Here is a 747,900-nt window from a genome sequence, read left to right as displayed (position 1 = left end):
TTGTTGGCGATTGATGGTGAACACATCGAACGATTGGGGCCCGGCAGCGTGCTGTGTCTGGCCGAAGGTTTGGCGGGCCTGCCTGCACCGAAAACCGTCGTGACCGTCACGCCCGTTCAAGCCCGCATCATCCCGTTGCACAAAGTGGATCACATGGTGCCCAATCTGCCCCATGCGATTCGACAAATCATCCGCACCACGGTCAAACGAACACTGGCTTTGAAAGCCTTGCCCAAGGGGGTGCTGTGATCGACTTTCCAACGGTTATTTTTAAACCAGGACAGCGTATTTTCAACGCCGGTGATTTGGCAGACCATATGTATTTCATTCAAGCAGGCACCGTGCAATTGCTGGACGCCCAAGGCCAGGTCTTTGTCGAAATTGCCGATGGCGAGTCATTCGGTGAGCAAGCCTTTTTGAAGGGTGGCGTTCGCGGTGCAACCGCCCAAGCCAAGAACGAAGTCAGCTGCATCCAAATCGCCTCAGAAGATGCCAACCAGATGTTGTCCGAAGCTTCGCCCCTGTGGGTCCCGGTGTTTGAAGCCTTGTTGCTGCAACAAAACATGCACAACGCTTTGCGCGCGCCCATGGCCTGAGTTCACCAAGATCGCTCGACCCATGAACACCAAACGGCCCGCCCAAGACTGGACGCAACTGTATTTGGCGACCTTGCAAAATTTGCGCAGCACCTGGCCGCACAGTTGGCCGGGCTTGCCGGTGGTGTTGGAAGCTTGCATGCATCGGTTGTGGTCAGGCCATGCGCCAAAAGTTGCCAGTCCTGCAGGCCCATTGTTGCAAGCGGCCCAGGCCATGGCCCGGCACATGGAAGGCTTGGCGCAGCAAACAGACGATGAGCCCCAGTACCACAACCGTTTGCACACGGCAGACGCACTCTGCGCAGTTTGTCTTTTGATGCAAGCCTTGCAAGACAAAGGCCATGCGCTTTCCGATGAATGGCTAGCCGCCATTTTGTTGGCCGTGACGTCTCATGATGTGCTGCACCCGGGTGGCGCGAATGGTTTTTTACAAGAGTTCGAGCAACGCTCGGCTTTAGAGATGTGCCATGTTTCTCGACATTTGAATTTGGATCCGCTGTGGTTGGACCGCGTCACTGAAATGATCTTGCGCACCGACCCGTCGCTGGTGACTGGCAACCACGACAAGGTAAAAGGTCTGGCATTTGAAATGAATCTGGATTGGGCCTGTGTGTTGATCAACGAGGCGGATATTTTGGCCAGTGCCACGGCCCAGCATGGCAAAGAGCTCGGTCATGCGTTGGCAGCAGAATGGGCTGTGAAAAAACATCCGCTCTCCAGTGTGGTCGGCACAGCCCAAGGACGTTTGCAATTTTTAGGGATGCTGCGTTTTTCAACGCCAGCGAGTGAAGTGTTCCAAATGAGAATGCAAGTTTCGCAGCAAATGACCCTGTTGCAATAAATTCAAGTTGATATGGTCGCGCAAATGGGCGACAAGAACCTGATCATTGATCGAAAAAAATTTCTATAAGACAATTTACGGCGTCGACTCACCGACCTCCTCAGTTCGAGCACCAGCGAGGGAGTCGAACTTTTGCTCTTTTCGGTTCGAGTCCTGACGAGGGAGTCGAACAAACGGGATTTCAAAGTTCAGCGTCCCGTCATGGAGTCGAACTTTGAGCTTTTTCGGTTCGAGTCCCGGTTGTGTCGTCGAAGTTTTGGGGTCAAAATTCGGGGGTCAAAACCTGAAAAACCAGGTTTTCACCTCGCCAGTTGCGAAATGCAACTTTTGGCCAATTACACGAAATATTACACGGTGGCTATTTTTACAATTAAGTCATTGATTTATATAATTTTTTCACAAGCCTGGATTTCTGTTAATCCGTAGGTCCCTGGTTCGAGCCCAGGTCGAGGAGCCAAACAAAAAGCCCTTGCAAGCAATTGCAGGGGCTTTTTTCTTGAGCTAACTCTTTTGCTCCCATAGAAATCTTTATTTTTCAATTCAAGTCTAATTGTCGATACAGGTTTGAGCAAATGAATGCGCCGGACATAAAATTGCTTTTCAAAACGCAAAATTGCTAGGGGCTCTTGTTGAAAAAAATCATCATCATTGCAGGACCCAACGGCGCTGGCAAAACCACTTTTGCCCATGACTTTTGCCTGCTGAAGCCCAAACACTGAGGTTTATCAATGCTGATTTGATTTCTGCAGGCTTGGCTAACTTTCATGAGCGTTACAGCAAGATAGTTAATTCATGGGTTTTGTACGACAACTACGGCATCGAGCCAAAACTGATTGACTGGAGTGACAAATGAACCCCAAAGACATCCGTACTTCATCTGATCCAGATTTAGCAGGCTCATTAGCAGCAATCCAACGCGCAGCTCGTTCAGCTCAAGACCTTGCCATCAAAACCAACACCAGCATTGTTGTGTCGCTTGATGGACGTGATGTTGAGTTGACTGCAGCTGATTTGATCAAGATGCGTGAACAAGAAGCGCAGCAGTCACATCACTAAATGCAATGCCTTTTTGCATCACTTTTGTACTTTTCGAATTAAGCCTAGGTTGTGGAGTCGAACGACTCAACTTCTCGAGTTTGATATCGTCATGGCGATGAATGCCAATAGTACGCAATGAAGGTGACAAAGCCTTTGGAGAATTCTGATTCGTTGGAACTTGCCCGAGCCCAATGGCGTTGGCGTGGCAAAGACCGCCCTGCATTTGCTGAAGTCCCGAAGCAAGGCCAAATGTCAGTTTGGGACTTCCCGCGTCCACCAGAACTCATCCGAGACAAACGTGAGATCGTGGTGCGATGGGGCAAGACCTTGGTAGCTCAAACTTCTGGGGCATGGGCGGTGAGAGAGACATCGCACCCTCCCACTTTTTATTTGCCAATGTCAGACGTCAAGGAGGCACTGTTGAGACCTGCAGGCCGTGGTTCATTTTGCGAGTGGAAAGGCCCTGCGCTTCATTGGGATCTGGTGGATGGTGATCGTTGCTTGCCACGGGTTGCTTGGAGCTATCCGCAACCACTGGCAGGCGCAGAGGCGCTGGCGAATTGCATTGCTTTTTATGCGCACCATCTCGATTGCACAGTAGACGGTGAAAAAGTTGTGCCACAGGCTGGAGGCTTCTATGGCGGCTGGATCACGCCTGATTTAGCAGGGCCATTCAAGGGTGAACACAATAGCAATGACTGGTAACAGCTAGTGGACTCTATTTTTCAAGCACTGCCCTAGCCCTTCGTTGTAGCCAAGGACGTATTGGTAAGAAGGCTCGATAAGCAAGCTCTAACAAAGCAGTCACTGGCCAAAAGCTTGCAACACGCCCTGCATATTTCCATGCACCAGGCAGGAATGTCCACATCAAAGCAAAACCCGCTGCACCGCTAAACATCTGGCCGTCAGCTGTTCTTACATGAAAACGCTTGAGCAAATCTTGCTGGCAGTAGCCGTCTGGACAAGTGGCATGATTTACCGATATGTCCACCCATGCCAAACGGCGATAGGTATCAAGCTCTTGATAGTAGGCAATTTCTCGCCTGCACATGGGGCATGACCCATCAAAAAACACCTCCAATAAAGCGCTCATTGCTCAAACTCGGTAAGAGCTTTCAAGTGGAGGTGCACCAATCAGATCCCCAGCATCTTTTTAGCTTCACCAAGCGCTTTCATGGATTCATCGTGCTTGCCGGCCTTATGGAATTTTTCGCCTTCTTCACGCAATGCCTTAACCTTCGCTAAATCTGCATCAGACAGTTTTGCACTTGTCATCTTTGCATCAATGGCTTTGATTTCATTCGGGCAGTTGTGAGCAAATGCCATGCATGTGACAAAAGCCAGTGATAAGACTGCAAATTTTTTCATCTTTTTTTCCTTCAGTTAAGTTAACACCACCAATCTCAAAAAGCTTCGTCTTCGCTTTTCAAGTCTTCATTGATATAGAAAATTCGTTCTGGATTGATATTGTCGTCGTAGTAGATCTGGTTTCTGATGATGTCACTGGCTACACCCATCAACCTTTCTATTTCATTGTTTTTGTCCACAGTGAAGTTCGCGAAGGTAAGCCAGTTTTCTTTGATTATTTTCTGCACTTTCGTCAGTATCGGGACCAATTGCTTCTCGTCCTCTATACAGTGGATCCACTGCCAGGCCATGCCAAACGGGATGCCGTTGCCCATCTCTGATCGGTTAAGCAACATGTAACTGACCTTCATTTTGCCTCCTTGTTAGTTTACACAAAACATAGACAATACACTTTGAATTTAGCATAAATTAGAAAATACCTGTACCATATTGATCTTAAACAGTTTTATCTATTCAAAACCTATTCAATTATTTGCTGCAAACCTCATACGAGTGCTCACTGTGTCAGTCATCAAGTTCCTTAAATCCATGAGTCAAGGCCCAAGATGCTTGAGAAAATGATGCCCCTGAAGAAACAAAAAACACAATTGATAGTGCTTTCAATCGTGACTACTTGTCTCACCAAGTTGATGCCATACCCGCGCAGTTGCTTGATTGCTTTGATCCTCAATCGAAATCGTTCAACTAAATCTTCGACGACATGCAAACAAATCTATCCTCACCGACATTGACTGCACGAGCCATTGGCTATGCAGGACTTATTCCATTCATTGGCCTTTCTGCCATGTCGGTTTTATGGCGTGACATCCATCATTCAGCTGTGTTGTTCAGCTTGTTGGCTTATGGTGCAACCATCATCAGTTTCTTGGGCGCTATCCATTGGGGGCTTGCCATGCGAGAGGAGCAGCCAGACCGCAATGCCATTATTTGGGGTGTGATTCCCAGCCTTGTAGCCTGGGTCAGTTTGATTGTTGACACCCATTGGGGGCTTGCAATTCAACTCATCACACTTTGGATTTGTTTTTTGGTTGACTACAAACGTTACCCAAAATTTGGTGTGGGCCAATGGCTGAGCATGAGACTTCTGCTCACAGTCATAGCTGGCATTTGTTTGGCTCTACCGGTAGTAGCCTCAAAAGTACTCTGATACCCTTCTTTCGAATTCATTGAGCATGAGTTATGCCTTAGTCTGGTTTAAGCGCGATTTGCGTTGGCATGACCATGAGGCGCTTGCCCAGGCCAGCAAACAAGGACCGGTTCGCTGTATCTACGTCATTGAGCTAGAAATGTGGCTTCAACCCGATGCTGCGCTTCAGCACTTTGAATTCATTCGTGAATCATTGCAAGATTTAGATGAGCATCTACGTACTTTGGGTGGTCGAGTAGAAATACATCATGGCGACATACTCACCGTTTTGTCTGATATCTGGCGAGAGGCTCCGTTCAAAGGCATGTTTTCACACGAAGAAACAGGCAACGGATGGACTTTTGCACGCGACTTGAAAGTGGCAGACTGGTTTAAACACCATGGCATTCCATGGCATGAATTTCCCCAATTCGGTGTCGTCAGAGGCTTAAAGAATCGTGACATGTGGCAACGCACTTGGGAACAGCATATGCGCATACCTCAGTCAAATCTAGACATGCTGCGTTTTTGGCAACCAGCTGGCACCTGTGGTCTGGCGATGCAAGTCCCATCCCATTTGCAACACAACCCGCCACAGCGACAGCTTGGTGGGCGCAAGCTGGCCTTGAATACACTTCACAGTTTTCTAACTGCACGCAGCATCGGCTACCGAGGTGATATCTCCTCTCCACTTAGTGCCCCAGATGCTTGCTCACGATTGTCGGCTTACTTGACCTACGGGTGCATCAGCATGCGCGAAGTCGTGCAGCAAACAAGAACTCAACTTGACATGCTGCCGCCACAAGCTACTCGCCATCGCGCTGGTTTGACTGGCTTTTTAAGTCGCTTGTATTGGCATTGCCATTTCATCCAAAAGCTGGAGAGTGAGCCAGCCATTGAATGGCGAAACATGCACCGTGGCTACGATGGCCTGCGAGAGCAAGAATTCAACCTGGATTATTTTGAAGCGCTGAAAAATGCAAAAACCGGCTGGCCCATGGTGGATGCTTGTGTCGTGATGCTCAGGGAAACGGGATGGTTGAACTTTCGCATGCGAGCAATGTTGGTATCGGTTGCAGCCTACCCCTTGTGGTTGCACTGGCGTCCGGTGGGTGAATGGCTTGCAACTCAATTTTTAGACTACGAACCCGGTATACATTGGAGTCAATTGCAAATGCAATCGGGCACCACAGGAATAAACACCACACGGGTTTACAACCCGATCAAGCAAGCCCAAGACCATGATCCCCACGGTCAATTCGTCAAGCGCTGGTTGCCTCGCATGCGCAATATTCCACAGGCTTGGTTGTTCCAACCCTGGTTGATTCGCCATGACACACTCATGAGACGTGAAGTGGACTTGGATATCGTTGAGCCCTTGGTGGACTTGGCCACTGCCACGCGAGCATCCAAAGAAAGGCTCCACGAGCTGAGGCAAACGCCTTCAGTCAGGGCTGGTAAAAAGGAAGTGGTTGACAAGCATGCTTCACGAAAGAAGCCTAAATCCGTTTTCAAGCCGTCTTCACTTCAAAGTGAAAACAAGCAACAAATGGGATTTGATTTTTAACTTTTCAACAATAAAATGAATTCTCACAAACTAAAAATTTTGTTTGTTTGTATGGGCAACATCTGTCGCAGCCCAACTGCAGAAGGCGTATTCAAGGCGAAACTGCATAAGAGCAAACTTCTTGACTCAATCCATGTTGACTCAGCGGGTACGCACAACTACCACCCCAACTCTCCTCCTGATTCGCGCAGTCAAATGCATGCCTTGAAACGCGGATACGACCTCTCCAACTTAAGGGCTCGAGCTGTCAGTGATGACGATTTTGAAAACTTTGACTTGCTGATCACCATGGATTGGGACAACCGTTCCCTACTTGAGCAACGCTGCCCTCCTCACTTACAGCACAAAATCCGGGGGTTTGCAGAGTTTCTAAAAACATCCGAAGCCACTGTGATTCCTGACCCCTACTACGGTGACGAGAAGAATTTTGAACACGTTCTAGATTTGGTTGAGGAAGCTTCAGAGGGTTTGATGGCATTTGTGATCAAGAAAGTGCATGGCCATGACTGAGCAAGTACTCAACGTACTGGGCACAGAATTAATTCCCTGCTCATATGACCCGCTTACGGGATATTTCAGAGACGGTTGCTGCAAAACGGACAGTCAGGACCATGGCAGTCATGTTGTATGCGCCCGCATCACGCAGGCATTTTTAGATTTCACCTTCAAGCAGGGTAACGACTTGATGACACCAAGACCCGAACACAGATTCAAAGGACTCAAGCATGGCGATAAATGGTGCCTGTGTGCGTTGCGCTGGAAAGAGGCCTTAGCTGCAGGTGTAGCACCTCCTGTGATTTTGGAAAGCACGCACCAAAAGGCTCTTGAATATGTCACGCTGGATCAACTTAGATCTCTGGACTGATCTTTCATATCTATGCCTAAAGAGCGCCACTTCGTCTACGTCATCGAACTGGACAAAGATGTTCTGTGTGAATCAAAATTCAAAAAGGCCAACCCTGACTATGAAACAGGTAAGCCTTGTGTGTATGTGGGCATGACTGGACATGATCCAGATACAAGGTTTGATCAACACAAGGCTGGCATCAAAGCCAACAAGTACGCCATGAAATACGGATTGCGGCTCATGCCTGAGATCTACGATAAATTGAATCCCATGCCCTATGGCGATGCGCAGTACATGGAAGTAGACCTGGCCATCAGATTGCAGAAGTTGGGCTATGCAGTTTGGCAAAACTAAACAGCATTAATGTTTGACTCTGAATTTAGGAGTCGAACTTACGCCCTCCTCTGTTCTAGCACCAGTGAAGGAGTCGAACAATCGGGATTTCAAAGTTCTGTGTCCCGTCATGGAGTCGAACTTTTGCTCTTTTCAGTTCGAGTCCCGGATGTGGAGTCAAACATATGCCAAAGGATTTGTGGCATTTTTCAAAAATTTAATTGCGTCACCACATAGCAGTTGAGAAAATTTTAAGCATGCTATAAACTTAAACTACATTTGTAGCAAAGGAGTTTAGAAATGGGTATGCCAGTACGAATTGACAACCAGCTATACGAGCAAGCAAAAAGCGAAGCCAAAGCTGAACACCGAACAATTGCTGGTCAGATTGAGTTTTGGGCAAGTGTTGGGCGAGCTGCAATCGACAATCCTGAATTACCAGTTGATTTTGTTGTGCAAGTATTAGCTTCGATGAAAGAGCCACGCAGCGATGCAACTCCATTTCAACCACGTAGCCGCACATGACGTATCAAGCAGTACAGACCCGCAGATTTGCGCGTCAATATAAAAAGCTGCATGACAACATTGCTTCGGATGTAGATGTAGCAGTTGCCACAGTTGAATCTTCCCCGAAGATTGGGGACAAGAAAAAAGGTGATTTATCAGCCTTGTATGTTTATAAATTTCGCAGCCAGGGACAGCTTTACTTGCTGGGATACACAATCGGCGAAGAACTTAAATTGGTGTATCTTGAGGCGGTTGGACCGCATGAAAATTTTTACCGTGATTTGAAGTAATTCAATCAAATTTGATAGCGTAAAATTCCTCGAACTTTTTGGGTTAGCTTTGCGAAAGTCATTGGTCGAGTTTCGATGATTTTTTGCAAGAGGAATCCCTGATTGAGTCCAGCACTGCTGTTGCGCTGAAAAGAGTTATTGCTTGGCAGATAGACCAAGCAATGAAAGCTCAAAAATTGACCAAGACTGAGCTTGCTAAACGCATGCACACAAGCCGCGCTGCCTTAAATAGATTGCTTGATGAAAACGATGCAAGCCTAACCCTCACCACTCTCGCCAGTGCCGCTGCAGCACTGGGTAAAAAAGTCAACTTGCAACTTGCAGCTGCTTGACCAAAGATTGGAGTTCCGAAAGTTAATTTTTTCAATGTGAAATCCGGGCACAAGTCGAGGCGCCAAATAAAAAGCCCTTGCAGCAATTGCATGGGCTTTTTACGTGGATTTTCATTTGTGCATCGAAGAAGATCTTTACTTTTCAATTCAGGCTTGATTAACGAAACTGGTTTTGGCCAATGACTGCACCGGACATCAATATGTATATCTGATGGTTACCCTATCACCTTAAGACGCCGTGAAATTGGCAAGCACGGTTCCATCCGCAAAACTCTCGCCCTCTTTCACGCGGATGTTCTCGAGCCAACCGTTGTCAGGCGCTTCGATGTCGATGGAGGCTTTGACCAAGACCACGGTGGCCAACACCTGGCCTTTGGTGACCAGGGTTTTTTCAGCCACTTTCCATTTGTCCAGCAAAGCCTCCACGCCTTGTTGCGCCCCGTCCCAGGCTGTTGAGGGCAGTTTGATCTCGATCACGCGGGTACCGCGTGTGCGATTTTCTGAAGCAGCAGCTGCTGCGCCGCCAACACGATGTTCGCCACCTGTGGAATCACAAACTGTTCCAAAGGTCGGCTGTAGGGAATAGGTACATTGGGCACAGCCAAGCGTTTGATGGGTGCTTTCAAGGTTACCGTGTCGAGGTTTTCAGCGATCAAGGCTGCTATTTCACCGGTCAAACCAAAGCCCAAGTAGTCTTCATCGGCAATCAGCAAACGGCCTGTTTTGCGCACCGACTTCAACACCGATTCCTTGTCCAAGGGCACCAAGGTTCGAAGGTCAATCACCTCGGCATGGATGCCTTGTTCGGCCAGTTCATTGGCCGCCAGCACCGCCTTTTGCACCATTTGGCTGATGCTGACGATGGTGAGGTCTGAACCCTCTTTGACGATCTTGGCTTGACCGAAAGGAATGGCATACGCTTCTTCAGGCACCGCATTGCTGCTGCCTTCAAAGTAAGCCATCCAAGGCAAGCCCATGATGCCCTTGTGGTACATGAACATGACCGGGTTGTCATCGCGAATCGCTTGGATCATCAAGCCCTTGGCGTCATAGGCATTCGAGGGCACCACCACTTTGATGCCCGGCATGTGAGCGAAGGTGCCGTACAAACACTGCGAGTGTTGCGCTGCATCACTGTAGCCACCGCCAATGGCTGTGGTGAGCACCACTGGTAATTTGACGTGCCCACCCGACATGTAGGTGTTCTTGGCCAAATGGTTGTAGATCTGGTCCATGCAGACTCCAAAAAAATCCATGAACATCAGTTCCACAATAGGCCGCAAACCGGCTGCAGCAGCACCTGTGGCTGCACCAATGAAGGCTGTTTCGGAAATAGGTGTATCCATGATGCGGTCCTTGCCAAACTTCTCCAGCAAGCCACCGGTGGCCCCGAAGATGCCGCCATAAGAACCGATGTCTTCACCCATGACAAACACATTCGCGTCGCGCGTCATTTCCTGCGCAATGCCCTCCGAGATGGCTTGTGCCATGGTCAAGATGCGATTTGTTTTCATGCTAAAGCCCTCGTGGTCGTTTGACCGTTGACAAACACATCTTGCAGCGCATCATGCGCACTTGGATAGTCACTGTGGCGAGCAAATTCAAATGAACGGTCCACCAACTGGTGCATGTTGGTCGTGATGGCAGTTTCTTCAGCAGGCGTCATGAACTGCTTCTCTTTCAGCATCGCAGCCAGCCTGGGAATCGGATCGCTTTTGCGCAAGTTACTCACCTCGTCTTTGGGCCGATAGGTTTCCGGATCGCCTTGGAAATGCCCAAAGTACCTGTCGGTTTTGATTTCAATCAACGTGGGACCCTCACCCCGTCTGGCGCGGGCAATGGCAGGTGCGACAGCTTCAAAAATATGCACCGCATCGTTTTCAGGGATGCGTATGCCCGGAATGCCGTACCCAGCAGCGCGGTCTGCAATCCACTCCACCGAAGTGGCTTTGGGCTTGGGCACGGAGATGGCCCAATGGTTGTCTTCACAAATGAAGATGACAGGCAGCTTCCACACCGCAGCCAAGTTCAAGGACTCGTGGAAGGCACCTTGGTTGGCCGCACCTTCACCAAAGAAGGCCACCGACACCCAGGTTTTGCCCATCTTTTTGGCGGCCAGCGCCGCACCACAGGCAATCGGCATGCTGGCACCAATGATGCCGCTGCAACTGAACTTGTGCGCGTTGTCAAACAAGTGCATATGACCGCCCTTGCCTTTACCCAGCCCCGTGACCTTGCCAAACATTTCAGCCGTCATGGGGTTGAGCGGCACGCCTTTGGCGATGGCGAAGTGATGCGGCCTGTGTGTACCCACCACTGTGTCGTCATCCGACAGATGCGCACAAATGCCCACCGCCACAGGTTCTTGGCCTGCAGCCAAATGCATCTCACCCGGCACGGGTCCAGCCCCAATGTCAAAAGCCAAACCTTTTTGAATTGCTGGAGGCAGCTTGCCCTCCATGTACACCGCTGCCATGGTCTCTTCGTAATAGCGAATTTGAACCATCTTCTCGTACATCCAGAGAAGTTTTTCTTTGCCGACTTGCATGGGGAACCCTTTGGGTCAATGTGAACCCCAAGTCGCGAAGAGATCAGTATTCGTAATCAACATCAGGGGTGAGTGCATCCTATGGATGGCAACTCCGATCATGTTGATCTATGTCAATTCAGATTTGATTACAGAATATTTTTCGAAAAGACTCAATAGACGAAAAATACCAATGCACCATCAACGCCAACGCAGTCGGGTCATCAAACTGTCTTTCAGCACAAACTGGTGGAAAAATGCAGCCAAGACATGCACGCCAATCAAGATGTAACCAAAACTGCCAGCCGTTTCATGCAAACTCTTGAGTTGCTTGGACAATGTTTCATCAGGCCCTATCAAAGCGGGCATGACCAGTCCAAAAAACGGGATCGGCTTGCCTGCTGCGCTCAACGCCATCCAACCCATCAGTGGCATGCCCAACATGAGCGCATACAACGCCCAGTGGCCCACCTGAGACGCTATGTGTAAAAGTTTGTACCAGCCTTCTGATGAATGAGGAGGCGGTCTGGGGTTCAAGCGACGCGCAACCAATCGAAACAACACCAATAGCAACACCAAGAGCCCGAACATGAAATGAAGAGATTTCATGAACTCTCGCTCAGGCATACCTTTATCAAAGAGCACCCGAAACTCGATGACGGCATAGACAAAGATAAGCAGAAAAAACATCAGCCAATGAAGCGCGATCAAAGATCGGCCATACTTGTATTCGTTTGAAGAGGTCATCAAGGTATGCTACAAAATACTTTCGACACCGTCATTGATTTACATCAAAAAATACTCTGCTAAACAAATTTCAGGTGCATGGCTTCGCAACATCTCACGAAGTGAAAATTGGTCCCACACATTTGGTGCCAGCCTCTTTGGTTAACAGCAGCAATTTGGTACGTTGATATTGGAAAAAAATGCTTCAGGACTGTGGATGTAAGCTCTGTAACAAGATGAATAATTCGATTTTCCTTTTCAAGGTTTTTTTATTGATTTGGTCAATGCCAGCCTTTGCCCACGATGATGAAAGTTTGATACAGGTTCTAGGTCAACCTGGCGTGATTATTTTGATGCGCCATTCCGAGACGGATCCGGGAGTTGGCGATCCGCCGGGCTTTCAAGTGGATGACTGCAGGACACAACGCAACCTCTCACAACAGGGCATTGCGCAAGCGGATAGATTCGGTCGCTGGCTTGAACGGCATAACTTTCATCCATATCGCGTGCGTTCTAGCCAATGGTGCCGATGCATAGATACAGCCAATGCTGCTTTTGGTAACCGAATCAAGGTTACATCTTGGTCAGCTCTGAATTCGTTCTTTCAAGGGCATGGAAACCGGACGGCTCAATTGAAAGAAGCACGTGAAACAGCTTTGAAAATCACCTCAGGTTTTGAGGTTTGGGTGACTCACCAGGTCGTGATCTCTGCGCTCACCGATAGGAACCTGGCCATGGGTGAGTTTGTGGTTGTCAAAGCCCAACCTCATGGCTTTTTAGAAGTGCTTGGCCAATGGAAGGTCCACTGAATTCCACAACATTGCCAAGCAATGAGCGGGCTTCATACTCACCCAGGCCAAACTTGTCGACAACAGTAAAAAATGTCGACCTTCAATACATATGGTGTCCAATCATGGCGTCGAACGTGTAATTTCCCTTTTTACTGGTAATCCTATTTGGAGAATGTCTTTGAAAATTCTGATTGCCCGACTCAACCACGAAACGAATACTTTTTCTCCAGTGCCAACACCTTTGGCCGCTTTTGATCTAGTCTATGGTGAAGATGCCTACCAAGCAAATCTAGGTATGCGAACTGCCATGGCTGCTTTTATCGATTTGGCAGAAAAAGCAGGTGCCACACTGATCACCCCTTTATCAGCAATGGCCAATCCCAGCGGACCAGTTCACGCTTGTGCGTACGATGAACTTACCGCCTGCATCCTCGCAGCTGCACCAGGCTGCGATGCTGTGCTACTTGATTTGCACGGCGCCATGGTTGCTGAAAATACCCCGGACGGCGAAGGCGATCTGCTTGAACGTCTGCGCCATGCCCTACCCACTGTACCTATTGGCGTGGCCTTAGACCTACATGGCAACATCACACAAAAAATCGTTGACAACTCAAGTGTTATTGTGGGTTTCAAGACATACCCTCACGTGGACATGTATGAAACTGGTGAGCACACCGCACAATTGGTGCTGGCGATGCTTCAAGGTAAATCCTCATATTCTGTTCACTGGCACCCGCTACCGCTGATGAGCCACACGCTACGCAGCACCACTTTATACGGTGCCATGCGAAGAGCTGTGCAAACTGCTTGCGCTGGCGAAGGGCCTGAACTGCCGGCAATATCAGTGTTTGCCGGTTTTTCATTGGCCGATATCGAAGCTCCTTGTGTCAGTGTTGTCATTACCTGTTTGAACAGCCTCAATGGAAAGGCTCTGGCCGAGGAAATGTGTGACCGTCTCGCCAAACAAATATGGGCTGAGCGGGCTGAGTTTGTCTACGTCAGTGAACCACTGTCTGATTCGATGGAGCGAGCTCTCGTACTTGCCATAGACGCAGACCGGCCTGTCTTGCTGCTCGATCACAGCGACAACTGCATGTCAGGAGGTACTTGCGACACCATGGATGTGTTGCAGGCAGCTGTGAGTCACGGATTAAAGAACATGGCAGTCGGTCCTTTGTGTGATCCACAAGCAGTGAACATCATGTTCAAAGCAGGTATTGGAAGCAAGCTTGATATCGCGCTGGGCAACAAAGTTGCTCTGAATCCTCAGGGTCTTGTGAAGCAACCGATGCAAACAAAAGGTACTGTGCGCGCCCTGAGTGAAGGGACTTACACTGCCAGCGGACCAATTTATACCGGTCAGCTTTGTAGCATGGGGCGCACAGTGCTGCTCGAAACCGATGTGGCAAGTATTGTGGTGACTGAACGACCACATGAACCATTTGATATCGGAGTGTTTCACATTGTCGGCTTGGATCCTAGTACGTATCGGTTTTTATTGCTGAAGTCACGCATGTATTGCAGACCTGTTTTTGAACCTCTGGCGCACGCATTAGTCGAATGCGACAGCCCGGGACCGACCAGTTCAGACTATTCGCTGTTTCCTTTTACTCGAGTTCGGCGTCCCGTTTATCCCTTGGATGAAATTTAGATCTGATCGATACCAATCTAGAAGAAATTTTTTCTACCTCGGTAATTATGGGACACTACTTGAGAGGATTCAATCGTGAATTCCTAACTCTGTTAATTGAATACGCAATTGACCCAATGAAAATTCATACAGACTTAACACTCAGAGTTATTGCTAACACTGCGGATATGCCTTGGACACCCTCTCCTGTCGACGGCATTGATCGAAAAATGCTGGAGCGAGATGGCGAAGAAATTGCACGCGCAACCAGTTTGGTTCGTTATGCGCCCAATTCCAGCTTCACCTCTCACCCACATGAACTGGGAGAAGAATTTCTGGTTCTAGATGGTGTGTTTCAAGATGAACATGGTCAATATCCAGCTGGCACCTACGTCAAGAATGCTCCCGGCTCTAGCCATACCCCGTTCACTGAAACGGGTTGCACATTGTTTGTCAAACTTCGACATCTTGATCCCTCAGACGAAGAGCGTGTGGTCATCAACACCCCATCGGCTGCGTGGCATCAAGGATTGGTCCCAGGGCTTACTGTGATGCCTTTATCAACCTTTGGCACCACCAACACAGCATTGGTCCGTTGGGCTCCCAGCACCTACTTCAACCCTCACCGACATTTTGGGGGTGAAGAAATATTTGTTGTTGATGGCGTTTTTGAAGATGAACACGGAAGATACCCCATGGGTTGTTGGTTACGCAGTCCTCACATGAGCGCACATACACCTTTTAGCGTTGAAGGTTGCACCATATTGGTTAAGACGGGTCATTTGTTTATTGATTGAGAACGATGCCTCCATTGTCATGTGTCTGATCATGAAACCTGCTCAATCCTTTGTTGCAAACCTCAAAAAAGTACTCGCCGTGTCAAAGATCAAGGTCATGAATCAGAAGGCATTAACAGCAGGTGACATTTCCCTGGTGATTCAATTGGCATGGGAAGACCGTACTTCCTTTGAGACCATCAAAGAACGCGTGGGACTGACAGAAGCTGAGGTCATCCGCCTCATGCGGTCTAAGTTAAAGCCCCAATCTTTCAGCATGTGGAGAAAGCGGGTTGCGGGCAGAGCAACCAAACATCGCGCTTTAAGAGACCCCGCCATGAAGTTCAACGATCGACATATTGCAGATCACCGAAGAGCCAATTGCTAAATCCACAACACAATTTGCGGTGGCATGACCATGAATGAACAAGCCCTCAACGTACTGGGTAGCGAGTTAATTCCCTGTTCATATGACCCGCTGACTGGTTTTTTCAGAGATGGCTGCTGCAAGACTGACAGTCAGGACCATGGCAGTCATGTTGTTTGCGCTTGCATCACGCAGGCATTTTTAGATTTCACCCTCAAGCAGGGTAATAACTTGATCACACCCAGACCTGAACACAGATTCAAAGGACTCAAGGATGGTGACAAGTGGTGCCTGTGCGCCTTGCGCTGGAAACAGGCCTTGGCGGCAGGTGTTGCACCTCCTGTGATTTTAGAAAGCACACACCAGAAGGCCCTTGAGTTTTTCACGCTGGATCAACTTAGATCAAGTCACTGAATCTCTCATCTCGATGACTGAAGAACGCCATGAAATTCGCATAGCGCCTCATGCCAGAGATATTCAAAAAAAAGAATCACAATTGGCAGTCAGGTGTGGATAGGAGTGCTGGTTGCGCAGTCCGCACATGAGTGCACACAAACCTCTTAGCATCGAGGTTTGCACCTAAGCACCACCCAATGCTTGAGCGATGGCTCGGCCCAGGTCGCTGGTACTGGCATGACCGCCCAAGTCAGGTGTGAGCGGGGCATGACTGCCAGCAGCCAAAACCGCTTCAATGGCTTGCAAGATAGCGTCATGGGCATCCTTGTGACCCAAAAATTCCAGCATCATGGCGCCGCACCAAATTTGTCCAATCGGGTTGGCGATTTGGCGCCCCGCAATGTCGGGTGCTGACCCATGGACCGGCTCAAACAATGATGGGAAACGCCGCTCCGGGTCCAAATTGGCACTGGGAGCGATGCCGATGGTGCCAGTACAAGCCGGTCCCAAATCACTGAGGATGTCGCCAAACAGGTTGCTGGCCACCACCACATCAAAAAACTCGGGGCGTTGTACAAAATGCGCGGTCAAGATATCAATATGGAACTTGTCCCAATGGATATCTGGATAGTGTTTGGCCATCTCAACCACCCGCTCGTCCCAATAAGGCATGGTGATGGCGATGCCGTTGGACTTGGTGGCGCTGGTGAGGTGTTTTTTCGGTCGCGACTGAGCCAGCTCAAAAGCAAATTTCAAGACCCGGTCAACACCAATGCGCGACATGATGCTCTCTTGCATGACGATTTCGCGCTCGGTGCCTGCGTAAATGCGCCCGCCCACACTGGAGTACTCGCCTTCGGTATTTTCGCGCACGATGTACATGTCGATCTCGCCGGGCGCACGGGCACTGCCGTCGCGTCTGACCACAGGCGCAATAATTCCAGGCATCAAACGTGCTGGGCGCAAGTTGATGTATTGGTCAAACTCACGCCGAAACAACAGCAGCGAGCCCCACAAAGACACATGGTCGGCAATTTTGTCAGGCCACCCTACGGCGCCAAAGTAAATCGCGTCGTGGCCGCCAATCAGGTCCTTCCAGTTATCAGGCAGCATTTGGCCATTGCGCTCAAAGTAGTCCCAACTGGAGAAATCAAAGTGGTCAAACTGCAGCCCAATGCCAAAACGCCGGGCAGCAGCTTCCAGCACCCGCAAACCCTCAGGCATGACTTCTTTGCCAATGCCGTCCCCGGCAATGACAGCGATACGGTGTTTGGTCAAGACAACCCCCTTTGATTCGAATGACGTGTAAGCAATCAACTACAAATGCATGACTTCAGTCGCCAAGACAGTCTGGCGCAGGCTAGAACTCAGCCCGTCCATTGAACTTGACTCTGTAAAACAACCAGGCCTTTGGATGTTTGTAAATGCGCAGAAATATTCGCTTTGCCGGTACTGATTTCAATGTCCTTGAAATGAATCGCTTCGCAGGCGTTCTCCAATTTTTGGGCTGCGGGATGTGAAACCGTGAGGTTTTGCAAACTGACGCCCGATCGGGGCAAGCTGTTGCTCGGGTGCAGACGCATGGGCTCAGCGGAATCCGGCTGACCCCACTGAATCAATGTGGGCAGTGTGCCATCGAGCAGTCTTTGGCCGTCATTGCGCACGGTGATTTGCCAATCAAGCATTCCTTGATCGGTTAGGCGTTGGGCATGCACTATTGGACCGATATCCAGACCCTGCTTTTTCCAGATGTTGCTTGCGACTTGAATGTCAGTCGTGTTCACTACAAAATGTATCAACGCAGGTTGTTGCGCAATGGATGCTTGTAAATCGTCGTCATCCAGATCGAACCACCGCTTGTTGGCAGTTCGTTTTTGCGCCGAGGCAACGGGATTGATAGCGATGATTTCAAAATAAGCCATGGGATAACGCGGCGTGGCAATGTTGAACAAACGATTGTGCGTGCCGTATTGTTCATGCTCACCGCCTGCAATTGGTGTGATCCCCAAAGTGGCTTCGCACCATGCGGTTCCCTCTGCAAGGCTGCGGGCTGCAACCACGAGGTGATCAATATGTGTTTGAAGAATGACGACATCCCAGGTTGAATCAAGTGGTTGGTTTTTATCACACTTTATGCATCAACTTGGTTAGACAAATTGCCAGTGAACATCCTGCCCATGAGGGCTTACTCAGACTCGGTCGCATCTCCGATCTGACCTATCAGTGCGTCGATTCTTTCCAAACGCTTGAAGGGGTCAAGTTCGCATAAAAGTTGCATCTTCAAGTCTGAGCTGATATCCAAGGCTTCAGCATAGCGGTTGGCCACCCAGCCGCATTGGTCTAAAAAATAGGGTTGGAAAATGGGCAGTCGTTGAAGTTGTCCCTGCTTTTGAGCAGTTGCAATGAGTTTGCCCAAACGGCCTGCGTGGTGCGCTAGATGTGCCGGAATTTCAACTTCGGGGTCTTGCTCCATGAGAGAGATATCGCCCTGCCACACACCCAACGGTCCAGGCATGGTGTTGTTCAATGCAAAACGAAGTCCCCCTTGGCAAACAACTCGAAACAAATTGGGCTGCACCTGTTCAAAATCGCGAATGTGCGCATGGCAACCGAAGCCATGTAACAGCGGCGTCTCTCCGGGCACTTGCACTTCGCTGCCATTTTGAAGCCACACCACACCAAATGGCAGTTGCTCTTGATGGCAACGTTTGATCAGGTTTAAATACCTGACCTCGAATATTTGAAGCGACAGCATGCCATCAGGAAACAGCCCGTGCGAAAGAGGGAAAAGAGGAATTTGGTGCATCAAGTCTTCAGTGCAGCCTTCAACTGCTCGATGCGATCTTGCCCCCAAAACATCTGCTCACCCACAAAAAAAGTGGGGGCGCCAAACACACCCCGCTCAACCGCCTGGGTCGTGACATCCCTGAGCCTGTCTTTGGCTTCTTGCTCATTGGCCAATTGCAATAACGCTGCCGCATCGAATTGCGCCTCTTGCAACACCCTCTCTACAACTTCTGGGTCGTTGAGGTTGAGCGCATCGACCCAGATGGCTTTGAAGATCACATCCATGAATTCATGCATACGCGCATCAGAACGCATCTGCAAACCGGTCAGCATGCGCATCAGGGTTGTGGTGATGATGGGAAAGAAGGGGTTGTTGTTCAGAGGGACGCCATAGTTGTCGGCAAACCGTTTGAAGTCCACAAAGATGTACTTGCCCTTGGCGGGAACACTCACTGGCGAGACATTGCCAGTGGCCTTGAACACAGCGCCCAACAGCATTGGGAGGTAAATGGGTTGGGCTCCAGTTTCAGCCTTTATCTTGTCCATTTGTGTATGTGCCAAATAAGCGGCCAAGCTGCCAAAGTCAAAGAAGTAGTCAAATGTTTTTGCCATGATTTCTGTCTCCATTCAGTGTCAAAATTTTTCCATATAGGGTCGCAAATCGAGTTCGTGGGTCCAAGCGTCTCTGGGTTGTTGGTGCAACATCCAATAAGCATCTGCAATATGGTCAGGATTCAAAATGCCGCCCTGTTCTTTCAATGCGTATTTGTCTGGAAAAAGGGTGCGGATGAATTCAGTATCAATGGCCCCATCAATGATGGTGTGTGCCACATGGATGCCCAGGGGCCCCAACTCACGGGCCATGCTTTGGGCTAATCCACGCAGTGCCATTTTGCCGCCAGAAAATCCTGCAAAGTTGGCACTGCCTCTCAAAGAAGCAGTGGCGCCCGTGAAGATGATGGTTCCTCGATGAGCGATGCCGCTTGTATCCTGGTCGGTGTCTTTCTCTCTGGACACCATGCGTTTGGCAACCTCACGTCCATTCAAAAACCCAGCCAAACAAGCCATTTCCCACATTTTTGTGTAGCGCCTGGCTGTCTCCGTCAAGATGCTGTTGGGTGAATTGGCTCCAATGTTGAAAACCAATACGTCAATGGGTCCGATGCTTGATTCAATGTGATCGATGAGTGCGATGACTTCATCTTCTTTTCGTGCATCAGAGCCAAACCCATGTGCTACACCGCCTGCTTTGTGAATGTCGTCTAGCAAAGGCTGTAATTTGTCCAGGGTTCTGCGGGTCACACAAGCAACGTAACCTTCGCTTGCAAATCGCTTGGCAACAGCGCCTCCAGTTGCATCACCCGCACCGATGACCAAGCATACTTTTTTGTTCGACATGTTTGAGCCCTGTTATTCAAATGAAGCCCTTTGGGATGAGCGCCTGAAGGGAGTAGCCAATTTGACCCTAAAAACATGACGCCAGCTGGTTTTCACCCTATTGACTTCTTTTTAAATTAGAAAAGAATCTAATTCAATATCTCCATGCCCAATTACATTGAATATGCAATATCAACAGGCCTTTGCAGATGCTCAAGCACCCCTGGCATTGATCATTGGCAGTGGTTTTGGCGGGTTGGCTGCAGCCATTCGGATGTGCGCCAAAGGTTGGCGTGTGCAAGTGCTTGAAAAAATGGACACACCAGGCGGCCGCGCACGGGTTTTCAAGGTCGATGGCTATACCTTTGATGCAGGCCCGACGATCATCACCGTGCCCTTCTTGCTGGAAGAACTGTGGGCGCTGGCAGGCCGTCAATTGGAAGATGACATTGAGCTTCGCCAACTCGAGCCCTTCTACAGAGTCCGATTTGATGACGGTGATCATTTTGATTACAGCGGCGACCCCGTGAGAATGCGCAGCGAAGTCTTGCGCATTGATCCAAATGCGGGTCCAGGCTATGACGCCTTTTTGAAAGAAGCAGACCGCTGTTACGAATTGGGCTTTGAAAACTTGGGCGCCCATGCCTTTGACAGCATGCGCGACATGCTGATGGCCTTGCCTTCCATGTCCAGAATGAAGGGTTGGCGAACGCTGTATGCCTTGGTGGCCCAGCACATCCAGCATCCCAAATTGCGCCAGGTCATGAGTCTGCAGTCGCTGTTGATTGGCGGCAATCCATTTTCTGTCACCTGTGTGTATTCACTCATCAATGCACTTGAGCGACGCTACGGTGTGCACTGGGCCATGGGTGGTACGGGCGCTTTGGTCAGCGGCATGGTGGGTCTGATTGAGCACATGGGCGGGGGCGTCAGGACCAACGCGCAAGTTCAGTGCATCAATGTCGAGAATGGCAAAGCCTGTGGGGTGACGCTTGTGACAGGTGAACGCATTCATGCTGAGGTGGTGGTCTCCAATGCCGACACCGCATGGACCTATAAACACCTTGTTGAGCCTCAGCACCGAAAGGTATGGACCAACGCCAAGATTGAACGTGGCAGATATTCCATGAGTTTGTTTGTTTGGTACTTTGGCACCAACAAACGATTTGACGATGTTCCCCACCACATGATGCTGCTGGGCCCAAGATACGAAGCTTTGTTGGAAGACATCTTCAACAAGCACCACTTGGCCGATGATTTTTGTTTGTATTTGCACCGCCCCACAGCCACCGACTTGGACATGGCCCCCGCTGGATGCGATGCGTTTTATGTGCTGGCACCCGTGCCCCATCTTGACAGCGGCACCGATTGGAAAGTGCAAGCAGAGCCTTACCGCGCGGCGATAGCCAAGGCCTTGGCAGAAACCGTGCTTCCAAATTTGCAAGACCACCTGACCGTTTCATTCATGACGACGCCGCAAGATTTTCAAGATGATCTTCTGTCCTATAAAGGCGCTGCATTTGGCCTCGAGCCGCTGTTGCTCCAGAGTGCCTGGTTTCGTCCGCACAACCGCAGCGAAGACATCCAAAATTTGTTCATGGTGGGTGCCAGTACCCATCCGGGGGCTGGCATCCCGGGCGTCTTGATGTCTGCCAAAGCCCTGGAAACTGTCATTCCCGATGCGGCCCTCTTCAAACAATCCCTTCAATGACAAGCACGCGTTTATGGTTGAATCAAACTTGGGCCGTTGCGCAGCGTCTTTTGCTTGAGCAATGGCGGCAAAAACGAGGGCTGGTTTTTTGGGCTGTTTTTCCGGCTGCCATGATGCTGCTTTTTGGTTTGGTTTATGCCAACAACATCAGCATGCGTGCTGGCTTGGATGCAGCTGCTGCAGGCATCTTGGTCGGCGCCGCGCTGTTTTTCAGCTGTCTGGGCGGCACTGTTGCCATCATCGCTGCTGAGCGTGAACGAGGCACACTGTCTCGGTTGCGAACCACGCCACTGCGTCCATCCGCTTATTTCTTCGGCGTTGTGCTCTCACAGTTGGTGCTGGCCTTGATGCAAGTGTTCATGCTCTACAGCGTTGCTTTGTTGATTGGCGTGCAATACCACGGCAGTTTGTTGTTGGGCGGCTTGATCTTGCTGCTGTCCGTGTTTTCGTACGTGGGAATGGGTTTTTATCTGGGGGTGCGCTTTGCCAGACGAAGCGAAGAAGTGGTGGTTGCTTTGTCGGCGATTGGCGTTCCCATCTTGGTGCTGGGCGGTACTTTTTTCCCACTTGAAATCATGCCGCAAGCCATGCAAAACCTGGCACAACTCAACCCGATACTGCACATGAACCAAGCCTTCAAAGGTGTTGCAGCCTATGGCAAAAACTTTGTCGACCTGCGCTTTGAATTGATCTTTCTTTGGGGGTTTTGTGGCCTGTGCCTGGCTTTGGGCATTCATGCTTATCAGCAACTGCTAGAGACGGACAAGAACCCATGACCACCGCAATGGAAATCACCGACGTTCACAAGTCGTTTGGCAAGCAGAAGGTCTTGGACGGGTTGAGTCTGCGTGTCGAAGAAGGTGAGATTGTGGGACTGCTTGGCCCCAACGGTTGTGGCAAATCCACTTTGTTGAACATCATTGGCCAATTGCTCTTGCCGGATGCGGGTCAGATCAGTCTGATGGGCCAAGCGCTGCATCCATCCAACGGCAAAGCCCATTCACGGGTTGGATTTTGCGCACAGCGCTGTGCGCTCTACCCCGATTTATTACCTGCTGAGAATCTTCATTTTTTTGGACGCTTAAACGGTCTTTCAGAAAAAGAATGTCAGCAGCGCGTTGCTGAACTGATGCGTACGTTTTCTTTGAATGCATTCGCGAACACACGCGTTGGACAGCTTTCTGGTGGCTGGCAACAACGTTTGCACTTGGCCGTTGCTTTGGTTCACCAACCTTCCGTGTTGGTGTTGGACGAGCCCACAGCAGCTGTTGACGTTGAAGCACGAATGGAGCTTTGGCGCTTGATTCAGGATTTGCGTGATCGTGGCACAACGATTTTGTTGACCAGCCATCATCTCGCAGAAGCAGAGCGACTTTGCACCACCGTGGCCCTGATGCGCAATGGCAAAGTTGCAGCGCATGGCAGCGTCGCTGAGTTGCTGCTGCGTGTGCCCGGCCAAGCAGTGGCCAAGCTTCAATCCGAGAATCATGAAATCATCACCCAACGTGCCCTGTTGCGGGGTTGGACTGTTCGCCAACATGCGGGTGAAATGAGCCTCTTTTTGCCGCACAACTTGGGCTTGCGCGACATCATCGAGGCGCTTGATGGTGCCAAGCTGACTTCACTGAGCGTTCAAGCAGTGGGCTTGGATGATGCCTACCTTGAGATCATTGGTGAAGATGCTTTGATGCGTACCTGAAGACACTGTATTCAGCCATGAACGTGCCGATGTCTTCAAAATAAGGCATCGCCCCAGCTTGCATCACCGTGACATGCCATTGAGGGCGATCACGCACCAGGTCCAGGGCGCGGTAATCGGTGAAGTCGCCGCGTGTGCCATGCACCACCCACACAGGCAAATCGAGGCTTTCATAAACGTTGTGGATGTCGGCACTGAACAAGCCGCCACTGAGAAAAGACAAAGGCGCTTGTTCGGCATGGGGCACGTGGGCGGTTAGCACCGCATAAGCCCACAATGTTTCATCAATCTCCCGGCTGCCCCAGGTGCGGCGCAAAAAGTAACGCACCACCGATGGACGCGACAACTGCCGAAACAAGAAGCGGCCCCACCAAGGGCCGGGGCGGCGCAAAAAGCGGTCGAAGCCAGCCATGAACATGGTGCTGCCTTCAGGTTGACGCAAAGACCGTCCGCCGCGAAAACCCGTGGGACTGACCAATGCCAAGGTGTTGAACAAGCCCGGTGACTGCTGGGCCACACGGGCTACAAACTCGCACGACAGCGACACGCCCACGACCTGAAGCGGCTGGCCTGGATGCCGCTCAGATACCCATTGCGCCACCAACTTGATGGCGTTGCACATGTCGGCCACGGTATAGGCACGGGGCAGGCGTTCAGACAAACCATAGCCCGGCAAATCGAGTGCATAAACGCTGTTGTCTTGGCCCATGGCCTCAAACATTGGACGAACTTCAGCCGCTGAAGCCAGCGCATTGATGCTGTGAACCAAAAGCACGGGTGGGCCAGACCCTGCAGCGTAAACCGCTATGGCACCAGCGGTTCCATGGAGCGTGTGAATATGGGCATTCAGCGGCTGAGCGAGTCTGGTCGAAGTCACCGGGTGGATGGGAGCGCCCACCTACCAAACCACATAGTTCAAATTGAGCCAAAAACGCTGGATAGAACACTTATTGCTGATTGCATCTTCTTTCGCGGCGGTAGCTGGACAAGTTCGGTCACTCATGTAATTGGCCAGCTCCGCTCTGAATTGCAGTTGCTTGCTGAATTTCCAGTCCAAACGCAGATCCAGTTCTTTGCCCAGTGCGGCCAAGTCTTGCGCAGTTTTGAATTGGTGGTAATCCGCCTGAATGCCCCACTGGCTCCAGCTATAGCCAGTAGAAAGCCAAGTATCTTGGACACCTTCGGGAGGCGTGCTGTTGAATTTGTCCGCCCATCCTTGAGTCGGGTGCAACAAGCCCAGTGGGTTGTAAAAACCGAATTTTCCTGAGCCTTTTCGTTCACCCAAGGTTTCTTGGTAAATGCCAACAAAATGGTCCGATGCATTCATGCTCGCGCCAAATTGCAGGTAATCTGCATTTCCCCACGTCCCGTTGGCATAAGGTGTTTGTCTGCCAGATTCAAGCACATACTTGAGCTGGTAGTCGGCCGTGGCAGCCAACTTGCCGTCAGCGCGAACGGTTTGGATTTTGTTGGATGAGCCAACGGGTGTGGATGATTTGCGGTCGTGCAAATAAGCCGAGCCCAAAACAGTATGCCCAGGTTGCCATTCATAGCTGGCGCGAAGCACCGTGACCTCGGTTTCACGCTGAAGAGTGTCTGGCGCACGTTCTTTCTGAAAGTAGCCCACAAAGAAATTCAGCGGTTGGCCTTTGCGCAATTCCGCCGAGACGCCTTGGTAAAAACGTTGTGTTTGGCGGAATTCGTTGGGGCCGACAAATCGGGTGCGGTCCAGTTCCAGCTTTTGTCTGCCCAATTTCAAAGAAGCGGCGTCGTTCAGTTTCCAAAAAACAAAGGCTTCCGTGAAATCAGTCACATCCTTGGCAGGTGTCCAAGGGTAATCACTGGTCAACACAGCGCCGTCGTCATTGAAATCGCTGACGAGTTTGTTGCTGCTGACCAGCAAAAGTCGCAGACCTATTCCTTCGTGGGTATTGGAACGCCATCCCAATTGAGAACGAAGCATGAGGCCATTGCCCTGCTTGGGTTTCCCATCGTCTTCCATGGTTTCCGAGCGCAACCGAAAAGACAACTCAGGGGTGCCTGTGGTGAAGGCTTGTTGAAAACTTGGCTGTTCAGTCGTTTGGGCCTGGGCGGACCCCATGGCACAAAGCAAGGTGACGGCACCCCATGCCATCCCGCAAAGTAACGACCTCGAATTTGAGGCCTGATTGGGCTTGAGCAGCATCATGATGGCATGTGGGACGTTCATGGCGACAGAGTGTTGATGAATTTGTCAAATTCTATCGTTGGCATCATTGCTTTGAAAGAGGCCATGCCAGGGAATCCCAAAGTATTCAGATAAGGATTATCTTTTTCGAAAGTCCCAGGGCGCCACCGGCTGAAGGTCTGACCACAAACCCAATTTCTGGCTCTTGGCCGCCATCTCACTGGCGTGATAAGCATCACGATCATCTCTGGGTTGCTCGTCTTGGTATTTTTTGTAATGCCAAGCCAAGCCAGCCTTGATTTGCTGGTGGCAGATGTCTTGTCCACCCAGCAACACTTTGCCCACAATGCGTCCATACTTGTCGCTCTTTTCATACGAGATTTGCACGGTTTTGCCATGAACCAATTCGTAAAGAGCTTGCTTGGACTTGGCGCCGAAAGCCTGGGCTTTTTCCGGGGCGTCAATGCCCTGCAGTCTGATCTTGTGTTGGATTTTTTCAGCATCCAAAACCGTGATGGTGTCGCCATCCGCCACAGACACAACTTTTCCTTGGAGCATCTTTGACGCACTGGCGCTGCACACAGAAAAAATCAACAAAATTGACAGCAAAAACTTCATAAACGAAGTTTGCCACATCAAATGTGAATTTTATTAATTTCCCAGGGTCACTGATCCCGCAACCCACCGGCCCCCGTTGCCAGATTAGCCCTCTAAAAAAGAGATCTGCAGTGCTGCCTCCACCGCTTCAACTGAATCACGCCACCACTTTGACGCCCTTCCAAAAGGCCACGCGGCCACGGATGTTCTCGGCTTCGGGTTTGGGGTCGGCGTAATACCAAACCGCATCGCTGTTCAATTCCCCATTCACCAGCAGCGAGTAATAGCTGGCCTGCCCTTTCCATCCACACACGGTTTTGTGGTTGCTGTTGGACACAAAGTTTTGATTCAATGCATCCGCAGGGAAATAGTGGTTGCCTTCAACCAAAACGGTGTCGTCGCTCTCGGCAACCACGGTGTCGTTCCAAATGGCTTTCATGTTCAGTGCTCCTGTGTGTGAGGGATGTTCAGCCAAAGCAGGCCAAATTGATGTTGCGGGTCGGTCCAGTAGGCACCGGCTTGCAATCCTGCTGCCAGCGCAGCCTGTTGTACACCAGCGATGGTGAACTTGTGCGAGTACTCGGTGTGCAAGGTTTCGCCTTGCTCAAAAGCATAGGCCACGCCATTCATGTGCACGGTCTGCGCTTGCAAGCTGAGCAAGTGCATTTCAATGCGTTGCAAGGGCGCGTTGTAAAAAGCGCTGTGTGCAAACCTGGTCAGGTCGAAATCGCAGCCCAGTTCGCGGTTGGCGCGGGTCAACAGGTTGAGGTTGAAGGCCGCCGTCACGCCTTGGGCATCGTTGTAGGCGGCATGTAAAACATCAGGTGACTTGATCAGGTCCACACCCAGCAGCAATGCGCCACCCGACAAATTTCGAGCACAGTTTTTAAAAAAAGCATGGGCTTGTGCGGGTGAAAAATTGCCAATGGTCGAGCCCGGAAAAAACGCCACGCGCTTGCCCGCATGGGGAAGCGCTGCTGGCAGTTGCCAGTCTTGGGTGTAATCAGCCACGAGGGGTTGAACCCGCAGGTGTGGAAATTCTTGTTGCAAGGTCAGGCTGGCTGCCTCTAAATGCACGCCCGAAATATCCATAGGCAGATAGCGGGCTGGTTGCTGAGCCGTCTTCAACAACAACCTGATTTTTTGCAACGAGCCCGCACCGAATTCAATGATGTCTGCGTGTTCACCCATGCATTGGCCGATGTCCGTCGCGTGGGTTTGCAACAGCGCCAACTCGGTGCGCGTGGGGTAGTACTCGGGCAATGCACAGATGCGGTCAAACAAGGCCGAACCAGCTTGGTCATAAAAATACTTTGGTGAAATGCTTTTGGGCGATTGCGACAGTGCAGTTTGCATGTCCTGCAGGAAATTCAAGTGTTCAGTGGCGTGTGGGGTCATGAGGCAGGGCTTTGCAGGTCTTTGGCCAAACGCAAGCCGCTGAACTGCCAGCGTGCCGAGGCAGGGAAAAAGTTGCGGTATGTGTGGCGGCTGTGATGTGCGGGCGTGGCAAAGCTGCTGCCACGCAAGACCTGTTGGCCGACCATGAATTTGCCGTTGTACTCGCGCACCGCCCCACTGACGGGCACAAAACCGGGGTAGGGTTCGTAGGCCGAGCGGGTCCACTGCCACACCTGGCCATGCAGGTCGTGCATGTGCGAGTGCGCACTGGCCAGCTCCCATTCAAACTCGGTGGGCAAGCGGGCACCAGCCCATTGCGCAAATGCAGCCGCTTCGTAAAAACTCAAATTGCATACCGGGGCTTGCGGGTCGAGGGCTTGCACGCCGTTCAATCCAAACACCTGCCATTGGTCTGAGGGAGCGCGAGGATCTTGTGGGGCCAACCAATACAGGGGAGATTGCCAAGCGTTGTTCAGCACATGGGCACGGCCTTCCGACAGCCACAGGTCGGCGTTGTCGTAGCCACCGTCTTGAATGAAGGCCAGGTACTCGCCACAGTTCACCAAGCGACTGGCGATTTGAAAACCTTGCACAAAGCGCTGGTGATTTGGTGTTTCATTGTCGAAAGCAAAGTCTGGTTCATCCATGGCTCGACCAAAACGGTGCAATCCCTCTGGATAGGACAGCCAATGCATCTCGCCAACATGCGCCTTGGAATTTGACATGCTGCTGTCATAAGAAGGCAGCAAGGGATGACAAGACAACAAATGCAGGGCATCGGTCAGCAACAACTCTTGGTGTTGTTGCTCGTGGTTCAAACCCAATTCAATCAAGGCCAGGGCTTGCGGGTTCAAGCCTGCGGGATGGCTCAACAGGTGTTGCATCGCTGCATCGACGTGTTGGCGAAACGCCATCACCTCATTCAATCCAGGGCGCGTGAGCAAGCCGCGTTCTGGTCGGGGATGGCGCGGCCCCAGTGCTTCGTAATAGGAGTTGAACAAAAACGCAAATGCCTCATCAAAGACTTGATAGTTTTGAGAAAAAGGCTTGAGAACCAAGCTTTCAAAGAACCAACTGGTGTGGGCCAGGTGCCATTTGGTGGGGCTGGTGTCTGGCATGGACTGAACACATTGGTCCTCGGCGCTCAGTGGCGCAGCCAGTTGCAACGTGTGATGACGCAGTTCGGAGTAACGAGTAAATAACGAAGAAGGCATGTTTTTAAAAAATGAGGTGCCCAATGTACTAGGAAAACCCCTGATCCCATTCAAGGTCACACCATGCCCCGAATTCATCAAGGGCAGCGCCAACTTGTTGCTTGCGCATGGACGCTGGCAATCGTTGAATAATGGCGTTCATGCACAACAAATCTGTCGATGTTTTGGTTCTGGGCGCAGGCATTGTGGGATTGACCCTGGGGCTCAAGTTGCAAGAACAGGGCCGCCATGTGATCTTGGTCGATCGTGGCGCACCAGGTGCTGCCACCAGCTTTGGCAATGCTGGTTTGATTGAGCGCAGCACCGTGTTTCCCTATGCTTTTCCACGCGACTTCAAAACTTTGTTGGCCTACGCACTCGGTCAACGCACTGCTGCCCACTACCACTGGCGTGCCTTGCCATCATTGCTGCCATGGATGTGGCGTTATTGGCAGCATTCTTCACCTGCGCTTTACCCCAAAGCCATTGCAGGCGCCCTGCCCTTGATTGAGCACAGCTGGAGCGAACACCAGCCGCTGATCGAAGCTGCAGATGCTCAGGCTTTGGTGAACGAGCAAGGCTGGATCAAAGTCTTTCGCACCGAGGAAAGCGCCCAAGAGCATCTCCGCATGGCCGAGCAAAGCCGCGCTTATGGCGTCAATGCCATGGTGTTGTCAGCGCCACAACTTCTGGCCAAAGAGCCTGCGCTCAAATCCGGTTTGATAGGCGGTGTGCACTATCCCGATGCGCGTCAAATCCAAGACCCTCAAGCATTGTCAAACGCTTATTGGCGCTTGTTTGAACAACGTGGCGGGGAGTTTTTGCAAGGCGATGCTTCGACATTGCAGGCAGATGCATCTGAATGGTTTGTACAAACCGCAACCGGTCGCGTCCATGCCCCGCAAGCTGTGCTGGCGCTTGGACCCTGGGGGGAAGATATGGCTCGCCAACTTGGGTACCACCTGCCATTGGGGCGCAAGAGGGGCTATCACATGCATTTTCAAACGGCTGCAACAACGCTTTCACACACCATTGTGGATGTTGAAAATGGCTATGCCATTGCGCCCATGACACAAGGACTGCGTCTGACGACAGGCGCTGAATTTGCATGGCGCGACGCGCCAGCAACACCTGTGCAGTTGGAGCGGATCGAGCCTGTGGCGCGTACCTTGACGCACTTGGGCGAACGCATGGACAGCCAAGCGTGGCTGGGATCGCGCCCTTGCACCCCGGACATGCTGCCCTTGATAGGGGCTGCGCCAAAGCATCCCGGCTTGTGGTTCAGCTTTGGTCATGCCCATCATGGACTCACACAAGCAGCTTCCAGCGGCCGGTTACTGGCCGAAGTGATGTGCGGTCAGACACCTTTTATAGATCCCAGCCCCTACCGTGTAGAGCGTTTTTTCTGAGCTGTTTTCAAGCCTGTCATGCCCAGTCATCCCCATCCAGCCCCAATCCATCATCAGTCACAGCATCAGATGCGGCTTCGATGATGCCAGGCACCAAATCAACATCCGAAAAGAGCCAAGAACCAGCCACCACGCCCACAGCGGTGCCCGCAATCGCACCCAAGACGCCCGAAGCCCACAAACTGGTGGTGGGGAATGCAGGATGGGCAGGCTTGCCAACGGTGGGTGGTGGAATACTTTTGGAAGGATCCAAAGACTGATTCAGCTGTGACTGCCATGCCGCGTTTGAATCCAAAGCGGCTTGCAAAGCCATGTGACTGGCCATGGCCCTTTGCACCAACAAATAAAGCGCGTCGGGATGCTGTGCACACGCTTCTTTGATGAGCTGGTCTGCCACTGTATCTTTGCCCGCAGCCGGACGTTGAAGAACTTGTCGCAGAAAAAAAAGCAATTGATCGCGTTCTGCTGATGTCATGACATTCCTTCTGAGTTGCAAATCATGAAGAGGTTGTGAAAGCGTCAGTTGGTCCTGTTTTTCCGGACACTGCAGTAAAACTGCTCACCGCCGGAGCCGCCAACATCCATGAACACCTGCCCGGCAATGGCATAGGTGTCTCTTCGAACAATGCCACCCATCATTTCAGATTCTGACAGGCAACGCCAGTTTTGCGCATCCTTGATGCTGCAACCTGTCAATTGACGCTGGGCCAGCATGTTCGAAGCTTGCCAGGTCATTTCAGTGACCTTTCCCCCGGAAAGATCAACCTGGTAGGAGGCTGGACTTGATCCAAATGGAGTGCACTGACGTTGACAGCTTTGAGGCGTGGCGGCCTCTTTTTGAGAAGGACACTCCAAAAACTCGTAGAGTGAATCGGAGGCATGAACCATGGTGCTCAGGCAAACGGGCAAAAGCCATTGCGCCATGCATTTGATTTGAAATTTCAATTTGTTCTCCTACTGCGTGATGTCAATTTAATCATGACTCCAGGAAACTTGGTGGCGTGCCAAGAAGTCTGTGAAACCCCGCATTGATTGTGCCGGACCAAACTGATAGGCTCAAGGCCTCGAAATAGCTTCTAGTGGCAATCTCTGGGCACTTGTTGACGTCTTGGCAGTGGCACCGTCTTGTGAATGCGTGATCGGTATCGCAAAGGAGTTTCCTCATGCTTGTCAGCCTCTTGTATGTCAGCCAGCCAACAGGTCCTGTCACAACATCCGTGACCTCCACCATTTTGAAAAGCTCAACCTTGAAGAATAAAAACGCCGACATTTCAGGTGTTTTATGCCAAGGAACTGGTCTTTACATGCAAGTCCTTGAGGGTGAACGATCCAAAGTCAACCATTTATTTTGTCGCATCATTGGAGACTCAAGACACCACAACATTGAACTTCTTTGCATGGAAGAAATCAAGCAACGCAAATTCGATCAATGGTCCATGGCACTCGTTCACCTGAATGCACAAGACCCCATGGTCAAAATGAACCACCCAGAATTCAATCCCTACGCGTCCACAGCGAAAGATGCCATGAATATCTTGGATGAACTGGTGAAAACGGGCTGGCCCATCGTCAGCACGGATCCATGATGTTTGAAATCAAGGCAACAAGCTGTCTAAAACTGATCCCATAGCCGCCGCACCACATACTCAGCCCCTCTGCGACTCAGGTGATCATCGTCCATGTAAAGCAAGACATCGTTCTTTGCACCAAAACACCATGGGCCCTCGCACAATGCCTGGGCTAAATCAATGACTTTGACTTCGGGCCTGCCTGACAAGATTTGATCCACTGCAGCCCTGTGTTTTTCGGTTCTGGCTAAAAAATCACTTTTCGCCACGGCGCATGGCATCTTGACCCGGTTGGACATCACCATGGGCCTGAAGCTAAAGCAGCTTCGGATGTCAAACCCAAGTTCCGGCACATCATGCAAAAAAGTGATCTTTTTATCTGCCGCCTTCAACGCATCCAAGGAGTTGGCCAAGCCCTTTAGAAACACCTCTTCATTGCTTCTTAAACCTCTTTCTTCACCTTCAAAGTGCAGAACCCAAGTGCCAAATTGTGAAGACTCTATGTCGCCAAAGCCTTGTCCTGTGGTGTACATCGGCCCCCTGCTTGTCAGGATCACTTCCTTGATTGCAGGGTCCTGGATGATGCGCAAAATAGCTTGGGTCCCTTTTTGCAAACAGTTTCTGACATCGCCACCAATGTCTTGAACAACCACATTCAACAGTGGCGGACAGCCATCGCTGCCCCCGTAAAGCGCCAAGCTCTGACCTTTGGATTGAAATCGCTCTACCAATCCAGGGTAAATGGTCAATGCATGGCTGTCTCCCATCACCACAGTCGTTGGCGCAGGTCCGCTGGTCAAGCAACGTGGGCCTTCGTTACTGACTTGACTGCAATACCAATCTGAACTGGTTGGTATGTCAAAAGTCAGGTCAGCGATTTGAACTTCGATCAATTGATTGGCAAATCTTGATTTGAATCCTTCTGAGGCGTAGGTTGCGAAACCCAAGCATGCGGTGATCAACATCAGTGTGATCAAGCTGTAAGTTTTTGCTTTCAGATGCCTTCCAAAACGAGCTGGTCGTTCAATGCACACATAGGTGAGCCATGCCAAAAGAAATGCAACCGCAATGCAGAAGGTGCGAACTTGCCAATCGGGCTGATGTTGTTCAAGAATCCGCGCGAACGACAGCAGCGGCCAATGCCACAGGTACAAGGGGTAGCTGATCAGGCCAATGCCAACCAAGAGGCGATGCGACAGAACCGTCTGGTTGAACCAAGATTGTGGACCCGCCGCAATGATCAACAGGGTTCCGATCACGGGCAACAGTGCCAAACCACCCGGAAAGCGCTTCTCTTGATCGATCACAAGCAAGCCCACTGACAACATCAGAACGCCCAGGATCGACATGCCCTGTTTGAAGTGCCTGTTGTCGGCAAGCTTGGCCTGGAGTGCGCCAAAGACCACGAAGCCTGAATGCGTCAACTGAGCCAACAAACTGCCTGCCAGCAGTTCCCACGCACGGGTGAAGGGCCAGAAAAAGCTGGCTGATGGATACTTTTCGATCAAGTACAAGTTCAAGAAAAACGAGCAAAGCAAGATGAGACAAGTGGCCCCGAACACATTGAATCGATGCCTGTATAACAAGCAGAAAATCAAAGGCCAGCATAAATAAAACTGTTCCTCCACGCCCAAGCTCCAAAGATGAAGCAGCGGTTTTGAATGGGCAGCGTAATCAAAATAGCCACTGTCGCTCCAGATGATCCAATTGGGAATCAATAGAGCAGTTGCAGAAATATGCTTTCCCAATAATTTGTATTCATCTGACAGCAAAGCGAACCAGCCAAAAAAGAGACAGCTGAGCAGAACCACCAAGAGCGAAGGAAATAATCGCCTTACTCTGCTGGCGTAAAAAGCACTGAATCTGAAATGTTGGTTGTCAAGGCCACTTTGAATCAGCTTGGTGATCAAAAAACCCGAGATCACAAAGAAAACATCAACCCCAATGAAGCCGCCTTTCACGCTATCTGGAAAGGCATGAAACGCCATAACGGTCAGAACCGCCATGGCCCGCAGTCCGTCGATGTCGGGACGGTAATCTATGCTGTGTAAATTAGGCTTACTCACTTGATGTGCAGAATCCATTCATGGAGATTGAAATCATGGTACGTCACACAATGCATCTTTTACCAAAGGAATCCCTATGAGCACCCTTCCAGTCCCATCGAATGTTGAGAGCAACCCCCAGGTCAAGGCTGTCTTTGATGACATCAGACAAACCCGGCAAAGTGATTTCGTCAACAACATGTGGCGCTATTTGGCCTTTGATCCAGACTTGCTAGAGAGCACCTGGCGGGAGGTCAAAGCCGTCATGGCAACACCCTCTGCCCTCGATCCATTGACCAAGGAAATGATTTACATCGCTGTCTCGGTGACCAACGCTTGCAGTTACTGTGTCCATTCACACACTGCATCAGCTGTCAGCAAAGGCATGTCATCGGCTCAGCATGCCGACTTACTGAGAGTGATTGCATTGGCGGGAAAAACCAATCAACTCGCTTCGGCCATGCAATTGCCGGTGGACGCCGTTTTCAACAAGGGCTGAAGCTGACTTTCACAGCTTGCAAGGCTATTGCTAATGAGAATGCATTTGCGTTAAGATAAGCTCACCTTTTTATTTTCAAGGAATGAGCATGTTCAAAACGATTTTTCAACCGACAGCGCTGAGTGCGTGCATCGGCTGTTTGCTGATGCCTGTCATGGTGCATGCAGAAACAACCCCTGGCTGGGAATTTGGCGCCGTCTTGGACGTGGCCAACACCTCCAAAGAACTCGAACTCGGCGCCCGTGGCAAAGACTTGCAACTTGGCCACAGTGATTTGGTGGCCCGTGGCGCACTTGGCAGCGCCTTGAACGCGGAGATTTCAGCAGCTGTGCACACCAAAGATGGTGATGTTGAAACCCATTTGGAAAATGCATGGGTCGAAACCAAGACCCTGCCCGCTGGATTGCAAGCCAGAGTGGGCAGGTTTTCGTCTCAAATAGGCTATCTGAATGAACAACATCCTCATGCGGATGATTTCTCAGAACGCCCATTGCTCTATCGCGGCTTTTTGGGCGGCCATTGGTATGACGATGGATTGCGATTGAATTGGACAGCACCCACGCCGTTTTACCTGCGCTTGGGGGTTGAGACTTTCATGGGAGAGCAACTCATCAAGGAAGCCGAAACCAAGAAATCGCCAGGTGCCTACACCTTTTCAATGAAAACGGGGGCTGATCTCAACCCCAGCAACAGTTGGCAACTGGGCTTGTCCTACCTGAACAACAGACGCCAGGCCCATGCCCATGAGCACGGTGCGGAGGAGGAACACGATCATGCTCATGGCGCTCAATTCAGTGGTCAACATCTCTACATGACCGATCTGGTCTACAAATGGGCACCGGATGGCAACCCGAAAAACAACCAGGTGAAACTGTTCTGGGAAAACGCACGGATCACCGGCATCCATCCAGAATTGACATCGCAACGACACACCGCGTCATCCTTGGGTGCTGTGTGGCGGTTTCACCCCGCATGGGAATTGGGTCTGAGAAGTGACGAATTGGCCGTCAACAAACCCGAGGTGCATGAAGGTGAAACTGAACCTGAAGCCGCTGCAGCCCGTTTGCGTGAAACAACTTTGATGCTGGCCTACAAGCCAAGCCACAACCAAACCTACCGCATTCAGTTCAGTCGTCAAAGCAGTGCCGGTGAAGCGGCCAGCGAGGTGTTTGCCCATACAGCGTCCAATGTGGTTCAACTGCAATTGGTGATTGGTTTTGGAGCCCACGGTGCGCACAGTTTTTAAGTTCGCCGTATGCAGCGGACTCTTGCTGGCTGGCAATCTGGTGCAAGCTTTCACGGTGTTTGCCTGTGAACCAGAATGGGGCGCCCTCACCAAAGCTTTGTACCCCAAGGCTGAGGTGTTTGCAGCCACCAACCATTTGCAAGATCCGCATCATGTGGAAGCCAGACCCTCGTTGATTGCCAAACTTCGGCAAGCAGACCTTGCTGTTTGTACTGGTGCAGGTTTGGAATCTGGCTGGTTGCCGGTGTTGCAAGCCCGCGCTGGCAACCCCAAGGTGCAAGACGGTCAACCGACCATGTTCTACGCCTCCAAGTTCGTGACGCTGATCAACCCGTATGCGGGCGCCATCACCCCCTTTTCAGGGGATGTCCATCCCGAGGGCAATCCACACCTGCATGCAGACCCCAAGCGTTTGCTGCAAGTCGCGGCACCCCTGCATGAGCGATTGATCCAGCTCCATCCCCAAGATGGCAAACAAATTGCAGACAACTACAAGACGTTTGAAAAGTCCATGCAAGCGGGCATAGTTCGCTGGGAAAAACAAGCCCAGCATTTGCAAGGACGCACGGTGGTGACACAGCACAGCAGTTTTGGCTATCTCTGGCAGTGGTTGGGTATTCAGATGGGGGCTGATTTAGAGCCCAAACCTGGCATGGCACCCACCCCCGTTCACCTTGAACGCATTCGCAAACAGATCCAACAGTCACAGCCGTTTGCCATCGTGATTGCCCAACACCATGACAAACGACCTGCACAATGGTTATCGCGTCAAGACAGCGCTCAAGGCATCCCCATGTTGGTTTTACCCGCAACAGTGACCAACATGTCTGGCACGGCATTGATCGACTGGTTTGATCAACTTCTTTCAACCCTGAGCCAGCGGCCAGATTGACACTGCATGACAGATGACTGGTTCATATTTCCCCTGATCACGCTTTTCGGTGGTGCGCTCGCTCTCTTGCCCTTGGGCAGGCAAGTGCTGCATCGTGGCGTAGTGTTCATTGATCTTGCGGTGGCACAAGCCGCTGCAGCGGCCACTTTGTGGCTGCAAGTGTTTCACCATACCCACGATGATGGCATTTTGCTGGGTGCATCGGTCGCCGGGGCACTTTGCAGCGCGGCCTTGGTGGCCAAGATTTGTCAATGGTGGCCCCAGCGGCGCGAAGCGCTCATCGGCTTGATCTATATCTTGGGCGCATCGCTGGCCTTGTTGGCCGCTCAATTCAGCCCCCATGGCAAAGATGATTTGCAACAACTCTTGGCAGCCGATCTGCTTTGGAGCGATGGCACGGATGCCCTGATTGCCGTTGTCAGCGGTGTGGTGGTTTCCATCTTGTTTTGGTTCAAACGAAGCGTATTGGCCGCGGACATGATCTTCTATGGCATGTTCGCCGTCGTGGCCAGCCTGATGGTTCAAACCTTGGGGGTGTTTTTGGTTTTTGTTTTGTTGATCGGTCCAGCCTTGTTGTTTGAGCGTTTTTCCGCCCTGCTTTCAAGTGCCGCATTAGGTTTGGCGGTTGGTGGTGGGCTGGGCTTGTCCTGGTATCTCGATTTGCCCAGTGGAATTTGCCTTTCCCTGACCATCTCTGCCGTCAGTTTGCTGGCTTTGCGACCGAACCCAGGCGCTTCAGTTAAGCTCTGAAACCCTCGATGGCCCCAAGGGCTTTCAACATTCAGGACAAGCCATGCGACTACTTGACAAACACATCCTCATCACAGCTGCCGGTCAAGGCATTGGTCAGGCCACCGCCATGGCCATGCTGGCCGAAGGTGCCACGGTCTGGGCCACCGACATCAACCCGGTTTTGTTAGAGCCTTACAAGGGCATGAAGCATGTCCACACAGCGGTGTTGGACGTGATGGACAAGGCAGCCATCGCTGCGCAAATCGCCCTCATGGAACGCATTGATGTGTTGTTCAATTGCGCAGGCTTTGTGCACAGTGGCACCGCCTTGACCGCCACCGACGAGGACTGGGACCTGGCCTTCAACTTGAATGTGCGCTCGCAGTTTTGGGCCATTCAAGCGGCTCTCCCCAAGATGATCGCCCAAGGCGGAGGCAGCATCATCAACATGGCCAGTGTGGCCTCGAGTGTCAAAGGCTTGCCAAACCGCTTTGTGTATGGCGCCAGCAAAGCGGCTGTGATTGGCCTGACCAAGGCGGTTGCGGCCGACCATGTGCGACAAGGTATTCGATGCAATGCCATTTGCCCAGGCACCGTGGACACACCCTCGTTGCAAGACCGCATCAACAGCCACGCCGATCCAGTGCAAGCTCGCAAAGACTTTGTGGCGCGTCAACCCATGGGGCGCTTGGCACAAGCCCATGAGATTGCGCCGATCGTGGTTTTTTTGGCCAGTGACGAGTCGCAATTCACCACCGGGCAAGCCTATTCGGTGGATGGTGGCATGACCATCTGAACCTGGTTCAGTAGCGGTTGTAAATTTCCAGCGCCTTGAGCATGGATTTTTCTTTTTCGATGATGGTCAGCATCTTGGATTCTTTGTCATCGTATTGCTTGAGCAATTCAATCACGCGCATGGCGGCAGCAGCTGGCACGACCACCACGCCATCGGTGTCACCCACGATGTAATCGCCGGGATGGACCATGATGTCCCCGCAGCGAACCGGCACTTGCTTTTCTGCACCAACCATGCGGCCAACCGAGGTTGCAGGGCTGACTCGGCGTGACCACACTGGAAAGCCCATCCGCTTCAATTCGGCGACATCACGCACCGCGCCATCGATCACAGCACCAGCCAGTTCTCTGACCTTGGCCGTGGTGCCCATCAAATTGCCCATGGCAGCGATGTCTGGGCCGTCTTGCATGACAAACACCAATATCGAACCTTTTGGGGCCTGATCCAGCAGCTCTAAAGCCAGATTGGGGTATTTGCGATCGTCATTTTTCAAAACAGGTCGCAACACCACGGTGGCGGCCCGACCGACTACTCGGGCATCAAAAATGGGTTTCATGTCTGACGACATCCAGCCACGGGCACCTGTGGCTTCTTCAACAGCATCGGCAATGTTGCCTGTGCTGTTTTGCGGCAAGCTCAAGGCTTGGATGATTTGTGCCTCGGTCAAGGCCCAGCTGAGCGGGGTCCACAAGAGGCTTGCCAGAGAGAACAACAGAGCCCGCAAGATGAACAGCGGCATGAAATGTGGCAATTGCATTGGCTTAACAGATCAAAAAAAGTTGACTTACTTTTTCAACTGCTTTTGGCGCTTGGCCAAGATGAACGCAGTGTTGATGCCCGTGAGCACCAAGATGGGCCAAAGCCATGTGGCGATCAAGACCCAAAAAGCGCGGCCCTCAAGCACCGAGCTTGCATCTGCACTGTCCGACTTGGTGGGTCCTTCGCTGAACAAGTGCCGATGAGAAAAAGTGACAAGCCCAAAACAAACGCCAGCAAAAAGATACACGCAGATCACAATGTATTCAGCAGTCATGGAGGTCCTTCAGTGTCTTGGGCCAGACCCATGATATTGGGCTTTGCGCACCAGCGTCAATGGGCAACTTGTCCATGACATGCGCTATAACTCCGGCATGAAAAATTTATTCGCATGGATCTGCCTGTTGGCCAGCCTGACCGCTCGGGCAGATGTGCCTGTTTATGGACCGCAATTGCAGGGCTTTGAATACCCAGCGCCTGTGCGGTATTTTGATTTCATCGCCGCCAACCAGCCAATCACAATGGCCTACTTGGACTACCCAGCAGCCAAGCCGAATGCACCGGTTGTGGTGTTGATGCATGGCAAAAATTTCTGTGCCGCAACCTGGCATGAAACAGCCATCAAGTTGCAACAAACTGGCTTGCGGGTGATTGCGCCCGATCAAGTCGGGTTTTGCAAATCCAGCAAACCCCTCAACTATGACTACAGCTTTGACGAACTGGCCAACAACACGCATGCCTTGTTGACATCCTTGAAGATCAGCCAAGCCACCGTGGTGGGGCATTCCATGGGCGGCATGTTGGCCACGCGTTATGCCTTGAAGTTTCCCAAGGAAGTGACTCAATTGGTGATGATCAATCCCTTGGGCTTGGAAGATTGGAAAGCCATGGGCGTGCCCATGCCCACCTTGGATCAATGGCATGCACGTGAGTTGCAGCAAACCGATGAGCGCATGCGCAACTACCAGAAAAGCACGTACTACGCGAACGTTTGGAAACCCGAATACGAGCCTTGGATACAAATGATCGCAGGCATGTACCGCGGTCCCGGCAAAGAAACCGTGGCATGGCATTCCGCCTTGACCTTTGTCATGATTGTCAATCAACCGGTTTTGTACGAATTCCCCAATCTCAAGGTGCCCACCTTGTTGTTGATTGGTGAACAAGACACGACAGCCATTGGTCGCGATTTGGCACCTGAGCCTCTGAAATCCGCTTTGGGCAACTACCGCGAGATGTCACTCAAAACCGTGAAGATCATTCCCAATGCCAAGTTGGTCTTGTTTCCAGATTTGGGTCATGCACCGCATGTTCAAAACCCCCAACGCTTTCAGACCGCTTTGCTCAACAGTTTGGTGGCCTTGGAAAACGACTGAGCAAGGGCTGTCTGCTGGCTTGCTGATGCATTCAACCCAGCGCCTGCACCACACACCGGGCCGCTGCCAAATCCCAGCCTGCCCAGCCACAACTTTTGAAAAACACCGGACCTGATGGGCCAGTGTCCAGGGCCGAGGGCCCACGCACCACATCTTGCAAGCTGAGATATTGCGCCACATCCAAGCCCGCTTGCAACAAGTCGCCAGCTTCATGGTCGGCGTCTCGGGAGTCCACCACCACCCGGCCATGTTCCGCCACATGCCTGCAAACCTCGGGTGCCCATTCCACCATGGCAGGTGTGAAGGCCCCAATGGCGCAAATGAATGCATCGTCACGAGGACGGGCACGCAGGGCCACTTGATGCGCAGTGGTGGCACTGACCACCAAACTGCAGTCAGCCAAAGCTTGGTCAGCGCTGTCAGCGATGGCGGCGCTCACGCCCAAGGACTGCGCTTCGTCCACCAAGGCTTGGGCACTTTCGCGTGTGCGCGAAGCCACCAACACCTCTTGCACACCAAGCCCTTGCACAAATGCATGCAAATGCGCTTTGGCCTGCACCCCAGCACCCACCAGCAACAAACGGCCCTGGGGATGAGGCGCGAGGTGTTGTGCGGCGAGCAAGGACACAGCCGCTGTTCGGTGCGCGGTCACCGTGGGGCCATCCAGCAGGTGCAACAACCTGCCATCACGGGCATCAAACACCATCACTTCACCTTGGATGGCGGGCATTCCCCGCGAGGGGTTGTCTGGGACCCAGGTGATCAGCTTGGTGATGGCCAGTTGGGCATCGCCTGCGGGCATGACAAACAAACTGCCCGCGTTCGACAAGCGCTGTACCAAACGCGGCGGCACCACAACCGACGTGTCCAGCAATAAAGCCGCAATGGTTTGAGACAGCCGCAGGTAGGGCAAGGCCCGCGCTGTTTGGTGAGGATCAAGTTTCAAGCTTGGGGATGCTGCGCAGCAAGCAAAGCATCATCAAAAATTGCAACGGCACGGGTCCAGCCAGCAGAAGCACCACGGATTTTGTGGGGAAAACAGCTGATGTAAAAACCGCTGCTGGGCAAGGCTTCCAGGTTGTGCAGTTTTTCCAAGTGGCAATAGCCAATGTCTCGGCCCGCTTTGTGGCCTTCCCAAATCAACGCCGCGTTGCCGGTGTCTGCATATTTTTGCGCGGTGTGCACAAACGGCGCATCCCAACTCCAGGCATCCGTGCCGGTCAATCGCACACCCTGCTGCAGCAAATACATGGTGGCTTCGTAGCCCATGCCGCAGCCACAGGAGACATAGTCGGGTTGTCCGTATTGCATGCCTGCCCGCGTGTTGACCACCACAATTTCCAGCGGCGACAACGTGTGACTGATGCGCTTGAGTTCGGCATCCACTTCAGCTGCGGTGACCACATGACCATCGGGCAGATGACGGAAGTCGAGTTTCACCCCGGGTTGAAAGCACCACTCCAGCGGCACTTCATCAATGGTGATGGCGGGCTTTTTTTCGCCTGACGCCTGATCCATCGTGGAGTGGTAGTGGTAAGGCGCATCCAGATGCGTGCCGTTGTGGGTGCAGAGTTTGACAAACTCCACCGCCCAGCCTTCCCCGTCGGGCAAGTCTTCTTTTTTCAAGCCCGGGAAAAATGGCTCTATTTGTGACACCGTGTTTTGATGGGTCAGGTACTCGATGCGCGGGGCATACGCGGGTGGATCACTCACCACATCGTTTTCCAAATAAATGGATAAATCAACAAATCGACGTGGCATGTGGACCCCCCTTTTATCCAATAAGCTTAAGCGACTTCAAACAACCCAGCCGCACCCATGCCGCCACCAACGCACATGGTGACGACCACGTATTTCACGCCACGGCGTTTGCCTTCGATCAGCGCATGGCCCACCAACCTTGCACCTGTCATGCCATAGGGGTGACCGATGGAAATGCCACCACCGTTGACGTTGTAGATCTCGGGGTTGATGCCGAGTTGATCCCGGCAATAAATGGCTTGACAGGCAAAGGCTTCGTTCAACTCCCACAGACCAATGTCGTCCACTTTCAAACCGTGTTGTTTCAGCAATTTGGGCACGGCGTAGATGGGACCAATGCCCATTTCTTCAGGCGCACAACCAGCGACTGTCATGCCACGGTAAATGCCCAGCGCTTGCAAACCTCGACGCTCGGCCAAGCCTGCGTCCATCACCACGCAAGCACTGGCGCCATCGGACAACTGACTGGCGTTTCCTGCGGTGATGACGCCGCCTTCAATCACTGGCTTCAAGGAGGTCAAACCTTCGAGCACAGTGTCGGGGCGGTTGCTTTCGTCTTTGTCCAACACCACGTCTTTCAAACTGATAGCGCCCGTGGCTTTATCGGCCACCGCCATTTGCGTGGCATAGGACACGATTTCTTGGTTGAAGCGACCGGCTTGCTGGGCTTGCGCCGTGCGCTGCTGCGATTGCAATGCATACAAGTCTTGCGCTTCACGGCTGATGCCATATTTCTTCGCCACAAACTCGGCGGTCATCAGCATGGGCATGTAGACATGGGGAACGCGTTGTTCAAGATGTGCGTCTTTGCTGGCCATGGCGCTCTCGAAGTAAGCTTTTTGTTCAGCCGTGATGTTCTCTTGGCCACCAGCCACCACCACATCCATGCCGTCCACCATGACTTGCTTGGCGGCTGTGGCAATCGCCATCAAACCAGAAGCGCATTGCCGGTCCATGGTTTGACCAGGGGCCGTGACCGGTAAGCCAGCAGCCAAAGCCGCGTTACGCGCCAGGTTCATGCCCGCCGTGCCGCTGGTGAGCACCGTCCCCATGACCACGTCTTCCACCTCAGCACCTTCAATGCCTGCACGTTGAACGGCCTGCGCAATCACATGACCCAACATGCTGGGCGATTTGCTGTGGTTCAAAGAACCTTTGAAGGCACGGCCAATGCCGGTGCGGGCGGTGGATACGATGACGGCTTCTCTCATGGGGACTGCTCCAATAAAAATAGAAAAATATCAGTGCTCACTGCCTAAATAGGCAGCGATCACAGCGGGGTCGTTTTGAATTTCTTGCGGCAGTCCTTCAGCAATTTTTTGGCCAAAGTCGAGCACCACGATCTTGTCGGACAAGTCCATCACCACCGGGATGTCGTGCTCCACAATCAAAAAACTGATGCCCAAGGTGTGTCGCACTTTTTGAATCAAAGCCGACATGCTGTCTTTTTCGGCGCTGCTCATGCCAGCCATGGGTTCATCCAACAACACCAACTTGGACTGTTGCATCAAGGCGCGGGCAAACTCCACTTGTTTTTGACGGCCATAACTCAGTTCAGCAGGCAAGGCATCGGCCATGTCTTGCATGCCTAAGAAGGCCAGCATGTCCATGGCAGCAGCTTCGGCTGCACGTTCTTCACGGCGGGCTTGCGGGCTGGTGAACACGCCTTGCAACAAGCCTGAAGAACCTTTCAAGTAGACACCGGTCATCAGGTTTTCCAGCACACTCAGGCCGCCAAACAAAGCCAGGTTTTGAAAAGTGCGGGCCATGCCTTGTCGCGCGATTTGGTGCGCAGCCAAGCCCGTGATGTCTTGTTTGTTGAACTGCACCTGCCCCGAGGTGGGCGTGTACATGCCGGTGATGCAATTGAACAAGGTAGTTTTGCCCGCACCATTGGGGCCAATCAAGGACGTGATCTGGCCTTGCGCCAAGCTGAACGACACGTCGTTCAAGGCGGTGATTCCGCCAAAGCGCATCACCAGGCTGGAGATGATCAACATCGGTGTGTTCATGCGCTGGCCTCCCCTGTCTGGCGGGCTTCACCCAAATACGAGGTTTTCATTTCGGGACTGGCGGCCACCATGTCTGCACTGCCCGACAACACCACCCGACCTTGCTGCAGCAAATAAGCCGACTGGGCAAACGAGAGGGCGAGCTTGGCGTTTTGTTCCACCACCAACATGGCGGTACCCATGGTGTCACCAATCACGCGCAGCTGTTTGTAAATGTCGGCCACGATCAGTGGTGCCAAACCCAAGGACAACTCGTCGACCAACAAGAGTTTGGGTTTGGCGATCATGGCGCGGCCCAAGGCCAGCATTTGTTGCTCGCCACCCGACATCCAGCCTGCTGCTTGTGTGCGCCGCTCAAGCAAACGCGGAAACAAATGGTAGACCGCATCCAGGCCGTCTTTCACCTGGGCACGCGGCAACACGGCGGCACCCACCAACAGGTTGTCTTCGACGCTCAATTGCTTGAAGACCAAGCGACCCTCGGGGACTTGTCCCATGCCAAAACGCACCAAGCGGTGGGCTGGCAAACCAGACACCAACTGACCCAGCATGTGCACTTGTCCGCCGGTGATCTGGCCATGGTGCAAACCGAGCAAGCCGGTGACGGCACGAATGAGTGTGGATTTGCCAGCGCCATTGGCTCCAAGCAGTGCCACGATGCCGCCTTGCGGCACTTGCAAACTGACGTCTTCCAAGGCCAAGCCCTTGCGGTTGTAAGCCACACTGAGGTTTTGTATGTCCAGCACGGTGCTCATGGTTTTGTCCTCCATGCCTGCCATGCGTTTTTCAAGCTTGTGGCCAAACCCGCTACACCACCCGGCGCGAAGATGAGGAACACGATCACCAAGATGCTGAAGATCAATTGCACCAACTGGGCCCGGTGCTCGACCAACAATTTGCCTAAAAATTCGTTGCCTTCACTCGACTGAGGTGACAAGCCACCGATGATGGACGGCAACAACAACCAAATGGCCGCGCCGACCAATGATCCAGACAAAGAGCCCATGCCACCAATGATGATCATCGCAATGAACTGGATGGCGAAGAGGATATTGAAGGCTTCTGAGGTGACATTGGACAGGTAGTAGGCAAACAAAGCACCGGCCACCGACGCAATGGCCGAACTCAGCCCAAAGGCTTTCAAACGCAGAATGCGCACATCCACCCCAACCGAAGTGGCAGCCAATTCATGGTCCCGCATGGCCAACATGGCGCGGCCTTCGCGGCTCTGCAAACTGGCTTGTAAGCCCAAGTACACCAATACCACCAGAGGCAACAACAAGGCATACCAACGCACAGGCGTGTTGAGCTCGAACCCGCCAATGCGCGGCGTGGCATAGGGAATGCCGACAACGTCAAAGTATTTGAATTGGTATTCCAAAAACACATAGGCCACCACGTAATGAACGGCCAAGGTGGACAAGACAAAGTACAAACCGCGCACACGCAATGAAGGCAAGCCGGCCAAGGTCCCAGCCAAGGCACCGGCCAGCGCAGCAGCCAACAAGACCAAGGGAAACGGCAAACCGAGTTGGGTGTCAAACACGGCAGCTGCCATCGCGCCTGTGGCAAAGAAGGCGGCATGGCCAATGGAAATGAGCCCTGCACAACCCGTGAGGTAGTTGAGGGACAGTGCGCCCAACATTGAAATCAACATCAGGTTGATTTGACTCAGACCCAGGTTCAACAACTGGGTGTTGGACAAAGGAATGCCAAAGAAGGCACGCTCGGTCAACAACGTGGGCAGGTAGGCCAAGACGGCGGCGCACAACAACAGCCACAGCCATGCGCCTGCACTGAGCGAGGGTTTGGAGGTCTTGTTCATGCTGATTTAAACCCGGCCCAGTTCGCGTTGACCAAACAAGCCCCAGGGTCGCACCATGAGGATGAGCAGCAACAAGACATAAATCACGATGTCACTCGATTTGGGCGAGATGTAGGTGGAGGCCATTTGCTCGATGATGCCCACCAACAAGCCGCCAATGATGGCGCCCGGAATGCTTTGCATCCCGCCAATCACCACCGCTGGCAAGGCCAACAACCCAATGCCCTCGAGTTCAGTAGAGGCAATTTGCAACTGCCCCAAAAACACGCCTCCCACGGCAGCCAAGGTGGAGCCAATCCCCCAGGCCAAGCGATTCATGGTGTTCACATTCACGCCTGAAACCACGGCCGCTTCGTGGTTGTCGGCGCAAGCTCGCATGAGCAAGCCCACCGAGGTGAATCGAAAAAACAAACCAAACCCTGCCATGCAGACCCAGCTGACCAAGGCAGCTGTCAGGTGCAAATAGGAAATCCGCACTTCACCAAGCATCAAGACACCTGTGGGCATAGGTGTGGTGAGAGAACGCCCTTGTGGACCAAACACAATTTCAATGAAGGCGCGAAGTGCAATCGACAAAGCAATGGTCAGCATGATGACGGAGAGCATGGGCCGACCCGACAAGGGCTGAATCAACACCATGTGGATCAACACACCCAACAAAGCAGCCGCGCCAATGATGAACAAGATGGCCAGCGGAAAGGGAAGTTGCAAAATGGAAATGGCCGTGACGGCGAAGTATGCGCCGCAGACCACGAACATGCCCTGCGCAAAATTGAACACATCCGTGGCTTTGAAAATCACGGCAAAGCCCAGAGCGACCAGGCCATAAATGCTGCCCAAGGCCAGGCCGCTGAAGAAGACTTGTTCAAACATGGTGATATCTCTGGGTTGTGTGCTGTATCAGCGGGTGTATTTTTCGTAGTCGGCAAACTCACCGTAGGCCTTGAACTTGTTCACAGCAAAGTCATAGCCAATCAACTTGAACACCACCGGTCCGGTGTTGTTGGTGGGCGTGTAGGTGATTGGCGCGGTCAAGCCTTGGGTGTTCACTGTGAACCCTTTGGACAAGGTTTCAATCAAACGAGCTCGCGTGGGATTCTTACCCAACTTGGCCAAAGCTTCAGCCGCCATTTGAGCGCTGATCCAGCCAGCCACATAGTTGATGTCTTGCTTCATGTCACCTCGGCCTATCGTGTCGGCATACTGAGACAAGGCTTTGTTGCCCGGTGTTTGATCGGCGCCACCTGGCGTAAAGCAGCTGATGAATTTGTAGTTGGCGGCAGCTGCACTGCCCATGCTTTGGAACATTTGCGGCGCACCCAAGTAGGTGATGCCAAAGGTGGGGATGTTCAAACCGTATTGGGCCAAGCCTTTCATCGTCAGGATGGCGGTGTTGGACACGCCATACACCGTGATGAAATCGGGCTTGAGCTTCATGATTTCCAAAATTTGCGGCGTCATGTCCACCGCCGTCACTTTCACCGTCAAGTGGGAAGCAGAGCCACCCAACTTACCCACCGCTTCGGCCACATAGTCGTGGTATTCCTTGCCACCAGCCGTTTCTATCGCCAAGGTCACCACCTTGGCAGATTTGAGTTTGAGTTTGTCCACGTGGTAACCCACACCCGCTTGCGCCATTTGCTTGTAACCACAAAAGCCGTTGTAGACCATGGGTGACACTGGTTCAGACAGCGCCTTGGTGGCTGTGTAGGTGCCGACAATCGGCACCTTACCGGCTTTGATCGTTGGGGCCAAGGCCACTTGCGACACCGAGGTGCCCATGCCCGAGATGGCAATCACCGGGGTTTGGCTCACCAATTTTTCAAACGCGATTTTGTCGGTCGCGGGGTTGAACCGGTTGTCTTCGGCCAGCACATTGATCTTGCGACCGTTGATGCCACCGGCTTCATTGATCTTGCGCATGTGGTCGCGAAAACCATGAACCCAAATGCCTTGCGAGGCCGAAGTGGGTCCACTCATGTCCATCAGCACCCCCCAGTCGATGCGGTCTTTGTAAACGCCGTCTTGCGGTGCATCTTGTCCCCACGCCGCGAGGCTGCACAAAGTAGCTGACAGCAGCAGGCCCCAGCTTCGGGCCTGGTTGGAAAAAGCAAATGTTGAAGCGGTCATGGGGTCTCCTGGTGGGTTTGTTGGTGGGGTGTTGGCGGTATCCGGCGCATCAATTGCCCGTCCACACCGGCGGGCGTTTTTCGCTGAAGGCCAAGGCACCTTCGCGTGCATCATTCGAATGGATGATGGTTTCCAGCAAGGCGTTTTGCCGTTGAAAGCGTTCATCTGCTGGCCAATGCAAAGACTCGGCCACCACTTTTTTGCTGATCTGCACAGCCAAGGGTGCATTGGCCGCAATTTTGTGGGCCAATGTTTTGGCAGCAGCCAAGGCTTCACCGGGTGCGCTGAGTTGGTTCACCAAGCCCCATTGACGCGCTTCCACTGCGGGCATGAGGTCGCCAGTGAGTGCATAGTGCATCGCGATTTGACGCGGAATGCGTTGTGGCAAACGCATCAACCCACCCGAGCCCGCCATCAAACCGCGTTTGACTTCAGGCAAACCAAACTGTGCGTTGTCGGCTGCCACCATCAGGTCACAGGCCAAGGCGATTTCACAACCCCCTGCCAATGCATAGCCTTCAATGGCAGCAATCACAGGTTTGCGCGGCGGCGTCTCGATGATGCCCGCCAACCCCCTGCCCGGCAATTCGACACGTTCGCCGCGCAAGAAGGCTTTCAAATCCATGCCAGAACAAAAATGCCCCCCCGCACCCGTGAGGATGCCGACACGCAAATCGGGGTCGCTGTCGAGATCGTCCATCGCCTGGGCTATCGCTTCGGAAGTGGCGCGGTCGATGGCGTTGCGCATCTCAGGGCGACAAATGGTGATGACCCACACAGGGCCATCGCGCTCGGTGGTGACGGTGTGGCTCATGGCTTCAAGTCCCTTTGCAAACGCGCTTTCAGGCCGCTGCGGTCGCGGATGATGCGACCCGACACCACTTGGCCATCTTGCACACGCAAGATACCGTTGACATTGAGCAGCATGCTGCTTGTGGTGGATGCGATACCTGCAAAACCGCTTTGGTAACAGCCGGTTTGTCGCGCATGAAACGCCACGTCATCGCCCGACGAAAACAACTCGGTGAACTCCACCGACTGGACTTCAAACACCAACGGCACACCAGTGATGTGTTCATCATCACAACGCACGGTGTTCAAGGAGGGTGGCCATGATTGCGACAACCCATTGCGCACCACGGCTTCGGCCATGGGGTTGGCCGCCAAGGGCTGCGTGTCCCAAGGGCTGACAGCAGGCGCTTCTACCGTATCAGCGACGCCGCTTTTGAGTTGGCGTTGCCGGGTCATGTAGTCTTCTTGCGCAATGCAACCGGTGAGTTGTTGGCCGTTCGAGCGATAGATGCCCACACCCGACCACACCGCCATGCGCCCGTTGGATGCGCCGTGTTCGCTGAAATACACCGCCACCCGGTCTTCAGCACTGACCACGTGGTGCACGGTCATGCCCATGCCCGGGAAGGCTTGCATTTGCTGTTCTACCGCAGGCAACCATTGCTCGTCGCGCCCTGCAAAGATGTGGTCGCCAATTTCCAACGCATAGTTGGGCACGATGAATTGTGCGGCCACGCTGCTGTCGTGGCTGTTGAAATAGTCCACCACCCAACGGCGCAACAACTGCACTGGTGTTTGATTGGGCATGACAGTGTTGGTCATGCCGCAGGCCCTGCATGGGTGAGGCGCAATTCACGCTTGAGCAACTTGCCTGATGCGTTGCGCGGCAAGACCTCGGCAAACACCACCGAGCTGGGGCATTTGTAATGCGCCAAACGTTCACGGGTGAAGGCGATGAGTTCGGCGGGGCTGGCGGTCATGCCAGGTCGCAACACCACCACCGCACGCGGTGTCTCGCCCCATTTCTCATGGGGTACACCCATCACCGCCACTTCTTTCACAGCCGCATGGCCGTTCAAGACGTTTTCCACTTCGGCGGGGTAAATGTTTTCACCGCCCGAAATGATCAGGTCTTTGTAGCGGTCGAACAAATAAATGTAGCCTTCGTCATCCAAATACGCCGCGTCGCCGGTACGCAACCATCCGCCGGCTTGGATCGTTTCGGCGGTTTCAGCAGGCTTGCGCCAGTAGCCGCTCATCAGCATCTCAGACTGGATCCAAATTTCACCAACTTCGCCGGTGGGCACATCTTGTTGTGTCGTGGGGTTCACCACGCGCAACTGCACCCAATCGACAGCGCGTCCGACCGATTGCAACAACTTGGCACGTGGGCCTTCCGGTTCGTGGTCGGAAGGTGGCAACAAGACCACCGAGCCCGAGGTTTCGGTCATGCCATAGGCTTGGATGAATTCGCAACGCAGCATGTCCATGGCGTGGCGCAACAGCACATCCCCCATGGGGGCTGCGCCATACATCAACCATTTGAAGCTGGACAAATCGGCTTGCATCACACCAGGCACATCCAACAAGGATTGCACCACGGTGGGCACCAAGAAGGTGTGCGTGACCCGGTGCTGTGCAATGAGTTCCACCATTTTGGAGGTGTTGACTTCGCGCATCAGGATGGTGTGGCCGCCCACGGTCATGGCGCTGGTGCCATAGCCGCAACCACCGATGTGAAACATGGGCATGGCCACCAAATTGACGCAGTCTGGGCCCATGCCCCACAGCACACCCAAGCGTTGCGTGAACGACATGCCTTGGTTGGTCAGCATCACACCTTTGGGCAAACCGGTGGTACCGGATGTGTACAACAGCAAGGCCACTTCATCAGGCGCACCTTCGTGGCCGGGGTCGGCATGGCCCTCTGAACCACGCCAGGCTTGGTATTCATCGCCCAGTGTCAATACCTTCTGTACACCGGGCAACTGCTTGGTCGCATCGGTAAGCAAGTGCGCTTCACCTGGGGATGTGACGATCACCTTGGGTTGTGCATCAGCCACGATGGCTTGTATTTCCAATGGGGCCAATCGCCAATTCAAACCGGTGAGGATGGCGCCAATTTTGTTGCACGCAAACATGAGCTCGAAACACTCGGCGCAGTTTTTTGTCAGCAAGGCCACGCGGTCGCCCACACCCACACCCCCTGCTTGCAAGGCATTCGCCGTTTGCGAGCTGCGTTCGTGCAATTGCGCAAACGTCCAGGTCTCGCCCTCGAACGTCAAGGCAGGCGCGGACGGTTGGTCTTGCGCGAGCTGGCGAAGCATCTGGGCGTAGCTGGGGTACATGGTGTGGCTCAATAGCTTTTGGGCAAGCCCAGGCTGTGGGTTGACACGAAATTCAAAATCATTTCGCGGCTCACTGGGGCGGTTTTGTGCAATCGCGCAATGAACCACAAATCAGCCAAACCGTATTCGATGGCCAAACCATTGCCGCCGTGAATTTGAATCGCTTGGTCCAAGGCTTCAAGCGACGCATCAGCGGCTGCGAATTTGGCCATGTTGGCCACTTCACCCGCATCGGGCGAACCGGCATCCGACAAGGCTGCAGCACGGGCGGTCATCAAGCGGGCTTGTTGAACAGCGACATAGGCTTTGGCCAAAGGATGGGCAATGCCTTGGTGCGCTCCAATCGGTACGCTCCATACCGAGCGGTCTTTGGCTTGTTGGGCACCTTTTTCAATCGCGAAACGCGAAATGCCATTGTTGATGGCCGCCGCACAAACACGCTCGGGGTTCAGACCGGCAAACACCTGGCGCAAGCCCTGCCCTTCTTGGCCCACCAGGCACTCCGGGCCGAGTTGCACATTGTCAAAAAACATGGTGAAGGATGTTTCTGGCACGTGCAGCGCAGTTTCAATCGGCGTGCGGGTGATGCCGGGTGCGTTGGCGGGAATGATGAACAACGACAGTTGATGACGACCTTGTGCATCCAACATGTCGCTGCGGCAGACCACCATGATGGCGTCGGCTTCATCCACGCCCGAGGTCCAGTACTTTGTGCCATTGAGCAACCAACCGTCGCCGTTTTGGCGGGCGGTGGTGGTCACCTTGTGGGTGTTGGTACCTGCATTCGGTTCGGTGATGGCAAAGGACATGCGCTTCTTGCCCGAGGCCAATCCTGGCAACCATTCATTCTTCAAAGCCTCGCTGCAATGCGCCTCAATGATGGGCGCACAGATGGAACCAATCACCAAAGACAGCATGGGGCAACCTTGCGCAGCAGCCTCTTCCACGATGACGTTGTAGTCGGCCAAGCCGCTGCCGCCACCGCCGTATTGCTCTGAAATATGCACGCCCAAAAAGCCCGCTTCGCCCATGGCGTTCCACAGCTCGGTGGGTTTGGCGTCGCGCTTGACGACGTCTTGGAAATACTTGCGGCCAAAACTGCCGACCAACTTGGCCACGCTGTCGCGCAACATCGGGTGGTGGTCAGCGGTGTCAACCAGGGAGGAATTGAAAATAGTGGACATGTTGTACTTTGAAAAAAATCAATCAAGCCTTGTGAGGCCACTCAAAAAAACCGCGACCTGACTTCTGCCCCAAGTGCCCTTGGGCCACCATCTCTTCCAAGATGCGCGGTGGCGCGTAACGCGGCCCCAAGGCTTGGCTCAGGTGGCGGGCTATGTCCAAACGCACATCCAAGCCCACGATGTCGCTCAATCGCAGCGGGCCCATGGGATGGCGGTACGCCGTGACCAAAGCGTGGTCGATGTCTTCGGCGCTGGCCACGCCGTCTTCCAACATGCGCATGGCTTCCAAGGAAGCAATCAGATCTAGTCGGCTGGTGGCAAAGCCCGGCACATCGCGCACCGTGATGGTGGTTTTGCCGGTGCTTTGCGCGAACGCGCGGGCCATGGCCAAAGCGGGTTCGCTGGTGTGCTCGCCCCGAATGATTTCCACCATCGGCAAGGACCACACCGGGTTGAAGAAATGCATGCCCAAGAAATGCGTGGGGTCGGAAACAGCCTGCGCCAATTGGTTGATGGACAAGGCACTGGTGTTGGTTGCGATCAACCTGGGTTGGCGTTGATCCACGTCGGCCAAGACCTTGAGCTTCAAGTCCAAGCGCTCGGGGATGGACTCGATCACCAGGTCCAAAAATCGCGGCAAGTCGGCCACAGCGGCAACACGTTGCACACCCTCAGACGCATGCCCGGCTTGTTCGGGTGTCAGCTTGCCGCGCTTCAAACCACCCGCAGCCGCGTCTTTCAGGGTTTGATACATGCCCAGGCTGCGTTGCGCATCGGGCTCGACCACATAGACCTGCCAGCCGGCCACCGCAAACACATAGGCGATGCCCACACCCATGGTGCCGCCACCAATGACAGCCATGCTTTGTGATTTGCGTTGGTTCATGGGTTGCTCTTTGCTTTGCGAGTTTTCTTGGCTCGCACCATGGCCAACACCATGCTTGCCATGTAGGCCACGACTTCTTCCAAACTCAAGCGGCCATTGGCCCGGTACCACACCGGTGCCCAACCCACAATGCCGCCAATCGCGAGTGCCGTCAGATTCACATCCTCGACTTGAAATTCACCGGCCGTGACGCCCTGCTTCACCAGATCCACCAAGCGGTGATCAAACTCGCGGCGCAAACGGTTGATGGCATCGCGGTCGACTTGGGCCAACTCTTTTTCTTCGCGGCTGTAAATCATGGCGTGTGGTTGGTGGGTCAAGACCGCTTTTAAAAAGTCGGTGACCACGGTTTCCAATCGCTCTGTGACTGAGGCATCTTGCGCCATGACCCGGTTCAAAGATTCGTGCGCCAAGTTGATGGCGCGAGAGCAAATTTCAGCCAGCAATGCATTCTTTGAATCAAAGTGACCATAGATGAACGGCTTGGTCACTTGCAGTTCGCTGGCCACTTGGTCCAAGGTCGTCTTGCCATAGCCTTGTTTGTAAAACAATTCGACGGCAGCGGCCACAATCCTTTCGCGTTTCAAGTTGGAAATGGCTTCGCGCATGTCTTCAGGGTTGGTCATGGTGTGCGTTGGAGGTTCAAACTTGTTCCAGTGTCGCCGCTTGCTTGTAAAAGCTGAAGCCGGTGTAACCCTCGGCCGCACACTTGTGCAGGATGCGTCGATAACCGCGCACCCCCCCCGAGTACGGCATGAAGACACGCGGCTTGCCCTTGACTTCGGCGCCGTTGTAGTACGAATCGGTGCTCAGGTACAGGGTTTCTTTCACCCGGTCGTTCACATGCTGGCCCCATTCTTTTTCGGCGGCGGGCTGCACTTCAAAAGCCTCCTGGCCTTGCGCTTTCATATGTTCCACAAAAGCGGCCATCCAATCGATTTGCTCTTCGGTGGACACCATCACATTGCTCAACAGCGATGGGCTGCCGGGGCCGACCACGATGAATAAATTGGGAAAATCCGACACACCCACACCCAGGTGGGTGACCGGACCATCGGCCCATTTTTTCTTCAAGGTCATGCCGTTGCGGCCCACGATGTCGGGCTTGAACAACGAGCCGGTGAACACGTCAAAACCCGTGGCAAAAATGATCATGTCGAGTTCGTGCAACTTGGCCTCGGTGCGGATGCCTTGGGGTGTGAACTCGACGATGGGAAATTCACGCACATCGGCCAGCTCGACGTTGTCGCGGTTGAAGGCCTGGAAGTACCCGCTGTCCACAGAAGGACGACGCGCCGCGAAAGCATGGTTTTTGGGGATGAGTTTGTCGCGCACCACCGGGTCGTTCACCGCAGACGCAATCTTTTTGCGAATGAAGTCTGCGGCCGTGTCGTTGGCTTGCTTGTTCAACAAAATGTCGTAGTAGGTGAGCGCAAACCCAAAGCCCAAGCGGTTCCAAGAAGCTTCATACGCCTTCTCTCGCTCTTCGGGTGAGACATCCAAGGCAGAGGTTTTGTTGGGCATGAAACCCAAGCCGGTGGCCGAATTCCATGCGCGGTCCCGGCGCTCGCGGTAATGCGCTTTCACTTGGGCGTCTTCTTCGTCCGTCACGGGCGCATTCGCGGCAGGAATGCTGTAGTTGGCGGTGCGCTGAAACACGGTCAGGTGCTTGGCCTCTTTGGCAATGACGGGCGTCATTTGCATGCCCGAGGAACCAGTGCCAATGATGGCCACGCGCTTGCCCGCATAAGTCACTTCATGCTTGGGCCAGACACCGCTGTGGATCACCTCGCCTTTGAAGCTCTGTAAGCCAGGGTAGCTGGGCGACTTGGTGGTGGACAACTGGCCCACGCACATCAGCAAAAACTGCGACTGGATGGTTTGGCCGTCTTCGGTGTCGATGGTCCAACGCGCCGCCTGTTCGTCGTAGGTCGCGTTTGTCATGCGGGTGTTGAACTGAATGTCTTTGCGCAAGTCAAAACGTTCGACCACATGGTTGATATAGCGCAGGATTTCGGGCTGTGTGGCGTAGCGCTCGGTCCAGCGCCACTCTTGCTCCAATTCGGGCGAAAAGCTGTAGGAATAGTCGAAGCTTTCCACGTCACAACGTGCGCCAGGGTAGCCGTTGTGGTACCAAACACCGCCCACATCGGCGCTGGCTTCCAATACAGCGACCTTGTAGCCCAAACCACGGAAACGGTACAACGCCCGCAAGCCAGCAAAGCCAGCACCAATCACGATCACATCTACTGTTTGCATCACTGACCTTTAAAGCGACAAAATATCTCTGGTTTCACGCATATAGAGCAAACCAGAATCAACATCCTCAACCTTCACCTCATGTCGAACATAGCGGCGCTCGCGTTTGATGTATTTATCAATCGCTTGGGCACTGATTCGAACCTTGGCACCGACCGGTATGGGGTGAAGAATGTCGGTGTCATGGAATGTATGGATTGAGCCAATCGCAAAAGGTTTGGTGTGGTCGAATTGAACTGACAACACAAAGTGCGACACCATCAATGGGGGGACGATTGCACCGCCAAAAGGGGATTCCCCGGGGATATACCAGGTGTTCATGCGCCAACCTTCATACCAAGGGTTGTAATCTTCAACGGCATCTGCGTACAAGATGACCAACTCGGGCGTGATGTGCAACTCCCGCGATAGAACATCTCCAACTTCCACCATGTCCCAGTAGGTTTGGCAAACTTCATCCAAACTTTTCACAAACGAACGCGTCTGCTGAATTTGAATGCTGGTCATGGGGCGCAAACTGTCTGTTTGTATCGCTTGTGTCATGGCGTTCCTTGTTGTCATGTTGTGATCTGATGTCATTTGCTAGACGCCTACATCCACTTCGGTCCATCCCACGGTTTTCGTTTCACCTTTTTCGTTGGAAGCCCAGAATTCAACTTTGAAGCGAAAGCCGTTGCCTTTCGGCGTTTTTTCTTTCACCACGCCATAGGTGGTGATGATTTCATTGGCCAACGTGGACGCCACATATTTGCAAACGATTCGGGCATTTTGAAAAAAGTGGGCGCCAAAATAATTCACACACATTTCGGATAGGTAGGCAGAAGACATTTCGCCGGTTTGAATGGGTGCAGCCAGACCTGTTTGGTGGGCATACACCGGATCCCAGTGATTCGGATTGAAGCGTCCCCACAAACGAGAGCCCATGAGTTGAATCGCAGCTTTCTTTTTGACCCCTACGAGTTCGAAACCAACGGGGGTGTCTTTGGATATCAGGCCATGGTTGGGGGTCGCGTTGTGAATGGACATTGGATAACCTTTGTTTTGGAGACATTGCGTTGTTAAAGAGGGGTTATCAAACCCAATGATTCGAGCGCCATTTGAGAAAGCAAAAATTTACGCGCACGCCCTGAAGGCGTTGTTGGAATATCACTGGCGCTGAGAAACAGAACATGCCGAGGCTGCTTGAAACGGGCCAAGCGCTCTTTGCACAAAGCTTCAAGTGCAATCGATTCGCAGCTCATCTTGTCGCGAAGCACCACAAATGCCACACCCACCTCACCCATTCTTTCGTCCGGAATGGGCGCCACATGCGCTTGAAGCACAGCAGGATGACTCATCAGCACATCTTCCACTTCGGATGGCAAAACTTGTTCGCCACCGCACCGGTAGGACTCTTTCAGTCTGCCAACCAAGGTCAGGTAGTCCTCTGCATCCAAATAACCCAAATCACCTGTATGCAACCAGCCATCTGCGGTGAAAGCAGCCGCTGTTTCATCGGGCTTGTTGTAATAGGCCTTCATCACCCCCGGGCCCTTGGCTTGCAACTCGCCCACTTGTCCTGGTGGCATTTCTTGTCCTGAAACGGGATCCACGACACGGTAGACCACCAGTCGCTGGTTCAAAGCAGGTTCGCCTGCGGGCCCCACATCCCGCAATCGACCATTGGTCGTCAGCCACCGGGTCATGCCATCGCTTGGACGCGTGACGGTGCTAGAGGCCGTCACTTCTGTCATCCCATAACCTGTTGTGATCTCTTGCGGATGCAAATAGTCCAAGATGTCTTGCCAAAGGAAAGCTGGGGCCCGCCCGCCTGAGGAAATGACTGAATGCAGTGAGTGCAATGGAGAAGGTTGAACCTTTTGTGCATCTATCAGGGCCATGGTCATGGCGGGGATCAACAACACATCCGTGGCTTGATGCTGTTCAATGGCACTCAAGGTGGCAGTAGCATCGAATTTGAGTTGAGGAACAACCGATCCCCCCACGAACATACAAGCGAGCAGCCCTTCCACATAAGCATAAACATGGTAGAGCGGCAGAGAAAAAACAATCCGCCTGCCATCTTCAAATGCGCGTGCCCAGGCACTGCCAAACGCTGTGCGAAGCAGCATGTCGTGACTCAGCATCACGCCCTTTGGAAAGCCCGTGGTGCCAGAGGTGTAGATGATGTCGCAGAGGGCGTTTGGTGCAGGTGCAAATCCGGGTGGCAAGACCAAGCCTTCACCAAATGAGGCGTTCAGCAAGAGATGCTTGCTGATGTTGTCGCTGCCGTTTTCACCTGTCGCAAAGACCAGGACATTTTTCAATTTAGGGAATTCATCCCCGCCGCCTTGGACTTGCCAACCTGGGACCAACTCATCAAGATAGCGGCAATAAGGCATGTTTCTGAAAGAGTCCATGGTGATCAGCATGACCGCGTCCGACTGCTTCAGCACATAGCCCAATTCATCACGTTTGTTCAAAAAATTGATTGGAACTGCAATGGCGCCCACCATGGCAATGGCAAATTTGATGGCGATGAATTCCGGAAAATTAGCCATCAACAACGCCACGTGGTCTCCCGGCTTCACACCAAGGTGACACAAGCCAGCTGCCAATTGTGTCGACCATGCATGCATTTGGGCATAGGTCCAACTTTGACGATCCGTCAGCACAAAAACCCGGTTGGGGTAATCTTGGGCGTTCTTTGCAAGCAAGCCATCCAGAGTGAGCGTTGACCAGACCGGAAATCTGTCGCGCAGCAACCCCTGCCTGTCGCTGAGCGAAGGCCAGTTCGGATGGTTGTTGCTTGTTGTCAAAAAACTTCCCTGCCAAAGTTACTGATGAGTATGATTATCTACCTGCAAGAATTTTTCAGTACTAGGGTTATCCCTTGGTCGCGTTTCGGGAACTCTTCCTGCTTGCTTTTTCAACATTTCAAGGTCACACATGAAAATTGATTTTTCTGGTCAAGTCGCCGTGGTCACGGGCGCAGGCGGTGGTATCGGCCGCGCAGTGGCTTTGGCATTGGGTGAGGTTGGTGCAAAGGTTTTGCTGGTTGATCTGGCCCCTGAGGCAGGACGCACAACCGAATCCCTGCTGCACAGCAAGGGCGCAGAGGCCGTGTTTGTCCAAGCCGATGTCAGCGATCCCGAGCAAGTGCAACACTATGTTCAAACCGCCATGAAAAACTGGGGCCGCATCGACATCTTCATGAACAATGCAGCATGGCAAGGTGAGATTCATTCTTTGGTCGACTATCCCGTCGATGTGTTCGACAAAGTCATGAACATCAATGTGCGCGGCGTGTTCTTGGGATTGAAATATGTGCTCCCCATCATGCAAGCACAAGGCAAAGGCGCAGTGGTCAACACCGCCTCCTTGGGATCCTTTGTTGCAACACGCAAACTCGGTCCCTACACCGCCAGCAAACATGCCGTCATGGGATTGACCAAAACGGCGGCCTTGGAAGTTGCACGCAAAGGTATTCGCGTCAATGCGGTCTGTCCTGGGCCAGTAGATACAGACATGCTGCGCGACATCGAAGCATCACAGGCCAGCGGATCTGCCGAACAACTGCGAGCTCAACGCACGGCCTCCATACCCGATGGACGCTATGCAGAACCTGCAGAGGTGGCGAACTTGATGATCTACCTCGCCTCGGATTTGGCCAGCCACATCACCGGACAAGGTGTGCAGATCAATGGCGGCAGTCATTATTAGAAGGTGATTGATGGGTTTGGGACAGCGACAAAATGTGCGAACCCCAGCGCGAGGAACCGACCGAATCAAAGTCCTTTGAAATCAGCGCTTCTTCGCTCCCTGAATGAAGCCAGGCCTTCTTTCAAATCCTCGGTGAAAGCCACATCCCTGAATGAGCGTGACTCCCAACTCAAGGCCTCGGCCATGTGCATGCCCACCGATCGACGCATCACTTCTTTTGCAAACCGATGCGACAAAGGCGCACGGGTGGCCAGCATCTGTGCATAGTCCATTGATTTGGCAAGCAGTTCGTGCTGCTCAAACACGCGGTTGACCAAACCAATGCGGTACGCGTGGTCTGCATTCACGCGCTCGCCTGACAACACAATTTCCATGGCATGTCCCATGCCCACAATCTGGGGCAAGCGAATCAAGCCACCATCGCAGGCATGAAAACCCCACTTGACGTCTTGCAAAGCGAATTCAGCATTCACAGAGCAAAAACGCATATCGCATGCCAAAGACAATTCAAAGCCGCCAGAAATGGCAAACCCATTCACCGCAGCGAGGATGGGTTTGTCAATGTCCAAGTTGCGGGTGATGCCACCAAAGCCAGGGCCATTGGTGTATTTGGCTCGAAACTCCGGAGCCGATGCTTGTGCAAATGCCAAGGTGTAGGTTTTCAAATCGGCACCTGCGCAAAAAGCCTTGTCACCGGCGCCGGTGATGACCGCCACCCGGGCTTGATCATCGCGGTCGAATTCGCGCCACACCTCAATCAACTCATCATTGGCGGCAAAGTCCAAGGAATTCATTTTGTCGGCGCGGTTGATCGTGATCAAACGAACTGCACCGTGCTTGTCATAGGAGATTTCAGCCATCGTGTGACACCTTGAAAGTGGGGGTTTGTGTTTGCAGCAAGCCATCAGTGACCAAGATCACCCGGTCACCCAATTTGTCCGCAGGCGTGTGTAACAAGCGACCGGAAATACGCATGCCATTGTCCAGGTCGAAAACGCCTACGTGGTAACTGCCTTCAGACTTGAAGCGCATGGGCGGCTTGCGAACTGTGGTCCAACTGGCCAACACGCCTGCGGCAGCGACCTCTTTTGCATGGACTTGACGCGATAAACAATGAGCACAGATGACGGGCTGGCGTTGAGTCAAGGTTTGACACTGGCTGCACTGATAAACCTTCAAACGCGGTACGTCATCGGTCTTCATGCGTCACGCCCCAAGATGTGCACGGTGCAGGCCACGCCCGTACCGCCGAGGTTGTGCGTCATGCCAATGCCTGCTTGGTCAACTTGATTGGGGTGAACACCGCGCAATTGCAAAGCCACTTCCACAATTTGTCCAACACCGGTGGCGCCCACGGGATGGCCTTTGGCCAACAAACCGCCACTCGGATTGATGACCACATCGCCTTTCATACCGGTGCGGCCTTGCGCGGCCCAACGACCGCCCTCGCCTCTGGGCACCAAACCCAGGTCTTCGCTGTCAATGATTTCAGCGATTGAAAAACAGTCGTGCAGTTCAACCAGATCGATATCGGCTGGCTGCAGACCCGATTGCCGATAAGCCTGTTGCGCAGCCAGCACAGTGGCATCGAATGAGCATAAGTCTGGGTGCTGAGCGATGCGGGCAGAGCCACTGGTTTGAACGCTGGCCATGACGCGAATGCGTGTTTGACTTGGCAAGTCAGACAGCAAGTCTTTGGTGCAGACCACCACGGCAGCTGCGCCATCACTGGGTGGACAACAGTCAAAAAGTTGCAACGGATCGGCAATCATGACGGATGCTGCAATTTGATCGATCGTCAATGCTGCACCCATTTGGGCCAAGGGGTTGTTCAAGCCAAACGCTTTGTTTTTGATGACCACGGCCGCCACGTCTTCTCGGCTGGTGCCATAGCGTTGCGCATGGGCACGCCAAGCCAAGCCAAACAGTCCGGGGAAGGTCAAGCCACTCAGACCATCGTATTCATTGTCCATGGCGCAGTTGAGCGCGGAGGTGACTTCAGGCGTGCTGGCATGGGTCATGGTTTCCACACCCACCACCAACACAGCGTCATGAATCCCAGCGGCCACCATCAAACAGGCATGACGCAAGGCAATGCCACCGGATGCACAAGCGCCTTCCACCTTGGTGCAGGGGATACCCTGCAAACCGAGTTGCTCTGCCACCAGTCCAGCCAAGACTTCCTTGCCATTCAAAGGGCCACTGATGAAGTTGCCCAAATACACCGCACCGATACGTGTGCGGTCGATACCGGCATCGACAATGGCTTGCGCAGAAGCATCAACAGCCAAGGCCTCGATGCTGGTTCCCCCATGTTTGCCAAAGGCCGTGGACCCAATGCCTGCCACATAGACGCTGCGGTTCATGCTTGCCCTTCTTTCAATTGCTGACGCAATGTTTTTTTCAAAATCTTGCCGTAATTGTTTTTAGGCAAGTCCGCAGGGAAAAAATAATCGCGCGGTCGTTTGAAGCGGGCCAGGTTGTCCAAACACAAGCTGTCCAGTTCGTGGGGCGTGACAGTCATGCCGGGTTTGACCACCACAAAAGCCACCGGCTCTTCGCCCAAATCGGCGCTGGGCGCACCAATCACCGAGACCTCGGCAACCGCTGGGTGGTGCAGCAATACTTCTTCAATTTCGCGGGGGTAAATATTGCTGCCGCCTCGGATGATCAAATCCTTGGAGCGGTCGAGCAAGGTCAGGTAGCCCAACGCATCCAAGGCTCCAATGTCCCCCGTCCACAGCCAACCGGCTCGAATGGCCGAGGCCGTGGCCGCCGGGTTGTTCCAATAGCCCAGCATGCGGGTGGCACTGCGGGTCACCACTTCACCCGGTTCACCGGGCGGCATGTCACGCCCGGATTCATCCACCACGCGCACCTCGACACCGGTGCGAGCAACACCACAAGAGGCCAGTCGCGCCAAATGGGCGGCATCCTGGGATCCTTCATGGTCTTGTTTGGACAAGGCCGTGATGGTCATCGGGCTTTCACCTTGGCCATAAATTTGCACCATGCGGGGGCCGAAGAGGTCAATGGACTCCAGCAAGTCAGACACATACATGGGCCCACCGCCATAGGCCATGGTGTGCAAGTGGCCCGCTGGATGTGCAATGCCCGTGCTGGCCCGAAGCATGCGCGTGAGCATCGTGGGGGCCGCAAACATGGACACACGCGGATAACGTTGCAGCGCTTCAAAGACCCGCTCAGGCGCAAAGGCGGGCTCAATGACTTGATGCCCTCCATTGAACAAATGCGGCAAGCTGTACAAGCCTGAACCATGCGACAAAGGAGCCACGTGCAACATGGTGTCACCGGCTTGCACACTGTCAATGTCCGCGCCGTATTGCAGGCACATGTTGAGCAAATTCAGGTGCGACAGCATGGCACCCTTGGGCACGCCTGTGGTGCCACTGGTGTAAAAAATCCAAGCGATGTCGTCGGCTTGCAGGGCCGCACAGTCTGTGGGGGCATGCCGCAACAAGTCCTGGTAGGCGCTGTCATCTGCACACACCCACGCCATGGTCTGTTGCGCATCCGCCCAAGCTGTTTGCAAACCGTCGTGCAAGGCTTGGCTGCAAAACAAGGCGCTGGCCTGCGCATCCGTGGCGATCTGTCGAACTTCCTTGGGGTGCAGCTTGGCGTTCACAGGCACCGGACACAGGCCAGCGATCCAGCAGGCCAACAAGGTTTCAAAAAACGCAGCGCGGTTTTCCATGCACAGGATGACCCGCTGACCGCGCTGCAAACCCAGCTGGTGCAACATGCCTGCCGCCAAAGCGTGGCTGCGTTCGGCCAGTTGGCCATAACTGAGTGTTTCCCCGCTGCAGCTGAGGGCCTGCAAATGCGGATGGCTGCGGGCTCGGTTCAGTAGGGGTTGAACAACATTCATAGTTGGATGCCGTGTGCGTGGCAGGCTGAGCGCAAACTGGTCATCGCAAGCGATGTCAAAGACGCGGGGGTAGCCGGGTGTGCCAATCAGTGACACGCTGAAACGCACTACCCGCCCGAATCAAAGTGGCTTCATCCAGGTGCGCAGACACGAGTTGAATGGCCACGGGTGTGCGCTTCGGCGTGAAGCCTGCAGGCAAGGTGATGGTCGGGTTGCCACTCATGTCAAACGGCGCGGTGAACTTGATCAGCCGAGCAAGTTCGGAGGGCACGGTGCCAATGACGGACATCTCTTGGGTGGTCGGCGACGCCATGGGCTGGGAAGGAATCAGCAGCAAATCGCAGCTTTGAAAAAACCCGCGCACCGCGCCAGTGAAAGCACGCCGACGCAACCAGATTTTTTGCATCTCCACCGCTTTGATGGATCGACCGAATTCAATCAAACCGCCCAAGCCTGGCCCGTAAAGGTGTTGGTTGGTGGGGTGCCATGGCTCGTGGGCCACGGCTGTTTCGGCTGCACACGCCGTGCCCCAATCGGCAACCGCATCAGTGACGTCGGGAAAACGCACTGAGCGCATGTCTGCGCCCAAGGATTGCAACACATGAAAAGCAGACTGCACGGCGGCTTGCATGTCTGCATCCAAACCAGCACAGTAGTTCTCGTCAAAGCCGATGCGCAAGCCTCGCAACTGTGTGTTGTCGCCGCAAACGTAATCGGGCACAGGGGCATGCAAGGCCACGCTGTCGTTGGCATCCGCGCCTGCAATCAAGCCCAGCATGTGGCCGCAGTCCATGGCGGTTCTTGCCATCGGTCCGATGTGGTCCAGCGAGGCGGCCAATTCAAACGCACCATGCACTGGCACACGGGCCCAGGTGGGCTTGAGACCCGTCACCCCGTTGGCGGCGGATGGAAAACGAATGGATCCACCGGTGTCGGTGCCAATGGCCGCAAAGCACAAACCGGCTGCCACTGCCACGCCCGAACCACTGGACGAAGCCCCCGACCAATGGTCGTCGTGCCAGGGGTTGATGGGCGGCGGCACATCCGGGTGGTGGTCGGCAAAAGCCGCTTCGGTCATGGTGAGCTTGCCCAGCAACACGGTACCCGCTTCGCGCAAGCGCTTGACCACGGTACCGTCGTAGCTGGGTTTGAAATCGCGCATCATCGGCATGCCTGCGGCGGTGACGATGTCTTTGGTGTAGCAAAGGTCTTTCAAGGCAATCGGCACACCATGCAGCGGACTGAGTATTTGTCGGCGCATGATCATGGCGTCCGCATCACGCGCTTGCTGCAAGGCGGTGTCGTGTGTGATGGTGGCGTAGGACAGCAAGCGCTTGTCCAATCGTTCAATGCGGTTGAGCATCATCTGCGTGAGTTCCACACACGACAGTTTTTTGCTGTGCAACAAGCCTGCCAGTGCGTAAGCGTCTAAAAAGGCCAGTTGGTCGTCAGTCACAGTGAGCTTCCTGCGGATGCCATTCAGGTGGCCTGGTTGGAATGCGAACCAGGTGCCGCCGCCCCGCCCAGCCGACCCAAGATGCTGCAATAGCCTTGGGCATCAATGGTGGCCAAGTCGCCGGTGTGGAACCAACCAGCTTGGTCGATTGCTTCAGCCGTTTGCGCTGCGTCTTCCCAATAAGAGCGCATCACCAGGTAGCCGCGCACACACAATTCGCCGGGTGTGCCCACGGGCACCATGCGTCCTTGTGGGTCCACCACCTTGGCTTGCACGTGTGGATGGATTCGACCCACGCTGCTCACGCGTCGCTCGAGCGGGTCCGAGACATGGGACTGAAACGACAGCGGCGAGGTTTCTGTTTTGCCCAAGCCCACGGTGATTTGCTTCAGGTTGAGTTGGCGCACCGCGGCTTGCATGGTTTCAGCGGAACAAGGCGCACCCGCCATGATGCCGGTGCGCATCAGGCTGAAGTCCTTGTTGGCCATGTCTGGGTCCGCCAGCAGAGCCTCGTAATGGTTGGGCTCGCCATGCAGTGCGGTGCATTTTTGCTGGACCAGCGCCTGGAGGGTTTGCGCCGCATCGAACCCAGCGCTGGGAAACACCATGGCCGCCCCCAAAGCGGTGCAGCTGAGTGCGCCCAACACCATGCCAAAGGAACGGTGAAGCGGGACGGGAATACAAACACGGTCTTCGTGCGTCAATGCCATGGCCTTGGCCGCAAAACGTGCGTTGTTGACCATGCTGAAGTGCGACAGCGTGACCCCTTTGGCCAAACCTTGGCGGTTGTTGGTGAACTGGATGCTGATCGCGTCATCGGGATCCAACGCCGCCGACAAACTCTTAAGCCGTGCATGTTGTGCAGGACCGGCTTGCTTTAAAAAATCTTTGAAACGCAAAGCCCGAAGCGGCACGGCTTGTTTGGCGGCATCGTGGGTGGGCAATGACAAATCGTCCAACACCACCACGTGCTTCAAATGCTCAAGTTTGAGAGACGCCAACTCACCGGTTGGCCCGGGCCGGTCCATCTCAGGTGCCAGTTGACGCAGCGTTTCCAGCTGGTCATGGTCATGGACACCACGCGACATCACCAACAGCCGACAGCGGACTTTGTTCAGGGCATGCTCAAGCTCGTCGCTGTTGCAGGCCGGGTTGATGTTGACCAATACCGCGCCAATACGTGCTGTGGCAAACAGGGTCAACAACCACTCGAGGCGGTTGGGTGCCCAGATGCCCACGCGGTTGCCACGGCGGATACCCACGGCCAACAAGGCGGCGGCCAGGTTGTCGGACTGTTGTTGCAAGTCGTACCAGCTCAGGCGCTGTTGTTGCGCCACAAACACGGCTGCATCCCGAGAACCATGGCGCATCACCGCGCGGTCTAGCAACTGGGGGATGGTCATGAAATGCAGGTATGCACTGGTGGGACCCGCCACATACGACAGCGCACCCGGGGGGCTCAGACCTGTGTCTGCCCCGCCTTGAACCCAATCAGAGAGAAAAGGATTTTTAGACACGCTGGCTTCGTTTCAATGAGGCAACCACTGCGCGGCGATTTAGAAGTTGCGCCAATCACCGGCCTGCTCGAAGGCATGGGCTGCGCGGTAAATGGTGGATTCGTCCCAGTGCTTGCCCACCAGTTGCATGCCAATCGGCAGGCCATTGGACATGCCACAGGGCACGCTCATGGCCGGGTGGCCGGTCACGTCCATGGGGCAGGTGTTGCCCAACATTTCCAAAGCGCGTTGCACATAGAGTTTCAAAGAGGCATTGGCAGGCGGAAGGGGTGTGGCCTTCATGGGCAAGGTTGGCAACAACAACAAGTCGTAGCGCGACAAAGCATCGTCATAGGCCTTGGCCAACACCCTGCTCAGATTTTGGGCTTTGGCGTAGAAATGGCCACGGTAATTTTTGATGAAGTACTCACCGGCCATCATCGACACCTTCAAAGAGGGTGACAGCTCGTCGGCACGTGAACGCCACGCGGAGTGGGCATCGAGCAAACTGGTGGTGTACAAACCTTTCCAGTTGAAGCCCATGCCGTTGCCGTTCATCATTTGCGCTTGCAAACCTTCCACGGCAATGGCGGTCCAAATGGCCGGTCCATCCATGTGCATGGGCACCGACACGTCTTCCACAATCGCGCCCATGGAACGCAAGCGATCGGCTGCTTGACGCACTTTGTGGTCGACATCGGGCTCGCTGTCTGCACGGTTGAAACCTTCGAGCAAGACGCCGATGCGCAAACCAGAAACACCACGGCCCAAAGCGGCTGTGTAGCGGTCGACGCGGGGGCTGTATTGGCGCGGGTCCAAACCATCGGCACCGGCAATCACTTCCAACAACAAAGCGTTGTCAGCCACGGTGGCCGTCATGGGTCCGGCATGGTCGATGGTGGCTTCGATGGGCATGACACCGGTGTAAGGCACCAAGCCGTGCGTGGGTTTCATGCCGTAAATGCCACACCACGAGGCGGGCATGCGAATCGAACCGCCTTGGTCACCGCCGATGGCCAAGTCGAGTTCGCCCGCGCCCACCAAGGCGGCTGAGCCAGAAGAAGAGCCGCCTGCTGAATAGCCATAACGGTAGGGGTTGTGCACCGGGCCGGCAGCATTTGTGTGGCTGCCACCGGACAAGCAAAAATACTCGCAATGGGCTTTGCCCGCGATGGTGCCGCCCGCATCCAAAATGCGCGTGACCAAGGTGGCATCCACATCTGGCACATAGCCTTCCAGTGAAGACGCACCGTTCATCATGGGCACACCGGCCAAACACACGTTGTCTTTGAGGACGATGCGTTTACCGGCCAAAGGACCATGCACCGCGCCGCGCACTTCGCTTTTCACCGCCCAGGCATTCAAGGGGTTGTCGGCTTGGCTGGGCTTGATGCCAGGGGTGCGTGGATAGCGCACTGGTGGCAAGTTGTCGGGCAACTGGGTCAAGCGGTCGTAGGACTGGAAAGTGCCTTCCATGATTTCAAGGTATTCGGCCACTTCACGCGAAGACATGTTCATGTGCAGCGATTCGACGATGGCATGCATCTGATCGACAGTTGGACGTTTGACAGTAGACATGATTCCCCCGGGGCCCGTGGCCATTGATGCAGTGGCGCTTGAATGCGAGCGCTTGTTGACAGATGATTTTGAAGATGGTTGACCGTGTGTACGGCTGTGTTCGGTGTTGTCTTGGTGAGCTACCGATGCCGCTGCTGGTGTTGACCTGGCAGGTGTGGGCGAGGCCATTGCGCCAGGCTGTTCAGTGGATTTTTTCGTGTGCGAATGGGGAGAATGCGTCATGCGGGCGGACCCCATGCCCAGCAACTCGCTCAAACCACCGCCACTCAATTGACTGGCGTGCAATTCTTTCAAGATGGTGCCGCGTTCAAACACGGCCACGCGGTGGGCCACATCCAACACCAAATCCAGGTTTTGTTCCACGATGATCAGGGCCAAGCCAAATTCATCCCGGAGTTTGGCCAAGGTGGTGCCAATCTCTTGCACGATCGATGGCTGGATGCCTTCACTGGGTTCATCCAACAACAACAACCAAGGTTTGGGCATCAAAGCCCGGGCCAAGGCCAAGATTTGTTGCTCTCCCCCCGACAAAGATCCGCCTTTGCGGTCGAGCAGCACCCGCAAGCGTGGAAATTGATCCACCACGCGCTCGACCGATTGTTCTTCGGTTTCACCAATGTCTTCGCGCCAAGCCATGCGCAGGTTTTCCAAGGCCGTCAGGCCGGGCAAGATGCCGCGTCCTTGCGGCACATAGCCAATGCCCATTTGGGAACGCTGGTGGGCGGCCGAGCCGGTGGCATCCGTTCCGTCGAGTTCGATGCGTCCACCGGTGGACGGCATCAGGCCCATGATGACTTTGAGCAAGGTGGTTTTGCCCATGCCGTTGTGGCCGACGATGCCAACCGCTTCGCCTTCGTGGATTTGCAAATTGACGCCATGCAACACCGGCACACGCCCGTAGCCAGCGCGTAAATCGGCCACTTGCAGCACCACGTCGGCGCGTTCAAATTTGTCTGTGGTGGAGTTCAACTCAGCCATGCTTATTTCGCCCGGTTGCCAATGTAGACCTCGCGCACTTTGGCGTTGTTCATCACCGCGTCAGTGGCCCCTTCCATGAGAACGGCACCTTGGTGCAACACCGTGACCGTGCCACCAAGCATGCGCACAAAATTCATGTCGTGGTCCACCACCACCACAGCGGCTTGCTGGTTGATGTCATGGATCAATTCCACCAAACGATCGGCTTCAGCACCGGTGATGCCCGCTGCAGGTTCGTCCAGCAAGACCAATTTGGGCCGTTGGCACAAGACCAAACCGATCTCCACAATTTGTCGCTGGCCATGGGCCAGTTCGCCCACACTGCGTCGCAAGTTGGTTTGTAAACCAAGTTCGGTGACCACGCGATCGACTTCAGCCGAAGCGCCTTTTTTACCGTGAATGCGGCGTGCCGACAGCCACAGGTTTTCCCAGACCGTCAAGCCATTCATGACCGACGGCACTTGGGTTTTGATGCCCACACCGAGTTGCACAATTTCATGTGGCCGCCAACCGGTGACATCGTGGCCGCGAATGAAAACGCGTCCGTTGCTGTGGTTGATTTGATGCAAGCCCGTGATGCACTTGAACAAAGTGCTTTTGCCAGCACCATTGGGGCCAATCAGGCAACGCAATTCGCGCTCGCGCAAATTGAAGTTGACGTTGTTGACGGCCAGGACGCCGCCAAAACGCATGGACAAATCTCGTGTTTCAACAATCATTTCACTCATGATTGGCTGCCATTTTTGTCTTGGGCGCCAGGGGGATGAGGCTGACGACGCTCACCCGCGCGACGTCGCATGCTGTTGTTGCGGGCGCGACTGACGTTGCGTTGGTCTTGTTGTCGGCGCCAACCCATGATGGTGGGAAGCAGACCTCGCGGCAGCAACAACACCACCAGCACCAAGATGGCACCAATCACCAAGGAGTTATCGATAAAGGTTTGCGCCCCCAACTGGAGCTTGAGCATTCCCAACAAAATGGCGCCAACGACCGGCCCGATCAGGGTACCCAAGCCCCCTGCAATCACCCAGATGATGACTTCCACCGATTGACCCAACCCAAACAGAGCAGGCGTGACGATTTCGGCCCAGCTGGCAAACAAACAACCCGCCAAGCCAGCCATGGCCGCCGACAAAGAAAAAATGGCGGTCTTGTAGGCCGGTGCGTTGTAACCCAGCAGTTCAATGCGCGATTCGTTTTCACGAATACCGAGCAAGATGCGGCCAAAAGCGCTTGACATGACCCAGCGAGAAATCAAATAACAAAACACCAGACAAAACAGCACCACGTAATACAAATCGATGCCGTAAATAGGCATGCTGGGGTCACCGGGCACATTCAAAATTGGAAATGCAGGAATGCCGTTGAAGCCGCCCAACCGCGCATTGCCAATGCTGTAGGCATCGCCGGCTGTCGCGCCCATGAATTTGGCCATGATGAGTGAGAACACCAAGGTGATCACGCCCATGTAAACATCGCTGATGCGGCCATAAAACATCATCGCACCGATCAGGGCCGCCACGAATGCAGGCAACAAAATAGCCAGCATCCAAGCAGCCGTGCTTTCACCAAGGTTCATCGCTGTGATGGCATAGGTGTAGGCACCCAGACCAAAATAAGCGGCATGACCAAAGCTCAGAATGCCTGCATAGCCCCACATCAAACCCAAGGACAAAGCAAACAAGGCCCAAATACCCAACAACGTAGGCGTATGGGTGTCAAAACCTGCCGGTAAAAACACCAAAAGCAAGGTCACTGCGATGATCCATCCCCAGTGGGTGCGACCGGCACTGGAGAAATTGGCGGCGTCTCCAATCATGGTGCGTTACGGAAAAACCGACCTGTGATGCCTTGGGGCATGAGGCGCAGCAACACAACGGCAAAGGCCAGCATGACAATCTCTCCGATGACAGGGGTGGACCCAAAAGACACAATCTGATTGATGGTGCCAAAAATGACAGAACTCGACAAAGTACCTGTGATGACAGCCGCACCACCGGTGATGACCGTGATGAAGGCTTTGGCGATGTAGGCCCCGCCTGAGGAAGGCAGCAAGCCCGTGAGGGGCGCCAGCACGCCACCGGCCAAGCCAGACAAAGCAGCACCCACGGTGAAGGTCCACATGTAAACGCGTTTGGGGTCGTAGCCCAAAGACGAGGCGACATCGGCGCTTTGCATGGCACCACGTGCCACCAAACCAAATCGGGTGAAACGCATGACCAACCACATGCTCAACATGAGCAAGGTGGCAATGCCAATGATGAACAGGTTGTAGCCACCCATTTGAAATTCACCCAGCTCGTAGCCGGGAATAGGCGCGGGCACACTCACCGCCGTGTTGCCAAAAATAAAGGTCACGATGCCGACCATGAGCAGGGACAACCCCCAGGTGGCGAGCATGGTGTCGATCATGCGGCCGTACAACTGGCGCACCACCAAGCGCTCGACCACCAAACCCAAAATACCCACAACCAGCGGTGAAACGATCAACATGGCGAAATAAATATTGACGCCAGCCTTGGCACAGGCGATGGTGGTGTAGCCGCCAATCATGACGAACTCACCATGGGCGAGGTTGATGACGCGCATCATGCCAAACACCACCGCCAGTCCAGCGCTGGTAAGCGCCAGAAAAGCAATCATGTAGATGATTTCAAGAAGAACAACCGCCGCGTAATCCATGCTTACTCTCTAAAAAAGTCGGCATCCCAATTCACATGAACCGGGATGCCCTCTGTCAAGGATCAAATCTTCACTTCGTATTGCTTGTTGTCTTTCGGATTTTTTTGCAAATCACAGAATTGCAAGGTGTCTGATGGAGGACGTGCCTTGAACTGCTGCTTGATGGTGAGTTTTTGGTTCTTCACTTCCATCACATTGATGTCCAAAATGGCGTGGTGCGTTTTGGGGTCCAAGGTGACGGTGCCGCCAGGACCTTGAATGCTGATGCCAGACTCGATGGCGGCCAGCATTTTTTCGCGGTCCAGCGAACCAGCTTTCTTGACGCAAGCTGCCCACAACATGATGCCTTGGTACTGAGACACGGCAATTTCATGGACCAACTTGGTGTCACCAAAACGCTTGGCCCACTTGGCCAAGAAATCTTTGTTGGCAGCGTTGGTGTTTTCTTGGCTGTAGTTGCCTGCGATCAAGATGCCATCGCCTTCAGCGGCAGACAAAGCCAGGTGCTCGTTGCCCACGCCGAAGGTGGTGGAGCACAAGGGGATCTTTTTGTTCATGCCAGACGCGGCCCATTGGCGGAAGAAGGACATGTGCGCACCACCAACCAAAGCGGCCACCACGAACTTGGGTTTTTCTTGCTGGATTTTGGCAATGGTGGAACCGAAGTCGGACACATCCAATGGGAAGAAGCTGCTTTGAAGCACTTTGCCACCACCCTTGGTGATGTAGTGGGTCAACCACTTGGAAGTGATTTGGCCGTAGTTGTAATCGGCAGCCAATACGTAGGCAGTTTTGCCCCATTGCTTCAAGGCCACTTCCACGATGGGCTCAACCGCTTGTGCAGGTGTGGTGCCGGTACACACAATGTTGCGATCGCAGACACCACCTTCGTACAGCACGTTGTAGAAGTAGAGTGAGTTGGCGCGGTGGAAGGTTTGACGAATGGCTTCGCGAGAGGCGGAAGTGATGCCGCCGTGGGTCACGTCCACCTTGTCGTCACGGGTCAATTGCTGAGCGTATTTGGTGTACAGCGCAATGTCAGACTGTGAGTCGTATTGCACCACTTGGATTTTGCGGCCCAGCAAACCACCAGCGGCATTGATTTCTTCTGCGGCCAAAGTGGTGGCCATCACCATGGGTTTGCCGTAGGCATCCAGGTTGCCCGAGTTGTCCAGAATGGAGCCCAATTTGATGGGTGCGCCCTGTGCCAAAACCATCTCGAAGGGGATCGTGGCGCCCAGTGCGGTCAGACCTGCTGATCCAGTTCCAGCCAAAAATCGGCGACGTGAAAAGCTCATGGTGATACTCCTGAAATTGAGCAGTTTGCTCTTGGGTTGGGAAAATAAAAATTAGAGAGATTGACGGGTCGGCTACAGGCTTACTTGTCAGCCTTGGGCGACGATTTACCGCTGGCAGCATCGATGGACCCAGACAAGTCGACACCGATTTGGTCGCCAATGCTTTTGAGCGCAGGCAATTGCAAGGCCATGCCCAAAATGCTGTCCATGACTTGGGTGACAGGCGGTTTGCCGCCACCACCACCACCCTCGTCGGACGCGCCGCCGCCAGAGCCGCCTTGGCTGGCACCAAAGCCGCTGACATGGTTGATGCGGATGCTGTCGATTTTTTCAATCGGCTTCATCATGTGCGACATGATTTCGGGCATGCGGTCCAGGCGGTATTGCTCGAGCTTCATGTGAAGCACAGGCGTGCTGAGTGCGTTTTCTGCGTCGATCAGTGCACGTGAACCTTCCGATTCGGCCAACATGCGAGCCTTTTCAGCGGCTGCGCGGGTGTGGGTGGCTTCTGCTTCGGCCTTGGCACGCTTGAGCAACACCGTGACTTCGGTTGCGGCATTGGCCTCGGCCACTTCACCGGCTTCTTTGACGCGCTTGACCGCCATTTCGAGGGAGCGATCGGCAATGGCACGTTCGCGATCGGTTTGCACTTTTTCTTGCGCCAAGATCACTTCGGTGCGGGCCAATTCAGCCGCGGCTTGCGCATGGGCCTCTTCGGCTTGCTTGGATGACAAGGTGATGGAGCTTTCCAGCTTGCGCACTTCGGAGTTGAGCTGGGCTTCGATTTCAGACTTGCGCAACTCGCGTTGCTTTTCAATTTCGCGCATGCGGGTTTCTTGTTCGCGTGAAATGCGGGCTGATTCGGTCGCCGCCTGAGACTCCTCGCGCGAGCGAGCACTTTCTGCATCGCTGTGGGCTTTGACTTTTTCCAATTCCAAGCGCTGGTTGATTTGCGCTTCTTCTTCTTGCTGGTTCAACAACAAGCGCTGTTTGGTGGCATCGAGTTGGGTTTGACGCACAGAGATGTCGGCCTCGGCTTCGATTTGCACACGCTTTTTGCGGTTGACCGCAATGATTTCAGCCAATCGACGCATACCAACAGAATTGAAGGCGTTGTTTTCGTCCAGTGCAGAAAAGGAAGTTTGATCCAAGCGGGTCAGGGAGACGGAGTCAAGCACCACGCCGTTTTCGGCCAAGTTGTCCTTGAGCAAGGCGGAGATATCCGACACAAACAAGGACCGCTTTTCGTGGATTTGGTCCATGGTGCGACTGGCGGCCACGGCTTGAACAGCATCAATGAAACGACCTTCTAACAAGTTGCGCATGCCATCGGGGTTGAACGCTTTGGAGCCCAGAGACTGGGCAGCAGTGGCCACACCTTCGATGGTGGGTTGAACCCGGACATAGAACTCGAGTTCGGCATCGACCCGCATCCGGTCTTCGGTGATCAAGGATTTTTCAGCCACACGCCGCACTTCCACACGGATGGTGCGCAGGTTGATTTCATCGATCTTGTGCAGGAACGGCAAAGACAGGCATCCGCCCGAGATGAGGGTTTTTTGACCGCCAAAACCCGTGCGAATGATCGCCACATCTCGACTGGATTTTCGATAGAAATGATTGAGGAAAGTGACCAAGGCCGCTATGACGACCACCAACACCACGACGCCAAACAGCCATGCAAGAACAATCATTTCAATCCCTCATCGGTGAAAAACCAGCTTCTCGAAATTATTCTAGGGTGACTATTTGGCTTCGCTCTACGTACTTCCCCTATGTGTCGCAACGATACATTCCAAGCCCCGTGGCAATTGGCTTGAAGGGCATTTTGATGAAAAATAGCCTTATAAAAATAAAGCGTTTTTTGATTTGTCAATTGGCATCGTCTTCAGGGACTCAGCAGGTTCAACCAGCCCGTGATCAGCAAAGCGTTGGTGAAGTCGATGAAGAAGGCACCCACGATGGGTGCCACCAAAAACGCGCGTGGCGAGGGTCCATAGCGCTGCACCACCGAATGCATGACGGCCATGGCGTTGGCGGTGGTGCCCAGCATGAAGCCCGTGAAGCCGCCACTCATGACGGCCGCGTCGTAATCCCGGCCCATGACCCTGAAGACCACGTACCAACAAAACACCGCGACCGCCACCACTTGAATGACCAGGTTCACCAACAAGGGTGCGGCAATGCTTGTCAGTTCCCACAGCTTCAGGTTCATCAAGGCCACCGCTAAAAACAAGGACAGGCAAACCACACCCATGCGTTCGGTCAATGCATGGGGAATGCGCAGCCACTGGGTTTGGTCGTCCAGGTTGCGAATCAAGGCGCCCATGATCATGGCACCCACATAGCCTGGCAGAGTCAGATCGGCCCCCTTCATGACGCCACTGAGCCAAGCACCTATGCCCATGGCCACCAACAACACGCCGATACCCTTGAGCGCAGTCAACATGTCGCCTTCTTCGTCAGGACTGGCCTGCTCGGGCAGGTTGGCCGCAGCTTGCAAAACCGGTGCGCTGCTTGCGGCTTGCAGTTGGTGATGCTCCAGCAAGCGCGTCACGATGGGGCCGCCGACCAAGCCGCCCATGACGATGCCAGCCATGGCCGCTGCAATCGCCACCGATTCCGCCGACGCGACACCTGCTGCAGCAAACTGCGGCGCGAAGGCCAAGGCGGTGGCCGGGCCACCGGTGAGGGCTGCGGGGCCCATGAGAACCCCCAGCAAGGGTGATTGGCCAAAGGCCACGGCTGTGGCCATGCCGATGAGACTTTGAATGACCGCCAAAAAAGTAGCGAGCGCCAGGAACACCAACGCTTGACGGGTGCCCGCTTTCAACAAACCCACACTGGCACTCAAACCAATCGAGGTGAAAAACGCGGTCATCAAGGGCGCTTGCAAGGTGGTGTCGAACTTCACGGTCGCCAGATTGAATTCGCGCGACATCGTCACCAGGATGGCAATCACCAAGCCGCCCACCACAGCGGCAGGAATGTTGTAGCGCCGCAGCACCGGCACACGGCGCAGTAACGCCACCCCCAGAAACAATGCAATCGCACCCACCGCGGTGGTTTGAATGAAGTCGAGAGACCAGGTCATGGCTTGATTCCTATCAAAATGAAGGTTGGTGCTGGGGGGGGGTGTGACCGTCCCTATTGTTGATGAGATTCTCCAGCGGCAGATAAGCCCACTGATTGCAAGGCATGAACTTGAGTAACATGGCCAGTGAATCATCACCAAGCTCATCCCATGCAAACACATCAAGCCCATGTCGTGGTCGCAGGCGCTGGACCGGTCGGCCTGGTCAGTGCCTTGTTGTTGGCCAATCAAGGCGTGAAAGTCACTGTGCTTGAAGCCGCGCCAGCCCTGAACCGGGACTTGCGTGCCTCCACCTTCCACCCGCCCACTTTGGACATGTTGGCCCCGCTGGGTCTGACCGACGACTTGGTGGCACAAGGTTTGGTGGCCCGCTACACCCAGCAACGCGATCGGCAAGAAGGCGTGATTGCCGAGTTCGACATGCAGCTGATCGCGCCCGACACCGATCATCCTTTCAGGCTGCAATGCGAGCAATGGAAATTGACGCAGATGATTCAAGCCCAATTGAATGCCATGCCGCATGTGCAAATACTTTTTGATGCCAAAGTCACCCAGGTAACTCAAACCGCCGATCAAGTGCAAGTGGCCTTCACGCAAGTGGAAGAAGCCCACAGCCTGCAAGCCGATTACCTGATCGGCGCAGACGGCGCATGGAGCGCGGTGCGGCGCAGTTTGAACATCGAGTTCGAAGGCTTCACTTACCCCGAGCGGTTTTTGGTGGTGTCCACTGCATTTGAATATGCAGATCATTTGCCGCGCCTGTCGTATGTGAATTACTGCTCGGACCCGCAAGAATGGTGTGTCTTGCTGCGCGTACCCACGCTTTGGCGGGTGTTGTTTCCCACCAAGGCCGAAGAAACCGACGAGGCCGTGCTGACCGACGAGTCTGTTCAAGCCCGATTGCAAAACCTGTTGCCGCAAGCGCAGCCCTACGTCACCCAACACCGAACCTTGTACAAAGTGCACCAACGCGTGGCGCAGCGCTTTCGCCATGGGCGCGTGGTCTTGGCCGGGGACGCGGCGCACATCAACAATCCGCTGGGCGGCATGGGGATGAATGGTGGCATCCATGACGCCATGAATCTCTCAGAGAAGTTGTTGGCCGTTTTGCAAAAAGGCGAATCGGATGCGTTGCTCGACCAGTACGAGCGGCAGCGCCGCACCATCGCCATCGACTACATCAATGCCAGCACGGCACGCAACAAGCGCGACATTGAAGAGCGCGATCCCGTCAAACGAAAAGAAAACCAACAAGCCCTGCGCGAACTCAGTTTGGACCCGGTTCGCGCACGTGCTTACATTCGTCAATCGTCCATGATCGACGCCCTCGAACGCGCCAAGGCCATCGCATGATCAAACAAGGTATCTCCACGCTTTCGCACACACAACGCCGTGCCTTGCTGAAACAACGACTGAGCCAAGGACAGTTGGTGGTCGCCCCTGGTGTGTTCGAAATGGTGTCGGCCAAGATGGCTGATCAGATGGGCTTTGAGGCCCTCTACATGACCGGCTACGGTACCGTGGCGTCTTATTTGGGCATGCCGGATGCGGGTTTGGCCACGTACTCAGACATGGTGAACCGTGTGACGCAATTCACCAGCATCACCCAAACGCCGATGATTTGTGATGGTGACACCGGCTACGGCGGCTTGTTGAATGTGATGCACACGGTGCGTGGCTACGAAGCCGCAGGCGCTTGTGCGATTCAGCTGGAAGACCAAGAATTTCCCAAGAAATGTGGCCATGTGCTGGGCCGCCGTGTCGTGCCCGCGCAAGACATGGTCGACAAAATCCGCGTGGCGGTGGAAACCCGCTCCGACCCCAACTTCCTCATCATCGCCCGCACCGATGCCCGTACCACCTTGGGTTTGGACGAAGCGCTGCGCCGTGCCGAGCTCTACGCCAAGGCCGGGGCCGACATTCTGTTTGTGGAAAGCCCCGAGTCGGTGGCAGAAATGCAGCAAATTGGCCGCAGCTTTGACTTGCCCTTGGTGGCCAACATGGTCGAAGGTGGGCGCACACCGGTGCTGAGTTTTGAAGAACTGCAAGCCATTGGGTATGGTCTGGCCATCTTTCCGGCCACCGCTTTTTTGGCGGCAGCCAAGGCCTATGAACATGTCTACACCGTCCTGAAACAAACGCGCTCGAGTACCGGTGTGCAGGACGCGCTGTACGACTTTCCAGCCTTCTCCAAACTCATGGGCTTTGACTGGGTGACTGCTTTTGACCAGGCCCATGCCAAGCCAGATTCACAAGCCTGACGGCATGAACACCGAAGAGATTTACCAACGCCAAGGCTTTGGCCACACCACCGGTATCGGCCAGCATTGCTGCTTGTTGATGGTGGATTTCGTCAACAGCTTCGTGGACCCACATCAGCTTGGCGGCCCCCACATTCAAAACGCCGTGAAGGCCACCGTGCCCTTGCTGGCGGCGTTCAGAAGCTGGGGCTTGCCGATTGCCCACACGCGGGTGGTGTTTGAGGCGAACGGCTCAGACCGCAACCTGTTTGCCACCCGCGTGAAAGCCTTGCAGGCCCTGACCGAAGACGCTGTGGGCAGTCAGATCGTGCCCGAGTTGGCTCCGCAAAACCGCGAATGGGTGGTTCGCAAGCAAGGGGCTTCGGCGTTTTTCAACACCGGCTTGGCCGACTGGTTGCAGTTTCAATCGGTGGACACGGTGGTGGTGACCGGTTGCACCACCAGTGGCTGTGTGCGGGCCACGGTGGTGGATGCGGTGCAACACAATTTCCGCACCGTGGTGCTGTCTGACTGCGTGGGCGACCGCGCCTTGGGTCCGCATGACGCCAACTTGTTTGACATGCGCCAAAAATACGCCGACATCCTGACGCGGGACGAACTGCTGTCCCACCTGCAATCTCGGCAAGGAGCTTCAACATGACCGACCACTTGGGATACCGGAAAAAATTCGGCACGCTGGGGCCTTCCACCAACACCATCGTGCAACCCGACTTCGACGACCTGCGCCCCGTGGGCGTGACCAACCATTACAGCCGCATCGCCATTCCAAACAACCCGGTCACGGATGACGCCAGTTTTTTGGCCTTGGTCGAGAACATCAACCGCGCCACCTTGGATGCGGTGGATATTTTGAAAACCTGTGAGATGGACTACCTGGTCATGGGCATGTCGGCGGCCACGTTTTGGAACGGCCGCGCTGGTGCGCAATCCTACTTAGACATGATGACCGAGCGTGCTGGTGTGGGTGTGTCGTGTGGATCGTTTGCCACCGAAGCCGCGCTCAACGCCCTGAAAGTCAAGCGCATTGCTTTTTTGTCGCCCTACTTCAAAGTGGCCAACGACCAAGTGCGCCGCTTCTACCAAGACTGCGGTTTCACCGTGGTTCGTGATATTTGTTTTGAACGCCCCAGCCCAGTGCAAATCGCGCACAGCACCGACGCCATGTGCCGAGAGGCCATCAAACAACTCGATGGCGATGATGTGGATGCGATTGTGCAAGTCGGCACCAATTTATCCATGATTCGTTTGGCCGCCGCCGCCGAATTGTTTTTGGGCAAGCCGGTGATTGCCATCAACACCGCCACCTACTGGCATGCCTTGCGCGCTTGCGGCATCACCGACCGCCGCGCCGGGTTTGGCAGCTTGTTAGAGCACCATTGAAATATGAAAAGGTTGTTATGTTGAACAGACGTGCATTCGGATCAGGCTTGGCAGCAGTGGCTTGTGCCAGCATTCATCCCTCAGTTTGGGCCCAAGACTATCCCCGCAAAACCATCAAGCTGATCATCCCCGCCACCACCGGCAGCTCGGATGTGATTGCACGTGCCTTGGCACCGCGTCTGGGTGCCGCCTTGGGGCAAAGCGTCGTGGTGGAACAAATGCCGGGCGCTGGCACCAACATCGGCAACAACCATGTCGCCAAAGCCGCTCCCGATGGCTACACCTTGCTGATCAACGGTTTGCCCTTGGTCACCAATTTGGCCCTGTACAGCCAACTGCCCTACAACCCCATGACGGATTTGGTGCCCGTCATCGAACTGGCCGAGGTGACGAATGTGGTGGTGGTTCATCCTGATTTGGGTGTGCAAAACCTCAAAGAGCTGGTGCAACTGGCCAAAAGCAAACCGGGCCAATTGAATTACGGTTCGCCGGGTGCAGGCAGTTCAGGCCATTTGGCGGGTGAGTTGCTGGGCTTGAAAACAGGTGTGCAAATGGAGCACTTTCCCTACAAAGGCAACTCGCAGGCCATGGTGGATTTGTTGCGTGGTGAACTGCAAATTGGATTTGTCAATCTGCCCTTGGCCTTGCCGCAAGTCAAAGCCAACAAGCTCAAAGCCTTGGCAGTCACAGGCCAGAAAAGATCTCGCTTGCTGCCCAACGTGCCCACCGTCGCCGAAGCCTTGTCCATGCCCGACTACGAAATCACCGCTTGGTTTGGCATCTTGGCGCCTGCCAAAACGCCCAGCACAGTGGTGCAACTGCTCAACCGTGAGATCGACAAGATTCTCAAAGACCCCGCGATGATTGAAAAGATTCAAGCCGCCGGTGCGGATTTGATTGGCGGCAGCAGCGCCGCCTTTGAAGCCCGCATGAAAAAAGATGCCATTCGCTTGACCGACGTCATCCGACAAGCTGGCACCAAAGCAGACTGAACCCAAGGGCTTGACGCCCTTTCATGCCCTTGTCATGGCTTGCAACAACATTTTGCAAAAAGAACTAGATTTTGTGTGGCTTTTAAAGCGGCCCCCTTGAAAAAAGACCTGTTCGCCTAAGATGCAGTCCATGTTCCGCAAGACTTAATCTTGGAGTAAAGCATGAATAAATTGTTATCGGTTGCTTTGGCACTTTTCATCGGTTTGTCCAGCATGAGTGCAGATGCAGCAAAACGCATGGGTTCTGGCAAATCGTTTGGCAAGCAATCCAACAACGTCACACAGAATCAAGCTGCCAAACCAGCCCCCAACGCCACACCGCCAGCTGCCGCACCTGCCCAGCCAAGACGGCCTTGGGGTGCCATGTTGGGTGGTCTGGCTGCTGGTCTTGGACTGGCCTGGTTGGCAAGCTCACTTGGCTTTGGCGAAGAATTGGCTCAGTTCATGATGTTTGGTCTGATCGCATTGGCCATCATGGTCGCTGTGGGCTACTTCATGCGCAGAAAAGCAGCCGCCAACAATGGGATGGCCCGCCACAACAACTTGGCGTTTGAAACCGCTGGTGCCCCCAGCCATGCTTCCTCGCAAAACACCCGCTTCAACCCTTTGCAAGACCAGTCACGCCCACTACATTCTGGCAGCATGATAGGTTCCGCCGTGGTTGGTGGTTCACCCGCCACATGGTCCATTCCTGCTGACTTTGATGTCCAAAGTTTTGTCACTCAAGCCAAACAAAATTTCGTTCAAATGCAAGACGCATGGGATCGCTCTGACATCAACAGCTTGCGCAGTTTGATGACTGACGACATGTTGCGTGAAATCAAAAATCAGATTGATGACCGCGATGCAGCCCAAGCAGGTTCCCCTGTTCCCAAAACCGAGGTGCTGCGATTGGAAGCCAAACTTTTGGGTATCGAAGAATCCGGCGAAGATTACATGGCCAGCATCGAATTCTCTGGCTCCATTCGGGAAGAACCAGGTGCCCAACCCGAACCTTTCCAAGAAGTTTGGAACCTGACCCTCTACAAAAACAGCAAGAGTGGTTGGTTGGTTGCAGGTATTCAAGCCATCTGAAACGATCCGCATCTGTAGTCGATAGAATCGGGGCCATGACATCACACGCATGGCCCCGAAGTTTTTTCAACGGCTTGCCACTGTTCACAGCTTCAGTGGCATTGTCTTTTGCAGCCCTGAACGCGTCTGCACAAAATAAAAAACCGCTTGCCCCTGTTGCACCTGCTGCACCTGAAGTGGTTTGCTCTTCAACCGACTTCAAAGTGCTGGCTTACACCATCAATGAAGTCAGCCTTCGCGAAGAGCGTGCCAAGGAATGGCTGCGCAAATTTGGTCCAGCTTGCCCGCTAGATCAGATTGAAATCATCATGCAAAACCAAGCCGTCTGGCTGGGTACTGCGCAAACGCCCCCCATCATGGCGTCGATTGAATCCATCTACAAACAGAAAAAAGCTGCCGCTCTGGCGCTAGAAAAAGAGGCTGCCGCTGCGGCTGCCGGAGACAAAAAATAAGGCGCCACATTCGCCATTTGGTTCTGGTGCTGGGCGACCAACTCAACGAAGATGCCTCTGCCCTGACCGATTTCGACCCGCAACAAGACCTGGTGTGGATGGCGGAAGTGGATCAAGAGTCCACGCATGTGAGATCGTCAAAACAGCGAACAACCCTTTTTTTAAGCGCCATGCGCCACTTCGCTGTGGCTTTGCGCGACCGGGCATGGTCGGTGGACTACATAGCCATTGATGCAACTGGCAATCTGGGCACCTTGTCTGGCGAACTGGATAAAGCCATTGCCAAGTGGCAACCGGACAAACTGGTGATGACCGCACCCGGCGATTGGCGGGTGTTGCAAAGCTTGCGCCAAGTTGCCAACCAACACCAGTTGCATTTAGACATCCGAGATGACACGCATTTCTTCACCACGGTGCGGGACTTTGCAGCCCATGCAGCAGATCGCAAACAAATTCGCTTGGAATATTTTTACCGCGAACTGCGCCTCAAAACCGGCATCTTGATGGATGGTAAAAAACCCATCGGTGGCAAGTGGAATTTTGATTCAGAGAACCGGGGCAGCTTTGGCAAACATGGGCCGGGCCAGCTCCCTGCGCCCACCCGCTTTACACCTGATCAAATCACCCAAGAAGTCTTGGGTTTGGTGCAGCAACGATTCAGCCATCACCCTGGCAGGCTGGGCAGTTTTGGCTGGCCTGTCACACGCCTGCAAGCGCTGAAGGTGTTGTCAGATTTCATCGCGCATCGACTGCCTCACTTTGGTCTTTTCCAAGATGCCATGTGGGAAGGCGAGGTATGGCTCTACCACTCGCATCTGTCAGCTGCGCTGAACCTCAAGTTGCTCAATCCCAGGGAAGTCATCGCAGCAGCGATCCAGGCTTCTGAAAACGGCCATGCACCGCTTGAAGCGGTAGAGGGTTTTGTCCGCCAAATACTGGGATGGCGTGAATACGTCCGGGGTATTTACTGGCTGCACATGCCGGGTTATCTGGAGCGCAATACCGCCAATGCCGCAGCTGCTTTGCCCGGTTTTTATTGGACCGGACAAACCGACATGGCATGCCTGCGCGACGCTATTCAACAAACACTTGAGCATGGCTATGCCCACCATATTCAACGATTGATGGTCACAGGCCTCTACGCTTTGCTGCTGGGCGTATCTCCCAAAGAGGTGCACCAGTGGTATTTGGGGGTTTATGTGGATGCGGTTGAATGGGTAGAACTGCCCAACACACTGGGCATGAGCCAATTCGCCGACGGTGGTTTGATGGCCAGCAAACCGTATGTGGCCAGTGGCAAGTACATCGACCGCATGAGCAACCATTGCAAAGGCTGCCGGTTCAATCCAGCCCAATCCATTGGCGAGACAGCCTGCCCTTTCACCACCTTGTATTGGGATTACTTGAACACCCATGCAGACACATTAGCGAAAAATCCACGCATGTTGATGCAGTTGAAGAACTTGAACCGACTCACCCCAGACAACAAGCTCGCGATTGCCGAGCAAGCCCGCCAGCATCGCGCTTCGGTGCTGTGAACTGTGCACTTGCGTGCAACAATGGACAACACAAACAACAGGCGAAAGATATGAACCCTGCAAAAATTCTCATGGCATTGGTGTCTTGCCTTTTATGGACTGGAAACGTCATGGCGATCGAAGAACCGAAATATGACATTGTGCTGTCTGACGGCGCTTATGAAGTCCGCAAGTACGCGCCCTATTTGGTGGCAGAAACCATGGTGGAAGGCGATATGGATGAGGCTTCAAGCAAGGGTTTTCGGTTGATTGCCGACTACATTTTCGGCAACAACCAAGTCGTGAGCGCATCGGGTAGCGAAAAAATAGCCATGACTGCACCTGTGACGCTCGAACCGCAATCGGCCAAGATCGCCATGACGGCCCCTGTCACGCTCGAACCGCAACAGGACTCAGTGAATATGCAAACGGCGAAGCAATGGCTCGTCAAATTCGTCATGCCCAGTCAATACACACTGGCGTCCATTCCCAAGCCCAAAAACAATGCAGTGAGCTTGAGAGAAATTCCCAGCAAGCACTATGTCGTTCTGAAATATTCTGGTTTCAACACCCAATCCAAAGTTCAGGCCAAGAGTATGGAAGCCAGCGATTGGGCGCGAAAGAAAAATTTAAAAACAATTGCAGCACCACAACTTTCACGGTATGACCCACCATGGACACTGCCCATGCTCCGACGCAATGAGATCATGATTGAAGTGGCCGCACCCTGATTTCAAAGCTGAATGAATCACCCAACAAGCGGCTTCATGGTTGTGCTTTCCTCACGCACTGCAAGGTTTGATGCCAAAACTGTGCGCCAGAGCCGCCATACTCAATCGGCAAAATACTCATCATGTTGTAGTGCATGGTTTCCAGTTGCTTGATCCGGTGATAGTTCATCATCCCACGGCGCCCCATTTCTAAATAGGCTTGGCAGTTGGCCTCAATTTCCGTGATTTCTGGATTTTGAGCATGGGCGCATTCATGGAAATAAACAAAATCCCATATGGTCTGTGATCCTTGAATCGATTTTTCATGGGCGGGCTGGTCAAAAATAATCGTTGGCCAGCCGTTTTCATCCAAGCGCATCACGGCCACAGCTTTGCCCAACTCCGGGTGACGGTCTTTGACATCGGCGTATTTGTTCCAAATTTCTGTCGCAAAACCTGTCTTGCCATTGACCGTGACAGGGCACTGCACCACATCACCCGTTGATATTTCAAAAGCATGAATACTGATACTGCCCATCAATATCAGAACTGCTGCAACTGATCGGACTAAATTAAGCACGGGAAGACACCGCAATACCGCCGACGATCAAGACAAACGCCAACGCGTGGTACAGATGCGGCGCATCTCCTAAAAGCATCGTAGACATGAGGGCTGCGAACAAAGGTGTAAGGTTCGCAAAAAAACCGGCGATGGCAGGTCCAACTCTTTGAATGCCGATGCCCCAACTGCGATAGGCCAACAAGGCAGGTCCCAAGGCCACATAAAGCAAAGCACTGGCCAAGGGCCAACCCCATTCAATCCGAGGGTTGATGCTCAAATGCCATTCCAGCGCCGTGAACAAACCGCACCACAGCAAACCAAAAAACATTTGGGCCATCAAGAAATTAGCCCAGTTGTGTCGTATCTCTGGTGGATCGTTAGGCAGCGACAACAACCAGCTGTAAGTGGCCCAGCAAATCACGGCGATCAGAATGTAAACATCACCAATCACTGGCTCCAGTTGCAGCAAAGTCTGCCATTCGCCCCGCGCAAGCACGCACAAGACTCCTGCAATCGACAAAGAGGCACCCCAGACTTGTCGATGCGTGATCTGCTGCTTGAACCAGATGGCACCAATGGCCAACATGAACACGGGCACACTGGAGCCCACCAAAGTCACATTGATGGGCGTGGACGTGTGCAAGGCCAGGTATTGAAAACTGTTGTAACAACCAACGCCCAACAAGCTCAAGACCGCATAACGCCTCCAGTGAGACCACAAAGGACTATGGGGTAACAACACACGCCAGGCCCAAGGCATCAGCAATGCAGATGCCAACACCCAGCGAAAAAAATTCAAAGTGATCGGCGGTACCATGTCTGCAACCAAGCTTCCCAACACCGCATTGCCGGCCCAAACCAAGGGCGGCAACAACAGCAATCCGACCGTGCCCGGCGATAACAACTCTGCTTTGGCAGCGTCGGTCATGCCCATCGAGCCAAAGCTTGCATCGCCAAACCACCGGCGCCATTGGCCACCCAAAGCGCGGCTTCATGGCTACCTTCAGCGACACCACAAACAGAAAAAGCATCAGTGTCAAAAATGGGGCTGACTGCTTGGTAATTGAAGTGCGTCAATCGTGCGTTGGGTTGGTGACGGTGCAGTAACTCAAGTTGCAGCGTCGCCAACAAGGGGCCATGCACCACCAAGCCCGGGTAAGCTTCGACTTGTGTGGCGTAATCTCGGTCATAGTGAATCCGGTGACCGTTGAATGTCAATGCTGAATACCTGAACAACAACACGGGGTCTGGACTGACCTGCTCGCACATGGTGTGATCGGTACGCGCCACTTGCGCCTGCAACTGCGCGGCTTGTGGCAGTGCAGCGCCTCGGTAAACAATGTCATGGTGCTCGGTGAGGGCCAAACCCTCGCGCGTCATGTAGTCGTGCTGAACATCAACGAAAACCAAGGGCCCAGTTCGCCCCTGCTTGGGCTTGATCTGACGGATGGTGGAGATGCGCGTGACTTGGTCACCCACTTGCAACGGAAAAAAGAAATCGAGCCGCCCCCCTGCCCACATTCTTAGCGGAAGGGACACAGGCGGCAAAAAACCACCCCGCAAGGCGTGTCCATCAGGTCCGATGAGATGACGCGGTGTGTGCTGATTGAAATAAACCCAGTGCCAAAGCGGTGGCACAAAGGCCAAAGACTTGGTTGAATCGCGCTGACCCAAGGTGGCCGCCAAAGCACTCAGTGGTGCGCTGGTGATGGTATCAGTCTGTTCTGCCGTGCGCCCGACCCAATCCATCAAGTGGGCGAAATCATCAGGAGTTTGGCTGTTGATCACTGACATTGTCGCGCTTGCCTGCTCAGACACCATAGGACCGCGGCATGTGCAACACATGTTCGGCCACATAAGAGAAGATCATGTTGGTGGAAATTGGTGCAACTTGGTAGAGACGGGTTTCTCTGAATTTACGCTCGATGTCGTAGGCTGTGGCAAAACCAAAACCACCATGCGTTTGCATGCACACATTGGCAGCCTCCCAAGAGGCCTTGGCCGCCAAGTACTTGGCCATGTTCGATTCTGCGCCGCAAGCCTCATGCGCATCAAACAAGGCACACGCCTTGAAACGCATGAGATTGGCCGCTTCGGTTTCAATGTAGGCATCAGCAATTGGAAACTGAACGCCTTGGTTTTGTCCGATCGGGCGATCAAACACCACGCGTTCGTTGGCATAGGCACAGGCTTTGTTGATGAACCAATACGCATCCCCTATGCATTCAGCTGCAATCAAGCTACGTTCTGCGTTGAGACCATCCAAAATGTATTTAAATCCCATGCCTTCTTGCCCAATCAATTGCTCAGCAGGAATTTCCAGACCATCAAAAAACACTTCGTTGGTTTCATGATTGACCATGTTGGCGATGGGACGAATCGTCATGCCGCTACCCAGTGCTTGTTGGATATCGACGATGAAAATCGACATGCCCTCAGAACGCTTTTGCACTTCGTTCAAGGGCGTTGTACGCGCCAACAAAATCATCAGGTCTGAATGCTGAATTCTTGAAATCCATACCTTCTGACCGTTGACAACATAGCGGTCGCCTTTCTTGATGGCGGAGGTTTTGAGTTTGGTGGTGTCAGAACCGGTGTTGGGTTCGGTCACTGCCATGGATTGCAACCGCAACGCCCCACTGGCAATGGCTGGCAGGTACTGCTTTTTTTGCGCCTCTGAGCCATGACGCAGCAGGGTCCCCATGTTATACATTTGCCCGTGGCAAGCACCGGCATTGCCGCCTGACAAATTGATTTCTTCCATGATGACAGAGGCTTGCGCCAAACCCAGACCTGAGCCGCCATACGCTTGGGGTATCAGCGCGGCCAACCAGCCTGCTTGGGTGACGGCATCGACAAAGGCTTCTGGGTAGCCACGCTGGTGGTCAATCCCCTGCCAATAGGCGCTGTCGAACTGTTTGCACAGATCGCGCATGGCTTCACGCAGTTCTTGAAATTCGTCAGCCTTGGGCAGAAAAGGTGGCATTGAAGTCTCTGAAATCATCGATGGTCAATGCTAACAAGCAAATGAACCCGTTCACGCCAGGGGCAGCGTGTCCCAGTTGGTGGTGTAGTTGGGCGACTTGCGCTCTTGCCGCATTTGCCAGCCCGTGTGCGCCCCTTGGGTGGACACCTTCACCGTGCCGCGCCCATAGCGTTGGTTGAGTTTGTCCAAGGTGGTCATCAAGCGCGTGTCGGTGGCTTGGGGCGGTTCAAGCCAATCGGTTTGGTAGCGCCCCACCGGCGAAATATCACCCAGCATGACACCGGCTTTTTTGTACGCGTAGCCGGGCTTGAACATGCGCCCCACCAAATGGTCGGCCCAGCGGTTCACCACCAGGCTGTCGTTGGTGGGTTGTGGCAGTGGCACCGTGATGCAAGGGTTGTACTGCGGCAGGTCTTTGCGAAATCGGTTGGTGTGCAAAAACACTTGCAACAAAGCAGCATGCGAGCCTTGGGCACGCAGCTTGACGCAGGCATTGGCCACAAAAGTGCTCATCGCGTCTTTCAACACCGCCACGTCTGTCACCGTGTTGCCAAACGAGCGGCTGCTGATGATTTGTTGTTTGTCCGGCACCGCCTCTTGCAAATCCACACAGGCCGTGCCTTGCAACTCGCGCTGTGTTTTTTCCAGCACCACGCCAAACTCGGCACGCAAGGTGGCGGTGTGCGCGATGCGCAGGTCTTGCACCGTGTAGATGCCGTGCTCGGCCAATCGCGCACTGATGCGCCGCCCGACACCCCAAACCTCGCCCACCTCGATGCGGCTGAGCATGGTTTCTTGTTGCACCTCGCTCAGGTCGTTGAAATTGAACACGCCTTTGGAGCGCGGGTGTTTTTTGGCAATGTGGTTGGCCAGCTTGGCCAGTGTTTTGGTCGGGCCCATGCCCACGCACACCGGGATGCCGGTCCACTGCATCACCCGCTCGCGCATTTGGTAGCTCACCTCTCGCAGCTTGGGTGTGCCGGTCAAGTCAACGAAGCACTCGTCGATGGAATACACCTCGTGCCGTGGTGAATAGGTGCTGAGGATGGACATGACCCGGTTTGACATGTCGGCGTACAACGCGTAGTTGGAGCTCAGGGCCACGATGCCGTGTGTGTCGGCCAAGTCTTTGCATTCAAACCAAGGCTGGCCCATGCGCACCCCCAAAGCCTTGGCCTCGTTCGAGCGCGACACCGCGCAACCATCGTTGTTGGACAAGACCACCACCGGCACGTTTTTCAAGTCGGGGCGAAACACCCGCTCGCAACTGACGTAAAAGTTGTTGCAGTCCACCAAAGCCAACTGCGTGGTCATGTGGCCACCGGCTCTAAGCGCACGCTTTGCAGCATGATGGGTTTGACCAAAATTTTGTAGCTGTCCAAGTCGAAATCGGTGGGCTTGAAATCCACCAACGGCGCCGTGTCCCCTGCACGCGAGCACCAGGTGCCCAGATAGCACCAGTTGTTGACGCGGTGTTTTTGCACCCAATCAGCCGTGGTTTCAATCAGGTCCACCGCGCCGCTGAACGGCCACACTTCCACCTGGGAATCGACCAAGGCCGACAACAGCCGCGCGTCGTGCACGGCGCGGTCTTCTCGGCCGACACACGCACCCAAACAGGTTTTGATTTGCAAACCAAAGCAGCCGCGTGCCGATGTTTTTTCCAAGCCCAAGGTGGCCAAACACAAGCGGTGTTGTTGCGCCAGTTCTTTGAGCTTGCCGGTGGCCGCGTGCCGGGATGAAAACAAACCATACAAACCCGGCGTGGCCCCCAGGTGCACCGACTGGCCATCGACGATGAGTGGCACCTGGCCTTGCGGCGTGGTGTGCAACTGCAGCGCACACAGGCTGCGCACACGGCGCAAGCGCTGGTTGAACAAGGGGTGCTGGGTTTTGATGAGCCGCGACTCCAGGAGCAGTGCACCGATTTCGCCAGCGGTTTCAATCACGTCGATGCGCTGGGTTTGCGCCATCATGCTGGCCTCGTCAGGGGCTCGCAGGTGGCTCAGGACACGAGCGCGGATGTCCACGCTTTTGCCGATGTACAAGGGCAACTGGCCTGCGCCTTGGAAGATGTAGACGCCCGCCCCGCGTGGCAAAGCCGCCAGGTTGTCGGGGGCCACGCTCAAGCCTGTGTGCACCGCCGCCATGGTTTAGCAGAGTTTGTGGATGTTGTTGGTGACCACACCCCAGACGATGAAGTCGTCTTCTTCTTTGATGAGCCGGGGCGGGTACAAGGGGTTTTCGGCCATCAGCTTGACCACACCGCCTCGGCGGTACAAACGCTTGACGGTGAACTCGTTGTTGAGTTGGGCGATGACGATGCTGTTGTGCTTGGGGTCGATGCTGCGGTCCACCAGCAGCGCATCGCCTTCGTAGATGCCAATCCCCGTCATGGAGTCGCCCTTGACGCGAAAGATGTAGGTGGCATCTTTGTTGCGAATGAGTTGCTGGTTCAGGTCGATGCGCTCTTGCGTGTGGTCGGCCGCCGGTGATGGAAAACCGGCTGGCATGGTGCTGCTGCACACGTCCAGCCACAACTGGCTGGACACCACGGGCACGGGCAAAGCACTGGAAATGGACTTGGAAGACATGGCGCCATGATACTGGATGGATAAACAGTCTTTTGAATACCGTCGTTCTCAAAGCATGGCGCGAAAGCGGTGTCAAACCGCCATTGATAATGAGGCGATGCAACAAGAGATCCGCAGCGCCATTGAACAATCAGGCATTGGTCAAGGCCAGGCGCTGCGCCACATGGTGCAGCTGACTGGCGGCGTGTCATCGGACATTTGGCGCATCGACTTCGAGGACCACAGCGTCTGCGCCAAGCGTGCCTTGGCCAAACTGAAGGTGGCCGCCGATTGGCACGCCCCGCTCAGCCGCAACGCCTACGAATACGCCTGGTACGAAGTCATCTCGCCGCTGTTTCCACACGCCGTGCCGCGCATGTTGGGCCGCGATGAAGCCTCGGGCATGTTTTTCATGTCCTATTTGGACGCCGACACGCACCCGGTGTGGAAAGCGCAGCTGCTGCAAGGCCAGATCAACCCGGCGTTCGCTGCGCAAGTGGGCCAAACCTTGGGTCAAATGCATGCGGCCACGGCCCACAACCCCAAGCTGGCCCAACGCTTTCAAAGCGATGCTGAATTTCATGCGTTGCGCCTCGAGCCTTACTTGCTGGCCACCGCCCAACGCCACCCTGCCCTGGCCCCGCGATTGCACGCCATCCACCAACAGACCGCCGATGGGCACCTGGCGCTGGTGCACGGCGACATCAGTCCGAAAAACATATTGATGGGGCCGCAAGGCCCGGTTTTCTTAGATGCCGAATGCGCTTGGTACGGTGACCCGGCCTTTGATTTGGCTTTTGGCTTGAACCACCTGCTGCTCAAAGCGGTGCACATGCCGCAGCACCAAGGCGTGCTGGCCGACAGCTTCACGCAGTTGTCGCAGGCCTATTTGGCGCACGTGAATTGGGAGCCGGTGGCGGTGTTCGAGCAACGCGCTGCCCAACTCTTGCCCGCCTTGTTGTTGGCCCGGGTGGACGGCAAGTCCCCGGTGGAATACCTCACCAGTCCCCACACGCAAAACCAAGTGCGGCAGATTGCCACGCATGGCTTGCAACACATCTACACCCACTTGCAACAGGTGCTTGCCACCACTTTGAAAGCCCTTGCCCCATGAGCCGCATCCAATCCGTTCAAGCCCGCACCGTTTGGGACTCCAGAGGCTTGCCCACGGTGGAAGCGCAGGTGACGCTCAGCTCGGGCTCATCCGGTCGGGCCATCGCACCGGCTGGGGCCTCCACGGGCGCGGGTGAAGCCAAAGAGTTGCGCGATGGTGGCCGCCGTTTCAAAGGCATGGGTGTGACGCAAGCGGTGCGCATGGTGAACGAACAGATCGCACCGGCTTTGCAAGGCTTGGACATCCACAACCAAGCCCTGATTGACCAGACGATGTGCCAGCTTGATGGCACAGCCCACAAATCACGCTTGGGTGGCAACAGCACCACGGCCGTGTCGCTGGCGTGTTTGTGGGCCGCCAGTGCGCAGGCCGACCTGCCCTTGTGGCGTTATTTGTCGGGCAATGATGACGTGACCTTGCCCTTGCCTGAAATTCAAATTTTTGGCGGCGGCGCACACGCCAAAGGCAGCGTGGACTTGCAAGATTTTTTGGCACTGCCGCATGGGGCTAGCAGCTTTGCCGAGTCCTTGGCTTGGGTGGCCGAGGTCTACCACGCGGCGGGCAAAGACCTGAACCAACGCGGCAAGAACCTGGGCGTGGCCGATGAAGGCGGCTTTTGGCCGCAGTTTGGTTCCAACGAAGGCGCGATTGAAGCCTTGCTCAAAGCGATTGAACAAGCGGGCTTCAAACCCGGTGAGCAGGTGTCGATTGGTTTGGATTTGGCCGCCACCCAATACCACCACGAAGGCATTTACCACTGGCGCAGCGAAGACCGCCGCTTCGACCGGGACCAACTCTTGCAGGTCTATGAACGCTGGGTCCACGACTACCCCATCGTCTCGATGGAAGATGGGTTTGCCGAAGACGATATCGAGGGCATGCGCAACATGACGGCGCTGTTGGGTGAACGCTTGCAAATCATTGGCGATGATTTTTTTGTCACCCACGCCCCGCGCATTGCCGAGCGTGCTGCCTTGGGCGCTTGCAATGCGGTGCTGATCAAGCCCAACCAAGTGGGCACCGTCACCGAAACCATGCAGGCTGTGGCCACCGCCAAGCAACACCACTTGGACAGCATCATCTCGGCGCGTTCGGGCGAAACCGAGGATGTCAGCATCGTGCACCTGGCCGTGGGCTGGGGTGTGCCGCAGTTGAAGGTGGGCAGCTTTTCACGCTCGGAGCGCATGGCCAAGTGGAACGAAGGTTTGCGCATCGAAGAATCGCTGGGTGTGCACGCTGGTTTTTCAAACCAGCGATTGTTTGCGTGGTTGGCCCAACCCTGATGCAGGGCGGGACGGTTTTCAAACGGTGGCGATTTCTTCTTCCATCTGCACCACCGGTGTGCGAATCAGGTAGTCGAAGGCACTGAGGGCGGCCTTGGCACCATCACCAGCGGCGATGACGATTTGTTTGAAGGGCACGGTGGTGGCGTCACCCGCGGCAAACACGCCAGGCAAATTGGTGTGGCCTTTGGCGTCCACTTCAATCTCGCCAAACTTGCTCAAGTGCACAACGCCTTTCAAAAACTCGGTGTTGGGCACCAAACCGATTTGCACAAAAACACCTTCCAGTGCCAGGTTGTGCTCTTCTTGGCTGACGCGGTCTTTGTAGCGCAAGCCATTCACTTTTTGACCATCGCCGGTGATTTCCGTGGTTTGGGCATTCACATGGATGCTGACATTCTTCAAGCTCTTGAGCTTGCTGACCAAGACCGCATCGGCTTTCAAGGCATCGGCGAATTCCACCAAGTCGACGTGCGCCACCACACCAGCCAAGTCGATGGCGGCTTCCACACCCGAGTTGCCGCCGCCAATCACGGCCACCTTCTTGCCCTTGAACAAGGGGCCATCGCAATGCGGGCAATAGGCCACGCCTTTGTTTTTGTACTGCTGCTCGCCCGGCACATTGACGTTGCGCCAGCGTGCGCCGGTGGACAACACGACGCTGCGTGACTTCAGCACCGCGCCATTGGCCAAGTGCACTTGCACCAAGCCGCCTTCACTGGTGGCGGGCACGATTTTCTCGGCGCGTTGCAAATTCATGATGTCCACTTCATAGTGGCGCACCTGGGCTTCCAACGCGGCGGCGAATTTGGGGCCATCGGTTTCCAGCACCGAGATGTAGTTTTCTATGCCCATGGTGTCGTTCACCTGGCCACCAAACCGCTCGGCGGCCACGCCCACGCGAATGCCTTTGCGGGCGGCATACACGGCAGCGGCTGCGCCAGCGGGGCCACCGCCCACGATCAGCACATCGAACGGGTCTTTCTCATTCAACTTGGCCGCGTCACGCTCGGCCGAACGCGTGTCGAGTTTGCCCACGATTTCTTCCAAGCTCATGCGGCCTGAGCCAAACACCTGGTCGTTGATGTAGACCATGGGCACGGCCATGACTTGGCGCTCTTCCACCTCGGCTTGGTTCAAGGCGCCATCGATGATGGTGGTGGTGATGCGCGGGTTGTAAATGGCCATCAGCGTGGCGGCTTGCACCACGTCGGGGCAGTTGTGGCAGGACAAGGACATGTAGACCTCGAGGTTCATGTCCGCGTCCAAAGATTTGATTTGGTCCAACACGCCCTGCTCGACCTTGGGCGGATGACCGCCGGTCCACAACATGGCCAAAACCAAGGAAGTGAACTCATGACCCAATGGAATTGCCGCAAAACGAACACCGTGGGTGTCGCCCTCTTTGGCGATCACAAAAGAGGGTGTGCGTTTGTCAGCACCTGCTTCTTGGAAACTCACTTTGTCAGAGAGCGTCGCAATCTCTTGCAGCAGATCACGCATTTCAGCGCTGGCGGCGCTGTCGTCAAGCGTGGCGATCAAACGGATCGGCTGGCGCAGGTTTTGCAAGTAGGCTTGCAATTGGGTTTTCAAGGCGGTATCGAGCATGGCGTTGTCTCAGTTCTGAAAGTTAGATCTTGCCAACCAAGTCCAAGGATGGGGTGATGGTTTTGGCGCCTTCATTCCACTTGGCAGGGCAAACTTGACCGGGGTTGGCGGCGGTGTATTGCGCGGCTTTGAGCTTGCGCAAGGTTTCTTTCACATCGCGAGCGATTTCGTTGGAATGCACTTCAGCGGTTTTGATGACGCCTTCGGGGTTGATGACGAAGGTACCGCGCAAAGCCATGCCGTCTTCCTCAATGTGCACGCCAAAAGCGCGTGTCAATTGGTGTGTCGGGTCGCCAATCAAGGGGAACTTGGCCTTGCCCACGGCAGGGGAAGTTTCATGCCACACCTTGTGGGCGAAATGGCTGTCGGTGGTGACGATGTAAACCTCGGCACCGGCCTTTTGGAACTCGGCGTAGTTGTCAGCCGCGTCTTCCACTTCGGTGGGGCAGTTGAAGGTGAAGGCGGCGGGCATGAAAATCAAAACCGACCACTCGCCTTTGAGGGACTCGTTGGACACCTGCACGAACTTGCCGTTGTGGAAGGCTTGGGTTTTGAAGGGTTGAACTTGGGTGTTGATGATGGACATCTGGTTTCCTTTGAATGGTTGATAAAAGCTATCGAATGAGAAAAACTCATTGATGCGAATCATAGTGGGGTTTCGGGTAAACCCTGATTGTTTGTCTCAATCACGGTCATTGCGAGGGCCTAATGCCCCAACGGCTCAGCGCTGTGGGTCAAAGCAGATGGCTTTGTTGCCGGGGATGGTGACGGCTTGCCCGAAGATGAATTCGTCTTGAACGATGTTGAACACGCTGCAGTGCTTGAGACCGCGGGGCGTGTTGAACACCATGTTGCATTGGTAGTTGCCCGCTTGGTTGCGGCCCCACTGTGCTTTCACAAAGCGCACCTTGTCCAAGGGTACTTTGTAGCCCATGGCCACGCCCAGAAGGTCGTGCTTGCCGTAGCCCGTGATGCGTTTGCAGTTGTCAGGGGTGTTGAACAGCATTTTGGGTGGGGGCAAGCCTGCTTGAACTGAGTTGTCAGCCAAGCACCACCAAATGCAAAGAACAACGAGATTGCGCACCTGTACCACCTTTGTAGCGCCAAGGATAGCCGCTTTGCCTCAGCGGCTTGCAAGCCCAACGCGCCTTCACGTCCCACCCAACCCACGGCCAAACCGGCATGGGCTTGACCTTGGTGGTGCGCCACGAACAAAGCCACGGCACCGCTGGATAAGAAACAAACCAAGTTCGTTAAAAGGCCATGCGGGTGACCGAAGCGGGTCAACCTGCCGATGAAGCTTGAGGATCAGTGAAATCAGCGCCAATGCGCTCGATGATGAAGGCAGCCGTGGTCATGATGTGCTGCCGCGCTTGGGATTCGGCTTCATCGGCGTTGCCAGATGCAATGGCCTGGAGCATGATGTCGTGGTGATCCCACACATCGCGCGGTTTTTCATCGCGCATAAGCACCTCGCCCATCACGCGTTGCGTGTAGGTCCAATAGGTGTCCATCGTGGGTGAAATCAGGGGGTTGTCCGACAACGAATAGACAAACTGATGAAAAGCTTTGTCGGCATTGATCAGGTCGCGCACCTTGCCGGTTTTCACGGCATCTCGGCCTTTGTCAATGTAGGCAGGTCCTTTGGCAGCTGCCACGCTTGCATTGAGTTCAGCGGCTTTGCGAAAGGCCAAGCCTTCCAACACCGCCCGCACTTCGTACATCTGGTTGATGTAGGCCGGGTCGAGTGGGGCCACAATCAAGCCACGACCGGGTGCGTCACGCAACAAGCCTTGGTTGCGCAACAGCAGCAACGCTTGTTGCACAGGCTGGCGAGACACACCCAATCCAGTGGCCAATTGTTCTTGAATGATGCGGGTACCGGGGGTGAGTTTGCCGGTGGCAATTTCCACCAAGATGGCTTCTAGGACTTGTTCAGCCAAGTTGGGCTGGATAGACAACATCTTCATACAACTCTCATTTTTTCATCACGATTGAGATCACGCACTTTGAGGGGTGCCCCCTTGTCGCCAAGCACGCTCCAGATCATCCCATGAACTGAGTGCTTGGAGGTCCGGCACCCAAGCAAGACCTGACTTAGCGTCGGATGAAACAGCTTCGGGCGTGACCAGCACATCCAACAAGGCAGGCAAGTTTTGCAATGCTTTTTCAATGGCTGCGGGCAAATCTTCGGCTCGCTCGACGCGTTGGGCATGCATACCAAAGGCTTGGGCCATGGCCGCATGGTCTGCAAATTGCAATCGGGTACCCACCACCTTGCCATGGGTTTCTTGCTGGTCGCGCACTTCAATGGCCCAAGCGCCGTTGTTGGCCACCACAATCAACACGGGGGCTTTGTGCCGCACAGCGGTGTCGATTTCCATGGCGTTGAACCCAAAAGCGCCGTCACCGGTGGCCACCACCACGGTTTTGTCAGGACACGCCAAACTGGCAGCAATGCCAAAGGGTGTGCCAACACCAATGCAGCCCAAGGGTCCGGGGTCCAGGTAATGCGGCGAAGACAAACCCACCCGCGCAAAGCTCAAAAAATCACCGCCATCGGCGACCACCACCGAATCGGTTGGCAAGGCTTCACGCAGTGCGGCCAACACGCGGTTGGGGTGCATCAAACCATCGCTGCCGGGCGCTTCTTGTTGCATGCTTTGCTGGAGTTTCTCAACGCGTTGCAGGTGCTTTTGACGCAATCCCGCAGACCAGGCTGTGTCAGTGGCCGGTGTTTGGTGTTGGCCTTGCTTCAGCAGGGCTTGCAAACTCAGATTGACGTCGCCTAGCAACTCCACATCCGCACGTCGGTTGTCACGCAACTCGGCCGCGTTGTCGCTCAAGCGAATGAACTTGACCGGGCCAAACACAGCGGGCGAGCCAAAGGCCAATTGAAAGTCGAGTTTGCGTCCCAGTGTCACCACCACATCGGCCGATTGCATCACTTGGCCGCGCATGGCCGCCACCACGCTGTCGTGGCTGTCGGGCACCAAGCCCCGGCTCTCACCGGTGTCCAAATAGACCGCACCGAGTGTTTCCAAAAGCTGCTGCAACGCAACTGAACTGCCCCGCGCACCACGGCCGGAAATGAACAGGGGCCGTTTGGCTTGCCACAGCAGATTCACAGCGGCTTGCACATCGGCTTCATCGGCCGTCAAGCGCGGCAAACGCACGGGTTTGAAATACTCGGGCAACAACACCGCAGGGCTGGGTTGACGGCGCAACACATCGACCGGGAAATCAATGAACACCGGACCACTTTCACCGCCCTGCCCCATGGCGCAGGCCAGGGCTTCATACAAGTTCGACAAGACCAAATCGGGGTGACGTACGGTGCGGGCAAAGCGGGTGATGCTTTGGACCAAGGGGATGTGCGACATGTCTTGCAAACCGCCACGGTGTTCTTGTGCCATGGGCGGGGTGCCTGAAATGACCAGCACCGGGGCCCGCGCCACATGGGCGTTGGCGATGCCGGTGATGGCGTTGGTCACGCCCGGTCCGGCGGTCACCAAGGCGACGCCCGGACGCCCGGTCAACTCGGCTTCGGCATGGGCCATGTAGACCGCAGCCCGCTCATCCCGGGTGTCAATGATGCGAATGCTGTGCGCATCCAAGCGCATCCAAATCGGCATGATGTGGCCCCCGCACAATCCGTAAACCCTTGTCACACCTTGATTTTTTAAAAAAAGTGCGATCAGGTCTGCGACGCTTTCAGGTGACATCTGTGGGTTACTCAGTGGGCTGTGTGTCAAGTTCATGGTGCAAAGTTTGGTCAGGGGTCTAGGGATAATACCGATCGAATTCTGAATTCAGAATACTATATTTCGGGTTCCCGCAGAAATCAAGTTGTCAAAAACCCGAGACCACCAGTGAGACAGTTGTTCAATATTTCCGAGATGCTGCAAACCCATGCGCGGTTGCGGCCCAACCACATCGGCGCGTGTGACAGCCAACGCCAACTGAGCTACCGCGCATGGAACCAGCGGGCCAGCGCTTTGGCCAGTGGACTGCTAGAACATGGTTTGCAAGCAGGTGAACGGGTGGCCGTGCTGGCCTACAACCGCATTGAGTGGCTGGAGTTGTATGTCGCCTTAGCCCGCGCAGGTCTGGTGGCCCTGCCCCTGAACTTCCGCTTGGTCAGCGACGAACTGGCCTACATCCTGAAAGACGCTCAAGTGAGCGCCTTGGTTTGTGCCCATTCCTTGCAAGACAAGGTGCTGCCCATCACGGGCAGCTTGCCGCTGAAAGCTTGTGTGCAAATGGACGACCCCACCGAAGCAGGCTGGATCGACTATGAGGCGCTGATTCAACACGCCACGGTACGCACCCATTGGCCTCGGGTGGACCCGAAACGAACCTGCGCCCTGATGTACACCTCGGGCACCACCGGCAAACCCAAGGGCGCGATTCGCAGCCACGAGGCCAGCACCTTGATGGCCTATGCCACAGCACTGGACATGGGCTTCAAGGTGAATGACAAAGCCTTGTTGGTCATGCCCTTGTGCCATGCCAACTCTTTGTACTTTGCCAACACCTTCATCCACTTGGGTGCCTGCATCGTGGTGGACGACCGTGCCAGCTTCGACCCCGAGCATTTGCTGATGCTGCTGTCCAAGCACGAGATCACGTTCACGTCCATGGTGCCCACGCACTACATCATGATGCTGGCCTTGCCCGAAGAGGTGAAAAAGAAATACGCCACCCAAAGTGTGGGCCGCTTGTTGGTGTCGTCAGCCCCTGCCAATGCCAGCTTGAAACGCGCCATTCAACACATGTTTCCCAACGGCCAACTCTATGAGTTGTACGGTTCCACCGAAGCCGGTTGGGTCACCTTGTTGCGTCCCGACGAACAGCTGCGCAAGCTGGGTTCGGTGGGCCGCGAATGGGTTGGCAGCGGCCCCATCAAGCTGTTGGATGCACAGCGCCAAGAAGTGCCCGACGGTGAAGTGGGCGAGTTGTACTCCTGCACCTCTTATGCCTTTGAAGGCTATTGGGGATCGCCCGAAAAAACCGCTGAGGCTTTTGCAGATGCTTGGTGCTCGGTAGGTGACATGGCCATGCGCGACGCCGATGGCTTCATCTGGCTGATGGACCGCAAAAGCAACATGATCATCAGCGGCGGCGAAAACATTTACCCCTCCGAAGTGGAAGCCGTGTTGTGCGCCCACCCTGCGGTGCAAGAGGCCGCCGTGATTGGCATCCCGCACCAGAAATGGGGCGAGACCGTGCTGGCCGTGGTGGTGACCAAACCTAGCCAAGACTGCAGCGCCGACAACTTGAAGCAATGGTGCAAAGAGCGTTTGGCAGGCTTCAAACAGCCGCGCCAGATTGAATTCATCAGTGCCCAAGACATGCCGCGCACCGCCACCGGAAAAATTGTGCACCGCCGCTTGCGGGATTTATTGGCGCCGCGTCTGACTGAAACCGCCACCAACTGATCCCCTTTCACTTCTCTCAAAACACCACTCCATCACCACGATCAACATGAAAAACGTTAGCTCCTCTTCTTCTTGCTGCGGCTGTGCGCTCAACGACCAAGGCTTTGACCCAGAGCGCCGCCAAGCCATCCAATGGGTGTCGATGGGTTTGTCCACGCTGCCTTTCATGGGTGCTGCCGCAATGGCTGCCGATGCCGCACCCATGCTGTTGGTCGATGCCGATGCTGAATCGAATTTCAAACCCTTGCGGCCAAGCGATCTGGCCATTGGCAAACCCATGCTTGTTTATCCATTCGATACCAAAACAGGTGAACCGAAAAATACATCACGCGCCAACAAATTGGTGGTGATTCGCTTGCCAGAGGACCAAATGGCCACGGCCACCAAGGCCCGTTCAGTAGATGGTGTTTTGGCTTATTCAGCACTTTGCACCCATCAGGCCTGTGATGTCAAAACCTGGATCTCCAAGGAAAAAGTCTTGGTCTGCTTTTGCCATGCCTCCAAGTTCGATCTGCTGGATGGCGCCAAAGTCGTTGATGGGCCCGCCTCTCGGCCTTTGCCCAGTTTCAGCTTGAAGCTTGAAGGCGAATTTCTTGCAATTGCACCCAGTTCCCCCGCCAACCAGGGCTCCTAAGCCTGGTTATTTCCAAGACTCACTTTCAGGAGAAAAACCATGAGTCATTTGATAAAGAAGCTGTCCATCGCAGTGATCGGTGCTTGTGCCATCATGGCGCATGCCGACACCAAGCTTGGCCCCTACGAACCCGTGACCGATGCCAGGCTGATCAATCCAGAAGCCAAGAATTGGCTGATGTACCGAGGCAACTACCAAGGTTGGGGCTACAGTCCGCTGGAAAAAATCAACACAGGCAATGTGAAAAAACTTGAATTGGCCTGGTCCTTTGCAACAGGTACAACCGAGGGTCACCAAGCCCCTCCCATTGTGAACAATGGCTACATGTACATCACCACCCCCAATGGTCAGGTGATTGCTTTGAATGCCATCACGGGTGAAGAACTCTGGCGCTACAAAAAAGAAATCCCCGCTGACTTGCTGATGTTGCACAACACCAACCGAGGTGTCGCACTGTATGGCGACAAGGTTTATGTGGGCACTGTGGACTCCCACCTGATCGCGTTGGACGCCAAAACTGGCAAAGTGGTTTGGGACACGACCGTTGGCGATGTGAAGGCATTGCACTACATCACCCTCGCACCCTTGGCCGCCAAAGGCAAAATTCTGGTGGGTTCCTCCGGTGGCGAAACCGGTGTGCGTGGCTACGTGGCCGCTTTTGATGCCAACTCGGGCAAAGAAGTCTGGCGCACCTACACCACAGCGGCCCCCGGTGAACCTGGCGGAGATACATGGCCTGGCGACAGCCACAAAAATGGTGGTGGCAGCGTCTGGATCACAGGCACATACGACCCTGCAACCAATATTGCTTATTGGGGCACGGGCAACCCTGCGCCCTGGCCCACAGAAGGCCGTGATGGTGACAACCTCTACACCACCTCCACCATTGCTGTGGATCTGGACACCGGCAAAATCAAGGGCCATCATCAGTACCACCAAAACGACGCATGGGATTGGGATGAGGTCAGCGCACCTGTGCTGATAGACACCAAAATCAACGGTCGCAATGTCAAGGGTGCCGTGCACGCAGGTCGCAATGGCTACCTTTGGATGCTGGAGCGTCAAGCCAGCGGCAAGATCGACTATGTCAACGGTGTTCCTTATGTCTACAACGATGTGTTCAAAAGCATCGACAAAAAAACGGGTCGTCCTACCTATGACATGAGCAAAAAGCCTGGTATGGGCAAAGCTGTCACCTTCTGTCCCTCCTTGTGGGGTGGCAAAGACTGGCCGCCAGAAGCATGGAGTCCCAAAACCAAGCTGTTCTACATTCCCGCCAACAACCACCTGTGCTCTGAGTTGCCAGCAGCAGAGGCCTCTGTATACAAAAAAGGAGATCTCTACATTGGTTATCCCATCGATGGCGTGTTGGGCAGTTTGCGCTACGAAGGTGGCAAAAAACCAAACAGCATTGGTGAGTTGCAGGCCTGGAACCTGGAAACAGGCAAATTGGCCTGGTCCTACAAATATGACCGTGCCATTTGGGCCCCACTCTTGACCACAGGCGGCAACCTGCTCTTTGCAGGCGGTACCAACGATCGTGAATTCCGCGCCTTCGATGCGGCCAATGGCAAGGTCCTTTGGAAATACAAAATGCCCTCTGGCGTGACTGCTGTGCCTTCGTCCTATGAAATCAATGGCGAGCAATTCATCGCAGTGCAAGCGGGTTGGGGTATTGATGCCGAGCGTATGCAGTCGGGCATCAACACACTGAACAACACCAAGTTGGTTGTACCTCAGGGTGGCACCTTGATGGTGTTCAAACTCCCCAAATAAAGTCTTGACTTGAGTGAGTGATATCGGCCTCGTCCATCCTGGCGAGGCCGATTCGTGTGAATTCCCAATTTCAAATAAACCAGGAGTCCTTCATGGCTGTTAGTTCTGACGCTCAAGCTGTCGATCAATACACACAGCGCGCAGCCGTCTACAAAAAAGCCGCGTGGCGCATCGTGCCCTTTTTATGTTTGTGCTTGGTTGCGGCATACCTCGACCGGGTCAATGTGGGCTTTGCCAAATTGCAAATGATGGATGACTTGGCCTTTAGCAACACAGTCTATGGCATCGGTGCTGGCATCTTTTTTTTAGGCTATGTCATTTTTGAAGTCCCCAGCAACATGTTGTTGCACAGGGTGGGCGCAAGCATGTGGATCGCTCGGATCATGATCTCTTGGGGTCTGATAGGTGGGGCGATGGCCTTTGTGCAAAACGCCACCCAGTTTTATATTCTTCGCTTTTTGCTGGGGGTCGCCGAAGCCGGGTTCATCCCTGGCGCTTTCTATTTTTTATCCTGTTGGTTTCCCGCAGATTGGCGTGGGCGCATCATCGCCTTGCTTTTGTCGGCATTGCCCCTGTCTAGTATCTTGGGCGGACCTTTGTCTGGCTACATCATGGTCCAATTTGACGATGTGGCTGGTCTGAGCGGCTGGCAGTGGTTGTTTTTGATTGAAACCACCCCCTCCGTGATTTTGGGTTTGATGGTGACCCGCATTCTGGTGAATTCTCCCAAAGAAGCGCATTGGCTCAGCGATGCGGAGAAGGCGATCATCAGCGAGGATTTAGCGCGTGAAAACAATGCCAAACAATCGCATTCATCGGCCAGCAGCGCTTTCAAAAGCCCATTGGTTTGGCAACTCAGTGCCGCCTATTTCTGCATTGCAAGTTCGATTTATGTGTCCATTTTTTGGATGCCTACCCTGATCAAACAACACGGCGAAACCGATGTGATGCGGATTGGCTTACTGACGGCAATACCTTACATCGTGGCTATTTTGGCCATGTACTTTTGCAACACGAGTTCAGATCGGCGCGGAGAACGTCGCTACCACACCGCCATTCCCGGCTTGGTCGCAGCAGCGGGTTTGATCTTGAGTTGGATGCACTTTGACAGTCTGGCGTTCACGATGCTGGCATTGACCATGGCGGCAGCGGGTGCCTCTGCCACCCAAGCTGCTTTCTGGAGTGTGCCGCCCTCGTTTCTAACGGGTGCAGCCGCGGCCGTAGGCTTGGCCATCATCAACTCCATCGGCAATATCGCCGGATTTGTCAGCACAGCGGCTGTTGGCTGGATTGCAGACTTGACCGGCAACGCGCAAAACAGCCTGATCATCTTCAGCGGTTTGGCTATCATCGGAGCCTTGTTGATTTTGAGATTGCCTGCGCACTTGATCAATCACCAAACCACAAGCTGAGCTTTCTCATGAGGGCTCTGCCTTTTTTGAATACCACTGTGTTGATTGGCCCGCGTGAACTGGCTTTTGCGAATTTTTGTCTTGCTGATGGCGGGCTTCATGCTGCTGCTGGTGCTGCTGCTGTCATTGGCAGGGCTGGCGTTCAGCCTGCTGCGCTGGTTGTTCACCGGTCAAAAACCGCAAATCGCCGTGATTTTTCAGGCCTACCGCCAATGGCAGCAACAAGCCGCCAAGCAGATGCACCGACGGTCGCCCGCTGAAGATGTGATCGAAGCCGAGGTGCGCGAACTGCCGCCCGAAGAACCCATCAAGCCTTACATCGAAGACAAGCGGTGATTTTTGTACTGCTCGCGCAGCTTGGTTTTCAAAATTTTGCCGGTGGCTGTGTGCGGCAATTCATCCACAAACAAAATCTCATCGGGCAGCCACCACTTGGCCAAGCGCGCCGACAAATGGCTGGTCAGGTCTTCGGCACTCACCTGCGGTCCTGCCCGGCGCACCACCAACATCAAAGGGCGTTCTTGCCACTTCGGGTGGGCCACACCAATGACGGCCGATTCGGCCACACCGGGGTGTGAATTCGCGCACAACTCCACATCAATGGATGAGATCCATTCGCCACCCGACTTGATCACATCTTTGGCACGGTCCACCAGTTGCAAATAACCATCGGGGTCGATGGTGGCCACGTCCCCTGTAGGAAAGAAGCCTTCGGCGTCCAACACCTGGCCGCCTTCGCTTTTGAAATAACCGCTGGTGACCCACGGGCCACGCACATGCAAGTGGCCAAAGGCCACACCATCCCAAGGCAGGGCTTGGCCGTGTTCATCAACGATTTTCAAATCCACGCCCCACACACCTCGCCCTTGCTTGAGCTTGGTTTTCACCAAGTCTTCAGCGGACACATGCGCATGTTTGGGCAAGAGTTTGCTGATGACGCCAATGGGGCTGGTCTCGGTCATGCCCCAGCCCTGCACCACCTCAGCGCCAAATTGCTGCTCAAAACGCTCCAGCATGCTGCGGGCCACCGCCGCGCCGCCAATGCCCACGCGTTTGACGCCCAAGCTTTTCGGGTCAAGCTCGGGGTGCGCATCCAGGTACTGAAACAACATCAACCACACCGTGGGCACACCTTGTGAAAAAGTAACCCGCTCTTGCAGCATCAAATTGAAAATACTTTCGCCGTCCAGGTGCGGTCCGGGCAACACCAGCTTGGCCCCGACCATGGCGGCGGCATACGGCGCACCCCAGGCATTGGCATGGAACATGGGCACGATCAAGAGCAAGGTTTCAGCAGAGCTGATGCCAAAGGTGTCGGGCGCGAGTTCCATCAAGGTGTGCAACATCGTGGAACGGTGGGAATACAGCACGCCCTTGGGGTTGCCGGTGGTGCCCGAGGTGTAGCAAAGCGAAGAAGCGCTGCGCTCCTCGAATTCGGGCCAGGTGAAGCGGGTGCTTTGCGCGGCCATCAGCTCGTCAAAGCAATGCAGGTTGGGCAAGTCCAGCTCGGGCATGTGGGCGCGATCGGTCATCACCACATAGTGCTTCACCGACTTCAGCGATGGCGCGAGTTGCGCCACCAGCGGCGCAAAGCCCACATCGAAAAACAGCACCTGGTCTTCGGCGTGGTTGATGATGTAGTCGATTTGCTCTGGGAACAAACGCGGGTTGACCGTGTGCAAAACCGCCCCGCTGCCCGAGACGCCGTAATACAAAGACAAATGCCGGTAGGAGTTCCAAGCCAGTGTGCCCACCCGGTCCCCGGCTTGCACGCCCAAGACCTGCATGGCCTGCGCCACTTGCCGTGACAAGAAACACATGTCACGCCAGTTGGTGCGGTGCACCGTGCCCTCGGGCAAGCGCGAAACGATCTCGGTGGCCGGGTGGAAGGTGGCGGCGTGCTCGACCAAGGAAGAAATCAGCAGCGGGCGGTCTTGCATCAATCCGAGCATGGTGATGTCTCCTTTTTAAACGCTCAAATCAGAGGCGTTCGATGATGGTGACGTTGGCCATGCCGCCGCCTTCGCACATGGTTTGCAAGCCATAGCGTTTGCCGCGTTGCGCCAAGGCATGAACCAGCGTGGTCATGAGCTTGGTGCCTGACGCGCCCAGCGGGTGACCCAAGGCAATCGCACCGCCGTTCACGTTCAACCGCGCCGGGTCGGCACCCAGGCTTTTCAGCCAAGCCAAAGGCACCGAGGCAAAGGCTTCATTCACTTCATACAGGTCGATGTCATCGACCTTCATACCGGCTTTTTTCAGGGCGCGTTCGGTGGCGGGAATCGGCGCTTCGAGCATGATGACCGGATCGTGGCCGATCATGGTCATGTGGTGAATCCGGGCCAAAGGCTGCACGCCCAAGGCTTTCAAACCGCGTTCATTCACTACCATGACGCCGGTGGCACCATCGCAAATTTGGCTGGCATTGGCCGCGGTGATGACGCCGCCTTCTTGCAGCAACTTCACACTTTGAATGCCTTCAAGCGTGGCTTCGGCGCGGATGCCTTCGTCGGCGGTGTGCATCTCGCCCGAGGCTTGGCCTTCGGTGTTGAGCACGGCCACCGGCAAGATTTCATCTTTGAAGGCACCCGATTGCGTGGCGACCAGTGCCCGCTGGTGGCTGAGCAGCGCGTAGCTGTCGAGTTCGAGTTTGCTCAGGCCGTATTTTTGAGCCATCATTTCGGCGCCCACAAACTGGCTGAACACCTGGTCGTTGTAACGCTTGTTCATCAGCGGGCTTTGGTAAAAACCCATGTTGGCTTTTTGCGCCAAGTAGCTGGTGCTGAACATGGGCACGCGGGTCATGGATTCCACGCCCGCCGCAATCACCACATCCATGCTGCCGGACATGACGGCCTGCGCTGCGAAGTGGATGGCTTGTTGCGAGGAACCGCATTGCCTATCGATGGAGGTGCCGGGCACCGACTCGGGCAAGCGCGAGGCCAACACCGCATTGCGGGCCACATTCGTGGACTGCTCGCCCACCTGGCTGACACAGCCCATGAACACGTCTTCCACCAGTGCGGGGTCGGCACCGGTGCGGTCCAGCAAATCGTTCAAGACCTGGGCGGCCAAATCCACAGGATGCCAGCCGGATAAACGACCACCTCTTTTGCCACCGGCGGTGCGGGTGGCGCCCACGATGAATGCTTCAGACATCTTGTCTCCTTTGTCAATGTTTCGGTGGATTGTGCCCGCCCTCAGCGGGGAGCCATGCGGATGGCACCGTCAATGCGGATGCACTCTCCATTCATGTACTGGTTGGTCAACAGCAACTCGGCCAAATGGGCGTATTCGTCGGGCTGGCCCAAGCGTTTTGGAAACGGCACGGATGCGGCCAAGGCTTCTTTCACGTTGTCGGGGGCGGCTTGCAACAGGGGGGTGTTGAAGATGCCCGGCAAGATGGTGTTGACTCGGATGCCCTCGCCCATGAGGTCGCGGGCGATCGGCAAGGTCATGCCCACGATGCCTGCCTTGCTGGCCGTGTAACTGGCCTGGCCAATTTGACCGTCTTCGGCGGCCACTGACGCCGTGTTGACGATGGCGCCGCGTTCGCCTTCCAGCATGTCCAGGGTCATCATGCCAGCGGCTGATTTCGCAATACAGCGAAACGTTCCGACCAAATTGATTTGGATGATGCGGTCGAAATTGGCGGTGGGAAACGTGCGAATTTCGCCGGTGGTTTTGTCGCGGCTGGCGGTTTTGATCGCGTTGCCAGTACCGGCGCAGTTCACCAAGATGCGTTCTTGCCCGAGTGCCGCGCGGGCTTTGGCAAAACCAGCGTCCACCTGCTCTTCGCTGGTCACATCCACTTGGCAAAACACGCCACCAATCTCTTTCGCCAAGGCCTCGCCCAGCTCGGCATTCAGGTCAAACAGCGCGACTTTCACGCCATGCCCAGCCAAACGGCGGGCGGTTGCCGCGCCCAGACCAGAAGCCCCGCCCGTGACGATGGCCGACAAGTTTGCATTCAGTTTCATCAGGGTCTCCATTGTGTTTTTTCATTACTCAGCTTGAGAGCTTAAGGGATGCGGCATCTGCTAACCTCTTTGAACCTTCACCAACTGTCTACGGAGCGACTCATGCCCCTGAACCCTTTCTCAAGCGGCCGCCGTGCTTGCCTCCACGCCGTTTTGGGCAGCTTGCTGCTGACGGGTTTGGCTGCCCCGCTGATGGCCGCCGACATCCCCACAGCCTCCCCGGCTTCCAAAGGTTTTTCGGCCGAGCGCTTGGCCCGTATTCGCCCGGTCATTCAGGCTGAAATCGATGCCAAAAACATGCCCGGCGCGGTGGTGGTGGTGGCCCGCAAAGGGGCCATCGTCTATTCAGACGCGATTGGTGTGAAGCAAGACGCCATCTTCCGCGCCTATTCCATGACCAAGCCCATGACCTCGGTGTTGGCCATGATGATGGTGGAAGAAGGCCAGTTGCAACTGGCCGACCCGGTGTCCAAGTTCTTGCCCGCTCTGGCGCAAATGCAGGTCTTGGCCAACCCGGCCGACCCAGCCAGCACCACCGTGGCTGCTGCCCGGCCCATCCTCGTGCACGATTTGCTGCGCCACACCTCGGGCCTGACCTACGCCGAATTCACCCGATCTGCGGCCATGCGCAATGCCTACATCAGCGCGGGTTTGTTTTCCAACGAAGTGCCGTCCTTGTGGATCACCCTGAGCCCGGAGCAACAAGTCGCCGCCTTTGCCAAAGCGCCCTTGCAGTGGCAACCCGGCAGCACCTGGGAATACAGCTTGTCCACCGACTTGTTGGGTCGGGTGCTGGAAGTGGTGGGCAAAAAACCTTTGGGGGTCTTGCTGCATGAGCGCCTGATCAAACCCTTGGGCATGAAAGACACGGCGTTTGTGGTGCCTGCCAACCAAGTGCACCGCATCGCCCAGCCCTTGGCCATCGACCCTCTCACGCAAAAACCCATGGCCCCGATGCTGGACCTGACCCAGGTGCAAGGCAATGACGCCGGTGGTGCCGGACTTGTGACCACCGCCGCCGACTACCTGCGCTTTTGCCAAATGCTGTTGAACAACGGCACTCTGGATGGCCGCCGCTACATCAGCCGCACCACCTTGGCGCTGATGACCTCGGACCACTTGGGCCCCAAAGTGGCCACGCCTTTGCAGCCCGGAGAGTTGCTGATGGGTGTGCAGGGCTACACCTTTGGCCTGGGCTTCATGGTGCGCCAAGGCCCGGGACTGGCCAGTGTGCCCGGCTCTGAAGGTGACTACGCCTGGGCCGGTGCCGGTGGCACCTTCTTCTGGATTGATCCGAAAGAACAAGTCATCGGTTTGCTGATGGCGCAAACCCCTGGTCCGATTCGCCAGTACTACCGCCGCATGATCAAACAATTGGTCTACCAAGCCTTGGAATAACTTTTTGCCAGCCTCAGCCATGTCTTCCAGCATTCTCAAAATTTCTCCCCTGTCGTTTCCATGGCAAACCATGGACCCGTTTTTGTTTTGTGTGCACCACCTGGACCACTACCCCGAAGGCAATGCCCAGATGGGGCCGAACGCCTCCTTGGCAGGGCGGCAAATGGGCAGCGACTTTGGCAACAAAGACGGCTGGAGCATGTACCACGGCCAAACCATTCCGGGCTTTCCATCGCATCCGCACCGGGGCTTTGAAACCGTCACCATCGTGCGCCAAGGCCGCATTGACCACTCGGACTCTTTGGGGGCCACGGCCCGCTTTGGCGATGGTGATGTGCAGTGGCTCACCGCTGGCAAAGGCATCGTGCATTGCGAGATGTTTCCGCTGCGCCACCAGGACCAAGCCAACACCTGCGAACTGTTTCAACTTTGGTTGAACCTGCCTGCCAAGGACAAGATGTGCGAGCCGCACTTCACCATGTTTTGGCGCGAGCACATTCACACCGTGCGCCATGTGGACGCCAACGGCCACGCCACCGAGGTGCTGGTGGTGGCGGGTCACTTGAACGACGCCCAAGGCTTGCCGCCCCCGCCGCACTCTTGGGCCAGCCAAGCGCAGTCCGACTTGGCCATCTTCACCATTCGATTAGAGGCTGGTGCGCAATGGACCTTGCCGCGCACGGCTCAGGCTGGCACCAAGCGGCAGCTGTATTACTTTGCTGGTCAAGCTTTGAACATCGCCGGACAAAGCATTCCAAAGCGCTCGGTGCTCGAGGTGGTGGCGCAAGACGACTTGCATCTGCACAACACGGGCAGCGATGCGGTGGAGTTGCTGATGTTGCAAGCCCGCCCGATTGGCGAACCGGTGGCGCAGTACGGCCCGTTTGTGATGAACACCCAGGCCGAAATCCACCAAGCCTTTGAAGATTACCGCCGCACCGAATTTGGTGGCTGGCCTTGGGGCGCTTCCGACCCCGTGCATTCGCGTGACACCGGGCGTTTTGCCCGCCATGCCGATGGCCGTTTGGAGGAGCGTGACGCCGACGAGGTGAAGACTTGAGCGCCACCGAAGGGCGCATTGACCACCTGGTGCAAGGCCCGGTGCTGCAGATCACCATCAACCGCCCGGCCAAGCGCAATGGTTTCACCCCGGCCATGTTCGCCCAATTGGCCAAGGCCTACAGCTTGTTGGACGACTCGCCCGACTTGCGCGTGGGCGTCTTGTGCGCGGCGGGCGAGCATTTCACGGCGGGTCTGGACCTGCCCAGCTTCGCGGGTCTGATGCAACGCGGCGAGCATGCAGCGGCCTTGGGCGATGTCGATCCAGTCAACTTAGGCACACAGGGTTTTCGCAGGCGTCAAAAGCCCTTGGTGGTGGCCGTCAAGGGCATCACCTACACCTTGGGCATCGAGTTGATGTTGGCCGCCGACATCGTCGTGGCCGCGGACAACTGTCGTTTTTCCCAACTAGAAGTCAAGCGCGGCATCATGGCCACTGGCGGTGCCACCTTGCGCATGGCCGAACGCGCAGGCATGGGCAACGCCATGCTGCATTTACTGACCGGCGATGAGTTTGATGCGACTGAAGCACTGCGGCTGCATTTTGTGCAAATGGTGGTGCCTGCGGGCAGCGAGTTGGCTGAAGCGATGCGGATAGCCCACCTGATTGCGGAACAAGCACCGTTGGCGGTGGTGGCCACGCGCTTGTCGGTGCTGCAAGCCATTGAGGAAGGCCCGATGGCAGCCATGGCTGGTTTTGACAGCACCCAGCAACGATTGGCCAACAGTGCCGATGCGTCCGAGGGCGTTCAGTCCTTCATTGAAAAGCGCCCAGCCCGGTTTCAGGGGCGATGAGTCGAGACCATCGGGTTTATTCGGTGGCGACCACTTCTTTCACGTAGGGTTTGACTTTGTAGGAGTTGTCACGCTGGATGCGAATGACCATGAAGGTGCAGTCTCTCTTGCGTTCGCCATTGCGGATCAAGTCGCAAAAGGTGCCACTGCCCGCGAACGAGGCTTTGCAGTAATTTTTGTCATCTTCCTGCTTTTTCAATGTGCAAGAACTGATATCCGCTGCAAAAACAGGGCTGGTGAAAAGAAACAAGATGAGCCACTTGGCGATGTTCATCATGGGCTAACAAAGTTGTTGGAAGCCAGTTATATCGGCATAAACACCAAAAACTACATAAAAACCCATGAAAAACAAGCCCTTAACAGGGTTTATGACAGTATTGTCATCAGGCCGCCCAGGCTCGGCGCAAGTCCATGGCCCGGGCAGCAATGATTTCAGTCGATTTTGTAATAGTCAGAAATGATTTTCCAGCGGCCGTCTTGGATTTGGGCCAAGCGGCTGCGGTTGGAGCCCAAGTGCTTGGTCTTAGAGAAACTGGCCTCTGGACTGCCAAAGAAATCGGTGGGGAAAGTCATGTTGTCCATGACTGCGACAAAACTATCCGTGGTGAGGTTGGGTCCGACCTTTTGCGCGGCTTTGATGAAGTTGTCAATGATCAAGTAGCCATACACCGAGAACACCGTGGGGTCTTCATTGAATTTGGTTTTGTACTTGTTGGCCCAAAAGCTGATGGGCTTGGAGGCCTCATCCAAATAAGGATGGGGCACGGTCATGGTGGCGTACATGCCGTCCATGGCCTTGCCACCGAGCTTGTGGATCAAGTCGGTGTAAGCAGCGCTTGAGCCAATGAAATGCGGGTTGAAGCCGGTTTTGCGCGACTCGGCAATGGTACCCACGGTTTCGCGAATGATGGTACCCAACACCACCATCTCACAACCGGCCGACTTCATGCGGGCCACCTGGGATGAAAAATCGGTGGCGCCACGTTTGAACGTGGTCTTCTCAGTGAAACCCATGTTGATGGTTTTCAAACCGGCCTCTGCACCGCGAAACACCTCCAAACCAAACTCATCGTCTTGGTAAATGGCACACACCTTGGTGATTTTTTTCTCTTTCACCAAAGCAGGAACCGCCGCACGCATTTGGTCGAAGTAGGTGGCAAAAATAGCGTACTTCAAGCGGTTGAAGGGTTCGTACATTTCACGTGCAGCCGTCACCGGAAAGAAGTTGATGATGTTCTTGTCAAACTGCACCGGCATGGCGGCGTTGTTTTGTGCCGTGCCAATGTGACCAGCCATGATGAAAATTTTGTCTTGGTTGACCAACTTTTGCGCCGCCAACACCGCCCGTTTGGGGTCGTAGCCCGAGTCCTCGGTGATGAGCTTGAGCTTGCGACCGTGCAGGCTACCCTGCTCATTCAATTCGTCAATGCGAAGCTGCATGCCGTTGCGCACGGCTTTGCCATAACTGGCCAGTGGCCCCGATAAATCCTGAATGGTGCCAATCGTGATTTCGGTTTTAGACACGCCTTGTTGTTGGGCGAACACGCTGGCACTGGCCAATGCCAGCAGCAGCCAAGTGAGTTTCAATTTCATTGCAGTCTCCTGTTGGTATGTTTAAGCACGGTACATCTCTTCGATCATGTCTTTGTACTTCTGCTCCACGAACTTGCGCTTGAGCTTCATGGTGGGCGTGAGTTCATCGTCTTCGGCGGTGAGCTGGGTATCCAGCAGACGGAAATGCTTGATTTGCTCGACCCGCGCGAACTTGCGGTTGACTTTCTCAATTTCGGCTTGTATCAGCGTCTGCACTTCGGCCGCCCGGGTCAGAGAAGCGTAATTGGAGAAAGGCACGTCGCGGTCTTGCGCAAATTTCTCCACATTGTCCAAGTCGATCATGATGATCACGGTGAGGTAGGCACGTTTGTCACCAATGACCACGGCGTCGGTCACGTAGGGTGAAAACTTCAACTCGTTTTCCCATTCACTGGGCGTGATGTTTTTACCGCCCGCTGTGATGATGATGTCCTTCATGCGGTCGGTGATGCGGAAATAACCGTCGGCATCGACGCTGCCCACGTCACCGGTGTGCAACCAGCCTTGGGCATCCACCGTTTCAGCGGTTTTCTCGGGTTGGTTCAGGTAGCCCATGAACACATTCGGGCCGCGAATCAACAGCTCTTGGGTGTTCGGATCGACCATCACTTCGTTGTATGGGCACGCAGTGCCAATGCTGCCCAACTTGATGCGGTGGGCTGGCATGGCGGTCGAGCCGCCGCAAGATTCGGTTTGTCCCCAGACCTCCATCATCGGCAAACCCAGCGCCAAATACCAACGCACCAACTCGGGCGAGATGGGTGCGGCACCGGTCACCAAGGTGCGAGCGCGTTGAATGCCCATCATCCTGCGCACATTGTTCAGGGCCAAGACATTGGCCAGATGAAACGCAGCTTTCAACCACAAGGGCACGGACTGCTGCGCCAGCACCCGGTCACTGACGGCATAACCCACGGCCATGCATTGGCGATAAACAAATTGTTGAAGCAGACCGGCTTCGGCAATGGCAATCGTCACCGCCGAGTAAAACTTCTCCCACACGCGTGGCACGGCGGTGAACGTCGTGGGCGCGATCTCACGCACGTTTTCGGGCACGGTGTCGGGGTTCTCAACAAAGTTGAACACGGTGCCGGTGTAAATGGAGAAATACTGGCCGCCCAAGCGCTCGGCCACATGGCACAGCGGCAGAAACAACATGCGTTCATCAGTCTCGTCTTGGCGCAACACCTGGTTGTAGCCCCGCACGATGTAGACAAGCGCGGCATGGCTGTGCATCGCGCCTTTGGGTTTGCCGGTGGTGCCCGAGGTGTAAATCAGGATGGCCAAGTCTTCAGGGCGGCGACTGTGCACACGCTGCTCGAACAAACCGGCGTTGGCTGCGTCGAAGGCGGCCCCCTCCTCGCGCAATTGGTCCAGGCTGATCACCATCGGGTCACTGAAACGGGTCAGGCCTTCCATGTCCATCACCACAATCAGTTTCAACTTGGGCAGCTGTTCACGCGTGACCAAGGCTTTGTCGAGCTGTTCTTCATCTTCAACAAACAACACGGTGGTGGATGAGTCCTCGCACTGGTACTGCACCTGCGGCGCCGCGTCCGTGGGGTAGATGCCATTGGACACACCACCGGCGCTCAGCACGGCCATGTCCGCCAAGACCCATTCCAAGCGCGTATTGGCCAAGATGGAGGCGCAGTCGCCAGGCGCAAAACCATGCGCTGCCAAACCCATGGCGAGTTGGCGCACCGCATCGCCGGTTTCATGCCAGGTCCAACCACGCCAGATGCCGAATTTTTTCTCGCGCATCATCAAACGCGGACCGCGTTGGACCACCGCATTCCAAAACACCTCGACCATGGTCTCCCCGGGCATCACCACGTGGGTGCTGCCTTGGGCATGGGCGGTGTTCCACAGTTGACTCATGTCATCTCCAGGTCTTTTTCTTTTTCCAACGACGCTCATCGCGGGCACCCGCTTCTTTGAGGCCGAGGTAAAACTCTTTGATGTCGTCTTTTTCACGCAAGCGGTCGCAGCTGTCTTCCATGACGATGCGCCCCGATTCGAGAACAAAACCATGGTCGGCCACGTTCAAAGCCATGTTGGCGTTTTGCTCCACCAACAAAATGGTGGTGCCGCGTTCGCGGTTGATGCGCACCACGATCTCAAAAATCTCTTGGGTAAGTTTGGGGGACAGGCCAAGGCTGGGCTCGTCCAACAAAATCAAATCGGGCTCGCTCATGAGGGCGCGAGAGATGGCCAACATTTGCTGCTGTCCGCCGGACAATAAACCTGCGTCTTGCTGGGCACGTTCTTTCAGAATAGGGAAGTAGCCAAACACCAATTCCATGTCGCGGGCGATGGCGTCGCGGTCTTGCCGGGTGTAAGCCCCCATCAACAGGTTGTCTTTCACCGACAACAGTGGAAACACCTCGCGGCCTTCGGGCACATGCACCAAACCACGCTGCACGATCAATGCCGGGTCCATGGGGGTGATGTTGTCGCCCTTGAAATGGATGCTGCCTTTGCGCGGATCGATGATGCCCGAAATGGTTTTCAAGATGGTGGTTTTGCCCGCGCCATTCGAGCCCAACACCGCTGCAATTTGACCGCGCAGCACCGACAGGCTGACGCCGCGGATGGCGCGCACCGGCCCATAGGCGCTTTCCACATTGTTGAGTTGCAGCAAGGCGTCCATCGCGTCAGGCCTTTCGCCGCAAATTGGCGGCGTCAAAACTGCCGCCCAAATAGGCTTCGATGACTGCTTCATTGGCCTGCACCTGGGCTGGTTCGCCCATGGCCAAGACCTCGCCCTGGTTCATGGCCAACACCCGGTTGCTGACCTTGGACACCAAACTCATGTCGTGTTCCACCATCAGCACGGTGATGCCCAGGTCGTGTTGAATGTCCTGAATCCAAAACGCCATGTCAGCGGTTTCTTCCACATTCAAACCCGATGAGGGTTCATCCAACAACAACAATTTGGGGTCGGTGCTCAGCGCACGTGCCAACTCGACCACCTTGCGCACACCATAGGGCAAACCGGCCACCAAGGTGTCACGGTAGTGCTGCAAATCGAGGAAGTCAATCACCTCCTCCACTTTTTGGCGGGTCGCGCGTTCGGCACTGCGCACGGTGGATGTGAACAGCATTTGGCTCCAAAAGCCGGTGCGGTTGTGCACATGCCGACCGATGAGCAGGTTTTGCAACACCGTGGCGTGTTCAAACAATTCGATGTTTTGGAAGGTACGGGCAATGCCCATGGCGGCCACGGCATGCGGCGGCACATCACTCAAGCGCTGGCCCAGGAAATTCAAATGACCGGACGTGGGGGTGTAGATGCGGCTGATCAGGTTGAACACCGTGGTTTTGCCTGCGCCATTGGGGCCGATGAGTGTGAACACCTCGCCTTGGCGCACATCGAAGCTCACGCCATTGACCGCCAGCACGCCGCCAAAGCGAACGGTTAAATCGTGGGCGCTCAACAAGATGTCGCTCATTTGAGTCGGTCCGATTTTTGGAAACTTTTCTGCCGCTTGAACATGCCTTTGCGGTAGAAGGGAAAGAGTTCAAACCAGGTGCGAATTTTCAGCCAGCGGCCATACAAACCCATGGGCTCGAACATCACGAAGCCAATCAGCACCAAGCCATACACCACGGCTTGCAAGCCCGGCGCCTGACCAATGGCGGCTGGCAAAAAGTCTTTGCCCAAGGTGATGAGCTGCGGCATGGTGATGAGGAAAATCGCGCCCAAGAAAGCGCCATGCACCGAGCCCAAACCGCCAATGACCACCATCAGCAGCAAATCAACGGATTGCAAAATGCCAAACTGGTCGGGGCTGATGAACTGCATTTTGTGGGCGTACAAAGCACCACCAATACCGGCCAAGGCCGAGGACATCATGAACGACAAGGTTTTGTAATAGGCCAAGTGAATGCCCATGCTTTGGGCTGAAATTTCAGAATCGCGAATGGCGACAAAGGCACGCCCCGTCGGGCTGCGCAGCACATTCAACACCGCCAAGGTGCAAAGCACCGCCAACACCAAGCACACGGCATAAAACTTTTCACCGCTGTTGGCTTGCCAGCCCAAGATGGAGATGACCTTCACATGGATACCCGCATTGCCGCCGGTGACGCTTTCCCAACGGGCCAAGCCCTCTTCCACGATGAAGCCGAAGGCCAGGGTGGCAATGCCCAGGTAAATCCCTTTGACGCGCAGCGCAGGCAAGCCCACCACCGCGCCCACGATGGCCGACAGGCCCGCGGCCATGGTCACACTGACAGGAAATGAGACGCCATGGCCAGACAAGACTGCTGCCACATAAGCGCCCACGCCCATGAAGGCTGCGTGGCCAATGGAGAACAAACCGGTGAACCCAGCCAAGACCATGAGCCCCAAACCCACGATGCCGTAAATCAAGACAAAGGTGAGCTGCGCCAACCAGTACTCTTCCATCAACCACGGTGCCAAGCACAGCAGCAACAGCAACAAGCTGTAGGCCCAGACATGGCCACTGTGTTTGGCCAGTTGAATGTCTTGGTCGTAGCGGGTCTTGAAGATGAATCGCATGCTTCAGACCTTCTTGCGCAGTTTGTCGCCAAACAAGCCATTCGGCTTGAAGACCAACATCAACAAGACCACCACATAGGCCGCCACATCCTTGAAACCTTCGGGCAACCAAAAACCGGCCATGGCTTCGACCACGCCAATGATGATGCCGCCGACGATGGCCCCGGGCAAGCTGCCAAAACCACCCACCACGGCGGCTGGGAAGGCTTTCAAGCCAATGAAACCCATGTTGGCATGCACAAAGGTGATGGGAGCCAACAGCAAACCCGCAATGGCTGCCACCGCTGCAGCCAAGGCCCAGACCATGCTGTTCAAGCGCTTGACTGGGATGCCCATGTAATAAGCGGCGAGTTGGTTTTGCGAGGTGGCTTGCATGGCAATGCCGACACGCGAGTACTTGAACACGACATACAGCACTGCACACAACAAGGCGGTACTGCCGATCACCACCAGCTGCGGCGCACCGAGAACCACACCACCAACATTGAAAGTCAGGTCTTTATAGGGCACCTCGAAACTGTGGGTTTCGGTACCGATGTCGGGGATCATGGTGATGCCCCCGCGAAGGACATAGCCAATACCGATGGTCAGCATGACGATGGCAAAAGCAGGCTCACCCAAGACCGGGTTGATGACCACGCGCTCAATCAACCAACCGATGCAGGCCATGACCAACATGGATGCGACCACCGCCAACACAAAGGGCAATTGCAAATAGCTGACAAAGGCCAGACCGCAAAATGCGCCCAGCATCATCAATTCGCCTTGGGTGAAGCTAACGGTTTCGGTGGCCTTGTAAATCAGCACAAAGCCTAAAGCAATCAGGCCGTAAATACAGCCTTGCGCTACACCACTCAAAATCACTTGAAGTTCTTGCATGATGCGGCGAAAAGATTCCTTCGAATATCACTTTTATCGAAACTTGAGTTTTCACTTTATCACTGCTTTTCAGTTCAAGGGGAAACCCTAGGAATCCTCAGTGAAGGCCACGGCCAACTGGCCCAGCACGCCAAAGTCGGCCAGCATCTGATCGCCTTGATTCACTGGCACAGGCACCACGCAAGTACCGGTGATGACCGTGTCACCTTGCCGCAAGTGCAGACCATGGTCTTGCAATTCGTTGGCCAACCAAGTGAGGGCCAAACGCGGGTCGCCCAAGACATTGGCCCCCACGCCATCGGCCACCCATTGGCCCTGTTTGAAGACCTGCACCTTGTGTGTATCCAAGTCCAGTTGCCGCCAAGATGCTGTCACCTCTGGGCCAATGACCACATGGCCCGCGCAGGCGAAGTCGGCAATCAAGGAAGCTTCACCCACATGCTCAAACGCGGTGTAGCGCGAGTTGGGAATTTCGATGGCCAAGTGCAGGGCCTCCACCGCGTCCATCGCATCGGCAGTGGACAAGGGTGCTGCGCCTCTGCGAAGCACATCGCGCTTCATGCGAAACGCAAACTCGGCTTCCATCACGCGCATCAGATTGCCTTGCAAGCTCACTTGTGCGCCTGGCAATAAACGTCGAGAGCGCAGCAAGCGACCCGCCAAAGGACCGCTGACACCAATGTGTTTTTGACCCGCTAGGCTGGTGGCTGCAATCTTCCAACCATATGTGCTGTCTTGGGTGGCCTCAAACAAAGCTTGTTGCACGCTGTAGCCTTCAGCGCGGTTTTGCGGCCGGTGGCTGGCGTCCAAGCTGGGAAGAGCTTGGATGTTTGACCAAGCAGGCAAGAGTTGCTTGGCGGCGGATTGAATCAAGGTCTGGTTCATGGCTTGGCAGAGAGTGATGGAAAGCCTGATGCGTTTGCAAAGCAAACCGCTGTGCTGAAACGATTATGACTAAACTTGCTTCATCGCATTCAAGCAGACCATCATGAGCAAACCCAATTTCAACGCATGGCGCATCCAACCAGGGGCCTCTGTGTCGCTAGAGGACATGGACACCGAGCCCGCGTCTTCTTATCAGGACGAGGTCGATATAAAGCCCTTATTTGAGAAATTAAGCAAGCTGCAATCCACTCTTTATGCAGCCAAGACCAAGGGCTTTTTGCTGGTATTGCAAGGCATGGACACCGCTGGCAAAGATGGCGCCATTCGCCGTGTGTTCTCACATGTCAGCCCCCTGGGCGTGCATGCCTATGCATTCAGTGCGCCAACCGACGAAGAAAAACGCCACGATTTTCTGTGGCGCATCCACAGCAAAGTACCTGGCCGTGGTGACATGGTCATCTTCAACCGCAGCCATTACGAGGATGTGTTGGTCACCCGCGTGATGAAATGGATTGATGAAGACACGGTGCAACGCCGCTATGACAACATCAGACACTTTGAGTCCTTGTTGGTTGCTGAAGGCATCACCGTGCTCAAGTGTTATTTGCACATTTCGAAAAAAGAACAAAAGAAACGCTTGCAAGCCCGCATCGACGATCCAGACAAAAACTGGAAGCTGCAAGCCTCCGACTTTGAAGACCGCAAACTCTGGCCGTCCTTCATGAAAGCTTACGAAGACGCCTTGTCAGCCACCAGCACCGCACAAGCTCCTTGGTATGTGGTGCCTGCAGACCACAAACGCTACCGTGATTATTTTTTGACAGAGTTGTTGGTGCACACGCTTGAAAAAATGGACTTGCGATTACCCCAATCGAGCTTCAACCTGTCGCAAGCCAAGCTGGACTGAGCTAGTTGGCGCGGGCCACCCAGACGGTGGCGCCTTCTGCGCCGTAGTGTTCCGCATGGGGAATATTTCGAGCCAATGAAAAAGCTTGTCCGGCTTTGTACGTGGTTTGCACCTCGCCCACGGTCAGGGTGAATTCACCACGCACCATGAAGGCAGTCACATCAAACGGATGGGTGTGGGTGTCAATCACCAAGGACGGGGCCCATTCGCGCACCAAGCATTCGTGGTAGCCAATGGTTTGGGCGGCGGCGCTGAAGTCTTCGAAAGTTTTTGTTGTCATGGGAGTTGCTTTAAAAAATCAAGAATCATGCTGTTGAAACGGTCGGTGATTTCGGTCATGGGCACATGACCGCACTGGTCCACCAATTCATAGCGAGCATGTGGCAACAAGGGCTTCAAGATGGGCACATGGCAGACTGGTAAAAACTGGTCTTGTTGACCCCAAATGACCAAACTGGGGCAGCGGATCTTGGCGATGCGGGCATGAAAAGCTTGGCGCGGCGCGGCATGAAAACCAGCAAAGCCCAGCAAGCTGCGCAAAGTGGTGAGAAACACGGTTTGCGCATGGGGTTGCTGGGCCAACATCAGTTTTTCGGCCACCAGGTCGCGCGTGACAAAAGACTTGTTGTGGAATGCCAATTTCCAAATCATGCCCAAGCCAAACATGCTGGGCTTTGTGAGCAGCTCGCCCAAAACAGGAATGCTGGCCAAACGGAAATTGAACAAGGTGTCCACGCCCACACCGGCCGGTGCAGACAACACCAAGCTGTTCACGCGTTCTGGGTGCATGGCCGCGCATTCCATGGCGATGCGTCCGCCCATGGAGTTGCCCACCAAGTTGACGCTGGACAAACCCATGGCATCCATGAAATCAAACACAAAGCGCGCTTGGGATTCCATGTCGTAAGACGCATCAAGGGGTTTGTCGCTCAGGCCACAACCCAATAAGTCGAGAGCGATGACACGGTGTTGTGTGGCCAAGGCCGCGATGTTGTGTTCCCACTCCAACACCGAGCAACTGATGCCATGCAAAAGCAACACGGTGGAACCGCTGTCGCCCTGTTGCCAGTAGCGAATGCGGTGGCCTTGCACTTGAATGTATTGGTCGGGTGGTCTGTTGTTCATGCCAAGAGGTTACTACGCCACATACGTCCAACGACTAGAGAAAACCAGAAGCCAACAATGTGACTTTCTCATTCACCTGTCTCAGAAAGCTGTCTTATGCTTGAAGAAATTCCTTGTACTTAAGCTACATCGCTACCATGGTGCTTTACAGCAGTGATTGAGAACAAGATGGAATGGCAGGGATCTTCAACGGCATGGCTAACCGCCCTGGGCTCGGGCGTGGTGGTGGCGGTTTTGTTTCACGCGAGAGAACCCTTGCTGCGCATGAGTCGCGATTTGATTCGAAAAGACGAATTGAATGATTTGTTGTGGCTGTGTGCCTCGGCCCTGATCATCTTGCCCTTGCTGCCCCAAACTCCGATTGACCCCTGGGGCGCCCTCATCCCTTATGCCTTGTGGCGCATCGTGGTCTTGGTGATGGCTGTCGGCATGTTCGGTCACATCGCTTTCAGGGCCACTGGCACACGCTGGGGTTTTCCGATTGCAGGGTTTTTCTCTGGCTTTGTGTCTTCCACCGCCTGTGTCGCCAGCATGGGGCACCGCATCAAAGACAACCCGCATCTTCTGTATGCCGCCAGCGCTGCGGCTTTGTTGTCCATCTTGTCGTCGTTGATGTTGTTTGGCATGGTGTTGGGTGCCACATCCCCATCTCTGCTGAACGCTCTGCTCCTGCCATTGGTGTTGGCCGCATTGGCCTTGGGTGCTGTCGCCGCATGGTATTTCCGACAAATGGAAGACTTCGTGTCGCCCGATGTGGACAGCACCACCAGTGCCTTCAAAATTTCACATGCACTGTTGATTGCCGCCATCATTGGTTTTGTGTTGCTGGTCTCTGCTTGGCTGCGTGAATTGTTTGGTGATGCAGGCACCTTGGTGACGGCGTGGATTGTGGCCTTGGCTGAAATTCATGCGGCTGCCGTGAGCGTGGCGCAATTGGCAGTTGATGGCCGTGCGCAACCCGAGGTTGTTCAGTGGGGCGTGTTCGGCATTTTGGCGTCAAGCGCAGTGGCGCGATTTGGTGTGGCGTGGGTATCGGGTGGCACAAAATACGCCATGCTGGTGGGCGCTGGCTTGTTCGCCATGGTGTTGGCATGCGCCATCGCCATGGGTTTGATCATCAACTTTTAGCGCGAAGCGCTCCAATCAGCAACAACCATCCGGCCACAAACGCCATGCCGCCGTAAGGCGTGACGACTCTAAAGGCATCCACGCCTGCCAAATGAATCAACAAGATGTTCACACTGAACATCAACAAGCCCAGCAAAAACAAAACACCCGACCACAGATGCAGTGGGTGCGAACGTGGTCCCATGCCCATCCAAGCCACCAGCAACAAGGCCAAGCTGTGAAACTGCTGCATTTGCAGCGCCGACTGTAACGAGCGCAAAGCAGGGGCGGACAAGTCGGCCCCCAGATGCGCCACATACGCGGCCAACAACACGCTGGCAGCAGCCATCACACAGGCGACAGCAAACAGGGCTTGGTTAGCGATTTTCATGAGAAGTAGACCTTGGCAGCTGGTTATGATTTTTGAATGAAGAAAGACAAATTTAATTCATGCATTGTTTCATGGTGTCTGATGTTCATGCTGGGCACAACCCAAGCCGCAGACAACAACACCAAGCTGTGGTCCAACGACCTCTCTCCCCTGCCCGCCTCTGAGTGGAACGCCGACCGGGCCAAGCATTTGCTGGAACGCGCGGGCTTTGGCGGCACACCCCAAGAGGTGGAACGCTTGGCCCGCATGACGCCTGCGCAAGCGGTGAAAAGCCTGGTGCGCTACCAACACACCCCTGATAAGTTCACTCCCTTCCAAGACTCGGGCTCGCACGATGCAGGCTTGGAGCCTTTTGCCGTGTCGCGCCCTGCGGCCACCGATTTGGCCAAAGCCACGGGCGAATCTTTGGGTGTGAAGGTCAAGCCCGAGGGCAACCGCAAAGCACAACAAGTGGCCGACCGGTATTTATACTGGCTGCGAGCTTCGCGCTTGGAAACACATCGCTTGGGCTATTGGTGGGCCAACCGCATGCTGACCACGCCGCGTCCTTTTCAAGAAAAGATGACGCTGTTTTGGCACGGCCACTTCGCCACCACCGAAGAGAAAGTGCGCGACTACCGCAAGCTGCAAATTCAAAACGAATTGCTGCGTCAACATGCCACGGGCAAGTTTCGCGACCTGCTGGTGGCGGTGGCCAAAGACCCGGCCATGCTGGCCTTTTTGGATGCGGGTGTGAACCTCAAGGGCGCACCGAATGAAAACTTTGCCCGCGAGATCATGGAGTTGTTCACCATGGGCGTGGGCAACTACACCGAGCAAGACATCAAGGAAGCGGCACGTGCTTTCACCGGTTGGAACTACCAAGGCTTGAAGTTCGTCATCAACCCCAGCCAACACGACGACGGTGTGAAAACCGTGTTGAACCAAACCGGGCGTTTCAATGGCGAACAAGTGATTGACATCTTGTTGGCGCAACCCGTTACCGCCGAGTTCATCGCGGGCAAGCTCTACCGCTACTTTGTGCGCGAAGACTTGTCAGCAAGCCATCAACAACAACTCGGCAAGCTGCTGCGCGACAGTCGCTACGACACCGCTGCCTTCATGGAAACCGTGTTGTTGTCGAAAGATTTTTACAGCTATGACAGCGTGGCCACGCGCATCAAATCACCGGTGGAATTGGTGATCTCCACCTATAAAAAAATGGGCTTGCAAGCCGTGCCAGGCATCCCCGACTTCAACGAACAAACCGAGTTGCTGGGCCAAAAATTGTTTTACCCGCCCAATGTGGCAGGTTGGGCCCACGGCAGAAGTTGGATCACGCCAGGCCTGTTGTTGGCGCGGGGCAATGTGATTTACGACACGGTGTTTCCGCCTATCGATTTTGTGGCGGCTGACCGTGTGCCCAATGGCTTGTACCAAATCAACCCGGTGGCGGACAAACTGGCGCAAGGCCAGGACATCACCACGGCCACCAAACCGGTGGGCAAAGACGCGGGCGAGATGTCCATGTCCAACCAAGGCGACCGCGACGAAGACTTCAACACCCGCTTGGCCAGCTACCACGCTTGGCGCAAAGCGATTGAAAAAGTCAAACCCATCGAACGTGCCACCGCGCAACTGAACGTGTCGGCCATGCTGCGTGCCGCCAAATGCCAAACCACCGACGATGCGGTGGCGCATTTGGCGCAACGTTTTTTGTCAGCGAAGCTGAGCGCCGATGTGCAACAACGCATCGCTCACATGCTGGCCCAAGACCTGGGCACCCGACAACTTTCTGAGGCCGACAGCTACATGGAAGACGCGTTGCGCAACGCGCTGCATGTGATCTTGTCGCTGCCTGTTTACCAATTGGGCTGACCCATGACACACAGACGACAATTTCTACAAGGCTTGGCTGGCATCGGTTTGGGCGCTGCCCTGCCCTCGGTTCAGGCCTTGGCCACCGACCCGAACCGCATCTTGGTGGTGGTGGAACTCACCGGTGCCAACGACGGCTTCAACACGCTGGTGCCTTATGCAGATGATGCGTATTACCGTTTGCGCCCCAAGCTGGGCATCCGCGCCAACAAGCTGCGCAAAATCGACGACAGCCACGGCTTCAACCCGGGCATGGCGGGTTTTGAACGCTTGTTCAAGGACGGGCAGATGGCGGTGGTGCATGGCTGTGGCTATGACAACCCCTCGTATTCACACTTCACCTCGGCCGCCTATTGGCACACCGGTGTGCCCAATGGCGGCGAGCCCTATGGTTGGCTGGGTCGCTTGGCTGATGCCATCGACCCGCAACTGACGCCGAATTTTTTGGTGAACATTGACGAGCGCCAATCTTTGGCGGTGCGTGCTGCCAAGCATGTGCCGGTGGTGTTTGACGACCCCGAGCGCTTTGGCCGCAAAGGTTTGTTCCAAAGCCGCCCACTCATCGACAAACCCATTGAAGGCCAAGTGGTGTTGAACACCTCGCACCAATTTTTAGAGGATGTGGCGCAAAGCGCTCGTTTGGCCTCAGCCCAAGTGCGGGCGGCTTGGCAAAACTACAAAACTCCGGTGGACTACGGCATCTTGCCGATGGACTTGCCCAAGGTCGCGTCCCTGATTCACGCCAAACTGCCCACGCGCATCTACCACACTGCTTACCGACACAACGCGTTTGACACCCATGTGCACCAGGCCGAGCAACACCAACGTCTGCTCACCTATGTGTCCGATGGTGTCAGTGGCTTCATGCAAGACATGAAACGCATTGGCCGCGACAAAGACGTGACCGTGATGGTCTATTCCGAGTTTGGACGCCGCGCCGCCGAGAACACGAGCCTGGGCACCGACCACGGCACCGCCAACCATGTGTACCTGATTGGCCAGCCTGTGAAAGGTGGCCACTATGGCCAAGAACCCAGCCTCACCAACTTGAACGCCGAAGGCAATGTGCTGCACACCACCGACTTCCGCCGGGTCTATGCCACGGTCATGGCGCAGTGGATGGGTGCCAACAGCCAAGCCTTGTTGAATGGCAATTTCGACACCTTGCCGGTGTTTGTTTAAAGCGTGTTTTTCCGGATGAAGTCCGCCATGCGTGCAATACCCGCCTTGATGGCTTCATCAGACGCGGCATAGCTGAAGCGGATGTGCTGACCATCGCCGGGCACGCGAGCTCCAAAATGAATGTCGGCCAACACAGCCACGCCAGCTTCGAGCAACAAGCGTTTGCGCAACACCTCGGAGTCGGCGCAACCGGTGAGGCGGCAAGCCTCGGTCACATTCGGCCACGCGTAGAAAGCACCACCCGGTGTTTTGCAACTGACGCCGGGCACTTGGTTCAACAAGCCCACAATCAAATTGCGACGGCTTAAAAACACATCGCGCATGTGTCGTGCATCATCTTGCGGACCGTTCAAAGCTTCCACACCAGCCCATTGCGTGATGTGCGAGGCACACGACTCGGTGTTGGTGATCCAGTTGGTGAAATAAGGCGCTAGTTTTTTGTTGGCTGAAAAGCCCAAACGCCAGCCGGTCATGGCCCAGGTTTTCGAACACCCATCGGAGAGGATGGTGCGCTCTTGCATGCCGGGCAAGGCAGCGATGGATTTGAATTCGCCGTCATACACCAGTTGCCCATAAATCTCGTCGGCAAACACCCACACTTGCGGGTGCTTGCGCAAGATGTCGGCGATGGCTTCCAGGTCTTGTGCGGTCAGGATGCCGCCCGTGGGGTTTTGCGGTGAATTCAAAATCAACAGCTTGGTGCGCGGCGTGATTTTCTCGGCCAGCTCTTGCGGGTCGAAGCTGAAGTTGCGTTCTTCGCGCAGGTAGATGGGCACACCCACAGCGCCATTGGCCTTGATTTGTGATTCATAAATCGGGAAACCCGGCACCGGGTAAATCACTTCATCGCCAGCGCCAAAGTCGGTCACCGATTGGATGGTGTAACCAATGAAGGGCTTGGCACCGGCGCCCACCACCACATCATCGGCGTCCACTTTCACGCCACGGGTGCGGGTGAAATAGTCGGCTGCTGCTTGGCGCAATTCTGGAATGCCTGCTGACGGCGTGTAGCCATGCTTGCCGGTTTGAATGGCTTTTATTCCCGCGTCTTGGATGTTCTTCGGCGTGTGAAAGTCGGGCTGGCCAATGCAAAACGAAATGATGTCGTGGCCTTCGCGAATGAGTTTGTTGACCTCGGCCAACACCACAAACGCGTTTTCAGTGCCCAGGTTTTGGGCGCGTTGACTGAGTTGGGTCATGCTTGCATCTTTCCGTGTGCGTTTTTCGAATGGCCGAAGTGTAGACGCTGAACATACCCACACCGGCCTGCAAACAGCCCTGCGTTTTCATGCCTTAAGCTTGCAAGCCTTTGACAGCATTGAAGAAAGCACCGATTGCAATTGACCACACAGCGCCTTGATTGGGCGGTTTTCTGTCGCGTGGTGGACAACCACGGCGACCTGGGCGTGTGTTGGCGACTGAGTAAACAGTTGGCCGCGCGGGGCCACACGGTGCATCTGTATGTGGACGATGCCTCTGCTTTGCAATGGATGGCCCCAACAGCTTGCGAGGGCGTCAGTGTGTTGCCTTGGCCCGATGATGCAGCGGTATTTGTCGCCAAAGAATTGCCGCAGGTGGTGATTGAAGCCTTTGGCTGCGAACTGCCACTGGGCTACCAAGCGGCGATGGGCTTGGCACCCCAGCCGCCTGTGTGGGTGAACCTGGAATATTTCAGCGCCGAGCCTTCTGCGCTGCGCAACCACGGCCTGCCCTCGCCCGTCATGCACGGCCCCGCCAAAGGTTTGACGAAATGGTTTTTCTATCCCGGCTTGAGCCCGCACAGTGGCGGCGTGTTGGGGCCCGGTGTGGATGGGCGCGTTTTCAAAGGCCAGCAAACATCCTCAGGTTCACAAAATGCATTACCCGCCAATGTCCACCATGTTCATGAACCAATGTCCTTGCAACACGACAAGCTTTCTTTGCCAACCAAACCACTGCGCATCAGCTTGTTTTGTTACGAGCCCGCCAGTTTGGGGCTGTGGCTACAGCAGCTGCATGAACAATCACCCGCTGTGCAGTTGACCGTGACCGCTGGTCGGGCCACGCAAGCCGTGCAACATGCCTTGCAAGATTGGCCTGAAACGCCCGGCTTTGAAGTGACCGAACTGCCCTACCTGCCGCAGCCCGCGTTTGACGAGATGCTGGCGGCGCACGACCTGAACTTGGTGCGCGGCGAAGACTCTGTGGTGCGGGCGATTTGGGCGGGCAAAGCCTTCTTATGGCAGATTTACCCGCAAGACGATGGTGCCCATTGGCCCAAGCTGCAAGCTTTTCTGCAAGCCACCCAAGCCCCGCCGTTGGTGGTGCAAGCGCACCTGGCTTGGAACGCCGAGCAGCCCACACCGCTGCCCGCTTTGACGCCTGATCACATGGCGCCATGGACCGCTTGGGTCCAAGGTTTGCGTGCTCGTTTGCAAGCCGAAACCGACCTGCTGACCCGCTTGGAAGGCTTCGTGGCGGCGCACGGCTAAAATAGCCGGTTTTCCAAGCCCCACACCTTTTATGAAAATCGCTCAAGAAATTCGCGCCGGTAACGTCATCATGCACGGCAAAGACCCGATGGTCGTGCTCAAAACCGAATACAGCCGTGGTGGCCGCAACTCCGCCACCGTGCGCATGAAGCTCAAAAGCTTGATCGCCAACTTCAACACCGAGGTGGTGTTCAAGGCCGACGACAAGATGGACCAGATCGTGCTGGACAAGAAAGAGTGCACCTACTCCTACTTCGCCGACCCCATGTATGTGTGGATGGACACCGAGTTCAACCAGTACGAAGTGGAAAACGAAAACATGGGTGATTCACTGAATTACCTCGAAGACGGCATGTCCGCTGAAGTGGTGTTCTACGACGGCAAAGCCATCTCGGTGGAACTGCCCACCAGCGTGGTGCGTGAAATCACCTGGACCGAGCCCGCTGTCAAAGGCGACACCTCGGGCAAAGTGCTCAAGCCTGCCAAAATCTCCACCGGTTTCGACATCAACGTGCCCATCTTCGTGGCGCAAGGCGACAAGGTGGAAATTGACACCCGCACCGCTGAATACCGCAAGCGCGTCTGAGTTTCAAACGCCCACAAAAAACCGCCTGCCCGTGAGGGTGAGGCGGTTTTTTTTGTGGCACTTTGGCCCCCAAACCGGGCTTGGTGGCTCTGGCATGGACGCCGTCGCCACGCACTGGCACAACAAGCTCAGGTCATGGCAGCCGACAGCAAAGAGAGTTCATGTCGAATCGTGCCCATGTCGGTGAGCGCCATGTCGTCGTGGCCCATGCGCCCAGCCAAGCGGCTCATGTAGCGCGGGTAGCTGAACATGGCCCCGGCCACCAACTCGTCCAAGCTGATTTGGCGCGAGCGTGGGGCCATGGGCACCAGGTCGGTGGTCAGGCCCCAACCTGAATAGAAGGACTGGGCATAACAACTGACTTTTTTGCCGCGCATCAGCGCCTCAAAACCGGCCAAGGAGTTCATGACGTGCACCTCGTTGACCTTGGGCAGCAATTGCGACATGGGGACATCGCCCGCGCATTCATCGCACCAGAGCAGCAGGTTGTTGGCACCATGGCCTTGGGCTTGCATGCGGGCCCAGACCTCGGGGTGGGGTTTGTAAACGATGTAGGCGTCGGCGTGGGCTTGGCACACGGCTTTGAGCAACACCAGGTTGCAGCGCAGGCTGTCGCCGCCCAACCTCAAAGAGGAGTCGCTTTCGGCCTGGCCCACCACCAAGATGACCCTGTCGTGGTTGACCGGTCTGCGCCACAGCGTTTCGCTGCTGGTGCAGCGCGTGAGCCCGGCCATGACCAAGCCGTGCCGAAAGGTGGCCGCACGCAACAGCATGTCGGTGGGGAAATGGGTGTCGTGCAACAAGCCTTCCAAGTCCGAACGGAACAGCGAGGGTTCGAGCAAGGGGGTTTGCAGGTTTTCAAGGGTGAACGTCATGGCAGCAGCCTCAATGTCAACTTCTAGGACTACACCATAACAAACTTATGAGTTATTTTTAGTGCATTAAAGACACAAAATCATGTTAAATAGAGGCAAAAAATTCCCATTTCATTAGCAAGTGCTTGATTTCATTGGAAATTCTCAGGGTTGAGCACTAACTGCGCCAAAACCCTTGCCACTGATAACCCAGCATGCGCCACAGCCGCCGCGCTCGGCCGTGCATCAAATGCCCCAAGCGGCCTTGGTCTTGCAAGGCCTCACGCTGCGCCAAGATGCGCTGCAACACTGCCATGCATAATGGCCAGCCGCCTGGCGCGTACTACTAAAGGTTGATTAAGACTCTGCGTCCCCAGCATCGGGCTGGTCCAGTGCCTCTAGCGGCAACCTGGCCAAAGCCTCGGCCTCGGGCAAGGCCTCCACGCCTTTCAACACACGGCGCATTTGCTTGCTGCGGGTGTCGGCGCGGTCCAGGGTGTCGGCGGCTTTTTGCACTTGCTCGCGCACCTTGGACACCCATTCGCCGTAACGGTCAAACTCGGTTTTCACCGCGCCCAACACCTTCCACACCTCAGAGGCTTGTTTCTCCAAGGCCAAGGTGCGAAAGCCCATGTGCAAGCTGTTCAAAATGGCCAGCAAGGTGGTGGGCCCGGCCAAGGTCACGCGGTAGTCGCGTTGCAACAAGTCCATGAGGCCGGGGCGGCGCAGCACCTCGGCGTACAAACCTTCCACCGGCAAAAACAAAATCGCAAAGTCGGTGGTGTGGGGTGGCGCCAAATAACTCTCGGCAATGCTCTTGGCCTCTTGGCGAATCCGCACTTCCATGGCTTTGGCGGCGGCCTCGGCACCAACCACATCGGCGCGGTCTTGCGCATCCAGCAAACGCTCGTAGTCTTCACGCGGAAACTTCGCATCAATGGGCAACCACACACTCACGCCGTCGTCGCTGCGGCCGGGCAACTTGATGGCGAAATCCACACGCTGGTTGCTGCGTGGTTTGGTTTCCACTTGCTTGCTGTACTGCTCGATGGTGAGCACCTGTTCCAGCAAGGCTTCGAGTTGCACCTCGCCAAAAATGCCGCGCGTTTTGACGTTGTTCAAGACCCGCTGCAAGTCCCCCACGCCTTGCGCGAGGTTTTTCATTTCACCCAAACCGTTGTGCACTTGCTCGAGGCGTTCAGCCACTTGTTTGAAGCTCTCGCTCAAGCGTGCTTCCAAGGTGGATTGCAGTTTTTCATCCACGGTTTGGCGCATCTCATCGAGCTTGGCCACGTTCGTTTGTTGCATGTGTTGCAGCTGCTGGTCCAAGGTTTCGCGCACCTCGGCCATGCGGCGCGTGTTGCCCTCGCCCAGCGCCAACAACTGGCTGTTCATGTTGGCTTGCATCAAGGCCAGTTGTTCTGTGAGGGTTTGTTGAAACTGCGCCAAGCTTTGGGACAACTCTTGACGGTCATTGCGCGAGGCTTCCATGATGTCGTAGCGCAGCTCTTTGCCCAGGCGGTCCATTTTTTCTTCCAACAGGACAAACTCATTTGGCACTTGAGGCTTAGTCGACATGCGGCGCATGAGGAACATGGCCACAGCAAACAGCACGGCCATGCTGAGAACCACAAGCCAGTTGCTGTCCATGCTCATGACAACACCTCTGGATTCAAGGGGGTGAGTGCTTTGCCTTCATTGAAGAAGGTGATGAGATTGTTGGCCGCCAACATGGCCATGCCCAAACGCGTGTTCTTGGTGGAGCTGGCGATGTGCGGTGTCAACACCAGGTTGTGGCAAGTCAGCAATTCGGGGTGCACTTTGGGCTCGCCTTCAAACACATCCAAACCGGCTGCGGCAATTTGGCCAGACTGCAAAGCCTGCGCCAAGGCTGCGTCATCGACGATGCCACCCCGCGCAATGTTCACCAAGGTGGCGGTGGGTTTCATCAAGGCCAATTCAGCGGCACCGATGGTGTGGTGCGCTTCTTTGGAATACGGCACCACCAACACCACATGGTCGGCGGTTTGCAACAGTTCAGACTTGCTGACGTACTGTGCTTTGCAGCCTGCTTCTTTTTCAGGTGCCAAACGACTGCGGTTGTGATAAATCACTTTCATGCCAAAGCCATGCGCTGCGCGGCGTGCAATGGCTTGGCCAATGCGCCCCATGCCGATGATGCCCAGCGTGCTGCCGTGCACTTCAGCGCCGCAAAAAAAGTCGAGTTTCCAGTTGTGCCAATCGCCTCGGCGAATGTAGTTTTCGCCTTCGGTGATGCGCCGCGCGGTGGCCATCATCAGCGCAAAACCAAAGTCGGCTGTGGTTTCAGTCAACACATCGGGCGCATTGGTGGCCACCACTTTGTAACGCGTCATGGCAGGTACATCAAAGTTGTTGTAGCCCACGCTCAGGTTGGCGCAAATACGCAGTTTGGGGCAGGCACTCAGCACCTGCTCGTTCACAGGCTCGATCCCCATGGTGAGCGCACCGTCTTGTTGGCTCAGCAGCGCGATCCACTCGTCCAAGGCGTAATGCTTGTCTTCTTGGTTGTGGGTGATGTTGAAGTGCGGGGCCAAGTGGTCCAGTGCTTCGGGGTAGATATGGCGGGTGACGATGATGCGGGGTTTGGACATGCTGATCAATGTGTCAAATTGAATTGGATGATGTAAGCCAAGGCGCCAGCAAAATACCCAGCCAAGGCCAGTCCGCTGATGCGCTTCACATACCAAAAGAAATTGATTTTTTCCAAGCCCATGGCAGCCACGCCCGCCGCCGAGCCAATGATCAATACCGAGCCACCTGTGCCAGCGCAAAAGGCAATGAACTCCCACAAGAAACTGTCAGGTGGATGATCAGTCAGGTTGTACATGGCCATGCTGGCAGCGACCAAGGGCACGTTGTCCACCACCGCACTGGCCAAACCAATCATCAACACAATGACGTCCATGCGACCAACCGTGTCTTTCAACCAATGCGCCAAATTACCCAACAAATGTGCATGCTCAAGTACTGCCACGGCCAACAAAATACCCATGAAAAACGTGAGAGAGCTCATGTCAATTCGCGATAAAGAGTTCACCAAGGTCAAATGTGCCTGGTCTTCATCGGCTTTGCTGTGATGCATCACATCGCTGATCAACCACAACAATCCCAAGCCCAACAGCATTCCCATGAACGGGGGCAAGCCAGTGAGGGTTTTGAACACGGGCACGGCAATCAAAATACCCAAGCCCAACCAAAACATGAATGAACCATCGCTTGGGTTTTCAAGGGTGTCATTGGGGTCGGCGTCTGGGGCTTGAACAGCGCGTCCACGCAACATCCATGCGGTGATCGCCAATGGAATCAGCGCTGCCAACAGCGACGGGATGATCAGGGTTTTCATGATCTCAAGAGCCGTGATTTGACCGCCAATCCAAAGCATGGTGGTGGTGACGTCTCCCAGCGGTGACCACGCGCCGCCCGCATTGGCCGCAATGACGATCATGCCGGCAAAAAACAAGCGGTCTTCACGATCGCGCAAAAGCTTTTTCATCAGTGAGACCATCACGATGGCGGTGGTCAGATTGTCCAAAATCGCACTCAAGAAAAAAGTCACAACGCCCACCAACCACATCAGCGTTGACAGTTTTTGTGTGCGAATGCGACGGGTGATGACGTCAAACCCATGGTGGGCGTCGACCACTTCCACAATCGTCATGGCCCCCATCAAGAAAAACACAATTTGTGCCGTGGTGATGAGCGATTCATTCAGGTGTTCAACCAGCAACCGACTGTCACCCAGTTGAAATGCATAAAGCGTCCACAGCACACCTGCGCCCAACAAGGCTGGCGCAGATTTGTTGATATTCAACTGATGTTCGAGGGAAATGGCCATATAGGCCATGACAAAAACCAGCACATACACCATTTCCATTTCAATTCCTTCAGGGTTGGGCAATTTCAAACACTTGCCTGAGGTAAGCAAGGTAATTGATGTCTTCACACATGTTTTTCGAGGGCGTGTCCGAGAGTTTGGCCACCGGTTGACCATTGCATTCAACCATCTTGATGACGATTTGCAGCGGCTCGTAGCCCAGGTCGTTGGTCAGGTTGGTGCCAATGCCAAACGCGAGTTGGCAGCGCCCGGTAAAGCGTTGGTAAAGCTCGATGGTGCTGGGTACGGTCAGGCCGTCGCTGAAAATCAGGGTTTTGGTGAGCGGGTCCACGCGGTTGTTTTTGTAATGCTCAATCATGCGCTCGCCCCAGGTGAATGGGTCACCGCTGTCGTGGCGGGCGCCATCAAACAGCTTGCAAAAATACATGTCGAAGTCGCGCAAAAACGGCTCGATGCCATACACATCACTCAAAGCGATGCCCAAGTCGCCACGGTATTCACGCGCCCAGGTTTCAAAGCCATACACCTGGCTGTCGCGCAAACGCGGCCCCAGGGCTTGGCAGGCTTGCAAGTACTCGTGCGCCATGGTGCCCAAGGGCGTGACACCCAAACTGCTGGCAAACAACACGTTGCTGGTGCCGGTGAAACGCCCTTGCGGCAGGGTGCCCAAGCCCTGCAGCAAGGTGGTCAACACCTCGTGGTGCCAGGCTTTGGAAAAACGACGGCGGGTGCCGTAGTCGGCAATCTTCAAATCTTTCAAACCGGCGTCATTGAGCTGCACGATTTTGGTAGCCAAGCGGCGCCGCCCTTCTTTGAAATCGGGTGCGGGCTGGGTGTTGCGAAAGAAAACCTCGTTGACGATAGCCAGCACCGGAATTTCAAACAGGATGGTGTGCAGCCACGGCCCCTTGATGTGAATGTCAATCTCACCACTGGGCAAAGGCTTGATGGTGATGTATTTTTCGTTCAGCTTGAACAGGCCTAAAAAGTCGACGAAGTCACTTTTGATGAAGCGCATGCCTCGCATGTAGGCCAACTCTTCTTCGCTGAATTGCAGTTGGCACAACGCTTTGATTTCCGCCCTGATTTCATCCACATAGGGTGCGAGCTGCACACCCGGGTTTCGGCACTTGAACTTGTAGGCCACTTGCGCACCCGGAAACTGGTGCAACACCGCCTGCATCATGGTGAATTTGTACAGGTCGGTGTCGAGCAAGCTGGTGATGATCATGTTCAGCCCAGCCAGTGGGTGAAGGACGCCACAGTTTCGCGCGGTGTGCGAAAGGTGTTGACGATGTCTTTGTCATCCGCGTAGCCCAGCGCCATGCCGCACACCAACATTTCATCTGGGCCCGCACCGATGTGCGGCAGGATGATGGTGGCAAAGCCATTCCACGCTGCTTGCGGACAGGTGTGCAAACCATGGGCACGTGCGGCCAACATGACGCTTTGCAAAAACATGCCGTAGTCCACCAAGGAGCCACGGCCCATCACTTTGTCCAGGGTGAACATCAGGCCCACGGGCGCATCGAAGAATTTGTAATTGCGTTGGTGTTGCAAATGCATCTTGTCTTTGTCGGCCTTGCCAATGCCCAGCAAACCATACAAGCTCCAACCGTTTTCACGGCGGCGGTCGATGTAGGGGCTGACCCATTTTTCCGGGTAGTAGTCGTAGGCCTCGCGGTAGTCGGCGGCTTTTTCAGGGTGAGCGCGAATCTCATCGTGCGCGGCACACACTTTGGTCACCAAGCTGTTGCGGCTCTCGCCTTGCAACACATACACCTTCCACGGTTGCGTGTTGGTGCCCGATGGTGCACGTGACGCCATGTGCAAGATGTCGGTGATCACCTCTTGGGTCACGGCCTGCTGCGTGAAGGCTCGCGCCGACATGCGGCTGTCCATGGCTTGTTGAATCGTCACCGAGGTGCTCATGTCAAACTTTCTAAAACTATTTTCAAAGGGTTGGGTAAGGCATTGACTGGGCGGCGGCTGTCGCGGTTCACGTACACATGCACAAAGTGGCCGTGCGCGGCGCTCAGGTCCGCGCCTTGCGCAAACAAACCCACTTCGTAGCGCACGCTGCTGTTGCCCATGTGCGCCACGCGCAGACCAGCGTCCACGTTTTGCGGAAACGCCAGCGATGAGAAATAGTGGCAGCGGGTTTCCACCACCAAGCCAATCGTCTCGCCTTGGTGGATGTCCAACACGCCTTGCTCAATCAGATGTGCGTTCACCGCGGTGTCAAACCACTGGTAGTAAACGACATTGTTCACATGGCCATAGGCGTCGTTGTCCGCCCAGCGGGTGGTGATCGGGCGAAAGACGCGGAAGTGGGAACGCGGCAGCGCTTGGGCGCGGGGGGAAGCGGAAGTCATGGCGGGTCATTTTGCCAGTCTTGCCAAGACGCTTGCGCCAGCGCGAAGGAGGTGATTTGCACCTGCACCGTGTCGGCCAGGTCGCGGCCATAACCACCGGCCATCGCCATCGCCAGTGGCAAGCGTTTGTCACGCGCCCAGCGCAACACGGTTTGATCCCGCGCTTGCAAACCAGCAAAGCTCAGCTTCAAGCGGCCGAGTCGGTCGTTTTCGTGCGGGTCGGCACCTGCGAGGTAGAACACCAGATCGGGCGCGAAACGGCTCTCCAGTGTTTGCAAGGCTTGGTGCAATGCGTCCAAATACGGCGTATCGGTGCAACCGTCGGGCAGTTCCACGTCCAGGTCGCTGGCGGCTTTGCGAAAGGGAAAGTTTTTTTCGCCATGCATCGAGAAAGTGAAAACGCTGTCGTCTTTGGCGAAGATGTCTGCCGTGCCGTTGCCTTGGTGCACATCCAGGTCAATCACCGCCACTTGCAGCGGGCGCGGATGTTGTCTGGCCCACTCGGCTTGCATCAGCCGCGCTGCCACCGCCACATCGTTGAAAACGCAAAAACCGCCGCCCTTGTCGGCGTAGGCGTGGTGTGTGCCGCCCGCCAAATTCGCCGCCACGCCTTGCGCCAAGGCGGTGCGGGCCGCGCTGATGGTCGCGCCCACGGAGCGCCGCGCCCGCTCGACCATGCCCTCGGACCAGGGGAAGCCGATTTCGCGCTGCTGCGCCGGGCTGAGCCTGCCCTGAGTGACGGCGTCTATATAGGTGGGGCTGTGGGCCAAGGCCAGCTCGCCGTCCGTGGCTGGTTCTGCCAAGTTCAGAGTCAGATTTGGTAATTCCGTCGCCAAGCGTTCGCGCAGCAGCTCGTACTTGCCCATCGGGAAGCGGTGACCGTTCGGCAGTTTCTGGATGTGGGTGGCGGCGTAGTAGATGTGCACCCCCAGATTGTCGGGCTTGGCCTTGTGGCTCCGCTAATTGGGGTCAGATTCCAATTTTTGAATTAATTGGAATCTGACCCCAATTTCCCGGAAATTAGGCAGCCGACTCTAAACATGCTGCACCGCAACAAAAACGCTTGCCACCCCTAGGATAAACCCTATACTTCAACCCATGCTGCGCCGCAACATGATTTCAGCGCAGTTCCAGAGTGAAACAAACTTAAACCTATAGGAACCCTGACCATGATGACTCCAGAACAAATGATCGCCGCCCAAAAAGCCAACGTTGAGAGCCTGTTCGGCATGACCGAAAAAGCCTTTGCAGGCATGGAAAAGTTGGTTGAACTGAACATGGCTGCCGCCAAAGCCGCCCTGCAAGACAACCTGCACCAAACCCAAGCTTTCTTCAACGTCAAAGACGTGCAAGAGCTGATGGCTCTGCAAGCCGGTTACCTGCAACCCATGGCAGAAAAAGCCGCCGCTTTCAACCGCCATGTGTATGAAATCGCTTCCACCACGGGTGGCGAATTCAGTAAAGCCGTTGAAGCCAAAGCTGCTGAAGCTCAAAAAGCGGTTGCTGGCATGGTGGACTCCGCCGCCAAGAATGCGCCCGCCGGTTCCGAAACCGCCGTGGCCATGATCAAAAGCGCCGTTGCCGCCAGCCACACGGCCATGGAGAGCGTACAAAAGGCTGTGAAACAAGCCACTGAAGCCGCTGAAGCCAACATGCACGCCATGGCCAGCAACGTGACAGCCACGGCCACCAAGCCTGCTGCTCGCAAGCGTTGATTCAAGCCCTTGGGCTGAACAAAGAAAAACCCGCTTCGGCGGGTTTTTTCATGGGCGCTTCACACGCCCAGGCGGCTCAACATGGGCTATTCGAGCACCACTGAAAAGCAAGGCGGCTTGTTGCAGGGTTTCAGGGCGCCAACGCCGCCTTCACTTGCGGCAAGGCCAGTTTCATGGCGGCGCGTCCGGCCTCGATGCTTTTCTTGCGGGCCGAAAACTCGGCGCTGCCGACATTGGGCAGGACCGGGCGCACCACCACATCGGCTTGGGTCAGCTCGAGCTGGCTGATGCTTTTGCCCATGATGCTGAAGGTTTGCATCAGCACCTTGAAGATGTCGCTGGTTTTGGCGTCTTCCGGGCGGCTGGAAATGTCCACCGCGATGATGTACTCGGCGCCCATTTGTTTGGCGTAGCGCACCGGCACCGGTGACACCAACCCGCCGTCCACATAGTCTTTGCCGCCAATGCGCACCGGCTCGAACACCGAGGGCACGGCACTCGAAGCCCGCACGGCTGTCGCCACATCGCCGCGCCTGAACAAAATACCGTCGCCGGTTTGCAAGTCGGTGGCCACAATGCCCAGCGGGACTTTCATGTCTTCAATCTTCAGGCCATTGAGTTGGCTGTTCACATACTTGCCCAGCGCTTCGCCGCGCAACACGCCACGGTTGGTGAAAGGCAGCGTCCAGTCGGTGAGTTGTGATTCGTCCATCGAATCGGCCAGCCAAGACAGTTGAGCACCGGTTTTGCCGCTGGCGTAAAAGGCCGCCACCAAGCTGCCCGCCGACGTGCCCACCACCAAACTCGGTTTGATGCCCTCTTCTTCCAGCACTTGCAACACACCGATGTGCGCAAAGCCACGCGCTGCGCCGCCACCCAATGCCAAGCCCACTTTGGGAATTTTTTTCGGCACTGGCGCTTGGGTGACAGGCTCGGGCGGTTTGACGGGTGCGGGTGGCGTGGCACACGCAGCCAAAAGTAGCAACAGCGCAGCCAGCCCGAATCTGGCCGCATGGGTTTGGAGTGCTTGGGAATGAATCATGATCAGATTGTCGCAGTCTGTCACTGCCATAATTGTTTGGTTGGGCTTGGTCATTTGAAGCCCACTCTTACCTGAAAGGCACTCATGCAAATCAAAAACAATGTATTCATCGTCACCGGCGGCGCGTCCGGCTTGGGCGAAGGCACCGCCCGCATGCTCGCGCAGCACGGTGGCAAGGTCGTCATCGCCGACATGCAAGACGACAAAGGCCAGGCCATTGCGGCTGACATCGGCGGTGCGTTCATGCACTGCGATGTCTCGAACGAAGAACACGCCGCTGCAGTGGTGGCCAAAGCCCAGTCTTTGGGCAAATTGTCCGGCTTGGTCAATTGCGCAGGCATCGCCACCGCCGAGCGCACCGTGGGCAAAACCGGCCCGCATTTGTTGGCTGGCTTTCAACGCACCATCAACATCAACTTGGTCGGCAGCTTCAACATGATCCGTTTGAGCGCCCAGGCCATGAGCACCAATGACCCCGAAGCCACCGGCGAACGCGGTGTGCTCATTTCCACGGCATCGGTGGCGGCCTACGACGGTCAAATTGGCCAGGCCGCTTACTCGGCCTCCAAAGGCGGCATCGTTGGCATGACCTTGCCCATCGCGCGTGACTTGTCCAAATTGGGCATCCGCAACATGACCATCGCCCCCGGCATTTTTGGCACCCCCATGATGTTCTCCATGCCCAAAGACGTGCAAGACGCTTTGGCCGCTGGTGTCCCCTTCCCTTCACGCTTGGGCACGCCCCTCGATTACGCCAAATTGGTGATGCACATCCTCGACAACGACATGCTCAACGGCGAAGTGATTCGCCTTGACGGTGCCATCCGTTTACCACCCAAATAATTCAATAAGGCTCTCATGACAAACATTCCTCTTTTGAACGCCATGGCCAAGTCCATGCGCATCGGCAGCTCCGCCTTGGTGCTGGGCAGCTTGATGATCACCAGCACCGCCGTGTTGGCCGACACCAAAAAGCGCGCAGACACACCAGAGGCTGGCTCCGGCTACAAAGCCAAAGCCGCCAAAACCCTGAAAACCCGGGGCGTGTCCTCGGCCAATCCCTTGGCCAGCGAAGCCGGTCATGCGATCTTGAAAGCCGGTGGCTCAGCAGTTGATGCGGCGATTGCCGTTCAAATGGTGTTGAACTTGGTAGAGCCGCAATCCAGCGGCATCGGCGGCGGCGCCTTCATGCTGCACCATGATGGTCAAAAACTACAGATGTTCGATGGCCGCGAAGCTGCCCCGCACCTCAGCCACGAAGAACTGTTTGTCTACAACCATGGCGAACTCATGGCCTTCGAAGAAGCCATGGTCGGTGGTCGTGCCGTGGGCGTGCCCGGCACCTTGCGCATGTTGGAACAAGCGCACCGCCAACACGGCAAACTGCCATGGGCGCAGCTGTTTCAACCTGCTATCAAACTGTCAGAAAACGGTTTCAAAATCAGCCCGCGTTTGCATGCCATGCTGCTGGCAGATCGTCCCTTGCGCAAAGACTTGAACGCATCGGCTTTTTTCTACAGACCCAATGGACAGCCCCTGCCGGTTGGCCATGTGCTGAAGAATCCCGGATTGGCGCAAGTGCTCAAACTCATTGCCAAAGACGGCGCCGATGCATTCCACCAAGGTCCATTGGCACAAACCATCATCAACAAAGTCCAGCAACACTCCTACAACCCTGGCGTGATGACCATGCGGGACATGACCAATTACCGACCCATCCAGCGTGAAGCCCTGTGTTTTTCGCATGCTGCCAGCACTGGACCCGTGCAAATTTGCGGCGCGGGTGCGCCCAGCTCTGGCTTGATCGCCACCGGGCAAATTTTGGGCATCTTGTCCAACACCCCCGCGTCTAAAGAAGCGCCATCTTCTTGGGCTGACCGCAACACCGTGGTTCCCAGCTTGAACTGGCTGCACCACTACAACGAAGCGGCTCGTTTGGCCTTCGCCGATCGCGCCTTGTATGTGGCCGATCCCGACTTCACCAAAGCGCCCGGTGGCGATTGGAACAAGATGCTGGCCCCCGCTTATTTGCAGCAGCGTGCCAGCTTGGTGCAAAACCAGCGCATGGGCAACGCCACCGCCGGTCAACCGGGTGGTGCACCCATGGCTCTTGCGCCCATGGCCGATCAAACCGAGTACGGTACCAGCCACATCAGCATTGTGGATGGCTTGGGTAACACGGTCTCTATGACCACCAGCATCGAGAGCGCTTTTGGCTCACGTGTCATGGTGAACATGGGTCAACGTGGCGGTTTTTTGCTGAACAACCAACTGACAGACTTCAGCTTCTCGCCCACCGACGAGACCGGTCAATTGGTGGCCAACCGCGTACAAGCCAACAAGCGCCCGCGCTCGTCCATGAACCCTTTGATGGTGTTTGAACAATCTGCCAACGGTGAACGTGGTCAGGTGATGGCCAGCTTGGGCAGCCCTGGTGGCCCCATGATCATTCACTACACCGCGCAAAGCCTGTGGGGCATGCTGCACTGGAACCAAAACGCGCAGCAAGCGGTCAACATGCCGCACTCTGGCGTGACAGGTGCCAATGGTCCTTTGTTGCTCGAGCAAGGCGGCTTCAGTGCCGACATCCTCAAGGGCTTGCAAGATAAAAACCACGTGCTGTTGGAAGTGGACATGCCCAGTGGTTTGGGAGCCTTGCAACGCCAAGGAACCCAATGGGTCGGCGGTGCCGACCCACGCCGTGAAGGTCAGGTCAGCGGCGACTGATTCGGCATGGCGATTCCGCAAGCCTTTATTCAAGAACTGCTGGCCCGCACAGATGTTGTCGAGGTTGTCGGCCGGTATGTTCAGCTGAAAAAAGGCGGCGCGAATTACATGGGGCTGTGCCCCTTTCACGGCGAAAAATCGCCGTCTTTCACAGTCAGTCCCAGCAAGCAGTTTTTCCACTGCTTTGGTTGCGGCAAGAACGGCAATGCCATTGGTTTCCTGATGGATCACAGCGGCATGAATTTTGTCGAAGCCGTGAAAGACTTGGCGCAAACCTATGGCCTGCAAGTGCCCGAGGACGAGACCGACCCCGCTGACCGACAACGCGCCCAACAACAACGGCAACGCCAAGCCACCTTGTCCGAGGTGTTGGAAAAAGCCGCTGAGGCCTACCGCAAACATTTGAAAACCGCACCGCAAGCCGTGGCCTACCTCAAAGGCCGAGGCCTGAGTGGTGAAGTCGCCAAACAATTTGGCCTGGGTTATGCCCCAGAAGGTTGGCGCAGTTTGGCCAGCGTGTTTGCAGACTACCAAGACCCCTTGTTGGTCGAGTCGGGTTTGGTCATCGCCAACGCGGAAGACGGCGGCGAAGAAAAACGCTACGACCGTTTTCGCGACCGCGTCATGTTTCCCATCCGCAATGTCAAAGGGGAATGCATTGGCTTTGGGGGCCGCGTCATGGGCGACGGCAGCCCCAAGTATTTGAACTCCCCCGAAACACCAGTGTTCAGCAAAGGCCGCGAGTTGTATGGCCTGTATGAAGCCCGCACGGCGCTGCGTGAAGCAGGCTATGTGCTGGTGACCGAGGGCTACATGGATGTGGTGGCCTTGGCGCAACTCGGCTTTCCCAATGCCGTGGCCACCTTGGGCACGGCCTGTACCACCGACCATGTGCAAAAACTGTTTCGCTTCACCGACGCCGTGGTTTTCAGCTTTGATGGCGACGCAGCGGGCCGTCGTGCGGCACGCAAAGCCTTGGACGGCGCCCTGCCCTTTGCCAGCGATGTGCGCAATGTGAAGTTTTTGTTTTTGCCCGCCGAACACGACCCCGACAGCTTTGTGCGCGAACACGGCGCCGAGGCCTTTGCGCGCTTGGTAAGTGATGCCACACCCCTGAGTCGTTTTGTGGTGGAGGTGGCTCGCGAGGGTTGCGACATCGACACCGCCGAAGGCCGCGCTCTGTTGGCCTCGCAAGCCAAACCACTGTGGTTGTCCATGCCCGACGGTGTGTTGAAAACCCAGCTACTGGCTGACTTTGCCGATTTGGTGGGCATTGGCAACCGGGAATTGCAAAACCTGTGGATGGGTGCGGCCAATAAATCGGCGGCCCGCACACCGCGCAGCACCGCAGAAGCGAACACCTTGAAACAACCGTTTGCTCGCAGCACCCCCGCACCGCGTGGCCTGCCTATGCGCCGCAAGGCACCCAGTCGGCAAGACCGCGCATTGCAAATTTTGTTTGCCGACATGGGCCAATGGGGTGGCTTGTCACAGCATCAACACAAGATGTTGATGGACCTGCCCGCACCACACGGTGTGTTGCTGACTTGGCTGGACCAGCAATGGCATGAACACGGTGTGCAGCCCCTGGCAGCTTTGCGCGAAGGCTTGCGAGGGCATGCGCACGAAACCACCTTGATGCGTTTGATTGATGATGCGCCGCCCGACATGGAGAATGATGCAGGCGAGTTAGAAAGCATTTTGAATGGTCTAGAAAAGCTGCAACTGGCCGCCCAAATAGACGATTTAACCCAACGCATGGGCAGCGATCCAGCGGCCTATGCACAGATCAAGCAGTTGAATGCACGATTGGCGGTCTTGAAAACAGCCCCTCTGGTATAATCCGTTTCCCTTCACAAGCGCGACAGCAGCACCTCCGTAACCGGCCAACCGTGACAACCAGCGCACGACCCGCCAAACATCGCAAGGACTGCACACCAAATGTTCGCCCTACAGCTTGCGTAACCCTCTTTGACGACCAAACATCGCGTCTTCTGATGCGTGTTTTTATTTTTCTTGCTTGAGGATTGACATGCCTGCCAAAAAACCCGCCGCCAAAACACCTGTCAAAGCTGCAGCCAAACCTGCCAGCAAAGCAGCCGCCAAGCCTGTGGCCAAACCAGCTGCCAAGCCTGCTGCCAAAGCTCCCATCAAAGCAGCCGCCAAGCCTGCTGCCAAACCAGCCCCCAAAGCGCCAGTTAAAGCAGCCGTCAAAGCCCCCGTGAAAGCCGCTGCCAAGCCAGCCGCCAAAACACCTGCCAAAGCACCTGCCAAACCCAGCGCGGAAAAAGCCGCGCCGCCTAAGAAAACCACCAAAGCCGCTGCCAAAGGCAAAGCCGGTAAAAAAGCCTTGCCGGAAGACGACGACATCGTCGACCTCGAAGCCGAGTTCGCGGATGAAACCGCGGTCAGCACCGAAAAGGTCAAGCCACTGCGCATGAAGATCAGCAAGGCCAAAGAACGCGCCTTGATGAAAGAGTTTGGTTTGGACGAAGCCGTGTTGTCCGAAGAAGATTTGGCCAAGCGCCGTTCGCGTTTGAAGACCCTGATCAAGTTGGGCAAAACACGCGGCTACCTGACCCACGGCGAAATCTCCGACCACTTGCCCGACAAATTGGTGGACGCTGAAACCTTGGAAGTCGTCAACACCATGTTGAACGACATGGGCGTGCAGGTTTACGAACAAACCCCCGACGCCGAAACCTTGCTCATCACCAACACTGGCCCTACCGTGGCCAGTGAAGAAGAGGCCGAAGAAGAAGCCGAAGCCGCTTTGTCCACTGTGGACAGCGAGTTTGGCCGCACCACCGATCCGGTGCGCATGTACATGCGTGAAATGGGCACAGTCGAACTGCTGACTCGCGAAGGCGAAATTGAAATCGCCAAACGCATTGAAGGCGGTCTGATGGCCATGATGGAGGCCATCAGTGCGTCGCCCGCCACCATCGCAGAAATTTTGCGCATGGCCGGTGACATTCGTGAAGGCAAGGTGGTTATCTCTACCGTTGTCGACGGCTTCAGCAACGCCAACGAAGCCGATGACTATGTGGCCGAAGAAGACTTCGATGAATTCGACGACAGTGACGACGACGACGGCAAAGGCGGCTCCAAAGCCTTGACGAAAAAACTGGAAGAGTTGAAGGCCGAAGCGCTGACCCGCCTTGACCGCATGCAAACTTTGTTTGAAAAGCTGCACAAAACTTTCGACAAAGAAGGCTATGGCACACCGGCCTACTTGAAGACCCAAAAGGCCATCAGCGAAGAGATGATGACCATCCGCTTCACTGCCCGCACCATCGAAAAGCTGTGCGACTTGGTACGCACCCAGGTGGATGATGTGCGCAAGAAAGAGCGCGAACTGCGCCGCATCATCGTCGACCGTTGCGGCATGCCGCAAGAGATGTTCATCAAAGAGTTCCCCGCCAACTTGCTCAACCTGAAATGGGTGGAAAAGCAATCTGCGTCAGGCAAAGCTTGGTCGGTCACCATGACCCGCAACATTCCCGCCATTCAAGAGTTGCAAAAGAAACTGTTGGACATCCAAACCCGTGTGGTGGTGCCGCTTGCCGAGTTGAAAGACATCAACAAGCGCATGAACGAAGGCGAACGTGCATCACGTTATGCCAAAAAAGAAATGATCGAAGCCAACTTGCGCTTGGTCATTTCCATCGCCAAAAAATACACCAACCGTGGTTTGCAATTCCTCGACTTGATCCAAGAAGGCAACATCGGTTTGATGAAGGCCGTGGACAAATTCGAATACCGCCGTGGCTACAAGTTCTCCACTTACGCCACCTGGTGGATTCGCCAGGCCATCACCCGCTCCATCGCCGATCAAGCCCGCACCATCCGCATTCCGGTGCACATGATCGAGACCATCAACAAGATGAACCGCATCAGCCGCCAACACTTGCAAGAGTTTGGTTTCGAGCCCGATGCCTCAGTCTTGGCTGAAAAAATGGAGATGCCCGAAGACAAGATCCGCAAGATCATGAAGATCGCCAAAGAGCCGATCTCCATGGAAACGCCGATTGGTGACGATGACGACTCCCACTTGGGTGACTTCATCGAAGACGGTGCCAACACGGCCCCGATCGAAGCCGCCATGCAAGCCGGTTTGCGCGATGTGGTGAAAGAAATCTTGGATGGCCTGACACCCCGTGAAGCCAAAGTGCTGCGCATGCGTTTTGGCATCGAGATGGACAACGACCACACCTTGGAAGAGGTAGGCAAACAATTTGACGTGACACGCGAACGCATCCGTCAAATCGAAGCCAAAGCCTTGCGCAAACTCAAGCACCCCAGCCGCTCCGACAAACTGCGCAGTTTCATCGACACCCTGTGATCGCTTTGAACAACCGACGTGGCATCGTTGCCATGTCGGTGGGCATGGTTTGTTTCTTGATGAACGACTCGCTGGTCAAGCACGTCAGCGAATCTTTGCCCGCTCCCCAACTTATTTTTTTGCGCGGCCTGTTGGCCACCTTGGGCTTGTTCGTGTTGTCAGTGTTCTTGCGCCAACTGCCGCCTTGGCGAGAAACCCTGGGCCACATCGGCCACAAGTGGGTGTTCATCCGTTCGTTCTTGGATGGCTTGGCCAGCTTGGTGTACCTGAGCGCCTTGTTCAACATGCCCTTGGCCAATGCCACGGCCATCAACATGTCCACCCCCTTGCTGATTGCCTTGCTGTCAGCGCTGCTGCTGCAACACCACATCAGTTGGCGGCATTGGCTCATCATTGGCTTGGGCTTTGTAGGCGTGTTGTGCGTGGTGCAACCGCAAGCCGATGGCTTCAACCATTGGGCTTGGGTGGCCTTGGCAGGCACGCTGTGCCACGCCTTGCGCGACCTGAGTGTGCATTTCATCCCAGACCATGTGCCCTCCCCCTTGATCACTTTGAGTACAGCGCTGACTGCCACAGTGATGGCCGGTATCTGGGCCTTGTTTCACCCTTGGCACAGCGTCACCCCTATGCAATGGGCACAGATGGCCGGGGCCTCGGTGTTCTTGAGTGCAGGTTATTTCTTGCTGATCAAAGCCACGCGGATAGCGGACATGACGGTGATTGCGCCGTTTCGCTACATGGGCTTGCTGACCGCCGTGGTGATGGGCTTTGTGGTCTGGGGCGATGTGCCCAATGCCTTGGCCTGGACAGGCATGGGCCTGCTGGTGGCAGCTGGGCTGATGATGATCCGCATCAGCCGACCACCCCCCTGAGTGGTTTCAAGCCGCTGGGCCGATATGCAATGACAACTCGGCCACACCTTCCACGCGTCCGGTGATCTTGTCGCCCGACACCACCGCGCCCACACCTTCGGGTGTGCCGGTGTAAATCAGGTCGCCGGGTTGCAGGTGGTAGAACAAAGACAGGTCGGCGATGATTTCACGCAGGTTCCAAATCAGCTTGTCCACATTGGATGACTGCTTGGTTTGACCATTCACTTCGAGCGCAATCGCGCCGCTGTCAATGATGTGACCGGGCATGGGCACGATCTCGGTGCACACAGAACCGTGTTCAATGTCTTTGCCCAAATCCCAAGGACGGCCTTTGTCACGCGCCACCAATTGCAAGTCGCGGCGGGTCATGTCCAAACCTGCGGCGTAGCCGTAAATCAGTTCATGCGCTTGGTCGTGGCTGACGCGAAAACCGGCTTTGCCAATCGCCACCACCATTTCCATTTCATAGTGGAAGTTGTTGGTCTCAGGCGGGTAAGGCATGGTGGAGCCACTCGCTAGCAAGGTTTGCGGCGCTTTGGTGAAGTAGAACGGGCGCTCGACGGCTTTATCCACCGGCTTGCCCATTTCAATGGCGTGCGCATGGTAGTTGCGGCCCACAAAAAACAAACGGTGGATGGGGAAGCGCTCGGCGTGGCCGCGAATGGCCAAAGATTGCACAGCAGGTGGGTTGAACACATAAGCAGTCATGGGGGCTTTCAAGATATGTGGTTGATCAGTCACGATCAACCACGGTTTTCATAGACACCGAGTTTGCGGTGCAACGGAGATTCATCAGCAATGAAGACGAAGCTGGCTTGGTCTGCTTTCAGGTTTTTCAAGCTCACGGCTTCGTAGCCAGGCGCACAACAGGTGTCGGCCTCCACCAAATGAAATTGGCTGCCCATGATGTCAGCTTGCACCTCGCCTTCAATGACGTGAAACACCTGTGCTGGTGAACGTGCGGGCAAGCGCAGGCTTTGGCCGGGGCGCAACATGAGGGCGTAAAAGCCCAAAATGTTTTCAGCGTCGCTGCCGGTTTCGGGGTTGGTGTAGGTCACTTGCACTTGTTCCCAGCCGGGGTTGTCAGTGGCCAGTGTTTGCAAGGCCGCCTTGGCCTCGGTCCACGGATAGCGCAGCATGGGGTAAGCCTTGTGGCTGCGCTCAAACACGTGCGTAGGCACCAGTCCACCGTGCGCGTATTGCTTGTCGCCACGGCCCACATGCACTTCTTGCCGGTCGCCATTCACATGGTAGGAGGCTTCCATGTAATAGACCAAAGGCAAGTCGAGCACATCGAGCCAAATCACCGGGTCGGTGCCATCGTGGCCATGCTCGTGCCACAAACCGGTGGGCGTGAGAATCAAGTCGCCACGGCTCATAGGGCATTTCTCGCCATCCACCGTGGTGTACGCGCCCTCGCCTTCCACAATCATGCGCACCGCATTCGGGGTGTGGCGATGACTGGGTGCCCATTCACCGGGCATGAGCAACTGCATGCCCAAGTACATGGCCGCAGACGCTTGCATTTTTTCTAATCCATGGCCGGGGTTGGCCAACACCAAAACACGGCGCTCGGCTTTTTCAATCGGTGTCAGCTCACCCGCTTTCAACAACAAGGTCTTCAAACTTTTGTAAGGCCAATGAGTGGGCTGGGTTTGGCGTGTGGGAATCTTGGGTGGCAGCACGCCGCGCAAACTCGGCCACAGCGGCACCAAGTTCAGGTCGCGCAAATCTTGCACATAGTCTGCTGGCAGGTCTTCCAAGCGGCCCAATTCATTGGTCATGGTGTTGTCCTTCAAGGCGGTTGGGCGTTCAAGCCATGTTGACGAAAACGCGCTTGTTCTCGATGCGCACCGGATACACCCGAATGTTGTCTGTCAGGGGTGCGCACATGGCTTGGCCGGTGCACACATCAAAACGACCTTGGTGCAAGGGACACTCAATTTCGCGTCCATCAAAAAAACCATCACTCATGCGGCCTGTACCATGGGTGCACAAGTTGTCGGTGGCGAAGATCTCACCTTCCATCTCGTAGAGCGCGATTTCTTTGCCATCGGCATACACAGCAGTCACATCGGCTTCGGGCACGGACTCGACGGCCACGACATCAATCCAGTTGTCAGACATGGTGTTTCCTCAGATGGGGTAGATGATGGAGTTGGCGATCATTTCGCTGTCGTACACACACAAACGCGATTGAAATTTCAAACCGTCTGGCGTGCGCACGATGTCGTCACTGTAATAACCCACGCTCAAGATGGTCGAGTCGCCATCGAACTTGGTGCGAATCACGGTGTAGTTGGCCTCGGCATGGATGCGCTCGCCATTGGTGGAGATGGACAGCAAGCGCGGCGTGCCCACGATGTGGCGTTGGTAGTAGGGGTCGTGGTAGAGGGTTTCTTTCACGCCATAGACCCGGTCTTTGATCATGGCCTTGCTTTCCAAGGCCAACAAACACAGGGGCAAACCTTGCTCGAAGTTTTCACGCGGTTGCAAACGGTAGGTGCCGTCTTCCATGAAGAACTCGGGCCACTTTTCCCATTCGGCCGAATCACACACCATGGCGTAATCGCTGTAGAGGTTCAAGAGTTCAAAGTAGGTTTTGAAATCAATCATGTTCACTCCCCCATCACTTTGCGCCAGTACTTGTACATGCCGCGGATCAAGGTTTCGGTCACCATGTGGTCGGTGTCCTCCACCTCAAAGCCACCCATTTCCACCACGGTGCGGTGCGCTGGTTTTTGCTCGAAGCCTTCTTGCGACCACTCGATCACTTCACCGTCATCGGCAGACACAAAACCGGCGGGACCAAACAAATTGGCTTGAATCAAACGGCGTTGTTCCATTTCAGGGGTGTCGTCTTCAAAGCCAAAGTGGGTCCAGACAAAGTCAAACGAACCATGGCCGTTGGGCTGGATGTGGCGTGTCGACACGCTGTTGACTTGCTGTTGAATGATGAGGCTGGGGAAGATGGTGGTCATGACAGCGGTCGGGCCGTTCCACCAAGCCTCGGGAACGATGTCGAGCAAGCGCATGTCGTTCAAGGTCATCGTGTCCTTGAAGCTGTCCACGCCGCTCACCACATCTGCATTCTTGCCGCCTTCACCACGCGTGGAAATCATGGCGGCATGGCGGTATTGATCGTCCATCTTCAACTCAGATTTGTTGTCCGCACGCCAAAGACCAAAGGTGGAAAACCAGGTGTGCAACAAGCCGGGGTGGTAGGGGTCTTTGATGTTCTCTTGCATCAACTTCCAGTTGCCTGGAATGCGTTGGCGGCGGTAGCCCAAAATTTTCAGCTTGCGGCCATTGAAGGTGCGGTCAAAGTAGCTCAGGATGGTGGGACCTAAGAAGGCTTCCAAGGGTTCAATGTCGTTGTCGAAGGACGCGAACACCACGCCCCCGCGTGTAGCCACTTTCAGCTTGGTCAGGCCGTGCTCTTCCAGCTTGAACTCTTTGGGCATGCCGCCATTGATTTTGCCGTCTTGCTTGACACCACGGCGAAACGGCACGCCTTGCAAATCGCCTTTGACGCTGTAATTCCACTGGTGATAGGGACACAAAAAATCTTTGGCCTGGCCATGACGCTCGCGGCAAAAACGCATGCCACGGTGAGCGCACACGTTTTCAATCACATTGATGCTGCCATCGGGGTCGCGCACCATGATGACCGAACGCTCGCCCACCACGGTGCGGCGAAAGTCGCCTGCGTTGGGGATTTCAGCTTCCAAGCCCACGTAACACCAGTGGCCGTTGTAGAAGAAACGATCGAGCTCTTTTTTGTACAAGTCTTCGCGGGTGTAGGCCCAAAACGGAATGCGACTGGTGCCCTCGCCTTCCCACTTCGGGTCGGCTGGAAATACGCTGGTCTGTGTCATGAAAGTTTGGCGTTTCAGTTGGAATGCAGCGATTGTGGGCAGTCCAGCGTTATAAGTAAACCCGTCAAACTGCATAAGTTATATTTGTTTCATGAATAAAGGCTGAGCCATGAACCTGCGTGACATCGACCTGAACCTGCTGGTGGTTTTCAATCAATTGCTGATGGACCGGCGCGTGTCCACCACCGCCGACAAGCTCGGCCTGTCCCAGCCCGCGGTCAGCAATGCCTTGAAGCGCTTGCGCACCCTGTTGAAAGACGAGTTGTTTGTGCGCACGGCACGCGGCATGGAACCAACGCCTTATGCCTTGAACCTGGTGGAGCCGATGAGCTATGCCTTGGGCACACTGCAAAACGCCTTGAACCAGCGCGACAGCTTCGACCCGGCCACCAGCGAACGCACCTTCACCTTGGGCCTCACCGACATTGGCGAGATTTACTTCATGCCCACCCTGATGAACACCTTGTCGCGCGTGGCACCCCGCATCAAGATCAGCACCTTGCGGCACAACAGCGGGCACCTGAGCGAAGACATGGCCTCGGGCAATGTGGACATTGCCGTGGGTTTGTTGCCCAGCCTCACCACCGGATTTTTTCAGCGCCGTTTGTTCAAGCAACGCTATGTGTGTTTGTTCCGGCAAGGCCACCCGCGTGCCCACAATCCGATCACCTTGGCGCAGTTCAAAAGCCTCTCGCATGTGGGCGTGACCTCGGCCAACACCGGTCATGGCGAGGTGGACGACTGGATGGAACGCAAAGGCATTCAACGCCACATCCAACTGCATGTGCCGCACTTTGTGGCCGTGGGACACATCTTGCAAAGCTCGGACTTGATTGCCACCGTGCCCGAACGCTTCGCACAAAAATGCGCAGCACCGTTTCAGCTGGAAACATCCCCCCTGCCCTTCAAGCTGCCCGACATCGCCATCAATTTGTTTTGGCATGCCAAGTACAACCGTGAACCGGCCAACATGTGGTTGCGTCAACTGATGGTGGATTTGTTCACCGAGTGAGGGGATGATGGATTGAGGCTTGAAAAAAGTTGATGTTTGATGCAAAATCATCACGCATCAATAGGACGGCCCATGAGAACCACCCTGGACATTGACGACGATGTGCTGTTTGCAGCCAAGGAAATCGCCAAGCGCGAAAAGAAAACCGTGGGCACGGTGGTCAGCGAATGGGCGCGACGCTCGTTTCATGCGTCGCCAACGACATTGAGGGTGCAAGAACCCCCGCCACCCGCCGAAGGGCCCTTGGCGAAATATGGCTTCATGCCCTTGCCACATCGCGGCGTGATCATCACCAACGAGTTGGTGAACCGCATCCGCGAAGAAGAAGGCATCTGATGCGTGCCTTGTTGGATGTCAACGTCTTGATCGCTCTGAATGACCAAGCGCATGTGCACCACGCGCTTGCCAACCAATGGATGGCGCAGCACATGCACCTCGGCTGGGCGAGTTGCCCCCTGACCCAAAACGGCATGCTGCGCATCATGAGCCAAAGCAGTTATCTCAACGCACAACCCTTGAAAAACTTGTTTGAAATGTTGCGCCGTGAAACGCAACATGCGCAACATGCTTTTTGGCCAGACGACCTGAGCCTGTTAGATGCCACCCATATTGACGCCGACAAACTGCTCAGTCCCAATCAACTGACCGATGCTTACCTGCTGGCCTTGGCCGTGAAAAACAAAGGTCGGCTCATCACCCTCGACAAGCGCATTCCCTTGAACGCCGTGCCTGGCGCCACGCCCAAGCACTTGGTAAGCCTCTGAGCCTCAGGCCAGTTGCTGCTCCAGGTCGTGCAACACCTGGTAGCAGGGCAACACTTGCGCCACGCTGCCGTTGGGCTCTCGGCCTTCACGGATGGCTGCAAAAAACTCGCGGTCTTGCAACTCAATGCCATTCATCGACACTGCCACTTTGGACACATCGATTTTTTCTTCCTTGCCATTGAACAAGTCGTCGTAACGCGCAATGTAGGTGGCGGTGTCGCCGATGTAGCGGAAGTAAGTGCCCAAAGGGCCATCGTTGTTGAAGCTGAGTGACAAGGTGCAAATGGCGCCGTTGGCCGCTTGCAATTGAATGCTCATGTCCATGGCAATCCCGAGGGTGGGATGAACAGGCCCTTGCACCGCATTGGCTTTGACGACAGGGCTACCGGCTTGGTAGGCGAACAAATCAACGGTGTGCGCGGCGTGGTGCCACAGCAAGTGGTCGGTCCAGCTGCGTGCTTGTCCCAGGGCATTCATGTTGGTGCGGCGAAAGAAATAAGTTTGCACATCCATTTGGTGGATATTGAACTGGCCTGCCTGAATTTGCTGGCGCACAAACTGGTGGCTGGGGTTGAAGCGGCGCGTGTGGCCGCACATGGCCACCAAACCGGTTTGCTTTTGCAAGGCCACCACTTCTGCACCGTCTTTGTAAACATCGCATAAAGGAATTTCTACTTGCACATGCTTGCCTGCTTTCAAGCAAGCGATGGACTGCGAGGCATGCATTTGCGTGGGTGTGCACAAAATCACCGCATCCACATCTTTCAGCGCCAAACTCTCGTGCAGGTTTGTGGTGACGTGGGCAATACCGTATTTGTCAGCCACTTCTTGGGTCTTGGGCAGCTCGCGGCCAATCAGCGACACCACCTCGACACCGTCGATGAGTTTGATGCCGTCCAGATGCTTGATGCCAAATGCGCCTGCGCCTGCCAGGGCGACTTTGATGGTCTTGTTCATGAGTTCTCCAAAATCAAATGACCCACCGCCGTGTTGCTGGCGGGCACATGGTAGAAACGGTGCGCCACTTTCGGCGCGGCTTTGCCTTCGTTGACGTCGCTCATCGCGCCACGCGCAATCAGCCACATCACCAATTCAATGCCTTCGCTGCCCGCTTCGCGCACGAAGTCGATGTGGGGGATGGCCGCCGCCGCCGCCGGATCGGCAATCAGCTTGTCAAGAAACGCGTTGTCAAAGTCTTTGTTGATCAGCCCCGCACGTGGGCCTTGCAATTGGTGGCTCATGCCGCCGGTGCCCCAAATCTGAACGTTCAAATCTTCATCAAAACTTTTCACCGCATTGGCGATGGCTTTGCCGAGGTTGAAGCAGCGCTGTCCAGAGGGCACGGGGTACTGCACCACGTTCACGGCAAATGGAATGACGGGACACGGCCAGGCTTGCGGTTGACCGCACATCAACGACAGCGGCACGGTGAGGCCATGGTCCACGTCCATTTTGTTGACGATGGTCAGGTCAAAGTCTTGCTGGATGACGGACTGCGCAATGTGCGCGGCCAAGGCGGGGTGGCCTTGCACCACGGGCACGGGGCGTGGGCCCCAGCCCTCGTCGGCAGGCGTGTACTGTGCCGCTGTGCCAATGGCGAATGTGGGAATCATGTCCAAGCTGAAGGCCGTGGCGTGGTCGTTGTATACCAAGAAAATCACATCCGGAGTGTGGTCCTTCATCCATTGCTTAGAGAATTCGTAGCCTTTGAACAGCGGTTGCCAATAGGGCTCGGCTGTTTTACCCATGTCGATGGTCGCGCCAATGGCGGGCACGTGCGAGGTGTAAACGGATGCGCTGATGCGTGCCATGTTCAAGCCTTTACTGCTTGGCCTTGGGGTTGTCGATGGGCTTGGGCATCGCCGTCTTCACCGATGTAGCGGTTGCCTTGCACCGAACGTCCACCCGCCACCATCATGGCGCGGTACTCGTCTTCGGTCATGCCGGTCATGCTGCCCGCCATTTGCTGAAAGCTTTTGCCGTCGGTGGCTCCGATCTTGGCCAAGAAATAAATATTGCCGCCGGTGCGGATGCACCAATTCAAATCGCGGGCCAATACCGCTTGTTTTTGTTCTTCGGTCATGGCCCACTCGTCCAGGTAAGCGCGTTCGTTGGCTTTGAAGCGTGTGCGGTTCTCGGCCTTCATGAGCGACATGCAAAACTGGTTGAGCCCATAGCCTTTGCGCGACTGCTCAGCGTCAAAAATGGTGGTGCCGGGCACATCCAAATAGGGTTTGTCTAAAGCCATGTGTTCATCACTCCAGGTGGTTGTGCGTTTTGGATGGGTTTGAAACCGCTTGCATTCAAGCGGTGCTTTCGGGCCAGTACAAACGCGTGGGGTTGTCCACCAAGAGTTTGTTTTGCAACTCGGGGCTGACAGCAATTTGCGGAATGAAGTCCACCAACAGGCCGTCGTCGGGCATGTGGTCTTTCAAATTCGGGTGCGGCCAATCGGTGCCCCACAGCACGCGATCGGGGAAGGTCTCCACCACACGCCGCGCAAATGACACCACGTCTTGGTAGGCCTGTTGTTCGCCATTCAAAGCCTTGGGGCCTGACACACTGAGCCGCTCAGGGCAAGACACCTTGCTCCAAACGTTGTCGTGCTGCTGCATGAATGTCATGAACAAGCTGAACTCGGGGCCATCCACAGGATGCTGCACATTCGGTCGGCCCATGTGGTCCACCACCACGGTGGTGGGCAGCGCGGTGAAGAAATCCCACAGCTCGGGCAGGTCCACCGCTTCAAAATAAATCACCACATGCCAACCCCAGTGCTTGATGCGCTGGGCAATTTCCATCAACTCGTCTTTGGGGGTGAAGTCCACCAAGCGCTTCACAAAATTAAACCGCACACCACGCACACCCGCATCGTGCATGGCTTGCAAGGTTTGGTCGGTGACATCGCGCTTGACCGTGACCACGCCACGCGCTTGGCCCTTGGAATGCGTCAAGGCATCGAGCAAGGCGCTGTTGTCAGCGCCGTGGCAAGTGGCTTGCACGATCACGTTTTTTTCAAAGCCCAAGTGGTCGCGCAGTGCAAACAACTGGTCTTTGGACGCATCACACGGTGTGTATTTGCGCTCGGGTGCATACGGAAACTGTGCGCCCGGTCCAAACACATGGCAGTGCGCATCCACCGCACCAGCGGGCAAGACAAAGCGCGGCTTGGCTGGACCGTCGAACCAATCGAGCCAGCCGGGTGTTTTTTCAAAAGCGCCAGAGGTGGGTTTCATGGCGTCAATCGATGTATTTCAAGCCAGCCTTGGCCAAGGACTCGCGCATGTTGTACATGTCCAAACCCAAGATGCCCGAGGCCAGTTTGGTGCGCTTCTCGCCTTCCAAGGCTTCACGCGCAGCGGCGGCATCGGCCACTTGTTGGGCAATGCTGGCAGGCACCACCACGACACCATCGTCATCGGCCACGATGGCATCACCAGGGTTCACCGCTGCACCCGCACACACGATGGGCACATTGACCGAACCCACCGTGGCTTTGATCGTGCCTTTGGCGCTGATGGCGCGGCTCCAGACTGGAAAGCCCATGGCTTCCAACTCGATCACATCGCGCACACCCGCGTCGATGATGAGTGCGCGTGCACCACGCGCTTGAAACGAAGTGGCCAGCAGGTCGCCGAAATAGCCATCGGTGCACGGGGCGGTGATGGCCGCCACCACAATGTCGCCGGGTTGAATTTGCTCGGCCACCACATGCATCATCCAGTTGTCACCCGGGTGCAGCAGCACCGTGACCGCCGTGCCCGAGACATGGGCACCTTTGTAAATGGGACGCATGATGGTGTGCATCAGCCCCAAGCGGCCCATGGCTTCGTGCACCGTGGCCACACCATACAAACCGAGTTGCTCCACCGCGCCGCGATCAGCGCGTTGGATGTTGCGTTTGACTGTGCCTAAGGGGTAATGCATGTCACAAACCTTTCTGTTTCAAACGCGCATCCAAGCGTGGGAACACGCGGCGCACATTGGCTTCGTAAATCTGGTGTCGGTCCTCGTCGCTCAGCAAGGTGCTGGCTTGGATGTAGCGCTTGGTGTCGTCGTAATAGTGGCCGGTTTGTGGGTCGATGCCACGCACCGCACCAATCATTTCGGACGCAAACAAGACGTTTTTCACAGGGATGACTTTGTTCAACAAGTCGATGCCAGGTTGGTGATAGACACAGGTGTCAAAGAAAATATTGTTGAGCAAATGCTCTTCCAGCAAAGGCTTTTTCAACTCTTGCGCCAAACCGCGAAAGCGCCCCCAGTGGTAGGGCACGGCACCGCCGCCGTGCGGGATGAGGAACTTCAAAGTGGGAAAGTCTTTGAACAAATCGCTGGTCAGGCATTGCATGAAGGCGGTGGTGTCGGCGTTCAAATAATGCGCACCGGTGGTGTGGAAACACGCGTTGCAACTTGTGGACACGTGGATCATGGCGGGCAAGTCGTGCTCCACCATTTTTTCGTAGATGGGGTACCAGTGCTTGTCGCTCAAAGGGGGTGAAGTCCAATGCCCACCAGAGGGGTCGGGGTTCAGGTTGATGCCAACCGCGCCGTATTCCTTCACGCATTTTTCAAGTTCGGGAATGCAAGTGGCGGGGTCGACACCGGGTGACTGCGGCAGCATGGCCACGGGCACGAAATGCTCGGGAAACAAGGTGGACACCCGAAAGCACAGTTCGTTGCAAATCGCCGCCCAGGTGCTGGACACCGCGAAGTCGCCAATGTGGTGTGCCATGAAAGAAGCGCGTGGCGAAAACAAGGTGATGTCGCTGCCCCGCTCTTTCATCAACTTCAATTGATTGGTTTCGATGCTGTGGCGCAAATCGTCATCACTGATGTGCAAGTCTGACGCTTTGGGCATCACACTGGCATCTTTGATGCCGGCAATTTGCTGGTTGCGCCAATCTTCCAGCGCCTTGGGTGCCGTTGTGTAGTGGCCGTGGCAGTCGATGATCAAACTCATGTCTTGTCTCCTGAATTCCAAATGGACGCTGGCACCATGGCCTCGCCGCGCATGATGAGACGTGCGGTGCGCAGCAAAGCCGCTTGCGTCACTTCACAGCCCCCGGGCACTTCAGCCGCTTGGGTTTGCAACACCACGCTGAATTCACCTGTGGGGTGTTCCACCGACAAAGCTTGTTGCGCACCCGCTTGCAGTACCGCCACGCCTTCGCACACCGTGCCTTGCAACACACAGGCCGTGCCCACCGTGACAGCCGCCAACACACCAATGGCGTCGTGGCACACATGCGGAATGAAGCTGCGGGTGCTGAGGGCACCGCCATGCATGGGCGGCGCAATCAAGGTCATCTTCGGGTAGTTTTTGCTGCTGACATCGCCCAAGCCCATCAACACCGACACCTGCAAGCGCAAAGCTTCAATGCGTGTTTTGAGTTCGGTGTCAGCGTTCAACGCTTCTGCAGTTTCATAACCCGTGCGCCCCATGTCGCTGGCCTTGAACAACACCAGCGGCATGCCGTTGTCGATGCAAGTGACATCAATTTCAAACGGCTCAAAGCCCGCCAGCTTGTCGGTGGGCAAAACCTGGATGCGGTCTTTCACGCGGCCCGTGGGCAACAAACCGCTGCAGACCGAACCAGCGGTGTCTAAGAAGTTGATGCTGATGGGGGCAGAGCTGCCAGGTGCGCCATCAATGCGAGCGTCACCGGTGTCGTCTACAAAGCGCTCACCATCCGGGCCCATGGGTGTTTGCACCGTGATGTCGCATTGCATGTCGGTGTTCAGCGTCAACACGCGCAAGGTGGTGGTGTCAGATTGGGCCTGCAGCATGCCGGTTTGCAGCGCAAACGGCACCACAGCGGCCAACATGTTGCCGCAGTTGGGCGTGGTGTCCACCATGTCTTTGTCGGGCTGGAGTTGGGCAAACAAAAAGTCGAGGTCCACGCCAGGCGTACTGCTGCGGCTGACGATGCCGACCTTGCTGGTCAGTGGATGGGCACCACCCAATCCATCAATTTGTCGTTTGTCGGGTGAACCCATGATGGCCAGCAACACCCGATCGCGATGGGCGTGGTCGGCAGGCAAATCGGCGGCGTTGAAGAAGGGACCTTTGGAAGTGCCACCGCGCATGAACAAACACGGCACGGGATGGGGTGGGTTGTTGAAACTGCGCATGAAGGGTTTATCGAATGAAGGGTTGCGTGAACATGGCCATGGGTTCAAAGGCTGCAGTCAATACCCCAGCCAAGGCCAAATAAGGGCCAAAGGGAAAAGCTTGCCCGCTGGCCAAACTGCCACGAAATCGCATCACCAAGGCCATGACCACAGCCAACAGCGAGGACATCAAGACCACGCCGGGCAAAGCAAACCAACCCAACCAGGCACCCAAGGCCGCCAACAGTTTGAAATCGCCAGCGCCCATGCCTTGCTTGCCAGTGACCATGCCAAACACGGCTTGCACCAACCATAAAAAACCGTAGCCCGCAACAGCGCCCCAGAAGCTGTCTTGCAAATTCACCTGTGTCAGCCCCAGCGCAGACACCATCAGGCCCACCCACAACAAAGGCTGTGTTAAAGCATCCGGCAACAGCATGGTGTCCAAATCAATCAGGGCCAAGGCCAACAACACGGTGCCAAAACCAGCCCAAGCCAATGCTTCAAATGACAAGCCCCAATGCGAGGCGCAAAAAGCCCACATGGCCGCTACCGCCAATTCGACCAAGGGGTAACGCATGGACACCTGGGCACCGCAATGACCGCAGCGGCCCTTGAGCCAAAAGTAGCTGAGTACCGGCACGAGATCACGGGCACGCAGCGGCGTCATGCAACTGGTGCAGTGTGAGCCAGGTGTGGACAAATTGAAGACGGCTTGCTCATGCGCTTGACCAGCGGCTTGCGCCACTTCAGCTTCCCATTCACGTTGCATCATGACCGGCAAACGCCAAACCACCACGTTCAAAAAACTGCCGAACTGCAAGCCCAACAAAGCGGCCACGGACATCCAAAGCACAGGGTGGTTTTGCAACAGGTCCATGGTTCAAGCTTTCTTGATTGAAATGCCCAGCAAGCGGTCCAGCAAGGCGGATTGGTTCAACAGTTCATCTGCCGGGCCCGTGTGAATGACACGACCTTGGTCCAGCACCACTGCTTGGTGGCTGATGGCCAAAATGGCTTGCGGGTGTTGCTCGACGATGATGGCCGACAAGCCTTCGTCGCGGGTGATGCGTGCAATGGCCCGCAACAACTCTTGCACGATGATGGGCGCCAAGCCTTCCAGCGGCTCATCCAACAACAAGAGCTTGGGGTTGAGCACCAGGGCCCGACCCACGGCCAACATTTGCTGCTCGCCACCAGACAGTTGGTTGCCCATGTTGCTTTGGCGTTCGGCCAAACGCGGGAACATCTCGAACACCCGCGCAGGTGTCCAGGCTCCCGGGCGTGCCACGGCGGTAAGGTTTTCCAACACCGTGAGGGATTTGAAAATATCCCGCTCCTGCGGCACCCAACCCACACCCGCTGCTGCACGCGCATGAGAAGGCATGGCGTGCAAGGCCTCACCATTCAAGATGATGCGACCTGCGTGTTGCTGTGTGGCCCCCGCGATGGTGTTCATCAAGGTGGTTTTGCCGGTGCCATTGCGTCCCAGCAGCGCCAAAGTTTCGCCTTGCGCCAAGGACAAAGACACGTCATGCAAGATGACGGCTTGGTCATAACCTGCGCTCAAAGATTCAATGCGCAGCCACTCAGCCATGGCTGTCTCCATGGCCCAGGTACACCTCGCGCACCCTGGGATCGGCAGCGATGTCAGCGGGTGTGCCTTCGGTCAACACCGCCCCTTGCACCAACACCGTCATGCTGCGGGCAAAGCTGAACACCAAGTCCATGTCGTGCTCAATCAAGACCACGCTCACATCAGGCGGCAAGGCAGCCACGGTTTGCAACAACTCTTCGCGCTCACCTGCGGGCACACCCGCAGCGGGTTCATCGAGCAACAACACCCGTGGTTCACAGGCCAGTGCAATGGCCATCTCCAGCAAACGGCGCTTGCCATAGGCCAATTCATGGGTGTGCTGGTTCATCACCTCCGTGAGGTGGAATTGCGCCAGCAGTTGCTCGCAACGATTGGTGACTTCAGCGCTGCGGCCCAGTACTTGCCACCATTGCCCGCCCAGACCGAGGTGTTGGGACACCGTCATGGCCAAGGTTTGCACAGGTGTCAGACCTTCAAACAATTGGTTGATTTGAAAAGTGCGCACTAAACCACGGCGCACCCGTTGGTGTGGCGGCAAATGACTGATGTCTTCACCCCGCAAACGAATGCGGCCTTCGGTGGGCACCAGCACACCCGTGAGCAAATTGATGAGTGTGGTTTTCCCCGCGCCATTGGGACCAATGAGCGCATGGCGTGCACCACGGGGAATCTGCAAGCTGACATGGTCGGTGGCGGTGATGCCGCCAAAGCGTTTCACCAAACCGTCGCATGACAAAACAATATCGTTCATGCTTTGCGCCCCCAGGTCCACGGACGCAACAAGCGTTCGCGACCCACCAACATCAGCAGCACCAAGAACAGTCCCAGCCAAAAAGTCCAGTACTGTGGCGTCCAAGCCGAGATGACGCTGTGAAGTGTTTTGAACACCACCGCACCAATCAATCCACCCCACAACCAACCCGTGCCACCGATCACCAACATCAGCAGCACGTCGGCCGAGCGGTCAAACCCAAACACATCCAAGGAAGCAAAGCCCGTGGTTTGCGCTTGCAAGCCGCCAGCCAAACCGGCCAAGGCAGCGGCCAAGGTGTAGATGGCTATCAAACGTGCATGCACCGGAATGCCAATGGCTTGGGCTCGCAAACGGTTGTCGCGAATCGCTTGCAAGCTGTAACCAAACGGCGAGTGCACCAAGCGGCGCAAGACCACAAACACCAACAGCGTGATGCCCAAGGCATACCAAGCCGCCGTTTGACCAAACAAATCAAATTCAAAGCGGCCCAACACCGGGCCCATGATCACGCCTTGCAAACCATCGGCGCCACCGGTGAGCCAGTCGAGTTTGTTGGCCAACTCTTGCAAGATGAGCGCCACCCCCAAGGTGACCATGATGCGGGTCAGGTCCGAGCCGCGCAACACGCCCAAGCTGCACACCGCGCCCAACATCGCCGTGACCAACATGGCAATCAGCAAGCCCAGCATGGGATCGGGGTGCAGGTGTTTGGCAAACAAGGCCGCGGTGTATGCGCCCATGCCAAAAAACGCCGCATGGCCCAACGACACAATGCCGCTGTAGCCCAAAATCAAATCGAGCGACATGGCGAACAAGGCAATGATGGTGATTTCGCTGATGAGCAAGGCATGAGTGGGCATCAACCACGGCAGCGCCAACAAGAGCAACCACAAGGCGGCTTCCCACCATCGAGGCTTTGCCAAATGGGCCAGGCTGTTTGCCGCACTCATCGGTTGTCTCGCGCAAACAAACCCTGGGGACGCCACATCAGAATGACAATCATCAAGGTATACACAATGAACGCGCCCAACTTGGGCACGTAGTATTTACCAGCCACATCAGCAATGCCCAACAACAACGCCGCCAGCAAGGGGCCGGTGAGCGTCGAGGTGCCACCCACCGCCACCACGATCAAAAAGTAAATCATGTACTTGAGGGGGAAGACAGGGTCCAGGCCCAAGACTTCGGCACCCAAGGCACCGCCCAAACCGGCCAAGCCCGAACCCACGGCGAAGGTGCTGAGGAAAATTTTGTTGACATGGATGCCCATGCCCGACGCCACCCGTTGGTTGTCCACCGAAGCCCGCAGTTGAGCGCCAAAACGTGTGCGTACCAACAGCAGCTGCAACACCACCGCAAGCACCGCACACACGACGATGATGGCCAAACGGTAATGGCCCATGCCCAAGGCACCATCCAACAGTTCGGTGCGGCCTTTCAAAAATTCAGGCAGTTGCACCAACTGCTGGGTGGACCCTACAAAGTAGTCCACCGAGGCCACTGCCATGAAGGTCAGGCCAATGGAAAAAAGCACCTGGTCCAGGTGCGGTTTGTTGTACATGCGGCGGTAGAGCAGGGCTTCCATCACTGCGCCCAGCAAGGCGGTGACCAGAAACGCCAAGGGCACACACAGCAAAAAAGGCAGCCCAGCGTGCTGCATCAACAACACCGTGGTGTAGCCCCCGGCCATGGCGAACGCGCCATGTGCCAAGTTGATGAAGTTCATCAAGCCCAGCGTGACAGCCAGGCCAATGGCCAGGATGAACAACAACATCCCATAAGCCACACCATCGAAAAGCAGGGTCAGCATGTGTGCGGCTTACTTGGCTTTGCCGGGGTCTTTCATGTCTTTGATGACATCAAACTCCACGTTGTACAGCTGGCCGTCTTTCTTCTCGACTTTGCGCAAGTAGATGTTGTGCACCACGTCGCGGGTTTGCGCATCAATGTAAATTTGACCGCGTGGGCTCTCGAAAATTTGGCCCTTCATGGCCGCCAACAGGGCTTCGCCGCCACCTTGACCACCCTTGGTGTTTTTCAAGGCTTCATAAATGACGCGCATACCGTCATAGCCACCCACCGCCATGAAGTTGGGGCGCAAACCGTTGTTGGCTTTCTTGAAGGCTTCCACAAATTTCTTGTTGAGCGCTGAAGGATGCGCAGCGGAATAGTGGTGCGCGGTGACCACGCCCAAAGCACCATCGCCCATGTCGTTGAGTTGATCGTCGTCGGTCAAGTCGCCAGTGCCAATCAGTTTGATGCCAGCCTTGTCCATGCCGCGCTCTAAGAATTGTTTCATCACGGCTGCACCGGCACCCGAGGGCACGAACACAAACAAGGCATCGGGTTTCAAGTCGCGCACTTTTTGCAAGAACGGTGCGAAGTCGGGGTTGCGCAAAGGCACGCGCAGACTTTCCACCACTTGGGCGCTGTTGAGTTGCATGCGTTCTTTGAAGAAGCGTTCAGCGTCAATGCCGGGGCCGTAATCACTGACCAAGGTCACCACGCGTTTGATGCCGTTCTTGGGCGCCCAGTCGCCCATGGCGACCGCGCACTGGGGCAAGGTGAAGCTGGTGCGCACAATGAACGGCGAGGCATCGGTGATGGTGGAGGTGGCTGCGGCCATCACCACCATCGGCGTTTTGGATTGCGTGGCCAAGGGCGCGGTGGCCAAGGCCAAGGGTGTCAAACCAAAGCCGCTCAGCACGCCCACCTTCTCGCTCACCACCAACTCTTGCGCCATGCGTTTGGTGGCGTCGGGCACACCGCCGTCGTCTTTGACGATGAGCTCGATTTTGCGACCGGCGACTTTGTCGCCGTTTTGCGCCATGAACAAGCGGGCTGCCGCTTCGATTTGTTTGCCGGTGCTGGCTGATTGGCCGGTCATGGGCAGGATCAGGCCGATTTTGAACACCTCTTGGGCCTGCACTGCAGGTGCACCAAGGGACAACACCAAAGCCCAACAGGCTGCGAGCAAACGTGAATTCATGGAACAACTCCGGGGAACGTGACGGGTGAGCTTAACTGAGCGATAGCGACAATGAAAAAACAATTTTAGGGTTGCACCACGAGGCGTTTCAGCGCTTGCGGCGAATCAAACGGACGGTGGACAAGCCCTGCAACTCGGGGCTGCGCATGGCTTGGCTCAAATTGCGTTGGGCCAAGCGGGAGTGCTCGCGCATGATGGCCTCGGCGCGGCTGCCTTCGCGGTTTTCAATCGCGGACAACACCTGCCGATGCTGGTCTTGCGCAATGATCAACATGTCCCGCGCTTGCGGTGAATTGGCTTGGGCAATCACAAAACCAGACGGGGACGCGAATGGCAAACCAATCACGCGTTCCAATTCACGGCGCACCACTTCGCTGTCGGTCATCTCGGCCAACAAGGCGTGGAACTGCTCGTTTTCAGCCACATACGCACTGAAGGCCTCGTCATTCAAACTGTCTTGCGCCAGCAGTTGGTCGATGCGGTCCAGGCAGGCGCGGGCATCGTTGAGCACCACGGTCGAGCAACCGCGCTCGGCCGCCATGCGCGCGGCCAGGCCTTCAAGTGTGCCGCGCAACTCGATCGCGTCCGAGGCATCGCGCTCGGTGAAGGTGGGCACGGCATACCCGCCATTTGCCAAAGATTCGAGCAAGCCTTCTTGCTCGAGCTTCATCAAGGCGGTGCGGATGGGCGTTCTGGAGACGCCGAGTTTGTCCACCAAAGTGAGTTCAGCGATACGCGCACCAGCGGGCAACTCGCCCGCCAAAATCATTTCACGCAAACGCAGTTGCGCCCGCACGGCCTGCGAATGACCGGGGTGCTCGGGGCTGAGTTTGGATAAGTTGGGCAGGCTCATCAGGCGTCTCCATAGAATCGGCTGGCGTGGTGGTCAAAAGCGTCTTCATCACCAACGGCTGTGTTCCAAATGCTCATGGAACAATCGGATTCAACGATTGTATGAATACTCATTGTATGCAAAAAGACTGAATATCACTCAAAATTTGATATTTTTGCCATGTTTTTGGCTTTTTTGTATACTTTTTGAAATACAGGCATTCTGCCGTTATCAACATGGAGCCATCATGACCGTTCCCCACATCCCCGCCCGCTACGACCACGTGGGCAGCTTTTTGCGCCCCGCCTACCTGTTGGAAGCCCGCGAACAAAAGGCCAAAGGCCAGATCACGCCCGAGCAACTGCGCGTCGTGGAAGACAAAGCCATCACGGAGATTGTGAAATTTCAAGAGGACGTGGGCCTGAAATCCATCACCGACGGCGAGTTTCGCCGCACCTATTTCCACATCGACTTTTTGGAGCAAATGGGCGGCGTGAAAACCGACATCCCCGTCACCATCGAGCGGCCAGATGGCACCCAAGAGCTGGCGCCGCCGGTGATTCGCGTGATCGACAAAGTGCGCCACGTGAAAGACATCCAACTGGCCGACTTCAATTATTTGAAATCCCAAATTGCCCACGGCAGCACGCCCAAGGTGACCATCCCCTCGCCCACCATGCTGCATTTCCGTGGTGGCCGCGCTGGCATCAGCAAAGACGCCTACCCCGAACTCGACCCAGCCTTTTACGACGACGTGGCCAAAGCCTATGGCGATGAACTGCGTTCACTGTCTGCCGCCGGTTGCAACTATGTGCAAATGGACGACACCAACCTGGCCTATTTGTGCGACGACAAAATGCGCGAAGCCGCCCGGGCCCGGGGCGACGACCCCAACGAGTTGCCGCACCGCTACGCCGCCTTCATCAACAAAGTGGTGGCACAAAAGCCTGCTGGCATGACCTTGGCCATGCACTTGTGCCGGGGCAACTTCAAAAGCACACATGCTGCGGCTGGCAACTACGAACCGGTGGCCGAAGCTTTGCTGTCCGAGATGAACATCGACGCCTATTTCTTGGAATACGACGACGACCGCAGCGGCGACTTCCGCCCTCTTCGTTTCTTAGCCAAAGACAAGTTGGTGGTGCTGGGCTTGGTGACCACCAAGTTTGGCGCGATGGAAAGCAAAGACAGCTTGAAGCGCCGGATTGACGAAGCCGCCAAGTACGCGCCATTGGCACAACTGGCGCTGTCACCCCAGTGCGGTTTTTCCAGCACCGTGCATGGCAACAACATCGCGGTGGAAGACCAGCGCAGCAAGTTGCGCTTGGTGGTGGAGACCGCGCAAGAGGTGTGGGGCAGCCTCTGAGGTCCCAATAATTGGGGTCAGATTCATTAGTGTCCGGAGATTTCCTCAAATAAGCTCATTTGAAGGCTTTCAGCATCGTCTTGCTCTGGTTCAATTGCTTGCAGCAAGTCGACCAGTGGCATGGTTTCAAACAATGTCAGACTCAAAACTTGGAGCATTGAATGCAAAGAGGCTTCAATTTGAAGCCTCTTTTTGATGATGGCAATCAAGACGTAAGCGCATATGGCGATCCAAATTTGCGTTTTGACGGCGTTGATGCTGTTGCCCACAAATGCCTTGATTCGCAGGTGCTGTTTGATCCATTTGAAGAACAACTCAACCTGCCATCGACTCTTGTAAAGCGCGGCTACTTGAGTGGCGGTCAATTCAAAGTTGTTCGTGATAAATACAAATTCACGCTGCTGTGTTTGATCCAAAAATTTGATCCTGCGCAGCACATGTGGATAGGTCTTGTGGGTAAATTGACCTGTCAGCAAAATGCAGTCATCTGTGAGGATGGTGGCATCCTCGGATGTATTCATTGGCCCTGCGACTTGATACCTCATTTTGCTCTTTGCGCGAGTGACAAAGAAGGCGCCGGCATGTGTAAAGCGAAGCAATCGCTCAAAGTGTACGTAGCCCCGGTCCATGACATAAAAACTGCCTGCCTCCAAAGGGAGATCGTCCAGAAATTAGACATCGCTGACCCTTGACGAGGTGATCAAAGCGAAGGTTGGAATATTGCCTCGCAAATCCAGTTGGGTATGCAGCTTGACGCCTGCACGGCCCTTTGTTGCAGGCGCCCACTCGAACAAACTCAGGCATAAATCAATGGTGGTGGAGTCGATGGCGTAGACCGTTTGAGATAGCTGCGAGCCAAGAGATTGCGAGGCGTAAAGTGGCCTGGCGATTGCAATCAAATGCAATGCAAAGTCTTCGAAGAGTTGGCTGCTGCGTTTCTCGTTTGCATCAGCAAGCGTGGACCGCGCGATGTTGCCCCGAAAGCCTGCGTGATAGAGCTTGGATCGCTGGCCGTTCAAACAAGTAACGATGTCGCGCAGGCTCGAACGCGCGGTCAGTTGAGCAAACATCATGCACAGAAACTGATCCCAGTGCGAAAAAGAAAGCGTGGGATAGCGACCAGCGTAGCGAGCAACAAGGGTGAGGAAAACGGATCTCGGGAGATGCTCGCTGAGTTGAGCGAACACGAGTTTGCCTTGGCGCATTCTTGTCTCCCAAAAGGGAGACAGTTTGAAGGGAATGCGAGATGGAATTCAAATAGATTTGGCCAGAAAATCGAAAAATATGTTTTATATCAATGGGTTACATCGAATCCAATAAAAATCTCCGGACACTAGTGGGTCAGATTCCAATTTATTCACGCCTTCTTGCCCGCCGCACTGGGCTCAAACGCCGCTCACCGCCGCAAGCGGCAAAGTTCGCTTGCGCGTTGACCCAGGACGTCGGTCAAGGTGAAGTGGTTTCATTGGCTGACCAAATAGCTTAAAGCGATTTTTCGCAAACCGCTCCTCCTTAATCCGAAATATCACTTCAAAGCCGCACGACCTGGGGACCATTTTTTGAGCGAAAGACCAGAAAAATGCGTCCCCATGGCGGGCGGCTTGAGCGTGACTTCAACGCCAAAACAATTGGAATCTGACCCCAATTAGCAATTAATCCGAAGACAAGCCCAACAACCTGACCGCGTTGCCCTTCAAGATGCCGGGCATGACCTCGGGCTTGAAGCCCGCCACCTCGAAGTCTTTCATCCAGCGCTCGGGCGTGATGAGGGGGTAGTCGCTGCCAAACAGGACCTGGTCTTTGAGCAAGGTGTTGGCATACTGGACCAGGCTTTTCGGGAAGTACTTGGGGCTCCAGCCCGAGAGGTCGATCCACACATTGGGCTTGTGCATGGCCACGCTCAGGGCCTCGTCTTGCCAAGGGAAGCTGGGGTGAGCCATGACGATTTGCATGTCGCCCCAAACGGCGGCCACTTCGTCCAGGTGCATGGGATTGCTGAGCGCCAACTTCAAACCGCCGCCGCAGCGCATGCCCGAGCCGATGCCGCTGTGCCCGGTGTGAAAAATGGCTGGCAGCTTGTGCTCGTTGATCACCTCGTAAATCGGCCAAGCCATCTTGTCGTAAGGGTGGAAACCCTGGACCGTGGGGTGAAATTTGAAGCCGCGCACACCCTCTTCTTTGATGAGCCGCTCGGCTTCGCGGGCACCCATCTTGCCCTTGTGCGGGTCGATGCTGGCAAAGGCAATCATCATGTCGCTGTTGTCACGCGCGGCCTTGGCAATTTCTTCGTTGGGGATGCGGCGGCGGCCCATGTGCGACTCGGCGTCCACCGTGAACATGACCAAACCAATCTTGCGCTCGCGGTAATAGGCCACGGTTTCTTCGATGGTCGGGCGGCGGTCCGAGCCAAAGTATTTGTCGGCGGCGCGGTCGTATTCCTCGCCGTAGTTGTCAAACGGGTTCCAGCAGCTCACCTCGGCGTGGGTGTGGATGTCAATGGCAATCAAGTCGGCGTGGTTCATGGTCGAATAAGATCCTTTGCATCCACTATAACGAGCAGAGACAAGGCGCATGAATTCAGATTTACAACTCGACATGCAAGGCGATGTGGCCATCGTGCGCATCAACCGCGCCGCCAAACGCAATGCCTTGAACGACGAGCTCATCTTGGCGCTGCGCCACACCTTCGAAACCCTGCCGACGCAAGCCAAAGCCGCGGTGCTGTGCGGCCACGGCGAGCATTTCTGCGCCGGTTTGGACCTGAGCGAATTGCAAACCCGGGATGCCGGTGAAGGCATGCAGCATTCACGCATGTGGCACAGCGCGTTTAACCAAATTCAATTTGGCCCGGTGCCGGTGGTGGCCGCTTTGCACGGCGCAGTGGTGGGCGGTGGCCTGGAGTTGGCCGCGTCTTGCCACATCCGCGTGGCCGATGACACCACTTTTTACGCGCTTCCCGAAGGCACACGCGGCATTTTTGTCGGCGGCGGCGGTGCGGTGCGCATTCCCAAACTGATTGGCGTGGCCCGCATGACCGACATGATGATGACCGGTCGTGTTTACAACGCGGTCGATGGTGAACGCATTGGTTTTGCGCAGTATGTGGTGCCCGCTGGCACGGCCTTTGACAAAGCGCTGGAATTGGCCCAACGCATCGCCACCAATGCGCCCCTGACCAACTACGCTTTGATGCATGCCCTGCCGCGCATCGCCGAGCAAGCCGCCGACCATGGCTTTGTCACCGAGTCCTTGATGTCCTCCATCACCCAAGCTGCGCCCGAAGCCAAAGCCCGGGTGGACGCCTTTTTGCAAGGCCGCGCCGCCAAGGTCGAAAAAAAATGAGCACTGCGCCCAAGTACCGTGCCATGCGCTATGGCATCACGCGTGTGCGCTTGGACGACACGCCGAACGGTGTGCAATATGTGCAGGCCGAACAAGCTCTGCAAGCGCACCCAGAACGCATGACCGACAAGTTGCTGCACTGGGCGCGTGAAACGCCAGAGCGCACGTTTTTGGCACGGCGCAAAAGACTTCCCGACGGCCGCACCGGAGACTGGGAGCACCTGAGTTATGGCCGCGCCTTGGCGGGTGCGCGACGCATCGGCCAAGCCCTGCTGGCCCGCAACTTGAGCGCCGAGCGTCCCGTGGTCATCCTGAGCGAAAACAGCTTGGAACACGCCATGCTGGCGCTGGGCTGCATGTTGGTGGGTATTCCGCATTGCCCGGTGTCACCGGCCTATTCCACGGTCAGCAAAGACTTCGACAAACTGCGCCACATCCTGAGCACGCTGACGCCGGGTTTGGTGTTTGCCACCGACGCCGAGAAATACGCTGCGGCCATCACCGCCGCCGTGCCCGCCAACACCGAAGTGGTGTTGGCCCACGGCCATTTGCCCCACAGGAACCACACCCCTTTGGGTGCCTTGTTTGACACGCCCGACACCGCCGAGGTGGATGCGGCGCTGAACGCGATTGGCCCAGACACCATCGTCAAATTTTTGTTCACCTCGGGCTCAACCAACCTGCCCAAAGGCGTCATCAACACACACGGCATGTGGTGTGCCAACCAGCAGCAAATGTGGCAGTCCATGCCGGTGCTGGGTGAAGTACCGCCGGTACTGGTGGATTGGCTGCCGTGGAACCACACGTTTGGTGGCAACCACAACATTGGTCTGACGCTGTTTCATGGCGGCTCCTTGTTCATTGACGATGGCAAACCCGTGCCTGCCTTGATGGGCGAAACCCTGCGCAACCTGCGCGAAGTGGCTCCCACGGTGTATTTCAATGTGCCCACCGGTTTGGAAGCGATTGCCAACGCCATGCACACCGACGACCTGCTGCGGCGCAATTTGCTCAGCCGCATCCGCATGTTTTTTTACTCCGGTGCCGCCTTGGCCCAACCGATCTGGGACAGCTTGCATGCCGCGCAAGAGCGCGAGGTCGGCGAGCGCATCGTCATGGGCACCGGCTTGGGCATGACCGAGTCCGGCCCGTTTGCGATTTTTGTGCCGCGCCCCGAAGTGCAGTCCGGTGATTTGGGCCTGCCCGCAGCGGGCATGCGCTTGAAACTGGTCCCCATGGGCGACAAAGTGGAAGTGCGCTACCAAGGCCCGAACATCACGCCGGGTTATTGGCGAGCACCGCAAGCCACGGCAGACTCCTTTGACGAAGAAGGTTTTTTCAAGAGTGGCGACGCGGTGACCTGGATCGACCCGCACAACATCCAACTGGGTTTGAAATTCGATGGCCGCATCGCTGAAGATTTCAAACTCGCCACCGGCACCTTCGTAAGCGTCGGCCCTTTACGCGCCAAGATCATCGCCGCCGGTGCGCCGTATGTGCAAGACGCGGTCATCACTGGTTTGAATTTGAAAGAAGCGGGTGCCATGCTGTTCACCACGCCCAAGCTGCGGGATTGGGCTGGCTTGCCCGCCGATGCGCCTTTGGCCGAGGTGCTGGCCCACCCCAAGGTGTTGGCGCATTTCCAAACCGTGTTGAACCAACTCGCGGCCAACGCCACCGGCAGCGCCAACCGCGTCGCGCGCATGTTGTTGCTTTCAGAGCCGCCCTCCATCGACAAAGGCGAGGTGACCGACAAAGGCTCGATCAACCAACGCGCTGTGTTGAAACACCGCGACGCGTTGGTGCAAGCCCTGCACCAGGGTACTGCTGCACATCTGCTGTTGCCCCAAGCCTGAACACCCTTTTTTCAACCCATTGCGTTTTCAAGCCCTCTCTTCACAAAGGCCCGCCATGAACAACACACCCCAATTTTCACGCCGCCACGCTTTGCAAGCCTTGTCTTTGCCCCTGCTGTCGCCTTTGGCGGCTTGGTCGCAAAACAGCGGCCTGCCTCTTGAGCAGGTGAAGATCATCAATGGCTTTCCTGCCGGTGGCACGGCGGACGCCACCAGTCGGCGCATCGGTGACAAATTGGCAGGCACGGCCTATGCCCGCAACGGCGCGGTGGTGGAAAACAAAACCGGCGCAGCCGGTCGCATCGCCATCGACACTGTGAAAAACGGTCCGGCAGACGGCAGCAGTTTGTTGCTCACGCCCTATTCCATGATGGCCATCTACCCGCACATCTACAAAGCCCTGAGCTATGACCCGATCAAAGACTTTGCGCCGGTGTGCATGGCCTCTTCCATGTCGCACGGCTTGGCGGTGGGACCGATGGTGCCCGCCACCGTGAAGACGGTGAAAGACTTTGTGGCCTGGGCCAAGGCCCACCCCGACAAGGCCAACTATGGCTCGCCTGCTGCGGGTTCCACACCGCATTTTTTGGGCGCTTTGCTGAGTTTAGACACGGGCGTGGCCATGCAACACGTGGCCTACCGCGGCTCGGTGCCCGGCGTGACCGATGTGATTGGCGGACAACTCGCCGCCATGCTCACGCCCCATGGCGATTTTTTGGCCAACCACCGCGCTGGAAAAATCCGCATCTTGGCCACCACGGGCAAGAAACGCTCGCCCTTTGTGCCCGACGTGGCCACCTTCGCAGAGCAAGGCTTCCCCGACCTGACGGTGGAGGAATGGTTTGGTTTCTTCGCCCCCGCCAAAACACCCGCCAACGTGGTGAGCGCGGCCAATGCCGCCATCAACGCGGCCATCAAAGACAAAGCCTTGGTTGAATCTTGGGCCACGCAAGGTTTGGTGCCGCTGGGCGGCACGGCCGAGGACATGGCGGCTGACTTGAAAAAGCAGTTGGCCTTTTGGGGGCCCATCGTCAAGCGCATAGGCTTTACCGCCGAGTCTTGAATCCCGTCCTTTAACGCACCCTTTTGCTGCGCTTGGGGTGCGCTTACACTCCCCGCTTCTTATTTAATGCCCATTCAAGGACTGCCATGATCACCACCGCCTCTGGCCTGCAATATGAAGACACCCACACTGGCGACGGCGACACCGCCACAGCCGGTCAATACGTGACCGTGCACTACACCGGTTGGTTGTGGGAGAACGGTGAAAAAGGCGAGAAATTCGATTCCAGCTTGGACCGCAACGACCCGTTTGAATTCGGCTTGGGCCAAGGCATGGTCATCCAAGGCTGGGACGAAGGTGTGCAAGGCATGAAGATTGGCGGCAAGCGCAGCCTGATCATCCCGCCCGAGTTGGGCTATGGCGCACGTGGCGCGGGTGGTGTCATCCCCCCGAACGCCACCTTGCTGTTCGAGGTGGAGCTGCTGGGAGTCGAGGGCTGAGGCTCAAACCGTGGCTGGTTTGAACACCCGAATACGCGCCACCATGTCCTCGCGTGATTGACGCTCGGTCATGCGCATATCGAACTCGGTTTGAAGGTTGAGCCAAAACCGGGCTTCCATGTTGAAGAACAAACCCAATCGCAAGGCGGTGTCGGGCGTGATTGGGCGAATACCATTCACCAATTCGCTGATGCGACTTGGCGGCACATCGATATCCGCCGCCAATTGCCGCGCAGAAATGCCCATGGGCTTCATGAAGTCTTCCAACAAGATTTCGCCGGGATGAATTTCTGCCAATAAATCACTCATGTTTCACTCCTAGTGGTAGTCCACGATTTCAACCTGGTGTGCGCCATCGGTTTGCCAGACAAAGCAGATGCGCCATTGGTCGTTCACGCGGATGCTGTGCTGTCCAGCGCGGTCCCCTTTCAAGGCTTCAAGCTGGTTGCCTGGCGGCACCCGCAAACTGATCAGAACCGTGGCCGCATGCATTTGCAGCAATTTGCGCCTGGCGACACGTTCGATGTTTTTGAAGCGAGGCACAGCCCGGCTTAGGAACAAAGCTTGGGTGTCGGCGCAAGCAAATGAATGGATCATGTCTGATGATATTCTGCGATACAGAATCTGTAAAGCAGAAGCCTGATTACACTTGAAATAAAGCAAACCCCTCCCATTTACAGGGCTGATTTCCAACAGCCCCTAGAACCGCATGTCCGATCCCCAAACCACCCCGCCGTCCGAGCCGACGGCCAACCCCGAGCCCGCCATGGACGCCAACCCCCACCCCGAACAAGCCCCACAGCAGGAAGACCCGTTGAACGTGGCCCAAGCCGAGGTGGCCAAGCTGACCGCCGTGAACGCCGAATTGGCCGACCAGTTTTTACGCGCCAAGGCCGAGGCTGAAAACGCCCGCCGCCGCGCCGATGAAGAAGTGTCCAAAGCCCGCAAGTTCGCGGTCGAGTCTTTTGCCGAAAGCCTGTTGCCGGTGGCCGACAGCCTGACCGCCGGTTTGGCCATTGCCGACGCCACCGCTGAGCAACTGCGCGAAGGCTCGGAAGCCACATTGCGCCAACTCAAAAGCGCCTTAGAGCGCCACAAAGTGCTTGAAATCAACCCCGATGCCGGTGCCAAGTTCGATCCACACCAGCACCAAGCCATCTCGGTGGTGCCCGCCGAACAAGAGCCCAACACCGTGGTCACGGTGCTGCAAAAGGGTTACTTGATTGCCGATCGGGTGCTGCGCCCCGCTTTGGTGACGGTTTCCGCGCCTAAATAAGCGCCTTCACCAGCGAATTTCGCGGTTTTTTCAGGCCAACAGGGCTTGAAATCCAAAAACTTATCCACAGCTATTCAACATTGTTAAACAGGAATTGAGACGGCTGCCTTCGGGGGCCCCATCACACAGGAGAAAAAAATGGGAAGAATCATTGGCATTGACCTCGGCACCACCAACTCGTGCGTGGCCATCATGGAAGGCAACACCACCAAGGTGATCGAAAACGCCGAAGGCGCTCGCACCACCCCATCCATCATTGCCTACCAAGAAGACGGTGAAATTTTGGTCGGCGCTTCCGCCAAACGCCAAGCGGTCACCAACCCGCGCAACACTTTGTACGCCGTCAAGCGCCTGATTGGTCGCAAATTCGACGAAAAAGAAGTTCAAAAAGACATCGACTTGATGCCCTACACCATTGCCAAAGCCGACAACGGCGACGCTTGGGTGGAAGTGCGCGGCAACAAGTTGGCCCCGCCTCAAATCAGCGCTGAAATTTTGCGCAAGATGAAGAAAACCGCCGAGGACTACCTGGGCGAAGAAGTCACGGAAGCCGTCATCACGGTGCCCGCTTACTTCAACGACGCCCAACGCCAAGCCACCAAAGATGCGGGTCGCATTGCCGGTTTGGATGTGAAACGCATCATCAACGAACCCACGGCTGCGGCATTGGCCTTCGGCTTGGACAAAACTGAAAAAGGCGACCGCAAAATCGCCGTCTATGACTTGGGCGGCGGCACGTTTGACGTGTCCATCATTGAAATTGCCGACGTTGATGGCGAAAAACAATTTGAAGTGCTGTCCACCAACGGCGACACCTTCTTGGGCGGTGAAGACTTTGACCAACGCATCATCGACTTCATCATCACCGAGTTCAAAAAGGACTCGGGTGTGGATTTGTCCAAAGACGTGTTGGCCTTGCAGCGCCTGAAAGAAGCCGCTGAAAAAGCCAAGATCGAGCTCTCTTCATCCACCGGCACCGACATCAACTTGCCGTATGTGACGGCCGATGCATCAGGCCCAAAACACTTGAACATCAAACTCAACCGGGCCAAGTTGGAACAACTGGTGGACGAGTTGATCGAGCGCACCATCGCGCCTTGCCGCACCGCCATCAAAGATGCAGGCGTGTCAGTCAGCGACATTGATGACGTGATCTTGGTCGGCGGCATGACCCGCATGCCCAAGGTGCAAGACAAAGTGAAAGAGTTCTTTGGCCAAGAGCCCCGCCGCGACGTCAACCCTGACGAAGCCGTGGCTGTCGGTGCCGCCATCCAAGGCCAGGTCTTGTCGGGTGACCGCAAAGACGTGTTGTTGTTGGACGTGACGCCTTTGTCTTTGGGCATTGAAACCCTGGGCGGCGTGATGACCAAAATGATCGTCAAGAACACCACCATCCCCACCAAGTTTGCGCAAACCTTCTCGACCGCCGACGACAACCAACCGGCGGTCACCATCAAGGTGTATCAAGGCGAACGCGAGATGGCCTCGGGCAACAAAAGCTTGGGTGAGTTCAACCTGGAAGGCATTGCGCCCGCCGCGCGTGGCACGCCGCAAATTGAAGTGTCGTTTGACATCGATGCCAACGGCATTCTGCACGTGGGCGCGAAAGACAAAGCCACTGGCAAAGAAAACAAAATCACCATCAAGGCCAACTCGGGTTTGAGCGAGGCCGAGATTCAACAAATGGTGAAAGACGCCGAATTGAATGCCGCCGAAGACAAGAAGAAACTTGAGATCGTGCAGGCCCGCAACCAAGGCGATGCGGCTGTACATGACGTGAAGAAATCCCTCACCGAGCACGGCGACAAAGTGGAAGCGGCTGACAAAGAAAAAATTGAAGCCGCCATGAAAGACTTGGAAGAAGCTTTGAAAGGCGAAGACAAAGACGCCATCAATGCCAAAACCGAAGCCCTCATGACCGCTGCGCAAAAGCTGGGTGAAATGGTTTATGCCGACAAGCAAGCCAAAGAAGCCGCTGGTGCCGCCACGGGTGGTGCAGACCACAGCCACGACAAACCCCAGGACGACAACGTGGTGGACGCCGAGGTCAAAGAAGTCAAGAAACCTTAAACCTTTCAACCCCCTGCGCCGCGCTCAAACCCTTTAGCGGGTTGACGCGGCGTTGGCACATTTCAGAACCAGACCACCATGGCCACCAAACGCGATTTTTACGAGATATTGGGCGTCCCCAAAAACGCCAGCGACGAGGAGATCAAGAAGTCCTACCGCAAGCTCGCCATGAAGTACCACCCCGACCGCAACCAGGGTGATGCCTCCGCCGAGGTGAAATTCAAAGAGGCCAAAGAGGCCTATGAAATGTTGTCGGATGCTGAAAAGCGTGCGGCCTACGATCAATACGGCCATGCCGGTGTGGACCCGAACATGCGCGGCGCCGCAGGTGCAGGCGGCTTCGGTGGCTTTGGCGAATCCTTTGGCGATATTTTTGGCGACATCTTTGGCCAAGCCCGTCGTCAACAAGGCGGTGGTGGCCGCCAAGTGTTTCGTGGCAACGACTTGAGCTATGCGATGGACATCAGCCTGGAAGAAGCTGCGGCGGGCAAGAAAACCGAAATCCGCATTCCCAGCTACGACGAGTGCGATACCTGTCATGGCAGTGGTGCCAAGCCCGGCACCTCGGCCAAAACCTGTGGCACCTGCCAAGGCCAAGGCGTGGTGCAAATGCGCCAAGGTTTTTTCAGTGTGCAACAAAACTGCCCGCACTGCCGAGGCAGCGGCAAAATCATCAGCGACCCTTGCTCACCGTGTCACGGCCAGGGCAAGATCAAGCGCCAAAAAACATTGGAAATTTCCATTCCCGCCGGTATTGACGACGGCATGCGGATTCGCAGCACCGGCAACGGCGAGCCCGGCACCAATGGCGGCCCCCCAGGCGACCTGTACATTGAAATCCGTTTGCAAAAACACGAGGTGTTCCAGCGCGATGGGGACGACTTGCATTGCGCCGTGCCCATCAGCTTCACCACGGCTGCTTTGGGCGGTGAAGTGAGTGTGCCCACCTTGAATGGCGAAGCCGCCATCGACCTGCCCGAGGGCACCCAAACCGGCAAGCAGTTCAGGCTGCGTGGCAAGGGCATCAAAGGCGTTCGCGCCAGCTTCCCAGGCGACTTGTATTGCCACATCACCGTAGAAACTCCAGTCAAGCTGACCGAGCATCAACGCAAGCTCTTGAAAGAGTTGGACGAGTCCTTGAAAAAAGGCGGGGCCAAACATTCACCCACCGAAGCCGGTTGGGCGGACAAGCTGAAAAACCTGTTCAGCTGATGGCTTGCATGAAGCGCTGTTGTGCCTGACAGCGGCTGCACTCACGGGCTTCAAAGCCCAATGGGCTTGTTATAAAAAACGATCGAGCAATTTGCGGCTGTGCCGATCTAAAGCGGGCAAGTCGCGGATGAGAAATTGCACGCCGTGTTCGTCTGCGACGATGAGTGTTTGGCCACTCAAGCGGCGAATATCTTCTTCACCACGCAGCACAAACTGCGCTGGGCCCCGGCTGGTTTGCACCGACCAGACTGAGGGTGTGATGAAACTGCTGACCGCGTCCACACGGTGAATTTCTGGCATGAATTCACGCGATTGCAATGCTTCCATCACCGCTGTTTTTTGCGCCTCAGGCAAGGTGAGAGGCGCTTCAAGCCACAACAACTCATGCCCCTCCGCACTCAACACCGACACGGCTTCATCGGGTGCGCCAATCGGAAACGCCCGCACCACGGTGACACCAACGTGCAAGACACCGTCGAGCTTGAGTTGCCACGCACCCAAGCTGTTTTGCGTCAATTCAAAAATCATGTGCGTGCCTCGCGTTCGATGCCCAGCGTCAAGCCTTCCTCTTCAGCTTCTTTTTGCCGGGCTTGCGCCTCGTACAAACGCCAGTAAGCGCCTTGCCTGGCCAGCAGTTCATCGTGCTGGCCTTGCTCAACCAATTGACCATGCTCCATGACGACGAGCCGATCTGCACGACGCAACGTGGAGAGCCGGTGCGCAATCGCGATAGTGGTGCGTCCGCGCACCAAGTTGTCCAAGGCTTTTTGAATTTCTTGCTCGGTCTCGGTGTCCACCGACGAGGTGGCCTCGTCCATGATCAAGATGCGCGGGTCGATCAGCAAGGCGCGTGCAATCGAGATGCGTTGACGCTCGCCACCCGACAAACCTTGGCCACGCTCGCCCACCAAAGAGTCATAGCCTTGCGGCAAACGCAGAATGAATTCGTGGGCATGGGCGGCACGGGCCGCAGCCACAATCTCAGCGCGGGTGGCACCCGGCTTGCCGTAGGCGATGTTGTCGGCGATGGTGCCGAAAAACAAAAACGGCTCTTGCAAGACCAAGCCAATGTGGCGGCGGTAATCGGCAATGCGGATGTCGCGAATGTCGGTGCCATCAATGCGGATGGCGCCTTCGCTCAGATCGTAGAAGCGGCAAATCAGGTTGACCAAAGTGCTTTTGCCCGAGCCGCTTTGCCCCACCAAGCCAATCATTTCCCCGGGCGCAATGTCCAAGCTCAAGCCTTTGATGACAGCGCGGTTGCCATAGCGAAAACCAGCATCGGCAATGTGAATGTGCCCCACCACTTCAGGCAAGGCCACCGGGTTTACTGGCTCGGGGACGCTGGACACGTGGTCGAGGATTTCAAAAATACGTTTGGTGCCAGCAGCCGCTTTTTGCGTGTGCGACACGATGCGGCTCATCGCGTCCAGTCGGGCATAAAAGCGGGTGCTGTAAGCCAAAAACGCCGTCAACACACCGACCGTGACTTGATGATTCGCCACTTGCCAAATGCCAAAGGCCCAAACCACCAGCAAGCCAATTTCAGTCACCAAGGTCACGGTGGGCGAGAACAAAGACCACAAGAAATTGATGCGGTCGTTGACCGCCAAATTGTGTTTGTTGGCTTCTTGAAAGCGCTTGGCTTCGCGGTTTTCTTGAGCGAAAGCTTTGACCACACGAATACCTGGAATCGTGTCGGCCAGGACATTGGTGAGTTCTGACCAGACACGGTCGATTTTTTCGAAGCCGGTGCGCAAGCGATCCCGCACGATGTGAATCAACCAAGCAATGAAGGGCAGCGGCAGCAAAGTGGCCAAGGCCAGCCACGGGTCGATGCTGAACAAAATACCGGCGGTCATGAGGATCATCAAAACATCGGTGGCGAAGTCCAGCAAATGCAGCGACAAGAACACGCACAAGCGGTCGGTCTCGCTGCCAATGCGGGTCATCAAGTCGCCGGTGCGACGGCCACCAAAGTATTCCAACGAAAGTTTGAGCAAATGCTCATAAGCGGTGGAACGCAAATCGGCACCAATGCGCTCTGAAGCCAGCGCCAGCACATAGGTTTTGAACCAACCCAAGCCCCAGGCAAGCAAAGCCGCACCAAACAAACCACCCAAATACCAAGTCACCAAATCGGTGTCAATTTGCTGCCCGTTCTGAAAAGGGATCAGCACCTCGTCCATCAAGGGCATCGTGAGGTAGGGCGGCACCAAAGTGGCAGCGGTGGACAAGAGTGTGAGCACAAAGCCCAACAGCAATTGGCCTTGGTAGGGCTTGGCAAAGCGCCACAGCCTGAACAAGCTCCAAGTGGAAGCTGGTGTGTTGTCTTCGTCAACTTCACAAGCTTTACAGGCTTGATCAGGGTCGGCCAAAGGTGCGTGGCAAGTGGGGCACCACACTTGCCAAGAAGCAGGGCTGTGCCCGGCTTGCAGTTTGTTGAAACGGCTGAGCAAGCTGGCGGCTTGCAGGTTGTGACCCAAGGTGAAGCGCCATTCGGCCAGCAACTGTGTGGCGTTGCGGGCGCTCAGCTTGCCCACGCCTGCATGGTCCACCAATTCCAGTTGCATGTCGGGCTGCAAAGGCAGGCTGTGCCAGGTTTGGGGGGCAGCAACGGGCTGCCACAAGAGACGCTCCGAGGTCAGGGCCAGCAGGCCACGCCCGAAATACAATGCCGCATCGAGGTCAACCTCCAGCCATGCCAGCACGTTCTCATTCGACGTTAATTGAAGCTGCAGGTCCTCCCGCCAAAAGGCTGGCAAATCCAGCAGCACTGGCGCAACAACAGAGGGAAGATTCATTCTTAATGGGATGACCGGCCGTAAAAAATGATTCTAACCCTGCACCTTGGCCGCACCGGCCCACTCACCACTCCTGCCCTCCCCTTATGACCTTTCCCGACATCGCTGTTTTGCGCATGCGTTATTTGCGCGGCCCCAATGTGTGGACCTACCGCCCTGTTCTCGAATCTTGGGTGGACCTTGGTGTCTTGGAAGACCACCCCTCCAACACCTTGCCGGGTTTTGTCGATCGACTCACCACCTGGTTGCCCGGCATGATTGAACACCGCTGTGGCGTGGGCGAACGTGGCGGCTTCTTCGAGCGTTTGCAAACCGGCACGTGGTGCGGTCACATCATGGAGCACGTCGCCATCGAGTTGCAAACCTTGGCGGGCATGCAAGTAGGTTTTGGCAAAGCCCGCGAAACATCCAAGCGCGGCGTTTACAAAGTGGTCATCCGCACACGGCAAGAAGAAGTGGGCCGCGCCAGTTTCATGGCGGCGCGTGACCTGGTGATGGCCGCCATCAACGACACGCCGTTTGATTTGAAAGCCACGGTCCATCGCCTCAAGGCCATGGTCGACCGCTTGTGCTTAGGCCCCAGCACCGCTTGCATCGTGGACGCGGCCACCGACCACAAAATCCCTTCCATTCGCCTGACCTCGGGCAACCTGGTTCAACTCGGCTACGGCTCCAAGCAACGCCGCATTTGGACCGCAGAAACCGACCGCACCAGCGCCATCGCCGAAAGCATTTCCAGCGACAAAGACCTCACGAAAATGCTGCTCACCCAATGCGGTGTGCCCATCCCCACGGGTGAAATCGTGCACTCCGCTGAACAGGCGTGGGACGTGGCACAAGACATCGGTTTGCCCGTCGCCGTCAAGCCCACCGACGCCAACCACGGACGCGGTGTCGCCCTCGACTTGCGCCAACGCGAAGACATCGAAGCCGCCTTTGTGATGGCGCAGCGCGAAGGCACCGACGTGATGGTCGAGCGCTTCATCCCGGGTGAAGAACACCGTTTGTTGGTGGTGGGCAACCGCGTGGTGGCCGCCTCCAAAGGCGAGACCGCCAAGATCAAAGGTGACGGCGTGCACACCGTGGCCGAACTCATTGAATTACAAATCAACTCCGACCCGCGCCGTGGTGAAGAAGAAGACTTTCCGTTGGACACCATCCGTTTGAAAGACTTGCCCACCGCCGTGCTGGAGTTGCAACGTCAAGGCCTCAGCCCCGACAGCATCCCAGAGAAAGACCGCATCGCCATCGTGCAGCGCACCGGCAACATGGGCATCGACGTCACCGACGAGGTGCACCCTGAAGTAGCGGCGGTGGTGGTGTTGGCCGCCCGCGTGATTGGTTTGGACATTGCTGGCATCGACTTGGTGGCGCAAGACATCAGCAAACCCTTGCTGGCCCAAGGTGGTGCCATCGTCGAGGTGAACGCAGGACCAGGTTTGCTGATGCATTTGAAGCCAGCCATTGGCCAAGCGCGACCGGTGGGTCAGGCCATCGTCTCGCATTTATTCGACCCGCGACAAGCCACCCGCATCCCCGTGGTGGGCATCATGGGCCGCAACCAAACAGCAGAGTTGGCGCACCTGGTGAGTTGGCTCATCCATCTCTCAGGTCGCCGCACCGGCTTGGCTTCTTCGCATGGTTTGTTCATGGACCAGCGTTTGGTTGACGCCAAAGATGCGCGTGTGTTTGAAGCCAGTCAACGTCTGTTGATCAACCGCGCCTTAGATGCCGCTGTGTTTGAAAACTCGCCGCTGCAAGTGCTGGAAGAAGGCTTGCCCTACGACCGTTGCCATGTGGGCGTGCTCACCGAGATGCCTGACGCCACCGGCTTGCAAGAACACGACATTCAAACGCCCGAGCAAGTGCGCACCGTGGTGCGCACCCAAATCGATTTGGTGCTGCCTGAAGGTGTCGCCGTGCTCAATGCGGAAGATGCGGCTGTAGTGGAACTGGCGGAGTTGTGCGACGGTGAAGTCATTTACTATGCAGCCCACACGGATGCACCCGTCATCAACCAACACCGCGCTGCCCAGGGCCGCGCTGTGTATTGCGCCAACGGCGAGGTGGTGTTGGCGCGTGGCCAAACCGAAACCGTGTTGCTGCAACTCGACTTCCCACCGATTGCGAAATTACTGAGCGAGGGTGGTATCAGCTTGCCCAATGTGCTGGCCGCCGTGGCTGTGGCTTGGGCGCTGGATTTGACACCCGACCTGATTCGTGCTGGTCTGAAAAACTACGGCCAACCTGCGGCCCCAACAAAGCCCCAAGTTGCAAGGAAGAAAGCCTGATGGAAGTCACCCGCACCCGCGCCCTGCGCGGACCGAATTTGTGGACACGCCACACCGCTGTTGAGGCCATGGTGCGTTGCGCACCTGGCTTGGAAAGCGATCTGAGCGCCGAGCAACAAGCGTTTGAAAAACGTCTGCGCCATTTGTTTCCCGGCTTGGGTCGTTTGCAACCCGGCGAAAGCAGTGGCCCACTCAGCATGGCGCATGCTTTGGAAGCGGTTGGCTTGCATTTGCAAATTCAGGCGGGTTGCCCGGTCACGTTCAGCCGAACCACGGCCACCCCTGATGAAGGTTTGTTTCAAGTGGTGGTCGAATATTCGGTCGAGCAAGTTGGCAAATTGGCCCTGAGCTTGGCCGAGCAACTCTGCTTGGCCGCGTTCAACGCACAAGGTTTCGATGTTGATCAAGCGCTGAACGATTTGCGCGAGTTGGACGAAGACCTGCGTTTGGGGCCTTCCACCAGCTCCATCGTCGATGCGGCCTTGGCGCGTGGCATTCCTTTTCGCCGTTTGTCCGATGGCAGCTTGGTGCAGTTTGGCTGGGGCAGCAAACAACGCCGCATCCAAGCCGCTGAAACCGACTTCAGCAGCGCCATTGCCGAATCCATCGCGCAAGACAAAGAGCTGTCAAAAAAACTCCTGCAAGCCGCTGGTGTGCCCGTGCCCATGGGGCGCCCAGTATTGGATGCCGAAGACGCTTGGGTGGCCGCGCAAGAGATTGGTTTGCCGGTAGTCATCAAGCCGCGTGACGGCAACCAAGGCAAGGGCGTGGCGGTGAATTTGAAAACCCGCGAAGAAGTGATTGAAGGCTTCAACAACGCGCTGGAATTTCGCGACGACATCATGGTGGAAAGCTACCTGCCTGGCAGCGATTACCGCTTGCTGGTGGTCGGCGACAAGATGGTGGCCGCAGCCCGCCGCGAGCCCCCATTGGTGGTGGGTGACGGCACGTCATCCGTGCGCCAATTGGTGGACAAGGTCAACGCCGACCCGCGTCGTGGCGACGGCCATGCCACGTCTCTCACCAAAATCCGCTTTGATGACATTGCCCTGGCCCGCTTGAAAGAGCAAGGCTTGAATGCTGACAGTGTGCCTGCCAAAGGGGCGCGTGTCGTGTTGCGCAACAACGCCAATTTGTCCACCGGCGGCTCGGCCACCGACGTGACCGACGATGTGCACCCCGAGGTGGCCGCACGTGCGGTGATGGCCGCGCAAATGGTCGGGCTGGATGTGTGCGGTGTTGACGTGGTGGTTGAATCGGTGCTCAAACCCTTGGAAGAACAACACGGCGGCATTGTCGAGGTGAACGCCGCGCCGGGTTTGCGCATGCATTTACAACCCTCGTTTGGCAAGGGCCGCGATGTCGGCAGCGCCATCATCGACACCATGTTTGGCACTGGCCAAGATGGTCGCATTCCTTTGATCGCCGTCACCGGCACCAACGGCAAAACCACCACCGTGCGTTTGTGTGCCCATTTGCTTCGTTCAGATGGCTTGCGCGTAGGCATGACCAACACCGACGGCGTGTATGTGAATGGCTTGCAACTCGACACCGGCGACTGCAGCGGCCCGCGCAGCGCCCGCAGCGTGTTGATGCACCCGGATGTGGACGCGGCTGTGCTGGAAACCGCACGCGGCGGCATGTTGCGTGAAGGCCTGGCCTTTGACCGCTGTCATGTGGCGGTGGTCACCAACATTGGTGCGGGCGACCACTTGGGCTTGAACTACATCAGCACGGTGGAAGACTTGGCGGTCTTGAAGCGCGTCATCGTGCAAAACGTGGCGCCCAACGGCATGGCGGTGCTGAATGCCGCCGACCCGATGGTGGTGGCCATGGCCCCCAATTGCCCGGGCCAAGTCACCTTCTTTGCCATTGACCCGCACAACCCCACCCTGGCCACCCACCGTGCCCAAGGCAAGCGGGTGCTGTATGTGGAGGATGGACACATCATCGCCAAAGAAGGCGCACAGCAAGTGCGGATTTCACTGGCCGAAGTGCCGCTCACACAAAACGGCGCCATCGGTTTCCAAGTGGAAAACGCCATGGCCTCGATTGGTGCGGCCTGGGCCTTGAATTTATCCTGGGCCAACGTCTGTCAAGGCTTGTCCAACTTTGTCAGCGACACCCAAGGCGTGCCCGGTCGCTTCAACATGTTCAATCACAAGGGTGCCACCATCATTGCCGACTATGGCCACAACCCCGACGCCATCAAGGCGCTGGTGCAAGCCGTCAGCAACCTGCCGGCCAAGCGCCGCAGCGTGGTCATCAGCGGTGCTGGGGACCGGCGCGATGAAGACATCCGCGAGCAAACCCGTCTGATTGGCAGTGCGTTCGAGCGCGTGGTGTTGTTTGAAGATGCCTGCCAACGGGGCCGCGCCGATGGCGAAGTGTTGGCCTTGCTGCGCGAAGGCTTGAATGGCGCAACACGCACCACCGACATCAGTGAAATTCATGGCGAGTTCATTGCCATCGATCATGCACTGGCTCAGCTAGAAGCAGGCGACCTGTGCTTGATCTTGATTGATCAGGTGCAAGAGGCCTTGGCGCACATTGCGCAGCGTGTGGCTGAGAACGCTTAAAACACTGCGTGGTCTCCTCGGGCTGGGGCTGCGCCACGCTCTAGCCATTGCGCATATGCCTCTATCAGGGTGTGGGTGCCATGTGAGGGCGTGGCGTCAGCGTCATAGCGCAGCGTGTCTGGGTTCCAGATCAACATTGATTCTGTCGCGTAGTAACGCCCAATGCGAGCCAACTCGGCCTTGTCAGCCAGCACAGGGATCAGCTTGCCCAGCGAACTCAGCACCGCAATGACGACGTCCAACAGCGCCACAGGGACGCTTTTGAACTTGGGGGGGCGCCCCAGCAGCTTGAACAAGGCTTCACCTTGTTGCCGCGGCGTGATGGCCGGTCCGGGACCACCAATGGGCAAGATGCGGTTGAACTTGTCCGGGTCGGTGAGACAGCTGGCCATGAAATCGGCCAAGTCTTCGTCGCTGATGGGTTTGCAGGCTGTGGCTTGACCATCTCCGAACAACAAAAATGGTTTGCCGTTTTTCACCCGTTGCAACTGTCCCGACAAGGATTTGAAAAAAGCCGTTGGTCGAACGATGGCGTAACACAAGCCCGACTGCATCAGTTGTTGCTCGAAGGCCAGCTTGGCCTGCTGAAATGCCAGCTTTGGCTTTTGAACACAGATGGCTGAGAGCAGCACAAACTGCTTCACGCCAGCCCGCTTGGCAGCATTCAGCACATCCAGATGAGCCTGGTGGTCAACCCGCCATGCATCTTGGGGGCTGCCTGTTCTCGAAGCCATGCAAGACACCACCGCATCAAACCGCTCTTGGGCTAAAACATCACGCTCTAACGCAACCGCGTCACAAGGATCGACCCAACGCAAACTGGTTCCACTTAAAAGCGATTGAATGTGTTGCCAAGCTGACTCGGCCATGCGGTCGGGGCGAGGCCGAAGCACACAAACCACCTCATGGCCTTGTCGTGAAAGCGCCTGGGCCGTGGCAGAGCCAATGGTGCCAGTCGCACCCAACAACATCACACGCAAAGGCTGAACGGTCATGCGTGAATGGGCAGGTGCAATGCGGGATCAGCTGTTTCTGTTGACGATCACGATCAAGGTGACAACGATGCTGATCACCACAGAAAAACCGATGATGCCCGCAGCGTAAATCATGGCCGCTTTGTCTTTGATTTGGAGAGGGGTAAATGATTTCATCTGATGATTCTCTCACCCCTCCCTTGCATGATCCATTTGGGTAAAGCCTTGTTTTCTGTCCAAAACAAGGCCAAGCAGCCCAGACCGGGCAAGCGCTGCGACTAAGCCGCCAGATGAACCCGCCGACGCGCCACCGCGGCCACGCCCTGCTCGTCGAGCATCCATTGCAAAGGCTCTGAAGCGAGTTGCAGCGCCAAACGCCGCGCTTGCACTGGCAAGGCGCAGGCCTCAGACCGGCCCAACATCTGCAGCACCCAATCGGGCATCAAGTCGAATGAGGATTCCAGCACCAAGCCCATGAACGGCTTGTCCAGCACGTCCGTCGGATAAGACGCGATCAGCCTCACCACTTCTTGCGCCCGCTCGTCAAACCGCAGCTCGGCTTGGTAGCTGCGCATCTGCCCTTCAGCAGCCGCCACGGTGCTTGGCAAATCCACGCCACCCAGCAAATGGCCCAGCACCGCCATTTCAGCCATGTACTGGTCGGCCTCGGCGGGGCTCAGCGGGGTTTCGGCGAGGTGTTGGTAGGCAGCCAAAAAAGACGTGGCCTCCACCAAATGCACCCAATTGAGGAGCACTGGTTCGTTGGCCACATAGGGACGACCTTGCAAGTCGGTGCCGGTGATGCGGCTGTGGATGGCATTGACCCGCTGAATGGCTTTCATGGCGAAAACTTCACTGCCGTAGGTGGTGGCCGCCACAAAAAATGCGGTGCGGCTGAGTCGGTCTTTGAGTTTGTCGCGGAACTGGGAGTGGTCCCAGACGGCGGCCAAGGCGCGTGGGTGCAGGGCCTGAACGATGAGTGAGGACAAACCGCCAACCATCATGGCCGTGAAGTGTTCATGGACCCGCCACACCATGCTGGCAGGCCCAAACAGGCCTGGGTCACCCGCAGGAACGGCAAAGTCCTCCAAGGAGGACTTTGTTGAACCTGTGATCGCTCTGAGCCTCTCGCCAATGGCGAAGAAAGCCAGTTGTTTGAGGGTGTCAGTGGCCATGTCGGCCATTAGATCATTTGGCGGTGGATTCGCTGTTCATCGCCACACGCTTGTCGCAAGCATTGTTGGTGATGGTGCGGTCGTGGTCGATCATGGGTTTGTAGAAGGACAGGTTGGTGAAGCTGGTTTCAGCAGCGCGCACAGGCAAGCGACCGTTGCTGGTGATGACGGCGAAATCAGCCAAAGCCAGAGTTTGGTCAGCGCAGTTCACGACGTAATCGATTTGTTGAACGCCGCTTTGGCCCATGTCGTGGAACTCACGCACTTTGGTGAAACCCTTGGTGGTGTTGGCAGCAACCATCGACCATGTGTCTTTGGATGAAGCGAACATGAAAGCGCTTTCTTTGTCAGACATGACAGCAGCGTTGTCGTTGCCAGCGAAAGCAACATTGGAGAACAGCAGACCGGCGATGAGAGCGTATTTGTTGAACATGGTGAACATCCTTGAGGTTGAATTTGAAAAATGAAGAGGTTTGTTGCAGAACCGATGGATGAAATTTAACAGATGAACATGTTTTGTCAACGAAATATCAGGGCAATCCCTGTATTTTTCATAGAATTATGCCTATATTTGAGAAATATATAGACAATACCTATACAAAATGCGGGTTTTCCCTAGATTGAGCCCCAAAAGGCCGTTTTGGGCCCGGCTATGGAGGCTGGAACCCACGAAATAAGACAGTCCAACTCAACCAGTTTGGGCGGAGGTTTGACCAAACTAAGCAACTTTCTATATCAATGAGTTAGCGAATTTGCTAATATCGTCATGGCGTACTTGATCGAATACTTTCACCCCAAAGTTCTGGAACAGATTGAGTCTTGGCAACCGGATATGTTGGCCAGCTACACAAGGTTGCTGGATGTCTTGATGGTGCATGGACCAACCCTGAGGCTGCCCTACTCTCGGGCCATGGGGGAAGGATTATTTGAAATACGCCCAAGCGGTAAATCAAGCATTGGTCGGTGTTTGTATTGTTTTCAGAAAGGGCAGCGAATTATTGTGTTGCATGCTTTCATCAAGAAAACGCCCAAAACGCCAGATGCTGATTTGAGTATTGCTAGAAAACGAATGAAGGAAATTCAATATGCCTGATTTGAAGTACACCCCTGTGGCCCATGACAAAGCGGCCTTTCTGAAAAAGGCCATGAAGCGCCCTGGCTTCAAAGAAGCGTTCGACGACTTGGCCCTCGAATTTCAATTGGTGAATCAAATGCTGAACGCCAGAAGCAAGGCCGGATTAACCCAAGATGCTGTGGCCGAAAAAATGGGCACCACCAAAAGCGCTGTGTCCCGGCTTGAATCTGGCGGTAAACATGCGCCGTCATTAAGCACATTGAAAAAATATGCAGCAGCAGTGGGATGCGAACTGCAAGTGACTTTTGTTCGCTTGAAAACCAATTAAAAGACTATTTCATTTCTCCTATTGGTTTTTCTTTTTCTTTGCTTTGGGAATGGGCAGCAAGCTGGTAATGCGTTGATACAAATCGAATAAAAACGCGACGCGTTCGGCGTCGGAGGCATAGGTTTTGGGGCCGCCGCTGGGAACGTAAGCGGCGTCCACGGCGGCGTCGAGTTTTTGGTGGGCACGCAGCAAGGCGGGCGGCATGCTGAGGGGGTCGTAGAGGTCGGCCAAGGACGAGGTGGGGAAGCGTTCTCGGGCTTCGAGCACGCCTTGTGCGGCGGCTTCAATGGCTTGGCGGTGCTTGTCGCTCAAGGCCTCGCCAGCAAAGCCAGGCCAAGGGAAGTTGTTGAACACATTGCCAGCCGAATACTGATAATCACTTTTCATTCGACCGCATATGTATTTAAGCCAAGCCATGTGCATCATCGATTGCAATATCCCCATTTCATAAATCCCTGCTCCAGGAATAATGAGTGCACTTCCATTTGCAACCACATTTGGATTCATAAACCCTATTGGCAAATAATTTCTATTTTCAGATGAGACCTTGGGCATCAACAAATAATTGTTTCTTGGTTGTCTGATTTCTCCAAATAATGCAGGCGTATCAGCAAGTTTTTTTGTAGCATCTCGGTTACTTTGCAGTCGGAATTTTTTGACTGCATTGATCCTTTGAAGAACAGCGCCATTCGATTTGATGATGCTGGGATCAATGTTTTCCAACCAAAGGCACCAGCGCTCTTCCTTGTTTAAAAACTCCTGCCCACCCATGAATGGTCTTATCAGCTTCCCTATATTTGGATTTTTGAGAATCAACTCCTCTTTTTCAGCCGTGCTTAGTATGAAATGTCCATCATCTATAGCCATGCTTCCATATTGCATTTTTGGAACATTGCAAATTGGATGACTCCGTTTTGAAATAGCTATATTGGCTGCATCTACTAAATATGGATTGATATTTTTTACGGGCACTGCAACTGGCAATCCCTTGATATCTTCGTATGAAAATATTATTTTCTCGCTGATATTTTCAAGACCAAATCCAATAATCACGCAGTGCACCGCCGCATTGCCCTTGGCTTCGTTAGACCATGAAAAGGTCCGATGTGCAAATTGAATTTGAACGCCCTGCGCCAACATCCATGACCATAAAACACCGACCTGCTCGCCTTGGGTGATGCTATTGGTAGATACAAAAGCAACCCGTGGGGATAATTTCATTTCAGCACTCTGGATGTAATGGGTAGATTTGACATACCACGCAGAAACAAAATCCAGCACACCAAAGCTTTTGATGACATTCATCACCGGTTCAAAATCGGCTTTTTGCTGCGCTGTTTGTTCCTTTTTGCCTATGAACGGCGGATTCCCCATCACATAACTGCACTGCTCCGCTGGCAGCACCTGGTTCCAGTCGAGTTGCAGCGCGTTCGCATGTCGAATGTGCGGCGAGTTTTTCAGCGGAATACGGGCGTAGTACAGGCCAAACTCTTCGCTGACCCGCAGGTTCATTTGGTGGTCCACCAGCCACAGCGCCACTTGGGCAATTTGCGCTGGAAACTCCTCAATCTCAATGCCATAGAACTGGTCCACATTCACGCCAATCAAGCTGTTCACGTCCACGCTCAGCTGGCCACGGTGGTCGCCAAGTTCGTTGGCGGCCCGCAGCACTTGCAGCTCCAGTTCGCGCAATTCGCGGTAGCTGATGACGAGGAAGTTGCCACAGCCACAGGCTGGGTCCAAAAAGCGCAAACCCTTGAGCTTGCGGTGGAACGCCTCCAGCTTGTGGCGGTTGCCGCGAATGCGCTCGAACTCGGCGTGCAGCTCGTCCAAAAACAGCGGCTTGATCAGCTTGAAGATGTTGGCCTCTGACGTGTAGTGCGCCCCCAGGTTGCGGCGGGCTTTGTCGTCCATGATGCTTTGAAACAAGCTGCCAAAGATGGCCGGGCTGATGGCCGACCAATCGAGTGCGCAGGCGTCCAGCAGGGCTTCGCGCATGGCGGTGTTGAAGTCGGCCATGGGCAAGGTTTCTTCGAACAACTTGCCGTTGATGTACGCAAACTGGCCCAATTGCTCGTCGATGTTTTTGCTGCGCTGGTCTTCTGGCGTGTTGAGCACTTGAAACAGCTGCGCCAAGCGCGGCCCCAGGTCCGAGCCATCGGGCGCGGTGCGTTCTTCAATGAAGGCGCGGAAGGAATCGGTGGGCTGAAAAATGCCGGTGTCGTCGGCGAACAAACAAAACAGCAGGCGCACCAGCAGCACCTCCAGCGGGTGGCCTTGGTAGCCGCTGGCTTTCAAGGTGTCGTGCAAGCGGCCCATGCGCTCAGCGGCCTTGATGTTCACCGGGTCTTCCGGGCGAATGGCCTGCACTTTGTAGCCCAGCAACACGCCAAAGTGCTTCACGTGCTTGTGCAGGTCTTTCAGCTTGAAGCGCAGCACCTCGCCAGTTTGCAAGTGACGCAGCTCGAAGGTGCCAAAGTCGCAAACCACCACCAACTCGGGCAACTGGTGGTCGGGGATGCTGTGCGAGTAGTCCATGGCCTGATCGTGGGCGTCGGCCAGGCTCTTGCCCAAGGACTTTTGCTCCACCAACAGCTTGCCCGGCCAAAACAAATCGATATAGCCGTTGGCGCCACTGAGTTTTTGCACGTTGTGCTCGAAGATGACAACGCGTTTGTTGGGAATGCCGAAGATGTCGAAGAAATCCAACCAGAATGGGATGCTTTGGCTTTTTTCGTTGCAAGCGTCAGCCCATGTCTAGCTGAAATGCAGTGACTTGGACTTGATTTCACTCCATTGAATGCTCATAAAGTACTCTTTTAGGAAAGAGCACTGATACTATCAAATAGAGTTATTAATAAGTATTTTTATGAATAAAAGTTAATTTATAGGTTCATAAGTGTTGGTTTTTAAACCGATGGCGCTTTGAATTGACGGTGGCTTGATCGGTTAACGGAGTGCGGCCATGGCAGCGTCCGGCGTCCTGTCCAATAGTTTCAGCAATGTTTTGGCAGCGCCGGTTGGGCAACGCTTGCCCTGCTCCCAATTGCGGATGGTTTCCAGCGGCACTTCAATCCGAGCTGAAAACTCTTGCTGCGTCAAACCCAAACGCTCCCGCACCCGCTTGGCAAATTTGGCTGCGTCTTGCATGGCTGCATCGTCATCTTGCTTCTTGTGACGCTTGATGTCTTGCTCGGTGGTGGCGGCCAACAGCGCTCGATTGACCCGACCTTTGGGCATGGATTGGGGGTTGCTTACGTCAACTTTGACGCGGATTGTTTTCATAAATCAGACCCTCACGTTGATTTGCTTTGCGAGCTGAAATGATTCGAACGGTTGATGAACGGTGTGTGTAAATGACGACATAAACCCGATCCTCAATGAGGCCCATGACTTGAAATCGATCCTCGCCATAGTCCCATCTCTGATCTTTGATCACCATGTGCTGGGGGTCAGAGAAAACCAACAGCGCAAAAGCAAAATCAAAGCCTCGATGCCTCAAACAAGCATTGCTTTTTGCAGCATCCCATTCAAATTCAGTTTGCGACATGGTAGTTCAATGGCCTAGTTTCGTCAAGTTCCCCCAGTGGCTGATAACGCCAATACCGCCTGTTATGGGCCCGCTCACACTGCACCATCTCGGGGTCGTTGCTGCGCCAGGTCATGGCACCGCATGAGGGCGAAAGCCGCACGCCAATGCCGCGCTGCATATAGCGCTGCAACACCTGCGGCGCGGGGTGGCCGTAGCGGTTGCGGTAGCCCATTTGGAACAAGGCCCAGCGCGGTTGCACCGCCTCGATGAAGGATTCGGTGGACGATGTTTTGCTGCCGTGGTGCGGCACCAGCAACACATCGGCCCGCAGTTGTGCACCTGCGCGTTGCAACAAAGTTTGTTCTTGAAAGGCTTCAATATCCCCTGTGAGCAGCGCCACGTGGGCGCCTGCGCTGATGCGCAGCACACAACTTCGCGCATTCGGCGACCAGGGCAAGGCATAGTCCTGGGCCAGTGGGTGCAGCACTTCAAACATCACGCCGTCCCATTGCCACGCCTGCCCTGCTTCGCAACGCTGCATGGGCCATTGGCCAAACAAAGCTTGACCGTGCACGATAGAGGTCAACACCCGCACTTGGGGCTGCAGTTTTTGCACCGACATGGCACCGCCGGTGTGGTCGCTGTCTTGGTGGCTCAATACCAAGGTGTCCAGCCGCTCGTTGCTTCGTTGCAGCAAGGGCAGCAAGACACGTTGACCGGCATCACTGTCGCTGCCAAACCGCGGCCCGGTGTCAAACAACAAGCTGTGTTGCGCGGTGCGCACCAACACCGCATTGCCTTGGCCCACATCAGCGGCCAGCAACTCAAACTGACCAGGCAAAGGCCGCTCCACCGGCCACAGCAAACACGGCAGCACCAAGCCCAGGCCCCAAACACGCTGCCGCCAAGGCCTGGGATAAGCCACCCAAGCACCGCCTGCCAGACCCACAGCGGCCAACCACCAAGGCGGCTGTGCCACATGCCACACCGCCCAAGACCAAGCGGACATGGGCTGCAACACCGCGCACAGCGCTTGCAAACTCAGGCTGCACAACAGCCATAACGGCGACCACAACGCACCCAAAAACGCCAGCGGCGTGACCACCAAGGTGACCCAGGGAATGGCGAACAGATTCACCAACAAACCCACCACCGACAACTGCTGAAACAACAACACGCAAAGCGGCGCCAAGCACACGCTGATGTGCATTTGTTCCTTCAACAGATGCACAGCTTGTTGACGCAGTCTTTGCCAACGGTTGGGTGACCGCTTTGCATCAGAAATGGATGGGGTGCCCAAGAACAAAACACCCACAGCGACAAAACTCAGCCAAAACCCGGCTTGCATCAGGGCCCATGGGTCGAGAAACAACACCGTCACCATGGCCAACAACCATTGCGGCAACAAGGGCCAGCGCAGTGCCTGAAAGCGCAAGGCACAGACCACGGCCAGCATCACCACGGTGCGTTGTGCTGGCACACCCCAACCACTGAACAAGGCATAGGCGGCAGCGCACAGCAGACCGCCCCACAGTGCCGCCCATGGTGCTGGGATATGCAAACACCAAGAGCGGCCCCACACCCCACTGACACGCCACAACTGAAGCACCAACCACCGAGCCACCCAAGCCCACAAGGTGATGTGCAAACCCGAGATGCTCATCAAATGGGCGATGCCGGTGATGCGAAACAGATCCCAGTCGGCGCGATCAATGGCGGCTTGGTCGCCCATCAGCAGGGCGCCTATCAGCCCAGCCCATCGCGGCTCGCTGACTGTTTGGCCGATGCGCTGTCGTGTGCTTTGGCGCAATTGTTCGATGGGAAATTGCCAGGTGGTTTCTATGCGCTGTGCGGGCTTGTCTTTGGGGCCGTCACGCACATGGCCGCTGGCCCGCAGGCCTTGCTCCCACAGCCACAGTTCCGCATCAAAACCGCCGGGGTTGGCCAAACCATGCGGTCGCTTCAAACGCACGGTGAAATGCCAGCGTTCACCCGCTTGAACATTGGGCAAAGCCTTGCGCTCGCCGCCGCCAATTTGGTTGTACCAAGCCAGCTGAATCTGGCTGGGCAATGGCACTGCTTGGGCGTCGCTTTCGCGCTGTGCGCTGTTCACTTCAAAGCGAAACCGCAACCCATCCGTATGCCACTGCGGCATGGCGGCCACCACACCGCTGATGCGCAAGTTCACACCTTCCAGCGATGGGGACAAGCTTTGCGATTGAAACCACAGTGCGCGACAGCCGACGCTGGCGAAAGCGATGCAAGCCACCAGCAGCATGGTGGCCAAGAGTTTGAAAACATGGAGATGCTTGGCTGGGCCTGGCGCTGAAAGTGCTGGGGCGTTGAGCACTGAACTTGTGGCGCGGTTTGCAAGGCTGGTTTGCCGCTGATCTGGCGAACAGCGCAACAACCCACCAAACAGAACAAGCACCGCCAACAAACCCGCGCCGTACAACCAAGCGGGCCACAGCACCGGCTGAAACAACTGCGCAGCGGTTCCAAGCACCCAAGCCAGCAGCAAAGGACTTAAAAAATGAACATGGGGAACGTCACGCAGCAACCGAGTCCTTCCAGCAGTGCTTGGCCAACAAGGTCAAGCGGGAAGGAAACTGTAGAAAAAACTGTCAGGGTTCGGGTTTAGCGCAAACCTGTTTTTTAAGAAGTGCCAGGTACGAACCGGGTCGGATGGCGGCGTCGCGTGGCCGCCAGTCGGCCGCCTCGTAAAAAGCCACTTCACGGCCTTTGCCCTCGGTTCTGGCGTAAAAACTTTCAGACAATTTGATGAACGAGTCGGTTTTGCAATGGATGCGCCAACGGGCCATCGAAGATTGGTAATCCTCACCGTTTGGCGCTTTGGTGGCCTTGCCCAAATTGGTCATGGTCCATGCATAACGATGGATATGCACGGAACGCACCGTTTCATTGTCCCAGGCATAAGTGATGTCCTCGTCCTTGAGCAACTCAGCCCATTCGGCATGGGCAACGCTGGCAGTGGCCATGCAGATGGACAAAAGCAGCTTCCAACGAAGAAGAGAAAAGAGTTTCATGATGGGATGAATCGACTGAATTGGCCCAATCTTGAATCCATAGCGGTAACGCAAAACCACATGAGGCGTGAATTTGAGCAAGCCGCCCGTGAAAAGCAACCCGCCTAAGGTGAAGAAAAAGAATTGCAAACGCATGGTGATCAAAAATAGAGAGAAACACGCCGCAAAACGACACCATCGTGTGAATCGACACCAGCTCAGTGACCTTGACCCAAGCTGTTTCCAAGGCCAACGCTGACAATGCTTTTAAACTGTGCCACATCCCCGAACTTGAAAGCAAACACCATGTCCATCCACCAACGCCTGCAAGCCCTCAACATCCAACTTCCACCCGTGTCAGTCCCAGCCGCGGCCTATGTGCCTTATGTGCAAACCGGCCATTTGGTTTTCATCAGCGGCCACATTGCCAAACAAGATGGCAAGCCTTGGGTCGGTCAACTCGGTACCAACATGGACACCGAGACTGGCAAGCTGGCGGCCAAAAGTGTCGCCATCGACTTGCTAGGCACCTTGAGCGCGGCCTGTGGTGACGATTTGCACCGCGTGAAACGCATTGTGAAAGTGATGAGTTTGGTGAATTCCAGCCCCACGTTCACAGAGCACCATGTGGTGACCAACGGCTGCAGCGAACTGTTGGCCCACATCATGGGCGAAGCAGGCGCCCATGCCCGCAGCGCCTTTGGAGTGGCCCAGTTGCCGATGGGCGCTTGTGTCGAGATCGAGTTGATTGCTGAACTGCACTAAGCCAAGCCGCACCATTGCGTGCGGCAAAAACGTGTCTTAGTTCGTTGCAGGCTTGAGCCTTCTCCACAGTCGCGAAACCAGCAACCCAAAATCGTCCACATACAAATACACCGCCGGAATCACCAACAAGCTGAGGAAGGTGGAAGTGATCAGGCCGCCGATGACGGACACCGCCATCGGCGAGCGGAAACTGCCATCCGATGAGCCCCAACCCGCAGCAATGGGCAACATGCCTGCACCCATGGCGATGGTGGTCATGACAATCGGTCGGGCGCGTTTTTGGCAAGCATCCATCAAGGCATCGAAGCGGTTCAGACCATGGTCACGTTGCGCCACGATGGCGTACTCGACCAACAAAATCGAGTTCTTTGTGGCCACGCCCATGAGCATGATGAGGCCAATGAGCGAAGGCATTGAAAAGCTTTTGCCAGCCAACAATAAAGCCACGAAAGCGCCCCCCAAAGACAAGGGCAAAGCCGCCAAAATGGTGACCGGGTGCAACACGCTCTTGAATAACAGCACCAACACCAAGTAAATACACAAAATACCGGTCAGCATGGCCAGCGCAAAACTGGCGAACAGCTCTTCCATGATTTCAGCGTCACCCACTTCCACCAACTTGATACCGGGGGGCAGTTGTTTGGCAGAAGGCAATTCACGCACCAATTGCTTCACATCGCCCAAGCCCAAACCAGAGAGTTCAATTTGGAATTGGATGTTGCGCTCACGGTTGTAGCGGTCAATGATGGCCGGACCACCGCTGGGCTCCAAGGTGGCCACCTCAGCCAACAAGACCGGGCCTTTGCTGCCAGGCACGGTGAGGCGTCCGAGCAAGTCCAAATCTTGGCGGGCACTGTCGGCCAGTTTCACCATGATGGGCACTTGACGTTGCGCCAAGTTCAGTTTGGGCAAAGCGGCGTCATAGTCACCCACCGTGGCAATGCGCAAGGTGTCGCCAATGGCGGCGCTGGTCACACCCAAATCAGCAGCACGGGCAAAATCAGGACGCACTGCAATTTCTTGTCGCACCAAGCTTGCGCTGGAAGTGACCGAACCCAAGCCTGGAATGGTGCGCAAATCGCGCTCAAACCCAGTGGCGGTTTCTTGCAATGCGTTCGGGTCGTCACCCGTGAGCATGATCAGGTATTTTTCGCCTGATGCTCCCAAGCCCACCTTGGTGCGCACGCCTGGAATGTCCGACAACAATTCGCGGATTTGGTTTTCAATCACACCCTTGCGCGGACGTTCACCACGCGCGGTCAATTGGATCGTGAGCGTGGCCATGCGGGTTTCGGCAGCACTTTGCGCCATGCCCGGGTCAGAGCCTGCGGAGCCGCCACCAATGGTGGTGTAGACCGTTTGGATGTCCGAAATTTTGCTGATACGCAAACGCACATCTTCAGCGGTTTGCTGGGTTTGAGACAAAGAGGTGCCAGGGGGAAGTTCCAAATACACCTGGGTTTGTGAATTGTCATCCGGAGGGATAAAGCCGGTGGGCAACAACGGAATCAAGGCGAGTGAGCCGACAAAAAAAGCCGCCGCACCCAGCGCTGTCCAGAAACGGTGATTCAGGCACCAACGCACGGTGCGCAAATAACTGGGCATCCAAAACGGCACGGGCGCCGGTTTGTTGGTGGCCCGGAGCATGTAGGCCGCCATCATCGGTGTGAGCATCCGCGCCACCACCAAGGATGCAAACACCGCCAGGGCCGCAGTCCAACCAAACTGCTTGAAGAATTTACCTGGCACCCCACTCATGAAGGCGGTGGGCAAGAACACGGCCACCAAGGTGAAGGTGGTGGCAATCACCGCCAAGCCAATTTCATCGGCGGCCTCCATGGCAGCTTTGAACGGAGTCTTACCCATGTGCAAATGCCGCTCGATGTTTTCCACTTCCACAATGGCGTCGTCCACCAAGATACCCACTACCAAGGACAGCGCCAACAAACTGATGACATTGATGGAAAAACCCAAGTACCACATGCCCACAAACGCCGGAATGACCGACAAAGGAAGGGCCACGGCAGACACGAAGGTGGCACGCAGATCGCGCAAGAACAACCAGACCACCAACACCGCCAACACCGCACCTTCGTACAGCAGCACCAAGGATGCTTGGTATTCCTCTTCCACCGGTGTCACAAAGTCAAACGCGGTATTGATCTCGACGTCCGGGTGGTTGGCACGCAGTTCGGTGAGCGCTTTTTGCACAGCAGCACCCACTTCCACTTCACTGGCGCCACGGCTGCGGGTGATCTCAAAACCCACCACGGGTTTGCCATTCAAGTAAGCGGCAGAACGCTGCTCGGCGATGGTGTCGGTCACCTCTGCGATGTCGCGCAATCGAATACGCCCACCCTGCCCGACCGACAACTCCAAGTCGGCCAATTCAGCCGCAGAGCCGACCGTGGCCAAGGTCCGCATGGGTTGCTCGCTGCCACCCAAGTCGGTGCGCCCACCAGCGCTTTCGCTTTGCACTTGTTTGAGTTGACGCGACACATCAGCAGCAGAAATACGCAAAGCCTGCATGCGCACAGGGTCCAGGGCAATGGCCACTTCACGTTTCACACCGCCAACACGAGCGACTGCTCCCACACCTTTGACCGACAACAAACGACGCGCCACGGTTTGATCCACGAACCAGCTCAAACCCTCAGGGTCCAAATTGGGGGAAGAAATGGTGAAGGCCAGCACTGGTGTGCCCGCAAAGTCGAGTTTGCGCACCGACGGCTCCAGCATGTCAGCAGGCAGGTCGCCCCGCACGCCATTGACCGCCGAACGTATTTCATCCAAGGCTTCTTGCACCGGTTTTTCGATACGAAATTCAGCGGTGACCAGCACCGCACCGTCTTGCACCTTGGTGTAAATGTTTTTCAGTCCCTGCACCGAAACCACGGCGTTTTCAATCTTGCGGGCCACCTCGGTTTCCATTTGTCCGGGCGCAGCACCTGGCAAAGCGGCTGAAATGATGATGGTGGGCAAATCCAGATCGGGGAAGTTCTGCACCTTCATGCTCTTGAAGGCCAACATACCAGCCAAGCTCAGCAAGATGAACAGCACCACCGATGGAACGGGGTTGCGGATAGACCATGCGGAAACGTTCATGGCACCACTTTCACGAGGTCGCCAGCGGTGAGAAAACCGGCACCGCGCACCACCACCTTGGCATCATCGGGCAGCCCTTGGGTGATCTCCAACATGTCACCTTGGCGGCGACCCACGGTCACTTTGTAAAGCTTGGCGCGTTGATCGGCACCCACCACAAACACTTGTTGGAAACCGTCACGAACCACTACCGATTGCTGGGGCACCAACTTGGCGGCGGTGCTGCCAAACTCAAATTCACCCCGGGTGAACATGCCGGGTTTCAAGACACCCAAAGCAGAAGCGGGCAAATCCACATACACCACGCCGGTGCGGTTTTGCACATCCACCGTGGGCGCCACCATGCGCACCGTGCCATTCACTTCGCCTTGGGGCATGGTGCTGATGCGCACTTTTTGGCCGGGCTTGACGCGGAACAATTCGGTGGACACCAAATCGGCACGCCACTCGAGGCGGTTGCCACGCACCAGCTTGAACAACTCGGTGCCCACACCCACCACCGCACCCACACTGGCCATGCGGGCCGAGATGACACCGTTGTCAGGCGCTTTCACCTGGGTTTGACGCAGCAAGAGTTCTTGCATGGCTAACGCCACTTGCGCAGACTCGACACGCGCTTTAGCGGTGGCTTCGGCAGTGATGTATTGGTTGAACTGTTGGGCACTGATGACGCCGCTGGGTTGCAAAGCCCGGGCGCGGTCGGCATTGGCCTGAGTTTCCGAGGCCACGGCTTTGGCTTCATTCAAAGCAGCTTTGGCTTGATTGATGCCAGCTTGGACGGTTTCAGTGGCGAACACCGCCAGCACCTGTCCTGCTTTCACTTGATCGCCCACATTGACGCGGACTTCGGTGAGGCGCAGGCCGCCGATTTCAGCGCCGATGCTGGCTTCTTGCCAAGCGGCGACCGTACCGTTGGCGCTCAGGCGTTGGCTGAGATTTTGACTTTGCACTGAAGTGACAGTGACCGTCATGGCTGGCCGTGGTGACGCCGCTTTGTCCGTGTCTGGTTTGGTTTGGGCATGGGCCATGCTGATACCAAGTGCCAAGACAACAACAACCAAGTGCTGCTTGATGCAGCCCCATTTTTGACTCACTTGCATACGACCTGCTTTCAATACAAAAAATTATTCAACGCGTAAAACATGGGTTGGTTTGAAACCGAAATCTGCGGCCTTGCCTTTGCGGGCCCGCGAGCCCTTGGCATTGTTCAGGCTTCTGATTTCCAGTGCTTCCGCGCGGTCTTTGCCGCCTCGACCCACACCGAGGATGCTGATGCTGCGGGTGTAGGCAGCCGCACCAGCCAAGCTGTCTTTGGCATCCAAATCCATCAGCATCAAGCCGCGACCGCCTTTTTCCATGGCTTTGAGTTCGCCAATGTCGAAGGTGAGGATGCGACCACCAGCCGAGGCACAGGCCACATGGGTGGCAATCGGCAGGGGCATGGCACCATTGCCGCCGCCCACCAAGGACGGCACGCACAAGGTTTCGCCTTCGGCCAAATTGATGAAGGCCTTGCCACCTTTGTTGCGTGAAATCAGGTTGTCGATGCAACACACAAAGCCATAGCCACCCGAGCCGCTGAGCAACAAGGTGAGCGTGGCGGGGCCCGCAAAGTAATGCACCAACTGCGTGCCGGATTCGACATCCACCAAGGTGGTGACTGGCTGACCATCGCCCCTCGCACCGGGCAAGGACGCCACCGGCACCGAATACACCCGACCATTCGAGCCAAAGGCGATGAGTTGATCGACGGTGCGGCACTCGAAAGTGTCGTAGAGCTCGTCACCGGCTTTGAAGGCGAAGCTGCTGGGGTCGTGGCCATGGCCGGTGCGAGCACGCACCCAGCCTTTGTCCGACACCACCACCGTGACGGGTTCGTCAATCACTTTCACTTCCGCCACGGCTTTTTTCTCGGCCTGAATGAGTGTGCGGCGATCGTCGGCAAAGGTTTTGGCGTCAGCTTCGATTTCTTTCACCATCAGGCGGCGCAGCGATGTGGCGCTGCCCAAAATGTCTTCCAGCTTGCCCTGCTCTTCGCGCAATTCTTTGAGCTCTTGCTCGATCTTGATGGCTTCCAAACGCGCCAACTGGCGCAAGCGGATGTCCAAAATATCGTCGGCTTGGCGCTCTGACAGCTTGAAACGTTCGATGAGTGCGGGCTTGGGTTCGTCGCTGTGGCGAATGATGCGAATCACTTCGTCGATGTTGAGCAACACCAACTGACGGCCTTCCAAAATATGGATGCGAGCCAGCACTTTGTCCAAGCGGAACTGCGAGCGGCGCTGCACCGTGGTTTGGCGAAACGCAATCCACTCTTCCAGCATTTGGCGCATGGTCTTGGGCACGGGCCGACCGTCCAAACCCACCATCGTCAAGTTGATGGACGACGAACTTTCCAAGCTGGTGTGGGCCAGCAAACTGGTGATGAGTTCTTGTTGTTCGATGGTGCGGGTTTTGGGTTCGAACACCAAACGCACTGGGGCGTCTTTGCTCGACTCGTCGCGCACACCGTCGAGCACCGCCAAGATGGTGGCCTTGAGCATGGTTTGCTCGGGGCTGAGCGCCTTTTTGCCGGTCTTCACCTTGGGGTTGGTGAGCTCTTCAATTTCTTCCAGCACTTTTTGGCTGCTGACACCGGGTGGCAATTCGTTGACCACCAACTGCCATTGACCCCGCGCCAAGTCTTCGATCACCCAACGCGCCCGCACTTTGAGCGACCCCCGACCAGTTGCATAGGCGTCTGAAATGTCCGAGGCGCTGCTGATGATTTGACCGCCACCGGGGTAATCCGGTCCGGGCAAGAGCGTTAGCAATTCTTCGTGGCTGAGCTTGGGGTTTTTGATGAGCGCCACACAGGCATCGGCCACTTCGCGCAGGTTGTGGCTGGGGATTTCGGTGGCCATGCCCACGGCGATGCCGCTGGCCCCATTGAGCAATGCAAACGGCAAACGGGCGGGCAACTGCTTGGGTTCTTCGGTGGAGCCGTCGTAGTTGGGTTGGAAGTCCACCGTGCCTTCGTCAATCTCGTCGAGTAACAGACTGGTGATACGGGCCAAACGCGCTTCGGTGTAGCGCATGGCTGCAGCGCCATCGCCATCGCGCGATCCAAAATTGCCTTGGCCGTCAATCAGGGGGTAGCGCTGCGAAAAATCTTGCGCCATGCGCACCAAGGCGTCGTAGGCGGCGCTGTCGCCGTGCGGGTGGTAACGGCCCAGCACATCACCCACCACACGCGCACTTTTCACAGGCCGTGCGCCTACGGCACCGTTGGGTCCGCCAAAGCCCAAGCCCATGCGCGACATCGAATACAAAATGCGCCGCTGCACCGGCTTTTGGCCATCGCAGACATCGGGCAAGGCGCGGCCCTTGACCACGCTCAAGGCGTATTCCAAGTAGGCACGTTGGGCGTAGTGGCCCAGGGCGATGCCGTCGTCCGACTCGGACGAGGCATTCAAATCAACAACAGGTGTGTCACTCATGGTCAAACATCAATCTCGATGGCGTCGCCGTGCAACTCCATCAGTTCACGCCGCGCTGCGGCCTCGCCCTTGCCCATCAATTGGGTGATCAGGCCCTCGGTTTGTGCAAAATCCAGCACGCCCAACTGCACCGGCAACAAGCGGCGTGTATCGGGGTTCAAGGTGGTGTCCCAGAGTTGCTCGGCATTCATCTCGCCCAAGCCTTTGAAACGGCTGATGCTGCATTTGTCACGCGGCACGCCGTCTTTGGCGCATTTATCCAAGATGGCGGTCAGTTCACCTTCGTCCAAGGCGTACATCTTGGCCGCAGGCTTTTTGCCGCGAGCCGGTACATCCACCCGAAACAAGGGTGGCCGCGCCACATACACATGGCCGGCTTCAATCAGTTTGGGGAAATGCCTGAAAAACAAAGTGAGCAACAGCACTTGGATGTGCGAGCCATCGACATCCGCGTCACTCAAGATGCAGACTTTGCCGTAGCGCAGACCGCTCAGGTCGGGCGTGTCGTTGGGGCCGTGCGGGTCCACGCCAATGGCCACCGACATGTCGTGCACTTCGTTGTTGGCAAACAAGCGGTCGCGCTCGACTTCCCAGGTGTTGAGCACCTTGCCGCGCAGGGGCAGGATGGCTTGGCTTTCTTTGTCGCGGCCCATCTTGGCGCTGCCACCGGCGCTGTCGCCTTCCACCAAAAACAATTCGTTGTGCGCCAAGTCGCGGCTTTCGCAATCGGTCAGCTTGCCGGGCAACACGGCCACACCCGAGCCTTTGCGCTTTTCCACTTTCTGACCGGCTTTTTGGCGCAGCTGCGCGGCACGGATGACCAATTCGGCCAGCTTTTTGCCGTAATCCACATGCTCGTTCAGCCACAAATCCAAGGCTGGTTTGACAAAACTAGACACCAAGCGCACGGCGTCCCGCGAGTTCAAGCGCTCTTTGATTTGGCCTTGAAATTGGGGGTCGAGGACCTTGGCGCTGAGCACAAAACTGGCGCGGGCAAACACGTCTTCAGGCAACAACTTGACGCCTTTGGGCAGCAAAGCGTGCAGGTCGATGAAGCTTTTCACGGCGTTGAACAAGCCGTCGCGCAAGCCGCTTTCATGGGTGCCGCCCGCGCTGGTGGGAATCAAATTCACATAGCTTTCGCGCACCGGTGCGCCGTCTTCGGTGAAGGCCAAGCACCACTGGGCACCCTCGCCTTCGGCAAAACTGTCATGGCCTTCATCCGCAAAGCCTTCACCCTCAAACAAAGGAATGAACGGGTCGTGGCTCAGGGTCTGCATCAGGTAGTCGCGTAGACCGCCTTTGTAGAGCCAGGTTTGGCTGTCTTTGGCCTTTTCTTGCACCAGCGTGACGCTGACACCCGGCATCAGGACCGCTTTGCTGCGCAGCAAATGGATGAGTTCGCCCAATGGCAGGTTGGCTGATTCAAAGTACTTGGCGTCCGGCCAGACCCGCACCACCGTGCCTTGTTTGCGGTCGGCGCTGTCAGCCTTGCGGATCTTGAGTTTTTCGGTGACGTCACCGGCCTCGAACACCAAGTAGGCTACTTGGCCATCACGGTAAGAGGTGACTTCCATGCGCTTGGCCAAGGCGTTGGTCACGCTCACGCCCACGCCATGCAGGCCGCCGGAGAAGCTGTAAGCGCCGCCCTTGCCCTTGTCAAATTTGCCACCGGCATGCAGCCGGGTGAACACCAGCTCGATGACCGGGGCTTTTTCTTCGGGGTGCATGCCAAAGGGAATGCCGCGTCCATCGTCTTCGATGCCGATGGAGCCATCGGCAAACAGGGAAACACTGATCTTTTTGCCAAACCCCGCCAAAGCCTCATCGGCGGCGTTGTCGATCACCTCTTGGATGATGTGCAGGGGGTTGTCGGTCCGGGTGTACATGCCCGGGCGTTGCTTGACGGGCTCCAGCCCTTTGAGGACCCGGATGGAGCCTTCGGAGTAGTCGGATTGTTTGGTGGCCATGGGCGGCGATTGTAGACAGACTGCATGACAGCCACTGGACAAAACCACAGCCCTTGGCCAAAGAGCCTGATTTGATTCAACCTCGTTACAGTTAAGCCATGCAAAGCAACGACAAAACCCTCCCCCTCTGGCAAGTGCTGGCCTGCGGCGCGCTGATCGTGTCCATGGCCATGGGCATTCGCCACGGTTTTGGCCTGTGGATGCAGCCCATGACCCAAGACATGGGCTGGGGCCGCGAAGATTTCGCACTGGCCGTGGGCATCCAAAACATCAGCTGGGGGGTGTTTGGCATCTTCTCGGGCATGCTGGCCGACCGATTTGGCGCTTTTCGGGTGATTTTGATCGGCGGACTGATGTATGTGGCCGGGTTGTGGGGCATGGCGCATGCCAGCACCACCTGGGGACTGATGCTGACAGCAGGCTTGTTGGTGGGCGCGGCCCAAGCTGGCACCACCTTTGCCGTGGTGTTTGGCGTCATTGGCCGCAACATCCCGGCTGAAAAACGTTCTTGGGCCATGGGCGTGGTGTCTTCGGCAGGTTCGTTTGGCCAGTTTGTCATGGTGCCAGCCGCCTCTTATTTGATTGGCCATCTGGGTTGGCAACAAGCCTTGGTGTTCTTGGCAACGCTGTTGATCACGATTTTCCCCTTGGCCATGGGCTTGCGCGAACCGGGCTTTGCTGGCGGTGCGGCACCCCAGCGCGATCAAAGTATTTGGCATGCTTTGCGCGAGGCCTTTGGCTACCGCAGTTTTCAGTTGTTGATGGCGGGTTACTTTGTCTGTGGTTTTCAAGTGGTGTTCATTGGCGTGCACATGCCCAGCTATTTGAAAGACCAAGGCATGGAGCCCTATGTGGCCAGCACCGCTTTGGCGCTCATTGGTTTGTTCAATATCTTTGGCACCTACGCCGCAGGCAGCCTGGGGGAAATTTGGCCCAAGCAAAAAATCTTGTCGGGTATTTACCTTGCGCGTGGGATTTTTGTGATTGGCTTCATCAGTGTGCCCATCTCGCCCCTGACCGTCTATATTTTTGCCGCGCTGATGGGCTTGTTGTGGTTGTCCACGGTGCCGGTCACCAGCGCCTTGGTGGCGCAAATTTTTGGCGTGGCGCACCTGTCCATGCTCAGCGGCTTTGTGTTTTTGAGCCACCAATTTGGCAGTTTTTTAGGCGTTTGGCTGGGCGGATGGGTCTATGACCGCACCGGCAGTTACGATGTCATGTGGTACTTGACCATCGCCTTGAGTGTGTTTGCCATGCTGATCAACCTCCCGATCAATGAACGCGCCATCGAGCGCCAAGCGGTGCCTGCATGAGAAAGGTAGTGCTCTGGCTGACCTATGCTCTGGGAGCATTCTCCCTCGCGGGTGTTTTTGCCATGTACCTGCAGCCTGAATTCGTGTTCAATTTGGCCAATCAAGTTTGGAGCTGTTTTTAAGATGCCCAACATCATCATCACCGGCGCATCCGATGGCATTGGCGCAGAGTTGGCACGCCAACTCTCTCGCCGCCACGGCCTGCAGGCCATGATGGTGTTGGCAGCGCGAAATGCTTCGGGCTTACAAGCCGTCGCAGCTGAATGCAATGCTCTGGGTGCGCGAACCCTCATCCTTCCTACTGACGTGACCGACGCTGATCAATGCCGCTATTTGGTCGACACCACGGTGCGTCAGTTTGGCAGTTTGGATATTTTGATCAACAACGCTGGTGTCTCTGGCCACGCACTGCTGGAAGATGTGCCTGCTGACAAACTGGCTTGGTATGAACACATGATGCGGGTGAATCTGTGGGGCAGCGTGTATTGCACCCATGCCGCCTTGCCTGCACTCAAAGAAAGCCATGGCCGCATTGTGGCCGTGTCATCGCTGGCCGGTATGGTGGGCGTGCCCGGTCGCACGGCTTATTGCGCCAGCAAATTCGCCATGGCTGGTTTTTTTGAAGCCCTGCGTGCCGAGGTGAAAGACGCTGGAATCAGCGTCACGATTGCCTACCCCGGGGTGGTTCGCACGCAAATTCGGCACCACGGTTTCAATGCCCAAGGTGACATTGCCGGCGAAAGCGGTCTGCACGAAGACAAAGCCATGACCACCCAAGACTGTGCCCGACAGATCATCTATGGCATGGTGCGACGTCGCCGAGAAGTGGTCATGACCGCGCCCGGCAAACTGGCCCGCTACCTGAAGCTGGTTGCACCTTGGTTGGTGGAGCACATGGCGCAAGCAGCTGTGAAAAAAGAATTCCAAGCCAAGACACCATGAACGGGTCCGTCATCAACTTTCATCGTTCCAACCCATGAGCACGGCTGTTCACGGCGCAGGTGATCCCTCGCCGTGGGTGCAACGCTGGTCACACCTCATTACGGCCTCAGGCCGTGTCCTAGATTTGGCCTGTGGCCATGGTCGGCACATGCGGTTTTTGCAAGCCCAAGGGTTTCAATGCCTGGGCCTGGACAGGGATACAGCCGCACTTGATGCCGCGAAGCCCTTCGGGGAAGTTCTTCATGCCGATGTTGAAAACCAAACGTGGCCCTTGAACGGTGTGCAGTTTGACGCGGTGGTGGTCACCAACTATTTATGGCGGCCTTTGTGGCCTCACATTTTGAATAGTTTGAAGCCCGATGGTGTTTTGGTTTATGAAACCTTTGCAGCGGGTAACGAGACCGTGGGCAAGCCTTCCAACCCCGATTTCCTGCTGAACCCTGGCGAACTGCTGGGGGTTTGCAAAGACTTGCGGGTGGTGGCTTTCGAAGACGGTTACTTGCCCGATCCAGCGCGATTTGTGCAGCGTATCGTGGCTGTACATGCCAATCAAAATTCCAATGCCAGGGCCACTTACCGTTTGTCCTGATACCCGATTAAACCTTGCAGGCTAACAACTTGATGCGACAAGCTGACCACCCGAAGCCTAAAGCTAGAATCACCTCTTTAGTCACACTCTGACCTCATTCAATGACACCCATCTCTGGAAGCATCGTGGCCTTGGTCACACCGATGTTGGAAGACGGCAGCATCGACTACCCCCATTTGCGTTCGCTCATCGAATGGCATATTTCGCAAGGGACCGACTGCATAGGCGTGGTGGGCACCACCGGCGAATCTCCCACGGTGACGGTGGAAGAACACTGCGAAATCATCCGTGTTTCTGTAGAACAAGCCAAGGGCCGCGTGCCCATCATGGCCGGTTGCGGTGCCAACTCCACATCTGAAGCCATCGAGTTGGCCAAGTTCGCCAAAAATGTTGGCGCCGATTGCCAATTGCAAGTGGTCCCCTACTACAACAAACCCACCCAAGAAGGCCAGTATTTGCATTTCCGCGCCATCGCTGAAGCGGTGAATTTGCCCATGGTGCTCTACAACGTGCCCGGCCGCACCGTCGCCGATATGCAGCACGACACCGTCATGCGTTTGGCCCAAATTGACGGCATCATTGGCATCAAAGAAGCCACCGGCAACATCGAACGCGCTCAATGGCTGATCCACGAAGCGCCAAAAGGCTTTGGTGTCTACTCAGGCGACGATGGAACGGCTGTGGCCTTGATGCTGTGCGGTGGACAAGGCAATGTCAGTGTGACTGCCAATGTCGCGCCCAAACTCATGCATGAACTCTGCGTGGCCGCCATGGCTGGCAAAGCGCACGAAGCCATGGCCATCCAGCGGCAGTTGCTGAATTTGCACAAGCACATGTTCATTGAAGCCAACCCGATTCCTGTGAAATGGGCTGTGGCCCGCATGGGTTTGTGTGGTGGCACCATGCGCTTGCCCATGACCCCTTTGTCCAGCCAGCTCGAACCGCTGCTGGAATCTGCTCTTCGCAAGAATGGCCTGATTTAATTGATCTCCTTGAAGGACACATCTTGAAGTCATATTCGTTGTTGAATTCTCTACGCTCTGTTGGCTTGTTGTTGGCTGTCGGATTGGCAGGCTGTTCATCGGTGCTTGAAACCGATAAGGTCAATTACAAAACCGACACTGAAAACAAAAGCCAAGCCAATTTGGAAGTCCCGCCTGATCTGAGCAAAATCAACCGCAACAAACGCTATGAAATGCCCAATGGCACGTTCAGTGCCAACCAACAAGACGACAGCAAGGGCAACGCCGGTGCAGAAACCACCAGCCCACTGCAGTTGGCCGATGTTCAGGTCAAGCGTGCAGGCAACCAAATGTGGCTGGAAATTGGTCGTCCACCGGAAGATTTATGGCCGCAAGTGCGTGACTTCTGGAAAGAGTCTGGTTTTGTGTTGGCCCGTGATGAACAAAAAATTGGCGTGATGGAAACAGACTGGGCTGAAAACCGCGCCAAGTTGCCGCAAGACTTCATCCGTCGCAGCTTGGGCAAGGTCATCGATTCTCTTTACTCCACTGGCGAACGGGATAAATTCCGCATCCGTTTGGAGCGTACCGCCAACAACAGCACCGAGTTGTTTGTGAGCCACCGAGGTCTGATGGAGGTCTACACCGACAACTTGTCGCGCACCACCACTTGGCAATCACGCCCCAACGACCCGGAGTTGGAGAAAGAATTTTTACGCCGAATCATGGTCAAACTCGCGCCCGCCACCCCCAGCCCAGACAAAGCGATGGACCAAGTGGCGGCCAGCAGCGCGAGCAATCTCATCAGCTTGAATGGCAAGCCCGCAGTGTCGTTCAACCAAGGGTTTGACATTGCATGGCGTCGTGTGGGTGTGGCGCTAGACCGCAATGGTTTCACCGTTGAGGACCGAGACCGCAAGCAAGGCATTTACTTTGTCCGCTATGTCGAAGTTGGCCCAGAGGGTGAAGAGGGCTTTTTCAGCAAATGGTTTGGCAAAGCCAAGTCGGGTGCCCAAGGTCCCCAACAATACCGTTTGAAACTGCAGAACGGCGATGCTGGCGGCACAACCATCTTGATCCTGAACTCTTCAGGTGAGCCCGACGGCTCTGCCAACGCGCAAAAAATCGCCCAATTGCTCGTCAGCGAACTGCAGTAAGCCGGTGCTGCGGTTCAAAAACCTGGGCAGTGGCAGCGCGGGTAACGCGACCCTGGTTGAAGCGCAGTGCGGCACTCAGGTGTCGCGCTTGCTGATCGATTGCGGCTTGAGCCTGCGCGAACTTGGCAAGCGCTTGCAAGCTGCCGATCTGAACTTGCAAGACATTGATGCGGTCTTCATCACCCATGAACACGCCGACCACGTGGGTCACGCGCGTTCGTTTGCCCAAAAAACCGGGGCTGCCGTTTGGATGAGCAAGGGCACGGCTCTGGCCTGTAATTTGGACGAGTGGGATTTGGCGGCCGATCAATTTCAAGTGGCACGTGACGGTGAGGCCATCGATCTGGGGGCTTTGCAATTGCATCCCTTTACCGTACCGCACGACGCTCGCGAACCACTGCAATTGCGTTGCACCGATGGTGATGTCCATTTGGGTGTTTTGACCGACTTGGGTCATGGCAGCAGCCATGTGGTGCAAGCCTTGCAACAGTGTCACGCGCTTTTGCTGGAATGCAACCACGACACCGAACTTTTGGCGCAATCAAGCTATCCGGTCTTTTTAAAAAAACGCATCGCTGGGCCGCAAGGTCACTTGTCCAATGAGGAGTCAGCGCAGCTCACCAAAGCGCTGGTACATCCCAGTTTGAACCTGATCGTGGCAGCCCATTTGAGCGAACGCAACAACCGCCCCGACTTGGCACAACACCTCGTGGCCTTGGCTGCTGGTTGTCAGCCTGCCGACATTCAAGTAGCCGATCCCCTGCTGGGTACGCCTTGGTTCAAGGTCCACTGAGCAAGCAGCCATGCAGCCTTGATTCGCCTGAGATGGGCGAATGCAGGCCAAAAAAAAGCCACCCGAAGGTGGCATTTTTTTCGAAGCAGAAAAAATTACTTCTTCTCTTCAGCAGGAGCAGCAGCAGGAGCAGCAGCTGGGGCTTCAGCAGGTGCAGCAGGAGCAGCAGCAGGGGCTTCAGCAGCAGCAGGGGCAGCAGCAGGTGCAGCCTCTTCTTTTTTACCGCAAGCAACCAGAGCAGCAGCCAACAAAGTTGCCAAGAGGAGTGACTTTTTCATGGAAATTTCCTTTAAGTGATGCGAAAACATTGCAAGGTTTGCCGCAAGCCTTGATCTAGATCAAAACTTGCAACTGAGCCGATGGACTCAAGCTCCTTCAACTCAGCCTGCGAGTATAAGTGATTTCCCATAGCATCAAAAAAAGCCCCAAATTTGATCATTTTGACGCATGCAACCAGCCTGCTTGAAGCCAGGACAGGAGTAAGTCACGCACTTGCTCGGGTGCATTGGCCATTTGGTATGCATTCAAGCTGCGTTGATCGGCCAATTGGCGTAAAGCGCGGGCATCAGCACCACGGCAACGCCAACTTTCGCCGTTGATGAAAACGAAATCTTTGTCATAAAGCATTTTGCTTTTGTCGTCCAAGCGCACTGCACCAAGTTGATGCGGTGTTGGCTGGGTCTCAAACCACACGGAAGATTTGGGCTCTGATAAAAATTCTCCCAATGCGCAGCGAACGTCACTTTGGCGCTTCAAGGCTTGTTGCACAGCCGTTTGTGCAAAGCTTTGCAAGGCCAGTGGAATCATGGCGGGGTGTTGGGCTGCGGGCTGGCGCGGGTCTTTGTAGAGCGCCGACGTGGCATCAGCTTCCATGTCAGCCACGCGGGTCAGCAGTTCACGTGCCAAGTTTTCGGGTGACTCTGCCTTGAAGCCAATCGAATACGTCATGCATTCACCCACCGCCACACCTTCATGGGCATAGTGCGGCGGCAAGTACAGCATGTCGCCAGCCTCCAGCACAAAGGTCTCGGTGGGTTTGAAGGCTTTCAAAATTTTCAGCGGCACGTCATCGCGCAAGCGCAGGTCTTTTTGCGAACTGATGCGCCAACGACGCTTTCCTTGGGCTTGCAGCAAAAACACGTCGTAGCTGTCAAAGTGTGGACCGACACCACCACCATCGGTGGCGTAGCTGATCATCACATCGTCCAAACGGGCATCGGGCACAAAGCGAAAGCGGTCACGCAATGCGGCCACTTGTGCGTCATGCAAGTCCACTCCCTGCACCAGCAAGGTCCAATGCGGTCGGCTGAAAGGCGGCAAGCTGCGCGGTTTGAACGGCCCGTGGCGAAACGTCCAAGCTTTTGTTTTGATGTTGCCCGTGACCAAACGGGATTCAACCTCAGGCAACGCGGCCAAGGCCAGCAAGGCTTGGCGGTTGAGCAGCGGTTTCATGTCCGGCACCGCTTGGCGAATCAGCAAGGGCTTTTTTTGCCAATACTTGCGCATGAAGACGTCAGGGCTGATCTGTCCCAACACACTGGGCACGGCGGTTTTTTTCATGGTCACTCCAAACTGCGACAATTCTGCCCCATGAACATCACACCCGATTGCGTTGTGGCCCTGACATGGGTCCTCAAAGACACCCAAGGCGAACTCCTGGACGAACTCGACGACCCTGTGGAGTTTTATTTGGGCGGTCATGACCTGCTCGACAAAATCCAACATGCCTTGCAAGACCACCAAGTGGGCGATCAGATCGACCTGCATTTGGAACCCGAAGACGCGTTCGGCGACTTCGACGAGTCCCTGATCTTTTTAGAGCCGCGCGGTTTGTTTCCAGAAGGCTTGGAAGAAGGCATGACCATCGAAGGCCACGCCCTGCCCGCTGCATGCAGCAGCGAGATGCCCAAAGAAGTGATTTACACCATCACCGATTTGTACCCGGAGCATGTGGTGCTGGATGGCAACCATCCGCTTTCTGGCCTGGCTTTGCGCATCGCGTTGAAAATCACTGGTGTGCGCCATGCCACCAGCCAAGAGAAAGCGCATGGCAGTTGCGGCTCGGGTTTCTTCACCTTGCCGCCTGCGCCGGGCAGCGACACTTTGCATTGAGTCTTCGCTGCAAGCAGGCGCTGCCGTTCACCATGGCGCCTGCGTGATGAGCGCTCTGCTTCAGGATTGGCCCGTCGAGCCGTAACCGCCTTCACCGCGCTCGCTGGCGGCGGCAAATTCATTCACCAGGTTGAACTGCGCTTGCACCACGGGGACGATGACCAATTGGGCGATGCGCTCCATCGGTTCAATCGTGAATGCCACATCACTGCGGTTCCAGGCGCTCACCATCAGCTGACCTTGGTAATCACTGTCGATGAGCCCCACCAAATTGCCCAGCACGATGCCGTGCTTGTGGCCCAAGCCCGAGCGCGGCAAGATGAGCGCGGCAAAGCCCGGATCGTTCAAATGGATGGCCATGCCGGTGGGCACGAGTTGCCAAGCATTGGGCTGCAAGGTGAGCGGCGCCTCCAAGCAGGCTCGCAAGTCCAAACCTGCGCTGCCCGGTGTGGCGTAGCCAGGCATCTGATCGGCCAAACGGGCGTCCAAGATCTTCACATCCAACTTCATGCGTGTTCCTTGCTTGATTTCAAACGGCGCGCCACTTCGGCCACCAATTGGCGAGCCAAGGCCAGTTTGGTGGCGCGTGGCCATTCGGTGCTGCCTTGCGCATCAACCAACAGCAAGGCGTTGTCGTCCGCACCGAAGGTGGCCGGGCCGATGTTGCCCACCATCAGGGGCACGCCTTTGCGCAAGCGCTTGGCCTGTGCATGGGCTTGCAAGTCGTGGCTTTCAGCGGCAAAGCCCACGCAATACAGCGCGCCAGTTTGTGCCCGCGGGCTGGCCGCCACCTCGGCCAAGATGTCGGGGTTTTCTTGCCATTGGATGGCTGTCATGCCGCCGCCGCCGTCTTTTTTGATTTTTTCCACGGCCACCTGCGCGGGCCGCCAATCGGCGACAGCCGCTGTGGCAATGAAAACGTCGGCCTGGCCCGCCTGCGCCAACACAGCCGCCTGCATGTCCAGCGCAGAGCGCACATCGATGCGCCTTACCCCATGCGGCGTGGCCAAGGCCACGGGGCCCGCCACCAAGGTCACCTGTGCACCGGCTTGTTGTGCGGCGGTGGCCAAGGCAAAACCCATCTTGCCGCTGGATAAATTCGTGATGCCGCGAACTGGATCAAGCGCTTCGTAAGTGGGGCCAGCGCTGATGAGGACTTGCTTGCCTTTTAAAAGCTTGGGTTGGAACAAGGCCACCAGTTCTTGCAGCAATTCATCGGGTTCGAGCATTCGGCCGTCGCCGCTTTCGCCGCAGGCTTGCTCGCCTTGGCCCACGCCCAGCACCTGGGCCCCATCATCCTTCAATTGCGCCATGTTGCGCTGGGTGGCGGGGTGCGCCCACATTTCGCGGTTCATCGCCGGGGCCAAGAGCAGCGGCACTTTGTCCAAAGGACGGGCCAAGCACATCAAACTCAGCAAATCATCGGCGCGGCCGTGCAGAAGTTTGGCCATGAAATCGGCGCTGGCCGGGGCCACCAAGATGGCGTCGGCTTCTCGGCTGAGGTTGATGTGGGCCATGTTGTTGGGCTCGCGCTCATCCCACTGGGACACATACACCGGGCGGTTGGAGAGGGCTTGCATGGTCACCGGGGTGATGAACTGCGCCGCCGCCTCGGTCATCACCACCTGCACCGTGGCGCCTTGTTTCACCAACGCACGGCACAGTTCGGCTGCTTTGTAGCAGGCAATGCCGCCGCTCAAACCGAGCAGGATGTGTTTCTTGAACAGATCAGTCATGGGGCGCAATGTAGCAGAGCCTATAATTTCCTATTACCACCTCTGGGGAGCAGGCCCTCCCAATTAGACATGACCAAATTTGTCTTCGTCACAGGCGGTGTGGTGTCTTCCCTGGGCAAGGGAATCGCCGCCGCCTCTCTTGCAGCGATTCTTGAATCGCGGGGCCTCAAAGTCACCCTGATCAAGCTGGACCCCTACATCAACGTCGACCCGGGCACCATGTCGCCCTTCGAGCACGGTGAGGTGTTTGTCACCGAAGACGGCGCTGAAACCGACCTTGACCTGGGCCATTACGAGCGCTTCATCACAACGCGCATGCGCCGCACCAACAATTTCACCACCGGCCAGATTTACAAAAGCGTGCTGGAAAAAGAACGCCGGGGCGACTATTTGGGCACCACGGTGCAAGTCATTCCCCACATCACCAACGAGATTCAAGACTTTGTCAAGCGTGGCGCGGGCTTTGGCACCCCAGACGCGGTGGACGTGGCCATCGTTGAAGTCGGCGGCACCGTGGGTGACATCGAGTCCCTGCCGTTCCTGGAAGCCGCGCGTCAAATGAATTTGCGCATGGGGCCCAACAACACGGCCTTTGTGCACCTGAGCTATGTGCCCTGGATTGCTGCAGCGGGCGAACTCAAAACCAAACCGACCCAACACACGGCGCAAAAACTGCGTGAAATTGGCATCCAAGCCGATGCCTTGCTGTGCCGCGCCGACCGCCCGATTCCGCAAGAAGAACGCGCCAAAATTTCACTTTTCTCCAATGTGCCCGAGTGGGGCGTCATCTCCATGTGGGACGTGGACACCATCTACAAAGTACCGCGCATGTTGCACGAGCAAGGCCTCGACGCCCTCATCTGCGAAAAGCTCAAACTCAACACGCCACCAGCCAGCCTGAAGCGCTGGGACGATTTGGTAGAAGCGGTGGAACACCCACAAAGCGAACTCACCATCGCCATGGTGGGCAAGTATGTGGACTTGTCCGACAGCTACAAATCACTCAACGAAGCGCTTCGCCACGCTGGTATCCACAACCATGCGCGGGTGCACATCGAGTACATCGACTCCGAAACGCTAACGCCAGACAACACCCAGCAGCTGTCGCGCTTTGACGCGATCTTGGTGCCCGGTGGTTTTGGCAAGCGCGGTATCGAAGGCAAGATTTGCGCGGCCCGTTTTGCGCGTGAACACAAAGTGCCTTACCTGGGCATTTGCCTGGGCATGCAAATCGCCACCATCGAATACGCCCGCCATGTGGCGGGCTTGAAAGACGCCAACAGCACCGAGTTTGAGCCCGACACCCCCTTTCCGGTCATCGCGCTCATCACCGAGTGGAAAGACGCCGATGGCAGCGTCAAACAACGCCATGCCAACTCCGACTTGGGTGGCACCATGCGTTTGGGTGCCCAAACCTCGAACGTCAATCCTGGCACCTTGGCGCATGACATTTATGGTGATGTGGTGACCGAGCGTCACCGCCACCGCTACGAAGCCAACGTGAATTACCTCGACACCTTGCGTGAAGCAGGTTTGGTCATTTCTGCGCTGACACAGCAAGAGCAATTGACTGAAATTGTCGAGTTGCCGCAAACCATTCACCCTTGGTACATGGGCGTGCAATTCCACCCCGAGTTCAAGTCCACGCCTTGGGATGGCCACCCGCTGTTCAGCGCCTATGTGCACGCCGCACAGGCCTACCAGGTGGAACGCAAAAAACTCAAGGTTGTCGCATGAAGCTGTGCGGCTTTGATGCTGGCTTGAAACACCCCTTCTTTTTGATTGCAGGCACCTGCTCGATTGAGGGTTTGCAAATGTCCTTGGACGTGGCCGGTCACCTGAAAGAGGTTTGCGCTGCGCTGAACATCCCGCTCATCTACAAAGGCTCATTTGACAAAGCCAATCGGTCGTCGGGCAGCACCAAGCGCGGTGTCGGCATGGATGCGGGTTTGAACATACTGGACGAGGTGCGGCGTCAACTGCATCTGCCCATCCTGACCGATGTGCATGATGCATCCCAAGTGAAAACCGTGGCCAGCGTGGTTGATGTGTTGCAAACCCCGGCCTTTTTGTGCCGTCAAACCGATTTCATTCGCGCCGTGGCACAAGCCGGCAAACCGGTGAACATCAAGAAGGGCCAGTTCTTGGCCCCTTGGGACATGAAAAACGTGATCGACAAAGCGCGTGACGCCGCACGTGAAGCCGGTTTGCCAGAAGACAACTTCTTGGCCTGCGAACGCGGTGTGAGCTTTGGCTACAACAACCTCGTGGCCGACATGACCAGCTTGGCCGAGATGCGCCACAGTGGCGCACCGGTGGTGTTTGATGTGACCCACTCGGTGCAAAAGCCCGGCGGCCAAGGCACCAGCAGTGGCGGTGCACGTGACATGGTGCCAGTGTTGGCCCGCGCAGGTGTGGCCGCGGGTGTAGCCGGTTTGTTCATGGAAACCCATCCCAACCCGAGCGAAGCCTGGTCGGATGGCCCCAACGCCGTGCCCCTGAAACACATGAAGGCTTTGCTGGAAACCTTGCAAGCTTTGGACCGCGTGGTCAAAGCCCAGCCCTGGCTGGAAAATCATTTTTCTGTTTGAATTTTTAATATCAACCCCGAGGCTGTGACAGCCTGTGAATTTTTGGAAAGAAACACATGAGCGCAATCGTTGACATCGTCGGCCGTGAAATTTTGGACAGCCGGGGCAACCCCACGGTCGAATGCGATGTGTTGTTGGAAAGCGGTGTGATGGGCCGCGCTGCTGTGCCGTCTGGCGCCTCGACCGGCAGCCGAGAAGCCATTGAATTGCGGGATGGCGACGCCAGCCGCTACTTGGGCAAGGGCGTGTTAAAAGCGATTGAACACATCAACCACGACATCACCCAAGCCGTCATCGGTTTGGACGCTTCCGAGCAAGCCTTCCTCGACCAGACCTTGATTGAACTCGACCACACCGACAACAAAGCCCGCATGGGTGCCAATGCCATGTTGGCGGTGTCCATGGCCGTGGCCCGCGCAGCTGCTGAGGAAGCGGGATTGCCCCTTTACCGCTATTTCGGTGGCATGGGCCGCATGCAAATGCCGGTGCCCATGATGAACGTGGTGAATGGCGGTGCCCACGCCAACAACAACCTCGACTTGCAAGAACTGATGATCATCCCCGTCGGTGCGCCCACCTTCCGTGAAGCCGTGCGCTATGGCGCTGAGGTGTTTCACGCGCTGAAAAAAATCATGAGCGACAAGGGCATGAGCATTGCCGTGGGTGACGAAGGCGGTTTTGCCCCCAATGTGCCCAGCCATGAAGCGGCCATCCAAATGATTTTGGACGCGATCGACAAAGCGGGCTACACAGCGGGCGAACAAATCGTCTTGGGCCTGGACTGCGCGGCCAGCGAGTTTTACAAAGACGGTCTGTACCACTTGAACGGTGAAGGCCTGAAGCTGGACGCTGGTCAATGGACCGACATGCTGGCCACTTGGGCCGACAAATACCCCATCATCAGCATCGAAGACGGCATGGCCGAAGGCGACTGGGACGGCTGGAAAACACTCACCGACCGCTTGGGTCAAAAGGTGCAATTGGTGGGCGACGATTTGTTCGTCACCAACACCAAAATTTTGCAAGAAGGCATCGACAAGGGCGTGGCCAACTCCATTCTCATCAAGATCAACCAAATTGGCACCTTGACCGAAACCTTTGCCGCCATTGAGATGGCCAAACGCGCGGGCTACACCGCCGTCATCAGCCACCGCTCGGGTGAAACCGAAGACACCACCATCGCTGATATCGCGGTGGGTACCAATGCCGGTCAAATCAAAACCGGCTCACTCAGCCGCAGTGACCGTTTGGCCAAGTACAACCAACTGTTGCGCATCGAAGAAGACTTGGGCACCGTGGCCTCTTACCCCGGTCGCTCAGCCTTCTACAATCTGAAACCATAAACCCTGAACGCGAGTTGTCCCCATGCGTCGTCCTGTCCCCCTGATCCTGCTGAGCCTGCTGCTGATCCTGCAGCTGCAGCTGTGGTTTGGCCGGGGCAGCATTCCTGATGTCTGGCGCCTGCGTCAGCAGCACAACAACCAGCTACAACTCAACGCCCAAGCCGAACAAAGCAACGAACGCATGCGTGCCGAACTGCGCGACCTGCGTGATGGTTTGGAAATGGTGGAAGAGCGTGCGCGTATTGAAATCGGCATGGTCAAGCCGAATGAAATTTTTGTGCAGATCTCAAAATAACCCGTGAACACACCTGCACGCCATGTGGTGTTGATGGGTGCGCCTTGGTCAGACCGCCAACACCTTTCACAGGCTTTACAGGAAGTGCTCCAGCGCTTGCAACAAGACGCCTCACTGCACTGCCCCGCCTCCCCTGCTGAATTACACGCGCTTCCCCTGGGTGCTCAACACCTCTTGTGGAACCCGGCTGGCGGCTTGGTATTGGACGATTGGCGCAGCGAACTGCAGCGTTTGCAGCGCGGCTTTCAGGTGCTGCACGGTGAAGGTCCAGAAGCCTTGAAACAATGTATCTATGCCTTGCTGCCGCCCCACTTGGCCCAAGACTGGGCGCGACAACCGGTGCTGCCAAGGTGGACCGGTGTGTGCGAAACCTGTGGCGATGCGGACTGCGAGCAGCGCTTGTTCAGCCGTTTATTGCAAGGCTGAAGGGCTGGGTGGCGGAGGTGCAGTGTGCGCAAACAACTGCGCCGCGTCCACCGCGTCATAGTGGTATTGCTGGCCACAAAAATCACAACCCACCTCGATGTTCTCTCGTTCGGCCAAGATGCTGTCGGCTTCAGCTTGGCCCAAGCTGCGGATCATTTGGCTCACGCGTTCACGGTTGCAACTGCACACAAAACGCGGCGAGGCGTCGCCGGGTTGCGGTGTGAAATGCCGCACCTGCTCTTGCCAAAACAAGCGGTGCAACACCTTCTCTGGGGACAAATTCAACAGCTCTTCTGAAGTGAGGCTGTTGGCCAAGATGGCGATGCGGTTGTAGTCTTCGCTTTGGCCAATGCTGTCTTCGTCAGCCATGGTTTTGGTGCCACCCAGGTTGCCGATGCCGCCCATGGGCAGGCGCTGAATAAGCAAGCCTGCCGCCACTTGATCGTTGGCGGCCAGCACCAAGGTGGTGTCGAGTTGTTCGCTTTGCAGCATGTAGTGCGCCAGCACATCGCTAAAACGTTTCAAGGGTTGTTTGTGGTCGTCGTACAAAGACACCACGCCTTGGTAGGGCTGCTGGCCAGGTCGGCGTCCCACCGGGTCGAGGGTGATGGCGCAGCGGCCCAGGTTGTCTTGGTTGCACATGTCTTCAAAGGCCATGTTCGGGGTCACTTCACCAATGGTCTTGGCGGTCGAGCGCAAACACAAATCCGATTGCACTTCCACCACGGCCAATTTCAAAGGGCCTTCACCATGAAGCTGCAACACCAAGGCGCCTTCGAATTTGATGTTGGCCTGCATCAACACCGCAGCCGCGGTCATTTCGCCCAACAGATGCCGCACGGGTTCGGGGTAGGGGCCGGTTTCAAGGTTGTTGGCGCGACGGCGCAAGATGTCTTGCCAGCTGTCGGTCAATCGCACCAACATGCCGCGCACCGGCAGGCCTTCAAACAAAAACTTGTGCAATTCACTCATGGGATTCAATCGATTTTTTTCAGGCCAGCACGGTAACGTTGGGCGTTGTGGATGTAATGGCGGGCACTGGCACGCAGGCCTTCAATTTGTTCGGGGGTGAGTTGGCGCACCACCTTGGCGGGGCTGCCCAAAATCATCGAGCCATCGGGAAACTCTTTGCCCTCGGTCACCAAAGAACCGGCACCAACCAAACAGTTTTTGCCGATGCGCACCCCGTTGAGCACGATGGCGCCAATGCCAATGAGGCTTTCGTCGCCAACGGTGCAGCCATGCAGCATGACCTTGTGACCCACCGTGACGTTTTTACCCACCACCACCGGCATGCCGTTGTCAGCGTGGATGACGGCCAAGTCTTGCACATTGCTGCCCTCGCCGATGGTGATGGTTTCGGTGTCACCGCGAATGACGGCATTGAACCAGACGCTGGTGTAGGCGGCCAAGCTGACGGCGCCCATCACATCGGCGCTCTCAGCAATCCACGCGCTCTTGTCAATCTGCGGAAGGTGTTCGTCAAGTTGGTAAATCGCCATGGGGTTTTCTTTCTAGTGGGCTTTCTACAATTGTAGGGATGGAACTGCGCTCATCGGCTTTGAAGGTCTTGTGCATCAGCGACCCCGCCGAGAAGGTGCAGTCGCTGCAATCGCTGTGGAAGATGCACACCAGCTTGGCCATGGACACCACGTCAGTGTTTGACACCGAAGACCTGGTGGTGCCCGGTCGCCCCGCCAAACCCATGCTGTGTCCACCCCATCAAGTGCCTACGCGCTCTGTGCACACAGACGCTGGTTTGGCTGCCATGGTGCATGCCATTTGTCACATCGAGTTCAATGCCATCAATTTGGCCTTGGATGCGACATGGCGCTACGCCCACATGCCCCAAGCCTATTACCTCGATTGGCTCAAAGTGGCGCATGAGGAATCCACCCACTTTGTGTTGTTGCACGATTTGTTGCAAGCCATGGGACACGCTTATGGCGACTTTGAGGCGCACGATGGTTTGTGGGCCATGTGTGAAAAAACCGCATACGATGTGTTGGCCCGCATGGCCTTGGTGCCGCGCACACTCGAGGCCCGCGGCTTGGATGCGACACCCCTGATTCAAGCCAAACTGCATCTGTCCCAATCACCCCATGCAAAGGCTTTGCAATACATCTTGGACACCATCTTGCGCGATGAAGTGGGCCATGTGGCGGTGGGCAACCACTGGTTTCGATGGCTGTGTTCGCAGCAAGGCCTGGACCCCTTAAAGCACTACCCCGACTTGGTGACCAAACATGCGGCACCGCGCTTGAAACCGCCCTTCAACCATGAAGCGCGTTTGCAAGCGGGCTTCACCCAAGCCGAGATTGATTGGTTGTTGGCGCAACGCGTTTAAAAACCAAGTAGCCTGAACGAAGCGCGGGCATACGCCAAACCTCATCCCCTAGGATGATGCTGTGCATGCAGCGACTTCAAGCGTTCCCGCGCCACGTGGGTGTAGATGGTGGTGGTGGAAATATCGGCATGGCCCAGCAGCATTTGCACGGCCCGCAAATCAGCACCGTGGTTCAGCAAATGCGTGGCAAAGGCATGGCGCAAGGTGTGCGGTGACAACGGCACATGAATATCGGCCAGCAAGGCGTATTTTTTAATCAGCTTCCAAAACATGACTCGGCTCATCGCTGCGCCTTGTTGCGTCACGAACACCGCGTTGCTGTTGCCCTGGCCCAGCAAAGCGCCGCGCGCTTGCGCGACATAGCGCTGCAGCCAATCACCGGCTTCATCACCAAACGGCACCAGGCGTTCTTTGTCGCCTTTGCCCGTCACGCGCAACACGCCTTCGCGCAAATTCAAACTCAGCATCGGCAGGTTCACCAACTCGCTCACGCGCAAACCACTGGCATACAGCAGCTCCAGCATGGCGCGGTCGCGCAGGCCCAAGGGTGTCTCGATATTGGGTGCATTCAACAAGCTGTCCACTTGTTGCTCACTCAGACTTTTGGGCAAGCGCTGCGGTTGCTTGGCCGACAAGAGTTTCAAGGTCGGATCGACCTGCAAGCGGTTGTCGCGCAGGGCCCAGCGGTAAAAGCGCCTGAAGACGGTCATGCGGCGGTTCGCGCTGCTGGCCTTGGTGTCGTGGTGGCGGTGCGCGAAATAACTTTGAATATCGGGCTCTTGGGCATCCGACAAACTTCGGCCTTGGCTGTGCAGCCACGCCGACAAACCGTTCAAGTCGCGCCGGTAAGCCGACAAGGTGAGTTTGGACAAACCATCTTCCAACCACAGGCTATCGATGAAGGCATCGATCAGCGGGTCGGTGTGCTCAGTCGAGTTTGAGCTTTTGGTCATCGACCACCTTTTTGTAAAGCAGGTACTCGTCTTTGAGTTGCGCGGCAAATTGCGCCGGGCTGTTGGCCACCACCTTGGAGCCTGTGGCTTCGATGCGCTTGATGACCGCCGGGTCTTGCAGCACTTGGCGAATCGCTTGGTTCAGCTGCGCCACCAAAGCGGGCGGCATGCCTTTGGGCCCCCAAATGCCGTAAAGCGCAGGCCGATTGACTGCATCCAAGCCCAGTTCTTTGAAGGTCGGCACGTTGGGTAAATCGGCCACCCGCTGTGGGGTGGCAACGGCAACAGCCACCAAGCGGCCCGCCTGGATATGCGGCAAGGCCGAAGGCAGGTTGTCAAAAATGATCGGCACCTGCCCGCCGACCACGTCGCGCAAGGCTGGCCCTGCGCCGCTGTAGGCGATGTGCGCCACCGATGTTTTGCTCAAGCTCTTGAACAATTCCATTTGCAAATGGGCAATCCCGCCCATGCCCGAAGAGGCATAGTCGTAGCGGTTGGGCTGGGCTCGCAACACCTTCAACAAACCCGCCATGTCCTTGGCAGGAAAAGAAGCGTGCACTGCCAACACATTGGGGGTGGCCAGCATGTTGATGATGGGCGTGAAATCTGTCAGGGGGTTGTAGGGCACACGCGGATTGATGGCCGGATTGGTGGCCGCGCTTGAGAGCGTGGCCAAGCCCAGGGTGTAGCCATCAGGGGCGGCTCGCGCCAACTCGGCTGCGCCCACGACACCGCCGCCACCGGCTTTGTGGACCACCACCACGGTTTGCCCCAGCACCTTGCCCAAAGGCTCGGCCACGGTGCGGGCAAACAGGTCGGTGGAGCCGCCGGGTGCAAAAGGCACCCAAAGTTGAATCGGTTTGCTGGGGAAAGTTTGGGCTGAAGCGGTGTTGAACATCACACAACACCACAACACAACCCATGCCCTGAAAGGATGTTTGCGCGGCTTGGTCCGCACAGACCACAAGTTCAGAAGACGTGAAGCCATTCCATACCTCCCTCGAAGCTGCTGCTTGTTTGTCACACCACCACCGGCTCGGGTTCGAGCCGTATGCCAAAGCGCTCATAGACACTGGTTTGAATCGCTTTGGCCAAGGTCATCACCTCGCCACCGGTGCACGGGTTGCTGCGCCCGCCTTTATTGACAATCACCAAAGCCTGGCGCTCGTAAACGGCCGCGTTGCCGACGGATTTGCCGCGCCAGCCGCAGGCGTCGATCAACCAACCGGCGGCGAGTTTGATGCGGCCATCTGACAGGTGGTAATGCACCAATTTTGGTTCGCGGGCGATGATGTCGGCGCATTGCTCGGGCGAGACGGTGGGGTTTTTGAAGAAGCTGCCAGCGCTGCCCAGGTGCTCGGGGTCGGGCAGCTTGGCGCGGCGAATCTCGCAGACCCAGTCAAACACCTGCTGCGGCGTTGGTTGGGCCACGCCGTATTGCGCTTGTTTTTTGGTCAGATCAAGGTAGCTCACATCGCACTGCCATTTCTTGGGCAAGCGAAACCGCACCTGCGTGATGATTGCGCGGCCCAACAGGCCGAGGTCGCGGCTGTCGGTGGCAGCGTGTTTGAACACCGAGTCGCGGTAGCCGAAGGCGCATTGCGCGGCATGCAAGGTGAAGCTTTGGCCGGTATGCAAGTCCACTGCGTCCAAAGACTCGAAACGGTCTTGCAGCTCGACGCCATAAGCGCCGATGTTTTGCACCGGCGAGGCCCCCACCGAGCCGGGAATCAGCGCCAGGTTTTCCAAGCCGGGCCAGCCTTGCGCCAGCGTCCATGCCACAAACTCGTGCCAGTTCTCGCCCGCTGCGGCTTGCACCACCCAGGCTTTGTCGTCTTCGGAGACCAGCTGCTTGCCCATCAATTCGATTTTCAACACCAAGGGTTTCACGTCGCCCGTGATAACGATGTTGCTGCCGCCGCCCAGCAAAAAATGCGGCTCGTGGCGCTCGGGGCTGGCGAGGAAGGCTTGCACATCGGCGACGCTGGTCAGGCGCAGCAAACGCTCGGCGCGGGCGGCGATGCCAAAGCTGTTGTGGGGTTGCAGCGGGACGTTGCGCTCAATAATCATGTGAGAATTGTCGCACCCTGAACTTCTGAGCCTGCAACCATGCCCTCTTTTGATACCGTTTGTGAAGCCGACGTGGTGGAAGTGAAAAATGCGGTGGAGAACACCGCCAAAGAAATCGGCACCCGCTTCGATTTCAAAGGCACGTCAGCTGCCATCGAGCTCAAAGACAAAGACATCACCTTGATTGGCGACAGCGATTTCCAGCTGCAGCAAATCGACGACATCCTGCGCAACAAACTGGCCAAGCGCAACGTGGATGTGCGCTTCCTGGACAAGGGCGATGTGCAAAAAATCGGCGGCGACAAGGTCAAGCAGGTGGTGAAGGTGCGCGAGGGCATTGCCAGCGAGGATGCCAAGAAGATTCAGCGGTTAATTAAAGATAGCAAGCTCAAGGTGCAGGCGGCGATTCAGGGCGAGTCGGTGCGGGTGACGGGTGCCAAGCGCGACGACTTGCAAGCGGCCATGGCGCTGATCCGCAAAGACATGACCGACCTTCCCCTCACTTTTGACAATTTCCGCGATTAGCAATTGGGGTCAGATTCCAATTGATTAATTGGAATCTGACCCCAATTTCTGGCCGCCAATGCGGCTTTCTTCCCCGCGCATCAGCTTGGCGATATTGCCTTGGTGCCGCCACACCAAAATGGCGCTCATGACCACCGTGGCCAATAGCACGAAGTCGTCGGCATACCAAGCCACGCGGTGGCCAAGGAAATAGTAAGCGGGCGCAAACACCGCGCTGGCCAGCGCCGCCAAAGACGAATAGCGCGAGAAGAACGCCACGATCAACCAAGTGGCGAAGGTGGCCAGGCCCAACAAGGGCTCGATGCCAAACAACACGCCCGCCGCCGTGGCCACGCCCTTGCCGCCTTGGAAGCGGAAGAACACCGGCCACACATGACCCAAGAAGGCCGCCAGCGCCACCAGAGCCACACTGCCCTGGCCCAAACCGTAGGCCGCGCCAAACTGCACCACGGCATACACCGGTAACCAGCCTTTCACGCCATCCAGCAACAAGGTGAGCAAGGCCGCCAGTTTGTTGCCCGAGCGCAGCACGTTGGTGGCCCCGGGGTTGTGGCTGCCATAAGAGCGCGGGTCGCTCAGGCCCATGACGCGGCTGACCACCACCGCAAACGACACCGAGCCAATCAAATAGGCCAGCACCGTGGCCAACAGCGGGTGCAGCAATTCAAGCGGGATGTTCATGCTTCAAATCGCCGGGTCGCGCAGGTCCCAACGGATGGCGTCGATGGCCGCCAACACCTCGGGCGAGAGCTGGGTGCCCCAAGCGTTCAAGTCTTCGTCAAGCTGCGCCACCGAGGTCACACCAATGATGGTGCTGGCGACACGCCAGTTGGTGTAGCAAAACGCCAGCGCCAGCTGCGTGGGCGTCATGCCGTTGGCGCGGGCCAAGGCGTTGTAGCGGCGCGATGCTTCCAGCGCTTCGGGGCGGCCCCAGCGCTGCTTGCGCATGCTTTCGTATTTGGCGATGCGGGCTTCTTTGGGCGCATCGGGGCCGGTGATGCCGGAGGCGTCGTACTTGCCGGTCAACAGGCCAAAACCCAGCGGCGAATAGGCCAACAAGGACACGTCCAAGCGGTGCATGGTCTCGTCCAAACCGTTGTCCAAAATCCGGTTCACCAAGCAATACACGTTTTGCACGGCGGCGATGCGCGGCAGGTTGTGTTGCTCGGCCAAGCGCACAAACTCATGCACGCCATAAGAGGTTTCATTCGACAAACCGATGTAGCGCACCTTGCCCGCTTTCACCAAGGTGCTCATGGCGTCGAGCTGTTCGTGGATCGAGGTGACCGTGCGTTCTTTGCTGGGCTCGTAGTACATCGCGCCGAAGATGGGCGCGTGGCGCTCGGGCCAGTGAATTTGATACAGGTCGATGACGTCGGTTTTCAGGCGCTTCAAGCTGGCGTCACACGAGGCCAGGATGTCGGCGGCGGTCATGCCGTCGCCACTGCGCACCCACGGCATGCCGCGCGAGGGGCCCGCCACCTTGGTGGCGAGCACCATTTTTTGGCGCATCCCTGGGCGCTTGGACAGCCAGTTGCCGATGTAGGTCTCGGTGAAACCATAGGTGTCGGCGGTGGGCGGCACCGCGTACATCTCGGCGGTGTCGAAGAAATTCACGCCCCGCTCGATGCTGTGGTCCATGATGGTGTGGCTGGTCGCTTCGTCCACCTGCTGACCGAAAGTCATGGTGCCCAGGCAAATGGGGGTGACGTGCAAATCGCTTTGGCCCAAGCGAACAGGGGTGAGGCTGAGTGTGTTCATGGGGCGGAGTTTAAGCGGCGCGGGCTGGCATAGGCGCGACAGGGGTTGGGGCGGCTTTGCATGAGAATGCGCCCATCTGATGACGCCGCTTCAATTGAAAGACACGCCAACATGAACCACACCCCTACCGCCATCGTCACCGGGGCCGCTCGCGGCATCGGTCTGGCCACCACGCAGCTTTTCTTGGCCAAGGGCTACCAAGTGGCCATGGTGGACCGCGACACCGAGGAGTTGCACCGCGCCGCCCAAGGCTTGCAACACGTGTTGCCCGTGGACTGCGATGTGTCCGACGAACAGCAAGTGGCAGACATGGTGCGCACGGTGCAGGGCTGGTCCGGGCGGATTGACGCGCTGGTGAACAACGCGGGTGTGGCCGACTTTGGGCCGATTGAAGAAACCACGTTCGCGCGTTGGCAAGCCGTGATGCGCACCAACTTGGACGGCGTGTTTTTGTGTTCGCAAGCGGTCATCCCGGCGCTGCGCCAAAGCCAAGGCAGCATCGTCAACATCGCGTCCATCTCGGGCCTGCGTGCCTCCACCCTGCGCGTGGCCTACGGCACCTCCAAGGCTGCCGTCATCCAACTCACCAAACAACAAGCGGTGGAGTTGGGCGAACACGGCATCCGGGTCAATTGCGTGGCGCCTGGCCCCGTGCGAACCAAGCTTGCCATGGCGGTGCACAGTCCAGAGATCATCAGCGCCTACCACGATGCCATCCCACTCAACCGCTATGGCAGCGAGGCTGAAATTGCCCGCGTGATTGTGTTTTTGGCCTCCAACGAGGCCAGCTACCTCACCGGCCAAGTGGTGGCGGTGGACGGTGGGTTTGAGGCGACGGGGGTGGGGTTGCCGGCGTTGAGAAATTAAATCTTGCGAGATGCATTCATTTCCTTAAAATGCATGCACTTTCTGATTTCAACATGAGGTTGAGCCATGGCCATGCTGACTGTTCGCAATATTCCAGACGATGTTCACCGCGCCCTGCGCCTGCAAGCAGCGGCTCATGGGCAAAGCACCGAGGCCGAAGTTCGCCAAATACTGGCGAATGCGGTCAACCCACCAAACCGAGTCAAGATGGGAGATGCCATGTCTGCATTGGGTCAGCAAATGGGCTTGACCAATGAAGACGTCGAAGCTTTGGAGGAAATTCGACCACGAATAGCCGCCGAACCCATGCGTTTCGAATGATCTTGCTTGACACCAATGTGGTTTCAGAAGCCATGAAACCTTTGCCCCATAGCCAGGTTTTGGGTTGGCTGAATATGCAAGCCGCTGAAACTTTGTTTGTGTCTTCCATCACGTTCGCTGAATTGTTGTTTGGTGTTGCCGCAATGCCTCAAGGACAACGCAAACTGAGGCTAGAAGAAACCGTGGATGGACTTGCAGACATGCACAAAGGACGAATCTTGGGCTTCGACTTGGACACGGCCAAGACCTACGCTCAACTCGCCGCTCTGGCCAAATCCAAAGGCCAAGGTTTTCCGACTGCAGATGGCTACATCGCCGCCATCGCGGCATCCAAGCGCATGATCGTGGCCACTCGAGACACAGCACCTTTTGCGGCTGTGGGTTTAGAGGTGATCAACCCTTGGCTTGCTTGACCTTGCCCGCTCTTCTTCCCTCAACCGCAACACCCGCCTCTGCACCTTGCCCGTCGTGGTCATCGGCAAAGACTCGATGAATTCAATGTCTTTCGGGTACTCATAGGGCGCCAGCAGACCGCGCACATGCTGTTGCAACTCAGCCACCAAACCATCTGTAGCGACAAAGCCCGCCGCCAACACCACATAGGCTTTCACCACGTTGCCGCGCTCGGCATCGGGCTTGGGCACCACGGCGGCGTTGGCCACAGCGGGGTGCTTCACCAAGCAGTTTTCAATTTCGCTGGGGCCAATGCGGTACCCCGCCGACTTGAACACATCGTCGGCGCGGCCCTGGTACCAGAGGTAACCGTCGGCGTCGCGGGTGGCCAGGTCGCCGGTGCGGCACCAGTCGCCGCTGAATTTGGCGGCGGTGGCCTCTGGCTGACCCCAGTAGCCCAGGAAAAAAATCGGGTCGGGGTCGCCGTGCACATCGAAGCGGTGCAAGGCCACATCGCCGGGCACACCGACAGCGCACTCTTGGCCCTCCTCATCAATCACCGCCACCCTGTGCCCGGGGTAGGCGCGGCCCATGCTGCCGGGCTTGGCAGGCCAACCCACGCCGCCGTCGGTCTCGCCATTCATGGCGCAGTTGCCAACGATGTAGTTCACCTCGGTCTGGCCAAACATCTCGTTCACGGTCACGCCCAGCTCTTGTTGGCAGTAGTTGAAAACAGCGTCGCCCACCGCCTCACCGGCGCTCATGATGGCTTGCAAGTCGAGTTGAAACCGCGTGCTGGGGTGCGGGTAGGCCTTCATCATGGCCTTCAAAGCGGTGGGAAACAAAAAAGTGTGGGTGACGCGGTGTTGCTGCATCAGGCCAAAGGCCAAGTCGGCTGAAAACCGCCCTGCCCAAGCGACGATGGGCCGCCCGAAATACAGGCTGGGCAACAAGGCGTCCATCAGGCCGCCGGTCCAGGTCCAATCGGCGGGCGACCACATCACGGCGTGGCTGCCCAAGGGCAACGCGTTGTCATCCTCCGGCGACGGCCCGCTGGGCGCAAAACCAAACCAGTTTTGGCTGCACACAAAACCACTCAGGTTGCCGATCAATGCACGGTGCGGAATGAGTGCGCCCTTGGGCGGGCCGGTGGTGCCGCTGGTGTAAATCAACACCGCGGGGTCGTTGGCCAAGGTGTCGGCCATGGGCCAAGCTTTGGCCTGCATGTGCCAGGGCATGTCGTCCACGTTCAGCAGGGTTTGCAGTTCGGGGCAGTCGGCTTGCAAGGCCTGCACCGTGGCGGCAGAAACGTGGTCCACCACCGCCAGCACGGCTTGCGCATCTTGCAGGCGAAACAACAAGGCTTCGGGGCCAAAGAGTTGCGACAAGGGCATGACCACCGCGCCCATTTGCCACAGCGCCATATAGGCCACGGCGGTTTCGAAACGCTGGGGCAGCACCACGGCCACGCGATCACCGCGCTGCACGCCTAAAGCGGCCAGTTGCTGGCTCATGGCGTTGGCCCCGGCTTGCAACTCGGCGAAGCTGTGCTGTGTTGCGGGGGCATCTACATGGTGGCTGATGACGGCCACGCCCTGGCCGTTGTCGTGCGTGGCCCAGCGCTTGGCGCACAACTGCGCGATGTTCATTTGACGCGGCACCTGCCAGCGAAACTGCAGCAGCATGGCTGCGTGGTGGTCTAGAGCCTGAGGCTTCATGCGAGACGTCCTTATGATCGACGGAATGTACCAAGTCCAACGCCAGGCTATCAGCCGATTTATTCCCCTGCGTCACCTTCAATACCACGTGCGCGAATGGGGCCGCCCCAATACCCACCAACCCACGCTCTTCATGGTGCATGGTTGGATGGATGTCGGCGCCTCGTTTCAATTCGTCATTGACGCCTTGGCCGAGGAGCGTCACATCGTGGCGCCTGATTGGCGCGGCTACGGCCTGACCCACCCCGGCGAAGTGGACAACTTCTGGTTTCCCGATTACTTGGCCGACCTGGATGCGTTGATCGACCACTACCAACCCGAGGGTGAAATCGACCTGCTGGGCCACAGCATGGGCGGCAACGTGGTGATGCAATACGCGGGTATTCGGCCCACACGGATTCGCCGCCTCATCAACTTGGAAGGCTTTGGTTTGGCAGCCACCAAACCCGAACAAGCCCCCACCCGCTACGCCCAATGGATGGATGAAATGAAGGCTTTGCGTGTGGGCGAAAAAGCCCTGCGCAGCTACCCCAGTGCCGAGGCGGTGGCCCAGCGCTTGATGAAAACCAACCCGCGTTTGGACGCCCACAAAGCCGCATGGCTGGCCCAGCATTGGGCCAAGCCCAACGCCCAAGGCGAATGGGAGATCCTGGGTCACGCCGCGCACAAAGTGACGAACGCGAATTTGTTTCGGGTGGAAGAAATTTTGGCGATGTACGAGCGGATCACGGCACCGGTGCTGAACGTGGAAGCCAGCGACAACAGCTTGGACACCTGGTGGAAAGGACGCTTCACGTTGGCCGAGTACCACCAGCGGATTCAGTCGGTGAAAAACCTGCACACCGTGGTCATCGAGGACGCTGGCCACATGATGCACCACGACCAACCCGCCGTTTTGGCGCAGCACATTGAAGCGTTTCTAAACCAGCCATGACGCAAACCGATGTGCTGATCATCGGCGCGGGGGCCGCCGGTTTGTTTTGCGCGGGGGTGGCGGCACAACAAGGTTTGCAGGTGCTGCTGCTGGACCACAGCCCCAAGGTGGCTGAAAAAATCCGCATCTCGGGGGGCGGTCGCGCCAACTTCACCAACAAAGACATCGACACCCGTTCGCCGCACAAGCACTTTTTGGGCGAGAACCCGCAGTTCGCCCGCAGCGCCTTGAGCCGTTACACCGCCGCCGATTTCACCGCGCTCATGCACAAGCACGGCATCGCATTCCACGAAAAACACAAGGGCCAGTTGTTTTGCGTCCGCAGTGCGCAAGACCTGATCGACATGCTGCTGCGCGAATGCGAGGCCGGTGCCATGGGCGGCAAAGTCACGCGTTGGCAGCCTTGCAGTCTGCAAAGCTTGCAGTTCAGCGATGCCACAGCCCATGGCTACACCGCGCAAACCAGCCAAGGCGAGGTGCAAGCCCAGGCCGTGGTGGTGGCCAGCGGCGGCTTGTCGATTCCGAAAATTGGCGCCACCGACCTGGGCTTTCGCTTGGCCCAGCAGTTTGGTTTGAAGGTGGTGACGCCGCGTCCAGCTTTGGTGCCGCTCACCTTCAGCGCCGCTGATTGGCAGCCCTTTGCGGCCTTGGCCGGTTTGTCCTTGCCCGTGGACATCAGCACCGGCAGCGGCAAGCACCGCCCCGTGTTCGAGGAGGATTTGCTCTTCACCCACCGCGGCTTGTCGGGGCCAGCGGTGCTGCAAATTTCAAGTTATTGGCAGCCTGGAAAGCCTATCGAGCTGAATTTGTTGCCGCAAACCGACTTGGACGCGGCCTTGCTGGCCGCCAAACAGCAGTCCAAAAAGCAACTGGCCAACACCCTCACCGCTTGGCTGCCGCAGCGCTTGGCCGACACCTGGGTGGCGCAAAACAGCGCCTGGCAACGCGCCCTGCCCGACACCCCGGACAAAGCCTTGCACCAACTGGCCCAGGCCCTGAGCCAGTGGACTCTGACGCCTGCTGGCACCGAGGGCTATGCCAAAGCCGAGGTCACCGCGGGCGGCGTGGACACCCAAGCGCTGTCCCAGCAGACTTTGGAATCGCGCCAGCCGGGCTTGTATTTCATAGGGGAAGTGGTCGATATCACCGGCTGGCTGGGCGGCTACAACTTCCAATGGGCCTGGTCCAGCGCCCATGCCTGTGCCCTTGGCTTGGCCCAGCGGCTTAAAACGCTATAATTTCGAGCTTGATTACGGCCACCCCCCGACAGCCACAACCCGTTGGGAACCACCGCCGCCACGGTTTTGAAGTCCGATCTTCTTCTTTTCCAAGGTGTGCACATTTTGAAAATTGTTGTCAATGACCACCATCCGTGTAAAAGAAAACGAACCCTTTGACGTGGCCCTGCGCCGCTTCAAGCGCACCATCGAAAAATTGGGCTTGCTCACCGACTTGCGTGCCCGCGAGTTCTACGAGAAACCCACTGCCGAACGCAAACGCAAAAAAGCAGCTGCTGTCAAACGCCACTACAAGCGCGTTCGCAGCATGCAGTTGCCCAAAAAACTGTACTGATCCCGACGCAAGCATTGGCTTGATCAGGCTCGCCCGGCCCGTCCGTGCGGGCCTTTTTACTTGAGGAGCACAGCCATGGCGCTGAAAGACCAAATCACCGAAGACATGAAAACCGCGATGCGGGCCAAGGACAGCGTGCGCTTGGGCACCATCCGCCTGCTGCAAGCGGCGATGAAGCAAAAAGAAGTGGACGAGCGCATCGAGCTTGACGATGTGGCGGTGATCGCCATCGTCGACAAGCTCATAAAACAGCGCAAAGACTCGGTGGCCGCCTACCTGAGTGCCCAACGCCAAGACCTGGCCGATGTGGAATCCGCTGAAATTGGCGTGCTCGAGGTGTATTTGCCAAAGCGTTTGAGCGCCGAAGAAATCCAAGCCGAAGTCGCCGCCATCGTGGCCGAGGTGGGCGCCGCTGGCCCCGGCGACATGGGCAAGGTCATGGGCGCCGTGAAAACCCGTTTGGCTGGCAAAGCCGACATGGGCTTGGTGAGTGCCGCAGTGAAAGCGGCATTGGCGGGTTGATGGCGCCTTTTGGAAAAGCCGCTTGACTGGGGCGGCTGTCGCCTGTCAGCCCTGCCCCTGAAGACACAGGTGTTTCAACACCACGCGCCGTAGCGGCGGGTTTCCCAATCGGTTACGGCGGCCTGCCACTCAATCCACTCCTGCTGCTTGACCGCCTCATACACCTCTGAAAAAGCCGACCCCATGGCCTGGCGCAGGGCTTGGTCTTGGCCAAAGGCTTGCAGCGCTTGGCCCAAATCGGCGGGCAAGCGGCGCAGTTGGTGCAGCTGTTGCAGCTCAACAGGCATCTGATACAAATCTTCGTCCAGGGGTGCGGGTGGGGTCATGGCCCCGTCGATGCCCAACAAGCCAGCACTCAGCGTGGCCGCCAAGGCGGCGTAGACGTTGGCGCTGGGGTCGGGCAAGCGCCACTCCACCCGGCCAGCGACACTGCGCACCAAGGCAGTTCGGTTGTTGTCACCCCAAGCAATCAGGTTGGGCGACCAAGTGGTGCCAGATTGCGAGTGGGTGGCCGCCAAGCGCTTGTAGCTGTTGACGCTGGGGGCACACACTGCGGCCAAGGCAGGCGCATGGTGCAACAAGCCCGCTACAAACTGCTGGCCTTGCAATGACAAGCCATGCCGCCCCAAGGGGTCGGCCAGCACGGCCCGGCCTTGGGCATCGGTGAGCGAGAGGTGAAAGTGCAAGCCGCTGCCCGGGGCATGGGCAAAGGGTTTGGGCATGCCCGAAAACACCATGCCGTGTTGTTCGGTGACGGCTTGCGCGGTCATCTTGAACAGCATGTAGCGGTCGGCTGCAGCCAACATCTCGTCAAAACCATAGTTCACTTCCCACTGGCCGTTGGCGTCCTCGTGGTCGATTTGCAGCAGCTGAAAATCCAGCGCCAGCAGTTGACTGCGCAGGCTTTCGAGCCAAGCGGCTTGGCGTTGCATCACCGCCAAGTCGTAGGACGGCTTGGCTTGCACATCGCTGGGGTCGGCCGGTTTCAAGCCCTCGGCCCTGTCCTTGTCAAACACAAAAAACTCGGGCTCGATGCCGACCCGGGCGGTCCACCCACGTGCCTTCAAACCACCCAAGACCGTGGCCAACACTTGGCGCGAACAGGTGTTGAGCGGCTGGCCACCGGCAAAGCCGCTGCACACCGCACGGGCCACACCGGGCCACCAAGGCAGGGCTTGCAGGCTGTGGGCGTCGATGCGGCCAAAGTATTCCGAGCGCGGCCCCATGCGCGGCAAGCCCGTGCCCCAAATCGAGGGGCCACTGAAACCTGCGCCTTCATCGATGAGTTGCTGCACATGGACCAAGGGCACCAATTTGCCTCGGGCCTGGCCCAAGATGTCGGTGAACTGCGCCAGCACCGTGTGCACACCTTGGGTGCGCAGTTGTTGCAGGCGTTCTTCCAATGAAAAAGAGCTGTTAGACATGGTTGATCGGGTGATGTTGGGAACTTTCCAAGGCCGATGGCAGTTAGCGGGAATGTCGACCCTGCGATTGTGCCTTTGAAAACAGTGGTTTTAATTCTGCCTAAAATCAGCCACCAGTTGCACTTTCACCAGTGCGTTATTCAACCACTTGACTACGCCATGACCGTGACCGACAACACCACCTTTTTGCGCATTGATCACATCACCAAACGATTTGGCGAGACCGTTGCTGTCAACGACGTCAGCCTCAATATCGAGCGCGGAGAAATCTTCGCCCTGCTGGGCTCCTCTGGTTGCGGCAAGTCCACCTTGTTGCGCATGTTGTCTGGCTTTGAAAACCCCAGCAGCGGACGGGTTTGGCTTGATGGCAAGGATGTGACTGATTTGCCCCCGTATGAGCGACCGATGAACATGATGTTTCAATCTTATGCGCTGTTTCCACACATGAATGTCTGGGAAAACGTGGCCTTTGGCTTGAAACGCGATGGCGTGGGTAAGGCCGAAATTGCCCAAAGGGTGGACGCTATCTTGCAACTGGTTCAACTGCAAAAGCTTGCCAAACGCAGTCCTCATCAACTCTCTGGCGGGCAGCAGCAACGCGTGGCCCTGGCCCGCAGTTTGGTCAAGCGTCCGCAATTGTTGATGCTTGATGAACCCTTGGGGGCATTGGACAAAAAACTGCGCGAGCAAACCCAGGTGGAGTTGGTCAACATCATCAAACAAGTGGGCGTGACCTGCGTCATGGTCACGCACGACCAAGATGAGGCCATGACCATGGCCGACCGCATCGCTGTGATGAGTGAGGGCCGTTTTTTGCAGGTAGGCACCCCAAGCGATGTCTACGAGTACCCCAACTGCCGCTTTGTCGCCGACTTTGTGGGCAACGTGAACTTGTTCGACGGTGAATTGACCGAGGACCAACCGGACCATGCCCTCATCACCAGTTCAACCTGTACCTTCCGCATTGGCCATGGTATTTCCGGCCACCTGGGCATGGCGGTCAGCGTGGCTTTGCGCCCCGAAAAAATCAATCTGTCTTTCACCAAACCCAGCATCGATCACAACGCCGTGCATTGCACGGTGCAAAGTTTGTCTTACTTTGGCAGCTACACCAGTTATGCATTGAAGATGGGGAACGGCCTGACGATGCAGACTTGGGTCACCAATGCAGACCGGCACCAAGACCCGATTGAGATCGGTCAACAAGTTTGGGCCCATTGGCAAGACAACGCCATGGTGGTGCTGACCCAGTGAATCACTTTTGGTGAGCCCCCGGCCTGCCGCAGCGCCAAGGCCATCTGCACCAAGCCACTGATCTCAGGCGCCAGCCACCTTCATGCGGTTGATCAGCATCGAACCCACGGTTTTGGCGCCGTAGTTGTAGGTGTCGGCACCCACGGCCTGGATGCCCATCAGCATGTCTTTGAGGTTGCCGGCGATGGTGATTTCTTGCACTGGAAACGCAATTTCACCCTTCTCGACCCAAAAACCACTGGCTCCGCGTGAATAGTCGCCGGTGACGTAGTTCACGCCCTGCCCCATCAGTTCAATGACAAACAAACCAGTGCCGAGTTTTTTCAGCATGGCTTTCAAGTCGTCATGAGCTTGCGTGAGTTTGGATTCGAGCACCAGGTTGTGCGAACCGCCTGCGTTGCCGGTGGTGCGCATGCCGAGTTTGCGTGCCGAGTAGCTGCTGAGGAAATAGCCTTCCACTTGGCCATCGCGAATGACTTGGCGGGCCGCGGTTTTGACACCTTCTTCATCGAACGCCGAACTGCCTTTGCCTCGCAGGATGAACGGGTCTTCGTGCACCTGAATGTGGGCGGGCAGCACTTGGGTGCCCAAGGAGTCCAGTAAAAAACTGCTTTTGCGGTAGAGCGCACCGCCACTCAAAGCGTGCACCAAGCCGCCCAACAAGCCCGCCGCCAAGGGCGACTCGAACAAGACCGGGCAACTGGTGGTGGGGATTTTGCGTCCATGCAAACGGCTCAGGGCGCGTTCTGCGGCATAGCGACCCACGGCTTCAGGCGAGGCCAATTCATTGGCGTGGCGCATCGAGCTGTACCAGTGGTCGCGCTGCATGTCGTCGCCTTTGCCAGCGATGGGTGCCACGGAAATGCTGTGGCGCGAACTGGCGTAGCCGCCACGAAACCCATGCGTGTGGGCGCTGAAGAAATGGCTTTGCTGGGCCGAGACTGCCGCCCCTTCGCTGTTGGTGATGCGTTTGTCCACGCCCATGGCTGCGGCTTCACAGCGCAACGCAATCTCAGCGGCTTGTTCGCTGGTGATGCTCCAGGGGTGGAACAAATCGAGGTCGCGTTGTGCGTGGGCAATCAAATCAGCATCGGGCAAACCAGCCATTGGGTCTTCGGCGGTGAAGCGGGCGATGTCGTAGGCGGCTTGCACCGTGCGTTCAATCGCCGCTTGCGAAAAATCAGAGGTGCTGGCGCTGCCTCGGCGGTTGCCCAGGTAAACCGACACGCCCAAAGACTTGTCGCGGTTGCGTTCGACGTTTTCGAGCTCGCCTTTGCGCACGGACACGCTCAAACCGGTGCCTTCAGAGGCTTCGGCGGCGGCGTTGGTGGCGCCGATTTTTTTGGCATGGGCCAAGGCGCTGTCAACCAAGGCTTCAAATTGGGCGCGGCTGTTGCTAAAACCTGGCAAGGCGGCGGACGAGGATGCGGGGGCGTGAACGGTGTGGGTCATATCGACAGCTATGATACTTGGCCCCCTATAACCTCACACCATGTCCCGCAAACCCACCAAAGGCTATTACGTCAAAGGTCATTTTGTTGCCGAAGGCAGCGATCTCGACTTGGAGCTCAAGCGCGAGCAAAAAGGCCAAGATTTATCCAGCAAAACCGACATGAAGCGTGAAAGCACCGAGTTGCAAAAACTGGGTGAAGATTTACTGGAACTGCGCCAAGACGCGATGCTGCAGTTGGTGGCGCAAGAACACGTGCCCGAGGCTTTGCATGAAGCCATCCGCGAGGCGAAGAAAATCACCAACTTCGAAGGCAAGCGCCGTCAAATGCAGTTTGTCGGCAAGCTGATGCGCAAACTCGACGAAGACCAAGTGCAGGCCATTCGTGCTGCGTTGGATGTGCAACACAATGGCAGCGCCGAAGAGACCTTGGCTTTGCACATGGCCGAGCATTGGCGTGACCGCTTGTTGCAAGACGACGCCGCCTTGGCCGAGTGGCTGAGCGCCCACCCCGACACCGACAGCCAGCAACTGCGTGCCTTGGTGCGCCAAGCCCGCAAAGACGGCCTGCCCGACAAAACCGCTGTGTCCCATGGACAGTTTCCGCGCCAAGGCCGGGCCTTCCGCGACATCTTCAAAATCGTGCGCGATCACCTCACCACTTCTGACACACCCCAATCATGACCACGCCCTTAGACACGGTGCGCATTGGCATCGTTTCCATCAGTGACCGCGCCTCGAGTGGCACCTACGAAGACAAAGGCTTGCCCGCCCTGCGCGACTGGCTGGGCCAGGCTCTGCAAAACCCGCTTGCATTCGAGCCGCGCCTGATTCCCGATGAACAAGCCTTGATCAGCCAAACCTTGGTGGACCTGGTGGAGGCCGGTTGCCATTTGGTGCTGACCACCGGCGGCACGGGTCCGGCCAAACGCGATGTGACACCAGAAGCCACTTTGGCCATTGCCGACAAGGAAATGCCCGGCTTTGGCGAACAAATGCGACAAATCAGTTTGCGCTTTGTCCCCACCGCGATTTTGTCCAGGCAAGTGGCTGTCATTCGCGGTGAGGCGCTCATCATCAACTTGCCGGGTCAGCCCAAGTCCATCACCGAAACCTTGGGCGGCTTAAAGTCCCCAGATGGAGAGGTGTTGGTGGATGGGATTTTTGCCGCCGTGCCGTATTGCATCGACCTGATTGGCGGCCCCTATTTGCAAACCCACGATGGTTTTTGCAAAGCCTTCAGACCGAAATCAGCGGTACGCCCTGTGCCAGATGCTGTTTGAGTTTGAACCCCATTGACCCAGACTGGTCATTTTTGATGTTTCAGTCTGGATGTGTTGGTGTCAAAAAACATGTCTTGGAAATGCAGGTAAAAGGGTTGTGGCTTGGGGCTTTTGGAAGTGATGAAGCTTTTCTTGGGTTTGTCATCATCCAACACCGCGTGTTGTGGTGAAAATTTCAGATTCTTGAAAACATACTGCTCAACTGACTTCAGAAAGATCAAGAAGTTAGGCACCTTCAGTTGACGAGGCTCTTCACAGGCAAAACGCCAATGGTCGTAGTGTTCATTGGGCTGAAGCAACTGCAACTTGAATTCGAAGTTGTCAATCAACAAGCCGTACTGCTCCACACTGAAAGACAGTTCGCCCAGGTAGGTTTCTTCGTCATGTTGAAGCACCATCAGATGGTGTGGGTAAAGCTTTATGAACTGTTCCATGCCAAGCGCGAGCCATTGAAATTATCAAATGCTATATTTAAACCTCTAAAACCTGTTCAATCGATCAGTTTGTTGAGTTTTTCGATTTCTAAATGGGCAGTTTTTGCCGCTAAATTGGGCTTGCAATCATCTGGATTGGCCGTGCCAGCGGCTATTTTTTCAACAGCTTGCCAGAGCATGACCATTTGTTTCTCTTGCTCTGCGGCATGGTCGATCAGGCCGCGCATGGCTTGGCTCAAAGGGTCGTCGTTTTGCGTCACCCCATAAGCAGAAAAGCCCATTTTGGATGCCACTTCTTCACGCACCGCATCAGACTTGGCTTCGATGATGCGCGCCGGGTTGCCGACTGCAGTAGCCCCTGGGGGCACGGGTTTGGTGACCACCGCATTGCTGCCCACTTTGGCACCATCGCCCACGGTGAAGCCGCCCAATACTTTCGCGCCCGCCCCGATCACCACATCTTTGCCGAGGGTGGGGTGACGCTTGGTGCCTTTGTACAAAGAGGTGCCGCCCAAAGTGACGCCTTGGTAGATGGTGCAGCCGTCGCCAATTTCAGCGGTTTCGCCCACCACCACGCCCATGGCATGGTCGAAAAACACACGCTCGCCAATGACGGCCGCCGGATGGATTTCAATGCCGGTGAAAAAGCGCGAAACGTGAGAGATGAAACGGCCCAGCCAGTACAAACCAGCTTGCCAGCAAGCATGGGCCAAGCGGTGAAACAGCAAGGCGTGCAAGCCGGGGTAGCAGGTGAGGACTTCCAGCCAACCGCGGGCAGCGGGGTCGCGGTCGAGGATGGTTTGTGCGTCGGCACGAATTCTTGAAAACATGCAAAGAGTCTAACTTTTTCCCTTGGCCGACTGGCTCATGGCCTTGGCAATCCCGCGAAGGATGTGGACTTCTTCCTCGCTCAAGTCGGCGCGGTTGAACAACTGGTTCAGGCGTGGCATGAGTTTTTTAGGGGCGGTGGGGTCTAGAAAACCAATGTCCACCAAGGACTGTTCCCAGTGCTGCAACATCCCTGCCACTTGGGCGGCATCCGCATGGCTGGGCGTTGCAGTCGCTTCTTGCACCGCATAGCCGCCCAGGGCCAAGCGCCATTCGTAGGCCACCACCTGCACCGCACTGGCCAGGTTCAACGAGCCAAAATGCGGGTCGGTGGGAATGCTCAGCGCCACATGGCAGCGGTAAACGTCCTCGTTTTTCATGCCAAAGCGCTCAGAGCCGAACAAAAACGCGATGCCGCCCTCCCCCGTGGGGTTTGGCAAGGTGGCGAAGTGCTCGCGCGGGGAGCGGGTGGGCGGGCCAAAGTCGCGCGGCGTCATGGCGGTGGCGCACAAATGGGTGATCCCGTCCAAGGCCTCGTCCAAACTGGCCACGATGCGGGCGTTTTCCAGCACGCTCAGGGCGCCGCTGGCCCGCTGTATGGTTTCTTCTCGGCGCAGGACATTGGCCCAACGCGGGGCCACCAAGACCAAATCGTCAAAGCCCATGACCCGCATGGCGCGGGCGGTGGCGCCAACGTTGCCAGCGTGGCTGGTTTCAAGGAGGATGAAGCGGGTGTGCATGGGTCTAAAATAGCCGATTCTCGCCGCCCGTCTTACCGGGCGCATTTTTTTGGATTCCCCTCGCCTACTTTGGTGCGTGCTTCACAGGCCGCCACCCCCGCCCATGAATGTTGCCTCCTCTTCTTCCATCCACCCCATGCTCAACGTGGCCATCAAGGCTGCACGTGCTGCGGGCGTCATCATCAACCGGGCGGCGCTGGACGTCGAATCGGTGCGGGTCTCCCAGAAAATGGCCAATGACTTCGTGACCGAAGTCGACCATGCCAGCGAAAATATCATCATCGACACCTTGCTAACCGCCTACCCCGACCACGGCATCTTGGCCGAAGAGTCGGGCCAAACACGCGGCAACCCGAACGCCGAGAACATTTGGATCATCGATCCGCTGGACGGCACCACCAACTTCATCCACGGTTTTCCGTTTTACTGCGTCAGCATCGCACTGCAAAGCCGTGGCCGCCTCGAACAAGCCGTGGTGTTCGACCCGACCCGCAACGATTTGTTCACCTCCACCCGGGGCCGTGGCGCGTTTTTGAACGACCGCCGCTTGCGCGTGAGCAAGCGCACCCGCTTGGAAGAGTGCCTGATCAGCACCGGCTTTCCGTTTCGCCCCGAAGACGACTACACGGCTTATCTGAAGGTGATGGCCGACATGATGAAACGCACCGCCGGACTGCGCCGCCCCGGTGCGGCGGCACTCGATTTGGCCTATGTGGCCGCCGGGTTTGCTGATGGTTTTTTTGAAACCGGCTTGCAGCCTTGGGACATGGCGGCTGGCAGTTTGTTGATCACCGAAGCCGGTGGCTTGGTGGGCAATTTCAGCGGCGACGCCGACTACCTGCACCAGCGCGAATGCATGGCGGCCAACCCCAAGGTGTATGCGCAAATGGTCGGCCTGCTCAAGCCTTATTCCAAATTTGCCAGCGTCGAGGAAAAACGCGCGGTCAGTGAATCCCTGAAAACCTTGCGCGTCTCTGCCCCTGAAGAAGGCGGCGAATAAGCCGACCGTGGTGCTGTGACCATGGCCGATTTGTCGCAACACACCCCCATGATCGCCCAGTACTTGGGCCTCAAAGCGGACTTTCCCCACACCTTGCTTTTCTACCGCATGGGGGATTTTTACGAGCTGTTTTTTGAAGACGCTGAAAAGGCCGCGCGTTTGTTGGACATCACACTGACGCAGCGTGGCCAGTCGGCTGGCCAACCGGTGGTGATGGCCGGGGTGCCGTTTCATGCGGTGGACAACTACCTCTCGAAGCTGATCAAGCTGGGTGAATCTGTTGCCATTTGCGAGCAGGTGGGCGAAGTCGGCGGCAAAGGGCCGGTTGAGCGCAAAGTGGTGCGGGTGGTGACGCCCGGCACCCTCACCGACGCCGAACTTCTGAATGACAAAACCGAGGCCTATGTGTTGGCGGTGCATGCCAGCGAACGCGCTGGCAAACCGCAAGGCTGCGGCTTGGCTTGGCTGAGCGTGACCGAAGGCGAGTTGCGACTGGCCGAATGCGCCGCCGACGAACTGCCTGCTTGGCTGGCCCGCATTGCACCCAGCGAAGTGATTTTCAGCAGCGACTTGCCCGCGCATTTGCGCCCCCTGTTGAACAGCGCACCGGTGAAAAGCGAGCGTCCTGCTTGGGCTTTTGACAGCAGCTTGGGCCAACGCAAATTGCTGGAACAACTGCAAGCCGCCAGCTTGGTGGCGTGGCAAGCGCAAGACCTGCTGCAAGCCCATGCCGCCGCCTCGGCTTTGCTGGCCTATGCCGAACACACGCAGGGGCGCAGCCTGTCGCATGTGCAAAAAGTGCGGGTGGAACGCAACGAAGAACGCATCGACTTGCCCGCCACCACAAGGCGCAATTTGGAACTCACGCAAACCTTGCGCGGCGAAGACAGCCCCACGTTGTTTTCATTGCTCGACACCTGCATGACCGGCATGGGCAGCCGCCTTTTAAAACGCTGGCTGTTGGAACCACCGCGTGAACGCAGCTCGGCTCAACAACGCTTGGACGCCATTGCGGCACTGCAAGGTGAACATGGCGCAGGCGTGTGGCGCGAACTGCGCAGCGCTTTGAAAGGCTTGGGCGATGTGCAGCGCATCAGTGCCCGCATGGCCTTGCGCCAAGTGCGACCGCGCGAACTGGTGGCCCTGGGCTTGGCCTTGCAACGCGCCAGCGCCTTGCCCACTTTGTTGAAACCCGCTTTGCAAACACCTTGGCTTCACACCTTGTCGGCGTCCTTGGTGGCACCACCCGAGTGCGCCGCCTTGCTGCAAGCCGCTTTGTTGCCTGAACCCTCTGCCATGGTGCGCGATGGCAACGTCATCAACCACGGCTTTGACGCCGAGCTCGATGAGTTGCGCGGCATTCAAAACAACGGCGATGAATTTTTATTGGCCCTTGAAGTGCGGGAACGCGAACGCACCGGCATTGCCAACCTGAAGGTACAGTTCAACCGGGTGCATGGTTTTTACATCGAGGTGACGCAGGGCCAGCTCGACCGCGTGCCGGACGACTATCGGCGTCGCCAAACCCTGAAAAATGCCGAGCGCTTCATCACGCCCGAGCTGAAAGCCTTTGAAGACAAAGCCTTGTCGGCGCAAGACCGTGCCTTGGCGCGTGAAAAGTGGCTCTACGAACAACTGCTGGACAGTTTGCAAAGCTTTGTGCCTGCCTTGGGCCAAGTGGCCTGGGGCTTGTCCACCTTGGATGTGTTGGCCACATTGTGCGAACGCGCTTTGACGCTGAACTGGTGCGCTCCCGAGTTGGTGAACACGCCCGGCATCAGCATCACGCAAGGCCGTCATCCGGTGGTCGAGTCGCGTTTGGCTGAAACCGGTGGCAGCTTCATCGCCAACGACACTCAACTGGGCCCAGCGCAACGCATGCAAATCATCACCGGCCCGAACATGGGCGGCAAGTCCACTTACATGCGGCAAGTGGCCCTCATCGTGTTGTTGGCCAGCATGGGCAGCCATGTGCCTGCCAGCGCTTGCAGATTGGGGCCCATCGACGCCATTCACACCCGCATTGGCGCGGCTGACGATTTGGCCAATGCGCAGTCCACCTTCATGTTGGAGATGACCGAGGGCGCTCAAATTTTGAACAACGCCACACCGCAAAGCTTGGTGCTGATGGACGAAATTGGGCGCGGCACCTCCACCTTTGACGGCTTGGCTTTGGCCAGCGGCATTGCCACCTATTTGCACGACAAAACACAGGCCTACAGTTTGTTTGCCACGCATTACTTCGAGCTCACCGAGTTCGCGGCCAGCCACCGCGCCGCTGTGAACGTGCATGTGAGTGCCGCCGAAAGTGGCAACGACGTGGTGTTCTTGCACGAGATTCAAGCTGGTCCGGCCAGCAAAAGCTATGGCATTCAAGTAGCGCGTTTGGCTGGCATGCCCACCGCCGTGTTGAACCATGCCAAACATGCGTTGTCGGCTTTGGAAACCGATGCCCAAGCCAGCCGCGCCCAAGTGGATCTGTTTGCCGAGCCGCCTGAAAGTTTGGACAACGGCCCCAGCCCCTTGCAAGCCGCTGTGAACCAACTCGACCCCGACAGCCTCACCCCCCGCGAAGCGCTGGACGCGCTGTACGCCTTGAAGAAACTCACATGACCCCAGCGCTTGCAAGACCCATCCCCAGCGGCACACCGTTGGTGCTTTTTTTTCATGGCAACAGTTTTCCGGCCAGCACCTACAGCGTGATGTTGAACGAATTGCGCCGCCGTGGTTTGCAAGTGCATTCGCTTGAAAAAATCGGCCACAACCCAGCCTACCCGGTCAGCAGCAACTGGCCGCATTTGGTGGAAGAACTGTTGGCCTTCGCCAAGCCCTTGGTGGCTGCGCACACCGGCCCGGTGGTGTTCGTGGGGCACTCCTTGGGCGGCATGCTGAGTTTGATGTTGGCCGCGCAGCACCCCGAGTTGGCTCATGCCGTGGTGATGGTGGATGCACCCGCCGTGGCCGGTTGGCAAGCCCATGTGTTGCAGCTGTCCAAAAAATTGTCCTTGACGAATAAATTTTCACCCGGTGCGGTGAGTCAGAAACGCCGCCATGTGTGGGCCAACTTGGACGAGGTGCGGGCGCACTTTGCCAGCAAAAAACATTTCGCCCGCTGGCACCCGCAAGTGTTGGAAGACTACATCCAATACGGCACCGAAGAAGCGTTGGTGGACGGTCAATTGCAACGCGTTTTAAGCTTCTCGCGCGACATTGAAACCCAGATTTACAACAGCGTGCCGCACAACTTAGAGCGCATCCTCAAGCGGCATCCTTTGAAGTGCCCAGTGAGTTTGGTGGCGGCACGGCATTCGCGTGAAATGCGGATTGCAGGCAGCGACTTCACCAAGCGGGTCACCAAGGGGCGCATCACCATCATCGACGGCACGCACCTGGTGCCGATGGAAAGTCCGGTGGCCACCGCTGCTGCCATAGAAGCCGCAGTGGTGAACATGCTGGGGCCCGTGGTGGCTAAATAACTAAGCCTGCCAATTCACCAAACCACTGTAAGCCGTGACCAGCACCACCACACCAAAGGCAATGCGATAGTAGGCAAACACCACGAAAGTGTGTGTGGCGATGTAGCGCAGCAGCCAGCGCACACAAGCCCAGGCGCTCAGGAACGAGAACACCAACCCCACCGCAAACATGGGCACATCGGCCATGCTGAGCAGCGCACGATCTTTGTACAGGCTGTAAGCGCCTGCGCCAATGAGTGTGGGAATGGCCAGGTAAAACGAGAAGTCGGTGGCGGCCTTGCGACTCAGACCCAGCAACATACCGCCAATGATGGTGGCCCCGCTGCGGCTGGTGCCTGGGATCATGGCCAAGCATTGCACCAAACCAATTTTCAAGGCGTCTAAGGGTGTCATGCTTTCCACGTTGACGATGCGCGCATGGTCATCGGGGTGGCCATCGTGCAAAGGTTTGCGGCCCCAACCTTCCACCCACAAAATGATGAAACCGCCGATGATGAAGCTGGACGCCACCACGGTGGGCGTGAACAAATGCGCTTTGATGGCCTTGCCAAACAACAAGCCCAAGATCACGGCTGGCACAAAAGCGATGAGCACATTCAAGACAAAGCGCCGTGCCAAGCGCTGGGTGGGCAAGGCCACCACGGTGCTGGCAATTTTTTCCCAATAAACGATGACCACGGCCAAGATGGCGCCGGTTTGAATGGCGATGTCGAACACCTTGGCCTTCTCGTCGTCAAAGCCCAGCAAGGCGCCCGCTAGGATGAGGTGGCCGGTGGAAGAAATAGGCAGGAACTCGGTCAACCCTTCCACCACACCCATGACGGCCGCTTTGAATAACAACATGAAGTCCACGGCGTATCCTTTTGAATAAATTGGAATTATTTTAAGCTTTGTATTTCTGAATAGTTTTAAATTGATTCTTGAAACTTGCTGTATTACGATGTCATACAAATAAAGGAGTCCCCATGAGCATGCTCACTTTGCGCCTGGATGCGCAACTCGACGCCCAACTGACCAGCTTGGCCGCACAAACGGGCACCAGCAAAAGCGAACTGGCAAGACAAGCATTGCAAGCCCATGTGTTCAAACTTCAATGGGAAGCGGCCGCCACACCTATGGCGCCACATTTCTTGGCCGCAGGCGTTTATTCGGATGACGATGTGATGAAGCTGTGCGATGACTATCGGCAAGAGCGCCGCGAAATCAACCGCAGTCGCATTTCCAAGCCATGAAAGTGTTTGTCGACAGCAACGTCCTGGTTTCAGCACTGCGTGGCTCGGCGCTGTGTCGGCAGTTGCTGTTTGAGGTTCAAGAAATCTCTCAGAGGCAGGTGTTCATCAGCGAAACCGTGCTTGGCGAAACGGCCCGCATTCTTCGCCACAAAATGGGTTTTCCTGCTGTAGTGGTTGCGGCTCAATTGGCTCAAATTGCAGAGTTGCTGAATGTGTCACCCAAAGCAATGGAGCCCGTGCCTTGCGCCGACCCCGATGACGGCTGGGTGCTGGCCGACGCGGTGCAAACCGGTGCAGATTATTTTGTCACCGGCGATAAGGTTTTGTTGACCATGTATGCAGTTCAATCCATGCGCATTGTGACGCCACGCGAATTGATGGATCAGGTTTATCGAGGTATTCCTATTGCAAGATTTGATGCGCATGAAGCACTTGGAACAACGATTAAGACGGAAACTTTGACATGCAACTCACCCCCCTCATTGCTGTTCACATGACCGCAGCCCTGTGCGCTGTCGTGATTGCCTGATTGCGGGTGGTTTCACCCTGTTGCCCTCGCGTTACTTGGGCAACTTGGTTTGGCATGAGTGGCCGGGCTGGCTTTAAACGCGAACTTGAGCCCCCTAAAATCACTGCATGACCCAACCTCCTGCCCCAGCCACACCCGAAGAACACAAACCCAGCAACTTTCTGCGCCAGATCATCGAGAGTGACCTTGAAAAAGGCACCTATGCCAGCCGCCGCTGGGCGGGCAGCCCCGGGGACGCAGCGCACCACGCCCAAGGGCAGCCAGACCCCGCCAAAATCCGCACCCGCTTTCCGCCCGAGCCCAATGGCTATTTGCATGTGGGCCACGCCAAAAGCATTTGCATCAACTTCGGTTTGGCGCGTGACTATGGCGGCGTGTGCCACCTGCGCTTTGACGACACCAACCCCGAAAAAGAAGACACCGAGTATGTGAACAGCATCATCGATGCGGTGAAGTGGCTGGGCTTTGATTGGCGCCAACCGGGCAACGACGCGCCCTACCAAGCCAGCGACTATTTCGATTTCATGTACCGCGCCGCCGAGCATTTGATTCAAACCGGCCATGCCTATGTGGACGAACAAACGGCTGATGAAATGCGCCTCAACCGCGGCGACTTTGGCAAGCCCGGTGTCAACAGCCCCTATCGCAGCCGGTCCGTGGCCGAGAACCTGGCCCGCTTTCGCGAGATGCGCGACGGCAAATTAGCCGATGGTGCCGCTGTGCTTCGCGCCAAAATTGACATGGCCTCGCCCAACATCAACATGCGCGACCCGGCCATCTACCGCATTCGCCGCGCCACGCACCACAACACCGGTGACACATGGTGCATCTACCCGATGTACACCTTTGCGCATCCCATCGAAGACGCGCTAGAGCAAATCACCCACAGCATTTGCACCTTGGAATTCGAGGACCAACGCCCGTTTTACGACTGGCTGATGGAGCGCTTGTCGCAAGCCGCCACACTGGCGGATGGCAGCACGGTGTCGGGTTTGTTGGCCGCGCCTGCGCCCAAGCAATACGAATTTGCACGGCTGAACCTCACCTACGTCATCACCAGCAAACGCAAGCTGGCCCAACTGGTGAACGAGGGCAAAGTCAGCGGCTGGGACGACCCGCGGATGCCCACCATCGTCGGTTTGCGACGCCGTGGCTACACACCCGAGAGCTTGCAGCTGTTTGCCGAGCGCATTGGCGTCACCAAATCGGACAGCTGGATCGACTACAGCACCTTGGAAGGCTGCTTGCGCGAAACCTTAGAGCACACCGCGCACCGCGCCATGGCTGTGCTGAATCCCGTCAAGTTGGTTCTGACCAACTGGGACGAGGCCTTCGGAGCCGGTCACTTGGAGGCTTGCACCCTGCCCGCCTTGCCACATCCGCCTGAAGGCCAGCCTGAACCTGCGGCGCGTCAATTCAGCATCGGCAAAGAAGTGTGGATTGAACGCGAAGACTTTGAAGAAGTGCCGCCCAAGGGCTACAAACGCCTGAGTCCGCCCAAGCTGAACCCTGACGGCTCAACCAGCGCAGGCGCGGTGGTGCGCTTGAAAGGCGGCTTTGTGGTCGAGTGCACGGGCTGCAGCAAAGACGCCAACGGCGTGGTGACCGAAGTGCATGCCAAGGTGTTTCCTGAAACCAAGAGCGGCACGGCTGGCTCGGACAGCGTGAAAGCCAAAGGCGTGATCACCTGGGTAGGCGTGGCCGATGGCGTGCAAGCCGAAGTGCGTTTGTACGACCGCCTGTTCAGTGATGCCCAACCCGACGCCGGTGGCAAAGACTTTTTGGAAGCCTTGAACCCCCACAGCTTGCAAGTGGTGCAGGCCTTCGTAGAACCTTCCTTGCTGAATGCCTTGCCCGATCAGAAATTTCAGTTTGAACGATTCGGCTACTTTGTGACGGATCGGGTGGACCACTCGTCAGCACATTTGGTGTTCAACAGGGCGGTGGGGTTGAAGGACAGTTGGGCGAAATAATCATCTAAATGGAGACAACATGAACGCCACCGAACTCTTCTCATTGCAAGGCCGCGTGGCCCTCGTCACCGGCGGCTCGCGGGGCATTGGCCGCATGATCGCCAAAGGCCTCTTGTGCCAAGGCGCACGGGTTTACATCACGGCCCGCAAAGCCGCAGCTTGTGACGCCACCGCCAAAGAACTGTCTGCCTTTGGCACCTGCATCTCCATGCCTTTGGATATATCCAACAAAGAAGGCATTGCGCAGTTGGTGCAACAGTTGGGCGAGAAAGAAAAACACCTGGACATCTTGATCAACAACGCGGGTGCAGCCTGGGGTGCGCCGTTTGACGAATTCCCCGAAGCAGGTTGGGACAAGGTGGTGGACCTCAACATGAAAACGCCGTTTTTCTTGACGCAAGCCTTGGCCCCCATGCTGCGCCAAGCGGCCAAGCAACACATGGCCAAGGTGATCAACATCGCGTCCATCGACGGCCTCTCGGTCAACCCGTGGGAAACCTATTCGTATGCGGCCAGCAAGGCGGGTGTGATTCACCTGACCAAGCGCATGTCGCTTGAACTCATCAAAGACGGCATCTGTGTGAATGCCATCGCACCCGGTGCTTTTGCCTCCGAGATGAACCGCGAAGCACGCGACCATGGTGACGCCACCGCACAAACCATTCCGGCACGCCGCATTGGCAAAGACGAGGACATGGCGGCGGCAGCCATTTACCTGAGCAGCAACGCCAGCGACTATGTGGTGGGCCACACCTTGGTGGTGGACGGTGGCGTCACCTTGGCGCGGGGCTGAGGTGATAATCCCTGCACATTCAACAGGGGAACCCCATGGCCAAAGGCGAACAACGCAGCAACAAGATGTCCAAAAAACCCAAAAAGGACACCTCGCCACCCAAGGTCATCGTGCCGGGTGACCGTCCTGTGCCACCCACCACCTTTGTGGCGCCACGCGGTAAATTGAAAAACAAATAAAACTAATGAACCGGCCCTTTCAGGGCTTCGGGCAGTGGCAATGGCATCACATGGATGCCCTCTTCCAACAAGGCCTGGGTTTCGTCCAAGCTGACGCGCCCGCGAATGCCACGCTCTTCGGTTTCACCGTAATGCATCTTGCGGGCTTCATCGGCAAACTGTGTGCCCACGTCTTCGGTGTGGGCCATCACGTGTTGCACCATGTGCATCCACGCGGCTTGCATGTCTGCGGGCATGGTGACCGCCGGTGCGGCGGCTGGCACCGTGGCCAAGGCACGTTCTTCAGAGGGTGCTTCAGAAACTCGCTCAGAGCGAGAGGTGCTCAGGTTCAGTCGCGGTGCGCTCAGCATTTTGCTGATGTCGTGGTTGCCACACAGAGGGCAGGAAACGAGGTCTTGGGCCCGCTGCGACTGGTAGTCGTCCTCAGACGCAAACCAGCCTTCAAAGACGTGCTGGTGTTGGCATTGGAGGTTCAGGACTTTCATGGCGTCATCATGACAGATATGCCGCAAGTGCGAAAGCCGTGGGCGTCAAGTCCCCAAAGCCTTGACCACAGCGTCTGCACACAAACCCATCAGACCACCGGGCAACAACCCCAGCACCAACACCAACGCGCCGTTGATGCCCAGCACGACGCGCACCTGGGTGTCGGCAGACACGGTGCTGGCAGTCAAGGGCGGGTCAAAGTACATGACCTTGATGACGCGCAAGTAATAAAACGCGCCCACCAGGGAAATCATGACGGCAAAAACGGCCAGCAACAAAGCACTGGTTTGTCCTGAAGACACCAAGGCTTGCAGCACTGACAACTTGGCGAAGAAACCGACCAAGGGCGGCACACCCGCCAAGGAGAACAAGCAGATGGCCATGACCCCAGCAAACAAAGGACTGCGCTGGTTCAAGCCAGCCAAATCAGAAATTTCTTCGCTCTCAAAGCCTTCACGCGCCAACAACAAAATGACGCCGAACACGCCCAAGGTGGTGAGCACATAGGTGACCATGTAGAACATGGCCGAGCTGTAGGCGTTGGCCGCTGACAAGGTGTTGCCATAGGTGACGCCCGACAACATGCCAATGAAGACAAAACCCATTTGTGCAATGGTGGAAAAAGCCAGCATGCGTTTCAAATTGGTTTGTGCAATGGCCGTGAAATTGCCGACCAACAGGGTGGCCAAGGCCAAGACGCCCAACATTTGCTGCCAATCAATGGCCAGTGGCAACAAGCCGTCAACCAGCAAGCGCATCATCAAGGCAAAGGCCGCCAATTTCGGGGCGCCCGCAATCATCAAGGTGACGGCGGTAGGTGCCCCTTGATAAACATCGGGTACCCACATGTGAAAGGGTGCTGCGCCAAATTTGAATGCAATGCCACAGACCACGAACACCAAACCCAAAACCAACACTTGGTGCTTGATGTGGCCACTGCCCACGGCGGCAAACACGCCGGTCAAGTCCAAGGTTCCTGTGGCGCCGTACAGCATGGACAAGCCATACAGCAAGAAGCCACTGGCCAAGGCGCCCAACACAAAATACTTCATGGCCGCTTCGGTGGCGTTGCCGTTGTCACGCCGCAAAGCCACCAAGGCGTAACTGGACAAGGTGAGCAACTCCAGACCCAAGTAAATGACCAAGAAGTTGTTGCCGGAAATCATGACAAACATGCCGAGCAAAGACAACAAGCTCAGGGTGAACAATTCACCACCATCCAACATGCTTCGTTCGGCGGCATAGGGGCGCCCGTACACCAAAGTGACCATCACCGCCAGCGTGGCAAAACACTTGAGCCAATTGCCCATGGCGTCGGAGACCACCATGTGGCCAAAGCCGTAATGGGTTTCACCAGTGGTGGCCAAATAGGCTTGCATCAGCGCCACCACGCCCAAGGTGATCATGCTCAAACCATAGGTCAGACTGCGCTTCGGACTGGTCACCCACAGGTCCACCAGGGCGATGACACAGGTCATGACCAGCAACACGATTTCGGGATAAGCCGTCACCCAGTTGTAGTTGTCCATCATTCTTGAATTCCAAAGTAGGTCATCGGGCAGATCATTGCGGCAACTTGCTGGTGGCCACATGTGCCAACAACTGATCGACAGAGACATTCATCACATCGGTGAAAGGCTTGGGATAGACACCCATCCACAGCACAGCCAAGGCCAACAAACTCAGCATCAAAAATTCGCGGGCGTTGATGTCTTTCAGGGCGCGGACATCGTCATTGGTGACGGGGCCCAAATACACCCGCTTGACCATCCACAAGGTATAAGCCGCGCCAAAGATGAGGGCGGAGGCGGCCAAAAGACCCAGCCAGAAATTGAATTTGACGGTGGCCAAAATGACCATCCATTCACCGACAAACCCAGCGGTGCCGGGCAAGCCGCAATTGGCCATGGCGAAAAACAAAGCAAAAGCGGCGAACTTGGGCATGGTGTTGACCACGCCGCCATAGCTGGCAATTTCACGCGAATGGACGCGGTCATACAGGACGCCGATGCACAAGAACATGGCGGCTGAGACAAAGCCGTGGGCGATCATTTGCACGATGCCACCACTGACGCCCAAGCTGCTGAACACAAAAAAGCCCAAGGTGACGAAGCCCATGTGCGCCACCGACGAATACGCCACGAGTTTTTTCATGTCTTGCTGCACCACAGCCACCAAGCCCACATACACCACGGCAATCAAAGACAAGGCGATCATCAGCCAAGCCCATTCTTGTGACGCATCAGGGGTGATCGGCAAGGAGAAACGCAAGAAACCATAAGCGCCCAACTTCAGCATGATGGCGGCCAAGACGGCCGAGCCACCGGTGGGGGCTTCCACGTGCACATCGGGCAACCAAGTGTGCACCGGCCACATCGGCACCTTCACCGCGAAGGCGGCAAAGAAGGCGAAGAACAACAAGGTTTGCGGTTTCGATGCCAACGGCAGTTGTTGCCAAGTGGCCAGATCAAAACTGCCCTCTGACGCGATGTAGAGGTAGATCAGGGCCACCAGCATCAACAAGGAACCGAGCAAGGTATAGAGGAAAAACTTGAACGCTGCGTAGATTTTGTTCGGTCCACCCCAAACACCGATGATCAAGTACATGGGAATCAAAGTGGCTTCAAAGAAGACATAGAACAACATGCCGTCTAAGGCGCAAAACACCCCAATCATCACGCCGCTCAGCACCAAAAATGCGCCCATGTATTGGTTCACGCGCTCGGTGATGACTTCCCATCCAGCAATCACCACGATGATGGTGATGAAGGCGGTGAGCAAGACAAACCACAAGGAGATGCCGTCCACACCCAAGTGGTAATGCATGTTGAAGCGCAGGATCCAAGGCATTTTTTCAACAAACTGCATGGCTCCGCTGGCAACGTCAAATGCGGTGTACAAAGGCAAGGTCACCAAGAAACTGATGACTGCAGCAAATAGTGCCGCCCAACGCACCAACTTGGCATGCTCATCACGGCCAAAAGCCAACAACAACACGCCAAAAAAAATGGGGGTCCAAATGGCCAGGCTCAGGATTCCCATGGCGACTCTCTCATGTCAAAGTGGATCATTTCTGTCATCGTTCTCATCGCTTGATCCACACAAAATAAGTGATCAGAGCAAACATGCCCAAAATCATCAACAAGGCATAGTGGTAGAGATAGCCAGTTTGCAAACGACGTGCAAAACGAGCAACCCGTCCAATCAGTTGCCAAGAACCGTTGACCACAAAACCATCGATCACGCCTTGGTCGCCACCCTTCCACAAACCAGTGGCCAGCAAGCGGGTACCGCGGGCCAACACTTGCTCGTTGAAAGCGTCTAGGTAGTATTTGTTGACCAACAAGGTGTGCACGGGCTTGAACATGCGCTCAATGGCAGCGGGCACACGCGGGTTGATCATGTACATGTAATAGGCCACAACAACACCCGCCAAAGCCAATATGAAGGGCCAAGTACTCAAACCATGTTCAGCCATGGCCAAAGCACCGTGGAATTTGTCACCCAACTCGCTCATGGCAGGGTGCAAGCCATGGTTGACGGCGATGGCATCATTGAAAAAGTCGCCAAACAGCATGGGCTCGATGGTGAAGTAGCCAATCAATACCGATGGAATGGCCAACAACACCAAAGGCAGCGTCACCACCCATGGCGACTCATGGGGAGCTTGGTGGGCATCGTGGCCATGACCGTGGTCGTGGTGGGCATCTGGGTTTTGGTCAAAACGTTCTTTGCCGTGGAACACCAAGAAATACATGCGGAAAGAATAGAAGGCGGTGATGAAAACACCCGCTAACACCGCCAAGTGCGCCCAAGACGCAGCAGGCAAATGGCTGGCTGCCACCGCTTCGATGATGCTGTCTTTGGAATAAAAGCCGGAGAACAACGGTGTGCCGATCAGGGCCAAGGAACCCAGCAAAGACGTGATCCAGGTGATGGGCATGTACTTGCGCACACCGCCCATCCAACGGATGTCTTGGTTGTGGTGCATGCCCATGATGACCGAGCCCGCCCCCAAGAACAACAAGGCTTTGAAAAAGGCATGGGTCATCAGGTGGAACACCGCCACCGAATAAGCCGAAGCACCAAGCGCCACCGTCATGTAACCCAACTGGGACAAGGTGGAATAAGCCACCACCCGCTTGATGTCGTTTTGCACAATGCCCAAGAAACCCATGAAGAGCGCGGTGATGGACCCGACCACCAAGATCAAGTTCAAGGCGGTGTCAGACAACTCGAACAAGGGCGACATGCGAGCGACCATGAAGATGCCTGCCGTCACCATGGTGGCGGCGTGAATCAAAGCAGAAATGGGTGTCGGGCCTTCCATGGAATCGGGCAACCAAACATGCAGTGGGAACTGCGCTGACTTGCCCATGGCACCCACAAACAAGCAAATGCAAATGACCGTCACCAACATCCATTCAGTGCCCGGCAATTGCAGTGCGCCCAACTCGGCCGCTTTGCCAAAAACCTCGGTGTAATTCAGTGAGCCTGCGTAGGCGGCAATCAGGCCAATGCCCAAGATGAAGCCAAAGTCACCCACGCGGTTGACCAAAAAAGCTTTCATGTTGGCAAACACGGCACTTGGTTTGTTGAACCAAAAACCAATGAGCAAATAAGACACCAAGCCCACGGCTTCCCAGCCAAAGAAAAGTTGCAACAAATTGTTGCTCATCACCAGCATCAGCATGGAGAAGGTGAACAAGGAGATGTAGGCGAAGAAGCGGTTGTAGCCCTTGTCTTCTTCCATGTAGCCGATGGTGTAGATATGAACCATCAAAGACACGAAGGTCACGACGCACATCATCATGGCGGTCAGGCCATCGACCATGAAGCCAATTTCCATTTTCAAACCACCCACTTCCATCCAGGTGTAGAGGGTTTCATTGAAACGTGCGCCTTCGGTCACCACGCTGTAGAGCGTTTGCGCGGACAAGACAAAGGACACCAGCACGCCCAAGATAGTGAGCGTGTGGGACATGCGACGGCTCAGGTGTGCGCCGCCCAATTGCGTGCCCAAAATACCAGCCAACAGTGCGCCGACCAACGGGGCCAGGGCGACGGTGAGCAGGGTGGAAGCTTGAATGGTTTGGCTCATGAATCAGGTCAGCCCTTGAGGACATTGAGTTCGTCCACATTGACGCTGGAACGGTTTCGGAACAACAAGACCAAGATGGCCAAACCAATGGCCGACTCAGCTGCTGCGACTGTCATGATGAAGAACACAAAAATTTGACCTTGCATGTCACCCAAGTAATGCGAGAAGGCCACGAAATTGGTGTTGACTGCCAGCAGCATCAGTTCGATGGCCATCAACAACACAATGAGATTTTTGCGATTCAAAAAGATGCCAATGACCGACAAGGCAAACAGCACGGCGCTGAGGGTCAGATAGTGGCCAAGAGTGACAGTCATGCTTTGGGCTCCTCAGGGGCGGGGGGAGGCACCAAGGCTTGGTGCACAGGATCGACTTTGACCATGCGCAAGCGGTCTGCCGGTTTGACCTTGATTTGTTCTGCAGGGTCTTGCAATTTATTGTCTTGGCGCTTGCGCATGGTGAGCGCAATCGCTGCAATGATGGCCACCAACAAAATAACAGCGGCTACTTCCAGCGGATAAAGATAATCGGTGTAGAGGGCGATACCCAATTCTTTGGTGTTTGAAATCGTGCCGCCATTGGCATCAAGCACAGGTGCCGGGGCAGGTGCCGAGCGGAATCCGCCCATCAGTACCGACGCCAATTCAAGGGCCAGCACCGCGCCAATCGAAGCGGCCAAAGGGAAGTTGTTCCAAAACCCTTGTTTGAGCTTTTCAAGATTGACGTCAATCATCATCACCACAAACAAGAACAACACCATCACCGCACCCACGTAGACCAGCACCAAGGTGATGGACAAGAACTCGGCATGCAACAACATCCAAATACCAGCGGCTTGAAAAAACGCCAAGATCAGGTAGAGGGCGGCGTGCACGGGGTTGCGCACCGTGATGACACGCACGGCGGCAAACAGCAGCACAGCGGCAAAAGCGTAGAACAGAACTGATTTGACGTCCATGTTGCTATCTTTCCAAGGGGTTAACGGTACTTGGCATCGGCTGCCTTGTTGGCCGCAATTTGCGGCTCATATCGGTCGCCCACGGCCAGCAACATGTCTTTGGTGAAGTACAGGTCGCCACGTTTTTCACCGTGGTATTCAAAGATGTGGGTTTCAACAATCGAATCGACAGGGCAACTTTCTTCGCAAAAGCCGCAAAAAATGCATTTGGTCAGATCAATGTCATAGCGGGTGGTGCGACGCTGGCCATCGGCACGCACATCGGATTCGATGGTGATGGCCATGGCGGGACACACGGCCTCGCACAATTTGCAGGCGATGCAACGCTCTTCGCCGTTTTCGTAGCGGCGCAAGGCGTGCAGGCCACGAAAACGCGGGCTCAGCGGTGTTTTTTCTTCAGGAAATTGCACCGTGATCTTGCGGGCAAACATATAGCGACCGGTGATGGCAAAGCCTTTGAAAAACTCCAACAGCAAAAAGCTAGAGAAGAAATCAAGCCAAGAAAACGGCGCGACAGCAGTGGTGGAAGGGCGGTTCATGCGTGTGGCCTCAATTCCAAATATTCCAAGGGGTTTGCATCCAGATGCCAATCACCACCAACCACACCAAGGTGAGGGGGATGAAAACTTTCCATCCCAAACGCATCAATTGGTCGTAGCGGTAGCGTGGGAAAGTGGCGCGTACCCACAAAAACATGGTGACGACGCAGAAGGTTTTGATGGCCATCCATATCCAACCGGGCACCCAGGCCAACCAAGCAACATCAACCGGTGGCAACCAACCACCCAAAAACAGCACAACGGCAATGGTGGACACCAAAATCATGTTGGCGTATTCGCCCAAGAAGAACATGGCAAAGGACATGCCCGAGTACTCGATCATGTGACCGGCAACAATCTCGGACTCACCTTCGACCACGTCAAACGGATGGCGGTTGGTTTCAGCCAAACTGGCGATGAAGAAGATGATGAAAATGGGCAGCAAGGGCAACCAGTTCCATGACAAAAAGCCCCAACCTTGTTCGGCAAACATGCCTTTGTTTTGTCCCAAAACAATGTCCGACATGTTCAAACTGCCCGACACCATCAGCACCACGACCAAGCAAAAGCCCATCGCGATTTCGTAACTGACCATTTGTGCGGAGGCACGCAGTGCACCCAAGAAAGCGTATTTGGAATTCGAGGCCCACCCCGCAATGATGATGCCGTAGACCTCAAGCGAGGTGATCGCCATCAAAAACAACAAGCCCGCGTTGATATCGGCCAACACCACCTCGGGGCCAAAAGGCACCACAGCCCAAGCGGCCAGCACCGGCATCATGGTCATGACGGGGCCCAGGTAGAACAGGCCCGAACTGGCTTTGGTGGGCAGGATGATTTCTTTGGTCAGAATCTTCAGCGCATCAGCAATCGGTTGCAGCAAGCCGTAGGGGCCCACACGGTTGGGGCCGACACGAATTTGGGTAAAGCCAATCGCTTTGCGTTCCCACAAGGTCAGGTAAGCCACACACAAAAGCAAAGGCAGCACCACGCCGATGATTTTCACCAGCGTCCAGACCACCGGCCAGCCCATGTCCGTCCACCAAGTGCCTGCAAACAAGGAGGCGCCGGTATTGAACATCCAATCAACCATGCGCCACCTCTGCGTCAGCGGTGTGTTGCAAGGCCGGGGCTCGGCGCACCAAGCCATCGAGTTGATAGATGGACGCTGTGACGGGCGCTTGGGTGGCAGGTGTCAGGTCAATGGCTTGGTTGCAAGCGTTGGACAAACGCGCAGCCATGTCGGTGGGCAGCGCTTGCGCCCTCACCTCTTCAATGCTGTCAAAACCAAAGCCGGGCAGGTTCAACAAACTGCCCAACACACGCCAGACTTTCCATGCGGGTCGTGTCTCACCCAGGGGCCGCACCACGCCGTGGAAACTTTGCGCACGTCCTTCGGTGTTGACAAAGGTACCGGCGGTTTCGGTGAAAGGTGAAATGGGCAACAGCACATCGCTGATGTCCAAATTGGTTTTGAACGGCGACAGGGTGACCACCATGGCGGTGCGACCCAAATGCGCCATGGCCGCTTGGCCACCCGCGCAGTCTTGGGCAGGTTCGATATTCAACAAGAACAAAGCTTTCAAGGCATCGGCTTGCAACATGTGCGCCGTGTTCATGCCGCCTTGCACAGGCTGGGCTTTCACCAACTGGGCACCCACGGTGTTGGCGGCTTCACCCAGGTAACCCACGCTGGCACCGGTTTGTGCAGCCATCCAGTTGGCCAAACTCAGCAAGCTGCTGGCTTTGGCATGGTGGGCGGCTGCATTGCCCAACAAGAGGGCCTTGCGTTCACCACTCAGCAAGGACGTGGCAATGGCTTGTGCCGTGGCGTCATCTGCGTTGCCCGACACAGGGGCCACCACCGAGGTTTGTTTCGCAATGGCCGCAGCGATGTTGGCCAAGGCTTGCACCCATGTGGCGCTGGGCGACGTGAGGGTTTGGGTCACAGGCATGGCCCAGTCCATCACCTTGTCGTTCAAGGCATGCACTTGGGCACCACGCCGCGCTGCTTGGCGAATGCGTTGGGCGAGTAATGGATGGTCTTTGCGCAAGTTGCTGCCCACCACCAACACACGCTCTAGGGTGGACAAGGACGCCACTGAAGTGCCCAACCAACACACCTGACCATCGGTTGGGAATTCAGCAGCACGCAATCGGCTGTCGATGTTGTCGCTGCCCAAGCCGCGCATGAATTGCGTGGCCAAGTGCAGTTCTTCCAAGGTGCTGTGCGGACTGGCCAAACAACCCAGTGCTTGGGCACCATGGTCTTGTTTGATTTGTTTGACGCCGTTGGCCACGTATTCAAGCGCCGTGGTCCAGTCAACCGTGATCCACTGACCGTCTTGCTTGAGCATGGGTTGGGTCAGGCGGTCGGGGCCGTTCAAGGCTTCGTAGCTGAAGCGGTCGCGGTCGGCAATCCAACATTCATTCACCTCTTCATTGTCCAAGGGCACCACACGCATCACCTGGTTGTTCTTCACTTGGATGATGAGGTTGGCACCGGTCGCGTCATGCGGGCTGATGGACTTGCGTCGGCTCAGCTCCCAAGTGCGGGCTTGGTAACGGAAGGGTTTGCTGGTGAGTGCGCCCACAGGGCAGATATCAATCATGTTGCCCGAGAGTTCGGAGTCCACGGTGTGGCCAACAAAGGTTTCGATTTCAGAATGCTCGCCACGGTGCGACATGCCCAGCTCCATGCTGCCAGCAATCTCTTGGCCAAAGCGCACACAGCGGGTGCAATGGATGCAGCGGCTCATCTCTTCCATGCTGATGAGTGGCCCGACATCTTTGTGGAACACCACGCGTTTTTCTTCGTCGTAACGCGAGGCACCACCGCCGTAGCCTACCGCCAGGTCTTGCAATTGGCATTCACCACCTTGGTCACAGATGGGGCAATCCAGCGGATGGTTGATGAGCAGAAATTCCATCACCGACTTTTGCGCCTTGATGGCACGCTCGGATTTGGTGTGCACCACCATGCCTTGCGTCACCGGTGTGGCGCAAGCAGGCATGGGCTTGGGGGCTTTCTCCACGTCCACCAAGCACATGCGGCAGTTGGCGGCGATGCTCAGTTTCTTGTGATAACAAAAATGCGGAATGAAGGTGCCCGCTTGCTCGGCCGCCTGAATCACCACGCTACCCGGCGCAACCTCTACCTTCTTACCGTCAATCTCAATTTCTACCATGGTGTGCAGCCTGCTTAAACGTAGGACGAGACCATGCAGGTCTTGTGCGTGATGTGGTGTTCAAACTCGGGACGGAAATGCTTGAGCATGCCGCGTACCGGCATGGCTGCAGCGTCACCCAAAGCGCAAATGGTGCGCCCCATGATGTTCTCGGCCACGTTGTCCAGCAAGTCCATGTCGCTGGGACGGCCCTGCCCGGTTTCAATCCGGTCGACCATGCGCGACAACCAACCCGTGCCTTCACGGCAAGGGGTGCATTGGCCGCAAGATTCGTGCATGTAAAAGGCAGACAAACGTTGCAAGCTCTTGACCATGCAACGCGTGTCGTCCAAAACGATGACCGCACCGGAGCCCAACATGGAACCCGCTTTGGCAATCGCGTCGTAGTCCATGGTGATGTCCATCATGATGGACGCTGGCAACACGGGTGCTGAAGAGCCGCCAGGGATGACCGCTTTCAAAGCGCGGCCACCGCGCATGCCACCGGCCAACTCAAGGAGTTTGGCAAACGGTGTGCCCATGGGCACTTCATAGTTGCCAGGGCGCTCGACATCGCCACTGACCGAGAAAATTTTCGTGCCGCCGTTGTTGGGCTTGCCGCAAGCCAAGTAGGCGGCACCCCCATTGCGAATGATCCACGGCACGGCCGCAAAGGTTTCGGTGTTGTTGATCGTGGTGGGCTTGCCATACACGCCAAAGCTGGCGGGAAAGGGCGGCTTGAAGCGTGGCTGGCCTTTTTTACCTTCCAAGGATTCAAGCAAGGCGGTTTCTTCGCCGCAGATGTAAGCGCCAAACCCGTGAGTGGCATGAAGTTCAAAGCTGAAGTCGCTGCCCAAAATCTTGTCACCCAAATAGCCAGCGGCTCGGGCTTCTTCCAACGCCGCTTCAAAGCGTTCGTAGGTTTTGAAAATTTCGCCGTGGATGTAGTTGTAGCCCACGCTGATGCCCATGGCGTAGGCTGCAATGGCCATGCCTTCGATGACGATGTGCGGGTTGAACTCGAGGATGTCGCGGTCTTTGCAGGTGCCCGGTTCGCCTTCGTCCGAGTTGCAGACCAAATATTTTTGACCAAAAAACTGGCGTGGCATGAAGCTCCACTTCAAGCCGGTGGGAAAGCCCGCACCACCACGGCCACGCAAACCCGATTCTTTGACGATGGCAATCACCTCGTCTTGCGTGAGGGCCGCCGCACCATTCAAACCCAACACAGTGCGCAGCGCTTGGTAGCCACCTCGCGCAACATAGTCTTGCAGACTCCAGTTTTGGCCGTTCAAACCTGCATAAATTTGCGGGTTGATATGGCGGTCATGGAAACAGGATTCCAGGCCAGTGGCTTGGTATTTGTGGAGGAGTTGTTCAAGGTTCATGCTGGCCCCTTGCTGGCACGCAGTTCGTCAATCATCTGGTCGATTTTGTCGGTGCTCATGAAACTGCACATGTGGCGATCGTTCACCAAGAGCACCGGCGCATCGGCACAAGCGCCCATGCATTCGCCAGGTTGCACGGTGAACAGGCCATCCGCGGTGGTGCCGCCCACATCGACACCCAACTTTTTGCAAACGTATTGCAGGGTTTGATGACCGGCACGCAATTGGCAAGGCAGGTTGGTGCAGACATTGATTTTGAAGCGACCGACCGGCTTCACATTGAACATGTTGTAAAAAGTGAAGACCTCATGCACGCCCATGACGGGCATCTCGAGGTAATGCGCCAAGGCCTGCTCGTGGGCAGGCGACACATGGCCGTTTTCTTCTTGCAAGATGGACAAGCAGGCAATCACAGCAGACTGTTTTTGCTCGGCGGGGTACTTGGCCACTTCACGCGCAAAGCGTTGCAAGGTGGCGTCTGAGAATTCAACCGCTTCCATGGTTTGGCTGTGTGCTTGGTTCATCGATCAATTTCCCCGAACACGATGTCCATGGTGCCAATGATGGCCACGGTATCGGAAATCATGTGGCCCTTGGCCATTTCGTCCATGGCGGCCAAGTGTGCAAACCCAGGCGGGCGGATTTTCATGCGGTAGGGTTTGTTGGCACCATCAGACACCAGGTAAATACCAAACTCGCCCTTGGGATGCTCCACCGCGGCATAGGCCTCGCCTTCAGGCACATGGAAACCTTCGGTGAAGAGTTTGAAATGATGGATCAACTCTTCCATGCTGGTCTTCATGGCTTCGCGGTGCGGCGGCGCCACCTTGTGGTTGTCGGTGATGACCGGTCCGGGGTTGGCTCGCAACCAATCGACGCACTGTTTGATGAGGCGGTTGGATTGACGCAGTTCGGCCACCCGCACCAGGTAACGGTCGTAGCAATCGCCGGCGGTGCCCACAGGAATGTCAAAGTCCATTTGGTCGTAGACATCGTAGGGCTGCTGCTTGCGCAAGTCCCAGGCAATGCCCGAGCCGCGCAGCATGGGGCCGGTGAAGCCCATGTTTTTGGCACGTTCTGGCGACACCACACCAATGCCCACGGTGCGCTGTTTCCAAATCCGGTTGTCTGTGAGCAAGGTTTCGTACTCGTCCACGTACTTGGGGAAGCGTTTGGTGAAGTCGTCGATGAAGTCAAGCAAAGAACCCTGGCGGTTCTCGTTCAAACGCGCAATGGTGCGGGCGTTTTTGATTTTGCTGACCTGGTACTGCGGCATGGTGTCGGGCAGATCACGGTAGACGCCACCGGGTCGGAAGTAGGCGGCGTGCATGCGGGCACCAGACACAGCTTCGTACATGTCGTACAAGTCTTCGCGTTCACGGAAGCAATAAATGAGGATGTTCATCGCGCCGCAATCGAAACCATGCGCACCCAACCACATCAAGTGGTTCAACATGCGTGTGATTTCGGCATACATGACGCGGATGTATTGGGCGCGAATGGGAACGTCCAAGCCCATGAGTTTCTCGATGGCCAAGCAGTAGGCGTGCTCGTTGCACATCATGGACACATAGTCGAGGCGGTCCATGTAGGGCAAGGTTTGCAAATAGGTTTTGCTCTCGGCCAGTTTCTCGGTGGCCCGGTGCAACAAGCCAATGTGCGGGTCGGCGCGTTGCACCACCTCGCCATCCAACTCGAGCACCAAGCGCAAAACGCCGTGGGCTGCAGGATGTTGGGGGCCCAAATTCAGGGTGTAATTTTTAATATCGGCCATGGTGTTTCAGTGCAAGCCGCCGTAGTTGTCTTCGCGCACGATGCGCGGCGTGATTTCACGCGGCTCGATGGTGACCGGTTGGTAGATGACGCGTTTTTGCTCAGCGTCATAGCGCATTTCGACATGACCGCTGGTGGGGAAGTCTTTGCGAAAGGGATGACCAATGAAACCGTAATCGGTGAGGATGCGGCGCAAATCAGTGTGGTCTTCAAACAAGATGCCGAACAAATCGAAAGCTTCGCGCTCGAACCAATTGGCCGAATTCCAAATGGGCGTGATGCTGGCCACTTGCGGCATGTCTTCATGGGGTGCGAACACGCGCAGACGCAAACGCCGGTTGTGGGTGAGGGACAGCAAGTGGCTGACCACGGCAAAACGCGGGCTGTGGCTGTAGCGTGATTCAGCGCCGTCTTTGTAGCCGCTGTAGTCCATGCCGCACAAATCAAGGAGTTGCTCGAAGGCCAGATCGGGGTGGTCACGCAAGCTGTGCGCGACTTGCAAATAATCCTTGGCTGACACGGTGAGGGTGAGCTCGCCTAAAGCCAAATCGAGCTGTTGAATGCGCTCACCCAACACCGCTTTCAACGCGGTTTGCAAGGTGTCAATGGAAACGGTCAGGGTCATGGCTTCAACGGGCGATCGTGTTTTCGCGGCGGATTTTGTTTTGCAACTGCAAGATGCCGTAGAGCAAGGCCTCGGCTGTGGGTGGACAGCCCGGCACGTAAACATCCACCGGCACGATGCGGTCACAGCCGCGCACCACCGAATAGCTGTAGTGGTAGTAGCCGCCGCCGTTGGCGCATGAACCCATGGACAGCACCCAACGTGGCTCGGCCATTTGGTCGTAAACCTTGCGCAAGGCAGGCGCCATTTTGTTGCACAAGGTACCGGCCACGATCATCAAATCGGATTGACGTGGGCTGGGGCGAAACAACATGCCAAAACGGTCGATGTCGTAGCGGGACGCACCGGCATGCATCATTTCCACCGCGCAGCAGGCCAGACCGAAGGTCATGGGCCACAAGGAACCGGTTTTGGCCCAATTGACCACCGAGTCATAGGACGTGGTGATGAAGCCTTCTTTGAAAACGCCTTCAAGTGACATGGTTCATTCCCAATCGAGGGCGCCTTTTTTCCATTCGTAGACAAAGCCCACGACCAAAATGCCCAAAAAAATCATCATGGCGATGAAGCCGGTGAAACCAATTTCATTGAGCGACACCGCCCAAGGAAATAAAAACGCGATTTCGAGGTCAAAAAGAATGAACAAAATAGCGACCAGGTAGTAGCGCACGTCGAATTTGATGCGGGCGTCTTCGAAGGCTTCGAAGCCGCATTCATAGGGGGCGTTTTTTTCAGCGTCTGGTTTTTGAGGGCCCAACAAATAACCAATGAGCTGCGGCGCGACACCGACAGCCAAGCCAACCAGGATGAATAAAAGGACGGGCAGGTACTGCTCAAGGCTCATGTGATTCTCGTTTTGATGGTGCCGTCGGCGAGACTCGAACTCGCACAGCTTTCGCCACTACCCCCTCAAGATAGCGTGTCTACCAATTTCACCACGACGGCAGGTCTTGACCCCCCTTGGCACGTACTGTCGTCGCACCCCAGAGAGCCACTCATCTTAACCTTAAATCACGCCCATCCTGCTCTGAAGAATCGATTTTCCAGAGGAGAAATCAATTCCCAGGGATTTGATTGGCAGGGCTTGCAGGTGCCACGGGAGCTGGCACGGCAGGAGGGACTGCATTGCTGGCAGGCGCGGGAGTTGCTGGGCTTGCTGGAACGCTGTTAGCGGCTGGATTGACACCAGGGATACTGTCACTCACGGGCGGGGGAACAGCACTGGCGGGCACGGCTTCAAGGACGCTGCCTGAAGACTCGGGGCGCAAGTTGCCGAAGTACGCCAAGGCCAGCGTCGTGACGAAGAAGATGGCGGCCAGCACCGAGGTGGTGCGGGACAAAAAGTTGGCGCCCCCCGTGGCACCGAACAAACTGCCAGATGTTCCGCTGCCAAAGGCGGCGCCCATGTCGGCGCCCTTGCCGTGTTGAACCAAGATGAGGCCAATCATGCCCAAAGCTGTCAGGACTTGGACCAACAACAATAAATTCAGAAGCGTGCTCATGGGAACTCCGTGGATGTCAGTGCGAGGCCGCAGCAACAATGGTCAAAAAATCGGTGGCTTTGAGGGAGGCACCCCCAATCAGGCCACCATCAATATCGTTTTGCGCCAGCAAGCTGGCAGCGTTGGCAGCGTTCATGCTGCCACCGTACAACAAGGCAATGCGCTCGGGGTGGGCCGTGGCCGCAGCCAACTGGGCACGCAACAAGGCATGCACCGCTTGCGCTTGTTCGGGGGTGGCGGTTTGGCCTGTGCCAATGGCCCACACGGGCTCATAAGCCACCACGATTTCGCTGATGCAGTGCCCGTTGGTTTGAATGACCGCCGCCAATTGGCGCTTGACCACGGCTTGCGTTTGCCCTGCTTCGCGCTCGGCCAAGGTTTCCCCGACACACACAATGGGCGTGATGCCCGCGGCCAAGGCGCGTTGCGCTTTGGTGGCGACGTCGGCATCGGTTTCACCGTGGTATTGACGACGCTCAGAGTGACCGACGATGGCAAAACGCACACCAAACTCGCGCAACATGACAGCCGACACCTCGCCGGTGAAAGCACCTTGCTCGTGGGCAGAAACATCTTGAGCGCCCGTGAGCAAACCATGGGCAGCGGCTTGTTGGGCTTGCGCCAAATAAGGCGCAGGCACACACACCGCCACTTGGCAAGCAGCGCCTGCCAAACCCGCACTGACGGCGTGCAACAGGTCCTGATTGGCAGCCAGGCTGCCATTCATTTTCCAGTTGCCCACAATCAGTTTGCGCGTCATGGATTTAGTCTTGGTGTGGCGCTTGGTCGTGCTCTTGGTGCGACTGTGCAGGCGCTTCAGGACGGTCCAACAAGGCTTTCATGGACAGCTTGATGCGGCCTTTTTCGTCGGTTTCCAAAACCTTGACTCGCACGATCTGACCTTCGGCCAACACGTCGGTGACCTTGGCGATGCGCTCGTGGCTGATTTGGCTGATGTGCAACAAACCGTCTTTGCCAGGCAGCAGGTTGACCAGGGCACCGAAGTCCAAAATTTTGGTGATCGGGCCTTCGTAGACCTTGCCGATTTCCACTTCGGCGGTGATTTCAGAGATGCGGCGTTTGGCTTCTTCGGCCTTGGCCCCGTCGGTGGCGGCGATGGTGATCGTGCCGTCTTCTTCGATGTTGATTTGGCAACCGGTTTCTTCGGTCAGGGCACGGATGACCGAGCCGCCTTTGCCGATCACGTCACGGATTTTGTCCGGATTGATCTTCATGGTGTAGAGCTTGGGTGCGAAGCTGCTGATTTCGGTATTGGCTTCGCCCATGGCGTCTTGCATTTTGCCCAGGATGTGCATGCGGGCTTCTTTGGCTTGGGCCAAAGCGACTTGCATGATCTCTTGGGTGATGCCTTGGATTTTGATGTCCATTTGCAAAGCGGTGATGCCGTTGGTGGTACCGGCCACTTTGAAGTCCATGTCGCCCAAATGATCTTCGTCGCCCAAGATGTCTGTGAGCACCGCAAAACGGTTGCCGTCTTTGATGAGGCCCATGGCGATACCGGCCACGTGCGCTTTCATAGGCACACCAGCGTCCATCATGGACAAGCAGCCGCCACACACAGAAGCCATCGAGGATGAGCCGTTGGACTCGGTGATTTCAGACACCACACGCAAGGTGTAGGGGAACTCTTCTTTGGACGGCAAGCAAGCGGCCAAAGCGCGTTTGGCCAAGCGACCGTGGCCGACTTCGCGGCGTTTGGTGCTGCCCATGCGACCGACTTCGCCAGTGGCGAACGGAGGCATGTTGTAGTGGAACATGAAGCGGTCTTCGAACTCACCGGCCAAAGCGTCGATGCGTTGTGCGTCGCGCTCGGTGCCCAAGGTGGTGATGACCAAGGCTTGTGTTTCGCCGCGTGTGAACAAGGCGGAACCGTGGGTGCGGGGCAGCACGCCGTTGCGGATTTCAATGGGGCGCACGGTGCGGGTGTCGCGACCGTCGATGCGAGGCTCGCCAGCCAAAATTTGGCTGCGCACAATACGCGCTTCGATGTCAAACAACATGTTTTCCACTTTGACGCCGTCGAATTCGACGCCATCGGCTTTCAAGCCAGCCATGACGGCAGCGTAGGCTTCGCGGCACGCTTGGGTGCGGCTTTGTTTGTTGCGGATTTGGTAAGCCGCAGCCAATTTGTCGTCGGCCAGTGCAGCCACTTTGGCAATCAGGGGTTCGTCTTTGGCAGGTGCTGTCCAGTCCCACACAGGCTTGCCTGCGTCGCGCACCAGTTCGTGGATGGCGTTGATGGCCACACGGCTTTGCTCGTGGCCAAACACCACAGCACCCAGCATGATTTCTTCTGACAGTTGTTGGGCTTCAGACTCGACCATCAGCACAGCGGTTTCGGTGCCTGCCACCACCAAGTCCATGACGCTGTCTTTGCGCTGGGTTTGGCCGGGGTTCAACACGTATTCGCCGTTGATGTAGCCCACGCGGGCGGCGCCGATGGGGCCGTTGAATGGGATGCCAGAAATGGCCAAGGCTGCAGACGTGCCGATCATGGCGGCGATGTCGGCATCCACTTCAGGGTTCAAGGACACGGTGTGGATGACCACATGCACGTCGTTGTAGAAGCCTTCGGGGAACAAGGGGCGAATGGGGCGGTCGATCAGTCGGCTGGTCAGGGTTTCGAGTTCGCTGGGCTTGGCTTCGCGTTTGAAGAAGCTGCCAGGAATCTTGCCAGCGGCATAGGTTTTCTCGATGTAATCGACGGTCAAGGGGAAGAAGTCTTGGCCGGCTTTGGCGATTTTGGAGCCGACGACGGTGGCGAGCACCACGGTGTCATCGATGTTGACCAGCACAGCGCCGCTGGCTTGGCGGGCGATTTCGCCGGTTTCCAGGGTGACCGTGTGTTGGCCCCACTGAAATGTTTTGGTGATTTTGTTGAAGATAGACATGTTTGGTTCCTTGTGGAAATCGGGAAGTGCGGGCCACTTCACCAGAGCCCAAAGTCACTGTCAGTAAACGATGCCATTCCAGAAAAATGCAGCAGCTTTTTTTGGAATGACACAGCTTCGAACCGAGTCAGCAGCTTTGCGATGGCCCTGCCCCATGCATGAACGCCTGAGTGAATGAACAGACTCAGGCGTTGGGCATGGGTGCGGGGTGTTACTTGCGCAAACCCAATTTGGCGATCAGCGCGGTGTAGCGCTCGGCGTCTTTGGATTTGAGATAGTCGAGCAATTTGCGTCGACGGCTGACCATGCGCAACAAGCCACGGCGACCGTGGTGGTCTTTGGCGTGGGTTTTGAAGTGGGGGGTCAGTTCATTGATGCGAGCCGTCAGGATGGCGACTTGCACTTCGGGGCTGCCTGTATCGTTGGCCGAACGTGCATTGGCCTTGACGACGTCTGCTTTGTTTAAGGTTGTCATGATGTTTTCCAAAAAATTTGACATGCGCCAACAGCCGGAAATGCCAGATGGCGTGAACTTCAGGCCTACAAGCCCAAAGCCAAAAGATTATAGCTTGGCCAACCATCTCCGCAGCCGCTCGGCCCCAAGCGTCAAGCGGGACAGGTCTTTGGAGGCGAAACACCAGCGCAGCCAGCCTTGCGCCTCGGGCGCGAAGGCGCTGCCCGGGGCCAAGCCCAAACCGGCCTCGGCCACCAGCCGTTTGGCGGTTTGCAGGTCATCGGTGTGGCCGGGCAGGCGAAAAAACGTGTACATGCCGCCGTCTGGCGTGGTCAATTCCACCCCCGGCAACTGCTGCAACTCGCCCACCAAGGTGTCGCGGCAGGCCTTCAAATGCGCCACCACCCGGGGTGTCACCTCAGCGGCGCGTTGCAAAGCCACCACCCCGGCGCGTTGCACAAAGGTGCTGGCGCACGAGGTGTTGAACTCGATCAGCTTGCCCATGTGCGCGGTCATGGCCTCGGGCATGACCAACCAGCCCAAGCGCCAGCCGGTCATGAGGAAGCTTTTGGAAAAACTGTGGGCCACCACCAGCCGGTCGTCGGGCTGGCAGATGTCCAAAAAGCTGGGGGCGCAAGCGTTGCTGGTGGGCAGGTAATACAGGTTTTCATACACCTCGTCGGCCAAGATCCAAGTGCCGGTTTGGCGGCAATGCGCCAACAAAGTGCGTTGTTCCTCACGGCTCAAGGTCCATCCGGTAGGGTTGTTGGGTGAATTGAGCACCAAAAGCTTGGTGGCGGGGGTGATGCACTTCAGCAGCTGTTGCAGGGGCAAGGTCCAGCGGCCGTTCACGGCTTGCAGGGCCAGGGTTTGCAACTGCGCCCCCAAGATGAGCGGCTGCGCGGTCAGGTTGGGCCAAACCGGCGTCACCACCAGCACCTGGTCGCCGGGGTTGACCAAGGCTTGCATGGCCAGCATCAGACCGTTCACGCCGCCCGAAGTGACGGTAATGCGCTCGGGCGTCACCGCGCCGTGCCGCTGCGTCATGGTGTTGGCCAGGGCGGCGCGCAGTTCGGGCAAGCCCAGGTTGTGGGCGTAAAAGGTCTCGCCCTGCTGCAAAGAATCGATGGCCGCTTGCCGAATGAAATCGGGCGTCACCTCGTCGCTTTCGCCAAACCAAAAGGCCAGCACATCGGTGCGGCCCAAACCGGCATTGGCAACTTCACGGATCTTGGAAGCTTGTAATTTGGTGATGGTTTGGCGCATGCTGTTGTGGGGATGTGGACAGCCTCTTTTTCAAGAAACTGTGCTGGTCTTGTCGAGTTGGGTTTGCGCCAGCGGCCAGCGCGGCAGCACGTCAAAGGCATAGTTTTTGTCGGCGGTTTGCACGCCTGCGCCCAAGCGCATGGCAGCGGCCATGGCGATCATGGCGCCGTTATCGGTGCACAGCTCGGGCTCGGGGTAATGCACTTGTGCGCCCAGCTTTTGGCAAGCCTGTTGCAACTGAGATCGCAAGCTTTGGTTGGCGCCCACGCCACCGGCCACCACCAGTCGTTTCAAGCCAGTTTCCTTCAAGGCTTTCAAGGCTTTTTTCACCAGCACCTCGACGATGGCGGCTTGCGTGGAGGCGGCCAAATCGGCTTGGTGGGCGGGCAGGTCGTCACCCAGTTTTTGGCACTGGGTCAACACCGCGGTTTTCAAACCGGCGAAGGAAAAATCCAAATTCGGCTGGTGCAACAAGGGGCGCGGCAAGGCGAAGGCATCGGCGCGGCCAGTGGCGGCGAGCTTGGCCAAAGCGGGTCCGCCGGGGTAGCCCAATCCGAGCAATTTGGCAGATTTGTCAAAAGCCTCGCCAGCGGCGTCGTCAATCGTTTCGCCCAAAAGTTCATACTGGCCCACGGCATCGACCCGCATGAGCTGGGTGTGGCCGCCCGAAACCAGCAAGGCGATGAAGGGAAAAGTGGGCGGGTCCGCACTTAAAAAAGGCGACAGCAAATGGCCTTCCAAATGGTGGATGCCCATGACCGGTTTGCCCAGGCTGGCGGCCAAGGCGCAGGCCGTGCCCGCACCCACCAACAGGGCCCCGGCCAAACCCGGGCCGCGGGTGAAGGCCACGACATCGATGGCGCTCAAGGGTTGTTCGGCTTGCGCCATCACTTGGCGGATCAGCGGCAGCACGCGGCGCACATGGTCGCGGCTGGCCAACTCGGGCACCACGCCGCCATAGGCTTCGTGCATGGCGGCTTGGGTGTGCAGGGCTTGGGCGACCAGCTGTGGCAGGGCTTGACCGGCCTCGGCGCGAACCAAGGCCACGCCCGTCTCATCACATGAAGATTCAATGCCCAGCAACCACATCCGGACGAGTTTAGCGGGGTCCTATTTCTAATTGGGGTCAGATTCCAATTGTTTGGTAATTGGGGTAATTGGGGTCAGATTCCAATTACCCAATTACCGAGTGATACAAGAAAACGGCAAAATTTTGAATTTATGTATCATAAAAACGGTTGCAATTCGCGTCCCTGCTGACCACCCCCTCAAAACAATGCTTTTTGGGCATCCCCAAAAACCACCTAGAGCCGCACGACTTGGGGACCATTTTTTGAGCGAAAGACCAGAAAAATGAGTCCCCATGGCGGGCGGCGAAAGCGTGACTTCTTGAAGCACAAGTAATTCACCTTGGCTTGCCGCCCACGGTGGGCTCGTCCGCCGCTCACCGCAGCGGAGCTGCAACGTTCGCTACGCATCCGACCCACCATGTTCGGCCAGCTGAAGTGGCTAGATTGGCTGCCCTCAATTGTTCAACGCCAAAACAATTGGAAACTGACCCCAATTAATCGACCGTGACGTCAACTTCAAAACAATTGGAAACTGACCCCAATTAGCGCCAATGAGGGGCGTGAATCACTAAATAACTGAAAGTCATCAAGCATGTTTGACAATCAGGCCATGGGCATCAGTCATTTCATCCGAGAAATTGGGCGCGGCAAGCAAGGCGCCCGGGATTTGTCACGCGCGCAAGCACACGAACTGATGGGCTTGGTACTCGACGGCGCGGTCTCCGATTTGGCGCTGGGCGCGTTTTGCGTGGCCATGCGCATCAAAGGCGAAACGCCCGAGGAAATGGCCGGTTTTTTGGACGCCACCCATGAACGCCTGACCCGCCTTCCCAATACCAGCAAGCAGCCCGTGATCGTGCTGCCCAGCTACAACGGCTCGCGCCGCCTGCCGCTGCTCACCCCCTTGCTGGCCCTGTTGTTGGCCCGTGAAGGCTGGCCGGTGCTGGTGCACGGCGGCAACACCGAAGACCAACGCGTGGCCACCGCCGACGTGATGCTGGCCCTCGGACTGCCCGTGCTCGATCAAGTCAGAGCAGTGGCCGCGGGTGAAGCCGTGTTCGCCCCCACCGCCCTGCTCTGTCCTGGCCTGTGGCGTTTGTTGGAAGTGCGCCGCAGTGTGGGCTTGCGCAACCCCGGTCACAGCATGGTCAAGCTGATGAACCCCGTTGATGGCCTGAGTCTTCGGGTGGCCAGCTACACGCATCCCGAATATGACGCTTCCATGCGCGGCACGCTGCAACTGCTGCAAGCCAACGCCATGCTGTTGCGCGGCACTGAAGGTGAACCCGTGACCGATTTCCGCCGCGCACCCCACATGCTGGCCATGCTCAACGGCGTGATTGAAGACAATGCAGAACCCGCCTCCAACGTGGTCGAACTCATGAACCTGCCAAACCATTTGAACGCCGCCGACACCGCCCAGCTGATTCAAAGCATGCTGAAAGGCGACACCGCCATTCCCTTGCCGCTGCAACTGCAAGTGGCCAAACTCTCGGCCCTGGCCCAACGCATCCACGCCCCATGAACAAACCACCTCCCATCGTCACCTTGGTCGGCGCCGGTCCTGGCGACCCCGACTTACTGACCCTCAAAGCGGTGAAAGCCATGCAAGCCGCCAGCGTCGTGCTGGTGGATGACCTGGTGCACCCCGATGTATTGGCCCACGCACCCGCCTCGGCCCGCATCATCCACGTGGGCAAGCGCGGTGGCTGCCAATCCACGCCCCAAGCTTTCATTGAAAAGCTGATGGTGCAAGAGGCTTTGGCGGGTGAAAACGTGGTGCGCTTGAAAGGCGGTGATCCACTGATTTTTGGCCGCAGCGGCGAAGAACAAGCGCATTTGCAAGCCCACGGCATTGAAGTGCGGGTGGTCAATGGCATCACGGCGGGGCTGGCCGCCGCCCACGACCTGGGCACTGCCCTGACCCACCGCGCCCATGCCCACGGTGTGGTGATGATCACAGGCCACGCCAGCGGCGCAGGCCCCCTGCCGCCGGTGGACTGGCCGCAACTCGCCCAAACCGCCCACGACTGCAAACTGACCCTGGTGGTCTACATGGGCGTGCAAAGCGCCGCCAAGCTGCAGCAGGGCTTGTTGCAAGGCTTGCCACCCGACACGCCGGTGGCGGTGGTGGAACACGCCAGCCAAGCCCGCCAACGCCAGGCGCTGGGCCAGTTGCAAGGCTTGCAGCAACTCTTGGCCGATGAGCATCTGGGCAGCCCGGCCATCATCATCATTGGCGATGTGCTCAAAGGCCTGCAGGCCCTGCCCGATGCGCTGCCGTTGAACACGGCGCTGCCGACCTTGCCGCTGAACGCCCAATTGGCCCGATAACCCACAAGTCCTCAGGCCACCCTGACAGGGGATAATCGCCGTCTTTGCACGCAATTTGGAAGACGACATGGACGCAGAACGTATCAACACCATTGGCAATTTGCTGGTCGACCTGGGTGCCCGCACCCTCGACCTACGGGGGTATCTTTGACTACGATGCCAAAGCTGAACGACTGAGAACCGTCAACGCCTCGCTGGAAGACCCCGCGGTCTGGAACGACCCGAAAAAAGCCCAAGAACTGGGCAAAGAAAAAAAATCTCTCGACGACATCGTCGTCACCCTGAGCCGCTTGGCGCAGGAGATTGAAGACAACACCGAGTTGTTTGAGATGAGCAAGGCCGATGCGGATGAAGCGGGTTTGCTCACCATCGCCGACGACACTCAACGTCTCCAAGCTGATATTGAAAAGCTGGAATTCCGCCGGATGTTCAACAACCCGGCCGACCCGTGCAATGCGTTTCTGGACATCCAAGCAGGAGCTGGCGGCACCGAAGCGTGTGACTGGGCCAGCATGCTGTTGCGCCAGTATTTGAAATACGCCGAGCGCAAAGGCTTCAAAGCCACCTTGGAAGACGAGTCTGCGGGTGATGTGGCCGGTATCAAGGGCGCCACCTTGAAGATCGAAGGCGAGTACGCGTTTGGGCTGTTGCGCACCGAAACCGGTGTGCACCGCTTGGTGCGCAAGTCGCCGTTCGACTCCGCCGGTGGCCGCCACACCAGTTTCGCCAGCGTGTTTGTCTACCCCGAGGTGGACGACTCGATTGAAATCGACATCAACCCGGCCGATGTGCGCACCGACACCTTTCGCGCCAGCGGTGCCGGTGGTCAGCACATCAATAAAACCGACTCTGCCGTGCGCTTGACCCACATCCCCACCGGCATCGTGGTGCAGTGCCAAGACGGCCGCAGCCAGCACAGCAACCGCGACGTGGCGTGGAAGCGTTTGCGCTCACGCTTGTACGACTTTGAAATGCGCAAGCGCATGGAAGCGCAGCAAAAACTGGAAGACACCAAAACCGATGTGGGCTGGGGACACCAAATTCGAAGCTATGTGTTGGACCAAAGCCGCATCAAAGACCTGCGCACCAACCTTGAAATCAGCAACACCCAAAAAGTGCTCGATGGGGACCTCGATCCCTTCATCGAAGCCTCGCTCAAACATGGCGTTTAACGCCACCTCTTTTTCTCATTTGGAGCATGTTCATGTTTCGTGAAGGACAAGCCGTGTTGACACGGCGCGAAGACTACCAAGTCCCGGCTTTCTGGATTGACAAGGTCGATCTGACCTTTGATTTGGACCCGGTCAAAACCCGGGTGCTCAACACCATGCAAGTGCGTCGCAACCCCGACGCACCCCTTCAAGCATTGCGCTTGGACGGTGAAGAATTGAACTTGTCGCGTGTGTTGGTGAATGGCCAAGGCACCTCGTTCAAGATGGACGGCGAAGTGCTTGTGCTGGAAAACCTGCCGGACGGCAACGAGGTTTTCACGCTGGAAATCTTCACCACCTGCAACCCAAGCAAAAACACACAGCTCTCGGGCTTGTATGTGAGCCAAGCGTCCTTCTTCACGCAATGCGAAGCGCAAGGTTTTCGACGCATCACCTACTTCCTTGACCGCCCCGATGTGATGAGCAGTTTCACCGTCACCTTGCGCGCCGACAAAGCCAACTACCCGGTGCTGTTGTCGAATGGCAATTTGCTGGAACAAGGCGACTTGGAAGACGGCCGCCATTTCGCCAAATGGTTTGACCCGCACCAAAAACCCAGTTATTTGTTTGCCTTGGTGGCGGGCAAGTTGGTGTGTCGCGAACAGCGCATCGTGGCGCGCAGTGGCCAAGAACATCTGCTGCAAATTTATGTGCGTTCGGGCGACTTGGACAAAACCGAACACGCCATGAATTCACTCATGGCCAGTGTGGCCTGGGACGAAGCCCGCTTTGGCCTGAGCCTGGACTTGGAGCGCTTCATGGTGGTGGCCACCTCGGACTTCAACATGGGCGCGATGGAAAACAAGGGCTTGAATATTTTCAACACCAAGTACGTGTTGGCCAGCCCGGCCACCGCCACCGACACCGACTACGGCAACATCGAAAGCGTCATCGGCCACGAGTATTTCCACAACTGGACCGGCAACCGCATCACCTGTCGCGATTGGTTTCAGCTGTCGTTGAAAGAAGGCCTCACGGTGTTCCGCGACCAAGAGTTCAGCCAAGACCTGGCCGGTTCGGCCTCCGCGCGGGCGGTCAAACGCATTGAAGATGTGCGCTTGCTGCGCACCGTGCAATTTGCCGAAGACGCGGGTCCCCTGGCGCATCCGGTGCGCCCCGACAGTTATCTGGAAATCAACAACTTCTACACCGTCACCATCTACGAAAAAGGCGCAGAAGTGGTGCGCATGATGCAAACCTTGGTGGGGCGCGAGGGTTTCGCCAAAGGCATGAAGCTGTACTTTGAGCGCCACGATGGCCAGGCTGTGACTTGCGATGATTTCGCCCAAGCCATCGCCGACGCCAATCCTGCATCACCTTTGGCCCAACACCTGGCCCAGTTCAAACGCTGGTATTCCCAAGCGGGCACACCCCAAGTGACGGTGACGTCCAGCTACGACGCAGATGCGAAGCGCTTCAGTTTGCATTTCCAACAAAGCTGCGAATCCACGCCCGGCCAGTTGATCAAGCTAGCTTTCGTCATCCCGATCCAACTCGGTTTGCTCAGCCCCAGCAGCGAAGCCTTGGGCGACGAGCAGTTGCTGGTCTTGCATGAAGATCAGCACACCCTGGTGTTTGAGAACATGGCGCAGCAGCCCGTGCCTTCCTTGCTGCGCGGCTTCAGTGCCCCGGTGAACCTGGTCTACAACTACACCGATGCAGAGTTGCTCACCATGTTGGCGCACGACAGTGACGCCTTCAACCGCTGGGAAGCCGCGCAACGGCTGGGCTTGAAAGCCGCCATGGCGTCCTTGAACAGCGCCACCGTGCACGAGCAACCCTTGCCCTTGGATTTGGTCGAAGGTTTGCGCCACGTGTTGCGCCACCCCGAGCTGGATGCGTCCTTCAAAGAATTGGTGCTGACCCTGCCCAGCGAAAGTTACATCGCCGAGCAATGCGATCAAGTGGACCCGCAAAAAATCCACGCCGTGCGTGAAGCCATGCGCTTGCAACTGGCCACAGCCCTGCAAGAAGATTGGGCTTGGGCTTTCCATCACCACACCCCCAAAGGCCGTTACCAAACCGACGCAGCGTCCTGTGGTCAACGCGCCCTGCGTGGGATGGCCTTGGTGTATTTGTGTTTGGCCGGTCAACGCCAATCGGACAACACGTGGGCGCAGCAGGCTTTGGCGGTGTTTGAAAAAGCCAGCAACATGACCGAGCGCATGCACGGCCTGGCCGCCTTGGTGCACATCGACCATCCACTGGCCGCAGGCGCTTTGGCGCAGTTCCATGCCTTGTTCAAGCAAGAAGAGTTGGTGTTGGACAAATGGTTTGCCTTGCAAGCCTCGGCCAGTGGCAGCCAGTCCGATGTCTTGGCCAAGGTGCGGCAACTCATGCAACACCCCGACTTCCATGTGCACAACCCGAACCGGGCCCGCAGTTTGATTTCCAGCTTCTGTGTCAACGCTGCGGCCTTTCACCGCACCGATGCTGCAGGCTATGTGTTTTGGAGCGAACGCGTGTTGGAGATTGACAGCTTCAACCCGCAGGTGGCGGCCCGCTTGGCCCGCACCTTGGACCGTTGGCGCAAACTGGTGGAGCCCTACCGCAGTGCCGCGCACGAAGCCATCCGCCGCGTCGCCGCCAAAGACGATTTGAGCGCCGATGTGCGTGAAGTGATCAACGCTGCCCTAGAGGACTGAACCATGAGCACATCCCTGTCTCGTTATTTGGTGGAACAGCAACGCGCCAAAAACAACATTCCCCCAGAACTGCGCTTGTTGCTGGAGGTGGTGGCCAGGGCTTGCAAAAGCATCAGCCATGCGGTGAACAAAGGCGCATTGGGTGGCGTGCTGGGCTCCGCCCACAGCGAAAACGTGCAAGGCGAGGTGCAGAAAAAACTCGACATCATTGCCAACGAGGTGTTGATTGAAGCGAATGAATGGGGCGGCCATTTGGCGGCCATGGCCTCGGAAGAAATGGACAGCATTTACCTCGTGCCCAACCGCTACCCGCAAGGCGAGTACCTGCTGTTGTTTGATCCTTTGGATGGTTCGAGCAACATCGATGTGAATGTCAGCATCGGCACCATCTTCAGTGTGCTGAAAAAACCCGAGGGCAGCGCTGGTGTCAGCGAAGCCGATTTTTTGCAACAGGGCAGCGCCCAAGTCGCCGCGGGTTATTGCGTGTATGGCCCGCAAACCACCTTGGTACTCACGGTAGGTGATGGCGTCGCCATGTTCACCTTGGACCGCGAACAAGGCTCGTTTGTCCTCACGCAAGAAGACGTGCGGATTCCGGTCGACACCCAAGAGTTCGCCATCAACATGAGCAACATGCGGCACTGGGCCCCACCGGTCAAGCAGTACATCGATGACTGCTTGGCAGGCAAAGCCGGTGTGCGCGGCAAAGACTTCAACATGCGTTGGGTGGCCAGCATGGTGGCCGATGTGCACCGCATCCTCACCCGTGGTGGTGTCTTCATGTACCCTTGGGACCAACGCGAGCCGAACAAGCCGGGCAAGTTGCGCCTCATGTACGAGGCCAACCCGATGGCTTGGTTGGTCGAGCAAGCCGGGGGGGCCGCCACCAACGGACAGCAGCGCATCATGGACATCCAACCCACCGAATTGCACCAGCGCGTGAGCGTGTTCTTGGGCTCGAAAAACGAAGTTCAACGGGTCACGGCGCTGCACCAAGCCAGCTGATTTTTTTCATCACCACACAAAGGCCACCTCATGAGCATCCACAAACACCTCCCCGCCCTGCTCTTGTCCGTGGTGGCTTTGTTCAGCCCGCAAGCACACGCCGAGGTGGTCAAAATCGCTTTCATTGATGTGCTGTCAGGTCCGTTTGCCGCAGCGGGCAAATCTTCCTTGGATCAACTGCGTGCCGTGGTGACGGCCCGCAATGCCAAAGCCAAAGCCAGCGAACCACAATTTGAAGTGGTCGCTTTTGATGGCAAAGGTTCACCGCAGGAAAGTGCCTTGATGTTGAAAAGTGCGTCCGACCAAGGCATCCGATATGTGACACAAGGCGGTGGTTCAGGTGTGGCTTTTGCGCTCACCGAAGCCATCACCAAAATCGCTGATCGCGAACCCAACAAAGCCATGGTCTACCTGAACTATTCGGCGATGGACCCGGGCCTGACCAACGACCGCTGCAACTTCTGGCACTTTCGCTTTTACCCGTCCAGCGAAATGAAAATCGAGGCGCTCACCACCTACATGAAGACGCGGCCAGACATCAAGAATGTCTATTTGTTGAACCAAGACTACACCCATGGACAGCAAGTGTCTAAAGCGTCCAAGGCCTACTTGGCCCGCAAACGCCCTGATATTCAAATCGTGGGCGACAACTTTGTGCCGATTGCCCAGGTCCGCGACTTTGCCCCCTACATCGCCAAAATCAAAGCCTCTGGCGCCGACACCGTGATCACGTCCAACTGGGGTACCGACTTGACTTTGTTGTTGAAAGCGGCCAAGGACTACGGCTTGAACATCAACTTTTTCACCATGAATGCCAACAACCCCGGCGTGCCCGCACAAATGGGTTCATGGGGCGAAAACAAAGTGAGCGTCATCTGGAACTGGGGCCACAACGCGCCCACACCCGAGTTGGAAAAGATTTATATCGCCTATAAAAAGCAATCGGACGAAGACTTTATTTTTGCCGCCCACTACAACATCGTGCACATGTTGGCCGCCGCCATGGACAAAGCCAAAAGCACCGAGCCCAAAGCGGTGGCCTATGCCTTGGAAGGCATGAAGTTCAAGAGCCCGGTGGGTGAAGTGGAAATGCGCAAAACAGACCACCAATTGCTGGCGCCCTTGTTCATGGGCATGTGGGCCAAGCAAGGTAGCAAAGGGGTCAAGTACGATGCTGAAAAAACCGGCTATGGTTTTCGATCTGAAGTGGTGTGGGATGCTTATGTGAGCGCCCAGCCTACTTCATGCCAAATGAAACGCCCTTGAAGGAACGCCATGGCTACCCCACCCAGTGAACTGATCCATGCTTTGGTTTTGCGCGAAATGCAAGACGGCATCATCCGAGACGGCCTGTGGGCCAAAGCGGTGGCGGAGTCCGGTGCTGACAAGGCCAAAGCCAAAGCGGCCTACATCCGCTTGCGGGCCGCCAGCATGCAAGAAGAAACCCGCAACCTGTTGGTCAAACAAATTCAACAGGGCCTGAAAGACACCCTCAAGCCAAAGAAAGATTTTTTATCGGCCAGCAGTTTGAAAAAACCGAATTAAACGCCCAGTTTCTTCAGCAAATCGGCTTGCACGATTTCAATCCAATAGCCGTCGGGGTCTTTGATGAAGGCCACATCGCGCATCTTGCCCTGCTCGGGGCGTTTCACATAAGTGACCTTGTTGTCGTCAAACCATTGCACGGCGGCGGCCAAATCGGGCACTGAAAAACAAATGTGACCAAAGCCTTGGGGTTGGGCATTGCCATCGTGGTATTTGAATTCTGCATTCGACTCGGTGCCCCAGTTGTGGGTGAACTCCAAGATGCCGCTTTGCGAAAAGGTCCACGCCGTGCGCTCGCCTTGGTCTTGCGGCGCCTGCTGCGCCTGCTCGGCCACTGCCAAAAAGTACAGCGTGAACTTCATCTCGGGGAAGTCCAGCTTGCGCAGCACCCGCATGCCAAACACCCTGCTGTAAAAATCCAAAGCCACTGCCGGGTCTTTCACCCGCAGCATCGAATGGTTCAACACAAAGCCTTTGGAATGGGCCGTGGGCTGCTCGCAAACACCGGGGTGTTTTTCTGTGGAAAACGTCATGGTGGAGAAACTAAGTTTTAACGGCGGTCAGGGCTGCGGGGCGAACCGCTGGGCCGGGGTGTGTGCCTGTGAGCACTGCTGGCGAGTCGAGGTTCAAGCTGGCATCGACCGCCTGGTGCTGCTTTTCTTGCGAGATGAGGCAACGCCTGAGGTATCGCAAACTGGTGACACGCAAAAACGAGGCGAAGTTGGAGACCTCGCCCCGGTGGTCCAAGATTTCATCATGCAGTGTGCAGATGAGGGCGTTGGTGGTGCAGCCCTCATCCTCGGCCATTTCGGCCAGCACATCCCACACGGTGTTTTCCAAGCGAATGCTGGTGAGCATGCCGCGGATGCGAATCGAACGTGTACGTTGCTCGTACAGAATCGGATCGGCTTTGACGAAATACTCACACATGCATGGCTCCTGGTTGAAACAAACCCAAACTCAGATGGCGCGTTCGGTCATTTGCTTGGCGATGTAATCCGCCTGGCGAATGGCCAAGGACACGATGGTCAAGGTGGGGTTCTCAGCACCACCGGTGGTGAACTGTGAACCATCACTGATGAACAGGTTGGGGATGTCATGGGTTTGACCCCATTTGTTGGCCACACCGTCGCGGGCATTGGCGCTGATGCGACAAGTGCCCAGGTTGTGGGTGGAAGGGTAAGGCGGTGTGCGGTAGGTTTTGATGGCACCGGCTGCTTGGTAAATGCGCTCGCCTTGGGTGAACGCGTGGTTGCGCATGACGATGTCATTTTCATGGTCGTCAAAGTGCACGTTGGGCACAGGGCTGCCCCACTTGTCTTTCACATTGGTGTTCAAGGTGATGCGGTTGGTTTCGCGCGGCATGTCTTCACCCACCAGCCACATGCCCGCCAGGTTGGTGTAGTGGTCCATCCACCATGCGTACTCGGCACCCCAAGCACCGGGGTCCAAGAAGGCAGGCATGAAGGCCAGGCCCAAGGACAAGGTTTCCATCTCATAGCCGCCCACGAAACCACGTTTGGGGTTGTGGAAAGACTCATCGCGGATGATGCCTGCCATGGTGGTGCCACGGTACATGTGCACCGGGTCTTTGAAGGCCGCGTAAACGGAGCCGGTCATGTGGCGCATGTAGTTGCGACCCACTTGACCAGAGGAGTTGGCCAAGCCGTCTGCGAACATGTTGGAGGCTGACAGCAGCAACAAACGCGGTGTTTCAATGGAGTTGCCGGCCACGCACACCACACGCGCTTTTTGGCGTTGCTCTTTGCCATCTTTGTCAAAGTAAACAACGCCACTGACCAAGCCTTTTTCATTGTGCTCGATGCGGGTGACGTGGGATTCGGGACGCAGGTCGAGGTTGCCTGTGGCTTCAGCCTTGGGAATCTCGGTGTAAAGCGTGGACCATTTGGCACCGCTCTTGCAGCCTTGGAAGCAAAAGCCCAACTGCATGCATCGACCGCGTCCGTCACGCGGCTGGCTGTTGATGGCCATGTTGCCGGTGTGCACTTCCTTGTAGCCCATTTTTTTCGCGCCCGCATACATCACTTTGAAGTTGTTGTTGCCAGGCAGACCAGGAATGCCATTGGTGCGTGTCACGCCCATTTTGTTTTCCGCTTTGGCGTAGTAAGGTTCCAACTCGGACAAGGTGATGGGCCAGTCTAAAAGGTTGGCACCTTTGATGTCGCCGTAAACGGTTTTGGCGCGGAACTCGTGCTCTTGGAAGCGCAGCGATGCACCAGCCCAGTGCGTGGTGGAGCCGCCCACGGTTTTGCAAATCCAAGCAGGCAGTCCTGAGAAGTCTTTGGCCACGCGCCATGAGCCGGAGGTGGTGCGGGGGTCGAGCCAGGCCAGTTGACCGAAGGATTTCCATTCGTCATTGACGAAGGACTGGGGGGACTGACGCGCACCTGCCTCGAGCACCACCACTTTGATGCCTTTTTGACAGAGTTCGTTGGCCAAGGTGCCGCCGCCTGCGCCGGACCCGATGATGACGACAGCACTGTCGTCGTTGAATGCGATAGAAGCCATGTGTGTTCTCCTGAATTTGTTGTGTGAGGGTTGGGCTTAGCCCATGTAAGCCGAGGGGCTGGCCGATTTAGGAGGCGCAGGCAACCATTTCAAATCTTGGAAACCACGGGTGATGTAACCGCCTTTTTCCCAAGCCGAGCCAGGGAAACCAAAGGCTGCGAAAGCCATGTCGTTGTTGTAGACCGAGGTCACGCACTGGCCACGCACCGCACCAAAAAACGCGGAGCCTTCCAGGCCTTTGACAATGGCGAGTTTTTTGGCGTCGCTGGCTTTCTTGAAATTGCCACCGGCCATGCTGTTCAAGTTGCTGACACCTTCACGCAGCATGCTGGCGGTGTCGGCACTGCCGGAGGCGGCACCGTCGAGGTCTTTGGCCAAAATGGCGTAGACCGCATCGGGCAATTTTTTATGCGGGTAAATGGTGCGGGCCATGGCCATCAGGGTTTCGCCTTCGGCCTGCGACAGGGTTTTCAATTCAACCGCCCACACGGTGGATGGGGCCAAACCAGCCAGCACCGAACCAGCCGCCAAGGTGCCCATCAAAATACCTGAACCCTTGAGGAACTCGCGTCGCGCCAAGGGGAGATTTTGTTTGGGGACAATGCCGCTTTCTTCGCAGTCGCTGAACGCTGAAGCAACGGGTGCTATGGGAATGGTTCGCATGAAAGTCTCCTGTGTGTTCTAAGTGGATAAGCGAATTCAGTATTTCACTGTGAAGTGTGTTGCTGGTGGTATGTCGCTAAACACAAGGAAAACCCTGATAAATAGTAAACTTCAAGCCATGGCGTCCAAAGCACCCCCTCCTATCATCCGCAGCAGCAAGGCTTTTTCGGTGGAAATACCGGAAGGCTCCAACAGCGCGAAATCACGTCGCAGCGATGTGGTGCCGAATGACGACTTGGATATCCGCAGCAAGGCTAGTCAATACCACGAGGCCGAGTTGGACCTGGACAAACCGCTGGGCGCCCATGAAGAGGATGCGGGTTTACACGGGACTGGTTTTGCCGAAGACCCGCATGCCGACAGCCAACTGCAACAGATTGAGGACCCCCACCACGACGACAATCTGGCCAAACTGCCAAGTGACGACCATCCGGCTTCTGCATCCGGTCCGACCATCCAAGCCGATGCATTGAAAGACCGGTTTGCGGGTGGTGAAGCGGGTCATGCCCTGGCCACCAAAGGCGTCAATGAAGCGCGGGACGCCTTGCACGACAACTTACAAGGTGTTGGCCAAGACGCTTTACACGACAACCTGCAAGGCGTTGCGCAAGACAGTTTGAAGGACAACCGCCAAGGTGTTGGCCAAGACGCTTTGCACGACAACCTGCAAGGCGTTGCGCAAGACAGTTTGAAGGACAACCGCCAAGGTGTTGGACAAGACGCTTTACACGACAACCTGCAAGGCGTTGCGCAAGACAGTTTGAAGGACAACCGCCAAGGTGTTGGCCAAGACGCTTTACACGACAACCTGCAAGGCGTTGCGCAAGACAGCTTGAAAGACAACCGCCAAGGTGTTGGCCAAGACGCTTTGCACGACAACCTGCAAGGTGCTGGCAAAGACGCCATCACTGACAACCAGGCGGGCATAGGCAAAGAGCATTTGGCAGACCACATCGTGTCCTTGCCCGACACCGGTGGTTTGAAATCGAGCCCCTCGGGCAAGGCTACCGAATCAGCACATTCTGAGCCTCACAGCAGCAACGCCAGTGCGCCAGCTTCAAGTCACAGCAAGACGAAGCCACCCATTGCAGCACCTGTCAAAAAATCAGCCGAAGACATGGCCCATGAAGCTGAAGTGTTGATGCAGGCCAAAATTGAAAAAGAAAAGAAACTCGAAGAGTTTCATAGCCGCGTGGACGCCATTCGCAAAACCGTCTCAGGCATCAACCACAAGCTGAACGAACTCAACGACGACGAGCCCTCCAAGCATTGAAGCTTGCATCGGTGCTTATGAGTCGCTATCCGGCGTTGGCAAGCGAGAAGCCAACACCTTGTCAATGCGGCGTCCATCCAAATCCACCACTTCAAAACGCCAGCCCAGCGCAGACACGTGCTCGCCTTCTTTGGGCAATTGGCCTGAGATCATCATGATCAAGCCAGCCAGGGTGTTGTACAAACCTCGGTCTTCCTCAGGCAGTTCGTGCAACTCCAAACGCGACTTGAGTTCTTGCACCGGCATCATGCCGTCGAGCAGCCAACTGCCATCCTCGCGTTGCACGGCCCAGGCTTCTTGCGGCAAGGTGGTTTGCACCAACTCGCCGGTGATGGCTTCCAACAAATCGCGTGGCGTCATGATGCCTTGCACCACACCATACTCGTCCACCACCAAGACCATGCGACCACTGACCGCGGCTTGATGGCCAGGCGAGGTGTTGTGCGGCCGGCGAAATTGCGCCAGCAAGTCCAATCCGGTCAGGGTCTCCGGCACAAAGGCTGCAGGTTCGGCCCAACTCTCCAGGCTGTCTGGACTGTTGTAATGGGCCAGCAAACTGGCCATGCTGACCATACCCACCACATCATCCAAACTGCCCCGGCAAACCGGGTACCAAGAATGCGTGGCCTGGCCTTGCAGTTGCTGCATGGCCTCTTGTACGCCCAAGGTGGCCTCCAGCCATACGATGTCTGTGCGCGGCACCATCAACGAAGCCAAGGTGCGCTCGTCCAAGTGAAACACGTTTTTCACCATTTGGTGCTCGTGTTGTTCAATCAAACCAGCATCCACACCTTCCACCAAACTCGCGGTGATTTCTTCTTCGGTCACTTGCCTGACTTGCTTCATGTCAATGCGGAACAAATGCAAAATTCCGGTGGTGCTGATGGACAACAAGTGCACCAGTGGCCGCGCCATCACAGACAAGGCGTACATGGCTGGCGCAGTCAATCTGGCGGCAGTTTCTGGGTAAATTTGTCCAATTCGTTTGGGCACCAACTCGCCAAACAAAATGGTGTTGAGCGTGATGATGGTCACCACGGTCAAGGTGGCCAAAATTTGAGAGGCGCCTTCAAGCAAGCCCATCTGCATGAACCATGCAGCCACGCCATCGCTGAAAGCGGCCTCACCAATGATGCCGTTGAGCACCCCCAAAGTGGTGATGCCAATTTGAATCGTGGACAAAAACTGGGTGGGTTGTTTTTGCAATTCCAAGGCAGCGTGGGCGCCAGTGGCGCCTGCATTTTCCAAGCTCACCAACAAGGCTTTGCGGCTGGAAGCCAAGGCCATTTCGGACATGGCGAACAAACCATTGAGCAAGGTGAGGAAAAAAATCAGCAGCAAATCCATGACAACCTTTGCAAACGATGTAAGACAATCTTGCCATGGCACTTTACTTGATTGGCGATGTGCAAGGCTGCAACGCAGCTTTGGGGAAACTGCTGGAGAAACTGCAGTTCTCGCCCAGCCGAGACACTTTGTTTTTGTTGGGCGATTTGGTCAACCGCGGACCCGACAACCTGGGCGTGTTGCGGCGTCTCATGGCCTTGGGGCACAGTGCCCAATGCCTGTTGGGCAACCATGATTTGCATTTGTTGGCCCTCCATTTGGGGGTGCACCGATTGAAGTCGGGCGACACGGTCAACGACATCCTCCAAGCGCCCGACCGAGCGCCATTGATACATTGGCTGCGGCATCAATCTTTGGCGCTGCAACGCGGCAAGGTGCTGATGGTCCATGCAGGGGTTTTGCCAACATGGAGTGCAGCGCACACCATGAAGCTGGCTGCTGAAGTGGAAGCTGTTTTGCAAAGCGACGATTGGGAAGCCTTTATTCCACAGATGTATGGCAATCTGCCTGCGAGCTGGGATGACCAGTTGCACGGCATTGATCGCTTGCGCGTCATCGTCAACGCGCTCACCCGTTTGCGATTTTGCACACCGGCTGGCGAGATGGAGTTCATGCACCACCGAGGCTTGGATGAAGCGCCTGCTGGCTATGTGCCTTGGTTTGATGCACCGGCTCGCCAAACCATTCAAAACACGGTGGTCTTTGGTCATTGGTCGGCCCTCAAAGCCATGAACCGGCAAGATGTGATTGAACTGGACACGGGTTGTGTGTGGGGAGGCTGCTTGAGCGCCTTGATCTTGGATGATTCAGGGCTGGGGCAGCACCAACGCTTGCAGGTTGAATGTGATCCTGATGAAACAATGGCGAGTTAGAGGGTTTCAGTGGTCTTGAAGAGCGCTGCCACTTTGCGCTTGGGTTTGATGTTGGGCGAAATACCCCGTGCGGTGCTGGGCGCAGCCACCGTGGTGCTGGGCACCGCATCAGCAGCCGTTTCTTCGTAGGGTTTGTCAAAAAACGGGTCCACCGCTTTGGGGGTGGGCGTGAATCGGCTGCGCGACTCACGCGGTGATTCTTCGCGTTTGTCGTTGCGCTTTTCTTCGTCCCAATGGCGGCGACCCGTGTTCATGCGATCACGTGGCCGGTCATCGGCGAATTCCAGCGCCAACAACTCAATTTTTTGCTTGGTGAGTTTTTCAATGTCACTGACCAAGCGTGCATCTGAGGGCGCTGCAAAACTGACTGCCAAACCTTCGGCACCCGCGCGGCCAGTGCGGCCGATGCGGTGGATGTAGTCTTCGGCGTTGTAAGGGATGTCGATGTTGAAAACGGCGGGCACATCTTTGATGTCCAAGCCACGCGCGGCCACATCGGTGCAAATCAGCAAGTCCACCTCGCCTTTTTTAAAGGCCTCCAAGGCTTTCAAACGCTCGTCTTGGCTTTTGTCGCCATGCAAGGCGGCGGTGCGCAAGCCATCACGGTCCAAGGCCCGGGCCAAACGTGCGCAACCCAGCTTGCTGTTGACAAACACAAAGGCTTGGCTGATGCCGCGCTCTTTCACGATTTGTTTCAAAGCGTTGCGCTTGTCGTCTTCGGCCACGTTGTAGAACAACTGGGTGACGGTAGACGCGGTTTGGTTGGGTCGGGCCACTTCGATGGTGACCGGATTTTGCAAATAGCTGGAGGCCAAGCGCTTGATTTCAGGTGAGAAGGTGGCCGAGAACAACAAGGTGGTGCGTTGCTTGGGCAGATAGCTCAGGATGCGTTGCAAGTCGGGCAAAAAGCCAATGTCGAGCATGCGGTCGGCTTCATCAAGGACGACATATTCCACTTGGTTCAACACCGCATTTTTGGCTTCGATGTGATCCAGCAAACGACCGGGGGTGGCCACCAACACTTCAACCCCGCGCTTGAGCTCCAAGGTTTGCGGCTTCATGTCCATGCCACCAAACACCACGGCCGAGCGCAGTTGGGTGTATTTGGCGTACATCTTGACCTGCTGGGCCACTTGATCGGCCAACTCGCGTGTGGGCAGCAACACCAAGGCCCGCACCGGATGACGCGCTGGCGAGGTGGAGGTGTTTTCATGCTTGAGCATGCGTTGCAGCAGTGGCAGGGAAAACGCGGCGGTTTTGCCGGTGCCGGTTTGCGCTGCACCCATCACGTCTTGGCCCGACAACACTACCGGAATGGCTTGGGCCTGGATGGGCGTCATAGATTCGTAACCCATTTCGGCGACGGCTTTCGCCAAACTGGGGGCCAACTGCAATTGCGAGAATGAATTCATATGTGGCGCTGATTGTCGCACTCTAGGCTGACGGCCCTGAGTCCCGGAAAAGAAGGGGTTTTCGGGGCGTTCAAGCGGCGTCAAAACCCATCATCAAGCCTTGGGCAGGGTGACGCCCACTTGGCCCTGGTACTTGCCACCACGGTCTTTGTAGCTGGTCTCGCAAACCTCGTCGCTTTCAAAGAACAAGACCTGGGCGCAGCCCTCACCCGCGTAAATTTTGGCGGGCAAGGGTGTGGTGTTGGAGAACTCCAGGGTCACATAGCCTTCCCATTCGGGCTCGAAGGGCGTGACATTGACGATGATTCCGCAACGCGCATAGGTGCTTTTGCCCAAACAGATGGTGAGCACATTGCGCGGGATGCGGAAGTACTCGAGGGTGCGGGCCAGCGCAAAACTGTTGGGCGGGATGATGCACACATCGGCTTCGATGTCGACAAAACTTTTGGGGTCGAAATTTTTCGGGTCCACCACGGTGCTGTAGATGTTGGTGAACACCTTGAACTCGGGGGCGCAGCGGATGTCGTAACCATAGCTGCTGGTGCCGTAGCTGACGATTTTTTGGCCTGCGGCGTCTTGGCGAATTTGCCCCGGCTCGAAAGGCTCGATCATGCCGTGCTGTTCTGCCATGCGGCGAATCCATTTGTCGCTTTTGATGCTCATGCCACTGCCCTTTTTTGGAATGCCCAGATTGTAGGCAATGGCGTTGCAAGCCCAACTGCGCTTGAATCTGGCGATGACCTTGCAGCTTGGGGACTCAAGGCAAGCTGCCTTGCACACCTTGCACCAAGAATTTCATTCCCATGATTTGCTCGTCAGACAGGGTCTGTCCCTTGGCCAAAATCACCTGGTCTTGGTTGTCTAAGATGGGGCCGGTGAACGGCAACAAACTGCCTTTGCCCACAGCGCGTTGCAAACGCAGGATTTCGGTTTGCACTTTTTTCGGCACCTTGGGGCCAAAGTCGCCCACTTTGATCATGCCTTCGTGCACCCCGCCCCAAACCGATCCGGTTTGCCAGGTCCCTTCAATCACTGCTTTGGCGCGGTCGCTGTAGTAGCGGCCCCAATGATGGGTGATGGCCAAGAGTTGCGCTTGCGGGGCCACATGGCGCATGTCCGAGTGGTAAGCAATCGCCATTTTTCCGCGCTCTTGCGCGGCCACCATCACCGCGTCAGATGCCGTGTGAAACGCCAGCACATCGGCTTGTTGGTTCATCAAACTCATGGCGGCTTCGCGTTCACGCGCGGGGTCGAACCAGGTGTCGAGCCAAACCAATTTCACTTGCGCTTTCGGGTTGACGTAACGCATGCCCAGGGCAAAGGCGTTGATGCCCTGCACCACTTCAGGAATGGGAAAACTCGCCACATAACCGGCCACACCGGTCTTGCTGAGCCGCCCGGCGGCAATGCCTGCCAAGAATCGGCCTTCGTAATAACGGGCGTTGGCGGCTGCCACATTGGGCGCTGTTTTGTAGCCCGTGATGGATTCGAATTTCACGCTGGGGAACTCGGCCGCCACTTTCAGGGTGGGTTCCATGTAGCCAAAGCTGGGCGTGAAGATCAGACCCACGCCTTGCTTGGCCATGTCGCGAATCACGCGTTCGGCGTCCGGGCCTTCGGTCACGTTTTCCACAAACTGGGTTTGCACTTTGAAGCCTTGCTGATTGAGTTGCTCTTCCAAGCTGAGGCGTCCCAATTCATGTTGGTGCACCCAGCCGCTGGGCAATCTTGGTGTGACATACACAAAGCCAACCTTCAAGGGCTTTTGGCTTGACGCTTGAGGGGGCGATTTGATGTTGGCAGATGGTTGCGTCTGACCGATGGCGGTGGATGAAAACAAAGCAAACGCGAACAGCGCTGCGATGAGGTTTTTGTACATGGTGTTCCTCGACATGGCCCCAAAGGGCGGCAACAGTGATGAAAAAAAACGCACCCGAAGGCGCGTTTTTAGGTTTGGCGGAGTGGACGGGACTCGAACCCGCGACCCCCGGCGTGACAGGCCGGTATTCTAACCAACTGAACTACCACTCCTGGTAGATAGCTTCGTTTCGGCTTGCGCCAAAACCAAGTGCTACAAACTTGGCGACCCTACGGGGATTCGAACCCCGGTACTCACCGTGAAAGGGTGATGTCCTAGGCCTCTAGACGATAGGGTCAAAACCTGTGGACTTTCCATCTCGACATCTTGTTTTGGTGGAGGTAAGCGGGATCGAACCGCTGACCTCTTGCATGCCATGCAAGCGCTCTCCCAGCTGAGCTATACCCCCATTGGGTGTCGAGCCCGACAGTATAACCAGATTTTCAAGCACCATTGATTCGAGCCAAAACTTTGTCCTGGCCGCACAGCGCCAGCACGGCATCCAGCGAGGGGGTTTGGGGTGTGCCCATCACCAAAACCCGCACTGGCATGGCCAATTGCGGCATCTTGAGGCCTTGCTCGGTCAACACGGCTTTGATGGCCTCGCTGATGGCCGGTGTGGACCATTCAGACAGCGCGGCCAACTTGTCAGACAACAGTTGCAAGGCCGGACGAACTGCATCGGTCACGTGCTTGGCCACGTCTTCGGCGCTGGGGTGCACATCGGCGTAAAAAGCCTTGGCCCAATGCGCCAGTGCCACGGTGGTGTCGCAACGGTCTTTGAACAAACCGCAAATGGCTGGCAAACGCGCATCTGAAGTGATGCCCAGGTGTTGCAACTGCGCCTGAACCAAAGGGGCCAGGGCATCATCTGACATGGCTTTCAAATGTTGGGCGTTCACCCATCGCAGTTTGGCTTCGTCAAATTGCGCCGCGCTTTTGCCCAAGTGGTCCAGGTTGAACCATTGCACAAACTGGGCGCTGCTGAAAATTTCATCGTCACCATGGCTCCAACCCAGTCGGGCCAAATAGTTCACCATGGCTTCAGGCAAAAAGCCCTCATCGCGGAATTGCGTCACCGGCTTGGCACCGGTGCGCTTGCTGAGTTTGTCACCCTGCTCGTTCAGCACGGTGGGCAAATGCGCGTACACCGGTGGCGTGTAGCCCAAGGCGTTGAAGATATGGATTTGCCGAGGAGTGTTGTTCACATGGTCATCGCCGCGAATCACATGGGTGATGGCCATGTCGATGTCATCGACCACCACGCAAAAGTTGTAGGTGGGTGTGCCGTCGGGGCGGGCAATCACCAAATCATCCAACTCGGTGTTGCGAATCTCGATGCGCCCTTTCACCTTGTCGTCCCAACTCACCATGCCAGACAGAGGTGTTTTGAAGCGCAACACGGGTTGCACACCGGCAGGAATGGCAGGCAAGGTTTTGCCTTCCTCGGGCCGCCAGGTGCCGTCGTAGCGGGGTTTTTCTTTGGCAGCCATTTGGCGTTCACGCAAGGCATCCAACTCGGCCACACTCATGTAGCAAGGATAAACATGGCCCGCTGCTTGCAACTGCGCCAGCACTTCCTTGTAGCGGTCCATGCGCTGCATTTGGTAGAACGGGCCTTCATCATGGTTCAAACCCAGCCAAGCCATGCCTTCCAAAATCACATCCACGGCTTCTTGCGAAGAACGTTCGACATCGGTGTCTTCAATGCGCAAAATGAAGTCACCACCAGTGGCTCGTGCAAATGCCCAAGGGTAGAGCGCCGAGCGAATGTTGCCCAGGTGAATGAAGCCGGTGGGGGATGGTGCAAATCGGGTGCGGGTGTGCATGTGCAGGTGTTTAGAAGGTTTCAAGGCCGCGCAACAAATCGGTTTTCATATCGTCAAGGTGCTCCAGACCGACAGCCACGCGAATCAAGCCTTGGCCAATGCCCGCGGCTTGGCGTTGCGCTTCACTGAGCTTGCCGTGCGAGGTGCTGGCCGGATGGGTGAGCAAGGTTTTGGTATCGCCCAGGTTGGTGCACAAGGACAACACCTGCAAGTTGTCAAGCACATGAAAGGCCCGTGAACGGGCTTGCTCGGGGTCTTGCGCTTTCACGTCAAAGGACAACACCGCGCCACCCATGTTGGACATTTGCTTCATCGACAAGGCGTGTTGCGGGTGGCTTTTCAAACCAGGGTAATGCACTTTGGCGATGCTGGGGTGTTGTTCCAACCACTGCGCCAATTCGTGGGCACGGGCGCTTTGGGCCCGCATGCGGATGTCCAAGGTTTCCAAACCCTTCAAGACCACCCATGCATTGAACGGTGCCAACACCATGCCGCTGTTTTTCATCACCGGCAAAAAATTTTCAAGCACCATGGCTTCACTGGCACACAAAGCACCGGCCATGACACGCCCTTGGCCGTCCAAATACTTGGTGCCCGAATGCATGATGATGTCGGCACCCATGTCGATGGGGCGCTGCAACACAGGCGTGGCAAAACAATTGTCCAGCGCCAGCAAAGCGCCTGCGTTGTGCGCCATGTCTGCCAACCCGGCAATGTCACACACATCGGTGAGTGGGTTGGTGGGCGTTTCAGCGAACAACAACTTGGTGTTGGGTTGAATCGCCGCTTGCCAGGCGGCCAAATCGGTTTGCGGCACCATGGTGGAGGTGACGCCAAAGCGGGCAAACTCGGAGCCAATCAATTTGATGGTCGAACCAAACATCGACTGCGAATACACCACGTGGTCCCCCGCTTTGAGCAAGCTGAACAACATGAGTGTGATGGCGGACATGCCACTCGATGTGGCGATGCAGGCTTCGGTGCCCTCCAAGGCTGCCAAACGCATCTCGAAACTGCTGACTGTGGGGTTGCCTGCGCGGCCATAGGTGTAGCCGTCTTCGTCACCGGCAAATCGATCGGCCGAGGCTTGGGCAGAGGGCTGCACATAGCCGCTGGTGAGGAACAAGGCTTCGGAGTTTTCGCCATATTGGCTTTTCTCCACAGCCAAGCGAACCGCCAAGGTTTCAAGGTGCAATGGATGAGGAACTTTGGGGTCGGTCATGGCGTTCAGGCATTGGCGTTGGGCAAGGCCAGACGCGAGTTGTCTTCGCTGTCCTCTTCGCTGCCCACGCGTTGTTGGTTGAGTCTGGAAATATCGGCGGCGGTGACATCGCCGGTGACGTAAACGCCATCAAAACAAGAGGCATCAAAGCCTTGCAAAGCTGGGGAGCCGGGCAAGGCGGCACGACGAACCGCTTCTCGCATCGGCCCGATGTCTTGGTAAATCAAGGCGTCGCAGCCGATGAGTTCACGCACCTCTTCCACCGTGCGGTTGTGCGCCACCAATTCTTCGGGCGTGGGCATGTCGATGCCATACACATTGGGGAAGCGCACGGGCGGAGCGGCACTCGCCATGTAGACCTTGCGGGCACCAGCGTCACGCGCCATTTGCACGATCTCTCGGCTGGTGGTGCCGCGCACAATGGAATCGTCCACCAACAGCACGTTGCGGCCTTTGAATTCACTGACGATGACGTTGAGTTTTTGACGCACGGATTTTTTGCGCACCGATTGCCCCGGCATGATGAAGGTGCGCCCCACATAGCGGTTTTTCACAAAGCCTTCGCGGTAGGGCTTGCCCAGCAGATGCGCCAACTCGGTGGCACTGGGGCGGCTGGACTCGGGGATGGGAATCACCACATCAATGTCGGAAGGCGGCACGGTGGACACCACCCGCTTGGCCAAGGTTTCACCCAAATTCAATCGCGCTTGGTACACCGAAATGCCGTCCATCGTCGAGTCAGGCCGCGCCAAATACACGTATTCAAAAATGCACGGCATGAGCTGCGGGTTCTTCGCACATTGCTGGGCATGCAGTTGGCCCTTCATGTCGATGAACACCGCTTCACCGGGCGCGATGTCGCGCACAAAAGTGTGGCCCGTGCCTTCCAAGGCCACCGACTCGCTGCCCACCATCCAGGTGCCATCAGCCCCTTTGCCCAAACACAATGGCCGAATACCGTAGGGGTCGCGAAACGCCACCATGCCGTGGCCTGCAATCATGGCCACCACCGCATAAGAACCCTTGACACGGGTGTGCACACCCGCCACCGCGGCAAACACATCAATCTGCGAGAGCACCAAGCCGCGCGTGGTTTTCTCCAACTCGTGGGCCAGCACATTCAGCAACACCTCGGAGTCGCTTTCGGTGTTGATGTGGCGATGGTCGGTGGAAAACAAATCGGCCTTCAATGACTGTGCATTGGTCAGGTTGCCGTTGTGCACCAACACCAAGCCAAAGGGTGCATTCACGTAAAAAGGCTGTGCTTCTTCTTCGCTGTAGGCGTTGCCCGCTGTGGGGTAACGCACCTGTCCCAAACCGACATTCCCGGGCAAGGCCCGCATGTTGCGTGTGCGAAAAACATCGCGCACCATGCCCTTGGCTTTGTGCATGAAAAATTTGCGGTCCAGTTGGGTGACGATGCCAGCGGCGTCTTGGCCGCGGTGTTGCAACAACAACAGCGCGTCGTAAATCAACTGGTTCACATTGGTCTGGCTGACCACGCCCACAATGCCACACATCAGGACACCAACCTTTCCAATTGCACCGGCAAGATGGGTTTGAAAAACTTCACACCTTCATCGGCCGACTGCGCCACCCAAGAATTCATCCAAGCGGGGGATGTTTTGACAGGCGTCAAGCCCACCACCACCGACACCGCCATCAAGGCAATGCCCCCGCGCATCACACCAAACACACCACCCATGAAGCGGTCTAACAGCCCTAAGCCCACCACCGCCACCAAGCGGCTCACCAAAGCACTCAAGAGGCTCATGCCCAGCCACACGGCCACGAATACCAACAACCAACCCGCCAAGTAGCGCAGGTTGTCACCCCAGTCGGGCGGCAGCTGCGCCGCCATGTCTGCGGCATATTTGGAGGACAACAAAAAACCCAGCAACCAAGCCGCCAAGGCCATGGTTTCGCGGATGACGCCGCGCCACAAACCCAACAAACAAGACATCAGCAACACGGCCAATAAAACCCCATCCAGTGCACCCATGTTCAGAGCGTCAACACGGCTGCAGTGAGGTTCAAAGCCTTGACCTTGGTCACTGTTTTTTGAGCGTCTTCTTTGCTGGCGAACGGTCCGATGCGCACACGGGTGCGCTTACCGTCTTTGGTTTGAGCCACATGCACATAGGTTTTGAGACCGGCTTTTTCCAACTTGGCCCGCACTTCCCTGACCTTGTCCTCGTCAGAGAAGGCCCCCACTTGCACGATGAAGCGCGGTGCGTCATCGGTTTTGCCAGCATCAGTGTCGGGTTTGGTGGTGTTGAGCACTTCTTCTTTGGGTGCAGCTTTGGTCTCCGCGACTTTGTTCTCAGCGGGCTTGGCCTCAGGCTTCTTCACGTCGGGCACAGGCAGCTCGGGCTGCTTGGCCATGTCTTTGGGCTCGGGTTCGGGGGCTTGCGAAGCAGGTGCTTTCACGTCATCGGGCACCGGCGCTTGGGCTTCCACCACAGGCGGGGCTGTGGGGGCTTGGCTGGGGCGCACCGCATCACGTTCAGGCATGTCAATGCGGATGTCAGAAGCCAGTTCGCGCGGTTTGGTGTCAAACACCATTGGAAAACCGATCACGGCTATCAGTACCAACACCGTGGCACCAATCAATCGGTGGCGGGCGCGTTGTCGCAACACATCCATGCTTTGGGCTTCGCCTTTGTCGGCGTTGCGTTCTTCGGCGGAAGCCGTGGATGGGGAACGGGACTTGAAAAACGCCATGTTTGTGACTTCAGGTAGGCAGATCGGCAGTCAAGCGGCCAGGAATTCCCTGCTGAAGAACCCCGCCAACGGTGAAGAACGAACCAAAAACAAGAATTCTATCAGCGGGGTCTGCGCGACCCAGGGCCAAGGCCAGTGCCGCTGAGGGGCTGTCCACCTCGACTGCTGTGGCCTTTGCGGGCGGCGATGAAGCCTGCCAAACCTGGTGCAAATGCGCAGCAGTGGCCGCACGCGGTGTGGGCAAATCGCAGAAATACCAATGCTCCACCAAGGGCAGCAAGCGTTTGAAAAGTCCTGGCAAATCTTTGTCGAGCATGGCCCCCACCACGGCATGGGTGCCGGGGTAGAAACCCATGGCATCCAGGTTGTGGGCCAAGGCTGCTGTGGCATGCGGGTTGTGCGCGACATCTAGCACGATGGACGGCTGCCCCGGCAAAATTTGGAAACGCCCCGGCCATTCCACCAAGGACAAACCCAAGCGAATGGCTTGCGCCGTGACCGGCAGTTGGGGCCGCATGGCCTCGAGCACCGCCAACACGCCCGCAGCATTCAGCAACTGGTTGGCGCCGCGCAAAGCGGGGTAGGCCAAGCCGCTGTAGGTGCGCCCCCTGCCCTTCCAGGTCCATTGCTGGGCGTCGCCCGAGAATTGAAAATCTGTGCCGACACACCAGACATCGGTCTGCAAGCTGCGGGCATGGGCCAAGACAGATTCGGGTGGTGAGGGGTCGCACACCACCACCGGTCGGCCGCTGCGCATGATGCCTGCCTTTTCAAAGCCAATCGCTTCGCGGGTGCCTCCCAACAATTCGATGTGGTCCAGGTCGATGCTGGTGATGACCGCGCAATCCGTGTCCAAGATGTTCACCGCATCCAAGCGTCCGCCCAAACCCACTTCCAAAATCACCACATCCAGATTCGCGTCGGCCAAAAAAGCAAACAAGGCCAAGCTGGTGAATTCAAAATAACTCAGAGACACTTGTCCACGGGCGGCTTCTACTTTTTCGAAATAAGGCGTCAACTGATCTGCTTTGGCGGGCTGGCCTTGCAAGCGGCAACGCTCTTCAAAATGCACCAAGTGCGGCGAGGTGTACAAACCAGTTTTGTAGCCCGCATGGCGCAGCACCGACTCCAGCATGGCGCAGGTAGAACCTTTGCCATTGGTGCCTGCCACGGTGATGACCGGGCATGGCATGGACAACTTCAAGGCTTGGGCAACTTGGGTGACACGTTCCAAACCCATGTCAATGGTTTGGGGATGCAATTGCTCGCAATGGCGGAGCCAGTCGTGTAAATTCATCCAAGAATTGTCGCCCATTCATGTTTGGCGGTTTCTTGTCCTGGGTCAACCAGGCTGGCCCAGATGGCGTTAACCTTGTGTCACGCTTACACCTACTCAGGAGCAACCCATGCGTTTTACCCCTCTCTCTCTGGCTTTAGCTGCTTTGATTCCTGCAAGCCCTGTGTTGGCCCAAGAAGTTGGCCGGGTCATTTCCAGCACCCCCATCATTCAACAAGTGGCTGTGCCGCGCCAGGTGTGCACTCAACAGCAAGTCACGGTTCAGAAAAACAAATCCGGCGCAGGTGCTGCGATGGGCGCGATTGCAGGCGGCACCATTGGCCATGCCTTGGGGCGTGACAGCGCTTTGGGCACCGCCATCGGCATGTTTGGTGGCGCCATCTTGGGCGACAAAATTGAAGGCGCGCCCGCCCCAGAAACACGCCAAGTGCAAAGCTGCACCACCCAAAATTTCTACGAAAACCGCACGGTTTCTTACCATGTGTTGTATGAATACGCGGGCAAGCAGTACAGCGTGCAAATGCCGCAAGACCCCGGCCCCACGGTGCGTTTGCAAATCACCCCCGTGGTCAGCAACCTGCCGCCAGCACCGCCGCCGGTGGTGCCCATGCCAGCCCAAAACATGGTTCCGCCACCGGGTTCTGCGCCCACCATGTAAGTCCTGCTCGAGGTCCCACACGAAGCCGCTGCAAGCCAGCGGCTTTTTTGTGGCAGCCGTCGGTTCGCCAAGCCCAGTGGCCGTGCCCTAGAATCCCGCCTTTGTTTTTCACTGGTGTGACTCATGCGCAAAACCCAGCCAAGCACTGGCCAACCCCAAGCCCCTCAACGCGTTGTCTTGGCCTATTCAGGCGGCTTGGACACCTCCATCATCCTCAAGTGGTTGCAAGACGAGTACCACTGCGAGGTGGTCACCTTCACCGCGGACATTGGCCAAGGCGAGGAAATCGAACCGGCCCGTGCCAAAGCCATCAAGATGGGCATCAAGCCGCAAAACATCTTCATCGAAGATTTGCGCGAAGAATTTGTGCGTGATTTTGTCTTCCCCATGTTCCGCGCCAATGCACTGTACGAAGGCGAATACTTGTTAGGTACCTCGATTGCCCGCCCGCTGATTGCCAAGCGTTTGGTGGACATTGCCCGCAAAACCAAGGCCGACGCGATCAGCCACGGTGCCACCGGCAAGGGCAACGACCAAGTGCGGTTCGAGTTGGGCGCTTATGCCCTCATGCCGAACGTGAAGATCATCGCGCCTTGGCGTGAATGGGATTTGCTGTCACGCGAAAAACTCATGCGCTACGCAGACCAGCACGGTATTCCTGTGGATGGCGCCAAGCGCAAAGGCCCTGCGCCCTATTCCATGGATGCCAACTTGCTGCACATCAGCTATGAAGGTGGCATTTTGGAAGACCCTAATTACGCGCCCGAAGACAGCATGTGGCGCTTGACGGTCAGCCCTGAAAAAGCACCGAACAAACCGCAAATCATCGAGCTCACCTACAAGCATGGTGATGTGGTGGCCATCGACGGTGTGCGCATGAGCCCGGCCAAAGTGTTGGCACACCTCAACACCGTGGGCGGCAAGCACGGCATTGGCCGCTTGGACAAAGTGGAAAACCGCTACGTGGGCATGAAAAGCCGGGGCTGCTATGAAACCCCGGGCGGCACCATTTTGTTGTCGGGCCACCGCGCCATCGAGTCCATCACCCTGGACCGCGAAGTGTTGGCGCTGAAAGAAGACCTGATGCCGCGTTATGCACGCTTGGTTTACAACGGCTACTGGTTCAGCCCCGAGCGCGAACTGTTGCAGGGGCTGATCGATGCGTCGCAAGCCACCGCCAACGGCAAAGTGCGTCTGAAGCTCTACAAAGGCACCATCATGTGCGTGGGCCGTGAAAGCAAAACCGACAGCTTGTTTGACACCCGCATCGCCACCTTTGACGACGACGGCGGTGCTTACAACCAAGCCGACGCCGGTGGATTCATCAAGCTCAACGCCTTGCGCATGCGCATTGCGGGCAACTTGAAAAACGAACGCGCTGCACGTGCAGCCAAAACCACCCCCCGCAAAACCACTGCAAAGAAAAAGGCCTGACCATGGTGACCGAACAACTGCAAGGCGCAAGTGTCGCCGCCAAAGCCAATGTGTTTTTCGACGGCAAGTGCGTCAGCCACACGGTGATGTTGGCCAATGGCGAGAAAAAATCCGTGGGCGTGGTGCTGCCCGCGCACCTGACTTTCAACACGGCTGCGGCTGAAATCATGGAATGCGTGGCCGGTGCTTGTGAATACAAATTGGCAGGCTCCGATGCTTGGCAACATGCAGGCCCTGGCGACAAATTCCATGTCGCAGCCAACTCGTCGTTTGAAATCAAAGTGGCCGAGGCGTATCACTACATCTGCCACTTTGGTTGATGGACGGTTTATTCCACCAAGCAAAAGGCCCCGTGAGGGGCCTTTTTTTCGCCTGCCAAAGAAGTCGTCAGGGCAGCTTCATGAGGCGCACAGCGCGTGCAGTCAATAGTGCGCCAATCGGGCTTTGGCCTCGGCGAATTCGCGTTTGAACTGCGCCACCAAGTCGGCGGTGGACTGCACCTTGTTGATGGCGCCAATGCCTTGACCGCAGCCCCAAATGTCTTTCCAAGCCTTGCTCTTGTCGCCACCAAAGTCCATTTTGCTTGGGTCGCTCTCGGGCAGGTTGTCGGGGTCCATGCCCGCATTGCGTACCGATGGGGCCAGGTAGTTGCCATGCACACCGGTGAACAAGTTGCTGTAGATGATGTCGTCTGAATTGCTGTCGACGATGCACTGCTTGTACTCTTCGGCGGCTCGCGCTTCGTCGGTGGCGATGAAGGCCGAGCCGATGTAGGCGAAGTCGGCACCCATGGCCAATGAGGCCAAGATAGCACTGCCGCTGGCAATCGAGCCACTCAGCGCGAGCGGGCCGTCAAACCATTGGCGAATTTCTTGCACCAGCGCAAACGGGCTTTTCACACCCGCATGGCCGCCAGCACCAGCGGCCACGGCCACCAAACCATCTGCGCCTTTTTCAATCGCTTTGTGGGCAAATTTGTTGTTGATGATGTCGTGCAACACCACGCCGCCGTAGCTGTGCGCGGCTTGGTTGATTTCTTCACGCGCACCCAACGACGTGATGATGATCGGCACTTTGTATTTCACGCACATCGCCATGTCGTGTTCCAAACGGTCGTTGCTCTTGTGCACGATTTGGTTGATGGCAAAGGGTGCAGCAGGTCGATCGGGGTTCGCCTTGTTGTACGCCGCCAAGGTTTCGCTGATTTCAGCCAACCACTCGTCCAACTGCGACGCCGGACGGGCATTGAGCGCAGGCATGGAGCCCACCACCCCAGCGATGCACTGGGCAATCACCAGCTTGGGGTTGCTGATGATGAACAGCGGCGAAGCGATGACGGGAAAGGGCACGGCAGACAGGGCTGCGGGTAGTTTGGACATGGAACGACTCCAATCGTTGATAAAACGCCCGAGAGCGTGAATGGTTTAAAAAGACTCCAAGGCCATCGCGGTCACGCTGTCCGCGCCATCCACAATACCGTCGCGCACACCGGGTGCTTTGCTGAGGATGTGGTCGGCGTAGAAACGCGCGGTGGTCATCTTGGCCTGCATGAAGGCGTCGTCGCCTTGGCCCAGCAAAGCATGGGCAGCCAAAAAGCTGCGGGCCATTTGCCAACCGGCAATCACATTGCCAGCCAACATCAGGTAGGGCACGCTGCCCGCATAGGCTGCGTTGGGGTTGCAGGCAGATGCTTGCACGATGAAGTCCACCACATCCAACAAGGCTTGACGGCCTGCGGCCAAGCGCTTGGCGATGGTCAGCGCATCGGCAGAGCCGAGTTTGAGCAACGCGGCTTCGGTGGTTTGCATTTGCGCGGCCAAGGCTTTGGGTGTTTGACCGCCATCACGCGCGGTTTTGCGGCCCACCAAATCGTTGGCTTGAATTGCGGTGGTGCCTTCGTAAATGGTGAGGATTTTTGCGTCGCGGTAGTACTGCGCCGCACCGGTTTCTTCAATGAAGCCCATGCCGCCATGCACTTGCACACCCAGCGAAGTAACTTCCAAACTCATCTCGGTGCTGTAGCCCTTGACCAGCGGCACCATGAATTCATACACGGCGTGGTTTTGTTGGCGGGTGTCGGCGTCGGGGTGGTGGTGCGCAGCGTCATAGGCGGCAGCGGCCACCGTGGCCATGGCGCGGCAGCCTTCGGTATAAGCCCGCATGGTCATCAGCATGCGGCGCACATCGGGGTGGTGAATGATGGGTGCAGCGGCCTTGATGCTGCCGTCCACGGGGCGGCTTTGCACACGGTCACGTGCGTATTGCGTGGCCTTTTGATAGGACCGGTCGGCCACCGAAATGCCTTGCACGCCCACCGCATAGCGGGCCGCGTTCATCATGATGAACATGTATTCCAAACCACGGTTTTCTTGGCCCACCAGAAAGCCCACGGCACCGCCATGGTCGCCGTATTGCAGTACCGCTGTGGGGCTGGCTTTGATGCCCATTTTGTGTTCGATGCTGACGCAATGCACATCGTTGCGAACCCCCAATGAACCGTCTTTGTTCACCATGAATTTGGGCACGACAAACAAGCTGATGCCCTTGACGCCTTCGGGCGCACCGGTGACACGGGCCAACACCAAATGCACGATGTTGTCGGCCATGTCGTGCTCACCGTAGGTGATGTAAATCTTGGTGCCAAACACTTTGTAGGTGCCATCCGCTTGCGGCTCGGCGCGGGACCGCACCATCGACAAATCCGAACCGGCTTGCGGCTCGGTCAGGTTCATCGTGCCGGTCCATTCACCGCTCACCAATTTTTCAAGGTAAGTGGCTTTGAGTTCATCCGAGCCCGCCGTCAGCAATGCTTCGATGGCCCCATCGGTCAGCAGTGGACACAAGGCAAAACTCATGTTGGCCGCATTCAGCATTTCAATGCAAGCCGCGCCAATGGTTTTGGGCAAGCCTTGGCCGCCAAAGTCGGCGGGGTGTTGCAAACCTTGCCAACCGCCTTCGGCGTATTGTTTGTAGGCTTGTTTGAAACCAGGCGTGGTGGTCACCACACCGGCTTTCCAGGATGAAGGATGCTTGTCGCCTTCCCAGTTCAGCGGTGCCACCACGTCTTGGTTGAAACGCGCACATTCTTCCAACACGGCTTGGGCGGTTTCCATCCCAGCTTCTTCAAAGCCAGGAATTTGGGCGATTTCATCCAAAGCAGCCAAGTGCTGCATGTTGAACAACATGTCTTTCACGGGGGCGGTGTAGCTCACAACATTCTCCAAACAGATGAGAAAAAGGCACCGCGTGGGTGCCTTTCAAAAGTACTTACAGGGCAGCAACCAACTCGGGGACGGCCACAAACAAATCGGCTTCCAGGCCATAGTCGGCGACGCTGAAAATCGGTGCTTCCGGGTCTTTGTTGATGGCGACGATGACCTTGCTGTCCTTCATCCCGGCCAAGTGTTGAATGGCACCGCTGATGCCACAGGCCACATACAACTGCGGCGCCACAATTTTGCCGGTCTGGCCCACTTGCCAATCGTTGGGCGCATAGCCTGCGTCCACCGCTGCGCGGCTGGCCCCCATGGCCGCACCCAGCTTGTCGGCCAAGGGCGTGATGACCTCATTGAATTTTTCAGCGCTGCCCAAAGCACGGCCGCCAGACACAATGACTTTGGCGGCGGTGAGTTCGGGGCGGTCGTTCTTGGCGATCTCGCTGCCCATGAACTGGCTTTGCGCACCCGCGTTGGCCGCGTTCACGCTTTCCACAACGGCACTGCCGCCACTGGCCGCAGCCGCATCAAAACCGGTGGTGCGCACGGTGATGACTTTGATGGCATCGGTGGCTTGCACGGTGGCAATCGCGTTGCCTGCATAAATGGGGCGCTCAAACGTATCGGGCGAATCCACCTTGGTGATGTCACTCACTTGCGCCACATCAAGCTTGGCAGCGACGCGGGGCGCGATGTTTTTGCCACTGGCGGTGGCGGCAAACAAAATGTGTGAATAGTGGGCCGACAGCGCCAGCACTTGCGCGGCCATCTGCTCGGCCAAGCCGTGGGCAAAACCATCGGCATCGGCGTGCAGCACTTTGGCAACGCCTGCAATTTGAGCGGCGGCTTGGGCAGCGGCAGCGGCGTCTTTGCCTGCCACCAACACATGCACCTCGCCACCACAAGCCAGCGCGGCAGTGACGGTGTTCAAGGTGGCGGGTTTGATGCTGTGGTTGTCGTGTTCAGCAATAACAAGTGAAGTCATGGTGTGTTCCTGTGTCTGTATCGTTCAGATGACTTTGGCTTCGTTTTTCAACTTGTCCACCAAGGCAGCGACATCGGCGACTTTGATGCCTGCACTGCGCTTGGGCGGCTCGCTCACTTTCAGTGTTTTGATGCGCGGCTTGATGTCCACACCGAGGTCTTCGGGCTTGAAGATGTCGAGTTGTTTTTTCTTCGCCTTCATGATGTTGGGCAGGGTCACGTAGCGCGGTTCGTTCAAGCGCAAATCGGTGGTCACCACCGCTGGCAAGCTGAGCTTCAAGGTTTCCAAACCACCATCCACCTCGCGGGTGATGAGGGCGTGGCCATCGGCCATCTCTACTTTCGAAGCGAAGGTGGCTTGCGGCCAATCGGCCAGCGCGGCCAGCATTTGGCCGGTTTGGTTGCAATCGTCGTCAATCGCTTGCTTGCCCAAAATCACCAAGCCCGGTTGTTCTTTGTCGGCCAAGGCTTTGAGCAACTTGGCCACGGCCAAGGGTTGCAATTCTTCGGTGGTTTCCACCAAGATGCCGCGATCCGCACCGATGGCCATGGCGGTGCGCAGAGTTTCTTGGCACTGTGTGACGCCACACGAGACCACGATCACTTCGCTCAAGATGCCTTTTTCTTTCAAGCGAACCGCTTCTTCCACAGCGATTTCGTCAAAGGGGTTCATGCTCATTTTGACGTTGGCGATGTCCACGCCGGTTTGGTCTGACTTGACCCGAACTTTGACGTTGTAATCCACCACGCGCTTGACGGCGACCAGTGCCTTCATGGGTTTCTCCAGGAATTTGATGTCTTTGAATGCCAAAAAACAAACCGCCTGCAGGCGGCTTCTAGTTGACGTTACGTCATTCTAGACGAATCCGGGTGCAAATTCGAACGGTCGTGCTTTTTTAAGCCGATTCGGCTTGTCAGGGTGACGGCGGCGCTTGAAGCAAGACGGGTTTGGACGGCGGCAGCTCGACCCCCGCTTGGCGCAAAGCCGCCCACACCGCCGCGTTCACCTCGGACAGCACCTGCAGCTTGCCCTGTTGCGGGTCGGCCACCCAACAATGCAGGTTGAACACCAAGCCGTCTTGGCCAAAGCTGCTGAAAAACGCCTGCGGCGCATGTTCTGGCAAGACCTTGGGCACACTGGCCGCGGCCATGCACAAAAGTTGCTGCACCTGCGCGGGGTCGCTGTCGAGCGCCACGGTAAAGGGGCATTGCAGCGCCACCGCGCTTTGCGTGAGCGAGAAATTGTCTACGCGTTGGGTGATCAGCATGTCGTTGGGGATGATGGTTTCGCGCCCATTGGCGTCACGCAGCAAGGTGTAACGGGTTTTGATGTCGGTGACCGTGCCCTCCATGCCATCGACACGAATCACATCTCCAATGCGCACCGAGCGTTCCACCAAAACCACGAAACCACTGACGTAATTGGCCGCGAGTTTTTGCAACCCCAAGCCCAAGCCGACACCCAGAGCGCCACCCAACACCGAGAGCGCGGTCAGGTCCACGCCGACGGCCGACAAGGCCAACAACAAACCGATCAAGAGCAACACGGCGCGCAACACGTTCGATGCGATTTTGCGCATCGACAAATCGCTCATGGTTTGCGCCAACACGCGTTGCTCGATGGTGGCTGACAACCACAGCGCCAACACCAAGACCAAACCAGACGACAACAAACCTTCCACCAAGGAACGCAAATCGATGCGGGTCTTGCCGAAATTGAAATGGATTTGCGCCATTTCTTGCGCCACCAAGGGCAGCAAATCGGTGATCCACAACACGGCCACCAACCAGGCCAACCAAGAGATGAGCCGCTCGGTGAGAACCGCCAACGGCGATTGCGGGAACACCGCTGTGAGCACCCGCGCACACAAGCGGATCAGCACCAGCGACAACAACACCGGCACCGCGAATTTGAGCAGCATCAGGCTTTGGTGCTTGCTCAAAACAATCTGACCGATGTACACCAAGCCCAGCGCCACCGCAGGGAACAACAAGCCATCGACCAATTGGCGGCCAAACAAAACGGAGGCAGGCGCGGCATAGCGGCTGAGTTGCTTGACGATCAGCCAGGCCAAGGCCAAGGCCAACAGCAGCCAGCCGAGTTCATTCAAGACGCTGGAGGACAGCGCTTCTTGGGTCCAGGTTGAAAGCAATTCTGAGAGTGGGTTCATGGTGGTTGGCTGAAGAGTGCGTGTATTGTGCAACGGGGCTTCGCTACACTTGCCCGCCATGCACATCTTTGTTTGGCCACGCCGCGCTGCCCTTCTCCTGTTTCTTGTTGTTTCTGTGATCCCTGCATGGGCGCAACACACCACGCCCCACTTGAAAACAGATGGCGCAGCCAAGGACGCTGCGACAGCACCTGTGGGCAAGGATGCCAAGCTTGCAAAAAGCACTTCTTCCAATGCAGTTGCTTCAAAGTCGACCGTCAAAAACACGGACAAAGCCAAGAAAGCCTCCAAGCCTGGTCAACGCAGCAAAGCTGCCAAGGTGCGGCTTGGCAAAGCCTTTGGCAACACAGCAGCGGTGAAAGCCTTGGGCCGCGAATTGGCCAAGCAGCACGACATGCCCGTGGCTTGGGTGCAGCAGCAGATTTCCAAAGCACGGTTGCTGCCGCAAGTGCAGCAAATGATCCTGCCTGCCGCCGCGCCCACCGCCAAAAATTGGGCGGCCTACCGTTCGCGGTTCATCGAGCCGCGACGCATCGACGCTGGTGTGCAGTTTTGGCGCCAGCATGAGGCCGAGTTGCAACGCGCTGAAAAAACCTATGGTGTGCCCGCGCATTACATCGTTGGTATCTTGGGGGTGGAAACCTATTTCGGACAGCACCAAGGGCAGTTCAAAGTGGTGGACGCCTTGGCCACGCTCAGCTTGGCCTTTCCCAAAGAACACAAACAAGCCTCAGAGCGCGAGGCGTTTTTCAAAAATGAGTTGGGGACCTTCTTGCAACAGCGTTTGAAAAACCCGGTGCTGAAAAACCAACTGGGCAGTTATGCCGGGGCCATCGGTTGGCCGCAGTTCATGCCCTCGAGCATCGCCAAGTTTGCGGTGGACTTTGACAACGATGGCCGCATTGATTTGGCCAAGAGCAGCACGGATGCGATTGGCTCGATAGCCAATTACTTTCAGGCTTATGGCTGGCAAACCGGCATGCCCACGCATTTCGAGGTGGACATGCAGGCGCAGGGCACAGCCCTTGACGCCTTGCTCGCGCCGGACATCGTGCCTTCGTGGACAGCGGCGCATTTGGCTTCGCAGCAAGTGACTTTGGACGAAGCGGGTCGTGCCTTCGAGGGGCCTTTGGCCTTGGTGGAATTGTTCAACGGCACCGATGCGCCCTCCTATGTGGCGGGCACCGAAAACTTCTTCGTGGTCACCCGCTACAACCGCAGCAGCTATTACGCCTTGGCCGTCATTGAATTGGGTGAGGCCATCGAGAAGGCTTTGGCACAGTAATTGGGGTCAGATTCCAATTGTTGGCGCAACACGTTCTTCTGCACTTTCCCCATGGCATTGCGCGGCAACTCATCGAGCAACTTGCACACCTTGGGCACTTTGAAGCCCGCCAACTGCCCTTTCAAAGCCAACAACAAAGCGGCGGGGTCCAGCACCGCCCCGGGCTTGGCCAACACAAACGCGCAGCCCACCTCGCCAAAGTCAGGGTGCGGCATGCCGACCACGGCGCTTTCCAACACGCCGGGCAGTTGGTTCAAAGCGTCTTCAATCTCAGCCGGATAGACATTCAACCCGCCGCTGATGATCAAGTCCTTGTCGCGCCCGACGATTCGGACATAGCCGCGCTCGTCCAGCGTGCCCATGTCGCCGGTGATGAAAAAACCATCCGCGGTGAACTCTTGCGCGGTTTTCTCGGGCATGCGCCAGTAGCCGCCAAACACGTTCGGGCCTTTCACTTGGATGCTGCCGACCTCGTGCAGCGCCAACGCCTGCCCTTGCGCATTGGCGATGCGCAGCGTGACGCCTGGCAGCGGGAAACCGACGCTGCCGCCCACGCGCTGCGACTGCCCCTGAAAGCGCTCGTCGGCGGCATACGGATTGGAGGTGAGCATCAGGGTCTCACTCATGCCGTAGCGCTCGAGCACGGTGTGGCCAGTGCGTACTTGCCATTGCGAGAAAGTGTCCACCAACATCGGCGCCGAGCCGGAGATGAACAAGCGCATGCCGCTGCACAGCTGGGCGTTCAAGCCGGGCTGCGCCAACAAGCGGGTGTAAAAAGTCGGCACGCCCATGAACACCGTGGCGCGGGGCAGGTCAGCCAGCACCCGCTGCGGCTCGAACTTGCTGTGCCACAGCATGGTGCTGCCGTTCAAGAGCGCAGCGTGGATGGCGATGAACAGGCCGTGCACGTGAAAAATGGGCAAGGCGTGCAGCAGCACGTCGCCGGGCAACCAGCCCCAATAGTCTTTCAACATGAGCGCGTTGCTGGCCAGGTTGGCGTGGCTGAGCATCGCGCCCTTGCTGCGCCCGGTGGTGCCGCTGGTGTACAAAATCGCCGCCAGGTCGTCAGGGCGACGCGCCATGGGCGTGTGCTGATCGCTGTGGTGCGCGGCGCGTTGCAGCAGGCTGCCGCCGCGTTGGTCGTCAAGGGTCACCACATAGCGCGTGCCTTGTTGAAACGCCAGCTTGCTGACCCAGCCGAAATTGGCTGGTGTGCAGACCACCACGGCGGGCTCGGCATTGCCAATGAAGTAACTCAGCTCGGCGCTTTGGTAGGCCGGGTTCAGGGGCAAAAACACGTGGCCACTGCGCAGCGTGGCCAGGTAGAGCAGCATGGCTTCCACCGATTTGTCGATGTGCGCGGCGATGCGCGAGCCGGTGGGCAGGTCCAAACTGTCAAGCCAATTGGCCAGCATGGCGCTGCCGCGCTCGATGTCGCGCCAGCTGTAGCGCAGGCCTTGGTCGGTTTCGATGGCGATGGCATCCAAGTTCGCGGGAAAGCCTTGGCGCAGTGTGAGGTAGAGGTTGGCGTTCATGAAGTCATTTTCACAGCACGCTCAAAAAGCCTTGTTTTGAGAAATTGGGGTCAGATTCCAATTCATTCAAAAAATGGTCCCCAGGCCGTGGGGCTTTGAAGAAAAACAATTGGAATCTGAACGCGATTAAACCGTGAATCGTGATACAAAAAAACGGCAAAACTTTGAATTTATGTATCATAAAAAGGGCTGCAAGAACCGCCCATGCTGACCACCCCCTCAAATCAGGTTATTTCGACCCCCTTTAAACAGGCCGTCGAACTTAACCACTTTCGGCTCGCCCCAGCCCAGAATGGCCATCGAACATCAACATAAACCCAACATGATTGGTTATGATGGCTGCCATCCGCGTCAATGCACTTCGTTTGGTCATCTACCCGAATGACCATGGCCCACCGCACGTCCATGTGATGGGCCCAGGTTGGGAGCTGAAAGTGCGCTTGAAGGAGCCACCAGAGTTGGTGGCGGTGCTTGGCAAGCCCAAAACCGCCGAGTTGGCAGAAGGCCTGGACGCGGTTTGGCGGCACCTGCGTGAATTGACACAAATGTGGGGCAGATTGCATGACTGAACAAACCAAAGCAAATTGGCTAGCGCATCAACTGGCGGCTGCGCCCAGCCTGACCCACCCTGTCCATGATGCCGTGCATGCCGTGTCCGCGGGCTACGACGAAACCAGCCAGCACATCGTCGTGACCATGAGCAACGGCGCAGCGTTTTCATTTCCCCCTCAGCTCGCGCAAGGATTGCAGGAAGGCTCGCCTTTGCAATGGGCAGAGGTGGTGCTGTCGCCGCTGGGTAAGGGCTTGCATTGGCCGCAGCTGGACGCGGATTTGTCTGTTCAAGGCTTGCTTGAAGGCGTGTTTGGCAGCCGCGCTTGGCGTCGTGCGCATGCTGCCCGCGCGGGCAGCGTCAAGTCCGAGGCAAAAGCCTTGGCAGCACGCGCCAATGGTGCCAAGGGTGGGCGGCCAAAGAAGCGGTTCGATTCCAATTGTTAGCCTCGGCGGCGCACCAAGAACAGGCCAACGACGACCATGGGCACACACAGCCACTGCCCCATGCTCAGGCCCAGCGCCAGCAAGCCCAGGTGCGCATCGGGCTCGCGGAAATACTCGGCGATGAAACGCGTCAATCCATAGCCGATCAAAAACAAGCCGGAGATGAAACCGGTGTGCCGATGCGCCCGCCCGCCCTGCCACCACAGCAGCGCGAACAACAGCAGGCCTTCCAGCAAAAACTGATAGACCTGCGAGGGATGCCGCGCCAACGCGCTGCCGCTTTGCGGGAACACCATCGCCCACGGCAGGCTGGGGTCGGCGGCGCGGCCCCAGAGTTCGCCATTGATGAAGTTGCCCACGCGCCCCGCCGCCAAACCAGTGGGCACGCACGGCGCCACAAAGTCGGTCACTTGCAGCCAGGGTTTGCCGCGCTGCCAGCCGTACAAGGCCAAGGCGCCAATCACGCCCAGCATGCCGCCGTGAAAGCTCATGCCGCCTTGCCACAAGTACAGCACTTCCAGCGGGTGCGCAGCGTAATAGCCGGGTTTGTAAAACAAGCAGTAGCCGATGCGCCCGCCCAGCACCACACCCAGCACGCCGTAGGTCATCAGGTCGTCGATGTCTTTCGCACCCCACATGCCTTGTTGCGCCAAGGCGGCAAACGGCGGCTGGCGCAACCGGCGGTGCGCCAAGAACAAAAACAGCATGAACGCCGCCAAGTAGGTGAGGCCATACCAGTGGATGGACACAGGCCCCAGCGAGAGAGCCACGGGATCGATTTGAGGATGAATCAGCATGGGGGCACTGTAAAGCATGGGCCATGACGGCTGGTTGAACAGCCACGGGCACCGGCCCAAACCAACAAAATAACTAAAAAAGTAACTTTAAAATTGAAAAATACCGCGATTGTGTGGCATTTATTAAACGTTTAGCGGCAAATTTGTAGGTATTTAAGATACAAATAACAAAATATTACTTACCATAGATCTCAGATTGTGAATCGCCCTCCATAAAAAAGCGAACACATCTGTTTTATTCAACCCAGTTCTCAAAGGATCTCACGATGAAAAAATCGTTCTCTCTCAGCAAAACAGCCCTGGCTGTGGCCAGCGGCTCGTTCCTCGCGCTGTCGGCTCCAGCCTACGCTGACAATGACAAGGCCCTGGTTGAAATCACCGGCCAAATCAGTCCAACCACTTGTGTGCTCTACATGGCGGAAAGTGCCGATGGCGATCGCGCCAGAACAAGCAAAACCCTGGATTTGGGCAACATCAAAAGTGGAACCAACGGTTTTGGCCCTGGCAAAACCTTTGGCACCGCCAAGAAAGTGGTGTTCACTTTGAGCGCCAGATCAGGCGAAACAACACCCTGCAGGGCGGCCACTGACAACGCCAGATGGAATGTGGTCCTGGGTTTTGCCCCTGACAGCGTGGCCTATACGACTACGGGCGGAACCTTCGCGAAAAACCAAGGCAAAGGAACCGACGCATGGTTGGCTTTGAGTGATGTCACGACGAGCACTACCACACCCAGCATGCTCACCCTCAAAGAGACCATGGGATACACGGGCACCACGGTGTCAAAAACCGATCGCCGGTTGAATCAAAACATCACCTTGCAAGCGCAACTTGCTTACTCCGGCACCACTGCAGCCAGCGTAGGTCCATTTGTCGCGACCATCCCCTTGTTGGTTGTCTACAAGTGACGGGCCCAGCGATCACATCCAAATCACTGAAAAAGCATGGGCTAAAGCCATGATGCTTTTCATCCAAGTTAAAGCAAAGGAATCTTCAGCATGAAACACATTTCGAAAATCTCACAAGCCACAACGCTGGTTTGTGCCTTGGGCGCTGCGTGCTTGCCCACTCTGTCCGCCCATGCCGACACAGGCACCTTGACCGTCAAAGCGGCGATTGCCACCACCACCTGCGCTCTCGTGATTGGCGACACCCGCGATAGCGCCAATGGAAGCAAAACCTCGTACAAAGCAGTGAATTTGGGCAACTTGACCGGCACCAACCCTTCAAGCGTTGTTGGTGCAACTTTTGGTACTCCCAAGAATATTTATTTCACATTTAAAAACCCCAGCAACTTGAGCCAACCCTGTGCGATCAACTCTACGTTTTGGCAAGTCAAGACCACTTTGTCAGCCAGTCAAATCTCCTCGGTCGCCAACAAAACATATCTGAAAAATGCGGTCACAGGTGGTACGAATGCAGGGGTGGTGATTACGAACGCGGGCGGCAATGAATTTGATTACTCGAAAATTAGCCAAATTCCACTTACCCTGGCAGCTGGTGCCAAGAGCTCTCCAATAGGGGTCATCAAAGCCCAGTTCATACACACTACCAACACAGCAGCCACCGCAGGCAGATACAACTTCCTGTTACCGCTGACCGTGACTTACAACTGATCAAGTTGGCCCCCATGCACTCCTTACCGCGCTTGTCTGTCACCACCAGAATGGTTCGTTGTGGCGTCATGGGGCTTTTGATTTTGGGTTTTGCAACCGGGTCAACCGCCCAGTTGCAAACCAAGCCTTTAGAGAATTTGGGTTCGTTGAAAGCGAATGTCACGATCCCCACCTGTTTGCCAGCTGGTTTGTCCAGCGACAGCAGCAACCTGTTGGTGGTGAATTTGCCCCCCTTAAGCGCCAACACTTTGAGCGACAGCAACTTCGGCCCGGTCACCCCAGTGGAGATCGACATGCGCAACGAGGCCAACGCAGCGTGTCTGAAGCCTTTGCGTCAAAACGCCACCTTGGTGTTTGACCAAGCCTTCGCCGCCGTGGCCCCCAACACCGGTTTGCTGCGCAACACCGCCCGCGAAAACCCCGCCAGCAACGTGTATGTGCAGTTGGGTTTCTTCGATGCCACCGGTTTGTTCACACCCCTGGATTTGCGCCAACCGTTCAAGCTGACCCCGGCCATGTGGCGCGACAGCAGCACCTTGATGCTGGGCGCACGCTATGTGGCTGCCCGTGCCGTGACAAGGCAAAACCCGAATCAACGCACTGCCACCACCTCGGGTGCGGCGGTGACCCCTGGGCAGGTGCAAGTGCAACTGCCTTTTCTGATGAAAGTCCATTGATGAATCCGCGCGTTTTGAACATGGAAACAACAGCTGCCCCGCGAAAGCGGCTTTTTTTGCCTCCAAACAAGCAAATCTGAGCAAGTGTTGAAAGTATTTCAAAGCGTTTACAAAAACCAAACCAAGGAGATGAATTCACCCGCTTTTGTATGACGACTGGCGTTCGCGCTGAATGCTAAAGAGGCTTTTGCGGCTTCGGTGTTGTTTCGATTCAATCCCATTCATGCAGGTGTGCTGGACACCTGATGAACCATTCAAGGGGTTGAACCATGAAAACAAACACAAGCATCCAACGCGCCACCGGCCTGCTGGCCCTGCTGTTGACACTGTCCACAGCACAGGCCCGCGACGCGGTCTTGGTGATCCAAGGCCATGTCATGGCTCCCAGTTGCAATGCACAAGCGCTGTCAACAGCCCTGTCGGCTGGGAAAAGCGCGATCAACGGCCAGGACTGCGGTCAGGCTGTGCGCACCTCCCAGGCCACCAACTTGACTGTTGCCAAGGTCCGAGAAGTGGCTGTGGCCACTGGCGCGAATGCCGACAAAGTGAAAAAAATGGTGATCCTCACCTACCACTGAGTCAGCTGCCAGCATTTTTGGCTTCTCGGGTTCAACAAGATGTTCAACCACCGAGAAGAAAAAAATGCTTTTCAATGTTTTTCACCGCGCCACGTCGCGCCCATTTTTCAACCAAGCGCTTTTGAGCTTGGTCTTGGCCAGCTCCGGCTGGCTGCTGCACAAGCCCGCGCAAGCGGACACGGTCATCGAGACCACCCGCATCATTTACCCCGAGGCGCGGCGTGATGTGTCTTTCAAGATCACCAATTCGTCCAAGACCACACCCTCGTTTGTGCAGATGTGGCTGGATGACGGCAACGCCAATTCCTCTCCCGAAGAGATCTCCACACCGTTCAGCTTGACGCCGCCGATTGCGCGTTTGAAGGCTGACAGCAGCCAGGTGGTGCGCTTGGTTCTCACCGGCGGCGATCCCTTGCCCGCCGACAGAGAAAGCGTGTTCTGGTTCAACATGCTGGAGGTACCGCCCAAATCCAATGAGGATACCCGCCTGAGCTTTGCGGTGCGCACCCGCATCAAGATGTTCTACCGCCCCAAAGCCTTGAAAGGCGACCCGATGGAATGGATGGACCGGGTCAGCTGGAAAGTGGTGAAAGGCGAGAAAGGCTGGATGGCCGAGGCCAGCAACCCCAGCCCGTTTCACATCTCCATGTTCAGCATCAGCCTGGGCACCGGTGGCAAGTACGACGTGGTGGCCGATGGCGGCATGGTCAACCCCAAAGACAAGGCTTCGTTCCCGCTCACCGGTACCGACAACATGAGCCGGGTCACGCAAAAAACCCTGCGTGTCGAGTATGTGAACGACTATGGCGGCGCCACCACCAAAGAACTGCCCATCGTCCTCACCAACTGATTCGCGCTCAAGGCTTTCACCATGACACATTCTTCTGACAAACAGGCTTGGCGTTGCAGCGTCAAGCCAAGTCTCTTGACGCTCTTGGTGTTGGCCTCTTGGGGCGCGGTGCAGGCCGCCGACAGCCTGACACCCGAGCCCATTTCGCGGGTTGAGGTGAAAGCCATGGCCTCCAAGCGTTCACCCGCCGAGTTGGTGTTGATGGTGCAAGGCTTGGCCGGACCGCAACAACGTTTGCAACTGTTGCAAAACGACCTGGTGTTTTTCGAGCAGCGCCTGCCCGAGGGCGAGTTTCAGCTTGGCACCATCTACCCCTTGAACAACCAGCAAGTTGTGAAGGTCAAACTCATCACCAATGACTTGGAAACCGAGAAAGCCGACCTGCCCCTGCGCTCGCAAGAAAAAGTCACCTTGTTCAACCAACGCTTTGAGTTGATGGCTTTGGCGCCCTTGTCCAGGCGCGTGCCCTTGGTGGAAGCCACACCCATCAACGAGAACGAGATCGAGTTTGATGGAGATTTTTTACGCGGCAAATCCTTTCGCAACCTGAGCGCAGCCGACATCAAAAAACTCGGCACCGTGCGCCCTGGCAGCTATGACGTGGAGGTGTTTCGCAACAACGACTTCATCACCAAAACACAGTTGCGCTTGATTGAAGCCAGCCCTGGCGGCGAGGTGCGGGCTTGCATCACCCCCATGTTGTTCAACATGCTGGGCGTCAAAACCAATTTCATCAGCACCAAGGGCTTGCAAAGCTTGCAGCCGGTGTCTGTTGTCAAAACCAAGGCCAGCAGCAACAGCGTTTTAAACGCGCGAAGCACACCCAGCACCGCCCCTGACACAGTGCCTGCGCCTGCGCCCTTGTTGGCCCCTGCGCCCAACAACCAGTGCTTGTTCATCAGCGACTGGGTGGCCTCGTCCAGCGACCGCTTCGACAGCGGCGAATTGCGCTATGACATCCAAATTCCGCAAGCCTTTCTCACGCGGTCTTCGCGCCAAACCGTGCCCAAAGAGTTGCTCACGCGTGGTGACAACGCCGCTTTTGTGAACTACAACTTCAACAACTTCCGCAGCGATGCCGTGAGCGCCAACTTCCTGGCGTTGAACTCGGGTGTCAATCTCGGTGGCTGGCAGTTCAGGCAAGGCAGCAGCGTGTCGCAAAACGAGTTGGGCCAAAACCAATACCGGGTTGACGAGACGGTGCTCAAGCGCCCCTTGATCGATCAAAAAGCCAACCTGGTGATTGGCGACACCAGCACCGACAGCCCGGTGGTGGGCGGCGTGCCGTTGCGCGGCGTGCGGGTGTCGTCTGAAGAAGCGCTCTACCCTGAGGGTGAGCGTGAATTCTTACCGGTGGTGCGCGGCGTGGCCCGCACCAATGCACGTGTGCGGGTGTTGCAAAACAATGCGGTCATCCTCGAGCAAAATGTGCCGCCAGGGCCGTTCGAGTTGGCCGAGCTGAACCCGATTTCCAGCGTGGGCAATTTCCAAGTGGTGGTGTCCGAGGCTGATGGCAGCGAGCAGCGCTTTGTCGTGCCTTTCAGCATCAGCATTGGCCAACTCAACCCCGGCTCTTACCGGTACAGCGTGGCGACCGGCCTTTACCGCAATTTCAACAACACGCAGAACACACAGGTGGTGCAAGCCTATGTGCGCTATGGCTTGAACAGCCTCATCACACCCACCGTCGATTTTTTAGCCGGTCCCAACTACCGCAACCTGGGCTTGCAAACCAGCTTCACCGGTGCCTGGGGTGGTGTGAGTTTCAACACCTTGTTCTCGCACTTGTTCACCAGCGACACCAACAAAAAAGGCCGGGCCTATGGCGTGAACTATGCAGCTCCGAGTTGGCGCAACCTGAGTGTGTTTGCCGGGTCGAATTACCAGAGCGAGTTCTACACCACACCCACCTCGGGTTTAGGCAACACCGACACCACATCCCAATTGGTTTTTGACACCTTCAAGCGCAGCAACTTCGTCAGTTTGGCTTTGGGTCTGGACCGCTTTGGCAGCCTGAGCTTGGGGCTGGTGGACCAAACCAGCTGGGGCGATGCTGTGTCCACCAAACAAATCCAACTTGGCTATGGGGTCTCCTTGGACCGTGTTGGTCTGTTTGCCAGCTTGGGGCGCACTGTCTTCAGCGATGACCGGCCGCACGTAGACGCTTTGAGTCTGTCGGCCACAGTGCCCTTGAACCTGGGCAGTTGGAACGGCAGTTTGCGGGCCGGGGCCGATCAAACCACGGGCAGCCCCGTCACAAGAAGCTTGTCCTTCAACAGTGGCGCCAGCGGCGAGTTGTTCGACAAATTCAACTACGGCTTGACCACCTCGAGCACCAATGGCGAGAACTCGGCCGGTGCCTTCGCCAGTTACCAGCATCCCTACGGTACGGTGGGTGCGAGTTACAGCGCGGGCAGCAGCGGCAGCCAACAAACCGGCCTGAGCCTGAGCGGTGGCTTGGTCGGTCACAGCGGTGGCCTGACCTTGGCGCCCACCCTGAGCGACACCTTCGGCATCGTGGAAGTGCCCAATGGCCAAGGCGCTGGCGTGTTGGGCAGCTCCGCGCAGGTGAATCGTTTTGGTTATGGCGTGGTGCCGTTTTTGTCGCCCTACTACCTGAACGATGTGCAAATCAGCTTGGAAACCGCCCCCCTCGGTTTGGAAATTGACAACGCCACACAAAAAGTGGCTCCGGTGGAGGGATCCATCGTCAAGCTGAAATACAAATCGACTGCGGGGCGTCCTGTGGCCTTCACCTTCAGCCTGCCCGATGGCGAACGCATTCCCATTGGGGCCAGCGTGATGGACAAAGACGGCAACGAACTCGCCACCTTGGGGCAAAGCAACCGCGCCTTGGTACGCTTGCAAGCCGATCAAGGTGTGTTGAAAGTGGTCTGGGGCGATGGCCCCAAAGAGCAATGCGAAGCGGCCTACAAACTTGAAAAAGCCAAAAGCGGCGACCGCGAGTTTTCACGCGTCAAGCTGATGTGCTTCAAGCCCGAGGCCATCAAAGAGGCGATGAACCAAACCGGCAGTCCGCCTGTACTCAAGCCCTGACAGCACAAGCGAGTCGGGCTTGGGACGGTGATCGAAACAAGCAGCGTTTCAGCGCAGACGTTTCACGCGTTGTCGGAACTGTCTCCATGAGGACTGCGGACATCAAGGGCTTGTCAGTCAAAGCTAAACTCTTGTTTTTCATGTGACAGGACGTTTTGCCATGGCCACCACCCCGATCAAAATCAACCGCCGCTCGGCCCACATCACCGAGGGCAAATCCCGCGCGCCCAACCGCTCCATGTACTACGCCATGGGTTACGAGCAAAGCGACTTTGTGAAACCCATGGTGGGCGTGGCCAACGGTCACTCCACCATCACGCCATGCAACAGCGGTTTGCAAAAACTCGCTGACGCGGCGGTGGCCGGTATTGAAGAAGCGGGTGGCAACGCGCAAATTTTTGGCACGCCCACCATCTCGGACGGCATGTCCATGGGCACCGAAGGTATGAAATATTCCTTGGTCAGCCGCGAAGTGATTTCAGATTGCATCGAAACCTGCGTTGGTGGTCAGTGGATGGACGGCGTCTTGGTGGTTGGTGGTTGCGACAAAAACATGCCCGGCGGCATGATGGGCATGCTCCGTGCCAATGTGCCCGCCATCTATGTGTACGGCGGCACCATCTTGCCCGGCAGCTTCAAAGGCAAAGACCTGAACATCGTCAGCGTGTTTGAAGCCGTGGGGCAAAACGCCGCAGGCAACCTGAGCGACGGCGATTTGTTGGAAATTGAAAAACGCGCTGTGCCTGGCACCGGCTCTTGTGGCGGCATGTACACCGCCAACACCATGTCGTCGTCGTTTGAAGCACTGGGCATGTCCCTGCCCTACTCGTCCACCATGGCCAACCCGCACGATGAAACCCAAAACTCGGCCAAGGCCGCAGCCAAGGTGTTGATTGAAGCCATCAAAAAAGATTTGAAGCCGCGTGACATCGTGACGAAAAAAGCCATCGAAAACGCGGTGGCCGTCATCATGGCCACGGGCGGCTCCACCAACGCGGTGCTGCACTTCTTGGCCATCGCCCACACCGCCGAAGTGGACTGGACCATTGACGACTTTGAGCGTATGCGCAAAAAAATCCCGGTCATCTGCGACTTGAAACCCAGCGGTCAATACCTGGCTGTAGACCTGCACAAAGCCGGTGGCATTCCCCAAGTGATGAAGCTGTTGTTGAACGCCGGTTTGTTGCACGGCGACTGCATGACCATCACCGGCAAAACCGTGGCGGAAAACCTGGCCGATGTGCCCAACGAACCCCGCGCCGACCAACAAGTGATTCGCCCGATCAACAAGCCGATGTATGCAGAAGGCCACTTGGCCATTTTGAAAGGCAACTTGTCACCTGAAGGTTGCGTGGCCAAGATCACCGGCTTGAAAAACCCGGTCATCACCGGGCCCGCTCGCGTGTTTGACGATGAACAGTCTGCTTTGAAAGCTGTGTTGGACGGCAAGATCAAAGCCGGTGATGTGATGGTGTTGCGTTACCTCGGCCCCAAAGGCGGCCCCGGCATGCCCGAAATGTTGGCTCCCACCAGTGCCTTGATTGGTGCGGGTTTGGGCGAAAGCGTGGGCCTCATCACCGACGGGCGTTTCTCGGGTGGGACCTGGGGCATGGTGGTCGGCCACGTCGCGCCCGAAGCGGCTGTGGGTGGCACCATCGCGCTGATCCATGAAGGTGACAGCATCACCATTGATGCGCACCAATTGGTGTTGCAACTCAACGTGGCGGATGACGAAATCGCCAAACGCCGCGCTGCTTGGAAAGCCCCCGAGCCGCGTTATGTGCGTGGTGTGCAAGCCAAGTTTGCCCACAACGCGTCCAGCGCCAGCAAAGGCGCGGTGCTGGACTTGTTCTGAGCCCTCTGTGCAACTTAGTGGACTGAATGCCGCACTTGCAAAGGTGCAGCACTTTTTTAATTGATGAAAGACCTGAACATGAAATCTGTATTGACAACCGTATTGGCATCCTTTGTTTTCACTGGTGCGGCATTGGCCGACCAAAAACTAGCTGGAACCAAAAACTGCTTGGCATGCCATGCGGTGGGTACAACGGTGGTTGGCCCGTCGCTCAAAGATGTGGCGAAAAAATATGCTGGCGACAAAGAGGCGGCAGCAGCTTTGGCCGTCAAGATCCGCGAAGGCGGCGGCGGTGTTTGGGGTGCGGTGCCCATGCCTGCCAATCCGCAAGTCAGTGAGGCTGAGGCCAAGAAATTGGCGGTCTGGATTCTCAGCTTGAAATAAACAATTGAACAATTGGGGTCAGATTCCAATTAATTCACGCTTGCTTGCCCGCCGCGCTGGGCTCAAACGCCGCTCACCGCAGCGGAGCTGCAACGTTCGCTACACCTTTGACCCAGCACGTCAGTCAAGCTGGAGTGGGTGTATTGGTTGACCCTATTTCTTAATGATGGTCGACCCTGTTTCTTAAAGCAATTTTTCGCAGCCCGCTCCACCTTGCGCTGAAACATCACTTCAGAGCCGCACGGCATGGGGACCATTTTTTGAGCGAAAGACCAGAAAAATGAGTCCCCATGGCGGGGGCTCCAGCGTGACTTATTTCAGATGCGCTTGAAAGACACGCGAAAGACCGACCATGGCGGGATCGTCCGCCGCTCACCGCAGCAGAGCTGCGACGTTCGCTACACGGGCCGACCCACCATGTTCGGCCTGACGTGAATTAATTGGAATCTGACCCCAATTAGTGGTTGTCAGCCAGCTGCTCGAGGATGGCTGGATTCTCAAGGGTGGATGTGTCCTGCGTAATAGCCTCGCCCTTGGCCACCGAGCGCAACAAGCGCCGCATGATCTTGCCCGAACGCGTCTTGGGCAAATTGTCACCAAAACGAATGTCCTTGGGCTTGGCGATGGGGCCGATTTCTTTGCCCACATGGTCGCGCAAAATTTTGGCAATCTGCTTGGCTTCGTCACCCGTGGGGCGTGAACGCTTCAACACCACGAAGGCGCAAATCGCTTCACCCGTGGTGTCGTCGGGGCGGCCCACCACGGCGGCTTCAGCCACCAGCTCGGTGCAACTCACCAAGGCCGATTCAATTTCCATCGTGCCCATGCGGTGACCCGACACGTTCAACACATCGTCAATGCGACCGGTGATGGTGAAGTAGCCTGTTTTCGCGTCACGAATGGCGCCATCGCCAGCCAAGTAGTACTTGCCTTTGAACTCTTCGGGGTAATAGCTTTTCACGAAGCGCTCGGGGTCGCCCCAAATGGTGCGGATCATGGACGGCCATGGTTTTTTCACCACCAAGATGCCGCCTTCACCATGCGGCATGTCGTTGCCCGCTTCGTCCACGATGGCGGCATGAATGCCGGGGAACGGCAGCGTACAAGAGCCCGGCACCATGGGTGTGACACCCGGCAATGGCGTGATCATGTGGCCGCCGGTTTCGGTTTGCCAGAAGGTATCGACGATGGGGCAACGGCTGCCGCCCACGTGCTTGTGGTACCACTCCCACGCTGCGGGGTTGATGGGTTCACCCACCGAACCGAGCAAGCGCAAGCTGTTCAGGTTGTAGCGGTCGGGGTGCACATCGGCACTGCCTTCAGCGGCTTTGATGAGCGAGCGAATCGCGGTGGGTGCGGTGTAAAAAATGCTGACCTTGTGGTCTTGGATCATTTTCCAAAAACGACCGGCATCGGGGTAGGTGGGCACACCTTCAAACACCACTTGGGTACCGCCCAAAGCCAAGGGTCCATAAGCGATGTAAGTGTGGCCGGTGACCCAACCGATGTCGGCCGTGCACCAAAACACATCGTCGTGTTTCAAGTCGAAGGTCCACTCGGTGGTGAGCGCGGCATGCATCAGGTAGCCACCGGTGCTGTGCTGCACACCTTTGGGTTTGCCGGTGGAGCCGGAGGTGTACAAGAGGAACAAGGGGTGCTCGGCACCCACCCACACTGGCTCGCAGGTGGTGGCTTGTTGGGCGGCCAAGTCGGCCAACCACAGGTCGCGGCCCGCGGTCATGGCGATGTCCGCGCCCGAGCGCTTGACCACCAAGACGTTTTGAATGCTGTCGCAGCCGCCCAAAGCCAGGGCTTCATCGACGATGGATTTCAAGGGCAGTTGTTTGCCGCCGCGCATTTGGTTGTCGGCGGTGATGACGATTTTGGCGCCCGTGTCTTGAATGCGGTCCCGCAGGCTTTGCGCCGAGAAACCACCGAACACCACCGAGTGCGTGGCACCGATGCGAGCACAGGCTTGCATGGCGGCCACACCGTCGACTGACATCGAGATGTAGATGATGACGCGGTCGCCCTTGGTGATGCCCAAAGACGTCAACACATTGGCGTATTGGCAGGTTTTGGCCAACAACTCGGCATAACTGGTGCTGGTGACTTTGCCGTCATCGGCTTCAAAAATGATGGCGGTTTTGTCGCCCAAGCCGCGCTCAATGTTGCGGTCCAGGCAGTTGTAAGACGCGTTGAGCAAGCCATCTTCAAACCAGGTGAAGAACGGTGCTTTGGATGCATCCAAGGTTTTGGTGAAGGGTTGTTGCCAGTGCAACAAGCGACGCGCTTGCGTGGCCCAAAAACCTTCGTAGTCTTCATCCGCGTGTTTGATGAGCGCCTGGTAGGCCGCCATGCCAGCCACGTTGGCTTGTTTCACAAACTCGGCGGGGGGCTGGATGATGGGCAATTCGTGGTGGTGCTGCTGGCTCATGGTTTGTCTCCTGATGGGTCTGGCCGCTTGTGCGACTCTCGATTGGCGGTGAATGTCGTGCATCGCTCTTACACCCTACTGACTGGCATGAAGCTTACGTTGGCGCCAGATCTAGCCCTGTGCAGGCTTTCCCTAGAATCACGGCTAGCGGGCGCATGGCCCCCGCACCATGGAGCTCAGATGCAAAAAGACCCCTCTTCCACACCCGCAGACCAACCCAACACCTTGTCGCGCATGATTTTCGCCACGCGTTGGCTGCAATTGCCTTTGTATCTGGGCTTGATCGCGGCCCAATGCGTTTACGTCTTCCATTTTTGGGTCGAGCTGGTGCACTTGCTGGAAGCGGTGTTTGGCAACCAAGAAGCTTTGCAAGCCTTGGTCACCAGCATTGGCTACAAATCGGAAGCGGTACCGACCAAGCTGACCGAGGCCATCATCATGTTGGTCATCCTGGGGCTGATTGATGTGGTGATGATCTCCAATTTGCTCATCATGGTGATCGTGGGCGGCTACGAAACCTTTGTGTCGCGCATGTACTTGGAGCAGCATCCCGACCAACCCGAATGGCTCAGCCATGTGAACGCCTCGGTGCTCAAAGTGAAATTGGCCATGGCCATCATCGGCATCTCGTCCATCCACTTGCTGAAAACCTTCATCAACGCGGCCAACTACGACGAGAAAGTGTTGATTTGGCAAACCGTCATCCACATCGCCTTTTTGCTGAGCGCGATTGCCATCGCCTACACCGACAAACTGCTGAACCAAACCCGTGTGATTGGCAACGAAGCCAATGCGCACCACTGATTTTTCATCATGACCACCATCCGCCAAGAAGACCTGATTGAATCGGTAGCCGCTGCACTGCAATACATCAGTTACTACCACCCTGCCGACTACATCGCCCACCTGGCCCGCGCCTACGAGCGCGAGCAAAGCCCGGCCGCGAAAGACGCGATTGCGCAAATCTTGACCAACAGCAAGATGAGCGCCACGGGTCACCGCCCGATTTGCCAAGACACAGGCATCGTCAATGTGTTTTTGAAGATCGGCATGGATGTGCGCTGGGAAGGCTTCAGCGGCAGTGTGGATGACGCCATCAACGAAGGTGTGCGCCGAGGCTACAACCACCCGGACAACACGCTGCGTGCATCCGTGGTGGCCGACCCGCAGTTCGCCCGCAAAAACACGAAAGACAACACGCCTGCGGTCATCTTCACCGAACTCGTTCCCGGCAATAAACTCGACATCACGGTGGCGGCCAAAGGTGGGGGCAGCGAAAACAAATCGAAGATGTACATGTTGAACCCTAGTGACAGCGTGGTCGATTGGGTGCTGAAAACCGTGCCCACCATGGGTGCGGGTTGGTGCCCGCCGGGCATGCTGGGCATTGGCATTGGCGGCACCGCAGAAAAAGCCGTGCTGATGGCCAAAGAAAGCCTGATGGACGACCTCGACATGTACCAACTGCTAGAGAAGTCCAGCCAAGGATCAGCCTTAAGCCAAGTGGAAGAACTGCGCTTGGAGCTTTATCACAAGGTCAACGCCTTAGGCATTGGCGCACAAGGCTTGGGCGGCCTCACCACTGTGTTGGATGTGAAGATCAAGATGTACCCCACGCATGCGGCCAGCAAGCCCATCGCCATGATTCCCAACTGCGCGGCCACCCGCCATGCACACTTTGTGATGGACGGCTCGGGGCCGGTGTACCTAGACCCACCCTCGCTTGATTTGTGGCCCAACGTCAACTGGACACCCGACACGCAAAAGAGCCAACGCGTGGACTTGAACACCCTGACCAAAGCCGAAGTGGCCAGCTGGAAGCCGGGCCAAACCTTGTTGCTCAATGGCAAGATGCTCACCGGCCGCGATGCCGCGCACAAACGCATTCAAGACATGCTGGCCAAGGGCGAAAAGCTGCCGGTGGACTTCACCAACCGGGTCATTTATTACGTCGGGCCTGTGGACCCGGTGGGCGAAGAAGCCGTGGGCCCCGCAGGCCCGACCACCGCCACCCGCATGGACAAGTTCACCGAGATGATGTTGGCGCAAACCGGCCTCATCAGCATGGTGGGCAAGGCCGAGCGCGGACCTACTGCCATTGAAGCGATTCAAAAACACAAAAGCGCCTACCTGATGGCTGTGGGTGGCGCGGCCTACCTGGTGTCCAAAGCCATCAAACACGCCGAGGTGGTGGGCTTTGCAGATCTGGGCATGGAAGCGATTTACGAGTTTGATGTGGTGGACATGCCCGTCACGGTGGCGGTAGACGCAGGTGGCACCAGCGCCCACATCACCGGCCCCGCCGAGTGGTCCAAGCGCATCGCCACGGGTGAGTTCAAGGGCATCGAGGTCAAAGCCCAGTGAAGCTGGACAAGGCCTCGCCCATCGGCGTGTTTGACAGCGGCGTGGGCGGCTTGAGCATTTTGAAAGCGCTGCAAGCGCAGATGCCGCACGAACAGTTTGTGTATGTGGCCGACAGCAGCCATGCGCCGTATGGCGAGCGCGATGCCGACTTCGTGCAACAACGCGCTGATCATTTGCTGCACCTCATGCGCAAGCAACATCAAGTCAAAGCGCTGGTGGTGGCTTGCAACACCGCCACCGCCGTGGCCATTCAGAACATGCGCAGCGCCTACCCAGAACTGCCGATGTTCGGCGTGGAACCCGCCATCAAACCTGCAGCGGCCATGAGCCACACGCAACGCGTGGGCGTGATGGCGACAGCGGGCACCTTGAAGAGCGAGAAGTTTCAAAGCTTGCTGCGTGGTTTGCCAACAGATGTTGCGTTTGTATTGCAAGCGTGTGAAGGTTTGGCCGATGCGATCGAGCAGCAATGGCAACACGCCGACAACAACGCAGTGGCTGCACTGTGTGAAAAATACGTGCAGGCCATGGGCGCGTTTGGCACACAAGCCGGACAAATGGATGTGCTGGTGCTGGGCTGTACCCACTATCCTTTCGCCATGAAGGAATTACGCGCCTTGGTGGGCCCCGATGTGCAGATGGTGGAAACCGGTGCGCCGGTGGCGCGACACACGCACAAGGTGTTGTCAGACCTGGGCTTGTTGCAAACCTCAGGTGAAGGTGGTGTGAATTTGTTCGCCACTGGTGACGCACAGAATTTGCAGCACGCGGCTCAAATGTGGTTGGGTGAACGCCAAGAACCTTGGCACGTGGCCACGTTGGCCTAGTGCAAATGACGGGGTCTGCGGCCACCGTGGCCTGAACTGCCTGCGCCGCCCGAACCACGCGGGGGCTTGCTGATTTCCAAGGAACTGACCAAAGAATCAAATCGCTTGCTGAACAGCTTGTCCACTTCCAGCACCACATCGGTGAGTTCGGAGGCGTCGAAATGCCGCTCCATCAGGTTCACCATGTCTTGCACCAAGAGGTCGCGTTGCACCTGCATGATGGCCGCGGGCGTGGGGCCGACAAACAGCATGAGGAAATCGTCGCGGGATTCACGGCCTTGCGCTTCGTCTTCTTCGTCGAATTCAGAATCGTAAAAAGTCACTTCAAGCGCCGCGCCCGTGAAGGTGAGGTCGTTCAAGCCCATGCACATGTCGTCCAAGGCTTGGCGGAAGTCGTCTTCGCCTTTGATGGTCCAGCAAATTTGCAGCAGGTGGTCGTTTTCGTCGAAACGGATGCCCGGCTCTTCTTCGTAAAAACTGTCGGCACCTTCACTCAATGAACGGGCACCGGCATACATCCAAATAGAGCGCAAGGCGTCTTGGATTTGCTCGAATGTGACCTCCTCGCGCAATGGCACGGTGCCATGCACATGGATCTCAAAGGTGGTGGTGTATTTCGACATGAAAGCATGATAGCAGTGGCTTCATGCATTGGGAATATGGGAAAAAGATGGTGCCCGAGACCGGAATCGAACCGGTACGCCGCCTCTCAGCAAGCGGCGGATTTTAAGTCCGCTGTGTCTACCAATTTCACCACTCGGGCGAGTGTTGCAAGCGGTGTATTGTGTCAAAACTTCAGGGTGATATCGGCAGTTCTTTCAAATAAATACGCGAGCCCGCTTCGGGCGGCACCCACACCTTGGCGCCTTGAAAATAGACCTGCACCGATTTGAACTCTGAAGTCGCAATGGTCCAAGGGGGTGATCCATGGATGCTGCGACCAGCGCCCGGCGTGAGTGTGACCAAGTTCCGTTTGTTTTTGCCATCGTCCACACACACCGTGGTGGCTTTGTTGGCTACCAAGTAGACATAGCTGCCAGGTTTGTTGGGCGAGACGGATGTGACGGTGACGGGTGCTGAGGTGATGTTGGCGCAATCAGCAGCACTTGCTGTGCTTGCAGCTGCTGGGTTTTTGGTGGCTGCCGTTTCTGTGGAAGTTGTTTCTTTGGCTGCTGTTTCTTTGGCCGTTGTTTCTTTGGCAGATGGGGGGACGACAACCGCCTGCGTTGGAGCAGGCGCAGCAGCGATGACCTCAGGCACCACCGCAGGAACTTCTTCTGTTGTGGCGGTTGGCGGTGCGGGCAACACTTTGCCGGTGATGGGCTCCACCCATTCTTCGTAAAGCGCTTGGCTGTTGTGGCGGTTGTATTGCCACAGGCCCAGCCCCAACAACAAGGCGGCCAAACCCCAGGTGCCCAGCAGCTTGGGCCAAGAACCGCCAGGACGGCGCACGTCGGAATGCACCACTTGGCTCTTCAGGTTTTTTTCAGACAAGCGAATGATGTCGTCGATGACACTGGCAGAACTGCGCGGCGCAGGCGGCTCGATGGAAGCCACGGTCTGGGGTTCTTGCGAGGCGTTTTCCAAGGTGCGGATGACGCGACGCAAAGACTGGGCTTTGATTTGCGGCGAATAAAACAGCGAGTCGCCATCTTCTTCGAGTTGCCGCACTTGTGCCGCCGACAAATTGACCATCAAGGCCAGTTGTGCGTGGTCCAAGTCTGCGGCCAAGCGCAGGCTTTTCAAATGGGCAGCATCGTCTCGAACCGGCTCATCCATGGGTTAATCGGGTTTCAAAATCAAAAAATATACTTCATGTGCAAGTGTGAGTCTATGCTGGTTTTCTTGAGGACAGATGGCAGAAATATGAACCTTTGGGTTCATAGTGCGTTGATACGGCCCTTAACATCACCGCATGAAAACATCTGTGGTCAACGGCGTGGCGTTGGAGGTTCAGCAGATCCCGGGGTCTGCGGGCTTGGCACCCATCGTTTTTTTGCACGAGGGCTTGGGGTCGGTGGCGATGTGGCAAACCCGCACGGGCGACTGGCCCAAACAAGTCTGCCAAGCCACGGGCCGCGCAGGCTGGGTGTATTCCCGGCGCGGTTATGGCCAATCCGACAGCATCCCCGATGTGCGCGGCGTCAACCGCTTGGCCGCCGACTACATGCACCAAGAGGCTTGGGCCGTGTTGCCCGCGCTGCTTGACCAATGGGGTGTGCACAAGCCCGTGTTGTTGGGGCATTCAGATGGCGGCAGCATCGCGCTCTTGCACGCGGCGCGGTTTGAAGTCACGGCTTGCATCGTGATGGCCCCGCACCTGATGGTGGAAGACAAGTCGGTGAAGGCCATTCAAGCCGCGCGGGTGGCCTATGAAAAAACCGATTTGCGCGAGCGCCTCAAGCGATTTCACAAGGATGTGGATGGCGCGTTTTGGCAATGGAACGATGTCTGGTTGTCCGAGCCGTTCAGCCACTTTGACATTCATGCAGACTGCTTGAACATCACCGCCCCCGTGCTGGCCATGCAAGGCGTGGATGACGCTTACGGCAGCATGCGGCACATTGACGACTTGCGCACCGCAGGCAGGGTGCAACGCGAGGTGTTGCAAGACTGCGGGCATTCGCCTTACCGCGAGCAGGCCGAGATGAGCCTAGAGCTCGTCAAGTTGTTTTTAAAAGACGGGCCTTAACGCAGCATCGACAAATCAGCTGCTGAGAGCCAGCGCCACTGACCCGGTGCCAGGTCGGGTGGCAGGCTCAAGCCCCCCATGCGGGCGCGGTGCAAACCCACCACTTTGTGGCCCACAGCGGCCAACATGCGCTTGACCTGGTGGTACTTGCCTTCGGTCAGGGTGAGTTGCATCTGGTGGCTGCCGGTCAACACACAGGCCGCGGCTTTCACGGGCTTGGGGTCGTCGTTCAACACCACGCCTTGCAAAAGTTTTTGAACGGCTTGCTCGTTCAAGGGGTCTTCGGTGATGAGCTCATAAACCTTGGGCACATGGTGCTTGGGTGAGCTCATGCGGTGGATGAATTGCCCATCGTCACTCAGCAACAACATGCCGGTGGTGTCTTGGTCCAAGCGGCCCACGGCTTGCACACCTTGCAAACCTGTTTTGGCGGGACGTTGGCGCAAAGGAGAGGGCAACAAGCTGTAGACGCTCGGCCAGGTGGAGGGTTTGTGCGAGCACTCGGTGCCCGCTGGTTTGTGCAACAACACATAGGCCTTGGCGTGGTACTGCCAATCCACGCCTTGCACTTGAAATGCCATGCCATCGGTGGGCTCGATGGATTCGCTGTCGTCAACAAGTTGCAGGCCATCGCCCCAGTCGCATTTCACCAAGCCTTGTTGCACCAGACCTGCGCAAATGCGGCGGGTGCCAAAGCCTTGGGAAAACAGCAGGTCGGGAAAACTGATGGATTTCAAACGGCCAACTTCAATTGGTTGATGGCATGTTGCGTTGCTGCGCTCGCCAGGCGTCTTCGCACATTTGTGGCAAGCCCCGACTGGCTTGCCAATTGAGCAAGGTTTGGGCCTTGTCCACCTTGGCATAACAACTCGCCACATCACCGGGTCGGCGGGGCACGATGTTGAAGGCCACGGGTTTGCCACTGGCAGCCTCGAAGGCTTTCACCATTTCCAGCACGCTGTGGCCTTCGCCAGTGCCCAAGTTGATGGCATGCCAACCGGTTTGTGCTTGTAAAAAGTGCAAGGCGGCCAGGTGGCCTTGCGCCAGGTCCATGACGTGGATGTAGTCCCGCACACCGGTGCCGTCGGGCGTGTCGTAGTCGTTACCGAACACTTGCACTGCAGGTCGAAGGCCAGCTGCAACTTGCGCCACAAAGGGCATGAGGTTGTTGGGGATGCCGTTCGGGTCCTCGCCAATCAAGCCGCTGTCGTGCGCACCCACCGGGTTGAAGTAACGCAAACACGCGATGCGCCAAGCCGGGTTGGAGGCAGACAGGTCGTACAGCATTTCTTCAATGTGCAGTTTGGTGCGGCCATAGGGGTTGGTGGCCGAGGTGGGGTGCTGTTCATCCAAAGGCAGGTATTGCGGTTCGCCGTACACGGTGGCGCTGCTGCTGAAGACGAGCTGGTGCACCTGTGCGACTTGCATGGCTTGCAACAAGGACAATGTGCCCTGCAGATTGTTTGCAAAATAGTTCAGAGGTTGTGCCACCGACTCGCCCACGGCTTTCAAGCCCGCGAAATGCACCACGGCTTGAATGTCATGCGTTTGCAATACTTGTGTCACTTTCTCTGTATCGAGCACATCGGCTTGCACAAAGGGCAAGGCGTGGCCCAAGATGGTTTCAAGCCGACCCAACACAGCCTGTTTGCTGTTGCTGAAGTTGTCCAGCAAGATCACCTCGTGTCCGGCTTGCGACAAGACCACAGCGGTGTGGCTGCCGATGTAGCCGGTGCCACCAGTGAGAAGCAGTTTCATAGGGGGTTTGTTTCAAAGGGTTGCAAACTTTAGCATGCGGGTCCCTGGGCCCTGCAAGCCGTTAAAGTAGCGCTTATGGAAAACATTGATGTCATGGTGTTGCGCACACTGCGCAACTGGCGGCAAGAGGGCAAACGGGCTTTGTTGGCCACGGTTGTTCGCACCTGGGGTTCGTCGCCGCGCCCCATTGGTTCCATCATGGCCTTGTGCGAAACAGGCGCGGTGGTGGGCTCGGTGTCGGGTGGTTGCATCGAAGACGATTTGATTTACCGCTTCACCCAAGCCTATGCCGTGGGCCAAGCCGCGCAACCCGACCAAGAAACCACCATCCCCAGCGGCGCACCGCAGCGCGTGAAATACGGCATCACCGCCGACGAAGCACATCGCTTTGGTCTGCCTTGTGGCGGCACCTTGGAACTGCTGTTGGAGTTCGACCCCGACGCGCCAATGCTTGACGGCTTGGTGAAGTCCTTGGAAACCGGCCAGCTGATGCAACGCACCACGGTGCTGGACACGGGCGCGGTGTCACAACACCCCAGCGACACGCCCACCGAACTCAGCATTGACGATGTGCAGTTGGTGAATACCTTTGGCCCCGAGTACCGCATGTTGCTGATTGGCGCAGGGCAGCTCACCGAGTACCTGGCCACCATGGCCTTGTTCAATGGCTTTGCTGTCACGGTCTGCGACCCGCGCGAGGAATACAGCGGCGCTTGGGGCGTGCCCAATGTGGCGCTGACCAAAGACATGCCCGACGATGTGGTGATCGGCTTCAAACCCGACCGCCGCAGCTGCGTGATTGCCTTGACGCACGACCCCAAGCTGGACGACCTGGCGCTGCTAGAGGCGCTGGAGACGGATGCGTTTTATGTGGGCGCGATTGGTTCACGCCGCAACAACGATGCGCGTCGTCAACGCATGATCGAGCATTTGGACAAAACCGAAGAAGAGCTGGAGCGTTTGCGCGGCCCGATTGGCATTTACATCGGCAGCAAAACGCCAGCGGAAATTGCGGTGAGCATCATGGCCGAGGTGTTGGCCGTGAAAAACGGCGTTCCCTTACCGCGCGACATGGATGTGGCTTACGCGAAAAACACCCAAGAGATTGCGCACAACGACCCGGGCGTGTTGGTGTGTGGCATTCGGCCTTGATGCGAAGGCGACATCATGGCGAGTAACAAACTGGATCTGAGTACGCTGCACAAGGCCTTGGGGCGCTTGGATGAAGGCTACCAGCGCTACTTGTTAGATGTGCGTGACTTGCAAATTCGGGATGGCTTGATACAGCGGTACGAATTCACCTATGAGATCAGCCACAAGATGCTCAAGCGGCATCTAGAAATGACTTCCCCGAACCCCGAAATATTTGACGCCATGCCCTTTGCTGATTTGATTCGGACTGGCAATGAACTGTCCATTCTCAAGAGCGATTGGTCGGCGTGGAAATTATTTCGAGAAATGAGAGCGAAAACCAGCCATACCTATGACGAGGATATTGCGCAAACCGTGGTTCAAGTGATCCCAGACTTTATTCACGAAGCTCGGTATTTAGCGGAGCAACTAGAACTTCGGCAAATCTGAGAACACAATGATGGATGCCGAAAATGAATTGACTTTGCAACTCACAGCAGAAGAACTTCAGATAGTGCGAAGCATTTTGCAAACCCTCGTTCCCGAGAGAGAGGTTTGGGTCTTTGGCTCTCGGGCAACGCCCAAGCACAAGCCTTATTCTGATTTGGATTTGGTGGTGATGGGCGAGGAAGCCTTGCCATTGGTAACAAGCGCAGATCTGCGTGAAGCGTTTAGCGATTCAGACTTGAACTTCAAGGTGGACTTGGTTGTTTGGTCTGAATTGACTGAAAACTTCAAACAAATTATCAGGAATCACTACGTGGTGATTCAGGATGCCTCTCTCTGATTAGCTTCGTTTGCTGGGTTGCTATTTTGCAGGGGATGAAAGCATGCCACAGCTATAAAGTCCGTAACTGTTTGACACCCGCCGTCGCGACCCACTCCCCGCTCTTGCGCTGCGCCAGCACGTCCACACCCCAGGCTTTGGCGGTGGCGTGCAGTTGCTGCGGCGACTGCATGAAGAAGACTTTGGTGAGGGCATCGGCCAGCACACAACTGGGGGCCAGCACCGACACCGAAGCCCAATGCGCTGGCGAATAGCCGGTGTGCGGGTTCAGGATGTGGTGGTGCAGATGGTCCGCGCTGAAAGCTGTGTGGGCGTCTGAAGAAGTGGCGATGGCGCGGCCATCCATTTGCAAAACAGGTTGATTCAACAGGGCCTCTTTGTTCGCAAGATGAAGCTGTTCGGTTGATGCAGACCTTCGCGGTTGAACTTGTATGGCTTTGTGGGTCAGCGCCACATCCTCCACAGCCAAGGTCCAGGGCTTGCCGCCAGGCGCTTGGCCCAGCAAGGCGGTTTCACCCGCGTCAATTTGCGCGTGGGCTATGCCATGCGCTTGCAACACCGCTTTCACCACATCGGCGGCGTAGCCTTGCGCGATGCCGTTGAGCGACACACCCATGCCTTTGAGGTTCAAGCGCACGGCATCTGGGGTCACTTCCACCGCTTGCCAGTTCACGTGTTTTTGCGCCTGTGCCACGGCACGCTTGGCAGGCAATTGTTGTGCGGCTTGCGCCTCGGCCCACACCTTCCACAAGGGTTGCATGGAAATATCGAAGGCCCCGGCACTGCGGCGCGACACCTGAGCCGACAAACGCAACACCGAACGCAGATGCGCACTTGGTTTGTGCAACACACCCGTGGCGTTCAAGCGTGACACGGCGCTGTCTGGGTTGAACAAACTCATCTCGGTTTCCACATCGCGCAGCGCCTTCACAGCGGCGTCCAAGGCGGCATCAAGCTGCGCCACATTGGCGTGGCCTGCACGCAGCCACAGGGTGGTGCCAAAGCCGATCAAGGCGCGTTCGTGCCAGACCAAGTTGCCCTGCTCAGCTCTTGCCAAAGCCGCTGCTCCACCGAGCCCCAAGCCCAAGCCCATCTTCATCCATTGACGTCGTTGCATGCTCATGCTGTTGCTCCTGCGTGAATGGGAATAAAGGTCGAGCCGTCTTTGCGGTGTTGAATCAGCGGCAAGCAGCGTTGGTCGTCTTGGTAGATGGAGACGCAGTCCAGGCACTGGAAGCACTCGCTGTAATTCACCTTGCCAGTGGGTTCAATGGCTTGGTATTCGCAGCGGTGGCGGCAAGTTTGGCAGGGTGTGCCACAGGCTTCGCGGCGTGGAATCCACGACCAGCGTTGCAACACATTGGTGGCGGCCAAGGCCGCGCCCAATGGGCAGATGTAGCGGCAGTAGCCACGGTAGACAAACACACTGAGGGCCACGCAGGCAATAGCCCACAACACATAAGGCCACTCGCGCACAAAGTACAAGCTGATGGCGGTTTTGAAGGGTTCGATTTCCACGGCCACTTCGGCGAACGAGGGAGACGCCCACACCGAGCCGACGATGACGGCCAGCACAACGTATTTGATCCACTTCAGCTTGGCATCGATGGCGGTTCTCAAGCGCCGCTGGCGAATGCCCACGGCTTGCGTGACCATGCTGATGAGTTCTTGCAGCGCCCCAAACGGACACAACCAGCCGCAAAACGTGCCACGCCCCCACACCAGCAAAGTGCCTGCTACGAACAACCACAGAATCACCGAGATCGGGTCGTTCATGAAAAAGCTCAGGTCACCACCGGCTAGCAATTCGTCCAGGGCCGCCGTGATGTTGACGATGGTGAGCTGCCCTTGTGCATACCAACCGATGAAGCCCAAGGTGAACAACAAGTACGCGGCACGCAACAACTTGAAACGCTTGGTGTTGGCGCTGAGGCGTTTTTGCATGATGAGACCGGTGGTCAGCACCACCAAACCGGCCAGCAGTGCCACGATTTCCCAAATGCGGTCTTGCCAGGCTTGGTACCAACTCCAGCTGGACCAATCCGTGTCCCACACATTCGACACCGCGGTGCGCCAGCCGTTGAATTTGTAGTCGAGTGGAAACGCCACCTTCACCACTTGCGTGGGAAAACTGCCGTAGCGACGGCCCCAGGTCAGGTTCAATTCAAAGGCTTGTGTGGGGTCGAGCGGCGTGGCGTTGTTGATGATGAGGAAGTGCACACGCCCGTTCACATCGGGGTAGCCCGGCATGGCCATGCCCTTGTCGTAAGACATGGCGCGAAAGCTCAGCTCTTGGCCGTTTTGCTTCAAGGTGAAGGGCAACTCTTGCACCATGCGCTGGCTCTCGTAAGACATGCGTGCCATCGGGCCCGACTCCATCACCGCAATCGCTTGAGCGGTGCGGCGGTTGGTGCTGAGCAAACGCCAGCCTTCTTCGTCCAACAAATTGCGACCAATCACCGGCAAGCTCACCAAGGCCACATGCACGGTGAGTGCGGTTTCGTTCGGCGCGTTGGCCGCGAGTTTGTCGGCGCCCTCGCCTTTCGTGCCTGCAAAGGGGCGTTCCAGGTCTGCACGTGTGAAGCTTTGTTCACTCACCATGCCGCGCGTCAACATCTGTTGCCAAGTGAGTTTGGCCGGGTGTTCGTTCACGCCTTTTTGCGGACCTTTGACGCCAGTGCTGGCCACGGCCCCGGCAATGCCACCGGTGGCAGCTGCCTCTTCATGCGCCAATGCCACAGACGCCGCAGACAAGAGGATGGTTTTGTCGATCGCCTTGGCCGTCACCGTGCCCGCTTGGATGCCATGCAAGTTGGCGGTTTTGTCATCGCGAAACGGCGTGGCCTGAAAGCCGTAAATTTGAATATTGTGTTTGGTGGTCAGGCCCGTGTATTGCTCTGCGAATTTGGTCAAGATGTCGGTGCGCACCTCGGAGCGAAACAAGGGCTCTTTGTGGTCCAACAATTTGGACGCTAAAAATTTGCCCTGCAAATCCATCACCACCAAGACGTTGATCGGCTTGCCACCGTAGCCGCGCACCGGTTCAAAGTCGACGGTCTCGAAGGCGTAGCCCATGAGGATGGGTTTGGTGGCGGCGGTGTCGGTGGTTTCAGGCGCTTCAACCGCTGGCGGGTTCCTGGCAAACAGCGGCCACAGCGGCATTCCGGGCTGGATGTCGCCCACAATGAACTGCTCGCCGAACATTTTTTCCAAGTCCGGCTTGAGCAGCATGCCCGCCGTGGCGACTTGGCTGGCCCCCCAAAAGGCCAAAAAAAAGAGCCCGCAGGCTCTGAATATTTTTTTATGCATGAGAGAAAACCTGTAACTGGACAGGGTTATAGCCTAGAAGGACGGGCATTCATGAGAGGGACTTCCCTGCTTTTTGTATTTCAACGCAAAGGCCAGATCAACTTTTGCATGCGGTAGGGTGCTACTTGCGCGAGGCAGCAAACGCACTGGCAGCGATCCGCACCATGCTTGGGTGCAAGCTGCCCAATTTGGGCGACTGCCCATGCGGTGCGTGGGGCGGAACCGAAAAATAATCGTCGTTGTTGGGGAGCTCGAGCATCTTGCTCAAATCAAACTTGGTGTCGTAGTTCAGACCTGCATTGGCGTAAGCGGTGGGATGCTCGCTCTTGGTGATGCGAAATTCGCCGCTGTAGAGGCGATCCGTTTTTTGACTCGTTCCGTAGGCCACGCTCACAAAAAACCTGCCCTCATCGTCTTCTTTGGTGAAGGTGATCAGGCCAGGACGCGGTTTGGGCTTTGGATGCACATGGTCAGGGAAGTGACACCAGGCGATTTCGCCTGCAGTGGGCTCTGGCCACCACCGCATCAGCTGCTTTCTATGTCAAAGAGACTACTTCGCACCCGAACACCCTTGGCCTTAGGTGCTGATTTTTGGATGTGGCTGATTTGGGTTTTGGTGAGCGCCCCCTCGTCCGCTTGGTATTGAGGGAGGACTTTGGTGGCGAGTTCATGCAAGGCCAGATGAATCACTTGGGTTTCATCCACGCCAAGCGCTTGAGCCAAGCGCTTGGCGGTGGTGCGGGTCACACCTGTTGCACTGTCCTGCGGGCGGTAGCGAAAAGCAATTTGAGCAGTAGCGGCTGTCATGCTGTCATCTCCAATTAGATATCTTAAAGATATCCTGTGGAGCCGTGTCTGTCAACTGCTCAGCTGGCAGTTCTTCTAGTCCACAGACCTCAATAACTGGGCTTAACGAACAGAAACGATATGGGCGAACACCAGTGGCGGCGAACAATCCGTGCATAAATGCCCACATAGCCCAACATGAAGCCCAAACAAGCCAGTGCAGCGCCAGCGGCGGAATGTTGGAAATAAAAGGCCATCAGCACCGCAGGCACGGTCATGAGGGCCAAGACCAAACCCGTGACCGGGTTTTGCCAAGCGACAGGCACTTTGCGCCGCACATAGCGGCGCATGATCAGGCTGTGCAAATGTTGTTTGTCGGGCTGGCCAGGGTTGGCTTTTTTCAGGCGTCTGCGGTAGATGCTGAACAAGACCTCCACCACCGGGTAGATGCAAATCAGCAAGGCGGCAAAAGGCGTCACTTGGGTGTTGCGCTCCACCATTAGCACGGCCACCCAGGCCAAGGCGAACCCCCCGAAATACGAGCCCCCATCGCCCAAGAAAATTTTGCCCAAGGGCCAGTTGACGACGAAAAAGCCCAGCATGGCCGCAGCGATGGAAATGCAGGCGTAGGCCAAGTTGATGTCACCCACATTCATAGCGATCCAAGCTACGCCGGTCAGGCCCAACAAAACCATGCCACTGGCCAAGCCGTGGAAACCATCGATCACATTGATGGCGTTGGCCACGCCGCCGATGGCAAACGCCGTGAACAGCACGGATATGAATAAGTTGGACAGGAGCACATCTACCAAGTAGATGTCAACATGGGTGATTGACACATGGGTGATCCACCAACCCAAAGCGCCGGAGAGCATGGTGGCCAGCAAACGCGCCAACACCGAGACTTGCTTGGTGACATCTTCGGCCAAACCAAACACAAAGGCGGGCATGCCCGCCAACAACAAGGGTCCTAAAAACGCTTGTCTGTCAGGAGTCGAGGTGCCATAGGCCATGACCACGCCGAACACGATTGCGATTCCGCCCACACGCGGCGTGGGATGGATATGAAACTTTTGTATGCCTTGGGTAAAGTCCAAGGAAAACTTGCCATGCCAACTTTTGGTACATACCAGCAACAGCGACACCGTGATGGACACCAAAAAAGCCATAGAGATGGCGAAGGGAAATTGGTAGAAAAATTCCATAAACAAGGCCAGTTATTCAGAAGCAGAGGATATATCCAAAACAATCAGATTCTAATCATAAAAACTGACTACAAATTGATGCACTTGACGTCCAGCATCAAGGATTTGTTGCGAAAGGGTAATCATCCTTTCTTGCAAGGGGAGGATTACCCAGTCATTTAGCGTTTTTGGACTTTGTGTCAGTCAACATGTTGAATCCAATTGGGCAAACAAATAACTCAAATGCTCCCCGTTTGATGTTGGCTGTCGATGGAACTCATTGACTCTCCTAATACAGAAAGTAATTGATTTACCTAATAAAAAAAGCCGCCAGGTGGTGAAACCTAGCGGCCTTTGAACTTGCATTTGGTGGAGCTGGGGGGATTTGAACCCCCGTCCACAAGCCTTTTTCGGACAGTTCTACATGTGTAGTCGTCTGTTTTGTTTTCTCATTCAAGGTGCCGCGCAGCGACACGCTGCACCCCAAACCAGCACCCTATTTTCTCGCTCCTCACCAAGGTACCCGATGAGAAGCCAGCCGATATGAATTACCTTGCAGCCTGGACGGTCTTGCGACCACCCTTGCCCAGCCTATTGGCCAACTGTTGCAAGGCTCGCGGGTTTAAGCCGCGAGTGCGAAACGTTCGTCGTTTGCAGTTAGTTTTTTTCTGCGGATTTACGAGGTGACAGAACCTCGACATGCCCTGCGCCGCGTCCGAACCCATGTCGAAACCAATGCAGCCCCAGAACGCCAATTCTACGCGCCTGGGTTCAAAAGCCCATGCCCTTTAAAAGCCAGCCCTTTTACACAAACAGATTACGGATGCTTAGAGCAGTTGCGCTCAGATCTCAAGGCAACAGCGCCAACAACGCCAACGGGCTTTGAATGATGTGGTCCGCGCCCCACTGCCGCACCTCGTCTTGCGCCCCCAGGTAGCCGTAGTGCGCGGCCACGGTGGGCATGCCCGCAGCCTTGCCGGCCACGATGTCGCGCTCGTCGTCGCCCACATACCAACAGGCCTCGGGCGGCAAACCCATGATCCGCGCGGCCTCCAACAGGGGTGCGGGATGCGGCTTGGGGTGCGGCATGGTGTCACCACTGACCACCGCTTGGGCGGTGTTGAACAGCGGCATTTGGCGGGTCAGGGGCAAGGTGAAGCGCTGGTGTTTGTTGGTCACCACGCCCCAACGCAGGCCGCGCTGTTGCAGCGCGTCCAGCATCTCGGGCACGCCCTCAAAGATGGTGGTGCGCACGGTCATGGCCTGCTCGTAATTGTTCAAAAACTCTTCGCGAAATACTTCATAGTCGGCGTGGTCTGGGGTCAAACCAAACGCCACCTGCAGCATGCCACGCGCACCGGCGCCAGCCATCGGGCGGTACAGCTTGTAGTCCAGCGAGGGCAAGCCGCGGTCAAGGCGCATTTTGTCGGCGGCTGCACCCAGGTCGGGGGCGCTGTCAATCAGCGTACCGTCGAGGTCAAACAGAATGGCTTGGGGCAGTGCGAGAGGTGGCATGTGGCTTGGGGCGCAAGGGGGTCAATGGATGGGGGAAGAAGGTTTGGTGAAAACGCCAACCGTGTTCACGCCGCCTTCTGGGTGCCCATCATGTAATTCACACTCGTATTGCCATCCAGCCAATAGCGCCGCGTGATCGGGTTGTACTGCAGGCCTTTGCTGGCTTGCAGGCTCAAGCCCGCATCGCGGCAGTGGTTGGCCAATTCGCTGGGCTTGATAAATTTGGCAAATTCATGCGTGCCTTTGGGCAGCAAATTCAGCACGTATTCCGCGCCCAGGATGGCGAACAAAAACGACTTGGGGTTGCGGTTCAGCGTCGAGAAAAACACCCAGCCGCCGGGCTTGACCAAGGTGGCGCAGGCCTGCACGATGGACGCCGGGTCGGGCACGTGCTCCAGCATTTCCATGCAGGTCACCACGTCAAAACTGCCCGGTTTCTCGGCGGCCAAAGCCTCAGCGCTCACCTCGCGGTAGCTCACGTTCGGGGTTTGGGTTTCCAGCGCATGCAGTTGCGCCACTTTCAAAGATTTGGTCGCCAAGTCGATGCCGGTCACCTGTGCACCGGCACGCGCCATGGCGTCGCTCAGGATGCCGCCGCCGCAGCCCACGTCCAGCACGTGTTTGTCTTTCAGGGGCACAAAGCCTTGGATCCAGTCCAGGCGCAGCGGGTTGATTTGGTGCAGCGGTCGAAACTCGCTGTTGGTATCCCACCAGCGGTGCGCCAGTTCGGAGAATTTCGCCAGTTCGGCGGGGTCGACGTTGGTGTTCATGGCGGCATTGTCGGTGAATTGCCTAAGCCAACAATGACCGCGCGGTGGCCAAGGGCAAGAACAAACAAAGCGGCTGATCGGGCAAGGCGAGGAAACCATGGTGGGCATAAAAAGCCGAGGCCTGTTTGTCTTTGGCGTCCACCACCAAAGCAAACGCTGCAATATCAGCCTGGCAACAGCGTTGCAACGCATCGGCCAAAAGGGCGGCCCCCAAGCCCTGCCCTTTGAACGCCAAATCCACGGCCAATCGGCCCATGCGCACCACCGGCACCTGCGGGTAGCGGGGTAATTTTTTCAGCAGGGATGGCGGCAAATCATTCAGGGGAATGCTGGACGAGGCCAGGGTGTAGAAACCCGCCAACTGCCCATGGGCCTTGCTGGTGGCCACAAAACAAGAGGTGATGCGGCGGCGCACGTCCTGCCCCACTTGCTGCTGAAAATACTGATCCAGCGCTTGAGCGCCGCTTTGAAATTGGCTTCGGTCCAGGCCCACAGACAACAGGCCCACCGAAAAAGCGGGGCTGGTCACTGGCCCATCAACCTGGCTTGCTTGGCAAAGGCGCGTTTCAAGGCGGCATTGGGTGGAGGGGGCGCCATCAGCGCCTGGGCGAAGGCCTCTTGGGCCGACACCGACAAACGCATCACCTCGGCCTGTTCAATGGCTTTGCTGGCCGCCTCTTGCACCGCCGCCACCACAAAGTCCGTGATGGTGCGGCCTTGTAATTCGGCGGCGCGTTTGATGCTGAGCTGCAAATCTGCGCTGATACGCGCCTCCAAACGGGCAGAGGCGGCTTTGGGCTTGGGGGTCAGGGTTGCAGCAGATTCAGACATCAAGGGCTCCTATGTGGCGCTCAAAGTGTACGGCAAAATGCCGGAAATCAACAATATGCAGGCTCAAAAAACCCCGCCGAAGCGGGGTTTGAACAAGCTTTACTGCTGATCAGTTTTTGCGTGAACCCACCACTTCGATTTCAACGCGGCGGTTTTTAGCGCGACCTTCTTTGGTCTTGTTGTCAGCCACAGGCTGCTTCTCGCCTTTGCCTTCGGTGTACACGCGGGATTTGTCGACACCTTTGCTGACCAAGTAGGCTTTCACAGCTTGTGAACGGCGCATGGACAGTTTTTGGTTGTAGTCGTCAGAACCGACGGCGTCGGTGTGACCAACCGCGATGATGACTTCCAAGTTGATGGCTTTGATTTTGTCGGTCAGGTCGTCCAACTTGGCTTTGCCTTCAGGCTTCAACACAGATTTGTCGAAATCGAAGAAAGCGTCAGCTGCGTAAGTGACCTTGGTGGACACTGGGGCAGGAGGTGGTGCAGGAGGAGCGGGTGCTGGTGCGGGCGCTGGTGCGGGGGCTTCAGCTTTCGGGGCTGGTGCAGGTGCTGGAGCGGGGGCAGGTGCGGGAGCAGCTTTGGGCTCTTCGACGATGGCACCATCGCAGCCAGGGGCAGCGGTGGCGGGGGTCCAAGAGCTGTTGCGCCAGCATTCGCCGGGGGTGTTTTTCCAAACTTCACCGGATGAATTCACCCAGTTGTTGATTTCACCAGCGGTGGAAACAGTGGCTGCGCCCAACAAGGACAAAGCAACTGCGAGGTTTTTGAGGTTTTTCATGAGATTCCTTCTTATTGAAAAGTCGAGGGCAAGTTAACGAAACCGGGGCCAGGGGATGGTTTACCCCCTAGTACCTTTTGATTATGACACATGGAAATGACAAACATGCAACTATTTTCTAGGCCCTAAAATGTCAGGTTTTCCTGTCCTGATTGGACTGCCTCCATGACCCAGTTCGCCAAAGAAACGCTTCCCACCAGCCTAGAGGAGGAAATGCGCCGCAGCTACCTCGATTACGCCATGAGCGTGATTGTGGGACGCGCCCTCCCCGACGCCCGAGACGGCCTGAAGCCTGTGCACCGCCGCGTGTTGTTTGCGATGCACGAACTGAACAACGACTGGAACCGCCCCTATAAGAAATCCGCCCGCATTGTCGGTGACGTGATCGGTAAATACCACCCGCACGGCGACAGCGCGGTGTACGACACCATCGTGCGCATGGCGCAAGACTTTTCCTTGCGGCACATGCTGGTCGACGGCCAGGGCAACTTCGGCTCGGTGGACGGCGACAACGCCGCCGCCATGCGTTACACCGAAATCCGCTTGTCCAAAATCGCCCACGAACTGTTGGCCGACCTCGACAAAGAAACGGTTAATTTCGGCCCCAACTACGACGGCAGCGAAAAAGAACCGCTGGTCATGCCTGCCAAATTTCCCAATTTGTTGGTGAATGGCTCGGCTGGTATCGCGGTGGGCATGGCCACCAACATCCCGCCGCACAACCTGAACGAAGTGGTGGACGCGTGTTTGCACATGCTGCGCCACCCCGATGCGAGCATTGACGACCTGATGGAGATCGTGCCCGCGCCCGACTTCCCCACCGCCGGCATCATTTACGGCATCAGCGGTGTCAAAGAGGGTTACCGCACCGGGCGTGGCCGCGTCGTCATGCGGGCCAAGTGCCATTTTGAAGACATCGACCGTGGCCAACGCCAGGCCATCATCGTCGACGAGCTGCCCTACCAAGTGAACAAAAAGACCTTGCAAGAACGCATGGCCGAGTTGGTGCACGAAAAGAAAATCGAAGACATCAGCCACATCCAAGACGAGTCCGACAAATCCGGTATGCGCTTGGTCATTGAGCTCAAACGTGGTGCCGTGCCCGAGGTGGTGCTGAACAACCTCTACAAGCAAACCCAGCTGCAAGACACCTTCGGCATGAACATGGTGGCGCTGATTGACGGCCAACCGCGTTTGTGCAACCTGAAAGACCTGATCACCGTCTTCTTGTCGCACCGCCGCGAAGTGGTGACACGCCGCACCATCTTCAACCTGCGCAAAGCCCGTGAACGCGGCCATGTGCTGGAAGGCTTGGCCGTGGCCTTGGCCAACATCGACGATTTCATCGCCATCATCCGCAATGCGCCCACACCACCCGTGGCCAAAGCCGAGCTGATGAGCAAGCCCTGGGACAGCCAGTTGGTGCGCACCATGCTGACCCGCGCCAAAGCCGATGGCGGCGTCATCAACGCCGACGACTACCGCCCCGACGGTTTGGAAAAGCAATACGGCATGGGCGCCGATGGCCTCTACCGCCTGAGCGACACCCAGGCCCACGAAATTTTGCAAATGCGCTTGCAGCGCCTGACCGGCCTAGAGCAAGACAAAATTGTCAATGAGTACAAAGAAGTCATGGCTGAAATTGACGACTTGCTCGACATCTTGGCCCGCCCAGAACGCGTCTCGACCATCATTGCCGAGGAACTCACAGCCATTCGCCAAGAGTTCGGCCAAAGCAAGCTGGGTGCTCGCCGCAGCCACATCGAGCACAACGCCCAAGATTTGGCCACCGAAGACCTGATCACGCCCACCGACATGGTGGTCACACTCAGCCACAGCGGCTACATCAAGAGCCAGCCGCTGTCTGAATACCGCGCCCAAAAACGCGGCGGTCGCGGCAAGCAAGCCACCGCCACCAAAGAAGACGATTGGATTGAACAGCTCTTCATCGGCAACACCCACGACTACATCCTGTGTTTCTCCAACCGGGGCCGTTTGTATTGGCTCAAAGTGTGGGAAGTGCCCGAGGGTTCACGCGGCTCGCGCGGCCGGCCCATCGTCAACATGTTCCCCTTACAAGAAGGCGAAAAAATCAACGTGGTGTTGCCGCTCACCGGCCCCTCCCGCAGCTTCCCCTCCGACCAATACGTGTTCATGGCCACGTCCATGGGCACGGTGAAGAAAACATCGCTTGACGAATTCAACAACCCGCGCAAGGGCGGCATCATCGCGGTCAACCTCGACGATGGCGACTTCCTGATCGGCGCAGCCCTCACCGACGGCAAGCACGATGTGATGCTGTTCTCGGATGGCGGCAAAGCCGTGCGCTTTGACGAAAACGATGTGCGCCCGCTGGGTCGCAGCGCCCGTGGTGTGCGCGGCATGATGATTGAAGACGGCCAAAGCGTGATCGCCATGCTGGTGGCCGCGCAAGATCTTCCTGCCCTGCCCGATGGCACGGCCAGCGCCGACATGGCCCGCACCAGTGTGCTGACCGCCACCGAAAACGGCTTCGGCAAACGCACCCCGATCGACGAATACACCCGCCATGGCCGCGGCACCAAGGGCATGATCGCCATCCAGCAATCCGAGCGCAACGGACGTGTCGTGGCCGCCACCTTGGTGCATGCGGATGACGACATCATGCTGATCACCGACCGCGGTGTCTTGGTGCGCACGCGTGTCAGTGAAATCCGCGAAATGGGCCGTGCCACACAAGGCGTGACCCTCATTGGTTTGGACGAAGGCGCCAAGCTGTCGGGCATGCAGCGCATCGTTGAAAACGATGCCCAAGCCGGTGCCGATGAGTCTGCTGAAGAGGGTGACAGCGACGCTGCCACCGACGACGCCCTATGACCGACGGCGTCAAGCCCACCCTGGCCGATCTGCGGGTGCAGATCGACCAACTCGACGGCCAACTGCTGCAACTGCTGAACCAGCGTGCCCATTTGGCCGAGGCGGTGGGCGACATCAAACGCGCCGAAGGCTCGCCGTTTTTCCGCCCCGACCGCGTGGCGCAGGTGCTGGAGAAAATCCAATCGCTCAACCCCGGCCCGCTGAAAAACCAACACGTGGCCGCCATTTGGCGCGAAATCATGTCGGCCTGTTTGGCCCTCGAAGCGCCACAGCGCGTGGCGGTGCTTGGCCCCGTGGGCACGTTTTGCGAGCAAGCAGCCATCGAGTTTTTTGGCTCTGCCGCCGAGCTGATTTACTGCAACAACTTTGACGAGGTGTTCCAAGCCACCACGGCTGGCACCGCGCAATATGGTGTGGTGGGCGTGGAGAACTCCACCGAAGGTGCCGTGGCCCGCTCCCTCGATTTGTTCTTGCGCACACCGGTGCATGTGATTGGTGAGGTCAGCCTGTTGGTGCGCCACAACTTATTACGCCAATCGCCTTCTTTGGAAGGCATCGAGGTGGTGTTGGCCCACCCGCAAGCCCTGGGCCAATGCCAAGAATGGCTGAACAAACACCTGCCGCACGCCGAGCGCCGTGCCGTGGCCAGCAACGCCGAAGGCGCCCGTTTGGCCGCCACCAACCCCACTTGGGCAGGCCTGGCCAGCGAACGCGCAGGCGCTGAATTTGGTTTGCATGTGGTGGCCCACGCCATCCAAGACGAGGCCTACAACCGCACACGGTTTGCCATCATCAGCTTGCCGCAAACCATGGAAACGCCGCCAGCCTCGGGCAAAGATTGCACCTCCTTGGTGGTGTCAGTCACCAACAAACCCGGCGCGGTCCACGACCTGCTGATGCCGCTGAAAGCCAACGGCGTGTCCATGACCCGCTTCGAGTCGCGCCCCGCCAAATCAGGTCAGTGGGAGTACTACTTCTACATCGACCTCGACGGCCACATCAGCCAGCCGCATGTGGCCAAGGCGCTGCAAGAGCTGCAAAGCCTGTGCGCGTTTTACAAAGTGATTGGCTCCTACCCGGTTGGCGCATGAAATTCAAGCAACTCGGCTTGGTCGGCTGCGGCCTGATGGGCGCGTCCTTTGCGTTGGCGCTGCAAGACAAACACTTGGTGGACAAGGTCGTGGGTTTCAGCCCTTCGCAGGCCACGCGCGACAAGGCTTTGCAACGCGGCGTCATTCAGCAAGCCGCCCACAGCGCCGCCGAAGCGGTGCAAGGCGCGGACCTGGTGTTGATCGCCGTGCCGGTCAGCCACACCGCGGCTTGTTTGGCCGATATCGCCCCGCACTTAAGCGCTGAATGTTTGGTGATGGACGTGGGTTCCACCAAAACCGACGTGGTGGCCGCGGCCCGCGCCGCCATGGGTGACAAACTGGCCTGTTTTTTACCGGCCCACCCCATCGCTGGCAAAGCCCAAGCCGGTGTGGAGCATGCCGACGCCTCGCTCTACCAAGACCGGGCGCTCATCCTGACGCCCTTGGACCACAACACGCCTGCGCAAATCGCCACCGCCACGGCGTTGTGGCAAGCCATTGGCTCTCGGGTTCACAGCATGACGCCCGAAGCGCACGACCAAACTTTCGCCGCCGTGAGCCATGTGCCACATTTGCTGGCGTTCGCGCAGGTGAATGGCTTGTTGCAGCAGCCCCAAGCGGCGGAATTTTTGAAGCTGGCAGGCCCGGGTTTCAGAGATTTTTCGCGCATTGCCGCTGGCGACCCGGCCATTTGGCGCGACATTTTCTTGGCCAATGCTCATCAGGTGTTGACCCAAACCACGCATTTCCGCATCGCCTTGGAGCAGCTCGAAGCTGCCATCACGCAAGGCGACGCCGCGCAGTTGCAAACACTGATTGCCCAAGCGAGCCAAGCCCGAAGCGCTTGGCAACTGGGCAAGCCTGCAAGCTCGGCTGGCGAGAGCCAAGAAGACTGAGATGTACAGCACCGCCTTCCTCGATGTTCCCGCCCTGGCCAGCGCCCAGGGCACGGTGACCCTGCCGGGCTCGAAAAGCATTTCCAACCGGGTGCTGTTGCTCGCCGCCTTGTGCCAAGGGACGACCACTTTGCACGACCTGCTGGATTCGGACGACACCCGGGTCATGCTGGCGGCGTTGCGCCAAATGGGCTGCAAGGTCGAGGTGGACGGCAGCACGGTGCGCATCACGGGTCTGAACGGCCAAGCGCCCGCCCAAACCTTGGATTTGTTCATGGGCAATGCGGGCACGGCCATGCGCCCGCTCACCGCCGCGTTGGCATTGATGGGCGCGAACACCAAGCTGCACGGCGTGCCGCGCATGCACGAGCGCCCCATCGGCGACCTGGTGGACGCCTTGCGCCAGCTGGGTTGCCAGATCGACTACACCGGCCAAGACGGCTTTCCGCCGCTGCACCTGCAAGGCCACAAGGGCTTGCAACTGGAACAGCCCATTCAAGTGCGCGGTGACGTGTCCAGCCAATTCTTGACGGCGTTGCTGTTGGCGCTGCCCTTGGCGGCGCAGCACCGCGCTTCCTCGGTCAGCCCCAGTTCTGCGGCCAACGCCATTGACCAAAACATCGTCATCGAGGTGGTGGGCGAGCTGATCTCCAAGCCTTACATCGACATCACCCTGAACCTGTTGCAGCGCTTTGGCGTGACGGTCAAACGCGAAGGCTGGCAGCGCTTCACCATTCCCGCCGGCAGCCGCTACACCTCGCCGGGCAGCTTGCCGGTGGAAGCCGATGCCTCGTCGGCCAGTTATTTCATTGCCTTGGGTGCCATCGCTTCCGTTGAGGGCGTGCGGATTCAAGGCGTGGGCGCCGACTCCATTCAGGGCGACATCCGCTTCATGGACGCTGCTGCCCACATGGGCGCGGTCATCACCAGTGGCCCCAACTGGGTGCAAACCTGCCGAGGGGCTTGGCCCCTGCGTGCCATCGACATGGACTGCAACCAAATCCCCGACGCCGCCATGACCTTGGCCGTCATGGCGCTCTATGCCGACGGCCCGAGCACTTTGCGCAACATCGCCAGCTGGCGGGTGAAAGAAACCGACCGCATCGTCGCCATGGCCACCGAAGCCCGCAAACTCGGCGCTCAGGTGGAAGAAGGCCCGGATTGGATTCGCATCCATCCCATCCAAATTTGGCAAGCCGCCAGCATCCACACCTACGACGACCACCGCATCGCCATGTGTTTTTCGCTGGCGGCGTTCAATCCTGCGGGGCTGCCGGTGCGCATCGAAGACCCGAAATGTGTGGCCAAAACCTTCCCCGATTACTTTGAAGCTTTGTTCAGCCTGTCCCAGGCCAAAGCAGTGCCGGTCATCTGCATCGACGGCCCCACCGCCTCGGGCAAAGGCACGCTGGCCGCGCTGGTGGCGCAAGCCTTGGGCTACCACTACCTCGACAGCGGCGCGCTTTACCGGGTTACGGCCTTGGCCGCCTTGCAAGCTGGTTTGAGCCTGGACGACGCCCACGAAAACGCCATCGCCGAGCTGGCACGCGGCCTGCCCGTGACTTTTGTAGGTGAGCAAGTGCTTCTGTCCGGCGTCAATATTGGCCATGAAATCCGCACCGAAGAAGCCGGGATGAACGCCTCCAAAGTCTCGGTGCTGCCCAAAGTGCGGCAAGCCTTGGTGGAGTTGCAGCACAGCTTCCAACAGCTGCCGGGCCTGTTGGCCGATGGCCGCGACATGGGCACGGTTATCTTTCCGAACGCGGCCCTCAAGGTGTTTCTCACCGCCAGTGCTGAAAAAAGAGCCGAACGGCGTCACAAGCAACTGATTTCAAAGGGTTTTTCCACTACAATCTCGGCTCTTCGCGCAGACTTGGAAGCGCGCGACGCCCGCGACACACAGCGCAGCGTTGCCCCTTTGAAGCCCGCCGCAGACGCAATGCACCTGGACAACTCCCTGCTCTCCATCGAGGAATCGGTGGCACAAGTGTTGGCCTGGTGGCAAAGCAAACAGGTGTTTGGCTCCGGCCGCCCCTGACCCGCTCCTGAACACCCCTCTCGCGCTGCTTGGCGCACTGGTGCTCAGGTTGTTTCACCCAACCGCGGTTCTGCCGCAAACCAAGTCGATCAAGTTTTTCGAGGCTGCCACAGTGCAGCTTGCCGCTTGGCCGACGAAATTAGGAAATTGAATGTCTGAATCTTTTGCAGCCCTCTTTGAAGAATCCCTGAAACGCTCCGAAATGCGCACCGGTGAAGTCATCACCGCTGAAGTCATTCGCGTCGAGCACAACCACGTGGTGGTCAACGCAGGGCTGAAATCAGAAGCCTATGTGCCGATTGAAGAATTTAAAAACGACCTGGGCGAACTCGAAGTTCAAGCCGGCGACTTCGTGTCCGTGGCCATCAGCTCGGTCGAAAACGGCTACGGCGACACCATCCTCAGCCGCGACACCGCCAAGCGTTTGGCCTCGTGGATGAGCCTGGAAAAAGCCCTGGAATCCGGCGAATTCGTCACCGGCACCACCAGCGGCAAAGTCAAAGGCGGCCTCACCGTCTTGGTCAATGGCATCCGCGCCTTCTTGCCCGGTTCCCTCATCGACACCCGCCCCATCAAAGACTTGTCGCCCTTCGAGAACAAGACCATGGAATTCAAGGTCATCAAGCTCGACCGCAAGCGCAACAACGTCGTGTTGTCACGCCGCGCCGTGATTGAAGCCTCCATGGGCGAAGAACGCGCCAAACTGATGGAAAACCTGAAAGAAGGTTCCATCGTTCACGGCGTCGTGAAAAACATCACCGAATACGGCGCTTTTGTCGATTTGGGCGGTATCGATGGTTTGCTGCACATCACCGACATGGCCTGGCGCCGTGTCCGTCACCCCTCCGAAGTGGTGGTGGCTGGCCAAGAAATCACCGCCAAGATCCTCAAGTTCGACACCGAGAAAAACCGCGTGTCTCTGGGCTTGAAACAAATGGGCGACGATCCTTGGATGGGCGTCAACCGCCGCTACCCCCAAGGCACCCGCATGCACGGCAAGGTCACCAACATCGCCGATTACGGCGCGTTTGTCGAACTCGAACCCGGCATCGAAGGCTTGGTGCACGTGTCTGAAATGGACTGGACCAACAAAAACGTGGCCCCTTCCAAAATCGTCGCTTTGGGCGATGAAGTCGAAGTCATGGTCCTCGAGATCGACGAAGACAAACGCCGCATCTCTTTGGGCATGAAGCAGTGCAAAGCCAACCCTTGGCAAGAATTCGCCTCCGCCACCAAGCGCGGCGACCGTGTCAAAGGCCCCATCAAATCCATCACCGACTTCGGCGTGTTCGTCGGCTTGGCCGCTGGCATCGATGGCTTGGTGCACTTGTCCGACCTGTCTTGGAACGAAACCGGCGAAGCTGCCGTGCGCAACTTCAAAAAGGGCCAAGAAGTCGAAGCCCTGGTGTTGGCTGTGGACGTCGAGCGCGAGCGCATTTCCTTGGGCATCAAGCAACTCGACTCCGACCCGTTCACCAACTTCGTGTCGGTCAATGACAAAGGTCAAATCGTCACCGGCACCGTCAAAACGGTGGACGCCAAAGGCGCTGAAATCGACCTCGGCGAAGACATCATCGGCTACTTGCGCGTCTCTGAAATCTCCCGCGACCGCGTGGAAGATGCCAGCCAGGTGCTCAAAGTCGGCGACGAAGTCACCGCTGTGGTGGTCAATGTGGACCGCAAGACCCGCAACATCCAGTTGTCGATCAAAGCGAAAGACCAAGCAGACCAACAAGAAGCCATGCAAACCCTGAGCCAAAACTCAGGCAATGCGGGCACCACCAGCCTGGGCGCTTTGTTGCGCGCCAAGTTGGACAACACCGAGAAGTGATCACAGCGGCCACCTCGGTGGCCCTGTGACCCGGCCCACCGGCTGGCACCTGGCCACCGGTGGCTGTTTCAAGCTCTCTCAAAGCAGTACACATGACCCGCAGTGATTTGGTTGAAGAACTGGCAGCGCGTTTCCCGCAGCTGACCCACCGCGACGCGGAATTTGCCGTCAAAGCCTTGCTTGACGCGATGAGCGACGCCTTGGTGAAAGGCCACCGCATTGAATTGCGTGGCTTTGGCAGCTTTTCGGTCAACCGCCGACCGCCGCGCATGGGACGCAATCCGCGCTCTGGCGAAAGCGTGGCCATCCCAGAAAAACGCGTCCCCCATTTCAAACAAGGCAAGGCACTGCGCGAAGCCGTTGAAGTGCGCACCAAAGATCTTTTGGCTTTGCCTGACACCTCCAAGCCCTAGAATGCCACCCACATTGGGGACACACTTTGAAACAATTCATGCGGCTGCTTCAGTGGACACTGAAAGCAGCCATTTTTTTGATCCTGTTGGCCTTCGCTTTGAACAACAAAGAGGATGTCGCCGTGCGCTTCCTGTGGGGTTTGGAATGGCGTGCCCCGATGGTGCTGGTGTTGTTGGTGGTGTTTGCGCTGGGCGTGGCGGTAGGCGTGCTGGGCATGGTGCCGCGCTGGTGGCGCCAGCGCAGCTTGGCCAAGCAGGCGTTCAAACCGGTTTCAACCCCTGTGGCTGCCACCGTGGCCTCAGACCTGCCCTACACGCCATGAGGATCAGCGCCTGATGGACCTGCAAATTGGCTGGATTTTCATTGGCTTGCCGCTGGCCTTTGTGCTGGGTTGGTTGGCGTCGCGGTTTGACCTGCGCCAGCTGCGATTGGAAAACCGCAGCAACCCCAAGGCCTATTTCAAAGGTCTGAACCACCTGCTCAATGAGCAACAAGACCAGGCGATTGACGCCTTCATTGAAGCGGTTCAGCGGGATCCAGACACGTCCGAATTGCACTTCGCGCTGGGCAATTTGTTCCGCCGCCGTGGCGAGTTTGAACGTGCGGTGCGGGTGCACCAACACCTGCTGGCCCGTGCCGACCTGAGCAGCGCCGACCGCGAACGTGCCCAATACGACCTGGCCCTGGACTATGTGAAAGCAGGCATCTTGGACCGCGCCGAAGCAGCCCTGCGCCCTTTGATGGACACCACCCTCGCACCGCAAGCCTTGCTGGCCCTGCTGACGATTTACGAGCGCACCCGCGACTGGCAGCAAGCCGCCAACATCAGCCTGCAACTTGACCAAGCTGGTCAGGGTCGTTTCACCGTTCGGCGTGCCCATTATTTGTGCGAGTTGGCCAGCGAAAGCGCCGACCCAATGCAAGCCAAACAATGGCTGATGGAAGCCATTCAAGCCGCGCCGGGCAATGCCCGCCCGCGCATGGCCTTGGCTGCATTGTTGATGCAACAAGGCCAGCACGAAGCCGCCTGCGATCAATTGGAACAATTGGCGCAGCACATTCCTTCGGCCTTGCCCTTGGTGGCTGACAAACTCGCTGCCTTGGCGCCCCAGGTGCACCGCCAAATTAGCGTCTTGACCTTGCTGCAAGACAACTACCACGCCGACCACAACCTGGACGTGTTGGACGCCATCGTTCAGTTGCAACAAAGCATGGGGCAAGATCTGAGCCGAGAGCTCTACGCCCAGCATTTGCTGAAACACCCCTCGCTCATTGCTGCAACCCAGTGGTTGGCTGGCGAACAACTCAACCCGGCACAACAGCCCCAGGTGCAACGCGCCCTTGAGCAAGCCGCCAAGCCACTGCGCCGCTACCGCTGCGCCGCCTGTGGCTTTGAAGCGCTGCAGCATTTCTGGCAATGCCCGGGCTGCCAAGCCTGGGACAGCTACCCGCCCCGGCGGATTGAAGAGCTCTGATTTTTCAGCTGGTTTGTGAGCGCCCATCACAATAAACGCCACTAAAACTTCCACACCGACTTCGAAGTCTGCGTTGAAATCTCCGCCCTTCATGGGAGACATCAATGCGTTACATGCTTTGCCTGTTCATTTTGTGCTGCTGCCCGCATCTAGGGGCCCTCGAGATCAACCAAGCCACCGAAGCGGAGTTGGACAGCTTGCGTGGTTTGGGGCCCGCCTTCACGCGCAGGGTGTTGGCAGCCCGCAGTCAACAACCGTTCAAAGATTGGCCAGACCTGATGCGGCGGGTCAGCGGCATGGGACCGCGGGTTGCGCGAAAACTTTCGGAACAAGGTTTGACAGTACAAGGTCAAGTTTTGAGCCCGGGTCTGCTTTAAGCTCACACCTCTTTTCAAACGCCCGACCGAATGACGACTTCCCGCCCGCCTGGTTTCATGGTGCTGCACAGCAACCGCATGGAAGGTCTGCGCGACCTGCTGGTGCAGCATGTGCAAGCCAACCCCTTGCCGCCCTTGGCCGCCGAAACCATCTTGGTGCAAAGCAATGGCATGAAGCATTGGTTGTCCCTGGCCTTGGCGTCTGACCAAGCGCTGGGCATTTGCGCGGCCACCCGCCTCGAGTTGCCGTCCAGCCAGTTGTGGCAGATTTACCGCAGCGTGCTGGGCGCGGACAAACTGCCCGCCCACATGCCCCTGGACAAAGCGCCTTTGGTTTGGCGCATCTTGCGCCGCTTGCCCGAGTGGTTGAAAGACCAACGCTTTGCGCCCTTGGCGCATTACCTGGGCGACGACACCCAAGGCAGCCGCGCCTTTGGTTTGGCCCAACAACTCGCTGACGTGTTGGACGGCTATCAAAACTACCGCGCCGATTGGCTGGAACGCTGGGCCCAAGCTCAAGACCTGCTCAACCACGGCCAAGCCCTGCCGCCAGAGCAGCTTTGGCAAGCCGCCATGTGGCGCGATTTGTTGACCGATGTGCAAACCCAACTGCCTGCAGCACAACATGGATTCCAAGCCCGCTCGGATGTGCACAAAGCCTTCATGAAAGCCCTGAAGGCCATGACGCCAGAGAGCTTGCCCACTGGCTTGCCAACACGTTTGCTGGTGTTTGGCATCACCGCCTTGCCCCTGCAAACCTTGGAAGCCTTGGTGGCGCTGGGGCGCTTCATTCCGGTGTTGATGTTTGTGCACAACCCCAGCCAAGCGCACTGGGGGCACCTGACCGAAAGCATCATCCCCGAAGGCCACCCTTTGTTGGCCGCCTGGGGCAAGCATGGCCGCGACTACCTGCACGCCATTGACGAATTTGAAACGGCTGAGGTGGGCGCACCGCCCTTCCAGCGGGTCAATGTGTACATCGATCCTCGACAAGAGGCACTTGACGCGGGTATTGCACCCTCTGCGCTGCACCAACTGCAATCGGACATCCTGCACTTGGAAACCCCGCCAATGGAGCCTGTGCTGCTGAGCGAGCCCGACACCAGCTTTCAATTGGTGCAAACCCACTCGGCGCAACGCGAAGTCGAAGTGCTGCACGACCGCATCTTGGCGTGGTTGGACGAGAACCCTGCTTTGCAGCCCCAAGACATCATGGTCATGGTGCCCGACATGGCCGCCTTTGCACCGCACATTCACGCGGTGTTCGGTCGCTTCCAACTGCCTGGCCAGCAAGCTGGTTCCCGCCACCTACCCTATGCCGTGGCCGACACCACACCCCACCAAGAACCCATGGTGCAAGCGCTGCAAACCTTGCTTCAACTGCCGCAGTTGCGACTCAGCCTGTCAGATTGGTTGGCCTTGTTTCAAGTGGACGCCGTGCGGGCACGCTATGGTTTGCAAGCGCAAGACGTCCAAGACTTGCACCGTTGGCTGCTGGAAGCGGGTGTGCGCTGGGGCCTAGACGCACCACACCGACAGCACTGGGGCATGCCCACTGACAGCCCCGACAGCGACCACAACAGTTGGGTGTTTGGCCTGCAACGACTGCTGCTGGGTTATGCCTTGGGTGCGGCTGAGCCCCACGCCAGTTGGCAGCACACATCGCCCCAAACAGGTGTCGATGGCCTGGATGCACCCGTGGTGTCTGGCTTGCTGCGTTGCTTGCACGATGTGCAACTCAGCTTGCTGCAGCTCTCACAAGACCACACGCCCACCGATTGGGTGCAGCTGTTGCAAGCTTTGGTGGCCCGGTTTTTCAAGGTCACCGACGACCACAGCCAACGCTTGCTCGATCGTGTGCTCATGCCCTTGGAACAATGGTTGACCGACTGTGAATTGGCGCAATTCACCACCCCATTGCCGCTGGCGGTGGTGCGCAGCCACTGGTTGGCGCAGATGGACACGGGCGGCTTGCAACGCCGCTTCCTTGGAGGCGGTGTCCAGTTCGCCACGCTCATGCCCATGCGTGCCATTCCCTTCAAAGTGGTTTGTTTGCTCGGCATGAACGATGGCGTGTATCCACGCGCACCAGCACCACGTGATTTCGATCTGATGAGCCAGCCCGCAAACGCCCGTGCTGGCGACCGGGCTCGCCGCGAGGACGACCGCTATTTGTTCCTCGAAGCATTGCTGTCTGCCCGCGATCGTGTGTATGTGTCGTGGCAAGGCCGACGCGCCAGCGACCACGCCAAACTGCCACCCTCTGTGCTGGTGGCGCAATTGCTCGACCATTTGAATGCCTGCCACGCCTTGTCCAACCCGCAAGCCGCCCTGTCCGAAAAGAACACCAAGCCAGCCTTTGAAGCCCCCCTGCAACCCTTGCAACCGTTTTCATCCAAGTACTTTGTGCAAGGCAGTGGCTTCTTCACCTATGCAGACGACTGGAATGCAGCCCGCAGCGCCCTTGATGCACAGGCGCTTGCATCCCCAAACCCACCAGCTGCGTTGGCATGGACCAACCCAGCCACGGCACCCCTCAGCAGCCTGACTGAACAAGAGCTTGGTTTGTTGTTGCGCCATCCCGAGGCCGTGCATTTCCGTGCCAACTTGCAGGTGCGCTTGGATCAACCGCCCGAAGCGAACGAGGAAGACGAGCCCTTTGACACGCCTGGTTTACAGCGCTTTTTATTGAACCAATCGGTGCTTGATGCAGACGATCCCCATGCACAGTTGCAGCAGATGCACCGCCAAGGGCGCTTGGCATTCAGTGGCTTTGGTCAACTGCAACAAAACCACATGCTTGAATTGCGCAGCACGGTGCTGGCGCATGTGTCGCCCTGGCTGGCCACCCCCAGCCAAGACCTGCCCGCGCAAGTGTTTCATCTCAAGGCCCACAACATCGATGTGGCATTGCGCTGGGGCGGCGATGCCCACACTTGGCGTCAATATGCTGATGGCACCGCTCTGCAATTGAATTGGCGCCCCGGCAAGGTTTTGAATAAGTCAGGCCATCCTCGCTTGGACACCTTGGCAGGGCTTTGGCTGGGGCACCTGTGCGCCAACGCCGCAGGTGTGTCCACCACCAGTTTGCAAAGTGGTGAGGACGGTTTGGTGGGGCTTGTCCCCCTGCCAGCAGCAGAAGCCCAAACCCTGATTGAAGACTTGGTGGCGGTTTACCTGGCGGCATGGCAACGACCGCTGCCCTTGGCTTGCAAAACCGCTTGCGCTTGGCTGATGGCCACACACTTCCCGGGCTCCAAAACCACCTCAGAACAAGACATCCAAGCCAAGGCTTTCGCTGCAGCGCGTCAGGCATTCGACGGTGGTTACCACCGCACAGGTGAAAGAGATGCATCCACCTTATTGAAAAGAGCTTTCGCCGAATTCGAGGACCTGTGGCCTGAACTGCCTGTTTGGGCTGAGCGGGTGTATGGGCCCATGCTGAAAGCCTTGTTGCCCGCAGACAAGGCGGAAGACATACAGACCGATCAAGAGGTGGGTGCATGAGCTTGAACCTGCTCACCCTGCCCTTGTCGGGCCGTCAAGTCATCGAAGCCAGTGCGGGCACCGGTAAAACATTCACCTTGGCCGCCCTGTATGTGCGCTTGGTGTTGGGCCACGGCCGTGCTTCAAACGGCTTGCAACCACCTCAGATTTTGGTGATGACCTTCACCGAGGCCGCCACCGCCGAACTGCGTGAACGCATCCGGCATCGCTTGCACGAAACCGCTTTGTGGTTTGACGCTCAAGTCACTGGCAAGGCTGAAACCTCGGATCCGTTTTTGCAAGACCTGAGCGCGGCTTTTCAACCCGAGCAGTGGCCGCATTGCGCAGCGCAACTGCACATGGCCGCACAAAGCATGGACGAGGCCGCCATCTACACCATCCACGGTTGGAGCAGGCGCATGCTCACCAGCTTTGCGCTGCACAGCCGAGACCTGTTTGAGCAAACCCACCTGGACAACCCCTCTGAGTTGCTGCACCAACTGGTCGGCGACCACTGGCGGCGCTGGTTCTACCCGCTCTCCTTGCCAGAGCAGCAACTCATCCAAGCGCTCTTGGGTGGCGATCCACAAGCCTTGCTGAAAGACTTGAAAACCCGCTGGGCCCTGATGGATCGGAAACCACAACCAGCTGAAGCGACTGCACCGCCATCGCCAGCAATGGTGTTGGCCGAGCATGGGGTGTGGTTGGCTCAAGAACAAGCATTGGCCACACGCGCCAAGCAAGCGGGGCGCACTGCATTTGACAAGGGCTTGGCAGATACTTTGATCGCCGCCCAAGCAGCCAAAAAAATGAAAGGGTCCCGTGCAGACTATGTTGCCGATTGGGTGAATGAATTACAGGCCTGGTGTCAAAACGATACGGCGACGCACAGCAAAAACGTGTTTCGCTTCACCCAGAGCAGCCTGCAAGAAAAGGGTTGGTCCGAAGCTGCAGATCACGCTGTCTTTTCGCACATCGAAGCGCTTGTTGATTTCCAAAAAACCAAACCGGCTTCCAAAGACCGTCTTCTCGACCACGCCGCCTTCGAGGTGCGCCAGCAATACCAACAAACCAAGTTGCAGTTGTCGGTCTTCGATTTCCAAGACCTGTTGCAACGCCTGCACGCCGCTTTGCTTGCCGATGACGGCCAAATGGCGGCGGCCATCCGCGCCCAATACCCGGTGGCCATGGTCGATGAATTTCAAGACACCGACCCTTGGCAATACGAAAGCCTAGACCGAATTTACGCGCATACCCCTGACGACGACAGCCATGCGCTGGTCATGATTGGCGACCCCAAACAAGCCATCTACAGTTTCCGTGGTGCCGACCTCAGCACCTACATCAAGGCGCGACAAAAAGCACTTCATATCAACCCCCAGGCGCTGCACAGCTTGGACAGCAACTTCCGCTCCACACCCTCTTTGGTGGCAGCGGTCAACCATGTGTTTGGCTGCATCAGCCATCCGTTTTATTCCGAATTGGGCCAGATTGAATTCGAGCCAGTGCAAAGCCGCAGCCAAGCCCAAATGCTGCAAACAAGCGGTCAACCTGACAAGCCCTTGACCGCATGGTTTCTGCCGCCGCCGCCCAACAGCAAACATTGGACTGCACCACTGCATTTGCAGCAGATGTCGCAAGGCTTTGCCGCGCAAATGGTGGCGCTGCTGCACCAGCACCCTGATGTGCAACCTGGCGACATGGCGGTGCTGGTGCGCACCCATGTGCAGGCCAAGGCCATGCAAAAAGCATTGCGCCAATGCGGCGTCCCCAGTGTGTTCATGTCGGACCACGTGAATGTGTTTCAAAGCGATGAAGCGCAAGACCTGTGGCGCGTGTTGCGTGCTGTCAGTGCGCCGCGTCAAACCCTGTGGCTGCGCAGTGCGGTGGCCAGCCGCGTTTGGGGCTTTGACATGCCGCAGCTGCAAGCCTTTTTGCAAGACGACACGCTGGCCGATGCGCTGGCCGAGTCTTGCCACCGCTGGCTTGTTCAGTGGCAGCAGCATGGCGTTTTGCCCATGATCTACAGCTGGCTGCACGAGCAAGGTGTGGCGCAACGTTTGCTGCAAGCGCCGCAAGGGGAACGCCGTCTGACCAACTTGCTGCATTTGGGTGAATTGCTGCAAAACGCCAGCCAAGGCTTGCAGGGCCCAGCGGCTTTGTTGCAGCATCTGGCGGACAACATCCAAGCCAGCAGCGACAGTCCTGAAGCACAAAAAATGCGCTTGGAAACCGACGACCAGTGTGTGCAAATCGTCACTTATCACAAGAGCAAAGGCCTCGAGTACCCCTTGGTGTTCGTGCCGTTCTTGGGCAGCTTCAAACGACCCGCCTCCGAGAAATCCAAAAAACCTGCCGATGATGATGACGAGGACGGCGAAGAACCCGACATCACCGAATCCAACGAACACGAAGACATGCGTCTGCTGTATGTGGCACTCACCCGGGCCAAACGTGGTTTGTGGTTGGGTTTGGCCAGCACTCGGGATAGCTTGTCTGGAAAGATCAAAGACGACAATTTGAGTCTGAGCGCAGTGTCTCGTTTGCTGCAACGCGAGAACCACGAAGACCTGTGGGGTCAATTGAACAAGCTGTGGGGTACCTGCCCCCACATCACGATTGCGCCCTTGCCCGAAGCCCATGGCGAACATTACCAAGCACCCGTGCTCGCATCTGTGCCGCAAGCGGCCTTGACGCCAACGCGTGCTGCCCATCGGCGTTGGTGGACGGCCAGCTTCAGCAGCCTGACCCGTGGTTTGGAAGCGGGCACACCCCATGAAGAGGCGCTGCTCGATGCCGACATGGACGCTTTTCCTACCGCTAGCCCAGAACACATTTCAATCCATCAGGTGTCTGCCTGGCAAACCTTTCCCGCCGGTGCGCGTTACGGCAGCTTGCTGCACGACTTGCTGGAATGGCAAGCCCAACAAGGCTGGCCCTTGGCGCACACCAACCCGGCTGACTGGCAGCAACTGGCTTGGCAACAACTCGTGCAGCGCAAATCTGATTGGCTGCAATTGCCCGCTGACGCGCAAGCGATGTTGAATCCTTGGCTCCAATCCACCCTACTCACGCCATTGCCTTTGCTGGACGCGCAACATCAAACGCCTTTGGCCCAGGCGTTGAGCTTGCAATCCCTACAAGCTGCGCAAGCATGGCCGGAGATGGAATTCAGCATCTCTGCTGGCCGCGTCTCCAGCGCCGAATTGGACAGGCTGATCAGGCAGCATGTTTTTCCCGGCGAACAAAGACCAGCCTTGTTGCCCCAAGTCATGCAAGGCATGCTGACCGGTTTCATGGACTTGGTGTTCGAGCACGAGGGACGTTATTGGGTGATGGACTACAAGTCCAACAAACTGCCCGATTACCAAGCACCTCAGTTGCTACAAGCAGTGCTGGACAAACGCTATGACGTGCAATACGTGCTCTACGTCTTGGCGCTGCACCGATTGTTGAAAAGCCGCTTGACCGACTACCACTTAGAGACGCACATCGGCGGTGCGGTCTATGTGTTCATGCGCGGCATCAACGACGCAAATGCAGGGGTTCATGCACTGCGGCCCGCCTTTGCCTTGATCGATCAACTCGACCAACTGTTTGCCCAGGTGCCAACATGAAGCTCCAAGAATTGCTTTTTGATTGGCGCGACAACAAGCTCACGCCGCTGACTGGCTTGGACATCGGCTTGGCCCAATTGCTGCAAGGCTTGCAAGCCAGCACCGATGAGCGTCACCTGTGGCTGGCCGCCTTGGCCAGTCACCAATGGGGACGCGGCCATGCTTGCCTCGATCTTTCAAACTGGCCACATGACGCCACTGATTTGCTGGGTTGGTCGGTCCAAGCGGTGCAAGCCCTGCCACCTCATTTGGCCGATGCGGCCAACAGCCTGCCTTGGACACAAGGTGCGGATGCGCCCTTGGTGTGGTTTGAAAAACGCCTGTATTTACGCCGAGCCTGGACAGCTGAATCCAGCATCCGCCAAAGTCTGGTGGCTTTGCAACAGCAATCCGTGCCTGCGCCTGCAGCTTTGGAAAAGCACTTGAACGCGCTCTTTGGCTCTGAATCGGACACCCCCGATTTACAGCGCATGGCCTGCGCCCATGCCGCGCTTCACGCGGTGACCCTCATCACTGGCGGGCCGGGCACTGGCAAAACCACCACGGTTGTGAAGCTGTTGCGCTTGTTGCAAGCCAACGCCGCGCAGCCCTTGCGCACTTTGTTGGCCGCGCCCACCGGCAAAGCAGCTGCACGTTTGGCGCAAGCCATGGCACAAGCCCGCAGCCAACTTTCTGCAAGCGAGGCAGCATACTTGCCCAGCCAAGCGCACACCTTGCACAAACTGCTGCAAGCCAGCCAGGACTTGGAAGCCGACATCTTGGTGGTGGACGAGGCCTCGATGATCGATTTGGAAATGATGGCGCGTTTGTTGAAAGCCGTGCCGCCCACCACCCGATTGGTGCTGCTGGGCGACAAAGACCAATTGGCCTCGGTGGAAGCCGGTGCCGTGATGGCGCAGTTGTGCCAAGCGCCTTGGTTGGCTCAGCACACCATCGCTTTGCAACACAGCCACCGCTTTGACGCGGACCAAGGCATTGGCCTGTGGGCGCGTGCTGCCAACGCTGGCGACACGACCAAACTGGAACAACTGTGGCAAGCCGCACCGAATGCTTGTTTTCCGCCTGGTCAAGCGGTGTCGCGCCTGGACAGCGCCAACAGCCATCAATCCAGCATCCTGCTGCACTTGAAGCAGGCATGGTCAAGTTGGCTGGGCATGTTGACGCCTTTGGAAACCCAAGCCTGTGATGACGCCCAAGCCTTGGGCTTGCTGCAAGCCTTCAGCCAACTGGGTGTGTTGTGCGCCTTGCGTGAGGGGCCCTGGGGCGTGAACACTTTCAATAAGCTGATTCAGCAAAGCTTGGGCTTCCCAGACCGTGACTGGTTTGTCGGTCGCCCGGTCATGGCGCGGCGCAACGACTACGCTTTGGGCCTGATGAATGGCGACATGGGCCTGTGTTTGCCACGCACGGTCAACGGTGAAACCCGTTTGCGCGTGGCCTTCCCCGATGGTGCGGGCGGTGTGCGTTGGCAAGTCCCCAGTCGTTTGGAAGGTGTGGACACGGTTTTTGCCATGACGGTGCATCAGTCGCAAGGCTCAGAATTCCATCAAGTGCTGTTGGTGCTCCCAGACCAACCAGCACCCTTGCTCACGCGTGAACTCATCTACACCGGCATGACCCGTGCCCGACAACAACTTTGCATCTGGGCACCCCAGCCTGCGCTGTTGGCTCAGGCCTGTGCCAGGCAGGTGCACCGCAGTGGTGGTTTGACGGGCGCTTGAACCCCGCGCCAACGGTGGCAAAATCAGTGGCATGAACCCCATGCGCTGTCTCAAATGGATGCTCCCCCTCTGGCTGCTGTGCCAAGCAGGCTTGGCCCTGGCCGATTGGGAAGCGGTGGATGAAAACCACTTGGCGGTGGTCTACATCGACCCCGACAAAATCAGGGCCAGCAGTGTCTACCCGCAAGCTTGGCATTTGTTCGATCTGTTCGACAAAACCAAAGCCGGTGTGAAATCCCGCTTGGTCTTGATGGAGTACGACTGCCACGATGCGCGACGCCGCACTTTGGCCTTTGCCTCGAAGTCTGAGCCCATGGGCGAAGGCAAGACCCTGTTCACCAGCACACAATCCACGCCTTGGAAACCCGTTGCCGGTGAAACCGTGGGTGAAAAAGTGATTGAAAAGTTGTGCGACGGTCCCAAGCAAATCATCAAGGAACCGAAGAAGAAGAAGAGCCACAGCGCTAGCAAAGAAGCTGCCAAAGGCGCAAGCGAAGCAGCTGGCGCGCCTGCGGATAAATAAACAAGGAACCCCATGCAAGTCACCAAACACACGGACGATTTCGCCACAGCACCCCAGCTGGAACCCCAACACATGGCCGCTATCGCCGCCCATGGTTTCACCACCGTCATCAACAACCGCCCCGACATGGAAGGCGGACCTGATCAGCCCACCTCGGCCCAAATGCAAACCGCTGCAGAAGCAGCCGGTTTGAGCTACCACTACCTGCCTGTGGTGAGTGGCGCCATCACGCCCGAGCAAGTCGTGCAAATGGCTTCATTGGTGGAATCTGCCAACGGTCCGGTGTTGGCGTTTTGCCGCAGTGGTGCGCGTTCCACCCAGCTGTGGTCGCTGGGTCTTCAGTGAATCCAAGGCCTCAAGTTTGCTGCCTCTGAGGGCTCAGACCTTGGCGCTGAGTTTGCGTGAATTGATCGGGTCGCGAAACACCAAGGGTTGCACCTTCACCCGTTGCGCATCGGGCACTTGCGCATAAGCCACCGCCTCTTCCACCAAATGATGGTGCGCTGATTTGTCGCAGACCGGGTCGGCATTGGCGGCGTCGCCGGTCAACATCAAGGCTTGGCATCGGCAACCGCCCAAGTCTTTTTCTTTCTCGGGGCAACTCACACACGGCTCTTTCATCCAAGCGTCACCACGGTAATGGTTGAACGCATGAGATTCATACCAAATCTCTTTGACACTGGAAGTTTTGACGTTGGGAAACTCCAAATGTTTGATCAGCTTGGCGGTGTGGCAGGGCAACGCCGAGCCGTCTGGCGTGATGGTCAAGAAAATATTGCCCCAGCCGTTCATGCATTTCTTAGGTCGGGTTTCGTAATAGTCGGGCACGACGAAGAAAATTTTGAGTTTGTCGCCCAGCTTGGCGCGGTATTCATTCGTCACCCGTTCAGCACGTTCCAGCTGTTCGCGGCTGGGCATCAAGCCATCGCGGTTGAGTTGTGCCCATGAATAATATTGGCTGTTGGCGAGTTCCAAATACTCGGCACCCAAGTCCACCGCCAATTCAATGATCTTGTCGATGTAATCGATGTTCAAGCGATGAATCACACAGTTCAACACCATCGGCCAGCCGTTGCTTTGAATGAGTTCAGCAGCGCGCTGCTTCAAGGCAAAGGTTTTGGTGTGGGACAAAAAATCATTCAACTCGCGGGTGGAGTCTTGGAATGAAAGCTGCACATGGTCCAAACCAGCTTCTTTCAAAGCCTTGGCACGTTCCGGTGTGAAACCAATGCCCGAGGTGAGCAAGTTGGTGTAAAAACCCAGCCGATGCGCTTCGGCCACCAGCAGCTCCAAGTCGTCACGCACCAAAGGCTCGCCACCCGAAAAACCGCACTGCACACTGCCAGCGGCACGTGCATCGCGCAACACCTTGAACCATTCTTCGGTGCTGAGTTCAGCGCCGCTTTGCGTGTAATCCACCGGGTTGTAGCAAAACACACAATGCAGCGGGCAGCTGTAGGTGATTTCAGCCAACAACCACAAGGGCGGGCCCACCGTGGGTGGGGTCGGCATGGTTTGCAAGCCAGCGTTGAGGGTGGTTTCGCTCATGCTTTCACCCAACCTTGTTGGCCTGCTATTTCTAAAAAGGCCAAGACATCGGCTTGCAAGCCGGTGGTGCCGAAATCGGTTTCCAAGTCGGAGATCACGGTTTGAACAGTTTTTTCACCATTCAAGCGGCGCATGATTTCACCCGCACTGCCATTCAACTTGACCATGCCTTCGGGGTACAGCAAGACCCAACACTGTTGAACTTCTTCCCACTGCAAACGGAACATGCTGGCCACGCTGGGCGTGCTGTTCAAAATGTCGTCGACGTCATTCATGCCTTGGGCCCTGTGATTTCAATTTGACATTGGTCCAGCATGATGGCGTCAGCCAGCGCCCACAACACATTCAATTTGAATTGCAAGATGTCCAAGGCCCGCTCTTGCAACGCCCGAGTTTGACTGAAATATTTCAAGGTGAATGTGAGGCCATGCGCGACATCTCGTCGTGCTTGGGTCAGGCGGTTTTTAAAGTACTGCAAGCCCGTGGGGTCCACCCAAGGGTATTGCTCGGGCCAGGTGTCAATGCGCTGCTGATGAATGTGCGGTGCAAACAATTCAGTGAGACTCGACGCCACAGCTTCTTGCCAAGGCTGCTGGCGGGCGAAGTTCACATAGGCATCCACCGCAAACCGACTCGCTGGTGCCACAAACCGAAGTGATGTGACATCGTCCCGGCTCAAACCCACGGCTTGGCCCAAATGAATCCACGCCTCGATGCCGCCCTCGTCTTGAATGCCACCCATGTTGATGCCGTCATGGTCCAGGATGCGCAGAATCCACTCGCGTCGAATCTCGCGGTCATTGCAGTTGGACAAAATGGCCGCGTCTTTGAGGGGGATGGAAATTTGGTAGTAAAAACGGTTGGCCACCCAGCCGCGCAATTGCGCAGCATTGAGTTTGCCCTGCGCCATCATCACGTGAAACGGATGGTTGATGTGGTAACTGCTGCTTTTGCCACGCAACAAGGTTTCAAACTCTTCGGCGCTCCAAGGCTCGCGGGTGTCCACAAAAGCTTCGTTCATCAGGTTGTTCACAGCGTGATCTCCATGCCGTCAAATGCCACCTCGATGCCGTGCTCGGTCAAGGTTTGGCGTTGCGGGCTTTGCGCATCCAAAATCGGGTTGGTGTTGTTGATGTGGATGAGTATTTTGCGCACATGGTTGGGCAATTTGTCCAGCCATTCGATCATGCCGTCTGCGCCGCTTTGCGGCAGGTGACCCATGGAGCGCGATGTTTTTTTCGATGCGCCCAAGGCGATCATTTCGTCATCGGTCCAGAGCGTGCCGTCGACCAGCACACAGTCACTGGCTTGCATCGCGGCCCACACATGGGGCTCCATCTGACCCAAGCCGGGCGCATAAAACAGTTTTTTGCCCGTGGCATTGTCCGTCGCAGACAGACCCACGTTGTCACCGGGTTGCGGCTTGTCACGGTGCGGTGAATACGGCGGCGCGTTGCTAAGCAATGGCAGCACTGCAAACGCCAGGCCATCAAGACCGTTGATGGCAAAGTTGTCTTCTAGGGACAGTGCCTGCCAATCAATGCCGCAATAGTGCTCGAGCACTTTGAACAAGGGGTTGCCACTGGTCAAGTCTTCGCGCACCAACGGGTGGCAATACAAGGGCAAGCGTTGACGGTGCTCTCGCAGCATGAGCAAACCGGTGGTGTGGTCAATTTGCGCGTCCATCAGCATGACAGCGGCAATGCCTGTATCGCGCAAGGCCCGAGCGGGTTGCAAACCAGGAAAGGCCTTGATTTGCTGCAATACATCGGGGGACGCATTCACCAGCAGCCAGTCTGTGCTGTTGGCGCTGATGGCGATGGAAGATTGTGTACGGGGGAGATGGTGCGGGCTGCCAGCGCGCACTGCGCTGCATTGGGGGCAGTTGCAATTCCACTGTGGGAAACCACCGCCAGCGGCCGAGCCAAGCACATGTATTTTCAAAATAAAGCCGCTATCTCACTCAAAAAGAAAAAAGTCTGCCAGGTTGCCCTGACAGACCGGCTGATTTCAGCGGTTCGCGATGTACATGGTGATTTCGAAACCAAAACGCATGTCGCTAGCTGCAGGTGTTTGCCATTTCATGGTGTATCTCCAAAAGTATGCCGCTTGTTGCGGTGAGTCGTGTACAGAACCATTCCGAACACAGGTATGAACTGTGCCTTGAAGGTGCAGGCTGCACCATCGGTAGGACTTGGAATTGAGCCTCATGAAATTCTGTATAAAGGCCTAGGGTTTCCCCCTTCGGTTCACTGCCGACAGGTCATGAACAACAAAACGAATAGGATTAAAGCATGTCCGCAGACCTTGCCCCTGCTTTGTATCCGCCCATCGAACCCTATCAACACGGCTTTTTGCCTGCGTTGGACGGCCACCGTGTTTATTTTGAGCAATGTGGCCACCCCAGTGGTTTGCCGGTGGTGTTTTTGCATGGCGGACCAGGCAGTGGTTGCTCGGCCAAGCACCGGCAGCTCTTCAACCCTGTCCATACCCGCACAGTGCTGTTCGACCAACGTGGATGTGGTCGAAGCACGGCAGACAATCCACTAACGCACAACCACACGCAGGCTTTGATTCAAGACATTGAGCGACTGCGATTGCAATTGAAGATTGAACAGTGGTTGGTGGTTGGTGGCTCCTGGGGCGCAGGTTTGGGTTTGGCGTATGCCAGTGCGCATCCCAACGCTTGTCTGGGGCTGGTGTTGCGCGGTGTTTTTCTCTCACGCCAATCTGACCTGGATTGGTTTTTTCAAGACGCGCAATCGGTGATGCCAGACGCTTGGGCCGCGATGGCAGCGCTGGTGCCCAGTCCACAGCGCCATGCCATTGCTAGCTTCATGTATGAGCAGATTCAACATGCCGAAGAGGCTGTTGCCATGCCCTTGGCGCAGGCTTGGCAAGCATGGGAAAACGCACTCACAAACCGAAGCTTTGTGGCGAACGATGCGCCTGCTTTGAGCGCCGCAGACGCCCAAGCCCTGTTGCGAAAATACCGTTTGCAAAGCCATTACTTGAAGCACCATTGTTTTTTTCCTGAACCAGGCTTGTTGTCAGAAATGGGGCCTTTGCAATCCATGCCGGTGCATTTGCTGCACGGTCGACTGGATTGGATTTGCCGACCCGAAGCCGCTTGGGCAGTGCACCAGGTTTTGCCACACAGTCAACTTCAATGGATTGACAACGCAGGTCACAACGCGTTTGAACCCGAAATGACCACGGCCTTGTTGCAAACCATTGCAGCAGCCACCCAAGCCCACCTTTGAACCATGTCTTTACGCCTGCAAATCAATCTGATCATCGGCATTTTGTTGGCCACGTTTGCATCCTTGCTGATTGGCTTGCATTTGCGCGATACGCGTCAAAGCGTGCGAGATGAAATGGATGGCGCCAGTGTGGTGGCCACGCAATTGCTCTCCAGGGTACAGGCCAACACCAACAGTGCCAGTTTGGAAGACATGACGCGTTTTTTGGCCTCCGTCGGTCGCATTCGTGCGCATGAAATCGAGCTGCTCAATGATGCTGGCGAAGCGATCTACCAATCACCACCACCCACCTACAAAGCAGGCCGAGATGCACCCCAGTGGTACAGCCAAATCGTCAAACCATTGGTCATGATCCGCGAGATTCAATTGCCCCAAGGACGCGTTTTGCTGCGACCTGATCCGTCCCGTGCGGTGCTTGATGGCTGGGATGCCTTTGTGCCATTGCTGGTGATCGTCATCTTGGGCTTTGTGCTGGGCAATGGTTTAGTCTATGTTTTGGTGGGCCGCAGCTTGAAGCCTATTCAACAAGTGGTGCAGGGCTTGCATGACATCAGCGCTGGTGGTTATGACACCCGCCTGCCAGCCATGCGGGGCCAAGAAGCCCGGTTGATGGGTCAAGCCTTTAACAACATGGCGCAGTCTGTACAAGAAGGTATTGCAGCGCGTGAGAAAGCGAAAGAAGCCACCCAGGCACTGGCGCAAAACCGCGAACTGACCCAAGTCATTCAAGCCCGGATTGAAGAAGTGCGTGGCCATATTGCCCGCGAATTGCATGATGAATTGGGCCAGCAAGTCACCGCCATCAAGAGTGTGGGCTTGGCAATTGCCCACCGTGCCAAAGGCGTGGACCCGCAAATTGAATCGTCGGCCCAGATGGTGGTGCAATGTGCAGATGCGATTTACGAGGAAGTGCATCAATTGGTCAGTCAATTGCGACCGCTGGCGCTGGACCGGTTTGGCTTGCAAGACGCCTTGCAAGATTTGCTGGAAGACGCCCGCAGAAGACATCCCCAAGTGAAAATCTTGTTGCACGTTCAAGCCAATTTGGAAAATCTAGCGGGTGATCTGGCCACAGCCACCTACCGCATCATGCAAGAGTCCCTCACCAACGCCTTGCGACACGCCCAAGCCAGCCTGATCGACATGCAGGTTGAAATCTTGGATGAGCATTTGCATTTAGATGTGCGGGATAACGGTGTGGGACCGCACCCCGATTGGCAAGCCTCAGGACACTTTGGTGTGATTGGCATGCACGAACGCGCCCAAGGTTTGGGGGGCAGTTTGCTTTTTGAATTGTTGCAACCCTCTGGTGTGCGCGTACATGCGGTCTTGCCGCTCAAGCACAATAGAAGCCATGGCTAAATTGAAACTGTTCTTGGTGGATGACCACGCCGTGGTGCGCGGCGGCTTCAAAGTGCTGCTGCAAACATGGGCCGATGTTGAAGTGGTCGGAGAAGCCGCCAGTGGTGAAGAGGCTATTCAGCAATACGAAGCCTTGCAACCGGACGTGGTCGTCATGGACATTGCCATGGGCGGCATGGGCGGGATTGAAGCCATCAAGCGATTGGTGGCCAAAGATCCCAAGGTGCGGATTTTGTCTTTGTCCGCGCATGAGGACACCAGTTACTCCAAGCGTGCTTTGCAGGCTGGAGCGCTGGGCTACTTGTCCAAGCGCACCGCACCCGAGATCTTGATTGACGCCATCCGGTTGGTGGCCCAGCACAAACGCTTCATTGATCCTGCCATTGCGCAGCGCATGGCCATGCAAGACTTGGAAGGTGATGACAACCCCTTGGAAAAACTTTCGCCGCGGGAGTTTGAAGTGTTTGTGCAATTGGCCAAAGGACAGTCGGTGCTGCAGATTTCAGAAACCTTGAACCTGTCTTCTTCGACGGTGGGAACCCACCTTTACAAACTAAAGCAAAAGTTGCAACTAGCCAATCAATCTGAAATCACATTGCTGGCGATGCGTCATGGTTTGTTGGATGCTGGCAACCCTTGAATCTTGGCGGCCACGCAAATCTCATAAGATCTCAACATAACTAGGAGTAACACATGAAAAAACTTTTGACGCTCGCATCCTTGGCATTGTTGACATCCACCGTCTTTGCGGCCGAAGCTGGCAAATCTGAAACCGGTGTGGATTACAACGAACTCAGCGCTTCTTACGTGTCCATGGATTCAACCGTTGGAACAACCACCACCACTTTCACTGGGTATGGTCTTGCAGCCACTTATCTTTTGTCAGAAAACTTCTTTGTTTTGGGTTCCTACACCAGTGTTGAAAAATCAACCACCACCATTGCTTATACATCTGGCTCCGTGGGCTACCGCTTGCCAATCGCTGCCAACACCGATGCAGTGGCCACGATTGGCTACAGTTATGTGGATTTAGGCACAACTCATGAAGACACCTACCCCATGAGCTTGGGCGTTCGTGCGGCAGTCACGCCTGATGTTGATCTGGGTGCTGATCTGATTTACGTTGAGCAGAAAGACGCGCAAAGCGGTTTTGGAGCCAGCATCAAATACAAAATCAACAGCAACTTGTTCGTCCGTGGCGACTACAAGTCGTTGACTGATTCCAGTCAGTACTCTGTTGGTGTTGGCATCAAGTTCTAAACCACCAACCGCCTCAGCCCATCTGCACCTGAGGCGGCACCAAGGGCGCAGTCACTTTGACATGCACAATGTGATTGGCGTCTGAGGTCAAGCTGATGCGTCCATGGTGCAAATGGATGATCTCAATGCACAAACTCAGTCCCAGGCCATGCCCATCCACATGGCGAGTATGGGCTGAGTCTCCTCGGTAAAACCTTTCAAAAGCACGTCCTGACAAATCTTGCACCACCTCATGGGTGGGGTTGGAGATCGTGAGCTCTAAGTTACCGTCATGTGCATGGAGTTGGCAATCGATCCAGCCACTGGGCAGGTTGTAATTGACCGCATTGACACACAAATTTTGAATGAGTTGGCGAATCAGTTGCGCATCGCAGCGCCAAACCACTTGCGCTTGGATGTTGGAAGTGATCGTCAAGTCAGATTGAAACAAACGGGCATCTTTCACCATTTGGTTGAGCAGTTCACTGATATTCACATCGCTCATGTCCAATTTGATGCTATCGGCATCAGCACGCGACAACAACAACAGCTTTTCCGTGATGTCGATCAAGCGCTCAATTTCTTCGCCCATCAAACGCAGCCGAATTTGTGCCTCCGAGCCCGCAGGCAATTCGGCAATGCCCAATTCCACATGGCCGCGCAAAATCGTCAGAGGCGTTCGCAACTCATGGGATGCATCTGCAGAAAACCGATGGGACTGCAAAAAACTGTTGTGCAGTCTGCCACGCAAATCCTCAAACACATTCGTGAACGCCTCAAACTCTTGGTAATCGGCATCCACTTGCAGGGGTTCGTTCAAGTTTTTAGACGACAGCTTTTGCAAGGTTTTTTGGATGTCGTTCACAGGCTTGAGCAGCACCACCGTCATCAACCATCCCACTATCAGCGTCATCAACACAATCACGGGTGCCACAAACTGCATCACCCAGTTGCGGATGTTCCAAATTTCAACAACAAGACGCTGAATCACCTCTTCTTGCAACATCAACACATGGCCGGAAGAAGTCTGTCGAACGGCTGACCACGCCTGCTGGTTCACCGTGGTTTGGATGCTGGCAAAACCAGTAACTTCATCGGCTGCAAAGTCAGCCCACTTCAAAGTCGGATCGACGATGTGTGCGCACAATAAGGCTTCAGCCGATTGGGCATTGGCCTGATGAACATCGCAAACCACGTAGCGTTCTGGCCAAGATTCAATGGAGGAATCTGTGCGGGCCTGATCAGCGCATGATCGAAAAGCGTCTTCTTCAGCAGGTAAATGCATGCATTGCTGCAAAACCTTGGCCATGCCCACAAGCACACGGTCATGAACATACCTGCTGGCAATGTGTTGACTGAACATGCGATTCAACAGCGTGACTGCCGCTATACAAAGCACAAAAATAACCATCAACCTCAGGCGAAACGACTTCTTCAAGCGAGGCTTTCAGTGCTGATTCGATAGCCCACGCCACGAATGGCCTGCAAGGGAAAAGACTGCGTAAGGTTTTTGTCCGTCACCAATTTTTTTCGAATGCGCTGCACACACACATCCACCACATTGGTGTTCGGATCGAAGCTGAAATTCCATACATGCTGCAAGATTTGTTTGCGCGAAAAGATATAGCCCGGCGAGCGCATCAAGTAGTCCAACAGCATGAACTCGCGCTGACTCAATCCCGTGCTTTGATCCATCCACTGCACTTGTCGGGTGACACGGTTGAGGGTGACGCCCGCTACCGACACGACATTGTCATTGCGCCCAGGTTGGCGCCCCAGCAAGGCCCGAATGCGTGCAATCAGTTCTTCAATGAAAAAAGGCTTGGCCAAATAGTCGTTGGCCCCCATGTCAAAACCAAGCAGACGATCTGGCAAGTCAGCCTTTGCGCTGAGCACAATGATCGGTGTGGTGATGCCGGTGGTCCGGGCTTGGCGAAGGAGTTCGTAGCCGTCCATGCCCGGCAACATGATGTCCAGTACCACCAAATGGTGCTGGGCCAGCAGAACGCTTTGCAAGCCTTCTAAGCCGTTGTCAATGGAGTCGACATGCATGCCTGCGGCTTGCAGGCCTTCGATGACAAAGGATGCAATCTTGGGTTCATCTTCAATCAGCAAAATACGCATGCTTGGATGCCCTGAATGCATGGTTTGGCGGAAGCGGTGAGATTCGAACTCACGAACCCTTGCGGGTTGCCGGTTTTCAAGACCGGTGCAATCGACCACTCTGCCACGCTTCCATGTCCGTGTGGGTCTTAACCAGGCCAATTCTACCTGCCATTAATTGCTATTTCATCAGCAAGCAGAGATCGTCAACTCACTGCATCAGATAGCGTCATTTCAAGATTGTTAGAACCGCCAAGCTCGTTTTAGGGCTTGCATGCGAGCAGCACCCTCTGGATTGATTGAATTGACTCGCAAGGCCCGACGCACAAAAGCAATCAGGACACCGGCAAACAATCCCGCTAAAGCAGCCACCATGACAATCAAAGTTCTGTTGGGCTTGGATTTTTGTTCTGGCGGCATCGCAGGATCAACTTGCTGGATCAACGGTCCTTCTTTGGCCTCATCAATTCGAGCCATTTCAAATTGTCGAATCAGCGCTTCTAATTTGGCTTCTTGGACCTTGATTTCTCTGTAACTTTGAATAGCCAACTGCTGGATTGGGCTGCTGAGTGCAGCACGGCCCTCGCCGTTTTCAAGCTTGAACAGCTGGGAACGCATCGCAGCTAATTCACTGCTTGTTTTCTGCATTTCAGGGTTTTGACCCGTGACAAAGCGGCTCATGGCCTGGATTTGCACTTCTTTGGCTGCAATTTGGGCCCGCAATTCTGCACTGGCTCGGACACCACTCTCAGCCAAGACAGCAGTCACCTGCATCCCTGATTTTTGTTTGGCCTCGCGGAATACGGATTCGGCATTGATCAACTCTTGTTGCACTTTCTTGATTTCTTGATCAAAGAAAACGCGCCTTTGTTGAGCTTCAGTAACAGCCAACTTGGTGAGTAAAAGTCGCAATTCTTCAACGTGCAAATTCGCCAACTGGGCTGCAAAAGCAGGTTCGCGATCATCTGCCTCGATGGATAAAAGACCAGATTTTTTATCCGCTGACAATTTCATGGCTGATTTAAGTTGCTGGCGCGTGCTTGCCATGGTTTTTGTTGCATATCGCGCTTGTAGTTGCAACTTGGCAATCACTGAATTTTGTAAAGTTTCACTGCCCATCAACGCAATGTACATTTCATCGGGGCTTTTGATACCCGCGGCTCCACCAGCCATGCCAGCCAAGGCACCTAAACTGGCCAGGGCTGATGCAGCGCTACTTTGGCTTTGCTGAGGCGGCATCACCAGCGTTTTTGCTGTAAAAACCGGTTGCATCGTCAATACAACGCCAATGGCCGCCAATGTCGTGAATAACGGAACCAAGAAAAGACTCAGCTTCTCCTCGCCAAGTGCGATCAACAAGTCAATCAAGCTGATTTCGTCATCATCTGATACGATGCTTTGAGTAGGGGAAAGTGATTCACTCATGGCATCAGTTTCTGAGAGTTTTGAAGGCTGCGGCACCAAGACCCAGTTGATAAAGAACCTGCGTGTAATCCTTGGCATTTCGAACGATGGTGTTCCAGGTGGATTCTTTATTGACTTTTTCAGGAACAACGATGGTGTCGCCAGGCATGACCACGGTAGAAAATATTTTGTTGTCTCGCCAGAACTTTTCTTCGTTACTCAGTGCAGATCCATCTGCTCTGACCAAGATGATGTTCTCCATGTCACCACCGGAGCTGACGCCCGATAACTTCAGATAGCTCCCTACAGTCTGACCTTTGTTGTACAAAAGAGCAGACTCGGTATTCACAGAACCTATGACATAGACAAAGTCGGGTTTTGATGGAATCAAAAGACGATCAAAGGGTTGCAGGCTGATGTTTGGAAGCTTTGAAAGCTGATTGGTTTCGGTTGCGGGATGAGACAGCGCAATCCTACCTGAAGGCTGAAGCTCTTTTAGTCGTTTGATGGTCTGCAACTGCTCCTCTTTGGCAATGGCCAAGCGAGCTTGCAATGTGGCTGCATCCAATGTGCCCCCAGCATTTTGAGCCAAACTGGTCAGGTTGGATTGGCTTTCATTTTCAATGCGGGTAATCAGTCTTGCCAAATTGGCCTTTTGGGACTTTTGCACTTCTTCACGGGTAAATTCAGCACCAAATAAATAAGCATTGGAAGTCAGTCCACCTGCACGCGAAATAAGCTCTGCCAAGTTGTCACCAGGGCTGACTGAATAAATCCCTGCACGGTTCACTTCACCCTCAATCAACACATTGACCCTGCGCTTTGATAGAGGCAGTCGAACATCGGACGCAGAAAAAACAGTCACAACATCGCCAGGTTTCAAAGTCAGATTGTCTGGTCCTTCGAGATTGTCAAGCGCAGCAGCAAGGTTGAATGACAACATCTCGACGCTGACAGTGGACTGATTGGTTCTCTCCACCAATGCGTAGTCAAAATTAATTTCTTCGACCAATCGACGAATACTTTCAGTAAGCGTTTTGTCCTTTGATAAAGCGCTGTTATCGTATGCACGATTATCATCTGCACGATTACCATCTGCACGATTACCATCTGCACGATTACCATCTGCACGATTACCATCTGCACGATTACCATCTGCACGATTACCATCTGCACGATTACCATCTGCACGATTACCATCTGCACGATTCATCCCCAGCCGAATGGCCAGTTCTGCATCGGCAATATCTGCATCAACCAAGTCTTTGGGTAATTTTGTCTTGTCTCTTTGCGCCCGCTCAAGCTCGAAATTGTCAAAAAGAAGTTGATTTTTACGACGTAAATTATCTGAGCTACCCAATACCTCTCGACTGGGTATCAAGTCACGAATTCGCATCCCTTCAAACCAAGGAATTGTTTTAGGTTTAGTCACTGCACCACGCAAGGTCACCGAATTGGCAATCCGAGGAACAAGCGCATCAACCGTTATCAAATCACCGTTTTGAAGTTTGGTGCTTAAACCTTGCGCATCCATGGTCAACTCGATCAGTCGACGAGGCTGATTGCTCAACGGGTCAAGCCTTTGAAGGTTGATTTTCCTGGGGTCGGCAACCGCAGGCAGTCCAGCCGCATAAACCAACAATTGACCCAAATTCTCCGATGGAGATTTAAGCTCATACACAGCAGGCATGTTCACGGTGCCACTGATGGCCACATAAGCAACGGCGGGAGGAATGACGATGATGTCACCATCTAAAAGCTTGATGTCAGAAGTTGTATTGCCTTGAGATAGAAAAGAATACAGATCCAAACTTGTGACGACTTGGTTGTCTCGTTTGAGTTGAATATTGCGCATCGAACCCACCAAGCCAGGGCCGCCAGTTGCAAACAAAGCACTCACTAAAGTGGATTGACTACTGAGGGTGTAGTTGCCAGGACGCCTGGCCTGGCCCACAACATAAATATGGATATTCCTAAGCTGCCCCATGGTGAGGCTGATTTCAAAGTTTTTATACAGCTTTCGAAGGTGAGAATCTATGATTTTTTCAGCATGAGAAAACTTGACTCCAGCCAAGCCGATACTGCCTACTTTGGGTAAATTGATTTGACCTGATTTATCAATCACTGCACGAACATCAATATCCAATGAACCCCATCCTCTGATCACCAGTTCGTCGCCAGTACCCAAAATATAGCCAGGATTGACAGGCGTGTTTTCTGAAGCAGAAAAAGCAGGGGGCGATACTGTGGGATTGAATAATTGCTTGGTTTGGTTGACATTGTCAAAAAATTCTCTGCCATAAATTGGCAAAGATTGACCAGAATTTTGCAAAACAAAACGCTGAAAATCATTGGCTGGAAGCGGGCTGAATTCGTAGGCAGGTATGGTTTGGGTTTGCGCTCTGTTTTCTACCGATCGCAAAACATTGGGAGAATTGGGCAAGCCCATGGCACCTAGATTTGCACCGTTGGTGCCTGTACCCATAGAACCAGTGTTGGGAAGTTGTGTAGATGGCAAGTTTTGCGCCAAAAGGCCAAAAGACACGAGTGCTAAAGTAGAGCAAACTAAAAGTTTATGCAATTTCTTTGAATTTTTCATCGAAGTATCTAATTCCAATTGATCTGAATACCATTGTTACTTTCATCGGCAGGTCATAATGACAACAACGTTGGTTGCAATGAAGTAGGTTACTCTTATGAATTATGACAGCATCATCACGACGTCCTTCATGGGACCATTGGTTTCGGCACTTCTTTTGCTGTGTGCCATCCCAGCCCAGTCGGCGGACATGGCAACCACGACAGAAAACAGTGTAGGCGTTTCGCTCTCTGCTTACAACTATGAAGAACCTGGCTACATGTCCCTCAAAGCCACGACTGCCGGAATTGAATACGCTGGAACCTACGCCTTCAAAACAGAATGGCCTGAGCAAGACATGCTTTGGTTCATCCACGGCGACTTGCGCTATGCCAATGGGGCAGCTGACTATCAAAGTCCGATCAGTGGTTCTATCAGTGACACCATCAATTGGTATGCAGAGGGACGCTTGCTGCTAGGCAAGGACTTTGCCTTTTCTAACTTTGTGTTGGCTCCATATGTTGGTGTAGGTCTTCGCCACTCGCACAACGACTTGCGTCGCCATCCAAGGGGCTACAGACGGGACACGAGTTACGTCAGCATCCCGGTGGGCGTGACCCATAAAACCAAGATGCCTGATCTGTATGTGCTGTCAACCACAGTTGAGTACATCCATTTGTTGCAAGGTTTACACAAAGCGAAAATGTCGGATTTCAATGCCACCGTTGGAGATCTCAGCATGAAGCAGAAAACTGGACATGGTTTCAGGCTGTCCACAATGGCGCGTTTTGGCAACATATCCTTTGGTCCAAGCCTTTCATACTGGAAAGTTGCTGACTCAAATATTGATAAAGGTTTCATTGAACCCATGAACAAAACTTATGAAGTAGGCATAAAAGCTAATTATCATTTTTAAGTCAATATTTTATTATTCAATAAATTTCCCAACTTTTAGTTTGTTGTATTTTTATAATTCTTTGCAATCTATCCAAAATGCATTACAGTAGACTCGTTCCAACAACTTTTTCGGGCCAACTCGCTATGAAACTTTCCAAACTTTCCATTATTCTTGCCACTGTCGTCTTTGCTTCTGCTCAAGTGCATGCCAACGAAGGCGCTGGTGCCAATGCAGCCACTGGCTCTGCTGTCGGCGGTGTCTCCACAGGCGTAGTGGTTGCAGCCGTTGCCGGCATTGCAGTTGTTGCCGCCCTGACAAGTGGCGACAGCGGAACTGCTGAAGTTGCCGGAACTGCCAAAACTGCTTCTGAGAACTCTGCTGCAGCGGCCGCTTCCGCTGCTGTCGGAGCTACACAAGCTGCTGCTGCCAATGCCCAGCAAGAGCTTGCCCTGGCAGAAGTTAAGGCTCTTGTTGAAGGTAACGTCACTTTGACTGATGCCTATAATGCCGCTTTTGCCGCTATCGAAATTGCAAAGAACTCGGCAGCAGAGGCTAAGGTTGCAGCCGCCAACCTGGCTGCTGCCAATAAGCTCGGCGTATCTGCCGCGGTTTGTGCTGCCGCCACCACATGTACCAAAGCCGAACTGGCCAACCTCTCATACAAAGCAGCCTACTCAGCCAAGTTGGCAGCTGAACATGCGCTTTATGCGCACAAACTTTTGCTTGACTTGAGAGCGGCACTCGTTACATTCAATATAGCCATTCCTGCTAATTTTGATACAGCAATTGCAAGGTCATACACTGCCGCTTTGGCTTCCCAAACTGCCGCAAATGAAGCTATCGTGAGCTATCGCGCTACATTGACTGCCCTTGGCATCACTGGAACAAGCATCGCTACTTCATCCGGCACCACTGGGACTTCTGGCACAACAGGCTCTATCAAGTTCTGAGCAGCCGACAATTCACTATAAGCCGTAAAAAAACCCGGGGCACCTGCCCCGGTTTTTTTTTGAACTCTTGAATCGGTGTGCTTCAGATCCCCATGCGAATAGTTGTTTTCATCTTGCTTGGTTTGGCCATGACAGCGTGTGGACACACGCCAGTCACATTGACCCTTTCTGATGCTTTGGGCATGGGCCAGCAAGTAGACGCCACCCCTCTCAATCCCAAGCTTCGGTATCTGCGCGTGACTGTCAAAGGCAGAGTCATTTTGTTGGTGCTTGGATACAAAGAGCCCCATGACTTGGGTCCCATCGAGACTTGGTACAGTGCTGAAGGAGAAGTGCTTCGCATGCAAAACGGTCGCATCCTGTCCACCACGGGGCTGGAAGTTGACTGGCGCGCGGTCCGGCACAAAGAACAGCCTTCATGGGCGCATTTGCTTGAGCACAACAGCCTTCAATTCAAGCGAGAAATCGATGAAATGCCAGGGTATCGGTTTGGTATTCAACAAAAGCTGTCGCTCGACCAAATCCCCACGCCAAACAATGCCCTGTTAAAAGGTTTGCCGCCCTCTGATTTACGGTGGTTTGAGGAAAAAGTACTTGATCAAAACCATGGTCTGCCATCAGCTCGGTATGGACTGCAAATGAAAGATGGCCTACCCTCAGTGGTTTATGCCGACCAATGTCTGTCCAAAGATTTTTGTTTCACATGGCAAATTTGGCCTCTCACACCATGACTTGGAAACTGATTGCCATTTGTTGTAGCGCGCTCGCATGCCTTCCTTTGGGTATTCAAGCGCAGACCAATACGTCCCCCGCTGGCCCTTTGATGGCGCAACCTGTCAATGGAGAGCGTCTCAGTGATTGGCTTTTGCGTCAGACACCCCATGCGCTTCATTACGCGCCGGCCACCGCCTGGATGGTTCCTCAGGAATTAGAGCCGCAAAGCTTGGTCAAACAGTCTTTGCTAGAGGAAATAGCGCTGCTGAAAGCCGCTAAGGTTGCCATCAGCGCCAGTTTCATCAACGCCGTCGAATCCTTGCCTGTCACCGGTCGTGTCAAGCTTGATCAGTCGGACCCACGCTGGCTTCAAGCGCATCCCAAGAAAGACCCGATTTTGGCTGCAGATCATGCCGTGTCTGTGCCCCTTCGCCCTTCAACGGTGAGTGTCATCTACCCAAATGGCACTCGTTGCACCATGGCCCATCAAAGTGGTGCACAAACCAAAAACTATTTGAGCGCGTGTGATTTGAAGAATTGGCATTTGATTGATCAGGCGTGGGTGATTCAAGCTGATGGCAATGTGCAGCGTTTTGAAGTGGCGTCTTGGAACGAAAACGCCCAGGCTGAACCTGCGCCGGGCGCTTTAATTTGGGCACCCTACAGAGACAGTGGTTGGTCCGAGGCAGCAACGCATTTTCTGACGAGCTTTCTCTCCACTCAAAATTACGATCAAACTCTTTCTGCTTTTGAGACTGCAACGCCCAATAGCGGCATTCAAATGACACCTGGCGTGCCAGCCCGCGACCCCATGTTGAGTGCCAACAATTGGGGCGTCATTGGCTTGCTTGAGACCCCCAGCGCGCGCATGGCGGAGCCTGGAGAAGCGCGCTTCAATTACAACCGAATCTACCCCTACGATCGCAGCAATGTTTTTTTGCAGCCTTTTGAATGGTTAGAAGCTGGCTTTCGCTACACCAACATCCTCAACCGACTGTATGGTCCTGCCGAGCTTTCTGGCGACCAGACTTACAAAGATAAAAGCATCGACCTCAAAGTCAGACTGTGGCCAGAGAGCGCTTACCTGCCCCAGCTTGCCGTCGGATTTGTGGATCTGGGCGGCACAGGTCTGTTTTCCAGCGAATACCTGGTCGCAGGCAAGCGACATGGCGATTTTGACTTGAGCGCCGGTATGGCATGGGGCTATTTGGGATCAAGTGGCAACATCACCAATCCCCTGACCAAGTTGAGTCCAAAATTCAACACGCGTGGTGCCTATGTCTCTACTGGCGGCACACCGAATACTGCCGCCTATTTCCGAGGCCCAACGGCTCTCTTTGGTGGGCTGCAATATCACACGCCTTGGGATAAATGGGTTGTCAAATTGGAGTACGACGGTAACGACTATCAACATGAACCGCAGGCTAATAACCGGGTTCAAAAAACACCTTTCAACCTTGGGCTTACTTACCAGCTATACCCCAGTACCCAGCTTTCTTTGGGGGTTGAGCGCGGCAATGCGGTGGTTTTTGGCTTGACGCTGCACACCTCGGTTGCTCAAATGGCGGCACCCAAAGTATCGGACCCGCCCGCCCCCAAAATCAACGCTCAGCCGATGTACAAAAAATTGGACATACCGCTGGAGTGGACGACGACAGCTGCTGACGTCAGGGATATGAGTGGCTGGGGCGTTCAACGTATTTACCGCCAAAATACAACCCTTCGTATTCTTCTTGAAGGAACTTCCGGCGCGCATTGGAACGATCGCATTGAGAGAATCATTGCTGTACTCAATCGGGATGCGCCAACGGAGATTGATTCTTTTGAATTGAGTATCGTTGAGCAAGGTTTGGGCTTGAGCGAGCGCATCATCAACAGGCGTGAATGGGTCACGCAGCAATCGCAGTTTTTGCCACCCTCGCAGAGAACTGATCCTTTGCTGGCACAGCCACCCCTGAAGTCAACAGATTCAACTTATGATTTGATTTGGGAGCAGACGCCCTCCATGTTTGGTTTTGCCGTGGTTCCCAGTTGGCAGCAAAACATCGGCGGCCCGGACGGGTTTCTCCTGTTTAGCGCTGGTGTTGCTTTCCCGATGCAACTCAGACTCACAGAAAATCTGTTCATCTCTGGCGCCTTGAGTCTTCACCTGCTGGACAACTACGACAACTTCAAATACACAGGGCCGAGTAATTTACCCCGCGTTAGAACCTACCTGCGTGAGTACATGACGGCGTCTGATGTCAACATTCCTAATTTACAAATCACCCACTTTGGTCAAATTCATGACAACCATTTTTACAGTCTCTATGCTGGCTATTTAGAAACCAGCTACGGCGGGTTGGGGGCAGAGTGGCTCTATCGCCCTTGGCACAGCCCCTTGGCATTTGGTGTTGACGTCAATCGTGTACAGCAGCGAGATTTTGATCAACTTTTTGGTTTCAACGATGTCGCAGAACAAACTGGATACCGTGTCACAACTGGACATGCAACGGCCTATTGGGACACAGGTTGGCAATCGACGCATTTGCGTTTGAATGTGGGTCGTTATCTGGCGGGTGATATTGGTGCCACGATTGACTTCAGCAAATACTTTGACAACGGCGTGTCTTTGGGTGCTTGGGTTACCAAAACCAATGTGTCCGCTGAAAAATTTGGTGAAGGCAGTTTTGACAAGGGCATGTATCTTCGAATACCGTTTGACGTCATGACCACGACCCGCAGTGGAAGTGTGGCCAATTTGGTCTACCAGCCCCTGACCAGGGACGGTGGTGCGCGCTTGAACCGCAGTTTCTCTTTGATCAGTGCCACCTCTGCCCGAAGTGAGCGAGATACGGGATTTGCCCCAGCCAACCCTTTTGGCTTACCACGATAGGGTCATATGCAATTTTGTTTTAACTACCTAAGAATGATTATGAAGAATCACAAAGACGCTTTAGATTTTTCTTAATTCAACTGGTTTTTAAAAAAAGCGCTTGTAAATCGCTTAGAAAGTCAAATCCGCGCTCGGTGGGCTTGATGCGCTGCAAGTCACGTTCAAGCCAGCCTTGCTGCTGCGCTTGCTGCAAGGCAGACTCGATGGCCGACAAGGGCAAGCCGGTGCGGTCGGCAAACCAAGCCAAGTCAAAGCCCTCTTTCAAGCGCAATGCATTCAGCATGAACTCAAAAGGCAGCTCAGCGCGACCGACCTCGTTGCTTTGCGCCACAGCGGCGTGCGATAGAGCACGTTCCATATAGAGCTTGGGCTCACGGTGACGCACCATGCGCAAGATGCGGTGCGGGAAACTGATCTTGCTGTGGGCACCTGCACCAAGCCCTACATAGTCACCAAACTGCCAATAGTTGGTGTTATGCCAACACCGATGCCCAAGCTTTGCAAAGGCTGACACTTCATAGCGTTGCAAACCATGTGCGGCGGTTTGTGCGGTGATGACATCCAACATGTCGTAGGCATCATCCTCTTCGGGCAAATCGCTGGGCGTGTGTTTGGCAAAGTAGGTGTTGGGCTCAATCGTCAAGTGGTAAATGGATAAATGCGGTGGCTTCAAGGCCAAAGCAGTGCCCAAGTCTTGCTGCAACTGCGCCATGCTTTGCCCGGGCAGCGCATACATCAAGTCGATATTGAAAGTGTCAAACGCCAAAGCAGCCTCTTGCACAGCGGCATGGGCCTGGTCAGCGTCATGCACCCGGCCCAAGGCCTGCAAATGGGTGTTGTTGAAACTTTGCACACCCACGGACAACCGCGTGATACCCGCTGCACGAAACGCATGAAACCGGTCTTTCTCAAACGTACCTGGGTTGGCTTCCATGGTGATTTCGCAGTCGGGCACGAGTGGCAAGCGCGCCCGCAAATCACTCACCAACCTTGCAATCCCAGCAGCAGAAAACAAACTGGGTGTGCCGCCGCCAATGAAGATGCTGTGCACTGGGCGCCCCCAAATCAGGGGCAGGCTGTGTTCCAAATCGGCACACAGCGCATCCAAGTAGGCGGTTTCAGGCAGGGCTTGCGCATCCGCTTGAATGGGGATGGTGGAACTGTTGCGCCACTCGTGCGAGTTGAAATCGCAATAGGGACATTTCTTCAAGCACCAAGGCAGGTGCACATAAACCGACAAGGGTGGCAAGGCAGGCAAATTCAGGGTGCCGGGGCGCATCAGTTGCGCCAGATCCAAGCTCATGCCAGCCAACGCTCGCGCATCAGGTCGCGCATCAACCGCGAGGATTGACCGCGGTGGCTGAGGCTGTTTTTCTTATCCTCGGTCATCTGTGCAAAAGTTTGTCCCTCAGAAGGGATGAACATCACAGGATCAAACCCAAAGCCGTTGGTGCCCAGGGGTTCATGGGTGATGTCACCCACCACACGGCCCACGGCGATGAGTGGCTCGGGGTCTTGTGCATAACGCACCGCTACCAAGGTGCTCACCATGGCTGCTCTGCGGTTGGTCTGGTTCGCCATTTGTTCCAGTAGCGCTTTGCGGTTGTTTTCGTCGCTTTTGAGGTAGCCAAACTGGGTGCAATAAAACGCCGTTTGCACACCCGGCAAACCATTGAAGGCGTCCACGCACAAACCAGCGTCATCGGCCAATGCTGGCAAGCCGCTGTGGTGACTGGCATGACGCGCTTTGGCCAGGGCGTTTTCCACGAAGGTGAAAAACGGCTCTTCCGCCTCCGCGATGTTCAACGCAGCTTGGGGAATCAACAGCAAGCCCAAAGGGGCAAACATGGCCTGCAGCTCAAGCAACTTGCCTTGGTTGTTGGACGCCAACACAATTTCTTTCACGGCAGTTCCTCAGGTGGCCAAGGCGGCCGTTTGCAAGTCGATCAATTCACGAATGCCTTTGTCAGCCAGTGCCAACAAGCTGTCCATTTCGCTTCGTGTGAAGGCCGCGCCTTCAGCCGTGCCCTGCACTTCCACGAACCCACCCGCACCGGTCATGACCACGTTCATGTCGGTGTCACACACCGAATCTTCCACATATTCCAAGTCCAGCAAAGGCACACCGTGCAACAAACCGACAGAAATGGCTGCCACGTGGCCGATGATCGGACTGTTGGTGAGCTTGCCGCTTTTGATCAAACTGTTCACCGCGTCTTGTGCAGCCACAAACGCACCTGTGATGGCAGCGGTGCGGGTGCCGCCATCGGCTTGCAACACATCACAGTCCAGAGAAATGGTGCGTTCACCAAGTTTTTTTAAATCAAACACGGCCCGCAATGAACGTCCGATGAGGCGTTGAATCTCTTGGGTGCGTCCGCTTTGCTTGCCCTTGGCGGCCTCACGATCGCTGCGGGTGTGGGTGGCGCGGGGCAGCATGCCGTACTCGGCCGTGACCCAGCCTTCGCCGCTGCCACGTTTGTGGGGCGGCACTTTTTCTTCAACGGAGGCGGTGCAAAGTACTTTGGTGTGGCCAAACTCAATCAACACCGAACCTTCGGCATGAATGGTGAAGTGGCGCGTGATGCGCACTTGGCGCAATTCGTCGGCGGCGCGGGTTTGGCGTGAAGCGATGGTGGTTTTGGTCATGAGCAGGCCTTTGAGAACAGCGGCGATTGTCGTTCAGGTGGGGCAGGCTGTGCCTGAGATAATGCGGCTTTTGAATTTGAGAGCGCCATGTCCCTGCAAAGCATGACCGGCTATGCCAGTGCACAGTCACAACTTGGCGCCACTGCGCCTTCACCTGTGGGCTTGCGGCTGGGCATGGAAATCCGCTCGGTCAACAGCCGCTACCTTGATCTGACTTTTCGCCTGCCCGATGAACTCCGGGCGCAAGAGCCCGCCCTGCGCGAGTTGATCAGCGGCCAGATCAAACGCGGCAAGGTTGAGCTTCGCGCCCACCTCGAAGCTGCGCCTGATGCCGCTTTAGCGAGTCCTGACACGGCCATGCTGCAAAACCTGGTGAAGATTCAAGACAACGTGCGCATGTGGTTGCCGCATGCCACCCCTTTGTCGGTGGCCGAAGTGATGCGTTTGGCCAGCGCAACACCCCACCTGTCGGAAGATGTGACGGCCGATGTGCTGGCGCTGGGTAAAGACTTGGTTGCGCAGTTGTGCCAAGCCCGTGAACGCGAAGGCCAACGCCTGGTGCAAGATTTGTTGTCCCGCGCCAAGCAACTGCATGTCTTGGCTGATCTTGCCCTGCCCTTGGTACCCCAAACCGTTGAGCTGCAAAAACAGAAATTTTTAGAACGATGGCGCGAGGCCTTGGCCCTGGCCGATGCGCAAGCTTTGCCCGAATCAGTGCACGAACGTGCCTTGGCAGAAGCGGCCAGCTTCGCCATTCGCGCGGATGTGGCCGAAGAAATCACACGACTGAAAACCCATTTGGATGAAATCAACCGCTTGCTGGGCTTGAAAACGCAGAAGGAAGGTGTTGGCAAGCGTTTGGATTTCCTGATTCAAGAACTGCACCGAGAAGCCAACACCTTGGGCTCCAAATCCAGCGCCATCGAACTCACACGCATTTCGTTGGACATGAAAGTGCTGATCGAGCAAATGCGTGAACAAGTCCAAAACCTCGAATGATGAATACCTACCCTGGCAACCTCTACGTCGTCGCTGCCCCCAGTGGTGCAGGCAAATCCAGCTTGGTCAAAGCCTTGATGGAACTGGACTCTCGTGTCGAGCATTCGGTGTCCCACACCACGCGCTCCCCACGTGGCCAAGAGTTCCATGGCCGCGAGTATTTCTTCGTGTCAGAGGCTGAATTTGACGCCATGGTGCAAGCCAACGCTTTTCTAGAGTGGGCCCATGTGCATGGCAACCGCTACGGAACCTCCAAAGCCACCATCGAAGAACGCATTGCCAAGGGTTTGGACGTGATTTTGGAAATTGACTTCCAAGGCGCGATTCAAATCAAGAAAATTTTCAGCAACGCCGTCCTTATCTTCATCCTGCCCCCCAGCTGGGATGAGCTGCGTTCACGTTTGTTGCGACGGGGTGAAGACAGCCCCGAGGTGGTGGAGATTCGCTTGCAAAACGCCGCCCAAGAGATGGCCCAGGCCCATGAATTCGACTTCGTTATAATCAATCAACTTTTTGACAAGGCTTTGTTCGACCTCAAAGCCATTGTTCATGCGCAAAGACTCAAATACGCGTCCCAGCGCCGAAGCAGGTCCGATATTTTTCAGGCACTGAACCTCACCTAACACCCCGGAGCACCGCACCATGGCACGCATCACTGTTGAAGACTGTCTCGCACAAATCCCCAACCGCTTCCAATTGGTCTTGGCTGCCACTTACCGCGCTCGCATGTTGGCCCAAGGTCACACGCCCAAAATTGAGAGCAAAAACAAGCCAGGCGTCACCGCCCTGCGCGAAATCGCTGCTGGCAAAATCGGCATTGAAATGTTGAAAAAAGTACCCGGTTAATCCAGATGGTTGCTCTCTGTAGCAGCCATTCCTACAAAAGCACTGCTAAACCAGTGCTTTTTTTTCGCCCCAGCCCTGTGGCTTTGACAAAACGCTACAGTTAGCCCATGGGCCACGCTGACAACACCGCCATCGACAAAAAAGCCGCCACCAATGCAGCAGCGGCCAGCTTTGCTTCGCTGGTGAGCAAACTCGATTACCTGGGGCCCGAAGGCATCGAGCAAGTGCGCCGTGCCTACAAATTCGCCGATGAAGCCCATTTGGGCGTGACCCGCCGCAGCGGCGAGCCCTACATCACCCATCCCATCGCTGTGGCCTTGCAGTGCACCGATTGGAAATTGGATGCACAAGCCTTGATGGCCGCCTTGCTGCACGATGTGATGGAAGACTGCGGCGTCACCAAAGCCGATTTGGTCGAGAAGTTTGGGGCCACCGTGGCCGAGTTGGTCGATGGTCTCACCAAATTAGACAAACTGAGCTTTGACACCAAAGAGGAAGGACAGGTCGAGTCCTTTCGCAAAATGCTCTTGGCCATGGCGCAAGACGTGCGCGTCATCTTGGTGAAGTTGGCCGATCGCACCCACAACATGCGCACCATGGAGGCCATGCCGCGCCACCGTTGGCAAGGTATCAGCAGCGAAACCCTGGAAATTTACGCGCCCATCGCGCACCGCTTGGGCCTGAACCAAACCTACCGCGAACTGCAAGACTTGGCCTTCAGGCATCTCAAGCCTTGGCGCTACGCCATTCTTGAAAAAGCCGTTCTCAAAGCACGCAGCCGCCGCCGAGACTTGCTGCAAAAACTGCAAAAAGAAGTGGAAGCCGCATTCGCCAAAGGCAAGCTGGATGTGCGTATTTTTGGTCGCGAGAAAACCCTGTTTTCCATCTACCAAAAAATGCAGTCCAAGCACCTGAGCTTTGCGCAAGTGACTGATATTTACGGTATGCGTATTTTGGTACCGCATTTGGTGGACTGTTACACCGGCTTGGGGCTGCTGCACCAACTCTACAAACCTGTTCCAGGCAAATTCAAAGACCACATTGCCATTGCCAAAGTCAATGGCTACCAATCACTGCACACCACCTTGGTGGGACCTGCAGGCATCAATGTGGAGTTTCAATTGCGCACCGAAGCCATGCACTTGGTGGCCGAGTCCGGTATTGCAGCGCATTGGCTTTACAAGTCACCTGACAGCAGCGAAAAATCAGAGCGCGTAGGCACACAGTGGTTGCAGTCCTTGCTGGATATTCAGGACGAAACACGCGACGCCGCCGAGTTTTGGGACCATGTGAAAGTCGATTTGTTCCCCGATGCTGTTTATGTGTTCACGCCCAAGAGCCACATCATGGCCTTGCCGCGCGGCGCCACCGTGGTGGATTTTGCTTATGCCGTGCACAGCAATGTGGGCGACCATGTCACCACAGCCAAAATCAATGGTGAAACCGTGCCGCTGCGCACCGAACTGCGCAATGGCGATGTGATTGAGGTTGAAACTGCACCAGACAGCACACCCAACCCAGCATGGCTGGGCTTTGTGCGCACCGGCAGAGCACGCTCCAAAATTCGCCACTACTTGAAAACCCAAGCCAAGTCTGAATCCATCGAGTTGGGCGAAAAATTATTGGCGCAAGCTTTACGCGCAGAAGGCTTCATCCAGTTGCCTGCTTTGGATGCCACCCACCGCCATTCTTGGGGCAAGTTGCTGCATTTCACCGGCAGCAAAAACCGTGCTGAATTGCTGACTGACATTGGCTTGGGCAAGCGCGTGGCCAGCATCGTGGCCAAGCGATTGGTGGGTTTGTTGGCCGATTTGGGCGAAAAACCAGACCCCCTGCTCATCAGCCGAGAGCGCTTCACCGCCCATGAAAGCATCTCTCAAGGCGGCGTGGTGGTCGATGGCAGCAACAACGCGTCTGTCACCTACGCAGAATGCTGCCACCCCCTGCCAGGCGACCGCATCGTTGGTTATTTGGGCCGTGGCGAGGGCTTGGTCGTCCACACCGAGGAATGCCATGTGGCTCAACGCTTGAAACTCAAAGACAGCGAACGCTTCATTGCCGTGGAATGGTCGGATGAACCCCTGCGCACTTTCGAAGCCAGCATTGTGGTGACCGTGTTGAACGGCAAAGGTGTGTTGGCCAGTGTGGCCTCGGCCATCACATCAGCGCAAGCCGACATCAAGTTGGTCAGCATGGCCGATGAAGTCAGCGGTCAACAAGCCACCGATTTGAAATTCTTGATTGCGGTGCAAGATACCTCGCATTTGGAAAGCGTCTTGTCCACCTTGCAGCGCTTGCCCTCGGTCAGCCTGGCCCGACGCGTGATTTCACAACGTCACGCCTGAGCAGGTGCTGGGTAGCTCACTTGCACCACCTCAATGTCTTGCACCCCCTTGGGGGTTTGCAGTTTCACTACATCGCCCACACGCGATTTGAGCAAGGCACGTGCAATCGGGGAGACCCAACTCACCTGTCCCTTCAAACTGTCGGCTTCATCGATGCCCAAGATGGTGACGGTGGTGGCTTGCCCTTGCAGGTCTTCATAGGTGACGGTGGCACCAAAGAAAATTTGATCGTTGCCATGATGAACGCTCGGGTCTGAAACACTGGCCAACTCCAAGCGCTTGGTGAGAAAGCGAATGCGGCGATCAATTTCGCGCAAACGTTTTTTGCCGTAGATGTAGTCGCCGTTTTCCGAGCGGTCCCCATTGCTGGCAGCCCAATGCACGATTTCAACCACCTTGGGCCGTTCATCGTCAATCAGTTGCAACAGCTCAGACCGCATGCGGTCGTAGCCTTGGGGCGTCATGTAGTTTTTGGTGCCCGTTGGCAGGGCCGGTGCGAGGGACTCATCGTCCTCGTCTTCGCTGGATGTTTCGCGGGTAAACGCTTTATTCATAAGGAAAAAAATGGTGCGGCTGGCAGGAATCGAACCCACGACCCCTTGGTTCGTAGCCAAGTACTCTATCCAGCTGAGCTACAGCCGCACTTGTTCCCATCTTAACCTAAAAAAATGGTGGGGCCTCGCGGACTCGAAGGAAATCAGCCCGTTTTCTCAGCAACTTATATGGTAATCGTCCCCTAGAACCAAAGGTCTGAGAAGTAGAATTTTTTCCAATGGAAGAGGTTCTAAATGAAGAGATCGAAATTCACGGACAGCCAGATCATTGATTCAGTCAAAAGGGTTGAAGCTGGCATTGGTGTCCCAGATATTTGCCGCGAGTTAGGCATCAGTTCGGCGACGTTTTACAAATGGCGGGCCAAGTATGGCGGCATGGATGTGTCCATGATGTCGCGCATGAAAGAGCTGGAAGAAGAGAACCGCCGCTTGAAGAAGATGTACCTTGAGGAAAAGCTCAAGGCTGAAATTGTCTCGGAGGCGCTCGAAAAAAAGTGGTGAGGCCATCTCGCAGACGGGAGATGGCCTACAAGGTGGTTTCTGAGCAAGGCGTGTGCATTCGTGTCGCCTGTGTGGCATTTCGAATCAGCGAGTCCTGCTATCGCTACGAGCGTAAGCGCGACGCTGAGAACGATGAGGTGGCCAATTGGTTGGTCAAACTGACCGATAACCATCGCAGCTGGGGCTTTGGCCTGTGCTATCTGTATCTGCGCAACGTCAAGGGCTTCAAATGGAACCACAAGCGTGTGTATCGCATCTACAAGGAGCTGGAGCTCAACTTGCGCATCAAGCCGCGCAAACGGCTTGTTCGTGAAAAACCCGAGGCCTTGACAGTGCCGTTGGCGATTAACCAGGTGTGGTCGATGGATTTCATGCACGACCAGCTCGAAGACGGCAGAACGTTTCGGTTGTTCAATGTCATTGACGACTTCAACCGCGAAGCCATTGGGATGGAGGTCGACTTCTCGTTACCTTCAGAGCGGGTGATTCGGGAGCTCAAGCAGATCATCTCGTGGCGCGGAAGGCCGCAGGTAATTCGATGTGACAACGGCCCCGAATACATCAGTGCGGCAATACAGACTTGGGCTCAAGAGTGGCGAATCAGGCTTGAATATATTCAACCTGGCAACCCTCAGCAAAACGCCTATGTTGAACGGTTCAATAGGACAGTGCGGTACGAATGGCTGTCACAGTACTATTGGTCAGACTGGGCAGAGGTTCAAGACTTTGCAACGAAGTGGATGTGGTCTTACAACCATGACCGCCCAAACATGGCCTTGGGCGGATTCACACCCAAGCAGCGGCTGGCCATGGCTGCATAACGTTTCTACTTCTACGGCCCTTGCAAAAGGGGAGGATTACTTGGGGAACGATTCGATTTCTTGTTCATAGTTCTTCTCAAAGTTTGGAACCTTCCCAAAACCCTGGGCGATTCAGGCGTGAACATATATCTTTCTGCTTGGCTGAGGTGCTTGTAGGTCATAAGCAACTTAGACTGCCAAGTCAAGAAGCATTGAAAGCTAAAAATCCTCAGCCACCCAACCATCGGTTATTCAAAGTTGGACTTCGTCCCTTAATCCGGCGCATATTAAAATTTAATAATATTAGATTCTAACCATGATAACAAAAAAGAAAATACATGCCTAGCCCAAAACATTGAGACATTAAAAACACCAGACTCGGGAGAAACAAGGATTAAATATTTGTAAATCCTGAAAGATAGAACTGCAACAATAAAATAAGGGGCTTGCCTTTTAAAAAAATAACTAAGCATAAATACAGCAGGCCAGGACATCGATTCAAGATATTTATAATACCGCAAGTGTAATAAATCATTAAAACTCGTCAATAAATAAAATATATAAATAAAAAAGAGAGCTAAGACAATTTTTATACGTTTACGCAGAAAGAACCAAGCAGATAACCCCCAGTATAAAATTAACTTCACCTCCTGAATTGGCGTAACATCTCCATCATTTTTATCAGAATATTCAACACTCTTATACTTTAATGACTCAAAATATACTTCAAAAATGTAGCTATCCCAAAAATAAATTAATAGAAGCACAGCGCCGGGAAGCGTGATTGTGTACCACCACTTTAATTCAAACTTTCTTGATAGAACATATGCAATTAATGCAATTGGAAAGGCACCAAAATGAATTAGCGTTGCAATAATAAAGCTAATTGACGGGTTCTTGTCAGTTGCTATCTTTGCGAAACCTAGCATCAGAAACGCGCTGGCAACATATTGGCGCGTTAGAAAAAATACAATTTGTGGGTCAATAAAATTTATTGCAATAAAGGTAAAAAATAAGACGGCAACGAATCGAAATTTATATTTTGGCGACACCAAGTTATATAATATTGAAAACGCTCTAAACGTTGTAGAAAAATAAATAAAAACCCAAAAATAATGTACAAAAAAAATGTTGTTAGAAATATATCCAGCAGTGAAAGATAAACCACAATATACTGGCTCGAACGATTGGCAACTTTGTATTCCTACAATACCGTTATCTATTAATTTTTGATAAAAAAGAAGATAGACCTCGGTGTCTACGCCGTCAAACCCTCTCAGACCGGCCCAGAACGATAAAATAAATATTATTAATAAGCCAATGCTAAAATATCGAAAAGCAGAAATGCTATAATTCATTTGCCTGTGTTAAGTTTGTTTATGGAGTTGACCCTGTAACTCAGTACCACCGGCAGTTTTAATTTTCCGATCGTTTCTCTCGAAACATCTGTGGCGGCAAATATCCCAATGCGCTGTGCGGGTGGTAAGAATTGTAGTCATCGAACCATGCCTTCAATTGGCTCATCACCGTTTGGGAGTCAGGTCTGTTGGCCAGCTTTGCATAGTCTCTTTTGAACGTCTTGACGAAGCTCTCTGCCATGCCATTGCTCTGTGGGCTTGTCACTGGTGTCGTTACCGGCTTCAAGCCCAACTGCCTGGCAAAGCTTCGGGTCTCAGTTGCTGTGTAGCAGCTTCCGTTATCGGTCAGCCATTCAATCGTTTGAGGTGGCTTGCCATTTGATCCAAAGCTCTTCTCCACTGCCTGCATCATCAAGTCCCCCACCAGTGCGGCATCAATGCCTTTGGTGGTGGCTACCCAACTCATGACCTCTCTGTCGCAACAGTCCAAGGCAAACGCCACGCGAACCCGTTCACCGTTGTCGCAAGACAGCTCCAGCCCGTCTGAGCACCACCGCGTGTCACTTTCCTTCACGGCCACTTTGCCGTCATGTTTCCTGGTGTCCAAAGGCTTGTTGCCTTGTCTAAACAACAGCAAACCCTCGTCGCGCATGACACGGTAGACACGCTTGTGATTGATCCTCTCCCCATCGATACGCAGCCGCGCCCAAACACGCCTGTAACCATAGGTGGCTCGCTCCTCTACCACATCAGCAATGGCTTCTCTGACCTGGGCGTCATCAGTCTTGGGTTGAGACCTTCTGCACAGGCGAGCGCGCAATCCACTTTTTTGCTTTGGCAAAGTCCACAGCCTCCTTGAGAATCTCGTTCTCCAAAGTCTTGCGGCCCAATGCCCCTTCAAGTTGTTTAATCCGTCTCATTGCATCTTGAAGATCAGATGCTGGCACCACAGTTTCGTTGGCACCAACCGCCACCAAAGAACCTTCCATATAAGCTTTGCGCCATTGAAACAATTGAGCCGCCGACAAACCATGCGCCCTGGCCACCAACGACACAGAACTTCCTGGTTCGTTGGTCTGTTTCACAATTTCAAGCTTCTGCTCGGGTGTCCAGCGTCTTCGCCGCTGAACACTGGTGACCACTTCCACCCGGCTGGGTCTTATTGAAGACATAGGCATATCCATAGTCGTATTCCTAGTTGTTAGTTTAAGAATTACCGATGGGACTGTGTTTCAGGGGGCTAACTCAGTTATAAAAATTTAAATATTATGTGTGTATAAATTTTCGAACATAGTTTTTGATTGTGGTGGGGATATATTTCTGAATCAACCGACGCAAGAAAACGCCCTGAGCTCGCTGCAATCCAGCACTAAAGTTTGGAGCTACAGCCAAAACATCTTTATGGATATTCTTCAATATCTCTTCGTAAATATTGTAAATATCATTTGGTTCTGTGCATTCTGAGGTGTAGAAACCAGATAAACGATCAAACTTCCCGTTATCGAGTAGCTGAAACTGGTGAAAGTGGTAGAAGATCAATGAACTACCTTCAACAGTGAGATTACCGTTTATATCTTTTCCAAAATGGTATTGTGCATAGTTCCATGGCGCAATACCAGCACCGGGGTGCATTATAATGTGGCAAAATGAGTAGCGATTTGGCCATTCATCTAAGTATTTTTGGTCGCCCATTTTTCCGTCCTCTATGCGGTTGTAGCACCATTCGATACACTGATCACGCCAGCGTGAAAGACAAGCCAGTCCTTGATCATCGCGTCGAAAGCTGACCCACTCTACGCAAAACCGACCGTTAATTTCTCGGTCTTTAAGACGTTCGGTAAAGCGGTGTTCGATTATGGCGATAGAAGCTCCCCCAATCTCGTCAAATAGCGGTTGCACATCAGAATAAAAAAGAAGGTCGGCATCGAGATAAGTCAGAAAGTCAATTTCTGGATTGTTCTGAATCACATACCAAGTGAAGCACGACGAGAGCGTCCAGCAGTATTCGGCTACGCCACGGCCTGCCTTGGCCTTGAGCAATTCCTTGTTTTCAACTTCCACCAGGGTGATGCAAATGACGAAGGGCAGATTTAGGCGCTCCAAAATAGATTTGGTTTGTTCGTCCATGCAAAGCACGTAGACCTTAATGGCAGGGCAGAAGTGCTTCAGGCTACGAATCATGGCAATCCCTTTGAGCAGATAACCACTATTAAAAAGCGTGCAGAAGTAACGTGTATTCATTATTTTTTCCTACAAACATAGGTGCGAATTGCATGACCTATCAGACTAGAGACATCTTGCTCTTCTGCATAAAGTGTGTGCGTAGCCAATAGTTCCAAGCCGTGAAGCTGTAACAAGGCTAAAAATTCCGTCTCATTGAAATGGATTTCTACTGTCTCGACGCCGTAGGCCTGCTTGCGATACCACTGTTCTGGTTGACCCCATACCACTGGTGTTCGATGGAAGATGGCATAGCAGCGAGCGACACGCGCCGTTTCCTCAATCGCCTTGACATATTCTGGGATATGTAATAAGCAGCAACCGGAAACTACGATATCGAAGTTACGATCTGGATAATTTAAAGCTGTGGCGTCTTCTACGGCAAATTCGATGGACGGATATTTTTCTCGTGCCAGCCTGATAAAGGCTTCGGAGTAATCACACCCTGCATATCTCAATGGCAAACCAGATATCTCCAACACCTCTGAATAGAAGCCGCTTGAGCAACCGATTTCAAGTAAGGACATACCAGGAGTAACACCTGACAAGGAACGCAGGCAGCTTGTGAATACATCGAAAACATCAATCGGGGCGCCATACCGATATTTATGTAATTGTCGTTCTACTAGAGCACGCTGCTTTCGAGGCAACGCACTATCCTGCCATGAATTACGCAACCGCCATCCTTCGGAATTTGCCTCTTCACCCTGAAGTGCAATATAACCGGATGAAATTTTTTCGCCCGAATAAAAGCTATTTCGCAATCTGCGAATAAAGCGCTTGAACACAGGAAACTCGCTTAGTAAGGAATCGATGGTGATTTTAGTCTTCAACCACAAATTGAGAAGCATGGTCTTATTTGAAAGATACACCTATACCAGCCCCTGGATACCAATGGTCTTCTGGTTTTTCGCAGAAAAATAAATACTTTCTGTTTTTCTCCTTCGAAAATCGAGAGAGGCTATCAGTTACGTGCGCATTATCGCCAAGAATTATCCCCTTATCCGCCAGTTTGTCTACGATCGTCACGTATTCTTGGTACTCGTATTCCCCGCTGTGGTCGCTGTCGTTCACGAATAGGTCGATTTTTTCTTCGAGTTTCTTGAGCGACGTGATCGAGTCGTCGTAAAGAATCTTTCCCACGCTAGCGTATTTTCCGCTAAACAGTTGACCGGCCTCCTTGCGAATTTCTGTACCATAATATTGACCCGCATGTCCCTCCGCAATGTTGCGGAGTAGCGCACTTGCAAGAACACACGACCCAACGCCATGATCAACACCCGTTTCAACGACAACACGTGGCTTAAGAACCCGAATAAACGCGTACCAACCGAGTCTTCGTGCGTAATCTATATTTATTTCCGTACCGTATTTTGTTCCTCTTAGCGCATCTTCCAGATGGCGTCGCAGTTCGGTGTCACCCTCTAGTTCATCGAAATACTGAATAATTACGTTGTATTCCGCGCCGGTAACAGTTGCGATCATTTGGGCAAGCTGATCACGGTTGAGTGGCGTTAGTCTGTAATAGAAGTTCGAGGTTTCTTTATCAAGGCAAATCCATTTATCGATTAGTGCAAGTTTTTCTTCGTAATAACTCATCGCAATTGATCGCCTGAATTTTCTATTAAATATTTTTTTTAGTTTTGTCTTCAAACTAGTGGGCAATTTCCTACCTAATTTCATTAACATGTTAAAAGCTCCAGTGGTTAAAATTTCTACTTAAGATGATGTCTAATAATTTGTACCAACTCATTCATGCGAATAGCATAAGTATGTTCTCGCAAAGTGCGAATTTGACCTGCCTTGGCAATTGCTTTAGCCTTTTCTGGGTATGTTAAGTAGTAACGCACCATTTCGCTCGCCTCCTCCTTGCTGGAATAGGCAACCACTTCACTATCGATGTCGAAAAGCTTATGTAGATTGTCCTTACGGTCGGTCAGTAACATGGACCCAACCCCGGTAGCCTCAAACAACCGCATATTATTAGCGTTGTTCTCCGCTACATTTATATGGCGATTCAACGTGATTCGACTGCGTGCTAGGGCGCGGTACATATCTAAGCCCCAAACTTCGCCACCGTGTCGTTGGTGTATTGGGGAGGACGAAGGCAAGCTATCGGCACCATAACCGAAGACACGTATTGTGGTTCGCTCTGTCAAGTGTTCCAGCAAAGGAACTGCCCCGCCGTGGTTGCGGCTGATACCACCCACGAAACTAAAGTCTATGTCTTTATCTACATTACTTAGCAATTTCAAAACGCGCTCATCAAAGCCAATGCGAAAATATTCAGATGCAACACCAAGCGCGCGCAAGCGGTCAACGAAGTGCGGAAAAGAACTCAGAATCAGGTCGTAGCCTTTAAGAAAGGATTCGGGCGGAAGCGGGCAGGCTATTTGGCCAACGACAAGTCGTACATACTGCTTTAGCTCGCGTAGAACCTCGCTTGGAAAAAAAGACAAGTCTTGGCAGTAAAGAACATCTGGCTTTGCAGCCTTGATCTGGGCAATGGCTACATCCATTAGGCCGGGGAGGTCGGCTAGAAATCTTCCGACCAGTGGCACACGAAAAAGACGGTGGGGAATCTTCAATGCCAACTGCGAGAACGGGACATTATTCGCGTTCGCCCAAGCCTGTTGTAACGGGATGCAATTTACTACTAGATCTTGGGCTTCGCAGCCCAACGAATTCAGATGTCGGCTGTAGAAATCCGAAGTGCCGAAGCAGGCATTCAAAATAGCTTGCAGTTGAGTTGAATAGTCGGTCGCTGCCAATCCATTTTGTTGCGAGTAAAAGCGAGTTAAAAAAGCCGGGTAGTAGGTATCAACGATAACAATTTTCATAATAGAGATCGGCGATGTTTAAGACTCACATAAATAAGCCTTGGCAGCAGTGTCAAACGTTCCACTAAAGAACTGGCACGCCACCAGAAGGCAAATATGGCAGGTAAATAATATGCAGAGCGAACTGAGAAAAAAATATCTATCAGCCTGGCAGGTTGATATGAATTGCCGTATTCGTTTTCCGAAAGGACCGCTGTGGCTTCCGATACCAACAACTTGTAGCCGGCATTGCGCACACGTAATGCAAGTTCGTAATCGGCCAAGTAGTGGGGAAGCCAAGCAGTCTTCATAGTGCCCGCAATACTGAAGGCCGCTACAGGATAGAGCGTACCGCGTCCGCTCAAGGCATCTACAGGATGAGGGCCTTTGGATAAATCTCGGATTCGCGGTTGTTCCAGCTTGTCGCGCACCCTTAGGCGCCAAGTGTCCAACACCGCTCCGATAGACAGAAGTTGATTAGGAGCTGCCTCGTCGCAAATTACACTTCCCACGGCCGCTGGAGCGTAGGCACGAGCGGTATCGAGCAACCGCTGGACAAATTTCGTGTCGAACTGAGTATCATTATTCACTAGCAAGACCCAGTCTGACAAATGAACATTCTCAAGTACGAACTGCAAACCAGCCTCGATCGCCCCTCCCCACCAGAGGGATCCGTCACCGTTGAGGACAGTGATGTCCTTCTGAGCAGATAAGAACTCTGTCGTGCCATCAGTTGAACCGTCGTTAATCACGATTAGGCGGATTGGCTCATCCAATTGCTGGGTTTGTAAACAGTCAAGCGCGCGCCGGGTCATCTCCAGACGGTTAAATACGGGAATAAGCACATGGACTGTCATGACATTTCTTTGATCTGGATCTCGACCAAAATACTGTCGCCCTGTCCAGCCAGGTCTACAAGGCGGTTCATCAATATCAAACAGACGAAAGCAAGCTGCTTTAGAAATTTACGTAATGCTTTACGCCAACTTTGAATGAGCGGCCTTGTGCGAAAATCAGAAGCGACATCTGTCGGAGTTTTGACTTCCCATATAGCGCTAGGCGTCCCTAGGCTAGGTGATTCACGCCATGCTCTCCACTGCAAAATCAACCAAATGTTCGGGGTAATCGTCTTCTCGCGAATGAGCCGGAAGCCATGGCGCAACGCAAGAGCCCGAAAACCTTTTTTATCAAAGTGGTGAAGGTGGTAAGGGATGTGCCAATTGATCCACTTTGTATCGAAAAGTCTCTGCCAAAGAGAATGTCTGTTGGGAAAAACTAGCACGAGCCGCCCATTAGGCTTTAATCGTTCTTTCAGGGCGACCAAGGCCTTTCCCGGTTGGGGAATGTGCTCAATCACCTGGTTGAGCACAATCAGATCAAAGCTAACCCCCGGAAACGGCTGATCATGAAGGCTACCGATATGTACTCGAAGCCCGAGTTCGTCGGAAATACGGCGGATATTGGGATCCGCCTCAATTCCATAGGCCTCCGCACCAAACCCTTGGGCTTCCAAGAGTGATAAGCCGCTTCCACAGCCTACATCGAGCATAACCTGACCGCGGGACACCGTGTATTGCCCTTGATTATTTGTTCCACCCCACCAACGGTGCAGCCGAGTCAATGGGCCTGCGACTTCCTTTGCAGCCTCAACCAAGTCTGCAGTAACAACATGCTTACGGGGGTAATATGTGCTGTATAGACTGCCCAACTCCTCCTCCTTAAAGGCAGGAGAGGTCATGAAGTGACCGCAGGCATTGCATCGAACCAGGGAGAATAGGTCGGGACAACCATAACGGTCGTCAAAAGCAGGGCGAATAGATGTCATCTCAGAACCGGTGCATACTGGACAGCATGAGTGGCCTTTTCCGAAAGTGCGATTCACGTTTGTAGTTTGTTCTGGTTGCAAAGCTTTGTTTCCTTGGCGCTGAAAGCCTGCTTATTCAATAATAAGGATATTGCACAATAAGCTTAAAGTGGGTTATCAACTCAATTCGGTAAGGGGGCCATCTCAAAATAAATTCGCTTTCCACGTGCTGGATATTTAATGTTTCCCGTAATATCCACGAACTCACCATTCGAAAAGCGCATGGTGCCACTACCGTCGGGAGTAATCAGGCAAGCTTCCAGTAAGGCAATTTCCGCCTGACTTAGCGCAGAGGGTATGCTGGGCAGGCGCGCGGTAGCAATCGGCTGCCACTCGGAAACAACTTTCTCTACCTTACGAAGCTGAGTTCCGTGAACACAAACCTTAGGCGCATTTTCCCAGAACTGAATGGCATTAAAGATATCCTGCCTTTCCCAGAAGAAAGGTTGCCACGGGTGAAACTCATCCTGGCACCAGATCGACATTAAGGGTGAATCGGCATGCGTTTGATGCTGGCGTTGCGTATAGGGAAAAAAATGGAATAGACCATTGTCACTTACTACCTGCCAGATGTGCTGGTGGCCAGTACCAACCAGCACATCCTTGCCATAAGCAGGAGTTTCCAGATATCCCCTTTTAGAAATACGAGCAATTTCTGATGCGGCACTGACGGGATCAGGTACATGCTCAAGCACGTGGGAGCATATGGACAAATCAAAAAACTTGTCCCTAATTGGCATACGATCCGCAGAACAAACGATCAATGGGCGATCCTCGACCACAGGACGTGCTCGATGGATACTTTCATCAGGAAAGAAATCCGTTAGCACTGAGGCTATTGGAGATGGCGCGCCCCCGCAGCCAATGTCTATTACATGATCGGATTCTTTGTGATTTGGTAGGACATAAGTAGATTGATAATCCCAAGCCGAATGAGTCACATATATATTTTTGCGTTTCTCTGCTCGCCTTATCTCAAGATCAAATAATATTAACAGACTATTTACCAATTTCTTCAGCATATTTTTCTCACCACTCAGCAATGAATCACACAAAAATTGGTATTCTCGAAATAATCAAAGGTGGCATTTTTTTGAAAGCTTTCAATGAAGAGCTTGAAGCTTTCCGGGCTCCAGAAGTGAGTATGCCCTTCCCAAGTATCCTTTCTGCCATCAGGGACGGTAATAACAATCAAGCCACCAGATTTTGTTGCCTGAATCATGCCACGCACAATTTCGGCAGGATAATCACAATGCTCTAGAACCTCGGTACAGAGAACTAGCTCAAACTCTTTACGCCAAGGCTGATCGGATAAATAACCCGGGTAGAATTCAAGATATGCACCGTGAGATCGAACTTGATCCCCAGCTGCAGTAGCCGAGTCGAGACCCACAAGGCGGCCGCCAAAGCCGGCTTTGCGCAATTCCACTAGTAGGTGGCCAGTGCCGCATCCCACGTCAACACAAGCGGCGTTGACCTTATCTCCAGAAAATATGTCATCCACTTTCTTAGCAACCAATCGATAAAAGTCAAGTCGGCTATCGACTAGGTAATGTTGCAACAGCTGCGGATCAGCATACATTTGCTCAAACACCTTTTCAGTGTTAGCCGCCATGAGCTTTTGAAACTGCACTGAGTCCTCATGGTATTTTTTCGAATTACGGTCTAACGCTTGCACCAAACGACTCAATTGCCAATGGCTATAATTTAGAATTCGCTTTATCATATTTCTTTCTCAATGGCCCAAGAAAAATCTGCAAGAAAAGTCGAGTATCCATCAGGCGGCAATTTGCCAGTCCCATAAAAGTCAGCGTCTTCAATTTGAAATTTGTAAGCACCTTGAAGCCAATCTGTTACCACGCCATTAGCGGAGAGGAACAGATTCATCGAATAGTAACCTCCACGCAATGACAACCTTGGGATCGTACAAACCAGCACGCTAGGGGTATCTAGGCGAAGGATTTCCAGCCCACCTGTTTCAGTGGATAAATGGAGCACGCCTTCCCCTTGCAGAGTAGTAATACCTGCGGCGAGAATCAAATTGCGACATTTCTCAGCAACGGGATTCAGGATGATGTGTAGCCGTACTTCTTGGCCCGACTTCAGAATTGGTAGTCGGTTGCCTTCTGTATCGGAAAACCACACATCGGAAATCCTCGCTCTGCCGTCTCCCGCTCTAGGGGCTCCTTCCAAATTTATGCCTTCAGATTCGCCGAAAAACGCGTTGTAGTGTTTAATGCCTTGCTCAACTTTTCCATGAAAGTCGACGCGCCCATCCTTGAGCACGAGGGCCTTGGTGCATAGGTTTTCAATTGCAGCCATGTTATGACTAACGAAAAGGATAGTACGTCCGCTCGATCCGATGCCTTCCATTTTCCCCAGACACTTTTTTTGAAAAGCAATGTCTCCAACAGCAAGGACTTCGTCCACAAGAAGGATTTCAGACTCCAAATGAGCAGCCACCGAGAATGCGAGTCGAACGTACATGCCAGATGAATACCGTTTGACTGGAGTGTCGATAAATTGGCTGATCTCGGCAAAATTGACTATTTCGTCGAATTTACGTGAAATCTCGCGTGAAGACATTCCAAGAATTGCGCCGTTCAAATAGACGTTCTCCCGCCCTGTGAGTTCAGGATGAAAGCCCGTTCCAACTTCGAGCAGACTCGCTACTCGCCCGGTTAGCCCGATCCAGCCACCTGTCGGGGCCGTTATCCGCGAGAGTACTTTGAGCAGAGTGGATTTTCCGGCGCCGTTGCCGCCAATAACGCCAAGTATCTCGCCACGAGAAACTTCGAAACTCATCCCTTCAAGGGCCCGAAATAGATCCCCTTCAACGCGCGATTGGTTGTGACTCCACCCCCCCCCCACAGTCGCATTTGGATCTGGATTGCCACGAACTTTCGCCCACCAGCTTTGCAAGTCACGGTAAAGTGTACCGTGATTGATGACGCCAAGCCTGTAATGCTTGCTTATATTGTGGGCGTGAATAACTACGTCCGATGCCACGATTACTTTCTTCATACCGTATCCATCGCGTTGGATTCTGCGCGCGTGAATAGCACAAGACCAAGGATCAGCAAGACCAAGGTAATGGAAAGATTACTTAACCAGATCGTAACACCAACGCCTTCCGTACCGAACATAAGGGCTCTGAGGCTTTCTATTGGGGCAGTCATGGGATTAAAGTGGAAAAATACACGATACCTCTCGGGAATTTGGCTAAAAGGATAGACGACCGGAGAGGCAAACATCCACAATTGGGTAACAAAGCCGGTGGCGAAAGCAAGGTCTCTAAACCGCACTGTTAAAGCGGACACCACTAGCCCTACCCCTATACCAAGACAAGCCACATAAAGCACCAGAAGAAGAACCATTGGCAATGCTTGCCAGTAAAACTGTAGTTCAGTTCCGGTTATTATGAATCCTATACTTACGACCAGCAGTAAGGCAAACTGAATAGCAAAGGCGACCATGCCACTAATAGCAACCGAAATCGGTACTACAAGTCGCGGAAAATAAACCTTACCAAAAAGTTGGGCATTTTTTGAAAACACTTCCGCATTATTTGTCAGGCATGCAGAAAAATAAGTCCAAACGACAATGCCAGAGATATAAAACACAAAGGGAGGTAATCCATCAGTAGATATATTAGCAATTTTGCCGAATATCACAAAATAGGTGAATGCAGTTAATATGGGTTGTATCAAATACCAAAGAGGGCCAAGAATGGTCTGCTTGTAGAAAGCAATAAAATCGCGCTTGAAAAACATCCATATCAAATCGCGGTAGCGCCAAACGCTTCGTAGATTCAGGTCAACTACTTTACTTCGTGGGGCAATGATAACATCCCACTTTTTTTCCTTGAATGAATTTTCTGAACTCATTCTTAATGAAACCTCGGTGTTGCTTGGTTGAGAATTCCACAGATGGTGCGAATATCGTCTTCGGTGTGCCCGACTGAAATAGGTAGACTCAACTCTGTAGCATGCAACTCTTCTGCAATGGGATGCTTACCAGAAAGTGTTCCGGCCATCGCTTTTTGCTGATGCGGTGGGATGGGATAGTGAATTTCAGTCTTCACACCCTGCTCAAGCAACCAAGCGCGTAGTTCGTCGCGTCGGGCATGTCGCACGCCGAAAATATGAAATACATCGTACTCGTCATCTCTGCGGCGCGGCAGATTTAACCAGCTTGGGAGATTGCCAAAGTAAATTTCTGCCATGGCACGCTTGTGCTGCGTCATCTCATCCAGATAGCGCAGTTTGACGCGCAACATTGCTGCCTGAATTTCGTCCAAGCGCGAATTCAAGCCTAGGTAATCATTGACATACTTATGTTTGGAGCCGTAATTACGGATGTAGCGGAGACGATCGGCAAGAATGTCGTCGTTGGTCACGATGGCTCCAGCATCTCCAACAGCGCCAAGGTTTTTGGTTGGATAGAAGCTGAAGCATCCCGCATCCCCAAAGGTACCAGTGATCTGTTTTCCTAAGCGGGCGCCGTGTGACTGGGCGCAATCCTCTAGAATTTTTAGCCCGTGCTCAGCAGCGAACGCACAGATCGCATCCATCCGACAACTTTTACCAAAGAGATGCGTCACGCAGATAGCTCTTGTATTCGTCGTAATGGATCCGGCCAGCTTGGCCGGATCCATATTGAAAGTCTCAAGTTCTGGCTCGATAAGCACCGGTCTGTGGCCTGCGCGAACGATGGCCAGGATCGTGGCTATATAGGTATTGGAAGCCACCAGCACATCGCTTCCTTTGGGGAGATCCAAAGCCTCAATCGAGAGAACCAAGGCGTCTAAACCATTGGCCACGCCAATGCAATGTTTGGCACCCACGAACTGGGCAAACTCACCCTCAAAGGCGCTAACTTCCTGCCCTAAGACATACCAGCCACTCCGAATTACGCGGGTCGCCGCCGCTTCAAGCTCGGCCATGTAATCATTGTTAGATCGTGCCAGACTTTCATATTCAATCATTTGATGCTCGTTCATAAGGTGTGTCGATGTATTCGCTACGGTCGTAAGAGTGAGAAGACATAACCAGCAATATGGCATTCTCATTAAAGGTCATTGTGTGCCAATCTTTGGGTTCTACCAAAAGGCATTGGCTGGGGTTGTTTAGCAATATGGTTTCCTCTGTCACGCCATCGTTCATGTACATCGAGACTGCACCACCAATCGCAATCAACGCTTGGCGGGTGTAGGTGTGTCGATGTCCACCGCGTGTTTGTCTATCCGCCCCATAGATCCAGTAAGTTCTAACTACCTCAAAAGGTAGAGCCTTTTCCAGGACGGTCAAAGCCCCGCGATGATCGGCGAACGTAGGTAGATTAAGAAGTGTGAAGTGAGACATTTGTTTGCCCCTTGTGCATCCAAGTCAGAAACTGATCAACCCTTTTCATGGTTTTCCCTCGTCATTGGCAATATCAAACAAATACTTGCCATAATCACTTTTAGCTAGTGTCTCTGCTAGGCGCTTCATCTGCTCGTTGTTAATCCATCCGGCGCGCCAGGCTATTTCTTCAGGGCAAGCGATTTTCAGGCCTTGCCGCTTCTCCAAGGTTTGGATGAATTGCGAGGCTTCCAATAATGAATCGTGCGTCCCTGTGTCGAGCCATGCATGGCCTCGCCCCATGACTTCTACATTGAGTTTTCCCGCCTCAAGATAGATACGGTTAACGTCGGTAATCTCCAATTCACCACGAGCAGAAGGTTGCAAGGTCTTGGCGATTTCAACTACGTCGGTATCATAGAAATACAGCCCCGTTACGGCATAACGGCTCTTGGGATGCCGCGGCTTTTCCTCAATGCTGATAGCTTGCCCCCTACCATCAAATTCAACTACACCATAGCGTTCTGGATCGGTCACCGGATAAGCGAAAACTGTTGCACCGATAGATTCGCTGCTAGCAGTTTTTAAGTGGTAACCTAGTTCATTGCCATAAAACAAGTTGTCGCCCAGAACCAAGGCAGATGGTGCCCCGTCAAGGAAATCTTCTCCTATGAGGAAAGACTGCGCCAAGCCATCTGGGGACGGTTGCACAGCGTAAGAAAGAGAAATGCCCCACTGCCCGCCATCCCCTAATAATTGTTGGAACCGGGGGGTATCTTGTGGCGTAGAAATAATAAGAATCTCACGCATTCCACCCAGCATCAGGGTCGATAATGGGTAATAAACCATCGGCTTATCGTATACAGGCAGCAACTGCTTGGATATGGCCAAGGTAATCGGGTGGAGTCGGGTGCCCGAACCCCCTGCGAGAAGGATGCCTTTACGGGGTTTGATTTTTTTCTGATTCATTTTTTAAAAATCACTCAGGTCAGTCGCTACCGAACAAGTCGCGAGTGAATACCTTTGCTAGTACATCGGCTAGAGCAGGCGTGCTGCGGTTGGCGATGATGATGTCTGATTCATGTTTGAAGGCATCAAGATCGTTGACTACGCGGGAGTTATAGAAATTGTCATCACGTAATGCAGGCTCATGGATAATGACTTCAATACCTTTCGCCTTGATGCGCTTCATGATTCCCTGAATGCTGGACGCCCTGAAATTATCCGATCCGGCTTTCATGATCAGACGATAGACACCAACGACCTTGGGCTTGCGCTTGAGAATTTCGTCGGCGATAAAGTCTTTGCGCGTGGTGTTAGCTTCGACGATTGCTTGAATTAGGTTTTGCGGCACTTCGCTGTAGTTCGCCAGAAGTTGCTTGGTATCCTTGGGCAGACAGTAACCGCCATAGCCGAAGCTGGGGTTGTTGTAATGAGCACCAATCCTCGGATCGAGGCAGACACCGTCAATGATCTGACGGGTGTCAAGGCCATGACGGGCGGCATAGGTGTCGAGCTCATTGAAATAAGCCACGCGCATGGCTAGGTAGGTATTTGCGAAGAGTTTGACGGCTTCAGCTTCGGTGCTACCAGTGAAGAAAATCGGGATATCCTGCTTGACGGCGCCTTGTTTGAGCAAATTGGCAAAGGTTTCGGCACGTTTTGATTTTTCCCCGACGACAATGCGCGAAGGGTGCAGGTTGTCATACAGGGCGCGTCCTTCACGCAGGAACTCTGGAGAGAAGATGAGGTTTTGCGTGCCGAGAGCCTGCCGTGTCCGCTCAGTGTATCCCACCGGAATGGTGGATTTGATCACCATCACCGCTTGCGTGTTGATGGCCATCACATCACGGATGACCGCTTCGATCGACTTAGTGTTGAAAAAGTTGGTCTCGGGGTCGTAGTCGGTCGGAGTGGCAATGATGACGTAGTCGGCGCCCAGATAGGCGTCTTCCTTGTCGAGAGTAGCGCGGAAATTGATCGGTTTGTGCTTGAGGAAGTCTTCGATCTCAGTATCTTCGATCGGCGATTGCTTGCGATTCAGCAGCGCGACTTTCTCTGGGACGATGTCGAGGCAGACAACTTCATTGTGCTGAGCAAGAAGAATGCCGTTGGACAGGCCGACGTAGCCGATGCCGGCGATGGCGATTTTCATTCGACGCTCACGTTTACCAGATAGCCATTGGCTTTAAGCAGCGCATTGCGTTGGGCTTCCTTAAGGTCACTGTTCACCATTTCGTGGCACATCTGCTGTACGGTGATTTCAGGTGACCAGCCCAGTTTTTGCTTAGCCTTGCTGGGGTCACCGAGCAGGGTTTCCACTTCAGTTAGGCGGAAGTAGCGGGGGTCGATACGGACGATGGTATGACCGACTTGTAGGGCTTGGGTTTTGTTGCCTTCGATTTTTTCGACGATGGCGACTTCGTTGGGGCCTTGTCCCTCAAATTTTAAGGTGATGCCTAATTCAAGGGCGCTCCACTGGATGAATTGGCGCACGCTGTATTGCATGCCGGTGGCAATTACAAAGTCTTCGGGCTTCTCTTGCTGGAGCATCATCCACTGCATACGGACGTAGTCTTTGGCATGGCCCCAATCACGCAGGGCGTCGAGATTTCCCATGTAAAGACATTCCTCAAGCCCCTGGGCGATATTAGCCAAGCCACGTGTGATCTTGCGTGTGACAAAGGTTTCGCCCCGCCGTGGGCTTTCATGGTTGAACAGGATGCCGTTGCAGGCATACATGCCGTAGGCTTCGCGATAATTCACAACAATCCAGTAGGCGTAAATCTTAGCTACGGCGTAGGGGCTGCGGGGATAGAAGGGTGTGGTTTCCTTTTGTGGGGTCTCTTGCACCAAGCCGTAAAGCTCAGAAGTAGAGGCTTGGTAGAAGCGTGTTTTTTTTTCCAGCCCCAGAATGCGAATGGCTTCCAACAGTCGCAGAGTACCCATAGCGACCACGTCGGCGGTGTATTCGGGGCTTTCAAAGCTCACGGCCACATGGCTTTGAGCTCCAAGGTTGTAAATTTCATCAGGCTGGGTTTCCTGAATGATGCGCACCAGATTGCTGGTGTCGGTCAGGTCGCCGTAGTGCAGCTTGAAATTGGCATTGTCGACATGCGGGTCTTGGTAAATATGGTCGACCCGCTGTGTGTTGAATAAGCTAGCGCGACGCTTGATGCCATGAACGATGTAACCTTTTTCGAGTAGGAGTTCGGCTAGGTAGGAACCGTCTTGACCGGTAATGCCGGTGATAAGAGCAACTTTGGGTTTTATGGTCACAAAATTTTCCTTCAATCCTAAGTAACGTATTTATCTAAAAAATCTTGGTAGGCAACCTTAAGGCCAGCGTCCAGACCCACTTGGGCTTTCCAGCCCAAAGCGTTAAGGCGGGAGCTGTCCATGAGTTTACGCGGGGTGCCGTCAGGCATGCTGGTGTCGAAGGTGATCTCGCCGATGTAACTCACTGTTCGGCCAATTGCTTCAGCGACTTGGCGAATAGTTATGTCTTCCCCGCAGCCCACGTTGATGTGGCTGAGCATGGGCTGAGAGTGATGGGAGTAGGCGGCCTTGGGCAGGTTCATGACGTGCACGCTTGCTGCTGCCATGTCGTCAACAAAGAGAAATTCGCGTTTAGGTGTACCGGTTCCCCATATGGTTACTCTCGGGGAATTGATGACCTTTGCTTCGTGGAAGCGGCGAATTAGCGCCGGGATGACATGGGAGTTTTCAGGGTGGTAGTTGTCGCCGATCCCATAGAGGTTGGTGGGCATGACGCTGCGGTAGTCCACCCCATGGCTTTGACCGTACTGACGGTTGTAGCTTTCGCAGAGCTTGATGCCAGCAATCTTGGCGATGGCGTAGGGCTCGTTGGTGGGTTCGAGCGTGCCTGTCAGTAACGCGTCTTCGCGCATGGGCTGAACCGCCAGCTTGGGGTAGATGCAACTCGAGCCTAGGAACAGCAGCTTTTGAACGCCGTTGCGGAAAGCCGCGTCAATCACGTTGGCCTGCATCATAAGGTTCTGGTAAATGAATTCGGCTGGGTAAGTGTTGTTGGCATGGATACCGCCTACCTTCGCGGCGGCAAAGTAGATCTGGTCAGGTTTTTCGGCGGCAAAGAAAGTGCTGACAGCAACTTGGTTTGTCAGGTCCAGCTCGGCATGAGTACGGGTGACGATGCGCTTTACTGGGTGGCCATTGGCTAACAGATAACGCACGATGGCCGAACCCACCATGCCACGATGGCCAGCGACGTAGATTTTGGGATGTTCAGTAATAATTAAGCCCGCCCGTAGGTGTCCTCAAAACGGACAATGTCGTCTTCGCCCAAATAGCTCCCCGACTGCACTTCGATGATTTCGAGCGGAATCGTGCCGGGATTGGCGAGTCGATGAACTTCACCCAGGGGGATGTAGGTGGACTGGTTTTCAGTCAACAGCAGCACCTTTTCTCCATTGGTAATTTCGGCGGTGCCTGTGACAACGATCCAGTGCTCAGCCCGGTGGTGGTGTTTTTGCAGGCTAAGTCTGGCGCCGGGTTTGACCTGGATGCGCTTGACCTTAAAGCGGCCGCCTTCGTCGATGCTGTCGTACCAGCCCCAGGGGCGGTAAACCTTGCGGTGTAGGGTGTTCTCTTCACGCTGGCTATTTTGCAGTTGGGAGACTATGTGCTTCACGTCTTGGCATCGAGACTTGTTGGCCACCAGCACCGCGTCAGGCGTTTCCACCACAATGAGGTTTTCTACACCCACCAAAGTGACCAAGCGGCTGGAGGCGTGCACCAGCGTATTGTGGCTGTCGGTTGTCAATACATCGCCCAAATGGACGTTGCCGTGCTCGTCTTTAGTGAGTACGCTCCAAACAGCGTCCCAAGCGCCGAGGTCGCTCCAGCCAGCGTCCAACCGGATCACTTTGATGGGAAATGAGCTGCCCGGACAGCGCTCCATGACGGCGTAGTCAATGGACTCGGACGGGATAGCGGTGAATTCTGTCTTGCCAGGGCGCACAAAGGGGGTAGCTGGGTTGGCGTCTGTGCTGCGCTGGATCCAAGCTTGAGTGGTGGCGTGAAGAATGTCGGGGCGTAATTGTTCGAGTGCCTGCAGCCAGACCGAGGCTTTGAGCACGAACATGCCCGCGTTCCAGAAGTAGCCGCCTTCGGCTAGGTACTGCTGAGCGGTGGCGGCGCTGGGCTTTTCGACGAAGCGCTGGACATGCATGGCGGCATCGCTGCTGCCCGAGCCGACCTGGATGTAGCCATAGCCCGTATCAGGCCGGACGGGTGTGATACCCAAAATGATAATGTTGCCTTGGTCAGCGTAGCGTACAGCTTGCTGCATGGCCTGAGTAAAGGCGGTGGTGTTGGCTACTGTCTGGTCAGCAGGGGTGACGACAAGAACAGGGTCGGCTCCGTTTTGTTGCGCAGCCAGCGAAGCCAGGGTGAGTGCGGGGGCGGTGTTGCGACCCACCGGCTCCAGCAGAGCGGCTTCCAGTTCGATGCTTACTTCGCGGAGTTGCTCGTAAGCCAGGAATCGGTGCTCTTCGCCGGTCACGATCAGAGGCTTGGCCACCTGAATGTCGTCTGCACCCAAAGTGACCAAACGTTGGGCGGCTTGCTGAAATAAGCTTTCGTTACCGGCGAGGCTCAGGAACTGCTTGGGAAATCCAGCGCGAGACAAAGGCCACAATCGAGTGCCAGAGCCGCCGCAGAGGATGACAGGGGTAATTTGAATCATGCTTTCTGATTTTTCTGGCCGTCGCCTTGGACTTCGCCCGCTTCAACCTTTAGCGCCTCAATCTCCACCTTCAACGCTTCGTACTCTTCCATCTTGCGTTTGAGGAACCGACTGGTCATCGACACCTTTTCACCAATACCCCGAGGGGTGAGCAGGTAGACGTACTTGAACTTGTTTTTGCTCTTAGAAAAGTTTGTCATCTTCACAAAACCCTTGTCAATGAGGGCGCTAAGGCAGTAGTTCAGCCCCCCCACGCTCATGCCGAGCTTGTTGGCCAGCTCGCGCTGGGTCAGGTCCGGGTTGTCTAGCAAGATACTCATAATTCGAAAATGGGTGTCTTCTTGGATCTTGACTTGGCGACTGGTCATGTATGCGCGGCTCTTTATTTGATTCGTTGTAAGGGCTAACTGGCTTTAGGTACGCTACCGCCGTGCCGTGTCACGATCGGCTGGCGCGGTCTATAGGGTAAAAAGTAATGCGTATCGCACTTTTGTTTGAAGTCGAACATTCTACTGCTGAACCAGCTTCCCTTCTACGTTCGAACGAAACTATTTTTCGATTCACAATCGATTTTGGGTCCTTGCGGTTGACCCTGGCCGGTCTGGCCAAGTTATCCTATCTCGGAATGGATGAATGAGTAGTTTTCGATGAAAAAGATAGCACCAGAGGGCCAAGCCAGCCAGTGGCTCAGTGAGGAGGTTTTCAGCAGCGCGTGCGCGGCACTACCCCTAGTCTCGATTGATTTGATGATCACCCGGCAGGGAGATCAAGGACGGGAATTGCTGTTGGGCAAGCGCAATAACCGACCCGCACAAGGCTGGTGGTTTACGCCTGGCGGCAGGATTCGCAAGTACGAACCGTTGCAAAATGCCTTACGGCGAGTGGCTCAGGACGAGATAGGGTTGAATATCGAATGGCTGAATCGAGCCCAACTGCTGGGAGCTTGGGATCATTTTTACCCGGACAGCGCTTTCGATCAGGCCGTCTCCACCCACTATGTAAATTTGCCGTATGCGCTGCACCTGACGGAAGACGAGGCTCAAGTGCTGCAGCCCCCAAATGGTCAGGGGCTGCAGCACCAAAGGTGGATGTGGATGCCTGTGAAGCAGGCCTCTACTGATGAGCGCGTGCACGAATACGTGCGCATGGTATTGCCCCGGCTGGGTTCGGCTTGAAATCAGGCGAATTGTGAGAGCTTGCTCAGGTTCTTCCAGGCGATGGCACGCAGGGCGCTGGGTACGCTGAATTCGCAACTGCGCAGGGCGCGCCAGTCCTCTTTGGACTTCTTAATGATGGCTTTGATGGACTTGTTGCTGGCACCGCCCAAGCGCATGGTGACCAGGACATCGGGGATGTACTCGGTTTTGAACCCTGGCTGGGTGAAGAGCTTCAGGATGCTAAGGTAGTCGGCGGAGATACGGTAGCTGATGTCGAATCCACCAACCTTAGAGTACCAGTCGCGGCGAACATACAGCGTTGGGTGGGCTGGCATCCAGCCCCAGCCGAGATCCCGCTGGTTGAACGGATTGCTTTGCCAGCGGCGAATCACCTTCGACGTGTCTTGCTGGCTCACATATTCCAAGTTTCCGTATACAGCGCAGATTGTTGGGTCCTCGAAGGCCTTGGCGATTTTGGAGAGCGCATCGTTAGAGGCGAACAAATCGTCGGCATGCAAAAACCCGACCACATCTCCGGTGGCCAGTTGGATGCCTTTATTCAGCGCGTCGTAAATACCCTTGTCACGCTCGCTTTTGAATATCGCGATCTGATCGATGTGCTGGTTTATAATCTCGATGGTTCCGTCGGTGCTCGCGCCATCGACAATTACATGTTCGCGTTTTGCGTAGTTTTGCTGCGCCACCGATACCAAGCAGTCCGGTAGCGTTTTGGCACAGTTCCAAGTTGCAGTAATGACAGAGATTGTTGTGCTGTTTACCATATTGTTGGATTTTCTCAGATAGATGATGTCAAAAGCCAGATTAAGCGACACGACCCTGCAAAACAGGGTCGCGAATGGCGCGGATGGCCGCAACGATGTTTTAGGCAAGGCTCATGATTAAGGCTTCTTGATCGGTTACGTCTTCCACCAGACTGAGACGGTTATTTCTTTTCTACTATTTCCAAGATTCTCAAGTAAAAGCTTCCAGGCCCTCCGGACATTCAGGCTGGGGTTACCCTGCCCTGCTGCTGACAGTAAATTAGTGCCTTAAATCGCAGGACCGACCATGAATGTCAGAGCTTGTATTCTCAGCCGCCCCCGATGAATTGCTGACCCGTCCCAGGGGTAAAGTCTGCCAATACGGCATTGAATTTTTGACGAGAACTTTTTGTCAGAGCTGGTTGCCCGGCACTTCAGATGGCAACAGTGGCAGGCCAAGGCCAGGTTTTAGATGCGTAAGGCATTTACATGCGGAAGAACCCTTCGGCACATCGCCGCAAGTTCAAGGCCGAGGCGCAACAGGCTTACGCGCTATTTGTGGCTCAGTTTGGCGACTTGCACTTGGACATTGATCGACTCAGCCCTTTCAGGCGCTTGTACATCCGTGGCGAGGTTGAGTTGTCAAGCACCATGGCGCCCATCACCGAGGAGCACCTGCGCAAGGTCAAAACGCACTTGCTCAGCCATCCTATTCCGCCAAGGCTGGCGGCGCTGATACAGAACAACTCCGGCATGCGCATTTCAGAGCCCGTGCTGGCAAGCTTGGAGACTTGGTGCTAGACCATGACATTCCACACCTGTGGGTGCGCAAAAACAGCCTGACCGACCGCAAAACCCAAGCCAGCATCCGCTGCGTGACCCTGCTGGGTGTTTCGCTGGAGGCGGCCCAAGAACTGCATCGCCGTGCGGTCAGGCAAAAAAATGACTGGCTGATGCCGCAATATGCATCAGAAATTGGCAATACCTCGTGAGCCGCCACGCTGAACAAGAACATACGTTACCTAGACTTCAGAACCCACATTTTCAGGCATGCCTTCATCGATCGCTTGAAGGCCTGCTACGATGTGGCCGTACCGAATACTAAAGCCATCACAGGCCACGAACGCAACGCATCAGAATTTGCCAGGTATGGCTCTGTGGGTTACAGCCTTGAGCAAAAAAATGGTGTTTGAGAGTATTTTGATTTCAGCAGCGGTATCTTTGCAACATCAAATTTGATTTCAAAGTTCAAGAACATTTAACCCGCCTCAACTAGTCGCAAAAATGATTTGAAAATTAGTCTGAGGGGTCAAGGTCATAAATGAGGCACGACTGACAAGCTTGGAGGCCTGACCTTGTCGATGTAGCGCATCACGGTGTCAGTTTTTACCCATCCGCCTTTAACCATGATCTGTGGAAGGCTAGCCCCTTGGAGCAACAGGTCTTGTGCGGCTCCAACTCGCATGGAGTGGCCACTTATTGCATTCACCACTCCAGATTCAAGGTTGGCCTTTTGCGCCAAAGATTTAAAAATTCGACTGACCTGGCCAGCCCCAAGTTCTGGACAAACTTTATTACCCGCATTGATGCCACGCAGCAGGTGGCCATCTTTGATTGCTGATGAGTGCAACCAACTATTGATGGCCGCAGTGGTTTCTTCAGTCAGATGGATCCAATGCCCAGAGCCGACTTGGTCAGTCTTGCTTTTTCGAAGCAAGATGAAGCATCGTCCCTGTTTGCTAATTTGCATGTCTTCAATGCGAAGTGACACAAGTTCCGCCCGGCGCCGCATTGAGTCGTAAGCAAGTAACAGTAATGCCCTGTCCCGTAAACCTCGAATATCCGTGTCACAAACTGACAAAAGCTGATCGAGCAAGGCCCGCGTAATTGGAAAAGCTTGATCGAAACGGTTTCCCAGTTTTCGATTTATCTTGCGAATGCAAAGCTTGACTTCTGGATGCTTCGTTGGGTCATTGAAATTTGAAAGTCGATGAACAGCGCTGATCGATGCAACTTTTCTTCGGATGGTTGCTGATTTGATGCCTTGTGCCATGGTTCCAAGCAAGAACTTGGAGATATCAATTGGTGCTGCAGGAAGGGCGCAAACCGAGTTTTCATTGCAGTAACAAATGAACTCACCCATATCTGCTTTATATGCCCGAATGGTGTTTGGGGAATAGGCGCCGTCAATGTGCGCTAAAAGCTTGTTAAGATGCTCAAAGGTGCTAGAATAAGACATGATTAACCTCATAAATGATTTAATTTAAATTATTATAAAGGCTTTTTAAATTGATTTCAAGCGCTCAATTGCGAGCAGGTCGAGCTTTACTCCGGTGGAGTGCGTCGGATCTCTCTCGAGAGTCTGGGGTGGGCACTGCCACGATTCAGCGCATGGAGGTCATGGAAGGTATTCCAAAGGGCAATGTGAAGACGCTTATTTCGCTGAAAGAGGCTCTTGAGACTGCTGGTGTTGTGTTTGTGGGTACTCCTGACAATAACCCCGGTGTCTGTCTAATCAATCGGCGATCTGCCAGCGAACAAAAGGATGATGAAGATGGCAAGTAATCCAGAAGCGCCAACTCAACCAACCGCAAAAGTCTCAAAAGCAGCGGGTGGCTCCTTTCCACTTCTGCCTGGTGAGTCGAACAGCCTATACAAGCAAGGCTTCGAGGGCACTCTCAAAGAGCTTGGTGCAACCACTGAACTGCAAATGTTTCTGGCAGAAAAAATCTTTCAGTGCATCTGGTGGATGCGCCGCTACGAAACGCAAAAAAGGTCAGCAATCTTGGAGGGGATGGTGAGTCAATTGACCAACTACGCAACACCCGATAACCAGAAACACGCCGTGAGAGTTTTGATCTTTGGTCAACTATGGCACCAACAAAACACCCAAGATTTATTCAAAAACAAGGGCCACACAACAGAAAGCTTGCTAGGAGCTGCAGTGAGTGATTGCAAAGATGAGCTCATCAAACTTGACCAGCTAATTGCTCTGCGCACTAAGACGCTCATACAGCTGCAGCAATCCTATGAGGCCCTGGTGAATCGATCCATTCTGCAAGAACGCCTCAAACTGCAAAATGAGCTGATCAAACGAGACCTCCATGCGATCGATGTCACAGAGGTCAAAAAATTGGAGCCGTCAAAGAATGACAAGCCCCAAGCAAAGAGCCGCAAATAAGGCCAACGCCCTTAAATCCACTGGCCCAAAGTCCGATGAGGGCAAAAGGCGGGCGAGCGTGAACGCTACCAAACACGCTTTGTCGCTTCCAATTGATGAGCGCGCCTTTGAATCAGAGCTAAGGGCAGTGGTTGCTCTTATTCGAGATGATTGCGACTCAGACGCCCAAGCCACAGAGCTTGCCAAGTGCATCATTGACTATGAGCGCAACGAAGCGTTTTTGATCAAACAAATCGAGGTGGATGTGAACGCTGAAATCAACGATTGGGCGATGGACCCACACCGATTTGCGCTTTACGGCTTAGTTCAACAGCATCAGAACAAAGAACGCGTTACCGTAACGTTCACTACGCCCAATAAGAAACCCAATGGGAAAGAGCGCACCGAGGAAATCAAATTCATCGAAGGTTTTTTGAGGCTGCAGGACAAGGCGGTGCTTGAGCGAGCTAAAGAACTGCAATCCAAATTGACCAACAGCCAGCGATACCAAAAGCGAGCCATCAATCAGTTGGTCAAGGGCGTGAGGTCAATTGCAAGCGGCTCAGAGTTGTAATTTTTACAAAACAAACCCAATTTCGAAGTAGGCAGGCTGCATTAGAGCCTGCTAAATCCTCATATCAATGAGTCTTTTTTATTTTTTAAAGAGGTTATTCGCATGCATTTCTTTTTGACTTTTTTCCTAAAAAAAGTAAAACTATTTTTTGAAATACATGGCCATTGAGTTAAGTAAATCGAAAACATCAACCAGAATCAAAGCACTGTGCTGCGAAAATCAGATCGGAAGTTTTGCCTTACAAGCTGAGCGTTTTCGCGCCCTTTTAGAAATCTTGAAACTTCGTAATCGATCAATCAAAGATTCAATTGCGGCATGAAAAAAGCCACCGACCGAAATCAGTTGCTTTTTCACTGTTGGTGGGCCCACCTGGACTCGAACCAGGGACCAAAGGATTATGCTTACTACTACAGCTTTCACTGCCCGTTTCCGGTTTGTAGTCTGGACTGTCTCTTGTCTTTACGACCTACCCGTACAGTCTCTACACCTTCCCAATACTGCTATTGGGCTTGGCTCGGGATTACCACGCTGCAGCACAGGCTTCCCCGAATTTGAGTAGTTCTACATGCCAGCAGAGTTAACTTACCAGCATGCAACCCGACGGCATATGACCATGACATTTTTGATGTTTTAGGTCAACTGCTCTTTAAGTCCTCTGCTCTAACCAACTGAGCTATAGGCCCGAATGCTCATTCTACTTTGCCCCTGTTGAGGTCCAAAAATGTTGCATCAATTTTTCAGCAAAGTGTGAAATCAGTGTGGAAGCAATTTTTTACATCTATTCGCTTCTAACGCTCTAAGCTCGTCACATTTTGGCAGGCGGCGCGTTATTTGTGGCTCAAGGCGTTGCTGACCAGCTTGGCGGTGATGTCCACAATTTGAATCATGCGGTCATAGGGCATGCGGGTCGGGCCAATCACACCCAAGGTACCCACCACCTGGCCGTCGACCTCGTAATTGGCACTCACCACCGACAACTCTTCAAACGGCACGATTTGGCTCTCGCCGCCAATGTAGATGCGCACACCTTCTGCCTGAGATGACATGTCCAGCAAGCGCATGAGTTGCGCTTTTTGCTCGAACAAATCGAAGGCGCGGCGCAACTGCCCCATGTCGCTGGAGAAGTCGGAAACCGACAGCAAGTTGCGCTCGCCGCTGATCACCACCTCGTCTTGCGACTGGCTCATGGCCTCGGAGCTGACTTGCACCGCCGCTTGCATGAGCGCCGCAATTTCGCTGCGCAAGCTGTCCACCTCGCGCTGCAAACGCTCGCGCACCTGCTCGATGCCCATGCCGACAAAATGCGTGTTCAGGTAGTTGGACGCTTCAATGAGTTGCGATTGGTTGATGTCGGTGTCGGTGAAGATGACCCGGTTTTGGACATCGCCATCGGGCGAAACGATGATCACCAAGACGCGTTTCTCGGACAAACGCAAAAACTCGATGTGCCGAAACACCGAGCCACGGCGCGGCGCCATGACCACCCCGACAAAATTCGACAGGCTGGACAACAGGTTGGCGGCGCTGGCAATCACTTTTTGGGGTTGCTCGGGGGCCAAGCTGGGGGCGTTGAATTGCTCGCGGTTGACGCTGAGCATGGTGTCCACAAACAGCCGGTAGCCCTTGGGGGTGGGGATGCGCCCAGCCGAGGTGTGCGGGCTGACGATCAGGCCCAGCTCTTCGAGGTCGGCCATGACATTGCGCACGGTGGCCGGTGACAGCTCGATGCCATTGGCTCGCGACAAGGTGCGCGACCCCACAGGCTGACCGTCGGCGATGTAGCGCTCGACCAGGGTCTTCAACAACAACTTGGCACGGTCATCCAGCATGGTCATCCTTTCGACCGATTTTAATGATGTAATTTGCCCATGAACCCGACGTTTCAGCATATCGCCCTGATTGGCAAGCACCACAGCAGTGGCCACAGCCCCAGCAGCACACCGCAAACAGCCGCCATTTTGAAATCGCTGGCGGATTTTTTGCGCCAGCAAGGTTGCCAAGTGACGATTGAACAAGACACGGCCACCCATGCAGGCGTTCAGGGACTGCCCACACTGGATGTGGCAGGTATCGCGCAAAACTGCAACCTGGCCCTGGTGCTGGGCGGCGACGGCACCATGCTCGGCTTTGGTCGCCAACTGGCGCCGCACGGCGTGCCCCTGATCGGCATCAACCAAGGCCGCTTGGGGTTCATCACCGACATTGCCCTCGACCAAATTGAGGCCACATTGAAGCCCATGCTGCACGGGGCCTATGAAGAAGACCACCGGGTGCTGATGCACGGCCAGGTTTGGCGCGGCAGCGAGTGCGTGTTTGACGCCCTGGCCTTGAACGACGTGGTGGTCAACCGGGGCGCCACCTCTGGGATGGTGGAACTGCGGGTGTCGGTGGATGGGCATTTCGTGGCCAACCAACGCGCCGACGGCCTGATCATCGCCACACCCACCGGCTCCACCGCCTACGCCTTGTCGGCGGGTGGCCCGATGCTGCAACCGTCTTTGGCGGGTTTGGTGATGGTGCCGATTGCCCCCCACACTTTGTCGAACCGGCCTTTGGTGCTGGCCGACCCCGCTGAAATCGTCATCGAATTGGTGGCTGGGCGCGACGCCAGCGCCAATTTCGACATGCAGTCTTTGTCTTCCCTGCTGATTGGCGACCAGGTGAAGGTGCGCAAATCACCACACCATGCGGTGTTTCTCCACCCCCGAGGTTGGAGTTACTTTGATACCCTGCGTCAAAAACTGCATTGGAACGAGGGTGGCTCATGAGTTTGCAACGCATCAGCCTGCGCGACTTTGTCATCGTGCGGCAACTGGATTTGGATTTCAGCCAAGGCTTTGGCGTGCTTAGCGGCGAAACCGGCGCGGGCAAGTCTATTTTGGTGGACGCTTTGCAACTGGTGCTGGGCGCTCGGGCTGACGCCAGTGTGGTGCGTGAAGGCGCCATCCGCACCGAAATTTCCGCCGAATTTGCCCTGAACCCTAGCCTGCAAGCTTGGCTGGAAGACAACGGCTTTGAAGCGCACGACGATTTGCTCTTGAAGCGCAGCATCGATGCGCAAGGCAAAAGCCGCGCATGGATCAATGGCAGCGCCGCCACCGCCACCCAGTTGCGCGACATCGGAGACAGCTTGGTGGACATCCACGGTCAACACGCGTGGCAAAGCCTCACGCGTCCAGCCGCCGTGCGCGGCTTGCTCGATGCTTATGCCGGGCTGGATGCGCAAGCCTTGAACCAACTTTGGACCACTTGGCGACAAGCCCAACAAACGCTGGCCAACGCGCGTTTGGCGCAAGACCATTTGCAGCAAGAACGCGAACGCCTGAGTTGGCAAATCGGCGAGGTGGACAAGCTCTCACCGCAGGCCAACGAATGGGAAGAACTCAACGCCCAACACAGCCGCTTGTCCAATGCCCAGTCTTTGATGGAAGCCGCCCAAGCTGCCTTGCACAGCTTGCAAGACGACAGCAGCGGTGCCACCCTGAGCCTGGTGCAAGCGCAAAACGCCTTGCTCGACCAAGCCAGCATCGAACCCGAATTCCAAGCGCTGGCCGATCAATTGGCCTCTGCTTTGGCGCAGGCCGAAGATGTGGCGCACAGCGTGCAAGCCTGGTTGCGCCGCGCCGACCTCGACCCCCAAGGCCTGACCGACCTTGATGCCCGCCTGAGCCTGTGGGTGTCTTTGGCCCGCCGCTACAAACGCACCCCCGTCGAGTTGCCCGAGCTTTACGCCGGATGGCAAACCGAGTTGCAACGCTTGGACGCTGCCGCCGATTTGGCCGCCCTTGAAGCCACCGAACAAGCCGCGCACAAGGCCTTCTTGGCCGAAGCCCGCAAGCTGGGCAAGGCACGTGCCTTGGCCGCCCCCAAGTTGGCCGCCAGCATCACCCAAGCCATGCAGGCGTTGGGCATGCAAGGCGGACGTTTTGAAGTGGCCTTAGAAGCCCTGCCAGAGCCCGCCAGCCATGGGCTGGAAGAGGTGCAGTTTTTGGTGGCCGGTCATGCAGGCAGCACGCCGCGCCCCGTGGGCAAAGTCGCTTCGGGTGGCGAGTTGTCGCGCATCGCTTTGGCCATTGCGGTGACCACCAGCCAGTTGGGTGAAGCCCAAACCCTCATCTTTGACGAAGTGGACTCGGGCGTGGGCGGTGCTGTGGCCGAAACCGTGGGCCGCTTGATGAAACAACTGGGCCGCGACCGCCAAGTGCTGGCCGTGACGCATTTGCCCCAAGTGGCCGCTTGTGCGGATCACCACTGGGTGGTGTCCAAACAAAGCGACAAGACAGGCAGTTTCAGCGCGGTGCACGAAGTGCAAGGCGAACAGCGCGTGAGTGAAATCGCCCGCATGTTGGGCGGTGAACGCCTCTCCGACACCACCCATGCCCATGCCCGTGAAATGCTCAGCAGCATGACCGCCGTTGCTGCCAAGCCCAAAACCAAGGGCAGCAAGGCATGAAGCGCGAACTCGTCCTCATCACCGGCATGGCTGGTTCGGGGAAATCCATCGCCATCCACGCTTTGGAAGACGCAGGCTACTACTGCGTGGACAACCTGCCGCCCGAATTGCTGCTGCCGTTTGTGCAGTTGGAAGATCAAAAGGAAGAGGCCAAAGTGGCCATCGCCATGGATGTGCGCAGTGCCAACGCCTTGCATTTGGTGCCGGCGCAGCTGGCGCAATTGAGAGCGCAGGATGTCCACGTGCGCTTGCTGTTTTTAGACGCCAGCACCGACACCTTGGTGCATCGGTTCTCTGAAACACGACGCAACCACCCGCTGTCGCACAGCTCGCCTGAGGGGGCGCATTCAGCCCGCGACTTGGTGGCCGCCATCGAGCTTGAACGTACTTTGTTGGCCGATTTGCGCGAAGAGTCCCACATCATCGACACCAGTTTGCTGCGGGCCTCCAAGCTACAAAGCTACATCCACGCCCTGGTGTCCGCACCCAGCGCCCAACTGACGCTGATGTTCGAGTCTTTCGCGTTCAAGCGCGGCATTCCCGTGCATGCCGATTTTGTGTTTGATGTGCGCATGTTGCCCAACCCGCACTACGAAACCGAGTTGCGACCCCAAACCGGGCGCGACCAACCGGTGGCCGATTGGTTGAAATCGCACGAGCAGGTGAAAGCCATGGAGTTGCAAATTGCGGGCTTTCTCAACGAGTGGCTGCCCTCACTGCAAAACGACCACCGAAGTTATGTGACCGTGGCCATCGGTTGCACGGGTGGTCAACACCGCTCGGTGTTTTTGGTGGAAAGCTTGCACAAGCGTTTCAGCGGCGATTGGGTGACTTTGAAGCGACACCGCGAGCTAGATATCTAAGCAGGCTTGATTCGCAGCGCTTTGGCTCTGTCGCAATACCGCAGGTGGTTCTTTAACCGCGTTCCAGAAGCTTGCGCACAGGTGCGGGCAAACCCAAAGCGGGCCACTGTGTGACGTCAAACCATGCCCCGACCCCCAGCGGGACCGGCTTATCCAGCCTCAAGTGCACAGCGTGCAGATGCAAATCTTTGTGCGTCAAAACATGCACGAAAGCCGCAGCTGCTTGCAATTGCTTGCGCCACTTTGCAGGCACTGCCGCCTGCAAGGCCTCTTCTGAATCAAACAAGACTTGGGTGAACAAACTGGCCCACACGCCTTTGGCGGGACGCTGCTGCAACCACACGTCGCCCTCTTTCGTCACCGCGCACAACAGCCACAGCGATTGAGCGCTGCGTTTCACTTTGCGCGTTTTCACTGGGTAGTGCTCGGGCCTTTGTTCGGCCAGCGCCACGCAATCTTCTTGCATGGGGCAACGCGGGCAATCCGGGCGGCGGTGGGTGCACAAGGTGGCACCCAGGTCCATCAAGCCTTGGGTGTAACGGGGCATGTCTTTCGCATCGGCGGGCAGTACGGACTGGGCCAGTTGCCACAGTTGTTTTTCATGGGCTGACACTGACAAATCATGATCGAAACCATGGAACCGACTCAGCACCCGTTTCACATTGCCGTCCAAGATGGCCACCCGTTGCTCAAAACACAAAGACGCAATCGCCGCTGCGGTTGAGGGGCCAATGCCTGGCAGGGTTTGCAAAGCGGTCACATCAGCGGGAAACACGCCGCCAAATTCAGCCACCACTTGCTGCGCACAACGGTGCAAATTGCGTGCTCGGCTGTAATAGCCCAAGCCGCTCCACAGCCCCAGCACCTCGTCTTGGTGGGCTTGCGCCAAGGCGTTCACGGTGGGAAAGCGGTCTAAAAACCGCTGGAAGTAGCCCATCACCGTGCTCACCTGGGTTTGCTGCAACATGATTTCGGACAACCAAACACGGTAAGGGTCGCGGTTTTGCTGCCAAGGCAGGTCGTGCCGACCATGCTCATGTTGCCAAGCCACCAGGCGTTTCGCAAAGCCATTCAAGCTTGCAGAAACGACGGGTTGACGCACAGATGCAGCGGGCTTCAAGGTTTTTGGCATGTGGCGCAGAAAAAGGTGGAGCGCTGGCCTTGCAGGATGCGCTTCACCGCACTGCCGCAAACCCGGCAAGCTTCTCCAGCGCGGTCATAGACCATGGCTTCGAGTTGAAAGTAGCCGTTTTGCCCTTGCGCATTAGAGAAGTCGCGCAGGCTGCTGCCGCCTTGTGCCACGGCCCGCGCCAGCACTTGGCGGATGGCTTGGTGCAAACGCCGCGCCCGCGGTTGACTGATCTTGGCAGCGCGGGTGGTGGGTCGAATACCGGCCAAAAACAAAGCTTCGCTGGAGTAGATGTTGCCCACGCCCACCACCAAGTCACCGGCCAGCAGCACTTGCTTGATCGGCGCTTGGCGCTTTTTCAAACCCTGCCAAAACACCGCAGGGTCAAAGCTGTCCTCTAGGGGTTCCACACCCAAATGGCCCAGCAATTTGACAGCCACCGGGTCTTGTTCGCTGTCGGCATAGACCACCGCGCCAAAGCGGCGTGGGTCATGCAAGCGCAAAAGTCCCTGATTGGTTTGCATATCGAAATGATCGTGAATGCCCGCTGGTTTGGCTTTGGAGCCAAAGGACAAAGAGCCCGACATGCCCAAATGCAACAGCAACAAACCCTGGTTCATGTCCAGCAGCAAATACTTGCCACGGCGGCGAACGCCGAGCACTGTGCGACCTTCGAGTGCTTGCACCGGCAACCCCAAAGGCCAGCGCAAGGGCTTTCCCATGCGTGCCCAGAGCACACGTGCCCCAGCAATCGCGGAGGCAAAACTCAGACGGGTGACTTCAACCTCGGGTAATTCGGGCATGGCTCAGGCTTTCTCAAGTGGCTGGGATTATCATCCTGCGATGAACTATCCCCTCCACCCATTGCTCTCACCCGCCGCCCGTTTGGGCGCGGCCTCATGGCTGTCGTTGATGATGTTGGGTGGGCATGCCTTTGCGCAAACCGAGCCTGCCGCACCAGCGGCACCTGAAGTCATCAACAACTCGAAATTAAACGCCGAGACCATGCTGATGATCATGCTGGGCGAATTGAAATTGACCCAAGGTGAACCGGGTGCTGCGTATTCACTGATGTTGGAAGCCGCCAAAAAAACCGGCGATGCCCAGTTGTTCAACCGTGCGGTTGAAATTGCCCTAAACGCCCGCTCTGGACCGCCTGCCTTGGAAGCAGCAAAAGCTTGGAAGCAAGCGTTTCCAAAATCGCGCGAGGCCAATCGTTTTGTGTTGCAAATCATGGTGGCCCTGAACCAGTTGCCTGAAAGTCTGATGCCCTTGCGCACTGACCTTTTGCTGTCCCCAGAAGAAGACCAAGTCAAAGCCATCAATGGCATCGTGCAAATTTACGCCCAAGCCCAAGACAAAGAATTGGCCACGGCTGTGGTGGAGCAAGCCTTGGTGCCTTTTGTCAACAAGCCCGCCACCGCGGCGGCCAGTTGGACCACGATTGGCCGCATGAAAATTGCCAGCAAGAAACTACCGGAAGCTTTGGATGCCGCCAAGAAAGCCATTGCCACGGACAGCAAGGCCATTGAGCCGGGTTTGTTGGCCTTGGAACTGTTTTCCTTGGGCAGTTCAGAAGCAGAGGAACTGCTGCAAAAAGTCATTCAAACCGCCGACAACGCCATGCCACTGCGCTTGTCCTATGCACGTATCTTGATTGACAACCAGCGAACCAAAGAAGCCTTGGCGCAACTTGTCAACATCACCGAAAAAACGCCTGCCTTGAGTGAAGCATGGTTGCTGCAAGCTGCTGTTTTGATCGACGGCGGCCAAGACGATGAGGCCAAAAATGTTTTGCTGCGCTTTGTCGCACTTGATAAAGACAAGGAGAACAACACGGGGCTGTCTCAAGCGTACTTGATGCTGTCGCAAATCACCTTGCGACAGAAGAAAACCGCCGAGTCCGAGGAGTGGCTCAACAAAATCGAAGACCCTGATGCGTTAGCGCAAGTTCAAATACAACGCGCCAATTTGTTGGCCAGTCGCGGTGAGATCAGCAAGGCCCGCGCCTTGATTCAGCAACTGCCCAACATCACGCCGCAGGCCAAGCGCACCCGTTTGCAAGCGGAAGTGAAATTGCTGCGTGACTACAAGATGTATGAACAGACTTACCAAGTCTTGCTCAGCGCCACCAAAGAAACACCCGATGACTTGGAACTGCGCTATGAATTGGCCATGATGGCTGAGAGATTGAATCGGGTGGATGAGATGGAACGCCTGTTGAAAAGCGTGATCGAAGCCAAGCCTGATTTCTTTCATGCCTACAACGCACTGGGCTTTGCCTTGGCCGATCGCAATATGCGCTTGAAAGAAGCCCGAGAGTTGATCGTGACCGCTTTAGAGTTTGCCCCGGACGATCCCATGATCACCGACAGCCTGGGCTGGGTTGAATACCGCATGGGCAACAAAGTTACCGCCTTGGCCATTTTGGAGCGTGCCTACGAAATCAAAAACGATGCTGAAATCGGTGCGCATTTGGGCGAACTGTATTGGGTCTTGGGCAGAAAAGATGAGGCCTTGAAAGTCTGGCGCGAAGCCAAAAAATTGGCCCCGACCAATGAAATCCTGCTGGAAACCATCAAACGACTGAAGGCCAAACTTTGAACCTGGGGCGTTGTCGTCCTCTGGGGCGCTTGGCCAGCGGCTTGATGCTGGTTGCGCTTTTGGCCTCTTGCGCCATGTTCACCAAACCCCCACCCAGTCCCCAACAAGCCAGTTTGAAACAAGCAGGCCACTGGCAAGGCCGGCTGAGCTTGCGGGTTTTGCAACCCACCCCAGAACAATTCAGTGCCAGCTTCGAGCTCAACGGCAGTGCCGACCATGGCGAGTTGTCCCTTTTCTCGCCCTTGGGCACAACGCTGGCTGTAGCACGGTGGACGCCACAAAATGCACAGCTTTTGCAAGGTGACAAAGTGCAAGATTTCGCCTCGATGGAGGCACTCACCCAGCAACTGACCGGTGCCGCCCTGCCCTTGCCCGCGCTTTTGGCATGGTTGGATGTGGATGGCCCGGCACTGCCTGGCTGGCAACTGAACGCTGAAAGCCCTGCCAGCGGGCGCCGCGTTTATGCCAAGCGCGAGTCGCCCTTGCCTGCTTTGCAACTCACCCTCTTGCTAGATCCTCGATGAGCCGCAGCCCATCCGCGTCTCAGCCAGCTTGAAGGACCGGCATGAAGTCCTTGCACAACGTTCCCGCACCGGCCAAGCTGAATTTGTTTTTGCACGTCACGGGCCGCCGCCCAGACGGCTACCACTTGCTGCAATCAGTGTTCATGCTGATCGATTGGTGGGATGTGTTGCACTTTGACCTGCGCAACGACGGTCAATTACTGCGCCAAGATTTGACCGTGGGCTTGCCCGAAGACGACCTGTGTTTGCGAGCCGCTCGCGCTTTGCAGGCCGCCTCGGGCACCCCGCTTGGGGCGCTGATCAAGATCGAAAAACGCCTGCCGGCCCAAGCTGGCATGGGCGGCGGCTCCTCGGATGCGGCCACCTGCTTGTTGGCCCTGAACCGGCTGTGGGAGCTGCATTGGCCGCTGTCAAGGCTGCTTCCGATCGGCCTGAGCTTGGGCGCGGATGTGCCGTTTTTTTTGCGCGGCCACAACGCCTGGGTGGAAGGTATTGGCGAAGACATCACCCCCATCCAACTTCCCACCGCCCGATTTGCCGTGCTCAAGCCTGCCCAGGGTTTGGACACAGCCGGTATTTTCAAAAGCGCGGCCCTCAAAAGGGACAGTTCTACTGCTACAATTTCGGACTTTGCTGCACAGCCCTTTGCCTTCGGGCGAAACGACTTGCAAGCAGTTGCCCAAGGGCTGTGTCCCGAGGTTTTCGAAGCCCTTCAGTGGTTTGAAAACCAAGGTTTACAGGCTCGGATGACTGGTTCAGGCAGTGCGGTTTTTGCCCTTGTTGGCGCGGACGCGGTTTTAACCAAACCGCCCCCAGGCTGGCAGTTGCGAATGTGCAGCAATTTGGAAATTCATCCCCTGGCCGGATGGGTTTCCAGCGACGATTAGCAGGAAACTTGTTGTAAAACAGGTATCCCGTGTAGGGGAGTCGCCAAGTTGGTTAAGGCACTGGATTTTGATTCCAGCATGCGAAGGTTCGAATCCTTCTTCCCCTGCCACCCTTTTGCTTTGAACGGAAGCGGCAAGGGTTTGCGGCAAGCACCGCGAACCGTTGCCCTTTGTTTTTTTAACCTCAGGTCGTCAGCATGTCGAACCCCCAACCAGATTTCATGGTCTTCACCGGCAACGCCAACCCTGTGTTGGCCGCTGAGATAGCCGGTCACCTGGGAATCGATCTGGGTGCCGCCGAGGTGGGCCGCTTCTCCGACGGCGAAGTCACGGTTGAAATCAAACAAAACGTTCGCGCCCGCGACGTCTTTGTGGTGCAGTCCACCTGCAACCCCACCAACGAAAACCTGATGGAATTGCTGATCATGGTTGACGCCCTCAAGCGGGCCTCCGCCGAGCGCATCAGTGCCGTCATCCCCTACTTCGGTTATGCCCGCCAAGACCGCCGTCCGCGTTCTTCGCGTGTGCCTATTTCGGCCAAATTGGTGGCCGATTTGCTGCAAACCGTGGGCGTGGACCGCGTCCTCACCATGGACTTGCATGCCGACCAAATCCAAGGCTTTTTCAACATCCCCGTCGACAATATTTACGCCTCGCCGGTGTTGCTGGGCGACTTGCGTCTGAAAAACTACGACGACCTGATCGTCGTGTCGCCCGATGTGGGCGGTGTGGTGCGTGCCCGCGCTTTGGCCAAACAACTGGGTTGCGACCTCGCCATCATTGACAAACGCCGCCCCAAAGCCAATGTGAGCGAAGTCATGCACGTCATCGGTGAAATTGAGGGCCGCAATTGCGTCATCATGGACGACATGATTGACACCGCAGGCACCTTGGTGAAGGCCGCGGAAGTGCTGAAAGAGCGCGGCGCCAAGCAGGTTTACGCCTATTGCACCCATCCTATTTTTTCCGGCCCCGCCATCGATCGCATCGCCAAAGGCGACGCCTTGGATGAAGTGGTGGTGACCAACACCATCCCCTTGAGCCCGGCCGCCGAGCAATGCCAAAAGATTCGCCAACTCTCCGTGGCACCCCTGATCGCTGAAACCATCCAGCGCATCTCCAAAGGAGAGTCGGTCATGAGTTTGTTCTCCGACCAAGACCAGCTTTTTTAAGCCGGGCTTGCTAGGAAAACAATGTTGTGGGGCGTTTTTTCGCCCCGTTTTGAAACCGAAGTCACACTGGTCGCGGTGGACTTCTTCTGGAGATAGCTATGAAATTCGTCGCTTTTGAGCGCACAAAGCAGGGTACGGGTGCGAGCCGCCGTCTGCGCATCACCGGTCGCACGCCCGGTATCGTTTACGGTGGCAAAGCCCACGAACCCCAATCCATTGAACTCGACCACAACGCACTGTGGCACGCTCTGAAAAAGGAAGCCTTCCACGCTTCGATTTTGGAGATGGAATTCAACGGCAAGTCCTCCAAAGTGTTGTTGCGCGATGTGCAATACCACCCATTCAAGCAACTCGTGTTGCACATCGACTTCCAACGCGTGGAAGCTGACACTGTGTTGCACATGAAAGTGCCCCTCCACTACAGCGGTCAAGAAAACTCGCCTGCGGTGAAAGTCGACGCTTGCTTGGTCAACCCGGTCATGACCGAGTTGGAAATCGCCTGCTTGCCCGCTGATTTGCCCGAGTTCATCGCAGTGGACCTGAGCGGCCTGAAAAAAGGCACCTCGCTGCACGTGAACGACATCACCCTGCCCAAAGGTGTCAAACCCGTCGTCCACGGCAAAAACAACCCTGTGTTGGTGAGCGTGGTGTCGGTGGTTGAAGAAGCCGCCCCCGAAGCCGCTGCCGCACCTGCAGCACCTGCCAAAGGCAAAGGCAAGAAGTGATTCTTCGCCGCTGACCTTGAAGAGCCCGCTGATGCGGGCTTTTTTGATGCCGGCTTGTGTTAGGCGGGCCTTTTGATGCGCCGGATAATGCCCCACCATGATCAAACTGTTTGTCGGCCTGGGCAACCCAGGCAATGAATACGAAGACACCCGCCACAACGCGGGGTTCTGGTGGATCGATCAATTGGCCCAGCAACTGAAGGTTCAGTTGCAGCCGGATAAAAACCACCACGGCTGGGTGGCCCGCACCACGCTGCAAGGCGACACCCTGTGGCTGTTGAAGCCTGCCACCTTCATGAACCTGTCTGGCAAGGCTGTCGCTTCGTTGGCGCGGTTTTACAAAATCGAACCGGCGCAAATCATGGTGGTGCACGACGAACTGGACGTGGTGCCGGGTGAAGCCAAGCTGAAGTTGGGCGGCAGCCATGCCGGACACAACGGTTTGCTCGACATCCATGCCCAGTTGGGCAGCGATGCCTATTGGCGACTGCGCCTAGGCATTGGCCACCCCGGTGTCAAGTCGGAAGTGGTTCACTGGGTTTTGAAGAAGCCTGCACCTGAACAGCGAAAAGTGATTGACACTTGCATCGACCGAAGCCTGTTGGCCGTACCTTGGATGGTGAGCGGCGACATGGTGAAAGCCACCCAACAAGTGCACACCAGCAAGCCGCCCAGGCCCAAACCGCCAAGACCGGCGGCGGCCGTTCCAACCAAGGAAGGCGCATCGCATGAAACACCTCAACCTCCCCCAGGCCCTGAGCCTGGCGCTGCTTAGCCTGTGTCTGGCCACGCCTCTGCCCGCCGTGGCCAAGGCCAAAAATGAGCCGCCATCGCTGCAATGCGAACGCGGCGGCCAAATGCAAGCCTGCGACGAGCAAGCCACATTAGCCAAGCCGAAGAAAGTGGCCGCGTTCAAAGCACAAGTTGCTGACATGAACGGCGAAACCGAACCACCCGCCAAGAAGAAGAAAAAGAAGAGCAAGAAAACCGCTCAGAAAAAAAACAAGCGCAGCGTAGCGGAATAAGGCTTAAACCGTGCGCCCGGCTTGGATCTGCAACACCCGGTACTTGGCCCACAGCGTGTCTTGGCTTTCGACATGCTCAGGGTTCAGCGGAATGCAAGCCACCGGGCACACCTGAACGCACTGTGGCTCGTTGTGGTGGCCGACGCACTCGGTGCACTTGTGCGGGTCGATTTCATAAATGCTGACACCCATGTAAATGGCGTCATTGGGGCATTCCGGCTCGCACACATCGCAGTTGATGCACTCGTCGGTGATCATCAAAGCCATGTGTTCACCTTAAGTTTGGGCACCCAAGTTGGCTTGCATGAAACTAAAAACTGCTGGTGACACAAATTGCGCCACATCACCGCCCAAGGTGGCGATCTCGCGTACCAAGGTGCTGGAGATGCACTGGTGCACATCCAAGGTGTTTAAAAACACCGAGTCAATGCCAGGTGCCAGTCGGCGGTTCATGCCAGCCAGCTGAAACTCGTAGTCAAAGTCGGTCATGGAGCGGATGCCGCGCACCATGGTGCGGGCACCAATCGCCTGGGCAAACTCAATCACCAAGCCTTCAAAGGTTTCCACCCGCACATTCGGGCAATCAGCCAGGGCTTGGCGGGTCATGTCCACGCGCTGGTCCAGGCTGAACATGGTTTTTTTGTGGTGGGCGCGGGCCACGGCGATCACCACTTCGTCAAACATGGCGGCGGCACGGCGCACGATGTCCTCGTGCCCCAAGGTGATGGGGTCGAAGGTGCCGGGGTACAGCGCGATCACGTGGCTCATGAACAGTCCTTGTGCAAGGGGGTGCGGGGCATTATGCCGCCCTCTGCAGCAAGTGGGCATGCACAGCGCCAGCCTTCAAATGGCGTTTCAGGGTCCAACCCAGCGCCAGCAACTCGGCTTCAGTCCAGGCTTTGCCTGCTTCCAAATACACCCAACCGCTGGGTTTGATGCAGGCTTGGGCAGCGGCCAGCAACTTGTCGTACTGCGGGAAATCGTAGGGCGGGTCCAGCAGGATCAGGTCGAGGCTGTTGGGCACCGATTGGCGCAGCAAGGCCAAACCGTCACCACGTTGAATGCGCATTTGTGTGGCCCCGAGCTTGGCTTGGCTTTTGGCCATGGCTTCCACGCAAGCGCTGTTGGACTCGCACAAAACCACGGCGGCCGCACCGCGTGACGCGGCTTCAAAACCCAATGCGCCGGTGCCCGCAAACACATCGGCGCAATGCCAACCAGAGAGGTCTTGGCCCAGCCAATTGAACAAGGTTTCGCGCACCCGGTCCGGGGTGGGCCGCAGGTTCTCGACCTTGGCCAGCGGCAGTTTGCTGCGCTTCCATTGGCCGCCAATGATGCGGACCTCACCCTTGGTCAAGGCTGCGCACCCAAGATGACGGTGACCATGCGCTCGGGTTGCAGGTTGCGGGCAAAGGCTTGCTGAATGTCTTTGGTGCTGAGCTTGTCCACTTGAGCGGTCCAAGTGTCAAGGTAGTCGAGTGGCAGGTTGTACCAAGCGATGTTGCTGAGGTTGTCCATCAGCTTGCGGTTGCTGTCCAAACGCAGCGCAAAGCCACCAATCAGAAAGTCTTTGGCGGCTTTCAACTCTTTGTCGGTGGGACCAGCTTTCACAAACTCGGCCACCACGTCGGTGGCCACTTGCACCGCTTGCTGGGCTTGATCGGGGCGAGTTTGCAAGCCCACGGTGAACGGGCCCGCTTGTTGCCAAGCACCGAAATAGCTGTAGACGCTGTAACTCAGGCCGCGCTTTTCACGCACCTGCTCGGTCAGGCGTGACACGAAGCCGCCGCCGCCCAAGACGTAGTTGCCCACCGTGAGCGCTAAAAAGTCTGGGTGCTCACGCGCAATGCCGGGCTGCCCAATGAACACATGGGCTTGCGCGGATTCAAACGGTACTTTCAAGGTTTGTGCCTGCTTCAAGGGCTGAACCTCGGGCAAGCTTGGCAACACGGGGCAAGCGGCTTCCACGGGTAAATGCTGCAAAAGCTGCTTCACTCTTTCTTGCGCCTGGGCGCGGTTGAGCGCACCCACGACGCTGACCTTGGCCAGACAGGGTTTGAAATGGTCGGCATGAAACTTCGCCATCAGCGAGGTGTCGATGCGGCGCAAACTGGCCTCGTCCACCTCGGCACCATAGGGATGGTCGCCGAACAAGGCTTTGTTGTAAGCCCGGTTGGCCAGGGTGGCTGGTTTGGTGTTGGCCTCCTTGATGCTGGCCACCCAGCGTTCACGCTCGTTTTGCCAGATGGCATTGGGAAAGCTGGGGTGCGCCATTTGACGTGCCGCCAAGGCCACCGCCGCGTCCAACAGTTCGGGGCGGGTCAGGCTGCGCAAAGACAAGCTCATGCGGTCACTGGAGGATGAGGCATTCACCTGGGCGCCCAGATCGGCCCAGGCTTCGCCCAAAGCGTTCTCGTCCATGGCAGCTTGGTTACCCAGTGCATTCACGCCTTTGGCCATCATGCTGGCGGTGGCACTCGACAAACCATTGAAGCCGCCATCACGACGGCTGCCCGCATCAAACTCCACTTGCATGTCCACCATGGGCAAGCCCGGTACTTCCACCAAATACACCTTGGCGCCGTTGTCCAAGGTCCAGTGTTGGATGGGGATGCCTGCGCTGGCGGTGCTGTGCAAGCACACCATGCTGAGAGCGAACAAAAAGCGTTTCATCGTGCGCCCTCCCCACCGTGCCGCGCACCGGGCGGCGGTTTGCGAAACCCTGGTCGAGGACCCGACTGCGGCAACAAGGTGGCCACCGTCAGGTTGTCATCGCCGAAATAGGTTTGCGCTACTTTCTGAATTTGCTCGGGCGTGACGGCTGCCAAGCGCTCGATCAGACGTTCGGAAGTGTCAGGGGGCAAGCCTTCTACCCAGTAAGTGCCGATTTCACGCGCTTGGTTGAACAGCGAATCACGCTGGTAAATGTTGGAAGCCAACCACTGCGCCCTGACGCGGCGCATCTCGGCCTCGTTCACGCCCTCTTTGGCAATGCGGGCCACTTGGGCACGCAAGGCAGCTTCCAGTTGCTCGGTGGTTTTGCCTTTGGCAGGGATGCCTTCCAAGCTGAAGGTTTGCGGCCCACGACCGGTCAAGCCATTGGACGCCCCCACGCTGTCAGCAATGCGGTCGTCGCCTTGCGCCAAGGCTCGGTCAAGCCGCGCCCCTGCATAACCATCCAGCACGGCGGACAACATGGTCAGGGCCAAGGCGTCTTGGGTGCTGGATTCGTTGTCAAAGGCTTTGAAGCCCGGCACTTTCCAAGACAGCACCACATAAGCTTGTTCGGCAGGCGCCTTCACTTGCACGCGGCGCATGCCGGTTTGCTCGGGCTCAAGGCGTGGTTTGCGTTCGGGCACTTTGCCCGCTGGAATCCGGCCATAAATCTCTTCGGCCCATTTCTTCACTTGGGCCAGATTCACATCCCCAACGATGACAACCGCGGCATTGGCGGGTACATACCAGCGCTTGTAAAAGTCCCGCGCATCTTGCGGCTTCATGGCGTCCAAGTCGTTCATCCAGCCCACCACCGGGCGGCGGTAAGGCGAGGTGGTGAACTGTGTGGCGTTGAGCAGTTCATAGAGTTGCATGCGCGGCACGTCGTCGGTGCGCATGCGGCGTTCTTCTTTCACCACTTCGAGTTCACGCGTGAATTCGTCATCCGGCCATTGGTTGTTGACAAACCGATCGGCTTCCAAACGCATCACATCGGGCAAGCGGTTGGCTGGAATTTGTTGGAAGTAGCCGGTGTAGTCACGGTTGGTGAAGGCGTTTTCGCGCCCACCCATGGCAGCCACGCGGCGTGAAAACTCACCCGGCTTCACCGTGGGCGAACCTTTGAACAGCATGTGTTCCAGTACGTGGGCCACGCCCGAGACACCGTCCACCTCGTCCATGGAGCCCACCCGCAACCAGACCATGTGCACTGCGGTCGGGGCTTTGGGGTCGGCTTTGACGATGACGCGCATGCCATTGGCCAAGGTGAACTCTTGCAAGCTTTGCGCCAAAGCAGCGGTGGCCTGCAGCGCCGAGCCAATCAACAAAACGCCGCTGAAAAAATAGCGCAGCACAAACGAAAAATGGGGTTTCATAGAATGACTTGTTCATAGGCTTGCGATCTTGCAAGCTGCCTGCATTCTAGGAACCTCCCGCCTCATGTTCAGTTTGTTCAAGCGAAAAACCCCTGCGCCCTCCCCGGCTCCCAGCAGTCAAGCCGCCCAAGTGGCCAGTCAAGCTTGGTTGGGCCGCTTGCGCAGTGGCTTGCAGCGCACCGGCAGCAGCATCGCCGGGGTGTTCGGCGGCAAGGTGATTGATGACGCACTGTATGAAGAACTCGAATCGGCCTTGCTGATGTCCGACGCTGGCATGGCCGCCACCCAACATGTGTTGCAAGCTTTGAAACAAAAAGTGAAGGCGGCTGGCAGCAAAGACCCTGCTGATGTGAAAGCCTTGTTGGTGCAGGTGCTGGCCGATCTGTTGCGCCCACTGGAAGGTGAACTGCGACTGGACCAGCACAAACCCACGGTCATCATGGTGGCAGGGGTGAATGGTGCCGGTAAAACCACCTCGATTGGCAAGCTCACCAGGCATTTGAACGATGCTGGTGCCAGTGTGTTGTTGGCCGCTGCGGATACGTTTCGTGCGGCTGCCAAAGAACAGTTGCTGGTCTGGGCCGACCGCAACCAGGTCGACATCATCAGCCAAGACAACGGCGACCCGGCTGCGGTGAGTTTTGATGCGGTCACAGCGGGCAAAGCCCGGGGCCGCGACGTGGTGCTGGTGGACACTGCCGGGCGTTTGCCCACCCAGGTGCACCTGATGGAAGAGCTGAAAAAGATCAAACGTGTGCTGCAAAAAGCCGACGACACCTCGCCGCACGAAGTGCTGTTGGTGATCGATGGCAATACCGGCCAAAACGCCTTGGCGCAGGTGAAAGCATTTGACGACACGCTGGGCCTGACCGGGCTGATCGTCACCAAACTCGACGGCACCGCCAAAGGTGGGGTGCTGGCAGCTATCGCGCTGTGGGCGGCGCAACGCAGCGCCGATAAACCGCTGTCTGTTTATTTCATTGGCATTGGCGAGCAACTGCAAGACTTGCAGGCCTTCAGCGCCGATGAGTTTGCCCAAGCCCTGATCGCCTGAATACCATTGCGAGAGGAAATCAGGTTCCAGACTTGACTTCCTCGTGCCCGTCACTACTTAACGTAAAGTATTCTTTTAATCAAATTTTGGCACTCCGATTCAGAGAGTGCTAATATAAGGGTTATGACTGATTTGGACAGGAGCCATTGATGACAACGTTGATGTTGACCACCACCGCCGCTGGGCCGGTTGCCGCCAATCCTTGGGCCTTGCTGCCCCCCTTGGGTAATCTGGACGCCTACATCTCGGCGGTGAACCGCTTGCCCATGCTGACCCTGGAGCAAGAACAAGAATTTGCCAAAAAGCTCAAAGAAAACAATGACTTGGAAGCAGCTGGCAAATTGATTTTGTCGCACCTGCGCTTGGTGGTGTCTATTTCTCGCCAATACGCCGGTTATGGCCTGCCCCATGCTGACCTGATTCAAGAAGGCAATGTCGGCCTGATGAAAGCGGTGAAACGCTTCGACCCCGAACATGGTGTGCGCTTGGTGAGTTATGCCTTGCACTGGATCAAGGCCGAGATTCACGAGTACATCATCAAAAACTGGCGCATGGTCAAGCTCGCCACCACCAAGGCGCAGCGCAAATTGTTTTTCAACCTGCGTTCGAAAAAGCAAGGCTTCCGAGCAGACGCCGGTGAAGACCGCAACACCATGACGCGCGACACTTTGAGTGACGCGCAAATCGACAGCGTGGCCAAAGAACTCAATGTCAAACGCGAAGAGGTGATTGAGATGGAAGCCCGCATGGCCGGTGGCGATGTCTTGCTCGACCCCAGCCCCAGCGACGACGGTGAAGACGCGTTTGGCCCCATCGCCTACTTGGCCGATGTGCAGCACGAACCCACGGCCATGATCGAAGCGCACCAACGCGACCTGATGTCCAGTGATGGCATCAGCCAAGCACTAGAGGTGTTGGATGCTCGCAGCCGTCGCATCGTCGAAGAGCGTTGGCTCAAGGTGAATGACGACAATTCGGGCGGCATGACGCTGCACGAGTTGGCTGCGGAATACGGCGTGAGTGCCGAGCGCATCCGCCAAATTGAAGTGGCGGCCATGAAGAAAATGAAAACCGCTTTGTTGGAATACGCTTAAAACGTTTAATCTGCCAAGGGCTTGCCTGCCCTGCCCTTGAAACCGCTTGCCTGCCCTGCAGACCAAGCGGTTTTTTTATTTCAGCAATTTGCCAATGTCTTCCGCCACAGCAACGGGGCCCAAGCCATAGCGGGCATACAAACGCAAGCGTCCTTCAGTGTCGTAAATATAGGTACCGGCTTGGTGGTCCATGGTGTAACTGGTCGGCGTGGGCCCAGGTACTTTTTTGTAATAGATCTTGTAACTCTTGGCCAGTGCTGGCAATTCCTCCATGGACGGAATCAACGCCAAAAAACTGGGATCAAAGTTGGCCATGTAGTCTTTCAGCACCTCGGGCGTGTCACGCTCTGGGTCAACCGTGATGAACACGGCCTGCAGTTTTTGACTGTTCTCACCCAAGGCTTTCTTGACCTGCACCCATTCGCTCAGGGTGGTGGGGCAAAAATCGGGGCACTGGGTGAAGCCAAAGAAAACCACCACCACCTGCCCTTTGAAATCAGTCAAAGTCCGCACTTGACCAAACTGATCCTTCAGTTGAAAGCCTTGCGCATAATCAGCGCCGGTCAAATCAATGGCTTTGAAAGTGGGCTTATCAGGCGCACAAGCCTGCAAAAACAAGGCGCAAGTTGTCACCAACAGTATTCGTCTGAAATTCATGCCAGCCCCGGCAAATAATGGTCAATCAGCAAAGCAGCAAACAGCAAGCTCAGGTGTATCAGAGAGAAGCGGAAGGTTTTGCGGGCCAAGTCATCAGAGTATTCGCGCCACAGCTTCCAGCCATACCAGCAAAACATCAGGCTCAAAATCAAGGCGCTGATAAGGTAGAACCAGCCGCTCATGCGGTAGACAAACGGCATCAAACACGCCGCCAGCAACACGAAGGTGTAGAGCAAGATTTGCAAGCGGGTGAATTCGTTGCCGTGGGTGACGGGCAACATGGGCAAGCCCGATTTGCGGTAGTCCTCGACGCGGTAGAGCGCCAACGCCCAAAAATGTGGAGGTGTCCACAAGAAAATGATGAGGAACAAGATGAGGGCTTCAGGGCCCACATCGCCTGTTATCGCGGCCCAACCCAACACCGGAGGCATGGCACCCGATGCGCCACCGATGACGATGTTTTGCGGCGTGAGTGGCTTCAAGATGACGGTGTAGATGACCGCATAACCCACAAACGTGGCAAAGGTCAGCCACATGGTGAGTGGGTTCACCCAGATGTACAAAATGACTGAACCCAGCAAACACAACACAGCTGAAAACAGCAAAGTGTCGCGGTCGCTCAACTCGCCTTTGGCCGTGGGCCGCCATGAGGTGCGTTTCATGCGAGCGTCAATGGCTTTTTCCACAATGCAATTGAAGGCTGCTGCTGCGCCTGAAACAAACCAGATGCCCAAGCAGGCGATCAGGCCCAATTGAACTTCAGACCATGTCGGAACCCCTGGCACTGCCAACACCATGCCAATCAGTGCACAAAACACAATCAATTGAATCACGCGAGGCTTGGTCAGTGCATTGAACTGCTGCCAACGCACAGGCATAAAGGCCGACAATGTTTTCATAGCATGGACCTGGAAAAAGTGGTGGCAATGTTCTTTGGATTTTCGGCTTGCGTGACGCCCAAAACCCAACTGAGCAAGACCAACATGGAAACCGCTGCACCCGTGTGCAACAGGGCAGCGGTCATGGGCCAACCCAGCACCGCATTGCTCACGCCCGTGATGAATTGCAGCACCACCAACGCCGTCAACAACAAGGATTGCCGCTTGAAGCCGTGAGAAGACAAAGCGATGGCCACCATGACCAAGAGCAACACCACCCAAACAGCGTGCCAACGGTGCACCATGTGTATGGCCGTCAAGGCTTGGAATGGCAGGGCTGCGCCTGAAGCGTCCATGCCCAAAGGTCGCCAAAGCTCAAAACCCTTTTCAAAGTTCATATCCGGCCACCAGACGCCCTGACAGTCGGGGTAGGTGTTGCAAGCCATCACAGCGTAGTTGCTGCTGACCCAAGCCCCCAGCAAGATTTGAAGAATCAAAAACAATGCCGTCACCACCACCAACGCAAACACCATGGTGGGCAAAGGGCGTCGAGCTTCCGTCCAAGGCGAATGTCGCTGGCGAACCAACTGCAGCGTTAGAAAAACGGCCAGCATCATGCCGCCCAATAAATGCAAGCTGACGATGGCGGGAAAGAGTTTCATGGTCACCGTGAAAGCACCAAAAGCCCCTTGCACACAAACCCAAATCAGGCTGAGCGTGGGCCAACCCCAAAACGTTCGCTCGGTGCGCCAAGAAAAAATAGCCAAGGTCAGGATCAGCACACCCACCATCATGGCCAAGTAGCGGTGGATCATTTCTATCCAAGCTTTACCCCACGTGACTGGGCCTGTGGGCATGGCTGCCTGCGCTTGGGCAATCGCTTCCTTCGCGCCAATGGGGCTTGCAAATCCATAACAGCCGGGCCAGTCAGGACACCCCAAGCCGGAATCGGTTAGTCGGGTGAAGGATCCGAACAAAATCAAGTCAAACGTGAGGAACAGCGTGAGCAAGGTCAACTGCCGAACACGTTGCGGTTTTTCAGAATGCCGATGTTTGAGCCAGACCCAAGCCAGCGGGCCCATAGCCAGCAACAGCGCCATCAACAAGAGTTTGGCAATTGGCGCAATATTGATCAAGGCGACTTCATCCATGGTGTCAACGTCCTGGCTGGTCCCATGAAACAGCAGCTCGCAATAAGCGCTCCCAATCGCGGCGCAATTTGGGCGCTTGATCAGATTGAAGCTTGGCTGGGAAACGCATCATCCAATCACCGTGAGGGTCCACCAAGTACAAATGATCTTGCAACGCATGACCCGTTTGCGGCGTCAACCATTGGGCAATGGCAGACTCCGGAACACGCAAAACCACAGCTTCAGTCAAGCCCGGCAACACCTGTTGGTTGACTTGGGCATCATCACTGATGAGCCAAACCCAATCGGTACGCTCCTTTTCCCGCCCCAAGGTTGCACGTATCTGCCGCTGCAAATACAGGTTTTGCTGACAAGCCTCATCGCAAGCAGCGGGTGCCACGCTCACCAACAACCACTGACCTTTCAAACTTTGTAAAGACACAGCCGTGCCTTTCAAATCTTGGGCTTGCAAGGCAGGGATGGACTTGACTGGCATGATGAGTTCGCCAAAACTTTTGATGCTGTCTGGTCGAAGCACGTAAAAAGTGAAGTAAGACGCAAGCACAGGCGAGGCGCAGATCAGTAAAACCAAGAGCATGCGCAAGCGACCGGCGGTTGTGCGGCCTGCATCTTCGTTGGCCGCTGCAGCCGGGTCAGGCAGATCGTAGACCGTCATGCTCAAAGCATGGGGTTCATGGGCATCAGTTTGTTTGTTTTGCATGCTTCAGAGGTTGAATCCATTGAAACCAGAGGTACAGACCCGCGATCAAGGCGCACAAGGCAAACCATTGGAACGCATAGCCCTTGTTTTTATCGGCACTTGAAGCCACCACCGGCCAATCACGCCGCAAGCCTTCTGAAGCTTCGCCAGTTTGAATCAAGATACCGGCCACATTGTCGGTGACCAAGGCTTGCATCTGAACCATGTCCAAATTGGCCTGTATCCGTGGCAGGGATTGTGCCGAGGTCTCGCCATCAGCCAATTGCACCATCTGGGACAAAGGAGCGGCCACCTTGCCCTGAACGGTCACCAGCGCTGGCGGTGTCTCAATGCTGGGCACTTTGCGAGGATCGACAGGATCACGTTGAACCCAGCCCCTTTGAACCCAAGCCACTTGCCCTGGCGCCCAGCGCAAAGGTGTCATGACCCAATAGCCCGCTTTCCCATGGTGGTTGCGGTTGTCCAAAAAAACAGTTTGGTCGGACAACCATTGACCTTCCAGTTGAACGGGTCGGTGCACTTGCTGCCACAGCGTGGGTTGTTGCAAAAAATCTGGAGCACTCAATGGGGCTTGCAAGGCTTGAGCTTCGATGCTGGCTTGCAGGCCCAGTTTGGCTTGTGCACGGGACAGCTGCCACTGCCCCAGGTTGAAGGTGATCAGCACGCCAGCCAGCGCCGCTACAGCAACGACTACGCGTCGCCAAGTGGCATTCCCCGGTTGGTGCTGGTTCTGGCTTGAACTCACTGGATAATGGCTCCCATGACTATTTTGATTGCTGTGTTTTTTTTGGGTGTGTTGGCCGCTTTGGCCACCGCGTTGTTTTTCATGATGCGCGGGGAAGATGAAGGCACGCCCAAAACGCAGCGCATGATGCGTGCTTTGGCGTTTCGGGTAGGCATCTCCATTGTTTTGTTCCTGTGTATTTTGCTCAGTTGGAAAATGGGTTGGCTTCAACCCACAGGTATTCCCCTCAAGCCGGCTGCTTGAAGGGGCCAACTCGGACAATCATCCGTCTCAACTTGAGAACGAAAAGGGCCGCAAACGCGGCCCTTTTGTGTTGAATGATTCAATCAGATCCAGTAGACCAAGATGTACAAACCCAGCCACACCACATCCACGAAGTGCCAATACCAAGCAGCGCCTTCAAAACCAAAATGGTTGCTGGATGAGAAGTGACCTTTTTGCAAACGCAGCGTCACAAACAACAGCATCAGCATGCCCACAAGCACGTGAAAGCCATGGAAACCTGTCAACATGAAGAAGGTTGAGCCATAGACACCTGATGTCAGCTTCAAATTCAAATCGACGTAGGCATGGTAATACTCGTAGCCTTGAACGCCCAAGAAAATCACGCCCAACAAGACAGTCAGCCACATGAATTGAATGGTTTTGGAGCGGTTGTCCTCAAGCAATGCATGGTGTGCAATGGTCAAGGTCACGCCTGAGCTCAACAGCAAAGCGGTGTTGATGGTGGGCAACCAAAACGGTGTCATGGTTTGGAATGGCTCGATGATGCCGCCAGGAGATGCGGTAGCGCCGGCTGCCACACTGGGCCAGACGGCTTTGAAATCGGGCCACAGCAAGGCATGCTCGACATTGCCAAGCTCGGGCACCGAGTGCACCCGCGCCCACCACAAAGCAGAGAAGAAGGCGCCGAAGAACATCACTTCAGAGAAGATGAACCAGCTCATGCTCCAGCGGTAAGACAGATCAATTTTGCGACCAAATTTGCCGCTTTCACTTTCATGGATAGCGTCGCTGAACCACTGGAACAAGACAAACAACCAAATGGCCAAGCCGGCAAAAAGTGAATATTTGCCCCAGCTGACATCGTTCATCCACTGGCTTGCACCCAAGATAACGAAGAACAAACCAAAGGACGCAAACGCAGGGTGGCGCGAAGGTTCTGGGACATAGTAATACGGCTTTGCGCCATGTGCTGAGCTGCTCATCAATCGACTCCTTTTATTTCGCAACCACCAAGTTGACGACAACGATCAACCCGATCACAAACAACAAACCTGCCACCAAGCCCACACCCAGAACATGCAAGGGGGTGATGTGCGACAGGTCTTCTTGAAATTCACTGTTTTTTCGAATACCGATGAAAGACCAAGCAACCGCGACGATGGAGCGCCACAAAGGACGCTTGACCACCACAACAGGCTGCGCCAACTGGTCGTTCATACGCCTTCACCGCTCACGGACACAGCCGAGACCTTGCTGCCAGGAGCCGCGGGTGTTTTGCTGCCCACTTCAAAGAATGTGTAGGACAAGGTGATGGTATTGACGCTTTTCGACAGCTTGGGGTCAATCACGAACACCACCGGCCATTGTTTTTTCTCGCCTGGCGCCAAGGTGTATTGGTTGAAGCAAAAACATTCCATCTTGTTGAAATGGGCTGAGGCTTCACTGGGCGCGTAGCTGGGAATGGCTTGGGCTGACATGGAACGGTCTTGCACGTTTTGAAATTCGTACATGACTGACATCAGTTGCCCTGGGTGCACCTGCACAGAACTTTGCATGGGTTGGAATTGCCAAGGACCTCTGGCGTTGGCATCAAATTCCACGGTGATGGTGCGGCTGGTGTCGATCTGGCTGTTGTCAGCCTTGGACAAACGCGCATTGCCAGAGCCAGGCAACTCTTTTTCGCCCAGCGCCAAAATATTGATGCCGGTCATCTCACAAATGTGTTTGTAAATGGGGATGAGGGCATAGCCAAAGGCGAACATGCCCAAGGCCACCACCGTCAGTTTTCGCAGCATCAATAAATTGTTTTGGCGCAATCTCATGACATTCTTTTTGTTGAAACCACTTAAGCCACGATGCGATTGGCATCAGCATTGAGTTTGGGTGGGTTCTCGAAAGTGTGGAAAGGCGCTGGGGAAGGCACTTCCCACTCCAAACCTTCAGCAGCTTCCCAAGGGCGTTGCGCTGCCTTTTCACCTTGACCGCGCATGGTGGGCAACACAATGAAGAAGAAGAAATACACCTGCGCAAAACCAAAGGCAAAGGCACCAAACGAAGCCCAGGCATTGAAGTCGGCAAATTGCATGGGGTAGTCAGCATAGCGACGAGGCATACCGGCCAGACCCAAGAAATGCATTGGGAAGAAGGTGACGTTGAAAGAAATCAGGGTCCACCAGAAGTGAATCTTGCCGCGTGTTTCGTTGTACATCACGCCCGTCCACTTGGGTGACCAGTAGTAATAACCAGCGAACATGGTGAACAAAGAACCAGCCACCAACACATAGTGGAAATGGGCCACCACGTAATAACCGTCTTGCAGTTGCAAGTCGATGGGGGCCATGGACAAAATCAAACCAGTGAAGCCACCCATGGTGAACACAAAGATGAAACCCACAGCAAACAGCATGGGGGTTTCAAAGGTCATGGAACCCTTCCACATGGTGGCAATCCAGTTGAACACCTTCACGCCCGTGGGCACAGAGATGAGCATGGTGGCGTACATGAAGAACAATTGGCCCGTGACCGGCATGCCCGTGGTGTACATGTGATGCGCCCACACAATGAAGGACAAGATAGCGATGGAGGATGTGGCATAAACCATGGAGGCGTAGCCAAACAAACGTTTGCGCGAGAAAGCAGGCACGATCTGGCTGATGATGCCAAAGGCCGGCAAAATCATGATGTACACCTCGGGGTGACCAAAGAACCAGAAGATGTGCTGGAACATGACAGGGTCACCGCCACCGGCAGGGTTGAAGAAGGTGGTGCCGAAATGACGGTCGGTGAGCACCATGGTGATGGCGCCAGCCAACACAGGCATCACAGCGATCAGCAAATAAGCAGTGATGAGCCATGTCCACACGAACATGGGCATCTTCATCAGTGTCATGCCAGGGGCACGCATGTTCAAGATGGTGACGATGATGTTGATCGAGCCCATGATGGAACTGGCACCCAACAAATGCAACGCCAAGATGCTGGCATCCATGGACGGGCCCATTTGCAGGGTCAGTGGTGCATAAATGGTCCAGCCTGTGGCGGGGGCGCCGCCGGGCATGAAGAAGGAACCGGCCAGCATGAGGGCAGCGGGAATCATCAGCCAAAAGCTGAAATTGTTCATCCGGGCAAAGGCCATGTCTGAAGCGCCAATTTGCAACGGAATCATCCAGTTGGCAAAGCCCACGAAGGCAGGCATGATGGCGCCGAACACCATGATCAAGCCGTGCATGGTGGTGAATTGGTTGAACAATTCGGGGTTGACCAATTGCAAACCGGGCTGGAACAACTCGGCGCGAATCAGCAACGCCAAGACGCCACCGATGATGAACATGGTGAAGGCAAACAGCAAATAAAGCGTGCCAATGTCTTTATGGTTGGTGGCATAAACCCAACGACGCCATCCGTGCGGTGCACCGTGGTGATCGTCATGCCCGTGGTCTGCGGCCCCGTGGCCGTGGGGATCGAGAACTGCGCTCATGATTGTTCCTTAGATATCGTTGGGTTTACTGACGGGCTGCACGCACTTCGGCGGGTTGCACCAACTGGCCGGTTTTGTTGGACCAATTGTTTTTGGTGTAACTGATCACAGCAGCAATTTCGGTGTCGCTCAGTTGTTTCCAAGCAGGCATGGTCAGGTTGTTTTGGCCATTGAGCAAGACATTGATTTGTTTGGAGCTGTCGGCATCCAACACCACAGCAGCACCATCAAGACCCTTGATGGGGCCCATGCCCTGGCCGGTGGCTTGGTGACAAGATTGGCAGTTGGCCTCGTAAACCTTGCTGCCCTTGGCAGTCAGCTCAGCCAACGTCCAAACTTTGTTGGGGTCGTCTTGTTTGGCGGCCATTTTTTTGTTTTGGTCTGCCACCCATGCGGTGTATTCCTCAGCGCTCACCACTTTCACGTGGATGGGCATGTAGGCGTGTTCTTTGCCACACAGTTCTTGACATTGGCCACGGAAATCACCGGTTTTTTCTGCGCGGAACCAGGTGTCGCGCACAAAACCAGGGATGGCGTCTTGCTTGATGCCAAACGAGTTGACAGCAAACGAGTGAATCACATCGTTGGAGGTGGTGATGATGCGGATTTTTTTGCCCACTGGCACCACCATCGGGTTGTCTACTTTCAGCAGGTAGTCGTCGGTGGGCTCAGGCTTGCCGCTGTCAGACATGGCACGTTGCTTCTCGTCCAAGCTGGAGATAAAGCCAATGCCTTCACCCTCGCCCTTGATGTAGTCATACCCCCATTTCCACTGGTAGCCAGTGGCTTTGATGGTGAGATCGGCATTGGAGGTGTCTTTGCTGGCCACCACCGCTTTGGTGGCTGGCAGCGCCATCAAGATAACGATGATGAAGGGCACCACGGTCCAAGCGATTTCCACTTTGACTGACTCGTGGAAAGTAGCGGGCTTGTGACCCAAGGATTTGCGGTGCTTGAAGATGGAATAGAACATCAGGCCAAACACAGCCACGAAAATCACCGTGCAAATGATCAACATGAACCAGTGCAGCCAAACTTGCTGCTCGGCAATTTTGGTGACTGGCGGATGCAAATTCAACTGGTTGACCGCAGGGCCGCCAGGCAAATCGTTGACAGCCCAAGCTGCGGTTGCACCATAGGCAGCCAGTGCCAAAGATGCAGTTTCCAATTTTTTGTAAATGTTGTTCATCATGTTTGTAAAGAGTCAACAGAAAAAGTCTTGCCGCTTAACTGGCAGATTCTAGCAACGGAACACTGAGGGGAATCTGACAGCTAGCTTGCATGACCCCAACAACAAGTGGAAAAGCCCCTGCACCCTTGTGGGGTCCCATGTTGTTTTGAGAAATACATTCCCGAAAAACCATGCATCAGCCGCGTTTGAGTTGGGCTTTCATTTGCGCCAAGCTCACCTGTGTCTCCGGTTTGACAGCCAAGCGTGAGGGGGCTTTAAAAGCATGGCCATAAATCACTTCGAAGGTCAGCGCCAAACGACCACCATGCGCCGAGTCAGAGAGCTTGGCTCGGAGCTGCCGGTGCAGTTGATTGAGCCAAGCCCGACCCCGGCAAGCACTGAACCGCTGTGGGTTCAGGTTGCGTCCCAAGCTGCGCAATTCATTCAGCAAAGCTTCTGGTGTTTCGTAGGTGAGCGTGATGCGCTCCATGTCCATGATGGGCGCTGCAAAACCCGAACTCAGCAGCATGTCGCCCCAATCGTGCATGTCGGTGAAATCGTGGCTGGGCGCAGGCCAGCCCAAGCTGGCATAGAGCTGGCGCAACTCGCGCAAGCTGTCGGGCCCCAAACAGGAAAACATCACAAAACCTGCTGGGTTCAAGCTGCTGGCCCACTGCGTCATCCATTGCGCTGGGTTGGCTTGCATGTGCAAACCCATGTTGGACCAGAGCATGTCCGCGGCTTGATCGGTTGACAGCCCAAACCGGCGCTGCGGTCCCACCCACCGCCGCCACCAAGGACGTTGCAGGGCTTGACTCGCCCACACCACGTCTGCTTCATGGCTTTGCACCACAGTGCAACTGGCTTTGGCAAAAATACTTTCCAACAAATCTTGCGATGCCAAGCCCCCTGTGCGCGGTGCCCAGTGCACCCAATGTTGAACCGGATGACGAATCAACGCCAGACGCTGCGACATGCGCCGTGCCACTTCATTGTGCAACCAAGGTTGACCAGCGCGGCTGGCTTTCAAGGACACATGCTGACTGGCCAAAGCGTCCAGCGGTGGCAACGGGTCACTGTTTTCGGGTGCAGGGATCACACTCATGAGCGAAGTTGTTCCCTATATTGACGGCATGAATTTCATCCGCAAAGCATACCGAACCTGGTCAAGCCATCAGACATTCAGCAAGCCATGGTCTTGGCCCAGTCTGTGCAGGGTCTGTCATGCTTGGGCCACGCAAACCTTGTGCACAGCCTGTTTGTCTGCCGCGCCCGGGCCGGTGCTTCGATGCACAAGCTGCGCCATGCCGCTTGCAGCCGCGCCGACATCCTCCAAGCAGGGGCATGGTCCTCTCAGCACCAACACCCGCGAACCGCCCGTTTGCGTCAGCTGTTTGTTGGCGCCCCCACCTTGGCAGCGCTGCCTCGCCGCCCTGCCGTATGCACCGCCTTGGTCCGATTTGATCAGCGCCTTCAAATACCAAGGCGAAGCAGGCTTGGTGCGTTTTTTGGCCCTTCAAATGCAAACCCTTGAAGGTATCCAACAGTTGGTTGAGCAAGCCGATCTGCTGTTGCCGGTGCCCTTGTCGGCCCAGCGCTTGCAACAGCGCGGCTTCAACCAATCGCTGTTGCTGGCGCGGGCTTTGTCGCCGCACAAAACCCTGCCCGATGCCTTGCTGCGTCTGCGCGACACGCCGTCACAAGCAGCTTTGCCCCGTGAAGACCGGCTGCACAACCTGACCCATGCCATGGCTTGCAACCCACGCTACCTTTCAACATTGCTCGGCCAGCGGGTAGTGTTGGTGGACGATGTGCTGACCACCGGCAGCACCTTGCGGGCCTGCACCGAGGCTTTGCGGTCGGCGGGCGTGTCCAGCGTCGATTGCATTGTGTTGGCCCGTGCCACCGGCTTAGAGCCGCCACAATCAGCGCTTGGCCACTGAGTTCCCCATGTTCAATATCGTTCTGGTTCACCCTGAAATCCCACCCAATACTGGCAATGTCATTCGCTTGGCGGCCAACACCGGCTGCGCCTTGCACCTGATTGAGCCGCTGGGTTTTTCCATGGAAGACAAGCAAATGCGCCGCGCCGGTTTGGACTACCGCGAGTACGCCACGGTCAAACGCCACGCCAGTTGGCAAGCATTTTTAAGCGCCGAGCAGCCCGCGCCCAACCGTTGCTTTGCCTTGACCACCCACGGCCAACACGCGGTGCACGGTTGCCAGTTTCAGCCTGGCGATTGGCTGGTGTTTGGGTCGGAAACCAGTGGTTTGCCCACCGATATTCGGGCCTTTTTCCCAGAAACCCAAAAAATGCGTTTGCCCATGTTGGACGGCCAGCGCAGCCTGAATTTGTCCAATGCCGTGGCCATCACGGTGTACGAAGCTTGGCGGCAACAAGGCTTTGCCGTGCCCAACAACGCGTCGGTTTAAAGCCTTGAACCAGGGCACCGCTCAGGCGTATTGACGCACCACCGACTCGGCCACGCACACCGGTTTGTCGCTGCCCTCGCGCTCCACCGTCACCTGCCACGTCATTTGCAAACCCAGCGGATCGATGTTTTCACAGGACAGCAAATGCATGTGGCCGCGCAAACGGCTGCCCACCGGCACCGGCGCGGTGAACCGCACCTTGTTCAAACCGTAGTTGATGCCCATGCGGGTTTGGTGAATTTCAAACGCCGACTCGAACATGCAGGGCAACAAAGACAAGGTCAGGAAGCCATGCGCGATGGTGCTGCCAAAGGGCCCTGCCTTGGCGCGTTCTTGGTCGAGGTGGATCCACTGGTGGTCGTGGGTGGCATCCGCAAATTGGTTCACCTGCGCTTGGGTGATGGTCAGCCAATCGCTGATGGCGACGTCTTGGCCCACGTGTTGGGCCACCTCGTCAAAGGTTTCAAATGTTTTTTTCATGGGGGCAAATGTCGTTCAAACACCCCCTGCCGTCAATCCTGCGCGGGACAGCCGCGCCAGAGCCCGCCAAATGGGTCACCTAAAATCTGTTTTTTTCAAATAAGAAACCCCACGCCATGAGCGCTTTTCACGAAGAAACCGTTTTAACCGTCCACCACTGGACCGACCGCCTGTTCAGCTTCACCACCACCCGCGACCAGGCCCTGCGGTTTTCCAACGGCCACTTCACCATGATTGGCCTCAAAGTCAATGACAAACCCCTGCTTCGCGCCTACAGCATTGTGAGTGCCAACTACGAGGAACACCTCGAGTTCTTAAGCATCAAGGTGCAAGACGGCCCCCTCACTTCACGGCTGCAGCACATCCAAGTGGGCGACAAAATCATCGTCGGCCGCAAGCCTACCGGCACCCTGCTGATCGACTATTTGCTGCCCGGCAAGAACCTGTATTTGCTGGGCACCGGCACCGGCTTGGCGCCCTACATGAGCGTCATCCGCGACCCCGAAACCTACGAGCGCTTTGAAAAAGTCATCTTGGTGCACGGCGTGCGCGAAGTCAAAGAGCTGGCCTACCACGACTACCTCACGCAAGAGCTGCCGCAGCACGAGCTGTTGGGTGAAATGGTCAGCGGCCAAATGCTGTATTACCCCACGGTCACCCGCGAGCCATTTCGCAACCAAGGCCGCATCAACGCCCTGATGGACAGCGGCAAGCTGTTCACCGACCTCGGCCTGCCAGCGCTCAACCCCGAAACCGACCGCGTCATGTTGTGCGGCAGCCCAGAAATGCTGAAAAGCCTGAAAACCCTGCTGGAAGAGCGCCACTTCAAAGAAGGCAACACCACCACCCCCGGCGACTTCGTGGTGGAGCGGGCGTTTGTGGAGCAGTGACCCTGTGATGGTGTCTTGGCCGCTCACGGTCAACGCTGCCCGTCCCTGCAAAATTCGAACGCGCCGTGCGTTTTTAAAGCAATAGAACACCTTGTTCACCCCCGCCGTCAGGGAGGTGCTTCGCCAAGCCATTCCACACGAAATGTTCAAACGCGGTGGCATGGCCATGGTTGCCAATGCGGCGGTGTGGTTCGATGCCAAGGGGGCCAAAGTGCTTAACTTTCCCTGAGCAAAAAATTGAGCTGGAACGCCCCATGCCGACGCGTGATGCTGTCTGGTTTTAAGCATTGGTTGATTGACATTTCAAAAAATACACAAAATAATGTGCTTTTTTAGGTGCTAAATATGTCCATCACGCAAACCATTTTTGCAAAAAACACAGTCAGCATGACGGATTTGCGCCGCAATCCGTCTGAAGTCATTGATGTGGCCAACGTCGCCCCTGTGGCCATCTTGAACCACAACAAACCTGCCGCGTATTTGATTTCCGCAGCCGCTTACGAGGACATGTTGGAACAACTGGAAGACGCCGCGCTGACCAAGACCGCCCAAGCCCGTGCTGGCGGTCCGACCGTGAAGGTGAAGCTTGAAGACCTATGAGCTTGAGTTTCATGAGCTGGCCTTGAAAGAGTGGAAAAAACTCGACGGCTCGGTCAGAACACAACTTATCAAGGTACTTTCAAAACGCCTCCAAGCGCCACATGTGCCATCTGCCAGATTGCGCGGGGACTTGCAAAACACCTACAAAATCAAATTGCAAGACTTGGGCTACCGCTTGGTTTACGAAGTGATTGATCAACGATTGATCGTTTTGGTGATTGCCATTGGCAGACGTGATCATGATGGGGCTTATCAGATCGCAATTAAACGCACCAAATAAAGCTCAAATTAAACCCGCTCAATCACCAACGCAATCCCCTGCCCCACGCCAATGCACATGGTGCACAAGGCGTAGCGGCCACCGGTGGCGTGCAGCCGGTTGATGGCGGTGGTGGCCAATCGAGCGCCAGATGCGCCCAGCGGGTGGCCCAAGGCAATCGCGCCGCCCCAAGCATTCACACGCGGGTCCTCGTCTTGCAAGCCCAACAGCCGCAGCACTGCCAAGCCTTGCGCGGCGAACGCTTCGTTGAGCTCGATCACATCCATCTGATCCAGCGTCAAACCGGTCTGGGCCAACACTTTTTGCGTGGCAGGAACGGGGCCGATGCCCATCACGCGCGGTGCAACGCCCGCTGTGGCCATGCCCACCACCCGGGCTTTGGGCGTGAGGCCATGTTTGGCGGCATCTGCCTCGCTGGCCAGCAGCAAGGCGCAAGCGCCATCGTTCACGCCAGAAGCATTGCCCGCGGTCACCGTGCCATCGGGGCGCACCACGCCTTTGAGTTTGGCCAGCGCTGCCAAGCTGGTTTCACGCGGGTGCTCGTCGCTGTCCACCAGCAGCGGGTCGCCTTTTTTCTGGGGAATGGTGACCGGGCAGATTTCACGCGCCAAGTGCCCGGCTTGGATGGCCGCCACGGCCCGCAGTTGGCTGTTCATGGCCATCAAGTCTTGGGCTTCGCGCTCAATCTTGTAGTCGGTGGCCACGTTCTCGGCCGTCTCGGGCATGGCGTCCACACCGTATTTTTCTTTCATCAGCTTGTTGACGAAGCGCCAGCCGATGGTGGTGTCGAACACCGTGTTGGCACGGCTGAAGGCGGTTTCGGCTTTGGGCATCACGAAGGGCGCACGGCTCATGCTTTCCACGCCGCCGGCAATCATCAAGCCTGCTTCGCCCGCTTTGATGGCGCGTGCCGCCGTGCCCACTGCATCCAAACCAGAGCCGCACAGCCGGTTGATCGTGGCCCCCGGCACATCCAGGGGCAAACCGGCCAACAAGCTGCTCATGTGAGCCACGTTGCGGTTGTCCTCACCGGCTTGGTTGGCGCAGCCATACAGCACATCGGTGACGGCCGCCCAGTCCACGCTGGGGTTGCGGGCCATCAAGGCCTTGATGGGAATGGCGCCCAAATCGTCGGTGCGCACGCTGCTCAAAGCACCACCGTAGCGGCCAAAGGGTGTGCGGATGGCGTCACAAATAAAGGCTTGGTTCATGAAATTCTCTTGGTTGACAATCTGGAGCTATGTACAGCCCCTCTCAAGACGATGTTCGTCGCTTCTTCTGTCAAGTCTATGCCAAGCATCAAGCGCATTCTTTGATTGACGCCTTGGAAGTGCTGGCCGGTGAATGGGTGGCCGAGCACCCCGAATACCACGCTGTGCTGGCCGATGAAGCCAACGCCTTGGCGCAGCAGTTCACAGGCGAGAACGGCCAAAACAACCCCTTCTTGCACCTGTCCATGCACTTGTCCATCAGCGAGCAGTGCTCGATCGACCAGCCCCGCGGCATCCGCCAAGCAGTGGAGTTGCTGGCCTCCAAGCGCAGCAGCGTTCACGAGGCGCACCACGAGGTGATGGAGTGCTTGGGCACCATGTTGTGGGAGAGTCAGCGCAGTGGTCGCCCGCCTGACGGGCAGGCCTATATTGACGCGGTGCAGCGCCGCGCCACCCGGGACTGAATCATTTCAACGCTCACAAAAAAGCCCGCTTGAAGCGGGCTATTTTTGTTTGAAACACCGATGTTTCAGCGGAACTTGGACTGGGGCACGGTCTTGAGCTCGCCTTGTTGCTTGGCAATGTAGGCCGAAATTTCTTTCAACTCGGCCAGTGTGAATTGCTTGGCAATGCCACCCATCACGCCGTTATTGCGTCCCCAAGTGGCTTGGTTGTCGACTTTGTAGGCCTTGAGCGACATGTACAAATAGTCTTTGTATTGGCCGCCAATTTTGGGGTAGCCAGGCACCATGGGCTTACTGTAGTTGGCACCGTGGCAAGAAGCACATGCGCCCTTGGCCAGCAACTCGGCCACTTTGCCTTTGGGTTCGGTGGCTTTCTCAGGCAAGGTGACAGCAGGGTCTTTGCCATGTGACTCGTAGTAGGCGGCAATATCGGCCATGTCCTTGGCGGTCAAAGGCGCAGCAACGCTGCGCATGGTGGGGTGTTTGCGATCGCCTTTTTGATAAGCGTTGAGTGCCGACACGATGTAACTGGCGCTTTGGCCGGAAATCATGGGGACTTTGTAAACCTCGGGGAAACTGGCTTGGTAGCCTTTGATGCCATGACATCCAATGCACAAAGCGATTTTGGATTCGCCTGCTTTGGCGTCACCAGCTTCTTCAGCTTGGACAAAAGAGGTCGCGCAAGCGACAAGAAGGAGAAGCGCTGACTTTAAAAAATTGTTCATTTTGGATAGACAATCATTGAGAAACTCCAAAGATTATATCGACGCGATTTGTAAGCTCCGTGTCGGAAAACCACAAAGGCTTGTTCCATGAAATTTGCAGGATCTGAAAACTACGTTGCCACGCAAGACCTGATGTTGGCGGTGAACGCCGCCATCACCTTGAAGCGGCCCTTGCTGGTCAAGGGCGAACCGGGCACCGGCAAAACCATGTTGGCCGAAGAAGTGGCGCAGTCTTTGGGCATGCCTTTGTTGCAGTGGCACGTGAAGTCCACCACCAAGGCACAGCAAGGCTTGTATGAATATGACGCGGTGAGTCGTCTGCGCGACAGCCAAATGGCCGACCTCGATGGCGGCGAGCGGGTGAAGAACATCGAGAACTACATCATCAAAGGCGTGCTCTGGCAGGCCTTCACCGCTACCGAACCCGTGGCGCTGCTCATTGACGAGATCGACAAAGCCGACATTGAATTTCCCAACGACTTGCTGCGCGAACTCGACCGCATGGAGTTTTATTGCTATGAAACCCGCGAGTTGATCAAAGCGCAAACCCGCCCGCTGGTGTTCATCACCTCGAACAACGAAAAAGAACTGCCGGATGCGTTTTTGCGCCGCTGCTTTTTCCACTACATCAAGTTCCCTGAAGCCGACACCATGCGGCAAATCATTGATGTGCATTTCCCCAACCTGAAAAAAGACCTGTTGGCCGCCGCCTTGAAAACCTTCTACGACGTGCGCGGCTTGCCAGGTTTGAAGAAAAAGCCTTCCACTTCAGAGCTCTTGGACTGGCTCAAGCTCTTGGTGGCCGAGGACATTCCGCTGGCCGCGCTGCAAACCCAGGACGACAAAGTGGCTGTGCCGCCGCTGGTGGGTGCGCTGCTGAAAAACGAGCAAGATGTGACGCTGTTTGAGAAACTGGTGTTCATGCAAAGCCGCAACCGCTGATTGACCATGCTGCCCTGCCAGATGGCGAAAGAAGCATTGCCAGACACCTGTTTTGACAGCATCATCCATAGCGAATGGCAGAATGTGAAATTGCATTTGGATTTCCAAAACAATGATCGGAAATTTACACAAACCAATGTCACGCACACCGCTTGAAATTCAATCAAGGACTTGCCATGAATTCATTGATCCAAAACATCCAACAACTTGGCTCTCAAGAAAAATTGCAGCTGGTTGAAGACTTGTGGGATTCCCTGGAAACAGAATCAGTTCCCCCTATTTCAGACAGCTGTTTTGAAGAATTGCACCGCCGATTGGCTTGGTCCCAAAACCATCCAGACAGCGCTGTTTCCATCCAAGACATTGCCCAGCAACTTGGGGTTAGGCTTTGACCTTTATCGTTAATTTCAACCCTGAAGCCTCTCAGGATGTTGAAGCGGCATTTGCTTGGTACGAACGATTGCGCTCAGGATTAGGAGACGCCTTTGTGAGAAGCGTTGCGGCTGGTTCTGAAAATTTGTCCCGAAACCCTGAACGGCATCCCGTGACACGAGAACCCTTTCGCTGGTTGAAATTAAGGCGCTTCCCCTATGGCTTGCACTATTACATTGAAGGAAAAAAGGTGATCATTCTTGCTTGCTTGCATTTCCGTCAATCTGCTGAGCGTTGGCCCAACAAGGATTGATCCCCCATGCTGATCGACTTCTTCTACACCTTGCGCTCGGCCAAACTGCCGGTGTCCGTGAAGGAATACCTCACGCTCTTGGAAGCGCTGCAAGCCAATGTGGTGGGGCCGCAAAGCGAATCGAGCAGCATGGACGATTTCTACCACCTGAGCCGCATGATTTTGGTGAAGGATGAAAAGCATTTCGACAAGTTCGACAAAGCCTTTGGTGCGTATTTCAAAGGCGTGGAGATGCTCACCGACTTCACTGCCGATGTACCGCTGGAATGGCTGAAGAAAACCCTGGAAAACGAACTCACGCCCGAGCAAAAAGCCGCGATTGAAAAAATGGGCTGGGACGAGCTGATGGAAACTTTGAAGAAGCGCTTGGAAGAACAAAAAGAGCGTCACCAAGGCGGCAACAAATGGATTGGCACCGGCGGCACCTCGCCGTTTGGCAATGGCGGCTACAACCCACAAGGCATCCGCATTGGCGGCAAAGGCGGCGGCAAAAGCGCTGTGAAGGTGTGGGAGCAACGCGCTTTCCAAGACTATGACGACAGCGTCGAGCTGGGCACACGCAACATCAAAGTGGCGCTGCGCCGACTGCGCCGCTTTGCCCGCGAAGGCGCGGAAGACGAGTTCGATTTGGACAACACCATCCGCAGCACAGCCGCCAATGCGGGCTACTTGGACATCAAGATGCGGCCCGAGCGGCACAACAACGTGAAGCTGTTGTTGCTGATGGATGTGGGCGGCACCATGGACGAACACGTGTCACGGGTGGAAGAGTTGTTCTCAGCGGTGAAAGGCGAGTTCAAACACCTGGAGTTTTTCTATTTTCACAACTGCGTGTATGACTTTTTGTGGAAAAACAACCGCCGCCGGTTCGCCGAAAAATTCGACACCTGGGACGTGATCCGCAAGTACAACAAAGACCACAAACTCATTTTCGTGGGCGACGCCACCATGAGCCCGTATGAAATTTTGCAGCCCGGTGGCAGCGTGGAATACAACAACGAAGAAGCCGGTGCCGAATGGCTGCAACGCTTAACCCACGCCTACCCCAAGTTTGCGTGGATCAACCCCGAGCCGCTGGGTGTGTGGCAATACCGGCAAAGCATCAGCATCATCCAACAGCTGGTCAGCAACCGCATGTTTCCGCTCACCCTCAAGGGACTGGAAGACGCGATGCGGATGCTAAGTAAATAACTGACCCCATCCAATCGGATTCAATATGCACGGTGTTGCGCCAGCGCTACCCGCTTAGCTTTCCTTTGGGGTTTCGGCATCCGCTGCCGCTTTTTGTTGCTCCCGCTTGAGCTTTTCTTTTTTCAAGTCGTGCCATTGGTGCAGCGCGAACACAAACACCAGCCCAAAAACGCCCAGCTCAATCCACATGCCCATGAGAAGCTCCCTGTGTCTTTATTCGTGACAATCTGCGCAAACCCCAAGCCTACAATTCTCTGCCAGCCACCGTAGTTCAATGGATAGAACTCTCCCCTCCTAATACTACTTTAGTACTCTTATATTTCTGTTGGTTATCTGCACGCCACCCAATTTATCCAGACTTAAGGGAATCCATTAACGTGGGGATGGAATGGGTGTGCCCAGTTCAACCCCAGTACTGATTGCCGCACAGAAACCAATAACGGTATAGCAACTTAGTGCCACTTAAAACTTACCCGTTGTCTTAAAGAATAAAACCGTTGATCGTTCATGTTCTCAACAGATGAACACGAAATCAACAGGTGACACTTTCAAAACTACAACAACAACGACTGGTTGAACTTATCCGGTCTGATCACGGTTGTACCTTGCACAAGAGTCAATTTATTGAAGTTGTATTCATGTTGATTGAGAACATTTCTGGTTTCGAAAATCCTGACACAAACGCAACCAGTGAACTTATCAATAAACTTTGGAGAACTTACCGTGACAAAAACAAACAGTGAACAAACCAAACCAGACGATCAAACCAACACCACTGAACAACCAGCGATTCCTAGCGATCCAGAACTGTACCAACGAGCCATTAACGATGGAAGAGAACAACTGGTCCAACAGCGCAGCAAAGCAGCTGCAGCAAGAACAATCTATCAGATCCTTCAGAACGAGAGTCGAGATGTTGTCTTAAGAGCATTCATTGAAGGTGCAGATATCACCATTAAAGGGTCCCCAACCTACTTTTACAACATCACCCGAAAACTTAAGCGTCAGAACAAGTCAAATTCCAACAGATAGTATTTCTTAGCGATTAACCATCCATACAGTTTAGAAGGGTGTGCCACCCTTCTAAACATCAACTTCGTTGATTTATTCATTTTGCAAACAATAACTTAACACTGTTTTCCCCGTTGTCCAAGGAACGCCTTTCATTGGAATATTCCACACATCAGTGAATTAATCACCAATCAAGGGGCGACTAACAATGGCAGTCACAAAACGAGATGGATCCAAGTTTTGGTACATACAGTTTCAATTCAACGGTAAGACATTCATTAAGTCATCCAAGACAACAGACAAAAAACTTGCTCGTGATCTGGAATCCCAATGGAGGATGCAGTTAATCAAACAGCATCAACTAGGGACTAAAGCACCGATCGACATTCCAAAGGCATTCCAAATCTTTACCAACTCTAAAAAGGACATTAAGACACATCCTCGACTGGTGTCCTATTGCGGTTATGCAATTAAGTATTGGACGCATTTGGAACATATACACCAAATCAGTACCGAGGAAATTGAACAGTACCGAAATCACCTTCACTCAATTGGACTTTCCAACGCAACGATCAAACACAAACTCCACCCTGTTGGTGCCACGATCAAGTACGCCAAGAAACTAGGGTACCAAACGTCTGAGGTTGAAATACCAAGGGTCAAAGTATCCAAAGGACGGTTGAGGTATCTGACAGAGGGTGAAGAGCAAAGACTCCTTGTTGAGGTCAACCCCTACCGTGACGTTGATGGTATGCCTCCCTTCAATCAGCGCAACAATATCGTCAAGCAGCAGATGATTGACCTGTACCACCTGATCATCCTGTTACTGGACACCGGTGCCAGACACAGTGAAATCTGCAACCTGAAGTGGGAGAACATTGATCTAGAGAAAAAGACTATCGCCTTATGGAGAACCAAGGTTCAAAACGAATCAGTTCTATACATGACGGACAGGGTGGTCAATGTCCTGACTGAGCGCTATAAGAAACGAATCAGCACCTATATTTTCACGAGTAAACAGGGAAATGCACGTCGGACACTTACACATGTCATTCAGAGAGCATTCAAGAGAGCAGGACTTGAGGGATGTTCAGCACACACCCTCAGACACACACACGCCACCAGACTGATCCAGAATGGACTAAATCTCTATGAGATCAAGGAAATACTGGGACATGCAGATATCCAAACCACGATGCGATATGCCCACATCGAGCAAGAACAAGTCTCCAGAAAAGCAGTCAATGTGATCAATATTTTTAACACCAAACAACTTACTGCAACCGATCAATGAACTCACAAGATTCATCATTGATCAACCGAATGGACAAACCACCCTTTTCGAACTTAAACAATAAATCATCAATGTCTAATGACGGTATGCACTCACCTTTAACTTTGTGCAATAAATTAACAACACGTTCCGTTGGAAGGACTTGATGCGACAAGTATTTCTTTTTCGAACCATTTTCGACATCGGTCTTGACACAAGGGATGCCAACACTTCTTAAAGAATTAGCAAACTCTTCATTAGTAGCTCTTGAGAATCTGATGCCAGCCTTGCGCTGCTTAAACGCTGCACACAACATTTGTCTTAAACGCTTCACATCACCGTCAGTTTTCTTAATATATTTGCCAGCTTCTCCAGACGCACTTGACTTCGTTTCAACATAACTGGACAGTATTTTTAAATCATCAACTTTTTTAATGCAACGAGGTGAATTCTTATTAAAGTCATCAAACGTTTCACGCATCATTGCAAATTGCTCAGCCGTGGACCATGGTTCAGTACTAAATGCAATGTGATCGTACTTAAGGGAGTGTTTAATGCCAAAAGGACGTCGTTTCCAGTCGTATTCCATTTTCAAACGCTTGGTCACTACCTTCTCAACCAAGTCCGCACCATATTCAATCATTTCCCTCAAACCCGTGGAACCCTTAATGTCTATTTCTGATTCAGTTGTTCGGTCAAAGAAGTAATTGATGATTTCATCATTTTGGTCCTCCTTTTCCTCAAACTCTGGTGGTGTCCAGATGCCACCTTTTGCCAATAGAACATTAGGGTGTGAATCCCCAAAGTCACCAGTATCTAACGTTGCCTGTCCACGTGTTCTCCAACCAAGAGGGGTTTTAACCTGATGCTTTATCTCAAGCACTTGACTTGATCCAGACAATATTTCACGTTGTTGCCTGTACAAATGACATAAATGTCCTTTTGTCGCTTCAACCGATTCAGCATCGTTGATCGTCGACAAGAACCCGTCCGTTGTGCAACTGAATACAGTTTTATCAGATGGAATTGAGTTCATGACCTCACCGAGTACAGCACGGACAAATGAAGTGATGTATGCCGCAAAGTATGCGTTAGTGATTCGACTTGGTGGCAACAACTTTGTTTGACGGTCCCTTAAGTCATAAACCCGTCTTTCTCTTAGTCCTTGAGCAGTTTTTCCATAGGTTGAGTTACTGATTTCCTTCCAAAATAAACCCTGTAGAGTTTTACTCCCAGCTTTATTTCGGCGCTCAATACATTCCTTAATGAACCCCTCAAAAACTCTTTGACTTTTGTCTGTTGGAACGATCACACCATGTGTGATCGTTAGCTTCGCTCCAACCGCTTTTGCCAAGTAAATTTCAGGGGCAGCACATTCGGTTTTCCCTTTCAATGGAAAAATTAATCCATTTGCAGTTCTGACTGGTAACGTTGGGAATCGACAGTCTTTGGGAAACTCAAACTCAACTGATGCAAAACCTAAAGTTTCAGAAGTGAACTCATCAATGTTTAAAGTTTGATACGTCCCATTCCAATCAGGCATACCGATTAAAGACATAGCAGTGGGGTATGCAGAGGACAAGTCATAGTCAGACCATTTATCTGGAAATCCTGGACCAAACCAAAACTGTTCGTTTCTTCCACCGTGATAACAGTCTGTTGCAAATGCTTCGTTGTAACGGACATGAGGCAGGTTGACTTCAACAGTCCTTTTTTCATAGTAGCCTTTGCTTTTGTTAAAGACCTTTTCAACAACAGCTTCTTTTCCTAAAACTGCCAATCGATCAACACCGCTTTCAGTCCATTTCTTTTCTAGTAAATCAATTCCGATACCAGTTAACGTCACAGGAACCTTAACCTTGCCAGTCACACTCTTGTACTCTGCCATTACTTTTTCAATGTAATGGACACAGATTTCTGCATCAGTTAAAGCATATCGTTTGAATAATTCCCACTGATCGGACCTAACACGGTCCATGTTCCTGATCAGCTTTTTATAAATTGACCTGTCAGGAGACAACTCAACCTTCTCAATCCCAACTAATTCACCAATCTTCTTCAAACTCCTCGAAGATTGAGGTGTCAAAAGCATCGTGTCACGGATATGGATCATCAGTTTGTTTATCTGACCATCATCAGTAGGTATCTCGACCTTTAAAGCTTGATCAATCGAGACAAATGTGTTCCTGACTGCGAAGAACTGGTTATTAATTTGTGCAAAGTTTGCAAAAGCTGGAATGTCAGCTCTTGTGAAATGACCAACCAAATATATTTTGGATGAAATTGACTTCAAACCATGCAACCGTGCCCCTGAACCAAGTACAAACAGCATGAACTCTTGCAGAGTTAAACGCTGATCCTTTTCAGGACAACAAATTCCTTGCCACACGACACCATCAATTGTTTTTGCATAGAACTGATAAGACAAAATCTCTGATATCGCCTCACCGTCCTTGATCTGTTGACCAGTGACAGCACTATCAGGGGTCTTGTATTCAGTATCAAACCCAACAATCAAGAAATTGTCAGGGACATTGCTTTTCTTAGAGGGTTTGACATAAGGAGCCAAGTCACCCGACTCCAACCAAACCTCAATTTGATCACTGGGTTTATTGTGTTCGGGGGGTCCAATCCAATATTGTTTTCTCATAGTGATTCCATCACCTCAATACAGTAAATGTTTCAACACTCCTCCCATATATAACTTTTACTGTACCTTAAACGATATTAAGTATAGTAAATCATTCATATGGGAGGAGTGGGAAGACTTTTACTGTTGTTGTAGATCCAATCCTGAAAGTCTATATCTGTTCATTGGATTGTTACCCTACCAAAACCCCTCAGAATTGATTAATCCAGTCTTTATTCGGTTCTGAGTACCTCGGTGACCCCCAGAATTTCATTCTGTATTACACGGTTCTATTGATTATTACTTTTAATTATAAAGAATACATTTTATATTATAGAATAGTATATCGAATCATAGACTGTTCAACAAGGTGCGGTTTGACGAAATTCGAACCTGACCCACTAGACGGTTTCTTTCTAAGAAACCGTCTGGTCATCAAAACACCCTGATTTCAGTGGCTTAACCAGCTGGTCTCTTTCTACTGTGGTAGGTTTCCAGCTTCAACTGGTCGGATGTTCCACCTTTTTGACTGGTGGGAACTGGCTGTTGAGTGGGTTGTGGACTCTGTTCTCGGTGTTTCAACCATTGTTTAAACGTCATCATTGAACACCTCCCTCTCAAGCAGAACAATCATTGTCTTGGAGTCTGGTGACATTGCGAACTGATAGGCAAAGTCATCAAATTCATAGAGCGACTTGATCAGTCTGTCTCTAGTTACCCTCAGTCCGTAGTTGCGGCATTCATCTAACCAAAAATTAAAGTCATCTTCTTGTTGCATTGATACCTCCTGAAAGAAGGTATTTAGATAAAAAAAAAAGACCCCAGAAGGGGTCTTAAAATTAAATATTTAACAATTTAACTTGTTTCAGTTAAATAAAATTCACCAGGATTAAATTGGACTAACTCACACAGTCTCTCTAAATCATTATCTATTACAATATCATTAATAAAATCATCACTGATATCACAGTTATAAAAATTTGTAGTTAAATCATTAGTTTCATTGCCATAATCAGGATTCTTTATTTTATAAAAACATCTATTGAATCCAATTGAACCAACATACCTAATCAAAGTAACTTGTCTGTCAATTTCTTCAATTTTAATTAAAGCTTGACTTGATGAAGCTATGTGGATTAATTTTTCAATGATTGGCAATGGTAATCCACTGGAGAATTCAAATACAATGAGAGTAACTCTTTGATCATTATGAATTTTAGATTCAAAAGAAACCAGATAGCCATGAATAGAACCCCAGTTATCGTGCTTCCATTTAATTTGATTTTTTGTACTAAAAATTTTAATCTCTTGTGGAAGAGCAATAATTGATTCAAAATCAATTTCCTTAGTTCTGGTGTTAATAATATTTTTTAGTTTATTTAACCCATCAAGTGAAGTAATTAAAGATAGAGATATTTTTACTGAATTTGACATTATATTTCCTTAAAAAGTTTGAAAAAAAAATGTGATTTATTTTTAAATCACAATGTAAGTATGACAAAATAACTCTTTGAAAAACATTGACTCTTCACATGTTCCTTTTGATGTGTTAACGTTAAATTATGAAAAGCAGACATTTCCCATTTGCTCACCCCACTTTTGGAACACAGACGAATCCAAAATCCTCATCACATTGGAAAAAGTCGGTCTATTATTGGTGGTTTGAATACCTGCGACGTAATGAGAAATACAAATTAACTTGTGAAAATAACGGTTCTGGTTACTGCGAAGAATTATTTAAACTCTTTGGAGATGTCACATCAACGGATTTTAAAAACTGGTGGATTAAGGACAACAGAGGGGTGACATTATTTGCAGAACCGCTGAAACGATCTATTGTATTAATAAACACTAAATCTGAATTATCTGAGTTGTCAATGCCGCAGTCTATTAATTTAAACGTACCGCTTGATCTACCAATAAACCAACTTGTAAAAGATTTTAGAAAAATCGTATCAAAACACCATAAAAACAAGAAGGGAACCAGAGCATCTAATTACTCAAAAGCTAAATTTATACCATCAAAGAAAGTAGACGTGAAATTTCTTGAAATTGCACTTATTGTTTGGGATGAAAAGCAAAATAACCCTAATAAACCATTTTGGCAAATTAGTCAGGATATGAAGTTGAACATCAAAAATTTAATTCGCTCAAGTGACACTCCTGCAGCCATTACAGACAAAAAGAATATATTAGCAGCTACTGCAAGTCGATATTATAAAAAGGCAACTGACATGATTGAACTTTCTTCACGCGGTAGTTTTCCAAATTTATAGTGAAGCAGGTTAAATTTATACTTTATATTATATTCAATTTCTATATTCTTTATTCATCTCAAACATAGTGAAGTATTTTTTCTCGACTACATTTTTCTATCACCCGAATCAATTCTTCGAATTCTGTCTTAGACATTCTTGAATAAATTTCGATTCTATTCATTTTCTCAAAGCCATGAAGCTACTATAAAGAATTGCCCTCCACTAAAATACCCACAAAGTGCACTAACAGCAGGTATGGAGGGTAGTAATACAGTGAAAATCCAAATCTCAGAGGTAGGAGTTGTAACTTCTGCTGAAATAGTTATATCATCTGGACTGGAAACACTTTATACTGCTTGAAAAAGAAGTGAAATGAACCCATTGCTGTCCAAACTGATAGTGCCAATCAAACAGTTTTTCCAATCTTCTCTTTGGAAAAATTTGGTGGGGTGGGGCGTTTTGTTTGTTTTTTTAGCTCTGCCTTTGATATTGGGCTATTTGTATCCCAAAGCAGTTGCTTTAGGCTATATAGTTTTTTCAATTTTTATAATTGGTCTTATTTATTCTTTCTACATTGAGACAAAAAGAAAAATTGAGGCGGGAGAACAGACATACAAAGCTACCTATGTCATATTCAAAAGCATGAATTTATCGTTTGACTTTGGTCGACAACTTATAGCCCAATTAGTTATCTATTTTCTTGGTATTTGTACTTTTGTAGCGGCAATAGCCGTGATAGGCGGAGTCATTGGGATATTGGTTTTTGGATGGAAACAACTATTATGAGCAAGCACACTGTGGGCTGTTCTGATGCAATCTAACAAGAGTTGCATACATATATATGTATGTAATACGATTTATTCTACAATTGGTTTGATGATTAGAAGGTTAAAAAATCAATCAAAGTCAAAAGCTAGTTCGTAGTAAGCTTCACTAAGTTGCACTTCTTCAGATGATTTGGATGGTTAAAATATGAATACACTTAAAATCGCTTTACTTTCGGCTTTATTTGCATGTTCAGTTAATTCAAATTCTAGAGAGTCGTTGACTGATGACCAAATTAAGCAACAGATGATCAATCAATCAATCGCTTCATATCCATCTGTTTGTGCATGCCCTTACAGCGTTGCAAGAAACGGATCATCATGTGGGGGTAGAAGCGCTTATTCAAAAGCTGGGGGTTACGATCCACTTTGTTATAAGACAGATATAAATAATTCAATGCTTAGAAAATTTAAACGTCAAAATAATTTATAAATTACTTAAGTAAAATTCAATACCGACAAAGCATCAGCATCATCCAGCAGCTGGTCAGCGACCGCATGCTCCCGCTCACACTAAAAGGCTTGGAAGATGAGATCCAACTGTTAAGCTTATGAGCAACTGATTGTCTGATTCAGCCTGCTGCTTTTCACGCTTCAGTCGCTCTCTTTTCAAGTCACTATTTAGCAGCAAAAAAACAGTTCTCTAATAATAAAATATCAGATTCTAATACCTTTTTAATTTTTGATTTCTTCAGAAATATTTTACTTTCAGGCATCAAATTTTTTAATATATCCATATTTGATTCTTTATCTTCTTCAGATTGTATAATATCAGAATTTTGGCAAATGATTTTTATTTTACTTTTTTGTTGAATCATTGCAATGTTAGTAATATTAACTATATTTTCTCTTCTACAAACATTTCTATTATTTCCTGCCGCTGGATTTGTATCTGAAATACACTCATTGAAAGAGTCATACCAGTATCTAAAACCAAATATAGCAGGATTACCGTAATATGTGCGATTGGTAAATGTGATTTTGTTAAAAACAATTGATCCATCAAGTATTTCTAAATCTGTGTCTTTATATATTTCGTTAAATTTTAATATATTTGTTTTGTGTATTTTAACAATATCTGAGAGTGCAATATTGTTTTGTACTTTCTTCTTGCCGCCTCTTGAAGCATAAAATGACGCCATTGAATTTTTGAAATCCTTTTCAATGGAAACACAAAGAAGCACTAACTCAGGTGAAGATGGCTTTAGTCCAAGACTCATTAAAGTATTAATAGTAATAATTTTCTTGTATGCTTCTTTAACATTTATATTAATCTCTTCTTCGGTATTTCCTGCTTCAGTTATCAGATATTTCTTGTATTCAATAACAAAATCTTCTGCTTCTCTTTTATTGAATTGAGATGAACCAATGTCTATACATTTTCTTAATTCTTTTATATACACTAGGGGTTCAAGATCCTGTTTAATTGCATTGTTCACAATTTCTGTTTTTGGAGTATTTGATTGCTGAGAACTTTGTGCAACTACTTGTTGTACTTCTAAAGAAGGAACAAAGTTGCCATCAACCCATTGACCTTTGTTGATGATTGAACCATCTTTGTCATAAAAAGTGACATAGCCATATACATTCTTGAATTCACCCAAATGTTTTTTACCGTCTGGATATGTCAGAGAACCTTGCCCGTGAAATTGGTTGTCCTTGAATTCACCCAAATGCTTTTTACCGTCTGGATATGTCAGAGTACCTTGCCCGTGAAATTGGTCGTCCTTGAACTCTCCCACGTACTTGGCACCATCTGGAAATGTAATATTACCTTGCCCGTTACGTAAGCCGTCCTTGAATTCACCCACATACTTTCTACCGTCTGGATATGTCAGAGTAGCCTGACCGTGAAAATGGTCGTCCTTCCATTCACCCACATACTTGCCACCATCTGGAGATGTATAAGTACCTTGCCCGTTACGTAAGTCGTCCTTGAATTCACCCACAGACTTGGCACCATCTGGATATGTAATAGTTCCTTGCCCGTTAGCTTTGTCATTCTTGAATTCACCCACATACTTTTTACCGTCTGGAAGTGTAAGAGTACCTTGCCCGTGAATTTGGCTGTCCTTAAACTCACCCACATATTTTCTACCGTTTGCAAAAGTGGTAGAACCAAAACAATTAGTCCACATAGCTTTATCACCACCCTGACAAGCAGGTAAAGAGCTTTGCGCAAAAGCACCCCCGACCATCAGAACAAAATAAATGTAAAGTAGGTTATTTTTCATAAAAGTTGATTCTATTCAAAAAACAAGATGTAGGAATACAACAATGAAGAAGCCGGTGCCGAATGGCTGCAACGCTTAACCCACGCCTACCCCAAGTTTGCTTGGATCAACCCCGAGCCGCTGGGTGTGTGGCAATACCGGCAAAGCATCAGCATCATCCAACAGCTGGTCAGCAACCGCATGTTTCCGCTCACCCTCAAGGGACTGGAAGACGCGATGCGGATGCTGAGCAAATAACTGACCCTATCCAATCGGATTCAATAAGCACGGTGTTGCGCCAGCGATATCCGCTTAGCTTTCCTTTGGGGTTTCGGCATCCGCTGCCGCTTTTTGTTGCTCCCGCTTCAGCTTCTCTTTTTTCAAGTCGTTCCATTGGTGCAGCGCGAACACAAACACCAGCCCAAATACGCCCAGTTCAATCCAAATGCCCATGAGAAGCCCCCTGTCTTTGTTCGTGACAATCTGCTCAAACCCCAAGCCTACAATTCTTTGCCAGCCACCGTAGTTCAATGGATAGAACTCTCCCCTCCTAAGGGAGTGATACAGGTTCGATTCCTGTCGGGGGCACCAACCAAGGGGGTTTTTGAGAATACATTCTCAATAATAGAAAATTCCTATCGAATACCCCTATGTAATTTTGAATTGATTCTTGCGATATTGGCTTCTTATTCTGATTCATGAATGGTGGGTGGCAGGTGTCTTTTGTTTTTCTCAAAGCTTCGCTGATCGCTCTTTTGACAATCGGTGTGGGTTTGGCCCATGCGCACCCGCATCTGCGCTTGGCCTACCAGCTTGACCCCATGCTGAACCAAGCTCGCCAACTCACGGGCTTTCATGTCAGTTGGCAAATGGACGCGCAAAACACCCTGCTAGTCCGCGAGAACATCGACCTGAACAAAAACAGCCAGCTCGACCCGGATGAACTCCAGGCTTTTGCCGAGGCGAACCAAAGCCTGATGCAGCCCTACCAGTATTTCCTCACCATTGAAGATGCGCAGACTGGCAAACCGTTGAATTTCCAAGTCAACAATTTTGTAGCGCGGGACGCGGGACGCGGTTTCCAAGGCGGCATTTTTCTAGAGTTTGCTGTTCAGCTGGCGGCTGACAAACAATTGGACCAGGTCAAATTGCAGATGCAAGACCCCACTTGGTACATCGGCTTTCAGCCGCGCTTGGGTCAAGTGCTCAGCAGCGATGCCTGTTCCTCAGATTTCACCCGCGAAAAAAGGCTCACCGACACCCAAGGTGAGCAAGAGTTTCAACGTATTCATGTTCAATGTGCATCAGGGTCTGAGGCCCGTCCTGCTGCACAGGTTTCGCCAACCAACGGGCCCATCAACGGAGACAATTCATGAAATTTAAGAAAATAGCTGCGGTTTTTTTCGCCAGTGCAGTACTCGGTACTTTGTCGATGGGCAGCGCATTTGCCTATGAGAAATGCCACAAATCCAAATGGGGTGCAAGCGACCAAATTGGCGCTTTGAACAACATCACCAAGGACAACGTGATGGCTGCCTCCAAGCTGGTCAAGCAAGGCAAGTCCATGCGCATGGGTATTGAAACCAACACCAAAACCCCCGCCTTCGCTCCTCGCACCTACTCTGTGACCATCGTGCGTCCCGGACAAGACTATGAAGGTCAAAGCTTGGGCAACACCAAAACCAACTACCACGACGACATTTTGCAAACCTGGGTGGGTATCGGTACGCAGTTGGATGGCTTGGGCCACATTGGTATTGACAACACCTATTACAACTGCACACCTGGCAGCGAAATCACTGGCATTTCAGGCCTGAAAAAATTCGGCATTGAAACCGTGCCTGCCGTGGCCACACGCGCTGTGTTGTTGGACATGACGGCGTTGATGGGCAAGGACATCATCCCTGAAGGCGTGGCCTTCAACCAACCCGAAATTGAAGCCGCGCTTAAAAAACAAGGCAACATGAAAATCAACAAGGGCGACATCGTGATCTTCTACACCGGCTGGCACAAACTGCTGGGCGTGGATGACAAGCGCAATGGTGCAGCACACCCTGGCTTGGGCGTGCAAGGCGCACGTTACCTGGCCAATTTGGGTGTGGCCATGGTCGGTTCAGACACTTGGGGCTTGGAAGTGATCCCATTTGAAAATGCGGGCCAAGTGTTCCACGTTCACCAGATTTTGCTGGCCGAATTTGGCGTCTTCATTTTGGAGAACGTGGTGGCCGAACAAGCTATCAAGGACAAAGTTTATGAAGGCATGATCACCGTGGCGCCTCACCGCACCACCGGCACAGTGCAAGCGATTGTCAACCCGACATTCATTTACTGATCAGCCCTTACAGCTGAAGCAAAAGGACACCTTCGGGTGTCCTTTTTTTTGTACGCTCAGAATTTCTTGCTCAGCCCCGTGTCTGGAAAGGCCTCAGGGATGGTGGCCACCTGGCCGCAATGCGCGGCGGTGTAGCCGGGCAACTGATTCACGGCAAACTGAAATTCATCGCTGTTCAAAATTTTCAAGACCGCTTGCAAATGCGGCTTGTCCAAGTCGGACTGGTTGCACAGCAAAAAATAGCGCTCGGTGGCCAAGGGCAAAAACTCCAGCTTGAAGCGCCGCGCAGGGGTTTCCACGCCAAAGCCGACATCGGCCATGCCACTGGCCACATAGGCGGCCACAGCTGCATGCGTGAATTCAGCCTGCTCATAGCCTGCAATGAGGGACGGATCGACTTGGGCTTTTTTCAGAAAACACTCCAGCAAAAACCGCGTGCCACTGCTGGGCTGGCGATTGACGAAGCGCAAGCCTTTGCGGGTCAGGTCTTTCACCTCGTAAATTTTGTGGGGATTGCCGCTGGCCACCATGAAACCTTGGCGGCGCGTGGCCACATGGATGATGCGGCTTTCCTTGGGTTTGAGCCATTTGGCGTAATGCTTGAACGCCAATTCTTCATACTCTCCCTGCGGGATGTGAAAACCAGCAATTTCACAAGCTCCCGCATGCAAAGAGGCCACCGCCTCCACACTGCCGACATACTTGCGCTCAACATGGGTGCCCGACAGCGCCAGCTTTTCAATCATTTTTTCAACGGCAAAGCCATGGCTGGCATGAACCCGCAACACCTCGTTGCTGGTGGACAAAACCCGGCCAATTTCCCCTTCAAGTTCCGAGGCCAAGGTTTCCAACATGGGCGTGAGCCGCGCAGAAATTCGGTGCCCAGCCCACACCAACTTCTCGGCCAAGGGCGTCAGGGTGGAACCTTTCCCACGCTCCATGTTCAACAAAGACATGCCCAACTGCTGCTCGCCTTGACGAATCAGGCTCCAAGCATGCCGGTAAGAGGCACCGGTTTTTTTGCACGAGCCCGACAAACTGCCATGGCTTTGCACTTCGGCCAGCAATTCCAGCAAGCGAGGGGCCAGGTTGTGACCATGGGCGTCACTGATGGTCCACTGCGGCTTGATCGAGACTTTGTGCATCCAGGATATAGGCTCTCAAGAGCATATTAGTTGTGTTGAAGAGTCCGATCTTAACTGAGCACAACAGACATATTGCGGCGTCTCAGTGCTTTCCCTAGACTCGGTTGTGCTGGGAAAGCATACGTTAAAGTCGAACGCTGGCACAACAACCAAAAAATTGGAGACAACATGAGCACATCAGTTGACGCTTCCGAGAGCGCGGCAAACGGCACACCCGGCTTTTTGTCAAAGGAACGCATCATTGCAGGCGAGGGATTCAACCGCTGGCTGGTTCCACCCGCCGCTCTCGCTATTCACCTTTGCATCGGCATGGCCTACGGCTTCTCTGTGTTTTGGCTCCCGCTGTCCAAAGCGCTGGGCATCAAAGATGCCATTCAATGCGGTCCCGACATTGGCTTCTTCCAAGAATTGTTCATCTCCACTTGCGACTGGAAAGTCTCCACGCTGGGTTGGATGTACACCATGTTTTTTGTGCTGCTGGGTAGCTCAGCAGCCTTGTGGGGTGGCTGGCTCGAACGTGCAGGCCCGCGCAAAGCAGGTGTGGTCAGTGCCATTTGCTGGTGCGGCGGCATGCTGATTTCTGCAGCTGGCATTTACTACCACCAGTTTTGGATGATGTTGTTGGGCTCCGGTGTCATTGGTGGCATTGGTTTGGGCTTGGGCTACATCTCCCCTGTCAGCACACTCATCAAGTGGTTCCCAGACCGTCGTGGCATGGCCACCGGCATGGCCATCATGGGCTTTGGTGGTGGTGCCATGATCGGCTCACCACTGGCCGCTGAACTGATGAAGATATTCGCGACCGACCTTGAGGTGGGCGTGTGGCAGACCTTTGTCTGCATGGCCTTGGTTTATTTTGTTTTCATGATGGGTGGCGCATTGGGCTACCGTGTTCCTCCCACAGGTTGGAAACCAGCGGGCTGGACACCACCGCCACAGCAAGCCAATAACGCCATGATCACGCAACAACATGTGCATGTCAGCAAAGTGTGGGGCATCCCACAATTTTGGATGGTGTGGGTGGTGTTGTGCATGAACGTGTCTGCAGGCATTGGCGTGATTGGCATGGCCAGCCCGATGTTGCAAGAGGTGTTTGGGGGTGCCCTGATTGGCATCGAGGCCAAGTTCATCGAGTTGGATAAAACACAGTTGACGATGATTGCAGGCGTGGCCGCTGGCTTCACGGCGCTGCTGAGTTTGTTCAACATCGGCGGTCGCATTATCTGGGCCAGTTTGTCCGACAAGCTTGGTCGCAAACTCACTTACGTGGTGTTTTTTGTCCTTGGCGCCGCTTTGTACGCCTCGGTGCCTGCCAGCGCCATGGCCGGGAACAAGTTGTTGTTTGTGGCTGCGTTTTGCATCATCTTGAGCATGTATGGCGGTGGTTTTGCCACCGTGCCTGCCTACTTGGCCGACTTGTTTGGCACGCAAATGGTGGGCGCCATCCACGGTCGCTTGCTCACCGCTTGGGCCACCGCCGGTATTTTGGGTCCCGTGGTGGTGAACTACATGCGCGACTACCAACTCGGATTGGGCCTGCCGCGTGAACAGGTTTACAACCAAACCATGTTCATCTTGGTGGGTATGTTGGTGGTGGGCTTGATCGCCAACCTGATGATCCGTCCTGTCCATCCCAAGCATTTCATGACGCCCGAGGAATTGGCCCATGAGAAAAAACTTGCCCACGAAAAAGCCAGCGCTTCCGAAGTACACGGCACCGGCGCACCTTCACATGTGAGCCCTGTGATCGTTTGGTTGGCTTGGACCGCCGTGAGCATTCCTTTGGCTTGGGGCATCTACCGCACCTTGCAAAGTGTCTCTAAATTTTTCAACTGATTGACTTATGAACAAGCCTCTTGTCGCGCCTGAACTCTTGCTGGTCAGCCAGCTCTTGCCCCAATTCCAAGAGCAACCGGGGGGGTTGCTCCCCTTGTTGCATGCCGTTCAGGACGCCTTGGGCTTTATTCCAGCCAACGCCGTGCCCTTGATCGCAGAAGGCATGAACCTGTCTCGCGCCGAGGTGCATGGCGTCATCACCTACTACCACTTCTTTCGCAGCACACCCCCGGGCCACCACGTGGTTCAGGTGTGCCGTGCCGAAGCCTGCCGCGCTTGTGGCAGTGAAGCGCTGTGGGCGCAAGCACAAAGCTTGTTGGGTTGTGGCGCCCATGAAACCAGCGTCGATGGCAAGTTTTCTTTAGAGCCGGTGTATTGCTTGGGTCTGTGTGCCTCTTCACCTGCCATGCAAATTGACGACAAGATGCATGTCCGCATGACCGAAGCCAAATTCAGCGCCGTTGTGGCCAAACTCGGGAGCGCCGCATGATCACGCTCTACGTTCCTTGCGATTCCGCCGCTTTGGCCGCCGGTGCCGATGACGTGGTGGATGCCTTGCACCACCATGCTGAAAAGCATGGCGTCGCCATCGACATTCAGCGCAACAGTTCACGCGGTCTGTTTTGGCTCGAACCCTTGGTCGAAGTGTTGACACCACAAGGCCGCGTTGCCTATGGCCCGGTCAGCACAGACGATGTGGCCTCTTTGTTTGAAGCCGGTTTCTTGAACGGCGGGACACATGCTTTGGGCTTGGGTCTCACCGATCAAATCCCTTACTTGGCCAAGCAACAACGCCTGACGTTCGCCCGCATGGGCATCACCCGCCCACTGTCTTTGGACGACTATGCCGCGCACGGCGGTTGGGTCGGTTTGAAAAACGCCGTGGCCATGGAGGCCACTGCCGTGGTGCAGCAAGTGCTCGATTCGGGTTTGCGTGGTCGCGGTGGCGCAGCGTTTCCAGCAGGCATCAAATGGCGCACCGTCTTGGGTACTACCTCTGCGCAAAAGTATGTGGTTTGCAACGCGGATGAAGGCGACTCGGGCACCTTCTCGGACCGCATGACCATGGAGGGTGACCCCTACATGCTCATTGAAGGCATGGCCATCGCCGGTTTGGCGGTGGGTGCCACCTTGGGTTACATCTACATCCGCTCCGAATACCCGCACGCCATCGCCACCATGAACACCGCCATCGCCTTGGCCGAGTCGGCGGGCTTTTTGGGCGACAACGTGCTGGGCAGTGGCAAGGCGTTTCGCATTGAGGTGCGCAAGGCCGCAGGGGCTTATGTATGCGGCGAAGAAACCGCCATGCTTGAAAGCATCGAAGGCAAGCGCGGCATCGTTCGCGCCAAACCGCCCTTGCCTGCCTTAGAAGGCTTGTTTGGCCAACCCACCGTCATCAACAACGTCATCACCTTGGCCAGCGTGCCCATCATCATGGCCAAGGGCGCTGGGTTTTACAAAGACTTTGGCATGGGCCGCTCCACCGGCACCTTGCCGTTCCAAATCACCGGCAATGTGTTGCAGGGCGGTTTGGTGGAACGCGCATTCGGTTTGAGCTTGCGCGAATTGTTGTTTGATTTCGGTGGTGGCAGCCGCAGTGGCCGCCCGATCAAAGCGGTGCAAGTGGGTGGCCCCTTGGGTGCCTATGTGCCCGAGTCGCAGTGGGATGTGCCACTGGACTATGAAGCCTACGCCGCCATCGGTGCGGTGGTCGGACATGGTGGCATCGTGGTGCATGACGACACAGCCAACATGGCCAGCTTGGCCCGCTACGCCATGGAATTTTGTGCGCTTGAAAGCTGTGGCAAATGCACGCCTTGCCGCATTGGCTCCACACGCGGCATGGAAACCATCGACCGCATTGGCACCGCTGCCAACAAAGAACAACAAGTGCATTTGCTGCGCGACCTGTGCGACACCATGTTGCATGGCAGCTTGTGCGCCATGGGCGGCATGACACCCTACCCTGTGTTGTCCGCACTCAACCATTACCCCGCAGACTTTGGCTTGGAAGCCAAAGCTGTTTCTGTTCCTTAAGGAAACACCATGTTGATGTACCTGAAACAAGAACGCGACCACGGCACACCTGCCCGCACTTCGACAGAAACTGTGCACTTAAGCATCGACGGCTATGACGTCAGCGTGCCCAAGGGCACCTCTCTCATGCGTGCTGCTGTTGAAGCTGGGATTCAAGTGCCCAAACTTTGCGCCACCGACAGCCTCGAGCCTTTTGGTTCTTGCCGCTTGTGTTTGGTGGAAGTTGATGGTCGCAAAGGTTTCCCCGCTTCTTGCACCACACCCGCCGAAGCTGGCATGGTGGTGCGCACCCAAACACCCAAGTTGCAAGACCTGCGCAAAGGTGTGATGGAACTCTATATTTCCGACCATCCCTTGGATTGTTTGACCTGCAGCGCCAATGGCAACTGCGAATTGCAAGACATGGCCGGTGTCACCGGTTTGCGTAATGTGCGCTATGGCGTGGGCGAGGCCGCTGGTGCACACCATTGCGATGCGAAGAAAGACGAGTCCAACCCCTACTTCACCTACGACGCCAGCAAATGCATTGTGTGCAACCGCTGCGTGCGCGCTTGCGAAGAAACCCAGGGCACCTTTGCCCTCACCATTTCTGGCCGTGGTTTTGAGAGCCGAGTGTCCCCCGGTCAAGACCAGCCGTTCATGGACAGCGAATGCGTGTCATGCGGCGCTTGTGTTGAGGCCTGCCCAACAGCCACCTTGCAAGAAAAATCCATCATCGAGTTGGGCCAACCCGAACACAGCCTGATCACCACCTGCGCTTATTGCGGCGTCGGTTGCGGCTTCAAAGCCGAGATGAAGGGCAACACCGTGGTGCGCATGGTGCCTTGGAAAGACGGCAAAGCCAACGAAGGCCACTCTTGTGTGAAAGGTCGTTTTGCATGGGGCTATGCCACGCACCAAGACCGCATCACCAAACCCATGATCCGCGCCAAGATCACCGACCCTTGGCAAGAAGTCAGCTGGGACGAAGCCATCAATTACGCAGCCTCTGAGTTCAAACGCATTCAAGCCAAGCACGGCAAAGACTCGGTGGGTGGCATCACTTCATCGCGTTGCACCAACGAAGAAACCTACCTGGTGCAAAAACTCGTGCGGGCCGCTTTTGGCACCAACAACGTGGACACCTGTGCCCGTGTTTGCCATTCACCCACCGGCTATGGCTTGGGCCAAACCTTTGGCACCTCGGCGGGCACACAAACCTTCAAATCCGTGGAACAGGCCGACGTGTTGTTGGTGATTGGTGCCAACCCCTCAGACGCCCACCCGGTGTTTGCCTCGCGCATGAAACGTCGTTTGCGTCAAGGCGCGAAATTGATCGTCGCCGACCCGCGCAAGATTGACTTGGTCAGCAGCCCGCATGTGAAAGCCCAACACCACTTGGCTTTGAAGCCCGGCACCAATGTGGCGCTCATCACAGCGTTGGCCCATGTGGTGGTCACCGAAGGCTTGGTGGCCGAAGACTATGTGGCGCAGCGTTGCGATAACAAGAGCTTCAATGAATGGTGCGAATTCGTCTCCAAGCCAGAGAACTCGCCCGAAGCCTTTGAAAGCGTCACCGGTGTGCCCGCCTCTGAAGTGCGTGCCGCTGCACGCATGTACGCCGCCGGACCGAACTCAGCCATCTACTACGGCTTGGGCGTCACCGAACATTCACAAGGCTCGACCATGGTGATTGGCATTGCCAACCTGGCCATGGCTTGTGGCATGGTGGGTCGTGAGGGCGTGGGCGTGAACCCCTTGCGCGGTCAAAACAATGTGCAAGGCGCTTGCGACATGGGCAGCTTTCCGCACGAGTTGCCAGGCTACCGTCACATCTCGGACACGACCACACGCACTTTGTTTGAAGGCGCTTGGGGCGTGGCCCTGAGCCCCGAACCAGGTTTGCGCATCCCCAATATGTTTGACGCCGCCATGGACGGCTCGTTCTTGGGCTTGTACTGCCAAGGCGAAGACATCGTGCAATCCGACCCCGACACCCAACACGTGGCGGCTGCCTTGTCAGCGATGGAATGCATCGTGGTGCAAGACATCTTCCTGAACGAAACAGCCAAGTACGCCCATGTGTTTTTACCGGGCTCTTCCTTCTTGGAAAAAGACGGCACCTTCACCAACGCCGAGCGCCGCATCTCGCGTGTGCGCCAAGCCATGCCCCCCATGGCCGGTTTGGCCGATTGGGAAGTCACGGTCAAGCTGGCCAAAGCCTTGGGCTACGAGATGCACTATGCGCATCCCGAAGAGATCATGAAAGAGATTGCCGCGCTCACACCCAGCTTCAGCGGTGTCAGCTATGCCAAGATCGATCAGCACACCAGCTTGCAATGGCCTTGCAATGACAACACTCCAGACGCAGGCATGGACATCATGCACACCGCTGGATTCATGCGCGGCAAAGGCAAGTTCTTCCCCACGCAGTACGTGGCCAGCCAAGAAAAAATCACGCGCAAATTTCCGCTCTTGCTCACCACCGGCCGGATCTTGTCCCAGTACAACGTGGGCGCACAAACCCGCCGCACCGACAACAACCAGTGGCACAGCGAAGACCGCTTGGAAATCCATCCGCACGATGCTGAAGAACGCGGCATCAAGCAAGATGATTGGGTCGGCATCGAAAGTCGTTCAGGTCGCACCGTGTTGCGTGCTGAAATCAGCGAGCGTATGCAAACCGGTGTGGTCTACACCACGTTCCACTTCCCCGAGTCGGGTGCCAACGTGATCACCACCGATGCCTCCGACTGGGCCACCAACTGTCCCGAGTACAAAGTGACAGCGGTGCAAGTGGTGGCGGTCAGTCAACCATCCGAGTGGCAGCAAAACTACCAACGCTTCAACAAAGACCAACTCGGTTTGCTGGCCAAGGCGCAGCACAAAACCGAAGCCTTTGAAGTGATGGGCAAATGAACACCAGCCACAGCGCGGCTTTGGCCTTGGCCGAAGAAGTGCCTGTGGCACTGGTGTTCAATGGCATCACCCATGCGGTGATGATGGCCAGCCCCGCCAACCTCGAAGACTTTGCATTGGGCTTTGCCCTGACCGAAGGTTTGTTGCAAAACCCCTCACAGCTTTACGGCGTGGACACCGAGGTGTTGGCCCAAGGCATTGAAGTGCGGCTTGAAGTGGCCACACAAGCCGAACAAGCCCTGAAAGAACGTCGCCGCAGCATGGCCGGTCGCACAGGCTGTGGTTTGTGTGGGGCCGACAGTTTGGGCCAAGTGCGCTTGGCCTTGACCCAAGCGCCTGAGGTCCACGTTCAACAAGACGCCATGTTCAAAGCACACAGCATGTTGCGCTCCAAGCAACCCGAAAAACTGCGCACTGGTGCCACCCATGCAGCTGCCTGGGCCAACTTACAAGGCGATATTTTGTTGGTGCGCGAAGACGTGGGCCGTCACAACGCCTTGGACAAACTCATTGGTGCTTTGGTGAAGGCCGAACAAAACATGCAGCAAGGTTTTGTCTGCATCACCAGTCGCGCCAGTTTCGAGATGGTGCAAAAAACCGTGAAAGCCGGTGCCGGTGTGTTGACGGCAGTATCCGCACCCACATCGTTGGCAGTGGAACTGGCGCAAGACCACAACCTGGTGCTGGCTGCCATGGTGCGCGGTGAGCAGTTCAACGCCTACAGCCACGGCCACCGTTTGATTTCAACCCAACCCTCATTGACGACAGAAGCACATCATGGACATTGACAACCTGGTTCACATGGCCAATCAAATTGGCGAATTTTTCTCGGCCTTCCCCGACCAAGAAGAGGCCAAGAGCGGCATCGCCACCCACATCCATAAATTTTGGGAACCACGTATGCGCAACTTGATTTTGGATGGCATTGACCAGCAAAATTTGCCGACATTGTTGCCCTTGGTGCGGCAAGCCTTGGAACAACATGGCGCAGCCTTGCGGCCAAAAATTGCCGCGGGTGCGGCTTGATCAGAACCAATCATGATTCACTGCGCTTTCAGGGCGCTGTGAAGCCGTGTTTTTTCAAAATCGACTGGCCTGCGTTGGACATCACAAACGCCATGAACTTGAGCGCATCTTCTGACTTGGTTGAGGATGCAACTTTGGCCATCGGGTAGTGAATCGGTGAGGTGGTCGCCACTTGAAAGGCCACTTTCACTTTGCCCGCCATCAACTGCGCGTCACTGGCATATACAAACCCAGCGTCCACTTCATTGCGAGCCACATAGTCCAGGGCTTGCCGAACGTTTTGGGTGCTGATGACTTTGTCTTTCACATCCTTCCACAGCCCCGCGTTTTCCAATGCGCCTTGAGCGTAGAGGCCAGCAGGCACACTGGCTGGCAAGCCCATGGCAAAACGCTTGATGTCAGGCTTTTTCAAGTCGACAAGCCGCGTCATCACGGCAAGACTGTTGGCAGGTGTGACCAGTACCAATTGGTTGCTGGTGAACACCTTCACGTCAGCCGCATTCACCGCTTTTCTGGCCACCGCTTTGTGCATGGTGTCGGTATCTGCACTGGCAAACACATCCACAGGCGCACCATTCACCATTTGCTGCAACAAAGCCCCTGAAGCACCAAAGTTGAACTTGACTTTGGTGCCAGGGTGTTGGGCTTCAAACTGTCTGCCCATGTCTTGGAAGGCTTGGGTCAGGCTGGCGGCTGCAGAGACGGTGAGCTCGGCGGCCCACGAAGAGACGCTGAGCAACAGAGACAAAGCGACAGTGATACGGTTCAAATGTTTCATGGGGTGGACTTAAAAACTGAGTTGAGTGCGAACCGAGAAGAGCTTTTCTTTGTTAGTGAATCCCACATCCGTCGCGGTTGTAGAGAGATAAGTGACCTTGGTGCCAAACTTGGTTTCAGCATAGTTGAACATCACACGTGCGTTCGGGTTCAAGATCCAATTCAAACCCAAGGTGTTGGTGGTTGCTTTGGCTGAATTTTCACCACGCGATGTGTTGGTGTTGATCGTGCCAAACGTGGTGGTGTTGGTTTTGGTGACACCCGAGCCTGCCAGTGCCGTCCCTGCGGGCTCACCCACTTTGTAGCTGGAAACACGCCAGCCTGCTTGCCAACCACCGGTACCGCCGCCACCAAAATTCGACTTTGGCTTCACACTGCCAAATGCCCCAGACTTGTAGGCTGAGGACCAGTTTTCTCCGGTGATGTTGTACAAAAATTCATGGTAATTTGTTTTTGCAGTCACATCCAACGTGGCTGTGCCTTTCAATCCAAGCGCACCCAAGGCTGAGTCTGTGTTGTAGTTCAAGGCCCTGGCACTGTAGGCGGCATCCACATATTCAGTTTGAAATTTCCAAGGGCCTGTGGCCAAGGCCAGTTCCAAACCTTTGAGTTGTTTGCTGATGTTGGCCACATTGTTGGCCAACCCACCGAAGGCGGGACTGATGGTGTCACCACTGATTTGTGCCCGGTACACATTGGCCATACCTCTGTTTTCCGAGCGGAATGCCAACACCGTGCCACGGGTCAATCCGCTGATGGCCGCACCGGTATCCGTGCTGACCGTGGGTGTGGTTTGGAAACTGCCTTTGTCCAAGCCAATACCGAAGTGAAGGATGGTGTCGCTGATACCGCGCAGTTCAGCCAAGTTCACGGTGGCGCGGGCTGCGCCCAATGCACCGATGTTGTCGATGTTTGATATTTCATTGAAACCGTCTTGGTAAACAGACACGCCATAGGTGAAGCCTTTGACGGGTTCTCCATGGATCATGCCGCCCAAGCGGTGGCTGGGCACCAACTGGTTGCCATAAGAGCGCTCCATGAAATCCAAACCATTCGCGCTGGACATTTCTTCCAAGGAAAACGGCTGCTTGAATCGACCCACACGCACTTGCACTTGCTGGTTGTAGCCATAGTTGATATAGGCACGGTGAATCAAGTTGGCGTTGCTCCCCAAGGTGTTGGTGATCAATTCATAGTCGATGTCTTTGAGGAGCGTGCCGGTGATGCCGAGTCGGCCCCGACGAACTTCAAAGTTATCGGCACCAGATGCAGTGTCTTTGTCATTTGAAGCTGCCAATCCATTGCTGATGCTTCGCGCATCAAAGTGAAATTGCCCATAGAGATTGACCGAGCTTTGCCCATCGGCAGAAACCAGGCCAAAACCGCTGGGCTTGACCGCGCCATCAGCTGCGAACAATGCGCCAGAGGCGGCCAACAACAAGGCCGCGACCAGGGGGTTGATTTGGATGCGATGGTAGGCTTTGAATGAATGCAACATACTTTGCTTTTGCCTTGAGAATTCTGAAATAGAATAGCGAATCGAATCGCTCTTCTTTTTTGGAATAGCGAATTTACCATCCTTTTTTGGAATTTTGTTGATGGTTGGCAAAAACACAAAAGACCTAGGGAAAGCCCTCGGCCACAGCAAGACGGACAAACGCATCGACATCCTGCGTCGTCTGCAAGACGCTGGCTCCATCTCAGAGGCAGCACGTCGGGCGGGTGTCAGCTACAAAGCCGCCTGGCAAGCCATCGACATCCTGAGCAATTTGGCTGGCACCCCCTTGGTTGAAAAAGTGGTGGGCGGTGCAGGCGGCGGCGGTGCCCAACTCACCAAGGCAGGTAAAGAGTTGCTGAAGGCTTCCACCGATTTGGAAATGGTGAAGTCGCAGCTCACCAAGAAGTCCGGTGGCAAATCGGGTACTGACCATGCAGGCAGCGGCATGTTGGGTCTGCGCACCACCATGCGCAACCAGTTCCCTTGCACGGTGTCTGGCATCAGCAAAAAAGGCAGTTTTGTGCGGGTGGAGCTCAGTTCCAAAGGCGGCACGGTTTTTTATTCCAAGATCACCAGTGCCAGTGCCGAGTTGTTTGAGTTGCATGTGGGTCAAGCCGTGTTGGTGTTGTGCAAGGCCACCGCGGTCAGCATCAAACAAGCCTCCAGTGAAAAGCACAAAAACGTGGTGCATGGCGTGGTGGTGCGCAAATCACGTGGCAGCACCAGTGGTGAAATCAATTTGCTGGTGGAACCCAGCATCACCATCGTCGGCTTTGCCGAGCACTTGAGCGACTTCAACATCAGTGATGAAGCGATTGCAGAGTTGGATGAAACAGCGGTGGTGTTGGCGCTGGCCAACTGACAACAAGGACAGGGTTCGCGCCCTGATGCACGAATGGATGAAGCTTGGATTGCATTGCGGTTGACCTTGAAGGTGGCGGGCTTCGCCACCCTCATCAATTTGTTTTTAGGCATTGGCGTGGCCTATGTGTTTGCCCGCAAAAACTTCTGGGGCAAAGACGTGTTGGACGCGGTGCTCACGCTGCCGATGGTGATGCCGCCCACCGTGCTGGGCTACTACCTGTTGGTTTTGATTGGCCGCAACGGCCCCATCGGTGCGTTTTTACAAAACAACTTCAACATCAACCTGATCTTCACCTGGCAAGCTGCGGTGATTGCCGCCGCCATCGTGTCCTTCCCCTTGGTCTTCAAAGCCGCACGTGCGGCGTTTGAATCCTTGGAGTCCCAATACGAACAATCCGCCAGGGTCTTGGGCATCAGCGAATTCGCCATCTTCTTTCGCGTCACCTTGCCACTGGCGTGGCGCGGTATTTTGTCGGGTGTCTTGTTGTCATTCGCTCGCTCCTCAGGTGAGTTTGGTGCCACCTTGATGGTGGCGGGCAGCATTCCGGGTCAAACCCAAACCTTGTCGATTGCGGTGTACGAAGCGGTGCAAGCGGGTCGGGATGATGTGGCCAATTTCTTGGTGCTGCTCACCTCGGTGGTCTGCATCAGTGTGTTGTTGGTGTCGGGCAAACTCATGCCCGGCCGTGTGATCGAGTCACGCTAAGGGGTCGCTATGTTGTGGGATGTGTCACTTCAAAAAACCTATGCAAGCAAGCAGCATCAGTTTGAATTGGATGTCAGCTTTCAAAGCAATGCCGCTCGCTTGGTCTTGTTTGGTCCCTCCGGTGCGGGCAAAACACAGATCCTGAAAATGTTGTCCGGCCTGACCACACCAGAACATGGACACATTCGTTTTAACAATGTCACTCTTTTTGACGAGTCTCTGGGGATTTGCACCACCCCCCAAGAACGTGCACTGGCCTATGTGTTTCAAGAGTATGCTTTGTTTCCACACCTGACCGTCATGCAAAACATCGCCTTCTCTCTCCATAAACGCTGGTTCAACCCAGCACTGCAGTTCAGCCACCCTGATGTGGACCACTGGCTGGACAAGTTCGAGTTGCGCACCTTGGCCCATCAGTATCCGCATCAACTCTCTGGCGGCCAAAGTCAACGTGTGGCCTTGGCCCGCGCCTTGGTGATGCGACCCAAAGCCATTTTGCTAGACGAACCTTTTTCTGCGCTGGATGAAAGTTTGCGTCAAAACCTGCGCCAAGAGTTGTCGCAAGTGCAAGCGCAATTGAACATCCCCATGATCCTCATCAGCCACAACCCAGACGATGTTGAAAGCTTTGGCGATGAGATCATTGAAATCGCAAAAGGCCATGTGGTGACGCACGCTGTTTGAGCGCTCCTTTTTTTTCAACCATTGAAAGACCTGCCATGCCCCACCCCAAATTCACACTGAGATTTGCAAGTGCGTTGCTGTTGCTGAGCAGTTGGCCTGTGATGGCACTAGACGCTGCCGGTGCGCTGCATCAACGCGCCGATGCCGCCACCTGTGCCAACTGCCATGGCAGTGAAGGCCGCGCAGTGCCTGGCTCCAGCGTCCCCTCCATTGCAGGTTTGCCACGCGACTACATGGTGGCGCAGATGAAAGCCTTCAAGGACGGCAGCCGACCCGCCACCGTGATGCACCAACTGACCAAAGGCTTGACCGATCAACAAATCGAGAGCATGGCCGATTATTTCGCTGCTCAAAAACGCTAAGGACACACCATGCAAAGAAGAACACTGCTTCAAACCGGCTTGGCCTTGGGTTCTCTGTCAGCCCTCTCGGGCTGCGCCACACTCACCAGCCAAGCGCCTGCCAAAGCCCAGGTGGTGGTGATTGGTGGCGGCTATGGCGGTGCTACAGCGGCCAAGTATGTGCGGGTCTTGTCCAATTACAAAATCAGCGTAGTGTTGATTGAACCGAACAAGACTTTCATTTCATGCCCCATGTCCAACTTGGTCTTGGGTGGCAGCAAAACCATGGCGCAAATCACCACGCCCTACACGGCCCTCAGCAGCAAGCATGGTGTCAGTTTGGTGCACGACCTTGTCACCGCCATCGACCCTGCGAAGAAAACCGTGAGCTTGAAAAACGGCGGCATCATCAGCTACGACAAACTCATTGTGTCGCCTGGTGTGGACATGCATTTCGACAGCATCGAAGGCTTGCAAGCGGCCAATGCCAGTGGTCAAATTTTGCAAGCGTGGAAAGCGGGCGCGGAAACCACGGCGCTGCGCCAACAACTTGAAGCCATGCCCGACGGTGGTGTGTATGCCCTCACCGTGCCTGAAGCGCCGTACAAATGCCCGCCGGGGCCGTATGAACGCGCCAGCCAAGTGGCGCATTACTTCAAGCAAGCCAAGCCCAAATCCAAGGTGCTGATTCTGGATGCCAACCCCGACATCACCTCCAAACCTGCTTTGTTCAAAAAGTTTTGGAGCGACAACTACAAAGACATCATCGAGTTTCGCCCCAACCACAAGGTCGTGGCGGTGGACGCCAAAACCAGCACCTTGAAATTCGATGTGCAAGAAAGCATTCGTGCTGATGTGCTGAACGTTTTACCCGCCATGCGTGCAGGCTCCATTGCCATGCAAACGGGTTTGGCCACGGTGAACAACCGCTGGTGTGGCATCAACTACCAAACCTTCGAATCATTGGCCGCCAAAGACATCCATGTGTTGGGTGACGCCACATTGGCGGCTCCTGCCATGCCCAAGTCGGGGCACATGGCCAACTCACACGGCAAAGTGGCGGCAGCAGCTGTGGTGGCGCAACTCTCCGATTTGGCCATCAACCCCAGACCATTACTAACCAACACCTGCTACAGCTATGTGAGTGACAAGTTGGTGATTCACGTGGCGTCGGTGCATCAGTTCAACGCCGAAGAGAAGACCTTCAAAACCGTGCCAGGTTCGGGTGGGTTGTCCACCGAGGCAAATGCGCTTGAAGGCACGTATGCCTGGAATTGGGCGCAGAACATTTGGGCTGACACGTTGCTGTGAAGTCACGCTTAGGTAATTGGGGTCAGATTCCAATTAGTTTTGAAAAGCGACTTTGCCAGCAACAATCGTGGCCCTGACCTGCCCCACCATTTCACTGCCACTCATGTCAAACGCAAACGGCGTGTGCTTGCTCTGACTGCGCAGTGCTTCGGGCTTGACAGCCCATGAAGCCTCAGGGTTGTAGACGCACACATCGGCCACACCGCCCACACGCAACTGCCCCAAGCCCTGACCGCGCACACCCAACAACTGCGCGGGTGCCGAGGTGACGACTTGCAATGCACGCAACACATCCACTTCACTTTGCGCCGCCCATTTCAACGTGGCACTGAGCAACATCTCTAAGGCCGTGGCACCCGCTTCGGCTTGTGCGAAGGGCAAGGCCTTGGCATCGCCTTCCACTGGTGTGTGGTCGGACACCAGCACATCGATGGTGCCGTCTTTCAAACCTTCACGCAACGCATCGCGGTCGCGTTGTTGGCGCAGGGGCGGCGTGAGCCGGGCGCGGGTGTCAAAGTAGCCCATGTCGGCATCGGTGAAATGCAAGTTATGGATGCTCACATCCGAGCTGATGGCCAAGCCTTCGGCCTTGGCTTGACGCACCAACGCGACACCCGCTGCGCTGGACAAGCGACACACATGGACGCGAGCCCCACTGGTGCGCATCAAATCGATGATGGTGTGCAGCGCGATGGTTTCTGCGGCCACGGGCACGCCACTCAAACCCATTCGGGTGGCCAAGGGGCCGCTGGCCGCCACACCTTGGCCCAGCGCCGCATCTTGCGGTCGCAACCAGATGCAATAGCCATACGTGGCGGCGTATTGCATGGCGCGTTGCAAGGCTTGGTTGTGGCTCATGTTCTGCTCGGCTTGCGAAAAACCAATGCACCCAGCCAAGGTGAGTTCGGCCATGGGCGTCAGGGCTTCGCCGTCCAAACCACGTGTGAGTGCACCCAATGGAAACACGCGCGACAACTGCAAACGCGCCGCGCGAAATTGCAGCATCTCCACCAAACCTGGTTCATCCAACACGGGTTGGGTGTCGGGCGGACAAACCACGCTAGTGACACCACCAGCGACTGCCGCCGCCAATTCTGTCTCCAACATGCCTTCGTGCTCGTGGCCGGGCTCACCCAATCTTGCACACGCGTCCACCAAGCCCGGCATCACGATGCAACCCGTGGCGTCCATGGTGTGCGTGGGTTTGAAACTGGCATCCACTTTGCCAATCGCCAAGATGCTGCCGTTTTGAATCGCCACATCGGCGCGGGTGTTCATGCCAGAGGCCGGATCAATCACGTGCCCGTTTTGAATGAGGATGCTCATGCGTCGTTTCCTGCCACGATGGACATCACCGCCATGCGCACAGCGATGCCAAAAGTCACTTGCGTCAAGATGACGCTTTGCGGTCCGTCCACCACCGCCGATTCGATTTCCACGCCCCGGTTGATCGGGCCGGGGTGCATCACGATGGCGTCGGGTTTGGCCAGTTGCAGCTTGGCTTGTGTCAGGCCAAAACTCTTGAAATATTCTTGACTTGAGGGCAACAAAGCACCGCTCATGCGTTCGTTTTGCAATCGCAGCGTGATGACCACATCGCAGTCGCGGATGCCATCTTCCAAGCTGTGAAACACCTTCACACCGAGTTGCGACATGTCCGAGGGCACCAAGGTTTTCGGGCCGACCACACGCACCTCGGCGCAACCCAAGGTGGTGAGCGCATGAATGTCCGAACGCGCCACCCGCGAGTGCAGCACATCACCCACAATGGCCACGCGCAAGTTGGCGAAGTCTTTCTTGAAATGGCGGATGGTGTAGGCGTCCAGCAAACCTTGTGTGGGGTGCGCGTGCCTGCCGTCACCCGCGTTGATCACGTGCACATGGGGCGCCACGTGCTCGGCAATCAAATACGGTGCGCCCGATTCGCTGTGGCGCACCACAAAAATATCGGCGGCCATGGCGCTCAGGTTGGCGATGGTGTCCAGCAACGATTCGCCTTTGCTGGCAGAGGAACGCGCGATGTCGAGGTTGAACACATCAGCGCTCAAACGCTTGGCCGCTATTTCAAACGTGGTGCGGGTCCGGGTGCTGTTTTCAAAAAACAAATTGAACACACTCTTGCCGCGCAGCAAAGGTACTTTTTTCACCTCGCGGTCGTTCACCGACACGAACTGGCTGGCGGTGTCCAAGATTTTTGTCAGGATGTCGCGCGACAAGCCTTCGGTGGACAACAGGTGAATCAATTCACCGTTGCGGTTGAGTTGCGGGTTGCGTTTGTAAAGCATCTCAGCCCTCCACCGAAAAAGCGAATTGATGTTGTGCGTCACGGGTCAGGCGCAAGGATTGGTTGCCCGGCAAACTCAAACGCGCCGCCGCATAGTCAGCTTGCACCGGCAACTCGCGCCCGCCTCTGTCCACCAACACCGCCAAGTGCACGGCAGCCGGTCGGCCATAGTCGAACAACTCGTTCACCACCGCGCGGATGGTGCGCCCCGTGAACAACACATCGTCGATCAACCAAATGACTGCGCCGTCTACCGCGAAAGGCAACTTGGTGGCCGCACTGTCGGCCATGCCGCGTTGCGCGAAGTCGTCGCGGTGCATCGAGGAAGACACGACACCCAAAGCTTCAGAACGACCGAGGTCGGCATGCAAGCGTTCAGCCAACCAAGCGCCCCCAGAAGTGATGCCCACCAAATGCGCAGTGGGGCTCAAGCGTTCACGCAGGTCTTTCAACATCTGGGCGTACAAGGCCTGGGCGTCGAGGGATAAATGGCCAATGCTCATGGTGCGAGGTTTCTTAAAAATTGATCAAGGATGACGCAGGCCGATGCCGAGTCCACATCGGTCGCACCTGCCGCGCGTGCTTCGGTGGTCGAGTAACGCTCGTCCACCTCAAACACAGGCAAGCCAAAACGACCCTGCAATTGACGCGCAAACTTTTGCGCACGGTCGGTGTTTTCATGGCGTGCGCCATCGGGGTGGTAGGGCACACCGACCACCAGCGCATCGGGTTGCCAGCGTTCAATGTGTTGGGCAATCAGCGGCCAACGTGCGTCCCCTGCAGCTTTCACCGTGCCTTGCGGTTGGGCTTGGCCCAAGAGTCGTGAAGCGTAAGCCACACCTGTGCGTTGCAGGCCGAAATCGAAAGCCAAAAAGGATTGCAGGGCTGTGGCAACGGGCGGCGCAGCCACGTTCATGCGTGACCCGCCTGTGGCGACAGCATCCAGGCTTGCAAGCCCAGCAAGGCCAAGGCGCTGTCATAGCGGTGTTCAATCGGCGTGTCAAAAATCACTTGGGCATCGGCTTCCACCGTGAGCCAACTGTTTTCAGCGAGTTCACTTTCCAACTGGCCTTGCGCCCAAGCGGCATAGCCGAGTGTGATGAGCACCTTGCGTGGACCCGCGCCAGTGGACAGCGCTTCAAGCACATCTTTGGAGGTGGTCATCTCCAAGCCGCCGGGAATCATCAGCGTGGAGGCATAGGTGTTTTCAGCCTCGGGGCCATTCGGGTCGGCTTTGGCGAGCGGCTCGTGCAGCACAAAGCCGCGCTCGGTGTGCACCGGGCCGCCTTGCAACACAGGAATTTCAATCAGGTCGGTGCGGCCCAGGTTGAGGTCGACTTTTTCGAACAACTCTTCCATGCGCATGGGGCTGGGCTTGTTGATGATCAGACCCAAGGCGCCACGCTCGGAGTGTTCACACATGTAAACGACACTGCGGGCGAAAGATTCGTCCATCAAACCCGGCATGGCGATCAGGAAATGATGCGTCAGGTTGATGGGTGCAGAATCCATGGTCATGCCAAGATTTTAAGGTGAACATGCCTCCCCAAGTTTTAGACCAGTTTGACAGCGTGTTGGTGTGGTTCCGCCGGGATTTGCGCTTGGACGACCACACCGCACTCAGCACCGCCTTGAAGCATGCCAAGCATGTGCACGCGGCCTTTGTATTTGACACCGCCATCTTGGACAAATTACCGCGCCAAGACCGGCGCGTGGCCTTCATCCACGCGTCGCTGCACGAACTCGATGCCGCTTGGCGCGAACGCGCGGCGAATACGGAGGCGGGCTTGCTGGTGCGCCACGGCGAAGCCATCCACGAAATGCTTCAACTCGCCCAATCCCTGGGGGTACAAGCCGTGTTCACCCACCATGATGACGAGCCCGAGGCCTTGGCCCGCGACGCCCAAGTGCGCGGCAGCTTGGCCAACCACGGTATTGCGTTTCACAGCTTCAAAGACCATGTGGTGTTCGAACGCAGCGAAGTGCTCACGCTCAGCGGCACACCCTATGGGGTGTTCACGCCGTACAAAAACGCGTGGTTGAAAAAAGTCACGCCTGCTGATTTGGCGGCACGACCGACACAAGCCCAGACCGGTCAATTGGCCAGCATCCCCAAGGCCTTGCGCCAGCCCATCCCCAGCTTGCAGGACATGGGTTTTGAAGCCGTGGATTTGGCGGCGCTGCACATCCACCCGGGCATGTCAGGTGCGCAGATGCTGTTGAAAGATTTCGACAAGCGCATGAGCGACTACGAAGCCACGCGCAACTTTCCCGCCGTGAAAGGGCCCAGTTATTTGAGTGCACATTTGCGCTTTGGCACGGTGTCGATTCGGCAGTTGGCGCGCTTGGCCCATGCACGTGCCCTGAAAAACGATGCGGGTGCGCAAACCTGGTTGTCTGAATTGATTTGGCGCGATTTCTACCACCAGATCATGCACCACCATCCGCACGTGGTGCACAGCGCTTTCAAGCGCGAGTACGACGACATCCAATGGGACAAAGACAAGCACGTCAAGGCCTTGTTCAAAGCCTGGTGTGACGGCCAAACCGGCTACCCGCTGGTGGACGCAGCCATGGCGCAGATCAACCAAAGCGGCTACATGCACAACCGACTGCGCATGGTGGTGGCGAGTTTTTTGGTGAAAGATTTAGGAATTGATTGGCGCTGGGGCGAGGCTTACTTTGCCCAACACTTGATTGACTTTGACTTGGCCGCCAACAACGGCGGTTGGCAGTGGGCCAGCTCAAGCGGCTGCGATGCCCAGCCCTACTTTCGCATCTTCAACCCGATCAACCAAAGCGAAAAGTTTGACCCGCAAGGCAAGTTCATCAGGCGTTATGTGCCACAACTGAGTGGCTTGCCCGACAAAGCGATTCATGCGCCGTGGCTGGCCAAACCGATGGAGCTGCAAGCAGCGGGTGTGGTGTTGGGCCAGAACTACCCGATGCCGGTTGTGGACCACGCGCAAGCGCGGGCCAAAACTTTGCTGCGCTATTCGGTGGTGAAAAAAAGTTAGACCGGCACCATTTCAAAGTCTTCTTTGCGTGCGCCACATTCGGGGCAAGTCCAGTTCATCGGCACTTGTTCCCACGGGGTGCCGGGGGCGATGTTGCTGTCGGGGTCGCCCAACGCTTCGTCGTAAATCCAGCCACAAATCAGGCACATCCAAGTCTTGTTCACGGGGTCTCTTTCATTCGAGGAAGCACACAAACCACGTTGAAACCGTGGCATAGAATGAATCAAAGTATAGACGGCCATGAACCCCACCCTCCCGCTCCCAGACGAAGGCCAGACACCCGAAATGGCCCATCCTTGCGTGCTGTGTTTCAACAGCAATGACCCCAGCGGTGCAGGTGGTTTAACCGCAGACATCTTGGCCATGTCCTCGGTGGGTGCGCATGTGTTGGCCATCAGCACCGGCAGCTATGTGCGCGACTCCGCTGAAACCTTCGACCACATGGCCATGGACGAAGACGCGGTGGACGAACAAGCCCGCATCATCTTGGAAGATATCTCGGTGCAAGTCATCAAGGTGGGTTTTTGCGGCACGCCCGAAATTGTGGCCACCATCGCCGAGCTGTGCACCGACTACGCCGATGTGCCGGTGGTGGCTTACATGCCCAGCTTGTCGTGGTGGCAAGACGACCCGATTGAAGCCTACCAAGACGCGTTCATGGAACTGCTGTTGCCACAAACCACGGTGTTGGTGGGTAACCATTCCACGCTGTGGAGATGGTTGTTGCCCGAGTGGGGCAGCGAACGCCCGCCCACCGCGCGCGACATTGCCAAAGCCGCCGCCGACAAAGGCGTGCCCTACACCTTGGTCACCGGATTGCCGCAAGGCAGCCAACATTTGGAAAACGCCTTGGCCACGCCCCTCACGGTGTTGGTGAGCGAAACCATCGAGCGTTTTGACGCGGTGTTCACCGGGGCAGGTGACACCTTGAGCGCGGCCTTGGCTGGCTTGCTGGCCATGGGCGACGACCTCGAGGCCTCGGTGGGTGAAGCGCTGGGCTTTTTGGACGGCAGCTTGGACGCGGGTTTTCGCCCTGGCATGGGCCATGCCGTGGCCGACCGTTTGTTTTGGGCGCAAAGCGTGGATGAAGCCACCGACGATGAAGCCGATGGCGCAGCCACTGCCGAAGATTTCTCGCTGCCCGGCCACCACACCCGGCATTGATTTTGTTGCACGACTGGGAAGACCATGACCGATTTGAACCAAACTTTGTTTGACCGCGCCCGCCAAGTGATTCCTGGCGGCGTCAATTCACCTGTTCGCGCTTTTCGCGCGGTGGGAGGCACACCGCGTTTTGTGAAGCGTGCCCAAGGCGCTTATTTTTGGGACGCCAATGACCGTCGCTACATCGATTACATCGGCTCGTGGGGCCCGATGATTTTGGGCCACGGCCACCCGGCTGTAGTTGAAGCCGTGCAAAAAGCCGTGCTGGAAGGTTTCTCGTATGGCGCACCCACCGAGCGCGAAATTGAACTTGCCGAAGCGCTGTTGAAACTCATGCCCTCGATGGACATGGTGCGCTTGGTCAGCTCGGGCACCGAAGCGGGCATGAGCGCACTGCGCCTGGCACGCGGTGCCACGGGCCGCAGCAAGATCATCAAGTTTGAAGGCTGCTACCACGGCCACGCCGACGCGCTGTTGGTGAAAGCCGGTTCCGGCTTGGCCACCTTTGGCAACCCCACCAGCGCAGGCGTACCCCCCGAGGTGGTGCAGCACACCTTGGTTTTGGAATTCAACAACATCCCGCAGTTGGAAGAAGCGTTTGCTTTGCACGGCCAAGAGCTGGCTTGTTTGATGATCGAACCCATTGCCGGCAACATGAATTTCGTGCGGGCCAGCGTGCCCTTCATGAAGCGCTGCCGCGAGCTGTGCAGCCAGCACGGCGCCTTGCTGGTGTTTGACGAGGTGATGACCGGCTGCCGCGTGGCTTTGGGCAGTGCGCAAAGCGTGTATGCGAAGTCTTTGCCTGGCTTCGAGCCCGACCTCACCGTGCTGGGCAAAGTCATTGGCGGCGGCATGCCGCTGGCCGCGTTTGGCGGTAAACGCGCCGTCATGGAACAGCTGGCCCCGCTGGGCCCGGTCTACCAAGCAGGCACCTTGAGCGGCAACCCCGTGGCCACCGCCTGTGGTTTGGCCACCTTGCATGAAATTTCCAAGCCCGGTTTCTTCGACGCGCTGTCGGCCCGCACCCAAAGCTTGGTCGATGGTTTGAAAGCCGCTGCTGCCAAAGCAGGCGTGCCGTTCAGCGCCGATTGCCAAGGCGGCATGTTTGGCTTTTTCTTGCTGCCCGAGCTGCCGCAAAACTACGCCAAGGTGATGACCAGCGACAGCCCCAAGTTCAACAAGCTGTTCCACGGCCTGCTGGACAAGGGCGTGTACATCGCGCCAGCACTTTACGAAGCAGGCTTCGTGAGTGCTGCACACAGCGCCGAGGACATTACCGCCACGGTACAAGCCGCGGCTGATGTGTTTGCCACGCTTTGATGCGCAAAGTCGCCTTTTCGCTGGGCGTTTTGTTGGCCACGATGGCTTGGGCTGACGGTTCCTCAGAGAGCGCACCAGCAGCCACCCCACCCCTGGCCGCGCGGCACAGCATCTGGCTCAACCCCGGTTTTTACTCGGCGCACTTTGACACCAACAAGGGTTTGCGCAACGAGAACTTCGGCTTTGGCGTGGAAGTGCAAATCAATGAAGACTGGTCGGCCACGGCGGGCCGGTTCATCAACAGCGACAGCGCCCACTCCAGCTACGTGGGCGCCTACTACCAGCCTTTCACCTTTGCCAACGGCAAATGGGGTGTGGTGATGGGCGCTTTCAACGGCTACCCCAAGGCGTTTGACGGTGGCTGGTTTCCTGCCGTGTTGCCAGTGGCCAGCTGGGAAAGCCGCTGGGTTGGCCTGAATGTGGCGCTGGTGCCGCCGCTGCAAGACCGCTTGTATGGCGCGGTCACGTTTCAGCTCAAGGTCCGGGTGCAGGATTGATTCTGTTGAGAATATCGTAAGTACTTGATTTTATTGAATATTTTTATATAGGTGTTCAAAATTGCAAAGGACTTTGTCGAGATTTAACGCAAAGGGCTCAGCTTGCTAAGCGCCGACCAACCCCACACCTGCACGCCCTCACGCTCATGAGAATCGGTGCCGCCGTAGACCAGTGAGGGCTGGAAGCTTTCTTCGCCCGCAAACTTTTGCCACTTCTTCAGGCCATCGGTCCAGTCGCTGGCGAAGGTACTGCCGGACTTGATTTCAATGGCTTGCAGCCCTTGGGCGCTTTCGATCAGCACATCCACTTCATTGCCCACGCTATCGCGCCAGAAGTACAGATCACGCGCCTGGCCGGCATTGAGCCGCTGCTTCAGGAGTTCGCTCACCACGAAGGTTTCAAACAGCGCACCGCGAGCGGCATGGGTGTCCAGGCTGGCGGCGTCACGAATGCCCAGCAGCCAAGCGGCCAAGCCCACATCGCAGAAATACAGTTTAGGCGCTTTCACCAAGCGCTTGCCGAAGTTGCGGTGGTGCGGCTGAAGCAAGCTCACGATGTAACTGGCTTCCAGCACCGACAACCATTGCTTGGCCGTCACCGACGAGATGCCGCAATCTGCGCCCAGAGATGTGAGGTTCAACAACTGGCCGCTGCGGGCGGCGCACATCTTCACGAAGGTTTGAAACTGCGACAAATCGCGCACCGCAACCAACTGCCGCACATCGCGCTCGATGTAGGTGCTGATGTAGTTGGCAAACCAATCTTGCGGCGACACATCGCGGTCGTACAGCGCCGGATAGCCACCTTGGAGCAGGGTGGTGTTCAAGTCTGTGGGCGCCTTCTGAGACGCGGCCAGCTCATCAGCACAAAGCGGCAGCAACTCGACACGCCCCACGCGTCCCGCCAGGGTTTGGGTGACACCCACGATCAAGTCGAACTGTGCCGAGCCGGTCAACACAAAGTCACCCATGATGCCGCGCTCATCCACCCAGCCCTGCAACCAGGACAGCAACTCGGGGCAGCGCTGCACCTCGTCGAGCACCGCACCCTGGGGAAAGCGCTGCAAAAACCGCTTGGGGTCTTGCAAGGCAAACGCCCGCTCGTCGGGGTTCTCTAAGGACACATAGATTTTGCTGCTGAACACCGACTTGGCCAGCGTGGTTTTGCCCGACTGCCGAGGCCCAGTGAGCACGACCACGGGAAAGCCTTTGGCCAGGCGTTCTAGTGTGGGGGTGGCGTTACGGGGAATCATTTTTGCAATTTTAAAGTTGGAATTTAAATTTGCATAGATTTTTCATGAAACCCGTGCTGGATTTGTTCTTTTTCTGGGGCTGAGGGCACCCTTCCCAATCTGGCTTGTAGGGCTCAAGCCAACACTTGCAATCGACTGAGGTTGAACCTCTCAAAATCTTGGTCGAAAGTGACCATCGTCAAACCGGCGGCCTCGGCGGTGGCGGCCAACCAGGCATTGGTCCACAAGCGGTTGGGCAGCGGCGCGGTGTCGGTGCCCAACAAGCTTTGCACATGCGCCTCCAAGCCCAACGGCTCGAGCAACAAACCCACGGCGGGCGTGGACAACCATTGTTGGTAAACGGCCATGGCAGACGGCAGACTCAGCACATCCGTGCCCAATACTTTGGGTTGCGCCAGCAAGCGCACCAGCGCCAGCATGGTGCTGCGGCAAAACCACAAAGGCGTGTTGCTGGTGCAAGCCTCCTGCCAATAGGCCGTGGCCCGGGCGTGAAACGGGTGGGGGGCGTAGGACAGCGCCAGCCAGACATTGACGTCGGGCAAGTCCCCCGAGGCCAGCCGCCATGAGGCTGGCACCTCAGCGACTTTGAAGGATTTGGCGGGCTCGCTCATCGTCTTCTTCGCTGAGGATGTCGGACAGATCGGCAGAGGTGAGTTGGCTTGGCAGCAAGCGCATGGGCGCCGTGCCCGCGATCAGCGGCCGCGCCTGAAAGCGCTGTTGGGCATCGACCAGGTCGCGGGCGGACAGCCCTTTTTCAACCAATTCCACCACCAAGTCGCGCAAGGTCCTGCCCTCTTGCGCCGCACGGGTTTTGAGGTGCTTGAACAGCGGGTCTGGAAGATCGAGGGTGGTGCGCATGAACGCAGTTTCGCACAAAAACATATTTGTGCGCAATGGGTGGCGGTTGGTTTTCCTGTGAAGGTTCAGGTTCAGGACTGAAATGACGCCTTCAAAATTAATCCAATGGATTAGAATTCTGCACATGCTGACCATCGCAGAACTCCCCTAATACACCCGCAAAGCCCAGCGCAATGAATTGGCCGAATTGGTTGATTTGCTGGTGAAATTATGGATTCAGGACTGAATGGAAAAACCATGTCAAAAGCATTCAACAGCATCAAGCAAGGCCTGACAGAAGCCATTGCGCATGCCAAAAGCAAGGATGACAAAGTAAGCGGTGTCAAGCTTTACCAACCGCATGCTGTAGATGTTTCCAACCTGCGCCAGCGCTTGAGCTTGACGCAAGAACAGTTTGCAGCGCGCTTTGGTTTTTCGGTCGCAACCTTGCGCCATTGGGAGCGCGGCGATCGGTCTCCCAGCGGCGCTTCGCTGGTGTTGCTGAATGTGATTGACCGCAATCCCGCTGCTGTGCTTGAAGCTTTGCAATAAATTCCGACTATCTACATTCGGCCAGGCGCGCCGGTGTCATCAAAAGCTTGCGTGGACTTAAGCTCATGCCCAGCCGCGTCTTGGGTCGCCATGCGCAGAACCGCATGATCTCGGCAAATGGTGAATCGACGCCTTTGGAAACCCTTGATAAGGCACTCCAAGACATCGCTTCTGACTATGGCCCGCGGACAGCAGCTTGGGTAGCGCTCAAGATGGAATATCCGGGCTACTGAAATCAACATTCATCTGTTACTTTACATACAATGTACATATGATAAAGTTTGAATGGCACCCAACCAAATCATCTGCCAACCTGAGAAAACACAATGTGTCTTTTGAGGAAGCGCAAACCGTTTTTTATGATGAAAACGCGGTTCAATTTTTTGATGAAGAACACTCGGCTGACGAGAATCGGTTTCTGTTGTTGGGCATGAGTATTGAAGCCAAGCTATTGATCGTTTGTCATTGTGAACGTCAGGATGGCGAAGTCATCCGAATCATTTCAGCCCGCAAGGCCACCAAGCGTGAAAGCGTGTTTTACAAAGGTACCTGACATGAAAGCCGAATACGATTTCTCCAAGCTCAAAGCTCGAAAAAACCCCTACGCCTCAAAACTCAAGAAGCCCGTGACCATGCGCTTGTCTGAAGATGTGGTGGTGTATTTCAAAAGCATGGCCGATGAAGCTGGCGTCCCTTATCAAAGCCTCATCAACTTGTATTTGCGCGATTGCTTGGCCAACAAGCGCAAAGTTCAAATCCATTGGCCCAAACTGGCTTGAAGATTTCAAGTTAAAAACAAAAGCAAGGGTGGCGTTTTGGTTGACGCCAAGCTGCTGGCAAGCCCCACGCTCAATGCCTGAAGTGCCTCACGCCCGTGAACACCATCGCCACGCCGCGTTCATTGGCGGCCTCAATCACTTCTTGGTCGCGCATCGAGCCGCCGGGCTGAATCACGCAGGTGGCGCCCTGGTCCACCACCACATCCAAGCCATCGCGGAACGGGAAAAACGCGTCGCTGGCCACCGCCGTGCCTTGCAAGCTCAGGGACGCGTGGCCTGCTTTGATGGCGGCAATGCGGGCTGAATCGAGTCGGCTCATCTGACCCGCCCCAACGCCCATGGTCATGCCGTTGGCGACAAACACAATCGCGTTGCTTTTCACGTACTTGGCCACTTTCCACGCGAACAACAGGTCTTGCATTTGTGCGGGGCTGGGGTGCTGGGTGGTCACCACTTGCATGTCGGCCATGGTCAGCACATGGTTGTCGGCGGTTTGCATCAACAGGCCTGAGCCCACGCGCTTCACATCCACCATGTTGTGGCCATTGGCCCAGGCGTTGCTGCCGCCAGGTGGCAAGGCAATTTGCAGCACCCGAACATTGGCTTTGGCTTGCAACTGTTGCAGCGCCTCGCCGGTGAAGGACGGCGCAATCAAGACTTCCACGAACTGCTGGCCCAGCGCTTGCACCGCAGGCAAATCCACCGGGCAATTGAAAGCGATGATGCCGCCAAATGCCGAGGTGGGGTCGGTTTGATAGGCCTTTTTGTAAGCGCCCAAGGCGTCGTCGGCCACCGCCACGCCGCAGGGGTTGGCGTGTTTGACGATGACGCAAGCAGGCGTGTCAAAACTCTTCACGCATTCCCACGCGGCATCCGCATCGGCGATGTTGTTGAAGGACAGTTCTTTGCCTTGCAACTGACGCGCTGTCACCAAGGAGCCCGGCGCGGGGTTCGTGTCTTGGTAGAAGGCGGCCAATTGGTGCGGGTTCTCGCCGTAACGCAGGTCTTGCAGCTTGATGAAGCGGCCATTGGCTTGGCCGGGAAACAAGCTGCGTTGCTCGGTTTCCAAATTCAAGGACGACAAGTAATCGCTGATGGCGCCGTCGTAATTGCTGATGCGGTTGAAAGCGGCCACGGCGAGCTTGAAGCGGGTGTTTTCGCTCAAGCCGCCATTCGCTTGCCATTCGTCCATCACCGCTTGGTACTGCGAAGGGTCGGTCAGCACCGCCACGTGTTTCCAATTTTTGGCGGCGCTGCGCACCATGGCGGGGCCACCAATGTCGATGTTTTCAATCGCGTCGTCCAAGCTGCAATCGGGCTTGGCCACAGTGGCTTCAAACGGGTAGAGGTTGACCACCAACAGGTCGATGGTTTCAATGCCGTGGTCTTGCAGCGCTTGCATGTGCTCGGGCAGGTCGCGCCGCGCCAGCAAGCCGCCGTGGACTTTGGGGTGCAAGGTTTTCACGCGGCCATCGAGCATTTCAGGAAAGCCCGTGAGGTCGGCCACTTCGCGCACTGGCAAGCCTTGCGCACTCAACAGTTGCGCGGTGCCCCCGGTGGAAATGAGCTTGACGCCCAGCGTGTGCAGGGCTTGGGCGAGCTCCACCACATCGGTTTTATCGGACACGGAAATCAGGGCATTCATGAATCGTCTTTCGAGGGGCGGCCAGCGCCCAGTATGCAGTGCCGTCAGAGCAGCTTGTGTTCGCCGAGTTTTTTGCGCAAGGTGTTGCGGTTCAGGCCCAACCAAGCGGCGGCTTTGGACTGGTTGCCTTCAGCGTGTTTCATCACCACATCGAGCAATGGTTTTTCCACAAAGCGAATCATCAGGTCGTGCAGTGCTTCAGGTTCTTCGCCGCGCAAGTCTTTGAAGTAGCCTTCCACGCTGTGGCGCACCACGTCTTCAATGTTTTTCTTGCTCATTCAACAGTCTCCAAAATGCCGGGGGCGGCGATGGGCACCAAACGGTCGCCCAGGACCGCCACGCGGTCAAAGTAATCGGCCACGGCCGCCAGTTGGGCGTCGCAATCGTCAATCCGGTTCATGGCTTGTCGAAATGCTGTGGCATCCATCAAGCCGTTCGTGTACCAAGCGATGTGTTTGCGGGCACTGCGCACACCGATGTGGGTGCCGTACAAGCTGTAGTGGTCTTGCAAATGGTGCAACAGCAAGCGCTTCACCTCGGCCACCAAGGGCGGTGCCAACAATGTGCCGTGCTGCAAGAAATGGTCAATCTCGCGAAAAATCCAAGGTCGGCCTTGGGCGGCGCGGCCAATCATCACGGCATCTGCGCCGGTGGCTTGCAACACCGCTTGGGCTTTCTGGGGTGAATCAATGTCGCCATTGGCCACCACCGGAACACCCACAGCGGCTTTGACTTGCGCGATGCTGTCGTACTCGGCTTGGCCTTTGTAGCCTTGCTCGCGGGTGCGGCCATGCACCGTGATCATTTGCACCCCGGCGCTCTCGGCTTGACGCGCAATGGACACCACGTTGCGGTGCTCGGCGCTCCAACCGGTGCGCATCTTCAAGGTGACGGGGGCGCCATAGGGCTGGGCTGCATTCACCACCGCTTGCACGATGGACAGGGCCAGGTCTTCGTCTTGCATCAGCGCCGAACCCGCCCATTTGTTGCACACTTTTTTGGCGGGGCAGCCCATGTTGATGTCGATGATTTGGGCGCCGCGTTCGATGTTGTAGCGGGTCGCTTCGGCCATCATCTGCGGCTCGGTGCCCGCGATTTGCACCGCAATGGGGCCGCTCTCGCCGTCATGGTTGGCGCGGCGCGAAGTCTTCAAGCTGTTCCACAGGTCGGGCCGCGAGGTGACCATTTCGCTCACGGCATAACCCGCGCCCAGCTGTTTGGCCAGCATGCGAAACGGCCTGTCGGTGACGCCCGCCATGGGCGCCGCAAAGACGGCGTTGCTTGTCTCGAACGGACCAATGCGCATAGGGAAGAAAGTAGACCTGCTTAAAAAGGAGGCACGATTCTAGCCATCTAAGCCAGAGATTTGTATTTTTATTTTTTGAGCGTATTCATGGGTTTTACGCCCTCTTACACTGCACAAACAATGGATTTTTTCTTGCAAACCCTCTTGACAAACTTGGCCACGCCCGAATGGGGTTTGGTGATTTTGTTTGTCTGTGCAGTGTTGGCCGCCACCCTGCTGCCCATGGGCTCAGAACCAGTGTTGTTGGCCTTGTTGTCCTTTCACCCTGAATTGCTGTGGACGGCTTTGGCTGTAGCCACCGTGGGCAACACCTTGGGCGGAGCCATCGGTTGGTGGATGGGCTGGGGAGCTGAGCGCTTGATGGCGAAACACTTGCACCAAGACCATGTCACCATCCACATGCGGGCACTGCGTTGGTTGGAGCGCATCGGACCCGCAGCGTGTTTGGGTGCATGGTTGCCCATCATCGGCGACCCGCTGTGTGTGGTGGCCGGTTATTTGCGCCTGCCGTTTTGGCCCTGTGTGGCTTTCATGGCGGTGGGCAAGGCGCTGCGCTACGCGATGTTGGTATGGGGTTGGACTTGGCTCATCAGCTTGTTTTGAAGCTCAAACGCCGACCCACCAAAATGCCGCTTGCACATACAGCGGAATGCCCACCAAGATGTTGAGCGGAAATGTCATGCCCAAGGACATGCCAAAGTACAGCGTTGGATTGGCCTCTGGGATAGCGTGGCGAAGCACGGCAGGCACAGCAATATAAGACGCACTGGCCGACAACACCATCAGCAAAGCAAGATCGCCGGGGCTCATGTTCAACCAACCGCCCACCACCATGGCCAAGCTGGCATGCACGGCAGGGGCCAGCAATGCATAAAGCAACAACGTCACTGGTTGCCCTTTCAACTTGCCCATATTGCGTGCGGCCAGCAAGCCCATGTCCAGCAAAAAGAAAGCCAGCATGCCTTTGAACAAATCCACAGAAAAAGGCTTCATCACTTCTTGGCCTTGTTCGCCAGAGAAAAAGCCAATCAACATGGCACCCAACAGCAACAACTGCGCCCCATCGGTCAGGGCTTCATGCCAGACATGACCCATGCCCGTCACTTGCGGGGTGGCTTGCAAGCTGCTGCCGGTGTAGGTGCTGCGCATCTCAGCGCGAGCCTTGTTGGCCATGAAAACAGCCAGCAAAATGGCGGGCGACTCCATCAAGGCCATGGCTGCCGCCATGTGGCCCCCATAGGGCAGTTGGTGGGTATCCAGATACTGCACGGCGGTGATGAAGGTCACCGCACTCACTGAGCCATAAGTGGCTGCAATGGCCGCCGCATCAAACCGGCCAACGATGGTTTTGAGAAACACGTAGCTCAGCAGCGGAATGGCCGAGGCCATGGCCAATGCCGCCCCCAAGCTGATCAATACTTGCGCATTCAGCCCAGATTCGGCCAATGCAAAGCCACCTTTGAGACCCAAGGCCATCAGCAAGTACAAGGACAAAAATCTGGAAATGGCCGGCGGAATTTCCAGATTGGATCGAACCAGACCCGCAAATACCCCGAAGACAAAAAACAAGATGGCGGGGTCGATGAAACTTTGCATTCAGACTTTCAGGTGGTCAATCGAAGATGTCGCTCAGCCAAGATTTTTGATGCCGGTGTTTGTATCCGTGGTGCTTGTCATCGTCGTCATATTTTTGATAACGCTGCTCTCTTGGCGCAGGCTGCGATGCGACTGGATTGGCACTGGCTGCACGTTCGAGCAGTTTGTCCAACTCGCCACGGTCGAGCCAAATTCCTCGGCAAGCGGGGCAATAATCGATTTCGACACCTTGCCGATCGGCCATCACCAAGGTCTGGTCTTTGCATTGGGGACATTTCATGATGTGTGATTCCTGTGAAGGTCAAAAAATAGCCCTCGGACGAGGGCTGAATAATCAGTCGCTGTTGCCACCGATGCCAAACAAGGCCAGCAAACTGGTGAATAAATTAAACACCGAGACAAACAAACTGACCGTGGCCATCACGTAATTGCGCTCACCACCATTCACGATTTGACTGGTTTCAAACAAAATCAGACCAGCAGACAACAAAGCCACCATGGCTGAAACAGCCAAGCTGAGCGCGGGTATGTCAAAGAAGATGGCGGCCAAACCTGCCAACATAGCGATGATCATGCCCATGAATAAAAAGCTGCCCATGAAGCTGAAGTCTTTGCGACTGGTCAAGGCGTAGGCAGACAGCGCCATGAAAGTCACGCCAGTGGCCCCCAAGGCCATGCTCACGGTTTGCGCGCCTCCGGGGACAGACAGGTAGTGGGTCAGGATGGGTCCCAAGGTGTAGCCCATGAAACCTGTCAAGCCAAATACCAGCGGCAGAGCCCATGCACTGTTTTGCAAGCGATGGATGGCGAACAACAAACCGAAATAGCCGATCAAGGTCAACACCAGGCCCGGTGAAGGCCATTTCCATGTGACTGCAGCCGCGGCCACACTGGCACTGAAGATCAAGGTCATGGCCAACAACGCATAGGTGTTGCGCAAGACTCGTTGAACTTCCAGAGAATGGCTGCTTTGCCCTGTGGCTGGGTAGAGGGTGTTGTCAGACACGGCGGTGCTGAATGGGTTTTGATTCATGAAAAATCTCCTTTCAAGAAGGCCTCAACCATAGGGCCTCCACCCACAACTAAAAAGCAGATAATTCCTAAATATCCTTCCTAAAAATACTGACCATGAGCACCCCATTCAATTACAAGCATCTTTATTATTTTTGGGTCGTGGCCAAGGAGGGGGGCATCTCTAAAGCGGCCCAAAAACTGGACATGGCCGTGCAGACTGTGAGCACCCAAGTGCGAGAACTGGAGAAAGAGTTGGGCTGCGAACTGCTCAAGCCTGCCGGTCGCGGCTTGGCACTGACAGAGGCAGGCATGGCGGCCATGCAGCAAGCTGACCAGATTTTTCAGCTGGGAGAGGGTTTGCCTAACTTGGTGCGGGATGCGGCAAGCACCCCCGGCGTGCGTTTGTGGGTCGGCATCAGCGATGGTTTGCCCAAGCTCGTGGTGCATCGCTTGTTGCAACCCATCATCACTGAACCTCGGCTGCGCTTGCTGTGCCTGGAAGGTCAGTTCAACGAACTTTTGGGTAATTTGGCGCTGCACAAACTCGACATGGTGATCTCAGACCGGGCTGCACCCAGCAACCCCAACATCAAGCTCTACAGCCATGCCTTGGGCACGTCCACCATCGCTTGGTATGGCACAAAGGCTTTGCTGGCCAAGTCCAAAAAGCCATTTCCGCACAACTTGGCAGAGTTGCCTGTGTTGCTGCCCACCGCCCATACGGCCATCCGTGACAGGCTCGAGCATTGGTTTGAACAACACCACATCAAACCCCACCTGGTTGGAGAGTTTGAAGACAGTGCCTTGCTCAAGACTTTTGGCGCCAGTGGCATGGGTGTGTTCCCAGCGGCAGAATCAGTGCAAGAGGAATTGATTTCCCATTACGCGGTTGAGCGCATGGGTCGCAGCGCTGGAGTGACAGAGCATTTCTATGCCATAGGCACAGAAAAAAGGGTGCAACATCCGCTGGTTCAGCGTTTGTTGCACCCAACCCCAACTTGAAAAATCTTCAGGCGTCAGCTTTGCGGGGGGCGCTGCGAACACTCAGGACCATGGTGATGGCCAGGATGCCGATCACCACGCCCAAGGAAACGGCGACGGGAATTTTGTAAATGTCGATCAAACACATCTTGGTGCCAATGAAAACCAAAATGACCGCCAAACCGTAGTTGAGCAAGTGAAATTTATCGGCCACGGCCGCCAACAGGAAGTACATCGCGCGCAAGCCCAAAATCGCGAACACGTTGCTGGTGAGCACAATGAACGGGTCGCTGGTGATGGCAAAAATGGCGGGAATCGAATCCACCGCAAAAATCACATCGGTGAGCGCAATCAAGCTGATCACCATCAGCAAAGGGGTGGCGATCTTGACGCCGTTTTCCATGGTCCAAAACCGCTCGCCGTCATAGTTTTGGCTCACCGGCATCCATTTGCGCAATAACTTCAAGGCAGGGTTGTCGTTCAAGTCGGGCTCTTGGCCCGCTGCCCACCACATCTTGATACCCGTGAGTATCAAAAAGGCACCAAACACATACAGCACCCAATGGAACTCGGAGAGCAACCAGCCGCCCACCAAAATCATGATGGTGCGCAGCACTATGGCGCCGATGATGCCGATCATCAACACGCGCTTTTGGTAAGCCTTGGGCACCGCAAAGTAGGTGAAGATCATCAGGAAGACAAAGATGTTGTCCACCGCCAGTGATTTTTCAATCAGATAACCGGTCAGAAACTCAAGGGATTTGGTGTTGGCCAACTCGATTGAACCGGTTTCGTCCTTGATGGCCCACCAAAACAAACCATTGAAGACAAAACTCAAGGCGATCCATATCAAGGACCAATTCAAGGCTTCTTTCATTCCCACATCGTGAGCGCCTTGTTTCTTGAGAACCACAAAATCAACAAAAAGAGAGGCCAAAACGATGGCGATGAATGTGATCCATAACCAAAGAGGTGCAATCGTGTCCATAGCGTCCTTCACCAAACAATGGACGGCAGTGTAAATTTGAATATCCATTTTTTCGTGACAAAAATCAGTTTTTACTTCGTAAAAATCTGATTGATATATCGTTTTTAACTGACCGGAAATGTCTGAGGCTATTCAAGAATAGGACTTTCACGATCCTCACATTGCTTTGAAAAAGACCCCTCAAACCGCTCAACCACCCGATTCGGAACGCCCTTGGTTACCCAATCGATCTCAACTTGCCCAACACCCTTGGCTCAAACCTTGGGCACCGCGCCTGTTGGATGCGCAGCTATGGCGCTTTCAGCATGAAGCGGTTGCCAGAGGTGTGGCCGTTGGTTTTTTATGGGCCTTCTTGATCCCAGCAGCACAGATCGTGGCTGCCGTGGTCCATTGTGTTTGGTGGCGCGCCCATATCCCGTCAGCGGCCGCCATGACCATGGTGACCAACCCTTTCACCATCGGTTTTTGGCTTTGGCTGGCCTACCAAACCGGTTCCACAATTTTGGGTGTGAGCACGCCTGCACCAGCTGGGCTGGAAAACCTGAGTTGGGATTTGCTGATGGCCTACGGCGGCCCGATCATGCTGGGCATGGGTTTGTTTGCCTTTGGTGCGGCAGCGGCAGGCTATTTGTTGGTGAAAGCCGCTTGGCGAATCAGGGTGGCGCTGTTGCGGCGCAAACGGTGAGTGGGGGCGCGGGTCAAACCGCGGCCAAACGCTGCACCGTATCGGGGTATTTTTCAACCAATCGAATCAACAAAGCCGCATGCGCATTGGGCTTAGAGCGTCCTTGCTCCCAGTTTTCCAAAGTGCGCAAGTTGGTTCGCAAGCAGCGCGCAAACACCGCACGTGACAAATGCAGACGCTCGCGCAGCGCCAGCAGTTCTTGGGCTGTGACTTGCGGGGCAGGTTTTTCTTCCACCACATGGGTCCGCAGTGTTTGCTTGCCCAAACGCGCCTTGCCCAAGGCGTCAAAGCCTTCAGTCAGTTCTGCCATCAGGTTCCGCTTGGTCATTGCCGCGCCTCCAATTCGTGTTTCAACATGTTTCTGAGCAGCTTTATTTCACCCGATTTCAAGTCTGTCATTTCGTCTTTGTTGAACAGCGTGAACAACCAAAACTGGCTGGCGGCGGCCCACCAAAAATAAACCACACGCAAACCGCCACGCTTGCCCTTGCCGCGAACGGCATCGCCATGTCGCAACTTGCGCAAGCCGCCAGCCCCTTCGATGACCTCCCCGGATTCTGGGTGTTTCATCATGGCCTGTTGCAATGCGCGAAAGCCGTCGTCATCCAAATAGTGTGTGCGATGGCGGGAAAAAGCGGGCAACTCGACAAATACTGCTTTCATTTCAATTATACGCAAATAACGTATGGTTTGAAGATGATGTCAGCGTATGCGTTTTTAAAAAGGCGGATTCAAGTTCGAAGCGCAACGCGCTTGAGCGATTGATGAAACACCTCTGAGGGTGTTTTGAATCCCAATCTTTTTCTTGGTCTGTTATTCAATCTGTTTTGAATCATTCTAATTTCCTCATCGCTGACTGTGGACATGGCTCGTTTCTTTGGAATGTATTGGCGCAGCAAACCGTTGAAGTTTTCATTGCTGCCCCGTTCCCAGCTGGTAAATGGTCTGGCAAAGTAGGCCGTACTTTGAAGTTGTTGATCAATATGCGCATGCGCTGCAAACTCTTTGCCGTTGTCAAAGGTCAGTGTCTTGACCCTGGCAGCCATTGGTTTGAGCTTGTCCACAATGGCTGAGCTTACTAATTCAGACGTCTTTTTTTCTACCTTGGCCATCACGGCATACCCGCTCTTGCGCTCGACCATCGTCACAACAGCCCCTTTGTGGCTGGTACCAATGACGGTGTCGCACTCCCAATGACCCACTTGTCTTCTTGCTTCAATATGCAAGGGGCGATCGCTCAAAGGCCGTCTGTTGGGGATTTGTCCTCGCCGGTCCCGTCCACCTGCATAGCGCTTTCTCTTTTGCTTCTGACAGCGCAAGTTCTTCCAAAGCGTCCCGCCTTGAGCCTTGTCGGCATAAACACGCAGGTAAACCGTCTCATGGCTGATGGGCAGCTTGCTCGCAATCTGCTCCGGGCTCCATTGCAATTGCAGCAGCAACTGCGCTTGGTCATTCACCCAAGCTGGCACCGTATTGGCGTTACGGCTGTTCTGCGCTCGATCAGCAGACATCTCACAAGCCTGCTTGGGGCGGTAACCTCGAGAGCCAGTGTTGCGGCTCAACTCCCGACTGATGGTGGACTTGTGCCGGTCCAGCAGTTTGGCTATTTGAGACTGATCGTGTCCGGCTTTCATAAGGGCATGAATCTGATATCTTTCAGCTTGGCTGAGGTGTTTGTAGGTCATAAGCAACTTCGACTGCCAGGTCAAGAAGCTTTGAATGCTAAACATTCTCAGCCACCTAACCATTAGTTAATCAAAGTTGCACTTCGTGCTTGAATCCACCATTACAGAAGTTTCAGCTTCAGCTTTACTACTAGGCGCACCTTTAATCAAAAAGAAATGACTAATTAATGCTTTTGCAAAAAGTGAATAAATACATATATAAATTCACAGAGTCATTTAACACCATAATTTTTTAATATTTTTTCTTTTTCTTCAACACCCAAATTTCTATTAATAAAATAATTTAACAAATAATTTCCACCAGGTTGAAAGTTTAAATCACAGTTCAAACAGTGACCTTTTGTAGCGCTTATTAATCCTTTCTCGATCTCTGCACTATCCAATTGAACCACCAGTTGCTCCTGATGACAAACAGGACATCGAAAATCTTCGCACAGTTCCCAGCCATCATGTAACATTTTTCTTAACTCTTCTTTAACTTCAAACTCGATCAGTCCGCTAAGATTATGCTGATTAAGTGCATCATCTTGCCACATTGGTTCATTAATTAATGATCGTTTTATCCAATGTCGCAATATAAGAGAAGAATTGACTGCGGAAATATTTTTACTTATCGCATCACCACCATTAATTTTTATTACAACATTTAAGTGATCGAATAAGTCTGGATCTAGGCTAGAAATAAAATCAATGTGTAATTCAGGGTGACTTTGGGTATACAAGAAAAACGCAGGAAGTCCAATTGAGAAAATTAATTTAGCAGCAAGATCATCATCTTTTGGTGTATATCCAAAATGTACAATGTTATTTCTTAAAATTCTAAAATTTTTGAAATCAAAACTAGGGGCCTCTTTGGGAAGAGTTGCATTTATATCGCCTAATATTTCCGCAAAATTATCATTCTTTTCTGGCCCTTTTTTAGATGCAGCTTTCCAAGCACTTTCCAGAGCCATTGCGCAACTTGCCAATGCCGAAGGATACCTATTTAAAGAAACCAATAAGAGACAAGTCTCCAAACTTTGAAGGGCGCTGGCAAGTGGTGGATTTTTCCGGAGCAGTTTAAATTGAAAATCTGCTAAATTAGTGAAAAAAATAAAATGCGGTCGCTCTGTCATCACTTATGATCCCATATATAAATTAAATAATAATTAAATACTCTAAAATTATTAGCGAATAATAATTGTAATCATTATTGAGACAGGCTAATTAACTTCAAACCAATCCCTTTGCTGAGATACGGTGGATCGCAGATCGACAAGGTCCAAATAGCGAGCTAGAGTCTTAAAATACTTTGCCATAGCTACATAGTCTTGGAGTTCGTGAGCAGTTATTGTCATCACTTCCCAGTTGTTTTCTCGAAGTCGAGCTCGAATAATACGATCACGCTCAGCGGTTTGTGGGTTTCCATGTAGACGGCTGCTTAACCCATCTAAGTAGATTGCTACTGCACGCAAATCGGCATCATCCGGTCTGTAAATCGCGTCTGGGGTCGTTGTGCCTAAGCCAGATCCAAGTTGTATCTGTTCCTGCCATGATGTTGCCTCTGGGAACCCTGCAGCTAATAGCATTGCACGAAGTCTGCGTTCAGCGGCGTTTACTGGCGACATTGCACCTGTGGGTACCGTACCTCCATAGTGCATCGCGGGAATAGCGCGTGCCAATTTCATCTGAGGTCCTGAGGACTCGAGGAATTGCAAAGCGCGGTGTCGATCCAATTGTGGGTGATAAAACGCGTTTCGATAGGTCTGCAGACAGTCAGTGCATGAGGTCTGACACGCAGAGGGACAAGTTTGAACGATCTTGATCGCTTCATCGCGAATCTCTTGAAATCTGTCGACTAGTTGCTCAAGTAAGCCCGAACCGCCCGGCATGGGATCAATAAGGCATCCTGTCACCTCATCGGAGCCCATTTGGCCCATTACTAAGATCTGCATGTCCTCAGGGACCATTTCAATGCGGTTGGCAGCGGCGAGTCGAATTGATTCCAGAACACTGTAAGCTTCTATTTGGTCGGAAAACCCTTGGAACTTGAACGCATCAGCAACAACATCAGCATGGAGTGCAAATTCCTGCGCCGCGTCCTTGGTGCCGCCACCACAACGTTCTCGGTGCCCCGTCTTGAAATTTGTTTTTTGTATTTCCGATGCGAGCGGGGATACGCTGTCGCCGCAAACTGAGCAAATTAGGTAGCCAAAATTAATTCTTCTTTGGATTTCAGTGGTACAACCCACATTAGCCATTCTGAGATGCATCGCCTTAATTAGGTGCACTTCCTGAACACCCCATGAGTAAACATTTCCGCCGGAGTGGCGGTTTCGTTCGTACCCTAAAACAGCCACGCCCATTTGAAACCGGTGATCTTCCTCGTCTGATATTTGTGATGTGTGAACAAGGTCTACGTCATCCATTGGGAGAGACTGCAAGACTCGAGAAGTAAGTGACGGCGCAGTACCAGCATCTACTTCGCGCAAAGCACTTCGCGATATCGTGACTTCCAGTACGGCAGATTCCCGCTCCTCTGCTGGGAGCAATTGATAACACCGACTGACGAAGCGATGCCCATTGGCGTAAATTAGATTTCCTGGCACATACTCCCTCAGCGCCATCAGCGGCGGGCGAGGTAGGTAGAGCTCTCCAGCATCCTTAGATTCCCAGAAGGGAATTTCAGCTGTCCCCAAAATGGTGCCTCGCTCCAACCCATATCCCGGTAGAAAACCCTCTAGCGCTAAAACGCTATAGGTAATGGTTTCATCCCTACCTTCACCCTCTGATTTCTTCTTTTTAAGCTCCCCTTTAATACGCTTGATATAGCGCTCACACCGGCGGCGAATAGCCTCGTCACCAGGTTCAAGCGTTCCGGTATTGGCCTGCAATTGATTGAGACGAGTGACGGTCTGGTGAGCCCAGTTCAGTCGCCGCTGAAGTCGAACCATAACTGCCCGCAATTGCAGGGTAAAGCCCTCGACCGCCTCCCGCAAACACTCATCTGTAACTACCGCGTAGTCCTCGGCGGGCCATCCAGCAGCAAATACCTCTTTCACATGGTTCAACAAATCTAACGACCGGCTTGAAACTGACTGCTCAATAGCGCTTAGATCAGGCAGGCTACTTCTGATTTGGTTACCGTCAAAGAGCCATGCCCGCACCGTAGTAGGAACGGCAACAGTAAGAATGTCTTTAAGACTGGGGTTGGTCCGTGCTTCCTGATGCAAACGCGTCAACACTGTGGCATGAATATGACGCCGCACCATCAGTTGGTTCGAAAGATTGAATGTCGGAGCGTCAATACCACCGCCCAAAAGCTTCTCTGGCGAGGCAAAGTAGGACCGATCGTGGCTGACGTCTCGGCAATATGTAACGTCCACCGCCATTCGGTTGCGTCGTCCCGCCCGCCCCACTCTTTGCCAATAGTTTGCCGGTAGTGGCGGTACATTCCGCATTAGGACAGCGTCCAAAGCCCCGATATCTACCCCCATTTCAAGTGTCTGTGTGCAGACGAGGCAATTTACCGCGTTCGATGCTGGATCCTTGAACCAATTCTCAATTCGTTCCCGTTTGTCATGGGGAACCATAGCCGTATGCTCCTCAGGACGGATGAGATCGTAGTTTCCGTCGAGGAGATGCAAGTTGTAGTCGTCAGAGTCTTCCGCAACAAATACCAGAGTTCCTTTACATCGCCATGCAGCACATAAATCTTTTGGCGTGCGTCTTGCAGTACGGCGGCTACATCGCTTGCATTTCCAGACACCTTGAGCTGAGAGCAGTTCAATCTTGCCCAAATCAATCTGATAAAGCCCGCTTTGAGCTGGAAGGGGCCGCCCTTTGGCTCCAATCAAGTTCACGGGAATCAACCATTTCCCTTCGGCTAGAAACTTGAGCAAGTTCTCCAAAAATTCAGCTAGGTTCTCATTAGACACTCCCCATTTGCGAACAGCTTGTTTTATGGAGGTATCACCCGAAAGACCATTCCACTGCAAGACATAGCTTTTGTTGTCATCGGCAGCACGTGTTAGTTTGGTTCCCTTTGGCGGATCCATCTCTGGAAGATAGCCATTCTGAATTTCCAAATCGCCATCGTTCCAGAATTTGCTGAATGTGTGATGCACTGGATCGAAGAGCACGCGCTTGCGCCTCAGGTAATCCAGCAATGTGAGTATTCCAGCGCATAGTTCCTCTGGAGGAAGACCCAAGCTGCGGGAATGATTCAAGATGAACGGCAGGTTTGCCGTCAGTCCGATGTAATCGATCCTCATGCGCCCCCACGGTTCAAGCCCGAGCACCTGACCGGGGGATAGGGTGATTTCCCGGAGGATCGCCATCCGTAGAAATTTCTCACGTTCTTTACGATGATTCTGACCGGCATCGAGAGGGACCACCCGCCAGACCTCGGGCAACAAGGCTCGTGAAAGCGCTTCTTGTTGCTCAAACATTTGGGATAGCGAAAGCGCTAAATCTCCAACGCCCTGTGATCCCTTCTTGAGTTCCTCTGCGATCAATGATCTCAGGCGAAAGCGACGCGCGTGGTCCCTCATCCATCCTGCCTGAAATGCAGCGTCCTGCCGGTTATCGCAAAAGACGAGCAAGCGTTGCGGATCCAAATTGTTGACCATGTCCTGAGCGAGCACATGAATATCCGCTACGGGCGTTGTCTTGACAGGGCGGGCTGGTTCACGATAGCGACCACCCCAACGCCTACCGTTGGCATCGCAGCCGACACAACGGCTCAGCTGGCCTTCGTTTTCTTCCTTGGTCTGGATAGAGTGCAGGGGCACTTTCGTATCACTTCGACCACAGTGACTGCAGGTTGGTCCGTCCTGCTCATGGAGAGTCCCGCAATGGCGACAGAGAAGAACTTGCACCATTTTTTCGTCGGGCAGATCCTCTTCTGAAACAAGCCCGTCGACTAAGACGCAGCGCTTTCCACTCTTTGCCGAATCGAGAGGCTCCCAGTATCGAGAGTTGCCCGCAGCCTGACCACCACCGAGAGTCTTAGAAGTATGGTGAAAATCGTGAAGATGCGTGGTGAAATAGTGCTGACCGCAGGTCGTACAGGTGGATACCGGCATTCGGAAGTGGCTGACCTCCAAATCTGTCTTTTCAGCAGAAAGGTGCAAAACTGGATCATTACCAGGACCGGGGAATGCCACTGTCCCGCCACCAATACCCCTGAGGAAGGCATGCACTACAGGCCGGACCAGAGGTCGACCATCCCTCATTGCAATTGCGCCAAGGATCAGCCACGAGAGAAGCTCTTCCTCTACAACAGGCCTCCCGAGAGCCATTTCGAGACCTTTTGCTGCGTCTCCAAGTGCCATTGGCTGTTCAAGCAATCGCGCAGATTGGAAGACGGGCTCTGAAGCTGAGAGCTGATCGTAGAGGGTTGATTGGAGGTCTCCAACAAGTGGCAACTTTCGACCAGAAAGAGATGTGAAAGCCTCAATAATTTTCTGATCTGGACCGTCCACCGCATCTACACACTTCTGGAGCACCCCAGCGGGGTCCTTTGGGGCAAGGGTGTTCCATCTTTTTTGAGGCCATACTTGTGCGGCATAGGACTCACCCACGGTGACTACGTCAGCGGCCTGTACGCCGAAGAATCGGCTGGCAAACCTTATCGCAGCGTTAGGATCCTTTGGATCTAGAATCGTCGCTGAAGTTGCAATACACGTCGTTTCCCCTGGGGCCTTCTCGCAATAGTGCAGCAATCGGCGGACTAGGCAGGCTGTTTCTGCTCCTTGCGCGCCAGTGAAGGTATGGGCTTCATCGAAGACTAAGTAATCTAGACGTGCATCTGCAAATAGTTCCACGTCCGTCTGGCGCGTTAATAGAAGTTCCAACTGATTGACGTTGGTCAATAGGATTCTCGGCTGTTTTCCTTCGGTCCGCATCTCTTCGCGAGAGCAGATCTCTTCTGCTGGATAAACGGTTTCGCCAGACCCGAGTAACCGCACTGCCTCTAACTCCGATTCATAGTCTGCCCGTGAGGCGCCCATTGAAAGACGTCGACCGGAGACGTCGGATTTCTTACGAGGCGTTTTACCTACATACATTCCGAATGAAATGCCCGTGCCTGCAAGTAGGCCACGAAGGCGAAGGAGCTGATCCTCGGCCAGCGCATTCATTGGATAGACCAATACGGCCACGATACCTGGAGCGGTATTTTCATCCCGCAGTTTTAGGCATCGACTAATGACAGGATAGAGGAAACACTCCGTCTTACCAGAGCCGGTACCAGTCGAAATCAGCGTGGTCCTTCCCGCTTGTATCGACCGGATGGCCTCTTCCTGGTGCTGGTAAACATTTGAAATCGCCGTGGGTATACGCTCCCGCAGAAGCGGGTGAAGCAAGCCGTCGTCGATCAATTTCTGTACCAAGCAACCCTGCTCAAACGGACGACTAAGCGTCAAATAAGGCCCCTTGAGAAGTGGCGTTGCCCGCGTCTTCTCCAGTGAAAGTAAGTCACGCATCTGCTTCCTTAACCGCGAGTCCGCGAACGGATAGGTCGTCAGCTGATACCTAAGGAAGCTACTGACCACTCGGTCTGTGAAGGCGATGGGGTTTAGTGGCATGATGAACTAGCTCATTGAGGGTTTAACAAAGCACTTATGACACCTCACTGCGTCACATGTACGTTCGGGGGTTTCAGGGCGAGTGGCGGGACAAATACTCCCTTGACCGATTGGTACTGTATGTTGCCAGCGATGATGCTCTAAGAAGTTGATTTCAGAGCCGGGATCAACCTCACCACCGAATGCCGAAAAAACTCTTCTGGCAAACGCAGGAATCCAATTCTCGCGGTCCATGCTGGATCCATCGAGCGTGAAATTTACTACGAATAATTTGGGATCAAATAGCATTGCCTTCTTGTGGCGGCTGTAAACTACACACTGCACTTTACCCAAAGAAATTCTTACCACTTCTGCCGCAAGCGCGTTGGCTAACTTTGTGTAGGCAGCCGCATCACCTACATGGGCAAACCGAATAAAAGCAGGTCGTTTGTAGTCAGCTGGAAGGAGAGCAAGCTCGTTAAGTGAATTTCTAACTGCTCGCTGAATATCCTTTTGGAAAAACTTAATGCATGAAAGACGATCGTTTGACGATAATTCTGAAAACCATAACCCAACTGCACCATTAAGTGCTCCACGGATTACCGAGTTGGGCGCAGCGTCCAAGACGTCATGCGCATAGCACGCAGAAGCACAAAGGGCCGTCGGTTGACAACTGGCCAGTGGGAAACGCAGACTCGTCCCCTGTTTTTTACTTGCGCCAAACATGGCTCCACCAAGAAATGGAGTGGGGTCCTTTGTGATACGGAGTTGAGCGAGACAGGCTTTAATGATGGTTCGCTCAATCTTTACCCGAAATGGAAATACCGCAGAGTTGGCTCGCAGACTTAATCCAGGTTCAGTTCCCCTGCCTCTGGAAATTGCGCAAACAGTAAAATATAAATCTAATGCATCAGATAATTGTCGGCGGATTGAAGATGTGCTAAGGTCTCCTGAAATTTGTAGAGATCTTGGCGGATAGTTCTCCGCTCTGGTTACGCGATCCTCACGCTCCGACGCTGTTAGCATTCTTCCCATAATATTTAAAGCACCTTGATGAATTCTTCAGCTATAACTTTGGCTAAAGGAGGAGGAACAGCATTAGCGATTTGCATATATTGGGAAGTAGTGCCGCCATTAAATACGATGTTGTCTGGGAACCCCTGCGCTCTTGCGCATTCACGAATGCTAATTACACGATCAGCTTCTGGGTGAAACACCCTACCCCAATAAGGATGAGCTTGAGTAAGGACTGTATTAAATATTCCATCCCACCAAAGTCTCCCAAATCGATTGGCATATCGATCATCGCCATGCCTCAACAGGTTCGCTGGTTTAAGATGCTCCGGCAAATCGAGCCAGCCGACTTTAGAGTTTTTAGCAAGAGCTTGGCAACGCTCGAGATTAACTTCGTCGAGTTTCTTACAGCCGTTGTTTGCAACCTTCTTCATAAGCCCTCTCATAGACTTTGCATATGCCGATGAAGCAGGTGCGGAGTAATAAAGAACGCTTTTGGGATCACCGCCATTTTCGAGAATTGGAAGATCTCGAATCGCATCGCCAACAGTAACCATAGGCAGCAAATTATCGAATAACGTTCCATCCATATCAGGTTTCACTACATTCGCGCGAAACTCAGTCGCACCGAAAATAGTGGATCTTTGAAAGCGATACAACGGCTTAGGAAGCTCAGGTAAGAGTTCTCCCTTCTTGACTGCCATAACAAATACTCGCCAGCGATTCTGAGGCAAACCGTAGTAGCCAGCTTGCAGAATCCCCAACTTTGTCACATATCCACAATCTTCTAGCGCCTTAAAGATTGCCCGAGGCGTCTTACCCCCTTCAAAAGCAAGCATTCCTGGCACGTTCTCAATCAACACCCCTCGCGGTTGCAGAAGAGACACAATATCTAGGTAAACTTCCACTAAATTGTTGCGCGGATCATCTTTACGCCTGCGAGGGTTGTAGCCACTAAACCCTTGGCATGGTGGCCCCCCAACGAGAAGATCGACCTCGCCTTTCTTTGGATAACCGTACATCCCATCAGCAGCATTTTTATAAAACACTTCGACAGATTCAATGTGGACCTTGGTTTCTGGATGCGATGCGGCATAAGTCGCAGCAGCTGAGGGATCAATCTCATTGGCCCAACCAACTTTAAAACCTGCCTGCAAAAACCCCAGAGTGAGTCCTCCACAACCAGCAAAAAGATCGCAAATAACAGGTGATTTTTTTTTCTCTTTCATTGAAAAGTCTCAGGTTGTATTTCTCCTATTGCGTTTTCGCTAAGAGCGCCATTCCACAATGGGGTCTCAAATAATTGTTTTCGATGCCTCTCAACTTCTAGCCATGACTCCGCAGGAGTTTGTTTTATATACTCAATCTCGGCATTAAACCCCTCTGCAGTAAATATCTCTTGAGCATGATTTGGTAGGTGCCATCCTTGATTAGGCTCTAAACCAGTCATTGCATTCACTGCCTCAGCAATTGATTCGCCATTTGAAATCCGATCGGTCAGATCAATAAAAGCCTGCAAACAAAGCGTCGTATGACGGATCGGCGCTGGCATATCCTCATCAACACGCCAAAAACCCTTCGGATCCAGTTGCCTGCGAGACTCGCGATTACGATAGAAATCTGTAGGGTGCGAGCAGTCTTTAAGCAACCAGCGCAAATCCTCGACCGAAAGACCATAAGCGTGAGCCACCACCGCATCAATGACTGCCCTGCGCCGCTGATTTTCCGCCACAGATTTCACCCACCAAGCATGCCATGTATGTTTAGATCTCAGTTCCACTGGAACCGCCTTAAGCCATTCGTTAACAAACCAAGGGCTACGACCGCAAAGACCTAAAACAAAGCGATCGAAAGCGTCCGTCCAGTGTGGGGCATTGGATGGGGGCAACGGGAGTTCCTGGACATAGAACCAATTGATGGTAGCTTGGCTGATCTTCAATCTAAGCGCAGCGTCTGCCACAAAGCTCCCCAAACAAGCCAGAAATGCCAACTGGCTTCCATTTTTTGGCGAGAGGATAGGTACCTTGTTTCCGTTCGGAAACGGCGGTAACAAAGCCGGTACCAAAGTTCTTCGGTTGGTGTTAGCACCGATATCGCGGAAGCCAATCCGAGGAAGAGTTCCTCTTGGAAGAAAATTAAGAGGTATCAAAAAATAGCCGATAGGGAATGACGCATCAACTGCGGACTCTTGCCAATTGGCTCTACCCCGACCAGCTGCATCTGACCGATACCGAAAATCGAATTGCCAGAGCATGACTCCCTGATAAAGCGGCACAGCAACTGCAGGATGAACTACGGCCCTTTCCACCTTTCTGCCTGAGCCCGGTACTGATACCTTGATTCTGGTCTCAGCGGAAGCAACGCGTTTTGGCGTTATCTGACTCAAGCCGTAAAGATCGGTTATTGCATCGGGACCAAGCCCATCAGATGACCATTCTCCCTTTATCCACCGACCATAACAGTCAGGCTTATAACCTTCAGTTTCCCAACGTGCTCGATTAGGAAAGAACCTAGAGTCATTCGTTAAGTCAAATTCACGCGCGTAGGAAGGCGCCCACGCGAAGCCGTCCTGGGAATCAAGAAGACAGTTAGCAGCATCGTAAGCCTTGTTTAACCACGCAATATCACCCTTGCCACGAACTTCCATCAAAGAATCATTCAGAGGGCTGTAATTCAGTATTTCTTCACGCCGATAAGGTGCGCTAATTGTTTCCGCATTACCAACTGCCCAATCAGAGAGCTCATGCCGCATCGAGGCACAGCGAATAGATACGGTGATCGAGCTTTTTTGTGACACTAGTACGTCAAATTTGTAGCTACGGTGAATTGGGAACAACTTCCTTCTATTTTCAAATGTAAAACACCACTCCCACGAGCATTTGTCGCGCATCAAAACCCTTAAAGTCTGAGTGCCCTTATCTGTATGAATTCCAGATGGGACGACCTGACCAAATCGACCTTCGGTTCGTAACAATGCATGAACTTGTTCAAGAAAGCATTTGTAAAGATTGACGTCGCCACCTCCCTGGTAAAGGAAGGGATGTTTGGGATCAGATGCGGCGAAAGAATTGACGAGTGCTCTCGATGAAGCCCAAACATCATGCAGTCCGTCGTTTCCGCGGCCAAATGAAAGATCCCTTGACCCCCCCTGGGCCGCCCCCGATCGACGATCGCCAAACGGCGAGCCCGCAAATCTCATCCAATTTCCAAACGATTTAAAGGCAGCGTTGTAATCAAGCCAGCGTCTCTCATCAGCTTTCGCGCCACGAAATATGTCCCTTTGCGCTTCCAAGGCATCTTGTTTCCCATAGATGCGAAACAAGGGGTCAAGGTTGGAAAAGAATTCCTTACTATTAGGCTTAGCGATATCCCAAGGTGGATTTCCAATGATTGCATCAAAACCACCTCGAGGCCCATTGAAGACGTCTGGAAACTCAAGTTCCCAATGAAAGAACCGGTTTTCGTTAGAGCATTGGCGAACGATGGCCTTAACGTCCTCTGTATTCAATCGGAATGAGGACGGCAAAGGAGCGGCGTCAATCTGGTCCACTGGCCAAAACCACAATGAGCACCAGAGGTCAAACGAATCACGAAGATTATTGAAATCGGCGTCAGTCAATAGATCACGATAAAGATTAGCTCTTTTTTCAGTTGCATGTATTGGCAAAGCGTGCAACGAATCTAATTTATCTCGAATTTTATGGTGCAGTTCGGATGGCAGTTCCCTGGAAACTGCTGCAAAAAGTTGCCCTTGTCCCTGTATGGTATCCGTCAAATCCGGGATGACATTTCCTTTTAGAAACCGCTCTATCTTGGCAGTCTCAAGGCCGACTGGGAAGTTGATACTTGTGGAATGGTTTTTGTCTCCAGCCTCTCTAGCAAAGGCCATTGGGGGATAATGTTCATAACGGTCATACCAGCAACCGACCAAAGAATTGCCACACTTGATCTTGTGATTAAGGAAGGTGAACGGGAGGTCTTGATCCAGCGTCTCGACCCAAATTGACAGGCGGCAGAGCTCTACGGCCAACGGGTCAAAATCCACCCCGTAGATACATCGTTCCGCCACATGGCGCTTAAGCCGACCTCGAAGCCTCGCTTCGTAGGTCTCGTCATCCGGCAAGCAAGGCAGATATTCATCGGCAATCGATTCACCAGTATCGGATTGGCCGAAGAAGCTGACTGCCGTGCGATGGTCACTTGTCAGTGTGATCCTTTCGTGAAAATGTACGGAATCGTATAGAGCCTGAGTAAGGAAACGTAAAGCGCCTACGGGAAAGGTCCCGCTGCCACAAGCGATATCGCAGACTTTTAGAGCGAGAATTTCCTCAGGCTTGCTTGGCGTCCACTCGCTGAGCATGGCATCGCGGTTTTCGGTGCCGTCAGCATTCAATGGAGCGACGTAAGCAAGAGGTGCAAGGGTACGATGGATCAGCGGACCCGATAGGCCTGGGCGTGTATAAAAAGCTCCAGAGCCTTTGCGAGTGCCGCCCCATCGTACGAGGTAGCGTTTGCCTGGGAAGTGCACATCGCGGGCGAAGATGATTGCTTTTTTCTCAATGTCACTGCGATAAGCAGCCTCTTTTTCCGGAGTCATGGTACCGCGTGGTTTAGCGACCAGCTTTCCCTGCTCAACCATTCGACGTAGGAAGTTGGTGACCCGTTCACCAAGACCATAAACGTCACTGTTACTGATAATTACTTCCTCTTCATGAGAGGGGTCATCAATAGACTCGTCTTCATTCTCTGCGTCCGCGACTTCTTCTTCTTCTTCGGGTTCCTCTTGCTCTTCCTCCTCTGCATCGGATGCCTTTACCTTGCTGTCCTTTGCAAACTTTGCAAGCAATTCGGCGAGCTGGGCGTCAGTCATTGCCTCGAGTCGGGAAAGTGGCAGGGCGGGACGGTTGCCAATCGGCAGGATGATGACCGCATCGCCCTCAGGCACTAGCTTGAGTTCGTAATCAAGCAGCCCTTCGTAGAGAATTCCGATGTATTCGCTAGAAAGATCGGAGAAATCGACTGGCACCGGAACATTGATCGTGCCCAGACCGCTGCGGATTCGCTCTATGGTGCGAGTGAGGTGTTCAAGAATTGAACTCATCACCTTGTCGGGGACACCATGAGAATCATCCTTGAAACAGGCATTCTCAAAGATCCAGATTGCACGGCGGAGGCCATCGGTCGATTCGAGCAAACCGGGCTGAAATAGCTCTCCTCCATAGCCTGGCACTAGGAGGTCCGGGTGAGCGGAGCCGTCATGCACTAAGCGAAAAAGTGCTAGTAATCGAGGCCATGCGGACTGTGAAGACGAGAGCTTCTGAGCGCGAGCGATCTTGCGCAGGTCGTCCTGAAGCCCTCGCAAGCCGTAACTGGCGTGGTACACGGCGTTGTCCACTGGAAGCAATCCCCTGGCCTCAGCAAAGAGAACAACCACGAGACGCATTACCACGCGAACCGCGCCACGGTATAGCTCGGCGGGAGGGATATCGATTCCATGCTTGTCGATGGCAGTCTGATGTGCGTCGATTAGTTTCTCGACTGCCAGACGGACACGCTCACCGAGCGAAGCAGAAAGATCTGCCTGCCCTTTGCGGCTATCCTCAATGGCTTGGAGAAGGAGTGGTTTCCCATTTGGCTTGAAAGAAGTCCATACGCGAGGATCGAGAAGAGAGACAATGGCGTGAAGTTGAACAGATGACGCACCGTCCTCAAACCAAAGATCACTGTCCGACTCGCACCAAGCCTCGTAGTCCAGCCCTGCATGCAAGAGGCGCCACTGGCGGCCATTGGTGAGGACCGCCAGCTTCTCGGGCCCAGACCTCATCCAGCCCAATACCTTGCTGACAACCCTACGGCCTTTGCCGAGTCCAAGGGTCTTCGATTCCTTGTCGATAAAGACGGGGAGTGTGCAGCCGTGGGAGTCTGTCCAAAGGCGATCAGGTCGAAGAGCGTTTCCTTCGCGGTCACGCCGGGTCCAGGAGGCATCGACTTGCGGACCTTTTTTCCAGCCCTCGCGAAATCCACAAACCACTGACAACACGAAATCGATCAGCTCCAAAGACGAGTCTTTGGTCTGGCTATGACCCAACTCCAATGTGCGTCTGAGCCCGTCGACGATCTCAAATGGAATGGTGGGAGACGCCGCGGGGTAAAGTTCCGCGAGGCGTTTGCGGTCGAGGAGCAGGCCTGAGTGACGAAGGCTATTCCACCAACCGAATGAATCGAACCCTTGATTCATCGGGCTACACCATTTGCCGCAAAGCGGACTTCAAGTGTCACTGGAAATACAGCGACATCCGAACCCAGCGCGTAGCGCTTTGGAATAACTCGGTCGATTACCCGCTCCCGTTCCTTTTCTAGCGCAGCCCGCATCTCCGCAAGATGACGGGTGCGGAGTTCGATCTCTTCGGTCTTACGAGCGATCGCAATCCTAAGCTCATCTTCGTGCTCTTGCTGCTGAAAAAGCCGACCTTGGCGGTCATTTCGCAGCTCTTCGATTTCTCTTTCAAGTCTTTGCACGGTGTTATTTTGGATGAGCTCAGACAATTCACCAGCACGGCTCTGAAAGCTCTTTGCAGCTTCATCGCGGGCAGATTTTTGGTCGGACTTAAGTTGGTCCGCAAGTTGTTTTTGCAAATCCACCCGATAAGTTTGTATCCATGACTCGATCTGCTTACGGTGATCAAGAATCAAATCAGTGGCGAAGGCAACATCATCATCGATGGATGGTTCACACCCAATAGACCATGCGACGGCGGGTTGTTCCGGGAGAGGTGAGCCAAGAGCATTATTTTTAATTGGAAAAGCGATTGTTCTGACCCAGTGATGGAAGGTCTCCCTAAGGTTGTTAACCCCGAGTTCCTCAATATTCAAGAGGATCAGAGCATCTGTGCCCGCAGGCAAATGAGAACGCCTAACGGCCCAGCGGCTGATGCTTTCATGACCTGGATAACGGGAGCGGACAAGTCGTTGAAGCCCCTGCCTCATCATGGGATGAGCAAGGTGCACAAAAACTGTATCTGGACGGTTTTTAAAGACTTGGAGTTCACCTGCTGGTATGACGAAAGAATCTGCGCTGAAAGCGAGGTCCCGCAACGCTCCCAAGGCCCCCGAATGGGTCTTCCCGCGAACGGATTGGTCGATCGACTCCTTCCAACCGGGGGCGTCTTCCCTACGCAACTTCCAAGCCCCGGGCGCAGCCCCTACTCTTGAGACACGATCAAGTTGCGGCCGACCAAGTCCTCCCCATGCGAGAGCGGTATCGAGAGTGTCGCGCAGGGTATCAGCGCTCAAATCAATAGCCGCTGTTAGAGGGGCAAGTGGATCCGAATCAGTGACCACGGACTCATCGGCATCGACGTGGCAAAGCTCCTTAGCGGCATCGACTTGATGAAACATTTCGTTGGCGACAACATTCGTATCTTCGCCCAAAATCAATCGACGACGAAGACCTGCATCAAAAACTTCACCGCATGAGCCCAAGTCCTCCCGCACCTGATCCACCTTCTCGATGACCTTGGCGAGAAATCGTAGGTCGGCACTTTGCTCAGAGGTGAAGTGGAAAACCTCCACGTCTCGGCCTTGGCCGTGGCGGTCAAGTCTTCCGATGCGTTGCTCAAGGCGCATTGGATTCCACGGGCAGTCGAAATGCAACATATAGCGAGCCGTCTGCTGAAGGTTGAGACCTTCGGAGGCAGCGTCAGTGGCAACCAGAACTCGCACTTCAGCTGATGAATCATTGAAGGCGTCTTTAACGGCACGGCGCTCCCCATCGTCCATGCCACCAAAGAGCGAGAGGAAGCGGGCACTGTCCCCATAGTGGTCGCGGAGTCGGCGGAGCAGGTAGTCAAGGGTGGTCTTAAATTCAGTGAATAAAATCAGGCGTTCGTCGCTCTTCCACTTTTTGCCGTCTAGAAGGAGGCGGTCGATCAGGGCGATCGTTTCTGAGAGTTTTTTATCCTCTCGAGGATTGATCGAGACCGCAGGAGTGGCATCTCGACCGAGTCCCATTTTTTCAAGCGCCTGGTCCATCGCTGCGATCTCGTCGCCAATCAAGCCACTCAGATTAAGTAACCATGCCCCGACAACATGAGATGCAACGGCCTCTCGGGCCGCCGTTTCAGCATCGCTCGCAGTATCCTCCTTGGATGCCTTACCGGCCTTCTCGACATCTCGATCACTAGCCGGATCCGAAGCAGCAAACGCTTCACGCGAGCGCCACCATGAGTCCGCAAACGCCACCGAGCAACTAATCAGTCGCTTGCCGAAAATCTCGACAGCAAACGACCCGGCGAGCTGCCGACTGCGTCCTTCTTTCGCAACAGCAATGTGAATGGCTTTGCGAAACCTCTCGAAGACTTGAAAAAGATTTTCCTCATGCTTTCCTAAATTTAGATTCACTGCACTTGGTGGAAGTCTTCGGCAAAAACGCTGAACTTTGTAGAGCTCGTTAATTCGGCGCTTAAGTCGGCGGACCATCACATGTTTCACTCGCTCCTTGGCGGATGAAGTCAGCTCTGAACTTTGCGTAAATCGCACCGGGTCGAGCATCTCCAGTAAGCCGGTAAAACTGCGTGTTCTGCCATTGTGTGGCGTAGCGCTCAAAAAGAGGCGGTGTTCACACAGCGGCAAAATATCGCGAATTGAGCGGCAAAGATCGCTATCTTCCCCAAAAGCCGAGGGCATAGAGTTGTGGCACTCGTCCACAATGATCAGGTCCCAAGGCAAGCGGGAAGAACCCTCGGGCATGCGACTCGCGCTCATAAACAGTTCAAGAATATCGGGTTGCTTAAGATAGTGGTAGGAAGCAATGACCCGATCGTGGACTCTCCACGGGTTCGCATCGATCCCCACTTCTTTGCGGAGTTTTTGAGTGTTTTCTCGGTCGACCACTTCGAATTGCAGAGAAAATTTCTCTTGCATTTCGTCCTGCCACTGGTCGCGCAAAGAGGCGGGAGTGAGTATGAGAATACGCCCGATCCGTCTCCGATTGAGCAGTTCAGAAACAATGAGACCTGCCTCTATCGTCTTACCAAGACCAACATCATCAGCCAGAAGAAGAGCCACGCGTGGCATCGCCAAGGCTTTGTAAAGGGGAACTAATTGGTAGTCCTCAACGCGCACTGCGCCCATTAATGGCGAACAAACCGGCAGGCGGACTAGCGGTCCTTCTTGGTCGGGATCGATGTAAGGCATGGTGGCGGTCCATCTAGCGGAACGAACAACCGCATCGAAGTCCTGAGTATCCATAGGGGCTTGGCCTGTATCAGGGAGACGACTTGGATGTTGGCAAATGGCGTACGGTTCCAGTTCCCAAACTAGTCTTTCACCATGCGGCAGCAAGTCGTCTTTGTATTCAATATTCACCAGATGGGTTCGCCCCCCCTCTCGAGCATCGTGCGGCGAAACGGCTACTACTACACCGAGGCGGTTACGGACGGTGGCGAACATTCCGATTAGCGGTAAATCAAACGATGCAGTGGCCATTAGCTTTTTAATCAATACCAAAAGTTACTCAATTTACCAGCTAATTAGCTCACGCCTGAGAGCCTCCTGCACCCTATGCTGAATTTAGACGTCCAGCGCTCTAAAGTAACCATGAAATAAATACTGATCCAATTAAGAATTGCTCATGAAATGTAGGTATTATTAATTCACTTTTTAATTTACTTGTAGCCGCATCGTTACCGACGATTTTGCGGCGACATGAATGTAGCGTTCGGGGGCGCAAGTTATTATGATTGTTTTGTGTTTTGACTAGCAACACGAACAACTGCACCCAAAGCATGAAGGCGGCTTTCATCAGTCGACCCTAGCGCATCGTCAAGTACCAACGCAACACCCCGGTCCTTGACCATCTTCACCGCCACGAGCTTGAACTCCCGGCTGAATTTCGTTCTCGTATCCGTAAACAGCCTCCAGTTTCATTTAACACCTTAACAAAGTGTCTTTGAAACCGGCAGCAGCCCAGTTATGAAAACAGGAAATATCTCAAGTGAATATGTCAAAAAGCTTTCTGCCTCATAGAATTTTTCCTTGATTTAATTTCTAATTTCTAACAGGCTCATCTCTTGACCCTCCCAAGCTCTAAGCTGGCTCCACATACCCAGGAGCATTAATGGAAGAAGTACTCAACGAACAAAGCTTAGACGAACACATATGGTCCATACTTGCCTGTAGCGAGAATGCACATGACTTGTTGCACTATGTACATCATGCCCAAAACCGCGATGGCCGACATGAGCTAGCCTTGGATGCTGCCCAATACTACTGGGGCAACAACTGCCAAGCATCACTCATGATTGGGGTTAGCCATTCACTTGTCAAGCAAGCTGAAGCAGGCAATACCATTGCCATGTATCACTTAGGACGCTGGCATCGCTTGGGCTACAAAACACAGTGGATTGAACGTGATGAGTTGTATTGGTATGTACAGGGCAGGCTTTTGGGCGATGGCCGCTGCACCACGCATTTAGCCAAGATAAAGGCCAGAAGCGATGTGCCTGCAGCTATTACCCTTTTGCATGAAGCCATAGATCAAGGCTATTTACCCGCCTACTGCTACCTGGCAGACCACGAACCACAAAACCACGACTTGCACCTTCAAACTGCAGCCAACAGCGGCGACCCCTTTAGCATGTATTGCTATGGCTACCACTTAATGGGAGTCGCTCAAACCAAGGAAGAGCGTGAGTCGCACATAGATTGGATCAAACGCGCGGCCACTGCAGGAGAGTCAGCTGCAAGCTTGTACCTTGGACTGATGTTTTTGTATGGCAAAGATGGCTTTGATGCAGATCGTGAAACCGCATATGAATGGTTTCGCCTTGGTGCTAAGTACGGCAATGCCAAATGCTTGGGTGCGTTGGGTCGGGAACTGTTGAACCAGTCCCCAGAAACCGCTGAAGAAGGCAAACGTCTGCTGATGCACTCTGCCATGCTGGGCGATGTATATGCCCAAAGCACCTTAGGCTTTCATCAGCTTTGGAAGGGGCAGTCCCCCGAAGAGCAAGCGCTTGGCGTGGAGTGGCTGACTGCAGCTGCTCAACAAGACCACAAATACGCCATCTACAACGTTGGTGAAGCTCATTTACGCGGCAAAGGAACGCCACAGAATACGCCTGAGGCTGTCAGTTGGTATGAAAAAGGTATTGCATTGGGAAGTGCTGATTGCCAAGCGGCCATGGGTTACTTGTACTTCATGGGCAGAGGTGTGCCAGAAGACGAAACCAAAGCCCACGAGCTATTTCAACTTGCTAGCCTGCAAGGCGACACCTGGGGCACTTACCTGCTAGGTCTAACCTACGCTGGCGGTCATGGCGTTACCAAGGACTTGAAAGTTGCCTTGGACTGTTTTTTGCAAGCTGCTGAAAAGAACGATCCCTCATCGACTTTCAAAGTAGGCAGAGCTTTCCTCCTGGGTGAAGGCATCGAAAAAAACAAAGGTGCTGCAGTCAAATGGCTGCGCCAAGCCGCCAGACTGGGCAGTAGCGATGCCCATGTATACCTTGGCCTGATGTTGGTTTATGGGGATGGCGTGGAAGAAAACCCCACCGAAGCTGCAAAGTGGTTCCGTAAAGCGGCAGACGACAACGACCCTCGTGCCCTTCGCGAACTCGGTTTGCTTTATGCAGAAGGCAAAGGGGTTGCTAAAGATATGGCTGAAGCACAGCGCCTGATGGCCACTGCAGCAAGCCTAAACGACGATGAAGCCAAAGAGTGGCTTGACGAGCACTGCCCACAAAAACCTGATTGGTTGGTGAAACTGCGCACAGGAGAAAGCGAATGACGATAGACGTACAGCGCAGAATCAAGCAGCGCCAAAGGATTGTGATTTTCAGTATTGGTTTGTTGATGTTGTTGTATGTAGCAAGTATGAATCCGAACTTGCCTCGTGAATGGACAGGTATGGGGGTTAAGAAGCAAGTTCTTTCATTGACTTCGACCGAAGGTTATCCAGATACACAAGAGGCTGGGATTCATGCTGCCCAAAAAGATATCAAATCAGGAAAACCCAAATTTATGCAGTTTGGACTTATTGATACTAATACCCACCAAAACTTTATTCCCAATAAAGTGGAATACCGATTAGGAGGCTGTGTTTTTGGGGGCCAGGCTATCAGTTTTGGCAGGGCTACAACGCTGAAATCATTCGCCAAGGTTTAGTTAAGGGCTAGGCGGCAATCTAAATCCCGAAATCTTCATCCGAATGTGGGTCAGACTGAAGGCTCCATCTGTATGCTGAGTTAATGTGCTTAGCTCCCTCCTTGGACAGGTACTGTGCTTTAGGCTTTTTGCCGACCCGACCTAAATCCAATCGGTCAGCATCCCAGCAAGTTTGAATAGTAGGGTCAGCATGGATGCCGCCATCACTGTGAAACGTCATGGCATGACACAGCTTTTCAATTTGTTCTTCACTAAGTTGAAAGAATTTTCCGTTCAGCTCTTTGGCATAGCTTGCTGCCCTGCTACCGTGCTCAGGATCGTCATATTCATTCAAGCGCTTGCTGTCGTGTAAAAAAGCAAACAATTCAACAATAAGCAAGTCCGCTCCGGTTGCCCGTCCAATCATGAGTGCGTGATAACGAACTCGAGCCCAATGGCCGGGGCCGTGAACGCCTTGGCGGTCAACTTTGAATTGCTTCAAAACCGCTTTCAACAACCCTTTTCTGTCAAAAACCAATGTGCTCATCTCAGTACCTGAATCGTGCTGGCCCACTGTAGTTCATCGTAATCAGTTGCCCAACCACCCCAGACAATGTCGTATCGGACTTTCCAGCATGGGTAAGCGCTTTAGATGCCGCATCCATATCCCCCACTTCTCTACATAATTCAGCCACCTCCAGCCAAGGTGGGCCGTAGCCGTCTTCCAGTAAATGAGCCAACTTCAGCATATTTTCTTTCTGCTCATAGCTGGCTTCATATGGCGGCAACGTATCTGGGTTTGCTTCCTTGTGTTGACGATAGACCTCTCGAAACGGATCGTTTAGGTATTGCCACATGCGTCTGCGAGCAATGATCTGCATCTCGCGATTTACTGAGCACTTTTCAATAACGTCATGCATATCAGCGTCTGCCACGTAGGAAGTTGGAAGGGGCATAGTGTCCTCAGCTGCTTGGACTTCCTCATCGGTTCGGATGTCGTAATTAAGCAGGTAATCACCAAGGGTAGGCTTTCCCCAAAAACGGCTCCACCAATTGCTCTTGGTCTTTTGCCAGCCCTTTGGTGCGCGAGGTTTGTAGGGTGTTTTAGGAATGGTTTGGATGTGGTCGCACATGTGAAGCAAGAAATACTGGCCACAAGTACAGCGCCTCAACCCTCCATCTCCCCCAAACAAGCTGCCAACACGCCTACCGTCTGTCCAGAACTCAAGAGCAGTCAGGTTGATAGATCCATATGCAGGAGTGCTGTACTGCGTCTTGCAACACGGGGTTTCGATTACGCGCGTGCCACTGATCCTGGTCATGAGAGTTCTACATAGGGGCTATTCTTCATGTAATAAATTCCAAGTCGTATGACAAATTCTTAGACCTACATTCAGGGCAAAAAATAACTTTCTCTCGCTCGAACTTACCACCACATTCACAAATCAAACTGCTTTTATATTCTGTGGCCTTACCTGGACCACCTGATTGGATAGCAGCAAAACTACCGCATGCTTGACATTGAAACCCTGCTGTACTGCTATCTCTGCCGTGCGTAAAAGAAGTAATGGATTCGCTATTCGTGCAATCTTTACAAGTGATAGAGCCGTAACCGCCTAAGTAATGAAACCAAAGACCTTGCGATCGTTTATCTTCAAATGCTTGATCTTCCTCTTTTGTTTTCCTCTGCGCTTTCATAATGCCGAAAATAAACACTGGCCAAAGCAGAACAAATCCAGCAGTGATGATTGCCTTAAAAATCCAAAGCTTCAATTCAGACGGCGGCTCTCGCTCAAGATAGGCGTCTAACAAAGACGAGCCTCTGATCCGATCTACCTCAACAGTAATGTCCTTACCCGCTGGCCCAATAGTTGCTAGAAGGGTTCCGACAAAAAAGTAAATAACAAGCGCGATTTCAAACAAGTTAGTCATAGGAAGATGTTTTTCAAGTTATTGCGTTGAGTGTCATGTAATAGATTTAGTTCAAATACGCTGGAGGCTTGGCTTTTTGTAAATCAATCAAACCGAGCACTTCACAAAGCCCAAAAATCATGTCGTTCATTTCAAATTCATTTGCATTGATGGAATGAACATCGCCAAATTCTTCTTTGGCTTCTTTGATGATGAGAGTGGCACTCAATTTTTCATCCGTGAAACATTTCATGAAATCGGGCATGAGCTTGGCGAAATGCTCAAGTGCCTCGGCATCCATGCCCTGCATCGCTGTGTTGATTTGTTCCAGAAGAATTTTATTTTTCATTTTTACCTTAGTATTGTTTGCTCACTCTAGATGGATTCAGGCTCACTGAATGAGCCTGAAAATTTATTAGTTATTACGAAAATGCTTATTTGCATATCTTTTACCCATAGTTATTACTTTTCCGTCAACTGAACTTTGTACCAAATAGCACCTCAAGTATTCAGACATCCTTGCCACAGGTTGTCGACCAACATGTCTTTCAAGATGTCTTACGCATTTCTTGGAAAAATAACGGATGACTCCACCGTGGCCATCAAATTTTTCATCCCCAAAATCTAAAAGCCAATCAGAGACTAGGGGCGGTATTCCACGTTGTTGCTGACGTATTGCCGCATGATCTGTAAAGCTTCTATTCATTGTCTACTCCATTTAAACAAACACTAGAAGGCTTGTGTGTTCGTTTTGTTTGATATAAATGCCTTCAGCTATATAGACACAACACATTGAAAAGTGTCAGGGAGTTTCGGACTTTTTTTAATTACTTTGGATAAAGAAAGGCTGGGGTATACCCAGCCAAATCCAACTAACCTATATAACTGGACTAACTCAGTGTCACGCGTAAGAGGAGTGAACCATCTCGCGTGCACTAAAAACAGGAGAAGTAATCGCTTCTTTGTATGCCCTAGCCTTTTCTTGGCTGATTGATTCACGAATACGATCTAACTCGTCATCAACTGTTTCACCAAAAACTAGCTTAGCGATAACGACCATCAATTCAAAGAACAGTACAAGGCTAAGAAACAAGCCCCATGCTACAAATGCAGCGGTATTGCTTGATGTGTAGTCATGCAAAGCCTTAATTCGTGACAACAGGCCAGCTTGTGAAGCAGTTTGACTAGATTCGCGAGCCTCATCAATTTGCCGATTCATTTTTTCTGTAAGAGCCTCGTATTTTTCTTGCTCACGCAAATAATCTTTACGCAAAATATCAGCTTGACGAGCTAATTCACGGTACACAGGTCCAACACTGCGCAAACGGCTGCCACACGTTCCATTTGCTTCACAGTTTGCAACCTCTTGTGCACGTTGCCAGTCTCCTTTTTTACGCTCCATCGTATCAACAAGAGAGGCTGATGCGTTCTTGTAGTCTTGATGAATTCTTACCTGAGCGTTGATGTGTAACTGTTCTGCAATTTCTCGATCAAATATGACCAAGTCAACAGTTGACGCACCAAGCACGGCAATCACAAGGCCAATTACCAATCGTAAAGCGTTTACAAAGTAGTTCTTAGGAGTAGCAAGCACGATACGCTCGACCAGGTAAATCGCCATCGCGCAAAAGAAAGCAATGCATAGTGACATTAGGATTTCAATATGAAAAATTCTGCTTGAAATTACGTAACCAGTTACAGCCCATAAGAGCACAGGGATATGAATCGCCAGCGCAAATGCAGTTAAGCGTTTATGCGTAGATGGGTGAAATTTTTGAACTTTTTCATATTTCTCACCCACTACAAAGCAAAGGTATTTTGATACTGACATTTTGAATTCTCTTTCTTAAATATGTTCAAACTCAATTGCTTCACGGACACCCTTACCAAAACCGATTTGATAGGAGTTCAAAGCCTCAAGTACCCAACCTTTACCATTTTCAGCAAGTGTGATTTGTTCAAATAGAAGAACCATATCTTTTTGGACGCTTTCTTTTGCATAGTCAAGCATTGAGCTTGTTACATCACACAAGCCAATAGTTTCTAGTGACTTTAGATGAAGCTTCTGGTGCTTAACCTTATTGCGCTCGTAAAGCTCATGTAAGATGTTTTGGAACTCTGAAACAATACTTTTTTTACCTAGCTCAAGAGAGCTCTGTGTTCGATAGACTGACCCGTTATGGCGACCAAGTCCAAAGTGGTTTTGCTTAAAAAACTCTTTGATCTCAGTGCTATCGAGAACACCTAAGTGCTTAGGGGTAGTAACCTGTGAAGCATCATCCTGATCTGTCAAACCTGCAGGCTGAATCAAAGGATTGGCTAAAGGTAACTTGATCACGTTGCTAAGCGCATCTTGCCCTTGTGCTGCTTGCTCGTGACTCTCGTGTGGCTGAACAACGGACTCAAATTGGTCTCGGTTATTCCAGAATCTTAATTTCTTGAGGTTCATATCTTTTCCTATTGGGTTGAGCACTTCATCCACAGTGCATTTCATAGACGACACAAGTTGAAAAAGGTCAGGAATTGCTAATTTTTAATACTTTAGCAACAAATAGTTTGGATTTCTATCTGTTTTTATCAAATCTCCTGACTTTTTTTAACTTCTGCCGTCTATCCCTTGATATGCCTAAAAGGGCGGGCTGCAGGAGGTCACATGACGGTGTAAGAATAAACTTAAAAAGCGATCATGCATGAAATAATGTATGCATGAAAGACGAAGAAATCATCAAAGCTATCTGCTCGACAGCAAGAGAACAAAGCTTGGCTCTTGAGCAGCTTTATCGATTCAAAGGTTCCGAGTTCAAGCGATTTTTTTATTACAAAGGAATTCCTCTTGGTAGTTGCGAGGATGTACTTCAAGATGCCATCCTGAAGATCTTTAACGGCGCTAAGGATTTCCGTGGATCTGGTGGTTTTAGCGATAACAGCGCAAATGCATGGATGTGGGCTATCGCTAGAAACACAATGAATGACCATCTGCAACGTAAGCAAAGAGATTTGAATCTCTTTGGAGAATCATTGAGTGACACAGATTGGTCAGAGTCTCACCAATCAGAGCTGAAAAAAGGTGAAATGAGCTTAATTCAAGATGAGTCAGATCGAACAATTCAACTAGAAGTTGATTTTTGTGTTTCAAAGGGAATGGAAGACTTCTGCGCAGAGCATCCTGATAGAGCATTGGTCTTAATGATGCAAATGGACGGAGAAAGTATTGAATCAATTGCTAGAAGGATTGAAAGATCATCTATAGCAACAAAGCAGTACATATCCCAATGCAAAATTAAGCTTAAGCCATATATCGAACATTGCCTTGCATTTGTAACTGGATAAAAACTATGAAAAGCGAAGACCAAGAATGGCTTGATGCACTGGCAGGAAAAGTCAATGGTAAGCCTCAGACGTTATCTCAGATTGAGGCAGCTGCTGTTAGACGTGTGCTAATTTCACGCCGAGAAAGTATTGAGAATGATGCTCTAAATTTTGATCCTCAAAAGCTAGAACTAATAAAAAGAAAACTACTAAATGAGGGCTTTCTTCAATACAAATCAGTTAATAGCTCAAATCCCTTAATAAGTTTCGTTAAAGGACTCACAAGCATAAATTCAGGCACTGCTGTGGTACAGAAGATTGGAGTAATCGCTGTATTATTATTTGCCGGCCTTGCACTTAATGTGACATATTTCGGACCTAAAAATGATAAAGCCATGCTTTTGCGTGGGGATTCCGATGTGATCTACATCATTGATGAAAAATTCGAGGAAAAACTGCACGAACTGGTCTCAGGGTTGACTGCTATTAGGGCCGAATTCACACAGGAAAAAGAAAGCTACGGAAAAACCTTGCTCAAAATTAAATCATCCGATGCAGTTATCACCTACTTAACCGATAAACGAATTGAGCCTAAGGTGGTCGACGGTTACATTACCATAGTTGTGACTCCTCCCAAAATTCAAAGTAAGTAGATACTACTTTGCGTTAATAGGAATTAAAATAAGAACATAAACCAAATGCAAGTTCAGTTTATGCGCTCCGCACTTTCATTTAGATTAGATATCACGTTGATACCAAAAAATTCAATGCGAATTAATTGTAATAATTTTCTCAAAAGATCAGAATTAAAAAAAATAATATTAATATTATTTTTTTGCAAATGTCTTTCGGCATTATCTGAAGAACTAAACAGTGAAATACATACTCAAATAGCTACTCCAACACTGATAGAAAGACTTAATGAGCAGGAAGACTATAAAACAATCATTTTACTATATAGAACAAATAAAATAAAGATCAGCAAGACAATTAATACAAAAACAGAATTTAACACAGAACAGTTATTTGCAATAGCTCTGGAGAAGGAATCTGAATATTTAACAGCTTTAGTAATTCGAAAGCGTCTGATAGCATTTTTAGCAAAAACAACAGGTCCTAACAGTGTTGAGTCAGGTGAGGCACTCAATCTCATTGCAAAGACGTATGAAAACGTTGGGAATTTCAAAAAAGCTATTGCATTAAACAAACGAGTGTTAACGATCTATGTGAATGAATTAGGTCCTGAAAATCTTGCAATATCAACAATTTTGAATAATCTTGCTAGCACATATTCGCGCTCAGGTCAATTCAATAAAGCCTTGCCGCTTCACATTCGCAGCTTAGAAATTCGAGAAAAAATATTAGGACCTCATCACTTAAGGACAGCAAATGCACTTGATGCTCTAGCCACCACATATATAGAACTAGGTGAATTAGAAAAAGCACTAACATTATCCAAACGAAGCTTGGATATAAGAGAACTTAACGAAAATGCTGATGAATTTAATCTCGCTGTAACAGTTAACAATTTGGCACTTATACAACAAGATTTAGGTCTTTATGAGGAAGCGATTCCATCTCAAATACGGGTATTAGAGATAACAGAGAAACTTTATGGATTTAATCATGAGGCTACTGCTCGATGTCTTCTAAATCTTGCTTCAACACGCAACATACTTGGGCAATATAGCATGGCACTAGATCTGCAACAGCAAGCTCTAGAAATTTATGAAGCAGTATTGGGAACTGAAGATGTGTTTACGGGAATTGCTTTAACCCACTTGGCAAGTACGAATTTATCACTAAAAAAATATGAACAAGCTCTATCAATTCAAAAGCGGGGACTGGAAATTCTTGAGAAAAAACTGGGGCACAACCATCAACGAGTTGCCTCTGCGCTTAACAATTTAGGAAGTGCTTATTGGGCATTAAAAAAATATGAAGATGCGGCACCTATACTCAAACGAAATCTTTCAATAAAAAGAAAAATACTTGGTTATCAACATATTTCAACAGCTTTAGCTGCAAAAAATTTAGCAAGTATCTATTTGAAGTTAAATCGACGTGAGGAGGGCTTTCAGCTTGTTACTGAAGCTCTCGCAATTTATGAATCTGTATTAGGGCCTGATCATCCCACAACCGCAGAGACGTACACTCATCTTGCAGACTATGCAACTTCATCTAATCCAGAATACTCAATTTTTCTTCTAAAACAACATATTAATTCTTTGCAAGCTACACGAAAACGACTATTGAGTATAGGACAGCCTGAAATACATTCATATACAGAGCGATACAAATATTCTTATCAAAATCTAGCTTTGAAGTTAGTCGATCTAGGTAGACTATCTGAAGCGCATCAGGTTCTAGAAATGCTTAAAGAAGAAGAGTATTTTGAGTTTATTCGACGAAACGAACTAGACGATAGCAGAAAAATTATTGCAGATTATTCACCAATAGAGCAGCAGTGGATGCTACGCTATCGCGAGGTTTCTAGTAGGCTTGCATCACTTAGAGCTAAAAAGCGAGAAATTGAAAAAAATACTTCTTTGAGAAAAAATCACCATCAACTGAAAATTGAACAGGAATTAAATTCTGATGCCAGGGTTGCGCAAAAAATATTTGCAAAATATTTGAGTGATTTGCGAACTGAATTCTCAAAAAATAAAATTAAAAATTCAATAAAAATCTCTGAAACAAGCCTTGAAAACACAAAAATTCTTCAAGCTTTAATTCGAAAATTAGGCGATAAAACGGCACTTCTGCAGTTTTTTGTTACAGATGAGAGAGTAGGTATACTATTGACGACATCAAGTATGCAACTCGCTCGAAGTTCCAAGATTAATCGTGGCCAACTTAATCTTCTAATTTCTTCTTATGTTTCTAAACTACGCGACCCAAAAAAGGACACACTTTCTCAAGCACAGGAAATGTACCAACTTCTAATTGCTCCTGTAGAAGCTGATCTACAGAAAGCAGGTATAGATACCATAATGTTTTCATTGGATGGGGCGCTTCGTTATGTTCCTATGAGCTCCCTTCACGATGGAAAAAAATATGCAATAAACCGTTGGAATATAGCGCTTTACAACCCAATTGTTGCAAATAGGCTATTGGATAATTCTTCTTTAAACTGGACTGTGGCAGGTTTGGGCCGTACTAGAGGCGCAGAAGGTTTCTCAGAATTACCTTCTGTAGAGACAGAAATACGAAATATCGTAAATACTTCTCCCAATGAAATTGATAGCAAAGGGATAATGCCTGGCGAAATTTATATTGATGATGCATTTACTGCAGCTCGATTAAAAGAGGTAAGTAAAAAACCCTTTCAGCTTATGCATATCGCAAGTCACTTTCGTTTCAGTCCTGGAACTGAGGTTAATTCATTCCTGCTCCTGGGAGATGGGACACAACTGAGTCTTGGTGATATAAGAACAGAAGGATATCGGTTCGATAATTTAGATCTTTTAACTTTGTCAGCTTGTGAAACAGGTTTAGGTGGAGGTCAAGATGCTGAGGGTAAAGAAATCGATGGTTTTGGTGTACTAGCACAAAAGCAAGGTGCAAAAGCAGTTGTTTCAACTCTTTGGTCAGTTGCTGATGAAAGTACATCAAAATTTATGACCGAATTGTATCGCTTAAGAAAAGAAAATAAACTTAATAAAGCTGAAGCTTTACGCCAAACACAGCTACATATGCTAATTCAGCCTAAGTATTCACATCCATACTATTGGGCGCCATACGTACTCATGGGAAATTGGAAGTAAATAAACAAACTTAAAAATATTACTGATAAAATTTAATAATTTATTTAATTTTTTATACTGAGTATTCGTTAATTAATCTTAAATTTGCTCTGATTTGAATTGGAAATATGCCCAGATAGCAGTTCCAGCGGATACAAATCCAGGAATAGCTGATTTCCAGTCACCAGTTAGAAAAGCAAAAGTAATTAAGGCTCCATATATGAGCAGCCAAACACCAGTGATCAGAAAAGCAACGGTTGGTTTAGCTCTTGGAGCTAGTGCAATCGCGATTGCGATAGCAAAAAATCCAGCTACGCCAGGGGACACTAGATGAGTAAAGACTTTATCGCTCCATGGATCGCGACTAAAAAACTCAAGTAACTTACCCACAATATTCGTAAGTACATTTGCCAGCACGTAAACCAATAGTGAAGCAGGAAGAATGAGGATCCAGCGAAGCCAACCCGGCAACTTTTCAAAGTATTCGTCAAAAATATCCACTTACACCTCCAATTACTTCAACGCGAAGTCCACTAGCAAACTGCTGTTGTACCAAGGCACCTGACGACCTACTGTTTCGATCTCAACATTTCTAGCGGTCTCTTTAAAAACATCCTCGATCTTCCTTCCAGGAACCGACATTGATTTCAAGAGATTCTTTGTATAGGGACTGTTACGTCCATTTCCATCCTCAGCGACCTTCCCTGGAGCAGTTGAGAATGCAAGGATAGTTCCGCGAGCGCCTTCCATCTTGTAAAGACCTTGAGAGTACGCTCGCTGATTTGAAGTCACGAAGCTAGAACGACAAGCATCAATGATCACAATATTTACCTTGCGTTCAGCTTTACTTAGCCTATCAACTATTGCTGAGATATCAAGGGCCTGCCGAGGAATTTCGTCCTCATGGTTAATGTTGAAATTAACAGGAAGCAAATAATTGCGACCTTTATGCTCGATCCCATGTCCAGAGTAGTAGATCAAGCCAACTTCACTTAGCTTAAGCTTTTCTGTGAATTGAACCACGCTACTCTCCATACTTTCTAAGTTACCGTTTTCCAAAAAGACGACATCAAAGTTAGCACTGTGCAAGAAATCACGCATGTCCTCTGCATCAGCTTTTGGATTTTTGAGTGGCCTATTTTTATAGTCGTAATTTCCAACCACTAAAGCGACTCGTTTAGTGAGACCTGCTGAGATTGCAGGCATATCATTAGATTTAGAAGAGTTTGTGCCTTTCAACCCAATAGAGGCCAACTCATCATCCAGGCTTTGAGATCCAACAGATGGGATATTTAACCAATCTATTGCATCCGACTGACAACTGCTGACCTCAGACCCTTCACCAACGTACTCCAAAGGGAAGTCCTCGGGGACACCGCGAGATACAAGTAAACGCCTCAAAGACTGCTTTGTTTCAAGCTGAATGACACTTAAGCTTGTACGTTGAAAAGTAGCAGGCGAGTCTTTGAACCTCTTCAAGTCCCCTTCAATACGCAAGCAAAGGTCATCTTGTATGGCTTGATTTACCGTTCTCTGTGCAACCCTTGCAGGCGTATTGTTAATAGCTTGTAGATTGCTAAAGAATTTCCATGACCCCAAAACGCCAAGGATAAAAAAGGCTGCAAGAAATGTAATTTCTTTTTTTGAAATTTTCATCGCCAATTACCCATCAAAATAAATGGAGCCCAAAAGAAGGGGTGTGAGTATTCTTTACGACCAAGAAGTGCGTTCTGAGAGTCCGACAACGCTTGAATCTTCGTAACCCCAATCCTCTGTCTTTTTTTATACATGTCACTCATTAATAGAGATGTGCTTTTATCCTCAACTGTCCATAGAGTCGCCAAAACAGACTTAGCACCTTGATTTTGAGCAACTACACCGAAACCTTCAATTTCCTGCCCTTTTTCATCCCGGCCTCCGCCTAAACCTGTATCAGTAGACGCTTTTGCGCCGACAACACTACAAAACAATAGTGCAGCGACCGTGATTGAAATGATGTGTCTAACCTGCATTAGCGGGATGGTTTTAAGTCAATTATCTGATTTATTGATTTGATGATTTGATGAGTCTAAGCCTACTGCAATTTATGTGAAAGCCTGACTTTTTTGGTGTGTGCACGTCTATTGATGCATATGAATCATTTTCGGAATACTTTTATGCAAATCTCAAGAACTACACGTTTGAATTTCTTACATCATTCCAATTCATCCTTATTTTTTTGCTGTATGCAATAACAGGTGCAGGGCTCGCACTGTGAGCTTCGGGTAGCTCATGCTCAACCCATCACAAGCTCATTCACTTTTTATGCAACAACACACCACCCGCGAAGCTTGGCTACTTGCCGCCGTTGAGCTGCTTCGCCCTCTTTTTGCTGCCAAAGGCTTCAGCGTACCGCCATGCCAAGTTTCCTGTGGCTTTGCCAGCACGGGAACACGCAGCGGTCATGTAGGTCAATGCTGGTCGACCAAAAGCGCATCTAACGAGCTGAACCAAATTTTTATAGCGCCAACCTTGAAATCAGCCTATGAGGTTCTTGACACGCTGGTGCATGAACTGGTACATGCTGTAGACAACTGTGAAAACAAACACGGCAAAGAGTTTAAAAAGATAGCACTCAAGATGGGCATGAAAGGTCCTATGCGCAGCGCTGAAGCAGGACCTGAGCTCAAAGTCTCCCTGACCTCTCTATTAGACATATTGGGCCCATACCCACATGGCCACCTAAAGGTAGGGATGCGAAAAGCAGCCAGTCGAGATCGCCCGAGAGCCAAGTGCAAGCACTGCGACTATCAGGTGCCCATGTTGAAGAAATTTTTAACCTATGGCCCACCAATTTGTCCGAAGGACAAGGTCGAAATGGAAGCCTTAGGTAACTGGGAGGAGATGTGATGCCACCCACAGTCATTTGGTTTTGTGGATGGGTGCTGAAACTTTGCATCCTTCTCACTCAATGGGTTTCGGGTTTTGACCCGCTTGTGGCTCCTAAAACGAGCCTGTTCACTGTCACCAGCACACAGCGCTGGATGCAGTTGGACTATGGCGTAACGCCAATTCCGCAAAAGCGCAGTCGTCGGGAGGTCATGGCTGCGTGGCTTCAATCAGTTACCGCTGATTAAGCCTGTCTGCACCTCCAATCAACCCAAAAGGAAAAATAGAAAAATGGAACAGCCCACCATCATCGTCTCGCCGCTTAAAGCGGCCATACCCGCCCAAGGCGGCCATCTGGATTTACTGGTGCGAGTCCAAGCACCTGATTTGCCCACCGACAAAGTGGTGGAACACACGCCCAAGCGATTGGCGCTGGTCGTAGATCGGTCAGGCAGCATGCAAGGCAAGCCACTGCGTGAAGCGCTGCGCTGCGTCATGCACATCGCCTCACACCTGACACCTAAGGACCAACTCAGCCTCGTGGTCTATGACGACGAAGTGGAAGTCATGGTGCCTTTGAGTGAAGTGTCATCTGTCACTGCCATTCAACAAGCTGTGGACATGGTGCACAGCGGCGGCTCAACTGACCTATTCAGCGGCTGGTTCAAAGGCGCAGAGCAACTGGAAGGTGGTACTGCACGGGCCGTGTCTCGTGTGCTACTTCTCTCTGATGGTCAGGCTAACCATGGTGAAACCCGGATCAGTCACATACAGCCTGAATGCAAAGCATGGCTTGAGAAAGGTGTCAGCACTACCACAGTAGGTCTGGGACGAGACTTCAATGAAGACCTGATGATTGCCATGGCAGATGCCGGTGGTGGTCAGCAGTATTACGGCCAAACCGCTGAGGACTTGTATGACAGCTTTGACCAAGAACTGTCCTTGCTGCAAGCTATGTACCTACGCGGCATTGCTTTAAAGCTGATTCCCGCACCTGGCGTGATTGTGGAGATGCTAAGCGTTGCCCCACAGCACCCGGACGGCACTTACAAGATGAACGACCTGGCTTGGGTCGCAGAAACTTGGGTAGGTGTTCGTTTGCACATCAGCCCAACAGCCCCTGGCACGTTACGCGATTTGCTGGCGGTGTCCATCACTGGAACAGACTTGCAAGGTCATGCGCTGTCACAGTCAGGTGCCATGCTGCAGCTCCCTGCTGTCGAGCAGACATCCTTCTTAGCAATGCAAGCCGATGATCTGGTTGAACGGCGCTTGCTGGAGGCAGAGTTCGGCAAGGCCTCGGATGAACTGCGCCATTTGGCCAGACGCGGAAACCGACTGGACACCATGAGAAAACTGGCTGAAATGGATGAACGGTTTGGCCAACACCCATGGCTGAAAGCCAAGATGGAACAAATGCGACGTTTAGCTGAAGAAGACATGATGATGATGGTCAAGGAAGCCAGTTTCTCAGCCATGCGAATGTCCAAAAGCTTAGCCTCCAAGAGCGAAGTCATGTTCTGCATGGATGAAACCGAGTCCAACATGCCCTCCTTCTTGCGTAAGAAGGAAACCGAGGGTCGTGGCCGCAGAACGCCTAGACAAAGCTAAACCAGCCAGGAAATAAAGGGAAAGCACGGGGGCATGGTCTCCCGTGCCGCTTTATACACTTGTCAAATCAACAGGAAACAACATATGGCGCAGTTTGACCGCGTTTACAAATACAAGGCTTTATTCAACCGCAAACGCACGGTAACGAAGCAAGCCATTCTTGATGAGTTTGAAATTTCAGAGGCCACGTTCAAGCGCGACTTGGACAAGATGCGTGACTTCTACAACTATGACATCGTTTACGACCGATTCGAAAACGTATACAAACTTCAAAACGAAGACCAGGCTTATGAACTGCCGGGACTTGTGTTCACCCAAAAGGAACTGCTGGCCCTACTGACCATCCAAAACATGATCACTGAGCTGGAACCTGGTTTACTAGGTCCCAAGCTACAACCCCTACAAGAACGTATGGCTGACTTGCTGGCGTCAGAAGGTCTTGACTCGGAATCCCTTACCAAGCGTGTACGCGCCGTACATGCAGGCAAACGGCGCTTAGAGCTAAAGTGCTTTCAGTCACTGGCACAGGCTACGCTCGAACGCAAAAAAGTGCATATCCATCACTTCAACCGCCAGCGTGGAGAGACGACAGAGCGCGACATCTCCCCTCAACAACTGGTGCACTACCGCGACAACTGGTATGTTGACGCTTGGTGTCATTTGCGAAACAAGTTGCTCAACTTCTCAGTAGATGCCATTACGCATTGCGACATCTTGGAAGACGCAGCCAAAGAGGTCAGTCAAAAAGATATCAAAGTCATCATGCAGTCTGGCTACGGCATATTTGGGGGCGAGGCAAACCATTGGGCCAAGTTGAAATTCAGTGCAGTAAGAGCTAGGTGGGTTCAGGCTGAAGAATGGCACCCTGAACAAAAAGGGACTGTCAACAATGATGGGACATACACATTAGAGTTTCCCTACTCCGATGAACGCGAGCTGTTGGGAGATATCTTGCGGTTTGGGGCGGATGTTGAGGTTTTGGCACCAAAGACTCTAAGAACAAGTTTGTTAAACGCAGCAGCAGAAACCCTCAAGCTTTACAAGTGATGTGGTGATTTTGATGACCGCTAATCAACCCACTACCTGGCTTATAGCCACTATTGCCTTCTGGCTAATGACTACCTCAGCACATGCCAAGGTAGTCATTGACCGATATACGCCAACAGACAAATTCGTCAGCATCAAAGTTGTAGGTGAAATCCAGTACGAGGAGGAGTATTCACTGGAAGACGCTATTGAAACTGTTCAACGAGAAAAATTTAATCTCAAACTTAACGCTGTAGTGCTAAACACCCGAGGCGGCAACGTCGATGCCGCACTCAAAATGGGCAGACTAATTCGCAAGCATGGTCTTAACACCTATCTCGCCCCAAATAGTGAATGTGCCAGCGCCTGTATTTTTTTAATGATTGGTGGTATCACCCGTATGGCGTTTGGCGAATTGAGCGTTCACAGGTCAGGGGTCGATACAAATTCGCCTACTACTCTTGAAAAACTCAAAAAGCACAATGAAGATAACACTAAGGAAGTTAACGACTACGTGGAGGAAATGGGTATCAGTCCACTCTTGGCTGATGCAATATTGATGACGCCCAACTGGAGAACCAGACAACTGACTTGGCGTGACCGCAACAGATGGGGCGTACATGGAATGGACACGATTCACGAGGAAATGTGGTTTAGAGATGCTTCACGAACAGCCAAGCTCACAGTACCCGTATTTAGAAACACCATCTTTGATTATTTCAAGCACTGCGAAAACGAGACAAAGAAATTTCGTTCGACTTTTTATGAATGTGTTGAAAAGAATATTGCATCAAAAAGGAGTAAGCCATGATGTCAAGCCAACATGTGTCAACGGGTACGAATTTCTTCTTGCAGCCTTGGGACAAGAACAAAGAATCCCCATTCATTGATCAATCACTGGCGAAAGCAATTGGTCGCTCATATTCCAAGGCGCTTTGTTCAGAGTGGGAGAAATATCGCAGCCGTAAACGCCAATCCATTGCCAGAAACAGCTCACCTTACAGGAAAGTTAAAAATAATCGCCAATTGCGCGAAAGACAGCTTTTGCTTGATAAGTTGTTAGGTAATTTGATTCCTATTTCCACAACCAACATCAACGCCAACTCGAAGTGCGCAACTATTTCTTTAGGGTTACGCCCAGACAATTTAACAGCTTCAAGTGAGTTCAAGAATACGCTGCAGGTATTTGCGTGGATACTGCTCATGCCTGGTTTTTTGCAAGAAATATATGTGCCAATGCGCATAAGTCCGCATGCTGTAGAGCGTGTGATTCAACGTTCAGGGGTTGTAGACCTACCGGTAAGCCAAGCTGATATGCAGGCTATCAATGCCGAATTTGCAGACATGCTGCCACTTGCCGCATTAGCCATCGATGTGGTGAAGAACTTAGCAAAAACCTCAAGTGATGAAGAGGCAGAAAACTTAACAATGCTTCTTCCCTCAGCTCACGGCTTGTTTATCGCAAGTTGGTGTCCAGAAATAAGCTCACTTCTAGTCAGAACATTCATTGACTCCAAGAAGCTCAACCCTGCTCAGGTTCAGGCTGTTAATGAACTTCGATCAATAACTGACATCAATCTAGCACCTTTACTGGTCGACACAATGATCCCTGGCTGGTTCCGTTTTGATAAAACCTCATCTTATGAAACCATCACACAAGCGTGGAAACATTTCGCTTGGCGTTTTGATATCGACAGACTACATCCGGGAATGTCTGATATTGCATGGAGCCAATGAAGGTCAACTATATGAAGCCTCCTAAGGAATTCAAGATCAATGGCACTGAATGGTGGATCAAGCCATTAGAAATGATGGTGCATAACTGGGCACTTGTTGAAAATCAAGCAACTGGTGAAACGGTCATTTATTTCTTTCATGATCAGGGAAAGACAAAAGGCGGGGGAGCATCACCAAACCCCTATAAGCTTTTTAGCCAAAGTAGCGGATATTTCGCTGTTATCGATTCTTTGGAATTTGAAAACGCGCTGAAGGCTGAAAAAGGTCTTTTGCGTAATGGTTTCACTCGGCTTGCTGATACTGAAGGACCTTGGACGGGAAGCGAGCCAGAAGGTAAGTTCTACGATGCAAGATTATTTGAAAGTGGGATCTATAGTAGTGGCGAATATTGGAATTAAAAAGAAAATCCGTCACAATAAGGTGAAACAAAAATGCTATTGAAGAAATATCCAAAGATTAAGTACTCCGCATTGCCAAGCAAAGCAAAAGAGTCATATAACTTTCAAAAAGCATCTGCAGTACTCGCTGAGTTCGGCTTTATAACAAATTTATTGAAATACGACTGGTACGGAGCAGACTTCTTTGCCCAGCACATCAATGGTGACTGGTTAAAAATTCAACTTAAGGGTAGATTGGTTACAAGCCCAGCCTACGAAGGCAAAAATTTATTCATAATGTTTGAGGATAAGGAAAATTCCAAATGGTATCTGTACCCACATGATGAGCTCACGAAATTTTGTCGAGCAAATTATCCAAATGCAGTTTTTACAAAAAAAGGGCACACACGCGGAAAACTGTCCTCATGGAATAGTGAGTGGTTGAAACAATATGAAATACCCATTGATCAAGAATTAGCTGATTTTGACTTGAAATCAAAATTGAACTCTAAATATAAGAAAATTTCAACCTATAAAGATTTAAATTTTGATTATAAAAAGTGCCAGCTTTACATCAAGCAAATCGATGAGGACTTCCTTTCTAAATTTACTCCAAAAAATCAAATATATAAACCACAAACTCATATGGATCCGTGCCCATTTGAAGGTGATTTAAAACGGGCAAAAGTTATACTTTTACTTGCTAACCCAGGATTCACTCCCAAGGGCAAGAGAAACGCTTCCTCAAGTAAAGATCACGACAGAAGCGGTTTTGATGACTGGGGGCTTTGGGGACTAAGTTCTAAAACCAGTAAAAGTATGCATAAATGGTGGCGAGCAAGACTTAGTTCCTTTGTAAACCATCCAGATTCCGAGGATGAATGGAAAAAACTTTCATTAAAAATTGCAGCATATCAAGCTGTACCTTGGGCAAGCGAAAGTTTTCACGAAATGAATAGATTGCCTAGCAAGCAGTTAAGCGCAGCCACCTTAAAAACATTAGGAGACGGAAAGATATTTGTTGTTATGAGACAAAAAAAATATTGGAGGGAAATTCTTGAGGGTTTGAATTGCAAAGTAATTTATACAAACAACCCCTTAAGCTCATACCTAACAGCAGGGAATTTGGAAATAAATGATTTTGAATTATTGAAATCTAGTCTTTTAATCAAATAATTTACATGGATAATTTTAGTTACTCATTTAATGGTGAATCAACACAGTTACATCCAGATAAAATTCGAGCCTATCTAGCGACAGACTACAAAATTGACCATGCGCCGCAAGTCATCGTACTGTCCATAGGCTATCGTTCGGATCTCCTTTCAAATTTGTTTTCTTGCTATGAAGTTAATTGCGCGGCTTTCATCACTGCATATAACCCACGCGGGGCCTTTCAATCTGATGATGCCAATGCGCAGGCACACGCTGAACTCGCCTTCATGCTTCAGCAGTTGGGACACAAAGTCATCGAAGGATCAGGCAGCGAAAAAGGAAGCAAATGGCCCGCTGAAAAAAGCTATTGCGCATTTGGGCTTACCTTAGAACCTGCCAAAGCCATTGGCACGCATTTCAATCAGGACGCTATCGTATGGATTGGTGAGGACGCTATTTCCCATCTCATACTTCTGCGTTGATCAATCAGGTAACTAAATATGATGATGAACTTCCCACAATCTGTTTTCATGAAAAAAGTGTCCCCATCTAGCCAGTTCAATTAATTTATCTGAGCCGAACTTTTCGCCTGATGTCAATAAACTTGTGTCAAACAGTGCATCCATATTTTTAAGCTTGACCTGTTGACCTAGTTGATCGGTTATTCGCAATATTTGGGCACTTCGATTACCTGGGAACCATCCCAGCACCACGGTAGCTTCTGTAGCCAATCCCAGTCGCACAATTTGCTTGGCAATGCGTCTGGCATGCAAGCCACCTGCCCTATCGGCTTTAAAGAAGTCTTTGCCTGACCAAGCGCCTCCTCCGATGGGCACTCTTGGGCCATACGCATCCATTACTAATTTTTTCCCAGATAGCCCGTTGTCACCTTCCGGTCCGCCTACTTCAAACGCACCCGCGCCATTGACTGTTATGTCATCTGGCATTTTCAAAGACAGACGAGGAAGCAATTTAGCCAGTTGGATGAGCTCCTCCTCTAAGGCTGCTCTTACCTCCCTAAAAAGTGCAATCTCATCGTGGGCAGTTTTTTGTTGCAAGGAGCAACTGAATCGATCTAATTGCCAGACGCCTTCTGATTCCTGAACCACCACGATAACCTTGCCATCAGGACCAAGTCCCAATTCAGGTAACTCCTCACGTAGCCGATACAAGCGCTTGGCAAACCTTGCTGCGAACCAGTGTTCCACTGGCAGACCATTGGTTGCTTCTATGTCAATGGCATAGCCCACACAGATGGCCTGATCGTCTGATAACTCCCTGAATTCACCTTCTCCATCTTCTAAGGGGCCGAGGCACAAGTCAGAAGTAATTTCCAACTGTGATGGGCTTGGATACCAGTCATCACCGTAACCAGCGGATTGGTAGACAACTCGCACAATCTTTTCAATATCGATTTTTTCAGCGCCCTGACACCCGATTCGGCCCGTAATAAAAACCTTGTTACGGTGACAAGCCACTTCGACACCCACCAAGGCTCGCCGCTCTAAAGCGAATGCTGCTTGAACAAGTCCGTCAGCGATAGCGTCACAGAGCTTGTCTGGATGACCTGGGAAAACAAATTCAGCAGGAAAGAGTTTGGTATTCATGGATTTCCCTTTAATGAAGTACAGCAGTAAAGTCAGCGACCAGTGCAAGATCAAGCATGTTGGTGCTCTCACCCATGTATGCAACGGCTAACTTGGTTGATTGCAATATGTCGTGATGTTGGCCTTTTGCTTGCCCCACCCAGCCATCGGTAATCAGCAATGCACGGCGAACTTGATTGCTCTGAATATGCCTTGCTACGCATGCAATATCGGTGCCCCCAGTCGTAACGCACTTGCCCTTGCGCAGTTCGTCCAGTGTGACGTCCGCAATTCGGTTCGAAAACAAGTGCACATTTCCAAACACCATATCCTTGCAGTCCAGTACAGCACCATAAAGTGCGTTTAGCACGCTGTCCATACTGCCAGATACATCAACATAGACATGTACTTTTTCGCCGCTGGGGGTACGCTGAGTCCAAGGCATCTGCGCACTGTGCAACATTGGTTGTACGCCCAATATCTGCATCACCATGGACTTGCGATTCATGCTTGGGATTGGCGAGATGAATGTCAGGTTCGACGCTTGCTGACAGTAAAAATTACCATTTGCTGAAAATCCTGCCACTCTCTTTATCAGCGCTTCTAACTTTCGGCGTTTATTTTGAAGTTTTAATGGCTTTACATTTGACGTGCTCAGAACATCTGCCAATGATCGTCCTTTAATGGGGTCAGGTGGCTGAGGCCAGGACTCAACAAGTTCTCTAACGATCTCGAACAACAAAGGGGATTGGTGCTGCAAGTCACTATCAGTCTCATCCTCAACTGAATGCCCACCGATCAAAGGAATATCGCCAATGCCTTTACCGTCCAAGGCCTTGGGCAAGATGTCAAAAACCTCCTTGTAACTCGCACCCGCATCTGAATAGAGCGCTAAATGCACATCTTTCAACATTGATTTGAAATGCGCGCTGTGCTTCTCTAAGCCGGGGTAATCTGCCTTAAACCCTGCCTGGCTATTTGGCCATCCCTCAGCAGGCCTGAGCAAACACTCAGGAAATACATCGGCTTTGTAGTAATCCGTGAAAAATGCAGTGTGCTCAGGGCTAGGAAACATACGGCACACAATTCCATTGATCACCGCATCAAACACAAAGTTTTGCTCTGGCGTTAGCCTTGGAAACAGGGTGGTATGCCCAAGCAGTACATGATGAAGCTCGTGCATGACCAACATCAGCAGCTTTTCTGGCGTTTGGGCATGCTTGGCCACAAACTCGGGGTTCATGAGTAACCTGGGCTGAAGATTGCACTCAACGGCGGCGGTTGGAATGCTTATGGTTTCCTCAATATCAAGCAGTCGCAAGAGTCCGCTCATGGCATAGGAGCCACTTGGGAAACAATCCAAAATTCGGTCGGAGAGATTCATTTTTTTACTTTCGAAAGTTGCTTGATGAATAGAGGTGGCACCAAGAGAGATAGGCTGGATTTATCTTTAATCGATGGAAGCGAAGGTGTTTTAGAGCGCAGCCAGATGGTGTCGGTGCACTTGGTCAAGATAGCCAAGGCGCTCAATGCATCTGGCCAAATGACGCCATGGGATTCGTGAGCTGCCATCACGGCGCATCCTTCCGGAAGTGGCAGTTCATCAGCTCGGTGATTGATTAAGGCAACCAGCTGACTTTCAGCTGTTGAGAACTGATCACTTCGATCGATTTTCAGCAAGCGAAGAATCTTTTCTGAGTCTTGCCCTATGAATCCAGTTGGCAACACAAAGCGAACTGCTAGCCCATTGATAACGGGATTGGTGTATTTCAAGCCTGTCACACCCGAACCACCCGGACCACTTTGCTTGGCTAGCCCCTCTAGGCCTGCATACTTCACCACCGTTTTTGGTGGTGCAGACATGTTGTGCAGCAATTGCCTTGTATCCTCACCTCTCACGCCAACCTCAGTGCTTTGTCGGTTTGTACGAAAAAATCACTGGCTTTGGTTGCATCTTCAGGCGTGGCGAGCTTCTTTTGAGCAAACAGGGAAGCTATGGCGTTGGCTTGTAAATGGTGGCGAGCTTCTTTGGGGTTTAGTCCGGCTAGCAAGGACTTAACCCTGTTCCAAGTCTGAAACCTAGAATTCGAAGCGTGAATAGCCTCAGAAAACTGGGGTGCAACAGCAATGTCTTTGTATAAATCACCAGCTTGCGAAGCTACAGCAGCGTTCAATCGCCCTACTGCCCCCGTCTCAAACAAATGAACTACAGCAGCCTCCCTTGCACCAAGGGGTAGCTGAGATAAAGCATCGGCAATGACTTGAGAAAACGCTGATTTGGTGATGGAGGGAGCAGAAATCGAGAGTCGTATTTTTTCGACCGGATCTTTGGTACACAAAATCACCTTCATGGGGTCGTTGGCAGCAAGCTTGATCAAGTGCATTGCCTCCTTATGAGCACTGAGCAACTTGATTTCAGGAACCACTACGCCCAATGCACGATGCGGCAAGCTACTTCGCAATGCCAATAAAACTGCATCTGTCACAGAAACACTTGGGTTAATCGCTGTAGCCGCAGCATTGACAGATAAGCAGGCGCGATACAACATGGCACAACGCCTCGGACTCAGGTCTAAGCCGGCCTGAGATAGCAGTGAGGAAATAGCATGAACATAAGCCGACGCCCCTTCTTTAAAACCTTCATCTGTTGTCGCCAGCAGCGTCTTGGTTCTGGTGATGGCTTGCTTTAGATTTATTGCACTTAGCTCCTCGACTGGAAGATCCTCGCTTTGAATCACTGCCAATTGCTGAGCCTTGCTGAATGTGTCCCATGCAGGCATTGCAAGGACAAATGGGAATCTATCTGCCAAAGCGGTATCAATCGGCTCAGAGCCAAGGTAGCCAGCGTCATCATCGTCTTTGCTGGGTGGATTCATTGCAGCCCATCGGTATTGCAATCCTTCAAGCTTCAAGCCTTGCACCTTCCGCTCGTGGATGATGGGAAAGAGCTTGTTTTGGATGTCCGGTCGGCATCGGCTGATCTCATCAAAGATCACCGCCCCAGCCCCCCAAATTGCTGCAGGGGTTTTGACGTATTGCAAAGTTCCGTCTTGGCTTGGCAAGGGAAATCCAACCAGATCATCAAAATTCAGCAAGCTTGCGTTGTAGTGCCGAAAATTTAAGCCAAGGGCTTCAGCAATTTTGTTGAGCAGCAAGCTTTTTGCAGTTCCGTGAGGCCCGATCAAAAGCAAAGGACTCTCCGTAGCAAGCGCAGCAAGTAAAGGGGCTTCAATGGACGAAAAACCAATCACCCCTAGGTATTCAAATAATCCGCTGTTTGTCGGCGAACTGCTGTCATTGGATTTTTTCATGCTGACTCCTTGATAGCTGCGTCAAGAAAGTCTCTCAAGGCTTGCAGTTCTGTTTTCGTAAACATTCCCTGAAAACGGACCTGCTCTTCTGGGTGATTGGCACTTGGTATGAAGCCAATGAGTTTTAAGTGGTAACCAATAGGCCCATGTTGTGAGGTGCTGGCTGACAACTCAAATGCCTCAGTGCATTGAATAAGAGAACGCATATCTATCTCCTGTTTAGCGACATTGCCTGTATGGCGGGGGCCGCAATCTGGAACAAATCCCCCCAGCCGCTTAGGGCGGCCAGTCCCGAATCAATTAATTAGTTTTGAACTTCAATCTCTTTCGTTTTGATTTCAGTTGCCCCAGCGTCACTGACGTCATCCTTGGGATCTACTAACGGGCGCAATTTATGCCTGTCAGTAATAGCCTCAGATGAAGAACCGCGCTGCAATTCCTTACCTATCCAAAGTTGGTAGAAAGGCCTACCGCTAACCGTTCTGATCCAATAAGCATCCTCACGGCCGCTGTGAGGACCAATTCGACAAATCACCTCAACAACCAAGCCAATGTTTTCAGGACAACCGCCAACAATGACGCACTTTTGGCCCCTGGCAAGAATAGACATGAAACGCATCCTTTTCAAATTACCCCAACAGCAGTAATCTGCAGTCAGAAAAGAAAAAAGCCCTCAACAAGGAGGGCTTGACGCAGTACCGCTTGGTTGCCCCTAGAGGCCACATCTGGTATTACCACCTTGCCCGGTGAGGCAGGTTGGTGTGGGCGTCAGCCCAACTCTTGATGACATACAAATCCTAACACAAGGACTCAGTATCAGCCATATGAAGCTCAAAGAATGAGCCTGCGCCGCCCTATCATGTAAAAAACCACAGGAGTAATTCATGGCTTTTTGGGAAATCTTCGGCAAATCAGCTGTGTCCGATCAGGGAGAAACTATCCAACGACTGGGCGACTCCACTAGTATCAGCAGCAAAGGAACAGTCTTCAGCCACATGGGCTCTACAACTGTGGGATCAGATGGGTCAGTTTTCACCCAAACTGGCTCTTTCAGCAGCGACGGCAGTTCCAGAATGGGCAGTACAGCTACTGGTCTAGGGGCTGTTTTCAACAAGAAAGATGAGTGGTAACAAGCTCCATGCAAATACTATATGTAGACATGGACAACGTGCTTGTGGACTTCCCGTCTGGTATAGCTCGTGTCCCCGATACTCTTCAAGAGGAGTACAACGATAGATTAGATGAAGTGCCGGGAATCTTCAGCCTCATGGACCCTATACCAAATGCAATTGAAAGCTATAACTATCTAGCCGGACACTTTGACACCTATATCCTTTCAACAGCCCCTTGGCACAACCCTAGCGCTTGGTCCGATAAATTACTCTGGGTTCAAAAATACCTTGGTGAGAAAGCATACAAACGCCTGATACTTTCACATCACAAGAACTTGAATGACGGTCACTATCTAATAGATGACAGAACAAAGAATGGTGCTGATCGTTTCGCAGGTGAACACATCCACTTTGGTACAGCACAGTTTCCTGATTGGACAAACGTCGTTGAGTATCTAAAAACCAAGAGATGATTTATGAATTGAAGAATACGTACTCAATAAAAATGCAAAAAATTAATCCTATCGATCCAGTTTTGTGGAAAGCCTATGAGGATAAAGACTTCATAGTAAATTCAACACCTCAGTGCATATTAAAAATAGGAAAAGCCTCTGATCAACTCAGGCAACTGTTGAACACCAACGAAGTGTCAACAGCCGCATTTGTCACAGCGTACAACCCCTTCAGTAAACAACTCTCAAATGATGAGAATTTCGCGCGCCAGGAAAATCTTATTAAGGAAATTCAGTCTAGAGGTCTTAATTTGATACAAGGACTAGGTCAAGATCCAGATCACAAATGGGAAGGTGAGCCTAGCGTTTTAATTTTAGGCATAGCTTTTGAGGCAGCTAAAAAACTTGCTCGCACCTATGAACAAAATGCATTCGTGTGGTGTGACGAGTCATGCACTCCACAACTGATCGCTTCATTTGATCAAAACCAATAATTTATTTTTGTGAATAAGTCAGTCTATTACTTGACGGGAATGGGCGGAAGACTCGACACCGGCTTGGGTCAAGCTTTACTTGCTAAAGGATTTGATGTAACTGGTCGCGAGTTGGTGGGCGAATTTAGACAGCTTTCTTTTAACGGCCAGGTTGATGCTGTTGCCATCGATTTACAAAGTAATTTTTGGGATAAAGATGCTCGGTTAATTGCCAATTCATTTGGAGCTTATCTCTTCCTTCATGCCCAGGCAAAACTCCCGCCATACCCTGGCAAAGTTATCTTGCTATCCCCCATTGTTGGTGAGTTTGCCAATCAAGATACTGAGATGAACTTTATCCCGCCTCGATCAGAGCAACTACTTCAACTTGCCAAGGCTGGTTTATACCCTGCTCCCTTGAATTGTGAATTTCATGTTGGATCTGAGGATTGGCAGAGTAACCCAAGCAAAGTTGAAATGTTTGGGACGCTTGTAGGGCTGAAAGTCAGTGTCGTGCCAGATGCTGGGCACATGCTTCCCAAAGAATACGTTAATAATTTATTAGATCGATGGCTTTCGTGACCTCAATTCCAACACCGAAGGCGAAAAGTCACCACACCCCAAACTGCTATCTCATCAGACTCAACAAATGTGATGTCTTCAAATTGTGGGTTGGCAGCACGCCCACAGGGATGGGTGCCGCGTTTAACAAGCAAGATGATTGGCCAAGCTCAAAAGCTGATAAATTTAGCATTGAAGATTGCAATAGGTAATCAACTTAACGTCGAGGATCAAGATGGCAAACGAATCCGCATCTGAAAAGAAACTTTTAAAGCTTATCAAACAAGAAGTTTTTTCATCTGAAATAACAGATGCATTGACTGAGGTTCTTGAGACGATAAACAGTCAAAGAAAAATGCACGTTCAGCCATCGCCCTTTCAGCGACCAAAATCTTTTAAACGATGGACTAAAGAGGAAGAATCTAAATTAATTTCAAATTTTCTTGATGGAACAACTCTAGACAAAATTGCAGAGCAACATGAAAGAAGTTGCAATGCAATCTTTCATAGATTGCTGCTTACAGGAATAGTTTCTTTGAGTGAAACGATTAATTTCGACAAGTCTATTAAACCTAAAAATCAACTTACAGTTGTTTCTTTGCAAGTAAAAGAAAAGTTACCTGGCAGAATTTGTATCACTTGTGGCGAGAGGATAGATCCTTTGAGATTGTCCTCTATGCCCAATACCTACAGGTGTGTATCCTGCCAAAAAGATTTTGAAAACCGTACTGGCCTTAGCATGAGTGAAAATTTCAACTGACCTCTTTTTTCGGCATTTCAACTAGGCGTATCACTCTTGCGTGAAGTCTCATAGAGTTAAGCAACTCAATTTCATTTTTCTGATCTTGAGATACCGGTTCCTTTGGCTTTTTAACCTCTACAAACCTTGCAATCGAAGGTTTTCCAGTTTGGTTATTTATTGCGAATAGAAATAAATCTGGAATGCCTGAACGACCTTCGTGCTCTTTGGATGTATGTTTATCGATCAAAACCTTAAGTCGCTCTGGACCGCAAATGTTGAAAAGTGCTAAAAGGATGCTAGTCTCTGGAAGAGCAAAATGATGTAACTTTTTAAGTGCAGGGCCTTTAGTTTTTTTCAAATCCTCAAGCTCTTCTTTCGACAGCTTGCAAATTTTTATAGCATTTTTCCCGTAAACAGCTGCTACAGCACGCCACAATGTCGGACTAAGCTTTGAGCCAGAAAAACGGTGGTTTTCAAACACTCGCTGCCGCCAACGAGTCAACACCACGGTCTCTGGCACACCCATCTTGGTACCCTCTCCCTTTGGATCAATGAAGTATGTCACTCTGTTTCTGACTGAGGTACGGCCGTAAACATTGGGGCTTATTCGCAGAGACGGCTTTTTTTCTAAATCTGACATGCGGTCCTTATGTTCATTCAAAAATACATCTATCTTATTTCCCAAATTCGAACAGCACAAAGCTTTTCAAACTCGCTATAACGGTCAACCCGATTTGCCCATACTTTGAAATTTCCGACTAAATTTAAAGGATTTTCCATACCTACGGTATGAGGTGATGTCAAAAGCCATGATTTGACAACTGGTCCCCTTTTATGTTCAGCTAAAAAAGCGAATTCCGGTAACAACGACAGAAAGAGGCATGATGAATATCAGTCAATCAGCGTGGGACGATGAGGACAGGACACCCGTGAAAGGTGAATTGGCTGTCATAGATGGCAAGCTTGCCATGTATATAAATTCCAACGACTATGACGGTACCTCTGGCAGCAGGTGGGCCATAAAAGGAAGCCGTCTTAGATTCACGAGAACGGGGCCGAATGCAAATTCCCAAGGTTATGTCTACGGCTTTTGTCACCAGGTTAATCCAAAGGAAGACACCATCACAGTGGAGATCTTGGGTGATAAAGAGTCTGACCAATTACCAACAGGTCGCATGGAGGTAATTCCTGTACAAGAAATAGGTCGCTGCGATCCTGAGCGTGAGCGATGGCCCACTGGCGACTCTTGGCGAGAGCGGTCTGATGAGGAATTACTGGCCCAAGAATCAGATGAATTTTTAACTGTACTTCCATTTGTTAATTCATGGAAAAGCCTACTGGGCTTATCCACCTACAACAAACTGCTCAAACTACAGCAAGACGTTAAAACGCTCAACGGAATGATCAAGTGCCCAAGAGGTGAAAGCAGCCTAACCCCAACTGCAGAAACTAGAAAGATCACTGCAGCAATTCAAACCTCTCTTGGAGAAATTCATATGCCTGTGGACACTTTGCATGAAATGACCGTACATGAAAACCATGCCTTTGGCGCAGTATATGGTGCACTCATAGGTGACGCAGCAGGTGGTGTGTTGGAGTTCATGGGCAGAAAACCAACGGTTAAAGAGGCAGCCAAAGCTTTTGAAATGCCTGGTGGCGGCGTGTTCGAACTCGCTCCGGGGCAATTTACAGATGACGGCGAAATGACTGTTACTTTACTCAAGGCTTTGTATCTGACCAGAGGAGTTTTCAGCGCTGCACAAGTTGCAGCTGGCTACTGCAATTGGTCAGATACAAAGCCTTTTGATATTGGCTTAGCCACTCGAGCAGCTTTAAAGCTGCATACCATCCAAAAGGACCCATCAAATCGATTGATTACTGTCCAAACCCAAGCTCAAGAGCACAATGCTGAATCCAAGGCCAATGGAAGCCTAATGCGAGTAACACCCCTTGGCATCGCTGCTTGTCGATTGAATATGCAAGAAACAATCGATATGGTCAAACAGGATGTGGTCTTAACCCATCCTAACGAAATTTGCATTGCCACAACGACTGCTTATGTTCTGGCACTTCGGCACTTGATCCTATTCCCCAAAGATAATTTAGGGGCCATAAAAGCTGCAAGTGAATATTTAAAGCACAACAATCCAGAAGTATTGCAATGGCTAGACGATGCAGCAAACAGCAATCTACCGGCTGCAACTCCGCAAGCGGGATATGTTCGTTATGGATTCACCTATGCTTTCCATTATTTGGAGTTTGCCTTTGGTTATCGCCAAGCGATTTTGGAGACCTTGGCAATGGGTGGCGACACAGATACAAATGCTTGTATTGTGGGTGGCCTTGTAGGCGCATACAACGGGCTAAATGGGATCCCTAAACAAGCTTTGGAAAAGGTTCTAGCCTGCAAAACGGAATACGGACAGCCAAGACCAGAGGCTTACACCATAAAAGATGTTCAACGTAACTTGCGGGTAGTGTGTGGGTTCAGTATTCCAAAATAAATTTCGTCTAGTCATGCATCTAAATCAAAAACCATCACAGTGCAACACCATAGCTTGAACTACGATGAAGCCAAAGAGTGGCTTGATGAACACTGCCCACAAAAGCCGGATTGGTTGGTGAAACTGCGCACAGGAGAAAGCGAATGAAGATAGACGTACAGCGCAGAATCAAGCAGCGCCAAAGGATGGTGATTTTCAGTATTGGTTTGTTGATGTTGTTGTATGTAGCAAGTATGAATCCGAACTTGCCTCGTGAATGGACAGGTATGGGGGTTAAGAAGCAAGTTCTTTCATTGACTTCGACCGAAGGTTATCCAGATACACAAGAGGCTGGGATTCATGCTGCCCAAAAAGATATCAAATCAGGAAAGCCCAAATTTATACTTTTTGGACTTGTTGAGAATAATGTTGACCAAAAATTTAATCCAAATAAAGTGGAATACCGATTAGGAGGTTGTGTTTTGGGTGGGCCAGGCTATCAGTTTTGGCAGGGCTACAACGCTGAAATCATTCGCCAAGGTTTGGTTAAGGGTTGAAGAGCGAATTCAAATCAAAGCTGTCACCCCTAGTCAAACGATCTTGGATTTATAAAATTTAAAATAGTGGAAGTCTATTAATTTGACCGGCAATTTCTTACCGTCCATGATTTAGGGAAATCATCTGATCGATAGGGTAGGCCGGGTCTAGTAAATGCTCTGCAAGGCTGCCAGCCACATGGCAAAGAACTTTGTAACTGACATTCATAATGCCGAATATAGGGGGAGTTAGGACTACGCTGAACTTTACTATGAGCCTGCGCATCCAAAAAGTAGACATCCACTGGACCTAAATCACTTTCAGTAAGCGAAAGTATCTTTGGGATGTCTCTGTATTGTTCAAAGCCAAAAAGCTGACGAGAAAAGCCGCCTTGAGCAGCAAGTAAAGTGCAGGCTACGTTAAGTCGAGCGGGGAAGATAACTTCCGCGAAGAGGACGTGTGACGGAACATTAGAGAAAAATACAAGATATTCAGCACCGAGGTCACGTATAGAAAATAGCGTCACTGGTAAAACACCATTAAACATATAGTCCTCACGCTTTTTTACAACAACCTCCGAATCTTGACTTGGGTTTGTTTTTTTGAAAATATCCTCTAAATCATTCATCCAAAAGAGAATGGAATTCTCCAATGTGGATGAATTATCTATGCTTAAAAAACGTCCACTGAGAGGAGTATTGTAATGTCTGAAATTGATTGGCTTAGTGTCTGAACCACTACCGGGATACCAAAAGATAGATGGCTTTACGCTAGTTGCTCTCAAATGATTCCATAGGGTTTTTGACTGTTCAGGATTTGATGGCACAAGCCGTTCGAGGAATTCCCACCAATCTAACTTTTTATTTTCGGAGTGTAAGTATTCTATAAATTGAGTCACTGTGTCTTCAGGATGCGGCCTTTGACCAGAAAATCGATCAGGCCACCGATTGATTAGGTTCTTTGACAAATCTTGGGGTGTTAAATCACCATATTTTTCAAAAAAATGGCGCCGAATCAGTTGTTTTTGTTCAGTGTCATTTTTACACTCCCAAGTAGCGATACTCAATTCCAACTGTGCAGCAGCAGTTCCACTTAGCAAACGTTCTCTTAGCTTAGCAGCAGCTTTCACACGATTAATTCTAAAAGCAATGATTTCAAAGCAAAGGTGAATAAGTTCAGTATTCCAACTTAGATGATTCGAGTTTTTTTCTGCCTCAATTAAACCTTGTATCAAGCTCTCAATGAAATGTTCATCGTCTGGCTCAGGCCATTCATTGATACGGTACGCATTTGCATAAGCGCGTTTAAGGTCAAAATCAGAAAACCACTCAGACTGATGATTATTATGGACAGCCATAAGTTCCTTCAGCCAATTACGTTCTTCTTCATTGGTACCAGTGCTTAAGTGGGGTATCTGTTTAGTCATAGCAAGATAAATTGAGAATGAGTAATGGTTTTTCTTGATCAGACATTAACTATTGCTACCTGTCAAACGATATCTTGGATTTAACACCCTTTAATCAGTCTAAATTTTGAGCACACTTTCCACAAACGCGGGTGGCTGTACTTTCACTTCGCCATGAGCTTTAAAGACTTAGGATCTTGATGGCAGATCAAGATGTCGTTGTCTTCTATTAAAGCGTTCGTGCCCGTAGTCAGAAGATCGGTCGCGAGCATTCCCGCAGGATTCGACACCAACAAAGCCCTATGGGCGTTATATGTCACTTAGATTGGATCTTTTTAAAGCTCAATGGTGTATGCCAGTACCTGTGGCATGAAGTGCATCAAGAAGGTCAGGTACTGGACTTGGGCTTGGGCTTGGGCTTGGGCTTGGGCTTGGGCTTGGGCTTGGGCTTGGGCTTGGGCTTGGGCTTGGGCTTGGGCTTGGGCTTGGGCTTGGGCTTGGGCTTGGGCTTGGGCTTAGCAATTCTTAGACAAAAGCGTGTCAGATAGCAAAAAACTTAAACAATATTGCTTTTCCAACGCTATCAAACACAAACCCGGACCACACTTCCCTCCCTGCCAGAAACCACCTCCACCCGGGCATCCACGAACTCTTGCAGCTCGGGCACATGCGAGATGATGCCCACTAGCCTGCCGCTTTGCTGCAAAGCCTTCAAGGTTTGTATCGCATAGTCCAGCGACTCAGCGTCCAAGCTTCCAAAGCCTTCGTCAATAAATATAGCATCCAGCCTGATGCCGCCAGCGTTGCTTTGAACCACATCAGACAGGCCAAGCGCCAACGAGAGCGCTGCCATGAAGCTCTCGCCGCCAGACAAAGTGTTGACATCTCTGCGCCTGCCGGTATGGTTGTCTAAAACTTCTAAGTCAAGTCCTGCTGTGCGGTTGCGTGGGCCGGCTTCTTCTTTTCTGAGCATCAAGTAGCGGCCTCGGCTCATAGCTTGCAGACGGCGGGTGGTGGCCACGAGCACGTCATCTAGCAGCGCGGCCATCACGTAGCGTTGAAATGAGGTGCCCCTGGGGTTGTCGTTGTTGCATAGGCGCGCCAGGCTGCTTGCCACTTGGTATTGCTGCTCCAGTGCCTCAAAGGCGGCTTTGCCAGCCAGCAGATTTTCCTGCACGGTGTTGGCCGAGTTGATTTTGAGACCCAACATCAGACATTGTTCTTGGCAAGCTGTTTTTTCAAGCGTCAGCTGGTTGACTTGATCCTGCAGCTCTTGCAGTGTGTGCTCAGATGGCATGGCTTGCAGCACTGCCTGGGCCTGCTGTAGCTGCTGGGTGCACTGATTGAGTTGGCCATTGAGGTTTTGCTGCACTTCTTGTTTGGCGAGCAGCGCGGTTTGTGCCTGTGTTTGCAGCTGCGCAATACGCTGCAGCTCAGCATTGGCGCTTGCAATGGCACGTTCCAGCTCGTCAACCTCTTGCCATTCTGCTGGCACTTGGGCTTGACGCTCAGCCAGAAGCACGCTTTGTTGCTCAAAAGCGCTTAGCTTTTGCTGTACAGCGTTTTGTGCGGCTTGGCTGCTGACTGTTAACTGTTGCAATTGGACCTGGGCATTATTGAGCTTCGCTTGCAATGCATCCGCTTGGGTTTGCGCGTTGTCTGCGGCCCTAATGTCCAGTTCGCGTTTGTCTATTTGCGCTTGCAAGCTTTGTTGATCGGCTGGCAAGTGGGCAACCTGCGGTGCTAATTGGTCGTGCCGGGCTTGAGCAGCGCTGAGGTGCGCATTGGCCTCGGTCTCGGCTATTTGGGCTTGCACGTGCTGCTCTTTGGACGTGGCTAAATCGTCTTCAGCTCTTTGTAGTGCGGCGTCATCCACTAGCACTTCACTTTCATGCAGCGCTGGCGTGGGGTGGTCTTTAGAGCCGCATACCGGACAGGCTATGCCAGCGGCTAAGGTTAGGGCCAAGCGAGCAGATTGGCCCATGCGCCAGTGTTGCCGCGCTTCGTCAAATTTAGCTTGTCTTTTTTTTAACGCAGTGAGGTGGGTCTGCTCTTGTTTTTTGGTTGTGTCATATATATTTTTTGTACTTAAAAGATGGGCTTGGCAATGTTGCCAGTCTTCCCACAATCGTAAATGCTGCTGGGCCAAGGTTTGTTGAGCTTGCAGGGTGGGCAAGGTTTGTGCAGTGTCTTTCAACTGCTGCAGGCTAGCTTTTTGCAGCTCATGGGTCGCTTGCAAAATATTTAGATTTTCCTGTGCTTGCGTTGCTGATGCTTGCGCTACATCAAGCTGCTGCCTCGCATCTAAAGCGCCTTGGCTGGCTTCCGTAATGGCCATCACCCTATTCTGTAAAGCGCCTAGGGTAATGATCCGCTCGTTGTAAAGTTGCACTTGGGGGGCCAATGCAAGTGCCTCTTCTTGGGCAAAGTTAGCTTCGTTCAGATCAACCAACGCAGTTTGCAATTGAGCCTGAAGAATTTGCTGCTGATGAGTTTTGGTGGCAATATCTTGCTCGCACAGATTTCTTCTTTGATGAAGATCTGTTGCTGTGTTTAGCTTTTGGCCTAGAACCTCGAGCTCTGCCAATTTTTGCTGGTGTTGCTCTGCCAGATTGCTTTGGTGGGGGGCTATTTCAGCTTCACCTTGTAAACCCAAGCTTTGGACCAAGAGCTCCCGCTGCTGGCGTGCATTTTGAGCTTGTGTCTGAATGGCATTTTCTTGTTCTCTAAAGCGCAGGCTAATTCGCTCGTAGAGTTCAGTGCCAAAGAGTTTTTTAAGAATGGCTTCTTTCTCAACACTAGTGGCCACCAAAAAATCACTGAACTTGCCCTGGGGCAACATGATCACTTGCACGAACTGCCGGTGGTTGATGCGCAGAAGGTCCTGAACTTTTAATGTGACATCATTAGAGCCGCTAGCTAAGATGGTCCATTGACTTATATCTGTTTCGCTCAAGACAGAAAGAGAGGCCTGAGGCAAATGCTTAACATCTCTGTTGCCGCGAACAGCCTTGCGCATTTGCTCTGGCTCACGGACTACGCCGTAACGCTTGCCATGTAGCTCAAACTCAAAGTACACGCGGGTCAATGTGTCTGAGCTTGCATGGTGACTGCGCATTTGATCTGGCCGGCGCTCATTGCCAGAGCTTTGGCCGTAAAGGGCAAAGCACATAGCATCAAACAATGTAGACTTGCCTGCCCCAGTGGGACCATGGATCAAGAAAAAAGCTTTCTCACCTAGTAGTGTGAAATCTAATTCTTGCTGCTTGTTGAATGGACCAAAGGCCTGCATTTTCAAGAGAAGCGGCTTCATAGAGCACCTCCTCGCTCAGCTTGAATTTGTATTTCTTGCTCGGCATGCAACTCGGCCTGCAACACGGCTTGAAAGGCTTGCAGCTCAGCCTCATTGGGCCCCTGGCCCTTAACCCAATGAAAGAATTCTAGAAAGCGCTGCTCTGGGTTGTTCAAGTCATTAGCAACAAGGGCACCAGCGTTTTCGCCGACTTGGGCAACAGCCATACGGATAGTTACCAAATTGGGATAAACCTGCCGCAGGCGCTGCATGGCATCGAGCACGGGCGTCTCGTCTGTTAGGAATGCTTGTATGTAGTCCATCGAAGCATCAACGTCCACTTGGGCTTGCAAGAGTTCGACAAAGCAGCCTGAAATACTGCGCACATCATGCAAAACTTGGAGCGGAATCTGCTCAAACTGCGGCGCACCCTTTGCGGCCAGAGTAATGATATTCACGCTCTTGGTATGCGCTTCTTCACTGAATGAATACTTGAGCAAGGAACCCGAATAACGAATGTGCTCAGCACCAGCAGTTTGCGGCCTGTGAAGATGTCCAAGGGCCACTACATCAAAACCATCAAACACGCTGCTGGGAACAGCGCCTGTGCCACCTACAGAAATAGATCGTTCAGACTCGCACTCAGTAGACCCAGCAACAAAGGCGTGACCAAGCAATACATGGCGCTGCGCACCTGACTGCAATGGACCGAGTTGCGACAACGCATATCGCATGGCCTCTTCATGTGTGTTGATCGAATCGCCGCCTGGTAAGTTGCGCAGCATGGCTGGCTCCAGGTAGGGCAAGGGGTGAAGCAGCACGCGCACGCCGTCATGTTCAAAAGGAATTGGGGTAAAACGCCCAAGCGGGCCGCGCACATGCAGCCCATTGAGCTCAGTGATGCGCCCACCATAAGCGAGCCTCTGCTCACTGTCGTGATTGCCAGCCACCATGACAACCGCTATGCCGTGCTCGCAGATAAGCGAGGTGATAATTTCATCTAGCAATTGAACCGCTTCCACCGGCGCAATTGACCTGTCAAATACATCACCCGCAATGAGCACAGCTTGCACCTGCTGTTCAACAGCAATGGTAATAATTTGCTTCAAAGCATGCCGCTGCTCCTCCAAAAGTGACATCTGGAAGAAAACTCGACCTAAATGCCAATCTGCAGTATGGAGGAATTTGATCGTCATGGTGGGTACAAGTTTAAGGTTTAAAGGTGATGCTGTCCTTTAAATAATATTAGTTTGTATGATGACAGTCTCATGAGATGAGCCACCCGGATTTCAAAATTCGGTGTCCCGTGATGGAGTCGAACTTTGGGCTTTTTCAGTTCGAGTCCCGGTTATGTCGTCGAAGTTTTGGGGTCAAAATTCAGGGGTCAAAACCTGAAAAACTAGGTTTTCACCCGTCCAGTTGCAATATGCAACTTTTGGTGAATTACACGAAACATTACACGGTGGCTATTTTTACACGTAAGTAATTGATTTATAAGGGTTTTTGACGAGCCTGGATTTCTGTTAATCCGTAGGTCCCTGGTTCGAGCCCAGGTCGAGGAGCCACCTAAAAAAGCATCGTCAAAAGCGATGCTTTTTCTTTTTATACGCAACTACTTGTCGCGCTGAAGGCCTCTGGGTGACTTTTTGCCCTCAAATTTCATAGAGTTATCGCACGTATATTACACGGCGGATGGCTCGAGTCAAGAGGTTTTCGTCACAGTCTGAACACCACCGCTGTGACATCATCTCTTCGTGCATTGGTGCCTTGCCAAACAGCAAATTCATTCCTCATAGCTACTGTAATTTCTTCAGCACTGGCTTTGTAATTGGCTTTGAGGATGTCCTCTAGTCGGCGATAACCGAATGACGTCTTCCCTGTTGAACCACCAATCTGATCGGTAAAACCATCAGTCACAACTGAAAATACGTCACCTGACTGGTAAGGGATCTTTTGCACAACAGGTTTATCAGCTTCTAAAACCACATCTTGATAACCCAAGCTGCACCTAGCCCCTTGGTGCCTGATGATCTCCCCTTTTACGTTGACTTGAAACAATCCCAGTTTGGCACCGGCAAACTCAATGGTTTGCTTGTCACGATCAATCCGCAGCACCGCGGCATCACATCCGTCGTCACTCTCGCTGTCGAGTCGGTCTTGGTTCAGGCCCGTACGAACGTAGTGGTCCAAGGACATGAGCGCAGCAGCTGGATCTTCAGCGGTGTCGCTTGCATAAATACGCTCTAGCGAGTTGCTGACCAGCAGTGACAGCATGGCCCCAGGAACCCCATGTCCAGTGCAATCGGCAACTGCCAACACGAACGGGCCTGACTGTTGTGAACTGGACAGCCAATACAGGTCGCCACCAATGGTGTCGCGAGGTTCCCAAATAGACGAGAAAGATGCAAAACGACCCTCTATTTTTTCCTTTCTTGGTAGCTGACCTCTTTGCAGTCGACTTGCATAATTCACAGACTCAAGTACAACTTGATGAGAAGCGTCCAATTTCCTCAAAGAATTATCTGAGTCCAATACAACCTTATGCATTAATGCATCTCTTGCTTCTATTTGCAAATCAATTAACAGTTCATCTAAACTTTTATCGCCTTCATAGCTTTTGAAATTGACTTCATATTCAAATGTAGTCATGTCAGCTTCAGGCTTAAAGATGATGGATTTCGTAACAACCTCTATTTCCCATTTTTCAATCAGCACCATCCCTAAAGTAGCTTGTATGGAACCTCGGAAAAATGCCTCATGGTTTTGATTAAGTGCAGCTGTTATATAGATCAAAAAATTTGTTTCTGAGTTTTTAATTAGTTGAGCGCCGTATAAGTCATGATGGCCTCTGGTTGCACTTTTAATCACAGTATTCGATGCAAGATTATTTTTTTTCATAACCTCATAAAGTGCCTCAAGAATATTTTTCTCCGAGGGATTTGATGCTAAAGAACTCAGAAAATTCATTCTTAATTGTTTGCCATAGGCCATGGCATCACGATAAGAAAATATGACATTGATTCCAAAAACAAATAAAGCTTCAGAACCAAATCGCTCAAATGCTTCATCAAACATTTGAATTCGTAAGTTACTCGGATACCAACCATCAAGATCGATTTCTCGAACTCCGGCAGAGTCTAGAATTTTTTTTCCTATTTCACCTAAAGTAGAAACAGTTTTTAGCGTACTAGCAATTGCCTTGCCAGAGATCAAGGTAACTTTATCTAGATCATTCAATTTAAAGATCTCCAAAAGAAAGTTACACACATTGCGTATTCAAGCACGAAGTGCAACTTCAAATAACTGATAGTTGGGTGGCTGTGGATGTTTGGCATGCAAGGCTTATTGACCGGCGGTCTAAGTTTTTTGTCACTTACAAACACCTGAGGCAAGGTAAAAGATATCAGAATTCTTGCTTGTTTATGTCGACAAAACTCAAGCGTGACGCTTTGGAAGAACTTGCGCTGTCAGAAGCAAAAGAGGAAGCGCTGTGCAGATGGCCGCGATCGCCGGGGCAAATCCCAAACAGACGGCCTTTGAGCGAGCGGCTCTTGCATTTTGAAGCTAGAGGACAAGTGGGTCGTTGGTAATGCGGCACCGTCTTTTGTGCCTGCCTCAAAAATGCGGTTGTGACGATGGTCGAGCGCAAGAGAGGGTATGCCGTTATGGCAAAGGTAGAGAAAAGACGTCTGAATTAATCAGCCCAGCCATTGTGGACAAGTTCCGACCTTTGGCTGCCAAGGTCAAGACTTTGACCTTTGACAACGGTATAAAGTTTGCATCGGATGCCCATATTGATGAACAGCTTCAAAGAACCACCTACTTTTCCAGACCATTTGCTAGATAGGTGCGGGGCAGCAATGAAAACCTCAACGGGTTGCTGCGCCAATACACCCCCAAGAAAAGATCCATGTCAACGGTCACCAATGAAGAAATTAGAATGATTCAAAACAGATTGAATAACAGACCAAGAAAAAGATTGGGATTAAAAACACCTGCAGAGGTGTTTCATCAATCACACAAGGGCTTTGCGCTTCTAACCTAAATCCGCCAATTGAATGAATGTTTAAAAACACAGAACACTCTACCCAACCTATGATATTGGGACGCGCATTGAAGTCAACCGTCCGCATCATGGGCGAGTTGGGTTCCATTGGCTCAGATGTGCTCAAGATGCACAACGTATATGACATTGACATCGATGCTTGGTACCCGGCCAAGCTCAGGCAAGAGATTCACGAAGCCGCCTACAGGCGATTCGGCTCTGCAGCACTTTTGAATTTTGGTTTCTCAATGGGGGACCATTACTCCCAAGACCTGATTACGGCCTCCTTGCAAAACTACCAGTCCTTGATGGCTGATGCATCAACGCAAACCGATGGTTTGGATTGGTTTGTGCAAAATTTTGCCCATGCTTATCACGTGGCGACCAACGCTTCGCAAAATTGCGAAGGTGTGGACTATGGATTTCACGTCAAACGCATTTCAGATGGTTGCTACGTATTTAATGCAGTCTCAACACTGCTGTCACACCACCAAGCCTTTAGTGAGGGCATCATCCACGGCTATTTGGTGCGATTTATCTCGCACCAATGGGCTTATGAGTTGACCTTCCACCCAGAGCAAACCGAGTCTGACGAGTGCTTCAGCTCTTTTCATTGGACCTGTGTATTCAAACCGCAGTTGCAAGGGATTAATTCAGCTGAAGAGGCTACTGCAGCCTACAAACTGCAAATCAAAGAAACATTGTTCAAAAAAGTACTGAACGAATCCAACTCCTCGTTGGCCACCCTGATGTCGTCTGTGCGCTATGCCCGGTTGATTCAACAATCGCAGTTACCTCATGCTCAAAGTATGCGCAAATTATTGAAAGATTTCACAGTGGAGTGGCACCCACGGGACACGATTGGTGGGGACTTTTGGTGGGCACACCACCACGCACCCACCAACACCTTGGTGTTGGCCTTGGTTGACTGCGCTGGCCACGGTGTTCCTGGTGCTATGTTGGCGGTGTTGGTGAATTCGCAACTGGAAAAAATATTTTCCAACCCCGGCTCAATAGATTTATCTGAAGCGATCCTTCAGCTTGATCAACTGGTTCGAAAAAGCCTACGGCAAGACCTACCTGGCAGCGAGAGCGATGATGGGTGTGATGCCGCATTGATACGCATTGACTTGACCAACAAAGCGGTGGAGTATGTTGGAGCCAAAATCAATCTGTACGAATTAAATACAAGTGGTGATGTTGAACAACACAAGGCTGATCGCATCAGTTTGGGATACCGGGATTCGCCCCGTTTAAAGCCCGCCACACACCAATGGACGCCAGCTCCGGGCAGTCGGTTGGTCTTGGTGACTGATGGTGTGACAGACCAAATGGGTGGAGATAAGCAGCCGCTATTGGCCTTTGGTTACAAAAGAATGCTGGCAGTGTTGCAAGCGTCTGGCTCCGGCGACACAGCACATCTGGCACAACAACTCCTGTCGGCAGTGGCTGGATGGCAGGGCACGCAAGCGCGGCGAGATGATGTGACAATTTTGGCTCTGGAGATTTAATTCTCTTTTTGGCGTGAAATAAAGGAAATGATGAGTCCGCCATGCCTAGGTCTAAGTTCAAACTGTATCTGAGTCATATGGTTTCTGATTCTTTTGAAGTCAAAGAGATACATTCCTACATAAAAATTACTAATCACCCATGCTTGACTAAATTTTTAAATTTTTTTAGTATTCTCAGCAGACGAACCTAAAAAATCAAATCAATATATGCCGTTCATGAAATATTCAAAATTTCTTTTGATGGCACTTTGTATCTGGTTCTTTGGAACGGCAAGCGCCACGAGTTGGAATGATCTTCAACCCTATGAAATAGAAGCTGCTACACCAATTATTTTCAGCCCCAAAGCAAGCACGCTGGTCCTTGAAGATCCTGATGGTTCTTTTACAGTTGAAGACGTTCTCAAGCGAAAAGAGGAGTTCAAGCCTTTAGCGCAAGTGGATGGTATCGATGCGCTCAAACACTATTGGATTTTGCAAAAAATCAGCAGCCGTTTGGATGTAGACAGAAGCTACAAGTTGGATGGTTTTTGGGTTGACATTAACACCCATCTTTTACAACCTGATGACACTTTCATCACTTTGCGACCAAATGGACTTATCGCTGGCTATTCGGACCTGAGTGACATTGACCCCACTTTACCTAGTTCTGCTTCTGCAAAAAGCCGCGACAGCTTGTTCACCCTCAAAAGTGGAGAGACGCTGACTCTGCTGTCTCGGACAAGGTCCTTATCCACGATTTTGCCTAAGTCTTTGGTGCTGAGGGTGGTTGACAATGAACGGTTTTTAGAAACCCGCCGATTTGGTTTGTATTTGGAAGGTGGCCTTTTGGGCATCATGTTCGTCCTGGCCATTTTTGGTTGGTACTCCTATTTTTGGAATAAGGATCGAGCAGGTTTGTTTTACGGCATTTGGATTTCATTTGCGCTGATGCAGGTGATCACCATTCCAACCCATGATGGCATCCACCTGACCGAATTTTTCTTCAACTTTGATGGCCTTCGATTGGTGACTGGGTCCTTATCGACTTTATTCTTTTCCATTTCTGGCTACGGTCAATTGATTTTTTACTTCTTATTTGCCAGTTCTTTTTTGCAAATTGCCCGGTATTTCCCAACGACCCAAAAATTCATTTACGCCTTCGTAGGCTACTTAGTCATTCACTTTTTAACAACTATTCTCTGGCGACACAACATTCCCCAACATATTTATTGGATGGGTAATGCCGTTTTACCCTTGTTGCTTTTCGCCTTGCTTTACAAATGCGGTTTGGATCGTTATAGGCAAGGCATGTCGGTGGCCATGTTCTGGCTCATTGCTTCATTGCCATACTTGGCCTTCCGACTGATCTTCGTGACTGGCCTGATGGGCTACCCCTCGGTCTTTAGTTATTTGCCTGAATCGGGTTTCAGCTATTTGCTGCAAAACTCAAATGTGTCGCAAGCCATCGGCCTGTGCAGCGAAGCCCTGATCATGGCCTTGGCCGTCATCAGCCGCAATGTGTGGATTCAAAAAGAATTGGCAAAGTCGCTTGACGCGCAAAAAGTGCTGGTGGAGGGGCAAAACAAGGTGTTGGAAGAAACCGTGGCGGCCCGTACCAAAGAACTCGAGGCGCAGCACCAAGAACTTGATGAAGCGCATCAATTGGTCGTGGGTTCGGTTAATTACGCCAGCCGTTTGCAGCGCGGGCAGTTGCCGCGCCAAATTCGTCTCGATGGCCGCTTTGCCTCGTTTGCCACGATTTGGGAACCACGCGACACCATCGGCGGCGATTTGTATTGGATTTCATCCTCGCAACATGACGGGCCGTATGTGTTGGCAGTGGCCGATTGCACTGGCCACGGGGTACCTGGTGCGATGCTGAGTTTGCTGGTGAGTAATTCGCTAGAACGTATTTATGCCAATGACACCATGGAAAATCCTGTATCTGCCTTGGCTTCGTTGGACCACTTTGTGCGCACCGGCTTGAACCAAGACCGCCCTGACAGTGAAAGCGACGACGGTTGTGACGCCACGGTGTTGCGTATTGACCGGCGCTTACAACGCGTGGAATATGCTGGCGCAAAGATCGACTTGTTCCATGTGAACACTGCCGGTTTGGTAACGCGCCACATGGCACAACGCGTCAGCTTGGGCTACAAAGACCGCGTGCCTTCGACAGAGATACCCGAGGTCAAGGTCTTGCCCTATGAAAAAGGCGATCTGTTTGTCATCGTCACGGATGGATTGACAGATCAAGTGGGCGGTGCGACTGGCAAACCCAAAGTGTCGTATGGGTATCGGCGTTTGGAGCAATTGTTGTCTGACCATGCGGGTGGGCACGCGCAGCAAGTGATTGATGCGCTGCGCCAAGACTTTGTTCGCTGGCAAGGAACAAACACACGGCGAGACGATGTCACCGCGGTGGTGTTTTCGCTTTAGTGACAAAAAAAACAGACTTGCACCCTGTCGATTGAAAAGGAATTGTGAATATGGATTTATCTCAAGCCATTATGTTGCGCAACAGCTTGCGTCACAACAACGTCATCATGGCCTACAACGGCACGGTGACAGATGACCTGATGGTCACGTTGGCCGATTTGCTCAAAGAGAGATTGGTGGCCAATGACGAGGTCAAGCGTTCCAAATTGATCTTTGCTGTCTTCATGGAAGGGGTGCAAAACCTGATTTGGCACGGCAAAGAACATGCTGAAAACATGGGCATGATTTTGATCACCGAGCATGAGAAAGAGATCACCATCATGTGCGGTAACCGGATTGAAAAAGACAAGACCCAAGGCTTGAAAGACAGACTGGCGCAAATTGAAGGAGCGGACAAGGAAACCATCCGACAGCTCTACCGCGACGGCATGTCCAATGCCAGCGAACACGAAGGGCCGGGTTCCGGACTCGGCTTGCTTGAAATTGCCCGCAGAGCAACCCACCCCATCAGCTATACCTTTGTGGATGTGGATGACCACAGTGTTGACTTTATTTTGGCCGCAACCATCTGAGCAAGAAGGACCACAACATGAACATCGCCGCCACCGACCGAACCCCCGCTATCACATTGAGCCCATCCCCCTTGAAGCTCAGCATCAGCGGTGAATCCTTTCCAGAAGATGTTTCAGCCTTTTACGGTGAAGTGATTGCAGCCATCAACCAATTGACCACCACGGCCAAAGGCAAATTGGAAGTGGAGATGGCCATGGTCTACATCAACAGCTCCAGCATCAAAGCCATGTACCGAATTTTTGAAGGCTTGGACGCTTACCGGCAAGCTGGCAACGAGGTGCAAGTGACTTGGATTGCAGAAGCCGATGACGACATCATGCAAGAACTCGGCGAGGACTTCAAAGACCGTTTTCAATCGCTGAATTTCTCTGTCGAACAACATGACTGAAAACGTCTTTGATCTGTATGACCGCGAGAAGCTATTGCTGGCCGAGGGCCAAGCGATTTTGGACAGCGGACCACCAGCAGAGAAGCAAGCCTTTGCAGAGCGTTTGTTTGATCGTTTTTCCAAACTGGTCAGAGAGAACGAAGATTTAACCCGTCATTCCGATCGGCAAGAACAACGCCTGGTCAAACTCAACCGCAGCCTGAAAACCCAAACCTTGGAGTTGGAGCAGCAGCGCAGCAGGCTAGAAGGCTTGTCGCAACAACTCGCCAAGTACTTGCCGCCGCAAATTCATGACGCCTTGTTTGCAGGCAAATACGACACTCAAATCACCACACAACGCAAAAAACTCACCGTTTTTTTCAGCGACATCAAAGACTTCACGCGCACGGCTGAATCCTTGCAACCCGAGTCCCTCACCGAATACTTGAACGAGTATTTTTCGGAGATGACACAAATTGCCTTGTCTTATGGGGCCACCATCGACAAGTACATTGGCGACGCCGTGATGCTGTTTTTCGGCGACCCCGAGTCCAAGGGTGTGAAAGAAGACGCCAGGGCCTGTGTGGAGATGGCGCTGGAAATGCAAGAACGCATGCTGGTGCTGCAAAACCGTTGGCGTGAACGCGGCTTTGAAAATCCCTTTGTGATTCGCATTGGCATCAACACCGGCTATTGCAATGTGGGCAACTTCGGCTCGGATCAGCGCTTGAGCTACACCATCATTGGCGGCGAAGTGAACGTGACGCAGCGCTTGGAGGCCAATGCCGATCCCGGCGGCATCCTCATCAGTCACGAAACCTATGTGCAAGTGGATGACCTGGTGGAGGTGGAAGAGCGCCAAGCCGTGAACTTGAAAGGCATTGACCGCACCATCCGCACCTATGCCATCAAGGCTCGCAAAGCAGAATCCGACAAACCCTTGCGCTTGAAGCACCCCCAAGGTGTGCACATTGACTTGTCACCCCAGTACCTGAACCAAGATGACCGCCAATGGATTGCCCTGCAACTCAAGCAGTTGGCGACGCAACTGGAGCAATTGAACGACAAGGACGCATCGGCATGACACAGATTTCGGCCAGTTTTGAAGTCGATGTGGAGCACCTCCATGCCTTGGGCGTGGTGGATCCCAGCTCTTCAAAAAGTTTGGACATTTTTTCCTCGGGCCAGCTCAACAGCAATGAACGCTTGTATTTCAGCTTGTGGGGCAGCAAGCTCTTAAGCACCACGAGTTTTGAATCCCAAAAGAAAATTTTTCAAAAAGGCGAAGACGTGGCGGTGGCGTACTTCATTGTGTCGGGCAGCTTGTTGGCGATTGATGGTGAACACATCGAACGATTGGGGCCCGGCAGCGTGCTGTGTCTGGCCGAAGGTTTGGCGGGCCTGCCTGCACCGAAAACCGTCGTGACCGTCACGCCCGTTCAAGCCCGCATCATCCCGTTGCACAAAGTGGATCACATGGTGCCCAATCTGCCCCATGCGATTCGACAAATCATCCGCACCACGGTCAAACGAACACTGGCTTTGAAAGCCTTGCCCAAGGGGGTGCTGTGATCGACTTTCCAACGGTTATTTTTAAACCAGGACAGCGTATTTTCAACGCCGGTGATTTGGCAGACCATATGTATTTCATTCAAGCAGGCACCGTGCAATTGCTGGACGCCCAAGGCCAAGTCTTTGTCGAAATTGCCGATGGCGAATCGTTTGGGGAACAAGCATTTTTGAAAGGTGGCGTTCGCGGTGCAACCGCCCAAGCCAAGAACGAAGTCAGCTGCATCCAAATCGCCTCAGAAGATGCCAACCAGATGTTGTCCGAAGCTTCTCCCCTGTGGGTCCCGGTGTTTGAAGCCTTGTTGCTGCAACAAAACATGCACAACGCTTTGCGCGCGCCCATGGCCTGAGTTCACCAAGAGCGCTTGACCCATGAACACCACACGGCCCGCCCAGGACTGGACGCAACTGTATTTGTCGACCTTGCAAAATTTACGCAGCACCTGGCCGCACAGTTGGCCGGGCTTGCCGGTGGTGTTGGAAGCTTGTATTCATCGGTTGTGGTCAGGCCATGCGCCAAAAGTTGCCAGTCATGCGGGCCCATTGTTGCAAGCGGCCCAGGCCATGGCCCGGCACATGGAAGACTTGGCGCAGCAAACAGCCGACGAGCCCCAGTACCACAACCGTTTGCACACGGCAGACGCACTCTGCGCAGTTTGTCTTTTGATGCAAGCCTTGCAAGACAAAGGCCATGTGCTTTCCGATGAATGGATAGCCGCCATTTTGTTGGCCGTGACGTCTCATGATGTGCTGCACCCGGGTGGCGCGAATGGTTTTTTACAAGAGTTCGAGCAACGCTCGGCTTTAGAGATGCGCCATGTTTCTGGACATTTGAATTTGGATCCGCTGTGGTTGGACCGCGTCACTGAAATGATCTTGCGCACCGACCCGTCGCTGGTGACTGGCAACCACGACAAGGTAAAAGGTCTGGCATTTGAAATGAATCTGGATTGGGCCTGTGTGTTGATCAACGAGGCGGATATTTTGGCCAGTGCCACGGCCCAGCATGGCAACGAGCTCGGTCATGCGTTGGCAGCAGAATGGGCTGTGAAAAAACATCCGCTCTCCAGTGTGGTCGGCACAGCCCAAGGACGTTTGCAATTTTTAGCGATGCTGCGTTTTTCAACGCCCGCCAGTGCGGCTTTCCAAATGCAAGCCCACGTTGCGGCGCAAATCGCCCAGCTTTGAAAGCAGACTAAATATCGTCGCGCAAAGCGTAGGGCAGGGGATGAAGTGCCAACACCGCGCCGCCGTCGGTGCCCACGGACAGCACCCCATCAGCGCCTGCTTGCTGCGCCGCATCAGCTGCACTGGTTTGCAAACACACCAAGGCCCAATGGCCGTGTTGGCTGTGCTGCACCGCTTGTGCCACCACTCCGGCAGGCTGGGCGCTGTCGGCAGCACTGAACACCTCTTGGCCGGCTTGCAAGGGCGCTGATGCATGGGCCAGGTAGGCGCGGCGTTTCAAGGTGCCGCGAAACTGGCTGCGGGCCACCACTTCTTGGCCGGGGTAGCAGCCCTTTTTGAAATTCACGCCGTCCACCGATTCGTAGTTCAACATCTGCGGCACAAAGGCTTCGAAGCTGGCGGCTTGCACATCGGCAATGCCACTCAGCACCTCGCCCAACAGCCAATCGTCCAAGGCCAAGGCTGGCAGGGCAGGGGCGCTGCCCATGGACAACAGTTGCAGGCTGCGCGACACGCCAGCAGCGGGGTAGAGCGTGACCGACCAGGCTTGTGCTGGGGCTGCCGGGTTGTTGACTGCTGCGCCAATCGCGCCTGAAGCGTCCATGGCCCGGCAAGTCCAGGGCTGTTCCGTGGCTGTCTCAAACACCCCCCACACGCCCAGATCCGCCGAGGCATCGCTCAGTTTGACTTTGGATCGCAACACAAACATGGAGAGGCGTTTCAAAGTTTGCGCCAGCAGGTCTTGGCGCATCACCAGCAACACGTCTTCAGAACCGGGTTTAAAGCCCACCATGCTGGCTTGCATGCGGCCTTTGGCGTTGCAAAACGCGGCCAAACGGGCGTGGTTGGCGTCGAGCAACAAGAAATCTTGCGTGAGTTGGTTGTGCAAAAAAGAAGCAGCGTCAGGGCCCGTGGCGCGAATCACACCGAGGTGTGGCAAGGGGCAAGCGCCGAGGCTGGAGAACGTGGGCAAGGCAGTGTGGTCGGTCATGCGTCCATTATCATGGCCGCTTTCAAATTCAGGCGGGATGGGCTTGTGAAACCAAGGTTTTGGCGCAGCATCAAAAGGGCCCTCAGCCTGCTGCTGTTGGTTGTTCTGCTGACAACCGGCGCGGCGGCTTGGTGGTTGTCGCAGCCCCTGCCTTTGCGCCAAGCCAGCGTCGATTTGTCCGTCGAGCCCGGCCAATCGGTGCGCACCATCGCGCAAAGCGCGGTCGCGGCCGGAGTCGATGTCCCCGCCAGCGTCCTCTATTACCTTTTCAAGCTGAGCGGTCAGTCGCGTCAAATCCGCGCTGGCAGTTATGAAATCAACGACAACACCTCCGCTTGGGACCTGCTGCAAAAGCTGGTGCGCGGCGAAGAAAACCTGCGCAGCATCACCCTGGTGGAAGGCTGGACCTGGCAGCAAGTTCGCCAAGCCTTGAACAAATCGGACCACTTGAAACACGACTCGGCTTCGCTGACGGACGAAGAACTCATGAGCCATCTCGGCCTGGCTGGCGTGGCCCCCGAGGGCCGGTTTTTCCCCGACACCTACATGGTCGGTAAGGGCACGTCCGATCTGAAGCTGCTGCAACGTGCGGCCCAAGCCATGCAACGTCAACTTCGCGAAGCTTGGGCAACCCGCGACATGGGCCTGCCTTTGAAGTCGGCCGATGAAGCGCTGATTCTGGCGAGCATCATCGAAAAGGAAACCGGCTTGGTGACTGACCGACCGATGATCTCCAGTGTGTTCATCAACCGGCTGCGCATCAACATGCCGCTGCAAACTGACCCGACCGTCATCTACGGCATGTTCGAGCGGTTTGACGGCAATTTGCGCCGCGTCGATTTGCAAACAGACCACCCTTGGAACACTTACACACGCCGGGGTTTGCCGCCCACACCGATCGCCATGCCGGGCAAAGGCGCCTTGCACGCCGCCCTGCACCCCGCCACCAGCCAAGCCCTGTATTTCGTGGCGCGGGGGGACGGCAGCAGCCAGTTCAGCACCAACTTGGAGGACCACAACAACGCGGTCAACCGCTACCAACGCGGCCAAAGCGCCAAGGCACAATAAGCCGCATGCAATCCGGTTTGTTCATCAGTTTCGAAGGCATCGACGGCGCGGGCAAGTCGAGCCACATCGAGGCCTTGGCACAGGCGTTCAAAGCCGCAGGCCGGGCTGTGCTTCAAACCCGCGAACCCGGCGGCACCCCACTGGCCGAGAAACTGCGCGACATGGTGTTGCATGACGCCATGGACCCGTTGTGCGAAGCCTTGCTGGTGTTTGCCGCCCGACGCGACCACCTGAACCACGTGATCGAACCGGCGTTGGCGCGGGGCGACGTGGTGCTGTGCGACCGCTTCACCGATGCCACCTTTGCCTACCAAGGGGCAGGGCGCGGCTTCAGTTTGGACGTGTTGGCGCAGCTCGAGCATTGGGTGCAGGCCTTGCCCTCGGGCGGTTTGCGCCAACCCGACATCACGGTGTGGTTTGCCTTGGACCCCGCCATTGCCGCCGAGCGCTTGAGTGCGGCGAGGCTGCCCGATCGGTTCGAGTCCCAGCCCTTGGCGTTTTTCCAAAGCGTGCACAACGGCTATGCCGCCCGTGCCGCGTCTAATCCGAAGCGCTTTGCCCAGTTGGACGCCAGCGCCAGCATCGAGGAGGTGCGCCAAGACCTGCTGGCCCAATTGCGCCAGCGCCAGGTGCTGCCATGAGCGGCTTAGCCCCTTGGCTGCAACACCAACTCACCGGCCTGATCCAACGCCCCGGCCACGCCTTGCTGCTGCAAGGGGCCTCCGGCTTGGGCCAGTACGAGCTGGGCCTGGCCTTGGCCGCCGCTTGGTTGTGCCACGCGCCTAAGTCAGCGGGCGCTTGCGGCGTGTGTCCCAGCTGTCATGGCATCGAGGTCCGTGCCCACGCCGATTTGAGCGTGCTCATGCCCGAAACCGACATGCTGGCCTTGAACTGGCCGCTGTCTGAAAAAGCGCAAAAAGACATCGACGACAAGAAGCGCAAACCAAGCAAAGAGATTCGCGTGGAAGCCATGCGCGACCTGCTGGGCTTCACCCAAACCACCGGGGCCAATGCCAACGGCAAGGTGGTGCTGATTTACCCGGCCGAGCGGATGAACACCATCACCGCCAACACCTTGCTGAAAACCTTGGAAGAGCCCGCAGGACGAACCCGATTCATCTTGGCCAGCGCCGCCGCCCACGAACTGCTGCCCACGGTGCGCAGCCGTTGCCAAGTGCACCCCATGCAGTGGCCCAGCAGCGCTGAAGGCTTGCGCTGGCTGGTGCAGCAAGGCCTGCCTGAAGGCGAGGCCACGGTGCTGTTGAAGGCGGCAGGCGGTCGGCCCGATGACGCCCAAGCTCTGTTTCAGCTGGGTTTTCAGGCCAAAAACTGGCGGGCGCTGCCCAAAGCTTTGCAGCGCGGCGACCCGGGCGTGCTGGCCGACAACGCCGCGCCCTTGGTGCTGTCGAGTTTGCAAAAAGTCTGTCACGACCTGCTGCACCTGGCCTGTGGTGCCGCGCCCCGGTTTTTTGACGCCGACGACCTGCCCAAACCCAGCAGCATGATGGCGCTGACCCAATGGTCCAAAGACTTGATGCAAAGCGCGAAAACCGTGGAACACCCCTACCAAGCGGGCTTGCTGATGGAAGCCTGGGTCAGCCGCGCCCAACGCGCCATGAACGCTCGCGCCTGATGGCCCCCAACCCCCTCTGACCCTTGGCATCTGTTTGCCACGAACCACCCCATGTACACCGATTCCCACTGCCACCTGAATTTCCCCGAGCTGCAAACCAACCTGGGCCAAATTCGCCGAGACATGGCGGATGCCCAAGTGACCCGCGCTTTGCTGATCAGCACCAAGCTGGAAACCTTCCCCGATGTGCACGCTTTGGCCATGGCCCACGAGAATTTTTGGTGCACCGCCGGTGTGCATCCGGATGAGGTCGATGTGCAAGAGCCCAGCCTGGACGACTTGCTGCGCATCGGCCAAAGCCCCAAGGTGGTTGGTATTGGCGAAACCGGCCTCGACTATTACCGCTTGGGCGAGCGCACCGTGGCCGACATGGCCTGGCAGCGCCAGCGGTTTAGACACCATATTCATGCGGCCCAACAACTTCGCTTGCCGCTGGTGATACACACCCGCAGTGCCAGCGAGGACACCTTGGCCATCCTGAAAGAAGAGGGCGAAGACGGCGGTGCCCAGGCCGTGGGCGGCGTGTTCCACTGTTTCACTGAAACGGAACAGGTGGCCCGGGCTGCGTTGGACCTGGGTTTTTACATCTCTTTCTCAGGCATCCTGACCTTCAAAAACGCCCAAGATTTGCGCGACATTGCGGCCTGGATGCCACTGGAACGCATCTTGATTGAGACCGACAGCCCCTACTTGGCTCCTGCGCCCCACCGTGGCAAGACCAACAACCCGTCCTATGTGCCCTGGGTGGCCAAGCAAATCGCCGATCTGCGTGGCCTGAGCCCAGAAGAAGTTGGCGCCCAAACCTCTGCCAATTTTGACCAACTGTTCAGCGGGGTACTGACCCCATGATTTACTTTAAGTATCTATTGTATATATCTGTTTTAATTGGATATTCTCTATCCAGTGCTGGAGCCTATGACGATTTTTTCAAGGCTGTTGAACTAGACCAGCCAGACAAGGTGCAACGCTTGCTAGAACGCGGTTTTGACCCCAACAGCCCCAATCCCAAAGGCCAACCCGCCTTGGTCTTTGCCATGCAGCAATCATCCAACAAGGTGGTGGATTTGCTGGTGAATTGGCCAACCACCAAGCTGAGCGTGAAAAACCCGCAAGGCGAAACACCGCTGATGCTGGCCGCGCTGAACAACAAATTGCCGCTGGCCAAATTGCTGATCCTGCGCGGCGCGGATGTCAACCAAGCCGGTTGGACGCCGCTGCATTACGCCGCCACCAGGGGGCACATCGAGATGATGCGCTTGATGATCGACAACAGCGCCTACTTGGATGCCGAATCGCCCAATGGCACCACGCCGCTGATGATGGCGGCGTATTACGGAACGCCAATGGCGGTGAAGTTGCTGCTGGAAGAGGGCGCAGACCCGCGCATCAAGAACAAGCTGGGACTGAGCGCCTGGGACTTTTCCGTCAACAGCAAAAACGAGGCTCAAAAAGCCGAAACCCAACAGTATTTGATGGCTTTTTCAGGGGTCTGGGCACAGAAATACCCCAGTCCAACAGGTGGACGGCAAAATTAATTGTTGCTGAATCCGATGAATCGGCTCACGACAACAGCGCCACGCAGTTCACCTGGTTTGAACCCCACGGCCTTGTCATGGGGGTAAAGCTCGTCGAGCTTGGTCTTGATTTCGGGGCTGATTTGTTCTGGATCGCCGTGACAAGCCGTGCATTGGGCTTGCATCACAATCGGTCTGGCATAGCGCAATTCCATGCGTGAACCGGCGCCAGCTTTCACAGCTTCTACAAATTCAATCTCCGCGGGCGGTTCGCCCCGTGCCAAGGATTCTTCAAGGTGTTTCAAGGCCTTGATTTGCCAGTCGATTGGCGTGCCCATGCTGGCATTTCGAGGCTTGTGGCTGATGCGGCGTATGGTGATTTTTTCTTCGTCACTGATGCGCTGCGCAATCGCCGGCGCTTCCACTTGGCAGACACCCAAGGCGTTGACCGGGCCGCCATCCTTCATGGCTGTTTGCAATTTCCCGCCAAGTTCTTTCAACATGGCCGAGGCTGCTTCACGGCTTTCCTTCATGGGGTTGGATCCTTTGAATTCGGCCAAGGCAAGGGGGGACTGCAACAGAACAACACCCAAACACAGGGCTTGGAGCATGGTCTGCACTTTGAATGAGGATGGGGTGTTTTTATTAGTTAACATAATATGCATCGTATCAAATGAATTCAGAAATGGCTGCTGGGGCAAACAAGTTCTGAATGTACCGCAGCTCTCTAAGGTTATTCAGTTTTTCTCGGCCGGCTTGAGTTGGATGGCTTTGTGCTCCAAGAACTCTTCAAAACCATACTTGCCGTTTTCCCGGCCATTGCCCGATTGTTTGTAGCCGCCAAACGGCGCGTTGCCATTGAACGGCGCGCCGTTGATGTCCACCTGGCCGGTGCGCATTTGTCGCGCCACACGCAGCGCGTGGGCTTCATCCGTGCTCCAAACGCCGCCGCCCAAACCATAAATCGAATCGTTGGCGATGCGGATGGCTTCGGCTTCGTCTTTGTAAGTCAGGATGACCAGCACGGGCCCGAAAATTTCTTCCCGGGCCAAGGTGTCCGTGGGCTGCACCCGCAAGACCGTGGGTTGCACAAAATAGCCTTTGGCCAACGGCGGTTTGTTGGGGCCACCGGCCACCAGCTCGGCGCCTTCGGCCAAGCCTTGCTGAATGAACGCAATGACCCTGTCGCGCTGAGCTGCGCTCACCAAGGGGCCCAAACGGCTGCCTTCCTCCAAACTGGCACCCAAGGTGAATTTGGCGATGGCTGCTTGCGCCAAGCTTTTAACCTCGTCATAGCGGTCTTCAGGTACCAGCATGCGGGTATGGGCCGAGCAGGTTTGACCGCTGTTGAGCAAACAAGCGTTGATGCTGCCTTTCACCGCGGCTTCAAAATCGGCGTCCGGCAGGATGATGCTGGCCGACTTGCCACCCAACTCCAGCGCCACGCGTTTGACCGAGTCGGCGGCCAACTCGGCCACCCGTTTGCCAGCGCGTGTGGAACCGGTGAAGCTCACCATGTCCACCTCGGGGTGGCTGGCCAACACTTCGCCCACCACCGGGCCCAAGCCGTTCACCAGGTTGAACACGCCTGCGGGCAGACCCGCGTCATGGATGATCTCGGCCAAGATCATGGCGTTGACCGGCGCGATTTCGCTGGGTTTCAAGACCACGGTGCAGCCTGCAGCCAGTGCGGGCGCAATCTTCAAAGTGATTTGGTTCAGGGGGAAATTCCAGGGCGTGATGCAGCCGACCACGCCGATGGGCTCGCGCACCACCAGCGAGTGGCCGACTTTTTCTTCATACACAAAGGCCCGCGCCACTTTGGCGGCGTTGCCCCAGTTGAACACCGGGCCGCCCACCTGCACCATCTTGGCCAGCTTGATCGGCATGCCCACCTCGCGGGCGATGGCCGTGGCCATCTCGTCTGAACGGGCCTTCAAACCCGCGACGATCTTGTCGATGAAGACGCAGCGTTCTTCCACGCTCAAACCCGACCAAGCGGGGAACGCTGCCCGCGCAGCCAAGACCGCTTGCGCGGCCTCCTCGGCCGTGCCTTGCGGGACGGTGGCCATCACCTCCTCGGTGCTGGCGTCGTGCACTTCAAAAACTGCAGTGGCCTGGGCTTTGTGCCAAGCGCCGTTGATGTAATGGCTGGGGTAGGTGGTCATAGAGGGCTGGGTGTCGCTTGTTGCCAAGCGCCGTTGATGTAATGGCTGGGATAGGTGGTCATGTTGAAAACATTTTCAGTGGGCTTGGTGTGCCCAGAGCAAAAAGGCTTCGCGGCCTTCGCGCAGCAAAGACACTTGTTGGCCCACAGGCAGGCACAGCTTGGTCGGCACATGGCCAAACGGCAGGCGGGTCAGCACAGGCGTTTTCAGCTGCGAACGCAGCCAGGCCACCACGCTGTTCAAGTTGTAACCCTTGTCGTGCGGGCTCAGTTTGAAATCGGTGAATGCCCCCAACACAATGGCTTTTTGCTGGGCCAAGATGCCCGCATTCAACAACTGGGTCAGCAAGCGTTCGATGCGGTAAGGATGCTCGGCCACATCTTCTAAAAACAGCACACCGCCCTGCACTTCGGGTATGTAGGGCGTGCCGACCAGGCTGCACAGCACGCTCAAGTTGCCGCCCCACAGCGTGGCGTCTTCAGCCAACAGGGTTTTCTTCGGCAAGTGTTCCAGGTCCGAGGCGGGCAAACGCCAACCGGCCCCTTCCCCCCTGCCCTGCGCCATGTCTTCAAAACAAGCCAGGGTGATCTCATCCAGATGCGCCGCGCCAAAGTCGCTGGCGGCGTGCGGGCCGGCCCAGCTGATGGCCTTGGTTTTGGCCAGCAAACCCATTTGCAAGGCTGTGAAATCGCTGTGCCCCACCCAATGGCTGCCCGCCTTGATGGACGCGGCGATGGCCTTGTAGGGGAGTTTTTTCAACAAGCGTGTGAGGCCATAGCCACCCCGTGTCGGCATGATGATGTCGGCGCCACTTGCGGCCGCGCGGCTGATGGCCAACAAACGCGTGTCGTCGTCGCCAGCAAAGCGCTGATCTGAGGTTTTGGCATCCGGATCAAGTTCCACGTCGTGGCCCAGTTTGCGCAGGCGTTTCTCGGCCAGGCGCAGGGCGGCTTTGTCGCGCAGTGCGCCGGAGGGGGAATAAATGTAGATGTGCATGATTTTTCTCTGAAGCGGCATTGTCGGTCAGTCTGCGGGCTGGTCGGCTGACCCGCATGTTGCTCCATCAGAGGCCGACACGTTCAAGCCAAATGTTGAAGCGCCAATGCCGCCACTTCAGCGCCGTGCTCTTGCACGAAGTGCCCCGCTTGTGGCAACAGCACCGGGGCTGGGCAACCCCGAATCTGCTGATGTAAATCGCGCATCACTGCTTCACCCAACACCGGGTCTTGCTGGCCAATCACCATCAGGCTTTTCCCCGTCCATTCGTTTTGCCAAAAGCTTTGGGCTTGGCGCGACACGGCCGCGCCTTCGCTGTCTTCAAACTCAGGGACCATGGCGGGAAAAACTCGCAAGGCCGCGCGGTGACCGGCATCGGGAAAGGGTGCGTTGTAGGCGACACATTCTTCGTCGCTCATCTGCGGATTGCCGCGCCCGAACAACCGCCCCACATCAAACAGCGGTTTGTCGGCGCACATTTGTCGCCACGCCAAAAAGCCGGGGCTCAAAGGCTTTTCACCGGTGGCCAAGGTGGTGTTCATCACCAGCAGGCCTTGGTAGCGCTGTGGCGCGGCCATCGGCAAGGTCAGGCCCAGCAAACCGCCCCAGTCTTGCACCACCAAGTGCACACGCTGCAAGTCCAGCGCTTCAATGAATTCGAGCAACACTTGTCGGTGCCATTCAAAATGGTGGGCGCTGTCTTTTTTCGGTTTGTCGCTCTTGCCAAAACCAGGCAGATCGGGTGCCACCACACGGTGGCCCGCATTCAAAAAGACCGGCAGCATTTTTCGATAGAGGTAACTCCATGCGGGGTTGCCATGCAAACACAGCCAAGTGATGGGCGCATCTGACGGACCCTCGTCCAAGTAGTGCATGCGCAGACCATTCAGGCTGGCCAAATCACTGATGTACTGCGCGGTCCAGGGATAGTCGGGCAGGTTTTCAAACCGCTGCTCGGGGGTGCGCAAGGCATCTTCTCGCAAGCGGGTGTTTGCGGCTTGTTGCTTGTGTTGCTGGCGCTGCGTCTTGAAAAAATCTTGCAGCATGGCACTGGCCTCTTCTGCCCTCACCCCGCCCGTGGCTTGGGTTTGGTGGTTGAGTTGCGGATGGTCAAACAAATTCAATACCGAGCCCGCCGCGCCGGTTTTCGGCTCTGCGGCACCCCACACGACACGCTTGAGCCGCGCATGCAGCATCGCGCACGCGCACATGGCGCAAGGCTCCAGGGTCACATACAGGGTGCAATCGTCCAAGCGGTAATTGCCCAATTTTTCAGCAGCCGCACGCAAGGCCAAGATCTCGGCATGGGCGCTGGGGTCGTGCAAACCGATCGGGGCGTTGTGCTCTTGCGCCACCACTTCGCCGTTCTTCACCACCACCGCGCCCACGGGCACTTCCCCGGCTTCACGGGCTGCTTGGGCCTGCTGCAAGGCCAAGCGCATGAAATCGTCGTCGAGCTTGGACATGGTTGTTTGGTTGATTGGAGAAGTCATGACCATGGGGACAAATTCAGGTTGCTTCCATGTTAACCAAGGCGCTCCGGCACCGGGCCAACAACCATCCGCGCTCAGCCTTCTGGCCCGTTTTTTCAGTCGCGCTGGTAATTCAGCAAGCGGCCTCGGTAGGGCGTGGTGTCGTGCAAGGGGCTCAGGATGTCGCTTTGGGTCAAGCCAAAACCATGCAGCTGCATGGCCTTGTGAAAGGCCGAGCGCTGGCCACGGTTGGGATCGATGATCAACACCTGCGCATGCGCTGCGGCGTGGCTTTGAATGAAGCCTGCCAACTGCGCGGGGTGGTCCCGCTCATACAGCACGTCGCTGCCGATGATCAGGTCAAACTCGCCCAGCAAGGGATTGCTGCGCTCCCAATGACCTTGCACATAAGGCAGCACAGGCAAACCGTTCAAGCGCAAATTGGCGCTTAAAAACCGTTGGGTATAGGGGTGGTAATCGGAGGCGGTGACCGCACCAAAGCGTCGGTGAATCACCAAACTGGCCAAGCCCAAACCACAGCCAATTTCCAAGATGCGTAACTTTTCAAGCGGCCAGGTCTGCATCAGGTCGGCCATTTTTTGCGCCGACGGCCAGACCAAGCCAAAGAGCGGCCAAGTGGCCGAGGACACGCCTAAGGCCAAGGCAATGCCGTCTGGGTCGTGGAATTGTTGTTTGTCCAACAAGGAGCGGATGTTCAAAGCTGCGCCACCGGCGACTTCGACGCGTTCTTGTTTGACGAGGTAGCCCAATCCGATGTCGGATGGGCTGGGGCTCAAAACCGCCGCTTCCGGGGACCGGTGGGGCCTTTGCCTTCAATGTGTCTGAAGGTGATACGGCCTTTGGTCATGTCGTAGGGGGAGAGTTCAAGGGTGACCTTGTCGCCAGCCAAGATGCGGATGTGGTGCATGCGCATCTTGCCTGCGGTGTAGGCCACGAGTTCGTGGCCGTTGTCCAGAGTGACACGGTAGCGCGAGTCGGGAAGCACCTCGCGCACCAGGCCGGACATTTCCAACATTTCTTCTTTGGACATCTGAATGTCTGAGAGTCTGTTGGATTAGTCGGCTGTTTTGATGTTGGACGCTTGCAGGCCTTTGGGGCCGGTGGTCACTTCAAAGCTCACGCGTTGACCTTCAGCCAGGGTTTTGAAACCTTGGTTTTGGATCGCGGAAAAATGGGCAAATAAATCTTTGCCGCCGTCTTCAGGAGTAATAAAGCCAAAACCTTTGGATTCGTTAAACCATTTCACTGTACCTGTTGCCATTTAGTGCATTTCTTTAAAAAAAAGGGAAGCCCCCCTCGGGGTCGAAGGTCAAGAAGCGTGTGACGAAGGGAGAAATACCTAGAAGGGCAGAACTAGAAACGAACAACAACGACATAACTTGATAATCGAAGCCGCGACTATGCCTGTGTTTACAACATAAAGCAATCTTTATTTCAATTTATTGGGCTAATATGGGCGATATGAGTGAAATACGCGTCTTGAAACAGGTTTTGCAGCAGCACAAAACCATCGCCGTGGTCGGTTTATCCGCCGATTGGTTCCGCCCCTCCTACTTCGCGGCCAAGTACATGCAAGAGCATGGTTACCGCATCGTGCCGGTCAATCCCAAGTACCCCAGCATCTTGGGCGAGACCTGTTACCCCGATTTGGCCGCCATCCCCCACCCCATCGACATGGTCGATGTCTTTCGCAAACCAGCCGACACCCCTGCCATCGCTGAACAAGCCGTGGCCATTGGTGCCAAGACGCTGTGGCTGCAACTCGGCGTGGTGAACAAAGACGCCCAAGCCATCGCCGAGCAAGCAGGCCTGACCGTGGTGATGGACCGCTGCGTGAAAATTGAACATGCCCGTTTGTTTGGTGGCCTGGGTTGGTTTGGCGTCAATACGGGCGTCATCTCTGCGCAACGACAAATTCCTCCGAGCTTCACACCCCATGGCTGATCGCACATTTGGCTTCGACACGCTCAGCTTGCACGCTGGGCAAATTCCGGATGCAGCCACCGGCAGCCGCGCTGTGCCCATCTATCAAACCAGCGCCTATGTGTTTGACAGCCCCGAGCACGCGGCCAGTTTGTTCAACCTGCAAACCTTTGGCAATGTGTATTCGCGCCTGAGCAACCCGACGGTGGCGGTGTTCGAGGAGCGCATTGCTTCGCTGGAAGGCGGCCGCGCTGCGGTGGCCACCGGCAGCGGCATGTCGGCGCAAATGATTGCGTTGCTGAATGTCTGCGAAGCAGGCGACCAAATCGTGGCGGCCCGCACCCTGTATGGCGGCACCCACACGCAGCTGAGTGTGAACTTCAAAAAGTTGGGCATCGAGACGGTCTTCGTCGACTCGGAGGACCCCGAGAACTTCGCTCGGGCCATCACCCCCAACACCAAGGCTTTGTATGCCGAAACCTTGGGCAACCCTTCTTTGAATTTGCTGGACATTGAAGCCGTGGCCCGCATTGGCAAGCAAGCAGGTGTGCCTTTGTTCGTGGACAACACCTTCGCCAGCCCTTACCTGTGCCGTCCGTTTGAATGGGGAGCGGCCATCACCTTGCATTCGGCAACCAAGTTCATCGGCGGCCACGGCACGACCATGGGTGGCGTCATCATTGAATCAGGCAAGTTCCCCTGGGACAACGGCCGTTTCCCCTCGATGACCGAGCCCTCCCCCGGCTACCACGGTGTGCGGTTTTTCGAAACCTTTGGCGACTTTGGTTTCACCATGAAGTGCCGCATGGAGGGCATGCGCACCTTTGGCCCAGCGCTCTCGCCTTTCAACGCTTTTTTGTTGTTGCAGGGCGTGGAAACGCTGTCGCTGCGCATGGACCGCCATTGCAGCAGTGCCTTGGCAGTGGCGCAATATTTAGAAAAACACCCGAAAGTGGCTTGGGTGAATTACCCCAGCCTGCCCAACCACCCCGACCATGCACTGGCCAAGAAATACATGCCCAAAGGTGCAGGTGCGGTGCTGAGTTTTGGCGTGAAAGGTGGCACCGCCGCTGGTCAAAAATTCATTGAACACGTGAGCTTCTTGTCCCACTTGGCCAATATTGGCGACGCCAAAACCTTGGTGATACACCCCGCGTCCACCACGCACCGGCAGTTGTCTGAAGCGCAGCAAATTGCCGCTGGTGTGCCACCCGACTTGATTCGCTTGAGTGTGGGTTTGGAAACGCTGGACGATATTTTGTGGGACATCGATCAGGCCTTGGCCAACACCTGAAGCCCTCTTGAGAAGGGCGCTGCCTCTATGACGAAGGCAGATGCCTCGGGACGCCAATCAACCCCAAATAAACCAAACCACAATCGCCGTGATCAGGGTGTACTTGGTCAGCTTGTAGGCCGTGCGGTTCCATTGTTTGAAAGAGCGGCGTTTCGTTTCAAGCTTGTCGTGGTAGCGTGTGAGTTTGTTGATGGCACCGGTTTGATCCCGGCCATCGTTGGGTGAACTGGCCGCTGACATCACCACCCGGCTGAACCATTTGTTGAGCGAAGCCACCCACTGAGCGGTGACAGGGCGCTCGACATCGCAAAACAAAATGATGCGGTTGTGTTCGGTGTGGTTGTAGGCCTCGTGGATGTAGGTTTCGTCAAACACCACGGCTTGGCCATCGCGCCAACTGTGGCGTTGCCCGTCCACGTCGATGTAGCAGGCATCGTCATTGGGTGTGACCAGGCCCATGTGAAAGCGCACAGAACCAGCATAGGGGTCGCGATGGCGATTGAGTTTGCCACCAGGGGGCAACTCGGCAAACATGGCGGCTTTCACCGTTGGGATGGACTGCAACAGCGCCACGGTTTTCGGACACAGCTCCAGGGCCGAAGGGTGCTGCGCGTCATACCACTTCAAGTAAAAACGCTTCCAACCGTATTTGAAAAACGAATTGAAACCCAGGTCGTCGTGGTTTTCCGCCGCTTTGATGCGCTGCATCTCGGACAATTTCAGGGCTTCATCGCGAATCTCTTGCCAATGGTCTTCCAGTGCTTTGAGCTCTGGAAATTCGCTCATGGGGATGTAGGGCGTGGTGGGCACGCGCGAGAACATCACCATCAAGGCATTGAGTGGAGCCAGCAAGACCGAATGGTCTAGGAACACGCGCCGCAAGGGCAAGCGCACCTGGCCTCGGAAATGACCGAAGAGCACAGCGGCCAACCAAGTGGAGACGATGATCCATTTCATGGTGTTCACTTTACTCCCACTCGATGGTCGCTGGTGGTTTCGAACTCACATCCAGCACCACCCGGTTGATGCCGCGCACCTCGTTGATGATGCGGCCCGACACTTTTTTCAGCAAGGCATAGGGCAACTCCGCCCAGTCGGCGGTCATGAAATCGCTGGTCACCACGGCCCGCAAAGCCACCACATGGTCGTAGGTGCGGCCGTCGCCCATCACGCCCACGCTTTTGACCGGCAAGAACACCACAAAGGCCTGGCTGGTGGCTTCGTACCAATTGCGGGGGTGTTGGCCGCCTGCAAATGCCACGGATGCAGGGTCGCCCTCGAAAGGCGTGTTGCGCAATTCTTCAATGAAGATGGCGTCCGCGCGGCGCAGCAAGTCTGCGTACTCTTTTTTTACCGCGCCCAGAATGCGCACGCCCAAGCCTGGGCCTGGAAAGGGATGGCGGTAGACCATTTCGCGCGGCAGTCCCAAAGCGATGCCGAGTTCGCGCACCTCGTCTTTGAACAAATCACGCAAAGGTTCGAGCAGCTTCAAGCCGAGTTGCTCGGGCAAGCCGCCCACGTTGTGGTGGCTTTTGATGGTGACGGCTTTTTTGGATTTGGCACCGCCGCTTTCAATCACATCCGGGTAGATGGTGCCTTGGGCCAAGAAACTGGCCCCCTTGTGGCCCCCACGACCTGCTTTGAGCTTGGCCGCTTCTTGTTTGAACACCGTCACAAATTCTGCGCCAATGATTTTGCGTTTGGCCTCGGGGTCGGCCACACCGGCCAGCTTGCCCAAAAACAAATCACTGGCATCCACGCGAATGACGTGCGCATGCAACTGGCCCACAAACATGTTCATCACCATGTCGCCTTCGTTCAGGCGCAGCAAACCGTGGTCCACAAACACACAGGTGAGTTGGTCGCCAATGGCGCGGTGAATCAGCGCTGCAGCCACCGAGGAATCGACGCCGCCTGACAAGCCCAGAATGACTTCTTCATCGCCCACCTGCTGGCGAATACGCGCCACGGCTTCTTCCACGTAGTTGCCCATCACCCAATCGGGTGAGGCTTGGCAAATATCGAGCACAAAGCGGTTCAGCATGGCTCTGCCCTGCACCGTGTGGGTCACTTCGGGGTGAAATTGCACACCGTAGAAATGGCGGCTTTCATCGGCCATGCCCGCAATGGGGCAGCTGTCGGTGCTGGCCATGAGCTTGAAGCCAGTGGGCAGCTCAGTGACTTTGTCACCGTGGCTCATCCAGACTTTGAGCATGCCGTGGCCTTCAGACGTGGTGAAGTCGGCGATGTCTTTGAGCAAATCGGTGTGGCCGCGGGCCCGCACCTCGGCATAGCCAAATTCGCGGGTGTGTCCGGCTTCCACTTTGCCGCCGAGCTGTTGAGCCATGGTTTGCATGCCATAGCAAATGCCCAGCACGGGCAGACCCAGCTCGAACACGGCGTCGGGGGCGCGGTCGTCCACCTCGTAAACACTGGCATGGCTGCCGGTCAAGATGATGCCTTTGAGCCGATGGTCTTGGGCGTATTGGCGCAGCCAGTCGTCGGTCACATCGCAAGGATGTACCTCGCAGTACACGTGGGCTTCACGCACACGGCGGGCAATCAGTTGGGTGACTTGCGAGCCGAAATCAAGAATCAACAGGGTGTCGTGGGACATGGGCTTCACCTGGCGACAGGCGTCATCGAAAAGTTATTCAGCGCGGTAGTTCGGCGCTTCTTTGGTGATTTGCACGTCGTGCACATGGCTTTCGCGCATGCCCGCCGCAGAAATCTCGACAAATTCGGCTTGCTGGCGCATCTCTTCAATCGTGGCGCAACCGCAATAGCCCATCGAAGCCCGCACGCCACCGGCCATTTGGTAGACGATGCTGACCATCGAGCCTTTGTAGGGCACTCGGCCTTCAATGCCTTCGGGCACCAACTTGTCGGCGTTCGGGTTGCCCGTGGTGGCTTCTTGGAAATAGCGGTCGGCACTGCCTTGCTGCATGGCGCCAATGCTGCCCATGCCGCGATAGCTTTTGTAACTGCGGCCTTGGTAGAGGATGATTTCGCCCGGCGCTTCTTCGGTACCAGCAAACATGCCACCCATCATGACGGTGGAAGCGCCTGCGGCGATGGCCTTGGCAATGTCACCGCTGTAACGGATGCCGCCGTCGGCAATGAGAGGGATGCCCGAGCCTTGCAAGGCCATGGCCACGTTGTTGATGGCGGTGATTTGGGGCACGCCCACACCGGCCACGATGCGGGTGGTGCAAATGGAGCCCGGGCCAATGCCCACCTTCACTGCATCCGCTCCGGCTTCGGCCAGCGCGAGTGCCGCCGCACCGGTAGCGATGTTGCCGCCCACCACATCAATGTGCGGGTAGTTTTGCTTGACCCAACGCACCCGCTCGATCACGCCGTGGCTGTGGCCATGGGCGGTGTCGACCACGATGGCGTCCACCCCAGCTTTGACCAGCGCTTCAACGCGCTCTTCGGTGCCTTCGCCCACGCCAACCGCTGCGCCAACACGCAAACGGCCGGAGGGGTCGCGTGCTGCATTGGGGAAACTGGTTTGCTTGGTGATGTCTTTGACCGTGATCAGGCCTTTCAGTTCGAACGCGTCATTCACCACCAAGAGGCGTTCGAGTTTGTGTTTGTTCAACAGCGCCTTGGCTTGCTCGGGGGTCGTACCTTCGGGCACCGTGATCAGGCGTTCACGTGGGGTCATGATGTCTTTGACTTGCACGTCATAGCGGGTTTCAAAGCGCAAATCGCGGCCACTGACGATGCCGACCACTTTGCCGCCGTCGCAGACAGGGAAACCAGAAATGCCCATTTGATCCGACATGGCCATGACCTGACGCACCGTGTGTTGCGGGGTGATGACGACAGGGTCGAGCAACACGCCGCTCTCATAGCGTTTGACCTTGGCTACCTCAGCGGCTTGCTGTTGCTCCGTGAGGTTTTTGTGGACGATACCCATGCCGCCTTCTTGGGCGATGGCGATGGCCAAACGGGCTTCGGTGACCGTGTCCATGGCGGCAGACACCAGGGGCAGGTTCAGGGCGATGCGGCGCGAGAATTGGGTGGAAAGCTGGGTGTCCTTGGGCAGGACTTTTGAAAAGGCGGGGACCAACAACACGTCATCGAAGGTCAGCGCTTTGCCAAGTAGGCGCATAGGATGTCTCCAAAAGAGAGATCATACCGACTTGTCTTGCTACTGATTTATTATCAGGAACCACCCATTTGGTTTCAAGGAAGTATCAAAGCCATGGTCGCACGCCTCTTCAAAATGCCCAAGCCACATAGTGGCGACGAGGTGGCGACCAGGCATGAATGGATCCATCCATTTGTTGAGCTGTTCACGATCATTTGTTTTTTGATCAATTTCTTGTCGGCTCTGGTGCCAACGCCCCTCTACAGCAGTTGGATTCTTTTTGCCGCTAGCGCCGCGTATTTTGCGCTTTGGATGGGGTTTCGTCTGGGGGCCTCAGCCGCGTGGACGGTGCACTTGGTCACCCTGATCGGCAGCACAGTCTGCATCTACATCATCAGCAAGACCGGCGGCACGGTGTCTGTGGTGATGATGATTTATGTCGGTTTGGCCTGGATGCCGTTTTTGTTGTTGAACCTGAAATCCGCTGTGGCATGGTTGGTCGCTCAAGTCAATGCACTGTTGCTCATTTTCTTGGCCTCGCAAATGGGTTGGATCCAAACGCAGGCTGCGATGACGGCCGACATGGCGTATTGGAATTTCTTCATCAAAATCCAAGCAGCCTTGGGGCTGATATTGATTTTGGACTTTTTAGCCCGTGCAAGGCGCCAACAAATTTCTGCATTGGTACAACGCGGACAAGAATTGCAGTCCTTGCATGCAGAGCTCATCCGAGCACAAAGCCACAAGGATGAATTCATCGCATCCGTGGGCCACGAGCTGCGCACACCCATGAATGCTATTTTGGGTTTAAACAGTGTGCTCAAGGACCAGATCAAGGACGATGCAGTTGATTTGCGGCGCGTGAACTTGATTCGTCAATCGACCCAGCATCTCTTGACCGTCGTTAATGACATCCTGGACTTTTCACAGCTGCAAGCTGATCGAATGGTTCTGTCACCACAAATCATGGCTTTGAAACAACATGGGCTCGCTCAATTTGAGCGTTTGCAACACCGTGCGAGTTTGAAAAAAATCGACAGCCACTGGGTGTTTGATGACAAATTGCCAGCTTGGGTGTCATTAGATCCCAAACGGTTTGCACAAACCATCGACAATTTGCTTGAAAACGCACTGAAATTCACCCACGAAGGCAGCATCTGTCTGCGCTTTTTGCACATCCCCTCGGGCTTACGGGTTGAGGTGCAAGACACAGGCATTGGCATGACCGATGAGCAAATGGGGCAAGCCTTTGGTCGATTTGAAAAAACATCCTCCCCGGCGATCAAGATCTACGGTGGAACAGGCTTGGGCTTGTCCATTTGCGAAAAACTGGTTCGGTTGCAAGGGGGCCGCATAGGCGTTCAGAGTCAATACAACCAAGGCAGTCTGTTTTGGGTGGAAATTCCTCTCACGCCAGTCGCCGAACCTCTAACGCCAATGTCTGCGCCCCAGGTGGGCCTGACGACCCGTTCGCCAAACCACTTTTTGATTGTTGACGACCACCCTGTGAATCTCATGGTGGCCCAACAAATGGTTGAAAAAACCTGGCCGCAGGCCAAAGTCAGCACCTGTCCATCGGGCCGGTTAGCGCTTCAATTCCTCCAAGAACATGATGATGTGGACATGGTCTTGCTCGACATGTTCATGCCCGACATGGATGGCTTGGCTGTGGCCAAGGCCATCAGGCAACGGCCAGCGCCCGGCAACAAAGTAGCCATCTTGGGTTTGACTGCCAGCAGCAATGCAACCGACCATGTGCTTTGCACAGAAGCAGGCATGGATGGCTTGGTCCTCAAGCCATTGGAACGGGACGAACTCACCCTTGGCGTGGGGCGAGCCCTGCAATCTTCTGGGCAAACCCCATGAGCAACAAATTCAATCCACCTGAGTTTGTGTATCGCTTGCCGCCCCGTATGCGCGAAAGGCACATGCTGTTGTTGTATGTCATAGGCTTGGTGTTCATCCTTGCCATCATGTTGTTGGGTTTCTTGACGCCGTCTTTGGCATCTGAAGCCAGTCGTTACGGCGGCATTGCAGCCATCAGTCTGACTTTGATTTTGTTAACGATTGGCGTGCCCTTGAATATCGGCCTGTCTTTGGCGGCGGTTTATATCGCGGCTGATGTCACTTGGTTGGCATGGTCAAGCCAAGGCATTTATTCTCCCAGCATCAACTGGCTCTACATCATTCCGATCTTGATGTCACAGATGGTGGGGCGACGCGCAGGTTGGTTGTGGACCGGCATCATTGCCTTGTTGTTTTTGTTCATGACGGTGGCCACCCATCAATCATGGTTGCCGCAGATGACCAACTACGATAAATCTCACGAGGTCTATGGTCTGGTGGTCTATGTGGTGACCACGGCGAGTTTGATTGGTGTGAATTTGTTTTACCAAGGCTTTGCCAATGAAACGATTCAAAACATCAAAGACCGCAACCATGAACTGGAACTCAAGCGCCAAGAGTTACAAGCCATATTGGATACACGCGACCAGTTCATCGCTTCGGTGAGTCATGAATTACGCACACCCATGAATGCCATCATGGGGTTCAACGAATTGCTGAAAGAACACCAGGCCAACAACCCCAAGGTTCAGGAAATCTTGAACCTGACCCATCAATCCGGCGAGCATTTATTGACTGTCATCAACGATGTGCTGGACTATTCACAATTTCAGTCTGGCAAATTGGGGATTCATCCAGAAGCATTCGTCTTGAGCCAGGTGGCTGACAGCGCTTCGGGTTTGTTTGTCACCCGCATCAAAAGCATGCGATTGGCTTTTGAACAAGAAGTCGACCCCAACTTGCCCATCTGGATCCTGGCAGATCGCCACCGCCTGATGCAGGTATTAGTCAATTTGCTGGGCAATGCGATCAAGTTCACTCAGCAAGGTCATGTCAAGTTGCGCATCACAAAGCAGCAAGAATTGATCCGCTTTGAGGTCGAAGACACCGGGATTGGCATCTCCCCCGAGCAACAAGCCCTGGTGTTTGAACGTTTCTCCCAAGCCACTGCTCAAACCCAAGATCTTTATGGTGGCAATGGCTTAGGCTTGGCCATCTCCAAGCGCTTGATTGAGTTGATGGGCGGCGCAATCGGCGTACAAAGCACATTGGGTGTGGGAAGTTGTTTTTGGTTCACGCTGCCACTGATTGAAGCCTTGCCTGCGCAAATCAAACAAGACGCCGACAACTCTGGCACCTCGGATTTCCATCAACGAGCTTGGCGTTTTTTGATTGTGGACGACATGGCCATCAATCGATTGTTGTTGAGACAAATGCTGCAAATGGCCTGCCCGAATGCCAGGATCAGCGAAGCAGAACATGGCTTGTCGGCGCTGGCCATACTGAAAATTTCATCATTTGATTTGATATTCATGGACATGGTCATGCCACAACTGGACGGCATAGAAACCAGCAAACGCATCCGCCATGAAATGACGGGCCCCGATCGCTACACACCCATTCTGGGGTTGACTGCGAATGTCAATGCGATTGATCGAGAACGCTTTATTCAAGCCGGTGCCGATGGCTTTTTGCTCAAACCGTTTGACCGCAAAGTGCTGATGGAAACCACAGAACGCTTGCTGCTGTCATCAAAAAAAACGCCAGCCTCCAGCTGATCCAGCAACCGATAATCGCTTCAATAACCGGGCTTGGCACCAGCACGACGTTTGGCAAACAAGCCTGCGGTGCGAGCACCCTGTTTTTGAAACCGTTCACGCCGAGCCACTTTGGGGTCCACCCGCAAACCGCGCAATACCTCCACACGGTCGGTGGGTTTGAGCACCTGGTCTGTTGACACCGGTTTGCCCCAAACCGCGACTTGCCAAGCATCACCGTGCCAAACCCAGTCAGCATTCAAGGTTTGCATATGTGACAAGGCTTGAGCCACCGTGGCACCTTCAGGCGCTTGCCACTCGAATGCGCGAATGTCGCGTGCTGCCCATCCCAGCAGCAAAGTAATGTTCATCGGGGATAGACCACTTCAGCACGCTTGACAAAAGCATCCACCAAGGTGGCGGCAATGCGGTCAAACACTGGCCCCACCAAGGCGCCAAACACGGAGTCAAAACTGTAGGAGAGTTTCAATTCCACCCGACAGGCTTGTTCCTCACCCAAGGGGATGAAGTTCCAGACGCCATCGAGTTGTTTGAACGGACCGTCAATCAAAGAGAGTTGCACCTGGCGGCCCGGGACATGGGTGTTGCGGGTCGTGAAGCTTTTGTGCAAACCACCAAAGGCCATGCCAATGCGGGCGGTCATGCCCTGCTCTTCCAGATTGAGAATGTGGGTTTGATCACACCATGGCAGAAACTGCGGATAAGACGCGACATCCACCACCAAGTCAAACATTTCTTGGGCGGTGAACCAGATCAATACGGACTTCTCAACGGTTTTCATAGAATGGGGCTTGCGCCACGTTGGCACCAAGGGTCATTGTAAAGACCCGATTGACGATCTAAACCCTTTCCATGGCCAGCAAAACTGCACCCCAAACCCGTATTGCGGACAACAAAAAAGCCGCCTTCAACTATTTTTTCGAGGAACGCCTGGAAGCAGGCATGGTGCTCGAAGGATGGGAGGTGAAGGCTGCACGCGAGGGCAAGGTGCAACTCACCGACGGCTATGTGGTGATTCGCAATGGCGAGATGTTTGTCATCGGTTGCCAAATCAACCCTTTGAAAACCGCCTCCACCCATGTCAACCCGGACGCCATCCGTTCACGCAAACTGCTGCTGCACAAAGACGAGATTCGCCGCTTGATTGGCAAAGTCGAGCAAAAGGGTTACACCTTGGTGCCGCTGAATTTGCATTGGAAAAACGGCCGCATCAAATGTGAAATTGCGCTGGCCAAGGGCAAGGCCGAGCATGACAAACGGGACACCATCAAAGACCGCGAAGGCAAGCGCGAGGTGGAACGCGCCATGAAAAACAAAAGTCGTTGAGGGTCACACCTCGAGGTGTGCACGACCAGCTTCCATCACCAAACGTTGGTCGCAGCGCTGACTCAATGCGCGGTCGTGGGTCACCATGACCAAGGTCGTGCCAAGCTCTTTGTTCAACTCAAGCATCAGTTGCATCACCTTTTCCCCGGTGGCGTGGTCCAAACTTCCAGTGGGCTCATCGGCCAACAGCACGTCGGGTTTGACCACAAAGGCCCGCGCCAAAGCCACACGCTGTTGCTCACCACCACTCATCACCTTGGGGTAATGGTTTAAACGCTCTGCCAAGCCCACACGGACCAGCATGTCTTTGGCAATGGGCCTGGGATCGGGGTGTCCGGCCAATTCCAAAGGCAACATGACATTTTCAATGGCTGTGAGCGGTGCCAGCAATTGGAAACTTTGGAAGACAAAACCAAGATGTTTGGCCCGCAAAGCGGCGCGTTGGTCCTCGTTCAGCGCAAAAACGTTTTGACCGGCGACATGAACGGATCCTTGCGTGGGGGTATCCAAACCCGCCATGATGGCCAACAAGGTGCTTTTCCCCGAACCAGAGGCACCCACAATCGCCAGGGTTTGCTGTGGCAACAAAGTGAAATTGATATCGCAGAGAATCTCTAAGGTACCGGTGGCATCGGTGACGGATTTGGAAACGTGAGAAACCGCGATCAAAGGTGAGGACATGCTGTGAAATCAGTGTTGAAACGTAGAGACTTTAACGTGCAATGTATCGCCCTGGGTTGGTTGGCTGGAATATCCATGTCTGCTGTGGCCTCACCGACCTCTCGCCTGCTGGTGGTGGGAGACTCTTTGAGCGCCGAATACGGCATCGCACGTGGAACTGGTTGGGTGGCGCTGCTGGATGCGCAACTTCAAAAAGACCATCCCAACTGGCAAGTGGTGAATGCCAGCATCAGCGGCGACACCACGGCGGGTGGTTTGGCCCGACTGCCCCCATTGCTCAAGCAGCATCAGCCTCAACTGGTTGTGATTGAACTCGGTGGCAATGATGCCTTGCGTGGTTTTTCTTTGAAGAGGACCGAAGACAACCTGGTGAAAATGATTCGCGCTTGCCAAGCCATCAAAGCCAAGGTGCTGTTGGTGGGCATGCAAGTGCCGCCCAACTACGGCGCAGCTTATGCGTCAGATTTCACGCGCTTGTTTGCCCGCATCAGCAAACAACAGCAAACCGCTTTGGTGCCGTTTTTGCTGGCGGGGGTGGCGGATGACAAAGACCCCACGGCCTTGTTTCAAGCCGATCGCATTCACCCCAAAGCCGAAGCCCATCCGCGCATCTTGGCCAATGTGTGGGCGGTGTTGAAGAAAATGCTCTGATGTCCTTGCACCCTGTGTCGGCCACCGAGGCCATGCAACGCATGGCCTTGCCCTCTGGGACCGCTGGTGCCTTCAGTTGCATCATCGATGCGCGCAGCGAAGCGGAACACGCCCTGGACCATTTGCCGGGGGCTGTGAACTGGCCTTCCCTCACCAATGAAGAACGCATCCGGGTGGGCACGATTTACAAACAAGAAAGCGCTTTCGAAGCCAACAAGGTCGGCGCCACGCTGGTAGCTGCCAACATTGCCCGTCACCTTGAACGTGAAGTGATGCACTTGCCCAAAAGCTGGCAACCGCTGCTCTATTGTTGGCGCGGCGGCAAGCGCAGTGCTTCCTTGGGTTTGGTGCTGGGTCAAATTGGCTTCAAAGTGTGGTTGATAGAAGGCGGCTACAAAGCGTTTCGAGCGGCCATGGTTGAAGACATTGCAACGCTGTCTCAGCAGTTCAGGTTTGTGGTCGTGGCTGGTCCCACCGGTTCTGGCAAAACCCGCTTGCTCCATGCTTTGAAGGCCGAAGGCGCACAAATTTTGGACCTGGAAGACTTGGCTCAACACCGCAGTTCAGTGCTGGGACGCATCCCCGGTCAGCCCCAGCCCAGTCAAAAACAATTTGACACCCGGATTTGGAACCAACTGCGTCAGCTGGATCCGCAACGCAGCGTGTTTGTGGAGGCTGAAAGCAAAAAAGTGGGCAATGTCAGCGTGCCTGAAGCCTTGGTCGAGGCCATTCGGTCCAGCCCTTGCATTGATCTTCAATTGCCCGAAGAAGAACGTGTGCAACTGCTCTTAGAAGACTATGCCTATTTCGCGCAAGACGCTGATTTGTTTTGCAAACGCTTGGACGTACTGACGGCTCAGAAAGGTCGTGCTGTGGTGACGCAATGGCAGCATCAAGTGCAAGCGGGTGACACCGTGAAGGTGGTGCACGATTTGTTGAAACAGCATTACGACCCGACCTATGCCAAGTCGGTGCAACGCAATTTTTTGCAGTTTGAAAAAGCCCAACAAGCGGTCTTGGTCGATCGCCATGCGCCCAGCCTGCAAGCCTTGGCGCAGGCCTTGAAGCAGCGCTACCCTTGAGGCCAGGCCTGATGCAGGGCTTGTGCTAAGTCGGCGATCAAGTCTTGCGGGTCTTCCAAACCCATGGCCAAACGCACGAAGCCACCCGCCAGCAATTCTTCGGACGCATGTTGGCGCATCTCTTTCAAGTCATAGGGCACGACCAAGCTGATGGGGCCTGCCCAGCTGTAAGCCAGCTTGAACAGCTTGAGGGCATTGCAAAAAGCATCAACTTGCGCTTGGGGGATGCTGGGTTGAAACCGCAAACTCAGCAAGCTGGCTGCTGCGCCGCCTTCGTGCACCGCAGCAGTGCTGGGCGCGTCAGCTGCACACAAACGCCGCCAGTGCATGTGTCCAGGTGAGCTGGCCACAGCGGGATGCAAGACTTGGGCAAAGGCTGCTTGATTCAAGCACCAAGAAGCCACGGCACGGCAGGTGCGGTCTTGGGTGGCATAACGCAAAGCCATGCTGGGCAAGGAGCGCAACACCAACTCCACATCATTGCCTGCCACGCCAAAACCCATGCGCATGTGACTCAACTTCAAGCTGCGGGCCAAATCATCATGGCAAGTCGTGACGCTGCCCATCAACACATCACCACCACCGCTGGGGTACTTGGTCAGGGCATGAACGCTGATGTCCACACCCAGGCCTGGCTCCACTGCAAATGGCTGAAATGCCACGCCTGCGCCCCAGGTGTTGTCTAATGCTGTTAACACGTCGTGTTGCCTACAAACCTTCAAAAGACCTGTCAAATCCGGGAACTCCAAGGTCACCGATCCCGGCGCTTCCAACCACACCAATTTGGTGGCCGCCGTGATGCGCTGCGCCAAATCCGCCGGGTTCATCGGGTCGTAAAACTGGTGGCGAATGCCCCAAGCGGACAACTCGCCTTCAGCCAATGTTTTCAAAGGGCCATAAGCGTTGTCAGGCAGCAGCAGCTCGTCGCCCGTTTTCAAGAAGGCCATGTTCACTTGGGCCAAAGCTGCGAGTCCGCTGGGCAGCAGGATGCAATGTTTTGAACCTTCCAATTGGCACAAACGCTCTTCCAAGGTGAAGCTGGTGGGTGTGCCGTGCAGGCCGTAGGTGTAGCCGGACTTGTCCAGCCATTGGCGTGTGCGCATGTCCTCGACGTTGTCGAAAAACACCGACGAGGCTTTGTGAACTGGAATTTGGGGCGACGCAAAATCGCCAGGGGCTTGGTAAGAGTGGTGGATCAGGTCGGTGATCGGCTTCATGCCATCAGACCCGCCACTTCTCCAGCAAGTTGGCCGGTCGCGTGGTGTCGTAAGCCTCAAACGGCTGGTGAATCCAAGGGTTGGTGGGCAGGTATTCCACCGAGAAATCAGGGGTGAAGCTGGACACGCCTTTGGTCCAAATCACGGCACTGCGAAGTTCGGTAATAGGGCTGTAATTGTTTTTCAGGAGGTCGATCACGGCATTCAAAGTGTGACCCGAATCGGCCAAATCATCGACCAACAACACACGGCCAGCGATTTCACCTTTTGGCGTGGTGATGAAGCGAGCAATGTCCAAATGGCCTTGCACCGTGCCGCCATCCGAGCGGTAAGAGCTGGTGGACATGATGGCCAAGGGCTTGTCAAAGATGCGAGACAACACGTCACCGGGGCGCATGCCACCGCGGGCCAAACACAAAATGGTGTCGAACTCCCAGCCCGACTGGTGCACCTTGATGGCGAGTTTTTCAATCAGGTTATGGTACTCGTCATAGGACACATAGAGGTGTTTACCGTCTTCAGTCAACATGGCTGTACTTTCAGGGAGAGGTTGGGGTTAATCGTGGAAGGGATGGCGCACCATGATGGTGTGATCGCGGTCCGGACTGGTGGAAATCACGTGAATAGGCACGCCCGTGATCTCGGCGATGCGTTCCAGGTAATGTCGGGCTTGGACTGGCAATTTGGCGTAGTCTGTGACACCCACCGTGCTGTCGCTCCAGCCGGGCAAGGTTTCGTAAAGGGGTTCACAACGTGCAATGTCATCGGCCCCCATGGGCAGGATGTCGATGGTTTCACCATCGAGTTTGTAGCCGGTGCACAGCTTCAGTTCTTTCAAGCCATCAAGCACATCCAATTTGGTGATGCACAAGCCACTCAAACCATTGACTTGCGCACTGCGCTTGAGCAAAGCGGCATCGAACCAACCACAGCGGCGGTAACGCCCAGTGGTGGTGCCCTTCTCGGCTCCCACGGTGCTCATGTGCCAACCGGGCGTGCCTTCCACGTCCCAATCGAGTTCGGTGGGGAAAGGACCGCCACCCACACGGGTGCAATAGGCCTTGGTGATGCCCAAGATGTAGTGCAACAAGCCAGGACCCACGCCAGACCCTGCTGCAGCATTGCCTGCCACACAGTTGCTGGAAGTGACAAAAGGATAGGTGCCGTGATCGACGTCCAACAAGGTGCCTTGCGCCCCTTCAAACAGCAAGTTGCTGCCCGTATGGTGGGCGTCATTGAGTTCGCGCGACACATCGGCCATCATGGGCTTCAAGAGTGCCGCGTGTTGCATGGCTTCGTCATACACCGCCTGAAATTGCACTTGCCCGTTGGCCATGTAGGGCTTCAAACCATCGCCAAAATTGAATTTCTCGGAGCCCAAAAAAGTGGTCAGCACATGGTTGTGCAAGGCCAACAGCTCACGCAACTTGCTGGCAAAGCGATCGGGGTGCTTCAAGTCTTGCACCCGCAAGGCGCGGCGTGCAATTTTGTCTTCATAAGCCGGGCCAATGCCGCGTCCTGTGGTGCCAATTTTTTCAGAACCACCTTGCTCGCGGGCGGCTTCTCTGGCGACGTCAAGTGCTGCATGGAACGGCAAGATGAGCGGGCAAGACTCGCTGATGCGCAAGCGTGAACGCACTTCGACACCAGCTTTTTCCAAACCCTCAATCTCTTCAAACAATTTGGCAGCAGACAGCACCACACCATTGCCGATGTAGCACTTGATGCCGGGGCGCATGATGCCACTGGGAATCAGGTGCAACGCGGTTTTGACACCGTTGATGACCAAGGTGTGACCAGCGTTGTGGCCGCCTTGAAAACGCACCACGCCTTGGGCGCTTTCGGTGAGCCAATCGACCAGCTTGCCCTTGCCCTCGTCACCCCATTGGGTACCCACCACCACCACATGCCGTCCGTGCTTTGTACTCATGGATTCATCAACTCAATGTCATTGTTGTCGCAAGGGTTGGACCGTCCAACCCCCTGAGGTGTCGACGAGTTCACGGTCGCATTCGAACTCGTCAACTTCGCTGTCATGGCCGGGCAACATGCAGACCACGGTGTGTCCTTGTGCTCGGAGTTGGGCAATGGTGGCGACCAGCACAGCATCGTCTCGCCAAGGGGCGCGAATCGCGGCTTGAGGCTGGGGATGCGGCAATAGGCCCACCAAGGCCTTGATGTCCAAACTGAAGCCCACGGCAGGACGTTTGCGGCCAAAAACAGCGCCAACCTCGTCATAGCGTCCACCTCGTACCAAGGCATCGCTGGACTCGGGCACAAACACCGAGAAGCGCGGGCCACTGTAATAGGCGTAACCACGCAGGTCAGCCAAATCGATGCTGACCGGGTGATCGATATGGGAAGCCAACCAAGCCAACTGGTCCAATGCCGTCAACACTGCGGGCCAAGCGGCAAATTGAACGCGGGCTGTTTGCAACACACTCAGGTCGCCGTACATCTGCACCAAGGCTTGTAAAGCTTGCCCCAGGGCTTGTGGCAGTTGCGCCGTCAACTCACGCATGGCACTGATATCTTTGTGTGTCAGCGCATCCGTGATGGCCTTGGTTTGATCAGCAGACAGCGATTGGCCTTTGAGCAAGGCGGGCAAGATCCGTGCATCACTCAGGTCAATGTGAAACGAGGCCAAGTGACTGGCACGCAAGCATTGCAACGTCAGTTGCAAAATTTCCAAATCGGCTTCAAGACCAGCATGGCCATAAATTTCAGCGCCCAATTGCAAGGGCTCGCGGGTGGCATAAGGACCCAATGGTTTGGTGTGCAGCACCGGGCCGCAATAACAAAGCCGGGTCACCCCCGCTCGGTTGAGCAAATGGGCATCAATGCGAGCGACTTGCGGTGTGGTGTCGATGCGCAAGCCCAAAGTGCGACCAGAAAGTTGGTCAACCATTTTGAAAGTTTGCAAATCCAAACCGGCATTGTTGCCTGACATCAGCGATGCCAGATGCTCGAGCATGGGCGGCATGACCAGTTCATAGCCAAAGCCTCGGGCTGTGTCTAAGCACAGGCGGCGCAATTCTTCAATGTGCCGGGCCTCTGAGGGCAATACATCCGCAATATGATCCGGCAAGACCCAGGCAGCCATGAAATGTTGAAGTGCTGTTAAAAAAGAGATTCTACTGGTCTGTCACAAGCACGCCACCGTGGCCGTGCTTATTTTTTGGCAGTACCGGCAGAGCCCGAACCCCGCATGGCTTTGAAGAAGTCGTTGTTGGGGTCCAGAACCATCACATCTGTCTTTTTATTGAAGCTGGATTTGTAGGCCTCAAGGCTTTGATAAAACTGCGCAAACTGAGCATCACGGCCAAAAGCTTCCGAGTACAGTTTCGCCGCTTCAGCGTCGCCTTCACCTTTGATTTTTTGCGCATCACGGTAGGCATTGGCCAAGGTCACTTCGCGTTGACGGTCGGCATCGGCGCGGATTTTTTCCCCTTCAGCACCACCGGTCGAGCGCAATTCATTGGCAACACGCTTGCGTTCGGCTTCCATGCGGCGGTAGACGGATTCGGTGATGGTGTCGACATAATCGGCGCGGGTGATGCGCACGTCCACCACATCAATACCCCAAGGGTTGTTGCTGCCTTTGACGATCTCCAACACTTCGCGCTTGACGTCAACCATCAACGCCTCGCGCTTGAGTGACAAGAGGTCTTTCACCGTGCGTTTGTTGATCTCTTCTTGAAACGCATTGCGCACCACGCGCGTGAGTTGCTGTGCACCCGCTCTTTCATCCAAGCCGACATTTCGAATGTATTGAGACGGATCGGAAATGCGCCAACGAACATACCAATCAATCACCATGCGTTGCTTCTCAGCGGTCAACATGGGTTCTGAATCCACATTGTCCAAAGTCAGCAAACGTTTATCGATGAAGTTGACGTTTTGAAAAGGTGGTGGCAGTTTGAAATTCAAACCTGGCTCGGTAATGACCTTTTTGATTTGCCCCAAAGAATAAACAACGCCATATTGCCGTTGGTCGACCACGAAAATGGTGGAACTGAGAAGCAACAATGCCAAGAGGAAAGACGAGACGTAAAGACCTAGTTTGTTCATGATGTTCTCTTAGCGTATGTCGCGGTCACGTTGACGGCTGTCTCTGCTGCGGCTGTCAGACGACGATGAGTTGGGCGCGATGGGTGTGGGCAGATCCACGCTTGCAGGTTCGCTTGGCAGGCTGATGGCGGGTGGATTCACGCCGTTCATCTGCATGATTTTGTCCAAAGGCAGGTACAGCAAATTCGAACCTTGCCGAGACTCGACCATGACCTTGGTGACATTGCCATAGATCTCTTTCATCGTGTTGATGTAGAGACGATCTCTGGTCACCTGAGGCGCTTTTTGGTATTCCGCGTACAAGGATTTGAAGCGCTGGGCATCACCTTGCGCTTGCGCCACGATGCGCGACTTGTAGGCATCGGCCTCTTGCTTCAAACGTGAAGCAGAACCAACTGCACGAGGAATCACGTCATTGGCATAGGCCTCTGCTTCATTTTTTGCGCGTTCACGCTCTTGTCCAGCCTTGAGCACATCATCGAAGGCCGCCTGAACTTGCTCTGGCGGACGCACACCGCCTTGTTGCAAGTTGATGCCAACCACTTCAATACCCACGTTGTAACGATCCAAGATGGTTTGCATGATGGCGCGAACACGCGGTGCGATTTGCTCCCTGTCCTCAGACAGGGCCGCATCCATGCGCATTTTGCCCACCACTTCACGCACCGCTGTTTCTGCAGCTTGCATCACGGCATCCGTTGGATTTTTGCTTTCAAACAAATAGGCCCGCGCATCGGTGAGGCGGTATTGCACTGCAAATTTGATTTCGACGATGTTTTCATCTTCGGTCAGCATGGCTGATTCACGCAGGCCTGTTGCCTTGATGACGGTATCTCGCCCAACATCCAATGAACGAATTTGTGTCACAAAAACGACTTCATGGCGCTGGATTGGAAAAGGCATTCGCCAGTTGATACCTGCACCTGCAGTGCTGTGGTAGCGGCCAAATTGTGTGATGACGGCTTGTTGGCCCTCTTGCACGATGAAAAAACCCGAACCGAGCCAAAGCAGAAACACCACGCCAGCCACGGCAGCCAAACCAGTTCCAGCATTCTTGAAAGGAGGCTGAAAACCGCCACCGCCGCCGGGGGGGCCACCTTGTCCTCGCTTGCCAAAGAGTTGTCCGAACTTTTGGTTCAAATCTCGCCAAAGTTCATCCAAGTCGGGGGGGCCTTGTGGGGGGCGGGAGGGGCGGCGTTGCTCCTCTGGGCGGGGAGGCTGCTGCCCATCGTCAGGCGCGTTGTTGCGTGCGCCTGCTGGATCATTGCCATCATCACCGCGGCCCCAACGCCCATCGTTCAAATTGAACGTGCCAAGCACGCTCTGGAATGCGGCCTTGAGTCGGGTCATGGCGAGCCATGACCATTGATAAAGCCCGTTGAAAATGGGCCATGCCCTGGATTTGATATTCATTTTTGATCAGTCAATTGGATGCGGCAAGCCCCCATTGTGCCTAAAGCCAAATGGGTCGATTTATCCGAGGGCTTCATGGTCCAACTCGGGGGTCTTCAAAGATGCAGCATGGGCTTGCGCCTGCTGGAGCAAACGTTGGCGCAATGTGTCCAAATTCAAGCCCGATTGGGCACTCATGAAAATACGGGGCACAGCCAGATCGTCCAGCATGTACATGTCTTGTAGCAAGCGCGGACGCTGGCTGTCTTCTAAAGCATCCATTTTGTTGAAGATGAGCAGCTGGGGAACGTCTGCGGCACCAATGTCTGCCAGCACGGATTGCACTTGGGCGATTTGCTCTGGGTAGCCCGGGTGAGATGCATCCACCACATGCAACAGCAAGTCGGCCGAGGTGGCTTCTTGCAAGGTGGCCTCAAACGCATCCACCAATCCATGCGGCAAATCGCGGATGAATCCCACGGTGTCAGACAAGGAAATGTGGCTGCCCTCGCCCTCGTCGTTGTTCAAATACAGCTGGCGCGTGGTGGTGTCCAGGGTGGCAAACAATTGGTCGGCCGCATACGCCCGGGCTTTGACCAAGCTGTTGAACAAGGTGGATTTGCCTGCATTGGTGTAACCCACCAAGGAGACATTGAACATTTGTTGGCGCTCGCGTTGACGTCGCTGGGTGTTGCGCTGGCGCTTGACTTTTTGCAGGCGATCGCGGGTGCGCTTGATGGACTCGCCAATCATGCGACGGTCCAACTCAATTTGCGTTTCGCCCGGGCCGCCACGCATGCCAATGCCGCCGCTTTGACGCTCTAAGTGCGACCAGCGACGAACCAAGCGAGTGCTCAGGTATTGCAACCGGGCCAATTCCACTTGCAATTTGCCTTCGTGGCTGCGGGCACGCTGGGCAAAGATTTGCAGAATCAGCATGGTGCGGTCATTCACCGGCAAACCCAGGGTCCGCTCTAAGTTGCGCTGTTGGGCGGGGCTGATGGCTTGGTCAAACAAGACTTCGGTGGCGCCATGCAGCAGAGCCAACTCTTTGATTTCTTCGGCCTTGCCAGTACCGACAAACATGGCTGCATCCGGTGCTTTGCGCTTGCAGGTGAGCCGCGCAACAGGGTTCAAACCCGCCGTTTGCGCCAATTGCGCCAATTCATCGAGTTCGGTGTCGAAATGCGGCAAGCCAAAATCCACGCCGACCAGCAAGGCGGTGGCAGTTGAAGCGTCGTCTGGGTGATTCAAGTGAACTGGGCGGTCGCGTTCAGGCTTGTGAGTCAGGCGTATCGGCCTGGGCAAAATTCACAGGGCGGCCGGGTACGATGGTGGAAATCGCGTGCTTGTAAACCATTTGGGTAACGGTGTTGCGAAGCAACACAACGTATTGATCAAAGGATTCGATTTGGCCTTGCAATTTGATGCCGTTGACCAAATAAATGGATACCGGCACATGCTCTTTGCGCAAGATATTGAGGAACGGGTCTTGTAAAAGTTGCCCTTTTTGATTCACGATATTCTCCGTGTTTGCTGAGGAAGAATAACGATACCACAGCCTACTTACCCCTTTGAAAACAAGGGGTCGTTTCCAAGGGCTATCGCTCTTTGTCGGCGTAAGGGTTGCTGGAAGTTTTCAGCTCGATCCGCAAGGGTGTGCCTTCCAGCGAAAAAGCCTTGCGAAAACGCCCTTCCAAAAACCGCTTGTAAGCCTCGGTCACGTGCTCCAAGGAGTTGCCATGGATGACGATGACGGGCGGGTTCATGCCGCCTTGGTGGGCATAGCGCAATTTGGGACGGAACATGCCGGAGCGGTTGGGCGACTGGAACTGCACAGCTTCCAGCAACAAGCGCGTGAGCACCGGCGTGGACATTTTGCACATCGCCGCTTTGTGCGCCTGCGCTATAGAGGTCCAGACGGGGCCCAAGCCTTGGCGCTTGATGGCGGAAATATGGTGCAGTTTGGCGAACTTCAAGAAAGCCAAGCGGTTTTCAATGGAGCGGGCCAACAACTCACGCTGGTAAGCGTCCACCGCATCCCATTTGTTCACGGCCAAGACCACAGCGCGGCCACTCTCCAGCACAAAACCGGCAATGTGTGCATCTTGTTCGGTGACCCCTTGGGTGGCATCCAGCAACAACAGCACCACATTGGCCGATTCAATGGCTTGCAAGGTTTTCACCACCGAGAATTTTTCGATGGCCTCGAACACCTTGCCCCTGCGACGCAAACCTGCGGTGTCGATCAATTCAAACATCTGACCATCGCGCTCAAAGGGCACGCTGATGGCGTCGCGCGTGGTGCCTGGCATGTCAAAGGCCACCAAGCGCTCTTCACCCAACCAGGTGTTGATCAGGGTGGACTTACCCACATTGGGCCGTCCCACCACGGCCAAGCGGATGGGTTTGTCTTCGCCCTCTTCTTCATCCTCTTCTTCGGGTAAATGCAAGGGTTCCAGCGCCAACTCGATCATGCTGCGAATGCCCTGGCCGTGGGCTGCCGAAACCGGCAGCACTTCGCCCAAACCCAATTCGTAGAACTCGACCAAGCGGTGGCCTTGCTGCATGCCTTCGGCCTTGTTGGCCACCAACAAGCAAGGCTTGCCCAGGCGCCGCAAATAGTTGCCAATGTCATGGTCTTGCGCCGACAAACCGTCTCTGGCGTCGACCACAAAAATCACCGCATCCGACTCGGCCACCGCTTGCCGGGTTTGCTTGGCCATTTCTTTGAAGATGCCGCTTTCCGCGTCGGGCTCGAAACCGCCGGTATCGATGACGATGAATTCGTGCTTGCCCAACTTGGCATTGCCGTAGTGGCGGTCCCGGGTGAGGCCCGCGTAATCAGCCACGATGGCGTCACGTGTTTTGGTGATGCGGTTGAACAACGTGGATTTGCCCACGTTGGGGCGACCCACGATAGCGATGACTGGTTTCACAAAGGGTAACTGCCGCTCAAGGCAGTTGGTAGGCCTGCAAAAGACCGTTGCGCGTCAGCACCACAAAGCCTCCGTCAGGCAGTGCAGTAGGCGAGGAAGCAAAACCGGAGGCTGGGGTTTTCAGCTTGTTCATCAAACGACCATCTTGGCCAGACAGCACGTATAAATAGCCCCCAGCATCGCCCACAACCACCCCTTTGGAGGTCCACAAGGGGGCTGTCAGTTCGCGGTATTTCAGGCGGTCCGTGTCCCACAATCGTTCGCCTGTGCTGCGGTTCCAGGCTTGCACAACGCCATTGCTCTCTGCACCTGCCAGCGCCGTGCCATCCCCGCCAACACCCTGCACACCGTTGGCTGGACGGGTCCATAACAAGGCACCCCGTAAGGCGTCGACACAACCCACTTGGGCTTGGAAAGCACGCACACAAACAGAATTGTTCAGCCGTGATGGGCTGGCGACCAAATCCACCAGACGCTCCAAGTCGTTGATGCCGCGTGGATTGGCAATGGGGACTTCCCAGCGCACCTGGCCGTTGTCAGGATTCAAAGCCACCAATTTGCCGCCCAAACCCGCCAACAGGTTGTTTTGAAAGGCCATCAGCACGCCGTTTTGTTTCAAGACCAAGGCTTCGCCGCTGCGTTGCTGAACCCACAAGCGCTGGCCTGTGGCCAGGTCAAAAGCAGCGACAGAGCGGTCGGCCAACAACACAAAGACTCTCTCGCCTGCCACCAAGGGATTGGTGTACGACTGGGCCGTCAATCGGGTCCGCCAGCTGACTTTGCCATCAGCCACCGCCACCAGCTCGTTGCTGCGGGTGACAACCGCGACATTGCGGCCATCAAACCCAGCACCTGTATTCAAATCGGTTTTCAACGCAAGCTGCCACACCAAGCGTCCGGTGTCGGCACGAACCAAATGCACATGGCCATTTTTGCTGACCATGGCCAGTTGGCCGTCCTGCATTGGCAGGCTTTGGTTCAGGGCTGTGTCACCTGCCAGTTTGACGCTCCAAGCGGGAACCAAGGCCTGCTCAATCTTGACATCTCCGATCGCCTGAGCGCTGGGTTTGGGGCTGCTGCCACAAGCGCTGAGCAACAATGCTGCAGCCAAGCATGTAGATGGAGCGAGCAACAGTCGAAAATTCATTGTTTCTTCTCGGTGTCGGCGGTATTGACGCCCAAGGCAGCCAATTTGTAATCGACCATGCGACGGTAATCATTGCTGGCTTCCAAGCCTTTGTAAGCGCTCAGATAAAGGGGTTTGGCTTCTTCAGGTTTGTTTTGCAGCACGGCGATATCGCCCAGGCGGTCGTCAAACAAGGGCTGAAAACCAGTTGGTGCTTTGACGGTCTGCAGCAAGGCTTTGGCCTTGTCTAGGTTTTTTTGCTCCATCGCCAGGGCAGACAAACGCAAGCGCGCAAGCGCGACATAACCGTCCTCTTTGCCATGATCGATCACCCATTGCAGGGATTTTTCGGCTTCTGGCAAATTGGCTTTGTTGGCATAGATGCGGGCAGACAGCAAGGCCGCTTGCTGAGCAAAGGTGGTGCGACCAAATTGGTTTTGCAAATCAGCCAAGGATCGAGCCATCAGGGGTACATCAGCCCCACGAGCCGCATTTTCAAACGTGTCATACAGGACAGCCGCTTGGGTGGCTTGGCGCTGCTGCCAGTAATTCCAGCCGTTGTAGGAGGCGTAAACCAGCAAGACAGCGGTCACCAAGCCCGTGATCAGGTTGCCCCAACGCGCCCAAAAATGTTTGAATTGGTCTAGTTGCTCTTGTTCTTCGAGGTCAAGATGGGTGGCCATGGGATTCCAAAAGGTTTAAAAACTCAAGCCTGCGATTGTAGGCTGTGACCCCAGCGGCTGATTTGGCTCAAGTCTTCGGTGCGTTGAGCGCCCTGACCGTCGCGCAAAGCTTTCACCGTCACTTGCCCTTGGGTCAATTCATCGGGGCCAAACACCAAAGCGAAATGCGCCCCGCTGCTGTCGGCTTTTTTGAATTGTGACTTCATGCTGCCCATGCCTTCAACCGCACCACTGGGGGCATGCATTTGCACCGAGACACCCATCTGGCGCAGGCTTTGAAGCACCGGCAGCACTTGGGTCAAGGCCGAAGCCTCAGGGATGATGGCGTAGACATCGGGCACCAATTCGGCGGTGGCATCCCCCTGTTCTTTCAGCAACTCCAAAACGCGCTCTACGCCCAGTGCCCAACCGACGGCGGGTGCGGGTTTGCCGCCGATTTCAGCCACCAGATCGTCGTAGCGGCCACCGCCACACACCGTGCCTTGCGAGCCCAAGCGATCGGTGATGAACTCGAACACCGTCAGGTTGTAATAGTCCATGCCGCGCACCAAGCGCGGGTTGATGCTGTAGATCACGCCATTGGCGTCGAGCATGGCGCGAACCGCGTTGAAATGCGCCAGGCTTTCGGGCCCTAAGAAATCCAGCAGCTTGGGAGCCGCCTCATTCAAAGCCTTCATGGCGGGATTTTTACTGTCCAAAATCCGCAAGGGGTTGCTGTGAAGGCGACGTTTCGCGTCTTCATCAAGCTGGTTCAGGTGCTGCTCAAAGTACGCGATGAGCGCTGCGCGGTGTAGTTTGCGCTCGGGCGGCTGGCCCAAGCTGTTGAGCTCCAAACGCACATCTTTCAAGCCCAAGGCTAGCCACAAAGCATGGGCCAACAAAATCAATTCTGCGTCCACTTCAGGGCCGCCAAAACCCAAGGCTTCAGCTCCAATTTGATGGAATTGTCGGTACCTGCCGCGCTGGGGACGTTCGTGCCTGAACATGGGGCCCATGTAATACAAGCGCTTGCCACCGTCATAGAGCATGTTGTGCTCCACGGCTGCCCGCACCACACCTGCTGTGGACTCCGGGCGCAGGGTGAGCTGCTCGCCATTCAGGCGATCCTCAAACGAGTACATCTCTTTTTCAACGATGTCGGTCACCTCGCCCAAGCCGCGCACAAACAAAGCGGTCGGCTCGACGATGGGGGTGCGGATGTTGCGGTAAGCGTGCAAGTGCATCACTTGCCGAACGGCTGTTTCCAAGGCTTCCCAACGCGCAGAGTCGGGCGGCAAGATGTCGTTCATGCCTTTGACGGCGGTTAATTTGTCAGCCATGTTGCTCTAGGGCGGGGCGCATCAGGCGCTGACCGCGTATTTTTTCTGGATGTAGTTGTCGACGATGTCGTGGAATTCCTTGGCGATATTGTCGCCGCGCAAGGTGAGTGCTTTTTGGCCGTCGATGAACACGGGTGCGGCGGGCGCTTCGCCGGTGCCGGGCAAGCTGATGCCGATGTCGGCATGTTTGCTTTCACCAGGGCCATTGACGATGCAGCCCATGACCGCCACTTTCAGGTTTTCAACGCCTGGGTATTGCTTGCGCCACACCGGCATTTGCAAGCGCAAAAACTCGTCAATTTGCTGGGCCAGTTCTTGGAAGGTGGTGCTGGTGGTGCGGCCACATCCAGGGCAAGCAGTGACGCTGGGCACAAAGGTGCGCAAACCCAGCGCTTGCAAAATTTCGGTGGCAATCAGCACCTCTTGGGTGCGGGCTTCACCGGGCTGCGGGGTGAGCGACACGCGGATGGTGTCGCCAATGCCCTCTTGCAGCAGCACGCCCAAGGCCACGCTGGAAGCCGCGGTTCCCTTGGTACCCATGCCAGCTTCTGTGAGGCCCAAGTGCAAGGAATGGTTGGTGCGCTTGGCCAATTCGCGGTAGACCGCGATCAGGTCTTGCACCCCACTCATCTTGCAACTGAGGATGATTTGCTGGCGCGGCAAGCCCAGCCGTTCGGCCAGTTCAGCGGACTCCAAGGCGGAAGTGACCAGGGCTTGGTACATCACTTGTTTGGCGTCCCAAGGGTGGGCACGCAAGGCGTTCTCGTCCATGAGCTTGGCCAGCAGTTCCTGGTCCAAGCTGCCCCAGTTCACCCCGATGCGAACGGCTTTGTCGTATTGAATGGCCGCCTCGATCATTTGGGCAAATTGCTTGTCGTGCTTGTCGCCCTTGCCCACATTGCCGGGGTTGATGCGGTACTTGGACAGCGCTTGGGCACAGTCGGGGAATTCGGTCAGCAACCGATGCCCGTTGTAATGAAAGTCGCCGACCAAAGGAACGTTGATGCCCATCTTGTCGAGCTGCTCCCGGATGTAGGGCACGGCTTTGGCCGATTCGGGTGTATCAACGGTGATGCGCACCATCTCCGAACCTGCCAAGGCCAGTTCTTTCACCTGAATGGCGGTGCCAATGACGTCACCGGTGTCGGTGTTGGTCATGGACTGCACCCGCACCGGGGCATCGCCGCCGACCGTGACCACATGGCTGCCCCAACGCACCTGGGCTTGCAAGCTTTGATGTCGTGCGGGTTTGGAAAAAGGAATGGCTTGTTCGTCGGTCATGGTGAGCCTTCAAGCATGAATGCGAATGGTTTTGGCGCGACGCCCTGAGACATCGGTGCGGTCTTGGATGTCACCTGCCAATTGTCCACATGCCGCGGCGATGTCGTCGCCCCGGGTTTTGCGCACCGTGGTGACGATGCCCGCCTCGGACAAGATGGCGGCAAAAGCCTTGACCCGCTCGGGCGGTGAACGCAATAAACCAGAGGCGGGAAAAGGGTTGAAAGGAATCAGGTTGAACTTGCAAGGCGTGGGCTCGCCATCCGGCGGGCGCACCAAGGCGATGAGTTGCTCTGCATGTTCATCGCTGTCGTTCACACCGTCGAGCATGCAGTACTCGAAGGTGATGAAGTCGCGCGGGGCGTGGGCCAGGTAGTCGCGGCAGGATTGCAACAACTCGGCCAAGGGGTATTTCAAGTTCAGGGGCACCAGTTTGTCGCGCAAGCTGTCATTCGGCGCATGCAAGGACACGGCCAAGGCCACCGGGCAGTCTTGCGACAGGCGCTCGATCATGGGCACCACACCCGAGGTGGACACTGTGACACGGCGGCGCGACAAGCCATAACCGTGGTCGTCCAGCATGGTTTTCAGGGCGGGCACCAAGGCGCTGTAGTTTTGCAAGGGCTCGCCCATGCCCATCATCACCACGTTGGAGATGACGCGTTCGTCAGTGCCGCGTTCTAGGCGCAGGGTGCGTTCGGCAAACCACAATTGCGCCAAAATTTCAGCGGTGGTGAGGTTGCGGCTGAAGCCTTGGGCGCCGGTTGAGCAAAACGGACACCCCACGGCGCAACCGGCTTGCGAAGACACACACAATGTGCCACGGTCGGTTTCGGGGATGAAGACGGTTTCAATCGCGTTGCCCTGCCCCACATCGAACATCCATTTGATGGTGCCGTCGGCCGAGTCATGGCGACTGACCACAGGCAAAGCGTCAATGCTGGCGTTGGCTTGGAGTTTGGTGCGCAGGCTGAGCGCCAGGTCGGACATCTGCGCAAAGTCTGAGACGCCTTTGTGGTGGATCCAGCGAAACAGCTGGACCGCCCGAAATTTTTTCTCGCCTTGGGTCAAGCACCATGCGACCAAACCATCGAGATCAAAGTCGAGCAGGTTGGTCTTCATGGCGAGGCGGCGAGAACCGCTTTCAATGTCCGAAAACGTTCATTCCAGCAAAGAAGAAACCGATTTCGTGGGCCGCGGTGTCAGGACCGTCGGAGCCGTGCACCGCATTGGCGTCAATGCTGTCGGCGAAATCAGCGCGGATGGTGCCTTTGTCGGCCTTCTTGGGATCGGTAGCCCCCATCAGATCGCGGTTTTTCAGGATGGCGTTCTCGCCTTCGAGCACCTGGATCATGACCGGGCCGGAGATCATGAAGTCGACCAAGTCTTTGAAGAAAGGACGGGCTTTGTGCACGCCGTAGAAGGCTTCGGCTTCGCCACGGCTGAGGTGAGCCATGCGAGCGGCGATGACTTTGAGGCCAGCGCCTTCAAAGCGAGCGTAAATTTGACCGATGACGTTTTTAGCAACGGCGTCAGGTTTGATGATGGAGAGGGTGCGTTCGATGACCATGAGAAAGATTCCAGGAAGTTGTCAAAAAATAAAGAGGGCTTGTGCCCGTTAGAAGCCCATTTTAGCTCGGCGGGGCAAGGCCTTTTTGCGAGCGGCATCTGTTTTTTGGTCGCGCCGCTGACGCGACAGGCTTTCGCCACCAATAAAGCCTGCCGCAGAGCCTGCCACAGCACGTTTGCCAGCAACAGCGGACACCGATTTGGCTGGGGCGGATTTGCGCCCCGGCGCGGCTTTGGACACGCTGCGGGCCAAGCCAACGCTGCGCACCAATTGCTCGGTGTCCAAGGCGTCCAGCTCCATCCACTCGCCGCGTTTCAAACCCCGCGGCAGCATCATTTTTCCGTAGCGGATGCGAATCAGGCGGCTGACCGCATGGCCGACCGCTTCAAACATGCGGCGCACTTCGCGGTTGCGCCCTTCTTGGATGGTGACGCGGTACCAGCAATTCGCGCCCTCGCCGCCGCCATCTTCCAAGCTGCCAAAACGAGCTTCGCCATCTTCAAGTTGAACACCCGCCAACAATTTGGCTTTTTCAATGTTGCTGAGTGCACCCAGCACCCGCACGGCGTATTCACGCTCCAAGCCAAAGCGGGGATGCATCAGCTTGTTGGCCAACTCACCGGAATTGGTGAACAGCAACAAGCCCTCGGTGTTCAGGTCGAGGCGACCCACCGACTGCCATTTGCCGTTTTGCAGGCGCGGCAGTTTGCGAAACACCGTGGGTCGGCTTTGCGGGTCGTCGTGGCTGACGATTTCGCCGGTAGGCTTGTGATAAGCAATGATGCGCGGGGGGGGTGGCTCGATGCGCAAATGCAGGGCACGGCCGTTGACCTTGACATGGTCCCCGTATTGGATGCGTTGCCCCACATGGGCGGGCTGGTCGTTCACCAACACCCGGCCTTGGGCAATCAGCGCTTCCATTTCCAAGCGCGAGCCCAAGCCAGACTGGGCCAAGACTTTGTGCAATTTGGGGGTTTCAGGCTGGGGACTGAGCACCCGCTTGAGCGGTTCAGGGGCTTCTGCGGTGTCGGGTTGCGCGTCAAAAGCGCCAGAAACCACCTCGTTGAATTGAATACCTTTTTTGTTCACGCCTGGTTGCCTGGCTGGTTATCGTGCGGTTGGACGGGCAGATCAACTGCTGCTTCTGAAGGCGATGCTTCAGAAATCTCAGAGTCCTCGTCCGTCGCCTCCAAAACCATGCTGAGTTGCGATGAATCGACTTCTTCTTCCACTTGGGCCGTGAGTTGCTCGAAAAAACCTTCGCTGGCGGACTGGGCTTCCAGCGGTGGCAATTGGTCTAGAGAGGCCACGCCCAAATCGTCCAAAAACTGGCGGGTGGTGGCGTACAGCATGGGGCGACCCACGGTTTCGCGGTGACCGATCACCTCGACCCAGCCGCGGTCTTCCAACTGTTTGATGACCAGGGAATTGACCGTGACGCCCCGAATGTCTTCCATGTCGCCCCGAGTGACCGGCTGGCGGTAGGCAATGATGGCCAAGGTTTCCAGGGCAGCGCGGGAGTATTTGGGCGGTTTTTCGGGGTGCAATCGGTCGAGGAAATCGCGCATTTCGGGGCGACTTTGCATGCGCCAACCGCTGGCCACATTCACCAACTCCAAGCCGCGCTGGGCCCAGTCGAGCTGTATGTCTTGCAACAGGGTTTTGATGGTGTCGGCACCCAACTCGTCGTGAAAAAGCTGGCGCAACTCCCGCACCTGAAGAGGCTGGGTGGCACAAAGCAAGGCCGTCTCTAGGACACGCTTGGCTTCCAAGCTGTTCATGGTGTGTGGTCCGGGGAAATGAGGGTGCTCATTCTAGCCGAGGGGTCTGCAGCCCCATGGCGGCCAAGGCGGCCTGCATATCGGCGGGCAACGGGGCCTCAAACTGCAAGTCCAGGCCCGTGAACGGGTGGGTGAAGCCCAAACGGTAGGCATGCAAAGCCTGACGCTGAATCTCGGGGCTGTCGCTGCCGCCATACAGGCCGTCGCCCAGCAATGGCAAGCCAATGGCCGCCATGTGCACCCTGATTTGGTGGGTGCGCCCGGTGTGCAAGGTGCCATGCACCACACAACCCTGGTCGTTGCTGTCCCAACATTCGAAGCTGGTGTGGGCAGGTTTGCCAGATTGGCGGGCCAAGTCCACCACCGCCATGCGCAAGCGGTTGCGCGGGTCGCGCCCTACGGCCAATTCAACCTCACGCTCTTGGTCGCCACGCCAGGGGCGCTGAGACATCGCCAGGTACTCGCGGTGCACCGTGCGCTCGCCGATCATGGCCACCAAGGCGTCCATACAAGCGCGGGTTCGGGCCGTCACCATCAAGCCGCTGGTGTCTTTGTCTAGGCGGTGCACGATGCCCGCTCGGGGCACTTGTTTCAGACCTGGGTCGAGCGCCAACAAGCCATTGAGCAAGGTGCCGCTCCAGTTGCCCGGCGCAGGATGCACCACCAAGCCCACCGGCTTGTGGATCACCCGCAAGTGCGCGTCCTCAAACACCACCGCCAAGTCCATGGCTTGCGGCAAATAAGCCTGGGACATTTCAGTGGGCTGCAAACGCACGCTGTAGGTCTCGGCCGCTTTGACCAAATGGGCGACTTTGGTGATGGCCTGCGCTTGACTTGCGACACTGACACAACCGTCTTCAATCAGGTGTTTCAGGTGGTTGCGTGAAAACTCGGGCAGCAAAGCCACCAAAGCGCGGTCGAGTCGATCGCGGTGCAAGTCGGTGGGAATCAGGATGTCGCGGACTTCAGCGTCTTGGCCCAGCTCATCAGGCTCGACCTCTGCCAGCCCAGACGGCACCAAAGGATCGAGAACAGGAGGACGCATCGTTGATAATGAGATCAGTTCAAAGACTGAAGGTTCAAAGTGGTGAGATTTCTTTCATTATCGGTGTTGTTGTTCATGGGTTTGTTGCTGGGCTGTGCCACGGATGACAAAGACAAAACGGCGGGCATGAAGCCTGAAGAAATTTACGCCGAGGCCAAAGACAACATGCAGGGCAATTTGTACGACAAAGCCATTGTGCTGTTGGACAAATTGGAGGGTCGCGCTGCTGGCACGCCCCTGGCCCAACAAGCCCAGCTTGACAAAGCCTACGCCCAATACAAAAACGGTGACCGTGCCAACGCCATCGTCACCCTCGAGCGGTTCATGAAGCTCAACCCCGCCAGCCCGGCCATGGACTACGCCATGTACCTCAAGGGCACCATCAACTTCAATGACGACCTGGGCCTGATGTCCAAATGGTTCAAGCAAGATTTGGCCGAACGCGACCAAATGGCGGCTCGAGAATCATTTGAAGCCTACAAAGAACTGGTGACCCGCTTTCCGCAGTCCAAGTACGCGGAAGATGCTTCCTTGCGCATGCGCCACATCATCAATTTGCTGGCCAAGTCTGAAATCAAGGTGGCCTACTACTATTTCAAAAAAGGCGCTTATGTGGCGGCCATCAACCGCGCCCAAACCACGCTCAATGATTATCAAAACATCGCGGCCGTCGAAGATGCCTTGATCATTTTGGTGGAGTCTTACAAAGCCTTGGGCTTGACGCAGTTGCAAGATGACACCTTGCGGGTCTTGAAGCAGTCCTATCCCGACAGCAAGTACTTTCCCAAGCCCGGTAAACCGGCGGATACCAACTGGTACAAGTTTTGGTGAACGCCAGTTAGAGCGTTCAACAGCTGGCTCAAATTTTGGTGATGCCCCGCAGGGCACTGAGCAACTCGGGGAGTTGCTCGATGCGGTTCATGGGTGGCAAACCCGCCAACAAACGCCGACCATAGCCGGTATTCACCAGTCGGTTGTCGCACACCACCAAGGCACCGCGGTCGGTTTCTCGCCTGATCAAACGTCCTGCGCCTTGCTTCAAGGACACGGCTGCCTCGGGTAAAAAATAATCATTGAAGGCGCTGCGTCCCTGAGCTTCCAAGCGTTGGCTGCGGGCCTCCACCAGCGGATCGTTCGGCGGCGGGAAAGGCAGTTTGTCGATCACCACCGCTTGCAAGGCCTCGCCGGGCACATCAAAGCCTTCCCAAAAACTGGCTGTTGCCACCAGCACACAGCCTTTGCTGCCGGGGTCGATGCCTTTGCGAAAGCGGGTCATCAACTCCCGCTTGGGGCTGTCACCTTGTATCAAGATATCCAACTCGCCGCTGTCACCCAGCGCAGCTTGCAATTGAGCCCCAATCGCACGCAAGGCCCGCAAAGTGGTGGTCAGCACCAAGGTGCGGCCCCCCAAGGCGCGGGCAATCTGAATGGCCGTCTCACCCACTTCGGCACTGTGTCCCGGGTCTTTGGGAGGCACCATCAAACGTGGCACATGCACCCAAGCTTGTGCTTGATAGTTGAAAGGACTTTGCACCCGCAACACTTGGGCATTGGTCAAGCCGCAGGGCTCGGTGAACCAAGACAATTTGTCGTCATCCCCCAAGGTGGCCGAGGTGAAGATCCAGCTGCGCGGCAAGGGGGCATCGGTATTGTCACCCGGCATGGCCACGTCCGTGCCCAGCAATTTGTTTTGCACCGTTTCAGCAATGTCCAAGGGCGCCTCAAAACAGCGCATTTGTCCGCCCACCTCCACCCAACGCACCGAGCCATGGGCGCAGGGGCTTTCGAAATGGGCGATCAAGGACAGCACTTCTGACAATCGCTCGTGCAAGCGCTGAAAGTCGGGTGCGGCGTCCACCACGTTTTCAACCGCAGCTTGCAAGCGCTCTGCACGCTCGGTCACATCGTGTAAGGCTTGCGCCCAATCCAAAGGGTGAACGCCCTGTGGCTCAGGGTCACTCCATTTGAGCTTGGTGTTGGCGGGGTGCTTGCCCACCACCAAACGCCAATCGCGCAGGGTTTTTTCAAACTCAGACACCACTTTTTGCCAGTCCACCAAACCCCGTGCCAGTTGCAAGCCCGCGGCCAAGACATCACGCGCCAAATCGAGGAGCTGGCCCGTGCCCAACTGCTTGCCTAAAAACTGAATGCCGGTTTCATTGAGCTGGTGCGCTTCGTCGAAGATGACCACACGCACTGACGGCAGCAATTCAGCCATCCCCGATTCACGCACCGCCATGTCAGCAAAAAACAAATGGTGGTTGATGACCACCACATCAGCGGCCATGGCTTCTCGGCGTGCCGCATTCACATGGCATTCGCGCCAATGCGGACAGGGTGAACCCAGACAGTTGTCGCGGTTGGAGGTGATCAAGGGAATCAAGGCCGACCGCTCGTCCAGACTGGGCACCTCGGCCAAATCACCCGTGCTGGTGGTGCGGGCCCAGGCTTGCACCTGGGCCAAGTTTTTCACGGCTTGGCGATCCGGCAACGTGGCGGCCTGTTGCGCCAACTCCAAACGCTGCTGACACAGATAGCTGCCCCGCCCTTTGAGCATGGCCAAACGAAGGGGCAGACCCAGGGCTTGCAACAACTCAGGGATGTCTCTGGCAAACAACTGGTCTTGCAAGGTTTTGGTGGCCGTGGACACCAAAATCCGTTCCCCGCTGAGCAAAGCAGGCACCAGATAAGCGAAAGTTTTGCCCACACCCGTTCCCGCCTCTACCACCAATGAACCACCGTGTGTCAGGGTATGGGCCACAGCCAAGGCCATCTCGGTTTGGCCAGCGCGTGGTTGGAAAAAAGGGGTGGCACGGGCCAGGGGACCATCCGGTGTGAACACCTCCTGCACGTGGTCGCTCAAAGCATCAGACAAGGGAGCACCCGATCATGGTGTGTCGCTAGGACGGGGCGGCAGGGGTTGGGCAGGCGGATTGCGAGACGCACTGTCCTTTTCAACCTGAGCTCGGTGTTGGGCAGCTTCATCCAGTTTGCGCTGGTGATTGGCGCGGGACTGTGCGGCTGCTTTCAGTTTGTCTTCGTGTTTTTGTCGCCGCTCCAAGACCTCCTGCACATGTTTAGCATGGGCTTCTCTTTTGGATGATTTCTCGGCTTCTTTGTCTTGTTGCTTTTGATTGGTGTCGATATGGCGCTCTTGTCTGTCCGACTGCTGCTGCAAACGATCAGCACGCTGTGATTCGCGCTCGGCCTGTTGATCTGGACTTTGTTTGTCTTCGGTGCGCTGCAAGGCCTCGGCAGCATTTTGCCGACGTTCAGCGTCATTGAGCACCAAGCTCAAGCGCTTGTGTTCATTGTCTTGTTTGTATTTGACTTGCCGCGCTTTTTCGAGGCACGAAGTGACGGCCAGTTTTTGATAACACGCTTTTTTGGTTGTCGAGTAGTCCGCGTCGATCTTGCTGCGCATCTGGGCGAGCTTGGCGCGTTCATCCACGATATTCAAGCCTTGCACCACCTGCGCATCAGGCTTGTCTTGAGCCATGGCCATCAGGCCACCCCAAAAGATGCCAAAAAAGAAAATGTATTTCATGTGAGCGAAGTATCCACCAACCGACGACCCAAGGCCAAAAAAGCAGCCGATTGCATTTCTCTGAGCCTGGACGCAGTGCGCGGAAATTCATGCGACATCGGACCTTGGGTGTAGAGCTTTTCAGGCTCGACATCGGCCTCAATAACGAGCTTGACATGGCGGTCATACAGCACATCGATCAACCAGGTGAAACGCCGCGCCTCCGAGGATAGGCGCACTTCCATTTGAGGGACACCGCTGAGAAATACCGTGTGAAATTGGCTGGCGATTTCCAAGAAGTCGTTTTGCGAACGAGGCCCGCCACACAAGACCTTGAAATCAAACCAGACCACGCCACCGGCGCGTCGCTTGGCCCAAATTTTTCGACCTTCAATCAGCAACAAGCCGTCTTCCTCGGCGGCATCTGCCAAGCGATTGAAAGTGGTTTGCATCAAGGCTTGGTTGTCGCTGCTGCAAGGCGTCAAGTACAACTGCGCTTGTTCGAGCACCAAGCTGCGGTAGTCGGTGCCATTGTCCACATTCACCACCTGCATGGTGTCGTTCAGCAAAGCAATGGCTGGCAGCAAGCGGTCGCGGTGCAAGCCATCGGGGTACAACTCGTCGGGCTTGAAATTGGAAGTGGTGACAAAGCCAATGTTGTTGGCTTGCATGGCCACCAGCAAGCGGTGAAGAATCATCGCGTCGGTGATGTCAGCGATGTGAAACTCATCGAAACAAATGAGTTTGAACCGCTTGGCCATGCGTCGGCCCAACTCATCTAAGGGGTTGGTCGTGCCTTGCAACTCGCGCAGTTCGCGGTGCACTTCCCGCATGAACTCGTGGAAATGCAAGCGGGTTTTGCGCTCAATATTCACCGCGTTGAAAAAACAATCCATCAAAAAACTTTTGCCCCGCCCTACCCCGCCATACAAATACACGCCTTTTGGAATATCGGGGTGGTTGATGAGTTTTTTCAATGCATTGGCGCGTTTTTTCTTGTACCCCGCCCATTCGTCTGCGCAAAGCTCCAAGGCCTCCACGGCCCGCAGTTGCGCCGGGTCGCTGGTGAAGCCTCGGGCTTTCAATTCACGTTGATAAATGCTGGTGACGGACATGAGAGAAGTATTGTGCCTTGCGCAAACCCATTGACAGGGTGCTTGAGTCTATGAAGTGACCAGCATGAGGAGTTTTCGCTTTGCAGACGCTTTGATTTGCTGCGATTGCTTGATCAAGTTCACCTGTTTTGTGGCCTCGGCGACTTGTATCAATTTGGGGTCAAGCTGATAGGAAAGTTGGGTTTCAAGCCATTTCAACATGTCAACCAAGTGCCAAAGGCTGGTGGTGCCGTCATGGACCGGCGAAGGGAAATACGCACCATGCGTCAACATCAATTTGCGCAGATTTTGACGGCTAACGCCTACCAAGTCGGCAATGTCTGTCAGGCCTACCAAGTCAGGCGTGGCTTCAACCAACTTGGCAAACGGCGCCGCTTTTTTCACATCCTTCAAGGCTGAACGCATGGCTTCTTGCGCGTTGGCTGCTTGCCTCGAAAATTCAAGCGCCAACCTCCCTGTTTGCCCCACACCCACCAAAGCATCTTCGCAACCACCCACTGCCAAACGTTCCATCAATTCGGCTTCAGTGGTTTCATTGTTTTCAAGCACATATTTCAGGGTGAAGATGAATTCCATGCTCAATCTTTCTTCAGTTGGGTTCGAGACTTTTGCTGGATGCAGTTGTCGACAACGCGTCGAATGGCTCTGGCGTGACTCTCTGGATTTTTGGGCGTACTCCAAATACTGGCAATGCAAAACTCACCGCACCGACAGCCTTCATCATCATCAGGGCAATAAATTTGCCCCCATGCATGGGAACCGCCAGGAACAATGCGCCAACCATGGGTCTGGGCGTATTGAAGGGCGTGCTCAATTTCTTTGTTGGGGTGACGGGATCGTGTCATCCTTGACTCCAAAGCTTAATGGAACGAATACTGGTTGTCAATAGACAACCTAAATTACTCCGAATTCGATACCAACAAGCTTATTCATGCCAACAATGCCACGTGAAAGTTGCACGTTCAATTTAGTTGAGTCAAAAAAAGCCTGCTGTTGCCAGCAGGCTTGTCTGATCAAGGTCGAACACGTTTAAAAGTTCAGGGTGCGCTTGTCCACTGCCAAGGCCGCTTCTTTGGTGGCTTCGCTGAGGGATGGATGTGCATGGCAAATGCGGGCAATGTCTTCAGCACTGGCTTTGAATTCCATGGCGACCACGGCTTCTGAGATCAACTCCGACACCTGTGGACCGACCATGTGCACACCCAAAATTTCATCGGTGGTGGCATCGGCCAAAAACTTCACCATGCCGGTGGTGTCGCCCAAAGCACGGGCACGGCCATTGGCCAAGAAGGGAAAGGTGCCCGCTTTGTAAGCCACGCCATCGGCCTTGAGTTGCTGCTCGGTGCGACCTACCCAAGCGATTTCGGGACTGGTGTAAATGACCCAGGGGATGGTGTTGAAGTTGACATGACCATGCTGACCTGCAATGCGCTCGGCCACCGCCACGCCCTCTTCTTCGGCTTTGTGCGCAAGCATGGGGCCACGTACCACATCGCCCACCGCCCAGACACCAGGCAAGTTGGTCTTGCAATCGGCGTCCACCACAATCGCGCCGCGCTCATCAAGCGCCAAGCCCACCGCCTCGCCATTCAAGCCCTTGGTGTTGGGCACACGACCAATGGAAACGATGAGCTTGTCGGCCTCCAACTTCACCGCCTCGCCCTTGGCGTTGGTGTAATTCACCGCCACGCCTTTTTTGCCGTTGACGATCTCGCCGACTTTGACGCCGAGTTCAATCTTCAAGCCTTGCTTGTCAAACGCCTTCTTGGCTTCTTTGGCGATTTGCTCGTCCACCGCGCCGAGGAAGGTAGGCAGACCTTCAAGAATGGTGACTTCGGCGCCGAGACGACGCCAGACCGAGCCCATTTCCAAACCAATGACGCCAGAGCCAATGAGTGCCAATTTCTTGGGCACAGCGCCCACACGCAACGCGCCGTCGTTGGACAACACGTTCACCTCGTCAAACGGTGTGCCGGGCAAGGCACGCGCACTGGAGCCAGTGGCGATGATCACTTGCTTGGCAACGAGAGACTCTTCGTTTTTGCCGTTCACCTTGACCTCATAGCCAGCATCCGATTTGCTGGCGAATGCGCCACGACCGTGGAAAAACGCGACCTTGTTTTTCTTGAACAAAAACAAAATACCGTCGTTGTTTTGCTTGACCACCGTGTCTTTGCGCTTGAGCATTTGCGCCACATCCATCTTCACGCCGGTGGCGCTGATGCCGTGCTCTGCGAAGTGGTGGTTGGCGTGGTCAAAGTGCTCGGAGGATTGCAGCAAGGCCTTGGAGGGAATGCAACCCACATTGGTGCAGGTGCCGCCGGGAGCTGGGCCACCGGCTGCGTTTTGCCACTCGTCAATGCAAGCGACCTGGAAACCGAGTTGGGCAGCGCGAATGGCGGCGATGTAGCCGCCGGGGCCTGCGCCGATGACGACGACGTCAAATTGTTTGCTCATGGAATGTTTCTTTCAAAGGCCAGGTCTTCGCATTGAAAACCTGGCTGGTCCTGTCATCAAATATCGAACAGCAAGCGAGCCGGGTCTTCCAGCGCTTCCTTCATGGCCACCAAACCCAACACGGCTTCGCGCCCGTCGATGATGCGGTGGTCGTAGGACATGGCGAAGTAGTTCATGGGGCGCACCACCACTTGGCCGTTTTCCACCATGGCGCGGTCTTTGGTGGCATGCACACCCAAGATGGCCGATTGCGGTGGGTTGATGATGGGGGTGGACATCATGGAGCCGAAGGTGCCGCCGTTGGAGATGGAGAAAGTGCCGCCGGTCATTTCTTCCAGCCCCAATTTGCCGTCCCGCGCTTTGGCACCAAAGTCGGCAATTTTCTTTTCAATATCGGCAAAGCTCATTTGATCCGCGTTGCGCAGGATCGGTACCACCAAACCACGCGGTGAACCCACGGCAATGCCAATGTCGAAATAGCCGTGGTAGACGATATCGTTGCCGTCCACGGAGGCGTTCAAAACAGGGAATTTCTTCAAAGCATGCACCGCCGCTTTGACGAAGAAGCTCATGAAGCCCAGCTTCACGCCATGTTCTTTTTCAAAACGCTCTTGCATGCGTTTGCGCATCTCCATGACCGGGGCCATGTTGATTTCATTGAAGGTGGTGAGGATGGCGTTGGTGGATTGCGATTGCAGCAAACGCTCGGCGACACGGGCACGCAAACGCGTCATAGGAACGCGTTGCTCTGGGCGCTCACCCAAGTCAACGTTGGGCGCGACCACTTGCGGCAAGACCTTGGTGGGCACGCCGGTGGGGATGACACCCGAGGTGGACTGGACGCCAGCGGCCACCACCGAAGAGCCTGAGGCACCGCCTTGCACGGCGGTCAGGACATCACCTTTGGTGACGCGGCCGTCTTTGCCGGTGCCAGGGACCGAGCCTGCGGCGAGCTGGTTGTCGGCCATCAGCTTGGCGGCAGCGGGCATGGCCACGCCTGCATGGCTGGCACTGGCTGTTGTTGCTGCAACAGGCGCAGCAGCAGCGGGTTTGGCAGCGCTGACCGGGCCAGCCGCAGACGCGGTGGCGGTGGTGTCGATACGGGCAATCAATTGATCAGCCGCGACGGTAGCGCCATCGGCAGCCACGATTTCAACCAACACGCCAGCTGAAGGTGCAGGCACTTCGAGCACGACTTTGTCGGTCTCGACGTCGATCAAGATTTCGTCGACAGCAACCGCTTCGCCGACTTTTTTCTTCCATTGCAACAAGGTGGCTTCCGCCACGGATTCTGAGAGTTGCGGTACTTTGACTTCTACGATGGCCATGATGATGAGTCCTGAATGAGTGGGGCAGGCTTGGGGCGCAACACGCGCCCAACAAGCGGCTTACTTGGTCAATATGAAACCCTTGAGGCGTCCGAACGCGCCATCGACCAGCGCTTTTTGCTGGTCTTGGTGCAAGTGCGAATAGCCCACTGCGGGTGAAGCCGAGGCAGCGCGACCGCTGTAGCCCAGCTTTTGGCCAGCGGCCATGTTTTCAAACAGGTAGTGCTGCACAAAAAACCAAGCACCTTGGTTTTGCGGCTCATCCTGGCACCAGACCACTTCCGTGGCATTGGGGTATTTTTTCAACTCGGCGGCAAAGACTTTGTGCGGGAATGGATAGAGCTGCTCCAAGCGCAACAACACCGTGTCGTCATGCCCGTTCTCTTCACGTTTTTTCGACAGGTCGTAATAGACCTTGCCGGAACACACCACCACACGTTTGACCTTGTCGGTCTTGATGTCCTTGATTTCAGGAATGATGGTTTGGAAACCACCCTTGGTGAATTCGGCCAAGGTGGATGTGGCGTCTTTGTGGCGCAACAGCGATTTGGGCGTGAAGATGATCAGCGGCTTGCGCAGGTTGCGCACCATTTGGCGGCGCAGCACGTGGAAGATTTGGCTGGCGGTGGTGGGTTGCACGATTTGCATGTTGGTGTCGGCGGCCAACTGCATGAAGCGCTCGACACGCGCCGAGCTGTGCTCGGGGCCTTGGCCTTCGTAGCCGTGCGGCAGCATCAGGGTGATGCCGTTCACACGGCCCCATTTCACTTCACCGGAGGCGATGAACTGGTCGATCACCACTTGGGCACCATTGGCAAAGTCGCCAAACTGCGCTTCCCAAATGACCAAGGTGTTGGGGTCGTTGGAGGCGTAGCCGTACTCGAAGGCCAGCACCGCTTCTTCAGACAGGATGGAGTCGATGACGGTGAAGGGCGATTGGTTGTCCGCTGCGTTTTGCAGTGGGATGTAAGTTCCGGTGTCCCACTTCTCGCGGTTTTGATCATGAATCACCGAGTGGCGGTGGGTAAAGGTACCGCGTCCGGAGTCTTCGCCCGACAAACGCACTGGAAAGCCACTGGCCACCAAAGACGCAAACGCCATGTGCTCGCCCATGCCCCAGTCCACAGGCAAGTCGCCTCGGCCCATGGCAGCGCGGTCGTCATACACTTTTTTCACCAGCGGGTGCGCAGTGATGTTGGACGGCAAGGTGGTGATCCGTTCGGCCAAGCGCTTCCACTCGGGCATGGGGATGGCCGTGTCAGCGGCATCGGTCCATTTTTTGCCCAAAAACGGCGACCAATCGACGGTGAACTTGGTTTTGAAATTGGTCAGCACCGGGTCTGAAGTGTGCTTTCCAGCATCCAAGGCCGCGCGGTAAGCCTTGGCCATGTCGTCGCCTAAAGACTCGCCCAAGCCTTGGGAGGCCAATCGGTCGGCATACATTTTTCGGGTGCCAGGGTGGGCCGCGATTTTTTTGTACATCAGGGGTTGCGTGAGGCTGGGCGTGTCTTGCTCGTTGTGACCCAACTTGCGGAAACAAGTGATGTCGACCACCACGTCTTGGCTGAATTCCATGCGGTATTCCAGCGCCAACTGCGTGGCCAAGACCACGGCCTCGGGATCGTCACCATTCACGTGCAACACCGGTGCTTCCACCATCTTCACGATGTCGGTGCAAAACACGGAAGAACGCATGTCGCGCGGGTCTGAGGTGGTGAAACCAATTTGGTTGTTGATGATGATGTGCACTGTGCCGCCGGTGGAATAACCACGGGTTTGGGCCAGCGCCAGGGTTTCTTGATTCACGCCCTGGCCGCCGAAGGCCGCATCACCATGCACCAACACGGGCAGCACCTGGCTGCCTTTGGGGTCGCCACGGCGGTCCATGCGCGAACGCACCGAGCCTTCCACCACCGGGTTGACGATTTCCAAGTGCGAAGGGTTGAACGCCAAGCTCAGGTGCACCGGGCCGCCGGGGGTGGACACGTCCGAGCTGAAGCCTTGGTGGTATTTCACGTCACCCGCAGGCAACTCTTCGGGTGCGGTGTGGTCAAACTCGGCGAACAAATCGGCGGGCAATTTGCCCATGGTGTTCACCAACACGTTCAAGCGACCGCGGTGAGCCATGCCGATCACCACTTCTTGCACACCCTTGGCACCTGCTAATTGAATCAATTCGTCCATGGCGGCAATAAAGCTTTCACCGCCCTCCAAGGAGAAGCGCTTTTGGCCCACGTACTTGGTGTGCAAATAGCGCTCCAAGCCCTCGGCGGCGCTCAGGCGGTCGAGGATGTGTTTTTTCTTTTCGGCGCTGAAGGTGGGTTTGCTGCGGATGCTTTCCAGTTTTTGCTGCCACCAACGCTTTTGCGTCATGTCGGTGGTGTACATGTACTCGGCGCCCAAGGTGCCGCAATAGGTTTCGCGCAGGGCATTGACCAATTCGCGCAGGCTCATGCGGTCTTTGCCGAAGAAAGTGTTGCTGGTGTCGAACACGGTTTCTTGGTCGGCGTCGCCAAAGCCGTAAAAGGAAGGCTCGAGCTCGGGGATGTTGGGGCGGTCGATGCGTTGCAGCGGGTCCAGGTTGGCCCAGCGCTGCCCGACGTTACGGTAAGCGGCGATCAGCTGCTGCGCGGCGGTGCGTTTGCGGCCCATTTCGGCGTCGGCGCTGGCCATGACGACGCGGGTGCCTCCTTGCTTGGCGCGTTCGGCAAAGGCGTTGACCACGGGCAGGTGCGGCACGTCTTTGGCGTTGCTGCCGTCCACGGCGGGAACGTGCTGAAGCGCATCGAAGTACTGACGCCAGCTGTCGGGGACGCTGCCGGGGTTGGCGAGGTAGTTTTCGTACATCTCTTCAACGTAGGGAGCGTTGCCCCCGAAGAGATAGGTGTTGCTTGCGTAAGCTTGATAGACGGACGAACCCGTCTGCGATGAATCGCTCATGGCGCTGACCTCCGTTTCCCTGAAGGAAACATTAGCTTGGTTGAAGAACCCTCCACGACACGGCTGAACCGACTGGTGGATGCGACCAAGAAGTTCTCTTCTTGATGTGTGCGGCGATTGTGCCACCGAAGGCTGACTGTTTCACGACAAGCTTCAAATAATTGGGGTCAGATTCCAATTGATTTAATTGGAATCTGACCCCAATTGTTCTTTGATCTGCTGCAAGGGCGTTGGGTCGTCTATGGTGGTCAGGTCGCCGGGATCGCGTTTTTCGCAAACGGCTTGGATGGCGCGGCGCAACAATTTCCCGCTGCGGGTTTTGGGCAGCAGGCTCAGGAACAGCACGCGGGAAGGCCGGGCCACCGCGCCCAATTGGCTGTCCACCAGCTTCATGATCTCGCCCTCAAGCTTCACTCGCCCGGCGGCATCGCCCAAGGCCGAGGTGTCCTTGGCCACCACGAACGCCATGGCCACCTGCCCTTTGAGCTGATCGGCCACGCCCACCACCGCCACTTCGGCCACATTCAGGTGGCTGGAAATGCTTTCCTCGATTTCGCGGGTGCCCAGGCGGTGCCCGGCAACGTTGATCACGTCGTCGGTGCGGCCCAGGATGAAGAAATAACCTTCTTCGTCGCGCACACCCCAGTCGAAGGTGGAGTACATCAGCTTGCCGGGGATGCTTTGCCAATAGGTTTTGACAAAGCGCTGGTCGTCTCCCCACAAGGTTTGCAAGCAGCCGGGGGGCAGCGGCCCCTCGATGACGACCACGCCTTTTTGGTTCGCGCCGGTCAGGGCTTCGCCGGTGTTCTCATCCACCAATTTCACGTCGAAGCCGTACATCGGGATGCCGGGGCTGCCATATTTGCTGGCTTTTTTCTCCACGCCATTGGCAATGGTCAGGATGGGCCAGCCGGTTTCGGTTTGCCAGTAGTTGTCGATGATGGGTTTTTTCAGGCCGTCGGCAATCCATTGGGCCGTGGGCTCGTCCAAGGGTTCACCCGCCAAGTAAAGCGCTTTCAAGCTCGACAAATCGTTTTTGCTCAAGAGCGCCGGGTCTTGTTTCTTCAAGACCCGCACTGCGGTGGGCGCACTGAACATGTGGGTGACTTTGTATTTCTCGACCAGCTGCCACCAAATGCCGCCGTCCGGGCGGGTCGGCAAGCCCTCGTACATGAGCGTGGCCATGCCCGCCAGCAAGGGGCCGTAGATGATGTAGCTGTGCCCCACCACCCAACCGATGTCGCTGGTGGAGAAGTAGACCTGCCCTGGGTGGCCTTCAAAAATATGCTGCATGCTGGCGGCCAAGGCCACGGCATAGCCGCCGGTGTCACGCTGCACGCCTTTGGGTTTGCCGGTGGTGCCCGAGGTGTACAGCGTGTAACTGATGTGTTTGCTGTCCACCCATTCGCAGGCGACACGGGCATTCAGGTGTTGCTCACGCAAGGCCGCGTAGTCATGGTCGCGGCCTGCCACAGAGGTGAACGGCTCCAAGCCCCGGTTGACCATCAACACCGCCGTGGGTTTGTGCTGGCTGAGCGACATGGCTTCGTCCAGCAGGGGTTTGTAGGGCACCACCTTGCCGCCACGCGAACCCGCGTCGGCGCTGACCACCAACTTCGGGGTGGCGTCTTCAATCCGAGACGCCAAAGCATGCGCGGCGAACCCGCCAAACACCACCGAATGGATGGCGCCAATGCGCACGCAAGCCAGCATGGCAAACGCGGCCTCGGCAATCATCGGCATGTAAATCAACACCCGGTCGCCCTTGCCTACCCCTAAGCTTTTCAAGATGGCGGCCATGCGCTGCACCTCATCGCTCAGCTGGGCAAAGCTGTAAGTGACTTCGGTGTTGGTTTCGGTGGACACGTAAATCAGCGCGGGCTGATCGGCACGCTCGGCCAAGTGGCGGTCGACGGCGTTGTGGCACAAATTGGTGAGGCCGCCCTCAAACCAATGGGCAAACGGCGGTTTGCTGTAGTCACACACCTGCGTGGGTGGCACATGCCAGTCAATCAACTTGGCCTGTTCGCTCCAAAACCCCTCGCGGTCGTCTAAAGACCGGCGGTAAAACGCATCGTATGAACCCACAGCTGTCTCCTCAATTTTCTTATTTGATCAAGCCCTGGATGTCTTTGAAAAGCGGGTGTTCCGCCGTGCGCAGCCATTCGAACAAGACCATTTCGGTGGTCACCAACTCGGCACCGGCTCCGGCCAATCGGTCGTAGGCGGCATCCCGGTTGCGCTCGGTGCGTGAACTGCAGGCGTCGGTCACCACCCAGACTTCAAATTCATCCTCCAGCAAATCCAAAGCGGTTTGCAACACGCAGACATGCGCCTCGACACCGGCCAACACCACGCTGTTGCGCTCGGGGGCGCTGGCAGCGGGTTTTTGCAGGTGCTTGGGCAAGCTGCGGGTGTTGCCAACGGGCGGCTTGGTGGGCACCTCGGGGCGCAGCCATTGCGTCAAACCTTCTTCGCAAGCACTGAAATGCAATTTGGCCAAGGTTTGCCTACACAGGGCTTTCAAGGCGGCGTCATTCGCACCCAATTTGCCGGGGTTTTGCTCGGTACCCCAGACCGGCAGGTCAAGCAGCTTGGCAGCTTGGGCCAAACGCAGCGCATTGGCGAGGCATTCATCACCATGCGCGATGACCGGCAGCAAGCGGGCTTGCAAATCAATCAGCACCAATTGGCTTTCGTCGGCGTCGAGCAACATGGCTTAAATCCTCACCACCACTCGACCCCGTACCTGTCCGGCCATCAAGGCATGGGCTTTGTCTGCGGCGTGTTCCAAGTCCACTTCTTCGATCATGCTTTCCAGCTTGGCCATGTCCAGGTCTTGTGCCAAGCGCGCCCAAGCCTGCTGGCGCAGGGCCAAGGGGGCCATGACGGAATCGACGCCAATGAGGTGCACGCTGCGCAAAATGAAGGGCATGACGGTGCTCGGCAGATCGAAGCCTTGTGCCAAACCACAAGCGGCTACCGCACCGCCATAACGGGTTTGCGCCAAGGCATTGGCCAAGGTGTGGGAGCCCACGGCGTCCACCACGCCTGCCCAGCGTTCTTTTTGCAAGGGTTTGCCAGCGGCAGACAACTCGGCGCGGTCCATCAAACTGTGGGCACCCAGGCTTTTCAAATAGGCTTCTTCGCTGGTTTTGCCGGTGGCGGCCACCACCTGATAGCCCAGTTTGGCCAGCAAGGCGATGGCCACGCTGCCGACGCCGCCGGAGGCTCCGGTCACCAAAATTTCACCGCTGCCGGGCTTGACGCCTTGCTGTTCTAGCGCCATGACGCACAGCATGGCGGTGTAGCCCGCGGTGCCAATCGCCATGGCTTGGCGTGGTGTGAACGCGCTGGGCAACTTAACCAACCAATCGCCTTTGAGTTTGGCCTGCTCGGCCAGACAACCCCAATGGGTTTCACCCACGCCCCAACCGTTGTGCACAAAGGCGTCGCCCGCTTTCCAGTTGGGGTGGCTGGATGAAATGACCGTGCCTGCGCCGTCAATGCCCGCCACCATGGGCCAGGAGCGCACCACCGGGCTTTTGTTGGTGATGGCCAAACCGTCCTTGTAATTCAGCGTGGAATAAGCCACGTGCACATGCACGTCGCCGTCTGGCAGGCGGCTTTCGTCCACTTGTTGGACAGAGGCATTGAATTGGGGTTCTTTATCGAGTAAGAGTGCGCGGAACATGGCCATCCTTGAGTTTGTGTTTGGAAAAACATGGATTGTGCGTCAGGCCAAGCCACCTTTTGGAGGTGTTTAGAATACACACCATGCACCGTTTCTTATTCATTCTGCTGATGAGCTTGGGCTTGGCCCATGCCAATCCCTCAGCTGCGCCGCCTGACGAGCTCGAAGGCTTGCTGGCAGAGCGCGGTTTGGTGGCGCAATTCACGCAGATGGGTCATTCAATGGGCCACCAAGCCTCCGATCTGGTGGTGAATGCCATGGGTTATTTGGGCGTGCCCTACAAACGCGGTGGCAACAGCAGCGCTGGCTTTGACTGCAGCGGTTTCGTTCGTGCCATCTATGAGAGCACCCTTGGCTTGGTGCTGCCCCACAACGCCAAAGCCCAAGCGGCAGCCACCGAAAAAATCGACCGCTCCGAATTGCAACCCGGCGATCTGGTTTTCTACAACACCTTGCGCAAAGCCTTCAGCCATGTGGGCATCTACATTGGCGAAGGCAAGTTCATCCACTCGCCCCGCAGTGGCGGTCAAGTGCGGATTGAAAACATGAACGATACCTATTGGGTCAAGCGTTTCAATGGCGCCCGCCGCGTCAACCCCGAGACCCATACCACTGAAGCCAATCTGCGCTGAAGCCTTGCTGCAACCGCTGCTGTCGCGGTTGTTTTCCCCCTGATTGCATTGAAAGCGACCTCATGTCAGAGCCGATCCTGATTGCGCGCAGTGGCACCGCCGACTGCTTTTTGTTGCCCGAATTGGCCAATCGCCATGGCCTGATCACCGGTGCCACCGGATCGGGCAAAACCGTCACCTTGCAAACCATGGCCGAGGGCTTGTCCCGCATCGGCGTGCCGGTCTTCATGGCCGATGTCAAAGGCGACCTGACCGGCATGAGCCAAGCGGGCAAGTTGTCCGAGAAGATGGCTGGCATCTTGAAAGACCGCGGTTTGGCCACGCCCGCTTTTGCGGCCAGTCCTGTGACTTTGTGGGACGTGTTCGGTCAACAAGGCCACCCGGTGCGGGCCACGGTCAGTGACATGGGGCCCCTCTTGCTGGCCCGCATGCTGAACCTGAACGAGACCCAAGCCGGTGTGTTGAACCTGGTGTTCAAAGTCGCTGATGACGCGGGATGGCTGTTGCTGGACTTGAAAGACCTGCGAGCCATGTTGCAGCATGTGGGCGAGAACGCCAAAGACTTCACCACTGCGTACGGCAATATCAGTGCCGCCAGCGTGGGCGCGATTCAACGCGGCTTGTTGCAAATTGAAGAGCAAGGTGGCGACCAGTTTTTCGGCGAGCCCATGCTCGACATCCACGACTTCATGCAAACCGATGGCCATGGCCATGGCTTGGTGAACATCTTGGCCGCCGACAAGCTGATGAATTCGCCAAGGCTTTACGCCACGTTTTTGCTGTGGATGCTGTCCGAGTTGTTTGAGCAACTGCCCGAGGTGGGCGACCTCGATCAACCGAAGCTGGTGTTCTTTTTCGATGAAGCGCATTTGCTGTTCAACGAAGCCCCCAAAGTGTTGGTGGAGCGGATTGAGCTGGTGGTGCGCTTGGTGCGATCCAAAGGCGTGGGCGTCTATTTCGTCACGCAAAACCCCTTGGACATACCCGACAGCGTGTTGGCGCAACTGGGCAACCGGGTGCAGCATGTGTTGCGGGCTTTCACGCCGCGCGATCAAAAAGCGGTGGCCGCCACGGCGCAAACCATGCGGCCCAAACAAGGCTTGGATGTGGAAGCGGCCATCACCGATTTGGGCGTGGGCGAGGCCTTGGTGAGTTTGCTGGACAAGAAAGGCCGCCCTTGCGAAACCGAGAGGGTGTTTGTGTTGCCGCAGGGCAGCCAGTTGGGCCCCATCAGCGCCGAGCAACGCCAAGCCTTGTTGGCCAGTTCGCTGGTGGCCGGTGTGTATGAAAAAGCGGTGGACCGCGAATCGGCCTATGAACAAATCAAGGGCCGTGCGCCTGCGATGGACCAAGCCGCGGTGGCCCAAGCCCAACAACAAGTGCAGCAAGCGGGTCCGCCTGCCGAGGGCAGCAGTTGGACATCCGGCGTGTCGGACATTTTGTTTGGCAGCACCGGCCCGCGCGGTGGCCGCCATGATGGTGTCGCCCAGTTGGTGGTGAAAAGCGCGGTGCGCACCGTGGGCTCGGCGATTGGCCGCGAAATCGTGCGGGGGGTGTTGGGCGGCTTGTTGGGTGGTGGTGGTCGGCGTCGATGAGGCCCTTGATCAATCAATCTTTTTGATTGATTTCGTCAAATTAATTTCATAGTTTTGTTCATCAGCCCTCTACACTTGCGGCCATGTATTCTGCTGACACGCCTCAAACAAGCCGTTACACCCTGCCCGCCATCGTCTTGCATTGGCTGCTGGGCGTGGCTTTGCTCGGCATGGTTGGCATGGGCTTGTACATGACGGACTTGCCCATCTCGCCCCTTCGTTTGAAGCTTTACAACTGGCACAAATGGGCGGGCATCACGGTGCTGACCTTGTCGGTGTTGCGCTTGGTCTGGCGTTTGACGCACCGCCCACCCGCCTTGCCCGATGCTTTGGCCCACAACATGCCCGCATGGCAACGCGTGGCGCACCATGCCACGCACCATGCGCTTTACGCTTTGTTTTTCATCGTGCCCTTGGTTGGTTGGGCCTACAGCTCAGCTTCAGGGTTTCCGATCGTGGTGTTTGGTGTGCTGCCCCTGCCCGATTTTGTGCCGGTGGACAAAGATTTGGCCGAACTCATCAAGCCGTGGCATGAAATCAGCGCTTTGGCGATGATGGGCTTGGTGGTGCTGCATGTGGCTGCCGCCATCCAACACCAGTGGCTGCACAAACACCGCCTGATTCAACGCATACTCCCTGGTTCCCACTGAAATGAACACCATGAATTTTTCTCGCTTGAAACACAGTTTGATCGCGTTTGTTTTTGTCGGCTTCAGCCTGCCCGTGCTGGCCCAGCAGCTGGTGCCTGCGCAAAGTGAGATTGTGTTTGTCAGCAAGCAAATGGGCGTGCCGGTGGAAGGTCGCTTTCAAAAGTTCAGCGCGAAGATTGTTTTCAACCCGAGCAAACCAGACCAAGCGAACATCGCGTTCACGGTGGACATGGCCAGCGCCACGCTGGGCGTGAAAGAAACCGATGCCGAGTTGCCCAAAGCCGAATGGTTCAACACCGCCAAGTTCGCCCAAGCCACGTTCCAATCCACGTCGGTGAAGGCCTTGGGTGCTGGCAAGTTTGAAGTGGCTGGCAAGCTCAGCATCAAAGGCGCCACGCAAAATGTGCTGGTCCCCGTCACCCTCACCCAAGCGGGTGCCAACACCACGGCCACCGGCGCTTTTGCAATCAAGCGCTTGGCCTTCAAAATTGGCGACAACGAATGGTCAGACACCTCCATGGTGGCTGACGAGGTGCAAGTGAAATTCAAATTTGCACTCACCGGTGTTGCCAAGCTTTAAGTTTCCCTTTCCCTCAACCAACAGGAGTTTTTCCATGCGTACCACCGTTCTTGCAGCCACCCTGGCTGTGGCCGCTTTCACCGGCACACAAGCCCAAGCAGCCACCTACAACATCGACCCCACCCACACCTTTGTCACCTTCGAAGTGACCCACTTCGGCACCTCCACCAACCGTGGTCGTTTCGACAAAAAAGAAGGCGTGGTGCAATTTGACCGTGCTGCCAAAACAGGCTCGGTCAAGCTGACCATCCAAGCCGACTCCATCAACACAGGCACCGAAGCTTTCAACGCCCACCTGAAAAAGCCCGACTTTTTTGACGCGGCCAAGCACCCCACCATGAGCTTCAGCGCCGACAAATTCACCTTCAATGGCGACAAAGTGTCTGAAGTTGCAGGTTCTTTGACCATGCTGGGCAAAACCTTGCCCGTGGTGTTGAAAGCCACCAATTTCAACTGCTACGACCACCCCATGCTCAAGCGTGAAGTGTGTGGCGGCGACTTCGAAACCACCATCATGCGCAGCGACTGGGGCATGAAATGGGGCATCGACTTTGGCATTCCAGACAAAGTCAAATTGCTGATCCAAGTCGAAGCAGCCAAGCAGTAATCAAGACTTGTGCGTCAAGCGCCAAAGGAACGTGGTTTCTTTTGCGCGTGCCGCATGCAGCGGGTCTGAGCTGTCTTGCACCTTGCCATGATCTGGTTGGGTGTCCAAGCGGCCCAGCACCTGCAAGCCCGCTTCTTCAATCCATTGCAGCAAGTTTTCGCGGCTGCGCAAACCCAACAGCTCGGCCAAGTCCGACAACACCAGCCAACCCTCGCCACCTGGCACCAGGTGCGCCGACAACCCGGCTAAAAACCCTTTCAACATCCCACTGTGCTCGTCGTACACCGCTTGCTCGAGCATGGACGTGGGACGCGCGGGCAACCACGGTGGATTGCAGACCACCAAGGCGGCTTTCTCGCTCGGATAAGCATCGGTTTTCAACAGCGTGACCTGCGAAGCCACGCCCAACCGCGTCAAATTTTCCGTTGCACATATCAAGGCACGATCAGACACATCGGTGGCCAACACACGAGCCACGCCACGCCGCACCAAGAGCGCCGACAACACCCCCGTGCCCACGCCCAACTCGATAGCCAAACCATGGTGCTGCAAAGCCGCTGGCAAGGGCGCTTGTGCCACCAAACTAAGATATTCACCGCGCACCGGCGCGAACACGCCGTAATGCGCATGGATGCGGTTGTTCGCTGGGCCCAAAGCAGGTATGGCCAAACCGTTTTTGCGCCACTCGAAAGCGCCCACCATGCCTTGCAAACTTCGCAAAGACAAGACACGGGCTTGACCATCCGCCGGGCCGATGGCTTGCTCTAGTGCCAAGCGCACATCCGGGGCGCGGCGCAAATGCAAAACGTATTGCCCATCCAAGCGCAACAGCAACTGGTTCAGCACCCTGCTGCGCTGGGCTTGCGCTTGTCGGTGCGCGTGAAAAGCCTCCGCCGTTAAATTGTTCAAGGCAGGGCTTGCCGCCTGTTGAGGCTTGCGCGGGGACTTGTCGGCACGTCGCACCAAGGCTTGCAACAGCTGCTTGGCATTTTGAAAATCGCCTTGCCACAACAAGCCCGTGCCCTCGCAGGCCAAGCGGTAGGCCGCATCCGCATTCAGGGTGTCATCGGCCAACACGATGCGCTTGGGCGGCTTCAAGCCGTTGTCGGCGTGCCATCGCGCTTGTTGGTTTTGGCCATCGACGGTCCAATGGACCTCGGCAAGGGGGTCGTTGTTCAACATGAAACTTGTGCGCCATTCATGCGGCTATTGTTCACCACGGCCTGATCTCCCTGACAATGCAAGCTTTCAGCTCAAGGATGTTGGCGCGTTATGGCGATTCAATGGTTTCCCGGTCACATGCACCTCACGCGCAAGGCGATCGGGGAGCGCATCAAAGAGATCGATGTGGTCATCGAGATGCTGGATGCACGTCTGCCCGGCTCGAGTGCCAACCCCATGCTGGCCGAACTCATCAAGGGCAAACCGGCTTTGAAAGTGCTGAGCAAACAAGACTTGGCCGACCCAGAACGCACGGCCTTGTGGTTGGCGCATTACAACGCCTTGCCCGGCGTGAAGGCGATTGGATTGGACACCAGCATGCGTTCACCCGCCAAAGCCTTGATGGACGCTTGCCACGCCCTGGCCCCTTTGCGTGGCAGCATGGTCAAGCCAATGCGGGTGCTCATCTGTGGCATTCCCAACGTGGGCAAGTCCACCCTGATCAACACCTTGAAGGGCCAACGCGCCACCAAAACCGGTGACGAAGCAGGCATCACCAAAACCGAACAACGCATCACGCTGGCCGATGGTTTTTATTTGTTCGACACACCCGGCGTGCTGTGGCCGCGCATCATCGTCGAGCAAAGCGGTTTCAATCTGGCCGCCAGTGGTGCGATTGGTGTGAATGCGTTTGATGAAGAGGTGGTGGCGCTGGAATTGCTGAACTACCTGATTCCCAACTATCCGCAGGTGCTGCTTGAGCGCTACAAGCTGGAGGTGCAGGGTCTGAGCGATGAACAAGCCTTGAACGCGATTGGCCAACACCGAGGCGCGGTGCAAAGTGGCGGCCGCATCAACACCACCAAGGCCGCCAACATCGTGATCCAAGACTTTCGCGCCAACGCCCTGGGCCCCATCACATTGGAAACACCCGAAGAATTTGCGCAGTGGCTGAAACAAGGCAAGCAAGCCGACGCCGAGCGTGCCTTGCGCAAGAAAGCCAGCAAAGCCTCGGACTGACCATGGCCAGCTTGCGAACCAACACGGCTTGATTTTTTCAAGCCTCAAGCTGATCAGGGTTTGAAGAGTCCACTCAAGCTTGTGTCAAAGTTTTTGGCATTTGGAAAAACGGTAGCCATGTCGTCGCCCTCTGCAACCCCAAACCACCGCGCCACAGGGACAAACAGTTGTTCCAGAGATGTGGTGGGAATCAAGATCCCGTGTCCAATCGACTGGCTGTGGTCGGCAGCCACGAGGGGCGCAGTGCCGTAAAACTGGCCGCCTTTGACCGCCCCACCCAAGACAAAATGGTGGCTGCCCCATCCGTGGTCCGAGCCGTCGCCATTGGAGGTCAGGGTGCGGCCAAAGTCCGAGGCGGTGAAGGTGGTCACGCTATTCATCGGAATCTTTTTTGCACCCTCTAGCCTGACCATGGCCGCATCAAATTCTGCACACGCATCACTCACCATTTTCAATAATTTGGGGTGTTGACTGACGAGGTTGTCGTGCAAGTCAAAGCCACCCACGCCCACCATGAAGACTTGCCGCTTCAAGTCCATTGCGATGCCTTTTTGAATCATGCGGGCGACCATTTCCAATTGTTCGGCCAAAGGGGTGGACTCTGTTCCATGTGCCGAAGGCATGTAAGCCAAATCGGCATTGGTGAGCTCAGCTGTACCCAAGTGACCGACCACCGTGTTGTAGGTGCTCAAACTGCGGCTCATCACTTTCGCATATTGCGCCGTCATCATGTGGTTGTCAGGGCTGTTGGACAGGGTCTTGATCATGTCCAACGCAGCGACATCATTACCGTAAGTTTTCAACGAATGATTGAGCGGGTTGATGGTCGCCACGCCAGCTGTACTCATCTTGGTGGAAAGGGTTTGATGGCCCGACAAGAACAAGGCGTCACCGGTCACAGACACACAGGTCAAGTTGGCGTGTTTATTACTGGATAAAAACAAGTCCGCCATGCGGCCGCCCCAGCCCGTGGGTGCCTCTTCTCCTTTGAGGGAGGTTTGCCAATAGGCTTGCTGGTTGTTGTGCGACAGCAAATTTGGCGGGAGTGGCCAATGGGTTTTGGATCTGTTTTGGAAATCTGAAAAAGTTGTCGGCTGAATCAAAGGTCCCACATTCATCACAATGCCAGCGCGTCCTTTGTTGAATAAACCTTGCATGCTGTCCATGGCGGGGTGCAGCGCATAGTCTGGAGAACTAGACCTGACAGTTGTAGTCAGCGTCCGTAGTTTTTCTCGAAGCAAAGCGATGCCTTGGTAGTCCCCACTGATATTTCCGTGTCCTCGAATGCTGCTGTACGTGTCGTACAAATCCTGACGGTAAGGCACCACCGTCCCGTAGTGGTCATTGCCACCGTACATGAACACACAGACCAAGGCCTTGTAACCGGATACTGATGTTGTTTGCGCTGCTGCGTTGTTCATCAAACTCAAACTGGCAGCCAAGGGTGTGGCCGCTTGCATGACCGACAGGGCACCTGCTTTCTTCATGAATTCGCGCCGTGTGGCTTTGGAAAGCTCTTTCATGGTTTTACCTTTGAATCAAGTAGTCGGGAATGCACATGATCAACAACACCGCGGTGTAAACCCGTTTTTTCAAACCAACTTCATCATTGGGAATGGAGGCCAGCATTTGCGCCATGGTGTTGATTTGCGCAGCACTGAACGCATGGGGCGCCAAATAAAGCGTCAGGGTGTTGAGCAGTTCGGTGGGGTTGATGGCCATGGCCTGGTAGCGGCTGTAATCGGCTTTCAAGTAACCCGCTGGTTTCGCGCCCCAACTCTCCCCGTTGTTGACAGTTTTGTGCATGAAATTCACATAGCCGACGATGGCCGGTTCGGTGAGGATTTGAAACTCTGGAGCCAACATGCTTTGATTGGCGATGTCGCTGTTGGGCGGCGTGTAGCCAGGCCGAAAAAAATTGAACACACTCGGCGCGTACATGGGCGCTTGCCCCAATTCCGATTCGGTGTGGATGATTTTGCTGGAAATCACCCATTCTTTGTTGTAAACATCTTCATTGGGTGGCGCGATGGTCTGGTCTTTCACAGACACCGCAGAAAACGTTCTGGCCCATTGAATGAAGCGCACCATGGGCTCACGCAATTTGCCAAAGCTGCTGTGGGTGCCGCCCGCATCCAACTGCCGGGCTTCAGGGTCGAGCAAGATGGCTTTGAATACCGCCTTCAAATCGCCCCGCACACCTCGGCCATTATTCGCAAACTTCGTGGCCACTCTTGCGACATAAGCCGGCGAAGGGTTGCTGGTGACCAAGCGCTGGATCATTTGCTTGGCGAAAAAAGGCCCAGTGTTGGCATGGTTGAACAATTTTTCCAATGCTATGTTCAAACTGGCATCGCCTTTTGTTTTTGGGGGGATGGTGATACCTAAAAATGTCTTTTCTTCAGGGCTGTGCAAGTCGTCATTCAAGATCATGGGCCGCGACAACCAACGGCAGTTTTGCCAGAAATCAGCATCCTTCGAGGTTTTCTCTCGCATATCGAAGTTCCAACCCGTGAATACTTTGGATAAACCTTCAATGTGCTCGTTGGTGTAGGTTTCAGTCGGGTTCCCATGGGCGTCTTTTTTTTCTGTGCCATCGGGATTCAACTCATGCAAACCAATGGTGAAGAGTTGCATCACCTCGCGGGCATAGTTTTGATCCGGCACCCGTCCGGGTGTGGCCTTGGTGTTGCCCTTGGTGTTGAGGTAAATGCCCATCATCGGGCTCAAGGTCACGGCTTCCAGCAAATCTCGGAAATTGCCAAATGCATGTTCTTCCAAGATATCCCAGTAATAGCCGACGGCAAACTGTTTGTAGCCCATGCCCGTGATCAGCTTGTCGGCAGAGCACACAAAAAATTCACTCAGGGCCAAGGCCACGCGCTGACGCACTAAATCGGGGTTGCTCATCAAGCGCCGCCACAACCCGGGCATCATGCCTGCGTCACCAGCGTTTGCATTCGTCAGAGTGCCATCTGGTTTTTTAATTGGCTGAATGCCATATCCTCTGTTCACCAACCATTGCACAAAAGTCTGCTCGATGGGCATGGCCATTTGCTGGTCCAGCCAAGCCTCTTGGCCGGAGCCGATGACGCGATCGATTTCGGTGGGGTTGCCGCCCCATGCGGCCTGACCCAGAAAGCGGGAGGCCCCCGCTTCGGTGATACCGATTGGGTTGCCGGTATTGGGGCCTGGGCCAGGCGGGGCATTGAGATCGGCACCCCCGCCACAGGCGGCTAAACTTGCACTGGCGGTCGCCATGAGCCATGGCGCAGTTGGAAGCTCTTTGGATTCTGTTTTTGACATTTTTGACACTTGATCCCCAAGCTTTGCGCATGAGTACAGATGAATTACTGTGATGTATGAAGCGCTTAATTTAACTTCATTAAGTACTAATCAATAAAATAATTTGACTAAATAGAATTAAATAGTAGCAATTTGTTGTTTTTTTATCTGCTGATCAAGCCCGCCATTTGCCGCACAGCCATGCGTTGGCCGAGATTCAGGTGCTGCGGGCGGATGATTTTTTGAATGGGTTGGTGGCTTGAAATGCAGCAACTGCTGGCCTGGGTTTGACCATGCTTTTCTGTAAGTACTTGATTTATATAGGTTTTTTGAAAAGCATGTTCAATAGCACAAGGATGGCCAGCGCAGCTTGCGCTGTCAGCAATTCATTTCAATAACTGTTTCAGGAAAAGGTCTTCTTCATCGCCAACGCAAACAAAGGATGCTCCAACCAACCGGCCAACCAGGCTTGCAGATGCGGCAACGGCAAGGCCTCGAACCAGGCGGGGTCCACCGCCGCGCACTGCCGCACAAACGGAAAAATGCCGATGTCGGCAGCGCAAGGCGTGGTGCCGCCCAACAAGCTGGTGCTTTGCAGCGCTTGGTTCAAGGGCTCCAGCAGCAAGGCCAGCGCCTGTGATTGATGGTGCGCCCGGTCTTGGGCGTCGGCGTAACGCTGCGGGTATTTGTAGCGGTCCAGGTGGTGTTTGAAGCGGCCATCGCAGACCGCCATCAGGGCTTGGTTGTCAGGGGTTTGCGCCCTCGCCCACCAGGTTTGCGCGTCGGCCGATTGCGCAAACGCCCACTGCATGATGTCCAGGCTTTGGTCCAACACCTGCCCGCTGGGCAACACCAACACCGGTACCGTGCCTTTGGGCGACAAGGCCAGCATGGCGGCGGGTTTGTCGCGCAAAGACACTTCCAGCGCTTGGTACAACACGCCCGCTTGCAGCAAGGCCATGCGGGCCCGCATGGCATAGGGGCAGCGGCGGTAGGTGTAGAGAAGAGGGATGGTCATGTGTTGGGTGGGCGTTGCACTTTCATTGTCACAGCAGCTGTTGCAGGGTACAGCCATCTTGGCTAAACTGTACAAAATAGTCAATTCAGGGAGTTTAACCATGATAACCGTCACGTCCGTTGAAGCGCAAAACCGCTTTGGCCAATTGCTCGATACCGTGCAGCGCGAACCTGTGACCATCACACGGCATGGCCGCACTGCGGCGTTCATCGTCTCGCCCCAAGACATGATGGAGTTGCAACAGTTGCGCAGAAAGCGAACCAGCGCAGCCGATGCATTTGATGCCTACTTTGCCAAAGCGGACAACACGCTCACGCCTGCAGCGGGCAAGCTGACCGACGTGCAGACCAGCAAGCTCGTAAAAACCTCGAGGTGAGTTGAATGGGCCGCGTGGTGATCGACACCAGCACCTTGGTCGGCGCCATGCTTCGCCCTGCATTGAAATAGATACTGCCAGTGAAGCAGCCTCGCTTGGTGCTTGCCGAGATCCCAAGGACGATAAATTTCTGGCTTTGGCCGTGGCTTGCGAAGCCATGACCCTTATTTCAAGTGATGCAGACTTGTTAAGCCTTCAGCGTTGGCGCAATATCGCCATCCTTACACCAGCAGAATTTTTAACCTCAGCGAAGCAATCGTCATCCTGATATTGAAAGAGACAGATGGCATCTTCACAAGCGCTCCAACGCGCCCTTGCCCGCCAAGATGCGCTCTCGACAAGCCAAGATTCGCGCAAGCCGGGTTTCTGTTTTCTTTGCAGCGTTCAGATAAATCACGTAGCTTCTTTGCCGCCCGGGGGTGAGCTTGAAAAAAGCGGTTGAGAGTTCGGCGTCTGCGGCCAGGGCTTGCTTCAACTCTTCGGGCAATTGCAAATCGACTTGCACTTTGACGGCTTTGATGCCCTTCTCTGCCAGCGCCATGGCTTCTTGCAAATAAGCCCGCAAGGACGCTGCTACAGCCTTGACCTGGGATGCATCGGTGAAGCTCAGCGTGTCAGGGTGTGCGCTGTTCGCCCCTTTGCTTTGCAGCAATTGATGCTGATCTTTCAACAAGGATGCGTTGAAAAACGTGAGCCGAAAGTCGCCGCTCAATGCGCCCAAGATGGCGATGTTGCGGCCTTGGTGGGTGTAACAGGGATGGCCCCATTTCGCGGTTTCAACCAAGCCCACACCCAGGCACACTTGTCGCAGCGCTTGCAAGCCTGCGGCCCATGTTTGGGACGAGCAGGCAGGCGTGGCGAATCGGCTGCACCGTTCACAGCCTTGTGCGAAGTAATCCTCTGGCTGGGTGATCACCGTCTTGCAGGGGGCAGGTCCGTGCAACTGCCATGCGCCACTTCGGCGGCCATGCCAATGCTTTCACCCAGCGTGGGGTGCGGGTGGATGGTTTTGCCGATGTCGATGGCGTCTGCGCCCATCTCGATGGCCAAGGCCACTTCACCAATCATGTCGCCTGCATGGGTGCCGACCATGCCGCCGCCCAAGATCTTGCCGTTGCCGTGCGCTTCCGGAGAATCATCAAACAGCAACTTGGTCACGCCTTCGTCGCGCCCATTGGCAATCGCGCGGCCTGAAGCGGCCCAAGGGAACAAGCCTTTTTTCACCTTGATGCCTTGCGCTTTGGCTTGGTCTTCAGTGAGGCCGACCCACGCCACTTCGGGGTCGGTGTAGGCCACGCTGGGAATCACTCGCGCATTGAAAGCGGCAGAGGCCAATTCGTGGTTGCTTTGCAATTCACCGGCAATCACTTCGGCCGCCACATGGCCTTCATGCACCGCCTTGTGCGCGAGCATGGGCTGGCCCACGATGTCGCCAATGGCGAAGATGTGCGGCACGTTGGTGCGCATTTGAATGTCCACGTTGATGAAGCCGCGCTCGCTCACGTCCACACCGGCTTTGTCGGCGGCGATCTTTTTGCCATTCGGTGTGCGGCCCACCGCTTGCAACACCAGGTCGTACACCTGTGGCGCGGGTGCGCCCTCGCCTTCAAACGTCACTTCAATGCCCTTGGCCATGGCGCGAGCCGACACGGTTTTGGTTTTCAGCATGATGTTGTCAAAGCGCGGTGCGTTCATTTTTTGCCAGATCTTCACCAGATCGCGGTCAGCGCCTTGCATGAGGCCATCCATCATCTCCACCACATCCAGACGGGCGCCCAGCGTGCTGTAGACCGTGCCCATTTCCAAGCCGATGATGCCGCCGCCCAAGATGAGCATGCGCTTGGGCACCTTGGCGAGTTGCAGCGCACCGGTGCTGTCGACCACGCGCGGATCGTCGGGCATGAAGGGCAAGTGCACGGCTTGCGAGCCCGCCGCGATGATGCAGTTTTTAAAGCCCACCACTTTGCTGTTGCCGGTTTTGTCTTGCGCCGTTCCGGTGGTTTCTTCCACCGCCACATGGTGGCTGCCCACAAACGCGCCATAGCCGCGCAACACTGTGACCTTGCGCATCTTGGCCATGGCAGCCAAACCGCCCGTGAGCTTGCCAATGACTTTTTCTTTGTGGCCGCGCAGCATGTCGATGTTGACCTTGGGCTTGCCAAAGTCCACACCCAAGCTGCTGAGGTGGCTCACCTCGTCCATGACGGCAGCCACATGCAGCAAGGCTTTGGACGGGATGCAACCGACGTTCAAACAGACGCCACCCAACTGGGCATAGCGTTCGACGATGACGACGTTCAGACCTAAATCGGCGGCGCGGAATGCCGCGCTGTAACCACCAGGGCCACCACCCAAGACCAACACATCACACTGCACATCCACTGCACCGGTGTAGCTGCTGGCAGAACTGTTGGCCACACGCACGGCGGCAGTGGCGGTTGAGCTGGGTGCTGGTGCTGCTGGTGCTGCTGTTGCTGTTGCAGCAGATGAAGAAGGCGCTGAGGCAGGCGCAGAAGGCGCTGGGGCAACAACAGCGGCAGCAGCCGCTTCCACCGACAGAATGACCGAGCCTTGCTTAACTTTGTCACCCAGCTTCACTTTCAAGGCGTTGACGACACCAGCATGTGAAGAAGGAATTTCCATCGAGGCTTTGTCACTTTCCACCGTGATCAGGCTTTGGTCCACCGCCACGGTGTCGCCCACCTTCACCAGCAATTCGATGACAGCCACTTCGTCGAAGTCGCCAATGTCGGGGATTTGAATGTCTATCTGAGCCATCTTGTTTCTCAATCAGTGTGGGGCCCCAAGTGAAAGCAGGGCCCCAAGGTTTAGAGCATGACGCGGCGGAAGTCGGCCAACACCTGGCCCAAATACGCGTTGAACCGCGCAGCAGCAGCGCCGTCAATCACGCGGTGGTCCCAGGTGAGTGACAAGGGCAGCATGAGGCGAGGCGCGAATTCTTGGCCGTTCCAAACCGGCTCCATGTTGCTGCGGCAGACACCCAGGATGGCCACTTCAGGGGCGTTGATGATGGGCGTGAAATAACGCCCACCGATGCCGCCCAGGCTGGAAATGGTGAAGGTGGCACCCGACATTTCAGCGGGGCTGAGCTTGCCTTCGCGGGCTTTCTTCGCCAGTTCGCCCATCTCGGCGCTGATTTGCAAAATGCCTTTTTTGTCGGCATCTTTCAACACCGGCACCATCAGGCCGTTGGGCGTGTCGGCGGCAAAACCGATGTGCCAATATTGTTTGTAAACCAGTGCGTCGCCATCGAGGGAGCTGTTGAATTGCGGGAACTTTTGCAAGGCCGCCACACAGGCTTTGATGAGAAAGGCCAGCATGGTCACTTTCACGCCGCTCTTCTCGTTTTCTTTGTTGGTGAGCACCCGGAAGGCTTCGAGCTCGGTGATGTCGGCATCGTCATGGTTGGTCACGGCTGGAATCATCACCGCGTTGCGCAACAAATTGGCACCGCTGATTTTTTGAATCCGGCCCAGTTCTTTGCGTTCGATCGGGCCGAACTTGGCGAAGTCCACCTTGGGCCAGGGAATCAAACCCAAGCCTGCGCCATCGCCTGCCGGGGCTTTGCTGCTTTGCGCTTGGGTGCGGGTCTCGCCCGCCATGACTGCGCGGCTGAACGTTTGGATGTCTTCCAAACCGATGCGGCCTTTGGGGCCAGAGCCTTTGACTTCGTTCAAGGGCACGCCGAGTTCGCGGGCAAATTTGCGCACCGAGGGTGAGGCATGCGGTAAGGCACCGCTGGGCGCCAACGTGGGTTGATGCGCGGGTGCTGCCACTGGGGCCACGGCCACTGAAACCGCTGCAACTGCAGCTGAAACAGGGGTGCTGACAACGGGCACGGCAGTGACCGGAGCCACGGGTGCGGGTGCTGCGACGACGCTTGACGCTGCAGACGCAGATGCAGCAGACGCGGGTGCGGCAACCGCGCTTAGTGCAGCAGCTGCAACAGGAGCCGCACCAGCCACCTCGGTTGCCTCCAACTTGACGATCAAAGAACCTTGCTTGACCTTGTCACCCAGCTTGACCATCAACTCGGTCACCACACCAGCGTGCGAGGACGGGATTTCCATCGAGGCTTTGTCGGATTCAACGGTGATCAGGGACTGCTCGGCACGCACCTTGTCACCGACTTTCACCAACAGTTCAATCACCGCTACTTCGTCAAAGTCGCCGATGTCGGGGACGTTCACTTCCATCATGGCCATAGGTTTCTCCCTGGATCAGGCGTACAGCGGATTGATTTTGTCCGCTTGCAGTTTGTATTTTTGAATCGCTTGCGCCACGGTGGCCGCAGGCACGGTGCCGTCTTCGCTCAAGGCTTTGAGCGCTGCCACCACGATGTAGTGGCGGTTCACCTCGAAGTGCTCGCGCAGTTTGCTGCGGAAATCGGAGCGACCAAAACCATCGGTGCCCAGCACCTTGAAGCGGCGACCGGCTGGCAAATGGCCACGGATTTGTTCGGCATAGGCTTTCATGTAGTCGGTGGACGCGACCACCGGACCTTCGTGCGCAGACAGTTGCTGCGCCACGAACGACAAGCGCGCTGTCTCGGTGGGGTGCATCAGGTTCCAACGCTCGGCCTCGGCACCGTCACGCGCCAACTCGTTGAAGCTGGGGCAGCTCCACACATTGGCAGCCACGCCCCAATCAGACGCCAGCAGTTCGCGGGCGGCCATGGACTCGCGCAAGATGGTGCCCGAGCCCAGCAAGTTCACACGCGGCAATTTCTTCGCACCTTCTGCGGCTTGCAACAAATACATGCCCTTGATGATGTGTTCTTCCGTGCCGGGTGTGAGGCCGGGCATGGCGTAGTTTTCATTCAGCAAGGTGATGTAATAAAACACGTTTTCTTGCTTTCCCACCATGCGCTTCAAGCCGTGGTGCATGATGACCGCCACCTCGTGGGCAAAGGTCGGGTCGTAGCTGACGCAATTGGGAATCGTGCCCGCCAGAATATGACTGTGGCCGTCTTCATGCTGCAAACCTTCGCCGTTCAAGGTGGTGCGCCCGGACGTGCCCCCCAACAAGAACCCACGCGCTTGCATATCCCCTGCGGCCCAGGCCAGGTCGCCAATGCGTTGGAAACCAAACATCGAGTAGTACACGTAGAACGGCACCATGATGCGGTTGTTGGTCGAGTAGGACGTGGCTGCGGCAATCCAACTGCTCATGCCCCCGGCTTCGTTGATGCCCTCTTGCAAAATTTGACCGGCCTTGTCTTCCTTGTAGTACATCACCTGGTCTTTATCGACAGGCGTGTAAAGCTGGCCATCGGGGTTGTAAATACCCACCTGACGGAACAAACCTTCCATGCCAAAAGTGCGGGCTTCGTCCACCAAGATCGGCACCACACGTGGGCCCAAAGCTTGGTCGCGCAGCAACTGCGTGAGAAAGCGCACATAGGCTTGGGTGGTGGAAATTTCACGCCCCTCGGCCGTGGCTTCAGTGACTGCTTTGAACACCTCCAGGGCGGGCACGGTGAACTGCTCATCGGCTTTGGTGCGGCGGTGCGGCAAATACCCGCCCAAGGCCTTGCGGCGCTCGTGCAAATACTGCATCTCGGGCGTGTCATCCGCTGGTTTGTAAAACGGCAACTTGGACAACTCGCTGTCGGGAATCGGAATGTTGAAACGATCGCGAAAGGTTTTGATGTCTTCGTCGGTCAGCTTCTTGGTTTGGTGCACCGTGTTTTTGCCTTCACCGGCGCTGCCCATGCCAAAACCTTTGACGGTCTTGATCAACAACACGGACGGTTGGCCTTTGTGTTTCACCGCAGCGGCATAAGCGGCATACACCTTTTGCGGATCGTGGCCGCCACGACGCAAATTCCAAATATCGTCATCGCTTAACTTGGCCACCATCTCCAAGGTTTGCGGGTCACGACCAAAGAAATGTTTGCGCACATAAGCGCCATCGTTGGCCTTGAAGGCTTGGTAATCGCCGTCCAAGGTGTCCATCATGATGCGGCGCAAAGCACCGTCTTTGTCACGCGCAATCAGCGGGTCCCAGTTGCTGCCCCAAATCAGCTTGATGACGTTCCAACCCGCGCCTCGGAATTCACCTTCCAACTCTTGGATGATCTTGCCGTTGCCACGCACTGGGCCATCCAAACGCTGCAAGTTGCAGTTGATGACGAACACCAGGTTGTCGAGTTTTTCACGCGCGGCCAAACCAATCGCGCCCAAAGATTCCACCTCGTCCATTTCACCGTCACCACAAAACACCCAGACCTTGCGGTTCTCGGTGTTGGCGATGCCACGGGCATGCAGGTATTTCAAAAAACGCGCTTGGTAAATGGCCATCAAGGGGCCCAAGCCCATGGACACCGTGGGGAACTGCCAAAACTCGGGCATGAGTTTGGGGTGCGGATAGCTGGACAAACCTTTGCCGTCCACCTCTTGGCGGAAATTCAACAACTGTTCTTCGGTCAAGCGGCCTTCCAAATACGCACGGGCATAAACGCCCGGCGACACATGACCTTGGATGTAGAGCAAATCGCCGCCGTGGTGTTCGTTCTCCGCATGCCAAAAATGATTGAAGCCCGCACCGAACATGTGGGCCAAAGAAGCGAAGGAGCCAATGTGCCCCCCCAGGTCGCCGCCATCAGCGGGGTTGTGTCGGTTGGCTTTCACCACCATGGCCATCGCGTTCCAGCGCATGTAGGCACGCAAACGTTCTTCGATTTCAATATTGCCCGGGCAGCGTTCTTCTTGGTCGGGTTCGATGGTGTTGACATAACCCGTGTTGGCCGAGAACGGCATATCGATGCTGTTTTCGCGGGCATGTTCTAAAAGTTGTTCCAAGAGAAAGTGGGCACGTTCTGGCCCTTCGGACGCGATGACCGCGGACAAAGCGTCCATCCATTCGCGGGTTTCTTGGCTGTCGGAATCGTTGCGGGCAAAGGTTTGTAAATGCTCTGGTGCGACGGACATGCTTGTCTCCTTGTGGAAGCGTTTCATTGTGTTCGATGTTGTGGGCGGATTTTTACATAATTTCAAATGACGCTAGTCAATTTCATAATGCAAAATTTTCTTCCTGGTGGTGATCAAAAGGGCTGCCCTAAACTCGACGCCTATGCAAAACAACTTGCTCATGACCTTGAGCGCCCGATGGCGCAGCTGGTGGAAGCGTTTAAGTCCCAGCCGCCAAGATCGCTTTGCCTTGTTGGCCCCGATTGCAGCGGTTGCCATTTTTTTGATGACGATCATCAGCAGCGTGGGCTATTTGCGTATCGAGGAAATGGAACGTGAGCAAGAAAGTGTGCAACGTGATTTGGAGTTCGCCAACCAGAAAATGCGACTCCACTTGCTGGAACAACAAGAACAAATGTTGCGATTGGCGCGGGACGTCGGCAATGACAAGCTGACAACGATTGACTTTGCCAACACCGCCTTGGATTTGGTCAATCAATACCCTGAAGTTGCCAGCATCAGCTGGATTGACAACAACCGGCATGTGCGCTCGAACTACGCTTCGGGCACGGTGGAATTGCTGCCATTTCACCGACAAGGCGCTTGGATAGACCATGCTCAAACTGAAGACACTTTTTTGCTCGCCAAAGAATTACGTAGATCCATCTATTCCACACCCATTCTGTTTAAAAAAGGCGATATCGGCAATCAAATTGAAGCGCATCTCCAGTTGCACATACCCATCTTGAGCAACAACGACTTCAAAGGGGTGGTGATGATCGAATACACCCTCGAGGGCTTGTTGCGCTTTACCGTGCCTGCAGAGGTTGTGGCACGCCATGCTGTTTCATTGGTTGACGCCGACAACAATTTGCTGGCGGGTCAAAGCATCAAGCCGCGCACCGGATTATTTGAGTATTCGCCGTGGGAATCCAAAGCTTATGAATACACCGTGCCCGTTTCGACCGTGGGCAACAGCTTGCAACTGCGCGCACAGGTCTACCGAACCTCACAAGTATTGATTGGCAGTGGCTTGTTTTGGTTGGTCTTGTTGCTCAGTGGCATGACCACTTGGATGCTGATCGGTACTTGGCAACACACGCGGCGGCGCTTGCAAGCTCAACAAGCCTTGGTGGCCGAAACCAATTTTCGACGCGCCATGGAAAACTCTATCCTCACCGGCATGCGGGCGATGGACATGAATGGCCGCATCACTTATGTGAATGCTGCTTTTTGTCAAATGACAGGCTGGACCGAAAAGGAACTGGTGGGTTTGAGTTCGCCGTTTCCCTACTGGCCCGATGAGGACCGCAATTTGCTCAACACCAAATTGACGGATCAACTCAATGGCCGCACCACCATGAGTGGTTTTCAAATTCGGGTCAAACGCAAAAACGGAACCATGTTTGATGCACGTTTGTATGTCTCCCCGTTGATTGATGCACACGGCGCTCAAACGGGCTGGATGACTTCCATGACGGACATCACCGAGCCCAACCGGATCCGTGAACAACTGTCAGCCTCGTACGAGCGTTTCACGACTGTGCTTGAAGCCTTGGATGCTTCGGTTTCAGTGACGCCTCTTGGGAGCACTGAATTGTTGTTTGCGAACAAGCTCTACCGCCAGTGGTTTGGCAATCAAAGCGATGGCCATCTGGAACTGGTGACACAAGCTGGCATGTTGAGGACGGATGCGGTTTCTGGTGATGAATCGGTTGACGATATGGTGGGTATGCCCGGTGAAAGCTTGACCCAAGCGGGTTCAGAGAACTCTGAAATCTACCTTTCAGGCTTGAACAAATGGCTAGAAGTTCGCTCGCGATATTTGAATTGGGTGGATGGACGCTTGGCGCAAATGGTGATTTCCACCGACATCACGGCGCGACGCCATGCAGAAGAGCAAGCCGACTTGCAAGCCGAACGAGCGCAGTCCGCCAGCCGCTTGATCACCATGGGTGAAATGGCTTCCAGTGTGGCTCACGAGTTGAACCAACCGTTGACCGCCATTTCCAACTACTGCACCGGCATGGTGTCGCGCATCAAAGGCAAGCAAATCAGTGAAGAGGAGTTGCTCACCGCTCTGGAAAAAACGTCCAGGCAAGCACAACGTGCGGGCCAAATCATTCAGCGAATTCGAAGTTTTGTGAAACGAAGCGAAACCAACAAGCTCATGTCCCACATCGCACCCATCGTGACCGAGGCGGTGGAATTGGCTGACATTGAATTGCGTCGCCGTCGGGTGCAGTTGAGTTTGTACATGTCCGATCGGCTCTCCAGCATCTTGGTCGATCCCATCTTGATTGAGCAAGTGCTGATTAATTTACTGAAGAATGCCGCAGAAGCCATCGAACACGCCAACCGACCTTTGGACCAGCGCAAAGTAGAGTTGCAAATCGTGCCCAAAATCATCGAAGCCCAACCGGTGGTGGAATTTTCTGTCACCGACAGCGGTGTGGGGATGTCGCAAGAAGTGATGTCTCGTGTGTTTGAAGCTTTTTACACCACCAAAAAAGAAGGCATGGGCATTGGCTTGAATCTGTGTCGAACCATCATCGAATCCCACCAGGGACGAATGCAAGCTGAGAACATCTACAATGGAAAAGTGATCATGGGATGTCGGTTTTCATTCTGGCTTCCGGCCTCGCCCGCCCTGGTTTCTGTTTGAATTTGTGCAGATTGTTTGCACGCTGGAGTAAAGATGAGTTTGATCCCGAAAAAAGGCAATGTTTATGTGGTGGATGACGACGAAGCCGTGCGTGATTCACTGCAATGGTTGCTAGAAGGCAAGGACTACCGCGTGCGTTGCTTCGATTCAGCCGAATCATTCCTCAGCCGCTACGACCCCCGCGAGGTGGCTTGCTTGATTGTCGATATTCGAATGCCCGGCGTGACAGGCTTGGAACTCCAAGATCGTTTGTTGGAACGCAAGTCACCCTTGCCCATCGTGTTCATCACGGGTCACGGCGATGTCCCCATGGCCGTCAACACCATGAAAAAAGGCGCCATGGATTTCATCCCCAAGCCCTTCAATGAAGAAGAGCTGCTGAACGTTGTTGAAAGAATGTTGGATCAAGCCCGTTCGGCTTTTGCGGACTATCAGCATGCAGCCAACCGTGAGGCCTTGATGGGCAAGCTCACGGCTAGAGAAGCACAGGTCTTAGAGCGCATCGTGGCAGGCCGCCTGAACAAACAAATTGCCGATGACTTGGGCATCAGTATCAAAACCGTTGAAGCGCACCGCGCCAACATCATGGAAAAACTCAATGCCAACACAGTAGCTGATTTGCTGAAAATCGCCCTCGGACCAACCCATAAATCTTGATCTACCATGACTGCACAACTCATCGATGGAAACGCACTTTCTCAACTGCTTCGTCAACAAGTCAGCGAGCGTGTTGAGCAACTCAAATCGCAAGGACTGACAGCAGGTTTGGCGGTCATTTTGGTCGGAGACAACCAGGCCAGCCAAGTCTATGTTCGCAACAAAGTCAAAGCTTGCGAGCAAGCGGGCATCCACTCGGTCTTGGAAAAACACGATGCGGCCATGACCGAAGCGGCCTTGCTCGATCGCGTTGCAGCCCTCAATGTCGACCCCAGCATTCACGGCATTTTGGTGCAACTGCCCTTGCCAGCTCATATTGATGCCCAAAAAGTGATTGAAGCCATTGCCCCCGACAAAGATGTCGACGGTTTCCATGTCGCCAGTGCAGGCGCCCTGATGACGGGCTTACCCGGTTACTGGCCTTGCACACCGCATGGCTGCATGAAGATGTTGGAACACATCGGCTACAACTTGCGCGGCAAGCACGCCGTGGTGATTGGCCGAAGCAACATCGTTGGCAAACCCATGGCGCTCATGCTGCTTCAGCAAAGCGCCACCGTGACGATTTGCCACAGTGCCACCACCAACCTCAAGGCCCTGACCTTGCAAGCTGATGTGGTGGTAGCAGCGGTTGGCAAACGCAATGTTTTGACCGCCGACATGGTCAAACCAGGTGCAGTGGTGTTGGATGTGGGCATGAACCGTGATGACCAAGGCAAGCTCTGTGGCGACGTTGATTTCGAAGGTGTAAAGCAAGTCGCCAGCTACATCACGCCCGTGCCTGGCGGTGTGGGTCCCATGACCATCACGATGCTGCTGGTCAATACCTTGGCTTCGGCTGAAAAGACCGCATCTGCTCATTCATGACCCATCCCCTGCTCGACTTCTCTGACCTCCCCCTGTTTGATCAGGTTCAACCCGCCTCGATAGCTCCCGCCATTGACAGCCTGCTGGCCCAGGCCGATGCAGCATTGACGCAAGTCACAGCCCACGACTTTCCTGCTGATTGGACGGCGATTGCCAAAGTTCTTGACACCGCCACCGAGCGACTTGGCCGCGCTTGGAGCATGGTCAGCCATCTGCAATCCGTGATGGACTCGCCTGATTTGCGAGCCGCCTACAACGCAGAACTGCCGAGGATCACCGAGTTTTGGACCCGCTTGGGTGCCAACGAAGCCTTGTATGCCAAATACAAAGCCATTGACACCAGCAGCCTCAACCCGGAGCAAACCCATGCGCACCGCTTGGCCTTGCGTAATTTTGTGCTTTCAGGAGCCGAATTGAAGGGCACGGTCAAGGAACGATTTGCCGCCATTCAAGAACGCCAAGCAGAGATCAGCCAATTGTTCAGCGAACACGTCCTCGACGCCACCGATGCCTGGTCTTTGCTGGTCGGCGAGGAAGAAGTGGCGGGCATTCCAGACGATGTGTTGCAAGCGACCAAAGCAGCGGCCCAAGCCGATGGCGCACAAGGCTACAAACTCAGCTTGAAAATGCCCTGCTATTTGCCGGTCATGCAATACGCCCACAGCAGCAGACTGCGTGAAAAACTCTATCGCGCGTATTCAACAAGAGCGTCCGACCAATCAGATCACCCTGAGTTTGACAACACGGTGTTGCTGCAAGAAATCTTGCAATTGCGACAAGAAGAAGCCGAGTTGTTGAGCTATGCCAATCATGCTGAAGTGTCCTTGGCCAGCAAAATGGCCGAGTCACCCAAGCATGTGATGAAGTTTTTGCGAGACTTGGCTCTACGCGCCAAACCCTTTGCCGAAAAAGACTTGGCAGAAATGCGTGCGTTTGCGCGGGATGAACTGCACTTGCAGGATCCACAAGCTTGGGACTGGACCTTCATTGGCGAAAAACTCAAAGAGTCTCGCTACGCCTTCAGCGAACAAGAGGTGAAGCCCTATTTCACCGCGCCCAAAGTCCTGAGCGGCTTGTTCAAAATCGTGGAAACACTGTTTGAGGTGCAGATCCAACAGGACAAGGCGCCAGTGTGGCATCCAAGCGTTTTGTTCTACCGAATCGAGCGTGAAGGGCAGCTGGTGGGGCAGTTTTACCTTGATCCCAGCGCCCGCAAAGGCAAACGTGGCGGCGCTTGGATGGACGATGTGCGTGCCCGTTGGTTGCGCCCAGACACCGGCAAACTTCAAACGCCTATCGCGCATTTGGTTTGCAATTTTGCTGAAGGTGTCAACGGCCAACCGGCATTGCTCACGCATGACGATGTCATCACTTTGTTCCACGAGTGTGGACACGGCTTGCACCACATGCTGACGCAAGTCAATGAACGTGATGTGTCAGGTATCAGTGGTGTGGAATGGGATGCGGTCGAGTTGCCCAGTCAATTCATGGAAAACTTTTGTTGGGAATGGGCCGTGCTCAGACACATGACTGCCCATGTGGACACCGGAGAACCTTTGCCCCGCGCTTTGTTTGACAAAATGCTGGCGGCCAAAAATTTCCAAAGTGGTTTGCAAACCCTGCGTCAAATCGAGTTTTCCTTGTTGGACATGCGCTTGCACTCTGAAAAAGCAGCCGCTGACCGTGTGATGCAAGTTTTGCAAGAAGTTCGTGATGAGGTGGCGGTGTTGCATCCACCCGCCTTCAACCGCATGCCGCATTCATTCAGCCATATTTTTGCTGGCGGCTATTCGGCAGGCTATTACAGTTACAAATGGGCCGAGGTGCTGAGTGCAGATGCTTATGCCGCCTTTGAAGAAACAGCTGCTGCAGATGGCAGTCCAAGTGTGGCGACTGGACGCCGTTACCGGCAAACGATTTTGGAGGCTGGCGGCAGCCGTCCTGCCATGGAATCATTCAAAGCGTTTCGAGGACGCGAGCCGAGTTTAGAGGCTTTGCTGCGCCATCAGGGCATGGCGCAAGCTGCCTGATCATTCATAGTGAATGGTTTGCACGCCTGCATTGGTGCCCAGCAAACACACGTGGGCTTTTTGGTGGGCAAAAACGCCCACCGTTACAACACCTGGCCACTGACTCACTTGGTTTTCAAATGACAAGGGCTCGCGAATCTGCAGGCCTGTGACGTCAACCAAAAATTGTCCGTTGTCTGTGACCAAGGGCAGACCATCTTTCATGCGCACATCCGCATGTGCGCCCATGGACTGGAAGCGACGGATGATTTCAGGTGCAGCCATCGGAATGACTTCGACGGGAAGTGGAAAACGACCCAACACTTGGACCAATTTGGATGCGTCAGCAATGCACACAAATTGATCAGCTTGTGCCGCCACAATTTTTTCGCGCGTGAGTGCGGCGCCGCCACCTTTGATCATGAAGCCGTGGCTGTCAATTTCATCTGCACCATCAATGTAGACCGCTAAACGCGCTACTTGCGCCAAATCAACGACCGGCAGCCCCCCCTCTTTCATGCGTTGCGTTGAAGCCTCAGAACTGGAAACCGCGCCTTTGATGGGTATTCGAGCAGCAGCGAGCGCATCAATGAACTTGTTGACGGTGGAGCCGGTGCCAACGCCTACCCACTCGTTGGGCACCACGTAATGCAAGGCGGCCAAGGCCACCTGGGTTTTTAATTCGTCTTGGCTCAGCACAGCTTGGCTCATCGGTGACAATTCCATCATTGATTCAGCGCAGATTATCCATGTCCTTGTTGCCCTACGCCCTTGTTCGCCCCCTGTTGTTTGCATTTGATGCGGAGACTGTGCATGAGCACACCATCGACATCTTGGCAAGCACCCAACACAATGTCTGGCGGCATGCTTACCAGCAAGCACGCATTGAGGACCCCGTTTCCTTGGCTGGGCTCAGCTTTCCCAACCGCGTGGGGTTGGCTGCCGGTCTGGACAAGAATGCACGCTGCATTGATGCATGGGAAGCCATGGGGTTTGGCTTTGTCGAAGTCGGGACGGTGACCCCGCTGGGCCAAGCTGGCAACCCCAAGCCCAGAATGTTTCGCTTGCCTGCAGCCAATGCACTCATCAATCGCTTGGGTTTCAACAACGACGGTTTGTCTGCTTTTTTAGCCAACGTGCAACAAGCGCGGTTTCGAAACGCCTCCCAAGCGCCCATGTTGCTGGGCTTGAATATTGGAAAAAACGCAAGCACACCCATTGAACGCGCGACCGATGATTACCTGACCTGCTTGAATGCGGTCTACCCTTTTGCCGACTATGTGACGGTGAATATTTCCAGTCCCAACACGCAAAATTTGCGCAGCTTGCAAACCGATGAAGCTTTTGCTGGCTTGCTCCATGCATTGAATGAACGTCGGCAGCAGTTGGCGGATCAACACCAAAAACATGTTCCTTTGTTCATCAAAATCGCACCTGATTTGACCGAGGAACAACTTGCGCAATTGGCCAACACCTTGCGGGCCTATTGCATGAACGGCGAATCGGTCAAAGACCAAGCTTGGGGGCTGATTGCAACCAACACCACCTTGTCACGAGATGCTGTGAAGGGCTTGCCGAATGCGCAAGAAGCAGGCGGCTTATCAGGCACACCGGTGCGTGACGCCAGCAACCGGGTGATCACGGCCCTTCGTGCGCAACTGGGCGTCAACTTTCCGATCATCGGTGTGGGCGGCATCATGACGGCGGAGGATGCCGTGCAAAAAGTTGAGGCTGGTGCAGATCTGGTGCAAATCTACACCGGCTTGATTTACCAAGGACCCAAGCTGATTCGACAAGTTGGCAAGGCTTTGCTTCGAAAGATTCTATGAACGACCAAGACAACAACCCTTTAAGTCCCGAGCAGATGGCCCAAGCTTTAGACCAACACCCAGATTACAAAGTGTTGCGTCGCTTGGTTCCAAGGCATGAATTCAACCCCTCTAAGCCTGGACAAATGCTTCAAAGAGGCGTGGTGCTTGACACTGAAACAACTGGACTGAACGTCGATGCTGACCAAGTGATTGAATTGGGAATGATCGTGTTTGAATTTGACCCCGTGCTTGGGACTGTTCACAGGGTGGTCGATGTATTTGACGAGTTAGAAGACCCTTTGCGCCCCATCCCGCCAGAAACCACTGCGGTTCATCACATCACTGATGAGATGGTGCGCGGAAAAACCATTGATGATGCCAAGGTCAATGCCATTGTGAATGCTGCGGCGGTGGTGATTGCACACAATGCTTCTTTTGATCGGCCTTTCGTAGAAAAACGATGGCCTGTTTTTCAAGACAAGCATTGGGCTTGTAGCATTCGCGATATCGACTGGAAAGGCGAGGGCATCAGCTCTGCTAAGCTCGAATTTTTGATGCAAACACAAGGTATTTTTTATGAAGCCCACCGGGCTGAAACAGATTGCTGGGCCTTGCTGGAATTATTGACCGCCCTGCTTCCGCAAAGTCAGCAACCGGCCTTGTTGACCCTGTTGGAGTCTTTGAACCAACCCCAAGTGCGTCTGTACGCGACCGGTTCTCCTTTTGATTCAAAAGATGCCTTGAAAGCGCGCGGCTACCGTTGGGCCCCCGAGATCAAGTGTTGGCATCGAACCCTGAGCACAGAGAAAGCTTTGCAAGAAGAACTCGATTGGCTCAAGCGAAAGGTTTATCAAGGCAAACGAGCCAGTGTTGAGGTTGAGACCTTGGGTGGCACAGTTCGCCATTCACAACGCCAAGGCGAGAAAACCATCCATCCGCTTTGATGTTCAATAGTTCACCAACTGCCAAGGCACGTTGCATGTTGGCACGTTTGGATAGTATTGCTGGGCAGTTTGGCAGAAATAGGCAACCCGAGCGGGGTCGATCACCACGGGTGGCGAAACAATCACGGTGGCAGGTGCTGGTGTGTAGTTGTTGGCCCAATAAATGGTGGTGCCAACGGCAGCAGCTGCCACCCAAGGAGCCAGTCCCCAGCCGTGCCCATGCTGCCTGTAACCATGGTTGTAACCACCGTATCTGTGGTTGTAGCCGAATCCGCTGTGCCTCGCGCCCCGGCCATGGACATGATGGTTGTCGATAGAAATTTGGATACGGGCCCGCGTCCCCACATGGTTGTCCCAGCGCCCGGGATCGGCCATGGCAGGCCCCATAGAAAGAGTTAGTAACAAGGTGTACAAGACAGGCAGTATTTTCTTCATGGCGAGGTCCTTTGTGTGTATTTCTATCAACCGATTGGGTGATGACTTGATAACGCCTTGGGCCTGAGCCTGGATGACAGTTCTTGGCTTAACATCACTGATATGCGTCAAATTCATTCTCTGATCACAGCCCTTGTGCTGAGCTTTTCGCTCATGGGTTCGGCAATGGCCGAAGCCTATGTCTACCCAGGTGTCCACTTGCATGACCTGCCCAGTGCGCTGCAGGAAGCTTTTAAACATGAGCGACCCAACCTTGGCGACATCGGGCGATGTGTTGTCGCCTATGACAGCAACTTGGTGGAGGACAAGATGATTTTCACCTGCTCCATTTACGTCAAGATGTCTGCAGTCGCAGAACGAAAAGCCATGGAGCGATGCGAAGGCATGCGCACATCCAAAGGCATCAAAAATCCTTGTCGTGTTGTGCGTGAATAAACCCTGACGACCTTCCGCGCTCAGGTGGATTTATGAATCAAGCCTTGCACAGCCAAAGCATAGCCTTGTATACCCATGCCAATGACGGACCCCAGAGCCACTGGTGCAATGAAGGAATGATGGCGAAAGGCCTCACGTGCATGGACGTTGGTGATGTGGACTTCAACGACTGGCAGCCCAGTGCCCTTGATGGCGTCGTGTAAAGCGACAGAGGTGTGGGTGAAGCCCCCAGGATTGAAAACCGCACCCAAGGCCTGACCGGCTTGCACCAACTTTGCGAAGCTGTGTAACTTGTCGATCAACTCGCCTTCGTGGTTGCTTTGAAAACACTCCACACCATAGCCCAAGGCCATGGCAGTTTGCGCACAAAGCAGCTCAACATCGGCCAAAGTGGTCTGGCCATATTGCTCGGGTTCGCGGGTGCCAAGCAGGTTGAGATTGGGTCCGTTCAAAACAAGGATGTTCATTTTTTAAGTATACGATGCACACCAGCCTTGGGCCCTGTCGCCGTGGCGATCCCATTTGCATCCTCGGCCACATTCTGGAGTTGACATGATTCGATTGGTTGTTTTTGATGCCTACGGCACATTGTTTGATGTCTATTCAATCAGCAGTTTGGCTGAATCGCTGTTTCCAGGGCAGGGGCAGGCGCTTTCAGTTCTTTGGCGTGACAAGCAGATCGAATACAGCCGTCTCATCTCACTCAGTGACCCCATGAACCCCATGGGCAGTCGCCACTACCAGTCATTTTGGGATCTGACCCGACTAGGGTTGCAATACGCTTGCCAGCGACTCGAGTTGGAGTTGACGCCTGCCAAACAAAAACGATTGATGGACCAGTATGCCCAGCTGACGCCATTTCCTGAAAACCTGGCGGTACTCGAAGCATTGCAATCCTTGCAGATACCTGCTGCCATTCTGTCCAACGGCAGCCCAGACATGCTGCAAGCTGCAGTCAGCAGTGCGGGTATGGGCCATGTGATTGACAAGGTCCTGTCGGTGGATGAGGTGCGTCAATTTAAAACATCGCCGCAAAGCTATGGCTTGGTAGCAGATCACTACAAAGTGGATATTCGCGAGGTTTTATTTGTCTCTAGCAACAGTTGGGATGCATTGGGTGCAACCTGGTTTGGTTTCAAGTCGTTTTGGGTCAATCGACAGGGCATGCCCTTTGAAACACTCGGTCCCCGACCCACCTACAGTGGTCGAAGCTTGCGCGATATCTTGACTTTGATTTAAAGCATGGGCTCTTACAGCTGACAGAGCTCGGTAAAATGAGCAGCCATGAAAAATCGCATTGGGTTTGTTTTTTGTTGTCTTGGGTTTGTTCTTTTCACTGAATCATTCAGCATGGGGTGGTTCAGTCATGAAGACAAATTGCGTCAAACCGAGTTATCCCAAGCTGAGCTCAAGCAATTGAACATCCAATCCGGCTGGTCCAAGGAAGAACCCGATTTGATGATGTTTGAAGTGGGCAACAAGCTCAGCGGCCCGATTTTTTGCATCGGTGCCAGTTTCGACTTCAAAGATGGTAGTAAAAGACATCAAGCTTTTGAACCGAAACTTTATATTCCTCCCAATGCGGTCAGGCGCGTGAGCGTGCGCGGCATTGAGAAGAAAAATGTTCAAAATTTCGGCATGAGTTGCCTGTGCATGAAAGCGCAACCGCAGGGGCCTTGTGAAAAAGCCTTCAAATGATGCTTGAGACTTAATTCCCAGAAGGGCCTGATGGGCCGGGCATGGCGCCTGGCGCGACTACCGGCTTGGGGGCTGAGAAAGATGCGCTGGAAGGCGGGATCACAGGAGGTGCACCAACTTGCTGCATTTCGCCTCGGAACTCACCGCCACGCTCGATCTGAATTTGTGAATACTCGAGCTTGCCAGACACCTTGCCAGTGGCTCGAATATGCAAGTGATCACGGCAATGGATGACCTGGTGCAATTCGCCCTCCACCTCGATGCTGCGGGCAGTGACTTTGCCGGTGATCTTGCCGGACTGGCCAATGAAAATTTCTTCAGCAGTCAGCTCACCGTCAACAGTCCCATAAACCGTCGCCTTCTTGGGCACATTCAAGGTGCCCTTGAAAGTCACGCCGTTACCGATCACAAGGTTGTTGGATTGATCAAGATTGGTTGCCATAGAACGTCCCGCTGTAAAAGGTTGAGTCTGAAATCGAGAAAAACTGCTGTTTGGCCATTGTAGGTCAGCGCTTGGCCGGTTTTGTCTCGTATGGCGCGATGTTGATGGCCTCGAGCATATAGCCGCTCACCCCTTGACTGGTGTTCACCCGAGCCTCTTTCAGTTCACCCTCGACCCAAAGTACATCCATGGATTCCGGCATTTTCTTGATTTTGCTGTTGGCCGTTGGGCGCACAAGTACGATTTGATTGGAAGGTGGCGGTGGGGTGTGAATGCATGCGCCGAAATACGGCACCAGCAAAAACTCGCGCTTGCTGTTGCGGTCCGCATCCAAGGGCACGGCATAACCAGGCAATCGAATTTTTTGGTTCACCTGCGACTTCACAATCGGTGCGTCATCTAGCTTTTTACGCAGATCAGCCATGGCCTTGGTGGCCTCAGGACTGCCATCCAGCAAACCGTTCAACTTGCTCATTTTGGCCATTTCTGTGGTCATTTCTTTGACCCAGTCATCCGGCATCAAATCGTTCCAATCAATGGTTTTGTAACCAGCCGTTTGCGACCATGCGAACGGCGCGAAGGCCATGCTCGTCAAGGCAGCAAGCCACTGACGTCGGTCTATGTGATGCGACTTTGATTTCATGATGATTTCCAGTTAGAGGGTTGGAGGATGCAAGCCATCCATCAGGGACAGTCGGTAAGCCTGCCAAGCGGGCAACAAACTGGCGACAAAAGCCACTGTGACCAGGGCAGCCAAGCTGAGCCAGGCTTCAGCTGAGGGCCAGCCCGGCTGCACCAACACCCCAAATTGAACCCTCAACAAGTCTTGCGCGGCCCACATCAAGCCCTGACTCCCTATCTCGCCAGCCAGGATGCCCAGCGAACAAACCAACACAGACTCCAACAACACATAGCCCAGTAAAGACGTTGGGGCCACGCCCATGGCTCGCAAGATCGCCAATTCTTTGCGCCGACCGGCCATGGCGACAAGGAGCACGGCAGCCACACTCAGCATGGCGCTGACAGCCACCAACATACCCACCAACACCAAACTGTTTTCAACCACCTTGACAACCTGCCACAACTCATCCAAAGCCACGCCAGGCATCACTGCCATCAGGGGATCACGGTTGAAGCTTTCAATTTTTCGGCGCACTGAAAACACCTCGGTGCGGCTGTGCAAGCCAATCCAAACTGCTGACAAACTGACCGGCGTCAACTCTTTGGGGTCCAGTGCGGCGACTTGACTGGCATTTGCAGCTTGCAGGGCATGGGGCGAGATACCCAAACCCCAGCCCTGGTGCATGGCTTCAAACGTTTCTAAATTGACCAGAACCGATCGATCGATTGGTGCCCCAGTCGCTTTCAATATGCCAACCACAGTCAGGGGCTGGTCATCGTGCTCGGTGCTCTCAGGACCACCACCAGCACCGTGGGTGACAACCAGTTTGTCGCCAAGCGCATGTCCAAATCGTCTGGCGACTTCGGCTCCCAAGACAACTTCTTTCAATGCTTCAGCGTTCTGTTGCGGGTTGCCAAATGTCCGACCTTGCGCCCAGTCCAAACCCCTGCCTTGACTTTGGAACTCGGTGAACAAGGTAGCCGTGGTGCCCAACACCGGGTGACCCTGGTAGGTGTCCCCCAACTGGATGGGCACAGCCCAACGCACTTGGGGCATTGTTTGAATCTCTTGGAAGCCAGCGTAGCCCATGTTTCTAGAGGGTCGGCCAATTTGAAACACGCTGTAGAGCATGAGTTCGGTGGCACTGCCGCGTGGCCCCACAATCAAATCAACGCCGCTCAAGGCGTTGGAAAAACTGCGTCTGGCGTCTTCACGCAGTTGCTGAACACTCAGCAAGATCAGCACCGAGACGGCCACCGAGACCGTGACCAAGGACAGGGCTTGCCGCCTGGACCAAGCACTTTGCCACGCCAAACCCAGCCAAAACTTCATGCAGCCTCCTTGGTTGGCCAAACATGGACTTGGTGAAACCGATCAGCCAGTCGGGCGTTGTGGCTGACCATCACCACACTCGCGCCCTGCTTCTCGGCCGTGCCGAGCAGCAAATCTAAGAACTCCAATTGGTTGGCGTCATCCAAAGCGGAGGTGGGCTCGTCAGCGATGATGAGTTGGGGCTGCCCCATCAGGGCACGCACGGCAGCCACCCGCTGCTGCTGACCCACCGACAGCTGGTGCACCGGCTGGTGCCAAAGTGATGAAGGCAAACCCAAGCCCTCGGCCAAGGCTTGAGCTTGCGCCAGCGGACTGCCCCAAACTTGGCTGGCAGCCGCTGCACGGCTGGCGAACAAACGGGTGGGCAACAAAGCATTGGCAGCGACATCCAAAAACGGCAGCAAATTGAACTGCTGAAAAATCACACCCATGTGCTCGCCACGCAGTTGGTCCCGCTGCATGGGCCCCAAGGTCGCTAAGTTTTGACCCAATACTTGGCAGACACCTTGCTGGACCTGCTGAACGCCAGCCAACAAGGACAGCAAGGTGCTTTTGCCACAGCCACTGCGCCCTTGAATGAACAGATGTTGGCCCTGCGGTAATGTCAGCTGGGCAATGTGAATCAGTGGCGCTTGGCCGGGCCATGCGTGGGTGAGTTCAGACAGGTGCAGGGCCAAGGGCATGGTTTACCAACGCAACACCGGGTCTTTGGTTTTGACGGTTGTTGCACCTTGACCTTTCGGCGTGAGCATGTCGACCTTCAAACTTTTCAGGCGCGGGTGTTTTTTGAAAATGGGGAATTCAATTTGCTTGAGTTCAGCGGGTTGGCTGCAGGTGAACTCTATGCTCAGGTCCAAATCGCTGTGGGTTGATTTTTTGCCCAAAAACATATCGGACTGGGCTTGCACACTTTTCAATTCGCAAGCCGCCGTTTTGGGCAGACCCAGCACATAGTCGGGTTGAGTCACAGCCGCTTGCAAGTCGGCCATGGCTTTCTTTTGGGCTGCTGTTTTAGGCAGATGTTCAAAGCCCAAAAGACTTTCCATGGGGATTTCAAAATTGGCTTTGACCGCGCCTCCCTGAACCACCAACTCGAGCTGCCCTTGCCCATGCGAGTGTCCAGCATGTTCATGTTTGTCAGCGGCCCAAGCGGGCAGCAAGACCGAAGCGGCCTGAAAAATGAGGGTGAAAATCCATTTGCTCATGAGAAGTCCATTCTAGGTCGATTGAAACTGGTTTCAGTGGTGGGAAAAAAGCGCCAAAGCCGGAACCCAAGACACGCCCAACAACAACAAAGCGGATTGCGGGGCAAAGCCATCCCGGCCTTGCTGCTTGTGGAGGTAGGGCATCAAATCGGTCAAAGAAATATAGACAAAACTGGCAACCGTGACCATCAAGACATAGGGAATGGCTGGCCCGGGTTCAAGCAGCCACCAGCCCACCAAGCCGCCCAGCACACTGGTCATGCCCCCCAACAGGTTCATGGTCAAGGCCTTGGTTTTGGACCACCCTGAAGCCAAATACACTGCAAATTCGCCAATTTCCTGTGGGAGTTCATGCACAAAAATGGCGGCCGCCGTGGTGACCCCGAGCCAAGGGTCTGCCATGAAAGCGGCGGCAATCAACAAACCATCCACAAAATTGTGCACGCCATCACCCAGCAACACGGCATACCGCGCAGGTTTCAAATCTGCATGGAGATGCGGCGCCGGGGTGACAGCCAGATCTTGCACTGCGTCCGGACTGTGATGGTGATGCCGCCACAGCGCTGCACGTTCCATGAAGTAAAAACCCAGCAAAGCCAACAACAAGACCCCAAACAACAGGTGCGGGTCGACGCCCTCCTGTTCCAGGGCCTCAGGCAAGACGTCCATCAAGGCGGCTGACAGCATGGTTCCAGCTGAAAAAGCCACCATCAACGACATCGCTTTGGCAGGGATCCGGTGGGCTACTGCATAAGCCAACAACAAACTCAAACAGGTTGACAACAAGCAGGCAGCCAAAATCCAAATCAAGGTCATGTGCATCCTTAGGTTTTTTACCCAAAATGGGATCGTCTTCAGTCACAATGGAAGAACGCCAATCAATCGATAATGATAACCTGTTATCAAGTTATAAAGCCCATGGAACGAATCACCAAACAAGGCACTGCCATCATGAAGGCCATCCAAGAGGCGCAACGGCCATTGCTTCCGCAAGAGATCCAGGAAGCTGCCGCCTTGTCAGTGCCCGGCTTGGGCATCGCCACGGTCTACCGGAACATCAAATCCTTGGTGGACAACGGCATGCTCACCACCGTGTATTTGCCGGGTGAGAATCCGCGCTACGAGCAGTCCCACCACCACCATCACCACCATTTCCACTGCAACCGCTGCGACAAGGTGTTTGATGTGCACGACTGCCCGGGGGACATGCAGCAGTTGGCACCCAAAGGCTTCACGGTGGAAAGCCATGAAATCACGCTTTATGGGCTGTGTGAAACCTGCAAGCTCAGCCCCCCGCCACCTTCAGCATGATCTTGCCAATGTGGGTGGAAGACTCCATCAGGGCATGCGCCTGTGCGGCATCGGCCAGGTCAAACACCTGGTGAATGACGGGCTGGCATTGGCCTTTTTCGAGCAGCGGCCATACCTGTTCATGCAATTCTTTGGCCATTTGCGCCTTGTCCGCTGCAGTGCGGGGGCGCAAGGTGGAGCCCGTGAAAGTCAACCGTTTGACCATCAAACCGATCCAGTCCACCTCGGTTTTGGAGGGCTGTAAAAACGCGATCTGCACCAAGCGCCCATCCACCGTCAAGGCTTGCAAATTGCGCTGCATGTAGTCGCCGCCGACCATGTCCAAAATGATGTGCACGCCCTGCTGGGCGGTGGCGGTCATGACCTCTGCCACAAAGTCTTGGGTTTTGTAGTTGATGGCCAAATCAGCACCAGCGTTCAAGCAAGCCTGCACCTTGTCGGCATTGCCCACAGTACAAAACACCCGGGCACCAAAGGCCTTGGCCAGTTGAATGGCGGTCAGGCCAATGCCCGACGAACCGCCATGGACCAGAAAGCATTCACCGGCTTTCAGGTGTCCGCGTTGAAACACATTGGTCCAGACCGTGAAATAGTTTTCCGGCAAGGCTGCGGCTTGCAGCAAGCTCATGCCTTGGGGAATGGGCAAGCATTGGCCCTCAGGCAAACACACAAACTCGGCGTACCCGCCGCCATTGGCCAAGCCACACAAGGCGTCACCCAATTTCCATCGCGTCACGCCCTCGCCAAGCGCCACCACATGACCAGCGGCTTCCAAACCCAAAATGGGCGATGCGCTTGGGGGTGGCGGATAGCGGCCACTTCGCTGCAGGCAATCTGGGCGGTTGACACCGGCATAGGCCACCTTGACCAGCACCTCGCCGGGGCCGGGCGTGGGCACAGCGGTTTGCGCCAGCGTCAAGACATCGGGGGTGCCACCAGCGCCGTGCGCCACGTGATTCATCAGATTAACGGTCATGTTTTCAAGCTTTCAGTAGACAACATCAAAAGGGAAATGGAGGGACGGAAAAAACTGCAATGCGAGCGCTTGGTCAAGGTTGTCTTTGGCCACGCTTGGGCACACCGCGCTTGTCGATGTGCGCTTGCACCACATCCCAATGTTGAACACCTTGTTTGCTGATGTTCAAGGTCAAGACCAAGCCAGTGTTGTTGACAGGATTGTCAAAACCCTCAAAAACAAAATTCCCCAAGCTGTAAAAAATGGGCTTGCCTTGGTAGACCTCGCTGTCTTGCACCAAATGGGGATGGCCGCCGATCACCGCGTCAACGCCAGCGTCAATCATCAAGCGGGCCAATTGGCGCTGACGGTGATTGGCCACGGGGTCTTCCCAACCCCAGTGCATCACCGTGATGACCACATCGGCGCGACCAGGCCCACGGGCCCAAGCAACATCACGCAGCACCTGCTCGTCTTCACTCCAAGCTATGCCCGGTCTGTCGTGGTCGGCTTCAAAGCTGCGCGGCTGAAATTCATTGAAGCCCAACACGGCGATGCGAACGCCTTTTTTCTCAATGATGAAAGGCTGATGGGCCTGCGCGAGGTTGTCACCCCCGCCATAAACGCCCACTCCAGCCTGGCGCAGCCGCTTGAGCATGTCGGCAAAGGCCACGGGGCCGTAGTCGCCCGAATGGTTGTTGGCCAACCCCACCGCATCAAAATGGCGGCTTATGAAGCGCATGGCCCGGGGATGAACCCGAAACACATTGGGTTTGTCGGGTTCTGCTTCACCCTTGTCAGACACCACGCACTCCAAATTTCCCAGCCTAACATCGGCGTCTTTGAAAACCTGGGCAAAGTTTTTGAACGGGTCTTGACCGCGTTGCATCATCTGCTCGGGCGGGCCACCCAACATGATGTCGCCAACCACCACCACACGAACCAAGGCCTCTTGGGGCTGAGAATGTGCGGTCTCGGCACTCCAGACAGGCCCAGCAAAAAACAGCCCTGCCAACAACATGGCCCCTCTGGCTTTGAAGTGATGCAAACCAAAACGCTGTGTCCAACCCAACACCTTCATGGCGCCTCCTTGTGCAGGGCGCAACGGTAAGCCAGTTCCTTGCCCAGCACCGGCGAGTACAGGGCCACCCTGCCGGTCAGTGCATCGGGCTCGGGGTTGTGGTGGGCCGCTGGTTTCAGGTGCTTCACATGCTGCATCAACATGGGTTGGCGTCTGGTTTGGTAGTAGGCGTAGATATTGACGAGTTCAATGTCATCTCCCTGCCCCAGCACCACTGCTTTGAACCGAAACCGCTCGCCAATGTCTATGCTTGGGGCGGTGTAGGGGTCTTGAGTAGGCTTGAAAACATGCTGATGAACCTCTCCATTCACATCGATATCGCAATGCAGATCGGCGGCGTGGGATGCGGTTGTGAAACAACCCAGCAAGACCAAGCCAACAGCCGCAAAGCCAGTCTTCAACCAAGGCTTGCTCATTTCCAAACCAGCGGCTCGAAATGCACACTGCCTTTATTGCTGCTGAGGGTCATGCCCCCTTCTTGGATGGTGACTTGCAGCTGCATGCTGCGCTCGGCCATGGCGGCCATGGCCTGTGAAGCCTCAGAGGGGATGCGGATCACGCTGAGTTTGGCCTGCCGGTTCACCTTGTTTTCAATGCTGCGCCACCAAATGTCGGCCGAATGGGCAAACGGATAGACCAAGACCTGATCCGATTTGCTGCCTGCGCGTTGCAGTGGTTTTTCTTCAGGCTGACCCACTTCAATCCACAAGCGTTTGCGGCCGGTGAAATCGGTCAACGACACATCCGGGTCATCGGGGTCGGACAAACCAGCGCCAAAAGCCAAGGTGGCGTCCCCTTGACACAGGTCTTGAAGCTGATGGGCATTGAGAGAGAGGGCTGCGAGGCGAACCATCATGCGTTCGTCGGTTTCGCTGGGGTGTCGCGCTAGGGTGAGCGCGTGGTCTGCATAGTAGTTGTGGTCGATGTCGGCAATTTGCAGTTGCGCTTTGTAGATGGTTGATTTGAGGGCCATCTGCCCATGATAGTCTGGAAGCGCTTAGGCTTTGACAGCTCGAAAGCCGGAGTAAAGGCGGGAAACAGGACGGCTTTTTTGCTCCGCCTCTTGAGCCATTTGGCTGCGAATACGCTCAAAGGTGTTTCGGATGGGGGTGCTGGCTGATGGCACATACTGATAACGGTGGTCTATTTCAACCGAGTTGTTGTCAGTTTGTTCTTGAGTGGACTTGTTCATTCGGAGTTCCGTTCACAATCTTGAGATAGTTAACGTGAATCCATGGTGAGACGATGACAGCATTGCAGAAAATTTTTGAAATTCATGCCATTGCAATGTTTAGCAAATTTTAGTATTCACAATATGGCGCTGAACGCCCCAAAGCGTGTCAAACCTTGGGCTTTTGAGGCGGCTTGCCTTGAACCTGACCCGATGGATGTTGCGTCATTTGACCCTTGAACTGGCCACCGCGCTCGATTTCAATTTCAGAATAATCCAGATTGCCCGAAACACTGCCGCTGCGGTGGATCAAAATATGATCGTGGCAAACGATGTTTTCAGCCAAAACACCATGAACATCAATGACTTGCGCGTTGATTTGTCCCGTCACACTGCCTTTGGGGCCGATTTGTAAATCAGCCACGGACACCTCACCGGTGACCGTACCATTGATGCTGGCACGTCCAGGCGCAGAGATGGAGCCTACAAAGGTGACGCCTTCACCAATCACCAGGCTGCTGTTTTGGGCGCTTAATTCAGACATGGAATTCCTTGATTTTGAGCTGACGGGAGACTACCAAGGTTTTATTTTAGCCTTATTGACAGATTGGATCATTCAAGTCCTCCCAGTTTCAGTCGATCCAAGTTATGCAAGACTTCGATGTAACCACCCGTCAAGATTGAATTTTTAAAAAATGACCAGCAAAGCGAAATACCTGACCATGGCGATATTGATGACCTTCATCAATATCCCTTTGTTCATCTATTCCCAATCGCTCGCGAACCGATCGGTCGAGAAGTCTGCTGCGTTAGAAGTGTCCTCGATGGCTGATGAGAACCATGAACACACCCATAAAGAGCCCCCCGTTCAAGTCCAAGACAGCAGTGCCAGTCCTGCGCTTGCCCCTGAAATGACGCCTGCTGATATTGCGGCCCAGGCCTTGGCCGAGGAAGAAAAACCCGAACGCTTTCAAACCTTGGCAACGCTTTACCGCCCACCTTTGTTTGGCAAATGCAAAAAACTCTTTGAGCGGTTCAATCGTAAAAACTTTCCCGACAAACCCTACAAAGCTTTCGTATACAGTTTTGATGGCGAGACTGCTTACTGTGCCGATGCCTACACAGACAAAGGGCAACAACAAGCCGAGGAAATCGTTATTCGCGAGTGCAAGGAATACCATGCGGGCTCAGGTAAATACTCGCCGTGCCGAATCTACACCGAAGAATGAATCAAGATAGGTCAACCATGGATTGCGCAGCCTGCGGAAAACCCCTTTCAGTCACAGCCAAGTTTTGTGGCAAGTGCGGTGCGCCTGTCAAAAGGCTGGCCAAGGGCTCAGATGTGGACACGTCACTGACGCAGCCGGAGTTGGCGCTGGCCCAGTCCAGCGACGCGGCCATGGCCGTCATGCCCGAGTCCAGCCCCGCGGCCTCCCAGGCTGACTCGGCGGAGACCCCAGCCAGCGCTGTCCACCATGATGAAGACGATTTTGTCATCCAGCTATCGCCCAGTTCAATCGCCTTGGATGACCAAAAGCTGTTGAATATCGACCTGAACCTTGAACCGCCCCCTGGTCCTGTCGCAGACAGTGCGGCATCAGCGAATGAGGACTTGGCATGGGCGCATCGGCTTGAATTGCACCAGCAAGAATTGAAGAAAACGCTGGAAAAACATTCATTGCTGCTTGATTTCATTTCATTGGCTTCGCAGCAGCAAAGCCATCAACAAGCGCAGCCCGATCCGAATGAAGCCCTGTTGCACAACCTGATCGAGCAACAAACCCAATTTGCGGTGCAATTGGCGGAGTTGCAAAACCACTTGCATGCGCAAAAAGAGTCTGCCAGCACCGGCCGAATCCCAGAAGAATTCAAGTTGCTGCTGGAAAAACAAAAAATTGAAATCCAAAAATCCTTTGGTCAAAACTTGGCGCAAAACACGGAAAACATGGCGACAGCCCGTGAAGCTGAATTGACCAAGGTCCAAGACATGCTCAAGGCCAACACCGTCGCAGCAGAAGCGATTGAGAAAAACTTGGCTCCCCTGATCCAAAGCGTCAACGACTTGAAGCTCAAGGTGCAGGCGGTCGTGAAAAAAGTAGAGGACCCGGCAAGCACCAAAACCAAGTCGGGTGGCAAAGAGGAGCCCGCTGGCGAAGGCGGTGGCTTCATGATCTTTGTGATTGGCATGCTTTGTGGTCTGACCGTGGTGTTGAGCACATTGGCCATCTATAACTTTTTATCCCACGACAAAGTTGTTTCTGACAGCAGTGCAAAGTCCTTGGACAAAGTCACGCCTGACAGCAAAGCCAAAGCGGGCCATTGAGATGAAGCGCATCGAAAGACAGCCATGATCTGCACCAGCTGCTACTTCATCAACCCCAGTGAAAACGTTTTTTGCCAAAACTGCGGCTCGCAACTGCCGCACGTTCAAAGCCAAAAACCCAGCAGCATTTCGCCGTTGATTCTGGCCAACACCTTGGACAACAGCTCCTTGTTGATCTCTCGGGGCCCATGGGAAATGCGTTTTGATCTGTGGATGCCCTTTCTTTTCCTGGCAGCGTTGGTCTTTGGATTCACCCTGAGCCATGCTTATGCCTTGGCCGTTCTTGGTCTGGGCTTGGCTTTTGCGTTGTACAAATCACGGGACATTGGTCAAATCATCAAGCAGACCATTCCGGTTGAATTGATCAATAAAACCATCATTGCCTACGGTCCAGCCAACACGGCCAGCCGCTTTTCTCTGCCAACCGGTGTGCTTTATTTGTTGTCTGATGGGCTCTATTTCAAATCCTTCGACAGCCACGAAGATATTTCATTCATTCATATTGAAATTTCCTTCACCGAAACCGCCGTTCTGCACAAAGGCCTGTCTTTGTTTGCCAATTGGCATGAGATTGAAATGAACAACGGCATGAACGAACGTTTCACCTTCACGGTGCAAAACGGCGGTGAATGGATGTTGCTGATGAAGATGTTGCGCACCGACATGATGAAGCGGTGAAATGAAGTCTCTGCGCAAATAGATGTCTTGCGCATGGCCGTTCACGGCCCCTAGAAGCCCTGAGATCAGACCCCCCACACCTTGCCAAAGTTCTCGGGCGGCTTACACAGGTGGCGGTTTGAGGGGCAGCGCGGTTTTGTAGCGCACCTGCTTCAGAGCAAAACTGCTGCGGATTTTCTCCACCCCGGATATGGGGGTGAGTTGCTCCAAGATGAATTTTTCCAGCACAGCCATGTCAGCAATGGCGACCCGAATCAGGTAGTCGGAGTCGCCAGTCATCAAATAGCACTCCATCACCTCGTCATGCTCGGCGATGCGTTGCTCAAACTCGGCCAATGCGGCTTTGGACTGCTCTTTCAGGCTGATGGAAATAAAAACGTTCAGTCCCAAGCCCAAAGCCTGCGGCTGGGTCAGCGCCACATAGCGCTGAATGACACCCGCTGCCTCTAAGGCCTTGACCCGGCTCAAGCAAGGCGACGGTGACAAATGCACCCTGCGGGCCAACTCGACGTTGGTGAGGGAACTGTCTTCTTGCAGCTGAGCAAGTATTTTGTAATCCAAGGCATCTAGAAGCATTATTCACCTGTAAATTTATATTTTGCAGAATTTTATTCTGAATATGATCGATATAGCAACTCATTTCAACAGCACATTTTCCCGCCAAAACCCTACAGTTTGATCCATTCGCAACTGTATGAAGTTTCGCCATGCTGCAACGCACCTCAGACCTTGACCCGATTGAAACCGCCGAATGGCGCGACGCTTTTGACAGCGTGGTGGCCTTGCACGGCCCCGAACGCGCTCGTTTTTTACTCGACCAATTGGTGGTCATGGCGCACCACAGCCAAATCGGCTGGTCGCCCGAGTTGGTCACGCCCTATGCCAACACCATCCCGGTGCAGGCCCAGCAGCCCTATCCTGGCGACTTGGCCATCGAGGAAAAGCTGGCATCGCTCATGCGCTGGAATGCCCTGGCCATGGTGGCGCGGGCCAATGCGGCCTATGGCGAGTTGGGCGGACACATCGCCAGCTACGCCAGTGCGGCAGATTTGTTTGAAGTGGGTTTCAACCATTTTTTCCATGGCCGCAACCCAGCGCACGGCGGCGATTTGGTGTTCTTCCAACCGCACAGTGCGCCTGGCGTTTACGCACGGGCTTATCTGGAAGGTCGTTTGAATGAACAAGACTTGGCACATTACCGGCAAGAGCTCACAGCACCGAGCGCAGGCGCCCGAGGCCTGTCCAGCTACCCGCATCCCTGGTTGATGCCCGACTTTTGGCAATTTCCCACCGGTTCCATGGGCCTGGGGCCCATCAGCTCGATCTACCACGCACGCTTCATGCGCTATCTGACCCACCGCCAGTTGCAAGACTGCAGCGCTCGCAAAGTGTGGGGCGTGTTTGGCGACGGCGAGATGGACGAGCCAGAGAGCATGAGTGCCCTCACCCTGGCGTCGCGCGAGAAGTTGGACAACCTGGTGTGGGTGGTGAATTGCAATTTGCAGCGCTTGGACGGCCCGGTGCGCGGCAACGGCCGCATCATCGACGAGCTGGAAAAACTCTTTCGCGGGGCCGGATGGAACGTCATCAAACTGGTCTGGGGCAGCGACTGGGACGGCTTGTTTGCCCGGGACCACAGCCAAGCCCTGCTGCGTGCCTTTGCCAACACGGTGGACGGCCAAATGCAAACCTTTGCCGCCAAAGACGGCCGTTTCAACCGTGACAGCTTCTTCGGCCAAACACCTGAGTTGGCGCAACTGGCCCAAGGTTTGACCGATGAGCAAATTGACCGTTTGAAGCGCGGCGGCCACGATCTGGTGAAGATCCACGCGGCCTATGCGGCAGCGGCCCAACACCAGGGCCAACCGACCGTCGTCTTGGCCCACACCAAAAAGGGCTATGGCATGGGCCAAGCTGGCCAAGGCAAGATGACCACGCACAGCCAAAAGAAACTGGATGAAACCGCCTTGATCGCATTCAGGAACCGCTTCAACCTGCCCCTGAGCGACGAGCAAGCCACCCAGTTGGCGTTTTTCAAGCCCGCGCCAGACAGTCCTGAAATGCAGTACTTGCATGGCCGCAGAACAGAGTTGGGCGGCTACTTGCCGCAGCGCCAAACCCAAGCAGATGCCCTGCCCGTGCCCGCCTTGAGCAGCTATGCCAGCTTCGCTTTGCAAGCCGAGCAAAAAGAAATGTCCACCACCATGGCTTTTGTGCGCATGCTGGGTCAGTTGTTGAAAGACCCGGTGTTGGGGCCCCGCATCGTGCCCATCGTCGCCGATGAAGCACGCACCTTTGGCATGGCCAACTTGTTCAAACAAGTGGGCATTTATTCCAGCGTGGGCCAAAAATACGAGCCCGAAGACATCGGCTCGGTGCTGAGCTATCGCGAAGCCATGGACGGCCAAATTTTGGAAGAAGGCATCAGCGAAGCTGGTGCGATTGCCAGTTGGACGGCGGCGGCCACCAGCTACAGCGTGCACGGTTTGGCCATGCTGCCCTTCTACATTTACTACTCGATGTTTGGTTTTCAGCGGGTGGGCGACGCCATTTGGGCCGCAGCCGATCAACGTGCTCGTGGCTTTTTGTTGGGCGCGACTTCGGGGCGCACCACCTTGGGCGGCGAAGGCTTGCAACACCAAGACGGTTCCAGCCATTTGGTGGCGGCCACCATCCCCAATTGCAAAGCCTACGACCCGGCGTTCGCCGGCGAAATGTCCGTCATCATCGACAACGGCATGCGCGAGATGCTGACCGAGCAGCGCGATGTGTTTTATTACGTCACCTTGATGAACGAAAACTACGCCCAACCCAACCTGCCCGCTGGTGTTGAGAACGACATCCTGAAAGGTTGCTACCACTTCCAAGCCCCCGCAGTGCACTTGCCCCTGCATGCACCGCGCGTGAGTTTGATGGGCTCGGGCGCCATCTTGCGGGAGGTCTTGAAAGCCGCCGACCTGTTGGCCAAGCAAGGCATCGCCTGCGATGTGTTCAGCGTGACCAGTTGGAGCGAATTGGCCCGGGATGGCCAACAGCAAGAACGCGAGGCCATGGCAGGTCGCTCGGCTTCGGTGGCCTTTGTGCAACAACAACTGATGCACAGCCAGGGGCCGATCGTGGCCGCCACCGACTATGTGCGGGCCGTTCCCGAAAGTGTGCGGGCCTTTGTGCCTGACGGTCGTCGTTACATCACTTTGGGCACCGATGGGTTTGGGCGCAGCGACACCCGTGCGGCCTTGCGCAGCTTCTTTGAAGTGGATGCCGCCAGCGTGGTGAATGCAGCGCGTTATGCACTGAGCCTGAAGTCTTGAAGAGCCTGCCTTCAGCCTCAGGCTTCAAGGGGCTGCGGGTTGTCGGAGCTTTTCAGGCATTCGATTTTTCAAACTGGTGCATGTAGTTCACCAAGGTTTGCACACTGACCAGCGGCATGGCGTTGTAAATGGAGGCACGCATGCCGCCTGCCGAGCGGTGACCGCGCAACTGCACCATGCCCTGCGCTTGAGCACCTTCTAAAAACACCGCATTCAAGCCTTCATCGCGCAGGAAGAAGGTCACATTCATGCGCGAGCGATCTTGGCGAGCCACACGGTTGCTGAACAGCTGGCTGTGGTCGATGAAGTCATACAGCAACGCGGCTTTTCGCTGGTTGTGTTCCAGCATGGCAGGGAGTCCGCCTTGCGTCTTCACGTGCTGCAACACCAGACCCATGATGTAGATGGCATAGGTGGGCGGCGTGTTGTACATCGAGCCTTGCTCGGCCTGCAGTTGGTAATTGAAGGCTGAGGGCGTGATGGGCAAAGCCGAGCCAAGCAGGTCGTTGCGCACGATGACCACGGTGACCCCCGAGGGGCCCATGTTCTTTTGGGCACCCGCGTAGATCACGCCGAACTTCGACACATCCAAAGGCGCAGACAAAATGTTGGACGACATGTCGGCCACCAAGGGCACCGAGCCTGTGTCAGGCGTCCAGTGGCATTCCACACCCCCGATGGTTTCGTTGCTGCAGTAATGCACATAGGCGGCTTGCGGTGACAAACGCCATTGGTCTTGTGCAGGCATGGATAAAAATCCGCTGTCTTCACTGCTGGCAGCCAAATTCACTTGGCCATATTTAGCGGCTTCTTTCATCGATTTTTGCGACCACACACCGTTCACCACATAGTCGGCTTGACCAGTGCGTCCTATTAAATTCAAAGGCAGGATGGCGTTTTCAGCAATCGCCCCGCCCTGCAAAAACAACACCGCGTAGTTGTCAGGCACGCCCAACAACTCGCGCAGCAAGGCTTGGGTTTGCGCCAAGATGTCCATGAACTCGGGGCCCCTGTGGCTCATCTCCAACACTGACATGCCGCTGCCGCGCCAATCCAGCATGTCGGCAGCGGCTTGTTGAAGCACGCTCTCGGGCAAGGTGGCCGGTCCAGAACTGAAATTGATCACACGCGACATGAAAAAATCACTTTAGAAAAAGGGTTAAATGACGAAAATCAAAGAATATCAATAAGTTGTGCTCGATAATGAAAGTAGCAATACATGCTTGGTTTTTGGGGTTTGAAGAATGAATGCTTGTAGACACATTGTGCTGTTGTGCTTGCTGACCCTGTTGGGGGCTTGCGCCAGTCGTTCTTCGCAAGCAATTGGCCAATTGGATGATAAGAGTCCAGACTTCAGCACCGGCGCTTGTCAAAATGCAAGGCACAACGCGTGGGTGCATGATGAATTGAAAACCCATAAATTATGGGCGGCACCGGCCTTGGTGTTGTTAACCGGCCCGGTCGCTGTCGCACCACTGTTTTTCGCCAATATCGGCATCAACACGGCTGATCACATGAAGGCGGCAGAAATAACCACCCAATGTGGCGGCTCAGCGCCCACACAAGATGCAGTCATGGGCGGCATCGCTTTGGACACCGCCTTGGGCATAGCGATTGGTGCCGCTGTTCCCGGCGCTTCCCTGTCTGCCACAGGACGTTAAGCACCCTGGCGCTTGTTCATTTCAAGGAAATGCCTTCGTGGGTGGCAACACGCTCCAAGGCCTCCTCGAACATCGCCCGAGCCGATCCCGACACCGCGGACAGGTAAGCATGCAAACGGGCATCCTCGGATGAGTTGTTCAAACAGTCGTTGCTGTACTGCTCAAAACTGTTGAGTTGTCGAATCAAGTCCGCCACATGCTTGGGGCATTCACACAGCACCTTGCTGTCGATGTTGCTGATTTTTTGCAAGACCAGATCATCGTACTTGCGTGGCGCAATTTTGTGTCCGCCAGGGCCTGGCTGACCGGGTTCGACCACCAACACCGACTGAATGATGTCGCACAAATCCATGTCAGACACCGGCTCACGTCGAGCGATGATGCCCGCAGATTTCAGGTGCTGCAGCACATGGTCTGTGGCAAAGTGGTAGACCAACACCAGTTTGTTGACCCGCATGCGATCTCGCAGTTTCAACAACTCATCTTTGGCTTGGGCCTGCACCGCACCCATTTGCACCAGCACCACGTCCACAGTGCCTGAAGAAGCACTGCGCAAGGCTTGTGTCAAGTCGGGCTCAACTTGTGTCACTTTCAAGGTGGTTTGACCAAAACACAAGGTGAATTTCTGCGTTTCTATGCGACTGGCCAAGGTGTAGCCCACCACCGCCAAATGAACCACAGCCGGAAGCCTCGGGCCAGCGAGTTGCTGGGTATGGGCTTGCCGTGACTCGTTCAACATTTTTTGCAATTGCGGCACATCCATGGTGCTGAGCATGCTGATGGCGTGCCCCTCTTGCGTCAGGCTTTTGAGCAACGTGACCTTCAACACGTCCAATTCGCTGTAGAGCCGGTGACCGCCCGAGGACTTGGGCGGTGACACCACTTGATACCGGCGTTCCCAGACCCGCAGGGTGGCCTCGGGAATGCCCACCAGTTTGGCAACGGCGCCAATGCGGTAAACACCAGCAGTTTGATCGGTAGTTGTCATGTTGTTTCTCTAATTTGCACAAGTTTTGAATAGTTATTTGGATGAAATATACATTAATTTTGAATTTTAGATTGAATTATCACTGCGCAAGCCTATATTCGGTGAAAGAGAAGAAGAAACGAATAGGTTTTGAACAAAGGAGTCAAGCATGTTCTCAAATTTAACCCACAACGCATTGAACGCTTTGATGTTGGTGGCCCAACACCAGTCTTCAGGTCCGGTCACCACTGAATTCATCAGCCGACATTTGGGTCTGTCTATTTCTTATTTGGAATCACTGATGTCCTCTTTGAAAAAAAAGGAATTCGTGATTTCTTACCGAGGCCCAGGCGGCGGCTATTGCACCATGGGACGCACAGATGAAATCAAAGTGCTGGATGTGATCAACGCCTTCGAGCCCTCGCCCGTCCCCCAAACCAATGCGTCCTTGGGCGAGCTTGACAAAGATCTGATGACCCATTTGGTGACAGACTTCATTGCTCAGCAATTGCAAGATGTCAGCTTGGAACAAGTCTTGTCCCAGCTACCAGAGCACAGCCGCTTCGAGTCCCTTGGCTCGCCCATGGTCAAGCAAGAAACCAAACCTCGCTTCAAACCCCTGAAGATCCACAAATTACCATCGGGCCCCAACTCGGTTTTCAACTTGGCGCAATCGATGGCGATGTGAATTCAAGAAGCGGTTTCCTGCACACGCTGCAGCAACTGTGATTTCAACTTGGCAAAGTCCAGTCTGCTGGTGTGGCTTGGAAACTGACAAACATAAATATTCAAATGGGCGGCTTGTTCAATTTTGATTCTGCAGCCAAAAAAGTTTTCATAAAACCGCACCATCAAGATCTCATCAATCGCATTTCTTTCAATGTCGTGCAGCAAGGCATGGCTCAATTCGCGGGGCAGACTGAATGTTGCAGGTTTGGCTGCAACCACGGCGTTAGAAGCTGCCGTCGCGAGCGGCTTTGCCGGTGTTTCTGCAGGCGTTGCTGAATCTGTCGGCGGCAACAGCTCCAGTAATTCTGCCCAAGGAATGGTGTTCTTTTGTTCACCCGCATACAAGGTGTCGACGTTGAAGATCGCGTAATTGGGGCAAAAGCGCAATGCCGCTGTCAAGATCAGATACAAGCCCAGCCAAAAAGCCTCGGGCAGTTCGAACAACCAAGCCACCAAAACAAGTACAGCGCCCAATAAAGAGCGCAACAAGCGGTCATGGCTGCCAATGTTGTTTCTCAGCCGGTGAGACAACCACGAAACTTGTTTCACTTGCGACATTGTTGACTCCTTGTTTGCACCAAATGTGTGCTTAAAAACTTGTTGTTGGTGCGTTTTGTCTGGCACCTTACGCGCTCGCACCAACAAAGTGATTGAAAGCCTTGCACACCCAGCACGGCATAAACCGTGCTTAGTATGCATCAGCAAGATGCTGCATAAACAGGATGTCCATGGCCGCCCCAATATTCAATGAAATGTGTGACGACAGCGGTCTTCCTCGGGCGCATTACGAGGCATTCGATGCTTGGCTCAAGTCCTGCCCCGATGAAATGGTGCACCAGAAACAAACCGAAGCCGATTTGATTTCAAGACGAACCGGCATCACGTTTTCACTCAATGGCGACGAAGACGGCACCGAGCGACTGATTCCTTCCGATTTGATTCCGCGCATCATCGACGCCCAAGAATGGGCGCAACTTGAAACCGGCTTGGTGCAACGTGTCAAAGCCATCAACTTGTTTTTGCACGATGTGTATCACCAGCAAAACATTTTGAAGGCGGGCTTGATTCCGTCCGATCAAGTGTTGGCCAATGCGCAATTCCTGCCCATGATGTTGGGTCTAGACCTGCCGCATCAAACCTATGCGCACATTGCAGGTGTGGACATCGTGCGCCATTCCGATGGTGGTTTTTACGTGCTGGAGGACAACCTGCGTGTCCCCTCAGGCGTGTCCTACATGCTGAGCAACCGTATTTTGATGATGCGCTTGTTCCCAGACTTGTTTCGCCGCTATGCGGTGCGACCTGTTGAACACTACCCCGCCCTGCTCTTGCAAACCCTGCGTTCTTCGAGTTGGGTGGAACAACCCACTGTGGTGTTGCACACGCCGGGTCGCTTCAACAGCGCCTACTTTGAACACGCGTTTTTGGCCAAGCAAATGGGCATCGAGCTGGTCGAGGGCAGCGACATGTTTGTGCGCGATGGTCATGTCTTCATGCAAACCACCGAGGGGCCCCAGCAAGTGGATGTGATTTACCGCCGGGTGGACGACAACTACATGGACCCTCTGAGCTTCGAGCCGGACTCCTTCATCGGTGTGCCCGGCTTGGCCTCGGTCTATCGGCAAGGCCATGTGGTGATTGCCAACGCCTTGGGCACAGGCGTGGCCGATGATAAATCCATTTACCCCTATGTGCCGGAGATGGTGCGCTTTTATTTGGGTGAAGAACCCATTTTGAAAAACGTGCAGACCTGGCAATGCCGCAAGCCCGACGAGTTATCTCATGTGTTGGCCCACTTGCCCGAGCTGGTGGTGAAGGAAGTGCATGGTGCGGGTGGCTACGGCATGTTGGTCGGTCCCACGGCCAGCAAAGCCGAAATTGCGGCGTTCGCCTTGCGTTTGAAAGCCAACCCAGACAACTACATTGCCCAGCCCACACTCAGTTTGTCGGCCTGTCCCATCTTTGTTGAAAAAGGCATCGCACCTCGCCACATTGATTTGCGCCCCTTTGTGTTGATGGGCAAAGAAACCCGCATCGTGCCCGGAGGCCTGACTCGGGTGGCCTTGCGTGAAGGCTCCTTGGTGGTGAATTCTTCTCAAGGCGGTGGCACCAAAGACACCTGGGTGTTGGAAGCGGCGGAGGTGATTTGATGTTGTCGCGTGTGGCTGCTCAACTTTATTGGTTGTCTCGTTATTTGGAACGTGCTGAAAACATGGCGCGCATTTTGGAAGTGGGACAGTCTTTTGCACTGGTGTCTACCTCGGACATCAGCCGTGCCGATCCTGAAACCATCAAAGAGCCTTTGGTGATCACCGACACCTTGGCCGCCTTTGAGGCCACTGGTCGGCCCTTGCGCTCCGACCAAGTGGCGCAGTTTTTGGCTTGGGACCCCGACCATCCCTCTTCCATATTCAATTGCATCCAATCGTGCCGCGAAAACGCACGGTCTGTGCGCGGCGCTTTGACTGTGGAGATGTGGGAGTGCATCAATGACACTTGGCTGGAGTTGCTGTCACGCAAAAAGAAAAACAAAGGGCCAGCGCATCCCGTGGATTCGTCGTTTTTTGAATGGATCAAACAACGCTCCCATTTGTTTCGTGGCGTCACCTTCGCCACCATCCAACGCGACCAGCCCTACAACTTCATTCGCTTAGGCACCTACCTCGAGCGTGCCGACAACACGGCCCGCATTTTGAGTGTGAAAACGCGGGTGGAGCAGGCCGAAGGCAAAGACCTGGTGGACGACTATTACCGCTTGGGCGCGGTGCTGCGTTCAGTCAGTGCCTTGGAGGCCTACCGTGACACCTATCGGGATGCCATTGACGCCGACAGGGTGTCGGAGTTGCTCATCTTCAATGCAAGGGTGCCGCGCTCTTTGCATTTTTGCTTGGACGAAACTGGCTACATCTTGAGCCAACTTCCGCAACAGACCGGCCGTGAGGCCCGCAAACGTTGCGCCAATTTGCTCACGCATTTGCGCTTTGGCAGCTTGAGCGAGGTTTATGCGCAAGGCCTGGAAACTTACCTCGAAGACTTTGTGCATGAAAACATCAACTTGGCAGATGCGGTGCAAACCGACTACCTGGAGGTGTTGACATGAGCATCCATGTGTTCCACGAAACCACCTACAGGTACGAGTATGCTTTCAAACGCAGCATCCAAATGCTGCGCATGACGCCACCCAACACCGAACGCCAAACAGTGCAGAACTGGCAACTGCGTCTGCCCCACAAAGCCACCCCTTGGGTCGATGCCTATGGCAACTTGTGCCATTGCTTGGTGCTGGAGCAACCCGCTGAAGAAATTGTGCTGTGTGCACTGGGCGCGGTTGATTTGAAAGCTGGCCATGAAGGTGAACCCGAAGGGCCGGTGCCACCAGCCGTGTTTTTGCGCTCGACACCATTGACCCAGATGGATGAAGCCATGAAGGCGTTCATCGAGCCCTTTCGCAGCACCGTCAAGTCGAGGCCTTACATGGGTCTGCATGATGTGATGCTGGCCTTGTTGGACCGCATGCCCTATGTGAAAGGCGTGACCCGTGTAGGCGATACCGCCGCCGAATCGTTCGCCCAAGGCAAAGGTGTCTGCCAAGACCACACCCACGTTTTTCTGACGTGTGTGCGACACCTTGGCGTGCCTGCGCGTTACGTCAGTGGCTACTTGCATGCGGGTGAACAAGGCGATGTGGCCAGCCATGCGTGGGCCGAGGCCTGGGTGGGCTCACGGTGGATTGGATTTGATGTGAGCAACTCCAATGGTGCTGACCAAGGCCATATTCGTTTGGCCCACGGCTTGGACTATGAAGACGCCAGCCCGGTGCGCGGTGTGCGAACGGGTGGCGGGACCGAGACCATGAGCAGCTACGCAAAAGTAGAATCCAACCAACCCCATCAACAGTAAACCCCTATGACCTATTGCGTGGCCATGGTCTTGAACGAAGGCCTGGTGTTTGCCTCTGACTCGCGCACGAACGCGGGTGTGGACCATGTTTCCACCTTCTGCAAAATGACCGTGTTTGAAACACCGGGTGAAGGTGTGTTGGTCATGCTCAACAGTGGCAACTTGGCCACCACCCAGCAGGTGATCAGCAAGGTCAAGCAACACGCTAAAGACCAGGACACCCCTTTGACGTCCATGGGCTCGGTGTTTCATGTGGCCGAATTGGTCGGGCGGCAATTGCGCAACACCATCGCGTCCACCAAAAATGATGCACCCGATCAAAGCGACGTGGATTTTTCCGCGCTGTTTCTGGTGGGCGGCCAATTGAAGGGTGAAGCGCCGCGTTTGTTCATGGTGTATCCGCAAGGCAATTTCATCGAGTCCACCGCGGATACGCCGTTTTTTCAGATTGGCGAAAGCAAATACGGCAAACCAATTTTGGACCGGGTGATTCAGCCCGAGCTCAGCATGTCCAAAGCCATGAAATGCGCCTTGGTGTCCTTTGACTCCACCATCAAAAGCAATTTGTCGGTCGGCTTGCCCATTGATTTGGCCATGATTCAGCGCGACGCACTGTGCGTGCTCAAGCGGCATCGTGTCGATGCGGATGATGTGTATTTCCGCGATTTGCGCAGCAGTTGGAGCCAAGGTTTGCGCCAGGTGTTCAACCAACTGCCCGACCCCGACTGGTTGAAATAAGCCTTTCAAGCAGACCGTGGGCTTGCGAACCTGCTTGTTAAGATCAAAGCACGACTACGGAACCTCCCACGATGAAGCTGCTGCGATCCCTGCTGTTTGTCCCTGGCGACAGCGAAAAAAAAATGGCCAAAGGTGTCAGCACCCAGGCCGACGCGCTCATTCTTGATTTGGAAGATGCGGTGGCCATCGAGCGTTTGCCTGTGGCACGCGGCATGGTTTGTGACTACTTGAAACACCACCCTCGTGGTGCCCAGCAAGTCTGGGTTCGCATCAACCCTTTGCAAACAGAACACGCCCTACACGATTTGATGGCGGTCATGCCAGGACGGCCTGACGGCATCGTGTTGCCCAAGCCGTTGAACGCGCATGATGTGGTGAAGCTCGATCATTTTTTGAGCGCTTTAGAGACGAGAGAAGGTTTGGTGTTGGGTTCGACCCAGATCATTCCCGTGGCCACTGAGGTGGCCGGTGCCTTGTTTGAGCTCAACAGCTATGCCGGTTGCAGTGCGCGGCTGGCGGGCCTCACCTGGGGTGCTGAAGACTTGGCCACCGCTGTGGGTGCCTCCACCAACAAAGACGAACACGGTGCTTTTGATTTCACCTACCAACTGGCGCGCTCCATGTGCTTGCTGGCCGCGTCCCATGCCCAAGTGCAAGCCATTGACACACTCACGGTTGATTTTCGCGACCAAGCGGGATTGCAAAAAGATGTGCTGCGCGCACGCAAAGCCGGTTTCACCGGCAAGCTTGCGATCCACCCCGATCAAGTGCTGCCCATCCATGCAGGCTTTGCACCTGAAGCCCATGAAGTGGCGCATGCAAAACGCATTGTTGAAGCCTTTGCGCAAGCTGGAGGGGCTGGTGCGGTGCAACTCGACGGCAAGATGGTGGATAAACCTCACCTCACGCAAGCACTTCGCTTGCTTCAACTGGCAAAAAGGGATTGATCATGGCGGGCTTGTACTTTGAAGAGTTTTTTGTCGGCCAGGTGTTTCAGCACGCCATACGACGCACTGTGTCCGAGATGGACAACGTGCTGTTTTCTGCACTCACCCACAATCCCGCCGCACTTCATTTGGACGAAGACTATTGTCAAAACCATTCTGAATTTGGCAAGCGCATCGTCAACAGTGTGTTCACGCTGGGGTTGATCGTCGGCGTGTCCGTGGGAGACACCACCTTGGGCACCACCGTGGCCAATTTGGGCTGGGACGAGGTGCGTTTTCCCAAGCCTTTGTTCCACGGCGACACGGTTCATGTCGAAACCGAGGTGCTTGAATTGCGTGACAGCCAGAAAAGACCCCATAACGGCATAGTGACATTTCAGCACCGTGGCTACAACCAGCACGGTGATTTGGTAGCCATTTGTAAACGTACTGCACTCATGCATCGAAAACCAAACCATTCAAAACAAACTGAAAATCAGGGTTAACCCTTTGTTCATGTCATGGACTAGGGCAATCCCTAGTCCTGAACAGCGCTGAATCTTTCGCGAAGCTTGCTAACATTCCAACAGGCTATGTCGCCTTCTTATCCCCAAGGAAACTCAGTGAGCATCACAAAAATCTCCGCCGTCACACTGGCAGTCTCTGCACTGTTCACCACTGCAGCAGTTGCAGATGCCAACTTGTCCACGCTGCAACGCATGGGCAACACATCCACCAACATGAACATTCCTACCGTTGCTCAAGAAGGTAAGAATGCTGACGCCCTGCGCGCCAACTTGAAGAAAATCAAGTTGCCCGAAGGCTTCAAGATCGAGCTGTACGCTGTAGTGCCTGATGCACGTTACATGGCAGTTGCTCCTTCTACCAACATGTTGTTTGTCGGTACCCGTAAAACAACCGTTTGGGCTGTGACCGATCGCAACGGCGACAACACCGCTGACGAAGTCAAGCCTTTCGCTCCCGCCATCAAATTTGCAAACCCCAACGGCGTTTGCTTTACCAAAGATGGTTTCTTGGTGGTTGCTGAATCCAACCGCATGTTGCACTTCCCAGCTGCTGAATACTTCTACGAAGGTCCAGACGTTGCTGTGGGCGTGATCGTGCCTGAAGGCAAGATGATCCCCGTGGAAGAGCAATCTTTCAACCACACTGGTCGCGTTTGTAAAGTCGACAAAGACGGCAAAATCTACGTGACATTGGGCCAGCCCTACAACGTGCAACCCAAAGAAAAAGTCGCTTTGTATGACGAAGTTGGCATCGGTGGCGTGATCCGCTACAACGGCTTGGATGGCACTGGTCGCATGGTTTACTCCAAAGGCATGCGCAATCCTGCTGGCCTGACCATCGGACCAAAGGGTGACATCTGGACAACCGACAACCAAGTTGACGGTTTGGGTGATGACATTCCTCCTGGCGAATTGAACAAGCTGACCAAGGCAGGCGAACACTTCGGTTTCCCCTTCTACAACGGCAAATTCAAAGTTGCTGGTTCTGCTGCAGCACCTGACTTGAAGGACATGAAAGAGCCAGCCGGCATGATCACGCCTCAAATCGAGTTCCCTGCTCACCAAGCTCAATTGGGCGTGGCGCACTACACAGGCAAAATGTTCCCTGCCAAGTACCAAGGCGGCCTGTTCGTGGCTTCCCATGGTTCATGGAACCGCACAGAGCCTAGCGGCTACCTGTTGAACTTCGTGCCTATCAAGGCCGACGGCAATGCAGGTACTTCCGAAGTGTTTGCTGACGGCTTCTTGGACAAAGCCACCAAGCGCGCCATTGGCCGCCCAGTGGACGTTGCCAACCTGCCTGACGGCTCTATCCTGGTGTCTGACGACTACGCTGGCGCGATCTACCGCATCAGCTACAGCCAGTAATCCAGTTTGATCCACAGGCTTTTGGCCTGTGATCAAATACCAAGCGGGGCCTCCTAGGAGGCCCCGCTTTTTTACGAGGAATTCATGAAAAACATTTTTATCAGCTTGGGCTTGTCCCTTTTGTTTTTGAATGTCTACGCCCAAGATGTGAAAGCAGGTCGTGACAAAGCCGATGCTGCTTGTGCCTTGTGCCACGGTGTCAATGGCATTGCCACCATGCCCAGCGCACCCAACTTGGCAGGACAACCACCGATTTACGTGAGCGAGCAATTGAAGCATTACCGCAATGGCAAACGCCAACATGAAGTGATGGGGGTGATTGCCAAACCCTTGACAGACGCGGACATCGCCAATCTGGCTGCTTGGTACAGCAGCATCAAGTTCACTGTTGAAGCCCCTTGACATGCTCAGATTGAGCTTGCTTGGCGCTTCGCTCTTGCTTGTCATGAGTACAGCGCTTGCGCAAAAAAGCGTGCGGTTTTTAACAGCAGCTGAACTGCACGCTAGCTTGCTTTCTGCGGATGAAACCACGCGTTTCAGCGGACGCAACTACATCATGGGTGTGGTTGACACCTTGTTGTTGACCAAGGATGCGCCCATTTGCCTTGGCGATCCAACAGAAATCAATCTCTTGGTGGACACGGTGCAGCAACAACTGGTGCAACGCCCCGACTTGCTTCGTTTCAATGCCGCCAGTGTGGTGCGCGAAGTGATGGTGGCCAACTTTCCTTGCGTTTGATCAGTGTGTTGCAGGAAGTGGCAAAAGTACTGATGGTTGTTCAACAGCAGGTTCAAGCACCACCGATGTTGGTTGAACGCCTTTCATGCATGCGTCAAACACGCTGCGTCTGGCCCAATAGTTCAGGTCCTCCACCATCAATTGATTGCAGAAAAAAGGCTGTGGCGGCAAGCCTGGTCTGGGGAACATGGGGCTGAACGGCCCAATGCCATAGGGACACTGCATCATCATGAAAGTTTGTCGACTGTCATAGATGGGTGGAGCCTGTTGGTAGGCCAAGGCATTGCACGCGTTCATTTGTTCAAAAGACGCGCAACCGCCCAACAACAAGCTCAAAAGCAGGACAGGCAGGGGTTGTTTGGATTTCATCTTGGGGCTGATTATGCGCAATCGTTGCTCCTGTTTTTGAGTCATCAAGCCATTTGATCGGTTAGGATTTGTCATGAGTGACGACAGCACCCGCCCCTATCCACGCGACTTGGTTGGCTATGGTCAACATGCCCCGCATGCCCAATGGCCGGGACAAGCGCGTATTGCATTGCAATTTGTCCTGAACTACGAAGAAGGCGGCGAAAACGCCACCTTGCACGGCGATGCTGGTTCAGAACAATTTTTGTCAGAAATGTTCAGCCCTCCCAGCTTCTCCGATCGCCACTTGAGCATGGAAAGCATTTACGAATACGGTTCGCGGGTGGGTGTTTGGCGCATCTTGCGCGAGTTTGAAAAACGCAAACTACCGCTCACAGTGTTCGGCGTCAGCATGGCACTTGAGCGCCACCCCGACCTCACGCAAGCCTTTGTAGAACTCGGCCACGAAATCGCCTGCCACGGCTGGCGTTGGATCAACTACCAACAAATCGATGAAGCCACCGAACGCCAACACATGGCCAAAGGCTTGGAGATCATTCAGCGTCTGACCGGTGCACTGCCTGCCGGGTGGTACACCGGTCGCGACAGTCCCAACACGCGCCGCTTGCTGCTCGACCATGGCGGTTTGGAATACGACAGCGACTATTACGGTGACGACCTGCCGTTTTGGATGCAGGTGCAAAAAACCAATGGGGAGGTGGTGCCGCATTTGGTGGTGCCCTACACCTTGGATGTGAACGACATGCGCTTTGCATTGCCACAAGGCTATGCACAGGCCGAAGATTTCTTCACCTATTTGCGCGACAGTTTTGATGTGCTGTATGCCGAAGGTGAAGACGCCCCCAAAATGATGAGCGTGGGCATGCACTGCCGACTGTTAGGCCGTCCGGGGCGCATCAAAGCTCTGCAACAATTTTTAGACCATGTGGAAAAACACGATCGGGTGTGGGTTTGCAAACGTGTGGATATTGCACACCACTGGAAAAAAGTGCACCCGTATAGCCAATCTGTGTGAGCTTTTCAACTTTCTTTCTCAAAAAAACATGACCAGTTACCAAGCTTTGGACCAATGGATTGACCAGCACTTTGACGAGCAAGTGCGGTTTTTGCAAGAACTGATTCGCGTCCCGACCGACTCGCCCCCCGGCAACAACACGCCGCATGCATTGCGCACTGCTGAATTGCTCAAAGGGTTTGGCATGCAAGCCGAGGCCTTTGAAATTCCCGCAGCGCAGGTTCGATCTCACGGTCTGGAATCCATCACCAACCTGATCGTGCGTCGCCGCTATGGTGAGGGCCGCGTGGTGGCACTGAATGCCCATGGCGATGTGGTGCCGCCCGGTGAAGGCTGGACCCACGACCCCTATGGCGGCGAGATTGAGGACGGCAAAATTTACGGCCGCGCTGCTGCTGTCAGCAAATGTGATTTCTCCACCTTCACCTTTGCAGTTCGTGCACTAGAGGCTGTGGCTAAGCCCAGCCAAGGCAGTGTTGAGTTGCACTTCACCTACGACGAAGAATTCGGTGGCGAATTGGGCCCCGGTTGGTTGCTGTCGCACGGCCACACCAAACCCGATTTGATGATGGCGGCTGGATTCAGCTACCAAGTGGTCACGGCCCACAATGGTTGTTTGCAAATGGAAGTCACGGTGCACGGCAAGATGGCCCACGCCGCCATTCCCGACAGTGGCATCGATGCCTTGCAAGGCGCCGTGGCTTTGTTGAACGCCTTGTACGCGCAAAACGCCAAGTACAAAAACATCACTTCGCAAGTGGAAGGCATTTCACACCCCTACTTGAATGTCGGCATGATCGAGGGCGGTACCAACACCAATGTGATCCCCGGCAAAGTGGTGTTCAAACTGGACCGCCGCATGATCCCCGAAGAAAACCCCGAAGCGGTGGAGGCTGATATTCGGCAGGTATTGGCTCAAGCTGTGGCCGACTACAACCAAGCACGTGACGCGCAGCACGCTATTGCCATCGACATCCACCGCATGCTGATGGCCCATGCCATGAAGCCCTTGGTTGGCAACCAACCCCTGGTGAGTGCCCTGCAAAAACATGGTGCCGAAGTATTTGGTGAAACGATTCCAGCCGTGGGCACGCCGCTTTACACCGATGTGCGCTTGTACGTCGAGCGCGGCATCCCTGGTGTGATTTATGGTGCTGGCCCACGCACGGTATTGGAGTCTCATGCCAAGCGTGCAGACGAGCGATTGGACTTGGAGGATCTGCGCAGAGCGACCAAGGTGGTGGCCCGCTCACTGAGTGATCTGTTGCGCTAAGCCCCCATCGCCATTCAGCCGCCCGCCATGAAACCAGGATTGGGCAAGACACCCTCGAGGACCGGCACATTGGCTTTGCGAGCAGAGACCTTGCCGCCAGTTGCCGCTAACCACTGTTCGGCGACTTCCCAAATGGGTTTGAGGTTTTGCTTGGAGGCCTCCTCTGACACCGGTGCCCAACCGGCCACCTTATAGGTTTTATCGGGGTCGATGGGTTTGTCGTTCAGCTGCATGTTGTGGATGCGTTGTCCCATGCTGGCCATGGGCCGACAGGTGTACTTCAAACCACCCACACGCACCATGTCACCGCCCTGTTGGTAATAAGGATCAGCATTGAACAAATTGTCCGCCACGTCTTCCAAAATGGTTTTGATCATGCTGCCCTTCATGGGCGTGACTGTGGCGTAGGAATAGGTGGTCGCTGTCATGTCCATCAACCATTCTTTGGTGATGGCTTGGCCGGGCAGCAAACTCGTGCCCCAACGGAAGCCGGGTGAGAAGGCAATCTCCGCGCTTTGCACATCCAGCATGGCATCCAGCAACAATTGATCGCCCGTGCCATTGAAATTACCACGGCGGTACAAACTGCCCTCGGTGATGGCCAGGGTTTTTTGCAACTCGGCCAAATAAGGGGCACGGATGCTGGTGATCAAGGCTTGCATCTGCGCATCCGCTGGCAACAGATTGGCAAACACGGGCATGAGTTTGTAGCGGTAGTCGGTGACTTGCTTGTTCTTGACTTCAAAGTCCAGCACCCCTAAAAACTTGCCGTTGGAGCCTGCATTGGTGACCAAGGTTTGGCCGGATTTGTTGACCACCACTTTGGCCACGGGCATGCCGTCGTGGGTGTGTCCGCCCAGAATGGCGTCCAACCCCGTCACACGTGACGCCAATTTCAAATCCACATCCATGCCGTTGTGCGACAACAAGACCACCACTTGGGCCCCTTTCGCACGTGCTTCCAAAATCGTTTTTTGCAGGTTTTCTTCTTGGATGCCGAACTCCCAATCCGCCACCATGTAACGCGGGTTGGCAATGGGGGTGTAGGGAAAAGCCTGGCCAATGATGGCGCAAGGCACACCGTTCATCTCGCGCATAACATAAGGCTTGAAGACTTGGTCGCCAAAGTCTTTGGTCTTGATGTTTTGGGCGACAAAAGCGGTTTGGTCGCCGAGTTTTTTCTCCACCAATTCGGTGACACGCTCTTGGCCATAGGTGAACTCAAAGTGCCCTGTCATGACGTCCACGCCCAACAATTTGCAAGCATCCACCATGTCTTGGCCCTTGGTCCACAAGGCTGTGGCCGAACCTTGCCAAGTGTCACCACCGTCGAGCAACAATGCCCCCGGGCGTGAAGCTTTCATGCGCTTGACCAAGGTGGCCAAATGCGCAAAGCCGCCCACCTTGCCATAGCGTTTGGCAGCGGTTTCAAAGTTCAAAGCACTCAGGGCATGCGCCTGGGCGGTATCGGGTTTGACACCCGTGACTTTGAGCAACTCGGCACCCACCAAATGCGGCAGCTGGCCCTTCATGCTGCCCAGCCCCAGGTTCATGCTGGGTTCGCGAAAGTGCACTGGCAGCAACTGCGCATGGCTGTCGGTCATGTGCAAAAAAGACACTTGACCAAAACGCGGCATCTCATACAGGCCTTCGGCATCGCCAGCTGCTTTCTGTGCATAGCTGCCCATGGGCAGCCCAGCCATCACCCCCGCGCCCAGCACCTGCATGAATTCACGTTTGCTCAAGTTCATGGCCGGTCCTGCTTATTGGTTGATGGGGGATTTCGGGTCGAGCAGCAACGCCATGAGGTGCTGCAACTGGGTCTCGGTCAAGATGCCGTTGTGGCCAAAGCGGGGCATGTTCGAGCAGGCGTTGTAGCCTCTGGCATTCCACAACTTGGCCCAGGTGTATTCCACGATCGGCTTGGCAGTGGCACTGTTCACATCCGTGATGCCGCGCAGCTTGCCGTAGTTGTACAAACTCGGGCCCAGGGTGCCGTGTGAAATTTCTGTGTCGCTGATCTTGTGGCAGTTGTAGCAATTGCCGCCATTGACCGAACCCTCTTTGTCCGACCAGGTTTTGCCGCGCCCATCTTGGGCAATCGCCTCGCCCAATTTGTAGTCGCCAATGAATTGACCATTGGCAGGCCATTGAATCGCTTTGAAATTCTCCGAGCGGATTTTTTCAGCGACTTTGTCACTCAAAGGCTTGCCCTTGTAGTCGGCTTCGCTGCACAAGCGGTTGGCTTCATCCGGTGTCAACCGGTCCATGCCAGCTTGACCCTCGGCTCGAAAAGATGCGGCCAAGACCTGTTGCACATCGTCTTGGTATGACGTGTTGTTGGGCGTGGCGCAAGAAGCCAAGGCCAGAGCGGCTAAAGACAAAGCCCCAACGCGGATGGTGTTCATGTTCATGTTGTTCTCTTTCGCCTGTCAACGTCGAATCGCTGGTGCCGTGGTGGCCACATCTTTGGCTGTCACGCCCAAATACACCCCCAAGGCGGTACTGGCATCGCTGCCAAACACGGCGTAGGGGAACCGCTGTTGTCGGTAACAGTCATTCAGTCGCAATTGCATGCTCCACATCTGGCCATTCGACACCCGGTAGGCGGGCCATGCCCCAAAGCCCATGCCAGCACCTGCAGCCGTGGTCAAGTTGGGCAGGTCTTGCAGTCGAATGCGTTTGTCGTCTTGCCCGTGGCAGGTGGAACAAGCGAAGTCGTGCGGCCCGGACCGAAAGAAGAACAATTTCTTGCCCAAATCGAACATGCGTTTTTCTTCGGCATGGGCTTGCGGCAGATTGAACTTCAGGCCCCTGGACTCGGCGGCCACCCAGGTGGCCAAAGCGGTGATGGTGGTTTGCTCGCCCTTGCCATAGGGCGTGCTGCGAATCTGCTCTGCGTCAAAACCTTGCAGCGTTTCCATGCAGGTGAGCAAACGCGATTCCAAGTCTTGTACTTTTTTCGTGTCGGCAAAGTAGCGCGGCATCTCGACCCAAGCCCCTTTCACAACGCCGGGGCCTTTGCCCAAATCGCACTGCATCAAGTTGGTTTTTTTCGGACCGCGTGCCTGCTTCCACAAGTCTTCGCCCTTGGCCTCGAACAAATCGGCAGGATTGCCGTCTTGCAACATGGCGCGGTATTCGGCAATGCCGTCAGAGGCTGATTTTTGCGCCCAGGTCGCAGACGCAACGCAGGCCAAGGCCACAGCGGCCAATGAAGCAGATAGGCGGCGCATGTCAGGACACCGTGGTTTCGTCAGTGCGGGTGTCGCCCTTGTTGTCTTTCCAACTCACGCCCACTTTGTCACCTGCTTTGCCGTTCTTGATGGTGAACTGCAAGAAGGGATTCTTGGAGACGCCTGGTCCCCATTCGGCGGTCATCACGGCTTGGCCATTGTGTGTGGCCGTGACTTCCTGGATGTGCCAAGCTGGCACGATGGCGCCATTGGCGTCTTTGCGTTGTCCGGATTCCATCTCGTGGCTCATCAAGACACGGACGTTGATTTTTTCACCAGCCATTTGGGCGCGAATGCGCATGGGATCTGCCATGTTGTTTCTCCTTAGATTGATGATTGATCAGCCGCCGCAGCCACCGAGGGTGACCTTGACTTCTTTTTTCGAAAACAGGGTTTTGCCGTCTTCCATCACCGCCACGGCATAAACATCGCAGGACTGGCCCATCTTGGCGCGGGTTTGAAAGCTGGTTTCCACCGATGGGTTGACCATGAACAAGGCCACCAGCGGTGAGGGGTTCTTTTCCACCAACAGCATCAGTTTTTTCACGCCAGGCAAGTTGGTTTGTACCGTCATCGGGACGACCGCGCCGTTTTCGGCAATGTCGGGGGCTGTGAGCGCCACATCTTTGCTTTCAGCGGGCATGGGCAAGCCCAAAGCTTTGAAAACATCGGCCACCGATTTAGCGTCGAAAGCCGATTTCTCAAAAGCTTGCGCCACCTGCGGCAACAAGCCTGCGCCCATCAACAAACTGGCTACAGCAAAGCTGCGTTTGAGTGCATCACGTCGTGTTTGCATGTTTTTTCTCCTGTAAAAATTTAAGGGGTTTGGCCACCAGCCAACCATTCAGCAATGGCTTTGGCGTCCGCAGGTTTGAGGTTTTGAGCAGGCATGGGAATGCTGCCCCAGACACCAGCGCTGCCCTGCAAAATTTTGTTGGTGAGGTAGTCTGTTTTGCCAGCATGTTTGGCCGTCACTTCTTTGAAGCCTGGGCCGACAACTTTGTTGTCCATGCCATGACAGGCCAAGCAGTTGTTCGACTGCAGAAGACCCAGTACCGCCGGGTTGGGGCCCGGCGAAGGTGCAACAGCTTTGACAGCCGTCGCTGATGCCCGGACGGTGCGAACGCCCTTTTGCTGCCCCACCAAACGATTTTGATCGGCCAAGTTGCCATGCGCATCACGCGCAAAGTCCGGCAGCATCGAGGTGACCTTGACATCGGTTGCGCAGTTTTTCATGCAAGCGGAATTGGACGTGTCAGGCTTGGCAACGCCGCCCAATTCTGTGGTGGGCCACAGCGCGTGTTGGGTGGTCATGCCCTCGCGATTGGGCATGCGGGCTTGCGCTTGAACGATGGTTTTCTCGTTCAAAACAAAGTTGTCCTCGACCACGCCACTCAAATTCAGCATATAGGCCGTGACTGCATACACCTCGTTGGCGCTCAAGGTTTTGGGTGCGTTCCATGGCATGGCGCGGTTGATGTAGTCCCAGACCGTCGCCAAACTGGGGGCTTTCATGAAGGTGGTGCGGGCTGGAAAAGACGTGTCTTTGAGTTTGGCCACGCGACCCGTTTTCACATCCTCAGGCCCCACACCACCCACCACAGGGTTGAACACCTCGTTGGATTCGCCAAAGATACCGTGGCAACTGGCGCACTTGCCTTCCCAGACATCTTGGCCCTGCGCCACCGAGCCTTCGCCCTTGGGCAGGCCTTTGAAATCGGGTCGCACGTCAATGTCCCACTTGGCCACCTCAGCAGGCGTGGCAGCACGGCCAACGTTTGGAAAATGCTGTTGCGCGTGAGCGCTGGCCACAGCAGCCAACAACACCGCACTCAGGGTCCATGTGTTCATGCGGAACTCAAGAGACTTGTACATTTTTGACCTCGCCGCTTTCTTGCACCAACCAAGATTGAATCGCGTTGTTGTGATAGATGGAACGCGTGCCGCGCACCTCGCGCAACTGCTTGATGGTGGGTTGCACAAAGCCGGTGTCGTCGGTGGCTCGGCTTTGAATGATGGATGGCTTGCCATCCCACACCCAATCGAGGTTGAAACGGGTCAGGCATTTGCTGAGCACCGGGGACTCCAAGCGCGCTGGTTTCCAATTGGCGCCGCCATCCACCGACACATCCACCTTTTTGATGACACCGCGACCAGACCAAGCCAGACCCGTGATGTTGTAAAAACCTTTGTCCAGCAAGGCTTGACCGCCCGAAGGGGTGGTGACCACGCTTTTGCATTCTTGAATGCCGCTGTATTGGCGGTGGCTGCCATCGGGCATCAAGTCGATGTAGTGAATGGCTTCGTCTTTGGTGCCATAGGGTTTGTCGCCCAACTCGATGCGGCGCAAATACTTGACCCAACTCACACCCTGCACACCGGGCACCACCAAGCGCAGGGGGTAGCCGTTTTCGGGGCGCAGCATTTCACCGTTTTGGCCATAAGCCACCAAGACTTCACCCGATTTGATGAGGCTCATCGGGATGGTGCGGGTCATGGACGAACCATCACCGCCTTCGGCCAACACGAATTGACCGGCTTTCAAATCGGCACCGCAGTGCTCCAAGAGGGTGATGAGGGGCACACCGGTGAATTCACTGCAGGACAACATGCCGTGTGTGTATTGCACCGTGGGGACCGCCACATTGCCCCACTCCATGCCGGTATTGGCACCACATTCGATGAAATGAAATCGACTGACCGAGGGCAAGCGCATCAAATCGTCCATGGTGAACACCTTGGGCGTTTTCACCAAACCGTTGACCATGAAGCGATGCTTGGTCGGATCGATGTCCCACCAGCCTTGGTGATGACGTTCGAAATGCAAGCCACTGGGCGTGACGATGCCAAACAAAGACTGCAAGGGCGCAAACGACACCGACGCTTGGGTGGTTTGGGTCAGGCCTGGGCTTTGTCGACGCTGCAAATTGGCTTCGAACTGGGAGGGCTTGCCGTAACCGGGCGAGGCCACGCCCTGCCCCAAGCCGGTGGCGTGGGCGGGCAGGTTCAGGATGTGGGGGTCCCCTTCGGCGGCGGCTTGCGCAACCGCACTGGCCGTGGCCGTGACGCCAGCCGCAGCCGCCAAGGCCTGGGCTAAGAAATCACGACGGCCCTGCGGCGCTTGGGTTTTGACCGCCTGAATGTCTTTCTGAGTCAGAAAATATTCTGGTGCTTTCAGAATCTTGCCGGGCAATTTATTCACATCGATCTTTCTTAAATGTAAATTTATAAATTAACTGGGAATAATATATATCTTCTTTAATGGTTGAAATACTGGTAGAAACCCTTGGTATTTCATGGTTTCAAGGCTTCCTGTTCAAGTTGCAAGAAGATATTGAAGGCGTTCATCCGGTTGGCCGCCCCAAAAAGTGGCAAATGCTTGAACCGCGACCAATCAGCAGCTTGGTAGGCTTCTTCAAATGACAAGCCTTCTTCAACAGCTCGCAGCATGTTTCGCCGTAAAAACTGCAAGTAATCCTGCGTCAACAGCAGGTCTTGTTTGAAATCTTTCGAGGCCGGTCCATGGCCAGGCACCACCCAGACCGCGCTCAAGCCTGAGAGCCTTGTCAAGGCTTGTTGCCAATGCTGGCTGTCAGCTTGACCCACGAAGGGAATGCGCTGTCGAAACATCACATCCCCGACGAACAAAACCTGCTGCTGGGGCAGGTAGACCACCGTGTCCTCCAAGGTATGGGCTGGGCCCAAGTGCATGAGCTCAAACACCACCCCACCCACCGTCAGCGTCCGGTCTTGGGTCAACCAATCATCGGCAAACACCAACTCGGTTTGAGCATCCACCCAAGGCGACAGCTCTTGGCGGGACGCGGCCAAACGTGCTTTGGCGGTGTCAGAGTGCAAGTATTGTTTGCCCGCCTCATGCGCCACGATATGTGCCCCCAAGGCCTTGAAAACCTGCAAGCCATAAATATGGTCTGCATGGAAATGGGTGACCAACACATGGGTGATGGGCAAAGGCGTGATCTGGCGAATCTCCTCGACCAAGGCTTGCGCCAAGGTGGGAGAACCCAGAGCATCTATGACCACCACGCCATGCGGTGTGATGACAAAACCTGCATTGGAGATGAAATTGCGGTTGGCCACTGTGCCCAAGGCGGTGACCCCTTGCACCATGTAAATACCCTGCCCCAGATGTTGGGGGCAGACCATGCAAGCCGTTTCAGCAGGTCGTTCAGCGGTTTGTGCAACGGCGCTGAGTGCCAGTAACCCAGTGGCCACTGCACAAAGCAGCCAGCGCTGCATCATCAGCCCAAAGCCCGATAAGCCTTCAATCCACCAGCGATGTAATGGGCATTCACATAACCCATTTGACGCAAGGTGTTAGCCGACAAAGCGCCACGGTTGTTGGCATTGCAATAGCAAAGCACGGTGGTGTTCAGGTCGGAGATAACGCCCTCAATGTTCATTTCCAGCTTGCCGCGACTCACATGCAAAGAGCCTGGCAGGTGGTCAGCGTCATGTTCTTCTTTGTCGCGGATGTCCAGCGCCACAGCGCCTTGTGCCAAGAGCGCATCCACTTGGTCTGGCGCAACGCCCGTCACCTGCGCCATGGCGGTATCTGCCAACTGCTGAAATTTGTGTGTATAGGCCATGTAGTTCTTTCAAAAAATCAATACGTGAGTTGGGTGGACTTGCCCCAAAACACGCGGTAAGCGAAAACGGTGTAGCCAATGATGACGGGCAGCACCACCACCACACCGTAAAAAATCACCAACAAGGCCTCGGGTGAACTGGCGGCTTGCCAGATGTTGAGCTTGTCAATCACCAACCAGGGGAACAAGCTGTAGGCCAAGCCATAAAACGAGAGCAAAAACACACCCACCGTGCTGGCGAAAGGCACGGCTGCGCCGTATTGGTTGCCTTGCGCAAACCGAACGGGCAAGCGAGACAAACTGCGCCAGATTACCAAGAACAAACCCAAGGTCATGGCTGGAATCGGCAACAGCATGAGCAGGTTGGGAAAGCTGAACCACTTGTCGAATATGCGTGGACTCACCCACGGTGTGGCCACGGAAATGGCCAACACACCCGCAGCGGTCAGCCACAAACTGCCTTGCGCCCACGCCACAGCCCGCAACTGCAAAGCGCCTTCGGTTTTCATGATCAACCAACCGGCACCCAGCAGTCGGTAAGCGAACACCAGACAAAAGCCGATGAGTGCGCTGAACACGTAGCCCGGCGTGTCTTGCTTGAAGCCGGTGATGAGCTGCCCCAACATGAAGCCTTGCGACCACGACGCCAACACCGAGCCGACGTAAAAGGTTTTGTCCCACAGTGGACGGTGCTGTGCTTTGGCTTTGACCCGAAAGTCAAAAGCCACGCCGCGCAGAGACAACGCCACCAGCATCAGCGCCACCGGCAAATAGAGGGCACCCAAAATCACGCCATGCGCCAAAGGAAAACCCACCAACAAGACACCGACACCCAGCACCAACCAGGTTTCGTTGGCGTCCCAAAACGGGCCGATGCTGGCGATCATGGTGTCTTTGTGCTTCAGCGTGTCGGCGCTCTCCAGCAAGGCACCCACGCCCAGGTCGTAACCGTCCAAGATGACATAGGCCAGCATGGCCAGGGCCATGACAAGTGCAAACACCAAGGGCAGCCAACCGCTGGGACTGGTCAAGTCAATACCAAACTCAGACATGGCGCAGTCCTTGGTTGTACAAACGAGGCTCTTCACGGCCCTGAGTCGCTTTCTTGGCCAAGTAAAACACCACCGACACATAGGCCGACAGCAAGGCTGCATAAAGCGTGAGGTACATGGCCAAGGACAGCGCGATATTCCCTGCAGGCACTTGCGACGCTGCTTGTGCCGTGGTCAGCACACCATGCACCAGCCAAGGTTGACGGCCAATTTCTGTGACATACCAACCCGACACCAAGGCCACCCAGCCCGCAAAGGTCATCGCCACCAACACCATGGCAGTTCGTTGTGACAAAGTATTTTTGAATTTCAATTCGTAACTGGCAAACCAGCTGACAGCGAGCATGAGCAAGCCCACGCCGACCATGATGCGAAACGCCCAAAACACGGGCCCGACCGGCGGATGCTCGGCAAAATCTTTGATGCCCTTGACTTCGCCATTCCAGTCATGGGTCAGGTAAAAAGAGGCCAGCTTGGGGATGGCTATTTCATACTTGTTGGACTGCGTGGCTTGGTCAGGGATGGCGAACAACACGGCAGGCACGCCTTTCTGGGTTTCCCAAATACCTTCCATCGCCGCCAGCTTGGCGGGTTGGTATTTCAAGGTGTTCAGACCATGCAGATCACCCACGAAAATTTGCACCGGAATCAAGATCGCTGCCACCGTGACACCGGTGCGCAGCGCGGCCATCACGTCTTTGGCGCGGTCGTTTTTCAACCACCGATAGGCGCTGATGCCAGCCAGCAAAAAGGACGCCGTCAAACCCGAGGCCAGCAACATGTGCGTCATGCGGTAAGGGAATGAAGGGTTGAAGATCACCTCAAACCAACTGGTGACGTGGGCTTGCCCGTTGATCATCTCGAAACCAGCGGGTGTGTGCATCCAGGAGTTGAGCGCCAGAATCCAAAAGGCCGACGCTGTGGTGCCCAAAGCCACCAACCAGGTGGCCAAGGTATGCACCCCTTCGCTGACACGGCCACGACCAAACAGCATGATGCCCAAGAAAGTGGCTTCCAAGAAGAAAGCGGTCAGCACCTCATAGGCCAACAGTGGCCCTGCAATATTGCCCACGGTGTTCATGAAGCCCGGCCAATTGGTACCGAACTGGAAACTCATGGTGATGCCGCTGACCACGCCCAAAGCAAAGGTCAGGGCAAAGATCTTGATCCAGAACTGGTAGGCGTCCATCCAATGTTGCTCACCAGTGGCCACAAAGCGGGTTTTGAAAAACAATAAAAACCAGCCCATGGCAATGCTGATGGTGGGAAACAAAATATGAAAAGTGATGTTGGCAGCAAATTGCACACGCGCCAGCAAAATCGGATCAAGGGTGTCCATGGTTTATCTCATTCAGTCACAGAGTTGGGATCGGTTTTGATGGCACAGGTGCTGAAACCAAACAATTTGTAAGGCATGCAAATGCCCACGAGTCCGGTCGCCAGCAAGATCACGCCCAGCCAGGCCCATGGGCCCAGGACGCCAGTGGCGGCCAAAATGACCAGCACCAAGCCAACTGCGATGCGAAGAATGCGGTCGATGCCGCCAACGTTTTGAGTCATGATGTTTCCTTGAAGTTTGGGGTCAGTTCAAACCTTGAGCAACGCAGCGCTGACCCAACGCGCCAAATCGGGGGCCGACATCGCCCCAGGTTGTCTGGCCAGTTCACGGCCAGCCGCAAACACCGCCAATGTGGGAATGCTTCGAATGTTGTAGGTCGCAGCCAAGCTTTGTTCGTCCTCGGTGTTGACCTTCACAAAGCGGGCTCGCCCATGCATGTCTTGACTCACTTTTTCGTATGCGGGTGCCATCATCCGACAAGGGCCACACCACGGCGCCCAAAAGTCCACCACCAAAGGCAAATCGCTTTTGGCCAATTGCGCCTTGAAAGCGGCTTCGCCCAAGTTGTCGGGTTGATGACTGAGCAAGGGCGCATGGCACACCCCACAGCTCAACTCGGCTTGCAATTTGTCAGACGGCACCCGGTTGGTGGCGTTGCAATGGGGACAAACCAGATGCAAGGGGTTCATGGTTTTTTGGCTACAAAGCCCACCAGTGCTGACATGCCACTGTGGCCTGCACCCTCTTGAATGCTGGTTTCATAGGTTTGACAGACCTGCACATCAAAGCCGGCAAAGGCTTGACGCAGCAAGTCTTCGTCGTACAAATGATCCAGCTTGTCTGGGCCACCCGTCTTGTAAGTCAACTGGTTTTTGCCATAGCCTTGGATCAGCAGCACGCCTCCTGGCTTGAGGCATTGCTTGATTTTTTCAAACAACTCGGCACGTTCATCGGGTGCTGCAAATTGGAAAAAGACACCCGCGACCAGGTCGTAATGCGCGGGCTTCCAGTCAAACGACTGCCAATCACTGTGGATGAAATTCACGCTCACCTGGTGCTTCTTGGCCAGCGCTTTGGCTTTGTCGATCGCTGGAACAGAAAAATCAAAGGCATCAACCGTGAAGCCTTGCTGGGCCAACCAAACACTGTTGCGCCCCTCGCCATCGGCCAAAGCCAAGGCACGGCCTTGGCCCAACAAAGCAGCTTGGTCCACCAAAAATGCATTGGGCTCTTCACCGAACACATACGCCGATGTGGAAAACCGTTTGTCCCACATGGCTTGAGGGTTGGAAAAACCTGTCATGGTTTGCGCCCGTTCACAGTGCGTTCAGCGGGATTTTGGCGTAGGCAATGCCGTTGTCTTCCTTGGGTGGCAACTCGCCCGCACGGATGTTGATTTGCACCGCTGGCAGGATCAGCACCGGCATTTCCAAGGTGGCGTCGCGCTTGGTGCGCATCGCCACAAACTCGGCTTCACTGATGCCGTCATGCACATGGATGTTCTTGGCTTTTTGCTCGGCGACGGTGGTCTCGAAATTCACCGCCCGACCGTTGGGTGGGTAATCGTGGCACATGAACAAACGGGTTTGAGGCGGCAGGCTCAAGATCTTGCGGGTGGAGGCGTACAGGGTTTTCGCATCGCCACCAGGAAAGTCACAGCGGGCAGTGCCCACATCGGGCATGAACATGGTGTCACCCACAAACACCGCGTCGCCAAACTGGTAGGCCACGCAAGCGGGCGTGTGACCGGGCACATACATCGTGTGGCCGGTGAGACCGCCCACTTGCACCACTTCGCCTTCAGCGAACAAATGGTCAAACTGTGAGCCATCCGGCTTGAAATCAGCTTCCATGTTGAAAATGCCCTTGAACACTTTTTGCACGCCGCTGATGTGGTCGCCAATGGCGGTTTTGCCACCCAAATGCTGTTTCAAATAAGGCGCAGCGGACAAATGGTCGGCATGGGCATGGGTTTCCAGAATCCATTCCACTTTCAAATCGTTGGCTTTGACAAACTCAATCACTTTGTCAGCAGACTTGTGGCTGGTGCGCCCCGACTTGGGGTCGTAGTCCAAAACCGAGTCGATGATGGCGCAGGCCGAGCCTGGTTTTTCAAAAACCACATAGGTCACGGTCCAGGTGGCCGGGTCAAAAATGCCGTGAACTTGGGGGTTGAGGGTGGCGGTGCTCATCGAAAACTCCTTTTGAATTAGATTTCCGATAATATATTGACAAATATTTTGTTTGTCAATATACTTTTCGCATCTTCTTCAAAACAGCCAGGAAAACCGCCCATGGACACCACCACCTTGGACCTCGACAAAATGAAAGCGTCGGCAGGAAATGCCTGCCGACTGATGAAAGTCCTCTCCAACCCCGATCGCCTGATGCTGCTTTGCCAGCTCTCACAAAGTGAGAAGCGCGTGGGAGAGTTGGAAGAAATCTTAGGAATCATGCAACCCACCCTGTCCCAGCAGCTCACTGTCTTACGGGATGAAGAACTGGTGACCACACGCCGCGACGGCAAAAACATCTATTACCAAATCGCCAGCCCGCAAGCGCTGGCGGTCATGAACGTTTTATTTGATCAATTTTGCAGACCTAACGCAGGAGACAACACATGAGCATCGATTGGACAAATTTCACCCCTTGGGCATCCCTTACCGGCGGCATCATTTTGGGGCTGGCCTCGGCTATTTTCATCCTGGTGAATGGCCGCATCCTGGGTATCAGTGGCATCTTGGGTGGGCTGTTCCCTCCCAAAGTGGGGGACACCACTTGGCGGATCGCTTTCATGCTGGGCCTGTTTGCAGCACCCGCTGTTTTTCATGCCGTGGTACCCGTGCAATACATCACTGCACCCCGGATTGAAGCGAGCGATTTCTTGGTGGTGGCCGCAGGTTTGTTGGTCGGTATCGGCACCCGCTATGCCTCGGGTTGCACCAGCGGTCACGGGGTCTGCGGCTTGAGCCGTTTGTCTCCTCGATCTTTGGTGGCCACCGCTTCATTCATGGGCGCTGGCTTCATCACTGTTTACGTCATGCGTCACGTCATTTAAGGAAAACATCATGATTCAAAAAAACCACATCCACCATCTCGTCGAATTCGCGGTTGGCCTGAGCTTTGGCCTCGGCCTGATGCTGTCAGGCATGACCGACCCAGGCAAGGTGATCGGTTTTCTCGACCTGTTTGGCAGTTGGGACCCATCGCTCGCCCTGGTCATGGGCGGCGCCATCATGGTGGGCTTTTTCGCTTTCACCGTCGCCAAAAAACGCACCACCACGTTCTTGGGCGGCGTGTTGCGTTTCCCCACCAACATGGACATCGACAAAAAGCTGGTCATCGGTAGTTTGATGTTTGGCACGGGCTGGGGACTGGCCGGTTTTTGCCCCGGCCCTGCCCTGGTTTCAATGGCCGATGGCCAACCCAAAGCGCTGGTGTTCGTGTTGGCCATGTTGGTCGGCATGTTGGGCTTTGAACTCATGGACCGTTTTGTCCACGCACCCCGCAAAGAAAAATTCAACGCGGCTTGAGCCTCACAACTGGACATATCATGGACATCAAAGCACTCACCTCCAACCTTTCCATCAGCCCCCAGATCTTGATTTCCGAGATGCAAGCTGTGGCTGAGGCCGGCTTCAAAGCCATCATTTGCAACCGTCCTGATGGCGAAGGTCCAGACCAACCCAGCTTCCAAGAAATTGAAGCTGCGGCTCGTCAATATGGCCTGCAAGCCCAATACCTGCCTGCTGAAACAGGTAAGGTGAGTGACCAAGACGGCAAGGTTTTTGGCCAGTTGCTGCAAACCCTGCCCGGCCCGGTTCTGGCCTATTGCCGAAGCGGCATGCGCTCCACCACCATGTGGGCTTTGGCGCAATCCGGTGTCACCCCTTTGCCGCAAATTTTGGAAGCCTCCACCAAGGTCGGTTTCGACTTGAAGCCTTTGGTGCAACGCATCGCCAATGGCGGCAAAACGCCCTCAGACCAAGCCGATGCCAGCCACGATGTGGTGATCGTCGGCGGTGGTGCCGCAGGCATCTCCGTGGCCTCCAGTTTGTTGGCCCGCAGCCCACAGTTGGACATCGCCATCATCGACCCAGCCGACGCCCACTTCTACCAACCAGGTTGGACCATGGTGGGTGGCGGCATCTTCAAACCCGGTGAAACCGCTCGCACCATGGCCTCGGTCATCCCCACGGATGTCAGTTGGATCAAAGCGGCTGTGGCTGCATTCGAACCCGAGCACAACCAAGTCATTTTGGAAGGCTGCCGGGTCGTCAAATACAAACAGCTGGTGGTTTGCCCTGGCTTGAAGCTGGATTGGCAAGGCATTGAAGGCTTGAGCGACACCCTGGGGCGCAACGGCGTCACCTCCAATTACCGCTTTGACCTCGCTCCCTACACCTGGGAATTGGTGCAAAGCTTGAAAGGCGGTAAGGCGATTTTTAGCCAGCCGCCCATGCCGATCAAATGCGCAGGCGCACCCCAAAAAGCCATGTACTTGTCAGCCGACCACTGGACCCGACAGGGCGTGCTCAACAACATCGACATCCAGTTTTGCAATGCGGGTGCGGTGCTGTTTGGGGTGGCCGACTATGTCCCAGCGCTCATGGAATATGTCAAGAAATACCGCATTGGCCTGAACTTTGGTGAAACCTTGGTGGCGGTGGACGGTCCAGCGCACCAAGCCACGTTCATGAAAAACATGGCCGATGGCAGCAAAGAAAAAGTGGTGCGTGACTTTGACATGATCCACGTGGTGCCCCCACAAAAAGCCCCCGACTTCGTGCGTGTCAGCCCCCTGGTGGACGCCGCTGGTTGGGTGGATGTGGACCCGTCTTCTCTGCGCCACAAAACCTATGCCAATGTGTTTGCTTTGGGCGACGTGGCCAACACCACCAATGCCAAAACCGCTGCGGCCGCGCGCAAGCAAGCCCCCGTGGTGGCCCACAACCTCTTGGTGGCCATGGGTCAACGCCAAGGCATTGCCAAGTACGACGGCTATGGTTCATGCCCACTCACGGTGGAACGCGGCAAGATCGTGTTGGCCGAATTCACCTACGGGGGCAAGCTGGCCCCCAGCTTCCCTTCTTGGCTGATCGATGGCACAAAGCCCTCTGCTTTGGCATGGTACCTGAAAGAACGCGTCCTGCCCCCCATCTATTGGGAAGCCATGCTCAAAGGCCGTGAGTGGATGGCACAACCTGAAATGGTGGGCTGATGACTGCTTTGACCCGCTGGCTGCCTTCGGTGCCCCTGCTGGACTGGGGCCGTGCATACAACCGAGATACCTTCACCAATGACGCGGTGGCGGCACTGATCGTCACCATCATGCTGATTCCGCAAAGCCTGGCTTATGCCTTGCTGGCGGGGTTGCCGCCCGAGGTGGGTTTGTATGCCAGCGTGGCCCCATTGCTGCTTTACGCAGTGTTGGGCAGCAGTCGGGTGTTGGCCGTAGGCCCGGTGGCCGTGGTGTCGCTCATGACCGCGGCGACGGTGGCCGAACATGCGGTTGCAGGCAGCCATGCTTATTGGCAGGTGGCCATCACCTTGGCGTTTTTATCGGGTGGCATGTTGTTGCTCATGGGCTTGCTGCGTTTGGGTTTCTTGGCCAATTTTTTGAGCCACCCTGTGATTTCTGGCTTCATCTCCGCCTCTGGTTTGCTGATTGCGCTCAGCCAACTCAAGACCATCATGGGTGTGAAAGCCGAAGGCCACAACTTCATCGAACTCTTGATGTCGCTGGCTCACCAAGCCTCGAACCTGCACCTGCTCACCTTGATGGTGGGCATCGCAGCCACCGTCTTTTTATTTTGGGTGCGCAAGGGCTTGAAACCCTTGCTCATCCGCGCGGGTTTGACACCCAAGCTGGCCGATGTGTTGGCCAAAGCAGGACCGGTGGTGGCGATTGCGCTCACCACTGCGCTGGCTTGGGGGCTGGACTGGCAAGGCCAAGGGATGAAACTGGTGGGCACCGTGCCGCAAGGCCTGCCACCCCTCACCGCTCCGTTGTGGGATTGGGCGCTCTGGCAAGAACTGTTGGTGCCCGCCTTGCTCATCAGCGTGGTGGGGTTTGTGGAATCGGTGTCGGTGGGTCAAACCCTGGCTGCCAAGCGGCGCCAGCGCATCGAGCCCGACCAAGAGTTGGTGGCCTTGGGTGCCAGCAATTTGTCAGCCGCTTTCACCGGCGGCTTCCCCGTCACAGGCGGTTTTGCACGCTCGGTGGTCAACTTTGATGCCGGTGCGGTCACGCCAGCAGCGGGGGTTTACACCGCAGTGGGCATCACCTTGGCCTCCATGTTCTTGACACCCGCGCTGTTTTATTTGCCGCAAGCCACCTTGGCCGCCACCATCGTGGTGGCCGTGTTGTCGCTTGTCGACTTCAGCATTTTGAAATCCACTTGGCGCTTTTCCAAACTCGACTTCATCGCCGTGGCCACCACCTTGTTGGCCACCCTGCTGGTGGGTGTGGAAAGCGGCTTGGTCATGGGTGTGGTGGTGTCTTTGGCGCTGTTTTTGTTCCGTGCCAGTCGGCCCCACATTGCCACCGTGGGCTTGGTGCCCGGCACCGAGTATTTCCGCAACGTGCTGCGCCACGACGTGTTGGTGAGTCCCAAGTTGGTCTGCCTGCGGGTCGATGCCAGCATGTTCTTTGCCAATGCGCGGGGGGTGGAAGACCGCATCAACGCTGAAGTGGCATCGCGCCCTGAACTTGAACATGTGTTGTTGCAATGCTCGGCGGTGAACGACATCGACGCCAGTGCCTTGGAAAGTTTGGAAGCGATTGCCAGCCGTTTGAAAGACTCGGGCATCGCCCTGCACTTCTCGGAAATCAAAGGCCCGGTGATGGACAAGCTCAACACCACGCATTTCCTCAAGCATTTGCACGGCCAGGTGTTTTTAACCAACTACCAAGCCATTCAAGCCTTGACGCCCGACATCATCCAGGCACATTGAAGCCTTGATGACACCCCGGCTGCTTCCCAGTTCACAGGCCAGCACATGACCACCATGCAACTGGGTGTGCGCCACAACCTGAACCAGGTGTTGCAGCAGCTGCTGCAAGTGCTGTTGGTGGGCATGACGGTGGGCATGATGCGCAACGTGGTGCCTGCGTTGGCCGAATCTGAATTTGGTGTGCCGCGCGGCTCCTTCATGTTGTTGGTCACTTTTGTGGTGGCCTTTGGCTTGGTCAAGGGCGGGATGAATTTCCTTGCTGGCCGGTTGGCCGAGCAACATGGTCGACAAAAGGTGTTGTTGCTGGGCTGGCTGCTGGCTTGGCCCATTCCCTTCTTGATTTTTTTCAGCCCAAACTGGGCTTGGATCGTGGCGGCCACCTTGCTGTTGGGGGCCAACCAAGGCCTCACCTGGTCCATGACCCAAACCTCGGTGCTCGACTTCACCACGCCCCGTCAACGTGGTTTGGTGATTGGTTTGAACGAGTTTGCGGGTTACGTGGGCGTGGCCGTGGCAGGCATTGCCACCGGCTACGCCGCCGACTGGCTAGGGCCTCGCGCCGGGTTGTTGTGGTTCGGTGCTGGTGTGATTGGTCTGGCCACATTGTCATCGCTGTTCGCGGTGGTGGACAGTCGGCCATGGCTGGCACTGCACCCCCAACAAGCCAGTCATTCCCATGCAACGGCGCTGAGCACCTGGTCTGTTTTTCGGCTGATGACTTGGCAAGACAAACGCATGGCGGCTTTGAGCCAAGCCGGTTTGGTGGAAAAGTTTGTCGATGCCTTGGTGTGGATCATTTGGCCCATTTACCTGATGCAACAAGGCCTGTCCCTGCCTGCCATTGGCTGGGTGGTGGGCAGTTATGGCTTGACATGGGGCGTCATGCAATTGTTCACAGGACCGCTGTCAGACCGCATCGGTCGCCACCGTTTGAACCTGGGCGGTATGGGCTTGTGTGGTTTGGGTGTGGCGCTGTTTCCCATTGGTCATGGCATCCCATGGTGGGCGGCGGCGGCGGCGCTGTCCGGTTTGGGCATGGCCATGCTCTATCCCAACTTGAGTGCGGCGGTGGTGGATTTGGCGGCTCCCGCCTGGCGAGCTTCAGCCATTGGCATCTATCGTTTTTGGCGCGACATTGGCTATGCCGTGGGCGCGGCTGGCATCGGCTTGGTGGCCTTCGCCACGGGTCATCTTGAAAGCAGTTTTGGCTTTGTTGCCACCAGCATGTTCATGTCGGCGGCTTACTTGGCTTGGCGTGGACAAGACAGCTGATGCTGGCCCCAAGCAAAGCGTGCATTCCCACGGTGTCAGTGTGAAAGACTGACACCGCAGAACGCTTGGGGGTTACTTGCCGCCAGGGCCACCCGCGCCAGGGCCCAACGAGAGACTGCGGAAGATTTGTTCACTGGAGATCCTTGGTTTGTGTGTGAATCTTCAGTGTGGATGAATGATAGGAATCAAGCTTGATGCACATCAAGCAAATCAGGATCAAAGCATTTAATTTGCTAAAGTCGCCCAAAATGATAATTCCAAGGGAAAGCATGGGCGATTACACCAACATGTCGGGCTACTACGACGTCATCATGACCTCGGGCTATTACGACTACAAAAAAATTGTGGACAGCCTCACCTCCCACGGACCCCAGCAAAATGTCCTCGAAATTGGCTGTGGCACCGGTTTGATTTTGGAAGAACTGGCGAAACGCCAGCCCAGCCTGCCCATCACCGGCATCGATCTCACCGGCCCGATGCTGTCGATTGCGCAAAAACGCCTGGCCCCCTTCACCACCATTTCCCTGTCGCAGCAAAACATTTGCGAATTGACGCTGGCTGTACAGCACGAACTGGCGTTTTCCTACGGCGGCGTTTGGTACTATGTGATTGATGGCGACAAAGAGCCCTTCATGGTGAGCCATATTGCGGACGAAGAAGCCAACCGCAGGGGGTTCGAGCGTTTGTCTGCGCACATGGCCCCCGGTGGCACCTTGCTGCTGGGCATTCAAGGACCACACCACGACTACGAAACCACCATCTCCAATGGCATGGCGTATTCGCAAAAAATCGACACCACACCGATTGGCTTCACCAAGCACTATTACTTGAAAGACGGCGCCCAAACCGTGATGGACCAAACCGTGCACTACCGCACCTACACCTTTACAGAGGCCAAAGCCTTGATGCGCAGTTTCGGCTTCGAGTTTGTGAACCAGCCGGATGCGCACAAGATGTTTTTGCAATTCAAAAAAGTGAGCCTATGAGTGCACTGCCCCGTTTGTTTTTCATTGGCGTGGGCAACATGGGCAACCCCATGGCGGCCAATTTGCTCAAAGCCGGTTACCCGCTCACCGTGCACGACATCAGCCCCGAGAAAGCGCAAAACCTCATCAGCCTGGGTGCGGTCTGGGCCGACAGCATCGCTGCCGGTTGCGCCAACGCCGATGTGGTCATGGCCTCGTTGCCCGGGCCACCACAAGTGCGCGAGGTCATGCTGGGCGAGCACGGCGTCTTGGCCCATGCCAAACCTGGAGCGTCCATCATCGACACGTCCACCAGCGCAGTGGAACTGGTGCAGGAACTGGTGGCTTTGGCACACAGCAAAGGTTTGGGTTTTTTAGAAGCGCCTGTCACCAACGCGGTAGACATGGCGGCCTTGGGTCGCTTGTCCATTTTTGTGGGCGGTGAGCAAACGCTGTTTGAACAACACAAGGCCTTGTTCGAGGTGATTGGCGAAAAAATCTTCCACGTGGGTGCGCCGGGCAACGGGGCCACCATCAAGCTGCTGACAAACTTGCTGTGGTTTGTCAGCGCTGCCGCCATCGGCGAAGGTTTGATGCTGGGCGCGAAAGCGGGCATTCCGCTGCACACCGTATGGGAAGCCATCAAATCCAGTGCGGGCAACAGCTGGGTGGCCGAGCATGATGTGCCCAGCATTTTTGCCGGGCATTACGACCCGAGTTTTTCATTGGCCTTGTGTTGCAAAGACTTGGGCCTCATCAACCAGATTGCCAAAAACCAAGGCTACGAGTTGCCCATGGGCAGCAAAGCGCAAGCCTTGTTTCAAGAAGCCATGCAAACCTACGGCCCCGACGCCGCCGAGTTGCATGTGGTGAAGTTGCTGGAAGAGCGGGTGGGCCACCTGCTGCGCCCATGAGCCAACAAAAGCGTTTGCTGGCCGAGGCGCATTTGCACATGCCGCAAGGCGTGGCCGAGAACTACCGTTATTGGGGCGAAGACCGCACCGTGTTTGTGGCCCATGCCCAAGGCTGCAACTTGACCGATGAAGATGGCCGCGACTTTGTAGATTTCCGTTTGGGCTACGGGCCCATCATCTTGGGCTACCGCGATGCCCGTGTGGACAAGGCCGTCATCGAACAAATCACAAAACGCGGCACCCTCACCGGCTTTGCCACCGAACTCGACACCTTGGTGGTGAAGCAAATCAAAGCGCTGTGCCCGCAGATCGACAAAATGCGTTTCGCCAACTCGGGCACCGAAGCCGTGATGGGCGCGGTGCGCACCGCCCGTGGCTTCACCAAGCGGGACCGCATTGCCATCGTCGAAGGTTCGTTCCATGGCCTGTACGACGAGATGATGTGGAAGTCGGACATCGAACACTGGGACCCCAGGGGCAGCAGCCCGCCGCAAGTGATTCCTTTTGGCGTCGGTGTCCCCGCCCGCAGCAGAGAGTTGCTCAGCATCATCAGCCACAACGACTTTGAGGCATTAGAGAACCTGTTCAACACCCAAGGCGAGCAATTGGCCTGCGTGGTGTTGGAACCCATCATTGGCAATGCAGGCAGTGTGTCGGCCAGCCAAGCTTGGTTGCAACGCTTGCGCGACCTGTGCACCCAGCACGGCACGCTGTTGATCATCGACGAGGTGAAGTCGGGCTTTCGCGTGGCCAAAGGCGGTGCCCAATCTTTGTACGGCATCTATGGCGACTTGAGCACCTATGCCAAAGCCATGGGCAATGGCTACCCCGTAGCGGCCTTTGGTGGCCGCGCCGAGGTGATGGACGTGGTGGGCTCGGGACCAGGTGCTGTGGTGCACGGCGGCACCTACACTGGCAATTTGGTAGGCTTGAGTGCAGCCCACAAAACCTTGGACCTCTTGAGCCACACCGATGCGCTGCAAACCATCAACCACACAGGCGAACGCTTGCAAGCCTTGCTGGGCCGGGTCTTCACCGCAGCGGGTGTGGAACACGCATTCGCCGGACCACCGGCCATGTTTGGCATCCACTTCAGTGCGTCGGTGCCTACCAACTACCGCGACTGGCGCAAGACCAACAGTGCGCTCTACAACCGCTTTGCCTGGGGCTTGATCGACCGCGGCTTCATGCTGGAACCCGATTCACGCGAACCCTGGTTTGTTTGCGAAGCACATCAGCACATGGACTTTGGCCAGTTGGAAGACATGGCGACCGAGGCGATGAAGGCGGCACTAAGCCAGGCTTGACGGGTGGGTCTTGCCCGCCCTGCATTTGTCAGAGCAATACAAAACCTGCTCCCAGTTTTTCGCCCACGCCTTGCGCCAGGTCATCTCACGGCCACAGGTTTTGCAAGGTTTGCTGGGCAGGCTCTGCTTGTTGCCTTTGAAGTCAGCTGGTGTTTTTTTCATGCATGCCGCCCCTGTTTCAATGGCTTACCAAGCATGCAACTCATTCACAGGAAACCGGTTTTCTTTCACCGCATCCACAAAGGCTGTCATGGCCCCCAAGATGGTGCCGGACTCGTTCATGAAGTTGTGCGCAAACTTGGGCACCTTGCCTTGGGTCACGCCCAGCATGTCGTGCAGCACCAAAATCTGGCCTGCCGTGTCCACGCCCGCACCAATGCCGATGGTGGCGCAGCTGGTCAGGGCCTTGGTGATCTTGGCTGACAACACCGCAGGCACCATCTCCAGCACCAAGGCTTGCGCACCCGCGTTTTGCAATTGCAGCGCGTCTTGCATGAGTTGTTCGGCGCCGCTGTCGGTGCGGCCTTGCACCCGGTAGCCGCCCAAGGTGTTCACGCTTTGCGGGGTCAGGCCCAAATGGCCACACACCGGAATACCACGGGTCACCAAATACGACACCGTGGGTGCCAACCACGCACCGCCTTCCAACTTCACCATGTGGGCACCGGCCTTCATCAGCACCGACGCGCTCTCAAAGGCTTGCTCGGGAGAGGCATAGCTGGCGAACGGCATGTCACCCAAAATGATGGGGCGGCCATTTTGTTTTTGCAAACCACGCGCCACGCATTCGGTGTGATAGCGCATGGCTTCAAGCGTCACCGGCAAGGTGCTGTTGTGGCCTTGGCACACCATGCCCAGCGAATCGCCCACCAACACAATTTCCACACCGGCCAAATCGGCCACGGCTGCAAAGCTGGCGTCATAGGCGGTGAGCATGGTGATTTTTTCGCCTTCGCTGTACATCTTCATCAAGCTGTGCATGGTCATCGCTGGACGCTTGGGGCTGTCGGGGGTGCTGGGCTGAACGCTCATGGGGGTGTTTCCTTGTGCAAATGGAGGTGTCACGAATGCGATGCGGCATTCTAGGCAGTGGATTTATCATCCCGCACACTTTCAAACATCTGCCCATGGCGTGTCTCCAAAGCGACCGCCCAACAGGAGCCAAGCCATGTCCACTGCCAGCGATGACAAACCCGTTGTGCTGAATTCGCCACGCAAGATTTTGATGGCAAGCTTGATTGGCACCACCATCGAGTATTTCGATTTCTATATCTTTGGCACGGCGGCAGTGTTGGTGTTTCCGCATTTGTTTTTTGCAGCTTCCGATCCCAGTGTGGCCATCTTGCAGTCGCTGGCCACCTTTGGTTTGGCTTTTGTGGCACGGCCTGTGGGCTCGGCTTTGTTCGGCCACTTTGGGGATCGCATCGGTCGAAAGGCCACGCTGGTGGCGTCGTTACTCACCATGGGGGTTTCAACCGTTGCCATTGGTTTGCTCCCCTCTTATGCCGCCATCGGCATTGCCGCACCCATCTTGCTGGCAGTGTGCCGCTTTGGCCAGGGTTTGGGTTTGGGTGGTGAATGGGGCGGCGCGATTTTGCTGGCCACTGAAAACGCACCAGCGAACAAACGCGCTTTGTATGGCAGCGTGCCCCAACTGGGCGGGCCAATTGGCTTCTTTTTGTCAGGCAGTGTGTTCCTGGTGCTCACCACCCAAATGACTGAGGCCGATTTTCTGGCATGGGGTTGGCGCATTCCCTTCGTGGCCAGCGCTTTGTTGGTGTTGGTGGGCTTGTATGTGCGCTTGAACATTTCTGAAACGCCCCAGTTCCAAAAAGTCATGGATCAAAAAGCACGTGTCAATGTCCCCATCGTCACGGTATTCACCAAGCACACACGCTCTTTGATCTTGGGCATGCTGACAGGCTTGGGGCAATTCGTGTTGTTCTACCTGATCACGGTGTTCACCCTCAGTTGGGCCACCAGTTCCTTGGGCTACCAACGGCAAGATTTCTTGGTGCTGCAACTCATTGCGGTGGTTTTCTTCGCCATCTTCATTCCCATTGCCGCCAAAATATCAGACAAGCGCGGTCGCACCACGGCCCTCACTTGGGGCGCGTTAGGCATTGTGGTGTTGGGCTTGTTCTTGGGCCCGATGTTGCAAGCGGGCAGCTTCACCACGGTGTTGGCTTTGTCTATTGGCATGGCGCTCATGGGCATGTGCTTTGGCCCCTTGGGCTTTCTGATGGCCGAGCTGTTTCCCACCGAAGTGCGTTACACCGGCGCTTCGTTGAGCTTCAATTTATCGGCCATCTTGGGCGCTTCGTTTGCGCCCTACATCGCCACCTGGCTGGCCACCAACCATGGCCTGCAATACGTGGGCTACTACCTGTCGGGCATGGCCAGCATCAGTGTGTTGGCACTGATGGCGGTGAAGAAACACACGGACCATGCTTGAAAAAATTCAAATCCGCGCTCGCTTTTTAGTGAATTTGTCATTGATTACGATAGCGTATGCACGAACTTAAACCCCACTACGCTGAAACCACAGACATCGTTTCTTCATTGAAAAAAAATGGTTTCTGTGTCATCAACGCCGCCAATGTCGCTCAGTGGATGAACTGCTCGACACAAGAGTTGAAGAATTTGTCATTGGATTGGCACAACATGCCACATGACAAATACTTGAAAGACGGTGGTCGTTACCGCCGCCGACGTCACAGCAGTTTTGTATTTGAAGACAACAAACTGTCAAAAGTACCCCACAGGGCGCATTGGCAATCACTCGATTACAACGCGCTTCATGGCGGCATGGAGCGATTGTTTGAACCCGTGACAGACAGCACCATCGAAAAGTCTGCGTGGACAAAAATTTTGAACACATTGGCCTTGACCGCGAACCAGATCAGCCATCCAGTGGGGAAAAAATGGTGTATCGAGACGCATCAATTTCGCATTGATACAACCGATGGCATCGGTAGACCCACGCCGGAGGGTGCCCATCGCGATGGCGTTCATTTTGTAGCCGTCTTTATGGTGTGCCGTAAAGATATCAAGGGCGGCGAAACCCGCGTCTTTGATGCCAATGGACCGCATGGCGAACGATTCACCCTCACCGAGCCTTGGTCGTTGTTGCTATTGGATGACACGCGCATGATTCATGAGAGCACGCCCATTCAGCCATTGAATGCATTCGGCTATCGAGATACTTTGGTGGTGACCTTGAGTGAAAATTATTTTCAAAATGAGCGCAGCCCCATGCAGTTGGCGTAGTAAGTGGTGGTGCCTGGCCAATCTGAAAAAATACCCCGCACGCCCACATCCTGAGCCAGTACATGCACGGCTTCCATGATGTCGCCTTCGTTTTGAACGACGTCGCGCACTGACTGGTAATACCACCCACCTTTGCTCTCGGCCATGATGCCCGAGCGCTCTAAAGACCAAGCGATGATGCTCAATCCAGCATCCTTGGCATTCTGGGCATACCTGGAAGGCACCATGGCTTGCTGGTGAACATCAAGCAAGGCAAAAAGGGGTGGCCCCACCCACTGAATACCTTTGGCCTTGTATTGTTGAAGTTGTTCAAGACTGGGCAAATCATCCGGCTTGAGGGCTGCATCCAAAAAAACCGCCTGCTTGGCAAACTCCGGTTCATGTGCAATCCAATACAGAATGTCCGCTTGATGAAATGATTGCGGGAACACATGAGACGGCTTGACGTTCGCCGCCTTGTACTCGTTCAACATTTTTTGCGCGAAGTCCGCCTGACTGAAGCCGTCAAACGGCATGGGCACCACCGCTTCCTTCAACTCCGGGGTCATTTTGACGCCCAATTTTTTGAACAGGGCGATGGATTCTTGATGGGTCATCAACGTGCCGCTGCTGGGGCCGCTGTACAAATCGGAGCGCCACTTGGGGGTGCCCTTCACAAACTCAGCTGGCGTCAACGCCGTGGGGTTGAATCCATCCATCTTGCCGCGCAAGGATTTGAATTCAGCAAGTGTGATGTCGGTGGTTCTGCATTCTGCGGATGCAGACGTTTTGCTTGAAGGGTCATAGGGCTTGAAGGCTTTTGTGCACTTCTCTGCCAATGGGGTCAGCAAAATATTGGTGGTGGTGTGCAAATCGTTTTGGGCGTGGCGACACACCAGTGCCTTGTCTTTGGTGAAGGTTACGTCGCATTCAATGACCCCGGCACCCATTCTGGCCGCCGCTTCGTAAGACTCCTTGGTGTGCTCTGGAAACATCAGCGCTGCACCTCGGTGGCCAATCGAAAAATCAGTTTTTTCAAGCGGCTTGTTGCTACAACTTTCAAGCTTGGTCTTCAAGGCCGAGGACTTCATTTGAGAGATCAGAAAATACGGCCTGGGACCCACCTGCACATTCAAGGCTTGAGCTGCTGAAAAAACAGGCATCATGAGGATGAAGGGTAGAAACAATTGAATAAAAGTGATTTTCATGGTTGATGTGGTCGTCAGGACTGAAAGAAGAAAATGTTTTACCGCATTCATGAGACATTATTGTGTAATGGTGTGTTTCAAAACGAATGCCTCCGCAGAAAGGAACACGGCATGTTGCTCTCCAGTCATGACATTTCAGAACACTTGAAAAGCCTCAACCGTTGGCATGTTGACGATGCCCAATCCTTGATCTTCAAAGAATGGACGTTTGGCAGCTTCAGAACAGCCATGGGTTTTTTCGCTGCCGTCGGTGAGTTGGCAGAACGCGCCGATCATCACCCGGCCTTCATGTCCAACTACACCAAAATGCGGATTGAATTGAGTACGCATGACGCCAAGGGGTTAACCTTGAAAGACTTTCAATTGGCACTTCAAATTGATGCATTGATTGACAATGATTTTTCTGGGCAGGTGATGAATTCACATCCGTAACCAAAGGGCATGAATGATCAACACCAACCAATCAGGTTTATAAATTTATAATTGATGATGACCATCGCCCTCTTAAAGAAAGCGCAATGACCAATATTCAGACCCCGTTGTCAAAAACCTTCAATCGCTTTTTTGAGTCGGAGCGATCAAGCGGGATCCTGATCATCGTTTGCACGCTGATTGCATTGATGGTGACCAACTCACCATTTGGCAACGTCTATCTGCATCTCTGGCAACTTGAATTTGCAGGGCTGAGCATCGAACACTGGATCAATGATGGACTGATGGCGGTTTTTTTCTTGTTCGTGGGCCTAGAGTTGCAACGCGAATTGAGCAACGGTGATTTGTCTGACTTCAAGAAAGCCCTGTTGCCCATTTGGGCTGCCGTTGGCGGCATCATGCTTCCAGCCCTTATCCATTTCTTCTTGAATGCCAACACCCCAACACAAGATGGCATTGGTATTCCCATGGCCACCGACATTGCATTTGCGCTGGGTGTTTTGGCGCTGTTGGGCAGTCGAATACCAGATTCCTTGAAAGTTTTTTTGACGGCACTCGCGGTGATCGATGATCTTGGCGCCATCATCGTCATCGCTTTGTTCTACACCGCCAATTTGGCCACCACCAATCTGCTGATGGCCATGACCGTCTTTGTCATATTGCTTTTGATGAACCGTGTTCTTCGCGTGAACAGCTTGACACCTTATCTGGTTGGCGGCGTCATCATGTGGTTTTTCATGTTGAAGTCTGGTGTGCACGCCACCATTGCTGGAGTGATGCTTGCTTTCACCATCCCCTACTCCAACCAACAAGATGATGAAAGCTCGCCCTCACACAAGCTGGAATTTTTCTTGAGCAAGCCAGTGGCTTTCTTGATTCTGCCGGTCTTTGCGTTGGCCAATGCCGGTATCTTGATCGGCGCCAATTGGGCTGATGACCTGAACACTTCGAACAGCTTAGGTATCTTTGCCGGTTTGGTGATCGGCAAGCCTTTAGGCATTTCTTTGTTTGTATTTTTGGCTGTTGCTACCGGGATTTGCAAACTGCCCTCGGACATGAATTGGAAGCATGTGGTTGGCGCTGGCTTGCTGGGCGGCATTGGATTCACCATGTCCATCTTCATCACCAACTTGGCTTTCACCGGGCAAGCTGAATTGATCAACGCTTCCAAAATAGCCATCTTCTTAGCGTCGTTGCTGGCGGGTACCTTGGGCTTTGTCTGGCTCAGATTGCTGGGCAAGTCATCCAGCAATTAGCCTTTGCGCAAACCAAAGCGCATAGATTATTTCGTTCTAATTTTGATGGCCATCTGGACCTCAACGGGTCGCCAAAAAGAGAGGCAGGTCTGAATATTCAGCTTTTGAGCAAGCATAATGGACATGACATTGTTCATTCTGAGGTGTATGTCAGATGACAATGAATGCAGAATCAAAATTCGCTCACCCCAAAGCGAAAACATTGTCAAACCTCAAAATACAGTGAATGACCCATGACAACAACAGCCCAATCCTCCTCTCTGACCCCGCATTGGAAGCAGCATATTGAAGAATTCATGCGTCACAGTTGGGTTCAAAACAGTTTGGTTGTGTTGATCGTTGTGAACGCGATCATCTTGGGTTTAGAAACCAACCAAGGATTGATGGCTTCGTGGGGCAAGGAATTGATCTTGTTAGACCACATTATTCTGGGAATATTTGTTTTTGAAATTGTGATTTTGATAGCGGCAAGAGGTTTGGTTTATTTCAAGGATCCTTGGTGCGCTTTTGATTTCATTGTTGTGGGCATAGCCTTGATACCAGCATCTGGATCGCTGTCGGTTCTTCGCGCCTTTCGCGTTCTGCGTGTGCTTCGTTTGATCAATAAAGTCGAGAGCATGCGAAAGGTTGTGAGCGGGCTGCTCGGATCCCTGCCCGGATTGGGCTCGGTGTTTGGTCTGATCTTGATTATTTTTTACGTTGCCTCAGTGATTGCAACAAATCTTTTCAGAGATCATTTCCCTGCGTTTTTTGGCGACTTGGGCTTGACTGCCTACACTTTGTTTCAAGTCATGACGCTTGAGGGATGGTCTCAAGAAATTGCGCGGCCCATCATGGAAATTTATCCCTACGCCTGGGTGTTTTTCATATCCTTTATTTTGATTGCCACCTTCATTATTTTCAATTTATTCATTGCAGTGATCGTGGACTCCATCACCGCAAACAAAGAAAAAGATGTCCGAGATGAAGTGCACCTCAGCAACATTGAAAACAATTTGAGCGCTATGCGCGACGAAATTTCAGAGCTCAAAAGAATGCTTGAAAAGCGCTGACTGAGGATCAAGTTGAGAGATGTTGAGAGCCTGTTGAGGCGGCGATGGACAGCAGGCCCTGCCATGATGGAACACATGTTCAACGATGCGCGGTCAGCCCTTGTTCCTTCAGTGGTCCAGTGCCATACGCATGCGCACAAAAGTGTTACCCTATACTTCATCTAAAAGATTTATTCTTTTCCAAGGAGACATCAGCATGAATTCAAAAAACGCTCAAGTTTTAAATTCTTCCAAGCGGCGCCTCATGATTCAAACCGCTGCTTCTGTTGCTGGAATCAGCAGCCTTGGTTTCCCCGCCTTATCCTTGGCCCAAAACAAACCTATTCGCGTTGGCATGCCGACCATTTTGTCTGGCAGGGTGGCCATGCTGGGCCAGTCCTCAAGCAATGCTGCCATCATGGAAGTTGAAAAATTCAATGCCAGCGGAGGTTTTGGCGGCCGGAAAATAGAGTTGATCATTCGTGATTCCAAAGGCCAGCCGCAAGAAGCTGCACGTGTTGCGCGTGAACTTGTGACCGCCGATGGCTGTGAAATTTTGATTGATGCAGAGGCCTCTTCGGGTGCCTTTGCTGTTCATGAAGTGGCCCGCGATTTGGGTGTTCTGGTCATCCACACCTGTTCAGAGACATCATCGCTGACGGCTGACCCCAAAATGCGAACGCCCATGTCTTTTCGGTGCGCAAGACAAGGCGTGCACGATGCCATCATTGGTGGCGCTTATGCAGCCAAAGTTGCGAAAGAGAAAAATTTGCGCCGCTGGATGACGTGTTCGCCTGATTACGCTTATGGTCGTGACACAACTGCAGAGTTCGCTGAGTACATCAAGTTTTTCAACAAAGACATTGAGTTTGTGGGTGAGGCTTGGCCCAAGCTGTTTCAAGCGGACTACAGTGAAGTCATCACTCGGCTTCTACAGGTCAATCCTCAGGCTATTTACTCATGCCTTTGGGGCGGGGACTTGACTTCGTTCATTGATCAGGCAAGTATTTATGCACTATTCAGCGGGAAACAGTTCTTTGCTGTCAATACTGCGGACTACGCCGTCTTAACCAATGTCAAGCATGTTCCTGCGGGCCTTCATTCGGGCAACCGTTATTTGCAAAGCTTTCCAAACACCCCAGCAAACACAAGCTGGACAACAAGTTACCAAGGAAAATTCAAGAGTTTGCCGTTGAATTGGGCATGGCAAAACGCGGCCAGTGTGCAATTTTTAACCACCGCCATCAAAAAGGCCAAAAGCACTGATGCTAAAAAAATTGCGCAAGCATTAGACGGTCTGACCATCGACTCCCCCTTTGGTGCGAACGGAAAATTGACCTTGCGAGCCGATGACCATACCTTGGTGGACTATGCGCTGGCATGGGGTGAGTTGTCTGGTAAAGAACCTTTTATGAAATCTCCAGTTCCAGGCAACTGGAAGCAAATCACCGAGCTAGAAGCGGAGTGGAAAAAGCGCAAAGGCTTTGTCTGATGGTCATTCCTATCAGTTTCAACAGGAGCCTTGATTGAATCCGCAAGCACTCTATGAGTGCTTCTCCTCTGCGTCTTGCATCGTTACCCAAATGGGAACCGGTCTGATCATTGGCTCATTGCTTTTTTTGGTCGCAGCAGGATTGACCCTTATTTTTGGCGTGTTGGGTGTCGTCAATTTTGCACATGGCTCTTTTTACATGCTAGGTGCCTACCTTGCCCTGACGGTTTACAGACTGACAGGTCATTTTGCTATAGCCGTGATTGCAGCAGGCATCGGTGTCGGTTTGTTTGGATTGGTTTTTGAGCGATTCCTCATGCGAAGGGTCTACAAGGCTGACGTGCTGATGCAACTCTTGGTTTGTTATGCGGTTGTGCTGATCATGGACGATGTCGTCAAAATTATTTGGGGTGCAGAATTTTTGTCCATGGGCATGCCAGAAGCGTTTCAAGCGCCGCCGTTTTTCATTGCAGGCGGCGTGGTCCCGGTGTTTTATGTTTACCTCATTGCTGCAGCTATTTTGATTGCGATTGTGTTGTGGGCTATTTTGACTTTTTCTCGCACTGGAAAGATCATTCGTGCAGCTGCTCAAAATCCAACCATGACTTCGGCATTGGGTATCAATACCAGCCTGATCTATGCTGCAGTCTTCGCTTTTGGCGGCGTGCTTGCTGGTTTGGCTGGCGGATTGGCTGCTCCTGTTCGTTCTATGTCTCCCGGCATGGGCTTTTCCATTCTGATTGAGTCATTCATTGTGACGGTCATTGGCGGCATGGGTTCTGTGAGCGGCGCATTGTTGGGCGCTTTGTTGATCGGACTCATACGTTCATTTGGCACCATAGGCTTTCCTCTCTTTGTAGAGGGCTTGATGTTTTTAGCAATGGTGCTGATCTTGATTTTGCGGCCCAATGGTTTGCTCGGCAAAGAAACCCGAGCATGAAATCGCACAACACCTTGCGACGAGATATCTTGTGGGCTCTGGCTGCGCTCTTGATTTTGTCTGCACTGCCTTTGCTAACCCAGTCCAGGGTGACACTTGATTTCGTCATCCGTTTGGCCGCCCTGGGTATTTTTGCGACTTCCCTGAATATTTTGGTGGGCTATGGCGGCATGGTTTCGTTTGGCCATGCGATGTTCTTTGGTAGCGGTGCCTATGTATTTGGTTTGCTGATGCAAAAAACAGAAGCTTCCATTCCGATGGCCATTTTGGGAGCTGTTGCTTTCAGCGGCCTCTTGGGGTTGCTGATTGGTGCCATCTGTGTGCGTTTGAAAGAAATCTATTTTTCTTTTTTGACCTTGGCTTTTCAAATGCTGATACACAGTGTTATTTTGACCTGGACGTCTTTGACAGGCGGAGACCAAGGCTTGATGGGTGGCATTCCACGCCCTCCTTTTTTAGGCATCAATTTGTCTGACCACAATACGCTTTATTTATTTGCTTGTGTTGTGGGCGTGTTCTGCTTGTTATTGATGAGAGTCATTTTGCAGTCACCCTTTGGGGCCACTTTGCGAATGGTCCGCGATAACGCTGAGCGTGCCGCATTTTTGGGTATAGATGTTTGGCGAATCAAACTCTATGCATTCATATTGGCCAGTTGCATGGCCAGTGTCGGCGGTGTCTTGATGGCGCTCTTTGTGTCTGGTGCATTCCCCGATTTTGGTTACTGGACCATGTCAGGTGATGCGATTTTCATGATCATGATGGGTGGATTGCATGTATTCACAGGGCCTGTTGTGGGCGCTGGTTTATTGCTGCTATTCAATGACGTCATCACCCGCACCACCCAATACCATGGCTTGGCTTTGGGCCTGGCCGTTCTTTTGTTTGCACTGGGTTTCAAGCGGGGCATCATGGATTTTTGTATTGAACTGCTGCAAAAAACAAATCGAAAGGGTGGCAAAACATGAACCCCAACAAATTAAGTGTGGTGACCGGAGCCGCCAGCGGCATTGGTGCCGCTTGTGTGCGGCATTTGGTGGCACGAGGTGACACTGTTGTTGCACTTGATTTGCCTGGCACTTGGTCTGAAGCCGACACACATCAAACTGGTGTGGCTGCTTTTTACCCTTGCGATGTGTTGCAAGAGTCGATGGTGCGTGAAGTCGAGGCCTTGGTGTTTCAAAACCACGGGGCGGTTTCTGGCTTGGTCAACAGCGCGGGCATCTTGCAACGAAAATTGCCACCAGAGCAACTTGACATGGCTGAGTGGGACAAAGTGATTGCGGTTGATCAACGCGGAACTTACTTGTGTTGCGCTGTTTTTGGCGCTCGCATGGCGGCCCTTGGTCATGGTGCCATTGTCAATATTGCTTCCATCACCGGCTCGCGATCCATTCCTTTGCACGCTTATGCACCAGCCAAGGCTGCTGTCATTTCAATCACGGCCTGCCTGGCTGCCGAATGGGGTCGATCTGGGGTCAGAATCAACGCTGTTTCACCAGGCTACACCTTGACGGAAGGCTTGCAAGCGGCGATTGACAGGGGTGACCGCAACCCAGCGGATCTTCATGCCCAATCAGCCATGGGCCGCATGGTGAGGCCTGAAGAGGTGGCGGAAGCCATCGGTTTTTTGCTTTCACCCGCCGCCTCTGCCATCACGGGTATCAACCTGCCCGTTGATTGCGGCTGGTTGGCTGGCTCAACTTGGCAGACCTATGGCGGCGTTCCAGCTGCGCGAACCTTGGATGGTGTCTGCTGATGCTGCGCATAGAACACTTGAGCAAATCCTTTGGTGGCGTGACGGCCACTTCGGATGTTTCAATGAATTTCCCCAGTGGTTCTTTGTCGGCCGTGATTGGCCCCAACGGTGCTGGTAAGACCACTTTTTTCAATCTCATTTCAGGTGCTTTGCAACCTGATGCTGGCAAGATTTTGCTTGAGGATGAAAATATTGTGGGCTTGTCCAGCAGTGAAATCATCCGCAAAGGTATTGGCAGAGCCTTCCAGGTTGCCAAGCTTTTTAAAACATTGACTGTCGAAGAATCTTTACGAGGTGCTTTTCAATCCCCTTTGGGGAAATCAGCGCAGATGCATGGTCGTTTTCCCCTGAGCCAAACCCGTGACCGAGCCATGGAGGTCATGGAGCTTTTGGGTTTGCAGCACAAGGCTGATGTGGTCAGTGGCAACCTGTCGCATGGCGATCAAAAACTCCTAGATATTGCGCTGGCTTTGGTGCTGCGGCCTAAAGTTTTGCTGCTCGATGAGCCTGTGGCCGGTATGGGCCCCGAGGAGAGGACGCAGATGATCGATACGGTCTATTCGCTTTGGAAGAAAGGTGGACTGACCATTGTTTTGATCGAGCACGATATGGACGTTGTATTTCGCATTGCTCAGCACATTTATGTTTTGTCCTACGGTCAATTACTTGCGCAAGGCTCTGCCGAGCAAATCCAAAACAACCCCGATGTGATAGAGGCCTACTTAGGCACACTCAAAGAGCTTGCCCATGAACGTCATGCTTGATGTTGACGGATTGAATGTCCATTACGGCAGCAGTCAGGTTTTGTTTGGCCTGCAACTGAAAGTGCACCATGGCGAAACCTTGGCGCTGTTGGGACGAAACGGCGCAGGAAAAAGCACGAGCATGAAAGCCATTGCTGGCATCATTGCATCAACGGATGGCCGCATGCGATTCAATGACAAAAACATCTCCGGCATGCCTTCACACTTGATTGCCAGAGCCGGTATTGGTTTTGTCCCTGAGGACAGGCAGATATTTACGGGCTTGTCTGTTGAAGACAATTTGATCATCGGTGCAAAGCTGGGACAACAAGGTGAGCAGGTCTGGACGCTTGATCGGGTCTATCAGATGTTGCCCTTGTTGTATCCCTTGAGGCAACGCATGGGTGGTTTGCTGTCTGGCGGTGAGCAGCAAATGCTGACCATAGGGCGGGCTTTGATGGGGAACCCAAGCTTGCTGCTTCTTGACGAGCCCAGCGAGGGACTTGCACCCATCATGGTTCAAAAAATTGGTGAATTGATTGAAAACTTGCGTGAGCTTGGTACCACCATCGTTTTGGCCGAGCAAAACTTGCATTTTTGCCTGGGCTTGGCTGACCGTGCTGTTGTGATTGACAAGGGCTGCGATGTGTTTGTCGGCAATATTGCAGAACTCAACGCCAATGCGGAAATCAAAAAACGCTATCTGTCGGTCTGACTTGTTTATTCAGACCCCAACTTGAATCCGACATAACCGTTGTTCACGATCTCTTCACACGTTTTTCTGTAACGCAAGAAGCCACCAGGATACGGCATGAATACACGCGGTTTGCCAGGAACATTGGCACCCAAATACCAAGAATGCTTGGCCTGGGGAAGCAGCGTTTCATTGGCAGCTGCGTTGACCGTTTCAACCCAGCTTTCACTGACATCTTGGCCCGCCTCAATGAAATCCAGCTTGTTTTTTTGCAGGTGCTCGATGCAGTTCGTGATCCATTCCACATGATGCTCGATGGCAGGCGGCATATTGCATAAAACAGATGGACTACCAGGGCCAGTGATGGTGAACATATTCGGAAAACCAGGAACTTGAAGACCCAGGTAATTGATGGGGCCCGCCTGCCAAGCCTTTTGCAAGCTCAAGCCATGTCGACCTTGAATGTCCATCTTCAACAAAGAGCCCGTCATGGCATCAAAGCCTGTTGCAAAAACGATGATGTCCAAATTGAATTCAGCGCTGCTGGTTTTGATGCCTCGCGGCGTGATGCACTCAATGGGCGTATCACGGAGGTTGACCAAATCGACATGCGCTGCATTGAAGGTTTCGAAATAACCGCTGTCAATAGGCGGGCGCTTTGCAGCAAACGGATGGTCTATGTCGCTGAGCTGCTCTGCCTTGACAGGATCGGTGACAGTCTGGCGAATTTTGTGGCGTATGAAATCTGCTGCTGTACGGTTTGAATCAGGGTTTTGCAGCAAATCTTTGAATGTCGCACGAAACTGTAGTCCGCCTTTTTGCCATGCATCTTCATAAATTTGGTGACGCTCTTCTTCGCTGACGTCATGGACCAAGCGCTCTGAAATACGAAATGGGTGGGCATTGGTGTTGGTTGTCATCACTTCGCGAAAGTGCGAGGCATTTTCCTTTGCATAGCGCTTAAAGGAATCATCCAGCGGCTTATTTCGAGCAGGTATGCTGTAATTGGCTGTTCGCTGAAACACGGTCAGGTGCTTGGCTTTTTCGGCAATGACCGGGATAGCTTGGATGCCAGTTGATCCCGTTCCTATGACGCCAACTTTTTTGCCAGAGAAATCCACACCCTCATGCGGCCACTCACCCGTGTGAAACCAATCGCCCGCAAATGTATCCAGTCCCGAAATACTTGGAATATTGGCGGAGGACAAGCAACCCACAGCCGTGATGAAAAACTTGGCCAAATAGGTTTGACCTGTATCGGTCCTGATGAGCCAACGGTTGTTTGTGTCTGAATAATGTGCGCTTTGTACTTTGGTGCCCAGCACAATATCGGGTCGCAAGTTGAAACGGTCTGCAACGTGATCAAGGTAGCGCAAAATTTCGGGTTGCTGAGGGTAACGCTCAGACCATTCCCATTCATCCAATAATTCTTTCGAAAAATAGTAAGCGTAGGAGTGGCTTTCAGAATCACATCGTGCGCCAGGGTAGCGATTCCAGTACCAGGTGCCTCCAACACCTTGAGCGGAGTCCAATACTTTGACGGACAAACCCAGCTTGTCACGAAGAAGCAGTAATTGATACAAGCCCGAAAAGCCTGCACCGACCACTAAAGCGTCAACTGACAAGGGGGAAGAAGGCACTGGCGGTTGGCTATTTTTCATAGGAGGATTTCAAAATGATAGCCTTATTCAAGCTGGATCGGTTGCGCCGATTCAAAAAATGCGCGAAAGATGATCCATCTCATTTGAATACGCCAACTCCTGTATTATTTCACTGCAGAACAATGATTCATATTGAAAAAACCTGCTCTATCCCTTTGGTTCAAATGACGAGGGAAGACCGAACTTCCCTTGAGACCATCCAATTGTTCAATCTGCCTCGTGAAAAAAGGAGCACCGATGACTGAAGACCCCAGATGCTGTGGAACTGGTACCTGCATCATCAACGAAGAAGGCGTTTGCTGGTGTGGCCAAACCTGGGATGGTGAAAAGATGTGCATGCCTACAGCCCTCAAAAATGAGTCACCTCAAGAAACAACGAACACCGTTGATCCTGAATGATGGTCACAGCCCCTTGACTCAATTCAATCTCAACAAGCCGAAGAAATCTTTATGGCTTTGCAGGCGATTCAAAAGTCCAACCGCGTTTGGCCCATTCGCTCATCCCGCCACGTACATACTCCACATTGGTAAATCCGCGAGCGCGAAGTTCTTTGGCAACAGCACTTGAGCGATTTTGTGTATTGCATATCAAAAGTACTCGCGAATCAGCAGTCCTGGGTAATTCGTTGAGCCGAGATGCCAGCGTACTCATGGGAATCAACTTCATCCCTTTGGCTACGCCAGTCGCATGCTCATCAGGTTCGCGAATATCCAAGACTGTCACGCTGCTATTGCCAACCAACGAGCGTGCCTCATCCAAACTGACTTGTGCATGAGAAACACTAACCAGGGTAGTCAATAAAAAGATGGGAATGAGTTTCATGCTTTTAAAAATCAGAAATCGAATGCCAAGGGCATCTGAGATCGAGGCTGCAACCACCCGAGCGCATTTGCCTTGACTGGCTCAAGACTCCGGCATGAAACAGGAAATTTCTGGTGCGTGGTGAGGGTTTCGAACCCCCGACCCCCGCCGTGTGAAGGCGATGCTCTACCACTGAGCTAACCACGCGAACTGCTGTTGAAGCAGGGCTGTATTCTGTCACAAAAATGAGCGTTTTGAAGCCAGTCCCTTGATGCGTCAGGGCGCTGATGCCGAACTTGGAGCCATGCGCCACAAAGTCTTGCCACCGCTGGCTTTGTCGATCTGATCCAGCACACCTTCATGTGCCAGCAATTCTTCAGCTGTAGGACTGATCACAGGACAATTGACCTCGCTGTAATCCCGACGTGCTGCTGGTTTTCCAGTGGCGTCTCGCGCATCATCTTGGTCGATCAGCAGTCCATCTTGGCCACGCGAGAGATTGATGTAGACATCGGCCAACAACTCGGCATCCAGCAAAGCACCATGCAGCGTGCGAGCGGCGTTGCTGACGCCCAATCGTTCGCACAAGGCGTCCAGTGAATTGCGTTTGCCGGGGTAAATTTCTTTGGCCATGGCCAAGGTGTCCATCACCTTCCCCACATGCTCTTTGAAAGGGGGGTGACCCGCCAACTCCAGCTCTTTGTTCAAAAAGCCCAAGTCGAAAGGTGCGTTGTGAATGATGACGTCTGCGCCCTTCACATAGGCCAAAAACTCATCCACGATTTGCGCGAACTTGGGTTTGTCTTGCAAAAACTCGGTGGTGATGCCGTGCACATTCAGCGCTTCTTCGTGACTGTCGCGCTCTGGGTTGATGTAGTAATGAAAATTGCGGCCGGTGAGTTTGCGGTGCATCAATTCCACACAGCCCAGCTCCAGGATACGGTCACCGTTGTCAGGTGACAGTCCGGTTGTTTCGGTGTCCAACACAATCAGACGCATGGCTTCAGTGGTTTTCTTTGGCGTGGTTGATGGTGTAGCGCGGAATCTCAATCACGAGGTTCTGCTGTGCCACCACCGATTGGCAACTCAGGCGCGAATTCGGCTCCAGGCCCCAAGCGCGGTCGAGTAAATCTTCTTCCAGTTCTTCGGTCTCGTTCAAGCTGGCAAAGCCTTCGCGCACCACCACGTGGCAGGTGGTGCAAGCGCAGCTCATGTCGCAGGCGTGTTCGATGTTGATCCCGTTGTCCAGCAAGGCTTCGCAAATGGTGTTGCCAGGAAGCGTGTGGATTTCTTTGCCCTCGGGGCACAACTCCACGTGTGGGAGTATTTTGATGATGGTCATGACATGGCCCCAATGTGTTTACCCGCCAGGGCTTTGCGAATACCGTCGTTCATCCGTGCCGCGGCAAAAGCTTCGGTGCCTTTGGCCAAAGCTTCGGTCGCGGCTTCAATGTCGGCAGGCACCTCCGAGGTTTTGATGGCCAATACCGCGGCCATCAGCTGTTGAATATGTGCTTGTTCGTCTTGTGTCAGCAACTGCGCATCAGCTTGCAAGGCGCTTTGTGTGGCCAACCACATGCGGTCGGCTTCCAAACGCGCTTCAGCCAAAGAACGCGCGTTCTTGTCAAACTCGGCGGTGTGAAAACTGTCTTGCAACATGGCGGCAATCTGCTCGTCGGACAACCCATAGCTGGGTTTGACGTCAATCTGGGCCTGCACACCGCTTTTGGTCTCCACGGCGCTCACGCTGAGCAAGCCATCGGCGTCCACCGTGAAAGTGACGCGAATACGGGCCGAACCTGCGGCCATGGGCGGGATGCCCTTCAATTCAAACCGCGCCAAACTGCGGCAGTCTTTCACCAGATCACGCTCGCCTTGCAGCACATGAAGGGCCAAGGCGGTTTGTCCGTCTTGGTAGGTGGTGAAGTCCTGGGCCATGGCGGTGGGAATGGTTTGGTTGCGCGGCACGATGCGTTCGACCAAGCCACCCATGGTTTCAATGCCCAATGAGAGTGGGATCACATCCAACAACAGCAGTTCACCATCGGGGTTGTTGCCACTGAGTTGGTTGGCTTGAATGGCCGCACCAATGGCCACCACTTCATCCGGGTTCAAATTGTTCAAAGGCGTGCAGTTCAAAAGCGCCGCCACCGCACTTTGCACATGCGGCATGCGGGTCGAGCCGCCCACCATCACCACGCCCTGAATGTCTTCTGCTTTCAAACCGGCATCGCGCAGGGCTTTTTTCACAGCTTGCAAGGTTTTTTGGGTGAGTGCTTGAGCACGTTGTTCAAAGTCGGTGCGTTGAATGGTTGTGGTCAATAAACCATCGGAGAGCGTTGCACCGAACACCGCATGGTCGCTTGCAGAAAGTTGTTCTTTGCAGGCGCGGGCAGCGCTCAACAACAAACTGGCGTCCACCGGGTTCAAAACTTGACGCTGGCTTTGTTCAAGCGCGAGTTCAAGCAAGCAACGGTCGTAGTCGTCACCACCCAAGGCCGAGTCACCGCCAGTGGACAAGACCTCGAACACACCACGACTCATGCGCAGAATGGAAATATCAAAGGTACCGCCACCCAAGTCGTAAACCGCATAAACGCCTTCGCTGGCATTGTCCAAACCATAGGCAATCGCGGCAGCAGTGGGTTCGTTGATCAGGCGCAGCACATTCAGACCCGCCATTTGAGCCGCATCTTTGGTGGCCTGGCGTTGCGCATCGTCAAAGTAGGCTGGCACGGTGATGACAGCGCCATGGATGTCGTCGTTGAACGTGTCTTCGGCACGTTGACGCAGGCTGGCCAAAATCTCGGCACTCACTTCCACCGGCGACTTCAAACCATGCAAGGTGTTCAAGCTCAGCATGCCGGGTTGATCCACAAACGCGTACGGAAAATGGTCGGGGTGGGGCAAGTCTTTCAAACCTCTTCCCATGAAACGCTTGACCGACACGATGGTGTTGGCTGGGTCTTGGGATTGCGAGGCCAAGGCAGCAGCGCCGATCAAACGCTTGCCTTCAGGCAAATAGCGCACCGCCGACGGCAAGATGGCATGGCCTTGTTCATCAGGCAGGCATTCAGCCACACCATTGCGCACACTGGCCACCAAGGAATGGGTGGTGCCCAAGTCGATGCCAATGGCGATCCGTCTGGCGTGGGGATCTGGTGCTTGACCAGGTTCAGAAATTTGCAGCAAAGCCATGGTGGGTATTTTGCCCTCAGGCATCTTCCAGTCGATCGAGGCGGTTGTTCAAGTCTTCTTCGAAGCGTTCGATGAACATCAGCGCCCTCACCTCTTGCACTGCGGCCATCCAGTTCTTATCGATGTCCAAGCTTTGGGCACATCGTTGCAACGCGGATTGTTTGGCGTCGTGAATCTCAGATTGCAATGTAGTGAAGGCCGCTTCGGTTTGGGCCTCATCCAAATCTTCGCGCCACTGCATTTGTTGCATCAAAAAAACAGCAGGCATGCTGGTGTTGTCTTCGGCTTGCAAAGGCGCACCATGCAGCTCGCACAAATAAGCGGCGCGGCGCAACGGGTTTTTCAAGCGCTGGTAGGCCTCGTTGACCCGCACCGACCATTGCATGGCCAAGCGCTTGTCAGCGGGTCCTTGCGAGGCGAATTGGTCAGGGTGCACTTGCTTCTGCAAGGCTTTCCACTGCGCATCCAACTGGTTGCGATTCAATTCAAATTGCGTGGGCAACTCGAACAATTCAAAGTCGGTGGCCGCCAAAGACAGCGGTTGCTTCAACGAACCAGCGCTTTTCATCAGACTCGGAAAGACTCGCCGCAGCCGCAACGATCACGCTCGTTGGGATTGTTGAATTTGAAGCCTTCGTTCAGGCCTTCACGCACGAAGTCAAGTTCGGTGCCGTCTAAATAAGCCAGGCTTTTGGGATCGATCAGGATCTTCAGGCCATGGGTTTCAAAGACCACGTCTTCTGCTGTGAGGTCGTCCACATATTCGAGCTTGTAAGCCAAGCCCGAGCAACCCGTGGTCTTGACGCCCAAGCGCACGCCCACACCCTTGCCTCGTTTGCTGAGGTAGCGATTGACATGCCGCGCTGCGGATTCGGTCATGGAGACAGACATATCAGTGAACGTGTTTCTTTTTGTAATCTTCCACAGCTGCTTTGATGGCATCTTCAGCCAAGATGGAGCAATGGATTTTCACGGGAGGCAAGGCCAATTCCTGTGCGATTTCGCTGTTTTTCAAGGCAGCGGCTTGGTCCAGGGTTTTACCCTTGACCCATTCGGTGACCAGTGAAGAAGAGGCAATGGCGGAGCCGCAACCATAGGTTTTGAAACGCGCATCTTCAATCACGCCGGTTTGCGGGTTCACCTTGATTTGCAGCTTCATCACGTCGCCGCAAGCTGGTGCGCCCACCATGCCGGTGCCCACTGAATCGTCACCTTTGTCAAAAGAACCCACGTTGCGGGGATTTTCGTAGTGGTCCACCACTTTTTCTGAATATGCCATCTCGATTACCTCTTTATCTCAAAACATTCAACATTTGTCCGCTTATTCACCAATGACCCAAAGCAACAAAACCATGGGTCATTTTGACGATGAGGTCAGTGCGCGGCCCATTGGATGGTGCTCATGTCAATGCCCTCTTTGTACATGTCCCACAAAGGGCTCAGGTCACGCAGTTTGCTGACATTGGTGCGAATGGTGCTGATCGCATAGTCGATTTCTTCTTCAGTGGAGAAACGACCGATGGTCATGCGCAAACTGCTGTGCGCGAGTTCATCGCTGCGACCCAAGGCCCGCAACACATAGCTGGGCTCTAAGCTGGCCGAGGTGCATGCTGAGCCTGAAGAAACAGCCAAGCCTTTGATGCCCATGATGAGGGACTCACCCTCGACATAGTTGAAGCTGATGTTCAGGTTGTGCGGCACACGCTGGGTCAGATGACCATTGACAAAGACTTGCTCCATGTCTTGCAAGCCCGCCAACAAGCGCTGTTGCAAATGACGGGCCTTGGCCACGTCTTGGGCCATTTCCAATTTGGCGATGCGAAAGGCCTCGCCCATGCCCACGCACTGGTGGGTGGGCAGCGTGCCACTGCGCATGCCGCGCTCGTGACCACCACCGTGCATTTGAGCTTCCAAACGCACACGCGGTTTGCGGCGCACATACAGAGCACCAATGCCTTTGGGGCCATAGGTTTTGTGGGAGGCCAAGCTCATCAAATCGATGGGCAGCTTGGTCATGTCAATCTCGACCTTGCCGGTGGATTGGGCTGCATCGACGTGAAAGATGATGCCGCGCTCGCGGCACATGTTGCCAATCGTCACGATGTCTTGAATGACGCCGATTTCATTGTTGACATGCATCACGCTGATGAGCGATGTGTCGGGACGGATCGCGTCTTTCAACTTGTTCAAGTCGAGCAAGCCGTCTTCTTGCACATCCAGGTAGGTGACTTCAAAACCTTGGCGCTCGAGTTCACGCATGGTGTCGAGCACGGCTTTGTGCTCGGTTTTCACCGTGATGAGGTGCTTGCCCTTGGTTTTGTAGAACTGCGCTGCGCCTTTGATGGCCAAGTTGTTCGACTCGGTGGCGCCAGAGGTCCAAACGATTTCACGCGGATCAGCACCAATCAGGTCGGCCACGTGAACGCGGGCTTTTTCAACGGCTTCTTCAGCTTCCCAGCCCCAGGCATGGCTGCGGGAAGCGGGGTTGCCGAAATGCTCGCGCAACCAAGGGATCATGGCTTCAACCACCCGTTCATCACAAGGATTGGTGGCACCGTAATCCAAGTAAATCGGGAAATGCGGGGTCATGTCCATGATCAGCCTTTGACGAACACATTGCCCAAAGCGAACACCGAATTGGGAGCGTTGACGCGAATGGGTTTGACCACGGGCGCTGAAGAAATGGCGCGTTTGTGCATCGGTTTGTCTTCGACTTGCAAGCCTTTGGCCAATTGCTCGTCCACCAATTTTTGCAAATGCACTGAACTCAAAAAGTCGATCATGCGCTGGTTCAAATTGGTCCAGAGCTCGTGTGTCATGCAGCGACCGGTTTCGCCGAGACAGTTTTCTTTGCCACCGCAATGGGTGGCGTCGATGGGTTCATCCACCGACAAAATGATGTCCGCCACAGAAATTTCAATCGCTTTACGGCCCAGGGTGTAACCACCGCCGGGTCCTCTGGTGGACTCGACCAGGTTTTGGCGGCGCAATTTGCCAAACAACTGCTCGAGATAGGACAGGGAAATTTGTTGGCGTTGGCTGATGGCAGCCAAGGTCACGGGACCATTGTTTTGGCGCAAAGCCAAGTCAATCATGGCGGTGACGGCGAAACGACCTTTGGTGGTAAGACGCATGGTGAACTCCTTGATGGTCTATGTCGACTGGATTTGTCAACTATAGCAGAAGACCAATCAAATCAGTCGGGATTAAACCTTGTCTGATTCGGGTTTATACCTTGTCCGTGCTGGAAGCCCCGAAGGTCATGGCCCGCAGCCGACCCAACTGGTCGCGCACGGCCGCCGCTTGCTCAAATTCAAGGTTGCGAGCGTGTTCCATCATCTGTTTTTCCAAGCGTTTGATTTCCTTGGCCACGTCGCGTTCGCTCATATCTTGGACACGCGCTTGCTCCAATTCCAAGCGCATCGACTCTTTGTCCGACTTTTCACTGTAGACCCCGTCAATCAGGTCGCGGATGCCCTTGACCACCCCGCGCGGCGTGATGCCATTGGCGGCATTGAAGCTGATTTGCTTGTTGCGACGACGCTCGGTTTCACCAATGGCCCGCTTCATCGACTCGGTCATTTTGTCGGCGTACAAAATGGCGCGGCCTTCCAAATTGCGAGCCGCACGTCCGATGGTTTGAATCAGGCTGCGCTCGGAACGCAAAAACCCCTCTTTGTCGGCGTCCAAAATGGCCACCAAAGACACCTCGGGCAAGTCCAAACCTTCACGCAGCAAATTGATGCCCACCAACACATCAAACGCGCCCAAGCGCAGGTCGCGCAGAATTTCCACCCGCTCCACCGTGTCGATGTCGCTGTGCAAATAGCGCACCTTGACGCCGTTGTCGCCCAAATAATCGGTGAGCTGCTCGGCCATGCGTTTGGTGAGGGTGGTGATCAAAATTCGCTCGTTTTTCACCACCCGAATGCGAATTTCTTGCAGCACATCGTCCACTTGGTGGATGGCGGGTCGCACCTCGACCATCGGATCAACCAAGCCGGTGGGGCGCACCACCTGTTCCACCACGTTGCCCGAGTGGGTTTTTTCATAGTCAGAGGGCGTGGCAGAGACAAACACCAACTGGCGCATGCGTTTTTCAAACTCGTCCAGCTTCAAGGGGCGGTTGTCCAAAGCGCTGGGCAAGCGAAACCCGTATTCCACCAAGGTGGTTTTGCGAGCGCGGTCGCCGTTGTACATGCCGGAAAACTGGCCCATCAGCACATGGCTTTCGTCCAAGAACATCAAAGCGTCTTTGGGCAGGTAATCGGTCAACGTGCTGGGCGGCTCACCAGGGGCTGCGCCTGACAAATGCCGGGTGTAGTTTTCAATGCCCTTGCAGTGCCCCACTTCACTCAGCATTTCCAAGTCAAAGCGGGTGCGTTGCTCGAGCCGCTGGGCCTCCACCAATTTGTTCATGCCCACCAGTTCTTTCAAGCGATCGCCCAACTCCAACTTGATGGTCTCCACAGCGGCCAACACCTTGTCACGCGGCGTCACGTAATGGCTGGAGGGATACACCGTGAAGCGCGGAATTTTTTGGCGCACCCGCCCAGTCAGCGGGTCCAGCAGCTGCAGGCTTTCAATTTCGTCGTCGAAGAGTTCAATGCGGATGGCCAACTCGCTGTGCTCGGCGGGAAACACATCAATGGTGTCGCCGCGCACCCGAAACCGCCCGCGCGAAAAATCCATGTCGTTGCGCTCATACTGCATCCGCACCAATTGGGCAATGATGTCGCGCTGCCCCGGCTTGTCACCGACACGCAGCGTCATCACCATCTGGTGGTAGCTCTCTGGTTCGCCAATACCGTAAATGGCCGACACCGTGGCCACGATGATCACATCGCGGCGCTCCAACAGGCTTTTCGTGCAGGACAAGCGCATCTGCTCGATGTGCTCATTGATGGCGCTGTCTTTTTCAATGAACAAATCGCGCTGCGGCACATAAGCCTCGGGCTGGTAGTAGTCGTAATAACTGACGAAATACTCCACCGCGTTCTTCGGAAAAAATTCTCGGAACTCGCTGTACAGCTGTGCCGCCAAGGTTTTGTTGGGCGCGTAGATGATGGCCGGACGACCCATTTGCGCAATCACATTCGCCATGGTGAAGGTCTTGCCTGAACCTGTGACACCCAACAATGTTTGAAACATTTCGCCATCGCGCACCCCTTCCACCAATTGAGCAATGGCAGTGGGCTGGTCGCCAGCGGGCGGGTAAGGCTGAAACAACTCAAAGGGAGAGTTGGGGTAGCTGACCCATGTGCCCTCGGGTTCCACGGCAGTCTGGGGGTCGGCTTCAACAATCGGGTTGGTCATGGCGGGGTCGGTGCTGGCCGGGCACAAATGCCAAGCCGTTAAAATCTGAACAACCGCCTAGCCTAACCCAGTCTGGGCGATTTTTTCGCCCTCCTACCGATCGACCCTCTTCCATCAAGGACTGACAATGTCTCTGTTTTCCGCCGTCGAAATGGCACCCCGCGACCCGATCCTGGGCTTGAACGAGCAATTCGCTGCCGACACCTCGCCCATCAAAGTCAACCTCGGTGTCGGTGTTTATTTCGACGACAACGGCAAGCTCCCCTTGTTGCAGTGTGTGCAACAAGCCGAAAACACCATGATGGCCAAGCCCACGGCGCGTGGCTACTTGCCCATCGACGGCATTGCTGCTTATGACAGTGCTGTCAAAAGCCTGGTGTTTGGCCCTGGCTCCGAGCCCATCACGGCCAACCGCGTGGCCACGGTACAAGCCATTGGCGGCACTGGCGGTTTGAAAATTGGTGCTGATTTTTTGCACAAACTCAACCCGAGTGCCAAGGTCTTGATCAGCGACCCCAGTTGGGAAAACCACCGCGCCTTGTTTGCCGCCGCTGGTTTCACCGTGGACACCTATGCCTATTACGACGCAGCCGCCAAGGGCGTCAACGTCGAGGGCATGTTGGCCAGCTTGAACGCTGCCGCAACCGGCACTGTGGTGGTTTTGCATGCTTGTTGCCACAACCCCACCGGCTACGACATCACCCCAGCCCAATGGGACCAAGTGGTTGCCGTTGTCAAAGCCCGCCAACTCACCCCTTTCCTGGACATGGCCTACCAAGGCTTTGGCCACGGCATTGCCGAAGATGGCGCAGTCATTGCCAAATTTGTGGCTGCAGGCTTGGACTTCTTGGTGTCCACTTCATTCTCGAAAAGCTTCAGTCTGTATGGCGAGCGCGTGGGCGCCTTGTCGGTGCTGTGTCAATCGGCTGATGAAGCTGCCAAGGTGTTGTCGCAACTGAAAATCGTTATTCGCACCAACTATTCCAACCCACCCACCCACGGCGGCGCTGTGGTGGCTGCGGTGTTGAACAACCCCGAGTTGCGTGCCTTGTGGGAAAAAGAACTGGGCGAGATGCGGGTGCGCATCAAGGCCATGCGTCAAAAACTGGTGGATGGCTTGAAAGCCGCCGGTGTGGCCACCGACATGAGCTTCATCACCCAACAAATTGGCATGTTCAGCTACTCCGGCTTGAGCAAAGATCAAATGATTCGCTTGCGCACTGAATTCGGCGTCTATGGCACCGACACCGGACGCATGTGCGTGGCGGCGCTCAACAGCCAAAATATCGACCATGTTTGCAAGGCCATTGCCACCGTGCTGAAAGCTTGAAGCATGGCCATCCGCGCCCTGATTTTTGACGTGTTCGGCACCCTGGTGGATTGGCGCACCTCGATTGCCGCCCAAGCCCAATCCAGCCTCGAACCCTTGGGATACAGCACCGATTGGTTGGCGTTTGCGGATGCCTGGCGCAACGAGTACCAACCCGCCATGGAGAAAGTACGCAGCGGCCAACGCGGTTTTTGCAAGCTCGATGTGCTGCACCGTGACAACCTTGACATCGTGTTGGGTCGGCTGGACTGGGACAAGGTGGATGAAGCCACACGCCAGCACCTGAACCTGGCTTGGCACCGATTGCAAGCTTGGCCAGATGTGGCTGAAGCCATGGCCATGCTGCGCCAACAATTTTTGTTGGCGCCCTGCTCCAATGGTCACATCGCCTTGATGGCCAACTTGGCGCGTCACAACCATTGGCACTGGGATGCCATCTTGGGCGCTGAAATTGCCCAAGACTACAAGCCCCAAGCCATCGTCTACCAAGCATCGGCCCGCGCTTTTGATTTGGATTTGAGCGAAACCATGATGGTGGCCGCCCATTCGTCTGATCTTGAAGCTGCGGCCCAAGCTGGCTTGAAAACCGCCTTCATTGGCCGCCCTGACGAACATGGGCCCGGCTTGGGTGAAAGCAAAGCCACCACCCCGGTGGACTTTGAAGCCCCGAATTTGCTGGAATTGGCCCGTCAGCTCAGCAAAGCTCAGCTCTGATATATTGCACTGCAACAACCTAAAGGTAAGCCATGCTCTATCAACTGTACGAAGCCCAACGGGCCATGATGGAACCATTTGCTGAATTTGCTCTGGCATCGTCCAAGATGATGGCCAACCCCACTTCCCCGTTCTCTACCAACCCTTTGGTGCAGCGCATTTCGGCGTCTTACGATCTTGCTTACCGCTTGGGCAAAGATTATGTGAAGCCAGAGTTTGGCATCCATTCAGTGAATATCCACGGCTCCAAAGTGGCTGTGCAGGAATGCATTGAAATCAGCAAGCCGTTTTGCGAACTGTTGCATTTCAAGTGCTTCAGCGACAACAGTGAAACTTTGGATGCGATGAAAACATTGCCTCCAGTGCTCATCGTGGCCCCCCTGTCAGGCCACTATGCCACCTTGCTGCGAGACACCGTGCGCACCATGATGCAAGACCACCGTGTCTACATCACCGACTGGAAAAATGCCCGCTTGGTGCCCCTGAGCGAAGGCGAATTCCACCTCGACGACTACATCAACTACATCCAAGAGTTCATCCGGCACATTCAAGCCTCCGAAGGCCACTGTCATGTGGTCAGCGTGTGTCAACCCACTGTGCCGGTGCTGGCAGCCATTTCTTTGATGGCTTCGCGTGGTGAAACCCTGCCCTTGAGCATGACCATGATGGGTGGCCCGATTGACGCCACGAAGTCGCCCACGGCGGTGAACAACTTGGCCATGAACAAAAGCTACCAATGGTTTGAACACAACGTGATTTACCGTGTTCCCGCCAACTTTCCAGGTGCCGGTCGCCGTGTCTATCCCGGCTTCTTGCAACACACTGGCTTTGTGGCGATGAACCCCGATCGCCATTTGAAGAGCCATTACGAGTACTTCAAGGACCTGATCAAGGGTGACAACTCCAGCGCCGAATCGCATCGCCAGTTCTACGACGAATACAACGCGGTGTTGGACATGGACGCCGATTACTACTTGGAAACCATCGCCACAGTCTTCCAAGACTTCAAGTTGGTGCGCGGTACCTGGGACGTGCGGGCCGAGGATGGCACGATCGAACGTGTGCGACCGCAAGACATCACCCACTGCGGCTTGCTGACGGTTGAAGGCGAGCTCGACGACATCTCCGGCTCAGGCCAAACCAAAGCGGCCTTGAAGCTTTGCGCTGGTATTCCCGCCACTGAGAAGCTGCATTACGAAGCAGAAGGCGCTGGCCACTACGGCATCTTCAGTGGCCGTCGTTGGCGCGACATGGTTTATCCCGCGGTGAAAAGTTTCATCCAGAAAAACCAATTGAAGGCGACCCCCAAGCCCAAAAAACGCGTCGTGAAAGCCGTTGCCAAACCAGTTGGCAAGCGCAGGGCTGTCTCTAGCGCGAAGTGAGCGAGAGCCAAAGCATCTTGGCCTTGCTGCCGCAAACGCAGTGCACGCGTTGCGGCTACCCCGATTGCAATTCCTATGCCACCGCCATTCATGAGGGCTCGGCCCCCATCAACCAATGCCCACCAGGCGGTGAAGCGGGCATTCAAAGACTGGCACGACTACTGGGTCAACCCGTGTTGCCTCTGAACCCCGACAACGGTTTGGAAGGGCCTCGCTCGGTGGTGTGGATTGATGAAGCATGGTGCATTGGATGCACCTTGTGCATCGAGGCCTGTCCGGTGGATGCCATCATCGGCACCCACAAACGCATGCACACGGTGATTGAAGCGGCTTGCACCGGCTGTGAGCTTTGTTTGCCGGTTTGCCCCGTGGATTGCATCGAGCTAGAGAACGTCAGTGGTGCTGCCACTGGCTGGGATGCTTGGTCTGCAACACAAGCCGATGACGCCCGTCAGCGATACGCAGCCCGTCAACAACGACTGCAAGAAGTCGCGCCAATGGCACCGGTTGAGGCTTTACCCCAGCAAAAAATCAGCCGTGTCGAGGCTGCATTGATTCGGGCCAAGCAACGGGCTGAGCCAAACAAAAACGATTGATTGCTCTTCTTAGAGAGCCCATTCAGCCAACAAGCAGAGCTGGCGTTCAGGGCTGAGAGGGCTGGGCTGCCAAGGCTGCAAACGCCAGCACCACGGCCTGCGGTGCTTGCACCAATTCAATCAACACGCCCTCACCACTGATGGGAAATTCATCATTGGCTTTGGGGTGCAAAAAAGTGATGTCAAAACCTGCCGCGCCTTGGCGAATACCACCAGGTGCAAAACGCACACCTTGCGCGGTCAGCCAATCGACAGCTTCGGGGAGTTTGTCGATCCACAGTCCGATGTGGTTCAAAGGTGTGGCATGCACGGCTGGTTTTTTCTCGGGGTCCAGGGGTTGCATCAGGTCCACTTCGACCTTGAAGGGCCCACTGCCCATGGCGCAAATGTCTTCGTCCACGTTTTCACGCTCGCTTTTGAAGGTGCCCGTGATCTCCAAGCCCAGCATCTCCACCCACAGTTTTTGCAAACGAGTTTTGTCCAAGCCGCCAATGGCGATTTGTTGAATGCCCAACACCTTGAATGGCCGGGTGCTCATGCAAACTCCACAATGATTTGGTCCACCGTGAGTGATTCGCCTTTGCTGGCCAACACCGACTTGACCACGCCGTCTTGGGTGGCAAACAAGACGTTCTCCATCTTCATGGCTTCAATCACCGCCACGCGTTCACCGGCCTGCACTTTTTGGCCAGGCGCAACCGCCACATCAACCAACAAACCAGGCATGGGTGACAAGACAAAACGGCTCAGGTCAGGGGGTGCTTTGAACGGCATTTTTCGGTACAGCTCGGCCATGCGCGGTGAGACCACCAAAACATCAATGCGGCGACCATGGTGCTGCACTTGTAGCACCAACGGGTTTTTCACCGATCCACGCTCTACCTGCGCGGTGAAAGGCTGGCCATTCACCGTGCCTTCAATGGCGATGTCGTTCAAGCGCGAGTTGCTGTGGATGGCAAAGTTTTTGCCGTTCAGCTTGATGACCGCGGTGCCCAAGCCACCTGCGTCATCCACTTCCACTTGGTCAAAGTGATGCTCGCCTTGCGAATTCAAGGTGATGACCGTGTAGGTTTGACCCACTTTCACGTCATAACCCGGCAACTGGCCACTCAAACTGGCCGCACGTTCACGTGATTTGCGGCGCACAAAGGCGGCCAAGGCCACCAAGAAATCGGGGTCGCTGTGGGGCACATCTTCGGCATGGAAACCTTTGCCAAAGTGTTCGGCAATGAAGCCCGTGTTGAAGTTGCCGGTGACAAAGTCGGGGTGCGCCAACAAGGCCGCTTGAAAAGGAATGTTGGAGCTGATGCCGCGAATCACGAAGCCATTCAAAGCTTCGCGCATTTTGGCAATGGCTTCGTGGCGATCCCGTCCGTGTACGATCAACTTGGCGATCATCGAGTCGTAGTGCATGGAAATTTCACCGCCCTCTGCAACCCCCGTATCGACGCGAACACCTTGCAAATGCTCGGTGTCCGACTGGAACATGGTTTGCGCTGGCGGCTGAAAACGCACCAAGCGACCTGTGGACGGCAGGAAGTTGCGAAACGGGTCTTCGGCGTTGATGCGGCACTCGATGGCCCATCCGTTGCGCTGGATATCAGCTTGTTTGAAAGGCAGTTTTTCACCAGCCGCCACGCGAATCATCCACTCCACCAGATCCAAGCCCGTGATGGCCTCGGTGACTGGATGTTCCACTTGCAAGCGGGTGTTCATTTCCAAGAAGTAGAAGCTTTGGTCTTTACCCACCACGAACTCGACGGTGCCCGCACTTTGGTATTTCACCGCTTTGGCCAAGGCCACGGCTTGTGCACCCATGGCTTGGCGGGTCTCGTCGCTGATGAAAGGCGATGGAGCTTCTTCAATCACCTTTTGATGACGACGCTGAATAGAGCATTCGCGCTCGTTCAAAAACACCACGTTGCCGTGACCATCTCCCAGCAATTGAATTTCAATGTGGCGTGGCTCTTCGACAAACTTTTCAATGAAGACGCGGTCATCGCCAAAACTGTTGCGTGCTTCATTGCGGCAGGACGAAAAACCCTCGTGCGCTTCTTTGTCATTGAAGGCGACGCGCAAGCCTTTGCCGCCACCGCCTGCAGACGCTTTGATCATGACCGGGTAGCCGATGCCCTTGGCGATCTCTACTGCTTGCTCGGGTGTGTCGATCGCCTCGTTGAAACCGGGAATGGTGTTGACCTTGGCATTCGCCGCCAATTTCTTCGAAGCGATTTTGTCGCCCATGGCGGCAATGGCCGCGTGCTTGGGGCCAATGAAGATGATGCTGTTCTCTTCACAAGTGCGGGCAAAGTCTTCGTTTTCGCTCAAGAAGCCGTAGCCTGGGTGAATCGCTTGGGCACCGGTGGCCTTGGCGGCGGCAATGATGACATCGCCCTTCAAATAGCTTTCACGGCTGGAGGCTGGGCCAATGTGCACGGCTTCATCGGCCAAAGCCACATGTCGTGCATTGCGATCCGCTTCAGAGTAAACCGCCACCGTGGCAATGCCCATGCGCTTGGCTGTGGCCATCACACGGCAAGCGATCTCGCCTCGGTTGGCAATCAGGATTTTCTTAAACATGTTCTTCTCCAAGGCTTTCACAGCGGAATGTTGCCGTGTTTGCGCCACGGATTTTCAACTTTTTTATCTTTCAACATGACCAGCGAACGGCATATGCGCTTGCGGGTTTCGCTGGGCAAGATCACGTCATCAATGAAACCACGTGCACCAGCCACAAACGGGTTGGCAAAGCGCTCTTTGTATTCGGCCTCTTTGGCAGCCAATTTCACCGGGTCACCCTTGTCTTCGCGGAAGATGATTTCCACAGCCCCTTTGGCACCCATGACGGCAATCTCGGCATGGGGCCACGCAAAGTTCACATCGCCGCGCAAATGCTTGGAGGCCATCACGTCATAGGCGCCGCCATAGGCTTTGCGGGTGATGACGGTGATTTTGGGTACGGTGCATTCTGCATACGCATACAGCAGCTTGGCGCCGTGCTTGATGATGCCGCCAAATTCTTGGCTGGTGCCGGGCATGAAGCCAGGCACATCGACAAAGGTCAGCACAGGGATGTTGTAGGCATCGCAAAAGCGCACAAAACGGGCAGCCTTGACGCTGCTCTTGATGTCCAAACACCCAGCCAACACCAGCGGTTGGTTGGCCACGATGCCCACGGTTTGACCCGCCATGCGAGCGAATCCGATCAGGATGTTTTTGGCGTACTCGGGTTGCAGCTCAAAGAAGTCCCCATCGTCCACAGTTTTGATGATCAGCTCTTTCATGTCGTAGGGCATGTTCGGGTTGTCGGGCACCAAAGTGTCCAAGCTGGTGTCCATGCGGTCGGTGGGGTCGCCGCTGGGACGGACGGGTGGTTTTTCACGGTTGTTCAACGGCAGGTAGTTGTACAAACGGCGCAGCATGAGCAAGGCTTCGACGTCGTTGTTGAAGGCCAGATCGGCCACGCCACTCTTGGTGGTATGGGTCATGGCACCACCCAGTTCTTCGGCACTCACTTCCTCGTGCGTGACAGTTTTCACCACGTCGGGGCCGGTGACAAACATATAAGAGCTGTCTTTCACCATGAAGATGAAATCGGTGAGTGCAGGTGAATACACCGCACCACCCGCGGACGGCCCCATGATCATGCTGATTTGCGGAATCACGCCGCTGGCCAACACATTGCGCTGGAAGACTTCGGCATAGCCACCCAATGAAGCCACGCCTTCTTGAATCCGGGCACCACCCGAGTCGTTCAAACCAATCACGGGTGCGCCGACCTTCATGGCTTGGTCCATGATCTTGCAAATTTTTTCGGCATGGGTTTCGGACAAAGCACCGCCATACACCGTGAAGTCTTGGCTGAAGACAAACACCAAACGACCGTTGATCATGCCGTAGCCCGTAACGACGCCGTCACCAGGAATCTTGCTGTCTTGCATGCCAAAGTCGGTGCAGCGGTGCTCGACAAACATGTCCCATTCTTCAAAGGTGCCTTCGTCGAGCAACACTTCCAAGCGTTCACGCGCGGTCAGTTTGCCTTTGGCATGTTGGGCAGCGATGCGTTTTTCGCCGCCGCCCAAACGAGCCGCAGCGCGTTTCTTCTCGAGTTGTTGAATGATTTCTTGCATGTCTCGCCTCTTCTCTTAAAGATTCATGGTGTTCATTGGTTGGCAGATGTATTCCATGCTGCCAGCAATTGACGGGCTGCGGTGGACGCCGCCACTTTGCCGGCCAGCACATCGGCTTTCAAAGCGGGCAGCATCTGCGATACCTCGGTGTTCGATTGAAACGCTTGTTTCAAACCTGCATCAATGCGGTCGTTCATCCAACTGAGGGACTGGGCTTTCCTGCGGCTCACCCATTGGCCATCAGCCATTTGCAGTTGCTTGAAGGACGACACCTGGGTCCAAAATGCTGGCAAACCATCGCCTTGCAAAGCGCTCAAATTTAATGCGTCTGGCACCCAGTGAGCAGGCTGTTTGTCGCTGTGGTGACCTTGGCCACCCCGCAGCAACTGCATGGCACTGCGAATGAAGGCTTGGGCGCGGCTGGCAGCCTCTGGGTCCAAATCCGCTTTGTTGATCAAGACCAAATCGGCCAACTCCATCACGCCTTTTTTGATGGCTTGCAAGTCATCGCCAGCATTGGGCAACTGCATCAAAACAAACATGTCGGTCATGTTGGCAACAGCGGTTTCACTTTGACCCACACCCACGGTTTCAACAATCACGATGTCGTAGCCTGCGGCCTCGAGCACCAGCATGCACTCTCTGGTTTTTTCAGCCACGCCACCCAAGGTGCCACTGCTGGGACTGGGACGAATGAAGGCGTGTGGATGAACCGACAACTGCTCCATGCGGGTTTTGTCACCCAAGATAGAGCCGCCTGAAACAGTGGAGGACGGATCGATGGCCAATACCGCCACCTTGTGGCCTTGCGCGATCAGCATCAACCCCAAGGTTTCAATCAGGGTGCTTTTGCCAACACCAGGCACACCGCTCAAGCCAATGCGATAGGACTGACCTGTGTGTGGCAACAAGTTGGTGAGCAGTTCATCGGCTTGCAAGCGGTGATCTGGTCGGGTGGATTCGAGCAATGTGATGGCTTTGGCCATGGCACGCCGCTGCGCCATGCCCTGCCCGTGCAAGATGCTGTTGATCAACGTAGAGGTGTCACCCATGCGCAGCAATCGCTTCAGGACTTTTGGCCCATGGCGGTTTGAATATGCTGCAGCACATCTTTGGCGCTGACAGGAATGGGTGTGCCGGGGCCATAAATGCCTTTGACACCCGCTTGGTAGAGGAAGTCGTAGTCTTGACGAGGGATGACGCCACCCACAAACACGATGATGTCGTCACCACCTTGTTTTTTCAGCGCTTCAATGATGGCGGGCACCAAGGTTTTATGGCCTGCAGCCAAGGTAGACACACCAACCGCGTGCACATCGTTTTCAATGGCTTGACGGGCACATTCTTCAGGCGTTTGAAACAGCGGGCCCATGTCCACGTCAAAGCCCAGGTCGGCAAACGCCGTGGCCACCACTTTGGCACCCCGATCGTGGCCGTCTTGACCGAGTTTGGAAATCATGACGCGTGGACGGCGGCCATGGGCTGTGGCAAAGGACGCAATGTCTGTTTTGAGTTGTTCCCAGTAAGCCATGGTGTCTCCTTCGTGGCCTTGGTCGTAAGCGGCGGCATAAACGCCACTGACTTTTTGGGTGTCAGCGCGGTGACGACCAAACACTTTTTCAAGCGCATCACTCACCTCGCCCACGGTGGCGCGCAAGCGCACAGCGTCAATGGACAAGGCCAGCAAATTGCCGGTGTTGTTTTGGGCAGCAGTGGTGAGCGCATCCAGCGCTTTTTGCACAGCATCGTTGTCGCGCTTGGCCTTGATGGATTGCAAGCGGGCAATTTGCGCGTCGCGCACTTTGACGTTGTCAATGTCGCGCACTTCCACGGCGTCTTGGGTAGCCAACTTGTATTTGTTGACGCCCACAATGACGTCTTGTCCTGAATCGATGCGGGCTTGCTTGTCAGCAGCGGCAGCTTCAATTTTCAACTTGGCCCAGCCCGAACCGACCGCCTTGGTCATGCCACCCATGGCCTGCACTTCTTCAATGATCTTCCAGGCTTCGTCGGCCATGTCTTGGGTCAGCTTTTCCATCATGTAGCTGCCCGCCCAAGGGTCGATGACATTTGGAATGTGCGTTTCTTCTTGAATGATCAGCTGCGTGTTGCGGGCAATGCGCGACGAAAACTCGGTGGGCAAGGCAATGGCTTCGTCAAAGCTGTTGGTGTGCAGGCTTTGGGTACCACCAAACACCGCAGCCATGGCTTCGATGGTGGTGCGCACGATGTTGTTGTAAGGGTCTTGCTCGGTGAGTGACCAACCCGAGGTTTGGCAATGGGTGCGCAGCATCAAGCTCTTGGGATTCTTGGCGCCAACGTCTTGCATGATGCGGCACCACAGCAAACGCGCAGCACGCATCTTGGCAATTTCCAAATAGAAATTCATGCCAATCGCCCAGAAGAAGGACAAACGACCAGCGAACGCATCGACATCCATACCGGTGGCGATGGCGGTTTTCACATACTCTTGACCGTCGGCCAAGGTCAGGGCCAACTCTAGGGCTTGGTTGGCACCAGCCTCTTGCATGTGATAACCACTGATGCTGATCGAGTTAAATTTGGGCATGTGCTGCGCGGTATAAGCGATGATGTCGCCAATGATGCGCATGCTGGGTTCAGGCGGATAGATGTAGGTGTTGCGCACCATGAACTCTTTCAGAATATCGTTCTGAATGGTTCCGCTCAATTGATCTTGCGACACACCTTGCTCTTCGGCGGCGACAACATAGCCGGCCAGCACTGGCAACACGGCGCCGTTCATGGTCATGGACACAGAGACTTTGTCCAACGGGATCTGGTCGAACAAGATTTTCATGTCTTCCACAGAATCGATGGCCACACCCGCTTTGCCCACGTCCCCTGTCACCCTCGGATGGTCAGAGTCATAACCTCGGTGGGTGGCCAAATCGAAGGCCACGGACACGCCCTGCCCCCCTGCTGCCAAGGCTTTTCTGTAAAAAGCGTTCGACTCTTCGGCGGTAGAAAAACCAGCGTACTGCCGAATCGTCCAAGGACGCACGGCATACATGGTGGCTTGGGGACCGCGCAAATAAGGTGCAAAGCCTGGCAGCGTGTCGGTGTGCGCCAAGCCCTTCAAATCTTGCGCGGTGTACAAAGGCTTGACGGTGATGCCGTCGGGCGTGAGCCAATTCAAGCGGCCAAGGTTGCCGTCCGGCGCAGACTTGGCGGCGGCCTTTTCCCAATCAGAGATGGCATAGGTTTGAAAAGGATTTTTAGAAGCACTCATGGTCACTCAAGCTTTAACGCAATCTGCAAAATAATGGGTCACGCCCAAGCTGTCTTTTTCTTCAACCAAGCCATGGATGTCGGTTTCAAAGCCAGGGCATTTCAAATTGAATTCACGGGCGAATTTCAGATAGTCGATGATGGTTTTGTTGAAGACTTCACCAGGAATCAACAGCGGGATACCAGGTGGGTAAGGTGTCACCAAGCTGGTGGTGATGCGACCTTCCAAGTCATCGATGGCCACGCGTTCGGTGTTGCGGTGCGCAATTTGTGCATAGGCATCACTGGGCTTCATGGCGGGCGTCAAATCGCTCAGGTACATCTCGGTCGTCAATCGCGCAATGTCGTACTTGGCGTACAGGGTGTGAATGTGGTGACACAAATCACGCAAGCCCATGCGTTCGTAGATGGGCATTTTTTGACAGAACTCGGGCAAGATGCGCCACAGAGGTTGGTTGCGGTCATAGTCGTCTTTGAACTGCTGCAAGGCGGTCAACAACGAGTTCCAGCGGCCCTTGGTGATGCCGATGGTGAACATGATGAAGAAACTGTAGAGGCCGGTTTTTTCAACGATCACACCGTGCTCTGCCAAGAATTTGGTCACGATGCTCGCGGGAATGCCCACGGTATCGAACTTGCCATCCAAATTCAAACCCGGCGTGACGATGGTGGCCTTGATCGGGTCCAGCATGTTGAAGTCATCGGCCATGTCGCCAAAGCCGTGCCAATTGGGCGCACTGTTTTTCGTGCTAGGGCCTTTTTTCTCGGCCTTGATGATCCAATCTTCTGCCAGACCAACGCCGTCATCCACCAGCGTGTCTGGTCCCCAGACCTTGAACCACCAGTCTTTGCCATATTCCTCGTCCACCTTGCGCATGGCACGTCGGAAATCAAGCGCTTCAGCAATGCTTTCTTCCACCAAGGCTGTGCCGCCGGGGGGTTCCATCATGGCGGCGGCCACATCGCAACTGGCAATGATGCTGTACTGAGGACTGGTGCTGGTGTGCATCAGGTAGGCCTCGTTGAACAAATGCCTGTCGAGTTGATGACGTTGTGAGTCTTGCACCAACACGTGACTGGCTTGGCTGATACCAGCCAACAACTTGTGAATCGATTGGGTGGAATACACCATGGACTCCACCGGGCGCACACGTTTTTTTCCCATGGCATGGTAGGTGCCATAAAACGGATGGAAGGCCGCATGGGGCAACCAAGCTTCATCAAAATGCAAGTTGGGGATGTACCCATCCAGCATCTTTTTGATGGTTTCGGTGTTGTACAAAACGCCGTCATAGGTGGACTGGGTCAAGGTCATGACCTTGGGTTTGACAGAATTGCTGTCCACGTTTTTGAGCAATGGATTGGCCTTGATTTTCTTTTTGATGGCTTCCGGTTCAAATTCGCTTTGTGGGATAGGGCCAATGATGCCGAAATGGTTGCGCGTGGGCTTCATGAAAACAGGTACGGCACCGGTCATGATGATGGCATGCAGCACGGACTTGTGGCAGTTTCGATCGACCACCACCACATCGCCCGGAGCAACCGTGTGGTGCCACACGATTTTGTTCGAGGTACTTGTGCCGTTGGTGACAAAAAAGCAATGATCTGCATTGAAAATACGCGCTGCATTGCGTTCACTCTGGCCAATCGCACCATCATGGTCAAGCAACTGTCCTAATTCTTCAACCGCATTGCAGACGTCGGCACGCAGCATGTTTTCACCAAAAAACTGGTGAAACATTTGACCCACTGGGCTTTTCAAAAACGCCACGCCGCCAGAATGACCAGGGCAGTGCCAAGAATAGGAGCCATCTTCGGCATAGTCGAGCAGGGCTTTGAAAAAAGGTGGTTGCAAACCCTCCAAGTAGCTTTTCGCTTCTCGGATGATGTGACGCGCCACAAATTCGGGCGTGTCTTCAAACATGTGAATGAAGCCGTGCAACTCTCTGAGAATATCGTTGGGCAAATGCCTGGATGTTTTGGTTTCCCCATACACATAAATGGGGACATCTGAATTTTTGCGGCGTACTTCTTCAATGAAGCTGCGCAAATTGACAACGGCAGGGTCTAAATCAGGGCTTGGTGTGAATTCTTCATCGTCAATTGACAAGATGAATGCACTGGCGCGGGATTGTTGTTGGGCAAATTGACTCAGGTCACCATAACTGGTCACACCCATCACTTCGTAACCTTCCCCTTCGATGGCTTGTGCAAGCGCACGAATGCCCAATCCAGAGGTGTTCTCTGATCGGAAATCTTCGTCAATGATGACGATGGGGAAACGAAATTTCATCAGCAGCTCCAGGCTTGGTTCACACAGAAAGTGGCAAGCCTTCAAGTGTACCCGCCGAGGGCACTGCTACAATGAGCAGCTTCGGAGAGGTGGATGAGCGGTTTAAGTCGCACGCCTGGAAAGCGTGTGTGGGTTTATCCCCACCGCGGGTTCGAATCCCGCCCTCTCCGCCAAGCCCCCTACTCCATCACAAACCCCTGCTTGCAGGGGTTTGTTGTTTCAATTACTTCTTGTCGCCATCCGATTTAAAAACACCTGTCACAGTTTCAGACACGGAATCAAACGCAGATGTCAAAGTTGAGCAACCAGACAAGCTCAAAGCTGTTAAGACGACAAAAGTCATGGAAAGTGATCTGAATACTTGTGACATGGAAATCCTTATGGCTGAGTTGAATGAATCGCATGCATCTTAGAACAAAGATGGACTCAGACTGCGAACACTTTAGGATGTTTTTTAATTGGAATATTTAGCCATGAGTTCTCTTTGAGCGCTCAAAGCACGTTGATTTTTCACAGGCCCGACTCGCTCATAGACCCCTTGCCGATTCAAGTTCCAAGCATCGGCGGTGTCGTGCAAATAGGCGACCAAGCATTCATCAATGATGCGCTGCCTGAGGTTCTTGTCCAATATCGGCCAAGCCAATTCAATTCGACGCAGCATGTTGCGATTCATCCAGTCAGCGCTAGACAAATACAAGCTTTCGTCGTTCGAAGTCCGAAAGTAGAAAACGCGGGTGTGCTCTAAAAAACGCCCGATGATGGAACGCACCCGAATACGATCGGTGAAGCCAGGCTGCTGCGCTGGCAATATGCAAGCCCCGCGCACGATCAAATCAATTTCAACGCCAGATTGCCCAGCGATGACCAGTGCATCAGCCAGGCGAACATCGGTCAAGGAATTCATTTTCAAGATGATTCGCCCCGGAACACCTTGGATCGCTGCTTTGGCGACCTGATCAATCTTCGAAAGGAGTTGATCTTGCAACTGGAAAGGGGCGACCCAAAGATGGTTCAACTTGGACAATCGTGACTGGCTGGCTAACTGAGAAAACACCTGCTCCATATCGGCGGTGAACTGCGGATTGGCTGTCAAATAGCTCAAATCCGTGTAGAGACGCGCGGTTCTGGCGTTGTAATTGCCTGTAGACAAATGCCCGTAGCGAATGAGTTTTTTCCCCTCTCGGCGTGTGATCAAAAGCATCTTGGCATGGGTTTTCAAACCTACAACGCCATAAACCACTTGGGCACCGACCGACTCCAAACGCTCAGCCCAATTGATGTTGGCTTCTTCATCAAATCGGGCTTTGATTTCCACCACCGCCGTCACCTCTTTCCCCAAACGAACTGCATCGCGCAACAGTTCCATCAATTCAGAGTCATTGCCTGTTCGGTAAATGGTTTGCTTGATGGCCAAAACGTTTGGATCATGAACAGCTTCGCGCAAAAAATCCAAGACGCCAAGAAAGCTCTCAAAGGGTTGGTGTATCAACACATCTTTTGTGCGCAACTGCTTGAAAATGGATACGCCCTCTTTCAGTTGACGAGGGTAACAAGCAGTATGGGCGGAGAACAATAAACTGGGGCTATCCATCAGATCAATCATTTGGTTCAATCGCACCAAATTAACCGGGCCATTCACGCGGTAAAGCGCTTCTGATGGCAATTGAAACTGACCCAATAAAAAATTCGCCAGGTATTCGGAACAAACCGAGGCGACTTCTAAACGAACAGGTCTGCCAAATTGACGATGTTCAAGTCCTTGTCGCAGTGCAGTACGCAGATTTTTGACATCCTCTTCATCAACCAACAAGTCGGAGTCGCGCGTCACTCGAAATTGAGAAAATTCAACAACCAAACGATCAGGAAACAAATCGCTGACATGAGAGCGAATCACACTTGACAAGGCCACAAATTGAACGCCTTGACCATCGAATAAATGATTGGGAAGGCGAATGATGCGGGGCAACGCCCTTGGCACTTTCACAATGGCAATTTCGTTTTGTCGACCAAATGCATCTTTACCCGCCAGTCGCACAATGAAGTTCAAGGATTTGTTGGCAACCACTGGGAAGGGATGAGACGGATCCAACACCACGGGTGTCAGCAATGGCTTGACCTCACGTTGAAAATACTGCCGAACCCAATGGTGCTGAGCTGGATTGCGGTCTTCATGGGTGATCAACTGAATGCCTTGCTGGTTGAACGATGGGATCAATTCTTCATTGAACACGCGGTATTGTTCGTTGACCAATCGGTGCACCACTTCAGACACTTGTCGGTAACTGATTTCAGAATAGGGTGATTTCAGGCTCTTGCTGTCTTTTTCATAAAGATGAAGTGCCACACGCACTTCAAAGAACTCATCCAAATTGGAAGACACGATGCACAAATAACGCAATCTCTCCAGGAGCGGAACATCTGTTCTTTTGGCCCAGTCCAATACACGCGCATTGAATGCAAGAACACTTTCGTCCCTGTCAATGAAGGATGACATCCATTTCGAAGTTTTGGAATCAAGCAAGGACATCGGCTAACGCCTTTGCATGTGATTCTGCGGTGGACAAGTCGATGGCTTCCACCATGATCCGAAGAACTGGCTCGGTACCACTGGGGCGAATCAAGACGCGTCCATCACGCCCTAATTCTTTCTCGGTTGCCTTGACGGCTGCTTGAAAATCTTGGTGTTCGCGCCAATTGAAATTCGGCGTTAAACGCACATTCAACAGGCATTGAGGTAACAGCTGAATATCAGCCAACAAAGCCGCCAAAGTGGACTTTGCCCGCAAACAGGACTGCACCACCTGCAATGCACTGATCAAGCCATCGCCCGTGGAATGCTTATCCAACACCAGTAGATGACCTGAACCCTCCCCACCCAAAACCAGTTCATTCTCTACCATGGTCTCAAGCACATACCGGTCTCCAACCTTGGCACGGTGGAGCTTGATGCCTTGCTTGTTCAATGCCAACTCGACCCCTTGGTTGGTCATGAGGGTGCCCACGACAGCCGTGATTTTTTCGCCCGACCGCAGTCTGTCCATGGCCAGCAAGTAAAGCAGTTCGTCGCCATTGAACAATCGTCCACTGCCATCGACCATGATCAATCGATCTGCATCCCCATCCAGCGCCACGCCAAACTGTGCACCAGATTCAAGAACAGCACGCTGCAATGCCTGCGGATGAGTCGCACCCACATCTGAATTGATGTTGATCCCATCAGGAGAACACCCGATCGACACCACCTCTGCACCCAATTCAGCGAACAACTTGGGCGCAATCAAATAAGCTGCGCCATGGGCGGCGTCCACCACTATTTTTTGTCCCTTGAGCGTCAATTCGGCATTGAATGAGCTTTTACAAAACTCAATATAGCGACCTGCAGCATCATCCAAACGCTTGGCTTTGCCCAAAGATTTGGAATCCACCCAGACCGGTTCTTGTGCCAATTTGGCTTCAACAGCCAACTCCCAGGCATCGTCTAATTTGGTACCGGATGCACTGAAAAATTTGATGCCGTTATCTTCAAAGGGGTTGTGACTGGCACTGATGACCAGACCCAAGTTGGCGCGGAGTGCACGGGTCAGGTACGCAACCGCTGGTGTGGGCAATGGGCCCAGCAGAATCACGTCCACACCCGCAGAATTAAAGCCAGCTTCAAGTGCAGATTCGAGCATGTAGCCAGAAATACGGGTATCTTTGCCAATCAGAACACGTGGACGTGAATCGTCTTGTTTGAGTTGATGACCGACTGCATTGGCCAAACGAAGCATGAAATCTGGCGTGATGGGTGCCTGCCCCACTGTGCCGCGAATTCCATCGGTACCAAAGTATGTTCTTGTCATAAGCGCCATCTGCTTGAATAAATTGATTTTATAGACGCCTGGCCGCAGACCAGACAGCCAAGGCAGATACGGTAGCGGCAACATCATGGACCCTGACGACCGCGGCACCTCGCTCAACCGCCAAAACGGCTGCCGCGACACTGGGCACCATGCGGTCGTGGACGCCCAAGCCCGTCACAGCCCCCAGGGAAGACTTGCGTGACCAACCCACCATCAATGGGGCTGGCAAGTCATGAAATCGATCTTGCAGGGCCAGCAACTGGAAATTTTGCTCAACTGTTTTGCCAAAGCCAATACCCGGATCGAACATGAGACGCTGCTTGGCGATGCCAGCGGCATCTGTTCGCTGAAATTGTTCTCGGAAAAAATCATGGACCAAGTCAAGTGCATCACCTTGCATGGGGCTAGCTTGCATGGTCTGCGGCTCGCCATGCATGTGCATCAGGCAAATGCCGCACCTGTAGGCGGCGACCACGGACAAGGCATCAGCTTGTCGCAAGGCCCAGACGTCATTGATGATGTCCACACCCATGTCCAAAGCGCGTCGCATGGTGATGGCATGGTAGGTGTCGACTGAAACCGGCAACTTCCAAGTCAGCAATTCACGAAGCACTGGTTCGAGTCTGACCCACTCTTGTTCAGCTGTCACAGGGGTGGCACCCGGTCTGGTGGACTCGGCCCCGAGGTCCAAAATATCGGCCCCGTCTTGCATGAGTTGCTCGGCCTCTTGAATCGCCTGAGAAGCCAATTGAGGGGCTGGAACTGCGGAAAAAGAATCCGGCGTGATGTTCACAATGCCCATCACCAAAGGGCGTTGAAAGCTCAATTCAAACCGGGTGGTCTGCCAGAAATCAAAATGGGGCCGAAGCCCCAAGTTGAGTTTGAAACCAGCATCGTTCATGCCGTGGTGGGCGATGGATTGGGTTGTACAGACGGTGAACCGCCACTGCCATCACCGGATGAAGGTGAGCGTGGAACCCAATCCTTGGGTGGCCGGGGTGGGCGACCTGCCATGATGTCATCCAGTTGATCACTGTCGATGGTTTCCCATTCCAACAAAGCATGGGCCATGGCGTGCATCTGCTCCGTGTGTTCTTCGATCAGACGGCGGGCCAAGTTGTATTGGCCATCGATGATGTTGCGCACTTCGTCGTCGACCTTCTTCATGGTCGATTCACTCATGTTGGTGGTTTTGGTCACCGATCGACCCAAAAACACTTCGCCTTCGTTTTCAGCATAGACCATGGGGCCCAGGGCTTCTGACATGCCGTAACGCATGACCATGTCACGGGCGATTTGTGTGGCGCGTTCAAAGTCATTGGAAGCACCGGTGGTCATTTGATTCATGAACACTTCTTCGGCGATACGGCCACCAAACAACATGCTGATTTGGTTCAACATGTAAACGCGGTCATAACTGTATCGATCCGCTTCAGGCAGACTCATGGTGACACCAAGGGCACGGCCGCGCGGAATGATGGTGACTTTGTGCACCGGATCACATTTGGGCAGCAACTTGCCAATCAGGGCATGACCTGACTCGTGGTAGGCCGTGTTGCGGCGCTCTTCCTCGGGCATCACCATGCTGCGGCGCTCGGGACCCATCAAGATTTTGTCTTTGGCTTTTTCAAAGTCCACCATTTCAACCACACGGGCATTGCGTCGGGCGGCCATCAAGGCGGCTTCATTGGTCAAATTGGCCAAATCAGCACCACTCATGCCGGGGGTGCCACGTGCAATCACGCCAGGAGACACATCTTGTCCCACAGGAATTTTGCGCATGTGAACGTTCAGAATTTGTTCACGGCCCCGAATATCAGGCAAGGTCACGTAGACCTGGCGGTCAAAACGACCTGGACGCAACAAGGCGGCATCCAAGATGTCGGGTCGGTTGGTGGCGGCCACCACGATCACACCCAAGTTGGTTTCAAAACCATCCATCTCCACCAACATTTGGTTGAGGGTTTGTTCACGTTCATCGTTGCCACCGCCCAGGCCTGCACCGCGCTGGCGACCGACCGCATCAATCTCGTCAATGAAGATGATGCAAGGGGCGTTTTTCTTGGCGTTTTCAAACATGTCGCGCACACGTGCGGCACCCACACCCACAAACATCTCCACAAAGTCTGAGCCTGAGATGCTGAAGAACGGCACCTTGGCTTCACCGGCAATACCTTTGGCCAACAAAGTTTTGCCGGTTCCAGGAGGACCAACCAGCAACAAACCGCGAGGAATGCGTCCACCTAGTTTTTGAAATTTTTGCGGGTCTTTCAAGAAGTCGACCACCTCTTTGACTTCTTCTTTGGCTTCATCGCATCCGGCGACATCGGCGAATGTGACTGTGTTGTTGTTTTCGTCCAGCATGCGGGCTTTGCTTTTGCCAAAGCTGAAAGCGCCACCTTTGCCACCACCTTGCATTTGCCGCATGAAATAAACCCACACGCCAATCAGGAGCAGCATGGGGCCCCAACTGACCAACAGGGTCATGAGCAAAGAGCCTTCTTCGCGGGGCTTGACATCGAACTTGACGTTGTTGGCGATCAAGTCACCGACCAAGCCGCGGTCGAGGTAAGTGGCAGTGGTGCGCACTTTGCGGTCATCTGTGGTGGTGGCGACAATTTCAGTGCCACCTTGCCCCTCTTGAATGGTGGCGGATTTGATGCGCTTGCCACGAACCTCCTCTAGGAAATCGGAGTAAGCCAAGTAGCCATTGCCGATCTGACCGCGCGTGTCAAATTGCTTGAACACGGTAAAGAGCACTAAGGCAATCACCAACCAAACGGCCAATTTAGAAAACCAAGGGTTGTTCAATCTGAACTCCAGTCAAAGCAGGCTTGAGCGAGATGCTCAAGTGTTAAGTTGTGACCATTTTAGGCTTTTCAAGCCGACAAACCCAAGCCTTGAATAAGAGTGGTTTTTGGGCAACCAGCCCAACCATGAGCTTTGAAAAGAAAGACAAACAAGAGACCCATAATGCATGCATTTCCTGTTTTTTGAATACAAATAAACTAAATTCAATTCGGCTTCAAGCCCAAGCCCACCAAAAAATTTTCTGCTGATTTATCCCTGCTGGCTTTAGGTTTAAAGGGCTTGACCACTTTGAACGTGTCAAGCATCAACTTCACCACGTCGTTGTAAGCCCCGCCGTGAAACACCTTGACCACCAAAGCGCCATCTTGATTCAAGTGATCTTGGCAAAAAGCAACTGCCAACTCGACCAGGTGCGCGATACGTGCCGCATCGGCTGATGCAATCCCCGATAAATTGGGCGCCATGTCAGACACCACCACATCGACGGCTTTGCCATTCAAGTGAGCAACCAACTGGGCCAAGACGGCTTCATCTCGAAAGTCGCCTTGCACAAAGTGGACCCCATCAACGGGCTCCATGGGCAACAGGTCCAATGCAACCAGCGTGGCATCTACTGCGCCTGAAGCCGCTCCTGCAGGTGCCATGCGGCGGCGCAAATACTGACTCCAAGCCCCTGGGGCACTGCCCAAATCAACGACCACCATACCGGGTTTGAACAACCCCAAACTCTCGTCAATCTCTTTCAACTTGTATGCCGCCCTGGCACGGTATCCCTCACGCTGAGCCAACTTGACATACGGATCATTGACATGGTCGTTCAACCATGACTTGTTGACTTTTTTGCTTTGCGTTTTGACTTTCAATTCATGACCCTCTGTCTCGGCTGATAATACCGACATGTCTGCTATCCAACTCACTCCCACCGAACGCAAAGCCCATCGCGCACTGGCCCATCATTTAGACCCCGTCGTGATGATTGGCAATGATGGCCTCACCGCTGCGGTGGTCAAAGAAACCGACTTGGCTTTGAACGCCCATGGCCTGATCAAAATTCGCGTGTTGGGGGACGACCGCCAAACTCGCGAAGTGATCTTCCAAGCTCTGGCTGATCAATTGAAAGCTGCACCGATCCAACACATCGGCAAGTTGCTCGTGCTGTGGCGTCCACAGCCTGAAAAAGAGAAAAAAATTGATGAGGACCGCAAACCAGGTCCGCGTGAATTCAAGGTTTTGAAATACAGCAGCCGCGGTGGCCAGCGGCCCGAAATGAAGCGTGTGAAAGTTTTGGGCAACCAACGCTTGGCGGCCGGTGGTCAAATCAAACGCGCCAAACCCAAACAAAAATCTGTCAAAAAATCGGCGCAGGGTTGAGCATTCAGAGGTAGGAAACCTTCAGGATTTCGTAGGTTTTCACGCCACCGGGTGCTTCCACACTGGCCACATCCCCCTCTTCTTTGCCAATCAAAGCGCGGGCAATCGGACTGCTGATGTTGATCA

General features: G+C 54.7%; 754 protein-coding genes, 11 tRNA genes, 1 other RNA gene, 9 pseudogenes and 1 riboswitch (1 of these 776 running past the window's edge). Of the genes and pseudogenes, 336 read left to right on the top strand and 439 right to left on the bottom strand.

Annotation, left to right across the window (positions count from 1 at the left end; translation table 11 throughout):
* The 3 genes from AC8GFP_RS04150 to AC8GFP_RS04140 all read left to right on the top strand — a co-directional run.
* A partial coding sequence (locus AC8GFP_RS04150; RefSeq protein ID WP_506610496.1) for a hypothetical protein occupies positions 1-249 on the top strand: 249 nt, incomplete at its 5' end.
* The gene (locus tag AC8GFP_RS04145) at positions 246-596 is read left to right on the top strand and encodes a cyclic nucleotide-binding domain-containing protein (RefSeq protein WP_506609469.1); all 351 of its coding nucleotides are present in this window, start codon (positions 246-248) and stop codon (positions 594-596) included. The genes AC8GFP_RS04150 and AC8GFP_RS04145, both read left to right, overlap by 4 nt.
* Before the next feature lie 22 nt (positions 597-618).
* Entirely contained in the window at positions 619-1,437 is an 819-nt protein-coding gene (locus AC8GFP_RS04140; protein ID WP_506610494.1) for a hypothetical protein, read from the top strand.
* Positions 1,438-1,820: 383 nt separating this feature from the next.
* Here AC8GFP_RS04140 and AC8GFP_RS04135 read toward each other — a convergent pair whose 3' ends face one another.
* Positions 1,821-2,126, bottom strand: a complete 306-nt coding sequence (locus AC8GFP_RS04135; protein ID WP_506610558.1) for a hypothetical protein — start codon at positions 2,124-2,126, stop codon at positions 1,821-1,823.
* Here AC8GFP_RS04135 and AC8GFP_RS04130 point away from each other — a divergent pair.
* From AC8GFP_RS04130 to AC8GFP_RS04120, 3 genes and pseudogenes are all read left to right on the top strand, one after another.
* A pseudogene (locus AC8GFP_RS04130) lies at positions 2,064-2,200 on the top strand (Zeta toxin family protein); the annotation flags it as partial. The gene AC8GFP_RS04135 and the pseudogene AC8GFP_RS04130 overlap by 63 nt on opposite strands.
* Positions 2,201-2,286: 86 nt before the next feature.
* On the top strand, positions 2,287-2,493 hold the full coding sequence (locus tag AC8GFP_RS04125) for a hypothetical protein (protein ID WP_506610492.1): 207 nt from the start codon (positions 2,287-2,289) through the stop codon (positions 2,491-2,493).
* 231 nt (positions 2,494-2,724) lie between these two features.
* Positions 2,725-3,180: a DUF427 domain-containing protein gene (locus AC8GFP_RS04120; RefSeq protein ID WP_506610490.1), complete on the top strand. Its 456-nt coding sequence runs from the start codon at positions 2,725-2,727 to the stop codon at positions 3,178-3,180.
* A 13-nt stretch (positions 3,181-3,193) separates the two neighbouring features.
* On the opposite strand, the gene AC8GFP_RS04115 is transcribed toward AC8GFP_RS04120, so the two are convergent.
* Genes AC8GFP_RS04115 through AC8GFP_RS04105 form a run of 3 tightly spaced genes read right to left on the bottom strand, consistent with a single transcriptional unit; the run spans position 3,194 to position 4,193 of the window.
* The gene (locus AC8GFP_RS04115) at positions 3,194-3,568 is read right to left on the bottom strand and encodes a thiol-disulfide oxidoreductase DCC family protein (protein WP_506610488.1); all 375 of its coding nucleotides are present in this window, start codon (positions 3,566-3,568) and stop codon (positions 3,194-3,196) included.
* Between the two features lie 41 nt (positions 3,569-3,609).
* Positions 3,610-3,843, bottom strand: coding sequence for a PA2433 domain-containing protein (locus AC8GFP_RS04110; RefSeq protein WP_506610486.1), 234 nt, complete (start codon positions 3,841-3,843; stop codon positions 3,610-3,612).
* Between the two features lie 35 nt (positions 3,844-3,878).
* Entirely contained in the window at positions 3,879-4,193 is a 315-nt protein-coding gene (locus AC8GFP_RS04105) for a hypothetical protein (protein ID WP_506610484.1), read from the bottom strand.
* A gap of 350 nt (positions 4,194-4,543) precedes the next feature.
* Here AC8GFP_RS04105 and AC8GFP_RS04100 point away from each other — a divergent pair, with 350 nt between their 5' ends.
* From AC8GFP_RS04100 to AC8GFP_RS04065, 8 genes are all read left to right on the top strand, one after another.
* Entirely contained in the window at positions 4,544-4,990 is a 447-nt protein-coding gene (locus AC8GFP_RS04100) for a DUF3429 domain-containing protein (protein ID WP_506610482.1), read from the top strand.
* 25 nt (positions 4,991-5,015) lie between these two features.
* Positions 5,016-6,536, top strand: a complete 1,521-nt coding sequence (locus AC8GFP_RS04095; protein ID WP_506610481.1) for a cryptochrome/deoxyribodipyrimidine photo-lyase family protein — start codon at positions 5,016-5,018, stop codon at positions 6,534-6,536.
* 15 nt (positions 6,537-6,551) lie between these two features.
* Complete coding sequence (locus AC8GFP_RS04090) at positions 6,552-7,046, top strand: low molecular weight protein-tyrosine-phosphatase (protein ID WP_506610479.1); 495 nt, start codon at positions 6,552-6,554, stop codon at positions 7,044-7,046.
* Positions 7,039-7,401, top strand: coding sequence for a DUF2237 family protein (locus tag AC8GFP_RS04085; protein WP_506610554.1), 363 nt, complete (start codon positions 7,039-7,041; stop codon positions 7,399-7,401). The genes AC8GFP_RS04090 and AC8GFP_RS04085 overlap by 8 nt, the downstream gene beginning before the upstream one ends.
* A 12-nt stretch (positions 7,402-7,413) precedes the next feature.
* The gene (locus AC8GFP_RS04080; RefSeq protein ID WP_506610477.1) at positions 7,414-7,737 is read left to right on the top strand and encodes a hypothetical protein; all 324 of its coding nucleotides are present in this window, start codon (positions 7,414-7,416) and stop codon (positions 7,735-7,737) included.
* A 279-nt stretch (positions 7,738-8,016) separates the two neighbouring features.
* Complete coding sequence (locus tag AC8GFP_RS04075) at positions 8,017-8,241, top strand: ParD-like family protein (protein ID WP_506610475.1); 225 nt, start codon at positions 8,017-8,019, stop codon at positions 8,239-8,241.
* Positions 8,238-8,513 carry a type II toxin-antitoxin system RelE/ParE family toxin gene (locus AC8GFP_RS04070; protein ID WP_506610473.1) on the top strand — a complete coding sequence of 92 codons (276 nt, stop codon included), beginning with the start codon at positions 8,238-8,240 and terminating at the stop codon, positions 8,511-8,513. Before AC8GFP_RS04075 ends, AC8GFP_RS04070 begins: the two co-directional genes overlap by 4 nt.
* Before the next feature lie 83 nt (positions 8,514-8,596).
* The gene (locus tag AC8GFP_RS04065; RefSeq protein ID WP_506610472.1) at positions 8,597-8,845 is read left to right on the top strand and encodes an XRE family transcriptional regulator; all 249 of its coding nucleotides are present in this window, start codon (positions 8,597-8,599) and stop codon (positions 8,843-8,845) included.
* A gap of 228 nt (positions 8,846-9,073) precedes the next feature.
* Here the strand turns inward: AC8GFP_RS04065 and AC8GFP_RS04060 are convergent, their stop codons facing one another.
* The 4 genes from AC8GFP_RS04060 to AC8GFP_RS04045 form a co-directional block, all read right to left on the bottom strand.
* Complete coding sequence (locus tag AC8GFP_RS04060; RefSeq protein ID WP_506610470.1) at positions 9,074-9,322, bottom strand: lipoyl domain-containing protein; 249 nt, start codon at positions 9,320-9,322, stop codon at positions 9,074-9,076.
* Positions 9,319-10,359 carry an alpha-ketoacid dehydrogenase subunit beta gene (locus AC8GFP_RS04055; protein WP_506610468.1) on the bottom strand — a complete coding sequence of 347 codons (1,041 nt, stop codon included), beginning with the start codon at positions 10,357-10,359 and terminating at the stop codon, positions 9,319-9,321. The genes AC8GFP_RS04060 and AC8GFP_RS04055 overlap by 4 nt, the downstream gene beginning before the upstream one ends.
* Positions 10,356-11,393, bottom strand: a complete 1,038-nt coding sequence (locus AC8GFP_RS04050) for a thiamine pyrophosphate-dependent dehydrogenase E1 component subunit alpha (RefSeq protein WP_506610466.1) — start codon at positions 11,391-11,393, stop codon at positions 10,356-10,358. Before AC8GFP_RS04050 ends, AC8GFP_RS04055 begins: the two co-directional genes overlap by 4 nt.
* 180 nt (positions 11,394-11,573) lie before the next feature.
* The gene (locus tag AC8GFP_RS04045) at positions 11,574-12,062 is read right to left on the bottom strand and encodes a cytochrome b (protein WP_506610465.1); all 489 of its coding nucleotides are present in this window, start codon (positions 12,060-12,062) and stop codon (positions 11,574-11,576) included.
* Between the two features lie 272 nt (positions 12,063-12,334).
* Between AC8GFP_RS04045 and AC8GFP_RS04040 the strand changes: the two genes are divergently transcribed.
* The 5 genes from AC8GFP_RS04040 (at position 12,335) to AC8GFP_RS04020 (ending at position 16,076) form a co-directional block, all read left to right on the top strand.
* On the top strand, positions 12,335-12,907 hold the full coding sequence (locus AC8GFP_RS04040; protein WP_506610463.1) for a histidine phosphatase family protein: 573 nt from the start codon (positions 12,335-12,337) through the stop codon (positions 12,905-12,907).
* Between the two features lie 160 nt (positions 12,908-13,067).
* Entirely contained in the window at positions 13,068-14,540 is a 1,473-nt protein-coding gene (locus AC8GFP_RS04035; RefSeq protein ID WP_506610552.1) for a M81 family metallopeptidase, read from the top strand.
* Positions 14,541-14,656: 116 nt separating this feature from the next.
* Complete coding sequence (locus AC8GFP_RS04030) at positions 14,657-15,316, top strand: cupin domain-containing protein (protein WP_506610550.1); 660 nt, start codon at positions 14,657-14,659, stop codon at positions 15,314-15,316.
* A gap of 31 nt (positions 15,317-15,347) precedes the next feature.
* Positions 15,348-15,683 carry a TIGR03643 family protein gene (locus AC8GFP_RS04025; RefSeq protein ID WP_506610461.1) on the top strand — a complete coding sequence of 112 codons (336 nt, stop codon included), beginning with the start codon at positions 15,348-15,350 and terminating at the stop codon, positions 15,681-15,683.
* Between the two features lie 30 nt (positions 15,684-15,713).
* Positions 15,714-16,076 (top strand): DUF2237 family protein, encoded by a 363-nt coding sequence (locus AC8GFP_RS04020; protein ID WP_506610459.1) that lies wholly within the window; start codon positions 15,714-15,716, stop codon positions 16,074-16,076.
* A gap of 165 nt (positions 16,077-16,241) precedes the next feature.
* On the opposite strand, the gene AC8GFP_RS04015 is transcribed toward AC8GFP_RS04020, so the two are convergent.
* The 5 genes from AC8GFP_RS04015 to AC8GFP_RS03995 all read right to left on the bottom strand — a co-directional run bounded on the left by AC8GFP_RS04015 (position 16,242) and on the right by AC8GFP_RS03995 (position 20,243).
* Complete coding sequence (locus AC8GFP_RS04015) at positions 16,242-17,336, bottom strand: tartrate dehydrogenase (protein WP_506610457.1); 1,095 nt, start codon at positions 17,334-17,336, stop codon at positions 16,242-16,244.
* 89 nt (positions 17,337-17,425) lie between these two features.
* On the bottom strand, positions 17,426-18,118 hold the full coding sequence (locus tag AC8GFP_RS04010) for a VOC family protein (RefSeq protein WP_506610455.1): 693 nt from the start codon (positions 18,116-18,118) through the stop codon (positions 17,426-17,428).
* A 125-nt stretch (positions 18,119-18,243) separates the two neighbouring features.
* Positions 18,244-18,864 carry an LON peptidase substrate-binding domain-containing protein gene (locus AC8GFP_RS04005; protein ID WP_506610453.1) on the bottom strand — a complete coding sequence of 207 codons (621 nt, stop codon included), beginning with the start codon at positions 18,862-18,864 and terminating at the stop codon, positions 18,244-18,246.
* Positions 18,864-19,457: a 2-hydroxychromene-2-carboxylate isomerase gene (locus tag AC8GFP_RS04000; RefSeq protein WP_506610451.1), complete on the bottom strand. Its 594-nt coding sequence runs from the start codon at positions 19,455-19,457 to the stop codon at positions 18,864-18,866. Before AC8GFP_RS04000 ends, AC8GFP_RS04005 begins: the two co-directional genes overlap by 1 nt.
* 21 nt (positions 19,458-19,478) lie before the next feature.
* Positions 19,479-20,243 carry an SDR family oxidoreductase gene (locus AC8GFP_RS03995; protein WP_506610449.1) on the bottom strand — a complete coding sequence of 255 codons (765 nt, stop codon included), beginning with the start codon at positions 20,241-20,243 and terminating at the stop codon, positions 19,479-19,481.
* 163 nt (positions 20,244-20,406) lie between these two features.
* Here AC8GFP_RS03995 and AC8GFP_RS03990 point away from each other — a divergent pair, with 163 nt between their 5' ends.
* The 3 genes from AC8GFP_RS03990 to AC8GFP_RS03980 are packed head-to-tail and all read left to right on the top strand — an operon-like array spanning position 20,407 to position 23,632.
* Entirely contained in the window at positions 20,407-21,933 is a 1,527-nt protein-coding gene (locus tag AC8GFP_RS03990) for a phytoene desaturase (protein ID WP_506610446.1), read from the top strand.
* Positions 21,930-22,709: an ABC transporter permease gene (locus AC8GFP_RS03985; RefSeq protein ID WP_506610444.1), complete on the top strand. Its 780-nt coding sequence runs from the start codon at positions 21,930-21,932 to the stop codon at positions 22,707-22,709. Before AC8GFP_RS03990 ends, AC8GFP_RS03985 begins: the two co-directional genes overlap by 4 nt.
* Positions 22,706-23,632 (top strand): ABC transporter ATP-binding protein, encoded by a 927-nt coding sequence (locus tag AC8GFP_RS03980; protein ID WP_506610442.1) that lies wholly within the window; start codon positions 22,706-22,708, stop codon positions 23,630-23,632. Before AC8GFP_RS03985 ends, AC8GFP_RS03980 begins: the two co-directional genes overlap by 4 nt.
* On the opposite strand, the gene AC8GFP_RS03975 is transcribed toward AC8GFP_RS03980, so the two are convergent.
* From AC8GFP_RS03975 to egtB, 6 genes are all read right to left on the bottom strand, one after another.
* A complete protein-coding gene (locus AC8GFP_RS03975) occupies positions 23,601-24,407 on the bottom strand; it encodes an alpha/beta fold hydrolase (protein ID WP_506610440.1) in 807 nt (268 codons plus the stop codon). The genes AC8GFP_RS03980 and AC8GFP_RS03975 overlap by 32 nt on opposite strands.
* Positions 24,408-24,530: 123 nt before the next feature.
* Entirely contained in the window at positions 24,531-25,841 is a 1,311-nt protein-coding gene (locus AC8GFP_RS03970) for an alginate export family protein (RefSeq protein ID WP_506610438.1), read from the bottom strand.
* Positions 25,842-25,937: 96 nt separating this feature from the next.
* A complete protein-coding gene (locus tag AC8GFP_RS03965) occupies positions 25,938-26,357 on the bottom strand; it encodes a thermonuclease family protein (RefSeq protein ID WP_506610436.1) in 420 nt (139 codons plus the stop codon).
* A gap of 196 nt (positions 26,358-26,553) precedes the next feature.
* Complete coding sequence (locus tag AC8GFP_RS03960) at positions 26,554-26,835, bottom strand: DUF427 domain-containing protein (protein ID WP_506610434.1); 282 nt, start codon at positions 26,833-26,835, stop codon at positions 26,554-26,556.
* Between the two features lie 2 nt (positions 26,836-26,837).
* Positions 26,838-27,794: an L-histidine N(alpha)-methyltransferase gene (egtD, locus tag AC8GFP_RS03955; protein WP_506610432.1), complete on the bottom strand. Its 957-nt coding sequence runs from the start codon at positions 27,792-27,794 to the stop codon at positions 26,838-26,840.
* Positions 27,791-29,008: an ergothioneine biosynthesis protein EgtB gene (gene egtB, locus AC8GFP_RS03950; protein ID WP_506610430.1), complete on the bottom strand. Its 1,218-nt coding sequence runs from the start codon at positions 29,006-29,008 to the stop codon at positions 27,791-27,793. Before egtB ends, egtD begins: the two co-directional genes overlap by 4 nt.
* 140 nt (positions 29,009-29,148) lie before the next feature.
* On the opposite strand from egtB, the gene AC8GFP_RS03945 reads away from it, so the two are divergent.
* The gene (locus AC8GFP_RS03945; RefSeq protein WP_506610428.1) at positions 29,149-30,396 is read left to right on the top strand and encodes an NAD(P)/FAD-dependent oxidoreductase; all 1,248 of its coding nucleotides are present in this window, start codon (positions 29,149-29,151) and stop codon (positions 30,394-30,396) included.
* Positions 30,397-30,412: 16 nt separating this feature from the next.
* Here the strand turns inward: AC8GFP_RS03945 and AC8GFP_RS03940 are convergent, their stop codons facing one another.
* Positions 30,413-30,871, bottom strand: a complete 459-nt coding sequence (locus AC8GFP_RS03940) for a DUF2076 family protein (protein WP_506610426.1) — start codon at positions 30,869-30,871, stop codon at positions 30,413-30,415.
* Positions 30,872-30,915: 44 nt separating this feature from the next.
* Positions 30,916-31,341 (bottom strand): hypothetical protein, encoded by a 426-nt coding sequence (locus AC8GFP_RS03935; protein ID WP_506610424.1) that lies wholly within the window; start codon positions 31,339-31,341, stop codon positions 30,916-30,918.
* Between the two features lie 218 nt (positions 31,342-31,559).
* Between AC8GFP_RS03935 and AC8GFP_RS03930 the strand changes: the two genes are divergently transcribed.
* Positions 31,560-31,982 carry a BLUF domain-containing protein gene (locus tag AC8GFP_RS03930; protein ID WP_506610422.1) on the top strand — a complete coding sequence of 141 codons (423 nt, stop codon included), beginning with the start codon at positions 31,560-31,562 and terminating at the stop codon, positions 31,980-31,982.
* A 26-nt stretch (positions 31,983-32,008) separates the two neighbouring features.
* Here AC8GFP_RS03930 and AC8GFP_RS03925 read toward each other — a convergent pair whose 3' ends face one another.
* Positions 32,009-34,048 (bottom strand): acyltransferase family protein, encoded by a 2,040-nt coding sequence (locus tag AC8GFP_RS03925; protein ID WP_506610420.1) that lies wholly within the window; start codon positions 34,046-34,048, stop codon positions 32,009-32,011.
* Between the two features lie 58 nt (positions 34,049-34,106).
* Here AC8GFP_RS03925 and AC8GFP_RS03920 point away from each other — a divergent pair, with 58 nt between their 5' ends.
* From AC8GFP_RS03920 to AC8GFP_RS03900, 5 genes are all read left to right on the top strand, one after another.
* Positions 34,107-34,508, top strand: a complete 402-nt coding sequence (locus AC8GFP_RS03920; RefSeq protein WP_506610418.1) for a carboxymuconolactone decarboxylase family protein — start codon at positions 34,107-34,109, stop codon at positions 34,506-34,508.
* Positions 34,509-34,596: 88 nt separating this feature from the next.
* Positions 34,597-35,754 carry a hypothetical protein gene (locus AC8GFP_RS03915; protein ID WP_506610416.1) on the top strand — a complete coding sequence of 386 codons (1,158 nt, stop codon included), beginning with the start codon at positions 34,597-34,599 and terminating at the stop codon, positions 35,752-35,754.
* Positions 35,738-36,646 carry a metal ABC transporter solute-binding protein, Zn/Mn family gene (locus AC8GFP_RS03910; protein ID WP_506610414.1) on the top strand — a complete coding sequence of 303 codons (909 nt, stop codon included), beginning with the start codon at positions 35,738-35,740 and terminating at the stop codon, positions 36,644-36,646. Before AC8GFP_RS03915 ends, AC8GFP_RS03910 begins: the two co-directional genes overlap by 17 nt.
* Before the next feature lie 6 nt (positions 36,647-36,652).
* Positions 36,653-37,396, top strand: coding sequence for an ABC transporter permease family protein (locus AC8GFP_RS03905; protein WP_506610412.1), 744 nt, complete (start codon positions 36,653-36,655; stop codon positions 37,394-37,396).
* A gap of 43 nt (positions 37,397-37,439) precedes the next feature.
* Entirely contained in the window at positions 37,440-38,174 is a 735-nt protein-coding gene (locus AC8GFP_RS03900; RefSeq protein ID WP_506610410.1) for an SDR family oxidoreductase, read from the top strand.
* Between the two features lie 7 nt (positions 38,175-38,181).
* Here the strand turns inward: AC8GFP_RS03900 and AC8GFP_RS03895 are convergent, their stop codons facing one another.
* On the bottom strand, positions 38,182-38,931 hold the full coding sequence (locus AC8GFP_RS03895; protein WP_506610408.1) for an RraA family protein: 750 nt from the start codon (positions 38,929-38,931) through the stop codon (positions 38,182-38,184).
* A 27-nt stretch (positions 38,932-38,958) separates the two neighbouring features.
* Positions 38,959-39,207, bottom strand: a complete 249-nt coding sequence (locus AC8GFP_RS03890; RefSeq protein WP_506610406.1) for a hypothetical protein — start codon at positions 39,205-39,207, stop codon at positions 38,959-38,961.
* Positions 39,208-39,286: 79 nt separating this feature from the next.
* On the opposite strand from AC8GFP_RS03890, the gene AC8GFP_RS03885 reads away from it, so the two are divergent.
* Positions 39,287-40,306, top strand: coding sequence for an alpha/beta fold hydrolase (locus AC8GFP_RS03885; RefSeq protein WP_506610404.1), 1,020 nt, complete (start codon positions 39,287-39,289; stop codon positions 40,304-40,306).
* A 31-nt stretch (positions 40,307-40,337) separates the two neighbouring features.
* On the opposite strand, the gene AC8GFP_RS03880 is transcribed toward AC8GFP_RS03885, so the two are convergent.
* The 18 genes from AC8GFP_RS03880 to AC8GFP_RS03795 are packed head-to-tail and all read right to left on the bottom strand — an operon-like array spanning position 40,338 to position 58,199.
* Complete coding sequence (locus AC8GFP_RS03880; RefSeq protein WP_506610402.1) at positions 40,338-41,252, bottom strand: delta(1)-pyrroline-2-carboxylate reductase family protein; 915 nt, start codon at positions 41,250-41,252, stop codon at positions 40,338-40,340.
* Positions 41,249-42,067: a cyclase family protein gene (locus AC8GFP_RS03875; RefSeq protein ID WP_506610401.1), complete on the bottom strand. Its 819-nt coding sequence runs from the start codon at positions 42,065-42,067 to the stop codon at positions 41,249-41,251. The genes AC8GFP_RS03880 and AC8GFP_RS03875 overlap by 4 nt, the downstream gene beginning before the upstream one ends.
* 26 nt (positions 42,068-42,093) lie before the next feature.
* Positions 42,094-43,278, bottom strand: coding sequence for an acetyl-CoA C-acyltransferase (locus tag AC8GFP_RS03870; protein WP_506610399.1), 1,185 nt, complete (start codon positions 43,276-43,278; stop codon positions 42,094-42,096).
* A 30-nt stretch (positions 43,279-43,308) separates the two neighbouring features.
* Positions 43,309-44,079, bottom strand: a complete 771-nt coding sequence (locus AC8GFP_RS03865) for an ABC transporter ATP-binding protein (RefSeq protein WP_506610397.1) — start codon at positions 44,077-44,079, stop codon at positions 43,309-43,311.
* Positions 44,076-44,834: an ABC transporter ATP-binding protein gene (locus tag AC8GFP_RS03860; RefSeq protein ID WP_506610395.1), complete on the bottom strand. Its 759-nt coding sequence runs from the start codon at positions 44,832-44,834 to the stop codon at positions 44,076-44,078. Before AC8GFP_RS03860 ends, AC8GFP_RS03865 begins: the two co-directional genes overlap by 4 nt.
* On the bottom strand, positions 44,831-45,904 hold the full coding sequence (locus AC8GFP_RS03855; protein WP_506610393.1) for a branched-chain amino acid ABC transporter permease: 1,074 nt from the start codon (positions 45,902-45,904) through the stop codon (positions 44,831-44,833). The genes AC8GFP_RS03860 and AC8GFP_RS03855 overlap by 4 nt, the downstream gene beginning before the upstream one ends.
* 6 nt (positions 45,905-45,910) lie before the next feature.
* Positions 45,911-46,777: a branched-chain amino acid ABC transporter permease gene (locus AC8GFP_RS03850; protein WP_506610391.1), complete on the bottom strand. Its 867-nt coding sequence runs from the start codon at positions 46,775-46,777 to the stop codon at positions 45,911-45,913.
* A 27-nt stretch (positions 46,778-46,804) separates the two neighbouring features.
* A complete protein-coding gene (locus AC8GFP_RS03845) occupies positions 46,805-48,034 on the bottom strand; it encodes an ABC transporter substrate-binding protein (RefSeq protein WP_506610389.1) in 1,230 nt (409 codons plus the stop codon).
* Between the two features lie 49 nt (positions 48,035-48,083).
* Complete coding sequence (locus AC8GFP_RS03840) at positions 48,084-48,848, bottom strand: crotonase/enoyl-CoA hydratase family protein (protein ID WP_506610387.1); 765 nt, start codon at positions 48,846-48,848, stop codon at positions 48,084-48,086.
* Entirely contained in the window at positions 48,845-49,648 is an 804-nt protein-coding gene (locus AC8GFP_RS03835) for an ester cyclase (RefSeq protein WP_506610385.1), read from the bottom strand. Before AC8GFP_RS03835 ends, AC8GFP_RS03840 begins: the two co-directional genes overlap by 4 nt.
* A complete protein-coding gene (locus AC8GFP_RS03830) occupies positions 49,645-51,174 on the bottom strand; it encodes a long-chain-fatty-acid--CoA ligase (protein WP_506610383.1) in 1,530 nt (509 codons plus the stop codon). The genes AC8GFP_RS03835 and AC8GFP_RS03830 overlap by 4 nt, the downstream gene beginning before the upstream one ends.
* Before the next feature lie 8 nt (positions 51,175-51,182).
* A complete protein-coding gene (locus AC8GFP_RS03825; protein WP_506610381.1) occupies positions 51,183-52,358 on the bottom strand; it encodes an acyl-CoA dehydrogenase family protein in 1,176 nt (391 codons plus the stop codon).
* Positions 52,359-52,380: 22 nt separating this feature from the next.
* On the bottom strand, positions 52,381-53,244 hold the full coding sequence (locus AC8GFP_RS03820; protein ID WP_506610379.1) for a 3-hydroxyacyl-CoA dehydrogenase family protein: 864 nt from the start codon (positions 53,242-53,244) through the stop codon (positions 52,381-52,383).
* Positions 53,241-53,870, bottom strand: a complete 630-nt coding sequence (locus AC8GFP_RS03815) for a TetR/AcrR family transcriptional regulator (protein ID WP_506610377.1) — start codon at positions 53,868-53,870, stop codon at positions 53,241-53,243. Before AC8GFP_RS03815 ends, AC8GFP_RS03820 begins: the two co-directional genes overlap by 4 nt.
* 16 nt (positions 53,871-53,886) lie before the next feature.
* Positions 53,887-55,503: a flavin-containing monooxygenase gene (locus AC8GFP_RS03810; RefSeq protein ID WP_506610374.1), complete on the bottom strand. Its 1,617-nt coding sequence runs from the start codon at positions 55,501-55,503 to the stop codon at positions 53,887-53,889.
* A gap of 9 nt (positions 55,504-55,512) precedes the next feature.
* A complete protein-coding gene (locus AC8GFP_RS03805) occupies positions 55,513-56,046 on the bottom strand; it encodes a MaoC family dehydratase (RefSeq protein WP_506610372.1) in 534 nt (177 codons plus the stop codon).
* A gap of 39 nt (positions 56,047-56,085) precedes the next feature.
* Positions 56,086-56,529, bottom strand: a complete 444-nt coding sequence (locus tag AC8GFP_RS03800; RefSeq protein WP_506610370.1) for a MaoC family dehydratase — start codon at positions 56,527-56,529, stop codon at positions 56,086-56,088.
* A gap of 32 nt (positions 56,530-56,561) precedes the next feature.
* The gene (locus AC8GFP_RS03795) at positions 56,562-58,199 is read right to left on the bottom strand and encodes a class I adenylate-forming enzyme family protein (RefSeq protein ID WP_506610548.1); all 1,638 of its coding nucleotides are present in this window, start codon (positions 58,197-58,199) and stop codon (positions 56,562-56,564) included.
* Between the two features lie 232 nt (positions 58,200-58,431).
* On the opposite strand from AC8GFP_RS03795, the gene AC8GFP_RS03790 reads away from it, so the two are divergent.
* Positions 58,432-59,205: an SDR family NAD(P)-dependent oxidoreductase gene (locus tag AC8GFP_RS03790; RefSeq protein WP_506610368.1), complete on the top strand. Its 774-nt coding sequence runs from the start codon at positions 58,432-58,434 to the stop codon at positions 59,203-59,205.
* Positions 59,206-59,270: 65 nt separating this feature from the next.
* Here the strand turns inward: AC8GFP_RS03790 and AC8GFP_RS03785 are convergent, their stop codons facing one another.
* The 14 genes and pseudogenes from AC8GFP_RS03785 to gltS form a co-directional block, all read right to left on the bottom strand.
* A complete protein-coding gene (locus tag AC8GFP_RS03785; protein ID WP_506610366.1) occupies positions 59,271-60,065 on the bottom strand; it encodes an enoyl-CoA hydratase/isomerase family protein in 795 nt (264 codons plus the stop codon).
* Complete coding sequence (locus AC8GFP_RS03780; protein ID WP_506610364.1) at positions 60,058-60,408, bottom strand: Zn-ribbon domain-containing OB-fold protein; 351 nt, start codon at positions 60,406-60,408, stop codon at positions 60,058-60,060. Before AC8GFP_RS03780 ends, AC8GFP_RS03785 begins: the two co-directional genes overlap by 8 nt.
* A complete protein-coding gene (locus AC8GFP_RS03775; RefSeq protein WP_506610362.1) occupies positions 60,405-61,571 on the bottom strand; it encodes a thiolase domain-containing protein in 1,167 nt (388 codons plus the stop codon). The genes AC8GFP_RS03780 and AC8GFP_RS03775 overlap by 4 nt, the downstream gene beginning before the upstream one ends.
* The gene (locus AC8GFP_RS03770; protein WP_506610360.1) at positions 61,568-63,094 is read right to left on the bottom strand and encodes a class I adenylate-forming enzyme family protein; all 1,527 of its coding nucleotides are present in this window, start codon (positions 63,092-63,094) and stop codon (positions 61,568-61,570) included. Before AC8GFP_RS03770 ends, AC8GFP_RS03775 begins: the two co-directional genes overlap by 4 nt.
* A 55-nt stretch (positions 63,095-63,149) precedes the next feature.
* Positions 63,150-64,550 carry an amidase gene (locus AC8GFP_RS03765; RefSeq protein WP_506610358.1) on the bottom strand — a complete coding sequence of 467 codons (1,401 nt, stop codon included), beginning with the start codon at positions 64,548-64,550 and terminating at the stop codon, positions 63,150-63,152.
* A gap of 23 nt (positions 64,551-64,573) precedes the next feature.
* Complete coding sequence (locus AC8GFP_RS03760) at positions 64,574-65,953, bottom strand: AMP-binding protein (RefSeq protein ID WP_506610356.1); 1,380 nt, start codon at positions 65,951-65,953, stop codon at positions 64,574-64,576.
* Positions 65,954-66,106: 153 nt separating this feature from the next.
* Positions 66,107-67,624: an amidase gene (locus AC8GFP_RS03755; RefSeq protein ID WP_506610546.1), complete on the bottom strand. Its 1,518-nt coding sequence runs from the start codon at positions 67,622-67,624 to the stop codon at positions 66,107-66,109.
* Positions 67,625-68,083: 459 nt separating this feature from the next.
* Positions 68,084-68,602, bottom strand: a pseudogene (locus tag AC8GFP_RS03750) (ABC transporter ATP-binding protein); the annotation flags it as partial.
* A gap of 2 nt (positions 68,603-68,604) precedes the next feature.
* Positions 68,605-69,330, bottom strand: coding sequence for an ATP-binding cassette domain-containing protein (locus AC8GFP_RS03745; RefSeq protein WP_506610354.1), 726 nt, complete (start codon positions 69,328-69,330; stop codon positions 68,605-68,607).
* Positions 69,327-70,421, bottom strand: coding sequence for a branched-chain amino acid ABC transporter permease (locus tag AC8GFP_RS03740; protein WP_506610352.1), 1,095 nt, complete (start codon positions 70,419-70,421; stop codon positions 69,327-69,329). The genes AC8GFP_RS03745 and AC8GFP_RS03740 overlap by 4 nt, the downstream gene beginning before the upstream one ends.
* The gene (locus tag AC8GFP_RS03735) at positions 70,418-71,284 is read right to left on the bottom strand and encodes a branched-chain amino acid ABC transporter permease (protein ID WP_506610350.1); all 867 of its coding nucleotides are present in this window, start codon (positions 71,282-71,284) and stop codon (positions 70,418-70,420) included. The genes AC8GFP_RS03740 and AC8GFP_RS03735 overlap by 4 nt, the downstream gene beginning before the upstream one ends.
* Before the next feature lie 62 nt (positions 71,285-71,346).
* Positions 71,347-72,582, bottom strand: a complete 1,236-nt coding sequence (locus AC8GFP_RS03730) for an urea ABC transporter substrate-binding protein (protein ID WP_506610348.1) — start codon at positions 72,580-72,582, stop codon at positions 71,347-71,349.
* An 80-nt stretch (positions 72,583-72,662) separates the two neighbouring features.
* A complete protein-coding gene (locus AC8GFP_RS03725) occupies positions 72,663-74,276 on the bottom strand; it encodes a flotillin family protein (RefSeq protein WP_506610346.1) in 1,614 nt (537 codons plus the stop codon).
* Between the two features lie 194 nt (positions 74,277-74,470).
* Positions 74,471-75,676, bottom strand: a complete 1,206-nt coding sequence (gltS, locus tag AC8GFP_RS03720) for a sodium/glutamate symporter (protein WP_506610343.1) — start codon at positions 75,674-75,676, stop codon at positions 74,471-74,473.
* Positions 75,677-75,826: 150 nt separating this feature from the next.
* On the opposite strand from gltS, the gene AC8GFP_RS03715 reads away from it, so the two are divergent.
* From AC8GFP_RS03715 to AC8GFP_RS03675, 9 genes are all read left to right on the top strand, one after another.
* Entirely contained in the window at positions 75,827-77,029 is a 1,203-nt protein-coding gene (locus AC8GFP_RS03715) for an FAD-dependent oxidoreductase (protein WP_506610341.1), read from the top strand.
* Positions 77,026-77,937 carry an isocitrate lyase/PEP mutase family protein gene (locus AC8GFP_RS03710; RefSeq protein WP_506610339.1) on the top strand — a complete coding sequence of 304 codons (912 nt, stop codon included), beginning with the start codon at positions 77,026-77,028 and terminating at the stop codon, positions 77,935-77,937. The genes AC8GFP_RS03715 and AC8GFP_RS03710 overlap by 4 nt, the downstream gene beginning before the upstream one ends.
* Positions 77,912-78,577, top strand: coding sequence for an isochorismatase family protein (locus AC8GFP_RS03705; RefSeq protein WP_506610337.1), 666 nt, complete (start codon positions 77,912-77,914; stop codon positions 78,575-78,577). The genes AC8GFP_RS03710 and AC8GFP_RS03705 overlap by 26 nt, the downstream gene beginning before the upstream one ends.
* Positions 78,574-79,317: a maleate cis-trans isomerase family protein gene (locus tag AC8GFP_RS03700; RefSeq protein WP_506610335.1), complete on the top strand. Its 744-nt coding sequence runs from the start codon at positions 78,574-78,576 to the stop codon at positions 79,315-79,317. The genes AC8GFP_RS03705 and AC8GFP_RS03700 overlap by 4 nt, the downstream gene beginning before the upstream one ends.
* Positions 79,318-79,334: 17 nt before the next feature.
* Entirely contained in the window at positions 79,335-80,309 is a 975-nt protein-coding gene (locus AC8GFP_RS03695; RefSeq protein ID WP_506610333.1) for a Bug family tripartite tricarboxylate transporter substrate binding protein, read from the top strand.
* 162 nt (positions 80,310-80,471) lie between these two features.
* Positions 80,472-81,383: a Tim44 domain-containing protein gene (locus tag AC8GFP_RS03690; RefSeq protein ID WP_506610331.1), complete on the top strand. Its 912-nt coding sequence runs from the start codon at positions 80,472-80,474 to the stop codon at positions 81,381-81,383.
* Between the two features lie 35 nt (positions 81,384-81,418).
* Positions 81,419-81,835 carry a hypothetical protein gene (locus AC8GFP_RS03685; protein WP_506610329.1) on the top strand — a complete coding sequence of 139 codons (417 nt, stop codon included), beginning with the start codon at positions 81,419-81,421 and terminating at the stop codon, positions 81,833-81,835.
* Between the two features lie 8 nt (positions 81,836-81,843).
* On the top strand, positions 81,844-83,373 hold the full coding sequence (locus AC8GFP_RS03680) for a cryptochrome/photolyase family protein (protein WP_506610544.1): 1,530 nt from the start codon (positions 81,844-81,846) through the stop codon (positions 83,371-83,373).
* Positions 83,374-83,483: 110 nt separating this feature from the next.
* Positions 83,484-84,083 carry an SOUL family heme-binding protein gene (locus AC8GFP_RS03675; RefSeq protein ID WP_506610327.1) on the top strand — a complete coding sequence of 200 codons (600 nt, stop codon included), beginning with the start codon at positions 83,484-83,486 and terminating at the stop codon, positions 84,081-84,083.
* Positions 84,084-84,117: 34 nt separating this feature from the next.
* Here AC8GFP_RS03675 and AC8GFP_RS03670 read toward each other — a convergent pair whose 3' ends face one another.
* Genes AC8GFP_RS03670 through AC8GFP_RS03640 form a run of 7 tightly spaced genes read right to left on the bottom strand, consistent with a single transcriptional unit; the run spans position 84,118 to position 90,204 of the window.
* Positions 84,118-84,642, bottom strand: a complete 525-nt coding sequence (locus tag AC8GFP_RS03670; protein WP_506610325.1) for a hypothetical protein — start codon at positions 84,640-84,642, stop codon at positions 84,118-84,120.
* Positions 84,635-85,552: a DMT family transporter gene (locus tag AC8GFP_RS03665; RefSeq protein WP_506610323.1), complete on the bottom strand. Its 918-nt coding sequence runs from the start codon at positions 85,550-85,552 to the stop codon at positions 84,635-84,637. The genes AC8GFP_RS03670 and AC8GFP_RS03665 overlap by 8 nt, the downstream gene beginning before the upstream one ends.
* Positions 85,549-86,418, bottom strand: a complete 870-nt coding sequence (locus AC8GFP_RS03660; protein ID WP_506610321.1) for an HTD2 family dehydratase — start codon at positions 86,416-86,418, stop codon at positions 85,549-85,551. The genes AC8GFP_RS03665 and AC8GFP_RS03660 overlap by 4 nt, the downstream gene beginning before the upstream one ends.
* Positions 86,419-86,434: 16 nt before the next feature.
* Positions 86,435-87,610: an acyl-CoA dehydrogenase family protein gene (locus AC8GFP_RS03655; RefSeq protein ID WP_506610319.1), complete on the bottom strand. Its 1,176-nt coding sequence runs from the start codon at positions 87,608-87,610 to the stop codon at positions 86,435-86,437.
* Between the two features lie 51 nt (positions 87,611-87,661).
* On the bottom strand, positions 87,662-88,924 hold the full coding sequence (locus AC8GFP_RS03650; protein ID WP_506610317.1) for a Y-family DNA polymerase: 1,263 nt from the start codon (positions 88,922-88,924) through the stop codon (positions 87,662-87,664).
* Positions 88,921-89,760, bottom strand: coding sequence for an endonuclease (locus AC8GFP_RS03645; RefSeq protein WP_506610316.1), 840 nt, complete (start codon positions 89,758-89,760; stop codon positions 88,921-88,923). The genes AC8GFP_RS03650 and AC8GFP_RS03645 overlap by 4 nt, the downstream gene beginning before the upstream one ends.
* Positions 89,761-89,763: 3 nt before the next feature.
* Positions 89,764-90,204 (bottom strand): LexA family protein, encoded by a 441-nt coding sequence (locus AC8GFP_RS03640; protein ID WP_506610314.1) that lies wholly within the window; start codon positions 90,202-90,204, stop codon positions 89,764-89,766.
* Positions 90,205-90,301: 97 nt separating this feature from the next.
* Here AC8GFP_RS03640 and AC8GFP_RS03635 point away from each other — a divergent pair, with 97 nt between their 5' ends.
* Entirely contained in the window at positions 90,302-91,297 is a 996-nt protein-coding gene (locus AC8GFP_RS03635; RefSeq protein WP_506610312.1) for a phosphotransferase family protein, read from the top strand.
* A complete protein-coding gene (gene eno / locus AC8GFP_RS03630) occupies positions 91,294-92,580 on the top strand; it encodes a phosphopyruvate hydratase (RefSeq protein WP_506610310.1) in 1,287 nt (428 codons plus the stop codon). The genes AC8GFP_RS03635 and eno (AC8GFP_RS03630) overlap by 4 nt, the downstream gene beginning before the upstream one ends.
* A gap of 18 nt (positions 92,581-92,598) precedes the next feature.
* On the opposite strand, the gene ahpF is transcribed toward eno (AC8GFP_RS03630), so the two are convergent.
* The 5 genes from ahpF to AC8GFP_RS03605 form a co-directional block, all read right to left on the bottom strand.
* Positions 92,599-94,188: an alkyl hydroperoxide reductase subunit F gene (gene ahpF / locus AC8GFP_RS03625; protein ID WP_506610308.1), complete on the bottom strand. Its 1,590-nt coding sequence runs from the start codon at positions 94,186-94,188 to the stop codon at positions 92,599-92,601.
* 22 nt (positions 94,189-94,210) lie between these two features.
* The gene (ahpC, locus tag AC8GFP_RS03620) at positions 94,211-94,774 is read right to left on the bottom strand and encodes an alkyl hydroperoxide reductase subunit C (RefSeq protein ID WP_506610306.1); all 564 of its coding nucleotides are present in this window, start codon (positions 94,772-94,774) and stop codon (positions 94,211-94,213) included.
* Between the two features lie 135 nt (positions 94,775-94,909).
* Complete coding sequence (locus tag AC8GFP_RS03615; RefSeq protein WP_506610305.1) at positions 94,910-95,236, bottom strand: hypothetical protein; 327 nt, start codon at positions 95,234-95,236, stop codon at positions 94,910-94,912.
* Between the two features lie 235 nt (positions 95,237-95,471).
* Positions 95,472-96,158 (bottom strand): GntR family transcriptional regulator, encoded by a 687-nt coding sequence (locus AC8GFP_RS03610; RefSeq protein ID WP_506610303.1) that lies wholly within the window; start codon positions 96,156-96,158, stop codon positions 95,472-95,474.
* A 30-nt stretch (positions 96,159-96,188) separates the two neighbouring features.
* Positions 96,189-97,913: a 2-hydroxyacyl-CoA lyase gene (locus AC8GFP_RS03605; RefSeq protein WP_506610542.1), complete on the bottom strand. Its 1,725-nt coding sequence runs from the start codon at positions 97,911-97,913 to the stop codon at positions 96,189-96,191.
* 147 nt (positions 97,914-98,060) lie between these two features.
* Here AC8GFP_RS03605 and AC8GFP_RS03600 point away from each other — a divergent pair, with 147 nt between their 5' ends.
* The 5 genes from AC8GFP_RS03600 to AC8GFP_RS03580 all read left to right on the top strand — a co-directional run bounded on the left by AC8GFP_RS03600 (position 98,061) and on the right by AC8GFP_RS03580 (position 103,787).
* Positions 98,061-99,629 carry a class I adenylate-forming enzyme family protein gene (locus tag AC8GFP_RS03600; RefSeq protein ID WP_506610301.1) on the top strand — a complete coding sequence of 523 codons (1,569 nt, stop codon included), beginning with the start codon at positions 98,061-98,063 and terminating at the stop codon, positions 99,627-99,629.
* 46 nt (positions 99,630-99,675) lie between these two features.
* A complete protein-coding gene (locus AC8GFP_RS03595; RefSeq protein ID WP_506610299.1) occupies positions 99,676-100,263 on the top strand; it encodes a QcrA and Rieske domain-containing protein in 588 nt (195 codons plus the stop codon).
* Positions 100,264-100,302: 39 nt separating this feature from the next.
* Positions 100,303-102,039 (top strand): PQQ-dependent dehydrogenase, methanol/ethanol family, encoded by a 1,737-nt coding sequence (locus AC8GFP_RS03590; RefSeq protein ID WP_506610297.1) that lies wholly within the window; start codon positions 100,303-100,305, stop codon positions 102,037-102,039.
* A 92-nt stretch (positions 102,040-102,131) separates the two neighbouring features.
* Positions 102,132-103,451 (top strand): MFS transporter, encoded by a 1,320-nt coding sequence (locus AC8GFP_RS03585; protein WP_506610295.1) that lies wholly within the window; start codon positions 102,132-102,134, stop codon positions 103,449-103,451.
* A gap of 54 nt (positions 103,452-103,505) precedes the next feature.
* A complete protein-coding gene (locus tag AC8GFP_RS03580; RefSeq protein WP_506610293.1) occupies positions 103,506-103,787 on the top strand; it encodes a hypothetical protein in 282 nt (93 codons plus the stop codon).
* On the opposite strand, the gene AC8GFP_RS03575 is transcribed toward AC8GFP_RS03580, so the two are convergent.
* From AC8GFP_RS03575 to AC8GFP_RS03565, 3 genes are read right to left on the bottom strand one after another with little or no spacing between them, the layout of a single operon-like run.
* On the bottom strand, positions 103,766-105,403 hold the full coding sequence (locus AC8GFP_RS03575) for a long-chain-fatty-acid--CoA ligase (RefSeq protein ID WP_506610291.1): 1,638 nt from the start codon (positions 105,401-105,403) through the stop codon (positions 103,766-103,768). The two genes, AC8GFP_RS03580 and AC8GFP_RS03575, sit on opposite strands and share 22 nt — an antisense overlap.
* Positions 105,404-105,431: 28 nt before the next feature.
* The gene (locus AC8GFP_RS03570) at positions 105,432-106,610 is read right to left on the bottom strand and encodes an acetyl-CoA C-acetyltransferase (protein ID WP_506610289.1); all 1,179 of its coding nucleotides are present in this window, start codon (positions 106,608-106,610) and stop codon (positions 105,432-105,434) included.
* A gap of 41 nt (positions 106,611-106,651) precedes the next feature.
* Positions 106,652-107,431: an SDR family NAD(P)-dependent oxidoreductase gene (locus tag AC8GFP_RS03565; protein WP_506610288.1), complete on the bottom strand. Its 780-nt coding sequence runs from the start codon at positions 107,429-107,431 to the stop codon at positions 106,652-106,654.
* 102 nt (positions 107,432-107,533) lie between these two features.
* Between AC8GFP_RS03565 and AC8GFP_RS03560 the strand changes: the two genes are divergently transcribed.
* From AC8GFP_RS03560 to AC8GFP_RS03550, 3 genes are read left to right on the top strand one after another with little or no spacing between them, the layout of a single operon-like run.
* Positions 107,534-108,829 (top strand): serine hydrolase domain-containing protein, encoded by a 1,296-nt coding sequence (locus AC8GFP_RS03560; RefSeq protein WP_506610286.1) that lies wholly within the window; start codon positions 107,534-107,536, stop codon positions 108,827-108,829.
* Positions 108,830-108,848: 19 nt separating this feature from the next.
* Positions 108,849-109,889 (top strand): pirin family protein, encoded by a 1,041-nt coding sequence (locus AC8GFP_RS03555; RefSeq protein ID WP_506610284.1) that lies wholly within the window; start codon positions 108,849-108,851, stop codon positions 109,887-109,889.
* Positions 109,886-110,683, top strand: a complete 798-nt coding sequence (locus tag AC8GFP_RS03550; RefSeq protein WP_506610282.1) for a crotonase/enoyl-CoA hydratase family protein — start codon at positions 109,886-109,888, stop codon at positions 110,681-110,683. Before AC8GFP_RS03555 ends, AC8GFP_RS03550 begins: the two co-directional genes overlap by 4 nt.
* A 16-nt stretch (positions 110,684-110,699) precedes the next feature.
* On the opposite strand, the gene AC8GFP_RS03545 is transcribed toward AC8GFP_RS03550, so the two are convergent.
* The 8 genes from AC8GFP_RS03545 to AC8GFP_RS03510 form a co-directional block, all read right to left on the bottom strand.
* A complete protein-coding gene (locus AC8GFP_RS03545) occupies positions 110,700-110,960 on the bottom strand; it encodes a hypothetical protein (protein ID WP_506610280.1) in 261 nt (86 codons plus the stop codon).
* Positions 110,961-111,115: 155 nt separating this feature from the next.
* Positions 111,116-112,276, bottom strand: a complete 1,161-nt coding sequence (locus tag AC8GFP_RS03540) for an ABC transporter substrate-binding protein (RefSeq protein ID WP_506610278.1) — start codon at positions 112,274-112,276, stop codon at positions 111,116-111,118.
* A 21-nt stretch (positions 112,277-112,297) separates the two neighbouring features.
* Positions 112,298-114,157 carry an AMP-dependent synthetase/ligase gene (locus AC8GFP_RS03535; RefSeq protein WP_506610276.1) on the bottom strand — a complete coding sequence of 620 codons (1,860 nt, stop codon included), beginning with the start codon at positions 114,155-114,157 and terminating at the stop codon, positions 112,298-112,300.
* A 1-nt stretch (position 114,158) separates the two neighbouring features.
* Positions 114,159-114,929, bottom strand: a complete 771-nt coding sequence (locus tag AC8GFP_RS03530) for an ABC transporter ATP-binding protein (protein ID WP_506610274.1) — start codon at positions 114,927-114,929, stop codon at positions 114,159-114,161.
* Positions 114,930-114,933: 4 nt separating this feature from the next.
* Positions 114,934-115,731 carry an ABC transporter ATP-binding protein gene (locus AC8GFP_RS03525; RefSeq protein WP_506610272.1) on the bottom strand — a complete coding sequence of 266 codons (798 nt, stop codon included), beginning with the start codon at positions 115,729-115,731 and terminating at the stop codon, positions 114,934-114,936.
* Positions 115,728-116,804, bottom strand: a complete 1,077-nt coding sequence (locus AC8GFP_RS03520; RefSeq protein WP_506610270.1) for a branched-chain amino acid ABC transporter permease — start codon at positions 116,802-116,804, stop codon at positions 115,728-115,730. Before AC8GFP_RS03520 ends, AC8GFP_RS03525 begins: the two co-directional genes overlap by 4 nt.
* A 3-nt stretch (positions 116,805-116,807) precedes the next feature.
* Positions 116,808-117,683 (bottom strand): branched-chain amino acid ABC transporter permease, encoded by an 876-nt coding sequence (locus tag AC8GFP_RS03515; protein ID WP_506610268.1) that lies wholly within the window; start codon positions 117,681-117,683, stop codon positions 116,808-116,810.
* A gap of 87 nt (positions 117,684-117,770) precedes the next feature.
* Positions 117,771-118,568, bottom strand: a complete 798-nt coding sequence (locus AC8GFP_RS03510; RefSeq protein ID WP_506610266.1) for a 2-keto-4-pentenoate hydratase — start codon at positions 118,566-118,568, stop codon at positions 117,771-117,773.
* A gap of 103 nt (positions 118,569-118,671) precedes the next feature.
* Here AC8GFP_RS03510 and AC8GFP_RS03505 point away from each other — a divergent pair, with 103 nt between their 5' ends.
* Positions 118,672-119,475: a PPK2 family polyphosphate kinase gene (locus AC8GFP_RS03505; protein ID WP_506610264.1), complete on the top strand. Its 804-nt coding sequence runs from the start codon at positions 118,672-118,674 to the stop codon at positions 119,473-119,475.
* Position 119,476: 1 nt separating this feature from the next.
* On the opposite strand, the gene AC8GFP_RS03500 is transcribed toward AC8GFP_RS03505, so the two are convergent.
* Both AC8GFP_RS03500 and AC8GFP_RS03495 read right to left on the bottom strand, forming a co-directional pair.
* Positions 119,477-119,755 (bottom strand): cupin domain-containing protein, encoded by a 279-nt coding sequence (locus tag AC8GFP_RS03500; protein WP_506610262.1) that lies wholly within the window; start codon positions 119,753-119,755, stop codon positions 119,477-119,479.
* Positions 119,752-120,600: an alpha/beta fold hydrolase gene (locus tag AC8GFP_RS03495; protein WP_506610260.1), complete on the bottom strand. Its 849-nt coding sequence runs from the start codon at positions 120,598-120,600 to the stop codon at positions 119,752-119,754. Before AC8GFP_RS03495 ends, AC8GFP_RS03500 begins: the two co-directional genes overlap by 4 nt.
* Positions 120,601-120,768: 168 nt before the next feature.
* Between AC8GFP_RS03495 and AC8GFP_RS03490 the strand changes: the two genes are divergently transcribed.
* Positions 120,769-121,728 carry an MgtC/SapB family protein gene (locus tag AC8GFP_RS03490; protein WP_506610258.1) on the top strand — a complete coding sequence of 320 codons (960 nt, stop codon included), beginning with the start codon at positions 120,769-120,771 and terminating at the stop codon, positions 121,726-121,728.
* On the opposite strand, the gene AC8GFP_RS03485 is transcribed toward AC8GFP_RS03490, so the two are convergent.
* Complete coding sequence (locus tag AC8GFP_RS03485; protein ID WP_506610256.1) at positions 121,718-122,098, bottom strand: DUF423 domain-containing protein; 381 nt, start codon at positions 122,096-122,098, stop codon at positions 121,718-121,720. The genes AC8GFP_RS03490 and AC8GFP_RS03485 overlap by 11 nt on opposite strands.
* Before the next feature lie 87 nt (positions 122,099-122,185).
* On the opposite strand from AC8GFP_RS03485, the gene AC8GFP_RS03480 reads away from it, so the two are divergent.
* Positions 122,186-123,955 carry a DUF1800 domain-containing protein gene (locus AC8GFP_RS03480; protein ID WP_506610254.1) on the top strand — a complete coding sequence of 590 codons (1,770 nt, stop codon included), beginning with the start codon at positions 122,186-122,188 and terminating at the stop codon, positions 123,953-123,955.
* A 3-nt stretch (positions 123,956-123,958) separates the two neighbouring features.
* Entirely contained in the window at positions 123,959-125,137 is a 1,179-nt protein-coding gene (locus tag AC8GFP_RS03475) for a DUF1501 domain-containing protein (protein ID WP_506610252.1), read from the top strand.
* On the opposite strand, the gene AC8GFP_RS03470 is transcribed toward AC8GFP_RS03475, so the two are convergent.
* Positions 125,134-126,336, bottom strand: coding sequence for a pyridoxal phosphate-dependent aminotransferase (locus tag AC8GFP_RS03470; protein ID WP_506610250.1), 1,203 nt, complete (start codon positions 126,334-126,336; stop codon positions 125,134-125,136). The two genes, AC8GFP_RS03475 and AC8GFP_RS03470, sit on opposite strands and share 4 nt — an antisense overlap.
* On the opposite strand from AC8GFP_RS03470, the gene AC8GFP_RS03465 reads away from it, so the two are divergent.
* The 3 genes from AC8GFP_RS03465 to efp are packed head-to-tail and all read left to right on the top strand — an operon-like array spanning position 126,335 to position 128,194.
* On the top strand, positions 126,335-126,481 hold the full coding sequence (locus tag AC8GFP_RS03465) for a hypothetical protein (RefSeq protein WP_506610248.1): 147 nt from the start codon (positions 126,335-126,337) through the stop codon (positions 126,479-126,481). The two genes, AC8GFP_RS03470 and AC8GFP_RS03465, sit on opposite strands and share 2 nt — an antisense overlap.
* Positions 126,472-127,608 (top strand): elongation factor P maturation arginine rhamnosyltransferase EarP, encoded by a 1,137-nt coding sequence (earP, locus tag AC8GFP_RS03460; protein WP_506610246.1) that lies wholly within the window; start codon positions 126,472-126,474, stop codon positions 127,606-127,608. Before AC8GFP_RS03465 ends, earP begins: the two co-directional genes overlap by 10 nt.
* A 31-nt stretch (positions 127,609-127,639) precedes the next feature.
* Positions 127,640-128,194, top strand: a complete 555-nt coding sequence (gene efp, locus AC8GFP_RS03455; RefSeq protein ID WP_506610244.1) for an elongation factor P — start codon at positions 127,640-127,642, stop codon at positions 128,192-128,194.
* A 128-nt stretch (positions 128,195-128,322) separates the two neighbouring features.
* Here efp and AC8GFP_RS03450 read toward each other — a convergent pair whose 3' ends face one another.
* From AC8GFP_RS03450 to AC8GFP_RS03410, 9 genes are all read right to left on the bottom strand, one after another.
* The gene (locus AC8GFP_RS03450; protein ID WP_506610242.1) at positions 128,323-129,069 is read right to left on the bottom strand and encodes a capsular polysaccharide export protein, LipB/KpsS family; all 747 of its coding nucleotides are present in this window, start codon (positions 129,067-129,069) and stop codon (positions 128,323-128,325) included.
* A gap of 157 nt (positions 129,070-129,226) precedes the next feature.
* Positions 129,227-129,364 carry a hypothetical protein gene (locus AC8GFP_RS03445; protein WP_506610240.1) on the bottom strand — a complete coding sequence of 46 codons (138 nt, stop codon included), beginning with the start codon at positions 129,362-129,364 and terminating at the stop codon, positions 129,227-129,229.
* A gap of 41 nt (positions 129,365-129,405) precedes the next feature.
* A complete protein-coding gene (locus tag AC8GFP_RS03440; RefSeq protein ID WP_506610540.1) occupies positions 129,406-130,698 on the bottom strand; it encodes a DNA recombination protein RmuC in 1,293 nt (430 codons plus the stop codon).
* Between the two features lie 2 nt (positions 130,699-130,700).
* The gene (locus AC8GFP_RS03435) at positions 130,701-131,681 is read right to left on the bottom strand and encodes a 2-hydroxyacid dehydrogenase (protein WP_506610238.1); all 981 of its coding nucleotides are present in this window, start codon (positions 131,679-131,681) and stop codon (positions 130,701-130,703) included.
* A 5-nt stretch (positions 131,682-131,686) separates the two neighbouring features.
* Positions 131,687-132,994: a sodium:proton antiporter NhaD gene (gene nhaD, locus AC8GFP_RS03430; protein ID WP_506610236.1), complete on the bottom strand. Its 1,308-nt coding sequence runs from the start codon at positions 132,992-132,994 to the stop codon at positions 131,687-131,689.
* A complete protein-coding gene (gene pncB / locus AC8GFP_RS03425; RefSeq protein WP_506610234.1) occupies positions 132,975-134,156 on the bottom strand; it encodes a nicotinate phosphoribosyltransferase in 1,182 nt (393 codons plus the stop codon). Before pncB ends, nhaD begins: the two co-directional genes overlap by 20 nt.
* Before the next feature lie 2 nt (positions 134,157-134,158).
* Positions 134,159-134,857, bottom strand: a complete 699-nt coding sequence (locus tag AC8GFP_RS03420; protein WP_506610232.1) for a nitroreductase — start codon at positions 134,855-134,857, stop codon at positions 134,159-134,161.
* Positions 134,854-135,300 (bottom strand): acyl-CoA thioesterase, encoded by a 447-nt coding sequence (locus tag AC8GFP_RS03415; protein ID WP_506610230.1) that lies wholly within the window; start codon positions 135,298-135,300, stop codon positions 134,854-134,856. Before AC8GFP_RS03415 ends, AC8GFP_RS03420 begins: the two co-directional genes overlap by 4 nt.
* Positions 135,297-136,226, bottom strand: a complete 930-nt coding sequence (locus AC8GFP_RS03410; RefSeq protein WP_506610228.1) for a histone deacetylase family protein — start codon at positions 136,224-136,226, stop codon at positions 135,297-135,299. The genes AC8GFP_RS03415 and AC8GFP_RS03410 overlap by 4 nt, the downstream gene beginning before the upstream one ends.
* Before the next feature lie 243 nt (positions 136,227-136,469).
* Between AC8GFP_RS03410 and AC8GFP_RS03405 the strand changes: the two genes are divergently transcribed.
* Positions 136,470-137,015, top strand: a complete 546-nt coding sequence (locus AC8GFP_RS03405) for a phasin family protein (RefSeq protein WP_506610226.1) — start codon at positions 136,470-136,472, stop codon at positions 137,013-137,015.
* Positions 137,016-137,145: 130 nt separating this feature from the next.
* On the opposite strand, the gene AC8GFP_RS03400 is transcribed toward AC8GFP_RS03405, so the two are convergent.
* On the bottom strand, positions 137,146-138,057 hold the full coding sequence (locus tag AC8GFP_RS03400; RefSeq protein ID WP_506610224.1) for a patatin-like phospholipase family protein: 912 nt from the start codon (positions 138,055-138,057) through the stop codon (positions 137,146-137,148).
* 84 nt (positions 138,058-138,141) lie between these two features.
* On the opposite strand from AC8GFP_RS03400, the gene AC8GFP_RS03395 reads away from it, so the two are divergent.
* The 5 genes from AC8GFP_RS03395 to AC8GFP_RS03375 all read left to right on the top strand — a co-directional run bounded on the left by AC8GFP_RS03395 (position 138,142) and on the right by AC8GFP_RS03375 (position 146,001).
* Positions 138,142-138,900 carry a 3-hydroxyacyl-CoA dehydrogenase gene (locus tag AC8GFP_RS03395; protein ID WP_506610223.1) on the top strand — a complete coding sequence of 253 codons (759 nt, stop codon included), beginning with the start codon at positions 138,142-138,144 and terminating at the stop codon, positions 138,898-138,900.
* A gap of 15 nt (positions 138,901-138,915) precedes the next feature.
* On the top strand, positions 138,916-140,784 hold the full coding sequence (locus AC8GFP_RS03390; RefSeq protein WP_506610221.1) for a gamma-glutamyltransferase family protein: 1,869 nt from the start codon (positions 138,916-138,918) through the stop codon (positions 140,782-140,784).
* Between the two features lie 6 nt (positions 140,785-140,790).
* Complete coding sequence (gene dnaG / locus AC8GFP_RS03385) at positions 140,791-142,626, top strand: DNA primase (protein WP_506610219.1); 1,836 nt, start codon at positions 140,791-140,793, stop codon at positions 142,624-142,626.
* A 190-nt stretch (positions 142,627-142,816) separates the two neighbouring features.
* The gene (gene rpoD / locus AC8GFP_RS03380; protein WP_506610217.1) at positions 142,817-145,129 is read left to right on the top strand and encodes an RNA polymerase sigma factor RpoD; all 2,313 of its coding nucleotides are present in this window, start codon (positions 142,817-142,819) and stop codon (positions 145,127-145,129) included.
* A gap of 5 nt (positions 145,130-145,134) precedes the next feature.
* Positions 145,135-146,001 carry a DMT family transporter gene (locus AC8GFP_RS03375; protein ID WP_506610215.1) on the top strand — a complete coding sequence of 289 codons (867 nt, stop codon included), beginning with the start codon at positions 145,135-145,137 and terminating at the stop codon, positions 145,999-146,001.
* 6 nt (positions 146,002-146,007) lie between these two features.
* Here AC8GFP_RS03375 and AC8GFP_RS03370 read toward each other — a convergent pair whose 3' ends face one another.
* From AC8GFP_RS03370 to AC8GFP_RS03350, 5 genes are read right to left on the bottom strand one after another with little or no spacing between them, the layout of a single operon-like run.
* A complete protein-coding gene (locus AC8GFP_RS03370; RefSeq protein WP_506610214.1) occupies positions 146,008-146,709 on the bottom strand; it encodes a fumarylacetoacetate hydrolase family protein in 702 nt (233 codons plus the stop codon).
* Between the two features lie 35 nt (positions 146,710-146,744).
* Entirely contained in the window at positions 146,745-147,785 is a 1,041-nt protein-coding gene (locus AC8GFP_RS03365) for a cupin domain-containing protein (RefSeq protein WP_506610212.1), read from the bottom strand.
* A gap of 28 nt (positions 147,786-147,813) precedes the next feature.
* A complete protein-coding gene (locus AC8GFP_RS03360) occupies positions 147,814-148,128 on the bottom strand; it encodes a non-heme iron oxygenase ferredoxin subunit (RefSeq protein ID WP_506610210.1) in 315 nt (104 codons plus the stop codon).
* Positions 148,129-148,137: 9 nt separating this feature from the next.
* On the bottom strand, positions 148,138-148,617 hold the full coding sequence (locus tag AC8GFP_RS03355) for an aromatic-ring-hydroxylating dioxygenase subunit beta (protein ID WP_506610208.1): 480 nt from the start codon (positions 148,615-148,617) through the stop codon (positions 148,138-148,140).
* Between the two features lie 2 nt (positions 148,618-148,619).
* A complete protein-coding gene (locus AC8GFP_RS03350; RefSeq protein ID WP_506610206.1) occupies positions 148,620-149,879 on the bottom strand; it encodes an aromatic ring-hydroxylating dioxygenase subunit alpha in 1,260 nt (419 codons plus the stop codon).
* Between the two features lie 109 nt (positions 149,880-149,988).
* Here AC8GFP_RS03350 and AC8GFP_RS03345 point away from each other — a divergent pair, with 109 nt between their 5' ends.
* The 3 genes from AC8GFP_RS03345 to AC8GFP_RS03335 all read left to right on the top strand — a co-directional run bounded on the left by AC8GFP_RS03345 (position 149,989) and on the right by AC8GFP_RS03335 (position 151,655).
* Positions 149,989-150,891, top strand: a complete 903-nt coding sequence (locus AC8GFP_RS03345; protein ID WP_506610204.1) for a LysR family transcriptional regulator — start codon at positions 149,989-149,991, stop codon at positions 150,889-150,891.
* 72 nt (positions 150,892-150,963) lie between these two features.
* Positions 150,964-151,227: a hypothetical protein gene (locus AC8GFP_RS03340; RefSeq protein ID WP_506610202.1), complete on the top strand. Its 264-nt coding sequence runs from the start codon at positions 150,964-150,966 to the stop codon at positions 151,225-151,227.
* Entirely contained in the window at positions 151,227-151,655 is a 429-nt protein-coding gene (locus AC8GFP_RS03335; protein ID WP_506610201.1) for a TA system VapC family ribonuclease toxin, read from the top strand. Before AC8GFP_RS03340 ends, AC8GFP_RS03335 begins: the two co-directional genes overlap by 1 nt.
* A 3-nt stretch (positions 151,656-151,658) precedes the next feature.
* On the opposite strand, the gene AC8GFP_RS03330 is transcribed toward AC8GFP_RS03335, so the two are convergent.
* The 14 genes from AC8GFP_RS03330 to AC8GFP_RS03265 all read right to left on the bottom strand — a co-directional run bounded on the left by AC8GFP_RS03330 (position 151,659) and on the right by AC8GFP_RS03265 (position 163,962).
* A complete protein-coding gene (locus tag AC8GFP_RS03330; protein WP_506610199.1) occupies positions 151,659-152,612 on the bottom strand; it encodes a Gfo/Idh/MocA family oxidoreductase in 954 nt (317 codons plus the stop codon).
* Positions 152,609-153,466: a class III extradiol dioxygenase subunit beta gene (locus tag AC8GFP_RS03325; RefSeq protein WP_506610197.1), complete on the bottom strand. Its 858-nt coding sequence runs from the start codon at positions 153,464-153,466 to the stop codon at positions 152,609-152,611. The genes AC8GFP_RS03330 and AC8GFP_RS03325 overlap by 4 nt, the downstream gene beginning before the upstream one ends.
* Positions 153,467-153,468: 2 nt before the next feature.
* The gene (ligA, locus tag AC8GFP_RS03320) at positions 153,469-153,903 is read right to left on the bottom strand and encodes a protocatechuate 4,5-dioxygenase subunit alpha (protein ID WP_506610195.1); all 435 of its coding nucleotides are present in this window, start codon (positions 153,901-153,903) and stop codon (positions 153,469-153,471) included.
* Between the two features lie 55 nt (positions 153,904-153,958).
* Positions 153,959-154,891, bottom strand: coding sequence for an amidohydrolase family protein (locus tag AC8GFP_RS03315; RefSeq protein ID WP_506610193.1), 933 nt, complete (start codon positions 154,889-154,891; stop codon positions 153,959-153,961).
* A 4-nt stretch (positions 154,892-154,895) separates the two neighbouring features.
* Positions 154,896-155,582: a 4-carboxy-4-hydroxy-2-oxoadipate aldolase/oxaloacetate decarboxylase gene (ligK, locus tag AC8GFP_RS03310; protein WP_506610191.1), complete on the bottom strand. Its 687-nt coding sequence runs from the start codon at positions 155,580-155,582 to the stop codon at positions 154,896-154,898.
* Position 155,583: 1 nt separating this feature from the next.
* Positions 155,584-156,618: an amidohydrolase family protein gene (locus AC8GFP_RS03305; protein WP_506610189.1), complete on the bottom strand. Its 1,035-nt coding sequence runs from the start codon at positions 156,616-156,618 to the stop codon at positions 155,584-155,586.
* Positions 156,615-157,790 (bottom strand): 4-oxalomesaconate tautomerase, encoded by a 1,176-nt coding sequence (locus AC8GFP_RS03300; RefSeq protein WP_506610187.1) that lies wholly within the window; start codon positions 157,788-157,790, stop codon positions 156,615-156,617. The genes AC8GFP_RS03305 and AC8GFP_RS03300 overlap by 4 nt, the downstream gene beginning before the upstream one ends.
* Before the next feature lie 7 nt (positions 157,791-157,797).
* Entirely contained in the window at positions 157,798-158,649 is an 852-nt protein-coding gene (locus tag AC8GFP_RS03295) for a prepilin peptidase (RefSeq protein ID WP_506610185.1), read from the bottom strand.
* A gap of 3 nt (positions 158,650-158,652) precedes the next feature.
* Positions 158,653-159,366 carry an ABC transporter ATP-binding protein gene (locus AC8GFP_RS03290; protein ID WP_506610183.1) on the bottom strand — a complete coding sequence of 238 codons (714 nt, stop codon included), beginning with the start codon at positions 159,364-159,366 and terminating at the stop codon, positions 158,653-158,655.
* A complete protein-coding gene (locus AC8GFP_RS03285; protein ID WP_506610181.1) occupies positions 159,359-160,117 on the bottom strand; it encodes an ABC transporter ATP-binding protein in 759 nt (252 codons plus the stop codon). Before AC8GFP_RS03285 ends, AC8GFP_RS03290 begins: the two co-directional genes overlap by 8 nt.
* Entirely contained in the window at positions 160,114-161,070 is a 957-nt protein-coding gene (locus tag AC8GFP_RS03280; RefSeq protein WP_506610178.1) for a branched-chain amino acid ABC transporter permease, read from the bottom strand. The genes AC8GFP_RS03285 and AC8GFP_RS03280 overlap by 4 nt, the downstream gene beginning before the upstream one ends.
* On the bottom strand, positions 161,067-161,930 hold the full coding sequence (locus tag AC8GFP_RS03275) for a branched-chain amino acid ABC transporter permease (RefSeq protein WP_506610176.1): 864 nt from the start codon (positions 161,928-161,930) through the stop codon (positions 161,067-161,069). Before AC8GFP_RS03275 ends, AC8GFP_RS03280 begins: the two co-directional genes overlap by 4 nt.
* Positions 161,931-161,939: 9 nt before the next feature.
* A complete protein-coding gene (locus tag AC8GFP_RS03270; RefSeq protein ID WP_506610175.1) occupies positions 161,940-163,109 on the bottom strand; it encodes an ABC transporter substrate-binding protein in 1,170 nt (389 codons plus the stop codon).
* 88 nt (positions 163,110-163,197) lie between these two features.
* Positions 163,198-163,962, bottom strand: a complete 765-nt coding sequence (locus tag AC8GFP_RS03265) for a GntR family transcriptional regulator (RefSeq protein WP_506610173.1) — start codon at positions 163,960-163,962, stop codon at positions 163,198-163,200.
* Positions 163,963-164,188: 226 nt separating this feature from the next.
* Between AC8GFP_RS03265 and AC8GFP_RS03260 the strand changes: the two genes are divergently transcribed.
* Positions 164,189-165,307, top strand: coding sequence for a 5-methyltetrahydropteroyltriglutamate--homocysteine S-methyltransferase (locus AC8GFP_RS03260; protein WP_506610171.1), 1,119 nt, complete (start codon positions 164,189-164,191; stop codon positions 165,305-165,307).
* A 26-nt stretch (positions 165,308-165,333) separates the two neighbouring features.
* On the opposite strand, the pseudogene AC8GFP_RS03255 reads toward AC8GFP_RS03260, so the two are convergent.
* Both AC8GFP_RS03255 and AC8GFP_RS03250 read right to left on the bottom strand, forming a co-directional pair.
* A pseudogene (locus AC8GFP_RS03255) lies at positions 165,334-166,512 on the bottom strand (IS4 family transposase).
* Positions 166,513-166,959: 447 nt separating this feature from the next.
* Positions 166,960-167,829 carry an amidohydrolase family protein gene (locus AC8GFP_RS03250; RefSeq protein ID WP_506610170.1) on the bottom strand — a complete coding sequence of 290 codons (870 nt, stop codon included), beginning with the start codon at positions 167,827-167,829 and terminating at the stop codon, positions 166,960-166,962.
* Between the two features lie 49 nt (positions 167,830-167,878).
* Between AC8GFP_RS03250 and AC8GFP_RS03245 the strand changes: the two genes are divergently transcribed.
* The 4 genes from AC8GFP_RS03245 to AC8GFP_RS03230 all read left to right on the top strand — a co-directional run bounded on the left by AC8GFP_RS03245 (position 167,879) and on the right by AC8GFP_RS03230 (position 172,008).
* Positions 167,879-168,649 carry a crotonase/enoyl-CoA hydratase family protein gene (locus tag AC8GFP_RS03245; protein ID WP_506610168.1) on the top strand — a complete coding sequence of 257 codons (771 nt, stop codon included), beginning with the start codon at positions 167,879-167,881 and terminating at the stop codon, positions 168,647-168,649.
* Complete coding sequence (locus AC8GFP_RS03240; protein ID WP_506610166.1) at positions 168,646-170,505, top strand: feruloyl-CoA synthase; 1,860 nt, start codon at positions 168,646-168,648, stop codon at positions 170,503-170,505. Before AC8GFP_RS03245 ends, AC8GFP_RS03240 begins: the two co-directional genes overlap by 4 nt.
* 55 nt (positions 170,506-170,560) lie before the next feature.
* The gene (locus AC8GFP_RS03235) at positions 170,561-171,568 is read left to right on the top strand and encodes a Bug family tripartite tricarboxylate transporter substrate binding protein (RefSeq protein WP_506610165.1); all 1,008 of its coding nucleotides are present in this window, start codon (positions 170,561-170,563) and stop codon (positions 171,566-171,568) included.
* A gap of 86 nt (positions 171,569-171,654) precedes the next feature.
* The gene (locus AC8GFP_RS03230) at positions 171,655-172,008 is read left to right on the top strand and encodes an FKBP-type peptidyl-prolyl cis-trans isomerase (RefSeq protein ID WP_506610163.1); all 354 of its coding nucleotides are present in this window, start codon (positions 171,655-171,657) and stop codon (positions 172,006-172,008) included.
* A 3-nt stretch (positions 172,009-172,011) separates the two neighbouring features.
* Here AC8GFP_RS03230 and AC8GFP_RS03225 read toward each other — a convergent pair whose 3' ends face one another.
* Together AC8GFP_RS03225 and AC8GFP_RS03220 are read right to left on the bottom strand one after the other, a co-directional pair.
* Positions 172,012-172,317, bottom strand: a complete 306-nt coding sequence (locus AC8GFP_RS03225; RefSeq protein WP_506610161.1) for a HigA family addiction module antitoxin — start codon at positions 172,315-172,317, stop codon at positions 172,012-172,014.
* 9 nt (positions 172,318-172,326) lie between these two features.
* Entirely contained in the window at positions 172,327-172,605 is a 279-nt protein-coding gene (locus AC8GFP_RS03220; RefSeq protein ID WP_506610159.1) for a type II toxin-antitoxin system RelE/ParE family toxin, read from the bottom strand.
* A 112-nt stretch (positions 172,606-172,717) separates the two neighbouring features.
* Here AC8GFP_RS03220 and grpE point away from each other — a divergent pair, with 112 nt between their 5' ends.
* From grpE to dnaJ, 3 genes are all read left to right on the top strand, one after another.
* Positions 172,718-173,284 (top strand): nucleotide exchange factor GrpE, encoded by a 567-nt coding sequence (grpE, locus tag AC8GFP_RS03215; protein ID WP_506610157.1) that lies wholly within the window; start codon positions 172,718-172,720, stop codon positions 173,282-173,284.
* A 138-nt stretch (positions 173,285-173,422) separates the two neighbouring features.
* Positions 173,423-175,354 (top strand): molecular chaperone DnaK, encoded by a 1,932-nt coding sequence (gene dnaK, locus AC8GFP_RS03210; protein ID WP_506610155.1) that lies wholly within the window; start codon positions 173,423-173,425, stop codon positions 175,352-175,354.
* 78 nt (positions 175,355-175,432) lie between these two features.
* Positions 175,433-176,566 (top strand): molecular chaperone DnaJ, encoded by a 1,134-nt coding sequence (dnaJ, locus tag AC8GFP_RS03205; protein ID WP_506610153.1) that lies wholly within the window; start codon positions 175,433-175,435, stop codon positions 176,564-176,566.
* A 69-nt stretch (positions 176,567-176,635) separates the two neighbouring features.
* On the opposite strand, the gene AC8GFP_RS03200 is transcribed toward dnaJ, so the two are convergent.
* Both AC8GFP_RS03200 and AC8GFP_RS03195 read right to left on the bottom strand, forming a co-directional pair.
* On the bottom strand, positions 176,636-177,094 hold the full coding sequence (locus AC8GFP_RS03200) for a cyanophycin metabolism-associated DUF1854 family protein (RefSeq protein WP_506610152.1): 459 nt from the start codon (positions 177,092-177,094) through the stop codon (positions 176,636-176,638).
* Positions 177,091-179,370 carry a cyanophycin metabolism-associated ABC transporter gene (locus AC8GFP_RS03195; protein ID WP_506610150.1) on the bottom strand — a complete coding sequence of 760 codons (2,280 nt, stop codon included), beginning with the start codon at positions 179,368-179,370 and terminating at the stop codon, positions 177,091-177,093. Before AC8GFP_RS03195 ends, AC8GFP_RS03200 begins: the two co-directional genes overlap by 4 nt.
* A gap of 86 nt (positions 179,371-179,456) precedes the next feature.
* Between AC8GFP_RS03195 and AC8GFP_RS03190 the strand changes: the two genes are divergently transcribed.
* Positions 179,457-181,661: a cyanophycin synthetase gene (locus AC8GFP_RS03190; RefSeq protein ID WP_506610148.1), complete on the top strand. Its 2,205-nt coding sequence runs from the start codon at positions 179,457-179,459 to the stop codon at positions 181,659-181,661.
* Positions 181,661-184,240, top strand: coding sequence for a cyanophycin synthetase (cphA, locus tag AC8GFP_RS03185; protein ID WP_506610146.1), 2,580 nt, complete (start codon positions 181,661-181,663; stop codon positions 184,238-184,240). Before AC8GFP_RS03190 ends, cphA begins: the two co-directional genes overlap by 1 nt.
* Here the strand turns inward: cphA and AC8GFP_RS03180 are convergent.
* The 4 genes from AC8GFP_RS03180 to AC8GFP_RS03165 form a co-directional block, all read right to left on the bottom strand.
* On the bottom strand, positions 184,237-185,235 hold the full coding sequence (locus AC8GFP_RS03180) for an NAD(P)H-binding protein (protein ID WP_506610144.1): 999 nt from the start codon (positions 185,233-185,235) through the stop codon (positions 184,237-184,239). The genes cphA and AC8GFP_RS03180 overlap by 4 nt on opposite strands.
* Positions 185,236-185,262: 27 nt before the next feature.
* Complete coding sequence (locus tag AC8GFP_RS03175; RefSeq protein WP_506610142.1) at positions 185,263-185,391, bottom strand: hypothetical protein; 129 nt, start codon at positions 185,389-185,391, stop codon at positions 185,263-185,265.
* Positions 185,392-185,492: 101 nt separating this feature from the next.
* On the bottom strand, positions 185,493-186,389 hold the full coding sequence (locus AC8GFP_RS03170) for an oxygenase MpaB family protein (RefSeq protein WP_506610140.1): 897 nt from the start codon (positions 186,387-186,389) through the stop codon (positions 185,493-185,495).
* A 13-nt stretch (positions 186,390-186,402) separates the two neighbouring features.
* On the bottom strand, positions 186,403-186,822 hold the full coding sequence (locus AC8GFP_RS03165; RefSeq protein WP_506610138.1) for a hypothetical protein: 420 nt from the start codon (positions 186,820-186,822) through the stop codon (positions 186,403-186,405).
* Positions 186,823-187,155: 333 nt separating this feature from the next.
* Between AC8GFP_RS03165 and AC8GFP_RS03160 the strand changes: the two genes are divergently transcribed.
* On the top strand, positions 187,156-187,482 hold the full coding sequence (locus AC8GFP_RS03160) for a type II toxin-antitoxin system RelE/ParE family toxin (protein WP_506610136.1): 327 nt from the start codon (positions 187,156-187,158) through the stop codon (positions 187,480-187,482).
* Complete coding sequence (locus tag AC8GFP_RS03155) at positions 187,475-187,792, top strand: helix-turn-helix domain-containing protein (RefSeq protein ID WP_506610134.1); 318 nt, start codon at positions 187,475-187,477, stop codon at positions 187,790-187,792. The genes AC8GFP_RS03160 and AC8GFP_RS03155 overlap by 8 nt, the downstream gene beginning before the upstream one ends.
* 18 nt (positions 187,793-187,810) lie before the next feature.
* On the opposite strand, the gene AC8GFP_RS03150 is transcribed toward AC8GFP_RS03155, so the two are convergent.
* The 6 genes and pseudogenes from AC8GFP_RS03150 to AC8GFP_RS03125 form a co-directional block, all read right to left on the bottom strand.
* On the bottom strand, positions 187,811-190,111 hold the full coding sequence (locus tag AC8GFP_RS03150; RefSeq protein WP_506610538.1) for a class I SAM-dependent DNA methyltransferase: 2,301 nt from the start codon (positions 190,109-190,111) through the stop codon (positions 187,811-187,813).
* A pseudogene (locus AC8GFP_RS03145) lies at positions 190,094-190,534 on the bottom strand (type IIL restriction-modification enzyme MmeI); the annotation flags it as partial. The pseudogene AC8GFP_RS03145 and the gene AC8GFP_RS03150, both read right to left, overlap by 18 nt.
* A 207-nt stretch (positions 190,535-190,741) precedes the next feature.
* Complete coding sequence (locus AC8GFP_RS03140; RefSeq protein ID WP_506610132.1) at positions 190,742-191,077, bottom strand: helix-turn-helix domain-containing protein; 336 nt, start codon at positions 191,075-191,077, stop codon at positions 190,742-190,744.
* Positions 191,052-191,342, bottom strand: coding sequence for a BrnT family toxin (locus AC8GFP_RS03135; RefSeq protein ID WP_506610131.1), 291 nt, complete (start codon positions 191,340-191,342; stop codon positions 191,052-191,054). Before AC8GFP_RS03135 ends, AC8GFP_RS03140 begins: the two co-directional genes overlap by 26 nt.
* Positions 191,329-193,884 carry a DNA internalization-related competence protein ComEC/Rec2 gene (locus AC8GFP_RS03130; protein ID WP_506610129.1) on the bottom strand — a complete coding sequence of 852 codons (2,556 nt, stop codon included), beginning with the start codon at positions 193,882-193,884 and terminating at the stop codon, positions 191,329-191,331. Before AC8GFP_RS03130 ends, AC8GFP_RS03135 begins: the two co-directional genes overlap by 14 nt.
* A 64-nt stretch (positions 193,885-193,948) precedes the next feature.
* On the bottom strand, positions 193,949-194,506 hold the full coding sequence (locus tag AC8GFP_RS03125; protein ID WP_506610127.1) for a surface-adhesin E family protein: 558 nt from the start codon (positions 194,504-194,506) through the stop codon (positions 193,949-193,951).
* A 150-nt stretch (positions 194,507-194,656) separates the two neighbouring features.
* Between AC8GFP_RS03125 and AC8GFP_RS03120 the strand changes: the two genes are divergently transcribed.
* Complete coding sequence (locus AC8GFP_RS03120; protein ID WP_506610126.1) at positions 194,657-195,115, top strand: RidA family protein; 459 nt, start codon at positions 194,657-194,659, stop codon at positions 195,113-195,115.
* Positions 195,116-195,151: 36 nt separating this feature from the next.
* Here AC8GFP_RS03120 and AC8GFP_RS03115 read toward each other — a convergent pair whose 3' ends face one another.
* From AC8GFP_RS03115 to AC8GFP_RS03100, 4 genes are read right to left on the bottom strand one after another with little or no spacing between them, the layout of a single operon-like run.
* The gene (locus AC8GFP_RS03115) at positions 195,152-198,220 is read right to left on the bottom strand and encodes an efflux RND transporter permease subunit (RefSeq protein ID WP_506610124.1); all 3,069 of its coding nucleotides are present in this window, start codon (positions 198,218-198,220) and stop codon (positions 195,152-195,154) included.
* Complete coding sequence (locus tag AC8GFP_RS03110) at positions 198,217-199,320, bottom strand: efflux RND transporter periplasmic adaptor subunit (RefSeq protein WP_506610122.1); 1,104 nt, start codon at positions 199,318-199,320, stop codon at positions 198,217-198,219. Before AC8GFP_RS03110 ends, AC8GFP_RS03115 begins: the two co-directional genes overlap by 4 nt.
* 24 nt (positions 199,321-199,344) lie before the next feature.
* Complete coding sequence (gene parC, locus AC8GFP_RS03105) at positions 199,345-201,699, bottom strand: DNA topoisomerase IV subunit A (protein WP_506610120.1); 2,355 nt, start codon at positions 201,697-201,699, stop codon at positions 199,345-199,347.
* Between the two features lie 2 nt (positions 201,700-201,701).
* On the bottom strand, positions 201,702-203,669 hold the full coding sequence (locus tag AC8GFP_RS03100; protein ID WP_506610118.1) for a DNA topoisomerase IV subunit B: 1,968 nt from the start codon (positions 203,667-203,669) through the stop codon (positions 201,702-201,704).
* 98 nt (positions 203,670-203,767) lie between these two features.
* Between AC8GFP_RS03100 and AC8GFP_RS03095 the strand changes: the two genes are divergently transcribed.
* The 6 genes from AC8GFP_RS03095 to AC8GFP_RS03070 all read left to right on the top strand — a co-directional run bounded on the left by AC8GFP_RS03095 (position 203,768) and on the right by AC8GFP_RS03070 (position 209,425).
* Positions 203,768-204,982 carry an MFS transporter gene (locus AC8GFP_RS03095; RefSeq protein ID WP_506610116.1) on the top strand — a complete coding sequence of 405 codons (1,215 nt, stop codon included), beginning with the start codon at positions 203,768-203,770 and terminating at the stop codon, positions 204,980-204,982.
* A gap of 123 nt (positions 204,983-205,105) precedes the next feature.
* Complete coding sequence (locus AC8GFP_RS03090; RefSeq protein ID WP_506610114.1) at positions 205,106-205,924, top strand: SDR family oxidoreductase; 819 nt, start codon at positions 205,106-205,108, stop codon at positions 205,922-205,924.
* A 34-nt stretch (positions 205,925-205,958) separates the two neighbouring features.
* Positions 205,959-206,513 (top strand): class I SAM-dependent methyltransferase, encoded by a 555-nt coding sequence (locus AC8GFP_RS03085; RefSeq protein WP_506610112.1) that lies wholly within the window; start codon positions 205,959-205,961, stop codon positions 206,511-206,513.
* A 101-nt stretch (positions 206,514-206,614) separates the two neighbouring features.
* Positions 206,615-207,496 carry a 4-hydroxy-tetrahydrodipicolinate synthase gene (gene dapA, locus AC8GFP_RS03080; RefSeq protein WP_506610110.1) on the top strand — a complete coding sequence of 294 codons (882 nt, stop codon included), beginning with the start codon at positions 206,615-206,617 and terminating at the stop codon, positions 207,494-207,496.
* A 23-nt stretch (positions 207,497-207,519) separates the two neighbouring features.
* On the top strand, positions 207,520-208,632 hold the full coding sequence (gene bamC / locus AC8GFP_RS03075; protein WP_506610108.1) for an NlpB/DapX family lipoprotein: 1,113 nt from the start codon (positions 207,520-207,522) through the stop codon (positions 208,630-208,632).
* A gap of 4 nt (positions 208,633-208,636) precedes the next feature.
* On the top strand, positions 208,637-209,425 hold the full coding sequence (locus AC8GFP_RS03070; protein WP_506610106.1) for an MBL fold metallo-hydrolase: 789 nt from the start codon (positions 208,637-208,639) through the stop codon (positions 209,423-209,425).
* A 95-nt stretch (positions 209,426-209,520) separates the two neighbouring features.
* Here AC8GFP_RS03070 and AC8GFP_RS03065 read toward each other — a convergent pair whose 3' ends face one another.
* The gene (locus tag AC8GFP_RS03065; RefSeq protein WP_506610105.1) at positions 209,521-209,703 is read right to left on the bottom strand and encodes a hypothetical protein; all 183 of its coding nucleotides are present in this window, start codon (positions 209,701-209,703) and stop codon (positions 209,521-209,523) included.
* Between the two features lie 157 nt (positions 209,704-209,860).
* On the bottom strand, positions 209,861-210,985 hold the full coding sequence (locus AC8GFP_RS03060; protein ID WP_506610103.1) for a JmjC domain-containing protein: 1,125 nt from the start codon (positions 210,983-210,985) through the stop codon (positions 209,861-209,863).
* Between the two features lie 30 nt (positions 210,986-211,015).
* Between AC8GFP_RS03060 and AC8GFP_RS03055 the strand changes: the two genes are divergently transcribed.
* Positions 211,016-211,537, top strand: a complete 522-nt coding sequence (locus tag AC8GFP_RS03055) for an FKBP-type peptidyl-prolyl cis-trans isomerase (protein ID WP_506610101.1) — start codon at positions 211,016-211,018, stop codon at positions 211,535-211,537.
* A 60-nt stretch (positions 211,538-211,597) separates the two neighbouring features.
* Here the strand turns inward: AC8GFP_RS03055 and dut are convergent, their stop codons facing one another.
* Both dut and coaBC read right to left on the bottom strand, forming a co-directional pair.
* Positions 211,598-212,047, bottom strand: coding sequence for a dUTP diphosphatase (dut, locus tag AC8GFP_RS03050; RefSeq protein ID WP_506610099.1), 450 nt, complete (start codon positions 212,045-212,047; stop codon positions 211,598-211,600).
* Complete coding sequence (gene coaBC, locus AC8GFP_RS03045; RefSeq protein ID WP_506610097.1) at positions 212,044-213,273, bottom strand: bifunctional phosphopantothenoylcysteine decarboxylase/phosphopantothenate--cysteine ligase CoaBC; 1,230 nt, start codon at positions 213,271-213,273, stop codon at positions 212,044-212,046. Before coaBC ends, dut begins: the two co-directional genes overlap by 4 nt.
* Before the next feature lie 69 nt (positions 213,274-213,342).
* Between coaBC and pyrG the strand changes: the two genes are divergently transcribed.
* From pyrG to AC8GFP_RS03020, 5 genes are read left to right on the top strand one after another with little or no spacing between them, the layout of a single operon-like run.
* The gene (gene pyrG, locus AC8GFP_RS03040) at positions 213,343-215,010 is read left to right on the top strand and encodes a CTP synthase (protein WP_506610095.1); all 1,668 of its coding nucleotides are present in this window, start codon (positions 213,343-213,345) and stop codon (positions 215,008-215,010) included.
* Positions 215,007-215,864, top strand: a complete 858-nt coding sequence (gene kdsA, locus AC8GFP_RS03035) for a 3-deoxy-8-phosphooctulonate synthase (protein ID WP_506610093.1) — start codon at positions 215,007-215,009, stop codon at positions 215,862-215,864. The genes pyrG and kdsA overlap by 4 nt, the downstream gene beginning before the upstream one ends.
* Positions 215,865-215,920: 56 nt before the next feature.
* On the top strand, positions 215,921-217,207 hold the full coding sequence (gene eno / locus AC8GFP_RS03030) for a phosphopyruvate hydratase (RefSeq protein WP_506610091.1): 1,287 nt from the start codon (positions 215,921-215,923) through the stop codon (positions 217,205-217,207).
* Between the two features lie 22 nt (positions 217,208-217,229).
* On the top strand, positions 217,230-217,502 hold the full coding sequence (locus AC8GFP_RS03025) for a septum formation initiator family protein (protein WP_506610089.1): 273 nt from the start codon (positions 217,230-217,232) through the stop codon (positions 217,500-217,502).
* A gap of 3 nt (positions 217,503-217,505) precedes the next feature.
* Positions 217,506-217,928, top strand: a complete 423-nt coding sequence (locus AC8GFP_RS03020; protein ID WP_506610087.1) for a hypothetical protein — start codon at positions 217,506-217,508, stop codon at positions 217,926-217,928.
* On the opposite strand, the gene hslO is transcribed toward AC8GFP_RS03020, so the two are convergent.
* Together hslO and AC8GFP_RS03010 are read right to left on the bottom strand one after the other, a co-directional pair.
* Complete coding sequence (hslO, locus tag AC8GFP_RS03015; protein WP_506610085.1) at positions 217,914-218,900, bottom strand: Hsp33 family molecular chaperone HslO; 987 nt, start codon at positions 218,898-218,900, stop codon at positions 217,914-217,916. The two genes, AC8GFP_RS03020 and hslO, sit on opposite strands and share 15 nt — an antisense overlap.
* 5 nt (positions 218,901-218,905) lie before the next feature.
* Positions 218,906-219,430, bottom strand: coding sequence for a gamma carbonic anhydrase family protein (locus AC8GFP_RS03010; protein WP_506610083.1), 525 nt, complete (start codon positions 219,428-219,430; stop codon positions 218,906-218,908).
* A 38-nt stretch (positions 219,431-219,468) separates the two neighbouring features.
* Here AC8GFP_RS03010 and AC8GFP_RS03005 point away from each other — a divergent pair, with 38 nt between their 5' ends.
* Complete coding sequence (locus AC8GFP_RS03005; protein ID WP_506610081.1) at positions 219,469-220,275, top strand: ferritin-like domain-containing protein; 807 nt, start codon at positions 219,469-219,471, stop codon at positions 220,273-220,275.
* A 41-nt stretch (positions 220,276-220,316) separates the two neighbouring features.
* Here the strand turns inward: AC8GFP_RS03005 and xerD are convergent, their stop codons facing one another.
* The 3 genes from xerD to murB form a co-directional block, all read right to left on the bottom strand.
* Positions 220,317-221,228, bottom strand: a complete 912-nt coding sequence (gene xerD / locus AC8GFP_RS03000) for a site-specific tyrosine recombinase XerD (protein WP_506610079.1) — start codon at positions 221,226-221,228, stop codon at positions 220,317-220,319.
* Positions 221,203-222,126, bottom strand: coding sequence for a tripartite tricarboxylate transporter substrate-binding protein (locus AC8GFP_RS02995; RefSeq protein WP_506610537.1), 924 nt, complete (start codon positions 222,124-222,126; stop codon positions 221,203-221,205). The genes xerD and AC8GFP_RS02995 overlap by 26 nt, the downstream gene beginning before the upstream one ends.
* A 122-nt stretch (positions 222,127-222,248) precedes the next feature.
* A complete protein-coding gene (gene murB, locus AC8GFP_RS02990) occupies positions 222,249-223,298 on the bottom strand; it encodes a UDP-N-acetylmuramate dehydrogenase (RefSeq protein ID WP_506610077.1) in 1,050 nt (349 codons plus the stop codon).
* Positions 223,299-223,337: 39 nt separating this feature from the next.
* Between murB and AC8GFP_RS02985 the strand changes: the two genes are divergently transcribed.
* Entirely contained in the window at positions 223,338-223,823 is a 486-nt protein-coding gene (locus tag AC8GFP_RS02985; RefSeq protein ID WP_506610075.1) for a YajQ family cyclic di-GMP-binding protein, read from the top strand.
* 24 nt (positions 223,824-223,847) lie between these two features.
* Here the strand turns inward: AC8GFP_RS02985 and plsY are convergent, their stop codons facing one another.
* Both plsY and AC8GFP_RS02975 read right to left on the bottom strand, forming a co-directional pair.
* Positions 223,848-224,504 carry a glycerol-3-phosphate 1-O-acyltransferase PlsY gene (plsY, locus tag AC8GFP_RS02980; RefSeq protein WP_506610072.1) on the bottom strand — a complete coding sequence of 219 codons (657 nt, stop codon included), beginning with the start codon at positions 224,502-224,504 and terminating at the stop codon, positions 223,848-223,850.
* A 3-nt stretch (positions 224,505-224,507) separates the two neighbouring features.
* Positions 224,508-225,584, bottom strand: coding sequence for an aldo/keto reductase (locus AC8GFP_RS02975; RefSeq protein WP_506610070.1), 1,077 nt, complete (start codon positions 225,582-225,584; stop codon positions 224,508-224,510).
* A gap of 111 nt (positions 225,585-225,695) precedes the next feature.
* Here AC8GFP_RS02975 and AC8GFP_RS02970 point away from each other — a divergent pair, with 111 nt between their 5' ends.
* The 3 genes from AC8GFP_RS02970 to AC8GFP_RS02960 all read left to right on the top strand — a co-directional run bounded on the left by AC8GFP_RS02970 (position 225,696) and on the right by AC8GFP_RS02960 (position 227,185).
* Complete coding sequence (locus tag AC8GFP_RS02970) at positions 225,696-226,451, top strand: SDR family NAD(P)-dependent oxidoreductase (RefSeq protein ID WP_506610068.1); 756 nt, start codon at positions 225,696-225,698, stop codon at positions 226,449-226,451.
* A gap of 66 nt (positions 226,452-226,517) precedes the next feature.
* A complete protein-coding gene (locus AC8GFP_RS02965) occupies positions 226,518-226,772 on the top strand; it encodes a FitA-like ribbon-helix-helix domain-containing protein (RefSeq protein ID WP_506610066.1) in 255 nt (84 codons plus the stop codon).
* Positions 226,769-227,185: a type II toxin-antitoxin system VapC family toxin gene (locus tag AC8GFP_RS02960; protein ID WP_506610064.1), complete on the top strand. Its 417-nt coding sequence runs from the start codon at positions 226,769-226,771 to the stop codon at positions 227,183-227,185. The genes AC8GFP_RS02965 and AC8GFP_RS02960 overlap by 4 nt, the downstream gene beginning before the upstream one ends.
* On the opposite strand, the gene AC8GFP_RS02955 is transcribed toward AC8GFP_RS02960, so the two are convergent.
* Complete coding sequence (locus tag AC8GFP_RS02955; RefSeq protein WP_506610062.1) at positions 227,156-228,883, bottom strand: acetate--CoA ligase; 1,728 nt, start codon at positions 228,881-228,883, stop codon at positions 227,156-227,158. The genes AC8GFP_RS02960 and AC8GFP_RS02955 overlap by 30 nt on opposite strands.
* Before the next feature lie 25 nt (positions 228,884-228,908).
* On the opposite strand from AC8GFP_RS02955, the gene AC8GFP_RS02950 reads away from it, so the two are divergent.
* From AC8GFP_RS02950 to AC8GFP_RS02935, 4 genes are all read left to right on the top strand, one after another.
* Positions 228,909-229,817, top strand: coding sequence for an alpha/beta fold hydrolase (locus AC8GFP_RS02950; RefSeq protein ID WP_506610535.1), 909 nt, complete (start codon positions 228,909-228,911; stop codon positions 229,815-229,817).
* Positions 229,814-231,055: a BaiN/RdsA family NAD(P)/FAD-dependent oxidoreductase gene (locus tag AC8GFP_RS02945; RefSeq protein ID WP_506610060.1), complete on the top strand. Its 1,242-nt coding sequence runs from the start codon at positions 229,814-229,816 to the stop codon at positions 231,053-231,055. Before AC8GFP_RS02950 ends, AC8GFP_RS02945 begins: the two co-directional genes overlap by 4 nt.
* A 121-nt stretch (positions 231,056-231,176) precedes the next feature.
* Positions 231,177-231,389 (top strand): 30S ribosomal protein S21, encoded by a 213-nt coding sequence (gene rpsU, locus AC8GFP_RS02940; RefSeq protein ID WP_007833691.1) that lies wholly within the window; start codon positions 231,177-231,179, stop codon positions 231,387-231,389.
* A gap of 75 nt (positions 231,390-231,464) precedes the next feature.
* Positions 231,465-231,911, top strand: coding sequence for a GatB/YqeY domain-containing protein (locus AC8GFP_RS02935; protein ID WP_506610057.1), 447 nt, complete (start codon positions 231,465-231,467; stop codon positions 231,909-231,911).
* A gap of 74 nt (positions 231,912-231,985) precedes the next feature.
* Here the strand turns inward: AC8GFP_RS02935 and AC8GFP_RS02930 are convergent, their stop codons facing one another.
* On the bottom strand, positions 231,986-233,335 hold the full coding sequence (locus AC8GFP_RS02930; RefSeq protein WP_506610055.1) for a type III glutamate--ammonia ligase: 1,350 nt from the start codon (positions 233,333-233,335) through the stop codon (positions 231,986-231,988).
* A 159-nt stretch (positions 233,336-233,494) separates the two neighbouring features.
* On the opposite strand from AC8GFP_RS02930, the gene AC8GFP_RS02925 reads away from it, so the two are divergent.
* Positions 233,495-234,589 (top strand): ABC transporter ATP-binding protein, encoded by a 1,095-nt coding sequence (locus AC8GFP_RS02925; protein ID WP_506610053.1) that lies wholly within the window; start codon positions 233,495-233,497, stop codon positions 234,587-234,589.
* 63 nt (positions 234,590-234,652) lie between these two features.
* Here the strand turns inward: AC8GFP_RS02925 and pmbA are convergent, their stop codons facing one another.
* Positions 234,653-236,041, bottom strand: coding sequence for a metalloprotease PmbA (gene pmbA / locus AC8GFP_RS02920; RefSeq protein WP_506610051.1), 1,389 nt, complete (start codon positions 236,039-236,041; stop codon positions 234,653-234,655).
* Between the two features lie 40 nt (positions 236,042-236,081).
* Here pmbA and yjgA point away from each other — a divergent pair, with 40 nt between their 5' ends.
* Both yjgA and mog read left to right on the top strand, forming a co-directional pair.
* The gene (gene yjgA / locus AC8GFP_RS02915; protein ID WP_506610049.1) at positions 236,082-236,723 is read left to right on the top strand and encodes a ribosome biogenesis factor YjgA; all 642 of its coding nucleotides are present in this window, start codon (positions 236,082-236,084) and stop codon (positions 236,721-236,723) included.
* Positions 236,720-237,322 (top strand): molybdopterin adenylyltransferase, encoded by a 603-nt coding sequence (gene mog, locus AC8GFP_RS02910; protein ID WP_506610047.1) that lies wholly within the window; start codon positions 236,720-236,722, stop codon positions 237,320-237,322. Before yjgA ends, mog begins: the two co-directional genes overlap by 4 nt.
* A gap of 26 nt (positions 237,323-237,348) precedes the next feature.
* Here mog and AC8GFP_RS02905 read toward each other — a convergent pair whose 3' ends face one another.
* The 3 genes from AC8GFP_RS02905 to AC8GFP_RS02895 form a co-directional block, all read right to left on the bottom strand.
* Positions 237,349-237,720, bottom strand: coding sequence for a hypothetical protein (locus tag AC8GFP_RS02905; RefSeq protein WP_506610045.1), 372 nt, complete (start codon positions 237,718-237,720; stop codon positions 237,349-237,351).
* 92 nt (positions 237,721-237,812) lie between these two features.
* Entirely contained in the window at positions 237,813-238,586 is a 774-nt protein-coding gene (cysE, locus tag AC8GFP_RS02900; protein ID WP_506610043.1) for a serine O-acetyltransferase, read from the bottom strand.
* 9 nt (positions 238,587-238,595) lie between these two features.
* The gene (locus tag AC8GFP_RS02895; protein WP_506610041.1) at positions 238,596-239,324 is read right to left on the bottom strand and encodes an RNA methyltransferase; all 729 of its coding nucleotides are present in this window, start codon (positions 239,322-239,324) and stop codon (positions 238,596-238,598) included.
* A gap of 103 nt (positions 239,325-239,427) precedes the next feature.
* Here AC8GFP_RS02895 and AC8GFP_RS02890 point away from each other — a divergent pair, with 103 nt between their 5' ends.
* Genes AC8GFP_RS02890 through AC8GFP_RS02880 form a run of 3 tightly spaced genes read left to right on the top strand, consistent with a single transcriptional unit; the run spans position 239,428 to position 243,800 of the window.
* Positions 239,428-240,324 (top strand): inositol monophosphatase family protein, encoded by an 897-nt coding sequence (locus AC8GFP_RS02890; RefSeq protein WP_506610039.1) that lies wholly within the window; start codon positions 239,428-239,430, stop codon positions 240,322-240,324.
* A gap of 21 nt (positions 240,325-240,345) precedes the next feature.
* Complete coding sequence (gene mutS, locus AC8GFP_RS02885) at positions 240,346-242,937, top strand: DNA mismatch repair protein MutS (protein WP_506610037.1); 2,592 nt, start codon at positions 240,346-240,348, stop codon at positions 242,935-242,937.
* On the top strand, positions 242,934-243,800 hold the full coding sequence (locus tag AC8GFP_RS02880) for an alpha/beta hydrolase (protein WP_506610035.1): 867 nt from the start codon (positions 242,934-242,936) through the stop codon (positions 243,798-243,800). Before mutS ends, AC8GFP_RS02880 begins: the two co-directional genes overlap by 4 nt.
* On the opposite strand, the gene AC8GFP_RS02875 is transcribed toward AC8GFP_RS02880, so the two are convergent.
* Complete coding sequence (locus AC8GFP_RS02875; protein WP_506610033.1) at positions 243,801-244,652, bottom strand: undecaprenyl-diphosphate phosphatase; 852 nt, start codon at positions 244,650-244,652, stop codon at positions 243,801-243,803.
* A 113-nt stretch (positions 244,653-244,765) separates the two neighbouring features.
* On the opposite strand from AC8GFP_RS02875, the gene AC8GFP_RS02870 reads away from it, so the two are divergent.
* The 5 genes from AC8GFP_RS02870 to AC8GFP_RS02850 all read left to right on the top strand — a co-directional run bounded on the left by AC8GFP_RS02870 (position 244,766) and on the right by AC8GFP_RS02850 (position 248,506).
* Positions 244,766-245,032, top strand: a complete 267-nt coding sequence (locus AC8GFP_RS02870; protein ID WP_506610031.1) for a ribbon-helix-helix protein, CopG family — start codon at positions 244,766-244,768, stop codon at positions 245,030-245,032.
* The gene (locus AC8GFP_RS02865; RefSeq protein ID WP_506610029.1) at positions 245,029-245,529 is read left to right on the top strand and encodes a putative toxin-antitoxin system toxin component, PIN family; all 501 of its coding nucleotides are present in this window, start codon (positions 245,029-245,031) and stop codon (positions 245,527-245,529) included. Before AC8GFP_RS02870 ends, AC8GFP_RS02865 begins: the two co-directional genes overlap by 4 nt.
* 139 nt (positions 245,530-245,668) lie before the next feature.
* On the top strand, positions 245,669-247,534 hold the full coding sequence (locus AC8GFP_RS02860; protein WP_506610027.1) for a glutamine--tRNA ligase/YqeY domain fusion protein: 1,866 nt from the start codon (positions 245,669-245,671) through the stop codon (positions 247,532-247,534).
* Positions 247,535-247,553: 19 nt separating this feature from the next.
* The gene (locus AC8GFP_RS02855) at positions 247,554-248,327 is read left to right on the top strand and encodes an SDR family oxidoreductase (RefSeq protein ID WP_506610025.1); all 774 of its coding nucleotides are present in this window, start codon (positions 247,554-247,556) and stop codon (positions 248,325-248,327) included.
* A gap of 35 nt (positions 248,328-248,362) precedes the next feature.
* Positions 248,363-248,506, top strand: a complete 144-nt coding sequence (locus tag AC8GFP_RS02850; RefSeq protein WP_506610023.1) for a hypothetical protein — start codon at positions 248,363-248,365, stop codon at positions 248,504-248,506.
* A 2-nt stretch (positions 248,507-248,508) separates the two neighbouring features.
* On the opposite strand, the gene AC8GFP_RS02845 is transcribed toward AC8GFP_RS02850, so the two are convergent.
* The 22 genes from AC8GFP_RS02845 to tsaD all read right to left on the bottom strand — a co-directional run bounded on the left by AC8GFP_RS02845 (position 248,509) and on the right by tsaD (position 269,766).
* The gene (locus AC8GFP_RS02845; protein ID WP_506610021.1) at positions 248,509-248,991 is read right to left on the bottom strand and encodes a DUF1178 family protein; all 483 of its coding nucleotides are present in this window, start codon (positions 248,989-248,991) and stop codon (positions 248,509-248,511) included.
* A 45-nt stretch (positions 248,992-249,036) separates the two neighbouring features.
* Entirely contained in the window at positions 249,037-250,524 is a 1,488-nt protein-coding gene (gene nuoN / locus AC8GFP_RS02840; protein ID WP_506610019.1) for an NADH-quinone oxidoreductase subunit NuoN, read from the bottom strand.
* 31 nt (positions 250,525-250,555) lie between these two features.
* On the bottom strand, positions 250,556-252,034 hold the full coding sequence (locus AC8GFP_RS02835; protein ID WP_506610017.1) for an NADH-quinone oxidoreductase subunit M: 1,479 nt from the start codon (positions 252,032-252,034) through the stop codon (positions 250,556-250,558).
* Positions 252,035-252,077: 43 nt separating this feature from the next.
* Positions 252,078-254,093 carry an NADH-quinone oxidoreductase subunit L gene (nuoL, locus tag AC8GFP_RS02830; protein ID WP_506610015.1) on the bottom strand — a complete coding sequence of 672 codons (2,016 nt, stop codon included), beginning with the start codon at positions 254,091-254,093 and terminating at the stop codon, positions 252,078-252,080.
* 8 nt (positions 254,094-254,101) lie between these two features.
* Positions 254,102-254,410, bottom strand: coding sequence for an NADH-quinone oxidoreductase subunit NuoK (gene nuoK, locus AC8GFP_RS02825; RefSeq protein ID WP_506610014.1), 309 nt, complete (start codon positions 254,408-254,410; stop codon positions 254,102-254,104).
* Positions 254,407-255,051, bottom strand: coding sequence for an NADH-quinone oxidoreductase subunit J (locus tag AC8GFP_RS02820; protein WP_506610011.1), 645 nt, complete (start codon positions 255,049-255,051; stop codon positions 254,407-254,409). Before AC8GFP_RS02820 ends, nuoK begins: the two co-directional genes overlap by 4 nt.
* A gap of 20 nt (positions 255,052-255,071) precedes the next feature.
* Complete coding sequence (gene nuoI / locus AC8GFP_RS02815) at positions 255,072-255,590, bottom strand: NADH-quinone oxidoreductase subunit NuoI (RefSeq protein WP_506610009.1); 519 nt, start codon at positions 255,588-255,590, stop codon at positions 255,072-255,074.
* Between the two features lie 10 nt (positions 255,591-255,600).
* A complete protein-coding gene (gene nuoH / locus AC8GFP_RS02810; RefSeq protein ID WP_506610007.1) occupies positions 255,601-256,683 on the bottom strand; it encodes an NADH-quinone oxidoreductase subunit NuoH in 1,083 nt (360 codons plus the stop codon).
* Positions 256,676-258,778, bottom strand: a complete 2,103-nt coding sequence (gene nuoG / locus AC8GFP_RS02805; RefSeq protein WP_506610005.1) for an NADH-quinone oxidoreductase subunit NuoG — start codon at positions 258,776-258,778, stop codon at positions 256,676-256,678. The genes nuoH and nuoG overlap by 8 nt, the downstream gene beginning before the upstream one ends.
* A 14-nt stretch (positions 258,779-258,792) precedes the next feature.
* The gene (gene nuoF / locus AC8GFP_RS02800) at positions 258,793-260,145 is read right to left on the bottom strand and encodes an NADH-quinone oxidoreductase subunit NuoF (protein ID WP_506610003.1); all 1,353 of its coding nucleotides are present in this window, start codon (positions 260,143-260,145) and stop codon (positions 258,793-258,795) included.
* Positions 260,142-260,669 carry an NADH-quinone oxidoreductase subunit NuoE gene (gene nuoE, locus AC8GFP_RS02795; RefSeq protein WP_506610001.1) on the bottom strand — a complete coding sequence of 176 codons (528 nt, stop codon included), beginning with the start codon at positions 260,667-260,669 and terminating at the stop codon, positions 260,142-260,144. The genes nuoF and nuoE overlap by 4 nt, the downstream gene beginning before the upstream one ends.
* A complete protein-coding gene (locus AC8GFP_RS02790) occupies positions 260,666-261,919 on the bottom strand; it encodes an NADH-quinone oxidoreductase subunit D (protein WP_506609999.1) in 1,254 nt (417 codons plus the stop codon). The genes nuoE and AC8GFP_RS02790 overlap by 4 nt, the downstream gene beginning before the upstream one ends.
* 6 nt (positions 261,920-261,925) lie before the next feature.
* Positions 261,926-262,537 carry an NADH-quinone oxidoreductase subunit C gene (locus AC8GFP_RS02785; RefSeq protein ID WP_506610533.1) on the bottom strand — a complete coding sequence of 204 codons (612 nt, stop codon included), beginning with the start codon at positions 262,535-262,537 and terminating at the stop codon, positions 261,926-261,928.
* Between the two features lie 10 nt (positions 262,538-262,547).
* Positions 262,548-263,024, bottom strand: coding sequence for a NuoB/complex I 20 kDa subunit family protein (locus AC8GFP_RS02780; protein ID WP_506609998.1), 477 nt, complete (start codon positions 263,022-263,024; stop codon positions 262,548-262,550).
* 3 nt (positions 263,025-263,027) lie between these two features.
* Positions 263,028-263,387 (bottom strand): NADH-quinone oxidoreductase subunit A, encoded by a 360-nt coding sequence (locus AC8GFP_RS02775; RefSeq protein ID WP_506609996.1) that lies wholly within the window; start codon positions 263,385-263,387, stop codon positions 263,028-263,030.
* A 16-nt stretch (positions 263,388-263,403) separates the two neighbouring features.
* Positions 263,404-263,488 (bottom strand) — tRNA-Leu (locus tag AC8GFP_RS02770).
* 110 nt (positions 263,489-263,598) lie between these two features.
* Entirely contained in the window at positions 263,599-264,045 is a 447-nt protein-coding gene (gene secG / locus AC8GFP_RS02765) for a preprotein translocase subunit SecG (RefSeq protein ID WP_506609994.1), read from the bottom strand.
* Between the two features lie 16 nt (positions 264,046-264,061).
* The gene (tpiA, locus tag AC8GFP_RS02760) at positions 264,062-264,805 is read right to left on the bottom strand and encodes a triose-phosphate isomerase (RefSeq protein ID WP_506609992.1); all 744 of its coding nucleotides are present in this window, start codon (positions 264,803-264,805) and stop codon (positions 264,062-264,064) included.
* A gap of 4 nt (positions 264,806-264,809) precedes the next feature.
* Positions 264,810-266,957 (bottom strand): polyribonucleotide nucleotidyltransferase, encoded by a 2,148-nt coding sequence (pnp, locus tag AC8GFP_RS02755; protein WP_506609991.1) that lies wholly within the window; start codon positions 266,955-266,957, stop codon positions 264,810-264,812.
* 211 nt (positions 266,958-267,168) lie between these two features.
* Positions 267,169-267,432 carry a 30S ribosomal protein S15 gene (gene rpsO / locus AC8GFP_RS02750; RefSeq protein WP_506609990.1) on the bottom strand — a complete coding sequence of 88 codons (264 nt, stop codon included), beginning with the start codon at positions 267,430-267,432 and terminating at the stop codon, positions 267,169-267,171.
* 87 nt (positions 267,433-267,519) lie between these two features.
* Positions 267,520-268,677: a pyridoxal phosphate-dependent aminotransferase gene (locus tag AC8GFP_RS02745; RefSeq protein WP_506609988.1), complete on the bottom strand. Its 1,158-nt coding sequence runs from the start codon at positions 268,675-268,677 to the stop codon at positions 267,520-267,522.
* 30 nt (positions 268,678-268,707) lie between these two features.
* A complete protein-coding gene (gene tsaD / locus AC8GFP_RS02740; RefSeq protein WP_506609986.1) occupies positions 268,708-269,766 on the bottom strand; it encodes a tRNA (adenosine(37)-N6)-threonylcarbamoyltransferase complex transferase subunit TsaD in 1,059 nt (352 codons plus the stop codon).
* 591 nt (positions 269,767-270,357) lie between these two features.
* On the opposite strand from tsaD, the gene ybiB reads away from it, so the two are divergent.
* From ybiB to AC8GFP_RS02705, 7 genes are all read left to right on the top strand, one after another.
* Entirely contained in the window at positions 270,358-271,272 is a 915-nt protein-coding gene (gene ybiB, locus AC8GFP_RS02735) for a DNA-binding protein YbiB (RefSeq protein ID WP_506610531.1), read from the top strand.
* Positions 271,269-272,081, top strand: a complete 813-nt coding sequence (gene cobA / locus AC8GFP_RS02730; protein WP_506609984.1) for a uroporphyrinogen-III C-methyltransferase — start codon at positions 271,269-271,271, stop codon at positions 272,079-272,081. The genes ybiB and cobA overlap by 4 nt, the downstream gene beginning before the upstream one ends.
* A gap of 67 nt (positions 272,082-272,148) precedes the next feature.
* Positions 272,149-273,253, top strand: a protein-coding gene (gene prfB, locus AC8GFP_RS02725) for a peptide chain release factor 2 (RefSeq protein WP_506609982.1) whose coding sequence is annotated in 2 segments (ribosomal slippage) — positions 272,149-272,229 and positions 272,231-273,253 — 1,104 coding nt in all. Because the reading frame shifts where the segments join, the coding sequence is not laid out codon by codon here.
* Between the two features lie 26 nt (positions 273,254-273,279).
* Entirely contained in the window at positions 273,280-275,937 is a 2,658-nt protein-coding gene (gene pepN / locus AC8GFP_RS02720; RefSeq protein ID WP_506609979.1) for an aminopeptidase N, read from the top strand.
* Between the two features lie 3 nt (positions 275,938-275,940).
* Positions 275,941-276,942 (top strand): class 1 fructose-bisphosphatase, encoded by a 1,002-nt coding sequence (locus tag AC8GFP_RS02715; protein WP_506609977.1) that lies wholly within the window; start codon positions 275,941-275,943, stop codon positions 276,940-276,942.
* 30 nt (positions 276,943-276,972) lie between these two features.
* A complete protein-coding gene (locus tag AC8GFP_RS02710) occupies positions 276,973-278,208 on the top strand; it encodes a branched-chain amino acid ABC transporter substrate-binding protein (RefSeq protein ID WP_506609975.1) in 1,236 nt (411 codons plus the stop codon).
* A gap of 9 nt (positions 278,209-278,217) precedes the next feature.
* Entirely contained in the window at positions 278,218-278,487 is a 270-nt protein-coding gene (locus AC8GFP_RS02705) for a hypothetical protein (protein ID WP_506609973.1), read from the top strand.
* Here the strand turns inward: AC8GFP_RS02705 and gloA are convergent.
* From gloA to AC8GFP_RS02685, 4 genes are read right to left on the bottom strand one after another with little or no spacing between them, the layout of a single operon-like run.
* Complete coding sequence (gene gloA, locus AC8GFP_RS02700) at positions 278,484-279,020, bottom strand: lactoylglutathione lyase (RefSeq protein WP_506609971.1); 537 nt, start codon at positions 279,018-279,020, stop codon at positions 278,484-278,486. The genes AC8GFP_RS02705 and gloA overlap by 4 nt on opposite strands.
* Positions 279,021-279,030: 10 nt before the next feature.
* The gene (locus tag AC8GFP_RS02695) at positions 279,031-279,417 is read right to left on the bottom strand and encodes a ribbon-helix-helix domain-containing protein (protein WP_506609969.1); all 387 of its coding nucleotides are present in this window, start codon (positions 279,415-279,417) and stop codon (positions 279,031-279,033) included.
* A gap of 30 nt (positions 279,418-279,447) precedes the next feature.
* Positions 279,448-281,016 (bottom strand): GMC family oxidoreductase, encoded by a 1,569-nt coding sequence (locus AC8GFP_RS02690; RefSeq protein ID WP_506609967.1) that lies wholly within the window; start codon positions 281,014-281,016, stop codon positions 279,448-279,450.
* Positions 281,017-281,052: 36 nt separating this feature from the next.
* Entirely contained in the window at positions 281,053-281,679 is a 627-nt protein-coding gene (locus AC8GFP_RS02685) for a twin-arginine translocation signal domain-containing protein (RefSeq protein ID WP_506609965.1), read from the bottom strand.
* 118 nt (positions 281,680-281,797) lie between these two features.
* On the opposite strand from AC8GFP_RS02685, the gene AC8GFP_RS02680 reads away from it, so the two are divergent.
* Positions 281,798-282,952, top strand: a complete 1,155-nt coding sequence (locus AC8GFP_RS02680) for a hypothetical protein (protein ID WP_506609963.1) — start codon at positions 281,798-281,800, stop codon at positions 282,950-282,952.
* A 15-nt stretch (positions 282,953-282,967) separates the two neighbouring features.
* Here AC8GFP_RS02680 and AC8GFP_RS02675 read toward each other — a convergent pair whose 3' ends face one another.
* Entirely contained in the window at positions 282,968-284,299 is a 1,332-nt protein-coding gene (locus tag AC8GFP_RS02675) for a hemolysin family protein (RefSeq protein ID WP_506609961.1), read from the bottom strand.
* A gap of 35 nt (positions 284,300-284,334) precedes the next feature.
* On the opposite strand from AC8GFP_RS02675, the gene AC8GFP_RS02670 reads away from it, so the two are divergent.
* On the top strand, positions 284,335-285,171 hold the full coding sequence (locus tag AC8GFP_RS02670) for a symmetrical bis(5'-nucleosyl)-tetraphosphatase (RefSeq protein WP_506609959.1): 837 nt from the start codon (positions 284,335-284,337) through the stop codon (positions 285,169-285,171).
* Here AC8GFP_RS02670 and AC8GFP_RS02665 read toward each other — a convergent pair.
* The 12 genes from AC8GFP_RS02665 to folC all read right to left on the bottom strand — a co-directional run bounded on the left by AC8GFP_RS02665 (position 285,168) and on the right by folC (position 295,513).
* Positions 285,168-286,583: a DEAD/DEAH box helicase gene (locus tag AC8GFP_RS02665; protein ID WP_506609957.1), complete on the bottom strand. Its 1,416-nt coding sequence runs from the start codon at positions 286,581-286,583 to the stop codon at positions 285,168-285,170. The genes AC8GFP_RS02670 and AC8GFP_RS02665 overlap by 4 nt on opposite strands.
* A gap of 93 nt (positions 286,584-286,676) precedes the next feature.
* The gene (gene dcd, locus AC8GFP_RS02660) at positions 286,677-287,246 is read right to left on the bottom strand and encodes a dCTP deaminase (protein ID WP_506609955.1); all 570 of its coding nucleotides are present in this window, start codon (positions 287,244-287,246) and stop codon (positions 286,677-286,679) included.
* Positions 287,247-287,340: 94 nt separating this feature from the next.
* Positions 287,341-288,462, bottom strand: coding sequence for a BMP family ABC transporter substrate-binding protein (locus AC8GFP_RS02655; protein ID WP_506609953.1), 1,122 nt, complete (start codon positions 288,460-288,462; stop codon positions 287,341-287,343).
* 75 nt (positions 288,463-288,537) lie between these two features.
* A tRNA-Asp gene (locus tag AC8GFP_RS02650) sits at positions 288,538-288,614 on the bottom strand.
* 49 nt (positions 288,615-288,663) lie between these two features.
* Positions 288,664-288,739, bottom strand: a tRNA-Glu gene (locus AC8GFP_RS02645).
* Between the two features lie 35 nt (positions 288,740-288,774).
* Positions 288,775-288,850, bottom strand: a tRNA-Ala gene (locus tag AC8GFP_RS02640).
* A 34-nt stretch (positions 288,851-288,884) separates the two neighbouring features.
* Positions 288,885-290,270 carry a glutamate--tRNA ligase gene (gltX, locus tag AC8GFP_RS02635; protein WP_506610529.1) on the bottom strand — a complete coding sequence of 462 codons (1,386 nt, stop codon included), beginning with the start codon at positions 290,268-290,270 and terminating at the stop codon, positions 288,885-288,887.
* Positions 290,271-290,280: 10 nt separating this feature from the next.
* Entirely contained in the window at positions 290,281-291,492 is a 1,212-nt protein-coding gene (locus AC8GFP_RS02630; protein ID WP_506609951.1) for an O-succinylhomoserine sulfhydrylase, read from the bottom strand.
* 5 nt (positions 291,493-291,497) lie between these two features.
* Positions 291,498-293,012, bottom strand: a complete 1,515-nt coding sequence (purF, locus tag AC8GFP_RS02625; RefSeq protein WP_506609949.1) for an amidophosphoribosyltransferase — start codon at positions 293,010-293,012, stop codon at positions 291,498-291,500.
* A complete protein-coding gene (locus AC8GFP_RS02620; protein ID WP_506609947.1) occupies positions 293,012-293,494 on the bottom strand; it encodes a CvpA family protein in 483 nt (160 codons plus the stop codon). Before AC8GFP_RS02620 ends, purF begins: the two co-directional genes overlap by 1 nt.
* Before the next feature lie 2 nt (positions 293,495-293,496).
* Entirely contained in the window at positions 293,497-294,216 is a 720-nt protein-coding gene (locus tag AC8GFP_RS02615; protein ID WP_506609945.1) for an SPOR domain-containing protein, read from the bottom strand.
* 10 nt (positions 294,217-294,226) lie between these two features.
* Complete coding sequence (folC, locus tag AC8GFP_RS02610) at positions 294,227-295,513, bottom strand: bifunctional tetrahydrofolate synthase/dihydrofolate synthase (RefSeq protein WP_506609942.1); 1,287 nt, start codon at positions 295,511-295,513, stop codon at positions 294,227-294,229.
* 109 nt (positions 295,514-295,622) lie between these two features.
* Here folC and AC8GFP_RS02605 point away from each other — a divergent pair, with 109 nt between their 5' ends.
* The 3 genes from AC8GFP_RS02605 to ppnP all read left to right on the top strand — a co-directional run bounded on the left by AC8GFP_RS02605 (position 295,623) and on the right by ppnP (position 297,925).
* On the top strand, positions 295,623-296,171 hold the full coding sequence (locus AC8GFP_RS02605) for a glycine zipper 2TM domain-containing protein (RefSeq protein ID WP_506609941.1): 549 nt from the start codon (positions 295,623-295,625) through the stop codon (positions 296,169-296,171).
* A gap of 123 nt (positions 296,172-296,294) precedes the next feature.
* Positions 296,295-297,605, top strand: coding sequence for an argininosuccinate synthase (locus tag AC8GFP_RS02600; RefSeq protein WP_506609940.1), 1,311 nt, complete (start codon positions 296,295-296,297; stop codon positions 297,603-297,605).
* 2 nt (positions 297,606-297,607) lie between these two features.
* Positions 297,608-297,925, top strand: coding sequence for a pyrimidine/purine nucleoside phosphorylase (gene ppnP / locus AC8GFP_RS02595; protein ID WP_506609938.1), 318 nt, complete (start codon positions 297,608-297,610; stop codon positions 297,923-297,925).
* Between the two features lie 102 nt (positions 297,926-298,027).
* Here the strand turns inward: ppnP and AC8GFP_RS02590 are convergent, their stop codons facing one another.
* From AC8GFP_RS02590 to AC8GFP_RS02570, 5 genes are all read right to left on the bottom strand, one after another.
* Positions 298,028-298,984 carry an NAD(P)H-dependent flavin oxidoreductase gene (locus AC8GFP_RS02590; protein ID WP_506609936.1) on the bottom strand — a complete coding sequence of 319 codons (957 nt, stop codon included), beginning with the start codon at positions 298,982-298,984 and terminating at the stop codon, positions 298,028-298,030.
* A gap of 45 nt (positions 298,985-299,029) precedes the next feature.
* Positions 299,030-300,817 (bottom strand): acyl-CoA dehydrogenase, encoded by a 1,788-nt coding sequence (locus AC8GFP_RS02585; protein ID WP_506609934.1) that lies wholly within the window; start codon positions 300,815-300,817, stop codon positions 299,030-299,032.
* A gap of 55 nt (positions 300,818-300,872) precedes the next feature.
* Positions 300,873-301,805 carry an electron transfer flavoprotein subunit alpha/FixB family protein gene (locus tag AC8GFP_RS02580; protein WP_506609932.1) on the bottom strand — a complete coding sequence of 311 codons (933 nt, stop codon included), beginning with the start codon at positions 301,803-301,805 and terminating at the stop codon, positions 300,873-300,875.
* Positions 301,806-301,829: 24 nt separating this feature from the next.
* Positions 301,830-302,579 carry an electron transfer flavoprotein subunit beta/FixA family protein gene (locus tag AC8GFP_RS02575; protein ID WP_506609930.1) on the bottom strand — a complete coding sequence of 250 codons (750 nt, stop codon included), beginning with the start codon at positions 302,577-302,579 and terminating at the stop codon, positions 301,830-301,832.
* A gap of 139 nt (positions 302,580-302,718) precedes the next feature.
* A complete protein-coding gene (locus AC8GFP_RS02570) occupies positions 302,719-303,975 on the bottom strand; it encodes a mechanosensitive ion channel family protein (protein ID WP_506609928.1) in 1,257 nt (418 codons plus the stop codon).
* Positions 303,976-304,033: 58 nt separating this feature from the next.
* Here AC8GFP_RS02570 and mltB point away from each other — a divergent pair, with 58 nt between their 5' ends.
* Positions 304,034-305,260 (top strand): lytic murein transglycosylase B, encoded by a 1,227-nt coding sequence (gene mltB, locus AC8GFP_RS02565; RefSeq protein WP_506609926.1) that lies wholly within the window; start codon positions 304,034-304,036, stop codon positions 305,258-305,260.
* On the opposite strand, the gene AC8GFP_RS02560 is transcribed toward mltB, so the two are convergent.
* Positions 305,203-306,795, bottom strand: coding sequence for a malonate--CoA ligase (locus AC8GFP_RS02560; protein WP_506609924.1), 1,593 nt, complete (start codon positions 306,793-306,795; stop codon positions 305,203-305,205). The two genes, mltB and AC8GFP_RS02560, sit on opposite strands and share 58 nt — an antisense overlap.
* A gap of 335 nt (positions 306,796-307,130) precedes the next feature.
* Between AC8GFP_RS02560 and AC8GFP_RS02555 the strand changes: the two genes are divergently transcribed.
* Positions 307,131-307,364, top strand: coding sequence for a DUF4160 domain-containing protein (locus AC8GFP_RS02555; RefSeq protein WP_506609922.1), 234 nt, complete (start codon positions 307,131-307,133; stop codon positions 307,362-307,364).
* The gene (locus AC8GFP_RS02550) at positions 307,357-307,791 is read left to right on the top strand and encodes a DUF2442 domain-containing protein (protein ID WP_506609920.1); all 435 of its coding nucleotides are present in this window, start codon (positions 307,357-307,359) and stop codon (positions 307,789-307,791) included. Before AC8GFP_RS02555 ends, AC8GFP_RS02550 begins: the two co-directional genes overlap by 8 nt.
* Here AC8GFP_RS02550 and lgt read toward each other — a convergent pair.
* A complete protein-coding gene (gene lgt, locus AC8GFP_RS02545; RefSeq protein WP_506610527.1) occupies positions 307,788-308,588 on the bottom strand; it encodes a prolipoprotein diacylglyceryl transferase in 801 nt (266 codons plus the stop codon). The genes AC8GFP_RS02550 and lgt overlap by 4 nt on opposite strands.
* Before the next feature lie 266 nt (positions 308,589-308,854).
* Between lgt and AC8GFP_RS02540 the strand changes: the two genes are divergently transcribed.
* From AC8GFP_RS02540 to AC8GFP_RS02505, 8 genes are all read left to right on the top strand, one after another.
* Complete coding sequence (locus AC8GFP_RS02540) at positions 308,855-309,496, top strand: hypothetical protein (RefSeq protein ID WP_506609918.1); 642 nt, start codon at positions 308,855-308,857, stop codon at positions 309,494-309,496.
* Between the two features lie 189 nt (positions 309,497-309,685).
* Positions 309,686-310,204, top strand: coding sequence for a hypothetical protein (locus AC8GFP_RS02535; protein ID WP_506609916.1), 519 nt, complete (start codon positions 309,686-309,688; stop codon positions 310,202-310,204).
* 14 nt (positions 310,205-310,218) lie between these two features.
* Entirely contained in the window at positions 310,219-310,881 is a 663-nt protein-coding gene (locus tag AC8GFP_RS02530) for a fimbrial protein (RefSeq protein ID WP_506609914.1), read from the top strand.
* Between the two features lie 269 nt (positions 310,882-311,150).
* Entirely contained in the window at positions 311,151-311,459 is a 309-nt protein-coding gene (locus AC8GFP_RS02525; protein ID WP_506609912.1) for a hypothetical protein, read from the top strand.
* A 64-nt stretch (positions 311,460-311,523) separates the two neighbouring features.
* Complete coding sequence (locus AC8GFP_RS02520; protein WP_506609910.1) at positions 311,524-312,309, top strand: fimbrial biogenesis chaperone; 786 nt, start codon at positions 311,524-311,526, stop codon at positions 312,307-312,309.
* Between the two features lie 21 nt (positions 312,310-312,330).
* Entirely contained in the window at positions 312,331-315,366 is a 3,036-nt protein-coding gene (locus AC8GFP_RS02515; protein ID WP_506609908.1) for a fimbria/pilus outer membrane usher protein, read from the top strand.
* A 160-nt stretch (positions 315,367-315,526) separates the two neighbouring features.
* Positions 315,527-317,221 (top strand): dihydroxy-acid dehydratase, encoded by a 1,695-nt coding sequence (ilvD, locus tag AC8GFP_RS02510; protein ID WP_506609906.1) that lies wholly within the window; start codon positions 315,527-315,529, stop codon positions 317,219-317,221.
* A gap of 78 nt (positions 317,222-317,299) precedes the next feature.
* On the top strand, positions 317,300-317,605 hold the full coding sequence (locus tag AC8GFP_RS02505) for a c-type cytochrome (RefSeq protein WP_506609904.1): 306 nt from the start codon (positions 317,300-317,302) through the stop codon (positions 317,603-317,605).
* Between the two features lie 457 nt (positions 317,606-318,062).
* On the opposite strand, the gene acs is transcribed toward AC8GFP_RS02505, so the two are convergent.
* A complete protein-coding gene (gene acs, locus AC8GFP_RS02500; protein WP_506609902.1) occupies positions 318,063-320,042 on the bottom strand; it encodes an acetate--CoA ligase in 1,980 nt (659 codons plus the stop codon).
* Between the two features lie 180 nt (positions 320,043-320,222).
* On the opposite strand from acs, the gene AC8GFP_RS02495 reads away from it, so the two are divergent.
* Genes AC8GFP_RS02495 through murI form a run of 3 tightly spaced genes read left to right on the top strand, consistent with a single transcriptional unit; the run spans position 320,223 to position 323,233 of the window.
* On the top strand, positions 320,223-320,846 hold the full coding sequence (locus AC8GFP_RS02495) for a TIGR00645 family protein (RefSeq protein WP_506609901.1): 624 nt from the start codon (positions 320,223-320,225) through the stop codon (positions 320,844-320,846).
* Between the two features lie 6 nt (positions 320,847-320,852).
* Positions 320,853-322,406, top strand: coding sequence for a fumarate hydratase (locus AC8GFP_RS02490; RefSeq protein WP_506610525.1), 1,554 nt, complete (start codon positions 320,853-320,855; stop codon positions 322,404-322,406).
* Positions 322,403-323,233 (top strand): glutamate racemase, encoded by an 831-nt coding sequence (gene murI / locus AC8GFP_RS02485; RefSeq protein ID WP_506609899.1) that lies wholly within the window; start codon positions 322,403-322,405, stop codon positions 323,231-323,233. Before AC8GFP_RS02490 ends, murI begins: the two co-directional genes overlap by 4 nt.
* Here the strand turns inward: murI and AC8GFP_RS02480 are convergent.
* The 3 genes from AC8GFP_RS02480 to AC8GFP_RS02470 form a co-directional block, all read right to left on the bottom strand.
* A complete protein-coding gene (locus AC8GFP_RS02480; protein WP_506609897.1) occupies positions 323,230-323,856 on the bottom strand; it encodes a DUF6806 family protein in 627 nt (208 codons plus the stop codon). The two genes, murI and AC8GFP_RS02480, sit on opposite strands and share 4 nt — an antisense overlap.
* Before the next feature lie 48 nt (positions 323,857-323,904).
* Positions 323,905-323,996: transfer RNA gene (locus AC8GFP_RS02475), tRNA-Leu, on the bottom strand.
* 32 nt (positions 323,997-324,028) lie between these two features.
* A complete protein-coding gene (locus tag AC8GFP_RS02470) occupies positions 324,029-325,012 on the bottom strand; it encodes a hypothetical protein (RefSeq protein WP_506609895.1) in 984 nt (327 codons plus the stop codon).
* A gap of 136 nt (positions 325,013-325,148) precedes the next feature.
* On the opposite strand from AC8GFP_RS02470, the gene AC8GFP_RS02465 reads away from it, so the two are divergent.
* Positions 325,149-325,925, top strand: a complete 777-nt coding sequence (locus AC8GFP_RS02465; RefSeq protein WP_506609893.1) for an alpha/beta fold hydrolase — start codon at positions 325,149-325,151, stop codon at positions 325,923-325,925.
* On the opposite strand, the gene AC8GFP_RS02460 is transcribed toward AC8GFP_RS02465, so the two are convergent.
* The gene (locus AC8GFP_RS02460; protein WP_506610523.1) at positions 325,922-326,653 is read right to left on the bottom strand and encodes a 16S rRNA pseudouridine(516) synthase; all 732 of its coding nucleotides are present in this window, start codon (positions 326,651-326,653) and stop codon (positions 325,922-325,924) included. The genes AC8GFP_RS02465 and AC8GFP_RS02460 overlap by 4 nt on opposite strands.
* Positions 326,654-326,672: 19 nt before the next feature.
* Positions 326,673-327,683: a UDP-glucose 4-epimerase GalE gene (gene galE, locus AC8GFP_RS02455; RefSeq protein WP_506609891.1), complete on the bottom strand. Its 1,011-nt coding sequence runs from the start codon at positions 327,681-327,683 to the stop codon at positions 326,673-326,675.
* Between the two features lie 75 nt (positions 327,684-327,758).
* Here galE and AC8GFP_RS02450 point away from each other — a divergent pair, with 75 nt between their 5' ends.
* The 3 genes from AC8GFP_RS02450 to AC8GFP_RS02440 are packed head-to-tail and all read left to right on the top strand — an operon-like array spanning position 327,759 to position 329,601.
* On the top strand, positions 327,759-328,835 hold the full coding sequence (locus tag AC8GFP_RS02450) for an XdhC family protein (protein WP_506609889.1): 1,077 nt from the start codon (positions 327,759-327,761) through the stop codon (positions 328,833-328,835).
* Between the two features lie 15 nt (positions 328,836-328,850).
* On the top strand, positions 328,851-329,264 hold the full coding sequence (locus AC8GFP_RS02445) for an HI0074 family nucleotidyltransferase substrate-binding subunit (protein WP_506609887.1): 414 nt from the start codon (positions 328,851-328,853) through the stop codon (positions 329,262-329,264).
* A 7-nt stretch (positions 329,265-329,271) separates the two neighbouring features.
* Complete coding sequence (locus AC8GFP_RS02440) at positions 329,272-329,601, top strand: nucleotidyltransferase family protein (protein WP_506609886.1); 330 nt, start codon at positions 329,272-329,274, stop codon at positions 329,599-329,601.
* 52 nt (positions 329,602-329,653) lie between these two features.
* Here AC8GFP_RS02440 and AC8GFP_RS02435 read toward each other — a convergent pair whose 3' ends face one another.
* The 11 genes from AC8GFP_RS02435 to ompA all read right to left on the bottom strand — a co-directional run bounded on the left by AC8GFP_RS02435 (position 329,654) and on the right by ompA (position 338,777).
* On the bottom strand, positions 329,654-330,724 hold the full coding sequence (locus AC8GFP_RS02435) for an FAD:protein FMN transferase (protein WP_506609884.1): 1,071 nt from the start codon (positions 330,722-330,724) through the stop codon (positions 329,654-329,656).
* Positions 330,721-332,871 (bottom strand): 4Fe-4S binding protein, encoded by a 2,151-nt coding sequence (locus tag AC8GFP_RS02430; RefSeq protein WP_506609882.1) that lies wholly within the window; start codon positions 332,869-332,871, stop codon positions 330,721-330,723. The genes AC8GFP_RS02435 and AC8GFP_RS02430 overlap by 4 nt, the downstream gene beginning before the upstream one ends.
* Before the next feature lie 160 nt (positions 332,872-333,031).
* Positions 333,032-333,436 carry a hypothetical protein gene (locus AC8GFP_RS02425; RefSeq protein WP_506609880.1) on the bottom strand — a complete coding sequence of 135 codons (405 nt, stop codon included), beginning with the start codon at positions 333,434-333,436 and terminating at the stop codon, positions 333,032-333,034.
* Complete coding sequence (locus tag AC8GFP_RS02420; RefSeq protein WP_506609878.1) at positions 333,436-333,717, bottom strand: hypothetical protein; 282 nt, start codon at positions 333,715-333,717, stop codon at positions 333,436-333,438. Before AC8GFP_RS02420 ends, AC8GFP_RS02425 begins: the two co-directional genes overlap by 1 nt.
* An 89-nt stretch (positions 333,718-333,806) precedes the next feature.
* Positions 333,807-334,901, bottom strand: a complete 1,095-nt coding sequence (locus AC8GFP_RS02415; protein WP_506609876.1) for an MraY family glycosyltransferase — start codon at positions 334,899-334,901, stop codon at positions 333,807-333,809.
* Positions 334,902-335,247: 346 nt separating this feature from the next.
* Positions 335,248-335,625, bottom strand: a transfer-messenger RNA (tmRNA) gene (gene ssrA, locus AC8GFP_RS02410).
* A 104-nt stretch (positions 335,626-335,729) separates the two neighbouring features.
* Positions 335,730-336,395, bottom strand: coding sequence for an HAD family hydrolase (locus AC8GFP_RS02405; protein WP_506609874.1), 666 nt, complete (start codon positions 336,393-336,395; stop codon positions 335,730-335,732).
* A 65-nt stretch (positions 336,396-336,460) separates the two neighbouring features.
* On the bottom strand, positions 336,461-337,165 hold the full coding sequence (ubiG, locus tag AC8GFP_RS02400) for a bifunctional 2-polyprenyl-6-hydroxyphenol methylase/3-demethylubiquinol 3-O-methyltransferase UbiG (RefSeq protein WP_506609872.1): 705 nt from the start codon (positions 337,163-337,165) through the stop codon (positions 336,461-336,463).
* A 22-nt stretch (positions 337,166-337,187) separates the two neighbouring features.
* Positions 337,188-337,694 carry a GNAT family N-acetyltransferase gene (locus AC8GFP_RS02395; RefSeq protein WP_506609870.1) on the bottom strand — a complete coding sequence of 169 codons (507 nt, stop codon included), beginning with the start codon at positions 337,692-337,694 and terminating at the stop codon, positions 337,188-337,190.
* Positions 337,691-337,996, bottom strand: a complete 306-nt coding sequence (locus AC8GFP_RS02390; protein WP_506609868.1) for a type II toxin-antitoxin system TacA family antitoxin — start codon at positions 337,994-337,996, stop codon at positions 337,691-337,693. Before AC8GFP_RS02390 ends, AC8GFP_RS02395 begins: the two co-directional genes overlap by 4 nt.
* Before the next feature lie 109 nt (positions 337,997-338,105).
* Positions 338,106-338,777, bottom strand: coding sequence for an outer membrane protein OmpA (gene ompA, locus AC8GFP_RS02385; RefSeq protein WP_506609866.1), 672 nt, complete (start codon positions 338,775-338,777; stop codon positions 338,106-338,108).
* 165 nt (positions 338,778-338,942) lie between these two features.
* Between ompA and gyrA the strand changes: the two genes are divergently transcribed.
* From gyrA to AC8GFP_RS02315, 14 genes are all read left to right on the top strand, one after another.
* Entirely contained in the window at positions 338,943-341,633 is a 2,691-nt protein-coding gene (gyrA, locus tag AC8GFP_RS02380; RefSeq protein WP_506609864.1) for a DNA gyrase subunit A, read from the top strand.
* On the top strand, positions 341,630-342,724 hold the full coding sequence (gene pheA / locus AC8GFP_RS02375) for a prephenate dehydratase (RefSeq protein ID WP_506609863.1): 1,095 nt from the start codon (positions 341,630-341,632) through the stop codon (positions 342,722-342,724). Before gyrA ends, pheA begins: the two co-directional genes overlap by 4 nt.
* Positions 342,721-343,620 (top strand): prephenate dehydrogenase, encoded by a 900-nt coding sequence (locus AC8GFP_RS02370; protein ID WP_506609861.1) that lies wholly within the window; start codon positions 342,721-342,723, stop codon positions 343,618-343,620. Before pheA ends, AC8GFP_RS02370 begins: the two co-directional genes overlap by 4 nt.
* Position 343,621: 1 nt before the next feature.
* Positions 343,622-345,658: a bifunctional 3-phosphoshikimate 1-carboxyvinyltransferase/cytidylate kinase gene (locus tag AC8GFP_RS02365; protein WP_506609859.1), complete on the top strand. Its 2,037-nt coding sequence runs from the start codon at positions 343,622-343,624 to the stop codon at positions 345,656-345,658.
* 151 nt (positions 345,659-345,809) lie between these two features.
* Positions 345,810-347,489, top strand: coding sequence for a 30S ribosomal protein S1 (rpsA, locus tag AC8GFP_RS02360; protein WP_506609857.1), 1,680 nt, complete (start codon positions 345,810-345,812; stop codon positions 347,487-347,489).
* 92 nt (positions 347,490-347,581) lie between these two features.
* A complete protein-coding gene (locus AC8GFP_RS02355) occupies positions 347,582-347,902 on the top strand; it encodes an integration host factor subunit beta (protein WP_506609855.1) in 321 nt (106 codons plus the stop codon).
* Positions 347,903-347,940: 38 nt separating this feature from the next.
* A complete protein-coding gene (locus AC8GFP_RS02350; RefSeq protein WP_506609853.1) occupies positions 347,941-348,225 on the top strand; it encodes a LapA family protein in 285 nt (94 codons plus the stop codon).
* A gap of 13 nt (positions 348,226-348,238) precedes the next feature.
* Entirely contained in the window at positions 348,239-349,378 is a 1,140-nt protein-coding gene (gene lapB / locus AC8GFP_RS02345) for a lipopolysaccharide assembly protein LapB (protein WP_506609851.1), read from the top strand.
* A gap of 104 nt (positions 349,379-349,482) precedes the next feature.
* Positions 349,483-349,755: a ComEA family DNA-binding protein gene (locus tag AC8GFP_RS02340; protein WP_506609849.1), complete on the top strand. Its 273-nt coding sequence runs from the start codon at positions 349,483-349,485 to the stop codon at positions 349,753-349,755.
* A 30-nt stretch (positions 349,756-349,785) separates the two neighbouring features.
* Entirely contained in the window at positions 349,786-353,262 is a 3,477-nt protein-coding gene (gene recC / locus AC8GFP_RS02335) for an exodeoxyribonuclease V subunit gamma (RefSeq protein ID WP_506609847.1), read from the top strand.
* Positions 353,259-356,858 carry an exodeoxyribonuclease V subunit beta gene (gene recB / locus AC8GFP_RS02330; RefSeq protein ID WP_506609845.1) on the top strand — a complete coding sequence of 1,200 codons (3,600 nt, stop codon included), beginning with the start codon at positions 353,259-353,261 and terminating at the stop codon, positions 356,856-356,858. The genes recC and recB overlap by 4 nt, the downstream gene beginning before the upstream one ends.
* Positions 356,855-358,579 (top strand): exodeoxyribonuclease V subunit alpha, encoded by a 1,725-nt coding sequence (gene recD / locus AC8GFP_RS02325; RefSeq protein WP_506609843.1) that lies wholly within the window; start codon positions 356,855-356,857, stop codon positions 358,577-358,579. The genes recB and recD overlap by 4 nt, the downstream gene beginning before the upstream one ends.
* 31 nt (positions 358,580-358,610) lie before the next feature.
* Positions 358,611-359,102: a surface-adhesin E family protein gene (locus AC8GFP_RS02320; protein WP_506609841.1), complete on the top strand. Its 492-nt coding sequence runs from the start codon at positions 358,611-358,613 to the stop codon at positions 359,100-359,102.
* Between the two features lie 12 nt (positions 359,103-359,114).
* Positions 359,115-359,447, top strand: coding sequence for a protein tyrosine phosphatase family protein (locus tag AC8GFP_RS02315; protein ID WP_506609840.1), 333 nt, complete (start codon positions 359,115-359,117; stop codon positions 359,445-359,447).
* A gap of 33 nt (positions 359,448-359,480) precedes the next feature.
* On the opposite strand, the gene pqqE is transcribed toward AC8GFP_RS02315, so the two are convergent.
* The 5 genes from pqqE to pqqA form a co-directional block, all read right to left on the bottom strand.
* Positions 359,481-360,650 carry a pyrroloquinoline quinone biosynthesis protein PqqE gene (gene pqqE / locus AC8GFP_RS02310; RefSeq protein WP_506609838.1) on the bottom strand — a complete coding sequence of 390 codons (1,170 nt, stop codon included), beginning with the start codon at positions 360,648-360,650 and terminating at the stop codon, positions 359,481-359,483.
* Positions 360,647-360,925 carry a pyrroloquinoline quinone biosynthesis peptide chaperone PqqD gene (pqqD, locus tag AC8GFP_RS02305; protein ID WP_506609836.1) on the bottom strand — a complete coding sequence of 93 codons (279 nt, stop codon included), beginning with the start codon at positions 360,923-360,925 and terminating at the stop codon, positions 360,647-360,649. The genes pqqE and pqqD overlap by 4 nt, the downstream gene beginning before the upstream one ends.
* Positions 360,922-361,671, bottom strand: a complete 750-nt coding sequence (pqqC, locus tag AC8GFP_RS02300) for a pyrroloquinoline-quinone synthase PqqC (RefSeq protein ID WP_506610521.1) — start codon at positions 361,669-361,671, stop codon at positions 360,922-360,924. The genes pqqD and pqqC overlap by 4 nt, the downstream gene beginning before the upstream one ends.
* Before the next feature lie 8 nt (positions 361,672-361,679).
* Positions 361,680-362,594, bottom strand: a complete 915-nt coding sequence (gene pqqB, locus AC8GFP_RS02295; protein WP_506609834.1) for a pyrroloquinoline quinone biosynthesis protein PqqB — start codon at positions 362,592-362,594, stop codon at positions 361,680-361,682.
* 66 nt (positions 362,595-362,660) lie between these two features.
* Positions 362,661-362,735 (bottom strand): pyrroloquinoline quinone precursor peptide PqqA, encoded by a 75-nt coding sequence (pqqA, locus tag AC8GFP_RS02290; RefSeq protein ID WP_506610519.1) that lies wholly within the window; start codon positions 362,733-362,735, stop codon positions 362,661-362,663.
* 209 nt (positions 362,736-362,944) lie between these two features.
* Between pqqA and pip the strand changes: the two genes are divergently transcribed.
* Genes pip through AC8GFP_RS02270 form a run of 4 tightly spaced genes read left to right on the top strand, consistent with a single transcriptional unit; the run spans position 362,945 to position 366,535 of the window.
* Entirely contained in the window at positions 362,945-363,913 is a 969-nt protein-coding gene (pip, locus tag AC8GFP_RS02285) for a prolyl aminopeptidase (RefSeq protein WP_506609832.1), read from the top strand.
* A gap of 3 nt (positions 363,914-363,916) precedes the next feature.
* A complete protein-coding gene (locus AC8GFP_RS02280; protein ID WP_506609830.1) occupies positions 363,917-365,275 on the top strand; it encodes a histidine kinase in 1,359 nt (452 codons plus the stop codon).
* Positions 365,268-365,915 carry a response regulator gene (locus AC8GFP_RS02275; protein ID WP_506609828.1) on the top strand — a complete coding sequence of 216 codons (648 nt, stop codon included), beginning with the start codon at positions 365,268-365,270 and terminating at the stop codon, positions 365,913-365,915. The genes AC8GFP_RS02280 and AC8GFP_RS02275 overlap by 8 nt, the downstream gene beginning before the upstream one ends.
* A 53-nt stretch (positions 365,916-365,968) precedes the next feature.
* Positions 365,969-366,535 carry an outer membrane beta-barrel protein gene (locus AC8GFP_RS02270; protein ID WP_506609826.1) on the top strand — a complete coding sequence of 189 codons (567 nt, stop codon included), beginning with the start codon at positions 365,969-365,971 and terminating at the stop codon, positions 366,533-366,535.
* A gap of 13 nt (positions 366,536-366,548) precedes the next feature.
* Here the strand turns inward: AC8GFP_RS02270 and AC8GFP_RS02265 are convergent, their stop codons facing one another.
* From AC8GFP_RS02265 to AC8GFP_RS02245, 5 genes are all read right to left on the bottom strand, one after another.
* Complete coding sequence (locus tag AC8GFP_RS02265) at positions 366,549-367,877, bottom strand: sensor histidine kinase (RefSeq protein WP_506609824.1); 1,329 nt, start codon at positions 367,875-367,877, stop codon at positions 366,549-366,551.
* A gap of 71 nt (positions 367,878-367,948) precedes the next feature.
* Positions 367,949-368,638, bottom strand: a complete 690-nt coding sequence (locus AC8GFP_RS02260) for a response regulator transcription factor (protein WP_506609822.1) — start codon at positions 368,636-368,638, stop codon at positions 367,949-367,951.
* Between the two features lie 25 nt (positions 368,639-368,663).
* Positions 368,664-368,751 (bottom strand) — tRNA-Ser (locus AC8GFP_RS02255).
* A 109-nt stretch (positions 368,752-368,860) separates the two neighbouring features.
* Positions 368,861-370,042, bottom strand: coding sequence for a Wzz/FepE/Etk N-terminal domain-containing protein (locus AC8GFP_RS02250; RefSeq protein WP_506609820.1), 1,182 nt, complete (start codon positions 370,040-370,042; stop codon positions 368,861-368,863).
* A gap of 4 nt (positions 370,043-370,046) precedes the next feature.
* Positions 370,047-372,620, bottom strand: a complete 2,574-nt coding sequence (locus AC8GFP_RS02245; protein WP_506609818.1) for a polysaccharide biosynthesis/export family protein — start codon at positions 372,618-372,620, stop codon at positions 370,047-370,049.
* Positions 372,621-372,717: 97 nt separating this feature from the next.
* Here AC8GFP_RS02245 and AC8GFP_RS02240 point away from each other — a divergent pair, with 97 nt between their 5' ends.
* The 4 genes from AC8GFP_RS02240 to AC8GFP_RS02225 all read left to right on the top strand — a co-directional run bounded on the left by AC8GFP_RS02240 (position 372,718) and on the right by AC8GFP_RS02225 (position 378,036).
* Positions 372,718-373,515: an outer membrane beta-barrel protein gene (locus AC8GFP_RS02240; protein WP_506609816.1), complete on the top strand. Its 798-nt coding sequence runs from the start codon at positions 372,718-372,720 to the stop codon at positions 373,513-373,515.
* Between the two features lie 125 nt (positions 373,516-373,640).
* Entirely contained in the window at positions 373,641-374,447 is an 807-nt protein-coding gene (locus tag AC8GFP_RS02235; RefSeq protein ID WP_506609814.1) for a hypothetical protein, read from the top strand.
* A 92-nt stretch (positions 374,448-374,539) separates the two neighbouring features.
* Positions 374,540-375,178, top strand: a complete 639-nt coding sequence (locus AC8GFP_RS02230) for a YjbF family lipoprotein (RefSeq protein WP_506609813.1) — start codon at positions 374,540-374,542, stop codon at positions 375,176-375,178.
* A complete protein-coding gene (locus tag AC8GFP_RS02225; protein ID WP_506609811.1) occupies positions 375,175-378,036 on the top strand; it encodes a YjbH domain-containing protein in 2,862 nt (953 codons plus the stop codon). Before AC8GFP_RS02230 ends, AC8GFP_RS02225 begins: the two co-directional genes overlap by 4 nt.
* A 76-nt stretch (positions 378,037-378,112) precedes the next feature.
* On the opposite strand, the gene hemW is transcribed toward AC8GFP_RS02225, so the two are convergent.
* The 3 genes from hemW to rph are packed head-to-tail and all read right to left on the bottom strand — an operon-like array spanning position 378,113 to position 380,685.
* A complete protein-coding gene (gene hemW, locus AC8GFP_RS02220; RefSeq protein ID WP_506609809.1) occupies positions 378,113-379,339 on the bottom strand; it encodes a radical SAM family heme chaperone HemW in 1,227 nt (408 codons plus the stop codon).
* Positions 379,336-379,941, bottom strand: coding sequence for an RdgB/HAM1 family non-canonical purine NTP pyrophosphatase (rdgB, locus tag AC8GFP_RS02215; protein WP_506609807.1), 606 nt, complete (start codon positions 379,939-379,941; stop codon positions 379,336-379,338). Before rdgB ends, hemW begins: the two co-directional genes overlap by 4 nt.
* 9 nt (positions 379,942-379,950) lie before the next feature.
* Positions 379,951-380,685, bottom strand: coding sequence for a ribonuclease PH (gene rph, locus AC8GFP_RS02210; protein ID WP_506609805.1), 735 nt, complete (start codon positions 380,683-380,685; stop codon positions 379,951-379,953).
* Between the two features lie 87 nt (positions 380,686-380,772).
* Between rph and AC8GFP_RS02205 the strand changes: the two genes are divergently transcribed.
* The 4 genes from AC8GFP_RS02205 to AC8GFP_RS02190 all read left to right on the top strand — a co-directional run bounded on the left by AC8GFP_RS02205 (position 380,773) and on the right by AC8GFP_RS02190 (position 384,875).
* Positions 380,773-381,684, top strand: coding sequence for a YicC/YloC family endoribonuclease (locus tag AC8GFP_RS02205; protein WP_506609803.1), 912 nt, complete (start codon positions 380,773-380,775; stop codon positions 381,682-381,684).
* A complete protein-coding gene (gene gmk / locus AC8GFP_RS02200; protein WP_506610518.1) occupies positions 381,684-382,307 on the top strand; it encodes a guanylate kinase in 624 nt (207 codons plus the stop codon). Before AC8GFP_RS02205 ends, gmk begins: the two co-directional genes overlap by 1 nt.
* A 19-nt stretch (positions 382,308-382,326) precedes the next feature.
* On the top strand, positions 382,327-382,530 hold the full coding sequence (gene rpoZ / locus AC8GFP_RS02195) for a DNA-directed RNA polymerase subunit omega (RefSeq protein WP_506609801.1): 204 nt from the start codon (positions 382,327-382,329) through the stop codon (positions 382,528-382,530).
* 107 nt (positions 382,531-382,637) lie between these two features.
* Positions 382,638-384,875, top strand: coding sequence for a RelA/SpoT family protein (locus tag AC8GFP_RS02190; protein ID WP_506609799.1), 2,238 nt, complete (start codon positions 382,638-382,640; stop codon positions 384,873-384,875).
* Here the strand turns inward: AC8GFP_RS02190 and greB are convergent.
* Positions 384,866-385,429: a transcription elongation factor GreB gene (greB, locus tag AC8GFP_RS02185; protein ID WP_506609797.1), complete on the bottom strand. Its 564-nt coding sequence runs from the start codon at positions 385,427-385,429 to the stop codon at positions 384,866-384,868. The two genes, AC8GFP_RS02190 and greB, sit on opposite strands and share 10 nt — an antisense overlap.
* Before the next feature lie 11 nt (positions 385,430-385,440).
* Positions 385,441-385,517, bottom strand: a tRNA-Arg gene (locus tag AC8GFP_RS02180).
* 146 nt (positions 385,518-385,663) lie between these two features.
* Between AC8GFP_RS02180 and AC8GFP_RS02175 the strand changes: the two genes are divergently transcribed.
* Positions 385,664-386,751 (top strand): IS3 family transposase gene (locus AC8GFP_RS02175; protein ID WP_506609795.1). Its coding sequence is split into 2 segments (ribosomal slippage): positions 385,664-385,916 and positions 385,916-386,751, totalling 1,089 coding nucleotides; the frame shifts between segments, so codons are not numbered across the junction.
* Between the two features lie 266 nt (positions 386,752-387,017).
* Here AC8GFP_RS02175 and AC8GFP_RS02170 read toward each other — a convergent pair.
* From AC8GFP_RS02170 to AC8GFP_RS02075, 20 genes and pseudogenes are all read right to left on the bottom strand, one after another.
* On the bottom strand, positions 387,018-388,088 hold the full coding sequence (locus AC8GFP_RS02170; RefSeq protein WP_506609793.1) for a hypothetical protein: 1,071 nt from the start codon (positions 388,086-388,088) through the stop codon (positions 387,018-387,020).
* 58 nt (positions 388,089-388,146) lie between these two features.
* Positions 388,147-389,260, bottom strand: a pseudogene (locus tag AC8GFP_RS02165) (IS3 family transposase).
* Between the two features lie 94 nt (positions 389,261-389,354).
* On the bottom strand, positions 389,355-390,329 hold the full coding sequence (locus tag AC8GFP_RS02160; RefSeq protein WP_506609791.1) for a glycosyltransferase family protein: 975 nt from the start codon (positions 390,327-390,329) through the stop codon (positions 389,355-389,357).
* Positions 390,329-391,159 carry a class I SAM-dependent methyltransferase gene (locus AC8GFP_RS02155; RefSeq protein ID WP_506609789.1) on the bottom strand — a complete coding sequence of 277 codons (831 nt, stop codon included), beginning with the start codon at positions 391,157-391,159 and terminating at the stop codon, positions 390,329-390,331. The genes AC8GFP_RS02160 and AC8GFP_RS02155 overlap by 1 nt, the downstream gene beginning before the upstream one ends.
* 4 nt (positions 391,160-391,163) lie before the next feature.
* Positions 391,164-391,997, bottom strand: a complete 834-nt coding sequence (locus AC8GFP_RS02150) for a class I SAM-dependent methyltransferase (RefSeq protein WP_506609787.1) — start codon at positions 391,995-391,997, stop codon at positions 391,164-391,166.
* 26 nt (positions 391,998-392,023) lie between these two features.
* Positions 392,024-393,148 carry a CgeB family protein gene (locus AC8GFP_RS02145; protein WP_506609785.1) on the bottom strand — a complete coding sequence of 375 codons (1,125 nt, stop codon included), beginning with the start codon at positions 393,146-393,148 and terminating at the stop codon, positions 392,024-392,026.
* On the bottom strand, positions 393,145-393,984 hold the full coding sequence (locus AC8GFP_RS02140) for a glycosyltransferase family 2 protein (RefSeq protein WP_506609783.1): 840 nt from the start codon (positions 393,982-393,984) through the stop codon (positions 393,145-393,147). The genes AC8GFP_RS02145 and AC8GFP_RS02140 overlap by 4 nt, the downstream gene beginning before the upstream one ends.
* The gene (locus tag AC8GFP_RS02135; protein ID WP_506609781.1) at positions 393,981-394,865 is read right to left on the bottom strand and encodes a class I SAM-dependent methyltransferase; all 885 of its coding nucleotides are present in this window, start codon (positions 394,863-394,865) and stop codon (positions 393,981-393,983) included. Before AC8GFP_RS02135 ends, AC8GFP_RS02140 begins: the two co-directional genes overlap by 4 nt.
* A 248-nt stretch (positions 394,866-395,113) precedes the next feature.
* Complete coding sequence (locus AC8GFP_RS02130) at positions 395,114-396,013, bottom strand: class I SAM-dependent methyltransferase (protein ID WP_506609779.1); 900 nt, start codon at positions 396,011-396,013, stop codon at positions 395,114-395,116.
* A gap of 14 nt (positions 396,014-396,027) precedes the next feature.
* Positions 396,028-396,669: a class I SAM-dependent methyltransferase gene (locus tag AC8GFP_RS02125; RefSeq protein WP_506609777.1), complete on the bottom strand. Its 642-nt coding sequence runs from the start codon at positions 396,667-396,669 to the stop codon at positions 396,028-396,030.
* A 44-nt stretch (positions 396,670-396,713) separates the two neighbouring features.
* A complete protein-coding gene (locus AC8GFP_RS02120; protein WP_506609776.1) occupies positions 396,714-398,015 on the bottom strand; it encodes an ABC transporter ATP-binding protein in 1,302 nt (433 codons plus the stop codon).
* Positions 398,012-398,878 carry an ABC transporter permease gene (locus tag AC8GFP_RS02115; RefSeq protein ID WP_506609774.1) on the bottom strand — a complete coding sequence of 289 codons (867 nt, stop codon included), beginning with the start codon at positions 398,876-398,878 and terminating at the stop codon, positions 398,012-398,014. Before AC8GFP_RS02115 ends, AC8GFP_RS02120 begins: the two co-directional genes overlap by 4 nt.
* Positions 398,879-398,880: 2 nt before the next feature.
* Positions 398,881-399,993, bottom strand: a complete 1,113-nt coding sequence (locus tag AC8GFP_RS02110; RefSeq protein WP_506609773.1) for a DegT/DnrJ/EryC1/StrS family aminotransferase — start codon at positions 399,991-399,993, stop codon at positions 398,881-398,883.
* Complete coding sequence (locus tag AC8GFP_RS02105) at positions 399,971-400,354, bottom strand: sugar 3,4-ketoisomerase (RefSeq protein ID WP_506609772.1); 384 nt, start codon at positions 400,352-400,354, stop codon at positions 399,971-399,973. Before AC8GFP_RS02105 ends, AC8GFP_RS02110 begins: the two co-directional genes overlap by 23 nt.
* A 45-nt stretch (positions 400,355-400,399) precedes the next feature.
* Complete coding sequence (gene rfbA, locus AC8GFP_RS02100; RefSeq protein ID WP_506609770.1) at positions 400,400-401,302, bottom strand: glucose-1-phosphate thymidylyltransferase RfbA; 903 nt, start codon at positions 401,300-401,302, stop codon at positions 400,400-400,402.
* 19 nt (positions 401,303-401,321) lie between these two features.
* On the bottom strand, positions 401,322-402,488 hold the full coding sequence (locus tag AC8GFP_RS02095; RefSeq protein ID WP_506609768.1) for a nucleotide sugar dehydrogenase: 1,167 nt from the start codon (positions 402,486-402,488) through the stop codon (positions 401,322-401,324).
* Positions 402,485-403,606 carry a GDP-mannose 4,6-dehydratase gene (gene gmd / locus AC8GFP_RS02090; protein WP_506610516.1) on the bottom strand — a complete coding sequence of 374 codons (1,122 nt, stop codon included), beginning with the start codon at positions 403,604-403,606 and terminating at the stop codon, positions 402,485-402,487. Before gmd ends, AC8GFP_RS02095 begins: the two co-directional genes overlap by 4 nt.
* A 23-nt stretch (positions 403,607-403,629) precedes the next feature.
* Positions 403,630-404,607 (bottom strand): GDP-L-fucose synthase, encoded by a 978-nt coding sequence (gene fcl, locus AC8GFP_RS02085; RefSeq protein ID WP_506610514.1) that lies wholly within the window; start codon positions 404,605-404,607, stop codon positions 403,630-403,632.
* Between the two features lie 2 nt (positions 404,608-404,609).
* A complete protein-coding gene (locus tag AC8GFP_RS02080; protein WP_506609766.1) occupies positions 404,610-406,061 on the bottom strand; it encodes a mannose-1-phosphate guanylyltransferase/mannose-6-phosphate isomerase in 1,452 nt (483 codons plus the stop codon).
* Positions 406,058-406,429, bottom strand: a complete 372-nt coding sequence (locus AC8GFP_RS02075) for a MarR family EPS-associated transcriptional regulator (RefSeq protein WP_506609764.1) — start codon at positions 406,427-406,429, stop codon at positions 406,058-406,060. The genes AC8GFP_RS02080 and AC8GFP_RS02075 overlap by 4 nt, the downstream gene beginning before the upstream one ends.
* A gap of 279 nt (positions 406,430-406,708) precedes the next feature.
* Here AC8GFP_RS02075 and AC8GFP_RS02070 point away from each other — a divergent pair, with 279 nt between their 5' ends.
* The gene (locus AC8GFP_RS02070) at positions 406,709-407,236 is read left to right on the top strand and encodes an NUDIX domain-containing protein (RefSeq protein WP_506609762.1); all 528 of its coding nucleotides are present in this window, start codon (positions 406,709-406,711) and stop codon (positions 407,234-407,236) included.
* 2 nt (positions 407,237-407,238) lie between these two features.
* Here the strand turns inward: AC8GFP_RS02070 and AC8GFP_RS02065 are convergent, their stop codons facing one another.
* A complete protein-coding gene (locus AC8GFP_RS02065) occupies positions 407,239-408,051 on the bottom strand; it encodes a glycosyltransferase family 2 protein (RefSeq protein ID WP_506609760.1) in 813 nt (270 codons plus the stop codon).
* A gap of 417 nt (positions 408,052-408,468) precedes the next feature.
* Between AC8GFP_RS02065 and AC8GFP_RS02060 the strand changes: the two genes are divergently transcribed.
* Positions 408,469-408,780 carry a hypothetical protein gene (locus tag AC8GFP_RS02060; RefSeq protein ID WP_506609758.1) on the top strand — a complete coding sequence of 104 codons (312 nt, stop codon included), beginning with the start codon at positions 408,469-408,471 and terminating at the stop codon, positions 408,778-408,780.
* Positions 408,774-408,971, top strand: coding sequence for a hypothetical protein (locus AC8GFP_RS02055; protein ID WP_506609757.1), 198 nt, complete (start codon positions 408,774-408,776; stop codon positions 408,969-408,971). Before AC8GFP_RS02060 ends, AC8GFP_RS02055 begins: the two co-directional genes overlap by 7 nt.
* Positions 408,972-409,294: 323 nt before the next feature.
* Here AC8GFP_RS02055 and AC8GFP_RS02050 read toward each other — a convergent pair whose 3' ends face one another.
* Positions 409,295-410,218 carry a tyrosine-type recombinase/integrase gene (locus tag AC8GFP_RS02050; protein ID WP_506609755.1) on the bottom strand — a complete coding sequence of 308 codons (924 nt, stop codon included), beginning with the start codon at positions 410,216-410,218 and terminating at the stop codon, positions 409,295-409,297.
* 128 nt (positions 410,219-410,346) lie between these two features.
* Here AC8GFP_RS02050 and AC8GFP_RS02045 point away from each other — a divergent pair, with 128 nt between their 5' ends.
* The 4 genes from AC8GFP_RS02045 to AC8GFP_RS02030 all read left to right on the top strand — a co-directional run bounded on the left by AC8GFP_RS02045 (position 410,347) and on the right by AC8GFP_RS02030 (position 412,032).
* Positions 410,347-410,544: a hypothetical protein gene (locus AC8GFP_RS02045; protein WP_506609754.1), complete on the top strand. Its 198-nt coding sequence runs from the start codon at positions 410,347-410,349 to the stop codon at positions 410,542-410,544.
* On the top strand, positions 410,534-411,160 hold the full coding sequence (locus tag AC8GFP_RS02040; protein ID WP_506609752.1) for a hypothetical protein: 627 nt from the start codon (positions 410,534-410,536) through the stop codon (positions 411,158-411,160). The genes AC8GFP_RS02045 and AC8GFP_RS02040 overlap by 11 nt, the downstream gene beginning before the upstream one ends.
* Before the next feature lie 58 nt (positions 411,161-411,218).
* On the top strand, positions 411,219-411,713 hold the full coding sequence (locus tag AC8GFP_RS02035; protein ID WP_506609751.1) for a hypothetical protein: 495 nt from the start codon (positions 411,219-411,221) through the stop codon (positions 411,711-411,713).
* 157 nt (positions 411,714-411,870) lie between these two features.
* Positions 411,871-412,032, top strand: a complete 162-nt coding sequence (locus tag AC8GFP_RS02030) for a hypothetical protein (protein WP_506609749.1) — start codon at positions 411,871-411,873, stop codon at positions 412,030-412,032.
* A gap of 508 nt (positions 412,033-412,540) precedes the next feature.
* Here AC8GFP_RS02030 and hrcA read toward each other — a convergent pair.
* Positions 412,541-413,542 (bottom strand): heat-inducible transcriptional repressor HrcA, encoded by a 1,002-nt coding sequence (hrcA, locus tag AC8GFP_RS02025; RefSeq protein ID WP_506609747.1) that lies wholly within the window; start codon positions 413,540-413,542, stop codon positions 412,541-412,543.
* Between the two features lie 39 nt (positions 413,543-413,581).
* Here hrcA and AC8GFP_RS02020 point away from each other — a divergent pair, with 39 nt between their 5' ends.
* The 3 genes from AC8GFP_RS02020 to rapZ are packed head-to-tail and all read left to right on the top strand — an operon-like array spanning position 413,582 to position 417,029.
* Positions 413,582-414,481 (top strand): NAD kinase, encoded by a 900-nt coding sequence (locus tag AC8GFP_RS02020; protein WP_506609746.1) that lies wholly within the window; start codon positions 413,582-413,584, stop codon positions 414,479-414,481.
* Positions 414,478-416,166 (top strand): DNA repair protein RecN, encoded by a 1,689-nt coding sequence (gene recN / locus AC8GFP_RS02015; protein ID WP_506609744.1) that lies wholly within the window; start codon positions 414,478-414,480, stop codon positions 416,164-416,166. The genes AC8GFP_RS02020 and recN overlap by 4 nt, the downstream gene beginning before the upstream one ends.
* Positions 416,163-417,029, top strand: coding sequence for an RNase adapter RapZ (gene rapZ, locus AC8GFP_RS02010; protein ID WP_506609742.1), 867 nt, complete (start codon positions 416,163-416,165; stop codon positions 417,027-417,029). Before recN ends, rapZ begins: the two co-directional genes overlap by 4 nt.
* Positions 417,030-417,081: 52 nt before the next feature.
* Here rapZ and mutY read toward each other — a convergent pair whose 3' ends face one another.
* Both mutY and mutM read right to left on the bottom strand, forming a co-directional pair.
* Positions 417,082-418,161, bottom strand: coding sequence for an A/G-specific adenine glycosylase (mutY, locus tag AC8GFP_RS02005; protein WP_506609740.1), 1,080 nt, complete (start codon positions 418,159-418,161; stop codon positions 417,082-417,084).
* Positions 418,146-418,961 carry a bifunctional DNA-formamidopyrimidine glycosylase/DNA-(apurinic or apyrimidinic site) lyase gene (gene mutM / locus AC8GFP_RS02000; RefSeq protein WP_506609738.1) on the bottom strand — a complete coding sequence of 272 codons (816 nt, stop codon included), beginning with the start codon at positions 418,959-418,961 and terminating at the stop codon, positions 418,146-418,148. The genes mutY and mutM overlap by 16 nt, the downstream gene beginning before the upstream one ends.
* Before the next feature lie 40 nt (positions 418,962-419,001).
* On the opposite strand from mutM, the gene AC8GFP_RS01995 reads away from it, so the two are divergent.
* The 8 genes from AC8GFP_RS01995 to AC8GFP_RS01960 all read left to right on the top strand — a co-directional run bounded on the left by AC8GFP_RS01995 (position 419,002) and on the right by AC8GFP_RS01960 (position 425,095).
* A complete protein-coding gene (locus tag AC8GFP_RS01995) occupies positions 419,002-420,762 on the top strand; it encodes a tetratricopeptide repeat protein (protein ID WP_506609737.1) in 1,761 nt (586 codons plus the stop codon).
* Between the two features lie 74 nt (positions 420,763-420,836).
* Positions 420,837-421,286 (top strand): lipoprotein insertase outer membrane protein LolB, encoded by a 450-nt coding sequence (locus AC8GFP_RS01990; protein WP_506609735.1) that lies wholly within the window; start codon positions 420,837-420,839, stop codon positions 421,284-421,286.
* 41 nt (positions 421,287-421,327) lie between these two features.
* Positions 421,328-422,173, top strand: a complete 846-nt coding sequence (gene ispE, locus AC8GFP_RS01985) for a 4-(cytidine 5'-diphospho)-2-C-methyl-D-erythritol kinase (protein WP_506609733.1) — start codon at positions 421,328-421,330, stop codon at positions 422,171-422,173.
* 33 nt (positions 422,174-422,206) lie between these two features.
* Positions 422,207-422,283, top strand: a tRNA-Gln gene (locus tag AC8GFP_RS01980).
* A gap of 87 nt (positions 422,284-422,370) precedes the next feature.
* Positions 422,371-423,345 (top strand): ribose-phosphate pyrophosphokinase, encoded by a 975-nt coding sequence (locus AC8GFP_RS01975; protein ID WP_506609731.1) that lies wholly within the window; start codon positions 422,371-422,373, stop codon positions 423,343-423,345.
* A gap of 98 nt (positions 423,346-423,443) precedes the next feature.
* Positions 423,444-424,070 (top strand): 50S ribosomal protein L25/general stress protein Ctc, encoded by a 627-nt coding sequence (locus AC8GFP_RS01970; RefSeq protein WP_506609729.1) that lies wholly within the window; start codon positions 423,444-423,446, stop codon positions 424,068-424,070.
* A 97-nt stretch (positions 424,071-424,167) separates the two neighbouring features.
* Positions 424,168-424,845: an aminoacyl-tRNA hydrolase gene (pth, locus tag AC8GFP_RS01965; RefSeq protein ID WP_506609727.1), complete on the top strand. Its 678-nt coding sequence runs from the start codon at positions 424,168-424,170 to the stop codon at positions 424,843-424,845.
* Positions 424,799-425,095 (top strand): hypothetical protein, encoded by a 297-nt coding sequence (locus AC8GFP_RS01960; protein WP_506609725.1) that lies wholly within the window; start codon positions 424,799-424,801, stop codon positions 425,093-425,095. The genes pth and AC8GFP_RS01960 overlap by 47 nt, the downstream gene beginning before the upstream one ends.
* Positions 425,096-425,098: 3 nt before the next feature.
* On the opposite strand, the gene AC8GFP_RS01955 is transcribed toward AC8GFP_RS01960, so the two are convergent.
* The 5 genes from AC8GFP_RS01955 to AC8GFP_RS01935 are packed head-to-tail and all read right to left on the bottom strand — an operon-like array spanning position 425,099 to position 429,186.
* The gene (locus AC8GFP_RS01955) at positions 425,099-425,362 is read right to left on the bottom strand and encodes a YfhL family 4Fe-4S dicluster ferredoxin (protein WP_506609723.1); all 264 of its coding nucleotides are present in this window, start codon (positions 425,360-425,362) and stop codon (positions 425,099-425,101) included.
* A gap of 9 nt (positions 425,363-425,371) precedes the next feature.
* Positions 425,372-425,863: a pantetheine-phosphate adenylyltransferase gene (coaD, locus tag AC8GFP_RS01950; RefSeq protein WP_506609721.1), complete on the bottom strand. Its 492-nt coding sequence runs from the start codon at positions 425,861-425,863 to the stop codon at positions 425,372-425,374.
* 31 nt (positions 425,864-425,894) lie between these two features.
* Entirely contained in the window at positions 425,895-426,452 is a 558-nt protein-coding gene (gene rsmD / locus AC8GFP_RS01945; protein ID WP_506609719.1) for a 16S rRNA (guanine(966)-N(2))-methyltransferase RsmD, read from the bottom strand.
* The gene (locus tag AC8GFP_RS01940) at positions 426,449-427,768 is read right to left on the bottom strand and encodes a M16 family metallopeptidase (RefSeq protein ID WP_506609717.1); all 1,320 of its coding nucleotides are present in this window, start codon (positions 427,766-427,768) and stop codon (positions 426,449-426,451) included. The genes rsmD and AC8GFP_RS01940 overlap by 4 nt, the downstream gene beginning before the upstream one ends.
* The gene (locus tag AC8GFP_RS01935; protein ID WP_506609715.1) at positions 427,765-429,186 is read right to left on the bottom strand and encodes a M16 family metallopeptidase; all 1,422 of its coding nucleotides are present in this window, start codon (positions 429,184-429,186) and stop codon (positions 427,765-427,767) included. Before AC8GFP_RS01935 ends, AC8GFP_RS01940 begins: the two co-directional genes overlap by 4 nt.
* A gap of 64 nt (positions 429,187-429,250) precedes the next feature.
* Here AC8GFP_RS01935 and ftsY point away from each other — a divergent pair, with 64 nt between their 5' ends.
* On the top strand, positions 429,251-430,240 hold the full coding sequence (gene ftsY / locus AC8GFP_RS01930; RefSeq protein WP_506609713.1) for a signal recognition particle-docking protein FtsY: 990 nt from the start codon (positions 429,251-429,253) through the stop codon (positions 430,238-430,240).
* Between the two features lie 149 nt (positions 430,241-430,389).
* Positions 430,390-431,334, top strand: a complete 945-nt coding sequence (gene rpoH, locus AC8GFP_RS01925) for an RNA polymerase sigma factor RpoH (protein WP_506609711.1) — start codon at positions 430,390-430,392, stop codon at positions 431,332-431,334.
* Positions 431,335-431,409: 75 nt separating this feature from the next.
* Here the strand turns inward: rpoH and AC8GFP_RS01920 are convergent, their stop codons facing one another.
* The 5 genes from AC8GFP_RS01920 to AC8GFP_RS01900 are packed head-to-tail and all read right to left on the bottom strand — an operon-like array spanning position 431,410 to position 435,465.
* Entirely contained in the window at positions 431,410-431,991 is a 582-nt protein-coding gene (locus AC8GFP_RS01920) for an SCO family protein (protein ID WP_506609709.1), read from the bottom strand.
* Entirely contained in the window at positions 431,988-432,890 is a 903-nt protein-coding gene (cyoE, locus tag AC8GFP_RS01915) for a heme o synthase (protein WP_506609707.1), read from the bottom strand. Before cyoE ends, AC8GFP_RS01920 begins: the two co-directional genes overlap by 4 nt.
* Positions 432,887-434,020, bottom strand: a complete 1,134-nt coding sequence (locus tag AC8GFP_RS01910; RefSeq protein WP_506609706.1) for a COX15/CtaA family protein — start codon at positions 434,018-434,020, stop codon at positions 432,887-432,889. The genes cyoE and AC8GFP_RS01910 overlap by 4 nt, the downstream gene beginning before the upstream one ends.
* A 4-nt stretch (positions 434,021-434,024) precedes the next feature.
* Positions 434,025-434,720 carry a redox-active disulfide-containing membrane protein gene (locus AC8GFP_RS01905; protein WP_506609704.1) on the bottom strand — a complete coding sequence of 232 codons (696 nt, stop codon included), beginning with the start codon at positions 434,718-434,720 and terminating at the stop codon, positions 434,025-434,027.
* Complete coding sequence (locus AC8GFP_RS01900; protein WP_506609702.1) at positions 434,701-435,465, bottom strand: SURF1 family protein; 765 nt, start codon at positions 435,463-435,465, stop codon at positions 434,701-434,703. Before AC8GFP_RS01900 ends, AC8GFP_RS01905 begins: the two co-directional genes overlap by 20 nt.
* Before the next feature lie 15 nt (positions 435,466-435,480).
* Here AC8GFP_RS01900 and AC8GFP_RS01895 point away from each other — a divergent pair, with 15 nt between their 5' ends.
* Entirely contained in the window at positions 435,481-435,708 is a 228-nt protein-coding gene (locus AC8GFP_RS01895; RefSeq protein ID WP_506609700.1) for a twin transmembrane helix small protein, read from the top strand.
* Positions 435,709-435,791: 83 nt separating this feature from the next.
* Here AC8GFP_RS01895 and AC8GFP_RS01890 read toward each other — a convergent pair whose 3' ends face one another.
* From AC8GFP_RS01890 to AC8GFP_RS01865, 6 genes are all read right to left on the bottom strand, one after another.
* Positions 435,792-436,673: a cytochrome c oxidase subunit 3 gene (locus tag AC8GFP_RS01890; protein WP_506609698.1), complete on the bottom strand. Its 882-nt coding sequence runs from the start codon at positions 436,671-436,673 to the stop codon at positions 435,792-435,794.
* A 13-nt stretch (positions 436,674-436,686) separates the two neighbouring features.
* Positions 436,687-436,908, bottom strand: a complete 222-nt coding sequence (locus tag AC8GFP_RS01885; protein WP_506609696.1) for a DUF2970 domain-containing protein — start codon at positions 436,906-436,908, stop codon at positions 436,687-436,689.
* Positions 436,905-437,513: a cytochrome c oxidase assembly protein gene (locus AC8GFP_RS01880; protein ID WP_506609694.1), complete on the bottom strand. Its 609-nt coding sequence runs from the start codon at positions 437,511-437,513 to the stop codon at positions 436,905-436,907. The genes AC8GFP_RS01885 and AC8GFP_RS01880 overlap by 4 nt, the downstream gene beginning before the upstream one ends.
* 23 nt (positions 437,514-437,536) lie before the next feature.
* Positions 437,537-439,168: a cytochrome c oxidase subunit I gene (gene ctaD / locus AC8GFP_RS01875; RefSeq protein WP_506609692.1), complete on the bottom strand. Its 1,632-nt coding sequence runs from the start codon at positions 439,166-439,168 to the stop codon at positions 437,537-437,539.
* A gap of 25 nt (positions 439,169-439,193) precedes the next feature.
* Positions 439,194-440,357, bottom strand: coding sequence for a cytochrome c oxidase subunit II (gene coxB, locus AC8GFP_RS01870; RefSeq protein WP_506609691.1), 1,164 nt, complete (start codon positions 440,355-440,357; stop codon positions 439,194-439,196).
* 178 nt (positions 440,358-440,535) lie between these two features.
* Positions 440,536-441,444, bottom strand: a complete 909-nt coding sequence (locus AC8GFP_RS01865) for a class I SAM-dependent methyltransferase (protein WP_506609689.1) — start codon at positions 441,442-441,444, stop codon at positions 440,536-440,538.
* On the opposite strand from AC8GFP_RS01865, the gene AC8GFP_RS01860 reads away from it, so the two are divergent.
* Together AC8GFP_RS01860 and trmL are read left to right on the top strand one after the other, a co-directional pair.
* Entirely contained in the window at positions 441,443-442,282 is an 840-nt protein-coding gene (locus AC8GFP_RS01860; protein WP_506609687.1) for a ComF family protein, read from the top strand. The genes AC8GFP_RS01865 and AC8GFP_RS01860 overlap by 2 nt on opposite strands.
* 7 nt (positions 442,283-442,289) lie before the next feature.
* Entirely contained in the window at positions 442,290-442,772 is a 483-nt protein-coding gene (trmL, locus tag AC8GFP_RS01855) for a tRNA (uridine(34)/cytosine(34)/5-carboxymethylaminomethyluridine(34)-2'-O)-methyltransferase TrmL (RefSeq protein WP_506609685.1), read from the top strand.
* Between the two features lie 21 nt (positions 442,773-442,793).
* Here the strand turns inward: trmL and AC8GFP_RS01850 are convergent, their stop codons facing one another.
* Positions 442,794-443,252: a MaoC family dehydratase gene (locus AC8GFP_RS01850; RefSeq protein WP_506609683.1), complete on the bottom strand. Its 459-nt coding sequence runs from the start codon at positions 443,250-443,252 to the stop codon at positions 442,794-442,796.
* Between the two features lie 116 nt (positions 443,253-443,368).
* On the opposite strand from AC8GFP_RS01850, the gene AC8GFP_RS01845 reads away from it, so the two are divergent.
* From AC8GFP_RS01845 to AC8GFP_RS01830, 4 genes are all read left to right on the top strand, one after another.
* Positions 443,369-444,142: a ferredoxin--NADP reductase gene (locus AC8GFP_RS01845; RefSeq protein ID WP_506609682.1), complete on the top strand. Its 774-nt coding sequence runs from the start codon at positions 443,369-443,371 to the stop codon at positions 444,140-444,142.
* A gap of 91 nt (positions 444,143-444,233) precedes the next feature.
* Positions 444,234-444,371 carry a hypothetical protein gene (locus tag AC8GFP_RS01840; protein ID WP_506609680.1) on the top strand — a complete coding sequence of 46 codons (138 nt, stop codon included), beginning with the start codon at positions 444,234-444,236 and terminating at the stop codon, positions 444,369-444,371.
* Between the two features lie 116 nt (positions 444,372-444,487).
* Complete coding sequence (locus tag AC8GFP_RS01835; protein WP_506609679.1) at positions 444,488-444,742, top strand: type II toxin-antitoxin system Phd/YefM family antitoxin; 255 nt, start codon at positions 444,488-444,490, stop codon at positions 444,740-444,742.
* The gene (locus AC8GFP_RS01830; RefSeq protein ID WP_506609677.1) at positions 444,729-445,022 is read left to right on the top strand and encodes a type II toxin-antitoxin system RelE family toxin; all 294 of its coding nucleotides are present in this window, start codon (positions 444,729-444,731) and stop codon (positions 445,020-445,022) included. The genes AC8GFP_RS01835 and AC8GFP_RS01830 overlap by 14 nt, the downstream gene beginning before the upstream one ends.
* Positions 445,023-445,030: 8 nt before the next feature.
* Here AC8GFP_RS01830 and pcaF read toward each other — a convergent pair whose 3' ends face one another.
* A complete protein-coding gene (gene pcaF / locus AC8GFP_RS01825) occupies positions 445,031-446,233 on the bottom strand; it encodes a 3-oxoadipyl-CoA thiolase (RefSeq protein ID WP_506609675.1) in 1,203 nt (400 codons plus the stop codon).
* A 29-nt stretch (positions 446,234-446,262) separates the two neighbouring features.
* Here pcaF and AC8GFP_RS01820 point away from each other — a divergent pair, with 29 nt between their 5' ends.
* On the top strand, positions 446,263-446,697 hold the full coding sequence (locus AC8GFP_RS01820) for a DUF1841 family protein (RefSeq protein ID WP_506609673.1): 435 nt from the start codon (positions 446,263-446,265) through the stop codon (positions 446,695-446,697).
* A gap of 65 nt (positions 446,698-446,762) precedes the next feature.
* Here AC8GFP_RS01820 and AC8GFP_RS01815 read toward each other — a convergent pair whose 3' ends face one another.
* Positions 446,763-447,422, bottom strand: coding sequence for a c-type cytochrome (locus AC8GFP_RS01815; protein WP_506609671.1), 660 nt, complete (start codon positions 447,420-447,422; stop codon positions 446,763-446,765).
* 87 nt (positions 447,423-447,509) lie between these two features.
* Here AC8GFP_RS01815 and AC8GFP_RS01810 point away from each other — a divergent pair, with 87 nt between their 5' ends.
* From AC8GFP_RS01810 to AC8GFP_RS01795, 4 genes are all read left to right on the top strand, one after another.
* Positions 447,510-448,364: an AAA family ATPase gene (locus tag AC8GFP_RS01810; protein ID WP_506609670.1), complete on the top strand. Its 855-nt coding sequence runs from the start codon at positions 447,510-447,512 to the stop codon at positions 448,362-448,364.
* Between the two features lie 152 nt (positions 448,365-448,516).
* Positions 448,517-448,756, top strand: a complete 240-nt coding sequence (locus AC8GFP_RS01805; protein WP_506609668.1) for an addiction module protein — start codon at positions 448,517-448,519, stop codon at positions 448,754-448,756.
* Entirely contained in the window at positions 448,753-449,049 is a 297-nt protein-coding gene (locus AC8GFP_RS01800) for a type II toxin-antitoxin system RelE/ParE family toxin (protein ID WP_506609666.1), read from the top strand. Before AC8GFP_RS01805 ends, AC8GFP_RS01800 begins: the two co-directional genes overlap by 4 nt.
* Before the next feature lie 6 nt (positions 449,050-449,055).
* A complete protein-coding gene (locus tag AC8GFP_RS01795) occupies positions 449,056-450,240 on the top strand; it encodes a vWA domain-containing protein (RefSeq protein WP_506609664.1) in 1,185 nt (394 codons plus the stop codon).
* 54 nt (positions 450,241-450,294) lie between these two features.
* Here AC8GFP_RS01795 and AC8GFP_RS01790 read toward each other — a convergent pair whose 3' ends face one another.
* Positions 450,295-450,435, bottom strand: a complete 141-nt coding sequence (locus tag AC8GFP_RS01790; RefSeq protein ID WP_506609663.1) for a hypothetical protein — start codon at positions 450,433-450,435, stop codon at positions 450,295-450,297.
* A 528-nt stretch (positions 450,436-450,963) separates the two neighbouring features.
* Here AC8GFP_RS01790 and AC8GFP_RS01785 point away from each other — a divergent pair.
* Together AC8GFP_RS01785 and AC8GFP_RS01780 are read left to right on the top strand one after the other, a co-directional pair.
* Entirely contained in the window at positions 450,964-451,272 is a 309-nt protein-coding gene (locus tag AC8GFP_RS01785; RefSeq protein ID WP_506609661.1) for a hypothetical protein, read from the top strand.
* A 316-nt stretch (positions 451,273-451,588) separates the two neighbouring features.
* Positions 451,589-452,545 (top strand): tyrosine-type recombinase/integrase, encoded by a 957-nt coding sequence (locus AC8GFP_RS01780; RefSeq protein WP_506609659.1) that lies wholly within the window; start codon positions 451,589-451,591, stop codon positions 452,543-452,545.
* Here the strand turns inward: AC8GFP_RS01780 and AC8GFP_RS01775 are convergent.
* The 3 genes from AC8GFP_RS01775 to AC8GFP_RS01765 form a co-directional block, all read right to left on the bottom strand.
* The gene (locus tag AC8GFP_RS01775; RefSeq protein WP_506609657.1) at positions 452,526-455,174 is read right to left on the bottom strand and encodes a DNA polymerase; all 2,649 of its coding nucleotides are present in this window, start codon (positions 455,172-455,174) and stop codon (positions 452,526-452,528) included. The genes AC8GFP_RS01780 and AC8GFP_RS01775 overlap by 20 nt on opposite strands.
* 568 nt (positions 455,175-455,742) lie before the next feature.
* Positions 455,743-455,931 (bottom strand): hypothetical protein, encoded by a 189-nt coding sequence (locus AC8GFP_RS01770; RefSeq protein ID WP_506609655.1) that lies wholly within the window; start codon positions 455,929-455,931, stop codon positions 455,743-455,745.
* A 77-nt stretch (positions 455,932-456,008) separates the two neighbouring features.
* Positions 456,009-456,587, bottom strand: a complete 579-nt coding sequence (locus tag AC8GFP_RS01765) for a hypothetical protein (RefSeq protein ID WP_506609654.1) — start codon at positions 456,585-456,587, stop codon at positions 456,009-456,011.
* 128 nt (positions 456,588-456,715) lie between these two features.
* Between AC8GFP_RS01765 and AC8GFP_RS01760 the strand changes: the two genes are divergently transcribed.
* From AC8GFP_RS01760 to AC8GFP_RS01750, 3 genes are all read left to right on the top strand, one after another.
* Positions 456,716-457,429: a hypothetical protein gene (locus tag AC8GFP_RS01760; RefSeq protein ID WP_506609652.1), complete on the top strand. Its 714-nt coding sequence runs from the start codon at positions 456,716-456,718 to the stop codon at positions 457,427-457,429.
* 138 nt (positions 457,430-457,567) lie between these two features.
* The gene (locus tag AC8GFP_RS01755) at positions 457,568-457,771 is read left to right on the top strand and encodes a TonB family protein (RefSeq protein ID WP_506609650.1); all 204 of its coding nucleotides are present in this window, start codon (positions 457,568-457,570) and stop codon (positions 457,769-457,771) included.
* Positions 457,772-457,783: 12 nt separating this feature from the next.
* Complete coding sequence (locus AC8GFP_RS01750; protein ID WP_506609648.1) at positions 457,784-458,197, top strand: hypothetical protein; 414 nt, start codon at positions 457,784-457,786, stop codon at positions 458,195-458,197.
* A 655-nt stretch (positions 458,198-458,852) separates the two neighbouring features.
* Here the strand turns inward: AC8GFP_RS01750 and AC8GFP_RS01745 are convergent.
* A complete protein-coding gene (locus AC8GFP_RS01745; protein ID WP_506609646.1) occupies positions 458,853-460,469 on the bottom strand; it encodes an MORN repeat-containing protein in 1,617 nt (538 codons plus the stop codon).
* A 33-nt stretch (positions 460,470-460,502) separates the two neighbouring features.
* Between AC8GFP_RS01745 and AC8GFP_RS01740 the strand changes: the two are divergent.
* Positions 460,503-460,706 (top strand): annotated as a pseudogene (locus AC8GFP_RS01740) (hypothetical protein); the annotation flags it as partial.
* A 54-nt stretch (positions 460,707-460,760) separates the two neighbouring features.
* On the opposite strand, the gene AC8GFP_RS01735 reads toward AC8GFP_RS01740, so the two are convergent.
* A complete protein-coding gene (locus tag AC8GFP_RS01735) occupies positions 460,761-460,946 on the bottom strand; it encodes a hypothetical protein (protein WP_506609644.1) in 186 nt (61 codons plus the stop codon).
* 18 nt (positions 460,947-460,964) lie between these two features.
* Here AC8GFP_RS01735 and AC8GFP_RS01730 point away from each other — a divergent pair.
* From AC8GFP_RS01730 to AC8GFP_RS01720, 3 genes are all read left to right on the top strand, one after another.
* Positions 460,965-461,039, top strand: a tRNA-Arg gene (locus tag AC8GFP_RS01730).
* Positions 461,040-461,203: 164 nt separating this feature from the next.
* Entirely contained in the window at positions 461,204-461,824 is a 621-nt protein-coding gene (locus AC8GFP_RS01725; RefSeq protein WP_506609642.1) for a DUF1007 family protein, read from the top strand.
* Entirely contained in the window at positions 461,821-462,780 is a 960-nt protein-coding gene (locus tag AC8GFP_RS01720; protein ID WP_506609640.1) for a cyclase family protein, read from the top strand. The genes AC8GFP_RS01725 and AC8GFP_RS01720 overlap by 4 nt, the downstream gene beginning before the upstream one ends.
* 56 nt (positions 462,781-462,836) lie before the next feature.
* Here AC8GFP_RS01720 and AC8GFP_RS01715 read toward each other — a convergent pair whose 3' ends face one another.
* Positions 462,837-463,925 carry a substrate-binding domain-containing protein gene (locus AC8GFP_RS01715; protein WP_506609638.1) on the bottom strand — a complete coding sequence of 363 codons (1,089 nt, stop codon included), beginning with the start codon at positions 463,923-463,925 and terminating at the stop codon, positions 462,837-462,839.
* A gap of 168 nt (positions 463,926-464,093) precedes the next feature.
* On the opposite strand from AC8GFP_RS01715, the gene AC8GFP_RS01710 reads away from it, so the two are divergent.
* From AC8GFP_RS01710 to AC8GFP_RS01685, 6 genes are read left to right on the top strand one after another with little or no spacing between them, the layout of a single operon-like run.
* The gene (locus AC8GFP_RS01710) at positions 464,094-465,761 is read left to right on the top strand and encodes an OFA family MFS transporter (protein ID WP_506609636.1); all 1,668 of its coding nucleotides are present in this window, start codon (positions 464,094-464,096) and stop codon (positions 465,759-465,761) included.
* 7 nt (positions 465,762-465,768) lie between these two features.
* Positions 465,769-466,251 carry a formate dehydrogenase subunit gamma gene (locus AC8GFP_RS01705; RefSeq protein WP_506609634.1) on the top strand — a complete coding sequence of 161 codons (483 nt, stop codon included), beginning with the start codon at positions 465,769-465,771 and terminating at the stop codon, positions 466,249-466,251.
* Positions 466,248-467,801: a formate dehydrogenase beta subunit gene (locus AC8GFP_RS01700; RefSeq protein WP_506609632.1), complete on the top strand. Its 1,554-nt coding sequence runs from the start codon at positions 466,248-466,250 to the stop codon at positions 467,799-467,801. The genes AC8GFP_RS01705 and AC8GFP_RS01700 overlap by 4 nt, the downstream gene beginning before the upstream one ends.
* A gap of 9 nt (positions 467,802-467,810) precedes the next feature.
* Complete coding sequence (fdhF, locus tag AC8GFP_RS01695; RefSeq protein ID WP_506609630.1) at positions 467,811-470,699, top strand: formate dehydrogenase subunit alpha; 2,889 nt, start codon at positions 467,811-467,813, stop codon at positions 470,697-470,699.
* The gene (gene fdhD / locus AC8GFP_RS01690; protein WP_506609629.1) at positions 470,696-471,487 is read left to right on the top strand and encodes a formate dehydrogenase accessory sulfurtransferase FdhD; all 792 of its coding nucleotides are present in this window, start codon (positions 470,696-470,698) and stop codon (positions 471,485-471,487) included. The genes fdhF and fdhD overlap by 4 nt, the downstream gene beginning before the upstream one ends.
* Positions 471,477-471,725, top strand: a complete 249-nt coding sequence (locus AC8GFP_RS01685; RefSeq protein WP_506609627.1) for a formate dehydrogenase subunit delta — start codon at positions 471,477-471,479, stop codon at positions 471,723-471,725. Before fdhD ends, AC8GFP_RS01685 begins: the two co-directional genes overlap by 11 nt.
* 28 nt (positions 471,726-471,753) lie before the next feature.
* Here AC8GFP_RS01685 and modA read toward each other — a convergent pair whose 3' ends face one another.
* Positions 471,754-472,503, bottom strand: coding sequence for a molybdate ABC transporter substrate-binding protein (gene modA, locus AC8GFP_RS01680; protein ID WP_506609626.1), 750 nt, complete (start codon positions 472,501-472,503; stop codon positions 471,754-471,756).
* 9 nt (positions 472,504-472,512) lie between these two features.
* Positions 472,513-474,000 (bottom strand): porin, encoded by a 1,488-nt coding sequence (locus tag AC8GFP_RS01675; protein ID WP_506609625.1) that lies wholly within the window; start codon positions 473,998-474,000, stop codon positions 472,513-472,515.
* Between the two features lie 100 nt (positions 474,001-474,100).
* On the opposite strand from AC8GFP_RS01675, the gene AC8GFP_RS01670 reads away from it, so the two are divergent.
* The 5 genes from AC8GFP_RS01670 to AC8GFP_RS01650 are packed head-to-tail and all read left to right on the top strand — an operon-like array spanning position 474,101 to position 477,906.
* A complete protein-coding gene (locus AC8GFP_RS01670) occupies positions 474,101-474,862 on the top strand; it encodes a TOBE domain-containing protein (protein WP_506609624.1) in 762 nt (253 codons plus the stop codon).
* A gap of 33 nt (positions 474,863-474,895) precedes the next feature.
* Positions 474,896-475,570 (top strand): molybdate ABC transporter permease subunit, encoded by a 675-nt coding sequence (gene modB, locus AC8GFP_RS01665; protein ID WP_506609623.1) that lies wholly within the window; start codon positions 474,896-474,898, stop codon positions 475,568-475,570.
* A 9-nt stretch (positions 475,571-475,579) separates the two neighbouring features.
* Positions 475,580-476,254 (top strand): ATP-binding cassette domain-containing protein, encoded by a 675-nt coding sequence (locus AC8GFP_RS01660; RefSeq protein ID WP_506609620.1) that lies wholly within the window; start codon positions 475,580-475,582, stop codon positions 476,252-476,254.
* Positions 476,255-476,289: 35 nt separating this feature from the next.
* Positions 476,290-476,616: a c-type cytochrome gene (locus AC8GFP_RS01655; RefSeq protein WP_506609619.1), complete on the top strand. Its 327-nt coding sequence runs from the start codon at positions 476,290-476,292 to the stop codon at positions 476,614-476,616.
* A gap of 9 nt (positions 476,617-476,625) precedes the next feature.
* Positions 476,626-477,906: an FCSD flavin-binding domain-containing protein gene (locus AC8GFP_RS01650; protein ID WP_506609618.1), complete on the top strand. Its 1,281-nt coding sequence runs from the start codon at positions 476,626-476,628 to the stop codon at positions 477,904-477,906.
* 33 nt (positions 477,907-477,939) lie between these two features.
* Here the strand turns inward: AC8GFP_RS01650 and AC8GFP_RS01645 are convergent, their stop codons facing one another.
* From AC8GFP_RS01645 to AC8GFP_RS01625, 5 genes are read right to left on the bottom strand one after another with little or no spacing between them, the layout of a single operon-like run.
* Positions 477,940-479,232 carry a dihydroorotase gene (locus tag AC8GFP_RS01645; protein ID WP_506609616.1) on the bottom strand — a complete coding sequence of 431 codons (1,293 nt, stop codon included), beginning with the start codon at positions 479,230-479,232 and terminating at the stop codon, positions 477,940-477,942.
* Positions 479,229-480,191: an aspartate carbamoyltransferase catalytic subunit gene (locus AC8GFP_RS01640; RefSeq protein ID WP_506609614.1), complete on the bottom strand. Its 963-nt coding sequence runs from the start codon at positions 480,189-480,191 to the stop codon at positions 479,229-479,231. Before AC8GFP_RS01640 ends, AC8GFP_RS01645 begins: the two co-directional genes overlap by 4 nt.
* Position 480,192: 1 nt before the next feature.
* Entirely contained in the window at positions 480,193-480,693 is a 501-nt protein-coding gene (pyrR, locus tag AC8GFP_RS01635) for a bifunctional pyr operon transcriptional regulator/uracil phosphoribosyltransferase PyrR (protein ID WP_506609612.1), read from the bottom strand.
* Positions 480,690-481,106: a Holliday junction resolvase RuvX gene (gene ruvX / locus AC8GFP_RS01630; protein ID WP_506609611.1), complete on the bottom strand. Its 417-nt coding sequence runs from the start codon at positions 481,104-481,106 to the stop codon at positions 480,690-480,692. Before ruvX ends, pyrR begins: the two co-directional genes overlap by 4 nt.
* A complete protein-coding gene (locus AC8GFP_RS01625) occupies positions 481,103-481,708 on the bottom strand; it encodes a YqgE/AlgH family protein (RefSeq protein WP_506609609.1) in 606 nt (201 codons plus the stop codon). The genes ruvX and AC8GFP_RS01625 overlap by 4 nt, the downstream gene beginning before the upstream one ends.
* A 20-nt stretch (positions 481,709-481,728) precedes the next feature.
* Here AC8GFP_RS01625 and AC8GFP_RS01620 point away from each other — a divergent pair, with 20 nt between their 5' ends.
* Positions 481,729-483,207: a cryptochrome/photolyase family protein gene (locus AC8GFP_RS01620; protein WP_506610512.1), complete on the top strand. Its 1,479-nt coding sequence runs from the start codon at positions 481,729-481,731 to the stop codon at positions 483,205-483,207.
* Here the strand turns inward: AC8GFP_RS01620 and AC8GFP_RS01615 are convergent.
* A complete protein-coding gene (locus AC8GFP_RS01615) occupies positions 483,204-483,356 on the bottom strand; it encodes a rubredoxin (protein WP_506610510.1) in 153 nt (50 codons plus the stop codon). The genes AC8GFP_RS01620 and AC8GFP_RS01615 overlap by 4 nt on opposite strands.
* A 91-nt stretch (positions 483,357-483,447) precedes the next feature.
* Between AC8GFP_RS01615 and thiD the strand changes: the two genes are divergently transcribed.
* The 3 genes from thiD to AC8GFP_RS01600 are packed head-to-tail and all read left to right on the top strand — an operon-like array spanning position 483,448 to position 486,188.
* Entirely contained in the window at positions 483,448-484,371 is a 924-nt protein-coding gene (gene thiD, locus AC8GFP_RS01610; protein ID WP_506609607.1) for a bifunctional hydroxymethylpyrimidine kinase/phosphomethylpyrimidine kinase, read from the top strand.
* A 24-nt stretch (positions 484,372-484,395) separates the two neighbouring features.
* Positions 484,396-485,691 carry a glutamate-1-semialdehyde 2,1-aminomutase gene (gene hemL, locus AC8GFP_RS01605; protein ID WP_506609605.1) on the top strand — a complete coding sequence of 432 codons (1,296 nt, stop codon included), beginning with the start codon at positions 484,396-484,398 and terminating at the stop codon, positions 485,689-485,691.
* Positions 485,691-486,188: a hypothetical protein gene (locus AC8GFP_RS01600; protein ID WP_506609603.1), complete on the top strand. Its 498-nt coding sequence runs from the start codon at positions 485,691-485,693 to the stop codon at positions 486,186-486,188. Before hemL ends, AC8GFP_RS01600 begins: the two co-directional genes overlap by 1 nt.
* 83 nt (positions 486,189-486,271) lie before the next feature.
* Here AC8GFP_RS01600 and AC8GFP_RS01595 read toward each other — a convergent pair whose 3' ends face one another.
* The 3 genes from AC8GFP_RS01595 to AC8GFP_RS01585 all read right to left on the bottom strand — a co-directional run bounded on the left by AC8GFP_RS01595 (position 486,272) and on the right by AC8GFP_RS01585 (position 488,299).
* Positions 486,272-487,441, bottom strand: coding sequence for an ATP-binding protein (locus AC8GFP_RS01595; RefSeq protein ID WP_506609602.1), 1,170 nt, complete (start codon positions 487,439-487,441; stop codon positions 486,272-486,274).
* A gap of 113 nt (positions 487,442-487,554) precedes the next feature.
* Positions 487,555-488,052, bottom strand: coding sequence for a TA system VapC family ribonuclease toxin (locus AC8GFP_RS01590; RefSeq protein ID WP_506609600.1), 498 nt, complete (start codon positions 488,050-488,052; stop codon positions 487,555-487,557).
* The gene (locus AC8GFP_RS01585) at positions 488,018-488,299 is read right to left on the bottom strand and encodes a hypothetical protein (protein ID WP_506609598.1); all 282 of its coding nucleotides are present in this window, start codon (positions 488,297-488,299) and stop codon (positions 488,018-488,020) included. Before AC8GFP_RS01585 ends, AC8GFP_RS01590 begins: the two co-directional genes overlap by 35 nt.
* A gap of 237 nt (positions 488,300-488,536) precedes the next feature.
* Between AC8GFP_RS01585 and AC8GFP_RS01580 the strand changes: the two genes are divergently transcribed.
* The 4 genes from AC8GFP_RS01580 (at position 488,537) to AC8GFP_RS01565 (ending at position 489,609) form a co-directional block, all read left to right on the top strand.
* On the top strand, positions 488,537-488,830 hold the full coding sequence (locus AC8GFP_RS01580) for a helix-turn-helix domain-containing protein (protein WP_506609596.1): 294 nt from the start codon (positions 488,537-488,539) through the stop codon (positions 488,828-488,830).
* 65 nt (positions 488,831-488,895) lie between these two features.
* Positions 488,896-489,063, top strand: a complete 168-nt coding sequence (locus tag AC8GFP_RS01575; protein WP_506609594.1) for a hypothetical protein — start codon at positions 488,896-488,898, stop codon at positions 489,061-489,063.
* Between the two features lie 38 nt (positions 489,064-489,101).
* Entirely contained in the window at positions 489,102-489,383 is a 282-nt protein-coding gene (locus AC8GFP_RS01570) for a BrnT family toxin (RefSeq protein WP_506609592.1), read from the top strand.
* A gap of 1 nt (position 489,384) precedes the next feature.
* The gene (locus tag AC8GFP_RS01565) at positions 489,385-489,609 is read left to right on the top strand and encodes a BrnA antitoxin family protein (RefSeq protein WP_506609590.1); all 225 of its coding nucleotides are present in this window, start codon (positions 489,385-489,387) and stop codon (positions 489,607-489,609) included.
* Positions 489,610-489,679: 70 nt separating this feature from the next.
* On the opposite strand, the gene purH is transcribed toward AC8GFP_RS01565, so the two are convergent.
* The 3 genes from purH to dusB are packed head-to-tail and all read right to left on the bottom strand — an operon-like array spanning position 489,680 to position 492,560.
* The gene (gene purH / locus AC8GFP_RS01560) at positions 489,680-491,254 is read right to left on the bottom strand and encodes a bifunctional phosphoribosylaminoimidazolecarboxamide formyltransferase/IMP cyclohydrolase (protein WP_506609588.1); all 1,575 of its coding nucleotides are present in this window, start codon (positions 491,252-491,254) and stop codon (positions 489,680-489,682) included.
* 44 nt (positions 491,255-491,298) lie between these two features.
* Positions 491,299-491,532 (bottom strand): helix-turn-helix domain-containing protein, encoded by a 234-nt coding sequence (locus AC8GFP_RS01555; protein ID WP_506609586.1) that lies wholly within the window; start codon positions 491,530-491,532, stop codon positions 491,299-491,301.
* A complete protein-coding gene (dusB, locus tag AC8GFP_RS01550) occupies positions 491,529-492,560 on the bottom strand; it encodes a tRNA dihydrouridine synthase DusB (protein ID WP_506609584.1) in 1,032 nt (343 codons plus the stop codon). Before dusB ends, AC8GFP_RS01555 begins: the two co-directional genes overlap by 4 nt.
* Positions 492,561-492,680: 120 nt before the next feature.
* Between dusB and AC8GFP_RS01545 the strand changes: the two genes are divergently transcribed.
* Positions 492,681-493,163, top strand: coding sequence for a YqaA family protein (locus AC8GFP_RS01545; RefSeq protein WP_506609582.1), 483 nt, complete (start codon positions 492,681-492,683; stop codon positions 493,161-493,163).
* 3 nt (positions 493,164-493,166) lie between these two features.
* Here AC8GFP_RS01545 and AC8GFP_RS01540 read toward each other — a convergent pair whose 3' ends face one another.
* From AC8GFP_RS01540 to AC8GFP_RS01530, 3 genes are read right to left on the bottom strand one after another with little or no spacing between them, the layout of a single operon-like run.
* Complete coding sequence (locus AC8GFP_RS01540) at positions 493,167-494,156, bottom strand: sodium-dependent bicarbonate transport family permease (RefSeq protein WP_506609580.1); 990 nt, start codon at positions 494,154-494,156, stop codon at positions 493,167-493,169.
* Between the two features lie 16 nt (positions 494,157-494,172).
* Positions 494,173-494,436: a TFIIB-type zinc ribbon-containing protein gene (locus AC8GFP_RS01535; RefSeq protein ID WP_506609579.1), complete on the bottom strand. Its 264-nt coding sequence runs from the start codon at positions 494,434-494,436 to the stop codon at positions 494,173-494,175.
* Positions 494,437-494,490: 54 nt separating this feature from the next.
* Positions 494,491-495,189 carry a Bax inhibitor-1/YccA family protein gene (locus AC8GFP_RS01530; RefSeq protein ID WP_506609578.1) on the bottom strand — a complete coding sequence of 233 codons (699 nt, stop codon included), beginning with the start codon at positions 495,187-495,189 and terminating at the stop codon, positions 494,491-494,493.
* A 95-nt stretch (positions 495,190-495,284) separates the two neighbouring features.
* Between AC8GFP_RS01530 and AC8GFP_RS01525 the strand changes: the two genes are divergently transcribed.
* Positions 495,285-496,172, top strand: a complete 888-nt coding sequence (locus AC8GFP_RS01525) for a LysR family transcriptional regulator (protein WP_506609576.1) — start codon at positions 495,285-495,287, stop codon at positions 496,170-496,172.
* 7 nt (positions 496,173-496,179) lie between these two features.
* Here the strand turns inward: AC8GFP_RS01525 and AC8GFP_RS01520 are convergent, their stop codons facing one another.
* The gene (locus AC8GFP_RS01520) at positions 496,180-497,139 is read right to left on the bottom strand and encodes a TerC family protein (protein WP_506609574.1); all 960 of its coding nucleotides are present in this window, start codon (positions 497,137-497,139) and stop codon (positions 496,180-496,182) included.
* Between the two features lie 166 nt (positions 497,140-497,305).
* Between AC8GFP_RS01520 and AC8GFP_RS01515 the strand changes: the two genes are divergently transcribed.
* On the top strand, positions 497,306-497,824 hold the full coding sequence (locus AC8GFP_RS01515; protein WP_506609572.1) for a DUF2062 domain-containing protein: 519 nt from the start codon (positions 497,306-497,308) through the stop codon (positions 497,822-497,824).
* A 13-nt stretch (positions 497,825-497,837) separates the two neighbouring features.
* Here AC8GFP_RS01515 and AC8GFP_RS01510 read toward each other — a convergent pair whose 3' ends face one another.
* The 9 genes from AC8GFP_RS01510 to drmD all read right to left on the bottom strand — a co-directional run bounded on the left by AC8GFP_RS01510 (position 497,838) and on the right by drmD (position 516,578).
* The gene (locus AC8GFP_RS01510) at positions 497,838-498,152 is read right to left on the bottom strand and encodes a helix-turn-helix domain-containing protein (protein WP_506609570.1); all 315 of its coding nucleotides are present in this window, start codon (positions 498,150-498,152) and stop codon (positions 497,838-497,840) included.
* Positions 498,149-498,487: a type II toxin-antitoxin system RelE/ParE family toxin gene (locus AC8GFP_RS01505; protein ID WP_506609568.1), complete on the bottom strand. Its 339-nt coding sequence runs from the start codon at positions 498,485-498,487 to the stop codon at positions 498,149-498,151. The genes AC8GFP_RS01510 and AC8GFP_RS01505 overlap by 4 nt, the downstream gene beginning before the upstream one ends.
* A gap of 68 nt (positions 498,488-498,555) precedes the next feature.
* Positions 498,556-499,509, bottom strand: a complete 954-nt coding sequence (locus AC8GFP_RS01500) for an IS30 family transposase (protein ID WP_506609566.1) — start codon at positions 499,507-499,509, stop codon at positions 498,556-498,558.
* A 212-nt stretch (positions 499,510-499,721) separates the two neighbouring features.
* Positions 499,722-500,624 carry a hypothetical protein gene (locus tag AC8GFP_RS01495; RefSeq protein ID WP_506609564.1) on the bottom strand — a complete coding sequence of 301 codons (903 nt, stop codon included), beginning with the start codon at positions 500,622-500,624 and terminating at the stop codon, positions 499,722-499,724.
* Positions 500,625-500,711: 87 nt separating this feature from the next.
* Entirely contained in the window at positions 500,712-505,976 is a 5,265-nt protein-coding gene (locus tag AC8GFP_RS01490) for a DEAD/DEAH box helicase family protein (RefSeq protein ID WP_506609562.1), read from the bottom strand.
* A 108-nt stretch (positions 505,977-506,084) separates the two neighbouring features.
* Positions 506,085-506,681, bottom strand: a complete 597-nt coding sequence (locus tag AC8GFP_RS01485; RefSeq protein WP_506609561.1) for a hypothetical protein — start codon at positions 506,679-506,681, stop codon at positions 506,085-506,087.
* Between the two features lie 416 nt (positions 506,682-507,097).
* The gene (locus AC8GFP_RS01480; protein ID WP_506609559.1) at positions 507,098-508,300 is read right to left on the bottom strand and encodes a DNA cytosine methyltransferase; all 1,203 of its coding nucleotides are present in this window, start codon (positions 508,298-508,300) and stop codon (positions 507,098-507,100) included.
* Complete coding sequence (locus tag AC8GFP_RS01475) at positions 508,297-513,309, bottom strand: Eco57I restriction-modification methylase domain-containing protein (RefSeq protein WP_506609557.1); 5,013 nt, start codon at positions 513,307-513,309, stop codon at positions 508,297-508,299. The genes AC8GFP_RS01480 and AC8GFP_RS01475 overlap by 4 nt, the downstream gene beginning before the upstream one ends.
* On the bottom strand, positions 513,306-516,578 hold the full coding sequence (gene drmD, locus AC8GFP_RS01470) for a DISARM system SNF2-like helicase DrmD (protein ID WP_506609555.1): 3,273 nt from the start codon (positions 516,576-516,578) through the stop codon (positions 513,306-513,308). Before drmD ends, AC8GFP_RS01475 begins: the two co-directional genes overlap by 4 nt.
* Before the next feature lie 610 nt (positions 516,579-517,188).
* Between drmD and AC8GFP_RS01465 the strand changes: the two genes are divergently transcribed.
* Entirely contained in the window at positions 517,189-518,859 is a 1,671-nt protein-coding gene (locus tag AC8GFP_RS01465) for a tetratricopeptide repeat protein (RefSeq protein WP_506609553.1), read from the top strand.
* Positions 518,856-519,236: a hypothetical protein gene (locus tag AC8GFP_RS01460; RefSeq protein WP_506609550.1), complete on the top strand. Its 381-nt coding sequence runs from the start codon at positions 518,856-518,858 to the stop codon at positions 519,234-519,236. Before AC8GFP_RS01465 ends, AC8GFP_RS01460 begins: the two co-directional genes overlap by 4 nt.
* A gap of 19 nt (positions 519,237-519,255) precedes the next feature.
* Here AC8GFP_RS01460 and AC8GFP_RS01455 read toward each other — a convergent pair whose 3' ends face one another.
* The 6 genes from AC8GFP_RS01455 to AC8GFP_RS01430 all read right to left on the bottom strand — a co-directional run bounded on the left by AC8GFP_RS01455 (position 519,256) and on the right by AC8GFP_RS01430 (position 523,620).
* On the bottom strand, positions 519,256-519,762 hold the full coding sequence (locus tag AC8GFP_RS01455) for an HD domain-containing protein (protein WP_506609549.1): 507 nt from the start codon (positions 519,760-519,762) through the stop codon (positions 519,256-519,258).
* A gap of 1 nt (position 519,763) precedes the next feature.
* A complete protein-coding gene (locus AC8GFP_RS01450) occupies positions 519,764-520,348 on the bottom strand; it encodes a hypothetical protein (RefSeq protein WP_506609547.1) in 585 nt (194 codons plus the stop codon).
* 214 nt (positions 520,349-520,562) lie between these two features.
* Positions 520,563-521,147, bottom strand: a complete 585-nt coding sequence (locus tag AC8GFP_RS01445; RefSeq protein ID WP_506609545.1) for a hypothetical protein — start codon at positions 521,145-521,147, stop codon at positions 520,563-520,565.
* Positions 521,148-521,193: 46 nt separating this feature from the next.
* Complete coding sequence (locus AC8GFP_RS01440) at positions 521,194-521,475, bottom strand: hypothetical protein (protein ID WP_506609543.1); 282 nt, start codon at positions 521,473-521,475, stop codon at positions 521,194-521,196.
* A 552-nt stretch (positions 521,476-522,027) separates the two neighbouring features.
* Entirely contained in the window at positions 522,028-522,957 is a 930-nt protein-coding gene (locus AC8GFP_RS01435) for a DUF4407 domain-containing protein (RefSeq protein WP_506609542.1), read from the bottom strand.
* Positions 522,958-522,972: 15 nt separating this feature from the next.
* Positions 522,973-523,620, bottom strand: coding sequence for a hypothetical protein (locus tag AC8GFP_RS01430; RefSeq protein WP_506609540.1), 648 nt, complete (start codon positions 523,618-523,620; stop codon positions 522,973-522,975).
* Between the two features lie 212 nt (positions 523,621-523,832).
* Between AC8GFP_RS01430 and AC8GFP_RS01425 the strand changes: the two genes are divergently transcribed.
* From AC8GFP_RS01425 to AC8GFP_RS01415, 3 genes are read left to right on the top strand one after another with little or no spacing between them, the layout of a single operon-like run.
* Positions 523,833-524,456 carry an RNA polymerase sigma factor gene (locus tag AC8GFP_RS01425; RefSeq protein WP_506609539.1) on the top strand — a complete coding sequence of 208 codons (624 nt, stop codon included), beginning with the start codon at positions 523,833-523,835 and terminating at the stop codon, positions 524,454-524,456.
* Between the two features lie 5 nt (positions 524,457-524,461).
* Complete coding sequence (locus tag AC8GFP_RS01420) at positions 524,462-525,088, top strand: hypothetical protein (protein WP_506609537.1); 627 nt, start codon at positions 524,462-524,464, stop codon at positions 525,086-525,088.
* A 60-nt stretch (positions 525,089-525,148) separates the two neighbouring features.
* Positions 525,149-528,202 (top strand): CHAT domain-containing protein, encoded by a 3,054-nt coding sequence (locus AC8GFP_RS01415; protein ID WP_506609535.1) that lies wholly within the window; start codon positions 525,149-525,151, stop codon positions 528,200-528,202.
* Between the two features lie 78 nt (positions 528,203-528,280).
* Here AC8GFP_RS01415 and AC8GFP_RS01410 read toward each other — a convergent pair whose 3' ends face one another.
* From AC8GFP_RS01410 to AC8GFP_RS01400, 3 genes are read right to left on the bottom strand one after another with little or no spacing between them, the layout of a single operon-like run.
* Complete coding sequence (locus AC8GFP_RS01410) at positions 528,281-528,682, bottom strand: hypothetical protein (protein ID WP_506609533.1); 402 nt, start codon at positions 528,680-528,682, stop codon at positions 528,281-528,283.
* A 12-nt stretch (positions 528,683-528,694) separates the two neighbouring features.
* Positions 528,695-529,837, bottom strand: a complete 1,143-nt coding sequence (locus AC8GFP_RS01405; protein WP_506609532.1) for a caspase family protein — start codon at positions 529,835-529,837, stop codon at positions 528,695-528,697.
* Positions 529,834-530,193: a CHAT domain-containing protein gene (locus AC8GFP_RS01400; RefSeq protein WP_506609530.1), complete on the bottom strand. Its 360-nt coding sequence runs from the start codon at positions 530,191-530,193 to the stop codon at positions 529,834-529,836. The genes AC8GFP_RS01405 and AC8GFP_RS01400 overlap by 4 nt, the downstream gene beginning before the upstream one ends.
* Positions 530,194-530,452: 259 nt before the next feature.
* Between AC8GFP_RS01400 and AC8GFP_RS01395 the strand changes: the two genes are divergently transcribed.
* The 8 genes from AC8GFP_RS01395 to AC8GFP_RS01360 all read left to right on the top strand — a co-directional run bounded on the left by AC8GFP_RS01395 (position 530,453) and on the right by AC8GFP_RS01360 (position 537,437).
* Positions 530,453-531,070: a SprT family zinc-dependent metalloprotease gene (locus AC8GFP_RS01395; protein WP_506609528.1), complete on the top strand. Its 618-nt coding sequence runs from the start codon at positions 530,453-530,455 to the stop codon at positions 531,068-531,070.
* A gap of 270 nt (positions 531,071-531,340) precedes the next feature.
* Positions 531,341-532,660 (top strand): vWA domain-containing protein, encoded by a 1,320-nt coding sequence (locus AC8GFP_RS01390; RefSeq protein ID WP_506609527.1) that lies wholly within the window; start codon positions 531,341-531,343, stop codon positions 532,658-532,660.
* 84 nt (positions 532,661-532,744) lie between these two features.
* On the top strand, positions 532,745-533,707 hold the full coding sequence (locus AC8GFP_RS01385) for a helix-turn-helix transcriptional regulator (RefSeq protein WP_506609525.1): 963 nt from the start codon (positions 532,745-532,747) through the stop codon (positions 533,705-533,707).
* A 13-nt stretch (positions 533,708-533,720) separates the two neighbouring features.
* Positions 533,721-534,497 (top strand): COG3904 family protein, encoded by a 777-nt coding sequence (locus AC8GFP_RS01380; protein WP_506609524.1) that lies wholly within the window; start codon positions 533,721-533,723, stop codon positions 534,495-534,497.
* The gene (locus tag AC8GFP_RS01375) at positions 534,494-535,423 is read left to right on the top strand and encodes a hypothetical protein (protein ID WP_506609522.1); all 930 of its coding nucleotides are present in this window, start codon (positions 534,494-534,496) and stop codon (positions 535,421-535,423) included. The genes AC8GFP_RS01380 and AC8GFP_RS01375 overlap by 4 nt, the downstream gene beginning before the upstream one ends.
* Positions 535,420-535,821: a hypothetical protein gene (locus tag AC8GFP_RS01370; protein ID WP_506609520.1), complete on the top strand. Its 402-nt coding sequence runs from the start codon at positions 535,420-535,422 to the stop codon at positions 535,819-535,821. The genes AC8GFP_RS01375 and AC8GFP_RS01370 overlap by 4 nt, the downstream gene beginning before the upstream one ends.
* Positions 535,822-535,854: 33 nt before the next feature.
* Positions 535,855-536,976: a hypothetical protein gene (locus AC8GFP_RS01365; protein ID WP_506609518.1), complete on the top strand. Its 1,122-nt coding sequence runs from the start codon at positions 535,855-535,857 to the stop codon at positions 536,974-536,976.
* Positions 536,977-536,981: 5 nt separating this feature from the next.
* Positions 536,982-537,437, top strand: a complete 456-nt coding sequence (locus AC8GFP_RS01360) for a DUF3293 domain-containing protein (RefSeq protein WP_506609516.1) — start codon at positions 536,982-536,984, stop codon at positions 537,435-537,437.
* A 12-nt stretch (positions 537,438-537,449) separates the two neighbouring features.
* Here the strand turns inward: AC8GFP_RS01360 and AC8GFP_RS01355 are convergent, their stop codons facing one another.
* The 6 genes from AC8GFP_RS01355 to AC8GFP_RS01330 all read right to left on the bottom strand — a co-directional run bounded on the left by AC8GFP_RS01355 (position 537,450) and on the right by AC8GFP_RS01330 (position 542,462).
* On the bottom strand, positions 537,450-538,562 hold the full coding sequence (locus AC8GFP_RS01355) for a methionine adenosyltransferase domain-containing protein (protein WP_506609514.1): 1,113 nt from the start codon (positions 538,560-538,562) through the stop codon (positions 537,450-537,452).
* 10 nt (positions 538,563-538,572) lie between these two features.
* Positions 538,573-539,925: a hypothetical protein gene (locus AC8GFP_RS01350; RefSeq protein WP_506609512.1), complete on the bottom strand. Its 1,353-nt coding sequence runs from the start codon at positions 539,923-539,925 to the stop codon at positions 538,573-538,575.
* Entirely contained in the window at positions 539,922-540,404 is a 483-nt protein-coding gene (locus AC8GFP_RS01345) for a hypothetical protein (RefSeq protein WP_506609510.1), read from the bottom strand. Before AC8GFP_RS01345 ends, AC8GFP_RS01350 begins: the two co-directional genes overlap by 4 nt.
* A 32-nt stretch (positions 540,405-540,436) precedes the next feature.
* A complete protein-coding gene (locus tag AC8GFP_RS01340) occupies positions 540,437-541,852 on the bottom strand; it encodes an AAA family ATPase (RefSeq protein WP_506609508.1) in 1,416 nt (471 codons plus the stop codon).
* Entirely contained in the window at positions 541,849-542,058 is a 210-nt protein-coding gene (locus tag AC8GFP_RS01335; RefSeq protein WP_506609506.1) for a hypothetical protein, read from the bottom strand. The genes AC8GFP_RS01340 and AC8GFP_RS01335 overlap by 4 nt, the downstream gene beginning before the upstream one ends.
* Positions 542,059-542,156: 98 nt before the next feature.
* Positions 542,157-542,462, bottom strand: a complete 306-nt coding sequence (locus tag AC8GFP_RS01330) for a hypothetical protein (protein ID WP_506609504.1) — start codon at positions 542,460-542,462, stop codon at positions 542,157-542,159.
* A gap of 82 nt (positions 542,463-542,544) precedes the next feature.
* Positions 542,545-542,644: riboswitch (SAM-I-IV-variant riboswitch) on the bottom strand.
* 92 nt (positions 542,645-542,736) lie between these two features.
* Here AC8GFP_RS01330 and AC8GFP_RS01325 point away from each other — a divergent pair.
* The 5 genes from AC8GFP_RS01325 to AC8GFP_RS01305 all read left to right on the top strand — a co-directional run bounded on the left by AC8GFP_RS01325 (position 542,737) and on the right by AC8GFP_RS01305 (position 545,210).
* Positions 542,737-542,982, top strand: coding sequence for a hypothetical protein (locus tag AC8GFP_RS01325; protein ID WP_506609502.1), 246 nt, complete (start codon positions 542,737-542,739; stop codon positions 542,980-542,982).
* A 29-nt stretch (positions 542,983-543,011) separates the two neighbouring features.
* On the top strand, positions 543,012-543,437 hold the full coding sequence (locus AC8GFP_RS01320; RefSeq protein ID WP_506609500.1) for a 5' nucleotidase, NT5C type: 426 nt from the start codon (positions 543,012-543,014) through the stop codon (positions 543,435-543,437).
* Positions 543,434-543,910: a DUF3293 domain-containing protein gene (locus AC8GFP_RS01315; RefSeq protein ID WP_506609498.1), complete on the top strand. Its 477-nt coding sequence runs from the start codon at positions 543,434-543,436 to the stop codon at positions 543,908-543,910. The genes AC8GFP_RS01320 and AC8GFP_RS01315 overlap by 4 nt, the downstream gene beginning before the upstream one ends.
* Before the next feature lie 39 nt (positions 543,911-543,949).
* Positions 543,950-544,471: an alpha/beta fold hydrolase gene (locus AC8GFP_RS01310; protein ID WP_506609497.1), complete on the top strand. Its 522-nt coding sequence runs from the start codon at positions 543,950-543,952 to the stop codon at positions 544,469-544,471.
* Between the two features lie 214 nt (positions 544,472-544,685).
* A complete protein-coding gene (locus tag AC8GFP_RS01305) occupies positions 544,686-545,210 on the top strand; it encodes a TraR/DksA C4-type zinc finger protein (protein WP_506609495.1) in 525 nt (174 codons plus the stop codon).
* Here the strand turns inward: AC8GFP_RS01305 and AC8GFP_RS01300 are convergent.
* Entirely contained in the window at positions 545,203-545,832 is a 630-nt protein-coding gene (locus AC8GFP_RS01300; protein ID WP_506609494.1) for a VRR-NUC domain-containing protein, read from the bottom strand. The two genes, AC8GFP_RS01305 and AC8GFP_RS01300, sit on opposite strands and share 8 nt — an antisense overlap.
* A 289-nt stretch (positions 545,833-546,121) precedes the next feature.
* On the opposite strand from AC8GFP_RS01300, the gene AC8GFP_RS01295 reads away from it, so the two are divergent.
* Positions 546,122-547,696, top strand: a complete 1,575-nt coding sequence (locus tag AC8GFP_RS01295) for an ADP-ribosylglycohydrolase family protein (RefSeq protein WP_506609492.1) — start codon at positions 546,122-546,124, stop codon at positions 547,694-547,696.
* Positions 547,697-547,839: 143 nt separating this feature from the next.
* The gene (locus AC8GFP_RS01290) at positions 547,840-548,232 is read left to right on the top strand and encodes a hypothetical protein (protein WP_506609490.1); all 393 of its coding nucleotides are present in this window, start codon (positions 547,840-547,842) and stop codon (positions 548,230-548,232) included.
* A 77-nt stretch (positions 548,233-548,309) separates the two neighbouring features.
* Here the strand turns inward: AC8GFP_RS01290 and AC8GFP_RS01285 are convergent, their stop codons facing one another.
* A complete protein-coding gene (locus tag AC8GFP_RS01285) occupies positions 548,310-549,638 on the bottom strand; it encodes a hypothetical protein (RefSeq protein WP_506609488.1) in 1,329 nt (442 codons plus the stop codon).
* Between the two features lie 281 nt (positions 549,639-549,919).
* Here AC8GFP_RS01285 and AC8GFP_RS01280 point away from each other — a divergent pair, with 281 nt between their 5' ends.
* Entirely contained in the window at positions 549,920-550,165 is a 246-nt protein-coding gene (locus AC8GFP_RS01280; RefSeq protein ID WP_506609487.1) for a hypothetical protein, read from the top strand.
* Positions 550,166-550,200: 35 nt separating this feature from the next.
* Here AC8GFP_RS01280 and AC8GFP_RS01275 read toward each other — a convergent pair whose 3' ends face one another.
* From AC8GFP_RS01275 to AC8GFP_RS01265, 3 genes are all read right to left on the bottom strand, one after another.
* Entirely contained in the window at positions 550,201-552,930 is a 2,730-nt protein-coding gene (locus AC8GFP_RS01275; protein ID WP_506609485.1) for an AAA family ATPase, read from the bottom strand.
* On the bottom strand, positions 552,927-554,105 hold the full coding sequence (locus AC8GFP_RS01270) for an exonuclease SbcCD subunit D (RefSeq protein WP_506609483.1): 1,179 nt from the start codon (positions 554,103-554,105) through the stop codon (positions 552,927-552,929). The genes AC8GFP_RS01275 and AC8GFP_RS01270 overlap by 4 nt, the downstream gene beginning before the upstream one ends.
* 520 nt (positions 554,106-554,625) lie before the next feature.
* The gene (locus tag AC8GFP_RS01265; protein ID WP_506609481.1) at positions 554,626-556,146 is read right to left on the bottom strand and encodes a PP2C family protein-serine/threonine phosphatase; all 1,521 of its coding nucleotides are present in this window, start codon (positions 556,144-556,146) and stop codon (positions 554,626-554,628) included.
* A 210-nt stretch (positions 556,147-556,356) separates the two neighbouring features.
* On the opposite strand from AC8GFP_RS01265, the pseudogene AC8GFP_RS01260 reads away from it, so the two are divergent.
* The 9 genes and pseudogenes from AC8GFP_RS01260 to AC8GFP_RS01220 all read left to right on the top strand — a co-directional run.
* Positions 556,357-556,954: pseudogene (locus AC8GFP_RS01260) on the top strand (IS30 family transposase); the annotation flags it as partial.
* A 68-nt stretch (positions 556,955-557,022) separates the two neighbouring features.
* Positions 557,023-558,465 (top strand): PP2C family protein-serine/threonine phosphatase, encoded by a 1,443-nt coding sequence (locus AC8GFP_RS01255; protein WP_506609479.1) that lies wholly within the window; start codon positions 557,023-557,025, stop codon positions 558,463-558,465.
* 1,299 nt (positions 558,466-559,764) lie between these two features.
* A complete protein-coding gene (locus AC8GFP_RS01250) occupies positions 559,765-560,883 on the top strand; it encodes a PP2C family protein-serine/threonine phosphatase (RefSeq protein WP_506609477.1) in 1,119 nt (372 codons plus the stop codon).
* Between the two features lie 50 nt (positions 560,884-560,933).
* The gene (locus AC8GFP_RS01245) at positions 560,934-561,455 is read left to right on the top strand and encodes a SiaB family protein kinase (RefSeq protein ID WP_506609475.1); all 522 of its coding nucleotides are present in this window, start codon (positions 560,934-560,936) and stop codon (positions 561,453-561,455) included.
* A 17-nt stretch (positions 561,456-561,472) separates the two neighbouring features.
* The gene (locus AC8GFP_RS01240; RefSeq protein WP_506609474.1) at positions 561,473-561,844 is read left to right on the top strand and encodes a DUF1987 domain-containing protein; all 372 of its coding nucleotides are present in this window, start codon (positions 561,473-561,475) and stop codon (positions 561,842-561,844) included.
* Positions 561,837-562,907: an adenylate/guanylate cyclase domain-containing protein gene (locus AC8GFP_RS01235; RefSeq protein WP_506609472.1), complete on the top strand. Its 1,071-nt coding sequence runs from the start codon at positions 561,837-561,839 to the stop codon at positions 562,905-562,907. Before AC8GFP_RS01240 ends, AC8GFP_RS01235 begins: the two co-directional genes overlap by 8 nt.
* Complete coding sequence (locus tag AC8GFP_RS01230) at positions 562,904-563,395, top strand: cyclic nucleotide-binding domain-containing protein (RefSeq protein WP_506609471.1); 492 nt, start codon at positions 562,904-562,906, stop codon at positions 563,393-563,395. The genes AC8GFP_RS01235 and AC8GFP_RS01230 overlap by 4 nt, the downstream gene beginning before the upstream one ends.
* Positions 563,392-563,742, top strand: a complete 351-nt coding sequence (locus AC8GFP_RS01225; protein WP_506609469.1) for a cyclic nucleotide-binding domain-containing protein — start codon at positions 563,392-563,394, stop codon at positions 563,740-563,742. Before AC8GFP_RS01230 ends, AC8GFP_RS01225 begins: the two co-directional genes overlap by 4 nt.
* 22 nt (positions 563,743-563,764) lie before the next feature.
* Complete coding sequence (locus AC8GFP_RS01220) at positions 563,765-564,580, top strand: hypothetical protein (protein ID WP_506609467.1); 816 nt, start codon at positions 563,765-563,767, stop codon at positions 564,578-564,580.
* 7 nt (positions 564,581-564,587) lie between these two features.
* Here AC8GFP_RS01220 and ygfZ read toward each other — a convergent pair whose 3' ends face one another.
* Positions 564,588-565,571 (bottom strand): CAF17-like 4Fe-4S cluster assembly/insertion protein YgfZ, encoded by a 984-nt coding sequence (gene ygfZ / locus AC8GFP_RS01215; RefSeq protein WP_506609465.1) that lies wholly within the window; start codon positions 565,569-565,571, stop codon positions 564,588-564,590.
* A 12-nt stretch (positions 565,572-565,583) separates the two neighbouring features.
* Here ygfZ and mltG point away from each other — a divergent pair, with 12 nt between their 5' ends.
* From mltG to AC8GFP_RS01190, 5 genes are read left to right on the top strand one after another with little or no spacing between them, the layout of a single operon-like run.
* Positions 565,584-566,639, top strand: coding sequence for an endolytic transglycosylase MltG (gene mltG / locus AC8GFP_RS01210; protein ID WP_506609463.1), 1,056 nt, complete (start codon positions 565,584-565,586; stop codon positions 566,637-566,639).
* A gap of 5 nt (positions 566,640-566,644) precedes the next feature.
* Positions 566,645-567,280: a dTMP kinase gene (gene tmk, locus AC8GFP_RS01205; RefSeq protein ID WP_506609461.1), complete on the top strand. Its 636-nt coding sequence runs from the start codon at positions 566,645-566,647 to the stop codon at positions 567,278-567,280.
* Positions 567,277-568,272 carry a DNA polymerase III delta subunit-related protein gene (locus tag AC8GFP_RS01200; RefSeq protein ID WP_506609459.1) on the top strand — a complete coding sequence of 332 codons (996 nt, stop codon included), beginning with the start codon at positions 567,277-567,279 and terminating at the stop codon, positions 568,270-568,272. Before tmk ends, AC8GFP_RS01200 begins: the two co-directional genes overlap by 4 nt.
* A 51-nt stretch (positions 568,273-568,323) precedes the next feature.
* On the top strand, positions 568,324-569,121 hold the full coding sequence (locus AC8GFP_RS01195; RefSeq protein WP_506609457.1) for a TatD family hydrolase: 798 nt from the start codon (positions 568,324-568,326) through the stop codon (positions 569,119-569,121).
* The gene (locus tag AC8GFP_RS01190; RefSeq protein WP_506609455.1) at positions 569,118-569,807 is read left to right on the top strand and encodes an ankyrin repeat domain-containing protein; all 690 of its coding nucleotides are present in this window, start codon (positions 569,118-569,120) and stop codon (positions 569,805-569,807) included. The genes AC8GFP_RS01195 and AC8GFP_RS01190 overlap by 4 nt, the downstream gene beginning before the upstream one ends.
* On the opposite strand, the gene AC8GFP_RS01185 is transcribed toward AC8GFP_RS01190, so the two are convergent.
* The 7 genes from AC8GFP_RS01185 to cspE form a co-directional block, all read right to left on the bottom strand.
* Entirely contained in the window at positions 569,804-570,397 is a 594-nt protein-coding gene (locus tag AC8GFP_RS01185; RefSeq protein ID WP_506609453.1) for a Tll0287-like domain-containing protein, read from the bottom strand. The two genes, AC8GFP_RS01190 and AC8GFP_RS01185, sit on opposite strands and share 4 nt — an antisense overlap.
* 126 nt (positions 570,398-570,523) lie before the next feature.
* Positions 570,524-571,954, bottom strand: coding sequence for an aldehyde dehydrogenase family protein (locus AC8GFP_RS01180; RefSeq protein WP_506609451.1), 1,431 nt, complete (start codon positions 571,952-571,954; stop codon positions 570,524-570,526).
* 75 nt (positions 571,955-572,029) lie between these two features.
* On the bottom strand, positions 572,030-572,950 hold the full coding sequence (locus tag AC8GFP_RS01175) for an LD-carboxypeptidase (protein WP_506609449.1): 921 nt from the start codon (positions 572,948-572,950) through the stop codon (positions 572,030-572,032).
* A gap of 83 nt (positions 572,951-573,033) precedes the next feature.
* The gene (gene tadA / locus AC8GFP_RS01170) at positions 573,034-574,416 is read right to left on the bottom strand and encodes a tRNA adenosine(34) deaminase TadA (RefSeq protein ID WP_506609447.1); all 1,383 of its coding nucleotides are present in this window, start codon (positions 574,414-574,416) and stop codon (positions 573,034-573,036) included.
* Between the two features lie 122 nt (positions 574,417-574,538).
* Positions 574,539-575,219, bottom strand: coding sequence for a class I SAM-dependent methyltransferase (locus AC8GFP_RS01165; protein ID WP_506609446.1), 681 nt, complete (start codon positions 575,217-575,219; stop codon positions 574,539-574,541).
* Complete coding sequence (infA, locus tag AC8GFP_RS01160) at positions 575,216-575,473, bottom strand: translation initiation factor IF-1 (RefSeq protein ID WP_506609444.1); 258 nt, start codon at positions 575,471-575,473, stop codon at positions 575,216-575,218. The genes AC8GFP_RS01165 and infA overlap by 4 nt, the downstream gene beginning before the upstream one ends.
* A 24-nt stretch (positions 575,474-575,497) precedes the next feature.
* Positions 575,498-575,704 carry a transcription antiterminator/RNA stability regulator CspE gene (cspE, locus tag AC8GFP_RS01155; RefSeq protein ID WP_506609442.1) on the bottom strand — a complete coding sequence of 69 codons (207 nt, stop codon included), beginning with the start codon at positions 575,702-575,704 and terminating at the stop codon, positions 575,498-575,500.
* Between the two features lie 200 nt (positions 575,705-575,904).
* Here cspE and AC8GFP_RS01150 point away from each other — a divergent pair, with 200 nt between their 5' ends.
* Together AC8GFP_RS01150 and AC8GFP_RS01145 are read left to right on the top strand one after the other, a co-directional pair.
* Positions 575,905-576,387, top strand: coding sequence for a CoA-binding protein (locus AC8GFP_RS01150; RefSeq protein ID WP_506609440.1), 483 nt, complete (start codon positions 575,905-575,907; stop codon positions 576,385-576,387).
* On the top strand, positions 576,380-577,660 hold the full coding sequence (locus AC8GFP_RS01145) for an O-acetylhomoserine aminocarboxypropyltransferase/cysteine synthase family protein (protein ID WP_506609438.1): 1,281 nt from the start codon (positions 576,380-576,382) through the stop codon (positions 577,658-577,660). Before AC8GFP_RS01150 ends, AC8GFP_RS01145 begins: the two co-directional genes overlap by 8 nt.
* A gap of 57 nt (positions 577,661-577,717) precedes the next feature.
* Here AC8GFP_RS01145 and lpxO read toward each other — a convergent pair whose 3' ends face one another.
* From lpxO to guaB, 3 genes are read right to left on the bottom strand one after another with little or no spacing between them, the layout of a single operon-like run.
* Entirely contained in the window at positions 577,718-578,617 is a 900-nt protein-coding gene (lpxO, locus tag AC8GFP_RS01140) for a lipid A hydroxylase LpxO (RefSeq protein WP_506609436.1), read from the bottom strand.
* A 10-nt stretch (positions 578,618-578,627) separates the two neighbouring features.
* Positions 578,628-580,277: a glutamine-hydrolyzing GMP synthase gene (gene guaA / locus AC8GFP_RS01135; RefSeq protein ID WP_506609433.1), complete on the bottom strand. Its 1,650-nt coding sequence runs from the start codon at positions 580,275-580,277 to the stop codon at positions 578,628-578,630.
* Between the two features lie 33 nt (positions 580,278-580,310).
* Complete coding sequence (gene guaB, locus AC8GFP_RS01130; RefSeq protein ID WP_506609431.1) at positions 580,311-581,780, bottom strand: IMP dehydrogenase; 1,470 nt, start codon at positions 581,778-581,780, stop codon at positions 580,311-580,313.
* Between the two features lie 225 nt (positions 581,781-582,005).
* Between guaB and AC8GFP_RS01125 the strand changes: the two genes are divergently transcribed.
* Together AC8GFP_RS01125 and AC8GFP_RS01120 are read left to right on the top strand one after the other, a co-directional pair.
* Positions 582,006-583,625 carry a hybrid sensor histidine kinase/response regulator gene (locus tag AC8GFP_RS01125; RefSeq protein WP_506609429.1) on the top strand — a complete coding sequence of 540 codons (1,620 nt, stop codon included), beginning with the start codon at positions 582,006-582,008 and terminating at the stop codon, positions 583,623-583,625.
* Complete coding sequence (locus tag AC8GFP_RS01120) at positions 583,622-585,382, top strand: ATP-binding protein (protein WP_506609427.1); 1,761 nt, start codon at positions 583,622-583,624, stop codon at positions 585,380-585,382. The genes AC8GFP_RS01125 and AC8GFP_RS01120 overlap by 4 nt, the downstream gene beginning before the upstream one ends.
* Before the next feature lie 20 nt (positions 585,383-585,402).
* On the opposite strand, the gene AC8GFP_RS01115 is transcribed toward AC8GFP_RS01120, so the two are convergent.
* A complete protein-coding gene (locus tag AC8GFP_RS01115) occupies positions 585,403-585,732 on the bottom strand; it encodes an RnfH family protein (protein ID WP_506609426.1) in 330 nt (109 codons plus the stop codon).
* The gene (locus AC8GFP_RS01110; RefSeq protein ID WP_506609424.1) at positions 585,729-586,163 is read right to left on the bottom strand and encodes a type II toxin-antitoxin system RatA family toxin; all 435 of its coding nucleotides are present in this window, start codon (positions 586,161-586,163) and stop codon (positions 585,729-585,731) included. Before AC8GFP_RS01110 ends, AC8GFP_RS01115 begins: the two co-directional genes overlap by 4 nt.
* 71 nt (positions 586,164-586,234) lie before the next feature.
* Here AC8GFP_RS01110 and smpB point away from each other — a divergent pair, with 71 nt between their 5' ends.
* Positions 586,235-586,708, top strand: a complete 474-nt coding sequence (gene smpB / locus AC8GFP_RS01105) for an SsrA-binding protein SmpB (protein ID WP_506609422.1) — start codon at positions 586,235-586,237, stop codon at positions 586,706-586,708.
* 3 nt (positions 586,709-586,711) lie between these two features.
* On the opposite strand, the gene AC8GFP_RS01100 is transcribed toward smpB, so the two are convergent.
* Complete coding sequence (locus tag AC8GFP_RS01100; RefSeq protein ID WP_506609420.1) at positions 586,712-587,389, bottom strand: ABC transporter ATP-binding protein; 678 nt, start codon at positions 587,387-587,389, stop codon at positions 586,712-586,714.
* Positions 587,390-587,464: 75 nt separating this feature from the next.
* Here AC8GFP_RS01100 and AC8GFP_RS01095 point away from each other — a divergent pair, with 75 nt between their 5' ends.
* Both AC8GFP_RS01095 and mnmH read left to right on the top strand, forming a co-directional pair.
* The gene (locus tag AC8GFP_RS01095) at positions 587,465-588,040 is read left to right on the top strand and encodes an arylesterase (RefSeq protein WP_506609418.1); all 576 of its coding nucleotides are present in this window, start codon (positions 587,465-587,467) and stop codon (positions 588,038-588,040) included.
* Positions 588,040-589,122 carry a tRNA 2-selenouridine(34) synthase MnmH gene (mnmH, locus tag AC8GFP_RS01090; protein WP_506609416.1) on the top strand — a complete coding sequence of 361 codons (1,083 nt, stop codon included), beginning with the start codon at positions 588,040-588,042 and terminating at the stop codon, positions 589,120-589,122. The genes AC8GFP_RS01095 and mnmH overlap by 1 nt, the downstream gene beginning before the upstream one ends.
* On the opposite strand, the gene AC8GFP_RS01085 is transcribed toward mnmH, so the two are convergent.
* From AC8GFP_RS01085 to AC8GFP_RS01000, 18 genes and pseudogenes are all read right to left on the bottom strand, one after another.
* Positions 589,113-590,339: an aminotransferase class I/II-fold pyridoxal phosphate-dependent enzyme gene (locus AC8GFP_RS01085; protein WP_506609414.1), complete on the bottom strand. Its 1,227-nt coding sequence runs from the start codon at positions 590,337-590,339 to the stop codon at positions 589,113-589,115. The genes mnmH and AC8GFP_RS01085 overlap by 10 nt on opposite strands.
* A gap of 4 nt (positions 590,340-590,343) precedes the next feature.
* Positions 590,344-590,868 carry a phosphoribosyltransferase gene (locus AC8GFP_RS01080; protein WP_506609412.1) on the bottom strand — a complete coding sequence of 175 codons (525 nt, stop codon included), beginning with the start codon at positions 590,866-590,868 and terminating at the stop codon, positions 590,344-590,346.
* 27 nt (positions 590,869-590,895) lie between these two features.
* On the bottom strand, positions 590,896-592,269 hold the full coding sequence (locus tag AC8GFP_RS01075; RefSeq protein WP_506609410.1) for an adenylosuccinate synthase: 1,374 nt from the start codon (positions 592,267-592,269) through the stop codon (positions 590,896-590,898).
* A gap of 18 nt (positions 592,270-592,287) precedes the next feature.
* Complete coding sequence (locus AC8GFP_RS01070; protein ID WP_506609408.1) at positions 592,288-593,442, bottom strand: ATP phosphoribosyltransferase regulatory subunit; 1,155 nt, start codon at positions 593,440-593,442, stop codon at positions 592,288-592,290.
* A 68-nt stretch (positions 593,443-593,510) separates the two neighbouring features.
* The gene (gene hflC, locus AC8GFP_RS01065) at positions 593,511-594,410 is read right to left on the bottom strand and encodes a protease modulator HflC (RefSeq protein WP_506609406.1); all 900 of its coding nucleotides are present in this window, start codon (positions 594,408-594,410) and stop codon (positions 593,511-593,513) included.
* A 9-nt stretch (positions 594,411-594,419) separates the two neighbouring features.
* Positions 594,420-595,823, bottom strand: a complete 1,404-nt coding sequence (hflK, locus tag AC8GFP_RS01060; RefSeq protein ID WP_506609404.1) for an FtsH protease activity modulator HflK — start codon at positions 595,821-595,823, stop codon at positions 594,420-594,422.
* Positions 595,824-595,883: 60 nt separating this feature from the next.
* On the bottom strand, positions 595,884-597,056 hold the full coding sequence (gene hflX / locus AC8GFP_RS01055; protein WP_506609402.1) for a GTPase HflX: 1,173 nt from the start codon (positions 597,054-597,056) through the stop codon (positions 595,884-595,886).
* Positions 597,057-597,075: 19 nt separating this feature from the next.
* Entirely contained in the window at positions 597,076-597,321 is a 246-nt protein-coding gene (gene hfq, locus AC8GFP_RS01050) for an RNA chaperone Hfq (protein ID WP_506609401.1), read from the bottom strand.
* Between the two features lie 82 nt (positions 597,322-597,403).
* Complete coding sequence (gene der / locus AC8GFP_RS01045; RefSeq protein ID WP_506609399.1) at positions 597,404-598,741, bottom strand: ribosome biogenesis GTPase Der; 1,338 nt, start codon at positions 598,739-598,741, stop codon at positions 597,404-597,406.
* A gap of 16 nt (positions 598,742-598,757) precedes the next feature.
* Positions 598,758-599,852, bottom strand: coding sequence for an outer membrane protein assembly factor BamB (bamB, locus tag AC8GFP_RS01040; RefSeq protein ID WP_506609397.1), 1,095 nt, complete (start codon positions 599,850-599,852; stop codon positions 598,758-598,760).
* Between the two features lie 32 nt (positions 599,853-599,884).
* Positions 599,885-600,550: a YfgM family protein gene (locus AC8GFP_RS01035; protein ID WP_506609395.1), complete on the bottom strand. Its 666-nt coding sequence runs from the start codon at positions 600,548-600,550 to the stop codon at positions 599,885-599,887.
* A gap of 23 nt (positions 600,551-600,573) precedes the next feature.
* Entirely contained in the window at positions 600,574-601,869 is a 1,296-nt protein-coding gene (hisS, locus tag AC8GFP_RS01030; RefSeq protein ID WP_506609393.1) for a histidine--tRNA ligase, read from the bottom strand.
* A gap of 21 nt (positions 601,870-601,890) precedes the next feature.
* The gene (gene ispG, locus AC8GFP_RS01025; protein WP_506609391.1) at positions 601,891-603,150 is read right to left on the bottom strand and encodes a flavodoxin-dependent (E)-4-hydroxy-3-methylbut-2-enyl-diphosphate synthase; all 1,260 of its coding nucleotides are present in this window, start codon (positions 603,148-603,150) and stop codon (positions 601,891-601,893) included.
* A gap of 9 nt (positions 603,151-603,159) precedes the next feature.
* Positions 603,160-604,269, bottom strand: coding sequence for a dual-specificity RNA methyltransferase RlmN (rlmN, locus tag AC8GFP_RS01020; protein WP_506609389.1), 1,110 nt, complete (start codon positions 604,267-604,269; stop codon positions 603,160-603,162).
* Between the two features lie 22 nt (positions 604,270-604,291).
* Positions 604,292-604,717, bottom strand: a complete 426-nt coding sequence (gene ndk / locus AC8GFP_RS01015; RefSeq protein WP_506609388.1) for a nucleoside-diphosphate kinase — start codon at positions 604,715-604,717, stop codon at positions 604,292-604,294.
* Between the two features lie 48 nt (positions 604,718-604,765).
* Positions 604,766-605,791: pseudogene (locus AC8GFP_RS01010) on the bottom strand (pseudouridine synthase); the annotation flags it as partial.
* Positions 605,792-605,802: 11 nt separating this feature from the next.
* Entirely contained in the window at positions 605,803-606,498 is a 696-nt protein-coding gene (gene scpB, locus AC8GFP_RS01005; RefSeq protein WP_506609386.1) for an SMC-Scp complex subunit ScpB, read from the bottom strand.
* A gap of 28 nt (positions 606,499-606,526) precedes the next feature.
* Entirely contained in the window at positions 606,527-607,543 is a 1,017-nt protein-coding gene (locus AC8GFP_RS01000; protein ID WP_506609385.1) for an RluA family pseudouridine synthase, read from the bottom strand.
* A 42-nt stretch (positions 607,544-607,585) separates the two neighbouring features.
* Here AC8GFP_RS01000 and AC8GFP_RS00995 point away from each other — a divergent pair, with 42 nt between their 5' ends.
* The gene (locus tag AC8GFP_RS00995; RefSeq protein ID WP_506609383.1) at positions 607,586-608,374 is read left to right on the top strand and encodes an outer membrane protein assembly factor BamD; all 789 of its coding nucleotides are present in this window, start codon (positions 607,586-607,588) and stop codon (positions 608,372-608,374) included.
* A gap of 28 nt (positions 608,375-608,402) precedes the next feature.
* Here AC8GFP_RS00995 and yoaA read toward each other — a convergent pair whose 3' ends face one another.
* The 11 genes from yoaA to acuI all read right to left on the bottom strand — a co-directional run bounded on the left by yoaA (position 608,403) and on the right by acuI (position 622,603).
* The gene (yoaA, locus tag AC8GFP_RS00990) at positions 608,403-610,418 is read right to left on the bottom strand and encodes a DNA repair helicase YoaA (RefSeq protein ID WP_506609381.1); all 2,016 of its coding nucleotides are present in this window, start codon (positions 610,416-610,418) and stop codon (positions 608,403-608,405) included.
* 12 nt (positions 610,419-610,430) lie between these two features.
* A complete protein-coding gene (locus tag AC8GFP_RS00985; protein WP_506609380.1) occupies positions 610,431-611,090 on the bottom strand; it encodes a hypothetical protein in 660 nt (219 codons plus the stop codon).
* Positions 611,087-612,184: a cell division protein ZapE gene (gene zapE / locus AC8GFP_RS00980; RefSeq protein ID WP_506609378.1), complete on the bottom strand. Its 1,098-nt coding sequence runs from the start codon at positions 612,182-612,184 to the stop codon at positions 611,087-611,089. Before zapE ends, AC8GFP_RS00985 begins: the two co-directional genes overlap by 4 nt.
* A gap of 48 nt (positions 612,185-612,232) precedes the next feature.
* Complete coding sequence (locus tag AC8GFP_RS00975; protein ID WP_506609376.1) at positions 612,233-612,760, bottom strand: DNA-binding protein; 528 nt, start codon at positions 612,758-612,760, stop codon at positions 612,233-612,235.
* Positions 612,761-612,762: 2 nt separating this feature from the next.
* Positions 612,763-613,029 carry a hypothetical protein gene (locus AC8GFP_RS00970; RefSeq protein ID WP_506609374.1) on the bottom strand — a complete coding sequence of 89 codons (267 nt, stop codon included), beginning with the start codon at positions 613,027-613,029 and terminating at the stop codon, positions 612,763-612,765.
* Between the two features lie 184 nt (positions 613,030-613,213).
* Positions 613,214-614,641 (bottom strand): dihydrolipoyl dehydrogenase, encoded by a 1,428-nt coding sequence (gene lpdA, locus AC8GFP_RS00965; protein ID WP_506609372.1) that lies wholly within the window; start codon positions 614,639-614,641, stop codon positions 613,214-613,216.
* A 56-nt stretch (positions 614,642-614,697) separates the two neighbouring features.
* Positions 614,698-615,969, bottom strand: a complete 1,272-nt coding sequence (gene odhB / locus AC8GFP_RS00960) for a 2-oxoglutarate dehydrogenase complex dihydrolipoyllysine-residue succinyltransferase (RefSeq protein WP_506609371.1) — start codon at positions 615,967-615,969, stop codon at positions 614,698-614,700.
* Positions 615,970-616,029: 60 nt separating this feature from the next.
* Complete coding sequence (locus AC8GFP_RS00955) at positions 616,030-618,909, bottom strand: 2-oxoglutarate dehydrogenase E1 component (protein WP_506609369.1); 2,880 nt, start codon at positions 618,907-618,909, stop codon at positions 616,030-616,032.
* A gap of 183 nt (positions 618,910-619,092) precedes the next feature.
* On the bottom strand, positions 619,093-620,997 hold the full coding sequence (locus tag AC8GFP_RS00950) for a propionate--CoA ligase (RefSeq protein WP_506609367.1): 1,905 nt from the start codon (positions 620,995-620,997) through the stop codon (positions 619,093-619,095).
* Positions 620,998-621,016: 19 nt separating this feature from the next.
* Positions 621,017-621,625, bottom strand: coding sequence for an isochorismatase family protein (locus AC8GFP_RS00945; protein WP_506609366.1), 609 nt, complete (start codon positions 621,623-621,625; stop codon positions 621,017-621,019).
* A gap of 3 nt (positions 621,626-621,628) precedes the next feature.
* The gene (gene acuI / locus AC8GFP_RS00940) at positions 621,629-622,603 is read right to left on the bottom strand and encodes an acrylyl-CoA reductase (NADPH) (RefSeq protein WP_506609365.1); all 975 of its coding nucleotides are present in this window, start codon (positions 622,601-622,603) and stop codon (positions 621,629-621,631) included.
* An 83-nt stretch (positions 622,604-622,686) separates the two neighbouring features.
* Here acuI and AC8GFP_RS00935 point away from each other — a divergent pair, with 83 nt between their 5' ends.
* The 5 genes from AC8GFP_RS00935 (at position 622,687) to AC8GFP_RS00915 (ending at position 626,667) form a co-directional block, all read left to right on the top strand.
* Positions 622,687-623,235, top strand: coding sequence for a C40 family peptidase (locus AC8GFP_RS00935; RefSeq protein WP_506609363.1), 549 nt, complete (start codon positions 622,687-622,689; stop codon positions 623,233-623,235).
* A 62-nt stretch (positions 623,236-623,297) separates the two neighbouring features.
* Complete coding sequence (locus tag AC8GFP_RS00930) at positions 623,298-624,830, top strand: helicase HerA-like domain-containing protein (RefSeq protein ID WP_506609362.1); 1,533 nt, start codon at positions 623,298-623,300, stop codon at positions 624,828-624,830.
* A gap of 83 nt (positions 624,831-624,913) precedes the next feature.
* Entirely contained in the window at positions 624,914-625,480 is a 567-nt protein-coding gene (locus tag AC8GFP_RS00925; RefSeq protein ID WP_506609360.1) for a cytochrome b, read from the top strand.
* Positions 625,481-625,490: 10 nt separating this feature from the next.
* Positions 625,491-626,060 (top strand): YceI family protein, encoded by a 570-nt coding sequence (locus AC8GFP_RS00920; protein WP_506609358.1) that lies wholly within the window; start codon positions 625,491-625,493, stop codon positions 626,058-626,060.
* A gap of 34 nt (positions 626,061-626,094) precedes the next feature.
* Positions 626,095-626,667 carry a YceI family protein gene (locus tag AC8GFP_RS00915; RefSeq protein ID WP_506609356.1) on the top strand — a complete coding sequence of 191 codons (573 nt, stop codon included), beginning with the start codon at positions 626,095-626,097 and terminating at the stop codon, positions 626,665-626,667.
* Here AC8GFP_RS00915 and AC8GFP_RS00910 read toward each other — a convergent pair whose 3' ends face one another.
* Entirely contained in the window at positions 626,668-627,849 is a 1,182-nt protein-coding gene (locus AC8GFP_RS00910; RefSeq protein ID WP_506609354.1) for a methyltransferase, read from the bottom strand. It abuts the gene before it with no gap.
* Positions 627,850-627,939: 90 nt separating this feature from the next.
* On the opposite strand from AC8GFP_RS00910, the gene ylqF reads away from it, so the two are divergent.
* On the top strand, positions 627,940-628,848 hold the full coding sequence (ylqF, locus tag AC8GFP_RS00905) for a ribosome biogenesis GTPase YlqF (protein WP_506609352.1): 909 nt from the start codon (positions 627,940-627,942) through the stop codon (positions 628,846-628,848).
* 53 nt (positions 628,849-628,901) lie between these two features.
* On the opposite strand, the gene AC8GFP_RS00900 is transcribed toward ylqF, so the two are convergent.
* The 3 genes from AC8GFP_RS00900 to AC8GFP_RS00890 all read right to left on the bottom strand — a co-directional run bounded on the left by AC8GFP_RS00900 (position 628,902) and on the right by AC8GFP_RS00890 (position 633,151).
* Positions 628,902-630,371, bottom strand: a complete 1,470-nt coding sequence (locus AC8GFP_RS00900; protein ID WP_506609350.1) for a DUF1501 domain-containing protein — start codon at positions 630,369-630,371, stop codon at positions 628,902-628,904.
* A gap of 4 nt (positions 630,372-630,375) precedes the next feature.
* Entirely contained in the window at positions 630,376-632,109 is a 1,734-nt protein-coding gene (locus AC8GFP_RS00895) for a DUF1800 domain-containing protein (protein ID WP_506609348.1), read from the bottom strand.
* Between the two features lie 427 nt (positions 632,110-632,536).
* Positions 632,537-633,151, bottom strand: a complete 615-nt coding sequence (locus AC8GFP_RS00890; RefSeq protein WP_506609346.1) for a glutathione S-transferase — start codon at positions 633,149-633,151, stop codon at positions 632,537-632,539.
* Positions 633,152-633,251: 100 nt separating this feature from the next.
* Between AC8GFP_RS00890 and AC8GFP_RS00885 the strand changes: the two genes are divergently transcribed.
* Both AC8GFP_RS00885 and AC8GFP_RS00880 read left to right on the top strand, forming a co-directional pair.
* Complete coding sequence (locus tag AC8GFP_RS00885; protein ID WP_506609344.1) at positions 633,252-633,527, top strand: type II toxin-antitoxin system Phd/YefM family antitoxin; 276 nt, start codon at positions 633,252-633,254, stop codon at positions 633,525-633,527.
* A gap of 1 nt (position 633,528) precedes the next feature.
* Entirely contained in the window at positions 633,529-633,795 is a 267-nt protein-coding gene (locus tag AC8GFP_RS00880; RefSeq protein ID WP_506609343.1) for a putative toxin-antitoxin system toxin component, PIN family, read from the top strand.
* A gap of 24 nt (positions 633,796-633,819) precedes the next feature.
* On the opposite strand, the gene AC8GFP_RS00875 is transcribed toward AC8GFP_RS00880, so the two are convergent.
* From AC8GFP_RS00875 to aceE, 4 genes are read right to left on the bottom strand one after another with little or no spacing between them, the layout of a single operon-like run.
* Entirely contained in the window at positions 633,820-634,443 is a 624-nt protein-coding gene (locus AC8GFP_RS00875) for a YdeI/OmpD-associated family protein (protein ID WP_506609341.1), read from the bottom strand.
* The gene (lpdA, locus tag AC8GFP_RS00870) at positions 634,440-636,305 is read right to left on the bottom strand and encodes a dihydrolipoyl dehydrogenase (protein ID WP_506609339.1); all 1,866 of its coding nucleotides are present in this window, start codon (positions 636,303-636,305) and stop codon (positions 634,440-634,442) included. The genes AC8GFP_RS00875 and lpdA (AC8GFP_RS00870) overlap by 4 nt, the downstream gene beginning before the upstream one ends.
* 50 nt (positions 636,306-636,355) lie before the next feature.
* Positions 636,356-637,753 (bottom strand): dihydrolipoyllysine-residue acetyltransferase, encoded by a 1,398-nt coding sequence (aceF, locus tag AC8GFP_RS00865; RefSeq protein ID WP_506609337.1) that lies wholly within the window; start codon positions 637,751-637,753, stop codon positions 636,356-636,358.
* Between the two features lie 15 nt (positions 637,754-637,768).
* Positions 637,769-640,480 carry a pyruvate dehydrogenase (acetyl-transferring), homodimeric type gene (gene aceE / locus AC8GFP_RS00860; protein WP_506609335.1) on the bottom strand — a complete coding sequence of 904 codons (2,712 nt, stop codon included), beginning with the start codon at positions 640,478-640,480 and terminating at the stop codon, positions 637,769-637,771.
* A 142-nt stretch (positions 640,481-640,622) separates the two neighbouring features.
* Between aceE and AC8GFP_RS00855 the strand changes: the two genes are divergently transcribed.
* Genes AC8GFP_RS00855 through AC8GFP_RS00840 form a run of 4 tightly spaced genes read left to right on the top strand, consistent with a single transcriptional unit; the run spans position 640,623 to position 646,678 of the window.
* A complete protein-coding gene (locus tag AC8GFP_RS00855; RefSeq protein ID WP_506609333.1) occupies positions 640,623-643,124 on the top strand; it encodes a PAS domain-containing sensor histidine kinase in 2,502 nt (833 codons plus the stop codon).
* Between the two features lie 33 nt (positions 643,125-643,157).
* The gene (locus tag AC8GFP_RS00850; protein WP_506609331.1) at positions 643,158-643,781 is read left to right on the top strand and encodes a response regulator transcription factor; all 624 of its coding nucleotides are present in this window, start codon (positions 643,158-643,160) and stop codon (positions 643,779-643,781) included.
* 6 nt (positions 643,782-643,787) lie between these two features.
* Complete coding sequence (folD, locus tag AC8GFP_RS00845) at positions 643,788-644,648, top strand: bifunctional methylenetetrahydrofolate dehydrogenase/methenyltetrahydrofolate cyclohydrolase FolD (protein ID WP_506609329.1); 861 nt, start codon at positions 643,788-643,790, stop codon at positions 644,646-644,648.
* Positions 644,645-646,678 carry a M3 family metallopeptidase gene (locus AC8GFP_RS00840; RefSeq protein WP_506609327.1) on the top strand — a complete coding sequence of 678 codons (2,034 nt, stop codon included), beginning with the start codon at positions 644,645-644,647 and terminating at the stop codon, positions 646,676-646,678. Before folD ends, AC8GFP_RS00840 begins: the two co-directional genes overlap by 4 nt.
* Here AC8GFP_RS00840 and rpiA read toward each other — a convergent pair whose 3' ends face one another.
* On the bottom strand, positions 646,679-647,368 hold the full coding sequence (gene rpiA / locus AC8GFP_RS00835; protein ID WP_506609325.1) for a ribose-5-phosphate isomerase RpiA: 690 nt from the start codon (positions 647,366-647,368) through the stop codon (positions 646,679-646,681).
* A gap of 38 nt (positions 647,369-647,406) precedes the next feature.
* Between rpiA and AC8GFP_RS00830 the strand changes: the two genes are divergently transcribed.
* Positions 647,407-648,486, top strand: coding sequence for a quinone-dependent dihydroorotate dehydrogenase (locus tag AC8GFP_RS00830; RefSeq protein ID WP_506609323.1), 1,080 nt, complete (start codon positions 647,407-647,409; stop codon positions 648,484-648,486).
* Entirely contained in the window at positions 648,483-649,412 is a 930-nt protein-coding gene (locus AC8GFP_RS00825) for a 3'-5' exonuclease (RefSeq protein WP_506609321.1), read from the top strand. The genes AC8GFP_RS00830 and AC8GFP_RS00825 overlap by 4 nt, the downstream gene beginning before the upstream one ends.
* Positions 649,413-649,415: 3 nt before the next feature.
* On the opposite strand, the gene AC8GFP_RS00820 is transcribed toward AC8GFP_RS00825, so the two are convergent.
* On the bottom strand, positions 649,416-649,847 hold the full coding sequence (locus AC8GFP_RS00820) for a hypothetical protein (RefSeq protein ID WP_506609319.1): 432 nt from the start codon (positions 649,845-649,847) through the stop codon (positions 649,416-649,418).
* A gap of 57 nt (positions 649,848-649,904) precedes the next feature.
* Between AC8GFP_RS00820 and AC8GFP_RS00815 the strand changes: the two genes are divergently transcribed.
* Positions 649,905-650,282: a hypothetical protein gene (locus AC8GFP_RS00815; protein WP_506609318.1), complete on the top strand. Its 378-nt coding sequence runs from the start codon at positions 649,905-649,907 to the stop codon at positions 650,280-650,282.
* Between the two features lie 20 nt (positions 650,283-650,302).
* Here the strand turns inward: AC8GFP_RS00815 and aroQ are convergent, their stop codons facing one another.
* Positions 650,303-650,749 carry a type II 3-dehydroquinate dehydratase gene (aroQ, locus tag AC8GFP_RS00810; protein WP_506609316.1) on the bottom strand — a complete coding sequence of 149 codons (447 nt, stop codon included), beginning with the start codon at positions 650,747-650,749 and terminating at the stop codon, positions 650,303-650,305.
* Between the two features lie 85 nt (positions 650,750-650,834).
* Here aroQ and AC8GFP_RS00805 point away from each other — a divergent pair, with 85 nt between their 5' ends.
* Both AC8GFP_RS00805 and AC8GFP_RS00800 read left to right on the top strand, forming a co-directional pair.
* On the top strand, positions 650,835-651,521 hold the full coding sequence (locus AC8GFP_RS00805) for a haloacid dehalogenase type II (protein ID WP_506609315.1): 687 nt from the start codon (positions 650,835-650,837) through the stop codon (positions 651,519-651,521).
* 45 nt (positions 651,522-651,566) lie between these two features.
* Positions 651,567-651,980, top strand: coding sequence for a hypothetical protein (locus AC8GFP_RS00800; RefSeq protein ID WP_506609313.1), 414 nt, complete (start codon positions 651,567-651,569; stop codon positions 651,978-651,980).
* Between the two features lie 10 nt (positions 651,981-651,990).
* Here the strand turns inward: AC8GFP_RS00800 and AC8GFP_RS00795 are convergent, their stop codons facing one another.
* From AC8GFP_RS00795 to AC8GFP_RS00770, 6 genes are all read right to left on the bottom strand, one after another.
* Positions 651,991-652,422: a bactofilin family protein gene (locus AC8GFP_RS00795; RefSeq protein ID WP_506609312.1), complete on the bottom strand. Its 432-nt coding sequence runs from the start codon at positions 652,420-652,422 to the stop codon at positions 651,991-651,993.
* Between the two features lie 64 nt (positions 652,423-652,486).
* The gene (locus tag AC8GFP_RS00790) at positions 652,487-653,065 is read right to left on the bottom strand and encodes a DUF3299 domain-containing protein (protein ID WP_506609311.1); all 579 of its coding nucleotides are present in this window, start codon (positions 653,063-653,065) and stop codon (positions 652,487-652,489) included.
* Positions 653,066-653,077: 12 nt separating this feature from the next.
* Positions 653,078-654,376, bottom strand: coding sequence for an ABC transporter permease (locus AC8GFP_RS00785; RefSeq protein ID WP_506609309.1), 1,299 nt, complete (start codon positions 654,374-654,376; stop codon positions 653,078-653,080).
* Entirely contained in the window at positions 654,373-655,059 is a 687-nt protein-coding gene (locus tag AC8GFP_RS00780) for an ATP-binding cassette domain-containing protein (protein ID WP_506609307.1), read from the bottom strand. Before AC8GFP_RS00780 ends, AC8GFP_RS00785 begins: the two co-directional genes overlap by 4 nt.
* Positions 655,060-655,062: 3 nt before the next feature.
* Positions 655,063-655,581 carry a ZrgA family zinc uptake protein gene (locus tag AC8GFP_RS00775; protein ID WP_506609305.1) on the bottom strand — a complete coding sequence of 173 codons (519 nt, stop codon included), beginning with the start codon at positions 655,579-655,581 and terminating at the stop codon, positions 655,063-655,065.
* Between the two features lie 33 nt (positions 655,582-655,614).
* Complete coding sequence (locus AC8GFP_RS00770; RefSeq protein ID WP_506609303.1) at positions 655,615-656,397, bottom strand: ZIP family metal transporter; 783 nt, start codon at positions 656,395-656,397, stop codon at positions 655,615-655,617.
* 102 nt (positions 656,398-656,499) lie between these two features.
* Here AC8GFP_RS00770 and AC8GFP_RS00765 point away from each other — a divergent pair, with 102 nt between their 5' ends.
* Positions 656,500-656,892 carry a Fur family transcriptional regulator gene (locus tag AC8GFP_RS00765; RefSeq protein WP_506609302.1) on the top strand — a complete coding sequence of 131 codons (393 nt, stop codon included), beginning with the start codon at positions 656,500-656,502 and terminating at the stop codon, positions 656,890-656,892.
* Here AC8GFP_RS00765 and AC8GFP_RS00760 read toward each other — a convergent pair.
* From AC8GFP_RS00760 to AC8GFP_RS00735, 6 genes are all read right to left on the bottom strand, one after another.
* On the bottom strand, positions 656,867-657,868 hold the full coding sequence (locus AC8GFP_RS00760) for an NAD(P)H-quinone oxidoreductase (protein WP_506609300.1): 1,002 nt from the start codon (positions 657,866-657,868) through the stop codon (positions 656,867-656,869). The two genes, AC8GFP_RS00765 and AC8GFP_RS00760, sit on opposite strands and share 26 nt — an antisense overlap.
* 73 nt (positions 657,869-657,941) lie before the next feature.
* On the bottom strand, positions 657,942-658,928 hold the full coding sequence (locus AC8GFP_RS00755) for a CapA family protein (protein ID WP_506609298.1): 987 nt from the start codon (positions 658,926-658,928) through the stop codon (positions 657,942-657,944).
* A complete protein-coding gene (locus AC8GFP_RS00750) occupies positions 658,925-659,344 on the bottom strand; it encodes a hypothetical protein (protein WP_506609296.1) in 420 nt (139 codons plus the stop codon). Before AC8GFP_RS00750 ends, AC8GFP_RS00755 begins: the two co-directional genes overlap by 4 nt.
* Positions 659,341-659,901: a YaeQ family protein gene (locus AC8GFP_RS00745; protein WP_506609294.1), complete on the bottom strand. Its 561-nt coding sequence runs from the start codon at positions 659,899-659,901 to the stop codon at positions 659,341-659,343. The genes AC8GFP_RS00750 and AC8GFP_RS00745 overlap by 4 nt, the downstream gene beginning before the upstream one ends.
* 24 nt (positions 659,902-659,925) lie before the next feature.
* A complete protein-coding gene (locus AC8GFP_RS00740) occupies positions 659,926-660,120 on the bottom strand; it encodes a hypothetical protein (RefSeq protein ID WP_506609292.1) in 195 nt (64 codons plus the stop codon).
* A 148-nt stretch (positions 660,121-660,268) separates the two neighbouring features.
* Positions 660,269-660,643, bottom strand: a complete 375-nt coding sequence (locus AC8GFP_RS00735) for a bactofilin family protein (RefSeq protein ID WP_506609291.1) — start codon at positions 660,641-660,643, stop codon at positions 660,269-660,271.
* Between the two features lie 151 nt (positions 660,644-660,794).
* On the opposite strand from AC8GFP_RS00735, the gene AC8GFP_RS00730 reads away from it, so the two are divergent.
* The 4 genes and pseudogenes from AC8GFP_RS00730 (at position 660,795) to AC8GFP_RS00715 (ending at position 663,100) form a co-directional block, all read left to right on the top strand.
* Complete coding sequence (locus AC8GFP_RS00730) at positions 660,795-661,328, top strand: hypothetical protein (RefSeq protein ID WP_506609289.1); 534 nt, start codon at positions 660,795-660,797, stop codon at positions 661,326-661,328.
* A pseudogene (locus tag AC8GFP_RS00725) lies at positions 661,325-661,411 on the top strand (zinc-ribbon domain-containing protein); the annotation flags it as partial. The gene AC8GFP_RS00730 and the pseudogene AC8GFP_RS00725, both read left to right, overlap by 4 nt.
* 30 nt (positions 661,412-661,441) lie before the next feature.
* Positions 661,442-662,422, top strand: coding sequence for a hypothetical protein (locus AC8GFP_RS00720; RefSeq protein ID WP_506610556.1), 981 nt, complete (start codon positions 661,442-661,444; stop codon positions 662,420-662,422).
* Positions 662,423-662,446: 24 nt separating this feature from the next.
* A complete protein-coding gene (locus tag AC8GFP_RS00715) occupies positions 662,447-663,100 on the top strand; it encodes a hypothetical protein (protein WP_506609287.1) in 654 nt (217 codons plus the stop codon).
* A 102-nt stretch (positions 663,101-663,202) separates the two neighbouring features.
* On the opposite strand, the gene AC8GFP_RS00710 is transcribed toward AC8GFP_RS00715, so the two are convergent.
* Positions 663,203-663,676: an Lrp/AsnC family transcriptional regulator gene (locus tag AC8GFP_RS00710; RefSeq protein ID WP_506609285.1), complete on the bottom strand. Its 474-nt coding sequence runs from the start codon at positions 663,674-663,676 to the stop codon at positions 663,203-663,205.
* A 131-nt stretch (positions 663,677-663,807) separates the two neighbouring features.
* On the opposite strand from AC8GFP_RS00710, the gene mdeB reads away from it, so the two are divergent.
* A complete protein-coding gene (gene mdeB, locus AC8GFP_RS00705) occupies positions 663,808-666,411 on the top strand; it encodes an alpha-ketoglutarate dehydrogenase (RefSeq protein WP_506609283.1) in 2,604 nt (867 codons plus the stop codon).
* Between the two features lie 52 nt (positions 666,412-666,463).
* Here mdeB and serC read toward each other — a convergent pair whose 3' ends face one another.
* The gene (serC, locus tag AC8GFP_RS00700) at positions 666,464-667,546 is read right to left on the bottom strand and encodes a 3-phosphoserine/phosphohydroxythreonine transaminase (RefSeq protein ID WP_506609282.1); all 1,083 of its coding nucleotides are present in this window, start codon (positions 667,544-667,546) and stop codon (positions 666,464-666,466) included.
* A gap of 196 nt (positions 667,547-667,742) precedes the next feature.
* On the opposite strand from serC, the gene AC8GFP_RS00695 reads away from it, so the two are divergent.
* Positions 667,743-668,072: a hypothetical protein gene (locus tag AC8GFP_RS00695; protein ID WP_506609280.1), complete on the top strand. Its 330-nt coding sequence runs from the start codon at positions 667,743-667,745 to the stop codon at positions 668,070-668,072.
* A gap of 16 nt (positions 668,073-668,088) precedes the next feature.
* On the opposite strand, the gene AC8GFP_RS00690 is transcribed toward AC8GFP_RS00695, so the two are convergent.
* Complete coding sequence (locus tag AC8GFP_RS00690) at positions 668,089-669,060, bottom strand: MerR family transcriptional regulator (RefSeq protein ID WP_506609278.1); 972 nt, start codon at positions 669,058-669,060, stop codon at positions 668,089-668,091.
* A 148-nt stretch (positions 669,061-669,208) separates the two neighbouring features.
* On the opposite strand from AC8GFP_RS00690, the gene AC8GFP_RS00685 reads away from it, so the two are divergent.
* A complete protein-coding gene (locus AC8GFP_RS00685; RefSeq protein ID WP_506609276.1) occupies positions 669,209-669,727 on the top strand; it encodes an RrF2 family transcriptional regulator in 519 nt (172 codons plus the stop codon).
* Between the two features lie 2 nt (positions 669,728-669,729).
* On the opposite strand, the gene AC8GFP_RS00680 is transcribed toward AC8GFP_RS00685, so the two are convergent.
* Positions 669,730-670,326, bottom strand: a complete 597-nt coding sequence (locus tag AC8GFP_RS00680) for a YgaP family membrane protein (RefSeq protein WP_506609274.1) — start codon at positions 670,324-670,326, stop codon at positions 669,730-669,732.
* A gap of 170 nt (positions 670,327-670,496) precedes the next feature.
* On the opposite strand from AC8GFP_RS00680, the gene AC8GFP_RS00675 reads away from it, so the two are divergent.
* The 9 genes from AC8GFP_RS00675 (at position 670,497) to AC8GFP_RS00635 (ending at position 677,966) form a co-directional block, all read left to right on the top strand.
* On the top strand, positions 670,497-671,918 hold the full coding sequence (locus AC8GFP_RS00675; RefSeq protein ID WP_506609272.1) for a circularly permuted type 2 ATP-grasp protein: 1,422 nt from the start codon (positions 670,497-670,499) through the stop codon (positions 671,916-671,918).
* A complete protein-coding gene (locus AC8GFP_RS00670) occupies positions 671,918-672,868 on the top strand; it encodes an alpha-E domain-containing protein (RefSeq protein WP_506609270.1) in 951 nt (316 codons plus the stop codon). The genes AC8GFP_RS00675 and AC8GFP_RS00670 overlap by 1 nt, the downstream gene beginning before the upstream one ends.
* On the top strand, positions 672,865-673,668 hold the full coding sequence (locus tag AC8GFP_RS00665; RefSeq protein WP_506609268.1) for a transglutaminase family protein: 804 nt from the start codon (positions 672,865-672,867) through the stop codon (positions 673,666-673,668). Before AC8GFP_RS00670 ends, AC8GFP_RS00665 begins: the two co-directional genes overlap by 4 nt.
* A gap of 6 nt (positions 673,669-673,674) precedes the next feature.
* A complete protein-coding gene (locus AC8GFP_RS00660; protein ID WP_506609266.1) occupies positions 673,675-674,406 on the top strand; it encodes a proteasome-type protease in 732 nt (243 codons plus the stop codon).
* A 71-nt stretch (positions 674,407-674,477) separates the two neighbouring features.
* The gene (locus AC8GFP_RS00655; RefSeq protein WP_506609264.1) at positions 674,478-675,353 is read left to right on the top strand and encodes an HpcH/HpaI aldolase/citrate lyase family protein; all 876 of its coding nucleotides are present in this window, start codon (positions 674,478-674,480) and stop codon (positions 675,351-675,353) included.
* 2 nt (positions 675,354-675,355) lie between these two features.
* A complete protein-coding gene (locus AC8GFP_RS00650; protein WP_506609262.1) occupies positions 675,356-675,838 on the top strand; it encodes a MaoC family dehydratase in 483 nt (160 codons plus the stop codon).
* A gap of 117 nt (positions 675,839-675,955) precedes the next feature.
* On the top strand, positions 675,956-677,227 hold the full coding sequence (locus tag AC8GFP_RS00645) for a PQQ-dependent sugar dehydrogenase (protein ID WP_506609260.1): 1,272 nt from the start codon (positions 675,956-675,958) through the stop codon (positions 677,225-677,227).
* Positions 677,228-677,311: 84 nt separating this feature from the next.
* Positions 677,312-677,629 (top strand): c-type cytochrome, encoded by a 318-nt coding sequence (locus AC8GFP_RS00640; RefSeq protein ID WP_506609258.1) that lies wholly within the window; start codon positions 677,312-677,314, stop codon positions 677,627-677,629.
* 43 nt (positions 677,630-677,672) lie between these two features.
* Entirely contained in the window at positions 677,673-677,966 is a 294-nt protein-coding gene (locus AC8GFP_RS00635; RefSeq protein ID WP_506609256.1) for a Rap1a/Tai family immunity protein, read from the top strand.
* On the opposite strand, the gene AC8GFP_RS00630 is transcribed toward AC8GFP_RS00635, so the two are convergent.
* Complete coding sequence (locus tag AC8GFP_RS00630) at positions 677,967-678,335, bottom strand: hypothetical protein (RefSeq protein ID WP_506609254.1); 369 nt, start codon at positions 678,333-678,335, stop codon at positions 677,967-677,969. It abuts the gene before it with no gap.
* Positions 678,336-678,408: 73 nt separating this feature from the next.
* Between AC8GFP_RS00630 and puuE the strand changes: the two genes are divergently transcribed.
* Positions 678,409-679,350: an allantoinase PuuE gene (puuE, locus tag AC8GFP_RS00625; protein ID WP_506609252.1), complete on the top strand. Its 942-nt coding sequence runs from the start codon at positions 678,409-678,411 to the stop codon at positions 679,348-679,350.
* A gap of 28 nt (positions 679,351-679,378) precedes the next feature.
* Positions 679,379-680,623: a M20 family metallopeptidase gene (locus tag AC8GFP_RS00620; RefSeq protein WP_506609250.1), complete on the top strand. Its 1,245-nt coding sequence runs from the start codon at positions 679,379-679,381 to the stop codon at positions 680,621-680,623.
* Between the two features lie 14 nt (positions 680,624-680,637).
* On the opposite strand, the gene soxB is transcribed toward AC8GFP_RS00620, so the two are convergent.
* The 15 genes from soxB to AC8GFP_RS00545 all read right to left on the bottom strand — a co-directional run bounded on the left by soxB (position 680,638) and on the right by AC8GFP_RS00545 (position 693,052).
* Positions 680,638-682,374, bottom strand: a complete 1,737-nt coding sequence (gene soxB, locus AC8GFP_RS00615) for a thiosulfohydrolase SoxB (protein WP_506609248.1) — start codon at positions 682,372-682,374, stop codon at positions 680,638-680,640.
* A gap of 12 nt (positions 682,375-682,386) precedes the next feature.
* Positions 682,387-683,037, bottom strand: coding sequence for a sulfur oxidation c-type cytochrome SoxX (gene soxX, locus AC8GFP_RS00610; protein WP_506609246.1), 651 nt, complete (start codon positions 683,035-683,037; stop codon positions 682,387-682,389).
* 18 nt (positions 683,038-683,055) lie between these two features.
* Positions 683,056-683,859 (bottom strand): sulfur oxidation c-type cytochrome SoxA, encoded by an 804-nt coding sequence (gene soxA, locus AC8GFP_RS00605; RefSeq protein WP_506609244.1) that lies wholly within the window; start codon positions 683,857-683,859, stop codon positions 683,056-683,058.
* A gap of 1 nt (position 683,860) precedes the next feature.
* Positions 683,861-684,172, bottom strand: coding sequence for a thiosulfate oxidation carrier complex protein SoxZ (gene soxZ / locus AC8GFP_RS00600; protein WP_506609242.1), 312 nt, complete (start codon positions 684,170-684,172; stop codon positions 683,861-683,863).
* Between the two features lie 27 nt (positions 684,173-684,199).
* Positions 684,200-684,655, bottom strand: coding sequence for a thiosulfate oxidation carrier protein SoxY (gene soxY, locus AC8GFP_RS00595; RefSeq protein ID WP_506609241.1), 456 nt, complete (start codon positions 684,653-684,655; stop codon positions 684,200-684,202).
* 20 nt (positions 684,656-684,675) lie between these two features.
* A complete protein-coding gene (locus tag AC8GFP_RS00590) occupies positions 684,676-685,710 on the bottom strand; it encodes a c-type cytochrome (protein WP_506609240.1) in 1,035 nt (344 codons plus the stop codon).
* A 7-nt stretch (positions 685,711-685,717) separates the two neighbouring features.
* The gene (soxC, locus tag AC8GFP_RS00585; RefSeq protein WP_506609238.1) at positions 685,718-687,061 is read right to left on the bottom strand and encodes a sulfite dehydrogenase; all 1,344 of its coding nucleotides are present in this window, start codon (positions 687,059-687,061) and stop codon (positions 685,718-685,720) included.
* Between the two features lie 92 nt (positions 687,062-687,153).
* Positions 687,154-688,119, bottom strand: coding sequence for an MBL fold metallo-hydrolase (locus AC8GFP_RS00580; protein ID WP_506609236.1), 966 nt, complete (start codon positions 688,117-688,119; stop codon positions 687,154-687,156).
* A 2-nt stretch (positions 688,120-688,121) separates the two neighbouring features.
* A complete protein-coding gene (locus AC8GFP_RS00575; protein WP_506609235.1) occupies positions 688,122-688,469 on the bottom strand; it encodes a rhodanese-like domain-containing protein in 348 nt (115 codons plus the stop codon).
* A 17-nt stretch (positions 688,470-688,486) separates the two neighbouring features.
* Positions 688,487-689,521, bottom strand: a complete 1,035-nt coding sequence (locus AC8GFP_RS00570) for a cytochrome d ubiquinol oxidase subunit II (RefSeq protein WP_506609233.1) — start codon at positions 689,519-689,521, stop codon at positions 688,487-688,489.
* Positions 689,514-690,860: a cytochrome ubiquinol oxidase subunit I gene (locus tag AC8GFP_RS00565; protein WP_506609232.1), complete on the bottom strand. Its 1,347-nt coding sequence runs from the start codon at positions 690,858-690,860 to the stop codon at positions 689,514-689,516. Before AC8GFP_RS00565 ends, AC8GFP_RS00570 begins: the two co-directional genes overlap by 8 nt.
* Before the next feature lie 8 nt (positions 690,861-690,868).
* Positions 690,869-691,081, bottom strand: a complete 213-nt coding sequence (locus AC8GFP_RS00560) for a YgaP family membrane protein (protein ID WP_506609231.1) — start codon at positions 691,079-691,081, stop codon at positions 690,869-690,871.
* A gap of 27 nt (positions 691,082-691,108) precedes the next feature.
* Complete coding sequence (gene trxC / locus AC8GFP_RS00555) at positions 691,109-691,549, bottom strand: thioredoxin TrxC (RefSeq protein ID WP_506609230.1); 441 nt, start codon at positions 691,547-691,549, stop codon at positions 691,109-691,111.
* A complete protein-coding gene (locus AC8GFP_RS00550; protein WP_506609229.1) occupies positions 691,546-692,163 on the bottom strand; it encodes a class I SAM-dependent methyltransferase in 618 nt (205 codons plus the stop codon). Before AC8GFP_RS00550 ends, trxC begins: the two co-directional genes overlap by 4 nt.
* Before the next feature lie 13 nt (positions 692,164-692,176).
* Positions 692,177-693,052: an MBL fold metallo-hydrolase gene (locus AC8GFP_RS00545; RefSeq protein ID WP_506609227.1), complete on the bottom strand. Its 876-nt coding sequence runs from the start codon at positions 693,050-693,052 to the stop codon at positions 692,177-692,179.
* A gap of 102 nt (positions 693,053-693,154) precedes the next feature.
* Between AC8GFP_RS00545 and AC8GFP_RS00540 the strand changes: the two genes are divergently transcribed.
* The 9 genes from AC8GFP_RS00540 to AC8GFP_RS00500 all read left to right on the top strand — a co-directional run bounded on the left by AC8GFP_RS00540 (position 693,155) and on the right by AC8GFP_RS00500 (position 702,275).
* On the top strand, positions 693,155-693,484 hold the full coding sequence (locus tag AC8GFP_RS00540; RefSeq protein WP_506609225.1) for an ArsR/SmtB family transcription factor: 330 nt from the start codon (positions 693,155-693,157) through the stop codon (positions 693,482-693,484).
* Positions 693,481-693,918, top strand: a complete 438-nt coding sequence (locus AC8GFP_RS00535; protein WP_506609223.1) for a YeeE/YedE family protein — start codon at positions 693,481-693,483, stop codon at positions 693,916-693,918. Before AC8GFP_RS00540 ends, AC8GFP_RS00535 begins: the two co-directional genes overlap by 4 nt.
* A gap of 10 nt (positions 693,919-693,928) precedes the next feature.
* Complete coding sequence (locus tag AC8GFP_RS00530) at positions 693,929-694,393, top strand: DUF6691 family protein (protein ID WP_506609222.1); 465 nt, start codon at positions 693,929-693,931, stop codon at positions 694,391-694,393.
* 20 nt (positions 694,394-694,413) lie between these two features.
* Entirely contained in the window at positions 694,414-696,081 is a 1,668-nt protein-coding gene (locus AC8GFP_RS00525; protein ID WP_506609220.1) for a bifunctional protein tyrosine phosphatase family protein/NAD(P)/FAD-dependent oxidoreductase, read from the top strand.
* Positions 696,081-697,817, top strand: a complete 1,737-nt coding sequence (locus AC8GFP_RS00520) for a SulP family inorganic anion transporter (RefSeq protein ID WP_506609218.1) — start codon at positions 696,081-696,083, stop codon at positions 697,815-697,817. Before AC8GFP_RS00525 ends, AC8GFP_RS00520 begins: the two co-directional genes overlap by 1 nt.
* A gap of 45 nt (positions 697,818-697,862) precedes the next feature.
* Positions 697,863-699,089, top strand: coding sequence for an MFS transporter (locus AC8GFP_RS00515; RefSeq protein ID WP_506609216.1), 1,227 nt, complete (start codon positions 697,863-697,865; stop codon positions 699,087-699,089).
* 269 nt (positions 699,090-699,358) lie between these two features.
* Positions 699,359-700,075: a class I SAM-dependent methyltransferase gene (locus tag AC8GFP_RS00510; RefSeq protein WP_506609214.1), complete on the top strand. Its 717-nt coding sequence runs from the start codon at positions 699,359-699,361 to the stop codon at positions 700,073-700,075.
* Positions 700,072-700,968, top strand: a complete 897-nt coding sequence (locus AC8GFP_RS00505) for an NAD(P)-dependent oxidoreductase (protein WP_506609213.1) — start codon at positions 700,072-700,074, stop codon at positions 700,966-700,968. Before AC8GFP_RS00510 ends, AC8GFP_RS00505 begins: the two co-directional genes overlap by 4 nt.
* Positions 700,965-702,275 carry an aspartate aminotransferase family protein gene (locus tag AC8GFP_RS00500; protein ID WP_506609211.1) on the top strand — a complete coding sequence of 437 codons (1,311 nt, stop codon included), beginning with the start codon at positions 700,965-700,967 and terminating at the stop codon, positions 702,273-702,275. The genes AC8GFP_RS00505 and AC8GFP_RS00500 overlap by 4 nt, the downstream gene beginning before the upstream one ends.
* Here AC8GFP_RS00500 and AC8GFP_RS00495 read toward each other — a convergent pair.
* Together AC8GFP_RS00495 and panB are read right to left on the bottom strand one after the other, a co-directional pair.
* Positions 702,261-702,437, bottom strand: a complete 177-nt coding sequence (locus AC8GFP_RS00495; RefSeq protein ID WP_506609209.1) for a DUF2256 domain-containing protein — start codon at positions 702,435-702,437, stop codon at positions 702,261-702,263. The two genes, AC8GFP_RS00500 and AC8GFP_RS00495, sit on opposite strands and share 15 nt — an antisense overlap.
* 24 nt (positions 702,438-702,461) lie before the next feature.
* Positions 702,462-703,349, bottom strand: coding sequence for a 3-methyl-2-oxobutanoate hydroxymethyltransferase (gene panB / locus AC8GFP_RS00490; protein WP_506610508.1), 888 nt, complete (start codon positions 703,347-703,349; stop codon positions 702,462-702,464).
* A 94-nt stretch (positions 703,350-703,443) separates the two neighbouring features.
* Between panB and AC8GFP_RS00485 the strand changes: the two genes are divergently transcribed.
* Both AC8GFP_RS00485 and AC8GFP_RS00480 read left to right on the top strand, forming a co-directional pair.
* A complete protein-coding gene (locus AC8GFP_RS00485) occupies positions 703,444-704,730 on the top strand; it encodes an MFS transporter (protein WP_506609207.1) in 1,287 nt (428 codons plus the stop codon).
* A gap of 56 nt (positions 704,731-704,786) precedes the next feature.
* Complete coding sequence (locus AC8GFP_RS00480; protein ID WP_506609205.1) at positions 704,787-705,545, top strand: 2OG-Fe dioxygenase family protein; 759 nt, start codon at positions 704,787-704,789, stop codon at positions 705,543-705,545.
* Here AC8GFP_RS00480 and AC8GFP_RS00475 read toward each other — a convergent pair.
* Positions 705,512-706,732: a glycerophosphodiester phosphodiesterase family protein gene (locus AC8GFP_RS00475; RefSeq protein ID WP_506609203.1), complete on the bottom strand. Its 1,221-nt coding sequence runs from the start codon at positions 706,730-706,732 to the stop codon at positions 705,512-705,514. The two genes, AC8GFP_RS00480 and AC8GFP_RS00475, sit on opposite strands and share 34 nt — an antisense overlap.
* A 111-nt stretch (positions 706,733-706,843) precedes the next feature.
* Here AC8GFP_RS00475 and AC8GFP_RS00470 point away from each other — a divergent pair, with 111 nt between their 5' ends.
* From AC8GFP_RS00470 to AC8GFP_RS00430, 9 genes are all read left to right on the top strand, one after another.
* On the top strand, positions 706,844-707,164 hold the full coding sequence (locus AC8GFP_RS00470) for a 4a-hydroxytetrahydrobiopterin dehydratase (protein WP_506609201.1): 321 nt from the start codon (positions 706,844-706,846) through the stop codon (positions 707,162-707,164).
* 86 nt (positions 707,165-707,250) lie between these two features.
* On the top strand, positions 707,251-708,420 hold the full coding sequence (gene nhaA, locus AC8GFP_RS00465) for a Na+/H+ antiporter NhaA (RefSeq protein ID WP_506609198.1): 1,170 nt from the start codon (positions 707,251-707,253) through the stop codon (positions 708,418-708,420).
* A gap of 233 nt (positions 708,421-708,653) precedes the next feature.
* Entirely contained in the window at positions 708,654-709,472 is an 819-nt protein-coding gene (locus AC8GFP_RS00460) for an ion transporter (RefSeq protein ID WP_506609196.1), read from the top strand.
* Between the two features lie 196 nt (positions 709,473-709,668).
* Entirely contained in the window at positions 709,669-710,943 is a 1,275-nt protein-coding gene (locus AC8GFP_RS00455; protein WP_506609194.1) for an ABC transporter substrate-binding protein, read from the top strand.
* 34 nt (positions 710,944-710,977) lie between these two features.
* Entirely contained in the window at positions 710,978-711,883 is a 906-nt protein-coding gene (locus AC8GFP_RS00450) for a branched-chain amino acid ABC transporter permease (RefSeq protein ID WP_506609192.1), read from the top strand.
* On the top strand, positions 711,880-712,851 hold the full coding sequence (locus tag AC8GFP_RS00445; protein WP_506609190.1) for a branched-chain amino acid ABC transporter permease: 972 nt from the start codon (positions 711,880-711,882) through the stop codon (positions 712,849-712,851). The genes AC8GFP_RS00450 and AC8GFP_RS00445 overlap by 4 nt, the downstream gene beginning before the upstream one ends.
* Positions 712,848-713,642, top strand: coding sequence for an SDR family NAD(P)-dependent oxidoreductase (locus AC8GFP_RS00440; protein ID WP_506609188.1), 795 nt, complete (start codon positions 712,848-712,850; stop codon positions 713,640-713,642). Before AC8GFP_RS00445 ends, AC8GFP_RS00440 begins: the two co-directional genes overlap by 4 nt.
* Positions 713,642-714,406: an ABC transporter ATP-binding protein gene (locus AC8GFP_RS00435; protein ID WP_506609186.1), complete on the top strand. Its 765-nt coding sequence runs from the start codon at positions 713,642-713,644 to the stop codon at positions 714,404-714,406. Before AC8GFP_RS00440 ends, AC8GFP_RS00435 begins: the two co-directional genes overlap by 1 nt.
* Positions 714,390-715,100, top strand: coding sequence for an ABC transporter ATP-binding protein (locus AC8GFP_RS00430; protein WP_506609184.1), 711 nt, complete (start codon positions 714,390-714,392; stop codon positions 715,098-715,100). Before AC8GFP_RS00435 ends, AC8GFP_RS00430 begins: the two co-directional genes overlap by 17 nt.
* Before the next feature lie 5 nt (positions 715,101-715,105).
* On the opposite strand, the gene AC8GFP_RS00425 is transcribed toward AC8GFP_RS00430, so the two are convergent.
* The 12 genes from AC8GFP_RS00425 to uvrB form a co-directional block, all read right to left on the bottom strand.
* Complete coding sequence (locus AC8GFP_RS00425; RefSeq protein WP_506609182.1) at positions 715,106-716,740, bottom strand: flavin-containing monooxygenase; 1,635 nt, start codon at positions 716,738-716,740, stop codon at positions 715,106-715,108.
* 448 nt (positions 716,741-717,188) lie between these two features.
* Positions 717,189-717,563, bottom strand: coding sequence for a rhodanese-like domain-containing protein (locus AC8GFP_RS00420; RefSeq protein ID WP_506609180.1), 375 nt, complete (start codon positions 717,561-717,563; stop codon positions 717,189-717,191).
* A 111-nt stretch (positions 717,564-717,674) separates the two neighbouring features.
* Positions 717,675-717,749 (bottom strand) — tRNA-Val (locus AC8GFP_RS00415).
* 69 nt (positions 717,750-717,818) lie between these two features.
* Complete coding sequence (gene dnaQ / locus AC8GFP_RS00410) at positions 717,819-718,541, bottom strand: DNA polymerase III subunit epsilon (protein WP_506609178.1); 723 nt, start codon at positions 718,539-718,541, stop codon at positions 717,819-717,821.
* A gap of 4 nt (positions 718,542-718,545) precedes the next feature.
* On the bottom strand, positions 718,546-718,884 hold the full coding sequence (fdx, locus tag AC8GFP_RS00405) for an ISC system 2Fe-2S type ferredoxin (protein WP_506609176.1): 339 nt from the start codon (positions 718,882-718,884) through the stop codon (positions 718,546-718,548).
* Positions 718,881-720,740 carry a Fe-S protein assembly chaperone HscA gene (hscA, locus tag AC8GFP_RS00400; protein ID WP_506609174.1) on the bottom strand — a complete coding sequence of 620 codons (1,860 nt, stop codon included), beginning with the start codon at positions 720,738-720,740 and terminating at the stop codon, positions 718,881-718,883. The genes fdx and hscA overlap by 4 nt, the downstream gene beginning before the upstream one ends.
* 16 nt (positions 720,741-720,756) lie before the next feature.
* Positions 720,757-721,278 carry a Fe-S protein assembly co-chaperone HscB gene (hscB, locus tag AC8GFP_RS00395; protein WP_506610506.1) on the bottom strand — a complete coding sequence of 174 codons (522 nt, stop codon included), beginning with the start codon at positions 721,276-721,278 and terminating at the stop codon, positions 720,757-720,759.
* A gap of 29 nt (positions 721,279-721,307) precedes the next feature.
* Positions 721,308-721,631, bottom strand: a complete 324-nt coding sequence (iscA, locus tag AC8GFP_RS00390) for an iron-sulfur cluster assembly protein IscA (protein ID WP_506609172.1) — start codon at positions 721,629-721,631, stop codon at positions 721,308-721,310.
* 1 nt (position 721,632) lies between these two features.
* On the bottom strand, positions 721,633-722,019 hold the full coding sequence (iscU, locus tag AC8GFP_RS00385) for a Fe-S cluster assembly scaffold IscU (RefSeq protein WP_506609170.1): 387 nt from the start codon (positions 722,017-722,019) through the stop codon (positions 721,633-721,635).
* A gap of 95 nt (positions 722,020-722,114) precedes the next feature.
* Positions 722,115-723,335, bottom strand: coding sequence for an IscS subfamily cysteine desulfurase (locus tag AC8GFP_RS00380; protein ID WP_506609168.1), 1,221 nt, complete (start codon positions 723,333-723,335; stop codon positions 722,115-722,117).
* 2 nt (positions 723,336-723,337) lie between these two features.
* Complete coding sequence (locus tag AC8GFP_RS00375; RefSeq protein WP_506609167.1) at positions 723,338-723,874, bottom strand: Fe-S cluster assembly transcription factor; 537 nt, start codon at positions 723,872-723,874, stop codon at positions 723,338-723,340.
* A 94-nt stretch (positions 723,875-723,968) separates the two neighbouring features.
* A complete protein-coding gene (gene uvrB / locus AC8GFP_RS00370) occupies positions 723,969-726,056 on the bottom strand; it encodes an excinuclease ABC subunit UvrB (protein ID WP_506609166.1) in 2,088 nt (695 codons plus the stop codon).
* Between the two features lie 127 nt (positions 726,057-726,183).
* Here uvrB and AC8GFP_RS00365 point away from each other — a divergent pair, with 127 nt between their 5' ends.
* From AC8GFP_RS00365 to AC8GFP_RS00350, 4 genes are read left to right on the top strand one after another with little or no spacing between them, the layout of a single operon-like run.
* On the top strand, positions 726,184-727,386 hold the full coding sequence (locus AC8GFP_RS00365; RefSeq protein ID WP_506609164.1) for an amino acid aminotransferase: 1,203 nt from the start codon (positions 726,184-726,186) through the stop codon (positions 727,384-727,386).
* Positions 727,387-727,389: 3 nt separating this feature from the next.
* Entirely contained in the window at positions 727,390-728,100 is a 711-nt protein-coding gene (locus AC8GFP_RS00360) for a haloacid dehalogenase type II (RefSeq protein ID WP_506609162.1), read from the top strand.
* A 32-nt stretch (positions 728,101-728,132) separates the two neighbouring features.
* Positions 728,133-729,482: a polyhydroxyalkanoate depolymerase gene (locus AC8GFP_RS00355; RefSeq protein WP_506609160.1), complete on the top strand. Its 1,350-nt coding sequence runs from the start codon at positions 728,133-728,135 to the stop codon at positions 729,480-729,482.
* A complete protein-coding gene (locus AC8GFP_RS00350) occupies positions 729,479-730,078 on the top strand; it encodes an RnfABCDGE type electron transport complex subunit B (protein WP_506609158.1) in 600 nt (199 codons plus the stop codon). The genes AC8GFP_RS00355 and AC8GFP_RS00350 overlap by 4 nt, the downstream gene beginning before the upstream one ends.
* Before the next feature lie 46 nt (positions 730,079-730,124).
* Here AC8GFP_RS00350 and AC8GFP_RS00345 read toward each other — a convergent pair whose 3' ends face one another.
* Genes AC8GFP_RS00345 through AC8GFP_RS00320 form a run of 6 tightly spaced genes read right to left on the bottom strand, consistent with a single transcriptional unit; the run spans position 730,125 to position 739,750 of the window.
* Positions 730,125-730,616 carry a VOC family protein gene (locus AC8GFP_RS00345; RefSeq protein WP_506609156.1) on the bottom strand — a complete coding sequence of 164 codons (492 nt, stop codon included), beginning with the start codon at positions 730,614-730,616 and terminating at the stop codon, positions 730,125-730,127.
* Positions 730,613-732,658: an acetyl-CoA carboxylase biotin carboxylase subunit gene (locus AC8GFP_RS00340; protein ID WP_506609154.1), complete on the bottom strand. Its 2,046-nt coding sequence runs from the start codon at positions 732,656-732,658 to the stop codon at positions 730,613-730,615. The genes AC8GFP_RS00345 and AC8GFP_RS00340 overlap by 4 nt, the downstream gene beginning before the upstream one ends.
* Positions 732,659-732,675: 17 nt before the next feature.
* Positions 732,676-734,208, bottom strand: a complete 1,533-nt coding sequence (locus tag AC8GFP_RS00335; RefSeq protein WP_506609153.1) for an acyl-CoA carboxylase subunit beta — start codon at positions 734,206-734,208, stop codon at positions 732,676-732,678.
* 32 nt (positions 734,209-734,240) lie between these two features.
* Positions 734,241-735,260, bottom strand: a complete 1,020-nt coding sequence (meaB, locus tag AC8GFP_RS00330; RefSeq protein WP_506609151.1) for a methylmalonyl Co-A mutase-associated GTPase MeaB — start codon at positions 735,258-735,260, stop codon at positions 734,241-734,243.
* 14 nt (positions 735,261-735,274) lie between these two features.
* Complete coding sequence (gene scpA / locus AC8GFP_RS00325; protein WP_506609149.1) at positions 735,275-737,458, bottom strand: methylmalonyl-CoA mutase; 2,184 nt, start codon at positions 737,456-737,458, stop codon at positions 735,275-735,277.
* A gap of 6 nt (positions 737,459-737,464) precedes the next feature.
* Positions 737,465-739,750: an Orn/Lys/Arg family decarboxylase gene (locus AC8GFP_RS00320; protein ID WP_506609147.1), complete on the bottom strand. Its 2,286-nt coding sequence runs from the start codon at positions 739,748-739,750 to the stop codon at positions 737,465-737,467.
* Between the two features lie 83 nt (positions 739,751-739,833).
* On the opposite strand from AC8GFP_RS00320, the gene AC8GFP_RS00315 reads away from it, so the two are divergent.
* Positions 739,834-739,923 (top strand) — tRNA-Ser (locus AC8GFP_RS00315).
* Positions 739,924-740,204: 281 nt separating this feature from the next.
* Here the strand turns inward: AC8GFP_RS00315 and ppk1 are convergent.
* The 5 genes from ppk1 to AC8GFP_RS00290 form a co-directional block, all read right to left on the bottom strand.
* Positions 740,205-742,277: a polyphosphate kinase 1 gene (ppk1, locus tag AC8GFP_RS00310; protein ID WP_506609145.1), complete on the bottom strand. Its 2,073-nt coding sequence runs from the start codon at positions 742,275-742,277 to the stop codon at positions 740,205-740,207.
* Positions 742,264-743,592, bottom strand: coding sequence for a phosphoglucosamine mutase (gene glmM, locus AC8GFP_RS00305; RefSeq protein ID WP_506609144.1), 1,329 nt, complete (start codon positions 743,590-743,592; stop codon positions 742,264-742,266). The genes ppk1 and glmM overlap by 14 nt, the downstream gene beginning before the upstream one ends.
* 28 nt (positions 743,593-743,620) lie before the next feature.
* A complete protein-coding gene (gene folP, locus AC8GFP_RS00300; RefSeq protein ID WP_506609142.1) occupies positions 743,621-744,493 on the bottom strand; it encodes a dihydropteroate synthase in 873 nt (290 codons plus the stop codon).
* Entirely contained in the window at positions 744,490-746,403 is a 1,914-nt protein-coding gene (gene ftsH, locus AC8GFP_RS00295; RefSeq protein WP_506609140.1) for an ATP-dependent zinc metalloprotease FtsH, read from the bottom strand. The genes folP and ftsH overlap by 4 nt, the downstream gene beginning before the upstream one ends.
* A gap of 203 nt (positions 746,404-746,606) precedes the next feature.
* Positions 746,607-747,266: an RlmE family RNA methyltransferase gene (locus AC8GFP_RS00290; RefSeq protein ID WP_506610504.1), complete on the bottom strand. Its 660-nt coding sequence runs from the start codon at positions 747,264-747,266 to the stop codon at positions 746,607-746,609.
* A gap of 34 nt (positions 747,267-747,300) precedes the next feature.
* Here AC8GFP_RS00290 and AC8GFP_RS00285 point away from each other — a divergent pair, with 34 nt between their 5' ends.
* The gene (locus tag AC8GFP_RS00285; protein WP_506609138.1) at positions 747,301-747,774 is read left to right on the top strand and encodes a YhbY family RNA-binding protein; all 474 of its coding nucleotides are present in this window, start codon (positions 747,301-747,303) and stop codon (positions 747,772-747,774) included.
* A 4-nt stretch (positions 747,775-747,778) separates the two neighbouring features.
* Here AC8GFP_RS00285 and greA read toward each other — a convergent pair whose 3' ends face one another.
* A protein-coding gene (gene greA / locus AC8GFP_RS00280) for a transcription elongation factor GreA (protein ID WP_506609136.1) crosses the window boundary here: on the bottom strand, positions 747,779-747,900 show its 3' end. It continues 355 nt past the right edge of the window; only the last 122 of its 477 coding nucleotides appear in the window; its start codon lies beyond the right edge, outside the window — the gene reads right to left on this strand; it ends in the stop codon at positions 747,779-747,781.

The sequence above is a fragment of the Limnohabitans simekii (SeqCode) genome, from assembly GCF_965234735.1.
GTDB classification, from domain to species: domain Bacteria; phylum Pseudomonadota; class Gammaproteobacteria; order Burkholderiales; family Burkholderiaceae_C; genus Limnohabitans; species Limnohabitans simekii.
The sequence above is the reverse complement of the archived record's forward strand: the minus strand, read 5'-3'. Positions and strand labels throughout refer to the sequence as shown.

Bases quoted from the DNA above. Each gene is read 5' to 3' on its own strand.
- AC8GFP_RS04135 (WP_506610558.1), bottom strand. From the start codon at position 2,126: ATGGGCAAAAGTGGTTTTGCCAGCGCCGTTGGGTCCTGCAATGATGAT.
- AC8GFP_RS01640 (WP_506609614.1), bottom strand. From the start codon at position 480,191: ATGCTTTACAAACGCAACCCGCAACTCAACCGCAACGGTGAATTGATT.
- AC8GFP_RS02315 (WP_506609840.1), top strand. From the start codon at position 359,115: ATGCAAGTCACCAAACACACGGACGATTTCGCCACAGCACCCCAGCTG.
- AC8GFP_RS01660 (WP_506609620.1), top strand. From the start codon at position 475,580: ATGTTGTGGGATGTGTCACTTCAAAAAACCTATGCAAGCAAGCAGCAT.
- AC8GFP_RS02790 (WP_506609999.1), bottom strand. From the start codon at position 261,919: ATGGCCGATATTAAAAATTACACCCTGAATTTGGGCCCCCAACATCCT.
- nuoL (WP_506610015.1), bottom strand. From the start codon at position 254,093: ATGAGCCAAACCATTCAAGCTTCCACCCTGCTCACCGTCGCCCTGGCC.
- AC8GFP_RS02880 (WP_506610035.1), top strand. From the start codon at position 242,934: ATGACCCCAGCGCTTGCAAGACCCATCCCCAGCGGCACACCGTTGGTG.
- AC8GFP_RS02860 (WP_506610027.1), top strand. From the start codon at position 245,669: ATGACCCAACCTCCTGCCCCAGCCACACCCGAAGAACACAAACCCAGC.
- AC8GFP_RS00730 (WP_506609289.1), top strand. From the start codon at position 660,795: ATGACCAGCAAAGCGAAATACCTGACCATGGCGATATTGATGACCTTC.
- AC8GFP_RS03440 (WP_506610540.1), bottom strand. From the start codon at position 130,698: ATGGACAGCAACTGGCTTGTGGTTCTCAGCATGGCCGTGCTGTTTGCT.
- AC8GFP_RS02890 (WP_506610039.1), top strand. From the start codon at position 239,428: ATGAATGTTGCCTCCTCTTCTTCCATCCACCCCATGCTCAACGTGGCC.
- AC8GFP_RS00510 (WP_506609214.1), top strand. From the start codon at position 699,359: ATGGGCGATTACACCAACATGTCGGGCTACTACGACGTCATCATGACC.
- AC8GFP_RS02440 (WP_506609886.1), top strand. From the start codon at position 329,272: ATGATGGATGCCGAAAATGAATTGACTTTGCAACTCACAGCAGAAGAA.
- AC8GFP_RS03785 (WP_506610366.1), bottom strand. From the start codon at position 60,065: ATGGCTGAAATCTCCTATGACAAGCACGGTGCAGTTCGTTTGATCACG.
- AC8GFP_RS03900 (WP_506610410.1), top strand. From the start codon at position 37,440: ATGCGACTACTTGACAAACACATCCTCATCACAGCTGCCGGTCAAGGC.
- AC8GFP_RS02655 (WP_506609953.1), bottom strand. From the start codon at position 288,462: ATGTACAAAAACCTCATCGCAGCGCTGTTCGCGTTTGCTTTGTTTTCA.
- AC8GFP_RS03575 (WP_506610291.1), bottom strand. From the start codon at position 105,403: ATGCTCGGATTGATGCAAGACCGCCCGCTGCTGATTTCTTCCTTGGTC.
- AC8GFP_RS03445 (WP_506610240.1), bottom strand. From the start codon at position 129,364: ATGGCAGTGTTGCAGCGCATCTTGGCGCAGCGTGAGGCCTTGCAAGAC.
- AC8GFP_RS03465 (WP_506610248.1), top strand. From the start codon at position 126,335: ATGCTTGCATCTTTCCGTGTGCGTTTTTCGAATGGCCGAAGTGTAGAC.
- AC8GFP_RS03235 (WP_506610165.1), top strand. From the start codon at position 170,561: ATGAACAACACACCCCAATTTTCACGCCGCCACGCTTTGCAAGCCTTG.
- AC8GFP_RS03595 (WP_506610299.1), top strand. From the start codon at position 99,676: ATGAAAAACGTTAGCTCCTCTTCTTCTTGCTGCGGCTGTGCGCTCAAC.
- AC8GFP_RS00735 (WP_506609291.1), bottom strand. From the start codon at position 660,643: ATGTCTGAATTAAGCGCCCAAAACAGCAGCCTGGTGATTGGTGAAGGC.
- AC8GFP_RS02580 (WP_506609932.1), bottom strand. From the start codon at position 301,805: ATGACTTCACTTGTTATTGCTGAACACGACAACCACAGCATCAAACCC.
- AC8GFP_RS02550 (WP_506609920.1), top strand. From the start codon at position 307,357: ATGACTGAACAAACCAAAGCAAATTGGCTAGCGCATCAACTGGCGGCT.
- AC8GFP_RS03715 (WP_506610341.1), top strand. From the start codon at position 75,827: ATGCAAACACATCAAGCCCATGTCGTGGTCGCAGGCGCTGGACCGGTC.
- AC8GFP_RS01220 (WP_506609467.1), top strand. From the start codon at position 563,765: ATGAACACCACACGGCCCGCCCAGGACTGGACGCAACTGTATTTGTCG.
- AC8GFP_RS01845 (WP_506609682.1), top strand. From the start codon at position 443,369: ATGAGCGCTTTTCACGAAGAAACCGTTTTAACCGTCCACCACTGGACC.
- AC8GFP_RS01970 (WP_506609729.1), top strand. From the start codon at position 423,444: ATGAAATTCGTCGCTTTTGAGCGCACAAAGCAGGGTACGGGTGCGAGC.
- AC8GFP_RS03110 (WP_506610122.1), bottom strand. From the start codon at position 199,320: ATGCAAGTGAGTCAAAAATGGGGCTGCATCAAGCAGCACTTGGTTGTT.
- ahpC (WP_506610306.1), bottom strand. From the start codon at position 94,774: ATGTCCATCATCAACACCCAAGTTCAACCCTTCAAAACCCAAGCCTTC.
- pcaF (WP_506609675.1), bottom strand. From the start codon at position 446,233: ATGAACCAAGCCTTTATTTGTGACGCCATCCGCACACCCTTTGGCCGC.
- rpsU (WP_007833691.1), top strand. From the start codon at position 231,177: ATGACCACCATCCGTGTAAAAGAAAACGAACCCTTTGACGTGGCCCTG.
- AC8GFP_RS00545 (WP_506609227.1), bottom strand. From the start codon at position 693,052: ATGAGCACCGCCACCCTCAACCCCCAAGTTCACGGCATTTTTGACCCG.
- AC8GFP_RS01535 (WP_506609579.1), bottom strand. From the start codon at position 494,436: ATGAAATGTCCCCAATGCAAAGACCAGACCTTGGTGATGGCCGATCGG.
- AC8GFP_RS03335 (WP_506610201.1), top strand. From the start codon at position 151,227: ATGCGTGCCTTGTTGGATGTCAACGTCTTGATCGCTCTGAATGACCAA.
- AC8GFP_RS02495 (WP_506609901.1), top strand. From the start codon at position 320,223: ATGCAAAAAGACCCCTCTTCCACACCCGCAGACCAACCCAACACCTTG.
- AC8GFP_RS02390 (WP_506609868.1), bottom strand. From the start codon at position 337,996: ATGTCTGAATCTGCTGCAACCCTGACCCCCAAGCCCAAAGCCGCCTCT.
- AC8GFP_RS01120 (WP_506609427.1), top strand. From the start codon at position 583,622: ATGAGCAACAAATTCAATCCACCTGAGTTTGTGTATCGCTTGCCGCCC.
- ybiB (WP_506610531.1), top strand. From the start codon at position 270,358: ATGGGCATCAGTCATTTCATCCGAGAAATTGGGCGCGGCAAGCAAGGC.
- AC8GFP_RS03200 (WP_506610152.1), bottom strand. From the start codon at position 177,094: ATGATTTTTGAATTGACGCAAAACAGCTTGGGTGCGTGGCAACTCAAG.
- eno (WP_506610310.1), top strand. From the start codon at position 91,294: ATGAGCCGCATCCAATCCGTTCAAGCCCGCACCGTTTGGGACTCCAGA.
- AC8GFP_RS02120 (WP_506609776.1), bottom strand. From the start codon at position 398,015: ATGAAGAAAGTAATCGTGGCATCGGACGTAGTTATTCACGCCCACAAT.
- nuoI (WP_506610009.1), bottom strand. From the start codon at position 255,590: ATGAACCGCCCTTCCACCACTGCTGTCGCGCCGTTTTCTTGGCTTGAT.
- AC8GFP_RS02225 (WP_506609811.1), top strand. From the start codon at position 375,175: ATGACTTGGAAACTGATTGCCATTTGTTGTAGCGCGCTCGCATGCCTT.
- AC8GFP_RS03115 (WP_506610124.1), bottom strand. From the start codon at position 198,220: ATGAACGTTTCCGCATGGTCTATCCGCAACCCCGTTCCATCGGTGGTG.
- AC8GFP_RS04120 (WP_506610490.1), top strand. From the start codon at position 2,725: ATGTCAGTTTGGGACTTCCCGCGTCCACCAGAACTCATCCGAGACAAA.
- ylqF (WP_506609352.1), top strand. From the start codon at position 627,940: ATGGCGATTCAATGGTTTCCCGGTCACATGCACCTCACGCGCAAGGCG.
- AC8GFP_RS04080 (WP_506610477.1), top strand. From the start codon at position 7,414: ATGCCTAAAGAGCGCCACTTCGTCTACGTCATCGAACTGGACAAAGAT.
- AC8GFP_RS03940 (WP_506610426.1), bottom strand. From the start codon at position 30,871: ATGACATCAGCAGAACGCGATCAATTGCTTTTTTTTCTGCGACAAGTT.
- pqqC (WP_506610521.1), bottom strand. From the start codon at position 361,671: ATGAACGAAGCTTTTGTGGACACCCGCGAGCCTTGGAGCGCCGAAGAG.
- AC8GFP_RS00580 (WP_506609236.1), bottom strand. From the start codon at position 688,119: ATGCAGCGCTGGCTGCTTTGTGCAGTGGCCACTGGGTTACTGGCACTC.
- AC8GFP_RS01530 (WP_506609578.1), bottom strand. From the start codon at position 495,189: ATGAATCAAAACCCATTCAGCACCGCCGTGTCTGACAACACCCTCTAC.
- rfbA (WP_506609770.1), bottom strand. From the start codon at position 401,302: ATGAATCAGAAAAAAATCAAACCCCGTAAAGGCATCCTTCTCGCAGGG.
- AC8GFP_RS00365 (WP_506609164.1), top strand. From the start codon at position 726,184: ATGTCTCTGTTTTCCGCCGTCGAAATGGCACCCCGCGACCCGATCCTG.
- AC8GFP_RS01035 (WP_506609395.1), bottom strand. From the start codon at position 600,550: ATGGCCACCCATCTTGACCTCGAAGAACAAGAGCAACTAGACCAATTC.
- AC8GFP_RS02710 (WP_506609975.1), top strand. From the start codon at position 276,973: ATGAGCATCCACAAACACCTCCCCGCCCTGCTCTTGTCCGTGGTGGCT.
- AC8GFP_RS01305 (WP_506609495.1), top strand. From the start codon at position 544,686: ATGGCAAACGAATCCGCATCTGAAAAGAAACTTTTAAAGCTTATCAAA.
- hflK (WP_506609404.1), bottom strand. From the start codon at position 595,823: ATGAATATCAAATCCAGGGCATGGCCCATTTTCAACGGGCTTTATCAA.
- AC8GFP_RS02270 (WP_506609826.1), top strand. From the start codon at position 365,969: ATGAAAAAACTTTTGACGCTCGCATCCTTGGCATTGTTGACATCCACC.
- xerD (WP_506610079.1), bottom strand. From the start codon at position 221,228: ATGACCAAAAGCTCAAACTCGACTGAGCACACCGACCCGCTGATCGAT.
- AC8GFP_RS00890 (WP_506609346.1), bottom strand. From the start codon at position 633,151: ATGACCATCCCTCTTCTCTACACCTACCGCCGCTGCCCCTATGCCATG.
- AC8GFP_RS03665 (WP_506610323.1), bottom strand. From the start codon at position 85,552: ATGACCGACGCTGCCAAAGCAGAGTTGTTATCGCCGGGCACGGTCGGA.
- mutS (WP_506610037.1), top strand. From the start codon at position 240,346: ATGGCCGATTTGTCGCAACACACCCCCATGATCGCCCAGTACTTGGGC.
- AC8GFP_RS03125 (WP_506610127.1), bottom strand. From the start codon at position 194,506: ATGCGTTTGCAATTCTTTTTCTTCACCTTAGGCGGGTTGCTTTTCACG.
- AC8GFP_RS02590 (WP_506609936.1), bottom strand. From the start codon at position 298,984: ATGTCCAAACTACCCGCAGCCCTGTCTGCCGTGCCCTTTCCCGTCATC.
- AC8GFP_RS02620 (WP_506609947.1), bottom strand. From the start codon at position 293,494: ATGGGTGCACTGGATGGGGTTTTATTGGCCGTGTTGCTGATGTCTTGT.
- AC8GFP_RS03860 (WP_506610395.1), bottom strand. From the start codon at position 44,834: ATGAGCACCGTGCTGGACATACAAAACCTCAGTGTGGCTTACAACCGC.
- mltG (WP_506609463.1), top strand. From the start codon at position 565,584: ATGGCCGCTTTCAAATTCAGGCGGGATGGGCTTGTGAAACCAAGGTTT.
- lpxO (WP_506609436.1), bottom strand. From the start codon at position 578,617: ATGAAATGGATCATCGTCTCCACTTGGTTGGCCGCTGTGCTCTTCGGT.
- AC8GFP_RS03870 (WP_506610399.1), bottom strand. From the start codon at position 43,278: ATGAGAGAAGCCGTCATCGTATCCACCGCCCGCACCGGCATTGGCCGT.
- AC8GFP_RS03980 (WP_506610442.1), top strand. From the start codon at position 22,706: ATGACCACCGCAATGGAAATCACCGACGTTCACAAGTCGTTTGGCAAG.
- AC8GFP_RS04140 (WP_506610494.1), top strand. From the start codon at position 619: ATGAACACCAAACGGCCCGCCCAAGACTGGACGCAACTGTATTTGGCG.
- AC8GFP_RS02930 (WP_506610055.1), bottom strand. From the start codon at position 233,335: ATGTCTAACAGCTCTTTTTCATTGGAAGAACGCCTGCAACAACTGCGC.
- AC8GFP_RS04055 (WP_506610468.1), bottom strand. From the start codon at position 10,359: ATGAAAACAAATCGCATCTTGACCATGGCACAAGCCATCTCGGAGGGC.
- cyoE (WP_506609707.1), bottom strand. From the start codon at position 432,890: ATGAAAACATTGTCGGCCTTTATGCCTGTGCGTTGGCAGCAGTTCAAT.
- AC8GFP_RS01445 (WP_506609545.1), bottom strand. From the start codon at position 521,147: ATGACTAACTTGTTTGAAATCGCGCTTGTTATTTACTTTTTTGTCGGA.
- AC8GFP_RS02105 (WP_506609772.1), bottom strand. From the start codon at position 400,354: ATGTCTCACTTCACACTTCTTAATCTACCTACGTTCGCCGATCATCGC.
- AC8GFP_RS02600 (WP_506609940.1), top strand. From the start codon at position 296,295: ATGCGCAAAACCCAGCCAAGCACTGGCCAACCCCAAGCCCCTCAACGC.
- AC8GFP_RS02020 (WP_506609746.1), top strand. From the start codon at position 413,582: ATGAACCCGACGTTTCAGCATATCGCCCTGATTGGCAAGCACCACAGC.
- AC8GFP_RS00355 (WP_506609160.1), top strand. From the start codon at position 728,133: ATGCTCTATCAACTGTACGAAGCCCAACGGGCCATGATGGAACCATTT.
- AC8GFP_RS02415 (WP_506609876.1), bottom strand. From the start codon at position 334,901: ATGGAATTTTTCTACCAATTTCCCTTCGCCATCTCTATGGCTTTTTTG.
- AC8GFP_RS03830 (WP_506610383.1), bottom strand. From the start codon at position 51,174: ATGTACCCCAGCTACGCCCAGATGCTTCGCCAGCTCGCGCAAGACCAA.
- AC8GFP_RS03275 (WP_506610176.1), bottom strand. From the start codon at position 161,930: ATGCTGACCCTGCTTTTCGATGGTGTGGCTTATGGGATGTTGTTGTTC.
- AC8GFP_RS03090 (WP_506610114.1), top strand. From the start codon at position 205,106: ATGCCCAACATCATCATCACCGGCGCATCCGATGGCATTGGCGCAGAG.
- AC8GFP_RS03915 (WP_506610416.1), top strand. From the start codon at position 34,597: ATGTTCAAAACGATTTTTCAACCGACAGCGCTGAGTGCGTGCATCGGC.
- AC8GFP_RS02095 (WP_506609768.1), bottom strand. From the start codon at position 402,488: ATGAAAATCGCCATCGCCGGCATCGGCTACGTCGGCCTGTCCAACGGC.
- AC8GFP_RS02570 (WP_506609928.1), bottom strand. From the start codon at position 303,975: ATGAACCCACTCTCAGAATTGCTTTCAACCTGGACCCAAGAAGCGCTG.
- AC8GFP_RS01420 (WP_506609537.1), top strand. From the start codon at position 524,462: ATGAAAAGCGAAGACCAAGAATGGCTTGATGCACTGGCAGGAAAAGTC.
- AC8GFP_RS03810 (WP_506610374.1), bottom strand. From the start codon at position 55,503: ATGCAAACAGTAGATGTGATCGTGATTGGTGCTGGCTTTGCTGGCTTG.
- AC8GFP_RS01440 (WP_506609543.1), bottom strand. From the start codon at position 521,475: ATGAAAAATAAAATTCTTCTGGAACAAATCAACACAGCGATGCAGGGC.
- AC8GFP_RS00575 (WP_506609235.1), bottom strand. From the start codon at position 688,469: ATGGCCTATACACACAAATTTCAGCAGTTGGCAGATACCGCCATGGCG.
- soxZ (WP_506609242.1), bottom strand. From the start codon at position 684,172: ATGGCAGATCCCATGCGCATTCGCGCCCAAATGGCTGGTGAAAAAATC.
- aceE (WP_506609335.1), bottom strand. From the start codon at position 640,480: ATGTCCGTCGCACCAGAGCATTTACAAACCTTTGCCCGCAACGATTCC.
- AC8GFP_RS02155 (WP_506609789.1), bottom strand. From the start codon at position 391,159: ATGCTTCTCAATTTGTGGTTGAAGACTAAAATCACCATCGATTCCTTA.
- AC8GFP_RS02675 (WP_506609961.1), bottom strand. From the start codon at position 284,299: ATGGATTTGCTGCTGATTTTTTTCCTCACCTTGCTCAATGGTTTGTTC.
- AC8GFP_RS00840 (WP_506609327.1), top strand. From the start codon at position 644,645: ATGACCCATCCCCTGCTCGACTTCTCTGACCTCCCCCTGTTTGATCAG.
- guaA (WP_506609433.1), bottom strand. From the start codon at position 580,277: ATGTCCCACGACACCCTGTTGATTCTTGATTTCGGCTCGCAAGTCACC.
- AC8GFP_RS00955 (WP_506609369.1), bottom strand. From the start codon at position 618,909: ATGAGCGATTCATCGCAGACGGGTTCGTCCGTCTATCAAGCTTACGCA.
- AC8GFP_RS03850 (WP_506610391.1), bottom strand. From the start codon at position 46,777: ATGTTTGAACAAGTCTTCTTCAGCGGCCTGGCCTTGGGCAGCATTTAT.
- AC8GFP_RS00975 (WP_506609376.1), bottom strand. From the start codon at position 612,760: ATGGAATTCATCTTCACCCTGAAATATGTGCTTGAAAACAATGAAACC.
- dnaJ (WP_506610153.1), top strand. From the start codon at position 175,433: ATGGCCACCAAACGCGATTTTTACGAGATATTGGGCGTCCCCAAAAAC.
- AC8GFP_RS01510 (WP_506609570.1), bottom strand. From the start codon at position 498,152: ATGACCAAGCGGAACCTGATGGCAGAACTGACTGAAGGCTTTGACGCC.
- scpB (WP_506609386.1), bottom strand. From the start codon at position 606,498: ATGAACAGCTTGGAAGCCAAGCGTGTCCTAGAGACGGCCTTGCTTTGT.
- AC8GFP_RS03890 (WP_506610406.1), bottom strand. From the start codon at position 39,207: ATGACTGCTGAATACATTGTGATCTGCGTGTATCTTTTTGCTGGCGTT.
- AC8GFP_RS01195 (WP_506609457.1), top strand. From the start codon at position 568,324: ATGTACACCGATTCCCACTGCCACCTGAATTTCCCCGAGCTGCAAACC.
- coaBC (WP_506610097.1), bottom strand. From the start codon at position 213,273: ATGACTGATCTGTTCAAGAAACACATCCTGCTCGGTTTGAGCGGCGGC.
- AC8GFP_RS00505 (WP_506609213.1), top strand. From the start codon at position 700,072: ATGAGTGCACTGCCCCGTTTGTTTTTCATTGGCGTGGGCAACATGGGC.
- dnaK (WP_506610155.1), top strand. From the start codon at position 173,423: ATGGGAAGAATCATTGGCATTGACCTCGGCACCACCAACTCGTGCGTG.
- AC8GFP_RS01540 (WP_506609580.1), bottom strand. From the start codon at position 494,156: ATGCAAAGTTTCATCGACCCCGCCATCTTGTTTTTTGTCTTCGGGGTA.
- AC8GFP_RS00755 (WP_506609298.1), bottom strand. From the start codon at position 658,928: ATGAAGGTGTTGGGTTGGACACAGCGTTTTGGTTTGCATCACTTCAAA.
- fdhD (WP_506609629.1), top strand. From the start codon at position 470,696: ATGAACACCAGCCACAGCGCGGCTTTGGCCTTGGCCGAAGAAGTGCCT.
- AC8GFP_RS00360 (WP_506609162.1), top strand. From the start codon at position 727,390: ATGGCCATCCGCGCCCTGATTTTTGACGTGTTCGGCACCCTGGTGGAT.
- AC8GFP_RS03995 (WP_506610449.1), bottom strand. From the start codon at position 20,243: ATGTCGAACAAAAAAGTATGCTTGGTCATCGGTGCGGGTGATGCAACT.
- AC8GFP_RS00650 (WP_506609262.1), top strand. From the start codon at position 675,356: ATGGCGGGCTTGTACTTTGAAGAGTTTTTTGTCGGCCAGGTGTTTCAG.
- AC8GFP_RS02355 (WP_506609855.1), top strand. From the start codon at position 347,582: ATGACCCGCAGTGATTTGGTTGAAGAACTGGCAGCGCGTTTCCCGCAG.
- AC8GFP_RS02190 (WP_506609799.1), top strand. From the start codon at position 382,638: ATGGGCCACGCTGACAACACCGCCATCGACAAAAAAGCCGCCACCAAT.
- fdhF (WP_506609630.1), top strand. From the start codon at position 467,811: ATGTTGATGTACCTGAAACAAGAACGCGACCACGGCACACCTGCCCGC.
- AC8GFP_RS03295 (WP_506610185.1), bottom strand. From the start codon at position 158,649: ATGGACCTGTTGCAAAACCACCCTGTGCTTTGGATGTCCGTGGCCGCT.
- AC8GFP_RS01675 (WP_506609625.1), bottom strand. From the start codon at position 474,000: ATGTTGCATTCATTCAAAGCCTACCATCGCATCCAAATCAACCCCCTG.
- AC8GFP_RS01250 (WP_506609477.1), top strand. From the start codon at position 559,765: ATGTTCTGGCTCATTGCTTCATTGCCATACTTGGCCTTCCGACTGATC.
- AC8GFP_RS00630 (WP_506609254.1), bottom strand. From the start codon at position 678,335: ATGAAATCCAAACAACCCCTGCCTGTCCTGCTTTTGAGCTTGTTGTTG.
- nuoN (WP_506610019.1), bottom strand. From the start codon at position 250,524: ATGATGGACAACTACAACTGGGTGACGGCTTATCCCGAAATCGTGTTG.
- AC8GFP_RS03505 (WP_506610264.1), top strand. From the start codon at position 118,672: ATGAGCAAACCCAATTTCAACGCATGGCGCATCCAACCAGGGGCCTCT.
- AC8GFP_RS02350 (WP_506609853.1), top strand. From the start codon at position 347,941: ATGCGGCTGCTTCAGTGGACACTGAAAGCAGCCATTTTTTTGATCCTG.
- pqqD (WP_506609836.1), bottom strand. From the start codon at position 360,925: ATGAATGACGTCGACGACATTTTGAACAGCACGCCCAGCGTGGCCAGC.
- AC8GFP_RS03350 (WP_506610206.1), bottom strand. From the start codon at position 149,879: ATGACACAGACCAGCGTATTTCCAGCCGACCCGAAGTGGGAAGGCGAG.
- AC8GFP_RS02405 (WP_506609874.1), bottom strand. From the start codon at position 336,395: ATGCCACCTCTCGCACTGCCCCAAGCCATTCTGTTTGACCTCGACGGT.
- AC8GFP_RS03635 (WP_506610312.1), top strand. From the start codon at position 90,302: ATGCAACAAGAGATCCGCAGCGCCATTGAACAATCAGGCATTGGTCAA.
- nuoG (WP_506610005.1), bottom strand. From the start codon at position 258,778: ATGGTAGAAATTGAGATTGACGGTAAGAAGGTAGAGGTTGCGCCGGGT.
- aroQ (WP_506609316.1), bottom strand. From the start codon at position 650,749: ATGAACATCCTTGTTTTGAACGGACCCAATCTCAACCTGCTTGGCACC.
- AC8GFP_RS03540 (WP_506610278.1), bottom strand. From the start codon at position 112,276: ATGAAATTGAAACTCACTTGGCTGCTGCTGGCATTGGCCAGTGCCAGC.
- AC8GFP_RS01375 (WP_506609522.1), top strand. From the start codon at position 534,494: ATGATGTCAAGCCAACATGTGTCAACGGGTACGAATTTCTTCTTGCAG.
- AC8GFP_RS01385 (WP_506609525.1), top strand. From the start codon at position 532,745: ATGGCGCAGTTTGACCGCGTTTACAAATACAAGGCTTTATTCAACCGC.
- AC8GFP_RS02235 (WP_506609814.1), top strand. From the start codon at position 373,641: ATGAAACTTTCCAAACTTTCCATTATTCTTGCCACTGTCGTCTTTGCT.
- AC8GFP_RS01275 (WP_506609485.1), bottom strand. From the start codon at position 552,930: ATGAAGCCGCTTCTCTTGAAAATGCAGGCCTTTGGTCCATTCAACAAG.
- rpsA (WP_506609857.1), top strand. From the start codon at position 345,810: ATGTCTGAATCTTTTGCAGCCCTCTTTGAAGAATCCCTGAAACGCTCC.
- AC8GFP_RS03420 (WP_506610232.1), bottom strand. From the start codon at position 134,857: ATGAGCACCTCGGTGACGATTCAACAAGCCATGGACAGCCGCATGTCG.
- AC8GFP_RS01995 (WP_506609737.1), top strand. From the start codon at position 419,002: ATGAACTATCCCCTCCACCCATTGCTCTCACCCGCCGCCCGTTTGGGC.
- AC8GFP_RS03250 (WP_506610170.1), bottom strand. From the start codon at position 167,829: ATGAACCACGCCGACTTGATTGCCATTGACATCCACACCCACGCCGAG.
- pheA (WP_506609863.1), top strand. From the start codon at position 341,630: ATGACCGACGGCGTCAAGCCCACCCTGGCCGATCTGCGGGTGCAGATC.
- AC8GFP_RS02370 (WP_506609861.1), top strand. From the start codon at position 342,721: ATGAAATTCAAGCAACTCGGCTTGGTCGGCTGCGGCCTGATGGGCGCG.
- AC8GFP_RS02835 (WP_506610017.1), bottom strand. From the start codon at position 252,034: ATGGGAATCCTGAGCCTGGCCATTTGGACCCCCATTTTTTTTGGCGTG.
- ctaD (WP_506609692.1), bottom strand. From the start codon at position 439,168: ATGAGCGCAGTTCTCGATCCCCACGGCCACGGGGCCGCAGACCACGGG.
- AC8GFP_RS03990 (WP_506610446.1), top strand. From the start codon at position 20,407: ATGCAATATCAACAGGCCTTTGCAGATGCTCAAGCACCCCTGGCATTG.
- AC8GFP_RS00620 (WP_506609250.1), top strand. From the start codon at position 679,379: ATGACCAGTTACCAAGCTTTGGACCAATGGATTGACCAGCACTTTGAC.
- AC8GFP_RS03895 (WP_506610408.1), bottom strand. From the start codon at position 38,931: ATGCAATTGCCACATTTCATGCCGCTGTTCATCTTGCGGGCTCTGTTG.
- AC8GFP_RS02870 (WP_506610031.1), top strand. From the start codon at position 244,766: ATGAGCATGCTCACTTTGCGCCTGGATGCGCAACTCGACGCCCAACTG.
- AC8GFP_RS04095 (WP_506610481.1), top strand. From the start codon at position 5,016: ATGAGTTATGCCTTAGTCTGGTTTAAGCGCGATTTGCGTTGGCATGAC.
- AC8GFP_RS01720 (WP_506609640.1), top strand. From the start codon at position 461,821: ATGAAATTTAAGAAAATAGCTGCGGTTTTTTTCGCCAGTGCAGTACTC.
- pth (WP_506609727.1), top strand. From the start codon at position 424,168: ATGATCAAACTGTTTGTCGGCCTGGGCAACCCAGGCAATGAATACGAA.
- AC8GFP_RS01200 (WP_506609459.1), top strand. From the start codon at position 567,277: ATGAGCGGCTTAGCCCCTTGGCTGCAACACCAACTCACCGGCCTGATC.
- AC8GFP_RS02465 (WP_506609893.1), top strand. From the start codon at position 325,149: ATGAAAACATCTGTGGTCAACGGCGTGGCGTTGGAGGTTCAGCAGATC.
- ygfZ (WP_506609465.1), bottom strand. From the start codon at position 565,571: ATGACCGACCACACTGCCTTGCCCACGTTCTCCAGCCTCGGCGCTTGC.
- AC8GFP_RS00460 (WP_506609196.1), top strand. From the start codon at position 708,654: ATGACAACAACAGCCCAATCCTCCTCTCTGACCCCGCATTGGAAGCAG.
- AC8GFP_RS03660 (WP_506610321.1), bottom strand. From the start codon at position 86,418: ATGTCAGTGATCAACAGCCAAACTCCTGATGATTTCGCCCACTTGATG.
- AC8GFP_RS03610 (WP_506610303.1), bottom strand. From the start codon at position 96,158: ATGAAGATGTTGTCTATCCAGCCCAACTTGGCTGAACAAGTCCTAGAA.
- AC8GFP_RS01910 (WP_506609706.1), bottom strand. From the start codon at position 434,020: ATGGATGAAGTCGCCTTGATCAATATTGCGCCAATTGCCAAACTCTTG.
- folC (WP_506609942.1), bottom strand. From the start codon at position 295,513: ATGAATTTACACGACTGGCTCCGCCATTGCGAGCAATTGCATCCCCAA.
- AC8GFP_RS04000 (WP_506610451.1), bottom strand. From the start codon at position 19,457: ATGGCAAAAACATTTGACTACTTCTTTGACTTTGGCAGCTTGGCCGCT.
- egtD (WP_506610432.1), bottom strand. From the start codon at position 27,794: ATGACCCCACACGCCACTGAACACTTGAATTTCCTGCAGGACATGCAA.
- AC8GFP_RS01080 (WP_506609412.1), bottom strand. From the start codon at position 590,868: ATGTTGACTGAAGACGGTAAACACCTCTATGTGTCCTATGACGAGTAC.
- nhaA (WP_506609198.1), top strand. From the start codon at position 707,251: ATGACCAATATTCAGACCCCGTTGTCAAAAACCTTCAATCGCTTTTTT.
- tpiA (WP_506609992.1), bottom strand. From the start codon at position 264,805: ATGACGCGCAAACTGATTGTGGGCAACTGGAAAATGAATGGCAGCCTG.
- AC8GFP_RS01935 (WP_506609715.1), bottom strand. From the start codon at position 429,186: ATGAAACCCCATTTTTCGTTTGTGCTGCGCTATTTTTTCAGCGGCGTT.
- AC8GFP_RS03675 (WP_506610327.1), top strand. From the start codon at position 83,484: ATGGCGATCGAAGAACCGAAATATGACATTGTGCTGTCTGACGGCGCT.
- AC8GFP_RS00775 (WP_506609305.1), bottom strand. From the start codon at position 655,581: ATGAGCAAATGGATTTTCACCCTCATTTTTCAGGCCGCTTCGGTCTTG.
- ubiG (WP_506609872.1), bottom strand. From the start codon at position 337,165: ATGAACACCAACGTCGACCCCGCCGAACTGGCGAAATTCTCCGAACTG.
- AC8GFP_RS01490 (WP_506609562.1), bottom strand. From the start codon at position 505,976: ATGCGTGACTTACTTTCACTGGAGAAGACGCGGGCAACGCCACTTCTC.
- AC8GFP_RS00475 (WP_506609203.1), bottom strand. From the start codon at position 706,732: ATGAAAATCACTTTTATTCAATTGTTTCTACCCTTCATCCTCATGATG.
- AC8GFP_RS02435 (WP_506609884.1), bottom strand. From the start codon at position 330,724: ATGAGCATGCAACGACGTCAATGGATGAAGATGGGCTTGGGCTTGGGG.
- AC8GFP_RS01145 (WP_506609438.1), top strand. From the start codon at position 576,380: ATGGCTGATCGCACATTTGGCTTCGACACGCTCAGCTTGCACGCTGGG.
- AC8GFP_RS01545 (WP_506609582.1), top strand. From the start codon at position 492,681: ATGGATTTTTTCTTGCAAACCCTCTTGACAAACTTGGCCACGCCCGAA.
- AC8GFP_RS02445 (WP_506609887.1), top strand. From the start codon at position 328,851: ATGGCGAGTAACAAACTGGATCTGAGTACGCTGCACAAGGCCTTGGGG.
- AC8GFP_RS01595 (WP_506609602.1), bottom strand. From the start codon at position 487,441: ATGATTCCCCGTAACGCCACCCCCACACTAGAACGCCTGGCCAAAGGC.
- kdsA (WP_506610093.1), top strand. From the start codon at position 215,007: ATGAAGCTGTGCGGCTTTGATGCTGGCTTGAAACACCCCTTCTTTTTG.
- AC8GFP_RS02425 (WP_506609880.1), bottom strand. From the start codon at position 333,436: ATGCGGTGGTGGCCAGAGCCCACTGCAGGCGAAATCGCCTGGTGTCAC.
- AC8GFP_RS01405 (WP_506609532.1), bottom strand. From the start codon at position 529,837: ATGAAAATTTCAAAAAAAGAAATTACATTTCTTGCAGCCTTTTTTATC.
- AC8GFP_RS01460 (WP_506609550.1), top strand. From the start codon at position 518,856: ATGACGATAGACGTACAGCGCAGAATCAAGCAGCGCCAAAGGATTGTG.
- AC8GFP_RS00745 (WP_506609294.1), bottom strand. From the start codon at position 659,901: ATGGCCCTCAAATCAACCATCTACAAAGCGCAACTGCAAATTGCCGAC.
- pip (WP_506609832.1), top strand. From the start codon at position 362,945: ATGTCCGCAGACCTTGCCCCTGCTTTGTATCCGCCCATCGAACCCTAT.
- AC8GFP_RS01415 (WP_506609535.1), top strand. From the start codon at position 525,149: ATGCGCTCCGCACTTTCATTTAGATTAGATATCACGTTGATACCAAAA.
- AC8GFP_RS02690 (WP_506609967.1), bottom strand. From the start codon at position 281,016: ATGGCTTCTATCGCATTCAACGACGACAGTGCTGTCGTCATCATCGGG.
- AC8GFP_RS01110 (WP_506609424.1), bottom strand. From the start codon at position 586,163: ATGAAAACCGTTGAGAAGTCCGTATTGATCTGGTTCACCGCCCAAGAA.
- AC8GFP_RS04025 (WP_506610461.1), top strand. From the start codon at position 15,348: ATGAAACCTGCTCAATCCTTTGTTGCAAACCTCAAAAAAGTACTCGCC.
- AC8GFP_RS02695 (WP_506609969.1), bottom strand. From the start codon at position 279,417: ATGTGTGAGTATTTCGTCAAAGCCGATCCGATTCTGTACGAGCAACGT.
- AC8GFP_RS03570 (WP_506610289.1), bottom strand. From the start codon at position 106,610: ATGTCTGAAGCATTCATCGTGGGCGCCACCCGCACCGCCGGTGGCAAA.
- AC8GFP_RS01365 (WP_506609518.1), top strand. From the start codon at position 535,855: ATGCTATTGAAGAAATATCCAAAGATTAAGTACTCCGCATTGCCAAGC.
- acuI (WP_506609365.1), bottom strand. From the start codon at position 622,603: ATGTTCCGCGCACTCTTACTCGATAAAGAACCCCAATTCAATGCCTCT.
- AC8GFP_RS01150 (WP_506609440.1), top strand. From the start codon at position 575,905: ATGAGTGAAATACGCGTCTTGAAACAGGTTTTGCAGCAGCACAAAACC.
- AC8GFP_RS03745 (WP_506610354.1), bottom strand. From the start codon at position 69,330: ATGAGTGAAATGATTGTTGAAACACGAGATTTGTCCATGCGTTTTGGC.
- AC8GFP_RS03840 (WP_506610387.1), bottom strand. From the start codon at position 48,848: ATGAGCCACACCGTCACCACCGAGCGCGATGGCCCTGTGTGGGTCATC.
- AC8GFP_RS03735 (WP_506610350.1), bottom strand. From the start codon at position 71,284: ATGGATTACGCGGCGGTTGTTCTTCTTGAAATCATCTACATGATTGCT.
- AC8GFP_RS00885 (WP_506609344.1), top strand. From the start codon at position 633,252: ATGATAACCGTCACGTCCGTTGAAGCGCAAAACCGCTTTGGCCAATTG.
- ftsY (WP_506609713.1), top strand. From the start codon at position 429,251: ATGTTCAGTTTGTTCAAGCGAAAAACCCCTGCGCCCTCCCCGGCTCCC.
- AC8GFP_RS01350 (WP_506609512.1), bottom strand. From the start codon at position 539,925: ATGAATCTCTCCGACCGAATTTTGGATTGTTTCCCAAGTGGCTCCTAT.
- AC8GFP_RS01070 (WP_506609408.1), bottom strand. From the start codon at position 593,442: ATGGCTGCCTGGGTCTTGCCGGATCATATTGCGGATGTATTGCCCTCA.
- AC8GFP_RS03555 (WP_506610284.1), top strand. From the start codon at position 108,849: ATGTCTTCCAGCATTCTCAAAATTTCTCCCCTGTCGTTTCCATGGCAA.
- AC8GFP_RS01475 (WP_506609557.1), bottom strand. From the start codon at position 513,309: ATGAATCAAGGGTTCGATTCATTCGGTTGGTGGAATAGCCTTCGTCAC.
- AC8GFP_RS02080 (WP_506609766.1), bottom strand. From the start codon at position 406,061: ATGATTCAAATTACCCCTGTCATCCTCTGCGGCGGCTCTGGCACTCGA.
- AC8GFP_RS03190 (WP_506610148.1), top strand. From the start codon at position 179,457: ATGACCTTTCCCGACATCGCTGTTTTGCGCATGCGTTATTTGCGCGGC.
- AC8GFP_RS00680 (WP_506609274.1), bottom strand. From the start codon at position 670,326: ATGTCGCAAGTGAAACAAGTTTCGTGGTTGTCTCACCGGCTGAGAAAC.
- AC8GFP_RS02615 (WP_506609945.1), bottom strand. From the start codon at position 294,216: ATGGCGTTTTTCAAGTCCCGTTCCCCATCCACGGCTTCCGCCGAAGAA.
- AC8GFP_RS03245 (WP_506610168.1), top strand. From the start codon at position 167,879: ATGAATTCAGATTTACAACTCGACATGCAAGGCGATGTGGCCATCGTG.
- AC8GFP_RS00850 (WP_506609331.1), top strand. From the start codon at position 643,158: ATGAGTTTGATCCCGAAAAAAGGCAATGTTTATGTGGTGGATGACGAC.
- AC8GFP_RS00550 (WP_506609229.1), bottom strand. From the start codon at position 692,163: ATGACAGGTTTTTCCAACCCTCAAGCCATGTGGGACAAACGGTTTTCC.
- mutM (WP_506609738.1), bottom strand. From the start codon at position 418,961: ATGCCCGAATTACCCGAGGTTGAAGTCACCCGTCTGAGTTTTGCCTCC.
- AC8GFP_RS03510 (WP_506610266.1), bottom strand. From the start codon at position 118,568: ATGAACCAGACCTTGATTCAATCCGCCGCCAAGCAACTCTTGCCTGCT.
- AC8GFP_RS03525 (WP_506610272.1), bottom strand. From the start codon at position 115,731: ATGAGCGACATCTTGTTGAGCGCCCACGATTTAACCGTTCGCTTTGGC.
- AC8GFP_RS02260 (WP_506609822.1), bottom strand. From the start codon at position 368,638: ATGCGTATTTTGCTGATTGAAGATGAACCCAAGATTGCATCCTTTGTC.
- AC8GFP_RS00825 (WP_506609321.1), top strand. From the start codon at position 648,483: ATGAACGACCAAGACAACAACCCTTTAAGTCCCGAGCAGATGGCCCAA.
- AC8GFP_RS00375 (WP_506609167.1), bottom strand. From the start codon at position 723,874: ATGCGTCTTACCACCAAAGGTCGTTTCGCCGTCACCGCCATGATTGAC.
- glmM (WP_506609144.1), bottom strand. From the start codon at position 743,592: ATGACAAGAACATACTTTGGTACCGATGGAATTCGCGGCACAGTGGGG.
- AC8GFP_RS03085 (WP_506610112.1), top strand. From the start codon at position 205,959: ATGAGCACGGCTGTTCACGGCGCAGGTGATCCCTCGCCGTGGGTGCAA.
- AC8GFP_RS03270 (WP_506610175.1), bottom strand. From the start codon at position 163,109: ATGAATTCACGTTTGCTCGCAGCCTGTTGGGCTTTGGTGTTGTCCCTT.
- parC (WP_506610120.1), bottom strand. From the start codon at position 201,699: ATGAGTGACACACCTGTTGTTGATTTGAATGCCTCGTCCGAGTCGGAC.
- AC8GFP_RS03605 (WP_506610542.1), bottom strand. From the start codon at position 97,913: ATGTCACCTGAAAGCGTCGCAGACCTGATCGCACTTTTTTTAAAAAAT.
- AC8GFP_RS03690 (WP_506610331.1), top strand. From the start codon at position 80,472: ATGAATAAATTGTTATCGGTTGCTTTGGCACTTTTCATCGGTTTGTCC.
- AC8GFP_RS03835 (WP_506610385.1), bottom strand. From the start codon at position 49,648: ATGACCAACACTGTCATGCCCAATCAAACACCAGTGCAGTTGTTGCGC.
- AC8GFP_RS00565 (WP_506609232.1), bottom strand. From the start codon at position 690,860: ATGGACACCCTTGATCCGATTTTGCTGGCGCGTGTGCAATTTGCTGCC.
- thiD (WP_506609607.1), top strand. From the start codon at position 483,448: ATGAACCCCACCCTCCCGCTCCCAGACGAAGGCCAGACACCCGAAATG.
- dcd (WP_506609955.1), bottom strand. From the start codon at position 287,246: ATGAGCATCAAAAGCGACAAATGGATTCGCCGCATGGCAGAACAGCAC.
- soxX (WP_506609246.1), bottom strand. From the start codon at position 683,037: ATGAACATGAACACCATCCGCGTTGGGGCTTTGTCTTTAGCCGCTCTG.
- rpoH (WP_506609711.1), top strand. From the start codon at position 430,390: ATGACAACGTTGATGTTGACCACCACCGCCGCTGGGCCGGTTGCCGCC.
- AC8GFP_RS03060 (WP_506610103.1), bottom strand. From the start codon at position 210,985: ATGAAAAAAACCGCCGTGCCCAGTGTGTTGGGACAGATCAGCCCTGAC.
- AC8GFP_RS01710 (WP_506609636.1), top strand. From the start codon at position 464,094: ATGAGCACATCAGTTGACGCTTCCGAGAGCGCGGCAAACGGCACACCC.
- AC8GFP_RS03150 (WP_506610538.1), bottom strand. From the start codon at position 190,111: ATGGGCCGCTTGCACGACACCTTGAAAGCCAGCGGCTACCAAGGCCAC.
- AC8GFP_RS03535 (WP_506610276.1), bottom strand. From the start codon at position 114,157: ATGAGTCAACTGTGGAACACCGCCCATGCCCAAGGCAGCACCCACGTG.
- AC8GFP_RS02845 (WP_506610021.1), bottom strand. From the start codon at position 248,991: ATGAAAGTCCTGAACCTCCAATGCCAACACCAGCACGTCTTTGAAGGC.
- cphA (WP_506610146.1), top strand. From the start codon at position 181,661: ATGGAAGTCACCCGCACCCGCGCCCTGCGCGGACCGAATTTGTGGACA.
- AC8GFP_RS02975 (WP_506610070.1), bottom strand. From the start codon at position 225,584: ATGAACACACTCAGCCTCACCCCTGTTCGCTTGGGCCAAAGCGATTTG.
- soxB (WP_506609248.1), bottom strand. From the start codon at position 682,374: ATGAACTTGAGCAAACGTGAATTCATGCAGGTGCTGGGCGCGGGGGTG.
- AC8GFP_RS03365 (WP_506610212.1), bottom strand. From the start codon at position 147,785: ATGACCAATGAATTGGGCCGCTTGGAAGACCTGCCAGCAGACTATGTG.
- AC8GFP_RS00830 (WP_506609323.1), top strand. From the start codon at position 647,407: ATGTCCTTGTTGCCCTACGCCCTTGTTCGCCCCCTGTTGTTTGCATTT.
- AC8GFP_RS04090 (WP_506610479.1), top strand. From the start codon at position 6,552: ATGAATTCTCACAAACTAAAAATTTTGTTTGTTTGTATGGGCAACATC.
- AC8GFP_RS01190 (WP_506609455.1), top strand. From the start codon at position 569,118: ATGATTTACTTTAAGTATCTATTGTATATATCTGTTTTAATTGGATAT.
- meaB (WP_506609151.1), bottom strand. From the start codon at position 735,260: ATGGGTGACACCTCTACGTTGATCAACAGCATCTTGCACGGGCAGGGC.
- AC8GFP_RS01850 (WP_506609683.1), bottom strand. From the start codon at position 443,252: ATGAAAAAAACATTTGAAACCTTTGACGAGGTGGCCCAACACGTGGGC.
- cspE (WP_506609442.1), bottom strand. From the start codon at position 575,704: ATGGCAACAGGTACAGTGAAATGGTTTAACGAATCCAAAGGTTTTGGC.
- AC8GFP_RS00675 (WP_506609272.1), top strand. From the start codon at position 670,497: ATGGCCGCCCCAATATTCAATGAAATGTGTGACGACAGCGGTCTTCCT.
- AC8GFP_RS01955 (WP_506609723.1), bottom strand. From the start codon at position 425,362: ATGGCTTTGATGATCACCGACGAGTGCATCAACTGCGATGTGTGCGAG.
- AC8GFP_RS00455 (WP_506609194.1), top strand. From the start codon at position 709,669: ATGAATTCAAAAAACGCTCAAGTTTTAAATTCTTCCAAGCGGCGCCTC.
- AC8GFP_RS02480 (WP_506609897.1), bottom strand. From the start codon at position 323,856: ATGTCGAAATACACCACCACCTTTGAGATCCATGTGCATGGCACCGTG.
- AC8GFP_RS01615 (WP_506610510.1), bottom strand. From the start codon at position 483,356: ATGTGCCTGATTTGTGGCTGGATTTACGACGAAGCGTTGGGCGACCCC.
- AC8GFP_RS00935 (WP_506609363.1), top strand. From the start codon at position 622,687: ATGCACCGTTTCTTATTCATTCTGCTGATGAGCTTGGGCTTGGCCCAT.
- egtB (WP_506610430.1), bottom strand. From the start codon at position 29,008: ATGCCTTCTTCGTTATTTACTCGTTACTCCGAACTGCGTCATCACACG.
- AC8GFP_RS02130 (WP_506609779.1), bottom strand. From the start codon at position 396,013: ATGCTGAAGAAATTGGTAAATAGTCTGTTAATATTATTTGATCTTGAG.
- AC8GFP_RS01075 (WP_506609410.1), bottom strand. From the start codon at position 592,269: ATGAGTACAAAGCACGGACGGCATGTGGTGGTGGTGGGTACCCAATGG.
- rpiA (WP_506609325.1), bottom strand. From the start codon at position 647,368: ATGAGCCAAGCTGTGCTGAGCCAAGACGAATTAAAAACCCAGGTGGCC.
- AC8GFP_RS03590 (WP_506610297.1), top strand. From the start codon at position 100,303: ATGAGTCATTTGATAAAGAAGCTGTCCATCGCAGTGATCGGTGCTTGT.
- AC8GFP_RS01750 (WP_506609648.1), top strand. From the start codon at position 457,784: ATGAACCCATTGCTGTCCAAACTGATAGTGCCAATCAAACAGTTTTTC.
- AC8GFP_RS03845 (WP_506610389.1), bottom strand. From the start codon at position 48,034: ATGACCGCTTCAACATTTGCTTTTTCCAACCAGGCCCGAAGCTGGGGC.
- AC8GFP_RS00500 (WP_506609211.1), top strand. From the start codon at position 700,965: ATGAGCCAACAAAAGCGTTTGCTGGCCGAGGCGCATTTGCACATGCCG.
- AC8GFP_RS03930 (WP_506610422.1), top strand. From the start codon at position 31,560: ATGCTTGTCAGCCTCTTGTATGTCAGCCAGCCAACAGGTCCTGTCACA.
- AC8GFP_RS02950 (WP_506610535.1), top strand. From the start codon at position 228,909: ATGTACCAAGTCCAACGCCAGGCTATCAGCCGATTTATTCCCCTGCGT.
- AC8GFP_RS00665 (WP_506609268.1), top strand. From the start codon at position 672,865: ATGAGCATCCATGTGTTCCACGAAACCACCTACAGGTACGAGTATGCT.
- AC8GFP_RS02925 (WP_506610053.1), top strand. From the start codon at position 233,495: ATGACCGTGACCGACAACACCACCTTTTTGCGCATTGATCACATCACC.
- recB (WP_506609845.1), top strand. From the start codon at position 353,259: ATGAGCTTGAACCTGCTCACCCTGCCCTTGTCGGGCCGTCAAGTCATC.
- rpoZ (WP_506609801.1), top strand. From the start codon at position 382,327: ATGGCACGCATCACTGTTGAAGACTGTCTCGCACAAATCCCCAACCGC.
- AC8GFP_RS03005 (WP_506610081.1), top strand. From the start codon at position 219,469: ATGGAACTGCGCTCATCGGCTTTGAAGGTCTTGTGCATCAGCGACCCC.
- guaB (WP_506609431.1), bottom strand. From the start codon at position 581,780: ATGCGCCTACTTGGCAAAGCGCTGACCTTCGATGACGTGTTGTTGGTC.
- AC8GFP_RS01340 (WP_506609508.1), bottom strand. From the start codon at position 541,852: ATGAAAAAATCCAATGACAGCAGTTCGCCGACAAACAGCGGATTATTT.
- efp (WP_506610244.1), top strand. From the start codon at position 127,640: ATGAAAATCGCTCAAGAAATTCGCGCCGGTAACGTCATCATGCACGGC.
- AC8GFP_RS02995 (WP_506610537.1), bottom strand. From the start codon at position 222,126: ATGTTCAACACCGCTTCAGCCCAAACTTTCCCCAGCAAACCGATTCAA.
- AC8GFP_RS01655 (WP_506609619.1), top strand. From the start codon at position 476,290: ATGCCCCACCCCAAATTCACACTGAGATTTGCAAGTGCGTTGCTGTTG.
- AC8GFP_RS00570 (WP_506609233.1), bottom strand. From the start codon at position 689,521: ATGTCTGAGTTTGGTATTGACTTGACCAGTCCCAGCGGTTGGCTGCCC.
- AC8GFP_RS03230 (WP_506610163.1), top strand. From the start codon at position 171,655: ATGATCACCACCGCCTCTGGCCTGCAATATGAAGACACCCACACTGGC.
- AC8GFP_RS03220 (WP_506610159.1), bottom strand. From the start codon at position 172,605: ATGATCCATTCATTTGCTTGCGCCGACACCCAAGCTTTGTTCCTAAGC.
- cobA (WP_506609984.1), top strand. From the start codon at position 271,269: ATGAACAAACCACCTCCCATCGTCACCTTGGTCGGCGCCGGTCCTGGC.
- AC8GFP_RS03330 (WP_506610199.1), bottom strand. From the start codon at position 152,612: ATGAACAAGACCATCAAAGTCGCCCTGGCAGGCGCAGGCGCATTTGGC.
- AC8GFP_RS02945 (WP_506610060.1), top strand. From the start codon at position 229,814: ATGACGCAAACCGATGTGCTGATCATCGGCGCGGGGGCCGCCGGTTTG.
- AC8GFP_RS00515 (WP_506609216.1), top strand. From the start codon at position 697,863: ATGACCACCATGCAACTGGGTGTGCGCCACAACCTGAACCAGGTGTTG.
- AC8GFP_RS01700 (WP_506609632.1), top strand. From the start codon at position 466,248: ATGATCACGCTCTACGTTCCTTGCGATTCCGCCGCTTTGGCCGCCGGT.
- acs (WP_506609902.1), bottom strand. From the start codon at position 320,042: ATGAGCCAGCAGCACCACCACGAATTGCCCATCATCCAGCCCCCCGCC.
- dnaG (WP_506610219.1), top strand. From the start codon at position 140,791: ATGGCGATTCCGCAAGCCTTTATTCAAGAACTGCTGGCCCGCACAGAT.
- AC8GFP_RS03885 (WP_506610404.1), top strand. From the start codon at position 39,287: ATGCGCTATAACTCCGGCATGAAAAATTTATTCGCATGGATCTGCCTG.
- AC8GFP_RS01905 (WP_506609704.1), bottom strand. From the start codon at position 434,720: ATGCAAAACAAACAAACTGATGCCCATGAACCCCATGCTTTGAGCATG.
- AC8GFP_RS02775 (WP_506609996.1), bottom strand. From the start codon at position 263,387: ATGAGCCTTGAGCAGTACCTGCCCGTCCTTTTATTCATCCTGGTTGGC.
- dapA (WP_506610110.1), top strand. From the start codon at position 206,615: ATGACACCCATCTCTGGAAGCATCGTGGCCTTGGTCACACCGATGTTG.
- AC8GFP_RS01360 (WP_506609516.1), top strand. From the start codon at position 536,982: ATGGATAATTTTAGTTACTCATTTAATGGTGAATCAACACAGTTACAT.
- gltS (WP_506610343.1), bottom strand. From the start codon at position 75,676: ATGACCTGGTCTCTCGACTTCATTCAAACCACCGCGGTGGGTGCGATT.
- AC8GFP_RS02340 (WP_506609849.1), top strand. From the start codon at position 349,483: ATGCGTTACATGCTTTGCCTGTTCATTTTGTGCTGCTGCCCGCATCTA.
- AC8GFP_RS03140 (WP_506610132.1), bottom strand. From the start codon at position 191,077: ATGAAAACAATCCGCGTCAAAGTTGACGTAAGCAACCCCCAATCCATG.
- AC8GFP_RS01745 (WP_506609646.1), bottom strand. From the start codon at position 460,469: ATGAAAAATAACCTACTTTACATTTATTTTGTTCTGATGGTCGGGGGT.
- AC8GFP_RS03165 (WP_506610138.1), bottom strand. From the start codon at position 186,822: ATGTTCAACAAATACGCTCTCATCGCCGGTCTGCTGTTCTCCAATGTT.
- AC8GFP_RS03355 (WP_506610208.1), bottom strand. From the start codon at position 148,617: ATGATTGATTTCAAAACCTACTTTGAACTCTTGAACCTCTACAGCGAT.
- AC8GFP_RS02715 (WP_506609977.1), top strand. From the start codon at position 275,941: ATGAGCACATCCCTGTCTCGTTATTTGGTGGAACAGCAACGCGCCAAA.
- AC8GFP_RS03965 (WP_506610436.1), bottom strand. From the start codon at position 26,357: ATGCTCCAAGGAAAAGTTGTGTCTGTGGCGGATGGCGACACCATCACG.
- AC8GFP_RS00915 (WP_506609356.1), top strand. From the start codon at position 626,095: ATGCGTACCACCGTTCTTGCAGCCACCCTGGCTGTGGCCGCTTTCACC.
- ahpF (WP_506610308.1), bottom strand. From the start codon at position 94,188: ATGCTCGATACCGCCTTGAAAACCCAATTGCAAGCCTACTTGCAAAAC.
- recN (WP_506609744.1), top strand. From the start codon at position 414,478: ATGAGTTTGCAACGCATCAGCCTGCGCGACTTTGTCATCGTGCGGCAA.
- AC8GFP_RS03520 (WP_506610270.1), bottom strand. From the start codon at position 116,804: ATGCGATTCATCTTCAAGACCCGCTACGACCAAGACATTCAACTGGCC.
- AC8GFP_RS00760 (WP_506609300.1), bottom strand. From the start codon at position 657,868: ATGACCGTTAATCTGATGAATCACGTGGCGCACGGCGCTGGTGGCACC.
- AC8GFP_RS02850 (WP_506610023.1), top strand. From the start codon at position 248,363: ATGGCCAAAGGCGAACAACGCAGCAACAAGATGTCCAAAAAACCCAAA.
- AC8GFP_RS03545 (WP_506610280.1), bottom strand. From the start codon at position 110,960: ATGATGAACATCGCCAAGTGGCTCATCTTGTTTCTTTTCACCAGCCCT.
- AC8GFP_RS00855 (WP_506609333.1), top strand. From the start codon at position 640,623: ATGCAAAACAACTTGCTCATGACCTTGAGCGCCCGATGGCGCAGCTGG.
- AC8GFP_RS00590 (WP_506609240.1), bottom strand. From the start codon at position 685,710: ATGAACACATGGACCCTGAGTGCGGTGTTGTTGGCTGCTGTGGCCAGC.
- AC8GFP_RS00380 (WP_506609168.1), bottom strand. From the start codon at position 723,335: ATGGACATGACCCCGCATTTCCCGATTTACTTGGATTACGGTGCCACC.
- tmk (WP_506609461.1), top strand. From the start codon at position 566,645: ATGCAATCCGGTTTGTTCATCAGTTTCGAAGGCATCGACGGCGCGGGC.
- AC8GFP_RS02240 (WP_506609816.1), top strand. From the start codon at position 372,718: ATGAATTATGACAGCATCATCACGACGTCCTTCATGGGACCATTGGTT.
- AC8GFP_RS01775 (WP_506609657.1), bottom strand. From the start codon at position 455,174: ATGAGAAAACAATATTGGATTGGACCCCCCGAACACAATAAACCCAGT.
- AC8GFP_RS03345 (WP_506610204.1), top strand. From the start codon at position 149,989: ATGAACCTGCGTGACATCGACCTGAACCTGCTGGTGGTTTTCAATCAA.
- odhB (WP_506609371.1), bottom strand. From the start codon at position 615,969: ATGGCCATCGTAGAAGTCAAAGTACCGCAACTCTCAGAATCCGTGGCG.
- AC8GFP_RS03315 (WP_506610193.1), bottom strand. From the start codon at position 154,891: ATGAAACCCACCTCTGGCGCTTTTGAAAAAACACCCGGCTGGCTCGAT.
- AC8GFP_RS04105 (WP_506610484.1), bottom strand. From the start codon at position 4,193: ATGAAGGTCAGTTACATGTTGCTTAACCGATCAGAGATGGGCAACGGC.
- AC8GFP_RS02265 (WP_506609824.1), bottom strand. From the start codon at position 367,877: ATGTTCAGTCAACACATTGCCAGCAGGTATGTTCATGACCGTGTGCTT.
- AC8GFP_RS03405 (WP_506610226.1), top strand. From the start codon at position 136,470: ATGATGACTCCAGAACAAATGATCGCCGCCCAAAAAGCCAACGTTGAG.
- AC8GFP_RS03025 (WP_506610089.1), top strand. From the start codon at position 217,230: ATGCGTCGTCCTGTCCCCCTGATCCTGCTGAGCCTGCTGCTGATCCTG.
- AC8GFP_RS03400 (WP_506610224.1), bottom strand. From the start codon at position 138,057: ATGATTCATTCCCAAGCACTCCAAACCCATGCGGCCAGATTCGGGCTG.
- AC8GFP_RS00945 (WP_506609366.1), bottom strand. From the start codon at position 621,625: ATGTTGCTCGACGCCGACGAAAGCCAATTGGTGCTGATTGATTTGCAA.
- fdx (WP_506609176.1), bottom strand. From the start codon at position 718,884: ATGACCATCATCAAAATACTCCCACACGTGGAGTTGTGCCCCGAGGGC.
- AC8GFP_RS00790 (WP_506609311.1), bottom strand. From the start codon at position 653,065: ATGAAATCAAAGTCGCATCACATAGACCGACGTCAGTGGCTTGCTGCC.
- AC8GFP_RS02960 (WP_506610064.1), top strand. From the start codon at position 226,769: ATGATCTTGCTTGACACCAATGTGGTTTCAGAAGCCATGAAACCTTTG.
- AC8GFP_RS03170 (WP_506610140.1), bottom strand. From the start codon at position 186,389: ATGGCCACTGACACCCTCAAACAACTGGCTTTCTTCGCCATTGGCGAG.
- AC8GFP_RS00900 (WP_506609350.1), bottom strand. From the start codon at position 630,371: ATGAAAGAGCTTTCCAAAGCCACACGGCGCGAATTCATGAAGAAAGCA.
- AC8GFP_RS03240 (WP_506610166.1), top strand. From the start codon at position 168,646: ATGAGCACTGCGCCCAAGTACCGTGCCATGCGCTATGGCATCACGCGT.
- AC8GFP_RS02040 (WP_506609752.1), top strand. From the start codon at position 410,534: ATGGCAAGTAATCCAGAAGCGCCAACTCAACCAACCGCAAAAGTCTCA.
- AC8GFP_RS02630 (WP_506609951.1), bottom strand. From the start codon at position 291,492: ATGACCGACCCCAAAGTTCCTCATCCATTGCACCTTGAAACCTTGGCG.
- AC8GFP_RS01435 (WP_506609542.1), bottom strand. From the start codon at position 522,957: ATGTCAGTATCAAAATACCTTTGCTTTGTAGTGGGTGAGAAATATGAA.
- ruvX (WP_506609611.1), bottom strand. From the start codon at position 481,106: ATGAACGTGGCTGCGCCGCCCGTTGCCACAGCCCTGCAATCCTTTTTG.
- AC8GFP_RS01890 (WP_506609698.1), bottom strand. From the start codon at position 436,673: ATGAGCAGCTCAGCACATGGCGCAAAGCCGTATTACTATGTCCCAGAA.
- AC8GFP_RS01620 (WP_506610512.1), top strand. From the start codon at position 481,729: ATGCCTCCCCAAGTTTTAGACCAGTTTGACAGCGTGTTGGTGTGGTTC.
- ispG (WP_506609391.1), bottom strand. From the start codon at position 603,150: ATGACCGACGAACAAGCCATTCCTTTTTCCAAACCCGCACGACATCAA.
- greB (WP_506609797.1), bottom strand. From the start codon at position 385,429: ATGAATAAAGCGTTTACCCGCGAAACATCCAGCGAAGACGAGGACGAT.
- AC8GFP_RS00440 (WP_506609188.1), top strand. From the start codon at position 712,848: ATGAACCCCAACAAATTAAGTGTGGTGACCGGAGCCGCCAGCGGCATT.
- rph (WP_506609805.1), bottom strand. From the start codon at position 380,685: ATGACCAAAACCACCATCGCTTCACGCCAAACCCGCGCCGCCGACGAA.
- AC8GFP_RS01315 (WP_506609498.1), top strand. From the start codon at position 543,434: ATGATTTATGAATTGAAGAATACGTACTCAATAAAAATGCAAAAAATT.
- AC8GFP_RS03865 (WP_506610397.1), bottom strand. From the start codon at position 44,079: ATGAACACACCGATGTTGATCATCTCCAGCCTGGTGATGCGCTTTGGC.
- AC8GFP_RS02245 (WP_506609818.1), bottom strand. From the start codon at position 372,620: ATGAAAAATTCAAAGAAATTGCATAAACTTTTAGTTTGCTCTACTTTA.
- AC8GFP_RS01810 (WP_506609670.1), top strand. From the start codon at position 447,510: ATGAAATTTGCAGGATCTGAAAACTACGTTGCCACGCAAGACCTGATG.
- AC8GFP_RS02140 (WP_506609783.1), bottom strand. From the start codon at position 393,984: ATGACAGTCCATGTGCTTATTCCCGTATTTAACCGTCTGGAGATGACC.
- AC8GFP_RS01645 (WP_506609616.1), bottom strand. From the start codon at position 479,232: ATGAGCATCCTCATTCAAAACGGGCACGTGATTGATCCGGCCTCTGGC.
- infA (WP_506609444.1), bottom strand. From the start codon at position 575,473: ATGTCCAAAGAAGAAATGTTGGAAATGTCCGGCCTGGTGCGCGAGGTG.
- AC8GFP_RS03260 (WP_506610171.1), top strand. From the start codon at position 164,189: ATGACCGTTCCCCACATCCCCGCCCGCTACGACCACGTGGGCAGCTTT.
- AC8GFP_RS00740 (WP_506609292.1), bottom strand. From the start codon at position 660,120: ATGAACAAGTCCACTCAAGAACAAACTGACAACAACTCGGTTGAAATA.
- AC8GFP_RS00710 (WP_506609285.1), bottom strand. From the start codon at position 663,676: ATGCTTCTAGATGCCTTGGATTACAAAATACTTGCTCAGCTGCAAGAA.
- AC8GFP_RS03065 (WP_506610105.1), bottom strand. From the start codon at position 209,703: ATGAAAAAGTCACTCCTCTTGGCAACTTTGTTGGCTGCTGCTCTGGTT.
- AC8GFP_RS03740 (WP_506610352.1), bottom strand. From the start codon at position 70,421: ATGATTGGAGACGCCGCCAATTTCTCCAGTGCCGGTCGCACCCACTGG.
- AC8GFP_RS02030 (WP_506609749.1), top strand. From the start codon at position 411,871: ATGGCCATTGAGTTAAGTAAATCGAAAACATCAACCAGAATCAAAGCA.
- tadA (WP_506609447.1), bottom strand. From the start codon at position 574,416: ATGTCCAAGCTCGACGACGATTTCATGCGCTTGGCCTTGCAGCAGGCC.
- trmL (WP_506609685.1), top strand. From the start codon at position 442,290: ATGTTCAATATCGTTCTGGTTCACCCTGAAATCCCACCCAATACTGGC.
- AC8GFP_RS02070 (WP_506609762.1), top strand. From the start codon at position 406,709: ATGAAAAAGATAGCACCAGAGGGCCAAGCCAGCCAGTGGCTCAGTGAG.
- AC8GFP_RS01320 (WP_506609500.1), top strand. From the start codon at position 543,012: ATGGACAACGTGCTTGTGGACTTCCCGTCTGGTATAGCTCGTGTCCCC.
- AC8GFP_RS03010 (WP_506610083.1), bottom strand. From the start codon at position 219,430: ATGGCGATTTACCAACTTGACGAACACCTTCCGCAGATTGACAAGAGC.
- AC8GFP_RS01525 (WP_506609576.1), top strand. From the start codon at position 495,285: ATGAGCACCCCATTCAATTACAAGCATCTTTATTATTTTTGGGTCGTG.
- nuoH (WP_506610007.1), bottom strand. From the start codon at position 256,683: ATGGTTGATTGGATGTTCAATACCGGCGCCTCCTTGTTTGCAGGCACT.
- AC8GFP_RS03650 (WP_506610317.1), bottom strand. From the start codon at position 88,924: ATGACCACGCAGTTGGCTTTGGTGGACTGCAACAACTTTTACGTCAGT.
- AC8GFP_RS00540 (WP_506609225.1), top strand. From the start codon at position 693,155: ATGGACACCACCACCTTGGACCTCGACAAAATGAAAGCGTCGGCAGGA.
- AC8GFP_RS01480 (WP_506609559.1), bottom strand. From the start codon at position 508,300: ATGAAAGAGAAAAAAAAATCACCTGTTATTTGCGATCTTTTTGCTGGT.
- AC8GFP_RS01770 (WP_506609655.1), bottom strand. From the start codon at position 455,931: ATGCAACAAGAAGATGACTTTAATTTTTGGTTAGATGAATGCCGCAAC.
- AC8GFP_RS00520 (WP_506609218.1), top strand. From the start codon at position 696,081: ATGACTGCTTTGACCCGCTGGCTGCCTTCGGTGCCCCTGCTGGACTGG.
- AC8GFP_RS03485 (WP_506610256.1), bottom strand. From the start codon at position 122,098: ATGAAAATCGCTAACCAAGCCCTGTTTGCTGTCGCCTGTGTGATGGCT.
- AC8GFP_RS00285 (WP_506609138.1), top strand. From the start codon at position 747,301: ATGTCTGCTATCCAACTCACTCCCACCGAACGCAAAGCCCATCGCGCA.
- AC8GFP_RS01290 (WP_506609490.1), top strand. From the start codon at position 547,840: ATGAAGATAGACGTACAGCGCAGAATCAAGCAGCGCCAAAGGATGGTG.
- AC8GFP_RS03655 (WP_506610319.1), bottom strand. From the start codon at position 87,610: ATGCCACCTTTTCTGCCCAAGGCTGACGAATTTCAAGAACTGCGTGAA.
- AC8GFP_RS01310 (WP_506609497.1), top strand. From the start codon at position 543,950: ATGGGCGGAAGACTCGACACCGGCTTGGGTCAAGCTTTACTTGCTAAA.
- grpE (WP_506610157.1), top strand. From the start codon at position 172,718: ATGTCCGATCCCCAAACCACCCCGCCGTCCGAGCCGACGGCCAACCCC.
- AC8GFP_RS03730 (WP_506610348.1), bottom strand. From the start codon at position 72,582: ATGAGCTTTTCACGTCGCCGATTTTTGGCTGGAACTGGATCAGCAGGT.
- cysE (WP_506610043.1), bottom strand. From the start codon at position 238,586: ATGTTTTCAAGAATTCGTGCCGACGCACAAACCATCCTCGACCGCGAC.
- folD (WP_506609329.1), top strand. From the start codon at position 643,788: ATGACTGCACAACTCATCGATGGAAACGCACTTTCTCAACTGCTTCGT.
- AC8GFP_RS00525 (WP_506609220.1), top strand. From the start codon at position 694,414: ATGGACATCAAAGCACTCACCTCCAACCTTTCCATCAGCCCCCAGATC.
- AC8GFP_RS03565 (WP_506610288.1), bottom strand. From the start codon at position 107,431: ATGAAACTGAATGCAAACTTGTCGGCCATCGTCACGGGCGGGGCTTCT.
- AC8GFP_RS03475 (WP_506610252.1), top strand. From the start codon at position 123,959: ATGACACACAGACGACAATTTCTACAAGGCTTGGCTGGCATCGGTTTG.
- AC8GFP_RS00765 (WP_506609302.1), top strand. From the start codon at position 656,500: ATGGAACGAATCACCAAACAAGGCACTGCCATCATGAAGGCCATCCAA.
- smpB (WP_506609422.1), top strand. From the start codon at position 586,235: ATGGCCAGCAAAACTGCACCCCAAACCCGTATTGCGGACAACAAAAAA.
- soxY (WP_506609241.1), bottom strand. From the start codon at position 684,655: ATGCAAACACGACGTGATGCACTCAAACGCAGCTTTGCTGTAGCCAGT.
- pnp (WP_506609991.1), bottom strand. From the start codon at position 266,957: ATGTCTATCTTCAACAAAATCACCAAAACATTTCAGTGGGGCCAACAC.
- AC8GFP_RS03195 (WP_506610150.1), bottom strand. From the start codon at position 179,370: ATGAATCTTCCCTCTGTTGTTGCGCCAGTGCTGCTGGATTTGCCAGCC.
- gmk (WP_506610518.1), top strand. From the start codon at position 381,684: ATGAATACCTACCCTGGCAACCTCTACGTCGTCGCTGCCCCCAGTGGT.
- galE (WP_506609891.1), bottom strand. From the start codon at position 327,683: ATGAAACTGCTTCTCACTGGTGGCACCGGCTACATCGGCAGCCACACC.
- ilvD (WP_506609906.1), top strand. From the start codon at position 315,527: ATGGCCACCACCCCGATCAAAATCAACCGCCGCTCGGCCCACATCACC.
- AC8GFP_RS03175 (WP_506610142.1), bottom strand. From the start codon at position 185,391: ATGAAATCATTTACCCCTCTCCAAATCAAAGACAAAGCGGCCATGATT.
- AC8GFP_RS03700 (WP_506610335.1), top strand. From the start codon at position 78,574: ATGACCGACCACTTGGGATACCGGAAAAAATTCGGCACGCTGGGGCCT.
- AC8GFP_RS00560 (WP_506609231.1), bottom strand. From the start codon at position 691,081: ATGACTCAAAACGTTGGCGGCATCGACCGCATTCTTCGCATCGCAGTT.
- AC8GFP_RS04030 (WP_506610550.1), top strand. From the start codon at position 14,657: ATGAAAATTCATACAGACTTAACACTCAGAGTTATTGCTAACACTGCG.
- AC8GFP_RS03340 (WP_506610202.1), top strand. From the start codon at position 150,964: ATGAGAACCACCCTGGACATTGACGACGATGTGCTGTTTGCAGCCAAG.
- AC8GFP_RS01880 (WP_506609694.1), bottom strand. From the start codon at position 437,513: ATGAGATTGCGCCAAAACAATTTATTGATGCTGCGAAAACTGACGGTG.
- modA (WP_506609626.1), bottom strand. From the start codon at position 472,503: ATGAAACATTTGAACCGTATCACTGTCGCTTTGTCTCTGTTGCTCAGC.
- AC8GFP_RS02680 (WP_506609963.1), top strand. From the start codon at position 281,798: ATGGCGTCCAAAGCACCCCCTCCTATCATCCGCAGCAGCAAGGCTTTT.
- AC8GFP_RS02420 (WP_506609878.1), bottom strand. From the start codon at position 333,717: ATGACAGCCGCTACTGCTCAAATTGCTTTTCGCTACCGCCCGCAGGAC.
- AC8GFP_RS02520 (WP_506609910.1), top strand. From the start codon at position 311,524: ATGCTTTTCAATGTTTTTCACCGCGCCACGTCGCGCCCATTTTTCAAC.
- AC8GFP_RS02905 (WP_506610045.1), bottom strand. From the start codon at position 237,720: ATGGTGCTTCAACATGACGAAGAAACCTACCTGGGCGAACTGTCTTTC.
- AC8GFP_RS00770 (WP_506609303.1), bottom strand. From the start codon at position 656,397: ATGACCTTGATTTGGATTTTGGCTGCCTGCTTGTTGTCAACCTGTTTG.
- ompA (WP_506609866.1), bottom strand. From the start codon at position 338,777: ATGAAAAACCTCAAAAACCTCGCAGTTGCTTTGTCCTTGTTGGGCGCA.
- AC8GFP_RS03470 (WP_506610250.1), bottom strand. From the start codon at position 126,336: ATGACCCAACTCAGTCAACGCGCCCAAAACCTGGGCACTGAAAACGCG.
- AC8GFP_RS00535 (WP_506609223.1), top strand. From the start codon at position 693,481: ATGAGCATCGATTGGACAAATTTCACCCCTTGGGCATCCCTTACCGGC.
- AC8GFP_RS03705 (WP_506610337.1), top strand. From the start codon at position 77,912: ATGCCAAGCCAGATTCACAAGCCTGACGGCATGAACACCGAAGAGATT.
- AC8GFP_RS00785 (WP_506609309.1), bottom strand. From the start codon at position 654,376: ATGAAGTTTTGGCTGGGTTTGGCGTGGCAAAGTGCTTGGTCCAGGCGG.
- AC8GFP_RS01860 (WP_506609687.1), top strand. From the start codon at position 441,443: ATGAGCGAAGTTGTTCCCTATATTGACGGCATGAATTTCATCCGCAAA.
- hscA (WP_506609174.1), bottom strand. From the start codon at position 720,740: ATGGCTTTGCTGCAAATTTCTGAACCTGGTCAAGCACCAGATCCCCAC.
- AC8GFP_RS03920 (WP_506610418.1), top strand. From the start codon at position 34,107: ATGAGCACCCTTCCAGTCCCATCGAATGTTGAGAGCAACCCCCAGGTC.
- AC8GFP_RS00800 (WP_506609313.1), top strand. From the start codon at position 651,567: ATGAAAAATCGCATTGGGTTTGTTTTTTGTTGTCTTGGGTTTGTTCTT.
- AC8GFP_RS00690 (WP_506609278.1), bottom strand. From the start codon at position 669,060: ATGACAACTACCGATCAAACTGCTGGTGTTTACCGCATTGGCGCCGTT.
- AC8GFP_RS02115 (WP_506609774.1), bottom strand. From the start codon at position 398,878: ATGAGTTCAGAAAATTCATTCAAGGAAAAAAAGTGGGATGTTATCATT.
- hemL (WP_506609605.1), top strand. From the start codon at position 484,396: ATGACCGATTTGAACCAAACTTTGTTTGACCGCGCCCGCCAAGTGATT.
- AC8GFP_RS01625 (WP_506609609.1), bottom strand. From the start codon at position 481,708: ATGACCATGGATTCTGCACCCATCAACCTGACGCATCATTTCCTGATC.
- AC8GFP_RS01185 (WP_506609453.1), bottom strand. From the start codon at position 570,397: ATGCTCCAAGCCCTGTGTTTGGGTGTTGTTCTGTTGCAGTCCCCCCTT.
- AC8GFP_RS00970 (WP_506609374.1), bottom strand. From the start codon at position 613,029: ATGACACGATCCCGTCACCCCAACAAAGAAATTGAGCACGCCCTTCAA.
- ispE (WP_506609733.1), top strand. From the start codon at position 421,328: ATGAAGTCCTTGCACAACGTTCCCGCACCGGCCAAGCTGAATTTGTTT.
- AC8GFP_RS03560 (WP_506610286.1), top strand. From the start codon at position 107,534: ATGCCCCTGAACCCTTTCTCAAGCGGCCGCCGTGCTTGCCTCCACGCC.
- lapB (WP_506609851.1), top strand. From the start codon at position 348,239: ATGGACCTGCAAATTGGCTGGATTTTCATTGGCTTGCCGCTGGCCTTT.
- AC8GFP_RS02170 (WP_506609793.1), bottom strand. From the start codon at position 388,088: ATGAATTATAGCATTTCTGCTTTTCGATATTTTAGCATTGGCTTATTA.
- AC8GFP_RS03585 (WP_506610295.1), top strand. From the start codon at position 102,132: ATGGCTGTTAGTTCTGACGCTCAAGCTGTCGATCAATACACACAGCGC.
- AC8GFP_RS00420 (WP_506609180.1), bottom strand. From the start codon at position 717,563: ATGAAACTCATTCCCATCTTTTTATTGACTACCCTGGTTAGTGTTTCT.
- AC8GFP_RS01505 (WP_506609568.1), bottom strand. From the start codon at position 498,487: ATGAAAGCAGTATTTGTCGAGTTGCCCGCTTTTTCCCGCCATCGCACA.
- AC8GFP_RS02110 (WP_506609773.1), bottom strand. From the start codon at position 399,993: ATGAACGAGCATCAAATGATTGAATATGAAAGTCTGGCACGATCTAAC.
- rpsO (WP_506609990.1), bottom strand. From the start codon at position 267,432: ATGACAACCTTAAACAAAGCAGACGTCGTCAAGGCCAATGCACGTTCG.
- AC8GFP_RS00930 (WP_506609362.1), top strand. From the start codon at position 623,298: ATGTCAGAGCCGATCCTGATTGCGCGCAGTGGCACCGCCGACTGCTTT.
- nuoE (WP_506610001.1), bottom strand. From the start codon at position 260,669: ATGAACCAAGCACACAGCCAAACCATGGAAGCGGTTGAATTCTCAGAC.
- AC8GFP_RS02530 (WP_506609914.1), top strand. From the start codon at position 310,219: ATGCACTCCTTACCGCGCTTGTCTGTCACCACCAGAATGGTTCGTTGT.
- AC8GFP_RS01335 (WP_506609506.1), bottom strand. From the start codon at position 542,058: ATGCGTTCTCTTATTCAATGCACTGAGGCATTTGAGTTGTCAGCCAGC.
- AC8GFP_RS02320 (WP_506609841.1), top strand. From the start codon at position 358,611: ATGAACCCCATGCGCTGTCTCAAATGGATGCTCCCCCTCTGGCTGCTG.
- mutY (WP_506609740.1), bottom strand. From the start codon at position 418,161: ATGCCAAAAACCTTGAAGCCCGCTGCATCTGTGCGTCAACCCGTCGTT.
- AC8GFP_RS04045 (WP_506610465.1), bottom strand. From the start codon at position 12,062: ATGTTTTTTCTGCTTATCTTTGTCTATGCCGTCATCGAGTTTCGGGTG.
- AC8GFP_RS03760 (WP_506610356.1), bottom strand. From the start codon at position 65,953: ATGACCATCCCCCAGTTGCTAGACCGCGCGGTGATGCGCCATGGTTCT.
- AC8GFP_RS04075 (WP_506610475.1), top strand. From the start codon at position 8,017: ATGGGTATGCCAGTACGAATTGACAACCAGCTATACGAGCAAGCAAAA.
- mdeB (WP_506609283.1), top strand. From the start codon at position 663,808: ATGCTGCAACGCACCTCAGACCTTGACCCGATTGAAACCGCCGAATGG.
- AC8GFP_RS02060 (WP_506609758.1), top strand. From the start codon at position 408,469: ATGCGGAAGAACCCTTCGGCACATCGCCGCAAGTTCAAGGCCGAGGCG.
- AC8GFP_RS01685 (WP_506609627.1), top strand. From the start codon at position 471,477: ATGGACATTGACAACCTGGTTCACATGGCCAATCAAATTGGCGAATTT.
- AC8GFP_RS02970 (WP_506610068.1), top strand. From the start codon at position 225,696: ATGAACCACACCCCTACCGCCATCGTCACCGGGGCCGCTCGCGGCATC.
- ppnP (WP_506609938.1), top strand. From the start codon at position 297,608: ATGGTGACCGAACAACTGCAAGGCGCAAGTGTCGCCGCCAAAGCCAAT.
- rpoD (WP_506610217.1), top strand. From the start codon at position 142,817: ATGCCTGCCAAAAAACCCGCCGCCAAAACACCTGTCAAAGCTGCAGCC.
- AC8GFP_RS01500 (WP_506609566.1), bottom strand. From the start codon at position 499,509: ATGACCTACAAACACCTCAGCCAAGCTGAAAGATATCAGATTCATGCC.
- AC8GFP_RS01300 (WP_506609494.1), bottom strand. From the start codon at position 545,832: ATGTCAGATTTAGAAAAAAAGCCGTCTCTGCGAATAAGCCCCAATGTT.
- AC8GFP_RS00925 (WP_506609360.1), top strand. From the start codon at position 624,914: ATGTATTCTGCTGACACGCCTCAAACAAGCCGTTACACCCTGCCCGCC.
- AC8GFP_RS04070 (WP_506610473.1), top strand. From the start codon at position 8,238: ATGACGTATCAAGCAGTACAGACCCGCAGATTTGCGCGTCAATATAAA.
- AC8GFP_RS03815 (WP_506610377.1), bottom strand. From the start codon at position 53,870: ATGACCAACCCTGAAGACATGCGCGAAGCCATTTCCAACTTGAAACGC.
- AC8GFP_RS03370 (WP_506610214.1), bottom strand. From the start codon at position 146,709: ATGACTGCTTATGTGTTCAACCCACCTGCTGTGCAATCTTTGGCCATT.
- AC8GFP_RS02865 (WP_506610029.1), top strand. From the start codon at position 245,029: ATGAAAGTGTTTGTCGACAGCAACGTCCTGGTTTCAGCACTGCGTGGC.
- AC8GFP_RS01940 (WP_506609717.1), bottom strand. From the start codon at position 427,768: ATGAAACGCTTTTTGTTCGCTCTCAGCATGGTGTGCTTGCACAGCACC.
- AC8GFP_RS02605 (WP_506609941.1), top strand. From the start codon at position 295,623: ATGCGTTTTACCCCTCTCTCTCTGGCTTTAGCTGCTTTGATTCCTGCA.
- plsY (WP_506610072.1), bottom strand. From the start codon at position 224,504: ATGAACATCCCGCTTGAATTGCTGCACCCGCTGTTGGCCACGGTGCTG.
- AC8GFP_RS03160 (WP_506610136.1), top strand. From the start codon at position 187,156: ATGGCGTACTTGATCGAATACTTTCACCCCAAAGTTCTGGAACAGATT.
- AC8GFP_RS01370 (WP_506609520.1), top strand. From the start codon at position 535,420: ATGAAGGTCAACTATATGAAGCCTCCTAAGGAATTCAAGATCAATGGC.
- AC8GFP_RS00910 (WP_506609354.1), bottom strand. From the start codon at position 627,849: ATGTTGAACAACGACCCCCTTGCCGAGGTCCATTGGACCGTCGATGGC.
- AC8GFP_RS03285 (WP_506610181.1), bottom strand. From the start codon at position 160,117: ATGAACGATATTGTTTTGTCATGCGACGGTTTGGTGAAACGCTTTGGC.
- AC8GFP_RS04005 (WP_506610453.1), bottom strand. From the start codon at position 18,864: ATGCACCAAATTCCTCTTTTCCCTCTTTCGCACGGGCTGTTTCCTGAT.
- AC8GFP_RS01815 (WP_506609671.1), bottom strand. From the start codon at position 447,422: ATGAACAATTTTTTAAAGTCAGCGCTTCTCCTTCTTGTCGCTTGCGCG.
- rapZ (WP_506609742.1), top strand. From the start codon at position 416,163: ATGAAGCGCGAACTCGTCCTCATCACCGGCATGGCTGGTTCGGGGAAA.
- uvrB (WP_506609166.1), bottom strand. From the start codon at position 726,056: ATGACCAACCCGATTGTTGAAGCCGACCCCCAGACTGCCGTGGAACCC.
- AC8GFP_RS00895 (WP_506609348.1), bottom strand. From the start codon at position 632,109: ATGGCGACCGCCAGTGCAAGTTTAGCCGCCTGTGGCGGGGGTGCCGAT.
- AC8GFP_RS02895 (WP_506610041.1), bottom strand. From the start codon at position 239,324: ATGCACACCCGCTTCATCCTCCTTGAAACCAGCCACGCTGGCAACGTT.
- AC8GFP_RS01795 (WP_506609664.1), top strand. From the start codon at position 449,056: ATGCTGATCGACTTCTTCTACACCTTGCGCTCGGCCAAACTGCCGGTG.
- AC8GFP_RS01425 (WP_506609539.1), top strand. From the start codon at position 523,833: ATGAAAGACGAAGAAATCATCAAAGCTATCTGCTCGACAGCAAGAGAA.
- AC8GFP_RS03450 (WP_506610242.1), bottom strand. From the start codon at position 129,069: ATGACGTTCACCCTTGAAAACCTGCAAACCCCCTTGCTCGAACCCTCG.
- eno (WP_506610091.1), top strand. From the start codon at position 215,921: ATGAGCGCAATCGTTGACATCGTCGGCCGTGAAATTTTGGACAGCCGG.
- AC8GFP_RS01000 (WP_506609385.1), bottom strand. From the start codon at position 607,543: ATGCGTCCTCCTGTTCTCGATCCTTTGGTGCCGTCTGGGCTGGCAGAG.
- AC8GFP_RS01705 (WP_506609634.1), top strand. From the start codon at position 465,769: ATGAACAAGCCTCTTGTCGCGCCTGAACTCTTGCTGGTCAGCCAGCTC.
- pyrR (WP_506609612.1), bottom strand. From the start codon at position 480,693: ATGAGCATTGGCCATTTATCCCTCGACGCCCAGGCCTTGTACGCCCAG.
- hrcA (WP_506609747.1), bottom strand. From the start codon at position 413,542: ATGCTGGATGACCGTGCCAAGTTGTTGTTGAAGACCCTGGTCGAGCGC.
- AC8GFP_RS03395 (WP_506610223.1), top strand. From the start codon at position 138,142: ATGCAAATCAAAAACAATGTATTCATCGTCACCGGCGGCGCGTCCGGC.
- AC8GFP_RS02250 (WP_506609820.1), bottom strand. From the start codon at position 370,042: ATGAGTGAATCACTTTCCCCTACTCAAAGCATCGTATCAGATGATGAC.
- AC8GFP_RS01430 (WP_506609540.1), bottom strand. From the start codon at position 523,620: ATGAAATGCACTGTGGATGAAGTGCTCAACCCAATAGGAAAAGATATG.
- AC8GFP_RS00805 (WP_506609315.1), top strand. From the start codon at position 650,835: ATGATTCGATTGGTTGTTTTTGATGCCTACGGCACATTGTTTGATGTC.
- AC8GFP_RS00795 (WP_506609312.1), bottom strand. From the start codon at position 652,422: ATGGCAACCAATCTTGATCAATCCAACAACCTTGTGATCGGTAACGGC.
- AC8GFP_RS01790 (WP_506609663.1), bottom strand. From the start codon at position 450,435: ATGGGCATGTGGATTGAGCTGGGCGTTTTTGGGCTGGTGTTTGTGTTC.
- dusB (WP_506609584.1), bottom strand. From the start codon at position 492,560: ATGCGCATTGGTCCGTTCGAGACAAGCAACGCCGTCTTTGCGGCGCCC.
- AC8GFP_RS02145 (WP_506609785.1), bottom strand. From the start codon at position 393,148: ATGAAAATTGTTATCGTTGATACCTACTACCCGGCTTTTTTAACTCGC.
- AC8GFP_RS00920 (WP_506609358.1), top strand. From the start codon at position 625,491: ATGAATTTTTCTCGCTTGAAACACAGTTTGATCGCGTTTGTTTTTGTC.
- AC8GFP_RS02205 (WP_506609803.1), top strand. From the start codon at position 380,773: ATGTCCCTGCAAAGCATGACCGGCTATGCCAGTGCACAGTCACAACTT.
- AC8GFP_RS02160 (WP_506609791.1), bottom strand. From the start codon at position 390,329: ATGAATACACGTTACTTCTGCACGCTTTTTAATAGTGGTTATCTGCTC.
- AC8GFP_RS02050 (WP_506609755.1), bottom strand. From the start codon at position 410,218: ATGTCTTATTCTAGCACCTTTGAGCATCTTAACAAGCTTTTAGCGCAC.
- AC8GFP_RS02150 (WP_506609787.1), bottom strand. From the start codon at position 391,997: ATGTTAATGAAATTAGGTAGGAAATTGCCCACTAGTTTGAAGACAAAA.
- AC8GFP_RS02560 (WP_506609924.1), bottom strand. From the start codon at position 306,795: ATGAACGCCAACCTCTACCTCACACTGCGCCAAGGCTTTCCCGCGAAC.
- mnmH (WP_506609416.1), top strand. From the start codon at position 588,040: ATGTCCTTGCACCCTGTGTCGGCCACCGAGGCCATGCAACGCATGGCC.
- AC8GFP_RS02540 (WP_506609918.1), top strand. From the start codon at position 308,855: ATGAAAAAATCGTTCTCTCTCAGCAAAACAGCCCTGGCTGTGGCCAGC.
- AC8GFP_RS01450 (WP_506609547.1), bottom strand. From the start codon at position 520,348: ATGTGCGACCACATCCAAACCATTCCTAAAACACCCTACAAACCTCGC.
- recC (WP_506609847.1), top strand. From the start codon at position 349,786: ATGACGACTTCCCGCCCGCCTGGTTTCATGGTGCTGCACAGCAACCGC.
- AC8GFP_RS00530 (WP_506609222.1), top strand. From the start codon at position 693,929: ATGATTCAAAAAAACCACATCCACCATCTCGTCGAATTCGCGGTTGGC.
- AC8GFP_RS01765 (WP_506609654.1), bottom strand. From the start codon at position 456,587: ATGTCAAATTCAGTAAAAATATCTCTATCTTTAATTACTTCACTTGAT.
- AC8GFP_RS02985 (WP_506610075.1), top strand. From the start codon at position 223,338: ATGCCCTCTTTTGATACCGTTTGTGAAGCCGACGTGGTGGAAGTGAAA.
- AC8GFP_RS03265 (WP_506610173.1), bottom strand. From the start codon at position 163,962: ATGAGCCTGCCCAACTTATCCAAACTCAGCCCCGAGCACCCCGGTCAT.
- pmbA (WP_506610051.1), bottom strand. From the start codon at position 236,041: ATGACCCACACCGTTCACGCCCCCGCATCCTCGTCCGCCGCCTTGCCA.
- AC8GFP_RS03120 (WP_506610126.1), top strand. From the start codon at position 194,657: ATGTCCATCCACCAACGCCTGCAAGCCCTCAACATCCAACTTCCACCC.
- AC8GFP_RS01280 (WP_506609487.1), top strand. From the start codon at position 549,920: ATGGGCGTTATATGTCACTTAGATTGGATCTTTTTAAAGCTCAATGGT.
- AC8GFP_RS01555 (WP_506609586.1), bottom strand. From the start codon at position 491,532: ATGAGCAAGAAAAACATTGAAGACGTGGTGCGCCACAGCGTGGAAGGC.
- AC8GFP_RS02955 (WP_506610062.1), bottom strand. From the start codon at position 228,883: ATGAAGCCTCAGGCTCTAGACCACCACGCAGCCATGCTGCTGCAGTTT.
- AC8GFP_RS01285 (WP_506609488.1), bottom strand. From the start codon at position 549,638: ATGACTAAACAGATACCCCACTTAAGCACTGGTACCAATGAAGAAGAA.
- AC8GFP_RS01920 (WP_506609709.1), bottom strand. From the start codon at position 431,991: ATGAATTTCAGACGAATACTGTTGGTGACAACTTGCGCCTTGTTTTTG.
- AC8GFP_RS03755 (WP_506610546.1), bottom strand. From the start codon at position 67,624: ATGTCTACTGTCAAACGTCCAACTGTCGATCAGATGCATGCCATCGTC.
- AC8GFP_RS03515 (WP_506610268.1), bottom strand. From the start codon at position 117,683: ATGCAAGAACTTCAAGTGATTTTGAGTGGTGTAGCGCAAGGCTGTATT.
- AC8GFP_RS04115 (WP_506610488.1), bottom strand. From the start codon at position 3,568: ATGAGCGCTTTATTGGAGGTGTTTTTTGATGGGTCATGCCCCATGTGC.
- ndk (WP_506609388.1), bottom strand. From the start codon at position 604,717: ATGGTCATCGAACGCACCCTCTCCATCATCAAACCTGACGCCGTTGCT.
- AC8GFP_RS02665 (WP_506609957.1), bottom strand. From the start codon at position 286,583: ATGAATTCATTCTCGCAATTGCAGTTGGCCCCCAGTTTGGCGAAAGCC.
- AC8GFP_RS03360 (WP_506610210.1), bottom strand. From the start codon at position 148,128: ATGTCTGACAACTGGATTGATGTCGTGGCCGTCGAGTCCGTGCCCGAA.
- AC8GFP_RS00345 (WP_506609156.1), bottom strand. From the start codon at position 730,616: ATGAGCACCCGGCCATTCAAGGTGTTGGGCATTCAACAAATCGCCATT.
- AC8GFP_RS01895 (WP_506609700.1), top strand. From the start codon at position 435,481: ATGACTATTTTGATTGCTGTGTTTTTTTTGGGTGTGTTGGCCGCTTTG.
- AC8GFP_RS00480 (WP_506609205.1), top strand. From the start codon at position 704,787: ATGCACGAACTTAAACCCCACTACGCTGAAACCACAGACATCGTTTCT.
- yjgA (WP_506610049.1), top strand. From the start codon at position 236,082: ATGTCCCGCAAACCCACCAAAGGCTATTACGTCAAAGGTCATTTTGTT.
- AC8GFP_RS02935 (WP_506610057.1), top strand. From the start codon at position 231,465: ATGGCGCTGAAAGACCAAATCACCGAAGACATGAAAACCGCGATGCGG.
- AC8GFP_RS04085 (WP_506610554.1), top strand. From the start codon at position 7,039: ATGACTGAGCAAGTACTCAACGTACTGGGCACAGAATTAATTCCCTGC.
- AC8GFP_RS03180 (WP_506610144.1), bottom strand. From the start codon at position 185,235: ATGACCGTTCAGCCTTTGCGTGTGATGTTGTTGGGTGCGACTGGCACC.
- murB (WP_506610077.1), bottom strand. From the start codon at position 223,298: ATGATTATTGAGCGCAACGTCCCGCTGCAACCCCACAACAGCTTTGGC.
- AC8GFP_RS03640 (WP_506610314.1), bottom strand. From the start codon at position 90,204: ATGTCTTCCAAGTCCATTTCCAGTGCTTTGCCCGTGCCCGTGGTGTCC.
- AC8GFP_RS03500 (WP_506610262.1), bottom strand. From the start codon at position 119,755: ATGACAACAAAAACTTTCGAAGACTTCAGCGCCGCCGCCCAAACCATT.
- dnaQ (WP_506609178.1), bottom strand. From the start codon at position 718,541: ATGCGTCTGATTGTGTTGGACACCGAAACAACCGGACTGTCACCTGAC.
- AC8GFP_RS03480 (WP_506610254.1), top strand. From the start codon at position 122,186: ATGCTGGGCACAACCCAAGCCGCAGACAACAACACCAAGCTGTGGTCC.
- AC8GFP_RS03225 (WP_506610161.1), bottom strand. From the start codon at position 172,317: ATGAGTGATTTATTGGCAGAAATTCATCCCGGCGAAATCTTGTTGGAA.
- AC8GFP_RS02555 (WP_506609922.1), top strand. From the start codon at position 307,131: ATGGCTGCCATCCGCGTCAATGCACTTCGTTTGGTCATCTACCCGAAT.
- AC8GFP_RS02745 (WP_506609988.1), bottom strand. From the start codon at position 268,677: ATGCGCCAAACCATCACCAAATTACAAGCTTCCAAGATCCGTGAAGTT.
- AC8GFP_RS01115 (WP_506609426.1), bottom strand. From the start codon at position 585,732: ATGAACATTACTTTGCTGCTGGGATGGGCAGCACGCGACATTCGCGCA.
- AC8GFP_RS03530 (WP_506610274.1), bottom strand. From the start codon at position 114,929: ATGGACGCCTTGCTGCAACTCAACAATGTGGAAAGCGCCTATGGGCCG.
- pqqE (WP_506609838.1), bottom strand. From the start codon at position 360,650: ATGAGCGAAACCACCCTCAACGCTGGCTTGCAAACCATGCCGACCCCA.
- AC8GFP_RS01990 (WP_506609735.1), top strand. From the start codon at position 420,837: ATGTTCACCAAACCCCCACCCAGTCCCCAACAAGCCAGTTTGAAACAA.
- hemW (WP_506609809.1), bottom strand. From the start codon at position 379,339: ATGAGCTTGGATCTGGCGCAACTGATGCGCCCCGGCACCCTGAATTTG.
- AC8GFP_RS02705 (WP_506609973.1), top strand. From the start codon at position 278,218: ATGGCTACCCCACCCAGTGAACTGATCCATGCTTTGGTTTTGCGCGAA.
- AC8GFP_RS03435 (WP_506610238.1), bottom strand. From the start codon at position 131,681: ATGTCCAAACCCCGCATCATCGTCACCCGCCATATCTACCCCGAAGCA.
- AC8GFP_RS01575 (WP_506609594.1), top strand. From the start codon at position 488,896: ATGCCCAGCCGCGTCTTGGGTCGCCATGCGCAGAACCGCATGATCTCG.
- coaD (WP_506609721.1), bottom strand. From the start codon at position 425,863: ATGAGCCACGTGATCGCGCTGTACCCCGGCACCTTCGACCCCATCACC.
- AC8GFP_RS03325 (WP_506610197.1), bottom strand. From the start codon at position 153,466: ATGGCACGCATCAGCGCATCCGTTTACACCTCGCACGTGCCCGCCATT.
- AC8GFP_RS03685 (WP_506610329.1), top strand. From the start codon at position 81,419: ATGACATCACACGCATGGCCCCGAAGTTTTTTCAACGGCTTGCCACTG.
- AC8GFP_RS02230 (WP_506609813.1), top strand. From the start codon at position 374,540: ATGCGAATAGTTGTTTTCATCTTGCTTGGTTTGGCCATGACAGCGTGT.
- AC8GFP_RS00495 (WP_506609209.1), bottom strand. From the start codon at position 702,437: ATGAAAAAAACACCAGCTGACTTCAAAGGCAACAAGCAGAGCCTGCCC.
- AC8GFP_RS01245 (WP_506609475.1), top strand. From the start codon at position 560,934: ATGGATTTATCTCAAGCCATTATGTTGCGCAACAGCTTGCGTCACAAC.
- AC8GFP_RS03985 (WP_506610444.1), top strand. From the start codon at position 21,930: ATGACAAGCACGCGTTTATGGTTGAATCAAACTTGGGCCGTTGCGCAG.
- AC8GFP_RS02525 (WP_506609912.1), top strand. From the start codon at position 311,151: ATGAAAACAAACACAAGCATCCAACGCGCCACCGGCCTGCTGGCCCTG.
- AC8GFP_RS01885 (WP_506609696.1), bottom strand. From the start codon at position 436,908: ATGAACGACCAGTTGGCGCAGCCTGTTGTGGTGGTCAAGCGTCCTTTG.
- dut (WP_506610099.1), bottom strand. From the start codon at position 212,047: ATGAAGTTGGATGTGAAGATCTTGGACGCCCGTTTGGCCGATCAGATG.
- AC8GFP_RS04020 (WP_506610459.1), top strand. From the start codon at position 15,714: ATGAATGAACAAGCCCTCAACGTACTGGGTAGCGAGTTAATTCCCTGT.
- AC8GFP_RS01565 (WP_506609590.1), top strand. From the start codon at position 489,385: ATGAAAGCCGAATACGATTTCTCCAAGCTCAAAGCTCGAAAAAACCCC.
- AC8GFP_RS02135 (WP_506609781.1), bottom strand. From the start codon at position 394,865: ATGACCTCTCCTGCCTTTAAGGAGGAGGAGTTGGGCAGTCTATACAGC.
- lpdA (WP_506609372.1), bottom strand. From the start codon at position 614,641: ATGAGCAAACAATTTGACGTCGTCGTCATCGGCGCAGGCCCCGGCGGC.
- AC8GFP_RS00670 (WP_506609270.1), top strand. From the start codon at position 671,918: ATGTTGTCGCGTGTGGCTGCTCAACTTTATTGGTTGTCTCGTTATTTG.
- AC8GFP_RS00750 (WP_506609296.1), bottom strand. From the start codon at position 659,344: ATGAGCAAGCCTTGGTTGAAGACTGGCTTTGCGGCTGTTGGCTTGGTC.
- AC8GFP_RS03775 (WP_506610362.1), bottom strand. From the start codon at position 61,571: ATGAACCGCAGCGTCTATGTGGCAGGCATTGGGTCCACGGCCTTTGGC.
- AC8GFP_RS01100 (WP_506609420.1), bottom strand. From the start codon at position 587,389: ATGTCCTCACCTTTGATCGCGGTTTCTCACGTTTCCAAATCCGTCACC.
- AC8GFP_RS01380 (WP_506609524.1), top strand. From the start codon at position 533,721: ATGACCGCTAATCAACCCACTACCTGGCTTATAGCCACTATTGCCTTC.
- AC8GFP_RS02450 (WP_506609889.1), top strand. From the start codon at position 327,759: ATGGAAAACATTGATGTCATGGTGTTGCGCACACTGCGCAACTGGCGG.
- hslO (WP_506610085.1), bottom strand. From the start codon at position 218,900: ATGAGTGAATTGCACAAGTTTTTGTTTGAAGGCCTGCCGGTGCGCGGC.
- AC8GFP_RS01865 (WP_506609689.1), bottom strand. From the start codon at position 441,444: ATGAGTGTGATCCCTGCACCCGAAAACAGTGACCCGTTGCCACCGCTG.
- AC8GFP_RS01465 (WP_506609553.1), top strand. From the start codon at position 517,189: ATGGAAGAAGTACTCAACGAACAAAGCTTAGACGAACACATATGGTCC.
- nuoF (WP_506610003.1), bottom strand. From the start codon at position 260,145: ATGAACCTTGAACAACTCCTCCACAAATACCAAGCCACTGGCCTGGAA.
- AC8GFP_RS03970 (WP_506610438.1), bottom strand. From the start codon at position 25,841: ATGAACGTCCCACATGCCATCATGATGCTGCTCAAGCCCAATCAGGCC.
- aceF (WP_506609337.1), bottom strand. From the start codon at position 637,753: ATGGCCATGATGGAAGTGAACGTCCCCGACATCGGCGACTTTGACGAA.
- AC8GFP_RS03095 (WP_506610116.1), top strand. From the start codon at position 203,768: ATGCAAAGCAACGACAAAACCCTCCCCCTCTGGCAAGTGCTGGCCTGC.
- ligK (WP_506610191.1), bottom strand. From the start codon at position 155,582: ATGCATTACCCCTTAGGCACAGTCAAACGCAACATCCAACGCGCTGAT.
- AC8GFP_RS01715 (WP_506609638.1), bottom strand. From the start codon at position 463,925: ATGCACAAAGTCTCGATCAAGCCGCAGTGGACCATCAGTGACGCCCAT.
- AC8GFP_RS01390 (WP_506609527.1), top strand. From the start codon at position 531,341: ATGGAACAGCCCACCATCATCGTCTCGCCGCTTAAAGCGGCCATACCC.
- AC8GFP_RS00340 (WP_506609154.1), bottom strand. From the start codon at position 732,658: ATGTTTAAGAAAATCCTGATTGCCAACCGAGGCGAGATCGCTTGCCGT.
- mog (WP_506610047.1), top strand. From the start codon at position 236,720: ATGACCACGCCCTTAGACACGGTGCGCATTGGCATCGTTTCCATCAGT.
- AC8GFP_RS01650 (WP_506609618.1), top strand. From the start codon at position 476,626: ATGCAAAGAAGAACACTGCTTCAAACCGGCTTGGCCTTGGGTTCTCTG.
- AC8GFP_RS03135 (WP_506610131.1), bottom strand. From the start codon at position 191,342: ATGTCGCAAACTGAATTTGAATGGGATGCTGCAAAAAGCAATGCTTGT.
- AC8GFP_RS03790 (WP_506610368.1), top strand. From the start codon at position 58,432: ATGAAAATTGATTTTTCTGGTCAAGTCGCCGTGGTCACGGGCGCAGGC.
- AC8GFP_RS00640 (WP_506609258.1), top strand. From the start codon at position 677,312: ATGAAAAACATTTTTATCAGCTTGGGCTTGTCCCTTTTGTTTTTGAAT.
- AC8GFP_RS03300 (WP_506610187.1), bottom strand. From the start codon at position 157,790: ATGCGCAGTTTCAACAACCCACCCCATCCCGTGCCGTGTTTGTTCATG.
- trxC (WP_506609230.1), bottom strand. From the start codon at position 691,549: ATGAACCCCTTGCATCTGGTTTGTCCCCATTGCAACGCCACCAACCGG.
- AC8GFP_RS01820 (WP_506609673.1), top strand. From the start codon at position 446,263: ATGTACAGCCCCTCTCAAGACGATGTTCGTCGCTTCTTCTGTCAAGTC.
- AC8GFP_RS04125 (WP_506610492.1), top strand. From the start codon at position 2,287: ATGAACCCCAAAGACATCCGTACTTCATCTGATCCAGATTTAGCAGGC.
- AC8GFP_RS03820 (WP_506610379.1), bottom strand. From the start codon at position 53,244: ATGAACCAACGCAAATCACAAAGCATGGCTGTCATTGGTGGCGGCACC.
- AC8GFP_RS00660 (WP_506609266.1), top strand. From the start codon at position 673,675: ATGACCTATTGCGTGGCCATGGTCTTGAACGAAGGCCTGGTGTTTGCC.
- AC8GFP_RS03875 (WP_506610401.1), bottom strand. From the start codon at position 42,067: ATGCCACGTCGATTTGTTGATTTATCCATTTATTTGGAAAACGATGTG.
- AC8GFP_RS01240 (WP_506609474.1), top strand. From the start codon at position 561,473: ATGAACATCGCCGCCACCGACCGAACCCCCGCTATCACATTGAGCCCA.
- AC8GFP_RS02505 (WP_506609904.1), top strand. From the start codon at position 317,300: ATGAAATCTGTATTGACAACCGTATTGGCATCCTTTGTTTTCACTGGT.
- purH (WP_506609588.1), bottom strand. From the start codon at position 491,254: ATGAATGCCCTGATTTCCGTGTCCGATAAAACCGATGTGGTGGAGCTC.
- folP (WP_506609142.1), bottom strand. From the start codon at position 744,493: ATGAACGATGCTGGTTTCAAACTCAACTTGGGGCTTCGGCCCCATTTT.
- soxA (WP_506609244.1), bottom strand. From the start codon at position 683,859: ATGCGCCGCCTATCTGCTTCATTGGCCGCTGTGGCCTTGGCCTGCGTT.
- AC8GFP_RS01400 (WP_506609530.1), bottom strand. From the start codon at position 530,193: ATGCAGGTTAGACACATCATTTCAATCACGGTCGCTGCACTATTGTTT.
- purF (WP_506609949.1), bottom strand. From the start codon at position 293,012: ATGTGTGGCATTGTGGGCGTGGTCAGCCAGACCAATGTGAACCAGTTG.
- AC8GFP_RS01760 (WP_506609652.1), top strand. From the start codon at position 456,716: ATGAAAAGCAGACATTTCCCATTTGCTCACCCCACTTTTGGAACACAG.
- pyrG (WP_506610095.1), top strand. From the start codon at position 213,343: ATGACCAAATTTGTCTTCGTCACAGGCGGTGTGGTGTCTTCCCTGGGC.
- AC8GFP_RS01455 (WP_506609549.1), bottom strand. From the start codon at position 519,762: ATGAGCACATTGGTTTTTGACAGAAAAGGGTTGTTGAAAGCGGTTTTG.
- pncB (WP_506610234.1), bottom strand. From the start codon at position 134,156: ATGATCATCACCAGCTTGCTCGACACCGACCTGTACAAATTCACCATG.
- secG (WP_506609994.1), bottom strand. From the start codon at position 264,045: ATGAGCACGCTTCTGAATTTATTGTTGTTGGTCCAAGTCCTGACAGCT.
- zapE (WP_506609378.1), bottom strand. From the start codon at position 612,184: ATGTCCGTCACCAGCATTTATCAACGTGAATTGAAAGCCCGAGGCTTC.
- AC8GFP_RS03695 (WP_506610333.1), top strand. From the start codon at position 79,335: ATGTTGAACAGACGTGCATTCGGATCAGGCTTGGCAGCAGTGGCTTGT.
- AC8GFP_RS01580 (WP_506609596.1), top strand. From the start codon at position 488,537: ATGTCAAAAGCATTCAACAGCATCAAGCAAGGCCTGACAGAAGCCATT.
- iscU (WP_506609170.1), bottom strand. From the start codon at position 722,019: ATGGCATATTCAGAAAAAGTGGTGGACCACTACGAAAATCCCCGCAAC.
- scpA (WP_506609149.1), bottom strand. From the start codon at position 737,458: ATGAGTGCTTCTAAAAATCCTTTTCAAACCTATGCCATCTCTGATTGG.
- AC8GFP_RS03710 (WP_506610339.1), top strand. From the start codon at position 77,026: ATGATCAAACAAGGTATCTCCACGCTTTCGCACACACAACGCCGTGCC.
- AC8GFP_RS03925 (WP_506610420.1), bottom strand. From the start codon at position 34,048: ATGGATTCTGCACATCAAGTGAGTAAGCCTAATTTACACAGCATAGAT.
- AC8GFP_RS03290 (WP_506610183.1), bottom strand. From the start codon at position 159,366: ATGGCTGAGTGGCTGCGCATTGAATCTTTGAGCGCAGGTTATGACCAA.
- AC8GFP_RS03725 (WP_506610346.1), bottom strand. From the start codon at position 74,276: ATGATTGTTCTTGCATGGCTGTTTGGCGTCGTGGTGTTGGTGGTCGTC.
- AC8GFP_RS04110 (WP_506610486.1), bottom strand. From the start codon at position 3,843: ATGAAAAAATTTGCAGTCTTATCACTGGCTTTTGTCACATGCATGGCA.
- ligA (WP_506610195.1), bottom strand. From the start codon at position 153,903: ATGGCTTTAGACAAACCCTATTTGGATGTGCCCGGCACCACCATTTTT.
- AC8GFP_RS04040 (WP_506610463.1), top strand. From the start codon at position 12,335: ATGAATAATTCGATTTTCCTTTTCAAGGTTTTTTTATTGATTTGGTCA.
- lgt (WP_506610527.1), bottom strand. From the start codon at position 308,588: ATGCTGATTCATCCTCAAATCGATCCCGTGGCTCTCTCGCTGGGGCCT.
- AC8GFP_RS01520 (WP_506609574.1), bottom strand. From the start codon at position 497,139: ATGGACACGATTGCACCTCTTTGGTTATGGATCACATTCATCGCCATC.
- AC8GFP_RS00445 (WP_506609190.1), top strand. From the start codon at position 711,880: ATGAAATCGCACAACACCTTGCGACGAGATATCTTGTGGGCTCTGGCT.
- AC8GFP_RS01175 (WP_506609449.1), bottom strand. From the start codon at position 572,950: ATGCACATCTACATTTATTCCCCCTCCGGCGCACTGCGCGACAAAGCC.
- AC8GFP_RS02365 (WP_506609859.1), top strand. From the start codon at position 343,622: ATGTACAGCACCGCCTTCCTCGATGTTCCCGCCCTGGCCAGCGCCCAG.
- AC8GFP_RS00335 (WP_506609153.1), bottom strand. From the start codon at position 734,208: ATGCAAGAAATCATTCAACAACTCGAGAAGAAACGCGCTGCGGCTCGT.
- gyrA (WP_506609864.1), top strand. From the start codon at position 338,943: ATGACCCAGTTCGCCAAAGAAACGCTTCCCACCAGCCTAGAGGAGGAA.
- AC8GFP_RS01780 (WP_506609659.1), top strand. From the start codon at position 451,589: ATGCAGTTAATCAAACAGCATCAACTAGGGACTAAAGCACCGATCGAC.
- AC8GFP_RS03770 (WP_506610360.1), bottom strand. From the start codon at position 63,094: ATGAATGTTGTTCAACCCCTACTGAACCGAGCCCGCAGCCATCCGCAT.
- AC8GFP_RS03945 (WP_506610428.1), top strand. From the start codon at position 29,149: ATGCACAACAAATCTGTCGATGTTTTGGTTCTGGGCGCAGGCATTGTG.
- AC8GFP_RS01600 (WP_506609603.1), top strand. From the start codon at position 485,691: ATGCGCAAAGTCGCCTTTTCGCTGGGCGTTTTGTTGGCCACGATGGCT.
- hisS (WP_506609393.1), bottom strand. From the start codon at position 601,869: ATGGCTGACAAATTAACCGCCGTCAAAGGCATGAACGACATCTTGCCG.
- AC8GFP_RS03905 (WP_506610412.1), top strand. From the start codon at position 36,653: ATGACAGATGACTGGTTCATATTTCCCCTGATCACGCTTTTCGGTGGT.
- AC8GFP_RS01585 (WP_506609598.1), bottom strand. From the start codon at position 488,299: ATGCGCACCACCCTCGATCTTCCAGACCCGCTGTTCAAGCACCTCAAA.
- recD (WP_506609843.1), top strand. From the start codon at position 356,855: ATGAAGCTCCAAGAATTGCTTTTTGATTGGCGCGACAACAAGCTCACG.
- AC8GFP_RS00425 (WP_506609182.1), bottom strand. From the start codon at position 716,740: ATGAAAAATAGCCAACCGCCAGTGCCTTCTTCCCCCTTGTCAGTTGAC.
- AC8GFP_RS02685 (WP_506609965.1), bottom strand. From the start codon at position 281,679: ATGCGAACCATTCCCATAGCACCCGTTGCTTCAGCGTTCAGCGACTGC.
- AC8GFP_RS03805 (WP_506610372.1), bottom strand. From the start codon at position 56,046: ATGACACAAGCGATACAAACAGACAGTTTGCGCCCCATGACCAGCATT.
- AC8GFP_RS01270 (WP_506609483.1), bottom strand. From the start codon at position 554,105: ATGACGATCAAATTCCTCCATACTGCAGATTGGCATTTAGGTCGAGTT.
- AC8GFP_RS01235 (WP_506609472.1), top strand. From the start codon at position 561,837: ATGACTGAAAACGTCTTTGATCTGTATGACCGCGAGAAGCTATTGCTG.
- AC8GFP_RS03495 (WP_506610260.1), bottom strand. From the start codon at position 120,600: ATGAACAACAGACCACCCGACCAATACATTCAAGTGCAAGGCCACCGC.
- AC8GFP_RS00470 (WP_506609201.1), top strand. From the start codon at position 706,844: ATGTTGCTCTCCAGTCATGACATTTCAGAACACTTGAAAAGCCTCAAC.
- AC8GFP_RS03825 (WP_506610381.1), bottom strand. From the start codon at position 52,358: ATGTCCACTATTTTCAATTCCTCCCTGGTTGACACCGCTGACCACCAC.
- tsaD (WP_506609986.1), bottom strand. From the start codon at position 269,766: ATGTGGTTGCTGGGCATTGAATCTTCATGTGATGAGACGGGCGTGGCC.
- AC8GFP_RS01835 (WP_506609679.1), top strand. From the start codon at position 444,488: ATGTCCATCACGCAAACCATTTTTGCAAAAAACACAGTCAGCATGACG.
- AC8GFP_RS01495 (WP_506609564.1), bottom strand. From the start codon at position 500,624: ATGACAGAGCGACCGCATTTTATTTTTTTCACTAATTTAGCAGATTTT.
- rlmN (WP_506609389.1), bottom strand. From the start codon at position 604,269: ATGAAGACCAACCTGCTCGACTTTGATCTCGATGGTTTGGTCGCATGG.
- lpdA (WP_506609339.1), bottom strand. From the start codon at position 636,305: ATGGCTCAGATAGACATTCAAATCCCCGACATTGGCGACTTCGACGAA.
- AC8GFP_RS00985 (WP_506609380.1), bottom strand. From the start codon at position 611,090: ATGAAATACATTTTCTTTTTTGGCATCTTTTGGGGTGGCCTGATGGCC.
- AC8GFP_RS01395 (WP_506609528.1), top strand. From the start codon at position 530,453: ATGCTCAACCCATCACAAGCTCATTCACTTTTTATGCAACAACACACC.
- AC8GFP_RS01085 (WP_506609414.1), bottom strand. From the start codon at position 590,339: ATGAAGCCGATCACCGACCTGATCCACCACTCTTACCAAGCCCCTGGC.
- AC8GFP_RS02575 (WP_506609930.1), bottom strand. From the start codon at position 302,579: ATGAAGGCACTGGTCGCCGTCAAGCGCGTGGTGGATTACAACGTCAAA.
- AC8GFP_RS02515 (WP_506609908.1), top strand. From the start codon at position 312,331: ATGACACATTCTTCTGACAAACAGGCTTGGCGTTGCAGCGTCAAGCCA.
- ppk1 (WP_506609145.1), bottom strand. From the start codon at position 742,277: ATGTCCTTGCTTGATTCCAAAACTTCGAAATGGATGTCATCCTTCATT.
- AC8GFP_RS02855 (WP_506610025.1), top strand. From the start codon at position 247,554: ATGAACGCCACCGAACTCTTCTCATTGCAAGGCCGCGTGGCCCTCGTC.
- AC8GFP_RS01590 (WP_506609600.1), bottom strand. From the start codon at position 488,052: ATGAGCGAGCCCGCCAAATCCTTCAAAGTCGCTGAGGTGCCAGCCTCA.
- AC8GFP_RS01330 (WP_506609504.1), bottom strand. From the start codon at position 542,462: ATGTCTATTCTTGCCAGGGGCCAAAAGTGCGTCATTGTTGGCGGTTGT.
- AC8GFP_RS02470 (WP_506609895.1), bottom strand. From the start codon at position 325,012: ATGGATGAGCCGGTTCGAGACGATGCTGCCCATTTGAAAAGCCTGCGC.
- AC8GFP_RS03305 (WP_506610189.1), bottom strand. From the start codon at position 156,618: ATGAGTTTGATCATCGACTGCCACGGCCACTACACAACGGCACCCAAG.
- AC8GFP_RS03490 (WP_506610258.1), top strand. From the start codon at position 120,769: ATGGAATGGCAGGGATCTTCAACGGCATGGCTAACCGCCCTGGGCTCG.
- AC8GFP_RS04050 (WP_506610466.1), bottom strand. From the start codon at position 11,393: ATGCAAGTCGGCAAAGAAAAACTTCTCTGGATGTACGAGAAGATGGTT.
- AC8GFP_RS03960 (WP_506610434.1), bottom strand. From the start codon at position 26,835: ATGAAAGCCATTTGGAACGACACCGTGGTTGCCGAGAGCGACGACACC.
- AC8GFP_RS00485 (WP_506609207.1), top strand. From the start codon at position 703,444: ATGTCCACTGCCAGCGATGACAAACCCGTTGTGCTGAATTCGCCACGC.
- AC8GFP_RS01975 (WP_506609731.1), top strand. From the start codon at position 422,371: ATGTCGAACCCCCAACCAGATTTCATGGTCTTCACCGGCAACGCCAAC.
- AC8GFP_RS01325 (WP_506609502.1), top strand. From the start codon at position 542,737: ATGGCTTTTTGGGAAATCTTCGGCAAATCAGCTGTGTCCGATCAGGGA.
- AC8GFP_RS01230 (WP_506609471.1), top strand. From the start codon at position 562,904: ATGACACAGATTTCGGCCAGTTTTGAAGTCGATGTGGAGCACCTCCAT.
- modB (WP_506609623.1), top strand. From the start codon at position 474,896: ATGGATGAAGCTTGGATTGCATTGCGGTTGACCTTGAAGGTGGCGGGC.
- AC8GFP_RS03055 (WP_506610101.1), top strand. From the start codon at position 211,016: ATGAACATCACACCCGATTGCGTTGTGGCCCTGACATGGGTCCTCAAA.
- AC8GFP_RS03800 (WP_506610370.1), bottom strand. From the start codon at position 56,529: ATGTCCATTCACAACGCGACCCCCAACCATGGCCTGATATCCAAAGAC.
- AC8GFP_RS01355 (WP_506609514.1), bottom strand. From the start codon at position 538,562: ATGAATACCAAACTCTTTCCTGCTGAATTTGTTTTCCCAGGTCATCCA.
- serC (WP_506609282.1), bottom strand. From the start codon at position 667,546: ATGTCGCGTGTGATCAATTTCAGTTCTGGACCGGCCACCTTGCCCGAG.
- puuE (WP_506609252.1), top strand. From the start codon at position 678,409: ATGAGTGACGACAGCACCCGCCCCTATCCACGCGACTTGGTTGGCTAT.
- gloA (WP_506609971.1), bottom strand. From the start codon at position 279,020: ATGACGTTTTCCACAGAAAAACACCCCGGTGTTTGCGAGCAGCCCACG.
- hflC (WP_506609406.1), bottom strand. From the start codon at position 594,410: ATGAACAAACTAGGTCTTTACGTCTCGTCTTTCCTCTTGGCATTGTTG.
- AC8GFP_RS02275 (WP_506609828.1), top strand. From the start codon at position 365,268: ATGGCTAAATTGAAACTGTTCTTGGTGGATGACCACGCCGTGGTGCGC.
- AC8GFP_RS02965 (WP_506610066.1), top strand. From the start codon at position 226,518: ATGGCCATGCTGACTGTTCGCAATATTCCAGACGATGTTCACCGCGCC.
- AC8GFP_RS01345 (WP_506609510.1), bottom strand. From the start codon at position 540,404: ATGTCTGCACCACCAAAAACGGTGGTGAAGTATGCAGGCCTAGAGGGG.
- AC8GFP_RS02780 (WP_506609998.1), bottom strand. From the start codon at position 263,024: ATGTCACTTGAAGGCGTTTTCAAAGAAGGCTTCATCACCACGTCCTAT.
- AC8GFP_RS03390 (WP_506610221.1), top strand. From the start codon at position 138,916: ATGACAAACATTCCTCTTTTGAACGCCATGGCCAAGTCCATGCGCATC.
- AC8GFP_RS01960 (WP_506609725.1), top strand. From the start codon at position 424,799: ATGAAACACCTCAACCTCCCCCAGGCCCTGAGCCTGGCGCTGCTTAGC.
- AC8GFP_RS03280 (WP_506610178.1), bottom strand. From the start codon at position 161,070: ATGAGTGCGGCAAACAGCCTGGCCCATTTGGCAAAGCCTCGATGGTGG.
- AC8GFP_RS01180 (WP_506609451.1), bottom strand. From the start codon at position 571,954: ATGACCACCTACCCCAGCCATTACATCAACGGCGCTTGGCACAAAGCC.
- AC8GFP_RS03100 (WP_506610118.1), bottom strand. From the start codon at position 203,669: ATGGCCACCAAACAATCCGACTACTCCGAAGGCTCCATCCGGGTCCTC.
- AC8GFP_RS01095 (WP_506609418.1), top strand. From the start codon at position 587,465: ATGTCTGCTGTGGCCTCACCGACCTCTCGCCTGCTGGTGGTGGGAGAC.
- pepN (WP_506609979.1), top strand. From the start codon at position 273,280: ATGTTCATGTTTCGTGAAGGACAAGCCGTGTTGACACGGCGCGAAGAC.
- AC8GFP_RS01670 (WP_506609624.1), top strand. From the start codon at position 474,101: ATGGTTGGCAAAAACACAAAAGACCTAGGGAAAGCCCTCGGCCACAGC.
- AC8GFP_RS02670 (WP_506609959.1), top strand. From the start codon at position 284,335: ATGGCACTTTACTTGATTGGCGATGTGCAAGGCTGCAACGCAGCTTTG.
- AC8GFP_RS04100 (WP_506610482.1), top strand. From the start codon at position 4,544: ATGCAAACAAATCTATCCTCACCGACATTGACTGCACGAGCCATTGGC.
- AC8GFP_RS03780 (WP_506610364.1), bottom strand. From the start codon at position 60,408: ATGAAGACCGATGACGTACCGCGTTTGAAGGTTTATCAGTGCAGCCAG.
- AC8GFP_RS01570 (WP_506609592.1), top strand. From the start codon at position 489,102: ATGATAAAGTTTGAATGGCACCCAACCAAATCATCTGCCAACCTGAGA.
- AC8GFP_RS03415 (WP_506610230.1), bottom strand. From the start codon at position 135,300: ATGACTTCCGCTTCCCCCCGCGCCCAAGCGCTGCCGCGTTCCCACTTC.
- AC8GFP_RS02280 (WP_506609830.1), top strand. From the start codon at position 363,917: ATGTCTTTACGCCTGCAAATCAATCTGATCATCGGCATTTTGTTGGCC.
- AC8GFP_RS02820 (WP_506610011.1), bottom strand. From the start codon at position 255,051: ATGGACGTCAAATCAGTTCTGTTCTACGCTTTTGCCGCTGTGCTGCTG.
- AC8GFP_RS03645 (WP_506610316.1), bottom strand. From the start codon at position 89,760: ATGGCGGCGGTGCACACAGGCTTGAGCGTGGCCCCCGACAACCTGGCG.
- AC8GFP_RS00820 (WP_506609319.1), bottom strand. From the start codon at position 649,847: ATGAAGAAAATACTGCCTGTCTTGTACACCTTGTTACTAACTCTTTCT.
- iscA (WP_506609172.1), bottom strand. From the start codon at position 721,631: ATGTCTGTCTCCATGACCGAATCCGCAGCGCGGCATGTCAATCGCTAC.
- mltB (WP_506609926.1), top strand. From the start codon at position 304,034: ATGCACATCTTTGTTTGGCCACGCCGCGCTGCCCTTCTCCTGTTTCTT.
- AC8GFP_RS00635 (WP_506609256.1), top strand. From the start codon at position 677,673: ATGAGTACAGCGCTTGCGCAAAAAAGCGTGCGGTTTTTAACAGCAGCT.
- AC8GFP_RS00320 (WP_506609147.1), bottom strand. From the start codon at position 739,750: ATGAAATTTCGTTTCCCCATCGTCATCATTGACGAAGATTTCCGATCA.
- gltX (WP_506610529.1), bottom strand. From the start codon at position 290,270: ATGCACACCCGCACCCGATTTGCACCATCCCCCACCGGCTTCATTCAC.
- AC8GFP_RS00780 (WP_506609307.1), bottom strand. From the start codon at position 655,059: ATGCCCTTGGCCCTGCACCTGTCTGAACTCACCCACGCATGGCCCGGC.
- AC8GFP_RS00430 (WP_506609184.1), top strand. From the start codon at position 714,390: ATGAACGTCATGCTTGATGTTGACGGATTGAATGTCCATTACGGCAGC.
- coxB (WP_506609691.1), bottom strand. From the start codon at position 440,357: ATGAACAACATTTACAAAAAATTGGAAACTGCATCTTTGGCACTGGCT.
- AC8GFP_RS00715 (WP_506609287.1), top strand. From the start codon at position 662,447: ATGATCTGCACCAGCTGCTACTTCATCAACCCCAGTGAAAACGTTTTT.
- AC8GFP_RS03155 (WP_506610134.1), top strand. From the start codon at position 187,475: ATGCCTGATTTGAAGTACACCCCTGTGGCCCATGACAAAGCGGCCTTT.
- AC8GFP_RS00685 (WP_506609276.1), top strand. From the start codon at position 669,209: ATGTTCTCAAATTTAACCCACAACGCATTGAACGCTTTGATGTTGGTG.
- AC8GFP_RS03855 (WP_506610393.1), bottom strand. From the start codon at position 45,904: ATGAACAAGACCTCCAAACCCTCGCTCAGTGCAGGCGCATGGCTGTGG.
- nuoK (WP_506610014.1), bottom strand. From the start codon at position 254,410: ATGACTGTCACTCTTGGCCACTATCTGACCCTCAGCGCCGTGCTGTTT.
- AC8GFP_RS00655 (WP_506609264.1), top strand. From the start codon at position 674,478: ATGAAGCTGCTGCGATCCCTGCTGTTTGTCCCTGGCGACAGCGAAAAA.
- AC8GFP_RS00435 (WP_506609186.1), top strand. From the start codon at position 713,642: ATGCTGCGCATAGAACACTTGAGCAAATCCTTTGGTGGCGTGACGGCC.
- AC8GFP_RS02075 (WP_506609764.1), bottom strand. From the start codon at position 406,429: ATGACCAGTCGCCAAGTCAAGATCCAAGAAGACACCCATTTTCGAATT.